Raw genomic sequence first — 922,746 nt, forward strand, 5'->3', positions numbered from 1 at the left:
CAGATGTCGCGGTCCTCCCAGTCGACCTTCTTCATCGTGGGTGGTGGACCCCGGGAAGGAGCAGCAGGCCGGTCACGGCGATCACCAACAGACCGCAATAAAGGGCGTAGATCCCCCAAGAGCTTGCCGGGGGCTCGGAGAGCTGGACGGCCACGGGCCCCATCCCGCCGTCAGCATCGCACTGTTCAGAAGGCGTCGAGCCAGCTCATCCGTGGCTCGAAGCGGCGGTAGCCCACCACGCCGATCACCAGCGGGAGGCGAGCACCGGCGAACGACACGACGGGAGTGCAGCAGCTGTTCGCCAGCCAGCGACGACGATTGGGCTGGGCCACGCCCGGCGCCGTCATTATGACAATTACCGCTTCGCGACGAAGCAGGAACCCGACGCCGCGCATCGTCTGCGGTAGAGCGGCACGCCGGCCGCTTCGTTCAGCTTCGCGCCGGAGGTCAGCCTACGTGACATCGAACCACATTGCTCGGGGTCGCCGAAGGTCCCAGACTTTTCGAGCACGTCAACCTGCGATCACCTCCGGCGTGCAGCAAGGCGTTACAATTCCAGCAACCGGAACTCCTTCGGCGTGAGGTCGAGTGGTCCCGTGGACGCAGGCGCGGTGCTGCAGTCGATCCATTCCCACGCAGTCGTACTGGTAGCTATGTCGAGTCGCTGTGCTCCGCCCCCGCGCGTCATGCCCGCAGTCGTGCCAGCAACTCGTCGCGAAGCCGAACGGCTTTCGAGAGATAGTCATCCGCCCGGCGTCCAACCCGCGGACCACGTCCTCCGGGGCGTCGCGGGGAGGTGAGCATCAGGATCGGCGTGGTGCGGCCCTCGCAATTGGATCGCCACCTGCACGCCGCCCTTCTTCGGCAGCATCACGTCGGAGCGGTGATTGCGTCATAAAGTCGCCCACAGGGGGCCAGCGTGAGCGCCGCCTCCTCCCCATCGACCGCGACATTCACCGTGTACCTCCCCTCGAGCCTCCATGCTTGATGGAAGGAGGCGACCTTCGCTCGTCTTCCAGCAACAGCAAAGCTTCACCGGTGGCGCTCCGGGGTCAGCGGGGACTTCCGAACAGTCGGGAGTGTCGAGGTAGCAGCCGCAGCCGCACGGGGCACGGTGTCGAGGTCTCGCCTGCAGGCGGGCCAATCGTCGCGCAGAGCGGCAGGCCGAGCCTCATTCCCTGTTTCTCCCTTCGGCAGTGGTCACATACACAATGAAGATCCGCTCGGCTTCCTCCCCGCGGGGATGCCGGGCCCTCATCCTCGACCAGATAGTGACCAGATCGCGCCTCGGGACGCACCGAGAGCCGCAAACGCGGTCTGTGCGGCGGCTGTACTTGATGGCGTTGGTCAGCAGGGGCGTTCATCAGGATCTCGTTCCACGCGGCTGGCGTCGGTTTCTGACCGTAAGGCAGGCCATCCGCAAGCTCCATCACCAGCCGGGATCGACTTGGCACTGGCCGCGGGTGTCGCCTGTCCCGTCGCCCGGTGGGCCAGCGCGACCGCGTCGGACAACACGTCGCACCACCGGTCGAGGCGATCCTCATCGAAGTCGACTCAGGTCGAGCAGGTCGCTGATCAGGTCGATGGCCCGCTGGGCGGCGTCAGTGCCACCCCGAATGCCTCTCGCGGAGCCGTCGCATTGATCCTGCTTGCGGACCCGCCCAGCCCGGACCATACACGCGGCGAGTGCGTTGCGCACCGTGAGATTGACCATCGCGAAGAACCGCTCGCGAGTCCGCTGGAGCCAGCACCCCGTCCAGCAGCCGGGCGCTTCTCTTCATGCAACCGCAAGGCGTTACTTCCACCGCGGCCGCCGGACATCGCGGCGAGCAGGATGGCGACGCGTTCGTCGTCGGCACTCGAACCGCTCACCCTGCTTCTCGGTCAGGCAGATTCCTGATGATCCCGCGCCGACCGGAGATCGGCACGCCCGGAGGAAGAAATGCATCGCGTGGATGGTGCGGGGAAAGTCGCTCGGTGAATCGGGGCGCGGCGGACTAAGGCCCGGGAGGCGGATCGGGCGCCCTTCCCGGAGCAGCAGGCCGAGGACGCCATGGCCTCGGGGCGGCGCGCCCATCACTTCCCGTTCCTCGTCACCGATGCCATGCGACGAAGCGCTCGAGCCACCGCACGTCCGGGGCGAGTACCACCGATCGCCGCGTACCGGGCGCCGATCACTCCGGGCGATCGCGACCACGCGGCGGGAGCACGCCCTCCGCGGGATTTCTCCGGAAGCAGGGCGAGTCCCGCGAGCACCAGCCCTCCATCCGTTCGCCTTCCTGGGCGTTTGCCGGAAATCGCCTCGTGGGCGCCGTCCTTCGGTCGCGGGTCACGCGTCGTGCCGTGATGGTTTGAAGCAACTCATCCCCGCCCATCCTCCCTTCCGGTGCGATGGCGCACCTCCGTTCTCACCGGTCCGCGGAATGAACTTTCGCTTCGCGCGTGGTTTTGCACGTCCTTCTCGAGACGGAACCGCCCGGCGACCCCGCCGGCGATAGTTCCACCAGAGAGTCAAACGAAACGGCCCAATGGGCCTGGCGGCAGAGCTCTTAACCAACTTCCACGACGTTGGCATCAGGCGCTTCGCCACGCAGCCGAGCGGTGGTGCAGCTACGATGCGATCCGAGCCTGGCCTTTGCCAGACTTGCAATCTTACTAACCAGAAGCCTCTCAAGCAGGACCGCATGTCAAATATATTACCGAGCGATGTGTTGAGGCTTTCCAAAGTACTGTCTGGCGGCTCCTACTCCCGCTGTCCCCAACGGTTGTCAGCGAACTCTGCACCGGTGGCAATGCGACCGCCAATGGCCATGCCCGACCATCCGCACGGTGGACGCACTTGCACGCCCTCGCCCAGCCTCCTGATGCGGTCCTCCCGGCGCGCTGGCGACGCGAAAACGCCTTCTGGAGCGCCAGCCGAGCGGTGAACAATCCAGTGGGCGGAAAACGTCCTCGGAATTGCCGGCGATCAGGCGACCCTGACCCTGGCCGCCCGGCACGACCGTGCACGCGCTCGACTTAGCAAGGACCGAATTTAACTTGGTGCCGACGGCGCTACGACACCGTTCGGATGGCCCGCGGACCGCAACCGCCCGGGGCACCGTCGCGACCAAGTGATTCCGCAAGTCAGGCATGCCAGCGGAGTGCTTCGGCGACCGAAACGTCCCCATTACACGCCCGCAAGTTGCCATGCCGATCGGGCGTCACTGGTGTGATTGCACAACAGCTTAGTGAGTTTCGCCGCCGTGGTAATGCTCGGAATCGCGCTGACATTCTGGAGTCGCTCATGCGCAGGTTTGCCTTCCCTCTTGCGATCTGTCGACCTCGACGGTGTCGCTCGCGGCGCAACAGGGCCCCACTTCAGTCGACGCTGCCTCCCAGTGAGTGCGGCGCGTGCGTGGCCTCGCTTGCCGTCGGCATTCATCAGGCGCCTGCGGACACCGGTCGCCTCGGGCGATCGAATACAGCACGCATACGCCGTCCGGCTGAAGATCCATCGACTCGCCAGCTACGCCGAGTTGCCACTCTTCGCGGCGGAATACTTTCTCGGCGAGAAGCTGCTGCGTGATCAGCGCAACGGGCTGAACCGGGGTGGCGAGGATGGTGGAAGCCGATCCGAGTGCGCGTGGTGCGCACTCGGCGGTGGCGGCCGGCCTCGGGGTGCTCTTCACCGTGAACACCGTCACGGGTGGGTGGAATCTCTACGAGTCGCGGAAGGATCCCTCGGGCCGGACACGCAAGTGGCTCCACACCATCACGATGCTCGCGGCCGATGCCGGATTCCTGTGGACCGCCGCGGCGGCGGAGGGGGCGCGTGAATCCGATGCCGGGGCGCGGACGCACCGCACGCGCGCCATCGCCTCGATGAGTCTCGCGACCGCCTCCACCGTGATGATGTGGCTCTGGAAGGATTGATGCTCGACCCGATCGAAACGCTCATCCGCTGGTGCGCGCCCTGGCAGACGTTCTACGGCGATTCCCGACTGACCGAGATCGCGGTCACCTCGGTGCACGTCGTGGCGATGCTGCTTGGCGGCGGCTTCGCCGTCGCGGCGGACCGACTCACGCTGCGCACGACGCGGCGCGACACCGCCGACCGGATGGCGATGCTCGACGAGTTGCAGTCGGTGCACCGGCCGGTGATGGTTGGATTGGCGGCGCTGTTCGCGAGCGGCGTGGCGCTTGCCGCCTCCGACGTCGAGACCTTCGCGGCGTCGCCCGCCTTTCTGGTGAAGCTGGCGCTGGTCGTGCTCCTCTCGGTCAACGGCCCGTCATGCTTCGCGCCGAAAGGCGGCTCCGCCTCGATCCGACCGAGGGGGCGCGCTGGGGCACGTTGCGCCTCGTGAGTTGGCTCTCACTCGTGCTCTGGGTCAGCACCGCCGTCGTCGGAGTCGTGCTCGTCAACGCGGCGTGAGTGCGCTGTACTGCGGTTGGCCGTCCACCATTGTCCTGCCGCGAGGTTCTTGTGAGCGATAGTACTGGCCTTAACGAAGACGCCGCCTGCGAAGGCTGGCGAATTGACCCGGCCCCGCCGGAATTCCTGAAGGAGATCGGCCTGGCCGCGATGGGCGCCTTGCTCCCTGGCCGGCATCCCGGCCGAGCTGGCCGCGACGATGCGGCCGCGGGACGGGCGGCCAGCGGCCGCGTCGGCGCCGATCCGACCTACCCCGTGCCGGCGGCCGATGGCGTGCAGATCGACAAGGTGAACGAGGTGATCCTGGTGCGCTGGCAGAGCAGCGTCTGGGCGTTCAACCTCTCCTGCCCGCACCAGCGGACGGCGTTGCGATGGACCGATGCCAAGCACGAATTCCAGTGCCCGAAGCACAAGTCGCGCTACCAGCCCGACGGCACCTTCATCGCCGGGCGCGCCACCCGCAACATGGATCGCTTCTCGATCACGCATACCGGGACCGAGATCATCGTCCACGTCGGGGCCATGCACAAGAGCGACGCGGACCAGGCAAGCTGGTCCGCGTCGGTGGTAAAACTCTGAGCGGTATGGAGCGGCGCCCTTAGCGTGCCCGACCCAGCCGGCGATCTTCCTCGTCCGTGGTGAAGCGGCCGCGCACGATGATGGCGACGCTCTTCCGGAAAATCGAGGCGCTCGGGAAGGGCAGTGCGGATTGCGTGGCGGAGCATCCCGGCGGAGGTGAGCAGTTCCTGCCCGGCGCGCAGGGACCACCGTTGAAGTCGATGCGCCGACCATAGCCACCATTCGGCAACTGGAAGCGCAGCACCAGCTCGGGCTGACGATTTCCGCGTCACCAGTTGCGCATTCGGCAGCGGGCCGATGGCAAACTGGAAGGTGACCAGTCGATCGATGCCGCTGACGGCACTCGGTGTCGCCTCCCAGGAACGCGACGGCCGAGGCGCTGAATGACTGCGTCTGCGGTGCGCCGGTCGTGGCATTCTTCACCACGCGCTCGGCCACCAGCGTCATCGGGTAGGCGATCGGCCCGGTCTGCCCAGGGCTCTCCTCGGCCGAGAGGTAGAGGCCGATCGAATGGACCAGTCCGCTGCCACCCACCGGACCGGGGATGGTGACGTAATACGCGGCGATGTCGTCTCGCGAGGCGGCGGGTTGCAGGCGTTGATGGTCGTGAAGTCGGCGGCGTGCGTCGCGGTGTAGAACACCTCCGCGCCCCCGGGTGCCGCCTGCAGCGAGGCGCGAAGCTGGTTGTCCCCTTCGCCGGGTACCCAGGCCACCGAGGCACTCCCGTCGGCCCCGGTGAGGGTCGTGGTGGTCGACGGTGCGCCGTTCACCGTGGCGCCCATGGCGCCGCCTGGCGTCCAGAAGACCGGGACACCAATCTGCGGGTTGTTGAACTGATCGGTGACCCGGACGGTCGGTGTCGGGCTGACCGGGCCGTCGTTGACCTTGTCATACGCCGTGGGACCGACCGCCACGAACCGCAACGCGGTCCCAGGGCAGAACGTCGAAGAGGTTGCTCCCCGTGGTGCTCGTCACCACGCCCGCATCGCCGAACGCGGCAGTGGCGGCGAATCGGTAGCCCGTGGCCGACTGCAGGATCGTGGTGCTGAACGTGGCCACACCATTGACGGTGTTGGCGACCTTGGTCGTCCGCCGCCATCAAAGCTGTTCTTGTTCAGCGACAGCGTCACCGGCGTCGATGCCGTCGGAACGATCGTGCCCAGATCGGAGCGCACTTCGACGCGCGCCGGAATCAGTGCACCGGCGCTGTAACGCTGCCCGCGGCCGGTTGAGTGAAGACCAGGTTGCTCGCCCCATACGTGGCGATCAGCCAGCCCGGCGCATCCGGGACAAACTCGATCACATCCGGGTCGAGGTCGGCCGGTGGCGTGAGTGCCACGGTCAGCTTCGTGTAGGCCGTACGAAGTGCGGACGTCGTGCCGAAGTTGAGGCAACTCACGGCCGCAGTCCCGGCAGCGTTGGTCGCGGCATCGGCGCCGCAGACCGTGGCGTTGCCCGGCTTGGCGCTGTACGGCGCCACCGTGGACGGCGCGGCGTTCCACGCGGCGATCACCCCGGGAATCGGAGTGCCGAGACGCGTCTTGACCGTGACGCTGGGGAGGCCCGCCCCGCCGCGCGTCGTGCCGACCGTGCCGTCGATGGTGGTGACGAGCAGGGCGTCGCGGACGAACTCGCTGGTCGACCCGCCCACGCCACCCGAGGCGAACAGCTGCGGATCGACCGGCTCGAACGGCGAGAACTCGCTGGTCGCACCACCGATGCCGCCGCCGGCGAGGCGCCGGGCCGCGGAGAGGGGGGCCGGGAGAATCATGCTCGCCAGCGTGGTGAGGGCACGACCGCCCCAGGTCGAGGGCATCGCCGCCGACGTGACCGCGCCGCAGGCGAGCGCCATTTCGGGAGGAAGGTCCACGCGGGGGAGCACTTCAAAGGTGCTCGCATCCTTCTGGTGGCCGAGGACGAGCCTCGCCAGCAGCGCGTCGAGTTCACTCGCCGGGACGTTCGTCAACTCGGCGGGATTCGGACAGACGCCGATGATCGCCTTGGGGCCGGGCTTGAGGGTCTGCGCCGGCGAGACCGTCCACTCATAGATGAAGGGGTACTTGTCGAGCGGCGTCGTGAGCGCGTTGAGATCGGTGACGCGCTTGACCGTGACGACGGTATTCTCGACCACTGCATCGGGCGGAAACTGCGCACCGCTCTGCACATTCTGCGTCATCAGCGTCGTGATCGGGTCGCCGACGTGCACCACCCAGGTCTCCCGGGGGTTCGCGATGCCCGCGTCGATGCCGACATAGCAGAAGACCTGGTTCATCAACGTTGCCAGCGCCGCCGGCGAATGGGCGACGAGGTGCAGCGAGTCCTGCAGCAGGAGAAAGTCCACCAGCTCGAAGGCCTTCGCCTTCGCGAGCGTCGGGTTGTTGGCGTTCGTCGCCTGGACGATCGCGTTCCAGGTGCTCGTGGCGGTGAAGGTGCTCGCCAGCGAGGTGAAGCCGCTCGAGAGCGCCGCCTGGATCTGTACCGGATCGGAGATGCACGGCGAGAGGCCCGCGGCAATGCCGCCTGTGCGGCACCGCACGGACGGGCGTGTCGGGAAGTGAAGCGGTATCACCGCATGCACTCGCCAGTAATGTCACCGCGAGGAGCGGCAACCAGGTCACACGAGACACATCGCCTCCGGAAGAAATACAGGAGGGAGGATCATCGGGGATCTTGGCGATGTGTGGTCCTGCCGAGTCACCCTACTACTCCCTATGGCGATTGATATACGCCACAGCGGGAGGTCCCGCAATGCTGTTGCGCCAGTGTCACACCCCTGTGACCTAGTTCGCGATCAGCTTCTGGAATCCCGGCGCCTTCTCGATTGGCCGGTACCACCAGCCGACATACGCCTGGATCGCCTTCCGCCGGTCGTCTTCCTTCGAAAGGAAGACCTTCAGGTTGGCCAGCGCCGCGGTGGTGTCGCTGCGAAGGACGCTCACGAAGGCGGCGTACTGGGGCAGTTCGAGGTTCGGGTCGACTTCCGGGTTGCCGCGCGACCGGTCGACCACCCGCTTGGCGCTGTCGCCCAGGTTGGCACGGGTGAGCACGGCCGCCACGAGGAGGTCGCTCTTGAACCGTTCGAACCGCTGCTGCGGCTTCGGGACGAGGGCGGTGATTGAATCGGCAAGCTTCCACGCCAGCGCCACGTCGGGCTCCTTCGCGCGCGAGGTCATCAGGTAGAGCTGGCAGCGCGGCGCCTGCGCCGACGCGGGATAGCGGCGCTGCATCTCGTCGCACCAGCGGTTTGCCTTGGTCCAGTCTTCGAGGTCGTACGACGCGAGGATCAGCCGGTTCAAGACGGTCTGCGCGTTGCTCAGGAAGGCGTCGGCGTTCCATGCCTTCTCGGCGGCCTGATAGATGTCGAGCGGCGGGACTTCCGGGATGTAGTAGTAGAGGTGCGACAGCGATGCCCAGGCGCCAGCCTGATTCGGATTGAGCTCGGTCGCCTTCTCGAGGTCGGCCCGCGCCGCCAGCTTCAGCGCGTCGATCTTCTCCTTCTCGGCGTCGACCTTCAGCAGGTAGCGCCAGTATTGCAGGTTCCCGCGCAACTCGAGCGCATTGGGGTCCTGCGGCTGCAGCGCCAGTGCCCGGTTGATGTGCGCCAGCCCGGCGTCGATCGGCGCCTTGGCGTCGAGCGGATCCTGGTTGCGGCGCGATGTCTCGTAGGCAAGGCGAGCCCGGCCGATGATCGGGTCGGGCCACTTCGGGTCGAGCGCTTCGGCCTGCGCGAGCAGCGTGTCGGCCTGGGCGCGGATGAGGAGCACACTATCCCCCTTCGCGGCGGCTGCCTGCTTCCGCAGCCGCTCCGCGCGCTGCACCAACAACCAGGCATCGTTGTTCGAGGTTGCCTGACGCTGCTGTTTCATCAGCACTTCGCTGCCGATTCCCTGCTGGATGAGGGTGGCGACCTCGCGCGCGGTGGAGTCGCGCGCTGCCGCGAAGTTGCGGCCATCCACCGTAAAGCTCTTCCGGTCGCCGAAGTCGGCGCCCGAGTTGCCGTCGATCAGCCGGATCGAGACCTTGATCTTGTCGCCCTGCTGTTCGAGCGTCCCCTTGACCAATGTGCCGGCGTTGAGCGCCTTGCCGATATCCTCGACCGCGATCGAGTCGTTGCCGCGATACTGCCCGACACCGCCCGCCGAGATGACGGCGATGCTCGGGACGGTGTTGAGGTTCTCGATCAGCGCTTCGGTCAGCCCATCGGCGAGTGCCGAGAGGAGTCACCGGGGCTGATGCTCTGGAAGTACAGCACGGCGATCCGCTTCGCCGGCAATCCGGTGCCATCAGCCATCGCCGCGGCGGTTGCCGCCCGCACTCATCTTGTAGGCCCCGAAGCCGGCGGCGGCGACCACAAAGAGCGCGGCGGCGAGCACTGCCGGCCGCTTCCAGAGCGGCACCGGCATCGGCGCGGCGACGCCAAACGCGCTGGTCATCCCGCTGTTGGTACGGCGCGCCGTCGTGTGCCGCATCGTCATCATGCGAGTGGACGTCGCCCCGGCCGCCATCGGCGCGGCGACCAGCATCTCGGCGAACGCCGCCGCGCTCTGCGGCCGGTCGGCCGGCGACTTCCCCAGCGCGCAGAAGATCGCGTACTCGACTTCCTCCGGCACCGACTGACGGATGATCCGGAGCGACGGGACCTGCTCCATCACATGCTTGGCGAGGATCGCCGAGGCATTCTTCCCGCTGAAGGGCGGCTCACCCGCGAGCATCTCGAATAGCATGCAACCCAGGGAGTAGATGTCGGCGGTGACGCCGACCTTCTCGCCCATCCCCTGTTCGGGTGCCATGTAGGTCGGCGTGCCGAGCGCCATCCCGGTCTGCGTCAGCTGCTGCGCGCCATCCTCGACCGCGCGGGCGATGCCGAAGTCGGCCACCAGCGCGTGGCCACCGCTGAGAAGGACGTTCTCCGGCTTGATGTCGCGGTGGATGACCTGTTGCTTGTGGGCGTACTCAAGGGCATCGGCCACTTCGAGCGTGATCTGCAGCGCATCCTCGACGGAAAGCTGGCCTTCGCGGTCGAGGCGGTCGCGGAGCGACTCCCCTTCGACGAACGGCATCACGTAGTAGAGCAGGCCGTCGGAGTTGCCCGAGTCGTACATCCCGAGGATGTGCGGGTGCTGCAGCCGCCCGGCGACCCGGATCTCGCGCTCGAAGCGCTCGCCGCCGATCGAGGCGGAAAGGTCCGGGTGGAGCACCTTCACGGCCACCTTGCGGTCGTGCTTGATGTCGCGGGCCAGGAAGACCGTGGCCATGCCCCCACGGCCAAGCTCCCGCTCGAACGCATAGCGATCGGCGAGGTGGGTCTGCAGTCGTTCGAGGGTGGTATCGGCCAAGCTGGAGGCCTCGGGCCGGAGAGGGTTGAGAGCTAAAGGATAAGTCCGGCTCCGAAGAACGCGCCAGCGGTGGCGGGGCGAATCCGCCGTCGGAGGCTCGATTCCTGGTACCCCCGCTTAGATTTCCCCTGCGGCCACTTTGCCGTCCTTCGTCCCCGGCACGAGTGAGTTCGCATGAGCGCCTACAAGACCCTGCAGCGTCGCCTGACCCTTGGCGGACGCGAATACCATTTCGTCACCTGCGAGGGTCAGCGGGCCAATCCGTCGCGTGGGCACCCCGAGGTCCCGCCGACCTGGGCGCTGATGGCGGCAGGCAAGCGGTGGACGGTGATGCCGGAACTGGCCGATCAGGACGAGGCCGAGATCGATCGCCAGCTGCTGGCGTGGCTGGGTGAGCACATGGGAGCGAGCCGGGGATCATCGCCGATCGGGGCGATCCCGCCAGCGGTCGGAAGGGCTAGTCCTCAGTCGAGCTTGAGCTTCAGGACCCGTCGCCCGACCACGGCGACGCCCAGCACAAAGACCGATTCCAGAAGAAAGCGGGGGCCACCGTCCGGAAGATTCGGGCGATCGGTCCCCGGTCGCATTTTCATGATGTCCGGCGGCGGTCCGCGCCGTTCCGTCTGCCCGTCGGCCGTGCGGAGCTCCATTTCGCCGCCCTCTTCCGGCATCACCGCCCGCCGCCCCAGACCACCACCGCCAGCACCGCCGACACCACGGTGATCCAGAAGATCCGCGGGACGGGGCGCACCAGGAGCGGCTCGCCCTGGCTGGGCGGTTCGCCCGCCTGCCGCGCTCGCAGCGCGCGCCGCACCCCGTTGCTGATCAGGTCCCAATTGAGCGCCACGTGCAGCCCAAGGATGATCAGCGTGACTGTCGACGACGACTCATGCAGCTCGTGCCACATCCCGTAGCGCGCATTGGTCAGATGATTCGGGAAGATCGATTTCGACATGTAGAAGCCGGACGCCAGGGCCACGCCCATCGCCACGAAGAGCGCCACGTTGAGCAGCAGCGAGAGCGATGGCCGGCGCCTCCCCGCGGGAGGAGTTGGCCAATCGGGTCAGCGCCCACTCCCAGTGGATCACCAGGTGAAGCACGATGGTTGCCAGCAACGCCACCGCCAGCCACTCGTGGATCGGCACGCCGGTCAAGCGCCACGCCATCAGGGCAATGAACGCGACGAGCATGAGTGCGTCGAGGATCAGTGAGGTGATCCGCCGGGTCATGCCGGCACCCCATCGAAAAAGGTGACCACCCCGGTCTCCAGCGAATACTCGGCGCCCACCACCAACAGGCCATCCTCTCGAATCAACTGTTCCAGGATCTCCGAGCCGTGTCGCAGATGGTTGGCGGAGGCGCGGATGTTGGCCCTGACCGCCTCGGCCACCAGGGCGTCGTGGTCGTGGGCGAGCGGCGTGTCGAGGAGCGACTCGACCGACGGCCGCACCAGGTCGACAATCGACCGGATGTTGCGCGAGTGGGTCGAGCTCGGCGAGGGTGCAGCAGCTCCTCGATGGTGGCCACGATCGCGCCGCACTGCGAATGGCCCAGGACGACCACCAGCCGGGTGTGGAACCGTTCGGCCGCGAATTCGACGCTCCCGACCAGCGAGGGGCGACGATGTTGCCGGCAACCCGGATCACAAAGAGATCGCCGAGTCCCTGGTCGAAGACGATCTCGGCCGGAACGCGGGAGTCGGCGCAGCCGAGAATGATGGCGAAAGGCTCCTGACCTTCCGTCAACTCCGCGCGACGGGCTTGGTGGAGCACCGGCGCGCCACCGCTGACGCTGGTGTTGAAACGGCGATTGCCGGCCTGGAGTCGGGCGAGGGCTTCGTGGGCAGGGATCATGGAGGAAGGGTACTACCGGGCAGGGGGGCGCGGTGAGGGGGTCATCCGAAGTTATCCGGAGGGAACGACAACCGGCCTGATGAGAGCTAGTTCTCGCCAGGCCGGTAAAAGTGTCAATTATTTATACAGCATGCAGCTCACTTATCGATCAGGGCTTCGCATCATCGCTCGTCACTTCGTCGGGGTCGTCTTCAGGAAGTCGTCGAGTAGCGTGCGGTGCGCCAAATACTCGGGACGCTTCATTGCGACCTCGGCGTCGAAGTGCTGGCGGAAGGCGAGTCGTGCTGCACGCCCGGCCGCGACGTTCCCTTGATAGTCCGCAATGAGTGCGCGGAGGTAGTCGACGAGGAGGTGATTCTTGGCACTCGCCACGATGGTGTCGACCTGCGCCACCGCACCGGGAAGGTGACCGACCTGCGCACGCAGCAAGGCGAGGTGAAAGCGCAGATCGTTGTTGCGATCGGCCGTCGGAAGATTCGTGAACGCCTGCTCCATCATCGGGAAGAATCGCACGACCGTGGCCGTGTCGCCCGACTGCACCGACGCCTGAATCCGATCGGCCAATCGCAGGAATTGCTCTTCGGGACTGAGTTTCGAGAGATCCGGTGGGGTGCCATCCGATGCCACGGCACCGCTCGGCGTCGGATCCACGCCAGCGGTGACGGTCGGACTGGGACGCGAGGCGGCCCACCCCAACGCTGCAATCGCCGCGACTCCGATCATCGCCGGAATGGTCCACCCAGGCGTCCGACGCGAGGTGACCACGCTCGGTGTGTCGGCAGCGAACGGTTGCGCGTCACCACCGAAACTCGTCCCACAATTCGCGCAAAACTTCGTACCCGGCGGCGCCACGATGCCGCATTGCCGACAGGCTGACTCGGCGGTCGCCATGCCGCAGCTCTCGCAGAATTTTCCGTGGACCGATGCGCCGCAGTGGGGACAGGATGTTGGGGATGAGTGCTGCAATGGGCCTCCGCCGCATCAAGTGATTGGCTTGAATCATTCAAGGGGCAGGCTGAGATTCGGCCCGCAATCTGCAATACGTACAAGTGTACAAAGAATGCACACCGATTCCGATACTGCCGGGTTGTGAGATCCGTATCCGACCGGATAGGATGTCCCCGCGGAACCACTTGCCGATTCGCTGCACGACTTGAGGGAAGGGATGACCGAGCCTGCGCGCCAACTGCACACCGCCTACGAGATGCCCCGCCAGCCTGAACTGGTCCGGGCGCCTCAAGTATCGACGGCGGTCGATGCTGCACCCAGCACCGCGGTTCGGCCGACGCCAAAGCAGTCAGCCGCCGACGCCGCCCGCCGGGGTCGTTGGAAGATCTGGGGGTGGACCTTCGGGGTGGCGTTGCCGTTGGCTGCCGTCAACCTGATCGGCGCCCCGTACTATCTGGAGCCGATGGCCCTCCGGGTTCGCCACCCTTGGCATGCCATGCTCCGTCCGTCGGGGACCGTCGGCCTGACCGCCGGGATCATCGCCGTCGCGATCTTCATCTTCCTCTGGCTCTACCCGCTCCGGAAGAAGTACAAGCGCCTCGCCTTCCTCGGCTCGCTCGGCAAATGGATGGACGTGCACGTCGCCACGGCGCTGGCGATGCCCCTCCTGCTGGCGATTCACGCGACCTGGCGCGCCGATGGCGTGATCGGTCTCGGCCTGCTCTCGATGATGGTCGTGATCGCCAGCGGCGTGATCGGCCGGTACCTCTACGTCCGGATTCCACGCGCTCGCAACGGCGTCGAGTTGACGCGTGAGGAAGTTGCCGGTCGGCGCCGCGAGTTGATCGGTGAGCTGGCCGAGACAACCGGACTCGGCGTCGACGTGGTCGAACGCACCCTCGCGGTCGGGGCGCCGGTGGAGGCTGAGCAGAGCCTCGGCAAGATCTTCCTGCGGTTGCTGGCCGACGATCTCACGCGGTGGCGTCGCACCTCGGAGCTGCAGCGCCGCTGGGCGGGAGTCGCACCGGCGGGGCGGCCGCTGAGCAAGGCTGCCCTCGGCGAGGCGGTGCGCCTGGCGTCGCAGGAGATGTCACTTGAGCAGCAGTCGCGCATGCTCGAGGCAACCCATCGGGTCTTCAGGTTCTGGCACGTGGCCCACCGTCCCTTCGCGGTGACGGCGATGGTTGCGGTCATCATCCACATCGTGGTCGTCCTCGCCGTCGGCGTGGTGCGGTACTAGGCCGCGACCATGGAATCCCTCGCCACCCTCCTCGCCTTCGTGCTGATCACCGGGCTCGCCATCCGCATGCACCTGCGGTCCACGGCGAAGGCGGGCGGCGGGTCCGCGATGATGCCGAATTGTCCGCGGTGCGGCACGGCGCTCCACGTCGGGGCGATGCGGTGTCGTCAGTGCGGTGCGCCGCAGCAGGCCTACGAACTCGTCTCGGCGCCGGTCGTCGAGGGGGAGCTCGCAGCCGGGAGCGGCGAGCCGAAGGCGATGGTCCGTGCCGATGTCTGCGTCGGCTGCGGCACCTGCGTGGACGCCTGCCCGGAGCCGGGCGCGATCACCATGCACAAGAAGCTCGCGGTGGTGGATGACGCCCTCTGCAAGGGCCACGGCGAATGCGTGGCGGCCTGTCCGGTCGGCGGCATTCTGGTGACGACGGGCGCGGCGGTGAACCGGGTCTCTGTCCCACTGGTCAATGCCAATTTCGAGAGCAACCTCCCCGGGCTCTACATCGTCGGCGAGCTCGGCGGGCGCGGGCTGATCAAGAACGCGGTGAATGAGGGGCGCCTGGCGGTCGAGCACATCGCCGCGACGCTGACCCCGGCCACCGCCGACGAGCGCGACGCGGTCGACGTGCTGATCGTCGGCAGCGGTCCGGCCGGCCTGAGCGCGGGCGTCGAGGCGATCCGCAACGGTCTCAAGTACGTGATGGTCGAGCAGGGGGAGCTCTCGGAAAGCGTGCGCAAGTATCCGCGCCACAAGCTGCTGCTGGCGGAACCGATTCAAATGCCGCTCTACGGCAACCTCTGGGTGGCGGACACCTCCAAGGAGGCGTTGCTGCGCGCGTGGGAGAGCATCGTCGACAGTAGCGGGCTCCAGGTCCGGACTGGCGAGCGCGTCCTCAAGGTCACGCCCGAGGGGACCCTCTTTCAGGTCGAGACCTCGGCCGGCCGCTATCGGACGCGCCGCGTGGTGCTCGCGATGGGACGCCGTGGCTCACCGCGGAAGCTCGGCGTGATCGGCGAGGAGCTGAACAAGGTCGTCTACGAGATCGTCGAGATGGAGCAGTTTGCCGGGCGACGGGTTCTGGTGGTCGGTGGCGGCGACAGCGCGATCGAATCGGCGGTCGGCCTCGGAAACCAGGATGGCACCACGGTGCATCTCTCCTACCGTGGCGAATCGTTCCCGCGGATCAAGCCGCGGAATCAGGAGAAGCTCGATCGGGCGGTGGCGGCAGGGCGGATCACCCTGTTGCTCCAGACGCAATTGCGCGAAGTGCGGGCCGACGTGGCGATCCTCGAGGGGCCGTCCGGGGGCGATGATCCTCCCGAACGACGATGTGGTGATCCGGATCGGTGGCGATGCGCCGTTCGCATTCCTCGAGCAGATCGGCGTGCGCATCGTGCAGAAGGACGTGCCGATTCCTCGGGATGTCGAGAGGGTGAGCTGATTGCGCTGGCTTCGGTGGCTCGGGCTGGTGGTCCTGGTGCTGCCGGGCCGAGTGGAGGCGCAGATCTCTCCGGGTCCGCTCGCGAAGGCGCACCAGGCGCTCGAAGGGGCGACCAAGTGCTCGCAGTGTCATGGCCCCTCAAAGGACGCGATGCCACGACTCTGTCTGAGTTGCCACAAGGAAGTGACGCTGCTGGTGTCGCAGGGACGCGGCTACCACGCGCGCGAGGCGAAGACGTCGGGGAAGAGCTGCGCGTCGTGTCATCCGGATCATGCCGGTCGCGAATTCGCCATGATCGCCTGGCCGGCCGGCGGCCGCGACCGCTTTGATCATCGCGGCGCGGGATGGGTGCTGGAGGGGAAGCATGCACCGCTCGCCTGCGCCAAGTGCCACGTGGCGACCTACCGGACCGATCCGGCGGCGCTGATCTCGCCCCGCAAGGGATCACCGGGGTGGATGGGACTGGAGACGGCCTGCGCGTCGTGCCACGCCACGGACGACCCGCACCAGAAGTCGCTGGGCCCGAAATGCGAGAAGTGCCACACCGCCGATGCGTGGGATCCGGCCCCGAAATTCGATCACATGAATTCCCGATATCGTCTGACCGGGGCCCATGAACAGGTGACCTGCAATGCCTGCCACCTCCCGCCGACACTCCGTATTACACCGGATGCCACTGGGAAGCGGAACCCCCTGTACCGCCCCCTGCCGTATGCCGAATGCTCGAGTTGCCACGCCGACCCGCACAAGGGGCGGCTGTCGTCAAAGTGCAGTGATTGTCACGTTACCCAGGGGTTTGATGTGCTGGATCGGCGCGGCTTCAACCACTCGCTGACTCGCTACCCGCTCCTTGGCAAGCATCGCCAGGTGAGCTGCGACGCATGTCACGGGCGGGACATGGTGAAGCCACGGCCGGTCTCCACCACCTGTACCGCGTGTCATGCCGATCGGCATGCCGGCGAGGCGACGCTGGCGGGCGAGGTGGTCGACTGCGCCGCCTGCCATCGGGTCGAGGGCTTCGCCCCATCGACCTTCACCGTGGCCCAGCACGGCACCGCGCGTTACCCGCTGGGCGGCAAGCATCGCGTGGTCCCCTGCGCCTCGTGCCACAAGGCGACCAAGGCGGCGGGGGCGGCCAGCGTGACGCACCTGCGAGTCGCCTTCGCCACCTGTACCTCCTGCCACGTCGATGCGCACGGCGCACAGCTACCCGGGACGGCGTGCGAGAGCTGCCACAGCGATCTCGGGTGGAAGGAGCTCCGGTACGATCGGGCCACGCACAGCACGACGACGCTGCCCCTCGAGGGTCGGCACGCGGCGATTGCCTGCACCGATTGTCACTCGGCGTCCCGCAGCGGGTTGCCGGCCCTCGCGAAGACGACGGCGCTCGGGACCGCGGGACTCCAGTTCAAGCTGAAGGAGACGCGGTGTGCGGCGTGCCACGCCGATCCGCACGCCATCGCGGGCGAGGCGCGCCGTCGCGACACGACCCTCACGTGTGGCGACTGCCACTCGGCGACGGCGTTCCGCCCGTCGACGATCGGGATGGAATCGCACGCGCGGTTCTCGTTTGCCCTCGAAGGTGCCCATCGCGCGGTGCCCTGTCGCGAGTGCCATAGTGGGCTGCCGGCGTCGAGCGGGATTGCGACGGGCCGGGCATCGCTCGTCGGGGCGTCCAGCACGATGGCTCGGGTGGCCCTGGGCGTGCCGAAGGGCACCACCTGCGCCAGCTGCCATCAGACGCCGCACGGAACGCAATTCGACGCGCGCCCCGACAAGGGCCGGTGTGAGGCGTGCCACACCAGCGATCGCTTTGTCGGGGCGCTCCGCTTCGATCATGAACGGCAATCGGCGTTTTCGCTCACCGGGGCGCACGCCGCGGTTCCCTGCGCCAAGTGTCATCGCACCGAGCAGGTCGGTGGAACCGCACGGGTGATCTACCGCCCCGTCGCCACGAGCTGCGAAAGTTGTCACAAGGCCAAGCCGGCCGGAGGGGTGCAATGACACGCGTCTTGCTGCGCGGCCTGTCGGCCGCCGTGGTGCTGCTGTCGCTGCTCGTCGGCCGCGCCCCGGCGCAGTCCGGCGCCAACCCGCACGGTCCGTCGATCGGGGCCTGTGCCACCTGCCATCGTCCCGAGGGATGGAAGCCGGTGCGAATCGCCGCCACCTTCCGCCACGCCGAGCGGACCTTCCCGCTCGTTGGGGCGCATGCGACGGCGACCTGTACCGCCTGCCACACCACGCTGGAGTTTTCGAAGACCAAGGCGGCCTGCGCCTCATGCCACCAGGACGTCCACCGCAGCGAGCTCGGCACCGAGTGCGCGCGATGCCATACCACGCGCAGCTTCACCGACCAGGCGCGGCTCTCCCGTCTGCACGAGGAAAATCGGTTCCCGCTCCGCGGGGCGCACGTGGCGACCGCCTGTGAGGCGTGTCACACACCGACCAGCGCCGGGCAGCCCCAGTTCGCGAATCGTCCGTCGACCTGCATCAGCTGCCACAAGGCCGACTACGACAAGGCGGCTGCGCCGAAGCACTCGGCGGCCGGCTTCCCGACCAACTGCCTGACCTGCCACAGCGAGACGGCGTGGCGCGGTGCCCCGTTCGACCACCAGACGACCCAATTCCCGCTGACCGGGGCGCACCAGGCGACCCAGTGCGCGACCTGTCACGCCGACGGCGTCTATCGCGGCAAACCGACGACGTGCGTCTCGTGCCATCGGCCGCAGTTCGACCAGACCAGGATGCCGGCGCACAACGCCGCCGCCTTCTCCACCGATTGCACCACCTGCCACACCACCACGGTGTGGCGCGGGGCGACGTTCGACCACAACACCACCACGTTCCCGCTGACCGGTGGCCACCAGGCGACGCAGTGCGCCGCCTGCCATACCGATGGCGTCTTCAAGGGGAAGGCCACGAGCTGCGTGTCGTGTCATCGCCCCAATTTCGACCAGACCAAGACGCCGCCGCATGGCGCGGCGGGCTTCTCGACCGATTGCACCACCTGCCACACGACGACGCGGTGGCTCGGCACGCCGTTCAATCACACGACGACCCGCTTCCCGTTGACCGGCGGACACCAGCCGCTCACCTGCGCCTCGTGTCACGCCGATGGCGTGTACAAGGGGAAGTCGATGACCTGTGTCTCCTGTCACCGGCAGAACTTCGACCGCACGACCGTGCCGCCGCACGCGGCGGCCGGCTACTCCACCGATTGTGCCAGCTGCCACAACTCGACGGCATGGCTCGGCGCGGGCTTCAATCACAACACCACCCGCTTCCCGCTGACCGGCGGGCACCAGGCGGTCACCTGCGCGTCGTGCCATGCCGATGGCGTGTACCGTGGTCGCTCGATGACCTGCGTCTCATGCCATCGGCAGAGCTTCGATCAGGCGCGGACCCCGCCACACGCGTCCGCCGGCTTCTCGACCGAGTGCACCACCTGCCATACCACCACCCGGTGGCAGGGCGGGACGTTCAACCACTCGACCACGCAGTTCCCGCTCACGGGTGGCCACCTGACGGCGACGTGCGTCTCGTGCCACGCCGACGGCGTCTATCGCGGCAAGTCGCAGACCTGCGTGTCGTGCCATCGCAGCAACTACGACGCCACTCGGACGCCGGCGCACGCGGCGGCCGGCTACTCGACCGATTGCACCACCTGCCACACGACGACCCAGTGGCTCGGCGCGAACTTCAATCACAGCACGACGCAATTCCCGCTGACGGGCGGCCACCTCACGGCGACCTGCGCGTCGTGCCATGCCGACGGCGTGTACCGCGGCAAGCCGACCACCTGCATCTCGTGTCACCGGACGAATTACGATGCCACGCGGACGCCGGCCCACGCGGCTGCGGGGTATTCGACGGATTGCACCACCTGCCATACCACGACCCAGTGGCTCGGTGCGGCCTTCAATCACAACACGACCCGCTTTCCGCTGACGGGTGGCCACCTCACGGCGACCTGTGCCTCGTGTCACGCGGATGGGGTCTACCGCGGCAAACCCACGGCCTGCCTGTCGTGTCACCAGGCCGACTTCACGCGGACCACCACGCCGCCGCACGCCGCCGCGGGCTTCGCGACCGATTGCACGACCTGCCACACCACGACCCGATGGGAGGGCGCGACTTTCAACCACGGGACCACGCGCTTCCCGCTGACCGGCGGTCACCAGGCGGCCTCGTGCGCGTCCTGTCACGCCGACAACGTCTACCGCGGCAAGTCGATGACCTGCGTCTCGTGTCACCGCACCGACTATGACGGGACGCGGACGCCGGCACATGCCGCGGCAGGGTACTCCACCGACTGCACCACCTGTCACACCACCACCCGGTGGCAGGGTGCGACGTTCAACCACAGCACCACCCGCTTCCCGCTGACCGGTGGTCACCTGACGGCGACCTGTGCGTCGTGCCATGCCGATGGGGTCTACGCCGGGAAGCCGACGACCTGCGTGTCGTGTCACCGCACCAACTACGATGCGACCCGCACGCCCGCCCACGCGGCGGCAGGCTACTCGACCGACTGCACCACCTGCCACACCACCACCCAGTGGCTCGGTGCGACGTTCAATCACAGCACCACCCAGTTCCCGCTCACCGGAGCGCACCAGGCGGTGAGCTGCGCGAGCTGTCACGCCGACGGCGTCTATCGCGGCAAGCCGACGACCTGCATCTCCTGCCACCAGACGGATTTCAGTGGGACGACGACGCCGCCGCACGCGGCCGCCGGCTTCTCGACGACTTGCACGACCTGCCACACCACGACGCGGTGGGAGGGGGCGACCTTCAACCACGGCACGACGGCGTTCCCGCTGACCGGCGCGCACGTGACGACCACCTGCGCCTCGTGCCACCGGAACAACGTCTATCGCGGCTTGCCGGCGACCTGCATCTCCTGCCACCAGCAGGACTACACCTCGGCGACCAATCCGTCGCACTCGGGGTCGGCGTTCCCGACGACCTGTGCCACCTGCCACACCACGACGCGCTGGCAGGGTGCGACGTTTGATCACGACGGCCCGTACTTCCCGATCTACTCGGGCAATCACCGTGGCCGTTGGGCGAGCTGTGCCACCTGCCACACGGCCCCGGGCAACTACGCGGTGTACACCTGCATGAGCTCGGGCTGCCATTCGCGCACCAGCACCGATTCCGAGCATCGCGGGCGGACCGGGTATCAGTACGTCGCGACCGCCTGCTACTCCTGTCACCCGCGGGGTCGCTCATGAGCAACGCATGGTGTCACACCAGGGCGGTGGCGATGGTGATCCTCGGTCTCGGCTTGCCTTCGGCGTGCCTCAGCGCGCAGATCACGGCGCCGAAGCCGACCCCGAAGAGTGCACCGAAGCCCGCGGCCGTGGTCACGCCTCCGCCCGGTCCTCCGCGGAGCTGGGCGGCGGTGACCTATGTCAGCGGTGCGACGATCTATCTCGAGGTCGGCAGCAAGCAGGGCGTCAAGGAAGGGACGATCTTCACCGTGGTGCGCGCCGGACAGACCATCGGTGAACTCTCCGCGAGCTTCGTCTCGTCGAGTCGCACCGCCTGTGCCGTCACTCGGAGCAGCAGCGCGATCACGGTGGGCGACTCGGTCTCCTTCGTCCCCGTCGTGGTGCAGCAGGTGCCCACCACGCTGACGGCGGCGGGCAACCTGCCCGTGACGCGCGCCGGCGTGCGCCGCTCACCGGTACGTGGCCGAGTCGGGCTCCGGTACCTCACCATCAATCAGCCCGGCGGCACCACGTTGCGGCAGCCGTCGGTCGACTTGCGGCTCGACGGCGCACAGATCGGCGGTTCATCGATGGGACTTGCCGTCGATGTGCGGATGCAGCGCACGAGTGTCACCGGCGGCTCGTCGTCGGCCACGTCCACGCCAGCCGGGGCGACCCGGGTCTATCAGGCGGCGCTGATTCGGCAGAGTTCTCCGACCGGCACCCGTCTCGCCATGGGTCGCCAATTCGCGACCGTCCTCTCGCCCATCGGCATCTTCGATGGCGTTGCCCTCGATGTGAATGGCAGCAAGTGGAGCGGCGGCGGCCTGGTCGGCACCATGCCCGATGGCGGCAGCTTCGCCCCCTCAGCGGCGACCACCGAGGCCGGGCTCTGGTTGCAGCGGCACAGCGCCCGGGGGAGTGCATCGCCGTGGAGCGCGACGGTCGGCGCCATCGGCTCCTACAATCGCGGCGAGATTGACCGGGAGTTCGCCTACCTGCGCGGGACGCTCAACACGCGGGTGGTCTCGATCTACGCCGCCGAGGAGATCGACGTCAATCGCGGATGGAAGCGGCAGGCCGAGGGGTCATTCGCGACCTTCACCTCCACCGTCTTGACGGCCCAGGTGAGCATGAGCCGAGCGTTGTCGGTCTCGGGTGGCCTCGACTCGCGCCGCAGCGTCCGCCTCTACCGCGACTTCGTCAATCCCGAGATCGCCTTTGACGACGCGCTGCGGCAGGGTCAGTGGGGCGAAGTCTCGCTCCGCCCCTCGCGACACTTCCGGTTGAGCAGTGACATCCGCTCCAGTGGCGGGGGGTCGGAAGGGAAGTCCCAGGCCGTCACCGCCTCCGCTTCGGCCACCCAACTGACGCCCCTCGGCCTCGGCCTCCGCGCCCGCACCACGCAGTACACCGGCGCGATCACCGAGGGGCGACTCTCCTCGGTGGCGGTCGAAGTCGCCCCGGGGCAGGCCGTCCGCCTCTCCCTCAACGCCGGCGTCCGGACCAGTCTCATGCCCTCGGCCGGCCTCCCCGCCACCCGCCTCACCTGGGCCGGCGGTGACCTCGACGTTTCCATCGGCCGGTCGCTCTACGTGATGCTCTCCACCTACCGCGAGTCGGGGACGGGCTCGGCGTCGGTGCAGACGTATGCGGCGGTGACCTGGCGGTTTTAGAGGTGAGGGGTGAGACGTAAGACGACGTGAAACGTGAGCAGGAGGCTATCCGCGCCCCCGTTTCACCTTTCACGTCTCACGGTCCCTATTCCCCCTCACCCCTCACCCCTCACCGCCCTTATCTTCAGTACCAATCCCCCACCATCGCCCCACCGAGGTTCCCTCATGCTGACTCGCTCCCGGTCGCTCACGGTCGCACTGCTCGTGCTGCTCACCGCCGGGATGACTGGGGCGCAGGGCCCCGTCGATTGGCCCATGGTCGCGAAGATCCGCGCCGAGGGGTTGCAGCGCTCCCGGGTGATGGACCTCGAGGGGTACATGGCCGACGTGCTCGGCGCCCGGCTCACCCTCTCCAAGGACATGCAGCGCGCCCAGCTCTGGGTGCGCGGTGAAATGGAGCGGATCGGGCTCGTCAACGTGGCGGCAGAGCCGTTCATGAACTTTGGCGCGGCGTGGGACAACGAGTACGTCTCGATCCACATGCTCGAACCCGACTACCAGCCAATGGTCGGCTATCCCCTCGCGCACACGCCCGGTACCGACGGGAAGCAGGTCGCGCAGGCGATGATCGTCGATCTCCAGTCGAAACAGGACCTGGAGCGCTACCGTGGCAAGCTGGCCGGCATGGCCATTCTCGCCACGCCGCCGGCGGTGATCGACCTCGTGGCGATGACCAATGGCGTGCGCCGCCGGACCGAGGCGGAGCTCGATTCGCTGGAGCGCGTGGTCATCGTGCCGCGGCCGGCCCCGGCGCCGCGTGCCGTCCGGAATCCCGACGTGCTGACCGCCGTCGAGAAGATGGCCTTCTACAAGGCCGAGGGCGTGGTCGTCGTCTTCCAGTGCGAGAGCGGCTGGCTTGGGGCCGTGCGCGGCTTCTCGCGTCCCGGCTCGGCCACCGACAAGTGGTCGCGCGAGGGGGACCTCGCCTCGCCGGTGATCGTGGCCGTGACACCGGAGCACTACAACCGGATGTACCGGATCCTCCAGCGTTCGATCCCGGTGAAGGTCGAGGTCGAGGTGCGCAACCGGATCGGCGAGCAGGCCGAGCAGGCGATGAACATCGTCGGCGAGATCCCCGGCAGCGATCTGAAGGACGAGGTCGTGATGATCGGCGCGCACTTCGACACCTGGCACGCATCGCCGAACGCGAGCGACAACACCTCCGGGGTGGCGGTGGCGCTCGAGGCGGCCCGGATCCTGAAGGCGATTGGCGCCAAGCCGCGTCGGACCATTCGGGTGGCGCTGTGGGGCGGGGAGGAGCAGGGGTTGTGGGGATCGCGCGCCTATGTCCTCAAGCACTTCGGCAATCCGCGTGATCCGAGGGTCGGCACCACGCCGGACTTCGAGAAGCTGCAGGCCTATTTCAACCAGGACTACGGCTCGGGGCAGTACCGCGGCATCATGCTGCAGGGGAACGAGGGGGCGCGTGAGTTGCTCACCGCCTGGATGTCGCCCTTCAAGGACCTGGGCATGACCGCCGTCTCGAACCAGAGCCTTGGCAGCACCGACCACGTCGCCTTCGACGAAATCGGCCTCCCCGGCTTCCAGTTCCTGCAGGACCGGACCCCGGGGCAGGGTGGCCACACCAACCTCGACTTCTACGACACGATCCAGGCTGACGACCTGATGAAGAACGCCGTGATCATGGCGTCCTACGCCTGGCACGCCGCCAACAGCGCCGAGCGGATTCCCCGCAAGGGCGCGCGCTAACCCGCCTCGCCGGAGTCGCCATGTCCTCGCGCCGCCACTTCGTCCGGACCCTGATGGGCACCGGTGCCGCGCTCCCGATGTTTCGCCACGACGCCATGCGCCAGGTGGTGCGGGCCACCGACCGGCTCACCTCCGCCGATCCACTCGCGGCCGCCGAAGACGAAGCCTACTGGACCGAGATCCAGCGCGCCTTCGACGCCGACCGCACCATGGTGAATCTGAACAACGGCGGCGTCTGCCCCACACCGAGCCATGTGCTCGAGGCGATGATCCGCGACCTCCGCTTCAGCAACGAGCTGCCGGTCCACCACATGTGGGCGGTGCTCGAGCCGCGCATCGAGAGCGTACGGCGCGACCTGGCGCACGATTTCGGCTGCGACCCCGAGGAGATGGCGATCACCCGCAACGCCTCGGAAGCGCTCGAGACGCTGATCCTCGGCCGCGACCTCCAGCCGGGCGACGAAGTCCTGGTCACCAATCAGAACTACGGCCGGATGCTCACGACGTGGGAGCAGCGGGTCCATCGGCAGGGGATCGTGCTCAAGCAGGTGTCGTTCGACGTCAAGAACCCGACGCCTGACTATCTCGTCGATGTCTTCCGCAAGGCGATCACCCCGCGCACCAAGCTCATCGAGGTGACCCACATCACCAACCTCACGGGCCAGATATTCCCGGTGAAGCAGGTGATCGACATGGCCCACGAGAAGGGGATCGAGGTCTTCGTCGACGGGGCCCATGCCTACGCGCATTTCCCGTTCACGCGCGACGCACTGAACGTCGACTATTACGGCACCTCGCTCCACAAGTGGCTGCTGGCGCCGATCGGCACCGGCTTTCTCTATGTGCGCAAGGCAAAGATCGGCAGCATCTGGCCGATGATGGCCGCCCCCGCCACGATGAACGACAACATCCGGAAGTACGAGGAGATCGGCACGCACCCCGCCGCCAATCACAACGCCATCTCCGCGGCGCTCGCCTTCCACCGCGGCATCGGGAGCGAGCGGAAGATCGCCCGGCTCCGCTACCTTCGCGATCGCTGGGCCAAGCGGCTGCTGGCCGAGAGTCCACGGGTGCACATCCCCACGCCGCTCGCGGGAACCACGGCGGGCGCCATCGCGTTGCTCTCGATCGAGGGCGTCGACGCGAGCAAGCTCTCGGCGTGGCTGCTCGACAAACACCGCGTCGTGACCGTCGCGATCAACCACCCCGAGTTCTCCGGGATCCGCGTGACGCCGAACGTCTACACCACCCCCGACGAGATCGATGTCTTCGCCGACCTGATCGGCAAGGCGATCAAGCAGGGCATCGCGTAGTGGATACCAAGCGCCTCGAGGCCTTCAGCGACGGCGTGATCGCCATCATCATCACCATCATGGTGCTGGAACTGCGCCCGCCCCACGAGCCGACGCTCGCCGGGCTGGCGCCGCTCCTGCCCGTGATCCTCTCCTACGTCCTCTCGTTCATCTATCTCGGCATCTACTGGAACAATCACCATCACATGCTGCAGGCCACGAAGCACGTGAATGGCACCATCCTCTGGGCCAACCTCCATCTGCTCTTCTGGCTGTCACTGATCCCGTTCGCCACCGCCTGGCTCGGCGAGGCGCACCTCGCGCCGGCGACGACCGCGCTCTACGGCGGCATCCTGCTGATGGCGGCGATCGCCTACACCATCCTGCAGCAGGCGATCGTCCGGCTGCACGGCCGGGACTCGTTGCTGGCGAAGGCGATCGGTGATGACGGGAAGGGGAAGCTGTCGGTGGCCTGCTACGTCGCGGCGATCGCGCTGTCGTTCGCGAGCGTCTGGGCGGCGATCGCCCTCTACGTGGCGGTGGCGTTGATCTGGCTCGTGCCGGACCGGCGGATCGAGCGGGTGATCGGCACCACCGACTGAGCGCTGGCCCGGGTCAGTCGGCCGGGCGGTCCATGCCGAAGGTCCGCACGGCTGGAGCACCCTCCTGCAATACCCGCGGCGCCTCCTCCACGAAGCCGAGCTTGAGGAGAAGGCGCTGCGAAGGGTCGTTCTCTGCGTTGGTGATGGCCAGGACGCGTGGCACGGCAAAGTCTCGCCACGCCGATTCCAGGATCACGCTCGCGGCTTCCAGCGCATAGCCCACGCCCCACGCCTCCGGGACGAAGGCATAGCCGATGTCGGGCGATTCAAGCGTGACACGCTTGATGAGTCCGCACATCCCGATCGGCGCGCCACTTTCCCGCAGGATGACCAGGTTGAGCCCGTGGCCATGCGTCGCGTAGCTCGCGATCGGTCCCTTCGTCAGGTAGTCGTGCGCTCCCTCGAGGGTGCGCACGCCCTTGTCGCCGATGTACTCGTGGAACGACGGCTCGTTCAACAGCCGCAGCACGAACTCGCCGTCGTCCAGCGTGAAGTGCCGCAGCATGAGCCGCGGCGTCTCCCAGGGGCCGAGGCTCATCGCGCCGGGGCCGCCGCCTTCAGTGCCGCCCACCGCGCCATGATCGTCACATACGCCTGCTCCGCCTTGGCGGCTGCCGCCAGCTGGTTGGCCGTTGGCGCCACATCGGCGCCCTGCATCGCCAGCGCGGCCGCGTGCAGCGCGTTGCTCACGCCGTCGAGCGTCGACGGCGGTGTCGCACCGGCACCGGCCCCACCGCGTCCGCCGCCACCGCGACCGCCACCGACTCCGCCTGCCACCGGGGCCGGAGCGAGCGAGTCGAGCTTGCCCTTCAGTGTCGAGGCCGCCGGCGCGCTTGACTGCGCCAGCGACGTCGAGAGGGCACGCGCCTCGGTCCACGCAGCACGGGCGGCGACGGCCTTGCTGCGCAGCGTGCGCGTCATGGTGAAGAGCTGCGTCAGGGCCGGCGCCGGCGTGGTGACGCGCGGATCGAGGCGGAGCGTCAACGGCTGCGTGAACTGCTTCCCCTCCACCGTCAGCCGAACGACGTACTTGCCAGGCGGCGCCCACGGTGCGCTCACCACCGTCATCATCCGCCCCGGCACCGCACCGGTCGACCCACCACCACCCGGCACGATCGGATCGTAGTGCATGTCCCAGAGCCAGCGATGCATCCCGGCCTCGGCCGACAGCGCCGTCGAGGCGGCGGGCCAGTAGAGCGGGAAGGCGCAGTGCTGGGCGTTCGGCGTCCGCTGACAGAGCGCCACGTAGGCGGCGGGGTCGCGCACCGGATCGGGATTCAGGACCGGGTCGGTGCTCGCGTAGGTACGGACCACGCCGCCAGTGGCGTCGAGGATCTCGAGCGTCACCGCGCCGGTGGCGGACTTCGGCAGGAAATAGTCGAGCACCGCACCCACCGGACCACTCTCGCCGGCCGGCACTTCCGGTGGCCACGGCGTCGGGTCGTTGATGAAGTTGCGGAGCCGCACCGCCGTCATCGGCTTGACCAGGTGCGCCGACTGCATCGCGGCCGCCTGTCGCAGTGCGGCGGCCTCGCGCAGCGGCGTGAGGTTGTCGAGAATCCAGAAGCCGCGACCGTGCGTCCCCGCGACCAGGTCGGCGCAGTGGCAGGTCGAGTCGTCCTTTACCTTGATATCGCGCACCGAGATCGCGGGCATGTCGAGTCGCAGCGATTGCCAATGATCGCCGTCATCGAATGAGACCCACACCTGCGTGTCGGTGGCCCCGTACAGCAGCCCCTTCACCCGGGGATCTTCGCGGATCGAGTTGACCACCACGCCCGGGGCGATGCCGGTGTTGATCTCCTGCCACGTCGTGCCGCCGTCGTGCGTGCGCCAGAAGTGCGGGTTGAGGTCGTCGATCCGCATCGTGTTGGCCGCCGCGTAGGCGGTGAGGTTGTCGAAGTGCCCCGCCTCGATGTTGAAGATGCGGGTCCACGGCTTGATGCCGGCTGGGGTGACGTTGCGCCACGTCGTCCCGCCGTTCATCGTCACCTGGATCAGGCCGTCGTCGGTCCCGGCCCAGAGGATCGCCACCGAGCGCGGCGAGGCGGAGAGCGCCGTGATGGTGCCCAACGGTGCGGGCGTGACCGTCGTGGCGTACTTCCCGGCGGTCGCCGGCACCTCCCACGTCTGTCGCGAAAGGTCGGGCGAGATCCGCGTCCAGCGGTGCCCGCGGTCGAGCGTCTTCCAGACGGCATTCGAGGCGTAGAAGAGCGCGTCGGGGTTCACCGGCGAGAACAGCAGTGGCATCGTCCGCACGTTGCGGTTGAAGCCGGTCATGTCCGGGCCGACATTGGTGGTCTGTCCGGTCTTCCGGTCGTAGCGCGACACATTGCTGCGCGAGCTGCCGAAGACGATGTCGGGGTTCCGCGGGTCGGGCGCGGCGATGCCGTATTCCTGGATGTTGACCGGGTGCCAGTCGTGGAAGGTGATGATGCCGTCGCTCGACCAGCTGTCGACGCAGGCGGAGCCGGAGTCCTGCTGGCCGCCGCAGAGACGGTAGGGATAGGCGTTGTCGGCGGTGACGTGGTACATCGCCGCGGTCGACTGCGTGTACCAGTTGCTCCAGCTCTGCCCGCGATTGCCCGAGATCACGGCGCCCTGGTCGGCGATCACGCCGATGATGTTCGGATTGAGCGGGTTGATCCAGCTGCGCTGGTAGTCATCGCCACCGGGCGCACCGCGCACGGCCGCCCATGTCCGGCCGCCATCCTCGGTCCGCCAGAAGACCGTCGACGCGCTGTAGACGACGTTTTCGTTGGTGGGGTCCACGGTGATGGTCGGGAGATCGCCGCCACCGATCCGGCCGAGCGGGCGGGGGTCTGCGGCGGGAACGGCCGTACCGGCCGGCGCGTTCGGGTCGCGCTGCGCCGGGAACCAATGCTCCCCACCATCCACCGACTTGAACAGCGTGATCGCTCCCGCGCCCGCCCCGCGGCCGCCGCCACCACCCGCAGGGGCGGCACCGGCGGCCGGGGCGACCGTCGCGTAGAGGACCAGGTGGTTGCTTGGCGAGATCGCCAGGTTGGCCTGCCCGACCGTCGGCAGCCCGTCGGTCAGTTGCCGCCATGTCGTGCCGCCGTCGGTCGACTTGAAGATCCCGCCGCCCGGCCCGCTGAACTCGCGCCCTTCGATGAACTGCTGCTGCTGCTGCCAGAGCGCGGCGTACACCACGTTCGGGTCGGTCGGGTCGATCCGCACGTCGTTGCCGCTGGTGTACTCGTCCTTGTAGAGCACCTTCTGGAACGAGGCGCCGCCGTCGGTCGAGCGGAAGATCCCGCGCTCGGCGTTCGGGCCGTACGGGTGGCCGAGGGCGGCAACGAAGAGACGCTCGGGGTGCTTCGGGTCCACTTCGACCCAGGCAATCATCTGGCTCTCGCGCAGCCCGAGGTGCGTCCAACTCTTCCCGGCGTCGTTGGAGCGATACATCCCGTCGCCCACGGCGAGGTCGGGACGGATGATCCCGGCGCCGGTGCCCACATACAGGATGTTCGGATTCGACGGTGCCACCGCGATGGCCCCGATCGAGCCGGTCGACTCCTTGTCGAAGAGCGGCCTCCAGGTCGAGCCGAAGTCGGTGGTCCGCCAGACGCCGCCGTTGTCGAAGCCGGCGTAGAACACATTGGGCTGCGTCGGCACGCCGACCATCGACCGCCCTCGACCCGCACGCACCGGACCGATCGAGCGCCAGTGCATCGCGGCGGCCGGATCGGGGGACTGCGCCGGGAGCATCGAGGGGAGGGCGAAGAGCGAACAGGCCACGAGCGTGAGGCGGGACGCGGAAGCGCGCACGAGACGATCTCCGGGTGGGGCGGGGGAGATTGAAGATACGGCGAAAGACGGGGAAGGGTGAACGGTGAACGGGAAGGGTGAAAGGTCAAACGTGAAACGGGAGCCCACCCGGCATGCCACGTTTCACGTCTCACGTCTCACCCCGGCCCTGCCCCCGTTCACCGTTCACCGTTCACCAGCTATGCTTGATGCCTTCCCTGCTTCTCGGAGTCTCCATGCCCTCGCGCATTCGTTGGTCACTGGCCGCGGCCTTGCTGCTCGCCGGCTTGTCTCCGCTCGCCGCCCAGTCCGGCTTCACGGTGGCCGATTCGTCGCCCTTCCGGCCGCTGAATCTCCCGGCACCGAACGAATTCCGCGGGGGATCGGGGCGGCCCGGGCCCCGGTACTGGCAGCAGCGGGTCGATTACCGCATCCGCGCGACCCTCGACCCGGCGGCCAACGAGGTGCGTGGGCGCGAGACGATCCACTACGTCAACCACTCCCCTGATGCGCTGCCGTACCTCTGGCTCTTCGTCGAGCAGAACATCTGCGATGCGGCCTCGATCACCAACCTCCTCAATCAGCCGCCGCTGGTCTTCCTCGGCTCGACCTTCGACTTCTCCTGCCAGGGCTTCGCCGGCGGCGGGCGGCTCGAGACGATGACGCTGCGGGGCAAGGAAGTGAACCGGAGCCGCCATGGCACCACGCTGCGGGTCGAGCTGCCAAAGCCGCTTGCCTCGGGGGATTCGCTCGACCTCGAGGCGGTGTGGCGCTTCAGGGTGCCAGCGCAGGGCGCCGGCCGCATGGGCCACGATGGTCCGCTCTACGAAATGGCCCAGTGGTATCCGCGGATGGTGGTCTACGACGACGTGCGCGGCTGGAACCACGAACCTTACATCGGGGCCGGGGAGTTCTACCTCGAGTACGGCAACTTCGACGTGGCCCTCACGGTGCCGGCAACGCACCTCGTCGCCGCGACCGGCGACCTGCTGAATCCGGCGCAGGTGCTGACCGCGGCACAGCGCGCCAGGCTTGTGATGGCGCGCCGCTCCGACACGGCGATCGCGATCGTGACGCGGGCGGAAGCGGGGAACGCCGCGGCCACCCGCCCGACGACGACGGGTACGCTGACCTGGCGCTTCACCGCGAAGAACGTCCGCGACTTTGCCTTTGCCGCCGGCCCGGACTTCCGCTGGGACGCGAGTGGCTACGACGGCATCCTGATCGAAACCCTCTATCGGCCGCGCGCCGAGGCGTGGGCCGAGGCCAATCGGATGTCACGCGAGGCGATCAAGCACTTCAGCGAGCAGTGGTACCGCTATCCCTGGTCGCATGCGACGACCGTCGAGGGGCCGATCGAGGGCATGGAGTACCCGATGCTCACTTTCGTGCCGAACTCGCCGACCCGGGAGGAACTGCAGTGGGTCGTCGCGCACGAGTTCGGTCACCAGTGGTTTCCGATGATCGTCGGTTCCAACGAGCGGCTCTACCCGTGGATGGACGAGGGCTTCAACACCTTCATCGACCTCGCCAACAGTGCCAACTACTTCCGCGGCACCGCCTATGGCGACTCGATCCAGGTGCACCCGCTCCACCTCGCCGCCCTGCACACCACGCCGGGCGAGGAGCAGCCGCTGATCACCAAGCCGACCTCCGTGCGCGACCTCTTCTGGACCGGCTACCAGAAGCCCGCGCTGATGCTGTCGCTGCTGCGCGACGAGGTCCTCGGTCGCGAGCGCTTCGAGGCCGCCTTCCGAGAATACATCCGCGCCTGGGCGTTCAAGCACCCCACGCCGACGGACTTCTTCCGCATCATGCGCGATGCGTCGGGGATGGAGCTCGACTGGTTCTGGCGCGATTGGGTCTACACGACGGCGCGACTCGACCAAGCCGTGGACTCGATCACCGTCCGCCCCGATGGCGGCTCGAATGTCCACCTGAGCAATCGCGGCACCATGACGATGCCGGCCGAGCTGGCGCTCACCTTCAGCGACGGCACCACCACCACCGTCCGCCTCCCGGTCGAGATGTGGAACCTCGGTCAGCGCTTCACCTATCGCGTCCCCGGCACCAAGCGGGTGATACGCGCGACGGTCGATCCGCGCGCCGCGATGCCCGACACGGATCGGGGGAATAACACTCGGGGCACCCCCTGACGCGCAGACGCCCGCCGTGTGTAAGGGCGACGCATGCGTCGCCCTCCGAAGATCCGGATCGGCCTGCGCGATCCGGCATCAGGGCCGCGGGCAATCGGGATCGGCCCGCGCGATCCGGGATCAGCGCCGCAACTGCGCCAACAGCTGCCCGAGCGCCTTGATCTCCTCGCCGTACTTGGCCCAGTTCCCCTCGCGCTGCGCGGTCATCGCCGCGTCGTAGTGGCGCTGGGCCTCGGCGAGGAGCGCCTGCGTGGTCGGCGCGGTGGGGGTGGTGGTCACCGGCGCCCCGGCCAGCGGCGTCGGCGTGTCCGAGGTGATCCGCTGCGCCCCGCTGCCGCCGAAGAGCGTGTTCAGCGCGCCATCGAGCGACTCGTCCATCACCACCTGCGTCTGGTACGCCACGACGACGCGCTTCAGCTCAGGGATCTTGCCTCCCTCGGCCTGCAGGTAGAGCGGCTGCACGTAGAGCAGGGAATTCTCGATCGGGATGACCAGCAGGTCACCGCGCAGCACCTTGCTGCCGCGCTGATCCCAAAGCGAGACCTGCCGGGAGATCTCGGTGTCCTGGTTGATCCGGTTCTCGATCTGGGTCGGACCGTAGACGGTGCTCTGCCGCGAGAAGGTGTACGCCCGGAGCTTGCCGTAGGCGGCGCCGTCGTTCCGCGCCACCATCCATGCCGCGAGGTTGTCCTTGCCGCGCGGCGTGAACGGCACCATGTAGACGAACTCGGCGTTCTCCTCCCCCGGCAAGCGCATCACGATGTGGCGCATGAAGGGTACCGCCCCACTCGACCCCTCCTCCATCTCCGGCACGGCCCACTGATCCTCGCGATGGTAGAACGCATCGGGAGAATCCATGTGGTAGGTGGCGTAGAGCGCCGTCTGGATGCGGTAGAGATCATCGGGGTAGCGGAGATGGGCGCGGATGTCCGCCGGCATCTTCTCCATCGGCAGCAGGATGCCCGGGAAGACGCGCCCCCAGGTCTGGATCAGCGGATCGGTCGGCGCCGTGACATAGGCGTGCATCGAGCCGTCATATGCATCGAGGACCACCTTCACGCTGTTGCGCATGTAATTGGTGCCGTTCGACAGCCGCTGCGAATAGGGATAGCGGGTGGTGGTCGTGTACGCGTCGAGAATCCACTGCAGGTGACCATCGTCGGCCACCACCATGTACGGGTCGCGGTCGAGCGAGAGGAACGGCAGCGCCTTCTCGACGCGCTGCTTGATGTTGCGGACATAGAGAATTCGCGAGGCGTTGGTGATGTCGCCCGAGAGCAGGAGCTTCGAGGTCTGGAACCGCGAGGCCAGCACCAGACGACGCCAGAAGGAGCCGATCGGCACGCCGCCCGTCCCGGCGTAGGCAGCGTAGACGTTCTCCTCGCCGGCAGGGTGGTCAAATTCCCGTTGCGCCGTGCCGACCACGGCAAAGTCGTAATTCATTTCGCCGAAGTAGATCTGCGGCCGCGTGATCTTCAACGAGACGCTCGATGCCGGTGGCAGGTCCTTGATGAAGAGGACCGGCAACCCTTCGCTGGTGATCTGGTTCACCGGGCCGAGGGTGAGCCCCATGCCGTGCGTGAAAGTCAGATGCTCGTTGATGAAGGTGCGCGTCGGCAGCGACGCCGCGTTCAGTTCCCGGGGCGAGAGCAGCACCTGGCGCAACTTGCCGTCGATGTGGTAGCGGTCATCGTCGACCGAGAGGAAGTCGTAATAGGTCCGGATTTCCTGCAGCTGACCGAAGGTCTGCAGCAGCGGGTCCCGGTCCCAGAGCCGGACGTTGTCAATGGTCGGCGCGTTGCGCTGCAGGTCGGCAAGCGAGAGCGTGGCGCCCTCGGCGAGTTCGCTCGATTCGACCGAGTCGAGGCCCCACGCGGCGCGGGTCGCGGCGATGTGGGACTGCAGATACGGCGCTTCGCGGGTCAGCTCGGTCGGCGCAACGATCAGCTTCTGGATCGCCAGCGGGAAGAGCGCGCGCGTAACGAGGGCAAGAAGCATCCAGCCACCCAGCACCCGGATCAGGTACTTGCCGAGATGCCCCCGTCGTCCGCCGAGGAAGACCAGCCCCGCGGCGAGCAATGCGGCGAAGGCGGCCAGGCGAATTGCCGGGAGCGACGCGTGCAAGTCGGTGTAGCTGGCGCCGAGCAGCGGGCCGGTGGTGGAGTAGAGCAGCCCCGGCGCGTCGACGAACCAGAGCTGGAGCGCCCAGAGCACGAAGAGCGTGCCGAGGACCGTCCCGACATGGCGCGACGCCTCGATCCGCATGCCGATTGCGCGCGGTGGGGTGAAGGTGATGTCGCCGCGCAGCAGGTACGCCGGGAAGAGCAGGAGGAGCGTGACGATCGTCAGGCCGGCGAGAATCGACAGGATGCCGCTGATGGCAGGGAGCAGGAAGACGTAGTAGGAGATGTCGCGCTGGAAGACCGGATCAATGCTGCCGAACGGCGTCCGGTTGAGTGCCAGCAGGGCGGTCTCCCAGGAGGCCGCGCCACTGCTCCCGAAGAGGAAGCCGAGAAAGAGCGCCAGCGGAAGCGACACGCGCCGAAGGAGCGCCGACAGGTTGATCGGCGGCATGTTCGGCCCGAGTTGCACGGCAAAGGGGAGCGGATGCAGTCCCCGGCGCACGACACGCAGATTGCCGTAGACGACGGCCGTGGTGAGGCCACCCACCACGAAGAAGAGCGCCAGGCGCGCGAGGATCTCCTTGGTGAAGATCACCTCGTAGCCAACTTCCTTGAACCACCACCAGTCGGACAGCGTGGTGCTGAACGACGGCCATGCGATGGCCACCAGCGCGAAGAGCAGGACCAGCAGGACGAGCGAGCGGCGGGCGGTCATGGCATACTCCTGAACCGGCGGGAGCACGGAAGATAGCGTCCCGACCGGGAGGTGCTGGCGACGGCGCGGGGAAGGCGAGAGATTTCACGGCCACTCTCCCTCACATCCCTCGGAGTGACCGTCATGCCCGTGCCCGTCCTCGAACGCCCCACCACCGCCGACTACGCTGCCTACTACCAACGCTATATCGAGCTCGTCCCCGCCGGCGATCTCGTCGCCATCCTGACGGCCCAGCGCGACGAGCTGCTCGCCCTGATGGCGCCGATCAGCGAGACGGGTGCCGGGCATGCCTACGCCCCGGGGAAGTGGACCATCCGTGAAGTCATCGGGCACCTGACCGACACCGAGCGGGTCTTCGCCTACCGGGCCACCGCCTTCTCGCGTGGCGACGCGGCGCCATTGCCGGGCTTCGACCAGGACGCCTGGATGCCGCACGGCGAGTACCAGCGGCGCCCGTTGCCCGACGTGGTGGCCGAGTGGCGTGCGGTGCGCGACGCGACGATCGCGCTGCTCCGGGCAATGCCGTCACAGGGGCTGGCAGGGCGAGGCGTCGCCAGCGACAATCCCGTCACCGCGCTGGCAGCGCTCACCATGATTCCCGGGCATGTCGAATATCACTTGCGCCTCTTTCGCGAGCGCTATCTCCCCGGCCTCGGTTGAGCGCGCCGAGGCCGGAGGAGTGCGCCGCAGTTACTTCGGTTCCTTGAGCGTCTCCTTCGCGATGTAGGGGACGCCGTCGGTCAGCCACTTCGGCGCCGGCGTGCCGCGCAGGTAGTGGTCGAAGTACTGGAAGTAGCGGATGGTCAGGTCCTTCCGGTTGGCCAGCCCGCTGAGCCCGTGGCCCTCGCCCGGGTAGGCGAGCATCACGGCGTTCTTGCCGTTGAAGCGCAGCGCGTTGTAGAAGTTCATCCCCTCGGTGAACGAGACGGTCGGGTCGGCCGCGCCGTGCATGATCAGGAACGGCGCGGTCACCTCGCGCACGTGGGTGATCGCCGACTCGAAGTGGTAGCGCGCCGGATCGTCCCACGGCGAGAAGCCCCAGCGGCCCTGGCCGAGCATGTAGTAGTTGTTGCCGTTGGCGCCGCTGCCACCGGTGACCTGGTAGCTCCACCCCCAGCTCTGGCTGAAGTCGGTGTAGAGGTCGGTGACGCCCGCGCCCATCCCCACCGCCGCGAACAGCTTGGAACGCGTCCCGATGAAGGCCGCGCCTTCACCGCCGTAACTGTGACCATGCACGCCGATGCGCTTCGGGTCGACATACCCCAGCGCGATGACCTTCCGCGTGGCCGCCTCGACCGCGTCGAGCATGTCGCTGTGCGACGTGCCCGTGTGGAAGAAGACGTCGGGGAGCATCGTGGCGTAGCCACGACTCACGGCCTCGATCGGCATCGCCCCCATCCCCGTGATGAAGGACGGCGACGGATAGCGATGCATCGTCTGCGAGTTCTTCTCGTAGAAAGTGACCAGCATCGGCAGCTTCTGCCCCGGCTGATAGTCATCGGGGAGGGCCAGGATGCCCTGCAGCTTGTCGCCGCGCCGCGTGTTGAAGTCGAACAGGACGCGGCGGCCCCAGCGATAATCGCCCTGCTGTGGGTTGATGTCGGTCTGGCGCGCGGGTGACGCAAACGAGCCATCGGCGAGCAGCAGGTCGGGGAAGTCGCGGAAGGTCTGCCGGGTGTAGAGGAAGCGCTCGGCCCCCGCGGCACGCACCGGCGTGCTGTAGGAGGCGTCGTCGAAGACAAGCTGCTGCACCTTGCCATCGGCCAGACGGAAGAAGCCGGCCTGCTTGGTGAAACTCGCCGTAAGCGGAGAGGGTGAGCGGCTTGCTCAGGTCCCATTCGCGGGCGGCGCGCGAGGCCCGGACGACCGACGAGTCGATCGGCTCGGTGCGGATCGGTCGCAGCACGATCTGACGAGCCGCGCCGACACCGGTCGTCAGGTTCTTCGGCGCGACACCGGCCGCAAACGGGACCAGCCAGAGATCAAAGCGCTCGCTGATGATCGCGCCACTGCCGTCCTTGGCATAACCGACGACCCCGTACGGCGGGCGCGTGCCGGGGTAATCCCATTCCATGTTGGTGAAGCGGGCCGCGCCGACGGTGAGTGGGCGCATCGTTCCGGCGGCGAGATCGTAGCCCTGCCAGGCACCGTTCTGCCAGGAGAGGAAGGTCCGTCCGTCGGGCGCAATGCCCTCGACGTACGGCCCCGTGAGTTGGCCGGTGAGGAACTTGGTGCGTTCGCCCGTCTGCAGGTTCACGCGGTAGAAGTCTGCCGCGGGGCGCTTGTAGTCGGAGATGTAGGGTCGTGGATCGCTCCCGACGCCCCAGGTCCCGGCCTGCGGCAGTTCGAGCTCGCGCATGCTCGAGTCCGTCAGCGTGATGTAGCGGCCAGGATGCGCAAAGGCCTGGCGGAGGGTGCGATTGCGATCCGATTCCGCCTGGATCATCTGCTGCGACTGGATCCGCTCGTCCTGGGTGCGCCAGACATCGACGTCGGCAATCGAGTCGGTGCTCTTCTTCTTCGCGGTATCCGGGGCAGGAGTCTGCGGCATGATGCCGAGATAGACACGCTGGCCGTCGTCGCTCCAATCCAGCGCGGCGCGCTCCGACACCACGAAGCTCTTGGGGAAGCCTGCGGTCGTGGCCGGGTCGAGCACGGCGGGGGGTGCGGGTCGCCGCGAGGTTGCCGAAGACCAGGAGGCGGTTGTTCCGCTCCCGCATCTTCTCGACTTCGCGTCCCTTGAGCACCGCGAGGCCGGTACCGGCATCGTTCCAGGTCAGCCGGCTGTAACGGAGCGAATCGTTGTCCAGCGGCTCGGTGCGGCTGGTGGCGAGGTCGAGCAGGAAGACGCCATTGCCGTCGCGCACCGCGGCATCCACGGTGTACGCGAGCTGCCCCCCCTTTGTTGTAGGCCAGCTCGCCGACGCTCCCGGAGAAACTGCGATCGGCCGGTGGCCAGATCGCACGATCACGTCGACGCCGCGCGCCGCGTTGGCGCCACCGGCGGGGGCTGCCCCGGCGGCTGGCGTCGGCGGGCGACGACGCAGCACCAAGTGGCTCGACGTCGGCGAGAAGGTGACGCTCTGCACCTCTTGCCAGACGCGGACGGTGCCGGTGGCGAGTTCGCGCAACTCCCAGCGTCGGGGCAGCGTCGGCGCGGCTGCGCCGGCGCGCCCGCCGGCGCCTGGGGCTGGCGCCACCGGGGCGCACCCGGCACCGGGGGCTGGAATCGGCGCCGGTACTGGCGGCGTCGTGACGGTGTCGCCCGCACTCCCGCGCGCCGCCGGCTTCTTCGCCGGTGGCTCGACCTGATACGCGATCCACTTCGCGTCGGCCGAGAAGACCGGCTGCGTTGCGTCGGCGATCTCGATCTCCGTGTTGGTCGTCAGGTTCTTGAGGTGCAGCACCGGCTTCGCGTCGGGCGTCACCACGTTGGTGAAGCGCACGCCATAGACCAGCCACTTCCCGTCGGCTGACAGCTTGGCGTTCTCGATCGAGCGCCAGCGCGAGTAGTCGTCGACGCCAAGCACCTTCTTGCCATTGGTTGGCGTGGCTTGCGCCGTGAGGGTCGCGGGAAGGCACAGCAGGAGCAGCAGCAGTGATCGGACGAATCGCATCAGGTGGGGTCCGGAGGAGAGGTGAACGGCGAACAGCGAACGGCGAACAGTCTTCAGCCGCGGCCGCCTCCCCTGAGCGTTGCGAAGGGTCAGGCCGCGGGCATTGTCGTCGAATGTACCGCGCAATCCGTCGAATGCCGAGCGGGGTGGTCCCGTTATGGGCCCAACCTTTTCGGGCGTCAGTAGTATATCTCAGTGCGGGAATGAACCCGCTTCGGAGGTGCCATGTCCTTCCCGATTGCACGTCGCCTGTCGACGCTGGCGCTTGCTGTTGGTGCGCTGCCGCTGGTGATGTCGGCCCAGACGCCGCTCCCTCGCCCGATCCACCGCGAGATTCCGCTTACCAACATGATCCGGCGTGCCTTCACCGCCGGGACCCGTGATTCGACCGGCCGACCGGGCCGGAACTACTGGCAGCTCCGCACCGACTACCGGATCTCGGCGCGACTCGATCCCGCGACCGGCATCCTGACCGGCACCGAGACGCTCGCCTTCCAGAACACCAGTGACACGCCGATGCGCCAAGTTGTGCTTCGGCTTGATCAGAACCTGTTCGCGCCGAATGTGCCGCGCGCCGAGGCGCTGCCGTCGTTGACCGACGGGATGAAGGTGACGCGGCTGGTGGTGAACGGCACCGCCGTCGATCTGACGCCGGCGGCCGGCGGACGTGGTGCTGGCGGGCGTGGCGCAGGGGCTGCTCCGGCGCCGACGCGCATCTTCGTCAACGGACTCAATCAGACCGTTGCCACGATGACACTTCCGACGCCGATCGCCGCGGGTGCCTCGGCGACGATTGAAGCGGACTGGAATTTCCGGGTGCCGCTGGTGGCTGGGGCGCGTGGCCTCCGCATGGGATCGTGGGGCGACTCGCTCTTCCAGGTGGCGCAGTGGTACCCACGCCTCGCGATGTACGACGACCTGCGCGGCTGGGACACCGATCCCTATCTCCGGCCCGTCCGAGTTCTACAACAACTTCCGGCCACTTCGACGTGACGATCGATGTCCCGGCGGGATGGGTGGTCGGCGCGACCGGACTGCTGCAGAACCCGGAGCAGGTCCTCACGCCAGCCGTCCGCGAGCGGCTCTCCCACGTGCTCGAATCCGATTCGACCCGGATCATCGTCGGGCCCGCCGACTTCGGCGCTGGCAAGGCGACCGTCGCGGGCGATCGACTGTCGTGGCACTTCGTCGCGGACACCGTGGGTGACTTTGCCTGGGGCACGTCGAACCAGTTCGTCTGGGACGCGACCCGCGCGACGATTCCCGGCAAGGGTCCGATCCCGGTCTACGGGATGTACCTCCCTGGGCACGCCACCGCCTACGCGCGTGGCGGCGCGGTCAACCGGCACGCGCTCGAGTTCTACTCGAAGCTCTGGATGCCGTACGCCTTCCCGATCCTGACGATGCTCGATGGCCCCGACGGCGGCATGGAATATCCGATGACGATCTTCTCGGGTGTCGGTGCGGCTGACCCACGAGACGGGCCACCAGTGGTGGCCGATGATGGTGGGCGTCAACGAGACCTGGTACGGCTTCATGGACGAGGGCTTCAATCAGTACATGAATCAGCTCTCGAGCGCCGACAGCCGCGGCCAGCCCGCGCGGCTCGATGGCGCGGGCCAGAGCTACGGCCGGACCAGCGGCGACGAGCGCGAGGCGCCGCTGATGTGGGACGCCAACTACGGCGGCCCGCAGTACTCCTTCCAGGCATACGGCAAGGCGCCGCTCATGCTCTCGATGCTTGGGGGCGTGGTCGGCGACAGCGCGGTGCAGCGGGCGATGAGCGAGTACGCCAAGGCGTGGCGCTTCAAGCATCCCTCGCCGTGGGACTACGCCAACTTCATGAGCAACGCGCTCAAGAACCGCGCGCCGGAGCTCGGCTGGTTCTGGTACTCGTGGCTCTTCACCACGGACGCGGTCCAGGGCTCGATCCAGAAGGTCGTCACCACGGGACTCAAGACGACGGTGACGGTGCACCAGGACGGCGCAATGCCCTCACCAGTGGTGCTCAAGGTGCAGTTCGCCCCGAAGGGGAAGGCAATCCGGCCGATGCCGGGCGTCACGATGACTGACTCGGTCACGGCGATCGTCACCTATCCGGTGAGTGTCTGGTTCGACGGCCGTCGCAACTTCAACGCGGTGCTCTCCTTCGGTGGGCGCGCGATCGAGAAGATCACGCTTGATCCGTTTGGGCGCTTCCCGGATCGGGACGTGACGGACAATGTGTGGCCGAAGGCGGCGCAGCCGTGAAGTGAAGGTGAGGGGTGAGGGGTTCTGTCATCCCGAACAACGCGAGGGATCTGCGTGGTCGCGAATACGCAGGTCCCTCGCTTCGCTCGGGATGACAATGCCCCCTCACCCCTCACCCCTCACCCCTCACCATTCTTCTCAACGATCTTCTTCACCCGATGCCGCTCCACCTCCGTCGGCCTCCCTTCCGCATCAAACGGCTGCTTGAAGGTGAACGCTTCCGGCGTCGAGCCCATCGTGTGCAATTGCTCCAGCCTCTCCACCGCCTCGGCCCAGGTCGGCTGGTGCGCGTCGTCGACCCACCACGCCACGTAGGATGGCCATTCCGGCGGGCGGAACCACGCCTTCCGCTGGCGCAGCGACTCCGCATGCTGGCCGCCGTAGGTGTAGGCAAACACCGTCTCGAGGTCCTGCCAGAGCGAAAATGAGCGCGTCACCTGGGGCGCGTCCTCGGGGGCGACGAACGAGGGCAGCACCGGCTCGCCCCAACTGTGGCGGCCGGTATCGGGGTCGACGCGCGACTGGTCGAGGAACCCCTCGGCGCGTTCCGCGGCCGCGTTGGTCGGGTCGATCGCGGCGAGGAACGACGCCGAATCGGGATGCTGCCGCGGGGCGCGGAGGATGGCGAAGGTGAAGAAGGCGAGGCGCGGCATCACGCCCGCAATCTAGCGCCCCACCCGATAGCGGACGACGCCCTGCACGTCGTCGGCGTCGGTGATCGTGCCCCACGCGGTGCCGAGCTCGGCCGCGCGCAGCGTGATTTCGCTCGGCACGGTGACCACGCCGACGGTCACGCCCTTCGGATCGAGGACCAGCCACCGATGCCGGGTCCGAGGATGCGCTCCTCGAGCCAGACGGAGTAGTCACGGCCGAGGATGACCCTCCGGATCGGCGGGAAGTTCGGGTAGGGCTTCGGATTCGGCATCGCGGCAACCGCATCCGGTGGCGAGTCCTTGATGATCATCGCCCGGATCGCGGCCAGGCTGTCTGCTGCGCCTTTCGTGGCTGGAACAGGCACGTACCCGATCGAGCGCGAGAACCGGGTCACGCCCTGGTCGTCGACCACGGTGACCAAGTGGCGAAGGACAAAAGGGAATGCCGGTCGTGCCGCTGCCTTTCGCGTAGCGATATTCGACGATGCACCTGTCGAGGGGCCGCGCAAGCAATCGCTTCTTGAACTCGCCGCTCGGTGCGATGCGCACGATGATGGCAGCGCCCGAGTCCACGCCGGCCGCCCAGCTTGGACGCGGACTGGTAGGACGGAACGACGCGGCTGCACGCAGATCGCCGCCAGGCAACACGGCCTGGGTGGAATAGGCGATCGGCAGGTCATTGCGTTCCAGCCCCAGTGACAATGGCTGCGGGAATCCCCTCACGTACTTGAGGTCGGGACCGAAGATGCTCACGCGCGAAAGGCTCGGATCGAGGGCCCAGAGGGAGTCTCCGATGAATCCGATCCGGGTCGGATTCTGGAACTCTCCCGGTCCGCCCCCGCTGCGACCGATGATGGAAACACCACCGTTTGGCCCGAAGGCCTTGAGGAGCTTCTGCTTCCGCTGGGGCACCACGATCTGGCCGCGACGTGATACGGCCATGTATTGCACCGAAGCGAGGTCCGCCTCCTCGGGGGCAATCAGCAGGTCCCGCGTGATCGTGAGGGTCTTCGGCGCCTGCGCGCTGGCTCCGAGCGGAAGCAACAGGGCGCAGGCCGCCACCGCGAGCCGGGCGATCATCGCCCCACCCGATAGCGGACGACACCCTGCACGTCGTCGGCGTCCTTGGTCAGGCCCCAGATGGTGCCGAGTTCCGCGACCTGCAGCTCCACTTCGGGTGGCAGCATGACGACGCCGACGGTCGCGCCTTTCGGGTCAAGGACCAGCCACCGATGTTCGGGCCCTGCGATTCGCTCCTCGAGCCAGACGGAGTAGTCGCGGCCGAGCACGACCCGGCGGATCGGCGGATAGGTCGGGTAGGGAGTCACCTTGGGCATCGCCGCCACCATCGGAGCAGGCATTCCCTTTTGCGATTCCTTCCGCCGTGCAAGCATGCTGTCCATCGCGGGCTTGCTGATCGTCAAAGGGGTGTACGGAAACGACCGTGCGAAGCGGGTCGCTCCCTGATCGTCCACGACCGTGACTCGATAGCTCCCTGCCTTGCCCGCGCCCGCCTCGACATCGACGGATGCTACCCCGATGGAGCCGTTCCAGTCGGTGGACACACGCTCAGGGCAGAACGGGATCATCGTGGTGCCGCTGCCCTTCTCGAAAGTGTACGAGACCTGGCACTTCGAACGGGCAGCCACCATCAACCGACGCTTGTACTCGCCCGCCGGCGAGATACGGACAAGCAGCGTGGCGCCGGAGTCGACGTCAGCCGCCCAAGTCGGCTTCGGGGCCGTCGCTCGGAGGGAGGCGATCGCGCGCAAATCCCCGCCCGGCAACACGGCCTGGATGAAGTAGCTCACCGGGGCGACTGGCGGCGCCACTCGTGGCCGACATCGGCTGGGGGAAGGTCCGGACATACTTGAAGTCGGGGCCGTAGATGTTGACGCGCATCAGGACGGGGTCGAGGGCCCAGAGCGTGTCGCCCATGAAGCCGACCCGGGTCACCCGCTGAAACTCGCCGGGGCCACTCCCCTTCTGGCCGATCGTGGTGGTCGCGCCGCCGGGGCCGAACACCTTGATCAGGTTGTCGTCCATTTGGGCGACAAGAATCTGACCCTTTCGGGGAGACTGCGACGACTCCGCTGCCCGACAGATCGGCATCGCTCGGCGGCACCAGCAGGTCCCGAGTGATCGAGAGGCTCTTCGGCGCTTGCGCCGCAAGGGAGATCGGCGACACGACCGCGGCGGCAGCCACCAGAAGCGCGAGGCGCATGAGACGCTCCAGACAGAAGGGGGAGGGTGTCCTCGAATCTACGTCGACTCTAGCCGGGGCGACGGAATCCCCCCGCCAGCAGGTTCCGGATCGGCAGGAAGAGCGGCTCTGGCAGCGCCCTCCAGTCGAACCACCGCCACTCGGCGCACTTGGTCGGCTCCAGAACCTCGGGCTCCCCGTCCGCCGCCTCCGCCGTCACGTACAGCGTGACGTAGTGCTTCCCTTCGGCCTCGAAACGATCGTTGGTCCACGGCCCGAGTGCGGGATTGGTGATGACGAGCCCTGTCTCTTCCCAGGCTTCCCGTGCGGCGCATTCCTCGATCGATTCGCCGTCCTCCAGATGCCCACCCGGGAACTGCCAGCAGCCGTCGCCATGCGACGCGGAACGCCGGAGGCCGAGGAGGACTTGGCCATGGCGTTCGATGATGACGGCGACGCCAATTCTGGGGAGGTGCATTCGGGCGGGCGGGTTGGGGGTGAACGGTGAACGGTGAATGGTAAGGGGTGAGGGGGACTTACGACTTACGACCTACGACCTACGACCTTCGACCTTCGACCTACGACCCCTAACGACCAACGACTTACACCATCCTGACATTCCCCGACAACCATCCCCCGCCAACCCCCGTCCCAAGTGATTGGTGCCTTTCCTCCCTTCAGGAGTCCTCGTGCCCGGTATCCGTTGCGCTCGTGGAACGTGTGTCCTCGTGCTGTCCCTCGGCTGGTTACCTATGCTGGCCGCGCAGGGTGGCACCGAGGCACGGGCCGCTGCCCAGCGGGAGGACCTGCTCGCTTTTGGCCGAGACTTCCTCGCCGTGGACAAGGCGTACACGCCGGCGGCGCGCGCGACGGCCGAGCAGCGGCTGGCGGCGCTCACGGCGAAGGCGGGGACGATCTCCGATGTCCGGATGGTGCTGTCGCTCGCGCAGATCGTGGCGCTCGCCGACAACGGTCACACGCTGATGGTGAGCCGCGGCTCCGCGCCGGAGATGGCGCGCGTCGGCATTCGCATTCTCCCCTTCGGCGACGACTTCGTGGTGGTCCAGGCGACCACCGATCATGCCGATCTCCTCGGCGGTCGTGTCGTCGCGATCAATGACGTACCGATCGCGGCCGTACGCGACAGCGCGCGCACGCTCACCGGCGGCATCACGTCGTGGCGCGACCGGATGGCGCCAGCCTTCCTCGAGAGCCCCGGCCAGCTGCAGGCGATGGGGCTCGGCACCTCGACGACGCAGGCGAGCTACCGCCTCGCGATGCCGGATGGCAAGAGCCGGGACGTCACACTGACGAGTGGCCAGGCGTCGCCACGGGATCGACAGGGCTCGGTGGCGATGCTCTATCCCGCGAGTGGCGCGGGATGGCAGAGTCTGTTGCCCGCCGACCGGGCACCGTGGTCGCTGCAGGGGGCGGGGGAAACGATGCGTCGGCGCGATGCGCCCGAGCTCGATGCGATGGTGATCCAGTTGCGCGCAAACGTGAATGGTCAGCAGTCGATCGCCGGCTTCCTTGCCGAATCCGATTCGTTGCGGAAGGCGGCGGGGCGGAAGCACATCGTCCTCGACATGCGGATGAATGGTGGCGGCAACCTGCAGCTCACGCGCGACTGGATGCAGTCGATCGTCTCGAAGCTCCCGGCCGACGGGCGCGTCATCGTGCTCACCTCGCCGTGGACCTTCTCGGCGGCGATCTCGTCGGTCGGTTACCTCAAGCAGGCGGGCGGCGATCGCGTCACGCTGGTTGGCGAGGCACCGGGCGACCGGCTCAACTTCTTCGCCGAGGGGAGTCCGGCGGCACTGCCGAATTCCGGGGCGATGTTCCTCGTCGCGAAGGAGCGCCACGACTATCAAGGCGGGTGCAAGGCGTACACCGACTGCCATCGGCCAGTGATGGCCTACCCGATCGCGGTTCCCAATCTCGATCCGAGCGTGCCGGCACCCTGGACGGCGGCGGCCTATCAGGCGGGGCGCGACCCGGGGATGGAGGCCGTCGCGAGGGTGCTCGGGCACCCCTGACGCATTTCAAGTGCGCGAGTACTCTTGGGGGCGGCTCCCTGCATTCAGGAAGCCGCCTCCTTTGCCTCCGAGTCTCTCATGCGCCGCCTCCGAATGAACGTCGCCTTTGCTGCCCTCGCGCTCGGCCTGACCGCACTTCCGGCGCAGCAACGCACCCCGCCAGCGAAAGTGAAGGTGAGCGCCGTCCTCACCGCCTTCCTCGTCGACTCCGGGATCCGGACCACCGCCCTGCCGTGGACCACGGGTAGCGCCCTCCCGATTCGCTGGGCCACAGCGGCCCCCGTTGCGGTGGCCGATGCGCGCCTGATCAAGGCCGGCACGACGCAGGCTCGCGAAGGCCGATTCCTCGGCACGCTGGGCGACAGCGTCGCACTCTGGATGCAGATCACCCTGCGCGGCTCCGCAGTCGGCTTGACGGGGATGTCGATCGCGCTCGATTCCATGGAGATCACCGGACCACGGGGGAAGGGCGGCTTCTTCCTGACGCGGGAGATGATCGAGCAGGCGCTGAAGAATGACGGCCTCGCCTTCCAGCCGCTCAAGTGCAATCGCGAGACCGAAGGCGCCTCCTACGGCAATCTGGTCGACGCGGTCAAGGCGCCCGGCAAGACGGCGTCGGGCCTCTGGTGGGAGTGGCACCTGGAGTCGCAGAACCTGAAGGTGTCGCTGAGCATGCTGTATCGGAAGGCGGAGATGGCGCAGGTGGAGTGCTATTCGGGGTGATGGGTGATCGATGATCATCCCGTTTACCCTTCACCACCCCCACCGCACCTCCGAGTCGCTGATGCGCCGCCTCCTGCTGCCCTTGCTCCTGCTCGCGACGCCAGTGTCGGCGCAGCACCCGCAGACGTACGTGCCCGACCCGGATCCGGTCGCGCGGCAGAAGATCGCCGAATGGCAGGACCTGAAGCTCGGGCTGCTGATGCACTGGGGCCCGTATTCGCAGTGGGGGACCGTCGAGTCGTGGTCGATCTGTTCCGAAGACGTGGGATGGTGCCGGAGCCGCCAGCGTGACTCGATTGGCGTGTATGACGCCTACAAGCGCGCGTACGAGGGGCTACAGACGACGTTCAACCCGACGCAGTTCGATCCCGAACGTTGGGCCCAGGCAGCCAAGGACGCGGGGATGCGCTACGTGGTCTTCACCACCAAGCACCACGACGGTTTCTCGATGTACGACACCCGGGAAACCGACTACCGAATCACCGGGGCGAAGACGCCTTTCTCGCTCAATCCGAAGGCGGACATCACCAGGGGGGTGTTCGATGCCTTCCGCGCGCAGGGCTTCCTGATCGGGGCCTACTTCTCGAAGCCGGACTGGCACTCGCCCGACTACTGGTGGCCCTACTACGCCACCCCGGACCGCAACCCGAACTACGACATCAAGAAGTACCCCGAGCGGTGGGCGCGCTTCGTGGCCTTCACGCATGCGCAGATCCACGAGCTGATGAGCAACTACGGTCGGGTCGACATCCTCTGGCTCGATGGCGGCTGGGTCCGGCCGCTCGCCGACTCGACGATCCGCGCCGCGATGAACAAGCCCGACTACACCTTCGAACATCTGCAGAGCCAGGACATCGACATCCCGAGGCTGGTTCAGGAATCACGCGCGCTCCAGCCGGGGTTGATCGTGGTCGATCGCGACGTCCCTGGGCCGTACCAGAACTACCTCACCCCCGAGGCGCGCGTCCCTGCCACGGCGCTCCCCTATCCGTGGGAAGTGCCGATGCCGATGGCGAACAGCTGGTCGTACGTCCCGAACGACCGCTACAAGTCATCGCACGTGCTGATCCAGATGCTCGTCGACGTGGTGGCCAAGGGGGGCAACCTGATGCTCAATATTGGCCCCGGTCCCGACGGCACCTGGCACGATGCGGCCTACGATCGGCTCGCCGCGCTCGGTGCCTGGATGAAGATCCACCAGGCCTCGATCTACGGCACCAAGCCGCTCGGGCCGTCGCTGGAGGGGAAGTTCCGCTTCACGCAGTCGAAGGATGGGATCGGCTGGGTCAGCTATCTCCCCGCCGAGGGCGAGGCGATGCCGCGGGAACTCACCGTCACCACGCTCGCTCTCCCCAAGGGGGCAACGATCACTCTGCTCGCTGCCAACCGCACCATTCCGTGGGTTCCGGCCGGCGCGGGCTTCACCATGCGGATTCCGGCCGGCGTGAACGCGCCGAATGCGGATGCGTGGGTGTTTCGGATCTCCAGGGTGAACGGTGAACGGTGAACCGGACCGGGTGAGGGGTGAGGGGTAAGGGGTAAGGGGGGTGTGCCCCCTCACTCCTCACCCCGCGCGGCCTTCGGCCGCGCCCCGTTCACCGTTCACACCGCTTCACCATCCCCCGCACATCCACTCTCCGAAACGAAATCCACTCGTAGTCCCCACGCTCGTACAGCACGCCGACAGTGTTTCGGTCCAGCATGGTGATCGTGGAGTAGGCGGACCGACCGGCGTCGATCACCTGTGAGGCGGGCCACGTGGTGCCGTCGTCGCAGGAGAGGCGCAGCGTCAGGTTGGTGCGCTGCGTCGGGTGGGCAGTGTTGCTGAAGAGCAGCCAATGGGCGCGCGCAGTGTTGGCCTTGGCGGTCGGATCGAGGCGGAGGATCGCGCCGTTGTTGGCCGGGTCGACGAGCGTCGAGTCGTCGTGGAGGGGACCATACGTCACGCCGCCGTCGGTGGAGATGGCGACCTTCCGGAATCCCTTGGCGCGGCTGTTGAGCATCACGCGGCCGTCGGCGAGCTCGACCGTCTTGTTCTCGTCGACGCCCGGGCCCACCAGCGAGCCCATTCTCCACGTGGCGCCATGATCGTCGCTGTACGCCGACGCGCCATAGTTGCCGCCGCGAAAGCGGACGACGTATTGCTGGATCAGGCGGCCGGCGTGCGGCCCGTGCTGCAGCTGGATCCCCGCCCCTGACGACGCGAAGAGGCCGCCCCACGCCGGGTCCTTGATGGCGGCGGTGATCCGGCGATGCTGCCAGCTGCGGCCGTCGTCATCCGACCAGGAATACTCGGCGTGCAGCACATTCGGGTCGGCATCGTCAACGCCCGGCCCCGCACCGAAGAAGCCCTGCTGATGGGAGGCCACGTAGAAGAGGAAGATTCGCCCCGTCTGGCGATCGACCAGTAGCGACGGATCGCCAAAGCCCAACGGTGCGCTGTCGGCGCGTACCACCTGCCTCGGCGTCCAGTGCGTCCCGCCGTCGCTGCTCCGGCGTACCAGCACCGCGATGTTGCTCGGCACATCGGCCCCGCTGGGGCGGCCATCGTAGGCCGCGATCAGCGTTCCCTTCGTGGTGACCACGAGCGCAGGAATCCGATAGACCGGGTAGCCCTCGCCCTTGTGCTCGAGGTCGACCGCAGGGCCTTGGGAGGCAAGTGGCAGCACGACGGCGAGCAGGAGCGATACGAGCCCATGCAATCGAAACGCCGTGTGTGTATGGGCGACGCATGCGTCGCCCGTTGCCCGCCTTGCAGCGAACCTCAGCCCCATCGCGCCAGCCGCAGCTCCAGATGCCGCCGCACGTCGCGCCACTCGCTCCGGAGGATCGAGTAGAGGTGGCTGTCGCGTACCGTCCCGTCGCGCCGTGCCATCTGGTGGCGAAGGACGCCGTCCAGCTTGGCGCCGAGCGCGAGGATGGCGCGTTGCGAGCGGAAGTTGAAGTTGTCGGTGCGGAGCCCGACCACCGCGCAGCCGAGGGTGTCGAAGGCGTGGCCGAGCAGGAGCAGCTTGCAGGCCGTATTGACGTGGCTGCGCTGCGCAGAGGAGCCGTACCAGGTGTAGCCGATCTCGACGCGATCGATGTCACCCACGATGTCGTGATAGCGCGTCGACCCGACGATTGCGCCGGTCTGCAGATCGCGGACCGCCCACGGCAGCATGTGGCCGGCGGCAGCGCCATCGATGGCGTGGTGGATGTAGTCGGCCGTCTCGTCCGCGGTCGGCACCGAGGTGTACCACAACTCCCAGAGCTTGCCGTCGGCGGCTGCGGCGACCAGGCCGTCGTGGTGCGCCGTGGTGAGCGGCTCGAGCCGTACGCCGTGTCCCTCGAGGGTGATCGGCAGCGGGTGGATCATCCGTCGCTCCTTCGCAGGGCGGTGAGGAAGGCGGTGAGGGCCTCGTCGAGACGGGCCGCGAGCGGGGCGTCTGCGAGCAACGACGCCGGGGTGAAGCGCTTGTGAGGCATGGGCACCGTCAGCGCCGGATCGGCCACCAGCGTGGCCGACATCGTCCGGAGAATCTCCACGAGCGAGGCATGGGCAAACTCCGACCTCGGCGAGATGTTCAGCACGGCCACCGGCTTTCCCGGAAAGTCGGTGGAGCTTACCAGCCAGTCGAGGGCGTTCTTGAGCGAGCCCGGCAGGCCGTGGGCGTACTCCGGGGTCGAAATCAGCAGGCCGTCGGCGCCGGCCACAAGGTCGCGGAGCCTCGCGACCGCGGCTGGCGGGATGTCGCCCGAGCCGTCGAGGTCGGGATTGAAATGCGGCAGCGCGTCGAGCTCGTCGTACAGGGCGATGGTCACGCCGGGCGGGGCCAAGGCCTGCACCACGCGGAGCACGGTCGTGTTGGACGACGCGCCGCGCAGCGAGCCGGAGATGGCGAGGAGGTGCAGGGTCGGATGCGAGGTTGCGAAGGGCTCGTCGGCGAAGGAGCGATACGGCCGCTTCACCAGCGAAGAGTTGTAGTACCGCCGATCCCCGGTGACCTCCGCGCCGAGCCACGGCGGCCGCTCGAACGCCTCATCTTCCGCACCGAGCTCGATCTCGGCGACCACCAGCCCCGCGTTCTCGCCGAAGAACTCGTCGACCTCATAGGTGTGCGGTCCGGCGGCCACCAGGTGGCGGATCTTCTCGATCACCCCCGGTTCGGCGAGCGCCAGGAGCGCCTCGGCCTCGTCAATCGGGATCCCGCGCTCCCATTCGTAGCGCGAGACGCCGGAGGCACCGGCTGCCCCCTTGATGGTGAGGAAGCCCTCGTCGCCGGCGATCCGCACGCGCACGCTCCGCCCGGGCACCGAGGAGAGGTACCCCTGCACGATGCGTGTCTGTCGATGGCTTGCGGTTCGCCAGCCGTCGTGCACCAGAAACTTCCGTTCGATCTCCTGCGGCATCAGGCCGTACCGTGGTCTGACGTGATCTTCTCGCGGCCGCGCACGACGACCTCGTCGAACATCCGTTCGAGTGCGGCATTCGTGCCCCGACAACCATCGATCACGCGCTCGGCCCAGTCGAGGTACTCGAGGCGTCGCGCCACGCTCCAGGTCGGCGGCGGCTGGTTGGTCACGTCGACGACATTCACGATCTTGTCGCCGAGCTTCACCAACTTGGCTGCGGGCGACGCATCGCGGGCGTGCTCCACCTGGAGCAGCTTCCGCTCCTCCTTGGGGAGCGCCTTGTTGTCGGTGACCTCCGCCACGATCCGGGCGACCGCCGTTCCGAAGTGGTCGGCGAGTTCCTGCGGCGTGGTCTCGGTGTCCTCGACCGTGTCATGCAGGATGGCGGCGACGAGGACAGTCGAGTCGGTGATCTCGCCAACCCGCGCCAGCAGCTCGGCCACGGCGATCACGTGGTTCACGTATGGCGAGGCCTCCGCGTCCTTGCGCCGCTGGTCGCGGTGCTTGTCGGCGGCGAAGGCGATGGCGCGGAGCAGGTCGGCGGACGTACTGATGGCGGCCCCCGGAGAACGGTTGAGCATCGATCATCGATCATCGATGATCGATCATCGAGGGCCGTTCGGCAAGACTCCCCTGGGATCGGATCCAGGGGAGCCGCCGGCGGAGGTCAATCGTGGCTGCGTCGAATCACTCCCAGCATCTTCAGGTTGATGGCGACGAAGCGCCACGCCTGCCACGGGAAGAAGGTCCGCATGAAGACGGTCCAGCGCGTCGGCATGATGACATGGGCATGCTTGGCCGAGGGCATGGGTTACTCCGGGATGAGGGACCACCCCGGACGGAGGCGGGCCTTGTGAAGGAAGAGATGGTGCAGGATGATCTTGATCCAATGTCCGGCCAGTCCGATCTCGCCGAAGGTCTGCTCGAGGTCGCGGCCCGTCTCCGGAAAGCGCTCGAAGTCCGGGACGATCGGGTAGACGATCATGGACGCGGCCGTGCCGGTAAAGGGATTGGCGCCGGCCGAGGCGACGCACGCGGCCCCCATCCGGGCCATCGACGCGGTGTGCAATGGACCCGAGCGTCCCTGGATGATGTCGACGATGCTGCGCGCAACGGTCTTGCCGATGATCGCCGACGGCATCCCTGTGCGCGGTGGTGCCGGCGCGATCGCCGCGCCGCTTGGCGACGTGTACGGCCTGGAGATCGCATGCGGAGGCGCGAACGCGATCCCGGCGGCGAAGATGTTCGGGTAGGCCGGTGATTGGTAGGTATGGGGCCAGTCACTGGCCCGCCAATCGGCATACGGCTTGGCCGTGTAGTCGGCATCCACCTTCATGAAGCCGTTCGGCTGGAAGAGCCGATCGGTGATGTCAACACCCTGTCGGTCCATGGCCGTGAGGCCGACGCCGGAAAAGGGCGGCAGCAGCATCGCGAAGTCGAACTCCTGCTCGCCGATGGTGCCGTCGACCGTCTCATAATGGACGCGGCCGGGCTCGACCTGCAACGGGTGCGCGCGCGTGATCCAGTCGATGCCGCGCTCGGCGAAGAGCGAGGCGTTGAACATGCTGCTCGGCGTGATGTAGCCGCCGGCATTGAATTGCATCCCGCCCATGCCGAAGTCGCCCAGCTCGTACTCGTTGGTCAGCCAGACAATCTCGGCGCGATCCCGTACGCCGCGCGCGCGAAGCTCGAACTCGAGGTTGACGATGTACTCGAAAGCCGCCCCCTCGCAGGTACAGGTCCCGTGGCCCACACCCACGACGAAGCGCTGCTTCTCGCCGCGCTTCATCCGCTCCACCGACTCGCCGAAGGCCCGCGCGGCATCGGTGGCATGGTCCGCGGTGCAGACGGAGTGGCTGTTGGCGTCGGGGCCGAGCCCCGGGGTCCGATCGAAGCGCAGTTGCGGGCCGGTCGCGTTGATCAGGAAGTCGTAGGGGACACGGACCCGCGTCTCGGGGTCGCCACCGGTGGGGGCCACCAGGACATGCGGCGTCGGGTCGTCGAGCGTCCCGTCGGGGTGGATGGCGCGCGCGGCGCCGTGGACGAACTCGATCCCGGCCCGCTCGTACACCGGGCGCAGCGGGAAGGTCACCTGATCGGCGCGCATCAGGCCGACCCCGACCCAGATGTTCGACGGAATCCAGTTGTAGAAGTCCTTGGGAGACACCACCGTCACCGTGTCGCCCCGATCCAGCCACGTTCGCGCAAAGGCCGCCGCCGTGTGTCCCGCGACGCCCGCGCCCAGTATGACCACTCGACTCATGATGCCACCTCCATTCCGGCGAGTCCGACGCCCACGAGGGCTACGGTCTGGTGACCACCACCTGCTCGAAGACGTTCTGTACCACGAACAACAGGACGAAGCTCATCCCGCAGGCGATGATCGGCGTGAGCACCCAGCCCACTACCACGCGCCCGAGCGTGCCGTACTGCAACCCCTTTCCCCCCTTCACCAGCGCAATCCCCATGATGGCGCCGATGATGGCCTGCGTGCTCGAGACCGGCACCAGCGGCGGTGCGGGGAGGCCGATCGAGCGGATGGCGTGTTGCAGTCCCTCGGAGGAGAAGACAAAGAGCGCCAGGGTGTGCGCGAGCACCACGATGAGCGCCATGATCGGGGTCAGCTTGAAGATCTGGCTCCCGACGGTGCTCATCACCCGATACGAGTCGGTGAAGATGCCGACCGAGATCGCCACCGCCCCGAGCAGAAAGAGCTGCTGCGTGCCGGTGATCTTGATGGAATTGCCGAGCCACAGCTCCCCGAACGGCGACGCGGGGACGAAGACGCCCATCACGTTGGCGATGTTGTTCGCGCCCAGCGTGTAGGCACCGGCAGCTCCGACGAGCACCAGACCCGCGCGGGTATAGGCATCGAGGGAGACCAGGTGAATCCGACTGTGCCGCAACCACCGCCGCGCGCCGAGGTAGAGCACGACCGCAAAGGCGCCGGCGAGCACGGGGGAGACCACCCACGCGCTGACGATCTGGACCAGCGTGCCATGGTCGGTTGGCGAGCCGGTGAAGAAGTTCCAGCCGATGATCGCGCCAATGGTGGCCTGCGACGTGGAGACCGGCAGACCGGTTCGGCTCATCCACGAGACGGTCAGCCCCGCCGTGAGCGCCACCGTGAAGGATCCGGCGAGGGCGTTCACCGCGCCAAGGGCACCGACCGTGTCGGTGACCCCGGCCCCGCCATACACCGCACCGATGGTCACGAAGACGCTCGCAATGATCGCCGCCGTCCTGAAACGGATCATCCGGGTGCCGACCGCGGTCCCGAAGATGTTCGCGGCGTCGTTGGCACCGAGCGACCAGCCCAGGAAGAGACCGCTCAGCAGGAAGAACCAGATCATCGGGTCACACGTACCGCTTGATCGCGGCGATCGCGAGGCGGTCGCAGACGTCGTCGGCGTCCTCGGCGATCTGCTCGGTGTGCGCCACGAAGTACCGCAGCTGATTCTTGTGGCTCAGTCGCAGGTCGCGCTGGAATGCCGCCCTGACATAGGTCTCTGCCAGGCGATTCACTTCCTCCCGCAGCCCCTGGGTCCGGGCAATGTGGTCGCGCACGGCGGAGAGATTCCGGAAATAGGCACGGCAGCCACCCACCATCGCATCCACCGCCGCGATTGCATTGTCGGCCAGGTCGAGGAAGAGCGGGTTCAGGTCGTCGAGCAGGGCAGGGAGCTCGATCGAGAAGCGCAGGAGCGTGGAGGTGACCACGTTCAATACCTCATCGGCGCTCTCGAGCAGGCCGAGCACATCCCCCCGCGATTCGGGGATCAAGGTGTGGAGATACAGCTTGCTTTCGATGCCGCGTCGCAGCGTGTCACCGCGCCGCTCGATGCCGCGGAGCTCTTCCAGCCGCTGCTCGAACTCCTCGAGCCGGTGGTCGAGGAAGCACTTCACGCCCCGGCGAAAGAGCAGGCCGCCCTGGAGGATCAGGTCGAGGTACTCATCGATCTCGGCTTCGAGCTCACGGCTCTGGCGGAAGAGGATCGTCATCGCAGGGTACTCCTCGGGGGGCCGGGGGTGAGTCGCATGCTAGAACAGCCCGAACACGCCGTTCGGGGTGATCCCCAGCAGGCGGAACCAGCTTTCCCCGGCCAGAATGATGACCAGCCACGAGATCACCATCATGGTGAAGCCGAAGCGGAAGGTGTCGGACAGGGAGTAGCGATCGGTCTCGTACAGCAGGGCGGCCGGCTTGCTGTTGAACGGCAGGACGTAGACATGCTCGATCAGGAAGGCGACCGGGAGCGCCAGCGAGACGATCGAGTAGCTGAATCGGCCGGCCACGCCAATGGCGATGGGAACGAAGATCATCGCCCGCATCGTCTTCGACTCGAAGACCAGCGCGCTGAAGAGCATCACGGCGGTCAGCAGCAGGTAGAGCACCCAGAACGGCGTGTGGTTGCCGATGCCGAGGTGATCGAAGCCGGCGTTGACCGCGATCGACGGGAGGTCCGTGGCGTCGAAGCCGGCGCCAAGGGCATAGGCCCCGGCCGAGAAGAGCATCAGGTGCCAGGGGATGTCGACCTCGTTCCACTGCACGATGCCCCAGCGCGGCAGCAGCGCGACGATCGCGCCGACGAACGCCACCGCGGTCGGGCTCACGCCATGCACGCGGTCGGTGGCCCAGAGGGCCAGGATCACCACGAAGATCAGGGCGGCGCGAATCTCCTTCCCTGTCAACCGTCCGAGGGCCGTGTACTCGCTTTGCAGGCGTGCCATCCCACCCGGGATCTGCGGCAGCCGTTCTTCCGGGGCCAGCGGGAAGAAGACCTTCATCGCCAGGAGGTAGCCCACCAGCATCAGGCCGACCATCACCGGGAACATCGCCATCATCCAGTCGCCGAAATAGATCGTGCTGCCAAGCGCGCCACCGATGATCGCCGCCGCCAGCAGGTTGGCCCCCGATCCGGTCATGAAGGCGCCGGCGCCGAGGTTGATGCACAGGAGGTTCTGCAACACGATGCTGCGGCCGAAGTTCGTCCGCGGCCCGCCGGGGCGCGCACCATAGATCGCCGCGATCACCATGAAGAGCGGCAGCAGGATCGCCGCCTTCGCCGTGGTGGCCGAGACGAATGCCGAGAGCAGCAGGTTGAGCACGATGAAGACGCGGAAGACGGAACTCGCGCTATGGCCGAAGCGGAGGATGAGCCAGAGCGCCATCCGCTTGGCGAGCCCGGTGGCCACCAGCATGCTGGCCAGCACGAACGACATGATGTTGAGCCACATCACCGGGTGGCCGAGCTGCGCGTACGCCTCCTTCTCCGTGAGCACGCCGGTCAGCACCAGTGCACTGATCAGCATCAGCGACACGAGGTAATTGGGGAGGGCGACCGTCCCCCAGAGCACCATCGAGGCGAGGAAGATCGCGAAGAGGAGGCCCAGGTTGTGGCTGAACAGGGCGCCGCCGTCGGCGGCGAACTCCTTCCGGGCCAGCTCCGAGGTGAGCGTGGCGGGGTCGATGTGCTGGAGGAAGGGAAGCTGCACCAGAAAGCCGAAGACGACGAACAGCACCAGGGCGAGCGGGATCCCGAGCTGCGCCATCCGCCGCTCGACCGGGCCCTTGGCCCGCACCGGCAATGTCTCGATGCGGTACTGCCGCATGTCGAGCGGATCGGCGAGCTCGGGTGCTGCCGCGTCTCCCCGCATCACGCGCTCGGCCAGTGGCGGTAGGGGTGCTTCATCAATGCCGAGTTGTAGTAGCGCGGATCCCCCGTCACTTCGGCGCCGAGCCAGTCCGGCCGCTCGAACGGCTCATCCTCGGCCCCGAGTTCGATCTCGGCCACGATCAACCCGTCATTGTCGCCGTGAAAGACGTCCACCTCGTAGGTGTGCTGGCCCGCCGGCACCAGGTAGCGGATCTTGTCGATCACCCCGGGCTCGCAGAGTGCCAGGAGCTGGTCGGCCTCGACCGTCGGGATCTCGCGTTCCCACTCGAAGCGCGAGGCCCCGGAGCTGTTGCCGATCCCCTTGATGGTGAGGAAGCCCTGATCTCCCTTGATGCGCACGCGGACGGTCCGCTCCGGCACCGAGGAGAGATAGCCCTGGACGATCCGGGTGTGTCGCGATGCCTGTCCCTCGAAGCTGCCGCGGACGAGGAACTTCCGTTCGATCTCTTGTGCCATGGCGCGGCGCTCCGGCTATTCGTTGGCCAGCGGCATCGGGAGCATCCCGATCACCCGCTTGATGGCCTGGAGGTAGTTGATGTTCTCGAGTCCCGTCATGTGGGTATCGACGATCGTCCGCTTCAACGCCTCGATGTCGGTGGATTCCGTCGCGACCGAGACGACCCGCGCGCCGTTGATCCAGACCACCGCATACTCGCAAATGGTGTCATGCACCAGGTAGCCGAAGCGCTGCTTCCGGACGCGCACGGCGGCAAGATCGGGATGAGCCCGCACCAGCGAGAGGAACGTGGCATAGTCGCAGGGACCGTGTGGCAGCGTCGGCACCGCGACGTGGAAGGCGGGAAACACCTCGGTCCGCAGCACGGCGGCCGGCAGCGGGAATTCTCCCTTCATGAGGGGATTCCACTGCTCCAGGCCGCCCACCGATTGCACGAACGTCTTGATGTCCATCTTGCCGTCGCGGATCTTCGTGTTGTTGACGTCGTTGCCGCGTGACACGATGTATATCTCGTCGGAGCGCCGTTCCCAGACCTTCTCCGGCACCGGCACCGAAAGGCGGCCGAGGCGGTGATGGACCAGGTCGAAGTCCTGTCCGAAACTGCGGAACTCGAAGCGCGGGGCGGAGATCTCCCCGATCTGTGGTGCTTGCCCTGACATGGTGGCACTCCCGATCGCTGGGGAAGGGCGGTGGTTCCCCGCCCGGGTCGGGCGGGGAACCGGGACTGGCCGTCAGTTCGGCGGGGTCCCTTCGATCACGAGATTGTCCAGGCGATGATTGCCCGATGCGCCGTCCGCGCCGGTCCCGACAAACTTGATCCGGAAGCGGAGGTTGGCCTTGTTGTTCACGGCGGTGATCGCCGAGAGGTTGATCGTCTTCACCATCCACTCCTCGGTCACGTCGAACGCTGCGCCGACGATGACCCAGGTCGTCCCGCCATCCACCGAGTAGTAGAACTCCTCCTGCGCCGCGCCGGCACTCGATCGTTGCACCGCGTAGCTCACCACCAGCTTCTCGTAGCCGGTGGATGGGGCCACGATGATCAGCTCGCGCGTGTTGGCCGGATTGCGCGGCCGGAGGCCGAGGCCTGCCGGCTGCGCGAGCTGCGCGTTCAGGTCTGACCCCGGCGAGACCTGATCCATGTAGCCCGCACCGGTGCCGGGGTAGGAGATGTCGGTGCCGGTCAGCTTGCTCACGTCGGCCGGGATCGGCGCGGTGAGCGTCCCCGTGGGCAGGGCGTTGAAGTGCCAGTAGTGCACCATCTCCGATGCCTTCGGCGGGAGTGGCGGGAGTGCCAGGTCGTCCAGACAGCCGCTGGTCCCCAGGCCAAGCAGGGCGACCGTAAGCGTCATCCAAGTCCGTGTCCGTGTCATGACTGCCTCGTGGTTATGCCGCATCCTGGCGGACATCAGAAGGAGACCTGCACCCGAAACGCGAGCACCCGATAGTCCTCACCCGCCTTGCCATCCTTCTCGACGATCAACTGCGGATTCGGGGTCTTGGCGCCGGTCGCGGTGGTGCCGACATTGAGGCGACCACGGCCGTTGGCATACCGGTCGTTGTTCACCAGCGAGTAGTTGACCATGAACTTCACGTTGTTGTTCGGATAGAAGTTCATCCCCAACGTCCACGCCTCCGACCCGCCGCCCTGCACGAAGGCGCCGAGGTCGGTCAGGTTGATGTACTCGTAGCGTGCCGCCAGTTCGAGGTCGCCCCAGCCGCGTCCGAGACGGGGCTGCGTGAACTCGCCGTCATTGGCGTTGTACTGGTAGCCTCCGCCGAAGAGCAGGCGACTGGCCGCCACGTAATGCCCCTTCAGGTCGGCCACCGCGATCGAGTCCACCTTGCTGGTGATCGCGGCCGTGGTGTACTCCCCGGCCACCTTCCACCCCTTGTAGTAACCCGCCGCCTCGAAGTTGGCATGCACGGCATGGTCCACGTTCTGGATGCGGTCGGTGTCGACGTACTTCCGCCGGTTCACGTTGGCTGGCCCGCGGACGTCGAAGCGCATCGTGCCGATGTCATCATCGAGCTTGGCGGTGCGATACGACTGCGCCAGGCCGAAATGCAGCCCCTTCGTGTTGTCGCCAGCGAACGGCATCAGGATGATCTTGCCAGTCAGCGAGTAGCCCTCATCGGCGCCGAAGTCGGCGTTGTTGTCCTTCCGATTCTGGACTTCTTCCCACCCGCCGACATCCTGGAAGTGCACGCCACCCGCGGCGAGCAGCCAGCCGCGACTGTAGACCACGTGGGTGCCGAGCGTCCGGGCCGGGGTCAGGGCGCGGGTCACCATCGGCCGCTCCATGAACGTCAGGTAGCGACTGCTGGTGTTCTGCTCCATCGAGAAGACTTCCTTGAAGTTGCCCCACTTCACGTTGAAGTTCCGATTCGGCATGTACATCAGGTAGGCGTCCTTCAGATCGGCGCGCGAGTCGGCAAAGTCCATGTCGAGCTCGCCGTACCAGTTCTCGCGGAACTGACCCTTCATCGCCATCCGGGCGCGCCGCACCTCGGCGCCGCTGCCGTTCTCGTTGAGCTTGTCGCCGGTGATCAGCGCCCCGTCGATGTTGAGTCGGACGTCGAACCAGAAGCGGTAGACGCCGTCCTTGCTCTCGAAGACCATCAAGCCGTCACGGGTCTCCGGGACCACCGGCTTCCGGTCCACGACGACACCATACTGGTTGTAGCGGATGGAGGAGAGCAGCAGGACGTCGATCGTGGTCTGCCCGGCGACGGTGACCTCCGCCGCGTCGTAGTCCGGGTGGGACACCACCAGAATCTCCGACGAGAGGGCGGGCATCTCGATCCGGAAGGCGCCGTTGGCGTCGGTCCGGACGGAGATGGTCTCGTCCTTGAGGTGGACCACCGCGCCCGCAATGGGAGCCGACACCTGAACCGGGGCCCCGACCATCACGACCGGGCGGGAGCGCACCGTACCGGCGACGGTTCGGCTCTGCGCTGCGAGGGATGTCGCACTCACCAGCATCAGCGCTGCCGTGAGAAGTTTCTGCACTGTACGCATAGTCACCCTTCCTGTGCTGGAGCGTGAAACAGCCAATCCTCCACGGGGAAGGATTGGCTGGCACAGATGAAGGAATGATGAAGATTGCGGGAGGGGAGCCTCAACTGCGCCCGACGCGGCCTGCGGGGGGCAGCCGCAGCTCCTGATCGCTCCCCCACCCCGCGGCCCTATCAGTAGATTGGGGCATGCCACGCCAGCCGCCCGCATGACGATCGATGTCGCCACGCTCCAGGCCCGACTGACCGCCTCGCTCCAGGGGGAGCTCGAGGTGCTGGGGGTCCTCGGCATTGGGGGCTTTGGCGCCGTCTTCCGGGCACACGATCCGGTGCTCGGGCGCGACGTCGCCATCAAGGTGCTCGACCCGGTCGGCGGCCTTTCGACCGAGGCCCGCGATCGCTTCCTCCAGGAGGCGCGCGTGGTCGCGACCGTCGAACACCCCCACATCGTCCCGCTCTATGCCGCCGAGGTGCGCGACGGCCTGCTTTGCCTGACGATGCGGATGGTGCCGGGGCGCTCCCTCGCCGATCGCCTGGCCGCTGAACCGCGACTCGAGCCGGGCGAGGCGCTCCGCGTGGCGCACGAGGTTGCCCAAGCGCTCGCCGCGGCGCACGCACGCGGCGTGGTGCACCGCGACGTCAAGCCGGAGAACATCCTCCTCGACGCCGATGGGCACGCCATCGTGACCGACTTCGGGATCTCCCTGGTCACCGGCCGGGAGAGCGAGCGCACGCCGGGCATGGCGATTGGCACCCCGCAATACCTCTCGCCGGAGCAGGCGCTCGGTGAGGAGGTCGACGGTCGCGCCGATGTCTATTCGCTCGGCGTGGCGCTCTACGAGATGTTGGCAGGCCGGCTTCCCTTCACGGCCACCACGACCGCAGGGATCCTGGCCAAGCAGATCCTCGAGACGCCGCCCGCCCTCGGCACGCTGCGCCCTGAACTGCCGACCGCGCTCGTCGCCGCGGTTGAGCACGCGATGGCCAAGGCGCCGTCCGCACGCCCTGACGGGAAGGCGTTTGCCGCGGAGCTCGCCGCGGCGCGGACGCCGGAGGCGCTGCTTGCGCCTGCCGTGGTCAAGCGCAAGCGCCGCTGGCGGCGGATTCGCCTGATGGCGGTCATCGGTGTCACGGCCGCGATCGCGCTCGGCTTCGGTTTCTGGGTGATCGTCCAGCTCTTTCGCGGCTTCAGCGGCGGTGTCCTCCCCGACCTGAGCGCGGTCGGTTCGAGCGTGCCGCCGGCACTCCTCGAGGAGGCACGGGCCGACGGCTCGCTGCAGGCCGGCGAGCTGGTGCGCTACGCCTTCGTCCCCGGCAACTCCGCGTGGAACGAGGGGCTGCTGCTGACCAAGGACGCGGTGATCCGGCGCACGCCGCAGGGGCCACGCCGGCATCCGCTCGGGGACTTGAACATCAATCTCTACTTCAACGGCACGACCCGTGGCCTGATCATCATCGACCCGGCCACGGGTGTTCCCGACACGCTCTATCGCTCGCTCTCCGGCGCCGAGCTCGGCGCACTGACCTCCGCGCTCGCGATCGCCAAGGACTCCCTGAAGTAGCGGCTACTCCCTCACCCGTCGCCGCAGCGCCGTCAGCGAATCAGCCGGAAAGCCCGGCGGCCCGCTGAGCGAGACCCGCACGTCCCCGGCCACGAGCGATTGGACCAACCGCACCTCGGCCTCCCCCAGCCGATAGACCACGCGCACCGAGCCGCCGCCCTGCTCAAAGCGCAGCGGCACCAGCCCGTCGATCAGGCGAAGCTTGCCACCCATCGCCTCGCTCGCCGTGGTGAAGGAGATCGTGTCCACTCGCGCGATGTCGATCAACTGCTTCGTTGCCACGAGGTCCCGCGCGGCGAGATCGCTCCGATTCCCACGTTCGGGCGCCGCGGCCCGGCGTGCTTCCGCGGCGCCCAACGCCAGCCCGCCCCCGCTTGCAGCGCGTGGGGCTGTTGCGACGGGTGCAGCGGCCGGCACCGGTGCGGCAGCGCCGACCGCCACCTGCTGTTCCGCCGAGGTCGACTTCGCCGCCACGTCGTTCCGACGATCGGCGAGTTCCTGTATTGGTGCCGCCGGCGCTTCCCGCCGGCCACGTACGACTGGCACCGGTGCCACGACGCGCTCCGGGGCGGCCGGCGGTGCGGTGATGAGGGTAGGCGGCACCGCGCCGATGGCGTCGGCAATCGGTGAATCGACGCGTACTGTGGGCAGCACCTGCTGCACATCACCGCGTGCGTACCAGCCGGCGCCGACCGCCACCGCAATCGAGGCCGCCCACGCCAGCTGACGGATCCACGGACGCGATGGGGCACGCAGTGGCGTGACGACCTGGGCAACAGGCGCAGCCACCGGTGGATCGTCCAGCAGCTCGACCAGCTGGTCACTGAAGTCCACCATCTCGCGTGCAGCCGTGAGCCGCGCGCGGCATTCCGCACACGATGCGAGATGCGCTTGCAGCGGTGGCAACTGCGTCGACGGAATCTCACCGTCGAGCAGTTCGTGGATCGTGCCGTCGTCAAGATGCGATGTCATGGCGTCCCTCCCCGGCGCGGTAGGCCTCGACCAGCTTCTGGCGGGCGCGGGAGAGCGTCGTGCCGACCGCTCCCCGGGCCAGTCCCAGCGTGGCCGCAATGTCGTCGTAGCTGAATCCTTCGGCCTTGAGCAGCAGCGCGTCGCGGTCCCGCGCCGAGAGCTGGTCGAGGGCCGCACGCACCAGCGCCTGCCGATCACCGCGCTCCATGGCGTCGTCCGGCGCCTCGAAGGCCGCCGGCTGCTCCGCCTTGTAGAGCACGAGCCGTCGCTGTTGCCGGACGTCGCGCCGCCCTTCCTCGCGCACCAGGTTGAGTGCCACGGCGAAGAGCCACGGCCGCGGGTTGCGCGGTGGGGCGGCCACCGCGCGCGCAAAGACCTCCTGCGCGATCTCCTCCGCGCGATCCACGTCGCCCGTGCGCCGCGTGAGCATGCGCACGAGCGAAGCGTGGTATTCGCGGAAGAGCTCTCCCACCGGTCCGGTCATCGGCCGTCGAACTCCGTCAGGAAGCGGTCGAGCGCACCGGCGCTCCACGTGGTCAGGCCACCCTCGGCGACCTTCACCGAGGTGTGCCGACCGGCGACAATCACCGGGGCGTCGAGGCCGAGTGCCTCGGCGAGTGCCGGCCGCGCCTTGGCCAGCGCGAACCAGGCGGGCGAGAAAGGGGCGATCGTCGTGACCTTGAACGAATCCTGGTGGTTCACGTCGGTCCAGACGTTGCCCCGCTTGGCAAAGATACGTCCGGCGAGCCGACGGGTGGCGGCGGCCTCAGTCCGGCCGACCGCTGCCCCGATCAGCTGGCGTGTGGCGACCTGATCGCGTGCATCGGCGAGCGTGTTGCTCTTCGCCATCGCGGCATCGCTGCGGGCGCTCTCGAAGGCACGTTCGCCGGTCATCCGCCGCGCCTCGGCCGCACCAGCGGGTGCTGCCGGAAGCACGGGGCGACCACCACCCATCGCCACGACGCCGGGTTCCTGCACCAGATACGAGGTGTACTCGGTCAGGATGCCATAGCGGAGGCCGAGGTCGCGGATCTGCCCGATCAACTCGGGCGACGACCCTTCGAGGCGGAGCTGGCGGCTCAGTTCACCGATCCGTCGCCCGGCCCAGAGCGGGGCGATATAGTCGTTGTCCGAGGACTGGCGATCAAAGTGCCCAGCGAGGCTGAAGCGCTCCCGGCGACCATCGCGCGTCCCTTCGATCACGACCGGTCCATCCCCGGCGCCGCGATAGCGTGTCAGGACCACCAACTCCTCGCCGTAGAAGAGATCGGGGAGGGCGGCCGGTGCCTGGTCGAGGAAGCGCACCGGCGCACTCACAATGCGCAAGTCGGAGAGGGCGGGGCGCGACAGCTTGCTCATCACGCCACCGACGGCATCACCGACATCCGCACCCGGCGCGACATACGTGGCCGAGCCGCGGCCCTCGACGGCGAGCCGATCGAGCAAGTAGGTGTTCACGTCGTGCCCGACACCAAAGGTGAAGATGCGGTGCCGGCCGATCCGTCCTGCGGCGCTCGCCGCAATCTTGTCGGGGGCATTCTCGCCGACTGATGGCAGGCCATCGGTGAGGAAGAAGATCAGCGACATCCGCTCCGCGTCGGCACGCTCGGCGAGTGCCGCATCGAGGGCGCCCTGCAGGTTCGTCCCGCCGGTGGCGTTGAGGCCGTCGACGAACTCGCGCGCCTGGCGGAGATTGGCGGGCGTCGCCGTGGCGTAGCCGTCACGGAAGGGACGGACGCCGCTGCTGAAGGCAATCAGTCGGAAGCGGTCGCGCGCGGTGAGTGTGCCGAGGGCCTGGCGCAGCGCGGTGCGCGCCTGCTCCATCTTGTCGCCACTCATCGAGCCGGAGACGTCGACCACGAAGGTCAAGTCACGGGCGACGACGGCGTTGTCACTGGCTGGCGGCGGCGAGAGGAAGAGGAGGGCATAGCCATCTTCACCTGGGATCGCGTGAGACAGCACGGTGCCACCGACGAGGCCGCGGCGGAACGGCAGTACGAGGTCGACGTCGCCGCGCACCGGCGGCGTGATGGTGATGCGGAGCGTACCATCACGGCGACTCTGAGAGATCGGATGCGTCGGTGAGTACGGGGTGGCGTATTCGCCCTCGCGCGCCACGTCAAAGCGCACCGCCACCGGCGCGTCGCCGCGCAGCCCGGCGGCATAGCGGAGGTGCAGGGCATCGCCGTCGCGGGCCAGGAGCTGGTTGTAGCGGAGGATCACGGTGCGGGTCTCGCCGGGCTGGATCGGGAAGACCTGCGCGCGGATCAGGCCGTGACCAACGAGGGTGATCAGCGCGGGATCCTTGAGCTGGCGGACGATTCCCTCGTAGATGCCGCGGGCCTGATCGGCGGGCATCATCTCCCCCTTCAGCTCCTTCTCGCCCTGAAAGAGGGAGAAGTCGGTGAAGAGCGCCTCACCGGGCATCGGATAGTGGTAGGTCCCTTCGGCGATGCCGCGGCCGGTGTTGCGGAAGCGCTCTTCAACCTCGAAGCGGGCGATCCGGCCGTCGATGGTCACGCGGACCGTGGAACCGACGCGTTCGATGGCGGGAGAAGAGCGGACGGGGCCTGGGCCCACGGGGCGTTCATCGATCCACCCCTGGGCGGCCAGCGGCGCCAGCGGGAGGAGGGCAAACAGGAGCTGCGGAATGATGGGTCGCATCGGGTTGTCCCGGTTTGAGGTGCCGGGAGATGCGTATGGGGGGGAAACGTGCACACGGGGGGTCGGCGTCCGAAGGGGTGCAGCATGCTGCACCCGTACCTTCTTGGCCGGGCGCTATCCCCCCTGGCGCACATCGCTATAGCTGGGGGTCCGGTCGAAGATCGCCTTGGCGAAGGGGCAGAGCGGGAGGAAGCGCTGGTGGTTGGCGCGTGCCCATTCCACGGCCGCCGCAACCAGCGCCTTGCCGAGGCCAGTGCCGGCATGACTCGGCGCGACCTCGGTGTGCTCGATGATCAAGTGCGAGGCGTTCATCCGGGATGTGACGAGCTTGCCGGCGATGGTATCGCCATCGTGTGCCGTGAAGGTGCCGCGGTGGCCGGACTCAGTGAAGCGGATGTCCATGGGTCTGTCCTGCGCCAAGGTGGTCGGGTCGATGATCGCGCGGACGCGTGGCACCGAATGCGCGGAAAGGCGGCCCATCTGGCTTCCTGTTCCAACGATGGACGCGTTGCATCATGCGCCTGTGCGCGTGGTTCGCCCTCGTTCGTTTACCATGTACATCTCTGACATGGAGCACATGATGAACAAGGACATCATCGCTGGCAACTGGAAGCAGTTGCGTGGCAAGGTACAGCAGCGCTGGGGCAAGCTGACCAATGACGAGCTCGATGTGATCGCCGGCAAGAAGGACGTTCTGGTCGGCAAGGTTCAGGAGCACTACGGTCAGGCCAAGGAAGAGGCGCAGCGCGACGTGGACGAACTCTGGGAGTCGGCGGACGACGAACTCAAGGGCTGACGCCGCCGGTGATCGCGTGGCGGGGCCGTGCCACGGTCGTCAATAGGCCTGACTCAGCAGTACCGCGCCGATCGCCAGCAGCATCACGAACCCGAGCACCAGCCGTCGTGTCTTCGACACGGCGGCCTCGCGTGCTTCATCGAGGTAGTATCGTCCACCGCCCGCGTCCTGCAGCACGTGGCGATGTTCCTGGATGCGGAGCAGCATGCCGTGGTCGAGGCCGAGCTCCTCGAGGGTGCGGGCGGTCGCTGGCGAGGTGGCACCGTGCGTGCGAAAGGTCGCGATCAGCTTGCGCCGCTTCCCGGCGATGATGGCGGGGCCGATGGGCCCAAGGCCGGCCGGGATCATCGGGTGAGCGCGAAGTAGATCACGTAGAACCAGCCGAAGAAGCCGTGGAGGACGGCCCAGAGGATCGACTGGTGCAGGCTCCACGAAATGGTGATCGCGAGCGCGCTGCCCATGCCGATGCCGGCCTTGGCGACATCGCGGGTGGTGTTCATCCGGGTCCGTCCGTTGTGGGTGTTGATGTCGACCTGCATTCAGGACTCCTGGATGGTGCGGCGAAAACGGAGCGGCATGCCGAGCATCGGATCATCGCGGAGCAGCCAGACGGTGATGACGCCGACGAGCGCGATCGGAACGGCCATTACCGCGACGATGCCAATCGTGGCGGTAACCTCGAGCGAGGTGACGAGGAAGAGTCCGAGTGCCATGGCGCAGGCCATCGCGACGATCGAGCCCAGCATCACCGCAATGCTCCGGTAAGATGATTCCATGGCCCGGCCCTGCACCACCAGCCCGGTGACGGCAACTGCGAGGCCGATCATCGAAATCTCCATGCGCCATCCCGAGGCACCGAGCAGCATCGGCAACTTCGTGGTCGTGAGCAGGAAGCCGAGCCCGAAGAGCGCCCTGGCGAGGGCGAGCCGCGCCGCCGCGCCGCTCAGGCGACGCCAATCCCGGAGACCGGGGACGAACAGCATCGGGCCTGGAATCAGCAGCAACCAGTCGTACGTGGTCATGATGGCGCCCTGAGTCCGCGGCGAACGCGCAGGAAATATCCCACGCTCAGTCCGGTGCCGAACAGTGCCCCGGCAAGGACAATGAGGCGGACGGCCCCATCATCGATCAGGAAGGCGGAGAGCCCAGCGGCAGCAAAGGTGACCATCGCCGACGTCGCCGTGGTCGCTGGCGAATCGAGTTCCGGGTTCCGCCGGAGTTCGTGAGACATCATGTACCCGGCGATCGAGGCGACGACCGAGAGGGTGATGGCATAGCCCAGCATTGTGTCGACGCCCATCAGCATCGCGAGCGGCCAGCCGACCACGATGCAGGCGCCGGCGCTTGCCGCCAGGACGAGCAAGGCCCGTCGATCGGCCCTCGGTTTCTCCGAGGCGGTCACGACGATGCCGAACGGGACGGCGACGCAAACCCACTGGAGCAGGTCGAGCAGTGAGATCGAAGGCAGGAGGTCCATCGGCATCTCCAGGGCAGGCGGGGTGGCAACCCTCTGAAGCTACATCGGAAACGGCGGCGCGTGGGCGCCACCCAGGCGTCACCTCGGACCGCGAACTCGCGTCACCAGCACGCGTCCCGCCTCATCCTCCCTCACGATCACGATCCCATCGGCGGTAGGTCGCAGGAGGGTGGGTTCGGCGGCGAGCCGCATCGACCCCTTCTCGATCCCCTGCCGGTCATAGCGCTTGAGCAGGAACCCCGCCTTATCGAAGCGCACGCACCAGAGGTGGTCGTCACCGCCGACGGTGACCATGCCCGGAGTGACAAACTCGGGCTTCCGGGTACCTACCGTCCTGGCGAGATGCGCCGAGAGTCCGACGTCGATGCCGTAAAGAACCTTCGGAGCGCCTAGGCTGATCTTGTTGTATCGCGCTGTGGCCTCTGCCTTCGTCCAGATGAGGGGCGGGGAAATCGGGGGAACGTTTCATGTGACGGTCGGCTGTCCAGGCTGGATGATCGCCAAGGATGCCGAACGAGAACTCGCAACAACGACTGCTCCGGAAGCGAGCAGCGATGTCGAGTGAAACCAGCCGAGATCATCGCCCGATGGCCCCAGACTCGGGGCCGCTCGCCAGACGTAGCTGGTGTCCAACTGAGCGCCAGTGGTGAGGAGCATCCGCACGAGCGAAGGGCCGATATCACGTGCGGCCCAATCGGACGCGTACATGATGAGCGTGTCGGATCCTAGCCGGTTCATGATATCGCTCACACCGGCTGGTGCCGAGTACTGGCGAGGCCGACTGACGCTAGAGTCACTGGAGAAGATCGTGATCCGCCGCAATGCGATATCGGCAACCACCACATCGCCACTTCCGGTGACTGTGATGGAGACCGGAGCCCGGAATTCCCCCGGCCCCTCGCCACCACGCCCAAGGCGGCGGCGCGGTGTGCCGTCCGGATCGAACTGTGCCGCCACCCGATTCCGCATATCGAGGAGCCACCAGCTTCCATCCGGGGCAGCCGCAAGGTCTTCCAGTTCGAACTCGGTACCGAGCGAAATGGTCGAGTCGGCGATGAGCGTGGGCGCCGCGACCACATCGGGCCTGGCGCAGCCAACGATCAACGCGGCGAGCGCGACCGCAACAACGATCCTCACCCCCGCTTCCCCGGGGGGCGGTACTTCATGTTGTACCAGGTCAGTCCGCCGAAGAGCAGCAGCTGGCCCGCGAGATAGCCATAGCCGCCCCACCCGAGGACGAGCCAGGTGATGATGCCGAGCAGGATGGAGAGCCCGGCCGTGACGAACCCCGCCCCGTACTCATGGTCGCCGAGCCGGTAGTAGAGAATCCCTCCGACGACGAGCAGGATGATCTGGGCTGGCATCGACGGTCCGGTGGGGAGGGTTGCTGGAAGCTACATCGGGGGCGGAAGGGGGAGGGCGCCAGGCTCCGTCATCCCGAGCAAAGCGAGGGACCTGCGTAGTGGCGCATGCACTAGCGCCCGGCCCATTCGGGATTACGCAGATCCCTCGCTCTGCTCGGGATGACGTTCTTGGGTGCCGGATTCTAGTACCACCACCTCCCGCACCACCCACGGCCCGCCATCGACCTGCTCGATCAGCGAGATCGTGGCGAACGTGATGCGGAGCGGCGTGGCGAGGGCGATCTCGTGTGGCGTGGTATTCCCTGGCGCCCGCGGATTGCGCGGATGCGCCAGCGTGATGTGGGCCGCCTGGTGCCTGATCGCTGTCGAACCGAGGACGGCGGCGCGGAGCCGGTGGAACTCCGTCGTGCCATCGATGCACGGGAGCAAGATGCCGTGCGAGTCGAAGCCGACCGGCGCGCCGAAGGTCAGGGCGATCGCCGTCGGCCGCTGCGCCAGGCCACGCAGCACGGCCAGCGGAGACTTCGCCAGCTCATCCTCCCGGCACAGCGTGACGTGCGTGCCGATAAGCCCGTGTTGCACTGGGTCGAGCCGCTGGCGGATCGGCTCGAGGACGCTTGCCACCTCGTCGGGGACGAAGAGCGTCAACTGCAGGCGCGGCATCGATCCGCTACCGATCCAGCACCGGCAGGAACGCCCGCCACGGCCCGACCGCCTCGCGATACTGCTTGGCGATCACGCGCGACGTCTGCGCGACGTGGCCGAGATCGTGGACGACCCATGCCGAAAGGAGTTGCCGCAATGCGACTCGACCGAACGCCGGATGTTCTCCTTCGAGGGCAAGTTCGCGGGGGCCGAGGTTCCAGCCGCGCAACGTCTCAAGGTTTGCGTCGCGCAGCCGCGCAAACTCGTCGAGCAGCTCGGCGAGGCTATGGTCGCGTCGTTCCTGCACGTGGCCAAAGCGGTCAAACGGCGGAAAGCGGAGGTCGACGCCCTGCGCCATGATCACTTCGGCACGCGGAATCCAGTCGGTCCGTTCGGCGTGGATCATGTGGCCAAGATTGTCGAGGGCGCTGAAGGTCTCGGGGCCTTCGTTCGGTTGGATCCATGAGTCGCTGAGCCCGCCGAGGAGGGCACGGAAGGTCGCAGGAGTCCGTTCGAGAATTTCGAACGCGCGATCGAGGTCGAAGTCCATCAGCCCATCCAGGGGAGGGTAAGGTCCGTGCAAGCTATCTCGCCGAGCGGCGAGGGGGGAGGCTCCGCGCGCGCCGCTTCGGTGCCGTCGCGGCCTTGCGCACCGCGAGCCCCATCAATCGCCGGAACTTCGGGCATGCCAGATGATCGGGTGCCTGGCACGCCGCCGCGTGAAGCAGTCCTTCGCGAATGGTGGTCAGGTTCCGGATCTGGTCGTCGATCGCATCCGCACGAGCCGCCAGCAGCTGGCGATCCACCTTCGCACGGCCTCCCACCGTCAACATCTGCCCGATCTCGTCGAGCGTGAGCCCCGCTGACCGCCCGAGCGTGATCAGCGCCACCTGGTCGAGCACCTCCGGCTCGTACTGGCGGCGCAGGCCGTGCCGGCCGCTCGAGCGGATCAATCCCTTCTCCTCGTAGAACCGCAGTGCCGACGGCGCCGCGCCCGACTGCCGCGCCAGGTCCCCGATGTCCATCTGCCCCCCCCCCTTGACCTCAAGTCGACTTGAAGTTGTAACCTGTCTGCTCGAAGGGTTCAAGGTCACCTGGGAGGAACGATGGACCTGCTCATCCATGCATTGCCGATCGGCGTCGGCGCCACGCTGCTGATGGACCTCTGGGGCGCCGTGCGACAGCCCCTCTTCGGCTTCGCGCGCCTCGACTACGCGCTGCTCGGCCGCTGGGTCGGCGGGATGGCCGCCGGGCGGTTCAGGCACGATACAATCGCGACGTCGGCTCCCGTACGCGGGGAACGCCTCATTGGCTGGACCGCGCACTACCTGATCGGCGTCAGCTTCGCAGCGCTGCTGCTCACCATCTGGGGCGCGGCCTGGATGCACCGGCCCACCCTCGGTCCGGCGCTGCTCGTCGGCATCGGGACCACCGCGGCGCCGCTGCTGATCATGCAACCGGCGATGGGCGCCGGTATCGCCGCGTCACGGACGCCGCGCCCGAACGCGGCCCGACTGCAAAGCCTTCTCACCCACGCCATCTACGGCCTGGGACTCTACCTCGCGGGCTGGCTCGATCACGCGCTCCTCGCGTCGTGATCAACACAACCTCAACTCCACAGAAGGAGCACACAATGCGCATCCCCACTCGCTTCGCCCCCGTCCTCTTCAGCGCCCTCCTCTCGGCCGTGATGGTCGCGATCGTCTCGGGCTATGTGCTGTTCACCACGCAGGGCGTCCACCCTGGCCTGCTCGCCCAGTGGGGCCGCAGCTGCCTCCGGACTTGGCCCATCGCCTTCCCGACGGTCTTCATCGTGGCTCCGCTGGTGCGGCGCGTCGTCGCGCGGCTCACGATGCCAGCGACGGTCGCGGCCTTGGCGCTGTTGCTGCTGGCTCCCGCAGCCGCCACGGCGCAGGCGGCCTCGCCGTCGCGCTGGCAGTTCCTGGTGTCGTCGGGGACGCTGGTGCCGACCGGTGCCCAGCGCGCGGCGATCGCGCGCGGTGGCGTGACGGTCGCGCAGCTCGCCTACGTCCCTGGCCCGGTGGCGTTCACCGCCTCGCTCGGTTGGGCGCGTACGCGTGACGTCGCCACCGCCGATGGTGCCAAGCTCGACGCCTTCCTCTATGACATCGGCGCCGAACTGCGCGGGAAGATGCTGGACCTTGGGCCGGTGTCTGTGATGCCGTTCGGTGGGAGCGGTGTCGGGGCGCGGAGCTACAACTATCGATCCCTCGACGTCGATGCCACGCACAACGTCGCCGCGTTCGTGAATGCGGGGGGCGAGTTCGATCTGGGCCGCGTGCAGCTGCGGCTCGAGGTGCGCGACTATATCAGCGGCTTCAGGTCGCTCCAGGCGGAGGGCCCCCGCGCCACGCGCAACGACATGGTGATCATGGCCGGGCTGCGACTCGGGGCACGTCGGTGAAGGCGGCGTCGATCACTGCGCGCCGAGGCGACTGGCTGGTGCCGTCGCTGCTCCTCCTGCTGGCGCTGGTCCCGTCGGTGGCGGGCGGCGTGCGGGTGGTCGACCTGGCGCGCGGCGGACCGATCACGGAGGCGAATGCCCGATTCATGGCGATGCCGCTGCCAGTGCTGTTGCATGTGCTGGCGGCGGTGCCCTTCGGGATGGTCGGCGCGTTCCAGTTCTCGGCGGGGCTGCGCCGCCGCGCGCCGCGTTGGCATCGGGTCGCGGGGCGGCTGCTGCTCCCGCTCGCGCTGGTCGTCGCGGTGACCGGGCTCTGGATGACGCTCCGCTATCCCTGGCCCGCCGGAGACGGCGTGGCACTCTACGCGATGCGCCTCCTCGTTGGTACCGCCATGCTGGGATCGGTGGTACTAAGCCTCGACGCGATCCGGCGGCGGCGCTTCGCCGAACATGGCGAGTGGATGACGCGTGCCTACGCAATAGGGATGGGCGCCGGGACGCAGGTCCTTACGCACCTGCCATGGTTCCTGCTGGTCGGACAGCCGACCGAGGGCCCGCGAGCGGTGATGATGGGGCTCGGCTGGGTGATCAACATCGTGGTGGCGGAGTGGGCTATCCGGAAGGGGCTCTCAAGTTCGTCTCTCCCCCTTCCTACGGCTCCCCTTGGACACCGACCCGAGGCTACCCCTGCCTCCGCACCATCTCGTTGATCCATATCGGCGCGAACGGCGATGTGCACCCTTTCGAGACCGGGTAGTCGCGATAGATGCCGAGCCCCTCGCCGATCGCGAGGGCACGCTTCCGCAGCGCGGGGTGGTGGATGCCGATGTTCGCGAGACAGCTGTTCATCGTCCACTGCGTCGGCGCGGGGGCCGTCGGCATCTCGGCCTCGATCCGGTCCAGCAGCGCAGAAAGGTCGATCCCCTCGGGGGTCCGCGCGACGCGGCCTGACGTCAACCCCCAGCCGGCGCGCGCGGCCCACGGGTCCTGGTCGGCCATCCACCGCACGCGCAGTGTCTCCTTCTCGGGGTGCTCCTTGACGAGGTAGTTGTTGACCCAGTCGGCCACCTGCGAGAAAGTCGCGGTGCGGACGATCCGGTCGAGCTCGTCGAGCGACAGCTTCTTCGGCTTGATGAGGAGCACGGCGAGCAGCTGCGCATCGATGATGCCGCTGTCCCAGAGGTCCATCGCCGACTGGTGATCGGCCCTCATGGTCGCGGCGAGCTTGCGGATGTCGCCGAGCTTGACGCCGTACTGGTTGTCGCCGGCGCCGAACTTCCGGTTGTGGACGCGAACGCTCTCGTTGCCGAGCGACTTGAGCGTGTCGAGTGCTTCCTGCAGGGTCATCGGGGCCTCAGGGGAGAGTCATCCAATATTACCGCTTCAATCGATAGACCTCGACAAGCCAGTCATAGCTTGGAGTCAACCGCTGTACCAGCAGGTAGTCGGTGCCGACGGCGAGTATCCGCGGGTGGCCCGGGAGGCGGATGCTGCCGAGGAGGCGGCCGTCCGCGCCGAAGACATCCCAGACGGAGGCGGGGTCGGAGGCCAAGGTGCCGGGGCGCTGCACCAGCAACTCCCCGGTCGGCGTGACGGCGAGACCGACCACCGCGGGGAGCGAGTCGGGAGTTGGCACCTGCGCGGCGAGCCGGTCACGTGTCGTGGGGTCCGCGAAGTTCAGCTGACCCGCCACCGCGCTTCGCGCCTGCGCGGCCTCCGCCGCCGTCGGGGCGCGGCGCGCGCCGTGCCGCTCGATGATCCGCGCGAGTTTGCCGTCCATCGACCAGAGCTCGATGCGGTAGTCCGGGTTCGCCGCGATCGCGAGGCGCAACGGGTCACCGCCGCTGGCAACGAATGACCGCGCGTGGAACGGGTGCGTGACGAACATCGCCCGCCCCGATTCGAGCTTGACGCCGAACGACTCGGGTCCGGCGGTACGGCCGAGCGGATACGCGGTGTCGAGCACGGGGTTGAGGAGCCAGACGCGCCGCAATTGCCGGAGCAGACCAGGCCCTGCGGTGGTCGTGCCTCCCGCGTCGGGGACGTCGGCGCGATTCGTGGCCGAATGCGGAATCGTCGGATCGTCCGTGCAGCCGTACCACGACCCGTCGGGGAGCAGCCCCCGGTCACACTCGCTCCAGGGTCCGAAGCGTTTGTACAGCGCCGGGTCAAGATGCCGCTCGCCAACGAGGGCGCCCTCCGGAGTGATCTCGAACTGGTTGGCCATGCCATCACTGGCGAGGAGCGCGTTGTTCGGTAGTGCGCGGACCCGGGTGAAGCCGTAGATCCGCCCCTGCTTCGCAGGTGGCGGGAGGATGCGCCGGACAAAGCGCCCGTCCGGCCCGAAGAGCCTGATCTGATCATCCGCAGTGACCGCGACGCTGCCATCGGTCAGACGTGCGGCGTCGTCCACGTAACGCCACTGCTGCTGCAGGTCGTGCCCGTCGGCGCCGAGCACCATCATCGGTACGGTGTCGACCTGCCACCCCTCGCCGTCACGCCATGTGGGCGTCGTGCTGGTGACGATCTCGACGCCAGCCGAGTCGCGGATGCCACCGCCACGGGATGCCTCCCTTGCGGCTCCGCAGCCCACGAGGGCAATGGCAAGCAGCAGGGCGGTGGCACGCATGGGCGCTCCGGGGAAGGGAGGGTACGTCGAGGGGTTGCCGTGCAAGCTATAGCGGGGGAGTTGGTGACGGCGCGCCACCCACCCTGCTCACTGCAATCCATGCCATCCCACCGGCTCCGTCTCGTACCGCTCCCCGAAGCCGGCGATCATCGGCCGGCCGCGCGCGATCGTCTGCTGCACCGACGGGAGTTGCAGCGAGGCCGCGTGCGATGCCTTCGAGTCCCAAACTTCGGTGATCCAGATCGCAGTGGCATCGGTCGGGTCGCGCGCGATGATGTAGCTGTGGCACCCCGGCATCGTCGCGACGTCAGCCAGGAGGATGTCGATCAGCGCGTCCCGCTGACCATGGTGGGCGAGCATCTTGCCGATCAAACCGTACAGAGACATCTCCCGGCTGGGGGACGCCGCATTGCACCCCGTTGATTGCTCATTCCTCCTCCCCCCCCAACACCTGCCTGACCTTCTTCGCGAGCGCCGCCGGCGTGAACGGCTTCTGCAGGAACGCCACCTCAGCGCGCAGGATCCCGTGGCGCACCACCGCGTCGTCGGTATAGCCGGACAGGTACAGCACCTTGGTGTCCGGCCGTGCTGCGGTCACCGCCGCCGCGACCTCTCGGCCACCGACTTCGGGCATCACGACGTCGGAGAGGAGCAGGTCGATGCTGCCCGGGTGGCGGGCGGCGAGCGCGATCGCCTCGCGGCCCGTGCTCGCCTCCAGCACGGTGTAGCCGGAGCGCTGCAGCGCCATTCGCGTCACCGCGCGGACCGCGTCGTCGTCCTCGACCAGAAGCACGGTCTCGGTGCCGCGAGGCGCATGTGGCTTCGGCATCGGGGCCCGAGTCGCCGGTTCGCCCGCCGCCACGGGGAGGTAGATCTTGAAGGTCGAGCCCTGCTCGGGCTCGCTGTAGACGTAAATGTGGCCGCCGCTCTGCTTCACGATTCCGAATACCGTCGAGAGGCCGAGTCCGGTGCCGATTCCCGTCGGCTTGGTGGTGAAGAACGGCTCGAAGACCCGTCGGCGCGTCTCCGGGTCCATTCCGACGCCGGTGTCGCTGACGGCCAGCATGACGTACGGACCGGCCTCGACCTCGAGATGGTACTGCGTGTAGCCGGTGTCGAGCTCGACGTTCGCCGTCTCGATCGTCAGGCGGCCGCCCCGCGGCATCGCGTCGCGGGCGTTCACCACCAGGTTCATCAGCACCTGCTCGATTTGCCCGGGATCGACCTTCACCCGGCCGAGCCCCTCGGTGAGCGAAAGCGAGAGAAGGATGTCCTCGCCGATCAGCCGCGAGAGCATCTTGTCGGTGTGTCGCACGATGCCATTGAGATCGAGCACCTTCGGCTCGAGCACCTGCTGGCGGCTGAATGCCAGCAGTTGGCGCGTCAGCGTGGCGGCGCGCGCTGCGGCGGTGCCGATCTCGACGACGAATTCGTGGTCGGGATGCTCCCTCGGCACCACATCGAGCAGGATCTCGGCGTACCCGGTGATGATCGTAAGCAGGTTGTTGAAGTCGTGCGCCACGCCACCAGCGAGCCGACCGACCGCTTCGAGCTTCTGGGCCTGCCGCACCTGTTCCTCGAGCGAGGCGGTCTGTTCCATCTCCTGGCGGAGCGCGGCATTTGCCGAGGCGAGCTCCGTGGTGCGATCGGCCACCTGTCGCTCCAGCGCAGTCTTCGCCTGCCGCAACTGCTCGTTCGCCGATTGGATCTCCTGTGCACGGCGGTAGATCTCCGCTTCCATCTCCTGGCCGCGCCGACGCAGCACCACGAATTCGGTGACGTCCTCGACGCGATGGACGATCCACGCCAGCGTGCCGTCGGCCGTGACCACGGGGATGTTGATCGGACTCCAGTGGCGTTCTTCGAAGCCGCCGCCCTGCTCCTCCGGTCGGCGAATGTCGTACTTCTGGACCGCCATCGCGTCGGGAACCCGCGCCGCGACGACGCGGTCGAGCGAGGCACGCAACTGGCTCACGCCGTTCGCGTCGGGGTCGTCGGGATTGTCGGGGAAGGCGTCGAAGATATTTCGGCCGAGCAGCATCGACCGCGTCGTCATCGTCGCGCGGAGGTACTCGTCGCTCGCACCGACGATCTGGTAGTCGGGCGCGAGTACCAGGTAGGCGCCTGGCAGGGCCTCGAAGAGCAGTCGAAAATCGAGCGGGACTGTCGAGTCGGCAGCACCGGACATGCGCACCTCCGTGGGGGACGGAAGGCAGGGCCGCTTGCGCGATCCCCGCAGGACAGCCGATCCGGACCGGCAGCCCATTCGTAAGCTATACCTCCATGGGGGGCGACGAGTCGCCACCCCGCCACCAGAAAGGCAGGGGGCGTGCCACGGGGGTGGGCTGCAGTTGCACCGTGGGACACTGGCCGCGCCTTCCGGTCGACCGACGGGCCTGCGTGGCCACCTGCCGACTCCCTGACATCCCCCTGCGACGCCCTCGCCGCAGGCGGCATCATCCGGCAATGCACCGGACCCTGCTGCTGATCGCCGCGTTGCTGGCCATTCCGGTCGCGAGCCACGCGCAGGCCAGCCCCGCCGCGATCGCCCGGGGTCGGGTGCCGTCGCAGCCATACCTCGCCTATGAGGTCGAGGATGTCTTGGGGCGCAAGATCGCGTGGTATCTCTCGGAGCCTCGGGCAGCCTCCCCACGGCCACTGATCGTCTATATCCATGGATCCGGGCACCAGTCGCTCTTCCGACAGGCGGGAGGTCGGATCATTCCCGCCAACGGTCATGGCACCCTGGTTGATGTTGTCGGCGATCGGGCGCGGGTCGTGATCGTGGAAAAGCCGGGAGTCGAGCGACTGGACGCCGGTGACGGTCCTCCCTCCCCGGCCTTCCGGCGCGAGCACACGCTCGATCGGTGGGTCGAGGCGGTCTCGGCTGCGGTGCTCGCGGCTCGGCGACTTCCCTGGGTGGACACCACGCGCCTGCTCGTGATCGGCCACTCGGAGGGTGGACTCGTGGCCGCGCGCGTGGCGGCACGCCTGCCCCAGGTCTCCCACGTGGCGCTGCTTGCCGGTGGCGGACCGACCCAGCTCTTCGACCTGCTGCAAATGGCGCGGGCGGGGAGGTTCTTCGCCGAGGTCTCGCCGGATTCCGCAGACCGAGTGGCCTACGTGCTCGCGCAGTGGGATTCGATCCGTGGCGATCCCGAATCGGCAACGCGAGACTTCTTTGGGCATCCGTTCCGTCGCTGGGCCTCCTTCCTCCGCGATTCCCCGATCGCGGCACTCCGCGCGACGGACGCGGCGGTCTTCATGGCGCAGGGCGAGGTCGATCAGGCCGTCAGCAGGGCGTCCTTCGAGGCGCTGCTGGCGGAACTGGTCGTGGCCGGCCGGCGGCCCACGGCCAGGCTGATCGCCGGGGCCGATCACAGCTTCGCGATACCGGCGGCGCTGAGGGATGGCTGGTCGGAGGTCCTCACCGACGTGGTCCGCTGGTATCTCCGTTGACCCCCCCTGCAACCCTTTGCTCCCCTCGGCTGTCTACAAGAGATCACCTCACCGGGGGACCATCCGCCGTGCCCGAATCCGCTGCTGACCTGCTGCAGGGCACCCTCGCCCTCCTGATCCTCAAGACGTTGAGCCGAGGGCCCGATCACGGCTGGGGTGTCGCGCAGCAGATCGAGGGGCGTTCGCGCGAGGTGCTCACCGTGAACCAGGGATCGCTCTATCCGGCGCTTCACCGCCTCGAGGCGATGGGGTGGATCGACTCGAGCTGGGGCACCTCCACCAACAATCGCCGCGCCAAGTTCTACCGACTCACCCCAGACGGCCGGCGGCAGCTCGCGCGCGAGACCCGCACCTGGACCCAGTTCGCGAGGGCGGTGCAGCTGGTCCTTCAGCCCGGTTGATCGCGATGCCCTGGCCTCCCCGACTCGGCCCGCTCCGGCACCTGCTCGGCCGCACCCGCTTCGAGCAGGACCTCGACGACGAACTGCGCTTTCACCTCGAGATGCAGACGGCGAAGCACATCGCCCACGGCATGGACCCTGACATGGCTCGGCGCCTGGCCGAGCGGGAGTTTGGCGGCATGGCCTTCACGAAGGAGACGGTGCGCGACGCCGAGGGTCTGACCTGGTTCGATGACCTTCGCCGCGATCTCCGATTCGCCATTCGCACGCTGCGTCGCGCGCCCGGATTCGCCCTGGTCGTGCTCCTCTGCCTGGGTCTCGGGATCGGCGCCAACGCGGCGATCTTCTCGATCGTCAACACCGTCTTGCTGAAGCCGCTGCCGTATCGGGAACCCGATCGCCTGCTCAATGCCTACGAGACGTTCTTCCTCTCGGGTGGCAACGGGTGGGGGAGCGTGTCGTTCCCGAACTACGAGGACTGGCGCGACCGCAATCGCAGCTTCGTCTCGTTGGCGGCGTATCAAGCCGGCAGCACGACGCTGCGCGGGAGCGAAAAGACCGAACGACTCCTCACCCTCGACGTGACCCCGAACTACTTCACCACCATGGGCCTGACGCCGCTCCGTGGTCGCGGGTTTGCCGCCGAGGACGCGGCGACCACCGCCCCGGAGGTGGCGGTGGTGAACGAGCGCCTCTGGCGCACGCGCTTCGGGGCCGACCCTGCGATCGTTGGCAAGACGCTCAACATCGGCGGTCGCGAGCGCACCATCATCGGCATCATGCCCGCGGCGGCGAGCGCACGCACACAGGTATGGCTGCCGCTCACGCTCACCCCGGAACGCGCCGCCGCGCGCGGCAGTCACTATCTCGCCGTGACGGGCCGGCTGCGTCCCGGCGTCACCGCCGCCGCGGCTGGTGCCGATCTCGCTTCTATCGCGGAGGCCATCAAGCGCGAGCATCCCGAGCAGGACCCGAGTCGCTCGGCGATGGTGCGACCGGTGATCGAGGATGCCGTCGGCGGCAGCAAGTCCACGCTTCTGATCCTTCTCGGCGCTGTCGGCCTCGTCCTCCTGATCGCGTGCGCGAACGTCGCGAACCTCATGCTGGCTCGCGCCGCCTCGCGGCAACAGGAAGTTGCGGTCCGCCTCGCCCTCGGCGCTTCGCGGGGCCGCCTGATTCGTCAGTTCCTGATCGAGGCATTGCTGCTCTCGGTCGGCGGCGCTGTGCTCGGCGGCACGATGGCCTGGTTCGGCCTCCGCGCCTTGCAGCCGATGGTCGCGCGTGCGCTGCCGCGCTCCTCCGATCTCGCGATCGATGGGCGCGTCTTCCTCTACCTGCTGGGGATTGCGGCGTGCTCGGCCGTGATCTTCGGGCTGGTGCCGGCGCTGCAGGCCACGGGGGGCGACGTGCGCGGGTCGCTGACGCGGGGCGGGATGCGAGGCAGCACGGGCGGGCAGGCGCGCCTCCGGACCACGCTCGTCGTCGCGGAGATGGCGCTCTCGCTCGTCCTCCTGGCCGGGGCGGGACTCCTCTTCCGTGGACTTCTGCTTCTGCAGGCGACCCCGACCGGCTTCTCCGCGAGCAACGTCCTCACGGCGCATCTCACGCTGCCGGACACCGCCGGCCCGGGGAAGGGGCACTTTGCGATGCCGTTCCTCGAGCAGGTACGTACGCTCCCCGGAGTCCGCGCGGCGGGGATGATCTCGCGCCTCCCGATCCAGTCCTCGGGCACGAACGGCAACTACACGATCCCGGGGCATCCGCTCCCTGCGCGCGGACAGGAACCGTTGGCCGAGTTCCGCTACACGACACCCGGGCTGTTCGGCGCACTCGATATTCCGATCATCGCCGGGCGCGACTTCACTGCGCGGGAGATGGCGGACACGACGAGCATCGCCTTGATCAACCAGGCCTTGGCGCGGAAGGAATTTCCGAATGAAGATCCCATCGGCCGGCGGATCACGCTCGGAGAGACCGAGGTCTACACCATCGTCGGCGTGGTCGGGGACGTGCGACAGGGCGGCCTCGACCGCGCCCCCTTCCCCGAGATCCATTTGCCGGCGCGCGCCAGTGCGAATCCGATGGACGTGACGCTCGTGGTGCGGGCGGCGTCGGAGCCTGCGACACTGACACCGGCGATCCGCGACCTGTTGCGACAGGCCGATCCGGGGCAGGCGATGTTCAACGAGATGACGATGGACGAGGTGATCGCCACGTCACTCACGTCGCGGCGCCTCAACCTCTGGCTCTTCGGCATCTTCGCGGCCGTCGCGCTAATCCTCTCCGTGACCGGGCTCTACGGCGTGATCGCCTACCTCGTGAACCAGCGCACCCGCGAAATCGGCGTGCGGATGGCGCTCGGAGCGCGGCCACGGGACGTGGTGGTGATGGTAATGCGACAGGGAGGGGTGCTGGTCGCGGTCGGCCTCGGCATCGGTTTGCTCGGAGCCGCCGGCGTCACCCGATTGATCGCCTCGATGCTCTACGGGGTGAGCCCGCGTGACCCGGTGACGTTCGGTGTGGTGACCGCCGTGCTCGGCGTCGCGGCGCTGCTCGCGACCTTGGTGCCGGCACGCCGGGCCGCACGCGTTGATCCGATGCTGGCGATGCGGGCGGAGTGATCGGCGGGGGGCCGCCCGCCCTACGATGCGAGGTGGTGGTCTTCGGGCTGCGGTTCCTCGCCCTTCGGCAGTGCCCCGCGCTTTGCCGTGCCGGAGATGGCGTAGCCGGTGCCGGCGCCGAGGAGGCCAAAAACGGAGATCGGAATCACGACATTCCCGAGGAGGTTGGCATCCAGCCGCGCGCGCACCAGGAAAAGGAGGATGAGCGCCATCACCACGACGCCACCGAGCGCGCCGAGAAGCGCCGAGCGCCACGGGCTGACGTCGTGCGTGTCGTCGCGTGGTGGCAGGAGTGCGAGCGCCGATGCGTAGAGGATGCCGCCGACGAAACCGATCGCCATCGTCGGCAGGAAGAGGAAGAGGCTGAACCCGAATCGGCCGTGCATCAGCAGCTCGTAGCCGGCGAACCCGAGCAGCGAGGCCGCGCCCCAGAAGACGCCGGAGACCACGCCCATGGTGAGGATCGCGCGCAGCTTGCGGAGGGCGGTCATGGGATCACCATTGGCGACTGGGTTGGTTGGGGACGCTGCTGCGAGAATCTACGTCGCGGTACGGTCGCCGACCTTAGGATCGAACGGCCTCGCTGCGCGACACCCGCCACACCGCCCAGATCAGCACCAGTTGCAGGGGCAGGCGTAGCCAGAGCAGCACGATCTCTCCGGATGGGGCACCGCGCGCCTGATAGTTCATCAGCATCTGGACGTTCGCGGGCACGATGGCGATCAGCAGCACGATCACCCCGATGCCCGCGGCGCGGCGCCACCTCGGCAGCAGGAGCCCGATGCCGCCCGCCAGTTCGGCGACGCCGCTGACCTGCACCAGCAGCGCGTGCGCCGGCAGCCACGGCGGCATGATGGCCAGGTAGGGCTCGGGCTTCAGGAAGTGCAGCACACCTGCCGCGATGAAGCCGAGTGCCAGCAGGGTGCGTACGACACGCTGCAGGAGCAGAAGGCGCCGAGTAGGCACGCTCACGCACCGCTCGATTGGTGCTGCGCCTGCGCGCTTCGGTCATCCAACGCCTCCGCCCGTGCCCGCGCCGCCTCCACCACCGCCGCCGGCGCGCCGGTCGCCTCCAACAGCGCGATCGCCGTGCGCGTGCTCGCGGGCCCCTCGTGGCGGTGGTAGTCGAAGGAGAGTCCCTCCGGCCCGATCGTCTCGCGGAAGTGGAATGGCGCATAGCAGTCTGCCAGCATCGAGACCAGCTCACCGTCGTGGGTGGCCACGATCACCGCGTGTGGCGAGGCAACGCCGTGCGCCGTGAGCAGGGCGCGCAGCACTGCCTCGCCGGCGGCGAGACGCTCGATCGTGTTGGTGCCCCGAAGTAGCTCGTCGAGCAGGAAGAGCGTCGGCTGCGAGGCTGTGGCGTCGTGCAGCATCGCCACCACGCCATCGGCCTCAACCTGATAGTAGCTCTTCCCCGCGGCGAGGTCGTCGTTCCGGCCAATCAACGACCGCACCCGGAATGCGCCGCCATGCCATGACCGGGCCGGGCAGCTGTTGAGCGCGTGCGCCAGCACGGCGGTGATTCCAATGGTCCGCAGGTAGGTGCTCTTCCCCGACATGTTGGCACCAGTGATGACCGCGCCGCGGCCAGGCACCAGCGTGACGTCATTGGTTACCGGCTCGGCGACGAGCGGATGCCACATCCCGACGACGGTCGTGGGGCCGTCGCCCTCGCTCGGGATGCACCACGGGCGTGGCTCGGCGCGGAGCGACCCAACCATCATCGCCACGTCGACGTCGCCGACCCACGAGGCGACCCGGGCGAGCACCGGACCGAGGCGCCGGAGTCGACGTGCCCCGAAGAGCAAGGCGTTGGCATCGAGGATGAAGAGGAGGTTCAGGTATTCCCAGAGCGCCGCGATCAGTTCGCCGGTGGCCACCGGATCGCGACTCACCCAGGCCGAAATCCGCCGCAACGGCTGGAGCGCGCGCACCTCGTCACTCCGGCCGAGCGCCCGGAGTTCGGGGATTGCCATCAGGCGTTCGGCGGTGCCGATCACCGGCTCGATCTGGCGCATGGGTGTCAGCAGGCCAGGGATCTGCCACGCGGTGCCCATCCGCACGAGCATGTTGACCAGGAGCAGCGCCATCGTCAGCAGCACCAGCTTCGGGACGAACACGATCCCCACGATGCTGCCGGCCATCGTCAGCGCGAGGATCGGGAAGGCCCAGTACCACCACCGGACGACGATGAGCTCGGGCCGCGTGATGGGCCAGAGGCCGTAGCCGAGGTGGCTGCTCGCGCCGCGCAACTGGAGCCCGATGGCTTCGCGCAGCGCGGTGTCCTCACGGAGCCGCTGCACTAGCGATTCGAGGTCGGGCGTCGCCATCCACGAGGCACCGCTCCGGAACCGCCAGTACAACCGTTGCCGACCGAGCCCGGTGTTGGTGCGATCGAGCGTCGCAACGACGCGATCGAGGTCGAGGTCGACCCATGTGCGTTCGTCCAGTTCCGTCTCGGGCGGCACGGTCCGTCGCGACTCGAGCCACGCCTCCATCACCCGATCGTCATCGAGCGCGTCGATCGGGCCCACCCGGCCCCATGCCGCGCGCAACCCGACGAGCAATCTCTCGCGGTGGCGCCGCTGAAAGAACCATGCGACAATCGGCATCAGCACGGCGATCGCCAGCAGCCACGGCAGCGGAGGGAAGGTCACGACAACTCGCAGAAGGAGACGACTGCTGGGGCGGGGCTAGTGCGGCAACGCGATCCTGAACCGCAGGCTCTCGCCGCCACCCACGACGTTGGGTGGGGAGAATTGTTCCACGAGGACGCCGCCGTTCACCTCAATCACCCGCCGCGACGCGGCGTTGTCGGTGTTGCAGGTCAGTTCCACGTAGCGCATCCCGAGCGGCGGCAGGTCGGCCAGAAAGTGGCGCAGCGCCTTGGTCGCGTAGCCGCGCCCCTGGCGCCACGGGACCACCGAATAGCCGACGTGGCCGAGGCAGTAGGGCGGCAGCGACTCGCCACCGGGCTGCCAACGGAAGGAGATCACACCGGCGAATGCGCCGTCCCACAGCCAGCGGCGATACCCCGGCAGCCGGGGCACTGCGGTGCCATCGGGGAGATGGATCGGCGGACCGCTGGCGGTCATGTCGTCCTGCTCGGCCAGGAAGCGGGCGGCGTCCTCGTTGACGCGCGCCAGCTCCTCCGCGGCCGCTTCCGGGCGCCTGGTATCGGGCGACCAGCCGCGGGCCAGGGCATCGCGGTAACTCTCGAGGTGTTCGGCGGCGGGGATGACGAGGTGCATGACATCAATATCAACGGGACGCCGGGATGCGCGTAGGGCGCGCGGGACCGTACGGGCGCAGCATGCTGCGCCCATACGTACCCACCCGTGCGCGCTACGCTAATATTCAGGATGCCCAACACCCGCATTGTCGCCACCGGCCGCGCCGTCCCCGAGCGCGTCGTCACCAACGACGACCTCAGCAAGCTGATGGACACCACCGACGAGTGGATCCGCCAACGCACCGGCATCCAGCAACGTCACTGGGCGGTCGAGGGCGACTCCGCCACCGGCTTCTCGCTCCTCGCGACCCAGCGGGCGCTGGCCAAGGCGGGGATGGAGGCGTCCGAACTCGATGCGATCGTCTACGCCACCTCCACCTCGGACCACTTCGCCCCCGGCAACGGCGTCTATCTCCAGCAGGCCCTCGGCATCGGCACCATCCCGGCCATCGACATCCGCACCCAGTGCAGCGGCTTCGTCTACGGCCTCTCGATCGCCGACGCCTATATCAAGAGCGGGATGTACCGCACGGTGCTGGTGGTCGGGTCGGAGTTGCAGAGCACCGGGATGGACGTGACCGACCGGGGCCGCAACACGGCGGTGATCTTCGCCGATGGAGCGGGCGTCGCGATCGTGCAGGCGTGCGACGAAGCCGCGGGCTCGGGGATCCTCGCCTGGGACCTGCACTCCGAAGGCGAACATGCCGGGCTGCTCTGGGTCGACACGCCAGGGAGCATCTATCACCCGCGGAACCAGGCCGAGCATATCGCCGAGGGGAAGGGCTTCCTCGACATGGACGGCAAGGAGGTCTTTCGGCACGCCACCACGCGGATGCCGGAGTCCGTCGGTGCCGTGCTCGAGAAGGGCGACAAGCGCGCGGAGGATCTCGCGCTGCTGATTCCGCATCAGGCCAACCTGCGCATCTCCGAGATGGTCCAGAAGCGCCTCGGCCTCCGCGATGACCAGGTCTACAACAACATCCAGCGCTACGGCAACACCACCAGCGCGACGATTCCGATCGCGCTCGACGAGGCGCTGGAGCAAGGGCTCCTGAAGCGCGGCGACCTGCTGGCGATCACGGCGTTCGGGTCGGGTTTTCTGTGGGGGAGTGCGCTGATTCGGTACTGATCCACGGACACTGCCCTGAGGCCGCCAAACCGCCACCCCTGCCGCGTGGCACGGGTGGCGGGTATGCTGAGAGAACCCCTCTGGAGCCTTCCTGGCACGTCGTCACGCCATTGTGCGGTGCGCAGTCCTTTGCGTCTGTCTGCCGTTCGTGGCGCGAGCGCAGGCCACGACCTTCACGCCCCCGGCGGTGGAGCGGATCGCACCCCAGTTGGAGTTTTCGCGGATCATCGCGGGAGCCATCGGGAGCGACGGGCGAACCTGTACGCTTGATGACATCGAACTGAAGCTGCACTGCGTGGGCGCGGATGGCTCGCCGCTCTGGTCGTTCGGGCGCAAAGGCGAGGGGCCCGGCGAGTGGACCTCGATCTACCGGTTGGGGATCGCGGCGAACAACGTGGTGACCGTGATTGGACACGGGATCCAGCTGCACCAGATCGGCGCCGACGGCAAGTTCCTTCGCCAGGCGCGCCTGCCGGGCTCCTTCGGACAACCCGGCGCCGTGATTGCGATCTCGCCTGACACGTTCGCGATCTCGGGGACCTTCCACCAACGCGGTGTCCTGAGTCTTGCGGCGATTCACCTGTTCGCATTCGTCGGCGACAGCATTGCGTACCTCCGGTCGTTCGGTACGCTCCCGGACATCACCGACCCGGAGCAAGGATCGATGCTCCCGGCCGGTCCTGTTTCCATGACCGCGCGGCGCACCTTCCTGCACGCGCGCGGTTTGCCGAACACCGTGTCTGAGTATTCACTGACCGGAAAGTTGCTGCGGCAGGTCACCAGTCCGATCATCCGTTCGATCCGAGCAAGGGCCAAGTCCGCCCGCGGTACGCCAGTCGGAGCACGATCGGAGGCCCGCGAATACCGGGGAGGTGGTGGGGTTCGGCCGTTCTACGGGCCGGCCGGGTTGCCCCAACCCCTGCCGGCTGGCCTCAACCGAAAGGGCGGCATTTCCTGCACACCTGCGACGACGAGCCCTGCCTGGTGCGGTTCAAGAGCGCGCCGTATTTCGGATCCTCTCGCCCCTGAATCTTCCCGGGGCCTGTTGCGTACTGAAACAGGTCACCCCCTTGGAGGGCTTCATGTTCGGATTCATCGGCGGCATCATCGGTCTGGCCATCACCGGCTTCGTGGCCCTGACCGCGTTCGGCTTCACCCGCGAGTACGTCCGCAGCCGGCTCCGCTTCGTCGACGCCGTCCGCCATCCGCTCGCCCCCTGGCTCGCCGGCGGTGCCGTCGCGCTCATCGCCGCCCCCGTCGTGGCGCTCCTCCCGATCGTGGGCGGCGGGACAGCGCTGATTGCCGGGGCTGCCACCGCGATGGGCACTGCCAGTGGCGTCAAGGCGATCCGTTCCGGCGACTGACCCACCCCTGACCCTGGAGGCCCGATGCACGACCTGGTCCCGCTCATGATCTTCGCGATCCCCATCATGGGGATCATCCATTCGATGGTCACCAAGCTCGCGAAGACGCGACTGGAAGAGGCGAGACTGCGCGCCGGCGAGATGGTCGACGGGGGCCTGGCCGCCATCGAGGACCTCCGGGCCGAAGTCGATGGCCTCCGCGCCGAGCTCAGCGAAGTGCATGAACGGCTCGATTTCACCGAACGCCTCCTCGCCAAGGGGACCACCCCGGCCGAATAGCCGGGCGTCTCATGTCCGACCACGCCACTCGGCTTTATATTCCGGGATGGCAACCATCTCCTGCGTCCGCTGCGGCACCTCCGGGGAATCCCAGGCCTTCAAGCCCTTCCCCAACGAACTCGGCGAGCGCGTCTACACCACGATCTGCCGGAATTGCTGGGCCGAATGGCTCAAGACCCAGCAGCAGCTGATCAACCACTACGCCCTCATTCCGCACCAGCCAAAGGCGAAGGAGTTCCTGCTCCGCAACATGGAGCAGTTCCTCTTCGGCGAAGGCGCGCCGGACTCGCTGCCGTGAGGTAGTCCCCTCGCTGGCCGCCACGTGCGACGCGTCCCCCCACCATGGAGCCCCCCCATGACCCACCTCGGACCGCGTGAAGGAATCACCACTGGCGTCATCGGCGCCGTCATCGTCGCCGCGTTCTACCTGCTCCTCGACACCGTCAACGGTACGCCGCTCCTGACGCCGAGCATCCTCGGCGAGGTGCTCGTGCTGCGGAACGGGACGCCCAATCTGACCGTGCCGGTCGGCATGGCCATCGCGGCCTACACGGTGGTCCACCTGATCGCCTTCGGCCTCTTCGGGCTCTTCCTCGCGCGGATGGTGCACCTGTCGGAGCGGTCATCGGTGGCGCGCTACGGCGTGCTGCAACTGCTCGTCGCCTTTCTCTTTGCGTTCTATGGCGTGCTGGCCGTGGCTTCGGAGGTGACCCGTGGCCTCTTTCCGCTCTGGGGTGTGCTCGCCGCCAACGTCGCTGCCGCCCTGGCGATGGGTGCCTATCTCTGGAATCGGCATCCGGCATTCCGTGCCGCCATCCGCCGCACGCCACTCGGGGCAGGCGATAGCGCCGACGCGTGATGCACATATAGCGTCGGACCGCCGGACGGATTAGCATCCGGGCATTCCCCAAGCCGGAAGTTCATGCCCGATCGCGTCCTGCGGGTCCATCCCGACGACAACGTCCTCGTGGCGCTCGTGCCCCTCGCCGCCGGGGACCACGTGCGTCACGCCGACGGCGAACTGGTCCTCACCACGCAGGTCTCCCCCAAGCACAAGTTCACCACCACCGCGCGCGCCGTCGGCGACCCGATCGTCATGTACGGCATCCTCGTGGGCAAGGCGGTGGCTCCGATCGCCGCCGGCGAGGCGATCACCACCGGCAACGTGCGCCACGCGGCCGCCGAGATGCACGCAGCAACGGGCGCGCGTCCCTACACGCCGCCCGACGTGACCGCGTGGCGGCAGCGGACCTTCCTTGGCTATCACCGCGCGGACGGCCAGGTGGGGACCCGCAATCACTGGCTGGTGATCCCACTGGTGTTCTGCGAGAATCGCAACGTCAACATGATCCGCCAGGCATTCGAGGAGGAGCTCGGCTTCTCCCCGCCCGACATCTACCGCCAGCAGGTCCGCGCGCTCCTCGAACGCCACGGCGAGGGCGGCCGCGGCAACACCCAGGGCCGGGTGCGCCAGTCGGGGCGCGTCTTCGGCAACATCGACGGCATCAAGTTCCTCACCCACTCGGGTGGCTGCGGCGGCACGCGCGAGGACTCGCGCAATCTCTGCGGACTGCTCGCCGGGTACCTGCACCATCCGAATGTCGCCGGCGCGACGGTGCTCTCGCTGGGCTGCCAGCACGCGCAGGGTGACCTCCTCCGCGAAGAGATCGCCAAGCGGACCCCCCATTTCGACAAGCCGCTTTTCTTCTTCGAGCAGCAGGGGCAGGCATCCGAGCTGGCGATGCTCACCGCCGCGATCGAGCAGACCTTCTACGGCCTGGTGGAAGCGGATCAGGTCATCCGATCGCAGGCGCCGCTCTCGAAGCTCACCGTCGGCCTCAAGTGCGGTGGCTCCGACGGCTTCTCCGGCATCACCGCGAATCCGGCGGTGGGCCATGCGGCCGACCTGCTCGCCGCACTCGGCGGCACGACACTGCTCGCCGAGTTCCCGGAACTCTGCGGCGTGGAGCAGGAGTTGATCGACCGCTGCACCGAACCGCGCCACGCCGAGCGGTTCATGCACTTGATGAGCGCCTACAACGCGCGCGCACAGGCCGTGGGCTCCGGGTTCGACATGAATCCGTCTCCCGGCAACATCAAGGACGGATTGATCACCGATGCGATGAAGTCCGCCGGTGCGGCACGGAAGGGCGGTAGTTCCCCCGTGACCGACGTTCTCGATTACCCGGAGTATGCCACGACCCCCGGGCTCAATCTTCTCTGCACCCCGGGCAACGACGTGGAAGCGACCACGGCGCAAGTCGGCGCGGGGGCCACCGTGGTGCTCTTCACCACCGGCCTCGGCACGCCGACCGGCAACCCAATCGCCCCGGTGGTCAAGCTCGCCACCAACACGGCACTGGCTACGCGAATGGCCGACCTGATCGACATCGACTGTGGTCGCATTCTCTCCGGCGACACCACCATCGCGGGGATGGGCGAGGAAATTCTCGAGTTGATCATCGCCGTGGCGAGCGGGCAGCTGACGCGTGCCGAGGAGCTGGGGCAGGACGATTTCATTCCCTGGAAGCGCGGAGTGTCTCTGTGAGTGCGGCGAAGTTTCGGCTCGACGGCAAGACGGCGGTGGTCACCGGCGCGGGCAGCGGGATCGGTCTCGCGATTGCGCGCACCTTCGCCGCGGCCGGGGCGAATGTCCACCTGGTCGACATCTCGGCGGAGGCGGTGCAATCCGCGGCCCACGAGCTGGTCAGCGGTGGGGCGACGGCCTGGGCGCACCCCTGCGACGTCAGCAGTCATGACGACGTCGCGCGGGTCTTCGCTGATATCCACAAGCGCGGCCCGGTGCAGCGACTGGTGAATTCGGCCGGTGTCGCGCATATCGGCAACCTGGCCAACACCCCCGAGGAGGACTTCGACCGCCTCTTCCGGGTCAACGTGAAGGGGAGTTTCCTCTGCATGCAGGCCGTGATCGACGAGATGCAGGCCGCCGGCGAGGGAGCGATCGTCAACATCGCCTCGGTGGCGGCGACGGTGGGCATTGCCGATCGCTTTGCCTACTCGATGACCAAGGGCGCGGTCGTGTCGATGACGCTCTCAGTGGCGAAGGACTACGCCAAGCACGGCATCCGGTGCAACGCGATTTCGCCTGCGCGAGTGCACACCCCGTTTGTCGACGGCTTCCTCGCGAGGACCTATCCCGGCCGCGAGGCGGAGATGTTCGCCAAGCTCGCGGCCACGCAACCGATCGGCCGGATGGGCCGCCCCGAGGAAGTCGCCGACCTGGCGCTCTTCCTCTGTTCGGACGAGGCGTCGTTCATCACCGGCAGCGACTATCCGCTCGACGGCGGCTTCATCCGCCTCAACAGTTGAGCTTCGGAGTGCCAGCATGAAGTTGATTCGCGTGGGCCTGCCAGGTGAGGAGCGGCCCGGTGTCCTCGCCGCCGATGGCAGCCGCATCGATTGCAGCGCCCTTGGGGAGGATTGGGACGAGCGCTTCTTCGGACACGGCGGTCTCCCTCGGCTTGCCGCCTGGCTCGAGACGCATGGCGCCAGCGCGCCACGCTTCGACCCCGGCGAGCGCCTCGGTTCCTGCGTGGCCCGGCCGTCGAAGATCATCTGCATCGGAATGAACTACCGGCTGCATGCCAAGGAGATTGGTGCGCCGGAGCCGACCGAGCCGATCATCTTCCTCAAGGCCACCACGGCACTCTGTGGTCCGAATGATGAGGTGATGATTCCGCGCGGCTCGCAAAAGACCGACTGGGAGGTGGAGCTCGCCGTCGTGATCGGGAGCACCGCCCGCTACGTGAGCGAGGTCGACGCCATGTGCCACGTGGCCGGCTTCGTCCTCCACAACGATTACAGCGAGCGCGAGTATCAGATGGAGCGCGGCGGGCAGTGGGTCAAGGGGAAAAGCTGCGACACCTTCGCGCCGCTCGGGCCCTTCCTGGCCACGCGCGACGAGATCGCCGATCCTCACGCGCTGCGCCTCTGGCTGAAGGTCAATGGCGAGACGCTGCAGGACAGCAACACCAACGACCTGATCTTCAACATCCCGACGATCGTCTCCTACCTCTCGCAGTTCATGACGCTGCTGCCGGGCGACGTGATCTCAACCGGCACACCCGCCGGGGTCGGCCTCGGCTTCAAGCCGCCGCGCTACCTCAAGCCTGGCGACGTGGTCGAACTCGGCATCGACGGCCTCGGGAGCTCGAGTCAGCGCGCCGTGGCCTACCCCGGGACGCCGAGCGCCTGATGCTCAGAATCGATGCCCACCAGCACTTCTGGCAGTACGATCCGGTGCGTGACGCCTGGATCAACGACGGCATGGCGGTGTTGCGCCAGGACTTCCTCCCCGCCGACCTCGGCCCGCTGCTCGCCGCCAATGGCATCGACGGCTGCGTGGCCGTCCAGGCCGACCAGTCGGAACGCGAGACGCAGTTTCTCCTCGATCTGGCCCGCGACTTTCCCTTCATCCGCGGCGTCGTGGGATGGGTGGATCTCCGCTCGCCGCAGGTCGGTGATCGCCTGGCGCACTTTGCCGCCGACCGGCGCTTTCGTGGCGTGCGCCACCTGGTCCAGGGCGAACCGGATGACGCCTTCCTGCTCCAGCCCGACGTGGTGCGCGGCATCGGAGCCCTGACGCCGCTCGGCCTGACCTACGATCTCTTGCTGGTGCCTCGGCAGCTCCGCGCCGCCACCCTGCTTGCCGCCATGCTGCCCGACCAGCGCTTCGTCCTCGATCACCTGGCCAAGCCGCCGATCAAGGAGGGGCTGCTCGAGCCGTGGGCCTGTGACCTTGGCGCACTCGCGCTCCACGAGAATGTGTACTGCAAGCTCTCCGGGCTGATCACCGAGGCCGACTGGGGGTCCTGGAAGCCTGCGCAGTTGCGGCAATACCTCGACGTCGTGGTGGAGTCGTTCGGCGTCGATCGGCTGATGTGGGGCTCGGATTGGCCGGTCTGCCTGCTGGCCGGGAGCTACCACGAGGTGCGCGAGGTGATCGCGGAGTACCTGGTGCGGTTCAGCGTGGATGAGCGGAGTGCGATCTTCGGCGGCAACGCCGCGACCTTCTACGGTCTCGAGGGGTAGCCAGTGGATTTGGGACTCGGCGGCAAGGTCGTGGTGGTAACGGGCGGCGCCAAGGGGATCGGCGCGGCGATCGTTCGCGCGGCGGCGGCCGAGGGGATGATCACGGTGATCGTGGATCGTGACGCGGCCGCGGGCGCGGAGCTCGCCGCCGCACTGCGGAGCACCGGCCACACCGTCGAGGTCGTCACGGCTGCGCTCGACGAGGCCGAGGCGTGCGCCGAGGTGGTGGCGACGGTGATGGTGCGTTGCGGCCGGATCGACGCGCTGGTCAACAATGCCGGGGTGAACGATGGGGTGGGACTGGCAAATGGATCGCCCGCAGCGTTTGCTGCCTCGCTGGAGCGCAATCTCTCGCACTACTATGCCATGGCCCACCATGCGTTGCCGGCACTCACGGCATCGCGGGGGTGCATCGTCAACATCGCCTCGAAGGTGGCGCTTACGGGCCAGGGTGGGACGTCGGGCTATGCGGCCGCGAAGGGGGCGATCCTCGCGCTCACGCGGGAATGGGCCGTCGAGCTGCTGCCGGCCGGGATCCGTGTCAATGCCGTGGTGCCCGCCGAGGTGATGACGCCGCTGTACGAACAGTGGCTCGCGACGCACCCCGATCCGGCGGCGAAGCTCGCCGGAATCGTGACGAAGATTCCACTTGAACAGCGGATGACCACGGCCGAGGAGATCGCGGCAACGGTCATCTTCCTGCTGTCCTCGAAATCGGCCCACACCACCGGCCAGCAACTGCACGTGGACGGCGGCTACGTCCATCTCGATCGCGCCATCCACTGAGCGGTTCCCGCTCGACCCCCCTGCGCACAGGACTGCCATGACCGGCCACACGGCACCGCTCACGGAACGGCGCTTCCTCGTTCCCCTGATGTTGATCACCTCGCTCTTCTTTCTCTGGGCGCTGGGCGTCAACCTCAATGACATCCTGATTCCGCACCTCAAGAAGGCGCTCGATCTCACCGACTTCCAGTCGTCGCTGATCCAGACCGCGTTCTTCGGCGGCTACTTCCTCGCAGCGCTGCCGGCGGGATGGCTGATGCGGCGGGTCGGCTACAAGCGCGGCATCCTGACCGGGTTGATGATCTGCGCCACGGGGACACTGCTCTTCCTCCCGGCGGCGGCGACGCGGGAGTATGCCTTCTTCCTGCTGGCGCTCTTCGTGATGGCATGTGGCCAGTGCTTCCTCGAGGTCGCCGCCAACCCGTACGTGACGGTGCTGGGGCCGCCGGAATCGGCCGCGCGCCGGCTCAACACCGCGCAAGCGTTCAACTCCGTCGGTGCGCTGGTCACACCGATCCTCGGCGCGACCTTCATCCTCTCCGGCGTCGAGTACTCTCAGGTGCAGCTCGCCGCGATGGGGCCCGAGGCGGTCGAGCTCTACCGGATCACCGAGTCGCAGGCGGTGCGCGGGCCGTACCTGGTGATCACCGCCATCTTCCTCATCGTGGCCTTCCTGATCTGGCGCACCAAGCTTCCCGACGTGGTCGAGGCGGCGCATGATGGTCACGCCGCAGCGCCGGCCACGGGAAGCATCATGGCGCACGGCAATCTGGTGCGCGGCGTGATCGCGCAGTTCTGCTACGTCGGCGCGCAGGTCGGCGTCGCCTCGTTCGTCATCCGCTTCGCGCAGCAGGTGGTCCCCGGCACCGCCGAGCGGGCCGCCGCCGGCTTCCTCAAGTACCACCTCCTCGGCTTCATGCTCGGCCGCTTCCTCGGCTCGGCCATCATGCAGACGATTCCGGCACCGCGCATGCTTGCCTTCTTCGCGGCCGGCTCGCTGGCCTGTGCCGTCACCGCGATTTCCACGACCGGGGCGATGGCGATCTGGGCGGTGGTCCTGATCGGCTTCTTCCACTCGATCATGTTCCCCACCATCTTCGCCCTGGCGCTCGATGGCCTCGGCGCGCACACCAAGTTCGGGTCGTCGCTGCTGGTCATGTCGATCGTCGGCGGCGCGATCCTCCCCGCCGTGATGGGCTATCTCTCCGACGTCCGCGGCATCCAGACGGCATTCATCGTTCCGGCGCTCTGCTATCTCGTGGTCTTCCACTTCGGCTTCCGCGGCTATCGCCACCCCGGCATCAACGACACGGCCACCCTCGAATCGGCCGCCTGAGGACTTCCCATGCTGCGACGCTTCTGTCTGACGCTCGACCTGCAGGACGAGCCCGCGCTGATCAAGGAATACGAGGCGTGGCATCGCGACGTCTGGCCCGAGGTGCTCGAGTCGCTGCGTGACTCGGGGATCAAGGAGATGACGATCTATCGCCTCCAGAACCGGCTCTGCATGATCATGGAGGTGACCGAGCGCTTCTCCTTCGAGGCGAAGGCCGCCGCCGACCTCCTCAACACCCGGGTGCAGGAATGGGAGGAGATGATGTGGCACTTCCAGCGCCCGCTCCCGTGGGCCAAGCCAGGCGAGAAGTGGTTGCCGATGGAGCCGATCTTCATCTTCCACGCATGAGTGTCGCCCTCTTCATCCCGTGCTACGTCGACCAGCTCTACCCCCAGGTGGCGCGCGCCACGTTGGCGGTGCTGGCGGCGCGCGGGGTGACGGTGGAGTATCCGCTGGCACAGACCTGTTGCGGGCAGCCGATGGCGAACGCCGGCTGCGAGGGTGATGCCCACGCGGCCGCGCGGCGCTTTGTGCGCACCTTCGCCGGCTACGACACGATCGTCGCGCCCTCGGGGAGCTGCGTCCACTACGTCCGACACCACTTCGACGCGCTGCCGCAGACCTCGCAGGTGCAGCACGTCCGGAACGCCACCGTCGAACTCAGCGAATTTCTGCTGACCCTCCCCGAAGGGCCACCGATCGATTTCCCGTATCGCGTCGGTGTGCACGTCGGTTGCCATGCGCTGCGCGGACTGCGTCAGGCGGTCTCCTCCGAGCTTGGTCCGACTCCCGGCGGAGCGCTGCGCACCCTGCTCGCCACGCTCCGCGGTGCGGAGGTCGTGGCGCTTGACCGCCCCGATGAGTGCTGCGGCTTCGGCGGCACCTTTGCCGTCGACGAACCTGCAATCTCGGCGCGGATGGGGAGCGATCGGATCGCCGACCACCGACGTCACGGTGCCCAGGTGCTGGTGAGTGGCGACATGTCGTGCCTGATGCACCTCGACGGGATCGTGCGTCGCCAGGGCGCGCCACTCCCGGTGATGCACATTGCACAGATCCTGAACGGCGAACGGCCGTGACGATCACCACGCACCCCGAGGCCGCCGAGGCGTTTGCGCAGGATGCCGAGCGGACGGCGTGGCACGATCAGGCGCTCTGGTTCGTGCGCGCCAAGCGCGACCAGGTGACCCGCGCGATTCCGGAGTGGGAAGCGCTGCGCACCCTCGCCTCGGGCATCAAGGCCCACACGCTGTCACGGCTCGACGAGTACCTCGAGCAGTTCGAGCGGAACGCGCTGGCCAATGGTGTGGTGGTGCATTGGGCCGCCGATGCCGACGAGCACAACCGGATTGTCCTCGGCATCCTCCGTGATCGCGGCGCGACCCGGTTGGTCAAGAGCAAGTCGATGCTCACCGAAGAGTGCCACCTCAATCCGTACCTCGAGGCGCACGGCATCACCGTCGTCGACAGCGACTTGGGCGAGCGGATCGTGCAGCTCGGCCGCGAAGCGCCAAGCCACATCGTGATGCCGGCGATCCACAAGCGGAAGGCAGAGGTCGGGGCGCTCTTCGCCGAGCACTTCGGCACCTCGCCGGACGAGGACGACCCGGGGCGCCTTGCGGATGCCGCGCGTGGGCCGCTCCGCTCGGCACTCTTCGGCGCCGATGCGGCGCTGACGGGCGTCAACTTCGGGGTCGCCGAGACGGGCGGGATCGTGGTCTGCACCAACGAGGGGAACGCCGACCTCGGCGTCCACCTGGCACCTATCCACATCGCCTGCATGGGCATCGAGAAGCTGGTTCCGCGGGTGGCCGACCTCGGCGTCTTCCTGCGACTGCTGGCACGGAGTGCCACCGGCCAGCCGATCACCGCGTACAGTTCGCACGTGGTGACACCGCGTGCCCCCGGGCAGCTCCATTTCGTGATCGTCGACAATGGTCGCAGTGAGCACCTCGGCCGGCCGGAGTTTCGCGAGGCGCTCGCCTGCATCCGCTGTGGCGCCTGCCTCAACACCTGCCCGGTCTATCGTCGGAGCGGGGGACACAGCTACGGCAGCACCATTCCCGGGCCGATCGGCGCGATCCTCTCGCCCGGGGTCGACCTCGCCAAGCACGCCTCGCTGCCGTTTGCCTCGACGCTCTGCGGGTCGTGCGGCGACGTCTGCCCGGTCAAGATCGACATCCCGCAGCAGCTCTATCGCTGGCGGCAGATGGTCGGACGCGCCGGGCTCCTCCCCGCGAAGAAGCGACTGACCATGACGCTGCTCGGCGGCGTCTTCGGATCGCGCGCGTGGTATGAATGGTGTGGCCGTATGGCGCGGGTGGCCCTGCGCGTGGTGCCAGGGTGGTTGGCGCGCCGGACCGCATGGGGACGGGAGCGGGAACTCCCCGTGGCGCCGAAGGAGTCGTTCCGCGAGTGGTACCAGCGGAGCGGACGCGGATGAGCAGCCGTCAGGAGATCCTCGACGCGGTGCGGCGCAATCGTCCTGACGCGCGGCCACTGCCGGACCTTCCGACCGGCGCGGCATTGCCGCATGATGCCGTGGAACGCTTTGCGGCGATGGTCCGTGAGGTCGGCGGCGAGGCGGTGATCACCGGCGACGTGTCGACGGCGATCCACAACCGCTACCCGGAGGCGCGCCGAGTCATCTCGATGATGGACGGGGCGCCGTTCACCGCAGGCTCACTCGACGGGATCGACCTGGTAATAATCCGTGGCGAACTCGGCGTCGTCGAGAACGGGGCGATCTGGGTGGCGGAATCGGCGATGGGGCATCGGGCGTTGCCGTTCGTCACGATGCATCTGGTACTCGTGCTGCGCGCCACGGATCTCGTGGCCGACATGCATGGCGCCTACGCGGCGCTGGGACTGGAACGCAGAACGCCGGGCTTTGGCGTCTTCATCTCGGGGCCGTCAAAGACGGCCGACATCGAGCGCGCGCTGGTCATCGGGGCGCAGGGGCCGCGGTCGCTGATGGTCGTCATCACACCGCCGTAGGGGCGACGCTTGCGTCGCCCCTACGAAAATCGACACCAGCCCGCCGCAAGGATATCCCATTTCGTACGGGCGACGCATGCGTCGCCCCTACCATCTCAATCCCACCTTGAACCCCACATCGACCGCCGGCCCGCGCGGCGCCAGATCTTCGGTGATACCGATCTGCAGCTCTGGCCACCCTTTCTTGAAATTGACGAGCCCCCCCGCATCGAGCGTCACGTCGCGCCCATCGACCGACGCCCAACCCGTCTCCTTCCAGTTCGCCGTTTGGAAGGCAATCGTGGCGAAGAGCGACTGACTCCCGGAGAATCGCCAGCGACTGCCGATGAGCCCGCCGAGGAAGGCGCTCTGTTGGTAGGCCGCCAGGGCGCCCTGCGTCGGGGTCCAGCCGGCGGAGAGGCCGGCATCGACAATGATCCGATTGCTCGCTGCCACTCGCGACGTGAAGGAGCCGGCGAGGCCGACCGACTTGCGCCCCCAGCCATCGCCCGATGCCGTCGCCGTGGGCAGCGTGATGGTGCCGACCAATTGTGACCGCCCGAAACGCGCGCCGGCGCCGAGGCGGAGGTCGCCGAGGAAGGTCCCGGGGCGGGAGCGGTCGATGACCCGGCCGTCGGGAAGGGTCTGCGTCCAGCCGAAGGTGTCTTCCGGGCGGCGGTTTCGCGCCGGCACCGGCAGTCCGATCAGGTCGTGATACCAGTTCAGGAAGGCGTCGAGTTTCCCATCGTAGCCGCCCCGCACCGAAAGGTCGCCGATGAGAAAGGCCGTCGGCGACAGATCCCTCGTCACCCACAGGTCCATCTGCAAGAGTTCGGCGTCGAACAGGTATTCCCTGCGGTCGACCGATGTCCCCGTCTCGATCACATTGCTGTAGTCGGTGACCAGCCGCACCCGCCAGCCCGGCGCTGCCCCGACGATCGGCTGCGCATAGAGGGGGGACCGGGCGGCGATGATCGGATTCACCGGAACGAATGGCGGCAGATCCTGGGCGGCAACCGGCACCGCGGCGAGGAGGAGCGCAAAGGCAGGGAGGAGGCGCATCCCGGAAAGGTAGCGCCGCTCGACTATACTCTAGGAATGCGCCCCGCCACCCGTAGCGCCCTCCTCGCGACCCTCGCCATCGTCCTCGCCCACCTCGGCGACCAGTATGCCTGGCTCCATCTCGGCAAGCCGGGTGTCTACGACGCCGACTTCGGCCGGATGCTGCGGATCGCCGGCTATCTCCCGCTGTGGATCCTGATGGCGGTCGCCGTCTTTCTGCACACGAGCGATCGCCGCACCGCGCTGCTCATTGGCGGGATGCCCACGCTTGGCGGACTCGCCGCAGAGGTCGTCAAGATCCTGCTGCGTCGCGAGCGGCCGAGGCTGCACGATGGCGCCTACTACTTCCGGCCCTTCAGCGATCACTTCTGGTCCACGCGCGACATCGGGCTGCCGTCATCCCACGCCTTCGTGGCGTTCAGCGGCGCCTGGATCCTCTGCCGAGTCTATCCGAGGGCGTGGCCGGTCTGGGTTGGGCTCGCGGCGGGGTGTGCGCTGACGCGCGTGCAAGCCGAAGCGCACTTCCTCTCGGATGTGACGGTGGCGGCGGTGTTGGCGTACGGGATGGTGGCGTGGTGCTGGGGAAAGTGGGGCTACCGCCCCACCCCGTGAACCTTGGCGTCGGGCATCGCCTCGGGGTGCATCGCCAGATCGAAGGCAATGAAGAGCATCTTCGAGAACGGATAGAGCACCAGCGGCGCGATCACCATGAGCGCCGGCGCACCGAACTGCAGGAAGCTCCACGGCGGATTGGGCCAGGTCCGGACGATGATCACCGCCATCGCGATGAAGAGCGTCACTTCCGAGGCCACCAGATTCAGCAGATTGGCGCCGACCCGATTCCCTGACGCCAGGGAATAGCCGCAGTGCGGGCAATCCTGGATCATCTGGACCCAGTAACGAAAGAGCCCGCCGCCGCCACAATGGGGGCAGCGGAGGCGCAGGGCCCGGGTGATGATGGTGCTGCGTCGATCCATGCTCACAACTTAATGGGGGCCGGGCGGCCGGAGGGTCGTGATCCGCAGCGTCCCAGGCGCGACCGGTTCGCTTGGCAGTGCCGGTCCCCCAGGCGGGGTGGTCGGAGCCGCCGCCAGGCTCAGTTGCTCGAGTCGGGGAAGGCCCCGAACCAGCAGGGCGCTCTGGGTGCCGGCGTCGGCCAGCGGGCCGAAGGTCGCCTCCCAGAGGAGCTGTTCCAGCGGCGCCCCGATCAGGGCTCGGGCCGTGGCCTCGATCGGGTGGAGCGGGAATTCGCCGCGCTCGATGCCGTGACGAAGGGCGCGCTCGAGGGAGAGTCGGCCTCTTGTTAGTAGTTCTGTTTCATACAACGTCACGACGTCCGGGAACAGTGGCGCCTCACGCATGACCAGGATCGCCACCCGTCGCGGCCCCGGCTCCTGCAACACCGCCTCCCACCGACTCAGCAGTAACGCCACCACCTCGCGCGCCGTCATCGCGCCGTACGCCTCGGCGATCTCCCGGCCCCGGCTCCAGCTCGAGTCGAGATGCCGCTCCACCACGGCCCGAAACAACGCCTCCTTCGAGGGGAAGTAGCGGTAGACCGTCCCCACCGTCACCCCGGCCGCTCGGGCAATCTCCTCGATCTTCGCCGCCGCGAAGCCAGCCCGGAAGAACTGCTCCAGGGCGGCATCGAGCAGCTCGTTGGGTCGCTCGGCGGCGCGGCGATTGAACTTGGCCATGTAGGTAAACGACCATTTACTTGCTTCGGAGTCAAGCGGGGACAGCGAAACGGCGAGAGGCAAACGGAAAACGTGGACGGCGAAGGAAAGCGCGATCAGGGTGTCGCCGACCACGACCCGCGCCGTTCGCCCTTCGCCGTTCGCTGTTCGCTGTTACGGCATCTTCCCCGTCACCGTCTCCGTCTTCTTCTGCCGCATGATCTGCAGCTTGTACTCCTCGCCCGTCTCGTAGGTGCGGAGAATGCGGGCCAGCTGTGCCGGCGAGGTCACCTTGCGGCCGTCGACGGAGGTGACGACGTCACCGGCCTGGAGGCCGAGTTCCTGCTTCTCGCCGACGTTGATGACCAGGACGCCCTCGGTGGCACCGAAGTAGGAGCCGAGGCCGGCGTTGAGCGAGGTCATCTCGAGGGCAGCGAGCGGACCGCCCATTGCCGCCGTGTTGATGGTGAAGCTGTAGCTGCCGCGCGTCATCGGGTCGCCGTTGATCTCGGCGAGGCGCAGCGTCTCCATGTTGCCGCCGGAGCGTGAGCGGACCCCAGCGAAGCCGGGGACATCCATCACGGTCGACGGCGTCACCTTCACGGTCTTGGTGCCGTTGCCGCGGCGCAGCTGGACTTCGATGGTCTTGTTCGGCTCGAGCGCGCCGATCATCGCGATCAGCTTGATGCCCGGCGTTTCGTCGCCCGACCCGGTCACAGCCTTGCCGGCGAGCTTGGCGATGACGTCGCCGGAGCGGACGCCGCCCTTGTCGGCGGGGCCGCCGGGGGTGACGGCGGTGACGTAGGCGCCCCACCGGTCGGTGTCGCGGGCGCGGGTGTCGATGGTGATGCCGAGGCGCGGGCGCGCTGCGATGGCAAGCATGGCGCGACCCGTCAGGTTGCGTGCTTCGGCGAGGCGGCCGCTCGCGATCGCGTTTTCCCGCAGCATCGCGCCGGCACGCACCTCGGCCAGGCGGTTCGTCGCGTCGAGCTCGGCCATCCGGCCAGCCGTGGCCCGCTCAGCGAGATCGCTGCGCATCCGGATCTGGGCGCCGGCCGCGCCACGGGTCGCCTCTTCCACGGCGCGCATCTGGCCGGTGATGGCACGCTCTTGCACGCCGGTACGAGCAACCTCGCTCGCCATCCGCTCGGCCTGGCGCTGCATCTGCACCGATTGCGCCTGCATCCGCACCGCCTGTTCCTGCATCCGTGCTGACGCGGCGCGCATTCGCTCGCAGGCCTTCGTCTCCTCCGCCTGGGGAAGACGCTTCCCGTCGACCTTCACGGTACAGTCCTTGTTCTGGATCATCACCGAGGTGTCCTGCGCGGCGGCGGGAGCCGCAGCGAGCAGAACGAACAGCAGTGAGTGGGTCAGGTTCCGCATGGTTGCTGCTCCGTCAGGGGGACCGCTTAGAGGTCCACGTTGCTGGCCTTGGTGACATGAACTTCCACCAGGGCATTCATCAGGCCGACGCGCTGTTGCCAGAGCGCCACTTCCTTTTCCAGTCGTTCCGCCTCGCTGGCCGAGCCCGCCCGGGCGAGCTCCGCATCCAGCGCGGCGATCTTGTCTTCCAGTTGCATCACGACTTCCGCGGTCGCACCATCTAGGACGCGCGAGTCGGGCTTCCAGTCGCGCAGTCGCTGTTCGAGCAGCTGCGAGTTGCTCATCGCCGTCTCGAGTTGCTGCTCGGCGTCGAGGGTCGGCGGTGCCAACAGGTGGCGGCCGACCACGGCGATCAGAAAACAGGCGGCGATCGAGAGACCCAACGTCGCGAGACGGCGCTGCCGAGTGTGCGACTGCTCCCAGTGGAGCCGAGCCTTCACGGCCGGGAACTGATCGCGACCCGGCGTCATGGTGGCCAGGGCACGGAGCCGCGCGGTCCGCTGGTGGAGGCGGTTCAATTCCGCCTGGCAGGCAGCGCAATCGGCGAGGTGCCGATGGGCCTCGGCCAGGACGGGCTCACTCCGGTCGCCGTCACGGACGGCAAGGAGCTGTTCCATCGAGAGGTGGGTGATCATGCCAGGGACTCCTCTCCCAGCCAGACGCGGAGGCGCTGGTGCGCCCGGGCCAGCTGGGACTTCGAGAAGGACGCCGTCTTCCCCATCTGGGTGGCGATCTCCTCGTGGGTGAATCCCTCCACGTCGTGCAGCCAGACCACGGCGCGAGCGGTGTCGCTCAGCCGTTCCAGGGCAGCCTCGAGGTCCATCTTGAGGGCGACCGAGGCGCCCCGCGAGGGGGCCAGATCGTCGTGGAGGTCGTCGGTGACGCGGTACTTGTTCCGCCGGAGGCGCATCAGCGCCTTGGAGGAGGTCACGGTGCGGATCCAGCCCCAAATGGAGCCATCTCCACGGTAGTTGCGAATACTACGACATACCTCGAAGAAGGTCTCCTGCAGCACATCCTCGGCGTCCTCGGTTGTGCGGCAGATCCGCCGGGCGAGGTTGTACGCCGGGGTGCTGTAGGCCCGGTAGAGGGTCTCCAGCGCGATCGGGTCGCCTTGCTTCGCGAGGGCGATCACCGAGTCGGCGTTCGGAAGGGTCATCGCATCCATCGTCAGGGCTCGTGTCATGGCAGCAGTATAGATGCAGGGACGGCCGGGAGCGTCGCAGGGGGCCGGACGAAGGGGGGCGGGGGGAGGGTTTCAGGACGGGATGATGGATGATGGATGATGGACAGTGATGAGTCCTGTGGGGGAGAGGCGGTCGGTCGCACCACCATCCACCATCCATCATCCATCATCCATCATCCTATCTTTCAGCCAACCCTCCACCGGAGCTCCGCCCGCATGGTGTCCCCGAAGCTGCAAGATGCCCTGAACGCCCAGATCAACCTCGAGCTCGCCTCCTCCTACGCCTACCTGGCGATGGCGGCCTACTTCGATGCCAATTCGCTGCCCGGCATGTCGAGCTGGATGCGGGTGCAGTCGGAGGAGGAGCGGGTCCACGCCATGAAGATCTATGACCACATGGGCGACCGGGGTGGCCAGGTGGTGTTGCAGGCGATTGCGGCCCCCGACCACGAGTTCGCCTCCCCACTGGCGGTCTTCCAGTCCGCGCTTCATCATGAGCAGGTGGTGACCCGCTCGATCAACGCCCTGTACGCCCTGGCCGTGGTGGAGAATGACTACCCGGCTCAGGTGATGCTGCAGTGGTTCATCAATGAACAGGTCGAGGAAGAGAAGAACGCCATGACGGCGATCGATCAGCTCAAGATGGCGGCCGGCAACCCGTCGGCGATTCTGATGCTGGACCAACTCTTTGGCGCGCGGACGGCGGAGCCGGCCGGCGGGGAGACCACCTGATGATCAAGTGGATTCTGGGCATTCTGGCGTTGATCATTCTCGCCGTGGCCGGCACCTGCTTCTACGGCTACAAGCAGCTCACTGGCGGGGGGAACAGCGCCTCGGTCACCATGGCGGGGACGCCGGAGCGGATCTTCGCGGCGCTGGCAACCGCCGACTCGATGGCCCTCTGGATGACCGACTCGAAGATCGAAGGCCCCTTCGGCAAGGGGCTGCTCGCCGTCGGTGACACGCTCCGGAGTCGCAGCGCCGCCAAGCCGGACAGCGTCACCGCGGTCAACAGTTCGTTCGATGGCGACTGGATTGTGCGCGAGGTGAATGCCCCGACCCTCCTGGTCATGGAGATGGTCTCCGACTCGGCCGGCGTCCGCAAGGCCATCCTCGTCCGGCGCGACTCGCTCGCCGCCATGGGCGACTCGACCATGGTCGTCACCACCTTCTCGTCGCCGCTGTTCGACTCACTCGCCACCACCGTCCGCGACAGCAGCAAGGCCGGCTCGTCCATGCTCGCCGGCGCCAACAAGATCATGCTCGGCGCGATGCGGATGGGGACACAGGGGGAGCTGGAAGTGTTGAAGAAGCGGGTGGAGGGGAAGTAGGCGTTAGTCGCTGGTCGTTAGTCGTTAGATGATTGTCGTAGGTCATAAGTCGTAAGACGTGAAAGGTGAAACGTGGCCCGCGTGGGCGCCCGTTTCACCTTTCACGTCTTACCTCCACACGACTAACGACTACGACTAACGACTAACGACCCACGACCTACTGGACGGCCACGATCGAAAACGGGATGTCTGCCGCCACCCCGGCGACGGTCGAGCAGCCCACGCGCACCGTGCTGGTGCCGCCCGCGGTCGACGAGTAGTCCCAATACTGAATCGAGCAGCGGCCGGCGGTCGTGCCGACCGGTGAGACGATGAAGCTCTCCTTCAGTGTCCCGCTCCGGGCGAAGCCGGTAAAGGCGACGTCCCAGACGCCGGCGGAGGCGCGGGTGATCAGCACGGAGCCGGTACCGCGCACGGCGGAGTTGGCCGGTGTGTAGCTGGCGACGGCCGGCTGGTCGGCCAGCGCGAAACCGAGCGAGGCACCAGCCCGCGCGCCATCGGCCAGGAGTATGGTGTACCGACTGTCGACCGGGGCGCCGGCGGCGTCAAAGCAGCGGACGGCGACTTCCAGCGCGGTGGTGGTGCTGGTCGGTGCGCCCGGCTGACAAACCGCGGCGGTCGGTCCGTAGGCGGTGACGACCACGCCTTCACGATCGCTTGCGCCGGCGCGCTGCAACCCGGCGAAGCGGACGACGTAGCTGCCGGTGGCCACATGCTCGGAGAAGATCGAGCGGCCCAGCGGGTGATGACGCCACGTGCCGGAAGCCTCGGCGCTGGCCGTCGGCGAATCGACCCAGGCGAAGGCCGAGCGTCCGGAGAGGGTCCCCGAGCCGATGACCACGCTCGTGGAGGACTGGTCGGCGAGCACGCCGGCGTTGTCATAGCAACGGAAGATCAACTGCGAATCCCCCCAGTTGTCATCCATGCAGAAGCCGCCGTTGGTCGGGCTGTAGGCCGTCACAAACTGCGCGTTGATTGCCCCGCTCGGCACCGTCAATCCCGTCCAGCCAACCGTGTACAGTCCGAGCCCGGCGCGATTCATCGTGTTCGCCGCGGCGGTCGGGTTGTAGCTGTACTCGGCGTCGGGCGTCGTGGCGCCGGCTGTCGCCTCGTTGTTGTTCCAGGCAAAGGCGATCCGGCCATCGACGACGGTGACCTCGGTGCTGTCCTTGATCGTTTCCGACTCTGCGACGATCCAGCTGCTCCCCGGTGCGCTCGCGGTGACGACGCCGCTCGCCGAGACGGTCGCGGTCGCCGACGTGCGCGATGTCCAGGTGATCGTGCGCCCGGTCAGCACGTCGCCACCGGCGTTCTTGGGCGTCGCCGCGAGGGTGGTGGTGAGGCCGGTGCCGATGACGACAGAGGGCGTCGACATCGCGAGGGTGGCGACTGGACCGGACGGAATGGGGTCGGGGCCGGTCGTGTCGGCACCGCAGGCGGTGAGCGTGGCCAAGACGATGAAGGGGAGCGCAGCGCGGGACTGTTGCATGGTGATTTCCTCGGGGGATGAAGATCCCGGCAGGTATCGACCGATGCAGGTGCCGAATGGGGGGGGGGGGGGGGGGGGGGGGGGGGGGGGGGCCGCGGCCGGGGGGGGGCCGCCGGCGGGGGCCGGCGGGGGCGGGGCGGCGCGGCGGCCCGGGGGCGGGGGCGGGGGGCAGGCCCGAGGGGGGGGGCCTCGGGGGGGGGGAGGGGGCCGGCCGGGGGAAGGGGACCGCGGGAAGGGGGGCCCGGTCGGCCCCGGGCGGGGGGCGCGGGCCGGGCGGGCCGGGGGGGGCGGCGGAGGGGCACGCCGCCGGGGTGAGGGGGGGGGGGCCGCCGGGCGCCGGGGGGGGCGGGGGCGGGGGGCCCGCGGCGGCGGGGGGGGGGGGGGGGGGCGGGGGGGGCGGCGGGGGGAGGGGGGGCGGGGCGCCCCCGCGCCCCCCCCCCCCCCTGGGGGGGGGTCTTAGAAGAGTCGCCCCCCGAGCGGCACCGCCAGCGTCGGCTCGAGCAGCACGACCGCGCCCTCGGGGTCCGGCACCCCGAGCACCAGGACCTCGCTCTTGATGCCGGCGATCCGCTTCGGCGCGAAGTTCACCACGGCGACCACGAGGCGACCAACGAGCTGTTCCGGGGTGTAGTGCACCGTGAGTTGCGCGCTCGAGGTCTTGATGCCGAGTTCGGCGCCGAAGTCGATGGTGAGGACGTAGGCCGGCTTCAGCGCCCTGGGGTTCGGTGCGGCGGTGAGGACGCGGCCGACCCGGATGTCGACCGCGAGGAAGTCGTCGAAGGAGATGTCTGCAGTCATGCGTTGGGCTCCGCTATCGATCATCGATCATCGATGATCGATGATCGATGATCGATGATCGATTCAGCTCGCCACCACAAACGACAGCATCCGCCCCGGCACCCAGATCACCTTCTTGATCTCGCCGACGAGGTACTTCGCCACCGCCGGATCCGCCTCGGCCGCAGCGCGCACCACCGCTTCGGTCGAATCGCGCGGCACCACCACGCTGCCGCGCGTCTTGCCGTTGACCTGTACCGCCACCGTGATCGTGTCCTCGATCGTCAGGACCGGATCGTAGCTCGGCCAGGCCGAGTCGAAGATCGTGGTCCGGTGCCCAAGGCGCTCCCAGCACTCCTCGGCGAAGTGCGGGGCGAACGGTGCCGTCATCTGCACCAGCTCGCTCACCAGGGTGCGCTCGGCGCAGTTCTGGTCGCGGAGGACGTTGACCAACTCCATCAGCGCCGCGATCGCGGTGTTGTAGCGGAGTTGCTCGATCTCCTCGGCCACGCGCTGCTTGACCTGGTGCCACTTGATCAGCACTTCGCGGCGGATCTCGGCGTCCTTGCAGTCCGGGTCGCTCGCCAGCGTGACCAGCTCCCAGACCTTGTCGAGGAAGCGGCGTGGCCCCGAGATGCCGGCATCGCGGAAGTCGCCGCCCTCCTGGAACGGCCCGAGGAACATCAGGTAGGTGCGGAAGGTGTCCGCGCCCCACTTGTCGATGTACTGATCGGGCACCACCACGTTGCCGCGCGACTTCGACATCTTCGCGCCGTCCTTCACGATCAGGCCGTGCGCGCGGAACTTCCGGAACGGCTCCTCGAAGTCGAGCATCCCGGCGTCGTGCAGCACCATGGTGATGAAGCGCGAGTAGAGCAGGTGGAGCACGGCATGCTCGTTCCCGCCGATGTAGCTCGCGACCGGCAGCCACTTCTTCGTGCGCTCGAGGTCGAACGGCCGATCGGTCAGCTCGCTGCTCGGGTAGCGCAGGAAGTACCACGCCGAGTCGAGGAAGGTGTCGGAGACATCCGTCTCGCGCCGCCCCTGCTTGCCGCAGGTGGGGCAGGGGACGAAGTACCACTCCGCATGGCGCGCCAGCGGCGAGACGCCGGAGTCGTCCGGGCGGAAGTCCTCGATCGCCGGCAACACCACCGGCAGGTCGGCTTCGGGCACCGGCACCGGGCCGCAGGCGTCGCAGTAGATGATCGGGATCGGCGGGCCCCAGTACCGTTGGCGCGAGATGCACCAATCATAGAGGCGATACTGCACCGTCTCCTTCCCGCTGCCGCGCGACACCAGCCACGACGTGATCGCCGCCTTGGTGTCCATCGGCGTGCGCCCGTCGAACTCGCGCGAGTTCACCATCCGGCTGTCGGCATCGACTCCGGTGTAGGCAGCCTCGAGCGGCGTGCCGGCATCGTCGCCGGGGCCGGCGATCACGCGGACAATCGGCAACGCGAACTTGGTGGCGAACGCGAAGTCGCGTTCGTCATGCCCGGGAACCGCCATGATGGCGCCCGTGCCGTAGTCCATCAGCACGTAGTCGGCGATCCACACCTGGATCTGCTCGCCGGTCGCCGGATTGAAGGCGGTGCTGCCGGTGAAGACCCCGGTCTTCTCCTTGTCGCCGACCTTCCGCGTCACCACGTCCTGCGCGGCCGCCTGCGCCCGATAGGCCTCGACTGCGTCACGCCGCGCGTCCGTGGTCAGCGCGTCCACCAGCGGGTGCTCGGGGGCGAGCACGAGGAAGGTCGCGCCGAAGAGCGTGTCCGGGCGGGTGGTGTAGACGGTGATCGCGGAGCTCGACGCATCGCTCGCGCGGAAGGTCACCTCGGCGCCGTGCGAGCGGCCCAGCCAGTTCTTCTGCGCCATGACCGTGGTATCCGACCAATCCATCTTGGTCGGATCATCGAGGTTGTTCAGCAACCGCTCGGCGTAGTCGGTGATCCGGAAGTACCACTGCTCCAGGACGCGCTGCTCCACAATCGTGCCGCACCGCTCGCAGGCCCCGGCAATCACCTGCTCGTTCGACAGCACCGTCTTGCAACTCGGACACCAGTTGACCGCGCCGTTCTTCTTGTAGGCGAGCCCCTGCTTGTAGAGCTGCAGGAAGACCCACTGCGTCCACTTGTAGTACGACGGCTCCGTGGTCGACAGGACATTCCGCCACGGGAACATCCCACCCATCCGCGTGAGCTGGCGGGTGAAGTTGGCGATGTTGCGCGGAATCAGCTCGGCCGGATGCACCCCGACCTTGATGGCGAAGTTCTCCGAATGGATGCCGAAGGCATCGAAACCGATCGGCTCGAACACCTGATAGCCCTGCATCCGCTTGAAGCGGCCGAAGACGTCGGCGCCCGTGAACGCGAAGAGGTTCCCGACGTGCAGCCCTTCGGCCGACGGGTACGGGAACATCATCAGGTTGTAGAAGGGGCGCTCCGCCCGGTCGAGGTCCGGCTCATTGGTGCGCTCGGCCGCCCACCGCTCACGCCACTTGGTCTCGACCATCTCGGGCAGGTACTTGTCGGGCTCGGACATCCTGGGACTTTCCGGGGTTCAGGTGGAACCCGGAAAGCTAATGGTGGGGGGGAGAGGGGGGGCGGTAACCAGTGACCAGTGACCACCAGTGACCGAGCGGTGACCAGTGACCAGAGGCTGGGGTGAAACGTGAAACGTGAGACGGTGGCTGCCCGAGGGCTCCCGTCTCACGTCTCACCTTTCACTGCCTGACCGGGTCACGGGTCACGGGTCACTGGTTACCTGTCACCAGGCTCCCCGTACCGCGGCGCTCGTTCAGCCGTTCGGCCGCCGCTGCGCCGTCCGGTTGCCCAGGTTGAGCGTGAACGCCTCGCCATTGACCGTGGCCGTCGGTGTCGCGGTGCCGTTGAAGGTGATGATCACCGTGCGGGTGACCGGGGTGCCCCCTTCGGGGGTCACCGTCACGACCCGGGTGACGGTGCCGGAGGTCGGCCACGGGGCGACGCCCTCGGCGCGGACCGGCACGACGACGTCAACGAAGGTCGCCGTCTCCGCCATGTCGTACGAGCGGTTGTTGCCGCTCTCATTGATCCGCGACCGCGAGGCCGCGCCCGTCGCGGTGCCGTTCGTGGTGCGGCTCGTCTCGGTGCCGAGGAGCCCGGTGTGGACGAAGTTGCGCGTGCGGGTGATCGTGGCGGTCCAGGGGCCGCGGGTGACGTCACCCTGCAGCGTTGCGGCGACTTCGATCTTGGCGGTCAGCATCGCGTCGTAGGCCTGCTGCACCGCATTCAGGCCGTCGTAGAAGGCCACGGTGCGCGTGATGGTCAGGCCATTGGCGCTATTCGGCGGGCAGGAGAAGCGGCCGCCGCCGAAGCCGCAGCCGTTCACGTTGCCCGGACCGATCGGCGGAGTCAGCTCGTCCATCAGGTTCACGGTGAAATTGCCATTCATGCCGTTGAGCCCTGCCATCACGTCGACGTCCTCGGCGGTGGCGTCGGCGGAGACCGTGGCGACGTCACTGGAGATGCGCGAGGCGAGGATCCCGGTGTCGTCCGTGCCGGTCGTGGAATCACTGCAGGCGGCCAGGGCCAGGAGGGCGGTGCAGGCAAAGAGGGTGGAGCGCATGGCGGTCATCCTTGGTGAGACTGTGAAAGCGGTGACGCTTCAAGTATCGGGGGTCACACCGGATGACGGAGGTTCGTGCGGACTGTTAAGGGATGATTGGTGATCGATCGTCGATTATCGAGTGCCCCGGCTCCACGACTCCCTTGCCGCCAGTCACCCCACCGGACACGATGAAGCTCATCACATCGGAGGAGTCGCCCTCGACGGTCACCACCCGATCGGCGGGGACGAGGACCAGGTTGCCGGCGATGTTGTAGGACTGCGGCAGGTAGACGGCCACGTGGCCGGGCAGGCCCAGCCGGGTCACGTCATCGGCGGTGACGAAGCCGAGGAACCAGAGATCGAGCGAAGGGTCTGGCTGGACCCGGACGGCGCGGTTGAAGCGCTTCTTGTTCCCGACGAACGCCCCCATCAGGTCCTTCGCCGCGGTGTAGAGAATGCGGATAAACGGGAGCCGTTCGAAGAGCTGGTCGAGCGTGGCGAGCGCGGCGCGCGTCACCACGTTGGTGGCGAGTGCGCCGATCGCGGTGATGCCGGCCATGACCACCAGCAGTCCGATTCCCGGAATCGTCAGCCCGAGCCAGCTGTCCACCCAGGTCACTGCCCGCCAGGCAATCCACACCGTCAGTGCCACGGGGAGGGAGATGACCAGGCCGCGCACGAAGTTGCGCGTCACGAAGCGGATCACCGGTTGGGGCCGATTGTCGGATTCGATCACAGCAATGGCTCCAATGCACTGAGCAGTGCGTTCAGTTCACCCACGGTGCGGTCGCCCATGTGTCCGATGCGGATGACGGTGTCGCGCTCCTCGCCCTTGCCGGTGGCGATCTGCCAGCCCAGCCCATCCAGGGTGCGGACCAGTGCGTCGGCGCTCCGTCCCTGGCGGAGGCGGAGCGCGGAGACGGTGTCGGCGCGCCGCCCGGGCGGGGCCATGAAGCGGCATCGGCCGTGGCCCGCCACCCATCCTTCGACTTGCACGCGCATCGCCTGATGGCGCGCGTACCGGGCCGCCAACCCCTCGAGCGCAATACGATCGAGCTGTGCATCGAGTGCGTGGACCACCGGCAGCGACGGCGTCTGGGGAAAGCGCCCCGCCACCGCGTCCGCGTGCAACGACACCGGATCAAGATAGAGGCCGCGTCCCTCGACCGCGTCGGCGCGTCGCAGGAAGCGCTCCGAGGCCACGGCGAAGGCGACCCCGGTCGGGACGCCGAGGGCCTTCTGGGTGGTGCCCAGGAAGAAGTCGGCGCCCCAGCGATCGGGATCGACGACGATGCCGCCGACCGACGAGACGCCGTCGACGATGGTGACGACATCACCGAGGCTCCGCAACAATCGGAGCAACTCGCTGACCGGCTGTACCACACCGGTGGACGTCTCCACGTGGACGAGCGAGACGGCATCGACCGGCGGTCCGTCCAGCGCGAGGGCCAGCAGCCCCGGCTCGAGTGCCTCGCCGTGCGGCACATGCAGCCGGACGACCTCCTTGTCGCAGCGCTCGGCGATCTTGGCGAAGCGCTCCGAGAAGTGGCCGGTGATCACGCAGAGGATGCGCTCCTCGACCCCGGCCCGGATGGCGGCTTCCATCATCGCGGAGGCCGAGCCGGTCACCGTCATGACCGGTCGTCGGCTCTGCAGGATGTCGCCGAGACCGCGCTGCACGCGTGCCAGCAACGCCTCGGCGGCCGCGGAGCGGTGCCCGATCGCGGGATGCAACATCGCCTGCGCGACGTCCGAATGGACCTCGACCGGTCCCGGGAGAAAGAAGCGGCCGGTGCTGATCACGCCAGCAGTTGCTCGCACGTCACGACCCGAATCCCGCGGGTCGCCCACTCCGACAGCAGCGCGCGGCCGTGGCCGGCATCAAGCGCCGCGACGGCGTCCTTCACCACGACCAGTTCGGCCTCGGGGGCGAGTCGGCGGAGTCCATCGACGGCCGCCACGACGCAGACGTCCGTCGCCACGCCGTACACCACGATGCGCGTCGGGGCCAGTGCCGCGAGCACGGTCGCCGCGTTCGGATTCCATCGGAAGACATCGGTGCCCGGCTTCAAGATCAGCAGGTCACCGTCGTGCCGACGTACCGTTGCCGCGAGCGCGTCGGCATCATGCGGCACGGCGTGGATGATGAGCGGCGCGCGCAACGTGCTCTCCGCCACTTTCAGTTGCCCGGCGGTGCCGCGCATGCAATGCGGCGGGTAGGTCGTCTTCCAGTCCGGGGTGCGGCTGATCTCGGCATGGCCAAGATCGTGGTCGTCGGCGGTGGCGACGATTCGGATGCCGTGGGTGTGCGCGTGCTGCGTCAGCCGCGCGAGCACCGGCAGCACCGCCTCGGCCCCGGGAACCGCGAGCAGGCCGTCAGCGGCAATGAAATCGTGTTGGGTGTCGACGTCCCAGTGGATCGTGGTCATGTTGGGTTCTCTGTAGGGGTCGTTAGTCGTTGGTCGTTGGTCGTTAGAGAGGTCCTTCGACTTCGTCCGCTGCGCGGACTGCGCTCAGGATGACACCCCTAACGACTAACGACTAACGACTAACGACCAACGACCAACGACTAGTCAACCACCGCCAGCCGCGCATTGCCCCGATACTCCCGGCCAACCTTTGCACATGGCTTCCCATCCACCCGCACGACGTCGGCGGTGAAGTCGAATCGCCCCTGAAAGAGCGACGAACCGACGCCGTAGCTGTCGACGGGGACACCGAGTTGCTCGAACTCGCGGATCTTGTCGACGGTGAAGCCGCCGGAGACGATGATGCGGACGTGCCGGTGCCCGGCGGCATCGAGGGCGTCGCGGACGTTCTGGACCAGCTGCGGTGTGACTCCGGTGGGCTTCACCCGTCCCATCTGCGGAATCACGGAACGGTCGACCAGCATTTCGCTGGTGTCGAGCCGCACGCCAAAGAGCCGGGACCCGAGGGCGTTGGCGAGCGCAAGCGAGGTGCCGACGCAGTCGTTCTCGAAGTCGACCAGCGAGACGAGGCGGACGTCGTCACTCATGTGCTCGAGGAACTTGCGTGCGGCGAGGACCGTGTCGCCGCCGTAGGCCGCGATCAATCCGTGCGGGACGGTCCCGACGCCCTCGCTGCCCCACCACGAGGCCTGGGCATCGGTCGAGACCCCGATGGCGCCGGCGATGTGTGCCGCGTAGCCGTCGCCAGTCTGCACCAGCCAGTGATCGTGGCGGGCCGGGAAGAACATCACGTCCTTGGGGTGGGCGGCCTCGACCACACGGCGCGTGTTGGTGCCGACCCGGGTGCGTCGTGCGAGGACGCCGAGGTAGAGCGTCTCAAGGTGAGCGAAGTCGGCGTACGCGCCCTCGATCTCCAGCACCACTTCCCAGGGGACGATGGCATCGCCGTCATGCAGGGCACGGACCGACATCCCCTGCCAGTTGTCGCTGCAGAGCTTGAGGATGGCGATTGCCTCGTCAATCCCGCCGAGAAACGCTTCGCTCTTGCCGAAGACCTGCACCGTCACGCGGGGCGAGTAGTCGTCGTTCAGCAGGATGTCGCGCGCGCGAACGAAGTATTTGTCGGAGTAGTAGCCGGCCCGCATCTTCTCGACCGGGAGATTGAAGATCGCCGGGTCGAGGCGGGGGCGAGGGGGAGGGGTCATGAATGAAATCTGGCGGCAGGGAGGGGAACGTGAAAGGTGAACGGTGAACGCTGAACGGGGGTGTTGGTGAGGGGTGAGGGGTGAGGGGTGCATTGGCGTCCCCCTCACTCCCCTCCCGCAGACCGCCCCCTTCACCCCTCACCCTTCACCCCTCTTATCATTGAAGCCTCACCTCCACCGGAGCTCCCCGCATGTCCGATACCCCGCTCTCCCGCCGCACCTTCCTCGGCACCGCTGGCGCCGTGGTCGCCGGGACGGCCCTGACGCCGAAGCAGGTCGTGGCCGCGCCGGCGATTCTGCGGGGTCGCTTTGCTGCCCCGGTCGCGATTGCGTCGTCCAACGGATTGCGCGGGGTGGCGCGCGCGGTCGAGTTGGTGCTCAAGGGGACCGACACCCTCGACGCCGGCATCGAAGGGGTGAAGATCCAGGAGCTCGATCCTTCGGATCAGTCGGTGGGTTACGGCGGTTTGCCGAACGAGGAGGGCGTGGTGCAGCTGGATGCCTCGTGCATGCATGGCCCGACCAAGCGCGCGGGTGCGGTGGGCGCGCTCGAGGGGATCAAGACGCCCAGTGAAATTGCGCGGCTGGTGATGAAGTACACGCCACACATCCTGCTGGTGGGGAAGGACGCGCAGCGCTTTGCCCAGTCCTTCGGCTACCAGGTCGAGGACTTGCTGACGCCGCAGTCGCGCGAAGCGTGGTTGCGCTGGCGCGCCTCGCGCGGAGCGAACGACAACTGGCTCGAGGGAAAGCCGGGCGAGAAGATGGCCTATACCACGGGCACCATCAACATGAACGTGGTGAATGCCGCGGGTGACATCTCGTCGGTCACCACCACGAGCGGCCTGTCGTGGAAGGTGCCGGGCCGCTGCGGCGATTCGCCGATCGTGGGCGCCGGGCAGTACACCGACAACGCCATCGGCGCCGCCGGCAGCACCGGCCTCGGCGAGATGAACATCATGACCTGCGGCGGCTTCCTGACGGTCGAGTTCATGCGCCAGGGGATGAGCCCGACCGATGCGGCGCTCGCCACCCTCAAGCGCGTCGTCGCGATGACGCCGCCGAGCCTTCTCGACGAGCGCGGCCGCCCGAAGTACCAGATCCAGTTCTACGCCGTCAACAAGAAGGGGCAGTACGGCGCCGCCGCGATGACGGCGTCGCCGTTTGCGGTCTGTGACGAGAAGGGGGCGCGGATCGAGCAGTGCGCCACGCTCTTCTCATGAGTCGCCGCGCGCTCCTCGCCCTCGCCCTGCTCGTCGCGCCCGCTCGCCGCGCAGGAACCGGAGCCGGAGCCGGAGGCCATGCCGCCTCGCGTCTCGTACTTCCCGTACCTGACCTCGACACCGAACGACGGCGTCTTCGGCGTGGCGCGGATCATCCGCTTTCGCCAGGCGCCGTGGGATGCACGCGTCACCAACCTGCGCGAGCACAGCCTCGACGTCGGCTTCTCGACGCGCTCCTCGTACCTCGTCCGCGGCGACTACAAGCGGCTCTGGCTCGACGAGGGGTGGCGGGCCCGGCTCCGCGTCGAGGCGACGCGCGAGACCCACTTCGGGAACAGCGACGACGCCGGGCTCCCCGATATCGACGCCAATTCACTGCGGCGCACCCGGCAGGACGGTTGGCTCGACGTCTCCCGCCGGCTGCAGGGGCCGCTGCAACTGGCGTTGCGCGGCGCGGTTGACCACCAGGAGTTCGCCGGGTCGCAGTCGTCGCTGATGATTCGGTATCCCTATGCGTCGCTGGATGACGGAACGATCGTCTGCGTCACCGCACCATGCCCCGGGTTCCCGGTGTCGCTCACGCAGACCGACGCGCAGCTGCGCGCCGCGCTGGTGCTTGACACCCGCGACAACGAGTACAACCCGAATCGCGGGCTGCTGCTCGAGGCCGGGGCGTTCACCGGCAGCGGTGGCGACGGCTACACCGGCGGTTACGGGATCGCGCGTGGCTGGATCTCGCCTCACAAGGGCACCCGCCTCACTGCGCGCTACGCCTTCCGAGCGGTCTCGCGCACCACCGCCGTCGGCATCCAGCACGAAATTCCCGGATGGGAATCGCCGGTCACGACCTTCGGCGGTGCCACGTCGCACCGCGCACTGCCGGTCGGCGCGCTGGTCGGCCGCGGCCTGCTGCTCGGCGGTGTCGAACTGCGCCACGAGCTGCTCGACTTCGGCGGCCTCGGCGCCATCACCATCCTCGGTTTCGTCGATGGCGGCCGCGCCTTCCAGGATCCGTCCCCGCTCGCCGATCCGGCTCCAGGGTCGCCGGTGCCGAGCGGCAAGCTCCGCTTCACGTTCAGGGAGTGGACCTGGGGCGCCGGCGGTGGCATCGGTGTCCGCGTTCTCCGCGCCGCGCAACTCAACGTCACCGCCGCCAAGGCGAACGGCGAGACGCGGTGGTATGTCGGGAGTGGGTGGAGCTGGTAACGGCGATGATCGATGGTCGATGATCGATGATCGATTGGCTCTCGGCGTCACAACGGCAGGCGGCGCTGCAGGGAGTCATCGACCATCGATCATCGAACATCGATCATCCTGCAGTTTCACGACTCCCGAATCACCACACCCCGCGCCGCCAGCCCCTTCACGTATCGGTCGTACGGCATCCCCTCGTCCGGCGTGGTCACGCCTGCACGGATCACCTGGTGGCGCACCTGGGTGAGCCCGGTGAGGGAGAGCGAGTAGCCGGTGCAGCGCATCATCGCCGAGATGTGGTGGACTTCGTCGAAGTAGTCGATGAGGTCGAAGGTGGTGCTGTGCGGTGCGCCATTCTTCTCGCCCGAGACCACGACGCGGAGTGCCACGAGGTCGCGGCCGTTCGGCTTGGTCAGCTTCGGCGTGACGGCGGCGATGAAGGCATCGCGGGGGACGACGTCCTTCCCCTTGACCTTGATCGGCGTCAGGTCGAGGAGGCCGAGCTCGCGGATCGCCTTCATCAGGGTCGCGTGGCCGGGGTACCGGAGGGTCTTGTACTCCATCTCCCGGACCTTCCCCTCGAAGGAGAAGGCCATCGTGGAGAGGCCACCCGCGGTGTGGAACGCCTCAAGCGTCCCGATCGGCTCGGCGAAGGGGACCGGCTCGATCTCGCTCAGCGCCTCGATCGTGGTGCTCTTGCCGTCGCGGAGGATCCAGGAGGGGGTGGTGTAGTAGTCGAGCGCCCCCTCCAGCGAGTAGACGATCTGGTAGTTGAGCGGCGGTTCCGGGTGCTGGGGGAGTCCGCCGACGTAGATTCGTACCCGGTCGGTGCGATCGAGGCGCCGGATCCCCTCGGCGGCGAGGATGTTGACCATCCCCGGAGCGAGCCCGCAATCGGGCATGATCGACAGCCCCTTGGCATGGGCCTCGGCCTCGAGCTTCTTCTGCTCCATGACGATCTCGGTGTTTCCGCCGAGGTCGGCAAAATGGCAGCCGCACTCGACGGCGAGCGCTGCCATCGGACCGTTGAAGTAGTACGGGATCGCGCTGAGGACGGCGTCCTGGCCCTGCATCACCGCCCGGACGGCGGCGTGGTCGGTGACGTCGAGGGTGACGAGATGGAGCCGGGGATCGTCAAGCTTCGTGAGGAAGCGGGCAGCCCGTTCCGGCTGGAGGTCCGCCAGCGAGACCGCGGTGACTTCCGGGTCCTGAAGCAGATCGAAGGCACAGGCGCAGCCCTGCAGGCCGGCGCCGAGTACGAGCATCTTCATTGGGTAGTCCTCTGATTCGGGTCGAGCGTTTGCCGAGACCGAAGATAATCCGCCCCGACGCGGGGTGTTCGTCCAGCCGAGGAGCATGATGGCCGACAATGCGCCGACCACCCGCGATCGCCTGCTCGAGGCGGCTCGGGAGCTCTTCACGACCCTGGGCTACCACGCCACGACCACCCCGATCCTCGCCAAGCGGGCCGGGGTGGCCGAGGGGACCATTTACCGGCATTTCCCGTCAAAGCAGGCCCTCCTCAACGCAGCGTACCAGGAGAGCCAGCGTTGGGGTGTCGCGGCCATCCGTGACGCCGTGCAGGCCGGGGGGAAAACGGCTGGCGAGCGGCTCGGCACACTGGGCCGGACCTGGCTGGCCAATGCGGAAAGCGACCCGGCACGGGTGCGCCTGCTGCTGAACTGGCGCCTGAGCGGTGAACTCGACGATGCCTCGCGCCTGGCCGCCAACGACTTGCGGCTCGGCCTCGAGCAGCTGGTGGCCGCCGGCAAGCAGGAAGGGAGCGTCCGGGCGGGGGTGGTCGAGTTGTGGACCTCGGTCTGGCTGGCGCTGGTCGGCTTCGCGGCGGAGAAGATCGCGACCAAGGAGTGGTCGGCGACCCATCCGCACGCCCTCGCCACGCTCGATGCCGCGTGGGAAGCAATTGCGTGGCGTCCCATCACCACCGCGCCGCCCTCGGTCGAGAACTGAGTCGTGGGTGAAGCCCACGCCTTCCTGCCGACCTTCGCGCTGGTGCTCTGCACCGCCGCGATCACCACCGTCGTCTTCCAGCGGCTGAAGCAGCCAGTCATTCTCGGGTACCTGCTCGCCGGCGTGATGGTCGGACCCTACGTCACGCTGGTGCCGGTCACCGCCGATCGGGTAACGACCGAGACCCTCGCCGAGCTCGGCGTCATCCTGCTGCTCTTCTCGATCGGCCTCGAGTTCTCGATTCGCCGCCTGCTGCGGGTCGGCGCCAGCGTCGCCGTCACGGCGCTCTTCGACGTGACGATGATGGCCTTCCTCGGCCTCACGGCGGCGTATCTCCTCGGCTGGACGCCGCGCGAGGCGCTCTACACCGGTGCGCTGGTGGCGATCTCCAGCACCACGATCATCGCAAAGACCTTCGAGGATCACGGCGTCGGGCGGAAGTTGCGCGACCTCGTCTTCGGCGTGCTCATCGTCGAGGACCTTGCCGCCGTCCTCTTCATGGCGGGTCTCGCCACCCTCGGGGCGAGCGGCGGCACCAGCGGCGCCGGGCTCCTCGGCACCGCCATGCGGCTCTTCATCCTGCTCATGGTCTGGGTGATCGGCGGCCTGCTCGTGGTGCCGCGACTGATGCGCTTCATCGTGCGCCTCAAGCGGCCGGAGACGACCCTGGTTGCCTCCCTCGGCATCTGTTTCGCCTTCGCGCTGCTGGCCCAGTATCTGGGCTACTCCGTGGCCCTCGGTGCCTTCATCGCCGGGTCACTGATCAGTGAATCGGGGAAGGGCCACGCCGTGATGGAATTGGTGCGCCCGGTTCGCGACGTCTTCGCGGCGGTGTTCTTCGTCTCGGTCGGCATGCTCATTCAGCCCGCCCTGCTGATGGAGTATCGCGTCGCGATTCTCCTGCTGGTGGTGGTGGTCGTCGTCGGCAAGCTGGTCTCGGTGTCGCTGGGAGCGTTTCTCGCGGGGCAGGGAACGCAGGGCGCGATTCAGGCCGGGATGAGCATGGCGCAGATCGGCGAATTCTCCTTCATCATCGCCTCGCTCGGCCTCGCGACCGGCGCCGTCGGCGGCTTCCTCTATCCGGTGGCCGTCGCGGTCTCGGCGATCACCACGCTGCTCACCCCGTTCATGGTGCGGCATGCGCCGGCGGCGGCGAGCTATGTCGATCGCAAGCTGCCGAGGGCGCTGCAGACCTACGCCGCGCTCTACGCCACGTGGGTCGAAGAGATGCGGCGCGCGCCGGCACGTCGCACGGCCGGTGACCGGGTGAAGGCGATGATCCGGTGGCTGCTGGTGGACACCGCCTGCGTGATCGGGGTGATCGTCGGCATGGCGATCTTCGGCGTGCGACTCGAAGAGGAGTTCATCGCCCGGCTCGGCATCTCGGCCTCACTGGCCCGGATCGGACTCTACCTGACCGCCGCCGCAGGATGCGCACCGTTTCTGCTCGGCATCTTCCGGATGGCTCGCGGACTCGCGCAGCTGCTGGCCAATCTCGCCCTGCCTCGGACCACCGGCTTTGACCGAGCCGCTGCGCCGAGGCGGTCGATGGTCGCGACGCTCGAAATCACCATCGTCTTCCTCCTCGGCCTGCCGGTCTTGCTGGCCACGCAGCCGTTCATCTCCTCGTTTCGGGGCGTGGTGGTCTTCGGGGTGATTCTGCTGCTGATGGGCTTCGGCGCCTGGCGGAGTGCCACCAACCTGCAGGGGCATGTCGCGGCCGGCGCAGAAGTGCTGATCGAGGCGCTCCGTTCCTCGTTGCCGCCGGAGCAGGCCACGATGGAGATGCCGACAACCGGACTCACCGGGCTCTATCCGGTGGATCCGGGCGCCGTGGATCGCCTCACGACGGCAACCCACATGCTCCCCGGGATCGGGGCGCCGACGCCGTTCCGGATGGAAGCGCACTACGCCGCGGCCGGGAAGACGCTGGCCGAAGTCGGACTGCGCGGGCGAACCGGGGCGACGGTGTTGGCAATCTCCCGCGGCGGAGTCGGGATTCCGGCACCGAGCAAGATCGAACGGCTCGAGCCGGGGGACACGCTGGTGCTGGTGGGCACCAAGGAAGCGCTGCGAGACGCGCGGCGGCTATTGATTGGATCGGCGGGGCAACCCGCGGCGGGGTGACAAGCCCCCACCCACCCCCCTAACATTCTTTACATGCGAAGCTTAGTGCTCGGCTCCGGTGTTCCCCTGATGATGGCCTCGGTCTGTTTCTTCACGCTCAGTTACCTGGCGTGGCTGAGGCGTGAGCGTTTTCTCATCTGGTGGCTGATTGCGTGGGGTTTTCTCCTCACCAGGCTGTCGTGGCACTTCCTCCTGCCCGCCTCGGCACCGACCGATGGCAGCGTCTTCATGGCCGGGATGCTGCGAGTCGCCTTCGCGAGCTCGTTGCTTGCGGGTGCCCTGGAGCTTCGGGGACGGCACGCCACCTGGTGGGTTGTTCCAACCGCCGCGTTGTCGGTGCCGTCGCTGATTCTCCTGATTACCCGCCTCGGCGTGTCGCCCGGCCTCCCGTTCAGCCTCGTGGTCATGACCGGTATTGTGCTCGCGGCCGCCTGGCAGGTGGCGAACGCCGCCCGGTTGCCGAGCCAGGAGCGCTATGTCACTGCGGCAGCGATCGCGATTCACGGGCTCGCGGCTGGAGTGTCCCCGCGCCTCGATGACGCCGACATCCTCTTTTCGGCGGTCACGTTGGTGGGCTGGACGGCGCAGCTGATGGTCGGATTCGGCATGCTCGCCGCCTTCTTCCGCATCGGCAACGAGCGGGATATCGCCGAGGCGCGGGCGATCGGCGCCTCGCTCACCGCAGCACTCGGCAGCTTCGTCGCGGTCTGCATGCACTGCAAATCCGTGCGCGATGATTCCCATGCGTGGCAGCAACTGGAATATTTCGCCGCGAAGAAGTCGGGGACGGCGATCTCGCACGGACTCTGTCCAAGCTGTGAGGAGCAGCACTACCCGGAATATCGATGATCGATGGTCGATCATCGATCATCGATCAGCGTCTCCCTCCTCGCATTGCCTCCGCCGCTGCCGTTCGCATCACCGTCATCTCGTCATCCTTGATCGTCCCCTTGAAGAGATTCGGCATGGTTGCCGGGTCGATCTCGAAGATCACGCCGGCGATGACCATCGCGGCGAGCATCGCGCCATGTTCTGACGGGTGGAAGCCATCCGGTCCGTACAGCGGCAGGGCGGGTCTGGTGACCCACGCCGCTTGCCATGCCGCGGACACGGGATAGAACGCCGTGCCTGCCGCATCGGCCGCGGTCTTGTAGTTGGCCAGGGAGGCCCCCATGCCGCCGCTGGCCGGCGCCCACACGGCGTAGAGGCCCGGCCGCGTGCCGTGCTTCACGGCTTCGGCCGCCAGCACGGCGCTCCAGCGGCCGAGGTCGATGCCACTGGCCGCCATCGTCGATGGCCCCTGCTGCATGATCAGCACGTCGTAGTGCCCCTGTTTCAGCGCCTTCGCGACCCACCCGTCCTTCCAGTGATCCTCCAGTCCGACGTTGGGGAAGGCACGCATCTCCACGCGCGGCGATGGCTGTCCGGCGGCCTTGGCCAGTCGCTTCACAAGGTCGGGGATGTTGTGGGTGTACGTCAGCGAATTGCCGACGAAGAGGAGCCGCAACGCGGTAGTCGGCCGTCGGCGTCGGCGCGACCAGAGGGCTTGCGTGGGTCGGCCCCATGAACGCGAGGAAGGTGATGAGCCACGGCGTCATCATCAACGCCGCCCGTAGATCTGGACGGCCAGCTCCGCGGCCCGACGCAACTGAGCCGCCTCGGCGTCACTGATCACGCTGGGGAAGAGATTCGGCATCGTCGTGGGATCAATCTCGAAGATGAGCGCGGCGATCACCATCGCACTGAGGGTGGCTCCGTGTCGGGAAGGATGGAATTTGTCTCCGGCGTAGAGCGGCATCGCCTCGTTGAGCTCCCACGCCAATTGCCACGCTTGTGACGAAGGATAGAAACCCGTCCCCGAGACATCGGCGGCCGTCCGGTAGTGTTCCACGCCGGCCTCGTAGTCCGCGCCGACCGGCGCCGAGATCGCGTACACGCCGACCCGGGTGCCGACGGCGGCGGCGGCGGTGGCAAAGGTCCGTACCCACTGCGTGAGGTTGTCGCCGCTCGACGTGAGCGTGGACGGCCCCTGCTGCAGGATCATGACGTCGTAGTCGCCGTCCCGCAGGTCGCGCTGCACCTGGCCTTCGGCCCAGTGGTCTTCGAGGGCGTAGTCCGCGGCGGTGCGCGCAACAAGGGTCGGGGTCGGCTTGCCCGCAGCCACGGCGAGCTGACCGACCAACTGCGGCACGTTGTAGGTGTAGGTGAGCGAGTTGCCGACGAACAGGAGCCGCATCCCTTCGCCGACGACTGGCGGCGGCGGAATCGTGGGGTCCGGGTCGTCGACGTCGGCGGGAAGGGTGCACGCCAGGTTGAGCAGCGCGAGGATGAACCAGGGGGATCGCATCTTCAGCTCCACAAGAAGTTCGTGGAGCGAAATCTCGGCGGCGGCACCACTGGGGACGAGGCGACCTCGTCAGCGTCCCGTAAGTGGGCGCGGAATGCCCGCGGTCATGGTTCGGGGCTGCGCGCCTCCACGACCCGCAGTCCACCACGTTTCCCGCGCAGCAACAGGTACTCGCCGTCGCGATCGAGGAGGACATCGCCCTCCGGCAGGGCGAGCGTGAATCGCAGTTGGCCGTCGCGATCGAAGGCACGCCAGGTCGTGGCATCCCCAACCCAGGAGAATCCACGGGCGTCGTGCGCCGCCGTGATCGGGGCAACGAGCACGGCCCCTTCCCAACGGGCGGTCAGCACCGGTCCGCTCCCTGCCCGTCGTTCCAATTGCCGGTCACCGGCCCGCGCACGCAGCAGCGAACCATCGCGGCCGATGGCGATCGCACCGTCCCACCCGGGTGCGGCGCGCACCGTGTCGGTCACGCTGCCATCGCGAGCGTGGTGCCACCAGTCAGTGGCTCCCGCGCCCTGCACGAACCAGCCGCCACTGCGGTCGGCGGTGATGCTCGTCGCGCCCGCGAGCCACGGCATCATCAGCGTGTCGACGACGGCGCCGAGCGAGTCGTAGCGCATGCCGCGCCCGGTGGTCTGTTCGATCGCGACCAGCCCGCCATCGGCGAGTGCCGCCAGCAGCAGCGGCCCACTGAATTCGTTGATCGCCGCTCCCTGCAAGGCGATGGCTCGATGCTCGCCGTTCTTGTGATCGCGGTAGAGGACGGCATGGTCCGACCCGCCCGAGGCGGCATACCACACCGCACCATCAGCGCCCAAGGCCGCTGCCCCGATGGTGCCGATCCGCGCGGTGTCCGGCGTCAATAGCCAGCGCTCCGTCAGCGCCACGGCGCCGTCGAGTCCCGGCCCGGCCGTCGTTACGAAGGTGGTGTCCGCGACGCGCGTGATGATGGGCGTCGCCGACGGCGCCGCGGAACGATCGCCGCAGGCCGTGAGGAGGAGCAGGGATGTCGCGAGGTGGTGGCGAGAGGGCATGGGGGAAGACTAACAGAAGGTGAGGGGTGAGGGGGGAGGGGTGAACGGTGAACGGTGAACGGTGAACGGTGAACGGGTGCAGATGGGTGGTCATCCCGAGCGAAACGAGGGACCTGCGTGACCGTGAGCCCGCAGATCCCGTACGAGATGCGGGATCAGCTCCCCATCACCCCTCACCCCTCACCCCTCACCGTTTGACGTTCACCGTTCACCGTTCACCGTTCACCGTTCACCCTCACAAACCCCACCCCCAACGCCCGATCAATCGACACCCGCGCCGCGACCGGCTTCGCGGTGCCGCGCCGGACAAAGGCGATGCTGATGGTGCCGTTGGTGAAGGAATCCGCCGCGACCTGCCGGAAGACGAGTCGTTCGCCGGCGGTCCGCCGAACCACGAGGGAGTCGTGCTCGGCCGTGATGCTCCAGCGCGCATCGGCATCGGCCGAGGTCCATGTGCCGCGGTAGGCGGCGAGCGAGACGGGCCCGAGAGGTGCTTTGGCCACCGCTGGTGCAGCGCGGGTCGTCGCCGGTGGCAGCGGGGCGAGTGGCAGCAGGGTCGTGACGCTTTGGCGGAGCAGCGCGGTGGCGTCGGCGTCTCCGGCGTTGCAGAGCAGCACCGCCGAGAGTTGTTGCTCCGGCCAGCGCGCCAGATAGGCACGGTAGCCGGCCGTCGCGCCGGAGTGTGCGATCTGGGTCACACCGCGCCAACGATCCATCACCAGGCCACCGCCGTAGGTGATCGCTTTCCCGTCCCGAAGGACACCGGGCACCTCCATCGCCGCGCTCACGTCGGGCGTCCCGACGCGCCGCGCCGTCAGGGCCGCGTTCCAGCGGAGCAGGTCGTCGACGGTCGTCAGCAGCCCGCCGTGGCCGTGCGGATTCTCGAATGGCATGTCGAGCCGCCATGCGGTACCGCTCCTGGCATAGGCCTGCGCCCGCTCCATCACAACGCGGGCATAGTCATCGCGCCAACTGGTGTGGGTCATCCCCAACGGCTGGAAGAACTCGCGCGCCGAGAACTCGGCGAGTGGCGTCCCGCTGATCCGCTCCACCAGCATCGCCAGCAGGGAATAACCACTGTTGGTGTAGGAGTACTTGGCGTCCACTGGATGATTGAGCCCGTGCTGCCGCGCCAGAATGGCGAGCACGTGGCCATGATTGATGGTGCGGGTCCCGCGTGGCCACCCCTCGAGCTCGGCGATCGCGCCCCAGTCGCGCAGCCCGCTGGTGTGCTGCAACAGGTCGGTGATGGTGATCGGGGTGCCGTAGTCGGGGAGCTCGGGGAAGTACCGGCGGATGTCGTCGGTCAGGGCGAGCTGCCCGCGCGCCGCGAGCAGGTGAATCGAGGCCGCGGTGACCTGCTTCGAGACCGAGCCAGCCTCGAAGATGGTCTCGACGTGGTTCGGCGCGCGCTGCTCGATCGAGGCCTGACCCCACGCGCGCCTGACGAGCGGCGTGCCGTCGCGATCAATGCCGAGGACGCAGCCTGGGGCGTCGCCGCGGAACCTGGTGAAGATCGAATCGAGGCGGGGCTCGAGGGATTGGGCGGGGAGGAGGGTCGGAACGAGCAGGGCCCAGAGGGTGACGTGACCCGTGACTCGTGACCAGCGCATCGTGTGGTGACTCGGCGCTCGCTGCATCGTTGGCCTCCTCTGGAGCTCGCGGCTCAAGCCGCGGCTCGGCTGATGTCGCTGAAGCGACCGCGAATTCCGTGCGGCGCGACGATCACGTCGCTTTAGCGACACCCAATCCCCCGCGGGCGCGACGATCACGTCGCTTTAGCGACATCCGCCGAGCCGTCGCTTTAGCGACGAGCTGCTACGCGTCGCGCGGCTACATCATCGCGTGTCGTGCTACCGCAGCTCCCCGACCGCCCCTTCCACCGCCGCCCGGAGCTTCCCGCTCGTGATCAGCAGTCGCACCGCCGCGAGGTCGCCGGTCATGATCCGGTCGGCGTCGAGTGGTGGGACGACCGAACGGATCAGGCGACGGCGGCGCCGACACCGGGGCCCGGGACGAGTGGCGCGTGAAAGTCGAGCGCCTGGGTGGCGTTGAGCAGTTCGACGGCGATCACCCAGCGACTGTTCTCGAGGATCATGGCGCACTGCCTGGCCGCCGTGGTTCCCATCGAGACGTGGTCTTCCTGATTGGCCGACGTCGGGATGGAATCGACCGACGCCGGGTGCGCGAGCACCTTGTTCTCGCTCACGAGCGAGGCGGCAGTGTACTGCGAGATCATCAGCCCTGAATGCAGCCCGCCCTGCCGCGCCAGGAACGCCGGCAGTCCGCTCACCGCCGGATCGAGCATGTGCTCCACCCGCCGCTCGGCAATGTTGGCCAGTTCGGCGATGGCAATCTTGGCGTAGTCCATCACCAGGGCCACCGGTTGGCCGTGGAAGTTGCCCGCCGAGATCACCAGATCATCGTTCGCAAAGACCAGCGGATTGTCGGTGACGGCGTTGACCTCGCGGGTGACCACCTCGGCGGCATGACGGAGGCCGTCGCGCGAGGCACCGTGCACCTGCGGGATGCAGCGCAGCGAATAGGCGTCCTGGATCTTGTCGCAGTCGGCATGCGAGGCATGCACCGGCGAGTTCGCCGAGATGGCGAGCACGTTGGCGGCGGTCTCCGCGGCGCCCGGGTGTGGGCGAACCGTCGTCACGCGCAGGTCGAACGGCGCCCGCGATCCCTTCAGCGCCTCGAGCGACATCGCCGCGGCGATGTCGCAGGCCGTTGCGAGTTGCTGGCCGTCGTACACGGTCAGCGCGCCGATCGCGGTCATGGCCTGCGTGCCATTGATGAGCGCGAGCCCTTCCTTCGCCTGCAACGTCACCGGCGCGAGGCCGGCGGCCGCGAGCGCCTCGGCGGCCGGTCGGCGCACACCCTGATACTCTGCCTCCCCCTCGCCGATCAGCGTCAGTGCCATGTGTGCCAACGGCGCCAGGTCGCCGCTGGCGCCGACCGACCCCTGCGACGGGATCATCGGATGCACGCCGCGGTTGAGCAACGCCAGCAGCAACTCGACGACCTCGATCCGGATCCCGCTGAATCCCTGCGCCAGCGATTGGGCGCGGAGCAGGAGCATCGCGCGGACGACTTCGGTCGACAGCGGGTCGCCCACGCCCATGGCGTGCGAGACGATCAGGTTCCGCTGCAACTGCTGCACATCCTCGGGGGCGATGCGCACGTTGGCGAGCTTGCCGAAGCCGGTCGTGACGCCGTAGACGACTCGCCCCTCGGCCACGATCCGCTCGATGAAGGCACGGCTGGTCGCCATGCGGGCGCGGGCATCGTCACAGAGCGCCACCGACGTACCGTGGCGCGCCACCGCGACGACATCGGCGATGGTGAGGGGCCGGCCGACGAGGAGGGAGGCAGTCGTCACGAGTGGAACTCCCGGCCGCCGAGAATCATCCGTTCGATGGGCGAACCGCCGAGGGTATAGGGAAGGTCGCGCCAATCGGCGGAGCCGACGACGAGGAAATCGGCACACATCCCGACGCGGAGCCGGCCGACGCCCTCGCGCTGCAGCGCGGCCGCGCCGTTGGCGGTGCAGGCCGTCAGGGCCTCGGCGGGGGTGAGGCCGTTGAGCCGCACCGCCAGTGCCATCGCCAGCTGCGGCGAGAAGAGCGGCGACGACCCCGGATTGCAGTCCGTCCCGACGGCGACCGCGGCACCGGCATCGATCAGTGCGCGGCCCGGGGCAGCGGGGATGCCCAGATGCACCGTCACACCCGGGAGGAGGACGCCGATCGTCGGGGCCAGGCCGAGCGCAATGACCTGCGGCTTGCCCGAGGCCTCGAGGTGGTCGACCGAGATGGCGCCGTGCTCGATCGCCAGTTCGACGCCACCGATGGCATGGAACTGGTCGACATGCGCCTTCACCGCGAGTCCATGATCGCGGGCGCAGGTGAAGACCCGACGGGCATCGTCGAGGGTGAACGCCTCGCGCTCGATGAAGATGTCCACTGCTCGGGCAAGGCGCCGCTTGATCACTTCCGGGATCAGCGTCTGGGTCACCATGTCGAGGTAGCCGGGGCGCTCCGCCTCGTCGCGCGGCGGGATGTGGATCAGCAGGGTGGGGACGATATGCGCTGGGCAGTGGTCGTGGAGCAGGCGGATGGCCTCGAGCGAGGTGAGTTCTGCCTCGAGCGTGAAGCCGTAGCCGCTCTTCACCTCGATCGTCCCCGCGCCGCCGCGGATGAGCGCCGCCGCGCGTGGTGTGGCGAGGGCTTCGAGGTGCGCGACCGACGCCTCGGCGGTCCGCTGCACCGTGTGCCGGATGCCGCCACCTGCGGCGAGAATCTGCTCGTAGGGGATCTTCGCCGCGCGCGCCTCGAAGTCGGCGAGGCGGTCACCGGCCCAGACGATGTGGGTGTGCGGGTCGACCAGTGCGGGCACGACGGCGCGGCCGCCGAGATCGGTCGTCGGCGTCGAGGCGTCGTCCCAGGCCGTGGCCGGGCCGATCCAGGAGATCTTCCCATCAGTCGCCGCGATCGCCACGTCGCGCTGAATCTCGAGGTCGGACATCGCGGCACCACGCAGCGCACCACGCCCGCCGGGCGAGACGAGTTGCGTGATTCCCGTGAAGAGATGGTCGGCGGTCATCGCTGGAATCTACCCGGCCGTTCGCTCACCGGTCGAGCGACGGCATGTCGACCCCGCGCGTGCGCGCCACGTCCTTCGCCAGCGGATAGCCGGCATCGGCGTGGCGGATGACCCCCATCGCCGGGTCGTTGGTGAGGCAGAGCCGCAACCGCTGCTCGGCCTCGTCGCTGCCATCGGCCACCGCCACCAGCCCGCTGTGCTGCGAGTAGCCCATCCCGACGCCACCGCCGTGATGGAACGACATCCAGCCGGCTCCACTGGCGATCCCGGTGGCGAAGTTGAGCAGCGGCCAGTCGCTGACGGCATCCGAGCCGTCCATCATCGCCTCGGTTTCACGATACGGCGACGCGACGGAGCCGGCGTCGAGGTGGTCACGCCCGATGACGATCGGCGCACTCACGCGGCCGTCGCGCACCATCTGGTTGAAGAGCAGTCCCGCCTTGTCGCGCTCGCGATAGCCGAGCCAGCAGATCCGCGCCGGCAGCCCCTGGAAGGCGATCTTGTCGCCGGCCCAGCCGAGCCACTTCTGTAGCCGCTCGTCGTCAGGAAAGAGCTCGAGCAGGGCCCGGTCGGTGGCCGCGATGTCGGCGGGGTCACCCGAGAGCGCGACCCAGCGGAAGGGCCCGCGCCCCTCGCAGAAGGAATCGCGGATGAACGCCGGCACGAAGCCCGGATAGGCCGTCGTCGCACCCACGAGCCCACCGAGCTCGGCCTGCGTGCGCAGGTTGTTGCCGTAGTCGAAGGCGATCGCCCCCCGCTCCTGCATCGTGATGATCGCCTGGACATGCGTCACCATCGCGGCGCGCGCCCGTGCGAGGTACTCCGCCGGCTGCTTGCTGCGGAGATCCGCGAGGTCTTCATCAGGGCGGACCGGCGGGAGATAGCCCCACATCGGGTCATGCGCGGAGGTCTGGTCGGTGACCAACTCGGGCGTGAAGCCCAGCCGCACCATCTCGGGGATCACCTCCGCCGCGTTGCCGAGGAGCCCGATCGAAAGCGCTCGCCGTTCGCTGCTCGCCGTTCGCGCCATGGTGATCGCCTCGTGGAGCGAGGCCGCGGTGACGTCCAGATATCTCGTCTCCAGTCGGCGCTGAATGCGGCTCGCATCGACTTCAACACAAATGGCCACGCCGCCGGCCAGCGTCACCGCGAGGGGCTGGGCGCCACCCATCCCGCCGAGGCCAGCGGTGACGGTGATGGTGCCGGCGAGCGAACCGCCGAAATGCTTCGAGCCGGCCGAGGCGAAGGTCTCGTACGTTCCCTGCAGGATCCCCTGCGTTCCGATGTAGATCCATGACCCGGCCGTCATCTGGCCGTACATCATCAGCCCGAGCTGATCGAGTCGGTCGAACTCCTCCCATGTCGCCCACTTCGGCACCAGGTTGGAATTCGCCAGCAGGACGCGCGGCGCCATCGCATGCGTCTTGAGGACGGCGACCGGCTTGCCGCTCTGGATCAGCAGCGTCTCGTCGTTCTCGAGCCGATCGAGCGTCGCGATGATGTCGTGGTACGCCTGCCAGTTGCGCGCCGCCTTGCCGCGGCCGCCGTACACGACCAGCGACTCGGGATGCTCCGCCACCTCGGGGTCGAGGTTGTTCATGAGCATCCGCTTGGCGGCTTCCTGGATCCAGCCCTTGGCGGTGCGGTGGGGGCCGTGGGGGGCGCGAAGTGGCGTGTAGGTCATCACATCTTCGCCCGCACGAAGGCCAGCGTCTCATCCTCGAGCTGTTGCGCCCTCGCCGCCATCCCCGCGCCCTTCGCGACGAGCTCGGCGGCCTCGGCGTTGCCCTTGAGCGAGGCCGCATTGATCTGGACGTTGAGGTAGGCTCCCATGATGGCGGCGCGGGCGCAGAGCGCGCCGACGCCGGCATCGGAGACCGAGCTCGGCTGCCCCTGCTCGGCCATCAGCTTGATGAGCGGCATCACGCCGAGGACGGTCTCCATGACGCGGAAGGGGACGCGCGTCGCTTCGAGCGTGGCGGTGTCGATCGCGCGGCGCCGCGCGGCCTTCTCCTCGTCGGTGCCGCGCGGCATCCCGAAGCCGGCCATGACCCGGTCGAACGCTCGCGTGTCCTCGTCGACCAGGAAGAGCAGCTCCTGGACGGCGCGCTGCCCCTGCTCGGCGTGGTCGGAGAATTCCTGCCAGCGATGATCCCAGCCGCGCTTGTGCGACGAGAGGTTCGCCACCATGGTGCCGAGCGCGGCACCGAAGGCGCCGACCGCCGCCGACACCGAACCGCCGCCCGGGGCCGCGCTCTCCGCCGCCGTCTCCGAGGCGAACTGCGCGACCGTCATCGCCACAAGGCGCGTGGCGGAAGGATCGCGGAGCAGGTACTCGATCACCCGCTCTTCGGGGTGGAACGGCGTGAGCTCGTCGAGGCCGAGGGAGCGGACGGCAATCTTCACCAGTTCCGCCTCGGAGACCCCGACGGATCGCTGCTGCTTTTCGAGGAAGTAGCGGCCGGCGTCGAGCAGGCATTGCAGCGGCACCAGGCCCACCAGTTCGGAGCCGGTGACGCGCACTCCGCGCTCGGCGGCGGCACGGCACACCTCATCAAAGGCGACGTGCACCGGGGTCACGGCGATGTCGGTGAGGTTCATCGACACCTGCGCAACGCCGTACTCGGGGATGTACCAGCCGATCGCCTTCACTGCCTTGAGCGTTCCCGGTTGCTGCAGTTCGACGCCGTCAGGCTGCTTGACGGTGCGCCCTGCCTCTCGCACGTCGAACGCGATCGCGTAGGCACGGCGCGTCGAGGTGGTGTTGAGGTTCACGTTGTAGGCGACCAGGAAGTCGCGCGCGCCGATGACCGTGGCGCCGCGCTGGGCGTCGAACGCCGCCGGGCCGAAGTCCGGCTTCCATTCCGGTTGGAGGATCTTCCGCGGGAGACCCTCGTATTCGCCAGCGCGGATCACGGCGAGATTCTGCCGCTCCGGATTCGGCTGGGCCGCCTCATAGAGATAGACCGGGAGATCGAGTTCGCGGCCGACGCGTTTGCCGAGCTTCGTGGCATATTCGGCCGCTTCCGCCATCGTGATGCCACTGATCGGGACCAACGGGCAGACATCGGTCGCCCCCATCCGCGGATGCTCGCCATGATGCTGCCGCATGTCGATCAGCTCACCGGCGAGCTTGATCGCCTGGAACGCCGCCTCGACGACCGCCTCCGGCTCCCCGACGAAGGTCACCACCGTCCGGTTGGTCGCCTTGCCGGGATCGACATTGAGGAGGCGGACCCCCTCGACGGCGGCGATGCGGTCGGTGATCTGCTGAATGACGCGGGGGTCGCGCCCTTCGGAGAAGTTCGGAACGCACTCGAGGAGGCGGATCATGGCCTGGGCGGGTCTGGGGAGCGGTGCAGCGGCCGACCGGGCCGCACGAACGGGGTCAAATCTAGTCGCTGGGGCGGGGCCAAAGTGGGGGGCCTCTGGCACCTTCGCCCGGATCGGGGTACTATGGAATTCTCCCTTCCAACCGGACCCAGACCATGATCACCGTACGCGAGATGCTCGCCGCCAAGCGGAACAACCTCACTCAGCGAGTGCCACCGACCACCACGGTCCGTGACGCCGCGCAGATCATGAACGAGGCCGGGACCGGCAGCGTGTTGGTGGAAGCCGGCGGGAAGGTGGTGGGGATCTTCACCGAGCGCGACCTGATGCGTCGCGTGGTCGCCGCCGACAAGCTCCCCGGTGCCACGACGGTGGGCGACGTGATGACGACGGCGCTCGTGACCGCGCTGCCCGATGCGACGCTTGCCGACTGTGGCCAGTTGATGAGCGAGCGCCGAATCCGCCACTTGCCGGTCTTCGATGGTGAAGAAGTGATCGGGATCGTGACCACCGGCGACCTCCTCGCCCACGAACTCGCCGAGAAGAGCGCCAAGATCCAGCACCTCGAGGACTTCGTCTTCTACACCCGCAGCTAGGGCGTCGTCACCGGCCTCACGCCCTTGGCGTACGCGCCGTCGCGCGGGTGCTTCGGCGGTTGGGACCAAGCCATCCGCCTCGGGCTGCCCGGCCCGAGCGACCGGATCATCAGCGCATCACCATCAAACCACGCCACCGAATCGGTGCCCCAGCGGAGCGGATCGTGCCCCGTCGGGGTCAGCCGCGCCGTATCGCCACGCGCCGAGATCGCACAGATGGCGGAGTCGCAGGCGACGGCGCGGGCGAAGCGCGGCGTGCCGAGCCACAGGGTCAGGGCGGTGTCGGCCGCGGCATCGGCCGCTGCGACGGCGCGGGCGGCTGCTGCGGCCGGAGGCGCGGGCACGGCCCAGACGCCGCGATCAGTGCGCACATAGAGCGTGGCCTCGTCGTCGCTCCACCCCACCTGCGTGGCCTGACCGGCCTCGGCGGGGAGCGGCAGCGAGCGCTCGCCGCCGCTGACGAGGTTCATCACCACCACCTCGTGCGGAGTGGCGGCGAGGGTGTCGCGCATGCGAATGAAGGCGAGGACGCCGCCATCCCTGGTGAGCCTGGGTCCGATCTCGATCGGCACCGTGAAGGTCAATTGCGTCACCAGTCCACCACCGGCGGACACCGCAAAGAGGTCGGTACGACCATCCGGTCCCTCACCGACGACCACCGCGAACGGCTCCTCCCCCACGGTGATGCGATTCATCAGCGGCGAGAACTTGCACCCGCCAACCAGGATCAGTGCCAGCAGGGCGGCGTGCTTCACTTCCCCTCGAGCTGCTTCATGAAGAAGGCGTCGATGTCGGCCTGCGCCTTGGCGGCGGCCGGCGTTCCGCTCCCGGTGCGGCCCGGCTTCATGAAGCCATGGCCCGTGCCGGGGTAGGAGTCGGCGACGAACGACTTGCCGAGCGCCTGCATCGTCGCCGCGATCTGGGGCAGCGAGTTGGTGACCCGGCCGTCCTTCTCGCCGTAGACGCCGAGCACCGGCGCCTTGACCGTGCGCAGCAGCATGGTGTCGGCGAGCGGGCCGTAGCAAACCACCGCGGCCTTGAGCTTCGGATTGCTCGCGGCGTAGCTCCACACCGTGCCACCGCCCCAGCAGAACCCGATCACGCCGACGCGATCCTTGTTGGTCGCGGCCTGCGCCGTGATCCACTTGAAGGTGGCGTCGAGGTCGGCGACGACATCCGCTGTCTTCAGGGTGCCGACCAGGCGGCGCGCGGAATCGCCCAAGGCCTTGGTCGATCCGAACCGCGACGACAGCAGGTCGGGGACGATCGCCACGTAGCCCTTCCTGGCGTAGTCATCGGCCACGGTCGGCTCCCAGTCGGTCAGGCCGAAGATCTCGTGCACCACGAGGATCGCGGGCGCCTTTCCTTTCCGCTCGGGATAGGCGACGTAGGCGCGCACCGTGTCGCCCTTGGCATTCGGGAAGGCGACCCATTCGCCATGGGTCGTCACGCCCTGCGCCACGGGCGTCGGTGCCGGGACGTCGCGCCGGGCCACGAGGATGCCGGCGCCGAGGCCGGTGAGGAGCATGAGGGCAGGGAGGGCGCGCATGGGGGAGTCCTGGTGAAGGGTCCGGAAGGGGCGCAGCATGCTGCGCCCGTACACAGGTGGTAGGGGCGCAGCATGCTGCGTCCCTACGTTAGTCGCGATATCGGTTCCGCCCCGCCTGCTTCGCCTTGTAGAGATTTTCGTCGGCGAGTTTGAGCAGACCGCCGGCATCGGCGGCGCGTTCGTCCGGGAAGGTCGCGAGGCCCGCGCTGACGGTGACGGCGATCGGCGCGGCCGTGGTGCCGAACTGGTGGTTCGCCACGCGGCGGAGAATCCGGTCGACAAAGATCCGCGCACCCGTGGTGCCGGTCTCCGGCAGGAGGATGACGAACTCCTCGCCGCCGTAGCGCGCCAGGAAGTCCATGGTGCGCAGCTCGCGGCGCAGCAGCGACACGAGGTCGACCAGCACCCGGTCGCCCACCGGGTGACCGCGCGAGTCGTTGATGCGCTTGAAGTCGTCCACGTCGAGGACCACGGCCGTCACCACCTGATCGTAGCGTCGGGCACGTTCGAGTTCGTCGCCGAGGCGCTCTTCGAGGACGCGGCGGTTGCCGCAGCCGGTGAGCGGGTCGGTGTCGGCGAGCTCGCGCAACTGGGCCGCACCGTCGTGCGCCTGCTCGAGGTCGTACGCCTTCTCGAGCGCCGTCACCGCCGCCTCGATCACCTGCTCGGCGAAGCCGAGGTCGAGGCGATTGAGCGGCGGGTCATCGGCGGTGGTGCGGAGGAAGAAGACGCCGGCGGTGCGGCCCTTGAGCGAGAAGGGCAGTGCGATCACCGAGCGCGTCCGTGCATCGGGCGCGGCCACGCCCCAGGTCGAACGGACTTCCTGGTAGAGTGGATCGGCCTCGACGTCGGCCACCAGCACCGTCTCGCCGGTCTGCAGCGCGCGGCGGATCTCCGGGTACTTGTCGAGCCGGACGCGGAGGTCGCGCAGCGTGGGATTCTCGAAGGCAGCGACGACCGTGCCCTCGACCAGGTCCGGGTCGGAGAGCACCACCGAGCACCGCGCAATCCGGAGACCGGTGGCCACCCGTCGCACCAGGATCTGGTAGATCTCTTCGGGATTGAGCGAGGCGGTGACTTCGCGCAGGATCGCCACCAACTCGTTCCGCGACCGCGCCTCGGCGCGCGCCTTGTTCAGCTCGCGACCGACGCGCAGGTGCGCCTTGATCCGCGCCAGCAGCTCGCGCACCCGATAGGGGCGCTGCACGACGTCGGCGGCGCCGAGCGTCTGCGACACCAGCCGGGCAGGGTCGAAGGTCGGATCGGTGAGGACGAGCATCGGGACGTCGCGGTGCCGCAGGTCCTCGCGGACGCGGCTCAAGCGGTCGAGGGTGCCGCCGTCGGCGCCCGCAATGTCGAGGATCATCAGGTCGTACTCTTCCTGCTCGAGCCGTTCGAGCAACTGCGGACCGCCGAGGGCGGTCACCACGTCGTAGCCGTTCTCCTTCAGCACCCACGAGAGCGTCCGCGCGAGGGCATTGTCCTCGGTCGCCAGCAGCACGCGGGGGTTGAGCGAGAGCATCAGCTCACCAAGGCCTGATAGCGAGCGGGATCGACGTTGCCGCCGGTGGCGACGAGGGCGACGGGATCGGTCCCCGAGATACGCCCGGCGAGCCAGGCCGCCGTGGTGACGGCGCCCGACGGTTCCACCTTGAATCCCTGGCCCGCCAAATAGCGCATGGCGGTCTGGATTTCGTCGTCAGTCACGGCGACTACCTCACGGACGGTCTCGGCGATGATCGGCCAGGTGAGCGTGCCCACCGAGCGAGTCAACAATCCGTCGGCCAGACTCGTGCCACCGGCGAGGTCCACGGGGTGTCCGGCCGCCCGCGCGGTGGAGAGCTTCGGAATCCCGCTCGGTTCCACGGCGATGACGCGGACGTCCGGGCGGAATACCTGCACCGCGGCGCAGATTCCGGCGAGCAAGCCGCCGCCGCCGACCGGGACCACGAGGGTGCCCACCTCGGGCCAATCCTCGAGGATCTCCAGGCCACACGTGCCTTGTCCGGTGATGACGTCGAGGTGGTCGTAAGGCGGGATGAAGGTCAGGCCGCGCTCGGCGACCAATTGCTCCGCACGTGAAGTTTGTTCCGGGCCGCGCGTCGCCCCGACCAGCATCACCTCGCCGCCGAGCTCGCGCACCCCCGCGACCTTCACCGCGGGCGCCGACTCCGGCATCACCACGACGCAGGGGATGCCGTGGCGTTGTGCGGCATAGGCCACGCCGAGCCCGTGGTTGCCACTCGACGAGGTGACGACGCCACGGGCCCGATCGGCGTCGGGGAGCCGGCGCACTGCGGTCCAGGCGCCACGGATCTTGAAGGCGCCGATCGGCTGGCGCCACTCTGCCTTGAGCCGCACCGCGCGCTCCCCCGGGAGGGGGAGGAGCGGTGTGCGATCGGCCACGCCGAGCAATCCGGCGTGGGCCTCCCGCAGCGACGTCAGCGTCGGCGCGCTCACGCCCCGGTGATGTCCTCAGTGCCCTCGTCGGTCAACGGTTCTGCCCCCTCGGCGTCGTCCTCGTCCTCCTTCTGGACGCGGGCCACGTCGACGATGCGGTCGTCGGTGTCGAGGTTCATGAGCTTGACGCCCTGGGTGTTGCGGCCGCTGACGCGGATCCCCTGGACCGGGCAGCGGATGATGATGCCGCCCTTGGTGATCATCATCAGTTCGTCCTCGGGGAGGACATCCTTCAGCGCAATCAAGCGGCCGGTCTTCGGCGTCTGCTGCATCGTGATGATGCCCTTGCCGCCGCGCTTCTGCACGCGGTAATCGCCGATCAGCGACCGCTTGCCGATCCCCTTCTCGGAGACGACCAGCAGTTCGGCGCGCTCGCGCACCACGACCATGCCGATCACGCGATCCTCGGCGCCGAGCTCGATGCCCTTCACGCCGCCCGTGGCGCGTCCCATCTCGCGGACGTCGCTCTCGTGGAAGCGGATCGACATGCCGGACGAGGTGGCGAGGACGATGTCGTCGTTGCCGCGGGTCTTCTGCACGTCGATGAGTTCATCGCCGGGCTCGATGTTGATCGCGTTGATGCCGACCGTGCGGACGTTCCCGTACGCCGACATCACCGTCTTCTTCACGGTGCCGTTGCGGGTGGCAAACATCAGCCACTCGTCATCGCCGAAGGTGCGGACCGGCACCAGCGCCGCGATCCGCTCGCCCTCGCGGATGTTGATGCAGTTGACCACCGGCTTGCCGCGCGCGGCGCGACCGCCCTGCGGGATCTCGTGCACCTTGAGCCAGTACACCGTGCCGGCATCGGAGAAGAACATCAGGTAGTCGTGGGTCGACGCGATGAAGAGATGCTCGACCCAGTCGAGCTCCTTGGTTTCCATCCCGGTCAGCCCGCGGCCGCCGCGGCGCTGCTTCCGGTAGGTGCTCACCGGAATCCGCTTGATGTAGCCGGTGTGGGAAATGGTGATGACCATGTCCTCTTCGGCGATCAGGTCCTCGACCGAGAACTCGCCCTGGTCGCGGAGGATCTCGGTGCGGCGGGCATCGCCATAGGTGGTCGCGACCTCCTCGACCTCCGACAGCAGGATCCCCATCCGCTTCTCGCGGCTGGCCAGGATGCTCTCCAGTTCGGCGATCGTCGCGCGCACTTCGGCCAGCTCGGCCTCGAGCTTGTCGATCTCCAGGCCGGTGAGCTTGGCAAGGCGCATGTTGAGGATCGCGTCGGCCTGCGGCTCGGAGAGCCCGAAGCGCTCGCGCAGCCGGCGATCCGCCGTCGGCGTGTCCGACGACCCGCGGATGATCGCGATGACCTCGTCGATGTTGTCGACGGCGATCTTGAGCCCTTCGAGGATATGGGCCCGCTTCTTCGCCTCGCCGAGGTCGAACTCGGTCCGCCGGACGATCACCTGGTGACGGTGCTCGACGAAGTGGCCGAGAATCTCCTTCAGCGACATCACCTTCGGCGCGCCGTTGACCAGCGCGAGGTTGATGACGCCGAAGGTCGACTGCATCGCGGTGTGCTTGTAGAGCTGGTTGAGCACCACCTGGGCGATCGCGTCGCGCTTGAGCTCGACGACGAGGCGCATCCCCTCGCGGTCGGATTCGTCGCGGACGCCGCTGATCCCCTCGATCTTCTTCTCCGAGGCGAGCTCGGCGATGGCCATCGTGAGGTTGGCCTTGTTCACCTGGTACGGCAGCTCGGTGATGATCAACGCGTTGCGGCCGGTGCGCTCGTTCTCCTCGATCTGCACCCGGGCGCGCATGATCACGCGGCCGCGGCCCGTCTCGTAGGCCTCGCGGATGCCCGCTTCGCCGTAGATGTAGCCGCCGGTCGGGAAGTCCGGCCCCTTCACGTGCCTGAGGAGGTCGTCGACCGTGCACTCGGGATTCTTGAGCAGCTCGCCGATCGCCTTGGCGACCTCGCGCAGGTTGTGCGGCGGCATGTTTGTCGCCATGCCGACGGCGATGCCGCTCGAGCCGTTGATGAGCAGGCTGGGGATCTTCGACGGCAGGACCGTCGGCTCCTCACGCTGGTCGTCGAAGTTCGGCTGGAAATCGACGGTGTTCTTGTCGATGTCCTCGAGCATCTCGAGGGCGATCCGGGTCATCCGCGCTTCGGTGTACCGATAGGCGGCCGCCGGGTCGCCGTCGACCGAGCCGAAGTTGCCCTGGCCATCGACCATCGGATAGCGGAGCGAGAACTCCTGCACCATGCGCACCATCGCCTCGTACACCGACGAGTCGCCGTGCGGGTGGTACTTGCCGAGCACGTCGCCGACGACCGTCGCCGACTTCTTGTAGGCGCGGGTGGGGATCAGGCCGAGCTCGTTCATCGCGTAGAGGATGCGGCGATGGACCGGCTTGAGGCCGTCACGGACATCGGGCAGCGCTCGGGAAACGATGACGCTCATCGAGTAGTTGATGAACGACTGCTGGAGCTCATCCTCGATCAGGCGCGGCAGGATGCGTTCGCGCGAATTCGGTGCGGTCATGGGTCCAGGAGACGGAGGGGAGGCCAACGCCCGACGCGGTCGGACGGAAACAGCGAAATATAGCCTCTTCGGGGCTGGGAACCAAGCGTGGCGGTGATTCCTAAGTGGTTGTGGGAGATAGGCTTAGTGAATGGTGAACGATGAGTGGGGGCGACGTGAGAGGTGAAACGTGAGACGTGGCCCGACGGATGGCCCCGTTTCACCTTTTACGTTTCACCTTGCAGCGACCTCCCGTTCACCATTCACCGTTCACCGTTCACCGTTCACTCCCACCAGCCGCTTCAACCAGAGATAGTGCACCGCCATGTCCACCGACGCCGTCGGCGCCACCGCCCCAGGCGGGAAGGGGAGCGGCGCGCCGGCATCGGGCATCCGCCAGCTCAGCGGCAACTGGAACGCCACGCCGGGCACCGTTTCCGCCGCGGGCCGATCGGTGACCACGACGACCCGAAGGCCGGCGGCGGTGAAGGTGCCGGCCACATCGATGTTGGGGCAGTCGTACCCCCCGTAGCCGAACCAGAGCATCGCGTCGCCTGCGCCGCCGCCGCGAGCGCGGAGCTTTCCCGCCACATCCCAGCGCCAGTCGAGGGGCCGGAAGGGCGACCCGAGCGTGTCCCCCTGCACGGCCTCCTGGAGGTAATGCCCGCAACTCGCCACGAAGAGGGTGCCGCCCTCGCGGCGGCGGGCGCGCAACGAGTCGGCCGCCTGCGCCACCTGCTTCTGGTGGGCCGCCGCGCCGGCCCTGGCCAGCAGCGCGTCGACCGCGTCGAGGTAGGCCGCCCCGAGGGTGCCGGCCGCCACCACGGTCGGTGGCGGCGTGGGCATCCGGAACTTCACCATGGCGTTGTGTTGGGTCGCCCCCGGCTGCAGCACCGTGAGATACGTCCCGGTCCACCAGCCGTCGCGCGTCGCCGCCGACACCATCTCCGCGTACCAGGTCCACGCGACGATCATGTTGGCGATCCCGTTGATCCCCTCGAGCGCGCGATCGCCGCTTGGTGCGCCGTTGTCGAGCAGGCGGCGGCCCACCGGGAGTGAGGGACGGTCCATGACGGAGCCAATGGCGATCGCCGGGCGCCCCTGCTCCTGATACTGCTGCGCCAGCATCGCGATGCCCAACCCCGTCCCTTCCCAGTGCCGGATCGGGAGGAGCACGACCCCCCGAAGCGCGGGATCATCGGCGTTGCCGCTCTCCGGTGGCCCCCCGGCACGGAAGAAGAACTCGAGCCCGAGGCCGGGGTCGAGCTTCCTGGAGACGAGAATCCGCTTGGTCGAGTCGCCCTTGAAGTGGCCGGCCGCGTATTCCGCGGCCTCGGTGATCGCCGGCAACTGGGCGCGGATGACACCAATGCGCCGCCGCAGCTCGGCGACTTCACGCGCGTCGTCCTGGGCGGAAAGTGCCATGGGGAGCGCGACGAGGCCGGCCAAGGTGAGCGCCAGACCGTGGAGACGGCAGGGCATGCGGCGGTCCTGGATGGTGGGGATGCGGGGAAGCTAACGGCGGGGAGGGTGAGGGGTGAGGGTGAGGGGTGAGGGGTGAGGGGTGAACGGTGAACGGTGAACGGTGAACGGGGCTTGGTGACACGTGAGACGTGAAACGTGGCCAGCCGGGCGGCTGCCGTTTCACGTTTGACCTTTCACCCTTGGCCCCGTTCACCGTTCACCCCGCCACGACCTCCGCGACATCGACGGTCTTCGGCTTCCGCTTCCGCTTCCGCGCCTTCCATCCCACCAGGAACGCCGGCATCAGGAACATCGCGCCGATGGTGCCGGCCACGGTGCCACCGGCGGTGGCGAGGGCGATCGCGCCGAAGAGGGTCGTGGCCGCCGCGCCCCACGCCATCGGGATCAGCGAGGCGAGGGTCGTCAGCGTCACCAGCACGATCATCCCGGCGCGGTCGAGCGCAGCGCGCATCACGTCAGCGCCGGTCGCGGGCGTCTCGCCGTGGCGACGCTTGGCGGCGAGCACCGCGTCAATCAGCAGGATCGACTGGTTCACGGCCAGCCCAACCACCAGGATGACGCCGACCGCCGCCTCGCGGGTGAAGGCCGAGTTGGTGGCCCAGAACGCGGCCACCACGCCACCCAGCGCGATCGGCAACGACAGGAAGACCATCCACGCCGCCCAGACCGAGTCGAAGACCAGCGCCACCGAGAGCAGCACCAGCACCACGCCGATGCCGAAGACGTACCAGAGGCCCTTGGCGCTCTCATCCTCGCCCCAGTTGCCGGTCTCGTCCTCGACCACATAGCCCGGCGGGACCGAGATGGTGCTCATGAAGGTCTTGTGGGTACGGTCGGCGAGCTTCTGCGGGCCGCGGAAGTCGTAGGACAGAATCCGGATGTACTGCTGGTCCTCGCGGCGGATTTCGGCCAGTCCCTCCATCTCAGACACCGTGCTGACGTCGTTGATGCGAACAGGGGAGCCGTTCTTGTTGGAGACGAGCCCCTCGCCGAGCTGTGTCATGGTCCGGTCCTGCGTCCCGACCGAGCGCACCGCCACGTCCACCTTCTCGCCGCCGATCTCGAGCGGCGTATCGCCGCTGGCATTTCGCACCTGCCGCGCCACCGAGCCGGCGTAGTCCTGCGCTGTCGCGCCGATCCGGTCAAGCGCGCCACGATCCGGCGCCATCGCGATTGCGATCGACTTGTCGCCGCCCCAACCGAGGGCCGCGTTGACGTTGATCTCGTCCTTTCGCACGCGGGGGAAGTTCATCAGGTTGCGCTTCAGGTTGAGCGCCAGTTGCAGCACGCCGTCGAACGAATACCCCAGGATGCGCACACGACGTGACGGGCTCATACTCCCCGAGGAGTTGTAGTACCCCTGCATCCCCTTCGGGGCCTGCACGTTGACGGACTTTGTTCCACCGATCATCACCGCCCGCTGTGTGAGCTCCTCGTAGACGACGTACGGCGCGTCGGTGAGCGACCCCTTCGGCGAGAACTCGACCACCACCTGCCCGCCGCTCGGATTCACCATCGCCGTCACCAGTGCGACACCCTCATGGCCCAGCGCCACCCGCTCCAGTTCACCTGACGAGCCGCGCCACTTCCGCCGGGTCGGAGCCGCCCGGAAAGGAGACGCCCGCCTGAATCGAGGTGCGCTCGCTGCCGCCCCAGCCGCCCCAGTTGTTGCGCGGCACCTTGGTGATGAAGCCCCAGGTCAACACGCCGACCATCGCCACGGTGACGCCGATCGTCGCCCAGCGCCAGCGCAGGAACCGGTTCACCACGCGCTCGTAGATGCGCATCACGCGGGGCCAACCGTGCGCCCGCCGGTCGCCACCCTGCCCGACGGCCGGGATCAGCACCAGCGCCGTGCCCACCGACCAGAAGAGCGCCAGCAGGAAGGCCGCCGCAAACGGCACGAACGCCGCCCGCGTGTTCCCCTGGAGGTAGAGGAAAGGGAAGAGCACCACCGCCGTGGTGAGCGTCGACCCAAGCACCGCCGGCGCGATTGCCTTCCCCGCCTCGGCGCGCGCATCGGCCGTGTTCGGCACGTGGCGCAGTCGCTCCACCACGACGAGGCCGTTCTGCACCAGAATGCCGATCCCCATCGCCAGCCCGGCGAGGGTGAGCATGTTCGCCGGGATCTTGAAGAGATAGAGCCCCAGCGCCGTGCCGGCGATTGCCACCGCGGCGCTGCCGATGACAAGCGTTGCCCCCGGCATCGAGCGCATCGTCACGATCAGCACGAGGAAGACCGCCCCGAAGGCGATCGCGCCGCGCAACAACAGGTCATTGAGCTGCTTGGCGAGATCCTCGCTTTCGTCACGTGCAATCGTGAGGCGCACACCCGGGGGCAGCGTCGGCGCCAGCGAGGAGATGACGGCACGGGCCGCAGCCGCGGTCTTGATGGCATCGGCGCCGGCTTCGCGTTGCAGCGAGATGCCGACGGCCGTCTTGCCATTCAACCGGAAGGCGCGCCCCTGGTTGTCCTCTTCCGGCGTGATGAACGCCAGCTGGCCGAGCGGATAGACGATGCCGCCGCGGCCGCGAATCGGCAGCCGGCCGAGATCCTCGATCGCCTTCGGCTGGTCGCGCACCGAGACGCTCAGCACCGATGGCCCGCTGGTGATCTCGCCCACCGGTTGCGAGATGCGGGCGTTGCCCACCGCCGCGGTGAGCAGCGCGGGGTCGATGCCGAGCTGCTGAAGCCGGTCGGCATCGTACGCGATGACGACGCCGTTGCGCGCGCCGCCGTTGATCGAGACCGAGGAGATGCCGGCGAGCGAACCGAGATACGGCACCACCCGATCCTCCGCGATCTTCTGCAGCGCGCCCGGCGTGTAGTTGCCGACCACATTGAGGAGGATCAGTGGCTGCTCGCTCAGGTCCTCGGGGACCCAGTTGCCGACGCGGACCGAATTGCGGGCGTTCGACGGCAAGTCGTCGCGCAACGTTTCCATCCGTTCCAGGATGCCGAGGCGAGCGATCGCGACGTCGGCGTCCGGGTCCAGCTCGACGGTGATGCTGGCGCTGCCCTCCCGCGACGATGACTCGGTGCGCCGCACGCCGCGGACGCCCTGGATCGCCGCCTCGATCGGCGAGGTCAGGTACATCTCGACCAACTCTGGCGAGGCGCCGCCCCAAGTCGCACCGACCGAGAGCCGCGGCAGCTCCACCGTGGTCTTGGTGGCGAGCGGCAGCTTGGTGAACGCCACACCGCCGGAAATCAGCAATCCGGCGGCGATGGCCCACATCACCGAGGGGCGGGTGGCTGCCCAGCGAATCATGCGATCGCCTCGCGCGCGGCCCGCGCCGCCGCCTTCCGCTCGGCGCGCCGTTCCACGGCCGCATAGCAGGAGGGGAGCAGGAAGAAGGTCACCAGCAGCGCCGACACGGAGCCGCCGATGATGCCCGAGGCGAGCGGCTGATAGAGCGCGCCGCCGCTGCCCCAGTTGAAGACCAGTGGCAGCACGCCAGTGATCGTGGTGAGCAGCGTCATCGCGATGGCCCGGAGCCGCTGCAAGCCGCCCTTGATCACCGCATCGTTGATCGAGTATCCCTGCTCGCGGAAGCGCCGGATGGCGTCGAGCTTGACCACCGCTTCGTTGTCGGCCATGCCGATCATCACCACGATGCCGATCAGCGACACCGCGTTGATCGACTGCCCCATGATCCAGAGGGCGATGATGCCACCCGCACCCGCGAGCGGCACGGTGGTGAGCACCAGCAACGGCGTGGTGAACGAGGCGAACTCGCCGGCCAGCACCAGGAACATCAGCGCCACCGCGAGGACCGCGACCAGCCCGAGTTCCCGCGAGGTCCGCTGCTGCTCCTCGTCGGCACCGGTGATCTGCCAGCTGGCACCCGGCGTGAGCGTCAGCGCCGAGACCGCCTTGCGGACATCGTCGGTCGCCCGTGCGGTGCCGCCCTTCTCGACCACCGCCTCGACCACCGAGACCGGGCGCTGGTTGGCGCGCACCACTTCGACCGGCGCGCGCACCTCGTTCACCGTGACGAACTGCGACACCGGATAGCCACCAACCGTCGAGGCGAGGGCCGTCTCGAGGTTCTCGTTGGCGATGCCGGCATAACGGACCTGGATCGGCGTGCGGCGGTCGGTCTCCCGCAGTTCACTGGCCTCGACGCCACCGAGCGCGCCACGAAGGGCATTGATGACCGGCTGGATCTGCAGGCCCCGCTGGGCGATCTGTTCACGCTGCAGCGTGATCTCGACCACCGGCTGCGTCCCGGAGAAGCCGTCACGCACGTCGGCAAGTGTGCTGAGGCCGGTGAGTGCCGCGCGCACCTGTTCTGCCGAACGGGCCGCATCGCTCGGACGTGGTGCCGAGACCTCGACACGCACGGTGCGGCCCTCGCGGCCGATCAGCGAGCCGAATTCCGATTGTCCGGCGAGATCGATCGCCAGGCTCCCGGCGGCGAGGTCCGGCACCGCCTTGCGCAGCGAGTCGGCAAAGACGGCAGCGGCCATCTTTGGCGGCACCGGAATCACGAACACCGCCGTGCCGGGGGTGCCCGGCTCCGAGCCCGAAAGAATTTCCTCGTCGGTCGCCACGCCGATGCGCTCATAGACGCCGACGCTGCCGAGGCGCTTGGCGGCGGCCTCGATGCGGGCCGCCTGGCGAACCGTCTCCTCGATCGCGGTCCCCGGGGCGAGACGAAGTTCGGCAACGGCGGTGCCTTCGTCGACCTGCGGCAGCACCTCGCGCGGAAGCGTCGTCGCCAGCCAGATCGTGAAGACGGTGACCACGACCGAAATCCCGATGACCGGCCCCGGATTCTTGAGCGACCAGAGCATCCCGTGCTCGTACCACGCGGTGAACTTCTCGCCCCACTGGGCCAGTCGGTCATGTGCCGCGCGCGGGACCACGGCGACCACGCCCTTCTTCTTCCCCCAGGTGAGCATCACCGGCATCAGCGTCAGCGCCATCACCAGCGAGGCGAGCAGCGAGGTCACGACCGAGAGGGAGAGGTCACGGAAGAGGGCCGCCGAGAGGCCCTGCACGAAGACGATCGGCCCGAAGACCAGCACCGTCGTGAGCGTCCCGGCCACCAGCGGCGCCGAGACTTCCTCGGCGGCCTGCTTCGCCGATTCCCAGCCGTCGAGTCCTTCCTCGCGCAGCCGTCCCGTTGCCTCGGCGACGACGATCGCGTTGTCGACGAGGAGGCCGACCGCCAGCGCCAGGCCGCCGAGCGAGAGGATGTTGATGGTGACGTCGAGCAGCTGCAGCAACGTCAGCGAGACCAGCACCGAAAGCGGCACCATCACGCCGATTGCCACCGACATCCGCCAGTCGCGGAGGAAGACCAGGATCAGCAGGATCGAGAGCAGGCCGCCGGCGATGATCTCCTGCGTGAGGTTCGAGAGCGCGTCCTCGACGAACTGCGCCTGCGCCGCCACCAGCTGAATGCGCACCGTCGGGAAGTCGGCACGCAGCCGGTCGAGCGTCTTCATGAGTTCGCGGGTCACCGAGACGGTGTTCGATCCGCCGTCCTTGTAGACCACGAGCCCGACCGCCGCCCCGCCGTCGAGCCGCACCAGCGTGCGCGGGTCGGCCGACGCGGGAGTGACGGTGGCGATCTGACCGAGCGTGATGCCGGCGCCGGCCGGGCCGACCGGGATCGAGCGAATCTGGTCGGGGTCTTTCAGTTCCGTCAGCGTGCGCACCGAGAAGCGGAACTGACCGCGCTTGATGGTGCCGCCGGTGGCGGCCGGATTCGCCGTCTTGATGGCGGAGGCAACATCATCCGGCGTGATGCCGAGCGCGCGGACGCGCTCGGGGTCGATATCGACGCGGATCTCGTCGTCCGGGTCGCCGACGACGGCGACCGACGCGACGCCGGCGATCTGTTCCAGTTGCCGTGCATGCACATCGTTGGCGGTGCGGGCAATCGCACGAAGGTCGCCTGGGCCAGTCAGGCCGAGAATGGCGATCGGCCGCTCACCCGGATCCGAGGTGAGCAGCGTCGGCCGCGACGCGGTGCTCGGCAGCCGGCCACGCAGGTTGTCGAGCTTTTCGCGAACGGTCAGCACCGTCTTCTGCATGTCGGTGCCCCACGCGAAGCTCAGCGTGGTGCTTCCTTCCCCGTTGCGGCTGACCGATCGCATGTCGACGAGGCCCGGCGTGTTGCCGACGCCTTGCTCGATCTCTTCGGCGACAAACCGGGACACTTCTTCGGCGGCGGCGCCCGGGAAGGCGGTGCGCACCGTGAGCACCGGCAGCGTCACGTCGGGCAGCAGCGAGACCGGCATCTGCTTCAGCGACACGGCGCCGAGGAGCACCAGCGCGAGGATCGCCGAGAAGGTGGAGACTGGGCGGCGCAGGGCCGCAGCGCTCAACGACACGATGGCCGCCCGATCAGTTCTGGTCGCCCTCACGCTTTGCCACGAGGCGCACGCGCGCCTGGTGGGTCAGCGTGAGGTGGCCGTCGACGAGGACGATGTCCCCCTTCTTGACCGGAATGAGTCCGCTGGTGGTATCGGGCAGCACTTCCATCTCGCGGCCGTTGCTCTCGCCCCGCTGGATGTATTCCCACATCGCCACGCCGTCGCGCACCACGAAGACCAGCGGGCGGCCATCGCGCTCGATCACCGCGCGCTGCGGCACGATGGTGCGGTTGGTGAGGCGATTGGCTTCGAGCCGCAGCGAGGCGTACATCCCCGGGCGCAGCATCCCGTCGCCACGCACGCGCACCACCGCCTTGCCGGCGCGGGTCACGCTGTCGACCATCGGGAGAATGGCGGCGATCGTGCCGCGGATCGGCTTGTCGCTCGTGGCGGCCACGGTGATGAAGGCATCGCCACCGACGCGAAGCTTGGCGAGGTCCTGTTCCTGCACCTGCGCCTCCACGCGGAGGTTCATCAGGTCGACCACGACGGCGACTTCGGCGCCGGCACCGATCCGCTCACCGAGCGAGATCGAGACCCGCTCGACCATGCCGTCGAACGGTGCGAGGACCACCGCGCGCTCACGCTCGAGCTTCGCCTTCTCGAGGCCGACCAGCGCGCCGTCGATCCCGGCCTTGGAGCGCATGTAGGCGCGACGCTCGGGGCGCACACTCCCCTCGACGGTCGAGTCGGCCACCACTTCGGAGTTGTAGGTGATCTCCGCCTGCCGCAACCGTGCCTCGGCCTCCTGCACCGCAAGGTCGAGTGGCTTCGGATCGAGGCGCGCCAGCACCTGCCCCTTCTTCACCCGATCACCGGCGCGCACCGTCACCGCCTCGACGGTGCCACCCGTCTCCGCCTTGATCGTCGCCGAGGCATCGGTGCGCACCAGGCCGGTGGCACTCACCGTGAGGATCAGGTCGCCGACGCGCACCTCTTCGCCCACCACTGGCAGCGTCAGATTCGAGGACGACTGCGACGAATCCTGTGGAATCGAATCGGTCGACTTCACGTCACCGTCTTTCTTCCCGCACGCACCGAGGACGAGGGCGGCGAGGAGGAAGCGGGCGGGACGGGCATGGCGCATGACGAGCCTCAGGGTGCTGGTTCGGTGGCGTGAAGGTGCCGGCGCTGGGATGATGCATGAGGGAACGGAAGGGACGCAGTCCTAACGCTAACGATGGAGGGGAAGATTCGGTGGGTGGTGGATATACGATGATCGATCATCGATCATCGATCATCGATCGGGCCGCGGGGGGCGAGGGATCAGCGGCCGGCCAGTCGTGTCAATCCGAAAGACGCGAATCCTCGGCAGCCCCTCGGCGTTCTCATCCTTCAGGTAGACATGGCTCGACGTCCAGAATCCCTCGAGGATCTTCGGGTCCGGCGCGGGCACACTGCCGAGGAGGATGCCGTCGGGGGTGAAGACGTCGAGCACCGACGCGGCGCCCTTGGCGCCCGGCCGGGCGACCCAGATCCGCGACGCACGATCGACGGCGACGCCGCTCCACTTGGGCCAGGTGGTCGGCAACTGGCTCGGCTTCGCGATCTCGCGCACCGACTTCTCCCAATCCTTGCCCACCCCTGCCACCTCAGCCTCGAAGATCGAATCACGCTGGGCTTCCGTGATGGTGATCACCGGCGCCGGCGCGGAGAAGCGGCGGACGGTGTCGTCCTTGGTCGTGGTGACGGCGAGCGTGTAGTCCCCGGTGTTCCCCGAGACCTTGTGGCGGTCGGGGAGCCAGGCGCTCTCGCCCGAGGGGCGGAGCGGAATCCCCATGCTCATCATCGAGGTGCTGGTGCCCTGCTTCCGGGTGATCACCCAGTTGTCGTTCGGGTCGGGCGGCGTATTGCTGAACTTGATCGTGTCGACGACGCTGCCGTCCATGCGCGTGACGTAATACGCTCCGCCGCCGCCATTGCCCGCCTTGCTGGTGTCGTTGAGTTGACCAATGATGCCGACGGTGCCATCGCCGAAGACCGGGAAGCGTGACGTCCACCAGCAGCACTGCGAGGGCTTCGAGGTGATGAAGGCGCCCGCCGTGGTGAAGGTCGTGGAGCGCGAGTTGTTCGGATCCTGGAGGAAGAGCGTATCGCGCGAGATGCCGAACATCCCGTCGCGGAACTCGCCGGGGCCGTCCCCCTCGCGGCCGATGTTGCGCAGCCACTGCCCGTCGGCACCGTAGACCTTGATCATCGTGGGCGCCTTCTGGAGCAGATAGATGGTGCCATCCTCACCGGCCACGACAGTGCGCGGATTGCCGATCTCGCCCGGCGATCCTTCCTCGGGGACGATCTCGCGCTCGAGCACCAGCCGCCATCCTGAGGTGTCGGCCCACTTGGTCGGGCCGCTGTTGGTCACCTGGATGATGCCACCCGGCAGCGTGTCGATCTTCGCGGTGGCGAGGGCGGCGTCCTTGGCCGACAGGGAGCAGCCGGCGAGGAAGGCGGCGAGGGCGAGGGTAGGGGCGCGTGTGGTCATAAGGGGGTAGATGCCCGAAGCTGGAGGAACGTTGCCCGTCGGAACGGTGACTACTGCGTGATGATCCGGTAGACGCGAATGATCGGTCGCCCTTCCGCGTCTTCATCGGGGACCACCACGCGATCCTTCCCGAAATAGCCATCGAAGAGCCGTGGATGCGCCCGGTTGGCCCGGGCCCCGTCTGGGCTGTGACCAACGCGGCCCAGACGCGCCACGCCACCACGCCCTTGCTGGTCGCTCGCGAGGAAGAGCCAGAGCGGCCAGTTGGCCGGCAGCTCGGTGGCGACGGCGACCTTCGACCAATCGGCCACGAATCGTCCGGAGGAATTGGCGCGCGTCACCGCGGCATGCACCACCGAATCACGCTGCCCATGGACGCGGCGGGAGGCAACCGCGAGTATCGCGACTGTCCCGACTCAGCAGCAGCGTCGGGCGATCGGTTCGGCCCCACGCAATCACGCCGGCCCGCGTCGGCACCTGCAGGACCCGTGGCAGGAGCGGCACCTGGATATTCGCGGCCCCGTTCCGGCCATTAGGTCGGAGGCCAGATCGGGGCCTGCGGTGCGGTCGCGCACCAGCCGATACATCGATTCGCTTAGCGTGGCTCGAGTCGCACCCACCGGGAAGCCGTCAACCACACGACCCCGGCCGCCCAGTAGCGGCCACCAACGGGGTGATTGCGGAACGGAGTACACCCGCGCCGAGGCGAGATACCGCCCGCCGAAAAGCGACAGCCGCGAATTCGACGTCTGCTGGATGGCCACGGTGTCGCCGGAGATGGCGAAGTAGCCCAGGCGGACGTCACCCGGCCCGTCGCCCTGACGCCCGATGGTGCGGAGATAGGCGCCATCAGACCAAAGAATGCGCCCGGGGGCACAGCCCGCTCGCACTCGCGCCGGGGTCACGCGCGATGCCGCCAGCCGTCGGCGGTCGCCGGGGGTCGCCTGCGCCCCGCAGGCGCTACAGCAAGGGACATCACAGCAGACGGTAGCAGCATGGCTAGCGCCATGCCCAATCGTGCGACACCAACCTCCGACCATCGGGATCGGTGATCAGCACCGCCACGCGCTCCTTGGCCCAGAAGACCGGGTGCCACCACTGCCGGTTCCACCCCGATTGCGGCACGCTGACGATGTCGAGCCAACGGCCGTTCCGGTCGAAGAGGTCCAAACGCACGGTGGTGGTGTCGCTGCTCGAGAGCCGTACCCAGCGGCGCCCGTCGCGGTCAACCGAAATCTGTTCGAATGCCGGTCGTTCATCGGGAATCGCCGAGGTGAGCAGCGAGGCGCGCAGGACCGGTTCGGGAGTGTACTGCTTGTTGCTATTGATCCGGTCGTCGACGATCGCCTGCTTCTCGGCGGCCGAGATGGCGCCGCTGGGTCTCGGGCGCGAGAAGAGCAGGGTGGTGTCCTGGCCGTTCCGTGTGGCCCGCAGCTGGTACTCGCCACTCCATCCGACCACGAAGCCGCCGACCGGATCGGCGACGCTCATGTCCTGCGGCTGCAGGGGAACCTGCATCTCCATCCGCACCACGCTTCCCTCGCGCACCAGCCAGCGCTTGTCGCTCTTGGGGTGTTCGGGGAGGAAGGCGGTGTCGAGCGTGCTGCCGTCGAGCGAGAAACGAATGAAGCCGCGCCGCGGTGGCTTGGTGGAGTCGGGTGGCAGCATCACTGGGACTATCGCACGGCCGTCGCCGTCCAACCCGATCCGCGAGAAGTAGCGCGGCGTCGTGGGGCGCTGGAGGAGTGGTGCGCCGGTGGAGATCAGGAAGGTGCCGGCGCGCGCGGCCGAGGGGTCGTGCACGACGAGCGTGTCACCGCGGTAGGCGAGCCAGGCGGAGCGATACTCTCCCGGCCCCGCACCTTCGCGGCCGACGGTGCCGAGATAGCGGCCGGTCGGGTCGAACCGCATCACTTCCGTCGGCTTCTCGTCGGCGACGAAGAGGGTGCCATCCTCGAGCAGGATCAGGTCGGCGGGGTCGCGGAGGGCGCCGGCGCTGTCGTCGGCGGGCTGGATGGTTCGTTCGAGTACCAGCGACCACTTCCCGCTGTCGGCGGGGGAGTGGTTGGTGACCCGGACGATTCCGCCGGCGAGAGTATCGATGGTGGCACCGGCCTGCCCGGCGTCCCGGGTCGAGGTGCCACAGGCGGCAGCGAAGAGGCACAGGGCGGCGACGGGGCGCAGAGGAGTCGGCATAGGGGGGTAGATGCGCACGGGGCGGGAATGGTTGGGGTGGCCGATCACTCCGGCCCTGGCATTGGTTGCGTCCGGGCGCGTGGAATTGCATCATCAGAGATGGTGACCCCCTCGCCGCTGAGCCAGGACCCTGACCTGGTGCGCCGCCTGTTGCGTGCCAAGGATCGGATGGACGCCGCCTCGCACGAGCAGTGGCCCGTTGAGCGGCTCGCGCGCGTGAGTGGTGTCTCCGAGGCACACTTCGCGCGGTCGTTCAAACAGGCGTTCGGCCTGCCGCCGCATCGCTATCTCCTGACGCGCAGGATTGAACGGGCGATGGCCCAGCTGCGCGACACCGAACTTTCCATCACCGAGATCGCCTTCCGCACCGGTTGGGAGAGCCTGGGGACCTTCGGCCGCACATATCGCGACATCACCGGCGAGTCGCCGAGTGTGACCCGGAAGCGGCTCCGGGAGATTCCGGCCGAGCTGGGCCGGGTGCCGGCCTGTGTCCTCAAGGCGGCGCACCGTCCCGACCTCAACTCCGCAGTTTCGGAGAAGCGGCGCCAGGCCGCGGGCGATATCCTCTCCGCACCACCTACCGGGAGAGTTCATGAGTGAAGGGATTCAAGTCGTCGGACTCTACGTCCGCGACCAGGACGAGGCGCTCGCCTTCTACGTCGATCAGCTCGGCTTCCGCGTCCATACCGACGTCCGGAACGGCGACTACCGCTGGCTCACCGTCCAGCACCCCGACCAGCCGTCGTTCCAGCTCGGCCTCTTCGCCCCGGGGCCGCCGGTGCTCGACGCGGCCACGGCCAAGGCGCTGCGCGAGCTCATCGCCAAGGGCGCCATGCCGCCGCTGGTACTGACGGTGGCCAACTGCCGCACCGCCTACGATCGGATGCGCGCCGGTGGGGTTGAGTTCACCCAGGAGCCGATCGACCGCTACGGCACGGTCGACGCCGGCTTCCGCGACCCCTCGGGCAACGGCTGGAAGATGATCCAGGCGCGAGGTGGCCAGTGAGCCGCCCCGCGTGGCCGCGGCAGCTGCACCGCTGGGTGTCGATGCTGTTCACCCTCACGGTGGTGGCCAACTTCGTCGCCATGTCCCGGGGGACGCCGGCGGCGTGGATCACCTACGCGCCGCTGCTGCCGCTGGCGGTGCTGGCGTTCACCGGACTCTACCTCTTTGCGGTGCCGTATCTGAAGAAGGGGTAGGAGGTGAGGGGTGAGGGGTGAGGGGTGAGGGTGAGGGGGCGGTCATCACCGCTGCCACGCCGCGGTGGCGCCCCGGCTTGGCACCCTCGTAGTAGCTTGAGAGGGACTCCTCCAACCGTCGGTTGACCATGACGCTGCAGCATCCGTCGGCGCCTCGCCTCCCTTGCCTGGTTCTCGCTGCTCTGCTCATGACGCCTCCCGTGGCGCACGCGCACGCGCAGGGCGGCCCGGCCGGAAACGACTTCGCTGCGTGGGCCGATTCGGTTGCGTCGGCACCATCCGGCGCGGCACTCGACGCACTGCGCGCCAACACTCAGGTTTGGAATGGCGGGCAGCGCTCGCTGGCCCGCGGCTGGTGGCAGCTCCGGCGCGGCGTCGTGACGGGCAACGCGAACACCGTCGAGGCCGGCATCCGCGTGCTCGTGATCGAGCGCACCGCGCAGCGGGAGTCGCCGTGGCCGGCGTACTTCCTCGCGCGCGGCTTCCATGACCTGAGCGTGCTTCGTGCGCCGATCCGGAGCAACCTCGCGCAGCCCGAGGGCGAATCGAACGTCGCGACCTTCTGGCATCTGCTCGTACCATTGATCGACGCGCATCCGGCATTTGCCCCCGCCGCGCGCCTCGCGACCGACGCGCTCCTCGCGCTTGGCGATCGCACCCTTCGCCCCGATGAGTTGACGGTCCTGCGCACCTTGATGCTGCGCGAGCCGTCGAACGCCGACCTGATGATCGTGGAAGCACGACGACTTCGCGCCACGGGAGCGATGCCGGCCGCACTGGCCCGTTTCGACGCCGCCCGCGCGAATGGCGGCGACCGCGGCGTCCTGGGCCTGGAGCGGGCGCGGACCCTTGCGGCCCTTGGTCGGGTGGCGGATGGCGAGGCGGCGTACTGGGAGGGAATGACGGCACTCACGCCGGCCGGGCGCGAAGCGTATCGCACCGATCTCGCCTGGTTCGTCCACCCCGATACCCTGGCCCCGTTCGATCAGGTGCCGACCGACTCGGTACGGGCCTGGCTGGGGCGCTTCTGGCTCGAGCGCGATGCGCTCGCGGCCAACCTCCCCGGCGAACGACTGCAAGAGCAGCTCCTGCGTTGGAACGACGCCTTCCGTGACTATCACGTCCCGCTCCCGTGGCGCAGGGCACAGTTCGGCCGGGTCGAGCACCTCTTTGAGGAGCTCGACCTCTGCCTCAACAACGCAGGCCGCCGACTGCAGGAGGACCTCGCGCGATTGCAGCCAAGCCTGACCGGCGACACGCGCAGTGACGAGCCGATCCTCGACCACCGCGGATTGATCGTGCTGCGGCACGGGCTGCCGGTGCGTCGCGTCCACGGCAGGCCAGCAGCCGATACCGACACGACGATCCAGATGATGATCAACCGGCGCGGGACGAACCTGGCGCCAGCGTTGCGTGCGGAGGTGATGGCGGAGTCGATGCGCTTCAACGAAAGTTGGGTGTATTGGCTGGAAGGACGGTGGCGCACCTTCTCCTTCCGCGGCAGCCAGGCACTCGGCTACCACGCCGCCACCACGCTGATGAGTTACCTCCCGCTCACCGATGCGATCGGTCGGAGTTTCGCGGCCGATTGGCAGCTGCGCGTCGGGCTTTCGGAGGAGTGGGCGCGCGCAGACGCCCGGTTGCGGGAGCGGCCGACGGCGGGAAATCCACGCGCCATCACCTGCGACGACGTCTTCGGCGCCGCGGTACGCCAGCAGCGGGTCGACGCGGAGCTCGGCATCGCCACCGACAGCGATTCGCCGCCGATGTACGACCCCTGGCCGTCGGCGATTGCGGTCTACGGCCTCGGGCAGGACGCGGCGACGGGAAAGGCGTTGGTCGCGCTCGCGATCCCGCGCGACCACCTCGAGAGCACGCCGGTCGGCGACGGTCGACGCGACCAGCCGGTGCAGATCCGCGTGACCGCGTACGAGCGGAGCAGCGGCCGATTCGTGGCACTCGACTCGCTCCTCCACTTCCTGAGCCGCGACACCGATTTCTCCGGAAGTTTCGTGAACCAGTTGCTCGAGCTCCCGCTCACGCCCGGGTCCTGGCGCGTCGCCGTGAAGCTGACGCAGGGGGTCGACACGACCGGATCGTATGCGCTCCTGCCGGAGCTCACCATTGGCCCGGCAGACCGGCTGACGATGAGCGACATTGTGATTGGCCGTGTCGGGGGCGTGCCGTGGCGGACCCCCACCGGCGGGAGCTTCCTGGTCAATACGCTCGGCACCTGGCCGCGGACCGAAGAGGCGGTGATCTACTACGAACTGTACGGTGCGCGCGCCGGTGACACCTTGCGGACCAAGATCGAGATCCGCTCGCTCGCACCGGGGCGCGGGAGTGATCGCATCTCGGCATCATTCCGCGAGGTGGTCGGCGACGGACCGATCTCGGCAGTGCGGCGCTTGGGCCTGGCAGAGCTCCGGGGCGGGCAATACGAGCTGAAGGTGACGGTCGAGGCGTCGAGCGGTTCGGTCAGCCGCCAGCAGCGGCTGATCGTCACCGTGCCGTAGTGACGGTCGGCTGCCAGCGCCCCACTCTGGACCTCCTCGATGTAGCTTGAGAGGGACCCCTCCAACCGTGGTTGACCATGACGCTGCAGCATCCGGCCGTCCAGCGGCTCCTCCAAATGGGATTGTTCTACCTCGCCATCCTCGCCTTCTTCGGCGAGCTCCGCTGGGGCTCGAACGCGATGTTTCTCTTCGGGTCGACCTGGATCGGCCAAGCGATCGTGACGGTGTTCCTGAAGCCGCGCGATACGAGTGACGTTTCTCCTCGGTCGCCGGAAACCCGATGAGCCGTTCAAGTGTCACCACCTGCTGGATGGTGCTGAGCGCCATCCCGCTCCTCGGCGTCGCCGCCCAGCAGATCGACGTGCGGCCGGCGCCTTCGCAGGGGTGCACGGGCGCACCGACTGCCGACTCCACCATCTACGACGCCGACGAGGCATCACCTGGTCCCCAGCTTCGGAGCTTTCGGAGGCTGGAAATGCCGACGGCCCTCCGCGAAGCCGGCGGGAAGGGTGGCGTGACGCTGGCCTACGTCGTCAACGCCGATGGCAGGATCGACAGCAGCAACGTGGTGGTGATGACGGTCAGCGACTCGGCGTTCATCGCACCGGCGCGCGCGACGGTGCTCGGCTCACGCTTTTGGCCCGGCTGCCGCTCGGGCGTCCCGGTCCGGGTGCAGGTCACCCAGTCGTTCGGCTTCGAGGCGAAGAACTACGACTCGAGGGGATTTCTTATCCGGCCCAAGCGCGGGGGCTGAGCTTCCATGTCCCCGGGTCCGGAAGGTCACGAATCCGGCGCCGCACTGGACCCGACTGCGCGCTTCTCCGATCGCGTCGACCACTACGTCCGCTATCGCCCCGACTATCCAGCCGGCGTCCTCCGGATCCTGGAGGACGAGGCCGGGCTCACCGTGCACTCCATCGTCGCCGATCTCGGCTCCGGCACGGGGATTTCGGCCGAGATGTTCCTCCGGCACGGCAATGTCGTGCACGCCGTCGAGCCGAACGATGCGATGCGTCATGCGGCCGAGCGACTCCTGCACCACTATCCGAACTTCCACAGCGTGCATGGACGCGCCGAGGCGACGACGCTCGCCGACGCGTCGATCGACCACGTCGTCGCCGCCCAAGCCTTCCACTGGTTCGATGTGCCGGCGGCGCGGGCTGAGGTGCAGCGGATTCTCAAGCCCGGTGGGTGGGCCGTGTTGCTCTGGAACACGCGCCGTACCGAGTCAACTCCGTTCCTGCACGCGTTCGAGGCGCTGCTGCTCCGCTTCGGCACGGACTATCGGGAGGTGGCGCACACGAAGATCACCGCGTCTGCGCTCGAGGCCTTCTACGGCGGGCGCCATTTCGTGAAACGGACGCTCGACCATCGGCAGGAGCTGGACCTCGACGGCATCCGCGGGCGACTGCTTTCGTCGTCGTACGTTCCTGCGGCCGGGCATCCCGAGCACCTTCCGATGTTGACGAGCTTGATGCGATCTTCACGAGCGCGGCGGTCTGGTGGCCGTGGATGATGACGGAGGTGTACGTCGGACGGATGGGGCGCACCGCAGCGTGACCGTGCCGAGCGACGCCAGCGACCACGCGCACTCACGACGTGCCCTCGCCCGGCACCTCTTCTTCGCGTTCGTGCTCACCTTCATCGCAAGCCGCATCCTCGTCTTCCTGATCATGGCGCGGCGGATCCCCGACCTTTACCTGCATGTCGGCGGAAACCACGTCCATCACCTGAACTACGGAATTTTCCTGCTCGCGGGCGTGGGCGGCTATCTCCTCTTCGATCGCCGGAGCCCTGCCCAACGCAACATCGCCGGGATCCTGTACGGGGTGGGTCTGGCGCTGACCTTTGACGAGTTCGGGATGTGGCTTCACCTCGGCGGGGCGTATTGGCAGCGCGCCTCCTTCGACGTGATGGTGGTGCTCGGCGCCGGACTGGGAGTACTCGCGTTTGCACCACCGCTTTCGAAGTGGCGGCCCCGCGATCGGGTCGCGGCCCTGATCCTGGTTGCATCGCTGGCCCTTTTCGGGATCCTGCTCTCGGCCTCCTTTCGCTTTGCGGCGCGCGAGCAGCCAAGACTTGAGCAGTTGGAAGAGCGGGGGCCGAGGTAGACGGCGAATCCCGGCCTGAGGTCTGGGGAGCCAGGCACGAGCTCAGGGTTCGGTGTCACCGAACTGTCATCTCCCTGCCACGCCAGCGCCATTTCCTTGCCCGACATTCGAATCGCACTCCTCTCTCGCCTCCGAGACGACTCATGCGATTCGTGTCCGTGGTTGCCCTGCTCGCCATGACGGCCTGTGGCGGCAGCCCGTCGACTGAGCAGCCCACTGCCGCCGTCCTCCTCCCGCCGATTCCGCTCAAGGTCACCGAGCAGGGCGAGTTCGGCGCCTATCCGCCGATGACCGCGCGGACGTCGAGCGGCGAGCTCTTCCGGATTGATTACAAGGCCGGGATCGCGCAGTACGCTCTGGATGGAAGCCAGCGGCGCCTCTTCGGCGTGGCCGGCGAGGGACCGGGAGAGTTCCGTGCCCTGGCGAGCGGCGCCGTCCTCCCCGGCGACTCCCTCTTCGCGGTCGTCGATGCCGCGCGCGCGAGGCTGTTGCTCTTCGGCGTCGTGGACGGCGCCTTCCGGCGCGAGATCGCGATTCCTCCGATGCAGGTGACCGGCCAGCAGTGGCGATTCGATGGTAGCATGGCGCTGATTCCGATCTCGCTCGGTGTTCCTGTCTTCATGCGCTGGAACATGACGACGGACTCTGTGGGCCTCTGGGGTGAGCCGACCACTTTCCGCAAGAACGCCATGGTCGCGTCGATGAGCTCCGGCGAACCCTCAGCCATCCGCGATGGCGAGGGGTGGCTCGCGCTGATCCCCGGAGAGGTAACACTGGTACGCTACGACAGCGCTGGAGCGATCGTCGGCACCGTGCCGCTGCCGCGACGAGCACGGCGCGGTGAACCCGCAGATGCCAAGGAACAGCTGGCGCGGGCGAGCGAGGAGAAGCGGTTTGTCGTCCCCGCGTCGATGGCGATGGGAATCCATCGGTTGCCCGACGGCAAGGTGCTGCTGATGCACCTCGACGTGGAGGGAACTCAAACCCCGCGAGAAATCGAGGGGGTACGACCGGGGCGGGGGTGGAAGGTCGAGCTGACGTCGATGCGGTGGTGGGCGACGATCTACGCCGCCGATCTCCAGACCGCCTGCGTCGACCAGCCGGTGCCGTTCACCACGCGGGAGATGTCGCGGCTGCTCTTCAGTGGCGACACCGTGATGACGCTGAGCCGACTCGTCGACGACGCGGGGGGCGTTCGCTCGGAGCTGCAGCGGGTGCGGTTCGACCTGGGCAAGTGCGTCTGGACGCCAGTGATGGCGGAGGGGAAGTAGCATGATGACCGTGGCCACACATCGCAATTGCCAACTCGGCGCGCTGATGCTGCTCGTCGCAGCGTGTAGCAAGCCCGCCGACCCAGGCACCAACGGCATGAGCCCCACGACCGTCACCGTCGACACGGTGCCGTCGCTGGTATTGCCGTCGATCGGCGCGAACGACTCGGTGAACTTCGGGTCGACCAAGTTCGTCGCGAGACTGGCCAACGGAGAACTGGCGATCCTCGACGAATCGAGCCAGACCATCCGCGTCTTCGGGGCTGACGGGAAATCGCTCCGGGAGATCGGGCGCCGAGGGGAGGGCCCTGGCGAGTTCCAGTTCCCGATGTGGTTGGGTGAGTGTCGGCCCGACACCCTGTTCGTCATTGATCCCGCCACGGCCCGCATATCGCTCTTCGACAGCCAGGGCCAGTTCGTACGGCAGCACCCCTTCAAGAGCCGCGGGAGCATGATGGCGTGCGATGTGACCGGGCAAGTCCTGCGTCTCGACATCATCGGCAGCACCGAGATGCCAAGCGAGCAATCGCCGCTCTATCAGGGCACCGTTACGCTGGTCGGCTTCGACGCCCCAGACCGTGTGCTCGACACCATTCCGCTCTATCGCAACCGCCCGATGGGGCAGCAGGGGTGGATCGCGTCGGCCAACGGCACCGTGTATGTCGGGCGGGGCGACTCCGGCTTCGTCGAGAGCTGGCGACCCGGTGACTCCGCGCGCACTCGCCATCCGCTGGGTACCGCCGGACGTGCCCCGACAGCCGCGCAGTACCAGGCCGAAATCGAGCGGTGGCTTCGGATGCTCAGCCGCCCGGAAGATCGGGTGCGTCCGCGGGAGATCCTGGAAAAGATCCCGGCACCCGCCGCCATGCCTGCCTTCCGCGCCCTCGTCGCCGATCCGACCGGTGCGGTGTGGGCGGTGACGTCACCGACGGGTGACGCTGTCACGGTCCTCGAGGGCATCGATTCGCTCGGTCGTCCGTTCCAGCCGCTCCGCCTCCCCGGCGATCTCGATGTTCACGCGGTCGGGCGTAACCACATCGTCGCGATCGCCGAGGATGCAGACGGCTCGCAACGGATCCTGGTCTTCAAGCTGACGCGGAAGAACTGAAGAGGGTCTTCACCCATGCGCGAGCACGCAGGTCCCTCGCTGCGCTCGGGATGACAACGCCTGGATGGTGATCGATCATCGATCATCGATCATCGATCATCGATCATCGCCCCCCCTTGCGCCCACCCGCTCCGCGCCTTAACCTACAACCATATGGTTGCACGTCTCCCCAGCCGCTCCCGGCTCGCCGATGACCACCTCGATCGCCTCTTCCGGGCGCTCGGCGACCGTACCCGGCGCGATATCGTCGCCCGCGTCCTCGGTGGCGAGGAGGCCTCGGTCTCCACGCTTGCGGCGCGATATGCGATGTCGTTCGCTGCGGTGCAGAAGCACGTCGCCGTCCTGGCCGGTGCGGGACTGGTAACCAAGCGCAGCCAGGGCCGCGAGAAGCTGGTGCGCGGCAACCCGAAGGAACTCGCCCGCGCTCGGGCGTTGCTCAGCCAGCTCGAACAGCTCTGGACGTCTCGTTTCAGCCAGCTCGACGCGATCCTCGCCGAGCCCTTTCCCCCGACGGAGTAGCCATGCCGATCACCTCTGTTACCTCCGATGCCGCCGCCCGCACGCTCACCGTCGTGGCCGACTACCCCGTGCCGGTCGCGCGCCTCTGGGCGGCCTATGCCGACCCGCGCCAACTCGAGCGCTTCTGGGGGCCGGTGGAATGGCCCGCCACCTTCACGCGGCATGACATGGCGGTGGGTGGCCGTTCGCACTACTACATGACCGGTCCCGACGGCACCAAGGCGCACGGCTGGTTCCGCTACCTCGCGATCGAGCCGATGAAGCGGATCGAGCTCGAGGACGGCTTTGCCGACGAGCAGGACGTCCCGAACCCGGACATGCCGACGATGCAGATGGTCTTCTCCTTCCAGGAGACGCCGACGGGATCCCGGTTCCAGTGCCTGACAACCTTCACCAGCACGGAGGCGATGGAATCGCTCGTGGCGATGGGGATGGTCGAGGGGATGAGCTCGGCGATGGGCCAGATCGACGCCGTCCTCGCGGACCTCTCCTCCTTCGCGGCGACGCGCGGCACCGAGGCGCAGCTGCTCTCCGACACCACGGTACGGATCTCGCGCGTCATCCGCGGCTCGGTCGACCAGGTGTGGCGCGCGCATCACGAGCCGGCGCTCATGCAGCGCTGGCTTCTCGGTCCCGACGGCTGGACGATGCCGGTCTGCGAGGTCGCCACCCGCGTCGGCGAGCGCTACCGCTACGAGTGGGAAGCCGTCGACGGATCGGCACGCTTCGGCTTCGAGGGTGAACTGCTCGAGTCGTCGCCCCCGTACCGCGCCGTCACCACCGAGCAGATGATCGGGATGGATGGCCCCGGGACCCGCAACGAGCTGACCCTGGTTGCGACGCCGTCGGGAACGCTGCTCTCCATTGTGATCACCTACCCGAACAAGGAGATGCGCGACATGATCCTCGGCAGCGGGATGACGACGGGGATGGAGACGAGCTACACCCGCCTCGAGCGCGAGGTGCTCGCCGGGTAGGGCCAAATCCACCACCCCTCCCGATCCGCACCCAGCATGGTTTGCTTCCGGGGCCCCTCCTCATCCGACGGAGTCCCGGAATCATGCCTGCTGAGCGCCACAGCATCGAGTGCCCGCCCCGGTGACGTTCTCCCACGCCGTGCTGAGCGCCGGGGTCGGCGTCACTCTCGCCACCGCGGGCGTCGGCGTCGGTTACCGCCGCGTCATGGATCGCCCCGCTCTCTGGCTCGTCGCCTGGTTGGTCGTCGACGCGATCGCGAGCGTGGCCAGCACGATCGGCACGATCGAGTTTCGGAACGCCCAATACAGCGCCCAGGTGTGGTATCCGATCAGCTCGGCGCTGGCACTCTGCCTGCTCGCGAGCACCCTTGCTGATGCCAAGGCGCGGCGAGCGGCCTTTGTTGCCGCTGCCGTGGTTGGCCTCACCATCACCGGGCTGACGATCTGGTACGAGAAGTTCGGCAGCTTCGCGAAGATCACCGGGGTGCTCCATGGGGTGACGTTGCTGCTGGTCGGGTCGGCCCTGGTGCTCCAGCGCGCCAGGAAGGCGCGTGGCGACATGTTTGTCGACCGGACCTTCCTCGTCGGGGCCGCCTTCGTCATCATGGGGGCGCCGAGTCCCTTTCTGGCCGTGGCCGTGCGCTACTTCGGACCCAGCAAGAGTGAGCTGTATTCCTTGGTCTACACGCTCAAGGGTCTCCTCGCGATCTGTTCCTACGTCCTGATGGTGGTGGCCATTCACCTGGGCGCGGAGCAGGCCCGTTTGCGCCTGACGAGGGCCGCGGCGTGAGTGTCATCGTCACGCTCAGTCTCGTCCTCAGCATCCTGATCGGGACCATCATCAGTGCCGTCGTCATCCAGCAACGGCGGTTGCTGCGCGCCCATTCCTCCTTCGCCGGGCGCCTGATCGCGGCACAGGATCGTGACCGCGCACGGATTGCCCGCGAGCTGCACGACGAACTCGTCATGCGGCTCAACACCGCGACGCACGCGTTGCGGCTGCAAAACGGCCGGATCACCGAGACGCAGGCGCTCGAAATGGATCAGATTGCCGACGATATTCGCCTGGTCGCGCGCGACCTGCACCCGACGGCGGTGGACTATCAAGGACTGGAGCCGGCGATGCGGACGATGATCGAGACGAAGGCGCGTACCCACGCCGTCACGATCGACGCCACCTTCAGCGGGTCGTTCGCCGGCCTCGATGCTCGGCATCGGCTGACCATCTATCGTGTCGCCCAGGAGGCGCTCGCCAACGCGATCCACCATTCCGGTGGAAGGCACCATTCCCTGACGCTGACGGCAGCTCCTGGGGTCGTGCGCCTGGTCGTGCGCGACACCGGAAAGGGTTTCGACCTCGGCACGGTCACCACGCGCCACGGACTGGGGCTCACGTCAATGGAAGAGAGGGTGAAGTTGCTCGACGGCCAGATCGAAATCGTCTCGCGCCGCGGTCACGGCACCGAGGTGCGAGTGGAGTTTCCGGTACCATCAACGGCCTCGTCGTGACGCTTCCTCGGGTCCTCATTGCCGAAGACTTCGAGCCGATGGCCGACGCACTCGCCAGCTGGCTCTCGCCGTGGTTCGAGATCGTCGGCAAGGTATTGCGGCTGGAGATGCTGGCCGGCGCCATCAGGCAGACCGCACCCGATGCGGTGCTGCTCGACCTTGCCTTCAAGGAGCGTAGCGCGCTCCACGAATTGCCGACGCTGCGGCTGCTTCCGGAGGCGCCGCGCTTCGTGATCCTCACGGCGTATCGCGACTATGGCCTGATGATGGGCGCGATTGACGCGGGCGCCTCAGGGTACGTCGTGAAGACGTCGGACTTCACCGAGGTGAAGACCGCACTCGACGAGGTACTTGCCGGGCGCCTCTACCTCTCGCCCAGCGTCCGCCCCGAGGAGCCGCCACGACGCAAGATTGTGCCGCGCGTCGACGATGGTACCTGGCACCCGACGGCCTTCGACATCAAGTTGACGGAGCGCCAACTCGGCGTCCTCACGGAGTTGGCCGCCGGACGCTCCGCGCGGCAGGTCGCGAACCTCCTCGAGATCCATCACACCACGGTGGGGAAGGAACTGCAGCGGCTGGGCGAACGCATCGGCTGGGAAGGTGACGTCACCTACCTGCTCCGATGGTTCGCCGAGTATCAGACGCGCTAGAACCGAATCGCCAATCCGAGCGAAATCACCGGGTACACCTTCAGGTACTTGTTGACGTCCGCCTGGATCTTGAGCCGTTCCTCCTCGACGTCCTGCGCCAGCGCCGAGCCCGGGGTCGCGGCCGATGCACTGAGGCCGATGGTCGGCTTGCCGATGCCGACGCCGAGGTCGAGCAGCATCGTGATGCCGCCCTTCCGGGAGGCCGGCGTGCCCCAGCCGAGGCCGGCGTACGGCATCGTCTTCGGCCAGCGACCGGTCCCCGTCACCGTCCCGACCTGCGCCGCGGTGTACTCGGTCCCGTCGAAGGTGTAGGTGCCGCCGGTCGGCTTCCCGGTGGCGTTGACCTCAGCCGGCGCGCTCATGATCCCACCGGTGAAGTGGAACGACCCTCGCGGCGAGAGGTAGAGGTCCACCAGGCCGGTCATTCCCTTGAACTTCAGGTCGGCGTCGAAGTCGACGTCCGACTCGCTGCGGCTGATCGTGTGCGAGAAGCGATACGCCCCGCCACGAATCCCGATGTGGGGGGTCAGCAGCTTGGCCACCTCGATCCCGAGGCCGAGAGAGCCGGCACGACCGGCGATGAGGATATCAGCCTGGGCACTCAGCGGCAGGGCCAGCAGGGTCATTCCGACCAACGGTATCAGGATTCGAGAGCGCATCAGGCAAGACTCCAGTGGGGAGGGGGGTGCTCCCGGTAATATCGACGGGAGGACCTATATATGCAGAGATTGGCGTGATTCGGGTGAAAATCGACGATCGACGGTCGATGGTCGATCATCGATGATCGATCATCGATTATCTTTGGGTTCTGACCCATTCCTGGACCGTTTCCGTGCTCAAGACTGCACTGCTCGACCGTCACATCGCCCTCGGTGCCCGCATGGTTCCCTTTGCCGGCTGGGAGATGCCTGTCCAGTACCAGGGCCTTGTCGAGGAGCACAAGGCGGTACGCAGCGCGGCCGGCCTCTTCGACCTCTCCCACATGGGCGAGCTCTGGATCAAGGGACCCGAGGCCGATCGGGCCCTCGACTACGCCCTGGTGACCCAGCCCTCGAAGCTGGCGGTCGGCAAGGCCCACTACTCGATGATCTGCGCCGCCGACGGCTCGGTGATGGACGACCTGATCGTCTACCGCCTCGGCGAGACGCGCTACCTGGTGGTCGCCAACGGCGCCAATGCGGATGTCGTCTCGGCGGCGCTCCGGGAGCGGCTCGACGGCTTCGATGCCTCGCTCGACGACGCCTCGATGCGCACCTCGCTGGTGGCGATCCAGGGGCCGAAGGCCGCTGAAATTCTCCAGCCGTTCATCGATGTCGACCTGAGCACGGTCAAGTATTACAGCGGCCGCGAGGCGACAGCGTTCGGCCTCCCGGTGCTGTTGGCCCGGACCGGCTACACCGGCGAGGATGGCTTCGAGCTCTTCACGCTGTGGGACGACGCCATTCCCGTCTGGGACGGCCTCCTCGCCGCAGGAAAGGATGCCGGACTGGTGCCGGTTGGCCTCGGTGCCCGCGACACCCTCCGCCTCGAGGCGGGGATGCCGCTCTACGGCCAGGAGCTGGACCGCGCCACCACCCCGTTCGAGGCCAACCTCGGCCGGGTGGTCAAGTTCGAGAAGGAGGGGGACTTCGTCGGCCGCGCTGCGTTGGCCGCCGCCAAGGATCACCCCACCAAGACGCTGGTCGCCCTCAAGTTGACCGGACGCGGCATCGCCCGGACGGGGTACCCCGTCTATCTTCCCGCCGCGGCAGAACCGGTGGGGATCGTCACCAGCGGGACCGCCTCACCCACCCTCGGCTACGCGATCGCCATGGCCTACCTCCCCGTCGCCAACGCGGCCCTCGGGACGTCGGTCGAGATCGGGGTTCGCAGCCAGCGGGTGACTGCCGAAGTGATCGCCCTGCCGTTCTATCGTCGTTCGACCTGAGCCCTGGAGTCAGCCGTGGAGTATCCGGACAACCTCAAGTATTCTGTCGAGCACGAGTGGCTCGCCGCTGATGGCACCGTCGGTATCACCGCCTTTGCCGTCGAGCAGATCGGCGACATCGTCTTCGTCGAGCTCCCGGCCGTCGGGACCGCCGTCAGCGCCGGCAAGCCGTTTGGCGTGATCGAGTCGGTCAAGGCCGTCAGCGAGCTCTTCGCTCCGGTCTCCGGCAAGGTCGTCGCGGTCAACGACGCCCTGGGCGATGCGCCCGAGACGGTGGCCAGCGACTGCTACGGTGCCGGCTGGTTGGTGAAGATCGAGCCGAGCAATCCCGATGAGGTGCTCGGACTGCGCAACTCGGCAGATTATCAGACGATGATCGCCGCGAGCTGACACCTGAATGCATTCGACAGGGCCCGACCGGGCCCTGTCGCTTTTTCAACACGAGAGCAAGCCTCTGATGACGACCGCATCCGCACCCCGTGAAGTCCGCAGCGCCCATGGTGGCGAGTCTGCGCCGCACGCGTCGTGTCTCGCCCCGAATGAGTTTTCGACTCGACACGTCGGGCCACGCCCCGACGAGATCCAGGCGATGCTCGGCGTGCTCGGCTACGACTCCCTCGACGCCTTTATCGATGATGTGGTCCCGGAGGCGATTCGCCTCCGCCGCCCGCTCGCGCTGGCCCCGGGCCTCGATGAACGGGCCGTGCTCACCACTGCGCAGCAGCTGGCCGAGCGGAACCAGGTCTTCCGCTCGTACCTCGGCATGGGGTACCACGGCACCTTCACGCCGCCGGTCATTCAGCGCAACATCCTCGAGAATCCGGGATGGTACACCGCCTACACGCCGTACCAGGCCGAGATTGCCCAGGGCCGGCTCGAAGCGCTGTTGAACTTCCAGACGGTCGTGAGCGATTTGACCGGCCTGGAGATCGCCAACGCGTCACTCCTCGACGAAGGCACCGCCGCCGCCGAGGCGATGGCGATGACGATTGCGGTGGTGAAGCACGAAGGGACGCCGATCTTCCTGATCGATGCCGCCTGCCATCCGCAGACGATTGCCGTGGTCGAGACGCGCGCGGAAGCGCGGGGTGTGAAGGTGATCGTCGGGAACCCGGAGTCCTTCACCTTCGGGGCGAGGGGTGAGGGCGAAGTCGTGGGCTGTCTGCTGCAGTATCCCGCGACGGACGGCCTGGTGCGCGACTTCCGCGCCGTTGCCGAGGCGGCCCATGCCGCCGGCGCCCTGGTGACCGTGGCGACGGACCTGTTGGCGCTGGCGCTGCTGGCGCCGCCGGGGGAGTGGGGCGCCGACGTGGCGGTGGGCAACACGCAGCGCTTCGGTGTGCCGATGGGCTACGGCGGCCCGCACGCGGCGTTCTACGCCACGCGCGACGCCTACAAGCGCCACATTCCGGGGCGGATCATCGGCCTCTCGAAGGACAGCCGCGGCGAACCGGCGCTCCGCATGGCGCTGCAGACGCGCGAGCAGCACATCCGTCGCGACAAGGCGACCAGCAACATCTGCACGGCGCAGGTGCTGCTGGCGGTGATGGCGTCGATGTACGCCGTCTACCACGGCCCCGAGGGGATCCGCCGGATCGCCACGCAGGTGCACAGCCGCGCGCTGCTGCTGGCGCACGCGCTCCATCGCCTGGGCTATGCCGTCGAGCACCAGCACTTCTTCGACACCGTCTCGGTCAAGGTCGAGAGCTGGAAGCAGGATCGGATCATCGAGGCCGCCGCGGCTCGCCGCATCAACCTGCGCCGGATCGGGACGCATCGCGTGGTGGTCTCGCTCGACGAGACGGTGACGCTCGCCGACCTCGGCGACCTGATCTCCTGCTTCGCGCTCGACGGCGCGCTGCCGTTCATGCTCGACGCGGCGATGGTTTCCGATGAAGCCATCCCGGCGACGCTCAAGCGCAGCAGCGGCTACCTGACGCACCCGGTCTTCCACCGGCACCGCTCGGAGACGGAGATGCTGCGCTACATGCGCGGCCTCGAGGCGAAGGACTTGTCGCTTACCGCGGCGATGATCCCGCTCGGCTCGTGCACGATGAAGCTCAACGCCACCAGCGAGATGATGCCGGTGTCGTTCCCGGGCTTCGGCGCACTGCACCCGTTCGCACCGCGCGAGCAGGCGCAGGGGTACACGGAGATGTTCCGGCAGCTCGAGGCGCAGCTCGCCGAGATCACCGGCTTCGCGCGTGTCTCGCTGCAGCCGAATGCCGGATCGCAGGGCGAGTTCGCCGGGTTGATGGTCATCCGCGCCTACCACCACGCGCGCGGCGATCACCACCGCGACGTCTGCCTCATTCCGACCTCGGCGCACGGCACCAATCCGGCGAGCGCGGTGATGGCGGGGATGAAGGTCGTGGTCGTGGCGGCCGACAGTCACGGCAACATTGATGTGGCCGACCTCAAGGCGAAGGCCGCCGAGCATGCCGCGAACCTCGCGGCACTGATGGTGACCTACCCGTCGACCCACGGCGTCTTCGAGTCATCGATCAAGGAAATCTGCGAGGTCATTCACTCGCATGGTGGCCAGGTGTACATGGACGGCGCCAACATGAACGCACAGGTCGGCCTCTGCCGCCCGGGCGACATCGGTGCCGACGTCTGCCACCTGAACCTGCACAAGACCTTCTGCATCCCGCACGGCGGGGGCGGCCCCGGCATGGGCCCGATCGGCGTGGCGCCGCAGTTGGCGCCGTTCCTGCCGGGGCATCCGGTGATTGATCTCGGGCATGCGCATCCGGCCGGCACGATCTCGGCCGGGCCGTGGGGCAGCCCCAGCATCCTGCCGATCTCGTGGACCTACATCCAGCTGATGGGGTCGGAAGGGCTCACCTACGCGACGAAGGTGGCGATCCTCTCGGCGAACTACATCGCCAAGCGGCTCGAGGGGGCGTTCGACCTGCTCTACGCCGCCAAGAACGGTCTCGTGGCACACGAATGCATCATCGACATGCGCCCGTTCAAGGCGACGGCGGCGATCGAGGTCGAGGACATCGCCAAGCGAATCATCGACTTCGGCTTCCACCCGCCGACGGTCTCCTTCCCGGTGGCCGGCACGCTGATGATCGAGCCGACCGAGTCGGAGCCGAAGAGCGAACTCGATCGGTTCGTCGACGCGTTGCTCGCCATCCGCGAGGAGATCCGCGAGATCGAGCAGGGCACGGCGAGCCGCGAGGTGAACGTGCTCAAGGGGTCACCGCACACCCTGAGCGAAGTCACCGCGAACGAGTGGAACCGGCCCTACAGCCGCGAGCAGGCCGCCTTCCCGGTGGCGTCGCTTCGTGAGCGGAAGTTGTGGCCGACGGTCGGGCGGATCGACTCGGCGTATGGCGACCGGAACCTGGTGTGCACCTGCCCGCCTGTTGAGGACTACGTGTAGCGGGCATACGCAGGGGCGACGCATGCGTCGCCCTTACGCACGGGGGGGGGGGGGGGGGGGGGGGGGGGGGGGGGGGGGCGACGGCAGCGTCGCCCCTTTCGCGTTTCGGGACCGGCCGTAGGTTATCGGGACGGGGTTCCCCCGAGTTCCCTTCGCCCTGTATCTGGAGGTTCCCATGGACCATGGGTCAACGCCCGGGACGCCACGTCGTGGCTTCCTCGGGCAAGTCGCCGCGGCCGCCGTCGGCGTCGGCGCCGCCTCACTGTTGCCGATGACCGCGCACGCTGCCGCCATGACCTCGACCGCCGTCGATCCGCAGTTGGAAGCGTGGTTCGGCAAGCTCACCGGCAAGCACAAGACCGTCTTCGACGCGACCGAGCCGAACGACGGCATGCCCGCGATCTGGCCGCGGATCTACCTCAACACGACCGACGCCACGTACCCGGGCGAGAAGGCGGTGGCCATGGTGATCCTGCGCCACGGCGGACTCGGCATGGGATTCACCGATGCCATCTGGGCCAAGTATCCCATCAGTGAGATGTTCAAGATCGCCGATGGTGTGCCGCTCAAGAAGAATCCCTACGCCACCATCACCGGCCTCCCGATCCCCGGACTGGGCATCGCCGAGCTGCTCAAGGGAGGCGTCCTGGTCGGCGCTTGCGACGTGGCGCTCACAGTGTACAGCACCAAGGCGGCAACCACGATGAAGCTCGACCCCGCCACCGTGAAGAAGGAGTGGGTCGCGGGGCTCTTCCCGGGCATCCAGGTGGTGCCGTCGGGTGTCTTCGCCGTGGCGCGGGCCCAGGAGTTCGGGGCGAATTACATCTTCGCGGGGTAGGGCGTGAGACGGGCGCAGCATGCCGCGCCCGTACCGGCGGCTCCGGCGCTATCCTTGAGGATGCCCCGCATCCGCCTCGCTCCCGCTCCTGCTGCTCCCCGCTGTGCTCCCGGCGCAGCGCCCCGTCCCCTTCACGCCGGGGATGACGATCACCGCCTCGACGCGCATCGCGCCGGGGCGGTATCGCATTCCGGCCACCGACTCGGTCGGCATCGTCGTCCGGGGCCGGGGCGTCACGCTCGACCTCCGCGGCGTGGAGCTGGTGGGCGACACCATGCCCGGCCAGCCCGATCGCTTCACCGGAGATGGGATCCTCATCGATGGCGGAAGCGACGTCACGGTGCGCGGGGTGACGGTGCGCGGCGTCAAGCACGGCCTCGTCGCCCGCGGGACGCGCGGCCTCCGTCTCTACGACAGCGACTTCTCCTACAACCAGAAACCGCGGCTCTATTCCGGCATCGAGAAGGAGTCGCTGGTCGACTGGCTCTCGTTCCACCAGAACGAGAAGCGTGAATGGCTGCGCCACGGCGCCGGCGTCTATCTCGAGGGCGTGGTCGGTGGCGAGATCCGCAACGTCACGATGCGGCAGGGGATGAACGGGCTGATGCTGACCCGCACCGACTCGCTGCTGATCTGGAACAACGACTTCTCGTACAACTCCGGCCTCGGCATCGGGATGTATCGCTCGTCGTACAATCGGATCCTCCACAACCGGATCGACTACGACGTGCGCGGCTATTCCCACCGCTTCTACAATCGCGGCCAGGACTCGGCCGGCCTCCTGATGTACGAGCAGAGCTGCTTCAACGTCGTCGCCCACAATTCCGTGACCCATGGCGGCGACGGCCTCTTCCTCTGGGCGGGCCAGTCCACCATGGACACGGGGAAGGGCGGGGCGAATGACAATCTCTTCTACGCCAACGACTTCTCGCACGCCCCCACGAACGGCATCGAGGCGACTTTCTCGCGCAATGCCTTCGTGGGCAATCGCGTCGAGGAGAACTGGCATGGCGTTTGGGGCGGCTACTCGTACCAGTCGGTGATCCTCGGCAACACCTTCCGCCGGAACGTCGAGGCGATCGCCATTGAGCACGGTCAGGACATCCGGATTGTGGGCAACCGCTTCGAGGGCGACACTGCCGCGATCCGCCTCTGGTGGAACAAGATCGAGCCGAGCGACTGGGGTTACCCGAAGTACCGCGACACCAGGTCGCAGGACTATACCGTCCTCGGCAACAGCTTCAGCGGCACCCGCCTGGCGATGCGCGTCGAGAACACCCAGCGCTTCCGGGCCGACGGCAATGCCTTCCTCAAGGTTGACTCGCTCCTGCGTGTGAATGGCGACACCACCGGTTGGTCGATGGTGCAGCGCCCGGGCGAGGCAACGACGGTGCCGATCCCGTCGCGGTATGTCGTGCCGAAGTTGCCGGGCGGGCGCGACGCGCTGATTCCCGCCGGTGGTCGACGCGGTCGCGCGACGATCATCGTCGATGAGTGGGGGCCGTACGATTACCTGAGCCCGAAGCTCTGGCCGGTCGGTCGCAGCGATGCCACGCCGCAGAAGCTCCGCGTGCTCGGCCCGGCGGGAAGCTGGCGCGTGGTAGCAAAGGAAGGCGTCGCGACCCTCTCCACCGAAACGGGCCGCGTGGGTGACACCCTGGTCGTGACGCCGATGGCCGGTCGGGAGGGGGACTACCGCGTCGAGTTGGAGTATCGCGGAGCCGCCGTGACCTCACCCTTCGGCGTGCGGAGCGCGACCGGTGTCCCGGTCCGCTTTGCGTGGGTGCGCTACCTCCTACCCGTGAAGTGGGCCGTCACCTTTGCCCGCACGGATTCGACCGGCAACGCGCCGGCGACCACCTCCGCCGCCCCGCTGCAGGGGATCGTGGCGCAGCGCGACACCACACGCCTCGACTTCACCTGGTACGGCCCGCCGAAGGGAATTCCCGCGAGTTGGCTGCTGACGCGTGCCGAGGCGTCGACCACCCTCGCGCCAGGGCGATATCGGATCCGCACGATCGCCGACGATGCCGTTCGCATCTACCTCGACGGCAAGCTCCTCCTCGACGACTGGGTGCCCGGCGAATCGCACGTGAAGGAGGCGGAGTTCACGGCGACCGGCACGCATCAGCTGGTGGTGCTGCACTGGCAGAAGGATGGCTGGTACGAGCTGCGGGTGGATGTGGAGCGGGTTCTTCGGTAGACCTCACGGCCACGTCGGCATCGCGTAGCGCCGGATTCGCACGATGTCATCGCGATCCACTTCGCTGACGTACAGGCCGCCCGCGCCGAAGCCCACCACCGCGCTTCCCTTCGGCAGCGTGACCCGCCCTCGCACCCGCGTCAGGTCGACAATGTCGTAGTGCTGGGCCGAGTTGCTCGGGTCGAGGCGGGGAATCCAGAAGGTGCCGTCGGGGGCCGCCCGGACCGGGGTATCGCTGAACGCTTCGAAGGCCGGCAGCCTGGCGGGAAACACCCGTTCCGGTCGCTTTGGCGCGGCCCCGCCGCCGGTGCCCATGCCGCGGATCGGCTGCGCCTCCAGCTCGGCCCGCTTCGCGGCAATCTCGGCGTTGGTCGGTGCCCGATTCGGCCACGGGAGGGCCACCGGCGCACTCCACCGTGCGGACGTCCAGGACCGGACCTGGTAGGGCGCGCTGCCGACGACCACGATGCGCCCGTCTGCCTGCACCAGCCAGCTTGCGGTCGGCGGCCAGACTCGCATCGGTCCACCGCTGGAGACCATCGCCGACCGGCCGGCATCGAAGGTTACCAAGGTGTCGAGTCGATCCGAGTTCGGATCCCATCGCACCACGGAGATGGAGTCGCTGAGTTCCCGGGCGGCGCTGTACCGCATGATCTCGCCATAGAGTCGGCCATTCGCGTCGCCGTGGTGCAGCAGCAATCGTGCGGGATAGCCGATCACCTCGCCGACGCTCCCATCCTGGAGCACCGGCAGCAGCCGGCGTTGTGCAAAGTCCACGACGAAAGCCCCGCCTTCACGCCGCGGCAACACATACTCGCCGACGGTTCGATACTCCCGGGGTCCGGCGCCGGTCCGGGCGACAGGCCGCGAGGTGCCGGTGGCAAGATCGAGCGTGGCGATCTGCTGATTCTCCGCATCGCCGACCAGCAGCTGTCCCGGCCGCAGTTCGACCACCCAGGAAACGACTGAGAACTCTGCGCCTGGCGTGTGGGTCGGGCGGCCGAGGGCCCGTGGAGCCCCGTCCTGCCCTGGGAGACCGGACGTCGAGAGCACCAAGGCGGCAACCGCGGAACAGGTCGCGAATCGGGATCTCATGGGAACCACCTGGAAGGGTTGTGGGATCTAGCGTAGACGCGCGAGCCCCCCTCGGCGTCGCGCCAGGCGACGCGCCTTACCCGAGGCTGACATCCATCGGAGGAGATATCTTTGACTGGTCACTGGTCACTGGTCACTGGTCACTGGTCACTGGTCACCGTTCACCGTTCACCCCACCTCCGGAGCACCCGTGCCTGACGCCCCTCGCCCTCGCCCCCTGATCATCGGCGTCGTCGGCGGCTCCGGCTCCGGCAAGACCACCGTGGCGCGCGCGATCCACGAGGCGACCGGGATCGATGCCGCGTTCGTCGACCAGGACGCCTACTACAAGGACCTCGGCCACCTCTCGATGGACGATCGGCGACGGGTCAACTTCGACCACCCCGACGCGCTCGACAACGACCTGATGGTCGAGCAACTCGAGGCGCTCGCGGCCTGGCAGCCGATCCAGAAGCCGACCTACGACTACGCCGCCCACACGCGCGCGGCGGCCGTCGTCACGGTGCAGCCGAGCCCGATCGTGATCGTCGATGGCATCCTCCTCTTCACTGATGCGCGGCTCCGGAAGCACTTCGACATCAAGCTCTACGTCGACGTGGCCGACGATATCCGCTTCATCCGCCGGTTGCAGCGTGACGTCGAGGAACGCGGCCGCACCATGGGCGACGTGATCCGCCAGTACCTCACCACCGTGCGGCCGATGCATATGGAGTTCGTCGAGCCATCCAAGCGGTATGCCGACGTCATCCTCCCGGAGGGCGGCCACAACAAGATCGGCGTCGAAATGGTGATCGCCCGCGTGATCCTCGAGCTGCAGCGCCGCGTCACGTGAGGGTCGCCCTCGCCGCGCTCCTGCTCGGCGCCGCGGTTCCGGCTGCGGCGCAGGGGACCTTCACCCTCGATCGCTTTCTCGAGCTCGAGCGGGTCGCCTCGCCTGCCATCAGTCCCGACGGCAAGTCGATCGTCTACACCCGCATCCAGGCCAACCGGATCGCCGACTGCTACGAGTCGATGCTCTGGCAGGTCGATGACAACGGCGCGAATCCTCGCCAGGTCGCCCCCGGGCATCACGCCGCGTGGTCACCTGACGGAAAGCGCTTGGCATGGCTCGCCGAAATCGAGGGCGTCACACAGCTCATCGTCCGGACCATCGGCGGCGGTGATGTCACACTCACGACTGGCCCGACTCCGCCGATCGCGTTCCGCTGGTCGCCCGATGGCCAGCAGATCGCCTTCACCAGGCTGGTGCCATTCGCTCCGCCAATCCGTGTCACCTCGCCGATCCCTGCCGAGGGGGGCAACTGGGCCGCCGATCCGAGCATCACGACCCGCCTCCGCTCGGCCGAGGGGTGGGTGCAGCTCTTCGTCGTGAGCGCCACGGGTGGCGAGGCGCGTCAGGTGACCGCCGGCGGCTTCGACGTCGGTGCCCGCGACACCGGCGTGCATGGCACCATTCCCTTCGACTGGTTCCTCGACGGGACGGCGATCGTCTTCGACGGCCTGCTCGAGCCCGACGCCGAGCGGCGCTATCAGCAGTCGCAGCTGTACGTGGTGCAGGTGGCGAGTGGCGAGCTCCGCCGCCTCACCGCGACCGATGGCTTCTGGCACACGCCGGTCGTCTCGCCCGACGGCAAGTGGATCGCATTCAGCGGTTTTGCTGACGGGACGGCGAGCTACCGCACGCAGCCCCTCCACGTGATCCGCCCCGATGGCGGCGGGTTCCGCACGATGACGGCGAGCCTCGACCGTGATGCCGTCGGCGCCACCTGGGATCCGGACAACCAGACGGTCTGGTTCAGCGCCGAGGATCGCGGGGCGATCAACAGTTACTCGGTGTCGCTCAAGGACGGCAAGGTGAAGCCGGGGTCGAACGGCCTGCACCGGATGGAGCTCGCCGCGATTGCCCGAAAGGGCGGCTACGGCCTGGCCATCCGGAGCACGGCGTCGCTCCCGTGGGAGCTGGTGCGCTTCCCGCTCAAGAAGCCGTGGGAGATCCAGCCGGTCACGCACCTCAACGACGCGCTCGCCAAGGCGGTGCACTTCGGCGAGGTCGAAGAGGTTGAATACCACTCCGGCGACGCGTTGGTGCAGGGATGGCTGGTGAAGCCGCCTGACTTCGTCGTCGGCAGCAAGCGACCGCTCCATGTCGAACTGCATGGGGGCCCGCACGCGATGCAGCACCTCGGTTTTTCGCCAACGGCGCAGCAGATGGCCGCGGCTGGCTACCTGGTGCTCTTGCTCAACCCGCGCGGCTCGACCGGCTACGGCAGCGACTTCGGTGCCGCGCTCGGCACCCGCTACCCTGGCGTCGACCTCGACGACGTGATCGCCGGCGTCGACGAGGTGATCAGCCGCGGCTGGGTCGACACGGCGAAGGTTTTCGTCGGCGGCTGCGGCGGCGGCGGGATGCTCGCGTCGTGGGTCGTCGGTCGGAGCACCCGCTTTGCTGCGGCGTCGGTGCGCTGCCCCGCCAACGACTGGCTCGCCGGTCTCCCTGGCCCGCTCGGCGCCGAGGAGGAGCCGTTCTTCTCGCGGCCATGGCGGCAGGATCGGCTCGACTGGAGCGAGCGGTCACCCTTGCACGTGGTCGGGGCGGTGCGGGCCCCGGTGCTGGTCGTCGCCGGCGATTGTCGCCGCGCGCTGCCGATCGACGAGGGGGGCGAGTGGTTCTCGGCGCTGCAGCTCCGCGGCGTGCCATCGGCGCTGGTCCGACTGAGCGACGAATGCGGTGCCGCGACGCAGCACCCCTCCAACTGGCTCCGCACCCGCCAACTCATCCTCGACTGGTACGCCCACGCCACCACGGGACCTCGATGACGCTCAGGACCGCCATTCTCGGTGCCGCCACCCCGCTCGGTGCGACCCTCGTCCGCGTCGCCGCGGAGCGCGGCGATCGCCTCGCCGTGGTCGCGGCGCAGCCGGGCCGCATCCCGCTGTTCGCCGATCTGGCCCGCGAGCGGCCCGATCAGGTGGTGCTGGTGGGCGATTCGCGCCGCACGCCTGACGAGGTGGCGCTGGCGGTGACGGAGGCACTGGGTGGCGCCGTCGATCGGCTGATCCTCGCCGGTTGGCAGGAGCACGCCGGACCGACCCTTCCCGATCAGCACGCCAACATCACGTTGCCGAAGCTGGACCCGGCATTGGTGCTTGCCCAAGTGGACCAGAACGCGGTGCTGCCACTCGCGCTCGCTCGCGCCTTCCGGCTTCCGCTGCGCAGCGGGGCGGCACCGGCGATCCTCGCGATCACCTCATGGCTTGGCTCGTTCACTGATCGGACGGATGGCGGGCACTACGGCCAGGCCATCAGCGCCGCCGCGCTTCAGATGGCGATGCGCACCCTCGCGCTCGACCTCGAACCCGACTCGATTCGCGTCATCATCGGCAACCCCGGTCTCTATCGCACCGCGCTTCACGGACCGGCCGTGCAGCCCTCGGCGGATGAGGTCGCGGCGGGACTGCTCGCAACGCTCGAGGCGGCCGATGACAGTGTGAATGGTAGGATGGTGGATTGGCGGGGGAGGGTGTTGGCGTGGTGAGGTAAGACGATGATGGATGATGGTTGATGGATGACACGATCGATCATCCATCATCCATCATCCATCATCCATCATCCATCATCCATCATCCATCATCCATCATCCTACCTGAACCTCACCCCCACCCGATGCGTCGCCCCCGCCCCCTTCAGCTGCTGGAACGCATAGTCCACGCTCAGTCGATCGGCGTTCACGCTCGCGCCGAGCGTCAGCGCGGACGCACCGTCGTGTTCGGGCTGGATCGCGGCCTGTGCCCCGACGCGGCCGGTGAAGCTCCAGCCGCTGACCGGGACGTAGCTGAGCTCGACGCCACCATTCGGCACAAGCCGACCGCGCTTGTCCGTCATCACCGACGCCGCGATCCCGCCATCGAACCAGGTGCTGACGGGGAGGCCCGTCGCCATCGCGCCCAGCGTCACCTTGGTGGGAAGCCGGAGTGCCGGGGTCGAGTTGTTCTCGAAGACGCCGTCGGGGTCGGCCAGGACGAGGCCGACGGTGACGAACGAGACGTCCTTCGCGAAGCCGATGTCGAACGACGGCGTGCTCTGCCGGCCCAGCGCGACCTGCTGTGCGAGGTACTTCGCGGTGACGCCCACCCGGAAGCCGTTCTGCTGCTTCGAGAGGCTCATCAGGCCGAGGACGCTCGAGGCAGCGAAGTCGCCGCCTGCTGCCAGCTTCCCGATGGTGGTGGCGCCGTCCTCACGCTCGGCGCCGTACTCGATGTACTGCACGCCGAAGCCGACGGTCCAGCCGAGCGCGGTGGTGTTGGTGGCGAGCGACGCCAGCGAGGCATGCGAGCCGAAGCGCTGGTGCGAGACCACCGTCCCGCGGGAATCGCCGACCTGCGCCGGGTTGTAGAAGATCACGTCGGGGGTGTCGCCCGCGACGTAGGCGTTGCCGAGCGCCATGCCGCGGGTCGAGCCCGGGAGCAGGAGGAGCGGCGGCGGCTGCGTCGGCGACTGGGCCGAGGCGGTGCCGGCAAGCAGCGTGATCAGCGCGAGGGGGAGCAGCCGCTTCATGGAGTCCGTCCAACGAAGAAGGTCGGGGAGATGTTGGAGAGTCCGATGTCCGTGAGGATCACCGTCCCGGCCGTGGTCTTGTCGAACACCCAGCGGAGCGACGTCAGCTGCGACGGATCGAAGCGCGGATCCTTGTCGCGGAAATCGGTCAGCCGGATCACGTAGGTCTGCGGCACCAGCTCGGCGAGCGAGCCGAAGCTGGACTTGTCGGAGCCGGCCCGTCGATAGACCGTCACCTCGAGCGGTCGACGCGCCACACCATACGTCGAGAGCGGCAGCGAGACCCGATTGCCGGCGGCATCCATCGCCTCGATCGAGAGCTCGATCGGCGTGGAGTCCTTCACCTCCTTCTTCGGCTTCTCCTTCTTCTCCTTGTCGGCCTTGGCCTTCTCCTCCTTCGCCTTGGCGGCCTTCTCGGCCTTCTCCTTGGCGATCTGTTCCTTGCTCTTCGGTGCCGCCTTGGCGGTCGAATCGCCCTTGGCCTTGGTGGAGTCGGCCTTCGCCTTGGTGCTGTCCTTCGGCAAGGCACGCGGACCGGGCTTCTCGTCGGTCACCGCCAGCGAGAATTCCAGCGCGCTCGCGCTGCCCACCGACCACGCCTTCCGGATCGAGTCGGTGACCGTCACCGTGTAGGCGGCCGCCGGGCCCATCTTGGTGGTGTCCTTCCCGGCAAGGCGGTTGTTCCAGCCGAGCCAGACGGCGAATCGACCGACCTGCCCGCCGCGCGAGCGGAGCGGCATCACCGATTCCTTCCAGGTTGCGAGCGAGTCGCCGGTGATCGCCACGCCAGGCGCGCTGCCGGTGGTCACGTCGACGTCCTCGTCGAAGTTCGCGAGCGCGCGGTAGCCGGCGTCCTGGAAGCGGGTCGCATACATCGTCTTCGGCAGCCACGTCCCCATCACGCGATGGTCGCGGAAGATCGGGAGGTACTCGCTCTTGCCGCGCAGCGACGCGTCGAGGAAGGCCGAGAGATAGAGCTGCGCCATCGCGCGCTGTTCCTCGGGCGGCAGCAGGCCGCGGAGATCGAGGAAGCGCTCGCCACGCGGGCCGGCGTCGCTGCTGCCCCACTCGGTGTTCCACTGCCCGTGGTTGGCGCGGTACATCCAGACTGCGGCCTTGAAGTGCGGCTGGCCGTCGGTGAAGCGGATGCGCGAGTATTGACGCAGCCCCATGAACGACGACACGTCGCCGTCATGCGAGCCGTGGATGACCAGATAGTTGATGTTGTCGAGGGGAGTGGGCTTGCTGGAGGGTTGGTACTGGCCATCGACCGGCGCGATCGCGGCGATGGCCTTGATATTGAAGTTGAAGTCGAAGGTCAGCGCCGCGTTGTCGGGGTAGCGCTTCAGCGTGTTGAAGGCGGCGGCGACCGCGACCGCCTCGCCGCCGCGGGAGTGCCCCATCAGCGCGATGTTGTTCATGTCGACGCGATGATAGAACGGGCTCCCCACCGAGTCGTTGAAGGTCTTCCACGCCTTGAGGTGCTGCAGCAGCATCCAGCCGCGGGCATCGTTCTCCCCGCCGATCCCGCCATTCAGGAAGTTTTCGTCGACCGAGACCAGGATGTAGCCGCGACTCGCGAACAATTCGCCGAGGTAGGCGTAGCCCGGGTCGGAATAGTCTTCCATGCTGTGGTTGCCGTGGACGATCAGCACCAGTGGGAACGGCCCCGCCCCTTCGGGATACCAGATGCGGCCGTTGACCGGCATCGAGTCGAAGCCGAAGCCCCAGTATTTCTTCCGCTCCGGCGTGGCGGTGGCCAGCTTGGTCCCGTCGACCGGCTTCGTCTTGAAGGTCACCGAGTCGCGGTACTCGGCGCGGTGCTTGTCGGTGCCGCTACCGTAGTACATCGTGTGGACCGGATAACTGCCCGGGAGTGCGGGGCTCGGGACCAGCAGGTCCTGATGGGCCAGCACCGTCGGCGCATCATTGCGCGCCAGACGGAGGGGCTGGACGCAGGCGGTGCCGAGCAGGGGCACGAGCAGCAACAATCGACGCATGGTCGCTCTTCAAGATGGGGGAAGGACGGCGTGATCCGGGATGGTGCAGCGGACAAATAAAACACGATGCCCCACCTCCGGGGGGGAAGGCGGGGCATCGTCGCACGCGTGAAACGTCAGCCGTTGCTAGCGCGCGTACTTCTCAAGGTACCGGAGGTCATCTTCCGGATCCTGCCGCGCCACGTAGACCGCACCGGCGCCGAAGCCGACCACCGCGGAATTCGGCTTCAGCGTCGCCTTGCCCGTGAGCTGGCCGGCGCTGTTGAAGATGTCGTACGTCGGCACCTTGTCACTCGCCGGGCGGGTGCGGAGCACCCAGATCTCGCCGTCGGGCGAGATCTGCACCGAATTCTGGCCGCTGAACGGCGGCATCACCGCCGGGAAGTCCTCGTCGGGGATCTCCCGCTGCGGCGGCGCCTGGGAGGTGGTCGAGACGTTGGTGCCGCCTCCTCCGCCGGGCCACCGTTCGTCCGCGTGATGCCGATCGGGGAGGACGTCTTCAGCGCCGCGCGATACGCATTCCGCTCGGCGGCCGTCATCTTGATCGGCGTGTAGCCCTGCACCGGGCCGTGCGTGACCGACTTGTTCGCGCTCAGGACATCAACCCGATACGGCGATGGCTGGACGATCACCACGCGGCCATCGGGCAGCGCCGACCAGACCGGCGTCGCGCTGAGTGGCTTGCTGGAGATCATCACGCGCTGGTTGTTGGCCGACGAACCGCTGGTGTTGACGCTCATTCCCGACGGCACCTTGCCGAGGGTGTCGATCCGCTTGGCCGCACGGTCCCACCGCAGGATCGCGACCGAGTCGGCATCGGGGGCCTTGCCTGGCTCGGGACGCGGGAAGGACTGGTAGTAGAGGCGTCCCGTGGCATCGACGGCCCGGGGGAGCATCATCGACATCCCGCCTTCGCCCTCAGGGGGAAGAATCCCGTCGACCACCTTGCCGTCCGCCTTCACGACGTGGACCTTCCCCGCCAGCGGGTCGCCGACCCAGGTGTCGGTCCCCGGGCCGGGAAAGAGACTCACCGGGTACTCGTATTCGCCCGGCCCACTGCCGTTGCGACCGATCGGGGTGACGCCGCCGGTGGCGAAGTTCGCCATCATCACCTTCTTCTCCTGACGATCGACGACGACGGCCTTGTTCCCAGGGAGTTCGCGGACGCCGCCGATCACCGTGAACGGCTCCGCGATCGCCTTGATCGGTGCGCCGGTCAGGTTGATGTTCCGCACCTGCGCCGGCGCCGGCAGGGCGAGGGTGATCGACAATCCAGCGACAATCCAGGACGCATGAGCCACGGACCTACCCCCGGTGAGTTGAGTTCACTCCTGCAACGCCTCAAAGATGCGCGGCTGGGGGGAAGCGTCGCGCTCGGGTTGCCGGCGGGAGAGCTCGTGACGCGCTTCGCACCGTCTCCGACCGGTGAGCTCCACCACGGGCACGTCCTCCACGCCGCATGGGTGTGGGGCGTGGCCGAGGCAGTCAGGGCGCGGCTTGTGGTGAGAATGGAGGATCACGACCGCAGTCGCTGCACACCAGGCTTCGAACGCAGCATCCTCGAGGACCTCGCCTGGCTCGGCTACACCACCACCGACCCGTCGCTCGAGTCGCTGAGCCGCCGACCATCTCCGTACCGCCAGAGCGACGTCCCCCACCGCTACCAGGCTGCGTTTGACCAGCTCGCCGCCCGCGGCCTCCTTTACGGCTGCACCTGCACTCGCGCCGACCTCGGCACGCCGGGGCCCGACGGTGAACGCCACTATCCCGGCACCTGCCGCGGCCAGCCGATCGACCGGCCGGGGCGCACCGCGATCCGCGTGATGCTCCCCGACAACGAGACCACGGTCACCGATCTCCGCCTCGGCGAGCTGCATCAGCAGCCCGCGCGCGAGCATGGCGATCCGGTCATCCGCGATGCGCAGGGCCAGTGGACCTATCAGTTCTGTGTGGTGGTGGACGACCTGCGCCATGGTGTGAACCTGATCGTGCGCGGTGAGGACCTGATCACGTCGACCGGCAGGCAGTACGTGCTGGGCCAACTCCTGGGACGCACCGCATCGTTCGTCACCGTCCATCACCCGCTGCTGTATGCCGCCGACGGCAAGAAGCTCAGCAAGCGCGACCGGAGCGAAACGGTGCGCTCGATGCGGGAACGGGGGATGACGGCGGGAGAGGTGAGGGGCGAGGGGTGAGGGGTGAGGGGTGAGGGGGGACGTCATCCCGAACAACGTGAGGGATCTGCGTAGTGCTGTTACGCAGGTCCCTCGCTGCGCTCGGGATGACAGAATGTTCCCCCCTCACCCCTCACCCTGCGCGGCCACCGGCCGCGCCCCGTTCACCGTTCACCTCCCATAGATCATCCGATACATCGCCAGATTCCTGATCACCGCTCGCACATACCCGCGCGTCTCGTCATACGGAATGCGCTCCACGAAGATCTCGGCGTCTGCAATCGGTGCGCGGAGCTGATCTTTGGCGATGATGCCGCGGAGCGTTGCCTGGCTCCAGCGATCGACGCGGGTGCCGCCGGCGTTGTAGGCGGCGAGGGCGCGCTCCGGTTCGGGATAGCGACCGAGTGCGGTCGCGAAATGGCGCATCCCGAAGGCGAGGTTCACGTCGGGGACCCAGAGCAATGCGGCCTCGAATTCGGGAAAGCCGAGTGCCCGCCCGAGCGACGGCCCATTCGCGGGCATCATCTGCATCAGGCCGCGGGCGCCGGCGCCGGAGGTGGCGCGGGGCTCGAATCCGCTCTCCTGCCTGATCACTGACGCCGCGAGGAGCGGATCGACGCGTTCGCTCATTGCCGTTTCGCGGAGTCGCGTCTCGTAGGGGAGCGGGTAGATGAGTTGCCAGAGCGTGCCATCGCGCGGGGCACCGGCGGCGAGTGCACGCGAGGCCAACTGCGCGGCCCGCTGCGCATAGCCATACTCGGCAAAGGCCTCGGCCGCGCGCAGCAGCCCGTCGGCGCCGCTCGCGTTCGCGGCGAGCCGATCGAGCTCGTAGCCCGCCTCGGCGCCCATGGCGAGCGTGTCCAGCAGCGCTGCGCGTTCGAAGGCAGCGCGCATCGCCGAGTCCACGGGTGCCGGGTCGTGCGTCGGCGCCTCCCATGGGAGCGTGTCGAGCCGGGCCGCCGCACGGACCGCGTAATAGCTCTCGGGGCCGCGATCGAGCAGCTCGCGCAGCGCCGCCTTGCCGCCACTCGCATCACCCGTGAGCAGCAGCGCGCGGCCGCGCCAGTAGCGCAACGCGTCGCCGTTGACGCCGCTCGGGTTCCGCTCGGCGAGGCCGAGCTCGAGGTCGTGGACCGCCGTCGCCGGGTCTCCCGCCTCGATCGCCATCAGCGACGAGAGAATCAGCGACCGAGTGTACTGTGCACTCGACGGGTAGCGCGTGACCAACCGCCGGAACAGGGTCCGAGCCGAGTCGATCGCACCGCGATCGAGTGCGAGATCGCCGAGCAGGTAGAGGGCGTTGCTTGCCGCAAGGGTGTCGCGCGGAAAGCTGCGAATGGTACGCTCGAGCGCCGGTGTGGCATTGCGGTCGTTGCTGCGAAGCAACGCACGGGCGCCGTAGTAGGCGGCGTGGCCCGCCAGCGCCGGATCGGTGACGCCTCGAAACTGCGCCGCGGCATCGGGCCAGCGGCCGATATCACCCAGCGCCGTGCCGAAGCGCAGTCGGTCGGACGAGGTGAGCCTCCCAGTCTTGGCCGCCGCCGAATAGTGAGTGACTGCTTGCGCCGCGCGGCCGAGCGACGCCGCGCGCCGGGCGGCAAGCAGTCGCTGACCGCGATCGAGCGGTGGCTTCAGGAGATCGAGGAGATCGAGCGCCTCTCGGCTGGTCGCCGTGGTGGCATCGCCGGCCAACATCGCGAGCAGTTCGTCGCGCACGGCGAGCTTCGCGGACATATCGCGGGCGCTCTGCCAGCGGAGTCGGAGCGCGGTACCGCGCGCACCGAGCCTGGTGTAGGCGGTGATCGCCGCCGCGGTGTCGCCGCTGCGTTCCCGCGCTGTCGCCTCAATCCGCGGCACCCGCCCGGTGGCCCCCGGCAGCGTGAGCGAAGCATACAGCCGCATGCGGTCGGTCGAGTCCGTCGAAACCGCCGCCGCGCGGAGCGCCAGCCAGTCGCGGAGGGCAGGGAAGCGCTGCGCGGCATCGAGATAACGCGCCGCCGCCGAGTCGAGCACGTCGAGGCGGTCGTAGCCGCGCGCGAGCAGCAGGAGTCGCCGCCCCTGCTCGTCGGCGGTCCGATCGTTGGAATTCCCAGCAGCCGCGACGGTGGCATGGTTCACGGCATCGCGCGCCCGCCCCTCGCCGACTGCGGCCTCGGCCAGCAATCGTCGGCCGAGTCGATCATACCGGGCGTCGAGCCACGGCTCGCGTGCCAGCAGCTTCGTCACCGTCCCCCACCCCTGCCACGCCGCCGCCGCCTGCGCGGCGAGGATCACTGCATCTGGCGTGCGCGTCGACGGGTTGGCGAGGACTGGCCCAAGCAGCTGCGTCGTCCGCCATGGTCGCCCCGCGCGCAACGCCGCCTCCGCCTCAGTCAGTGGCGACTGCGCGGAGGCGGAGGTTGCGAGCAGAAACGTCAGCAGGAAGCGATGCATCCCCTAAGATACGATGATCGATGATCGTCCATCGATGATCGATCATCGACCATCGATCATCGCTCCTTTTCGGCCATCCCCTTCAACGCTTCACGAATCCGCGGCTCATCGAGTCGCCCGAGGATCGAGATCACGCGCCGACGCCGGGCGACGGGTTCCGTCTGGGACTCGGCGACGCTGAGCAGCCAGGTGACGTTGTCGCGGCCGCCCGCATTGCCGAGGGCACTGATGAGGGCATCCCGTTCACGATCGGTGCTGAGCGACGGATAGAGCTCGCGGAGCAGCCGGTAATCGGCGCCCGTGGCGTAGTCGCCGCCGAGACCCTGGATCGCGAGGACACGCAGTTCGTCGGTCAGGTCGCTGCGCCGAACTGCCTCGCGGGTGAACTGCCGTGCGCGCGGGTCCCCTGATCGCGTCAGCGACGCGAAGGCCTGCCGGGCGAGCCATGGATCGCTCTCGCGCGAGAAGGCGATCAGCGTCGTGACGCCTTCGCCCCGGTCCATCGAGGAGAGCGAGGAAAGCGCCGAGCTGCGGAGCGACTCATTCTCGCTCCGGTTGCGCACGATCTCCTCGAGGAGCCGTGTCGCCGCGGCCGCGCCGATGCCACCCGCCTCGTCTCGCCGCCGACTCAACCAGGAGAGGGCGCTGCGACGGAGATCACGCGAACGCTCGCCGTCGCGGACGATCGCGGCAAGCGCTGGCGTCACGACGCTGCTGTCGGCGATCATCGCCGGGAGGAGCGCATCGCGGGCCGGTCGGCCCTCGAGTGACGTCGCCAGCCCCAGCAACCACTTGCTTGCGTCACCGCTGCCGACCGCGCCAAGATTGGTGCCGTCCCCGGCCTCGGGCGTCAGCGGACCAGCGTGGGTCTCGATTCGGACGACCTCCTTGCCGATCCGTGCCACGACCACGCGCACCGGACCGGCGGCGCACTGCTCGCGGTTCATGTCGTTCCCGGACGAGTAGTAGTACCCCCCGCCGTCGTCGACGCGGAGCAGGGTGGTACCGTTGCCGCAGACACCAGCCCGTGCGGCGAAGTGAAATTGCACGTTGCCGTCCGGCGCGCCGGCCACCCGCCGGTCCAGTGCCTGCCCCGTGAGCGGCATCGCCGCGGCACTCAGCAGCAGGATGAACCCTTCGACGCGGCGGCTCACTTGTCCACCAACTCGAGCAGGAGCTTGGTCGCCCGCGGGTCCTTGCTGTTCGACAGTTCGGAAATCGCCTGACGGCGGGCGCTCGGGTCGGTGCCGTTCCGGGCGATCTCGATCAGCTTCTCGAGGGCGGCGGGGTCCTTCCGGTCGCCGAGGGCGCTGATGAGCGTACCGCGGATGCGCTGGTGCGTCGCGACGTCATAGAGACGGATGAGGGTCGGAACATCCGCGGTGCTGCTGATGCTGCGCATCGCCGCGAGCCGCGAATCGAGCGGCTCGTCTTCGTTGCGGGCCAGGGCCGTGAGCCACTGGACGTTGCTCTCGCCGCCGACTCGGGCGATCGCCGAGGCGATGCGCGATTGCACGCGCGGCGAGGTCGTCTTGGCGTAGACGCCGCGCAGCCAGGCCGCATCTTCCGTGCTGGCGCGGTCGCTGGTGAGGGCGTCGACCAGCGAGGCCCGGAGCGACTCATCCGCGTCGTTGCGCTCGATGACGGCGCGGACAGCGGCCTTGGCACGCGGCGAGGGGTTTGCGGCAAGGGCGCGGGCGGCGGCACGCTGCACCGAGGCATCATTGCTGCGGGTCAGTTCCTCGAGGGCAGTCACCACCTCGTCTCCCGGCATCGAGCCGAGCCAGTCGATTGCCTGCAAGCGCATCGAGGTCGACGGGTCGTTGCGCGCCACGCCGAGCAGGGTGTTGGTCGCGGCCGCGTCCTTCTTGCCGGCAATCGCGAAGAGGGCGGTCCGGCGCAGCGGCACCGAGCATTCGTCCCGCTTTGCCAAGGTGCGCGCCGCAACGCCGCGGGCCGCCTCCGGATCGCTCTGCAGCAATGCATTGAGCGCCTCGCTGCGCACGGCCTGCTCTTCCTGGTCGCAGGCGTCGGCGCCGCGCGCGGTGAGGGCACGCTTCACGAGCGGGTCGTTCGACATGCCGCGCGAGGAGAGGACGCCGGCGATCCGCGCCGCGAGGGCGTCGCCGTCGGGACGCGTGCCACTGCTCGCCCAGGTGATGCCGTTGCCGCTGGTGGTGAAGACCCTGGTCGCTTCGGCGTCACGGGGCATCAGGACCGTGGTGCCGTTGCGGAAGGTCGCGCCCGGCGAGCTCGCGGCGGCGCCGCTCTTCGTCGCCTCGGGAGTCGGCTGGGCGGCGCGCCACCGCTCGAGGATGCCGAGCGCCTCCTGCAGTTCCGGCGTGCCACCAATGCGGTAGAGCGCGAACGACTGCCAGTAGGGGACATCGCGCGCATAGACCGACGTCGGGAACCGCTTGGTGATGTCACCGAAGAGCGTTGCCGCCCGGCGATAGTCGCCGCGATTGAGCGTCTCGCGTGCCAGGCGGTACAGCGAGTCGGCCGGGTCGTCCTTGGCCCACGCCGACGGCGGCTGGTGGCCGAAAGTGGAGCCGCTGATCGACGTGAAGCCGTCGAAGGCCGAGCTGAACCGGTCGACGCTGAGGGCATACCGATCCAGCGCGTCGGTGAAGTGGAGTTGCGCGTCGCTGAAGTGGTCGAGACTGTAGACCGAGCCGATCGGGTCGAGGTTGATGCTCGGCGAAAGCCGGGAGTACGATCCGAAGGGCGCGGACGGCACAGTCGTCATGATCGGCGCGGGGGTCCGCGGAGCGACAGGCGATGTCGCCACCTGCGCCGCGGCAGCGGCCGGAACCAGCAACAGGGTGAGCAGGGTGCAAAGGCGCATGGGGTCTCTCAGTTCAGCTGGAGGGAATGGGCCACAACGGCCGAGCGGAGGCGCGGCAACAGGTCGCGCTGGTGGACGGCATCGCGGATCAAGGTCAGTTCATCGGCTCGGCGCGGCTCAAGCCCAGCCACCTGCACCAGCACGAGTTCAAGGTCTTCGAGGAGCGCGCGCATCCGCGGGTCGGTGGCGACCGGGGAGTCGAGCAGCAACCGCGTGCTGCGGAGCAACTCGACGCCCTGCGTCACCAGCTGCGCATTCGCTGCCGCCGGCGCATCCTGCTCCGGCAGCGCCACCAGCAACATCGCGGTCTGTCCGAGCAATTCCTCGGTGGCGCGTTGATAGGGATCGGGCGTTGCCGCGGCGACGGTGGCGACGGGGGCGGCCACGGGATTCACCCCGCGACGCCCGATGGCGACGCCGAGCACCAGTGCCGCGGCGATCGCGGCGGAGAACATCCCCCAGCCCGGCGTCCCGCGGCGGCGCAGCGGAGCGGCCGGCGCATCGAGCTCGGCCCGCACCGCCGTCCAGATCGCGTCGCGCGGGGTCTCACCCGGTGCCCGCCACTGACTCGCGGCATCGCGCAACAGGGTGTCCAGCGGATCGTGCTGGTTCATCGTCGGTCCTCCAAGTGCGGGGCCAACATCGCCCGCAGTCGTGCCCGGGCTTCAGAGACCCTGGCCTTGCTGGTGCCTTCCGCAATCCCCAGCGCCGAGCCGATCTCGGCGTGGGTGTAGCCTTCCATCGTGTACATGATCAGTGCGATCCGCAGGTTCGGCGGGAGCCCGTCGATGGCGCTCGTCAGCGCATCGTGCAGGTCCGGACTGATGCCCCCATCGGACGCCGGGAGCTGGTGGTAATCCTCGAGGTCGTACTCCCGCTGCCGGAACCGCTTCACTCGGCGCATCGCATTCAGGCAGGTCGTGGTGGCGACCTTGTGCAGCCAGGTCGCGAACGATGACTCCCCACGGAACTGCCCGATCACCCGGAAGAGCTGGACGAAGACGTCCTGGGTGAGTTCGCTGGCCAGATGCCGGTCACCGGCAATCCGGTACGCGAGACGATAGACCCGGTCCACGTGCGCCTCGTACAGGCGACGCGCCGCCTCCCGGTCGCCCGAAACCGCCTGGGCCACCAGCCACCGCTCCTCCTCGCCGGTCCCCGGCGCCGGGGCGGCATGCAGTGCGTCAGTCATCGTCAGGGGGTTGGACACCGGGTGGCGGGAAAGCGTTGGGGGCAACCGGTGGTGGCCCGGGGCGTCGGCGCGCGATGCTCATATGACGTGCGCCCCGCAGCCGAGTGTCATCGTCTGCGGGGCGCGCGGCAGGTGGGGGGGAACTCAGCTCTCGGCGGGCTTGAACTCCCCTTCCCAGCGCGCCATCACCACCGACGCGAGGCAGTTGCCGAGCAGGTTCACCGACGTCCGCATCATGTCCATGATGGCATCGACGCCGAGGATCACGGCGACGCCCTCCAGCGGCAGGCCGAACGACGTCAGCGTGCCCGAGAGGATCACCAGCGAGGCGCGCGGCACCGCGGCCACGCCCTTCGACGTGAGCATCAGCGTCAGCATCATCAGCAGCTGGGTGCCGAGCGTGAGCTCGATGCCGGCGGCCTGCGAGACGAACACCGACGCGACGGCGAGGTAGAGCGTCGAGCCATCGAGGTTGAACGAGTAGCCGGTCGGCAGCACGAAGGCGACGATCCGCTTCGGCACGCCCATCTTCTCGAGGTTCTCCATCGCCAGCGGCAGCGCCGCTTCCGACGAGGCGGTCGAGAAGGCGATCAGGTACGGCTGCTTGACGTACTTCCAGAAGAGCCGGAGCGGCACCTTCGCGATCAGCGCGATCGGCAGCAGCACCACCAGCACGAAGACGACCAGCGCGCCGGCCAGCGTGAGCACCAGCGCGGCGAGGTTGCCGAGGACGCCGAGGCCGCTGTTGCCGATGGTGACGGCAATCGCGGCGGCGATGCCGATCGGGGCGAAGAGCATCACGATGCCGGTGAACTTGAACATCACCTCGGTCAGCGACTCGCAGAACGCCAGCATCGTCTCCTTCGCCTTCCCCTGCACCTGCGCCAGTCCGATCCCGAAGAGCAGCGAGAAGAAGACGATCTGCAGCACCTCGTTGTCGGCCGCTGCCTTGAAGAACGAGGCCGGGACGGTGTGATCGAGCACGCCGGCGAAGGTCGTCTTCGTCTCGGCGAGCTTCGCCCCCGTCTCGGCACTCGCGGTCAGCTGCACGCCGTCGCCGGGGCGGACCAGGTTGACCGCGCCCAGGCCGATGAAGAGCGCCGCCGTCGTGGCGATCTCGAAGTAGATGATGCTGCGGAGTGCCAGGCGACCGACCTGTTTGAGGTCATCGCCGTGCCCCGCAATCCCCACGACCAGCGAGCCGAAGATCAGCGGCACCACGATCGACTTGATCATCTTGATGAAGATCGACGAGAACGGCTGCAGGTACGGCGTCAGCGAGACGTTCGTCCAGACCGCGTTGTCGAGGTAGCCGATCAGGATCCCGACGACCATCGAGATGCCGATCCACCACGTGAGGGGGATCTTGCGCAGGGCAGCGAACATCGGGACTCCGGGGGAGGAGAAGGGTCAGCCGGCCACAGGTCGGTCGGAGAGCGTACCGGCCTTCTGTTCGACGCGGTCCAGCAACTGCTGCCAGCTTTCGGCAAACTTCGCCACACCATCGGCCTCGAGGAACGCGGTGCGCTCCGCGAGGGAGCCGACACCAAGCGCATCATAGGCCGCCAAGGTCCGCGCGGCATCCGCCTCCGTGGCCGGCGTGATCCGCACGTGCGGATCGCCGTGGTCGGCATAGGCGCGGAAGGTCTCCGGTGGCAGCGTGTTCACGGTGTCCGGGGCGATCAGCGCCTCGACATAGAGCACGTCGGAGAGCGACGGATCCTTGGTGCTGGTCGAGGCCCAGAGCGTCCGCTGCGCCTTGGCGCCCTGGGCGGCCAGCGCCTGCCAGCGCGGGGTGAGCAGCGTCTCGCCGAAGGCCGCGTAGGCGGCGACGGCGTTGGCGATCGCGACCTGATCCTTCAATCCGGCAGCCGCGGCACCAGCCTTGGCGATCGCCGCATTGGCCTGGCCGTCGACGCGGCTCACGAAGAACGACGCCACCGAATGGATGCCGTCGATCGGGAGACCGGCCGCGGCGCGCTGTTCGAGGCCACGGCAGAACGCATCGACGACCTCGCGATAGCGCGTCACCGAGAAGAGCAGCGTCACGTTGACGTTGATGCCCTTGGCGAGGCAGTGCGTGATCGCCGGGAGACCCTCGCGGGTGCCGGGGATCTTGATCATCGCGTTCGGCCGATCGACCCGCGCCCAGAGGCGCTCCGCCTGCACGATCGTCCCCTCGGTGTCGTGCGCGAGCGTCGGCGCCACTTCGAGCGAGACGGTGCCGTCGCCGTGGCCGCTGGCGTCATAGACCGGACGGAAGACATCGCACGCCGCCTGCACGTCGGCGACCATCAGCGACTCGACGATCTCGGCCGCGGTCGCGCCGCGTGCCGCAAGGACGCGGATGTCGGCGTCGTAGTCGTTGCTGCCGGTGATCGCCTTCTCGAAGATCGTCGGATTGGACGTCATGCCGAGGAGTCCGTCCTCGCGAATGAGTCGCGCGAGTTCGCCGGAGCGGACGAGGTCGCGCGTGATGAAATCGTACCACGGACTCTGCCCGAGGGCGCCGAGACGAACGAGGGGATGGGTCACGACGTGCTCGCGGTGAGAATGGAACGGACGGCGGCGACGACATGCGCCGGCGTGAAGCCGAATTCCTGGAAGAGGCGTTCGCCCGGGGCGGAGGCGCCGAAGTGATCGAGGCCGAGGGAACGACCGCGATCGCCAACCCAGCGCGACCAGCCGAAGGTGAGTGCTGCCTCGATCGACACCCGTGCCGTGATTGCCCTCGGCAGCACCCGCTCCTTCCACGCCGGGTCCTGTGCCGCGAAGAGTTCCCACGACGGCATCGACACGACCCGTGTCGGCGTCCCCTCCGCCTCGAGGGTCGCGGCGGCGGCGACTGCGACATTCACCTCGGAGCCGGTCGACAGAATGATCGCCACGGGGGCGGTCGCCGGTTCATGCAGGATGTAGCCGCCGCGCGCCGTGTCGGCCGACATGTCGGCGCGCCGCACGAGGGCCGGGAGCTTCTGTCGGGTGAGGATCAGCGCCGTCGGGCCAGTGCTGCGGCCGATCGCCGTCCGCCACGCCGCCACCGTCTCGGCGGCATCGGCCGGGCGCAGCGTCACCAGGTTGGGAATGCCACGCAGCATCGCGAGGTGCTCGATCGGCTGGTGCGTCGGGCCGTCTTCGCCGACGCCGATCGAATCGTGCGTGAAGATGTAGATCACCGGCAGCCCCATCAGGCCGGCGAGTCGGATCGATGGCTTGCAGTAATCGGCGAAGACCAGGAAAGTCGCGCCGTAGGGCCGCACGCCACCGTGGCACGCCATGCCGTTCAGCGTGGCCGCCATGCCGTGCTCGCGAATGCCCCAGTGGAAGCGCGGGCCGGTGCTCGTGGCGGAGAAGACATCGCCGAAGGTGATGTTGGTGCCGTTGCTGCCACCGAGGTCGGCCGAGCCGCCGGCCAGGCCGGGAATCACCGGGGCCAGCGCGGCGAGCGCCTTCTGCGACGCCTGCCGCGAGGCGACCGACTCGTCGCTCAGGTCGGGGAGATGGCTGGCCCAATCATCGGGGAGGGTGCCGGTGAGCTGGGCGCGGTACGCGCTGGCCTTGGGGTTCGCCGTCATGCGAGCTTCCCACGCCTGCACGAGCTCGCGGCCCCGCTCGGCGAGCGGCGCCATCTCCGCATACGCCTCCGGCGCCACATGGAAGGGCTCGGTCGGCCAGTCGAGGAGCGCCTTGGTGCGGGTGATCTCGTCGGCGCCGAGCGGCTCGCCGTGGGCCTTGGACGAATCGCGCTTGGTCGGGGCGGGGTCGCCGATGATCGTGCGCAACACGATCAGCGTCGGCGCGTCCTGGTGGGCGGCGGCTTGCGTGAGGGCGGTGTCGATGTCGTCGAGGTCGTTGCCGTCGCGGACGTGGAGCACATGCCAGCCATAGGCGGCAAAACGGGCGCCGACATCTTCCGAGAAGCAGAGGTCCGTGCGCCCGTCGATGGTGATCTTGTTGTCGTCCCAGATGACGGTGAGGCGGTCGAGCTTGAGGTGGCCAGCCAACGACGCCGCCTCGCTCGCCACGCCTTCCATCAGGTCGCCGTCGGAGCAGAGCACCCAGGTGCGGTGATCGCAGAGCTCCGCGCCGTACTGCTCGCGCAGCATCCGCTCCGCAATCGCCATCCCGACGCCGTTGCCGATCCCCTGCCCGAGCGGGCCGGTGGTGGTCTCGACCCCGACGGTGTGGCCGCGCTCCGGGTGGCCCGGCGTCTTCGAGCCCCATTGCCGGAAGCGCTTGATCTCCTCGAGCGGCAGGTCGTATCCGCTCAGGTGCAGCGCGCCATACAACAACATCGACGCGTGGCCGCAGGAGAGGACGAAGCGATCGCGATCAGCCCACGTCGGAGCGTGCGGGGCGTGCTTCAGGTGACGGCGGTAGAGGACGTACGCCACCGGGGCGAGCGCCATCGGCGTCCCCGGATGTCCCGAGTTGGCCTGCTGGACGGCATCCATGGCCAGGACGCGCAGTGAATTGATGGTCTTCCAGGCGGCGTCGGTGGCCAGGGTGGGGTTGGTCACGGCGTGTCGGGCTCACGAGTCTGAGGAACGGGGGGGGAACCACCGAAAGATAACGTCCCCCGCCCGCACCTGAGGCTCCCCGACCGTGACTACTTCTTCCGGCGCGCCCGCGCCACGCCGACCCCGGCGGCCACCACTGCGGCCGCGCCCAGAACCGCGGCCGCCACCTTCTTCCGCTTGGCCACCTTCGCCTCCTTGCCAGAGACCTTGTCGGCCAGCTTCTGGACCGCGGCCTTCGCCGCCGCTCCCGACTTCGCGACGTCTTTCTTCGCCTCCGCCACCGCGTGCTTCACTGCCTTGGATGCGGCCTTCTTGGTCGCCTTCGAGATCGCCATGGTCCACTCCGATGGATGAGATGTTCAGGGAGCATGCAGCACTAGGGGGGACGATCCAGTGGTATCCAGCCACACCGCCGCCACTCGATCATCGATCATCGATCATCGATCATCGATCATCGATGACGGCTCCTCGGCAGTGCGACATGGTGGCAACACCCGCCCCAACACCGCTCCGAGCTGGTTGACCGCTTCCTCTGCCATCGCCCGATGGGTCGTCAACTTGCCGCCGGCGATGGTGAGCACGTTGCCCTCGCGCAGGATCAGGTGTTCCCGACTGCGGGCGCTGGCGGTACCCTGTTGCCGGAGCAATGGGCGGACACCGGCCCAGCGGTCCTGAACGTCACCCACGGCCAGGGCCAAGGCGGGGAAAAGATGCTGGACGGCCCGAAGCAGGTAGGCCACGTCCTCGTCGCCCACGCGCAGCGCGTCGGGCGATTCGGTCGTCTCGGTGTCGGTCGTCCCGACCACCACGCGCTGATGCTCCGGCTCCGGAATGCAGAACATCACCCGCTGGTCGTCGGGATGCCGGAGGGCGAGCGCCTGCGTCAGTGGCAGGCGTCCCGTGGGGAAGGTGACGTGAATGCCCTTCGTCCCGCCGACCAGCCCGCGTTCGGGCAGGCCGACGGTCGTCCGGACCGCATCGGTCCACGGCCCCGCCGCGATGACCAGGGTGCGCGCGTCGACCCGCTCGCCATTCGGGAGCGTGGCGACGACGCCCTGCGCTGTAACGGCGATGCCGGCGTCGCATTCCTCGACGATCCGCGCCCCCCGACGCTGGGCATCGCCGATCGTGGCCCAGACCAATCCGATGTCGTCGCACCGAGCGTCCTGGTAGACCGCGCCGCCGAGGAGCGGGGCGTCGGCGAGCAGCGGCTCATGCCGGAGCAGGGCCGCCCGGGAGAGCGGATGATGCGGCCCGAGCGCGTGCTTCGCGGCCAGCAGTCGGTAGAGCACGACGCCGACGCCGATTCGGAGCCACTGCCACCAGGCCCCCCGCTCGAGCACGAAATAGAAGGGAATCGGGTGCACCAGCGTCGGGGCGATGGCCAGGAGCGTGGCCCGCTCCGCCAGCGCCTCGTGGACCAGGTGGATGTCGCCCATCTCGAGGTAGCGGATCCCGCCGTGGATCAGCCGGCTCGACCGGGACGAGGTGCCCCAGCCGACAGTCCGTCGTTCCAGCAGGGTGACGGAAAGCCCGCGCATCACGGCGTCGCGGGCGACTGCCGCGCCCACGATGCCACCGCCGAGAATGAGCAAATCTTGCATGCGGGAAGCTCCCGGGATCGATGATCGATGGTCGATCATCGATCATCGATGGACGATCATCGGCCAGCCGGGACCTCTCCCCCGGATCCGGGGTAACTTATCCCAACGTCGTCCATCCCGGGGTCCCGTGAATCCAGAGTTCCGCACCTATGAAATCCAGGAAGTGTCCGGGCTGACCGGACTCTCTCGGGATCGATTGCGGGCCTGGGAACGCCGCTACGAGGCGGTTCGGCCGGTCCGGCAGGCCAACGGCTACCGCGCCTACACCGCCGATCAGGTCGCCCTGCTCCGTGCCTATGGCCGGTTGGTGACCCAGGGGGCCAGGATCGGATCGCTGGTCGGACGCCCCGCGGCCGAGGTGATCGAGACTGCCTGGCGGGAGTCGCCCGACGGTACGCCGCTCGGGGAGCCATTGGCCGCCATCCGTCGCCTCGATCGCGAAGCGCTGGAGCGCCTGGTGGCCGAGCAGCTGGCCATTCGTGGCCTGACCGGTTTCGCCGACGAAATCGCGATGCCGTTGGCGACGCTGATTGGCGATCTCTGGTCGATCGGCGACCTCCCGATTGCGGCGGAGCATCTCGCCAGCGAGGTGGTGATCCACGCCCTGAAGGAGGGCCTCCGCGCCCAGCAGCTTCCCGGGCCGTTGGCGTTGGCCGCCTGCCTGCCGGGGGAACGGCATGAGTGGGGGTTCCTCACCACGCTCTGCCACCTGCAGGAGTGGGGCTGGCAGATCCGCTATCTCGGCGCCGACCTCCCGCTGGACGAGGTGGTCGAGTCCGCGTGGCAGGTGACCCCGGCCGCGGTCGCCCTCTCGGTGAGCGACCCCGAAACCTGTGCCTTCGTGCTCGATGAGTTGCTCGCGCTGCCGGCGCGCCTCCCGAATCGATGCTTCGTCTCGATCGGCGGGGCGGGGATCGAGGGTCGGCAGGCCACCTTGGCTGCGGCAGGATTCCAGGTCGGTGCGGAGCCCTTCGCGCTCGCGCCGCGTTAATTTTCGGCGCCCCCTTTTTGCCCCAGACACGACACTCATGACTCTCGATCCGGCCACCCTCTCCGCGCCGCCGTCCAGCACCGACGACCTCGCCGATTGCCGCCTCCCCGGCGGTCCTGCCGTCACGGGCCAGTGTGCCGTGATTGTCGGTGCGGGCATCGGCGGCCTGGCCAGCGCCATCCACCTCGCGCACGCGGGCTACCGCGTCACCGTCCTCGAGCGCCACGCCGGTCCCGGCGGGCGCAACGGTCGTTGGGAGTCCGAGGGCTTCACCTTCGACACCGGGCCGTCGTTGCTGCTCATGCTCGAGTACTGGCACAAGCTCTTCGCCATGGTCGGTCGCAAGGTCGAGGACTATCTGGACGTGGTGCAGGTGCTCCCGAACTACAACGTGCACTTCGCCGACGGCACCGTGCTCGAGATGACGCCCCAGCTCAACGTCCTCCTCGAGGGGATGGAGAAGATCGAGCCGGGGTGCGGACCGCGCGTGCTCGAGTATCTCGCCCGTACCAAGCGGATGTATGACTCGGGGCTCGAGTTCATCTCGAAGAACATGACGTCGCCGCTCGACATGATTTCGCCCAGCCGCCTCGGCTCGCTCGCCAATCTCGGCGCGCTCGGCGACCTGCAGAAGCTGATCGCCAAGTACGTCAAGGACGAGCGGCTGCAGCAGGCGCTCTCCTTCCAGGCACTCTACCTCGGCCTCTCGCCGTATGATGCGCTGGCGATCTATGCCCTCCTGCCCTACACCGAAATCGGCGGCGGCGTGCATTACCCCATGGGGGGGATGTACGAGTTGCCGCTCGCGCTCGAAAAGGTCGGTCGCGAGATGGGGGTGCAGTATCGGTACGGCGCCAAGGTCACCGAACTCGAGAAGCACGGCGACACGGTGACGGCGGTCCAGCTCGAGGACGGCTCGCGGGTTGCCGGCGACGTCGTGCTCGTGAACGCCGACCTGCCCTACGCCTATCAGTCGCTGCTCAAGGAGCCGTATCCGAAGATCGAGCAGAAGCGCTTCTCCTGCTCCGTGGTGCTGATGTACCTCGGCGTGAAGAAGGAGTACGCCAATCTCGAGCATCACAACTTCATCGTCGCCAAGGACATGCGCGAGGCATGCCGCCAGCTCTTCGAGGAGCACGCGATGCCGGAGGACCCGCCGTACTACGTCGTGGCCAGCACGCGCACCGACAAGAGCGGAGCGCCCGAGGGATGCGAGAACATCTTCGTGCTCGTGCTCGCGCCGTCGCAGCACCCCGACCCCGCGCGCCGCATCGACTGGGCGGTCGAAGGCCGAGGGGCGGGCCGCAGAAGCGTCGAGGGTCGGCGCATGCGCGAGCAGGCGGCGGCGGCCTGCCGATGGCGCATTCGGCGGATGCGTCCCCGGCTTCGGTGACGCCTCGTCGAGCAGGGCGCGCCGAGGGCAACGGCGGATTGGGCGAAGCGTTCTCGCCTCCAAATTGCTGCCGCCGACAGCCGGAGGAGCCCCCCCCCCCCCCCTGGCGGACGTCCCGGCGGGGGGCGCGGGTCGACGTCGATCGCCGATCGCCATCCGATGCCGCCGAGCCGATCTGCGGCGCATCCATGCGGGCGAGGATCCACGCGACCCACGCTGGCTGGCGCTGCGCGACACGATGCGGCGCTTCCCGATTCCGCTCGAGCCGCTCACCGACCTGCTGGTCGGTGTCGCCATCGACCTGGAGCCGGTGGAGTTCGAGGATTTCGCCACCTTGCACCGCTACTGCTACCTGGTGGCCGGCGGCGTCGGGTTGATGCTCGGTCCGGTGCTGGGTGCGCCACCGCAGGCGTTCCGCGAGCCCGGGGTCGGGCTCGGCATCGCCATGCAGCTCGCCAACGTCCTGCGCGACATCGGCGAGGACCTCGATCGCGGCCGAGTCTATCTCCCCCGCGAAGAGCTCGAGCGATTCGGATTGACCCGCGCCGATCTCGAGGTCCGCAAGGTCACGCCCGACTTCGTGCGGATGATGCAGTGGCAGGTGGCACGCGCGCGCCGCTACTTCGAGGATGCCGACGTCGTGATCGGCCTCTTCCCGCGTGACGGCTCGCGCCTCACGGTGCGGCTGCTGCAGCAGACGTACGCCGGCATTCTCGACGTGATCGAGGCGAACCAGTACAACGTCTTCACCCAGCGCGCCTTCACCACGATGCCGAAGAAGCTGTCGATCCTTGCGCGCGCGCTGTGGGATGAGCGCTTCCTCTCCGGCGCCATGCCTGGCGAACAGTCCGCATGACCGATCGCGGGGCCCTGCCCGCACCGCTTCCCCCGCCCGGGCCGTTCGCGGTCCGGGCGTTTGAGCGCTACGTGGCGGGCCTCGCGCGCAAGACCTTTGCGTCGGTGCGCTGGCATGCGCTCGACGATTGGCGCGCGTGGCCGTCGTTGCCCACCCTCGTGGTGGCGAATCACACGAACTGGTGGGATGGCTTCCTCTCGAGTCCGCTCTCCACCGCGATGGGGCACCGTTTCCGGATCCTGATGGAGGCGCGGAACCTCGCCCGCTACAAGATCTTTCGCCGGGTCGGTGCGCTGCCCGTCGAACGACGGTCGCCCATGCAGGCAATGCGCGATCTCGCGCTGGCGACCGCCTGTCTGGCACCGGGGACCATGGTGTGGATCTACCCGCAGGGGCAGCGCAGCCCGGCCGCAGCGCCGATCGCCGACCTCGAGCGTGGCGCTGCCTGGATGATCGCACGTCACGGCGGGCCGATCCGTATCCTCCCGGTGGCCTTCCGGTACCCCTTCCTTGGGGAGCAACAGCCGGAAGCCTTCATTCTGGCCGGCCACTCCTGGGTGGAACATCCCGGCGCCAGCATGCAGCGGGCAGGGGTGCACGGACGCCTGACCGAGGGCCTCCGGACAACCATCGCCACGCTCGATGCGCGGCTCGTGTCGGAATCGCTCGACGACTTCGCCACCCTCATCGCCGGCCGCCCGTCGATCAACACGCGATTGGACGCGGTGCGACATCGGCTCGGCCTGCTCGACGACTACGATCGACGGAACGGCTGACCGGAAACGCAGTGCGCGGGTGCGGCCAGAGGCCGCACCCGCGCATCGAGTCAGGCCGGTGAACGCGCCTAGAGGCTGGACGCCTGCTGCTTCCGCCGACGGCGGCTGGCGGCCGCCATGCCGGCCAGGCCGGTGGCGAGCAGCGTCATCGTGGCCGGCTCGGGCACGACTTCCTGCGGCGGCGACGGCTGGCGATACAGGAATTCCTGGGCGCCGCAATTCGGGTTCGTGGCCAGGTCGCAGGTGATCAATGCCCAATCGGAGTACGTGGTCAGCGCCGGCGACGAGTTGTAGAAGCCGGTGGTCAGGCCGAGAAACGCACCGTAGTTGGTCACCAGGTTGTTGAGTCGGGTCGTGGTGTTGCTGCCGTAACCCAGCAGGGCCCACATCGCATCCTGGATCGCACCATCGCGCGCCTTGGTCGCATTGCTCGGCGACGCCTGGTCCTGCCACAGCATCTGGTCGGCGAGGTAGGCCGCCCAGCGATAGGCGTCCGGGGACGACCCGCCGGTTGCCCCGTTCCGGGCGTGCGAGAAGTCGGTCCCATCCAGCGGGGTGATCCAGGCGTCGTAGGTCTGGCCACCGCTGATCCAGTGGTTGTAGTCGACGCACCAGACGTAGAAGGCCGATCCGTAGACGTTCGGCGCCGTGTCGAACTGGCCCAGGTACGGCCCGCCGACGACATTCCCGATCACCGGGGCGCCAGCGATGGAGCCCGCGAATCGGAAGCCGTCCTGATACGGCGTGGTCTGCGCCTGCAACGGCGCGGCGATCAGGGCAGTGGCCGACAGGATCTGGAGCAGACGAGCGTTCATGGTGATTCTCGGCAACGGGGAATCGGAGCAACCAGGGTACGGACTCCTTCTATGGCAACGGTGGGGCCACAAGCCGGCGCCCAGGTCGTGCCATTCCGGTGATGTCTCGCTAAGTTATTGGTGGTATTGATGTTGCAGTGATTTGATCCGGTACGGGATGGGTGGCGCCGGCGCGGCAGGTGCCGCGGGCGTACCACGGCCGAGCCTCGGTTTGTGGCGACGGTCCATCAAGATCGACGAAAGGTGTGGTATCAGGCCCACGGGGCTGGGGGGCGTTCTGCAGTACTTGACGTGGAAGGCGCTGCACGTGATTGGCGCCGTGCTCATGGTGGGGAATGTGACTGTCACCGGCGTCTGGACGATCCTGCTTTGGCGTGATCGGGCCGACCGGACGCCCAGGCACATCGCCCGGGGCATCCTCTGGACCGACCTGCTCTTTACCTTCCTTGGCGGGGCGCTGATGACCATCGCCGGCATCATGATGGTCCGGCAAGCCTATCCGGCCGGCGCGTGGCGGCAGGTCCCCTGGCTTGTGCAGGGGATCGAGATGCTCGGGATCTCCTCCGCCATCTGGCTGGCGCTGCTGATACCTGATCAATTCCGCATGGAGCGCTGCCCCGAGGGTCAGGTCGCCCGCTTCCGCACGCTCTATCTGCGTTGGAGCATCATCGGGTGGGTCGCCACCGCGTTCCTCTTTCGGGGTATCTGGGTGATGACCACCAAGCCGACATGACCGACTCGTTGACGCTCCGTCTCCGCCTCGCGGTCGCCGCCTCCGCGGAGCTGGGCGAGGAAGAGGCCGCCACAGGCGGTCGCCGAGTCTTCCTGGCGCGGTCGCGCACGGATGCCCCGGAGGCTGCCCCCTCCCGTCGCGTGGTGCTGCACCCCGCGCCGCCGGATGGCCCGACGCACGAGGCGCTGGTCCGCCGCACCGACCAGCTGCTGGTGCTCACCCACCCCGCCATCGCCGCCCCCATCGCGACCGGGGAGCTCGAGGGGCGGGCCTGGATCATCGATCCGATCCCACCGGGCGTTCCTCTCCTGCAGCGCCTCGCCGATCGCGGTACGCTGCCGCTGCGCGAGGCAATTGCCATCCTCCGCGATGTTGCCCGAGCCCTTGCCGCGCTCCACCGTCGGGAGTTGACCCACGGCAGGCTCTGGGCCGGCACCGTGATGCTCGATCGGCGCGGGACGGTGCTCACGTCGTTCGGGCTGGTTGCCGACGCGACGCCGAAGGACGATCTCCATGCCCTCGGGGCGCTCGCCTGGGAAATGCTGGTCGGGTTGCCTCCCCAGGCGGTCGGAAGCTGGCCGCTCCGCACCTACCGCCCCTCCGCCCCGGCCGACCTCGAGCGGCTGGTCGGCGGGCTGCTCTCGCCTGACGGGGAGCCGCGCCCAGGTCGGGCGGAGGATGTGCTCGATGTCCTCGACCATTTCCCGCCGCTCACCCCGGAACCGATCGCCGATTTCCTCGATGGCGTCGCCGCCGGCGGGGGACGTCGGAGCCGCCGCCGCCGCGGGCTGATGGTCACCCTCGGGTCACTCTTGGGGCGGCTTCGAGGCGTTTGAGGGCCGGCTCACTTTCCCGTCAATGCACATTCGGCTATTTTACGGGGATGTTCATAAACGATTCTCAGAAGGAAGCAGATTAGTGGCACGCACCAGACGTCGCGGTGGCACCAACGTCGCACCACCGTCCGAAGCAGCGGTTCTCCCAGGTCCCGCCGGCACCACCGTTTCTCGCCCCGCTGGACGCACCTACGGCTCCCATCGTGAATGGCTCCTGGCCAGGCACGGGTCGGTGTGCGCGTACTGTGGCGCCAAGGTTCCACCCGAAACCATCACGCTCGACCACGTCCGGCCGCGTCGCGGCCAGTCGGCCTACGACCGGCCCGACAACCTGGTCCTCGCCTGCCGCCCCTGCAACGCCGCCAAGGCCGACATGCCGCTGCTGGCGTTCCTGATGGCGCGCCGCGCGCGTGGTGTCTTCCTGCTGCACTACGGCGATCACCTCTCCGACCCGCTGAAGGAATTGGTGCGGAAGTCGAGTGAGCGGCCGTTGTTGCCGCCGGAGAGTCGTTAGTCGTTAGTCGTTAGTCGTTAGGACGTAATGGAAAGAGGGTCGCGCATCACGGCAAATTGCTCGTGACTCGCGACCCTCTCAGCCTTTCACCCTAACGACTAACGACTAACGACTAACGACTAACGACTCCAGCACCCTTTCCCCCCAACGCCTCTCCCACAATCCGCGCCTGCTCCGCCTTGTGCGCCGAGAGATAGCCCTCGGCTGGCGAGGCGCGCTCGGGACGGCCGATGTAGCGCATCGTCACGCCGGCCGGGAGAATGGTGCGCATCCGCGGCTCGATGAACGACCAGGCGCCCATGTTGCGCGGCTCTTCCTGCACCCACGCCACGTCGGTCAGCGACGGATAGCGCGACAGCAGTTCCTTCACCTCGCGCTCGGGGAAGGGATAGAGCTGCTCGATCCGGGCGATCGGCGGGCGATCATCGCCGAGCTTGGCCGCCTCTTCGACGAGGTCGTAGTAGACCTTGCCGGTGCAGAGCAGCAGCGTGCGCGCGGCGGCGCGGCGACCGTTGGTGGCCGGATCGTCGAGGACCGTCTCGAAGCGGCCCGAGGAGAGATCGGCCAGCGAGCAGCTTGCGGCCGTGGCGCGGAGCAACGACTTCGGCGTCATCACGACCAACGGCCGGCGGATCGCCCACTTCGCCTGACGGCGCAGGACGTGGAAGTACTGCCCCGAGGTGGAGCAGTTGACCACGCGGATGTTGCCCTCGGCGGCCGACTGCAGGAAGCGCTCGACGCGCCCGCTGGAATGCTCCGGCCCCTGGCCCTCATAGCCGTGCGGCAGCAGCAGCGTGAGCCGCGAGGTGACGCCCCACTTCGACAGACTCGACGCGAGGAACTGGTCGAGCATCACCTGCGCGCCGTTCACGAAGTCGCCGAACTGCGCCTCCCACACCACCAGCGCCTCGGGCGCCGCCGTGGCATAGCCGTACTCGAAACCGATCGTCGCCAGTTCGGAGAGCGGCGAGTTGTGCACCTCGAGCGGCGCCGAGGCGCCTGGCAGCGCCTGCACCGGCGCGAAGACGTCGCCATTCAGTGCGTCGTGCAGGACCAGGTGGCGATGGGAGAAGGTGCCGCGCCCCACGTCCTGGCCGGTGAGCCGGATCGGAGTCCCCTCGACCAGCAGCGAGGCAAACGCCAGCGCTTCGGCGTGTCCCCAGTCGATGCCATGCGGTTCGATCAGCGCGCTGCGACGCTTCTCGAGCTGCTTCACCAGCTTCGGGTGCACCGTGAAGCCGGCCGGCCACGAGAGGAGCTGCTCGTTGAGCGAGGCGATCATCTCCGCCGGCAACGCCGTCTCGAGTTCGCCGGCCACGCCCGCATCGCGCGCCGGCTCGACCACGGCAGCCGGCCGCCCGATCGACGACTTGAAGGAGGTCTGGATCTCGACAAAGCGGTCGTACGTCTTGGTCACCAGCGCATCGGCATCTCCAGCCGAGAGCACGCCGGCGCTCGCCAACTGCTCGGCGTAGCGGGCGCGCACCGTCGGCATCTCCTTGATCCGCGCGTACATCACCGGCTGCGTGTAGCCCGGCTCGTCCGTCTCGTTGTGCCCGTGGCGGCGATACCCCACCAGATCGATGAGCACGTCGTCTTCGAACTTGACGCGGTACGCCATCGCCAGGCGGACGGCCGCGAGGCAGGCCTCCGGGTCGTCGGCGTTGACGTGGATGATCGGGATGTCGAAGCCCTTGGCGAGGTCCGACGCCCAGCGCGTCGAGCGGCCGTCGCGCGGGTCGGTGGTGAAGCCGACCTGATTGTTGGCAATCAGGTGGACCGAGCCGCCGGTGTGATAGCCCGCGAGGTCGCCGAGATTCAGCGTCTCGGCCACGACGCCCTGCCCCGGGAAGGCGGCGTCACCATGGATGATCACGGGCAGCGCGGCCGTCGTGTCGACCACGGCTTCGCGGCCGCGACGATTGGTCTGCGCCGCGCGCGCCCGGCCATCGACCACCGGCCCGATGAACTCGAGGTGACTCGGGTTCGGCAGCAGCGCGACCGTGATGGCCTTGCCACCCTGCGTGACGAACGCTCCCTCGGCGCCGTGATGGTACTTCACGTCGCCGGTGCCACCATCTGGGGTCATCCCGCCGGTCGGTTGCTTGGCGCCTTCGAATTCGGCAAAGAGTGCCTCGTACGGGCGGCCGACGGTGTGCACCAGCACGTTCAGGCGGCCGCGGTGCGCCATGCCGAGCACCACGTCGCGTGCGCCCGCGTCTGCGGCGAGCTCGATCGTGAGGTCGAGCATCGGGACCATGATGTCGAGCCCTTCGATCGAGAAGCGCTTGGCACCGAGATACGCCTTGCCGAGGAAACGTTCGAGCCCCTCGACCTGCGTGAGCCGCTCGAGCAGGGCATGCTGCGCCTCCGCCGTGATCGGCTGGCGATGGGCGCCCGATTCGATCTGCTGCCGCAGCCAGACGCGCTGCTCGTGCGAGGCGATGTGCTCGACTTCGTAGGCGATCGTACCGCAATAGGTGGCCTGCAGGTGGGGCAGCGCCTCGGCGAGCGTCTTCCCGGGGACGGCGATGCGCAGCACGTCGGTCGGGATGGTCGCCATCGTGGCCTCGTCGAGGCCGACCGTGGCCGGGACGAGCGCCGGATCGCCGACCGGCGGCGTCCCGAGCGGATCGAGCTGCGCGGCCAAGTGGCCGTGGGTCCGGAACGCCTTGATCAGCGCCATCCCGGCCGCCACGTGCTGCAGCTGGGCCGGCGACGTGGTCGTGGCGGCGCTCGCGATCGGCATCATGCCGGTCCAGCCCGCGGAGGCCGGGGGCGCGGCGACGGAGGCCGTTCCGGGGGTGGCGGTGAGGGGCGACGGGGTCGCAAGGCCGAAGGCCGCGAAGATCCCCTCGTAGAAACCGTGCTCGCCCTGAAGGAACTGGTCCACCAGCTTGAGGAAGTTCCCCGACTCCGCGCCCTGGATCACGCGGTGATCATACGTCGAGGTGATCATCATCACCTTGGCGATGCCGAGCGTGGCGATCTGTTCCTTCGACATCCCGGTGAACTCGGGCGGATAGGCGATCGCCCCGGTGGCGAAGATCGTCCCCTGGCCGGGCATCAGGCGCGGCACCGACGCCACCGTCCCGATGCCGCCCGGATTGGTGAGCGTCATGGTGGCGCCAGCGAAGTCGTCGGGCATCAGCTTGTTGGTGCGCGCCTTCTCGACCAGCCCTTCGTAGGTCGCCAGGAACTCGGCGAAGCTCATCGTGTCGGCGCGCTTGAGCACCGGCACCATCAGGCCGCGACTGCCGTCCTTCCGCTCCACGTCGACGGCGAGGCCGAGCTGGACGTGCTCCGGCACCAGCTTGTAGGCGTCGGCGCCGCTCTTGAGGACGCCGGTCCCCATCACCGGGAACTGCTTGGCCCCCTGCACCAACGCCCAGGCGATCAGGTGGGTGAACGAGAGCTTCTCGCTGCGGCCGGCTGCCTTGAGCTGGCTGTTGAGCTCGGCACGGCGCGCCTCGAGCACCCGAACCGGCAGCTCGCGGAAAGTCGTCGCCGTCGGAATGGCGAGGGAGGCGTCCATGTTGCGGGCCAACGCCGCGGCCGGCCCCTTCAACTGGACGGCATGGGCGGGCACGGGGACGTCAGGGGCCGCCGCGGCAGCCGCGGTGGGGGCCGTCGCACTCGGGGCGGCCGCGGGCCGCTCGAACGGGACGGGGGTCTGTTCCTCGAGCAGGGCCTCGAAAATGGCCTCGGCCGGAAGGCCGACCTCGGGCTGCTCGGAATCGTTCGGATGCACGGCATCTCCGGCTTGGAGTCAACCTGACAAGATAATCGAGGAATCCCGGCCAGCGACCTCGCAGACACGACCCGTGACCTGTAACCCGGGTCGCGGGTCACGGGTCACTGGTCACGGCTCCTGGTCAGCGTTCACCCCTCACCCCTCACCCCTCACAACTAGATTTGCTGCATGCTCCCCCCCTCCCCAGGCCGCCGCGCCGTCGTCATCGCCGGACTCCGGACCCCGTTCGCCAAGGCGGGCACGGTGCTCCAGGACGTGACCGCCGCCGACCTCGCTCGCCATTGCACCCGTGAACTCCTCTACCGCACCGAGCTCCCCGGCGACGAGGTCGACGAGGTGATCTACGGGCAGGTGGTGCCGTCGCCGTTGCTGCCCAATGTGGGCCGCGAGGTGTCGTTGCTGCCGCAGCTGCCGAGGACGGTGCCGGCGTACACCTTGAATCGTGCCTGTGCCTCCGGCGCGCAGGCGATCTGCAACGCCACCGACCAGATCATGGCCGGGCATGCGGACGTGATCCTCGCGGGGGGCGTCGAGACGCTCTCGGATGTCCCGATCCTGCACACCCGCAAGTTCTCGCAGATTCTCGTCTCCGCCTCCAAGGCGCGCTCGCTGGGCGATCGGCTCGGGCTCTTCGCGCAGGTGCGCGGTCGCGACCTGGTGCCGGTCTCGCCGGCCATCGCCGAGCCGAGCACCGGGCAGAGCATGGGGCAGTCGGCCGAGAAGATGGCGAAGGAGAACCGGATCTCCCGCGAGGCGCAGGACGAGCTCGCGGTGATGAGTCATCAGCGTGCCGCTGCGGCGACTGCTGATGGTCGCCTGGCGATGGAGATCGCACCGTGGTTCGGCGGGCGTGGCATGGACCAGGTGATCGACAGCGACAACCTGATTCGTCCCGAGACGTCGCTCGACGCGCTCGCCAAGCTCAAGCCGGTCTTCGACCGGACCTACGGCTCGGTCACCGCGGGGAATGCCTCGGCGCTCACCGATGGTGCCGCCACCACGCTGCTCATGAGCGAGGAGAAGGCGCACGCGCTCGGCTATCGGCCGCTCACCGCGATCCGTGCCTACGCCGTCGCGGCGGTCGATCCGGGATGGCAGTTGCTGATGGGCCCTGCCTACGCGGTGCCGATCGCCCTCAAGCGCGCCGGGATTTCGTGGAACGATCTCGGATTGGTCGAGATCCACGAGGCATTCGCCTCGCAGGTGCTCTCCAACGTGCAGGCGTGGGGCTCCGCCGATTGGGCGCGTCGCCTCGGCCTCCCGGGCGTCGTCGGCGAGGTCGACTGGAGTCGCACCAACGTGATGGGTGGGTCGCTCGCGATCGGGCATCCCTTCGCCGCGACCGGTGCGCGCCTGGTGACCTCCCTCTCGAACGAGATGGCCCGGCGCGACGTGCAGTTCGGTCTCATCTCCATCTGCGCGCAGGGCGGGATGGGCTTTGCCATGGTCCTGGAGCGGGTCGGATGAGCGCCTTTTCGGTGGAACGGCGCGGCGGGGTGGCGATCGTCACCTTCGACACGCCCAACGAGAGCGTCAACAAGATCAGCAAGGCGGTGGGCTGGGAATTCGAGGATCTCCTCGGCCGGCTCGCGACCGATGAGCCGGTGAAGGCGATCGTGCTCCGTTCAGGCAAGCCCGACACCTTCATTGCCGGGGCCGACATCGAGGAGTTCGTCGCGCTGCGCAGTGTCGAAGAGGCGCAGAGGCTGTCGCGCGATGGACAGCTGCTGATGCAGAAGGTCGCCGAGTCGCCGAAGCCGATCGTCGCGGCAATCCACGGGGCCTGCGTCGGTGGCGGGATGGAGCTGGTGCTGGCCTGCCGGTATCGCGTGGCGTCCGACCATCCGAAGACGATGCTGGGGCTGCCGGAAGTCCAGCTCGGCCTCCTGCCGGGCGCCGGCGGCTCGAATCGGTTGCCGCGCCTGATCGGTGTGCGCGCCGCGCTCGACATCATCCTGGCCGGCAAGAATGAGCGCGCCAAGAAGGCATTCGCGCTCGGCATGGTCGACGAACTGGTACCCGAGTCGATCCTGCTCGACACCGCGATCGCCGCGGCCGAGCGCCTCGCGCGCGGGTGGAAGCCTTCGCGGAAGGGACGTGGCGTCAGCGGGGCGCTGCTCGATGGCACGCCGATCGGTCGGCTCGTGGTGTATGGCAAGGCGAAGGAAGCGGTCACCAAGAAGACCGGGGGCAACTATCCGGCGCCGCTGCGCGCGTTGGAAGTGGTGCGGACCTCGCTCGAGCAGGGCATGACGCGCGGCCTCGAAGCCGAGGCGCAGGCGTTCGGCGAACTGGCGATGTCCGATGTGTCGCGGCGTCTCGTCGAGATCTTCTTCGCCACCACCGCCATCAAGAAGGATGATGGTGTCCCGGCCGGGGCGGGACGCGCCACCAAGGTGCGCCGCATCGGCGTCGTCGGCAGCGGCTTCATGGGCGCGGGGATCGCCGGCACGGCGGCGCTCGCGGCCAACGTCGAGGTCCGGATGACGGACGCCGAGCTCTCGCGCGTGGGGAAGGGCCTCAAGGCCGCGACGGACTTGATGACGGCGCGACTCAAGAAGCGGCGGATGACGCCGCACGAGTATCAGCGGACGCGCGCGCTCCTCAGCGGCACCGGTGACTTCTCCGGTTTCGGTGGCGCGCAGATCGTGATCGAGGCGGTCTACGAAGACCTCGGCGTCAAGCGGCAGGTGATCGCCGACGTGGAGGCGGCGGTGCCGCCGCACGTGATCATCGCGACCAACACGTCGACCATTCCGATTCAGGACATCGCCGCCGGCGCGCAGTATCCGGAGCGGATCCTTGGCATGCACTTCTTCTCGCCGGTCGAGAAGATGCCGCTGCTCGAGGTCATCCCCACGGCAGTGACCTCGGCGGATGCCATCGTCACGGCGGTGCAGTTCGGCCGGGCAATGGGCAAGACCGTGATCGTCGTCGCCGATTCGCCCGGCTTCTGGGTCAACCGCATTCTCTCGCCGTATCTCAACGAGGCCGGCTTCCTGCTCGAGGAAGGGGTCCCGATCGAGACCATCGACACGGCGATGACGTCGTGGGGTTTCCCGGTCGGACCGGTCGCGTTGCTCGACGAAGTCGGTCTCGATGTCGGCGAAAAGGCGGGGAAGGTGATGTACCAGGCGTTCGGCGAGCGACTCACGCCGTCGAAGGTGATCGCGGCGATGCGCGGCGACGATCGACTCGGCCGCAAGAACGGCCGCGGATTCTATTTCTACAAGGACGGCCACAAGACCGGCGCCGACGGCTCGGTCTTCCAGTTGCTCGGTGTGCGCCCCGCAGGCGAAGTCGATGTCCAGCGCGTGCAGGATCGGCTTGTATACGCCATGCTCAACGAAGCGGCGATGGCGATGAGCGAGGGCGTGGTGCGGGTCCCGCGCGACGCGGACATCGGCGCCATCTTCGGCATCGGCTTCCCGCCGTTCCGTGGTGGGCCGCTGCGCACGCTCGACGCGATCGGGGCAGCCGAGGTGGTGGCCAAGCTCGAACGGTTGGAGGCCACGCATGGTCCGCGCTTCCGCGCGGCACCCGTGCTCGAGGAGATGGCCCGCATCGGCGGCCGCTGGTATCCGGCCGAGGGCCGCTGACTCCGCTCCGCCGCCGCGCCGTCCTCGCCCTCGTCGCGGCGGGCACCATCGTCTGGCTGCTCGCGCGTCAGGAGAGTCAGTTCTCGATCGTCGGCATGGAGGGGCCCGCCTCCTCGGCGCTGGGGTCGTTGCTCCCGGCGGTGTCGGCCGGCCTGACGATCGCGGTCTCCCTCGTCATCGTCGATGTCGTCGGCGGTCCCGTCGTCGCCGTCCTCGCCGCGATCTGCATTCTCCTCCTCCCCGATTTCCTCCCGTTGCACCGCAGCTCACTCCTCGGCCCACCGCTCCTCACCATCACCATTGGCATGCTGGCCGTGATGCTGGCGGCGCCGCGCTTCTCGCTGGCCTACGGCGCCGTGGCCGCTGTCGGGGCGGTCTGGGTGTCTCCGCAGGCGATTGGATTGGTGCCGGCCGCGGTGGCGTGGGCGCTCCTGCAACCGAACGGACGGCGTGGACGCGTGCCACGCGCTGCGTTGTCGCTGCTGCCGCTCGGCGTTGCGGTGCTGCTCACCGCCCTGGTCGGCAGTGCCTGGCCGGCGCCGGTGCAGCTCGGTTGGCGCGGCGGCCTCGATGCGGCGCTCGGGGCCATCGGCCACGTCCTGGCCGCCCAACAGGTGCCAGCGATCACCTCACCGTCGCTTCGCTGGGTGATGGTGGCCGACACCACGCTGATTCTCCTCGCCCTCACCGTGATGGCCTGGCGTGGGGCGAGCGCGGCATCGACCCCGGAGCGTCCACGTCGGTTCTATCCGGCGATCTGTGTCCTCGCGACCAGCGTCTCGATCGGACTCCTCGCCCACGCCATGCTGCTCACGGGGGCGCCGCTTCCCAGTGGGGAGACGGCGATGTCGCTCGCAGTGCTGGCCACGATCACGATCGCGGTCTCCATCTCGGTCCTCTGGCCCCGCTGGCGCTGGTGGGGGAAGGGAATTGCGGTGGTGCTGCTTGCCGGATGGCTCGGCGCGGCCGTCATCGGCTAGAATCCAGCATGACACCAGCCACCCTGCGCCCAGCGACCGCCGCCGATGTGCCACTGATCCTCGACCTGATCCGCGGCTTGGCCGAGTATGAGCGGCTGCCCCACGCGGTCGTCGCCACCGAGGAGGGGCTGCGGGCGTCGCTCTTCGGCCCGATCGCGGCCGCCGAGGTGGTGATTGCCGAGGTCGACGGCGCCTCGGCCGGCTTCGCGCTCTTCTGCCACAACTACTCGACCTTCCTCGGTCGGCGCGGCCTCTGGCTCGAGGATCTCTTCGTGCGCCCGGCGTTCCGCGGCCAGGGGATCGGCCGCGCGCTGCTGGTCCACCTCGCCGAAGTGGCGGTGGCACGTGGCTGCGGACGGCTCGAGTGGTCGGTGCTCGACTGGAATGAATCGGCGATCGGCTTCTACCGCTCGCTGGGTGCGGTGCCGATGGATGAATGGACCACCTTCCGCGTGACGGGTGAAGCGCTGACCAAGTTGGCCGGCGCGTGACCAACCTGCCGCGGTGGGACGATGGCACCTGGCCCGGACTGCCACGACTCGACGGTCCGGTCGCCGCCGACGTCTGCGTGATCGGCCTCGGGGGCAGCGGCCTCACGGCGGTGCATGAGCTGCTCGACCTCGGCCAGCGCGTCGTCGCGGTGGACGCTGGCATCGTGGCCGGCGGCGCAGCCGGACGCAACGGTGGTTTCCTCCTCGCCGGTCCGGCCGACTTCCACCACGATGCGGTCGCGACGCACGGGCGCGAGCGGGCCACCGCGCTCTATCGGCGCACCCTCGCGGAGATGGACCGCATGACAGCCGAGACGCCCGGGGCGATTCGGCGCGAGGGGTCGCTGCGGATCGCGGAGAGCCCCGAGGAGCTGGATGACTGCCGCGCCCAGCTCGCCGCGATGCGCGCGGACGGTCTCCCGGCGGCGTGGCATCGTGGTCCGGACGGCGAGGGACTGCTGATCCCGACGGACGGCGTCTTCCATCCGCTGCAGCGCTGCCGTGCCCTCGCGGAAGGGGCCGTGGCGCGGGGCGCGCGGCTCTATGAACAGTCGGCGGCCATCGAGATCACCGGGCAGGGTGTGCTCACGGTCGACGGCAGCGTGCTCTGCAACGCGGTGATCGTTGCCGTCGACGGCCGCCTCGAGTCGGTGCTTCCCGAATTGGCCGGACGAGTGCGCACCGCCCGGCTCCAGATGATCGCCACGGCACCCACTGACGAGATTCGTACCAGGTTCGCCGTCTATTCGCGTTACGGTTACGAGTATTGGCAGCAGCTGGATGACGGATCCGTGCTCCTCGGCGGCATGCGTGATCGCGGTGGCGAAGGCGAATGGACCGACATCGCCGAACCGGCCGAACCGGTGCAATCGCTGCTGGAAACGCACCTTCGTGAACGGCTGCGGGTCCAGGCCCCGATCACCCATCGCTGGGCCGGGGCCGTCGGCTACACGCCGGACGGCCTGCCGATCTTCGAGGAAGTGCGGCCGCGCGTCTGGGCCATCGGTGGCTACTCGGGCACGGGCAACGTGGTCGGTGCCATCTGCGGGCGGGCCGTGGCACAGATGGTCGTGGAGGGGAGTGCGCCTGATGCGGCGCTCTTCCGCGCATGAGGAAGCGCACCGGCGGACTCGTCTACTCCACGGATACCGGCCGCACCTGCCCGACCTGTCGGCGCGGGGTGGGCGATTGCCGCTGCCGCGAGAATGGCCCGCCGCCAAAGCGCGATGGCGTGGTGCGCGTCGGCCGCGAAACCAAGGGACGCAAGGGCGCCGGCGTGACGCTGGTGACCGGCGTCCCCTTGGAGGGCGATGCCCTCGATGCGCTGGCCAAGGCCCTGAAACAACGGGTCGGCTCCGGCGGTACGGTCAAGGATGGCGTGATCGAGCTGCAGGGTGACCATCGGGACGTGGTCGTCGCGGAACTCGCCAAGAAGGGTTGGACCGTCAAACGCGTCGGTGGCTGAAGGCTTGTCCCCCGCGGAGTCCGGCAGCATCCTCCAGCATCCCACATTCAGGAGTACCCCCCATGTTGAAGCGTCTGATCGCGCCCCTCGCCCTGGTCGCGCTGTTGGCGACGCCCGTCGTCGCGCAGGACAAGATGAACCACACCGAGCCGCCAAGTGACCTGATGCCGTTGCTCCATCAGTATCTCGATTGGTTCGTGAAGGGCGCCGAGCAGATGCCGGAAGCGAACTACAGCTTCAAGCCGACGCCGGAGATTCGTTCCTTCGGTGAATTGGTCGGGCACATGGCCAACAGCAACTTCATGATCTGCGCCGGTATTCGCGGCGAAAAGAGCCCGAGCGCCCCCGACTTCGAGAAGGTGACCAGCAAGGCCGCCCTGGTGAAGGGCGTGAAGGACGCGCTGACCTACTGCCACACGGTGCAGGTGTGGGCCAATGCGCACCCGCACGATCAGGTCGATCTCTTCGGGATGAAGGGGAGCGTGACGTGGGCGCTCGCGTTCAACATTGCGCACAACGCCGAGCACTACGGCAACATGGTGACCTACATGCGGATGAAGGGCATGACCCCGCCGTCGAGCCAGGGCAACTGAGCTGGCCACTCGGCGGCTGCCCCATCCGCTGGTGCTGATGCTGGGGGGCGTGGCCGTCGCGGCTGCGCTCACCTGGCTGGTGCCGGCCGGCGAGTATGAACGGGTGGTGGACGCCGCCACCGGACGCACCATCGCCGTCGCCGGCACCTACCACGCGGTGCCTGACGCGCCAGTCGGGCCCTTCGCCGCCGTGATGGCGGTGCCTCGCGGCATCGCCGAGGGGATCGAGGTGATCCTCACCATCTTCCTCGTCGGTGGTGCCTGGTACCTGGTCGACAAGATCGGGACCCTCGGGCGCGCGGTGAACGCCCTCGCCTCGCGCTTTCGCGAAGGCAGCCTCCTCGCCCTCCCCCTCCTGATTCTCTTCTTCTCGATGATGGGTGCCGCCGAGAACATGCAGGAGGAGATCATCGCGCTGATCCCCGTGCTGCTGGTGCTCGGGAGCAGGCTCGGCGTCGACGCCGTCACCATGGTCGCGGCGAGTGCCGGTGCGGCAATGATCGGCAGCGCCTTCGGCCCGACCAATCCGTTCCAGGCGGGCATCGCGATGAAGCTCGCCGAGCTGCCGACCCTCTCCGGCGGCGCCCTCCGCACGGCGATGTGGATCGCGGGGACGGCACTCTGGACCGCCCTGACGTTGCGATGGGCAAGCCGGCATCGGGTGCCGGTGGCGAGTGCGCAGGTCACTCACGCGCCGTTGACCACGCGCGACGGGCTGATCCTCGCCTGCGTCACGGTGCCGCTCGCGGTCTACATCTACGGCGCCCTCCAGCTCGACTGGGGCTTCAACGAGCTCTCCTCGGCGTACTTCATCGGCGCCATCCTCGCCGGGGTCATCGCGCGTCTCAAGCTCGATGACACCATCATCGGCTACCTCGAGGGGATGCAGTTGCTGCTCCCCGCCGCCCTGCTCGTCGGCGTGGCGCGCAGCATCACCGTCGTGCTCCAGGATGGGCACATCATCGACACCATCCTCTACAGCATGGCCACGCCGCTCGCCAACGTCTCCACGACGGCCGCCGCGCTGCTGATGGTGCCGCTGCACGCGCTGCTGCACATCCCCGTCTCGAGTGTCAGTGGGCAGGCGGCGCTGACGATGCCGATCATGGTTCCGCTTTCGGACCTCCTCGGCGTCTCGCGCCAGGCCACGGTCCTGGCCTACCAGGTCGGCGCCGGCCTCTGCGAATTGCTCACACCCACCAACGGCGCGCTGATGGCCGTCCTCCTCGCCGCCAAGGTTCCCTTCGGCGACTGGCTCCGCTTTGCGACCCGGGGCTATGCGCTGATGCTGGTCATCGGCATTGTGGGAATCCTCGTCGCGGTTCGCTGATCGCCGTTCGCTTCTCGCTTCTCGAGTCTCGCCGTATGCACTTCAGTTTCAATCGCGACATCCGCTTCGCCCAGACCCTCCCCTCCCGCCTCTACGTCGATCCGACGTATCTGGCGCTCGAGGAGGAGAAGATCTTCGGGCGCACCTGGCAGCTGGTCGGGCGGGTGGCCGACCTGGCCGAATCGGGGAGCTTCATCACCGCCCAGATCGGTGACGAGGCGATCGTCATCGTGCAGGACCGGGGCACGCTGCGCGGCTTCCACAACATCTGCCTGCATCGGGCGGGGCCGGTGGCGTCGGGATGCGGCACCCGGCAGACGCTGCAGTGTCGCTATCACGGCTGGACCTATCGGCTTGATGGCACGCTGCTGCGCGCGCCCGAGATGGAGGGGACCGAGGGCTTCGATCCCGAGTCGATGCGGCTGCTGCCGGTGCAGGTGGCCACGTGGGGACCGCTGGTCTTCGCGAACCTCGATCTCAAGGCGCCGCCGCTCGACCATTTCCTCGAGGGGATCGGCGAGCGGACGGCGCGCTTCCAGCCCGAGGCGATGCGCTTCGTGATGCAGAAGCGCTGGACCGTCGAGTGCAACTGGAAGGTGTACGTCGACAACTACCTCGAGGGATACCACCTCCCGGCGGTGCATCCCGGGCTCTACAAGGAGCTCGACTACGATGCCTACCGGGTGGAGCCGCATCGCTACTGGTCGTTGCAGCACGCGCCGCTCCGGGCCGGACATGGTCCGGAGCGCATCTACGTGCCCAATGGTGAGGGGGATGACGCCCAATACTACTGGTGCTTTCCCAACGTGATGCTCAACATCTACCAGGGGCAGATGCAGACCAACGTGGTGCTCCCCTGTGGTCCCGACCGCTGCGAGGTCGTCTTCGAGTGGTATGCCGTCGATCCGCCGGCCGATGCGGCCACCGACCCGAAATGGACCTCGCTGATCGCCTTCAGCGACGAGATCCAGGACGAAGACATTGAAATTTGCGAACGGGTCCAGCAAAATCTCCGCTCGCGCGTGTACGACCGCGGCCGCTATTCCGCCCTGCGCGAGAACGGCGTCCACCACTTCCATGCCTTGCTGCACGAGTTCCTGACATGAGCCGACTGACCCGCTCGACCGTTGCCCTCGCCGCCCTCGTTGTCGCCTCGACCGGCTGCGCCCGGCAGGGCGCCATCAGTCCCGATCCGGCCGCCCCCGATTCCTTCGACGTGGCGATGGAGACGAGTGTCGGCACGATCACGCTGCGTAGCCGCCGTGCCTGGGCGCCGCACGGCGTCGACCGCTTCCATCGGCTGGTGAGCGAGGGGTTCTACGACGACGTCCGATTCTTCCGCGTCGTCCCCGGTTTCGTGATCCAGTTCGGCCTCTCCGGCGACCCCAAGGCCTCGGCCAAGTGGGAAGCCGCCCCGATCGCCGACGACACCGTCAAGGTGTCCAACAAGCGCGGCACGGTGGTCTTTGCCCGCGCCGGCCAGAACAGCCGCACCTCGCAGCTCTTCTTCAACACCGTCGACAACGGCCTGATGCTCGATGCGGCCGACGGCTTCGGCTTCCCGCCGTTCGCCGAGATCACCAGTGGCGTCGAGGTGCTGGACAAGATCTTCCAGGGCTATGGCGAGGCGCCCGACCAGGGGCAGATCATGCGGGCGGGGAATGCCTACCTGCAGGAGAACTTCCCGAAGCTCGACTACATCAAGTCGGCCAAGGTCACCAGCCACTGGCCGTAGCGTGCCACGGTTGCGCCCTCACGGCCCCACCCCGCTAGACCTTCAGTGCCGCCCAGTGGCTGGGCGGCACCACCACCGCGAGGGAACGATGAAGGACAAGCAGCTCGACAAGCTCGTCAAGAAGGTCACCGGCGTGGCGCGGACCGAGAAGGACAAGAACAAGCGCTTCGTGGACCCCACGCTGGAAGCCACGAAGCGCCCGGAAGAAGCGGCCGATTCCGACCGCCAGTTCCTCTTCAAGGAAATGAAGAAGCGGGAGTTCTAGATCCCGCGCTGCAGCAGCTCGCGGACCACCTCGATCTGCTTGTTGGTGGGGAGATCCGCCGTCGCCTGACGCAGGGCGTGCGCCCGCTCCAGTGACTTCGGGTCGAGGAGCAGCTCTTCGCGGCGCGTCCCGCTCGCCGCCACGTCGATCGCCGGAAAGATCCGTCGCTCCGCCAGCTCCCGGCTCAGCACGATCTCGGCGTTGCCCGTTCCCTTGAACTCCTCGAAGATCACTTCGTCGGCCTTCGAGCCGGTGTCGATCAGCGCCGTGGCGATGATCGTCAGCGAGCCCTTGCCCACGCGCGGGTCCACCGCGCGCGCGCTGCCGAAGAAGCGCTTCGGGCGCTCCATCGCCTCGGCCCCGATGCCGCCCGACAACGTCCGACCCGACCCACGGTCGATGTTGTTGTACGCGCGCGCGAGCCGCGTGAGCGAATCGAGGATGATCACCACGTCCTCGCCCAGCTCCACCCGCCGCCGCGCCCGCTCCAGCGTCATCTCGGCGACCGCCACATGGCGCGCCGCGCCGTGGTCGAACGACGAGGCGATCACTTCGCCCGCGTTCGCCATCTCCATCTCGGTGACCTCCTCGGGCCGCTCATCGGCCAGGAGGATGTACACCGTGGCATCGGGCTGGTTGGTGATGATGCCGCGCGCGATCGCCGTCAGGAGGGTCGTCTTGCCGGCCTTTGCCGGGGCCACCACCAGGGCGCGCTGCCCCTTGCCGAGCGGGCAGAGGAGGTCGACCATCGCGGCGGTGATGTCGGCACCGCGGCCGACCGGGCCGAGCGCGGAGAGGCGGAGCCGCTCCTTCGGATGCGAGGCGGTCAGCCGGTTGAAATCGGGCCGGGTCAGGCACTCCGCCGGGTCGCGGCCGAAGAGCGAGGCGACCTTCTCGAGGGCCGGTCCCTTCCCGTTCCGCTGGGCGATTGCATCGCCGGCGATTTCATCGCCCGGCCGCAACTTGTGCTTGGCGATCAGCGATTGCGGGACAAAGACATCCTGCCCGGTCGGGAGGTAGCTCGATGCGCGCGAGCGGAGGAAGCCGCCGCCACGTTCGGTCAGCTCGAGGACGCCTTCCACCTGTCGCGTCCCGCTCCCGCCGACGGGCGCTTCCTCGAGCGCCGTGCCGCCCTCGCCCTCACCGGGTCCCTCCAGCCGCGGGGCGCCGCCCCCACTGCCGCCGGGCCGGCGCCCCCGTCCACGCCCACCCCGTCGCCGCGGCTTGCCACCCTGCCCACCCCCATTGCCCCCGCGCGGATCGCTCACGAGGCACTCCGGCCGAGGGCTGCGCGCACCAGCGCGGCTCCGTCATCAAAGCCGTTCCCCTCGGCGATTGCCAGCGGGGTGTAGCCGGCGCACTCAAGCGTCGGGTCGGCGCCGGCGTCGAGGAGGAGCGCGACGAGGGGAAGTCGCTTGGCAGCGAGCGCAGCATGGAGCGGGGTGTTGGTCATCGCATTCTGGGAAAGGGGGTGAAGACTGGCGCCGTGCGCCAGCAGGATCGTCGCGGCGCGCGGGGCGCCGAAGAAGGCAGCAAGGTGGAGCGGGGTCCAGCCATCGACCGAGTAGGTATCGGCCAGCGTTGCGTCGTCGTCCAGCAGCGCCTCGAGCCGTGCCACATCGTCAACGGCCGCCGCCTCGTGGATACTGCGTGGCCAGGACTGACCCGTCAGCCAGCACGCAACCTCGCCTGCGCGATGGTACAGCGCAGCCAGGAGGGGCGTTTCACCAGTGGGGGCCCGCTGCGAGAGCAGGGCGGGGTCGGCCTGAACGAGCGAGCGAACCTGCTCGAGGTCGTTCCGCCGACAGGCATCGAACAACGTGTCGGTCACGTACCCTGGGGGTGTGGGCGGCGGGAGGCGCGCCCTCGGGCGCAGCCAGCCGCACAAATCACGCACCAGTGCCGCGATTTCGCCAGTCCCCGCCAGCTACTCCGGGAAGATGCTCCCGTGGGCCGGGGCGAGGTGCGCCGAGAAGTGCCGGAGCGCCGGGGGCTGGGCCGTGATCCGCATCCCGCGGATCCGGTCCCGGCGCTCCCCGACGTAGCTCAACACCTCGGCCAGGTAGTCCACGTGGCTCTGGGTGTAGACGCGCCGTGGGAAGGCCAGCCGCACCAGCTCCATCGCCGACGGCTGCTCGGTCCCGTCCGGTTGCTGCCCGAACATCACCGAGCCGATCTCGACCGACCGGATGCCGCCGACCAGATAGAGCACGCAGGAGAGCGCCCACGCCGGATACTCGCTCTGGGGAATGTGCGGCAGCATCGCCTTGGCATCGATGTAGAGCGCGTGTCCGCCCGGCGGCGTCACCATCGGGATCCCAGCCGCCGTCATCCGGTCGGCGAGGTACGCCACCGAACGCACCCGGTACCGGAGGTAGTCCTCGTTGAGTGCTTCGTCGAGGCCGATCGCGATCGCCTCGAGGTCGTAGCCAGCCAGCCCGCCGTACGTCGGAAACCCTTCCGTCAGGATCAGGTTGTCGCGGCATCGGCGCGCCAGGTCGTCGTCGTTCACGGCGAGGAAGCCTCCGATGTTCGCCATCCCGTCCTTCTTCGCGCTCATCGTCGCGCCATCGACCTCGGCGAACATCGCCTGGGCAATCTGTGTCGGCGTCTCGTGCTCGTGGCCCGGTTCGCGCTCCTTGATGAACCAGGCGTTCTCCGCGAATCGGCAGGCGTCGAGAAAGAGCGGGACTCCGTGGCGATTGCAGACGGCCCGCACAGCGCGCAGGTTCTCGAGTGACGCCGGCTGACCGCCGCCGGAATTGTTCGTCACGGTGTACATCACCAGCGGCACCTTCCCGGCCTGCTCGGTGAGCACCCGGTCGAGTGCCTCGACATCCATGTTCCCCTTGAACGGATGCCACACCGACGGCTGTCGTCCCTCGGCGATCGGCAAGTCGAGGGCGGTCGCGCCGCGTGCCTCGATGTTGGCCCGCGTGGTGTCGAAGTGGGTGTTGTTCGGCACGATCTGCCCCGCGTGCACCACCGTCCCGAAGAGGATCCGCTCGGCCGCCCGACCCTGGTGCGTCGGGATCACGTGGCGCAATCCGGTGATCCGCTGCACCGCCGCCTCGAAACGATAGAACGATTCGGCGCCGGCGTACGACTCGTCGCCGATCATCATCCCCGCCCATTGCCGCGACGACATCGCGCCGGTGCCGGAATCGGTCAGCAGGTCGATCAGGACGTCGCGCGCCCGCAGCAGGAAGAGATTGTGATGCGCCGCGTCGAGGGCGACCCGCCGTTCCTCCGCCGTGGTCTGGCGAATCGGTTCGACGCTCTTGATGCGGAACGGTTCGATGATGGTGCGGGGTGCGAAGGTCATGTGGTGGCGGCGCGCTGGCGCCAGTAGAGGAAGACGGGGATGCCGAGCAGCAGCAAACCGCCGCCGCGCAGGGCATTGCCCGGATTGGAGGCGAGTGAACCGAGCACGACGTAGGCCGCCGCCGCAACGAAGGCGAGCGTGGTCCACGGATGCAATGGCACGAGGAACGGCACGACGCGGTCACCGTCGGCCCGGCGCAGCGCAAAGAGCGTCGCCGCGGTCAGGCCGAAGAAGATCCAGTCGGCAAACACTACGTAGTCCAGCAGGGCGCCGTAGGTCCCCGAGAAGAGCAGGAGAATGGCCCAGGCGCCTTGCACCACGATTGCCGCGACCGGCGTGCGCCAGGTCGGATGCAGCGTCGCGAACGACTTGAAGAAGAGCCCATCGCGCGCCATCGCCTGATAGACGCGGGGCGAGACGAGGATCACCAGGTTCAGGAAGCCGAAGGTCGAGGCCACGATCCCCGCGGCGATCAGCCGCCGTCCGCTCTCGCCCGCGATCCCCGCCATCGTTTCGGCCGCGGGCGCGTGGCTTGCCGCCAGTCCGGCCGGGCCGAGCACCCGCAGGTACGCCACGTTCACCAGCAGATACGCCACCACCACGCCGATCACGCCGAGGATCAACGCGCGCGGAAGATCGCGCTCCGGATCGCGCAGCTCCTCGGCGATGAAGTTGGTCTGCTGCCATCCGCCAAAGGCGAAGAGCACCGGCACCAGTGCCGCACCGACCTTGAGCAGCGTCGACCCCGCCTCGATCGGCGCCTCCGCCTGGTTCACCGCGGCTGGCGCCGAGAACGCCGCGATCACCAGCACCGCAATGGCCAGCAGCTTGAGCAGCGTGAAGACGTTCTGGGTCCACGCCGCCGGCTTGACGCCGATCACGTTGATCGCGGTCAGCAGCACAATCGCTCCGGCTGCCAGCATCGGCTGCTGCCCGGCGGGGAGCCCGAAGAGGTCGGTGGCGTACCCCGCAAAGGTCATCGCCACCGCCGCGATGGCCCCGGTCGCCATGATGAGCAGCAGCGCCCAGCCGTAGAGGAAGCCGGCCAGTGGCCCGAAGGCTTCCCGTAGATAGGCGTAACCGCCACCGGCAAGCGGCCGGCGTCGGCCCAGTTCGGCGAAGACGAAGGCACCCAGCAGGGCAATCACCGCGCCCAGCACCCAGACCAGCAGGGTGCCGTTGCGGCTCCCCATTCGGGCGGCCACCACCGAAGGATTGAGGAAGATCCCCGACCCGATAATCCCGCCGATGACCATCATGGTGGCGGAGAAGAGTCCCAAGGTCCGGGCATAACCGACGGGGGGCGGTGTCGTCACGGTGGTGGGGGGCTCCCGGCGCGCGGGTCAGGGTGAGGAGTGGGGGGTGGCGCGGAGCAAGTCCGGAGGATGGCGCAGTGGGGCCCCCGGCACAAGGCGACCCCCCTGCGGCTACTTTTCCGCCGCTCGCGGTCGCTACCGACCCCCCTGTTCCCGATTCGAGGCACGCCCCTGCGATGATGCGTTCCGGCCTGCTCTGGCTTTCCGAGCGGAAGTCCATCTTCAACTTCGTCCGCAGCAATGGGCTGGCGAAGAAGTTTGCCTCGCGATTCGTCGCGGGCGAGACCCTCGCCACCGGTGAGGCCGCGGCCAAGGAGCTCCAGGCCAAGGGGATCACCTCCTCCCTCGACCTCCTCGGCGAAAGCGTCCATGCCGAGGCCGAGGCCAACGCCGCGCGCGACGCCTACATCGCCATTCTCCGCGGAATGAAGGCGGCCGGCCTCGAGGTCAACGCCTCGCTCAAGCCGACGCAAATGGGGCTCGACATCGACGAGGGCCTCGCGGTGCGCAACATCACCGCCATCCTCGAGGTCGCCAAGGAGACCGGCGCCTTCGTCCGGATGGACATGGAAGGCTCGGCCTACACCCAGCGCACCATCGACTTCTACGAGAAGCAGGTCCCCGAGGCGCTTCGCAGCCACACTGGCCTGGTGATCCAGGCGGCGCTGCGTCGTTCCACCGAGGACATCGAGCACCTGATTCGCATCGGCGCGCGCGTCCGCCTCTGCAAGGGCGCCTACATGGAGCCGGCCGAGGTCGCCTATCCCGTCAAGGCCGACGTCGACGCGCACTATGTGCGGCTGATGCACCGTCTGCTGACGGACGGCAACTACCCCGGGATTGCCACGCATGACGAGGCGATGCTGACCGAGGCGAAGCGCTTCGTGGCGGAGAAGGGCATTGCCCGCGACCGCTTCGAATTTCAGATGCTCTACGGCGTGCGGCGCGACCTCCAGGAACAGCTGGTGGCCGATGGCTACCGCATCCGCGTCTACATCCCGTTCGGCACGCAGTGGTACCCGTACCTGATGCGACGCCTTGCCGAGCGCCCCGCCAACATCGCGTTCATTCTGGGCAACGTCGTCAAGGAGGGGTTGAGGCGCTCGTGACCGAGTTCACCCTCGGGGGCTACATGGCCGCGCACGATCGCGCGGCGGCGTTCGCCGGCAGCGACGAACGCGCCTATTCGGTGGCCCTCTGGGTGGACGACGACCCCGATGCACGCGGCCGCTTTGGTGGCGCCCTGCTCTTCGTCCGCTGGGCACCCGGTGGCGACGCCCCCGACGGCCACCTCGAGTCCGACTACCTCGTCTGGGGCGAAACCCCCGACGATGCCCGCACCAGGCTCGGTGCCCTCTCCCTGTATGATGTGAAGGCCACCCTCGACGAACTCATCGCCGCCGGCCGACCGGAGGAATTTTGAGCGCGCCAGTCGGCACCGTCCTCGCCCGGGAAGGTGGCAGCTATCGGCTCCTCCTCGATGGTCGCGAATATGTCGCCATCCTCCGCGGCAAGGCGAAGCGTGCGGAGGACCGCGCGATCGCCGGTGACACCGTCACCATCGATCCGACCACCCTCAATGAAGAGACCCTCGCGATCACCGGGGTCGAGCCGCGGCGCTCGTTGCTCGCGCGCCGAGTGCCGGACGGACGCGGGACGCGACCGGTGGCGGCGAACGTCGATCAGGTGGTCGTGGTCATCGCTGCAGCCGACCCCGATCCGATTCCGCAGTTGATGGATCGACTGCTGGTCGTGGCCGAGGCCAATGAGATCCCCTGCTGGGTCGTCGTCAACAAGACCGACCTCGGATCGGCCGCCCCGATCGAGGCCCACCTTCGGGCGTCGGGGTATCGCGTGTTGCCCACGGCGGCGCGAGCGGGGGAAGGGGTCGAGGAACTGCGCGCGGCGCTCTTCGGACGGACGTCGGTCCTCACCGGGCCGAGCGGCGCGGGGAAGTCGTCGTTGCTGAATGCGCTGGAGCCCGGGCTCGGCCTGCGCGTCGGTGCCGTCTCGGCCAAGGTCGGTCGCGGCACCCACACCACCGTCACGGCCACGATGATCCCGATGGCCGGGGGCGGCTTCGTGGTCGACACGCCGGGCTTCAGTGAAGTGGGGGTCTGGGACCTGGCGCGCGGCGAACTCGACTCCTGCTTTCCGGAGTTCCGCGAGTACGTCGGCAGCTGCAAATACGGCGACTGCCTCCACCGCATCGAACCCGGCTGCGCCATCCGTGCCGCCGTGGCGCGCGGCGACATTCCTGCCGCCCGCCACGATTCCTACCTCGCCATTCTCGCCGAACTCGAGGCACTCCCCGAGTCCTGGGAGTAGCAGCTACTTCGGCGCGAGGGCCGCGCCGCGGCGGCAGTCCGCCACCCCATCGAGTCCCGCCTCCGAACAGAGCGCCTCGCGCTTCGGGACGTCGGTCGGGAAGAGCACCACGATCTGCTCCCCCACCGCCACGAAGCACTGCGTCCGGTTCTTCCCGGGCGGCACGTCCTTGCAGAAGGCGATGCCATCTGCCGGCCTCGCCGTCACATCGATGTAGTTCTTCACCACACCGACGAAGCAGTACGGCTGGTAGGCCGGGTCACCATTGGTGCAGTAGGCGATCGCCTTGGAGTTCTTCTGCACCGCCATCCCGCTCGCGTTGGTGCCCAGACTTTGATAACAGTAGGAACGCCACTGACTGCCGACCTTGTCGCACGCGGCGGTGGCGAGCCCGAATCGCCCGCCGGTGTTCGCCAGGATGATGCCGCCCTGCAGCTGATAGCAGGCGCTCCGGTACTTCGGCTCGGTCGCCGAGCAGGGATAGAGCGCGTCGGTGGAATCGCGCATCTTGAAGGTGATCGCGGCCACCGAAGGCGCATGCTTCATCCCCGGCATGTCCCCATGGGCGGAGTGGTCGACCTTGGCGTTCGCCTCGCTCGCCTTCTCAAGTGCGCGCACCGAAACGTGATGGTGGCCGCCACTCATCGACGCGATCGCGTTCTCCATGAAGGCCCCACCATAGCAGGCCTGCCGATCCCAACCGTTGGCCAGCCAATCACACCGCGTGAGCGCGGCGGGCAGCTCCCAGTTGAGCGCCATCTCGAAGCCGTGCCCGAGGCCGTGGACGCACTGGAAGCGGAGCCAGAGATCCTTCACGTCCGACGCGATCGCGTCGCAGATCGTCACCGCCTTGACCGAGTCGAGTGAGCCCTCGGCGGTCAGGTAGGACTGGATCACACCGTGGTAGCAGCCGGACTGGTAGAGGCCATTGCAGCCGCGGAAGACCTTCGCCACGTCATCACCGGGCTGCCATGCGCGGATCCCGATCACGTGCGTGTAGCCGTGGCCTTCGCGTTCGACATCCTCATGGCCCTTGCCGAGTTGCGCCAGCGCGCCCAGCGCCATGCCGGTGCGGCCATTGGCCGCCAGCCCGACGAAGAAGTCCTCCAGGCAGGTGCGGCGCACTTCGGTCGAGTCCGACTGGCACTGACGATGGGCGAGTGTCGCCAGGCCGGTGCTATCCCCGCGAGTCGCGAGGGTATCGATGGTGGCACTGAGCGCCGTCGGGCTGAGTGGCGGCTTCTGGGCCGCGCAGGCCGCACCGATCAGGCACGCGACCAGCGCCAGCATTGGGGTCCACACTGCTCGGCTCTCGCTTCTCGCTTCTCGCGTCACGTTGCCTGCTCCTCGTTGGTCTTCTTTGTCCATCGATCGGCATCCCGCGTCTCCACCTTCGCCATCATCGCGTCGAACGCCGCCTGCAGATCGATCCCCTCGCGGTTCGCCATGCAGATCAGCACGAAGAGGATGTCGGCCATCTCCATGCCAAGGTTGCCCTCCGCCTCCTCGGGCTTCTTGGTCTTCTGGCCGAAGCGGTGGTTCACCTCGCGCGCCAGCTCGCCCACCTCTTCGCTGAGGCGCGCCATGTTGGTCAGCGGATGGAAGTAGCCCTCCTCGAACTGGGCGATCCAGGCGTCGACGCGCCGTTGGGAGTCGGTCAGGGACATGGATGGTGGGGGTGAGGGGAAGACGGCGAACAGCGAACGGCGAACGGGGGGAAACGTACCCGCGGAAGGGGTGAGGCGAAACGCGTTGCGTCCCAACTCCCGTTCACCGGTCACTGGTCACTGGTCACTGGTCACCCCTCACCCCTCACCCCTCACCCCTCACCTATACTTCCCCCGCCAAACCAACCCGCCGTCCCCAACGGAGACCCTTGATGCGTTCTCGGGATCGAATTCTCAACAACCTCGAGCAGATCTACCGCGAGTCGTACGACTTCGCCAAGGGTGCCGAGGCGACCACCCGGATGGCCGACCTCGACAACGCCTACATGCGCGACCAGCTGATGCTCGAGATCCTCCTCGACATCCGCGACCTCTTTGCCGTGACCCCGGCCGCCCCGACGACCTCCGGCCAGACCGCCCTGGAGAAACTGGCCGCGCTGAAACGGCTGGCGGGACGGTAGCGACCAGGCGGCGACCGCGAACGGGTCGCGGTTGCCGGCCGCCTTTCAGCAGCGACGATCTTTCCCCCCCATGGCTACTCGAACCCCTGCCCGCTCGCGGTCCGCCACCAAGCTCGACAAGGCCGACCTGCTTGAGTTCTACCGGTTGATGCTCCTCTCCCGGCGGCTCGACGACAAGGAAATCCAGCTCAAGCGCCAGAATCGGATCTTCTTCCAGATCTCCGGCGCCGGGCACGAAGCGGTCCTGGTGGCGGCGGCGAAGGTGTTCCGCGCCGCCCACGACTGGTTCTACCTCTACTACCGCGACCGCGCCTTCTGCCTCGGCCTCGGCATGACCGCCACCGAGCAGCTCCTCTCGGCCGTCGCGGCCGCCGAGGACCCGAACTCCGGTGGCCGGCAGATGCCGTCGCACTGGGGGCACAAGGAGCTCAACATCGTCTCGACCTCCTCGCCGACCGGGACCCAGTTCCTGCAGGCGGTGGGCGCGGCCGAGACCTGGCTCCGCGCCTCCGCCGACGAGCGGCTGAGCGAGCTGACCCGCGGCGATGAGGTGGTCCTCTGCACCACCGGCGACGGCACCACCAGCGAGGGTGAGTTCTGGGAAGCGATGAATTCCGCGTGCAACCTCAAGTTGCCGGTGGTCTTCCTGGTCGAGGACAACGGCTACGCGATCTCCGTCCCGGTCTCGGTGCAGACCGCCGGCGGGTCGATCTCGAAGCTCTTTGCCTCCTTCCCGAACCTCTTGATCGTCGAGGTCGACGGCTGCGATCCGGTGGCCTCCCATGAGGCGATGCAGAAGGCGCACGACTACTGCCGTCAGCGGAAGGGGCCGGCGCTCGTCCATGCCCACGTCATCCGCCCCTACTCGCATTCGCTCTCGGACGATGAGGTCCACTACCGGACCACCGCCGAGCGTGAGGCTGATGCGCTCCGCGATCCAGTGGTCGTCTTCCCGCGGCAGCTGGTCGAACAGGGCGTGGCGACCGAAGCGGAATTGGCGCTGATTCAGCAGCAGATCGAGGAAGAGGTCACCATCGCGACCGACATCGCGCTGGCCGCGCCGCAGCCGGCGCTGAACACCATCTACGACTACGTCTACTCGCCCGACGTCGATCCGACGGCCGAACAGTTCGACACCGAAGACGATCCGCAGACCAGCGGCGACCCCACCACGATGGTCGACCTCCTCAACAGCTGCCTCAAGGACGAGATGACCCGCGATCCGCGGATCCTCGTCTTCGGCGAGGACGTTGCCGATGCCTCGAAGCCCGAGGCCCTCGGGGACGTGAAGGGGAAGGGCGGTGTCTTCAAGGTGACCTGGGGGCTGCAGAAGCTCTTCGGCTCGGACCGCGTCTACAACTCACCGCTCGCCGAGGCCAACATCGTCGGCCGCGCGATCGGCCTGGCCACGCGCGGGATGAAGCCGGTGGTCGAGATCCAGTTCTTCGACTACATCTGGCCCGCCTACATGCAGATCCGCGACGAACTCGCGCTGATGCGCTGGCGCTCCAACAACGCCTTCGCCTCGCCGGTCGTGATCCGCGTGACGTACGGCGGCTACCTCAAGGGTGGCGCGGTGTACCACTCGCAGACCGGCGCGGCGATCTTCACCGGCGTCCCCGGCCTCCGTGTGATCTGCCCGAGCACCGCGCTCGATGCCAACGGACTCCTCCGGACGGCGATCCGTTGCGAAGACCCGGTGCTCTTCCTCGAGCACAAGCACCTCTACCGGCAGGCCTACAACAAGGGCGCCTACCCGGGCCCGAACTTCATGATTCCGTTCGGCAAGGCGAACGTGGTCAAGGAAGGCAGCGACGCCACGCTGATCACCTACGGCGCCGTGGTCCAGCGCGCCGTGCAGGCCGCCAAGGACCTCGAGGAGGCCACCGGGCAGCGCGTCGAGGTGATCGACCTCCGCTCGCTCAATCCGGTCGACTGGGACACCATCGCCGCCTCGGTCAAGAAGACCTCGCGCGTGATCGTCGCCTACGAGGATTCGCTCTCGTGGGGCTATGGCTCGGAGATCGCCGCGAAGATCGCCGACGAGATGTTCGAATGGCTCGATGCCCCGGTCCGCCGCGTCGCCGCGACCGACACCTTCGTCGCCTACGCGCCGGAGCTGGAAGACGTGATCCTGCCGCAGGTGGAGAGCTTGGGGAAGGCGATGCGGGAGATTCTGGCTTATTGAGGTCGTTAGTCGTTAGTCGTTAGTCGTTAGAAGTGGCATCATAAAGAGGCCGGCCTCCCAGTTGGGAAGCCGGCCTCTGTCTCTAACGACCAACGCCTAACGACTAACGACTAACGACTAACGACTAACGACTAACGACTACAACCCCTTCACCTCCGCCGCCGCGCTGATCGCATCGTCGATATCCCGCGTGATCGCGCGCGCCTGCTGGGTCGCCTGCGCCAGGTGGTCGCTCATCGCGCCGACGCCGCGCTCCTTGATGCGCAGCAACTCGAGCCGAAGCCCCTGCATCATCAGCACGCTGCTCTCCAGCTTGTCGGTGATCTCGGTGCGCCGGTTCTGCAGGTCGAGGCATGCCTTCAACTGGCGGTCGAGCATCGCCTGCTGCCGGTCGCGCTCCTCGCTTTCCGGTCGCGACTTGATCTCGGCGAGCCGTGCCTCGATGGTCACGACATCCTGCACGCCGACCCGATCCATGTCGTTGAGGGTGCGCGCCAACTGCCCGGCGCGGTCATGGAGCCCATCGATGGTCTGGATCATCTCGGGGAACATCGAGCGGTCGGTGTCGGTCAGCGAGCCCCACAGCGAGATGATCGCGCTGCGGTCGCCATAGACCTGCTGCATCTTCGGCAGCCACGGCCCATACTCCTCGGCCTTCGGCGCCGCGACCTGCCGGATCCCCTTGAGCGCCTTCGCCTGGCTCGCCGGAATGGCATCGGGGGCGTCGGGACGATTGAGCACGTCGCGCCAGGAATACCCCGCCTGCCACAGCTCGGAGTAACGCTTGAAGAGGCCGATCGACATCCCGCCGGCGACGAAGAGGAACCACGGCCCATCGAGGCCGGTCGCCACGTTGATCATGAAGCAGCCACCGACCACCGCGGCGAACTTGGCGAACTCCGCCCGCGCCTGGCGCACCAGCTTCGGCTCGCCCGTTTCGGGAAGCGCCGGCTCGTTGTTCTTGAGTCCGCGGCGCACCGCGCGCCCCTGCTCACGCGCCACCCGCCCGGCGTCGCGGAGACCGCCGACATCGCGCGCGGTCGGGCGGCCGGGGAGGTTGTTCCGATTGCCGGCCGCGTCGCCCAGCGGTGCCCGGGTCGGCCGCGCCGTCCCCCGGTCGCCAAGCGGGGGACGCGCCAGCGGGCGCGGCGACGGGCGGGTCGGATTCCCGGCGCGGTTGGGCGAGGCGGTCCGGTTCGGCGCCGCGGCACGCTCGGCCGCGCGCATGCCGAGGCCGGTCGGCCGATAGCCCGCCACCGAGCGGCTCTCCAGCGCCCGACGCAGCGCCTCGGCCGAGGCCCAGCGGTTCTCCGGGTCCTTCTCGAGGCAACGGGCCACGGCCAACGAGAGGTCCTCCGGGATGTCCGGATACTTCTCGTGCAGCAGCGGCGCGACCTCGGTGATGTGCTTCATCAGGATGCCAGCCACCGTCGGGGCGTTGAACGGCAACTCCCCCGACAACATCTGATAGGCGACGACGCCGACCGAATAGAGGTCGCTCCGGCCGTCGATCTCTCGCTCGCCGGCGGCCTGCTCGGGGCTCATGTACGACGGTGTGCCGATGGCCATCCCCGCGGAGGTCAGCGTGGCGCTGCTGGTCGACGACATCGCCTTGGCAATGCCGAAGTCCGTCACCATCACGCGGCCGCGGGTCCCTTCGAGCAGGATGTTGTCCGGCTTGATGTCGCGATGGATGATCGACAGCGCGTGTGCGGCCGAGAGTGCGTCGGCCGTCTCACGCATGATCCGGCGCGTCTCCTCGGCAGGGACGCGTCCACGCCGACGGATGCGGGCCGCGAGCGACTCGCCCTCGATCAGTCCCATCACGAAATAGACGATGCCCTTCCCCTGGCCGACGTCGTGGATGGGGACGATGTGCGGATGGGCCAGCTTGGCGGCCGTCTGCGCCTCGCGCGTGAACCGCTCGCGGATCTCGCTCGAGAACGCCAGCTCCGGCGGGAGCGCCTTGATCGCCACCCGTCGTTGCAGTCGTTCGTCCCGCGCACGGTACACCACCCCCATGCCGCCGCGACCGATCTCTCCCTCGATCGTATAGGCATCGCCGAGCGCCTCCTTCAGGAGGGCCGGCAGAGGATGCGGTGTGGGATCGGTCATTCAGGATCCGGGCGGCGGGACAATGACAGTCGCGATACGGGACGCTAACCCCGGAATTTGTACCGAGATGCACCTGCGAGCAACGTGCCGAGCCGCACCTGCCGTCGCGACAGGAAGTGAAGTTTCCTCCCTGAAACGTTTGTGCCCCTCTGGCGGACCCCTCCGGGACCCATCGGCCAGCTCGGCAGGTATCTTGGGAGCAGGGCTGGCACGGCGGATGCCCCTTGCCTCCCCATCGCGCCGTGGACCGGTGCACCGCCCCCCTGCGGTCCCGTCCAGGCGCTGTGTCTCAAGGAGAACCTCGTGACTGAACGTCTGACCCTTCCCGTCCTCCCCCTGCGCGACGTGGTGCTCTTCCCGGGCGTCACGGCTCCGATCGGGGCAGGACGTCCCATGACCCTCAAGGCGATCGAAGCCGCCCTCGCCTCTCCCGACAAGCTCGTCTTCGCGGTGGCCCAGAAGGAAAACATCGAAGCCGTCTCGGCGGACGGGCTCCACCTGATCGGCACCATCGCCAAGATCGGCCAGCTGCAGCGCGGCATGTCGGGGATGCAGTTGCTCCTGCACGGCGAGCGCCGCGCCATGGCGTTGCAGGTGACCGAGGAGAACGGCCATCTCGTCGCCGTGGTGCGCGACATGGACGACCTCCCGCCGGTGGATGAATCGGATCCGGGCTTCGTCGCCCTGCATCGCGAGCTGCGCGCCCGCGCCGCCGAATTGGGCCAGAAGTCCGGCCTCCCCGACGAAGTGGTGCAGCAGGTGCTCAACGGCGTCGACGAGCCGGGGCGGTTCGCCGACCTCGTGGCCGGCTACCTCGATCTCGACGCCGCGGGGCGGCAGTCGCTGCTCGAGACGCTCGCCGTCGACGAGCGGCTCCGCCGCGTCCTCGTGCACGTGCAGCGGCAGATTGCCGTGCTCGATGCCCAGGAGGACATCAAGTCGCAGGTGCAGGAAGAGCTCGGCGACCGGCAGCGCGAGATCTACCTCCGCGAACAGTTGAAGACCATTCGGCGCGAGCTCGGCGACGAGGACGATGGCACCGAGGTCGATGAACTCGAGTTGCGCCTCGAAGGGCTCGATCTGCCCGAGGAGGCGCGCAAGGAAGTCGATCGCGAGCTCGGCCGGTTGCGCCGGATCGGTCGCGAGACGATGGAATCGCAGGTCATTCGCACCTTCCTCGAGCATGTCGCCGAACTGCCGTGGAACGAGACCAGCGAGGAGCATCTGGAGATCGCCGAGGCCTCGAAGATCCTCGACGCCGACCACTACGCCCTGGGCGACGTGAAGGACCGCGTGCTGGAGTTCCTCGCCGTGCGCGCCATGCGTGCCAAGCGCGACGCTGCGCCGAAGGGGGACGATGCTGACACCCCTCAGGCGTCGACGTCAGTCGACGCGTCGCGTCCGTCGCCCTCGGGCGACGGCGCCAAGGACAAGGACGACGAGACCACCAAGCGCTCGCCGATCCTCCTCTTCGTCGGCCCTCCGGGCGTCGGCAAGACCTCGGTCGCCAAGAGCATCGCCCGCGCGATGGGACGGAAGTACGTCCGCATCTCGCTGGGTGGCGCGCGCGACGAGGCCGACATTCGCGGCCACCGCCGCACCTACGTCGGTGCGATGCCGGGCCGCATCATCCAGGGGATGAAGCAGGCCGGCACCCGCAACCCGGTCTTCCTGCTCGACGAGATCGACAAGCTCGGCGTCTCCTTCCAGGGCGACCCGGCCTCGGCGCTGCTCGAGGTGCTCGACCCGGCGCAGAACGACTCCTTCACCGATCACTACCTCGGCATGCCGTTCGACCTGAGCGAAGTGATGTTCATCGCGACCGCCAACGTCCTCCAGAACATTCCTGGGCCGTTGCTCGACCGCATGGAAATCGTGGAGTTCTCGGGGTACATCGAGGCGGAGAAGGTCGCCATCGCCGAGCAGTACCTGGTGCCGCGGCAGATCGAGGCCAACGGCCTCACCGCCGAGCAGATCACCTTCGCCGGCCCGGCGTTGCTGGAACTGGTGCAGCGCTACACCCGCGAGTCGGGCGTCCGGCAGCTGGAGCGCGAGGTCGGGCGCGTGGCCCGGAAGGCCGCGCGGAAGATCGCCGCGAGCGAAGTCGACCGGATGGACGTCACCGCCGCGGTCGTGCGCGATCTCCTCGGTCGGCCCAAGTTGCACCCCGAGGAGAAGGCCGCCGTCGACCAGGTCGGCACGGCCACCGGGATGTACTACACGCCGCAGGGTGGCGACATCATGTTCGTCGAGGCCTCGACCATGCGCGGCAAGGGCGAACTCGTCCTCACCGGCCAGCTGGGCGACGTGATGAAGGAGTCGGCGCGGGCGGCGTGGACGTATGCTCGCTCGCATGCCGCGGGGCTGCACATCAAGGAAGAGATGTTCGACCGCGACGTGCACATCCACGTCCCTGCCGGTGCTGTCCCGAAGGACGGTCCCTCGGCAGGCATCACCATGGCCACGGCGCTCGTCTCGGCATTGTCCGGGCGTGAAGTGCGCCACGACATCGCCATGACCGGCGAGGTCACGCTGCGCGGCCGAGTCCTCCCGATCGGTGGCGTCAAGGAGAAGCTGCTCGGCGCGCTGCGCGCGGGGATCACCACGATCATCATCCCGAAGGCGAACGAGCCTGACCTCGATGACCTCCCCGAGGAGGCCCGCAAGCGGATGGACATCCACCCGGTCGAGGAACTCGGCGAAGTCCTCGCCATCGCCCTCCGCGATGTCCGCTACACCGAAGGGAAGCTGCTCTTCGGCGACGAGAATCCGCGGGATGTGGTGGCGTTGCAGAGTCCTTTTAGGCATTAGTCGTTAGTCGTTAGTCGTTGGTCGTTAGGCACCTACTCGAAAGGCCGGTCTCCTTGCATGGAGGCCGGCCTTTCTCTAACGCCTAACGCCTAACGCCTAACGACCAACGACCCTTCACCCCATCTCCACCCTGTTCCGCCCCGAACTCTTCGCCCGATACAGCGCTTGATCCGCCGCTTCGGCCACCTGCGTGGCCGTCGTGCCCGAGCCGGGAAAGGCGCCGACGCCGGCGGAGACGTGCAGCGGGATCGGGTCGCAGCCGGGGAGGATGATCGGCGATTCGGCCAGCGCCTGTCGCAGCTTCTCGGCGGCGGCACGGCCATTCGCCGGTGGACACTTGCGCAGGATGATGCCGAATTCCTCGCCGCCATAGCGGCCGAGGAGATCGGAGCCGCGGATTGCCTTCCGGAACACCCGCGCCACGTGCACCAGCACCTGGTCGCCGACCAGGTGGCCGTAGGTGTCGTTGATCCGCTTGAAGTGGTCGAGGTCGAGCATCAGGAAGCAGAGCGGCTCGCCATGACGCTGCGCGAAGGCGACCGCATACTCGAGCTCGGCCATCAACGTCGCGTGGTTCAGGATGCCGGTGAGGCCGTCGCGGTGCACCAGTTCGCGGATCCGCCGGCCACGCTCCGTGCGCGTGAGGACCAGCTGCAACAAGTGGCTCCGCTCGACCGGCTTCGCGAGGAAGTCGTCGCCCCCGGCACGCAGCCCTTCCATCTGATCGGCGAGCGAGTCGCGCGCGGTCAGAAAGACGATCGGCACCAGCGCGAGTCGCGGGTCCTGCCGCATCAGTCGCGAGAGCGCGTAGCCGTCGACATCGGGCAGATCGACATCGAGCAGCACGAGGTCCGGGGTCTCATGGGCCAACGCGTCCCGCGCAACCTGGGCCGACGCTGCCGTGGTGACGCGCGCATTCATCTGGCCGAGCCAGGTGGCGACGAGCTGCGATTGCGCTGGATCGTCTTCGACCACGAGAATGTTGGCCGGCGGCGCGCCGATTTGGGCCAGGGCCCGCGCGTACTGCGCCAACCCCCTCGGCAGGGCGTTGGAGCCGAAGACCGCGTCGAGCCCGGCCGCCGCCGTGCGCAGGCGGTCGAACTGGTCGGTCGGGTCGGCCAGGACCACGGCACGCGGACGATCGTTGGTCGCCGCGGACCAGTAGCGCGCCAGCGAGAGCGGGTCGGTGTCGGCGTCGGTGCCGATCACCACCAGGTCAGGGCGCTCCGCCGGCGGCACGTCGAACGGATCGACTTCACCGGTCCGGACCGTCACCATGAAGCCGACCTCTTCGAGCGATCGCACCAGGGCATCGCGAGCCGTCGAGGGAGTCATCATCAGCAGCGCACGCCACCCGAACCCCGGAATCTTGCCGAGGACGGCCGGCAGCCCGACGTCGGTTGCCGCGTTGTTGAAGGCGTCCTCGAGATCGCGGATCGCCTGCGAAAAAATGTCGGCCTCGCGAATCGTCGGCGCCGGCGGGGTGAGGATCCGATGCTCCATGGCGCGTGACACATCGGTCACCCGCTGGAAGCCATACGATCCGCCCGAGCCGGCGAGACGATGGAAGCGCTGCCGCAACGACTCCAGTGCGTCCGGCTCGCCCGCCCGAAAGGCCGCCAGGTCCTTGCGGAGCTCCGCCAGGCGCGCGGGGGCCTCGCGGATGTACTCGTGCTGCAACTCCAGCATCGGATCGTCGGCGTCCAGTGGCAGCGTATCAGTCATCGGCCTTCCCGCAGAGCGGCGAGGGTAGTGCGCGCGGCCGCGACGAATGCCGCGCCGCTGCCCCAGTGCCCTGAGAAGCGCTCGCCATCGCGAGCTCCCACCAAGGCCGCACGATCGTCGACGACCAGCAGGACTGGTTCGCCGGGCCACGCCGCGGGCGGAATCACCGTCATCGGAATGGCGCCAAGCGGCACCTCAGCCGTCGAGGCCACGTCGAGCGTGACCCCGGACGCGGCCGCCCGCCGGAGATGCGGCGCCAAGGTGAGGCAGCCATCGGGGGGCGCCAACAGCTCCACCGAACGCTCGGCCCGGGCGATCTCGTGCCCCATCAACTGCACCGCGCCGCGGGACGAAGCGAGTTCAACCAATGTCGGCGTGGCCGGAACGGCGAGCGCCGCGAGTGCCTCGCCCAGCTTGTCCATCGCCTCGCCCTGCCGATCACTCAACCGCGCCAGGAGGGTACTGGGGGGCTCCGGACGGAACTGCCGAGGCCGCCCCTCTTCGACGCGCGCCGCTCCCTTCGCCACCAACCCCTCGAGGGCGGCGTAGACGTTGGCGCGCGCCAAGCCTGCCGCGCGGGCAATGGTGTAGCCCGTGCCGGGGCCGCCGGTCAGCAGGACCTCGTAGATGAGGCCCTCGGTCGGGGTGAATCCAAACGGCGTCAGGTCGAGCCGACCCGCCATCTCAGGAGTACTCGAGGTGCCAGCCCAACCGCTTCGCGATCTTCGCCAGGCGGAAGGTGATGTCGGCCTGACGCGAGGTCATCCCGCCATCGTCCGGCGAGAGCGGCCAGCAATGGTAGGTCACCGGCGTGCCCGCCTTCGGCTGCGACCGCAAATTCTTCGGATGCCAGACGCCATCGGCGTCGACATCCTCGAGCAGGCGGACAAAGACGGTGGTGGCGCTGGCCGACGACGCCAACTGCCCCATCCCCGCCAGCAGTTCGATGTAGTGGAGGGCCAACGGAACGTCCTTCACCAGTCCCTTCGGATCCATCTCGATCGGATCGCCGAGCAACACATGCAACGGCTTCATCGTCCGACTGCCGATCGGGATCATGTAGGACTTGTCCGGCGTCGGCTGGGCAAGGTACTGGCCGAGACGATCGAGGAAGCCACCGCGCTCACGCTGCAGCGAGGGCATCGAGGAGATCATCGCCAGTGACCACCAGCTCGGCGGCGTCGCCTCGGGATGCAATTGCCAGCCGCCGCCGCGCTTGATGAACGGATCCTCGGACATCGGCGAGCGGAGGAAGGCCGACACCGCCGACACCACCTTGTGGGCCGCGCCGCGAAGCCGCGGGTCATCCTCGCGACCCGCCTCGGCCAGCGCCGCGCAGACGCCATCGCGGATCAGGTTGCGATAGGTCTCGGCCGTCGCCGGCTCGTCCTCGGACGGATCGGCAAACTCCCCGTACAGGAGCAGATCGTCGTCGCGCGACAAGGTCCGGTAGAGCAACCGATCGGCCAGCCGGAACGGGCGCGTCGTCGTCGGAACCCCCAACTGGAGGAGCCGACGATACTGCGCCACCGTCCCGACCTCGAGAGTCCCTTCCTTCTCGGACGGGGTATAGGCGAGGTAGTTGGCGCCCCAGAGGCCGGTCTCCTGCTGACGGGTCGTGACCGCCGAGACCTGCTCGGAAAGCACCACCTCGCGCAACGAGTCCTGCAAGGTGGCCGGGGCAATGCTCCCGGTCGGGGCCAGTTCGGACTGAGTCCGGAACCGGATGGAAGGCCCGCCGTGCTCAGCCAGCCACGTCAGCGGGATTCGATGGGTCGTAGGCAGATCCAGGGGACGACTCCTCGCGGGGGACCTGATCGGAGGGCGGAAAGACGGGGCGGAATATAGTAGTAGCGAGGGGAGAATGCCAGTCTGATGATAGGATGTAGCTATTGGGACTACTATGGCTCAATCGGAGGGATGATGGATGATAGATGATGGATGATTGATCAGAAATCAGTCTTGATCGCCACGCGGATGTCCGTCCGTTCGAATCCATCGTCCATCATCCATCATCCATCATCCCAAGTGTAGTTCTATACGCTACAACTCACCACAAACACCGTCCCGCTCTTCATCAATCCCCGTTCACTGGTCAGCACCATGGTGGTCGGGTTCAGCCAACTGATCCCCTCGCCTTGGGGTTCCTTGCCGAGGATGTCGCAGGCGGTGGGCTTGCCGAGCGGGGCCAATTTGCCGGTCGGAAGCACCCGGAATGGGAAGAGGTCGCGGTAGCTGCGCACCATCAGCGTGGTACCGTCGGGGGATAGGGCGGCACCGGTAATCAACCGTCCCGTCCCCGCGTTCGCCACGATCGGCAGGGAGTCGATCCGCTCGGCCATCGCGATCCCTTTCCCCCAGGCGGAGGCGCCAACCCGGAAGAGGAGGACGCCGTGGCTGCGACCCTTGGTCACCAGAAGGACCTCGCCGCCGGCGTTCACGACCATCGCCTCGACATCATGGGCGCCGTCAGGGTACCGAAAGGTCAGCGTCTCTGCCGGGCGGGCGGGACGATCCCCGGCGAAGCTCGCGTCGAGGACCGGCTCGGTCAGCCGGAGCAGGGAGACCGCGTCTCGGCGCTCGAGGTTGTCGCCGGTGTCGGCGATGTAGAGACAGCGACCGGTCGGGCAGGGGCCGAGGGCGACCTCTTCCCAATCGGTGTTGGTCACGCCGCTGAGCGGCAGCGTCGCGATCAAGGTCCCGCTGGTGTCGATCAGCAGGAGGTCGGGAGCATTGCCGGAATCGTTGATGGTCCAGAGGAGTCCGGCGCGCTGGGTTGTGACGGCGGCACCGCTCGCTTCGGCCAATCGCGGGTGGGCGAGGGTGCCGCTCTGGCGGAGGGTGGTCGGGGGGACCATGACCCAACCGGCGTCGACGTGGGGGGCTTCGGCGGCAGGGATTGGCTCGGGCTGGCAGCCAGTCGTGGGGCCAACGAGTGCGCCGAGGGCCAGCAGCACGCGCCACCTCGGCATCACTTGACTGGCTTCTTCCGCGCCAGTTCCACGACGTAGGCGGCGACGGCTTCGACCTCGCGGTCGGTGATGCGCGAGCCGCCGCGGGCCGGCATCACGACGCCGCTCTTCGAGGTCTTGGCGTCGAAGCCGGTCTTGATGATGGCCACGAGCTCCGGCCGGGTCCCGGTGCTGTGCAACCACTTTCCGTCGGCGAGGTTGGTGTTCTTGCTCACCGCGGGCATTCCCTCGCCCCCCTTGCCGTGGCAACTGAAGCAGAGGCCTCGGCCCTCGAAGGTCCGCTTGCCGAGGGCGAGCATCGCCGCGGTCGAATCGGTTGCCTGCGCCGCGAGAGTGGTCGGGGCGAGGAGGCCAAGCATGAGCAGGAGCGGGGGCAGGCGCATCGCGAGCGGATTCCTATTGGTACTGGATGTAGAGAGGGATGGGTCGCATTGCCAGCACCTGGGTGAGCGTCAGCATCGGCTTGTCATTCTTGTAGAACAGCTTCAGTCCGGCGAACTGGACCGGTCGACGGGTCACGACGAGTCCAAAAATATTCTGTTTCAGGGCCGGTGCGCCAAATCCGTCGGCATCGATGACGACCTGAACCCTCGGGTCGAGGGTGATGTCGCGCTCCCGGGTCAGCATCCCCTCGGTGAAGCGGTGAACGACCAGGATCTTGGGCGGGATCCCCGCCTCCTCGACCAACTTCGCGAGCAGCGCCTGCACCTGGTTGACGTCACTGGCGTCGAGCGTCCCGATCCGCTTGCCGGGGACCTTGCCTGGCGGCATGGCAAACTCCGGATCGATGCCGAGGTGGACATTTGGACGCCGAAGCCAGGGGAGGAGCCTGGGGATCTCGGCGGCGATGGGGCTGCGGCCGGCCTGGACGTCCAGGAAGAGCAGCCATCCTCGGGCGTCTGCCCAGGCGGCCACCTTGCCGATCAGGGCATCGCCGTGCTGGAGCCGGTAGAGCCCACCTTCGCCCGGGTGTCCCTGCGCCACGGTGACGATCAGGTGCAGGGCGCGGAGCACGGGACGTGTGGTGTCGGCCGCTTCCCAGCGCTTGGCCGTCTCCTCCAGGCGCGCCATCATCTGCTAAGGGGGGATCTCGCCCAGGATCCCCATGCGGGTGGAGAGCGGGTTCCCGTAGTAGGCGATGATCCGGTGCTTCGGGAGCAGCGCGTCCCGCCGGGCGACGATCTGGCGGGAGGCCAGCGGGGGATGCACCGTGTCGATCGCTACCGCCGGCCGTCGGGGCGGGGTCGCGGGGAGCTGGGCGGAGAGGGACGCGGGGGCGGTCAGGAGCAGCGCGGCGAGCAGGGGGAATCGCATCATGGCGAAGCATACACCTGCCGGGTGCACCCTTGGACCACCCGAGGCGGACCGCTACGATTCAATGCGCACCAATGACCTGAAGGATCGCACATTCCGGAGCAGTGACCCCCTGTGAAGATTGCCATCTCGACCGGCGGCGGCGACGCCCCCGGCCTCAATGCAGTCATTCGTGCCGCCGTCCTCACCGCGCATGATCGCGGTTGGGAAACAGTGGGCATTCGTCGTGGCTTCCACGGGCTCCTGGACGGCAGCGGTGTCGTGCCCCTCGGCGCTGCCGAAGTCAGCGGCATCACGCATCTGGGCGGTACCATCCTCGGGAGCACGAACCGCGGCAACCCGCTCCGCTGGCCGAAGCTGCAGCCGGATGGCCGGGTGGTCGAGATCGACCGGGGCGACGAGTTGATCGCGGCCTTTCGTCGCGAGGGCATTGACGCCCTCATCTCGATTGGTGGCGACGGTTCGCTCGCGATTGCCGGCACGCTCTGGGAGCGTGGCCTTCAGGTGGTCGGCGTGCCGAAGACGATCGACAACGACGTCGTCGGCACCGACACGACCTTCGGCTTCGACACCGCGGTCTCCACCGCGACCGAGGCACTCGACAAGCTGCACACCACGGCCGAGTCGCATGACCGCGTGATGGTGGTCGAGCTGATGGGGCGCGAGGCGGGGTGGATCGCGCTGCACAGCGGCATCTCCGGAACGGCCGACGTCATCCTGATTCCGGAAATTCCCTTCTCGCTCGAGAAGGTCTGCGAGAAGATTCGCGAGCGCGAGCGGCACGGGCGACACTTCTCGATCGTCGTCGTCGCTGAAGGGGCGCAGACCGTCGATGGCGGCCCGGTCTTCCGCGAGCGGCGGAGCGCCGGCACGGTCGACCGGCTCGGCGGCATCGGCGAACAGGTGGCGCACGGCATTGCGCAGGTCACCGGCAAGGAGACGCGCTCGCTGGTCCTCGGCCACCTCCAGCGTGGCGGCTCGCCGACGACGTTCGATCGGTTGCTCGCGCTGCGCTTCGGCTCGGCGGCGGTCCGCGCCATCGCCGACGGCGACTTCGGCACCATGGTGGCCTACACGCCGCCGGTCATCTCGCGCGTCCCGATCGCCGACGTCGTGGGCCGGATGAAGACGGTGCCGCTCGATTCAGGGATTATCCTGACGGCGCGGCACCTGGGGATTTCGTTCGGCGACTAGACGGCGAACGGCGAACGGCGAACGGCGAACGGCGAACAGCGGTAAGGGGTGAGGAGTGAGGGGGAACAAACCCCTGACCCCTCACCCCTCACCGTTTCCAACCGTTCGCTGTTCGCTGTTCGCTGTTCGCTTACGCCGGCATCTCATACTTGATGACATAAAACATCACCCCCTGCGGTGACGCGATCCCCGCCATCCGCCCCACCGTCGGGATATCGACGGGCGGCATGAAGACGCTGCCGCCGCTCGCGGTGGCCTTTGCGGCCGCGGCGTCGACATTGTCGACCGTCATGTACACCGCCCAGTGCGACGGGAAATTTCCCATCTCCGGCGTGATCGCCATCATCCCGCCCACCATCCGGTCGCCGGCATGGAAGACCGAGTAGTCCATCCCCGGCATGCTCATCTTCTCGATTCGCCAGCCGAAGAGCGCGCTCCAGAAGGCGCCGGCCTTCTCGGTCTCGTACGTCGCGAGCTCGATCCAGCTCGGCGCGCCGTGATGCATCGAATCGGCCGTCATGCCTGGTGACACCCCGGCCTGCCAGACATCCATCTCGGCCCTGAACGGATCGAAGGTCTCGGCCATCCGCCCCGTCGGTCCGACGTCGAACGCCGGCTTCCCCAGCCCGCCGAGCTCGTTGGCCTTGGCCGACGCCGCGTCGGCGCTCTCGACGCGGATCATCAACCCGATGCCGGGTGGCGTGCTCGGGGGCATGTTGGGGCCGCTCGTGTCCCACATCCCCCCGACTTCCTGACCACCCACCTTGATCAGGTGGCCGCCCATCTCCGGGATCTCGGAATACTCCCAGCCGAGCACGCCGGCGAAGAAGGCCCGCGCATCCGACGACGCAGGCGTGAGCACGTTGATCCAGCAGAATTCGCCAATCCGACGCGGACCTGAGAGCATGAGGGGACTCGGAGAAGAGGTGGGCGGAGGTGAACGGTGAACGGTTAAAAGTGACCTGTGACCGGTGACCAGTGATCAGGAACTGGTAAGGGGTGAGGGGGCGCCCATTCGGACGGATGTTCACGTCCTCCCGTTTCACCTGCCAGCCGTAACACCTCGGTCACAGGTCACAGGTCACAGGTCACAGGTCACAGGTCACAGGTCACAGGTCACTGGTCACCGTTCACCCAAGAAGCTCCGCACCATCTTGAGTCCCGTCGTCGTCAGCACCGACTCCGGATGGAATTGCACCCCCTCGACCGGGTGCCGACGATGCCGAATTCCCATGATCTCGCCGTCATCGGCGCGGGCGGTGAGGAGCAGTTCCGGCGGCAACGTCACCTCGACAACGGCGAGCGAGTGATACCGTGTCGCCTCGAGGGGCGACGGCAATCCGGCGAAGACACCGAGGCCGTCGTGCGTGATTGGCGAGGTGCGGCCGTGACGCGGGTGTGCCGCGCGTTCGACCGTCGCGCCGTAGGCGGTGGCGATGACCTGGTGGCCGAGGCAGACGCCGAGGATCGGGGTGGTTGGTCCGAGGCTTCGTACGACATCGAGCGCGAGACTGCATTCCTCGGGTCGTCCCGGGCCAGGGGAGAGGATGATGTGCGTCGGCGCCATCGCGCACACTGCCTCAAGCGACAGGGCATCGTCGCGACAGACCAGCGGTGCCTCGCCGAGCTCCTCGACATAGCGCGCCAGCGTGAAGACGAACGAATCCTCGTGGTCGAGGAGGAGGATCACGGCCCCTCCGCCAGCGCGGCCATGAGCGCCGCCGCCTTGTCGAGCGTCTCCCGGTACTCCGCCTCCGGTTCCGACAGCGCGGTGATCCCACCGCCCGCGTGGAACGATGCGATCCCCCGCGCGATGGTCACCGTGCGGATCGCGATCGAGAACGAGCAACTGCCGTCGCGCCCCAACCAGCCGATCGCACCGCAATAGGCTGCGCGCGTGACCGGTTCGTGGGCGGCGATCACCGCCATGGCCCGGAGCTTCGGGGCACCAGTCACCGAGCCGCCGGGGAAGGTCGCTTCGAGGAGGTCGATTGCATCGCGCCCGGTGCGCAGCCGCCCGGTCACCGTCGACACGAGATGGTGCACCGTCGGATGCGTCTCCAGGGCGCACAGCGTCGGCACGTCGACGCTCGCCGGTGCGCAGACCCGCGCGAGGTCATTCCGCAGCAAGTCGACGATCATCACATTCTCGGCCCGGTCCTTCTCGCTCGCCACCAGCTCGGCGGCGAGGACCTCATCCGCTGCAGCATCGGTCCCACGCGGCCGCGTTCCCTTGATCGGGCGCGTCTCCACCATGCCGGTCGCGGCATCAAGTTGCAGGAACCGTTCAGGTGAAGCGCTGAGCAACTCCACGTCGCCGTGGTCGAGGTAGGCGGCGAGCGGTGCCGCAGTGTGCGCGCGAATCCGCCGGTAGAGCGCCAGCGGGCTCCCGGCGAACGGCGCCGTGAAGCGCTGGGCGAGGTTGGCCTGAAAGATGTCGCCGGACAGCACATGCTCGACGACGGCGGCCACGGCACGCTGGTACGCGTCGGGCGCGAAGTCTGGCGTGGCGAACGCGGTGGCGAAGGTCCCCTGCGCCGTCGTGCCCGCCCCCTGCACGACCGCCATCATCTCGGCGGCACGTGCTCTCGCGCGCACGGTGTCGCAGCGGCCATCCTGCTGCATCCCGGTGCTCACCAGCCACGCCTGATGCGTGGCGTGATCCCACGCGATCACCCAGTCGTACAGCGCCAGCGAGAGGTCGGGCAGCTCGAGCGGGTCCTGCGGAGCGCGCGGCATCCGGTCGAACGCCGCGCCAAGTTCGTAGCCGAGCCAGCCGATCCAGCCTCCCTGAAATGGGGGGAGCATCGGGGCGATCGGGGCGGTGTGATCGAGGGTGGCGCGGAGCTGGTCGCGGAGGGCGTGCCAATCGTGGGCTGCCCCGCGCAGGATCCGCACCGGGTCGGCGGCGAGGTAGCTGTAGCGGCCGAGGTCGTGGTGGTCGGCGGCGCCGTCGAGGAGGGCAGGGAAGGGACGATGCGCAAACCGCTCGAGGAGCTCGAGCGGTTCGGGAGGTGGATCGAGCGGAATGATGACCGGCGAAACCACCGGAGCGTCGGTCACCCCGTGATCCAGCCGCCGGTTTGTCCCTCGAGACCCGGGAAGCCGCCCTTCGGCTGCCACTGGATGGTGGCCTCGATCCGCTCGGCCATCTGGAGGTCCTTTTCCGTGATGCCGCCAGCGGAGTGCGTCTGCAACATCACCACGATCCGCCCCCAATGGACTTCCAGATCGGGATGGTGATTGCCGGCCTCGGCCAGGAAGGCGATCGCATTCACGGCCAGCATGGTGCTGCGCCAGCCGTCGGTGGTGTACTCGCGCCGGAGCCAACCGTTGGACGCCCTCCATCCGGGCAGCACGGCGAGGCGCGCGGCGAGCTCGGGGCCATCGAATAGCGGTTCGTTGCTTTTCATGCCGTCAGTCCAGGCGTTGCGAGTACGTGGCCGACTGTCCGACCGATTCCTCGACCTCGATCTCGAGGAAGGTGAGGTTGGCGCCATCGGCGGCGAGGTCTTCGCGCACCTTCACCGCGACCCACTCCGCGATCATCTCGGCAGTGGTATTGGCGATCGGCAGCATGGCGCAGTCCTTCGTGGGGAACTGGTAGGTCTGCTCTCCGAAATACTCGACGAAGGTCATCGCCCCTTCAGTGCGAAAGGCGAGCTTCGGATTGTTGGTCGGAAGCAGGACCCGGTGGTCCATGATGTCGACGTACCGCCGGACGATCCGCTTGAGGATCGCGAAGTCCACCACGAAGAGACACTCGCTGTCGATCGGCCCTTCGACGGCCACGCTGATCCGGTAGTTGTGACCGTGCAGCGACTCGCAGGTGTGCCCGCGGAAGGTGATGAAGTGCGCCGACGAGAAGACCAGGTAGTCCTTGCTGACCGTAACGCGAAATGTGCCCACAGCATGCTCCAGAATCGTTGCCGCGCGGACGAGAGGTGCCGCCGCGGCACCAAGTTACCACGACATGCGCCGACTCACCATCGGACAGGTGTCCACGAATCAGGACACTCCTCCGCGCGGGGCAGTGACGTAACTCCTTGTGGGACATGGGATTTCGGTGTGGCACGGCGCTGGCACTTCAGTGAACGGTCAACGGTGAACGGTGAACGGGCCTCCGAGCCGCAGCGCCGCAACCGATGGCATCGATCACCGTTCACCGTTCACCGTTCACTTCCTGCTGGAGGCTCTCATGCGCACCGCATCGTTCGTCCTCACCCCGATGGCCGCCCTGGCCCTTGCCATCACTCCGCTCTCGGCCCAGGTCCGGGCCAGCGTCCATATCGACATCCCGATTCTTGGCACCCATCGCCCCGTCATCGTGGACCGCGATGACCGCTACGACGACCGCCGCTACATCGTCGAGGTGCGCGACTACTCGTCGCGCAACTACGGCCAGTGGAAGAAGGAGTACCGGAACTGGCGCCCCGTGACCATCTACGTGGTCAATGGCCGCTACTACGAGCGTCAGGTCCGCGGTGCCCGCCCGGTCTCGGTCTACTACTACCGGAACCAGTACTTCTTCGAGCCGCGCGATCGCGACTTCTACCGGTACCGCGACGACCACCGCAACGATCGCTGGGATGACCGTCGCGACGATCGGCGCGATGACCGATACGGCAATCGCGACGATCGTGACGACCGTCGCGATCCCCCGCGCCCGAACACCCGGTACGAAGACCGGTCCCGGCCCCGCCAGTAACCGGCGGGGCAGTTCCCCAGGCTAGTGGGCGATATGCTCGCCGGTGATTTCCACGGCGGGCAGTTGCCCGGTCAGCCGCAGCGAAACGTTCCAGAGCCGCGCCCCGACCACCGCGTCATGCGAGAGCAGCGACGACGTGGCGGGGCGCGAACGCTTGAAGTACTTCCCCGAGACGCCCTCGACATCGCGTGACGCGGCCAGGTACAGCAGGGACGTTGCGGCGTCTTCCGGCGAAATCGTGAAGCGCTTGACGAACGGCCAGAGCCAGTGCGACCACCAGCGGCGATACCCCGACTCGAGCAGCTCCGTCCCGACCACGCCCGGGTGGCAGGCATTGATCGTCACGCCACTGCCCTCGAGACGGTGCGCCAGGTCGTAACAGAACATCACGTTCGCCAGCTTCGAGCGCCCGTAGGCGGTGATGCCGTTGTAACGCTTGGTGCTTTCCCAGTCCTCGGGGTCGGTCGCCCGCTGGTGCGCCTCCGAGGCGACCATGATCACGCGCGCCGGGGCGCTTGCCTCGAGCAGGTCGAGCAGACCGGTGGTCAGGAGGAACGGCGCGAGGTGGTTCGTGGCGAAGGTGGCTTCGACCCGGTCCACCGTCTCCTCGCGGTGCATCTGGAAGGTCCCGGCGTTGTTGATCAGGACATCCAGGCGAGGCGTCGCGGCCTTGACCTCCTGTACCAGGCGGCGGACTTCGGCCTGGCTGGAGAGATCGGCCACCAGCAGCGTGATCCGCGCATTGCCGGTGGCGGCGATGATTTCGCGCCGTGCCGCCTCACCGGCCTCGCGGTGGCGGCACGACATCAGGATCGTCGCGCCGAGGCGCGCGAGCCCCTCGACCGTGGCGCGGCCAATGCCGCGACTCGCTCCCGTGACCAGGCAGACCTTCCCGTCCATCATTCCTCCCGCCGGTGCTCCCGGCACAATCCCGAACCTGCACAGCCCCAATTATAGCCGCGGGGGATGTACTTTTCCCCTGTGGACCTCAAGCGCGACCATTTCCTCCCGCCCGACCCAGATGCCTACCACCGGGCCGACCACCCCCGCGGTCGGGTCATTGTCATTGCCCCCACCCGCGCGTCGTGCGAGACCATCGAGCTCGCCCTCCATGCCCGGGTCGAGACGCTCCTGCAGCGGAAGCATGGCGCCGAGCTCATGGAGTGGGCGGGCGCCGGCAAGGGCTTCGGCATCGTCGCCGGGACCGGGACCGGGAAGACGCTCGGCACCCGGCTGATCGCCGAAGCGATCCTGCGCGAGCCGCTGCTGATCGGGGTCGTCAACCGCGAGCGGGAGGCGACCCCCGACACCCCGTCGTGGAATGTCATTGTGGTCACCACGGGGATCGCACGCCGCTGGCTGACCGACGGCTTCGTGACCCCCCGCGACACGCTGATCGTCGACGAGATCCACCAGACCTCCGCCGAGCTCGAACTCTGCCTCGCCCTCGGGAAGCGAACCGGGTGCCGGTTCATCTGGCTCTCCGCCACGGTCAACCCGACGTTCTATCGCGCGTACCTGAACAGCGACGAGATGCTCGAGACGTCGGCGTTCGACCCGGCGCTCCGTGCGCACGTCACGGTCGAACCGAAGCAGCCGGAAGCGTATCTCGACGATGCCACCATTCGGCGATTCGTGCGCGAGAATCGCGGCGTGGCGGTCTTCCTCCCGACGCGCGCCGAGGTGGAGCGCCTGGGCGAAGGACTGGCAGCGCGCTTCCCCAAGCTCAACGCCGCGTTCTATCACGGCGGCGAGCCGATCCGGATCATCCGCCCCTTCCTCGAGGGCGAGGTCAAGAAGCCGTACCTGCTGGCGATGACGGCGGCCGGACAGTCGGCGCTCAACCTGCCGGGCCTCGACACCGTGATCATCTACGACGCCCGCTACGGCAACGTCGTCGACCGCGGCAAGAACGTCCTGCATCGCCTCTACCTCGGCGCCAACGAGATCCTCCAGATGGCCGGCCGCGTGCACGGGCGCGTTGCCAATGGTCAGGTGGTGATCCTCTCCGATCGGGCACTCGATTTCGCCACCCTGAAGCCGGCGCCGCCGGAGTTCCAGTTGGCCGGCGATGCGGAGCGTGTCGCGCTGACCTGCGCGGCCATCGGCGTCGATGCCAGTGGCCTCGACTTGCCGGTGCCGCTCGATCGCACCGCGTACCGCGAGGCGATGGCGCGGCTCACGTCGCGCGGATTGATCGAGAACGGCCGACTCACCCGGTATGGCCGCGACGTTGAGGCGCTGCCGGTCGAGCGGCCGTGGGCGGAACTGCTCGTGCACGCCGACGAGACGCTGTTGCCGCTGGTGGCCGGGGCGAGCGGCATCGACTCGCTGCACCGGATGACCCGCGAGGAGCGCGACCTGCACGGCGCCTTGGTGCCCGGCAGCGACCACCTCACGGCCTACAACCTGCTGGTCGAAGCGGTGAACCAGTGCAGCACGTTGGGCGAGGTGCACGGACTGCGTCGCCACGTCTTCGACGAGAAGGCCCTCGGCCTCTGGGCCGAGAAGCGGGGCGTGCTGCAGAAGGCAATCGAAGACGGAGCGCTGGCGATGGCCTCCGTCTATCGCGCGCTCGACCTCGAGTTGCCGGCGACGATTCCCTACGCCGATCGCGATCGGCGCGCCGCGTTCATCGACCTGCTGGCGCGGATCGCGCCGTTCGAGCTGGTGCTCGACGAGCGGACGGTGGACGGACAGGACGCCCGCATCTCGAAGACCTCGGTGGCCGGGAGCTGGGGCGCCGTCGCCGGCAACCTGCGGTACTTTGCCGACCGCTTCGGCACGGCGCGCGCGAGCATCGAGGGGACGACGATTCCCTTCGACCTGGTCCGCCGCTATGCCAGCTACGGGGCGCCGCAGGTGGTGCTCGCGGGGCACAAGCATCGGCAGGGGCTCGGCATCTCGCGCCGGCTCGCCTACTTCGGCTTCGAGCTCGAGCACGACCTGCAGCACATCGAGGGCGAGATCCCCGACGCGCTGCAGGCCGAGGCTCGGGAGCTGCTCACGGAAGGGTTGCTCGATGGGTCGGTCGAGCATCCTGACCGTGGTCGCATCGTCCGCATCGTGCGCGACCTCGACGAATACTGGCGGCGCAGTGGCGGTGCCCTGCAGGGGGTCGATCCGGCCACCATCCGGGCGCTGATCCGGGCGCAGCTGGAGGATGTCACCAGTTGGGCGGGCTTCCAGAAGACCGCCATCACGCTCGATGCCGAGGCGATGATTCCGCTCGACGCGCGGCGCCACCTCGACGCCTTGCCCACCTCGGTGCGCATCCATGGCGACGCGTCGCCGATCGGCTACGAGGTGCGCAACAACCTGCCGATCGCGCGGCTCTACTTGCGCGAAGGGCAGGCGCGCCGCTTCGTCGCGGAGGACATTCCGGTGCTCGACCGGCCGGTGGTCTTTGCCGTGAAGCGCGCGGATGAGCTGTTGCAGGCTGAGGATCTGGCCGGGTTGCAGGCGATTCTCTCGCGTCCGCTGCCGCGGCGCATGGACCCGCCGGGCCGGCGTGGTGCCGGTCACGGACCGCAGGATCGCGACCGCAACGCCCGGGGCCGTGGTGGGCAGGGTGGTGGTCGCGGGCGAGGCCGGGATGACCGTCGCGGTGGCGGTGGTGGCGGCGGCGGTGGTGGAGGGCGTGGCGGCAAGGGCGGTGGCAAAGGCGGACGCGGCGGAGGAAAGCGGCGGTGAGCCTCGGCGTCATCCTGGCGCTGGTGATGGTGCAGGTGCTCTTCGCGTCGCTCGCCATCACCGGCAAATTCGTGCTGCCGTTCGTTCCCGCGTTTGCGTTGGTCGCCTTCCGGCTCGCCGGTGGTGCCATCGTCTTCGATCTGGTGCGGCGTCGCCAGGCGGTGGTGGTCATCCCGCGCGGCGATCGCTGGCGGCTCATCGGGCTCGGGCTGCTCGGCCTCGCGATCAACCAGACCCTCTTCCTCTTCGGCCTGCGCCACAGCACCGCGATCAACGCGACGATTCTCGTCGCCACCATTCCGGTCCTCACGGCCATCATCGGCGTCGTCACCGGCCGCGAACGTCCCGCGCCCCTCAAGCTCGCCGGAATGGCGATCGCGATCGTGGGCACCGTCTGGCTGATCGGGCCCGATCGCATCGCCTTCGATCATGACACCGCGCTCGGCAACCTGTCGATCGAAGTCGGCATGGTGGCCTACGCGCTGTATCTGGTCTACTCACGAGCGCTGGTGCGTCGCCACGGCTCCATTCCCTCGGTCGCACTGATCTTCACTTCCGCCGCGATCGGCTACTTCCCGATCGGCGCGTGGGCGCTCTGGCATCTGGATTGGACCACGGTGCCACTGTCGGCGTGGTGGTGGACGCTCTGGATCGTGTTGGGGCCGACGGTGGGGACCTACTTTCTCAATCTCTGGGCGCTCAAGCGCACCTCGTCGAACGTCGTGGCCGGCTTTGTCTACCTGCAACCGATGTTGACCGCGGTGGTCGCGCCGCTGGTGCTCGCGGGCGAGCAGTTGACGCCGCGAGCGATCGGCGCCGGGCTCGCGATCTTTGTGGGGTTGGGGTGCATCCTCCGCGCCGAGCAGATGGCGCTCGAGGCCTCGGCGGCGGGCGCGGAGAGCTAGCGGGCCGCGGGTCGGGCCCGGCCACGTCCCGCACGCACCAACCGCTCGAGCCGCTCGCCGAGGCGGTCCACGGCATCGCGGTGGGCCGCGAGCGCCGTGGCCAACTGCGCGCGTTCGGCCATGAACGATTCCAGCACGGCGGTCAGGTGTTCATCACGCGCGCTGCGTCGCGCCGCCACCATGTTCGCTTCCTCGATCGCGGGCCAGAGCGCCCGGGCCGAACTCTCGAGGCCGCCCGCGAGTTCCGTGATTCGGCGCGCGGTCACTTCGCTCGCCTCGGCCTCCCGAATCGCTTCGGTCAACGCGTGGCGGAGCGTCTCCAGTTCCGATTGCAGTGCGGTGCCGTCGCTGGCGAGGGCCGCCGTCTGCGCGGCAATCGCGCTCGACGCATCGGTGGTGGCATCGGCGAGGCGCCGGATCTCCTCGGCGAGGACCGTGAAGGTCCGCCCTGCCGCGCCGGCGCGGCTTGCCTCGAGCGCCGCCGTGTTGGCCAGCAAGTTGGTGCGGAACGCGACCCCGCTCACGGTGTCGTTGCTCGCCGCGATGGCCTCACTGTGTCGGTCGATCGCGGACAAGTCCACGCGCAGTGCCGCCAGGCCGTCGACGGCGCGCGCGATGGCGTCGGTGGCCGCGCGGGTGTGCGCGCGCGCTTCCGCGACCGCGGTCTCGAGCCCGTCACTCCGCGCGCCGATGGCCTTGCTGCCGTCACTCAACTGGGTGAGCACCTCGCTGGCGTCGACGGGCAACGGCAGCCCGCGGCCGTCGTCGGTCACCAACTCCGGCAACAACCCGGTGGCGTGCGCCAACCCGCGACTCACTTCGCCGGCATCGTGCGCAAAGCCGCCGAGTTGCATCTCCCGCTCGGCTTCCCGTCGCCGCACTCGAATCGTCGAGGAAATCGGCCCGAGAAAGGCGAGCAGCCACTCCCGCTCGCGGCGGCCAAAGGCTCCCCGGAAAGCGCCCTTCGAGATACACCTCGCCGAGCGGATCGCCGCTCCGGCCGATCGGCGCCACGACCGAACGCCGCTCGTCGAAGGTCTCGGCGTCCGGCACGAACGCCCCCTCGGGCCGCGCGCGCCGTGGGGTCCCGACCGTGACTTCCAGATCTGGCGTCCCGATCCGGATCACCACGGCCTCCGCCTCGAAGATCGTCCGCAACTGTTCGGCGCTCTCGCGAATGCCGGCTTGCAGGTCGGCGTCGTCCAGCAGACGCTGGGCGAGCCGATAGGCCGCCAGGTCCCGCTTCCGTGGATTGACCATCGGCAGGGCAAGGATCCCCCCCAAGCCGAAGATGGCCAACAGCGGAAGGGTCGTGAAGACCGGGAGAATGGGGAGCCCAATCGACCCCAGCAGCTCGGGCACCAGCGAACTCACCACCGCCGGGACCAGGCCGAAGAGGACCGCCGCCAGCGTCCAGCTCACGGCCTGGCGCTGGGAGGCCCGGCGATTGGACGAGGCCAGCGAGAGCAGGAGCGCGCCGACGGCCAGGGTGGCCCCGACCGGTTCAAAGGTCTGCCGCAGGAAGAAGCCGTCGACCACCCGGAGGAGCGGCGCCTCGCCAAAGGCGATCCCCCCGGCGGTGGCCACAAAGAGGGCGCCGTGGAGGGCATACCAGCCGGTCACGATCCCGAACCAGAAGCGCTGCTGGTGGTTCCAGGCGACCGCGAGTGCGAAGTGGACGACGACGGGCGTCAACAGGTAACGCCACGGGCCGACGATCAGAAACAGCCCGAGCGGGGTGGACTTGCTGACTGGCGCGTCAAGGGACAGGAGCGCAGTCAGGACGGCCGCGGCCGAGACGAGCCCGAGGAATGGGGCGGTCGGTGGGGCCTCCGGCGTCTGGATGAGCGCCAGGACACCCAGTCCGAGCAGGAGCAGGGCCACCAGCCCGGAGACGGCGACCACGGTCGAGTCCGGTGCCGGCGAAATGAGGAGGGGGCCGACGACCAGCCCCGCACTGATACAGGCGACCGCCGCAATGAGCGGCCAGCTCCCGAGCGGGCGGCGGAGTGACACGGAGGCGGTCGTTTGGGCATCAGTCATGGATGAGGGAAGAATATGGCCCGTCGGAGCGGGGAGAGGAAACCGCCCCACGTCACCAACTGAAACCAAGAGGCCCCCTTGGGCGTATCACCTGACATGACCCAGCCGATGATGACCCCGACCCTTCCGTCGGTCTTCTCGCCGCTCGCGAAGGCGCTCCTCGATTCATTCAACGAGGGCGTCATCGTGTTCGACAAGGACGGGCGGATTCTCTACCTCAACGCCTCCGGGCGTGATTCCCTCGCCGAGGCTGGACTGGATCCCGCCGGTGAGAAGGACGACCTCCTCCCTGAGCTCGCCGGGATGGGTGGTCGGCTCGCCCCGATCCGGGTTGGTTCGTTGGAACTCGGTGAGGCGATCTTCCTCCCCCGCCGGGAGGGTCCGACCACCCTCGCGGAGCGAGAAAAGGACGCGATTGTCCGCTCGCTCGAGGCGCACAATTGGCGCCTCGCGGAAACGGCAAAGACCCTCGGCATCTCGCGCACCACGCTGTGGCGTCGCCTCCGTGCCTATGGCCTCCACCGTGACGGGCGCACCAAGTGGGATCAGGCGTCGTAGCGCTGTTGGCCTTCGCCCTGATCGGGCAACAGGCCGCCGACACCACCACGTACGCCGACCGAGCCACCAGAGACCTGGTGGCTCGTGCGGTTGCGCGTCACGCCTCCGCCGATACCACCGTCCGCGACTATCAGGCCCACCTCCGCTATCGCGTCTCGTTCGGGATTGGCCAACGGCGCTGGGCGGATGTGCCGACCGCCGCCGTCGAAGAACAGGACGGCACGGTCCACTGGTCGCTGCCCAACGATCTTCGCGTCGATATTCTCGGCCGTCGCGAGGCATCACGCCTCGATGGCGTGAACCTGATGTCGTCGTTCAGTCGGCCCTGGTTCGTGCCGCGCACGCTGGGCGACTCGATCCGCGTGCTCGGTGGCGACGCCTCGTCGCGCGCCGCGCCGCATCCGCTCTCGAAGGGTGGCGAGGCGATCTACCGCTACGCCGCCGGCGACTCGCTGGTGATCGGCATGCAGGGCCGCCGCTTCACCATCCGCTCGATCACGATCATGCCGCGCGAGAATGCGGCGGTCGCGGTGGCCGGCCGACTCTGGGTCGACACCGAGAGCGGCGATGTGGTGCGATTCACCTTCCGCTTTGTCGGACGGGAACTCTGGACCGATCTCGACGACGAGATGTCGGGCGATTCGGTCGGTGCCCGGCGTGCCGGTCGCATCGTGCAGCAGCTCGTCCAGCTCGATGCCGACCTCGAGTACTCGCTGCAGGAGAACAAGTACTGGTTGCCGGCACGCCAAGTCCTCTCGGGCCGTGTGACGGTGCCGCTCGGCGGCGGCCTGACCGTGCCCTTCGAGGCGACGACCACCTTCGATGATTACGACGTCAACACCGGCAAGGGCGTCGTCTTCACGGCGGCGTTCCGGGATTCGACGTCGCGGCCCACCCGGGAAGAGCGCGTCGCGGCGCGCGATTCGCTCCGTGCGGCCCGGCGTGACAACGTCATTCCCGATTCCCTGCGTGCCCGCGACAACACCGGCTACCTCGCGCGGGGCGGCCGGTATCAGGTGCATCGGCCGCCCGTCGACTCGCTGCGGCAGTACGCCGCCTGGAGCGATTCGCTCGTGCTCGAACAGGATCCGGTCGAGCGGGCACGGCTGCGCGAGGCGTTGGCCGACGTGGCCGGCATCGTCGAGGACTTGCCGCCGGGGTTGAGCGGCAAACCGGGATTCGGCTTCGCGTGGGAGAAGCTTCCGGACATGATTCGCTTCAACCGGGTGCAGGGGACGACTTTCTCGTATGGCCAGCGATTCGGGACGCCGTGGGGATTCACGACCGCGTTTGCCACGGCGCGCTATGGCCTTGCCGACCATCGGGTGATGGCGACGGGCATGATCGTGCGTGACGCGCCGAGTGGGCGCTTCACGATCAGCGGTGGGCGCGATCTGGCCGACATCGATCCCTGGGCGCGCGGGCTGAGCTTCGGCAATTCACTGCGTGGCATGCTGGTCGGGCGCGACGAAGGAGCCTATCTCCTCGCGCAGGGCGTGCGGCTCCAGCTCGAGCGGAGCGCAGGGTTGGGTCGGGAGCTGCTCCTCGCCGGCTATATCGCCGACCAGCAGAGCGTGGCGACCGAGTCGAACGGCGGCCTGCCGCACACCTTCGACAAGTCGTGGTCCTTCCCCGGCAATCCCACGGTCCGCGAGGGTCTCGCGACCGGCGGGCAGCTCCGCTATACCGCGCAGCAGTATGGGCGGGCGTTCGGTCTGTCCGGTGGAAGGTGTCGCGGTGGATGGCGAGGTCGCGGGTCGACTGACCGCCGATTGGCGGCAGACGTGGTGGCGCGGCGCGGTGACGTTGCGGCTGAAGGGCGGCCTCGCAGAAGGCAGCGACCTGGTGCCGCAGATGGCGCTGCGGGCCGGCGGCCTCAACACGGTGCGCGGCTACGACTTCGGTGTGGCGAGCGGTGATGCCCTCTGGTCGGCGCAGCTCGACGTGATGCGCGCCGGTCGCGGCGCCGTGAAGACGGTGCTCTTCGCCGATGCCGGACAGGCGGGTCGACGGGACGCCTTCGGCGACGCTCCGTTCCTCTCCGGGGCCGGCGTCGGTGTCACGGTGCTTGGCGGGATCATCCGCGCCGAACTGAGCCATCCACTCACCGAGCGTGCCGGCCGCGGTCTCCGCTTCGACCTGATCTTTGGCGGGGCTCGGTGACCCGAGGCCGGCTGATCGTCGTCGTGGCGCTGCTCCTGGCTGCCGCCGGGGCAGGGCTCTGGTGGTGGCGCGGGCGTGACGGCGCCCTGCCGCTGGGCGGCGTGCCGGCGGACGCCATCGCCCTCAGTTGGAAGGGGAAGTTCAAGGGGAGCGCCACGCTCCCGGCGACGGTGAACTGGTGCCCGGGGAGTCGCGTCGCCATCGTCGAGGGACTCTCCAACGACACCGGCTTCGTGATGGTCGTCCATGCGGCCGACACGCTCGCGAAGGGGACGATGTCGGTGCTGCCGGCCGAGTTCATCGCGGCGGCTGGCGGCCCGCGCCCCGCGGCGTCCAGTGCCCTGCGCTGGCCAGCCGATACCGCGATCCTCGCGGGGTATCGCGGTCAGAATGGGCTGGTCGAGTTGGTGCCCCAGGGCGGGCGTCTTTCCGCCACCTTCACGATCCGGATGCAACCGCCGATGTCCTCGGACACGATCAGCGTCACCGGGGCGTTCCGGAACCTGAAGGTGGAGTCGCGGGCGGTGGGCTGCCCCTGACGGACGATGATCGATGATCGATCATCGATGATCGATCACCCAGCTCTCGAATCCCCGCCTTGTCGAGTATCTTCCCCCTCATGGAATCCACCTACTTCCGCCGCGGTTTCGGCCTCAAGGGCGAGATCGAGGCGCAGCGCTCGGCGGACTATGCCAGCGGGATCGTCGAGACCGTCCGGGCCAACGGGAACCGGCTGCAGGTCGGTCCGCTGACCTTCCGGCTCGCCAAGGAATTCGGCTTCTGTTACGGCGTCGATCGCGCCGTCGACTATGCCTACGAGACTCGTCGCAAGTTCCCCGATCGTCGGTTGCTGTTGGTGGGCGAGATCATTCACAATCCGCACGTGAATGAGAAGCTCGCGGCGATGGGGATCATCTTCCTCGAGCACAACCCCGGCGCGGACTTCGATTTCACCGACATCACGCCCGAAGACGTCGTCATCATCCCCGCCTTCGGCGTGACGATGAAGGACTTCCAGCGGCTGCGCGCCATTGGCTGTGTGCTGGTGGACACCACCTGCGGGTCGGTCCTCAACGTCTGGAAGCGGGTCGACAGTTATGCCCGTGATGGCTACACCGCGGTCATCCACGGCAAGCACTACCACGAGGAGACGCAGGCCACGGCGTCGCAAGCGACCAAGCACGATGGCGGGAAGTACCTGGTCGTCTTCGACATGGCCGAGGCGCGTATGGTCTGCGATGTGATCGAGGGGAAGGGCGACGCGTCTGCGCTGGCGGAGCGGTTCGCGAAGGCCTGTTCGCCCGGCTTTGATTTTACGGCTGATCTGCGGCGAATCGGGGTCGCCAACCAGACCACGATGCTCTCCGGGGAATCGCTGGCCATCGCGGCCGAGCTCCGGAAGTCGCTGATCGTGGCCTATGGCGAGGCCGCCGTGGACGATCATTTTCGCTCCTTCGACACCATCTGTTCCGCCACGCAGGAGCGTCAGGATGCCGTGGTCGAGCTGCTCCAGGAGCCGCTCGACCTGATGCTGGTGGTGGGAGGCTACAACTCCTCCAACACTTGCGCCCTGGCCGCCCTGGCCCAGAGCAAGGGCGTCCGGACCTACCACCTCGAGGATGCGGAGGGGGTGGACCCGGAGGCCGGTACCCTTCGGCACCAGCCGGTCCGCACCAAGCGGGAAGAGGTCCTGGCCGATTGGCTGGGTGACGCGAAGATCATCGGCATCACCGCCGGCGCCTCGACCCCCAACAACAAGATCGGCGAGACGATCGCTCGGGTGGGGGCGATGATCGGCGTGGAAGTGAGGTAGGGAACGGCGAACGGCGAACGGCGAACGGGACGAAGGGTGAAACGTGAGACGTGAAACGGGAGCCAACGAGCGGCCCACGTTTCACGTTTAACCTTTCACCATCTCCGTACCCGTTTGCCGTCTTGACAATAAACCAGTCATACGACTGCTTTATGTATGCCAAAGTCGCCAGTAACGGCCGCCATCCACGACCCGATCTCCGCCATTCTGGGGACTCGAGGCAAGGTCGCGGTGATGCGAGTGCTCGCTTCGGCCGCAAACCCGCTCCAGCAAAGGGAAGTGGCTCGGCGGACCGGAATGGCCCTCCGGACCGTGGAGCTGGCGCTCGACGACCTGCTCGCCTCCGGCATCGTCGAACGACTGGCCGGGGGACGCGAGCGGCTCGTGCAGGTACGCTCCTCTCATCGCCTCACCCCCTCGATCCTCGCCGTCCTCCGCGCCGGCGCCGACCACTGGCCGGCCCTCCGCTCCGAACTGCGAGCTGCCGCAACCACCCCGCACGACCCCGCCCTCCTCTCGGTCGCCGTCGTCGGACGGGTCGCCACCCGCACGGAGAGAATCGGCGATCCCCTCGACCTGCTCCTGCTCGCTGCCGACGGCCCCACCGCAGCCCGATGGGTCGCACGCTTCGCCTCCCTGGCTGACACCGTGGCCACCCGATTCGGTGTGACGCTGCGCCCGATCGGCTACGGGTTGAATGCCGCTCGAGAAATGTGGGCAGTGCGTACATCTGCTGCTGAGCAGACCGTCCGCGAGGCTGAGCGGGTTCACGGGGCAGAGCTCCTGGTGCTGCTCAGCGGCGGCTAATGGTCGATACTCGCCGGGCCGAACAGCGAGTCCGTGACTTCACAGCCAAGGACCGTTCGGCAGACCGCGCTTCTGCTCACGCTGCGTCTCTGCGCGATAGAGAGCGCTACCGAAAATCTTGAGCAAATGTACGCAATGCACACATTTGCGATTCCAAGGCCAAAGTGTACATTGATCACATATGCCTAACCCGTTGCACGACAACGCCAAGCCGAAGTCGGGCTATCATCACGGCGATCTCCGCGCCGAGTTGATTCGCGAGGGAATCCGTCAGCTGGAGCGGGGTGGTGTCGCCGAACTCTCGTTGCGGCAACTGGCTAAAAGCGTCGGCGTGACGGGGTCAGCCCCGTACCGGCATTTCCCGGATCGGTCGGCGTTGCTGGAGGCGATCGCCGCCGAAGGGTACCGGCGGGTGGCGGCCACGCTGGCGCCGAGTGGGGTCAGGGTCGCCGAGGGGGCGCGGCGGGTGGTCCACTTCGCCGCGGAGCACCCGGCGTGGTGGGAGTTGATGGCGGGGGGCGGTGGGGCGATCGGGCCCGATCTCGAGGAGGCGCGGGGGTCCTTTCTCGCGGAACTTGTCGGGGTGGTCGAGCGATCAATCGGTGGTGAGTCAGCCGAGGAGGCGATCCGCTTGGCTGTGGCGGTCTGGGCCGCGCTCCTCGGTCTGGTACGGCTCCGTGCCAGCGGTGGGGTGGCCGTGCTCGACGAGGCCATGGTGCCCGAACCGGCCGCGTTGGCCGAATCGATCGTTACTGGCCGGCCGATGCCACCAGCTGGCGCGCGACCGCGGTGATCGTGAGCGGGGCACACCCTTCGGCGCGGTTGTTGACGATCAGGTAGGCGGGGACGCGGAGTTCGAGGGCTGCCTTGGCGAGTGCCGCGAGGTCGCCGCGGAGCTCAGGGTTCTCGTCCTGCACATGGTCATACGGCGCGAACGCATCGACCGCTGTCGAGTAGCTCCGACCCGGGCGGAGAAGGGCCCGCGCCACCAGGAAGTCGGCCGTGATGGCATCGTGCAGCTGGAACTGCTCGCCGATCGACGGCATCCGAGTCCAGCTGTTGAAGAGATGCGCGACGCCGTGGGTCCGCAGCACCGCAAAGTACTCCGGGCCCAGGTACTCCTGGTTGCGGAGCTCGACGGCGTAGGGGACCCCTCGAGGGAGCTGCCCGAAGAAGGCATCGAGTCGCATCGCGAAGTCGGCGGCACCGAGCTTGGCGGTTCGCGCAATCGTCTGGAATTCGAAGACGAACGGACCAATGTGCTCGGCAAAATGCGCCTGCATCGGCCCCAGCACTTCGTTGGTGAACAGGTCGGCGTTGAGCCAGTCCGGGTTGAGCTGGCCGAAGTGGGCTCGTTCCTTCGGATTCGCGAAGGTGTGGGCGGTGATCCGATCCCAGACCTTGCTGACACAGCGGAAGTCGGCGGGGAGCGCCGCGGCATAGCTCGCCAGCGTCCGCTCGGAGGGCGGCGTGTAGAAGAAGGAGTCGATCCCCACCGTCCGGAAGAGCGGCCAGCGCGCATACTCCGCCAGCATCTTCGCGCCAGCCCCGGTCGCCGGATACGGCTTCTCGTAGATCAGCCCCGTCCACCCCGGATACGTCCAGGAGGAACAGCCAAAGCGGATCAGCGGGGAGAGCTGATCCGCGAGGGCGGCGACTTCGGCGGGGAGGGGCCAGGAGGGTGCACCCCGAAACTATACTACCAAATCGATGATCGATGATCGATCATCGATTACTTCCCGTCCTTCACGAAGTTGAAATCCAGCTCCAGCTGAATCGGATCATCCACGCGCGCCACCACCGGCACGCGAGGCACCGCAATGCCGAAATCGGAGAAGACGAACTTCGTCTTGGCCGTCCCGGTCAGCCCGGTCGGGCTCGCGGTGGCGGTGACGGTCCAGGTGGTTGGCTTGGTGACCCCCTTGAGGGTCAGGTCGCCCACCAACGTGAAGTTCAGCGCACCGCTGGTTGGCATCTTCGCCGGGAGGCCAGTGATCTCCTTGACGACGAGGACGGCGTTCGGGTAGGTCGCCGTCTCGAGGGTGTTGCGCTGCACGTACCCGTCGCGGCGATCGCGGTCGGTCTTCAGCAGGGTGAGGTCGATCGTGATCTTGGAGCCGGAGGAGACCACCTTGCCCGCCTTGTCGAGCGCGATCCCCCCGGTCACGCCGGCCGTCTTGCCGACGACGTCATTTTCGATGGTGTTGGCGGCGAGCAGCTCCCGGACCTGATAGCGCGCCTCGGTGCCGGTGGGGTTCAGCGTGTAGTGGCTCTGGGCGGCCAACGGGGTGGCAGTCAGGCTCAGGAGGGCAAGGGTCGTGGCAAGGCGGGTCATCGGGTCCGGGACTCCAGATTGGGGTGCATCGCAGGTGACGAATCAATACGGGGCGAGGGCACGGGGGGTTGCACCGCCATCGATGATCGATCATCGATGATCGATCATCGATGACTCCGAGCTGCCCTGCGGGCGGGGTCCCAATCGCGCCAGCATCCGCTCCAGCCGCTCCAGGTGGCTGATCGTCACGGTCAACGCCCCGAACGATTCCTCCACCACGCCACGGAAAATAAAGGGCCCCTGGTCGAAGAGGACGTGGGCGCGCTCCCTGTAGACCGCCGGGAAGAGGACGCACTCGATCAACCCGTCGCCGTCGTCAAAGGTGACGAACTGCATCGGTTCGTGGGTCGCGGTGTGGACCGGTTTGCCGGTGGTGTACATCCCGGCCATCAGTACGCGCTTGCCGACGTGCCGTTGCAAGTCGCTGCTCTTCACCAGGCGGAAGCGGGTGAGCTCTTCGGCGTGCAGCGCCATCGGGTGGGCGTCGAGGCAGAAGCCGAGCAGGGCCCAGGCATCGCGCCGTTTGCGTTCGGTGTCGTAGTCGCGAAGCGTGGGGACGGGGGGTGGCGTCGTCAGCATCTCCTCAGCAGCGGCCGTCACTCCGCGGTCGGTCGTATCGACCATCCACAACAGTTGCGGCCGAGTCATCCCACCCGCGATCCCATCGAGCGCGCCGACCTTCACCAGCAGGCGGATATCGTCGGGTGCCATGGCGCTGCGGGTGCGGAGGTCGGCGAGCGAGGTGAAGGGACCGCTCGTGTCGCGCGTGGCGAGCAGCTGGTCGGCGCCCTCCCGCGACAATCCCTTCACGAACATCAGCCCGACGCGCATCCCCTCGCGGTGGCCGGTGCAGCGCCACGCACTGGCATTCACGCAGGGGGGCAGGATGGCGACCCCCATGCGCCGCGCCTCGGCGACATAGGCAAAGCTGCGGTAGAAGCCGCCCTCATTCGAGAGCACGGCCGCGATGAACTCGGCGGGATGATTGGCGCGCAGGTAGGCGCTCTGCTGCGCCACCTGGATGTAGGAGCAGGAGTGGCCCTTGCAGAAGGAGTAGCCGGAGAAGGAGAGCACCATCTCCCAGACGGTGATGATGCTGGCCTCGTCGCGCCCGTGCGCCCGCGCGCCGCGCACGAACTCCTCGAAGTAGGCGGCGAGCTGCTTCCCCGGGCGCTTCTTCGCGAGCGCCTTGCGGAGCCCGTCGGCGGCCGACCAGTCGAGTCCGGCGAAGGCATGGGCGACATTCACCACGTCTTCCTGGTACACCATCACGCCGAACGTCTCGGCGAGGGTGTCGCGCAGGGAGGGATGCAGCGGCTCGTACTCCATGCCGTACAGCCGTTCGAGGTATTGCTGGATGAAGCGATTGGCTGCGGGGCGGATGATGCTGGTGTTGAGCACCAGCAACTCGAACGACTCGGCCTGGCTCTTCAGGTTCAGCATGCGGCTCGCGGGCGACTCGGTGTAGAAGACGCCGAGCGTGTCGCCGGTGCGGAAGAGGGCGCGCGTTGCGGGATCGTTGCCGGCCTGCTGCGAGGTGTAGTCGAGTTGCACGCCGGTGTTGACGTGGACCATCGCGATCGCATCGCGGATCACCGCGAGCGAGCGGTTGCCGAGGAGGTCGATCTTCACGAGCCCGGCGTCTTCGGCGCCGTCCTTCTCGAACTGGATCACCGGGACGGTCAGGTCGGGGGCGTCGGCGAGCCGCTTCGCGGCGGGCTCGAGCGGCACCACGTCGGTGAGCGCGCCGGGGACGATCACCACGCCGCCCGGATGCAGCGAGAGATGCCGCGGCGTGCCGACCAGGCTGTCGGCCAGCGTGGTGATCCGGTCCCATCCCTGCGGCAGCCGCATCCCGCGGAAGTTGGGATGCGAGGCGAGCAGTTCGTTGACGGGCTCGCCGCTGCCGAAGTGCGGAATGCGCCGGGTGATGTCGCGGATCTCGGCGGCCGGCCGGCCGAACACCTTGGCGACCTCGCGCAGCGCGCCGGCGAGGCGGAGGCAGTTGTGGTTGGCGACCATCGCGGCGCGCGGGCGTGGATGCTTGCGGAAGACCCACGCGAGGATCCGGTCGCGTTCGTCCCAGGGGAAGTCGAGGTCGATGTCGGGCGGGTCGCGCCGCGCCGGATTGAGAAAGCGCTCGAAGAGGAGCCCCGCGCCGAGCGGCTCGACGTGGGTGATGCCGAGGCAGTAGGAGACGATCGAGTTGGCGACCGAGCCGCGGCCGCAATGGGTCGGGCCGTGGAGAACGATGTCGCGGACCACCAGGAAATAGTCGGCGAAGCCCTTCATGCCGATGATGGCGAGCTCGTGCTCGAGTCGATCGCGCGTGACCGGCGCGATGGTGCCGTAGCGACGCAGCGCCCCTTCGTAGGCGAGCGAGCGCAGTTGCTGCAAGGCGTCACTGGCCTCGGCATGCCGGGGCGCGATGGTGCGGCCGATCGGGATGCGATACTGACAGCGCTCGGCGATCACGGCCGCGGCGGCGAAGGCCTCGGGGACATCGGGGAAGTGGCGTTCGAGATCGGCGGCGGGGCGGAGCCAGGCGTCGCGGGGGGATCCTGGTAGGGGCGCAGCATGCTGCGCCCTACGCCGCCCGCTGCGCCCGTACACCGGTGCCCCCGCCCGCGCCGTCCTCTGCCAGCGTGCTGCTGCCATGGATCGCCTGGATCAGCCGGTGGCGGTTCCAGTCCTCGGCATGCGCCATCACCACGCCGCCGGTGACGACGGCGGGGATGCCGAGGCGGCGGGCGGCGGCGAGGACGGCGTGGCGATCTGGGCCCGGACGCAACTCGGCGCAGAGGCCGGCGGGGCCGGAGAGCTTCACCAACCGCTCGAGCAGCGCGACGTCCTGCGTGATGACGGTGAGGCCCTCGCGATCGACGGCGAGTTGTGCGGAGAGGGCGAGGTCGGGGTCCCAGTGCACTGCGCTCACGGCGCGGCCCAGCGTGCCCCAGCCGCGGGCATCTTCGGCGAGGATCACCGCGTCCTGGCCGTTGGCCACGAGGTGGGCACCGAGGATCGGGCGGATGCCGGCAGCCTCGCACGCCTTCTGGAACTCCACGGCGCCGTAGACGCCGTTGGTGTCGGTCAGCGCGAGGGTGCGGTACCCTCGGCGTGCGGCGGCCTCGACCAGGACCTCCGGCGAAGAGACGCCGAGGCCGAAGGAGAACCAGGAGTGGACGTGCAGGTGGGTGAACATGCAGGTCGTAGGTCGTAAGTCGTAAGTCGTAAGTCATATGCGTTTAGCCTACGACCTATGACTGATGACCTATGACCCTTCGCTCATCGCTCGCCGCAACACTGCACCAATCGGACAGTCCCCAACGTGCGCCCCCGGCAGCCGCCCGATGCTCATCAGGAACTCGCCGACGATCTCGCCGCCCATGAACTTGAATTCGCGCTTCATGAGCTTGACCCACTGCGGCTTGTCGAGAGGACCCTGCGCGTCGAGCCACGCCGCGAAGGAACCATGCTCGGCGATCAGGGCCACCACGCGCTGCGCGTTGTGGATGGCGGCGTCGACCTTCAGGCGGTTGCGGATGATGCCGGCGTCGGCGAGGAGGCGCGCGCGTTCGGTCTCGCCATAGGCGGCGACGACGTGCGGATCGAAACCGTCGTAGGCACGCCGGAACCCCTCGCGCTTCTTCAGGATGGTCTCCCACGACAGCCCGGCCTGATTGATTTCGAGAATGAGGCGCTCGAAGAGGCCGGCATCGTCGCGGAGCGGGAAGCCGTACTCGGTGTCGTGGTAGGAGCCGTGGACGGGATGGCCGGGGGCGATGGTGCAGTAGGACATGGGAAACCGCAGGATGATGGATGATGGATCATCGATGGTCGATCATCGATCATCGATGGTCGATGGGGTTGACCCGAATATACACCGAAGCTACATTCCTGCCAGTTGGTTCGGTGCAGACGCCGGATCGCAGGAGACGGGATCTCGAGTGCGGGTTGGAGCCTCCGCTTGGGGTCGGGTCGCCTGCGATTCCGGCGTTTTCGTTGCATCACTTAACGTTGCGCCGCTGCCGCCGTCCTTGGGGCATGCCCACCCAATCCATCGTTCGAGCGGCGCGCCGCGCCTCCTGCTGGTCGTTGCTCCTCGTCATCCTGGCGGGATGCGGCAGCGACGGCACTCCCACCACCTCCGAATCGCCGGTCGCGGTCGTCACTCCACCGCCAGCTCCGACGCCGGTCACGTTCGCCGGGGTGACCGCCGCATTGACGATCAATCCGGCACAGCTCCCCAACTACGCGGCGCCGGCACTTCCGCCACACTATGCCGGGCTGATCGGGAGCAACACCGACAATGGCCGCAACGCGCCGATCACCGACGCGGGGGCAACGCTTGGGCGGGTCCTCTTCTACGATCGGCAACTGAGCATCAACAACACCAAGTCGTGTGCGTCGTGCCATGCCCAAGCCAGCGGCTTCGGCGACGAGGCCCAACTGTCGGTGGGCTTCGAGGGTGGCCTCACCAGTGCCCACTCGATGCGGCTGGTCAACGCCCGCTTCTACGGCCCCGGCAACTTCTTCTGGGATCGTCGCGCGCCCACGCTTGAGGCGCAGACGATCGAGCCGATCCAGAACGCGGTCGAGATGGGCTTCGATGCCACGCACGGCGGCCTCGTCGCGGTGAACGCACGGCTGCAGGGACTCGCCTACTATCGCGAGTTGTTCGCCCTGGTCTATGGCGACTCGACCGTCACCACCGACCGGATGCAACGCGCCATCGCACAGTACGTGCGCAGCATCATCTCGACGTCGAGTCGGTGGGACACGGGGTACGCGCAGGTCTTCAATCCGGGACTGCCGGATCGCGGCGTCAACACGCCGATCCCGACCTTCACGGCGCAGGAGAACCGCGGCCGCGAACTTTTCTTCACCGCGCCGCCCCAGGGCGGGGCCGGGTGCGTCGCCTGTCATGTGGCGCCGACCTTCGCGCTCGCCGGGAATTCGCTCAGCAACGGCCTCGATGCCGGCGAGACGCGGATCTTCAAGTCGCCCTCGCTCAAGAACAGCGGCGTGCCCGGGCGCTTCATGCACGACGGACGCTTCAGCACGCTCGATCAGGTGGTGGCGCACTACAACAACGGAGTGCAGGACGGACCGGCGCTCGACCAGCGCCTCCGCGGCCCCGGCGGCACGCCACTGCGCCTCAACCTGAACGCTGGCGATCGCGCGGCGCTGGTGGCCTTCCTGCAGACGCTGACGGATACGCAGCTGGCGGGAGATGCGAAGTTCGGGGATCCGTTCAAGAGATGAACGGTGAACAGTGAACGGGGCTGGTGAAAGGTCAACCGTGAAACGGTGGCCACTCGCTGGCTCCCGTTTCACGTCTCACCTTTCACGCTGGATCCCGTTCACCGTTCACCGCTCACCCCCCAGCTTTCGCTGCCTCATTCAACTTCTGCAGCCCCGCGTCAATCGCCTGATTCGGCGTGCGCAGCCCACGATGGCACGTCATGCAGGTCACCTGCGCCGCGCCCGACATCTGCATCTTCGGGATGTGCTCGCCGTTGATGGAGTTGACCATCGTCTGCATGATCCGCGCGCGCGACTTGTTCTGGCGCGATTCGTCGGCCCAGCTACCAGCGACATGGCAGGTGGTGCATTGCGCGGTCAGCGCGTTGGAGTAGTTCTCCATCGTGGTGAGCACCTCGGCCGCGGTCTTCCCCTTCAGCACCTGAATGTTCTTGAAGACCACCTCGGCGGGCTCGTTCTCGCGGCCGGCGATCGTCGCGGCAACCGTCTTCAGCACGCCGGCGCGGAGCTTGATCAGCGAGTCGGGTGATGGGCGCGGACCGCCGCGACCTCCACCAGGACCGGGCTGTCCGGGCGCGGGCGTGGGCGCGGGCGCGGCCGTCGCGCCACTCCCTGGCGTCGGTGTCGTGGCCGGTGTTTGATGGCAGGCGACGAGAAGTGCCGTTGCGGCAAGGGCAGTCAAGGCGGTGCGCGAAGACACCATGGCATGGCTCCGAACGAGGGAAGTGGGTGATCCGAGGAACGATGGCGACCCACCAATGTACCGCGCCAAGGCGGCCCGGCACCTACCGCGGTCGCGGGTGGGCGCAGTAGCCTTGGGGATGCCCACTGCGTCAGCCGCCCGTCACGCCACCGTGGCCGATTTGTCGGAGATCCTCCGCGTCGTGAATCTCGCCTACCAGGTTGAGCAATTCTTCATCGATGGCGACCGGATCGAACCCGCGGAACTGCTGGAGCGCTTCTCGCGCGCCGAGGCCGAATTCCTGGTCGTAGAGCGGGCCGACGGCGAGGGCCTCGCCGCCGCGGTGCACTTCGAGAACCGCGGCGATCATGGCTGGTTCGGGCTCCTCGCCGTCGACCCCGCTGGCCAGGGCGCGGGCCATGCGCGCACCCTGCTGGCCGCCATGGAGGCGCGCTGCCTCCAGCTCGGCCTCCCCAGGCTCCAGCTCGAGATGGTCGACCTGCGGCGGGAACTGCCGGCGTTCTATGCGAAGTTTGGCTTTGCCGAGATGGCGCGGAAGCCGTTCCCGGATGCCGGGAAGCTGAGACGGCCGGCGGAGATGATTGTGATGGGGAAGCAGGTGAACGGTGAACGGTGGACGGGAACCAGGTGAAACGTGAGAGGTGAAACGGGGGCCCGTAATGCGGGCACGTTTCACTTCTTACGTCTCACGTCTCGTTGTCACCGTTCACCGTTCACTTATCTGTTACACCCTGAAACCCACTCCCCGTCCTCTCCGTAGTCCCCGCATGACCCGGTTGCCCCTGAACGTCCGCTACCTGCTGCAGTTTGCCGCCCTCTCTTTTCTCTGTCTCGGGGCGCACGAACTCGTCCACCACCTCGCCGTGCGTCTGACCTGCGGCACGTGGGGGACGATGAGCTTCTGGCAGTTCCAGCGGCCGGCGGGTTGCTCCGCGACCGGGGTTTCCCTCCTTGCCACGCTCGCCGGGCCGCTGCTGACCTGGCTGCTGATCTGGGGCGGCCGCGCGATGATCCATCATGGCGAGGCGCGCGCGGGTGTCACGCTCATCCTGGCCAACCTGCCGCTGGCGCGCGTCGTGACGGTGCTGATTCGCGGCGGCGATGAAATGGTGGTTGCCCGCGCCTTTGCCCCGGGCAACGTCCTCTGGCTGCCGATGCTGGCGTTGACCCTGCTGCTCTTCTGGCCGCCCGTCCTCACGGCCTATCGTGCGCTGCAACACAGCAACCGACTGCAGCTGCTCGCGGCGTTTCTGGTGCTGCCCCTGTTCTGGGACATGCTGCTCAAGCGCGTCTGGTTGAGCGCGGTCTTCGCGAGTCACCCGGCGACCGTTGCCGGCATCCCCGAGGTCTTCCTCGCGGCCGTGGGCGTGGCGATCCTGCTCCTGGTGTTGCTTCGGCGACCGGCGCCCGCACCGCAGCTCGCCCGCGCGATGATCTCGCAGGAGACCTTCGCCATCTCGGGGGCGTGGAAGGTGAAGTAGCTTCCCTCCATGCGAGCCGTCCTCCTTCCCGATCTTGCCCTCGTCGAGCGCCCCGCACCGCGCCCCGACGAGGGCGAGTTGCTGGTATCCGTGCGCGCGGCCGGGCTCAATCGGGCCGACCTGTTGCAACGTCTCGGCCGCTACCCCGCGCCGCCAGGGTGGCCCACGGACGTCCCCGGGCTCGAATACGCCGGCGTCGTCACGGCGCTCGGCGAGGGTGTCACCCGCTTCGCCATCGGCGATCGGGTGATGGGCCTCGTCGGCGGCGGTGCGATGGTGGAGCAACTCACCATCCACGAGGCGGAGGCGATCCGAGTCCCCGATCGACTCCGCGACGTCGAGGCGGCCGCCGTCCCCGAGGCCTTCCTCACGGCGTGGGATGCGCTGGTGGTGCGCGGTCGAGCGGAGCGAGGTGACCGCGTGCTCATGCACGCGATCGGCAGCGGGGTCGGCACCGCCGCGCTGCAGTTCGCGCCACTCCTCGGCATCACGATGGTCGGCACGTCGCGCACGCCTGAGAAGCTCGAGCGGTGCATCGCGCTCGGACTGCACCACGGCGTGCTCACCACCGACGAGGACTGGCCCACGGCCGTCGGCGCGCCGGTCCAGTTGATCATCGACACCCTTGGTGCGAAGGCCCTCGCCGCCAACCTCGGCCTGCTCGCGCCGCTCGGCCGGTTGGTGGTGCTGGGGACGATGACGGGAAGCGAGACGACCATCGACCTCGGCGTCGTGTTGCGCAAACGCCTCTCCATCATCGGGACGGCGATGCGCAACCGCGGTGCCGCGGAGCGGCGGGTCCTCATGGCGCGCTTCGCGGCGGAGGTGTTGCCGCATCTCGCCGGCGGCGCACTGACGCCCCTGGTCGAGGCCGTGGTGCCGATGACCGAGGCCGCGCGCGGCTACGATCTGCTGGCCGGCAACGGCACCTTCGGGAAGGTGGTGCTGGCCTGGTGACCAGTGACCAGTGACCAGTGACCCGTGACCCGTGAAACGTGAAACGTGCGCCGACGTGGGACCCGTCTCACGTCTCACGTCTCACGACTTACCCCCGTTGACACCTCCCGTCCTGTACCACAGATTTCCCGAACAAACACCGAATCAACCTCCCCGTTTCCGCCCCGGAGTCGTCATGCTCGCCCCAGGTCTCGTTGCGCAGCTGGAGTCCACCCGCAAGTTCTTCGGCACCACCACCTCGATCTTCGAGGAGGCCGATGCCGGCTATTCGCCGACCGCCGAGATGTACACGGTGGCCGGGCAGGTGGCGCACGCCGCCGACACGCTCGACTGGTTCGTCGACGGGGCGTTGGGCAAGGGATGGGACATGGACTTCGAGGCGTCGATCGCGCGCGCCAAGACGCCGCGCACGCTGGCCGAGGCGCGGGAGATGCTCGACCGCGCCTTCTCGCGTGCCATTTCCGTCGTGGGCTCCGCTTCCGATGCGACGTTGCTCGAGGCGATCCCCAATGATCCGATCCTCGACGGCGCCCCGCGGATGGCGGTGATCAGCGCGATCGTCGATCACACGGCGCATCATCGGGGTTCGTTGGCGGTGTATGCGCGGCTGCTCGGGAAGGTGCCGCCGATGCCGTACGCCTGAGGGGAGTCGTTAGCGGTCGTAGGTCGTAGGTCGTAGGTCGGGCGTGGTCGTGGTCGTAAGACGTGAAGGTGAACGGAGACCCGATTGCGACCACGCACCCACTCACTTCCTGGTCACTCGTCACTCGTCACTCGTTTCACTCGGTCCAGCGCCCGCTGCAGTGCCGCCGCCTTCGGCGCGGCACAGAGCTCCTCGCTCGGCCACAGTTCGAGTTGTCCGCCGCCGTCGTGCAGGTTGGTTGCCGTGAGGACCAGGCTGCGCACGGCGATGCGTCGGGTGAGGGCGGCATCGAGGGCGCGGCAGGCGGCGCGCCAGAGGTCGCTGTCGAGCGGTGAGGCATCGACGCCGATGGCACGTTCGGCGATGGTGTCGTCGGCGTGACGGACCGTGACCAGCAGGCGTCCGGCCATCAACCGGCGGGCACGCAACCGCCGGCCAATCTCTTCGGCGAGTGGCCGGAGGATGGCGGCCAGCGCCTGACGGTCGTTGGTGTCGGTGGCGAGTTCGTGTGTGAGCCGGAGTGCCGCCTGCACTTCGGGGGAGAGGACCGGGCGCGGATCGATGCCGTGCGCGTGCCGATGCAGCGTCCCGCCCGCCGCCCCGAAGGCCACGCGCAGCGGTGTCTCGCCGATCGCTGCCACCTCGCCGATCCGCTCGAGGTGATAGTCGTCGAGCCGACGCCGCACCAGCTCCGGCACCTCCGGCAGCAACCCCACCGGCTCCGGGGCGAGGAAGGCGGCCTCGTAGCCCGCGGCCACCGCCCAGATGTCGGCACCGGCCTCGCGCTTCACCACCGTCGCCGCACTCTCGCTCACCAACTTGTTGATCGCCACGCCGACGGCCAGCGGCAACGAGAGGCGCTCGCGCACCGTCCGCTCGATCCGACGCGCCACCTCGACGGCCGGGCCGAAGAGTCGCTCGGTGCCGGTGAGGTCGAGATAGGCATGCCCCCATCCGCGCGGCTCGATCACCGGCGCCACTTCGGCCAGGATCGTGTGCAGCGCCGCGTGCGCCTTGGCATAACGGCCCGGGGTGGGCGGCCGGACGATCAGGTCGGGGCAGATCCGCCTGGCCAGCGCCACTGCCATCCCCGGCGCGATCCCGGCCAGCCGCGCCTCGGCGCTGACTGCTTGCACCACCGCCCGGTCGGCTGCCAGTGGAGCGATGGCCATGGGCCGCCGCCGCAACTGCGGGTCGCGGAGCACCTCGAGGGTGGTACAGAAGGCGGGCGGATCGACGAAGAGGATGGTGCGCATATTGGGATACCGAATATACACCGAAAGCGATGGTCGTTAGGCGTTGGTCGTTAGTCATTAGGTCATAGGTCATAGGTCGAAGGTGCGTCACGGCGCGGCCGGGACCGCTATTCTCTGGACTTTCGACTTACGACCCTAACGACCAACGACTAACGACTAAGGACTCAGCATCCTCGCCCCCCTCCTCGTCACCACCTACTACCGCCTCCGGATCGCCGGTGGCACGGTCCCTCGTCAGGGGCCGGTGTTGCTGGTGGCCAATCATCCCAATTCGCTGCTCGATCCGATGGTGGTGCTGACGGCGGCAGGGCGCCCGGTGCGCTTCCTGGCGAAGGCACCGCTGTGGGATGACCCGAAGACGGCGTGGCTCGTGAAGCTCGGGCGGGCGATTCCGGTCTACCGCGCGAGCGATGATCCGACCAAGCTGGCGCGCAACGCGACGATGTTCGACGCGGTGCATGCGGCACTCGCGGCGGGTGATGCGGTCGGGCTCTTTCCCGAGGGGATCTCGCACAGCGAGCCGTCGATCACCCCGCTCAAGACCGGGGCGGCGCGCATCGCGCTCGGCGCGGCCCCGATGATCGGCGGGGCCTTCCCGATCATCGCGGTGGGCCTGGTCTTCCGCGAGAAGGAGATCTTCCGCTCCGAGGGGCTCGCGCTGGTGGGCGAGCCGATCGCGTGGGAGGACCTCGCCGCACGCGGAGTGCGCGATGCCGACGCGGTGCGCGAACTGACCGAGCGCATCGACGCGGCGATCCGGCAGCAGACGCTCAACCTGGCCCAGTGGGAGGACGCGCCGCTGGTCGATGGCGCGATGGAGATCTGGGAGGCGGAGCAGCGGGCGGTGCCGGAACCGGCGGAGCGCATCGCCCGGCTGGCCGCGACGACGCGGATCCTCGCGGAGGTGCGCGCCGAGCCGGAGGCGACGACGGAGGCACTGGCGCGTGAGGTGACTGCGCACGTGCGACGACTCACGCGGCTCGGTCTGCGGCCGGCCGATCTCGGGCTCGACACGGCGGGGCGGACGGCGGTGGGATGGGCCACGCTGCGCATCCCGCTGCTGTTGCCACCGTGGATCGCGGTGGCCGTCGTCGGCTGGCTGCTCTTCGTGGTGCCGTACCAGCTCACCGGCGTGGTGGTCGATCGCTTCACGCTGGAGCGCGACACCCGATCCAGCTGGAAGTTGTTGATCGGCGCGGCGCTCTATGCCATGTGGGTGGTGGCGCTGGCGATCGCCGCAGGAGTGTGGCTCGGCTGGTGGTTCGCTGCCGTGACGGTCCTGCTGGTGCCGGTGATTGGCCTGGCCGGCCTGCTGGTGCGCGAGCGGTGGCACGGCGCCTGGACCGATGTCCGCCGGTGGGCGTTGCTGCGCTCTCGCCGTAGATTGGTGGAGACGCTCCGCCAGACGCAGCACCATCTCGGTCGCCGCCTCGACCAACTCTTCACGCAACATCCCCCGCGAGGTTCCCGATGACCGCAGCCACGGTGGCCACGCCGGACGGTCAGGATTCGCCCAAGGTCATCTGGTCGTGGGCGCTCTATGACTGGGCCAACTCGGCATTCACCACACTGGTGGTGACCTTCATCTACGCCACCTACTTCACCAAGGCGATGGCGCCGGACGAAGTCACCGGCACGGCATGGTGGTCGCGCGGTGTGGCAATCAGTGCGCTGCTGACGGCGTTGATCTCGCCGCTGCTCGGGGCCGCGGCCGACCGGAGCGGGGCACGCAAGCGCTTCCTCGCGCTCGCCACGGCGATCTGCATCGCCGCGACGGTGGCACTCGCCTTCGTTGCACCGGGGATGCCGAACGCGGGGATGATCGCGCTGACGCTGTTCATCATCGCCGAAGTGGCCTTCGAGTCGGGCAACGTCTTCTACAACGCCTTCCTGCCGACGATCGCCTCGTCGGAGCGGATCGGTCGTGTCTCCGGCTACGGCTGGGGCCTCGGCTACGTCGGCGGCCTGGTCTGTCTCGCCATCGCGCTGGTCGGCTTCGTGCAGCCCGAGGTGCCGTGGTTCGGGATGAGCAAGGAGGCGGGATGGAACATCCGCGCCACCAGCCTCCTCGCCGCCGGCTGGTTCCTCGTCTTCTCGATTCCAATCTTCCTCAATGTGCCCGAGAAGCAGATTCCCAACGCGACGATCTCGCTGCGCGCCGCGATCGCCGAGCTCGGGCAGACGGCGCGCGACATTGCGCGGTACCGGGAGATCGTCCGCTTCCTGGTGGCGCGGCTGATCTTCAACGACGGCCTGGTGACGGTATTCGCCTTCGGTGGCATCTACGCCGCGGGGACGTTCGGAATGACCTTCGCCGACGTGATCCTCTTCGGTGTGGCGCTCAACGTGGCCTCCGGCCTGGGCGCCTTTCTCTTCGGCTTCGTCGACGACAAGATCGGTGGCAAGCGGACGGTGCTCTGGTCGCTGGTGGCGCTCACGCTGGCGACGGCGCTGGCGGTGTGGGCACCGACGCGGAATTGGTTCTGGGTCGCCGGCATCCTGATCGGCATCTTCGTCGGGCCGAACCAGTCGGCGTCGCGGTCGCTGATGGCGCGCTTCGTCCCGAGCAAGCATCAATCGGAGTTCTTCGGCTTCTTCGCCTTCTCGGGGAAGGCGACGGCGTTCATGGGCCCGCTCCTGCTCGGCCTGGCGACCACGCAGTTCGGCTCACAGCGGGCGGGCGTGGCGACCGTGATCCTCTTCTTCGTGATCGGCGGCGTGATCCTCGCCTCGGTCAGCGAGGCGAAGGGGATCGCGGCGGCGCGCGAGAGCGATGCGGTCAACGCCGGTTGATGATCCGCCGTATCACTAGGTAGTACCCCCGCAGATGATTCCTCGTTCTCACTGGAGCACTCGCGTGTCCATTACACGTTGGTCGGCGCCTTCGTTGGCGCTCCTGCTCGTTCCCGCTGCGCTTTCCGCGCAGGCCAAAGTCAACCAGTATGGCTACCCGGAGAAGCACGCTCCGCAGCCGACGGCTGCGGCAATCTCGGTCGCCGACCTGATGACCCGCCTCTACATCTTCGCCGACGACTCGATGATGGGTCGCCAGGTCGGACGCCCGGGCAACATGCAGGGCACCAACTACATCGCGGGCGAACTGAAGCGCCTCGGCATCAAGGCCGCTGGTGAGAACGGCGGCTACTTCCAGGTGCTGCCGTACCTGCAGCGGAAGTTCACCGAGCAGTCGGCAATGACGGTCGGCGGCGCCATGCTGCGCTTCGGCGTCGACTTCGCCCCGGTTCCGGGAGCGCGCGCGCCGAAGTCGATCGACAACGCGACGGTGATCTACGGCGGGATCGCCGGCGACACCGCGCAGCAGATCAGCGCGGCGCAGGCGGCCGGCAAGGTCGTCGTCCTCGCGGCGGCCCGTCCGCTCGCGGCGTCGCCGATTGCCGGTGGCCCTGGCGGGCGCGGTGGCTTCGGTGGCGGTGCCGCCGGTGGCAACACGCGCTTTGCGGGGGCCGTGGCGGTGATCACGGCGGACCTCGATCCGCTGAGCCCGGCTGCGCGCGCCATGATCAACGAGCCGCCTGCAGCGTACTCGGCGGCCGATGCCAAGACCACCGTCGTGGCGGGCGACGTGATCGTCAACACCAAGGGCCAGCTCGGCGTGGTGCGTGGCGACAAGGTGATCGGCGGGACGTTGCCGGCCGGGATGACGCCGGCGACGATCCGCGCCTGGAATGACTCGGTTGCGCGCGCGGACTCGATCGCACGTGCCGGTCGCGCGCGGGCGCCGGTGGGGCGGCGGGTGGCCGTGGCGCGGCGGGTGGCCGTGGTGGTGCGGGCGGCTTGCGCGGGGCTGCGCCGAGCACGGAAGCTCCGGCCGCGAACATTCGCGTGACGATTGCTGCGGCCGAGAAGCTGCTCGGTGGCAAGGTGCTGGCGGGCTTGCCGCTCGGCACCACGGGCGCGACCGTGTCGGCCAAGCTCGACTTCTCCGAGAAGTGGACCGACTACGGCCGCAACGTGGTCGCGATCGTCCCGGGCTCCGACCCGAAGCTCAAGAACCAGTATGTCGTGATTGGCGCCCACAACGACCATGTCGGTTATCGCCAGGGTGGGCTGGACCATGACTCGTTGCGTGTCGCGGCCCAGATCCGTCTGCGTGCCTCGATGGCGAGCGGCGACCTCCTGCCGTTGACGCCTGATCAGGCGACGTCGCTGCCGAAGGTCAACGTCGATTCGCTCCGGAAGGTTCGCCCGGCGCGCCCCGACTCGATCAACAACGGCGCCGATGACGACGGCTCGGGTTCGATGGCGCTGCTCGAGATCGCCGAGAACATCCAGGCGATGAAGGTGAAGCCGAAGCGCTCGATCGTCTTCGTCTGGCACGCCGCGGAAGAAGCGGGGATGTTCGGGTCGCGCGCCTTCTCGTCGAACCCGACGGTGCCGGTCGACTCGATCGCGGCACACATCAACATCGACATGATCGGTCGCGGTCGGGCCGAAGACGTGATCGGTGGCGGCGACACCTACACCGGCATCCTTGGCGCCTACCGGCTTTCAAAGGAGTTCGGTGACCTGGTCTACAGCACCAACAAGACCAGCGCCAGCAAGCTGGTCCTCGACGATCGCTTCGACGACCCGACCCTCGGCACGCTCGTCAACGGCGTCACCAAGTGGCCGGGCTACAACAATCTCTACGGCCGCAGCGACCATGCGCGCTACGCCGAGAAGTGCATCCCGATCGTCTTCTTCTTCACCGGGCTGCACGGCGACTACCACCAGGTCACCGACGAACCGCAGTACATCGACTATCCGCACTACTCGCGGATCGCCAACCTGATTCGCGATGTCGCGGTGGCGGCGGGCAATGTCAGCAAGCGGCCGGCGTTGGATGGGATGTGCGTACGGAGATAGTCGATGATCGATGATCGATGGTCGATGATGGATGATGGATGATGGATGATGGATGATGGATGATGGATGGTCGATGGTCGTAAGACGTGAGAGGTGAAACGTGTCCCGCGAGGGGAACCGTTTCACCTTTCACGTTTTACCGTTCACCGTTCACCGTTCACCGTTCACCCCTCACCCCTCACCCCTCACCCCTCACCCCTCACCCCTCACCCCTCAAACAGCGCAAGCTGCCCTGCTCCCGGGCTCGGCGTCCGCAACTCCTCTTCGCGTCGCATCCCTTCGCGCGGGTCGTAGCCGAGGCGATCCATCAGGGTGCGGAGGCGGGCGTTGAGCGCATCGGCATAGGGCTTGGTGACACCGCGGCGATCGCCGTAGTGCTCGCGATAGCGGTGGGCCAGCAGCGGACGATGGCGGAGCAGCCAGGGGAGGAGGGTGTGCCGGGTGGCGGGCCCGAGGCGGAGCGGTCCGCCGCCGGCCCAGTTGGCGCCGGCCTCTCGGGCGGCGGCGAGCAGGGTGCCGAGGGTGACGGTGTCGTCGGTGAGGCCGGGGAGGATCGGAGCGATCAGCAGCCCGACGGGCACGCCAGCGTCTGCGAGTCGTCGCGTGGCACCGAGGCGCGCCTTCGGGGTTGGCGTACGTGGCTCGAGCTGTCGCAGGAGGGCGGCATCGAGGGCGGCGAGCGAGATGTGGATCGAGACGCGATGGCGCAACGCGAGCTCGGCGAGCAGCGTCGCGTCGCGTGCCACCAGCGCCGACTTGGTGATGATCGTGAGGTGGAGGCCACGGTACTCGGCGAAGACCTCGAGCAGCGCGCGCGTCAGCTTGAAGCGCCGCTCAGCGGGCTGGTACGGATCGGTCGCGGAACCGATCACGATCGGGAGCCCATCGAGGCGCGCCGGGTGGAGGTCGCGACGGAGCAGGGCGGCGGCGTCTTCCTTCACGAGGATCCGCCGCTCGAACGCTTGGGCCGAAGGGAGCGTGGCCGCCTCGCGCGCGGCTGGTAGCGGTGGGCGCTGGTTGGCGGCGCGGTCGATCGTCCAACGGTGCGTCTCGCGGGCGTAGCAGTACGCGCAGCCGAATTCACAGCCGACGTACGGATTCAGCGACCAGAACCGCATCCCGGTGGCGGCGGGTGGATTGAGGATGCCTCGCGCATCGAGGGAGAGGTAGCGGGTGGTGGTGCCGCGGGTGCCGAGGGCGGTGAAATGTTGCACCATGCCTCAGACGCACCGACTCCAGCCGCATGCCACGCAGGTCTGACACCGGGCACTTCGCGCGATCGGCCCCTGACACTCGGGACAGCTGGCGGGGAGGGTCGAGTCGGCCCGCGTCGTCTCGGCGGCGGGGAGCGGCTGGAAGGTGGTGGGGGCCAGGGCGCCCCGGACGACGGTGGCGAGTGGGAGATTCATGACGGCCTCAGCTTCGGTGTTTATTCGGCTTGGTGTACCGAATATACGCCGAAGTTGAAATTCGTCAAATGGGGAGTTAAGATATCGTATTTAAGGCTCGAATGGGGAGCTTTTAATTCCCAGTTCTCATCTTGAATCCTCAACCATACATTGGAAAACGACCCGTCAGCAGATGACTCACCCTCGCTCGATGCTGAGGGCGAGGTCCGGTCTTTCCATTTTCTCGTCGAGGTGTCCGGATGGATCAATCCAGTCGATATGCCGATCTCAGCCTCCGCGAGGCAGACCTCGTCGCCGGCGGCCAGCACATTCTCGTGGCGTACAAGATGAAGCCGAAGGCAGGGCACCCCTACCTCACTGCGGCTGCCCATTTCGCGGCAGAATCCTCGACGGGGACGAACGTCGAGGTGGCCACCACCGATGACTTCACGCGCGGCGTCGACGCACTGGTGTATCACATCGACGAGGCCACCGAGGAGATGCGGATCGCCTATCCGCTGGCCCTCTTCGACCGCAACATCACCGATGGCCGGATGATGCTGGTCTCGTTCCTCACCCTGGCGATCGGCAACAACCAGGGGATGGGCGACATCGAGTACGGCAAGATCTACGACTTCTACGTGCCCGAACGCGCGATCCAGCTCTTCGACGGACCGTCGAAGGACATCTCCGACTTGTGGCGCATTCTCGGACGCCCGGTCAAGGACGGCGGCTTCATCGTCGGCACGATCATCAAGCCGAAGCTCGGCCTGCGGCCGCAGCCGTTCGCGACGGCGGCCTACGAATTCTGGCTGGGCGGCGACTTCATCAAGAACGACGAACCGCAGGGGAACCAGGTCTTCTCGCCGATGCGCCAGACGATCCCGCTGGTGGCGGACGCGATGCGTCGGGCGATGGACGAGACCGGTCAGCCGAAGCTCTTCTCGGCCAACATCACCGCGGACGATCACTACGAGATGTGCGCCCGGGCCGACTTCATTCTCGAGACCTTCGGGCCCGATGCCGACAAGGTGGCCTTCCTGGTGGACGGCTTCGTCGGCGGACCCGGCATGATCACCACGGCGCGTCGGCAGTATCCCAACCAGTATTTGCATTACCACCGCGCCGGCCACGGCATGGTGACATCGCCGCAGTCGAAGCGCGGCTACGACTCCTATGTCCTGGCCAAGATGAGCCGGCTGCAAGGGGCTTCGGGTGTGCACGTCGGGACGATGTCGTTCGGCAAGATGGAAGGCACCGCGGACGACCGGGACATCGCCTACATCATCGAACGCGATGAATTTCAGGGACCGGCCTACCACCAGCGCTGGTACGGCATGAAGCCCACGACGCCGATCATCTCCGGCGGCATGAACGCGGTGCGGATGGCCGGCTTCTTCGAGAACCTCGGCCACGGCAACGTGATCACGACCGCGGGCGGCGGCTCGTATGGGCACCTCGATTCGCCAGCGGCCGGCGCACGCTCGATGCGTCAGGCGTATGACGCCTGGAAGGCCGGGGTGTCGCTGCTCGAATATGCGCGGACGCACCACGAATTGGCGCGAGCCTTTGAGTCGTTCCCCGGCGACGCCGACCGGCTCTTTCCGACCTGGCGACAGACGCTCGGCGTGGGGCGCTGAGCCATGCCGACCGGCGGCAAGTCGACGCTCACCAAGTTCCTCATCGAGGCACGCCGTCGTGTGCCCGGTGCCACCGGTGAGCTGAATGCGCTGATCACCGACATCTCGCTGGCCTGCAAGGGCATCGCCAAGAAGGTGGCGTACGGCTCGCTGGGTGAGTTGCTCGCCACCACGGCGCCAAGCGGCGCCCCACTGCAGGCCGCCTGCCACGAACTCTTCGTCCGGGCCACGAACTGGGGCGGCCATTCCGCGGGGCTCGTGAGCGGGGCGGAGGACGGCGTGTACCACCTCCCGGCCGGTACTCCGCGCGGGAAATACCTGCTGGTGTTCAATCCGCTCGAAGGGGCGGCCAACGCACGGGTCAACGTGCCGGTCGGGTCGATCTTCTCGATCCTGCGCGCGCCGACACCCAACGCCGATCCCGCGGCTGAGGAGTTCCTCCAGGCCGGGCAGCGTCAGGTCTGCGCCGGATATGCGATCTACGGCCCGGCGACGATGCTGGTCTTGACGCTCGGCCACGGCACGCATGGCTTCACGCTCGACCCGCAGCTTGGGGAATGGGTGCTGTCGCATCCGGGCATCACGATTCCTGATGCGACCGGCGACTTCGCCATCGATCCGGGGCAGAGTCGCCACTGGGGTGTCCCGGTCAAGCGCTATGTCGACGAGTGCCTCGCCGGCCACGCGGGTCCGCGCGGGGCAGACTTTCGGGTGCGGTGGATTGCCTCGCTGGTCACCGAGGTACACCGGATCCTGATGCGCGGCGGCGTCTTCCTCGCGCCAGGGGGAAACGGCGATTCCACGACGGCAACCTCGCCCAGGCTGCTCGACGAGGCCAATCCGATTGCGTTTCTGATGGAGCAGGCGGGCGGGTGCGCCGACACTGGTCATGGCCGAGTGGTCGAGGTGGTACCTGGCGCGCTCCGCCAAACGACGCCGCTCTACTGTGGGTCGCGCCTCGAGGTCGAGCGCATTGCGCGCTACCACGCGGCGCCTCCTGGGGAGTCGTACGACTCCTCCCTCTTCGGCCATCGCGGCCTCTTCTCCTCCCCAGGGTGAGTTCCCATGTCCGCCAGACATCCGATCATCTCGATTACCGGCAGCAGCGGCGCCGGCACCACCTCGGTCACTCGCACCTTCGAGAACATCTTCCGTCGCGAGGCGGTCCGCGCCGCCGTGGTCGAGGGCGATGCCTTCCATCGGTATGACCGCCTCGAGATGAAGGCGAAGATGGCCGACGCGGAGGCGAAGGGCGTGCGGCACTTCTCCCACTTCGGTGAGGAAGCCAACCTCTTCGCTGAACTCGAGCGGCTCTTTGCCGATTACGCCGAGACGGGGACGGGGACGGCGCGGAAGTACCTGCACTCGCCCGAGGAGGCGGCGCCGTACCAGCAATCTCCCGGCACGTTCACGGCCTGGGAGCCGCTGCCGGAGAGCGAGTTGCTGTTCTACGAGGGGCTGCATGGGGCGGTGGTCACGCCGACCGTGAACATCGCCCACCACGCCGACCTGCTGATCGGGGTCGTGCCGGTCGTCAATCTCGAGTGGATTCAGAAAATCCACCGCGACAAGAGCACCCGCGGCTACTCGACCGAGGCCGTGACCGACGTGATCCTGCGGCGCATGCACGACTACGTGCACTACATCGTGCCACAGTTCACTCACACGCACATCAACTTCCAGCGCGTGCCGGTGGTGGACACGTCGAATCCGTTCATTGCCCGGACGATCCCGACCGCGGATGAATCGCTGGTGGTGATCCGGTTTGCGAATCCGCGAGGCATCGACTTCCCCTACCTCCTGAGCATGCTGCACGATTCGTTCATGTCGCGCGCCAACACGCTGGTGGTGCCGGGCGGCAAGATGGAGCTGGCGATGCAATTGATCTTCACGCCGATGGTGATGCGGTTCGTGGAGCGGCGGCGGACGTTGCAGGGAGGGTGAACGGCGAACGGTGAACGGTGACCAGTGACCAGTGACCCGTGACCCGTAAGACGTGAGAGGTGAAACGTGTCCGCGAGTGGGGTACGTTTCACCTCTCACGTTTCACGTTTCACGCCTGACGTCTCACGTCTGACGTCTCACGCCCTCCACCGGAGTCCTCCGCCATGCCCCAGATCTCCTACCTCGGCACCGGTCTCCTCGGCAGCGGCTTCGTCGAGGCCGCCTTGTCGCGCGGCGATCAGGTGACCGTCTGGAATCGAACCGAGTCGAAGGCGCAGGCACTGGCCGCCTTCGGCGCGACGGTGGCCGCGACCCCGGCCGACGCGGTGCGTGGCGCCGAGCGGGTGCATCTCGTGTTGCCCGATGATGCCGTGGTCGAGTCGGTCATCGCCGCGTTGCGGCCCGGGCTGGCGCCGTCGGCGATCATCATCGATCACTCGACGACGCTCCCGGCCAAGACGGCCGAGCGTTCGGTGCGGCTGAACGCGGAAGGCGTGCACTACCTCCATTGTCCGGTCTTTATCGGGCCGGCGGCAGCGCGTCAGGGCACCGGGACCATCATGGTGTCGGGGCCGCAGGCGCTCTACGATGCCGTGGCCACGGCCCTCGCGGCACAGGCGACCAAGGTGGACTACTTCGGCGAGCGTCCCGACCTGGCCGCCGTCTACAAACTCTGCGGCAACGCACTGATCCTTGGCATCACGGCGTTGATGGCGGATACCTACAGCGTGGCGCGCGGCGGTGACGTGGCGCCGACCGACGTGCTCGCCAAGCTCCAGGAGTACTTCAACGCCGCCAACATCGTGGCGGGCAGGGGCAAGTCGATGGCCGAGGCGAAGTATGCTCCGGGCTTCGAGCTGACCATGGCCCGGAAGGATGTGCAGCTGATGCTGGAGACGGCAGGCGACGCGCCGCTCACCTCGTTGCCGGGGATCGCGGCGCGCATGGATGTCCTGATTGCCCAGGGATACGGGCACGAGGATCTCGCGGCGCTTGGCCGCGATGCGATCATCCCCCGGACATCGCCCCCACGATGAGGAAGGGTTCGCCTCCCGACGCGACCGCGTCGGGGAGCGGCGTGTCGGGGAGTTCATTCGACAGGTCCCGCTCGCAGGCATGGAAGCGGATGAACGGCCGGCGACGTTGCGTCGCGTGGTCGCGCATCGTGCCGCGCAGCATCGGATAGCGCGCCTCCACCGCGTCGAGCACTCGGCGTTGCGTGACCGGGGCGTCAATCGGCAAGGCGAGCTCCCCGTCGATGCGCGCCAGCGCCAGCAGCGGAGCGGGAAGAATCACGCGGATCACGGCAGCGTCTGCACTTCGACCGAGAGCACGGCCGGGAGATCGCGCACGATCGCTTCCCAGCTGTCGCCCCCATTGGTCGAGGCGTAGACCTGGCCACCGGTGGTGCCGAAGTACACTCCGCAATCGTCCAGCGTGTCCACCGCCATCGCATCGCGAAGCACGTTGACGTAGCAATCCTGCTGCGGCAGTCCCTTGGTGAGCGCCTCCCACTCGTGGCCGCCGGTGCGGCTGCGATAGACACGCAGCTTCCCTTCGAGCGGGTAATGCTCGCCGTCGCTCTTGATCGGGACCACGTAGATCGTCTCCGGCTCATGGGCGTGCACGTCGATCGGGAAGCCGAAGTCGGTGGGGAGATTGCCGCTGATCTCGTGCCAGTTCTCCCCGGCGTCATCGCTGCGCATCACGTCCCAGTGCTTCTGCATGAAGAGCGTGTCGGGCCGCGACGGGTGCAGCGCGATCCGGTGCACGCAGTGGCCGACCTCGGCGGTCGGATCGGGGATGTACTTGGAGCTCAAACCACGATTGATCGGCTTCCAGGTCGTACCGCCGTCGTCGGTCCGAAAGGCGCCCGCCGCCGAGATGGCCACGAAGATGCGCTGGGGATCGGTGGGATGGAGGAGGATCGTGTGCAGTCCCATTCCGCCGGCGCCAGGCGCCCACTGTTCGCCCGAACCACAGCCGCGGAGCCCCGCCAGCTCGTGCCAGCTCGTGCCGCCATCGGTCGAGCGGAACATCGCGGCGTCCTCGGCCCCCGCATAGACGGTGTCGGCCTCGGTGAGCGACGGCTCGAGGTGCCAGATCCGCTTGAACTCCCACGGATGCGGCGTGCCGTCATACCACTGGTGCGTCCCCGTCACTCCGGCGTAGGCGAATTCATTGCCCACCGGATTCCACGTCACGCCGCCGTCGTCCGACCGCTGAATCAGCTGACCGAACCAGCCGCTGCTCTGCGAGGCATAGATGCGGTCGGGATTCAGCGGCGATCCCTTGAGGTGGTAGAGCTCCCAGCCCGGAAAGTGGGGCTGCGAGACCTCCCAGCGCTTGCGCGCACCATCGGAGGTGAGGATGAAGGCGCCCTTCTTGGTGCCGACCAGCACGCGCACGCGACTCATGGGGGATGTCCGGAAGGTGGGTGAACAGTGACCAGTGACGTGAAAGGTGAAACGTGAGACGCGATTCGGGAATCGGTAAGGGGTGAGGGGTGACCTATGACCAACGACCCCTAACGCCTAACGACCAACGACTAACGACTAACGACTCCCTGCCGGCAACGTTTCAAGTGTTTCAACCAGAAACTAACCCGAGCCCCCCAACGTCAGTTCCCATGTCGCTTTCCCCCGAGTCCTCAAGATGACCACGCAGGAGTTCGTCCAGCGGCTCCGTGATCGTGCCCTCGCCCTTCGTCCGTACCTCACGGTCCGACGAATCGGCGCGACGGTGGCGGTCGGCATGGCGTTGGGCACCCTCGTCTTCGGCACCGAGGCGGTGGTCCGAGCGCATCTCGGCCCTCCGGAGAGCCGATTGCCGACCGCGCTCTACTCCCGTCCCGTCGCCTGGGGCGTCGAGGAAGGCTCGGCGTCATCGCCCTCGCTGATCGCACCGCTGGAAGGCACCGCCCTCGAGGCACGGATTCCGGTGCGCCTCGCTTCGGTCCCCCCGGCGCTGGTTCAGGCGGTGCTCGCGGTCGAAGATCAGCGCTTCTACGAGCACGACGGGGTCGACCTGCGGCGCATCGGCGGTGCCTTTCTCGCCAACGTGAAGGCGGGCGGGATCGCGCAGGGCGGCAGCACCATCACGCAACAGCTGGCGAAGAATCTCTTCCTCTCGGCCAATCGCACCCCCGGGCGCAAGCTGCGCGAGCTGGCGTTCGCCATGGTGCTGGAGTTCCGCTACGACAAGGCGACCATCCTCGAGGCGTACCTCAACGAGATCTATCTCGGTCAGGATGGCAGCCGGGCCATCCATGGCGTGGGCGCCGCGGCGCGCGCCTACTTCGGCAAGGACGTTCGCAAGCTCTCGCTGGCGGAATCGGCCCTGCTTGCCGGGATGATCCACGCGCCCAATCGTCATACGCCGACGCGGCACGCAGATGCGGCGCGCGATCGTCGAAACCTTGTGCTCGGGCTGATGGCGGAGCAGGGACGCATCTCGGAGGCAGCCAAGGAGCGAGCGCAGGGGAGCCGCATCGTCACCCGGCCCTCCTCGGTCAGCCAGGTGGTCGATGGTCGCTACTTCCGCGATGCGGCGCTTGCGGCGTTGCCGAGATCGTTGCCGCCGCGTGGTGGGGCGGTCTACACGACGCTCGACGCCCGATTGCAACAGGCTGCGCAGCGGGCCGTCCGGCGCGGCGTGTCGCGGCTTCCGCTGCCCGGGGTCGAGGCGGCGCTGGTGGCGATCGATCCGCGGACCGGGGAAGTGCTCGCCCTCGTGGGCGGCCGCGACTATGCGCTGTCGCAGTACAATCGGGCCACCGACGCGCGCCGCCAACCGGGAAGCGCCTTCAAGCCGATCGTGGCGCTGGCCGCCCTGGGGCGGCGCGGCGACGAGGCGCCGGCCTTCACCCTCGCCTCGCTCGTCGACGACACTCCGCTCTCGCTGAAGACGCCGCGCGGCATGTGGCAGCCCAGCAACTACGACGGCGACTTCCGCGGCCCGGTGACGGTGCGCACGGCGATGGAGCAGTCGCTGAATGTGCCGTTCGTGCGGATCGGGCTGGAAGTGGGGCCAGCGAAGATCGCCGCCACCGCGAAGGAACTCGGCATCGCCTCACCGATGCCCCTGGTGCCGAGTCTCGCGCTCGGCAGCGCGGAGGTGTCGCTGCTGGAATTGGTGCGCGCCTACGGCGTCCTTGCCACTGGCGGTTCGCTCGCCGCGACGCGGATGGTGCTCAGCACGACCAAGCGCGGTGATGTGCCGGCGTCGGCGAACGCCGCGTCAGTGACCCACGTGGCCGATCCGGCCACCGCATGGCTGGTCACGTCCGCGTTGCAGGGCGTGGTCGATCATGGGACCGGGGCGAGCCTGCAGGAGCGGATCAACGCCAGCGGGCTCGCCGGCAAGACCGGCACGTCGAGCGACTGGAAGGATGCCTGGTTCGTGGCCTACGCCCCGAATCTCGTGGTTGGCGTCTGGGTCGGCTACGATGATGGTCGGTCACTCCACACCACCGGCGCCGGCGCCGCGCTCCCGATCGCGGGCGATTTTCTCGAGGCGGCCTTCTCGGAGCGTGACCCCGACGAATTCGAGCGGCCGGAGGGCATCACCGAAGGGCATGTGGGCGCCACACCCGGTGAATGGAGCGACGGCTGCGGCACCACCGAGTATTTCCTCGAAGGGACGGAGCCGAGCGAACACGACTGCCTCTACATCGACGTCCCGGAGATGCCGGGGCTGGATGAGGTGCGCGACGCCTTGCAGCACCGCGCCGCACGGCTGCTCGAAGCGTTGATCGCGCGGGGCTTCGAGCAACGGCGCGGGCGGCACTGACCGCGGCTGGAGGACCTACCGGCTCGCCCTGAGGGCGCGGTCGAGGGCCTTCTTGCCGCCGACCACCGGGATCGTCACGCTGGTGTGATCGAGGTCGACGGTCAGTTCGGTGCCCGCTGCCGGCCAGAGCGTGAAGTCGCGATCGCTCGACATGATCATCACCGCGATCCGCTTGCCGGCCGGGATGACCTGATCGTCCGGTTCGAGGTCGAAGGTCAGGTCGACGAATTGACCGGGCACCAGCGGCGTCCCGTGCTCCAGACTGTGATAGTCGCCACCCGTCGTCAACTGCTTCCAGTTCTGCGGATCGGCCCAGCCCCGCGTGATGAGTGACGTGAGCGCCGTCGGCGCCTCCGTCCACGGCAACGACACCATCCACACCGAGAGATTGCCCGCCGGCTTGTTCAGCGCCATGCGGATGCGCACCTGCGTCGTCCCCGAGAGGTGGACCGCTTCGCTCAGGATCGGCGTGGCATAGATCAACCGATTGGGCGAATCTGCCGCCTTGGCCAACACCCCACCGCTGAATTCGACGTTGTCGACGAGCGTCTCGCGGCCCTGCCCGCCGCCGGGCTGCATGGCGAGCGTGCCCGCCGTCTTGCCGCCCCGACCGAGCCCCAGCGTCACCGCCTTGGCGTCGGGATTCGGGAAGTCGCGGTACGGTGTCGGCGCCTGCATCGACGCGCCTTCGCGCACGATGAACGCCTTCGGGTCGCGCTCGACGCCGTTGTCGATGCCGAAGAGATAGCGCGTGAACCAGCGGTTCATCAGCACCATCGGCGGTTCGCCGCCGTGGCCGCCCTGATGGTAGTACTGCTGGAGCGGCACCTTGTTGGCCTTGAGCACCTCGACGATGCGCTGGCTGTGTTCCGGCACGACGTTCCAGTCGTTGAAGGCGTGCGCCATCAGCGTCGCCGCGCGGATCGTGCCGGCCTTGGTGCGCAGGTCGCGATTGGCCCAGAATTCGTTGTTGTCGCCGGTGGTGCGATCACGGCCGGTGGCCATCATCCCGTCGCGATAGGTGGCATTGCAGTAGGGGCGCGTCGCCGGGTTGCCGCTGTTGACGAAGTCATAGAGGAAGTCGATGTCCTCGCCGAGCCAGCCGCCGGGGTGGCGCACCAGGCCGTGCGAGCGGTAGTAATGCCAGTAGGAGGTATTGGGTGCGACCGGAATGATCGCTTCGAGTCCCTCGACCCCGGTCGTCGCGGCCGCCACGGGGATGGTGCCGTTGTACGAGGTGCCGGTCATCCCGACCTTGCCGGTGGTCCAGGTGGCGCGGACCTCGTCGGTGCCCGTCGGCGTGGTGAAGCCCTTGGCGCGGCCGTTGAGCCAATCGATCACCGCCTTCGGTGCCAGTGCCTCAGGCGGCCCACCGACGGTGACACACCCTTGCGAGAGGCCGGTCCCCGGCGCCTCGGAGTGGACCACCGCGAAGCCGCGGGGGACCCACGTACGCACGAACGACGGCGAGATCATCGGCTTGCTCGGCACGTACTCGATCTGGGGCTGCGAGGTCCGCTTGGGCGGCGTCGCGCCGACCTCCTGCTTCACGTCCCAGAGAAACTGCCGCGCTCCCGACGTGCGCGAGTAGTAGGGCGACGACTCGTAGATCACCGGGACCTTGAGCCCTTCCGTCTCGGTCTGGCGCTGCCGCGTCACGTCGACGAACATCCGGTCGCGCTTCCCGTCGCCGTCCGAATCGAACTCGGTCTCGACCCAGAGGGTCTGGCGAATCCACTGGGTGGTGTCCGCGAAACCGGGGACGATCTGTGCCTGCCCCCCGATGAAGACCGGAACGGTCTTCGCCTGCTGGGCGGCGAGATTGGGGGCGAGGGCGAGCGTCGCGGCGAGGAGCGCGGCAGCGCGGCAGCGGGCGGGGCGAGGGGACATGGGCGTCACCGGGCGAAACGTGGGCCGAACAGGATTCTTACGGCGAGAGGTCCGACGGAGATAAGATAGGGGAGATTTTGCTGATGTCATCCGGAGCCACGGGGGGTCGCTGATGCTGCAGCTGTTGCTCTGGGCCGGTCTCAGCGGGCTCATCACCGTGGGCGTCGGCGTGGCGATCGTCGTGGTGAACCGCCGTCGCGAGCGCGAGGCGCTCGAACTTGCGATCCTCGAGGATGTGGCCGATCGGGTGGACGCGCTCGATGGCGTGGAGGATCGGCTGGCGCGCCTGAGCGATCGACTCGATGCCGCCGAACAGACCCTGTTGCCCCCACCGGAGCGCTGATGCATCGCCCTCGCCCTGCCTTCCTCGCGGCGTTGTTCCTCCTGGTCGCCTGCAGCGACACCGGCACCAGCGCCACGTACCAGGTCGCCGACAGCTACGAATCGGTGCAGGTCGGGCCGGTGCGCCGTTGGTATCGACTGCACATTCCCGACCATCCGGCGAAGGGGCCGAAGGCGCCGCTGATCCTCGCCTTCCACGGCTACGGCCAGACCTCCGAGACGCTGGAGCGGGTCACCGGTCTCAGCACCGCCGCGGATGCGGCCGGCGCGATCGTGGTGTACCCCGAGTCGTATTACAGCAGCTGGGATGTCACCGGAGAAGCGGAGGAACTCTTCCAGGTCCGCGACCTCGACTACGTTCGCGCCGTCATTGCGCAGGTGACGGCCGACCACGTGGTCGACCGAACCAAGATCGTTGCGGTCGGAATGTCGAACGGGGCGATGTTCGTGCAGCGGCTCGCCTGCGAGGCTTCCGATGCGATCGTCGGCTTCGTCGCCGTGGCGGGGATGTTGCTCCGCCCCATGGCGGCGACCTGCGATCCGCCGAGCCGCGTGTCGGCGATGTACATCCTCGGCGGCGACGACGCCGACTTCCCGTCGGCCGGGAACGCGGCACTGCTGTCGCTCGACAGCGGACTGGAGTTCTGGGCCGCGCGGAATGGTTGCGGAGGGGTGCAGACGACCGTGCTCCCGGACACGGCCCAGGACGGCACGCGTGCCACCAGGCGCAGCTATTCGGGCTGCGACGACGGCACGTCGGTGTCGCGGGTGCTGATCAGCGGGGCGGGCCACTCATGGCCGGGGCAGAGCAGCCCGCCGAATCCGGATGGGTGGGGGCGCACGTCGCGCAACTTCAATGCGACGCGCGCCGTGCTGGAGTTCGCGAAGAGCGTGCGGCGCTAGCGTCCGCCGGCCAGGTCGCGCCGCACCGTCAGCTTCTTCCCCTTGATGGTGCTGGCGCGGAGCGCGGCGATCACGTCGATGATCCGCTCCTCCGGCACTTCCACCAGCGAGAAGCGATCGGTGATTTCGATCGCGCCGATCTCGGCGGCCGGCATCTTCGCCTCGTTCACGATCGCGCCAACCAGGTCGGCGGGACGCAGGTTCTGCTTCCGTCCGGCACCGATGTAGATCCGCGACATCCCGGCCGCCTTCGCGCGCTTCTCGCGCGGCATCCCCTTCGGGGGCGTGGGCGGCGTCAGGTCCATCGCCTGGTCTTCCTTCGACCCGGCGCCAGGTCCGCGCTCGTGCGCCAGCTGGATCGCCGCCATCGCGATCTCCATCAGGTCGTGGTTTTCGCTCAGGCTCTCCACCACCACGCGGTACGCCTCGCTCTCGCCGGCGACGATCGCCTCGCTGATCGAGGTGGCCGTCAGCCCGATCCGCTTGGCCTGCACATCGAGGAAGGTCGGCAACTGCGCCATCGTGACACGCTGCCGCGTCGATGCCTCGATGTTGCGGAGGAGACGATGCTCGCGCGGTTCGACCAGCGTGATCGCCACCCCCTCGCGTCCGGCGCGCCCGGTGCGGCCGATGCGGTGGACGTACGCCGCCGGCGACTCGGGGACGTTGAAGTTGACGACGTGCGAGAGCTGGTCGATGTCGAGGCCACGCGCGGCGACGTCGGTCGCGACGAGCAGGTCGACGGCACCGCTGCGCGTCCGCTTCATCACCCGGTCGCGCGCCTCCTGCGTCATGCCGCCATGGAGCGCCTCGGCGCGGTAGCCGTGGCCGCCGAGTGTTTCGTGCAGCGAATCGACTTCGGTGCGCGTGCGGCAGAAGACCAGCGCCAGCGTCGGCGCCTCGAGGTCGAGGATGCGCCCCAGCGCGGCAATCTTCTGCGGCCGGGCCACGAGGTACGCGGTCTGCCGGACTTTCGGGGCTTCACCGGCCAACGGCTCGGTGCGGGCCACATTCACCCGCAGCGGATTGCTGAGGTGGCGCTCCGCGATCTTCGCGATGCGCGGCGGCAGCGTGGCCGAGAAGAGCGCGGTCTGACGCACCGCTGGTGCGGCGTCGAGAATCGACTCAAGCTCGTCGGCGAAGCCCATGTCCAGCATCTCGTCCGCTTCGTCGAGCACCACGGCCGTCAACCCGCCCAGGTCGAGCGTGCCGCGACGGATATGGTCGAGTGCGCGGCCAGGCGTGGCCGCGACGACGTGCACGCCGCGGCGGAGGATGCGGATCTGCTGGTCGAAGGCCTGGCCGCCATAGATCGGCACCACCGAGGTGCCGAGCGCCTTGCCGTAGCGGTGGAACGCCTCGGCCACCTGCATGGCGAGTTCGCGGGTCGGCACCAGCACCAGCAGTGCCGGACGGTTGGCGACCGGCGGGGTGCTGGCGAGCCGCTGCAACAGGGGCAAGGCAAAGGCGGCGGTCTTGCCGGTGCCGGTGGCCGCCTGGCCGAGGAGATCGCGCCCGGCCAGCAGGGCGGGAATCGATTCCGCCTGAATCGGGGTCGGCTCTTCGTAGCCGAGGGTGGTCAGTGCCTCGACCAGCGAAGCGGAGAGGCCGAGGTCCTTGAAAGTCGTCATTGCCAAAGATAGTCCCCGGGACCGCGGGCGCCGTGGGTGGACCTGCGCCCGTCGATCCGGCATTCTTCGGCGTCCGTCATCCCGCCACGAGGGGTCCCGTATGACTCGTCCCATCAGACTGGCTGTGCTTATTGCGCTGCTGGCGCCGCCACTGACCGCCCAGGCGCTGCCGAAGCCCGCTGCGGTGCGCCGGATTGCCGATTCGCTGGCAGCGGCGTTCGTGACCTCGGGCGGGGCGCCGAGCGTGGCCGTCGCGATGGTTCGCGGCACCGACACGCTCGCCTTCGGGGCCTGGGGGAAGGCCGATCTCGAGAACAGCGTCGCGGCGACGACACGATCGGTCTATCGGATCGGTTCGGTCACCAAGCAATTCACCGCCGCGGCCGTGATGCAGCTGGTGGAACAAGGGCGGATCGGAGTCGATGACTCGATCGGGGCGCAGCTGCCGACGCTCCCTGCGGCATGGCGCGGCGTCACCATCCGCCAGCTGCTGAACCACACCTCGGGCATCCCGTCCTACACCGATCTCGGGCAGCCGTGGTTCCGGCGCTTCGCGGAGGAGATGACCCCTGACACCCTGGTGGCGCTGACGGCGGCCAAGCCGCTCGATTTTGCGCCGGGCACCAAGTGGCAGTACAACAACACCGGCTACGTGATTCTTGGCATGCTGATCGAAAAGCTCACCGGGCATTCGTGGGCCACGGACATGCACGAGCGATTCGCGGTGCCGTACGGCCTCGACGACACGCAGGCCTGTCTCGCCACGCCGATCATCTATCGTCGGGCGCATGGCTATGAGCGCGAGAAGGCGGCATGGGTCAACACCATCTTCCTGCACATGTCACAGCCATACGCGGCCGGCTCGCTGTGCTCGACGATCGGCGACATGACCAAGTGGAATGTCGCGCTCCATGGCGGCAAGGTCGTCTCCGCGGCGTCATACGAGATGATGACCACACCGAGTGGAGCCGCCGCGAGCGGTGCGCTCCCCTACGGCTTCGGGCTGGGCCGCGCCATGATGGGGGAACGGGTGGTGATCACCCATGGGGGTGGCATACCGGGCTTCATCACCTCCAATGCCTGGATCCCGTCGCTGCAGCTCTCGATCACCGTGCTCACCAACTCCGGCTCCGCCAAGCCCGATGACTTGATGCGCATGCTGGCGCGCGCCGCCGTCGGGGCCCCCCTGGTCATGACGCCGCCCCCGGCGACCCCGAAGAAGCCGTGAACCAGCGGAGTCGGTGATGTTCAGTGGGATTCCTCCGAGACGTGTCCGTGCCTGCTGCCTCGTGCTGGCGCTGGCCTGTCCCTTCGCCGCCGGCCGGGCGCAGGGAGCGGCGCCACTGTTGGCCCCCGAGATGCGGGTACCGATCCGCCTCGACGAACGACTGCCGCTCCGGATGGCGGGCGCCGGCCTGCCGGAGGAATTGGCGCCGATCCTCGGGGTGCGCGAGGACTCGCTGCGGCGCACACCGCGCGGCGTGTTCTATGATGACGTCGTGGTCGGGAGTGGTGAGGAAGTACGGCGGGGCGACAGCGTGGCAGTGCATTTCGTCAGCTACCTCGCCGACGGGTTGCCAGTCACCAAGTCGGCGAAGGAGCCGTTTCGGTTCCGGCTGGGCACCGGGCGGGTGGTCGACGGCTGGGAGGACGGGCTGGTGGGAATGCGGACCGGCGGCCACCGGATGCTGGTGATCCCCGCCGCCCTCGGCTATGGGGCCAAGGGGAGTGGCCCGATCCCGCCCAATGCGACACTGGTCTTTGACGTGATGGTGGTGGAACGGAAGTGACGCACGGGCACTGGCGGCCGGCTACTCCGGCGTGACCATCGCGTGAATCGTCACCAGTTCGAGGACGCGGAGCGAGCGGCGCATCGTCGGCAGCTGCAGGGTCACTTCCTCACCGACCTCACGGTCCTTGAGGGCACGACCGAGGGGTGACGCCAGGGAGATGTGCCCGGCGTCGATGTCCATCATCTCGGCGAGGACCAGGGTGTACTCCTCGATCTCACCGCTGCCGACATCCTCGACCTTCACCTTGGAGCCGAGGCCGACCTTGTTCAGCGGGGCTTCGGTGTCGGCCAGCTGGGAGAGCTGGTTGAGGCGCTGGTGGAGCTGGCCCAGGCGGGCCTGGACGAACTGCTGCCGCTCGAGAGCCGACTTGTACTCGGAGTTCTCGCGGAGATCGCCCATTTCGACGGCGGTCGCGATGGCCTGCGGCAGGGTCACGGCGAGCTCATGGCTCAATTCCGAGATCTCCTTGCCGAGCTTCTCCCGCATTTCACGAATCATTCGGACGTCCGGGCAACAGTAGAACAGGCGGCCCACCCAGCGCGGAGCGCCAGGTGGACCGAAAAGACAAGCCGAAATGTAGCCCCCTCCTCCCCAAAGGGTAAGAACGGGGGAGCGCTCCCACCAATCGAGGTTTCCCATGCGTGTCGTGGCACTCTTGCTGGCGCTCGCGGCCTGTGCCCATGCGGCACCACAGGCCACCCAGCCCAACACTGCGGTCCAGGTGGTCGCCGCTGACTCGCTGGCCCGGCGCCAGCTGGTGGCCGTCGCCCAGGTGGCCCCCTCGATCCGCCAGGAGGTGCGTTACGCCTCCCGGAACAACTTCACTGGTGAAGTATTACCAGGCTATGGAGCTGCGGTGGTCCTGCTTCGGCGCGAGGCCGCCGAGGCACTCGGCCGGGTGCAGGCCCGGCTCGCCGCGAAGGGGCTGGGGCTCAAGATCTGGGACGGCTACCGACCGGTCCGGGCGACCCTGGCGATGGTGGCCTGGTGTGAACGGACCGGGCAGACCAAGCTGCTCGACGACGGCTATATCGCGAGGCGTTCCCGCCACAATCAAGGGGTCGCGGTTGATCTGACCCTCGTGGAACTAGCCTCCGGACGCGAATTCGATATGGGAACACCATTTGATGAGTTCTCCGCCCGATCGCACACCGCCAACGCGACCGATACGGTCGCGGCCAATCGGCAGCTGCTGGTGCAGGCGATGGCGGCCGAGGGATTCACCAATTACGTCGACGAATGGTGGCATTTCTCGTTCGGCGTGACTGATGCCGTCCCGTACGACCTGCCCCTTGAGCGGTGGTAGCGGTCGGAATTCCTTGATTCCGACCTACCCCGTAGGTATTCTGTCCCCGCTCAGAATGCCATCGTGCCCGTGTTCATTTGCTGGTTGGACCCGTAGCCAGGATGCACCCTTGATCCGACACCTGCGCATTTCGTCGCGGCGTCACCTCCCTCTGCTCCTCCTCGGCCTGGTCGCCGTCACCCTGACTGGGTGCCTCGACGCCAGCCAATATCCCCAGTCGACGCTGACGCCGAAGGGCGACTACGCGGAGATGGTGGACAAACTCTTCCGAACGACGCTCTGGCTTGCGACGCTGGTCTTCATCATCGTCGAGGCGGGATTGCTGTGGGCGATCTTCAAGTTCCGCGGCAAGCCGGACGACCCCGAGCCGAAGCAGGTGCACGGCAGCACGACGGTGGAGATCATCTGGACCGTGATCCCGGCGCTGGTGCTGGCGGTCGTCGCGGTGCCGACGGTGCAGACGATTTTCGAAACGGCGAAGGTGCCGGCAGCCTCGCCGGATGGCCAGGCGCCGCTCCGGGTGGATGTGGTGGGCCACCAGTGGTGGTGGGAGTTCCGCTACCCGGAGCTCGGCATCACCACGGCCAACCAGTTGCATGTGCCGGTGGGGCGGACGGTTGACCTCCGGATGAAGACGGTCGACGTGCTCCACTCGTTCTGGATTCCGCAGTTCGCCGGGAAGCGCGACGTCTTCCCGAACCGCGAGACGCGGCTCTGGTTCACGGCGAAGGAGACGGGCGCGTTCCCCGGGGCGTGCGCCGAGTTCTGCGGCATCCAGCACGGCCGGATGGACTTCTACGTGATGGTGAACACGCCCGAGGAGTTCGCCGGGTGGGTTGCCACGCGCCAGACCGACTCGCTGCTCGGGCCGACGGGGCTGCCGAAGCCGGCGCCGACGCCGGTGGTCGACAGCACGGCGAAGGCCGGCAAGGGTGACGTGGTGGTGGCCGCCGCGCCGGCGGTGCCAGTGGCGCCGGCCGCAATGACGGACCCGAAGGTCGCCGAGGGCGAGAAGTACTTCGCCACGAAGGGTTGCATCGGTTGCCACTCTCTCAACTCCGTCGGTGCGCCGAAGGGGATGATCGGACCGAACCTGGCGGGCATCGGCGTGCGGAAGAACATCGCCGGTGGTTGGCTGCCGAACACCGACGAGAACCTGCACCGCTGGATCAAGACCCCGCAGCTGGTGAAGTCCGGGGTGCTGATGCAGGTGCCCGAGATGACCGACGCCGAGGTGGACGCGCTCGTCGCGTACCTCCGCACCAAGCAGTAGGAGGAGACCATCATGGCCACATCCGTCCTCGAGCAGACCCACGTCGCCAAGCGGGGCACGCTCGCCTCCTGGCTCACGACCGTCGACCACAAGAAGATCGGCATCCTCTATGGTGCGTCGGCGTTCCTCTTCTTCCTGATCGGCGGCATCGAAGCGCTGATCATCCGGACCCAGCTGGCGCGCCCGGACGCGACGCTCGTCTCGCCGGAGTTCTACAACCAGCTGTTCACGATGCACGGCACCACGATGATCTTCCTCGGGGTGATGCCGCTCAGCGCGATGTTCTTCAACTTCTTCATCCCGCTGCTGATCGGCGCGCGGGACGTCGCCTTCCCGCGCCTCAACGCGATGTCGCTCTGGGTCTTCATCCTGGGCGGCCTCTTCATGAACTTCTCGTTCCTGATGAACGCGGCGCCGAACGGCGGCTGGTTCGGCTACGCGCCGCTCTCCTCCCGGCAGTACTCGCCGGGGCTGAACATGGACTTCTGGGTCATCGGCCTGCAGATCCTGGGCATCGCCTCGCTGGCGGCCGGCGTGAACTTCTTCACGACCATCCTGAACATGCGCGCGCGCGGCATGACGCTGATGCGGATGCCGATGTTCGTGTGGACGACGCTGATCACGCAGATCCTGGTGCTGCTGTCGTTCCCGGTGATCACCGTCGCGCTGATCCTCCTGATGGTGGACCGCACCTTCGGCGCCTCGTTCTTCTCGGTGGGTGGCGGCGGCGACCCGATGCTGTGGCAGCACCTCTTCTGGGTGTTCGGCCATCCCGAGGTCTACATCCTGATCCTGCCGGCGTTCGGCATCATCTCCGAGATCCTGCCGGTCTTCTCGCGGAAGCCGCTCTTCGGCTACAGCGCGATGGTCTTCTCGAGCGCGTTCATCGCCTTCCTCGGCTTCGGGGTGTGGTCGCACCACATGTTCTCCACCGGGATGGGGCCGCTCGCGGACACCTTCTTCTCGCTGGCGACGATGCTGATCGCGATCCCGACCGGCGTGAAGATCTTCAACTGGATCGGCACGCTCTGGGGCGGCTCGCTCCAGTTCAAGACGCCGATGCTGTTCGCCCTCGGCTTCATCGCGATGTTCATCACCGGCGGGCTGTCCGGCGTGATGCACTCGGTGGCGCCGGCCGACCTGCAGCAGACCGACACCTACTTCGTCGTGGCCCACTTCCACTACGTCCTCTTCGGCGGCTCGATCTTCGCGCTGACGGCCGGGGCGTACTACTGGTGGCCGAAGATGTTCGGCACGATGCTGAACGAGACGATCGGCAAGTGGCACTTCTGGCTGATGCTGGCCGGCTTCAACCTGACCTTCTTCCCGATGCACTTCGCGGGGCTGCTCGGGATGCCGCGCCGGATCTACACCTACCCGGCCGGGCTCGGCTTCGAGCTCTTCAACATGATGGCGACCGTCGGCGCGTTCCTGCTGGCGTTCTCGATCCTGGTCTTCATGTACAACATGTGGGTCACCGTTCGCCGCAACGTGCCGGCGCCGGCCGATCCGTGGGGCGGCGCCACCCTGGAGTGGACCATCCCGTCGCCGCCGCAGGAATGGAACTTCACGGTGGAGCCGGTCGTCGCCGAGCGTGACCCGGTCTGGGCGATGAAGCGCGCGGCCGGGGTGCGGACCTTGCCGGAGCCGACCCTCGACAGCGGCAAGGGGATTCACCTGCCGGGGCCGTCGTGGTGGCCGCTCGTGGTCGCCGTCGGCATCCTGGTCTTCTTCATCGGCTTCATGGTGAAGCACAGCTACGCGTTCCCGTTCGGGCCGATCACCATCGTCGGTTTCCTGCTCACCGCCGTCGGCATCTTCAAGTGGGCGTATGAAGCCCCTGATGCCAACGCCCCCAAGCACTGAGGACGTGTCCACGATGAGCAGCGCGACGCTTGCCCACGACGAGACCCACGACGCCCATGAGGGGCACCACACGTCGTTTCCGATCGACAATCGGAAGCTGGCGATCTGGAGCTTCATCGGGTCGGAATGCCTCTTCTTCGCGACCCTGATTTCGACGTTCCTGATCTACAAGGACAGCCACCCGAAGGGGCCGGGGCCGAAGGACATCTTCGAAGTCCCGCTCGTGACCGGTGGTACCGCGGTCCTCCTCTTCTCGTCGTTCTTCGTCGTGATGGCGCTGAACGGGGCGCAGGAAGGGAACCGGAAGAAGATGCTCGGCTGGCTGGCCGCCACGATCGGCTGCGGCCTCTTCTTCATGGGGATGCAGGTCTACGAGTTCTCGCACTTCTACCACGAGGGGCTGGGATACACCACCAACCTCTTCGGGACCTCGTTCTACACGCTGACCGGCTTCCACGGCACCCACGTCGCCATCGGGACGCTGTGGCTGATCACGGTCTTCAAGGATGCGGTCAAGGGGAACCTCCCGCCGGCGAAGGCGCTCAACCTCGAGCTCGCCGCGCTGTACTGGCACTTCGTCGACGTCGTGTGGATCATCATCTTCCCGGTGGTCTATCTCATGAGCCTGAGGTCCTGAGCGATGGCTTCTCACGCTGCTGCCGCCCATGGCGGGCACACGCCGACCAGCTCGGCGAAGTACGTCCAGATCGCCGTCATTCTCTTCACGCTGACGGCGCTGGAAGTGCTCCTCTACGAGGCCTGCTTCGGCGGGCTCAAGGACGCCGGGAATGGCCGGCGCCCTCTCGCCCTGGTTCGTCGAACTGCTGCTCGGCCTCTCGGCGCTGAAGTTCTGGTTCGTGGCGATGTTCTACATGCACCTGAAGCAGGACACCAAGGTGCTCCAGGTGGTCTTCGGCTTCTCGCTGGTGATCGCCGTCGTGGTGATCTCGGCGCTCTTCGTGCTCTTCGCGTACAACCGCGGCCTCTGGTGGTTCACGGCGCCCTGGTAGCAAGACGGCGAACAGCGAACGACGATCGGTCGGCTCCGTGATGGAGTCGACCGTTTTTTGTGCGCCACAGTGTCGTAGAAATCCCACAACACATTGCGCCGTTTTTCAACTGTTGCGTCCGCGATGCAAACCGTTGGAACGAGTCCCCATCTTTGGGAGGATGTCGGCGATGGGCTGATCTCTATCTTCTTGATTGGTAATAAGTTATGGCGTGATCATTTCTTGGCATCACTCCTGCTTGGGTGGGGAACACGAAGCCCCATCCTTCCCCTCTGCTGCGGCAGGAGATTCCGAAATGCGCTTGAACTATCTGTATTCCCTCGTGGCCATCACGGCGCTGGTTTCGCCGGCGTCGGCCCAGACGATCATCAAGGACAATACGTCGCCGGTGTCCGTGACGTCCATCTCGGATTACACCACCGAGTTCGACAAGATCGGCGGGATGAAGGTGTCGTGGACGCTCAGCCCGAGCGGCGGGTCGTCGGCGATCTGGGGCGACATCTCCGCCGCGTCCGGCATCAGCGGCGCCTGGGGCATCTGGACCAACAACCTCAAGATCTGGGGCGCCTCCTCCACCGATACCTTCGGCGATGATGTCTGGAATTTCTGGGGCGACGGCGTCGCTTCGGTCACGATGGAAGCGCTTCTCGGCAACGGCGTCTTCGACGTGTTGACCTGCAGCAACTCGCCGTGCAGCACCGAGAACAGCGCCTCGGGGAAGGAGTTCAACTGGAAGGGCACCGGGCCGGACAGCCGCGTGACCTATTCCAACCCGATCGCCGTCTCCCCGAACGCCTTCATCGCTGACCTCTACGGCACGCTGAAGATCGAGTTCGGCAGCTACGAGGAGAGTTGCCCCGCGGGCTATTCGTCCTACAACAACACCTGCAAGCAGAAGGTCTACGATACCTCCTGCTCCAACGGTTACGCGTACAACAGCAACAGCAACAAGTGCGTCAACACCCGCTACTACTGGCTCCAGTACACTCCTGACTACAGCTGGGTCTACACCGACCCGATCACGTCCTGGGTTCCGGCCAGCTTCGGCAGCAACAAGTGCGACGGGAACAAGGACCCGCGCTACAATCAGTCGGGCAACAACGACAACACCAAGTGCCTCGAGCAGTTCTCGCAGGACATGGACAACCTCGGCCTTGATCAGCCGGGCGGCCCGCAGGATGTCGTGCCGGAGCCGGCCACGATGACGCTCCTTGCCACCGGCCTGATCGGAATGGCCGCGGCGCGCCGCCGGAAGCAGGCCGCGAAGTAACCCTTCGCCGCCGATGGACCACAGAAGAGGCCGACTCCCGCAGGAGTCGGCCTCTTCTGTGCTTGGCCCAGGCGCGGCGGTTGGACTACATCCGCCCAGCGACCCCCGCCACCGTCGTCGCGACCCACCCCGCCTCGCCCGCCGTGAGGTCGAACTCCTCAACCATCTCCTCGAAGCGGCGCAGGTCGAAGGGGACCGGCGGCAGCGCGGCATAGCTCGGGAATTCGCCCTGGATTGGACAGACGTTCTCCAGCACCTCGTCGTCACGCGTCAGCATCGCGAGACCGGTCATCCGGCAGGTCGCCGGACGGTGCGCGTAGATGAGACAGCCCCCCTCGGGGCCGAGCGCTGGGCAGGGGAGGGTGCGCAACGCCTCACAAAGCGCATCGAACGACGCCTCGTCCACCCCGTCGACGTCCCAGGGCGGCCCCCACCCCTCGATCAGTTCCCGGTACCGCGCCACCTGCGCCTCGGCGCGTTCCCTGACGCCCGTGCGGACCGCATCCGGCAGCGCGGCGAGTCCCTCCGCCACCAGCGCCGCATCGGCGGGCGAGATGTCGAACGGGCCATGGCAGCACGCCGTACAGCCGCTGCGGCAGGGGACCACATCGGGCCCAGCCGCGGCGACGCCACGCGCGAACCACTGATCGAGAACCGGGAGGAGCGCGCGGTAGTGGGAGGGAATCATCGCCGCGCTCCGTGGAGAAAGGGTCGGACGACTAGCTGCGGGAGGCCGCCCGCGCGAGCAGCAACCAGCCGGCCAGGAACGCCACACCGCCGAGGGGGGTGACCGCGCCCAGCCAGCGATGGCCCGTGGCGACCATCAGGTACAACGATCCGGAAAAGAGGGCGACGCCGATGAGAAAGCTCCATGCCGCCGCACCGGCGCCGGGCGCCGATCGGGAGATGAGCCAGCCGACCGCCAGCAGTGCCAGGCCATGATACATCTGGTAGCGCACTGCCGTCTCGAATATTTCCAGATCGCGGGGCTCGAGCCGCGATCTGAGCGCATGCGCCCCGAAGGCACCGAGGGCCACCGCCACCCCGGCCAGGATGGCGCCGAGCGTGGCCGCGAGTCGGGAGGTCAACCCGGGTCGTCCGCGTCGGGGGTGAGCTGCGGCATTCCCATCGCGTGGTAGCCGTTGTCGACGTACACCACGGTGCCGGTGATCCCCGTCCCCAGTGGCGACGCAAGGAAGGCGGCGACGTGCCCCACGTCTTCGGCATCGAGGTCGCGCACGATTGCCGAGTTCTCGCGGTAGTAGCGGAGCATGGTGCGGATATAACCGATCGCCGTGGCCGCGCGTGAGGCGTACGGGCCGGCCGAGATGGTGTTGACGCGGACACCGTGGCGCCGCCCGGCTTCGAAGGCGAGCGTCCGGGTGTCGGACTCGAGCGCCGCCTTGGCGGTGGACATCCCGCCGCCGTACCCAGGCACCACCCGCTGACCCGCGAGATAGCTGAGCGAGACAAACGAGCCGCCGGGCCGCATCAGCGGGCCGAGCTCGCGGACGAAGGCGACGTTGCTGTAGGCCGAGATCGAAATGGCATCGAGGTAACCGCGCCGTGATGTCTCCATTAGCGGCTTCCGGACCTCGGGACCATTGGCGAGCGAGTGCACGACGATGTCGAGCGGCTGCTCACCGAAGTCCTTCTGGAGCGAGGCCACCAACCCGGCGATGGTGAAATCGCCGCGGTCGCGGTAGCGCTTGCTGTCGCGTACCTCGGCCGGGACGTCGTCCATCGTGTCGTAGGCGGCATCGAGCGGGTAGATCTTCTCGAATACCATCGGGCTGCCATCACGAAGCGTCAGCGACTCGGCGATCTTGCCGCGCTCGATCAGCGCCTCGAAGATCCCCAGTGCGGGGGGCCAGGTGCCGATGCAGACGGTCGCACCCGCCTCGGCGAGGGCCTTGGCAATGGCGAAGCCGAAGCCGCCATCATCGGCAACACCAGCGACGAAGGCGCGCTTGCCACGGAGGTCGATCGGGAGCATCGGAAGCAGGACTCCAGTTGAGTTGGGGAAAAGATAATGGCCAAGGGTGAAGGGTGGAACGCGGAATCAGGGTGCTCCGGGGGTATAAAGTGAAACGTGAAACGGTGGCGTCGGGCCGGCCGTTTCACGTCTCACGTCTTACCTGCTGGCGGACAGGAGGGCCTGCCGCCGCTTTAGCCTACTTCCGCGGTTCGAGGATCTCCTTGATCCGGGCTGCCGCGTCGGCATAGTGCGCCCGCGTGATGGCGTCGCCCTTGCCTCCGGCCGCCGCCAACTGGCTGCGCACGGTGGCCAGCTCAACCCGGGCCAGGGCCTGGAGGTCGGACTGGGAGACATTCGGGCCGGCGGCGGCCGCCGGGAGCCCGGCCGGTGGAGCCGGCGGGTTCATGATGGAGCCGAGGCGGTCGATCCAGGCCCGCTGCAGGGTGCGGCGGTAGGCATCCGGCGCCTTGCCGCTGCTGAGCTCGGTCCAGACGCCGGTCCGCACGTCGGCCATGAGCTCGGCCGGCGTATAGGTCCCGGTGCCCAGCGCCTGCAATTCGGCCAGGCGGGTCAGGCGGGCGTTCTGGAGCAGCTGGCTCATGACACCGGTCATGTACCCCTTGATCCGGTCGGTGGCGCCGAGGACGCCGACGCGATCGAAGATCGCCTCGTCAATCATCCAGGTCGGGGTCTGCAGCGCTTCGGCCGTCAGGAACCGGACCGCCTCCCGCTGGCGCGCCTCGGTGATCGGCGTGTACTGCCCGCCCACCTGGTCCATGTTCTTGCGGGTGTAGTCGACGCCGCCGACGATGGTGAGGACATGGCCCATGTAGCGCTGCCACTGCGCCCCCACCTGCCCGTACATCTCGTTCAGCTGCGCGTAGTCGGCGCCCTTCTCGTAGCTCCACTCCATCAGCTTCGGCATGATGCGCTTCAGGTTCATGATGCCGTAGCGCCCGGCCTTCACGCCGTCGTCGCCGAGGTCTTCGGTCTGCGAGCCCGGATCGGTGCCCGACGGATCGCCGAAGCGGTACATCGGGTCGTTCTCGTGGAGCTTGATCCACTGGTCGAGCGTCGCCTTCTCGTCATCCGGCGTCTTGGCGCCGATGATCGGGCGGTAGCCCCACGAGATCGAGTACTTGTCGTAGACGCCGATCCGCGGATTCATCGCGACCGCGCCGTCGCCCGGCTGCGCAACGTAGTTGAAGCGGGCGTAGTCCATGATCGACGGGGCCGTCGCGTACTTCGCCGTGAAGGTCGGCGAACGGAGCGAGTCCACCGGGTACGACGACGACGCCTTCATGTTGTGCGGCAGGCCGAGCGTGTGGCCGACCTCGTGCGAGGAGACGAAGCGGATCAGCTCGCCCATCACCTTGTCGTCGAAGTCCACCATCCGTGCATTCGGGTTGATCGCCGCGGTCTGGATCAGGTACCAGTTCCGCAGGAGGTTCATGACGTTGTGATACCACTGGATGTGCGTCTCGAGAATCTCGCCGCTGCGCGGATCGGGCACGTGCGGGCCGGAGGCGTTCTCGACGTCCGAGGCGAGATAGCGGATGACGCTGTAGCGTGCGTCATCGAGGGAGAACTCGGGGTCCTCCGCCGGCGTCGGCGCGCGCTTGGCGATGATGGCGTTCTTGAAGCCGGCGGCCTCGAAGGCGGCCTGCCAGTCGTTCACACCCTGGATCAGGTACGGGACCCACTTCTCGGGCGTCGCCGGGTCGATGTAGTAGACGATCTGCTTGATCGGCTCGACCAATTCGCCACGCAGGAAGGCGGCGGTGTCCTTCGGCTCGAGGCGCCAGCGCGAGATGAAGCGCCGCCGGACGACGCGGTCCTCGTCGCGGCCGTAGTCGGTCTGCTGCACGCCGAAGTAGCCGACGCGGCTGTCCATCAGGCGCGGCTGCATCGGCTGCACGGGCAGCAGCAGCATCGAATGGTTCATCACGATCGTGATCGAACCGGTCGAGGCGTTCGACGGTGCGGCACCGGCGTCGTAGGTCATCACGACGCGGGTCTCGAGGTTCTTGGGATAGGAATGGATCGACTCGAGGAAGGTTCGCGCCGGATCGAGGCGGCGGATCTGGTACTGCGTCTTCATGAAGGACGGCAGCCCGAGCATCGCGACGTCGGTGGTGTAGAGCGGGGTCACGTCGACGACGACGGTCGAGTCGGCGCCGTACGCGGCCACGTCGAAGCCGGCGATGATCGGCTCCGCGTTGGAGTTGCGCACCGCCTGTGCGATCGGCTTGGTGCTGTCGGCCACCGTGCTGAAGGAGACCTGGCGGAGGTAGACCTTGTCGCCGGTGCGGACCCAGCGGACGACGTTGGCGCCGTTCATGGTGCCGCCGTAGCCGAGGCCGGCCGCCGTCTGCGCGATGCGCGAGACGACGATGAACTCGCGGCCGAGCATTGCGCGCGGGATCTCGTAGTACCACTTGTCGCCGACCTGATGGACCGTGAAGGCCCCCGGGTCGCTCTTCGCCTTGGCGGTGATCACGTCCTTGTACGGCTTCGGGCCCGTGCGCGGGGCGGCGGGGCCACCCGGACGCGCGGCGGAGTCAGTCGGCGCGCCGGCCGGTCGGGCCGCCGGCGCGGGCGCGGTCTTCGGCGCCGACTTGGCGCAGCCCGCCACGAGGGCGATCAGGGCACCGAGAGTGGCAACGGATGTACGATGATGCATCAGTGGAGATCCTCTGCTGCAGGGGTGACACGCGCCCTATTCGGCACGCAGGACCTCGAGCGGCGGGCGCTCGAGTACATCGAGGGAATTCCAGAGCCCGACGAGTGTCGTCAGGCCGACCAACCCGGCTGCCAGGCCCAGCATCGGCCAGAGCGGCAGCGTGAAGCGCGATTCGAAGACGAAATGTGACAGGGCCCATCCGGCGCCCCCTGCCAGCACCGCGGCGACCGTCGCGGCGCCGAGGCCGAGCGCCGCATACTCCACGCTCAGGATCCTGAGCACCTGCCCGCGCGTGGCACCCAGCGTCCGGAGCAAGGTGCCCTCGCGCACGCGCTGCCAGCGCGAGGTGGCGATGGCGCCGACGAGCACCACGGTGCCGGTGGCCAGCGAGAAGAGCGCCATGAAGCGAATTGCCAGAATGATCCGGTCCACCACCGACTCCAGGGCGCGTTGCACTTCGCCCAAATCCACCGTCGTGACGTTCGGCGCCCGCTCGGCCAGTCGCCGCTGAATGCGGCCGCGGGCGGCGGCATCGGGGACGCGTGCCAGCGTCGCCAGCGAATGTGGGGCGCGCTCCAGTGCGCCGGGGGCGAAGACGACGAAGAAATTGGGTTCGAAGCGGGCCCAGTTCACGGCGCGGAGCGAAGTCACCACGCTGTAGACCGGCACGCCCTGAACATCCCAGGTGATCCGGTCACCGAGCGTCACCCCCATTTCCTCGGCGAGGTCGCTTTCCATCGAGATGGCGACGGCGTTGCTGTCGGCCGTGCCGCGCTTGGTGGAATCGGTGCCAAACCAGCGCCCGGAGGTAACCCGCTCGGCGGGGCCCAGCACGGAACGATACGTCGAGCGGTACTCTCGGCGAAATGCCCACGCTCCCCCGCCGGGCCCGCCCCGCCGCCCCCCCGGCCCGCGCCGCCCCTGTTCCCGGCTCTGGGCGGCAGTGTCGGCCGCGGCGCTGTCGGCTGGGACCCCCTCGGCACCCGCCAGGAGCGCGGTCACCGGCCTCCCCTTGACCGAGGTGATCCGCATCGGGACGATCGGCTCGAAGCGGTCCCCCGGGAGCCCCTCCGATGCCAACGCCTGGTTCACCACGTCGCGCTGATCGGGTTGGATGTCGAAGAGGACCAGGTTGGGGCGTCCCGACTTGCCGCCGCCATCGAGCTTCAGGTCCTGCAGCAGGTTGTGCTGCGCGGTGAAGAGCGTCGTCAGGAGAAAGGCACCAAAGCCGAGGGCGAGCACCACCGTGACCGTCTGGTTGGCCGGGCGGTGCAGGTTGGCCAACCCCTGTCGCCAGAGGTAGGGCCATGAGGCCGGCGTGAATCGGCGCGCGGCCCACATCAGCCCAAGCGACGCCAGCCAGAGCACCAGAAGGGCGCCGCCGACGGCGGCGGCGAACCAGGCTCCCTGCGGCAAGGAGCCGACCTGCACGGCGGCGAGGCCGACGACGCTGGCCACGAGTGCCGCCCCGGCCAGTACCCGATAGAGGTCCCAGCGGATGCGGAGCGGCGTCACGTTGCGCCGAAGCGTCGCGAGTGGCGAGATCTCGCGGATCCCGAGCAGCGGCAGCAGGGCGAACACCGCCGAAGTCCAGACGCCGAGGCCCATGCCGATGGCGATGGCACGCGGCGACGGGAGGACGCGGACGTCGACCGGGATGAAGTCGGCGAGCACGAGTGGCATCAGCTGTTGGAGCGCCACCCCGAAGAGCGCCCCGAGCGCGGAGCCGAGCAACCCCATCCCGACCGCCTGCATCAGGTAGACGGCGAAGATCTGGCCCGAGGTGGCCCCGAGGCAGCGCAGCACCGCGATGCTGTCGAGGCGTTGCCGGATGAAGACGTGCACCGCGCTGGCGACGCCGAGTCCGCCGAGCAACAACGCGGCAAGCGCGACGAGCCCGAGGTAGTTGCCGAGTCGGGTGAGGGCGTTGGTGAGGTTGTCGCGATCATCCGCGACGGTGCGCACCCCGACGCGGTCCCCGCGCAACTGCGGGCGAGCCGCCTTGGCGATCGCCTGGGCGTCGCGGCCCGGTGCAAGCTGCACGAAGTCTTCGTGCTGGACGCGCGCGCCGAAGCCGAGCAGCTTGGTCGACGCCAGCTGCGACGTGGCAATGAAGACGCGCGCACCGAACGCCATCTGCAGTCCCACGTCACCGGGGACGTTCACGACCGTGCCGACGATGGGGAAGCGTCCTTCACCAACCGAGAGCGTATCGCCCACCTTGGCGCCGATGGCGGGCAAGAGCGAAGGATCGACCAGCGCGTCGCCGGCCTGCAGCCGCGGCCAACTGCCGGCGGGTGCGGTTTCGACGGCGCCGTAGAAGGGCCAGCCGGGATCGACGGTGCGCAGCTGCACGAGGCGCGCGTTGCCGTTGCCGGGCAAGTACGCCATCGCGGCGAGCGAGACCGACCGCGCGACCTTGGTGCCCGGCAGGGTCGCGAGGGAATCGATCCACTTCGTTGCCGCAGGAATCTCGGCGAGCGGCTTGCGGCCCGTGAAGGCGAGGTCGGCCCCGAGCAGTGCCTGCGCCTGCTCGGCCACCGACACGGTGAGGTTGTCGGTGAAGGAGTTGACCGCGACGAGGGCGCCCACCCCGGCCGTGACCGAGGCGGTGAGCAGGAGCAGGCGCTTGCGCGCCGCCCGCGCTTCGCGCGAGGCGAGGCGCAGCACGAAGCCGAGCGAGGTCATCGCGTGGTGTCCGAGACAATCGCGCCGTCGGCGAGGCGGATGGTCCGTCGGGCGAGGCCGGCCAGTTCGAGGTCGTGCGTCACCAGCACCAGCGTCGTGCCGAATTCGGCGTTGAGCGCCGTCATCAACTCGACCACGGTCGCTCCGTTCGCGGCGTCGAGATTGCCGGTCGGCTCATCGGCGAAGAGAATCTTCGGGCGGGTCGAGAAGGCCCGCGCCACGGCGACGCGCTGTTGCTCGCCGCCGGAGAGTTGTCCGGGGTAGTGATGCGCGCGCGCACCCAGCCCGACGCGCGCCAGCAGGGCATCGGCGCGGGCGACGGCGTCGTCGGCACCGGCGAGCTCGAGCGGCACCTGCACATTCTCGCGGGCGGTGAGCGTTGGAATCAACTGGAAGGACTGGAAAATGAAGCCGACCTTCTCGCGGCGCAGCCGTGCGCGGGCATCTTCGTCGAGCGTCCCCAGATCCACGCCGTCGAGCAGCACGCGGCCACGCGACGGACGATCGAGCCCGGCGAGCAGGCCGAGCAGCGTGGTCTTGCCGCTGCCCGAGGGGCCGACGATGGCGAAAGTCGCCGGCATCGAGGTGGAAGTTGATATCCTTCAGGACATCGAGCGACTCGCCACCCGAGGGGTACTCGTGGCCGAGGGCTTCACAGGTCAGCATGAACGAACTCCGAAGGGGGCAAGGCCGGGTGCGGATAACGTCGACGTCTCTGGGCTGGTACCGGCTCTGGTGGCTGGCAGGTTCCCTCGCCGCATGCAGCGGAAGCGCCGCTGAACGCCCGGACTCCACAACCCCGAAGGATAGCGGCGTCGCCGTGGCCCCGTCGGCCCCCTCGCGGGCCACGGTGCTGCTGGTGGGCACCTCGCTCACGGCTGGCTACGGTCTGGACCCGTCGCAGGCGTGGGGCACGCTGCTGCAGGCCAGGGTGGATTCGGCCGGGCTCCCCTTTCACGTGGTCAACGCCGGCGTGAGCGGCGAAACGTCCGCAGGGGCGCTCCGCCGCACCGATTGGCTCTTCGGGCAGGGGCCGATCCGCGTCCTGGTGGTTGAGACTGGCGCCAATGACGGCCTCCGCGGGCAGCCGATCGATTCGCTCCGCTCCAACCTGGACCTCATCCTGACGCGGGCCGAGGCGCTGGTGCCAAGGCCGGTGCTGGTGGTCGCCGGGATGGAGGCACCGCCGAATCTGGGTCGCCGCTATGCCGACGACTTCCGCGCCGTCTTCCCGGCGGCAGCGAAGGCGCACGGCGCGGTCTACCTCCCGTTCCTGCTCGATGGCGTCGCCGGGGTGGAGGCGCTCAACCAGCCCGATGGCATCCATCCCAATCCGCGGGGCTCCCGACGCGTCTTGGACAACGTCTGGAAGACGTTGGGCCCGATTCTCGACAGCCTGAGTCGCCAGCGCTGACAGCGGCCTCGCGCCGCAGGCCGCTACTCGTGCCGGATGGCGTCGATCGGTGAGAGGCGCGCGGCACGGAGGGCCGGGTAGAGCCCGAATGTGAGTCCGACAAGGACGGCCGACCCGGCCGCGATCGTGAGGGTGCCGGCCGTGACGGCGGCGTGGATCTCCGCCTGAGTGCGGAGCCGCATGAACGCCGCGACCCCGAAGGCGACTGCCAGGCCGAGCGCGACGCCGGCGGTTGCTCCGGCCCCCGTGATCGCCACCGACTCCGCCAGGAACTGCACGACGATATCGCGACGCCTCGCCCCGGTGGCGCGCCGCACGCCGATTTCCCGCGTCCGCTCGAAGACCGAGGCGAGCATCACGTTCATGATGCCGATGCCGCCGACCAGCAGCGAGATGCCGGTGATCGACCCCATCAGAAGCTTGAACAGCAACATGCTTTGCTCCGCCTGCTTGAGTCGGTCGGCTCGATTGGCGAGCGTCAGGCGCTCCGCATCACCGGCGGGGAGCGCGCGCATCCAGGCGGTTGCCCGCGAGACGACCTCGGCGGTGGATTCCAGGGTGGATCCCCCGAGCAGGAGCGAGGGAAGGACGCCGCGAAAGGGCTGTGCCACCAGTCCAGCGAAGCGTGTCCGCGGAACCCACGCGATCATCTGGGGGCTGGCTGGCTTGGCCGTCACGCCGACAATCTCCACCGACGTCCCTTCCAGCGTGATCCGACGGCCCAGCGCACGCGCATAGTCCGTACTGCGGGTCAGCCGGCTCGCCAGGGCCATGCTGATCACCGCGACGGCGCTGCTGTCTCGGACCTCCTCGATTGACAGCCACCGTCCCGCCATGAGCGCGTTCTCCTCCACGACAGGCGGTCCGTCCTCGAGCGAAATCACTTCAGCGCCTCGCGCGGAGTCATCGGGAAAGCCTCCCAAGGTGGCACCGCCGGAGAACCGGAGCGTGGCCGAGCCGACGTCACCCAGTGCGGAGCGGAGCGTCGTCAAGTGGGTTTCGGTGAGCCGAAGGGTATCCGGACGGGGTAGCGTGAGACCGTCGAGGTTGCGGTTGGTGAGTGAGGATATATGAACCAGCTGCAGGTCGGTCGTCTCCGCAATCTGCCGCCTGGCAAAGGCTTCCACGCCATCAGCGATGGCAAGGACCGCGACCAAAGCCCCGGTGCCGACGATGACCCCTAAGGCAGCGAGGGCTGTCCGAAGGGGGTTGGCTGACAACGCGCGGGCGCCGATGAGAAGAGAGTGCCAAGGCATAGCCCCTTGAACGGGAAGTAGGTCGGATTGGTTTCACTTTGCACCGACCACCAGCGGTGTGACGGGAAACGCCGTCCGGCGAATCCACCGCGTCGCTGGAGGAATCGAGTCGCACCCGGTAGCCTTCCTCCCATGAGCTTCTTCGATACGAATCATCAACGTGCCGCCTGGCTGGTCGCCCTCCTCGGCATCGGCATCTTCATTGCCTCTCGTCCCGTACGCCTCGGGACTGCTGGGCGCCCCCATTCTCTATGTTGTCTTCAGCGGCGTGCACCAGTGGTTGGTGCCACGCGTGCGGAGTCGCGCCCTCGCGAGTTCGCTGGTGCTCGTGCTCGCGCTGATCGTCATTGTGGTGCCGTTGGTCTGGATGGTCTCGCTGCTGGTCGGGCAGGCACAGAGCGCGGTGCAGGGCGTCATCAACTCTCCCGTCCTCGATCGATTGTCGACCTTCGAGATCGCGGGGTATCCGGTCGGTCCCGACCTCAAGGCCGCCGGCGCGAAGGCGGCGACGTTCGTCGGCGGGGGCGCCATATCGTTCCTCGGCACGGCCACGCGCCTGACGCTGAATCTGCTCTTCACCTTCTTCGGGCTCTACTATCTGCTGCAGGATCCGAAGGGGGCGTGGCGCGGGTTGCGGCCGTACATCCCCTTCTCCGACGAGAACGTCGCGATCCTGCAGGACCGCTTCGTGGCGGTGACGAAGAGCACCATCATCGGCACCGGCGTCTCCTCGGTGGCCCAAGGGGTGTTGATCGCGCTTGCCTTCACCGTCAGCGGACTGGGCAACGGCGTCTTCTGGGGCGTGGTGACCGTGGTCTTCTCGATCCTCCCTGTTGTCGGTGGCGGGCTGATCTGGGGTCCGGGCGCGCTGTACCTGTATACCACCGGGCGGCCCGGCGCGGCGATCGGCCTGGTGCTCTTCGGCGCCGTCGTCGTCGGAAATATCGACAACCTGATCCGCCCGATGATCTCGAATCGCTACGCGCAGATCCACCCGCTGATCACGCTGGTCGGTGCGATCGCCGGGGTGAGTTATATCGGGCTGCTCGGCTTGCTGGTCGGTCCGCTGGCGCTGTCGTATTTCTTCGAGCTGCTGACGATGTATCGGCGGGAGTATTTGAGGCCGGTGGCAGTGGCAGTGGCGGAGTCGGGAGTCGTTATTCGTTAGGTCGTAAGTCGTAGGTCGTAGGTCGTAGGTCGCAGGTCCAGTAGTTCCGTCATCCCGAACGAAGTGAGGGACCTGCGTAGCCGCCATCACGCAGGTCCCTCGTATTGCTCTGGATGACCTCCGACCTATGACCGATGACCTATGACCTACGACCACAAAAGAGCGGCCCGGGTTTCCCCGGGCCGCTCTTTTGTTGGTCGTGCCTGGTGCCTAGTTGCCGCCCTTGATCTCGACTCGGCGGTTCAGGGCCCGGCCGGCCGCGGTCTTGTTGTCCGCGATCGGCTCTTCCTCGCCACGCCACTTGACCGCGATCCGGTCGGCAGCGACGCCCTGCGAGATGAGGTACTTCTTGACGGTCTCGGCACGCGCCTGCGACAGCTTCATGTTGTAGGCGTTGGTGCTGATCCAGTCGGTGTGGCCGACCACGTCGACGTTGACCTCAGCATGCTCCTTGAGGGTGGTCGCGACGGTGTTCAGCGTGTCCATGCCGCCCTTCGTCAGGTCCGAGCGATCGAACTTGAAGTGCACCGACTGCAGCGCGAACGCGTACGCCGGCTTGACCGGCGGGGCCGGCGGCGGCGGCGTCGGCGCGACGACCGGGGCCGGCGGCGGCGGAGCCGGCGCGCGGACGGTGACGTTCGCGGTCGACATCAGCTTGCCCTTCTTGCTGTACGCCATGACCTGCGCGGTGCCCTCGCCAGCGGCGGTGTACATGCCGGTGAGCGAATCCACCTTGCCCGGGCCGCTGAGGCGATAGACCACGGCGTCCGGCTTGCCGCAGTAGGTCGCGTCGGCGGTGAACTGCTGCGAGCCGTTCGGCTGCAGCGTCGCGCTCATCGGCGTGATGCCGATCATGTCCTTGGCGTGATCGCAGCCACCGTTGCCGAACAACAGCGAGACGCCGGCCTGGTGACCCAGGTAGGTGTTCGAGTTGTCACCGAAGCCGCTCGGGATGTAATCCGCGAGGGTCTCGAGGCGCAGGTTCAGCCAGCTGGTCGGCTTGACGCGGAGGCCGACGAGGCCGCCGACGCCGAAGTAGCTCGTCGATGCCCTTGGTGAGCTTGGTGTAGCTCGGGCCCGCGCCGACCATCAGCGAGAACAGGCCGCTGAGGGGGGCGTTGTAGACGAGGTGGGCATTGATCGGCGTGTGACGCAACGGACGCGAGATCGCGCCGATGGTCGACGGCACGTTCGCCTGATTGCCACGGAGGTCGGTCGGGTTCAACGACGCGGCCAGTTCAAGCGCGAGGTTGTTGCCGACGAAATAGCCGATCCGCCCGCCGCCGCCGATCCGATTGTCGTCGGGACCACGGACCAAGTAGGCGTTGGTGTAATCGGTGTATCGACCGAAGCCGCCGATTTCAAAGGTTCCCTTCGACTGGGCGGCCAGCGGAGCCACCGCAAGCAGCGCGATGGCCGCAACGTACCCTGTGAGACGCATTTCCTTCCTCCTGGTTGACAACCTGCCACGGGGTGGACCCCACCCGGAAAACTTCGTAACTACTGACTCACCAACGGTGTAGCACCTGCAGTATCCTGTACACTAACGAAACATCTGGTTCAGACTGGCGCAAGAGTGACGCCACCACTCGACACCCCCGCCAAGGGTGTAGAAATCTTGCTGGGACACCCTTTCCCGAGCCATGTGACCCCAGCCGATCAATAGAGATCCGGGACGATTCGCCACGAGTCCTGCAAGCTCCCGGGCCCCGGACTACCTTTCGGACTCCCCTCACTCCGACTCTCCGGTTTCTCGCCGATGCCTGCCAGCTCCCTTGTTCGCCGAAGCCTGCTCCCGCTCCTTGCCATCCTTGCCATGCATCCCGCCCCGGTGGCCGCGCAATGGCGGGTCGAAGCCTGGTTTGGTGACGCTTGGAACGCGCGCGCGCCGATCACATTTACTCAAGACGGCCAACCCGACATCAAGCTCACACCGAACTGGAGTACCCGGCCGTGGCGGCCGACCTGGTACTACTCCGGCCGGGTTGCCAAATGGTCAGACGATCGAGGGTGGGCCTTCCACTACATGCACCACAAGATCTACCTCGACAACCCCACGGCCGAGGTGGCCCAGTTCCGCATCACCAACGGCATTAACATGTTGCTGGTAGAGCGGTTATGGCGCACCAAGGGGTGGGAATTCGCCGTCGGCGCGGGCCCGACCCTGATCGTCCCGTTCAGCACGATCCGTGGCCGCACGTACGGTCGGTCCCAGGGGATCTGGGGCTCGCGGTATGATCTCGGGGCCGCCTCCCTCGAGGCCGGGGTGGCTCGGCGGCTCAAGCTGCTGCCCTATACCTACGGCTCGTTGACGGCCGCGGTCACCGCCACCACCATCAGCGCCAAGATCGCCGACGGTCGGGCCAAGACGATGAATTACGCCCTGCATTTGCAGTACGGCCTCTCGCTGCAGAGCAAGCCGTGAGGATTCCGGACGCGGTGTCCTGATCCGAGGACACCCTCGCCGCGCCACTGGCTTGCAAGGGATCTCGCAAGTGGTTGCAGGAAAATGAGTTGGCCGCTCCCTGTGGGGCGGCCTTTCCCTTGCTCCGGAGCAGGTGTCCCCTTCCGGAGCCGATTCGATGCTGTTGCTGCCCGCCCTGCTGGGACTCGCCCTCGCGATCCCGACGCTGTCCCCTGTCCCGCCGAGCCCGGTCGCCTCCCGAGCGGCGCTCACGCAGGACAGCAGTGCCATCCTCTTTTCGAAGGCGCGTGAGTTGGCCCGCGCCGGACACCCCGCCGAGGGGCTTGCGACGTACCACTCGGCGGCGCTGCGTGCGACCTCTGCGGACGACTGGGCTCGCTTCCGGCGCGACATCGCCTGGATCGCCACACCGAAGGAACTCACCGTTTGGGATGCGACCGCCACGACAGATCGGCCGGCTCAGCTCCTGGCGTTCTGGAACGAGCGGGATGCGCGTGATGGTCTCGCGACGGGGGGCCGCTTCGCCGAGCACGTCCGCCGACTCGACGTCGCGCTGGCGGAGTACCGCATCCAGCCGAAGCGTGGTCGCTCCCCGATCATCCGGACGGCATCGGCCGCGCCCGCCGACCGGTACGACCGCGAGGTCGGCATCGGCTCCCCGTTGCGTGACTACCTCCCGGGGCAGGGCGAACTTGATGACCGTGGCGTCATCTTCGTGCGGCAGGGCGAGCCTGTGGCGCGCCGGTACGCAGCCGACTCGCGCATCGAGGGGTGGGTCTACGCCCGCGAGGGGAAGACCGTCGCGGTCTTCTTTACGGAGGCCCTCTTTGACGGGTCGTCGGGGAACACGATGCTCGTGGCGGCGCCACCGTCGGGCGCGTACTTCGTGGTGTGCGACTTTGACCGCGCCTTCTGCGGAAACTCGGGGGCGATCGAGCAGCGGGAAAAGCTTCGCCAGCGAACGATCGGCGCCATTCGGGCGCTGACCACGACCGATTCGGCGAAACCAGCAGAGCCGTGAGCCGATCGCAACCTCGATCGCGACGGTGACGTACCTTTCGGTGCGTTGCCGTCGTGTCGTGTCGTGTTGCGCCTGATCGCCATTCGCTCCGTCGAGGTTCCCATCCGCCGCTTCCCGTTCGCGCGTGTCGCCTGCGCCCTCCTGCTTGGTGCCTCGCCCCTGCGCGCGCAGGAGGCGAAGGACCGTCCACTGATCGATTCGTTGTTCGCCGCGATGGCGCAAGCCAACGCCGCCACCGACCTCCCCGATGTCGCCCGCTGCAGCGTGACGCCGGGTTCCTTCGCGCGCATGTGCGAAGGATTGCTGCTCACGCGGCGTGCCGAGTTGTCAGGCCAGGCGGATGACGCGAATCGGGCGGAGTCGCTGCTGCGCCGCACGGTCGAGGAGAAGCCCGACTGGGCCGTGGCGTGGTACGGCCTCGGTGTGGCGCGATTCGAACTGGCCCGTCTCAAGGTTCTGGCGCGTGAAGGCCCGCGCCAGGTAGCCGGCTTGAGCTGGGTCGCTGGCGGAACCGCTGCGCTTGTGCGCGCACTCGAACTCGACCCCACGATGATCGGTGCAGGGGAGGCGCTGGCACGCGCGCCGATGCCGCGCGAGGGCATCTCCCGCGTGAATGACCGGCTGGCGATCCTCAGGCGGGTGCGTGGCTCACTCACGATGACGCCTGCCTCACGTCTGGCGCTCGGCCAACTCGAACGCGAGGCCGGCAACGCTGACACCGCGGCCGTCCTGCTGGGCGAGGCGATGGCCGCTGGTGCCGACAGCGGCGTCGCGATGCTGGAGATGTCCCGCGCGCTGCACAAGGCAGGGCGTCCGGTCGAGGGACGCGGGCTGCTCTTTGCCGGTGCCGAGCGCACCACCACAGCGGAGTCAAAGCGTCGGTACCGCGAGGAACTGAGCTGGGTCGCCACGCCGCAGGAGATGGCCTCGTGGGACTCGACGGCCGCGCCGCAGCGCAAGGCGTGGCTGGAGAACTTCTGGGGCGGCCGTGACGTGCGCGAAGGGCGCGCCGAAGGTGAGCGGCTGATCGAGCACTACGTGCGGATGGACTACGCGTCCAAGAACTTCAAGATCACCATCCCGCAAGTCGGTCGACAGAAGACGCGAAGCGTCGCCCTGGCGACGGATGTGGATTGGATTCCGAGCAAACTGGTGGAGAGCAGCGACGCTCCCCCGCCCACCGCAGCGCAGCTCGATGCCGAAGCGGATCTCGCGTCGGACAACACCTATTCGGGGCTGGTCGGCGTCAAGGTGCCGTTCCGTGTGTTCAGCGTGACGCAGGACCTGATCGATGACCGCGGCATGGTCTGGATCCGACACGGCAAGCCGGACCTCAAGACGGTGACGGTCGGGGGGACGGCGGGCGAGGCGTGGCTCTACCGACGCTTGGGTGAGCCGGCGCTGGTGCTCTTCTTTGCGGAGGCGGACTTCGATGGCAGCACCGGCGCGAGCGTGCTGGTGCCGACGCCGGCGGGCGGGCTCCCCGAGGCGATCAACCAGCTCTGCGGCGGCGGGATGGGAATGTGTGATGGACTGCAGGGCAACGCGGTGAGCGCCGGTCGTGGCAGCATGGTCAACGGTGCGCCGCGGCAGGTCAGCGCGTCCGAAGTGCGCGCCTCGCCGGATCAGGTTCGCAACCAGCGAAATGCCGGCATCGCGCAGATCAAGCGCGCGGTGACCAGCGACGCCTTCCCGCGCACCTTCGAGGCCCCGCTCGATCCGATCGCCCAGATCTACGGGCTGGACCGCGCGGCGGGCGGCGCGCCGCGATTGGTGGTGGCGTTCGCGTTGCCGGGCGAGAAGCTCTCCTTCACGACACCGCCCGAGGCGGGTGGCCGCGCGATCTACCCGGTGCGGGTGCGTCTCCTCTCGATCGATCAGGCGACCGGGGCACGGTACGAGCTCGACTCGCTGCGCCAATTTGCCGCGGCGACGCCGCTCAAGGAGGGGCAGTACCTCACACCGGCGTCGCCGAGATGAAGGTGCCGGCCGGTCGCTACACCACCACGCTGGTGCTGACCCAGGATGGCGGGAAGGGGGCGCTGGCGCGGCTCGCCGCCGTCGAGGCGCCGACCAACCAGGGGCTCCGGCTGAGCGATGTGGTGCTGGGTCGCGAGGGGAGCGGGGTGACGTGGAACTCCGGCAGCACCCGCGTGGCGATGAACCCGCTCAACGCGTACGCCAAGGGGGCGACCGCCGAGCTCTACTATCAGCTGAGCGGCTTGAAGGTGGGGCAGACGTACGCGACCAAGCTCGAGTTCCTCTCCGCCGCCGAGAAGGAGACCAAGCCGAAGCTCTCCCTGAGCTTCTCGGCGGCCGCTGACGCCGACCGTGCCGAGGTGGTGCGGTCGGTCGGCCTCGAAAATCTCGATCCGGGGAGCTATCGGCTCCGGGTGACGGTGTCCGGCGCGGGTGCGACCTCGACCGCGACGGCCTGGCTGGTGATCGCGAAGAAGTGACCGCGCCCCTTGCGGGCGCCGGGTCTGGGTTGCATACTTATGCACTATGCAGAAACCCATTCTGGCGCTCGCCTTCTCCGGCGGCCTCGATACTTCCTACTGCGTCCCCCGGCTGACAGAGCGGGGGTTCTCAGTCCATACGGTCTTCGTCAACACCGGCGGCACGACCCCTGAGCAGTGCGCGGCGATCCGCGCGCAGGCGATGGCGGTGGGTGCGGTGGCCCACCACGAGGTGGACGCCCGCGACCTGGTGTTCAACCGCTTCGTCCGCTTCCTGATCCAGGCCAACGTGTTGCGGGGCGAGGTCTACCCGCTTTCGGTGGCCGCCGAGCGCACCCAGCAGGCCATCTCGGTGGTCGGCGTGGCGCGTGAGATCGGGGCCGTGGCGGTGGCGCACGGTTCGACCGGCGCCGGCAATGACCAGATCCGCTTCGACATCGCGCTCCGCGTCTTGGCGCCCGAGCTCGAGATCGTCACACCGATCCGCGAGGAGAATCTCTCGCGTGAGGCGTCGATCGCCTACCTCGAGGCGCGCGGCTTGCCGGTGCCCCCCAAGTCGGGCGCGTTCTCGATCAATCGCGGCCTCTGGGGCACGACCTGGGGCGGTGGCTGGACGCACGACACCTGGGCCTCGCCGCCAGAGGAGTTGCTGGCCCCACCGGCCGATGCCCCGGCGCCGCGCGATATCGTGATCACCTGGGTGGCCGGTGTCCCGGTGCTGGTCGACGGACAGTCGGGGCCCGGGCACGTCCTGGTCGACATGCTCAGTGCGCTGGCGGCGACGTACGGCATTGGCCACGGCATCCACGTGGGCGAGACCGCCCTCGGCATCAAGGGGCGGATCGGCTTCGAGGCGGGCAGCGCGTTGATCTTGATCAATGCGCACCGCGAGCTCGAGAAGCTGGTGCTCACCAAGTGGCAGTCGTTCTGGAAGGACCAGCTCGGCAAGTTCTACGGTGACCGCCTGCACGAGGGCCACTACTTCGATCCCGCCTTGCGCGACATCGAGGCGATGGTCGAGTCGTCGCAGCAGAAGGTGACCGGCGAAACCCGGGTCCGCCTCTCGCCGGGACGCTTCCTCGTCACCGGCGCGCGCTCGCCGTGGTCGATGATGGACCGCGCCGTGGCGACCTACGGCGAAGAAAATGTCCTGTGGACCGGCGACGAGGCCAAGGCCTTTGCCCGTGTCGGTGCCATTCCCGAGTTGCTGGCGATGCGGGCCGATGCACGTGCCCGCGGAGAGGAGTGAGATGGTGGTGACGACACGGGTCCGGCTCGACCGGATTGCCTCGTCGACGCGCAACGCGGCGTTGACAACTGAAGTGATCCTGGGCGACGAGATTGTCGCGGCCGAGGGCTACGTGCTCGCGGTGCGCATCCTCACCGACAAGAGCAGCTACAACACGGTCGAGGATCTCGGCGGCCGGATGGTCTCGCTCCGCTCCGGTGACGTGCTCGCCGGCACGCTCGGCGTGCGGCGCGCGCTGCGCGGCTACGCGGGCGAAGTGCCCAAGACGATCGCGGTGGGCGACACGATCGAGGTGCTGAACCTCGGCGGCATTCTGGGGCGCTGCACCTCGGCGAATCCCGATATCGGCCCGCCGTTCCAGGCCGAGGTGCTCGGCGCGGTGTTGTCGTTCCCCGAACTGGGCGACCGGATCGGCCGGCCGGCGCACATCCGCGACCGCGCCGTGCCACCCGCCGAGACGCTCTCCTGCGACATCCCGGTGGTGTTCATTGCCGGCACCTGCATGAACGCCGGCAAGACGGTGGCCGCGACCGAGCTGGTGCGCGGCCTGGCACGTGGCGGGCTGCGGGTCGCCGCGACCAAGCTCACCGGCGTGTCGCTGATGCGCGATGCCCTCTCGATGCAGGATGCCGGCGCCGTCGCGGCGCTGACGTTCAACGATGCCGGCGCGGCGAGCACGCATGCCGGGATGACGGTGCCGATTGCGCGAGGGCTCTTCAACCGGCTGGCCGATCCGCGCGGGCCGCGCCCCGACGTGATCGTCGCCGAGCTGGGCGACGGCATCCTCGGCGAGTACGGTGTGCAGGACATCCTGCGGGCCAAGGACCTGATGGCACTCGGCGCCGCCTACGTCATGGCCGCGCCCGATCCGGTCGGCTGCTGGGGCGCGCGCGAAATCATGCGCGACGAGTTCAACCTGCCGATCACGGCGATCACCGGGCCGGCGACCGACAACGCGGTCGGCCGCGACTATATCACCGCGTCGCTCGGCTTGCCGGCGTTCAACTCGCGTCGCGATCCGGAAGGGCTGGTGGCCGCGGTCCGGGTGGCGCTCGAGCAATGGCACGCCGCGAACGGAGCCCGCGCGTGAAGGTGGCCGTGCTCGGCGCGGCCGGATATGTCGGCGGAGAATTGCTGCGCCTGATTCTGCAGCATCCCGATGTGACCGAGGTCGTGGCCACGTCACGGTCGCAGGCCGGCAAGCCGATCGCCGACCTGCATCCGGCGCTGGCGCTGCTGACCGATGCGCGCTTCGCGGCGCACGCGCCGGGCGAGGTCGCGCGTGGCAAGGACGTGGTCTTTCTGGCGCTGGAGCATGGCGACTCGACCAAGTTCATGGGCGAGATCATCGATGCCGGGCCGGGGCTGATCGTCGACCTCGCCGCCGACTTCCGCATCCAGGACGGAACGCTGCACGCGCGACACTACGGGGCGCACGCGGCGCCGGCGCTGGTGCACCACTTCCGCTACGGCCTCGCCGATGTGCTGGGCACCTCGCTGCGCGGTGCCCGCGCCATCGCGGCGCCCGGCTGCTTCGCGACGGCAGCGCAGCTGGCGTTGTACGCGATCGCGGACCTGCCACTGGCTGCGCCGCCGGTGATCTTCGCCGTGACCGGATCGAGTGGCGGCGGACAGAGCCTCAAGGCGACGGCGCACCATCCGACGCGCGCGCACAATCTCTTTGCGTATGGCGCGATGTCGCACCGGCACGAGGGGGAGATTCTCGAACAGTGGCGCGGCTGGCGCGGCGACGCGGCGGCGCATGCACGGCTGGTGCCGCACTCGGGGCCGTTCGTGCGGGGCATCTACGCGACGCTGCATGCGACGATCGACGTGGGCGCGGCGGGGACCGCGGCGGGTCCGGCACGGGCGCGGCAGGCCGCGCCCCTACACGTCCCGACGGATATCGCCGCACACGTCCGCGCACGATACGCGGGCCGCCCGTTCGTGCGCGTCGGCGATGCCCCACCCGAGCTCACGCACGCGGTGGGCACCAACCTCGCGCTGCTGCATGCCGTGGCGTCTCCCGACGGACGGGAGGTTCAGGTGGAATGCGCGATCGACAACCTCATCAAGGGCGCCGGGGGGCAGGCGATCCAGGCGATGAACCTGGCCCTTGGACTCGATGAACGGGCCGGCCTGCTGGCCCCGGGACCCTTTCCATGCTGAATCGCGAAGATGGGCCGGCGCTGCTGCCGGTGTATGCCACTTTCCCGCTGCGTGCGGTGTCCGGCCATGGTTCATGGCTGGTCGACGAACAGGGCGAGGAGTGGCTCGACGCCTACGGCGGGCACGCCGTGGCCACCTGTGGTCACTCGCACCCCGACGTTGTCGCCGCGATCGCCGACCAGGCGTCGCGGTTGATCTTCTATTCGACCGCCGTGCCGCATGCCGGCCGCGAGCACCTCGCCGAGACGCTGGCGCGGCTCGCGCCGGGCGGCCTCGGCAAGGTGTTCTTCTGCAACTCGGGCGCCGAGGCGAACGAGAACCTGCTCGGGATGGCACGCCGCAAGACGGGCCGCACAACCGTCGTCACGATGCTCGGCGGTTGGCATGGTCGTACGGCGGCGACACTCGCCTGCACCGATGGCGCGCGGTACGAGGCAGGGGCGCGGCGTGCCGGTGTGCCGCTCTCGCGCAAGGTGCCGTTCAACGATCTGGCGGCACTGACGGCCGCGATGGATGAGACCGTGGCGGCGGTGTTGCTCGAGCCGGTGCAGGGCTTCAGTGGCGCGCGCACGGCCACCGTGGAGTTCCTCGAGGGGGCACGGGCGCTCTGCGATCGGTTTGGCGCCAAGCTGCTCTTCGACGAGGTGCAGTGCGGCACCGGGCGACTGGGGACGTTCATGGCGGCCGAGAGCTTCGGCGTGATGCCGGATGCGCTCTCGATGGCGAAGGGGCTGGCGGCGGGGCTGCCGATCGGCGCGGTCGTCGCGCATCCGTCGCTGGTCGACGACATCGCCATCGGCGACCTCGGTTCGACGTTCGGCGGGGGCCCGGTGCCGTGCGCAGCCGCGCTGGCCAACATCGGCGTGATCGAGCGCGAGGGGCTGCTCGAGAACGTGCGTCGCGTGAGCGCGCAGATCCGCAGCGTCGCCGAGACGTTGCCGCACGTGCTGACCGTTCACGGACGCGGCTTCCTGCTTGGGCTCGAACTCGACAGCCCGGCGGCCGATGTCCAGCGGGCGCTGTGGGCCAAGCGGATCCTCACCGGGACCTCCACCGACCCGAGGACGCTGCGGCTCCTGCCGCCGCTCTCCTTCAGCAGCGACGAAGCCGCCCTGCTGCTGGCCGGGCTTCGCGAGGTGCTGGCGTGAGCGGTCGTGACTTCCTCGCGATGGAGGAGTGGGAACCGGAGGCGATCGACGCCCTGCTCGAGTTGGCGGGGCGCTGCAAACGCGGCGAGATCACCGACGGCCTGACCCGCAAGGTGCTGGCGATGGTCTTCATGGATCCGTCGCTCCGGACGCGCTCGTCGATGGAGACGGCAATGTTCCTGCACGGCGGCCACGCGCTCGCGCTGGAGCCGGGGAAGGGAAGCTGGGCGTTGGAGACCGAACTCGACGTGGTGATGGACGGCACGACCGTCGAGCACATCATCGAGGCGGCGCGGGTGCTGTCGCGCTATGCCGACGCGCTGGCCGTGCGCTCCTTTCCGAAGGGGAATGACTGGGCCACGGAGCGGCTCGACCCGACGATCCGCAACTTCGCGCGCTTTGCGGAGAAGCCGGTGATCAATCTCGAGTCCGCACGCCGCCACCCCTGCCAGGGGCTGGCCGACGCCATGACGATGCGCGAACATCTCGGCGAGACGGTCGGGAAGCGGTTCGTGCTGATGTGGGCGTGGCACCCGAAGGCGCTGCCCACGGCCGTGCCGGCGAGCGCGGCGATCGCCGCGGCGCACCTCGGGATGGAGGTCACGATCGTCCGGCCCGCCGGGTACGACCTCGACCCCGACGACTACGTCGCCATCGAAACGCTCGCGGCGAAGCGCGGCGGCTCGCTGCAGGTCACCGACGAGCTCGACGGCGCGATCGAGGGGGCCCATGTGGTCTACCCCAAGTCATGGGGCTCGCTGGTGCACTTCGGGAATCCCGAGGCGGAGCGCGCTGGCCGCGAGGGGAAGCGCGACTGGCGGCTCACGCAGGCGCGGATGCGCACCACGGCAGCGGCCAAGGGAATCGCAATGCACTGCCTCCCCGTCCGCCGCAACGTCGAGATGGACGGCGAGGTGCTGGACGGACCGAACAGCGCCGTGATCGATCAGGCGGAGAATCGGCTGCATGCGCAGCGGGCGTTGTTGTTGGAGATCATGAGTCATTAGGTGTTAGTCGTTGGTCATTAGGGTGCATTCATGGGGTCCGCTGTGCGCCGGGCCACCCAACGACTAACGACCAATGACTAACGACTTCAACAAACATCTCAACGGAAAGCGGAGCTCCACACCATGACCATCGATCCATCCCAGGGCATTGTCGGCCTCAAGGGCGCCCTGCGCTACGTCCGCGCCTATCGCGACCACGTCTTCGTCGTGAAACTTGGCGGCGACGTGCTCTCGGACAAGCACAACCTCGACACCGTGGCAGGCCAGCTAGCGCTGTTGTCCTCGCTCTCGATTCGTCTGGTCGTGGTGCATGGTGGCGGCACGCAGGCGAGCGCGCTGGCACGCCGGCTCGGCCAGGAGCCCGAGATGGTTGCGGGGCGGCGAGTGACCGACGACGGCGCACTCGAGGTGACCAAGATGGTCTACCGCGGCCTGCTCAATACCGACCTGGTCGCGGCGCTGCGGCGGCACGGGGTGCAGGCCACTGGCCTCTCCGGCGTCGATGCCGACCTGATCACGGCGCACCGCCGCCTGCCGCTGCGGGTGGTCGACGACGCCGGCGTGGAGCGGACGGTCGACTACGGCCATGTGGGCGACATCGACAAGGTGGACCCGCGGGTGCTGGAGACGCTGATGAACGCGCGTTTCGTCCCGGTGGTCTCCTCGCTGGCGGGTGACGCGGAAGGCAACGTCTACAACGTCAATGCCGACACCGTGGCGGAATCACTGGCGATTGCGCTCAAGGCGCAGAAGCTGATCTTCATGACGGGGGCACCGGGCGTGCTGCGTGACCGGAACGATCCGTCGACGCTGGTCACCTTCGCCGACCCGGACGATCTCGCCGAACTGATGGCGAGCGGTGCGCTGGCGGGCGGAATGCGCCCGAAGGTGGAGGCCTGCATCCGCGCGGCGACCGGCGGCGTCGAGCGGACGCACATCATCGATGGTCGGGCTCCGGATGCCCTCCTGCTCGAGGCGTTTACCGGCTCGGGTTGCGGCACCATGATCGTGGGTCGAAAGGAGAAGGCTACCTATCTTGGCGTCGACCTGGCCGACTGAAGTCACCACGCTCCGCGAGCTGGTGGCCATTCCCTCGATCAGCGGGAATGAGCTGCCGGCCGCGGAGTACGTGGAGCGTGTGGCCCGCGGGCTCGGCCTCGACGTGGTGCGCGACGAGACCTCCGTCCGCGTCAGTGTCGGCGATGAGTCCGCCGGGCCGACGCTGGCGCTGGCGTCGCACCTCGATGTGGTTCCGCCCGGTGAGGGGTGGAGCCGCGATCCGTTCACCCCGATCATCGAGGGCGACCTCCTGTACGGCCGCGGCTCGGGCGATGCGAAGGCGTCGGTCGTGTCGATGCTGCACGCCCTCGGCGACGTGGCGGCCTCCGGGCGCGCCCTGCGTGGCCGCGCACTGGGGATCTTCTCCTACGGCGAGGAAACCCGGAACGCGACGATGCCGATGGCGGTGGAGCGCGCGGGGCGTCTCGATGCCGCGCTTGTTGGTGAACCGACCAACCTCGAATTCTCGGTGGCGCAGCGCGGGCTGATGATGGTGGATCTGGTGGCCCACGGCGACCAGCGACACGCGGGCTACGCGGCCACCGAAGGGTTCACCAATGCCATCACGGTGCTGGCCCGCAATCTGGCACGCCTCGACAACATCGCCAGCGCCCGAGTCCATCCGGTGCTCGGTGTCACCACCGTGACGCCGACGATGCTCGAGGCGGGGGTCTCCCGCAACGTGACGCCACCCACGGCCCGTGCCGTGCTCGACATCCGCTCGACTCCAGACTGGACACACGACGAGCTCGCGGTTTTGCTTCGTGAGCAGCTCGATTGCGAGGTCGTGGTCACCTCGACGCGGCTGGTCCCGTGCGAGACGCCGGCCGGGTCGGCGCTGCTCACCGCCGCGCAACGCGCGCGCCCCGAGTCGACGTCGTATGGATCGCCCACCTGCTCCGACTGGTGTTTCCTGCGGCATCTCGACGCCATCAAGGTCGGCCCCGGGACCTCGCGCCGTTCGCACACGCCGGACGAATCGGTCAACCTCTCCGAAGTGATCGCTGCACGGGCATTCTACGCCCGGGTGATCGAGGAGTACCTGGCATGAGTCGCAGTGAAACGCTCTGGTCGCCCGGCGCTGCCCCGGACGCGCAGATGCTGGCGTACACTGTCGCCGATGACCGCACGGTCGACACCCGCCTGCTGCGCTGGGACGTCCTTGGCTCGCTCGGTCATGCCGCGTCGCTCAAGGCCGGGAAGATCATCACCCCGCGCGAGTTCGCCACGATGCGCCGGGCGTTGCTCGCCGCGCTCCGGGCCATCGATGCCGGTGAACTGCAGATCGGACCCGAGCATGAGGACGGCCACAGCGCCGTGGAGCTCTGGCTCACCAAGCGCTTCGGCGACATCGGGGAACGGCTGCACACCGGGCGCTCGCGCAACGACCAGGTCGCCACCGACCTGCGCCTCTTCCTGAAGGAGAAGGTCCTGGCGCTCCACGGGCAGATGACCGATCTCGCGGAATCGCTGCTCGCCTTCGCGGCGACGCACCGGCGTGTGCTGTGGCCGGGGTACACGCACCAGCGCATCGCGATGCCCTCCTCAGCCGGACTCTGGGCCGCCGCCTATGCCGAAGGGCTGCTCGACGCGGCCGACGCAGTGCACGGCTTCTGGTCACGTCTCGATCGTTCGCCGCTTGGTAGCGCTGCGGGATACGGCGTGCCCTTGCCATTGGTCCGCGAGGCTTCCGCCAAGGCGCTCGGCTTCGGCGGCGTCGATCAGGTGGTCACGTCGGTCCAGGGCAGCCGCGGGATGCTCGAGGCGGCGGCGCTCTTCTGGTGTGGCGAGGCGGCGCACCACCTGGCGAAGCTGTCGGCCGACGTGATCCTCTTCTCGGCCGACGAGTTCGGCTGGCTGACGCTGCCGACGGAGCTGTCGACGGGGTCGTCGATCATGCCGCAGAAGCGCAACCCCGATCTCTTCGAGTTGACCCGTGCACGTGCCGCGTCCCTTGAGGGCGACCTGGCCACGGTGCTGGCACTCAAGGGGCGGCTGGCAGGCGGCTATCATCGCGACTTCCAGTTCCTCAAGGCGCCACTGTTCCGCGGACTCGACCGGACAAGTGAGATGCTGGCGATGCTGATCACCGCAATCCCTCGGCTCGGCGTGAATGCCGATCGTGGACGGGCGGCGCTCTCGGGTGAGGTGCTCGCCACGGACGAGGTGATGCGGCGAGTTCGCGAGGGGCAGACGTTCCGGAAGGCGTACCGCGACGTCGCCGCCGAAGTAAAGCGTGGGATCGCGATGCCTCCAATCAGCAGCGCGGCGTTGATCGCGGCGCGGCAGAGCACCGGCGGCATCGGCAACCTGCCGATCGCCGCATTGCGAAAGCGCCTCCGGGCGTCGCGGCGGTGGCAGGTGACGGAGCATCGCCGCTATGCCCGCGCACTCGCCGCACTGACCGCGCGGAGGGGACGATGAGCCTCGAGCGCCGGAAGCGGCACCTGAAGATTCTGGAGCTGGTGGCCACGCGTCCGATGCGGACGCAGGACGAGCTCGCCGAAGCGCTGTCGCAGGAGGGATGGGAAGTCACCCAGAGCTCCGTCTCGCGGGACATCTCGACACTCGGCCTGATCAAGGTGGAGGGGATCTATCAGCGAGCGGCCGCGTCGCGGCTCCGCGAGATCGCCGATCCGAATGAGCGGCGTCTGGCCGAGTCGTTGTTGGCGGTCGATCCGGCTGGCGATGCCCTGCTGGTGCTGCACACGCCGCCCGGCGAGGCGCAGCGCGTCGGCAGTGCCCTCGACTTGCTCGGCTGGCCCGAGGTGGTCGGGACGCTGGCCGGCGACGACACGATCTTCGTGGCGACGCGCAATGCCTCGTCGCAGGGGACGATCCAGCGTCGCCTGAACGCCTTGATGGATGGACGCAGCTGAGTCCGCGGAGGAGTGTCCGCGCCTTCCTGCCGCTGCTCGTGCTGCTCGGGGCGGGATGCCGGAGCAAGGCAACCCAGGAACGCGAGCGGATCGCCGATTCCGTCATCGCCGCGGAGCAAGCCTCCGAGCCCCGCGCCGAGCCCCGCGCCGAGCCCGCAGTGCAGTGGGAACGCGCCGAAGAGGTCCCTCACCTCAGACTCGATGGCGCGACGGCAATCGTCGGTGACACGGTCTACCTGATCGGTGGCGTCGGTCCCGGCGACACCCTCTCCGCCATCACGACCGTCGACACCTTCGACCCGGTGGCAAGGCGCTGGACCGCCGGGCCGGCATTGCCGGGTGCGCTGTCGCACATCCAGGCCGCAGTGGTCGGCGACAGCACGATCTGGATTGCCGGCGGCTTCCTTGGCCGCCACGGTGGCCCCCCGACCGCCGGGGTGTGGCGGCTGGACCGTCGGCTCGGGCAGTGGGTGGCCGGTCCTCCGCTTCCCGAGGCACGGGGTGGTGGCGCGCTGGTCGCGCTGGGCGACACCCTCTACTACGCCGGTGGCTGGGGCGCCGACCGCGCCACCGATCGGGGCGAGGTGTGGCAGCTCTTGCCACGGGCTACGGCGTGGCGGCTTCGTGCTCCCATGCCGGTGGCCCGCGGCGATGCGGCCGCGGTCGGACGCGATGGCCGACTCCTGCTCTTTGGTGGCCAGCAGAGCCACGACGTCACGCCGGTCGACCTTGCCGATGCCTGGGCGTACGACTCGCGTTCCGACCGCTGGACTGCGCTCGCCACGATGCCCGCGACGCGGTCGCATGCGAGTGCCGCAGTCGTGCAGTGGGGCGACTGGGTGCTGATTTCCGGCGGCGGGGACATCGCGGCGGGTCGACGGTTCTCGCAGGACATGTTCGGCTACCACGTGCAACGCAATGTCTGGCGCCGGCTCCCCGAGCTCCCGCTCCGTCTCCGTGGCGCGAATGCGTGGCTGCGGGGCGACACGCTGCAGTTGGCCGGCGGCGCCGAGGTCAACAACGCGCCGTCGAACCGCCACCGGTGGATGCGCTCGCTCCGCGGCGTGTGGATGGCACTTCCGGGCGAAGGGCCGACCGTGCGGGAAGCGCGCGCCGCCGTCGTAAGGAATGACCTGGTCATGCTCGGCAGCGCGCTGCGCCCGACGTGGCACTACGACCTGGCGCGCGGCCGCTGGGGCGCCGAGGATGACCTTCCCTACCGACCGCGCCAGGGTCCGATCTACGGGGCAACCTCGGACGGGCGATCCCTGGCGATCCTTGGCGGGACGGCTCTCGGCGACGAAACCACGATCCTGCAAACATTCGACATCGGCGCGCGGACGTGGTCACCAGGGATGCAGGTACCGAAGGGCATTCGGCGACCGATCCTGATCGCCGGCGCGGGTGCACTCTGGTTGATCGGCGAACCGGAATGGCGGAGGAAAGGCACCGATCAAGAGCTTGTTTCAGGAGTCGTCTACCGGTTGAACCGCGCTGGCAGCTGGGACTCTGTCACCGTGATTCCTGAGCCCCGCGTCGGTGCGATGGCCACGGCCGATTCGACCATGATCTGTGTGGTCGGCGGTAACAGCCAGCGAGGGACCTCGGCACGCGGCATTCAGTGCATGGATATCGCGACCATGACATGGCGTTCGAGCGGTGCCCACGAGTTGGACTCGATTCCGGTCTACATCGGCACCCCAAGCAACGCGGCGGCGGTGAATGGTCGCATCCACGTCTTCGGCCGAGCAGGCTTCCGCTTCGATCCAACGAGCAACCGGTGGAACCCCATCCCGCGACCGCCGTTTGAGGCGGGGGCTGGCGTCATCGTGGCGGATGGTGATCGCCTCCTGCAGTACTCGGGGCGGACTCGACGGGTGTGGATGATGTGGCCGTGAGCGCGATTCGGTGATCGGAAGCGGTCGGTTTCTGGTGAGCGCCACGCTGGCTGGTGCCCTCGCCTGTCAACCAGCCGCTGATCTCCGCGCCCCGGGCGCTGCCGTCGACTGGCCCGTGAGCATCGGCGATGCTGGTGGCTCGCGCTATTCAGCGCTAACCGACGTCGACACGCTCAGCATTGACCGACTGCGGCCGGCCTGGTCGTGGGCGGCAAACGAACGCTTGCGGTACGATCCCGGGACCGGGATGCCGCTCCCCGCCGGATCATTCCAGGCATCACCCGTCGCGCTCGGCGACACCCTCTATCTCTCCACGGCGTACGCGCGCGCCGTCGCGCTTGACGGTGCGACGGGCCGCATGGTGTGGAGCTTCGACCCGGATGTGACTCGTTGGGGCCCGAATTCCAGCTCCCACTCGGTTTACTCGCATCGTGGCGTCGCAGTGTGGAGTGACACCGTGGGGCGTCGCGTATTCCTCGCCGCACGGTGGCGGCTTTGGGCGCTCGATGCAGCCACCGGACGTCCGATCCCTGCGTTCGGCAAGGATGGTGCTGCGGATCTCGCTTCCGACCTGCGCTGGCCGGTCAATCCGATCGAGGTGAACTCGACGTCGCCACCCGCGATCTGGCGAGACGTTGTCATCATCGGCAGCGCGATCGGCGACGACATCATCTATCGTGGTGATCCACCCGGGCATGTGCAGGCGTTCGACGCCCGCACCGGGAAGCGCCTTTGGCGCTGGGACCCGATCCCGCCTCCGGGCGATCCGGCGCGTGCGAGTTGGGGCGCCGGCGCGGCCGAGCGAACCGGTCACGCCAACGTCTGGTCCTTCATCACCGTCGACACCGCGCGCGGGTTGGTGTACCTGCCGGTGTCCGCCGCCTCAAACGACTGGTATGGTGGCGATCGTCCGGGCGACAATCGCTGGAGCGAATCCCTCGTCTGTCTGGATGCGCGGACCGGGCGCCAACTCTGGGCGCAGCAGTTGGTCCATCACGGGCTCTGGGACTACGATCCCGCCGCGCCGCCAACGCTCGCCACCGTCGTGATCAATGGGGTCCGTCGCGACATCGTCGCTCAGGCCGGAAAGACGGGCTTCCTGTATGTCTACGACCGGGTGACCGGGGCGCCGATCTGGCCGATCGAGGAGCGGCCGGTGCCGGCGTCAGATGTGCCGGGAGAGCAGGCCTCCGCGACGCAACCGGTGCCGACCTGGCCCGCGCCGTTTGCACGGCAGTCGCTCTCGCTCGATGACGCGAACGACGTCCTGCCGGAGGTGCATGACTCCGCCGTGGCCTTCCTGAAGCGCTATCGACTTGGCGGATTGTTCACGCCCCCTTCGCTGCAGGGCACGGTCCTGATGCCGAGCTGGATTGGCGGGGCGGGATGGGGTGCCACCTCGCTCGATCCGGTGCACAATGTGCTCTACGTGAAATCGACCAACATTCCGGTCCTGGTGAGACTGACTGGCGACACATCCGGACGCGTGGGTGCGCCCCGGTATCGTATCGCCGATCCCATTCCGGACCGCGCCGCCAGCGTGGTCCTCTCCGCTCGTGACTGGACATTCCGGCGGCGGCTCGTTCGCTTTCGTGTCACCAAGCCACCGTACGGCACCCTCACGGCGATTGACCTTGGCACCGGCGCGCAGCAGTGGCAGGTGACGGTGGGCGATCCCCCGGAGCGGGCGCGTCACCCGACGTTGGCGCGCTCCGATGCCGCACCGATGGGGGTGTCGGGGCCGAGCGGTGGCCTGACGACGGCCGGCGGGCTCATCTTTCTCACGGGTGGTGGGTCAAAGTTGCTGGCGATTCGAGCGGCCGATGGTTCGCTCCGCTGGTCGTCCGACTTGCACCGCGAGGCCATGGCGAATCCAATGACGTATCGGACCCGCGATGGGCGCCAGTTCGTGGTCGTCGCGACCGGCGGCGGTTCCGACGCCGTGCTGCAGGCCTTCACCCTCGCCCCGGAGCGAGACTGATGCACACCCGACGGTTGCTTGGTGGTGTTGTCCTCCTCGGCGCGCTGCTGCTCGCGGCCGGCGCGGCGTTCCAGCTCGGCCGCCGCTGGCCGCTGGCGCGACTCGATGCGTTGGTGGCCCGACTGCGACCCGCGGCGACGGCCGCCGCGCTGCTACCCTGGCAGGTGACCGACACCCTGCCGCTGACGCGCTACGAGAACGGCACCGCCCTGATCGGACGCGAGATGTACTTCATCGGCGGCTTCTACAATCAGGCGACGCAGGCCACCGACCGGGTGGATGTGCTTCAGCTGGACCGACACGAGTGGCGTCGTGGCGCGTCGCTCCCCGAGCCGCTCACGCACGGCAACGTCGTCGTGCTCGGTGACACGGCGATCTGGATCGTTGGCGGTTTCAAGGGCGATTCCCCGGGCCCCACCGTGGCGTCCACCTGGCGCTATCGGGTGCTCGAGGATCGCTGGGTGGCGGGCCCCGCGCTGCCGGCCGCTCGAGGCGGTGGCGCTCTCGCGGCAGTTGGCGACACGCTGCACTACTTCGGTGGCTGGCTCCCGGACCGCAACACCGATTCCCCCGATCATTGGCGACTGCTGCCCGGTGCGTCGGCGTGGGAAGTTCAAGCGCCGCTACCGGAGGCGCGGGGACACCTCGCGGCCGCCGTCCTGGGTGGAGCCCTCTACGCACTCGGCGGCAATCATGGTCACGACCCGACGCCGATCGATGTACCGACGGTCCATCGTTACGATCCAGCCTCTGCCCAGTGGAGCGCGGTCCAGCCGCTGGCGGAAGCCCGATCACACACGGAACCGGGCACGATCCGGTGGCGTGATCGCGTCCTCCTCGCTGGTGGCCGGAACATCGCGGGGGCGGAACCGAACACCGGCGCGTTGATCAGCTGGGAGCCCATTGCCGGGCGGACCCGATTCGAGCTGTCGCTGCCGATGGCGTTGTTGGCTCCGTCCGCGGTCGTGTTGGGCGATACGCTCGTGGTCGGCGGCGGCGCGCCGCTGGGCAACAATCCCACCAACGTCCTGGTATGGCGAACGCCATTGGTCGGCGCCTGGCTGCGCTACCCTGCGCTGCCCCGGCCACTCGGAGAGGTCAGTGCCGTCGCGTTGGGGGATCAGCTCTTCGTGGTCGGCGACGACGAAATGCAGACGTTCGGGTTTGATCTGCGTACCGGTCGATGGGACGACCTGCATCGATGGGCTGCTCGTCCTGTCCCCGGCCACCACCACGGCGCGGAATCGCTTCGGGGCGAGCTCGTGCTGATCGGTGGACTTGGCAGCGACCGCATCGGTGGCCTGGTGCAGATCTTCACTCCCGAACGAAATCAGTGGCGACTCGGGCCATCCCTCCCCGTGGCGGCAGGCTCGATCGCCAGCGCGGTCATCGGCGGGAGGCTCTTCGTGGCAGGCGGGATTGTCGGCAATCACACCGTGGCCGATGCCTTCGTCCTGGACTCCGGCGCGACGGCCTGGCGCCGAATCGCGCCGATGCCGTTGCCGCGCAACCACGCCGCGTCGGCGACCGATGGACGTCGGCTCTGGGTGTTCGGCGGGCGCGGTCCCGGGAGCGGCGACAGCAACGTGGTCGCGAACGGCTTCGCCGATGTGCAGGTCTATGATCCCGACACCGATCACTGGACCGTCAGCGATGGATCGGAGGGCGCGCCGCTGCCGTTGCCTGTCGGGCGCGGGGGCATGGGGAAGGCGGTCTTTCTCGACGGCGAGTTCTGGGTGATCGGTGGCGAGACGCGCGATGGTGTTGGCGCCAATCCGGGCGGGACCTATGCGCGCGCCGACGTCTATGACCCGACCGCCCGCCGCTGGCGGGCCGGGCCCGCGCTGCGCAGTGGCCGGCATGGGATCTTCCCGGTGCTCGAGGACGGTCGGATTCTGGTGGTCGGTGGAGGCGAGCGCGCCGGTCATGGCATGACGACCGGCTTCGAGTCGTTGCGACCGAAGTAGCTCCCACCGCCCGCCCACGCTTCACGCCGGGGTCGTGTCGTGCAACTCCCCTCGCCGCTGGGTCTGCTCTTCCTCGCCTACGTTCTGCTGGGCTTGCCCTGGCTCGCCCACAAGAGTGCGGCGCGACTTGTCGGTCACCATCCGTCGGAGCGAGTTCCGACGCGGCAGCAGGTATGGCAGTCGGTCGTCTTGATGCAATGCATCATGCTCGCTTTCGCCTGGCTGACGGGCCGCGAGTTCGGGTTTCCGTTCCTGGCGTGGGGCGGCTTCTCGGTCCGGAACGTGCTCGCGACGATCGCGGCATTCGCCGGCCTGCTCGTGCTGCGCGTGCTGGTGCGGCGCTCTCGCACCGACGCGGAACGGCGCGAGCTCGCGGTCTTCAGGTTCGCGCCGAGGACGGCTGCGGAGTGGCGGGCCACGGTGCTGATGATCGGGGTGACGGCGGTCAGCGAGGAAGTGGCCTATCGGGGCGTCGCCCACGCAGTGCTCTGGTGGACGTTCGGCAATGGGTACCTGGCCGCAGGCTTGGCGGCAGCGGGGTTCGCCGGCGCGCATGCGGTGCAGGGGCGGAAGAGCATGACGATGATCTTTGTCACCGCGCTGGTGATGCATGCGCTGGTGGCGGGGACGGGGACGCTCTTCCTCGCGATGGCCGTGCACGCCGCCTTCGACCTCTATGCCGGGTGGCGCATCGCGGTCGAGGCGCGGACGCTGCTGCCGCAGGAAACCTGAACGGCGTCAGAGCCCGAGAAGTGCGAGCAGGTCCGCAGGGGCGTCGCAATAGAAATCCGGTGCCGACTCCTCGAGGTGCGCACGGTCGAACGGTCCCCACGTCACGCCGACGGTTCCGACCCCTGCGGCCCGCCCGCTGAAGACATCATGGTGCGAGTCTCCCACAAAGAGGCAGCCGGCCGTCGGCATGCCCAGCCGCGCCAGCGCCTGCTCCACCGGCTCGGCATGCGGCTTGGGGTGGGTCACGTCATCGGCCCCCACGACCAATTCGATCGCGTCCATCAGCCCGACCAGCGACAGCCCCCGCTCGGCACCGTAGCGATTCTTGCTCGTCACCAGCGCCGTGCGATACCCGGCCGCGCGGATCTGCCGCACCATGTCGACCGCGCCGGGATACGCCGTCACCCGGCTGTCGTGGTTGGCGAGATTGTACTCGCGATACGTGGCAATCCACCACTCCATCGTCTCGGGGTCGCTGGTCCACGCCCCGAAAATGCTGCGCAGTGGCCGCCCCATGCCCGCGAGAATCTCGTGGCGTGTCAGCGCCGGCAAGTCGTGGACGGCGACGGTATGCAGGTAGCTGTCGACGATCAGGTCGACGGAGTCAATCAACGTCCCGTCGAGGTCGAAGAGGATGGTCTGGTAGGTCGGCATCCGGGCAACGTAGTGGCCGACCGCCGGAACGGAAGAGGACGACACCGACCGCGCGTGCCGCATAGGGACCGACCGGCGTCGCAGCGGTCGCCTGATGGTCGATGAGCACGGTATCATCGGCGGTGGCGAGCGCTTCGATCCGCAGGCGATCGCCCAGCGTCGGGGCGGACGTGCACCACCGCAGGGACGCCTCGAGACGGGCGATCGCAGCCGCATCTCGATGCCAGGCCGCAATGCGCGCAAGACGATGGATGCGCGCCACGAGTCGCGGGGGGCCCCAACTTGCCCGACGATGTGCCTCCCGCACCGCCCAGCGCATCGCCGAGTCGACGATCTCGTGCACCAACATGCCGGGCATCGGGTCTCCGTCCTGCCCGGTGCGCTGCGCTGTGGCCGACATTCCCTCCGGCCGGGCTGACCAGTCGCGGTGTTCCGAGCGCGTCAAGGTCATCACGCCGCGCCGCCCGGTGCCGAGGTCGGTGATCTCGACGACCAAAAGATCCGACGGTGGCGCAGTGGCGTGACCCTGCACCACGGCGCAGGGGATGCCGGGCGGTGCAGAGACTTGGGGTGGCGGTGTCGCCGTGAGCGAGTCCAGCCAGCGTGCGGCCAGCGCGCCCTTGCGAGCGACCCGAACGAGATTGGCCAACTCCGACTCGATGGGTGGCGTCGGCAGTCTGAGCACCAGCGCCACCTCCGTGTGCTGCTGACCGAGCCGCAACAACCGCCCCTCACGCTGGGCCATCCGGGTCGCCGTCCAGGGGAGGTCGACGTGCACCAGCCGACCGGCTGCCTGCAGGTCGAGTCCCTCGGCGGCGACATCAGTGGTGACCAATTGGGTCGGCGTGGTTCGCAGCAGGTGCCAGCCGTTCCGTTCCGGTCCGAACGCCGCCAACACCGCGTCTCGCCGCAGTCGATGCGGCCCGATCCCGGCGGCATCACCCGTCACCCAGGCGGTGCCCTCTCCCCATGCCGTCCTCAGCAGGGCGGCCGTGGCGCGGTGGCGCGTGAACCAGACCGTCGGCACGCCGGTGGCGTGGCGACGAAGCGGCTCCAGCCACGCGGCATCTGCCGGAACGAAGGCCGCGAGAATTGCGTCGAGTCGCGGCAGGTCGTCCACCGGAAGCGGGACCGGGTCATTCGGCGCACCCACGAGGTCCCACCAGACGAGTTGGTCGAGGGCCTCGCCCGCAAAGCGGCGCAGCGTCACGCGATCGCCACCCCCTGCGTCACGCGCCTGGGCCAAGAGCGCACGATATCGACGCAACGCCTCACGGAACGCGAGATCACTCGACGCGGCCGCATCGAGCAACACAAGGGCCAGGAGTCGGCTCCACGCCGCCCGATGGCGCTGGGTCAGGCGACGGACGATCGCCACCGCCCGCTCGCCCCGCGCCACCTCGTCAACGCTGGCCTCGGCCTGCTCGGCACGTGCAGGATGTGACGCATCGGCGCTCGTCTCGCCGCGAATCACGACGCGCTGCAGCGCCACGGGCGCGACGGTCAACGCGCCGAGTGCTCCGAGTGCGGGGATGCCGTCGAGCCGCAGCGCATCCTCGGTGAGGAAGAGTCGCAGCAAGGTCACCAGATCGTCGAGGCGATTGACGATCGGCGTGGCGGTGAGCAGCAGCGTTCGACGACCGCGAAGCCAGGGCGCCAGCGTGGTGACGCGACGGGTGGCAGGTTCGCGCAGGCGATGCGCCTCGTCGACAATCACCAGCCTGGCATCGACCGATGGCAGTCGGCCGCGAGAGAGTCGTTCATGCGACCACCAGTTGATCGCGACGCCGCTGCGGGCCGCGGCCGCGCGCCATTGCCCTTCGAGAATGGCCGGGCCGATCACGACAGTCGGCCGCGCCTCCGACCGCGCGACCGCGAGCGCGATCCACGTCTTGCCGGCACCGACTGGTTCTGCCAGGATGGCGCCGTGCCACTCTGCCAGCGCGGTGCAGACGCGCTGAAAGACGGCATGCTGCTGCGGCAGCAGGAATGCCGGCACGGCCGTGTCCGTTGCGGCCGGGCGCGAGGCATCCCGCCACGCGCGCTCGACCTCGATGCGGGTCGCCGGGCGCGTCGTGGTCGGCGCCATGGCCAGCGGCCGAGCGAGCTCCGCAAGCGCCTCAGCGACGACGCGCGGCCAGCGGGGCGAGGGCGGTGCGGTCATGATGGTCGAGTCCCAACAGGTCGGCGACGACGTCGTCAATCGCGTCGGCTTCCCCCGTGTCGGTGAGTGGGCGCCGGAGCAGCGGATGGTGCAGGGCTGCCGCGACCCAGGGTACCTGGCCGACGGTGCGGGCGCCGAAGCGTGCGGCGCCACCGGCGGCTGGCTCGGCGGACAACCTGGCCATCGCACGAATGGGTGCGCTGTTGAGCCAGGCCGCGATGGCGTGCGAGGTGGGCGCATCGGGCAGGGCGAGGACGTAGCAGCTGTTGAGGGGAATGGCGGCAGGGTCGAGGAGCGTGGCCGCCTCCAGGCATGGCGCGAGATCTCCCCAAACGACTCGGTACGCCGCCGTGGCGGCGCGTACCCGGAAGAGACGCCACCAGGGGCCGTCGCGAAAATCACTCCGCCGCCGGAGGCGGTCGCTGAATGGGCGCAGGTGCTCGGCGACCGGCGGCGGCAGTCGCGCCCACGGCTCGCCGTGGGCATCGGCCGGCCAGAGCAGCCGTTGCGTCGGGCGCGCCGCGAAGGCGCGCACATCGCGCCCCCGCACCGCGGCACGACACCACTCGGCGAGCGCGATCGGCGGATCAACGAAGGCGGCGTTGACACCCGTCTTGACGCCGAGTTGCGGGGGAAACACCGAGGCCAGGACGTCGTGACGCAGCGCCAGTCGGCGCGCCAGTGCGTGCGCATCGGGTGTGGTCAGCAGCCAGGGGCCCTCGGTGGCCCACGCCGATTGCGCGTGGTGGTCGGCCTCACCGTCAAGACCGAGCCGGACCTGTTGGGTCGGAGGAGCGACAGGCTTCGATGCAATCAACGCCAGCGGATAGGTGGTGGCATCGAAGCCGGCGCGCGGGTCGTCGCCGAGGTCGGCCACCACGTGCAGCGTGTGTCGCTGGCCAAGCGCCGCGCGGGCGGCGGTCGCGTAGGTCGCGGTCGAGAGCTTTGCCGGTACGAGCAGCGCCAGCGTCCCCTCCGGTGCCAGCAGCGACATGGCCCGTTCGACGAAGGCCACCGAAAGATCCGGTGCGTGTGCATACCCCGCGGTGCGCGTGGTGCGCCACCAGCGATAGCGCGCGGCGAGCGCTCGCCGCGTATCGACCGGGATTCGTTCGGCTCGCACCCACGGTGGATTGCCGACAACCAGGTCGAAGCCGCCACGCACCGAGAGCACCGGCGCGAAGGCGGTGGTCAGGGCAAAGGGGAGCGCGGCCGTGCCCGAGGCGACCCGCCGAAGTTCGCGCCGGACGGCACGATGCGCGTCATGCAATGCCGTGAGTTGCAGGCGGTCGGCGGCCCGCAGTGGCGTGACATCGCCGAAGAGACTCGGTGCACGTTGCGCAAAGACGAGATCACGAATCGCGTGATCCAGCGACGCTTCCCGCTCTCCCAACGCCTCCACCAGGGCGGCGGCCTCGGCGCGCTGCAGCGCACGCACCCGCGCGCGCTTCTCGTTGCCATGGGCACCGGCCACGCGGAGCTGCGCCGACCGGAGACGCTGCACCAGTCTGGTGCCGAGCGGCGGCAGTTCGGGGTCGAGCAGGGCGTCGCCCGCACGAATGGCGGCGTCGAGATTCGGGAGGGGCCGGACCCGATCGGCCGTGGAACCTCGCGTGGCGCGCAGCACCTCGAGCCAGAGGCGCATCTCGGTCAACCGCACCGCGGCAGGATTCCGGTCGATGCCGAAGAGTCGCCGGGTGACCAGGCGATGCACGAGGCGACGGTCTCGCGGCCCCGGGCCATGCAGGAGATCGAGGGCACCGACGAGAAAGGCACCGGAGCCGACCGCCGGGTCGAGCACCGTGGTGCTCCGCATCGCAGCGCGGAGCGCCGCATCGGGGGCGTCGATGGCGTCCCGGACGTCCGATTCGCGGCGGGAGAGTCGGTGGGCGAGGTGCGGGATCAACGCCTCGCGCAGCAGGGCACGCACCAGTGCCGGCGGCGTGAAGAAGGTCCCGTCGCGCTTGCGCTCCTCCGGTGCCATGACGCCTTCGAAGACGCGGCCGAGCATCTCCGGCGTGACGCGTCCATCGAGCTCGTCGTGATCGAGGGTGACTTCTGTCCGGAGCACGAGCTGCTCCACGGCACGCCGCCAGAAGTCGACGGGGAGGTGCATCGCCAGGCGCTTCTCGAGCGGATGCGGCTCGAAGAGCCCGCCATTCAGGAACGGAATGTGGCCGAAGCTCCGGGCGAGGCGGGAACGCGCGGCGATCGGCCGGTTCAGCGTCCCGAAGAAGAGCGGCGCCAGCAATGCTCGCTGAGGATCGCGTCCGCGAGCCAGGCAATCCTCGAAGCGATGCGCGAGGAAATCGAGATCGCCGTCGAGCCATCCCTCGCTCTCGACGAAGCGCAGGAAGAGGAGTCGGGTGAGCTGGAGCAACGCCCACGCGTGGCGCGACTCGGCTGCCACTCGCGCCGGAAGGCGTGCGATGGCGTCGTCGAGCAGGTCGCGCATCGCGGCGAAGGTCCGTCGGCCGGCCGCATCGACGTCGAGCGCCTCGGCACAGCGGAGCGCCGTGTCGAGCGCGCCGCCCGTGCCATGCGCCGCCAACCTCGCGAGGCGCCGCAATGGCAGCGGATCGTCGTCGCGTGGCGCGAGGGCGATGACGCGCACCGGCTCGATGGTGACGGTAATGAAGCAAGCGCTCCCGGCAGGATGGTCGGTGAAGAGGAGGCCAAGCGCGCCGCGTCGGGCGAGCAGTCGCGCCAGTCGTCGACTCTCGGTGCCATCTGCCGTGCCGCTCCAACAGGGGAGGCCGGCGAACTCTCCGACTTCGAGCAATGCCTCATGGGAGGCAGGAACCGGGAGGACGCAGGCCGCGCCACCAAGCCGGTGAACGAGCGCGGTGTGTCGGGCAGTGGGGGAGGGGGCTGACATGCGGTGATGATGGCGGTTGCCCGCCTCGTCACGCGGCATGCCTGAGCGCAGCGCCGACCCCGGAAACGCAAACCGCCGCCGAGCAGGGCTCGGCGGCGGTCGGTGCGGCGTATGGCTCGGTCAGGGGATCGGATCGATCGTGATCTTCGCGGTCCCTTTGACCGTGAGCTGCGTGGTGCCCATCATCATGACCATATCCGTGATGGTGTCGGAGTTCATTCGAACGAGCGGGCCCCGCGCCCGAGTGACCAGATGCTGCTTGCCACTCGTGGTGCCGGACATCTTCCCCACCGGGGTCTCGATCTCCATCACGCCGGTCTGGTCGGCGTCGAGCACGCGGCCGCCAGCCTCCATGCTGCTCACCTTCCACTTGGAAATCGTGGTCACCTTGCTGTTGCCCTGCGCCACGGCGGTGTCGACCACCGTCGTGTCGGTCCAGATGTCGCCCACCTTCGCGCTCGGCTTCGGCACGGTGAAGAGCGTCGCGATCGCAGCGGCGAGGCTGAGGACCGGGACCGAGGTCGCCGACGGGGTCATGTCGCTCGCCGGCTTGCCGTCCTTCACGAAGAAGTGAAAGAAGACGCCGGGCGGGACGTCGGTCATCTCGGGGCCGAGCATCGCCATCGCCTCGCCGCCATCCATGCCCGCCGAGTCGACGGTAATGTGCGCCACCTGCCCGCCAGCACTGTCGGTGAGCCGCAGGGTGATCAGCGCCGTGGTGGTGATCGTCACGGTCTGACTCGGCTGGCCCAGCGCGGAGGCGTCCACCTCTTGAACGGCGGTGCTCACGATCCGGTAGCGGAACGAGTCGGCCGGGGCGAGCGTCGCCGGGGGAGCAGTGAACAGCGTGAACAGCATCGGGAGCAGCATCGGCATCCTCGGAGCAGGGCGGACGGGGGGACAGCGTCACCGGAAGGGTACCCCGGAGCGGGGCCCGGGGCCACTTGGTGGCAGCTACAGTGGCTCGCCCACCTGGTACGTCCGCCCACGCCATTCCACCCGCTTCGCACCACGTCCAATCGACCGCAGGGTGATCCCGATCGCCATGAGCGCGCCCAGCGGGTAGCCGAGCGCGTAGCGGATGGGAATCTGCATGCCGAAGGTGATCATCGCCCAGAAGAGCAGCGAGATGCCAATGGCCACCTTCGCCGCGGCCGTCGCCATCCCGAGCGCCAGCGCCGCGAGCGGCACCAGCCAGAAGAGCAGCGCCACGACCAGTGACCACGGCGCGAAGGCGCGCAGCAGCGGGCGATTGCCCGCCGACTGCCGGGTGCCGAGGTAGAGGTTCTTCGACCACCCCTCGATGAGCTCGCCGAGGGTGCGATACATCCGCGTCGCGATGAGGGTGTCGCCAAACATCAATCGGAGCCGCTTGCCGGCGCGGAGAAACGTCTGCGCCAACGCGAGATCCTCGACCACCTCGCCCTGCACCGAGGCGTGGCCGCCGATCTCGTCGTACGCCGTGCGGCGCACCAAAATGAACTGGCCGTTCGCGACCAGCTGATGCGGCTTGGTGGCGCGATTGACGCGCGACGGCGGATAGCGGAAACCGAGCGGCACCCAGATCTGGGGCATGATGATCCGCTCCCAGAAGGTGACGCAGCGCTGGTGCGTGATCAGCGTGAGCAGGTCGGGCGCGTCCCGCTCCATTGCCCCGATGGCGTGGCCGAGCAGTGCGGGCGCGTGCTCGGTGTCGGCGTCGGTGAAGAGGAGATAGCGTCCGGTCGCGGCCGCTGCTCCCTGGTGACACGCCCACGGTTTGCCGAGCCATCCCATCGGCAACTCGGCGCCATCGATCAGGCGGAGTCGCGGCTCGGTCGCCGCGATCGCCGCGACCTTCGCCCCGGTGTCATCGGTGGAGCGATCGTCGACGACCAGCAATTCGAATGGAGTGTAGCGGCTCGCGAGGATCGAGCGCACCACCTTCTCGATGATCGCGGATTCATTGCGGGCGGGGATGATGATCGACACCAGGATGCCGTCGACCGACGGGACGAGTGCCAGGTCAGGCGATCGCTTCGCGAGTGGCACGACCCCGGCAAAGGGAAGCGCCCAGGCCAGGCCGGGCCACCACTCGGCGATCATCGCCAGCGGCTAGCGGCGGGTGGTGATGCCGGCCAGCTCGAGCTCGAGGGCCTCGAGCTGCCGTGCGCTGTCGTCACCATTGGTCTCGGTGAGCGGCTGGGTGTTCCGATCGGTCATGAGGAGCGAGGCAACGAGGGCGTCGGTATAGCCGACGACGGCCTGCGCGATCCCGCGATCGATGATGGCACTGAGGCGCAGGAAGACGGCGACGGCCCGCCGCGGGCGCAACGCCGCGACCAGGGCACCGATGTGTTTGATCAGGAGCAGCCGCAGCTGCTGCAGCTCCTCCACGACTTCGCCGGCTGCCAACCCGCGCGCTGCCGCGATCCGGCCGTAGTGCTCGGTCACATGCTGCCACACCGGCTTGGCTTCCCGGCGCAGGGGGCCTAGCATTGCAATCAGGGTGTCGAGGATCAGGCGCGCCTGCCGTTCGACGACGGGGCGCGGAATGTTCGTGGAACCGGGGCGCTCGGTGAGCCAGTCGGCCCACTCGGGAATCATTGCGTCCCGGGCGTCAAGAATTGCTTTTGCAGCGGCCAGCTGGGTCGGGTGGGACGAACGCAGGCGTCGTCTCCTCTAAAGGGTGCCACAATCGTAATCGGAGCAGCAATGCAACAACAGCCGATCCTCCCGCCGCGGCTCGGCCCCGGGGCACGCATCGCCCTGGTGGCGCCGTCGGGTCCGTTGCTGGAGCGTGACGACCGCACCCGTGCCGAGGCGCTCTGCCGTGCACTCGGCTTCGACCCCGTGGTGCTGCCCCACGCCGAACGCGCCTACGGCTACCTCGCCGGAACGGACGAAGAGCGATTGACCGACCTGAATGCCGCGCTGACGAGTCCCGAGTACGATGCCGTCTGGTGCCTCCGCGGCGGCGACGGGATGAATCGCATCGTGGCGGGCGTCGACTTCGCGGGCTTCGCGCGCGCACCAAAGGCGGTGATCGGATTTTCGGACATCACGGTGCTGCTGCTGGCGCTCTGGCGCGAGACCGGCGTCGTCTCCTTTCATGGGCCCGTGGCGCGGGAACCGATGCCGGCATTTGCCCGGCGCAGCTTTGAGGCCGTGCTCACGCGGGCGGCGCCCGCTGGTGCCTTCGAATTGCCGGCGCTGCCAGCCGACGTCTTACTCCCGCAGGACGGACGCGTGGTCACGCTCGCGTCCGGCCGCGCGGAGGGCCGCCTCGTGGGTGGCAATCTGACGCTCCTGCAGTCGCTCATCGGCACGCGCTACGCCGCCGATCTTCGCGGCGCCATTCTCTTCCTCGAGGACGTCAACGAGGATCTCTATCGCATCGACCGGATGCTCGCGCATCTCCGACTCGCGGGCGTGCTCGCCGGCGTCGCCGGCGTGGCCATCGGTCAGTTCACCGATTGTCGCCGGGCAACGCCCGATGGCGGGCTCGGACTCGACGCCGTCCTCAGCACCTACTTCGTGCCGCTCGGCGTCCCGGTCGTGATGGGGCTGCCGATCGGACACATCCCCGCGCAGTGGACCATGCCCGTCGGCGTGCGCGCGTCGCTCGATGCAGACACGGGCGCGCTCGCGCTGCTCGAGGCCGCGGTCCGCTGATGGCCACTCCGACCTTGACCCAACATCAACTGGAAGGCGCACTCGGCGAGATTCTCGTCGATGTGCGCGCCGCCTCACGCGCCACCGCCCAACCGGCGGTGATGCTGTTGCATGGCTTCAAGGGATTCAAGGACTACGCCTTTCTCCCGGTCTTCGCCGAACGGCTGGCGCGCGCCGGCTTCGTGGCCATCACCGCCTCGGTGAGCGGAGCGGGTGTCGATGCGGCGGGTGACTTCACGCGGACCGAGCGATTCGCCTCCAACACGTACTCGATGGAACTCGACGATCTCGAACGCGTCGTCGGGGCGCTCCATCGGGGCGAGTTGCAGGTCGCGCCACCGACATCGATCGGTGTCGTGGGCCATTCGCGTGGTGGCGGCATGGCATTGCTGCTGGCCCGCGAGACACCGGCAGTGGCCGCGGTCGTCACCTGGGCCGGGATCGGCAAGGTGCGTCGGCACACCGACGCCGAACTGGAGGCGTGGCAGCGCCTCGGCACCATCACCATCCTGCATCAGCGACTCCGCATCCGCTTGCCGCTGCATTACGACGTGGTGGCCGATTGCCTGGCCCACGAGGATGGCAGGCTGAATATCCCCGAGGCGGCGCGGACGCTCGGTCGGCCGTGGCTGCAGGTGCACGGCACCGCAGACACGACGGTGACATTGGCCGAAGCCAACGCGCTGGCGGAGCATGCCGGCGATGCGTTGACGGTGCGACTCATCCTGGAGGACGCCGATCACACCTTCGGTACCAGGCATCCGTGGGGCGGTGCGTCGCCGGCGATGGACGAGGTGTTCGACGCGACCACCCGCTTCCTTGCGCGGCACCTCCGCTAGTGTCGGCGCTGCTCGATCGCCTCTTCGCCGAGCTGGCGCAGCAGCCACCGGTTCGTGTCGATCTCCCCGAGCATCCACACGCGGCGGTGGCACTCCTCCTTGCGCCGGATCCTGATCGCCTCCTGCTGATCCGGCGCGCGGAGCGGGTCGGCGATCCGTGGTCGGGGCAGCTGGCGTTGCCGGGTGGGCGTCGGGAAGCGCACGACGTCGACCTGCTGCACACGGCGATTCGCGAGACCGCGGAAGAGACGGGCTTGCAGCTCGATCGGCAGTGGCATCGCGCCGACCTCGACGATCTCGCCCCGATGACACCCGTCCTGCCGCCAATCGTGGTGCGTCCCTTCGCGTTTCAGCTCGCGGAGGCCCTCGCCCCGGGACTCAGTGCCGAGGTGGCGGGCGTGGCGTGGGTCCCGCTCGCGACGCTCGCCGCTCCGGAAGCCTATCGCGATGCCGAGATCGACGTCCGGGGTGTGCCGCGCATCGTCCGGGGCTATCACCTCGAGGACGGGCTGCTCTGGGGGATGACGGAACGAATCGTCACGCCAGTCGTTGCGCGGTGGCGAAAGCTCAGCGGAAGGTAAGGAAGGTGTTGGAGGCGCAACCCTTCTCCGGTCAGGCGCATCCAATGTCAGATCCCCCTCTTTCGTGGAGTGCGCCGTGTCGCTGCGTCCTGCCCTGATGGCTGCCGTCATGCTCCTCGCTGCCTGCGGGGGAGATGCGGCGAAGCCAGCCATTGATTCCGCCGGCCTCGTCACCACCATCGATTCGACCGCCGATACCGTCTCCGCCAACACGGCGGGGGATGTACCGGCCGCCGCTGTGCGCACCATGGCGAAGGAGATGGCGATCGCGCCGGGGCTCGACGACACCACCCTCTTCACCGATGTCCGCGAACTGAAGGTCGATGGCCAGGGGCGGATGTGGGTGTACGACCCAGGCCCCAAGCAGATCCTCCTCTTCAGTCCGACCGGGTCGCTCCTGAAGCGGATCGGCCGAAGCGGCGCGGGGCCCGGCGAATTCGCGAGTGATGGCGGGATGGCCGTCCTCGGCGACAGCGGGTTGGCAATCTGGGATTCCCAGAATGCGCGGATCACCTTCATGGACAGCAGCGGCACCTACACGCACTCGTGGCCGACTCCCGGCGGCTTCAACACTTTCGCGGGGCTGATCACCGATCGCGCGGGGGCGTTCTTCGTGAAGCGTCCCGTGACGCCTCCACGCGAGGGCGAGATTCTCGGACGGATGGGGCTGGTGCGCCTGAAGGACGGTGGCGGCTTCGCCGACTCGAGCGCCGCCCCCGATCTGATCGTGCCGCGCGAGAGCTATGTCGCGAGCAACAAGGGCAGCACCTCGTCGACATCGTCCAACTACGCGCCTGCCTACTACTGGGCGTGGCACCCGGACGGCTACTTCCTCGCGGCCAACGGTGGGAAGTACGAGATCATCCTGGCGCGCAAGAACGCGAGGCCGCTGGTGATCCGACGCGATCCATCGCCAGTGCCGGTGGGTGACGAGGAGCGCGACATCGAGAAGGCCGGGATCACCCACAACATGCGCAACGTCGAGCCGGGGTGGAGCTGGCGTGGGCCGGCCCTCCCCAGCACCAAGGCGCCGATGATGGGGCTCGCCGTCGCCCGGGATGGCCGGATCTGGGTTCGCGTCGCGGCGCCATCCGCGGAGATTCCCGTCGCTGACCGCGCCATCCCCGAGGACTCGCTCGCCCCGGTGATCAAACACCAGACGCCGTCGGTCTACGAGGTCTTCGAGCCGAGCGGCCGCTTCCTGGGACGCGTCGCCTTCCCGCCGAAGGCCCGGTTCGCCGAGGCGCAGGGCGACTTGGTGTGGGCGATTGTCCGCGATGCGGACGATGTGCCCTCGGTGGTGAGGTTCAAGGTGGTGCCGGGGTTCAAGTGAGTCGTGAGGCGTGAGTCCAGGGCTCTGAGACGTGAAAGGTGAGACGTGAAAGGTGAAACGGGGCCTGCTCGGCGCTCCCGTTTCACCTCTCACGTTTCACCCTTCCAGCGTTCGCTTCCCCTCCAGCCGCCCCTCCCTTGACATTCGTCTGCCCAATACCGAAAGTTAGGCATGACGAAATTCAATCCTCGTGACCTCACAATTTCCGGTGAGGACTACCTCAAGGCCATCTACCAGCTCTCCGAGGCAGGTTCTCCGGCCACCACCACCGGGATTGCCGAGGCCCTGGCGCTGACCGCGCCCTCGGTGAGCGGGATGGTGAAGCGGTTGGCCGACGCCGGGTTGTTGGAGCACCTCCCGTACAAGGGGGTGACCCTGACAGCGGCCGGGCGTCAGGCCGCCCTCCGGATGTTGCGCCGGCACCGCCTGATCGAGGCTTACCTGGTCTCCTTCCTGGGCTACGGCTGGGACACCGTCCACGACGAAGCGGAACGGCTGGAGCACGCCGTCTCCGATGACCTCGTGAACCGTATGGCCGAGGCGCTTGGGCACCCCACCGTCGACCCACATGGCGATCCGATCCCCTCGGCCGACGGCCTGGTGGTCGAGGTGTCATCGACGCCCCTGCCTGACGTGCCCGTGGGCGCCACGGTGGTGATTGCCCGGGTCGATTCGGGATCGGCCGAGCGACTGCGCTGGTTGGCGGAGGCGGGACTGGTTCCTGGGGCGACGATCACCGTGGTGGCACAGCAGCCCTTCAGCGGCCCGATCACCCTGCAACTCGGCGACGCCGACCGGATCGTCGGGCGCGACCTCGCGGGGCACCTGCTCTGCACCATGGCGGAGGACGCCCGATGAGCAGCATTCCTGCAACGTCGGGCCCGACCATGCCCGGCCCCGATGACGGCTGGCGCCTCACCCGCACCACGCGCTCGCTCCCCGAGTCCCACCACAGTGTCCACGTCCCCGAGGGCGCCCCGTGGTGGCGCAAGGCACTGGCCTTCGCCGGGCCGGGGTACATGGTGGCGGTCGGCTACATGGATCCGGGCAACTGGGCCACCGACCTCGCCGGTGGCGCGCGCTTCGGCTACACGCTGCTCAGCGTCATCCTGATGTCGAACCTGATGGCGATGCTGCTGCAGACCTTCGCGGTCAAGCTCGGGATCGTGACCGGGCGCGACCTGGCGCAGGCGTGTCGCGATCACTTCTCGCGCCCCGTCTCCTTCGTGCTCTGGATCCTCTGCGAGATCGCGATCGCCGCGTGCGACCTCGCCGAGGTGATCGGGTCGGCGATCGCACTGAATCTCCTCTTCGGGATACCGCTGGTCTACGGCGTGGTCCTCACCGCGCTCGACGTGCTCCTGATCCTGATGCTGCAGCAGAAAGGATTCCGCTGGCTGGAGGCCTTCGTGATCGCGATGGTCGCCACGATCGGCGTCTGCTTCGCGGCGGAGATGTGGTTCTCGCGGCCAGAGATGGCGGGCATCCTGAAGGGGCTGGTCCCGACCGCGCAGATCGTCACCAATCCGGCGATGCTCTACATCGCGATGGGGATCCTCGGCGCGACCGTGATGCCGCACAACCTCTACCTGCACTCCGCCATCGTCCAGACGCGGAAGGTGTCCAACACCCCGGAGGCAAAGCGCGAGGCGATCAAGTGGGGCACCATCGACTCGACTGTCGCGCTCTTCCTGGCCTTCCTGATCAACGCGGCGATCCTGATCCTCTCGGCAGCCACCTTCCATGGCACCGCCCACGAAGGCGTCGCCGACATCGGTGATGCCCACGCGCTGCTCTCGCCACTGCTCGGCACTACGCTCGCCTCGACGCTCTTTGCCGTGGCGCTGCTGGCATCCGGCCAGAACTCCACCGTGACCGGGACGCTCGCCGGGCAGATCGTCATGGAGGGCTTCCTCGACATCCGCCTTCCGGCGTGGTTGCGGCGACTGATCACCCGCCTGATCGCCATCGTGCCGGCCGTGATCGTGACGGCGATGTATGGCGAGCACGGCGCGGGGAGCCTGTTGATCCTGTCGCAGGTGATCCTCTCGCTGCAGCTCTCCTTCGCGGTGATCCCGCTGGTCTGGTTCACGTCGTCGAAGGCGAAGATGGGCAGCTTCGTGAATCGCCCGCTGACGATCGCGGTGGGGTGGAGCGTGGCGATCGTGATCGCCGTGCTCAACATCTGGCTGCTGATCGGCACGGTGCGCGAATGGGCGGCGTAACCCGGCGGGTGGTCGTGGCCCTGCTGCTTGGTGCGGCACCGCTCGCGGCGCAGGCACGCGCACCAATCGAGACCGACCGGCCCGACTTCACCGAGTCGAGTGCCACGATTCCGAAGGGGCGCTGGCAGCTCGAGACGGGGTATACCGTCCAGCGTGCGCAGGGAACGACGCATTCGCTGCCGGAGTCCTTGCTGCGGGCCGGCATCAGCTCGCGTGCGGAGCTCCGACTCTCCCAGAATCTTTCGGCGACCGGGGGATCACTCTCCTTCGAGGACCTCACCGTTGGCGCGAAGCTCGCTCTCGGGAGCCAGCGGGGCATGCTCCCCGAGCTCGCCCTGCTGGTCCAGACCACCCTGCCGACGGGGGGCTCGCAGGTGACCGCCACCACGATGCTGCCCAGCGCCGTGCTGCTCGCGGGGTGGGAACTGGGTGGCCGGTGGTCGGTCGGCGGGAGCGCCATCGCCGGCCGCGAAGTCGACAATCACCTCGAACTGGCGGGCTCGGCGGTCGTGGGCTACACCCTGACCGATCGGTGGCGCAGCTACGCCGAGGTCTTCACGATCCAGCCCGTGTCGGGCAATGGTGGCGAGCGGGGCGAGTCGTACCTGAACGGGGGCCTGGCGCACCTCGTCACGCCGATGGTGCAGGTCGACGTGCGCTTCGGGGCTGGGATCGGTGGAAGTTCCGCACGCTACTTTGGCGGGGTGGGGCTCTCGCTCGGCTGGTAACGGTCTGAACTCTGCCGCGCCGAGCGGGTACCTTGCCATCATGCTCCGCCGCGTCGCCTCCTGCCTCATCCTCCTCACGGTCCTCTGGACCGGCCATGCTGCGGCGCAACGAATCGGGATCGCCATCGAACAGCGCCTGGCCGACGCGAGCGGCCTGTCGGTGGGAGACACCCTCTCGGTCTCGAGTCCGAACGGCGGTGCCCGCCGCGCTGCGGTGGTCGCCGCGATCGTCGAGCCGCGCGCCGACCCGGCCACGATCCTCCGGAAGGAATATCGCGTCCGCTTCCATCTGGCCGACCTCGCCGAGCTGCTCGGCCAGCCGGACCGGATCGATCGCGCCGCCATCCTGCTGCAGCCGGGCGTCAATCCGGATACCGCGCGCGTGCTGCTGGGTCGGACCGCCTTCGGCTACGAGCTGCACGGAACGGCGGATCTCGCGTCGAGCTCTTCAACCACCTTCCTCGTCGTTTCGCGCTTTCATCGCGCCATCGCCATCATCTCGGTGCTCGCGTCGGCGATCTTCCTGCTCTGCCTGATGCTGCTCAAGGTTGACGCACGCCGGCAGGACGTGGCAATGCTCCGCTTCATCGGCATCTCGCGCCGTACGGTCTTCATCGCGCTGCTGTTGGAGGCGGGCGTCATCGCCGCCGTCGGCGGGGTGCTCGGGATCGGCATCGCTGCCATCGCGAGTGCCGCGGTGAACGCCTTCTACCAGCAGACCTTTGCCACCACGCTGATCTTCTCGCTCCTCACCTGGCGGACCATCCTCGAGGCCGCGTTGCTCGGGCTGGTGCTCGGCCTCGGTGCCGGCGCGCTCGCCGCGTGGCGCCTGGTGCGCCTGCCGCCGCTGGTGCTGTGGGGGCGGGCCGGATGATGACCTGGCGGTGGGCCATCCGCGATCTGCTGCGACATCCGACCCGCAGTGCCCTTTCGCTCCTCGGCGTGGCTGTCGCGGCCGCGCTGCTGCTCGACATGGTGATGTTGAGTGGCGGGATCGAACGGTCCTTCGGCGAATTGCTGCGGAGCCGCGGCTACCAGCTGCGGATCTCGCCGCTCGGCACGCTGCCATTCGACACCGAAGCGACCCTCGGCGGCGTCACCACTCTCACGGCGGCGTTGCGCCGCGACGCGGCGGTCAGGGAAGTCGCGCCCGTCCTGGGGACCACGATGCAGGGGACGCATGGCCCTGCCGCGGCATCGCTGGTCACCTACGGCATCACCCCGGCGTCGCAGGGGATCTATGCGCTGGAGTCAGGCCTCGACCTCACCGCGACGGACACCATCGGCATTCTCCTCGGCGCTCCGGCCGCGACGCGCCTTGGCGCGGCCGTCGGCGACACCGTCGTCATGCGTGGTCGACTCGACCCGCAGATGGCGAATGCCGGCGCCGAGCGTCGGTTCGTGGTCCGAGGCATGGTGCGCTTTCTCTATGACGCTCGCGACCAGCCATCGGTGGCCGTCGCGCTGACGGCGGCGCAACGGCTGGGAGGTCCGGACCTCACCGACCGTGCATCGGTGCTGATGGTGCGCGTCGATGATGCGAGCGACCTCACCGCCGTGACCGCCCGACTTCGCGCGGCGCATGCCGACATCGCAGTCAACAGCATCGACGACCTCGTGGCGCAGTTCCGCTTGCGGTTGACCTACTTCCGACAGCTCTCGCTCATTCTCGGTTCGATCTCGCTGGTGGTGACCGTGCTGCTGGTGGGGACGCTGCTGGCGATCACGGTGAACGAACGGAGCGGCGAGATCGCCACGCTCCGCGCCATCGGTGTCGCGCGCGCGCATGTCGCGCTGCAGGTGGTGGTGCAGGGGCTGTTGCTGACGGTGCTGGGCGGTGCGGCGGGGATGGTCCTCGGCCTCGGCACCGCGCGCTGGCTTGATGCCATCCTGACCTCCTTCCCCGGCCTCCCTGCGGCGATCTCCTTCTTCGTGGCAGAGCCCGCCCCGCTGGCGATTGCGGCGGCGACCTTGTTGATCACCGGCGTGCTGGCCGGATTGCCCTCGGCATGGCGCGCGGCCTCGACCCCGATCGCCGCCGCCCTTCGGAGTGACGCGCCATGACCATCGTGCTGGATGCCCGCGACCTCGAACGCCGCCACGCCCTCGAAGGTGGCGAGGTCACGGCGCTGCGGGGCGTCTCGCTGCAGGTGCAGGCGGGTGAGTACGTCGCCATCGTCGGTCCCTCTGGGAGCGGAAAGTCGACCCTCCTCACGCTCCTGGGCGGGCTGGATCTCCCCACCAGCGGCACGGTGGCAATCCTCGGGACCTCGCTTGGCACCTTGCCGGACCGGGCGCTCACCCGGTTGCGGCTGGAACGGATCGGTTTCGTCTTCCAGCGATTCCACCTGCTGCCGGTGCTCACCGCGCGCGAGAATGTCGAACTCCCGATGGCCGAAATGGGAGTGACCCCGGCCGCGCGACGGGCGCGTGCCGAAGAGCTCCTGGCCTATGTCGGGCTCGCGGAACGGTCGGGGCATCGGCCGACCCAACTCTCCGGCGGCGAGATGCAGCGCGTCGCGATTGCACGGGCACTCGCCAATCGACCGGCGATCCTGCTCGCGGATGAGCCCACCGGAGAACTCGACGCTGCCACGGGCCGCGAGATCCTGGCGCTCTTTCGCCGGCTGCACGCCGACGGCACCACGCTGGTCGTGGTGACTCACGACGAGCGGGTAACCAGCGAAGCGAGCCGGGTGGTGCGGATGCTCGACGGGCGGATCGTCGACTGATGCGCTGGACACTGGCCCTTCGCCATCTGCTGGTGCGTCCTGGGCGTGCCGTGGTCCTGTTGGGCGGCTACGCGATCGGTGTGGCGGTGATGATCGTGCTGCTGTCGGTCGGGACGGCCATGCTGGAGCAGTCGCGCGACGTCGCACTGGTCGGCGGTGGCGATCTGACGGTCCTGCCGGAGGGAATCGACCTCGAGGCGATGCGCACCGGGGGGATGACCGGGCTCTTCTTCGGCATTGATCGCGCCCGCTTTGTGACCCGCGAGTTGCTCGGAGGCGCACGGCACCGGGCGACCGTCGCCGCCGTGGCTCCGGTGCTCGAGCGAAAGTGGATACTGCTCCACATCGGCGATTCCACCTGGACGGTTCGCGCCGGCGGCGAACTGCCTGATGCGATGCGTCGGGTCGGTAGTGCGGATGCGGTGGTGTCGGGGGAGTGGCGTGACGCGCCGCAGGATGTGGCGTGGCAGCAACCGAACGCCCAGATGTACTTCGATGCGCTGGACCATTTCCATCGGCCAGCGGGGAACGATTCGACGTGGGCCGAGTGGCATTACGTCAATCTGGTGGTGAGCGCCGACGAGTGGTGGTACATCACCTATCTCGTGGGCGGCGACGTGAACGGGACACGCTGGGGCGGGCAGCTGCTGGTGACGCGGCGTCGCCCCGATGGCGTGCACGAGCGTTTCGTGACCGAGGTGCCAGGGAGCGCGGTCCGGTTCGACACGACGCGCGCGGATGTGGCGCTCGGTGCGAGCACGATGGTGCAGCGCGACGGGGTCTACGAACTGCGCGGCAGTGCCGGGGCCACGCGCTTCCGGATCACGCTGCGGCCCGATCGGCACCGGCAGTTTCCGGCGGTCGAGCTGAGCGGTGGCGAGTTCCGCTCAGGCTACGTGGTGCCCGCGGTGACCGCGCGCGCCGACGGCGAACTGTGCACCGCGGCGGGATGCCGAGTGGTGCGGGACATCGCGGCCTATCATGACCACAATTGGGGGAGCTGGCGCGAGGTCACCTGGGAATGGGGGACCGCGCGGGGCGCGACCCACGCGCTCCTCTACGGCGGCGTCCGGCAGGGCGGTGCCCCGACCACCCGCGGGACGGCGCCGTACTTTCTGGCCCTGCTCGACACACTCGGGGTGCAGCAGGTCTATCGCTTTCGCGAAGTGAGCGGCTTCGGGGCCAAGCCAGTCGCGACGTATCCCGGGGTGACGTCGCCGGAATCGCTGCTGATCGTCGCCACCCGGCGCGACGACTCCTTGCGGGTGCGGGTGCGCATTCTCGATGTGCACGCGACGCGGCCCCGGAACGGCGGGGGCCGGATCTTCCTGCAGATGCGCGGGGCGTGGTCGGTGGTGGGGCGTGCAGCCGGCGTCGTCGTGGCTGACAGCGGCTTCGGCTTCTTCGAACGGTGGGTGACGGCGCCCTAGACCTCGATCTGCGGCAGGTGACGATCGACGTGCGTCGCCGCGAGCAGGAACCACTGGCCGATGTCGAGCGGCCCAAGGATCGGGTGGGTCATGTGATGGGCATCCCACGGGACGTCGAGGGTGCGCGCCAGGTTGATCGTCGTGATGCGACGCTCACGGAAGAGGACCAGCGCCTCGTGGACTGAATGGAAGCGACCGGTGGGCGCGACAACTTCCGGCGCGACAAGGGCGCGGGTCACCGTCCCGGCGCCGGCAATGACGCTGTCCATCGGTCGGGTGCGCAGGTCGGTCGCCGCCATGCCGCTGGCGGCTGTCACCGACTTGTGGATCCCGCGTTCGACCACGACGAGATGCTCCAGCGCGTCCATCGGCGACCAACGCTCCGGCGACGGGCGAACCGTCGCCTTGGCCTCGTCGAGCCGGGACACCACCCGCTCCAGATGGCGCAGGCTCGCCTCCAGGGCGGCCACCACGGCGGTGCGATCCAACGGGTCCACGGCACTTCTCCTTGATTCGGGGCTGACGAAATCTAGTTGCTGGCGACGAGTGTAGCTTTCCGGCATGTCCGACACGACACCGAACGAACCGACCGACATCCGCGCTGTTGGGCGGAGCCTCACCGACACGCTCGCGAAGGGATGGGAGAAGGGTCGGATCGACCTGATCATGACCGTCTTCAACGACGAGGCGGTCTTCGTCGAAACCCCCTTTTCCCAACCGCTTCGGGGCGTGGTCGCCATTCGGCAGTGGATGAGCGACATCCCCTACGCCCAATCCGAAACCACCTTCCAGACCGGCGAGATCTACACCGCCGGGCCGTGGTTTTCGACCGAGTTCACCCTTCGCTTCCGCCGCCGCAAGACCGGGCAGTGGGTCGAGGCGCGCGGCGCCTTTTTCGCCGAGACGGATGGGGAGTTGATCACCGAGCTCCGCATGTTCTGGCACCGCTGGAACGGCGGGCAGGAGACGTCGCTGCCATAGCGAGCGTCCCACGGTTCGGCGGGCTGTCCCAGGAACTGGACACTCCGCCGTGCTGAATTCTCCTAAGTTGTTGTCTCACAACGAGCTGGCTGTGGCACGGATCTGGTAATGCATGGGCAGGGTCCAGTTGGTTACTGCTCGCCGTTCGTCAGGAGGTCCCAATGCTCGCCCTCTTCGCTGTCGCCGCCTTCATGGCCCCGCTCGGGGGTACCCCGGCCGTGGCCGCGCCGACCGTTTCCATTGCACCCCTTACCCAGGCACCGCTTCGCATCACGCTGAACAACGGCGGGGATTTCACTCCCGGCGATCGCGTGCGGGTGCAGGTCGAGTCCGCCGAAGACGGCTACCTGATTGTCTTCCGAGTGGACGGCGACGGCCGGGTGCGGGTCCTCTTCCCGATCGATCCCGACCTTGACCCGTTCATCCGCGGCGGCCGGCGCTACGAGCTCCGCGGCCGCGCCGAACGGGAGTCCTTCCTCGCCGATGATCGCACCGGCAACGGCCTGGTCTATGCGGCGCTGGCGCAGGAGCCGTTCGACTTCCGCCGCTACGCCAGCGACGATCACTGGGACTACAACACCATTCGCCTGAGCGCCTGGGATGCCGATGCCGAGCCTGAGCTGACCGATCTGGTAAAGCGGATGGCGGGCAGCGGTCGCTTCACCTATGACGTGCTCGGCTATCGCGTCCATGGTGGGGCGTACATCTCCGGCGGCGGCGGCATCGTCTCGCCGGCCGGCTACGGCAGTCCGTTCTACGATCCCTACTGGTCGTGCCTTGCCTGCGGCTACGGTATCCGGCAGAGTGGCGTGAACATCCGCGTCGGGATCGGCGGTGGCTGGGACCTCTACGATCCATGGGGCCGCTACGACCCTTGGTACTACGATCCCTATCGGTACAGCCGCTACGGGTACGGCTATGGCTACGGCTATGGCGGTTACTACGATCCGTGGGATTGGCGCTACCCTGGCCAGTATCGGCCGATCACGGTGATCAACTTGCCGCGGCCGCAGGTTCCGAACACCGCCTACGGCTACCGTGCCCGTCCGCGGACGCCGGTCGCCGGCGGGCTGGCGCCGGACCTGACGCGGGTCGTCCGTGGCAACACCCGTCCCGACGCGCCGCCGCCTTCGAGCGGGGGCCGGGCTCGTGGTCGCGACGATCAGCCGACCCGTGCGACGCCGCGGCCGAACGAGCCGCAGCGCCAGGATCGGACTCAGGGGAGTAAGGGGTCCCAGCCGGATCGCGGTGGGTCACGGCCGAGCTCGAATCCGCCGGCGAGCAGTCCCCCGCCGAGCAGCCCTCCGCCGGCCTCGTCTGGCGGGACTCGGGCTCGCCCGCGCCCCGGTGGTGGCGACGAGCTGGTGACGGCGCCGACGCAGTCGATCGCGCCGCAGATGGATCGCCGTGGCGACGTGCGGCCGGTCGTGGCGCCGGTGGTTGAGCAGAGCCGCCGCGCCTCGGAGGAGCCGACGCCGGTCTTCCGCGAGCCGTTCCGTGCCCGCCCGGATGTGAATGCGAGCCGCGCAGAGCCGCAGCGGACTGAGCCGAGCCGGAGTCAGCCGGTGTACCGTGAGCCGCCCCGCGCCGAGCCGTCTCGCGGAGAGCCGCAGCGGGTGGAGCGTCAGGCTCCGCCCCAGCGGGTCGAACCGCGGCGCAGTGAGCCGCAGCGGGTCGAGCGGCAAGCACCGCCGCGCAGTGAGCCGGTGAGCCGTGCGGCTCCACCGTCGTCACCGCCGCCAGCCGCCCCGCCGGCCTCGACTTCGGGCCGGTCTCGCCCCAGGCCGTAGTGGCTTGCCGCTCGTGAAAACAATCAACCTCGGGTCGCCGTGATGGCTGCCCGAGGTTGATGCGTTGTACGCTGTTGGCGCTTCGGGTCAGCCGTGCGCCCGCGCGTAGGCGAGGCCCCACTCCATCAACTCGGCGCTCCGGAGACCGACCGCCATCGCCGCGTCGATCGCGGCCTGCTCGTCCATCCCCTTGTCGATGATGAAGTAGGGGATCAGCGCCCCGCCGACGCGATTGGCCGACGCGCAGTGGAGGATCGTCGGCGTGTCGGCATGGGCCCGGACGGCCGCGAGGATCCGCTCGAGCAGCTCCGTGCTGAGTGCACCGGAGTTCACCGGGATGTTGACGTACTCGATGCCGAGCTCGGCGAGGGTCGCGGCTTCATCGAACGGACGGGGCTCCATCGGGTCGCGGAGGTCGATGACGGCGGTGACCCCCGAGGCCTTGGCGGCGGTGAACATCTCGGCGGAGGGTTGGCCGGCGGTGGCCAGCCAGGGGAGGGGCAGGGCGGCGTTCGTGGCGCCCTGGATCGATTCGAGCAGGGACATCGGTGGTGCTCCATCTTCGGGGGGAGGTGCAACTCCCAGGAATATACCAAGCCGTCGGGGCGCCCCCGGGCTCGGTGGCGCTAGATTTCGGCATGTCCGCGATCACCGTCGCCCTGGCCCAGTTCCGCCCCGCGAAGGGCGCCCCCGGTCCGAATCTCGACCGGATCGAGGCGCTCTTCCGGACGCTGGCGAGCTCCCCCGAGCCCCCCGCCGTCGTGATCCTTCCCGAGGGCACCCTGACCGGGTACTTCCTCGAGGGTGGCGTCCACGAGCACGCCCTGACCGCCGATGCGCTCTTCGGCATGCTGCAGGCGCGGCACGCGCGCTCCGGTGCCCCGCCGATGGAGGTCTGCCTCGGCTTCTACGAGCGCGGCATCGACCGACTCTACAACTCGGCGATCTGGGCCGCCCTCGGCGGCGACGACGCCGGGATCCGCCACGTCCACCGCAAGATCTTCCTCCCCACGTACGGCGTCTTCGACGAGGAGCGTTTTCTCGACGCGGGCCGCGACGTGCAGGCGTTCGACGCGCGCATCGGTCGCGTGGCGATGCTGGTCTGCGAGGACGCGTGGCATTCGATCACGCCGACGATCGCCGCCGTCGATGGCGCGCAGTTCCTCGCGATCGTCGCGGCGAGTCCGGCGCGCGGGCTTGAACCCGATCCGGTCCATCCCGGGACGCCCGGCTCGATGGGGCGCTGGGAGCGGCTGGCGCGCGACATCGCCGGTGAACACGGGGTTTATGTCGCGCTGGCGCAGCTGGTCGGCTTCGAAGGCGGCAAGGCGTTTCCGGGCGGTTCGCTGCTCACCGGCCCGAGTGGCGACGTGCTGGTGCGCGCGCCGCTCTTCGAGGACGCGACGATCCAGGTCACGCTGCCGCTTGACGAGATCGCGCGGGTCCGTTCCGGCGCGCCGCTGCTCGCCGACCTCGAGGCGCGGCTGCCCCACCTGATCGAGTCGCTGCAGCGGGCCCGTGGTCGCGGTGGCGATGCGTCCGTCACGGAACGCGGTGCGATGCCTCGCGCGTCGGCGGTCGCATCGCGCGGTGGCGGTGTCCGGCCGCATGGCACGCTGGCCATTGATGCCGCGCTCACCACCCGCTGGCTGGTGGAGTTCCTTCGCGACGAGGTGCAGCGCCGGCGCGGCTTTGGTCACGTCGTGCTGGGGCTCTCGGGTGGCGTCGATTCGGCCGTCGTCGCCTATCTGGCCGCCGAGGCCTTTGGTCCGAGGCAGGTCACGGCCGTCCGGATGCCGTACCGAAGCTCGAGTCGTGAGTCGCTCGATCATGCGCAGTTGGTGATCGACGCGCTCGGCCTCAACGCGCGGACCGTCGACATCTCTGCCGCCGTGGATGGTTACGCCGCCGCGTGCGGCGACACGCCCAGCGCGGCGCGCCTCGGCAACGTGATGGCGCGCACCCGGATGCTGGCGCTGTTCGACCTCTCGGCGGCACTCAACGCGCTCCCGCTCGGCACCGGCAACAAGAGCGAACGCCTCCTCGGCTACTTCACCTGGCACGCCGACGATGCGCCGCCGGTGAACCCGATCGGCGACCTCTTCAAGACCCAGGTCTGGGCGCTCGCCTGTCACCTTGGCGTACCCGACGCGATCGTGAACAAGCCGGCCTCCGCCGACTTGATCGTCGGCCAGACCGACGAGGCCGACTTCGGCATCCGGTATGACCGTGCCGACGGCATCCTCGACCTGCTGCTCCACGGCCACCTCGACGAGACGGTGATCGCCGCCGGCTACAGCGCCGAAGAGATCCGGCTGGTGCGCAAGCGGCTCGACGCCACACATTGGAAGCGGAAGCTGCCGAGCGTGGCGATGCTGAGCCAGACGGCGATTGGGGAGTATTATTTGCGGCCGGTGGATTATTGAGCCGTTAGTCGTTGGTCGTTAGTCGTTAGAGGCTCCGCCACCAGCCCGGCGAGAGCGACTTCGCGACGCGTCCGGAACGACTAACGACTAACGACTAACGACTCAGGACTCGCCACGTGACGATCCCCGACTTCCGACCCATGTCCCACTCTCGCGGCGAAATCTCGACGCTGGTGATGCCGCACATGGCCAACATCCTCGGCGACCTCTTCGGCGGGAACCTGATGGCGATGGTCGACCAGGCGGCGGCGATCGCGGCGATCCGCCACGCGGGGGGGGCAGCGGTGACGGCATCAATCCACCGCGTCGACTTCCGCGAGCGGATCCCGATGGGGTCGCTGGTGACCTGTCACGCCACGGTGGATTTCGTCGGCAACTCGTCGATGGACATCACGGTGGAAGTGATGTCGGAGAAGCCGAGCACCGGCGAGCGGCGGAACACGCACACGGCGCACGTGGTCTTTGTGGCGATCGATGACTACGGCCGGCCTCGTCGGGTCCCGCGGCTCGTAGCGGAGACCGAGGAAGAGAAGACGCGCTACGCGGCGGCCGACGCGTACCGCCGGGAGCACGGCACCAAGTGAGTCGGCGCCGTGCGGTGGTGGTGCTGAGTGGCGGCGGCGCGAAAGGCGCGGCGCACATCGGCGCAGCCCGGGCCCTGGCCGAGCACGACATCGAGGTGGTGCACTGGATCGGGACGTCGATGGGGGCGGTGATTGCGGCAGCGCTCGCGTCGGGGACGCCACACCAGGTGATCCTCGAGCGCTTCCTGGCCGTCAAGCGCGAGGACGTCCTCGCGCCGGACCGTGTGGCACTCTTCCGGGGCATCTGGGCCAAGGCGCTGCTCAAGCCGGAACCGTTTCGCCGGGCGATTGCCGAGTTCATGCCGGTGCAGACGTTCGCGGAGCTGGTGACGCCGTGCACCATCACGGCGGTGGATGTGCAGACAGGGAAGGAAGTGGCGTTCGGAACCGGGGGGATCGATGCCCCGCTGGTCGACGCCGTGGTGGCCTCGTGCGCGCTGCCGCCGTGGTTTCCTCCGGCGTTGGTGCACGGCCGCGGCTACTATGATGGCGGGCTTCGGGCGGTGATGCCCTTGCCGTTTGCCGCGGGGATCGAGTGCGATCTCGTGGTCGCGATTCACACCGGCCCGGGCTTTGACGAACAGGGCGAGGTGGTCTCGGTGCCGCCACCGTTCGTCGCGGCGACCGATACTGCCATTGGCTGGCTGATGGCGAGCAACACCGAGTTGATGCGCGACCAGTGGCTTGCCCGACCGGGGGCGCCGCCGTTGCTCTGGGTTCGGCCGACCTCGGACCGTGGCGCCACCTTCGCGATGGAGCGGATCCCCAAGTACGCCGACCTCGGCTACGTCGAGACCCGCAAGGCGCTCGACGCGCTCTGATGGTGCAGCATCCCCCTACCTGCTGATGGAGTGGTCATGACTGGATTCTGGCGCCTGGCGCATTTCGTCTCGTTCGTGATGTGGATCGGTGGTGGGATGGGCGTGATGGTCGCGGGCGCAGTGATGAAGAAGCTCGAGCGCACGCTCTGGGGCGGCGTCGCCGACGTGCAGGCAGGGATCTACCGCTACCTGATTGGGCCCGGCTCGATCATCGCCGTGGTCTCCGGGCTGATCCTCACGCTCCGGATGTACAACGGCATGTCGGTGCAGGTCGGGCCCTGGCTCGGGATGATGCAGGGCTTCGGCCTCCTCGGCGCGCTGGTGACCCTGCTCGGCGCGATGCCGGCGGCCGGCAAGCTCACTCGGCTCGAGGCGGTCGGTGAGACGGCGGCGGCGTTCGACGCGGCGCGGAAGCGGATGGTCCTCGCCGGCATGGTCGGCGGCACGCTCTCGGCCCTGGCGCTGGTTGCCGGCGCACTCTACAAGCTCGGATGACCATCACCCGGCGCGACCTGCTGGCGCTCGCGGCGGCGATGCCCGCCTTCCGCGGGCTGGCGAACGCGCCGTTGCCGACGCGTGCCCGGGGTGCGCTGCCGCACGACGCGGCGCCCGACGACGAGGCGGCGTGGGAGCGGATCGGCCAGCAGTTCGTGATCGAGGGGACGCACCTCAACACCGGCACGGTCGGCTCATCGCCGCTGCCGGTGATCGAGGCGACGATCCACCACCTCCGCGCCTTCGAGCGGATGATCGGCCAGGAGGCGGTCGACGGCGTCGCGCTGCACGCGGAGCTCGAGGCCTTCCTTGGCGCGTGGCCGGGATCGGTGGCGGTGGTGCGCAACACCACCGAGGCGATGAGCATCGTCGCGGCGGGGATCGACCTGCAGGCGGGCGATGAAGTCGTGTCGACGACGCACGAGCACATCGGCGGGCGCTGTTGCTGGGAACTGCTCGCGAAGCGCCGTGGCGTGGTCTACAAGACCTTCACTCCGCCACTCAATCCTATGAGCGAGGCGGAACTCGCGGCGGCGTGGATGGCGCAGGTGACGCCGCGCACCAGAGTATTTTCCATCTCGCACGTGCTGTTCTCGACGGGGATGATGCAGCCGGTGCGGGCACTGGTGCGGATGGCGCGCGAGCGCGGCATCATCACGGTGATCGACGGGGCGCACCCGCCCGGCCTGCTCGAGCTGAACCTGCGCGACCTCGACGCCGACTTCTACGCGTCGTCGCCGCACAAGTGGCTGCTGGCCCCGAAGGGAACCGGGCTGCTCATTGTGAGGCCCGATCGGATGGCGACGACCTGGCCGTTGATCGGCTCCGGCGACTGGGCGGCGACCGACATCAAGCGATTCGAGCATGTCGGGACCAGCAATGAATCGCTGCTGGCCGGACTGCGCGCCGCGGTCCAGTTCCAGCAGACGATCGGTCGGCGGGCCATCGAGCTCCGCGCCCGTGGCCTCGCGACGCAGTTGCACACGATGCTCGCCAAGCTGCCGCGCGTCGAGATCGTGTCACCGACACGACCGGAGTTCCGGGCAGGGATGGTGGCGTTTCGGATGGCAGGGACGACGGCGCAGGCGCTGCAGGGCTATCTGGGGGCGCAGCGGATCAGGACACGGCGGATTGCGGAGTCGAACCTGGAGTATCTCCGCCTGAGCACGCACATCTACACCTTCCCGCGCGACCTCGAGCGGACGGTGGCCTTGCTCAAGGATGCGCCGCGCGGCTGAGCGGCGCCGGTGAGGCAGGCGCTGCGAACGGGGCAGATCGCGCATCGGGCAACGCGGGCCGTGCAAATGAGCGCGCCGAGTTCCATCAGGGCCTGATTGGTGGCCCAGGCGGAGGGGCCGCGGCGCGGGACGAGTGCCTTGGCGGTGTCCCAGAGGATGTGTTCGCCGGCGGCACCCTTGGGCAGGTCGGGATGGAAGACGCGGCGCAGCACGCGCGCCACGTTGGTGTCGACGGCGGGCTCGGCCGACTCCCAGGCGAAGGATGCCACCGCGCCGGCGGTGTAGCGCCCGACGCCGGGGAGGGCGCGCAACGCATCGGCATCCTGTGGCAGATTGCCGTCGTGGTCCGTCACCACGGTGCGAGCGAGGGCATGCAGGTTGGCAGCACGCCGATAGTAGCCGAGGCCGGCCCATGCTTCGCGAACGCGATTGGGGCGTGCGGCGGCCAGATGCTGGATGGTCGGGAAGCGGTCGAGGAAGCGGTGCCAGTAGCCTTCGACGCGGGAGACCTGGGTCTGCTGCAGCATCACTTCGGAGACGAGCACCTGGTACGGATCGCGGGTCCGACGCCACGGCAGGTCCCGGCCGTGCTGGCGGAACCACGCCACGAGTCGGCGCTTGAAGCGGAGGCGGTGCGTCCGCGCATCGGGGATGGACTTGGGGCTCACCGACGGACAAGATAAGGGGGACGATGTCGAGTCAGCATGAGGGGAGGAGCCGTTGAGCGGAGTCGTCGCGCAGGTCCAGCACCGTGCCGGGCGGATCGTGCTTGACACGCTCTCCGCGGTCGGTCGCTTTGCGCAACTGGTCGCCGAGATGGGGCGCGGGCTGGCGGAGTGGCGGATCTGGCTGCCCCGCACTCGGGACGAGTGCTGGAGCATCGGCGTCGGCTCGCTCTTCATCGTGCTGCTGATCTCCTCCTTCGCCGGCGCGGTGACCGCCCTGCAGGCCGGCTACCAGTTCACCGGCAACATCCCGATCTACGTGGTCGGCTCGTTGGTGACGGAGTCGATCGTGCTGGAGCTCGGGCCGGTGCTCGTGGGACTGGTCCTGGCCGGACGCATCGGCGCCCGGTATGCCGCCGAACTCGGGACGATGCGGGTCACCGAGCAGATCGACGCGCTCGAATCGCTGGGACGCGCGCCATCGTCGCACCTGCTCGTGCCGCGCGTGATGGCGTGCCTGATCATGATCCCGATGCTGGTCATCATCGCCGACGTGACGGGCGTCCTCGCGGGCTGGGTGGCGGCCAAGCAGGCGCTGCCGATCTCCGACCAGGACTTCATCTATGGCGCGCGCGTCTACTGGCGGCCGTTCGATGCCTACTACTCGGTCATCAAGGCCTTCTTCTTCGCGGGGGCCATCGGGCTCATCTCCTGCTACCGGGGCTTCACGACCCAGCAAGGGGCGGAGGGCGTCGGTCGCGCCACCACGGGCGCGGTGGTCACCATCTCGGTGGTGATCCTGCTGCTCGACACACTCCTCGCCAAGCTGTTGCTGAACTAGATGATCGAGATCAAGAACCTCGCGAAGCGCTTCGGCGCCCAGGTGATCCTCGACGGCGTGGATCTCGTGGTGCAGGAAGGGGAGACGATGGCGCTGCTCGGCCCCTCGGGGACCGGCAAGAGCGTCCTGCTCAAGCACATCATCGGGCTGATCCGGCCAGACGCCGGCGAAGTGATCGTCGACGGGCAAAACGTCGCCCTGCTCGGGCGCAAGGACCTCTCGGCCCTGCGCGGCACCATCGGGTATGTCTTCCAGAACGGGGCGCTGTTCGACTCGATGAATGTGTACGAGAACATCCGCCTCGGCCTCACCAAGCCGGAAGAGTTCGGCAACAAGGAAATTGCCGAGGCACGGGTGGCCGAGTGCCTGCGGCTGGTGAACCTGGTGCCCGAGACGCTCAAGAAGATGCCGGCCGAATTGTCGGGCGGGATGAAGAAGCGGGTCGGCATTGCCCGGGCGATCGCCGGACGGCCGAAGTACCTGTTGTACGACGAGCCGACGTCGGGGCTCGACCCGGTGAACTCCGACATCATCGACGCGCTGATCAAGCGCCTCGACACCGAGCTGGGCGTCACCTCGATCATGGTGACCCACGACGTGCGCGGCGCGTTCCGCACCGCCGACCGGATTGCCCTGCTCACGGCGGGGAAGGTCGTGGCGGTGGGAACGCCGGCCGAGTTCCGCGAATCGACCGTACCCGAGGTCCGCGCGTTCCTGGAGCGCGACTTCGACAACGAGCCTCTCTGACCATGAGCAACTGATGCACTCCTATCACAAGGAAGCCACCGTCGGCGCCGTCGTCATCGTGGCCATCGCTGCGTTCATTGGCGGAACGCTCTGGCTGCGCGGGAAGTCGATCGGCAAGCCCGAATTGAACGTGGTCTTCGCCGACATCGGCAACCTCAAGGAGGGGGCGCCGGTGCGCATCTCCGGGGCGCCGGTGGGCCGCGTCGAGGAGATCGTGTTCGAAGGCGTCGGCAAGGTGCGCGTCGGCGTGGTCTTCTCGGTGGACAACATCACGCCCGCCGCGACGGCGCGCGCCTCGATCGGCTCGATCGGGATGCTTGGCGACGCGGTGATCAACCTCGACCCGGGCCAGGGCGCCCCGCTCGCCCGCGGCGCCACCATCCAGGGGACGACCGAGGTGGGCCTGTTCGACAAGGGCGCCGTCCTCGCCGATCAGGCCACGGTCGCGATGACGTCGCTGAACAAGATGCTCGACACCGCCCTGGTGGTGGAGCTCAAGCAGACGTTGGCCGCGAGCCAGCGGTTGCTGAGCTACTATGGCGACGCGAAGAACGGTCCGACCGCGGAAGTGAATGCGACGATGCGGGCACTGCGGACGACCTCGGCGCGGCTCGACTCGACGCTGGCTGGTGTCGACGCTCCGGCGCTGACGGCACGGCTCGACACCACCATGCGGTCGGCGGGGAACCTCTCCGACCGCCTGGCCGCCACCAGCACGCGGGTCGATGCCATGCTGGCCCGGATCGAGCGCGGCGAGGGCACCCTCGGGAAGCTCGCCAGCGATACCCTGCTCTACAGCGACTTGCGGCGCACGATGAAGGCGACGGCCGACTTGATCGACGAGATCAAGAAGAACCCCGGCAAGCTGGGGATCACGATCCGGGTCTTCTAGGGAACTTGTCCCCGGTGGGTGGCGTATCCGAGGTTAGACTTTGGGGCGGCTCATCCGGTCGCCCCGTTCGTTGCGCGCCAATTCCCGGGAGTTCCCGTGTCCGACATGCAGCAGCACATCCGCGGCATCCTCCTCGCCCTGGGCGAGGACCCCGACCGCGATGGTCTCCAGAAGACGCCCGAGCGGGTCGAGAAGGCACTGCAGTTCCTCACCCAGGGGTACCAGCAGAGCGCCGAGCGGGTGATCGGCGACGCCCTCTTCGAGGAGACGCACCACAACATGGTGCTGGTCCGCGACATCGAGTTCTACTCGATGTGCGAGCACCACATGCTGCCGTTCTTCGGAAAGGCGCACGTCGCCTACATCCCGGGCGGGAGGATCGTCGGGCTGTCGAAGATGGCGCGGGTGGTCGATGTCTTCGCGCGGCGGCTGCAGGTGCAGGAGCGGATGACGGACCAGATCGCGGATGCGCTCGGGAAGGAGCTGCAGCCGCGAGGCGTCGGCGTGGTGCTCGAGGCGCAGCACTTCTGCATGATGATGCGCGGGGTGCAGAAGCAGGACAGCAGCACGATCACCTCCGCGATGCGCGGCGCCTTCCTCGACGACCCCGCGACGCGCGAGGAATTCCTCCGCCTGGTCCACAGCCGCTCACGATGATTCAGGTCACCTTCTCGGCACCAGTGCGGCGGTCCCGACCGTGGATCGCAACGTCTCCGGCCTGATGATCCAGCGGGCGGGCGAATCGTTGCTGTTCGATTGCGGCGAGGGACGCAGCGGCAGATGATGCGCTACGGCACCGGCTTCCTGGTGAACGACATCTTCCTGACGCACTATCACACCGATCACACCCTCGGCATCCCGGGACTGCTGCGCGGGATGTCGATGCAGGCGCGCACCGCGCCGCTCCGCTTTCACGGGCCGCGTGGCGCCGAGCGTCAGATCGGCCAGTTGGTGGCGCTGGGGATGGACCGGACGAAGTTCGAGGTCGAGATCGTCGAATTGAAGCCGGGTGATGTGTTGCCGCGCGGGGACTACGACCTGATGGTCGGCGAGGCGTCGCACCGCGGCGAGTGCCTCTCGTACGCCCTGGTCGAACACGAGCGGCTCGGGCGCTTCGACCCCGAGCTGGCGCGATCGCTGGGCATCCCCGAGGGGCCGCTCTGGGGGAAGTTGCACCGTGGCGAGGCGGTGCCGGATGGCAGCGGCCGGATGGTGACGTCGGAGGCGCTGGTCGGCCCGGCGCGTCGCGGTCGCAAGGTGGTGTACACCGGCGACACGGTGCCGTGCGAGAGCGTGCGCGTTCTGGCACAGGGTGCCGACCTGCTGATTCACGAGGCGACGTTCGGCGAGGACGAGAAGGAGCGCGCCCTCGAGACGCGGCACAGCCTCGCGCGCGAGGCGGCGATGGTGGCGCGCGACGCGGGCGTGCGCCAGCTCTACCTCACCCACATCTCGGCGCGCTACAGCCGCGAGGCCCCCGAGCTTGCGGCGCAGGCGCGCGCGGTGTTTCCCGATACCACGATTGCACGGGACGGGATGATCGTCGAGGTCGGGTTCGGGGACGACACGAAGGTGTCATCCTGAGCGAAGCGACGGCGTAGCCGGCGCGGAGTCGAAGGACCTCTTGTGTGGCGCGCGGCTCGGGGCTCGCTGACGCTGCGGTCCGACGTCGCACGCCGGCGGTGACGGGCCAATGCGCCTGGGAAAGAGGGGCGAGGCATGCCTCGCCCCTACGCGGTCCTCGCGTCAACGACCCCGACTCCGCGCGCCCCTCAACATCCCCTTAAGCGTGAAGCGGGCCCGGCGCTGGGGGGCCGGGCGAGCGGGTTCCGTGTCGTCGAGCCCTCTCCTCCGCCGGACGTGCCGATTGCGGCGCCCCCGACATGCTTCATAGGGGGCGCCGCGGCGAAGACGCTTGGAACACGCGAGACCGGAGCCCCCAGGCTGGGCCCGCGGGGCACCGCGGTCTGACGGCCGCGGCCGAAAGCCGTTACGCCATGCTCTGGATGTACCGCTCCACGTCGAACTTGCCGGATGCCGCCTTGAGGGACATGTAGCGCACGGTGCCGAAGACCGGGCGACGGTAGAAGGGGCGGTCGAACTTCCCGAAGCACCAGAGGATGCCGCCGTAGCTGTTCGGGTCGCGGCCGTCGAGCGAGTACTTGTTGTTGAGGTGTTCCAGGAGCCGGAGGGCGCGCTCCGGGTTTTCGGTCCAGCCGATGATGCTCTTCCCCCACAACATCCGCATGTAGTTGTGCATCCAGCCATCGCGCAGGTAGGAACGCTGCGCGGCGTTCCAGAGCTCGTTGTCGGTCCGCGCAAACTCGAGCTCGTCGTCGCGGTAGAGGGTGCGCGGGTCATCGCTATGGTCGGCGAGTTCCTTTTGCGCCCACTCCGGCACGGCGGCCATGGTGCGGTGCCTCGGCTCGAAGCGGCAGAGGTTGAACGCGAGCTCGCGCCAAGTGAGGGTCTCGTCGAGAAATTTGTCGTACTGCTCCGACGGCCCCTCTGACTTGGCGGTGAGGAGCATCTCGTGCACCGAGACGTGCCCGAAGTGGAGCCACGGCGACAGCTTCGAAGTGGCGTCGACATTCGGGTCGTTGCGCTCCAGGTAGCGCGGCAGGCCGTGTTCCGCGAACCAGTCGAGTCGGGTGCGGGCGGCCACGCTGCCACCGCGCCAGCCACGTGCCGGGGCGACCGAATGATCAATCGGGCAGCCCGCAACGAGCTCGGCGATCCGCTCCTCGGTCACGATCGTCGGCTCGAACGGCAGTGACACTGGGGTGGTGTGGCGCGGCGTGCTGTTCGGCACCGGCTGCAGCCAGCTATCGAGGTCCTTCATCAGCACCGGGCGAATGTGCCGCGCGCCGCTGAACGCCTTCTCCAGCGACTGGGCCGGGACCACGGTCGCTGAATCGACCGCCACCACCGGCGCATCGATCGCCTCGCGCAACTGCTTGAGCTGCCGCGGCATGATGAAGGTCGGGAACCAGTCGGTCACCACCAGCGAGGCACGAGCGGACAACGCCTTCAGGTTGGCATGATGGTCGACGCCATCGCCCTGCACCCGCTGGTCGAGGAAGTGGGCGAACTGGATTCCCTTCTTGGCGAACCCCGCCGCCATGTCGATCACCCCTTCGAGCATGAAGGTGTGGAAGCGGTCGCTCGCCCATGGATAATCCGGCCGCAACGAGAAGTAGGCGAGCACCGGCACGCCGAGTTCATCCGCCTGCTCGATGGCATACTCGAGGGCGAAGTTGTCGTGCGCCCGTTGGGTGACCTGGATCCAGTAGAGGACGAATTCGCCCCCCGCGCGGGGGCGGAGGTGGGAGGCGCCGGCGGGGAGCCAGAGGCGGGCATCGGAGAGCGGGGCGGAGCCGAGGGAGGGGGCCGCGGGGGGGGGGGCTGCCCTGGAGCGGCGTGCGGGGGGGGCGGCGGGGGGTGAAAGGTCCGGGAGGGGACGAAAGCGGCCGAGCCTCCTGGCCACCCGTCACGAACTCTACCCCGAGGGGCGGTGGAGGGGTGGCGCGTTGTTTTGGGGCCCCGGGGGGGCGCCCCGGCCCGCGGCCCCACATCTCACGCCCTTCGACCGGCCGTTACCCTTGCTCCCACCCCCCCGCCCGCCATATCTTGTCGGCCCCAACAGGGGGCTGTAGCTCAGCTGGGAGAGCGCTGCATTCGCATTGCAGAGGTCAGGGGTTCGAACCCCCTCAGCTCCATCTGCCCGATCCGGCCCGCCGGTTCGGGCATTGTTTTTGCCCCCTCGCTGGGCATGTCGCCCAAGCTCCTCGCCCTGACCACAACTGCCTCCGCCCTGAATCGACCCGTCGAGCCTCGACCGGTCGAGCCGTCGGCGCCCGCTGTCTCCCGGATTGCCTCGTCTCTGGACGGGGTGGCCGGGGGGCAGGCGGGTGCCACCCCCCTTCAGGTCCTGCCCAATTCCCGGGCGACCAAGGGGACGTCCATTCGGGCGCTTCGCGAGGATCCGACCCCTGAGGGGGTCCGGCTGTCGGAAGTTGTGGGGGCGCTCTCCTTTGCCCTGGACCTCACCGAGGGCCAGCCGTTGGGGCACGCGGTCCGTACCACCCTTATTGGGATGCGGATCGCGGACCACCTCGGCCTCGCCGATGAACAGCGTTCGGCCCTCTTCTATACCCTCCTCCTCAAGGACCTCGGCTGCTCGTCGAATGCTGCCCGGCTCTCCTCCCTCTTCGGGGCGGACGATCGCCTGGTCAAGCATGCCTACAAGCTGACCGACTGGACCTCGACCTCCGACACCGCCAAGTACGTCTTCAAGTACTCGATGCCCGGGAAGTCGAAGGTCGCCAAGGCGTGGCGCACGCTGATGATCGGGCTCCGGAAGGAGGAGACCGAGGCCGAGGTGGTGCAGACGCGCTGCGAGCGCGGCGCCGAGATCGCGCGGATGCTGCACCTGCCGCGTGGCGTCGCCGAGGGGATCCACTCGCTGGATGAGCATTGGGACGGCAACGGCAAGCCGTTCGGCACGCGCGGCTCGGGGATCCCGATGCTGTCACGGATCGCCTGTCTGGCGCAGACGATGGAAGTATTCGTCTCCTCGTTCGATGTCCGCACCGCGTACGAGATGGCGCATGCACGGCGTGGTCGTTGGTTCGACCCGGTGCTCGTCGATTGCCTCGACGCCTTCCAGATGGACAGCGAGTTCTGGGGCGGTCTGCAGCATGCTGATTCGCTCGCGGCGTTGCACGCCAAGGAGCCCGAGGATCAGGTGATCCGGCTCGACGACGCACAGCTTGACACCGTGGCTGAGGCGTTCGCGCGGGTGATCGACGCGAAGTCGCCGTTCACCGCCACGCACTCGCAGAACGTCGCCATCCTCTCGGTGCGAACCGGTGAGGCGATGGGTCTCGACGCGCGGGAGCTGCGCACGCTCAAGCGCGCCGCACTGCTGCACGACATCGGCAAGCTCGGCGTGAGCAACACGATCCTCGACAAGCCGGCGGCACTCGACGATATCGAGTTCGAGTCGATGCGGCAGCACACCCGTTTCTCGCTCGAGATCCTCAAGCGGGTCTCGCGCTTCCGCCAGTTCGCCGCGACGGCGGCGGCGCACCACGAGCGGCTCGACGGCACCGGCTACCACCTCGGCCTCAAGGGCGACGAGATCGGCAAGCTGGCGCGGATCATCGCGGTTGCCGATGTGACCGAAGCGATCTCGGCCGACCGGCCGTATCGCTCGGGGATGCCGCTGCCGCAGGCGATCGGCGTGCTCGACGCGCTGGTGGCGAAGCAGCACCTCGACCCGGCCGCAACCGAAGCGCTCAAGGGGTGGTTCACCTGCCTCCCGGGGGCGCTCCCCCGGCAGGAGACCATGGCCGCCTAGGCCATTCCGCCCCGACGCGCTGGCCTCCGGGCCGGCGCGGTAGCACCTTCCTGCATGACCCCCCTGATCGTCGTTCACCGTTGCGAGGGCTCGGCCCCATGCTGACGAACCAAATCATGTTGGTTGGGCTTTCCGTGTTGATCACCGCCTGCAGCAAGCCCGCCGACGATGCAGGCAAGGACGCCGCCGCCGTGCCGCCAGAAGCAGCGGCGCCCGCCGGTCGCGTGGCGCCGGTCGACGTTGGGCACGAGGAGCTGGAGGCGTACGAGAGGGGGATCATCGCCGAGACGGAACTGGCGGTCGCGGCCGAGGGGAAGGCGGCGAGTGCGACGACGCCTGAGGCGCGGGCGGCGGCAGCCCAGGCGAAGTGGGAAACGGCCACCATCCCAGCCGCGGCGAAGGCGGTCGGGTTGAGCGAAGGGCGGTACCGCGAGGTCCGCGGTGCGATCAATCGGGCGTTCGAGAACCTCGACTACCAGGGAAAAATCGACGGGCCGATGGAGATGGATACGATGCTGGCGTCGCCCCCGCTCAAGGCGCGGCTGACGGCCGATCCGTTCGGGCACCTCACGCCAACGGCGGCGGCGGGGCTCAAGGGGCGGCTGGACCGGCTGACGCCGCTCTGGATCAAGTACGTGCGGCTGACCGCGGCGTCGTACTAGGGGGGAGGGCACGCCCTGACCCCCGGCCGGGAATTGCGCCTCCGGGCCGGTTCCGCTAATTTCGCCGGTCCGGACCACTGCCCCTTGGTGTAACTGGCAACACGTCTGACTCTGGATCAGAAGAGTCCTGGTTCGATCCCAGGAGGGGCAATACAGGAAGCCGGTCTCCGCAGTGCGGGGGCCGGCTTTTTGGTCGTCTCCTCCCCGAGTCTGCGCCCTGTTCCCCAAAGGAACGTCGGCGCCGCCACCCGCCGTTGCATCGAATTCGCTGGTAAACTCCGATCAGTTGCCTTCCTCCTGCCCCCGATCCGAGTCCAGAATGGTCCTGAGGATTGTCCTGATTGCGGGAATGCTATTGCCCATCGGTCAAGCTCATGGGGAGTGGGGCACGTTGGCGACGACGTTACCCACTCCGCCGTCGTGCGTTGGGACGTCCGCGCACGACCGTGCGAAGCTGCTCCGCGAAGAGGAACGGGCCAGTTGGGCCGTCCGCGACCATCCCGACTCGGCCGCTGCGTGGCACGCGTTGGCGTGCGTCCGCGCCAATCTGGAGCTGGCAGGTGGCATCGGGCGCGAGGGCCCGGTCATGACCGCCGGTGACGCCTGGAACTTCGGCGCGATCAAGGCCGCAGTCCGCGCCATCCGGATCGACGCGCGGTCCCCAGCCTCTGAACTGCTCGGTTGGCTCGCACTCGAGGAACGTCCGGATGATGTCGAGGAGGAGGTCCTCGTGGCGCTGCGTCATGCCGTCGAGGCGGGCAGTTCCTCACCGAACCTTCTGACGGGCTGTGCGCAGGTCGCGCTCGAGCGCGGCGACGGTGCGTTGAGTCGTCGGTGCCTCCGCCTCGGCTTGGCCAGCGGACACGATTCCACCTTTCACCTCCTTCGTTTGGCGAGGCTCGCCTATCGGGAAGGCGACACCCACTCCGGTTACGATGCCTTCCTCCTCGCAGCGGAGACACTCGACTCGCCGCGCGATCGGGAGGAGATTGGCTGGCATCTCCAATGGTTCATGTCGCCGACCGAGCTCGCGGCGTGGATCAAGCTGCCGGTGAAGGACGCGAGGGCGTGGGTGCGGGATCACCTCGCATCGCGCGACATCCGGGATGGTCGGGCCCCTGGCACGCGACTGCAGGAGCACTTCGGTCGACTCGAATACGTACTGACGCACTTCCGACTTCGGTTGCCGCGCGTGGCCTGGAAGGCAGGGGGAATCGTCGGGGCGACACCGGAAACTGGAGGCGGTGAGGAGCCCGATGCAGTCCGACAGACGTGCGAGCCTGGGACCATTCCGGCACGTCCCTACCGGTTTTATTCCCGCTGGCAGGGCGCTATCGATGATCGTGGGGTGATCTGGATGCGCTTTGGCGCCCCGGATGAGCGAGTGGCCGTCGCGCCGCAATGTCCACAGGGTGGCCCACCCAGCCCCAATCTCCGGGAAGCGTGGGTCTACCGACTCGACGGTAACCAGATGCTGCTGCAGTTCGAGAACGAGCGATTCGACGGTTCCGCCGAGGCGACGCGCCTGGTCACCGGCGTGTTGGGGTCATACCTCTGCGGAATCGATGCGTGGCGCTGCGGCTTGACCATGCGATCGGCGAGTGGCGCGGCTCCGCTGCCACAGGAGCAGTTGCAGCGCGTCATCGTCAGCGACGCAGAGCTCGTGAAAATCGGGACGACGAAGGATGACAATTCCGTTCGTGGCGCGAAGCCGATACGCGTCGTTGCCGATTTGCGACGACTCTGGGAGCCACGCAGCGGGCTACCGATCTCGCTCGTCACCTGGGCTGCGCGGCTCGATGATCTCGCCTCCGAGTCCGAGGGGACGTCACGGACTGCCGCGATCACCGTGACGGTCCGCCGCTGGGCGCGTGCGACCGGCGAGTGGCACGACACCACACTCGACCGGCGGCTCACCCTCCCCGACACCGCTTCCGGCAAGCGCTTCCTGACGGGTGCCTTCGTGCTTCCGGGCGTCGAAGACGCCACGGCGTGGAGCGTGGTGCTCGAGCAATCGGACCGCCGCAGCGGGCGCGCCTGGGACGACGAGGTGACCCCGCAAGGAGGCGGGGCGTTGGCGGTGTCGGACCTGGTGCTCGGTAGTCCGAGGCAGGGACTGCGCTGGGACGCTGGTCCCGAGACGATTCCGCTCGCTCCGCTCGGCACCGTCAACCGGTCGGCCCCCGCGACGCTCTTCTACCAGGTGCGGTCCGACAGGGCGATGAGCGGCACCACGACACGGATCTCGATCTATCGCGACCAGAAGCAGGGCGCGGGCAGGAAACCGGTGCTTCAGGTATCCTCCGGCTCTTCGTTCAGTGCCGGGTTGAATCCCGTGCTCCGTGAAATCGACTTCGGCCGACTCGACCAGGGTCGGCATCGGATCGAGATCGAGATTCTGGCGCCGAACGGCCGAGTGCTGCTGACCCGCTCCGCGCCGTTGGTGCTGGAGTGAACGCCACGCTCGAAGTACCCACGACATTCATGGAGTCGCATTGAGGCTTGCTGCGCTTGCGCTGGGTCTGACGCTCGCTGTCGCTCCGCTCGGGACCTACGCGGTCGCCCAGCGCCCCGACACCACCATCCTCCGGCCACGCGCCGGCGGCACGTGGCGCACGCCGCGCACGGCGCCGGAGCTGCTGGTGGTCGAAGGCACCGCCCCTGGGCGCGAGTTCGGCGAGCTGATGGACGCGCTGGCGCTCTCGGACGGGCGGGTCGCCGTCTTCGATGGTCGAGGCGTGAACGGACCTGAACTGCTGCTCCTCAACGCCGAGGGTGAGCGGATGCGCCAGCTGGGCCGTGTGGGGACGGGCCCCGGAGAATACGGCCCGTCCGTCACGCCGGGCTCGATTGCCGAGGGGCCGGAAGGGGAGATCTGGGTGTTGGACCGTCGGAGCCAGCGCATCGTACGCTGGGCGCGTGACGGTGGGGTCCTGCCAGCCGTGGCGTTGACGGTCTCGATCGAACCGAGCAACGACGCACCACTGCTTGCCGGTCAATCGCAGTCGATCTTCGCCCCTGCCACGGGTGGCGATGGCACGTCGTCGTGGCAAGGCTATCTGCGGTTCGCGCTGACCGGACAATTGCTCGATTCGCTCGCGACGCCGATGATCGCCGGGAATCCGCCACTGCCATCGCCGTTCTGGCCGCAGTGGCTGATGCACCCGATGCGCGATGGACGCATGAGCTCGCGCGCGAGCGATGGCGCGGCACTGTTCCTCACCGACGCGAAGGCGGGCCGCGTGGTCCGGATCGAGGTGCCGGTCCGCGGCACGCCGTTCCTGCCGCGCGAGCGCGCCGAGTGGCAGGCGCTGCTCGAGTTCGAGGCGACGAAGATGAGCCTCTCTGTGCCGCGCCTTCCGGCCACCGAAGCCGGTCTTCGCGCGCATCCAGGTCGACGCCAACGGCACACTGCTCTGGCTGCAGCGGCCGGTGCAGGGCAGGCCCGCACCGCCGGAGCAGCGACTCTCGCTCGGCGACGGTGCACCGGTGCTCTCCTACGCCGAGCCGCTGGCGTTCAGCGCGGTCGGTGTCGACGGCACGTACTTGGGCGAGCTCGCGTTCGAGCGACTCGGCATCGGCCGCATCTCGTTCGCCGGCGACGCCGCGTGGGGAATTGCGCGGGGGAAGAGTGGTGCGAGCGTGCTGGTGAAGTGGGGAGTGCCGCCCGGAGCGCCGGGGGGGCGCCCGCCCCGCGGGCACCCCGCGCGACTAGACCTTCGATCGGCGGGGCGTCGGAAAGTCGCGCGATGAATATCTTTCCAGTCGGTTTCTTGGTCTGTGTTTCTGCTCCCGCCGGGGGGTCTTGGCCCACGGCGTCGTGTTCGTGTGTTTGAGCCGCAGGCCGACTGCTTCCATTTGGGAGGTTTGGGGAGGGGCTGGGTTTTTGTTTTCTGTTGTCTTCGCCGGGGGGGTTCTTGGGTTTGCGAGCCGGGTTGTTCTGTTGTCGTTTTTGCCTCGGGCCGGGCCGGGCACAATGAAGTGCGTCGTCGCATCCGGGCATACCGGTGGCGCGCCGCGGGCCAGGCCGGGCAGGGCGCGGGGGGGAAAAGAGGCAAAGCTCCCCGGGTCCTACACCCAGCACCGAGAGAAGCCCAAAAAAGGGCGGCGGCCGGGGACATCAACCAAACTGGTGGAGCCGCTACCAAAGTGCCACAACAAGGAGGGTCAGGGAGGCGAGTTCGTCGTGGCATACCCAATGAGTGAACAACAAAAAGCACAAAACAAAAAAACAAAAACAAACAAAACAAAACAACAAAACAACCAAAGGCCACAATGACGCGGCGTGCAATACAACCGGATCGCTGTTAAGGCACGGAGGCTTGGTGTCCGCCGATCGTCGATCGACCTCCGGGTACCGCAGGCGAAGCCTCCCATCATGGACATCGGCTTTGACTTGGAGGGCCGCCTCTGGGTCCAACTCGCGTCTACGCAGGCACAGGACAACGTCGCAGACTTGTATGATCGGACAGGCCGCCAGATAGCCGTGGTTCGCTGGCCGACCAATGTCCAGTTCTACCAATGGTCAATCCGCGGCAACAGCGGCCTCGGGGTCGCCTTTGACGTAGAACGGCACATTGTGCTATTGTGCGCGTTGTTTAAGCTCGAAATAAGGGCCCGCACCGAGGGTAGAGACGCGGAGTACCACCAGCCGGGCCGCGGGCCCGAGCGCACCTCCTCCTCACCGCGCGCCACTCCTCCCCGCCTGCCACCCCCGCGCTCGCCCCGGCGCCGGCGCGCGCGCCTGCGCAGCTGATCGGCGCGTTCGTCGATGACTACGGCACCCGCCACGTCATCGGCGACTCGCTCTGGCAGCACGGCAGCCGCAATCGCTATCACATCGTCCGGTGGGATGCTGTGGGGCAGTACTTGATTGCCCAGAACGATTCGTCCAACTCCGCCGAGAAGGGGCGGTGGAGCCGGATCGACTGGATGCCGCTCACGGGGATGCCGCCCTACGCCTGGGCGTGGTGCCTGACCGCCTACGACGCGCCGACCCGCGCCGCCGCCGAGGCGACGCCGGCCGCGAACCGCGCCACGCCGAAGACGGGTGCGGGGGGTATCCGTTTACGAGGATGAAGCCAACGGATGATGGATGATGGATGATGGATGATGGATGATCGACAGGATTGCTCGGGAAGCGCCGCGATGAAACGATCTCGCCGTGGCGCTCGTTTCAGGAGAAAGCAGGCGATCCATCATCCATCATCCATCATCCATTTCATCGGATCCCCCCATGCGCCTCCCCCTCGCCCTCGCGCTCCTGATCGTCCCCGCCGTCGGGGCATCGGCCCAGTCTCTCGTCATCACCAACAAGAACGAGAGCACCGCCTCGATCATCACGCTGGCCGACGGGAAGACGGTGGCGACGCTGCCGACCGGCAACGCCCCGCATGAGGTGGCGGTGTCGCGCGACGGGAAGTGGGCCGTGGCGACGGACTATGGCGCCGCGGGGCCTGGCGGCACGACGCTGACGGTGATCGACGTGGCCGCGCGGAAGGTGGCGCGGACGATCACCTTCGGCACCCATGTGCGGCCGCACGGCGCGGCGTTCCTGCCGGACCACCGCACCCTGGTGGTGACCGCCGAACGGGGCGGCGCGCTGGTGCTGGTCGATGTCGTGGCCGGCACCGTGGTACGGGAGGAACCGACCGGGCAGACGATGGGGCATATGGTGGCGCTCTCGCCCGACAGCAAGACCGCCTATGTGGCCAACATCACCCCGGGGACGCTGTCGATCGTCGACCTCGCCGGGGACACGCCGCCCGCCGTGGTGAAGGTCGGCACGCAGACCGAGGCGATCGCCGCGTCGCCCGACGGCAAGATGGTCTGGATGGGGAGCAACAACACCGGCAAGGTGTTCGTGGTGGACCTCGCCAAGCGCGCCGTGGTCGATTCGGTGCAGACCTCGGGCTTTCCGTACCGGATCGGCTTCACTCCCGATTCGCGGACCGCGATCGTCAACAACCCGATGAGCAACGAGATCTGGATCTTCGATGCCCAGACGCGGGCGGTGAAGGCGAAGGTGGCGGTGACCGACCCCGACGGCGGCGACGCCGCACCATTCGGGCTGATCGTCTCGCCCAAGGGCGGCAAGGCCTGGATCACCATGAACGGCGTCGCCAAGGTGGCCGAGCTCGACATTGCGACGGCCACCCTGACCCGCTGGATGGCGACCGGGGCGGGCCCCGACGGGATCGGCCTGGTCCCCTGACCCCCGGGCGGTTGCCCCGGTACGGCGTTCGGCGCGACCTTTGGCGCGTCCCGCTCGCCCTTCCGATGGAGCACCCGCATGGATTCCAAGGTTCTCGACGCCGCCCGGGCCGCCTTCCCGACGACCGGCCCGACCATCACCCTCGGCGCCGTCCTCCACGAAGGGGAATGCCACGCGGAACCGCTGGTGACCGTCCCGCTGCCGATGATGAATCGGCACGGGCTGATCGCCGGCGCGACCGGCACCGGCAAGACCAAGACCCTCCAGCTGATGGCCGAGCAGCTCTCGGCGGCCGGCGTCCCGGTCTTCCTCGCCGACATCAAGGGCGACGTCTCAGGCGTCGCGATGCCGGGCGAGGCCAACGCTCGCGTCACCCAGCGCGCCACCGACACCGGCTTTGGCTGGAAGGCGAGCGGCTTCCCGGTCGAGTTCCTCTCGCTCACCGGCGCCCACGGCGCCCAGCTCCGCGCCACCGTCTCGTCGTTCGGCCCGCTGCTCCTCGCCAAGGTGCTCGGCCTCAACGAGACCCAGAGCTCGGTGCTCTCGCTGGTGTTCAAGTACTGCGACGACAAGCAGCTGCTGCTGCTCGACTTCACCGACCTCCGCGCGGTGCTCCAGTACCTGACCGGCGACGGCGCCAAGGAACTCGCCGATTACGGCGGGATGTCGAAGCAGACGGTCGGCGTGCTGCTCCGCGAGATGGTCGAACTCGAGCAGCAGGGGGCCGAGGCGTTCTTCGGCGAGCCGGAATTCGACCTGCAGGACCTGCTCTCGGTGGAAGCGGATGGCCGCGGCCTCGTGAGCATCCTCGAGCTGCAGGACGTGCAGCAGAAGCCGGCGCTCTTCTCGACCTTCATGATGTGGATGCTGGCACGCCTCTATGCCACGCTCCCCGAAGTGGGCGACCTCGACAAGCCGAAGCTGGTCTTCTTCTTCGACGAAGCGCACCTGCTCTTCGATGGCGCGAGCAAGGCGTTCACCGACCAGGTGGAGCAGGTGGTGCGGCTGGTGCGCTCCAAGGGCGTCGGCGTCTTCTTTGTGACGCAGAGCCCGAAGGACGTCCCCGCCGACATCCTCGCGCAGCTCGGCAACCGGGTGCAGCACGCGCTGCGTGCCTTCACTCCCGACGACGAGAAGGCGCTCCGCGCGGCGGCCCGCACCTTCCCGAAGACCGACTTCTACGACGTGCAGGCGACGCTCACCACCCTCGGCACCGGCGAGGCGCTGATCACCACGCTGACGACGCGCGGCGCCCCGACGCCGCCGTTCGCGACGCGGCTGATCCCGCCCGCCGCCCGGATGGCGCCGCTCACCCCCGACGAGATGGCCGCGCGCCTGGCCGGGTCGAAGCAGGTGCGGCACTACGCCAAGGCGATTGACCGTGAGAGCGCTCGCGAGTTGCTCGCCGAGCGGGCGGCCGATGTGGCGCGCGAGGCGGCCGAAGCGGCAGCGAATGCGCCGATCCCGGTGCCGACACGAAGTGGCCGCGCCCCGAAGGAGCCGCCAACCATGACGGAGCAGGTGCTCAAGTCGCCGCTGACCCGGACGGTGGTCGGGACGATCACGCGGACGTTGATGGGGGCGTTGTTTGGGGCGCCGCGCAGGCGGAGATAGCAAATCGATGATCGATCATCGATGATCGATGATCGATAACGCCGTTTGACAATGATGTCACCACTTTGATCGAGGTGTGCAGTGCGTCTGTCCAGGTTCATTCCCGCCCTGTTGCTGATCTTCCTTGCCGGACCGCTGGCAGCCCAGCGTCCTACCGCACCGAAGGCCAAGGCCGATAGCATCAAGTCGGCCAAGCCCGCCACCACCAAGGGGGCGAAGGCCGATACCGCCGCCACCAAGCCGCATCCGTTTGCGGCGGCGCTGGGGTCGATCCTCAAGCCGCGGCTGATCGGCCCGGCGTTCGTCGGCGGCCGCGTGAGCAGCATCGTGGTGCATCCGAAGAACCCGGCGATCTGGTACATCGGCGCCTCCTCGGGCGGCGTCTGGAAGACCGAGAACGGCGGCGCGACCTTCTCGCCGATCTTCGACCGCTACGGCTCCTACTCGATCGGCACCGTGGTGCTCGACCCGCGCAACCCGGAAGTCGTCTGGGTCGGCACCGGCGAGAGCCAGTCGCAGCGCAGCGTGAGCTACGGCGACGGCGTCTACCGCTCGGAAGACGGCGGGAAGTCGTTCAAACGGATGGGGCTCGAGAAGTCGGAGCACATCGGCAAGATCGTCGTGGACCCGCGCAACTCGGATGTGGTCTACGTCGCGGCGCAGGGGCCGCTCTGGGCCGATGGCGGCGACCGTGGTCTCTACAAGACCACCGACGGCGGGAAGACGTGGACGTCGATCATCACGGTGAGCCCGCAGACCGGCGTCACCGACGTGGTGCTCGACCCGCGCAACCCGGATGTCTTGATTGCCGCGACGTGGCAGCGGCGGCGGCACTACTGGACGCTGATCAACGGCGGCCCCGAGAGCTCGCTTCAGCGCTCGACCGACGGCGGCAAGACGTGGCGCAAGATCTCGGGCGGCATCCCGAGCGGTAACCTCGGCAAGATCGGCCTCGCCGTCTCGCCGGTGAACCCGGACGTGGTCTACGCCACGGTCGAGGCGGCCGAGGGTGCCAACGGCATCTTCCGCTCGCAGGACGGCGGCATCACCTGGGAGCGCCGGAGCACGTACACCGCGCAGCCGATGTACTACGCCGTGCTGGTGGCCGATCCGCACAAGGTCGATCGCGTCTATTCGATGGATGTCGGCACGCAGGTGTCAGATGATGGCGGCGCCACCTGGCGCGGCGTCGGCGAGAAGTCGAAGCACGTCGACAACCACGCGCTCTGGATCGACCCGGCCAACGGCGAGCACCTGCTGAACGGCAACGACGGCGGGCTCTACGAGAGCCGCGACGGCGGCGAGAACTGGACCTTCTTCGGCAACCTGCCGATTGCCCAGATGTACGACATCGACGTCGACAACTCGACGCCGTTCCGCGTCTGCGGCGGGACGCAGGACAACGCCTCCTTCTGCGCGCCGACGTCGACGAAGAGCAACCACGGCATCATGCATTCGGACTGGTTCATCACCACCGGCGGCGACGGCTTCGTCTCGCGCATCGACCCGACCGATCCGAACACGATCTATTCCGAGTCGCAGAACGGCGGGATGGTGCGCTACGACCACCGGACCGGCGAGGCCGTCGGCATCCGTCCGCGCGAGCTGCGGGGCGAGGCACCGTCGCGCTGGAACTGGGACACGCCGATCATCATCTCGCCGTTCAAGGGCAGCCGGCTCTACACCGCGTCGCAGCGGCTCTACAAGAGCGACGACCGCGGCGACAGCTGGACACCGGTCTCGGGCGACCTCACTCGCCAGGTCAACCGCGACGCGCTCCCGGTGATGGGGAAGGTGTGGGGGCCGGAGGCGGTCGCGAAGCACCAGAGCACCGCCTTCTACAGCAACATCTCCCAGGTGGCCGAGTCGCCGAAGCAGGAAGGACTGCTGTACGTGGGTAGCGACGATGGCTTGATCCAGGTGTCGGAGAATGGCGGCGGCGCGTGGCGGAAGGTCGATTCGATTCCGGGCGTGCCGAGCAACGCCTATGTGCAGCGGCTCATCGCCTCGGTGCACGACGCCGGGACCGCCTTCGCCGCGATCGACAATCACCAGAACGGCGACTTTGCGCCGTACCTGGTGCGCACGACTGACGCGGGGAAGACGTGGACGTCTATCGCCGGGGACCTGCCGAAGCGTGGCGGGGTCTATGCGATTGCCGAGGATCACGTCAACCCGAAGATCCTCTTCGCGGGGACGGAGTTCGGCGCCTACGTCACCTTCGACGGCGGGCAGAAGTGGCTCAAGGTCCCCGGGCTGCCGACGATCATGGTGCGCGACATCGCGATCCAGCGGCGCGACAACGCCGTGGTCTTCGGGACGTTCGGCCGCTCGATCTATGTGGTCGATGACTACTCGCTGCTCCGCACGCTCGACCCGGCGCTGCTCGACAAGCCGGTGCACGTCTTCCCGGTGGCCGATGCCGTGGCCATCCAGCGGCGCGGCCAGTTCGGCGGTGGCGGGAAGGCCTCCCTCGGCGAGTCGTTCTACGGGGCGGCCAATCCGGAGATCGGCGCGACCGTGGTGTACACGTTGAAGGAGCAGGTCTGGAAGTCGCTCAAGGAGAAGCGCATCGAGGCGCAGAAGGCGGCCGAGAAGGCGAACAAGCCGTTCGTTTACCCGACGCCTGCCGACTTCCTCGCCGAGGCGGCGGAAGAGCCGATCACCATGGCGGCGCAGGTGACCGATGCGAAGGGCCGGGTCTGGCGCCTCGCGAACATCGGCGGCGCGAAGGGGATGCAACGCTGGACCTGGGACCTGCGAGGCTCGCTCGAGACGCCGGCCGATCCGGCGCCCGCGCCGGCGGGTGCTGGTGGCGGCGCAGCGGGCGGCGGCGGTGGCCGGGGTGGTGGTGGCGCGGCGGGGCTCACGACGGTGCCGCCCGGGCAGTACACCGTGGTGATCGGGAAGCGGGAGCGCGGCGTCTTTGCGCCGAGCTCGACACCGGTCACCTTCAACGTCCTTGCCGATCCGACGTCGACGCTGACGTTGGCCGATCGCGACGCGAACCTCGCCTTCCGGAGCAAGGCGTCGAAGCTTTCGAGCGACATCGGGCAGGCCTCGGATGCCGCGACCACGGCGCGCACCAAGCTCGCGGCGATCATCCGGGTGCTCGACCAGATGCCGGCGGCCCCGGCCGCGCTCCGCACCCGGGTCAAGTCGCTCGACGATCAGCTGCAGAAGATCCTGCGCGAGATCAACGGCGACGACGTCAACTCGGCGCGCGGCGAGCAGGTGCCGGTCTCGATTCGCACCCACGCGGGTGGTGCCTTCCCCAGCGGGTCGCAGCCGCCGACGGGAAGCAACATCCAGCAGTACGACATCGCCTCGGCGGCGTTTGCGATCGAGTATGCCAAGCTGAAGCCGATACTGGTCACGGAACTGCCGGCAGTGGATGCGGAGCTGGACAGGATTGGCGCGCCGGCGACGCCGGGGAGACTACCTCGGTAGGTCGGAATGTATTTCTCAGCCGTTGGTCGTTAGTCGTTGGTCGTTAGAGGTGTGTCATCCTGAGCGAAGCGCCGAAGGGCGCGAGTCGAAGGACCTTCACGCTCGACCAACGACTAACGACTAAAGCATCAACAACTCAACGCCACACGGAGCTCCCCATGGCCTTCTCCCGTCGCGACTTCCTCTCCACCCTCGGCGTCGGCGCGGTCGCGGCGGCGAACGGCGTCCCGCTGCACGCCACGGCGACCCCGCCGGAGCATCTCGTGCCCATCGCGGGGGACTGGGATGTCTCCTGGGTGGACCGCGTGAAGGGAAAGGCAAAGGCCGTCTTCGACTCCCCGGACATCCATGACGGGGCAGGGATGTTCCGCGCGATCATCTGGCGCGAGAACTACAAGACGATCTACGGCACGCCGATCGAGGAGTTGTCGTCGGTGCTGGTGATCCGCCACGCCGCCATCGCGATGGTGATGAACGACGCCTTCTGGGCGGAGTACAAGCTCGGCAAGGTCGAGAAGATCAAGGATCAGAAGACCAAGAAGTGGACCGAGGTCAATCCGTTCCGCGTGGCGCCGGCGGACACGCCGCCGCAGTGGGCGGGCTACACGCTCGAGGCCTTCCTCAAGAGCGGCGGGATCATCCTCGGCTGCAACATGGCGTTCGGGCAGATGGTCGGGATGGTCGCGGAGAAGCACAAGCTGAAGCAGGACGAAGCGCGCGCCAAGGCGCTCGAGGGGCTCATCCCGGGCGTGATCCTCCAGCCGTCGGGCGTCTTTGCGGTGATGCGGGCGCAGCAGGCGGGGTGCAGTTACATGGTCGCGAGCTGAGCAACCGCGGGTGATGGATACAAGAAGGCCCCCAGCATCAGATGCTGGGGGCCTTCCGGTGTCGTGGCTCGAAAGCCCCGACGCTTGGCCTTAGCGGCCGAGCTTCACGACGTTCTCAGCCGCCGGGCCCTTCTGGCCCTGCACGATGTCGAACTCGACGCGCTCGCCTTCGGCGAGCGACTTGAAGCCCTGGGCCTGGATGGCCGAGTGATGGACGAAGCAATCCTTTTCGCCATTCTCGGGGGTGATGAACCCGAAGCCCTTCGCGTCGTTGAACCACTTCACGGTGCCGGTGACACGCATTGCCCTACTCCTGGATGGTGTAATCGGAGTCCGGGCTATGCCGTGCTGACCGACTACAGGTTCGCGATCATCCCCTCGCGGCGGGGTCGGTCTCCGGAAAGAGCGGCACTCGCCGTCCGATCCGTGTGGCCCGGGGTCATTTGACCCCGCGAGACCTGCCCATTCCCAGCGGGAACGGAGGCCAACGGAGGAAATGAACTGCTCGGGAGCCATTTGCGCAATAGGGGGAGCGGTTCGGGGTGGGGAAGGGGAGATGCTTGATGGGTGAAGTATGTACCTTAAACCGGTGAGGGGTGAGGAGTAGGGGCCGGTGCCAGCCCTACCTCCAGCGAGCGGCCGCGCCCCGGTTGCAGGTCACTGGTCACGGGTTACCCGCGCGGAGGCCCTCATGGCAGTAGATCCCGGCTTCGGAGCGTTCATTCTGGAACAACTGGGCCGAGTCGCCCCGTCGGTCCGGTCATTGGCGATGTTCGGGGGGCTCTCCTTCCGGACCGCCGAGGGGACCTTCGCCCTGCTCGACGACGAGCAGCTCTACCTCAAAGGGGACAAGCTCTCGGTGGCCCGGTACGCGGCGGCCGGCTGGCCGCCGTTCCGCCCCTTTGGCGAGGACGGCGCGGCGATGAACTACTTTGCCGTCCCCGGCGAGCTGCTTGAGGATCTCGATGGGCTCCGTCCGTGGGTCGACCTCGCGCGCGAGGCGGCGGCACGGGCTCCGAAGAAGAAGAAATAGTCATCCGGGGAACCTTCCCCCCGAGCGGCGGCGTACAGGATCGCAAGGAGGTAGCACATGCGACTCGATGGCATCCATCACATCTCGTGCATCACCGGTGATGCACCGACCAATCTCGATTTCTACACGCGCGTGCTGGGGATGCGCCTGGTTGCCAAGTCGGTGAACCAGGACGACCCGTACGTCTATCACCTCTTCTACGCCGATCATTTCGGGTCGCCGGGTTCGGACCTGACGTTCTTCGAGTATCCGGGCGCGCTTCCGGGTCGTGCCGGCGCGGGGATGGTGTACCAGATCGTCTTCCGGGTCGGCTCCACCGCGGCGATCGACTTCTGGGTGGCACGACTCGGGGCCGAGGGGATCGCCACCACGCGCAACGGTGATGTGCTCGACTTCGCCGATCCGGAGGGGCTGCGCCTGCAGCTCGTGGTCACCAGCGTCCCCGACGCGCCGCTCGTTGCGAATCACCCCGAGATTCCTGCGGCGATGGCACTGCAGGGCTTCGACGGCGTGCGTGCCTACGGCGGTCGTGTGGCCGGCAGCCGGCGCGTCCTCGAGGCGGTGATGGGGGCGGAGCCGGTCGGCGAGCAGGAGTGGCGCATCACGGGGCCGTCGCGCACCGGCTGGATCACCTTCGAGAATCCGCCGATGGAGGCGAGCCGGCCGGGCGCGGGCACCGTGCACCACGTCGCGTGGTCGACCGAACCGGCGGAGCACGAGCTCTGGGTCGAGCGTCTCGCGATGGGCGGAGTGTCCTCGACGCCGGTGATCGATCGTCATTACTTCCGGTCGATCTACTTCCGCGAGCCGAGCGGCGTCTTGTATGAACTCGCTACGAAGGGGCCGGGCTTCACCGTGGATGGCCCGCTCGAGGAGCTGGGGCATCACCTGATTCTCCCGCCGTTCTTCGAGACGCGCCGCGCCGAGATCGAGTCGCGCCTCACGCCGTTGCCCGACATGGCCCGCTGACCGCGGGCCACTCCTCACTTCGCCGAGTTCTTCCATGGCTGATGCGCTGCGCCTGGTCGCCCTCTGTGGCTCCCTTCGCAAGGGGTCCTTCAATCGTTCGCTGCTCGCGACGCTGCCGCCGCTCGCGCCGGAGGGGATGACGATCGAGGTGCTGGAGTGGGCGCATCTCCCCGTCCTCAACACCGATCTCGAAGTCGACGGTGCGCCGCCGGCCGAGGTGGGCGCGCTGCATCAGCGGATCCGCGCGGCCGACGGCCTGCTGATCTGCACGCCGGAATACAACCACTCGATTCCGGGCGGGCTCAAGAACGCGATCGACTGGCTCTCGCGCGGGCCGATGCCGCATGCGCTCTTCGAGGTGCCTACGGCGATTCTCGGTGCCTCCGACGGCACCATCGGCACCACACGCGCCCAGGCGATCCTGCGCCAGACGCTCGCCACGCTCAACGCTCCGACGATGCCTTCGCCGCAAGTGCTCGTGGCGCTGGCGCACAAGAAATTCGACGCCGCGGGGAAGTTGACCGACGACGGGACGCGGGAGTTCCTGCGCACCTACCTGGTGGCGGTGGCGCGCTGGATGCGACGCTTCCCGAAGGCTGAACGTGGCTGAGTCGCCCGACACGCAGGCGCCGCGGCCCACCCACACGCCGTCGGAGCCGTTCACGCGCGCCTCGCTCTACCTCGGCCCGCTCTTCGAGGCGCACGGCTTCCGCTGCATGGCGCGCGAATACTCCGAGGGGAGCGAGGCGAGCGCCTCGGCCGAGTACGGCCTGGGCGATGTGCGCCTGCGCCTGGTGTGGGAGGGCGAGGAGCGGGTGCTCTTCATCGAGTGCGCGCGGGCCTCGGGCGCCTCGTTGATCTCGCGCTGGATCGATATCGAGTGGGCCGTGGCCGGTGAACGGCTCGAGGTCGATCGCGACCTCACCGATGCGCGGCTCGAGCGGCTCGCCGCGGCACTGGTCGCCTTTCTCGCGCGGGGACGCGCCGAGGCGAGCTGAGCGCAACGTTTCCGGCGTTCGGGGCATCCACTGGCACGTCCCCCCTCTCGGAGCCCTCGTGATCCTGTGTCGCCCCGCGGCGCTTGCCGCGCTGCTGCTTCTCGCCGCCTGCGATGGCCGGGAGGCCACCCACTCGCTCTCCACGACCACCGACTCCGCGGGCGTCGCGATCGTGACCGGTCCCGCGGCCGACAGCGCCCTCCCGTGGACCTTCACCGAAGTCCATCGCATCGGCGGTGCCGACAGCGGCGTCGCGTCATTCACGCGCGCGTCGAGTGGCGTCGTCGCGACCGACGGCCGCGCGACGATTGCGGTGCTCGACTGGGAGAACACCAACCGGATCCAGCTCTTCGACTCAAGCGGCACCTGGCTGCGCTCGGTCGGGGCCAAGGGCGGTGGGCCAGGCGAGATCCAGTCGCCCTCGGGGATCACGATGGACCGCAACGGCAAGTTGCTCGCCTTCGACTATCAGAAGATGGCACTGGTGCATTGGACGGCGGATGGATCGCCGGCGGGCGAGACGAAGTGGAGCGCCGACCAAGGTTTTCCGTGGGGCGTGCCGAGCATGCTCGGGGACACGATGATGGTGCTGGTTCAGGCCACCGACTCGCTGCATCGGGTGACGCGACTCGAGATCCGGGCGCCGGGCGGCGTCGTTGCGATCGATTCGACCATCGAGCCTGCGCCGAAAATGGTGATGCTCTCGTGCGTGGGCCTCTCGCTGCCGCCGCTGCTCACCGGCCAGCTGGCGTGGGGGATGGGATCCCGCCAGATCGCGACGACGCCGCAGTCCGCCTACGTGGTCAACGTGCGCGACGGCCGCCGATTGCTGCGCAGCGTGCGTCGCGCGATCACGCCTGTGCCGGCCACCAAGGCGGATGCGGCACGCCTCTTCCCCGACGGCATGAAGATCCGTTTCGGCGGTGGCCGCGAGTGCGTGACGCCGAGCAGTGAAGTGGCCGAGAAGATCGGCGTGGCGCCAACGCTGCCGCTGGTCAAGGGAGTGGCGGTCGCGCCGGACGGCACGCTCTGGGTCCAACGCTTCACCTTCGAGGGGGAGACGCCGTCCACCGATATCTTCGATGCGGCAGGGAACTACCTCGGCACCATCATCGGCAAGCCGCTCCCGCTGGGCTTTCTCGGACCGGACCTGGTCCTCTTTCCAATTGACAATGCCGACGATGGCACCAGCATCGTCGGCATCTATCGCATCACACGGCGCTGAACCCGCCGGCGCCTAGTGCGTGTGGGCGCCACCCTCACCCTTGGCAATCTGCAGGTGATGCTCGACGTGGTGATTGCCGAGGGTGAGCAGGCCGGCGAAGCCGAGGCCGCGGATGCGCGCCACCATGCGGGCGTCGTCGCTCCGCTCGGCGGTCACGACGAAGCGGACGCCACCGGGGATCACCGTCGTGCTGGCGACGAGGTCGGGCATCGCGTCGACCATCTTGGCGTGGTTCACCACCATCCGCTGGATCGACTGCGCCGTGGCGGCGTCACCGGTCACCTCCATGCTCAACCCACCGGCAACCTGCGTGCGCTGCACCGACGACTTGAGCGTCACCACATTCATGTCGATCAGGTGCCGGCGAAGCGCCTCGAGGTCGACCTTCGACCAATCGGTCATCGGGTCGGCGTCGAGCAGCTTGACGATTTCGGCGATCGCGGCAAAGGCATCCTGCCCCGCCTCGGTCGGAAGGACGGTCGCGGCATGGGTCATCCCCGCCGTATGCTGATGACCGGCCGGCATGGCAGGGGTCTGCGCGCCGAGCGGTGCAGCAAGCAGCGACGCGAGGAGGGCGGCAGGGATGATGAGGGCGGACATGGGAGCTCGACCTGTTGGAGGTGAGACGTGAGACGTGAAAGGTGAAACGTGCTTTGAGGGACCTCTCACCTTTCACCTTTCACGACCAACGACTAACGACTAACGACTAACGACTAACGACTTGCCTGCCCCCAATATACCATTCCATCATGACTCCCATCGACCCCCGTGTCTCAATTGGCCACGTCCACCTCAAGGTGGCGGATATCGAGCGTGCGCTTGGCTTCTGGCGCGACATCCTCGGCTTTGAAGTCCAGCAGCGGATGGGACAATCGGCTGTCTTCCTCTCGGCCGGCGGCTACCACCACCACCTCGGCCTCAACACCTGGGAGAGCCGAGGCGGCTCCCCGCCGAATCCGCGGAGCACCGGGCTCTATCACGTGGCGATCCTCTATCCCGATCGGGCCACCCTCGCCGATGCGCTCCGCCGCGTCATGGCCGCCGGCGTCCCGATTGAGGGGGCCTCCGACCATGGGGTGAGCGAGGCGATCTATCTCCGTGATCCGGATGGCAACGGCGTGGAACTGTATCGCGATCGACCGATGGCGGAATGGCCGCGGGACGATCAGGGCGAACTCGCGATGACACTCGATCCCTTTGACCTGCAGGCGCTGTTGGCCGAAGCCCCGTGAGCGGGAACCGTCGGGCGCGTGCCGGCGTATTGCTCTCGTTGCTGCTGGCGCCGATTACGGCGGCGGCACAGGGCACCCCGTCGCTGGTGCTCCATCACCTCCGGGTCGGCCTCGATTCGGCCACCTGGAAGGATGTGCACGACTCACCATTCCTGCGCGAGCAGTTCTCCGCGTTTGACTCGGTCCGTGTCGAAGGCGGTGGGACGACCACGCTGCGCCAGCTCTTCACCGGCCGTCGCAATTGGCTCGAAGTGGTGCGGGGAGTCGGTCCCGCCACGATCGAGTTGGGGTTGACGAACGACGACGCCAGCAGCGTCTCGCGGGTCGTCGCCGCGTGGCGGCGCGATGGGATCGCGTTCGACAGCAGTGCGGTGGGACGTCCCGATGGGCAGCATGCCGCACCGTGGTACCTCCGCTGGGCAGTGCGTGGCGGCGCGAACGCGATGTTCGGCGTGGAGCTCGATGCCTACCACCCGCTGCTCTTCCGTCGCCTGGCGGAGTGGGATTCGTTGCCGCCCGACCTGCAGGATCGTGTCCGCGCCTTGCGACCCCACTTCGCCCCGGAGCGCCTCTTCTCCGAGATCACCGGCGCGACGCTGGCGATTCCGGTCGAGGAAATCCGAGGACTGCGCAACGCGCTGCGCGGTGGCGGGGTGCAGGTCGTCGATGAGGGCGAGGGGTTGGTGGTGTTGTTCACCGACGGAGTGCGGTTGCGATTCGTGCCGGCGTGGAATCAGCCGGGGCTGCGCCGACTGGAGTTCTACCTGACGCGCGCGGTGCCGGCCAATCCGATCTATCGGTTGGGGCAGCACTCGCGGTTGCGGTTCGGACCGGGGCGGGTGGCGGCCTGGGATTTTGATTTGCCGTGATGCACGGCGAGGAGTGGCAGATGGCGTTGGCGACGTTGGGTGGCGGTTGTTTCTGGTGTCTCGAGGCGGTGTACGAGCGCGTCGCGGGCGTGCGGTCGGTCGTCTCCGGCTATGCGGGCGGCCACGTGCCGTCGCCGTCCTACGAAGCGGTATGCGCGGGGATCACCGGCCACGCCGAGGTGGTGCAGCTGGACTTCGACCCGACGATCATCGGCTACCGGGAACTGCTCGAGATCTTCTTCACGATCCATGACCCCACGACGCTGAACCGGCAGGGGCCGGACAGCGGGACCCAGTATCGCTCGGCGATCTACACGCACGATGCGGAGCAACAGGCGGTCGCCACGGCGCTGATTGCGGAGTTCGAGGCCGACGCGGTCTTTCCGCATCCGGTGGTGACCGAGGTGATCCCGCTCGACACCTTCTGGCCCGCGGAGGCGTACCACCAGCAGTACTTCCGGCGGCATCCGGCTCAGGCATACTGCGCCGCGGTCATTGCCCCGAAGGTGGCGAAACTTCGGGCCAAGTGGGCGTCTCGGCTGCGAAACGCCTCGGGCGAGATGACCTCCGCCCCTTGAGCCTGACGCACGACCGGGGCATCCTCCACCATACGAGGCGCGGATGCGCCCGTGGCAGATCAGGCACGGGGGAGGGGTCGTGGCGAAAGGTGGGGCGGGGAAGTCACTGCTGGATTGGCTCAAGGCGGCGGCCTGGGCGTTCGGCATCTGGTTGGTGCTCAGCACCTTCGTGGTGCAGGCCTATTTCATTCCGTCGCCGAGCATGGAGACGACGCTGATGGTCGGCGACGTGCTCTTCGTCAACAAGTTCCTCTTCGGCGCCAAAATCCCGCTGGTCGATGTCCGGACGCCGGCGGTCCGCGAACCGAAGGCCGGCAATATCGTGGTGTTCATGTCGCCGATCGAGGACTCGATCCTCGTGAAACGGTTGATCGGCGTGGGGGGCGACACGCTGCAGATGAAGCAGGGCGTCCTCTACCGCAACGGTCAGGCGCTGGAGGAGCCTTACATCCAGCAGACCAACCCGACCTGGACGCTCGATCCGCGCACACGGCAGGAAATGCGCGACTTGCAGCTCTCGCACTATATCGGCCCCGAACCGGACAAGTACCTCCCCGACATCCACGACTGGGGGCCGCTCCTGGTGCCGAAGGATTCGCTCTGGATGATGGGCGACAATCGGGACGGTTCGCGTGACTCGCGCTTCTGGGGCTTCGTTCCCCGCAAGAACGTCCGTGGCACGCCGGTCATCATCTACTACTCGTGGGATGGCACGAGCTACCGGCCGTTCCCGTTCTTCACGGCGACCAGGTGGGGGCGGATCTTTCGGGTGCCGAGATAGTTAATGAACGGTGAACGGTGAACGGTGAACGGTGAAGAGGGTGAGACGTGAGACGTGAAACGTGAAAGGTGAAACGGAGCCGAAATTGGCCCCCGTTTCACCTCTGACGTTTCACCCCGCGCGGCCATCGGCCGCGCCCCGTTCACCGTTCACCGTTCACCGTTCACCGTCTCTCCCCCCGATGTCGCCCCCCGCCCCGCCTCTGCGCATCTCCTCCAGACACCATTGGGGAGCGCACCGTGCAGTCCTTGGAATCCATCATTCGCGTGGCCCGGTCGTTTGACCACGCGGCGGATCATCATGACCATCCGGCCAACACGCTCTGGTCGCGAGTCGGACGCCAGCTGGTCGTGCGCGCCGGCGTCCGGCCGGGGATGGCCGTGCTGGACGCTGGGTGCGGCAGCGGCGCCTCCGCGATTCCGGCCGCCCAGCGCGTCGGGGCGGAAGGGGCGGTGGTGGCGATCGATCTTTCGTCGCGGCTGCTGGCGATCGGCAGGGCTCGGGCGCAGGCCCATCGGCTCCGCCACCTGCATTTCCTGCGCGACGACATGCGGACGCCACCGGTGCCCCACGCCTCGCAGGATGTGGTGCTCTGTGGGCTCGCCCTGCATCTGGTGCCGAATCTGGCCGAGGGACTCCTGGCGCTCTGGGAGACGCTCCGTCCCGGGGGCACGCTCACGATCGCCGTGCTGGGGCGCGACCCGTTTGCCCCCGCGCATCAGCTGCTGATGGACGCCTTGCACCGCGAAGGGGTCGTGTCAGACCCGCGCTGGCCGTGGGATCGGCTCGCCGATGCCGCGTCGTTGCATCGCGTCTTTGCGAGCGCCGGACTTCCGGAGCCGGAGGTCCAGGTCGAAGCGGGAACCCATCCGATCCCGACGCCAGAGGCGTGGTGGATGCTGGTCCTCGGTTCAGACTATCGCTGGGCGATCGATCGCCTTGATCCGGCAGCCCGGGAGCGCGTCCGGCGCGACATGCTCTCGCGGCTCGCCGAACAGGGGGTTCGCTGCGTTCGCAGCGACGTACTCTACGCCACCGCACGGGCGCTGTAGCCGATGGCCGCCGATTCGGGGTCATCGCTCGGAGCCGCCGTCGCGCCGCTCACGTTGGTGACGGAGGATGGCTATCCGCTCGCGGCCACGCGGTATCGGGCGCGCGCCGCGCTCCGCGGGGTGGTGGTGATCGCCCCGGCCACCGGGGTGCGGATGCGGTACTACTCGGCCTTCGCCGAGTTCCTTGCGACGCAGGGATTTGAGGTGCTGACCTGGGATTGGCGCGGCATCGGCGATTCGCGCCACGAGGCACGCTGGCGTGACCGTCGGCTCACCATGCGCGCCTGGGGCGAACGGGACCTCGCCGCCGCGATCTGCTGGGCCGCGCGCCGCGACCACGGTGCGCCGGTGGGCGTGGTCGGGCACTCGTTCGGTGGCCAGGCGCTCGGGCTTGCCGCGAACGCCGATCGGGTCGCCCGGGCGGTGCTGGTCTCGGCGCAACACGGCTGGGTGGGCCATTGGCCCACGCGCGACCAATTGCTCTTGCGACCGCTCTGGCAACTGGTCATGCCGTTCCTGGCCACGGTGCTCGGCCGCTTCCCATCGTCGTGGTTCGGGTTGGGCGAGGACCTGCCGCGCGGTGTGGCGCACGACTGGGCCGCGTGGGGGCGTCGGCGCGAACACCTCGGCACCTGGGCGGGACATGCCGCCCTCCGCGCGCCCCTGCTGGTCTACTCGGTCAGTGACGACCGGATCGCACCACCACGGGCGGTCGATGCCTTGATCCGGGCCTATGCCGGGGCGAGGGTCCGCCACCGGCAGGTCCGTCCCGAGGAGTTCGGGGTCGCCGCCTTGGGCCACTGGGCTTTCTTTCGGGCGGGCGTGATGCCGTCGATCTGGGCCGACGTGGCGGAGTTTCTGGGGGAGGGAAATGCGCGCTGACGCCGCGCCGGAGTTCGGGCGATATATTTCCGCGACTCGATCCTTTGGCGGAGTACCCGCGATGACCGGCCCCCCCACCGGCGATAGCGATCTCTTCTTGCGACTCTACGCGGAACTCCGCGTGGTGGCGGATCGCTTGCTGCGCCGCGAGGCACCGGGTCACACGCTCCAGCCCACCGCGCTGGTCCATGAGGCGTGGTTCAAGTTGGCTGGCTCCGCCGCCCCGGTGGTCGTTGATCGTGCCCACTACCTCGCGCTCGCGGCCCGGGCGATGCGCCAGGTCCTCGTCGATCATGCGCGTCGTCGGCGGGCCGCGAAGCGTGCGGTGGCACCGGTCGACATCACGATCGCCGACGACCGTCTCGGCTTCGCCCTCCCTCTCGACGACCTCATCGCGGTCGACGAGGCCCTCACGCGACTGGCCGGGAAGGACGAACGACTCGCGCGGGTCGTCGAGCTGCGGTTCTTCGCCGGCCTTGGTGAGGCCGAGGTCGCCAGCGCGCTGGGCGTCACGACGCGGACGGTGCAGCGTGATTGGCTGAAGGCGCGGGCATGGCTCCACCTGCAACTCGCCGATGGCGGTTCCTCCGAGTGACCACCCCGAACGACCGCTGGCTGCGACTCTCGGCATTGTTCGACGAGGCGCTGGAACTGCCCGACGCGGCACGCGCCGATTGGCTCGCCGCCGCCGCGCCGGACGACCCGGCGCTCCGCCACGAGCTCACGCGCATGCTGGGTGCCCATGCGCGGACCGGCCCGCTCGATCGCAACCTGGCCCCGCTGGCAGAGGCTGAGTTTCACGGCCGACTTGATGCGGCGCTCGGCGATCGGTATACGCTCGGGGAGACCCTCGGCGTCGGTGGCACCGCCGCGGTCTTTCTGGCGCACGAGAGCAAGCACGACCGCCGCGTGGTCCTCAAGGTGCTGCAGCCCGGGCTGGCAGCGGCGATCGGACCGACGCGCTTCCTCGAAGAAGTGCGCATCACGGCGCGGCTCTCGCATCCGCACATCCTGCCGCTGCTCGATTCGGGGGAGGTCGACGGACTCCTCTTCTACGCGATGCCCTATCTCGGCGGCGAGACGTTGCGGGAGCGGCTCGCGCGGGATGGGGCGCTGCCGCTGACCGAGGCGGTGGGGCTGTTGCGCGACATCGCGGCCGCGCTCGCCCATGCGCACTCGGCTGGCGTCATTCACCGTGATCTCAAGCCGGAGAATGTCCTCTCGGTGGGGGCGCATGCGTACCTGCTCGACTTCGGCATCGCCAAGCTCGAGGCCGATGTCGAGAGTGTCAGCGTGACGCATCCCGGCTTCGCGATCGGCACTCCGGGCTACATGGCCCCCGAGCAGGCGGCGGGGCAGGCGGTCGATCACCGCGCCGACCTCTACGCCTGGGGGTTGCTCGCCCGCGAGATTCTCACTGGGGGACGCTCGGCGGCACCCCTCGGCGAACAGCGTCCCGACCTGCCGCGCTCCCTGGTGGCATTGGTCGAGGCGTGCCTTGCGATCGACCCGGCGGAGCGTCCGGCGACGGCGAGCTCACTTGTGGCCGCGCTCGACGGGCTCGTGGCACCGGTTCGCGAGCGCTCGTGGACTCGGCGGCTGGTGCCATTCGCGGCGGTGGGTGCGGTGGTGTTCGCTGCGGTCATGGCGCGCCGCGAGCCGCCGTCCTCGGCCGCGCTCGTCGGCCCGATCGCGGTGACGCCGCTGGTCAATGAAACGGGCGACAGCACGCTGAGCGGCTGGGGGCGGCTTGCCGGCGACTGGGTGACGCAGGGGCTTCACGAGGCGAGTCTGCTGGCGGTGGTGCCGTGGCCCAGCATTCTGCTGGCCGCGGAACAACACGCCAAGAGTGGCGCACCCGATCTGGCGGCCACCGTTCGCGAGGAGACCGGTGCTGCGCTGGTCGTGAGCGGGAGCTACTACCGCACCGGCGACTCGTTGCGCTTTCAGGTCAGCATCACCGACATGCGTGATGGCCGCCTCGTGGCCGCGATTCCGCCGGTGGTCGTCGTGAAGGACTCCGCCGCCTCGGCGGTGCGTGAGCTGCGCGATCGGGTGATGGGCGCGCTGGCCGTGGCGCTCGATGAGCGGATGCCGCCGGAAGTCGAGCTGGGAGGCCTATCGCGCCTTCGACCAAGGGATGGCGGAGTTCAATCGCTACGATTACGCGAGGGCGGACACCTCGTTGCGCGAGGCGTGGGCGCTCGACACCACGTTCGTGCCGGCGCTGCTCTACGCCACGTTTGCCGCGGTCAACGATGGTGCCGGCGCGCGGGGCGATTCGTTGCTCAAGCAGGTGCTGCTCCGGCGGAGCAGCCTCAGCAGCTATCACGCGGCCCTCGCGGACTACCTGAGTGCCTACCTCACCGGCGACCGGAGCCAGGCGCTGCCGAAGATCGTGTTGGCGGCCCAACTGGCGCCCTCTTCCCGCGCCGGGTACAACGCCGCGTTCGTGCTGCTGCAGTTGAATCGCCCGCGGGAAGCCGATTCAGTGCTCGGCTCGCTCAATCCGGATCGTGGGCCGATGCGAGACTGGCCGACCTTCTGGAGCCAGCGCGCCTACGCGGCCCATCTCCTCGGCGACCACGCACGCGAACGCGAGTATGCGCAGACGATGCGTGCACGGCACCCGGACCAGCGCGTGAGCTGGGTGATCGAGGCGCGCGCCCTCGCCGCGATGGGGCGCGAGGCGGCGCTCGATTCCCTCCTCGTGGCGGCGGCGACGCTTGACCCCGACGTGTACTGGTCGCAAGGCGCGATGTACGTCGTGGCGGGCGAGGAACTCGCGGCGCATCAGCGCGGCGATTCGACCGCGCGCTTTCGACAGGCCGTGACGTGGCTCGAAGAGCGGCTGCGCAACGACTCGACCAATCGCGCGCACCAATTGTGGCTGGCGCAGGCGTATGTCGGGCTGGGCGACTGGAAGGCCGCCGAGCATTGGCTCTCGATCGTTGACGCCAAGGGGCCGCCCCGGCTCTACATCCGCGGCCAGCTCGCCGCGCTGGCCGCCCGACGGGGTGACTCGACCCTCGCAGTAAAGCTCCTCGGTCCAGGCCCGACGGCGGGTCACGTCGATGGCGAGTTCCTGGTCTACGAGGCCCGGCTGGCCGCGCTCCGCGGTGACACGGAGGAAGCCATCGCCAAGCTGAGCACCGCGCTGCGCGTCGGTGTCACCAATTTCCATTGGGTGCAGCATGCGGTGCGGCAGGACTTCGCATCGATGGCGGGGGATGCGCGGTATCGGAGATTGATGGGGCTGGAGGGGGAGCGGTAACCAGTGACCGGTAACCAAGGACCAGGTTACAGGTCACAGGTCACAGGTCACCAGTCACTGAATTACTTTCCCCAAACTCCCCTGCTCGAGGTTTCTCATGCGCTGGTCCGCCTCCGGTCGTTCGCAGAATCTCGAAGATCGCCGCGGCGGTGGTGGCGGCGGCATGATCCCTGGCGGCATTGGCGGCCTGGGTATTGGCGGCGTGGTGCTGGTGGTGATCTTTTCGCTCATCACCAAGCAGAATCCGCTCGCCGTCATCGGGGCCCTTGATGGCGGCACCGCCGCGCCCGGCGTCGAGGCGCCGATCACCGACCCGGCGGAGGAGGAGAAGGTGCTCTTCATCGGCGCGGCGCTCGACAGCACCCAGGCGCTCTGGGCGCGGTTGCTGCCGACGATGGGCGCCGAGTATCGCGACGCCAAGCTGGTGCTCTTTCGCGATCGGACCACCTCGCCCTGCGGCGCCGCGCAATCGGCGACCGGTCCCTTCTACTGCCCCGGCGATGAGAAGGTCTACATCGACCTCGGCTTCTATCAGGAACTGGCCACGCGCTTCGGTGCCCCGGGCGATTTCGCCGAGGTGTATGTGCTTGCGCACGAGATCGGCCACCATGTGCAAAAACTCCTCGGCACCGAGGAGGCGATGCGTCGCGCGCAGGAGCAGCGCCCGGCGCAGGCAAACGCGCTCTCCGTGAAGCTGGAGCTGCAGGCCGATTGTTACGCGGGCGTCTGGGCGCATACGGCGGCGCAACAGGGGCGCCTCGAGCGCGGCGACGTCGAGGAAGGACTCGGCGCCGCCGCCGCGGTCGGCGACGACCGGATCCAGCGGATGGGCGGCGGGAGCGTGAATCAGGAGAGCTGGACCCACGGCTCGTCAGAGCAGCGGATGACGTGGTTCAAGCGCGGATTTGAGAGTGGGGATCCGAAAATGTGCGAGACGTTTCGATGATCGATGGTCGATGATCGATCATCGATCATCGGTGTCCCCACGATCCCCAACGGCACCATCCGCCAGTTGCTCCACTGTCGGAGCGCACTGCTGCTCTCGCGAAGCGCGAGTTGACTTGAGAGGCCGCCATCGAGGCCGACGGCACGGGTGGCCCCGAGGCGACGCATGAGGGTGGCGAGCTCCGGGATGGTGGGGCCGAAGGGGAGGGTGGCGCCGGCCGAGCCCGCACCGCGGAATCGCGTCAGCACCAGGAGCACGCGCCCCTCGGCGTCGGTGCCGATGGCGAGCCGCGTGTCACGATGCTCCAGGTCAACGCCGCGCCCGGGGGCGCGCAGCGGCGCCGGCATGACGCCGTCGACCAGCAGCATCGGATACGATTGAATCGCGGCGCGCACGGTGCCTCGCGCCGCCGGGATCTCCTCCGGCGTGAGCAACCGCACCGCACCCGCATCGAAGACCACCGCCATCGCCACGCTGCCGCTGCCCGGCGCCTGCCGCTCCACGCCATCCTGCACCAGCCATCCCCACGGCGTCCCCTCGCGGAATTGTCCCGCGTTAAGGGCAAGGACCGCCTCGGCCGGCATCGAGTCGACCGTCCAGGCTCCACGCAATCCGGCGTAGCGCGTACGCGCCATCAGGTCGAGGTGAATGCGCGCGGGGTCGATGCGCAACGCGATGACCTGAACCGCCTGCAGCACGCCACGTTCCGCCATCACGAACTCGCTGCGCTCGATGCCGTCGCGCGCGGTGGCCCACGTGATGTTGGGCGACGCCGCGCGCGGGCCGAGCGGCAGCGCGAGCAGGGTGAGGGCGAGACGCAGCGTGCCGACCTGCATCAGGAAACGGCCTTCATCCCGGCGAGCAACTGGCCGCACCGTGGCGTGAGCAATGCCGCCTCGCTCGCCTCGTAGACATAGTAGATCCCGTTGCCGATCCCCGGCACGCGCACATCGCCGGTTCCGCGCGCGGCCGCGTCGAAGGCGCAGAATGGCGTGATCCGTTCCTTCAGCAGCGCGTACCGCTTCTGGTCCATGCCCACCAGCTTCGCCGCCTCATGCTCGGAGGGGTGGTAGAGCGCCGACGGCCCCGGCTCGGGCGGATACAGGCTCGGATCGTAGCCGCACTTCCCCTGAACGATGCGGTCCTGCTGGGCCTTCATCCCCGTGGCGATCTTCGTCATGTACTCGGCGCTGCCATCGTTGTCCTTCGAGGCCATCGCGTCGAGGTAGTCCTGCATCATCTTCTTGGCCTCTGGCGACGTCGGTGCCAGAGCCACTTCGGAACAACGGCGATACTCCTCAGGGGACTTGAGCGTGGTCCGAATCCGGGCCCGCTCCTCCAGCCACTGCTTCTCTGCCGTCAATGCCCTGGCGAACAGGTCGAGGGACGGCTCGTCGATCCGGTCGGCCGGCTTGACCTTGACCGGTCCGACCGGCGCCGACTCGACCTTGGCGACGGCGGCAGGCTTGTCGACTCCGGCAGCGGCCTTGGCCTTCTTTATCAGGCCCCCCAGCTGGGCGTGGCCAGGGACGGCGAGGGTGACGGCCATGGCCGCGGCGAGGGTCAGGGGGAGGGTACGCATCGAAGGCTCCAGTTGGGGTTGGTGGTGATCCCTTTTGGAACGTTGACGGGGGGACGTTGCAGATTGTTTCAAGGCAGGATGATGGATGATGGATGATGGATTGGCGGTCCCTGCGGGTGGGGTCGATATTCGAGCGCTGGGAATTCTCCTGCCGAATCCATCATCCATCATCCATCATCCCGTCGCAGGAGCCCCCATGTCCGACTCCCCCCCGCTGCTCGGGATGCTCTCGCCTGCCGAGGAGCGATTCGAGGCGTGGCGGGGGAGGGCAGGGTTCGTGCTGGCTCCGGCGGCGGCGCTGGCGATCGCCCTGCTGGACCTTCCCTCGCTCACCCCGGAGTCGCATCGCCTTGCCTCGGTGATGGTTGCGGTCGTCGTGCTCTGGATCACCGAGTCGCTACCGATGCCGGTGACTGCGCTGCTGGGCGCGTCCGCCTGCGTCATCCTCGGGGTGGCACCGGCAAAGGCGGTGTTCGCCCCCTTTGCCGACCCGCTGATGTTCCTCTTCATCGGGTCGTTCATCCTCTCGCAGGGGATCTTTCATCACGGGTTGGATCGCCGCGTGGCATTCACGGTGCTCTCGCGGCCCTGGGTCGGCGCGAGCCCGTCGCGGCTTCTCCTCGCGTTCGGCCTGATCACCGCGCTCATCTCGGGATGGATCTCGAACACTGCCACCACGGCGATGATGTTCGGCATCGGGATGTCGATCCTTCGGGTGCTCTACCTCCGGCAGCAGTCTGGTGAACTCGCGCTCGATCCCCGCTGGGCCAGTGGCCTGATGTTGATGACCTCCTTCGCCGCATCGATCGGCGGTCTGATGACGCCGGTCGGCACGCCGCCGAACGTGATCGGGCTCGGCTTCATCCGCAGCGAATTGGGCGTGCAGATCCCCTTCTTCTCCTGGATGCTCCTCGGCGTGCCGACGGTGGCGATCCTCTTTGTGGTGCTGTTCTTCACGCTCCGCGCACTGTCGCCGGCTGGTGTGGCGGTGCTTCCCGGTGGCGCGAGCGTGGCGCGCGATGGACTCGCGGGGCTTGGGCGCTGGCGCCGTGGCGAACGATCCGTGCTCTGGGCCTTTCTCGTCACGGTCGTGCTCTGGATCACCCCTGGCGTCTTGGCCATCGTGTTGGGAGAACGCGCCCCCCTCACGCTCGCGGTGCAGACCGCGCTCCCCGAGGGGGTGGCCGCGCTGCTCGGCGCCACGCTGCTCTTCCTCCTCCCGGGCGAGCCGGGGCAGCGTGCGCTCAGCTGGCCAGAGGCGGCCAAGATCGACTGGGGTGTTGTGCTGCTGTACGGCGGGGGCTTCGCGCTCGGCACACTCGCCTTCCAGTCGGGGCTCGCCGAGGCGCTCGGGCGCGGCGTGACTGGGTGGATCCCGAACGCGGGCGAGATGGGGCTGCTGGTGATGGGGACCATCGTCGCGGTGCTGCTTTCGGAGACGACGTCGAACACGGCCGCGGCGAACATGGTCGTGCCGGTGATCATCGCCATCGCAAAGGCCTCAGGCGTCGACCCCCTCCTCCCAGCGCTGGGGGCGACGTTGGGTTCCTCCCTCGGCTTCATGTTGCCGGTGTCCACCCCGTGCAACGCCATCGTCTACGGCAGCGGGATGATCCCCCTGTCGCGCATGATGCGGGCGGGGCTCATCCTCGATCTGGTCGGGATCGTGGTGGTCATCGGGGTGGTCTCGCTGTTGGGCCCGCTGCTCCGCTAGGCCTTGGGGCTTCAGGCAGAACGGACAACTGCCGATACCTCAGAGTCTCGCCTCTTTTGGAGTCCGCATGTCCCCCAAGTCCGGAAGCCCCGTGAGCGCGATCATCTGCTCGATCGTGGTCGCCGGCGCGATTGTGTATCTGGTTGGAACGCTCTCGCATCAGGTCATGCCCTACGCCTCGGGGCTCGACGCCACCGACCCAGCGCAACTGAAGTTGGGACTCGAGGCCGGGGAACTCCCGCTCCTGGGGATGCTGCTGGTGCTCGGGGGCTGGTTGCTCGGGGCGTATGCCGGCGGCCGGGTCGCCATCTCCATTGGCAAGCAGGAGTGGGTCGTGATGACCTTCGCCGTGCTCTTCACGGTCGGGATCGTGATGAACCTGCTGGTGGTGCCGAGCCCGACCTGGATGTGGATCGGTGGGGCCGGCGCAACGCCGCTCTTCGCACTCGGGGCTGGCAGCGGCCGCAGCTGAGCAGGCCGTCGGGAGGATCAGAGGGCGGCCCTTTGCGGGGCCGCCCTCGTTTTACGTGCCGACGGGGTGCATTTTTGTCGGCATCCCCTTCCTCCCGGTATCGACGGCTCGATGCGACATCTTCGTGTGATCTTCATCGCCTGGTTCATCACCTCCCTCGGCGCGGCGGCGGGGTGGTTTCTCGGTGGCCTCGCCGACCGCAAGGTCGCGTTCTTCGCGGCCACGGTGGTGGGCACGCTGTCGTTGCTCTACGCGATGTCCTTTCTCATTGATCGCCACTGGTTCATGGAGGAGCGACGTCGCGGCGGCACGATCGGCGGCCTGGTCGGCCTCTGCATCGCCGCCCCGCTGGTGCTGATGTCGACCGCCACCCCAATTCTGGGCGTCACCGCGCTCGTCAGCGTGGGCATCGGGGTGCTGGTTGGCGCCGGTGGTGGGGCGCTGGAATGAGGACACTGCTCCTGCTGGCGCTGCTCCCCGCGGTGCTCGCTGCGCAGGAGCCCGCCCGACCGAGGGCCAGAGATCTTGGCATCGCGCCGGGGATTTTTCGACCCGGTCCGCTGAACGCCATCACCGATGTGGCAGGCGTGCTCGTCGGACAGACCACGGTGCGCGAGGGTGATTCGATCCGCACCGGCGTGACCGCGATTCTTCCGCATGGCGGCGATCTCTTCCGCGACCGTGTCCCCGCCGGGCTGCATGTCGGCAACGGCTTCGGCAAACTGCTTGGCGTGACCCAGCTCCGCGAGCTCGGCGAACTGGAAACGCCCATCCTGCTCACCTGCACGCTCTGCGTCTGGCAGGCCGCCGATGCGATGGTGGCGTGGCAGCTCGCGCGGCCCGGGATGGCGTCGGTGCGCTCGATCAATCCGGTGGTGGCCGAGACCAATGATGGCGGCCTCAACGCGATCCGCAGTCGACCGATCCGCCCGGCCCACGTGGTGTCGGCGCTTGAGGGGGCGTCCGCCGGGGCGGTCGCCGAGGGGAGCGTCGGTGCGGGGACGGGAACGGTCGCGTTCGGCTGGAAGGGTGGCATCGGGACTTCGTCGCGCAAGTTGCCGGCGTCGCTCGGTGGCTTCACGGTTGGCGTGCTGGTGCAGACCAACTTCGGTGGCGTGTTGCAGATCCTTGGCGCGCCAGTCGGCAAGGCGCTCGGGCGCTACTCCTATCGGACGCAGACGATGGCGGAGCGCGGCGATGGCTCGATCATCATCGTGGTCGCGACCGACGCGCCGCTGTCGGAGCGGCAGCTCGAGCGGCTGGCGGCGCGCGCGATGTTCGGGCTGGCGCGGACGGGCTCCGATGCCTCGAACGGCTCCGGTGACTACGCCATCGCCTTCTCGACTTCGGCCGACGTGCGACGCCACCCCACCGAGTCGGCGCCGCGGAGCCTGCGCGCCCTGCAGGACGACGCCGTCTCGCCGCTCTTCGAGGCGGTCATCGAGGCGACCGAAGAGGCGATCTACAATTCGCTCCTCCGCGCCACGTCGGTCACGTCGAAGGGGCGCACGGTCGAGGCGATCCCGGTCGACTCCGTGCGCGCCATTCTCGCACGCTTCCGGGCGACGGAACGATGATGCGTCCGGTTGAGACGAGCGGCGCACCGACGCCGGCGGGGCACTACGTGCAGGGGATGGTGCATGGCGGCGTGGTCTACGTCTCAGGACAGCTGCCGATCGATCCAGCGACGGGCGTCGTGATCGACGGCGACATGACAGTGCAGGCGGAACGGACGCTGCAGAATGTCGCCGCCGTGCTCGAGGCGGCTGGCAGCGGGCTGGACCGCGTGCTCATGCTCACGGTCTTCGTCACCTCGCGCGAGGACTGGCCCGCGGTGAACGCGGTCTGCGCGAGGATGTTCGGTGCGCATCGTCCCGCGCGCGCGATCGTCGGTGGGGCGGATTTGAAGCCGGGGTGCCGGATCGAGATCACCGCCGTCGGGATGATCAGTGCACGATGATCGATGATCGATGGTCGATGGTCGAATCGATTGGTGTGGGGTGAGGGGTGAGGGGTGAGGGGTTTAACGAGGCCTCATCGATCATCGATGATCGATCATCGAATTCTGGGAGAAGTGTTATGCGACGTATGATGTTGGCGGTGCTACTGCTTCTTTCGGCGACCTCGCTCTCCGCGCAAGCGAAGGCAAGTCGCGCGGATCGAGTCAACGTCGAGCGCATCCTGCGCACGCTGGCGCACGACTCGATGGAAGGGCGCGGGACGGCAACGCCGGGTGAGGAGCGCGCGGCCCGCTTCATCGCCGCGGAGATGAAGAAGATCGGCCTCAAGCCGATGGGCGATGACGGCTTCTTCCAGCGGGTGCCGATGGCGATGCTGGCGGCGAATCGTCCTGGTGGGGTGCGTCCGCCGACCGGCTGCCAGGCCGGGACCTTCAAGCTCAACGGCGATTCGGTCGCGACCCCGCTCTGGAAGTGCGTCGGTGCCGCGGCCCCTGCGCCCGGTGCGCCGGCCCCGGCGGCGGGCACTCAGGTCACTACCTATCGCGTGCCCACCAATCCCGGTGCCGCGGTGCCGCGGCTCACCATGCTCCCCTCGATGGCGGTGTGGGACACGATGCCGGCCGCGACGCGGCGCACTGGGCACAACGTCGTCGGCGTGATCCCGGGCAGGGATCCGAAGCTCAAGAACGAAGTGATCCTGGTGATGGCGCACTTCGACCATCTGGGCGTCCGCGGGCCGGGCGTCAATGGCGACTCGATCTACAACGGCGCGGATGATGACGCGTCGGGTACCACCGCCGTGCTCGAGATCGCCCGGGCCCTGAAGAAGGGAAAGGCGCCCAAGCGGACCGTCGTCTTTGCCACCATGACCGGCGAGGAGATGGGGTTGCTTGGCACCAACTACTTCATCGCCAATCCTCCGTTCCCGCTCAAGACGATGGTCGCCGGTTTCGAGATCGAAATGATCGGTCGGCCCGACTCGCTGGCCGGCGGACCGGGGAAGGCGTGGCTCACGGGCTATGAGCGGTCGACGATGGGTGACATGCTCAAGGCCAATGGGATCGCGATCGTCCCCGACCCGCGGCCGAGCCAGAACTTCTTCCGGCGCAGCGACAACTACGCCTTCGCGCGGATGGGAATCGTGGCGCACACGCTCTCGACCTTCAACCTGCACACCGACTATCACCGCCCCTCGGACGAGGCCGACAAGTTCGACTTCGACCACATGACGGCGGTCATCCAGGCCGGTGCGCAGGCGGTGCGGCATCTCGCGGATGGCGCCACGCCGGCCTGGCATGAAGGCGGCAAGCCGGCGCCACCGGCGCCGCGCCCGCCAGCGCCGTGATCGCGGCGCTCCTCCTTGCCCTGGCCGCGCGGGCCTACAGCGCGGTCGGCATGCGGGGGCCTCGGGATACCTCGCCGTCATGGCACTGCTGGGGACGCCGGCCGCGACGATGCGGCCGACGGCCCTCCTGCTCAATCTCGTGGTCGCCACGATCGGCACCGTCCAGTTCACCCGGGCCGGCTACTTCCGCTGGTCGCTGTTCTGGCCGTTCGCCATCACCTCGATTCCCGCCGCCTGGCTGGGCGGCCGCCTGACGCTGCCGGAATCGGTGTACGGACTCATTGTCGGCGGCGTCCTGCTCCTCTCGGCGCTCCGGCTCGTGCTGACGCGCGCCGCGTCCACGCAGGCCATCACGCCGCCGCGAACGTGGGTCGCGATGCTGGCTGGCGCAGGGCTCGGTCTCCTCTCCGGCCTGACCGGGGTCGGTGGCGGCATTTTTCTTTCGCCACTGCTGCTGCTCTGCGGCTGGGCGGATCTCCGCACCACCGCCGCGACGTCGGTTGCCTTCATCTTCGTGAACTCGGCCGCAGGGTTGCTCGGGCGGATGCCGCTCGGCGATGTCTTTCCCCCGGCCTTACCACTCTGGATTCTCGCGGTCGTGGTCGGCGGCGGGGTCGGCGCGACCCTCGGCAGTCGGAAATTGCCGGTGCCGATCCTGCGGATGGTGCTCGCACTCGTGCTGGTAGTCGCAGGGGGCAAGATGCTGGTTGGAGCCCTCGGCCGATGACCGGCGGCGCGGCCGAGGTGTCGACCAGGAAGCGTCACATGGTCGGCGGGGTGCTCGCCATCGCCACTCTCTACATGGTCGCCACCGCGGAGCAATGGCATTTCCTTGACAACGTGAACCTGCCGGTCCACGAGACGGGGCACCTGGTTTTTGCCTGGGGCGGCGAGGTGTTGACGGCGCTCGGTGGAACGTTGTTCCAGCTGATCGTGCCGGCCCTCTTCGCATTCTCGTTCCACCGGCGTGGCGATCCGGCGGGGACTGGCGCCGGGATCTGGTGGGTCGGCCAGAATTGCCTGTACATCGCGCGGTACCTCGCCGATGCACCGGTCCAGGAACTGCCTTTGGTCGGTGGTGGCGAGCACGATTGGGCGTTCCTGCTCGCCGAGTGGAATCTGCTGCACCGGGCCGACGCGATCGCGAGGGCGGTGCGGCTCGTCGGCGTGGTCGGGATGGCGGTTGGGGCGGTGGTCGCCTGGCAGGGACGCCGCCCGGCTGGCGCCACCCCGCAACTGACGGGCGGGCACGCGGAGGATTAGACTTCATCGGCTTGCCAGCCCAACAGGAGCCAGCGATGGACGACCGCAGTGGAAGCCCGCGGGATGCCGGACGCGACCTCGAGACCGTGCGTGACCTGCTCATTCAGGTGACGCCAGCGCCCGGTGCCCTGCTCCCGCTTCTGCATGAGGTGCAAGGGTGCCTCGGCTACATCCCCAAGGATGCCATTCGCCTGATCGCGCACGCGCTCAATCTGTCGCGCGCCGAGGTGCAGGGTGTGGTGTCGTTCTATCATGACTTCCATGAGGAGCCAACGGCGGACCATGTGGTCCAGCTCTGCATGGCCGAGGCCTGTCAGGCGGTGGGATGCCGAGCGCTGGCGGATCATGCGAAGTCGCAGTGCGGTGTCGGTTTTCATGAAGCGACCCCTGATGGCCGGCTCCAGTTGGAGCCGGCCTATTGTTTTGGCAATTGTGCCGCGGGCCCGACGATCCGCGTTGACGACCGGGTCTATGGTCGGGTCACGGCCGCGCGTTTCGATGCGCTGACCGCGGTACTTCGGGCGGAGGCGTCCTCGTGACGACACGCATCTTCGTCCCGGGCGACACGACCGCGTGGTCCCTGGGTGCCGACGAGGTGGCCGATGCCATCGCCGCCGAGGTCGCGACGCGCGGACTCTATGCCACGGTGGTGCGGACGGGCTCACGCGGGCTGTACTGGCTCGAGCCGCTGATCGAGATCGAGACGCCGGCGGGTCGCCACGGATTCGGACCGATCGACATCGACGACGTTGCGTCGCTCTTTGCCGCGGGCGGGCTGCCGAGCACGGCGCATCCCCGATCGGTCGGTCTGGTCGAGTCGATTCCGTTCCTGGCCGAGCAACAACGACTGACCTTCGCCCGCGCCGGCGTGATCGATCCACGGTCATTGGCCGAGTACCGGGCGCACGGCGGTGGGGTCGGGCTCAATGCGGCGCTGACGATGACTCCGCGACAGATCATCGAGGCGATCACCGCCTCCGGGCTGCGGGGCCGCGGCGGTGCCGCGTTTCCGGCGGGGATCAAGTGGCAGACGGTGCACGATGCGCCGGGGGCGCAGAAGCACATTGTCTGCAATGCGGATGAAGGCGACAGCGGGACTTTCGCCGACCGCCTGCTGATGGAGGCCGATCCGTTCCAGCTGATCGAGGGGATGGCGATCGCCGCCCTGGCCGTCGGCGCCACCGATGGCGTGATCTACCTGCGGTCGGAATATCCGCGCACCCAGGGCTTGCTTGACGAAGTGCTGCAGCTGGCGCGCGAGGATGGCATGCTCGGGCCCAATGCCTTCGGGCCGGGGCGGTCATTCGACATCCAGCTGTTTCTGGGGGCGGGCGCCTACATCTGCGGCGAAGAGACCGCGCTGCTGGAGAGCCTCGAGGGGAAGCGCGGGACGGTGCGGCCCAAGCCACCACTGCCGGCAATCCGCGGGTTGCATGCGGATCCGACGTTGGTGCACAACGTGCTCTCGCTGGCCGCCGCGACGACGATTCTGGCCAAGGGTGCGGACCACTACGCCGGCTTCGGCGTCGATCGGTCACGCGGGACCATGCCATTCCAGCTCGGCGGCAACATCGCCCGCGGTGGGATCGTGGAACTGCCCTTCGGCGCGACTCTCACGACGATACTCGATCACTTTGGTGGCGGCTCGCGGAGCGGGCGTCCGCTGAAGGCGGTGCAGGTCGGTGGACCGCTCGGTGCCTACCTCCCTGCGGCCCAGTGGGATGCACCGCTCGCCTACGAATCGTACGCCGCGATCGGGGCCATGCTCGGCCACGGTGGCATCGTCGCCTTCGACGACTCGGTGGACATGGCCGAGCAGGCCGAATTCGCGATGCAGTTCTGCGCCGACGAGTCGTGCGGCAAGTGCACGCCCTGCCGGATCGGGTCGACCCGCGGCGTCGAGGTGATCCAGCGCCTGCGCCGAGGGGAGCAGCCCGAGCGCCAGTTGGCCGTGTTGCAGGACCTCTGCGAGGCACTTGAACTCGGCTCACTTTGTGCCCTTGGTGGTCTCACCCCCATGCCGGTTCGCAGTGCGCTCACGCACTTCGCCAGTGACTTCCCGCTCGCGGCCGAGGCGCTTCCCCGATGATCGCATCAACTCCTGCCCGGGTGGATCTCGGGACGCCGCCCGTGGATGGCACGGCGCGCGTCCAACTCACCATCGATGGCATCGCGGTCGAGGCAGCCGTCGGCACGTCGATCATGCGCGCCGCCCGTGAGGCCGGCGTGGCGGTGCCCAAACTCTGCGCCACCGACTCGCTGGAGGCCTTCGGCTCCTGCCGGCTCTGTCTGGTGCACGTGGAGGGCCGGCGCGGTCTCCCCGCCTCGTGTACCACGCCGGTGGCCGAGGGGATGGTGGTGCACACGCAGACGGAGCAGGTGGCCCGGGTGCGACGCAGCGTGATGGAGCTCTACATCTCCGATCACCCGCTGGACTGCCTGACCTGTGCGGCGAACGGCGACTGCGAGCTGCAGGACATGGCGGGGGCGGTGGGCCTGCGCGAGGTGCGCTACGGGACCCAGGGTGCGAACCACCTCGGCGCGACCCCCGACAACTCCAATCCCTACTTCTCGTTCGATCCGGCGAAGTGCATCGTCTGCTCGCGCTGCGTGCGCGCGTGCGAGGAGATCCAGGGGACGTTCGCGCTGACCATCGACGGCCGCGGCTTCGGCTCGACGGTGAGCGCCGGCATGAACGAGTCGTTCCTCGCCTCGGAGTGCGTGTCGTGCGGCGCCTGCGTGCAGGCGTGCCCGACGGCGACCCTGATCGAGAAGACGGTGATCGAGCATGGCCAGCCGGAGCGCACGGTGAAGACCACCTGCGCCTACTGCGGCGTCGGCTGCTCGTTCAATGCGGAAATGAAGGGGAACGACGTGGTGCGGATGGTCCCCGACATGGACGGCGGGGCCAACGAGGGGCACTCCTGCGTCAAGGGACGCTTTGCCTGGGGCTATGCCACCCACAGCGACCGGGTCACCACGCCGCTGATCCGCGAGCGGACCAGCGACCCGTGGCGGGTCGCGTCGTTCGACGAGGCGATCGCCTTCGCGGCGTCGCGCTTCAGGGCGATCCAGGCCGAGCATGGGCGCGGGGCCATCGGCGGCATTTCGTCGTCGCGTTGCACGAATGAGGAAGTCTACGTGGTGCAGAAGATGGTGCGCGCCGCGTTCGCCAACAACAACATTGACACCTGCGCGCGCGTCTGCCATTCGCCGACTGGCTACGGCCTGAAGCAGACCTTCGGCACCTCGGCAGGGACCCAGGACTTCCGATCGGTCGAATCGGCCGACGTGATCCTGGTGATCGGCGCCAACCCGACCGACGCCCACCCGGTCTTCGGCTCGCGAATGAAGAAGCGCCTGCGCGAGGGGGCAAAGCTGATCGTCGCCGATCCGCGGCGCATCGACCTGGTTCGCAGTCCGCACGTCGCGGCCACCCACCACCTCCAGCTGCGCCCCGGGACGAACGTCGCGCTCATCAATGCGCTGGCGCACGTGGTGGTGACGGAAGGACTCGTCAACGAGGCGTTCGTCGCCGAGCGATGCGATGCGGCGTCGTTCGGGCAGTGGCGCGACTTCATCGCCCGGGATGCGCAGTCGCCGGAGGCAACCGAATCGATCACCGGCGTGCCCGCCGCCGAGGTGCGTGCCGCCGCCCGCCTCTACGCGACGGCGCCGAACGGCGCGATCTACTATGGGCTCGGCGTCACCGAGCACAGCCAGGGCAGCACGATGGTCATGGGGATCGCCAACCTCGCGATGGCGTGCGGACAGATCGGTCGCGAGGGCGTCGGCGTGAATCCGCTGCGGGGCCAGAACAATGTCCAGGGCGCCTGTGACATGGGGTCGTTCCCGCACGAGTTGCCCGGGTATCGCCACATCTCCGATTCCACCGTCCGGGGCAGCTTCGAGGCGGCGTGGGACGTGTCCCTCGACCCCGAACCGGGTTTCCGCATTCCGAACATGCTGGCGGCCGCGACCAGCGGCCAGTTCCGCGGGCTCTTCGTGCAAGGGGAGGACATCGCCCAGTCCGATCCCGACATGACCCACGTCACCGCCGCACTCGGCGCGCTCGACTGCCTGGTCGTGCAGGACCTCTTCCTCAACGAAACGGCCAAGTTCGCGCACGTCTTCCTGCCGGGCACGGCGTTCCTCGAGAAGGACGGCACCTTCACGAATGCCGAGCGGCGCATCAACCGTGTCCGACCGGCGATGCCGCCGAAGCCGGGATTGTTCGAGTGGGAGGTCGTCTGCCGGCTCGCGACGGCAATGGGGTACCCGATGCACTACGAGTCGGCGGCCCAGATCATGGATGAAATTGCCGCCCTGACCCCCGCCTTCGCCGGGGTGTCCTTTGCCTATCTCGATGAGGTCGGCAGCGTGCAGTGGCCCTGCACGGCGGCGACGCCGATGGGCACGCCGGTGATGCACGCCGACCGCTTCGTGCGCGGGAGTGGCCGTTTCCTCATCACCCAGTTCGTACCGACGGAGGAGCGCACCACTCGGCGCTTCCCCCTGCTGCTCACCACCGGCCGCATCCTCTCGCAATACAATGTGGGGACCGCGACCCGGCGAACCAGCAACGTCGTCTGGCACCCGCGCGATGTCCTGGAGATCCATCCGGCTGATGCGGAGATGCGCGGCATCCTCGATCACGACACCGTTGAGCTGTCCAGCCGGATGGGCGAGATCATGCTGCAGGCGCATGTGACCGACCGGGTGCCACCGGGCGTGGTGTACACCACCTTTCACTACCCCGAGCTCGCCGCAAACGTCATCACGACCGAGTACTCCGATTGGGCCACGAACTGCCCCGAGTACAAGGTCACGGCGGTCGAGGTGCATCCGATCGGCGTCCAATCGCTGGCCCGGCAGGCGACCGAGGCGCTGACGTGAGCGAAACGCTGGTGCCCGCCTTCGAACTCCGGCCGATCCATGTGGCCGGTGTGCCGGCGGCGGAGCCCTGGGGCATCGCCGTCGAGGTGCCGGTCGAACTGCAGCTCAACGGAACTCCGTGGACCGTGATGCTCGCGTCGCCGACCGACCTGGACGATTTCGCCGTCGGCCTCGCGCTGACGGAACGGCTGGTTGCCGACGCCGCGGGAGTCACCGGGTTGCGCATCGCGCAGCAGGAAGGCGACTGGACGGTCGACCTCGACGTACCGGTGCCGCTGCGCCCGACGCGCGCCCGCAGCGTCGCGGGCGCGACCGGCTGCGGCATCTGCGGCCTGGAGTCGCTGGGTGACTTCCGCAGCGGACTCGCCGGCGTCGTGCCGGTGGTGGCAACGCAGGTGGTCACCGATGCTGCCGTCCTCGCGGCGTGGGCGGCACTGCCCGACTTGCAACCGGTGAACGCGGTCACCAGGTCGGTCCACGCGGCGGCATGGTGCGCGCCGGATGGCGCCGTCCTTCTGGTGCGCGAGGATGTCGGTCGCCACAATGCGCTCGACAAGCTGGTGGGCGCGCTGGCACGCCAAGGCCGGCTCGGTGAACCCGGATTCGTCGCGATGACGTCGCGCTGCAGCGTGGAGCTGGTCGCCAAGGCGACGGTTGCCCGGGCGTTGCTCCTGGCCACGATCTCCGCGCCGACCACGCTGGCGTTGGCGGCCTCGGCGGCGCTCGGCGTCCCGCTGGCCTGCGCCGGTCCCGGCCAGCAGGTCGTCCGCTTTCCGAGGGAGTCTCCCGATGAAGTCGACTGACCTGGTCCGCATGTCCACGCAGATCGCCCAGTTCTTCGAGCCGTATACGACCGAGGAGGCGATCACCGGCGTGGCCGAGCACCTGACGGGATTCTGGACACCGTCGATGCGGCTCGAGTTGCTTGCGATCCTCGCGACCGGAACGCCGCCGCTGCATCCGCTCGTGGTGGAAGCGGCCAGGCGATTGACGGCTGGTCGCCCGGCGTGATTCCGGCGGAAGAAATCACGGGAATCATCGTGGCAGGCGGCGATGGGCAGCGCATGGGAGGCGTCACCAAGTCGCTGCTGGTCGCGGCTGGCGCGCCGCTGATTGCGCACGTCCGGGCCCGCCTGGCCCCGCAGGTCGGCACCGTGATGATCAGCGCCAACGTCGACCCAACCGCCCACGGCGCCTGGGGTGATGTCGTCATGGCCGATCACGTGCCCGGGATGGGGCCGCTCGGCGGGCTGCTCTCCATCCTCGAACACGTCGCGACCCCCTATGCGTTCTGTTGCCCGGGTGACGCGCCGCTGTTGGACCCGACCCTCGTCTCGCGGCTGGGGCTCGCGTTGCGGCGCGCCTCGGCGGACATCGCGTTCCCCCACGACGGGCACCAGCTGCAACACCTCTTTCTCCTGTTCCCCACGAGCCTGCGCGGCTCGTTGCGCCGCTATCTGTCCGAAGGGGGTCGGTCGGTGCACGGCTGGACCGACGGCCTGAACAGCGTGATCGTGGACTGCGCGCAGCATCCCGATGCCTTTCTCAACATCAACACGCAGGACAACCTGCAGCGGGCCGATCGGTTGCTGACCCCGATCGCGGTGGCGCCATGAAGCTGCGACTGCGGGATTCGTCGATCCGGCTTCGGCTCACGCGCACGGAGGTGCAGGCCATCGGGCAGGGCCAGCGGCTCGAGGCGCGCACCGAACTCCCGGATGGCAGTGCCCTTCGCTATGCCCTGGTGGTGGCCATCGGTGGTCCCGTGACGGCGACGTTCCTGAATGGCTGCCTGGAAGTCGTGGTGCCGTTGACGGAGGCGACGCCGTGGGCCATGGGTGATGCGGTGTCGATCGAGTCGATCCAACCGACCCCCAGCGGGTCGTGTCACCTGTTGATCGAGAAGGACTTTGCCTGTCTCCATCCCCGTGCCGAGGATCATGGCGCGGAGACCTTTCCCAATCCCACATCGCCGAGAGATCGCCCGTGACCGCCCAGGTCGTGCCGTCCGACATCGAGATTGCCCAGAGCGCCACGCTCCGCCCCATCACCGCCATCGCGGCCGACCTCGGCCTCTCCCCCGACGACATCGATCAGTACGGCAAGTACAAGGCGAAGCTCCCGCTCGAGCTGGCCAGTCGGCCCCCGCGCGGGAAGTTGGTGCTGGTGACCGCCATCTCGCCGACCCCCAGTGGCGAAGGGAAGAGCACGGTGAGCGTCGGGCTGGCGCAGGCGTTCCGGCGCCTCGGGACCAACGCGGTGCTGGCCATCCGGGAACCGAGCCTCGGTCCGGTGTTCGGCGTGAAGGGTGGTGCGGCCGGCGGCGGGTACTCGCAGGTGCTGCCGATGGAGGACATCAACCTCCACTTCACCGGCGACTTCCACGCGATCTCGAGCGCGCACGCGCTGCTCTCGGCGATGATGGACAACTCGCTGCAGCAGGGGAATCCGACCGGGCTCGATCCGCGCCGCATCACCTGGCCGCGCACCATCGACATGAACGACCGCGCCCTGCGACGGACCATCATCGGCCTCGGCGGTCCGGCCGAAGGCGTCGTACGCGAAGAGCGCTGGGTCATCATTCCGGCCAGCGAGATCATGGCGATCGTTGCCCTCGCGAGCGGACTCGAGGATCTGCAGGAGCGGCTCGGGCGCATCATCGTGGGCTCGACCGCCGGCACTGCCCGCACGCCGGTGCGCGCCCGCGATCTCAAGGCCATTGGTGCGATGACGCTGCTGCTCAAGGATGCCATGCGCCCGAATCTGGTGCAGACGCTGGAAGGTGGGCCCGCGCTGGTGCATGCCGGGCCGTTCGGCAACATCGCGCACGGTTGCAACAGCCTCGTGGCGACGCGCTCGGCGCTGGCGCTCGGCGACATCGTGGTCACCGAGGCGGGCTTCGGCTCGGACCTCGGTGCGGAGAAGTTCTTCGACATCAAGTGTCGCGCCGGTGGACTGAAGCCGGAGGCGGCGGTGATGGTGGCGACCATCCGGTCGTTGAAGATGCAGGGCGGTGTGCCGAAGACGTCACTGGGGGTCGAGAACCTCGAGGCCCTGGAGCGCGGGCTGCCACACCTGGCCCATCACGTCCGCAACGTCCGGCAGTTCGGGGTGCCGGTGGTGGTCGCCATCAACCGCCACCTCAGCGACACGGCGGCCGAGATGGCCATGGTCACGAAGTACGCCGAGGGACTGGGCGTGCCGGTGGCGCTCTGCGATGTCTGGGCAAGTGGCGGCGCAGGCGGCGAGGCGCTCGCGCGCGAGGTGCAGAAGCTCCTCGATGGCGGCACCGCGAACTTCCAGCCGATCTACGACACGGCCTTGCCGATCCGCGCCAAGGCGGAGACGATTGCGCAGAAGGTCTACGGCGCGGATGGCGTCGACTTCACGCCTGCGGCGGCGCGGCAGATCGACTATCTCGAATCGATCGGCATGGCTGACACACCGGTGTGCATGGCGAAGACGCAGTACTCGCTCACCGACGATGCCACCCGCCTCGGCACGCCGAAGGGATTCCGGATCACGGTCAACGAGGTGTGGGGATCGGCCGGAGCAGGCTTCGTGGTCTGCAAGACGGGCGACATCATGACGATGCCGGGATTGTCGAAGGTGCCGGCCGCGGAGGGGATGCGGGTGGCGGCGGATGGGCGGATTGAAGGACTTTCGTGACGTTCAAGACAGGATGATCGATCATCGATGATCGATCATCGATGATCGATCATCCTGCTTCCAGTTCCAGCAACCGCTTCTTCCGCCACAGCCCGCCGCCGTAGCCGCCGAGTTTCCCGTCGGCATTGACGACGCGGTGGCAGGGGATCACGATGGCGAGGCGGTTGCGGCCGTTGGCGCTACCGACGGCGCGGCTGGCGTTGGGTGAACCGATCCGCTCGGCGACATCGGCATAGGAGCAGGTGACGCCGTAGGGGATCTGCCGGAGCGCGGCCCAGACGCGCTCTTCGAAGGGCGTGCCGCGCACCACCAGCGGCACGGTGAAGTCGCGCCGCGTGCCGGCGAAGTATTCGGTGAGTTCCGCGCCGAGTTGGCTGAGGTGCGGGTGTTCGCCAACGACCAGGGGCCCCACGAAGCGGCGCCGGAGTCGGGTAGCCTGCTCTTCGAGGCGGGCGAGGTCGCCGAATTCGAGCAACATCACTCCCTCCTCCGTCGCGGCGGCGACCAGCGGACCGACCGGCGAATCGAAGGTCGTCGCGACCATCGCCTCGCCACCTCGTGCCCGGCCAGGTGGCATGCCGACGATCCGCGCGAAGGCATCGCGAAAGCCGCTGTGCGAGGCGTAGCCTGAGGTCAGGATCACGTGATCGAGCATGTCGCCCTCGCGGAGTCGGTGCTGTGCCTTGGCAACGCGCTGAGCGCGGGCCCATGCCTGGAAGGTCATGCCGTGGGTGCGCCGAAAATGACGTCGGATCACCACGGGGTCGAGATCGAGTTGCTGCAGCGCCTGGTCGGAGAGCCGCTCCGCTCCCGCCGTGGCGAGTGCCGATTCGAGCCGTCCCCACCAGGTCGGCAGGGGCGCCGGGCGGCCGGGGTGGCAGCGACGGCAGGCGCGATAGCCCGCGGCTTCCGCCGCGGCGAGCGTCGCGAAGAACTCGCGATTTTCCGGCAGTGCCGGGCGCGACGGGCAGACCGGCCGGCAGGCGATTCGGGTGGTGCGGACCGCGACGATGAAGAGGCCGTCCCACGCCGGGTCGCGGCTGGTCACGGCACGCATCATGGTGCGACGGGCGGGCAATGGGGAGAGGCGCGTCATGGCTGCCAGTTTACCGCCATCCCCCGGCGGGCGCCACCGGAAATTGGACGGTCAATTTCGGGACACCTTGCCTCCGGCGCGGCGTCGCGCGCTACATTCCATGGCATCCCCGATCCACCGGAGGCGGTATGAGTCGTGACCGACTGCAGGTGTACGAGAGCGGTGACGTCCGCGTGACCTTCAACCCCCAGGTCTGTCAGCACTCGGGCGTCTGTCTGCGCACGCTGCCGGCGGTGTTCGACGTGTCGCGCCCGCGGTGGGTGCATCCGGACGCCGCCGGCGCCCACGAAGTCATCGCCGCGGTGGCCAAGTGTCCCTCGGGGGCCCTGCAGGCGCACCTGATCACCTCCGTGCATCCTGCCGTGCCGCCGATCGCGCCGGACTGAGCGGCCGGCTGGGCTCGAATGCACAGCGGGCCGCCCCATGGGGCGGCCCGCTGCGTTGCCGGATGCTGCACGTGCAAGACTATTCGATCTCGAGGGGCTTGAGGCCCTGCGAGATGCCATCGAGCAGGACCTCGATCTGGTACTTCCCCTTCGGCCAGGGCTTGCCGCTCTGGAAGCGGATCGGCAGCGTGGCGATACCGCTGGTCGTGTCGGGGTCACCGACGATTCCGTTGTCGCTGGCCACCTTGGTCGTCCCCTGCATCAGGATGGCCTCAAGCTTGGCCCCTGGGGCGACATACTGCGTGCGCACCGAGACGAAGATGGTGTCGCCGCTATTGAAGCGCGACGTGACGCCGCCGACGATCGCGCCGGTCGAGTCGAGCGCGTGCCCCGCGTCGAACGCCATCACGTGCGGCATCTTGATTTCGGGCGCCGCGGCGGTGGTCGAGTCGTTGGTCTCGGATGACGGTTCCGGCGACTTGTCACCACAGGCCACCAGGGCCACGGCAAGGAGCGGAAGGGCGAGGATCGATCGCATGGTTCAGGCTCGGTCGAGAAGGTGATGGTCCCGCACGCCCCAGATGGGCGGCGCCTCCTGCAAACTAGTGCCCGACGGCGACCGGGCCAATCGCCCGGCCCACCCGCGGGTCAGCCGGCGTCGCCGAAGATGCTCCGGATCCGGTCCACCCCGTCGATCCGGGTGGCCAGCTCCTTGAGCAGCCCGGTGCGGATGTCGTAGACCACGCCGTGGAGGATCGGGCGGCGCCCCCGAGCCCAGGCGTCCCGGATCACCGGCGTCGCGGCCAGGTTGTGCACCTGCTCGAGCACGTTGAGCTCGGCCAGCCGGTCGAGGCGCGCCTCGCCCTCGCCGCACGCGTCGAGCTCATCCTTGTGGAGACGCTTGATGGTCCGGAGTTGCGACAGCCAGTGGTCCGTCAGCCCGTGGGTCGGCGACTCCGCCGCCGCGGCCGCGCGCACGCCGCCGCAGCCATAGTGGCCGCAGACGATGATGTGCTTCACATCCAGGACGTCGACGGCGTAGTCCACCGCCGACAACACATTCAGGTCCGACCCGTAGACCTGATTGGCGATGTTGCGGTGGACGAACATCTCGCCCTGCTCGGTGCCCGTCAGCGTGTTGGTCTGCACGCGCGAATCCGAACAGCCGATGAACAGGGTGTGCGGCGTCTGCCCCGAGGCATGGCGGGTGAAATAGCCGCTGTCCTTCGCCACCATCTCCGCCGCCCAGTGACGGTTGAACTCCAGCATCTTGTCGAACGCTTCCATGGCTGCTGCTCCTGAGGTCAGTGCGAGTGGGCGGGTGTGCTGCGGACTTCCGGCAGGCCGACCAGGCGATAGTCGATGCCCTGGGCTGCTGCGGTCGCGTGGAAGTCCTGCAACAACTCGGCGATGTCGTAGTCAACGCGCTGGGCCCGTCGACCGTCGATCTCCAGACGACTCCCCGGCGGCACGCGCTGGAGGAATTCCGAGAGGCTGGCCTTCGCGAGGAAGGTCACCTGATCCGGGAGCACATACCGCGTCAGCACCGCGCCGTCGATCGAGATCTGGCGAAGCGCCGGCGCCTTGGCGTGCGCCCGCAGGATGAAGAAGGCACCCACCGCCAGTCCGATGGCGATCCCCACCAGCAAGTCGGTGAAGAGGATCGCGATCACCGTGACCGCCAGCGGAATGAAGTGCTCGAGGCCGGTCGCCCATGCCGCGCGGAAGAGCCGCGGATGCGCCAGCTTGTAGCCGGTGTACACGAGGATGGTCGCGAGCGCCGCCAACGGAATGCGGCTCAGCAGCCCCGGGATCGCCATCACGGCGATCAGCAGGAGGATCGAGTGGGCGATCGCCGACCGCTTGGTCTTGCCGCCCGCATCGATGTTCGCCGAGGAACGCACGATGACTCCGGTGACCGGCAGACCACCGAGCAACCCGCTGAGCGTATTGCCGACGCCTTGGGCGATCAGCTCCTTGTTCGGTGGGGACTGTCGCTTCAGCGGGTCGATCTTGTCGGTGGCTTCCATCGAGAGCAGTGTCTCGAGCGACGCCACGATGGCGATGGTCACTGCCACGCGCCAGATCGCCGGATTGCTGATCGCGGCCCACTGCGGAAAGCTGAATTGTCCCGCGAGCTCACCGAAGGACGGCAACTGCACCAGGTGCGACGCCCCCAACACGAGGGGCGAGCCGAGCATGCCGAGCAGGCTGTTGATGCCGAGGCCCGCGAGGACGACCGCCAACGGACCGGGGAAGAAGGTCAGTGCCTTCAGCGCGGGCCGCTCCCAGAGCAGCAGCAGCGCGAGCGAGACGACGGCGATCAGCACCGCGCCCCATTCCAGCAGCTGGGGGATTTCCAGCAGCGCGCTCAGCGTGGTCTGCTCATTGGCCTGGCGGAAGCTTTCGTCACCCATCGCATCGGCATCGTAGCCGACGGCGTGGGGCACCTGCTTCAGGATCAGGATGATGCCGATCGCTGCCAGCATCCCCTTGATGACCGAGGAGGGGAAGTAGTACGAAATCACGCCGGCGCCGATGAGGCCGAGGCCGACCTGAATGGCACCGGCGATCACGACCGCGAGCAGGAAAGGCTCGAATCCCCCGAGGGTGCCGATCGCGGAGAGGACGATCGCCGTCAGGCCGGCGGCTGGTCCACTCACCATCAGCTGGGACCCGGAGAGTGGGGCCACGATCAGGCCGCCGAGGACGCCGGCGATGATGCCGGCGAAGAGCGGGGCGCCTGAGGCCAGGGCGACGCCGAGGCAGAGCGGGAGGGCCACCAGGAAGACGACGACGGCGGCGCCGAGGTCGTCCTTGAGCCAATTCGGATGGGGTGGGGGAGAGGCGACTGCGTCGGGGGCAGGCGCGGCGGCGGTCGTGGCGTGAGGGGGCGTCATGATCGTCGTCCTGAATGTGCGGGTCGGTCAGCGTCTGAGAGAACGCCCCATGCTAACCACGATTGTTTTCCTCGGAAATCGGGGAAACTACGGGGATGGGGCGCCCCGATGCCGCGAGCGCCCGACGGAGAAGAAATTCGATCTGCCCATTGAGCGAGCGCAGGTCGTCCGCGGCCCACCGCTGGAGGGCGGCATGCAGGCTCGGGTCGAGCCGGACCAGGAACGTCTTGCGCTCACTCATGTCGCCAGACCTAGTAGATCGAGCCGGTGTTGACCACGGGCTGCATCGGCTGCTCGGCACAGAGCGTCACGAGCAGGTTCGACACCATCGCCGCCTTGCGCTCCTGGTCGAGCGTCACGACCGACCGCTCCTCGAGGAGGCGCAGCGCCATGTCCACCATCGAGACGGCGCCCTCGACGATCTTCTCGCGCGCCGCGATGATGGCGCTTGCCTGCTGCCGGCGGAGCATCGCGCCGGCAATCTCCGGCGCGTAGGCGAGGTGAGTGATCCGCGCCTCCAGCACCTTCATCCCCGCCTTGGCGAGCCGATTCTGGACCTCCGCCGCCAGCTGTTCGGCGATGTCGGCCGCGTTGTGGCTCAGCGAGATCGTGTCCGGCTTGTGAGCGTCATAGGGGTACTGCGTCGCCAGCGTCCGCACGGCCGACTCGCTCTGCACGCGCACGTAGTCCTCGTAGTTCTCGACTTCGAAGAGCGCCTCCGCGGAGTCGACGACCTGCCAGACCACGACGGCGCCGATCTCGATCGGATTCGAGTCCAGGTCGTTCACCTTGAGCTTCGCGGTCTCGAAATTGTGGATCCGCAACGAGATCGCCTTCTTCCCCATGAAGGGGTTCACCCACCAGAGGCCGGGGGTCTTCAGGGTCCCCTTGTAGTCGCCGAAGAGGGTGAGCACCCGCGCCTGGTTCGGCTGCACCGAGAGGAGCCCTGCCCAGAGGGTCACCATGACGATCACCGCTCCCGCCCCGAGGAGGGCGCGCGCGGGGTCCTCCTGCTGGGCGCCGGTGATCACGATGCCGATGGCGCCGATGGTGCCGACAGCCAGAAGGAGGAGAGCGAGAATGCCGTTCAGGGCCTTGCGCGGAATTTCACGAATCATCATGGAGCCATCCAGTTAGGGTGACACCGATATGATATCACATTGATTCCTCGTTCCGCAAGGGGACGCGTTGCTCCCCCCTCCCCACCCGCCGATATTCCCGGCTTGTCGCACCCCTCCGTCGCCACCGGCCGCCGCCTCGGCGGACTCTTTCTCGGTTACCTCGCCGTCGTCGTGGCCGTCATCACGCTGGCTCCGTTCCAGTTCGCGGTCCCGGCCCGCTTCACCGCCGCCCTGATCGTGACCGATGGCGGCTGGGCCACCGACGTCCTCCTCAACATCGTCCTCTTCGTCCCACTCGGCGTTCTCTGGCATCGGTCCCGCGGTGGATCGGTCCGCGCCTCCCTCGCCTTTGGCCTCCTGCTCGGGGCCGCCATCGAGACGGCCCAGCTCTTCCTCGCGCCCCGTTACACCACCCTCAGCGACCTGCTTGCCAATGGCGTGGGTGCCGGGATCGGTGCCGCGATCTCGACTGCGCTCTCGCGCCGAGTCGCCACCACGACGCTGGTGACCAGGCTCTGGCTCGATCAGCCGATGATCGGGTTGGTCTATCTGCTCTGGCCGCTGGCCTGGCTGATCGGCCTGAGCAGCGGCAGCGCACCCGAGCGACTCTGGATGTTGGCGCCGATCGGGGTGGCCGGCGCGCTTGCCATCACCGCCGTGTCCACCGTGGGCCGAGACGAGCACACCAGCGCCGCGCTGCCGGTCTTCATGACGACCGTCTGGATGATGATTGCCACCATCCCCGCCGTGCGCGTCGCCCCGCGCCTCGCCGGGATCGGCATCGGGGTCGCGCTCGCCGCCGCCGTGCTCGGTGGGCCGCTCTGGCATGCGGCACTCCGACGGGAGCGGCGCCTCGAGCCGCAAGTCGTGCGCGCCCTCCTGCCGCTGCTCGCCGTGCTGCTCGTCGGCGTCTCGTTGCATGCCGGATCGTTGGCCGTCACCGGCGGTGGTGAAGCTGCCCGCGAGTCGCTTCTGCGTGTGATCGCCCAAGCAGCAGCGTTCACGCTGCTCGGCTATCTCGTGGCGGAATCCCGCGGTCGTCGCCAGGAGCCGCTGCGGCGCTTGATCACGTGGCCGCTCGTCGCCGCCGTCATCATGGCGGTGGTGCTGGAGTTTGCCGTAACGCCCTGGCATTCGGTGCTCCGCGTCGGCGCGGCGCTGGCCGCCACGGCCGTCGGGGCAACGCTCTATGACGCCCAACGTGCCCACATCCTCACCTTGCTCGGACTCCGCTGAATGCGCGTTCCACGGGGCGTGGCGCTCGTCACAGTACTGGTTGCCCTTGGCGGTTGCCTCGCGGAGCCGACCCTGCCGACGGGCGGTGCCGGACCGACCGTTGCCATGGATGTCGTCGCGCGTGGCGAGACCAACACGAGCTTCCTCTCCGCGTGGGCCGCGTCCTCAAGTCGTGCCTGGTTCGGCGGGCAGGGCGGGGTCGTTCTCGGGTGGGACGGCCAACGTTATCAGGCAGAGACTGCAGGGGTTACCGAGACAATCTCCGGTCTCTGGGGGGCCGACGCCGATCACCTCCTCGCCGTCGGTGATGGTGGCTCGGTGCTTCGCCGGGAGGACGGCGCGTGGTCCGTCGATACCACCATCGCGGGCGTCCAGTTGTTGGGCCTGTGGGGCCTCGATCGATCGCGCTATTGGGTGGTGGGGACGGGGGGATACATCGCGCAGCACTCGGCGACCGGGTGGCGGCAGATGTCGGTGCCGACCAGCACCGAGCTCTGGAGCCTGTGGGGACGGTCGGACGAGTCGCTGGTTGCGGTGGGCAACAACGGCACCGTCGTCGAGTGCTGCACCAATGGCGCGTGGCAGCGGGTGTCGACACCGACGGCGCAGCCGCTGTTCGGTGTCGCCGGTGATGGGGCGGGGCGAGTGGTCGCGGTGGGCGCATCGGGGACGATTCTCTTGCGCGATGGATCGGGCGTCTGGCGGCAGGTGGCCTCGCCGACGCCGGTGACCCTCTTCAGGGTGGTGGCGGTCGGAAACGGCGACTTCACCATCGTCGGAGACGGCGGCCGCATCCTCCGCGGCAACGGGGAGCAGTGGTCGCTCGCGTCGGTCAGCGGACCGGGCGAGAATCTGCGCGCCGTCGCGACCGCGGGCGGACGGCAATTCGCGGCGGGATGGTTTGGGGAAGTACTCGACGATCGCGATGGCTGGCAGGTGCAACACACCGGCGCCGTCCTCTTCGGCGCCCATGTCGCGGCGGACGGACGCGGCCTGGCGGTTGGCCTCGGTGGGCTGGCCTATGCCCGCGAGGCGGGCGCCTGGCGGCGCATCACGCTCCCCACGAAGACGTCGCTCTATGGCCTCGATGGACCGAACGCGTCGCAGCTGCTGGTGGTCGGTGACAGTGGCACGATTCTCCGTCGCGAGGGCGACAGTTGGCAGCACGAGTCGTCGCCGTTCGGCGGCTTGCTGCGAAGTGTCTGGTGGGGACCTGGTGGGCGCGCGATGATCGTCGGCGCGGAGGGCACCGCGTTGGTGTCCGATGGCGCGGGATGGCGGTCCACCTCGACGGGGACGACCGGATTCCTGCGCCATGTCTGGGGTCACGAGTGGGTCGACCTCTGGGCCGTCGGCGACAGTGGCACGGTGCTGCGCTGGAATGGCGCGCAATGGCGTCGTCTCGAAACGCCGGTGCGCGCCTTGTTGCGCGGCGTGTGGGGGCGTTCGTCACGCGACGTCTGGGTGGCGGGCGAAGAGGGAGTGGTCCTCCATTGGAATGGCGCGCGCTGGGCGCAGTTGCCGTCACCGACGTCAGGGGCGTTGCGCGCCATCATCGGTGACGGGACCGACATCTGGGTCGTCGGTGAAGCGGGCGGGGCGTGGCGTTGGGACGGCCAGCAGTGGAGCACCTTCTCGGTTGGCATCCCCGGGCTGCTCATCGATATCGCCGGCGGCAGTGGCCGGCCGTTGGTTGCCGTCGGGGAACTCGCGTTGATCGCCGAGGGTCGGCGCTAGCGGCGCGTCACCACGATGCCGCCGAGGCGACGGGCCAGTGCGAGGCCGCGGGTGGGGCCGAGCACCGTGATCGTCGTCGACAGTGCATCGGCGGTCGCGGGATCGCGATGCAACACCGTCGTCTCGAAAGCGGTGGTGAGTGGTCGTCCGCTGCGCGGATCGATGACGTGCGAGTAGGCGACGCCACTGATCACGACATGCTGGGCGGAGGGGCCCGACGTCGAGACCGCGACATCGTGGAGTACGAGCGTCGAATCGCCATGCGGCGTGGGGACCGACACCTCCCACCCTGGCCGGCCCGGCGGGGCGTCGCCGAGCAGGAGGTCGCCGCCGGCTTCGAGGAGCATGGCCGTGACGCCGTGCGCACGGAGGGTGGTGCGCGCCTCGCCGAGGATCCATCCCTTGGCGATGCCGCCGAGGTCGATGCGCATGCCGGGGCGATCGATGCGGACACGACGGTGGAGCGAGTCGAGCCCGATCAGGCGCCAGCCGGTGACACGTCGTGCGCGGCGGATGGCGGAGTCTGGTGGAGCCACGCCGGTCCGGCGGGCTTCGCGCCAGAGTGCGACCAGCGGCCCGACGGTCGGGTCGAAGGCGCCGCCGCTGGTTCGGCTCATGGCGACGGCGCGGGCGAGCACCTCGAACAGTTCGGCCGAGACTGGCTGCCACGCTCCCGGGTGGTCGGTCAGCTGGCGGACTTCGCTGGTCGGGCGCCAGTCGCTGAGGAGCTGCTCCAGGGCCGCGATCCGGCCGAAGGCAGCGCGGGCCGCGGCATCGGCCGTGGCCTGGTCGGCATGGAGGACCAGGCGGACCTCCATCCCGAGGTGCAATTGGCGATACTCGTGGCCTCCCCCCTGTGCAACGACGGGCGCCCCGTGCAATTTCAAGATCGCGGTCAGGATGATCGCCATCCCGACTCTCCCTCGCATCCTCGCGTGCATATCTGATGAAGCTACCATCGTTCGTGGCACGCGGCGCGTGCGCCCTGCTGGTTGCATGGCCTGCGGCCGCCCAAGCGCCACTCCGTCCGTACACCGATTCGATTCCCGGTTCGCTGGTCACCTTCGAGATGGTGCCGGTGAGTGGCGGTGAGGTGCTGGTGCCGGGCCCGAAGGGTCCGCAGAAGGTGACGGTCCCCGCGTTCTGGATTGGCCGCACGGAAGTGACGTGGGACGCGTTCGACATCTTCGCCTTTCGGCTCGACATCGCGCGCGCCGAACGAAACAACATCGATGCCACCACGCGGCCGTCGCGGCCCTACGGCGCGCCGGATCATGGCTTCGGCCATGCCGGCTACGCCGCCCTCTCGATGACCTACTACACCGCGGTTCGCTACACCGAGTGGTTGAGCCAGAAGACCGGCCACCGCTACGCACTGGCGACCGATGCGCAGTGGCTGCGTGCCGCGGAGCTCGCACTCGGCAAGGGGCCATTGACCCCGGCCAAGGTACAGCAACTCGCGTGGGTCGCCGAGAACGCCGAGGCCGGTGCGCATCCGGTGGCCACGCGCGCCGCCGACGCGCTCGGCCTCTTCGACCTGCTCGGCAACGCCGGTGAATGGGTCACGGGTGCGGATGGCACCCCGGTGTTGCGCGGCGGCACCTGGCGTCAACCGGCGAGCGTGGTGCTCGGCCGGCCGCGCGACCTGCAGGCCCCCAGCTGGAACTCGACCGACCCGCAGATTCCCAAGAGTCGTTGGTGGTTGTCCGATGGCACCTTCGTAGGCTTCCGCATCGTGAGGATCCCGTGAGCATTGACCGTCGTCACTTCGTTGCTTCTGCCGCCGCGGCCGCCGCGGGGGCGCTTGCCCTGCCGCGCCGCAGCTTCGCCATTGGCGTCCCCGACGCCGACCCCATCCGCATTGGCGTGATCGGCTGCGGCGGCCGGGGCACCGGCGCCGTCCGCGACGCCCTGACCGCGAGCGAGAACGTCACCCTCGTGGCGATGGGCGACATCTTTCCGGATCGCCTCGCCTCCGCGCGCGAGCAGTTCGCGAAGGTGGCCGCCGAGAACCCCGGCTTCGCCGCGAAGTACAAGGTCACGCCGGAGAAGACCTTCACCGGGATCGATGCCTACCAGAAGGTGCTGGCGGCCGATGTCGACCTGGTGATTCTCGCGACGCCGCCGGCGTTCCGCCCGATGCACCTCGAGGCGGCAATCAACGCCGGCAAGCACGTCTTCATGGAGAAGCCGGTCTGCGTCGACGTGACCGGCGCGATGTCGGTGATCAAGTCCTCGGAGGCGGCGGCGTCGAAGCATCTGGCGATCGTCTGCGGCACGCAGCGTCGCCACGACCCCCGCTACATCGAGACGATCAAGCGGATTCACGATGGCGCGATCGGCGAGATCGTCGCGGCGCAGGTGTACTGGAACCAGGGCTCGCTCTGGAACTTCGCCCGCAAGCCGGAGTGGAGTGACACCGAGTGGCAGCTGCGCAACTGGCTCTACTTCACCTGGCTCTCGGGGGACCACATCGTCGAGCAGCACGTGCACAATCTCGACGTCGCCAACTGGGTCATCGGCGCGTTGCCGATCAAGGCCACCGCGATGGGCGGCCGTCAGGCGCGCACCGGGGCGGAGTATGGCCACATCTACGACCACTTCGCCGTGGAATACGAGTATCCGAACGGCGTCCGCCTGATGTCGATGTGTCGGCAGCAGGACGGGACCTCGTCGCAGGTTGGCGAGCGCGTCCTCGGCACCAAGGGCAATTCCAACGCCTACAACAAGATCACCGCGGGCGGGAGCACCTGGTCGCATCCCGCGGTCGCGGAAGGGCTGAACCCGTACGTCGAGGAACACCGCGACCTGGTGGCCTCGATCCGCGCCGGCACGCCGCTCAACGAGGGGCGCCGCATCGCCGAGAGCACGCTGACGGCCATCATGGGGCGCGAGGCGGCCTACACCGGCAAGGATGTCACCTGGGCCCAGTTGATGGCCGCGAAGCTCGACCTGATGCCGAAGCCGTTCGCGCTCGGCTCGTTGGTGGTGCCGCCGGTGCCGATGCCGGGGCAGACCACGCTCTCGCGGACCTTCAACGAGGGATGGTGAGATGGAACGGCGACACTTCGTCGCCGCCGGCGTCGCGGCAGGGGCCGCGGCGCTGACCGCGGGACAGCCGCTGGCGGCGAGCATTCGGGGCGCCGATCCGGTGTTCTCGGTGAAGTTCGCGCCGCACTTCGGCATGTTCGCCGGCAATGCCGGCGACGACGTGGTCGACCAGTTGCGGTGGATGCATGAGCGTGGCTTCCGCGCGCTGGAAGACAACGGGATGCGCGGTCGCCCGGTCGAGGAGCAGGAGCGGATCGGTCGCGAGATGGCCAGACTCGGGATGACGATGGGCGTCTTTGTCCTCAACCCGGGCACTGCGTTCGGCAAGATCACCTTCGCGGGCGGCGATGAGGGATTCACCGAATCCTTCCTCGCCGATGTGCGGGCCTCGATCGAGGTCGCGAAGCGCGTCAACGCCAAGTGGATCACGGTGGTGATGGGCGAGGTCGCCCCGCGACTGGAGTTTGAGTACCAGACGGCCAATGGCGTCGAGGTGCTTCGGAAGGCGGCGGCGTTGCTCGAGCCGCATGGCCTCGTCATGGTGCTCGAGCCGCTCAATCGGCGCGACCATCCCTCGCTCTTCCTGACGCGGGTTCCGCAGGCGTACCAGATCTGCCGGGCGGTGAACTCGCCGTCGTGCAAGATCCTCTTCGACATCTACCATCAGCAGATCACCGAGGGAAACCTGATTCCCAACTTCGATCGCGCCTGGTCGGAGGTGGCCTACGTGCAGATCGGCGACAACCCCGGCCGGCGCGAACCCGGCACGGGGGAGATCAACTATGCACGGATCTTCTCGCACCTGAAGGCGAAGGGGTACACCGGGGTGCTCGGCATGGAGCACGGGAATGCCAAGGCGGGGAAGGAGGGGGAACTGGCGGTGGTGGCGGCGTACAGGGCGGTGGAGCCGAAGTAGTCGTGAGTCGTTAGTCGTTAGTCGTTGGGCTCGACCGGGGTCATCCCGAACAACGTGAGGGATCTGCGTGATCGCCGTCACGCAGATCCCTCGCTGCGCTCGGGATGACAACGCACACCCTAACGACTAACGACTAACGACTAACGACTACTGACCCCTACCCCAACAACTTCCGCTTCGGACTCACGATCTGCGCGATCAAGATGCCGGAGACGAGCGACACGGCGATCAGGATCATCCGGAAGGCGCCTTCGACGCCGACGATGACATCCTTGTCGAGCAGGGAGGTCAGCGACCGGAGGCCGATGCTGCCGGGAACCAGCATGAGCAGGCCCGGGACGAGGACGATCTGCGAGGAACGGTTCGTGATGCGGGCGTACCAGTTGGCGCCGATGCCGACCGCGAGCGCGCCGACGAAGGCCCCGAGCTCCGGGCCGAGGGTATCGCCGCCGAAGCGTGACCCGATGATGGCGAGGGCGCCGGCGGGGATGATCCACGGGGCGTCGCGTCCCTCGGCCTTGAGCAGGACGATGAAGGCGAGCGCGGAGACGAACACCGCAACGAAGAGGGTCCACTCCGGCAACGGCACAATACGGGTCGACACGATCTTCCCGAGCACCAGTACGCCGACCTTGCTGCCGAGCGCGATGCCGAAGGTGATGCCGAGGAGCAGCACGATCGCCCCCATCAGGCGGGCGGTGCCCGCCGCCAGATGACGAGTCGAGATTTCGGTCATGGCGGTGGTGAGGGTGAGTCCCGGAATCAGGACGATCACGCCGGCGAGCGTGGCGATGAACACCGAGATCGGGAATCCGGCCCACGCCACGCCCGCCGCCAGGAGCGAGGCGGTGAGTGCAGCGACCGGCTCGAAGACTCGATTGAGGCCGGCGATGCGCGTGGTGACGAGGGAGAGCAGGCCGATCGCGAGTCCGATGCCGAAGCCGGCGACCATCTCATGCCAGCCACCGCCGAGGAAGCGCGCCGAACTGCCTGATGCAATCGCGAAGGCGGCGGTCGTCAACCAGACGGGATAGGGCGGCGGGGCGAGTTCGATCGCCTCGAGGCGACGCGATCCCTCGAGCGGCGTCAACTGCCCACTGAGGACCTCGCGGGTGACCTCGTCCGTTTGGGCGAGCTTGCCGAGGTTGGACTCTCCCGGCTCGACGCGGATCAGGAAGGTCCGTTGGTCGTCCTGCGGCCCGAACGAGACCATGATCGAGGTCGGCATCGAAAAGATCTGCGCCTGCAGCCCGAGTCGATCGCAGGTCAGTTCGAGGGCCTCTTCGAGCCGATTGGCGGCGTAGCCTGAGGTGTGCAGCGACCGGCCCAATCGCAGCACGAACGACACGCGATCATCCGGGCCGGGGCCGCTCGGCAGGGGGAAGCCCTGCGCCGGGGTCCAGCCGGTCCATGCGGTGCGTGTGATATCCTTGTTGGTCGTCGTCATCTGCGCTGAATGATACGTCCCCGACTCCCCGAGGAGCGAATGCCGCGATTCCCCCAGATCCTCGCCGTCCTGCTGGTCGCCGGATGTGCCACGAATCCCGTCACCGGGAAGCGCCAACTCTCCCTCGTCTCGGAGTCCCAGGAGATCGAAATGGGGAAGGGCGAGTTGGCGCGCGCCCGGGCCGAGACGGGTTTCTATCCGGACACGGCGCTCGAGGCCTACGTCGCCCGGGTGGGAAAGGCGATGGCGGCCGCGAGCGAACGACCCGCCCTGCCGTGGGAGTTCCACCTGATCGATGACCCGATGGTGAACGCCTTCGCCGCCCCGGGAGGCTTCATCTTCATCACCCGCGGCATCCTCGCCTATCTGAACAGCGAGGCCGAACTTGCCGGGGTGGTGGGCCACGAGATCGGCCACGTGACCGCCAAGCACACCGTCGCCGCCATCTCGCGGCAACAGGTTGGCACCATCGGCATTCTCGGCGCCGCGATCCTCGCCAAGGACGAGCGGATCGCGCAGGCCGGCAGCACCGGACTGGGGATCCTCTTCCTCAAGTTTGGTCGCGACCAGGAAAGCCAGTCCGACGGACTCGGCCATCGCTACGCGCTGACACAGGGGTACGATGTGCGCGAGATGCCGAAGACCTTCATGACGCTGCAGCGGGTCGGTGAGGCGAGCGGCAACGCGGGCCGGATTCCCGGCTTCCTCTCCACGCACCCCGATCCGGGCAATCGCGTCGCGGCGACGCAGGGGTGGGCCGACACCGTCAGCAACTACTCCAAGCTGGTGACAGGGCGCGACCGCTTCCTCGACCACCTCGATCATCTGGTCTACGGGCAGGACCCACGTCAGGGCTATTTCCAGGGCGTCCGCTTTCTCCATCCCGGCCTGCTCTTCCAGTTCGACCTGCCGACGGGGTGGCAAGGAATCAACCAGGCCACCCAGGTGATCGGTGCCGAACCGAATGGTGCGGGACAGCTGCAACTGAGTCAGGCGTCGCAGGCAACGATCGCTGCCGCGATGCAGGCGTGGCAGGCGCAGCAGGGCGTCACCACGACCGCGGTGCAGCAGGGGCAGATCGGCGGCTCGCCGGCCCAGTGGGCCGACTTCTCGGCGGTGACCCAGGACGGTCAGCAGTTGCTCGGGCGAGTCGCCTACATCAACTACCGCAACGCCGTCTGGCAGTTCGTCGGCATGTCGGTCGCGGCGTCGTGGCCGCAGCTGGGCGGCGCGATCAAGAATTCGATCGGCTCGTTTGCGGCGACGCCCGCCAACCAGGTCTTCACGCGGGTGCGCGAACTGCGCGTCATCACCCTGCCGCGGGCCATGACGATGTCGGCGCTGGCGGCAGAGAGTGGTGGGGCGACGACGGCGGCGGAGTTGGCGTTGCTCAACAGCGTCGAGGAAGGCGCGATGCAGCCGCAGGGGAAGAAGCTGAAGACGGTGCGCTTCCGCTGAGGCTCAGCCGACGCGGCGGGTCTTTCCCTTGAGGAAGTCCATCAGCAGGAACTGGCCCAGCGTCATCGGCGAGGCGAAGTAGGCCTTGCCGCGGCAGATCCGCGACACCTGCTTGACGAACTCGACCAGATAGTGGTCGCGGGCAAGCATGAACGTGTTGATCATGATGTTGCTGCGGCGACACGCGGAGACCTCCGCGTAGGTCGCCTTCAGGATGGACGGATCGAGGCCGCCGGAGTTGACGTAGACCCGCCCGTCGGGAAGCGTCATCGCTGACGGCTTCCCGTCGGTGATCATCACGATCTGCTTCATCTCCTGCCGCTGCCCGGCGAGGATGCGGCGCGCGAGCTGCAGGCCGGCTGCGGTGTTGGTGTGATACGGCCCGACCTTCACGCTGGCGAGTGCGCCCGGCGGAATTTCCTCGGCCGTGTCATGAAAGAGCACGACCTTGATCACGTCACCCGGAAACTGGTGTCGGATCAGGTGCGTCAGCGCGAGCGCCACCTTTTTTGCTGGCGTGAAGCGGTCCTCGCCGTAGAGCACCATCGAGTGCGAACAGTCGAGCATCAGCACCGTGGCGGCCGACGAGCGATACTCGGCCTGCGTCACGTGCAGGTCGGCGTAGTCGAGCTCGAGCGGCATCGTCAGGCCGTGGCGTGCGATGGCCGATGTGAGCGTGGCTGCGGCGTCGAGATTCATCACGTCGCCGAACTCGTAGACCTTGCTCGCCGATTCGCTCTCCACCGAGGTGGCGAGGTGGGGGGTCTCGTGGGCACCGATGGCTGAGCGACCGAGCGCGCCGAGCAGGGCGCGCAGGGTGCGGTAGCCGAGGAAATCCGCGCCCTTCTCCTTGAGGTCGAACTTGACGGTGCGCGCGGCGGCGCGCGCTTCGCCGCCGGGGAGCTGGTCGGGCGGGATCGCTTGCCCGGCCTGATTGGTCAGGTTGAGGTATCCCTCCTCGGCGAGGCGCTGCACGATCCGATCGAGGAGCGTCGCCAGCTCGGCCTGCACCTCCTGGTCCTTGGCCGCGTCGCCGGTGGTGCCGTCCTTGAGCAGCTTCAGCATGTCGGGGGTGAGCTGGCCCGATTCGATCAGCGCCTTGAGGATCGCATTGCGGAGGTCGTCGAGGGTGCGCTCCCCCTCGTCGTCGCCCGGCTCCCCCCACCACGGGGTGCCGGCGAAGCCGGATTCGAGGAGGAAATCCCCGAGTTGGTCCAGGAGCGCCTGCAGATTCACCTGCTCGGCGAGACCGGCGACGTACTTGGTGTAGGTGGTGTAGCGCATCTCGGAGTATACCCGGGGATCGGCCGTGGGTGCCGACGGGGAGCCGTCCCGCGGCGGGGGTGGCGACCGCTACCTTTCAGCTGTCCCCCCCACGGTCCGACACTTCCATCAGGGCGTCCTCAGACGTCTGGCTTCCCTGCCGTCCCTCGCGCCGAGAATCATGCTCCGTTCGCGCCGTCTCCTGCTGGTTGCCGGGTTGCTGTCACTCGCGTGGCAGGGGCCGCTTGCGGCCCAGAGCGCCACCGCGAGCGGGACGCTGATGGTCCAGTGGGGTGATGCGGACCGCGGGGCGCGGCCACCCCGGATGGCCTGGACGTTGACTGGCGATCGCGGGGAGGTCTGGGACGTCGAGCTGACCGAGGCACAGGTCCGCCTCGCGGGCGGAGTGCGCGCCCTGAATCGCAGCCGAGTGACGGTGGTCGGAACCGCCACCCCGGCCACCCCCAGGGCACGCGGCGCGCCGCTCGCCCCCCGGCTGCGTGCCGGCTCGATTGCCTCCACCGAGGGTGGCCGGACGGCCTCCCTGATGGCCCAGCCTCCGCAGAGCGGTGCCAAGCCGTACGCCCTCCTGCTCTGCAAGTTCGCCGACGTGGCGACCGAACCTCGGCCGCGCGCCGACTTCACCGCGCTCCTGTCCAACGGTTCCCCGAATCTCGATCACTACTACCGTGAGCTCTCCTCGGGGCAGATGAACCTGGGCGGCAGCCAGGCCGTCGGCTGGTTCACGCTGCCGCAGCCGAGAGCCGCGTATCTGCCCGGTGGTCAATTGGCGTTCTCGGCGCTGGCCGCCGACTGCACGGCGGCGGCGGATGCGAGCGTGAATTTCGCCAACTTTTCCGGGATCCTGATCCAGGTCAACGCAGACCTCGACGGCTACGCGTGGGGTGGTTCCAGTTTTCTGTCGCTCGACGGCGTGACACGGTCGTGGCCGATGACCTGGATGCCGCTGTGGGCGACGCAGTCGTCGATGCATGGCGCGTATGCGCACGAAGTGGGACACTCGCTCGGGTTGCCGCACTCCTCGGGGCCGTACTCGGCCACCTATGACTCGCGCTGGGACGTGATGAGCAATTCGTATCTCACGTTCAACGGTGCCACCGGCAGCTATGTCGCCGGTCACACCATCATCTACCACAAGGATCTGCTCGGCTGGATCCCGGCAGCGCGCAAGGTGACGCCAACCGCAGGGACGCAGACCGTCCTGCTGGAACAGGCCGAGTTTCCGACGGGTGGCACCACGCCACTGGAGATCGTCATCCCGATCGAGGGGACGTCGCAATTCTACACCGTGGAGGCGCGCCGCTTCCTCGGGTACGATGCGCCGTTGCCTGGCGAGGCGGTGGTGATCCACCTGATCACGCCGGGCACGGGTGTTCCGGCCAAGGTTGTCGACGCCGACAACAACGGCGATCCCAATGATGCCGGGGCGATGTGGCTCCCCGGCGAGACCTTCCAGGGCGCCAACGGAATTCGCGTCCGGATCGATGCGCGCACGGCCGAAGGATGGAGTGTCACGGTGACGATGCCGTTGCCCGATGTGATGCTGAGCGTGGCTGGGGCGGGGAGTGGCAATGGCGTGGTGACGTCGACGCCCGGCGGGATCGCTTGCACCAGTACCGCCGGCGGCAGCAGCGGCAGTTGCAGCGCTCCCTTCGCCGGCGGAACCGTCGTCACCCTCACCCCGACGGTGACCTCCGGAAGTTTCCTCGGTTGGAGTGGGGCATGCGGCGGCGTCGGGAGTTGCCAGGTCACCATGGATCAGGCGCGCAGTGTGACGGCCAACTTTCAGCTGGGCAATCAGACCCTCACCGTCACCGCTGATGGCAGCGGCAGTGGCGTGGTGCGTTCGAGTCTCGAGGGGGTCCATTGCGTGAGCACCGCCGGCACCTTGAGTGGTTCGTGCGTGGCGGCGTACCCGCAGGGCACGATGGTCACCTTGACGGCGGATGCGACGATCGGAGCGTTCACGGGATGGAGTGGGGCCTGCAGCGGGACGGCGAGCTGCACGCTGGCCCTGACCCAGGTCCGCAACGTCGGCGCCACCTTCGTCGTGGCCAATCGACTGCTGACCACCGAGGTCACTGGAGCCGGGAGCGGCAGTGTGACGAGCACGCCAGCGGGGATCGCCTGCGCCAGCACGCACGGTGCGGTTGCCGGGAGTTGTGCCGCCGAATATGCCGAGGGGACGGTGGTCACCCTTGAGGCGGTGGCGAGCGGTGGGAGCTTCGCCGGCTGGAGCGGCGCGTGCAGCGGGGTGGGCACCTGTCTGGTAGCGCTCTCGGAGGCCCGCACCGTGACCGCCCGATTCGATCCGCCCAGCTTCGCGGTGACGGTCTCGGCCTCGGGTGGCGGGAGTGGCGCGATCACCAGTCAGGCCGGGCTCTCGCCGGCGCTCGCCTGCCTCAGCACCGCGGGGAGCGTCAACGGCGCGTGCAGCGCAACGTATATCGAGGGAACGATCGTGACGCTCACGCCGACGGCGACGGCCGGAGCATTCGGCGGCTGGAGCGGAGCGTGCTCCGGCTTTGGCCCGTGCCAGATCGTGGTTAGCCAGGCGCGCGCGATCACGGCGGACTTCCTTGCGCCGCAGTTGCTGATCGACACCTTTGCGCGGGCGTTGCTCGGCGAGGGATCGATCGCCCCGGAGATCGCGGCGCAACTCGATGCGGCCGGCAATCGGAACGGCCTCCGCGATTTGGGAGATCTGGTGGCGTTGATGGATCACTCGCCGGAGGCGCGATTCTCCGCGGTGGTGATGCGGGTCCTGCAACGACGAGGAGGTGCCAGTGCGATTCGTCCGTAGCGCTGCCCATGCCTGGGTCGTCGTCGCCACAACGCTGCTGCTCTCGTCGTGCGGTGGCGAGCCGACGGCGCCGAAGCTGCCCCCCGAGCAGTACCGGATGCGGGTGCAGTCAACGGGAGGGGCCGTCGGTGCGTTGCTCCTCTCGGTCGATGGCGGCAGCGGCACGCCGGTCCTCCTCGCGGCCGCGCCGGTGACCGCAAGCATGTCCGATGGCGCCTCGCCGTCCCGTGTGCTGCTGGTGGGGCCGCTTGGGGGCGCCGACCTGCTCGAGGTGCGGGCGGCGACCCCCGGCGTGCCACCGACCGTGACGGTCCTGGAGGCATCGGCAGGGGCGAGCGGGGGTTACGCGGCGATTTCCCCCGGCAGCGTCACGGTGACCTGGACGGGCGTGGAGCGATAAGCACGGGCGTTACTTTCCGTCGCATGCCCCTCGCTCTTCGCACCCGTCTCCGGGACCTCGGCGCCGTCCTCTTCACGGGGCCGTTCCGTGCGGTGCGGCATCCCGATTTCCGCCGCTTCCTGACGGGCCAGGGGATCTCGCTGGTCGGCACCTGGATGCAGTCGATCGCCCAGGGCTGGCTCGTCCTCGAATTGACCCGCTCGGCGTTTGCCGTCGGACTGACCGCCACCCTCGCCACGTTGCCGATTCTCTTCTTCACGCTCTATGGCGGTGTGGTCGCCGACCGGGTCGACAAGCGCCGTTTCATCATGGCATTGCAGGCAGTGATGCTGGTCGAGGCGGCGGCCCTGGCGGTGCTCACCCTGACCCACCACGTCACGGTCGAATGGATCTGGGCGCTCGCGGTGCTCTTCGGTCTGGCCACGGCGTTCGAAGTCCCGGCGCGCCAGGCGTTTCTGGTGGAGCTTGTCCCCGCCGAGGATCTGGTCTCGGCGGCGGCCGTCAATTCCACGACGTACAACCTGGCCCGCGTGATCGGTCCGGCGATCGCCGGCATCGTGGTGGCGATCGCGGGGCCCGGCGCGGCGTTCTCGCTCAACGCCTTGAGCTATATCGCCGTGCTGATCGGGCTCTCGCGCATCCGCACCCCGCATATCCCCAAGGAGACGCTCAGCCGCCCCTCGGTCTTCACCGGGGTTCGCTTCATCCAGTCGCGTCCGGTGCTGGCAGCGCTCTCCTGGCAGATGGTGTTGCTGACGGTCCTGAGTGGGTCGTTCATTCCGATCCTCGCCGTGTATGCCCGGGAGGTGCTGCACGTCGGCGCCCGCGGGTATGGGGCGCTGACCGCGGCCGTCGGCGTCGGGGCGGTGGCGGGCGCGGTGCTGATCGGTGGCATCGGTACCCGGCTTCCCCGGCCGCGTGCCGCGGTGATCGGTGCGGCGACGCTGAGCGTCGCGGTGATCCTGCTGGCCTTGAGCCGCGAAGCCTTCCTCTCGCTCACCCTGCTCGCGTTCGCCGGGGCGGCGATGGCCACACAGGGGATCGCCACGGCGACCTCGCTGCAGCTGGCGGCCCCGAACGAACTGCGGGGGCGGGTGATGGCGGTGTATTCCTTTGTGGTGCTCGGGCTGGCTCCGCTCGGCGCCTTTCAGGCAGGATGGGTCGCGGAGCACCTGGGCGCCGCTTGGAGCATCGGATTGAGTGGAGGTGCGGCGCTGCTCGGCACCGCATGGCTGTCACGCCGTCTCTGGGACGGCACGGAGGAAGCATGCTGATCACCATCTCGCGGGAATACGGTGCCGGGGGGTCGTTCGTGGCGCAACGCGTCGCGGTCGAGCTCGACTGGCGGTTGGTGGACAACCAACTCGTCGAGGAAGTGGCTGCGCGCGCCGGCATGAGTCCGGATGAAGTCAGCGAGAAGGAGGAGCGCGGCCCGACCTTCGTGGAGCGACTGGCCCGTGTGCTCACCGTCGCCACGCCGGAGGTGCTCGGGCCGTCGACTGCCGAGCTGCCGGAGCAAGAGGAGGCGCGGCTGGTGCGACTGACCGAACAGGTGGTGGCAGAAGCGGCCCAGGATCATGCGGTCCTGGTGGGACGTGCGGCGGGTGCGGTGATCGGCCAGAAGGAGAAGGCGCTCCACGTCCGCCTGGTCGCCTCGGCCGGCTATCGCGCCACGGTGATCGCCCAGCGGCTCGACATTCCCCTCGACGAGGCCCAGAAACGGGTGCGCGACGTCGACGCCCATCGGGCCCGGTACCACAAGCAGTACTACAACCGCGACTGGGCCGACCCGCACCACTACCACCTCACCCTCAATACCGAGCTGCTGGGGATTGAGGGGAGTGCGGCGTTAATCGTTGCGGCAGTGAAGCGAGAGATGGATGATGGATGATGGATGATGGATGATGGATGAGTCCGGCGCCGAAGTCAGATCGCGGCCTCGGTCGGATCCCCATCCATCATCCATCATCCATCATCCATCATCCTTGATCGTGCCCCTTCCGCCGACTCGGCCGCACCCGCTGCCAGCCATGTTCCTCGCTGCGGGCGATGCGCTGGTGCGCGGCGAGCGCTTCCAGCACCAACTCGCAGGCGGCGACGGCGGTTTCCTGGTCGGCCGGGGAGGCGAATCCGGTCTCGTAGACCAACGGGAGGAGCCCCTCGACCAGCCCGAAGGCGGCAAAGCAGGTCGCCGTGGGCTCGTCGACGCCGATCTTGAGCGCGCCCCCCTGCTCGAACCAGGCGACAATCGGCTCGACATCGGCCTCGAAGGCATGTTCGGTGAAGACCAGACCGGCGGCGCGCCGAATCAGCTCTCGTGCCACCGACTCCGCTCCCTGCATTTCCCCCTCGTACTCCAGCTCGACCTTCCCCGAAATCGCCGGAATGCCGGCGTAGATGTCGCTCATCCGGGTCACGGCCCGTGCCGCGCCGGTGGCAATCGCGCGGCGCTCCGCGTTGCTGACCACCACTTCCAGCAACGAGATCGGGAGCCGCTGCGACACGCCGGAGCGGCGGTCGACGCGCGGATCTTCGCGGGCGGCGAAGGCGACCTGTTCGACCGCTTCGGCGATGAACGAGGGCACGGTCACGCGTCCGTCGGCGCGCGCGAGCCAGGCTTCCTGTGCGGTGATGGCCATCCCCTGCTCGACGGCGCGGGGATAGTGCGTGCGGATTTCCGACCCGATCCGGTCCTTGAGCGGTGTGATGATCTTGCCGCGCGCGGTGTAGTCCTCCGGGTTGGCGGTGAACGCCATCACCACGTCGAGCGAGAGGCGCACCGGATACCCTTTGATCTGGACGTCGCCTTCCTGCATGATGTTGAAGAGGCCGACCTGGATCTTCCCCGAGAGGTCCGGCAGTTCGTTGATCGCGAAGAGTCCGCGATTGGCGCGCGGCAGCAAGCCGAAGTGCATCGTGATTTCATCGCCCAGCAAATGCCCGCCCCGCGCGGCTTTGATCGGATCGAGGTCGCCGATGATGTCGGCGATCGTCACGTCGGGGGTGGCCAGCTTTTCGACGTAGCGCTGGTCGCGCGGCAGCCACGCGATCGGCGTCGCGTCACCGCGTTCGGCGATCAGCTCGCGCGCGTACTTGGAGATCGGCGCGAACGGATCGTCATTCACCTCGCTGCCCGCGACGACCGGCACCACCTCGTCGAGGAACTGGACCAGTGCGCGCAACAGCCGCGTCTTCGCCTGGCCGCGGGTCCCCAGCAGGATGAAGTCGTGGCGTGCGAGGAGGGCGTTCACCAGCTGCGGCACGATGGTGTCATCGTAGCCGACGATGCCCGGAAAGAGGGGACCACCCCGCGCGAGGGCCGCGAGCAGGTTGGTGCGCAATTCGTCGCGCACCGAGCGGCCGCGGAGCGGCGCCTCGGCCCACTGGCTCGAGTACAACTCGCCCAGGGTGGTCGGCAGCGGGGTCATCAAAGCTCCGGAAGCGGGGAGGGAACCAATCTGTCTGTAGTACGGCGGCCGGGGTGGAAGGATCCCTTGGCCCGGGGGGGAGGAGCCCCCTCGGGGGGGCGGAATATGGGGAAGTTTCTACCCTGCCGGAAGTTAGGCTGTCTTGACACTTGCCGGACGGCCCCTAACTTGTTGCACGGTGCATCGGGGGAAGCGGCCGATACGCGGTACCGGCCTCGGTGACCACTTTCAACTCACAAGGAGAAGCAATGCGGAAGTTCGTGATGGCGGCTGCGGTGATCGCTTTGGTGGCGTGCGGCGACAAGGCGGCGGAGCAGGCGGCGGCGGATTCGGCGCGCGTGGCCGACAGCGTCCGCGTGGCGGACAGCACGGCGGCTGCGGCTGCGGCTGAGGCGGCTCGGGTTGCGGACAGCGTTCGTGTGGCCGACAGCGTCCGCGTTGCGGACAGCACGGCTGCTGCCATGAAGAAGGGCGGCAAGTAAGCTGGTCTCCGACCGATGCACCCACGACGCCCCGGGCTGCTGCCCGGGGCGTTGTGCTTGCTAGCCTGCCCGGAGTGCCGACCCCCATTCAGGGAGCTCGATCACCGACGCCGGTGCCCCCCCTCCACTCACCACGCTGCCCGGCTCCACTTCCCGCCGAATGACCGCCAGGGCGAGCGCCCGTTGCCCAAAGCGCACCACGGTCCGGATCGTCCCGACCGCACGCTCCTCGGTGGCGACGTCGGCCGTGGTGGGTTCCGCATCGTTCTGCCAGAGGAGCCCACGGAGGACGCGGTTCGCGTGGCCACGAAAGTGGAGGCGGGCGACCGTCTCCTGACCGGTGTAGCACCCCTTGTCGTAGCGCACGCCGGCGAGTTCGTCGAAGCGGACCTCCTGCGGCAGCGTCTTGTCGTCGATCTCGCGGCCCACGGCCGGCCAGCCGACGAGGAGCCTTGCCGCCGCGCTCCAGGCCGGGGGGGCCGCGTGCCATCCGGATCCCTCGAGGCGGGCATCGATCGTCGCCGCCGGCTCGGGGCTCATGACGAGGGCCCGAAATGGAGCGACGCCCGTGGGCCGCACGAGGCCGAGTCCCTCGGGAATGGCCGACTCCGCGCCGACCAGCCACCGCAGCGTGATGGCGTCGGTGACCTCGGTCACCTTCGCGAGCCGAGGCGGAATGGTGCGCGCCAAGAGGCCGCGCATCTCCTCCGCCATCCGCGCGGGCACGAGCACCCAGGCCGCCGCACCGTCCCGCCGAATCCACGCGTCGGTGATGATCATCCCCTTCGGGGTGAGAAACGCGCACCAGAGCAATCCATCGGGTGCCATCTTGGCGACGTCATTGGTCACCAACCCCTGCAGGCAGCTGATGGCGCCGGCGCCCTCCAGACGGAACACGGCGTGGGGGACATCGATGGCGTGATGCCCCTCGACCAGGGCGCGGGCTTCCTCGGTGCTCAGTTCGACGTCGCAGACCATGGCAGCTCCATCGGGTGGTGTGCCACAAAATCCGTCCAGATACACGCGGGATGTTCTGGCTCGAGCGCCTCGCGCGGATGCGACGTGGTCAGCATGGCCACGGGCATCCCCGCAGCGCGTCCGGCGCGGAGGCCGGGAATCGAGTCTTCGATGACCACGCACGCACTCGCGGGAAGCCCCAGCAGCGCCACGCCCTTGCGATATCCCTCGGGGTTCGGCTTGGTCGTGGCCACGTCTTCGGCTGCGACGATCCCGACAAAGCAGGCGTCGAGGTCGGCCACCCGCAGCACGTGGGTGATTTCATCGCGGCGCGCGGCCGACACCACCACCAGGCGGACGCCGGCGGCGTGCAGCGCCCGCACGAAGGGGGAGACGCCGGGCACGAGCGTGAGATCCGCGCTGATGAGGCGCTGGTAGATCACGCCCTTGGCGGCCACAAGGTGGTCCAGCATCCTGGTGTCGAGCGTCCGATTGGCGGCTCGCCACGCGTGCACAAAACAGCCGCGGTCATCGTAGCCAAGGTACTCGCGATAGTAAGTGGCCTCGTCGACGTCGAGACCCCATTCGGCGAGCACTTCCAGGAGTGCGGCGCAGTGGTGCCGCTCATCATCGACAATGACGCCATTGAAGTCGAAGCAGACGCCCTTCACGACGTCGCCTCGCCGGTGATGCCGGTCACGAAAATGTGCCTCGGATCGTGGCGCTCCCGCAGGCGATCGATCGGGCCGCCGATGCCCTCGCGGTAAGCGCCGAAGTGCCCGACGGTGCGGCGCAGCGCCCACGACGCGCGCTCGAGCGTCAGCGGCACTTCGCGGGCCGCGAATTGGTTGCGCACCGCTCGCAGCTGCTCTGCGGTGGTGTGTCCGCTCCAGCGGATGCTGCCGGCGAGGGCACCGGCACTCAGCATTCCTTCGCCGAGCAGCGAGACCACCGCGTCGATCGCCTCATCGATCCCTTCCGGGAGGACGCCGAGGCGGAAGGTGACCGGGACACTCGAGATCCCGCGTGAGGAGCCATTCCAGAGCAGCACGCGCCGCTCCGGTGGCAACTCGTGCCAGTGCAGGTGCGCCACTCGGCTCAACCGTTGGCCTTCCTGCAGGACCTCGTCACGACTCCCCATGAGCCGAACGGCGAGCAGCCATTCCGGTTCGGAGGCCAGGGCGGGGGAGATGAGCTCCGCGGCCGCGGCGGCGATGTGATGCTCGCCGAGTCCGCGGGCGGCGGCGCTGAGCCGATCCCGACTCCCGAGGGCGACCCAGGTCAGATCCGCGTCGGGGAGCGGGCGGACCCGGAGGGTGGCCTCGGTGATCACGCCGAATCCGCCGAAGCCGCCGAGGTGGAGTCGCATCGCCGGCGTCACGGTCGGGCTGCCCTCGTCGCGCGCGAGGCGGACCACGCGACCGTCCCCGGTGGCAATGGTCATTGCCAGCACCTGATCGCGCACCGGACCGAAGCCGGCACGGAGCGGTCCGGCGGTCGCGGTCGCCAGCACGGAGCCGACGGTCCGGTCGGTACGTCCTGGTGGGTCGAGTGCCACCCAGCCGTGTTCGTCGCGCAGGGTGTGACGAAGCAGATCGAGGGAAACGCCTGCGGGGGCGGTGACGCTCTCGTCGGTGTGTTCGATGCCGAGTCGGTCGTCGAGGCCGCGGGTGGAGAGGGTCAAGTCGGCGGGAGGGGCGTCAACGCGCCATGACCCCCCGCCCTCGATGGCGACCTGCCACTGCTCGTCATGGGCCAAGCCGAGCACGCCGGCCATGGCCTCGGTCGAGGTGGGCGTGACGATGAGCCGCCCGTCGCCGGTGGCGCGCACGGCTTCGGCGCCGATGGTGGCGGCGATCCGGTCCTGGCGGGTGCTACTCATGCGGGCGCCCGGCGTGGTTCGGCGGGAGGGTGGTCGGGGCTGAACGTCATCCCCGGAAGATAGACGGGGCGGGGCGCTGCTCAGGCGGCGCGAAATTCTCCCAGATGCCGCACCTCCGGGCACTCCCGCAACTTCGCGAACGCGCGCTCGCGCAACTGGCGGATCCGTTCCCGGGTGACGCCAAGGGCGGCGCCGATTTCTTCGAGTGTGCGGGCTTCTTCGCTGGGGTCGAGGCCGTAGTAGAGCGAGAGGATGCGGCGTTCGCGGGGGGTGAGGTAACGGCGGAAGATCCGGTCGATGAAGTCGCGCCGGAGGATCTCGTCGGTCCGCGTCTCGATTTCGCCGTTTTCTCCCAGCGGAAGTCGCTCACCCAGCGTGGCGGCGCGGGAGTCCCCGCTCTCGACCGGCGCATCGAGCGAGACTTCGGTCACAAAGAGCCGACGGGCGTCGCGCACGTCATCGAGCGGCATGATGAGGGCGGTTGCCAACTCCTCGTCGGTCGGAGTCCGCCCGAGTTCCTGGGCGAGCAACCCCTGTGCCTTGGCGAAGCGCACGACGGCGGTATTCTGGTTGAGCGGGAAGCGCACCGAGCGCGTCTGTTCGGCCAGCGCCTTCAGTACCGCCTGCCGCACCCACCACACCGCGTACGAGATGAACTTCACGCCACGATCCGGATCGAACTTGCGGACGGCGCGGAGCAACCCCTCGTTGCCGATTGCCACCAGGTCGCCGAGCTCGAGACCATGCCCCTGATAGCGCTTCACGAAGGCGATCACGAAGCGAAGGTTCGCCGTGACCAACCGCTCAATGGCGATGTCGTCGCCCTCGCGTGCCTTCCGCGCCAATGCCCGCTCCTCCTGGATGTCGGTGATCATCGGGAGGTCCTTGATGTCCCGCAGATACTGCTCGAAGGACTCGGCCGCGCTGAGCGGAACGCGGGCACGGGATGGCGCAGGGGCGGCACGACGCGGCATGGGAGACCCAATCGGCGAGGGACGAACTATCAAGTTTTCTAGGGAGGTGTTCGAAAGCTACGCAGGCAAGATGGGGAGTTCCGGGGCCGTGTCAAGAGCCTGTAAATATATACATTGCAACAACTTATGCAGGTTGCAGTTAGCCGTTTCGTGCACAATGTCCACAGCGGAGTCTTCCACACGCGTGTGCAGGAACGGGGGAAGTCATTGCGATGCAAGTGAATGCGTCGGACGGTGGGGTGGGGGAATTGTGGGTAAACGGTGAACGGGGAACGGGGAACGGGGAACGGGGGCGCGGCCGCTGGCCGCTGGCCGCTGGCCGCGCTTGGTGAGGAGTGAGGGGGATGGGCGGATTGACCCCCTCACCCCTCACCAAGTTCGTCCCGTTCACCGTTCACCGCTCACCCTTTAATGCAGCAACTCCGCCAACAACCGCAGATCCAGCGCCTGCGTCCATTCGCCGCCCACCACCGCCATCCGGCCGGGCTCTGCCAGCAGCGCGGCGTGCACGCTGCCGCGACGGTTCTTCTTGTCGCCTTGCATCGCCGTCATGATCGCCTCGCGGGAGAGCCCCGGCGGCGGGGCGACCGGCAGTCCCACGGCGCGCAACCAGGCAGCGGCCCGGTCCGACGTGCCGGGGGCCGTGACGCCCATCGCCTCGCCGAGGCGGCTCTCGAGCACCAGGCCGATCGCGACGGCTTCGCCGTGGGGCAGGGCGTAGTGGCTCACCTGCTCCAGCGCGTGCGCAATGGTGTGCCCGGCATTGAGCGAGGCGCGGCGGCCGCGCTCGTGCTCGTCCTCCATCACGACGGCGGCCTTGATCGCGACACTGCGGTCGATCAGCGTCGTCAGGGCCTCGAGGTCGCGGCGCGCGATCGCGTCGCGGTGCGCCTCGATCCACTGGCCGTAGGTCGCATCGGTGATCAACGCATGTTTGACTGCCTCGGCGAGTCCCTCGCGGAACGGCCGGTCCGGCAGCGTGCGCAACAGGGTCGGATCGCAGCAGACGGCGAGCGGCGGATGGAAGGCACCGACGAGGTTCTTCCCTGCAGGCGTATCGACGCCGGTTTTGCCACCGACCGAAGCATCGATCATCGCCAGCGTGCTGGTTGCCACGGCCAGCCACGGGACGCCCCGGAGGTAGGTGGCCGCGACGAAGCCGACGAGATCGGAGGTGACGCCGCCACCGAAGGAGACCAGGACGGTGTCTCGGCCGAGGTGGCGCGACAGCAAGTCATCCGTGAGCCGCGACCACTCCGCGCGGCTCTTCGATCCTTCACCGCTCGGGAAGGTGAGTTGCAGCGCCCCGGGGAGTGGCGACGGGAGCAGGCCAGCCACGGTGGCATCGGCGATGACGACGGCGTGGTGCCCGGGATGGGTCGCGTCGAGCAGCGCGCGGACCTGTCCGAAGGCGCCCGCGCCCACCAGCACCGGGTAACTCCCCGCGGCGTGCTCGACCGTGGTGACCTTTACCAGGTTACATCTCCGATGCCTGCCTGATGGTTCGCCAGCCTCGCCATGGTGAAGAGGAGATCGGAGAGGCGATTGAGGTAGATCACGAAGAGTTCAGGAACGTCCGCGGTGGTGCCGAGGTGGACGACGCTGCGCTCGGCACGACGACAGATGGTGCGCGCCAAGTGAAGTGCGGCAGCCTTCGGTGTACCCGCCGGGAGCACGAACGCCGTGAGCGGGGGCAGTTCCTTGTCGGCCGCGTCCATCGCCTGCTCGAAGAGATCGACGCGCGAGGGTGCCAGCTCGGCCTTCTCGAGCGCCTTCCGCACGCGTTCCGGGTCGGGCGTGGCCAGGTGGCCGCCGATCGCGAAGAGGTCGCGTTGCACCGTCTCGAGGAGCGCGTCGTGGAATTCCACCGGTGCGGTGCAGCGCACGATGCCGATCGCCGAATTGAGTTCATCGACGTCGCCGTAGGCACAGACGCGAGGGTGGTCCTTGAGGACACGCCCGCCACCGAAGAGTCCTGTTTCGCCAGAGTCACCCGTGCGGGTGTAGATCTTGAGAGTCATGGCGGATTATACCCCGATGACGTCCAACATTTCCTCGACCGAGACGATCTTCTCTCGCGGGCGCCCGGCCGGCGCCCCACGAGCCTGCTCTTCGGCGTCGAGTCGTTGCCAGTCCGCCCAGTCGGTGACGCGCACACCACGGCTGGCGAGGAGGGCATCGACCGCCTCACTGCCGCCGCCCCGGCAGGGAACCACGCCGCTCTCGAGGTCGGCGACCAGCAACGCGACGGTTTCCGCTGCACAGGACTTGTTGGTGCCGATCACGCCCTGCGGGCCGCGCTTGATCCACCCCGCGACGTAGAGCCCGGGCACGACCTGGCTCAGACCGGCGCCCGCCGTGACGCGGCCACCCTGGTTCGGGATGATCCCGCGCCGGTCGTCGAACGGGAAGCCCTCGAGGGCCACCCCGCGATATCCCACCGAACGGAAGACCAACCCGACGTCGAGGGTCCGCCGTTCGCCGGTCGGCACCGCGCGAACGCCGCCCTGCCCATCGGCCTCGAGTCGATTCCGTTCGACCACCATTCCCTCGAGACGGTGCTCGCCGAGGAGGGCCACCGGCGATGTGAGGAAATGGAAGTGGATCTGGATCGGCGCACCGGTGGGCTCGCGCTCGGCCCACTCGCGCATCACGACCAGGTTCTTCTCGGCCGTGCGGTCCTCGGCGGCGGCGAGGACTGCCGCGCTGGCCGCGTCGAGCTGCAGCGACTCGCGGGGGACGATGACGTCGACTCCTTCGAGCTCGCCCAACTCACGCAACTCCGGGGTGGTGCACGCGGCCTGGGCGGCGCCACGCCGCGCGATCACGTGGATGGTGCGAATGCTGGAGCTCCGGAGCGCCTTGAGGGCGTGCGCGGCGAGGTCGGTCGTGGCCAGGACATCGGGCGACTTGGCGAGGATGCGGGTCACGTCCATCGCCACGTTGCCGATGCCGATCACCGCGGCCGCCGACTGGCTGAGGTCGAACGGCAACTCCGCATAGTCTGGGTGCCCGTTGTACCAGCCCACCAGTTCGGTGGCGGCGTGCGACCCCGCGAGATGCTCGCCCGGAATGCCGAGCGGCCGGTCGGTGCGCGCGCCGAAGGTGGCGATCACCGCGTCGTAGTGCTCGCGGAGTTCGGCCACCGTGAGGTCACTGCCGATCTCGACATGCCCGAGGAATCGGAAGCCGGGCTGGCTGGCGATCCGCTCGAACACCTTGGTGACCGACTTGATCTTGGGATGGTCCGGTGCGACGCCGCCGCGCACCAGGCCGAACGGCGTGGGGAGGCGGTCGAAGAGGTCGATGGCGATGCCCGGATGGGCCTTCTGGAGGGCCTCGGCGGCGTAGAAGCCCGACGGGCCAGCGCCGATGATGGCAACGCGCGGCTGCAAGGATGTAGGCATGCGCGAACGATAATCGGGTCGCTCGCGCCATCCCTCCGACGCCCTCCCGGCCTACTTGCCGATCGACTTGCCGAGCTCCACGACGATGCTGTCGATGGCGGCGATCATCCGGGTGCTTCCCAGCGTGTGATGATTGGCCTGGATCGAAAAGACGAGGACACGGCCATCGCTCCGCTCGACGTACCCACTCAGCGAATTGACCCGTGAGATGGTGCCGCTCTTGGCTCGAACCCGCCCCTCGATCGGTGTCCCGAGAAAGCGGCGGCGCAGCGAACCGGTTGCCCCGCTCTGCGGCAGTGCGGCCGCGATCACATCGTAACGCGGATGCTTGCGGATGTAACTCAGCATGGTGGTGAAGGCTCGCGGGGCGATCAGGTTGTTGGCCGCGAGTCCGGAACCATCTTCGACGGCGATCTCCGTCGAGTCGACCTTCATCGAGTCGATCAGGAAGCGTCGGGTGACTCGGCGCCCCTCCTGCCACGACCCGGCGGTGCCGAACTGCTTGCCCACCTGCTTGAGCAGCGTTTCGGCGAACCAGTTCTGCGACGAATTCAGGATCGGGAAGATCCAGTCGGACACCGGACGCGAGCGCACTTCGCCGAGTGCGGGCGCGCCGCGGGCATGCCGGTAGGCGAGGGAGTCCGTAGTGGAGCGAGTGGCCCCGCGGACCACGATGCCCTCTGCGGCCAATTCGCGACGGAGGGCCAGCGCCGCGTAGCGATTGGGGTCTGCCACGGCGGCGTTCTCGGTGCGCGCGGCGGTGCCGGCCGGCAGGAATCCTGACGCCACCCAGCCGCTGCCGTCGTCGCTCCGGAGAATATCGAAGGTGCTCCGGCTCCCCTTGGCACCGGTCTCGGCACGGAGCTCGAGCCGCCCGGCGCCGACTTCAGGGCTCATGGTGATCCGGGGCGGAACACCCGCGCTGTCGCCCGCCGTGATCCGGAAGTCGACGCTGTTGTCGTTGAAGCCGAGGCCCGAGACCGGCGCGGCATACCACCAGTTCAGGTCGTAGGCTTCCCACGACGGGTGAATGAGCATCGGTTCGAAGTAGGAGCCGTCACCGATCAGGTCTCCCGCGACGGTCCGCACGCCGCGGGCGCGCAACTGTCGCGCGAGCTCCATCAGCTTGGCGGCGGGGTCGGTATCGCAGGCGCCCACCACGGTTTCGTCGACGTCGTAACAGCGCCTCGAGAAGGTCGGATCGCCACGGCCATAGAAGACCAGGTCGCCCTGCAGCACGCCATCCACGATGGGACCAGTCCCATACAGCGAGGTCGTGACCGTAAATCCCGGGTCGAAGAGCGCGGCCGCGACGGTCGCCACCACCAGCTTGGTGTTGCTTGCGGGGATGAAGAGGCGATCGGCGTTGCGGCCATAGAGCAGGTGGCCGTCGAGGTCGGTCACGGCGACGCCCCAGAGGAGTCGGTCGAGTCCCGGGCCATCGAGGCGGGCGTCGAGTCGCTTGGTCAGCGATTGCGCGGTGAGCGGGGTTGCGGCGGCGAGCAGCGCAGCCAGCAGGAGGCGACTACGAGCGATCATGGGCGACTCGGGGATCGGCGGCGGCGTAGCAGAGGTCAGTGATCAGGTTGACCAGGACGAAGACCAGCGAAAGAAAGAGAATACCACCCTGAATGGCAGGGAGGTCACGCTTGTCGATGGCAGTGAGGATGTACCGCCCCACGCCGGGCCAGGAGAAGATCGTCTCGGTGAGGATCGACCCGGTGAGGTACGATCCGAAGTCGAGGCCCACCACCGTGATGATCGGCAGCAGCGCGTTGCCGAGCGCGTGGCGGAGAATCACCGTGTGTGCCGGCAGTCCCTTGGCGCGGGCGGTGCGGACCAGTTCGGAGGTCAGCACTTCCCGCATCGCCGAGCGCGTCATCCGGGCCAGGAAGGCGATCGAACGCATGCCGAGCGTGACGGCGGGGAGGACGAGGAAGAGCAGCCCGCCGTAGCCCGACGGGGGGAACCAGCGCAACGTCACCGCGAAGCCGAGAATCAGGAGCAGACCGACCCAGTAGACCGGGAAGGAGATGCCGAGATAGGCGCCCAGGGTGGCCACGCGGTCGCCCCAGGAGCCGGGGCGCACCGCGCCGTAGATCCCCACCGCGAGGCCGAGGGTCACGGCGATCAGCATCGCGGCGCAGGCGAGCTTGAGCGTGGCCGGGAAGCGCTGACGGAGTTCACGCACAATGGGACGCCGGGTGATGTAGCTGCGGCCGAGGTCGCCGCGGGCCACGCCGGCCACGTAGCGGCCGAAGCGGACCGCGATCGGGTCGTCGAGTCGGAGTTCCGCGCGTGCGCGGGCCACGGCCGCCGCATCGGCGCGCTCGCCGACGATCGCCGCGACCGGATCGCCCGGTGCGAGATAGAGCAGGGCGAACGTCACCGCCAGCACGCCGAGGAGCGTCGGCACCAGGAGCGCCAGCCGCAGCAGGATGTAGCGGATCACCGAACTTCCCGGACGGTGGCCCAGCGCTGGCCGGTGAAGACCACCGGGTAGCTCCAGCCGGTGATCGACGGCTGACGGGCCCAGAGGTCGGTCGGGAACCAGCAGAAGATCCAGGGGGCCTCATCGAAGACGGACTGGTCGATCCGGCGGAGCAGTGCCGCCTTGGCGGTGGAGTCGGGGGTGCCCCGGGCGGTCATGAGCATCGAATCCAGTGCTGGACGCTTCAGGAAGGCGTAGTTCCCGCCGGTGCCGGCGTTGCTGGAGTGGAAGAGCGGAAAGGTGAAGTTCTCGCCGTCGGGGTAGTCCGCCCACCAATCCGAGAGAAAGAGATCGGCGTCTCCCTTGCGGGCGGCCGCGCGAGCCGTCGAGGCATCACGTTCGACGATTTCCACGGTGACGCCGACGCGGCCGAGATCCGCTTGCACGGCCTGGGCAATGCGCGCGAACTCAGCGCGCGGTGAGCGCCAGAGCTGCAGCGTCAATCCGGTGGCGAAGCCCGCCTCGGCCAGCAGCGACCTTGCCTTGGCCTGGTCGAACGCGTATCGGGTTCGGGTGCTGTCGTAGCCGTCGAGCCCGGGCGGTATGCTGCCCGCCGCGAGGACGCCACGATGGTGCATGACGCGGTCGAGGATCGCGGGGATGTTGACCGCATGGTTGAGGGCGCGGCGCACGCGGACATCGGCAAGCGGGCCGCGGGTGGTGTTGATGGCGATGTAGACGGCGCGCATGGCGGCGCGGCGTTGCAGCACCCGATCGGTGGCGGCCTCCCAGACGGCCGTTTCGCTGACGGGGATCTCGACCACCGAGAGCCGCTTCGACTCGAACTCGGCGCCCTGGGTGAACGTTTCCGGAATGATCCGAACGCGCAGCGTGTCGCTCGCGGCGGGGCCGCCCCACCATTCGTCGTTGCGGGCAAAGACCAGGAGATCGTCGTGCGACCAGCTCACGAAGCGCCAGGGACCGCTGCCGATCGGCGCTTCGCCGAACTCCTCGGGCGTCGGCGTCGGCACGATGGCGGCGACCGGCATCGCCAGCAATTTGGGGAAGATGTTCAGCGGTTCGGCGAGCGTGAAGGCGATGGTGGAATCGTCGACGGTGGTCAGGCCGACCAGCGTGGCGGCGCCCGAATCGGCCACCGCGGCCGCGCCGAGAATCGGAAGCAGCGGCCAGATGCGACCGCCCTCCTTGCGCATCCGCAGAGCACGATGGAAGGAGGCGATGATGGCCGCCCGGTCCACCACTCGGCCGTCGTGGAAGCGCACTCCCGACCGGAGCCGGAAGGTCCAAGTGGTTCCATCGGCCGTCGGCCACCACGCCGTGGCCAGCCCGGGCACCAGCCTGCCGTCGGGATCGAATTGGGTCAGGTTGTCGAACAGGAGCGCGACGGCTTCGCCGGTGGGCACATCGGTCGAGAGCGCCGGGTCGAGCGAGCGCGGGTCAGCGGTCCAGTAGTAGGTCAGCCCGGGGGGGATGCCGCTGCCACAGGACGCCAGCAACAGGGCAAGGAGCGGGGCGATGGCGCGGGGCATCAGGCTCCGATCTGGGGCGGGGACGTTGGCGTAACCCCTTCAACTAACCAGATTTAGGAAATGCGGTCAATGACGCTTCCTGCTGCTCCCCGCACCCTCCCCTTCGGACGGTGGGCGCTGGCGCTTGCGCTGGCCCTCACCCCGGTCGCCGGGAGTGTCGCGGCACAGGAGGACGCGCTGGTGGTGCGGAAGCTGGACTTCGCCGGCAACAAGGCCCTCGACGACGTGACCTTGGCCGCGGCCATCAGCACGACCAACTCGTCCTTCTTCGCCACCAAGTCGCTGGTGCGCTGGACCGGCCTTGGCACCAAGCGCACCTTCAACGAGCAGGAATTTCGTCGCGATGTCGAGCGGATCCAGGCGCTGTATCGGCGGGCCGGCTATCGCGAGGTGGCGGTGGACACCGTCGTGCGGCGCACGGCGGTCGACGTCTACATCAAGATCACGATCAAGGAGGGCGAGCCGCTTCGGTTGACCTCGCTCGCCCTGCTCGGGCTCGACAGCGTCCCCGATCGCGAACGGTTGGTACGCGACCTGCCGATCGCCGTGGGCGACGTCTTCTCGCGCTTCACCCTGGCGGCGGCACGCGACACGATCCTCGCGCGGCTCCAGGATCTCGGCTTCCCGAGTTCGTCGGCACTTCCGGGACGATTCGGCGAGGACGTGGACGGCCACGTGGCGCAGGCCACGCTTGAATTCCACACCGGACCGCCGGCGGTCTTCGGCCCGGTCACGGTGACGGGTCAGACCCGCGTCGACTCCGGCTTCATCGCGTCGCTCGTGTCGGCGCGCCCCGGCGCGCGCTACCGCTACAACGACCTCTTCCGTTCGCAGCGCGCGCTCTACGCTTCGGAGCTGTTCCGGGTGGCGGATGTCGTCATCGACACGGCGCAGTTCAGCAGTGGCGACACGATCGTCCCGCTGAAGGTGACGGTCGCGGAGGGCCGCGCCCATCGGGCCCGCGCCGCCGTCGGCTTCGCCACCAACGACTGCTTCCGCACCGGGCTCGGCTGGACCGCGCGGAACTTTCTTGGCGGCGGCAAGCTGCTCGACATCAGTGGGCGGCTCTCGAAGATCGGCGTCGGCGATCCGCTCGACTTCGGGGCGCGCAACTCGATCTGTTCGCCCCTGCGCGACGACTCGGTCGGATCGCGGCTGGCGAATTACGGCCTCGACGTCTCGCTCCGTCGGAACGGTTTCCTGTCGCCCGACAACACCCTGACGACGTCGCTCTTTGCCGAGCGGCGCAGCGAGTACAAGGTCTTCCTGCGCGAGGAAGTCGGCGCGGGGGTGTCGATGACCCGGGAGACGGCGGCGCGCATTCCGATCACGCTCTCGTACCGCCTCTCCTACGGCTTCACCAAGGCGAACCCTGCCTCCTTCTGCGCCTTCTTCAACGCGTGCGCGGCTGCCGACATCGCGCAGTTGCAGCAACGTCGCGTCCTCGCCACGGTCGGCCTCTCCGCCGAGCGGGTGCGAGTGAACAACCTCCTTGATCCGACGCGCGGCAGCATCCTGACGGCGGAGGCGACCGTCTCCTCCAAGCTGCTCGGCTCCTCCGCCCAGCAGCAATTCACCCGGGTCGTCGGCGACGCCTCGGGCTTCGTGCCGCTGACGCGGAGCGTCACGCTGGCCGGACACCTGCGCGTCGGGGCGGTCTTCTCGCCCAAATCTGATTTCAGCACCGGGAGCGGCAACTTCGTCCCTCCGGAGCAGCGGTTTTATGCCGGCGGGCCGAACGATGTGCGCGGCTATGATCGCAACGAGCTCGGACCGGTGGTGTACGTCGTGCCTGCTGATTCGGTGCGAGCAGACGACACCTTTCCGGCCTCGGAGGCCAGGATCTCGGCGACCGGCGGCAGCCGCGTGGTCGTGGCGAACCTGGAGCTGCGGCTCCCCTCGCCGATCTTTTCCCCGCGGATGCGATTCGCCGTCTTCACGGACGTGGGCGCGCTCTGGGATCAGGGCGGCACCGCCCGCTGGCGGATGACGCCCGGCGTGGGACTTCGCTTCGCCTCGCCGCTCGGCCCGATCCGGCTCGACATGGGGTTCAACCGGTACGAGCTGGAATCGGGCACGGTGTACACCACGACCGCCGCGGGCGACCTTCGGGTGATCGACACGGGGTTCGTGCGGAAGCGCACGCGCGACTACACCATCCACTTCTCGGTGGGACAGGCGTTCTGATGCGTCGGGTGCGCCTCTTCCTGACCGCCGGTTTCGTCTGGCCCCTGCTGGTGCTGTTCGGCGGCCTGCTCGGAACGGCCGCGGCCGTGCTCTGGTCGCCGCCGGGGCAGCGGTTGCTGGCTCGCGTGGTGACCACGATGATCTCGGGACGGGTGGCGGGGCGTGTCGAAATTGGCGGCATCCGCGGGTCGTTGCTCGGGCATGCCGTGCTGGAGCGGGTGGCCGTGCACGATTCGCTCGGTGGCCTGGTGCTCACCGCCGAGCGGCTGGAGCTGCGCTATACCTTGCCAGAGTTGCTGGCGGGACGGTTGGTGTTTCACGAGGTCCGTGTCGAGCGCCCGGTGATCCATCTGATCCGGCTGCGTCGCTCGCGCTGGAACTACGAGGAAGTCTTCCGCAGCAAGCCGGGTACGCCGGGTGGCTCGTCGGCGCTGGTGGAGCTTCGCGACCTGGTGATTCATGGCGGCACCATTCGGGTCGACGTAGCGACCACGCCGCACGCCCCGAAGTTGCCGACCTCGCGGAACGGCGCGGCCCCGGCCCAACCGCGGATCGAGTCGAGCGCGGACGGTCCGGTGCGCGTCTACGGCCTCACCGAACTGGATGCGCGCGTGCCGCTGGTGCGCATCTCGACGCCGGCGCGCGATCCGATCCTGGTGCGCATCGCCGAACTGCGAGGCAAGCTCGCCGATCCGGCGTTGACGATCACCGCACTGCAGGCCGAGATCATCACGGCGGGTGATTCGTTGCGGTTCACGCTGGACCGCGCCGCGATGCCGGGCACGGTGGTGCAGGGTGGCGGCGCCGTGCGCTGGCCGCAGGACACGATCCTCTTCGACTGGGCGCTCCGTGCCGACACGGTCGACCTCGACGACCTTCGGTGGATCTCACCCGACTTTCCGTCGTGGCAGGGGCGCGGCGAGGTGGTGGCCCGTTCCAACAGCAACACCCAGACCGAGTACCGACTGGAGAAGCTCACGCTCGGGCACGGCGTGGCCCGCGCGGTGGGCCGCATGGTGGCGATCGTCGACACCAAGCGCGGGCTCGGCTTTCGCGACCTCGACCTGGCGTTGACGCAGACGCCGCTTGAGGTGATGCGCCCCTACTTGGACACGTTGCCGTTCGCAGGGATGCTCGAGGGGCGCCTCCGCCTCGATGGCTTCCTCGACGCCATGCGCGTCGCCGGCGACCTGCGGCTCGCCGATGCGCTGGTGCCCGGGCAGCCGATCTCGACCTTCCGCACCGACGGGGTGATTCATTTCGGCGGGGCCGAGGGGGCCGTCTTTGATGGCTTCCAGCTGCTCGACGCGTCGGTCGCGCTCGGCACGGTGCACCGGGTCGTGCCGGCGATGCTGCTCCCGGGGCAGTTGCATCTTGTCGGCCGGCTCAACGGCTCGTGGCAGAACGCGCGGTTCGACGGGTTGGCGGAGCATCAGGCGCCGAACCAGGCCGTCTCGCGCCTGCTCGGCGCGGTGCGTCTCGACACCCGGCGCGAGGTGCTCGGGGTGGAGATGGATGCCACCTTCGACCGACTGTCGTTCGATGCCTTGCGGTCCGGCTATCCCTCGTTGACTCCGCACGGCGGGCTCACGGGACGGATCGTCACCCGCGGCTCGCTCGAGTCCCTTTGGCTCGACGCCGATGTGACCGGGGACCTCGGGACGATCCGCGCGTTGGGGACCATCACCGCGATGGATCCGCGCTGGGCGGCCGATTCGCTCGACCTGACTTTCAGCCGCGTCGACCTCGACGCATTGCTTGGCAAGGGTGGTTCCACGGCGCTCAACGGCCGGATGCGGCTGCACGGTGCGATCGACTCGCTGGTGCCGCCCGACGGCTCGGTCGCGATGGACCTGGATCGATCCCGCGTCGGCGGTCTGACCTTCGACCAGGCGACGCTGCGCCTGGCTGCCTCGGCGGGGATGCTCAACGTCGACAGCGCCGAGGTCCGCTGGCCCGAGGGGCAGATCAGTGGTCGCGGCGCAATCGGCTGGGCGGTTCCCGATTCCGGCTCGCTGCATCTCGAGGCGTGGGCCGCGTCGTTGCAGCCTTTCGATTCGCTGTTGCGCGCGGCCACCGGCATCGTGCGCGACACGCTGGCACCACGGACGCTCGACGGGCTGGCGCGGCTGGCGGTCGATCTGCACGGGTCCCTCGACCGCGCGGCGGTCGTGGCGCGGCTCGATGCCGAAGATGTGGTGCTCGATCAGTGGCGGGTCGGCGTGCTCGGCGCGGATGTCACGGCCGATTCACTCGGGGCCAAGGGGCTGACGCTGGCGTTGACGGCCGATTCGCTCGGCAACGCGACGCTCCTTGGTCGGGCCGTGGCCGTGCAGCTTCGCGGCCGCGCCGACTCGCTGGCGTTCACCGGCGAAGGGCAGCTCAACGGACTGCAACTCGCGACCGCCGGCACGTGGCAGGGAGACTCGACCAAGCAGCGGATCGCGCTCGACTCGCTGGCGCTGGCCTTCCCGCGGCAGCAATGGCGGCTCGAGCGGCCGACGCAGTTCCGGCTCGCCGATGGCCTCGCCACGCTCGACGACACCCTTGCCCTCCGCACCCGTGACGGCAGCGGAGCGATCACCCTGTTCGGCAGTTTCCCTGGTGATGTCCCCGGCACGATGACCGCCAGTGCGGTGGGCCTCGACCTCGCAGACCTCGTGGGCCTGATGCAAGGCGACACCAGTGCCGTGGCGGGCCTCGCGGCACTCGACCTGCGCCTGGGTGGTACGCGCGAGGCGCCGACGATGCGCGGCAGCGCGGCCGTGACCGGCCCGGTGCTCGGCTCGGTGCGGGCCCCCATGGTGCGCGCGGCGTTCGACTACGAGTCGCGGATGCTGCGGTCGCACCTCACGTTCTGGCGAACGGGCGATGCGATGCTTGACGTCGATCTCGCGCTGCCGTTCGACCTCGCCCTGGCCGCCCGCAGCGACCGCAAGCTGCCGGGCCCGATCTCGATCACCGCGCGCGCGGATTCGGTCGACCTCGCCGTCTTCGAGGCCTTCACGCCCAGCATCCGGAACGCCAGCGGGATCGTCCAGCTGGACCTGCAGGGCAGCGGCACGTGGGCGACGCCGCGCCTCGGCGGATCGCTCGCCGTGCGCAACGGCCGCATGCGGCTCCCGTCGCTCGGCGTGACCTACGACCAGGTGGACGGCTGGGCGCGGTTCAGCGGCGACTCGCTGCTGCTCGACTCGCTCTCGATGAATGGTGATGGCGGAACGCTGCGCACCACCGGCAGTGTCCGCTTCGACCAGCTGACGTCGCCGGTGCTCGACCTGACGTTCGACGCGCGCGGCTTCCTGGCGATGAACGTGCCGAACTATCTGAAGCTGCGGGCCGAACAGCTGAACGTCACCTTGCGCGGTCCAGTGGCGCATCCGGTGCTGCGTGGCAGCGGGCACCCTCTCCGGCAGCGTGCTCTACTTCGCCGATCTGGTCACCAAGGACATTGTCGACCTCGAAGACCCGGCCTTCCTGGACCTCGTCGACACGCTCGCGCTCCGTCGGCAGAAACTCGGCGCGGCGTTCCAGAACCGCTTCCTCGACTCGCTCCGGATCGAGGGGCTGCGGTTCCGCCTCGGCACCGAGGTGTGGCTCCGATCGAGCGAAGCCAACGTGCAGCTTGAGGGGTCCGTCACCGTCGACAAGGCCCGGCAGCAGTACCGGCTCGCGGGCACCTTCACCGCGCCGCGCGGGACGTACACGCTCAAGGTGCCGTATCTGCCGGCACGCGACTTCACCGTGGAGAGCGGGACGGTCAGTTACTTCGGATCGCCCGACCTCAACGCCGAGCTCAACCTGCAGGCGCGGCACATCGTGCACACCGGCGGGCGGCGAGGACGTGCCGATCGTGGCGCACATCGAGGGGAGCATCCAGGTGCCGCGGCTGACGCTGTCGAGCCCTGGGCGCAACCTGCCCGATCGCGACCTGATTTCCTTCCTGATGTTCGGAATCCCGCAGGGGCAGCTCGGCGGGAGTCAGCGAGCCCAGGTCACCTCGACGGCGCAGTCACTCCTCGCCGGCGCCTTCACGGCGAGCTCTCCCGCCTGGCGACGGATGCCGGCTTCGACCTCTTCGAGATCCGCTCCGGACTGCTCCAGCGGGGGCAGCAGGGGCCGAGCCTGACGCAACTGCTGGCGGGCTTCCAGCTCTCGCGCCGCTTCTTCGCGACCTTCAACGCCGGCTTCTGCACCGGCGGTGGCTCGAACAGTCCGGTCTTCTCGCGCAACAACCTCGGCGCCTCGCTCGAGTACCGGCTCTCGCGTGAGTTCCGCCTGAAGGCGTCGGCGGAACCGGTGGGTTCCTGTCAGGCGAGCGCCACCAGTACCTTGCTGCCGCGCCGCTACCAGTTCGGTACGGACCTGCTCTGGGAGAGGGAATACTGAGTTGACCAAGGCCATCCTGATCGCCAATCCGAACGCCGCCCGCACGGCGGCCGCGACGGTGCGGCGCATCGAACAGGTCATGACCGGTGCGGGATGGGCGGTGGAGGTCCTCGCCACAGGCGGGCCGGGCGATGCGCGTCGGCTCGCCGAGTACGGCGTGGCGCAGGGTGTCGATGTCGTCGCCGTCTTCGGCGGCGACGGCACCACGATGCAGGCCGCGGCCGCCCTGGTGGGCACCGACGTGGCGCTCGGCCTGCTGCCGGGCGGCACCGGCAACCTGCTGGCGGGTAACCTGCGGCTGCCGAGCAACCCGGTGAAAGCCGCCGAGTTGATGGTGCGTGGTGTACCGACGCGACTCGACCTCGGGCGGATGGAGCGGCCAGATGGCGTGCACTATTTCGCGGTGGCGTGCGGGGCCGGGGTCGATGCGCGCGTGATGGTCGAGACTGAATCGGCGATGAAGCACAAGTGGGGGATGATGGCGTACGTCGCCACCACCTTGCGCATCATTCCGGAGATCCGCAGCGTGCCGTTCCTCGTCACCGTCGATGGGGTGGAGCAGCAGCTCGACGCGGCGATGCTGATGGTGGCCAACTGCGGCGAGGTGATTCCGCCGCTCGTGAAGCTGGGTGCGGGGATCTCGCCGCACGACGGCTACCTCGACCTGGTGGTGTTCCAGGCCAACAAGTTCGGCGGCTCGGTTCGGGCGGTATGGGACCTCCTGCGCGACGCCGAGGGGACCTTCGGGAAGGATGTCTTCGTGGGGTACGCCCGCGGCAAGGAAATCTCGGTGCGGGCGCTGGATGGCGAGCAGCCGGTCCAGATGGATGGCGAAGGCGGCGGCGAGACCCCCTTCACGGCCACGGTGGTGCCGGGCGCGATCGCGGTGATGCTGCCAGCGGAATCGCGGGCGGGGTGATATTGTCAGTGGCGGGGTCCCATCGATGATCGATGATCGATCATCGATGATCGATTCCGCCGAAGCTCACCATTTCCGGATGCCCGTGGATGCCCAACTCGATTCTGCTCATCGATGACGACCTCGCCATCCTCCGCTCGATCGGGGCCCTCTTCGAGCAGCGGGGATGGGACGTCTATCGTGAGCTGACCGGAGAGGCGGGGCTGGCGACCTTTGCGCGCTCGCTCCCGGATGTCGTGCTCCTGGACCTGAATCTGCCGGGGATGGATGGGCTCGAGGTGCTGGAACAGCTGCGCGGTCGCGACACGGCGGTGGTCCTGCTGACCGGCGACAACGATGTGTCCGCCGCGGTGTCGGCGATGCGCAGCGGGGCCGAGAACTTCCTCGTCAAGCCGGTCGAGGCCGAGCACCTGCTCGCGACGTGCGAGCGGGCGGCCGAGAAGGGGCGACTGCGCCGGGTCAATCGGAGCCTGATCGGGCGCGGCGCGCCGGTCGAGGGCTTCGACGGACTCGGTGTGTCGCCGATGATGAAGGAGGTCGCACGGCAGCTCACGCTGCTCGCCCGGAGCGACGGCACGCCGGTGCTGATCCAGGGCGAGCCCGGGACGGAGAAGATGGAGATCGCCCGCCTCCTGCACGACGCGTCGCCCCGCGCCACGGCGCCGTTCATCGAGCTCGCCGACGGGGCCGGGGATCCGGAGTGGCTCGAGACGCTGTTGGTGGGGCGGGAAGGCGGCGACCCCGCGTCGGGCGCCGGCGAGCGGCGGCAGGGCCTGCTCGAGATCGCCGATGGCGGCACGCTCTTTCTGACGGAAGTCGGTGATCTGCCGGGGCCACTCCAGGCGACGCTGGTCGGGGTGCTTGAGCAGCATGCCTTCCGCCGGGTCGGTGGTTCCCGCGAAATTCCGGTCGACGTTCGGGTGGTGGCGGCCACCGCCCATTCCGCGTCGGCGCTGCTCAGCTCCGGTCGCCTGCGTGAAGATCTCTATTACCGGCTGAACGTGATGCCGTTGGTGGTGCCACCGCTTCGCGAGCGGACCCGCGAGGATCTGCTCGGGCTGATTCGCCGGGATCTCCGCGACCTCAGTCGCGCCGCGCCCGGGTCGCCGACGCGGCTGACCGATGATGCACTGGATCGGTTGCTGGGGTACGGTTGGCCGGGCAACGCGCAGGAGCTCCGCAACGTCATCGAGCGGGCGATGCTGCTCGCGCGGGGCGTCGAGGCCATCGGCGCCGAACACCTGCCCGGAGAGTTCCGGGCCAGGGGGGACCGTTCGATCGGCGGCACAATCCGCTGACGATGGAGGAGGTGGAACGGATGCATATCGATCGCACGCTCAAGCACCACGGCGGAAACCGCACGCGCGCGGCCGCCGAACTCGGCATCTCTCGCGCCACGCTGATCGCCAAGATCAAGCGGTACGCGATCCCGCATTGATGGCCACCACGCAGCCTCGTCCCACCCTGCGCGAGCGGGATGCGATGCTCTGCCGCGCCTGCGGCCGCGAGGAACGCGCCTCCGAGGGTTACCCCTGCGAGTCGTGCGGCACCTTCGTCTGCCTGGTCTGCACCATTCGCGGAGTGACGATGTGTCGCGAGTGCGTGGCAAAGGCCAACGCGAAGGCGAAGGACTCGTGAACGCACTGCTGGCGACAGCCGCCGTGGTGCCGGTGCTCGCGACGCACTCGCTCGCCGCGGAACAGGTGACCCAGCTCGTCCTCGGTGAGGGTGCGGAAGTGCTCGACCATCACGGCGCGATGCTGCGCATCCGCACCATCCTCGACGATTACGCGGGATGGGTGCACGAGGGCTACGTCCGTCGCCTGCATCTCGGCGACGTCGAGGCATGGCTCTCCACGGCGGCATGGTCAGAGGGGGCACTGCTCCGCGACAGCACCGGGATGGCGATCCGGGCGCCGCACCGCGCTCGGCTGCTGCTGGAGGGGAGCTCGCGGGCCCGGCTCCCGGACGGTGACGTGGCCGAGATTCTCGGTGGCTCGGTGCGCCCCTACGGTGACGTGATTCTGGCGAGCCTCGCGCAGGCTCCGTCGACATGGGCGTGGCGCGAGTTTGCTGGCGCACCATACCTCTGGGGCGGCGTCACGGCTTCGGGGATCGATTGTTCCGGCCTGGTGCAGACCACTTTTCTCGCGCGCGGCGTGCCACTCCCGCGTGACGCCCGGCTCCAGGTCGACATGGGACAGCGGATCGAGCTCGCCGATCGCCGCGCCGACGACCTGCTCTTCTTTCGAGGCGCCGACAGCGACGGCATCACGCACGTGGCCATTCAGGCGGGCGAGGACGCCATTGTGCACAGCACGGTGGCGACGGGTCGAGTCACTCGCGAACCGTGCACCGAGGGGAGTCGCGCGGCGCCGCTCCTGGAACGGCTCGTCGCCGTGCGTCGACTGACCTGATGCGCCGCCTGGTTCTCTTCGACATCGATGGCACCTTGCTGCTGAGTGCCTCGGCCGGTCGGCACGCGATCCAGGCCGCCTTCGCCGAGGAATTCGCCGACCTCTCCTTTTTCGAGTCGGTCCGCTTCGACGGCAAGACCGATCCGCAGATTGTCGGTGAGCTCTATGCGGCCGCCGGCGCGCCGGAGCGGGCCACGCCCGAGCGCACGATCGAAATCCTCGATCGCTACCTGGGCCATCTGGAACGAGAGGTGTCACAGCGTGCCGATCGGGTGCAGGCCCTTCCAGGGATCGTTCCGCTGCTCGATGCCCTGGCCGAGCGTCCCGCGGTTGTTGTCGGACTGCTGACGGGCAACATCGTGCGGGGCGCCGCGCTCAAGCTCGGCGCGGCGGGGCTGGCGCTCGAACGCTTCACGCTCGGCGCCTACGGCTCCGACAGCGGGCACCGCCCTGACCTGCCGCCGATCGCCGCCCAACGGGCCGTCGCACACTTCGGCCGGGTCCCGTCCGGCGCCGAGGTGGTGATCCTCGGGGACACGCCGGCGGACGTCACCTGTGGCAATTCGATCGGCGCCCGAGCCATCGGCGTCGCGACCGGCGCGTATTCGCGCGAGGAGTTGCTCGCGGCCGGGGCCTACGCGGCGTTCGACACCCTGGCCGACACCGAGGCCGTGTTGCAGGCGATCTTCTGACCCCGCCCCTCTCGGCTGACCTCGGTCGACTGGCGCCGCCCGCCGCGGCGGCCCCCTTCGATGCGGTGCGATTGGCGCTGCTCGATCGGCTGGTGACCGTCGCTGCGGCCGGGCGCCTCGACCATGCTGCGTGGGAAGCGGCGTTCGCCGAGGCGGCCGCGGCCCTCCGCGATCAGGTGATGGCGCAGGCGGTGGAACTGGTCGAAGGAGCCGCGCGAGAGGCACGACTCCCAGGCGGGCAGCTGCGGGCGCAGTTGCCCGACGCGGAGCGTGGGGAAGCGCTCCTGAATCGGCTGCTGGCGTGCGCCATGCCGCTTGAGCGGCTCGCGAGCGAGGGCGGCGACCTGCTGAGCCGTCGTGCCCGCGGCGCGGCTCTGGAGGCCGCCTGGGAGGCTGCCGTGACGGTTGCGGGGAGTGCGCTCCGCAGCTGGCAGCAGCGAGCGGCCGCGATTGCCGCATGGCGCCGGCCACTCGCCCCCGTGGTGGCGTCGGTCGGCGGGCTCGCGATAGTGTTGACCGTCGCGTCCGCGTGGTTGGGCGGCCAACTCACCCCACCGGAGTGGTTCAGGCCAGTTCATGCCGCCTTCTGGAGTCTGCCGTGGCCGTGATCGGGCTCGGCCTCGACGTGGTGGAGTTGCCCCGGGCCCGGGCGCTGCTCGCGAGGCATGGCGAACGCATTCTGGCGCGCACCTTGACCACTGAGGAGCGTCGGTACCTCGACAGCCTCGGTGACCCCGCGCCCGCCTTCGCCGCGCGCCTGGCAGCCAAGGAGGCGGTCTACAAGGCCCTGCAGGTCCTCCCGGGCGCGCGCGCGGTGGGCTGGCGGGAAATCGGCGTCCGCCGCCTCCCCGATGGACGGCCCGAGGCCGTCCTGACCGGGCGCGCCGCCGACCTGATCGCCCCGCACCAGGTCACGGTGCATCTCTCCCTGAGTCATAGCCGCGACGTCGCGGCGGCGGTCGCGATCCTCGAAGGATGATCGATCGTCGATGATCGATCATCGATCATCGATGGTTGTCCCTTCCCATTCCGACTGCCGCACTCTACTTTCTTGCGTCTCCTTCAAAGCGTTTGAGAATGAATCTCATCTATGCGGTCCTTCTGCTGGCTTCTCCGACGGCTCCGTCCACCGACTCTGCGGTCGTGGCGCGGCGCGTGGCGGCGTCGGCGCAGCTCGCGGCCCAGGAGTACCGGATCGGGGTCGTGGCCGGCAAGATCGTGGCGGCGGCAGAGGTCGAGGAGGCTCGGCTCTTCCTGAACGAAGCAATTCGTTCCGCGAAGCTCCTCCCCATCATCGCGGCCGGGCCGACGGTCGCGGGGCTCGAGCGGGCGCTGGGCCTCGTCGAGCGGACCGGCGCGCCGGACTCGGTCGACCTCGCGGTGCGGAATCTGACCGACGCCCTCGCCAGCTCGCTCCGGGTGGTGCTCGTCGAGATGCCCGAGCGGACCCCCTCGTTGGCCCGCGGCCGGGAGCTGTTCCAGCGCGAGTGTTCGGCGTGCCATGGTGAGTTGGGCAAGGGCGACGGCGCCGCGGGCCGGGCGCTCAAGCCGCCACCACCGAGTCTCGCTGACCCGGTGGGGCTGATGGCGGCCACGCCGCTCGGCTACTACCAGCGCATCACCATGGGCGTCAACGGTACCGCGATGCCCGCCTTCGAGAGCCGGCTTCCGCTTGAGGATCGCTGGGCACTCGCCGTCTACGCGTCGACCCTCCGTCAGGCCGTGCCGACCGGTGTTGTGCCCGAAGGGATGCAGACCTTTTCCGCCGTGGCGAAGCTGAGCGACGCCGAGATTCTCGCGGCGCTCGGTGCCGGCGCCACGCGTGGGGAGCTGGCCGCCGTTCGCGCGTTCCAGGCGACCGACGACGAGACTGCGGTAATCGCCGGGGTCTTCACGACGGTGCGCGGCAAGGTCTCGGAGTCCACCACCCTCGCGGGCCAGGGTCGTCACACCGACGCGGTGGCCGCGGCGTTCGACGCCTACCTCGCCTTCGAGAAGGTCGAGCGCGCGGTGCGCAGTCGCGAGCCCGCGCTCGCCACCAAGCTCGAGACGTCGTTCGCGACGCTCCGCGCCCGCGCCGGCGGCGGCGCCACCGCGGCGGAGCTGGCCGGACTCGCCGGCACGCTGGCGGCCGAACTCGAGCAGGCCGAACGCATCGTGAGCGACCAGGTCTCGTCGACCAACCTCTTCGTGCAGTCGCTGATGATCATGCTGCGCGAAGGCCTCGAGGCGATCCTGATCATCGGTGCGCTGATGGCCTTCCTCTCGCGCGTCGGGGCGGGGCACCGTCGCCGCGACATCCACATCGGCGTCGGCGCCGCGGTGGCCCTCTCGTTGCTCACGGCCGTGCTGCTGGAGACGGTGTTCGCGCTCTCGCCGAGCAACCAGGAGACGATGGAAGGGTTCACGATGGTCGCCGCGGTCGGCGTGCTCTTCTACGTGAGCTACTGGTTGTTGTCGAAGATGGAAGTGCAGAAGTGGAATGCGTTCGTCAAGGACAAGATGCAGGAGGCGGTCTCGGGTGGTTCCGTCTTCGCCCTTGCCTCGGCGGCGTTCCTGGCGGTCTATCGCGAGGGCTTCGAGACGGTGCTCTTCTACAAGGCACTCTTCCTCTCCGGCGGGAGCGGCTCGTTTGCGCCGGTGGTGCTGGGCATCGGTGTCGGCAGCGTCGTGCTGGCGATCGTGTACGTCGCGATCAATCGGTACGGCGTGCGGCTCCCGCTGAAGCCCTTCTTCGCCGTGACGTCGGCATTCCTCTACTACACCGCGTTCGTCTTTGCCGGCAAGGCGGTCGCCGAGTTGCAGGCCGGCAACACGCTCCCGACGACGATGCTGATCGGTTGGCCACGGGTGCCTGCGCTCGGCATCTACCCGACCGTCGAATCGATGCTGGCGCAGGGCGTGCTGGCGCTGCTCGCGGTGATCGCGCTCGGCTGGGTCTTCCTGGTGCAGCGCCCGCGCGATGCCGTACGTGACGCCGCGCTCGCCGACGCACCGGCCGCACCGCAGCCCGATCCGATGCGGGGCTCGGTGGCGGATGGGCCTGGCGTCGAGAAGGCCGTGTTGCGATCGCTGGAGCGGATGGAAGGGGATCTGGCGGCGATTCGCGGGGAAGTGGAGCGGTTGAAGCAGACGGTGGTGGAATCGGCGGTGGAGAAGTCGTAGCTGCAGGTCGTGAGTGAGTCGTTAGTCGTTAAGTGATCTGCGTAGGGCGCTACGTGCTTGGCCCCGGCTCTCTAACGACTCATGACTAACGACTAACGACCCCAAACAGAATCGCCCGGCCAACTCGGCCGGGCAATTCTGTTTGGGAGGTCCTAGAGCGCCCCCTGAGTTTACGAAGACGAACAGATGTGTTCGCTTCACCCTTCTTCGCCCTAGGACTTTCTCGGTGCGGCGTCAGTTCCAACGCCATCGTGGAGACACGTTACGCATTCTCGGGAAAGCTGTCAATAGCGCGGAAATCACGTCTTTTGCGCTCCCTTTTCGAGCCAAATTCCGGGTGAAATTGTCCCCTTTCCGCTCAACGTCGCGATGAGCGCGCTGCCACTGAGGATCAACACGATCGAGGTCAATTGCGCGATGGTGAAGACGCCGAGGAAGCGATCGTCCTTGGCGCGAACAATCTCGACGATGAAGCGCTCGAAGCCCGCGAAGACGAGATACGCCCCGAAGAGCCATCCGGTCCCGCGCGGCGACAACCGCCACCGCCAGAGCAGCGCGAAGGCGATCAGCATCAGCGTCACCTCGTAGAGCTGCGTCGGGTGGACGGCGAGGATCGCGTCCGGCGCGGTGCCTGCGGGGAGCGTGACGCCGAATTGCGCCGCGAGGGTCGAGGCACGGGTGGCCGGCTCGCCATCGGGGAACGCCACGGCCCAGGGGAGGGAGGTCGGCCGGCCGTAGTCGTCGCCCACGACGTAGCAGCCGACGCGGCCGACGGCGTAGCCCGCCGCCAACGCCGGGGCGACCAGGTGCATCGTCCAGCGGATGGGCACCTTGCGCCACCATCCCATGAAGATCACGCCCAGCGTGCCGCCGACGAAGCCGCCGTACCAGACCAGGCCGCCGCGCGAGAAGAGCGCGTCCGCGCCGAACAGTGCCACGTACCAGAGCTTGGCTCCGATGATCCCGCCGATCACGGCGCCCATGACGATGTCGCCGGCATAGTCGGCCTTGAAGCCCTGTCGCCGTCCCTCCTGGTCCGCGACCCACGCGGCGGTCAGGAAGGCGAGCATCATCATCAGCCCGAAGCCGGTGATTTCGAACGGACCCCTGCCGAAGAGTGGACCGACAGAAAACTTGAGCGGGTAGGCGTTGGTCATGGTGTGGCTCCGACCGGGGGGATGAGTCCCGGGAGGGGGAAGGTGTCGCGTGCCTCGAGGTCGTAGAGGTGCCGTTCGCCGGCGACCAGGCGCCAGGCACCGGCCGCCCCGATCATCGCGGCGTTGTCGGTGTTGAGTCGCGGCGAGGCGACCGAGACGTGCGCGATGCCCTCGGTCGCCCGGCGCAGGGCGTCGGCCAGGGTGCGGTTGCAGGCCACACCGCCGCCGAGCACGATCAACTCGCGGCCGAATTCCTTGGCGGCCGCGACGGTCTTGCTCACCATCACCTCGATTGCGGCGTCCTGGAAGCCGCGCGCGATGTGCGCGCGATCGGCCTCGAGGTCGGGGCTCTGTTGCACGGCGCGCAGGACGGCCGTCTTGAGGCCGCTGAAGGAGAACGCAAAGCGATCGGCGTGGGCGACGCCCTTGAGGAGCGGGCGGGGGAAGCGGAAGCGGGTCGGGTCGCCCGTGGCCGCCAGTTTTTCGATCGCGGCACCCGCCGGATAGTCCAGTCCGAGGAGGGCGCCCACCTTGTCGAACGCCTCGCCGGCCGCGTCGTCGCGCGTCTCGCCGATCTGGTGATACTCGCCCCAGGCGGGCACATCGAGCAGCAGGGTGTGCCCGCCACTGACGAGGAGCGCCGTGAAGGGCGGTGCGGCCATCGGGTCCTCGAGCGTCGGCGCAAAGAGATGGCCCTCGAGGTGATGCACGCCGACGAGCGGGAGCCGCTCGTGCCAGGCGACCGTCTTGGCCCAGGTGACGCCGACCAGCAAGGCACCGAGGAGTCCTGGCCCCGACGTGACGGCGATGCCGTCGATCTCCTGCAGGGTGATCCCGGCCTCGGCGAGCGCCTGCTCCACGACCGGTGCCAGCATGGCGAGATGGGCCCGTGAGGCAAGCTCGGGCACGACGCCGCCGAAGATGCGGTGCACGTCCTGGGAGAGGATCGCCAGCCCCGCCAACGTGGTCACGCCGCCCTCGCGCTGCACCACGGCGGCGGAGGTTTCGTCACAGGAGGTCTCCAGCGCCAGGACGCGCATGCTACTCGCCGTCGTCGAGGAGGGCCTCGATCCGTGCGCGATTCTCCGCGGACATCCACTCCTCCGCCCCGAGCGCGACCCACTTCACGCGGCCATCCCGACCGATGAGGACGCTGTGCGGCAACCCGATCGCTTGAAAGATCTCCTGACTCCGGTTGCTGCGGTCCTGCAGCAGGTCGAAGGTGAGACCGAGTTCGGTCGCAAACGCGCGGACCGGTGCGGCATCCCCCTCGTCGAGCGAGACCGCCGCCACCCGGAAGCCTCGGGCCTCATAGGTGTGATACGCCGCCTGCATCGACGGCATCTCCTTGCGGCAGGGGCCGCACCAGGTGGCCCAAAGATTCACCAGCACGACCTGGCCCGCATAGGCGGTGCGCAACCCGATCGAGTCGCCGTCGAGGAGTCGTTCGACGCGGAAGTCGGGCGCGCGGTCCCCGACATGGGCGCCCTCGGGCGGCGTGGCATAGCGGGTCAGGGCCCACGCGCCGAGCCCGAGACCGCCGGCGACCAGCAGGACGGCGGCCCACGTCGAGGTCGGTGATCGACTCACTCCGAGCCGCTCGACGGTTCGCTGAGCAGCTGCTCGATGATCTTCCGATTGCCCGGCGAGGCCCACGGATGGGAGCCGTAGACGATCCGGACGAATCGCCCATCGCGGCCGATCAGATAACTCTGCGGCACCTTGGGCGACTGGTACAATTCCTGGATCGCGCCCTTCGGATCGTGCAGCACGTCGAAGGTCACGTGAAATTCGTTCATGAACTTGACGACATCCGCGGCCGCGCCCTGGTCGACCGAGACCGCCGCAATCCGGAGTCCCTTCGGGGCGAGCGCACGGTAGAGCGAGTCGAGCGCCGGGATTTCCTCGCGACACGGACCACACCACGTCGCCCAGATGTTCACCAGCGTCACCTTGCCGCGATACTCGTGCTGCAACGACACGGGCTTGCTGGTCGCCAGGTTCGTCACCGTGAAGTCGGGCGCGACGGCACCGACTTCAATGCGGGGCGGGGCGTTGCGCACCATGAGGGTCGCGCCGATGCCGATGGCGGCCACCACGCCGATGACCACGAACCATTGCCGGTTCATCACCCCTCCGTGCCGGCGGCGGCCCGGTGCAGTGCCCGCACGGCCTCCGCAATGTCGGGTTGCCCGAAGACGGCGGTGCCGGCGACGAAGGTGTCGGCGCCCGCGACGACGGCGGCGCGGATCGTCTTGACGGTGATCCCGCCGTCGACCTCGAGCACCACGTCCTGCCGCCCATGACGATCGAGAAGCTCGCGCACGCGCCGGATCTTGGCCGTGGACGCGGGGAGATAGCCCTGGCCGCCGAAGCCGGGATTCACCGACATGATCAGCACGAGGTCGAGGTCGTCGATGACTTCCTCGAGCCATGACACCGGGGTCGACGGATTCAGCACCAGCCCCGCCTTCATCCCGCGCTCCCGCGCCGCGGCCAGGTGACGCTGCACATGCACCGTCGACTCCGGGTGGAAGGCAAAGACCGCCGCGCCGAGCTCGGCGTACTCGGCGAGGTACTGCTCCGGCCGCTCGACCATCAGGTGCACGTCGATCGGCAACGCGCTGATCTTCCGCAGCGCGCGAATCATCGGAGCGCCAAACGTCAGGTTGGGCACGAAGTGCCCGTCCATCACGTCGACGTGCAACCAGGCGGCGCCGCCAGCCTCGGCCTGTTCGACCTGCTCGCGCAGGCGGCCCAGGTCGCAGCTCAGGACGCTCGGGGCAATCTGAATGTTCACTCCATCGCTCCACTCACGGACAGCGCAATCGGCTGTCCCTTGGTGACCAGTGTCCCGGCCGCCGGTGATTGGTCAACCACCGTGCCGGGTGCTCCCTCGAACCGCTGCGTCAGGGTGCCGACCGTCAAACCGACGGCGGCGAGCCGATCGCGTGCCCCGTCCAGTGTCAGCCCCACGAGACTTGGCACCGGGATGATCGGGACACCCCGGCTCACGCTCAGCGTCACCGGCTGGCCGAGTCGTGCAGCAGCGCCACTTCCCGGGATGGTGCGTACGACAGTGCCCCCATCGGCGCTGCTCGGGACCGTGTCCAGCGCGCCAACCGTCAAGCCGGCCGCGCGGAGTACGGTGCTCGCGAGGGGGACGTCGAACCCCTCGAGATCCGGGACGGCGATCGGCGGCGGACCACTGCTCAGCGCCACTCGAACCAGTGCCCCCTGCGGCAGGATGGTCCCCGGGGCGGGCGATTGCCACGCCACGCTGCCACTCGGCGCCTCGCCGTCCGACACTGTGTCGACCACCCGGCCGCGCAGCGACTGCGCCGTCAATCGGGCCATGGCCTCGGTCTGGTCGAGTCCCCGCAACGCTGGCACTTCCTCACGCTCCGGCACCAGCCGCGCAGGATACAACACGCAGGTCGACCAGTATCCCGCCACCGCGGCCACGAAGAGGATCAGGCCGAGACCGATCGTGGGGCGCCGTCGCCAGCCGTCGTTCATGCCGTGCGCACCATCCTCGCGGCGAAGGCGCCGTCCATGCCGTGGCGCTGCGGCAGGAGCAGCAGGTCGCCAGCCGGGGTGAGCAGGTCGGCCGCAAATCCCGGTGGCGGCTGGCGCTGGAACTGGGGGTGCCGTTCCAGGAAGGCCTCGATCTGCAGTTCGTCCTCTTCAGGCTCGAGCGAACAGGTAGCGTAAGTTAGCACCCCGCCCGGAGCCACTCGATCGGCCGCGGCGTCCAGCAACTGCCGCTGTTCGGCGGCCAGCCGCTCCAGCGCCCCTTCCCGCACGCGGAGCCGCGCATCCGGGTGTCTGGCGAAGGTGCCGGTCCCCAGACACGGGGCGTCCAGCAGATACGCCATGACGGGACGGATCGGCGGGTGCAGCGCGTCCGCCATGATCACGTGTTCGTGCCCCAGCCCGGCGCGGAGGAGGTTTTCGCGGAGTCGCGGGACCCGGCGCCGGCCGAGATCGGCGGCGATCACCCGCGCCGCGTGCCGCGTGAGCCCGAGGGTCTTCCCGCCGGGGGCGGCACAGGCGTCGAAGATCACCGCTCCTTCGCCGAAGGCGCAGAAGCGGACCACCAGCGCCTGGGCCGGGTCCTGCACGAAGAAATCTCCTTCCACATACCCGGGAAGCTGGGTCGGCCGCGTCTCGTCCACGACGAGACCCGCTTCGAAGGGCGCCGGAAAGGAGGCGATTCCCGCGGCGGCAAAGAGCCGGGCCAGGTCGCCCTGCGTCACCCGCGCCGCCTGCACGACCAGCGGCGGGTGACTGTTGTTCCACTCCAGCAGCCCTTCGGTGTCGTCCACGCCGAACCGCGCAATCCATCGCGCCACCAGCCAGGCTGGATGCGACCACGCTTCGGAGAGTCGTGTGACGTCGTCGCGAATCGGGTCGGCGGTGACCTCGCGGCCGACCGCCGCGACCTTGCGCAGAATCGCGTTGACGAAGCCGCGGAGTCGTTCGCCCGCGACTTCCCCCGCGAGATCCACCGAGGTGGCGACCGCCGCGTGCGGGGGGACCCGATCGAGGTGGCGCAGCTGGTAGGCGCCGAGCCGCAGCACTTCGAGGCTGGGGCCGTCAACCGAGTTGAGGCCACGCTTGATGAAGGTCGCAAGCAGGGCGTCGAGTGAGGCGGCCTGGCGGAGCACGCCGGCGGCGAGCTCGTGGGCGAGACGGCGATCGACTTCGGGCAGCGTGCCGAGGCCGCGCGTGAGGGCGGTGTCGAATGGCACGCCGCGCCGCACCGCGGCGAGGATGCCGAGTGCAGCGCGACGAGGAGCGAGGCCGCGGTCGGTCAGTCGAGCATCCCGGTCGTCGGCGACGATGGAATGGCGACTTCACGGCGGGGCATCCGGCCCGAGAGATACGCCGCGCGGCCGGCGTCGACCGCGAGCCGCATCGCGTGCGACATGCCGACCGGATCGGTGGCCTCGGCGAGGGCGGTGTTCATCAGGATGCCATCGACGCCCTGTTCCATGACGAGGCACGCATCGGAGGCCGTGCCGACGCCGGCATCGACGATGATCGGCACCGAGAGCCGCGACTTGATCGTCCGGATGAAATAGGGGTTGAGCAGGCCGAGTCCCGAGCCGATCGGCGAGGCGAGCGGCATCACGGCGACGGCGCCCGCCTCTTCGAGGCGCAACGCGGTGATCAGGTCGTCGTTGGTGTAGGCGAGGACCTTGAAGCCTTCCTTCGCGAGCACCTTGGTGGCCTCGAGCAGTCCGGTGGTGTCGGGCAACAGCGTGGCCTGATCGCCGATCACCTCGAGCTTCACGAAGTCATTGAAGCCGGCCTCGCGTCCGAGGCGCGCGTACCGGATGGCCTCGTCGGCGCTGTAGCAGCCGGCCGTGTTCGACAGGAGGAAGAAGCGCTCGGGGGAGAGGTGATGCAGGATCCCCTCTTCGGCATTGCGATCGAGATTCACGCGACGCACGGCCACGGTGACCACCTCGGCCCCCGACGCGGTGATGGCGTCAATCATCTCCTGATTGGTGCGGTACTTCCCGGTGCCCACCATGAGGCGGGACCGAAAGGTGACGCCGGCAATCTCCAGCATTCAACCACCTCCGACGAAATGAACGATCTCCACCACGTCCCCGTCCGTGAGCGGCGTGCTCGCGAGCGCGGGGCGGCGGATGATGACGCGATTGTGTTCGACCACCACCGCACGCTGGTCCAGCCCGAGTTCCGCGAGGAGTTCCTCGACGGTCCTGGACTTCACGATGTCGCGGCGGTCGCCGTTGATCACCAGCTGCATGCGTACTCCGAGATCAGTATTCGGATGATGGATGATGGATGATGGATGATGCTCAAGTGCATCGACTCATCCCGGTCTGTACGCACCGCCATCCATCATCCATCATCCATCATCCCTGCCACCAGCTCCAACGCCGCCTCATAGCTATCGCCCGCATCCCACACCGCCGCGATTGCTGCCACGCCCCACGCGCCGGCGTCGCGGGCCTCACGGCTCCGTGCGCTGGTGACGCCGCCGATGGCATAGACCGGACAGCCGAGCTGCGCGGTGGCCTCGATCAGTCCGAGGCCGGCGCCGGGTCGGCCGGGGTGCGTCGCACTTTCCCAGATGGTGCCGACGACCAGGGCGTCAAAACCTTCCGCGGCGGCCGCTTCCGCCTCGGCCAGCGAATGGACCGATCGCAGATGAAGGTAGTCCGGTCCGCCGGTGATCCGTCGCAGGTCCGCCAGGGGGATATCGCCGTGCCGGGCGATCACGCCGTGGGCGCCGCTCGCGCGGGCGATGTCGGCCCGGCCCGTGACGAAGACGCTGGCCATTGGTGGCGCGGCGAGGGCGACAAATCGGGCAGCCAGCGCGGTGAGGGCATCGCCCGAGCCGCCGGGCAGTCTCGCGACAAGGGCAACCGTCGGCCCGACGGCCGCGATCGCGGCTGCCCGGATGCCCAGATCATCCCGGGCCGCGATGCGCTCGTCGGCCATGGCCAGGAGGCGCGGGAGCGGCCTCACTGAAATTGCGCGCCCTCTCTCGTCTGGAGGCCAGTGGCCCACGCGGTGGCGGTCATGCGTCGGCGGCCGGCGGCCTGCACGTCGCCGAGGAGGAGCCACCCCTCCCCACAGACGACGGCTGGGCCTTCAGGCAGGAAGTGCAGGGTGCCGGGCAGTGCGTCGGTCGCCGACGTCGGTGGTGTCATCGGGGCGCCGCCGAACAGCTTCACGTCGGCCCCGTGGAAGGTGGTCCAGGCACCGGGCGCCGGATCCATGGCGCGGATCTGATGCGAAACCGCGACGGCGTTCGCCTCCCAATGGAGCCGCGCGGTGGCGCGGTCAATCTTCGGCGCGTGAGTCACGCCGTCTGCAGCTTGCGGCGTCGGCGCGTCGCCGGCCGCGATCTGCGGCAACGCCTCCACCAACGCCTTCGCACCGAGGTCGGCCAGCCGCTCGAAGAGGATGCCGGTCGTGTCGGTGGGGAGGATCGGGGTGCGTCGCTGCAGCCAGACCGCGCCGGTGTCGAGCCCCTGCTCCAGGCGCATGATCGCGACGCCGGTCTCGGTGTCGCCGCTCATGACTGCCCAGTGGATCGGCGCGGCACCGCGCCAGCGCGGCAGCAGCGAGGCATGGACATTGACGAAGCCGAGGGGGAGCAATGCCAGCAGGTCAGGGCGGAGCAGGTGTCCGTAGGCGACCACGACCCCGATGTCGGCGTTGAGGGCGGCAAGCTGCGCGAGGAATTCCTCGCCGCGCGGGCGCTCTGGCTGCAGGACCGGGATGCCCGCCGTGAGGGCGCGGGTCTTGATGGGGGGGCGGATTGGCGGGCCAGGTTGGCGATCGGGGCCGACGTCGCGATAACGATCAGGCTGGGTGACGACCGCCACCACATCATGGCCGGCGGCCATCAGCGCATCGAGGCTCGGGACGGCGAACTGCGGCGTCCCGAAGAAGAGGATCCGCATCAACCCGCCTTTTCCGACTCCTCTTCCGGGCGCGGGGTGCGGGTGAGCTCGCCCCCATTCTCCTTCTTCCAGCGCTTCACGAGCATCTGCCGCTTGAGCGGTGAGAGATGGTCGATGAACAGGATCCCGTCGAGGTGGTCGATCTCATGTTGGATGGCGCGGGCCACCAGACCCGTTGCCTCGAGCCGGAACGGCTCGCCCTTCTCGTTCAACGCTTCGAGGACCACGCTGTCCGGCCGAACGACCTCGGCGTACACCTCGGGGATCGAGAGGCAGCCTTCTTCCTTGCTCTCCTTGCCGGTGGCACTCACGATCCGCGGATTGATCATCGCAAAGGTCTGTCCTTCGGCGTCGATGATCGCCACGCGCTGGGTGCTGCCGACCTGGTTGGCCGCGAGGCCCACGCCACAGGCGATGTTCATCGTCTCGAACATGTCATCGATGAAGGCGCGCAGGGCATCATCCACGACGGCAATCTCGGCCGCGCGCTCGCGCAGGACCGGAGAGCCGAGCAGGTGGATGTCGAGAACGGCCATTACGCCACCGTGCCCGGGGCGGTCTGGTTGCCGACGCGAATCACGCGGGCGCGCTCGATGACCAGCGTCGCGGTGCCGCTCTCAATGGTCAGCAGGGTGTCCTTGACGTCCTTGACCTTGCCCACGATGCCGCCGAACGTGGTGATTTCGTCGCCCTTCTTGATCTGGGCGAGCATTTCGGCCGCCTGCTTCCGGGCCTGGCTCTGCGGACGGAGAATCAGGAAGTAGAAGACCAGTCCGATCAGCGCGAACTGGAGCAGGAGCATGTTGATGCCACCGGTCATGACGTCTCGCCCTTCGCGAAGTACCGCGACCGCCATGCGGCGGCCCAGGAATCAAAGGTGCCGTCCAGGATCCGGGCGCGGGCCGTCTCGGCCAGCCGGATCAGGAAACGGATGTTGTGTATCGACACCAGGCGCTGGCCGAGCTGTTCCTCGGCGACGAAGAGGTGCCGCAGGTACGCCCGCGAGAAGCGGGTACACGCCGCGCAGTCGCACTCTGCATCGAGCGGTCCGGCGTCGAGCCGCAGCGTCGCGCCCCGGACGCTGACCTTGCCGTCGGCAGTCCATGCCGACCCGTGGCGTCCGTTCCGCGTGGCGGCCACGCAGTCGAAGAGGTCCACCCCGCGGGCGATCCCCTCGATCAGGTCGTCGGGAAACCCGACCCCCATAAGATAACGGGGGCGATCCACCGGCAGGTGGGGGTTCAACCCCTCGAGGACCCGGTGCATCGCGGGCTTCGGCTCGCCCACGGAGAGGCCACCGATGGCCACTCCGGTCCACGGACCGCGCTCGAGGATTCCCATGAGCGACGCGTGCCGGAGCTCGGCGTGCGTCCCGCCCTGGACGATCGGCCAGAGGGTCTGTCGGGTCGGATCGTCGGCGGTGAGCTCGCCATGCCGGTGGCGACAGCGGTCGAGCCACCGCAGCGTGCGCTGCATGGCGTCGTGGGCATCGTCGGCACTCGATTGCCCGGGGAGCAGATGATCGAAGGCCATGATCACGTCGGCACCGAGCGCCCACTGGATCTCCATCGACTTCTCCGGCGAGATGAAGCGCTTGGAGCCATCGATGTGCGAGACGAACTCCACGCCCTGCTCGTCGAGCTTGCGCATGGCGCTGAGCGAGAAGACCTGGAAGCCCCCCGAGTCGGTGAGCATCGGCTTCGCCCAGGTCGAGAAGCGATGCAGGCCTCCCAATTCGGCGACGACATCCTCACCCGGTCGAAGGTGCAGGTGATAGGTGTTGCCCAGAATGATCTGCGCGCCTGCGGCCGCCACCTCCTCGGGGTGGAGCCCACGCACGGTCCCGTGGGTTCCGACCGGCATGAAGCAGGGTGTCTGCACGACGCCGTGCGGCAGCGCCAGGGTGCCGGCGCGCGCGGCGCCGTCGGTGCCGTCGAGACGGAATTCGAACACTCAGCCCAGCCCGGCGAGGATGCGCTCGACCTGGCGGCGGTGCCGCAGGTCATGCCCGGCCGCCAGCCGTCGCAGCGTGTCGAACGTTTGCAACCCGCGTTCTGTGTGATGACCGACGCGCGCCAGGTCGTCGGGGCCCGCCTGCTGGTACACCGGAAGATTCCACGACCGCAGCGTGCCGAAGGCGAGCATCGCCTCGGTCGGGTCGGTGTTGGCACCATCGAAGCGCACCATCCAGGCCTCCTGATCGAAGCCGTGCAGCGGCGGCGCATCCTGGGTCAGGACAAGCCGGACGCGCCACCCCTGGGCAATCTCGGTGTCCGCGAGGTGGGCAATCACCTGGGTCAGCGACCAGAGCCCGGGCCCCTCCGGCGTGCGCATGACCTCGATGTCGAGCGAACCGAGCCGCTCGAGCAGCCAGGCCGGGGTCTCGGCGAGGATCTCGATCGGATCCCGGTCGCCGAGGAGCGCCAACGTCTCGGCGACATAGGCCTGCGAGGCGGGCGAGGGAATGATCGGGGCGGTCATCGGGAATCTCCCACGACGCACATGGCGTCGCCGTAGCTGTAGAAGCGATAGCCGGCGGCCACCGCGTGCCGATAGGCGGTCATGGTAGTGGGGTAGCCCGCGAAGGCCGCCACGAGCATCAGCAGCGTCGAGCGCGGAAGGTGGAAATTGGTGATCAATCGATCAACCACCCGGAAGGTGAAGCCCGGCGTGATCATGATCGCCGTGTCGGCCGCACCGGCGATCACGGTGCCATCATCCTTCGCCGCACTCTCGAGGGCACGCACCACGGTGGTCCCGACGGCCCACACCTTGTTCCCGCGTGCGCGACACGACGCGATTGCCTCGGCGGTCGCGACCGGAATCTCGAAATGCTCGCTGTGCATGGTGTGCGCGCTGATGACCTCGGCCTCGACCGGCTTGAACGTCCCGGGGCCGACCTCGAGATCCAGGTCGGTGGTCAGCACGCCCTTGGCGTGGAGCGCCGCCAGGAGCGCCGGGGTGAAGTGCAGCCCGGCGGTCGGCGCGGCGACGCTCCCTTCCTTGGCCGCGTACACCGTCTGGTACCGATCCTCATCGTCGGCGGTGGGGTCGCGACTGATGTAGGGCGGCAGCGGGAGGCGACCGTACTTCGCGATCGCCTCCTCGGCACGCAAGCCGACGAAGCGCACGCGCCGAAAGGCGTCCGGCGTTTCTTCCAGGGTTTCAATCGCGGCGTCGTCGCCGAGGCGAATCTGCTTTCCCGGTCGCATCGCGCTACCGGGCTTCCCCATCGCGATCCAGCTGTCGTCCGGCGCGGGATGGATCAGCAGCACCTCCGCGACCCCGTGCCCCGAGGGGCGCGTGCCGAGGAAGCGCGCGTGGCGGACCTTGGTCGAGTTGAGGACGAGAAGGTCGCCGGGGGGGATCAGGGCGAGCAGATCGGAGAATTGCGCGTCCGCGAGCATCGGGGGCGCAGCATGCTGCGCCCGTACACCGGAGGTTCGAGCCGTGTCCCCGGGCATGGCCGTGATGCTGCCAAGCGCCGCGATGCCCGGAAGTAGGGGCGCAGCATGCTGCGCCCGGAAGTCCGGCGCATGCCCCGATCCGTCCGTCGCGCGCGGCGCCCCGCGATCCACCACCAACATGCGCGACGCCCCCCGCTCGGCGCTCGGGTGCTGGGCGATCTGCGCGTCGGGAAGGTCGAAGGCGAAGTCGGCGGTGCTCCAGCCCTGCTCAGCCATCGAGCAGGGAGGGCTGCGCGTCGCCGGGCCGGGTCGGTGGCGTGAGGCCGAGGCGACGGTAAGCGTGCGCGGTGGCGACGCGACCCCGTGGCGTGCGTTCGAGGAAGCCCTGTTGCAGCAGGTACGGTTCGTACACCTCTTCCACGGTGGCGGTGTCTTCGCCGACGGACGCCGCGATCGTCGCGAGCCCGACCGGGCCACCGCCGAACTTCTCGATGATGGCGGCCAGGATGCGGGCGTCCATGTCGTCGAGGCCGAACTGGTCCACGTTCAAACGCGCGAGGGCGTCGGCCGCGATCTCCGCCGTGATGCGCCCGTCGGCGCGGACTTCGGCGTAGTCGCGCACGCGCCGGAGCAGGCGGTTCGCCACGCGCGGGGTGCCGCGGGACCGGCGCGCAATTTCTGCCGCGCCGGTCGCGTCCATCGTCACGCCCAGCACGGTCGCCGAGCGCGCGACGATGGTGGCCAGGTCTTCGACGGCGTAGAAGTGCAGCCGCTCGACCAGACCGAAGCGTGCGCGCATCGGTGGGGTGAGCAAGCCGAAGCGGGTCGTCGCGCCGACCAGCGTGAACTTCTCGATGCTCATCGGCAGCGTCTGACCGTGCGGGCCATCACTCAGTCGCACGTCGACGTGAAAGTCCTCCATCGCCGGATAGAGAAACTCTTCGAGTTGCGGACGGAGGCGGTGGATCTCGTCGATGAAGAGGATGTCGCCCGGGCCCAGGCCGGTGAGCAGGCCGACGAGATCGCCGGGCTTTTCGAGGACCGGACCCGAGGTCGTGCGACACTGCACGCCCATCTCGCGCGCCATCAGCATCGCGAGCGTCGTCTTGCCGAGGCCCGGCGGGCCGAAAAAGAGGACGTGGTCGAGGGCCTCGCCGCGCTTCCGCGCCGCATCGATGGCGATCTGCAGCGAGGTGCGCACCTGCGGCTGCCCGACGAACTCGTCGAGTCGCGACGGTCGCAGGGCCTGCTCGGCGCTCCCTTCCTCGGGGAGCGCGGCGGGCGTGGTGACCTCGAGGCGATCGCTCATCGACTCAGGCGGCCCGCGCCTGCCAGCGTGTCGGCGTCTCGCCGGGCACGACGGTGTGCTTGAGGCCGCAGTGCATGCAGCGGTCCGTCGTTTCGCGCGTGGCGGGCGGCAGCAACTTGCGATTGGTGACGCCGCAACTGGTGCAGAGCCATTCGGCGGTGATAGCGGGGCGCGAGGTGGACCACATCAGGTCACTTCCGGGTCAGGTCGGTGAGGGCACGGCGCACCAGCGCCGCCGTCTCGAGGGTGCCACTGCTGTCGGCCGCGGCGCGCACGGCGGCGTCCGCTTGCGCCGCCGGGTAGCCCAGCGCCATCAACGCCCGCACCGCATCGGCGGCGGGGGAGGCCACCGGTGCCGCGGCCGGCAGATCGTCCATCCGGTCGCCAAGCTCCAGCACGATGCGCTCGGCTTTCTTGCGGCCGATGCCCGAGACCGAGGCAAGCACGGCGAGGTCCTTGTCGCGGACCGCGCGGACGGTGCGTTCGGCGCCGAGCGTCGAGAGAATCGCCAACGCGAGACGTGCGCCCACGCCGGCGGCGCCCATCAGGCGGCGGAAGACCGCCCGTTCGACGGCGCCATCAAAGCCGAAGAGCATCCAGGCGTCTTCGCGCACGACCAGCTCGGTGAGCAGGCGCACCTCGCTGCCGACGGCCGCGAGACGTTCGAAGGTGCCGAGCGGCACCTCCACGAGATAGCCGACGCCCCCAGCGGTTTCGACCACGATGCCTGCGGGGTCTCGCACGGCCAGCGTCCCGCGCAACGAGGCGATCATCGGGCTCCTCCGGCAAAGCGCGCCCGCGGCGCCAGTCGCATCAAGTGGGTGAGGGCAATCGCGACCCCGTCGGCGGCGTCGGCCGGCTTCGGCGCCTCGACCAGGCGGAGGAGTCTCGTCACCATGGCGGCCACCTGCGGCTTGGTCGCCGCGCCCGTGCCGGTGGTGGCCCGCTTGACTTCGGCAGGAGAAATCTCGGCGACGGCGAGGCCCGCCTGCGCCGCGGCGAGCAAGACGACCCCGCGCGCGTGGCCAAGAATCAGTGCGCTGCGGGCGTTCTTCCCGTGGAAGATCCCTTCCACCGCGAGCGCGTCGGGCTGGTGTCGCGCGATCAATCCGGTCACCGCGTCAAAGATGGTGGTCAGCCGGTCGGGAAGTGCATCGGCGGCCTTGGTCCGCACGACACCACACTCGAGCAGGCGCGTGGTACCCAGACCGCCGGAGACCACACCATAGCCGAGGGTCGCAGTGCCCGGGTCGATGCCGAGCACGGTCAGCGACCGGTCCGAGGTCAGGCCCCGGCCTCCTCGAGGTCCAGTGCGTCGAGATCGAGCGTCGTGAAGACCTTCGACACGTCATCGAGTTCCTCAAGCAACTCGACCAGCTTCAGCACCTTCTGGGCTTCGAGCATCTCGAGCTTGACGAGATTCTTCGGCACCATCGCGAGTTCAGAGGACTCCGCGACGTACTTCTTCGCGGCAAGTGCCTCGGTCACCGCGTGGAAGTCATGCGGGTCGGTGCTGATGACGTAGTACTCGCCGTCGACCTCGAAATCGCTGGCCCCCGCATCGAGGGCATCCTCCATCACCTTCTCTTCGGCACCCGCGGTGATCGGCAGGAAGATCTGGCCCTTCTTCTCGAACATCCACGACACCGAATTGCTGGTGCCGAGGTTGCCGCTGTTGCGGGAGAAGGCGTGGCGGATGTCGGCGACGGTGCGATTGGCGTTGTCGGTCGACCCTTCGATCAGGATCGCGACGCCGCCGGCGCCGTAGCCCTCGTAGGTGACTTCCTCGTACGAGACGCCTTCGAGTTCGCCGGTGCCTTTCTTGACGGCGCGCTCGATGTTGTCGCCGGGCATGTTGGCCGCCTTGGCGTCATCGATCGCCTTGCGCAGGCGGGCGTTGCTGTCCGGGTCGCCACCGCCGGCCTTGGCGGCCACGGTGATTTCGCGGATCAGCTTGGTCCAGGACGAGGCGCGCCGGGAATCGGTGATCGCCTTCTTCCGCTTGATCGTTTTCCATTTGCTGTGTCCAGCCATCGGGCATTCCTCCTGAGCGAACGGGAGAATAGCCGACGGCGCTGCGGGCGGCAACGCGGTGCCCTGCTTGCCCTCGCCCGATGCCGCCGCTAGCGTTACCGGATGCGCACACTTCCCGCCATCGCCCTGCTCTTGACCGTTGCCCAACTGGGCGCCTGTCAGTCCGCCAAGCCCGCCGAGGAGGCCCCCAAGCAGGCCGGCCTTGAGGTGCTCCCGAACCTCCCGTTGCCGCCGGACGGGACCCCGCTGACGACGCAGTCGAGCCCCGAGGCGATGTCGGTGGTGTCGGTGACGGAAATCGGGGTGGATTCGGTGCTGAACTATTACCGGATGATCCTGGGGAAGGAGCCGTTTCGTCTGATCAATGAGACGACGGCCGACAGCATCACGTCGTTCTACGTGGAGCAGGATGGGCCCTCGCTCTGGATCACCGTCCAGCGAAACGGTGCCAAGGGGTCGATGGTCGTGATCGCGGGGGCGGCCGACACGTCCGCGGCGAGCAAGACCAAGGCGGCGGCGGGCAAGGAGCCTCTCCCCGAGGCCCTCCCGACCGGCGGCACGAAGCCCCGTCCCTAGTCCTCGCCGAGGTCCTCGAAGCGGAGCCACCGGGGGGTAAAGAAGAGGTCAATCGTCCCCCCGGCCCCGTGACGGTCCTTGAGCACCCGGACCTCCGCCGCCCCGGCGATCCCCAGGTCCGCGTCGTACAACTCCTCCCGATACAACCCCAGGATCACGTCGGCGTGCTGCCGCAACGCGCCGGCGGCGGTGAAGTCGCTGGTCACGGGCCGGCGGTCGGCTCGAGATGCCGGGGAGTCACTGCTGTGCACCACCAGCAGGATGGCGGCATCGCGACCGATGGCGAGCCGCTTCAACGCGGCGACGCGGAGTGCGGCGGCATCGCTCGGCGCCCGTCCGTCGACGTCCAGTCCCTCCAGGCAGTCCACCACCAGCAGGTCCCATTCGTCGGCGGCCGTCCGGAGGTCGACCGGCCAGCCCTCGACCGGCTGTGATTGGAACGCGATCGGCAGCTCGCGCAGCCGCAAGGCCACGGTGGCGATCTCCGCCCGACGGTCGTCGTGGAGGGCGTCGCCGGCAAGCTCGTCGAGCGTCGCCTTGGCCGAGAGCGCCAGCGCCCGTTCCGCAAGGCGGGTGGCGCTCATCTCCGTGCTGAGCACGGCAACCGTGTGACCGGTGGTCGCGGCCCGCACGGCGATCCCCAGGGCCAGCGCGCTGCAGCCACTCCCGGAGTCGCCGCCGAGGACGATGAGGTCTTCGCGCCGCACGCCGCCGCCAAGGAGTTGGTCGAGGGCGGGGAAGCCGGTCGGAATGCGGCGGCTCATCGGCCTGCCACTTCGTGAAGGATGGCGCGCAACCGCGCAAAGTGCTGCTCCGCGTCGTGATTCCTCACGATGATCTCGCGGGCACTGCTCCCCATCGCGGCACGGTCCGCAGGGGACAGCGCAAGGAATCGCTCGAGGCCTTCGACCAGCGCCGGAACGGAGTCGGTGGCGGCGATGCGGATGCCGTTGACGCCATCCGCGATCACGTCGGGGACGAGCCCGACCGGCGTGGCGAGGACCGGGGTGCCGCACGCCATCGCCTCGAGCATCGTGTAGGGCCCGCCCTCGAACCGCGAGGCCACGAGCAGGGCGTCGAGCCGGCGATACAGCGCCGGCAGATCGGCATCGGCCGGCGGCTCGATGAGCTCGACCAGGGAGGCGGCCCCTGATTCGGCCAGCAGTCGCTCGATCGCAGGCCGGTGCTTCGCCCCGATCGGGAACAGCCAGACCACCCTCGGCCCGCCGCGGCGTGCGAGTTCGGCGATGGCGTCGAAGGCGAGGTCCAGCCCCTTCATGAAAATGTCCGGCCGCCCCACCAAGCCGATCGTGATGGGTCCGCCCGGCGCACGCTCCTCGCGGCCAGACGCGGTGAAGCGCTTCAGGTCGATGCCGAGGGGCACGACCTCGTCCACCGAGCCACCGTAGAACTGCTGCTGCTTGGCCTGCGTGGACGAACTGTTGGTCACGACCCGGCTCGCGAGGTGGTGGCGCCAGCCATTCAGCCAGCGCGGAACCCGCTGATAGAGGCCGGCGGACGGGCGCCAACCGTTCCATCCGAGCCGGTGTGCTGCCGTGGGTGGGGCGTCGTGCTCGAAGACGACCAAGGGTGCCGCGAGACGCAGGGCGACGTCTGCGCGGAACCCGCCTTCCGTCGGGGCGCCCTTGCCATGGAAGACCACCTGGGGGCGTCCGGCGCGAACCGCGGCAACCATCTGCTGCCGCTGCACGCCCGAATCCCCCCGGATCGGGCCGACCACCTCGACTCGCGGGTCCTTCGGCAGGACGAGCACGCCGGTGGGGTTGTCCAGCTCATCCGGGGCCATCACGACCCGAACCTGATCGCCACCGGCGGCCAGGAAGTCGGCCAGCGCCGCGGTGTGCACACCGGTGCCCCCGAACATGTTCTCGGTCGCGATGGTAATCCGGATTGGACGCTCGGTCACTCGGCGGCTCTCGTTACTCGGGACGCTGGGAGCAGGAGCAACGCCTGTGCCACCGCCTCGGCGGCCTCGGCCCCGAGGGCGTCGCGGGCCGGGGCGACCAATTGGGCCAATGCCACTCGGGCGGCCGCGGGGGTGGCGTCCTCGAGGTGGCCGAGCGCCGCCGTGAGCCCTCGAGCCAACGGACGCGGCACGGTCAGGGGGGCCAACCGCTGCGCCAGCAGGACCACCCGGCGTCTGGCGCCCTTGTCTGGGGCGGCGCCGCTGAGGCCGAGGTCGACTGCCACGCGGGCCGTCAACCAGAGCGCGAAGGCTCCCTCTCGCTTTGGTCCACGCTCGAGGCGCTGCTGCAGATCGAGAAGCGCCAGGAGCGGGGGCGTCCATTCGCTCATTTCGGGAGCGCGACCACGGCTTGGGCCACCGCCTCGGGGAGGATATCCACGAGGCAGCGATGGTGCCCAAGTGGGCAGACCGGTCCGCCGTGCGGGGTGCACGGTCGGCAGGGGAGGTTACGCTGGAGGACCGTTGCCCTGGCCCGGTACGGGAAAAAGCCGAATGCCTCGACGCCAGGGCCGTAGAGCGCCACGGCCGGAGTTCCCACCGCGGTCGCGAGGTGGGTGACCCCGGTGTCTCCGCCGACCATCGCGCGCGACTGCTTCAGCAGGGCGGCGGTGCCCGAGAGCGAGAAGCGACCGGCGGCACTCACCGCGCCCGGGCCGCCCGCCTCGGCGATCGCGGCGGCCGCCTCGCGGTCACCCGGACCGCCCAGCACCACCAGATCACAGGTCGCCCGGAGGCGCCGCGCCAGCGCCTCCCAGTGTTCGAGGGGCCACCGCTTGGTCGCGTGCGCCGCGCCCGGCGCCAACGCGATCATGGTCCGCTCCCGGCCCACGCCGTTCGCGGTCAGGAATTCCGCGGCCTCCCGCTGCGCCTCCGCCGTGACGAAGAACTCGGCTGGCCCCCCGTCGGGAACCACGTCCAGCCCGGCCGCCGCCTCGAAGTAGCGCTCGGCGACCGGGCCAAGGAGACCGCCTCGGGCACCGCCGGTGCGTATCAGCAGGGTCCGGCGCACCCGATGTTTCGAATAGCCGCTCCAGCGGCCGCCGACCAGCTGTCGCAAGGCCAGCGTCCGCAGCGAGCCATGCAGGTCGAGCCGGTGGGTCCACTCCGTCTGGCGCAGGGTCGCGGCCAGGGCGCCAAGGGGCGAACCGCGCTTCCAGGTGATCAACTCGTTCAGTCGCGGGTTGTGGCGCAGCGTCTCCGCCATGTCCTCGCGGACCACCATGCTGATCTGCGCGGTCGGATGCCGGGTCCGCAACGCCCGGATCAGCGGGGTCGTCAGCAGCAGATCGCCGATCGACGAGAAGCGCACCAGGAGGATCCGGGGGGCAGGCATGGGGGAATGGTAATAGTTTTCAGCATGCCTCGACCCCGCACCATCCTTTGGATTGACGATGAGATCGAGACGCTCGACTCGCAGGTGTTGTTCCTCGAGCAACAGGGCTTCACCGTCGAGCGGGCCGCCAACGGCGACGATGCGCTCGCCCTGCTTCGTCGGCAGCCCTATGGCGTGATTCTGCTTGACGAGCAGATGCCGGGCCTTCGCGGACTTGAGTTGGTGCCGCTTCTCCGGGCCATCGACGGTTCCATTCCGGTGGTGATGGTGACCAAGTCGGAGGAACCGGAGACCCTGCGCGACGCGATTGGTGCCGAAATCGCCGACTATCTCATCAAGCCGGTCTCGCCGCGTCAGGTGTTGTCGGTGATCACGCGTCTGCTCGAGGGCGATCGCATTCGGCAGCAGCGATTGTCCCGCGACTTCGTGACGCGCTTTCGCGAGCTGGAGGGTCGTCGCGGCGAGCACCTGGCCTGGCGTGAGTGGGTCGAGTTCGTCGCCGAACTCGCGGAATGGGAAGTCAAGCTCGGGCAGGCGGACGAGCCTGGCCTGCAGGAGGCGTTGCGCAATCTGCAGGAGAGCGTGCGGATGGACTTCGCGCGGTTCATCGAGACCAACTACCCGGGGTGGCTCGCCAAGCGCGGGACCGACCGGCCGCCACTCTCGGTCGATGTCGTCTCCGAGTTCCTCCGCCCGACGCTCGAGGTGCATGGGCGGGTGATGCTGGTGGTGGTCGACTGTCTTCGCCTGGACCAGTGGGCGATGATCCGTCCGATCGTCGAACGGTATTTCGACGTCGAAGTCGATCACTATTTCTCGATTGTCCCGACCGCCACGCCCTACAGCCGCAACGCCATCTTCTCGGGGCTCTATCCCTCGGAGTTCTTCGCGCGGCATCCGGCCTGGTGGGACGAGCGCGAGGAAACGTCGCTCAATGCCCACGAGTCGGAACTGCTGGTGGAGCAATTGCGGGAGCTCATGGGCCGCGACGTGCCGGTGCACTACGAGAAGATCTTCTCGACGCCCGACGGCGAGGCGATGCTGCGCCGCCTTTCGGGGCACCTCGCTCGCGACGGGGTGACGGCGCTGGTCTTCAACTTCATCGACCAGCTGACGCACGGCCGCACCGAAAACGAGGCGCTCTTCGAGGTGGCGCGCGACACCACCGCGCTCCGTGCCCTGACCCGCACCTGGTTCGAGCGCTCCCCGCTGGTCGAGGCACTGAAGGAGGCGGAACGCCGCGGCGTGCCGGTGATCCTGACGACCGACCACGGCTCGATCCACTGCCACACCCCGGCCACCGTCTTCGCCCGGCGCGATGCCTCGGCGAACCTCCGCTTCAAGTTCGGCGAGGACATTCGCGTGGAAGATCCGTCGGCGGCCATTCTGGTTGAGGACCTGGCGGCGTGGGGCATTCCCGAACGGCAGATCGGAGCGCGCCTGCTCCTCGCCACGGGTGATCGCTTCTTCGTCTATCCCACCAAGCTCCGTGAGTATCAGGCGCGGTATCGCGGCGCCTTCCTGCATGGTGGCGTCTCCCCCGAGGAAGTGATTCTCCCGGTGGCGTTGCTGTTGCCGAGGCGCACCTGAGTCGACGGGGCGTGCGGTCCCGCCTCTTCGGGCTGCTCCGGCCGTATCGGGGCACGCTCGCCGTCGCCTTCGGCGCGGCCCTGCTCGGCGCACTGCTCGACGCCACCGCGTTGGTGGTGTTGCAGCCGCTCTTCGGCGCCCTCTTCCCGAGCAGCACCGAAGCGCTCCCGGGCCGCAACGTGGACCTCCAGGTCTGGCTCACGCGCCTGCTCGCCCCAGTGGTCGACGGGCAGCCCGCCTCGGTGGTCACGGCGCGGCTGGTCGCCATCTTCATCGGCGCCCTCGCCCTCAAGAACTTCTTCAACTACGTCTCGGCCTATCTCTCGGTGCAGGTGCAGGAAGGAATGGTGCGCAACCTGCGCACGCGTCTCTTCGGTCACCTGCTGCGCCTCGACCTCGGGGTCTTCCAGCGGACCCGCGGTGGCCAGCTCACCACCGGGCTGATCAATGACGCCGATCAGGTGAAGCTTCTGGTCGTCGCGGTCCTCGCCGCGTTCTTCCAGAACCTGGTCAACATCCTCGCCATGCTCGGCCTCATGCTGGGCACCTCGGTGCGGCTGACGCTTATGGTGCTGGTTCTGGCGCCGATCCTCGTCATCGGTGTGCAGTTGCTCCTCGGTTCACTCAAGCGGCACGCTCGCACGTTCGCGCATGAGCGCGGCGAACTCACCGCCACGATCAGCGAGCGACTCGGCGCGATGAAGCTGATCCGCGCATTCGCCGCGGAGTCGAGCGAGGCGGAGAACTTCGCGCGGCAGGCCGACCGGTATCGCAAGGGCGCCGTGCGCACGCAGCGGTTTGCGCTGCTCACCTCGCCGGTCGGGGAGGTGTTCGGCGGCGCGGTGGTGCTGCTGATCCTCTGGGCCGCGTCGAATCCTGAAATTTCAGGCGTGCAGCTGGCCTCGGAGCACGTGGTCCTCTTCCTGGTCGCGGCGCTCCGCGTGCTCTCGCCGATCAAGGCGATCACCAATGTTCCCGCGCAGCTGGCCACCGCGGAGGCCAGCGCCGAGCGGGTCTTCGCGATCCTCGATCTCCCCGCCAGCGAGCAGGACCCGCCCGACAGCGTCCCGGCGGCCTTCACGACCGACCTGATCTTCGACGGTGTCACCTTCGGCTACGATCCCGCGCAGCCGGTGCTGCAGGATGTCTCGCTCCGTGTCGCCAAGGGCGAGGTCGTCGCGCTGGTGGGGCCGAGCGGCGCGGGAAAGACCACCTTGCTCGAACTGGTGCCACGCTTCCATGATCCCCAGCAGGGCGAATTGCGGCTCGACGGCGTGCCGCTGCCGCGCCTCCAGCGCGCCTCGCTCCGGGCCCTGATCGCGGTGGTGAGCCAGGACACGGTGTTGCTGCACGACACGGTTCGCGCCAACATTGCGTACGGCCAGCCGGGGGCAACGGACCAGGAAGTCGAGGCCGCTGCCCGCGCGGCCAATGCCCACGAGTTCATTGCGGGGCTGCCCGACCGATACCAGACGGTGCTGGGTGAGCGCGGGACGCGCCTCTCCGGTGGGCAGCGGCAGCGGATCGCGATCGCGCGGGCGCTGCTCCGCGACGCCCCGATCCTGATTCTCGACGAAGCCACCTCGGCGCTCGATACCGAGTCGGAGCGGCTGGTGCAGGAGGCGATCGAGCGGTTGATGGGAGGGCGCACCGTGCTGGTGATTGCGCACCGCCTGGCCACTGTGCGCGGTGCCGACCGGATCGTCGTCCTCGATGGCGGCCGGGTGGTCGAATCGGGAACCCATGCCGAGCTCTTCGCGCAGTCCGGGCTCTATCGCCGGTTGCATGACCTTCAGTTCTCCGTGGCCGAGGTGACATCGTGAGCAACGAGCGCAGCATCCTGCTGCTCGCCGATTTCGATGACGGTCCCAATGCCCACGCGGCCCAGCGCCGTCGCGCACTTGAGCGCCTCGGGTTGCGCGTCACCACCTTCGATCTCTCGGCCAAGCCGTCGATCTTCGAACGGATGCGCGTGGGTGACCTGCCGCGCCGGCTCGAACGCGCGCTGGACGACTCGGCCCCCGACCTGGTGCTCGCCTTCGGCTCGCCGCTCCTCGACGAGCCGTTGGTTGATCGCCTCCGTGGTCGGAGTCGTGCGCGCTGGGTCACCTGGATGCCGGACGACCTGCGCACCGCCTGGGAAGCCTCGGTGCTCGCCCGGCCGTACGACCAGATCTATGCCGTCGGGACCGACGTCGCGGCCGAAGTGGCCGATCGGCTCGGGCGGACCGTCGACGTGCTCTCGGTTGCCGCGGACCCGTCGGTGTACCGCCCGATCCGCACCAAGGACCAGTACCGTGCCAACGTGGTCTTTGCGGGAGCCGCGACGCCGCGGCGCGAGCGGCTCCTCGGCGAGCTGGTGGAGTTCGGCCTGGCGGTATGGGGGCCGGGGTGGCGGCAGACCTCGCTACGCGACTATTGCCGCGGCGAGGCCACCAGCACCGACGAATACGTGCGTGCCTACGCGGGCGCCACCGTCGCCATCAACATCCACCACGTGGCAGTCGAGGGCGACCCGCGCGAGGCGGCCTGCAACCAGCGGCTCTTCGAGTTGGCGGCGATGGGCGCGGCGCAGGTGGTCGACGAACGCGGCGACCTCGCACGCTCCTTCGAGGCAGGCGAGGAAGTGCTGGCGTTCCGCGACGCCGCCGAATTGCGCAGTTACGTGCGTGAGCTGATCGAGAATCCGTCCGAAGCGGAGCGGCTCGGCCAGGCCGCTCGCGCCCGGCTGCTGCGGGACCACACCTACATGCATCGGATGCGCCGACTGCTGCTCGATCAACCCCGCCCGATGCTGGCCGAATAGATCGCTTCGTAGCGCGCGGCCATGGTGCGGTAGGTGAAGTGATCGAGGACATGTTGGCGAATCGCCGCCGGATCGAGCGCGTCGAGCGTTGGTCGGAGCGCGGCCAGTTCATCCACGCTGCTGCCCATCGCACCGCTCTCCGGAGAGATGACCTCGGGCAACGCGCCGCGACGAGTGCCGAGCACCGGGGTCCCGCTCACCATCGCCTCGATCGTCGTGAGCCCGAACGGCTCATCCCACTGTGCCGGCACCCAGAGGCACGCCGATTCCGCCAGCAGCTGCATCTTCTCCTCGCCACCAACCTGGCCGACGAAGCGTAGGCCGGGCCGGATTGAAGGGCGCCACCCGCCCGCCACGACCAGCGGCCTCCCGGCCAGGCGTGCGCCGCGCACGGCCCAGTCCCATCCCTTCACGGTGTGGAGCCGACCGAGAAAGAGGTCACGCGGCAGCTTCGTCGCGCTGAAGCGGTACTCATCGGGGTCGAGGCCGTTGTGCACCCACAGCTGCAGGCCGTGGCGGGCGGCGTGATCCGCCGAGAGTCCGATGGTGTTCGGCGTGAACACCCGCCCCGGCGCGCCGTTGCCATGGAAGGTCCAGACAAAGGGCACCCCTTCGGGTGGGCGCCGCAGCGGCGAGTGGGCGTGGACGATGTCGGTCCCCGGGGGCAGGAGCGGCGTGAGATCCGGCCCGCCGTCCTGCAGGGCGAGCTTGTTGGGGATCGGGATCACCGTCGCCATGGGCAGCTTGGTGCCCGGCAGGGCGATGACGGTGACGCGGTGGCCCCGCTCCGCCAACCCGCGCGCGAGCCAGACGACCACCCGCTCCGTGCCGCCGTATTCTCGGACGGGGAGTCGGGCGGGGCAGTAGAGCACGATGTTCATGGTGCTTGCCATACGACTCCGAAGTGGGGAACTTGGGGCTTGTGGCTATCAGAATCGCGGGCTTCACGATCGTCCGGAATGCGACCCTTCTCGATTTCCCGCTCGAGGCGAGCATCCGTTCGCTGCTCCCGGTCGTAGACGAATTTGTCGTCAACGTCGGCACGTCGGATGACGACACCCTCGATCGCGTCCGGGCCATCGACAGTCCGAAGATCCGCATCCTCGAGACGACGTGGGATCGCTCCCGCGGTCACGCCATGCTGGCCGACGAGACCGAGCGTGCCAAACAGGCGTGCGATGCCGCCTGGGGACTGTACGTCCAGGCCGACGAGGTCTTCACCGAAGCCGGCGCCGAGCGCCTGGTCCAGTCGGTGCGCCGGCGCCACGCCGACCCGCGCATCGAAGGGCTCCTCGTGGACTACCGCCATTTCTATGGCGGCTTCGACCTGATTGCCACCAACCGGTCGTGGTACCGCCGCGAATGCCGCGCCGTCCGCCTCGATCCCTCGCTCGCCATCCACTCGTTTCGTGACGCGCAGGGCTTTCGTGTCGGCCCGGATAATCGCCGCATCCGCTGCGCCCGCAGCGGCGCCGTGGTCCACCACTACGGCTGGGCCAGGCCGGCGTGGGCACTCGCCGCCAAGCGGCAGCAGGACCGCGCCATCTACGAATGGCGGCAGGGGCAGGATCCCGATCGGCCGCTGCTGCCGTGGATACCCGGCATCACACCGTTTCGTGGTACCCATCCCGCCGTCGTGGCCGAGTGGATCGCCCAGCGCCGCACCGACGATCAGCTGATTGCCCCGCGGCGGTGGGAGGGCCACCATCTCGGATTGACGGCGTCGCTGCTGATCGAGCGTGCCACGGGCTGGCGACCATTCGAGTACCGCAACTATGTGACGATCGGCGGGGCGAACGGCATTTCCTGATCGGTCAGCAGCAGGCGCAACCGGGCATCGTAGGTATGATGCGCCAAGGCATGCAGTCGTCCACGCACCGCCATCGCCGCCCGCTCCTCCGGCTGCGCCACCAACTCCCGCACTTCGGCGACGCACTCCTCCGTGCTCCGATACCAGCGACAATGCACGCCGTGCTCGGCCATCGTCTCGATGCCGTTGACCCAGGGCCCGACGTACGCGCCGCCACACCCGAAGATCTTCCACATCCGATCCGACGCCGAGGCGTACTCGGTGTCCTGCGCCGGCACGGCGTTCGCGCCGAGGGACACCGCCGACGCGCCAACCACCTCGGCGAATCGGCTTCCCACCACCGGCCCGCCTTCAATCCGGAGCGCGGCGGGTGCGCCGTCCCAATGTGCCCCCCAGATGCGCAGGTCACACGCCGCCGCGACCGCCACCAGCATCGGCCACCGATGCGGGTACTGTCCCGATCCGATGAAGCTGGCATCACAGCGGTCTTCGGGACGGAGCACCGCTGGGGGCTGCTCCAGGTCGGGGTCGAGGGCCTGCGGCAACCACCGCATCGTGGGCACGCCCCGCGCATGCCAGAGGCCGCGCTGATTGGCGTAGGTGGTGTACATCACGTCGCACAGTTGCCCCAGTTCGAGGACGCCTTCGTGCGAGATGGCGTCGAAGAACCAGAAGGCGGAACGGCGGCCGCGCAGCAGACGCGCCAGTCGAGGGAGACCGATGCGCCACGCGTGGCGGGTGCACAGGATGAAGTCGGGGGCGAAGCGCTCGATGGCGCGCTCGAGCAGCGGGCCGGCCAGCGGGCCGAGGCGGCGATGGGTGCGCAGCGCGTCGAAGCACTTTGCGTCGAGGCCGAGCCGCCGCGCGGCTCGCGCGATCGCATCCTCGGAACGGTGCGGCGCATGCGCGCCGACAATCGCGAGGCGCCTGAAGCGCAGGTCGGGGAGGAGCGGGTCGAGCATCGGCAGCAAAGATAGCCGCCGGGCGGGAGTGCCCACCCCCGCCACGAGGGCGAAGGTGGGCGGGGAGGGCCTAGAAGCGCAGGGCGACCACCGCGGAGATCGTCTTCGTCTTGATGTCGGCAGGGAGCGCGAGCGAGCCGGCGCTGGCCTCGTAGATGTTGCTCAGGCCGAGGTCGGCCCGCACGCCGATCGAGAGCTTGCCGAATTCGAGCCCGGCCTCGCCGATGCCGCTGAACTCGGTCTTCTTGAGTTCAATCCAGCCCTCGTCGGTCGAGAGGTCATCGCAGTTGGTGGAGAAGGAGATTCCGTCCGACGACCCCGACAGGCGGCAACCGACCTTCACCCCGATCGAGGGGCCAGCGCCGATGTAGAAGCGGCCCTTCGAGCCGACGGGCATGCCGATGCGCACGACCAGCGGCACCTGCAGGTAGTCGAAGGTGTTCTTCGGCGTCACGCCATCGATCGGATCGCCCTTGAAGCCCTTCCGGGCAAAGACGAGACCCGGCTGCAGGGCGAAGCCGCCCGCGTTGACGTTGAGGAAGCCACCGACGAGGAAGGTGCCGGTGTTCTTGGCATCGGTGACCAGGTCACCGGAGACGTTCGAAAAGGAGCCGCCGGCCATCACGCCGAGACCGATCTGGGCATGGGCGGAGGCAGGGACGGCCAGCAGGGCCGTGGCGGCGAGCAAGGAGGTCAGATGACGACGCATCAGGGGGAGCTCCGGTTGAATTGATCGGCCAGACAGCCATTCTGCCCGGCGAACTCCGTCTGACGATGGAGTCCGGGGTTTGGTTTCAGGGTGCAACGAGCGCTTCGGCGCTATCTTTCCTGATCCCCAACCCGCCGGCCTGTGCGACGTCCCTCCGCGACTCACGATCTCTTGCTGGCCTATGACTTCCCGCCACTCGGCGGGGGGATCGCCCGCTGGATGGACGAATTGGCCCGGGGCTATCCGGCCGGCGCGCTGACCGTGTCGACTGGCGTTGTCGACGGCTCCGACCCGATCGACGCGGCGCTGCCCAATCCGGTCGACCGCGTCGGGGTGCCGGTGCACCGGTTGCGCACGGCACCGGGGTTGATGCGCTGGGCGCACCGCGTTGCCCGGCTCGGCCGTGCACCCGGGGCGCGTTTCGCCTGGGTCGGCAACATTCGTCCGGCCGCGTTTCCGGCCCGGTGGGCCTGGGAGCGCACCGGGCTTCCGTACGGCATCCTCGTCTACGGCGGCGACCTGCTGTCGCTTGGGCCGAAGCTGGCGCGCTCTCGTCTCAAGCGGCAGCTCTACCGCCCGATCCTCGCGCAGGCCTCCGTCTTCGTGGCGATTTCGCATTGGACCGCCGCGTTGTGCCGCACGCTGCTGGAGAGCCTCGACCTGCCGACCGAGGGGCGGATTCGCGTCCTCCCGCTCGGCACCGATCCGACACGCTGGCGCCCGGATCCGGAGGCGGGGCGCGCCTTCCGCGCACGCCGCGGCCTTCCCGAGGGGCGCTGGCTCGTCACCGTCGCGCGGCTGGTGCCGCACAAGGGGATCGACACCGCGATCGAGTTGCTCGCTCGCCTCGCGCCGACCCATCCTGACCTGCACTATCTGGTGGTCGGCCGTGGCGGGTATGAGGCGACACTCCGCAGATTCGCCGAGACCCTCGGCGTGGCCGACCGCTTCCACCTCTGCACCGACGTTGACGATGCCGAGCTGCCGGCGGCCTATGCGGCGGGCGAGATCTATCTCGGCCTCTCGCGTCAGGAGGGCCTCGACGTCGAGGGCTTCGGACTCTCGCTGCTTGAGGCATCGGCCACCGAACTCCCCGTCATCGCCGGGCGGAGTGGCGGGATTGCCGATGCGGTGGCCGAGGGGGAGAGTGGCGTGCTGGTCGATCCGCTCGACCCGGACCAGGCGACCGACATGGTCGCGCATCTGCTCGGTGACCGAGCCCTCGCGGCGAAGCTTGGGCAGGCGGGGCGGGCTCGGGTGATTCGGGGCTTCACCTGGCCGCGAGTGATCGGCGACATGCGCGCCATGTCTGCGGAGTACGGGCGCCGATGAGCGCACAGCCGACCAGGGACCTCCTGCTCGATCGCTGGCGACGCGATCCCTTGTTCAAGCTCGGCGTCCTCCTCGTGGCCGCGGTGCTGGTGGCTGCGGCGGCGGCGCCGTGGCTCGCCCCGCATGATCCACTCCTCGGCGATCTCGCCAACGACTCGCTCGCACCGCCGGGGGGGAAGTTCCTCTTCGGTGCCGATGCGCAGGGGCGGGACGTGCTCTCGCGGGTGCTCTACGGCGCGCGCATCTCGCTGATGGTCGGCTTGATTTCGCAGGCCGTGGCGGTGGCGCTCGGCCTGACGCTCGGGTTGCTCGCGGGATACTATCGTCGCTGGGTCGACCTGCTCATCATGCGACTCGCCGACATCACGCTGGCGTTTCCGTCGCTGCTGCTGTTGATCGCGGTGGCCGCCGCGGTGAAGCCGTCGCTGCCGGTGATCTTCCTGGTGGTTGGCGCGGTGGGGTGGGCCGGGATGGCGCGGCTGGTCCGCGGGCAGGTGCTGCTGCTGGCTCGGAGCGACTACGTGCTCGCCGCAAAGGCCCTCGGCGCCGGCGATCGTTGGATCCTCTGGAAGCATCTGGCGCCCAATGTGCGCGCCCCGGTCATCATCTCGGCGACGCTCGGCATCGCCGGCGCGATCATGGCAGAGGCCGCGCTGTCGTTCGTCGGGCTCGGGGCGCAGCCGCCAACACCCAGCTGGGGTGCGATGGTCTCCGAGGGGCGTGACCTGATCCGCGTGGCCCCGTGGGTGTCGGTGGTGCCGGGGTTGGCGGTTGGGGTGGCGGTGCTGGGATTCAATCTGGTGGGCGATGGCTTGCGCGAGGCGCTGGATCCGACGATGCGGAGGGGGCGGTGAATCGATTCGATGAGTTGCGGCACGCGGAATTCGCAGCGCTGGATGGCCAGGGGATCTATCTCAACAGCGCCTCGGTCGGGCCCATGCCCTCCCGCAGCGTGGCGGTGCTGGCCGCGTGCAACCGCGATCGCGCCCGACCCGGACTTTGGCCCGTGGATCGACTGAACACCATCCTCTCGGAATCGCGGTGGCTCTCGGCGCGACTCATCAACGCGGCAGAGGACGAGATCGCGCTGATGCCAAACACCACCACCGGCCTGAACGTGGCGGCGCGCGCCCTGCCACTCGGCCCCGGCGACGTGGTGCTCACGTTCGATGGAGAATTTCCGTCGAACATCTATCCCTGGCTGGCCCGTGGTGGCGAGGGGATCGTGCTGGAGCGGATCCCGCGGACGGTCGAGGGATGGCCGGACGAGGCGCGGCTGCACGAGCGGCTCGCCGACCCGGCGGTGAAGGCGGTGGCGGTGTCGCTCACCCAATTCAGCAATGGCTATACGCTCGACCTCGATGCGCTCTCGCGGGCCACGCGCGCGCTGGGCAAGTGGCTCGTCGTGGATGCGATCCAGGCGGTCGGGCACGTGCCGATCGATGTGCAGGCGACCCCGGTGGATTTCCTGGCGTGCGGGGCGCAGAAGTGGCTGCTCTCACCATGGGGCACTGGATTTCTCTACGTGCGCCGTGAACTGATCGGCACCATCGCCCCGACCTTCGCCGGGTGGGCGGCGTTCAAGGGGACGGACGATTACACGCAGCTGACCGCCTACAACCCCGAGCCGTGGCCCGATGCACGTCGATTCGAGCTTATCACGCTGCCGGTGCAGGACTTCGCGGCGATGAATGCCTCCGTCGGGTTGCTGCTGGAGGTCGGGGTCGACGCCATCGCGGCGCATCTCCGCGCGCTGCACGCTCCGATCATCGCGTGGGCGGAGGCGAATGGCGCAACGATCACCTCCGCACCCGGAGTCCGTGGGTGCGGAATTCTCTGCCTGCGACCCCGTGGCGACGTCCCTGCCGCCTATCAGCGGCTGCAGGGTCACGGGGTGATGTGCTCGTTACGCGAGGGATCGATCCGGTTGAGCCCGCACCTGTTCACGCTGGCGCAGGAAACCGCGGCCGTGGGCGAGTACCTGAAATAGGGACGCGCCCGGCTCGTCGGGTACGGCGCGCGGTCTAGTGTGCCAGCTTGTTGTAGATCGTGCCGACCACTCGACCAATGGCGTAGCCCACGACGAACGCGTAGATGAAACCGAGGAAGGCCCCGCCCCAGGAAACACGGTAGCCGGGGAAATAGACGGAGAGCAGGGAGAGGTGTTCCCCGACATTCACGCCGCCCTTCAGTACCAGCACCACGGTGGCGAGGAAGAGTCCGACGCCGAGCATCATGCCGAAGGAGGTGCCCCAAGCCTGGGCGTTCAGCTTGAGGATCGCACGACGGACATCGCGTGCTTCATCCGGGGTCAACGTAGGCATCGCGGGAGTCTCCAAAGTGGCCGGGCGGTCAGATGTGATCCATGAAGTCGCGGGTCTGAGCAAGTTCGGCTCGGGCAGTCAGCACCACGAGCTTGAAGGCCATCAACGCGTTGCGCAGGAAGGCGAAAAACCACCCCATCACGAAGCCGGTGAAACCGGCCCAGGCGGCACCGAGGACGGCGCCGCTCCAGGAAAAGTCATAGCCGTAAAAATAATTCGCGAGCAACTCCAGCTGCAGCTCGGGGGGACGCCCACGCAGCAGCGGGATGGCCGTCAGCAGGAAGCAGCAGCTGGCGGCGGTGAGCCCGACCGCCGCACCCATGGCGGATTTGTGCGCCGGCGCAAACGCCAGCGCGATCGGGTCGTCGGGATAGGCCGAGTGCGAGCTCATCGCAAGACTCCGGAGTGTCGAGATTCGGCGGCTGGCGCACCGTCCCATCGGAGGATGGCGGGGGTGGCGACAGCCTGAACGGCATGGACGCGTGGGAAGCTACACCCGTGGCCGAGGCCGTTGTACGTCTTCCGCTGCAAGTCAGCACCGATCATCGCGCGATGCGCCCCTCGGCGCCGGCTGCGGCACCGCGGGTCTCTGGTGCGACGCGTCCGCCGGCGGTCGCCCGCGGCGTCACGGCGTAGGTCACGATGCCGACGGCCGCCGCCAAGGCGTTGCTTGCGTAGTACGCGACGTGGAGCGGAATGACCCGGAGCGCGAATCCGACCCCACGCTCCGCGGCAAACCACCGGTACGTCTCGATGTTGGCAACTGCCAGCAGCAGCCACAGTGCCAGGCTGGCCACCGCGATGGTGGGCGACCGGAGGAGCAGACCTGCGGTGAGGGTCGCGATGGCCAACCCCGCCAGCCCGACGCGGAGTTGCTCGGCGCGCCCGGTGTTGAGCGTGGGGGCGGTGCGGCCGCGCCGCTCCAGCAACAGCCGCATCCACGGCAGTCCCCGGTCCCGGAAGTCGGTGCGCACCATAGGCCAGAGCCGCCACCGTTTCAGGTGGGTCCCCTGAATCGAGGGGTCCAGGCGGATTCGCCAGCCACGATCACGCAACCGGTAGCCGAGTTCGATGTCCTCGATCTGCGGGCGCGGGAAGCGCGCGGTGTCAAAGCCATCGACGGCCTCGAAGGCATCGCGGCGAATGGCACCACAGCCAGCCCAGAAGGTCTCCGCGTCGCCCGCGCCACGCAGGTGCACGTAGCGATGCAACAGGTTGCGATACTCGCTCAAGAGACCTTGCTCGGCCGGCGCGTCATCGTAGCTTCCGAAGACGCCGACCAATGCCGGGTCCTCGGTCACGACGGTGGCGATGCGTTCCAGCGTGTCCGGATGCACGCGCACGTCGGCGTCGATGAAGACCAGCCAGGTGCCGCTGGCCCGGGCCGCTGCGGCATTGCGTGCACCGCCGGGGCCGCGGGGCGGCCCATCGAGCGTGATGACGGCATCGGCCCATCGGGCGGCGACGCGCGCGGTGTCGTCGGTGCTGGCATCGTCGACGACCAGGAGTTCCCACCGCACACGCGGCAGGCTGCTCCGGCTGAGTGCGTCGAGGGTGTCAGGTAGCAGCAGGGCCGCCTGATGTGCCGGGACGATCACGGAGAAGTCCCGCGACGGGCGGGCGTCGCCGGTGCTCATGCCACCAACCGGCGCGCCCGGCGCAGCGCGTGACGCCAAGCGATCGCACGCCGGAAGCGAGCGGTGCCCCAATCACGAAATGGCGCCGGTCCGCGAAAGTACCAGGCGTCGAGACGCGGGACCGCATGGGGGTCGGCCGCCGCCGTGACTGGGAGATGGCGCGTGGTGGATGCCACCCGATAGTGGGTCGCCGCCGCACGTTGGACGCGGAGATCGACATCGCCGTAGGGATAGGCGAGCGTCGCCGGTGCGCCGCCCAGTCGTTCGGCGATCGTGGCAGCGGCGCCGGCCAGCTCGTCCTCAAGTTGGTCGTCGCTGCAGCGGGTCAGCCGAGGGTGCCGCCTGGTGTGAGCCCCAACGCACCAGCCGGTGTCGACCAGCTTGCCGAGGGCATCCCAGCCGAGGATGGGGAGCGGCGGCACCCGCGAGTCGGCGTCGCCGTTCCAACGATTGTCGCCGCCGACGTGATCGCTGACGACGAACACCGTCGCCGCGAGGCCGTGGTCCGCCAGTCGGGGTGCCGCTTCGGTGGCGACCGAGGCCAGGGCATCGTCGAAGGTGAGCGCGACCGCGTTCACCGAGTCGGGGAGCGCCAGGAGTTCCTCCACCGAGACCACGCGCACGGCCCCGGAGGCAGCCCACGACACATGGGCCGCGAAATCCTCGGGTGTCACCGAGATGACGGAGCCGGTGCCATCGATGGCGTGGTAGGTGAGGATGGCCCGCATCAGGCCGCGGCCGCCGCCGACGCCGCTGCCGGTGGTTCCAGTCGCTGCTCCTCGTGGTACTCGAAGTCGGTGTTGACGGCCCAGATGTCGTGGGCGGCACCCTGCATGTTCCAGACGGCCATCATCGCCGTCAGCATCGAGTGATCCTGATTGTTGTACTTGTGCATGCCGTTGCGACCGACGGTGTGCAGGTTCGGGATCGGGTCGATCCAGCCCCGCACGTTGTCGAGGTGCTCACGGTACTCGGCGTCGTAGATCGGGTACGCCTTCGGCATCCGGATCACCGTGCCATCGCGCACCAGCCCGGCGGGGGCGAGGCCCAACTGCTCGAATTCGCGGGTCGCCAGCGCGATCAGCTCGGCATCGCTCGACTCCCAGAGCCCGTCACCCTGGAAGCAGAAGTACTCCATGCCAAGGCAGGTGCGCCCAGGCTCGGGGACCATCGCCGCGCTCCAGTTGTTGAAGTTCTGGATGCGCCCGACCTGGACGCCCGGGGTGTGGATGTAGATCCAGTTGTCGGGGAAGAGCCGCTCGGTATCGAGAATCAGCGCCACCACCAGGAAGTCGCGGTAGCGGAGCCCTTCTGCGGCGGCGCGCACCGGGGCCGGAACCGCGGGCTCGATGGCGCGCACCAGCGAGCGGACGTCCGTCGTCGAGATGACATGGTCGGCCGGAAAATGATGCACGCCGTTGGGTGTGTTCGCCTTCACTCCGGTGACCCGACCACCCTCCGTCTCGATCGTCGTGACGAAATGCTCCATGAGGACCTTGCTCCCCATCGTGTGGAGCCGGTCCCGGCACGCTTCCCACATCTGGCCGGGGCCGAGTCGCGGATAGCGGAATTCGTCGATCAGGCTCTTGATGGTGGTGCTGCGCCGTTGCAGCGAGGTGGCGTTGAGGATCGCCCGCGCCAGCGAGAGCCCCTGGATGCGCTGGGCCGCCCACTCGGCGCGGATTTCCGTGCAGGGAATGCCCCAGACCTTCTCGGTGTACGTCTTGAAGAAGATCTCGTACAACCGCTTCCCGAAGCGATTGCTGACCCACTGTTCGAAGTTGTCCTCGACCGGTGACGGCCGGAAGCGGGCATGCAGGTAGCTCAGCATGATCCGGACGGCATTGATCAGCCCGAGGCCACTCAGCGCGTTGAATGCCTTCAGGGGATAATCGAAGTACTTCCCATCGTAATGGATGCGCGACATCCGCGGCACGCTGATGAAGTCGTCGCCAAGGATCTCTTCCCACAACGCCTGCACGGGTTCGATCTTGGTGAAGAAGCGATGCCCGCCGATGTCGAACCGGAAGCCACGGTACTGGGCCGTCCGGGAGATGCCGCCGACGATGTCGTCGCCCTCGAGGACCGTCACCGCATGGCCGGCCTTGGCCAGCAGATACGCCGCGGTCAGCCCCGCGGGCCCCGCGCCAATGACGACGACGCGATCGCCTTGGCGAATGGGCGTGACGGTGCGAATGGGTGGGGCGCCTTCGGCCATCGGCAGACCTTCCTGGGGGAGTTCGCTGCAGCGGGCGCACAATCGGCCGTTTCGGAAACGGCCTGGTGGCTCAACGGCACCGTGCGATGGATGCCTTGTTCATCCCCCCGATCAGGGCAAGGCACGTGCCCAAACGCGTGGGCGCGGAAACGCGCCACGGCGGATGGCAAAATGTATAGCGTTGCGTGGACACCACAAATATGATGCGACCTGGTATGAGTGCCGCGTCAGTGCAACACTTTTGTCAGACGCCGCGGCAGTTACCGGGGTGACCGCTCGTAGTTTGGCTGGGTGTCCGCGAGATATCGGTCCAGGCCGGTGCAGGCGTCGGGGGCGCCGTCCCCGGGGCGCCGGGGACCGATCACCAGCGCCGGGGGTGAGGCGTGGAGAAGGGTCAAACTCGTGCACGCCGCCCGCAGCCGCGGCGCGATCCGCCCTGACTCGTACGGCATCAGGCGAGTCAGCAGAAGGTGGGTGGCTGGGAAGTCGCTGGTAAACGACAACGGGGCAGCGGTCCCCGCGAGCGGATCGAGCGGCACCGTGCGCCGTCCACTCATGACAAACACCGTGGACGGCTTCGAGGTGGCGACGATGGCATCCGCCGGGAGCATCTCTGCGATGTAACGGATCGCGGTGATGACCCCGCGCGTCTCGGGATCGTAGCAGCGAGGGTCTGCATACGGCCCGGTCGCGCGACACGACTGCGCCAGGCGCGCCGCTTCGGCTTGGGTCACCACGGCACAACACGCCACCCCCACCCCGAAGACCAGGGCGGCGCGTTCGCCGCGTCCGCGGGTGGCGCGGTCGAGCAGTTGCCATATGCCGAGCAGCGCGCAGATGGCCAGCCACGGGTAGAGCGCCGTCACGAAGCGAGTGAATGCCCAAGGGAAGAGCAGCAGCACCCCGAGGGACATCGCCAGGTAGAGCGGCAACGCCGGCCAGCGCCGGCGCAGTGACCACCCTCCGACGGCCATCAGGACGAGCAGCAGGCCGCCGAGGATCCCGTTGTCGAGTGGTTGGTTGGGCAGGTCCGGCAGTCCGAACGGGACGGCGGCAAGGCGGACGAAATAGTACTCGAGGTTGACGAGGGCCCGCTGTGCCACGTCCGCTGCCGCGTTCGGGGCGGCGAGGCGGGCCAGGTCGTTGGCGTAGGAGTGGCCGATTGATTGGCTGGCGGCCCAGGCGGTGTACCGGAACCAGCCGACCGTCACGACGCCGGCGGCCACCGCACCCAAGGCGGCGCGCCGCCATTGGCGACCAGCCAGCAGAGCCGCGATCACGGCCGGGATTACCGTGATGCCCACCGATCGTGTCAGAAACGCCGCCACCGCGGCAGTGCACGCGAGCAGGGCCGCACCGCGCGTGGCGTTCGCCCCGGCGCGCAGCGAAGCCCAGAGTGCCACCGCGCTCAAGGCGACGAAGAGGACTTCGGAGCGCAGTTCGGATGCGAGCATCATCAGGTGCGGGTTGAACACCACCATCGCCGCGCTCACGACGCCGAGGCGCGGAGATCCCAGCCGACGCATCGCATCAGCGGCGAGCAGGGCCGTGAGCGCCACCAAGAGGATGTTGGCGCCGAAGGCGGCGTCGAGGCTGGACCCTGCGACGAGCCGGATCAGCAGGAGCCAGAGTGGGTAGCCGGGAGGGTACTGTGCATGCGGCGGCGTCCCGACGAGGAATTCGTCGCGATAGTGCCCAGTGCTCAGCGACTGCGCCAGGGTCAGATAGGTGGCGTCATCGCCGCCGATGGTAAGGACCGCTGCCCGCGCTCTCCACGCTACGAAGCACCCCAGCGCGAGGACGAGCGCGAGGACGCCGAGGGCCGAGCGTGACCACGACAGCGTGGAAGACGCAGTCGGGGCAGGCTCGGCGATCGGGGGGATGGCGGGGGTCATCGATCCTCAGGTGGCGGATGGCCGACTCCGCCGGTTGGGCGGCGCGACGCCCGCATGGCACGGCGACGTGCGGTGCTGGCTAACGACTGATTGCGCGAATCTCTTGCCAGATTGCCCGGCGCCCCTCGGAGGAGCGGAGGGCGAGCCACGTCAGTTGCCCGAGGGCGCTGAATTCGCGTGATGCATCGGCGAGATGGCCATGGCGCGCCGAACGCAGCGAGTACCAGCCGAGATCGCGCGCATAGTGGCCGATCAGATAGGCGGACAGGGCGGGGCCAACCCGGTGGCGCACGTCGGGGGCGAGCCTGGGCCAATAGTGTGTTGCCAGCGTGATGGCCATCCGCGGCACCTTGCTTGACCGCGTGGCATTGCCGCCGTGGACGTAGTACTCGATGGCCACGGTTTCCGATGGCATGATCGGGCCGAGCTGCGACAGCTTGAGCCAGAGATCCCAATCTTCGGCGAGCGGCACGGCGGCCTCGAAGCCTCCGACGCGGACGAAGGCCTCCCGCCGGACCATGGTCGCCGAATTGAAGAGGGCATTGCCCCGCAGGAGGGTCTCAAAATCCAGCGGCTCGGTGCATGGCCACTCCGGCGGGCGGGGCGGAGTGTCACCGAACCGACGGCAGCCGCCGCCGGTGGATGCGGTGGCCTCCGGGTGTGCATCGAGGATGGCGGCGAGCCCACCCAGAGCCTCGGGATAGAGCGTGTCGTCGTCGTCCAGGAAGAGGAGGTAGTCGGTATCGACGACCGCCGCCCCGGCGTTGCGCGCGCGCGCCGTGCCGCCGTTCTCGACGCGGAGCAGGGTGACACGACCCGCGGACTCCAAGGCGCGCAGTGCCTCGGGCATCGGCGTGGTCCCCCCGTCGTCCACCACCACGATCCGCTCGGCTGGGCGCTGTTGCGCCTGCACCGAGGCCACGGCCAGGACGACCAGGTCCGGGCGATTGAAGGTCGGGATCACCACGCCGACAGTGCCTGGCCGACCGATCATTCGACGTCGAGGTGGAGGAGGATCGCGTCGCCTTCGGCCAGCCGATCGGTACCCGGCTCCCAGACGACACCGAAGAGTCCACTCAACGCGAAGCCGGCGCGTTCGAGGGACTGGAGCCGATGATGGTAGGACACTTCGCCCTGATAGATCGCGAGGAAGGCAACCTCGGTTTGCACTCCACGCAGGTACTGAAGCACTGCGCTCGCGCCGGCCAGGACCGTTTCGTCGTAGCCCTGGGCATCCACCTTCAGGAAGACGCGGCGGCCATCACGCGGCAGGGAGAGTTCGTCCCAGAGCGTATCCAGTCGCCGGACCGGGACACGCTCGGTTCCGACGGCGTCCCAGGCGCTCGGCGCGATCAGGTCGCTCGTCAGGTCCGGGGTCAGCAATGAGGTCAGGGTCGACGCGGACCGAAGCGTCAATTCGACGGTGGTGTCGGCGTCGCCGAGGGCGCAGCCTTGCACCTCCCACAGCGGATCGGCGGCCGCGCGCGCGGCCAACCGGGCCCGCGTCGGGCTGGCCGGCTCGAATGAGATCAGCCGGCCGGCGTAGCCTCCGTCCCGGAGGGCGGCACCGAACTGTCCCTCGTTCGCGCCGACATCGAGAACCGTGTCGATCTGGTAGCGCCGGAGCAGTCCGACCAGGTGTTCGGTCGCCATCCAGTCCGTCCGGTCGACACGCCGCTGCTCGGCATCGACGCCGCGAACTTCGAGGAGACGATCCCGACCGACCGGGCGATACCTGACGCCGACCCGACGCAGCAACGATTTCATCAGGTGACGAACGCCGAGCGGCATCGGGAGTCTCGCATGAGTAGTGCGAGCCTGTTAGCCGAGGCGCGCTGTGGCATTGAGCTGGTGCGTGCCGCTGAACGGTGCCCCAGGGACCACCTGGAACATGCGACTCGGCCCTTGGCCCAGCACCAATTGCCGCTGGTCGTGCCAGAGGACGGTCTCCAGTCGATACAGGCCGGCCGGAACGTTCACCTGCAAATCAAAAGTCACCTCGAAGGCACCGGACCGATCGGGGTGCGCCTTGAGGTTGTGCAGGTTCTCGAACCAGACGCGCTGATTCGCGGCGGCATCCACCAGCACCAGTTCCACCTCGAGGTGCGGTGGCGGTGCGGGATGGGTGACCGCGCCGCGCAGCACGATCGGCAATCGCGCTCCCGAAACCACCGGGCCCTCGCTGGAGACGCGCAGCTCGTGCAGGACCACACCGATGGACTCCGCCTCGACGTCGGTCGCCGTCGCCACGTTGCTGCCGCCATGGAGGTGCTCCTGGACGGCACGCGCCGGATCGCCCCGGAAGGCCACCTGCCCCTGCTTGAGGAGGATGCACTCGCTGCAGAGCTCCACGATGCGGTCGAGCTGGTGCGAGACGATCACGACCGGGATATTGCCGCGCACCAGTGCCGTGATCCGTTCGAAGGCGAGCTGCTGGAACTGCGCGTCACCGACCGACAGCACCTCGTCGATGATCAGCACGTCGGGCTCGAGGTGGACGGCAATCGAGAAGCCGAGGCGGGCATTCATTCCGCTGGAATAGCGCTTGACCGGCGTGTCGATGAAGGCGCTGATCCCCGAGAAGTCGACGATGTCGTCGAAGCGCTCGCGGATCAGCTTCTGCGGCATGCCCATGATCGCGCCCTGCAGGAAGACGTTCTCCCGCCCGGAGAGATCGGGGTGAAAGCCTGCCGAGACCTCGATCAGCGAGCCGACCCGACCCTCGACCCGCGCCGTGCCGCGCGTCGGCCCGAGGATCTTGGTCAGCAGCTTCAGCGTGGTGCTCTTGCCGGCGCCGTTGCCCCCGATGATGCCGAGTGCCTGCCCCGGCAACACTTCGAAGTCGACGTCGCGTACCGCCCAGAAATCACCCTCTTCCAACTCCTCGCGTTGACGACCGCGGCCGACGGCGCGCCTGGCCAATGCCGGGATCAGGTCACGCAACGAGTCATGGGCGGGGCCGCGATGGAAGCGCTTCCAGACATGGTCGAACACGATCCGGCCGGCCATGCTAGTACGCCTCCGCGAAACGGGCGGCACTGCCGCGGAAAAAGCGCAGGCCGGCCCAGAGCAACGTGAACGACCAGATCGCCGAATAGCCGAGCCACCAGGGGCGCCAGGCCGCGACGCCCGCAATGTCGAGCGGCGTCAACAGATTGTGTCCGGCCGTCACCGCGAGTCGCAGCCCTTCAAGGATGGGCGACAGCGGATTCATCATCACCAGTTCCGCGTAGCGCCCCATCTGTGACGGCTCCATCAGCACGGGCGTGAAGAAGATCCCGAACGTCAGCAGCACCTGCAGGATGTACTTGACGTCGCGGAAGAAGATGTTGGCGCAGGCAAAGAGGAAGGCGAGTCCAGTGGTGAAGGAGAGCAGCAGCAGGAGCAGCACCGGCAGCCAGAGAATCGACCAGCCGAGGGTCATTCCGAGCAGCGGCGCAATCAGGGCGAGAATGACCAAGCCCACGAACGAGTCGACACACTGCGCCAGCACGGCGCTGACCGGCAGCACCTCGCGCGGGAACCAGATCTTGGTGACGAGCGAGATGTTCGACAGCAGGGACATTGTCGCGAAGTTCATCGCGCCGGCGAAGAAGGCCCACGCCCAGGACTTGAGTGCGATGCCGGCCAGCGAGGGGGTCTCGCCTCCGCCGCGCGCGAGGGCACCCTTGATCACCAGACCTGCGGCGATCGTCAGCGCCGGCATCAGCAACGCCCACGCGAAGCCCATGATGGCCTGGCGATAGCGCAACCGAACGTCGCGTCGCACCAGTTGGTCGATCAGCTCGCGCGAGGTCCAGAGGTCGCGGACGATCGTGGCGACGCCGTCAGCTCGGCGCGTGGTCACGCGATCTCCGAGAGCAGGCGATCGTACTGCGCCATTGTCGTGGTCACCATGGAATCCTGGGTGTAGAGGCGGTGCACGCGGTCCAGCAGTGCGGTGGCGTGGCGGCGGCGCAGCTCTGGCGACTGCAACGCCTCGATCAATCGCTGGGCGAGCGCGGCGGGGTCACGGGGCGAGGCCAGCCAGCCCGCCTCGCCATTGTCCAACGTCTCGGGCAAGCCCCCGACCGCGGTCGCCACCACCGGGACACTCAAGGCCGCCGCTTCGAGGACGCCGAGGCCCTGCGCCTCGCACCACGACGGCTGAACATACACGTCTGCGGCCTCCAGGAGGTCGCGGACGTCGGGCCGGAAGCCGAGCCAGGTGATCCGTTCCGCGATGCCAAGCCGTGTCGCCTCCCGCCGCAACGTCTCGGCGAGCGGCCCTTGCCCGGCATGCACGAACCGCACCTCGGGGACAGCGGCGACCACGGCCGGCAACGCCTCGATCAGGTCGATGTAGCCCTTGGCGTAGTCGAGGCGGCCGATGCTGCCGATTACCAGGTCGGTAGCCGGGAGCCCGAGCGCGGCCTTTGCCGCAGCCACGTCGCGGCGTCGGGCGAGCCGGTCCAGCCGGATGCCATTGGGGATCACCACAGTGTGCGGCGGATCGGTGGGCGTCAACCCGAGATGGTGCCGCCACATGCTGGCCGTGCTGCGTGACACGGCGATCGCGAGGTCGAGCGCGGTCAGGGAACGGCGCTGGAGAGCCCGATAGCGGGGGGCATCGTGCTCGCCGAGCAAGTCATAGCTTGGGTCGACATGGAGGGTGCCCACGACGCGTGGAACCGCGGCGACACGTGCCGCGATCGGCGCCGCCTCTTCGCCGACATTGTTCGAGTGCAGCAGGTCCACTGGACAGCGGCGGAAGAGCCCGGCAATCGAGGCAATTTCCCGGCGGAGTCCGCGATGCCAAGCTGCCGCCTGCCGAAGGGAGGTGAGGATGCCTGCGGGAGGACGGGCGGTTGGCCGGAGGGGAGGCCCTGGCGAGGGAGGCGCTGCGGCCGGCACCGCGACTCCGCGGGGCGGGCCAACAACGACCTCGGCGCCGAGCGCGATGACCTGCTCGTGCCAGCCCGAGGGGGACGGCGAGAACACGACCGGCCGGAAGCGGCGGCGGTCAAGAGCCGAGAGCAGCTCCACCAGGTACTGCGTGGTGCCGCCGTGCCCCGCGCTGTCGTCGTAGTAGCCAATGGTAAACACGGCCAGGAATCTGGCAGGTTGTGTGCCACCATGGACTACTGGCTGACCACCCCGACCATGCGCACGACTTCGAAATCCCCGACCTTGACCTGCTTGAGGGTGTTGTTGACCTCGTCGTTCCAGCGGGCGTCCGCCGTCCCGGAGAGGAAGAAGTCGCTGCCGTTGTCGGCCACGATCATTCCGTAGCGTTTCAGGGCACGCAGGACGACCTGGGCATGCGGCGGAAAGCCCGAGATGTCGTAGCTCGCCTTGAGCCGGACCCGCATCCCCATCGGTGCCCGGAGGGGACTGGTGCTGCTGGACGCCCAATGTCGGGCTGGGGGGAGGTAGGCCCGTCGGGTTTGCGACACCGTGAACCGGAGCGCGTGTTCGATGACGCCAAGCTCGGCCACCTCGTCGTAGCGGACGAGCCCGGGCAGGATCGGAAGCCCGGCGGCGTCGGCGGAGGTCCACCCGGCAGGGCGGGTGGTGCCGTTGGTGAGGTCCCAGATCGCTCCCGAGCCGGCCGTCCAGCTCCCCGGGCCGCCGTTCACAAAGAAGAGCTCGTAGAGCCGGAACTCGTCCTGTGTCACCATCAGAAGATGGCGGTCGCCCGGTTCGATCACCGGGTTGGCAGGGATAGGGTACGGCCCCGCATCGCTCTCGTCGGCGTAGTCGAACAGGAGTGTGCTGCGAGGTGTCGCGTCGGCGACCACCACGTAGGGGATTCCGAACGGCCCACCGCCGTAGTTGGCGCCGAAGTCCGGGTGGAGCCCCCTGGTGAGCCCGATCGCGCCGAGGATCGCGGCCGAGTTCGGGTCGACCTGGGCGGTGTCGACCGGTCGGTTCCAGAGATCATCGGCCGGAAGCAGTCGCCGTCCGTGGAATGACCCATTGAGCCCGAGATCTGGTCGGACGCCCGCCGGTGGCGGCGGCGGTGGTGGCGGCGGCGGTGGTGGTGGCGGTGGCGGCGGTGGTGGCGGCGGGACCGCCACCACGACGAGGCTGTCGAGCAGGCGCAGCGGCGTGCCGGCGGTCGACGTCACGGTGATGGTGTCGACCCAGGTGCCGACGGCGGGCAACGGCGCACTTCGCGTCCAGCGAAGCACGGCACTGCCGACCCCGCTGGTGGCCACAGCATGGGTCCACGCACGGCGCGAGGTGAGCTGCCATGCGACTGCGTCGGCACCGGTTCCCGAGATCGCCAGCAGGGCGGAGTCACCGGGGGCGGCGTCGCCCTCGGTGATGGTGACCAGGCGCGACGTCGGGGTCAACGTGATCGAGAGCGGCACCGGCGCGGCGGTCACCAGCACGGTGTCATAGACGAGCACGGTCCGACTGCCGTCGGCCGTTTGCACCTGAATCGTGTCGACCCAGAGCCCGGCGGCGAGCGCTGCGGTCTGGCGCTGCCATCGCAGCAACCCCGAGCCGGCACCGCCGCTGCCCTCCAGCACGGTGCGCGCGGCGCGGGCCACGGCGTTCCACTGCGCGGTGGCCGCACCATCGCCGGCGAGGGTGATGTTGACCGCGCCGGGGGCGGCTACGCCGCCGGCCTGCACCGAGGTGCGTTGCCCGGTCGGTGAGACGCTCATCGTCAACGGCACGGCGGGTGGCGGCGGCGTGACGATCGGCGTGCCGCCATCGTCAGCGCCACCCCCGGCACAAGACGCGGCGATGAGACACCATCCCATCGCCGCGCCAGCCCACCGTCGTCCAGCCGCCATGATCACCCCTCCAGTCGCATCGCCGCCCAGCTGCGCTTCCCCTTGCGGAGGAGAATGACGCCGCCTGCCAGTGCATCTGCGCCGGTGACGATTCGAGTGTGATCCGTGACCACACCGTTGATCGAAAAGCCGCCGGCTTCGAGTCCTCGCCTCGCCTCTCCCTTCGATGCGGCCAGTCCGCATCCCACCAGGGCATCCGCCACGGGTACGCCAGCTGCGATCGCGTCCTGCGTCACGGTCGTCCCGGGTACGGCGCCGGCCACCATCGCCAGCGTCTCGGCATCGGCCGTCGCGAGGTCGCCGCCCCCGAAGAGGATCGCGGCCGCGGCCGTGACGCGCGCCACACTCGCCGCTCCATGAATCCGTCCCGTGACGTCATCCGCCAGTCGCCGCTGGGCCACGCGCTTCCCGGGATCGGACGCATGGCCCGCCATCACCGCCGCGATCTCCTCCAACGGGAGGAAGGTGAAGAAGCGGAGCAATCGCTCCACGTCGGCATCCTCGACCTGCAGCCAGAACTGATGGAAGGCGTAGGGCGAGGTCTTCGCCGGGTCGAGCCAGACATTGCCCGCCTCGCTCTTTCCGAACTTGGCGCCGCTGGCGGTGGTCAGCAGCGGCAACGTCAAGCCGTGCAGCTTCTGGCCGTCTCGCCGTCCCCCCAGTTCGATGCCTGCCGTGATGTTGCCCCACTGATCGCTGCCACCGAGTTGCAGCTCACAGCCTTCGGTGCGCGCCAGATGCGCAAAGTCGTAGGCCTGCACCAGCATGTAGGTGAACTCGGTGAACGAGATCCCGCTCTCCATCCGGCTCTTCACGCTGTCCTTCTGCAGCATGTAGCTGATGGTGAAGTGCTTGCCGGCGTCGCGCAGGAACTCGAGCAGCCCGAGCGGTCGGAGCCAGTCGGCGTTGTTGCGCATCCGGGCGTCGCTGGGGCCGTCACCGAAGGTGAGGAACTGCGCCAACTGCGCCCGGATCGCCGCCGCGTTGCTCGCCGTCTGTTCTTCACTGAGCATCGGCCGTTCGGCCCGCTTGCCGGAGGGGTCACCCACCAGTCCGGTGCCGCCGCCGACGAGGACGACCGGCCGGCCGCCGAGCCGCTGCAGCCAGGCGAGCGCCATGACCGGGACCAGGTTGCCGACGTGCAGGGAGTCCGCCGTCGGATCGAAGCCGACGTAGCCGGTGATCGGGCCCTGCGCCAGGCGCGGGGCGAGGTCGGGCGTGGCGTCGTGCACCATCCCGCGGTCGGTGAGTGTGGCGAGCAGATCAGGCATGCGGGGAATATGACGTGCTCCACTCGGAGGGCAACCAGTCTATCATCCGGCGGCCGTTCTGGCTCGGGGAGGGGCGGGGGGGTCATCTACACCTACGCCCACCGCCAGCAGCGGCCGGTATCTGGCGCTCGATGGACTCCGGGCGATCGCCATCCTCCTGGTCCTCGTGTCTCACCTCCAGGGGACCCCCGGCTTCCCTTCGATGCCGCAAGGCTTTTGGCACCTGGATCTGGGCCTGGCGCCGGATCCTCGCCCCCCGGCCCCCCGGCCCCGCGAGGAGGGGGCGGCGGCCCCCGGGGCCCCCGGCCGGGGGCGGCCGGCGCCGCCCCCCGCCCCCGCCCCCGGCGCGGGGGGGGCCGCCCCGGGCGGCGGGGGGGGGGGGGGGCCCCCCGGCGGGGGGGGGCCGGGGGGGCTCGGCCGGGCAGTCCCTGCTGCCCTCTCTGTGGGGGGGGGGGGGCCCGCGGGGCGCCGGCAGCGCCTGACCCTCGCCCGAGCCCTGCCGTCGGGGGTGCGTCCCGGATCGCCCCGGATACCTTCCACACCATGGCCAAATCTCCCGGACCCGTCCGCCGCTGGTGGCGACAGGCCTCGCTCAAGCGCCGCCTGCTGGCCATCGTCCTGGTCGGCGCCGTCTTCGGGATGGCCGCGCTGGTCGGTGCCTGGACCCGCGCCTGCGCCAACGACGCCTGCCCCGACATCAACACCCTCGAGGCCTACGACGCCGACCAGACCTCCAAGGTCTTCGCCGCCGACGGCCGCCTGATCACCGAGCTCGGCACCCAACGCCGCACGGTCGTCTCGCTCAAGGAGATGGCGCCGATCATTCCCGAGGCGTTCCTGGCCGTCGAGGACAAGCGCTTCTACCAGCACCACGGCATCGACTGGCTGCGCTTCTTCGGGGCGGTGAAGACCAACATCCTGCACGCCAAGGTGGCGGCCGGCTTCTCGACCATCACGATGCAGCTGGTCGGCAACCTCTGGCCGGAAGATGTCGACCGCCGTCAGCGGCGCGGGGTGGCCGGTGTGGTGCGCAAGATCCGCGAGGCGAAGCTCGCCCTCGCGATCGAGTCGCGCTACCCGAAGGAGAAGATCCTCGAGCTCTATCTGAACCAGATCAATCTCGGGTCGCGCTCGGCCGGTGTGCAGGCGGCGTCGCAGCGCTATTTCGGGAAGTCGGCGTCGGAGCTGAACGTGGCCGAGGCCGCCATGCTGGCCGCCTTGCCGAAGGCCCCCGATGGCTACAATCCGCGCAAGTATCCGCGGGCGGCGGTCGGCCGGCGCAACACCATCATCCAGCTGCTGCAGGAAGAGGGGAAGCTCTCGGTCGAGGAGGCCGAGAGCTGGAAGTCGTATCCGCTCGCACTGTCCGCGCGCCCCGACAATTCGATCTTCGCCGAGTATTTCGTCGATTATGTCCGGCAGCAGTTGCTCGCGAAGTTCGGCGAGGAGCTCTACACCGGCGGGTATCGGATCTACACCACGCTGGACCTCAACGCGCAGATGGCCGCCGAGCAGGCGCTCGAGACCCAGATGCAGCGGATCGAGGCCGACCAGTTCGGGAAGTTCCCGCACAAGAGCTATCGCGAGTTCCACGACGCCCGCGCCGCCGACGCGCCGGAACTCCGCAGCACGCCGTATCTGCAGGGCGGCGCGCTGGTGCTCGAGGCGCAGACCGGCAACATCCTCGCGATGGTCGGCGGCCGCGATTTCAACGACTCGAAGTTCAACCGGATGGTGCAGGCGGAACGCCAGCCGGGCTCGACGTTCAAGCCGATCGTCTATGCCGCCGCGCTGGAGGCCGGCCTGACGCTCGAGGATAGCGAGCTCGACGCCCCGATCTCCGTGCCCATTCCGGACCAGCCGAACTGGGAGCCGAAGAACTACGACGGCAAGTTCAGCAACACCAACATGACGCTGCGCCAGGCGATCTGGCAGTCGACCAACAGCATCGCGGTCAAGGTCGGGCTGAAGGTCGGCGTCAACGCCATCTACGACGAGGCCCGCCGCTTCGGGATCACCGGCCGCGTCGCGCGGGTGCCGGCGATGGTCCTCGGCTCGGCCGACGTTCGCCCGATCGAGATGATCTCCGCGTACACGACCTTCGCGAACCTTGGTGACCGCGTCACGCCGATCGCGATCCTCCGCGTGGAGGACAAGCGCGGCAAGATTCTCTACCAGGAAAAGACCAAGCGGACCACCGTGCTCGACGAGGGCACGGCCTTCACCCTCGCCACCGCCCTGCGCGGTGTCGTGACCAACGGCACCGCGAACGCCTCGGTGTATCGCGCCGGATTCACGATCCCCTCGGGTGGCAAGACGGGCACCACGAACGATTATCGTGACGTCTGGTACATCGGCTTCACCAAGGATCTGGTGGCTGGCGTCTGGATGGGGTTCGACTCGCCGCAGTGGATCATGCCGGGTGCACAGGGCGGCAAGCTCGCCGCGCCGGCGTGGACGCAGATGATGCTGGAGATCTATCAGCGCCGGAAGGCGCCGGGCGATTGGACCGCTCCCGAGGTGCGCACGGTCACGATGGAGATCGACAAGACCAACGGACTCCGGGCCACGCCGTTCTGCCCCGATGACGTCCGCGAGGTGCGCACCTATCCCCAGGGCCAGGAACCGAAGGAGTTCTGTCCACTCCATTCGCCATTCCGGCCGGGCGGCGGCGAGCACTGATGCTGCGAATCACCGCGCCGTGGCTGCTGCCGATCGACGCGCCACCGGTGCCCGATGCCGCGTTGCTGATCGATGACGCTGGCCGGATCGTCGCCGTCGGTCCAGACGCCGCGGTGCCGGTTCCGGAAGTCGCCCGGCAGATCACCGTGGCCGACGCCGCGCTCCTGCCGGGCCTCGTCAACACCCACACCCACCTCGAGCTCACCGGCTTCGCCGGGATGGTCGAGGAGGCGGACTTCTGGGAGTGGATCCTCCACGTCATCAGGATCAAGGCGGCCCGCCTGGAGGAGGAGTTCTTCCTGCAGGCGCAGGCCGGGATCCGCGCGTCATGGGCCTCGGGCGTCACCACGGTGTGTGATACCGGCTCGACCGGGCAGGTGATCGCCGCGCTGAACGATCTCGGGGCGAGCGGCATCGCGCACCACGAGGTCTTCGGCGCCCATCCCGACGAATGCGATGGCGCGATGAAGGCCTTCTCCCGCGACCTTGACCGTCTGGCGCATCAGGCCACCGGTCGCGTCCACCTCGGCGTCTCGCCACACGCCCCCTACACCGTGAGCGGTCCGCTCTATCGGGCCTCGTGCGACCTGGCCCGCGCTCACGGGGTGCCGATCGCGGTGCACACCGCCGAGCCGCCGGGCGAGAGCAGTCTGCTCGGCGACTTCACCGGCATCTTTGCCGATGCGTTCGTGGCGCGTGGTGTGCCGCGCCCCTCGCTCGAGGCGATCTCGCCGGTCGCGTGGATGGCGACGCACGGCGTCTGGTCCGACCGGACGCTGTGCATCCATGCCATCAACGTTGACGATGCCGATGCCGACATTCTCCAGCGTCACGGCAGCGCGGTGGCGACCTGCCCCCGATCCAATCGCCGGCATCACCTCGTCGACCCGCCGCTCCGCCGCTACGTCGATCGGAAGCTGCGGATCGGGATCGGGACGGATTCCGAGGTGAGTGTGGCGCCGCTCGACCTGCTGGCCGAGGCTCGCGAGGCGGGCAGGCTGGCGGGATGGACCGTGCGCGAGACGCTGCGCGCGGTCACGCTGGGCGGGGCGGAAGCGCTCGGTCTGGCAGCCGAGACCGGCTCGCTCACGGTCGGCAAGTGGGCGGACGTGGTGGCCGTGCGCGTGCCGCCGGAAGGCGACGTCGAGCGTGCCGTCCTCGGCAGCGGCCCGCCTGAGGTCCTGGGGACCTGGCTCAGCGGCCGTGCGGTGCACGGGGTCGGCCGCGCCGCCCCTTGAACTCCTCGCGGGAACCGGGTATCCGTACCTGTCGCCTTCAGCGGAGCCGAATCGGTGCGCTGTCTTGCTCTCAATGCCTCATTTGAACCGCTCACGATGGTGCCCACCCGTCGGGCGCTTCGGCTTGTCATCGAGGGCAAGGCCGAGATCGTGGAGGCCGATGGCGACGAGCTGATACGAAGTGCGCGGCTCCAAATGCCGCGCCCGGCCATCATCCGCCTCGTCCGCTTCGTGCACGTCCCCCGCCGTTTCCGCCGCCAAGTCACCAACACCTTCCTCTTCGCCCGCGACCACTACACGTGCCAGTACTGCGCGCGCACGCAGCATCAGCTGCGCACCCGCGAATGCCTGACGCGCGACCACGTGGTGCCGCAGTCGCGCGGGGGCACGAACGCCTGGGACAACGTCGTGACGGCGTGCAGCAGCTGCAACACCAAGAAGGGAAGCCATCTCCCGGCCGAGATCGGGATGGTCCCGCTCCATCCGCCGACTGAGCCGCACTTCGTCCATCTCTCCTGGGCGATCCGTCGGCTCACCAGCAAGCAGATGAAGTACATCCGCCTCTTCTACGGCGACCAGGCGCTCGCCGCGATCCTGCCACGCCCCTGATGCCCGGCTAGCGGTTCCCGATCACGAAGCGCGGCGTCTCGGCCACCACCGTCGCCTTCGGCAACGCCCAGCGCAGCAGCGTGGAGGCGATCCCGCCGCCGCCGCCGCCGCCCGAACTCCCCTGCAGGTAGTGCTGAAAGTCGTCGAACTCGTTCGCACTCAGCGTCGAGATGCCGAGCTTGAGCGAGTACCAGAACGTCCCCGTGCGGGTCGGCCCGACGCCCGAGATCGGGACGGGCAACTCCACGCGCATCCGCAGGTCGTCAAGCGAGGCGAAGCGCTCGGTGCGCGGCTCCTGGCCCGGCACGATCGTGGTCAGCGTGTAGACGTCGAGGACCGCCTGCCGCGAGATCACGAAGGCCCACTTCCGCGTGGTCAGGTTCTCCGCGAACCAGCCGGCGCGGGGGCGCCAGAGGTCGAGCTGGTAGTTGAGGCGGACCGGGTAGGAGGCGGCGATCGCCTCCTTCCACTGGTCGTCGTCGAAGAGGTTGATGACCCGGACGCGCGGCTTGTTGGTCGCGGGCTCGAGGGTGGCCTCCACGCGCACGCTCTGCGCCGGCACCGCCGAAGCGGCACCGAGCAGGAGCACGGCGAGCGCGAGGAGCCGACGCACGGACACGGTCAGAAGCGGGGCGTGAAGCGGATGCTCAAGCGGATCGGGTCGTTGTCGGGCAGTGCCTTCGCCAGATAGAGGCCGAAGCTCCCCGCGTCGATGCCGATGCCGATGTCCGAGCGCCACTCCGCGATCGACTGGATCCGTCCGCTCGGCACCCTCCCCGCCTGCGGGCCGGCGAGCCAGGCCGAGCCGGCGTCGCCGAAGAGCACGAGATCGGGGCGTTGCAGGCCGATCGTGGTATTGCCGATCCGCGTACTGAGGTTGATGTCGATGGTCCGCCGGTACTCGACCTGCACCGCCAGCTGCCGATCACAGAGCGCGGGCAAGGCCGGGTCCGGGCGTCGCCGCCGATCGCAGTTCACCGCGCGGAAGCCGTAGCCCGCGAGCGGGTCGCCACCGTTCATCGCGCGTCGGCGCTGAATCGTGAGCCGGTTGCCGGCCAGCCAGCCGCCGCCGGTGACACGCAGATGGAGGTTCTGCTCCGGCCCGAGTCGCACATAGCGGCGCACGTCGAGGTCCATCTCGAGCGCGTCGTAGTTGCTCGTCGGCATCGCCGTGCGGATCTCGGTCGGGAGCGAGACCGGCGTCAACTCGCCGCTGGTGACGTAGCGCAGGTCGCTGCGGACATACCACCCTGAGGTCGGGCGGCGGCGATCGTCGCGGGTGTCGTAGGTGAGTCCGCCGGCCCAGGTCACGTACTTGCCATCATCGATCAGCGGGTTGGGCCGCCACGCTTCGCCGCTGCGAAGCACCGAGAACGCATCCACCGCACTTACGCTGCGTTCGCGGCTCTGGTCGATCGACGCGCTCGCGAGCAGCGTCGGACTGAGCGTCAGGTCGGCGAAGACCCCGATCGACTTCTGCGCATACCAGTCGCGGAAGTCGCGCCGCAGGAAGAAGGCGCCGAGGCCCGATTCCAGTGTCTGATAGGGACGGTCGGCGACCGGGGCGATCACCGCCCCGGCGCGCAGCCCGATCGTGAGTGGATTCGTTCCGGCGCGCTTCGCCACGAGCGACCCGCGCCAGCCAAGCGTGCTGCGGCTCTCGGTCGGGTCCGAGGCCGTGCGGAGGATTCCGGTGAGATCAAGTATCAGCTGGGTGCGTTCGTCGCGGTCCCAGGTGATGGACGGCCCGAACTCGAGGGGGAAACCCTCGCTGCGATTGTAGCTGCCCGGATCGGCGCGGAGCGTGGTGCGGAAGTCGCGCCAGACGAAGGTCCGTGACGCCGAGGTGTAGTCGCTGAGGGCGCGACGCCCGGCCTGCCGCATGAGGCGGCCGTCGACGGTGAGCGTCAGTCGCGCCGTGGTCGGGTACTCCACCTGCGCACCGCCAACCGTGCCGCCGGCGTCGACCAGGAGCCGGCCGCCAAGGACGGTCACCCCGCCGGTGACGACTCCGCTCGCCGTGATGCGGACGTCGCCGTTGACGACGAGGACGTCCCCCTCGACGCGGCCGTCGATGCGCAGCTGCCCGCGGAAGAGTGCCTGGGGGCCTCGCCAGACATTGCCCGCCGGCAGCTCCACCGTCCCGCTGATGCGCGTGGTGCCCGGCGCGTTGTACTGCGCCATGGCCCGGCTGAGCACCGAGTCAGGGATCTCGATCACCTTCGGGTCGACGCTCGCCGGTCGGGAGAAGTCGATCCCGACCGGGTCCTGCGCCGCGAGGGGCGGGGCGAGCAGCAGCACGCCCAGGGTCATCAGACGAGTGGGGGTCATCCGTCATTCCCTCCGCGAATGCCCAGACGGCGCATCCGGCGATACAGGTTGCCTCGATCAGTCTTCAGCAGCCGCGCCGCTTCGGCGATGTTGCCGGTCCCGCTCGTCAGGGCGGCGTTGATCAGGTCGCGCTCGAAATCGTCGAGTCGGTCGGTCAGGCCGCGTCCATCGTCCACGAGTCGCATCGGCGGTTCCTCCGGCGCGAGGCTCGCCGCGGGCACGGTCACGCGGAGCGCGCGCGGCACCATCTCCGCCGTCACCTCGTCGCCCCCGATGATGCTCAGCCGCTCCACGATGTTGGCGAGCTCGCGAATGTTGCCGGGCCAGGCGTGCGCCTCGAGTGCCGCGATCACGCCGGGCGAGAAGCGCGGCGGACGGCGCGGCCGGAGTCGCGCGGCGAGGTGCTCGACCAGCGCGCCGAGGTCGCCGAGACGCTCGCGCAGCGGCGGCAGCTCGATCGGGAAGACGTTGAGCCGGAAGTAGAGGTCTTCGCGGAAGTTGCCGGCGGCGACCGCCTCCTCGAGGCGGCGATTCGTCGCCGCCACCACGCGGATGTCGACGCGCAGCGTCTTCTCGCCGCCGATCCGCTGGATCTCGCCGCTCTCGAGGACGCGGAGCAGCTTCGCCTGCGCGTCGAGCTGGAGATCGCCGACCTCGTCGAGGAAGAGCGTGCCGCCATCGGCGAGTTCGAAGCGGCCGATACGCCGATCGGTCGCGCCGGTGAAGGCGCCGCGCTCATGGCCGAACATCTCGCTCTCGACCAGGTCGCGCGGGATCGCGGCGCAGTTCACCGAGATGAACGGGCCGCGCGCCCGCGGCGAATGCCGATGGATCGCGTTGGCGACCAGCTCCTTGCCGGTGCCCGACTCGCCGAGCACGAGGACGCGCGCCTCGGTCGGCGCGACCTGCATGATCAGCTCGCGCACGTGGGCGATTTCGGGAGAGTCGCCCACCAGCGTCGGTTGCGGACCGAGCGCGGCGCGCAGGGCGCGGTTCTCCGCCTGCGTCCGCATCAGCGCCTCGGCGGAACGCACCGCGACCAGCAGCGACTCCGGGGCCAGCGGCTTCTCGAGGAACTGGAAGGCGCCCATCTGCACGGCGCGCACCGCGTCGGCGAGCTGCGCCTTGCCGCTCATCATGATCACCGGAATGTCGGCGTCGGTGGTGCGGATCTGCTCGAGCGTCGCCAGCCCATCGGGCCCCGGCGGCATCATGAGGTCGAGGAGAATCAGGTCCGGCTTCACCTCGGGCAACGCCAGCAGGCCGGCGTTCCCGTTGGGGGCGTCGGAGACCTCGAAGCCCTCGGACTTGAGCAGGGCACCCACCATGCGGCGGATGTTGGTCTCGTCGTCGATGATCAGGACGCGTGTCGTCATGAGGCAAACCGGATGAGGAAGGTGGCACCGCCGCCCGGCGAGTTGGCCACCGAGATGGTGCCGTGATGCTGTTCGATCGTCTGCCGCACGATGGCGAGGCCGAGGCCGGTGCCGTCGCCCTTGTCGGTGTAGTACGGCTGGAAGATCAGCTCGCGCTTCTCCTCGGGGACGCCCGGCCCGGTGTCGCGGAGCAGGATCTCCTGCCCGCCATCGGCGGTGCGCCGGAGGGAGACCGTCACCTTGCCGTGGCCGCCGCACGCCTCGACCGCGTTGCGCAGCAGGTTGGAGAAGGCGCGGCGCAGCGGATCGTAGTAGCCCTCGATCGGTCGCAGTTCGCCGGTCACGTCGAGCTGGCGATCCATCGCGACGGGGAGCGTGCTGCGCATCAGGTCGTCGAGGAGTTCGAACAAGTCCACCGGCGCCGAGACCCCCTCCGGCAGGCGCCCGAGTTCGGCGAACTCGCGCGCCATCGCCTCGAGGCGCGCCGATTCGGCGGCGATCACCTCCAGCGATTCATGCATCTCGGGCGGGGCGGTGCGGCGCAGTTGCGAGACGGCGAGGCGGATCGGCGTGAGCGGATTCTTCATCTCGTGCGCGACCCGCCGTGCGACCTCGCCGAAGGCGCGGAGCCGCTCGGCCTCGAGTTCGGCGACGCGCGCCTGTTCGAGTCCCTGGGCGAGGTCGCGGAGCGCGCCGCGGAGCACGGCGAACTCGGGGATGCCGCCATCGCTGCGGTCGGCCGGGAGGGGCTGCCGTCGGCGGATGCGTCCCGTCCAGTCGACGATCTCGTCGAGCGGGCCGGCCAGCTGGCGGGAGAGGGTCCGCACGAAGCCGGCGGCCAGGGCGAGCAGGCCCAGTGCACCCAGGATGAGTGCCCCGCGCAGCCAGACCGGGAAGAGGCGACCGAGGCCGCCCATCTGGCGTGTCTTGGTGACGAGCGAGTCGACTACCACCAGGTGGTGGTCCACGGCCGCCTGCGTCTCAGCCGGGATGCCGACGCCGCGAATGCTCTTGAAGGAGGTGTACATCGCCTTGGCGGAGCGGCCGACCGACTCTACGGCGTCACCGCCAACGGTGTTGGAGACCGCCTCGAGCGCCACGACAACCCCCCCGGTCATGACCGCGACAGGGAGGGCGCTCACCACCAGCAGGGCGATGAAGAGGCGGGCACGGAAGGAGAGGCGGGACACGGTGTGTCATAATGTACACGGACGGCGAATGGCGAACAGCGAACGGCCGCCGCTGAAGGGATTCGGGGGCACCGACCACCTTGGCACCGCTCCTGCACTCGCTGGGCGGGTTGGCTGGGCGCTCCTCGCCCCGCCGTTCCTCCTTCCCGAACCGGGATGACCATGACCCTGTCCCTCCGATGGATGCGCCGCGCCGGCCTTGGATCGGCCCTGACGGCCGTCTTTGCCCTGTCTGCGCCGCTTTCCGCTGCCGCCCAATCGCTGACGGCGGGGTCGCTGCGCGCCACCGTGCTCGACCCCCAAGGCGCCCCCATCCGTGAGACCTTGGTCACGCTGGAGCGGCTGGGTGTCGCGTTCCGCACCGGGGAGACGAATCGTGCGGGGGGGGTCGGCTTCGAGGCGCTTCCCCCCTGCCAGTACTCCCTCCTCGTCGAACAGCTGGGCTACCAGCCGGTGCGCCTCCGTGGCATCTCCATCCTCGCCGGCAACACCTCCGAAGTGACGGTCCGACTGGTTCGCCGTCCGCCGCCGATTGCCTCGGTGGATGAGCAGGCGGCTCAGGTGACGTTCCGCGGCGCGGCCCCCGGCCGAGTCTTCGCCGGGGACCAGCTCACCCGTCTCGATCGGGAACGCTCGATCACTGATCTCCGACGCGACCTCACTCAGCTGCCGACCCGGCTCTTCGTCGATGGCCTTGAGGAGACGTTGCTCCGCCACCCGGGCCGCCCGAGTGAGTTGGCCTCGGCGCCGATGTTCGCGCGCGATGGCATCAGCAGCGTGACGATGGCAATGCTCGGCCGCGACGGCGAATGGCGCGGTGCCTCTGGTCCGTTCTTCTCGGCGCAGAGCATGCGCGGCGGCCGCCGCGTGCAGGTGACGCCATGGGCCACCTTCTCGGGGGCATCGCTCGGTGGCCGCGCGGTGGATAACCCGGCCGACTCGGCAGGTTCGTCGCTTCAGGCCGGCGTGGCCCTTGGTGGGCCGATCAAGGGCGACACATCCTCCTGGTTCCTTCGCGTCGACTATCAGCAGCTCCGCACACCGACTGCCGCGCCATTCGAGAACGCCGATGCCGCTCCGGCCTTCACCAGCGCGGCGGGAAATCGCGCGGCGGAGATCGCCCGCTGGCTCTCGCCGACGGTGCGGAGCTGGCAGGGTCTCACCGGGCAGGGCCGGGTGGATTGGCAAATCGGCTCAAAGACCGCCCTGATGGTGCGCGCCGGGATGGCCTCGTGGAGCGAGGACAACCCGACCGCCGGGATCGAGATGACCAACGGTGCCGGTGATCGTCTCGATGCCAACGATCTCTCCCTCGCCACGTCGCTGACCACCCAGGGCGACGGGTGGCTGAGTGAGACACGCCTCGGCATGCGGACCAGCAGTCGCGAGTGGACCGGGACCGGCGCTGCCCTGAGCACGCTGCTCGCGAGCGGGAGCAGCGTCGGCACCCCGTTCACCGGCGGAGGCGTCTTCGATGAAAGCGCGTTCGAGCTGGTGCAATCGGCGAGCTATCGCACCGGCCGCCACACCCTCAAGGCGGGCCTGTCGGCGCAACGTCGGACCGTGACCTACAGCTGGATCCCTGGCGCCTACGGCCGCTACGCCTTCGGAACGACCGACGCGGGCGGTGGCGGGACCGGGACGTATCAGCAGATGGTCGGCGGCTCGCCAGCACCGGATATCGCCGCCACCGAGGCCGGCCTCTTCCTGCAGGATGCCTGGCAGCTGTCACCGGCCCTTGAACTGTTCGGCGGGCTCAGGCTCGAGACGCAGCGCCTCCCGACCGCGCTTTATCAAGCCAATACGGCGTGGGGCCTGACGAGCGGGTTGAGCAGCGCCACGCACCTCAAAGAGTCGAGTGGCGATCGCTTCGCACCGCGCGCCGGCTTCACCTACAACGTGGCCGGGCAGGGGCGGACGGTGCTTCGCGGCACCATCGGACGGCTGGCTGGACGGTACGATCTTGCCGCCGTGTCGGAGGTGGCACAGTTCAACGGTGATATCGTGGTGCACCGCGCCGAGGGAACGCTCGCGTTTCCAACGCCCGGGACGCTGGGTGGCGCCACGGTGGTCGGTCCATCGCTCACCTTCTTCGGCCCCGAGGTTCGGAAGCCACGGTCGTTCGAGGGCGAGCTCTCGTGGCAGCAGCAACTGGCGTCGGGGACTACCCTGACGATCACCGGTGGCTACCGGCACGCCGACTTCCTGCTCCGGCGCGACGATTTGAATCGTCCCGTGGCACCACTCGCCACCGCGGTTGATGGCCGCGAGATCTGGGGCACCCTGGCCCAGTACGGCGAGTTGATCGTCCCCGCCATCGGGAGCAATCGTCGCTTCAGCGGATTCGATGCCGCGTATGGGCTCACCTCCACCGGCTACAGCGACAGCTATGACGCCACCGTGCGCCTGGAACGCCCGATCGGTGCCGGGGCGACCTTCGCCGCGAGCTACACCTTCTCGCGCACGGACGACAATCTCGTGGGGCAGTTGAGTGGTGATCCGGCGGATCGGCTTTCGCCGCTCTCGGCGGCCTCGACGTGGGATGTGGGACGCTCCGATCTCGACATTCCGCATCGCCTCGCTGCGACCGTGACGCTGCGCCCCGGCGTCGATGGTCCGCTCTCGGTGGCGGCGCGCGCCCGCTACCGTTCGGGTCTCCCGTTCACCCCAGGGTACCGTCAGGGCGTGGACATCAATGGGGATGGCTCGGGAGGGAATGACCCGGTCGCGTTGACCGGCGCCCCGGCGGGACTCGCCGCCGTCCTCGCCAATGCCCACTGCAGCATCGGAGGGAGTGGGGTCGCCGAGCGCAACAGCTGCCGCGAGGATGCCGTGGCGTCGCTGGACCTCTCGCTGGCGCTTCGACTTGGCGCCGGCGCCCGGCGGATCGCACTGACCCTCGATGCGTTCAACGTCGTCGGCTCGGCCACCGGGGTGGTGGATCGCGCGGCGCTGCTCGTCGATCCAACCGGCACGATCACCACCTCCGCTGCCGGACGCACGGTCGTGCCCATGGTCGTCAATGACAACTTCGGCACGCTGTTGAGTCGGCGGGGTGAGCCCCGCACGCTTCGCATCGGCCTGCGCGTGGAGAACTGAACATGCAGACGATGACGATGCTTCGACGCGCGACCTTCGCGCTCCTCCTCGCCGGCTGCAGCAATGCTGGCGAGTCCCTGACCTTCCCGGCGCTGCCCGAGGGCGGCATTGCGGTGTCCTTCTTCCTGGACCGCGATGCCACCGGGAGCTACACCACCAACGACACCACGATGGCCGGGGTGCGTGTCGCGCTCCTCGCCGCCAACGGTGTCGACACGATCCAGACCATGCTGAGCAACGCCACCGGCGTCGCGATCTTCGGCCCGGTGCCAATCGGCCGCTATCGCGTCGTGGTCGACCGGGCCGCCTTGGGCGACACGATCGGCGTGGTCGTCGGTGACACCGGCACCATCAGCATTCTCGCCCGTCAGGACTCCAACACGGCGACGCGACTGGTTCGGCTTGGCTTCGAGGAAGTGACCGTGGCGCAGGCCCTGGCGCTGCCTGCCGGCCGTCGCGTGATCGTCCGCGGCAGCGTCGTCTCCCCGATGCAGGCGTTCCGGGACTCGACGATGTTTCTGCTGGACGCGACCGGTGCGCTGCGGATCACCTCGGCACGGCACTGGCCAGGTCGAATCGGCAACAATCTGGGCGACTCGGTCGCCGTGCTCGGCACCACGGGCGTCTCGCTGGGTCGCGCGGTCCTGCTGGCGGGCAAAGTGAGTTCGCTGGGTGTTGGCTCGGCGCCGGCGCCGCAACTCGTGACCGTGGCGGAGGTCCGCACCGCGCGGGGTGGCACGCTCGACGCGGCCCTCGTGCAGGTCACCAATGCGAAGGTGGTCGACACCGCCACGGTCGCCCTCGATCTGCGCGTGACCTTCAGCGAGGCGGCGGACGACGCCGACCGCGCCGTCGCCCTCTTCGACCAGTTGTTGCAGGCCCCTGCGGCGATCTTCACCGCCGGCCGCACCATCACCGTGCGCGGCGTCCTGGTGCCGCGTGGCGACGGCACCTGGTGGGTGAAGCCGCGCAATGGATCGGACCTGACGCTGGGGAGCTAGTCCCCGGTCCATCGGCTCGTCGACGATTACCCTACGCCAGGAACGGCATACTCCATGTGCGGTATCAACGGTTGCACTCGTGGCGATCAGGCCACCATCGAGCGGATGAACGATGCCATCGGGCATCGCGGACCAGATGATCGTGGCACGGCGGTCGACGCCGACATCGCGCTCGGCCACCTGCGGCTCTCCATTCTCGATCTCTCACCGCGCGGACATCAGCCGATGGCCTCGCCGAGTGGGCGATACCTGATGGTGTACAACGGCGAGATCTACAACTTCCGGTCGGTGCGTGCCCGTCTCGAACAGGTCGGCGAGACGTTCCTGAGCGATTCCGACACCGAGGTAGTGCTCCACGCCTTCGAGCGGGACGGCGTCGAGTGCTTGACGGAGTTCAATGGGATCTTCGCCTTCGGCCTGCACGACCGCATCGAGCACAAGCTCTACCTCGTGCGGGATCGACTGGGCATCAAGCCGCTCTATTACCTGCGTCAGGGCGAGCGTCTCTTCTTCTCCTCCGAAATCAAGCCATTCGAGCAGATCCCCGGCATCACCCTGACCGTCGACCAGGCGGCCGTCGCGGACTATCGCAACGGGCAGGATATCGTCCGGGAAGGGTTCTACCACGAAGTGGTGGCAGTTCCGCCGGGCTCCTGGGTGGAGGTGGACCTCGCTTCGGGGCAGTTCACCACGACGTCCTACGTGCGGCTCACCGATGCCATCCATCCCGATCGCTATCGCCGCATGGCGGTTGCGAGCGAGGCGAGCCTGGTGCAGGAACTGGACGTGCTCCTCAATGACGTGGTGCGCGATCAGCTGGTGTCGGATGCCCCGATCGGCACGATCTGCTCCGGCGGCGTTGACTCGTCGCTGATCACGGCGATTGCCCGCCAGTACCATCCCGACCTGCAGGTCTACAATGTGCGCGTGGGTGATGCCCGCTGCGACGAGTCTCCCATGCGGTCGCCGTCGCCAAGCACCTCGGCCTCACGCTCCACCAGGTCACCCTGGATCGCGAGAGCTACCTGCAACACTACCGCGATTGCGTCATCGCCGAAGACCTTCCGCTGATGCATCCGAATTCCGTCGGCATCTTCCTGCTCTCGCAGCAGGCGCGCTCGCAGGGCCTGTCGGTCTTGCTGAGCGGCGAGGGTGCCGACGAGCTCTTCGGCGGCTATCACCGGTACAAGGCGTACAAGAAGAAGATGCTGGTCGAGGCGATTCCGCTGGCGAAGCAGCTGTTGGGGGCGTCACACGATCTCTTCACCCAGGACGACGTGCGCCGCTTCGATTTCACGGCGGGCATCGCGACCGATGCCCCGACGTGGCTGCGCCATCGCTACGAGAGCACCAAGACCTTCCTCGATGCCTTCGCGTTCATTCCCTCGGCACGCGAGCGCGAATTGAAGGCGTTCATCGCCAAGGACCTGGTCGACTACCTGCCGTCGATCCTGCGACGCACCGACCGGATGTCGATGGCGGTCGGGCTGGAAATGCGAGTGCCCTACCTCGACGATCGCCTGGTCGAGTTCGGTCTCAATCTGCCGACGCGTCACCAGGTGTCGTTCCGCGACGTGAAGCGGTTGCTGAAGGCGGTCGCCCGCCGGTACTTGCCGTCGAGCATCGTGGATCGGCCGAAAATGGGCTTTCCCCTCCCCATTCAGGCGTGGCTCGGCACCGACGACATCCGCGGTACCTACCTCCAGGCCTGGGAGCAGTCACGAGCAGCCCGCGGATGAAGATTGCGCACGTCGTGTTCGACCTCTCGGTCGGCGGGATGGAGCGGCTGATCGTGGATCTCGCCAAGCGTCAGCAGGCCCGCGGCGAAGCGGTTGCGGTGTATTGCATCGCCAGCGAGGCGGGGGCGCTCGCCGTCGAGCTGATGGCGGCCGGCATTCCGGTGACTGCCCTCGGCAAGCGGCCCGGTGCCGATCTCGCGCTGGTCTGGCGGCTGCGAGGGTTGTTCCGTGCCGGGCAATTCGACGTGATCCACACCCACAACAACGTTGCCAGTCTCTATGGCGGCATGGCGGGCCGGCTGGCTGGCATCGGCATGGTGCTCAACACGCGCCACGGCATGGCCGACATGCCATACGACCATCGCCGGGAACAGATCTACCGGGCGTCGGTGGTCTTTCTCCATCGGGTCGCATTCGTCTGCCATCGAGCGCTGGACTTCTCCGTCCGCAAGGGGCTGGTGCCGCGGCGCAAGGCCATCGTGGTGTACAACGGCGTGGACATGGCGCCGTACCGGGTGCTCGATGCCGAAGGCTACGCCGACGTGCGGCGCGAACTGGCGCTCCCCCCGACCGTCAGGTTGGTCGGCACGGTCTGCCGCCTCACCGCCGCAAAGGATCTTCCCAGCATGGTGCGCCTGGCGCAGCAGGCGCGAGCGCACCGCAATGACGTGGTCTTCGTCATCGTCGGCGCAGGGGAGGAGGAGACGGCAATTCGGGCCCTGGTGCGCGAGCTGGCGCTGGAGGACGTCGTGCGCCTGCCCGGACGCCGGACCGACGTGGCGCGGTGGCTCTCGGCGTTCGACGTGTTCGTCATGACGTCGCTGAGCGAGGGGATGTCGTTGGCGCTGATCGAGGCTGCGGCCGAGGCACGACCGATCGTCACGACCGATGTCGGTGGGAGTGCCGACGTGGTGCTTGATGGCGTCAGCGGATTTGTCGTGCCGGTGGGAGCGCCAGAGTGCTTTCTCGAGCGCGTCGAATACCTTTTGGACCATCCGGTCGAGGCGGCCGCGATGGGCGCTGCTGGGCGGGAGCGCGCCCTCACGGCCTTCGACATCGAAGCGACGTGTGCGGCGTACGAGGCGTTGTACCAGCGGCGATAACCGATGATCGATGATCGATGATCGATGATCGATGGTCGATGATCGATGCTGGATGATCGATCAGCGACGCTGCTGGATGTACCACCCGCCGACGATGCCCACCGCAAGCCAACCCACCAGCAGAGCGACTTCCACGGACTCCACCGGCAGTCCAGTGGCGAGCGATGCGCCGGCAAAGAGCAGCGCCGTGAGCGCTGCCCCACTGGTCGCTTCACGCCGCGGCAGCCAGCCGAGACACCAGCCAATCGATACACCGAAGAGCGCGAGCCAGAGCACCGTCCAGCGGTAGGGCTCGGGGGCGCCAATCGCGGCGGCGAAGGGGTGGACAAACACCCAGCCGAGGCCGATGGACAGCGCGATCGTGCGGATCTGCGTCGAGCCACCAGGCAGTGGGCCGCTCCGCAACTCCACTCGGCCGCCACGCCATCGCCACGAGAATTGCCACGGCACGTCCGGTGGAATCGTCATGGCGCCCTCGAACCGCCAGACCGGCGTCCGTACCCGCCATCGCGAGGCGCGTGCACGCGCACTCAGCAGCAGTGCGTCGCCGCGTTGCGTCGCCGAGAGTTGCCGTCGGCCGTCGGCATCGACCACACGCAGGAGCGAAATGGGGCGGTCCGTGGTGGCCGCCTCGTGTCGCATCAGGTCGAGCGTGAGCGTGACCGAATCAGAGAGGTTGGGCGTCGACGCGAGCCTGTCGTTCGGCACCTCGATGCCGTTCAGCATCACGCGCTGCAGCGTCCCGGGAAACGGGTCGTGCCCGGGCCAGCGATGCAACGGCTGCCCGACCCATGGGCTGGGCGCTGCGCCATCCGGGCGGAGCCCCCACCCAGTGGCGATCCAGACCATGGCGCTCAGCGCGATCAGCAGCGTTGCCCCGCGTCGATGCTGGGGCAGTGACCGCGTGCGCCAGTTCGCCGCGTGCGGCCACGCCCACCAGCCGGCCGCGCCACCGAGGCTGTTCGTGAGGAGATCGCTGAGTGAGGCATCGCGCCCGGCCAGCAGCACCGCCTGTGTGCCTTCGATGCCGAGGCTGAGCAGTGCCATGGCGATCACGGCGCGGCGGCCGTTCCATCCGAGCAGCCGGAGGCCGATGCCGAGCGGCAGGAAGAGCAGCAGGTTGAGCAGGACATCCGTGGTGCCGGCGTCGCCGCAGACCAAACAGCTCCAGCCGGTTTCCGCCACGCGATCGGCCTGCGCCGGGTTGGCGCCGAGCGTGGTGAGGGAGATCACGGCGAGGGAGGCGAGCACCAGGGGCACCGCGCCGACTCGCCGCTCGCTCATGGGCGGTCGGCCATGACGGCAGCGTAATAGGCGAGGTATCGCTGCACGATGGATTCCTCGCTGAATTCGGCGACCGCGTGGGCGCGCGCCGCTGCCGCGACGGTGGCTCGGGCGACCGGGTCGGCGAGCAGGCCGTGCAGGGCAGGCAGCATCGCGTCGACGTCATCCATCCGCGTGGGGACACCACCCGCTCCCGTCATCCACCGCAGCGTCGCCTCGTCGTGGATGAGGCAGGGCAGCCCGGTGGCCGCAGCCTCGAGCAAGGCGATCGGCATCATCTCGAAGAGCGAGGCCAGCACGAAGACGTCGGCCGCACGACAGAGGTCGGCGATCTCGGCACGAGGGTGGCGCACCAGGAAGCGGACCTGGTCGCCCAGCAACGCCGTCCCTTCGCGAATGATCTCGTCCGTGTCCGCCTCGCGGCCACCCGCCACGACCAGGACGAAGGGCACCTCGGGGTGGCGTGCCCGATAGGCCGCCATCGCCGACAGCAGCCAGTCGATGCGCTTGTGCGGTCGTTTGATCGCGGCCAGCGTGAGCACCACCTGCGCATTGGCCGGGATCTCGAGGGCGGCACGCACCCCGGCCGCCGCCCCGGGATGGAAACGATCGCAGTCCACGAAGTTGCCGATGGCCGTCCAGGTCGGCCGCCACACCCCTTCCGCGCGACAGCGTTCCAGCTGCGTCGGCGAGAGGTGTTGGAGATAACGGAAGCGCGACAGAAACGAAGGCGGTTCTTCCGTGCCGTGGGCGAGAATGGTCCGGGTCTGCAGCAGACCGGCGCGGCGCAGTTGGTCTAGGCGCAAGGCGAGAAGCGGATCCTGCACGTGGAGGATGTCCGCGGGCCGGCGTCGAAGCGCCTTCGCCAGCGACCAGGCGAAACTGCTCTGTTCGAGCGCATACCCCGCCGTCGCCCCGATCCGCCAGGCGAGCGCCGCAGGCAGTCGATTCCCCCAGCGGGCGTTCTCCGCCGACTCCCGGGGAAGGTTGCGGAGCACTTCCCCGTACGATGGTGGTGTCCCGCCCCCCTGATAGAGCCGCACGTCGTGGCCGCGCTGGTGCAGCGCGTGACCCAGATCGCTGGCCCAGGTCTCGATGCCGCGCGCAATGTGCCCCAGGCCGCTCGAGGCGACCGCGATGCGCAGCGGTGCGCTCATGTCGATGCCCGAGGGCTCAACGGCAGCAGGGTGGCGAGGCGCCGCAGCTGACCGCCCAGGCCGATCGGGCCGCGTCGCGCCGCCTCCGTGAGGTATGCCCGCGCGGTGGGCAGGTCACGCACGTGGAAGAGCTCCAGCCCGTACTCGAGGTAAATCGCGTGCTCCTTGGCGCGCAGACGCTCGCCCTCGATGGTCAGGCGTTCGGCGGTCCGTCGGATGTTGGTCAACTCGGCGGCGGCGAAGCGCCGGGTCTGCGCGGTGAGCGAGGCGGGAGTCGGGCGATAGTCCACCAACACCTCGTTCACGCGCACAAAGCCCCACCCCGCATGCGCCAGTCGCAGCCAGAAGTTGTAGTCCTCCACGCCGATGAGGTCGCGCGATTCATCGAACCCCCCGACGGCCTCCCACGCGGCTCGGCGCAGCATCACGGTGGACGTGGGGATCCAGTTCCTGCGCCACAGGACGTCGAAATCGATCTGCGCCGGCGGCGTCGGTTGGACCTTCCCTTCCATGTGGTGCCCCGCGAAGACCACGGCCACTGCCGGGTCGTCGAGGTGGCGCTGTTGGGTCGCCAGTCGAGTCGGACGGGCCAGGTCGTCGGCGTCGAGCAGCGCAATCCACTCGGTCGTGGCAGCGCGGATGCCGGTGTTCCGGGCGGCAGCGGGCCCCCCGTTCGCCTGACGGATTACCCGGGCCCCCGCGGCTTCCGCCACGGCAGCGGTGTCATCGGTGGAGCCGTCGTCGACGACAATGACTTCCTGTGGCGGCACGGTCTGGCGAAGCAGCGATGCCACTGCCTCGCCCACGAATGCGGCGGCGTGATAGGCCGGCATCACCGCCGTCACTGGGGGTCCCTCCACGTCGCCTCCTGGGCTGGTCAGCGTGGTCATCGCGCGGTGTTCCGAGTGCGCGGTGGTGTCATGTCGTCAAAAAATTGAACAGTAATCGTCGAAAAGTTAGTCGTTCCAGTATGGCAAAAAAGTGCTAAGTCATTGTTAATCATCTGATTACCATACAACAACCGCGCCACATTTTGTGGTCCGCCTATTGCTAGGTATTTCAACAGCATGAAGGTGGTGCCGATACTGATTGCCGACGCTGTTCAGGGTACACTCACCAGGGTTCTCGCCATGACGTACACGTTCAAGCTCGCTCGCCGGATGGCCAGCAACCACGCCCGCCGTCACGCCTTCGCCGCCGCTGCGGCGCTGCTGCTCATGGCCTGCGGTGGCGAGAGCCCCACGGGACCCACCCCGCCGACGAACCCGCCGGTCACCGCCACCGCCGGCGTGTTGACGCTGGAACTGACGACCCCCAACACCAATGATGGTGCCGTGCAGTTCGCCGTCAGCGGCCCCGCGATCGACAGCGTGCGGGCGCTTGGCTACGACGGGCTCACGAGCGTCCTCCCCGGGCAGGCCCAGGTCATCGTCACCGGCGCCGTCGCTGCTGGCACGGTGGCGCGGGTCTACGTGCATGACATCGCCAAGGCGACGGAGTATCGGGCTTGGGTGGTCGCCGCCGCAGCCCGCAGCAGTTACCAACTCCAGGATGTCGCCAGCTACCGCGCCGCGCTGGTGCGCTGAGCGGTCGGCAGGGAGACCTCGGCCGAGACGGGACGGTGGTCCGACCCGACATCTCGGCCGATCGCGGCACGGTGGATGACGAACTCCGGCGTCGTCAGAATATGATCGATCCGGATGCCCCATCGCCTCGTGTGCTTGGTGTTCCCGATGCCGAGCCCGCTGCGCGAAAAGGCATTCCGCAGCCCGGCCCAGTGACGCCGATAGATGGCACTCTCGATGGGCAGGTTGAAATCTCCCGCGACAATCGTTGGCCACGGCTCCCCTCGAAAGATCCACTCCCGCGCCACGCGTGATTCGAGCTCGCGCTGGGCGGTATTTGCCCGGGTCACCGGACCCAACGTGGGGATGGTGGAGAGATCGCCGAAATTGTCGAGCGCGTCACGTGGCGTCTCGAGATGGACGACGCCCACACGCACCACACCGGCTGGCGTGTCGAGCGTCGCCCGCGCAATCGCCCCCGAACCACTCTGCTTCCAGAAGTCCATCGGGTCGCGCTCTTCCCAGCTGAGGATCGCGAAGTGGCTGGCGATACACACCGATGCCACGGCGTGGCGAATCTCCCACCGTCCGGTCGCCCGGATGCCGTCGGCGAGTGCCGCACTGCATTCCGCCACGACGAGGATCTCGGCCTGCACCCGCTCCGCCTCGGCGAGGATCGTGGCCGCCGTCGGATGGAGGGTCGGGCTGCCGGATCCCGCGTTGATCTCCATGATGCGGAGTGTCGTGTCGGCCTTCGGCTCGAAGCGCCCAAGCCCGAGCCGGATGTCGAGCAACCCGAACCCGAAGACGAGCGCCATCACCGCGCCTGCGACAATCGCGGTGCGTCGCGCTCGCACGAGTGCCGGGACGAGACCGAGGAAGCATGCGCCGGCCGCCCACCGCGGTCCATAGAGGAAGGGAAGCGCCCACCAGATCCGATCGCCGAGCACACTGACCACCACCCACGCGGCGACCATGGCGGCGGCACTCCCCCAGGCGAGGCGCCGAGCCCATCGATTGGCCGCGGGCTCAGTCATGGCGTCGAAACGGCCAGACGACACAGCCGGCGAGGAAACCGCTGCCCCAGCTGCAGTGCACGGCGAAAAAGATGAACGGCAGTGCCGGGAGATACTGCCAGCCGGCCCGCGACGCCGTGGCAACGCTGGCGGCCAGATTCGCGACGAGATACAACGCCAGATGCGCGGCACCGAGCGATCCCATCAGGCGCACGAACAGCGGCGTGAGCAGGAGCGAGAGGACAAACGCCGGTGCCACGAGTTGCCGCCACCGCAGCGAGGCGGGATGCGCGAGGAGGGTGCGGACCTTCCAGAAGCCGTAGCGCACGTACTGCCTGGCCAGCTTGGCGAGGGAAGAGCGGACGAAATACGTCGAGCGAATCGTGGGCGAGAGATAGATCCTCGCGCCGGTGGCCCGCAGCCGGACATTCATCTCGTAGTCTTCGTTCACGGCCCAGTCTTCGCGCATGCCCCCCAGCGCGCGGACCGTCTCGGTGCGCCAGGCGCCGAGGTAGACGGTGTCCGTCCATCGTGGGGTGGTCGCGTTGCGGTAGGCCGCATCGCCAGCGGCGAACTTCGACGAGACCGCGGCGGCGACGGCGCGCGACAGCCAACTGGTGCCGGTCGCTCGCTGGACACCCCCGACGCTGCCGGCGCCCGTCTCCTCGAGGAGCCGGACACATTCGGCCAGGTAGTCGTCGGCATAGAGCGAGTGGGCGTCCATGCGCACGAGATAGCGACCGCGGGCGGCGGCGAGGCCGAGATTAAAGGCCGGGGCTTGCAGTCGCTTCGGGTTGGCGAGTCGGCGGACCCGTGGATCGCGGCTGGCGATGGCGTCCACGATCGCGGGCGAACGGTCGTCGCTCTCGCCGTCGAGCACGAGGAGCTCCCAGCTCCCCCCGTTGGGGAGGTGGTTTGCCAGCACCGAGTCGAGACAGGCCTCGATGCCGGCCTCCTCGTTCCGCATCGGAATGACGACGGTCACCAGCGGGGTGTCAGCGTGGGGAGCGGCCACAGTCTCGGGGGATCGGGGGGCAGGGAAGGCAGCCGGGGGACGACGCGTACCGGGCAATCTACCCGACGCACGCGCCGGGGCGTATGGGGGGCGGTGCCGCCCGTCGCCGCAGAGCGTCCTCCGTGGTGGGCGCTCCGCCGCATCCGCGAACGATACAGTGTCAAACAATTTTACACTGCCATGCCCGTAACTGCCACGCAAGCCACTGTCATTCATTGATTTCAGTTGGCAGCAATCTTGCCCGATACTTGGCCAGTAACGCCGCGGCCCTTGGTCGTTCCGAGGATCCGCCTCTGGGGGCTACCCCGCTGGTTTCAGGCTGGAGTCACATTGATCATGAATCGCCCATCACAGATCCTGCGGCTTGCGTCGCTCCTCATTGCCCTGGCAGCCACGGCCTTGCCGGGGCAGGGTGGGGCCCGGCGGGTCATCATCACGCTGCGCTCCTCCTCGGGTGAGGCCGCGCTTCGCGCGCCAGGTTCGCCCCCGGTCACCTCTACCGAACTCTCCCAGATCTCGGCGCGGCTGGACCGCGACCTGCCGACTCTGGTGGAGACCGGTCGGGCACCCTTTGCGGGGATGCTGTTCGCGCAGGTCAGCGCCGCGGAAGCGACTCGACTGGCGAGTGATCCGAACGTGGCGATGGTCGAGGAGGACCGCCTGTGGAGTCCGGCGGATGCCGTCACCGCACTCTCGTCGGGTGATCGGTGGGCGGCCCTCCGATCGCAGCCGACCGACGGCGCCGACACGACGCCGTGGGGCGTGGCCCGGGTGATGGCACCGGAAGTCTGGGCGAACGGGAATCGTGGCGCTGGCGTCAAGGTCGCCGTGATGGACTCCGGCATCGACACCGGGCATTCCGACCTCTCGGTTGCCGGCGGCTACAACGCCGTGACCCGTGTCGCCTCGGGGTATGGCGACGACATTGGCGCCTGCAACGGCCACGGCACCCACATCGCGGGCACCATCGCGGCGCTCAGCAACGGGTCCGGCGTCGTGGGCGTCGCCCCCGATGTGCAGCTCTACGCGATCAAGGTGTTCCAGGATGTCAGTGGGTCCTGCCTCGCATACACCTCCAATCAGATCGCGGGACTCAACTGGGCCGTCTCCCAGGGGATCCGCCTCGTCAACGTCTCGATCGGCGGCTCCTCGTCCTTCTCGTACAACGCCGCGATCGCCACCGCCGCCGACCAGGGCACGTTTCTGATCGCGGCCGCGGGCAATGGTGGCGGTGCCGTGCTCTATCCGGCGGCCGCGCCGAGCGCGATTGCGGTCGCGGCGCTCGATGACTCGAACCTGCGCGCTTCGTGGTCGTCCTTCGGCCCCGAGGTCGGCTTTGCCGCGCCGGGCGTCAACATCAATTCCACCATGCCGGGCGGTGGCTACGGCGGGAAGAGCGGGACCTCGATGGCCGCGCCACATGTGGTGGGCGTCGCCGCGCTGATCCTCGCCGCGCATCCGGGGCTGACGCTCGACGGCTTGCGGCAGAAGCTGCGGGATGGTGTCCTCGACGTCGATGCCGGCGGCTTCGACAACAACACCGGCTTCGGTCTGGTGCGTGCCCAGCCGTCGCTCGGCGGCGGCTCGCCGCCACCACCGGTCCCGCTCGCGATGAGTGTCTCGCCCCTGTTCCGCAGCACCACGGCCACCGCCGGTATGGCCGCCACGGGCAGCAGTGCCTCGGTCAGCCTCAGCGGCGACAACGCAGGCACCACCGCGTGGAACGCGACGAAGCGGAAGAACTGGACGACGCTGACCACGGCAAGCGGCTCAGGCAGCGGCACCGTGGCATGGAATCGCAGTACGGCCGGCCTGACGGCGGGGACCTACGTGGACACGATCACCGTGTCGGCGGCGGGCGTCGCGTCGCAGAGCATCATTGACACGTTGCGGATCACCGCGGCCCCGGTGCCGCTCACGATGGCCGTGGCTCCGCTCTTCCGGAGCACGGTGGCGACGGCCGGAACGGCCGCCGCGGGAAGCAGTGCGACGATCACCCTCAGTGGCGACAACGCCGGCACGACCGCCTGGACTGCGGCGAAGCGGAAGAGCTGGACGACGCTCACCACCGCGAGCGGCACGGGGAGTGGCACGGTCGCGTGGAGCCGCAGTACCGCCGGGCTCGTCGCCGGGACCTATGTCGATACCATCACCGTGTCGGCGAGTGGTGTCGCGGCACAGAACATCATCGACACGTTGCGGATCACCGCGGCGCCGGTGCCACTCGCCCTCGCGGTGAGCCCGCTCTCGCGCAATGCCACTGCACAGGTTGGCACGGCCGCGCCGGGCGACAACGCCACGGTCACGCTGACCGGTGACAACGCCGGGACGACGCCGTGGACCACCTCGAAGCGGAAGAGCTGGACCACGCTCACGACCGGCAGCGGCACCGGCAGTGGCACCGCCTCCTGGACGCGCAGCACGGCCGGCCTCTCGGCGGGCACCTACGTGGATACCATCACGGTGACGGTGGCCGGCCTCGCGCCGCAGAGCGTCATCGACACCTTGCGCATCACCGCGGCCCCCGTGGCGCTCGCGCTGGCGGTCTCCCCGCGCTCGCGGAATACCATGGCGCAGGTCGGTACGGCCGCGTCGGGCGACAACGCAGCGGTCACGCTCACCGGTGACAACGCCGGGGGAACCGCGTGGACTGCGGCGAAGCGGAAGAGCTGGACGACGCTGACCACGAGCAGCGGCACCGGCACCGGCACCGCGGCCTGGACGCGCAGCACTGCGGGCCTGACCGCTGGCACGTACGTCGATACCATCACGGTGACGGTTGCCGGCCTCGCGCCGCAGAGCGTCATCGACACCTTGCACATCACCGCGGCCCCGGTGCCACTCGCGCTCGCGGTCAGCCCGAGCTCGCGAAACGCCAGTGCGCAGGTCGGCACGGCCGCACCCGGCGACAATGCCGGCGTGACGCTCACCGGTGACAACGCCGGGACGACCGCATGGACCGTGGCCAAGCGGAAGAGCTGGACCACGCTCACGACCAACAGCGGCACCGGCAACGGCACCGCGGCGTGGACGCGCAGCACGGCCGGGCTGACGGCAGGCACCTACGTTGACACCATCACGGTGACCGTCGTCGGCCTCGCGCCGCAGAGCGTCATCGACACCTTGCGCATCACCGCGGCTCCGGTGGCACTCGCGTTGGCGGTCACCCCGAGCTCGCGCAATGTCGCGACGCAGGTGGGCACGGAGGCGCCGAGCGACAACGCGGCGGTCAGCCTGACCGGTGACAACGCCGGGACGACCGCGTGGACCGCGGCGAAGCGGAAGAGCTGGACCACGATCACGACCGGCAGCGGCACCGGCACCGGCACCGCGGCCTGGACGCGCAGCACCGCAGGCCTCACGGCGGGCACCTACGTCGACACCATCACCGTGACGGTCGCCGGCCTCGCGCCGCAGCGCGTCATCGACACGTTGCGGATCACCGCCGCACCGGTTGCGCTCACCCTGGCGGTGGCGCCTGGTTCGCGGAGCACGACTGCGGCCGCCGGTGCCCCGGCCAGCGGCGACAACGCTGCCGTGACGTTGAGCGGCGACAACGCCGGCGCCACCCCGTGGACCGCGACCAAGCGGAAGAGCTGGACGACCCTGACCACTGCGGGCGGCACCGGCAGCGGTTCGGTCGTGTGGACCCGGAACACGGCCGGCCTCAGCGCCGGTACCTATGTCGACACCATCACCGTGGCGGCGTCGGGCCTGTCGCCGCAGCGCGTGATCGACACCTTGCGCATCACGTCGGCGCCGGTGCCCGTGACGGTCGCCGTCTCCCCCGGGGGACGTCGGGTCACGGTGACGCGCGGCAACAACGCGGCGAGTGCCACCGCGAGCGTCACGCTGGTCGGTACCGACGCCGGCAGCACGGCGTGGCTGGCCACTCGGCGTCGGAGCCAGACGTCGTTCACGACCAGCAGCGGCGTCGGCAGCGGGACGGTGGCCTGGAACCGGAACACCAGCGCGCTCACCGCCGGCACCTACGTCGACACGATCACCGTGACCGCCGGAGCAGCCACGGCGCGGTTGATCGACACGGTGGTGGTGACCACCCCGACCACCGCGACAATCCTCCTGCTGCCGAAGGGCAAGAAGTCGCGCTACCTCACGCAGGCTGGCCGGGCGAACGCCTTCGCCTCGACGCGTGACTCCGCCCTGGTCGAGGGCGAGGTGATCGAAGGGCAGAGCGACCAGTGGACCGCCGTCATTGGCGGGACAGGCCTCACCGTGCTCTCCCCGGTCGGTCGGTTGGGGGAATATGTGTACTGGGAGCGGCGGAGCGCGGCGTCCAACGCCGGGTTGTATGTCGACACCGTTCGGGTGCAGTTGGTTGGGTCTGCCGGTCTCGAGGCGACCTTCGTCGACTCCCTCGAGGTCGTGACGGTGGAAGTGCCCGCCGTCGGGTTGGCCGTGGACGAGCTGGTCCGCGGTGGGCAGTTGAACAACGACCAGCGCCTGCTCTTCGACAGCGAAGGCAATCGCAACGGTTACTTCGATCTCGGCGACTTCCTCGCCTGGGTCGATCGCGACCGGATCCGGCTCTCGCCGTCTCAGGTGGCGAAGCTGCAGTCCATTCCGATCACGCCCGTTCGACCGCGGTCGTAGCGCCACGAACCGTCATGGCAGATGGGGCCGCCGATCTTCCAAGATCGGCGGCCCCATTCGCATGCTGGTTGCCCGAGGGTGCTGGTCGGTCAGCCGCTGACCGGTCCGAGCCGGGCCGCCTCGATCGCGTGGTACATCTCCCACGCCGTCGCATGTGCGAGCCGCCAGCCGCGCCGAGTGCAGGCCGCACGCACCTGGCGGAGCGTCGTGTCGAGGTCGCCCCCCAGCATCGGGCCGGCGTTCTTCTCGATGGCCCCGTGGGTGAACAACTTCACGAAGACGTCGTTCCCGATGCGCGGCGCGGCGTTGAGCCAGCAGTCCGCCCGATCTGCCCCCGGCCGGGCATAGCCGGCCAGCTCGCCAACTTCCAGCGAGGGAAGCAGGCGCCACCGCGGGTGCGGCCGCATCGTGAGCGGCCCCTGCACGCAGAGCAACGCGTCCGCCGGCGGCACGGCGCCGCATGTGACCAATGGGCCGCTGTCGTGCGACTTGGGGCGCTGCGGGTCATCGACGGCCCAGTAGATCGCATTGACGAGTGACGTCTGACACGGGTCCGGTGCCGAGGGCATGGTGAAGTCGGCGTAGCAGCCCAACTGGCGGAGCAAGGTCAATTCGTTGTTGAGTCCGCACCAGCGCCCATCGGGGCGCGAATTGTCCAGCGCCCAGTTGCCATGGATGAAGGCAAAGCCGGGACGCCCCTGCCAGTCATGCAACAGGCCGTGGGCGCCACGCAGGGTGTCGATGAAGCCGGTCATCCGGTCGAGGAACGCCTGCTCGCTTTCCCCGTCGTGATGCAGGTGCACCTCGACGTCGCCGAAGCCGCGGCGGGTGAGCCCCGCGAGACCCTCCAGCAGATCGGCGCGGTATTCCTCCTCCGGATAGAAGAAGGTCCACTGCGCGGGGCGTCCGCTGTCGTCCGGATGCGCCTCGGCGATGCGGGGCCACGCGGCCAGCCAGGCATCGACGCGCGTCGTCGCGACGGCGTCGCTCGCCTTCCCCCAATACGGCTCGTAGTGGTCGGCGAACATCAGGTGCACCGTGATCGGGCGCGTCGGGTCGAATCGATGTGCGGCGTTCCGCCGGCGAGCCGACCACCACCCTGGCAGCCACCGCTGCGCTTCGCGGGGCAATTTCATGATGCTGCTCCTGTGGCGCGGGCGGCCAGGGTTCGCTGCAGGATGGCGCGCACGGCGGCGACGGCCTCCTGCCGATCGGGGATGTGGCTGGAGTCGGCGCGGCGCGCGAGTGGTGGACCCTGCAGCGCATCCTCCAACGCAGCGGCAAGTGCCGGGACATCACCCGGGGGCACCACGCGCGAATTCGGCTCCAGCAGATCCGGAACGGCGCCCACCGCCGACGCGACGAACGGTGTGCCGCAGGCGAGACCCTCGATCAACACGTTGGGCACGCCCTCAGAGCGCGACGGGAGCACCACCACGTCGGCTGCGGCGTACCAGTCCCGCAGGGCGGCGTGACTCACGCTCCCGACCAGTTGGACCGAGTCGCCATAGCGGGCGGCCATCTGGGCCAGCTCGCCACGCTGCTCGCCATCGCCGGCGAGCACCAGGAGTGGCGCCGCCTTGCCGCGATGAATCAACGACCACGCCGCCAGCAGGACGTCCAGGCCCTTGACCGGCACCATGCGTCCGACCCAGAGCGCAATCGGCCGATCAAGCGGGAGCCCGAGGCGACGGCGGGCCGCCAGGCCGTCGGTCGGGGCGAAGCGCTGCCGGTCGACGCCGCGGGCGAAGGCATCGACCCGCTCGGGAGGCACACCAAGCGCCACCACGCTGTCGCGCAACGGCGCCCCGACGGCCAACACCCGATCGGCCGCCAGCAGGGTCTCGACAATGATGGCACGGCGCGCCGGCTTGGCGGTCAGGATCAGGATGTCGGAGCCGCCGACCAGCAGCACACCTGGCACGCCGAATTCGCGGGCGACCTCGAGGGCAACGGTGCCATCGGGATGCGTCCAGTAGCCGAGCACGAGGTCGGGTTGCCACTCCTCGGTGATCGTGCGGGCAGCGGGAAGCACCGTCCGACGCATCCAGCGGTGATGCCGATGATGGCCGACCTTCGGTGGATACCACCAGAGCGGATGCGTCACGCCCTCGGCGGTGGTGCCGACGGCACGGCGTCGCAACCGGTCGGTCCAGGGAATCGGCGCCACGACGCGCACGTCGTCCCCGGCCAGATGCAGGCCGGTGACGAGTGCTGCGTTGAAGGTGCCCTTGTGCGGACCGTACGGCGTCGGATAGACACTGGTGACCAGAAGGATGCGCATGCGTCAGCGGTCGGGGGGCACGGACGCGTCCGGAGTCGCCAGTATCCGACGACGACGTCCGCCGGTCGACGTGACGGGCTCTGGCGTCGACGACACCGGCGGTGGGGCCAGCGTGAACGGTGAGCCGAGGAGCGTCGCGGCGGCCAGGCCGAGGGCCATGTACATCATCGGGTAGTAGGCATTCGACAGGAACGAGCCGGTGACGAGGACGCCGGTGAGCATCGCCAGCATGTGTCCGGCCTGGACCTCGTGTTCGCTTGCATCCGCGCGCAACGAGCGGGCGGCGTTCGCGGCCTTGGCCATCTTCCGCAGGCCCGTGATCAGCGTGACGCAGAGCGCCACGAAGGTGATCAGGCCCGCCACCCCGAGCTCCATGCCGACCTGGACCCACGAGGAGTGGGCCGCTCGATCCTGCTGGTTGAGCATGCCGAAGTAGGTCGGAAAGTTGGCGATGCCGTAGCCCCAGGGGCGCTTGATCATCCACACCATCCCCTGCTTCCAGAAGAAGATGCGACCGTCGTTGCCGAGGTTGTAGTCATCGCCACCGAAATCGGAGAAGCGATCACCGGCACCACTCTTCACGGCCATGTAGACGAAGCCACCCACGGCAACCGCCACCAGCCCCATGCTGAGTAATCGTCGCCACCCTCGAGCGCCGGCGCCTATCACGACCGCAGCGGCCGCGAGGAGGCCGAGCATTGAGCCGCGCGATTGCGTCGGGACGACCGCCATCACCATGACACCGGCGGCGCCGGTCCAGAACAGGCGTCGCCAGAAGGAGCCGACGGACAACCAGAGTGCGAGGGGAAAGGCGGCGACAACGATGGCGCCGAAGTCGTTGCTGTCCAGACCGATGCCGACGGTCGCCAACCGGCGAAGCTCGGGGCGCGCCGCGAGCACGTCGGGGTCGATCGGTTCGCCGTCCTCGTTGAGGATGAGCGCGTTCGGGTCGTAGGTGTGCAGCACGTTCGCGGACACCGCCGTCACCGACAGCACGAAGACCGCCGCCGCGATCCGCAGCGCCCGTCGGTCGCGCAGGAGCACCAGGCACGTCAGGAAGATCACGAACGAGATCAGGTAGCGTTGCCGCAGGAAGTCGAAGGAGCCCGACGGCCAGATGCCCAACGGCATGGTCACGACCACGATGCCGAGCAGGACACACACCAGCCGCATCGGCTTCGAGCGTTCCCAGATCTGCTTCCACGCATCGGGGGGAATCGCCAGCGCGAGCATCCCCACGAAGATCAGCATCATGATCATCGGCCCCTTCGGGATCTCGAAGGCGGCGAAGACTTCCGGCAAACGCACCACGGCGTAGCCGAGGTAGAGTCCGACAAAGGGCGCCAGCGCCATTTCGCCACGGCCGGCGGTCGCCAGCGAGAAGCCGTCGAATCCGCGACGCGGGGCCTGGGCGGGGGCGGAGGTGGCGGCGCGGATCGAGCCGAGCAGATCCGCGGTCGACGTGTCGGGTGGAAAGGGCTTGCTCACGGTGCCTCGGGGCGGGATGCGAGGCGGTTGATCACCACCTGGAGCTTGCCGGCCGCGGTCAGGGGAATGTCGGCGACCAGCTCGATTTCGAGGATCAGCGATGGCGCGACGGCGGTCAACTCGCGGCGAATCCAGGCGTCATCCGCCGCGCTCCAAGTGGGCGCCACGAGTCGCAGCTGCACATGGGTCAGCCGTTCCTGCACCACCTGGAAGCGCTGGACCGCCGGCAACTCCTTCAGCAGGTGCGGGAAAAACTCCCCTGGCAGTCGGCCTCCGTCGGGCGTCTGCAGCACATCCAGTTGCCGACCGACGATCGCCGCGAGCAGCGGCAGGCCACGGCCGCAGCCGCAACTGCCGGCCTGCAAGACAGCACGATCGCCGTTCGCGTAGCGAATGAAGGGCATCCCGCGGTTCGTCAGGTCGGTGACGACGACGTTCCCTTCGACCCCTGCCGCGACCGGGCGTCCGGCATCGTCGAGCACTTCGAGCAGCAGGTGCTCGGTGGTCATGTGCAAGCCCTGATGTGCCGAGCACTCCGCGCCCATCAGCATGAATTCGCGCGAGCCGTACGTCTCGAAGACCGGCGCACGGAAGACCCGCTCGATCACGGTGCGCTGGAAACTGTGCAACTTCTCCGCGCCGACCACGATCGCGCCCGGCGCGTACGGCACCAGCCCGCGTGCCTCGAGCAGGCGGGCGAAGCTGTACAGCGCACCGGTGTAGCCGACGATGGCATCGGGCCGGTTGCGCGCCAGCGACTGGTGGAGTCGCGGCACCTCGGCTTCGGTGAGGTCGAAACTGCTCTCGGTGGTCCGGCGATAGAGCGCATCGTACAGCTGGAGCTTCCGCCGCCGCTGGGCCCCGGCCGCGCGCGGCGGGGCGCCCCAGAGATACCACTGGCGGGTGCCCGGCGCCGCGCCGGCCCACCCATAGCCGCGGTGCCACGCCGCCATCCGGCGTTCGTTGCTGTCGGGGTCGAGGTCGAACTGGAGTGGCACCCCGCTCGATCCGCCCGTCGCCTTGGTGATCAGCGTCGTGGCCGGGGTGCTCCGCATGGCGATCCGATGCTGACGAATCGTCTCGCGGTCGAGGACCGGCCACCGATGGAAGTCGGTCGGGGTCTGCACGCTGGCGGGGTCGAGGCCCTGACTGGCCCATGCCTCCCGGTACCACGGCGAGTGTGCACCGGCATGCCGGAGCAACGCCTGGAGGCGCTCGAACTGGAGCGATTCCAATCGTTCGCGCGACCACCACTGTGACGCCTCAAGCTCCCGCCAGTAGCGGAAGACCGGCCGGCGCTTGAACCCCTGCTCGTAGGCACGAATCCCGGCACGCCACAGCGACACGTCCAGTCGGGAGGCGGTCACGGCCGCGCTCGGGGCATGACGTGGCGGCCGAGCGGGGGTACCGCGGCCTCGGGGTGTGGGGTTCGTCGGGTTGCCATCATCGAGGTGGAGGAGCAAGTTGTGAGCCAATGAAAGGGACGCGCGCCACGAGTTGACGGGCACTTGGCGGCCCCGGCCCATGACTTGCTGACACCCGTTCGGTAGCCCCAAAGATAGGCACGACCCGGCTCCGAAACTGCGGCCGGCCGTACCGCTCCTTCAACCGCCCGAGGCCGTAGCATGATGTCTGCCCCCGCACCGCTTTCCGCCCGCGCCCAGACGGTGATTGCCGCCGTGATCGCGGTCCTGGCCGTCGCCGCGCTTTCTCCCGTCGCCGATGCCATGGTCCCGGCCTTCCCGTTGGCGACCGGAGAAGTGCGTTGGCGTTTCCAAGTCTTCGGGACCGTCCTCGCCGCGCTGCCGCAGCTTGCCCTGCTTCTGGCATCGATCGCCGGCCTCGGCACCCTTGCCGGCCACCGGGTGGCGGTCCGTGGCGCCTCGCTGGCCGCGCTACTGATCGCGGTCGTGGCGCTGGCATTGCTGCCCTTCTTCGGGCTCGACTTCATCGAGATGCGCCGGCTCGTCCCGATCGACCGCAAGGGCACCTTCGACATGGCGACCATGAAGACCGGGCTCTTCGGCGGCCTCTTCGTCCTGGCGCTGGCGTACCTGGGCTGGATCGGGATTCCGGCGAGCACGAAGGAAAAGACCACCGAACGGAAGGAAGGGCAGGGACTGATCGTCGGCCAAGGCTGACCGAGAGCGTCCGGCAGTGACTACGGGGAGGCGTCGGTCGACGCCTCCCCGTCGTGCGTCCGGAGAATCCGCGCGGGCACCCCGCCCACGCTGACGCCCGAGGGGACGTCGCGCACCACCACCGCATTGGCACCGACCCGCACATCACTGCCGATCGTCACCGGGCCGACGATCTTCGCGCCTGCGCCGAGGAAGACGCGGTCGCCGAGCACGGGAGACTGATCCTTCTCGGCGCCGATCGTCACCTGATGCTCGACGTAAATCCGGCTGCCGCCGCGCACGGCGCCATTGATCACCACGCCCTGGGAGTGAATCAGCACGAAGCCCGGGCCAAAGGTGGCGCCACGACCAATGATGCACTGGCCGAACACGGCATTCACCTTGTTGCAGATCATCGTCAGCGGTGCCAGATGGTGTCGATGCGACCAGGCCATCAGACGATAGCACGCCATGGCGAAGGTCCCGTCGGTGAGCAGCGCCTTCAGCAGGGTCGCCGGTCGCGTGTCGCCGTAGCACCATTCCGCCTTGCAGCGCAGATCCTCGAGAAAGATCACGGCGTCCCTCCGGCGGTCGCGTCGGTCAGCAGGTCGGCGAGTTGCGAGGCGAGCTGCCGGCGTTCGAACCGCGCACCGGCGTCGGCCGTCGGGGCGGCCGGCGGCCCCTCCTCCACCAGCCGTCGGAGCCAGCCGGTGATGCCCGCGACATCGGACGGAAGGTAGTGCCCCCCTGACTGGGCGCCACGCACCAGGGCGGCGATCTCTCCCTCCGGCATCACGGCGAGGATCGGCCGTTGCACGGCGAGGTACTCGAAGACCTTGGCCGGCGCGACCCGCTCGGCCCCCGGGAGGTCGCTCAAGAGGAGCAGCAGGGCATCAGCCGACTGCATGGTGGCGAGGGCGATGGCGTGGTCGCAGTAGGGAATGTCGGCCAGGGTGACGCCGAGCGACGCGAGTGGCGCCAGCAGCGCCTGTTGTTCCGGCGTCTTTCGTCCGACCACCACGAGCTCGAGTCGGTCGCGGAACTCCGGGGCCCCGGTCACCAACTGTTCAATCGCGCTGATGAGCGGGGCGATCGAGGTGAGGTTCCAGAGCGTGCCGGTGTAGACCAAGCGGATGCGTCCGGGGATGCGCGGCGTCGCCGGTGCGACCGTGGCCGCGACCGCCAGGTCATGCGCGTCCCAGCCATTGTAGATGCAGTGCGCAGTGGCCGCCGAGCCGGCCTCGCGGGCGCGCTCGGCGAGACGCGCGGTACTGGCGGCCGTGGTGGCGATGATCGTCCGGCTCCGTCGCAGCACGGCGCGCTGCATCCGCTGTTGCACCGCCATCACGAGGCCACCCTGCGCCGCGTTCTCCCAATAGGTGCTGCTGATGTCCCATTCGTCGCGAAAATCACTTAGCAGCGGCAGCCCGCTCCACCGCGCGAGACGGGCACCGACGAGCAGATTGGAGTAGCTCGGAGCGGTGGCGAGAATCGCATCGTGGGGCAGGCGACGCAGCAGCGCGCGCCCTTGGCGTATCGCGTCGGGATACCAGAGAATCTGGGGGTCAGGTTGCAGCACCGTGCTGGCGACGCGCCGGAGCAGCGACGGGCGCGTGGCGGCGGTCGACGACGGCGCGCTGATGCCGGTGGCCTGCTTGGCGGCGTACGATGGCTCGAGTGTGCGCGCGGTGGTGATGACGAGGTCGGGCGGAAGGTCGGCCAGGAGCGTCGGGTCGAGGAGTGGCACCGACGGGTTGGCCGCCTGGAGCACCGAGACATCCCAGCCAAAGTCGGGGAGGTAGCGTGCGAACTTCGCCGGCCGCTGGACGCCGGCACCGCCGACCGGCGGGAAGTGGTACGAGACGAGGAGGACGCGCCGTCGACCCACCCCCCCCTCAGAGCGGAGGCAGGATGCGATTCACGTCCGCGACCAGCGGCATGGCCGCGGCCCGTGCCACCGCGTCGGCCGCCGCGACATCGCGCGAGTCGACCTGGACGAAGATCCGCACCAGCGCTTCCTCGGTGCGACCGTGCACCGCGGCGTCGCGCAGCAGGTCAAACTTCACGCGGAATTCGTCATGGGCCACACGGCCCCGCCCTTGATACCAGTAGTAGACGATCGCCGACTTTCCTTCGCGGACCAGCAGCCACCGGTTCACCGTCACCGGGCCCGCCGTGGTCTGGAGCACCACGGCCTGCGACTCCACCGGCTCCCATCCCGCCCCCGGAAGGCAGTTCTTGGGGGAGTGGATGCTCTTCCCCTGTCGCTGCTCGTCGTAGTAGGAGACGAAGATCGAGTAGGCCGGTTGATTGGCGGGCTCGTATCCCCGGAGAATGAACGCGGTCATCCCGGCGACCCGTTGTTCTTCGGGGGTGATCGGAATGTCGGTCCCCGTGGACCCCAGCGACGTGACGGCGACCGAGGCGATCGGCGCGGCCAGCGGCGTGGAGGTCGCGCGGCGTGCGAGCAGGGTGGCGTTGAGCAGGCACCCCACCGTCAGAAGCGTCCCCGGCACCCATCGTTGCCATTCACGCATGCGCGGTCCTCCAGCGGTGGATCGTCCGCTCCCCGTAGCCGACGATGGCGCCAAGCGCGCCGATTGCGGCAAACGAGACGACGAAGAGCGCCCATCCCTGGCTTTCGTGCATGAAGCCGCGACCAAGGTCGGGGTCGACGAAGTACATCAGGAAGGCGGTGAGGAAGATGCGCACGGCGTTGACCGCGACTGCCACCGGAATCGCCAGCAGCAACAGCAGGACGCGGGCACTGACGGTGCGGAGATACATCCCGCCAATCATCACGCCGAGCGCGAGCAGGGCCGTGAGGGAGCGGAGCCCGCTGCACGCCTCGGCGACGAAGAGACGGAAGGTCTCGCCCGGCATCTGGCCCGCGATCTCGATCACGTTGCCCTTCATCCGCACCGGGATGTGGCGCATCTCGATCAACATCGTGCCGTACTTCGACGCGCGGAACTGCAGCGGCATGGCCAGCTTGTTCGTGATCAACGCCGGCAGGGGAATCGAGAGCAGCAGGAGCGAGAACGGCAGCCACCAGTGGCGCACTTGCCGCCAGCCGAAGGCGAACACCGTCACCCCGACCAGGGCAAGGAGGATGGAGAAGCGCTGCGTGAAGAACTCGGCGGCGAGCGAGCCGAGGGCGCGCAGGAGGACGGCGCCGAGCAGCAGGATCGTGCCCCAGGTTGGTGAGGGCCTCGCATCCGTTCGCAGGCCTGCCTTCCACGCCAACCAGAGTGCGACCGGGGTCAGCAACAGGCCGTGACCGGCATCCGGATCGACCCACCAGTCGCGCGCGAGACCACGGGCCGGGCTGGCGAAGAGGACCACAAACGCCGCCGCGGCGAGCAGCCAGGGCAGCGCGCGACGGACCGTCCATTCCCCGCGCGCCACGTCGGCGAGCGGCCGAATCGCGACGTCGACGGTGGGAGCTACCATCCGCCCTTCCGGAAGAGCATGACGGGGATCGTCTTGAGCATGATCGTGAGATCCTGCCAGACACTCCGCGTCGCGATGTACTCGAGGTCGTGCTCGACCTTCCGCTTGACGTCCTCGACCGAGGTGTCGTACTGCAGGTGGACCTGCGCGTGCCCGGTGATGCCGGGCCGCACGCGCTGGCGGTGGTGATAGTTCGGGATCTGCTCGCGCAACTCGCTGAACAGCTGGGGCCGCTCGGGACGCGGGCCCACCAGGTTCATGTCGCCCTTGATGACATTGAGCAGCTGCGGCAGCTCATCGAGACGGCAACTGCGCAGGAAGCCGCCGATCGCGGTGACCCGCTGATCGTTCGCCTTGGCCCAGACCGCCTGACCATGTCGCTCGGCGTCGACGGTCATCGTGCGGAACTTCCAGATGGTGAACGGCCGCCCACCGATGTCCTCGCGACGCCGCGAATCGTGACGGTGGGGGCGCAGCGCCCGCGCATCGAGTCCGACGCGGGTCTGGCTGTAGAACACCGGACCCCGCGAGGTGAGCCGGATGGCGAGGGCGATCAGCAGCCAGAGCGGCAGCGTGACGATCAACCCGATCGTCGCCGCGGTGACGTTCAACGCGCGGATCAGCCGCTCATCCTGCCAGACCGACTCCTCCGCCGCCTCGGAAAGGGCGTCGGAATCGGTTCCTGATTGGTCGAGTCGCGGATCGTCCACGTGTGCCATGAGGCGAGAGGTTGGGCTGGCCATTGCCAATTAGAAGATCTGGATGCCGAGCCAAATGACCGAGGTCACGGCGCTCAGGGCGCCCATGATTCGGAAGAAGGTGCCTCCCGCCGGCTTCGTGGCCACATCGATCACGTCGCCGGCCTGCAGGTTCAGCTGGTCGATCGTGGTGGCGGTGTTGACGGCGTCCCGGAATTCCGGCCCGTCCACCACGATCTTGTCGCCGCGCTTGATCTTCGACTTCTCCCAGCGGACGTTGTTGGACGGTCCGCCCGCGAACTGCTGGATGACATCGCTCAGCAGCGTCGTCGCCGGAGGGGTGACGAAGCCGGGCTTGCCCACCGCACCGAAGACCGAGATGCGAATGGTGGGCACGACGCGCACCGTCGGGTCGCGGACCAGCTTCTTCAGCTGGGTGGTCAGATAATCCTGGAGCTCGGAACGCAGGATGCCGGCGACGGAGATCTCGATCGCGCCCGGCAGTGCGATGGTGCGCGTCGACGAGACCTGATAGAGGTTCGAGATCGAGGAGACCTCGGCCACGTCGAGGCGGATCAGGTCGCCGACCCGAAGGTCACCCTGGGACAGCCGTTCACGGATGGCGTCGGCCTGCGCCTGCTTCGCGGTCCGGAGGGCGGCGCTGTACCCGCTCCCCGCCAAGTTCTGCTCGATTTCCTTCAGCGCGCTCTCCAACTCACTGCGCGTGACCATGGCTCGCTCGGCGTTGACCATCACCGGCACGGTGGGCTGTTGGGCCCGAGCCGGCACAGTGATCATGGCTGCCACCAGCGCGGCACCGAGGAGTTCACGAATTGCGGTCCACTTGCGCACGTTGCGCTCCGTTGGGTTGGTCCGGCGAGTCGACCACAGGCGGCCGCCTACCAGACTGGTCACTAGCGGTCGGGGTGACGTCCCAACCGGTCGCAGCAGGACAGAGCAAGTTCCCGGCCAAGGCGTCGATTCTGCACCCCGACGCCTCAGGCCGCTGTGGGAAGCCCACCACGCCCCCAACTGCCCTCCAAAGCTACCCAATGGCTTCGGCAAAGACATTGCAGAAGGAAGCAGGGGATTCTGCCCTCGGGCGGGGCCTTGACGCTGTGCAATTAGTCTAAGTTGTTGAAATACAATGATTTATCACTGCGGCGGCGGCCCAGGCATTTCGGCCGGTCGATCACAGAATCGTGACGGATTGCCACGCATTGTTGCACGTTCGCAACAGTCGGCCTCTCGAATGGTCCTTACCACGGAAGCGCCCCCTTGAGCCTTGATCGTGCGCCGATTGCGAAGCACTCGCCTGTTGTGCTGATCGCGAACGACCAGGAATGGACCGCCCGGGCCGTCGAGAGCATCCTGGTGGCCAACGGCTATCGGACCCATCGGGCCCACACCGCCGCCGAGACGCTGGCGATGGCCGACCGGCTCGATCCCGACCTCGTCATCCTCGACCAGCAACTCCCGGACTTCCCCGGCACCGAAGTGTGCCGTCGGCTCCGCGCCGACCAGTCGTTCGGGCCGTCGCTTCCGATCATGATCACCACCGCCGGCCCCTCCGGCCGGCAGCAGCGGATGGCGGCGTACGAGGCCGGGGCGTGGGAGTTCTACGGCCAGCCCCTCGACGCCGAGGCGCTGCTCCAGAAGCTCGCCGTCTATTGCTCGGCCTACGGCGAGGTGCGCCAGTTGCGGAGTGACGCCCTCATCGACGCCGAATCGGGGCTCTACACCCGCCCCGGGTTGACCCGGCGCGCCACCGAGTTGCTCGGGGAAGCGCGGCGGCACCAGCGCGAGCTCAGCTGTGTCGTCTGGGATATTCCTCGCCGCCTCGATCCCATCCAGGCCTCGAACCTCGGCTCTGGGTTGCGTCGCCAGGGACGCGCCGCCGATGCCTTCGGCCGGATTGCCCACGACCGTTTCGCCGTGGTGGCGCCCGGGGCGTCCCAGCAGGGTGTGGAGCGACTAGTCGAACGCTTCGCGAACGTCTTCCGCGAGTCGCTCGCCGACGGCACCCTCGACATTCCCGCGACCGTCATCACGACCAGTCACGAATCGCTGCCGAGCGATGGCGTCGAACTGCTGGAGCTGCTCAGCCCGGCGATGGCGGCGTGATTAGGTGCTAGTCGTTGGTCGTTAGTTGTTAGGTGGCAATGAGCGAAGGGTGAAATGGGGCCGAAATCGGCGACCATTTCACCCTTTTTCTCGTAGCCTGTAGTGACCAACAACTAAGGACTAACGACTCACGAGGTCGTCGCCGGCAACTTGCCCACATCCTCGCCTTCATCCGTCGCGCCGTAGCCGTAGCTGTACGAGTAGTACTTGTACTCCGAGGCGCTGGAGCGCACATCGTTGAGCACCGCGCCAATGAGGCGGATCGGCAGCTGGTCGACGATCTGCAGCTTCGCCTCGGCGAGGTCGCGTTCCGTCGCGCCCGAGCGCATCACCAGGATCATGTTGCCGGTGAGGGTGCCGAGGACGAAGGGATCGATGCCGGCGCCGAGCGGCGGGGAGTCGACGATGACGACATCGTACGCCTCACGCATCGAGCTGATCAGCTCGCGCATCAGGACACCACCGAGCAGTTCGGGGCCGTTGCGCTTCCGGCTGCCTGCCGTGATCAGCGTGAGCATCGGATGTGAGGTCTTCCGGGTCAGCTGCGCCAGGTCCAGCTCGCCGGTCAGGTGGTCGAGCAACCCCGGGCGGCGCTCCTGGCCGAAGGTCCGGTGCAACTCGCCGCGGCGGGTGTCGCCATCGATCAGCAGTGTGCGGTAGCCCGACTCGGCGAACGAGAGTGCCAGATTCGAGGCCACCAATGACTTGCCGTCACCAGGCGACGGCGAGGAAATGGTGAGCACGCCGCGGCCCTCGCCCATGGTATGGGAGAGATTGAGGCGAATGGTGCGGAACGCTTCGATGACCTGCGCTGCTTCTTCTGCCGACGGCGTCTCGCCCTTGGCCCGGCGAATCTCCGGCACGACGCCGAGGATGGTAAGGCCGAGGCCGGAGGTGATCTGGTCGGCGTAGCGGACACGCTTGTCGGTGAGGTCGAGCAGGAACGCCAAGCCCAACCCGCCGGCGAGGCCAGCGAAGAGGCCGACCGCAATGATGACCGACTTCCGGTTCTTGGATGGGAGCAACGGGGCGACCGCCGGGTCATAGATCGAGAGATCGCTGAGGGCGCTCGCCTCGCGGAGCCGGGCGTTCTCGGAGCGGCCGGTCAGCGACTTGTAGGTCTCATCGGCAATGTCGACTTCCCGCTTGAGACGGTTCTCTTCGATCGTCCGGCTCGGAATTCCCTGCAACTCGCGACCGGCGTTGGCCACTTCGGAATCGAGGCGCGCGATGTCGCCGTCGAGGCGCCGGAGCACGGCCTGCGCGTAGGTCGGCAGCGTCTGCGAGCGGATCTCCCGGATGCGGCGGATCAACTCCGGCAGGTCGTAGACGGGGCCACCGGTGACGCCGCAGGCGCGGCAATCGTCCGAATATCCCTGCGCGCGCGCAGTCCGGAGCTGGGTTTCGTTGGAGACGAGGTCGCCCAGGACCTGCTTCAATTCGGTGCTGTTGTTGACCGAGGGGATGGTCAGGAAGAGGTCGACCGCGATCTCGCCACCCTGGGCCTTGGCAAGCGCCTCCTGCAGGTCGCGACGATCGCGGCGCAGCCCTTCGGCGGCCTCGCGCCGGGCAATGAAGGCCGTGTAGCCCTGCGGCGAGGTGCTGGAGAGACCCGGCGTGACCGGCAGTTCCATGCGCGGCTTGGTGATCGAGCCGGTCTGGAACGCCAGCAGCGCCTGCTCCGCGTTGCGCAGCCGGTCGTACGCACCGCGCAGCTGGGTGTCGACCACGCCGGCCTCGGCCGTCAGGTTGACCCGCTTCATCACCGCGGCGCGCGTCTCATACTCCTTCAGCAGGGCGTTCAGCGTCGCCGCCGTCTTCTCGGACTCCTGGCCCGACAGCGTCAGCAACACGAATCGCGCACCGCGGAAGTCGATGTTGACGCCCAGCCGGCTATTGATGTCTTCCGCCGCCTCGCGCTCCGTGATGGCGTCGAACTCGAACGTCTTCCCGTGCCAGCGCGGCAGGATCGTCGGGAGCCAGGCGAAGCCGAACTCCTTCCCGACCGAGTCGCCGACCACACCACGACTCTTCCGCGACGTCTTGAGCTGCGTCAATTCCCAGCCCTTGCCGTCGGCACTGATCTTCATCTCGTACGCCCCGGGCGTGTAGGACGGCCCGATCTCAAGCCCGCTCAGGAGCGCCGCATCCGGGCCGCTCGGCCCGTTGGGGAGCGGCGGCCCGCCGAGCCGCTTCGGCCCGATCAGGTAGAGGTGCTGGGCCCGGGCGACGGGCTCGAGCGAGCGGTAGGATCGCATGAACTTCTGCCACTGATCGCCACCCAGGACGGCGCCTGCCGAGATCGGCCCGTTGTCGCCGACCGGCATCGCCAGGAGCATCGAGGCCCGCACGACAAAGCTCTCCGGCCGCATCCGCGAGACCAGGAAGCCCCCGCCCAGGCCCAGCAGCGCCATCAGCAGCACCAGCCACTTGAAGCGCCGCAGGGTCGACAGGTACCGGGTGATCGGGGAGGTCCGGGGTCCGCCGCTGTTTCCGGTCAATGGCGAACCTGCGCCCAAGGCGCCGCCACCAGCGGGGAAGCTCGGCAAGTTGCCGGAGAGTGGGGTCAGCTGAGTGTTCATAACGCCCGCAGAAAAGAGGGTCGAGCCACGTCGTGAGCCTAGTCGGGACCGCTGCGTTGCAACTGCCATACCGCGCCGCGGGGGTGGGGTGTGGAGTTGGTGACGCGACAATGTGTTGCGTCAGCACAACACTGTGGTGGTGCGCTCGCGAAACAGGTGATACGTTCAAACCACGGAATTGGCCAATGAGCGCCTGCGACGATGGACCCGTCCAACAGTCGCGGCACGCTTTCTGCCTCGGTGGTTGGGGAGTTCATCCTACGATTGCTTGAATCAGGAGTTACCATGACTGCCGTCACCGGGGCCGGTTTCGGTCCCCCGGAAGGCACGGGAAGCCGCGATCTGCTGGCGCTTCCTGCCGACGTGAAGGCCTCGATCCGGATCCTGATCGTCGATGACGAACGGACCCTCCGGGAGAGCTGCGCGTCGGTCCTGCGCGGCGAAGGCTACACCGTCACCCTCGCGGGACGCGGCGAGGAGGCGATGGAGTTTGTGCGCCGGCGGCAGTTCGACCTCGTGCTGGTCGACCTCTTCATGTCGCAGGTCTCCGGGCTGGAGATTCTGAATGCGGCGCTCGAGGCGCACCGGGACACCCTGGTGGTCGTGATGACGGGCAATCCGACGGTGTCGAGCAGCATCGAGGCGCTCCGGATGGGCGCCTGGGACTACCTCCCCAAGCCATTCTCCGCCACCCACTTGCAGGTGCTGATCGGTCGCGCGTCGCACGCCATCCTGAAGGGGCGCGAGGCCAACGACCTCCGCCAGCAGGTGATGCGGCAGCACTCGCATTCCGACACGCAGGCGCTGATCGGCATCGCGCCCTCCTTCCGCAAGGCCGTCGAGTTGGCCCGCAAGGTGGCGCCGACCGATGCCTCGGTCTTCATCAGCGGCGAGAGCGGCACCGGCAAGGAAGTGATTGCCCAGTTCATTCACCAGCACTCCCGGCGCGCCAAGAAGACGTTGGTGCCAATCAACTGCGCGGCATTGCCCGAGCCGTTGCTGGAGTCCGAGATGTTCGGCCACCGCAAGGGTGCCTTCACCGGCGCGGATCGCGACAAGCCGGGACTGCTGGAGACGGCCGACGGCGGGACGCTCTTCCTCGACGAGCTCACGGAGATGTCGCTGCCGCTGCAGGCCAAGCTGCTGCGCGTCATTCAGGACGGCATCGTGCGGCGTGTCGGCGCCGAGACGGCGGGCGATCCGGTGGACGTCCGCTTCATCTCGGCGACGAATCGCGATCCGCAGGACGCGGTCGAGCGCGGGGTGTTGCGCGGCGACCTCTTCTACCGTCTCCGCGTGGTGCCGATCGTCTTGCCGCCGCTGCGGTCGCGCCCGGAAGACATCCAGCTGCTCGCCAATCACTTCCTCGGCATCTTCTGGCATCGTCACCGCCAGATGACCGACCGGGCGCCGCGCCTCAGCGACTCGGCGATCGAGTTCCTCCGCACCCGCGCCTGGCGCGGCAACGTGCGTGAATTGCAGAACGTGATCGAGCACGTCGCGGTGCTGGTCGAGCCCGATCAGCTGATCGAGCCGACCGACATTCCGATGTACGAGGATTCCGAGGCGGCACCGGAACGGATGCCCGCGGCACAACTCGACGGGCCGTTCCACGACGTGAAGGATCGGGTGATCGCCCAGTTCGAACGCGACTATCTCGCGCGGCTGGTTGGTCGCGCCGGTGGCAACATGTCGAAGGCGGCGCGGCAGGCGAATGTCGACCGCACCACGCTCTACCGCCTGATGGAAAAGCACGGATTGCAGCGTGACGATCGTAGCGAGTAGCCTGATGCCGTTGGCCCCCGATGCCCGCCGCTGGTTGGACGAAGCGGCCGAGGCGCTGGTCGAGGAGTGGCGCGGCTTTGCCGTCGACGCGATTTCGCAGGGTGAGGTGGCCGCGGCCGTGGCCGGCGTCGTCGCGCAGATTGTCGAGGCCGCTGCCGGCCGACCGCGTGCCCCGGAACCCTCCTCGCCGCTGGATCGCCGCGTGGTGGCGTTGCTTCGACGCCACCTGCTCGAACACGACGAGGCGGTGCCGCCCGGCGGACTCCGTCCCGTGCTGCGGGCGCTCGAACAGGTGGCGGCGTCGATGGAGCCGCGGTGGACCGAGCGATTCCAGGAACGGATGACCGGCCCGAGCGGCCTCGACCTGGTCGTCGAGGTGGCGCACGACCTGCGCTCGCCGCTCACGTCGATTCTCTTTCTCGCCGAGATCATGCTCCGCGGCCGGAGCGGGCCGTTGACGCCGCTGCAAGAGCGTCAACTCGGACTGGTCTACTCGGCGGCATTCGGGTTGAACGCGGTCGCGAGCGACGTGATCGAACTGGTGCGCGGTGGCGATCGCCTGGTCGGGCGGGAGCCGCAGCCGTTCTCGGTCGCGGAAGTGCTCGAGTCGGTGCGCGACATCGTCCGTCCCATCGCCGAAGAGAAGGGGTTGGAGCTGCACTTCGAAGGGCCGGGGCGCGACCGTCGGGTCGGGCACCCCGGAGCCCTGAACCGCGTCCTGCTCAATCTGACCACCAACGCGCTGAAGTTTTCCTCGGCCGGCCACGTCGAGGTGACGTTGACCGACGGGGCAGGACTGGCGCTGGACTGCACCGTCCGCGACACCGGCCGGGGGATTCCCGAGGCCGCGATGGCGACGCTCTTCGAACCCTTCCGCCGTCGGCAGCAGCCGGGCGATTACGCCTTCTCCGGTTCGGGCCTCGGCCTCTCGATCTGTCGCAAGCTGGTCGAGGCGATGGGCTCGACGCTTGAAGTCTCCGCCGTCGCGGGCGAGGGGACCTGTTTTCAGTTCACGCTGCAGTTGCCCGAGGCCGATCCCGCCATGCTGATCGGCTGAGGACCTGCCGCTCCCCCCCGTCCGCTCGTACCTTTGGGGTCTTGTCCCGACACACCGAGACGATCCCGTGATCACCACGCACCTCGCCCATCAGTTCGGCGCTCGCGCCGCCAGGCATCCGACTCGACCCTTCCTCATCGAGGGGGAGCATCGCCACAGCTGGGGCGAGATCGCCCTTCGCAGTGACGCGCTGGCGCGTGCATTTCGCGGGCAGGGACTCGCCGCCGGCGATCGGATCGGGATCGACCTGCCCAACGGGACGGAGTGGGTGGTGGCGATGTTGGCCGCAGCCCAGGCAGGACTCACCATCGTCCCGCTCGATCCCGAGCTCGGCTACCACGAGCTGAAATACCAGTTGCGCCACGCGGAAGTCTCGGCCGTCGTGATCCCCGAGGCACCGACACCCGTCGACTACCTCGAGTTGTTCGACGAGGTCCTCCCCGAGCTGCCGTCGCTGCACCTGATCGTCTACGCCGGACCGGGGACCCGCTGGTTCGACGATCGTGCCGTCCCGTTCGGCGAGATGCTCGCGCGCGGCGAACGGCTGCCCGCACTGGCGCCGGGTGACGACGCGGATGCCGCGTTGGCGCTGGTCTACACCTCCGGCACGATGGGGAAGCCGAAAGGCGTGCTGCTCTCGCATCGCGCGATGGTCGCCTCCGCCGTGGGCACGGCGAGTGCACTCGGCCTCGCCGACGATGACTGCATCCTGCAGGCGCTCCCGCTCTTCCACGTCTTCGGCCTCTCGGTGCTGCTCACCGCGATCAGCGCCGGCGCGTCGGTGGTGCTGATGCCGCGCTTCGATGCGGCGGGCGCCCTCGCACTGATCGCCAACGCCGGGGTCACCCATCTGCCCGGCGTGCCGACGATGTTCGAATTGCTGATGCGCGACCCGGCGTTCGTCACCACGCCGCTCGGTCGCCTGCGCGGCGGCGTTGTCGCGGGGAGCATGGTGCTCCCGCCACTGGTGGATCGGATTCGCCAGTGGTGCGATGTGGAGATCGCGTATGGCCTCACCGAGGCAGGGCCGACGGTCACCGCCACTCGGCGGAGCGATCCGCTCGAAAAGCGCCGCACGACGGTCGGGCGTCCGATCGACGGCGTCGAGGTCCGCGTGGTCGACGTCCGGAGCGGCGTGCTTCACGGTGCCGAGGCGGTGGGTGAATTGGTCGTGAAGGGCACCACGCTGATGGACGGCTATCACCGGATGCCGAACGAGACCGCGCGGACGCTCACCCCGGAAGGCTACCTGCTGACGGGGGACCTGGCCCTGCTCGATGAGGACGGCTTCGTGACCATCGTCGCGCGCCGGAAGGAAGTGATCGTGCGGGCGGGGCAGACGGTGACGCCGCGGGAGTTGGAGGACGTGATCCGCACCCATCCTGGCGTCGAGGAGGTCTGCGTCGTCGGCGTCCCGCACGACGTGCTGGGCGAGCTGATCTGCGCCTGCGTGGTGCTGTTGGAGGGGGCCGTGGTCACCGGCCCCGATCTGCGCCGCTTCTGCCAGGACCTCCTCTCGGCCACCAAGGTGCCCGATCTGGTCCGCTTCTTCGACGGTCTCCCGATGACGGCCAGTGGCAAGGTCAAGCGCCAAGAGTTGGCACGGGTGGTCGCGCTCGGCTAGCTTTGAGGGTCCGACGCGCGGGCGCCATTGGGGCGCCGCACGGACCGCACGCCGTCTCGATCGTTGCCTGCCCCGACCCCATGATGCCCGCCACTCGGCGCGGCGAGGTCGGGAGGACAAGACCGGGGACGGCCACACACACAGGACCGTCGTGACTTCGCTCCCCGCTTTTCGGGCCGGACGGCATATGGCCGTACCCGCCCTGCACGCGCCCAATGCGGCGCTGCTGATCGACTTCGACAATGTGACCCTTGGCGTCCGTTCCGACCTCACCAAGGAACTCCGCACCCTCCTCAACTCCGACATCATCAAGGGCAAGGTCGCCGTGCAGCGCGCCTATGCCGATTGGCGCCGCTACCCGCAGTACATCGTGCCGCTGTCGGAATCCTCAATCGACCTGATCTTCGCCCCCGCCTTCGGGACCAACAAGAAGAACGCCACCGACATCCGGCTCGCCGTCGACGCGGTGGAGCTCGTCTTCACGCGTCCGGAGATCGGCACCTTCATTCTGCTCTCGGGCGACAGCGACTTCTCGTCGCTGGTGCTGAAGCTGAAGGAGTACGGCAAGTACGTCATCGGCGTCGGCATCCGCGAGTCGGCCTCCGACATCCTGATCCAGAACTGCGACGAGTACTTCTCGTACTCGGACCTCGCAGGCCTGACCAAGGAGAGTGACGCGCCGTCGGCGCAGCGCGATCCCTGGGAGCTGGTCGTCGAGGCGGTGCAGAAGATGGCGGCGCAGGGCGACGTCATGCGCTCCGATCGCCTGAAGCAGGTCATGCAGCAGATCGACCCGAACTTCGACGAGAGCAACGCCGGCTTCAATCGCTTCTCCAAGTTCGTCACCGAGGCCGGGGCGCGCGGCTTGATCCAGGTGATCAAGCAGGAGAACGGGCAGTACGACGTCGCGCCCGGCAAGGGTGTGCCGGCGGCCGCGCCCGTGAAGGAGAGTCGCCCGCCGCGCGGTCGTGGCGGGCGTGGTCCGTCCGCGACGGCAGTCGCCGCGCCGGCGCCTGCCGTGCGCGCCGCCGAGGCCGCACCGGCCGATGGCAAGTCCGCCGAAGAGCGGGCAGGGCGTCGTCGGGGTCGTGGTCGCGGACGCGGGCGCGGGAAGGGCGAGGAGGGCGCAACTCCGTCGACCGCCGCGCCGAGTGCCGCGGCACCGTCGGCGCCGTACGTCGCCGAGCCGAGTGGGCTGACGCTCGCCGAAGCATTCCACCTTCTGGGTCGTGCGCTCGGTGAATTGCCGACGCCGGCCGGTCACGAGGTGGTCCGCGCCCGCATGGCGGCGTTGCACGGCACCGAGGATGTGCTGCTCGAAGTGCCGCGCTTCTTCAAGCTGCTGCGGCAGGCCAACGACGCCGAAGTCGCCGATGTCCGCTTGCTCGGCGACGATCAGTACGAGGTGTCGCCGCACCGGATGGAGCTGGCGATGCAACGTCGGTCCGCGCCAGAAGCCAACGCGGCCCCGGTGCTCGACGCCGAAGGCAACGCGGCGCCGCGTCCGGGGATCCGATTCCGCGGCGGTGCGCGGACCCCGGCGTCCTCCGGGATGCCGATGGTCGGCGTGATCAACCTCACGCCGGTCGGTGCCGTGACGCTCGAGGCGCCGGTGACGAAGCCGGTGGCAGAGGCCCCGACCAAGGCGACGAAGCCCGCCAAGGGGACCAAGGCGGAGGCCAAGCCCGCCGCCAAGGTCGCCAAGGCAGCGGCACCCGCCAAGACGCCCAAGGCTGCAGCCCCCGCCAAGGCGCCGAAGGCTGCGGCCAAGCCCGCTCCCAAGGCGAAGGCGGCGGTGAAGAAGGCGGCACCGAAGAAGAAGTAGCGCGACGGGCAACAGAACGTGAAAGGTGAAACGTGAAAGGTGAAACGGGGGCCAATGTGGGCCTCCGTTTCACCTCTTACGTTTTACGCTTCTCGCCCTACCTGCAGCCCAACGCCGTCCTTGCCCCAGGCAGGATCTCGCTCGCCATCTTGGCGGCGCCGGCATCGGTGAAGTGGGAGAAGTCCGCGAAGTAGGTCGGGGCAGGGAGCCCGTGAAAGGCCTGCCACGGGTCGACGATCGTCACCGCCGAGTCGGCGGCGACCTGCCGGACCCGTGCCGAGGCGGCGGAGTCGAAGGCGACCAGCGTCGCGCCGGTGGCGCGCGGGTAGAAGCGCTCCCACGCACGGAGCACCGACGCGGGCATCGGCGTGGTGCTGAGGAAGCCGTTCGCGTGGGTGGCGAGCAGTGGAGTGGCGCCGATCTGACGAATCGTGCCGACCAGGCGACGGAGGTCGTGCTCGAACGCGTCGAGTCGCGCGGCCGGGAGTGTCGTGAACAACGAATCCGCTGGCAGCTCCCGCCGCAGCGCGGCGATTTCCCGTCGGCGCAGGAAGTCGGCGAGCGGCGGCAACATCGTCTTGAGCTGGTTGGCGGCGCGCGCGGCGAAGCGGGACGACGGCCGCAGCGGGCGCAACGGTCCGCTGCCGGTCGAGTCCGGCCGTGCGGGCTGCGGCAGCCCGTCCCCGTCGAGATATTGTGGCGGGGTCGGATAGTAGAGCACGGCCGTGGGATGCAGTGCCGCCAGGCGGAGGCGAAGGTCCTGCTCGACGGTCGGCAGCGACATGCCGGGGAAGGCGGCGTTCAACACGTCGGCCGGACAGCCCGACGCATGGAGCGAGTCGGCGAGTTGCTTCGGATACTCGCGTTCGGGGGACTCGTAGAGGCCGAATGATTCCGAGGCGCCGGTGACGATCAGTCGCGGCACCCCGTCGACCGGCTCGGCCCCGCGGGTCCCGACGCTGTTGAAGCGCCACTTCCGGAAGGCGGTGTTCGGTGCCGGGTGAATGCCCGTCGCGTCACGGATTGCCAGATCGGTGGCGACCTGCAGGGGCGAGCCGATCGGGGTGCGCCAACGGAACCACTCCTCGACCCGCACCGCGACTTCGGCGGTCACGAGAATGAGGATGAGGAGGACGACCCCGGCCGCCAGGCGGCGCCCTGGCCCCACGCTGGCCTGATTCTCGCTCGGATCGTCCGTCATTCGACCGACCCCGGATTCGCCGTCACGAACGCCTCGGAGCCGCGATGCTGTTCAACAGTTTCATCTTCCTCTTCGCCTTCCTGCCAGTCACCTACGTGGTGTTCTGGCTGCTGGGGACGGCCCGCAGTCGCTATGTCTGGCTCACCATCACCGGATATGTCTTCTACGGCTACTGGGACTGGCGCTTCTGCTTCCTGATGGCCTTCTCGACGCTGGTCAGTTATACGGCCGGACTCGGGATGCTCCGCTTCGATGCCGACCCGCGCAAGCGGAAGCTCTGCCTGATTGTCCCGATCACGGTCGACCTGGCGCTGCTCGGCTTCTTCAAATATGCAAACTTCGGGCTCGGCGCGTTCCGGGACGCGATGCACGCCACCGGCCTCGACGTCTCGGTCCCCCATCTCGACGTGATCCTCCCGATCGGCATCTCCTTCTACACCTTCCACACCATCAGCTACATCGTCGATGCCTATCGGCGCCAGATCACCCCGACGAGGAACCTCTGGGAGTTCGCGTCGTACGTCTCCCTCTTCTCGCAGCTGGTCGCCGGACCGATTGTCCGCTTCCGGCAGATCGAGGCAGACCTCGAGGCGCTCGGCACCGCGAGCCGGACCCACTGGCTCCGGACCGGCGTGTCGATCTTCGTGGTCGGGCTGGTCGAGAAGGTGATCCTCGCCGACACCCTGGCCGCGTTCGTCGACCCGGTGCTGGCGCAGTGGGGCACGGCCTCGACCGGCGCCATCTGGCTCGCGATGCTCGGCTACACCTTTCAGCTCTACTTCGACTTCTGCGGCTACAGCAGCATGGCCGTCGGCCTCGGCTACATGTTCGGCCTGCGCATCCCGCGCAACTTCAACTCGCCCTACAAGAGCCTCGACCCGTCGGAATTCTGGAATCGTTGGCACATCTCGCTCTCGACCTGCATGCGAGACTACCTCTACATCCCCTTCGGCGGCAATCGCGGTGGCACGCTCAAGACCTACCGCAACCTGCTGCTGACGATGCTCATCGGCGGGCTGTGGCACGGCGCGAACTGGACGTTCATTGTCTGGGGACTCTACCACGGGGTATTGCTCGGCGCCCATCGTGCCGCCGGCCGGGGCTGGGATGCCCTGCCGGCGCGCCTTCGCCAGGTCGGCATGGTGTTCGCCGCGCTGATCGGCTGGGTCTTCTTCCGGGCGCTCGACATGCCGATGGCCATCGGGATGCTGCGGAAGATGTTTTCCCCGGTGGCCGGTGTCTCCGTGCCGCAGGCCTCGTGGGCCGCCGCCGCGGTCGTCATCGCCGCGATCTGGGGGATGTACGGCCCCAACATCTACGACCTCGATTACCGGCCGCGCTGGTGGAAGAACGCCGTGCTGGCCACCGCGTTCGGCGTGGCGCTGGCGTTGATTGCGGGGGATCGGAGCAGTCCGTTCCTCTACTTCCAGTTCTAGGATGATGGATGATGGATGATGGATGATGGACCAACAGCGAAGGGGAGCGTCGACTGGGGATCGGCGCTCCCCTTCGCCGTTCGCCCATCCATCATCCATCATCCATCATCCGCCGTCTAGTAGCCGCCCGCCTTCACCCCTTCCTTCGCGCTGCCGAGACCGATGCGAATGCCGCCGTGGAACGAGTAGCTCGCGCCGCGAAGGAGCTTGTCATCGCCCGGAGCGGTATGGATCTGCGCCTGGGCGAAGGCGGTGAAGCGGTTCCAGCGGCCCTGCACGCCGGCGAGGCCGGTGAGGAAGGCGTAGGCCGACGCGTCCTGCGCGGCACTGAGGAGATCGGCGCGGGTGAAGGGATCCTGCACGACGGGGTCGACCCGCGGCGAGATCACCTGCATGATGCCGCCGCCGACGCCGAAGTACGGCTCGAGCGGGGCCTTCACCGGGAACGCCATCAGGACGGCCTGGTAGCGACGGACGTCGTTGAAGATGATCAGGCCGGACTGTTCATCCGAGCCGAGCCCCTCGTCGACGCCGACCATCAGCCCACCGCGGCGGCCCATGACCAGGATGTGGGCGCCGGCCGACGGCAGGATCTTGGTGTCCTGGGTCCGGGTCTGGATCATCATGGAGCCGGCCTGCAACCCGAGCTTCCAGGTGTAGGAGTCGTCCCGCTGGGCGGTAGCGCGGCCCGGGGTGACCACGGTCAGGGCCAGGGCGACGAGACAGGCGCCGAACGCCCGCTGGATCTGCGACATCAGAATGCCTCCGGTAGGGAATCGACGGTGCAATCAGCAAGGAACAGGCCGATGTGGCTCATACCAGCCCCAACTGCCGTCCCACCCGCTCGAACGCGGCCAGGGCAGCGTCCAGATCTGCCCGGGTGTGATCCGCCGACAACTGGCAGCGCACTCGGGCGGCCCCCTGTGGCACCACCGGGAAACCGAAGCCGGTGACGAAGATGCCTTCATCCAGCAGGAGCTCGCTCATCCGGATGGCGGCGGCGGTTTCGCCGAGAATCACGGGGACAATGGGAGTATCGCCCGGAAGCGGCTGGAAGTGGAGGTCCAGGAGCCGCTGCCGGAAATAGCGGGCATTCTCCCGCAGCCGGGTGACCCGCTCGGGCTCCGCCTCGAGGACCTGGATGGCGGCCAACGCCGATGCCGCCACGGTCGCCGGGAGGGCGTTGGTAAAGAGCTGCGGCCGAGCGCGTTGCGTGAGGTAATCGCAGAGCGCGGCAGAGCCGGCCACGAAGCCGCCCGCGGCCCCGCCGAGCGCCTTGCCGAGGGTCGACGTGATGATGTCCACCTCACCGACCAGTCCGAAATGTTCGGCGGTCCCGCGGCCGGTGGCGCCGAGGACCCCGGTCGCGTGCGAGTCGTCGATCCAGAGCACTGCGCCATGCTTGCGGCAGACCGCGAGCAATGCCGGGAGGTCGACGATCGTCCCCTCCATGGAGAAGACGCCGTCGGAGACAACCATCTTGACCTGCTTGTCGGCGGCGGCGGTCAACTTGGCGTCGAGGTCGGCGAAGTCCCCGTGCTTGTAGACGCCGGTCTCGCATTTGGTGATCGACTTCGCCAGCCGCAAGCCGTCGATGATCGAGGCGTGGTTGAGCTGGTCGGAGAGGATGATGTCGTCGGCGGTCAGCACCGTCGCGGGCAGCGCCTCGTTGGCATTCCAGCAGCTGACGAAGGAGAGCGACGCCTCGGTCCCGACCAGCCGGGCACAGGCTTCCTCGAGGTCGCGGTGGATGGTGAAGGTGCCGCAGATGAAGCGCACCGAGCCGGTTCCCGCGCCGAAGCGGTCGATCCCCGCCTTGCCGGCGGCCATCACGGTGGGGTGCGCCGCGAGGCCGAGATAGTTGTTGGAGGAGAGGATCAGCACCTCGCCGCGCCCCTCCATCTGGACCCGGGCGGCCTGCGGCGAGTCGATGTGATTGAGCGTCTTGTACACGCCGTCGCGGCGGAACTGTGCCAGCGCGTCGGTGAGGCGAGCGTCGAGTGCGGTCGGGGTGCTCATGCGCCGATCTCCAGGATGACCTTCCCCGCTTGCCCCGCCTTGATCACCGCGATGGCGTCGGCAATCTGTTCGAGCGGGAAGCGGTGGGTGATGACGGGGCGGGGGTCGAGTTGGCCGGCGCGGAGGAATCGAAACATCTCGATCCAGGTCCGGTACATCCGCCGACCGGTGACGCCGTAGAGGGTCAGTCCCTTGAAGATGATGTCGCGGGCGAAGTCCACCTCGGTCGTCTTGCTCGGGGTGCCGAGGAGATTCACGCGGCCCCTGGGCGGGCGGCGGCGAACGCCTGTGCGTGTCCCGCCGGGTGACCACTCATCTCGCAGACCAGGTCGACACCGATCCCGCCGGTGAGCTCGCGGCACCTTGCCACCACGTCATCGCTGGCTGGGTCGAAGGTGTGGTGGGCCCCCATCTGCTCGGCGAGTTGCCGGCGGAAGGGGTTGAAGTCGGAGGCCAGCACCAGGGAGGCGCCGGCGGCCCGGAGGACCCCCACCGCGAAGCAGCCGATCGGGCCACAGCCCAGCACCAGCACGGTGGAGCCAGGGACTGACCCGCCCTCGAGGGCGGTGTGAACTCCGTTCCCGATCGGGTCCATGATGGCGCCGATGTCGGTCGGGATCCCGTCCAGCTTCATCACGTTGTCGGCGGGCATCGCGATGAAATCGGCGAACGCCCCGTCGCGATCGACCCCGATGATCCGGGTCCGAGCGCAGAGGTGGGCGTTGCCGGTGCGGCAGGGGATGCAGTGGCCGCAGACGATGTGTCCCTCCGCGGTCACCAGGTCGCCGATGTGAAAAAGTCCCTCGCGTTCGGTCTCCGCACCGAGCGCGACGATCTCCCCGGCGAACTCGTGGCCGATCACCACCGGCGGCTTCAGTCGTGCCGACGCCCACGCGTCCCACTCCCAGATGTGCAGGTCGGTGCCGCAGACGCCGGCGTGGTGCACCTTGATGAGGACGTCGCGTGAGCCGACGTCGGGGACCGGTCGTTCGACGACATCCATCCCGACGCCGGGAGCTGCTTTCACGACTGCACGCATGATCAATCCGGTGGTGAGGAAGCGCCAAATATGGGTGGCCGACCGGAGCAACCCAAGGTCCCCCCGTCGCAGCCGTCGGAAAGATTTTGACCGTTCGTGGCCATTTTCGGGGGAGCGGCGGACCGGGCGCGCGGAGGGGAAAAATCCCCCGCTCGCGGCCGGTTGGAGGATGTCGTCGCGTGCGCGGCGCGCACCGCGCGGCATCGGCGCGTTCGGGAGGTGATGCACGTGGTGGTGCGTGACGTGCACTCGCGCGTGTCGCGGGAAGCCGCATTTCACAAGGCTTTGCGGTCGACGCGCACACAGTGCGACATCGCGACGTGCCGGTGCGCGCGATGCAACACACGCCGCGCGCGCATCGTGATGCCGCCCCGTGGCGCCGCGTTCTCGGCGCCAAATCCATGTGGACGATCGGTGGAAGCCGATGCCCCGGTGAGGGTTCCGGGTTGCGGGGGGTATTGCGCCCGGAAGGAAAATTTTGATCTTGTATATGCCGACGCTACTCCGCCGACAGGAGCGGGTCGTCGCCGTGAGTACCGCACGTACGTCGAGTGCTCACGAATTTTTTAATCCTCAGGGAGGCTCCATGGCTACCAAGAAGGCTGCGAAGAAGGCCGCGAAGCGGCCGGCGAAGAAGGCCGCGAAGAAGGCTGCCAAGCGTCCGGCGAAGAAGGCCGCGAAGAAGGGCGCGAAGAAGGCTGCCAAGCGTCCGGCGAAGAAGGCTGCCAAGAAGGCCGCCAAGCGTCCGGCGAAGAAGGCCGCCAAGAAGGCCGCGAAGAAGGCTGCGTAAGCAGTCGCTCTCGCGGCCTTCGCCGTGAGAGGCAGCTAAGTAAAAAGGGCCGGCACGTTGCCGGCCCTATGCTTTTCCCCCCAACGACATCTCAGGCTCGGGCGTTGTGTCGCCCGCTCACCGTCTGTTCCGCCGCCGGCTTGCAGAAGAGCGCGCCGCGCGACGCCATCCCGCGCGTCCGACGGCCGGTCGGCGGCAGGGTTTCCCGCAGCCAACTGGTATAGTGCCCGGCGAACCCTTCCGGCCCGGCCCCCTGCCCATCCGGCACCAGCGCGTGCAATCCGCCGGGAGCGGTCAGCCCCTGGAGCTCGGTCAGCAGGACCTGCCGCTCCCCCGGCGAGAGGGAGGCGAGGGTGCCGGCGTCGAGTACCACCAGCGCGAAGCCCCCCGGGATGCAGGGGAGCCACTGGCCGAATTGGACGCAGATCGCATCGAAGGTCGAGGAGAGCGCTTCATCGGCGACCCGACCCTCGGCCCGCTCCACGACGGTGAAGTCCCGGTCGAGAAAGGTGACGTCGGCGTCGTGGGCCGCAAGCAGGTAGGCGCACTGCTCGGCGCCGACACCGACCACGAGCGCCTGGTCGCCCGGTTCGATCCGCGGGGCCAGTCCAGCCACCAGATGCGTGTCGTCGAGGTTCCAGTGGATCGGTTCGCGCTGCGCCGCGCGACGCTTCGGGTAGGACTTCCGCCACGCCTCGAAGCCGCGGATCCCGAGCATCTGGATGATCAGCGCGTCGACCGCTTCCTGCGCAAGGACTTCGGTGAGCAGGAACTGGTCGGCGTCCGATCGGCGCACCTCGCAGACCGCCTTGTCCGCGAGGCGCATCAGCTCCTCGCGGGAGATCCGGTTCTTGAACTGCTCGACCCGGTCCATGATGTAGAGATCGTATTGCTGGCGCAGCGAGCGGAGAGGACGCCGCCGGGGGGCGGTCGCGAGAAGCTGCTGCTGGGAAAGCATCCCACAACTTTGCGAAATTGCGCCCCCGCGTCAATCCGCTCGGAGGATGGCCCCCTTCAAATAGCCGGTTTCCGGGATGGTGATCACCTCCGGATGGTCCACGCCCTGGCCCAGAACCGAGTGCAGCGTCAGCCGGCGGCCACTGTCGGCGGCCGCCCCGGCGAGCATCGCGAGGAATTCCGGCCGACGCACATGGAAGGAACAGGACGCACTGACGAGCCAGCCGCCGGGTGCCAGGAGGCGCATCGCCCGGCGATTCACCTCGTGGTACCCGCGCAGGGCGGCCGGGACGCTGGCCTTGCTCTTCGCGAACGCCGGCGGGTCGACCACGACCACATCGAAGCGGCGGCCCTCGCGCCCCCACGCCGGGAGGACGTCGAAGGCATCGCCGGTGACGAAGTCGATCTGGCCGAAACCATTGAGGGCGGCGTGTTCCGCCCCGCGGGCGAGCGCCTCGGCCGAGACGTCGAGCGCGGTCACGGCGGAGGCGCGCTGCGCCAGGTGGAGCGCAAAGGAGCCATGGTAGGAGAAGCAGTCGAGCGCGGTCCCACCCGCGGGGACGAGTGATCCGGCGAGCTGCCGGTTTTCGCGCTGGTCGAGGAAGGCGCCGGTCTTCTGCCCCGTCCACGGTGCGGCGTACCAGCGCACCGACCCCTCGCGCACTTCGACCCGCTCCGGCACGGACCCCATCGCCAACTCGACCCGATCGTCGAGTCCCTCGAGACGGCGCGTGGGGACGTCGTGCCGGAAGAGAATCCCCTCGGGCTGGAACACCTCGCGGAGCGCCTCGACGATCATCGCCCGCTGCGTCTCGAGACCGGCCGAGAGGAGCTGCACCACCAACCAGCGGTCGTAGCGGTCGACGATCAGCGCCGGGAGGCCGTCGCCCTCGGCGTGGACGGCACGCCACGCCGACGCATCGAGGCCGAGCCGTCGGTCGCGGCATTCGGTGAGCCGATCGCGCCACCATCCGCCGTCGATCGGGACGTCGCGTCGCTCGAGCAGGCGCAGGCGAATCTCCGAGCTCGGGGAGCAGAGTGCCCGCCCCAGGAAGCGGCCGCGCCCGTCGCGCACGGCGACCACGCCTGCTTCCGGCGGGTGCTCGCGCACGTCGCTTCGGTAAATCCACGGGTGCCCCGTGGTCCAGCGCTTGGCACCGCGATCGCTCACGACGGCATCGGTCATCGGTCCCTCCGGCTGGCGTTGCCGGGGCGACCCCCGCTGATTTCGTTCCGCATGCGCGAGAATCTAGCCGCCACCCTCCGTCTCCTGCTCGTGACCGACGACGCCCTCCTCGGCGCGCGCGACCCGATCGCCGTGGCGCGGGCGGCCGTCGCGGGAGGCGTGACCGCCATCCAGCTCCGGCTCAAGCACGCCTCCGATCGTGATCTGCTCGCGCTGGCCCGTCACCTGGTGGCGTTGCTCCCCGTCCCGATCTTCGTCAACGACCGACTCGACATCGCCCTCGCCGCCGGCGCGGCGGGCGCCCATCTTGGCGCGGACGACCTTCCCCCAGCCCGAGCTCGGCGCATTGTTCCGGCTGGCTTCCTCCTCGGAGCGTCGGTGGGCAGTCCCGCCGAGATCGAGCGCGGTCTCGCCGCCGACTATTGGGGAATCGGGCCCCTGCACGGCACCAGCACGAAGGGCGACGCGGGGGACGCGCTTGGACTTGATGGCGCCGCGACGCTGCTGGCGCAGGCAGGCACGCGGCCATGCGTGGTTATCGGTGGCGTGCTGCCGGACGATGTCGCGCCGGCGCTCGCGGCAGGCTTTGCGGGCGTCGCGGTCGTGCGCGGAATTCTGGGGGGGGAGGATGTCGAGGAGAGGGCGAGGAAGTACCGGATGATGGATGATGGATGATGGATAATTGCAGAATGCTGTCATCCATCATCGATCATCGATCATCCCTTCGGACCCCGCACGCGCTTGATGTTCCGCAAATGCTCCGCATACTCCACCGCAAAGAGATGCGTCCCGTCGCCGACGGCGACGAAATAGAGCTCGCGCCCCGGGGCGGGGGAGAGCACCGCGTCGATCGCGGCATCGCTCGGGTTGCCGATCGGGGTCGGCGGGAGCCCCGGATGGAGATAACTGTTGTACGGTGAGGGGTAGGCGTAGTCCTTGTTGTAGAGCCGCGGCTTCCGCGCGCCCGAGTCGACGAGGTAGGCGTACTGAATCGTCGGGTCGGCCTGGAGGGGCATGCCGAGGCGGAGGCGGTTGCGGTAGACGGCCGCGATCCGCGGCAGTTCGGCAGCGCGCATCGCCTCGGCCTCGATGATTGAGGCAAGCGAGATCACGTCCGCTTGATCGAGGTCGGCCGCGTCCGCGCGTGTCTTCCAGTCGGCCGGCCAGTGCGCGCGGCGCGCGTCGAGGAACGACTCGAGCACCTCCCGCGCGCCGCCGAGGCCGGTGAAGGTGAAGGTCACCGGCCGGAGCCATCCTTCGACGGTGGCCCCGGGGATGCCGAACTCGCGTCGGAGGGCGGAGTCGCGCGCAACGCGGAGGAGGGTGTCGGCGGGAATCGCGAGCACGCTTTCCGCGCGGCGTGCCAGGTCGAAGAGGGTGGCGCCTTCGGGGAGGGTGATCTTGAATCGCACCGCGTCGCCCCGCGCGAGCCGGTCAAGCAACGCGGCGGTCGAGCTGCCGGGGGCGAACTCGTAGACACCGGGCTTGAGCCGCCGGTCGACCCCCTGCATCCGCCCCCGCAGCCGGAACCAGCGGGCATTGGCGATGATGCCACGCGCCACGAGCGAGTCGCCGATGCTGGCGAGCGTGCTCCCTTTCGGCACACCGACCCGCACCGGCGGACCATCGCCGCCGCCACAGGCCGTCAGGGCCGCCAGCGTGAGCACCATCAGCCGACGCCGCATCACCGCCTCCGCCCGTCGAGCCAACGTTCCAGCACGATCGCGGCGGCCATCGCGTCGATGTCGGCCTTTCGCTGGCGCGGGGCGACGCCGCGCTCGGTCAGCCGCTCGAGCGTTTCGGCGGTGGTGAAGCTCTCGTCGATCCAGTCGATGGGCAGCGCGGCCCGCGCGGCGAACTGCTCGCCCATGGCGCGAGCCGCCTGGGCGGACTCCCCCTCGGCACCCTCATCGTCCAACGGGAGCCCAACCACCAACCCGACCGGATGTTCCCGCTCGATCAGGTCGAGAAACTGCCCCAACGGCAAGCGCTTCCCCGCCCGGCGCGTGAGCGTGCCGAGCGGGGAAGCGAGGAGCTGCGTCTCGTCGGTGATGGCGACGCCGATGCGGGCGTGGCCCCAGTCGAGGGCCATCACCCGGCCGGTGGTTGGGATGGGGGCGGACATACGTGCGCACGTGCGGTGGCGTGTAGGGGCGAAGTCGGGCGAAGTAGGGGCGCAGCATGCCGCGCCCATACAAGCGCCCGTGCGTCGCCCCTACTGCGCCATCGACGCGAAGAACTCCTTGTTCGTCTTCGTCCGCTTCATCCGCTCGAGGAGGAACTCCATCGCCTCGACCACCGGCATGTCCGCCAGGAAGTTGCGGAGCAGGTAGACGCGGTTGAGCTCGTCCTTGTCGAGCAGGAGCTCCTCCTTCCGGGTACCCGACTTGTTGATGTCGATGGCGGGGTAGATCCGGCGATCGGCGAGGCGGCGGTCGAGGACGAGTTCAGCGTTGCCGGTGCCCTTGAACTCCTCGAAGATCACCTCGTCCATCCGCGACCCGGTGTCGATCAGCGCGGTGGCGATGATCGTGAGCGAGCCGCCGCCCTCGATGTTTCGGGCGGCGCCGAAGAAGCGCTTCGGCTTCTGCAGCGCGTTCGCGTCGACACCACCAGAGAGGATCTTGCCGGAGTGCGGCACGACCACGTTGTGCGCGCGCGCCAGGCGGGTGATCGAGTCGAGGAGGATGATCACGTCGCGGCCATGCTCGACCAGACGCTTCGCCTTCTCGATGACCATGTCCGCGACCTGCACGTGGCGGTCCGCCGGCTCGTCGAACGTCGAGGCAATCACCTCGGCCTGGACGTTCTCCTGCATGTCCGTCACTTCCTCGGGGCGCTCGTCGATCAGCAGCACGATGAGGTAGCTCTCGGGGTGGTTCTCGGTGATCGCGTTGGCGAGCTTCTGCAGCAGGATCGTCTTGCCGGCCTTCGGCGGCGCCACGATGAGCCCGCGCTGGCCCTTGCCGATCGGCGACATCAGGTCGACGACGCGCATCGAGAGATCGTTCTTGCTCCCCTCGAGACGGATCCGCTCATCCGGATAGCGCGGCTTCAGGTTGTCGAAGGCGATCCGGGTCTTGGTCTTGTCCGGCTCCTCGAAGTTGACGCTCTCGACCTTGAGCAGCGCGAGGTACCGTTCCCCCTCCTTCGGTGGCCGCACCTGACCCTGCACCGTGTCGCCGGTGCGGAGGTCGAACCGCTTGATCTGGCTCGGCGAGACGTAAATGTCGTCAGGGCCGTAGAGGTAGTTCCAATCCTGCGACCGGAGGAAGCCGTAGCCTTCCGGCAGGATTTCGAGCACCCCTTCGCCGCGGATGACCGTGTCCTTGTCGAGCAGCGACTGCTCGATGCGGAAGATCAGGTCCTGCTTGCGGAGGCCTGAATAGTTGGTGATGTTGAGTTCGGCGGCGAGCACATGGAGCTCGGCGACGGATTTCTGCTTCAGTTCAGCAATATCCACGGATATCTCCGGGTGGCATCGCCAACCCCGCCGGCCAACGCGGCACGACAGGATGGAGTGGGCTTTGGGCGTTCGGTCTGGTGTCTGGGCGTATGGGGCTCGCGCGAAGGCGCGAAGATGACCATCGGAAGGGACGCGGGGGATCCTGCAATTGCCCAATCATATGGGGCGTTTGGCGCCCCGTCAACACCGGCGATGACCGACCCGCGGGCGTTCTTCTCCGTCTGGCGATCGCAACCGCTGGCCGGGACCCGGGAGGTGCTGGACGGCGTGGTTGCCCCGGAACACCGGGGACCCTCGCCCGCGCTCACGGCCCTGCTGGCCTCCTGGCCGGGCGCCTGGTATTGGGCGGACGACGCCAGGACCCGGCTGGTACTCATTCAGGGGACGGTCCCGGCCCGCCCCGAACGGTGGCTCTGGCACGGCGGGCTGTTGCTGCTGACCATCCTCTGCACGCTCGGGGCGGGGGCCGTCTTGCAGAGCCGCTGGGTACCCACCGTCCACCCAGGCTTCTGGGGTGCGGTCCGCTCCGTGGTCGAATTTGCGGAATTCGCGCTCCAGGGAGGGTGGCGGACCTTGCTGCCGGGTTGGGAGTTCGCCGCCCCGCTCCTCTCGATCCTCCTCGTCCACGAGCTGGGCCACTATTGGACGGCACGCCGCTACGCCATCGATGTCTCGCCACCCTACTTCCTGCCGGTGCCGCCGAATCTTTCACCGATCGGCGGACTCGGGGCGTACATCCGGCTCCGCTCCCCGATCTATGATCGGCGGCAGCTGCTCGATGTCGGCGCCGCGGGCCCCCTCGCGGGATTCGTGGTGGCCATCGGCGTGATGATCTGGGGCTACTCGCTGTCGCATCGGATGGAGTTCCCGCTGGCTGGATCGCCGTCCTTCGTGCTCTTTGCAGGGAAGCCGGCCTTTCTGGGCGATTCGTTCCTGACCCATCAGCTGCGGGAGTGGCTGCTGCCGGGCACGGGGGCGGTGCTCCTCTCGCCGCAGGCGTTTGCGGGGTGGGTCGGCCTCTTCATCACCGGACTCAACTTGCTGCCCCTGTCACAGCTGGACGGCGGGCACGTCCTCTACGGTCTGTTGGGGCGGCGACAGAAGACGATCGGCCTGCTCTGCGTCGGTGCGCTGCTCATTCTCGCGCAGCAGGCACCGATGTGGTATCTCTGGGTGGTCCTCACCTTCGCGATCGGTGGCGGACGCTGGACCCACCCGGAAGTGGTACTGCCTGACCGTCCGGTGCTCGCGGCCGGACGCTGGACCGGCTTCTGCTGTATCGTTGTCTTCCTGCTGACCTTCGTGCCAGTCCCTTTCCTTCGCTGACGAGGTCCCGCATGGCCGAGCCCGATCCGATGTCCAAGTTGCGCCACGACCTCGCCAACCCGCTGGCCGCCATTCTCGCCGAGACGCAATTGCTGCTGATTGGTGATGAGGAGATGTCGCCCGATGTGAAGCAGGCGCTCAAGGAGATCGAGAAGCTGGCGATCCGGATGCGCGCCATCCTGCGCGGCACCCAGGAGCCGCCCCAGGGGTAGCCGACGCTAGTGCTCGCGCCGGGCCCGATCGCCGGCGACGAGGTCGTCGAGGCCGGGCTGGAAATCAGGCGCCGCATTGCCCGGTCCGCCCCCGCGACGAGAGAGCGCGGCAAGCCATGGCGGTGTGACGACGGTGGTGCCGATCACCATCAGCATCACCGCACCGAAATGCTCGGACGTGAGCGCACCAGTCGCCAGCCCCATCTGCGCAAAGATCAATCCGACCTCGCCGCGCGGCACCATCGCGGCGCCGATCAGCGCGTGCCGAACCGGCAGCCAGAACGGGGCATAGCCCGCGACGAACTTCCCCACGATCCCGATCAGCAGGAGCAGGCCGCCGAGCTGCAACGCCGCCGGCTGCAGCATCGCCGCGACGTCCACGGAGGCGCCGACGGAGGCGAAGAAGATCGGCACGAAGAAGTGCCCGAGTCCGGTGGTGGACTCTTCGATGGTATGACGCTGCTTCGTCTCGTGCAGGATCAGCCCCGCAGCGAAGGCGCCGATGATCATCGCCGACCCCGCCAGGCCGGCGGCGGCGGCAAGGGCGAGTGCGAAGGCGAGGGCGAGCGCGCCCGTGGCACCGCTGACCTGCAGGCGCGAGATGGTGGCGAAGAGGCGCGGTGCGACGAGTCGGCCGGCCAGCAACGCGACGACCAGGAAGCCGACGGCCACACCGCCGGTCTTCAGGGCGCTCGCGGTGGTGACCACGCCCCCCTCGGCGAGCGTGGCGACGATCGCAAGAATGACCAGCCCGACAACGTCGTCGAGGACGGCGGCACCCAGGACGGTCCTTCCCTCGGTGCTGTCGAGCTCGCCGAGGTCGCCAAGGATGCGGGCCGAGATGCCGATCGAGGTGGCGGTGAGCGCCGCGGCACAGACGACCGAGGGCAGCATCGGCAGGCCGAGCGCCGTGGTCACGGCGAGGCCTGCCGCGAACGGCAGCGCCACGCCGACGCTGCCTACGGTCACGGCGGCCGGGCCGACCTTCAGCAACGAGGCGAGGTCGGTGTGCAGGCCGATCTGGAAGAGGAGGATGACCACGCCGAATTCCGCGATCATCGCCAGCATCGGATCGCCAGGGGTCACGATGCCGAGCAGCGACGGCCCGACCAGGATGCCGGCGAGCAATTCGCCGAGGACGGCGGGCTGGCCGACGCGCATCGCGACCCAGCCCCCGAGGCGCGCCACCGTGACCAGGGCGGCGAGCACCAGGAAGAGCCCGGTCACGGCATGTCCATCGGCGGATGGAGCCGTCGAAAAGAGTCCGAGTACGATCATACCCCCAAGGTACACTCCCGAATGGAACCCTTGCACCATGGCATTACACTTCGAAACGCGCCACGCGGTGCGTCGAGGAGATCGCGATGAGCAGGGATCAGAGTTGGTTGGAACGGACGTTGTACGGGACCGGGACGCCGTCGCCCCTGGCGCAGCTACTCGCGAAGCACGAGGGGTTGGCGTGGGCGAGCGTTGCGGGGTTGCTCCTCTTCACCAGCTGGATCGTCGAGCGGACCGCGATCTTCGCACCGTGGGTCGCACTCGCAGGCTACGGCCTCGTCGGCGTGATTGGCGGCCGCCAGCCGGTGCTGCACTTGGTGCGCGCGCTGCGGCGTGGCGCATTCCATCTCGACATCGACTTCCTGATGGTCGTCGCCGCGATTGGTGCAGCGAGTGTCGGCGCGTGGGCCGAGGGCGCCTTCCTCCTCTTTCTCTTTGCCCTGGCGAACGCACTCGAGGAGTACGCCCTCGACCGCGCGCGGTCGGCGATCCGCAACCTCGCCGACTTGGCGCCGGCGCAGGCGCGCCTGCTGCGCGATGGCGTCGAGGTGGAGATCCCGGTCGAGCAGGTGCGCATCGGTGATGTGCTGGTGGTTCGTCCCGCCGAGCGGTTGCCGGCCGATGGCACGGTACGGACGGGACGATCGGCCATCAATCAGGCCCCGATCACCGGGGAATCGGTGCCGGTGGAGAAGGAGCCGGGCGATGAGGTCTTCGCCGGCACGGTGAACGGCGATGGCGCCCTCGAGATCACGGCGACGCGCGCGGTCGGTGACCGTACACTCGACCGCGTCATCCGGCTGGTCGAGGAGGCGCAGGCGGCGAAGGCACCGGTCCAGCGCATCACCGAGCGGTTCGAGCGGATCTTCGTCCCGGCCGTCGTGATTGGCGACATCCTGCTGATCGTGGTGCCGGGGCTGATGGGGTGGATGCCGTGGGGCGAGAGCCTCTATCGCGGCATGACGGTACTGGTCGCGGCCTCGCCCTGCGCGATTGCGCTCGGCGCACCGGCCGCGATGCTGGCCGGCATCGCGCAAGCGGCAAAGCACGGCGTGCTGCTGAAGGGCGGCGCCTCCCTCGAGGCGCTCGCCACGGTGCGCGCCGTCGCCTTCGACAAGACCGGGACGCTGACGGCGGGGCGCCCCGAGGTGACCGACGTGACCCCGATGCCCGGCGTCACCATCCCTGAGCTGCTTGGGATGGCAGCGGCGGTCGAAGCGCGGTCACAGCATCCGCTGGCCCAGGCGGTGGTGCGTCGTGCGGCAACGGACGGGGTCACGTTGCCCGCCGCCGGTGAGCTGCAGAGCATGACGGCGCGGGGCGTGCGGGCCGACGTGGCCGGCCTGCCGGTGCTGATTGGGAGTGCGCGGCTCTGGACCGATGACGGGATCGCCTTCCCGGCCGAGATCACGGCGGCGCTGGAGGAAATGAGTGCCCGCGGCCGCAGCATGATGATCGTTCGCCATGGCGAGCGTTGGCTCGGCGTGCTGGGCCTGCTCGATCCGCCGCGGCCCTCGGTGCATGCCACGCTGGAGCGATTGCGGGCGTTGCACCTCAAACCGCTGGTGATGCTCACCGGCGATCACCGCGGCGTCGGCGAGGCGATCGGTCGCGAGGTCGGTGTCGATGAGGTGCGCGCTGATCTGCTCCCCGAGGACAAGGTCACCGCCATCCACGAACTGATGGCGGCGCACGGGACCATGGTGATGGTGGGCGACGGCGTGAATGACGCGCCGGCGCTCGCCGCGTCGACGGTGGGGATCGCGATGGGAGGCGCCGGCACCGCCGCCGCGCTCGAGACCGCCGACGCCGCCCTCATGGGCGACGACCTGGCCCGCCTCCCCTGGGCGATCGGCCTGGCCCGGGCCACGCGGCGGATCGTTTTCCAGAACCTGGCGATCGCCGGCGGCGTCATGCTGACGCTGCTGATCCTGGCGGCGAGCGGGATCCTCACGATCGGCCCCGCAGTGGTCGGGCACGAGGGGAGCACGCTGGTGGTGATTGCGAATGCGTTGCGGCTGCTGGCGTACAAGGATGATGGATGATGGATGATGGACGATGGATGATGGATGATGGATGACGGCTCCGATCGATCCATCATCCATCATCCATCATCCTACTTCCCCTCGCCCTATTCTCCGGCCATCCTTCCCGCTCCCCGTTCCGCCCGGAGTCCCACATGCCACAGCTCGGCGAAACCGTTCGTGCCGCGGTCATCGATACGCCCAATGCGCCGCTCCGCGTGGTGAGCTTCGGGACTCCCACCCTCGCGCCCGGCTCCGCCCTGCTGCGCACCTCCTACTCCGAAGTGTGCGGCACCGATGTGCACATCTGGCGGGGCCGCATGCCGGGGGTGCCGTTCCCGATCATTCCCGGGCACGTCAGCGTCGGTGTCCTCGCGGCGGTCAGCGGGAAACTTCTTGATATTCACGGTACCCGATTCAAGGAAGGCGACCTGGTCACCTTTCTGGACGTGCACGGCACCTGCGGCAACTGCTGGTACTGCCTCGTGGCGAAGCAGACCACGCGCTGTCCGCATCGGCGCGTGTACGGCATCACCTACGGCGTCGACGACGGCCTGTTGGGTGGATGGTCAGAGGCCATCTACATGAAGCCCGGCCTCAAGATGATTCGCATCCCGACCGGCCTCCGGCCGGAGACCTTCATCGGCGGCGGTTGCGGCCTGGTGACCGCCGTCCACGTGATGGACCGCGCCGACGTGCAACTCGGGCAGACGGTGGTCGTGCTCGGTGTCGGTCCGGTGGGGCAGTCGATCATCGCCCTCTCGGCACAGGCCGGAGCAGGGCAGGTCATCGGCATCGGTGAGCCGGTCGATCGTCTGGCCTACGCCAAGCGGATGGGAGCGACGCATGTCATCGGACTCGACTTGCCGCCCGCCGATCGGGTGGCTGAAGTGCGCCGGATGACGCAGGGACGCGGGGCTGACATCGTGATCGAGGCGACGGGCGCCCCGGCCGCCGTGACGCAGGCACTCGACCTGGTCCGCGACGGTGGCCGCGTGGTGGTCTGTGGGCAGTACTCCGACCACGGCGACACCCCGCTCAATCCGCACCGGCAGATCAACCGGACCCATGTGGAGATCCGCGGCGTCTGGGGTTCCGACTACTCGCACTTCCACCGTGCCGTCGAATTCGCCACGCACTGGGGCGATCGGATTCCGTGGGCCGAGCAGGTGTCCGGTCGCTACCCGCTGGAGCGGGTGCAGGAGGCGCTCGAAGCGGTCGAACAGCGCCGCGTGCTCAAGGCGCTGGTGGTGCCGGGCGCGTCGGTGTGACCTCGGCGGACCATTCCCGTCCTGCCACCGAAGCGCTCGCAGCGTGGTTCCTCGGCCCCGGCGGCGAGAACGCGGCGGAGCTCGAAGCGCTCGCCGCCGAGGCCATCCGCGACCATGTCGACTGGCGGCGTGCCTTCCATCCGGAGGACGGTGCCGTCCTCTCGCCCGAGCGGATCGCCGCGCCAGGTGCGGAGGCTGCGCGCGCCCTGCTCGCGCGCGAGTTCCGATCGCTGCTGGTCGAGCTCAAGCGCGATGTCCCCTTCTACAGCGGGCGCTACCTCGGCCACATGCTCGGCGAGCAGACGCTCGCGGCGCAGCTGGGGTACCTCGCGGCGATGCTCTACAATCCGAACAACGTCGCGGCCGAAGTGTCACCGGTCACGTCGCGGCTCGAGGTGGAGGTCGCAGAGCAGCTCGCGGCGATGATCGGCTACGCGGCCGATACGTCATGGGGCCATCTGACCTCCGGTGGCACGATCGCGAATTTCGAGGCGCTGTGGATCGCCCGGAGCATTCGCTATCACGGCGTGGCACTGGCGCTGGCCGCCGCCGGCGCCGGGGTTTCGCTCATGATCCGGCTTCCCGACGGGGCGCGCCGCGACCTGCGCGACCTCTCGCTCTGGCAACTCCTCAATCTCGAGCCGGCCGACACGCTCGATGCCGACCGGGAACTGCGTCGGCTGCTTCCACCCGCCGAGGCGCGTGCGGCCCTCGACGCGCATTCGCTCGCCACGATCGGCTATCAGGACTACGCGCGCCAACTCTCGAGCGCGTATGGCGACGCCTTGGCGCCAGGGGTGGTGCTGGTGGCCTCGACGGCGCATTACTCCTGGGAGAAGATCACCCGCGCGCTCGGCATCGGCGGACACTGCATGGTGGCGGTGCCCGTCGATGCGCACGCGCGGATGGACCCCGCCGCGCTCTGGAGCATCCTGCAGGAGTGCGCCGCGACGCGGACTCCGGTGCTCGCGCTGGTGAGTGTCTGCGGCAGCACGGAGGAGGGGGCGGTCGACCAGCTCGACCAGATCGGGGCGGTGCGCGAGCGCGCCGCGCGCGAGCTGGGGCTGACCTTCCACTGGCACGCCGACGCTTGCTTCGGGGGCTACGCCGCCTCGGTGACGCGCGCGGCCGATGGCTCGCGCCGGCACGGCGAATCCATCCGCACCGCGACCGGGATCGCGTGGCCCAGTGACGCGTGGGTCGCCGCGATGACGGCGCTCGAGCAGACCGACTCGGTCACCATCGATCCGCACAAGCTCGGCTACATCCCCTATCCGGCCGGCGCGTTCCTGCTGCGTGACCGACGCGCGCGCGCACTCGTGGCGATCGACCCGCCATACCTCACGCAGTCGACCCACGATGCGCATGCTGACGAGCGCTTCCTGGGGCGGTGGATTCTCGAGGGGTCGAAGCCCGGGGCCGCGGCGGCTGCGGTGTGGCTGTCCCATCGCGTGGTGCCGCTCGACGAGCGCGGGTATGGCACCATCATCGCACGCGCCGTGGCCGGCGCACACCGCCTTCACCAGGCGCTCGACGTGCCAGGCAGCGTGCGCTTGCCACTGCCGGATCTCTCGGTGGTCAACTGGGTGATGACGAGCCCAGGGGTGCACGGTCTCGTGGCACTCAATGCGATGAACGAGTCGATCTATCGCCAGTTGTCGCCGGGTGACGAGCCGCCGCGCTACTTCATCACGCGGACGCGACTCGCCTCACCATCGGCCGACGGCATCGTCCTGCCGCTGCTGGGGGCGCTGGGGGTGTCGGAGATGGAGTGGCGACGCCACGGCCTGGTGGTGCTGCGCGCGGTCGTGATGACGCCGTACCTCGTCGATCCGCCGGGGACGGCCGATCACTGCGCCGGGCTGGTGGCCGCGCTGCACGAAGCCACCCTGCGCGCGGCGGCCGAGTTCAGCTGAAGAGCGGGCGCGGCTCGCTGGGCCCGACGCCGAGCCAGGCGCAGATGACCGGGTAGAGGTCGACGGTGCGCAGCGGGCCGGCCGGGAGGGGTCGGTTTGACCATGCCGGCGTGAGCATGTGACCCGCGATCAACGAGCCGTGACCGGACTTGTGCTCCGGATACTCCCACGCCTCGCGGAAGTCCCACCCCTCGGCTGCGGCGATCACGAGGTCGCCGGTGCGCGGCGCCTGGAATTGATCGAGCAGCGAGACCGGCCCATCGGGGAACGGGCCGTCAATCGTGCGCGCCAACCACTCGCGATGATCATGCGTCGCATCGGCGCCGATCACCAGGGGATCACCGCTGACCCGCGTGTAGTGAATCGCCTCGCCATCGCGGCGAAGCGTCGCCTCGCCCGCGTCGGATGCCACCCGCACGCCACCGCCAGCTTCCGCTCCCGCCACCAGTGCGATCCCCGCTTCCGCGGTGAGGGCGGCGACGGCGTCGCCTTGCACGCCGAGCGCACCAGACGCGCGGAGCTGTGCGAGCGGATGCCGTGCGGCGCGTGGGATGTTGGGCTCGGCATAGACGGCGGCCTGCGCGTTGCCCGCCACCATCACCGCGACCTGCGGGTCCCGAGTCCAGAGGACCGGATGCGCCAGCGTCCGCGCGCCGCGCCGCCGGAACCAGGTCGCGAGGTCGAGGTGGTGGTGCACCGGCGCCGCGCCGTGGTCGCTCACGATCATGATCAGCGTGTCGTCGAGCCGACCCAGCGCGCGCAGCCGCTCGGTGAGCGCACCGATCGTGGCGTCGACCTTCCGGAGCGAGTCGAGCACGCGCGGCGCGTCGGGAGTGGCCGCGTGGGTGTGGCCGTCGACGGCGGGGAACTGCGCAAAGCAGAACCGCCAGTCGCCGCCGACCTGCGCCAGGAGCTCGGCGGCAACGGCGTCGTCGCCCGGCTGGTGGTTCTCGGTGTAGTGCGAGACGGTGCCCCAGAACTTGCGGGCGCCCTGGATCCGGTCGGCGTCGACCGAGAGGCCGCGGGTGATCATCGAGAAGATCGCGATGCTCTCGGGCACCAGCTCGAAGATGGTCGCCACGTCGGGCGCGATGTCGCGGTTCAGGTGCCCCGCCTGCCAGCCGCAGTAGCTGCGCACGGCGTCGCGATCGGCCCACCAGCGGCCGGTGTAGGCCTCGCGATCGAGCCAGCGGATCGAGGGGACGTTGCAACGCCCGGGCAATGCGCCGGTCAGGAAGGGGAGGTACGCCACCGACGTGGTCGAGGGAAACGCCGTCGCGGCCCGCGACCGGGTACCACCCGCCGTCAGGGCGGCAAGGTGCGGAAGGTGGCCGGCGGCGAGTTCGCGTTCGGCAACATCGGCCCGGAGGCCATCAACCAGCAGGAGGAGGACGCGCTTCACGGCGGGCAGTTTAATGCGGGGAGCGGGGAGCGAGAAGCGAGGGGTGAGGGGTGAGGGGTGAGGGGTGAGGGGCACGTTGGCCGGGTATACTCCAGCACTCCCCTGAAACAGGATGTTGTATGGCGACTGAGCCCCCGATCGTGGAACGTCCGAGTGACGCGGCGCGATGGGCCCGTGGTGGCCCCCGTGCCGTGCGTCGGTTCTGGCACTCCCTCGGGCCGGGGCTGATTACCGGGGCCGCCGATGACGATCCATCCGGCATCGCCACCTACTCGATTGCCGGCGCCCGCTTCGGCACCTCGCTGCTCTGGATGTCGGTGCTCACCTGGCCGTTGATGGCAGCGGTGCAGACGATGTGCGCCCGAATCGGCATGGTGACCGGCCATGGCCTGGCGGCGGCGCTGCAACAGAAGTTTCCCCGCCCCGTGCTGCTGGTGATGTGTGTCGGGTTGATGATTGCCAACACCATCAACATCGGCGCCGATCTCGCCGGGATGGCCGACGCCGCCGAGCTGATCACCGGGATCAACTCCCATTTGCTCGTCGTGGTCTTCGGTGGCCTGATCGCGTGGGCGACGGTCCAGCTGCGCTACGCCGCCTTTGCGCGCATCCTCAAGTGGCTCGCCCTGGTGCTTGGCGTCTACATCATCGCGGCGATCGATCTCAAGCCGGTCTGGAGCTCGGTGCTGCACGACACCTTCCTCCCCTCCGGCCTCGATTCGCGCGAGGCGTGGTCCACCGTGGTCGCGATCCTCGGCACGACGATCTCGCCCTACCTCTTCTTCTGGCAGGCGTCGCAGGAAGTCGAGGAAGAGAAGGCCGCCGGCAAGGTGACGGAGGAAGCCCGGCGCGGCGCGACGGCGGCGCAGCTCCGCGCCCGGAAGCTCGACGTCGGCTTCGGCACCTTCTTCTCCAACCTCGCGATGTTCTTCATCATCCTGACGACGGCGCTGACCCTGCACAAGGCGGGCATTACCGAACTCGCGACCGGCGCCGAGGTGGCGAAGGCGCTCGAGCCGCTCGCCGGGCGCTTCTCGTCGTGGCTGTACGCCATCGGCGTGATCGGCACCGGCGCGCTGGCGATTCCCACGCTGGCCGGCTCCGCGGCGTACGCCTTCGCCGAGACGCTTGGCTGGCAGCAAGGGATGGACGAGGACTTCCGTCGCGCCGAGCCGTTCTACGCCGTGATCGTCGTGGCGCTGCTGATCGGCGTCCTGCTCGATTTCGCCAACGTCTCGCCCGTCAAGGCGCTGTACTGGACCGCCGTCCTCAACGGCGTGCTGGCGCCCTTCCTGCTCACGGCGATTCTGATGGTCGCCGGCAACAAGGCCATCATGCAGGGGCAGCCGTCGTCGCGGCTCGGGATGGTGACGGTCGGCATCACGACGGTGGTGATGTTTGGGGCGGCGATTGCGATGTTTGTGGCGAGATGATGGATGATGGATGATGGATGATGGATGATGGATGGCGGGAAAGTGAGCCGGCATCGGCCATGGCGAGCGGTCCAGCATCCCCGATCCATCATCTATCATCCATCATCCATCATCCATCATCCATCATCCATCATCCATCATCCATCATCCATCATCCGCTGTCAGGAGAGTAGATTTCCGCATGCGCTCTCTCTGGTCCGACACCGACGCCGCCCGCTGCACGCACGCCGCTGGATTTCCGGGTCTACTCGTCCCGATTGCTGGGGCAGGATCCCGCCCTGGTGCTGCACGGCGGCGGCAACACCTCCGTGAAGGACACCGTCCCCGATCTCTTCGGCGACGAGGTCCCGGTCCTCCACATCAAGGGAAGCGGCTGGGACCTCGCGACCATCGAGGCCGCGGGTTTTGCCCCCGTGCGCCTCGACGTCCTCCGGCGGATGGCGGACCTTCCCGTCCTCTCCGATACGGACATGGTGCGTGCGCAGCGCGCGGCAATGCTCGACCCGGGTGCGCCGACGCCCTCGGTCGAGGCCATTCTCCATGCCATCATCCCCTTCACGTACGTCGACCACACCCACGCCGACGCCGTGGTGGCGGTGAGCAACTCGCCAGGCGGCGAGGCGGCCATCCGCGCCATCTATGGACCTCGCGTGCTGGTGGTGCCCTACGTGATGCCGGGCTTCGTGCTCGCGCGTGCGGTGCGCGAGATGACCACGGTGACGGACTGGAGCGCGGTCGACGGGATCGTCCTCCTCAATCACGGCGTCTTCTCGTTCGGTGACGACGCGAAGAGCAGCTACGAGCGGATGATCGCGCTGGTCTCGCGCGCGGAGGAGTACCTCGCGTCGAAGGGCGCCTCGCTGGTGCCGCCGAGCACGGCCCAGGGGGCAACGCTCGCGCATGAGGAACTCCTCCGGCTGGCCGCGCTGCGTCGCGCGGTTGGCCTCGCCAAGGGCACGCCGGTGATCGCGGCGCTTGACCGCGCCGATGATTCCGTCGCCTTCGCCTCGCGCGCCGACGTGGCCCAGGTCGCCACGCGCGGTCCGCTCACGCCGGACCACGTGATTCGCACCAAGCCGCTGGCGCTGGTGGCGAGTGGTGACTGGGAGACGGCACTTCAGGGGTATGCCGAGCGGTACCGCGCCTACTTCGGCCGCCATGCCACGCCGGCGCTCACCTGTCTCGATCCGGCCCCGCGCTGGGTCATCTGGCCGGGCGTCGGCTTCGTGGCGATCGGCGCCTCGGTGAAGGATGCCGCGATCGTGACCGACCTGGCCCGGCACACCGCGCGCGCCATCGGCTGGGGTGAGCAGTTGGGTGGCTGGACACCACTCCCCGAGGCCGACCTCTTCGCCGTGGAGTATTGGGAGCTCGAACAGACCAAGTTACGGCAGGGTGGCGCACCGCCGTCGATGCAGGGGAAGGTGGCGCTGGTGACCGGAGCGGCGAGCGGGATCGGGCGCGCCGTGGCGCTGGCGCTGCACGCAGAGGGGGCGGCGGTCCTCGCGACCGACATCAATCCCGAGGTCACCGCCCTCTCGCGGGGTGGGTCACTCGTGGGTTGGGTGGCCGATGCGACCGACGCGGCCGCGATGGCAGGCGCGATCGCGGAATGCGTCCGCCGATTCGGCGGCCTCGACCACCTGGTGAGCAACGCGGGGATTTTTTCGGCGGGCGCGCGGATCGAACAGCTCGACGACGCACGCTGGGCCGAGAGCCTGCAGCTCAACCTCACCAGCCACATGACCTTGCTCCGGAGCGCCGTTCCGTTCCTGCGCCACGGCTTCGAGCCGAGCGTGGTGATCGTCGGGTCGAAGAACGTCCCGGCGCCGGGTCCTGGCGCGGCGGCGTATTCGGTGGCCAAGGCTGGGCTCGCCCAGCTGGCGCGGGTCGCCGCCCTCGAACTGGGCACGGACGGCATCCGCATCAACACCGTCCACCCGCATCTGGTGGTCGACACCGCGCTCTGGACTCCGGAAGTGCTGGCCTCGCGGGCCCAGTCGTACGGCCTCACCACCGAGGACTACATCCGCAACAACCTCCTCGGCGTCGAGATCACCACGCGCGACGTCTCGAACGCGGTGCTCGCGTTGCTGGGGCCGACCTTTGCGAAGACGACCGGCGCGCAGATTCCGATCGACGGCGGCAGCGACCGCGTGGTGTAGTCAGGCGCGCTCGGGAAAGAGCCCCAGCAATCCGGCTTCCGACGCGGCACAGACGCCGCGCTCGGTGATCAGTGCGGTGACCAGGCGGGCCGGCGTGACGTCGAAGCCTGGGTTGTGCGCCGCCACACCGGGGAGGGAATGCACCTCGCGCGGGTCGCGCTCCTCGATCACGATGCTCATCCCGTCCCGCGACGCCCAATCGATGCTCGAGGACGGTGCCGCCACGTAGAACGGGATGCCGGTGTCGTGTGCCGCGAGCGCCTTCAGGTAGGTCCCGATCTTGTTGGCCACGTCACCGGTGCGCGTCGTGCGGTCGGTCCCCACGATGCACGCGTCGACCTTCCCTTGCCGCATCAGCAACCCGCCGGCGTTGTCGACGATCACCGTGTGCGGCACGCCGTGCTGCCCCAGCTCCCACGCCGTCAGGTAGCCCTGATTGCGCGGGCGGGTCTCGTCGACCCAGACGTGGAGGGGGATGCCGGCGTCGTGGGCGCGGTAGATCGGGCCGAGGGCGGTCCCCCAATCGATGGTGGCGAGCCAGCCGGCGTTGCAGTGGGTGAGGAGTTGCAGCGGCCGTTCGGGATGCTGCGCCCAGAGGGCACGGAGGAGCGGCTCGCCGTGCGCCGCCATCGCCGCACACGCCGCCACGTCGTCGTCCGCCATCTGGGCTGCCGCCTGATAGGCCGCCTCGACGCGCTGTGCCGGGGCAAGCGGGCGCAGGAGGGTGGTCATCCGGTCGAGCGCCCAGCGGAGGTTCACTGCCGTGGGGCGGGTGGCGAGCAGCGTGGTGGCGGCGGCGTCGAGGGCGGCATCGGACGGATCGGCGTGCATCGCCAGCGCGATGCCATACGCGCCGGCCACGCCAATCAGCGGCGCGCCACGGAGCTGCATGCTGCTGATGGCGTGAGCCATCGCCTCCAGCGTATCGAGGCGGACCACGACGAAGTCGTGCGGGAGGCGGGTCTGGTCGATGATCTCGACCCCGCGTCCATCGGGGGCAATCCAGAGGGTGCGGGTCGGTTGGCCTGCGACGTTCACGGACGGCTCCGGGGCGGGGCGGGGTGCCGGAGAATAACCCCGACATTCCGCGGCCGCCGTCGCGCGCTATACTCCACCCCATCCCCACCCCGTGGAGCCTGCCATGTCACCACTCTCCCTCGCCGGTCGTTCAGCGGCCATGCTGCTGATCGTCGGCTGTGCCTCGCCCAAGGCCGAAGCCGGCGTCGACAGCGCCGCCGTGGCCGCGGCGCGTGCCGACTCGCTCGCGAAGGCCACACTGATCGAGGCGACGACGCTCCGCGACTCGGCCGAGGCCACCCTCGCCACGCTGCTCAAGAATCCGGCGACCGCCGTCTTCGACAGCGTGGTGGTCATCCAGCCGCCGGCCGTTGGCGACCGCCTCCCGCCGATGGTGGTCTGCGGGCAGATCAGCGGGAAGCCGGGGATCGGCGGCCGTTCCACGCCGACCCGCTTCGTCTACCAGACCAAATTCGCGCTCTTCGTGGAAGAGGCGGCGAACCGTCAGGCATTCGCGGATCTCGTCGGGCGGACCTGCGGCGCAACCGGCGCGCGCGTGGTGGGGCCGTAGGCTGGGCCTCCGACGCGCTTCGTCGGTCACACAGCATGGCGGCCGGAATGTCGATATCGGTGACGGTCCTGGTGCGCGCTCTCGGATCAGAGGTCGGAATCAACCGGGATTCTGAACCAGACATGCCATTCGGTCCGCGTGCGTCTGACAATGAAGTCGTAGACCGAAATGGTCCCACCAGTGCTGTCCAGCGAAGCTTCTGCGACACGCACCGTCCGGTAGTCTCCTAGCGGCCCGGTCGGTATGGAATCACGGTATCGCCCGACAAGGGCTGGCACACCGGGGCGTGAGATGCCAACGCCCACACGAGTGATCGATTCTGCGGGGCACGACGAGGTATCAGCGTTTGGCATCATGCGATGTGGGCATGGTCCGCGTGAGGCTTCGAGAGTGATCGGGATCTTTTCTCGAGCCAGGAAGCGGTTCCGTGCGCGATTGACGTCGTCAGGCAGGGCATTGGCAGTGTTCCCCGGATCGTCCGCTGGTGGCCGCGAAGCGACTTCAAGGATGCCCTTCGCCCATCGCTGTCGCTCACCTCGAATCACCGCTTCGAAGACGCGTTCCTCCAGATCGACACGGGAGGGAGCGCTGCCGATGGCGTGCCAACAACCCGCAACAAGGAGCGGCGAGAGTAGGCGCACGCCGAGCATCGAGACCCGAAATCCCGGTCTCATTGCGGTACTGGCGGTGGCGTCTGGGTATTCACGTCACTGCACATGATCGCGTGTCGCGTCAACAGCCCACGATCGCCGTCTTCATGCTCTTCCATGAACGCGTGGTCGATTTCATGGGCGAGCATGAACTGCAAGGTCATTTCAACCCCCGCACGCATCCCCTTATGCGCCTTGTCGTAGTGGACGCCGGTGAAGATGTCTGCGAGGACGATCCGCGTACCTCCAGCATAGTTCATCTCCCCCCACCCCGCGATGTCATTCTTGCTAGCCGTGTAGAGCTTAAGGTTTCCTCGAGCGAGAACCGTGTCGAGTGCGAAGGCGAGTGGGACGCACTCCCCGCCTCTCGCTCGCATCCGTTCAATCGCTGCTCGGATCCGATCTATGGCCAGCGGCTCAGGGTCTCTTCCAATACACCAGGCCAGATGGCCGGGGTGGGATGGGAGGGGAGAGCAGCCCCACAGCGTGTCGGAGTCGATAGGATCCGGCTCGAATTGGGAGATGGAATCTGCAATGTCGGGTACCGCCGGGACAGTAGGCGTCCCGGTCGTCGGTGCGGTTTCTTCGCCTGGGCCAGATCCAGGTCCAGAACCCGGTCCGGCAGGTGTGCTTCCGGGTGGAGGAACCCATCGGTAAGTGGAGACCCAGTCGCAGGAAGCCGTTCTGTAAACCGTGACATGAAGCACGGGGAGCTCACCTTCCGCGCCTGGTTCAACCCAACGCTCGATGCGATCTGTGACGGACATCTGGCACGTCATGCCGTCATACTCCCAGTAACCCTCGCCTTCCCATTCGTTCGATGCTTGGGATGCCCACCTGACTCCCTGTCGAATGGCCTGGTGAATGGCCTGGATGGTGCTCTCCAACGTATCACGGTTAACGCCAACGCAGCTAAAGAATTTATCCACACCAGGTAGCAACGTAATTCCAACGGTTGTTGAGTCGGGTATCCCGACAAGGGGTCGGCACCCAGCGTCAACCATCATCCCCGAGGCCGTGATACCAAGGTCACTATCGAGGGAAACGTTGCGGTAACCTGGGTCCTTCTGCACGATTGTACTGTCGCTCGAACACCCGAGTGACATGGCAGCGAGCAGCCAGGAGACGGCCAAGAATGAGCGGCGTAGCTGATTCACTGTGGACTCCCAAATGCGGGGTAAAGCGTCGCGTGCGGGGCCATCTCGCCACGAAAGCAAAGGGCGTGTGAGTAATCGCATATTGAAGGCCGGTCCGTTCGGTTGTACATCCATGAGGCGGAAGAAAGATGTTGGTCGCTTCCCCTCCGCCGGACGAAACGGAGAACGTGCTTATCACACCGGAGAGTGGCCCATTTGGAGTGTCGTGAATCGACCATTCCCTAGATACCGCCGACCCCGGCTGAATGGAAGGGGTGGCGTTTTAGCCGAGACTGTTCTCGGAGTTGCACCTTTTCGGCGCACCGCGGATTTTGTTGGTGCACGAACCAACTGACCAAAGCGACCCAGCCGGTCCACCGGACCCGTGGTGCCGCCGGGCGATCGTGGCCAAGCGCGGGGCTTCGTTGGCCGGGGCCCTCTCCCCGTTCCCCCTGGTGCCTCCATGGCTCGAATGAAGTCTGCGTCGATCGCGGTCCTGCTCTCCCTCGCCATCGCCACGCCGCTCGCGGCCCAGACCACCATGTCAGCGGGAGCGTTGCAGCTCTCCGTGAACCGCCAGGGAACGCTCACCGCGCTGCGCAGCACCGCGACGGGCCTCAACTACCTGCATCCGACGCACCCCGCACCGCTGCTCACGCTCGTGAGCGGTGGCCGCCGCTACCCGGCGACCGCGATGTCGCTTGCGCAGGCCAAGGACGGCAAGCGGCTCACGCTGCAGTTCGCGCCGACGGCCGTCCGCATCGTGGTCCGGGTTCGCGAGCGGCCGACGCACCTGGGGCTCGACATCGTCTCCGCGACGCCGGCGCCGATGGTCGAGGCCGTAGTCTGGGGCCCGTATCCCACCACGATCACCAAGACGATCGGCGAGGTGATCGGCGTGGTGCGCGACGGCACCACGTCGCTCGGCATGCAGGTGCTCAACCTCAAGACGCTCGGCGGCGACCTGCCGAACAACGAGGGGAGCACCTGGGCGCGCGGCATTGCGGCGTTGGCGATCCCCGGAGGGAGCGCGCTGCAAGCGTACGCCATCAACCGGGACCGGGCGCGTCGGGTCGATGCCTGGGGCGGGACGCGCAAGAACATGCCGGTCCCCCCGATCCCTGGCGAGACGGTGGTCGGGAGCAGCATCGCGCTCTTCACCGCAGCGGAGTCGGAGACGCTCGATCGACTCGAGCGAATTGGTGTGGCGGAGGGGCTGCCGCATCCGACGATCGACGGCGTGTGGTTCCCGAAGTCGGCGCTGTTCGGGCGGTCGTACCTGATCTCATCCTTCGGCGAGGGTGAGGTCGACGAGATGCTCGGCTACACCAAGCGCGCGGGGCTCTATTCGCTGTACCACGAGGGCCCCTTCAAGAGCTGGGGGCATTTCGTGTTGTCGGAGAGCCAGTTTCCGAATGGCCGCACGGGAATGCGGCTCGCGGTCGAGAAGGCGCACGCGGCCGGACTGCACCTCGGGGTGCACACGCTGACCAACTTCATCAACACCAACGACCCGTACGTGACGCCGGTGCCCGACGACCGACTCTCACTGACGGGCTCGTCAAGGCTCGTGCAGGCGGTGGATGCCGTGCAGCGGGAGATCGAGGTCGCCTCGCCGGAGTACTTCAACGAAGAGAAGGAGAATCATCTCCACACCATCAAGATCGGGCGCGAGCTGATCCGGTACCGCACCGTCACGGCGGCGGCACCGTACCGGCTGCTCGACGCCCAGCGTGGCGCCTTCGGCACCACCGCCTCGGCGCATGCGGCGGGCGAGTCAGTCGGCAAGCTCTTCGATCACAGCTATAACGTCTTCTTCCCGAACTTTGCCATGCAGCGCGAGGTGGCCCGCAACCTCGCCGACTTCCTCAACGAGACCGGTGTCGATCACATCGACTTCGACGGCCACGAGGGCGGCCTCGCCTCGGGCCAGGGGGACTACGCGGTCGGGCTCTTCGCCGAGGACGTGCTGAAGCAGGTGAAGCACGACCTGATCAACGGCACCAGTATCAGCAAGACCTTCTACTGGCGGATCGGGTCGTACTACAACTGGGGCGAGCCGTGGTACGGCGGTTTCAAGGAGAGCATGCAGCAGTACCGGATCGACAATCAGGGGCTGTTCGACCGGAACTACATGCCGCACATGCTCGGCTGGTACCTCCTGACCGACAAGACCACGCTGCCGGAATTGGAGTGGATGCTGGCGCGGGCGGCTGGGTACAGCGCGGGCTTCGCGATGGTGGCACGCCCGCCGGCGTTGCGCGCCAATCCCCTCACGCCAGTCCTCCTCGATGCGATTCGTGAATGGGAAGCAGCTCGAACCAGCGGAGCCTTTGATAGTGCGCAGCGCGAGCGGCTCAAGGACCCCAAGAACGAATTCCACCTGGAGAAGACCGCGCCGGGGGCATGGACGCTGGCGCAGTACCTCCTCTCGCCGCTCTACCTGCGCACCAAGGTGGAGCGGCAACCCGGCGAGCCGACCGGCACGACATGGGAGCTGTCGCAGCCATGGGGTGAGCAGCGGCTGCAGTTTCGCCTCTCGCTGGCCGGCAAGGCGGTCACGGCGAAGAACTTCCGGCTGCAGATCGACCGCACCGTCGAGGTGGTGATTCCGGTGGAGCTGCAGGGTGGCGAGAGCCTGGTGTGTGACGGCTCGACGACCATTCGGGTCTATGACGCCGGTGGGCGGCTGAAGACGACGTTCACGTTGGCGGCACTCCCACCGATGGTGGCGCAGGGGGCGCACACGGTCACGCTCGATTCGGACTTTGGCGGCGACGAGCCGCCGAGGATCGAGGTGCAGTTCAAGGGGTTGGGGAAGGGGGAACCGATCCGCGCCCGGCCGTAGCGCTGGGTGCGCGGGTCGGGTCGAGTGCGTTATACCTTGCTTGAATGTCTGTGGTGACGATTCTACGAACCGAGGAGCAGCTGACGTGACGACGAGCACCCCACCAGCCCCACGCAGTGGCACGCCGAGCATTCGATGGTGGCACAAGTGGATCGGCATCACCATCGGTCTGGTGCTGTTCCTCTGGGTCGCGAGCGGCCTCGCCATGCTGGTGCCGCTTTCGCCCACGGTATGGGGCGCCGATCTGGTGGAGCCGACCCTGGACCTTGCCGGTGTTACCCTCACGCCGAGTCAGGCGGCGGCGATTGCGGTGCAGCAGCGCAGCGACTCCGGCCCACCGGCGGCCATTCGCTCCGTCGTGCTGCGCCCGCTGCTCGGCACCGGCGTCTATCTCGTGTCGCCGGCCGATGCGCCTCCCGTGATGGTGCATGCCGGCACCGGCGAGGTGATCACGATCGCCCCCGAGCACGCGCGGCGTATCGCGTCGGCGGCGATGTCAGGGCGCGCGCCCCTTGCCGTCGAGCGCATTGTCGTGGCGCCGATCGGCTATGAGGGGCGGCTCCCCGCCTATCGCATGCCGTTCGATGACCCGGCTGGCACGGTGGCGATCGTCGCCGAGGCGACGGGCGAACTGGCGCGGACGGAACTGCGGGACCGGCGCAAGATGCTGGTTGGGCATTACGTGCATGTCTTCGTCCCGCTCAAGCGGCTCCCGGGCGGGGACAGCACTCGCATTGCAGCGCTCGCCGGGACCGGAATTGTCGCCCTCCTCTCGATCTTCTCCGGCTACTGGCTGTCGTTACCGGGGCGGTTCCGGCGAGCGCGGCGGGGGTAGGGGCGGCACCCGGCGACCCAGAGCGGGGTCGCCGGGGCGCTTGGCCCGTGGACTACGCCTCGCGAGGGGGAACCACGCCGCTACCACACGCCAGCGGTCGACCCGGTAATCGTGCCGGTCCCGTTGGTGATCGTGAACGAGAACAGACCTTCCCACTTGCCATCGGGGCGATGATTGACGGAGGTCAACGTCAACACGCCGGTGCCCTCGGGTGTCCGCTGGTCGCTGTTCTCGACGTCGTTCTGGTCCACGGACAGGAAGATGTTCCACGACCTTGCCGTCGGGCGATTTGGCGTCTGGATTCGCGTGAAGGTTTGCCCGGCGACAAAGACGTGCGACGTCGGGACAAAGACCCCCACGAAGGCGCCGATGGTATCGTCGGCGGCCACATTGGAGATGAACGTGACCCAGTCGAGGCCAGGCTCGGAGGAGAGGCTGCGCTGGGACCCCGTATCTCCGTAGAAATAGTGGCCGTTGGCGGGGGTCTTGGTCCGGTCCCACGACCCGGTGATGGTGAAGTCCATGAAGGACGATGGATCGACGTTGATCACGGCCGTCGCGCGTGACAACACCACGCCCGCTGCGTCGGTGACTTGCAGGTGCAGCACGTCATTGCCCTTGTTGACTGCGGTGTAGTTGATCGACGGCACCATGGTGGTCACTTGACCGGCGGAGCCGATCGTGCCGGCCGACCCCGTGACATTCCAGACATACTTCACCCCGGCGGGCAGCGTCCCCACGACCGTCGCCGTGAAGCGCTGTTGATTGCCGCGGAAGAGCGCCACCGGGCTCGGCGAAATCGTCGAGCGCTGCAGGATCAACACCTGCACGGTGGCTTCGGCAACCTTCGGACGACGTCCCGGCACACTGATATCGACGACTGAAACGGACACGGTGATCGGCGCGGTCTGCTGCGTGCCCGGTGTGAGCACGACACTCGTGTCCTTGGTGGAGAGTGCGGCCGTCCCTTGCGCGTCGCTTGCCGACATCGTTCCGCTGGCACTGTTCTGGGTCCATTCGTACTCGTACGTCCCCGTCAGGTCGGCCGAGAGCGACGTGCTGAGCGTCAGGGGTTGTCCCGCGTCGCCCGTGGGGTCGGCTGGCAGGATGGTCACGCTCGACTTGCTGACCCGCACCGTCCACATCACTCCGCGGTCGGCTTCCTGGAGCGTGCTGAAGATCTTGCTCAGGGCACCATTTGGCCGGTACCCGGAGAACGGTGACGCGAGCTTTGCGACGAAAGCGTTCCCGGTCTGCAGCGATGCTTTCCAGTCAATCTTGTTCACTTGCCGAAGCGCGGCCGCGCTCGCCGTATCCAGCAACGAGGGTCCGGTATCCTTGTACGCGTCCTTGATGGTCCCTTGGTCGACCAGCATGTGCACGAGCTTCACGATCTGGGTCAGGGCCGCGACGTCGTCTGGAATCGCGGCCTTGGTGGCGGTGCCACTCCATGGCCAACCCACGAGCTTCTTCGTGTTCGGGCCGGCGGTCACCAGCCCGGGCGCCGTCGGCAACATCGACGAGAAGCCGCTTGCTTCGAGGAGCAGCGCGTACACCAGGTCGACATAATAGGTGTGCGCAAACAGCGCCTCGATCGTGGAATTCCAGCCTGCCAGGTGGGTCGCATACCGTGCCGCGCCGAAGAACGACGGAATGACGCCGTTGGCGCTGGGCCCAATGGCCACGACCTCGTAGACCGTGATCTCCGAGGCCCCATCGAGCGGCAGCGGCACGGGGCCCAGCGGAAACGGAGCGAACGGTATCGTGCTGGACAGGAGTGCGGCCAATCCCCACCGCGGTGAGGGCCGTCGGCTCGTCCAGGTCCAGCGGGCCCGCGAAGAGGCGCGCCGGGACGATATCGGTGGTGACGCCCCGCTCGGTCTTCTGCACTTCGTAGATATAGACCTTGACCGGGCGTCGGAATCGATTCGACAAGTCGATGCCGACAATCGTGCCGTCCTCGTGCACACCGACACCGCTCTGGTCCGCCTGCGGCGACACCGTCACCAACGGCGCGCTGTTCGGGCGCATTGCCAGGAGCGCCGGCTCGGCCTGCTCGTTCGGGAGGGGCACGAGCGCATCGAGGACAGTCGCGAGTGCGGCAGCAATCTGCGGATCGCCCTCGACGATGGCGAGCGGATTCGCCGCGATCTGCTGTGCGATGACGGCACCGAGCGCGTCCATCCGCGAGTCAGCCGACAGCCACGCCAGCACCTGCGATTTTACGTTGGCGGGAAGGAACGGACCGCCGAGGGCGAACCAGACCAGCGCCACCCCCGTCGAACGCGGCGTGATCTCGCTCGCGCCGGTCGCGGGATCGAGCATCCCGGCCAGGATGCCGTTGCCGGAGTCGTCGGTGGCAATCGCCAAGGTCGGCGCGATCGCGGAGACGCTGAGGGAGAAGCTCCCGGTCGCGGTGGGAGTCGCGAGCTGACCCATCACGCGCAGGCTGAGCGAGGTCGGGTTGATCGTCGATCCGGTCGGCAGCGACAGCGTCCCCGTCAGCTTCGGAAGCCCGGCTGGCGGCGAAGGGGGATTCGGGCCGGTGACGGAGTTGCCGCCGCTGCAGCCGATCAACGTCAGCGCGCTCGACGAAAGCACCGCAATGGCTTCTCGGCGTTTCATGCTGCACCGCCGGACATCAATTGGACGTGGAGCCGGATGATGGGGGTCATGGACGGCCCCCCGACACGGACTCGACTGCGTACCGGGACGACGATGATCATGCTTCCTCCGCTAAGGTGCTCCTGTAGCCATAGCGGAGGAATTCGCCGCCGAGTGCCACGCGGTATACTTCCCCCCATCCCCCATCACGGTGCCGCCCATGACGGCTACACGCGATTCGCCGCTCACCTCCGCCGAGGTGACCTCGCTGCTTGAGGCGCTGCGCCGCGGCGACCAGGTCGCCGGCGACCGGTTGTTGCCGCTGCTCTATCAGGTGCTGCACGACATGGCCTCGCGGATGATGCAGGGGGAACGCCCCGACCACACCCTCCAGCCGACCATCCTGCTCCACGACGCGTGGCTCAAGCTGACCGCCGACCGCTCCTCCCCATGGACCGACCGCGGACACTTCCTGGCCCTCGCTTCGCGGGCCATGCGTCGCCTGCTGGTCGATCACGCGCGGGCGCGGAACGCGGCGAAGCGTCGCGGCGACCTGGCCGTGCCGCTCGACGAGGAGATCGCGGGCCGGGCCGGCCCGGACCTCGTCGACGTCATCGCCCTCGATGCCGCGCTGGACGGCCTCGCCGTTGTACATGACCGGGCGCGCCGGGTGGTCGAGTTGCGCTACTTTGGCGGCCTCGAATGGCATGAGATCGCGCCGGTGCTGGGCGCCTCGGAGCGGACGGTGAAGCGCGACTGGGATTTTGCGCGGGCGTGGCTTCGGCAGCGACTCGACGGCCCCGTCGATGGACCTGACACGTCGGCCTCCCGAATTCCGCCTTCCACGGCATGACCGACGATTTCTGGCTGCGTGTGCGCGAGGCCTTCGATGCCGTGGCCGACGCACCGACCGCGCAGCGGGCCGAACTCCTTCGTGCGGCATCCGGTGGCGACGCGGCGGTGGAGCGCGAGACGCTGGCGCTGCTCTCGATCGATCCTGGGGCCTTCCTCGAGGGGCACGCGGTTTTTCCGGTCGACGCCGACCTGTTGCGCGCCCAGCTGACGGACGGGGCTGTCGTCGGCGGCTATCAGGTGACGCGGCTGCTCGGCCGCGGCGGGATGGGTGAGGTCTACGAGGGCGTGCGCGACAGCGCCGACTTCCACAAGCGCGTCGCCATCAAGGTGTTGCGCCCCGGCTCGATCTCCGCGGACGCGGTGCGACGCTTCGAACAGGAGCGTCGCATCCTGGCCGGCCTCGATCATCGCAACATCGCCACCCTGATCGATGGCGGGATGCTGCCGGACGGGCGGCCCTTCCTCGTGATGGAGTTGGTCGAAGGCGTCCGCATCACCGATTGGTGCACCCAGCAGGGCCTCTCCGTCGATGCCCGGCTGGTGCTCTTTCGGCAGATCTGTGGCGCGGTGAGCCACGCGCACCGCAATCTGGTCGTGCACCGCGACATCAAGCCGGGCAACATCCTGGTGACCCCCGATGGCACCGTCAAGCTGCTCGATTTCGGCATCGCCAAGGTGCTCGATGCCGATACGTCGGGCGGAAGCGATTCAACAGCGACTCGGGCCGGGGCCGCAGGGCTGACGCCGGAGTACGCCTCGCCCGAGCAGCTGACGGGCGGAGTGGTGACCACGGCCACCGACGTCTACGCGCTCGGGTTGCTGCTGTTCGAGATGCTCACCGGGGCGCGGCCATTCGCGACCGGTACCCAGCCGTTGCCGGAGCTCACGCGCCTGGTGCTCACCACCGATCCGCCGATGGCGAGCCGGGCGGTGCGCGGCACGACCCCCGGGCGGGATGTCGAGGCGATCCGCCGCGCACTCCGCGGGGACCTCGACGCGATCATGCTCAAGGCGCTGCGCACCGATCCGGGGGAGCGCTATCCCTCGGTGGACGCATTGGTCGCCGAGCTGCAGCGCCACGAGCGCGGTCTGCCGGTCGAGGCGATGCGCGGCCATCGGGGCTATCGACTCGGAAAATTCCTTCGCCGGCACCACCGCGCGCTGCTCGCGGCCACGGCGGTGGCGATCGCGGCGGTGAGCGGCGTCGTCAGCACCATTCGCCAATCGCGGCATACCCAGGTCGAGCGCGCGCGCGCCGAGGCGACCAATGCCTTCCTGGTCGAGATGCTGTCGTCGGTCGACCCGGCGGCTGCCGGGAAGGAAGTCGCGATGGTCGAGGTGCTCGACTCGGCGGCGGCCCACATCGGTCGCGACAGCGCGCTCGATCCCGGCGTGGAAGCCTCGCTCCGCTCGGCGATCGGGTTCAGCTATCGTGCGCTGGGGAAGTTCGCTGCCGCGACGCCGCACCTGCAGCGGGTGGTGGCGCTTCGGCAGCGATCGCCGGGCAATCCACTCCCGATCGCGATTGCTTATCGGGAATTGGGCCAGCTGCATGATGGCGCTGGGGAGTACCAGACGGCGGACTCGCTCTACCAACTCGCGATCGGCGTGTTGCCGGTCCGTGGCGATACCGGCGTCGCGACGGCAGCGACCGACCTGATGATGCAGCGCGCGCGCTTGCAGTCACTCCAGGGCGAGATGGCGGCAGCCGACAGCATCCTCACGCTGGTGGCCGCGCGGCAGGAGGCGCGATACGGCGCCGGGTCACTTGAATCGGCGAAGGCGCTGACGCAGTTGGGGGTGACGGTCGCGCAGGAGCAACACTTCCCTCGGGCGGAGGCGGTGACCCGCCGCGCACTCGCCATCTTCACGAAGCAGCTGCCACCGACCCACCCCGACATCGGCAAGACGCTCGGTCGTCTCGCCACCATTCTCGAGCAGTCCGGCAACCGCCCGGCCGCCGACCGTGCGTACCGCGAGTCGTTGGCATCGCTCGACGCCAGCCTCGGCGCCGACCATCCCGACGTCGCCTGGATCCGCGTCAACTACGCGGGCTTCCTGCTCGACGGCAGCGACTGGGACGGGGCCATCCGCGAGGCGGACGCACTGCTTCGCCAGCGCGGCGGCACGCTGCCGGACACCCACTTCGGGATCGGTGCGGCGCTGCAGCTCCGCGCGCTCGCCTACGCGGGCCGAGGCGACGACCGTGAGGCTATCGCCGGCCTGCGGGAATCCCTCGCGGTGCGGCGCACGGTGATGTCACCCGATCACTGGACCATCGGCAGCAGCGAGAGCCTTCTTGGCGAGGAGTTGGTCCACGTCGGTGCGCGCGCGGAGGGGATGCAGCTGTTGCGCGCCGGCTGCCAGCGGATCGCGCGGGCGCTGGGCCGAGAGAATCCGTCGACGCGGAAGGCGATGACCAGGCTGTCGGCAGCGGGTGGCAGTGGCTGTTGAGGGGCGAGGGCGGGGGAGTGCGTCCGCAGTGGCCGTACCATGGATCGTTGCTCGCCTCCTGGCGGCGGCATAAGCTTGTTCTGCCCGGCGCAACGCGCTCCGGGTCACTCGAACCCATGAAACCGCAATGATTCAGGACCTGCAGGGGAAGACCGCGGTGGTGACCGGTGGGAGCAAGGGGATCGGCTACGCGATTGCTGACGCGCTTGCCGCGGCGGGGTGCAATGTGATGATCTCCGCACGGCACGAGGACGAGGTCCAACACGCGGCGCGCACCATTTCCGACCGCCATCCGGGCACCGTGGTCGGGATGGTGTGCGATGTCCGCGAGCACGAGCAGGTGCGGCAGATGATGGCCGCCGCCGTGGCGCGATTCGGTGGACTGGACGTTCTGGTCAACAATGCGGGGGTCGGCAAGTTCGCCCCCATGGGCGAGTTGACCCCGACCGATTGGCACCAAGTGATCGAGACCAACCTGGACGGGGTCTTCTACTGTTGCCACGAGGCCATCCCGCACCTGCGCAAGCAAGACGACAGTTGGATCATCAACATCGCCTCCCTCGCCGGCAAGAACCCGTTCGCCGGCGGCGCCGCGTACAACGCCTCCAAGTTCGCCCTGGTGGGGTTCAGCGAGGCGCTGATGCTGGACGTGCGGCAGCTCGGCATTCGGGTCAACTACATCATGCCGGGGAGCGTGGCCACCCACTTCAACGACCACACCCCGAATGCGGACGACGCATGGAAGATCCAACCCGAGGACGTCGCCGAGCTCGTGATGACCTTGGTGCGGTTTCCGTCGCGCGCGCTGCCTTCACGCATCGAGATCAGGCCGACGAAGCCGCCGCGGAAGTGAAGCCGACGGTGGGCAAGCTCGCGGAGCGGGCGCAGTTCCACGCGCGACCGCTTGCTCCGGACGGCGATTGAGGCATTGAACCAAGGCTGGCTGAATCCAGCCCTCCTCAGCCCGGGCGACAGTGCAGCAATGCAATTTGATCGAAGGGCGGGACGCGAACCCAGGCGCTCTTGCGGAACTCGAAATACAGGTAGCGCATGAGACGCGAGCCGTTCGCAGCGATGGTCACCACGGACGCGGCCGCGGCTTGACCATCCTTAATCCTGATACTGTGGAGGAGCCACAACGGCTCCCCCGTTCTGGGGCGACATTCTGTGCCGCAGACCTCCGGGCATGTCAGAACTTGCCGCGACAAGATGGAATCCGTGGATCTCGGCCGGTAGACTCGAAGGATTGAGTCAGTCCTGAACACGCGCTCAATTTCGGTGATCAACGCCGTGGGCGCCTTTCCTGGTTCGTCCTGGGCAAGCGCTGCACCCGGTAAGGCGAGTGCCATCCCGAGCGTCACGGCGACAACAATGACGTTTGTCATGGTGTACTCCCAAGGAAATGCCGGATGGGCTCGGGGTCGAGGTAGGCTTACCCCCAGTGGATATACAGGAAGTTGGACTTTCTCGCCCGAAGGATGGGATATGAGGAAGTCGAAATTCTCCGACGCCCGGCTCGTCGCCCTGCTGCGGGCAGCCGAGGTCGGGATGCTACCGAGATCCGTATTCCTCGGCACCAGGCACCCCAACAACCCCACGGCGCACGAAAACGCCCCACCCGGCCTAAGGCCAAGTGGGGCAAGCATTTCGTTCATGGGCCCGGCGCGATTCGGGTCGCGGGCTCGTTGCCCCTGTCTGACTTGGATGGACTGTAGTCTATTGCGCTACACAGTACGCCACTGTATCATGGTCTCAGGAGGTATTCTATGAATGAGATCGACTTTGAAGTTCTGGCGACTGGAGGGAATCTCCATCCCGGGAATTACATCCGTGAGAGCATTCGCCCCGGGGCTTTCTTCTGCCGCGGCCAAGCTCGTCGGGATTGGGAGGCCTGCGCTCTCGAACTATGTCAACGGCCACGTTGGGACTACGCCAAGTATGGCAAGTCGCATCGAAGCCGCCTTTGGCGTCCCCGCGCGCAAACTGCTCGAAATGCAAGCGGCCTTTGACGCTGCAGCCCCCCCTGCCGAGGTTGCCACAAGTCTCGTTGCGCCCTACGTGCCTCCTCTGATTCAAGTTAAGGCTCGAGAGATCGAGGCTTGGGCCGACCGAAATATTGGATTTCGATCAAGACTCGCTGTGCTCTTGAGAACTCTGGTGCACTCCACGGGGAGGGAGCTTTCAAGGGTCGACTTTCCCGGGAATGATGACGCCGAGCGTCCTGGCTGGGACGGGGTGATCGAGGCCGGCGCGGCGACTCCATGGATTCCCATTGGATCATCCGGTTGGGAGTTTGGAACCGATAAGGCTGTTGACACGAAGGCGACCGCAGATATCGCGAAAGCGGAGCGAGCCACATCGAAAGGTGATCGAGCGAAGACGACCTTCGTGTTCGTTACGCCAAGAGAGTGGAAGGCCAAAGACAGGTGGCTTGCCGCGAATAGGGCTCGCGGGCAATGGAAAGATGTCATCGCCTACGACTCGTCCGATATTGAGCAGTGGCTGGAGCAGTCGATATCAGGGCAGATATGGATCGGGACTGAAATCGGACGGCCAGTAGAGGGCGTTCGGGCGCTTGATCGTTGCTGGAAGGATTGGTCGAGTGCTACGACCCCCCCCCTTCCGGGATCACTCTTCGACCCCGCAATTGCTTCTAGCCGTACCCTCGCGTCTTCGTTGACCCGAGCGCCGTTGGAGCCGGTGGTGCTCGCTGCCGATTCACCTGAAGAAGCACTGGCGTTCTTGGCTCAGTTTTTCAGCAGATCGGGCGAAGCCAATTGCGGTCCCCTGGGCGATCAGGTGCTAGTCTTCGATCGACCGGGCGTGCTGACGAAACTGAGCCTCGGTCGCAGGGATTTCATTGCCGTGACGGCTAGCAGGGAAGTCGAGCTTGAAATTGCGCCTCTCGCGGGAGAAATCCGTTCGATCGTAATCCGTCCACGCAATGCGGGTGGGCCGAAGCCTACGCTCGTTCTTGAGCCCCTCACCTCCGCAGCGTTCAGCGCAGCGCTCAGGGGGCCTGACTGGTCGCGTGACACGGTTACAGAGCTAGCGAGGAAGTCGGGCAGGTCCCTGACTATCTTACGCCGAACCCTGGCCATCCTGCCCACATTAAGGCAGCCGGAGTGGGCGCGGGATACGGAAATTCCTCGCCACCTGATTCCCTTTTGGATGGCAGGTACTTGGAGCTTCGATAACCAGGCCGATCGGGAACTGCTTCAAGCGTTGACGGGTGGCGTCTCCGCACAGGAGGTCGAGGTCCGCTGCCAGCGGCTGACGGCGATGGTGGATGCACCGATATGGTCGGTCAGGTGGAACTGCCGGCGGTGTTGTATCCAAGTTTGATTGTCTCTACGGCACCTCCCACGCCGTCGTAGCATCTGACCTGCGTCTCTTCTTCGATCTCGCCGCCGTGGTCTTGAGTGAGGACGACCCGGCACTCGACTTCCCTCCGGAGCAGCGGTGGCTTGCCGGTTTGTACGAGAAGCGGCGCAAGTACTCACCTGCTCTGCGGAAGGGCATTGCTGAATCGATCGTGCTGCTAGCGGTGCATGGAAAGGATCTCTTCTTCGACAGAACCGGCATAGCCTGTGAGCTCGAGGCCGGCCGCCTCGTTCGTCGTCTGCTCACCCCGATGGAGACAAGGGTCCTGCAGGCGAATGACCGCGACCTAATGGCATACGCTGAGGCCTCGCCAGAGGAATTTCTTTCGATCTTGGAGGCGGACCTTCTTCAGGATGAACCACAAATTTTCGGATTGCTAAAGGATGTCAGCGGCGCCCCATTCGGCGGTGGATGCACAAGGGCAGGGCTCCTTTGGGCACTTGAGGGTCTCAGTTGGAGTACACTGACGCTCGATCGAGCGGCAACCGTGCTGGCGAGGCTCTCATCAGTGGAGCTCAACGACAACTGGTCGAACAAGCCGTTCAATTCACTGGCGGCGATCTTCCGATCGTGGATGCCACAAACGGGAGCCGGACTTGACCATCGGCTAAGCCTGGCGAAGCAGCTTACCATCCGCTTTCCGTCCGTTATGTGGAAGGTATTTCTTGAGGAATTTGACGGTGGGCCCCGCAGCGGGAGTTATAGCCATAAGCCTCAATGGAGGAATGATGGCTACGGCTATGGCGAGCCGTTGAGGGAATGGGGCCCAGCCCTCGAATTCTGCCGTGAAGTCCTCGACCTAATGTTGGCATGGCGGAGGACTACTCTGCGAACATGCTCGGCGACCTTGTCAGTCGACTCCCCGCGATCGGCGACAAGGGTTACCAAGAAAGGATTTGGGGGCTGATTCTCAAATGGGCAGAGAATGCTCTTGAGGCGGACAAGGCTCATGTTCGAGAGAAGATCCGCTACGCGCACCTCACTCGGGGTGCAAGAAAGCGTCAGGCTACTCGAGGTCGTTCGAACGAGGAGCTGGCGGAGCAGGTCTACGATCTTCTTGCTCCCAGCAACCCGGTAGAGCGACACGAATGGCTCTTCCGGAGCTTTTGGGGTGCAAGAAACCTACGATCCGGACGGTGCCGATGTCGCCTATACCGAATGGCCGGCCCGAACGGAAGCGCTGCGGGTTGAGGCTCTTGCAGAGATCCATGCTGAGCAGGGGATCTTGGGAATCCTCCAGCTTGCTACCCGGGGGGAGACATCTGAGGTCATCGGTGAGCTGCTGATCAAGGCCGTTGTTCCGCCAGCCGGACATCTGGAACTAGTCGGCGAATTGATTGCCGAAATGATCAAGGGTGAGCTACCGGAGAGTGGGAGGGTGCTTGCGGGTGTGTTGGGGGAACTGGAAGTGAAGGGAGAGGTGAATTCATACCTCGAGACGGCAAGCCAAGGGCTTTTGGCCGAGGAGCAAGTGCGAGTTTTTCAAGCGGCCCCCTTTCAACAGTCAACTTGGCAAATGGTCGATGCGGCCGGATTGACCGAGCGCTATTGGGGGAACGTTGAGCCAAGGTGGATTCGAGGAGATGTGGAGCGTTCACGGATTGCGGCTGAGGGCCTTCTGGCCGCCCACCGTCCGCGCGCGGCATTCGCCGCAGTGTCCCTACTGATCGATCAGCTTGAGCCTCAATTGCTCGCCAGACTCCTTCGGGGAATCGTGGAGTCGAATGGGGAGCAAGGTCGCTATCGGGTCGAATCACACGACATTGAGAGAGCGTTCGAGGTGATTGAACCGGCCCCCGAAATGTCGGTCGAGGAGAAGGCAGCGCTTGAGCTGCTTCATCTCGAGACCCTGAGTGGGGCTGGGAGGGGTCGTGGAATAAGCCATCTCGAGAAATACCTAAGTTTGCATCCGGAGTTCTTCGCTGAGGTTGTTAGCTGGGTTTACCGCCGGGATGACCGTGCTTCAGAGGCAAGTGTCGACCAGCTGTCGGAGAAGCAGAGGGAGTCGCGTGGCAACATTGGCTATAGTCTGCTAAGTGCGATCAACCGTGTACCAGGGGTTGAGAAGGCAGATGATGAGGGAGATGAACATTTGGCCAAGTGGGTTCGCGCGGCAAGAGAGAGCAACAGTCAGCTCGGGCGGAGGGACGTGGGCGACCATTGCATTGGGGTCCTGCTTTGCCAAGTCTGCAACCGGTCCTGACGGCGTCTGGCCTCCAGAGCCCGTACGAAACGTCATGGAGGAGATCCAGTCCCTCGAAATGATGAACGGGGCTCGTATCGGCGCCTTCAATTCACGGGGAGTTGTGTGGCGTGGTAATGGAGGGGACCAGGAAAGAGCCTTGTCGAACAGGTACAGGCAGTGGGCAGATACAATCCGCTATTCTCACCCTTTTGTCGCATCAATGCTCTTGGAGAGGCTTGCGGAGGGCTATCAGCGGGATGCGAAACGGGAAGACATGCGTTCGGACATTGAACAGCGGCTGGAGTAGACTCAGGCCACATGTCCGCTTCTTGGTTCTCAGGTGGCTTGGCATGGCAGGCTGTTGTGGTGAGTCTAGGCAGAGCGACCCCCCACACGAAATTGCCCCACCTGGCGTAACGCCAAGTGGGGCAAGCATTTCGACTCATGGACCCGGCGCGATTCGAGCCGCAGTCAGGCAAGCCCGCGGAGCGCGGCGCAGCGCCACGCGGGACCACGCTTACCAGCCCGAACCCTTCTGGGAGGCCAGCAAATATCGGTCTGCCGGAAGCCACGCGACAATTCGTGGTACCACATGCCACCCCAGCACGGTCAGCGACCCAGCCGATGGCCGCTCATTCGGGCGGCATGTTGGCCCCCCCCCCATGATTTCATGGGTAGCCTATCTCCTTCCGCGACCCCGTTTGTTGCGTTTTTGGGGGGCGCGACTGGCGTTAGTTACGCGCGCCGCTCCAATTTCTCCAAAGGAAAGCACGACGCCTTGGCGTGGGGCGATCCAACCATCGTATTTCCACAATCGATATCCGTCTGGTTTTTCCTTCGGATCCAGCGGGTCGGCCTTTTCGCTCCCCCCGAGACCGAAGATGTGCAAGCTAGGATTGAGCTTGCCCTTGAAGCGAAAGGAGAGTTCGAATCCCTGCGTCGGCGTGTTCATCGAGAGCACCCATGGCATTCCCGTAGGATAGCACGTCGTCTCCTCAACGCGCATTCGAATGCGATCTGCTGGTGTGGATTCCGGCGGTATGTCGAATGTGACGTTCCGAACTAGCATTTCCTCGGTGTCAGCCCGCTCGGCCGTGGCCAGGCAGTCCACGCCACCTATTTCTAGTTTCGTTACCTCGCTCTTGTGCTTCCCATCGGATTTCGGATGCGCCCCGAGTTTGCCCAGCTTGATCGTTTGGGTGTGAGTTGTAGTCCTGCCGGAATTGTTCACAAAAGTTAACTCGAAGGACTTCTTGAGCTGGTACATGCCGCACTCCACAGGGAGTTCCACCAGTTCGATGTCGTAGCGGTACCCCGTTCGCCAGACAGTTGAACCCTCGCGCAGCTTCTGAAGACTGTGGAGCAGGTCGCCGATCTCCCTCGGCAGCCCGGCCGAAGGCAGCAGCGCTGTCTGTGCGGCTAGCTCGATTCGCTGGATCGTCCTCTGCGAATAGTTTGCGAGCACGCTTGGGTCGGTCGCACTTTCGACGATGCCGAACCTTCTTAGGCGAGCCTCAACATGGTTCTTAAACATCGAAGTCTCGGTCAGAAATAGCCCGATCCCGGAAATGCTCAGGCCGTCGAGTACGTATCGGAGGAAGGGCAGCACGAAATATCCGCGTTCTCCCACTGGGAATAGGTGGGATGCTTGGTCCAACCCTAGTTGCGCCATGATACACGCCAGCACGAGCACTAAGGCGCCGACTCGGATGCGGGAAGTTTCCGTTGCTTCGCTCTCAGGAATCTGGACCTTGTCGTGATTTGATGATCCCAAGGCAAACACTCCGTTCGGCGCTCGTTTGAGGGGTGACTGACTGAGGGCGTGGCAGTGACAGGATGCAGTGGAACCCGCGCGTTACCCTTTCCCAGCTGCTTCGGGCCGCCTATATCGCGCTCGCCGAATGCCAGTGTAAGATGTTTGTTGGCAATGGTTTGCATTGTTTCTTGTCGACGGGGGTTGCCTTGGGATGGAACTTTCGAGACATTTAATGCGTTGATCTCGCTACGCCGATGGCCCTCGGCATTGCCGGCCGTGACCTTTGGCAACTGACTCACTCGGTAATCTGGAGCGCCAGAATGACTGGAGACTGGAACTAGAGCCTGAATTCCTCCTACAGGCGACCGTTGGTCAAGGCCGCAGGGCGCACATCCGTGTGATGGGGTGGCCGTCACCCCGGCCGGGGGCGCTCTTCTGCGCTCACGCTTCCACATCGTACCAGCGCAACGGCGCTCACGGTTTGATGCCTCTCAAGTCCGGCAATATTCCCGCACCGGCCGATCAACTTCGTTCCCGCAAGCATGTCCCCATCAGGCGGTTGCTTCACTCGTCTGCCCGGTGAGTGGTGCCGATTCCGCTCTATGGCCCATTTGTCTGATCAATCCGCCACAAGATCCTATTTAGCAATCCGTACTCCGGTACGGAAGGTGTGCCCGGTATTCCTTCACTGGCTTCACCCCACCGCCCATCCCTCCGACAGCACCTCCGCCTGCTCCAGCACCGTCCTCGTCGCCTGCTCCTGCTTGTCCGGTGGGTAGCCGTACTTCCGAAGGATTCGCTTCACCAGCACTCGCAGCTGCGCTATGCACGTTCTCCCGCATGGTCCAGTCAATCGAAACGTTGGCCTTGACGGTCTTCACCAGCTCCCGAGCGATCACCCGCAATTGATCGTCGCCCAGCACCTTCACCGCGGAGTCGTTGGTCTCCAGCGCGTCGTAGAAGGCCAGCTCGTCATCGTTCAGCCCGAGCTCTTCCCCCGCTTGCCCGCGTCCCGCATCTCCTTGGCCAACCGGATCAATTCCTCGATCACCTAGGCCGTCTCGATTGCCCTGTTCTGGTACCGGCGGATCGACTGCTCCAGCAGGTCCGCGAAGGACTTCGCCTGCACGACGTTGTGCTTGCGCCGGGTGCGGATCTCCCCCTTCAGGAGCTTCTGCAGGAGTTCTACCGCGAGGTTCCGCTGCGGCATTCCCTGAACCTCGGCGAGGAACTCGTCGGAGAGAATCGAGATGTCCGGCTTCTTGAGCCCGGCTGCCGCGAAGATGTCGATGACTTCGTCCGAGGCGACCGCCCGGGAGATAATCTGCCGGATGGCGTGGTTCATCTCCTCGTCAGTCTTCTTCTCGTCGGGGACGTTCTTGGCCAGTGCCGCTCGGACCGCCTGAAAGAACCCGACGTCGTCACGAATGCGGAGTGCTTCGGCGTGGGGTACCGCCAAGGCAAAGGCTTGGGAGAGCTCCGTCACGGCCCCTAGCACGCGCGCTTTGCCGTCCTCCTGCGCCAGGATGTGCTGCTGGGCCACAGGGAGGAGGCTGACCCGCTCCTGAGCCGTCCCAGTGGTCCACTTGGCCCAATCGAGCCCGTGGAAGAGCCCCAGGCAGACCTCGTACTTCTCCAGCATCACCGCGACCGCCTCGGCCTGGTCAATCGCCGTGGCGCCCTTGCCCCCGGCCTCGGTATACGTGGTCAGCGCGCGCTTCAGCTGGTCTGCCAAGCCCAGATAGTCGACCACCAAGCCACCCGGCTTGTCCTTGAAGACACGGTTCACCCGGGCAATCGCCTGCATGAGCCCGTGGCCCTGCATCGGCTTGTCGACGTACATCGTGTGCAGGCACGGCGCGTCGAAGCCGGTGAGCCACATGTCGCGGACGATGACGATTCGGAACGGGTCACTTGCCTTCGAGAAGCGCTTGGCGAGCACCTCGCGCCGCGCCTTGCTCCGGATATGGGGCTGCCAGTCGAGTGGGTCCGTAGCAGAGCCGGTCATGACGACCTTCAACACGCCCTGCTCGTCACCCTCGCCGTGCCACTCCGGCCGTAGCGCGACCAGCTCCTTGTAGAGCTCCACCGCGATCCGGCGGCTCATCGCCACGATCATCGCCTTGCCGTCAATGACGGCGAGCCGAGCCTCGAAGTGCTCGACGATGTCCTTTGCAATCAGCTTGATCCGGTGCTCTGAACCGACCACCGCCTCCAGCTGGGCCCAGCGCGTCTTGAGCTGCTCCTTCCGGTCGCCCTCCTCTCCTTCGGTCACTTCCTCGAAGGCGGGGTCGATCGCGGGGCGCTCTTCCGCTCGCAATTCCAGCTTGGCCAGCCGCCCCTCGTAGTAGATCGGGACGGTGGCACCGTCGTGGACGGCCCGCTGGATGTCGTACACGGCGATGTAGTCGCCAAAGACTGCCCGGGTATTGGCGTCAGCCTTCTCGATCGGGGTCCCGGTGAAGCCGATGAAAGAGGCTTGGGGCAGGGCGTCGCGCATGTGCCGAGCGAAGCCGTCCACGAAGTCGTACTGGCTCCGGTGGGCCTCGTCGGCGATCACGACGATGTTCCGGCGGTCCGAGAGGATGGGGTGCCGATCCCCCTTCTCCTCGGGGAAGAATTTCTGGATCGTGGTGAAGACCACGCCCCCCGACGCCACCGTGAGCTTGGCGCGCAGGTCTGCCCGGTCAGCCGCCTGCACAGGTGCTTGACGCAGCAGCTCGCGACAATGCGAGAACGTTGTGAAGAGCTGGTCGTCGAGGTCGTTCCGGTCGGTCAGGACCACGATCGTTGGGTTCGCCATGGCCGGATTGAGGATCACGCGTCCGGCGTAGAACGCCATCGAGAGCGACTTCCCCGATCCTTGGGTGTGCCAGACTACCCCGACGCGCTGGTCGCCCGGGTCGCCGCCGTGGCGACGTCCTGCCTCGTAGTGCGCTCGCGGCTCGGCCACCCTGTGCAGGGCGACGGCCTGCGCGGCCCGGAGGGTCTCCTCTACGGCCACGTTGACGGCGTGGAACTGGTGGTAGCCCGCGATTTTCTTGACCACCGACCCGCCACCCGTGTCGCCGGTCGAATCCTCGAAGACGATGAAGTACCGGAGCAAGTCGAGGAATCGGCGTGGCTCGAACACTCCCTCCAGCAATACCTTCAGCTCCAGAATCTCGGCGCCTGCTTCTTCGCGTCCAGCGATGGTCCGCCAGGGCTTGAACCACTCGCGTCCGGCGCCAAGGGAGCCGATCCGCGCCGACATGCCGTCGGAGACCACGAGGACGGCGTTTGAATTGAAGAGGGCAGGGATCTGGGCCTGATAGGTCTGCAGCTGCTGGTGGGCCGTCCAGATCGTTGCATTCTCGTCAGCGGCGTTCTTTAGCTCGATGACGGAAATGGGGAGGCCGTTGAGGAAGAGCACCACGTCGGGGCGGCGGTTGTACGGCCCTTCGACGATGGTGAACTGGTTGACGGCGACCCAGTCGTTCTGCTTCGGATCGTCGAAGTCAATGACCCGGGCCAGTTCCCCAGCTTACCACGTCATGGAAGCCGGGGTCGGTCCGTTCGGCCGCGGGTTCGCCGACGGCGATCTCGGGGCCGTGGAGCACGGTGTAGCCGAGCCCTCGGAGCCAGGCGAGGGCGGCTTCTTCGACGTGGGATTCCGTAAACTGCGCGGTCAGTGGAAGTGCTCCTTCAGGTACTGACTCATCTCGCTCACGAGGAGCTCAATGGAAGAGTTGCCGCTTCGGACATAGAACTTCTCCGAGGGCGTACCGTTCTTGTCGCGTACTTCGATGACGAGCGGCTGGGTGGCAGGTTGTATGTCGACCTGGCAGACGTGCTGGTCCTCCACCTCGTGAAAACGGACCTTCACCTTGCTGGACGCAAAGGCGGCATTCAGGCGGCTGTTGAGGAGGTTCCTCAGGTGGAGCTCAAAATGGTCACTGTCCGGTTCCGCGAGCGTGCGAAGATCGGGCCCAAGCCCGGCTACGGTACCGTCGTCCGACACTCCGATCAACAGCGTACCACCCTGCGCGTTGGCGAAGGCGGCCACCGTCTTCACGATGACTTCTTCAAGCGTCTTGTTGACATTGCCGGTTGACGTATCCGTTCTCAGCGTCGCCTTGAATTCCAGCTGGTCACTCTCCCCTTCCTCGATTAGGTCCTCGATCGTCGCGGGCGAGGTGGAGGACGTGGTCTCAGTCAAGTCTGAGAGATACGTGTTGATTCCCGAGGCGAGTCGGCCGCGCCGCACCTGAAGAAAGTCCTCATATCGCTCGATCGTCCAAAGGTCAGGATCCTCGGGAATGCACTGGAGGTCCAACGCCGCCGGGTAGTGTGCTTTCACTTCCGCAAGGTAGGTCTCAGGGAACGCAGCGGACTTCTGACGATTGGCCACCTGGGTCAACAGGGCGCGGTTCGTGAATTCCTGCGCAAGCACGTACTTAATGCGGTTGTCCCTGTCGTACCCTGCCTCCTTGAGCTTCGAGAATGGGAAGATGTGGTCGAGCTCAAGTTGATATTTCTTCCCCATATTCTTCCGCAAGGAGACGCCAGTCGTCAGACGGACAGCGTTCCTGCTCTTTAGATACCATCGCATCATGGAAAGAGGGGATGCTGCGTTCCGTGTCCGATGAACTCGACTGTGGTGACTTCCGAGTGGCGTTCCTCCGCAATACTTGCAGGAGATCGTCAAAAGGTTGGGCGGACTCTGTGAGCATCCGGAGGTCGCGGTCAGGAGTTTCTGCGGGGAGCTGGCTGATGTATCTGGTCCGAATCTGGGAGTAGTAGAACCACTTGATCATTTTGCGGGCTTCGAAGTCGCTCGGGTGCTTGCCCTGCTTGTCGAAACAAAACACGATGAGGGGGACGAGCGCGTAGACCGACGCAATCTCGTCCACATGGTCGACGTAGGCCCGAGAACGAAGGAGGTTGATGACGTAGTCCAGCACCTGCGTGTCGAGCCTTTGCCACGCGCTCTGGAGTGCAGCCTTGTTCTCCTCCCCATGCAACTTCCGCATGTCCGAGCCCATGTGGTGCACGCACCCCAAGAGCACGTAGACCATGAAGTCGAGCCTAAAGCCGAAGCCTTCCTGCTCCAGGTGGGCGAGCTTCGCCTTGAGTAGGTCCCTAGCTTGAGGCCAGTACCCAGAGATCTGTGCGAGCGCCAACTCGGCATCTGTCAGCGACACCCCGCTCGCGTTGACTTTGTAGAAAATGTCAATCGCCTCGCGGATATTCGCCTTGATCGGGATGTTCTGCTCTGGAAAGTCCCGATCTCTTATGCGAGTGATGGCACCGATGTTGTCATTCAGCGCGCTCAAATCATCCATCTGGAGCGGGTTCCCTGCCTCAACGAATTGTGTCTGGAGATTGAATGCGTTCACGCGATTTTGAAAAACATCCGTGATGTTCTGCCAGTAGGGATCGCTTTCCATCTTCAATTTCTGGAAGTACCCGAGCTCTAACGTTCCAAGGTGGACGTAGAGATTCCTCGTGTCTTCGATTATTTCGGCAGCCGAGTAGTAAGGAGGAAGCTCTCCTCGCATGAGCATATAGAGCGTCGTGATACGCTGCTGGCCGTCAAGGAGCAGGCGGACCGCCCCTTGTTGGCTGCTGTACTTGTGCGGGCCCTTGAGCTCGGGCGGCTTGTCGGTCTCCCAGGTGAGCATAGTGCCGGTCGGATACTCCTTGATCAAAGAGTCGATCAGGGACTTGGCGTGATCACGTTTCCAGACATACTCGCGCTGGAATGCGGGAACGAAAGCTGCTTTTCGTCGATCTTGTCAAGGGTTGTGGAGATCTTCACGGGAAAGCCTCAGCTAGGTGATCGGGCATCTCGCAATGACAGAGTCCCTGACAGGAGCCTTGGAAGAAGGGCGTCCAGGAGTGAGGCGATACTACTCGCCTCGGTCAGTGCGTTGGCAATGCGGTCAAAGAGTGGTGATGCCGCGTTGTGGAAGGCATCCAGCAATGGCCTAGGTGGAAGTAGGAGCGGGAGGTCGCAAACATCATTCTTGTTGATGTGCTGCTGGGCGCCGCCTGTTTGCCTGGCGATCAATCGGCCGATATTCTGCTTTACCCAACAATAGAGGTACTCGCTCGGCATGGTCGCGGAGCCGAGCACTCCCACTACTGATTGGTTTGCACATGTCGCAATCTCTGTCATGCTCACCTGACCCAGTGTTGCTCCCGTAATCGCTATGATCGTCGTCCGCCGTGGTAATAGCTTGGTCGCGGAGGATGCCATGCCGAGTTCAGTGATGTACTCAGTCGGCTCCATTACGCGAAAGTCATTCGCCTTTCCCGAATTGATCCAGGGGATAGTCCCCCCCCAGAAGGCGGGTTCTGCCCTCGCAGGCGTCCCGCCGAGAATAGCTGTGGCTTGCTCCCCGATTGCGGACACTCGCCACCCCTGAGGAATCTCCCCCAACTCCGAGTCCCAGAACGAAGTCGGAAACAGATCGGCCACCTCCCGCGGTAGTCCTGCTTCTAAGCCCTTCGCCTTCGGACCGGGCCGAACGCGACGAACCACGCTGTGAATAGCGCGTGAGCGATCGACTCCAGGGTCAAACTCAGTCGGCGGTTGACCTCGATCTTGTCGTCGAGGGCGCTCAGTAGGTCTGTGATGCGCTGTTGGTCCGCGAGTGGTGGAAGCCTCATGAATAACTTGCGGGCGGCACCAACGTTGAAATGTTGCTGGACGGCCCCAACAAGGTGCGAGTTGACGTGGTGTGTCGCGACTGTATTGATGTAGTACGCAAGGAACTTGGGGTCTAGTCTTGCTCCGCATCGGACAATGACAAGATCCGAACAGTTACTTACCGGCATCGACGCTGGAATGACGGCACAAGAACCCGGTTTGCCAGTGCGTACGATTACCACGTCACCCGGTGCCAGCGCCGACTTCTTCAGCCTGGCATGGAACTCTGGAGAGATGAACTTGATGTCCGAGTCATCAATCCGGAGAGGCGTTACATTTTGAGAGCGAAGAAATGGGATGCCCCCTGGCACGTACTCGTTCGCCATCGGTCCCACGTGCCCAACCGTGATTTGCTCCGCAAGGTCGTCGAGATAGGCTTCGTGCCATTCCTCACCATAGCGAAGTGCTCCTAGACCCTCGGCGATTATGGCGTCGAGCCTTGCTCCGGTGGCTTGTTGTTCAGAGAGTTCGAGAGTTAGGCGCCTCATTCGCAGGTCGAATGGCTCTTCTTCGTCCGCGGAGAGGAGCTCGCCTGCGTACCTTCCAAGGAGACAGAAAGTAGCCTTGGTCCCGCAGGGCTTCCCTCTTGGCTGACTTGCAGAACCCCGCCATATCACCATAAGCCTCCGCGCCGATATCCCCGCGCCATGCGTGGTAGGTTCCGGCGATCTTGGAGATATCGGCATCTGTCAGCTCGATCTGGGTGCGCGAGATCTTAGCGCCCATCTTCCGGGCGTCGATGAAAAGCGTTTCCCCGCGCCGATCCCTGAACCGCGCGTCCTTCTTGTTCCGCGCCAAGAACCAGAGGCAGACGGGGATCTGGGTCGAGAAGAACAGCTGCCCAGGCAGGGCGACCATGCAGTCGACAAGGTCGGCCTCGATCAGTGCCTTCCGGATCTCTCCTTCACCCGATTGGTTCGAACTCATGCTCCCGTTCGCGAGCACAAAGCCGGCGATGCCATTCGGCGCGAGGTGATGCAGGAAGTGTTGCACCCAGGCGTAGTTGGCGTTCCCGGCCGGTGGGATGCCGTATGCCCAGCGCTTGTCATCCTTCAGGAGGTCGCCGCGCCAGTCGCTGTCGTTGAAAGGCGGGTTGGCGATGACGTAGTCAGCCTTCAGGTCGGGATGCACGTCGTTGTGGAAGGTGTCGCCATGGCCGATCTGCGCGTCGATGCCCCGGATCGCGAGATTCATCTTGGCGAGACGCCAGGTGGTGTAGTTCGACTCCTGCCCGTAGATCGAGATGTCGCCAATCTTCCCGGCGTGCGCCTCGATGAACTTCTCGCTCTGCACGAACATCCCGCCTGAGCCGCAGCACGGGTCGTAGACTCGACCCTTGTAGGGGGCGAGCATCTCGACCAACACCCGCACCACGTTCGACGGCGTGTAGAACTGGCCGCCGCTCTTACCCTCGGCGCTCGCGAAGCGTGCCAAGAAGTATTCGTAGACCCGGCCCAGTGTGTCCTTGGCATGATCAGCCGCGGACCCGAGCGCGATGTCGCTGACGAGATTGATGAGCTGCCCGAGCCGCTGCTTGTCGAGGCCAGGGCGCGCGAAGTCCTTCGGCAGGACGGCCTTGAGGGATGGGTTGTCCCGCTCGATCGCCTCCATCGCCTTGTCCACCAAGGTGCCAATGGTCGGCTGGGGGGCGTTGGCCTTGAGGAAGGCCCAGCGAGCCTCCTTCGGCACCCAGAAGATCCCGGCCGCCTTGTACTCGTCCTGATCCTCGGGGTCGGCGCCGTCCTTCTTGGCCGCTTCCAGTTCGGCGTGCTTCCCCTCGAAGGCGTCGGAGATGTACTTGAGGAAGATCAGCCCAGGACGACGTGCTTGTATTCCGCCGCGTCCATGTTGTTGCGGAGGGCGTCGGCCGCGGCCCAGAGCTTGGCCTCAAAGGGGAGATCGGAAGTGGAGTCGGACTTCTTGGTCTTGGCTCGGGCCACGGGCGCCTCTATAAGGTCGATCGATCGTCGAGATGGGTCCGGCGGGAGGGTACGGCGTTGTCGCGGGCACCCGAGTCTGCCTAGAAAGGTACCGCCGCCCTCTGACATGCACAGGTCTGGCGGGTGCCGTAGGGGCTCGGCGTCCTGCGCGGAGAATTGTGGCGGCGGGCTGCGCGGCTCCTCCTGTCGCCGGCGCCCCTGCGCTTGCGGGCCGGGTGCGCGGGCCCGGCGCGTGTGGGGTTTGCGGGCGGGGGCCATCTTGCCGCCTTGACTCCGGGGGCCTCCGGAGGGTGATCTGCCAGCGAGGGCGCCGATGAGTGTTTGGTCGCTCGCTTGCTCGTTGTTCAGGCGGTGTTGCTGAGCCTGGCGACCTCCGCCAGCGCGCAGGCCACGCCACTGCATGGTCCGTGCCTTGGCGGCCGCGTGCCCGGTCGGTCGCCCCGCGATTGGTCGGGGCGCTTGCGCGCGGCTCCCGATGGCGCGACGGCTCCGCTCGTGACCCCCAGCCGGAGCAGGATTTTCTCGCCGCCCTGGTCGGCACCTTCTCATCCCGCTGCCGAACGGAACCCTGCGCCGTCAGCATGTGATCCTCGGCGGCTACCGGGATCGCCTCGGCGCCGGGCTATTCGGGCCGTCGGACGGATGGAGCGGGGTCACCGGCGAGCCGTGGCTTTCACCATTGGAGTCCCGGTGGCCGCAGACAATGCGGGCGTCGAGGATTGGCTCCGATGTTTGCCGATTTCCGGCTGGGGCCCGGGGCGTCCTCGATGGAATGACGGGACGACGGTGCCGATCGATTTCCGGCTCGGGGAGTCAATCCGTCTCGGTGTCCCGGGGCCCCGTGTCGCTGCTGGCCACGGGGCTGGTTGGACTTGTCGGTGCGCGTCGTCGTAGGCGAGCGCGGTAAGGGAGCAGCAAAACGAGCTTTGGCACCATTTCTTGGCACCACGCCCCAAAACGGGCTCACGCGAAATTGCCCCACCTGGCATAACGCCACGTGGGGCAAGCATTTCGATTCATGGGCCCGGCGCGATTCGAACGCGCGACCTCTTGCTCCGGAGGCAAGCGCTCTATCCAGCTGAGCTACGGACCCCTAGTCAGCGAATGGCGATCGGCGAACCGCGAACGGAAGTCCACTCGCACATCTGTTCGCTGCTCGCTGTTCGCGGTCTTCCGTCCAGTCGGGGCGAGAGGATTTGAACCTCCGGCCTCCTGCTCCCGAAGCAGGCGCGCTAACCGGGCTGCGCTACGCCCCGAATACTCTGTTGGTGCCGACGGACGGCACCGCACTGCATGGGCCCAAAGGGAGTCGAACCCCTAACCTTCTGATCCGTAGTCAGATGCTCTATCCAGTTGAGCTATGGACCCCTACCCCTGCAACTGCAACTCGAATCCATGGGCGGTACAAGACTCGAACTTGTGACCTCCACGATGTCAACGTGGCGCTCTAACCAACTGAGCTAACCGCCCGATCACAACAACGGGCAGACGACCCTGGGGCCGACTGCCCGTCGCCGTCCTGCATGGCGGGGGTGGGATTTGAACCCACGACCTCCGGGTTATGAGCCCGGCGAGCTACCAGACTGCTCTACCCCGCGACGTTTTCTCTGCTCAGAGCGGGAAACGGGACTCGAACCCGCGACCCCAACCTTGGCAAGGTTGTGCTCTACCAACTGAGCTATTCCCGCAACTTCCCGATCAAGGGAGGCCCAACCTACCCGGCCCCTCGACTCTGCGCAACCGGTCGACCTTCCAACCGGTCGTGGGAGTGGAGGCGAGGGGAATCGAACCCCTGACCTCTACAATGCCATTGTAGCGCTCTCCCAACTGAGCTACGCCCCCCATTACCTTTGCGCCCCGGTTCACCATCCCGACGGGCCCTCGGTAGCACGAGAAGCTATCCGGCGCCGACGGGAGTGTCAAGGAAACCCGGGGCGTTCATACAGTCCCGCCACAGCGAGTTATCGTTCCTGCGCCATGCTGAGCAGCCCCCTTCCCCCCGATCCCGACGACGCCCTCCCCGACGCCCCACTCGTCCCGCGCCCCGCGCTGGCCGAGCTGCCGTCGCTGTCGGAGATCCTGGCCACGGGTGCCCCCACCCTCCGCACCCGTCGCAAGCGCGAGACTGCCCGCTCCCTCGGCGTCTTCGACGGCGATCGGGACATCCTCGACCAGTACCTCCACGAGGTCTCGCGCACGCCGCTCCTGACCCAGGTGCAGGAGATCGCGATCGCGCGCCGCGTGCAGGCCGGCGACGAGGAGTCGATGCAGGAACTGGTGAAGCGCAATCTCCGCTTCGTCATCTCCGTCGCCAAGAAATATCAGAACCGCGGCCTCGCCCTCACCGACCTCATTGGCGAGGGCAACATCGGGCTGATGACCGCCGCGCGAAAGTTCGATCCCGACCAGGGAGTGAAGTTCATCTCGTACGCGGTGTGGTGGATCCGGCAGTCGATCCTCGCCGCACTCGCGCGCCACGGCCGCACCGTGCGCGTCCCGCTCAATCGCACCGCCGACCTCTCGCGGATCATCAAGAGCACCGAGAACCTGCGCCAGGAACTCCGCCGCGAACCGACGCCCGAGGAAGTCGCCAAGGCGACCAACCTCACCGTCGAGGTGGTGCAGGCCCTCGCCGCGCTCAACACCGCCGACGTCCGCCTCGATGCACCGCTCGACATGGACGGCGACCGCACGCTGATCGATCGCTTCCTCGCCGACGGCCCCGGCGACACCGAGCAGGAAGTGATGGACCGCTTCCTCACCGAGGAGGTCGAGCGCGCGCTCCGCTCGCTGCCGCCGCGCGACTCCAAGGTGCTCCGCCTCTACTTCGGCCTCGATGGTGGGCGCGAACACACCCTCGAAGAGATCGGCGGCATGCTCGGCGTCACGCGCGAACGCGTCCGCCAGCTGCGTGACCGCGCCCTCAAGCGGCTCAAGGAAGGCGACGTCGGCCGCGCCCTCGCGTCGTTCGCCGCATGATCGCGGCGCTCGGCGCCGCAGCGCGCCGCACCGCTCGCGCCCTCGGCGAGCGCGACGTCTGGGGTCCCCTCCTCCTCCCGCAGATGCGCCGCCTCGGTGTCGACTCGATCCCGATCGCGCTCTTCATCGCGACCTTCACCGGCATCGTCCTCGCCCTCCTCGCCTCGTACATCTTCACCGGCACGGTGCCGGTGTATTTCGTCGGCGCGCTGGTCGGCAAGACGATCATGATGGAGCTCGGCCCGGTGCTCACGGGGATGGCGCTCGCCGGGCGCGTCGGCGCGTCGATCGCCGCCGAGCTCGGCACGATGAAGGTGACCGAACAGGTCGATGCCCTCGAGACCCTCGCCTACAGCCCCGACAGCTACCTCGTCGTGCCGCGCGTCCTCGCCGCGACGCTGATGTTTCCGGTCGTCACCGCGTTCGCGATTGCGCTCGGCGTCGTCGCGGGATGGATCACCGCGATCAACCTCCTCGATCTCACCACGCTCGAGTTCACCAAGGGACTGCGCGCGTTCTACGAATTCAAGGATGTCTGGTTCGGCCTGCTCAAGTCGGCGTCGTTCGGCGGCGCGGTCGCGCTGATGGGGTGCCTCCGCGGGCTGCGCGCCGGCGGCGGGGCGGAAGGCGTCGGCCGCGAGACGACGCGCGCCGTCGTGCTCGGCTGCGAGGCGATCCTGGTGCTCGACGCCTTCTGGGCGGTGGTGCTGCTGTGATCCGCTTCGTCGACGTCCACAAGCGCTTCGGCGACCGCGTGGTGCTCGACGGCTTTTCGCTCGACGTCCCCGATGGCCAGACCACCGTCCTCCTCGGCGCCTCGGGCGCCGGGAAGAGCGTGACACTCAAGCACGTGGTGGGACTGATCACCCCGGATTCGGGGCATGTGGAGGTCGATGGCCAGCGGGTCGACACCCTCGACCCGGCCGGGTTGGCCGCCCTGCGTCGGACGATCGGCTACGTCTTCCAGTTCGCCGCCCTCTTCGATTCGCTCACGATCGCCGACAACCTTCGCTTGGGGCTGGTCCGTCAGGCACTGGGTAATGACGAGATCGCCCATCGGGTGCAGGAGGCGCTGGCGCATGTCGGGCTCGCCGATGCGGCCGAGCGCTTTCCGGCGGAACTCTCGGGGGGGATGCGGAAGCGGGCGGGGATCGCCCGCGCCATCGCGCTGCGCCCGCGTTACATTCTCTGGGATGAGCCGACCACCGGCCTCGACCCCGTGACCGCCGCGACGATGGATCGCCTGATGCGGCGCACGGCCGAGGAACTCGGGGTCACCAGCGTGGTCGTGACCCACGACATGCGCTCTGCCTTCACCGTCGGCGACCGGATCGCAATGCTTCATCACGGCACGCTGCGCACTGTCGGGACCGTCGCCGAAATCAAGGCGACGACGGATCCGGTGGTCCGCCAGTTCATCGAGGGGCTGCCCGAATGAGTCGCAAGAGCGACTTCTCGGTCGGCCTCGCCGTCGTCGGTGCCATCGCGGTCGTGATCGTGGCGGCCCTCTGGCTCGGCGACCTCGGCCCGCGCGGTCCCAAGTCGCTGCACACGGCACGCTTCCGCACCGTCGGCGGCGTGAAGGTCGGCGACCCGGTCGTGTTGCGCGGCGTGAAGGTCGGTCGGGTCGAGGCGATTCGCCTGGCCGCCGATGACTGGGTCGAGACCGATCTCCGGATGAGCGCACCGGAGGAAGTCCCCGAGCGCGCCGTCGCGATCGCCGTGTCGGCGTCGCTCTTCGGCGAGTGGCAGATCGCCGTGATGGACTCGGCGCGCGCCCCGGCCGACCCCGACGTGCAGAAGGCGCTCACCGAGGCACGCAACGGGGCAGGGACGTCGTGGCCCGGTGCCACGCTCCCCGATATCGGTCAGCTCACCGCGCAGGCGTCGCGGATTGCCGGCGACATCGCCGCGGTGACGGCGCGCGTGCAGGATGCCGTCGACTCGCAGGCGATCGGCGACATTCGCGGCTCGGTGCGCGACCTCCGCCGGATGGCCGACCAGCTGCTGTCGTTCACGCAGCGGCAGACGGCCTCGATGGACAAGGTCGTCGGCAACGCCGCCAGCTCGTCGGATGACATCGCCAAGGCGTCGAAGCATCTGGACGCGACCCTCTCGCGCATCGACTCGTCGACCGCCTCGGGCGAGCTCTCCGCCCTGGTGTCCGACGCGCGCAGCGCCACCGGGGAGCTGAAGGCCGCCAGTGGCGACCTCCGACTGCTCACCACTGCCGCCGCCCAGCAGCGCGACAAGATGGTGCACATCCTCACCGCGACCGACGACGTCCTCACCCGGTTGCAGCAGGGCCAGGGCACCCTCGGCTTGCTGACCTCGGACTCGACGCTCTATCGCGAGACCACCAAGACGGTCGTGCAGTTGCGCACGCTGCTGGCGGATATTCAGGCGAACCCGAGAAGGTACTTCAGGTTTTCCGTCTTCTAGGCAGTCGTTAGTCGTTGGTCGTTAGTCATTAGGGGGCTCCGCCCTCGGTGGGTATCTGCCAACGAATGCGTCGGATCCTCTAACGCCTAACGACTAACGACTAACGACTTCGAGCCCCATGGCCTCCAAAAAGCGCGCCGAACGAGAAGTCTCTGCCGGTGGCATCGTCTTTCGACGAGATGCCGACGGGACGCCGCGCTTTCTCCTCATTCGCGACAGCTATCAGCACTGGGGCTTCCCGAAGGGTCACCTCGAGGACGAGGAGAGCCCGGCCTCGGCGGCGATGCGCGAGACGCGGGAAGAGACCGGCCTCGAGCAACTGGTGATGGTCGGGCCGATCCGGTTGATCGATTGGCACTTCCGATTCCGTGGTCGCTACATCCACAAGTTCTGCCACTTCTTCCTCTTCGAGTCGGCGGCGGGTGAGGCGGTGCCGCAGGTCGAAGAGGGGATCACCGCGGTGCGCTGGGAGTTGCTCGACAAGGCGCTCGAGGTGCTCAGCTACGACAATGCGCGCGGCGTCCTCCGCCGAGGCGCCGAGATGGCGCGGGCGCTGGTTGCGGTCGGCGCCGGGCGTCCGCCGCGCCCTCGTCCCGCCCCGCTCCCGATCCCGCCGGCGGGGGAGTAGCGGAGATGGCACTCGCCGTCGCCGCGCTCCTCGAGCGACGGCCGGCGGCGCTGGCGGCGCGCCGAGCGCTCTCCGCCGCCGGGATCCACCTCACCGTCGCCCGATCACCTGCCCACCTCGCCACCCTGCTCGGCCGCGAACTCCTCGATGCCGTCCTGATCGGACTGGACGCCGCCCGCGGTCCGGCGCTCGACGCGCTGCGCGCCGACTACCCCGCCATCCCCTTGCTGCTCTTCGCGCCGGTGCGCGCCGAGGACGCTGGTGTCCTGCTGCGGGCGGCACGAGAGCGCGTGGCCGGGCTGGCGGTCGAAGGGCTCGACGAGCCGGTCCTGGCCCGGCTGGTTCTCCGGCATGGGGTCGCTGCCCGCCGTCGGGACGCCCTCCTTCCCCTTGCCCCGGCGCTGGGGCTCACCGACGCGCTGCAACAGCAGGCGTGGGAGCTCGTGGTCAGCGAGGCCCCGCACGGGCTCACCACCGCGACCCTGGCCAAGCGGCTCCGGGTGGCACGGGAGACGCTCTCCCGGCGCTTTGCGGCGGGCGGGGCGCCATCGCTCAAGCAGGCGATCGACGGCGTCCGCCTGGTGGCGGCCTCGCAGCTGTTGGGCAACCCCGCCTACCGGGTCGACGACGTCGCCCGTCTCCTCGGATTTACCTCCTCCTCGCTGCTCCACCGGACCGCGCGCCGGGCCTTCGGGGTTCCCCTCCGGGAGGTCGCCCAGCTGGACGGAATGCCGCTGGCAGAGCGGCTCCGCGGAGCGCCGACCGGGTGGCGCTGAGCCCCGATTGGGGGAGTCGGCTTCCCTTGTCCCGTTGGGCTTTGTGACTATTTTCACAAGCTGTCTTCGGGACCCTGTTTTTTCACCCCTTTGCGACTGAGTGCCATGGCCACGGATTCGATGCTGCGCCCCGGCGAGCTGAAGGACATTCTCCTCAAGGAAATCGAGGCAGCTGACCTCGGCTCCATGGACGTGAACGACGTCGGTACCGTCCTCGAAGTGAAGGACGGGGTCGCGCTGATCTACGGGCTCCGCCGGGCAATCGCCGGCGAGATGCTCGAGTTCACGGCGCGCGAGACGGGCGAGACGATCACGGGCCTCGTGCTCAACCTCGAGCAGGACTCGGTGGGCGCCGCGATCATGGGCGACTACCTCAAGCTCAAGGAAGGCGACGAGGTGCGTTGCACCGGTCGCCTCCTTGACGTTCAGGTCGGTCCGGCGATCCTCGGGCGCGTCGTGGACGGCCTCGGCCGCCCGGTCGACGGCCTCGGGGAGATCGCCACGGTCAATTCGCGGCCCGTCGAGATGATCGCCCCGGGCATCATCGTCCGGCAGCCGGTCACCGAGCCGATGCAGACCGGCATCAAGGCGATCGACGCCATGATCCCGATCGGCCGCGGCCAGCGCGAGCTGATCATCGGCGACCGCGGCACCGGCAAGACCGCGATCGCGATCGACACGATCATCAACCAGAAGGGCACCGGCGTCGTCTGCGTCTACGTCGCCATCGGGCAGAAGCGCTCGACCGTCGCGACGGTCGTGGAGAAGCTCAAGGAAGCCGGCGCGATGGAGTACACCGTCGTCGTCGTCGCCTCGGCCTCGGACCCGGCGCCGCTGCAGTTCATCGCGCCGTACGTCGGCTGCGCCATCGCCGAGTATTTCATGTACGAGGAGGGGAAGGCGACCCTCTGCGTGTACGACGACCTCTCCAAGCAGGCCGCCGCGTACCGGCAGATGTCGCTGATTCTCCGCCGTCCGCCGGGCCGCGAAGCGTATCCGGGCGACATCTTCTACCTCCACTCGCGCCTTCTCGAGCGCGCCGCGAAGATCAGCACCGATCCGGAGCTGACCAAGAACGACCCGCGCATCAAGGTGCCGGGCGGTTCGCTCACGGCGCTGCCGATCATCGAGACGCAGGCCGGCGACGTCTCCGCCTACATCCCGACCAACGTGATCTCGATCACGGACGGCCAGATCTTCCTGCAGACCGACCTCTTCTACGCCAACGTCCGTCCGGCCGTCGACGTCGGCATCTCGGTCTCCCGCGTCGGGGGCAACGCGCAGATCAAGGCGATGAAGCAGGTCGCCGGTCCGCTCCGCCTCTCGCTGGCACAGTACCGTGAGCTCGAGGCCTTCGCGCAGTTCGGCTCCGACCTCGACGCCGCCACGCAGCGTCAGCTGGCGCGCGGCGCCCGCATGGTCGAGATCCTCAAGCAGCCGCAGTACGCCCCGGTCCCGGTCGAGGAGCAGATCGTCGCGCTCTACGCCGTGACCAACGGCTTCCTCGACGGCGTCGATGTCAAGTCGATCCGGAAGTGGGAAGCGGACTTCCTCGCCTGGGCCCGCGTGTCGCGGCCGCAGGTGCTGCAGCTGGTGCGCGAGAAGAAGGCGCTCACCGACGAAGTCACCGGCGAGTTGCGCGCAGCGATCGACGCGTTCACCCCGATGTTCGCGCCGGCCTGAGATGGCGACCAATCGCGCGCTCAAGGGACGGATTCGCTCCGTCACCAACACGCGGAAGATCACGCGGACGATGGAGCTCGTCTCCACGTCGAAGCTGAAGCGCGCCCAGGACCGCGTGGTCGCGGCCCGACCGTACGCCGAGGCGTTGCGCCAGGTCATCGCCGACCTGGTCACGCCGGAACTAGCGGAGCGCTTCCCGCTGCTGCGGAGCCCGCAGTCCCCGACCAAGGGTGGGCCGTCGCGCGCGGTGATCATTCTCGTCACGTCGAATCGCGGGCTGGCGGGTGGCTTCAACGCCAACCTGATCAAGGAAGCCCGCCGCCGGATTGAGGCGCTCGAGGCCGAGGGCTATCAGGTCGAGCTCGTCGGCGTCGGCAAGAAGGGGATCGGCTTCTTCAAGTATCTCGGGCGAGCTTTCCGGAGCGAGCGCCCCGACATCGGCGACCGTCCGACGGCGGAGCATGCCGTGTCGCTGGTCCAGGACCTGATGGACGGCTTCGCCGATGGCAGCATCGGCGTGGTCGAACTGGTGCAGTCGCGCTTCATCTCGGTGCTGAATTCGCCGCCGGCCGCCATCCGCATCCTGCCGATCACTCCGCCAGAGAAGCAGGCCGGTGGCGTGCGTCCCGACTACATCCTGTCGCCCGATCCCGAGACGCTGCTGGAGCAGGTGCTCCCGCTCTACGTCCGGAACATGATGTACCGTGGCCTGGTGGAGACGGTGGCGGCGGAGCATGCCGCGCGCCGCACCGCGATGAAGAACGCCACCGACAACGCCGGCGACCTCATCGACGCGCTGAAGCGGACGTACAACCGCCAGCGCCAGGCGCAGATCACGCAGGAAATTGCCGAGCTGGTCGGCGGCGCAGCAGCACTCTAACTCGATGATCGATCATCGATGATCGATCATCGATGACTGAACGCACAACGGAAGAGACGGAAATGACCGCTACCGCCACCACGCCGACCACCGGCACCATCGTCCAGATCATCGGGCCGGTGCTCGACATCGAGTTTCCGCCGGAGCAGTTGCCGGAGATCTACAACGCGCTGACCGTCGAGGATTCGAGCGGGCCGGTGCCGGTGCGGCTGACCGCCGAGGTGCAGCAGCACATCGGCCGCAACCAGGTGCGCGCGGTCGCGATGAGCTCCACCGACGGCGTGACGCGCGGCATGATCGCCGTCGACACCGGCTCGGCCGTGACGGTGCCGATCGGTGACGCCGCGCTCGGGCGCATCCTGAACGTCCTCGGCGAGCCGGTGGACGGTGGCCCGGCGATCCCGGCCTCGGTCGAGCGGTGGGCGATCCACCGCCCGTCGCCGGCGTTCACGGCGCTGGAGCCGAAGACGGAAATCCTCGAGACCGGCATCAAGGTCATCGACCTGATCGCCCCGTTCGTGAAGGGCGGCAAGATCGGCCTCTTCGGCGGCGCCGGCGTCGGCAAGACGGTCGTCATTCAGGAGCTGATCAACAACGTCCAGAAGGGACACGGCGGCAAGTCGGTCTTCTGCGGCGTCGGCGAGCGCACCCGCGAAGGGAACGACCTCTACCTCGAGTTCAAGGAAGCCGGCATTCTCGGCTCCGTGGCGCTGATGTACGGCCAGATGAACGAGCCGCCGGGCGCGCGTCTCCGCGTCGGCCTGTCGGGCCTCACCATCGCCGAGTACTTCCGCGACGAAGAAGGCCAGGACGTGCTGCTCTTCGTCGACAACATCTTCCGCTTCACGCAGGCCGGCGCCGAAGTGTCGGCGCTCCTCGGCCGCATGCCGTCGGCCGCCGGCTATCAGCCGACGCTGGCCACGGAGATGGGCGACCTCCAGGAGCGGATCACCTCGACCCGCAACGGCTCGATCACCTCGGTGCAGGCCATCTACGTGCCCGCCGACGACCTCACCGACCCGGCGCCGGCGACGGCCTTCGCCCACCTCGACGCGACCGTCGTGCTCTCGCGCGCGATCACCGAGCTCGGCATCTACCCGGCCGTCGACCCGCTTGACTCGACGTCCCGCATCCTGGCGCCGCAGTTCATCGGCGAGCGCCACTACAACGTCGCGATCGGCCTGCAGCGCACGTTGCAGCGCTACAAGGCGCTCCAGGACATCATCGCGATTCTCGGCATGGACGAGCTCTCGGAAGAGGACAAGCTGATCGTCGGCCGTGCACGCCGGCTCCAGCGCTTCCTCTCGCAGCCGTTCGCTGTCGCCGAGCAGTTCACCGGCCTTCCGGGCAAGTACGTCAAGCTGGAGGAGACGGTCGCCTCGTTCGAGCGCGTCCTCTCCGGCGAGTTCGACCATCTTCCCGAGCAGGCGTTCTACATGCAGGGCGGCATTGACGACGTGATCGCCAAGGCCAAGGAGCTGCAGGGCTGATGCGCGTCACCGTCATCTCCCCCGAGCGCGCGGTCTTCGATGGACAGGCCGAGGCGGTCAGCGCCACGGCGTTCGACGGCGAGATCGGCATCCTGCCGAATCACGCGCCGTTGATGACCGTGCTCGGGACCGGCCCCCTTCGCATCCGCACTGCGGGCGGGGCCAGGACCTTCCATGTGCAAGGCGGATTCCTGCAGGTCGTCTCCAACACGGTCCGCATTCTCGCGGAACAGATCTCAGGAGATGCCGATGCGTAACACCGCCTTGCTGGTCCTTGCCACGCTCGCCTCGGCGCCGCTCGCGGCGCCGTCAGTGCTTTCGGCCCAGTCCACCGGGACGCCCGTCTATGCCGCGCCGTACCGGGCGTTCGGCCAGAACGAAATCGGTCTGTCGCTCTCCGATCCGGGCAACGGCTTCGCGCTCGAGGGCTCGTACCGCACCGCCTTCAATCGCACCGTCGACATCGGCTTCCGCGGCGGCCTCGCCGACGGCGGGCGCGGCAGCAACAGCGCCCTCCTCCTCGGTTCGGATCTCCGGGCGCGCGTCCTCGACCACAACGAGTCCTTCCCGCTCGACGGGTCGTTCACCCTCGGCGTCGGCGTGGCCTCGGGCGACGGCTACACCGTGGGCTACCTGCCGGTCGGCTTCACGATGGGTCGGCGCGTCCTGATCGAGGGGTCGTCGGCGTCGTTGGTGCCGTACGTGCATCCGGTACTGATGCCGAAGTTCGGCGACGGCAGCGGGACGGATTTCTCGATCGGTTTCGGACTCGACGCCAAGCTGAACAACCGCCTCGACGTCCGCTTCTCGGCGGCGCTGGGTGATCGTGACGGCATCGCCTTCACGGTGGCCTGGGTCCGCTGATCTTTCCCCTCGTGTCCCCGCGGAGCTGTCCGATGCGGTCCATTGCCACGTATGCCCTCCTTGCCACTTTGACCGCGGCGCCTCTCGCGGCGCAGGTGCGCGGGCTTCCGGTCGTCAACAACGGTGTCCCGACCGGGATCGGACTGGCGGCGGATGTCGGTTTTGCCAACCAGGACTTCGGCAAGGCGACGACGTTCGGCGTCTCGGCGGCGGTCGGGCTCGGTTTCGTCGGGATCGGTGGCGCGGTGTCGCGCACCGAGCCGGACAATGGGCCGTCCGGCTATTCGCAGGCGGTCTCGGCGTCGCTCAACATTCTGGGCGGTCCGCTGGTGCCGATTCGCGTCACGGTGCTGGGTGGCGTGGGGCAGTGGAAGGCCGGCTCGGAAACGGTGCGTCACATTCCGGTCTCGATCGGCCTCTCTGCCACGATCCCGATTCCGGCGCTGTCGATCAAGCCGTGGATTGCGCCGCGCTTCGACCGGGTCAGCATCTCGAACGGTGGCAGTGACAACCGCTTCGGCATTGCGGGGGGGATCGAGCTGGCGATGCTCAACGGGCTCTCGCTGCGGGCGTCCTACGATCGCCTCTTCGTCAGCAATCTCAAGCCGGGGATCTTCTCCGTCGGCGTCGGCTTCGCACCGTGACCTGAGGCGCCGTTCAGCCGAGCAGTCGCTCCAACATCATCGCACTTCGTTCCGCCGCGCCGCGCTCTCCCTCGAGCGCGGCGCGATTGCGTTCCCCATCGGCCCTGGTCGAGTCGGGATGATCAAGCATCTCCTCCCAGCGCTGGAGGAGCGAGTCGATGGCGGAGTCGCGCGGCAACACGTCGATCCGCCCTGTCGCGCGGAGCATCGCGACATCGTGTGAGCCACGATCGGCTGGGCCGATCACGATGGTTCGTCCCCACGCAGCCGGTTCGAGCACGGAATGGATCCCCGACGTGCCGAAGCCGCCGCCGACGTAGGCCACGCAGCCATTGGCATAGAGCCGCGCGAGGATGCCGACACGATCTCCCACCACGATGGCCGGAGCGCTCCCCGGTGCGAGCTGGCCGAGGCGGACCGGGGTGGGCAGGCCGAGCCGTGCGGCGTCGCCATCAATGCGGTCGAGGTGTTCCGTGGTCGGCTCGTGCGGCACCAACACGAGGCGCGCGTCCGGATGCCGAGTACGCAACTGCGCGAAGGCGGGCAACAGCACCGCCTCGTCGGCGGGCCAAGTGCTGCCGGCGACCATGGTCGCTGCCGGGTCGGCGAGGGCGAGCAGCGGATCGGCGGGGTCGACTGCCGCGACCACGGCGAGCACCGAATCGATGCGCGGGTCGCCGGTCACCTGGACGCACTCCTGGCGACTGCCGAGCGCGACCATGCGGTTGCCGTCAGCGGGCGTGATCGCCCCGACGGCATCAAGCACCTGGTACCCGCTCCGCGTCGCCTCGACGGAGGGCCATCGCAACCGACTGCTCACCGGCGACACCGTTGCCGCCACCATCGCGACCGGGATGCGCCGCGCCGCGGCGTGGGTCGCCAGCTCGGGCCAGAGGTCGAGCTTGGTAAAGACCAGCAGCGAGGGGCGGACGGCGTCGAGGGCGGCCCGCACGTCGTCGGCACGGTCATAGGGGAGGTAGCTGGTGCCGTCGACCGCGAGCGAGGCCGCGAAGCGCTCCGCGGACGGTGAGAAGTGAGTGTAGAGCAATTGCAGATCGGGGCGCCGGGCCCTCAGGGCCTCGAACACCGCCCTGGCCTGCAGCCCCTCCCCGACCGAGGGGGCGTGGAACCAGGCGAGTGGGCGGGTCGCATCGCGGTGGTGGCGTCCCCAGGCGGCCAGGGTCGCGGGGGCCCCGCGGCGACCGGCGTGGGCGCGCTGCTGGCGGTCATCCCGCAACAGCATCGGGACGAGCGGGACGGCGGCGCGCACCAGGGCGCGGTAGAGCGGGGAGGTGGCCACGTCGGAACGATGCGGGGGAAGGGAAAGCGGGGCAAGCCGCCGCGGTCGTTTCGGCCGTGAAACACCCTGGGCGCCCCCCCCGTTTAGCTTCAATCATGGCTGCCTCGCGCTACGTCACGGATAGTCGCGCCCCGCGCTACTCGCTCCTCTTTGCGCTCCCGCTCCTGCTCGCGTATGAGGGGCTGGCGTGGTTTCTGAGCGATCCGACGGCCGGTGGCGTGCGCAACGGTGCCGACGTGATCCTCAAGGGGCTCTTTGCGGCCGCGGGTGGCGCGCGCGGGGTGCTCGCCTTCGAGGTGGGACTGGGGCTCCTCGGTGTCTGGCTGATCGCGCGTGACTGGCGTCGGCATCCGGGCCCCCTCCGCGCGTCCGTCTTCGGCGGGATGCTGCTGGAGTCCTCGGTGCTGGCCGTGCTGGTCGGACTGATTGTGGGCCGGGCGACCAACTCGCTGCTGCACATCCTCGCGATCGGCCAGGGCGGGACCTCGATCGACCTGCCGACGCAGTTGATGATCTCGCTTGGCGCGGGGATCTACGAGGAACTCCTCTTCCGCGTGGTGTTGGTGGGGACGCTGGCATGGGCGGGGGCGCGCCTGTTCGGCTGGGCACCGCGCACCGCGGGGGTAGTCGCCGCGGTGGCTGGAGCCCTGCTCTTTTCGGCCTTTCACTACATCGGCGCCTACGGCGATCCGCTCGAACTGCCGTCGTTCCTCTTCCGCTTTCTCGCCGGGCTGGTCTTCAGCGGCGTCTACCTGCTCCGCGGCTTCGGGATCGCCGCATGGACGCACGCGCTCTACGACGTCTTCGTCACCCTCGCCTGACGCGCCATGCGCCGACTATTTGCCGGCCTTCGCCGGCTTGGCCGTCTTCACGGTCACGACGCTGTCGAGCACATGCCGGAAGGCCTCGATCGGATAGGCCCCTTCCATGATGCCACCTTCGATGAAAAAGGTCGGCGTGCTCTTCGCCCCCGCGCGGATCGCACCGGCGGCGTCGCTGCGCACGATGCGGGCGGCATCGGGGCTCGCGAGGCAGGCGTTCAGCGCGGGCCGCTGCAGACCGAGGCCGCCGGCGAGCGAGAGGAAGAAGGCCGCGGGATCGGCGAGCTTCTCCCACTTTTCCTGCTGGGCGTAGAGCGCGTCGTGCGTCGGCCAGAACTTCCCCTGCTTCATGGCGCAGGTCGCGAAGATGGCCGCCGCCGCCGCGTTCTGGTGGATCTGCGTGAGCGGGAAGTGCACGTAGACCCAGCGCACCTTGCCGGTCTTGATGTACTCCTTCTCGATCGTCGGAAAGGTCTCGGTCGCGAAGCGCCGGCAGTACGGGCACTGCAGATCGGACATCTCGTAGACGGTCACCGGCGCCGTGACGGATCCCTTGGCGCGGGGGGCGATCAGCGTGTCCTGCTGCGCGGCGGCGGCTGCCGGGGCGAGCAGGAGGAGCAAGGGGAGCAGGCGACGCACCATGGGAGTTCCGGTCGGGGGGGTGAAGGCCGAGTATCTTTCGGCATGTGGCAGAAAGGTATCGGCGCGTTGGTGGTGCTCCAACTGGGTCTCCTGAGCGGGGTCGCGGCGCAGGGCGGGGTGGCTTCGCTCTTTCCGGCCCAGCCGACCGGGATGGTGACCGATGTCGCCAAGGTGCTGGATGCCGCCAGCCTGGCCCGCATTGAGTCGCGCCTCACGCTGCTCCGGCAGCAGACCGGTGCCGAGGTGGCGGTGGTCACCTTGCCGACGCTGGGCGGTCGGGAGCCGGCCGAGGTGGCACTCGCCATCGGCCGAGCCTGGGGCGTCGGGGCGAAGGCCGCCGTCGGCGATCAGACGCGGAACGCGGGGGCCGTCTTCCTGCTGGTGCCGCGGTCGGGCGACCAGCGGGGCGAGATTCGCCTCGAGGTCGGCAACGGCCTCGAGGGGATCCTCACCGACGCACGCACGGGGCAGATCCTCGACGCGTTGATGCCGCAGCTCCGGGAACAGCAATACGGTTCGGCGCTCGAGGCCGGGACCGTCGCGATCGCCGATCTGGTGGCGCGGACGATGGGCATCAGCGATACGTCGCTGGTGCAGCCCCGGGCGCCGCCGCGACGCGGCTTTCCCCGCGGCCTCCTGACGCTGATCATCATCGTGCTGTGGTTGATCATCAACACGCGGGGCGGCGGGCGCGGTGGCCGGTATCGTCGTGGCGGCAGAGGGCCGTTCATCATCGGCGGCGGCGGCTTCGGCGGCGGCGGCTTCGGGGGCGGCGGATTCGGCGGCGGTGGCTTTGGCGGCTTCGGCGGTGGCGGGGGTTTCAGCGGCGGCGGCGGCGGGAGGAGCTTCTGATGGATCGTGGCCAATTGGATGCGGATATTGCACGACTCGTGACGCGCCTGCAGTCGGCCGACGCGCCGACCGGCAGCGCGCTGCTCTACGGCTCGGTGGTGCGAGGCGACTGGATCGCCACACGCTCCGACGTCAACCTGCTGCTCGTGATGGACGACGCGTCACCGGCGGGATTGCGGCGCCTCGCCGGGGCGGTGTCGGAGTGGCACCGCGCCGGTCACACGGCGCCGTTGATCATCGGCCGCGAGGAGTGGCAGCGCTCGGTCGATGTCTTCCCGATCGAGATGACCGACATGCAGCTCGCCTACCGGTTGCTGCACGGCACCGATCCGCTCGCCGACGTCCGCGTGGCGCCGTCGGATCTGCGTCGGGCGCTGGAGTCGGAACTGCGCGGCAAGCTGGTGCGACTGCGCCAGGCCTACGTCCGATTCGGCGAGTCGATGGTGACGCTCGGCGGTTTCGCCACCGCCTCCGTCGGCCAACTGCTGGTGCTCTTCCGGTGCACCGGCGCGCTGCTCGGACGTCCCATGGGCGCGACGGCCGCCGAAACCATCGCTGGCCTCGCCGACGTACTGGGCGACGACGCGGCGGTGATCACCGAGATCGCGGGGCACCGGGCCGAGCCCGAGTGGCACTGCCCCCCCGCCACGTTCGCCCGGTATCTTGAAGTGGTCCACCGGGCGGTTGAGTTCATTGACCACTACCCACAGGGAGATGCTTGATGCGCCGCATGCTTCGTACTGCCTCGCTCCTCGCCGCCGTGACCGTCCTGGCCAGCGGCTGCGGGTACAACTCGCTGCAGGGGCTCGATGAGCAGGTGAACAAGGCCAAGGGACAGATCGAGGTCCAGCTGCAGCGCCGTGCCGACCTGATCCCGAACCTCGTGGCCACGGTGAAGGGTGTCGCCGCGCAGGAGACCACGGTCTTCATCGCCGTCGCCGAGGCGCGCGCCAAGCTCTCCGGCGCGGTGCAGGGCGGCAACATCCAGGAGATGGCCAACGCCAACGCCGCCATGCAGGCGCCGCTGGGCCGCTTGATTGCGATCGCCGAGGCGTACCCCGTCCTCAAGAGCAGCGAGAACTTCAAGCAGCTGCAGGACCAGCTCGAGGGAACGGAAAACCGGATCGCGGTCGCGCGGACGGATTACAACAGCGCCGTGGAGCAGTTCAACACCACGACGCGGAAGTTTCCGACCAACCTGACGGCGAAGATGTTCGGCTTGGGGAAGGCGCGCGAATACTTCGAGGTCACGACGCCGGGGGCGAAGGATGCGCCGGCGGTGAAGTTCTAGTCGTTAGGCGTTAGTCGTTGGTCGTTAGGGGGTTCCAATGACTAACGACCAACGACTAACGACTCGATCTACGCCAATCTCGGAAACAGATTCTCCGGCTTACGCACCGACGCCCCGCCCAGCGCGGGGCGTTTGGCGTTCTCCCAAGCGGCCTCGGGCGCGCCGTCCTGCCCGAGGGCGCTCCAAAGGGCGGTGGCCTTCTCGGGCATGAAGGGGAACGTCATCACCGCGAGGCGAAGCAAGGTCGTGGCGAGGGTCGCGAGCACCACGTCCAACTCGGCCTCCTGACCACCCTTGGCGAGCGCCCACGGCGCCGCGACGGTGATGTACCCGTTCGCCTCGGTCACCACATCGACCACCAGCTTGGCCGCGCCCTTGAGGTCGTTGGCGGTCATCGCCGACGCGTAGTCGGCCACGGCCGCGTCGGCGACGGGGAGTGGCGACGGCGCGGCGATGGGGACGACGCCATCCCGGTACTTCTCCACCATCGCGAGGACTCGCGACGCCAGGTTGCCGAGGCCGTTGGCGAGCTCGCTCTCGTAGACGGCGTCGAACCGCTCGAAGGTGAAGTCGCCATCGTGTTCGAAGCCGACCTCGCGCAACAGGAACCAGCGGAGCGCGTCGGCGCCATGCCGATCGGCCGCTTCCGCGATCGTCACTGAACTCCCCTCCGACTTGCTCACCTTGGCGCCGCCCCACTGCACGTAGCCGTGGGCCCAGATCGCCTTCGGCAGCGGCAGTTCGGCAGCGAGCAGCATCGCCGGCCAGATGATGCAATGAAAGCGGGTGATCCCCTTGCCGACGACATGGAGATCGGCCGGCCAGATGGCGTCCCAGCCGTCGTGCGGATAGCCGGTCGCACTCAGGTAATTGATGAGCGCGTCAAACCACACGTAGACGGTTTCGTCGTCGGTGCCTGGGAAGGGGATGCCCCACGGCAACCGCGCGCGCGAGATCGAGATGTCCTGCAGTCCCTCGCGGAGCGTGCTGAGAATCTCGTTGCGCCGGATCTGCGGCTCGACCCGGAACACATCGTTCGCCTCGACCAGCGCGAGGACACGGTCACGATACGCGGAGAGACGGAAGAAGGTGTTCTTCTCCTTGGTGCGCACGAGGTCGCGAGACGGATGCTCGGGACACCGTCCGTCGACCAGTTGCCCTTCCTGCTTGAACTCCTCGCAGCCGACGCAATACAGTCCCTCGTATTCGCCGACGAAGAGGTCCTCGGGGTGTCGCTCGCGGATCCGTTCGAGCAGGGCCTGCACCCCGGCGGCGTGACGCGGCTCGGTCGTGCGCATCCAGTCGTCGTGGGCGCAGTGGAGGCTCCGCCAGGTCTGCTCGAAGTGCGCCGAAATGCCGTCGACCCAGGCCTGCGGGGAGAGCCCAGCGGCCTGCGCCGACTGAAAGACCTTCTGGCCGTGTTCGTCCATCCCCATCAGGAAGCGCACCGGCTGCCCCTGCAGGCGATGCCAGCGGGCCAGGGCATCGGCGCCGATCTTCTCGAGCGCGTGGCCGAGGTGCGGATCGCCGTTGGCGTAGTCGATGGCGGTGGTGATGTACCAGGGCTTCACGCCGAACTCCCGTCGGGGGGGCCGCCGCGTTGCGGGCGGCGGGGTGCGCCAGGCGGGCGACGGGTCGGCGGCGCGGCCTCAGGGGCTGGCGTCGGCGCCGCGCTCGTCGCCGGGGCCTGCTCGACTTCATCGCGCAGATCGAGCAGGCCGATCACGCGCGGGCCGTGCTCGTCACTGCGCAGGAAGACACGCTCGCGGAGGATGTCGACCGCCACGACCTTTTCGGCTCCGCGCAGCGTCTGAATCAGCTTCCCTTCCTTCGGGAAGCGCTTCCGCGCGGTCAGATAGAACTCATGCTCGTACTTGAGGCAGCAGAGGAGGCGACCGCAGCCGCCCGAGATCTGGGCGGGGTTGAGCGAGAGTCGCTGATCCTTCGCCAGGGCGAGATTCACCGGGCCGGGTTCGGTCAGCCAGGTGCTGCAGCAGAGCTCGCGCCCGCAGCGACCGACGCCGCCAAGGCGCGCCGCCTCCTCGCGCACGCCGATCTGCCGCAGGTCGATCCGGGTTCGGAAGCTGGTGGCGAGCTCGCGGACCAGCGTGCGGAAGTCCACCCGCTTGTCGGCCGTGAAGTAGATCGTGAGTCGATTGCGGTCCCACTGCCACTCGGTGTCGGAGATCCGCATCGGCAGGTCGTGGGCGGCGGCGCGCGCGATCACGGCACGCCGTGCCTCTTCCTCGCCGCGTCGCAACTCTTCGTGCTGCTGAACGTCGGCTGGGGACGCACGCCGCACCACGGCCGCCCGGACACCCGGCGCGGCGGCCACTGTGTCCGCGGCGGCGTCGCTCGGGGAGGCGCTCGCATCGGGGGCGGGCGCATCGGTGCCGCAGCTGGTGCAGCCACCGCACTTGGCCAGCGCAGCCTCTCCGACGGTGTTGACGCGGCCCAGATCGAAGCCGCGCTCGACCGCCACCACAACCGGTTCGTTGAGCCGCAGCGGGGCGGCATCATCGGACCAGTCAAAGAACTCGCGGCGGTTGCCCTTGAAACGGACTTCGACGGTTTGTGGCATCAGGCGTCTGCGTACGCCCCCATCGCCGCGAACTTGTCGTGGCGACGCTTGATGAGCTTGTCGGCCTTCAGCTTGCGCAGCTCGGTCATCTGGCGGATCAGCGAGGCCCGCAACGATTCACCGGCGGCATCGGGGTCGAAGTGCGCCCCACCGACCGGCTCGGGGATGATCTCATCGACCAGGCCAAGGCGGAGCAGGTCGTCCGAGGTGAGCTTGAGCGCCTCGGCGGCGCGCTCACGCTGCGAGGCATCCTTCCAGAGGATTGCCGCGCACCCCTCGGGGGAGATCACCGAGTAGACGGAGTTCTCGAACATCAGGATCCGATCGGCCACGCCGAGCGCCAGCGCCCCGCCCGATCCGCCCTCACCAATCACCACCGTGATGATCGGCGTCGGCAGGATCGACATCTCGAGGATGTTGCGCGCGAGCGCCTCGGACTGGCCACGCTCTTCCGCGCCCAGACCGGGGTACGCCCCCGGCGTGTCAATCAAGGTGATGACCGGCGCATGGAAGCGCGCGGCGATCTGCATCAGACGGAGCGCCTTCCGGTAGCCCTCGGGATGCGGCATGCCGAAGTTGCGCTTGATGTTCTCCTTGGTGTCGCGCCCCTTCTGGTGGCCGATCACCATGACCGACTGGCCCGCGAGCCGCGCCCAACCGCCGACGATCGCCGGGTCGTCGCGGAAGAGCCGGTCGCCGTGCAGTTCGATGAAGTCGGTGAAGATCGACGAGAGGTAGTCGAGCGTGTACGGCCGCCGGGCATGCCGTGCCACCAGCACGCGCTGCATCGGCGTGAGGCCGGCATAGATCTCGGCGCGCTTCGCGTCGAGCTTCTCCTCGAGCGTGGTGAGCTCCCCGAGGACGTCGATTTCGCGCTCGCTGCCCACGCGCTTCAGCTCGTCGATCTGCTTCTCGAGCTCGGCGAGGGGCTTCTCGAACTCGAGGGTGTAGCTGGTCGCCATCCTGCCTTACCCCGCGCGGATGAAGGAAACGGCGTCGCCGCCAAAGAGGTCCCGCAGGTCGCGCAGAGTCTCCTCGCGCGGTTCCACCCGCAGGCGTCGGGAGCGGAGGCGCGCGGCCGTGCCATTCCCGTCGGACCATTGAATATAGAGCGGCGCCGGCCCAGGGTGGGCCATACAGAGGCGGGCCAGGGTCCGGATCGTCTCGGGGGCCGGGGCATCGGGGGCGGCCCATTGGATCGCGATCCCGAGCAGGCCGGCGCTCTCGAGTTCCGCCAGCGGCCGGGCACCCTCCACGATGAAGGGGACCTGATCCTCGCCCCGGTCCCGGGCCGAGTAGCCGCCGCTGAGCAGCATCGCCTCGTCGACCCGGATCACCTGGTTGAGCTTGGCCCAGGCCTCGGGGAAAACGATCGCCTCCGCGGTGCCGTGGAAGTCCTCGACCGTCACCCGGGCGTACTCCTTTCCGGTCTTCTTGGAGATCTGTCGCTTGACCGCCGTGAGCACGCCCGCGACCGCGACCTGGTGCTCGCTCCAGGTGCCCATCGTGGCCGTGGTTCGCGTCCCGAACAGCTCCACCAACGGACGGTAGCGCTCGAGCGGATGTCCGGAGATGAAGAAGCCGAGAATCTCCTTCTCCTTCGCGAGGCGGTCCGCCTCCGTCCACGGCGCCACGTCGGGGAGGGTCGGCTCGACCGGGGTGGTCTTGACGACTTCGCCGAAGAGCGATTCCTGTCCTGCCTCGAATTCCTGGGCGAGCAGCTGCGCTTCGCCGATCGCCTGGTCCACCGCAGCGACGAGTTGGGCGCGATGTCCCCCGAGCGAGTCGCAGGCCCCGGCGGCGATCAACGATTCGAAGACCCGCTTGTTGCAGAGGCGTGCGTCGATCCGGCGGGCAAAATCCGCGAGCGACTTGAAGGGGCCATTCTCGCGCGCGGCGATGATCGACTCGATGGCGCCGGCACCGACGTTGCGCACGGCGCCGAGGCCGAAGCGAATGCGACGGTCGCCGATGACGGTGAACTTGAAGCCGGACTCATGCACGTCCGGCGGCAACACCTCGATGCCGAGCTCGCGAGCCTCGTTGATGTACTGGACGACCTTGTCGGTGCTGCCGATTTCACTCGAGAGCAGCGCGGCCATGAATTCAGCCGGATGGTGCGTCTTGAGCCACGCGGTCTGGTAGGAGAGGACCGAGTACGCCACCGAGTGCGACTTGTTGAAGCCGTACCGACCGAAGGTCTCGATCTGCGCCGCGAGTTCGTCGAGCAGGCCGCGCTCGTGGCCGAGCGCCGTGCCGCGCGTGATGAACTTCCCCAGCTCCTTCTTGATCAGCTCCGCGTCCTTCTTGCCGACCGCCTTCCGGAGGACGTCGGCTTCAGCCAGCGTGAATCCCGCGATCACGTTGGCGATCCGCATCACCTGTTCCTGATAGGTGATGACGCCGTAGGTCGGCTCCAGCACCTCGACCAGCGAGGGATGCGGATAGGTGACCGGTTCGTGGCCCAGCTTCCGCTTGATGAAGACGGTGTGCATGCCGGCGTCGAGCGGACCCGGGCGCAGCAAGGCGTTCGAGGCGACCAGGTCGTCGAAGCGGTCGCACTTCATGCTGCGGAGCGTGTCCGTCGCCAATGCCGATTCGAACTGGAAGACGCCCGCCGTGCGACCGCGGCGCAACAGCGCGTAGACCTCGGGGTCGTCGTACGGCAGCGCGTCGATGTCGAGCGGCGTGCCGGTCTTCGCCACGATCATCTGCACGGCGTCGTGGATCACCGTCAGCGTCTTGAGGCCGAGGATGTCCATCTTGAGCATCCCGACCTTCTCGAGCGCGCCCATCTCGTACTGGCAGATGATCGAGTCTTCGCCGTTGGCGGCGGCCCCGGCGCCCTTGGTCGGCGCCGTGCAGACCGGCACATAGTCGGCGAGCGGCCCCGGGGCGATCACCACGCCGGCGGCGTGCACCGAGGCGTGGCGCGAGAGCCCCTCGATCCGCGAGGCGTAGGTGAAGACGCGGCGGTACGCCTCGTTCTCCTTCAGCATCGCCTTCAGTTCGTCGATCTTCTCGCCCGCTTCCGCCACCGTCATCGAGAAGGCCGGCCCCGAGGGGATCAGCTTGGTGAGCTTGTCGGCCTCACCCGGCGGCACCTTGAGCGTGCGCGCCACGTCCTTGACCGCGGCCCGCGCCTTCATCGTCCCGAAGGTGATGATCTGGCCCACCGAATCACGACCGTAGCGCTCGCGCACGTACTCGATCACCTCGCCGCGCCGCTCGAAGCAGAAGTCGACGTCGATGTCGGGCATCGAGACGCGTTCCGGATTGAGGAAGCGCTCGAACAGCAGGTCGAAGCGGAGCGGGTCGACGTTGGTGATGCCAAGGCCATACGCGACGATCGAGCCCGCCGCCGAGCCGCGGCCGGGACCGACGGGAATGCCCCGCGCCCGCGCGGCGTTGATGAAGTCCTGCGTGATCAGGAAATAGCCGGCGTAGCCCGCCGTGTTGATCACCCCGAGCTCGAAGTCGAGCCGCTGCTGCACCGCGTCCGGCAGCGGCTTGGCATAGCGCGCTTCGAGGCCGGTGGTGGCGAGCGTGGCGAGCAGCGTCTCGTCGGAGGTGACGCCCTCGGGGAGCGGATACTTCGGCACGAAGTAGCGCTTCTCGAAGTCGAACTCGCAGAGGTTCGCGACGTCCTGCGTCCGCTCGATCGCATCGATCTGGTCGGGGAAGAGCGTCCGCATCTCGGCTTCGCTCTTGACGTACGACTCGCTGCCGGTGAAGCGGAAACGCTTGGGGTCGTCGAGGTCGGCGCCGGTGCCGATGGCCAGGAGGACGTCGTGCGCCTCGGCATCGTCCCGCGTGAGATAGTGGGCGTCGTTGGTTGCCACGACCGGGAGGCCGAGTTCCTTGCCGAGGGCGATCATCCCCTTGGCGACCTCGAGCTCTTCCGGGATGCCGTGATCCTGGATCTCGAGATAGAAGCCGTCCTTGCCGAAGGTCTCCGCCATCCAGACCGCCGACTCGCGGGCCTTGTCGAAGCGTCCCTGCCGCAAGTACAGCGCGACTTCTCCCGAGAGGCATGCCGCAAGGCAGACGATCCCCTCGCTGTGCGAAGCAAGGATTTCCTTGTCGATGCGCGGACGCCGATAGAAGCCCTCGGTGTAGCCGATCGAGGAGAGCTTGATCAGGTTCTTGTAGCCGACGGCATTGCGAGCGAGGAGGACGAGGTGCGAGTACTGCGCCGGGGCCCACGAGGGCTTCTCCCGCGCCTGCCGCGGGCCGAAGGCGAGATAGGCCTCGAAGCCGAGAATCGGCCGGATCCCCTGCTTCTTCGCCTGGTCGTAGAAGCTCCACGCCGCGTGCAGGTTGCCGTGGTCGGTGACGGCGAGCGAATCCATCCCCAACTTCTTGACGTGGCTCACCAGCTCGGGGATGCGATTGGCACCGTCGAGCAGCGAATATTCGCTGTGGGTATGGAGGTGGACGAAGGCCATCAGCGCACCCGCTGGCTGAGTTCGGCCAACACGGCCCCGAAGGGCACGCCACGCGCCTGGAGCAGGACCAGGAGGTGGAAGAGCAGGTCGGCCGATTCGCTGGCGAGCCGCTCATCGCTTTCGGCCAATGCCGCAATGACCGTCTCGACCCCTTCCTCGCCGACCTTCTGGGCGATCTTGGGGAGCCCGCGTTCGAAGAGCGTGGCGGTGTACGATTCCGGTGGCCGGGTGGCATGGCGATCGGCGATCATTCGGGCAAGGCGGGTCAGCAGATGCCCCCCCTGATCGTCTTCGTCGGCAAGCTGCCCGTCCGACGTGATCCGCCGGAAGAAGCAGGTTGGGCGATTGGTGTGGCAGGCCGGACCCTGCTGCGTGACGCGGTAGAGGATGGCGTCGGCATCGCAGTCGAGCCGCACCTCGAGGACTTGCTGGGTGTGGCCGGATTGTTCGCCCTTCTTCCAGAGCGCCTGGCGCGAGCGGCTCCAGTAGTGGGCATGACCTGTCGACAGCGTCGCCTCGAGGGCGGCGCGATCGGCCCAGGCGAGCATCAGGAGGTTGCCGGAAAGGGCATCCTGCGCCACCACGGGCACCAAGCCGGCGGTATCAAACCGGACGGCATCGAGGGCCGGAGCGTCTGTCACCCGGGAATCGTATCCAGACACCGCCCGATTGTCAAAAGTCATTGTCCTGCTTACGCTTAGGTCAGTTTTCCTGCGCCCATGGAGCCAGCCGCGCATGCCCGCTTCCCGCACGATGTGGCCGTCTACGCTCGCCCTGCTCGCGCTGGCGGCGTGCGGCGGGTCCGGTACCGGCCCCGGCCCGGTGACGGTCACTTGCACCACCCCCACGCCCGTGGTCCTCGAGCCTGGTGCCCAGCTGCTGATCGATGCGGCGCGTACCAGCAACTGCCTCTCCCTCCCCGGCGGCGACCAAGCGCGCGAGTACCTCGTAGTGGCCTACTCGGGAGCGGGCACCGAAACCACCACTGGCATCTCGACCGGCTACGCCCTGGCCTCAGGCGCCACCGGCGGCGGGAGCTCGCTGCTGGATGGTCTGCCCACCCCGGTAGCCGCCTTCGGTGACCCGGCCAAGAGCCCCGAGGCCTTCCACCGGAACCTGCGCCTGGCCGAGGCCCGGATCGCGGCCGACCCAGCCACCCGGTTCGGGGAGGCCTGGGGAGGGAAGCCGCCGATGGCCGCGGTCCCGATCGTCGGGCAGCGCGATTCGTTCTATGTCTGCCGGACCAGCAGCTGTGCCGCGTTCAACCGGATCGGCGCAACCGTGCGGTTCGTTGGTCGGCAGGGCGCCATCTACACCGACGATGCGAACCCGGTCACGGCGGAGTCGCTGACCGAGTCGGACATCACCCAGCTTGGCACGCTGTTCGACGATTATCTCTTTCCGATTGATACCACCGCCTTCGGTCGCGAGTCCGACATCGATGGCGACCAGCGCGTGGCGATCCTGATCTCGGCGGCCGTCAACGATCTCACGGCCGATTGCACGAGCGGCCGGATCATCGGCTACTTCTACGGCGCCGACCTGATCGCCTCCCTCGCCGGGAGCAATCGCCGCGAGGTGTTCTACGCCTTCGCGCCGAAGGCGGCGACGGCAAGCTGTTCTGCCATCACCCGCAGCATTGCGCTGCGCGCCTTGCCGCCGGTGCTGATTCACGAACTGCAGCACATGATCTCGTTCAACCAGCGGGTGCTCGTGCGCGGCGGCGGACAGGAGGATCTCTGGCTGAACGAGGGGCTCTCCCATTTCGCCGAAGAGCTCGGCTATCGTGGTGTGCCCGACGCACGCTGCCCGAATTCGGCGAGCTGCTTTTCCCAGTTCTCCTCGGGCGACATCGACAATGCCTACAGCTACCTCTCCAATCCGGAGGCCACCGCCCTCGTGACCCCCGGCAACAATAGCGGCCCGTTGGCGTTTCGCGGCGCGGCCTGGCTCTTCGTTCGCTGGGTGGCCGACCACTTCAGCAGCGACACGCTGCTCGGCACGCAGGTGACGCGCGGGCTCGTCCAGACCACGCGTGTCGGCGCGACCAATGTCAGCGCCGTGGCCGGCGTCGACTTTCCGACGCTGGTTGGTGAGTGGCAACTGACCAACTATCTCGAGAATCTTCCGGGCTTCGCGCAGGTCGGGCGGTTGCGCTATCGCACCTGGAATTTCCGGTCACTCTATCAGGCCAATTTTCCGACGCTCTACGCCAAGCCGTATCCGCTGACGCCCGACTCGACGGCCGGGAGCTACAGCCGCACCGGGACGCTGCGCGGCGGCAGCGGGCGCCATGTGCGGTACCGCCTGGCTGCCGGGGCCGCCGGTGTGACCGTGCAGCTCACCGGCAGCAACGGCAACGGCGTCCCGTCGAGCACGGCCGAACCGCGCTTCGCGGTGGTGCGCATCCGGTGAGGCGCGCGGTGGGGCAGCTCGTGCTCGCGCTCGCGCCGACGCTGCTGGTGGCCCAGCTGCCACCGCGCCCGGCGCTCCCCGATCTGGCGGCCTCCGTGCGCGTGGCGGGACTCGCCGGTGCCGGGGTGGCCATGCCAGGCTACGCGGCCGGCGTGTTCGACAATCCGGCGAACATCGGACCGATCAAGGTGCTCTCGCTCGAGGCCGCCTACGCCAAGCTCCCGGACCGGTCGACCTACACCAGCGGGGCGGCGGCGGTGCGAGCCGGCGACTTCAATCTTGGTGGTGGGCTGCGGTACCTGCGCTACCAGGGTGACCGCCCCGTGGTCGACAATCTCTCCTGGGTGGCGGCGGCGGTCTACCGCGTCAAAGGAATCGCCCTCGGCACCTCCGCGAAATACGTGTCCGTCGAGGATTCCGCTGGAACCATCTTCCGCACGCTGACGTCGGATGCCGGAGTGACGCTTGCCTTCTTCGATATCGCGGCGTTGGCCGTCTCCTTCCAGAACCTTGGCCGCTATGCGCTCAGCGGCGAGCGGCTGCAACTGCCTGCGAGCACGCACCTCGGTTTCTCGATGAATCTGATCGACACCTATTCGAACGGCCGACTGCTGGCGACGATCGAGAGCGACTGGACGGCCGGGACCCCGCGCCGCACCGTGATCGGCCTTGAAGCGGGAGTCGTCGTCCGCGGCATCGGCCTGATCGGGCGGATTGGCAACGGAGGCCAGCCGGCGGGCAGCGGCGTGGGCAAGACGTCCTACGGCGGATCGCTCGTCCTCTCTCGCGCCAGACTCGACTATGCCTACCAGCGGCGCAGCGCCATCGGCCGCAGCGTGCATCTCGTCGGCGCGCAGTGGACCCCATGACGGGAAGGAGACGCTTCAGAATGGGATTGCTCATCACGGCGGCCGTGCTGCTCTTCGGCTTCGGCACGGCCTACGTCGCGTCCGACGAGGTGCGCTACCTCAGTCGCGCCGGGATCGAGGAGACGCGCATCCTGGTGTCGCGGGTACCGATCAGCGAGCTGGCGAAGAACACGCAGGTCCCCGATTCGCTGCGCGAGATGGCCGGGCTGGTCATGGAAGTGCGCAATTACGCTCGCGCGCTGGGGTTGGACGCCAAGGAGACCTACACGACCTACGCCGATGTCGGTCGCGACACGCTGTTGCTGGTGCTGACCGCGTCGCCGAAGGACTGCCTCTGTCCGGTGACGTGGCGCTATCCCGTCGCGGGGCGGGTGCCGTACAAGGGCTTCTTCGATTTTGCCGCCGCGCGCAAGGCAGCGAAGGAGTTTGCGGATCAGGGGTACGATGTCTACCTGCGTCCATCGGCCGCCTTCTCGACGCTCGGCTGGTTCAACGATCCCCTCCTCTCCACGGCGTTGAGCCGCGATTCCGTCGAGCTGGCCTCGCTGGTCTTCCATGAGATCGCGCACAACTCGTTGTGGGTGAAGGGAAACACCGCCTTCAATGAGAGTTTTGCCCAATGGGTCGGCTACGCGGCGGCGCAACGCTTCTTCCTGTCGCGGGCCGACACTCTTTCGGCGATCCGTGCTGCCGATCGCTGGCACGACGAGCAGGCCCTCGGAGAGTACTACACGGTCCTGCTGGCCAAGCTCGATTCGCTGTACGCCAGGAAGCTGCCGCGCGAGGCCAACGACAGTGGGCGCGCCGCCGTGGCACAGTGGGCCCGCGATACCATGGCCGGCCCGTTCGGCGGATCTTTCCGGACCTTCGCGGTGAATCGTCTTGCCGAGCGGCCGATCAACAATGCGGCCCTCCTCGGCACGCGGCTCTATCGCTCCGACCTGCATCTCTTCGATGATTGGCTGGAGTCCCAGGGCGGCGACCTGACGCGGGCCGTCCTGGGCCTCGAGCGGTTGCTCGGCGATGCCGAAGGGGATCAGGCCTTCCAGCGACTCAAGCGGCTGATTCAGGCGCAGCGCGGGGCGAGGGCACCCGTACCGCCCCTCCTCCCCGATTCGACGACCGTGCTGCCGCCACCGTCGGCAGCGCCTCGCTAACTTCACGAACCACCCTGCTGGAGTCGTCCCGATGGATCACGATTTTGTCCGCCGCGAAGAGCCACGTCTGCTCGCCGAACTCACCGAATTTCTCGCCATTCCGAGCATCAGTACCGGGACGGCGCATGTCGCCGATTGTCGCCGCGCCGCGCAGTGGCTGGTCGACCAGCTCTTCCGCCTCGGCTGTCCGACCGTCCAACTCATCGAGGGCGAAGGCCACCCGGTGGTCTGGGGTGAGAGCCCCCGGGTCGAGGGCGCACCGACGCTGCTGATCTACGGCCACTATGACGTCCAGCCTCCCGATCCGCTCGACGAGTGGCACACGCCGCCGTTCGTGCCGTCTATTCGCGACGGTCGGCTGTATGCGCGCGGCGCCATCGACGACAAGGGCCAGGTCTTCTGCCTGCTGAAGGCGTACGAGGCGGTCCGCGATGCCGATGGCAACCCGCCGCTCAATATCCACTTTCTCTTCGAGGGCGAGGAGGAGTGCGGCGGTCGCGTGGTGTTCGATCTGCTCAAGGCCGAGCCGGAGCGAACCAAGGTCGATGCGGTGCTGGTGTGCGACATGTCGTACTACGCCAAGGGATGGCCGGCCGTCTACACCGCGCTGCGTGGCCTCTGCTACGCCGAGCTGGAGGTGCGCACACTGCAGCGCGACTTGCACTCCGGCTCCTACGGCGGCGTGGCGCCCAATGCGATCGAGACGTTGTGCCGGATCCTCACCGACCTGAAGTCGGCCTCAGGGAAGATCCACATTCCCAAGCTGTACAAGCAGGTGATTCCGCCAACCAAGGCGGAGCGTCGCGGCTGGAACTCGCTGCCGTTCGATGAGGCCGAGTACCTCGCGCACGAAGTGACCGCGAAGGCGCTGACCGGCCTCGAGGATGCCACGGTGTTCGAGCGGACGTGGGCACTGCCAACGTTCGAGATCCACGGCATTCGTGGCGGGTTCGTCGGTGAGGGGGCGAAGACGGTGATCCCCGCCGTGGCGACGGCCAAGATCTCCTTGCGCCTGGTGCCCGGGCTGTCGGTGGAGTGGGTGCAGCAGCAGTTGCAGAAGGCGATCACGAAGGTCGCGCCGGACTACGCCGAATGGAGCCTGCGGCTTCACCACGGCGGTGACCCGGTGCAGGTGGACGTCTCGCACGGGGCGTTCCGGACGCTCGACCGCGCTTTCGAAGAAGTCGTCGGGCGGCCGACCGTCGCGGTGCGCGCCGGCGGCTCCATTCCGATCGTGCCGGAACTTGCCGCCGGGGGCGCGCCGGTGCTGCTCACCGGGATCGGGCTTCCGGATGACGGCCTCCATTCGCCCAACGAGAAGGTCGATCTGCAGCAGTTGTGGGAGGGGATCGCGGTCTTCGGAAGATTCTTCGAGTTGATGGGAGCGGAGGGGAACTAGCAAAGCGCCACCGATCCATCACCAATGAAGTATCGGGCGTCAGCGGGCTGAGATGTTTCAGTTGCTGACGCCCATGGCGCATCCGTGACCACGCGGTGTTGATATTCGCTTTGCCCTCTTCGGCAATCTGGGCTATGCTCCGCTTCCCCCTGGAATCGGATGGCTGGCATGTCGCAGCCCCACGCGACGCGTTCACTCTCCTTGCAATGGAAGCTGCCGCTGATCGTGGTCGCGCTCATGGCGCTGATCATCGTGACAAAATTCGCGTCCTCCGCCTACGAAGTCCGGAGGGCGATCCAGCACGCAGCGAGCGAACGCCTCACCGTCGTAACCGAACAGTTCGCCAGTCGGCTCGAGTCCCAGGTGCAGCGGTATGCCGCGCAAGTGGCGGCGCTCGCGCGTGATTCGCTGGTCCGTCGCGTCCTGCAGCCAGGTGGCGAGATCGAGGAGACGGCCCTCCACACGCTGCTGCTGCCGGACCGGGGCGTGCTGGGCGCCGAGATCCTTGACGCGCGCGGCGCGGTCCGCTGGTCGAGCGGCGTCGATCTCGGCGCGATCCGGATCCTCGCCCCCGCCGACGTTCGGCAGTTTGTGCTGCCAGGGGATTCGGCCGGGGTCGGTGGCCTCGTGGCCCTCGGGGACACGCTGACCTTCGCAAGCGTCGCCCTCGTGACCGAGGGCGCGGCGCGGATCGGTTACCTCGTGCAGTGGCTCGCCATCCGCCCTGACCTGAATGCTCGGCAGATCGTCTCGACGGTCGTGGGCTCCGCCGCGAGGATCTACATCGGCTCACCCGGCGGTGGCTGGACCGATCAGGCCGGCACGGTGAACGGTCCGCCAGTGCCGGTCGAATCGCTCCGCCAGTCTCGAATCTATGATCGGCCGGGGCTGGGTTCGCAGTTGGCGGTCGGAGCCCGCGTGCCGGGTGTTCCGTGGGCCGTGGTCACCGAATTTCCCGTCGCAACAGTGATGGCGCCGGCACGCGAATTTCTGGCTCGAGGGATCCTCCGCAGCTGCATCCTGCTGATCATCGGCGCCGCAGTGATGGTGCTCGCCTGTCGGCGGATGATCGCCCCCCTTCTGGAGCTGACGGCGGCGACGGACGCGATGGCTGCAGGCGACCGCCGGGCGCGGGTGACAGTTCGGAGCGGCGACGAGGTCGGTCGCCTGAGTGTCGCATTCAATGGGATGGCGGAGCGCGTCGAGGCCGAGGTGACCGCGCGCCACGCGTCCGAAGACCAATGGCGCCTCCTCTTCCAGTCGAATCCGCACCCGATGTGGGTCTTCGATACCGAGACGCTGGCCTTCCTCGCAGTGAACGATGCGGCCATCGCTCGCTATGGCTGGAGTCGCGAGGAATTCCTCAGCATGACCATCCTCGACATTCGCGCGCCGGAGGACGCGGCGAGGGTCCGCGCCGCAGTGACCCACGACCCCGGCCAGATCACGACGACAACCGGCTGGCGGCATCGCGACCGCAGCGGCAAGGATTTCGAGGTCGAGGTCAGCTCCCGCGGCGTCCCATTCAACGGGCGCTCGGCGCGGCTCGTCCTGGCAACCGACATCAGCGAGCGCGCCGGACTCGAGCGGCAGTTGCGGCAGGCGCAGAAGATGGAGGCGGTGGGCCGGCTCGCCGGCGGAGTCGCCCACGACTTCAACAACAGTCTTGCGGTGATCGTCGCCTGCTCCGAGATGTTGCTGGGTGACCTCCAGGCGGCCGGGCATCCGACCGCAGATCTGGAGGAGATCGTGCGGGCCGCCGATCGGGCGCGGTCGCTCACGCGGCAGCTGCTGACCTTCTCGCGCCAGCAGGTCGTGCACCCGGTGGTGCTCGATCCCAGCGTTGCCATACGCGAGGTTGAGCGGCTCGTGCGCCGGATCATCGGCGAGGATGTCACCGTGCAGGTGCGGCCGCAAACGGACGTCGGCCACGTCCGGATCGATCCCGGCCAGCTGGAGCAGGTACTCCTGAACCTTGCCGTGAACGCCCGCGACGCGATGCCGGATGGCGGGACGATCACGCTCTCGACGGCAAGCGGCGAGATTGACGAGGGGAGCCTTGCCCTGCACGGCCTGACGAAGGAGGGCGCCTACGTCATCATCAGCGTCAGCGACACGGGCGTCGGGATTGTTCCCGAGGTGCGCGCGCGCCTCTTCGAGCCGTTCTTCACGACCAAGGAGATCGGGAAGGGCACGGGACTCGGCCTCGCGACCGCCTATGGCATCGTCACGGGGGCGGGCGGCGCGATCACGGTGTACAGCGAATCCGGCGTGGGATCGACCTTCCGCGTATATCTCCCGCAGCTGGCGGAGGACGACGCGGCGACACCGCACACACCGCCCGACACGCCGGCCATTCCGCGGGGTACCGAGCGGATCTTGCTGGTCGAGGACGATGCCGCGGTGCTGCTGGCGACAGCGAGCCTCCTGCGCCGCCTGGGCTACGAGGTGGTCGAGGCGGCTGGCTCGGCGGAGGCGCTCGCGCTGGCAGACGATCCTGCTCAGGCCTTCGATCTGGTGCTCACCGACGTGGTGATGCCGGGCATGGGCGGACGCCAGCTGCTGGACCGACTCCGGGTGGGCCGGCCAGCGCTGCGTGCCCTGCTGATGTCGGGGTATGCTGGCGATGTGGTGGCGGAGCGCGGGGTACTGGACGGCTCGATCCCGTTCATCGAGAAGCCCTTCACCATGCGGGGACTCGCCGGGGTAGTCAGGCGGGTCCTGGATGGGTGACGCGAAACGGGGAGGGTGGGCTGCAGCTACGTGATGGACGCCAGTGGAAAAAGGGGTTGGGGGACACCAACGCCCACCACGCATCTGCTTGAATCGATACGCAGTGTCGCGAACTGGTGTTTCAGGGCGACGCTCCGGGGCAGCAACGAAGCGGCCGACTGCGCGAGGTAGTCGGCCGTAACTATTTGCCCGTCATGTACTTCGGGTCAGTCGTCGCGCTTCACCGGCGGGCGCCCCTGGCCGGCGTACTGCGCCTCGATCCGCGCGTGCAGATCGTCGGCGCCAATGATCCCCTTCACGGAGGCAATGATCCCGGCGACGACATCGTCGGCCCAATACTGGTCTGGGCGTTCCTCGGCCGGAATCGCCCGACAGGCGCGATCGAGATACTCGATGGCCCGCTCGACCCACTCGGTCTGAGCGCTCGCGACCAGCGACCACGAGCCGGTGGCGCGCAGCTCCAGTTCAGCGAGCGCGTCGAGGTGAGTCCGCAACTCCTGGGCGACCGGTCCGCGACGGAGCTGCTCGGCCACCAGGGTCAGCACGGTGCGGCGCTCGGACTCCTGGGGCTCCGGCAATGGGGCGAGATAGTGGCGTTGATCGGCCACCATCTCCGCCAGCCGGATGCAGACGGCCTTGATCGCCGGGGTCAAGGCCGGGGGGGCCTCGGTCGCCCACGAGCTCGCCGCACGAAGAATTGCGGCGATTCGTTCGTCGGCCGTGGCGGCAATGCGGGTCGAATCCATCGGGTCAGGCATGGCTGAAGGGAAGCCCTTCGCGGCCCCGATTTCAACCCCGCGCCTCAGGCGCGGGCTACTCCGACGGGAGCAAATCGGCAAGGGGTCGGGGCCTCGCGCGCAGCCCGAACGCCGTCGCCATCGAGGCCATCACCACGGCGCGGACCTCGGCCGCAAGCGTCGGCGTGGCCCCACCGATTTCCTTCGCCACAGAGGTCATGGTGACTCCCGGCAGGCCACACGGGACGATCGCGCCGAACCACGCCAACTCGGGGTCGACATTCAGCGCAAAGCCATGCAGCGTCACCCATTGCTTCACGTGAATGCCGAGGCTCGCGATCTTCCGCCCCTGGGTCCAGACACCTGTCTTCCCGGCGACTCGCTCGGCGGGAATCCCGAACTGCGCCAGCGCGTCGATGAGGGCGCCCTCGAGGGTCCGCAGGTACCAATGGAGGTCTTCGCGGTGGGCCGAGAGGTGGATGATCGGGTAACCGACGAGTTGGCCGGGGCCGTGCCAGGTGACGTCGCCGCCACGTTCGACCTCGACCACGGTGGCGCCCCGCGCCTCGAGGGCCGGGATGGGGAGGGGGAGCGAGGTGGCCTCGGTGCCGCGGCCCAGGGTGTAGACCGGGTCGTGTTCAACCAGGAGCAGGATGTCGTGGGGAAGCGAACCGTCCACGCGACGCAACCGGAGGGCGCGTTGGAGTTCCAGTGTGTCGAGGTAGGGCCGGCGGCCGAGGTCGACGACCTCGAGGGGTGGCACGCTCATGCCGCCCGGCGTGCGCGGCCTCCGAGCCGGAGCGCCACGACCAGGGCCAGTATAGCCAGCGCCGCCAATGCCCCGCTGCCGAGCGCGGCGTGGGCGGTGAAGGTCAGCATCATCGCGAGGCAGGTCCCCGCCAGGGCACCCACGATGGCGAGCCCCCCGCGACGAAAGTTGGAATGGATCGGCGCCATCAGCATCCACCCCACCAGGCCCGCCACCAGCAGGCCGATCGGAATCCCGACGAGAAAGAGATTCACGTAGGGCGCATTCGGGTTCACCGTGGCGGCGCTCGTCACACTCGGATCGCGCATCCGGGCGACGAGGAAGGTCAGCACGGCAAACCACGCCACCGCCGCGGCCGCGGCCGCGCCGACCGCCGCCACGGCGAGGCCGACACGATCCTCGGTCGGCGCATCGGCGCCGAACGGATTAGGAGAGAGCGGGGGCGGACTTCCCATGGGTCTCGAGGAGCCGGGACCGATGATCGATCATCGATGATCGATCATCGGTCATCGGTCCTAGATGTGCACCGCCCGACCCAGCGAGTCGAGCGCCGCTTCGGCGATCGCCTCGGAGAGCGTCGGGTGCGCGTGGATCGCGAGGTCGACTTCTTCCACAGTGTACTCGTTCGTCCGGGCAAGGATCAACTCGTGGATCATCTCCGAGGCGTGCCCGCTCACGATGTGCGCGCCGATGATCTCGCCGTACTTCTTGCCGCGGATGATCTTCACGAAGCCGTCGGTCTCGTTCGACGCGCGGGCGCGGCCGTTGGCCGAGAACGGGAAGCGACCGACCTGGTAGTCGAGCTTCTGCTCCTTGGCCTGCTCCTCGGTGAGCCCGATCGAGGCCACCTCCGGGTGGCAGTACGTCACGCTCGGCACGTTGCTGTAGTCGATCGCCTTCGGGTGGTGTCCGGCGATCACCTCGGCGACGTGAATCCCCTCGCGCGTGCCCTTGTGCGCCAGCATCGGCGGGCCGGCCACGTCCCCAATCGAGTAGACACCCTTCACGGTGGTCTCGAGGGTGGCCGGGTTCACCTGGATGAAGCCGCGGTCGGTCAACTTCACGCCGACGGCCTCCAGCCCGATCGCCTCGGTGTTCACCGCGCGACCGGCGGCCATCAGCACCTTGTCGGCGGTGATCGTCTCCTGCTTGCCACCGACCTCGACGGTGATGCTCACCTCGGCGGCCTTCACGTCGGCCTTCACGACCTTCACGCCGGCCAGCACGTTGATGCCGCGCTTCTTGTACGACTTGGCGATCACGTCCGAGCACTCGGCGTCCTCGATCGGGAGGATGCGCGGCAACGCCTCGATCAGCGTCACCTCGGACCCGAAGGCGTTGAAGATGTCGGCGAACTCGCAGCCGACGGCACCTGCGCCGACGATCGCCAGCCGCTTCGGGGCGGTCTCGAGAAAGAGCGCCTCGTCCGAGGTGATCACCGTGGTGCCGTTGACGGCGAGGCCGACCGGCGGAATTCCCTTGGTGCGCGAGCCGGTCGCCAGCACGATCCCCTTCTTGGCGGTGAGCACGTCGTCGCCGACCTTCACCGTCGTCGCTGAGGCGAGCACGCCGGTCCCCTTGATGACCGTCACCTTGTTCTTCTTCATCAGGAACTCGGCGCCCTTCGAGTTCTGCTCGGCGACCTTCCGCGAGCGCTTCATCGCGACGCCGTAGTCGGTCTTCACCTCGCCGACCTCGATGCCCAGCTCCTTCGCTTCCTTGCGGATGCTGTTGGCCATCGCCGCGGAGTGCAGCAGCGCCTTGGTCGGGATGCAGCCGATGTTCACGCAGACGCCGCCCAGCTTGTCGCGCTCGACCACGCACGCCGTGAGCCCGAGCTGCGAGGCGCGAATGGCGGCGGGATAGCCGGCAGGGCCGCCGCCGATGATGATGACGTCAAAGGACTGATTGGCCATGTATGGAGCTCCCAGTAGGGGACAAATCTCTGTTGGAGTCGTTAGTTGTTGGTCGTTAGTCGTTAGGTGGTCCGTTACTCAGGCCAGCATGGAACGATTCGACGACTCCACCCCTAACGACTAACGACGAACGACTAACGACTCTTACCAGACCATCGCCAGCGGATTCTCCAGCATCCCCACCAGCGTCTTCAGGAACGCGGCGCCGGTGGCCCCGTCGATCACGCGGTGATCGCAGGAGAGGGTGATCCGCATCCGGCGGCGCACCACGAGCTCGCCGTCGACGACTGCGGGCTTCTGCTCCAGTCGGCCGACCGCGAGAATCCCCGCCTCGGGCGGATTGATCACCGCGGTGAATTCGTCGATGCCGAACATGCCGAGGTTCGAGATCGAGAAGGTCGCGCCGGTGTACTCCTCGGGCTTGAGGCGCTTCTCGCGTGCGCGTCCGGCCATCTCGCGGACCTCGCCGCCGATCTCGCGCAACGTCTTCCGGTCGGCGTGGCGGACGATCGGCGTGATGAGCCCGTCCTCGACCGCGACGGCGACGCCGATATGGACGTCATGCCACTGCCGGATGTGATCGTCCGACCACCAGCTGTTCACCCACGGATGCTGCCGCAGGGCGGCGGCGGTCGTGCGAATGATCAGGTCGTTGAACGAGAACTTGCCGTTCTTCGGATCCGCGGCCAGGAGCGCCTCGCGCATTTCGTGCGCCCGCTCCATGTCCACCTCGGCCGTGAGGTAGAAGGTCGGGATCGGGCCGATCGACTGCACCAAGCGCTTGGCGATCGCCTTGCGCATCTGCGTCAACGGCACGTCCGTGTAGACCGACGCCGCCAGGCCCGGCGCCGCGGCCGCCGGCGCCAGCACCACGCCGTCGAGGTCGCGCACCACGATCCGCCCTTCGGGGCCGCTCCCCGCGATCGCGCCGAGGTCGAGCCCGCGCTCGGCGGCGACGCGCTTCGCCAAGGGGGTCGCCTTGATGCGGGCGTCCGCCGCCGGCGTGGGGGTGCTCGCGGCCGGCACCGGCGCGGCGGCGGTGGTGGGGCGCGCGCGTCCGGGCCCAGGGCCGGGGTCGTCGTGGCCACGGCGGGCGCCGCAGGCGGCGCCCCTACGGCGGGGCTTCCGCCCGCGCCGCCGGGGATCTCTTCGCCCGCCGCGCCGATCCAGGCCACGACCGACGCCACCGGCGCCGTGGTGCCGACCGGGATCACCTGCTTGAGGAGGACGCCGGCGCCGCGGGCGACCAACTCCATCACCGCCTTGTCGGTCTCCACCTCGGCGAGCACATCGCCCACGGCGACCGCATCGCCCTCGTTCTTCTTCCACTCGACGAGGCGGCCCTCTTCCATCGTCGGCGACAGCGCTTCCATCACGACCTTGGTGGCCATTCGATCAATCCTTGTAGCAGACGCGGCGAACCGCCGCCGCGATCTTGGTCGCGTCGGCCTTGGCCGCCTTCTCGAGATACTTGTTGTACGGCATCGGCACGTCGGCCTGGTGCACCCGCAACACCGGGGCATCGAGGTCGTCGAACGCCTCGCGCTGCACCAGGTCGACGATCTGCGCCCCGACCCCGGCGAAGTACCACCCTTCTTCGGCCACGACCACGCGATGCGTCTTGGCCACCGAGCGGAGGATCGCTTCTTCGTCGAGCGGCCGGATGGTGCGCAGGTCGAGCACCTCGGCGTCGATCCCTTCCTCGGAGAGGGCCTTCGCGGCGTTCAACGCCGGTGCGACCGTCTTCGAATGGCAGACAATCGTGACATCCTGCCCGGCACGCTTCACGTCGGCCACACCGATCGGCACCAGATGCTCACCCTCGGGGACGTCGCCCTTGAGGTTGTAGAGCATCTCGCCCTCGATGAACACCACCGGATCGTTGTCGCGAATGGCGCTCTTGAGCAGCCCCTTCGCGTCGGCCGGTGTCGCGGGCATCACGACCTTGAGCCCCGGAATGTGGGCGTACCAACTCTCGAAGGCCTGCGAGTGCTGCGCGCCAAGCTGGAGCGCCGCGCCACCCGGGCCGCGGAAGACGATCGGGCAGCCGATCTGGCCGCCACTCATGTAGCGGATCTTCGCGGCGACGTTGACGATCTGGTCGATCGCCAGCAGCGCGAAGTTCCAGGTCATCATCTCGATCACCGGGCGGAGGCCCGTCATCGCCGACCCGACGCCGATCCCGGCGAAGCCAAGCTCGGCGATCGGCGTGTCGACGACGCGCATCGGCCCGAACTCCTCGAGCAGGCCGCGGCTGACCTTGTAGGCGCCGTTGTACTCGGCCACTTCCTCGCCCATGAGGTAGACGTCGCCGTCGCGTTGCATCTCTTCGCGCAGCGCCTCGTTCAGGGCATCGCGATAGGTGAGGACGGCCATCAGGTGTCCTCCCCGTGCGGCGCCAGGACATCGGTGAAGAGAGCGCTCGCGTCCGGCTCCGGCGATTCCTCGGCGAAGGTCGCCGCATCGGCGACTTCGGCCGCGACCGACGCCTCGAGCTCGGCGAGTCCGGCGTCGTCCAGCAAGCCGGCGTCCCGCATCCGCGCCTCGAGCAGGGCGATCGGGTCGCGCTGGCGTGAGGCGTCGAGCTCTTCCTTGCTGCGGTACGTCCCGCTCGCCGCATCCGACATCGAGTGGCCGACATAGCGGAAGGTCCGGATGTCGAGGAGCGTCGGCCCCTCGCCGGCACGAGCCCGAGCGTACGCCGTCTCGGCCGCCTCGCGCACGGCGACGATGTCCTGCCCATCCACCTCGACGCCGGGCATTCCGTAGCTCGCCGCGCGCAGGTGCAAGTCGGTGATCGCCGCCGACCGCTTCACCGCCGTCCCCATGCCGTAGCCGTTGTTCTCGATCACGAAGATCGCCGGCAGCTTCCAGAGGCCGGCGATGTTCAACGCCTCGTGGAACGCGCCGATGTTGGCCGCGGCCTCGCCGAAGAAGGTGAGCGAGACCTGCTCCGTCTTCCGGTACTTGGCCGCCCAGGCGAAGCCGGCGCCGAGCGGAATCTGGCCGCCGACGATGCCGTGCCCACCCATGAAGCCCTTCTCGAGATCGAACAGGTGCATCGAGCCGCCCTTGCCCCCCGAGCAGCCGGTGGCCTTGCCGTAGAGCTCCGCCATGATCGAGCGCGACGTCATGCCGCGCGCCAACGCCTGGCCGTGTTCACGGTAGGCGGAGATCACGTAGTCATCGGAGCGCAGCGCCGAGATCAGTCCGACGGCGACCGCTTCCTGCCCGATGTAGAGGTGGCAGAAGCCGCCGATCTGGCCGATCGAGTACGCCTCACCGGCGCGCTCCTCGAATCGACGGATCAGCAACATCATGCGCAACCAGTCCTGATACTGGTCGGCGTAGGGGGCGTCGGTCCCGCGGCGGCGTGCCTTGGGGGCGTTGCTGGTGCTAACGGCCATTTAGAAGCTCTCCGGGGCGGTGGCGAGAATCGACTCGCTCGGCTCGGTCTGGGCGCGCGCGGATCGGACTTGATCCCAGGCATGATAGGACGAACGCGTCAGCGGCGAGCTCTCGACATGCGAGAAGCCCATCCGCAGCCCGATCTCGCGGAGCTCCGCGAATTCGTCCGGCGTGTAATACCGCACCACCGGGAGGTGACCATCCGATGGCCGGAGGTACTGCCCGAGGGTGACAATGTTGACGTCGCTGCGGCGCAAGTCGCGCAGGCAGGTGACTACCTCATCCCACTCCTCGCCCATGCCGAGGATGATCCCCGACTTGGTGAGGGCGGTGGCATCCATCGCGCGCGCGTTCGCGAGCACGCGGAGGGCACGGTCGTATCGACCACCCGGGCGCGCCAGGCGGTAGAGCCGCTCGGCGGTCTCGAGATTGTGATTGAGGATGTCCGGCTTCGCCTCCATCACGATCCGGAGCGCCTGCTCCGATCCCTTGAAGTCCGGGATCAGCACTTCGACCGAGGTGTTGGGCAGGCGCGCCTTGATCTCGGTGATACAACCCGCGAATGCCTCCGCTCCACCGTTCGGCAGGTCGTCGCGATCCACCGAGGTGATCACCACGTGCTCCAGCCCCATCCGCGCCACCGCTTCGGCCAGCTTCACTGGCTCGGTCGGGTCGAACGCCTTCGGGGTGCCGTGGGACACCGCACAGTAGGTGCAGTTCCGCGTGCAGACGTCACCCAGGATCATGAAGGTGGCGGCCTTGTGCTCCCAGCACTCGCCGATGTTCGGGCAACGGGCCTCCTCACACACGGTGTGGAGGCCGAGCTCGCGCATCATCGCCTGGATCTTGATATAGGATTGCCCGCCGGGCGCCTTCACCTTCAGCCAACTCGGCTTTCGGGCGGGGGCGACGGGAACCATCCCCCCCGAGGCTTCAGGGGTGGGCTGGCGGGTCAGTTGGACAAGCGGCACGGCCACGCGGACTCCTTCCGTCTCGCCGAGGTCGCGCGCCAGCCGGAACTGGCGCAGGAGCAACAAAATAGCCCCGAGAGGGGGGTGGGCCAACCGCCTTCCCTCTGGGGGCCGACGGGGTGACTTTCCGCCTTCCTCATTACCCCGGGCCCCGTGCGTGCCTCCGATCCTGACCACCCGTGAGCTCACTGTCCAGTACCCGACCTTCACCCTCGGCCCGTTGGGGTTCGTGATCGAGGGGGGGGAGACGGTCGCGCTGCTTGGGGCGAACGCGGCCGGGAAGACCACCCTCCTCCGGGCGGTCACCGGGCGTCTCCTGGACCGCCGTGGACTCGTCGAGGTGGCCGGGAGAGACCCGCAGGACGCCCCGGACGCGTGGCGCGCCAAGATCGGCTTTGCGGGCGAGAAGCCTCCGGCCGACGCCGCCCTCCGGGTGCGGGAGTGGTATGCCTTTCTCCGGGATTGTTACCCCACCTGGGATGATGCCTACCAGCGCGACCTCTCCGCCCGGCTCGGCCTGGATACCGGGGAGCGCATCGCGGCACTGTCCCGCGGCACCGCCGTGAAGGCGGCCTACATCGGCGCCGAGGCCTATCGGCCGGAGTTGCTCGTCCTCGACGAACCGACCAACGGACTCGATCCGGTGGTGCGCCTCGAACTGCTGGCGCTGCTCCGCGAGTGCTTTGCCGAATCGCCGGGGCGGGCGCTGCTCTTTTCGTCGCACCTGCTCGAAGACGTCGAGTCGCTGTGTGACCGCGCGCTGTTGCTCCGTCGCGGACAACTGGTGGGTGAACTTGCCGGCGACGCGCTCACCGAGGCGCGGGCCTCGGGTCAACTCACGGCGCTCGTGGCCGACGTCCTTCGCGACCGGCAATGAATCGTCGCGGCTTCGTCGCCGTGGTGCGACTCGAACTCTGGCGTGGTCGATCGGCCATGGTATGGATCGGCGGGCTCGCGACGGCCGCGATCGTGGCGACGCTGCTCCTTCCGCCCACCGGCGCGCTGGTGGTCGGCATGCTCGCGCTGCCGGTGGTGATGGTCGCCGGTCTGGGGCCGCTCGGCAGCCTCGCCGCCGACAAGATGCACGGCCACCTCGAGTTCGATCGCACCCTTCCGATTCCCCTGCGCACGATTGCGGCCGGCCGATTGCTTGGCGCGGCCATCCGTACCGCACCGATGTTGATCGCCTTGATCGCCGTCGGGATCGGCATCGCGCGGGAGGCGGAGGCACCAGCGCTGGTTGCGGGACCCGTGATCGCCATCGCCGCTGGGGCGCTGCAGCTGCTCTGGTGGTGCTTCCTCTGGTTGATGCTCGGCCTGAACGCCCGCTTCGCGCTGCGTCGGCTCTGGTGGCTGCCGATGACGATCTGGCTGCTGCCGACGCTGCTGCCCCAGTCGGCGAAGTCGCTGATCGGGACCACGGTGGAAGCAGCGGCCGCAGAGATGATGACCTGGATGGATGCCCCGTGGCGGGTCGGGCTCTTGGCGATCGCCGGATTGGCCCTGCCCGTCATTGCGGCCTTCGTCGGAGGCGTCGCGCTCTTCGCACAGGGGCTGGCACGCTTCCGCCCCGACCCGGCGGCGTTCGGCGTGCGACTCGGCGCCGCCCCCAAGCGGGAACTCGCAGCACTCGGCCGCGGGCCGCTGCTCGCCGTGGCGCGGCTCCGGCTCCGACTTGCATTCGAGCAGTTCCGCCGAGAGCTCATCATCGCGGCGGTGCTCGTGGCGGTGGTGGTGGCCGACGTCGGTGAACTTGCGAATTTTGCGCGTGGCTATCTCCCGATTCTCGCCGCCCTCGTGCCCGGCGGCATCGCGCTGCAACTGCTCACGGCGCGTGGCACCGGGGCCCTCGAAGGGCTGCAACATCTCCCGCATCCGCGCCGCCTCGTGGCGCTCGGGCACCTGCTGGCGGTGATGGTCCTGGCCGTCCCCGGTGCGGCGTTGATGGCGCTTTCGCGCGCGGCCAATGGCATCGCCGTGACACCGACGATGGTCGGCATGAGTTGGCTCTGGTTTCTCGCCATGGGGGCCATCGGTGCCGCGCTGGCCGTGTGGGGCACCAAGCGCCGACTCTTCCGCGTCGCGCTGGTCATCGGCGCAATCATCGTGGCAGTCTGGTTCCTGACGCCGGAGGGGGCCGGTGCCAGCGATATCGGGGAGTTCTTCCGGCGCTGGCGGGCAGTTCGCGCCTCGGCGGGTCCGGCACTGCCGCTCGGTGCGGCGTTGCTGGCCCTGATCGTCGGCACCGAGCTGTTTGCGCGTGGGTTGGCGAGCTACGATGGGCGGAAGGCGTAGCCCGCCGCGACGGCTGGGGAGTTGCGGCGGCTACCAGTTCCAGAAGCGATTGGCCCGCACCGCATGCATCTCGTCGCTCCACGGTTCGCCACGAATCGAGGCTGCAATCAACTCGCCGGTGACGCCCGCGAGCAGAATGCCATTGCGGCCATGCCCCGCGGCATACCAGAGCCCGGGCAGCCGTGGCTCGGGACCGATGATCGGCCGTCCGTCCGGCGTGCCGGGCCGGAGGCCGGCCCAGCTGCGCAGCGGTGTCATGCTCGCGAGGGGCGGGTAGAGCGCGGACGCCCGCGCGAAGAGATCGGCGAGCCCGTCGGCGGTGGTGGTGACTTCGAATCCGGCGTGCTCCATCGTCGCGCCGACGAGCATCTCGTCTCCGCGACGGAGCAGATAGCACCGCGTCCCGTAGACCACCGCCTGCCCAATCCCCTCCGGCCACGGAAACGCCGCCATCTGGCCGCGCACCGGCTCCACGGAGACTGGCCGGGGCAGATGCTCGATCCGACCCGCCCACGCCCCCCCCGCCAACACGACATGCCCTGCGGCGTAGCGGCCGGCCTCGCCGATCACGCCGAGCAGGGTGTCACCGTTCCGGTCGAGCCCGGTGGCGGTGTCCTCGATGATGGTGGTGCCGAGTCGCACGGCGTCAGCGCGGAATGCGCGCACCGTCCGGGCCGGGTCGAGCGAGCCGTCCTCTGGCGACCAGAACGCGCCGAGCCCGGGCGCGAGCCACGGCCACCCTTCCTCGACCTCTTCGGGGTCGAGCCAATCCGCGCGGTGGGCCTGCTGCCGCTGCCAGGCGACCTTGGTCCGGTACGAGGCGGCATCCGCCTCGCTGCGGGCGACCTGCAGGATCCCGGTGAGTTGGAGCCCGATGTCGATTCCGGTCGTCTCGCGCAGGCCGTCGGCGTGCCGTCGATAGAAGGCCCGGCCCGCGAGGGCCAGATTCAGCAGCGGGTCGTCGGTCGTCCCCTCAATCTGGGCCGCGAGCATCCCGGCCGCGGCGCGCCACCCCTCGCCCGGGGTTTCGGGCCGCTGCAACAGAATCACCTTGGCGCCGGCCACGGCGAGGGCACGGGCCGTGGCCGAGCCGACCGCGCCGCCTCCGATCACCACCACGTCTGCCGTCTTGGTCGTCACGATGCGAGTTGAAACCTCAGCTGGAGACTCCGCGTAGATTCCACCGACGGGTTCGCATGGTGCGCCCGTACCCTCGCTGGGGAGTCTAACATGGTCCGGAACATCTCGGGGTTTGCCGTCTTCGCCTTCCTGGCCCTGATGGCGTTCAAGCTCCTTACCGCAGTCTTTGGGGCGCTGATCGGTCTCGTGCTGACGATTCTCTGGTGGGGCTTCGTCGGATTCGTGATCTACACGATTCTCAAGATGGTGTCGCCGAGCACGGCGCAGAAGGTCCGCGAGACCATTCGCGGCAACTCCGCCCCGGCCGCCTGACCCCAAGGTATCGAAACGCCGGCGCCGTCCCCAATGGGATGGCGCCGGCGTTGTGGTGTCTTCCCCTACCGGTGCCGGGCGTCAGTCGCCGCGGCTCGCCGGGGCGAGGGTCATCCGGTCGAGGATCAGGGTGACGTCGCCGAAGTTGTAGGTCGAGCGGATCTGCACCGGAATCCGTCGCGCGTCATCCGTCAGCCAGAGCCGAGCGTTCGACGTCTTCGAGAACATGCCGTTCTTCTCATCGACGATCGGGTAGAGCACCAGGCAGTTCACCTTCGATCCGTCGGGGAGCTGCATCATCTCGCGCTTGAGCACCTGCACCCGCACCGGGTTCTGGCTCTTCCGCCAGTAATTGTGGTACTCGTACGTCCGCCCCACCTCGAGCGGTACCCGCCGGATGTAATAGAAGAACGCGACGTCGTCGAGGGGCACCGTCGAGGTGGCCTTCGTTGCCGTGTCGAGGTTGCGGCGATAGAAGCCGGAGTCGGGATAGATCTTGAAGTCCTGCCGCGGCGGCTTGGTGTCCGACATCACCTTGAGGAAGCGGCGCGAGATGAAGTCGTCGACACCGGTCCACGAGACGAGCTGACTCTCGCTCGTGAAGATGCCGAGAATCGAGATCTTCGAGTTGAACGAGAAGCGGTAGCTCGGCACGCCGCGCACGGTGTCGATCGCTTCGACCGAGAGCGTGGCACAACAGGGGCGGAAGAGATTGAACTTCCCCTTGAAGACCAGCGACTCCCCGACGCCGAACGGCGCCGGCGCGAGTGCGGGAGCGGCAGGGAGCGGAGCGGTCGTCTGCAGCAGCAGCGAGAGGCCGGCGAACAACAAGGTCACGCAGTATCCCGGGTCGTGGTCGCACGGGGCGACCGGTCCTTGCGCCCCGCCTCCGGGTTGGAGGGCGGAGCAACCAGCTGGCGACGAGCCGCCCACAACGCCTTGGCCCGATCCCACGCCGCATGACGTGATTCACGCTGCTGACGTTCCACGCGCTCGGTGATCGCCACCGATTCCACCTGTCGCGCGCCCGCGGCGGCCCAACTCAACAACTCCGCGTTGGCCGCCCATCCTTCCGTCTCGAGCCAGCGCTCGGGCCGATCCTTGAACGCCGCACGCAAGGTGACCAGGCGAAACGCTGCCACCCCGGAGACGATGTCGCGGACCCCGGCCACACGTACGCGTCGGCCGAGGAGGCGCGGCGCCCAGCGCCGGACCCGTCGCCGCCACTTGTCCGCTTCGTCAACCTGGGTGGCCTCGCCGATCACCAGGTCGGCGCCGCTGTCGATCCGCTTGAGGAATTCGGAGAGTTCGGCAGGATCGAAGGTGAAGTCCGCCGGCAGCAGGATCGCCGCGTCGCGCTTGTGTCGATCAGAGCGGCGCAGCGCTTCCTTCAGCAGCCGCTCGACGGTGGCGGCGTAGCCGAGATGCTTTTCGGACCGTAGCACCGAGAGGGGCAGCACCTTGGCATATGGCGCGAGGATCTCGGTGGTCGCATCGGTGGAGGCGTCATCGCCGACGAGCAACTGATATTCCCGCGCCGATTCCTCGAGCACGCGTCGGATCTTCCACAGCAGCAGCCCGACGGTCGGGGCCTCGTCGTGGGTCGGAATACAGAAGTAGAGCATCAGTCGCCAGGGTGAAGGTCGAGCGAACGATACACGGCGAGCGTCCGCGCGACCAATTGGTCCACGCCGAAGCCCGCCGCGGCCGCACGTCCGGCGGCACCGAGCGCGGCGCGCCGTGGGGCATCATCCAGCAGGCTGACGATCCCCTCGGCGAGCGCAATGGGATCCCCCGGGGGGACCAGGAGCCCACCGCCGGCGACCAACGCATCGGGCAGTCCCCCCACGGCCGTCGCGACCACGGGGATGCCCAGAGCGAGGGCGTCGAGCACGCTGGAGCCGAACCCTTCGCTGCGCGACGGTTGCACCGCGAGGGTGGCACCCACCAGCGCTCCCCCGGGGCCGAGCAGATGGCCGGGCATCTGGACCACCTCGTCCAGGCCGAGGGCATGCCGTCGGGCCTCCAGGGCCGCACGCTCCTCGCCCTCGCCGAGGATCAGCCAACGGAGCGCCGGCCGCTGCGGCGCGATGATCGCCGCCGCCTCGAGGAGCAAGTCGACCCCCTTCTCGGCAGTGAGTGCGGCAATCACCGTGATCCACGGCGTGGCAGCGCCGGGGTGCGGCACGCCGGCCGGCCAGGGCGGTGCCAGCGCCAGCGGCGCGAGGTCGACCGCCGGCGGGACGCGATGAATACGGTTGGAGCGCACCCCGGCCAACGCCACCTGCGCCGCGATTGCGTCCGAGAGTGCGATGACGGCGGCCGCGCGCCGATAGCGACGCGGCGCGGTGATGGCCGTGCTGATTCGCCGCGTGACCACGACCCGTGCACCGGTGATCTGGGCGGCCGCGTCGGCGAGCGCATGTGCGTGCCCGTCGTGCGCGTGGAGCAGGGTGTCACGAGTGGTCAGGCGCACGACGCGTGCGAGGGCGCGTGGGTCGAGTCCCATGCGCCACGGCGTCTCGTGCCGCGGGACCCCGGCATGGGCGAGTTCCTCGGCGAGGCGCGTGCCGCGGCCCGTCACCACTTGCGACCAGACGGTGGGGACGGCCGCGAGTCCGCGTGCCAGCAGAAGCACCTGCCGCTGCCCACCGCGCCACTCGCGGCCGCTGGCGACGTGCAGCACGCGAGCACGGGTCATCGTGATGCCGAGCTCAGTGGGTCGAGTCCGGGAAGAGCGGACACTTCGGATCCTCGATCTGGCGCCGATCGACGCGGACGCCGAGGAGCGGGACAATGGTGTCGCGCAGGGTCAGGTCGCCCAGGACCGGCGCGCCCGGGATCGACACGCCTTCGAAGACCAGCGCACCGAGCGTCACCCCTTGGCGATCGACCAGCAGCACGCCGAAGCCAACCGGCGTTCCGTCGGCAATCGTGTCGGGTGAGGAGAGGTGCCAGCCCAGCGAATCGGCGCTGGTCACGTGTCCGCGGAGCGCCTGACCTGCCACGATCCGGAGCGGCACCGAGGCCGGGATGGAATCGGGCGGCGCCACCAGCGAATTCCCCTTCGCGAAGGCTTCCTTGGCCACGAGCGGTCCGGTCAGGGAGGCGATGCCACAGGAGACGGAGCCCCCTCCACCCCCGCCGGTGCAGGCGGCCAGTGCGAGAAGGAACGTGGTCGTGGCGACGGAACGGAGCGACATCGAAACCTCGTGTGGCCGGAGACGTCGGAATCTACATCCCCAGCGGTTGCTTGACCGCTGCGCATCGCGGCGGGTACCATTCGCCCCGTTTCCCACACCCAGCAGGCCATGGACTTCGACGACCTCAAGGCTCATCTCGACCGCCTCTTTGCCCCGCGCGCGGGCGCCAGTGCCCGTGACCAGGCCGCAGGCCTCCGCGAGGCGCTGGTCGAATTCAAGGTCGGTATCGGGCACCTCCGCGAGGCGCTCGGGCGCACCGAGGCGGAACTGACGCAGGCCCGGCGCGAGGCCGAGGACTACGCCCGACGTGGTCGGATGGCGGCCGAGATCGGCGACACCGAAACCGCCACGCTGGCCGATGAATTCACCGCGAAGGCCGCCGCGCGCGTCGACCTGCTCGAGCGCAAGGTGCTGGTGCAGCGAGACGAACTCCGCTTGGCCGAAGAGGATTACGAGAGCACCAAGCGTCGCTATCAGGCCGCGTCGCGCGGCATTCCCGGCGACGGCGCCGCACCGCTCGGCGCGACCGCCGAACCCGGCAGCACGCTCGACGACTCGCCCTTCGAGAGCTACGCGCTGGAACAGCGCGCCCGCGAGGCGGCGGTCGAGGCACAGTTGGCGCACCTGAAGAAGCAGCTCGGCGAACGGCCCCAGCCCGACGCTTGATCCATCCTGCAGGCCCTCCTCATCATGCGGGGATACACGTGAGCCAGGCACCCACCACCGGCTTCTTCGGTCATCCGGTCGGACTCCGGACCCTCTTCCTCACCGAGATGTGGGAGCGCTTCAGCTACTACGGCCTGCGGCCGTTGCTGGTGCTCTTCATGTCGGCCGCCCTGCTCGACGGCGGCTTCGGCCTTGAGCGGAGCCAGGCCTCTGCCATCGTCGGCATCTACGCGGCGTGCGTCTACCTCGCCTCACTACCGGGCGGATGGATTGCCGACCGCTGGCTCGGGCTGCGCCGGTCGATCTACTACGGGGCGATCCTGATCACCCTCGGCCACCTCTCGATCGGCCTCTCCGGCCTCGCAGGGCAGGGGACCTCCGGGAAGCTCGCCTTCTTCGCCGGGTTGGTCCTGATCGTGATGGGCACGGGGCTTCTCAAGCCGAACATCTCCGCCATCGTGGGCGATCTCTACCCCGAGGGCGGCGCACGGCGGGATGCCGGCTTCTCGATCTTCTACATGGGCATCAACACCGGCGCCTTCGTTGGCCAGCTGGTCACCGGCTTTCTCGGTGAGAGCATCGGGTGGCACTGGGGCTTCGGCGCCGCCGGCGTCGGCATGTTCTTCGGCCTGGTCTCGTTCAAGCTCTTCGCGCCGAGCACGCTCGGCGACCTCGGGACCGAGATTGTCCGGCATCCGGACGCGGCGGTGCAGGCCAGGCAGGAACGCTCGGTGAAGACGGTCGTTGGCCTGCTCCTGGCGTCGATCGTGGCGCTCTTCGCGTTGGTCGCGAGCGGCGTGGTGACCCTCGATCCGCAAGCGATCGGCCTCAACATGGTCTACGTGCTCGTCGGATTTGGCGCCCTCTTCTTCGGCTTCGTCTTCTTCGACAGCTCGCTCACGCGGCAGGAGAAGAAGCAGGCCGTCGTGATCCTCGTGCTCTTCATCTTCGCCGCCCTCTTCTGGGCAGCCTTCGAGCAGGCGCCGACCTCGCTCAACCTCTTCGCGCGCGACTTCACCAATCGGATGGTCGGCGGCTTCGAGATTCCCGCCACCTGGTTCCAGTCGGTCAACTCCGCCTGGATCATCATCTTCGCGCCGGTGGCGGCGGCGGTGTGGGTCGGCCTCGCCAAGCGCGGCGGTGACCTCTCGGCACCGGCGAAGTTCGCGCTCGGCCTGGCGTTCGCCGGGGTCGGCTTCGGCCTGATGGTGATCGTTGCGAAGGATGTCGTCGCCAGTGGCGGCACGCTGAAGGTGTCGCCGATGTGGCTGGTCTGGAGCTACCTCTTCCAGACGCTCGGCGAGCTCTGCCTGTCGCCGGTGGGGTTGTCGTCGATGACGAAGCTGGCGCCGCGGAAGTATGTCGGTCAGATGATGGGGATCTGGTTCCTCGCCGCGTCAGTGGGCAACCTGATCGCAGGGCTCGTCGGCGGTCGCGTCGATCCGGAAAAGCTGGACCAGATGCCCGAGCTCTTCCTCTGGACCGCCGTGGCGCTCTTCATCACGGCTGCGATCCTCGGGCTGATGATCAAGCCGATCAAGCGGATGATCGAAGCGAACTAGTGCACATGAGGATCGATGATCGATCATCGATGATCGATCATCGATTGCGGGGTGGCTTTCCGAATATCGCGAAGAGGTAGGCCAGTGCCGGAAAGAGGATCACCGCCCCGGCTGCGAGCGCACCCACCAACAGGGTGAGCGTCGCGGTCGGGGCGGCGGCGTCGTAGACGCTCATCGTCGGCGGGAGGATGTAGGGCCACTGGGCCATCGCCCAACCGACCACGATCAGCGCCGTTTGCACCGCGGCGGCGGTCCGCGCGATCCGGTAGTGCCTGCGCCACAGTGCGGCGAGCGCCGTGAGGGCCGCGCCACCCGTGAGGAAATGCAGCACCGGGGCCCATGTCGCACCGGTCAATTCCTCGAAGACCCACGGGGCATCGCTCTGCGCCAGATAGAGCGCGATCACCGCGCCGGGGAGGAGCAGGACGCCGGCCCCGAGGGCTCGGACTCGGAAGTCTCCCGCGAGTGCCGCATCCTTGGCCTCGACGGTGAGATAGACGGCGGCGAGGAAGGCGAAGAGCAGCAGCGTGAGGACACCGATGGCGACCGGAAAGGGCGCCAGCCACGGCGAGACATACGCGGCCGCAAAACTGCGCACGCCCGGTGGCGCAACCGCGCCAGCCGCGACCGCGCCAGCCGTGACGCCGAGCAGCAGCGGAGTCACCAGCGAGGCAACGGCGAAGACGAGTCCCCAGCGACGCTGCACGTCGTCATCACGACGATCGTAGCTCCGGAAGGTGAAGGCCGAGCCGCGCAGCACCACCCCGATCAGCATCAAGGTGAGGGGGATGTGGAGCGAGACCGACAGGCGGGCGTAGGCGATCGGAAAGCCGGTGAAGAGGATCACCACCACCAGGATGAGCCAGACGTGGTTCGCTTCCCAGATCGGGGCGATGGTGTCCGCGATCAGGGCGCGCTGGGGGCGGGCCCGTGGGCCGGTCGCGAAGAGATCCCAGACGCCGCCGCCGAAGTCGGCTCCCGCGAAAAGCACATAGGCGGTCATCGCGGTGAGGCACGCGACGGCCGTCAGTTCCACCAGGGGCCACTCATTCATGGGTGGCGCCCCGGGTCGTGGGCTCGTGCCGTCGACGCCATTCCGTGGCATGGGGAGCACTGAGGATCTGCCGCCGCAACAGCCAGACGACGGCCACGGCCAACAGCACGTAGAGCGCGGTGAAGCCGAGGAACGGCACGATCAACCCCGGCATCGGCGTGACGGCATCGGCCGTGCGGAGCACGCCCTGGATCACCCACGGTTGGCGCCCCACCTCGGTGACCACCCACCCCGCTTCCGTGGCGACGAAGCCCAGCGGCGTGGCGACCACCAGCAGCTGGAGGAGCCGCCGATGCTCGGCGAGATCATCGCGCTGGGCGAGCGCGCGCCAGCCGACGAGGCCGGCGAGGATCATCACCACGCCGCACGCCACCATCACCTGAAACGCGACGTGAGTGACTCGCACGTTCGGCCAATCCTCGCGCGGCACCCGGTCGAGGCCGGGGACCGTGGCCCCGAAGTCGTTGGTCGCAAGGAAGGAGAGGGCCCCCGGAATCTCCACGCCATAACGCACCTCGCGGCGTGCCGGATCGGGCCAGCCACCGAGCAGCAGCGGCGCGGCGGCTTGCGTCTCGAACAGCGACTCCATCGCGGCAAACTTGGCGGGTTGGGTCGCGGCGACGAAGCCGGCGGAGTGGTGGCCGGAGAGCGGCTGCAGCAGCGCCGCGGGGATCGCCATCAGCAAAGCGACCCGCAGGCCACGCTGATGGAAGGCGTTCGCGGGCTGCCGGAGCAGCATGGCCGCGTGGATGCCTGCCGCGCCGAAGCCGGTGGCGGCATACGCGGCGAGGGTCATGTGAAGCGCCTGCGGGAAGGCGGCTGGGGTCTGGAGCGCCTGCAGCGGATCGATGCCCGTGGCGACGCCATTCACCAACGTGAAGCCGGTCGGCGCATTCATCCAGGCGTTGGCGATCACCACGAAGACGCCCGAGAGCGCACCACTCACCGCCACCAGCACGCCGGCCCGGAGGTGGGCGCGTTCGCTGATGCGATCCCACCCATAGAGGTAGATCCCGAGGAAGATCGCCTCCATGAAAAAGGCGAATCCTTCAAGGGAGAACGGCATCCCGATGATCGGGCCGGCGAATTCCATGAACCCCGGCCAGAGCAACCCCAACTCGAACGACAGCACCGTCCCCGACACCGCACCGACGGCAAAGAGGATCGCCGTCCCTTTGGCCCAGCGTCGCGCCAGCTCCAGGTAGTGCGGGTCGCGCGTCACCAGCCAGCGGCGCTCGGCGATGACCATCAGCACCGGCATCCCGATACCGATCACCGCAAAGACGATGTGGAAGGCGAGGGAGACCGCCATCTGGGAGCGGGCGGCGAGCAGGTCGGACATGGCCATCCGGCGGTCGAGGGTCTTGTGAAAAATTTCACAAGGGTACCCAGATAGGCAAGGTCGGTTCCGAATCGCGCCGGAAGCGATGCAACCTGAAACCCGGGGAATTGACGTCCCGTATCGGAACGTGAACCTGAACGGAGACCCCTTCGATGCGATTCCTCAAGCGCGCCCTCAGCGTCATCCTCCTCGTCCTGTTGGTTGCCTTCGGCGCCGCGTACGGCTTCGCCCAGCGTGAACTGGGGCGCACCTACGCGGTCGCCCGTAAGGCACCGACGCCGACGACCGACTCGATCGCCCTCGCGCGGGGTGAGCATCTCGCCACCGCCATCGGGAAGTGCGCCGATTGTCACGGGGACGATTTCGGTGGTTCGCTCGTGATCGATGATCCCGCGCTCGGGCGCGTCGGCGCGCCAAACCTGACGGGCGGCCGTGGGGGTGTGGGCTCGATTCGCACCGACGCCGACTTCGCTGCGGCGATTCGTCATGGCGTCGGCCCGGCCGGGAAACCCCTCCTGATCATGCCGGCTCACGATTACACCTACTTGTCGGAGGCGGACCTCCAGGCACTCATCGGCTTCCTGCGCAGCCGGCCGAACGTCGACCGCGAGACCCCGGCGCGTCGGCTCGGTCCGGTCGGGTTGGCGCTGATCGCCAGCAAGAAACTGCCGCTCTCGGCCGCGCTGATCGATCACGCCGTCGTCCAACCCGACAGCGTTCCCCAAGGGCCCACGGCGGAGTACGGCCGCTACCTGGCGAACGTCGGCGGCTGCACCGGCTGCCACAATCCATCGCTGTCGGGTGGCGAAATCATCGGCGCCCCCCCGGGGACACCGCAGGCCGCCAACCTCACGCCCGGCGGGCGGTCGTGGACGCTGGAACTCTTTCGCACGACGCTGCGCACCGGGCAGCGTCCCGGCGGCGGTGGCGAACTCAACGCCTTCATGCCGATCCGCTTCACGAAGCTGATGACCGACGAGGAGATTGAAGCGGTGTGGCGCTATGTGGTGAGTGTGCCGGCCAAGACCCTCGGCGAACCGTGATGATTCGCCGAGGTCGCGAGGGTCAAGGGGACTTGGCCTTCGCCGCCTTGGTGGGATAGGCCACGTCCGGTGGGGCGTCGCCGCGCGGCCAGTCATCGACGCTGGCCGCGAAGGGCGGACGGGGCTTGGTGGTGATGTAGGTCGCGACGTCCTGCGCATCCTGTTCGCTGAGCGTGCCGGCGCTGTCGAAAGGCATGTTGTGTTTCGCGAACGCGGCGAGGGTGCGCAGTCGGGCCATCCCGGCGCCGATGGTGAAGCTGCGTGGCCCCCAGAGCGGGGGAAACGCCGCCATCCCGTCGCCGTTGAGGCCGTGGCATCGCGCGCACTGTGCCGAGAAGACCGCTGCACCGTGCACCGTGTCGCCACGCTCCGGCGAGCCGAGCGGCAACCCCTGACCCGGGACGGTGCTCCCCTGGGCCACCCCGGTCGAGAGCCACGCCATATAGGCGACCATGTCGCGCATCGCCGGGTCGTCCCACGCGAGTGCGGTGCCCGCCAGCGACCGCTCGAAGCAATCATTGATCCGATCCTCAAGCCGCTGCACCGAGGCCGAGCGTGATCGATATTGCGGGAAGCGCGCCGTCACGCCGATCCAGGGCATGGCGTTCGGGCGTCGCCCCTCGTCGAGGTGGCACGACGTGCACCGCAGCGCATTGCCGACATGGCTCGGCAGCGAGTCACGCGTGGCACTGAGGATCGCGCGCCCTCGCAGCACCGCGACACCGAGGTCGCCCTTCGGCAGCGGTGGCAACGGTGCGAGGCCACTCACGGAGGCGGCCGTCGAGTCGACGGGCGGGGCCACCGGCGGCCGCGGCGAGCATGCCGCCAGCGCGAGCGTGGCGAATCCAATGGCGAGGCGATGGCTCACGCGATCAGCTCGTAAGCGCAGCCATGTTCCTGCGCCATCGCGATGCCGGCCACGACGGCCGGGACCAGCACGACGCCCGGCAGGAAGGAGGCGATCAGGTCGGCACGGACCGCCTCTGGCGTCTCATTGCGACGGCGTGCCAGCGAGGCAGTCAAGTTGCGCAGGACATTGTTGCAGAACAGGAAGGTCGCGCCACGGCGTTGGAGCGACGGCACCGCAACGGCGGCGAAGGGATCGGTCGGGGCCTCGGAGGCATAGAGGTTCCGGAGGCTTGGCTTCCCGGTCTTGGGATCATTCAGTCGGGCGCGCTCGCCGAAGGCGTATTTCTCCCAGGCGGCATCGTTGAAGGCAACCACCATCGGCGACGCGTGCAGGGCGATCACGATCTGCGCCTCGCCCGGCTTGTCGCCGTAGGCGTCACGGCACGCATTCAGGAAGTTGTTGGCGCGCACCAGTGGGACCGCCTCACCAAGCACGTGAGCGTCGAACACCACCCGGTGCTTGGCGGTCAGCGTCGTGAGCCACCGGTGGTCGAAGTCCTCGGGGCCGGATGCCATCAGCTGCCCACGATGTAGGAGGCACCCTTTGCCTGCGCGAGCGCCAGGGCAGCCACCATCGCCGGCACCAACGTCACACCGGGCAGGATCGCCCGCCGCAGTTCGGCGTACGTCGCGTCCGCCGTGGCACCCTCGCGCTTGGCGGCGAGTTCGCGCGAGACCCGCATCAGCGTGTTGTTGCAGAGCAGGATACTCGCGCCACGCTTCTGCCAACTGGCGAGCGACGTCTGCGCGTAGGGCGCGCCGGCCTCGTCGCTCCGGGTCAGGTTCCGCGTCGCCCGGCTCTGGCTGCCCGGCTCGTTCATCGCCACCACCTCGCCCAGCGGCCAGGCCGCCCAGGCTTCATCGGCCAACCCGAGCGGCCACGCCGTGCCGTGCAGGCCGATGACGACCTGGACGTCGGCGGGCTTGGCCCCATAGCCGTCAAGCATCGCGTCGTAGTAGCGCTTCGGGTAGCCGAAGGCCTCGCCGCCGCCCCACGTCTTGGTGTCGAAGATGACGCGGTGCTTCTTGGTCAGGCCGTCGAGCCAGCGATTGTCCCAGTCGCCCGGCGCGGGCTCGGCATGCAGCAGGGGCGGGGCGGCGAGCACGGCACCGGCCAGCGCGACACGACCAAGGAAATCGCGACGGGGGATACCAGCGGGGAGGTGAGGCACAGACGGCTCCGGGTGATCGGAAAGGGTGGTACCTTTGGAACAGCGAGACGCCGCGTGTCGCGGCGACCCCGCACTCCCACGTCAGAATATGGACGGCCCAGCATGAAGGTTCCAGCGTCGCTCGCCCTGCTCCTCCCGATCGTGGCGTGTACCCCGGCGAAGCCGCCGGCGGTCACCCAGGCCCGGGTCTTCTTCGTCGCTCCGGCGGAAGGCATGCTGGCCAGCGACACGGTGCACATCCAGCTCGGCGCCGAAGGGTTGAAGATCGTCGCGGCCACCGGCAAGCGTGTCGAGGGCGAGGCGCACCATCACCTCTTCATCGACACCGATCCGACGGCAGATACGGTCATGATCCCGAAGAACGATGCCATTCGCCATCTGGGCACCGGGGCAGACACCGTCTCGTTGGTCCTGGCACCGGGCAGGCACCGGATCATTGCGGTGGCGGCCTGGGGCGATCACGTGCCCGTCGCCGGCGCGGTGCGCGACACCGTGACCTTCGACGTGCCCGCGGCCGTCATCAAGCCTTGAGCCAGATCCGGACCGCCATCACCATGAGGAAGGCGGCGAACCCCCGCTGCAACATGGCGGGGGCGATGCCCTGCGCGTAGCGGGCACCCGCCCACACGCCGAGGGAGAGTCCGGCCGCGATCAGCAGCGCGGCCCGGACATCCACGTGTCCCACCTTGTAATACTCACGCGCGCCGAGCAGGCCCACGGGCAGCAGTAGCGCGGCCAGCGAGGTGCCGGTGGCCAGGTGGATCGGCATCTTGAAGTAGCTGACCAGCACGACCACGATCACGATCCCTCCGCCGATGCCGAAGAGTCCGGAGAGCACGCCGGCAGCTCCGCCAACCAGCAGATAGAGGACGGTGTTCAAAAGAGCACCTCCACCCCGAAGCGAATGAGCCGCGGGGCACCATAGACGAAGAGCGGCTGCGTGAAGTCGCGCGCGGCGGCCTCGTAGAGTGGATACAACTCACTGCGTCCGCTCACGACCCCGTCGCCGTTGGTGTCCGCGGCGCGTCGATAGCGTGGCGACTCGTACGGGATTGCCTGGGGATTGGCGGTGTAGGCCGCTTCCGCCAGCGCCGCAATGGTGCTGGGGGACGCGTTGGGTGTGCCCGTCTCGCGGCGCACGGCCAGCTGGTTGCGGCGATTGGTGGCGTTCCGGAGATCGAGGTAGAGGCCACCCGCCATCCCGCCGAAGCGCACCGGTCGGCGGAAGAGCAGGTCGAGGGTGAACTGGCTCGGCAACCGCGACCCGTTGATGTCGCCGACGATCGAGTCGCCGGTCACATTGGTGCGCGTGTACGGGAGGCCCGTGCCGAAGCGGATGACGGCCGCGCCGGTGAGGGAGGCGAAGGGACGCACCCCGAGGATGCGCGGCCCCGCTTGGGCGTTGAGCTCGCCGTCCACGGTCCCGATGAAGGAGAGCAACCGGTCGTAGTCGAGCGGCCACTGATTCTGCGAGGCCCAGAGCGTGTCGTGGGTCACGGGATCGATGGTCGTCAGTCGGCGCAACTGGAAGGCGTCGGTGACACTCGCCTGCGCGCGCTGCACGACGGCCGCGAGTCGCATCCCCCACCCGTGGCGGCGCTCGCGCTCGAGAATGAATTCGCCACCGCTGACATCGCCGACGTCGGCGTTGACGAAGACGCTCGAGTCGGGATTGATCTGCAGCGGCGTCGACGAGACCAACCCGTCCAGCCGCTTGTTGAAGACATTGACGCGCAGCGAGACGGCGTCGCGCAGGCGCATCCTGGCGCTCATCTCGAACTGCGTCGACTGCTCGAAGCCGAGGTCCGGATTGCCCTGGCGGAAGCGGCCGGTGCGGGTGGTGTCATCAAAGGCCGCGTCGACGAGATACTGGAGGTCCGGCGGCTGCGAAAAGCGGCCCACGCTGGCGACGAAGGTCGCGCCCTTGAGCGTGGTGGCCACGGCGATCCGCGGATTGATCGAGGACCGCGCGGCGAGCGTGCGGTTCGACAGGTCGCCACCCGGACTGAAGGCGTCATAGCGGACGCCCGCCGTGATCGCGATGTCGCTGGCCCGCACCTGTGTCTCGAGGTAGGCGGCACTGATCGACGGCGAGAACGCCGACGCGGTGGCCGGCGGGACGACGCCGCCGACGGGCTGATTGGCCAGCACCCGTTGGAAGGTCTTCACATCCTGGGCCGCGTGCAGTCCGCCGAAGGTGACGTCGGTGTTGTCGCCCAGTGTCGCCGTGAAGTCGAGCTGACCGCGCAATTCCGTGAAGCGATTCCATGCCACGTCACCCTGCGTCGCGCCGCCAAGGAAGAAGGCAGGGACGCCGTATGGCGTGGTGACCGAATAGATCGGGGTGCCGAAGCCGGGCAGTGGCGCGCGGGTGCCGATGGTGTCCTGGCGCCGGGCGACCTCCTCGCCGAGGATCTCGAGCTTCGACCCGGTGAAGGCGCCGAACTTGAAGTCGGGGACGTCGACGGTGCCGCGCACGAAGTCCTTCGAGAAGTAGCCCAGACGGACATCGCCCGAGAACGGCCGCTTGCTCCCTTCCGTCGGCGCCAGTTGCAGGTGGGCGCTCAACAGCTTGCCGTCGACGCGCCGGCCAGGGCCCAACGTCGGTTCGTACTTGTAGCGCTGGTCGAAGAGGTAACGCTGCTCGCGCGTCCCGAGACCGAAGAGGCGCGTGGTGAGTCGAGTGCCCATCGGGATGGTCAGCTTGCCACCGGCGGTGAGCACTTCGCCACTGTTGTGCGGCAGCGGACCCGGCGTGTCATGGCGCGGATCGCGCGGGTCGGTTGCGGCCGGTGCGTTCACCGGTTCGGCGTCGAGTCGTCCGGAGAGATCGAGGATGGCGAGCGCCTTCACCTTTCCGGCGAGCGGGCCATCGCCCTGCAAGACCAGGCGATCGAGGCCGAGATCGCCGCCGCCGCTCATCGGGCGGTCGGTCTCGTACGCCATGCGGCCACGCCAGCGGTCACCGCCGTCCCGCGTCGAGACGCTGATCAAGCCCGACAGCGCCTGGCCATACCGGGCCGAAAAGCCGTTGGTGACCAGCGAGGCTTCGGCAATCAGATCCGGCGGGATCCGCAGCCCGGAGCCGCCGGTCGAGGCGTCGAGCTGATTCTTCACGCCGAGGCCATCCAGGACGAACGACTGCTGGCCGATCCGGCCGCCGCGGTAGCTCTCGCCCACGACGCCAGCTTGCAACGAGAGGGCGTCCTCGAGCGAGGAGACGGGAAGGCGGCGCAGATCCTCGGCACTGATGCGTTGCGCCGTCGAGGTCGCGAGCGGATCGAGCACCGGGTCCTGCACGCCGACGGCCTGCAGCGTGGCCAACTCGACCGCGACCGGCGCCATGCGCACATCGGCGCGCGTGATGACGTCGGCCCGGATGACGACGCCTTCGCGCCGGGACTGCCGATAGCCGATGTAGGTGACCGTGACGGTGTGGAGTCCGGGTGAAATCGCCCGGATGCGATACTCCCCCGCGGTGTCGGTCGTGGCGACACGTGCCCCGGCGTCGATGCGCACCTGCGCGCCGCGAAGGGCGGTACCGGTGGCGGCATCGACGACCTTGCCGACCAGGCCGCCGGTGGATTGGGCCGAGAGCGGGGCGGCGGCGAGCACCGTCAGCAGCAACAGGGAGCGAGTGCGCATCATGGCAGGAGCCCCTTGAAGAGGAAGAGATCCTTGGCGCCAGCCGAGGAGAACTGCACCACGACGTCGCCGCCGGTCGGCAGCAGCACCGGCCCGGTCCAGACACCCGTCTCGAGCCGGAGCGAGGTCACGGTGTTCGTGGTCAGGCTCACGCGATAGAACCAGGTGTCGAGGCCGACGCCGGGGAGCTGCTGGGGCACCTGCTGGGTCACCACACAATCGGAACCGCGGCAGCTCACCCCGGAGATGGTGCCGGCGCGAGGCAGGGTCGCCACCGCCGTCGACGTGCCGCCGGCGATCGGGAGCCGCTCCAGCGTGTTCGAGGTCCGCGTCATGATGAGCGTCGCCCCGTTCTCGGCCAGCGCATATCGGCTGATCCCGGGGGTGCCCGGGATCGTGGCGAGGGTGACCCCGGTCGGCGTGATCGTGCCGCGCATCAAGCCGATATCCGTGAGCATGGTGTCGGTCGTGCACCCGGTGCATGTCACTTCATACGTGAGCCATCCCGTCCGTGCGATGAATTGGTCAGGGCCGGTCCACGCGGCCTCGGTGAACCAGGAGATGCCGCGCCCGTTGATGTTTGTCGGCAGCGTCACCAAGGCGCGACGCGTGAAGGGGGTCGCGCTGTCGGCGAGCCAGAGGACCGTCGCCTCCGGTGCGGTTCGACCGCGGCGCGAGAGCGCTTCCTGGTAGAGCAGCCGTCCATCGGTACCGAGTGCCGGCGCCGAGAAGCTCTTGATCGAGTCGGCGCGGTCGGTCCGGGTGTCACAGAGGTTCCAGCGCTGGGTGCCGCCACCCGGCGGCAGCAGGCCGACGCAGCGGTCGCCGTTGGCGCCGCCGGTATACAGGTAGAGGAGGCCGTTGCCGTCCTCGGTAAGCGAGGTCGCGGAATCGGTCAGGCTGTTGTAGGTCAGCCGCACCGGGGCCGCAGCGCTGAACGGTCCATCCGACACCGTCGGCACACTGCCGAACGGCTCGGAGTGTCCGCAGGCGGCGGCAAGGAGCAGCAGGGCGGGGGCGAACCGCATCATCACCTCAGCGTCCGAAGGAGGGAAACTGCACCACGGATTCGTGGCCACCAGGTCCGACGGCGGCCACGCCAAAGAGAAAGTCGTCGATGATCACGTTCTCGAGCGTCACTTGGGTGCTGCCGGCCGGCACCCAGCGCCAGTTGGTCCACTGCGGTGCGGTCGTGTCGCGCCAGTACACTTTGTAGCCCAGCGGTGCCGCGCCCGGCGCCGCGGTCCACGAGACCGTGGTCGAGGCCGAGACCGCGCCGCGGAGCCGCACGGCGCTTGGTGGGGCGGGCGCCCAGGCGAGCGCCGCGAGCACGATGGCGTTGACGCCCGTCATCTTCGCGACATAGGGGAAGTTGACCCCCGCGACGACGTCCCCATACACGCGGCCGTTCTCCGTCCGCAGGTCCTGGTGCTGCCGGTCGTAGTGCTCGTGGCTTTCCATGATCCGAACGCCCGGCATCCCGAGGTCGTTGAACGGCCGATGATGCCCGCCACGCGAGAAGCGGTCGAGTCGGTAGATGAGCCGTGGCTGCATCTCCGGCATCGTGGCGCGGACGACGCGTTCGACGTATCGCGCCAGCTGACGCGAGATCCCGTCGACCTCGCCGCCACTGGTGCGCCGCGCCTTCCGCTCGGCCTCGGTCTCCGTCGGCGGCGTCGGTTCCGAGAAGATCCGGAAGGAGCGGTTGTCGATCTCGCCGTTGATCCCCTCGATGTTGCCGATCATGTCGTTGTTCAGCACCGCCTCGACGGTCCAGGCGGAGTCGACGAATTCCTTCGCGAGCTGCTGCCCGCCCCACAGCCCCTGCTCCTCGCCGCTGAGCCCGGCGTAGATGATCGTCTTGCCGAAGCGATAGCGCGTGAGCAGGCGCGCGGCCTCGACCGTGCCGGCGAGGCCGCTGGCGTTGTCGTTCGCGCCCGGCGCGTCCTTCACGCCGTCGCTGCCGTTGCTGTTCCGCGAGTCGATGTCGCCCGACATCATCACGACGCGCGCCGGCGTCGCCGTGCCGCGCTGGATCGCCACGACATTCACCACGTCGACATCCGGCGTGGCGCGTGTGCCGGTGCCGCTCCCCTTCACGGTGCTCCGCGTGTAACGGACCTCGAGGCACCCCCCGCACGCCTTGCTGATCTGCTGGAATTCGGCATACAGCCAGCGTCGCGCTGCGCCGATCCCGCGGGTCGTGGAGATGGTGTCGCTGAAGGTGCTGCGTGTCCCGAAGCCGGCGAGCCGTCGGACATCAGCTTCGATCCGTGTCGCGGAGGGGGCGTGGGCGATCGAGTCGAGGCGGGGATCAAAGGCCGGCGGAACGCCTTGGGCGGCAAGCGGTGCGGCAACCAGTCGTGCCGCAACCACGGCACCGAGCAGGGAAACACGAAGCATGTCGGGGGTCCGTCGGGTGGAGGAGAGAGTGCGGAAAGTAACTCCCCCGGACGCCGCGCGTGAGATGCCGGGGCGGCGCGACGTTTCACTCTGTGTGTCGACTGGGGCGCTGCGCGTCCCCCCCTCCAATATCGCGAATGACTCCCGCCCTGCGCCCTGGTGCCCTGACAAGGATGGAATCATGAAACGCCCTGCGGCTCGGCTGATCGTGCCGGCCCCGGCGGCCGACGAGCCGGAACCGAAGCAGACGGGGTCAGCGGATCGGGCGCCCGATCTGGTGCTCTACGCCTCCAGTGACGCCTCACGTCCCGGCCCGCGATTCGTCGCACCGACGGCGCGCACCACCTGGCTGGAGCGGTGGTGGAAACGACTCATGGCCCCGACCCGCCGGCGGCGTTAGCCGAAGAGCCCGAGCCGAGCACCAGGGGTGAAGTCGGGAAAGACGGAGGCGAGGTCGGTGGTGCCGAGGTGCCCGGTGAGTACCTCGCTGAAGAGCGCGCGGAAATCGGTGGTGACGGCCAGGTCGCGCCCCTCATGACGCGCCTCGGGCGCGAGTCCCGGCCACCGCCCGAGCACCTGTTTCCCGCGGACCCCGCCGCCGATCACCATCATCGCCGTCCCGTGCCCGTGGTCAGTGCCGCCGGTCCCGTTTTCCTTCACCGTGCGGCCGAACTCGCTCATCGTGAGCACCACCACGTCGCGCATCCGGTCGCCGAGATCGGTGGTGAACGCGGCGAGTGCCCCGCCGAATTCGTCGAGCCGCGTCGCCAGCTGGCCCTGCCCACTCCCCTGATTCACGTGCGTGTCCCACCCACCGACATCCACGAACGCAATCTGCATCCCGAGGTCGGCACGGATCAGCTGCGCCACCTGCTGGAGCGCGGTCGCCAGCTTCCCGCGGCCATACACCGCACCGTTGGCCGGCGGCAGCGCGGTCGGGTTGGCGCTCTTGAGCATCTTGATCGCCTCGAACCCTTCGGCCGAGGACGACGCGACCAGCCCGGTCGCGGCACCGTCGTAGAGCGATTCAAACGCCCGGGTCAATCGCTCGTTGCCTTCGCTCCGCGCGGTGCGCACGCCGAAGGCGCGCAGGTCGTCGATGGCCAGGGCCGGGGCACTGCCTGCCAGCATCCGGGGAAGCTGCGGGCCGAAGGCGACGGCACGGAACGGTGTCTCGGCGTGCTCCCGGGCATGCTCGCAATAGCGATTGGCCCATCCGGAGGTCGTCGACTTCCGGTCGGGCGTGCCACTCTCCATGTAGTCCTGTGCGTCGAAATGCGATCGGGTGGTGGAGGGTGAGCCGACGGCGTGGACGATTGCCATCGATCCCTGATCCCACAAAGGCTTGAGCGGCGCCAGCCGTGGATGCAGCGCAAACATCCCGTCGAGGGTCACGAGTTCCGACTTCGGGAGCGCAATCCGCTCGCGCTCGCGCCAGTACCAGGGGTCGCCGGCCGGGACGATCATCGAGAGTCCATCAACGGCCCCGCGCTGGAAGAGGCAGACCAGCGTCTTCCCGCTCGGCACGCCGCCGAGCTGCTGGCGCAGCGCGTAGGCGGCCCGATCGACGAAGAGCGGGTCGGCACCAAGCGAGACCAGGGCGAGTCCACCCGCCTTCATGAACGCGCGTCGAGAGATCGTCATCATTGCCTCTGGAATTCAGGGCCGCCCAGCGCGAGGCCAACGGCCATCGCACGCGCGGCACGCGGATCGGTGATGTCGGCAAGCTCGCGACGGATCGCGATCCGGGTGCGTTCGGACATGGCGCCCCCGAGGATGGCCCGGTTGACGGCGTTCAGGAGTGCCTCGTGATCGGCGGTGACTGGCACCAGCTGATCGAGCTGGACGGTCACGCCGGGGAGTCGGTTCGAGGCCAGCGCGACCGCGGCATTCATCCGCGCCAACAGGGCACCGCTGTTCACCCAGTCGGCCGAGGCCTCGGGATAGCCATTCGGGGTGACCATGTTGAAGAGCGGCTGGCCGAGCCGTTGCAGCTGCGACGCCAGCCGCGGGGTCGCATCGGGGGCACCGCCGACGGCACGCACGGCGCTCGCCACGAACTCCAGCGGAGTCTTCGTCTTCGATTGCACGTTGGTCAACGCCCAGAAGTCCGGCGAGTGGACGATCGCGCGCATCACCGTCCGGATGTCGCCGTCGCTCTGCCGCCAGGCGCGCACCGCGTCATCGATGCATCCATCGGGCGGCACATCCGCGACGAAGCGCGCGCAGAGCTTGGCACTCAGGTGATGCATCGTGGCCGGGTGGGTGGCCAGCATGGCCAGCAGGGCGCGCCCTTCGTCTTCGCCGTGGCCTGCGGGGAAGGTGCGCCCGAGGACGACCTTCTCCCCGCGATCGTGCGCCTGCGCAAGAAACTGGAAGCGGTGATCGCCCCGGCGATCGATCGTCCAACCGGTCAGGATGCGCGCGACGTTGATCACATCCTGCTGGGTGTAGCCCCCGTCGACGCCGAGGGTGTGCAGCTCGAGCAGTTCGCGGGCGTAGTTCTCGTTGAGCCCCCGCGGCATCCGGGCCTTGAGCTGCTCGGCCCTCGCCGGGTCCATCGCCTGCGGGCGTGTGCCGGGGCGTCCGGTGGCCCGCCTCGGCATCTGCCCAGGACGTTGCGGCTGACGAGCGGCGCGCGTGGCCATCGTCGCGACCGCAGAATTGTCCGCGACACTCTGGACGTTGTCGAGGTAGAACAGCATCGCCGGTGAGGTGGCCGTCGCGACCAGCAACTCCTCGAATCGTCCCAGGGCGTGTCCGCGAATGGTTCGTTCGAGGTAGTCGGCGAAGTACGCGCGGTCGAAGCCCTTGGCGATGTAGACATTGAAGTGGTTGAGCCAGAAGTCGGCGAGGACTTCGGCGAGCTGCCGATCTGAGACCACGGCGCGCGCCAACGTCACGCTCTGCAACTCTCCCAGCAACTCGCGGAGGTCGCGCTTCCCGCCGCCATCGGCCTGCCGCTTCTGCACCTGCAGGGTGCGGAGCGTCCCGGAATCCGCGCCCTGCGCTTGCGCCTTGAGCGCCTTGGCCAGCTGGTCGGTGTGCATCGCGACCATCGCCGACATCGGGGTCCGCAGGACCTCGTAGGGGCGCTCCCAGGCCTCGAGGGCCGGGTCACGGAGGTCGCGGACCGCCAGCTGGCGATCGACCCAGCGCATGACCCCCTCCTGAACCACGGCTTCAACTTGGCCGGGGGTCGGGCCGTATCCGAGACGATTCAAGGCGTGTCGCGCCGAGTCGGCGGGGGTCAGCTGACTTTGGGCACCGAGGGGCGCCGCGGCAAGCAGGGCGACGATGCAGAGAGAGGATGGGGTTCGCATACGTGGTGGACGCTCCTTCGCGGTGGCTGTTAACCTCCGGGTGGCCTCCGCTGCTTGACCAGCCCAGATTACTCGCCCGCACGGGCTCCGGCCCCCACCTGATTCTGGAGATACCCCGCATTGGCCCGTGCCTTCCCCCGTGGTCCCCGTCGTGTCGTGATGCCGATCCTGTTCGCCGTGGTCGGTGGATGCAGTCGAATCGGGTTGAACCTCCCCTCCGACGCCCCTGACCCGATTGCCGCTGGTCGCTCCGTCAAGCCGGCGTTCGGCTGGATCACCACCCGCGTCGGGCCCGGTGCCGAGCGCGCACCCGACGGGTCGATCGCGCTTGAGGCGGTCCGGTACGATGGCCGGGCGGTGTGGCAGCAGGTGCGCCGCTGGAAGGAGCCGGCGGGCGAGCATGCGGACTCGATCATTCTCGAGCGGTCCACGCTCCGGCCCATCGTCACCACCCGGATGACGCCCAAGGGGACCTGGACGGTACGGTACAATCTGCGTTCCGTCGATCGTCGCTTCACACCGGCCAAGGGTCGCGGGGGGTGGCACCACGCCGAGATCGTGGAGAACGCGCCCTACTCGGCGCTGGGCATCGAACTGGTCATTGCCGCCTTGCCGCTGACCGAGGGGTGGAAGGGCATTCTGCCGGTCGTGGTGGACACCGCCGACCATGGCTGGAGCTGGCTGCGCTTCGAGGTGATGCGCGAGATGAGCCTGACCGAGAAGCCGAACTGGGTGACCAAGAGCTCGTGGGTGGTTGACTACACCCTCAACGGCGAACAGACCCGCCTGTGGATTGCCCAGGAGGGTCGGTCGGTTCGTCGGATCGAGAAGATCGGTCCGGACAATGAGGTCCTGCACTCGATGCGCCGCGTGCTGCTCGGGCAGTAGCCCCACCACGCAGCACGCGGCGCATCGCGCTCACGGCACCTGACCGGCCTTGGTTGGCTTGCGGGACTTCAGGTGCTCCTCCATCCCCAGCCGCGGGACGCCGTTCACGTACCAATCCGGCGGCGTCTTCCCCATCAGCTTCGCATCGAAGAACTCGTCCATCCGGCGAGCGTAGTCCTTCATGTTCGCCGGCTTGGCGAGGCCATGGTTCTCGCCCGGGTAGGAGAGCATCAGCACTTCCTTCCCGAGCTCCCGCAGCGTGTTGTAGTAGGTCACGCCCTGGTTGAAGTCGACGGCGCCATCCTTGTCGTTGTGCAGGATGATCAGCGGCGTCTTCACCTTGTCGGCGAAGCGATTCGGCGAGTTGCGGACGTAGGCGTCCATGTTCTCGAGGAAGTTTCCCTTGAAGCGGCCCTGGCTGCTCTCGAAGATCGGCTGATTGGCGCTGCCGGAATTCCAGTACACCGAGCTGTACATCGAGATCATGTCGGTGAGGGGGGCGCCGGCGATGGCCGCCTTGAAGAGGTCGGTCTGGGTGACGAGGAAGGCGGTCTGGTAGCCGCCCCACGAGTGCCCCTGCAGGCCGACCTTGTCGATGTCCACGATGCCGGTGGCCGCCGCGGCCTTCACGGCCGGGATCACCGACCAGACGGCGCTCATGCCGGGGTTGTTGATCTCGTAGGTGATGTCGGGCATCAGCACCGCGTAGCCGCGCGCGGTGTAGTTCGACGGATTCAGGGCCCGCGTCTCGTTGGGGGCGGAGTACTGGTGCAGCCCCTGCGACAGCTTCTCGTAGATGTACACCAGCGTCGGGTACTTCTTGCCCGGCTCGTAGCCGGCGGGCAGGAAGAGCGCGGCCTGCAGCTTGACGCCGTGATCCGAGACGTAATCCACCAGCCGCGCGCCCGCGCTCCAGGCGTACTCCTTCTGCTGCGGATTGATGTCGGTCATCCGCTTCGGTGCGACGAACGTCGGGCCGGCGAGATACCAGTCGGGGAAGTCGCGGAAGGTGCCCTTCGAGAAGGCAAACATGTCGGCGTCACGCGCGCGGGTGACGCGGACCGCCGCGTCTTCCCACAGGAGCGGGGTGGCACCCGGCTTGGCCGGGTCGACCTTCGTCAGGCCTTCCTTCTTGGTCCACTCGCCATAGGTGCCGATCAGCATCGGCTTCGTGAGGTCGAGGCCGCGCTGCCGCGGGTTGCTCACCAACACCTGGCGGTAGCGGATGCCATCCTTCTTGCCGTTGCCGGTGAGGTTGACGGCGGAACCGCCGCGAACCGGGAAACGCCAGATGTCCCAGCCGTCGGTGAGCAGCAGCGTCAGGCCGTCAACCGACCATCCCACCGGGAAGCGCGGCGGCTTGACGACATTGTGATCGTCCTCGTCGTTCCAGAACGTCGTGGCGACGCCGGCCGTCAGGTTGCGGCTTGCCCCGCCGGCGAATTCCTGCACGAAATAGTGTCCGTCGTCCATGTACGCGAAACGCTGCCCGTCGGGCGACGTCATCAGGGATGCCGTGCTCGCCGTGGTCACCTTGCGGCGTGCCCCGGTGGCGAGGTCGATGACATAGGCGTCGCGCTTCCGCACGCCCGACAGATTGGCGTCGAGTTCGTACGCGCGGTCATCGTATCCGACCGCCCACCGATCCATCGGCGCGGCGGTCACCGTCTTCATGTCGTCGGTTGCGAGTTGCAGGAAGCGCTGGTCGGCCATCCGATAGAGCGAGAGGTAGCTGTACGCCTTGTCGGCACTCTCCTGCACCTTCTGTTGCGGCTGCAGGCGGGCGTCCTTGCCGTGCCAGATCTCCACGTTCGGCTTCTCGTCGTCTTCCCACTCGGCGCCCTTCGCCTTGGGCGGGTTCACGGCCCGAATGCCGAGATAGAGGCCATCGAACGTCTGCGTCCAGCGCGGCGCGCGGTCCCCGGCAATCTTCATCCTGGCCGGAAAGCCGGTGGCCGCACTCGGCTCGTACACCGTGCGCGTCGGACCGGCCGCCGTGAAATTCTTCCACGCGACGACTGCGAACAACGTGTCCGTCGCCGCGCTGTCTGGCATGCCACGAAGCACCGCCAGCGCGAGGCCGCTGTCGGCCCACGTCAACCGGCGATACAGCCCCTTGCTGTTGTCGGCAGCGCGCACCACGTCGGTCTTCATGTTGCGGAGCTGCACGCCGTTCCCGACGCGGCTCGGCGTCTCGACCGTATACGCCAGCCACTCGCCGCTCCAGTCGAAACCGAATTCACCGACATCGGCCACGGTGAGCGACGTGTTGTGGACAAGGTCGTGGAGGATGATGGCCGACGAGGCGCTCGCGGCGGGGGCCGCCGGTGGCGCGCCGGGCGCGGCGGCGGCAGGCGTCGGCGCATCACTGGCGGCCTGCAGCGCGACCCACGACGGCTTCTCGCCGGCGAAGACGATCCGACGGACCTTCTCCACCTCGCGCTTTTCGCCGGTGGTCAGGTTGAGCAACATCGCCGTCGCCTGCACCGGCTTGCGGTCCTTCTTCAGTTTCTTGCTGTCCTTGAAGGTCGGCCACGACAGCCAGGCGGCCCACTTCGCGTCACCCGACAGCGTCAACTGACTCGCCTGCGACCCGTCGCCGACGGGAAAGCGGTATTCCTGCGTCGTCCCGGTCGAGCGGATGACCACCTCGGCATCGCCCTCGGCGGGCGCGACGGTGTACGCGAACCAGGTACCGTCGTTGGAGAGCGCGCTGCCGCGCATCGACTTCCACCCGTTCATCGCCTCGGTGGTCAGAGGCTTCAGGGCGGTCGGCGCGGCGACCTGTTGTGCGCTGATCACCGCGCTCGGGAGCAAGACCAGGGCGGCAGCAAACCGGACGAAACGAGGCAACATCAAGGACCTCCAGGTGAGAGCGAACGGCGAACGGCGAACGGCGAACGGCGAGAAGCGAGAAGCGAGAAGCGAGAAGCGAGAAGCGAGAAGCGCGCAGTGTTGATTACTGGTGACTGGAAACCAGGCATCGGCCACCGTTCACCGTTCACCGTTCACCGTTCACCCCTGACCCCTCACTCGCATAGTGACACGCCACCTCCCGATCCCCGATCACCCGGAGCATCGGTCGGTCGGTGGTGCAGCGCGCATCCCGCAGCGGATGAAAGCAGCGGGGCGCGAAGGGACAGCCCGGTGGCGGCGCGGAGGGCGATGGCGGCTCGCCCTCGAGGACGATGCGCTGACGTCCGGTGGTGGGGTCCGGGTCCGGGACGGCCGAGACCAGCGCCTGCGTGTAGGGATGGCGCGGTGCGCCGATGACGGCGCGCGACGGACCGATCTCGACGATCGTCCCGAGGTACATCACCGCGACCCGATGCGCGACCTGACGAACCACGGCCAGGTCGTGCGCGATGAAGAGGTAGGCCAGGCCGCGCCGCTCGCGCAGTTCAAGCAACAGGTTGATCACCTGCGCCTGGACCGAGACGTCGAGCGCGGAGACCGGTTCGTCGCAGACGATGAAGCGTGGCTCGACGGCGAGGGCCCGCGCGATTCCGATGCGCTGGCGCTGGCCGCCGGAAAATTCGTGCGGATAGCGGTCGGCGTAGGAGCGGTCAAGGCCGACTTCGGCCAGGAGGTCGGCCACGCGGCCCGCCATCGCCACCGGCGGGACCAGCCGATGGATGATCATCCCCTCGGCGATCGAGTCGCCGATGGTGCGCCGCGGATTCAGCGAGCCGAACGGATCTTGAAAGACGATCTGCATCCGTTGACGCAAGGCGCGGAGGGCCGAGGCATCGAGACTCGCGAGGTCGGCGCCTTCGAAGCGGACGGTGCCGGCGGTCGGTGGCTCGAGCCGAAGCACCGCCCGGCCCACCGTGCTCTTGCCGCTGCCGGATTCGCCAACGAGTCCGAGGGTCTCGCCGGCGGCAATGGTGAACGAGACGCCGTCGACGGCTTGCACCGGGGGGCGTGCCGCCGAGAAGAATCCACCGCCGCCCGGGTAGTGCTTGACGAGCTGCTGCACCTCGACGAGCGGGGCCGTCATGGCGTCGCACCCTGCGCGACCCAGCAGGCCGCGAGATGGCGGTCGGCGATGGGCGCGAGTGGCGGCCGCTCCGCAGCACATTGAGGAATCGCGACCGGACAGCGCGGGTGGAAGCGGCAGCCCTCGGGCCACTGGTCTGGTGGTGGAACGGTCCCGGCAATCGGCACCAGGCGGTCGCCGTCGCCGGTGAGTCGCGGGATCGAGGCGAAGAGGCCGCGCGTGTAGGGGTGCGCCGGCGCAGCGAAGAGGGGTGTGGTCTCCGCGGCCTCGACGATCCTCCCGCCGTACATCACCAGGACCCGGTCGGCGCGCCCCGCCACGATGCCGAGGTCGTGCGTGATCAGCAGCACCGCGAGACCGCGTTCCTGGCGCAGGCGGTCGAGCAATTCGAGGATCTGGGCCTGCACCGTTACGTCAAGCGCGGTGGTCGGTTCATCGGCGATGAGCAGCGATGGCTCGCCTGCGAGCGCCATGGCGATCATCACCCGTTGCCGCATGCCGCCGCTCAGCTGATGGGGATAGGCATCGACGCGCTCCTCCGGATCGGCGATGCCGACCTCGGCGAGCAGCGCGATCGCCCGACGGCGAACCTCGGCGGCCGCTACCGCGTGATGGGCGGTGATCGCCTCGCCGATTTGTGCACCGACCCGCATCACCGGATTGAGCGACGCCATCGGGTCCTGAAAGACCATCGCAATGCGCCGGCCACGCCAGGGACGCATCGCCGATTCGCCGAGGGTCGCGAGTTCCTCGCCCTCCATCCGGATCGATGTTCCCGCACCGAGCCTGGCGTTCTCGGGGAGCAGTCGGGGAATCGCGAGACCGGTGAGACTCTTGCCGCAGCCCGACTCCCCCACGAGCGCCACCAACTCGCCGCGGCGGATCTCGAACGAGACGTCATCGACGGGCACGAGCGGCGTGGTGCCGTCGCGCGGGAAGGAGATCCGGAGGTCGCGTACCTCAAGGAGGGGCGTCATCGGTGGTCGGGATTGAGGGAGCGGCGCAGGGCGTCACCGAGCAATGTGGCGGTGGCGGTGGCGAGGACCAAGGCGATGCCCGGGGCGAGCAGGAGCCAGGGTGCCGCGCCGAGGTGGTCGCGCGCTTCGAGCAACATCCCGCCCCAGGACGCCTCTGGCGGGCGGATCCCCAGGCCGAGGAAGGAGAGCCCCGCCTCGAGCAGGATGGCGTCCGCGGTGCCGAGCGTCGCGGCAACAAGCAGCGGCGGGAGCGCGCCAGGGAGAATCTCGTGGAGGGCGATGCGCGCGGGCGGCGCGCCCAGGGCCCGGGCCGCATCGACGAACGGCGTCTGTCGAAGACGCAGCGTCTCGCCGCGAACCAGCCGGGCCAGGCTCGGCCAGCCGGTGAGACCGAGCACCAGGGCGAAGAGCGGCAGCGGGAGCGTGCCGACGGCGGCGAGCAGCACCAGCAGCACCACGACGCGTGGCAAGGCGAGACCGATATCGATCAATCGTCGCAGCATGCCACCCACGAGCGGCCCCGAGACGCCGGCCGCCACGCCGATCAACATGCCGAGGAGCGCCGAAACGCTCACCGCGATCGATGCGACCGTCAACGAGGCGCGGGCACCATGCGCCAACCGCGCGAAGACGTCGCGCGAGAATTGATCGGTGCCGAGCCAGTGCGCCGCCGACGGCGCCGCGAGTGATCCGGTGGCGAGTGCCGGCTGCGCATTCGGGTCGGGGGCCAGCAACGGTCCGACCACCGCCAGCGAGAGCAAGGCGGCGAGCAAGGCGAGGCTGAGGCGGGGGCGCGGCGTCATGGCGTGCGTTGCGCCGGGTTGACGAGGCGATAGAGCAGGTCCGCCAGCAGCGAGCCGACCTGCACCATCACCACGATCAGGAGGCCGGTGCCGATCACGACCGGCAGGTCCCGCTGCGAGGTGCTGGTCGCAATCAGCGAGCCGAGGCCCGGCCAGCCGAACAGCGCCTCGACGAAGACCGCGCCGGCGACGAGCATCGGGAGCCAGAGCCCCATGAGGGTGACGATCGGCGTGAGGGCCGGACGCCAGACATGGTGCAGCGCCAGCCGCCAGCCCGCCATTCCGCGTGCGCGGGCGGCGCGGACCCAGGGTTGCTCGACGCTCGCCAGCGCCGCCGCGCGCTGCTGTCGAAGCGGCACCGCCACGGTCGCGATCACCATCGTCAGCAACGGCAGCGCCAGGTGCCTGCACCGGTCGAGCCACACCGCCGCCAGGCCGGCGTCGGGGGCGAGCAGCGGATCGCCGTACCCCGCCGGCGGGAGCCAGGTGCGCTGCACGGCGAACAGCCACACCAGCAGCATCCCGATCACGAACGATGGTAGCGCATAGCCGACCAGCGTGATGGCACCGAGCAGTTGGGCACGGCGCGTGGCCGGATGCAGTGCGCTCCAGAGGCCGAGCGAGAGGCCGATGGTAAAGGTGGCGAGCAGCGTGAGGGTCCCGAGCAGTAGCGTCGGAATGAGCCGCTCCGCGATCATCGCGGCGACCGGGCGCTGGGTCGCGAGCGAGATGCCGAGGTCGCCGCGGAGCAGCCGGGCGAGGGTCACGCCGATCGCCTCGAGCGGGGAGCGATTCGTGCCCCATGCCGCCTCGAGTGCGGCGCGCTGGGCGGCGTCGATCGGATGGTCACCGATCAGTGCGGTCAGTGGATCGCCGGGGAGGAGCTGCACGAGCGCGACCAGCGCCGCGGCCGCGAGGAGCGTCGTCACCAGCGCGTCGATGCTGCGGCGGAGCAGCCAGCCGGTCACGTCAGCGATCGCGCGGGAGCGCGGCGTCGGGGCGGACGCGCCATTGCCACAGGGAGAGCCAGCTCTTGGCGGGCCAGAGCTGCACGTTGGCGTAGCGCGTATGCACGGCGACCTGGTTGAGCGGGGCCGCGAGGATGATGGCGGGGACCTCGATCGCCATCCGGGCAAAGGCCGCGCGATACGAGGCAACCGGATCCGGGGACGTCTCGGCGTTGGCCAGCAAGCGGTCGAAGGTGGGATCGCACCAGCGGATGGTGTTGAGGGACGTCGGTTCGCGCGCGGCGGCGCAGGACCAGCGTTGGGTCAGGGAGGACGGCGTGACGTCCTGATTGGCGGCGTCGATGGTCAGGTCGAATCTGCCGGCGAGCATTCGCTCGGTGAAGGCCGTCCGTTCGATCCGGTCGAGCACCACCTCGATGCCTACAGCGCGCCACATCGCCTGCGCCTGGAGCGCGAGACTGTGCCGCGCACCGCTCGTGTTCGGGTAGATCAGCTGCAACCGGAGCGGCATGCCATTCCGTTCCACGATGCCGTCGCCGTTGGTGTCGCGCCAGCCGGCCTCGGTGAGCAGCGCCCTCGCCCGCGCGACATTCTGCGGCGTGCCGACGAGGCCGCCTGCGGTCACCCATGCCCACAGCTGCGATTGTGCGGCGTCCGGGACGCCGGTTCCCGGCCCGAAGACGCCGGTCGCCATCGTCCGCCGGTCGAGCGCGAGCCGCAGGGCCTCGCGGACGCGGCGATCCGCGAGCATGGGGTGGGGGGCGTCGGTCCCCGGCCTGCGCTGGTTGATGCCGACCCAGAGGAGCAGGTTGTGGGAGATGTTCAGGAGCGCGAGGGAGGGCACCGCGCGGATCTTCGGCACGTCGGGCGCCTGGACGTCGCCCATGACGTCCGTTTCGCCGGCGAGCAGAAGATTGGTCCGCGCCGTCGCATCCGGCGCGATCCGCAGGACCACGCGCGCGATCGTCGGGGCGCCGAGAAAGAACGTCGGATCGGCGCGAAGTTCCACGAACTGCCCGGGCACCCGCCGCAGGTAGCGGTACGGCCCGTTGCCGATCGGCCCGGCCGCAAAGTCGCTGCGCGCGATGGCCGTCGGCGCGATCCCCTCGAGGAGGTGCGCGGGGAGCGGCTGCATGTTGAATGCGAAGAGGTAGAGCTGCTCGGCGAACGGACGCTTGAAGCGCACGCGGACCTTGCCGGTTCCCATTGCGTCAACGGAGGCGACCGGCTCCATCATGATCCGCCCTTTGCCAACCACCGGATCCATCATCAGTTGCCAGGTGAAGACGACATCCCGCGCCGTGACCGGGGTGCCATCCTGCCAACGCGCCCGTGGGTCGAGCTCGAAGACCAGCGTGCGCGGATCGATCCGCTGCCACTGGCGGGCGAGCATCGGTGTCATCGCACGATCGCCGGCGGTGCGAAAGGTCGGTCCGAGGATCGCGAGTCGGAGGAAGAGCTGATCGGCGAGATCGGTGTCCGCGGTGCGGTCGGTGATCGCGGGGAGCGGGAGCGTGGGATCTTCCCCGATGGCGAAGACGACGGTGCCCGGCACCTGGGCCGGGAGTGGCGCGCGCCCGAGCGCGCCGAGCAGCAGCAACAGGTGGAGCACGGTGCGACGACGCATCGGCAGAACCTCGTGTCAGGCGGGCAGGGCAGGGGTCAGCGGCGCCAGGTCCAGGCTGGACTGCGGTACCGCAGATGCTTCACGGTGGCCTCTTCGGCCCACGCCGTCAACTCGTCGGGTGCATGCTCGGCGCCGTCATCACGCCAGTCGCGCAGCAGGGCCATCGCGAGAATCGGCACCGGCGGGAGGTCGGCGATCGGCGAAGGGACCGGCTCGCCTCGCGCGTCGATCCGGAAACGGTCCAACGGCGGCAGGCGGTCGGCCCGGGCGACGGCGCCGTGCTGGAGCAGCGCCGAACCCTGCACGACTTGGGCCGAGCCGATGACCTTCCGCGCACCATGCATGATTTCCCCGCCGACGGCGACGTCGAAGCAGGCTCCCGCCTCGAGGCCGGGGATGGTGGTCGGTGCCGGGGCCAGGGTGGCCGCCAGGCCGATTGCGCTGAGACGTGCGGCAAATCGCTCGTGGATGGTCTTGTAGGCCTCCTTGAGGCCGCCAAAGCCCGCCAGTGGCCCGGTGACCGCGTAGGTGAGATCGTCGGGGGCATGCCAAACCGCTCGGCCCCCGGTCGGCCGCCGGACGCAGGGAATCCCTTCTCGCTCCAGCCGATCGCGGTCCCAACTGCGCGATGCGGCTTCGTTGGCTCCGAAGGAGATGGATGGCAGGTCCCATCGGTAGAGCCGGAGTATCGTGGTCCCGTCGCGCTCGGCCCGGTCGAGCAACGCGTGGTCCAGGGCCATCTGTTGCCAGGCGGGGCGGGGGGTCAGGTCGGACCAGACAAAACGGGTCATGACATTACGGCATCCCAGACGGCTCGGGTCCGTGCCATGAGCGTGGCACGGTCGGCGTCGTTATCGATGATCCAGGTGGCAAGTGCCCGTTTGGCGGCGGCGGGCATCTGCGCGGCAATGAGGCGGTCGGCGTCGAGCGGCGAGAGGCGCCGGGCGTTGATGAGCCGCCGGCGACGCTCGCCAGCCGGGGCATCGACGAGGATTACCCCGTCGTAGGCCGCCGGATCCGCCGATTCGAAGAGCAGGGGGATGTCAGCGACGAAGACTGCCGCTCCGGCGGCGGCCGCGGCCTCCTGCGCCGCGAGGCGCCGTGCCTCGACGGCGGGATGCACGATCGCCTCGAGTGCCGCCCGTTCGGCGGGATCGGCGAGGATGCGGTCGCGCAACGCGACGCGATCGAGGCCGCCGTCGGCGCGGACCACGCCGCGGCCGAAGTGCGCGACGATCGCGGCGAAGACGCCGCTGCCGGGACGCTGCAGAACACGGACCGCCTCGTCGGCATCAAAGAGCACCGCGCCCCAACTGCGCAGCAGCTGGGCGACGGTGGACTTGCCGGCGGCGATGTTGCCCGTGAGCGCGATGCGACGCATCACAGCAGCGGCACCTGGTCCTCGTCGCGGCGGGGGACCTGGAAACAGCGACGGCAGCGGGCCTCGTAACTGTCGGCCCCACCGACCATCACGATCGGGGAGTTCCAGCTGGCCGGACGGCCGTTCACGAGCCGTTGGTTCCGACAGGCCAGGTCGCCGCAGACGACGCAAATGGCCTGCAATTTGGTGACATCCTCGGCGATGGCCATCAGGTGGCCCATCATCCCGAAGGGCTCGCCGCGGAAGTCGGTGTCGGTCCCGGCGAGGATCACCTGGACCCCGCGCTCGGCCAGATGGGTGGCGACTTCGACAATCCCGGCGTCGAGGAATTGGGCCTCGTCCACGGCCACGACGTCGACCTCGGCGGGATCGCCGGTCAGCCGGAGAATCTCGTCGGAACGGTCTACTGGCGCGGCTTCGCAGGTGATGCCGGTGTGGGACGACACCTTGAACAGCCCCTCGTAGCGCTGGTCGAGATGGGACTTGAAGACGCGGACACGACGGCGCGCGATGAGGGCCCGGCGGACCCGCCGGATGAGCTCCTCGCTCTTGCCGCTGAACATGACGCCGGCAACGACTTCGAGGCGTCCGGACCGATGGTGGAGAGTCATGGGCGGTTCGTCAAGGGGGTTGATCCGGCAAATCCTTTGCCGGTGCGGGATCTGGCGGGAAGGAGCCGGGAAGGCCGCGCATCTTGCGGAGTTTCGCGCACGGCTCCCATATTCTCGCCCGTCGGGCCACTCCGGCCCGCGGCAGGATCCCATCCGTTTCCACTCTGCAAGGAGTCTTCTATGAACAAGATGGAGCTCATCGAGGCGGTCGCGAAGGCCCTCGACACCTCGAAGGCGCACGCTGGCGAAATCGTCGACCTCTTCTTCTCGACCGAAGGGCTGATCGCGAAGGAACTGAAGAAGGGCGGCGCCGTGGCGCTGACCGGCTTCGGCAGCTTCGAAGTTCGCAAGCGGGCCGCGCGTGAAGGCCGCAATCCGCAGACTGGCGCCACGATCAAGATCAAGGCCTCGAAGGTTCCGGCGTTCCGTCCGGGCAAGGGCCTCAAGGATCTCGTCAACAAGGCCAAGTAAGCACGCAGCACGGTTCGTCGCTGTGACGTCGGACTACGGGCCGCCCCGCTGGGCGGCCCGTCGCCGTTTCAGCTCCTCGGCTTGAACGGCGGGCGCCCGCCGCCGCTGCCGCCGCGCGGCCCGCCGAAGCCCCCCCCACCACCGCCGCGCGCGCCACCGGTCGGCGCCGACGGTCCCCGATCGACGCGCGCCGACAACTTCCGCTTCCGCACCGTCAGCCCCACCAGCTTGAGCGCGACGCGCTCCGCCTCCGACTGCGGCACTTCCACCAAGGTGAACGCATCGCGCAGATCGACGCGGCCGATCAACGACCGATCGAGGCCGACCTCGCGCGCCAGCACCGCGACGATGTCACCCACGGTGGCCTCGTCCTTCTTGCCGACGCCGATCCAGACCCTCGTGGTGTGGACCCCGCCGACGGCGGTCTGGGTCGATACCGGTGCGGCGTCGGCCGGCCGCTTGGCCCGCACGTCGTCCTGCCAAAGGCGGAAGAGGGCGGCCGCGACATGCTGCGGCTCGTAGCGCTCGAAGAGCGGGCCGAGGGCGTAGAGTGCGGCGGCATCGACCCCGTCCGCCATCCGCGCCACGATGTCGGAACGGTGCGCGGCGTCACGCTGCAGGAGGGAGGTGGTCGCCGACTCGGTGATGACCGGGCGGCGGGTTGCCGCGAGGCGCGCCGTGTGGACCTCGGTGCCCGGCGGCACCAGGAGTGTCACTTCGCCCGCAGTGGCCAGGAGGCGCAGCTCAGCGAGCGTCGGGGGGTCGTAGCAGATCACGCTGCCGCTGTCCGGCAGGGTGCGGGCGCAGAGGGTGACATCGTCGGCCAGGCCACCGAGCGCCGCCGTCAGCAGGGCGTGGTCGCGGCGATCGACGGTCCAGATGCTCACCCGATGCGGGTCGGTCGCCTCAAGCAAGGCGGCGACGGCCGCGGCACGACCGGCCCACGGCGTGGGCAGCGTTCGGATGGCGGCCACCGGGGCCTGGTCGGCGTCTTCGGCCGGCACGCCGAAGACGGCGGCACGGCGCGCATAGCGCTCGACCAGGTCGGCGCTGCGCCCCGCATCCGCCGTCAAGACGATTCGCTGGGCATCCTTGGGGAGGTCCTGCAGCAACACCAACAGCGCCTCGTCGGAGTCCCATCCCTCGGGCCAGGCGAGCACGACGGCGGAGATCCGGTCGGTGACCAGCGCCGAGCGGGTATGCAAGGCGAGCGCGGTCTCGGGCGAGGCGATCAGCACGTCGAGGGCGTCTGCCTTGAGCCGCCTGGCGGCGCGGGCGGGTCCGCGTGCCGCCTCGATGCGGACGCCGGCCCCACCAGCGACTGCAGAGAAGGTGGCACCCCATTCCGCCACCAGGGCCGGCGCGCTCAGCACGAGCACGCGCCCGCCCTGGTCCTGCGCCGCACTTGCGAGGGCGGCGGCCACGGGGGCCGCCCAGGCCGGCGAAGGTGGCATCACCGCCACCACGCTCGTTCCCCGGAGGATCGGGGGCATCAGCTCCCGAACCGACGCGTCGTCGGCCTGCCAGCCCAATTGCTCCATGCCAGCCGCCACGGCCGACGCCACCTGCCACTCCGCCAAATCCGTCACCGGTGCCTCGATTGTCAATCGTCCCATGCTGCGCCATTTGAACGTGTCGAAGGTAGTCCGGCCCCCGCGAGTGGCCAAGCCGCGGCCCCCGCTGGTGGGGGGGCGCGGCGGGCGGGTAACTTACCGATTCCCCGCACCCGAACTCCTCGACCCGGACCCGTTGATGCGCTTCGTGCCTTCCGCCAATCTCGCCCACCTGAAGGCTTCCGAGACCGTTGCCATCAGCAACGAAGCGAAGCGCCGGAAGGCCGCGGGCGAGGACGTCCTCGACCTCGGGGTGGGCGAGCCGGACTTCAACACGCCGGCACTGGTCGCGCAGGCGGGGATCGACGCGATTCAGGCGGGGAAGACGCGGTATCCACCGAACGTCGGCACGATCGAGCTGCGTCGTGCGATCGCGGGGGCGTTGTCGCGGATGAGCGCCGGTCGCACCGTCGACCCCGAGCGGTTGGTGGTCAGCAACGGCTCCAAGCAGTCGCTCTTCAACACCTGCTTCACCCTCTTCGGCCCGGGCGACGAGGTGCTGATCCCCTCGCCGGCGTGGGTCTCGTATCCGCAGATCGTGCACTTGTGTCGGGCAACACCGGTGATGGTGCCAGGCGACCCCGAGTGGGGCCTCAAGGTCGCGGTGTCGGACCTCGAGAAGTTCCGCACGCCGAAGACCCGTGGCCTGATTCTCTGCTCACCGTGCAACCCGACCGGCGCGGTTTACACTGGCGCCGAGTTGCGGGCGATTGCCGCGTGGGCCGGCGACCACGGCATCTGGCTCATCAGCGACGAGATCTACCGGCGGATCAACTACGGGGCCGGGCCGGCGGCGTCGCTCTTCGATCTCGACGATGCCACCCTCGATCGGTGCGTGGTGATCTACGGTGCCTCGAAGGCCTACGCGATGACGGGCTGGCGCATCGGCGCGGCGTACGCGCCGGTCGAGGTCGCCAAGGCGATGGCCGCGTTGCAGACGCACATGACGACCGGCGCCAATCATCCCGCGATGTGGGCGGCGACCACCGCCTTCGCCTCGGCCGAAGTGGACCAGGAGGTCGATCGCATGGTCGCGGCCTTCCGCCGTCGGCGGGACTACCTCGTGGCGCGCTTCACCGACCGACTCCCCGGTGTCGAATTCGTCGAGCCGCATGGGGCGTTCTACCTCTTCTTCCGCGTCGACGGTCTCGCCCCCGGGCTGACCGGGACGCGATTCTGCGAGCGGGTCATGCAGGAGGAGGGCGTCGCGCTGGTCCCTGGCGCCGCATTCGGCGACGATCGCTGGGCGCGCCTCTCGTATTCCGTCTCCGATGCCGAGCTCGAGAGTGCGTGTGATCGCATCGAGCGACTGGTCGCGCGCCTGGCGGCCGAGCAACCGGCGATCGCCTGATGGCACTCGAGGTGCACGTCCTCACGCTCCCAGGGGAGCTGCCCTCCCTCGACTGGCATTGGGAGAGCGAGACCGACATCCTCGGTGGCGCCTTCGTCGTGCCGGGGTCGGGTGGCGGCTACACCGGCACGGTCGAGTTGAACGACGAGGATGGCTCGATCGTCGTGATCGACGTGGCCGGCGGCGTGGTCTGCGGCATGGATGTCGTCGTGTGGCCGGAGATCACCAACCTCCCGGGACTCGCGGCCCCGGTCGAGGCCCGGCTCGGACAAGTGGTGATCCCGTCGCGCGCCGCACGCCGAGGCGCCGCCGCGCTCGAGTTCGACACCACGATTTCGGTCTCGGCCGATCCGGCGGAGCGCACCTTCCACGTCCGCATCGGCACGCGGCGACCGGTTGAACCGATTCGCATCGCCGATGCGTTCGTGGTCGAGGTGGACGCGGCACAGCGGCTCGCCGGTTTCTGGCTCGAGGCGGTTCCCCCGCTGCCCGACTCCGCCTGAGCGCGCGTCGTCGCGCCGACCGATGCCCGGAAGTCCTTTCACGCCGCTGCGCCGCCGGCTCGCCCTGGCCGGAGGCCGCCCCGCCGACCTCCCCGCCGAGGCGGCGCAAGGGCGTCGCGACCAGGCCGGCTACCGACCGAGTCGACTCCTCGACGGGACCCTGGCGCATCACCCGATTGGCGAACCCGTCCCGTGGCAGGAGCCAGTCGCCTTTCTCGATGGCACCCAGCATGTCGAACTGGTCGGCTACGTCGGGACCATGCCCGTGGTCGCGGCGGTGGTCCGTGCCGCGGTGCGCCACCGCGAGGCGCGCCGAACCCACCTCGCGGTGCAATCTGTTCGCCGGATGGTCATCAGTCGGGCCGAAGCATTCGTGGCGTTGGGCGATGCGCTCGCCGGGCACGACGTGTTCACCCTCGAGGGAGAGGAGACGCCGCATCCGATCCGCGATCTGGAGCGTGCCCATGCCGTGGTGGACCGGACCCGCGGGGCGCTGGAGCTCTCCGTGGCGCGCGCCTTCCGCGCGATCGCCGCGGAGACCTGGCTGCTCGTCGACGGCACCCTCACCGTCAGCCCGGAGTGGAGCAGTGATCCCCGGATGCTCGGCATCGTGAAGAGCCACGCCGTGCTCCCCTTCGAGGGGGAGGCGCTCGAGCAGTATCTCACGCTGCCGGTGGGGCATCGGACATCGCTCTTCCAGCCCGGCTCTCGCGAGGTGGCACCCGTGTACGCCTGGGGGCTGCGGCTGCACGCCTTCGCCGGGCGCGATCTCTTTCACGGGCTGGTGCGCATCGAGGCCGCGGCGACCGAGACGACGCGGCAGACCGTCGACACCCTCTCCCGGCACCTGCTCGCCGAGCGGGCGCCGCTGGCGGCCGATCCGCGTGCCGATCGCCTGCTCTATGGCATCCACGACGTCGAGCGCTTCTTGCGCGCCCAGGGTGGCTGAGATGAGCCTGCTCGGCCGGGTGGTCGCGACCGAACTGCGGCCCAGCACGCCGCATCAATTCCATTTCTGGACCGCGGCCGACGCCGTGCTCGGCATCGGCGCGATCGTCCGGGTCGAGGGCGACGGGCGCGTGGTCTTCGGTGTGGTGACCGAGGGCTTCGCGTATGCGGACCTTGCCCGGCCGCTCGACGCCGTGATTGGTGCCGATGGCGATCCGGCGCAGGCGGGGCGGGAGCCGACGCTTCGCGCCGAGATCCGGCTCTGGAGTGCCGCGGTGCTGCGTCAACTTCCCGAGGAACCGATGCAGCCGGTTCCCTTCGGCGCCGTCACCGCTGCGAGCGACGCCGATGTGCAGGTGGCGCTCCGCATGGACGCGTACGTGCGCGAGGGCGCATCGACCGGCATCCCCGTCGGGGTCTACACCGGTGGTGGACTCTCCGCGCCGGTCTTCCTCGACGCCGACTTCCTGCTCGGCCCGGAAGCGGCGCACCTCAACATCACCGGCGTGTCCGGCCTGGCGACCAAGACGAGCGCGGTCAACTTCCTGTTGACCTCGCTCTTCGAGACCTTCCCGGCCAGCAAGGGCAGCGTCGCTGCCATCTGCTTCAACGTGAAGGGGCCGGACCTCTGCTTCCTCGATCAGCCCGCGCCGCTCGGCGAGGCCGACCTCGCGCTCTATCATCGCCTCGGGCTGCACCCCGCGCCATTCACCGACGTGACCGTCTTCGCCCCGTACAAGGCTGACGGCGTCAACCTCAACACCCTGCGCAGCAACCCCTCGATCACCGATCGCGTGGAGCCGCTGGTGTGGGGGCTCCGCGAGGTGCTCGACTACGCCGAGGTGCTGCTGAATCGCGATGATGTCGACGCGAAGGCGGGTGCCTTCATCGATTTCCTCGCCGAGCGGGTCGTCGGGCGAAAGTTCGAGGCCGAAGAGTTGCGCGGTGCGCCGTTCGAGGTGATGACCTTCGCGGACCTCGACGAATTCTTCCGCTCGATCTTTGATTTTCTCGAGGTGAAGTCGCGCGGCAGCGAGGTCTGGCGCACGCACCACGCGGCCACCATCCGCAAGGTGCGCAATCGCCTCGGCAACATTGCCACGCGTTCGAAAGGCCTCGTCACCGACGACGGCCCCGCGAATGACCTGCCGTGGGGCGCCTTCCGCGATCGCTCGGTGACGGTCGTCGACGTCGCGGGCGTCGACCCGCTCGCGCAGGATCTCGTCTTCGCGCGGGTCATCTCGAAGCTGCGCGAACACCTCGAGCGCCGCGATCTCGGTGTCGATCATGTCGTCGTCTTCGTCGACGAGCTCAACAAGTACGCACCGATCGACGGCCCCGAGACGTACGTCAAGAAGATGTTGCTGGACCTCTCCGAACGCGGGCCGCTACCTCGGCCTGGTGCTCTTCTCTGCACAACAGTTCCGCTCGCAGGTGTTGCGCCGCGTCACCGGCAACGCCGGGACCACCGTCTATGGGCGCATGGACAGCGATGAACTGGCGCTGCCCGGCTATGCCACCTTCTCGCCGGCCGTGAAGGCGAAGCTCGCGGCCCTCTCGAAGGGAGAACTGCTGGTGCGCCATCCGCACTTCACGCAGCCGGTCTTCGTGCGCTTTCCGCGCCCGGCGTCGCTGTCGGGGCGTGAGGGGATCGAACGATTCCCGCCGGCGGCCGACCTCCCGTTCGCCGATGCCGTGATCCAGCGATTGCGGGCGCTCGACCCCGTGATCGGCGGCGACGCCGTCCGGTCGGCGATCGAGGGCCGCCCGGAACACGAGGTGCGCCGCGCCCTCGGCGCGACCACGCAGCGCCGACCGGACGACGTCCTCTCGTTCTTCCGTGGTTGCCTGCGCCGCAGCATCGCGTCCGAGTCGACCGCGCCTCCGCGTGGCGTCACCCCGCTGGCGCGTGACGACGCCGACCCCTTCTCTCCCTACTGATCGATGCGGATCGCCCACGTCGCGGATCTGCACCTCGGTGCCCGGCAGTACCACCGGCTGACGGCGCGTGGGCGCAATCAGCGCGAGGTCGACGTCGGCACGGCGTTCGTGCGCGCGGTGGACGCGATCCTCGCCGAGCGGCCGGACGTGGTCCTGGTCGCGGGCGATCTCTTCCATGCCGTCCGACCGAGCAATTCCGCGATTCTGCTGGCCTACCAGCAGTTCGCCCGGCTGCGGCGCGGTCTCCCCGACGCGCCGGTGATCGTGATCGCCGGCAACCACGACACCCCGCGGTCCTCTGACACCGTCTCGATCTTCGGGCTGTTGCACGAATTGGGCGTCCACGTGGCACACGACGCCGCCCGTCGATTCGATTTCCCGGCACTGGACCTGTCGGTGCTCGCGGTGCCCCACGCCGCACTCTTCGAAGTGCCGCGCCCGGCGCTGGAGCCGGCCGGTGACGCGCGCCACCAGGTGCTGATGACGCACGGCGAGGTTCCCGGACTCTTCGGGACGCTCGACCGCTCGATGGCCGAGGCGGGGGGCGCGCATCTCGACGACGCGGATCTGACCCGCAGCGGCTGGTCGTACGTGGCGCTGGGACACTACCACGTCCAGCACGAGGTGCATCCGCGTGTCTGGTACAGCGGCTCGCTCGACTACGTCTCGCCCAATCCGTGGGGGGAACTGCGCGTCGAAGCGGAGGAGAAGATCAGCGGCAAGGGATGGCTGCTCGTCGATCTGGTGCAGGGCACCGTGGCGCGGCGGCCCATCGAGGCGCCCCGGCGCATTCTCGATCTGCGCGCCATCGAGGCGAAGGATCGCACCGCCGCGGAGGTCGACGCGATGATCGCGGCGGCGGTCGCGGCGATTCCAGGCGGCCTCGCCGATGCCGTGGTGCGTCTGGTCGTGCGCGATGTGGAACGGGTCGTGGCACGCGAACTCGACCACGCCCCGATCCGGGGGTGGAAGGCGGCGGCGCTGCACTTTCAACTCGACCTGCGCCGTCCGCTTCCGGCCGATCGGCGCGAGGAGTCGGGGGCGCCGGGTCGGCGGCAGACCCTCCCCGAACTGCTGGAGTCGTACCTCGCGCACCGTCCACTCCCGGCCAGTGTCGATCGGTCGAAGTTCGTCGCGGAAGGACTCGCCCTCCTTGAGGCCGCCGAACAGGCGGCGGCGGAGGGCTGAGATGCAACTGCATCGACTGCGGCTGGTCAATTTTCGCCAGCATGAGCTGACCGAGATCGCCTTTGCCCGTGGCCTCACGGGGATCATCGGTGCCAACGGCGCCGGCAAGACGACGCTGCTCGAAGGGATCGCGTACGCGCTCTACGGTGTCGGAGCTGCCCGTGGCACCCGCGACACGCTCAAGCGCCGGGGTGCGCCGCCGCGCTCCCGCTTCGAGGTGGAACTCGAGTTCACGCTCGGCTTGCACCGTTTTCGCATCACCCGCGGGCTCACCGCCGCCGAGTTGCATCAGGACGGCGCGGTGATCGCCAACAGTACCGTGGCCGTCACGGAGCGGGTGCAGGTACTGCTCGGGATGTCGCGCGAGGAGTTCTTCAACACCTACTTCACCGGCCAGAAGGAACTGGCGGTGATGGCGGCGATGGGACCGACCGAGCGCGCGCAGTTTCTCTCGCGCGTGCTCGGTTACGAGCGTCTGCGCGACGCGCAGGATCGCCTGCGGGAACGACGCGCCGCGTTGCGCGCGGAACTCACCGGCATCGAGCAAGGACTCGTGGATCCCCAGGCACTCGCCGCCGAGGTCGCCGCCGCCATCGCGGCGGTGGCAACAGCCCATGCCGCACGAGAGCAGGCGCTGGCGGCCGAACAGGCGGCCACGCAGCGGCTGGCGGCCGTCGCGCCGGATTGGACGGTGACCGAGACGAAGCGGCAGGCCTGGCAGCGCATCGATGGCGAGCGTCGCGTCGCCGAGGGGAAGGTGGCCGCCGGACGCGCCCGCTTCGAAGCACTCGACCGCGAGCTGGTGACCGCCCTGCGTGCCCAGAGTCGCCTCGCAGAGCTGGCACCGGTGCTCGCCGAGTGGCAGCGGCTCACCGAGGAGCGGACCGGGCTGGAGCAGGCCGCGCTGGCCTACACCGCGCGATCGCGCGCCGTGGCACAACGAGACCAGGGCCGTCAGCGACTGGCGCAGATCGCTGCGCAACTCCTGCAACTCCCGACCGACGAGGCTATCACGGCGCTGGCGGCCGCGCGGGCGGAGATCCTCAACTCGCTGGAGCAGGGCGACAAGCAGCTCGAGGAGCGACGGACGCGCTGGACACAGGATGTGCAGGAAGCCCGGACCAAGCTCGAGGGCTATCGCGATCGCTATCGCGACCTGAAGGACCAACGGACGGCCGTGGAGGAGCGCGGGCCGGACGGGCCATGCCCCACATGCGGGCGCGCGCTCGGCAAGGACTTTGCCGGACTGCTGGAACTGCTCGGCCGACAGATGGAAGAGGTCGAGACCGACGGCCAGTACTTTCGGAAAAAGGCCGATCAGCTCGCAGAGGAGCCGGCCGAGGTCAAGGAACTCGAGGAACAACGTACGCGGCTCGAGAGCGAGTTCCGCGCGCGCACCGAAGCGCTCGGGCAGCTTCGTGAGGGGCTGAAGCAGCGTTCTGCGCTGGAGCGTGAAGAGACGACCCTGACCGCCGACCTCGCCCGATGGGAGGCCGAGCTCGCCGGGCCGGCCGCCGAATATGATCTCGCGCGCCATGACGCCGTGCGATCGCGCCTCGCTGAGCTCGAGCCATTGCGAAAGGAGGCCGATCTCCTTGCCGGCTCGGCCGCGCGCGCCGAGACGCTGGTGCATGACGCCGCGGTGGCGGAACAGCAGGCGACCGGCGCAGAAAGCCAACTCGCCACCCTGGACCAGTTGCTGGTGGAACTTGCATGGGATCCCGAGAGCCATGCCCAATTGGCGGAGCGCGTCCGCGACAGCGAAGCGGCACTCCAGGGGGCCCGGGTCTCGGTGGCGCGTGCCACGGCGGATCTGGCGGGCGCCGAGCGGATGCGCGACAGCGGACTGCAACGCCAGGCCGATCGTGCCGTCAAGGCCGAGACCGCGCAACGCCTCGGGATCGAGGTCACGATGCTGCAGGAACTCGATCGGGCGTTTGGCGATCTCCGCACCGAACTGAACCTGCAGATGCGCCCCGAACTTTCCGATCGCTCCTCGATGCTGCTGCGGGATCTGACGGCGGGCCGGTACGCCGATCTGGAACTTGATGAGAACTACGTGGCGACGATCGTCGAGGATGGCGAGGCCAAGCCGGTGATCTCCGGTGGCGAGGAGGATGTCGTCAACCTCGCCCTGCGACTCGCCCTCTCGCAGATGATTGCGGAACGTGCCGGGCAACCGCTCTCGCTGCTGGTTCTCGACGAGGTCTTCTCCTCGCTCGATGAGGAACGCCGCGCCAGCGTCCTCGACTTGTTGCGGGCGTTGGCGGATCGCTTCCCGCAGGTCATTCTCATCACCCACCTCGAGGGAATGCGTGATGCCTTCGATCAGGTCATCCGGATGAGCTACGATGTCGAGCGACGCGTGAGCACGGCGCGCGAGGAAGTTCTGGAGGCGGGCGATGTGGCGGCCTGACCGGACGGTGCGCGGGCCGGCACGAGCCACCATCGCCGACATCGAGGGGCTCAATCGGCTCTTCTCGGACGCCTTCACCGAGCGGTATCGCCGTGACGGCCTCTCGGGGGTGCGGGTCCCCTTCCTCAATCCGGGGATCTGGGAATACGCCATCGAGGATGCCGCCGAGGGCGCCCTGGTCTGGCGCGATGGCCGCGATGAACTCATCGCCTTCGCCATGGTGCATCGTTCGGGGAGCGAGGGGTGGATGGGGCCGCTGGCCGTGCGCCCTGATCGACAGGGACAGGGGCTCGGGCGGCAGGTGGTGCGGGCTGGCGTGGAGTGGCTGCAGGCGCAGGGGGTGCGGACGATCGGCCTCGAGACGATGCCCCGGACGATCGAGAACATCGGCTTCTATGCCGGGCTCGGCTTCCTCCCCGGGCACCTGACAATCACGCTGCAGCGTCGCGATCCGCGTCGGCGTGGTCCCTTGACGACGCGGCTCGGTGAGGTGGAATCGGCCCGGCGCACAGCCGTCCTCGCCGAGTGCCGTGCCCTTTCGTCACAGGTCGCTGCCGGCGTGGACTTCACGCGCGAGATGGTGCTGACCCTCGATCTGCGCCTCGGCGACGCCACCCTCCTGCGGAGTGCCGATGGCAGTCTGCGCGCCTTCGCGCTCTGGCACACCGCACCGCTCGCGCAGGGTCGGCCACCGGAAGAAGTGCGAGTGCTCAAATTGGTGGCGCCGGACACCGAGACGGCGGGCGAATTGCTCGCCGCGGTGGAACGGGAGGCCGCGGCAATCGGCCTGCCGGTGGTCTCGGTCCGCTGCCAGGGTGCGCAACAGGCACTCTTCGCCCTGCTGGTGGCCGAGGAATATCGCGTGCACTGGACCGACCTGCGATTGACCTACACCGGGCACGCGGAGCCGTCGGTGCAGGGTGTGTTGCTCTCGAACTGGGAGATCTGAGCGCCCGCTCAGGTGATGACGCTCGGCGCCTCGCGACCGGTGTGCTTGGCGATGTTGGTCACCGTCAACGCGGCGGCAATCACCGCTGCCAACTGGGTTTGCACGTCGTCCGTGGCCAGCGGCGTCCCGGTGCCGACCTGCTCCAAGTAGAGCCGAATGGTCGCACCGCGTGTGCCCGTGCCGGACAATCGGACCACGATGCGGGCATCACCGTCGAGCAGAAGGCGAATGCCCTGGGCCGTCGCGGTCGAGCCATCGACCGGGTCGGTGAAGGCGAAGTCGTCCGCCGCGAGAACGGTGCGTCCGGCGACCATCGTCCCCGCGAGCGTCGGCAACCGCTCGCGGAGTGATCCCATCACCGCCTCACCCGAGGCGGTACTGACGTCCTCGTAGTCGTGCCGTGAGTAGTAGTCGCGACCGAAGCGCTGCCAATGCCCCTCGAGGAGTTCGCGTACCGACTGCCCGGTCACGGCAAGGATGTTGAGCCAGCAGAGCACCGCCCACAGGCCGTCCTTCTCGCGCACGTGGGATGAACCGGTGCCGAAGCTCTCTTCGCCGCACAACGTGATGCGCCCCGCATCGAGCAACGAGCAGAAGAACTTCCAGCCGGTGGGCGTCTCATAGCAGGGAATCCCGAGCGCGGCGGCCACCCGATCGACCGCCCGCGACGTCGGCATCGAGCGCGCCACGCCGGACAGCCCGGTGGTGTAGCCGGGCAGCACCGGAAGATGTGCCGCGAGCACGGCCAGCGAATCCGACGGGGCGACGTAGGTGCCGCGGCCGAGGATCATGTTGCGGTCACCATCACCATCCGAGGCGGCGCCAAAATCGTATGCCCCCTGATGCATCACCACCTCGACCAGCTCGGCCGCGTGGACCAGGTTGGGATCGGGGTGCTCGCCGCCGAAGTCGGGCAGCGGGGTCCCGCGAATCACGCTGCCCGCTGGCGCACCGCAGCGTCGCTCGAGCAGTTCGACGGCGTAGGGCCCGGTCACGGCGTGCATGGCGTCGAAGCGCATGGTGAAGCCGCGGGCGAAGAGCGCGCGAATCGCCGCGACATCAACCAGCGATTCCATCAGCGTGGCATAGTCCGCCACCGGATCGACGACCTCGACGACCATCATGCCGAGGTGCTGCTCGCCGAGGCGGTCAATGACGATGTCGTCGTGCTCCACCATCGTGTATTCCCGCAGCGTCGTGGCGCGAGCGGCAATGGCGTCCGTGATGGCCGGCGGTGCGGGGCCACCATTCTCCCCGTTGTACTTGATGCCGAAGTCGCCGTCTGGTCCGCCGGGGTTGTGGGAGGCGGAAAGGATGATCCCGCCGACGGCGCCGCGCAGCCGGATGAGGTGCGATGCGGCCGGTGTGGAGAGCAAGCCACCCTGGCCGACGATGGCGCGCTCGACCCCCCAGGCCGCCGCGAGCTTGAGAATCTGCTGGACGGCCTCGCCGACGAAGGTGCGACCGTCGCCGCCGAGGACGATTGTTGCCCCGCGCCGGGGCACCGCCTCGGCCAGGATCGCCGCGGCGAACGAGGCGAGGTAATGGGGCTCGCGAAATTCGGTGGTCGGCCGTCGCAGCCCCGAGGTGCCGGGGGAGCGCCGGCCGAAGTCCGGGGCGACGTGGGTCACGAAGCGGGGAGCGAGCATCGGCGGTCCGGGTTGGGGAAAGGAACCCCCAATGAATAACCACCCCCTTGACGATGCGGCGGCGGGGTGGGTAACGTGCGGCATGACTCGCGCCGCGATGTTTTACGCCTTTGCCTTTACCGCCTACCTCACCGAGGGGGCCGGGCACCGGCGTTTGCGCTAGGACGACGCGCAGCACGAGTGATCCGGCGGCCCCCTCGGAATCCGAGGGGGCCGCTTCGTTTGTATCCCTGTCCCAGTCTCAGGAGTCCCGCATGACCCGCATTGCCTATCAGGGCGCCCCCGGCGCCTACAGCGAACTCGCCGCTCGCACCCTGTATCCCAAGGCTCGCCTGGTGCCGACCGCCGACTTTGCCGGGGTGGTGCGTGCGGTGGCGAGCGGCGTCGTCGACTTGGCGATTCTCCCGGTCCGGAACAGCGTGATCGGGCGCGTCGTCGAGGCGCAAGACGCCCTCGGCGCCGTGTCGGGTCTCACCGTGGTCAATCAGCTGACCTTGCCGGTGCGGCACTGCCTGATGGCGCTTCCCGGCGCCGACCTCGCGTCGCTCCGTTGGGTGGAAAGCCATCCCGCGGCGTTGGCGCAGTGTGCCCGATGGCTGTCGTCGCAACGGCTCACGCCGCGTGCCGTGGCCGACACGGCGGGGGCGGCCCAGGCGATCGCAACCGACCGGGACTACAGCCGCGCGGCGATCGCCGGTGTCGAGGCCGCGTCGCACTACGGCCTCGAGATCATCGCGGAAGGGATCGCCGACGCACCCGACAATCGCACCGATTTCGTGGTCGTCGCGGTCGCGGCGCGGGCGGCGGCATGACACTCCGACGGCTGATGGCACGGGCCCTTGGATTCCCCTCGGTGCGGGCCATTCGCGGCGCGATCACCGTGCCGACGGACGACGCCGAGGCGATCCGCGAGGCGGTGATCGAGCTGCTCGACGCAGTGCGGCGCGAGAATGCGCTCGCCGACCACGAGGTGATCAGCGCAATCTTCACCGCCACCGCCGACCTCTCGGCGGCGTTTCCCGCGGAGACTGCCCGAGCCGCCGGATGGCATCGGGTGCCGCTGTTGTGCACGTCGGAAATCGCCGTGCCGGGATCGATGCCACGTTGCCTGCGGCTGCTGGTGCATGTAGAGCGCGTGTGGGGGCGGCGCGAGGTGCGCCATGTCTATCTGCGGGATGCGACGCGGCTGCGGCCCGATCTGGTCGAGCCGGCCCTCGCGGTGCTCAGCGCCTGACCGGGGTCCCCGGCGAGAGGCGCACGATCCCGCGGATGATGCTGATGACGCCCGCGGCGAGCGCCAGGTGAATCAGCCCCGTGGTGGGCTGGAGGACGAACTGCAGGAAGCCCCAGAACGCGATGAGCAGCAGGCCGGCAGCGAGTTCGAACACGGAGGTGTCTCGGGGGTATGGGATTGTTGACGCCCTTCCGGCGCCATCGTATTATAACCGGTGGCCGGACGGTGGCGGGGAGCCAACGTTTCGAGCCAACAGGTCCGAGGATGGGCCCACATTCCAGGTCCGACGCCACGCCCCTTGGGGGAAGACGGACGACAGGGAGAGGGCGCCAAAAGTGTCTCCACGGGCTTCGAAATTATCCATCCCCGCCATCGTTCGACCATCCGGCGCCGCCTCCCCGAGGTAGCGCCGTTCGCATTTCCTCCCATGGACGCCCCATGCCGCACGCCACCGTGGTTCGCCGCGCGCACTTCAACGCCGCCCACCGGCTGCACAACCCGACCCGCTCCGACGAGTGGAACCGGGCCACCTTCGGGCCGTGCAACAACCCGAATTATCACGGTCACAATTACGAAGTGGAGCTCTGCGTCGCCGGTCCGATCGATGCCGACACCGGGTACGTGGTCGACGTCGGCCATCTGACCACGCTCTTCGACGCGCACGTGCACGCGCATCTGGACCACCGCAATCTCAATCTCGACGTCCCGTGGTTTGCCGATCGCCTGGCGTCGGCCGAGAACATTGCGGTCTACATCTGGGAGCAACTCGCGCCGCGCATTCCGGCCGGCCGCCTCGTGCGCGTCCGCCTCTGGGAGACGCCGCGCAACTACGTCGAGTACGAGGGGCCTGACGCATGAGTGAAGCCACGTCCCGACCACTTGCGCTGGTCACCGGCGCCTCGCGCGGCATCGGGGCGGCCACCGCGACGGCACTCGTCGGAGCGGGCTACCGGGTCATTCGCATGGCCCGGTCGCCGATGCCTCCGCTGGCGCACTGCCACGATGTCGCCGTCGACCTCGCCGACCACGCGGCACGCTCGGCTGCGCTGACGGCGCTCGTGCACGACCTCGGCATCCCCGACGTGGTGGTGAACAACGCCGGCTCCTTTCTCCTCGCGCCACTCGAGGAAAGCAGTGACGCGCTGCTCCGCGAGCAGCTCGCGATCAACCTCGAGGCGCCGTTCGCCGTGGCGCGCACCTTCCTCCCGGCGATGCGACTGCGCGGCCACGGGACCCATGTCCTCGTCGGCAGCATCGCCGATTGGCGCGCGTTCCCCGAGAACGCCGCCTACTCGGCCTCGAAGTTCGGCGCCCGCGGTCTGCACGAAGTGCTCCTCGAAGAGATGCGTGGCAGTGGCGTCCGCTGCACCCTCGTCTCGCCCGGACCGACCGACACCTCGATCTGGGACCCGATGGACCCCGACGCGCGCACCGACCTGCCCAGCCGCGCCGAGATGCTGCGTCCGAGCGACGTCGCCGATGCGATCCTCTACGCCGTGGCCGCACCGAGGCATGTGCAGGTGGAAGTGATTCGGCTCGGAGCGAATTAGCTGAATGGTGAACGGTGAACGGGACGCGGCCGATGGCCGCGCTTGGTGAGGAGTGAGGGGGGAACCGCGTCGCGAGATTGTCCCCGTTCACCGTTCACCGTTCACCCTTACCCCTCACCCCTCACCCCTCACCGTCATGCACATCGAACTCACCGACCATCTCCGCTGCCCCGAAGCCCACGACGAGGCGTTCCTCGTGCTGCTGCCCGGCCGCATGGACGGTCGTCGGGTGATGCGCGGCGAGCTCGGCTGCCCGATCTGCCAGTGGAGCACCACCTGGGACGACGGCGTGCCCGACTTCGGTGGTGGCGTGGCGTCGGTCGGTGATCCACCCTGCGACGCCACGGCCCTGGTTGCCATGCTGGGGATCGAGGGTGCCGGGGGATGGCTCGCGCTGGCCGGGACGATGGCCAGCCTGGCGGCCGAGGTGAGTGTCTTGCTGCCCGGTGTCGGTGTGGTGGCGATCAATCCACCCGACGACCTGCGCCCGGAGGGCGGTGTTCAGCTGTTGCGCAGCGGCCGATGGCCCCTCAAGCAGCACGCGCTGCGCGGCGTGGCCCTCGGCGAGGGCGCCGAGTCCTGGACCACGCAGGCACTGGGCAGCGTGCTGCCAGGGCTTCGCGGGGTTGGTGTGGGAAATGCTGCCGTGGGCGGGGTGGGGCGAGAGGTGCTGGCGGAAGCGGGCGGGCTGTGGGTCGTGCGCTGCGGCTGATTCCGGCTAGTCGTCGTCGGTGTACAGCGCCTCGATCTGGTCCTTGTTGTGCTCTTCGACCACGCGGCGCCGGATCGATTGCTTCGGCGTGAGTTCGCCCGCCTCGATCGTGAAGTCGTGGGCCAGGATGAGGAACTTCTTCGGGGTCTCGAACTGCGCCAGATCGCGGAAGCTCTTGCGCGCCTCGCGCGCCAACTTGTCCTGCACCTCCGGCATGGTGACGAGCTTCTCGGGAGGGAGCTTTGGCAAGCCCTTCACCGCGAGCCACGCGCCAAGCACGGAAAAGTTGGGCACCAGCAGCATGATCGGGAACTTCCGCTTGTCGCCCAGCATCACGGCGTTGGTGAAGAACTTGTTGGTCTTCAGCAGTCCTTCGATCGGTTGCGGAGCGATGTTCTTGCCGCCCGCGGTGACGATCAGGTCCTTCTTGCGATCGGTGATGCGCAGGCAGCCTTCGCTGTCGATCTCGCCGATGTCGCCGGTGTGGAACCATCGATCGTGGTCAATCGCCTCTTCGGTCGCGCCGGGGAGGTTGTAGTACCCCTGCATGACATGCGGACCGCGGGTGAGGATCTCGCCGTCGGAGGCGATCTTGATCTCGACGCCCGGGATCGGCCGTCCGACGGTTCCCGGCTTGTGCAGGGCGGGCGTGTTCACGGTGATCACGGGTGAGGTTTCGGTCAGGCCGTACCCCTCGTAGATCACCAGCTTCGCGGCGATGAAGAAGCGGCAGATTTCCGGATTGAGCGGCGCGCCCCCGGAGACCATCATCCGGATCCGGCCCCCGGTGCGGGCGCGCAGCTTCGAGAAGACCAGCGCGTCGGCGAGCTTCATGCCGAGCACCAGGCCCATGGGGACGCGGCGCCGGGCGAGGGCGTAGTCGAGGTACTTTTCACCCGTCGCTCGTGCCCACTCGAAGATCGCCCGCTTCGGGCCGCCGGCCGACATCGCGCCTTCGACGGCCCGGGCATAGATCTTCTCGTACAAGCGCGGCACCGACGCCAGGACGGTGGGTCGCACCTCGACCAATTCCGCAGCCACGGTTTCGTGCGACGTGGCATAACTGATCTGCACGCCGGCATACACCATCACGTAGTGGCCGACCATCCGCTCGAAGATGTGCGACAGCGGCAGGAAGGAGAGACACTCGTCATCTGCACGAATGTCGAGCACCGACAGGGACGACACCACATTGCTCGTGATGTTGCCGTGCGAGAGCATCACCCCTTTCGGGTTGCCCGTCGTACCGGAAGTGTAGATCAACGTGGCGAGGTCGCCCGGCAGGGCCAGGCGCGCCTCGGCTTCCCAGTCGTCGTAGCGGCTTTCAGCGGCGGCGCCACGGGCGAGGAATTCGGTGAACGACTCGACGCCCTCGGGGCGCGGGGCGTCGTCGAAGAGCACGATCTGCGTGAGCGCCGGCAACTCCGCCCGGATCTCCAGGATCTTGGCGAGTTGGACCAGCGACGACACGAACAGGACCCGCACCCCGGCGTCGTGCAGGATGTACTGCATCTGGCGGGCGGGGAGGGTCGGATAAATCGGCACATCGACGAGGCGGGCGGCGAGGCAGCCGAAATCGGTGATCGCCCATTCCGGGCGATTCTCCGACAGGATGCCGATCCGGTCGCCGGGCGCGAGCCCCAGCTCGCGAAGTGCGGCGTGGGCCGCCCGCACCTTGCCGTGCAGCGTCGGCCAACTCGTCGACTGCCAATGCCCGTCACGCTTGATCCGCATGACCACCGGCCGCTGTCCGAACCGCCGGGCGGCCTCGAAGAAGAGGTCGTTCAGCGTCGCCGGCGTCACGGGGTCGGCCTGCCGGTGCCCGTCACGGCCGGCAGCAAGGTGATACTGATCGGATCGGAGCGCAGCGTGCCGACGGCGGCCTGCACGCGCGCAGTGCCGGTGGCCGCCCGTCCCGAGAGGACGCCCGTCGTCGAGTCGAGCACGAGCAACGCGGTGTCGGCCGTGTACCAGCGAATGACCGAAGGCACCGAGTCGCCCTGCTGATTCAACGCGCGGGCACGGAGGGTGACCTGTTGGCCGAGGGGCAGCGGCACCGGACTCTGGGTGCGCACCTCGATGGCCACCACGCCGTCGCTGTCGGCGGGCAGGGCCGAACAGGCGGCGAGTGCTCCTCCGAGGAGCAGCGGGACGAGCACCCTCATGCCGTCACCTCGTCGCTCTCGCCGCCGTCGATCTCGGCGAGCGCCACGCGGGCATGGTCGACCCATCGGGCCATCTCCGGGTCGCGCGGTGGGCGCGAGAGGAATGCGCGCAGGTGTTCCGCCGCCCGCTCGAGGTCACCCCGACGTCGCAACAGAAACGCCAGCCCGTAGTGGGCACCGGCGAGGTCAGGCTGCAGTTCGAGGGCACGGCGGTAATGGCGGATGGCCTCTTCCTGACGCCCGGTGCGGGAGAGGGCGATGGCGATGTACTGGAGGACCTTCACATTGGCCGGCTCGTCCCGCAACGCCAGTTGGTACGAGGTGATGGCACCCTCGAAGTCGCCGTGGCGTTCGAGTGCGAGTCCCTCGTTCAGATAATCGAGGCGTTGGGGCTTGATCGACCCGCCGTCGCCGGCCAGGATCTTCTTCCACCAACTCACCGCGGGGGCCGCTTCGCAAGGGAAGGCATCCCGGTAACTTAGGCCGCGCCGACGGCCGGGGCAACGCACGTCCCCGGCGTCCCGCGACCGGTGTTAGCTTGGCCAGAGCGGTGTGCCTGCCGCGACACCTCCGGAGGATCCCGTGCCTCGTCCCCGTCCCACCCCTGCCCGCGACATCCTGGAAGTCGATTGGCCGTTCTTCGGGGAGCTCTGTCGCGCCCTCGCCCTGAAGGTTGCCCGCGCCTATCAGCCGGAGGTCGTCCTCGGCATCGCCAAGGCCGGGGTCATCCCGGCCGCGATTGTCGCGACCATCCTGCAGTGCGACTACGCCAGCATCACCATCGCGCGTGCCACACAGGACGCCGAGCCGGAATTGCTGATCGGCCCGCCCCCCTCGATCCGCGGCAAGCGGGTGCTGCTCGTGGACGAGACCTGCGACAGCGGCGACACGATGAAGCTCGCGCTCCATGCGGTGCGGGCCTCGCGACCCGCCGAGGTGCGCACCGCCGTCTCGTTCAGCACGGGGCGATGGGCCACCGACTTTCACGCCTTCGCGACGACGAAGGCGATCGTCCTGCCATGGGATCGGGAAGTGGTCGATGGGGGCGAGCTGGTGATGCGTCCCGACTTGCGGAGTTATCTGGAGGGCTGAACGTCAGGTCGCCAGCAGCGCCGCAGGAAGTTCCTCGGCGCTGAAGGCCTCATGCCATGGCCGGCCGGCGGCGAGGAGATCGTAGACGGACGCCAGGGTGGCGGCCGACCCGGCGAGAAAGCGGCAGGCCTCGGCGCCATGCGACCGACATTCCACCTCGAGGACCGCGATCGGCGCACCGCCCTGCGCGGTCAGGAAGGCGGCGAAACAGCCGCACGAGAAGTGGCAGGAGGGTCGATCTGCCGTGCCGGGCTCCGCTTCTGCCCAGTCTCCCGCCTCGAGCAGCAGCGCGCGATCACCGAGCGCCGTCGTCGAGAGCGACCCCCAGCCCAACCCCACACAGAGCTCGTCGAGCAGCGGCCCGAACCAGCGCAGGTCGAGTCGGCGCGCGTCGTCGAGCCCGGTGCGTTCGGCTACCCGATTGCGCCACCGCTCGGCGAGGGCCTCGCCAGAGGCAAAGCCCGCATCCTGCAGCATGTCCGCGGCCGCGGCCGGCACGGCATCGTGCAGGCGGCGGCGCAGACGGTGCAGCGAGGCGGGGGAGATGGTGAAGAGCGACATGGCGAGGCGAAGCTACGCGTCGGGGGTGAGCCGCCGCAAGAGCTCGGCCTCATCGATGATCGCGATTCCCAGCTGTTCGGCCTTTGTCTGCTTCTCGCCCGCGTCGGATCCGGCCACCACGAGGTCCGTCTTCTTGGAGACGCTGGACGTCACGGTGCCGCCCGCCGCCTCGATCCGCGCCGTCGCCTCGCCGCGTGACAGGGTCGGCAGCGCGCCGGTGAGGACCACGCGCAGGCCAGCCAGCGGACGGGGGCCAGCCGGTCCGTCCGGCGCCTCGTGGAGGGCCACGGAGGCCGCCTCGAGGTGGTCGAGCAGCGTGGCGCTGGTTGGGTCGGCGAGAAACGCGGCCACCGAGGTGGCGATCGTTGGACCGATCCCCTCGATCGCCTCGAGTTGCGCGGCGTCACTCTGCCGCAACGCCGCAAGCGAGCCGAAGGCGCGGGCGATGCTCTTCGCCGCCGCTGCCCCGACGTGTCGAATCCCCAACGCGACCAGCAGGGCGCGGAGCGGACGGCCCCTCGAGGCCGCGATGGCCTCGACGAGGGAATGCGCCGACTGCTCGGCGAAGCCGTCGAGCTGAAGCAGCGCATCCGGCGTCAGCCTGTACAGGTCGGCGGCGTCCGCCACCAACCCTGCCTCCAGCAACTGGCGCAGACGTTCGGGGCCGAGGCCGGTGATGTCCATCGCGCCGCGCGAGACGAAATGCACCAATCCCTCGTACGCCCGGCCAGGGCAACGGCTGTTGGGGCAGTAGCGATTGACCTCGCCCTCCGGCTTCACCAGCGCGGTATGGCAGATCGGGCAGTGCGTCGGGGCGGTCCAGGCGACCTCCTCGCCGGTTCGCTTGCTGCGGTCCGGCCCGAGGACCTTCGGAATCACCTCACCCGACCGGATCACCTCGACGATGTCGCCGATGCGCACGTCGCGCTGCGCGATGATCTCCTCGTTGTGGAGGGTCGCGCGCGACACGGTCGCGCCGCCAACCCGCACCGGCTCGAGGATCGCCGTCGGTGCGAGGGCGCCGGTGCGACCGATGTTCACCTCGATCGCGAGCAGCCGGGTGAAAGCGGATTCGGCCGGAAATTTTCGCGCGATCGCCCAGCGGGGCACCCGACCGCCAATCACGCCGAGCTCCTCCTGCAGGCGCAGCGCGTCGATCTTGATCACCAGGCCGTCGGCGTCGAAGGGCAGCGCGCGGATCCGCTCGCTCCAGTCGGCCACCGCGGCCTGGACGGCCGCGAGGTCGGAGAGGACGCTCCACCCAGGCGCAACCGGAAAGCCCCAGACGGCGAGCTGCTCCAGCGCCTCGTGGTGGTGCGTCGCCTGCCACCCCGGCGACAGGGGCACCACCTGATACGCAAAGAAGCGAAGGCGGCGGCGACGCGCTTCGGCGGGATCGAGTTGCCGGAGCGCGCCCGCGGCCGCGTTGCGCGGATTCTGCAGCAACTCCTGGCCGGCGGCCTCGCGCTGGCGGTTCACCGCCGCGAAGCCGCGACGGTCGATGTACACCTCGCCGCGCACTTCCATTCGTGCGGGCCAACCGTGCCCCTGCAGCGCCAGCGGGATGTCGCTGATTGCGCGGACGTTGCCGGTGATCTCCTCGCCTTCACTGCCGTCGCCTCGCGTGACGCCCCGCACCAGCACGCCATCCTCGTAGGTGAGCGAGAGTGCGGCACCATCGATCTTGACCTCGACGAGTATCGCCGCGGTCTGCACGCGCGAGTCCACCTTGGCGATCTTCTCGAACCAGGCGGCCAGTTCGTCGTCGGAGAAGGCGTTGTCGAGCGAGAGCATCGGCACCGCGTGTCGCGCCTTCGGGAGGAACGCCGCGACTTGCCCGCCGACGCGTCGCGTCGGCGAGTCCGCGCTCAGGAGCTCCGGATGCTCGGTCTCGAGGGCCTGCAGCCGACGAAAGAGGATGTCGTATTCCGCGTCGCTGATCTCGGGCGCATCAAGGTCGTAGTAGGCCCGATTGGCCCGCTGCAGTTGCGCACGCAGGCGGGCCACCTCCTCGGCGGGACGGAGTGCGGTCACGGCTTCAGGTGGGTGGCGACCCGCGCGGCGAGGGCGAGTGCCTGCCGCTTGTAGGTCGCGTCCATCGGCTCGACGGGCGGGAGCTGCGCGATCACGTCGAGTTGTGTCTTCGCCTCGCTCCACTTCTGGCGGTCGGCAAGGATCAGCGCGAGGTCGAGCCGGTGGTACACCCACTGCGGCCGCAGGTCGACGGCCACGCGCAGCAGACGCTCCGCTTCGTCCCAGGACGCCTCGTTGAAGATGGCCGCGCCCATGAAGTTCTTGGCGAAGAAACGCTCCAGCGAGGAGAGCCGCTGAATCTCGGCATGCCAACGCCCCAGCACGTGGTAGGCGCCGTCGTGCTTCGGGTCGATCTCGATGGCCCGGAGCGCCTCGGCGCGGATCTCGGCGGCTCGCTGGATCCGCTCCTTCTTGCTCTTGGTGAGCGAGGTGCGCCCGATGGCGTTGGCGAGGATGAAATGCCCGTCGGCCCCCTCGGGCTTCGCAGCCGTGGCCCGACGTGCGTAGCTTTCCGCCACGACGTAGAGGGAATCCCGGGCCGGGTCCCGCCGTTCCTCCGGAACCTGCTTCCCGATGTCGAGCAGAACGGCCGCCAGCCGCCAATTGGCCTCATAGGAGGCCGGTTCGAGCCGAACGGCTTCCTCGAGGTGACGGCGCGCCGTCTGGAAGTCGTGACCCTCCATCGCGCGCGTGCCGAGCATCAAGGCATCCTGCGCGACCGCGGTGGCGGGCACGCCGAGGCAGAGAAGGCTGACAAGACGGGCGATGTGCTGGTATCCCTGCATGACTCGGTTCCTCACATGACGACATGGGGCCAGACGGCCCGAGGCAGAATGGTCGTTCCACGCCTGATCGAACGCAAGCGAGACGGTGGCGCGCTGACCGGAGACGAGTGGCGCGAGCTGATCGCCCACTATGCCACCGGCGACGTGCCGGACTACCAGATGTCCGCCCTCGCCATGGCGGTGCTGTTCCGTGGCCTCACGCCAGAGGAACTGGATGCCCTGACGCAGGCGATGCTCAACTCCGGGGAACGCCTCGCCCGTTCGGGCGACGGTCGCCCCCGCATCGACAAGCACTCCACTGGCGGCGTCGGGGACAAGACGTCGCTGATCCTCGCCCCCCTCCTCGCCGCCTGCGGTGTCGCGGTGCCGATGATGTCCGGCCGCGGACTGGGGCACACCGGTGGTACCCTCGACAAGCTCGAAGCGATCCCGGGCTTCACCACCCGGATGCCGCTGCGCGAGGCGGTCCGCCAGCTCGACGCCATCGGCGTGGTGATGTTCGGACAGACGGAGGAGATCGTCCCGGCGGACCGCCGACTCTACGCGCTCCGCGATGTGAGCGGGACGGTCGAGTCGATTCCGCTGATCACCGCGAGCATCATGTCGAAGAAGCTGGCCGAGCAGCTGGATGGCCTGGTGCTCGACGTGAAGGTCGGCAGCGGCGCCTTCATGCCGAAGCTCGAGGATGCCCGCACGCTGGCACGCACCATGGTCGGCGTGGGTGAACAAGCGGGCTGCCGCACCGTGGCGCTGCTCACCGCCATGGATCGGCCTCTCGGCCGGACAGCCGGGAATGCCATCGAGGTCGTGGAGTCGATCGCCGCGCTGCGCGGCGAGGCGCGCGGCGAACTGATGGAGGTGACCCTGGCGCTGGGGGCGGAGATGTTGCTCGTCGCGGGGAAGGCGACGACCCGGGCAGGCGCGATCCAGATGCTGCAGGCGGCGATCGATTCCGGGGCGGCACTCGATCGCTTCCGCGAGGTAATCCGCTGGCAGGGCGGGGACCCCGCGGTGGTCGATACGCCGGCCCTGCTCCCCCGCGCACCGATCATCCGCCACCTCGCCGTCGGCCGCAGTGGCCGGATGCCCCCGCTCTCGCCCCGCATCCTGGGCGAGGCGATCGTTGCGATGGGCGGCGGGCGCCGCACGGCGGCCGACCCGGTCGACCCAGCGGTCGGCCTGGAATTGCTCTGTCACGCCGGCCAAGCGGTGCAGGCGAACGATCCGTTCGCCATCGTCCATGCTCGGACGGACGCCGATGCCGACCTCGCCGAAGTCTCGCTGCACCAGGCGCTGGACGCCGCCTGGGCCACGGGGGCTGAACCGCTACCGTTGATCATCGAGCGTATCACGCTGGATCACACCGAACCGTATGGAGACGCCTGATGGGCGCACTGATCGGCCTCGCGGCACTCGCCGCCCTCTTCGCCTGGTTGATGGGCTTCGGCTCCCACCGTCCGCCGGCAGCGCCCGAGGATGATGTCGAGACGCCGGTCGACATCGACGAATTGGAGCAGGCGGAGCTCGAGATGCGCGACGATCGCTCGGCGCGTGCCATCGGCGATGCCCTCGCCGGCGAAGTCACCGAAGACGGCGAGGAAGAGGAGGACTGGGGACCGGGCTCGCCTGGGCACGGGGGATTGCCGGGGATCAGCTAGCGGCGAACAGCGAACGGCGAACGGCGAACGGCGAACGGCGAAAAATGGTGAGGGGTGAGGGGTAAGCGGGCTGTTCCCCCTCACTCCTCACCCCTCACCGCAGATCGCCGTTCGCTGTTCGCTGTCTACACGTCCAGCACACTCACATACTTCGCATTCGCCTCGATGAACTGCCGGCGCGGTTCGACGTTGTCGCCCATCAGTTCATCGAACAGCTTCGAGGCCTCGACGGCATCCTGCAGCGTGACGCGAAGGACCGTGCGGGTGACCGGATCCATCGTGGTCTTCCAGAGCTGCTCGGGATTCATCTCGCCGAGGCCCTTGTAGCGCTGGACGCCGACGTTGCCCTTGCCGCCCTCGGCGAGGCGGCGCTGGAACTCGCCGCGCTCCTCCTCGGTGTAGGCATAGTACTCCTCACGTCCGCGGGCGACGCGATAGAGGGGCGGCTGCGCGATGTAGATGTAGCCGGCCTCGATCAGCTCCGGCATCTGCCGGAAGAAGAAGGTCAGCAGCAGCGTCCGGATGTGTGCGCCGTCGACGTCGGCGTCGGTCATCAGGATGATCTTCTGATAGCGCACCTTGGCGATGTCGAAGTCCTCGCGGACACCGGCGCCGATGGCCGTGATCATCGAGCGGATTTCCTCGTTGCCGAGGATCCGGTCGATACGCGCGCGCTCGACGTTGAGGATCTTGCCGCGCAGCGGAAGGATCGCCTGGAAGGAGCGGTTGCGCCCCTGCTTGGCCGAGCCGCCGGCGGAGTCACCCTCGACCAGGTAGATCTCGCAGAGCGCCGGGTCGTCGCTGGAGCAGTCGGCGAGCTTGCCCGGGAGCACCGCGTTCTCGAGGCCGGTCTTCTTGCGCACCAGCTCGCGTGCCTTCCGGGCCGCTTCGCGGGCGCGCGCGGCCGACACGGCCTTGTCGATGATGGCACGGCCGACCGAGGGGTTCTCGTCGAGGAACTGCGCCAGGTGCTCGTTGACGATGGCGCGGACGATCCCCTCGACTTCGCCGTTGCCGAGCTTGGTCTTGGTCTGCCCCTCGAACTGCGGCTCGCGCACCTTCACGTGCAGCACGCAGGTGAGCCCCTCGCGGGCGTCCTCACCGCTCAGCGTGAACCCTTCCTTCTTGAGCGCGTTCGACTTCTTCACGACCTCGTTCACGGTCCGCGTCAACGCCGAGCGGAAGCCGGTGAGGTGGGTGCCGCCCTCGTGGGTGTTGATGTTGTTCACGAAGGTGAAGGTGTTCTCGTTGTAGCCGTCCTCGTACTGCAGCGCGCAGTCGACGTCGACGTCGTCGCGCGTCGCGGAGAAGTGCACCGGCTTCGGGTGGAGCACCTTCTTGGAGCGATTGAGCCAGGTGACGAACTCGACCAGGCCGCCCTTGTACAGGAAGGTCTCGCTCCGCGGGGTCTCGTCGCGCTCGTCGGTCAGCGTGATGCCGATCCCGCCGTTGAGGAAGGCGAGCTGCCGCAGCCGATCCTCGAGCGTGCGCCACGAATACTCGAGCACCGAGAAGATCTCGGGGTCCGGCTTGAAGTGGACGGTGGTGCCGGTGCCCGGGGCCATGCCGATGACGCTCAGCTTCTGCTTCGTCTGGCCGCGCACGAACGACATCTGGTGCCGTGCGCCGCCGCGATCGACCGTGACGACGAGCGATTCCGAGAGGGCGTTGACGACCGACACGCCGACACCGTGCAGGCCGCCCGACACCTTGTAGGAATTCTTGTCGAACTTGCCGCCGGCGTGCAGCACCGTCAGCGCGAGCTCGACGCCCGGGATCCCCTCGGTGGGGTGAATGTCCACCGGGATGCCGCGACCATTGTCGGCGACGGTGATCGAGTTGTCCCGATGAATGGTGACATCGATCTTGTCGCAGTAGCCCGCCAGCGCCTCGTCGATCGAGTTGTCCACGACCTCGTAGACGAGGTGGTGCAACCCGTTCTCGCCGGTGGAGCCGATGTACATGCCCGGCCGCTTGCGTACCGCCTCCAGCCCCTTGAGGACCGTGATGCTGTCTGCGGCGTAGCCCTTCTTCTCCGGGTCGTTCGTGTCGTTGTTGGCCATGCGTCCTCGCGCTCGAGAGCGATCAGGGCCGGTCCAGGGGACCGACCATCCAGCGAATGTGTTGCACGCGGCCGCTGCGCGAGCCGTTCAGGCGCGCCAGGATCCGCGGGGTCATCAGGCCCAACTCGGTCGCCCATGCCGGCGTGGCGACCCGTACCATCAACGTCCCGTCGGGGGTGACCGAGACCGCTTGCGTGACCGCGGCGATCTGCGGGCCGACCCGCTCCGGCCAGTCGTCGACGGCCGTGGCGAGGTCGAGTCGTTTCCCCAGGCCCGACCCGGCGAGCCACTGCTCGAGCGCCTTGGCGAACGGCGTCGGTGCCTTCGGCCGATTCACGCCGGGCGCTCCAGCGGAGTCACCTTGCCCCCAGTCACCTGCCAGCGGGGCAACTCCAGTTGCCGCGGCAATTCCTCGAGGCGCGGGGCCGTCACGATGCGCTGCCCGGGGCGATGCACCAGCCGTTCTGCCAATCGCCGTTGCCGATCATCGTCGAGCTCCGCGAAGACGTCGTCCACCAGCAGGGCGGGGCGCACCCCCCGACGAGCGGCCAGCGTTTCCTGCTCGAGAAAGCGCAGGGCGATGGCGGCCGAGCGCTGCTGGCCGGTGGAGCCGTAGTCACGCAGGGCGTGCCCGCCGATCGAGAAGACGAGATCATCGCGATGCGGTCCGACATGGCTCTGTCCCCGTGCGAGGTCCCGGGTGCGCGAGGCCGCCAGTCGCGTGCCCCACGCGTCCGCGTCGGCCAGTGCATGATCGGTCCGATACCGCACCGCCACCGGGGCCGCCTCGCCGAGCGCGGCGAGTTCTTCGGCCCAGGGGTCCGACGCCTCGTCGCTCCACGCCAGCCGGGCCGCGATCACGGCAGCGCCTTCGCGGGCCAGTGCACCATCAAACGCCCCGGCCGAGGTGGCGTCGCCCTGGCGCAACGCCGCGTTCCGTTGGGCCAGCGCGGCGCGATAGCGCAACAGGGATTCAAGATACGATCGCGACGCGAGTGAGAGCATCCGATCGAGCCAGCGTCGCCGCTCACCCGCACCACCCTGCACCAGCGCCAGATCGGTCGGGAGAAACGCCACGGCCAGCCAGCGCCCGAGCGCGGCGGCACGCCCCGCCATCTCTTCGCCATCAATCGTGATCCGCTTGCGACGGGTCGCCGTGGCCCACGTCGTCGCGATCACCGGCCCGTCCGCCAGCGCCACCGTCACATGGAAGCCGGGGCCACCGAACTGCGCCAACTCCCGATCGGCCGCGCCGCGAATCGAGCGGAAGAGGACCGGGTAGGCCAACGCCTCAAGCAGGTTGGTCTTCCCATGACCGTTTGGCCCGACCAGCGCGACGCCCTCGGCCGGAAGCGTCAATTCGGCATCCGCCAGGTTGCGGAAACTCCGCACCAGCAGCGTCGCCGCGCGCATGCCTACTGGCCGCGAAACTGCGCCGGCCGCTTCTCCAGAAACGCCGTCGTCCCCTCGCGCTTCTCGTCGCTGCCGCAGGCCACACCGAACTGGACCGCCTCGTGGGCGAGAGCCGCGTCGAGGGGCAGGTCAAGGGCCGCGTCCACCGATTCGAGCACGAGGCGCACCGCCATCGGGCCCATCTGCAGGATGGTGCGCGCGAGGGCCTTGGCGTCCTCGACCAGCGACTCCAACGGCACCACCTTGTTCACCAGGCCGATGCGATGCGCCTCGGCGGCGTCGATCATCGCACTGCTCAGCAGGAGCTCGAGCGCGCGCCCCCGCCCCACAAGCCGCGGCAGCCGCACCGTGCCGCCATAGCCCGGGATCAACCCCAGCTTCACTTCCGGCTGGCCGAACTTCGCATTCGGCGACGCGTAGCGAATGTGGCACGCCATCGCGAGCTCGCAACCACCGCCAAGTGCAAAGCCGTTGATTGCGGCGATCACCGGCTTGCCGAGGGTTTCGAGCGCACGGAACGCCGCATGACCCTTCGCCGAGAGCGCTGCACCCGAGGCCGCGTCGGTCTGGGCGATCTCGGCGATATCCGCCCCCGCCACAAACGCCTTCTCGCCAGCACCCGTCAGCACCAGGGCGCGGACGGAGGCGTCGGCGCGCGCCCACGTCGCCAGTGCCGCCAGATCGGTGATCACGGCGTCATTCAGGGCGTTCAGCTTGTCGGGGCGATTGATGGTGGCAACGACGATTCCGTCGGCATCCTGAGCGGTCAGGAGGGTGGTGTAGGGCATCGCGGAAAGATAAGGGGGGGGGTTGGGGAGAGGGTCGGGGTAGGGGTGAGGGTATCCAGTGACCGTGAACGTGACCTGTAACCCAGGGGGTTTCCAGTACACCCCATTCTCCGCTCTGGTTTACCGCCTAACCCGTCCCCATAACCTGCTCACCGGTCACAGGTCACTGGTCACCAGACTCGTGATCCTCCGACTCGAGGAGCCCACATCCTGCCATCCTGGCCCTCGACCAAGGCACCACCAGCTCCACCGCGCTCGTGGTGGGGCCGGATGGCCGCATCCTGGGCCGGGCCACGCGAGAGATTCCCCAGCATTTTCCTGCCCCCGGGGAAGTCGAGCACGACCCCGCGCTGCTCTTCCACGCGACCGTGGCGGCTGGCCGCGAGGCGCTGACGATCGCCGGGGTCACGGTCGATGCGATCGGCATCACCAACCAGCGCGAGACCCTCGTGCTCTGGGACCGCGCGACGCTCGAGCCGATCGGCCGGGCGATCGTCTGGCAGGATCGACGCACCGCCGCACGCTGCGCCGAGCTACGGGCCGCGGGTCACGAGGCGGAGATCCGCGCGCGGACCGGCCTGTTGCTCGATCCCTACTTCTCGGCGACCAAACTCGAGTGGCTCCTGAATGACCCCGCGTTGCGCGCGCGGGCCGACGGTGGGAGCCTCCGGGTCGGGACGGTGGAAAGTTGGCTGGTGGTGCGCCTGACGGGCGGGGTGCACGTCTCCGATCCGACCAACAGTTCACGAACGATGCTGGCGTCGCTTGCGACGGGCGATTGGGATACCACCCTCCTCGACCGCTTCGGCGTCCCTGTCAGGATTCTTGCCGACCATCGTGCCATCGTCTGGCGTCGTGGGGATGGCCCAGGCGGAGTGGTTCGGGTGTGAACTGCCGATTGCCGGGCTGGCGGGCGATCAACAGGCGGCCCTTTTCGGACAGGGTTGCGTCACCGCCGGCAGTGCCAAGATCACCTACGGCACCGGTGCGTTCCTGCTTCGCTTTGTCGGGACCGATGACGTCCCGCGCCCCGGCCCGGGGGTCCTCGCCACAATTGCGGTCGGTGCCGCTGGCGAGCGCGCTTGGGCGCTCGAGGGGAGCGTCTTCGTGGCGGGGGCGGCCGTGCAATGGTTGCGCGATGGCCTCGGGCTGATCACCCGGGCGAGCGAGACGGCTGCGTTGGCGGCCAGCGTGGCCGATACTGGAGGGGTGGTGGTCGTCCCTGCCTTCACCGGCCTCGGCGCTCCCTACTGGAACGCCGACGCGCGGGGGATGGTGACCGGGCTGACCCGTGGGACGACCAAGGCCCACCTGGTCCGGGCCACCCTGGAGTCGGTGGCGCACCAGACCGTCGATCTGGTCGAGGCGATGGGCGGGGTCAGCGCGTTGCGCGTCGATGGCGGTGCGGCGGCCAATGACTGGCTGATGCAGTTGCAGGCGGACCTGCTCGGCGTCCCGATCGAACGGCCGGCGGCCGTCGAACTCACCGCGTATGGCGCGGCCCGCCTCGCGGCGCAGGGGATCGGAGCATCCCTCCCCTCGGCGGCCGAATTGGGCGGGGCGACGAGCTTCGAACCCCGGGCGACAGACGCCTGGCGGGCGGAACGGCGAGGTGAGTGGCATCGCGCGGTCGGGGCGGCGCTGCACTGGGCGCAGGACAGATGAATCGATGATCGATCCTCGATGATCGATCATCCCTCGCCGGGCCCGGTTGGATGGCACCTTTTGCAGGCGTCCGGGGTATATTTGCCCATCTCCTTGGGGAGCGTCACACCATGAAGCCCAGCACCAAGTTCGCACTCGGTAGCGTCGCCATTGTCGCGGTCGTCACGCTCCTGATGGTCGAGGGGGTCAAGCAGACGGGAACCTACTTCCTCACGCCATCGCAGCTGGTCGCGAAGGCCGAGCAGGACCCGTCACTGCACGATGTCGGCGTCAAGGTGAGTGCCAAGGTGGTGAAGGGGTCGATCAAGCGTGACCCGGCTGCCCAGCGCGTCGACTTCACCATCAGTGACGGCACGAAGTCGTTCCCGGTGACCTACATCGGCCTGGTGCCGGACACCTTCACCGACAAGAACGAGATCGAGGTCGTCGCCGAGGGAAAGTTCGGACGCGACGGCACCTTCCACGCGACCGTCCTGGTCGCCAAGTGCGGGTCCCGCTACGAAGCGCAGTGGGACGAGATGGCGAAGAACAAAACCACCTGAGCGGGGCCAGATGACTTACCTGGGACAGTTCGCACTCTGGGCCGCCGTTCTGGTGGGTGCCTGGGGTACGGCTTTGGCGTTTTTCGGCAAGTGGGAAGAGCGGCCGGCGCTGGCCACGGCCATCACGCGCAGCAGCTACGCCCTCTGTGCCGCCTTGCTCGTCGCGGCCGTCGCGCTGTGGAAGGGCATCTTCACGCACGACTTCAACATCGAGTACGTCGCCGCCTACACCTCGCGGAACCTCCCCGAGTACTACCTGATCTCGGCGTTCTGGGCAGGACAGAAGGGGTCACTCCTCTTCTGGGCGGTGGTGCTGTCGATCTTCGGCGCGCTGGCACAGGCGCTCACGTCGCAGCGCTTCAAGGCGATGCTGCCGTACGTCGCGGGCATCGCCAACATCACCACCGTCTTCTTCGTGCTGGTGATGCTCTTTGGCGGCGCCAACCCGTTCGAGCGGCTCGCCTTCACGCCGCCTGACGGCCGTGGTCTCAACCCGCAGCTGCAGAACCCGGGGATGATCATCCATCCCCCGATGCTCTACCTCGGTTACATCTCGCTCACCATCCCGTTCGCGTTCGCGATGGCCGCACTGCTCGCCAAGCAGCTCGACGCCGGCTGGATCGTGGCGATGCGGAAGTGGGCCCTCACCTCGTGGCTCTTCCTATCGGTCGGCATCACCATCGGGATGTGGTGGGCGTATGTCGAACTCGGCTGGGGCGGCGTCTGGGCCTGGGATCCGGTCGAGAACGCCTCGCTGCTGCCGTGGCTGACGCTGACGGCGTTCCTGCATTCGGTGATGATCCAGGAAAAGCGCGGCATGCTCAAGCGCTGGAACATGGGGCTGATCGTCGGCACCTTCCTGCTGACGATCTTCGGCACCTTCATCACCCGCTCGGGCGTGATCGCGTCGGTGCACTCCTTCACCCAGTCCGCCGTGGGCTACTTCTTCCTCGGCTTCCTGATGGTGGCGGCGATCCTCTCGTTCACGCTGCTCTACACGCGCTGGCCGCTGCTGCAGCCCGAGGCGCAACTCGAGTCGATGGTGAGCCGCGAAGGCGCCTTCCTCTACAACAACCTCGCGCTGGTCGGCATCGCCTTCTCGGTGCTCTGGGGCACGCTCTTCCCGATCCTTTCCGAGGCGGTGCGGGGGACCAAGATCACGGTCGGTCCGCCCTTCTTCAATCGGGTGAACATCCCGCTCGGCATCTTCCTGCTCTTCCTCACGGGCGTCGGGCCGCTCATTGCGTGGCGCAAGGCCTCGGCGGCCAATCTCCGCCGGCAGTTCATCGCGCCGACGCTTGGCGGGATCGTCGCCATGGGCGCCCTGCTGGCCGGCGGCTTGCGCTCGCCCTGGGCGCTGATGTCGCTTTCGGTCTCCGCCTTCGCGCTGGTGACGGTCATCCAGGAATTCGGCCGCGGTATCCGTGCCCGGATGACGATGCACGCGGAAGGCGCTCCGGTCGCGCTGATGCGGCTGGTGGCCCGCAACCGTCGTCGCTACGGCGGCTACGTGGTCCACGTGGCGATCATGGTCTACTTCGTCGCCTTCACGGGGCTCGCGTTTGCGACCAAGACCACGGTCGACCTGCAGCCGGGCCAGAAGGCCACGCTCAAGTCGGCCTACGGCCACACCTGGACCTTCACCCACCTCGGCGTCTCCCAGTACGAGGCCCTGAACCGGCGGGTCTCGGCGGCGACGCTTGAAGTGGCCAAGGATGGTGTGCGGATGGGGACGATCAAGTCCGAAAAGCGTCAGCACGTGGACTCGTTCGGCAACCCGACCTTCGAACCGTCGACCGAGGTCGGCATCCGCTCCGACCTGCTTGAGGACGTGTATGTGGTGTACGCGGGGTCACCCGACGGGACCGAGCGCGCCTCCTTCTCGCTGCTGATCAATCCGCTGGTGAGCTGGTTCTGGATCGGCGGCGGGATCCTGGTGTTCGGTGGCCTGCTCACGATGTGGCCCGGCGGCCCGCAGGTGAAGACCGCGCGTCAGCGCGCATCGATCCAGGCCGGCTACACCGTGCCGCTCGCCGGAGTCGCGGAATGAACAGTTCGCGACGCCACTTCCTCGGCCTCGCCGTGGTGTCGGTGGGGGGCGCGGTGCTTCGGCCGCTTGCCGCGCAGGACACGAGCCGGGTGGCCCCCCAGGATACCGGCGCAGTGCAGGGCGACCTGCTCCGCGACCCCGATGGTGTCGGCCAACGCCGCGACACGGTGACGGCGATCGACAACGATCCGGGGATCATCGCGATCGAGCGGCAACTCAAGTGCACCTGCGGTTGCACGCTCGACATTTACACGTGCCGCACGACCGACTTCACCTGCACCTACTCGCCGGCCCTGCACAAGGAAGTGGTGGCGTTGGTGCAGGAGGGCAAGACGCCGGAACAAGTCGTCCGCTTCTTCATCGATCGCGAAGGCGAGAAGATGCTGATGGCGCCGGCGGCCCAAGGCTTCAACCTCGCCGGATACCTGGTGCCCGGTCTGGGAATGCTGGCCGCCGGTCTCGCGCTGGCCGCGTATCTCTCGCGGCGGCGCGAAGTCGTCGCCGTGGCCGCGGCGGGGGGCGCCTCCCCGACGGCTCCCGATCCCGAAGCCCTGGCCCGACTGAAGCGCGCGCTCGACGAGGTGGATTCGTGAATCAGGATACGCTGGCGCAATTGGTGGCGATGGTGCTCGTCGGCTTCGCCCTGTTCTGGCTGGTGGCGCAGCCGCTGATCGCGCCTGGTGTGGAGACGGCGCCGATCATCGAGCCGCCCGATCCGGAAGAAACGCCTCGCGGCCAGGCGCTGCTGGCGTTGAAGGAAATCGAGTTCGACCGCGCCACCGGGAAGCTCTCGGATGAGGATTACGCCGAGTTGCACGCGCGCTACTCCAGCCGGGCGCTCGAGCTCCTCGATGGCCCGTCCACGGCGGTCGCCCCCCCGATCCATGCCGACCCGGTCGAGGCACTGCTCACGCAGCGCATCGTGACGCAGGGGGGATTCTGTGGCAGCTGCGGCGCCCGCCGGGTGCCCGGCGGACGCTTCTGCGGCAGTTGCGGGGCCCCGCAGGCGGTCTAGCGCTCAGGGGCGGTAGGCGGTCCCGAACCAGCCATAAGTTCGGGTGCCGTCCGACTTGAGGACCCAGTTGGCCCCACCCGGCACCCACCCCGCCACCGATGTCTCGACGGCGTTGCCGATCAAATCATCGCCCGTCGTGATGATGTTGCGGACGGCGCTGTAGAGGTTGAAGAGCGAGGGTGCCGCGCGCACCCCCTTCACGTACCACGGTTCCACCTTCCCGCTCGTGACGCTCTTGTAGGCGGCATCGACCGCCGAGAGCAGTTGCGTGACGCGGTTGCCATCAATTCGTGGTACGCACGCCTCGTCGTCGTCCTCGTAGGCGACGATGCGAATCGGCGCGCCTGGGTGCGCCGCCGCATATCGCTGCCGATCCTGCTCGGAGAGCAGCATCGCATTGCCGCTCCAGTCGGCGCCATTCTGGTCGAAATACGAGTAGCCCCCGGCATGCTCCCCGGTGCACGACAACTGTTCCGCCTCGCTCCCCGCCACCAGTCCGTAGACGTGATATTCGTACTCGGGCTTCCCCTTCAGCCAGCTCTCGAATGAATCCTCGAAATGCGACGTCGTGAGGTAGAGGCCGGCGGTCGAGGAGAGGTTGCTCGTCGCGCCGGTGCTGGTCGCGCCACAGAGGTCGTAGCATGACGCGGCCATGAGCGGGCGGCCCCCGGTGAAGTCGGTCTCTTGCGGGACCAGCGCGAGCACCGGGATCGAGGGCGGCGTGTCGGCGCTCAGCACTCGCCGATGGCCCGCGAGGTCGTAGGCGACCGGTGCCTCGCCATCCTGGCCGATCGTGGCGACCAGCAAGGTGGCCTCGCCCTGCCAGGCGCGGCGGTGGGACGCGACCGGCAGGTACACCTCGAGCGGCCGTGCGGCCTCGAGGTCACCGAGCAGGTCGGTGACGGAGGTGGCGGTGCCCCGCGCCAGCGAGGCGAGCAGGAGCCCCTGATCGGCGCGGGCGAGCGCCTGGAACTGGAGCTTCCCCTCGGGTGCGTGGGAGGCATCGAGCTTCCGCTTCAGGGCGGCGCGGGTGGCGGGGTCGTTGAGCGCGACGGCGAGACGCAGCGCAAGGCGTTCGCGCGGCGAGGCCTCGACCGCCGCCGTGGTCGGCGTGGGCGCGGCGGCCGTCGGGGAGGAGGCCTCCTCCCCTTGGCAGGCGGCCAGGCCAACGAGGAAGGCGGTGCAGCAGAGCAGGCGACGTGACATCGGGTCCTCCTGGGACCAAAGGACAGACCGCGATCCGGCGGAGTGCCGAATCGCGGTCGTCACGATCGCGGTGGGGGGTCGATCGCCGAGTGGCCGAACGGCGCGAGACGGCGCAGCTTCGTGCGATCAGACCTCGAGCTGTTCGAGTCGCCGCAGGGCGAGCCGCATCGGAAGCCAGCCGGCGACGACGCAGCACGCGGCGGCGGCGGCGAACGCCAGCCATCCACCTGGGCTGACGCCGGTCTCCTCCCCGTCAGCGGTCGCGCGGAGCTGCTCCACGACCGGAATCGCCTCGAGGGTGATCACGACGCCCAACAGTGCCACGGCGAGAAGCATGAACACCAGTCCGCCGAAGGAGGTCGGGATCTGGGCGGCATTCTCCGTGTCGTATTGCGGGAAGAGCGTGCCGACTCCGAGGGCGAGTCCGCCGATGGCCAGCGTGTAGCCGACCACCGTTGCCACCGAGACCAGCATCATGAAGGGAGAAGCGCGGAGCAGCGTGTTGGTGGAAAGCGTGAGCCCGACCGCCAGCACCAGCAGCGGCACGACGCCGACGAAGTACTTGCTGCGCAGCATGGCGAGCGGGTCCAGCGGCGAGGAACGGAGCAGCCACATCTGCCGTCCCTCGAGCGACACGGCCGGGAAGATGAAGCGCGCCGCGATGGCGGCGATGACGAAGCCGGCCAGCCCCTGATTGAGGAAGGCGATGAGCGTCACCAGCAACACCGGCACCTTCTCGCCGGTGAAGAGCGGCAGCGCCTGGATGTTGAAGAGGTACACCAGGACCAGGACCCCCAGCAGGATCAACTGGCTCCACTGCGTCGAGTCGCGAAAGAAGGTGCGCAGGTCCTTGAGGATGAACTCCCGGCGCATCGGCGGCAGTCCGACGAAGAGGCGGCGGAGCGCGCCGTCCCAACGGGTGCCCCGGACGAACTGGTCGGCACCCTCCTGGGCCCGCGCGAAGCCCTGCACATAGAGGCGACGATGCAGGGCCGCCCCCATCACCACGAACGCCCCGGCGGTGGTCCACAGGAGGAGGATCGGCAGCGGGTCACTGACCCGTGTCAGCCAGTTCATCACCATCCCGCTTGCCCAGCCGCTCGGCAGCAACGGATGCGAGGGCGAGCGCAGCACCGCGAGGAAGTCGACCAGATTCTGGAAGCCCTCGGGTCGGGCCAGTTGCTCGGGACGCATGACGCGGAGCATCACCACCAGCGCGCCGGCCGTCAGCAGCGAGACCAGGCCGAGGATGTCGCGCGCGCGACGCGCGGGGAAGATGTTGACCAACAACAGGGTCGTGGCGGCCCCGATGACGCCGGGGATCACGAGCAGCGGCACCAGCGCCGCGATCGCCACCAGCGGAAAGAGCAGCCCGCCATCCCAGACGACGGCGTACGCGGCGAGCAGCGGCACGGCGAGCAGCACCACCATCCACGACGAATGCACCACCGTCTCGCCCAGCTTGGCGAGGTAGAAGCGCCCCCAGTCGAGCGGTGCCGCGACGAGCATGTCGAGGTCGCGCGCCAGGAAGAAGGTCGACAAGGCGGAGACGAGATTCGAGAGCAGCAGGATCGAGAGGAAGGCGAGGAACGCCATCCCGAGCAGCTTGCCGGCGAGCAGCGGCCCGATCTCCGGCACATCCTTGAAATACTTCACGGCGCGATACGAGATGCCGTATGCCACCGCAAGGAAGAGCACTCCCGCGATCGCCAGGAGCACACCACGCCACCGGCTGACGCCCTCCGCCCGGGTGCGCGTGCGCGCGAGGGCACTCCGCCACTTGGGCGAGGTGAGCGTGACGAGACCGGGCTGGCGCCCGGTCGGCTCAGGTGAGGAGCGCGTCAAGATCGTGGTCCACATGCTCGCCGGTCAGCCGAAGGAAGAGCTCTTCCATTCCGGCGCCGTCGGAGGCGGCCTCGCGCCGCAGCTCCTCGACCGTCCCGCAGGCCACCAGCTTGCCCGCGGAGATGATCCCGACCCGATCACAGAGCCCTTCGATGATTTCCATCGTGTGCGTGCTCATGAGCACGGTGCCGCCAAGGTCGGTGTAGCGCCGAAACAGCGTCTTCAGCAGCTTGGCGCTCTTCGGGTCGAGGCCGATCATCGGCTCGTCGACCACGATGACCTCGGGACGATGAACCAGTGCGCTGGCGATGATGAGCTTCTGTCGCATGCCGTGACTGTACGACTCGGTCAGCTCGTGCTTCCACGGCGTGAGATCGAAGATGCCAAGGAGCTCGTCGATCCGTCCCTCGAGCTCGGCCCCGTCCTGGCCGAAGAGCGCGGCGGTGAAGCGAAGGAACTCCGCCCCGGTCAGCTTGTCGTACACGAACGGCCGATCGGGGATGAAGCCGAGCTTGGCCTTGGCGCGCATCGGGTGGCGAAGGATGTCCTCGCCGCCCACCTCGATCGTGCCGCCGGTCGGCGCGAGGATGCCCGCGATCATCCGCATCGTCGTCGTCTTGCCCGCGCCATTCGGGCCGAGGAGGCCGAAGAGCTCGCCGCGCTCGATGTGGAGATCGATGCCACGCACGGCCTCGAAGCTGCCGTAGCGCTTGGTCACGCCGCGCAGGCGAATCACGGAACCTCCTGGGAGTCGGGGACCACGGTGAGGCGAAGTTGGAGCACACGAATCATCAGCTGCCACGGCTCGGTCGACCCGCTGCTGCCGAGGCGGATGAGCGAGGCCGCGGCGCGGCGACGCCCGAACGCCGGATCGACCGCGGTCCAGCTGCCCTGATCGCGGACCTCGGCCCAGGCATGCGAGGCGAAGCCGTCGCCGTCGGGTCGGATCCCGATCGCCAGACGCGCCTCGAGGCCGGCGGCGTTGGCTGCGGCCACGAAGAGCCGCGCCATGCCCTCCGCCTGCGCACGGCGGGTCGCGAGGGCGGCACCAGCGTCGACGGCCGCGGTCGTCGAGGTGTCGAGCGTGACGCGTGTCGCGATCGCCGCCACGAGGCGCCCGATGCGCAGTTCACGATCCACCGGCGGCGTGGGGCCAAGGGCGCGTGCCACGAAGTCGCGGACCGCCGGCAGCGAATCGGGGGCGAGCGGGTCCCGCGGCAGCACATCACCCCGGGTACCGGTTGGCGCAGTCCAGTCGGTCGTCACGGAGAGCGTATCACCGCGCAGCCGTTGGCGGCCGCTCGAGAGCGGCTGGAGCAAGGCGGGATCGAGCGGCCTGCCATCGCGCCGCGACAGGACGTACCGTCTCGGCATCGTGGTCGTATCGGGGGCCGCGACCCGCGTCACCGGCGGGAGGAGGGCTCGCAGGCGAACGGCCCGAGACGCCGTGCGATTGCGCAACGCACTCGCCGCCAGATCGAAGTCGGTGCGGCGCCACGAGAGTCCGAAGGCGGTTTCGATCCCGGCCACGTGGCCGCGCGTGTCGATCCACCAACGCTCGGCCGGGCCATCGGCCCGGATCAGGACGGCGCGAGCACGGGCGGAATCCTGGTGCGCCACCACCAGCTGGCCGGACGCCGGGTCCAGCACCGCACTGTCCGCAAACACCGCCATCGAGTCGCGACCGGTCGTCATCTCGATCGGCATCAGGGTGCCGGGCCAGCCGACATATCCCGGCAAGGTCCGATGCCGGTCCGGGGCCAGGCCGCCTGTGAGGGCCAGCCGGTAGGGCAGAATCGCGGTCGTCGTGGGCGCCACCGCGATGGGGAGCCCGTCGTCCGCGGCGAGGGTGCCTTCGCGCGCCACACTGAGCCGGCCGTCGCCGAACGCCGCCGTCCACGCCGTCCGCACCCCTTCGCGGGCGGTCCGCGAGACGACCGAGAGCACCCCCAGTGCCGGCGAGACTTTGGTCATTCGGTACAGCGTGGCTCGCAAGACGCCAGAATCGGCCGGCGTTTCGATCGCGAACGTTTCGAGGATCTGATAGCCCGGAGAGAGGGTATCCACCGTGATCCCCGCCTGCCCGACCTGGGTCTCACCGCTATACAGGGCGAACCAGGTCGCCCCTGGGGCCAGACGCAGCGCCGCCTCGCTGCTGAGGACGGACGCTTCGGTCTGGGTGAGCCGCCGCGCCCCCATCCACGCCAAGGCGCCGCCCCAGGCGACGAGGATGGCGATGGCGGCCCAGGCGCGGGGGGAGGGGCGATACAGTTGCATTCGGGGAATATGGGGCAAGCCGTGGGCCACCGCCCCGGAGGTGCGCGTTGCTCCTCCTTCCCGTTCCACCTTATGGTTCCGGGCTATGGCTGAAGAGTTCCTGATCGTTCGCGGGGCACGAGAGCACAATCTGAAGAACGTCACCGTCCGCATTCCGCGGAACGCGCTGACGGTCATCACCGGCCTGTCGGGGTCGGGGAAGTCGTCGCTGGCATTCGACACGATCTACGCCGAGGGGCAGCGGCGCTACGTCGAGTCGCTGTCGGCGTACGCGCGCCAGTTCCTCGGGCTGATGGAAAAGCCGGATGTCGACGCGATCGAGGGGCTCTCGCCGGCGATCTCGATCGAGCAGAAGACCACCGGGCAGAATCCGCGCTCGACCGTCGGCACGGTCACCGAAGTGTACGACTACATGCGGCTGCTCTGGGCGCGCGCCGGCGTGCCGCATTGTCCGAACGACGGCACGCCGATCACGCGTTCCTCCGCGGGCCAGATCGGCGACACGATTCTCGGCTGGCCCGAAGGGACGCGGATCGAAGTGCTCGGCCCGATGGTGCGCGGCCGCAAGGGTGAATTCCGCGACCTGATCGAGGACCTGCAGAAGCAGGGGTATGCGCGCGTGCGCGTGGATGGCGAGACCCACGACCTCACCGCGGTGCCCACGCTGAACCGGCGACAGAACCATGACATCGCCGTCGTCGTTGATCGGCTGGTGGTCCGCGAGAGCGATCGCTCGCGGCTGGTCGACTCGATCGAGACGGCGCTCCGCGTGGCCGACGGCGTGGTCGAGATCGTGCGGCACAGCACCAAGCCGACGGCGCAGGAGTCGCGGCTCTTCAGCGAACGGTTCGCCTGTCCGACCTGCGGCCTCTCGCTGCCGGAGCTCGAGCCGCGGCAGTTCTCGTTCAACTCGCCGTTCGGTGCGTGCGCCGAGTGTCACGGCGTCGGCACCTCGCGCGTGCCGAACGCCGAACTGGTGCTTGGCGACGCCAGCATCTCGATCCTCGAGGGCGTCGTGCTCCCGTGGGGCGAACCGACCGGCTATCTCCGCAAGGTGGTGCTGCCGACACTCGCCCGGGTCTACAAGTTCGATCTCAACAGCGCGTGGGGCGATCTCCCGGCCACCGTGCGCAAGGTCCTGCTCGAGGGCGCGCCGGGGAAGAAGATCACCTGGGTGGCGGACGGCGGGCGCAGCAAGGAGACCGAGGGCGAGTGGGAAGGCATCCTGGCGAATGTCGGGCGCCGCTGGCGCGAGTCGTCCAGCGACTCGGTGCGGACCGACCTCGAGGGCTACATGGTGGAGCGGCCCTGCATCGTCTGCGGGGGCAAACGGCTCAAGGCGGAGTCGCTCGCCGTGCTCGTGGGTGGCCAGGGCATCGGCGACGTCGTGGCGCTGTCGGTCGACGGGGCGATCGCCTTCTTCGAGGGCATCCCCGTGGGCCGCGGCAAGGCGGGGGCCGTCGATCCCGACATCGCCGGCCCGATCCTCAAGGAAGTCATCGAGCGGCTGCGCTTCCTCGCCGACGTCGGCCTCGAATACCTCACGCTCGGCCGTTCCGCCGGCTCCCTCTCGGGCGGTGAAGCCCAGCGCATTCGCCTCGCCACGCAGATCGGCTCGCGGCTCGTCGGCGTCCTCTACATTCTCGATGAGCCGAGCATCGGGCTGCATCAGCGCGACAACGAGCGGCTCCTGGACACGCTGCGCGGGCTGCGCGATCTCGGCAACACCGTGCTGGTCGTCGAGCACGACGAGGACACCATCCGTGCGGCCGACCATGTCATCGACCTCGGCCCGCGGGCCGGACGCTTCGGTGGCGAGGTCGTGGCCGAGGGCACCATCGACGAAATTCTCGCGCATCCCGATTCGCTGACGGCCCGCTACCTCCGCAACGAACTCCGCATCCCGATCCCGGCGGTGCGCCGCCCGCGTGATCCCGCGCGACGCCTGAAGATCACCAACGCGCGCGAGAACAACCTGCGCGGACTCACCGTCGAGATCCCGCTCGGCTGCTTCGTCTCGATCACCGGCGTCTCCGGCTCCGGCAAGTCGACGCTGGTGACCGACATCCTCTACCAGACGCTGGCGCGGCACTTCTATCGCGCCAAGGTGCTGCCCGGCGCGCATGATCGCATCGAGGGGCTCGACCAGCTCGACAAGGTCATCGACATCGACCAGTCGCCGATCGGGCGCACACCGCGGTCGAACCCGGCGACGTACTCGGGGCTTTTCACGCCGATCCGCGAGCTGTTCACGCAGCTGCCCGAGGCGAAGATGCGCGGCTACGGCCCGGGGCGCTTCTCCTTCAACGTGAAGGGCGGCCGCTGCGAGGCGTGCCAGGGCGACGGCCTGGTCAAGATCGAAATGCACTTCCTCCCCGACGTCTATGTACCGTGCGAAGTCTGCAAGGGTCGGCGCTACAATCGCGAGACGCTCGAGGTGCGCTACAAGGGGAAGAGCATCGCCGACGTGCTGGAGCTGACCGTCGCCGACGCGATGGACTTCTTCTCTGCCCAGACGCGGATCGCCGAGAAGCTGTCGCTGCTGAATGATGTCGGGTTGGGCTACCTGCATCTGGGGCAGGCGGCCACCACACTGTCGGGTGGTGAGGCACAGCGCGTCAAGCTGGCGACGGAACTGGCGAAGCGGGACACGGGTCGTACCCTGTACATCCTCGACGAGCCGACCACCGGCCTGCACTTCGAGGACGTCCGCCTGTTGCTCGAAGTCCTGCACCGGCTGGTCGACAAGGGGAACAGCGTCGTCGTGATCGAGCACAATCTCGACGTGATCAAGACGTCGGATTGGGTCGTCGATCTCGGCCCGGAGGGCGGGGTGCGCGGCGGCAGCATCGTCGCGACCGGGACGCCCGAGGAGGTCGCGCGCGTGCCGGGTTCGCACACCGGCCGCTTCCTGGCGAGGACGCTGGGCATCACCTGAGCTGGACCGAATCCCGTACGAAACCCCCGCGACGCTCTGTCCGTTCGGGGAGCCCGCAGGCGATCCGACCCATCTCCCCCTGGAGCGGCCGTGACCGAGTTGACGCTGGATGCCCTTCGCCCGCGCTTCGCGGCCCAGTATCTCCTCGATCGGGAGCTCGGTCGCGGCGGCATGGGCATCGTCTTCCTCGCCCGCGAATTGTCGCTCGATCGCCTCGTCGCCATCAAGCTGTTGCCGCCCGCACTCGCCCAGGACCCGGCGATCCGTGAGCGCTTCCTGCGCGAGGCGCGGACGGCAGCCCAGCTCTCCCATCCGAATATCGTCCCGATCTATCGGGCCGACACGGCCGACGAACTGGTGTACTTCGCGATGGGCTACGTCGACGGCGAAACCCTCGCCGAGCGGCTCGCCTCGCGCGGACCCCTGCCGCCGGCCGAGGCGGTGCGCATTCTTCGCGAAACGGCATGGGCGCTCGCCTATGCGCATGCGCGCGGCGTGGTGCATCGCGATGTGAAGCCGGAGAACATCATGCTGGAGCGGGGCACCGGGCGAGTGACGGTCACCGACTTCGGCATCGCGCGGGACGTGCGGGCCTCCGCGCTGACGGCGGACGGGATGGTGATGGGCTCGGTGCACTACATGAGCCCGGAACAGGTGGCGGGCACCGAGATCGATGGTCGCAGCGATCTGTACGCGCTGGGTGTCGTCGCCTTCCAGCTCCTGAGTGGCCGGCTGCCGTTCGACGCGCCGCAGGCCTCGGCCGTGCTCCTGATGCAAGCCACCAAGGCGGCACCGTTGCTCGCCGAGGTGGCGCCCACGGTCCCAGCCGGGCTCGCGCTCGTCGTGGACCGCTGCCTCCGCAAGGACCCGGCGGAGCGCTACGTCACGGGCGAGGCACTCGCGGAGGCGCTGACCCAGGCGCTGCAGCAGGCCCAGAGCGGACCGAGCGCCGCGCCCGACCCGATCCTGAGCGAGAACGCGGCCAAGGCCGTCTGGCTGCGCGCCGCACAATTGCAGGCCGATGCCGCGCAGCGCGTGCAGGATCGGACGGCACAGGCGGAGGCATTCGCCACCGGCGTGCAACCCTCAGCACCCACCACGGGCTATCGGCGCCTGGATGTCGAGGCGGCCGCGATCGAAGCGGGGATCGGCGCCGAGTTCGTGCAACTGGCGTTGGCGGAACTGCCCGGTGAGCGCGGCGCGGCGGGCGGCGCCTTGCTGGCCGCGGACGACCAGGGCCGTGAGCGGCTGGCCACCTTCATCGTCGGCACCAGCGAGCGGTCGATGCAGGTCACCCGGACCATCTCCGGCACGCCGCTGCGCACCCTCGAAGCGATCGGGCGCATCTTCCCGACCCATCCGTGGGACCTGACATTCCGCGACACCGTCGGTGGACATCCGCTGGATGGTGGTGTGCTGACCTTCACGGTCCGCGAGATCACCACTGGCGACTATATGGGGGGCGGGAGCGGCCTCAGCACCCTGCGCTACTACCTCTCGGTGATCGATGCCTACCAGCTTCGGGTCACGCTCCACCCGCTCGCAACCGATCCGCGCCGCTGCGAGGTCACCATGACCGCCGATTTGCGGAGCGGGGTGAAGAAGAATGCCAAGATCGGCTTTGGATTGGGGGTCGGACTCGGCGGCGGCGGCGCAACGATCGGCATGGTCGTCGCCGCGGCGAAGGGTGCCTTGCTGCTCGCGGCGCCGCTCGGACTGGGCATCTTCGCGGTGATGGGCGGCCTCATGGTCGGGACCTATCGGTGGAGCTTCCGATGGGGGCTGACCCGCGCCCGCCGGGAACTCGAACACCTGCTCGACGCGCTGCAGGCCTCGTTGCGCTCCCAGGATGTCTTTGGCGCCCCCGCCACGCTCCCGTCGCCGCCGCAACGGGGGCCGGATGACGACACGATCGTCCTGCTCTCCTCCTGATCACGCGTCCGGAAACCGCTATATTTGGGGCGCCCCACTTCTCGGAGACGGTCATGAACATCGACGCGATCATCGAGGTGCTGCGCTGGGCCAATGGTCAGGGGATCCCCGTCCGCCTGGTCCTGCGTGACCAGCGTGAGGTGCACGGCGTGCCGACGAGTGTCGACCTGCATCCCACCGCCCATGAGGTCTTCCTGCGCCCCGAGCACAACGACGACACCGAGATCGGCATTTCGCTCGGTGACATTCTCTCTGCCGAGTTGATCTGAAACGCATGGTCTCACTTCTCGACATCATCGGTCCCGTCATGGTCGGCCCCTCGTCGTCGCACACGGCAGGGGCCTGCCGCATTGGCCTGATCGCGCGCGCGCTCGTCGGCGGCACGCCGGACCACGCACTGGTCGAGCTGCATGGCTCCTTTGCCCGGACGGGTGTCGGTCACGGGACCGATCGCGCCATCGCGGGCGGATTGCTGGGCTATCAACCCGACGACGAACGGCTGCGCGAATCGCTCGACGCCGCGACGGCTGCTGGGCTGATCGTCGAGTTCAAGAACACCACGCTGCGCGGCGACCATCATCCCAACACCACCCGCATTCATGTCACCCGCGGCGAGCGCTCGGCCGTCCTGACCGGTTCGTCGCTCGGCGCCGGCCGCATCATGATCACGGCGATCGACGGCTTTCCCGTGGAGGTGTCCGGCGCCTACACGACGCTCGTGGCGGTGGCGAAGGATGTGCCGGGCAGCGTCGCCAGCGTCGCCAACGCGCTCGCCGAGGACGCCGTCAACGTGGCGACGATGCGCGTCTTCCGCCGCCAGCGCGGTGGTGATGCCATTCACATCTATGAACTCGACCACGCCCCCTCCGCCGAGGCGTTGGCCAGGATTCAGTCGCTCATGGCGCTCAAGACGGTGCGCATCATCGAACGGGTGGCGTGATGTACGACGTGTTGCAGGAGGCGGTCGAGGCCGCTGAGGCCCAGGGGATTTCGCTCGGCGAACTCGCCCTCCGCACCGAAGCGGACACCGGAATGCGGACCCGCGAGGAAGTCGAGGCCGGGCTGCGTCGGGCCCTGCATGTCATGCAGCATGCCGTGGAACGCGGCCTGGTCGGCGACCTCCATTCGGTCAGTGGACTCGTCGGCGGCGATGCCCACCGCCTCGCCAACGCGCGTGGTCCGCTCGCCAACACGATCTTCACCGATGCCCTCGCCGCGGCGCTCGCGGTCCAGGAAGTCAACGCCGCGATGGGCGTCATCGTGGCCGCGCCGACCGCCGGCGGGGCGGGGGTGCTGCCGGGGACGCTGCTGGGGATTGCGCGCCGCCATCCGGTCTCGGAGGAGGCGATGGTGCGTGCCCTCGCCACGGCCGGGCTGATCGGCGCGGTGGTTGCCGTGCGGGCGTCGCTCAGCGGTGCCGAAGGCGGCTGCCAGGCCGAGACGGGTGCCGCCGCCGGGATGGCCGCAGGCGCCGGCGTCGAGCTGCTTGGCGGCACCCCCAGGCAGGCGATGCACGCCGTCGCCCTCACGATGCAGGGGACCCTCGGCCTGGTCTGCGATCCGCTCGGGGGGCTGGTCGAGGTCCCGTGCGTCTACCGGAACGCCACCGGGGCAGCGATGGCACTGGCCGGGATCGAAATGGCCCTCGCCGGCGTCGAGTTCCCGATCCCGGTGGATGAGGTCATCGACACCATGGGACAGATCGGCCGTGAAATGGACGTGCGGTACCGTGAAACGGCTGGCGGGGGGCTGGCGGCGACCCCGACGGGGCGACGCCTGGCCAAGGCGCGGCTGGTTCAGCTCAAGCCGAAGAAAGGCTCGACCAGCTGACCGGGGTGGCTGTTTCCGGCTGAAACATTCCCGCGCGCCCCCCCGTACAAGGGGGCGTTCCCTTTCTCGATGAGGCCGTCCGTGGAAGACATCATTGCGATCCTCTGCATCTTCGGCGGCGGTACCATGATCGTGCTCTCCTTTTCACCGGTCGGGAAAGCCTTCGCGGACCGGCTCCGCCATGGCGCCCAGCCGCTCCCCGCCCTCGAGCCGGACCCCGCCGTCTACGATGAGCTGGACCGGCTCCGGCTCGAAGTGAACGAGCTGCACGAGCGGGTGGAATTCACCGAGCGGCTGCTTGCCAAGGGCGACCGCCCCGACGCAGCGAGCGGAGGTCAGTGATGTTCATGCCCCAAATTCCGACTCCGCCCACGCCGCCGCCCTTTCCTGATGGCCAGGTCATCATCGCCGGGGGCGGTCCGCCCGACTGGATCGCTCCGGTGGCCGTCCTGACGTTGCTGATCATTGTTGGCGGCATCGTCTTCTATCCGCTGGTCCGTGCCTGGGCTCGGCGCATTGAACAGCGCGGGCAGGATCCGATGCTGCTCGACGAAGTGCAGACGTTGCGCGATCGCATCGTGGACCTGGAGCAGTCGGTGGCGCGGATGCACGAGATCGAGGACCGGATGGACTTTGCGGAACGGATGCTGACACAGCGCGGTGAGCAGGCGCGGCTCCCCGAGCAGGGGGGCCGTTAGATGGGCGATGGCATCGGCGCCTTCTCCTTCTGGCTGGCCATGGGTGGGATCGGCTGCACCGCCATGTGGGCGATCTCGCCGGTGCTGAAGGCCTGGGCCGATCGGATCGGCGGTGGCAATACTGAGCGGATCGCCGAACTCGAGGCGCGGATCGTCCATCTCGAGGAACGCGGACTCTCCAGCGGCGAAGTCGAGGCCGCCTACGGCCGGCTCGCCGAGATGGAGGAGCGGGTGGAATTCACCGAGCGGATGCTCGCGCAGCAGGCGGAGCAGCCGCGGATCGCAAGGGGCTCGGAATGAATCGGTTCTCGCGGCTGATGGCGATGGGGCTGGTGCTCTTTCTTGCCCTGGGCAGCATGCTGTACATGGCCTACCTGATTGATGAGGCCGCCCGGAAGGGATTCGAGTTCCTCATTGTGGGGCTGTTCGGCCTCGTCGGGATGGGCTTCCTCCTCTTCACGGGGCCGGTCGGGAAGGCCATCGCCGCCATGCTCGAGGGAAGCGGCGTCGATGGACTGTCCGCATCGCGGATGGCGGAGCTGGAATCCCGGTTGGCTGAACTCGAGCATCGCGGTCTGACCAGTGGTGAGGTCGAGCAGGCGTACGCGCGGATCGCCGAGGTCGAGGAGCGGCTGGAGTTCACCGAGCGCTTGCTGGCGCAGCCCCGGATCGGAGAGGCGCGGCATGGCGCGTGACCCGCGGCCGCGGGGCGGGGGCAGTGGCGGGTGGATTGCGCTCGCCGTGTTGGCGGTCTTCGGCGGCTTGATGAAGGCCACCATGGTGCTCGGCCCGGTGTCGGTGCCGATCTGGTTCGCCGTGGTCGGGGGAGGAGCCTTCGTGCTCCGTGGCCCGCTCGGCAAGGCGCTGGCGGCGCGAATCTCCGGCGAACTGCCGGAGGCCACCGGCCCGGCGGAATTGCCCGACGAGCTGTATGCCGAACTGGATGAACTCCGGACTCGCGTGGCCGAGCTGGAGGAGCGGCAGGACTTCTCGGAGCGACTGTTGGCCCGCCGCGAGGAACCGCCGGCGGCGAGGTGAGGTGGCGGCGGGGTGCTTGGCGGGTCTTTTGGGCCCGCACTACGTTTCAGACGTCGCCTGGCGTGTCCGGGCTGGAGGAGTCGCCGATGACCAATCGTGATGATGTGCAGGCCTATCTCGATCGACTCGACTTGCCGGTCGAGTCGGTCGCCGAGGATATGTGGCTGGTCCGCACGGCCGAGGATGCCGAGCTGATCGTCCACTACGCGCCGCCGGTGCTCGTGTTGCGCGTCCGCGTGATGCAGTTGCCGAGCGACTCGGTCCGGGCCGGCGAGCTCTGCCGTCGCCTGCTCGAGTTCAACGCGCGGGAGCTGGTGCATGGCTCGTATGGCGTCGAGGGCGATCACGTCGTCCTGACCGACGCCTTGTTGCTGTCCGATCTCGACTTCAGCGAGTTCGAGGCGAGCGTCGATTCGCTCGCGCTTGCCCTCGCGTCGCATGTGGGCGCCCTCGCGGCGTTCGGGGAGAGGTAATCGCCATGGGGATCTTCGACCGTTTCGCCACGATGCTCCGCTCCAACCTCAACGACCTCATCTCCCGGGCCGAAAATCCCGAGAAGATGCTGAATCAGTTGATCGTGGACATGCGCAGCCAGCTCGACAAGGCGCGTCAGCAGGTGGCCCAGGCGATCGCCGACGAGAAGAAGCTTGAAGCCGATTCGATCGCGATGAAGAAGCAGGCCGAGGACTGGGAGCGTCGCGCGATGCTCGCCGTGCAGGAAGGCCGCGACGACCTCGCCAAGCAGGCCCTGATGCGCTACAACGAGGCGCTGCAGGGCGCCCAGCAGCTGCACGAGACCTGGGCCAAGAGCAAGCAGGAGACCGATTCGCTCAAGGGCTCGCTCCGGCAGCTGAACGAGAAGATCGAGGAAGCCAAGCGAAAGAAGAACATCCTGGTCGCCCGCGCCCGGCGCGCCGAGGCACAGCAGCGCATCCAGGACACCCTCTCCGGCATGGGCGACAAGAGTGCCTTCGAGTCGTTCGAGCGGATGCAGGAGAAGATCGAGAACAACGAGCGCAAGGCGCTCGCCGCCGCGGAGCTCCAGGAGGAGTTCACCGGCGACAAGCTGGCCAAGGAATTCGAGCAGCTCGAGTATCACGGCTCGTCCGACCAGCAGCTGCTTGAACTGAAGGCCAAGATGGGGATGCTCTCGGCCCCGAAGGCCGAGGCACCGAAGCAGCTCGGTCAGGGTGGCGAGACCATCATCACGGAGTCCAGCGGATCGTGACCCCACTGCGCCACCTGATCCTGGCTGATGGTGATTTCGGGCCGCTGACGTCGAAGACGGCGAACTCCATCATCCGCTTCCAGCCCGACCGGGTAGTCGCGGTGCTCGACCGGAAGCACGCGGGGAAGACGTCGCAGGACATCCTCGGTGCGGGTGGCGACATCCCGGTGATCGCCACCATGCACGAAGGACTCGCCCTCGGCGCGAACTCGGTCCTGATCGGGATCGCGCCGGTGGGTGGCCGCCTCCCGGAAGAGTGGCGCGCGTGGCTGCGCGAGGCGCTCGAAGGCGGCTGCAATATTGTCAGCGGGCTCCACACCTTCCTCGGCGACGACCCGCTCCTCGCCGAGGCGGCTCGTACCCACGGTCGCCGGATCGAGGATCTCCGTCGCCCACCCGCCGACCTCCCCGTGGCGTCAGGTCGCGCCAAGGCGACCCAGGCGGTCCGGATCCTCACCGTCGGGACCGACTGCAACGTCGGCAAGATGACGGCACAACTGCGCCTGGTGGACGGCCTCAAGGCCCAGGGGCTCCGGACCAACTTCGTGGCCACCGGGCAGACCGGGATCATGATCGAGGGGTGGGGGATCGCCGTCGACGCGGTGGTCGCCGACTTCATCGCCGGCGCGGCGGAACGGATCACGCTGCAGGGGGCGGAGGGAGCCGACATCGTCCTCGTGGAGGGGCAGGGGAGCATCAACCACCCCGGTTACTCCGGAGTGACCCTCGGACTGCTCCACGGCAGTTGCCCAGACGCGATGATCCTCTGCCACCAGGCCAGCCGGAAGTTCATCGGCGACTACCGGCCCCAGGCGTGGCTGGCCATCCCCCCGCTGAGCGAGTACGTCCGGCTCTACGAGACGATGGCGAGCACGGTGCACCCCTCGCGGGTCATCGGGATCGCCCTGAACACCTACGACCTCGACGACGACGCGGCACGTCGCGCCTGCGTGGAGGCGGCGCGCGAGACGGGGCTTCCCTGCACCGATCCGGTGCGGTTTGACGCCACCCCGTTGGTCGCTGCCATTGCCGGAGTGCGACGATAGCCGATCGGCTGTGTCAGGTAACTGCCGATCAGCTGCGACAGTTTGTGTTGCGCGTTCGCCACATCGCTCCGCCGGGCTAGTTCCAATGGTTTGCTAAGTTGTTGTCTGTAAATGACTTAAATGTGTGCCACCGGGTCATTTCTACTGGCATGGAAGGTGCTCCTAGGCTGGGCAACCCACACCGGAGTTCTGTTTGAAGATGAAGAACCTTGTTTTCGCTCTCTCGGCTGCTGCGCTCGTCAGCGCGGCGCCATTGCAGGCCCAGGCGTTCTCGGGCTTCACGGCCAACAACGACGGCGTCGAATTCTGGGACAACCTCTCGGACGACGGCCTCGCCCTGAACCCGAACAACTGCAACTCGGGCTTTGTCGTCACCGGCGTTGCCCCGACCAGCTGCATCAACCAGCGCCCGAACACCTGGCTCCCGTACACCGGGACCCCGGCCAACGAGTACTGGAACCTCAGCGGCAACTGGGCGCCGATCGTCTTCTCGGGGGGCCGGCACGTACACCCTCGAGTACCTCGGCGGCACCACGAGCGCGGGCTGCACGGCGCCGTGCGTCGGCGGCGACATCGCCGGTGCCAATCTCGATTGGGGCATCTTCGCGACCAACGATCGCTCCACGCTGTATAACTTCAACACCACGTACCCGCTGCCCGCGACGCTGACCGCCGGCGTGTCCTGGGGCCTCTGGGTGAACCTGCTCGGCGGTGGCACGGCGTTCTCCGACACCGATCAGCAGTTCGCGCTCTTCGGCTTCGGTCGCCTCGACCCGACGACCTACATCGCGGGCATCGAAGACAACGGCGCCGGCGACTGGGACTACCAGGACATGATGTTCCGCATCACGGCTGAGGACGGCGGGACGCCGCAGGAAGTCGTGCCGGAGCCGGCCACGATGACGCTGCTTGCGACGGGCCTGGCCGGTATGGCCGCCGCCAAGCGCCGCCGCAACCGCAAGTAACTCCGCACCGTTCTCTGGTAGTGGGTGTCGCAGCGGGTCCGGAATCTTGATTCCGGACCCGCTGCTTCGTTCGGCCCCCCCAACCGACTGGCGCCCGGCCCCCGGACGCCGTACTCTCCCTGAGCGCCTCGCGCGCCAACCACCATCCCTACAATCGCTGCTCCGCCCGCCGTCACCCCACCCGTCTGGAGTGTTGCCATGCGCCGCTTCGTCTGGTCCAGTCCGCTGCTCGCAGTCGCCCTTGCCGTCACACCGCTTGCAGCCCAGGGAGGCGCTGGCGCGCCACCCACCGGACCGATCACCGCCATCCGCGCCGGTCGCCTGATCGACCCGGAGAACGGCAGCATCACCCGGAACGCGGTGATCCTGGTGCAGGGCGGACGCTTCACGGCCGTCGGCACCGACGTCGCCGTGCCGAGTGGCGCCAAGGTGATCGACCTGTCGAAGCTCACCGTGATGCCAGGGTTGGTGGATGCCCACAACCACCTCGCGCTGACCTACAAGGAAGACCCCGAGCGGAACGACTACTACATCACCTACATCAAGGAGTCCTCCGAGTTGCGGGCGATCCAGGCGGCGTCCAACGGGCTCCAGATGCTGAGCGGAGGCTTCACCATCGTGCGCGACCTCGGCAACAACGCCAACTACGCCGACGTCGCGCTCCGCCAGGCGATCGAGGCGGGGTGGCTGCCGGGGCCGACGATGGTGACCTCGGGGTTGATCATCGGGGGCATGGGCGGACAATTCTCGCCAACGCCGACGATGGCGCTCGACCACAACATTGTCTATCCCGAGTACCTCGAGGCCGACACCCACGACGAGATCATCAAGGCGGTGCGCCAGAACGCCCTCTTCGGCGCGCGGGTCATCAAGATCTGCGTCGACTGCAAGCGCTGGGGCTACAGCACCGAGGAGATTCAGCTCTTCATCAGCGAGGCCGCCAAGGCCGGGTTGAAGGTGGCGGGGCACGTGCAGACGGCAGCCGGTGCGCAGCGCGCCATCGACGCCGGCATCTGGTCGATCGAACACGCCTCCGCGCTCAATGACACGCTGCACAAGAAGATGGCTGCCAAGGGGATCTGGCGCGTCGGAACCGAAACCCCCATCACGCTCGTCGGGCACACCAGCGCCGCGGCCTATCAGCGCACGGTGGCCGGGCTGAAGAACGCCTATGAGAACAAGGTGCTGCTCACCTATTCGACCGACGCTGACTATTACGTGCCTGGGAAGACCCGCGGCGAGGTGGCCATCGAGTTCATCAAGACCTGGCAGGATGCCGGCGTGCCGAACGCCGAGGTCCTCAAGGCGCTGACCATCAACGGGTACAAGGTCAGTGAATTGGAGACGCGCCGGGGGCCGATCAAGCCGGGGATGGCCGCTGACCTGATCGCGTTGTCGGAGAATCCGCTCGAGTCACTCGACGCGCTGCGCGACGTGCAGTTCGTCCTGAAGGATGGGCTCGTGTACAAGCAGGGCGGAGTGATTCTGGTGGGTGAGTTCCTGCATGGCGGGCCCCAGAACGGCCGTCGCGCCGCAACGCCTCCGCCGGCCGCACCCGCCGCGCCAGCGCCGCGCCGGACGGGCGGTCTCTAGCGCGCCGTCGACACGCCGCTCGCCGACCGGCGCTTACCCCATCGCCTGGAGCCGAGCAACGCGCTCGGCCATCGGCGGATGGCTCGCCATGAGGTTGCCGAGCGCGCCCCGCAGGCGCTGCACCCGCTGGTCACCTGGGTCGACGATGCAGAGGTGGGTGGCCGCACGCCCGATGCGATGCGTCGGCGCGCTGGCGTCGTCGAGCTTGGCCAGCGCAGAGGCAAGGGCGCCAGGGTTCCTGGTGTACTGTGCCGCCGTGGCGTCGGCGAGGAATTCCCGCTTGCGCGAGATGGCCATCGCCACCAGGCGTGAGACCAGTGGGGCGATCAGCAGCGTCAGCACCCACACCAGCACCAGCACCACGGCAACGCCGGCATTGCGGCCCCCGCTCCGTCGCGCGGCGACGCCGCCCATCGTCCGCGCAGCGGTGCTCCCGCTCCGCCCTGAATGCCAGAGGAAGCGCCCGAGGCCGTCGCTCAGGAGGGCGATCGCCCCGACCATCGCCGCGACCAGTGTCATGAGGCGGGTGTCGTACCGCGCGACGTGCGCCATCTCGTGCGCCACGACGGCCTGCAGTTCGTCGCGGTCGAGCCGAGTGAGGAGCCCCTCGGTCACGGCGATCGAGGCGTGCTCCGGATCGCGGCCGGTGGCAAAGGCGTTCGGGTCGTCGTCCGGGACGATCCACAGTTTCGGGCGCGGGAGGCCGCTCGCGATCGACATTTCGTCGACGACATTCACGAGGCGTTGCTGCTCGGGGGTGACGGCGTTCACCAGCTCCATCGCCCGGGTGGACCAGAGGATCTGCTTGTCGCCGTTGCGCCAGGCAGACCAGGCCACACCCGCCGCCACCAGGGTGATCCCGATCCCGATCACGGGGATGCGGTGCTGATAGCCGTTGCTGGCATCGGCGGTGGAGAGCATCAGCGCGACATCGCCGCCGAAGCCGAGCCACGCAAAGAATCCGATGAAACCGATCAGCAACCACGACGACTTCCGCCGGTTCTCCTCCTGCTGGCTGAAGAGATCCCGGCGAACGCGTCCACTGCTGACTGCTGGAATCACCGGAGGGAGATGTCGACCTTGGGCACGGCGCGTTCCCCGGGATCGGTGATCTCCCACAGCTCGACGATGGAGGCCTTGGCGAGACTCGCCACCAGCGACGTCGGAAACTGCTGCTGCGCGACATTGTAGGTCGTGGCCACGTCGTTGTAGTGCTGGCGGGAGAAGGCGATCCGATTCTCGGTCGAGGTCAATTCCTCCTGCAACTGACTGACGTTGGCCAGCGACTTGAGGTCGGGGTACGCCTCGGCCACCGCGAAGAGCCGACCGAGGGCCTGCGTCAGCTCACCTTCGGCCTGCGCCACCTCCTTCACCCCCGTCGCACCGACCGCGCGGGTCCGTGCCGTGATGACGGCGTCGAGCGTCTCACGCTCGAATTGCAGCGCCCCCTTCACGGTGTCCACCAGATTCGGGATGAGGTCGTGACGGCGCTTGAGCTGCACGTCGATCTGTTTCCAGCCATTCTGTACCTGGCCCTTGAGCGCAACCAGGCGATTGAATGCCGTGATGAGCCAGAGAAAGAAGGCGGCGATCAGACCGAAGAAGATCACGGTTCCCATCGGTGCTCCGGAGCCAGAGTGGTTGTTGCGTGACCGCCCCAAGAGTATCGGCGCAGCGAGGCATCGCGCCAGCCGGGGTGATGCCCCGGGCAGACGTCATCGCCCCCCGTAGGGCCGGGGCGGCAGCGACTTGAAATAGGCAAAGAGGGCGGCGGTCTCGTCGTCGGTGAATTCGCGGCTGATCTTGATCGGCATCGCCACCGAATCCATCACGACGCCTTCGGGGAGTTGCCCGATGCGCATGGCGGCACGGAAGTCACTCAGTGACCACCGGCCAATCCCGCTCGCGCTGTCCGGCGTCAGGTTGCGGGATGGTGCCATCGCGACGCCCCCGGGGATCTCGCCACCGGAGAAGGTCTCGCCGTGGCAGCCGCGGCAACCGCCGGCGAGGTATTCGCCGTAGGCCACCGTCGGCCCGATCGGCACCGAGGCCGGCCGCGGCGCCGTGTGGTCGATCCGCTCCGCCGTCACCAGCGGCAGGCTCCCCATCACCAGCATCACCCGCCCCAGCAGTCCGACGGTCGTCGCGGGGAACTCCGCATCAATGCGCGGCCGGGACTTGAGCCAGGCGATCAGTGCGCCGAGGTCGCGATCGTTGAGGCGCTGGTAGTTCTGCGACGGCATGAAGAGGAGGCCACGACCGTCCGGGGCCACCGCGTGACGAATCGCCCGGACCCAGTCGGCGTCGCGATAGCGCGCCCCTGCGCCACCTGCACCCGGGGTGAGGTTGCGGGCATAGAGCCGAACCACTCCTGGCGCGTCCATGAAGAGACGGCCAGCGAGGTCCGAGCCATGGCACCCGTCGCAGCCCTGGAGCGCGGCGATGTGTCCGCCATACGCGATCGAGAGGGAATCGGTGGGAACGGCGACAACGTCAGCGGGAAAGGTCCAGCGGCGGTCGAGGCGTGCGCTGCTGGTGAAATAGGTGTAGCCGAGCGCGATCGCCGCGACGGCCACCAGCAGGAGGAAGAGGCCGATGATCCAACGGGCAATGCGCTCGAGCGTCACTTGCCCGGGATCAGGGTCGCCGGGATGGAGGCCAGGAAGCCGAGGAATTGCCCGCCGAGCTTCATCGCGATGCCGATCACGGGGGTACCGACGGCCGCGAAGATCAGGGCCGCATCGGTCATCACCAACGGCTTGGTCCAACGATCGACGAAGCGGCGATCACGGGTGCGCCACAGCGCGATCACGAACGTCGCATTCACGACGAAGAAGAGCGCCAGAGCGACCGAGGCGATGGTGCCGAGGGCGGCATCGATCCATGGCATGGCGAGAGTCTCCGCGGGGAGAGGGAGCGCAGCATTGACTGGCGAGGGGAAGGCGTTTCACGGGTGAAACACCTTCCCCAAGGTAGCCTCCCTCCCTCCCGGCGCAAGGTAGCGCGCCGTGGCGGTTCTCAGGGTCGCTGGGTGCCGGTTGGAATGAATTCGAGATCGCGGGTTGTCGTCCGATCCGAGTAGACCGGCAGTCCCTCGAAACGACTGATCCCGTAGCCGTCCTTGGACAGGACCAGCGTCACCAACCCCACGGAGACGTTACGCAAAGCGTAATGGCCGACGCTGTCGCTCAACGCGTAGTAGGGAGTCCCCTCGATCGCGATCCGCGCGCCCGCCACTGGTCGACGCTGACCATCGCGGATTGTCCCCTGGACGAGGCCCACCGTCGTATCCCGAACCATTGAGCGGCGCTGCGTCGGGACGCCGTCGACGTAGGTGTTCTCGCTGCCCGGGTGCAGCCACTGGCCCGGGGTGGGCCGGACTCCCTCGTTGAGCACGACGGTGCGGGAAATATCGCCGACCGCGAGCTTGTCGACATAGCTCCCGTCACCGTGCTCGGGCACCGCAATCGGGCATTTTGTGGCAGCCACCGGCAGGTTCGCTGGCTGCGGTCGCGCGGCATTGCCGACCATCCTCGCCGGTGGTAGCCCCCCGGTCTCCGAGATGGTCACCTTCGCTGCTTCGAGGGTGACGTCCTGCGTGATCGTCCCGTTGGGCGGCAGTCGAAGCCCCGACACGAGCCCCGCCTTGTAGCCGATATACGTCACGCGGACGCTGATGGTATCTGGTGGCAGCCGGAGGAACGCGAAGCGCCCCTCGGCATCCGAAATCGTGGAGAGACCCAACCCGACGACGACGACGCGCGCCCCCGGCAACGGGGAACCGGGCGCGTCAAACACCTGCCCCTGCAGGCAGGCGGTGCCGGTTTGTGCGCCGGCCGGCGCAACCGCAGTCAGCGTGGCAAGCATCAACACCAAACGAGTCTGGGACATGGCAGCCCTCCTGAGGGTGGGGACGCGCGGTATGGGGGATCCCAAGGTGACGCCTCCCCCGGCATCTGCAGCACGCCCGCTTCATGTCTGCATTGCCCCAAAGCTTCCGCTGGTCGCCAAGGGGCTGCTCCCAAGCTACCCACGACCCGGCCATGCGGTGGCACCACCGCTCTGAAGGAATCCACAGTGCGCGCCTCCCCCGGCGGCCAGCCAGGAGCGCTCCATCTCCTGCGCCATGCGCGGCACTGCACCCGCCGGCTTCTACGAACTCATGCGCTCGCGGTAGCGAGCGAGGAACGCCGCCAGCCGCCCGATCGCGTCGCGCAGGACCGCCTCCTCGGGGAGGAAGACCAGTCGGAAGTGGTCGTTGGCGATCCAGTGGAAGCCCGTGCCCTGCACGATCAGCAAACGCTCCTCGGCCAGCAGGTCGTAGGCGAACTGCTGGTCATCGGCGATCGGGTAGATCGCCGGATCGAGACGCGGAAAGAGGTAGAGCGCGGCCTTCGGCTTGACCGCAGTGACGCCGGGAATCTCCGAGAGCAGCGCGTGCGCGAGGTCACGCTGGCGTTGCAGGCGGCCTCCTGGCGCGACCAGCGGCGCAATCGAACAGTCGCCCTCCAGTGCGGCCTGAATGGCGATCTGCCCCGGGGTGTTCGAGCAGAGCCGCAGCGACGCGAGCATCGTCAGCCCTTCGACGTAGTCCCGCGCGGCCGCGCGATCGCCCGAGACGATCATCCAGCCAGCACGGAAGCCGCACGCGCGATAGTTCTTCGACAACCCGTTGAAGGTGAGGACCAGCACGTCGTCGGCGAGCGACGCGACACTGGTGTGCGCGTGGCCGTCATACAGCGTCTGATCGTAGATCTCGTCGGCGAGCACGACCAGGTTGTGCTCTCGCGCGATCTGCAGGAGCTCGCGGAGCATTGACTCAGGGTAGAGGGCACCTGTCGGATTGTTCGGATTGCACACGAAGATCGCCCGGGTGCGCGGCGTCACCTGACGGCGGATATCATCGAGGTCCGGCAACCAGTCGGCCGCCTCATCGCAGCGGTAGTGGACCGGCACTCCGCCGGCGAGGCCGACCAGCGCGGTGTAGAGGGGATAGTCGGGCGTCGGGATCAGGACCTCGTCACCATCGTTCAGCAGGGCGTTGATGGCCACCTGGATGAGCTCCGAAACGCCATTGCCGAGGTAGACATCGTCGGCCGTCACGCCGGCGATGCCCTTGGTCGCGGCGTAGTGCGCGACCGCCTCCCGCGGCGCCAGCAGTCCCTTGCTGTCGGTGTAGCCGGCCTCCTGCGGGAAGCGCGCGATCATCGCCGCGACCATCGCGTCGGGAGGCTGCAGGCCGAAGGCCGCCACGTTGCCGATGTTGAGCTGGATGATCGACTCCCCTGCGGCCTGCATCCGGCGCGCCTTGTCGAGCACGGGGCCTCGGATGTCGTAGGCGACGGTGGCGAGCTTGGCGGATTTGCGGTGGGACATCACGGGGCGGGGCTCCGGGGAGTGGAGGACGGCGTGGAAGATGGGCCCGGACCGGCGACGTTGCGAGTGGAGACAGGTGGCGGGGCAATTGCCGCCCGGGGCGGTACCTTTGGGAGGTCCAGTACCCCCACCGTGAGCCCCTCCCAATGCGCCTCTTCCGATTGCTCGCCCTGCTAACCCTCGGTCTGCCGTCGCTCGGCCACGCGCAGGCAATCCGCGGTCGCGTCGTCGACGCGGCGCAGGGGCTCCCGATCGCCGGCGCCCTCGTCGAATTGCAGGACAGCGCCGGACGGGTGCTGCGGCGCACGATTGCCTCCCCGACCGGTGCCTACCAGCTGGTCGTGCCGCGACCGGCCGCTTATCGCGTGCGGGTCGCCGCAATCGGCTTCACGATCCATCCGGTCATGGTGGCGCGGATCGGCGCGGCGAGCATCGCGCTCCCCGATTTCCGCCTCGAACCGGCGGTGACGATTCTCCCCGACGTGGTGGCCGCCGGGAAACGTCGTGCCTGCGGGCCGGACATCATGGCGGATCCCCTCCTCGGACGCCTCCTCGAGGCGGGGCAGGCGGCGCTCACCCAGATCGAGGCGACGCTCGAGGTCGGGACCGAGTTTCCCTTTCAGGAGGTGGCGACCCGGACGGTCGTGACCGCGACGGTTGACTCGGTGCGTGCCGATACGACAACGGGCATCCTCGCCGGCTGGCCGCTCCAGAGCATCGACCCCGAGACGCTCCGCCGCGACGGCTTCTCGCGCGTGCTCGCTCCCGCGGAGGGGGTCGGCCGGGTGTACTACGGTCCGGACCTGCGCGTGCTCTTTGCCGACTGGTTCCTGGACGGCCACTGCTTCTCCTTCTCGCGGGATGTGCGGGACGCAGCCGCGGGGGTGATCCGCGTCCGCTACGAGCCGCGCGCCCGGACCGGGCTGGTCGACATCTCGGGCGAGCTCGTGCTCGATGTCTCGACCCTGGCGCTGCGCGAACTGACCTTCGCGCATGAGAACCTCCCCGCGTTCATGCCGAAGGGGAGCGCCGGCGGCAGGATCGCGTTCGCCCTGCAGGAGGGTGATGGCTGGCTGCCGGTGCGCTGGGAGATCTACGCCCCCATGGAAATGGCGACGGTCGGGATGAGCAGCCAGCGTGATCTGGTCGTTGCGAGTCGCGCCCCCGCCATGACGATTCATGGCGAGGTCCGAGGGCGCGTCGTGCTGGTTGGGACCATCGTCCCGCCTCCCCCACCATGACCTCACGCGCGATGCGCCTGCTTCGACTGTTGCTGCTGCTCGCCCTCGGGCAGCCGTCGCTCGGCCACGCGCAGGCGATCCGCGGTCGCGTCGTCGACGCCGTCCAGGGGTTGCCGGTGGCAGGAGCGCTCGTCGAGTTGCAGGACAGCACCGGGCGTGCCCTCCAGCGTGGCGTGAGTTCGCCGAGCGGGAGCTTTCGCTTCGTCACCGCCGGGCCGGCGATGTACCGCGTGCGCATCGCCGCGATCGGCTACACCATGCGCCCCGTGGACGCTGTGCGGGTGACCGATGCCGATGCGGTCATGCCCGACGTCCGCCTCGAACCGGCCGCCACGATTCTCCCGGATGTCATCGCCGCCGGGAAGCGACGTGCCTGCGGTCCCGACATCCTCGCTGATCCGCTCCTGAGCCGGTTGCTGGAAGGTGGCCGCGCCTCCCTGACGTTGATCGAGGCGACCCTCGGCGTCGGGGCACGATTCACGGTGCAGGAAGTGGTGACGCGAACGGTGGACCTCTCGCGCGGCACGACAGTGCGCGCCGATACCTCCCGCCGGCAATTGACGGCCTGGCCCCTGCAGAGCGTCGATCCCGAGACTCTCCGCCGCGAGGGCTTCTCCCGGCAGCTCACGCCGGAGGAGGGGCGAGGTCGAGTGTACAACGGCCCCGACCTGCGCGTCCTCTTTGCCGACTGGTTCATCGATTCCCACTGCTTCTCCTTCAACCTGAACGACAAGGACGAGGCAGCCGGGGTCATCCGGGTCAAGTACGAACCGCAGGGCAAGTCGAAGCTGGTCGACGTCTCCGGCGAGCTGGTGATTGATGCCGCCAATCTGGCGCTTCGCGAGTTCTCCTTCGTGCATCGCAACCTTCCGAAGCACATCAAGGAAGGGAAGGCGGGCGGGATGATCGCGTTTGCCCGGCTGGAGAGTGGTGCCTGGCTGCCGGTGCGGTGGGAGATCTTCGCGCCGATCGAATCGAACGCCGTGACCTATCCCACGGGTCGCTCGATCGTGATCAGCGGCGGTCGCCCGGTCTCCCCCCGTCCGATCATCAGGCCGATCGTCAACGGCAGCGTGCAGCTGACCGGCGCCCTGCTCGACGTCCGAGGCAACTGAGTGATCCTCTCCCTCGCGCTCGGTGTCCTGCTGCAGGCCACTCCCTTCACGCCGATGGAATACCCGGGCGCCGACCCCGCGCTGGGGGAGCAGGTCCGCGCGCGCTGCCCACTCCCCACGACGCTCAACCGCGTGGCCCTCGTCGCCAACGAAGAACGTCTCGCAGGCCGAGTCCGCGACGCACGGCGCGCCGTCACCGGTGCGCAGTGGCGCGACCTTGCCTGTGGCCGGGCGCTGTTGCAGCTCATCGACGCCCCGTCGGCGCGTGGCAGCCACCAGATGAGTCCGGGGACCTCGTGGGGCGCGGGGGCGATCGACGCCGCACTCCGCGCCTTGGCGCTCTCGCCATCCGATGAATCGGCGATCACGTTGCTCGCCCTGCTGACCACGGCGAACGCCGAGCCGGAGGAGTTGCCCCGGCTGACGGCGTTGATGCGGACGGCTGTCGACTCGGGCGTCCGCATCCCCGTCGTGCTTCGTGCCTGCAGCGACTTCGCGGTGCGGAGCGGCGATGGGGCCAGTGCCCACGCCTGTGCCGACGCCGGACTGCGCGCCGGCATCGATTCGACCTGGCACCTGTTGCGACTCGCTCGGCAGGCCTTCCTCGAGGGCGATTCGCTGGGTGGCGTGGCACACTTCATCGACGGCGCGGGGGCGGCACGTGACTCGCTGGCCCAGCTCGATGTCGACTGGCACCTGCAGTGGTTCCTCTCGCCGGCGGAGCGTGCGGCGTGGAGCGAAGTGGACGATTCCAGCCGTGCCACCTGGGTGCGCGATCGACTGATCGAGCGCGACGTGCGCGATGGGAGGCCGCCAGGGAGTCGACTGGCGGAACACTTTGCACGACTCGAACATGTCGAGAAGAATTTTCGACTATCGATTCCAGCTGGTTTGCGTGAGGGTGCGCGGTCCAGCTCGAACAGTTTCCAGGCCTACGATCTCAGCGGCAATCGGGCCGACACGACACGATGGAACGAGTATCGCCGCTGGCAGGTCGACTTCGACGATCGTGGCGTGATCTACATGCGTTTTGGTGCCCCCGACAAGGTGGCGGTCAACGCTCCCAAGCCGGGATCCCAGGCCTACATGAGCTGGCGGTACGACGTGGACGGGACGCCGATGTTCGTGACGTTCGGTGAAGTCGATCACGACGGGAGCGCGGGTGCCACCACGTTGATGACCGGCATCTACGGGACGTGGCAGTGCGGCCTCGACCAATGGCGCTGCAGCCTGGCGAGCGGGCCGAGGCCGAATGCCGGTCCCGCCAGAACAACGGCAGCGGCTGCGCGAGGCCGATCGCGAGTACATCGGGATCGCCACGACCAAGGACGACAACTCGCCACCGAGCCAGAAGACAATCCACACCGTGGCGCAGTTCGCGCAGCTCTGGGATCCGGTGAGTGAGGAGCCGCTGGCAGTGATTGCGTACGGTCTGCGGTTGCGCGACCTCCAGGTGCTGAAGGACAGCGCCGGAAGGGAAACCGCCCGCGTGGTGCTCGCCCTGGCGCGGTGGCATCCGCTCACTGCGGAGTGGAAGGAGGATTCCCTGACGCGGGACTTCGCCGTGCCGAAGGAGCGGAGCGACGAGACCCACCTGACCGGCTTCGCGACGCTGGCCGGTGTCGGTGGCGTCGGCAGCTGGGGGCTCACGGCGGCGCAACCGGATCGTCGGTGGGGGCGTGCCTACGGCACGGCCGTGCCGAATCGGGTGGATGCAGTCGCCCTCTCCTCCCTCATCGTCGCACCGGAGTCGCGTGGGCTCTCCTGGGTGCTTCGTTCGGAGCGGATCTATCTCTCGCCCGGTGGCACGATCACGCGGGGCGAGCCGCTGCATCTCTTCTACCAAGTCCGTGCGCAGGGGGCGATCGCCCTGGCTGTCACGACGATCGAGGTGCGCAGCGTTGCCGAGGGGGCCGAACAGCCGGCCGCGATTCAGGTCTCCTTTACCGGCGAGTTGCCTGACGGTGTGACCGGCGTGAACCGCGTCCTCGACCTCTCGCAACTGAAGCCGGGCCGGTATGCAATGGAAGTCCGCGTTGGCGACAAGACCGGCGCGTTGCTGGCGCGCCGGACGGTGATCCTCGACCTGGAGTAGCGCCCATGCCCCGCGCCATGTCGCTCCGCCTTGTCACTGCCCTCACCGCGGCCCTGGCCACCGGCGCGCCCGGGCAGGGCTTGGACGCGCCGCGCCTGCTCGGCTGGGATTCGACGTTGATCGCGTCCTCGGCGGTCGCCGCGCTGCCTGCGGCACCGGCCGGGAGTGGCGCGACCGCGGACCTGGCCGAGACGCTGTGGCGGTTGCGGCGCGGCGAGTTGTCCGCCGATCGACGCGAACTGGCGCTGGCGTTGCGACGCGCCACGCTCACGGAGAAACAGCAGCGCGACGCGCCCTGGGGCTACTACCTCTCGGCGCGCGCGCTGCTCGCCCTCTGGCGAGCGGGCGCACCCGCCACGGCCAACGAGGGGCAGTTCGACGGTGAGGCCTACGCCGATGCCATCTGGCGGCATCTGCACGCAGCCCTCGAGCGGCAGCCTGATTTCCCTCCCGCACGGCGCATGGCGCTCGACCTCCTGCTCGCGGGCGGCGACCGGAGCCTCGGGCGCGACCAACGTCGGGCGCTCGACGTGCTCACCCGTGCCGTCCCACGCGATCCCGATCTCCTCCTCATCCGGGGCCGTGAGCTGCGCCGCAAGGGGGAGCTCGACAGCGCCCTGGTGCGTTTTGGCGAGGCCGCCCACGACGGTGGCGACGCCGGACGCGCCCAGCTCGAGCGCGCGCGCACGCTCATGGCCCTCGGCCGGCCCGCCGAGGCTGCAGCCGCCTACTGGGCTGGCGTTCAGCGCGTCACGCCGGCGACCCGCGAAGCCTATCGTTTCGACCTTGCGTGGATCCTCGTCGGCGACACCCTCGCGACCTTCGATGCGGTCCCGGATGTCGCGGTGGCCCCGTGGCTCCGGCGGTTCTGGGCCGAACGCGACGCCGCCGCCGCGAATCTCCCCGGCGAGCGCCTCGAGGAACATCTCCGCCGCTGGGTCAAGGCGTTCCGCGATTATCGCGTCTTCATCCCCGAGCGTCGCACCCAGTTCCGCCGAGTCGAGTACCTCTTCGAGGGCCTCGATCAGTGCATCGGCAGTGACGCCGCGCTGTACGAGACCCTGGCGCGGATGCAACCGACGCTCCCCGGCGACGTGCGCGCGCTCGAGCCGCTGCTCGATCATCGCGGCCTGATCTACCTGCGTCATGGCGAACCGATGCGGCGCATCGTCGGCGGCCTCGGGGGCACCGGGGACTCGATCATGCCGCTCGACAGCACCAACTCGTTCTCCTCCTCAAGCCTCTTCCGCGAACGACGGCTCAGCACGCGCGCCGAACTGGAGGACGAGACGCGGCTCAAGATGCGACAGAACGAATCGTGGCTCTACTGGTTCGAAGGGGGCTGGCGGCTGCTGCACTTCCGCGGCAGTGACGCGCTCGGTTCGATGGCGCCAACGACGCTGTCGGGCTACCTGCCGGTCAACGGCTACTTCGGTGAATGGCAGCGGCGCGGCACGTTGATGCCCGAGTACGCGGCGGCGGCGGCGCGCATGGCGATCGAGCGCACGATCGTCGAGAAGAGCTGCATCCAGGCCGTCACCTTGGCCATTCGGAAGAGTCGGGACGATGCCCATACCGGGACCAGCAGCGATTCCGACACGCCGCTGATCCGTGAGCCGTGGAACGCCGTGCTGCAGAGCTTTGCCGTCGGCACCACGCGAGACGGCACGGCGCGCGCGCTGGTCACCTTCGCGATTCCACGCGCGCCGCTCGCGGTCGAGACCGACGCAGCCGGCCGACGGGTCACGCCGGTGCAGTTCCGGGTCGTGGCGTACGAAGCAAAGAGCGGTGCGACGGTCGTGCTGGACACGCTGCGCCGGTTCGTCTCGCCGAGCGGCGCGGCAGCGCGCGAGAACCTCAGCGGCTGGCTGGAACTCCCGCTCACCGCCGGGACGTGGCAGGTGGCGGTGCGGCTCTCGCAGCACGGCGACACCGTCGGGGCCTTCGGCCTGCAGCGCGGCCTGGTCGTGCCGGAGGCGACGCTCGCGATCAGCGACATCCTCACCGGCGTCGCCAACTCGCCGACGCGCTGGCCCGGCGACGGCGTCGGCTTCCCGCTGAACACCCTCGGCACCTGGCCGAAGGGTGGCACCGTCGAGCTGTACTATCAGGTGCACGGCTTGACGGAGGGCACACCCTATCGGACGACGCTGGAGGTTCGCCCGATGTCCGGTCGGACGGAGCGGCTGGTCCGCCTGGTGAGCACCGATCGCGCCACCGGACCGCTGACGCCGATCCGTCGCAGCCTCGCACTGGGCAAGCTGCCCGCCGGCCGCCACTGGCTCACCGTGACGGTTGAGGAGGGGGGGCGGACGGTCAGCGTGCGCCGGGCGATCGTGGTGATCGACCCGTGAGGGGGGGGCGCCGTTGACCCGCCCCCCTCGGGTGGACAAGTTGCCGGGATGAATCGGCTCGTCCCCACTGTCCTCTTCGACCTGATGGCCTCGGTCGAACGCGTGCTGTCGCTCTTCGGCGTCAAGCTGGAGGAGTTCCGCGCCGCTGGCGTGAAGGTGCTGCTCCTCTGGGTGGCGGCCTTCATCGCGTGGCGCGTCGTGCTCGTCGTCGCCGACCGGATCGTCATCGCGGCCGACGACGGCGACGACACCCGCCTCTCGTCGCACGAGAAGCGCGCGCAGACGATCGCCGAACTGTTGCGCGGCGTGGGGAAGATCGTGATCGTCCTGTTCACGATCGTGCTGACGCTGAATCAGTTCATCGACATCACCCCGTTGCTCGGCGGGGCCGGCATCCTCGCCCTTGCCGTCTCCTTCGGGTCGCAATCGCTGGTCAAGGACGTCATCAGCGGTTTCTTCATCCTGGTCGAGAACCAGTTCGCCGTCGGCGACGTGATCGAGGTGGCGGCGAAGACCGGCACGGTCGAGAAGATGACGCTGCGGGTGGTGATGCTGCGCGACATGGAGGGGACGCTGCACATCGTCCCCAACGGGCAGATCACGACGGTGAGCAACCGGACCCGCGGCTGGTCGCGCGCCGTGGTCGACATCGGCGTCGCCTACGACGCCGATGTCGACGCGGTGCTCGCGATCCTCCGCGACGAGGCGAAGCGATTCGGCGAGTCCGACACCTGGGTGCCGAAGCTCGACGGGATGCCCGAGGTGGTGGGCGTGCAATCGCTGGGTGACAACGCGGTGACGATCCGCGTCCTGCTTCGCACCCAGCCCGGCAACCAATGGGAGGCGGGGCGGGAATTCCGGCGCCTCGCCAAGATCCGTCTCGATCGCGAAGGGGTGGAGATTCCCTTCCCGCAGCGGACCGTCCATGTCCGCCACCATGGCGCGGCGCCGGATGATCCGGCCACCCGCGCTGCGATCACCGATGCCGCCGCGGGGGGCGCGTGACACTCCGGCTCTACAACACGATGACGCGGTCCGTCGAGGACTTCGTCCCGCTTCAGGCGCCCCACGTCTCGCTCTACACCTGCGGGCCGACGGTCTACAACTACGCGCACATCGGCAACTTCCGGACGTTCCTCTTCGAGGACGTGCTGCGCCGCTGGTTGGCAGCATGCGGCTTCGACGTCTTCCACGTGATGAACCTCACCGACGTCGACGACAAGACGATCCGCGGCGCGGCGGCGGCCGGGGCGTCGCTGGCCGACCATGTGGTGCGCTTCATCGACGCCTTCCGCGAGGACTGCGGGTACCTCCGCCTCCTGCCGGCGCATGTCTATCCGCGCGCCACCGAATACGTCGCGCCGATGATCGCGTTGGTGGAGTCGCTGCTGGCCAAGGGCGTCGCCTACAAGGGTGACGACGGCTCGGTGTACTTCGCGATCGCCCGCTATCCGGCCTACGGCAAGCTCTCGCGGCTCGACACGCGCGAGCTGCAGGCGGGCGCCGGTGGTCGCACCCTCGCCGACGAATACGCGAAGGAGGATGCGCGTGACTTCGTCCTCTGGAAGGCCGCACGCGACGAAGACGAAGCGGTCGGCGCCGCCTGGGATGCGCCATTCGGCCGCGGTCGGCCAGGGTGGCACCTCGAATGCTCCGCGATGGCGCTCGACCTGATCGGGAAACAGCTTGGCACCGATGTGCTCGACATCCACGCGGGCGGCATCGACCTCGTCTTCCCGCACCACGAGGATGAGATCGCGCAGAGTTGCGCCCACACCGGCAAGCCGGACTTCGCGCGCGTCTGGATGCATGGCGAGTTCCTGACGATGGCCGGCACCAAGATGTCGAAGCGCTTCGGCAACATCCTCACGGCCCGCGACCTGCGCGAGGAGAAAGTCGACGCCGGCACGGTGCGCCTGCTGCTGGCAACGACCCATTACCGCGCCCCGCTCGACTTCACCGATCAGGCGCTGGATTCGGCGCGCGAGGGGTCGCGCCGCCTCGGCGCCGTGGCCGCGCGCCTCGCCCAGCTGCCGGCGTCGGCTGGCAGTCCGGCATACGAGGCGGTCGGCGCCACCCTCGCGGCCGACTTTGCGACCGCCATGAACGACGACCTCAACACCCCGCGCGCGTTGGCGGCGCTGTTCGAGGCCGCGCGGGAAGGGAATCGACTCCTCGACGCCGGTGAGCAGCCCGGACCGGCCTTCCGGGCAGCGTGGGCCAAGGCGACGGATGTGCTGCAGGTCCTCCCGACACCGGCGGCGGGGTTCAGCCTGCCGGCGACCGGAGCCACCAGCGCCGGCGACCTCGAGGAGGCAGTGCCAGCGGATCAGGCGGCCCAGCAGGCGTGGGCGTTGGGTTGGGCGGGGCGTCGGTTGACCGCCAAGCAAACCCGAAACTTTGCCGAAGCCGACCGGATTCGCGGGCTCCTGGCGGAGGCGGGCTGGGACGTTCGGGACAACCGGGACGGGACGGCCGAGGTGCAGCGCCGATAAGGCCCCGTTGACGTTGCTTTCCGAGGCAGGTAAGTTGAGGGTCTGTCGGTCGAACGGCCTTTTTTTGTAGGCTGACGTAGCTCAGTTGGTAGAGCACCCGATTTGTAATCGGGCGGTCGTGGGTTCGATCCCCTCCGTCAGCTCCAGCGGCGAGGGTAGGGCAGAAGACGGTGGGGTGGCCGAGTGGCTAATGGCAGCAGACTGTAAATCTGCCGGGCTACGCCCTACGTAGGTTCGAATCCTACCCCCACCATGTGGTACCGAAGTCGGCGTACGGATGACCCGATGCGGGTGTAGCTCAGTTGGTAGAGCATCAGCCTTCCAAGCTGAGGGTCGCGGGTTCGAGTCCCGTCGCCCGCTTGCTCACGTAGCTCAGTTGGCAGAGCACATCCTTGGTAAGGATGAGGTCACCGGTTCGATCCCGGTCGTGAGCTCTGAGTGACCGTCGAGCCACGAGGGTTCGGGCGGACAATACGGCAGGACGGGGCGTGCCAAGTGGACGCCCAAGGCACGCCGGGCAGGCGGGGCGAGGTTCCCGCGCCCGGCGCGTCGTGTCAGGGCGAAGCAGGCAGGTCGCCGCGATTCGCGCGAAGGCAGTTGTTGTAGGGGCGCAGCATGTCGTGCCCCCCACGTGCGGTTTGCAGGACGGATTGGAGGGGCGCAGCATGCTGCGCCCATACTGGCGAAGACCACCACGCTGTAGCGGAGATCGGGACATGGCCAAGGCAAAGTTTGACCGCAGCAAGCCGCACGTGAACGTCGGGACGATCGGTCACGTCGACCACGGCAAGACGACGACGACGGCGGCGCTGACGAAGGTCTCGGCCGACAAGGGCTTCGGGACGAAGTACGTGGCGTACGACGAAGTGGCGAAGGCGTCGGAATCGCAGGGGCGTCGTGACTCGACGAAGATCCTGACGATCGCGACCTCGCACGTCGAGTACGAGACGGCGAACCGCCACTACGCGCACGTCGACTGCCCGGGGCACGCCGACTATGTGAAGAACATGATCACGGGGCCGCGCAGATGGACGGCGCGATCCTCGTGGTGTCGGCCGTGGACGGCCCGATGCCGCAGACCCGCGAGCACATCCTCCTGGCGCGCCAGGTGAACGTGCCGAAGGTCGTGGTGTTCCTGAACAAGTGCGACCTGGTCGACGACGCGGAGCTGCTCGACCTGGTCGAGCTCGAGGTCCGTGAGCTGTTGACGCAGTACCAGTTCGACGGCGACAACGCGCCGGTGATCCGGGGCTCGGCGATCAAGGCGATCGAGGGCGATCCGGTGTGGGTCGAGAAGATCCAGGAGCTGTACGACGCGCTGGACACGTACATCCCGGAGCCGATCCGCGAGACCGACAAGCCGTTCCTGATGCCGGTCGAGGACGTGTTCTCGATCACCGGCCGCGGCACGGTGGCGACGGGCCGGATCGAGCGCGGGCAGGTCAAGGTGCAGGAAGAGGTCCAGCTGGTGGGCTTCGGGGCGGAGAAGAAGGCGATCGTGACGGGCGTCGAGATGTTCCGGAAGCTGCTGGACTCCGGGATGGCGGGCGACAACGTCGGGTTGCTGCTCCGGGGCGTGGACAAGAACGAAATCGAGCGCGGGATGGTGCTGGCGAAGCCGGGATCGGTGAAGCCGCACACGGAGTTCGAGGCCGAGGTCTACGTGCTGGGCAAGGATGAAGGGGGCCGTCACACGCCGTTCTTCAAGGGCTACCGGCCGCAGTTCTACTTCCGCACGACGGACGTGACGGGGTCGGTGGAGTTGCCGGCGGGGGTGGAGATGGTGATGCCGGGCGACAACATCCAGATGACGATCACGTTGATCACGCCCGTGGCGATGGACGAGGGCTGCGCTTCGCGATCCGCGAGGGTGGCCGCACGGTCGGCGCCGGGGTCGTGACGAAGATCTTGAAGTAGGCTGCAGGGGCCCGCAGGGCGCCGCATGGGCAGCCATACGGGCGCCGGATGCGGCGCCCGCGAGCAGGCCCAGGCACGGAGTAGCAATGACGGATCAGGACACGCAGGTCGCGACGGTCTCGACAGGAAAGCTGGCTTCGGCTCAGGGATTCCTGCTCGACACCCGCGCCGAGATGGACAAGGTCAGCTGGCCGCCGAAGGACGAGCTCGTCAAGGCGACGCGCGCCGTCCTCATCGGCGCCGCCATCTTCGGCGTCGTGCTCGGTCTGGTGGACTGGCTGCTCCAGAAGCTCCTCGTTGACGGCGTTGCCGCGCTGGCCCGATGAGCGACACCGAAGTGACGTATCGCTGGTACGCGATCCAGACGACCGCGGGCCACGAGAACAAGGTCCGCATGCTGCTCGAACAGCGCATCAAGGACGACCCGCGGCCCGAAGGGCAGAAGCTGGTCGCCCGGGCGCTGGTGCCGACGCAGGAAGTGGTCGAGATCAAGAACGGCAAGAAGGTCACGGTCGAGCGGAAGCTCTATCCGGGCTATGTGATCGTGCAGATGGGGCTGAGCCAGGAAGCGCAGCACGTCGTGAACTCGATCCAGGGCGTGATCAAGTTCGTCGGGACCGGCAAGGCGCCATTGGCGCTCCGCGATGACGAAGTGAAGCGACTCCTCGGCATGGCCGAGCCGGAAGCCGAGTCCGCCCCGAAGGAGGAGATTCCCTTCCTCGTCGGGCAGGCCGTCGAAATCACGGAAGGACCGTTCTCGGACTTCTCCGGCGTCGTCGAGGATGTGCTCGCCGACAAGGGGAAGGTCAAGGTGTCGGTGTCGCTCTTCGGGCGGCCGACGACGGTGGAGCTGGATTATTTGCAGCTTCGGGGTCACTAGCAGGAATCGATCATCGACGGATGAGGTAGGACCGGAGAGCTCCGCTCTCCCCCGGCGACCGCCCCGGGTCAAACGGCGGCAGGTCCAGCGATGACCGCTGGTCCGTCATTCGGTGTCCCGCGCAGCCAGCGGGCACCGTTACAGGAGTAACATGGCCAAGAAGATCACAGCCATGGTGAAGCTGCAGTGTCCGGCTGGCGCGGCGAATCCCGCACCTCCGGTCGGCACGGCGCTTGGCCCGCACGGGGTCAACATCATGGAATTCTGCAAGCAGTTCAACGCGCGCACCCAGGCGCAGTCGGGAATGGTGATTCCCGTGGTCGTGACGATCTTCGGTGATCGCACGTTCACGTTCATCACCAAGACCCCGCCTGCGCCGAACCTCCTGCTGAAGGAAGCCGGAGTGGAGAAGGGCAGCGCCGCGCCGAACCGCACCAAGATCGGGAAGGTGACCTCCGCGCAGGTGCGGAAGATCGCCGAGATCAAGATGGTCGACCTGAACGCCTCCGACATCGATTCCGCGATGCGCATGATCGCCGGGACCGCACGGTCGATGGGGCTGGAGGTCATCGACTGATGGCGACCCAGGGCAAGAAGTATCGCGCTGCCGTGGCCAAGGTCGACACCACCCGGATGCATTCGACGTCCGAGGCGGTGGACCTCGTCAAGCAGACCACGTACGCCAAGTTCGACGCGACGGTGGACGTCGCCGTCCGGCTCGGAGTGGATCCGCGTCACGCTGACCAGGTGGTCCGCGGCACGGTGATCCTCCCGCACGGCACCGGCAAGACGGTTCGCGTGCTCGTCGTCGCCCAGGGCGACCGGGCCAAGGACGCCGAGGCGGCGGGTGCCGACTTCGTCGGGCTCGAGTATCTGGCCAAGCTGAAGGAAGGCTGGCTGGAGTGCGACGTCATCGTCGCCACGCCGGACGTCATGGGGCAGCTGGGCGCGCTCGGCCGGATCCTCGGTCCGCGCGGCCTGATGCCGAATCCGAAGGCGGGCACCGTCACGATGGACGTGGCGAAGGCCGTCAAGGAGATCAAGGCGGGCAAGATCGAGTTCCGCGTCGACAAGACGGGGAACGTCCATGCTCCGATCGGCAAGGTCTCGTTCTCCGGCGAACAGCTGGCGGCGAACCTCGACGCATTCATGGAGACCATCGTGAAGGCCAAGCCGTCGGCCGCCAAGGGGACCTATGTCCGCTCGGCGACCGTCAGCGCGACGATGGGCCCCGGCATCAAGCTCGACACCGCGGGGTACCGATGAGCAAGATTGAACGGCATGCGGAAGTCGCCATGCTGACCGAGGCCATCAAGGCCTCCCCGACGCTCTTCGTCACCGACTTCAGCGGCCTCAACGTGCTGAAGATGACGGAGTTCCGCCGGCGCCTCCGGGCAGCGGGTGGACAGTACGTCGTGGTGAAGAACACGCTGGCCCAGCGGGCGCTGGCCGCGAACAGCATCGCGGATCTCGACAGTCACCTGACCGGCAACACCGGCCTCGTCTTCGCAGGCGGGGATCCGATGGCGGCGGCCAAGGTGATCGGCGAGTTCGCCAAGGAACACGAGAAGCCGACCGTGAAGGCCGGGTGGGTCGACGGCAAGGCCGTTGCCCCGGCGTACGTGAAGCGTCTCGGCGAGATCCCCCCGCGGGAGGTGCTGCTCGGCCAGTTTGCCGGCGCGCTCAACGGAGTCCTCTATCAGGTGGTCGGTGCGCTCGAGGCGCTCCGCGAACAGCGTTCGGCCAGCTCGGCCGCGTAACATACGGGAGATACAATCATGGCGACTATGCTCAGCAACGACGAAATCATCGACGCGATCGGCAACAAGACCGTGCTCGAACTGGCCGACTTGATCGAGGCCTTCACCACGAAGTTCAACGTCTCCATCGCGGCCGCTCCGGCGGCGGGTGGCGGCGGCGCGGCCGCGGCCGTGGTCGAGGAGCAGACGGAGTTCGCCGTCATCCTCAAGGCGGGTGGCGAGAAGAAGATCAACGTGATCAAGGTCGTCCGCGAGATCACCTCGCTCGGCCTGAAGGAAGCCAAGGACCTGGTCGATGGCGCGCCGAGCACCGTGAAGGACGGCGTCTCCAAGGCCGAGGCCGAGGAAATGAAGAAGCGGCTTGAGGAGCAGGGCGCGAGCGTCGAGCTGAAGTGACCCGTGAAGCGGGACGTCCCGGGCCGGTGGCATCCGCTGCCGGCCCCGGGGCCTTCCGACTTCTCCACGGTCACTCTCAGTGAGACGCGATGCCGACTGAACGCGAACTCGAGTTCTGCATGACGACAGTGCCAGCCCCCGCCCAGCGCGGGGGCTTCGGCACTGCCGTGGCCATTTGCACGGGATGGGGCGATGCCTGATACGCTGCCGGTGATTCAATTCTCTTCGATGCAGGGCGGCATGCAGATGCCCCACCTGCTCGACATTCAGACCAGGGCCTTCGAGTCCCTGCTGGTGCCCGATGACGTCGATGGCGATCGCCAGGACGTCTCCCTGGAGCGCGTCTTCCGCGACCTCTTCCCGATCGCCGATGTGAACGGGAAGTACTCGCTCGAGTTCGTCAGCTACGCGCTGGGCGAGCCGAAGTACACGGTCGAGGAGTGCATCGAGCGGGACATGACCTATGCGGCCCCGCTCCGCACCAAGCTCCGCCTCGACGTGTTCGAGGAGGTGGACGGCCAGCGGCGCCTGAAGAATGCCATCGAGAAGGAGGTCTATCTCGGCGAACTGCCGTGCATGACCCCCCTGGGCACCTTCGTGATCAACGGCGCCGAGCGCGTCGTCGTCTCGCAGCTGCACCGGTCGCCGGGCGTGGTCTTCGAGGAGGACACCCACCCGAACGGGCAGCGCCTCTTCTCGGCGCGGATCATCCCGTTCCGCGGCTCGTGGGTCGAGTTCACGATCGACATCCACGACGTGATCTACGTCCACATCGACAAGAAGAAGAAGTTCCCGGCGACGGCGCTGTTGCGCGCCTTCGGCCACGGCCACAATGCCGACATCCTCCGGTTGTTCTTCGCCGAGAAGATGCTCGACATCACCGGCCGCGCCGACTCGCGCCAGGAACGCCGGGAAATCGTCGGGGCGATGCTCGCCGCCGATGTCCCGAACCCCGAAGAGAAGGGCGGCGCCCCGCTCGGCAAGACCGGCGAGGAGCTGACCCCGGAACGCCTCCAGGCGATGCGCCACGTGGGCGTCAAGCAGGTGCGCGTCTTCGCCGGCTACACCATCCTCGACCTGCGCGAGGATGAAGTGCCGACGTCGAACCGCGACCGCAGCGCGCACGTGCTCGCCTTCGCGGTGGCCGAGCCCGACACCGGCGAAGTCCTCGCCGAGGCCGGCACCGACCTGACCGACAAGCTCCGCGCCAAGCTGCTCAAGGCCGGCGTGCAGAAGGTCGAGATCCTCCTCCCGGCCGGGAAGGGGGAGTCGCCGCTCATCCGCAACACCCTCTCGAAGGACCCGACGCACTCGGAGCAGGAGGCGCTGGAGCAGATCTACGCCCTCCTCCGGCCGGGCGATGCGCCGAACCTCGAGACGGCGCGGCAGCAGATCCAGAAGCTCTTCTTCAACCCGAAGCGCTACGACCTCGGGCGCGTGGGCCGGTACAAGATCAACCAGCGGCTCCGGCTGAAGGTCGATCCGAACCACACGGTCCTCACCGAAGAGGACTTCATCGCGATCGTCCGCTACCTGATCGACCTGCATGACGGTCGCGGCAACACCGACGACATCGACCACCTCGGCAACCGCCGGATCCGGTCGGTCGGCGAGCTGATTGCCAACCAGTTCTCGGTCGGCCTCTCGCGCATGGCCCGGCTCGTCAAGGAGCGGATGAGCATCAACTCCGATCCGGAGAAGATCTCGCTCGACGACCTGGTCAACGCCCGCACCGTCTCGGCGGTCATCCAGGCGTTCTTCGGCAGCTCGCAGCTGTCGCAGTTCATGGACCAGACCAACCCGCTGGCGGAGCTGACCAACAAGCGCCGGCTCTCGGCCCTCGGGCCGGGCGGCCTGACCCGCGAGCGCGCCGGCTTCGAAGTCCGCGACGTGCACTATTCGCAGTACGGCCGGATGTGCCCGATCGAGACGCCGGAAGGCCCGAACATCGGCCTGATCACGTCGCTCGCGACGTTCGCGCGGATCAACGAGCTCGGCTTCATCGAGACGCCGTATCGCGTCGTGAAGCAGGGCAAGGTCACCGACGAGCTGCACTGGCTCTCGGCGAGCGATGAAGAAGAGTTCGCGGTCGCGCAGGCGAACGCCCCGCTGACCGAGCAGGGTACCTTCGTCGATTCGATGGTGCTGACGCGGCGCGGCGATGACTACCCGCTGATGCCGCCGGCCCGGATCGACTACATGGACGTGGCGCCGGAGCAGCTGGTCTCCATCGCCGCCGCGCTGATTCCGTTCCTCGAGCACGACGACGCGAACCGCGCGCTGATGGGCTCGAACATGCAGCGTCAGTCGGTGCCGCTCCTCTTCCCGCAGTCGCCCGTCGTGGGCACCGGGCTCGAGGGGAAGGTCGCCTCGGACTCGGGCGCGGTGATCATCGCCAAGCGCGCCGGCACCGTCACCCGCGTCACCGCCGACGAGATCATCGTCGATGCGGGCGTCGAGGCGACGGACCGGGCCGTGCCGCTCGGCCGCCTCGCGCGGATCGACCGGTACCGGGTCAAGAAGTTCTGGCGCACCAACCAGGACACCGCGATCAACCAGCGCCCGCTCGTCCATCAGGGCGAGCAGGTTGCGGCCGGGCAGATCATCGCCGACGGTGCCGCGACCGAGGCCGGTGAGCTTGCGCTCGGCAGCAACGTGCTGGTCGCGTTCATGCCGTGGTACGGCCACAACTTCGAGGACGCGATCGTCCTCTCCGAGCGGCTGGTGAAGGACGACGTCTATTCGTCGATCCACATCCAGGAGCTCGAGCTGCACGTCCGCGACACCAAGCGCGGCCAGGAAGAGATCACCCGGGAAATCCCGAACGTCTCGGACGAGGCCCTCGTGGACCTCGACGAGCGCGGGATCATCCGGATTGGCGCACACGTCAAGCCGGGCGACATCCTCGTCGGCAAGATCACGCCGAAGGGCGAGACCGAACTGTCGCCGGAAGAGAAGCTCCTCACGGCGATCTTCGGCGAGAAGGCCAAGGACGTGAAGGACTCGTCGCTGAAGGTGCCGCCGGGGATGAAGGGCACCGTCATCGACGTGAAGATCTTCTCGCGCGTCGAAGGGCCGGTGGTCGACAAGGACCGCGGCGAGCGGATCGGCGACGTGCGCCGCCGCGAAACCGAGGAGAAGGCCCGCATCACCCAGGCGATGTTCGAGGAAGCGCTCGAACTGCTCGACGGCCAGACCGTCGGCCTGATGCTGCGCGCCGGGAGTGTCGAGGAGTTGCAGGCGCAGGGCACCAAGCTGACCAAGGCGCTGCTCAAGACGATCGACCTCACCGAGGTGGATCTCAAGACGCTGCGCGTGGTCGACAAGGCCGCCAACGAGCGCCTCCGTGCCACCCTCGATGCCGCCACGTCGGAACGGGCCAAGGTCGAAGAGAAGGCCGAGGACCAGATCGACAAGATCCTCCAGCCGGACGAACTGCCCCCGGGCGTCATCCAGCTGGTCAAGGTGTACTGCGCCGAGAAGCGGAAGATCTCCGTCGGCGACAAGATGGCCGGCCGTCACGGCAACAAGGGCATCGTCGCCCGCATCGTGCCGGAAGAGGACATGCCGTTCCTGCCGGATGGCACCCCGGTCGACATCGTGCTCAATCCGCTCGGCGTGCCGAGCCGGATGAACGTCGGGCAGATTCTCGAGACGCACCTCGGCTGGTGCGGCCGGATCCTCGGCTTCAAGGCGAAGACCCCGGTCTTCCGTGGCGCCGAAGAGTCCGAGATCGGCGTGCTGCTCCGCCTGGCCGGACTCGGCTGGGCCGGTCAGTCGCTCGCGCTGGCGCATGCCGCCCCGTCGCCCGATGCGGCGACGGTCGAGGCGCTCGTTCGCGACCTGAAGGCCGCGAAGTCCCTGGTCGGTGCGACGCTCGATGCCACCGGCGTCGAGGCGCTCTCGATCAAGGGCGCGTCGAAGGTCACGGTCGGGTTGGCGAAGGGCGTCGAAGCGTTCCTCACGGCGTCGGCGGCGGAACTCGCCGGACGGCTCCGGGCGCAGCGCCAGACCGAGCTCACCGTGCACGGCGCCCTCCTCGCGGAGTCGACCGGTGCGGCGAAGGCCGAGTTCGAGGCCGCGAAGAAGATCATCACCACGGCGGCGAAGGCCGACGATGCCAAGCTGCTCGAGGCCGTCGGCCTCGGCTCGCTGGCGCTGGTGGCGGCGGGCAAGGCGACGCCCGAGCAGATCGGTGAAGCCGCCGATGCGCTCATCCGGCACGCCGGCCTCACGCCGGCCGGCAAGGCGCGGCTGCGGGACGGCCGCTCGGGCGTCGAGTTCACCGGTGACGTGACGGTGGGCACGATCTACATGCTCAAGCTGAGCCACCTGGTCGACGACAAGATCCACGCCCGTTCGATCGGGCCGTACTCGCTCGTGACGCAGCAGCCGCTCGCCGGCAAGGCGCAGTTCGGCGGCCAGCGCTTCGGCGAAATGGAAGTCTGGGCGCTGGAGGCCTACGGCGCCGCGCACGTGCTGCAGGAGATGCTGACCGTCAAGTCCGACGACGTCAACGGCCGCAGCCGCGTGTACGAGGCCATCGTGAAGGGGCAGAACCTGCCGGAACCCGGCATCCCGGAGTCGTTCAACGTGCTCGTCAAGGAACTGCAGGCCCTCGGGCTCAAGGTCACCCTGGGCACCACGGCCGAAGGGGAGGAGTAACCAATGATCGACTTCCGCAGCGGACGCGAGCCCAAGAGCTCGAGCTTCGACTACATCAGCATCCGGATCGCGAGCCCCGAGGAAATCCGGGGCCCGCGCGATCCCAAGGAGCGCGAGCGCCTGGAACTCCAGGGGTCGCGCTACTGGTGGTCATGGGGCGAGGTCACCAAGCCCGAGACCATCAACTACCGCTCGTTCAAGCCGGAAAAGGACGGCCTGTTCTGCGAGCGCATCTTCGGCCCGGTCAAGGACTGGGAGTGCCATTGCGGCAAGTACAAGCGGATCCGCTATCGCGGCGTGATCTGCGACCGCTGCGGCGTCGAGGTGACGCTGTCGAAGGTGCGTCGGGAGCGGATGGGCCACATCGAGCTCTCCGTGCCGGTCGCGCACATCTGGTTCTTCAAGACGCTCCCGTCGCCGATGGGGAACCTGATCGACATCACGCTCAAGGAGCTCGAGCGCGTCCTCTACTATTCCAGCTACATCGTCCTCGATCCGGGCAAGCAGGAAGTCGAGGAGAAGCAGCTGCTGGACGAGGACGAGTATCTCGCGCTGCGCATGAAGGCGCGTGACGAGAACGACGCGGCCTTCCGCGCCGAGATCGGCGCGCCGGCCGTGCGCGAGCTCCTTCGTCGCCTCGACATCAAGCTGGTCGCGGAGCAGCTCCGCGCCTCGGTCTCCACCGAGACGTCGCAGCACCGCAAGAAGCAGATGCTCAAGCGGCTGAAGATCGTCGACGCCTTCCTGGGGTCGGGCGACAACGGCGAGGATCCGAACGATCCGACGTGGATGATCATGGACGTCATCCCGGTGATTCCGCCCGACCTGCGGCCGCTGGTGCCGCTCGACGGTGGGCGCTTCGCCACGTCCGACCTGAACGACCTGTACCGGCGCGTGATCAACCGGAACAACCGCCTGCAGAAGCTGATCCAGCACAAGGCGCCGGAAGTCATTCTCCGGAACGAGAAGCGGATGCTGCAGGAGGCCGTCGACGCGCTGTTCGACAACGGTCGCCGCAGCAAGGCGATCCGCGGTCGCGGCAAGCGCCCGCTGAAGTCGCTCTCCGACATGCTCAAGGGCAAGCAGGGCCGCTTCCGGCAGAACCTGCTCGGCAAGCGCGTGGACTACTCCGGCCGGTCGGTCATCGTCGTCGGCCCGGAGCTCCGCCTGCACCAGTGCGGCCTGCCGAAGACCATGGCCGTCGAACTCTTCAAGCCCTTCATCATCCACAAGCTGGTGGAGAAGGGGATTGCGGAGACGGTGAAGCGCGCCAAGAAGATCGTCGAGCGTGAGAGCCCCGAGGTGTACGAGATCCTCGAGGAGATCATTCAGGACCATCCGGTGCTGCTCAACCGCGCCCCGACGCTGCACCGCCTCGGCATCCAGGCGTTCGAGCCGAAGCTGGTCGAGGGCAAGGCGATCCGGATTCACCCGCTCGTCTGCGCGGCGTTCAACGCCGACTTCGACGGCGACCAGATGGCCGTGCACGTGCCGCTCTCGTTCGAGGCGCAGCTCGAGGCCCGCCTCCTGATGGTGTCGTCGAACAACATCCTGAAGCCGTCCGACGGCCGCCCGGTGGCGGAGCCGTCGCAGGACATGGTGCTGGGGTCGTACTTCCTCACCAAGCTCCCGCCGCACTTCGAGGAGAAGATGCGCGTGCCCGCTGGCAAGCTCGAGGCCGTCAAGGCCGAGCTGTGGAAGGACGCGCCGTACTACGCCGCGATCGCGGAACTCGAGATGGCGCTGCTGCACGGCACCATCCGGCACCAGACGGCGATCTACTACTGGTTCATCCCGCCGGCCGAGTCCGAAGACGCGCGGCCGCGCTGGGTCAAGACCACCGCGGGCCGGGTGCTGTTCAACAACATCCTGCCGCGTCGCGTGGTGGCCGAGCTCGGCTTCCGTGACGAGCTGATGAAGAAGAAGCAGCTCTCCGAAATGGTGCTGCAGAGCTACCGGCGTGCCGGGCTCCGCGAGACGGTGGACTTCCTCGACCGCCTCAAGCGCTTCGGGTTCGAGTTCGCCACCGGCGGCGGCATCTCCATCGGCATCGAGGACCTCGAGATCCCGGGGGAGAAGCACGAGCTGCTCGCCGAGGCGCAGAAGCGCGTCGAGCGGTTCCAGAAGGCGTACAACACCGGCCAGATCACCTTCGGCGAGCGCTACAACAAGGTCATCGACGCCTGGACGCACGCCAACAACGACGTCGCCGAGGCGATGCTCACCGCGATGCGGAAGTCGCGCGGCGGGTACAACCCGGTGTACATGATGTACGACTCCGGCTCCCGTGGATCGCGCGACCAGATCCGGCAGCTGGCCGGCATGCGCGGCCTGATGGCGAAGCCGCAGAAGAAGCTGACCGGCGGCATCGGCGAAATCATCGAGTCGCCGATCAAGTCGAACTTCCGCGAAGGCCTCACGGTGCTCGAGTACTTCATCTCGACCCACGGCGCGCGGAAGGGTCTGGCCGACACCGCCCTGAAGACGGCCGACGCCGGCTACCTGACGCGCCGCCTCTGCGACGTGGCGCAGGACGTCACGATCACCGAGGAGGATTGCGGGACGGTGATGGGGCTGGAGATGTCGCCGCTCAAGGAAGGGGAGGACATCATCGAGCCGTTGCGTGACCGGATTCTCGGCACGGTTGCGGCCGACGACGTCACCGATCCGCACGTGCTCGACGAGTTCGGCGATGCCCGCCTCCTGGTGCAGGCCGGCGAGCTCATCGACGAGGAGATCGCGCAGCAGATCGACGACTCCGGGATCGAGAAGGTCAAGATCCGCTCCGTGCTCACCTGCGAGTCGAAGCGCGGCGTCTGCCGGATGTGCTACGGCCGGAACCTGGCCACCATGGAAATGGTGGATCTGGGCGAGGCGGTCGGCATTCTGGCGGCGCAGTCGATCGGCGAGCCGGGCACGCAGCTGACCCTGCGGACGTTCCACATCGGCGGCACCTCGTCGCGCATCGCCGAAGAGGCGGAGCGTCGTGCGCGGACCGACGGCCTGGTCACCTACACGGACGACCTCGAGTGGGCGGACGTGCCGGTCGAGTACGAGGACGGCATCCGGACCACCGTCCGCATCGCCCTCACGCGCGAGACCGAGTCGGCCACCGAGGAGACCAAGGCGGGCATCGTCCTGGTCGATCCGAAGGACCCGAAGCGCGCGCTCAATCGCTACCCGGTGCCGGAAGGCGCCTTCCTGCAGATCAAGGAAGGGGACCTGGCATCGAAGGGCGACAACGACAAGCGGGCGTCGATCCTCTACACCTGGGACCCGTACAACGACCCGAGCATCATCAAGGTCGACGGCGAGCTCCGGTGGAAGGACCTGGTGCCGGGCGTCACGCTCCGCGAGGAGCTGGACGAAGGCACCGGCCTGCGCTCGATCGTCGTCGTGACCGATCCGGATCGCGAGCTCCATCCGTCCGTCCTGGTCTACCAGGTCAACCGGAAGGACCCGCAGGAATACACCCTGGCCGAAGGGTCGCGCATCATCCTCGGCTCGCCGACGGACCCGGTCACCCGGGCCCTCGACCTGCCGCCGGAAGCGAATCCGTGGTCGGAGCACTTCAAGGTCACCGAGCACCCGATCAACGTCGCGTGGCCGAGCAAGTCGAAGAAGGAGAGCAAGGACAAGACGGTCTTCCTCTCCGAGCCGGTGAAGATCAGCAAGGGCGTCACGATCACCAAGATTCCGCGTCAGGCCTACAAGACGCGCGACATCACCGGTGGTCTGCCGCGGATCGCCGAGCTCTTCGAGGCGCGTCGTCCGAAGGATCCGGCGACGATGGCCGAGATCGACGGCATGGTGAAGTTCGGCGAGATCAAGCGCGGCAAGCGCGAGATCTACGTCTATCCGCTGGCGCCGGACGGGACGATCCCGGAAGCGGCCGAGGCGCGTCTCTACGAAGTGCCGGCCGGCAAGCACCTCCGGGTGCACGAGGGCGACCGCGTCCGCGCGGGTGACCGCCTGACCGAGGGCCCGGTGTCGCCGCACGAGATCCTGCAGATCAAGGGTCCGCGCGCGGTACAGGAATACCTGTTGAACGAGGTCCAGGAGGTCTACCGACTCCAGGGCGTGCGGATCAACGACAAGCACATCGGCGTCATCGTGCGACAGATGCTGCAGAAGGTGCGCGTCACCGATCCGGGCGAGACGTCGTTCCTCGACGGCGAGACGGTGGATCGTCTCACCTACCGCGACGAGAACGAGCGGGTGATGAAGAAGAAGGGCGACCCGGCGAACGCCGAGCCGGTCCTGCTCGGCATCACCAAGGCCTCGCTGACCACGCAGTCGTTCATCTCGGCGGCCTCCTTCCAGGAGACCACCCGGATCCTGACCGACGCGGCGATCCGCGGCGCCAAGGACGACCTCAAGGGGCTGAAGGAGAACATCATCATCGGCCACCTGATCCCGGCCGGCACCGGTCACTACCGGTACGTCGACCTGGAAATCCAGCCGCCGGCTGGCTTCGAGCCGCCGCCGCCGGTCGAGATCGTGGAGGAGGCGCCGGTTCCCGACGTCGCCTTGCTGATCGGGGATGAGATCGAGGTCTGAACAGCTGGTGACCAGTGACCAGTGACCAGTGACGAGTAACCAGTGAGCGGCGATCGGGAACACCCCGGTCGCCGTTTCACTGTGTAACCGCCACGGTGCGGTCTCCCCTGGTCACGGGTCACGGGTCACTGGTCACTGGTCACACCGTATCCCGCTCCCTTGACCGGGTTGCAGTTCCCCCGTATCTTGTGGATCTGTCGCCCAAAAGGGGTCTTTTCTCCTTTTCGGCCAAACGATGAACGCACGACCGGAATCCGATGCCGACGATCAACCAGCTGCTCCGCCACGGCCGCCAGGAGCCCATCTACAAGGGCAAGGCGCCGCACCTTCAGGGAAACCCGCAGAAGCGCGGCGTTTGCACGCGCGTCTACACCACCACCCCGAAGAAGCCGAACTCGGCGCTTCGGAAGGTGGCCAAGGTGCGCCTGGTGAACGGCATCGAAGTGATCGCGTACATCCCGGGTGAAGGCCACAACCTGCAGGAACACTCGATCGTCCTGATCCGGGGCGGCCGCGTGAAGGACCTGCCGGGCGTGCGCTACCACATTCTCCGCGGCACCCTTGACGCCGCCGGCGTCAACGACCGCCGTCAGAGCCGTTCGAAGTACGGCGCCAAGCGGCCGAAGGCCGGCGCGGTGGCGGCCAAGGGCAAGGGAGGTAAGAAGTGAGTCGTCGCACCAAGGCCGTGAAGCGCGTCGTCCCGCCGGATCCGCGGTACGATTCCCAGACGGTATCGAAGTTCGTCAGCAACCTGATGTTTGACGGGAAGAAGTCGCTGGCCGAGAGCATCTTCTACGGCGCGATGGACATGATCGAAGAGCGCACCGGGCAGCCGGGCGTGGCCGTGTTCAAGCAGGCCGTGAACAACGCCAAGCCGGCCGTCGAAGTGAAGAGCCGCCGCGTCGGCGGTGCGTCGCTCCAGGTCCCCGTCGAAGTGCGTCCGGAGCGTCGGACCGCGTTGGCGATGCGCTGGTTGATCTCGTATGCCCGCGCCCGTGGCGAAAAGACGATGGCGGAGCGGCTTGCCGCCGAGCTGATCCTCGCCTCGAAGGGCGAAGGCAACACGATCAAGAAGAAGGACGATACGCACCGCATGGCGGAAGCGAACCGGGCCTTCGCGCACTATCGCTGGTAGTAGCGGCGAGGCATGCCTCGCCCGTACAGGGTGAGGCGGCAGGGCTGATTTTGGGATCATCAGGTCAACGTGAGCGGGGAGTCACCCCACCCACCTCTGGACCTTCGAAATGACGCCGGGACTCCCTTTGGGGGTTCCTGTCTCGGGTGAAAGCCCGGACGTGGCGCGGAGCGATACCGCGGACCTACGGGTCCGGTCCGGTCGCCCCGCTTTTTCGCTGGGAGTTGGAGAGCATGGCGCGACATACACCGATCCAGTTCTATCGCAACATCGGCATCATGGCCCATATCGACGCCGGGAAGACGACGACGACTGAGCGCATCCTCTATTACACGGGGAAGAGCCACAAGATCGGCGAAGTCCACGATGGCGCCGCGACGATGGACTGGATGGAGCAGGAGCAGGAGCGCGGGATCACGATCACGTCGGCCGCGACCACGTGTTTCTGGACGCGCCACGGCGAGAGCGACTCGACCGGGACGGGCGAGGAGCACCGCATCAACATCATCGACACGCCGGGCCACGTCGACTTCACCGTCGAAGTGGAGCGCTCGCTGCGCGTCCTCGATGGGTGCGTCGCGCTGCTCGACTCGGTCGCCGGTGTCGAGCCGCAGACCGAGACGGTGTGGAAGCAGGCTGACCGCTATCGCGTGCCGCGGATGATCTTCGCGAACAAGATGGACCGCGTCGGCGCGAACTTCGACCGCTGCCTGGCGATGATCAAGGATCGCCTGAGCCGCCGTGCGTTCGCCCTGCAGATCCCGGTCGGGTCGGGTGAGACGTTCACCGGCCACATCGACGTGATCACGCGGCGCCAGTACATCTTCGACGACTCGACGATGGGCAAGAAGTTCCAGGTCGTCGACTGTCCGGCCGAGTACCTCGAGGTCGTCAACGCGGCGCGGCATGCCGCGATCGAGGCGGCCGTCGAGTACGATGACGCGGTGATGGAGAAGTACCTCGGTGGCGAGGAGCTGACGGTCGACGAGATCCACAGCGCGATCCGCAAGGCGACGATCGCGATGGAATTCGTGCCGGTGCTCTGCGGCGCCTCGTTCAAGAACAAGGGCGTCCAGGCGCTGCTCGACTGTGTCATCGACTACCTGCCGAGCCCGGTGGACGTGCCGCCGATCGAAGGCCACGCCCCCGGCGACGAAGAGAAGAAGCTCGCCCGCCCGGCGACCGACGACGCGCCGTTCGCGGCGCTGGCGTTCAAGATCGCGACCGACCCGTTCGTCGGCCGCTTGACGTTCTTCCGCGTCTACTCGGGCAAGCTCGAGGCCGGCAGCTACGTCTACAACGCCACCAAGGACAAGCGGGAGCGGACGTCGCGCCTGCTGCAGATGCACGCCAACAAGCGGGAAGAAATTTCCGAAGTGCTGGCCGGCGACATCGGCGCGGCGATCGGCCTCAAGGACACCCGGACCGGCGACACGCTGTGCGACGCCGACAACCCGGTCATCCTCGAGTCGATGAAGTTCCCGGAGCCGGTCATCGACGTGGCCATCGAGCCGAAGTCGAAGGCCGACCAGGACAAGCTCGCGATCGCGATGCAGAAGCTGGCCGAGGAAGATCCGACGTTCCGCGTGCGGACCGACCCGGAGACCTCGCAGACGATCATCGCCGGCATGGGCGAGCTCCACCTGGAAATCCTGGTGGACCGCATGCGCCGCGAGTTCAAGGTCGAGGCCAACGTCGGCCGTCCGCAGGTGGCCTTCCGCGAGACGATCACCAAGGCCGTGCAGAACGTCGAAGGGAAGTTCGTCCGGCAGTCGGGCGGCAAGGGCCAGTTCGGCCACGTCGTCATCAACTGCGAGCCGGGCGAGCAGGGCACCGGCTTCACCTTCGTCGACAAGATCGTCGGCGGCGTCGTGCCGCGCGAGTTCATCAAGCCGGCCGAAGCGGGGATGCGCGAGGCGCTCGAGAACGGCGTGCTCGCCGGCTACCCGATGGTCGACGTGAAGGCGACGCTGGTCTTCGGTTCGTACCACGACGTCGACTCGAGCGAAATGGCGTTCAAGATCGCCGGCTCGATGGCGATCAAGGAAGCGGTCCGCATGGCCGGCCCGATCATCCTCGAGCCGATCATGGAAGTCGAAGTGGTCTGCCCCGAGGACTTCCTCGGCGCGGTCATTGGCGACCTGTCGTCGCGGCGCGGCAAGATTGGCGGCATGACGCAGCGCGGCGAATCGCAGGTGGTCGCCGGCCACGTCCCGCTCGCCGAGATGTTCGGCTACTCGACCACGTTGCGCAGCGCGACGCAGGGCCGGGCGGTCTACACGATGCAGTTCGCGCACTACGAGGAAGTCCCCAAGGCGGTGGCCGAGCAGATCATCGCGAAGAACGCCGGTCGGGACGTGGTGCGGTCGTAGCACGACGGTAAGGCAGTAGGGGCGCAGCATGTCGTGCCCCCACGTGCGGTTTGCAGGACGGATTGGAGGGGCGCAGCATGCTGCGCCCATACTGGCGAAGACCACCACGCTGTAGCGGAGATCGGGACATGGCCAAGGCAAAGTTTGACCGCAGCAAGCCGCACGTGAACGTCGGGACGATCGGTCACGTCGACCACGGCAAGACGACGACGACGGCGGCGCTGACGAAGGTCTCGGCCGACAAGGGCTTCGGGACGAAGTACGTGGCGTACGACGAAGTGGCGAAGGCGTCGGAATCGCAGGGGCGTCGTGACTCGACGAAGATCCTGACGATCGCGACCTCGCACGTCGAGTACGAGACGGCGAACCGCCACTACGCGCACGTCGACTGCCCGGGGCACGCCGACTATGTGAAGAACATGATCACGGGCGCCGCGCAGATGGACGGCGCGATCCTCGTGGTGTCGGCCGTGGACGGCCCGATGCCGCAGACCCGCGAGCACATCCTCCTGGCGCGCCAGGTGAACGTGCCGAAGGTCGTGGTGTTCCTGAACAAGTGCGACCTGGTCGACGACGCGGAGCTGCTCGACCTGGTCGAGCTCGAGGTCCGTGAGCTGTTGACGCAGTACCAGTTCGACGGCGACAACGCGCCGGTGATCCGGGGCTCGGCGATCAAGGCGATCGAGGGCGATCCGGTGTGGGTCGAGAAGATCCAGGAGCTGTACGACGCGCTGGACACGTACATCCCGGAGCCGATCCGCGAGACCGACAAGCCGTTCCTGATGCCGGTCGAGGACGTGTTCTCGATCACCGGCCGCGGCACGGTGGCGACGGGCCGGATCGAGCGCGGCCAGGTCAAGGTGCAGGAAGAGGTCCAGCTGGTGGGCTTCGGGGCGGAGAAGAAGGCGATCGTGACGGGCGTCGAGATGTTCCGGAAGCTGCTGGACTCCGGGATGGCGGGCGACAACGTCGGGTTGCTGCTCCGGGGCGTGGACAAGAACGAAATCGAGCGCGGGATGGTGCTGGCGAAGCCGGGATCGGTGAAGCCGCACACGGAGTTCGAGGCCGAGGTCTACGTGCTGGGCAAGGATGAAGGGGGCCGTCACACGCCGTTCTTCAAGGGCTACCGGCCGCAGTTCTACTTCCGCACGACGGACGTGACGGGGAGCTGCGAGTTGCCGGCGGGCGTGGAGATGGTGATGCCGGGCGACAACATCCAGATGACGATCACGTTGATCACGCCCGTGGCGATGGACGAGGGGCTGCGCTTCGCGATCCGCGAGGGTGGCCGCACGGTCGGCGCCGGGGTCGTGACGAAGATCTTGAAGTAGCTCCGCCCACGCGGGCGGATGATCGGTAGGGGCGACGCATGCGTCGCCCGTACAGAGTGGGTGAACCGGGGTGGCTCGTCCACCCCACAGCGGCAGTGACGCGGGACAATCCCGCGCCATGATGAGCATCAGAGAGGACTCACGATGGCTGGAAAGATCCGGATCCGCCTCAAGGCGTTCGACCACGTGGTGCTGGACCAGGCCGCGGCGGATATCGTACGCACTGCGGAAAAGACCGGTGCGCAAGTGTCGGGACCGATTCCCCTGCCGGTGAAGACCGAGCGGTGGACGGTGCTGCGCTCGCCGCACGTCGACAAGAAGAGCCGTGAACAGTTCGAGCTGCGGACGCACAAGCGCCTGCTCGACATCCACGACTCCAGGCCCCAGACGATGGACGCGCTGACGAAGCTGGATCTTCCGGCCGGCGTGGACGTCGAGATCAAGGTCGAGTAGTCCATGGCCATCATTGGACGCAAGCTCGGCATGACGCGTGTGTTTGCCGCGGACGGCACGGCAGTGCCGGTGACGGTGATCGAGGCTGGGCCCTGTCCGGTGCTCCAGGTCAACGAGGCGCAGGCGCAGCTCGGCTACGGCCGGCGCAAGGCGCAGCGCACGACCGGCGCCGCCCTCGGCCACGCCAAGAAGGCTGGGTTCGACTACGCCCCGCAGGTGATCCGCTCGTTCCAGGTTCCTGGGATGGAGCTGACCGCCGGCTCGATGGTGACGGTTGAGATCTTCGCCGACGGCGACCTGGTCAAGGTCACCGGGACGACGAAGGGTCGCGGTTTCCAGGGTGTCGTCCACCGGCACGGCTTCCACGGCGGCCCCGCCTCGCACGGCAACACCCGTCACCGGAAGCCCGGCTCGATCGGCCCCGGCACGGACCCGTCGCGCGTGATCAAGGGGAAGAAGATGCCCGGCCACCACGGTGCCGAGCGTCACACCGAAATGGGCCTGACGATTGTCCGGGTCGACGCGGAGCGGAACCTGCTGTTCGTGCGCGGGGCAGTCCCCGGCTCGAAGAACGGCATCGTGACGGTCGCGAAGCAGGGAGGAAAGAGCCGCCATGATTAACGCGCCGCACTATTCCGCCAAGGGCGTGAAGCGCGCCGAGGCGTATGCGCTCCCGGCCGAGCTGTTCGACGGCACGGTGAACGAGGACGTACTCCACCAGGCGGTGAAGTCGTTCCTCGGCAACCAGCGCCAGGGCACGCACAAGGTGAAGACCCGCGCCGAAGTGTCCGGCGGTGGTCGCAAGCCGTACAAGCAGAAGGGGACCGGCCGGGCCCGTCAGGGTTCGAACCGCGCGCCGCATTGGCGTGGCGGCGGTGTCGCCTTCGGTCCGAGCCCGCGCTCGTACCGGACCGAGTTGCCGAAGAAGGTCCGCCAGCTCGCCCGCCGCTCGGCGCTCAACGCCCGGGCCCGCGAGGGGATGCTGCACGTGATCGAGACGGTGGCCTTCCAGGCGCCGAAGACCCAGGAGCTGCTCGGCTTGCTGGCCAAGCTGTCGCTCGAGGGCGTGAAGACGCTGATCCTGACCGACGGCAGCAAGCCGGCGGTGTACCTGAGCGCCCGCAACGTGCCGCACCTCACGGTGTTGCCGTTTGCCGACGCCTCGGCGTACGACATCCTGCGCGCGGATGCGCTGGTGATCGAGGGGACGGCGTTCGGCGGCGAGGCCGAGGTCGAGGAGACCGAGGCGGCCCCGAAGGCGAAGAAGTCGGCTGCCAAGAAGAAGGCCGCCCCCACGACGGAGAGTGAGTGATGGCGGACCTGCACGGCATCCTGGTGCGTCCGATGATCACCGAGAAGAGCTCGGCCGCGTGGCAGGATCGCGGCGAGTACGTCTTCGAGGTGCATCCGGAGGCGACCAAGGACCAGATCAAGGCGGCGCTGAAGCAGTTCTTCGGCGTCAATGCCACGAAAGTTCGCACCATGCAGATGCGCCGCAACGCGATCGCCCGGGGCAAGACCCGTGGCGTGACGCCGCGTTGGAAGAAGGCCATCGTGACCCTGAAGGACGGCGAATCTTTGGCCGTGTTCGAGGGCTAAATGAGTATTCGTCAGTTCCGCCCGATCACTGCGGGCACGCGCTTCCGTTCGGTCTCGGGTTTCGACGAGATCACCCGGGGCACCCCTGAGAAGTCGTTGCTCGAGCCCCTGACGTCGTCGGGCGGCCGCAACAACCAGGGCCATGTCACCTCGCGGCATCGCGGCGGTGGCCACAAGCAGATGTACCGTCGCGTCGACTTCAAGCGCGACAAGTTCGGGATCCCGGCGCGCGTGGCCGAGATCGAGTACGATCCGAACCGCACGGCGCGGATTGCGCTGCTCTTCTACGCCGACGGCGAGAAGCGCTACATCCTGCATCCAGCCGGCCTGAAGCAGGGCGACATGGTGATGAGCGGCCCGGGGAGCGACATCCGCGTGGGCAACGCGGTGCCGCTGGCCGAGGTGCCGCTGGGTACCATGGTGCACAACATCGAGTTGAAGATCGGCAAGGGCGGCCAGATGGCGCGCTCGGCCGGTCAGGGCGCCCAGGTGCTGGCCCGCGAGGGCGAGTACGTGACGCTGCGGATGAAGTCGTCGGAAATGCGGCTGGTGCATGGCCGCTGCCTGGCGACGATTGGCGAGGTCGGCAACTCGGAACACGAGCTGCTCTCGGTCGGCAAGGCCGGCAAGAGCCGGTGGCAGGGCAAGCGGCCGCATGTGCGCGGCGTTGCCATGAACCCGGTGGACCACCCGCTCGGCGGCGGCGAAGGCAAGACCTCGGGCGGACGTCCGCCGGTCTCGCCTTGGGGCAAGCCTGAGGGGACGAAGACGCGGAAGCGGAAGAAGGCATCGAACCGACTCATCGTGCGCGGGCGCAAGCGCGGGAAGGCGACCAAGTAATGGCACGCAGCATCCGGAAGGGCCCCTTCGTTCAGCAGGCGCTGGCCGACAAGGTCGTCGCCCTGAACAGCAAGAACGAGAAGAAGGTCGTCAAGACCTGGAGCCGGGCGAGCACCATTCTCCCCGAGTTCGTCGGTCACACCTTCGCCGTGCACAACGGGAACAAGTTCGTCCCGGTGTACGTCTCCGAGAACATGGTCGGCCACAAGCTGGGCGAGTTCGCGCCGACCCGACTGTTCCGCGGTCACAGCGGCAAGCTGGTCGCGGACAAGAAGGCGAAGGCCTGATATGCATGGCTATGCGATTCAGCGCTCGGTTCGGCAGTCCCCGCGCAAGATGCGCCTGGTGATGGACCTGATCCGTGGCAAGAATGTCAATGAGGCCTACGCGCTCCTCATGTTCAACAAGAAGCTGGCGGCGAAGCAGATCGCGAAGACGCTGAAGTCGGCGGTCGCGAATGCGGAGCAGAAGGCCCTCCTGGCCAACGAGGCGTTCGACGTCGACCTGCTGGTCGTGTCGGATGCGCAGGTGGACATGGGCTCGCCGCTCAAGCGGTTCGCCGCCGCGGCACAGGGCCGGGCGACGCCGATCCGGAAGCCGACCAGTCACGTCAAGATTGCCGTGACGACGAAGGGGGCGAAGTAATGGGTCAGAAGACGCATCCAGTCGGATTCCGGCTCGGGATCACCAAGCAGCCGCTGTCGCGGTGGTATGCGGCGGCGAAGGACATGCCGGCGCTGCTGGCCGAGGACCGCCTGATCCGTGACTACATCCAGCGCCGTCTCGGGCACGCGGCGATCGCCGAAGTGCACATCGAGCGGAAGCCGGGCAAGGTGACGGTCACGATTCACACCGGGCGACCGGGCGTGGTGATCGGCAAGCGCGGCGCCGAAGTGGACAAGCTCCGCGAGGAGCTGGCCATGGTGCTCGAGCGCCAGTTGAAGGTCACCAAGGATGTCGCGGTGAACGTCGAGGAGATCAAGCGGCCGGAGCTCTCGGCCAAGCTGGTCGCCGACAACATCGCCGCGCAGCTGGAGCAGCGCATCTCGTTCCGCCGGGCGCTCAAGCGCGCGGTGCAGAGCGCGATGCGGATGGGTGCCCAGGGCATCCGCGTGCGGGCGGCGGGTCGCCTCGGCGGCGCCGAAATCGCGCGGACGGAAGGCTACCGCGAGGGGCGGGTGCCACTCCACACGCTGCGCGCCGACATCGACTACGCCACGGGCACGGCGAAGACGACCTACGGCGCGATCGGCATCAAGGTCTGGATCTTCAAGGGCGAGGTCGTGGACGACATGAGCGGCCGCACCTACAGCACGGGGGCCTGACACCATGTTGGCACCGAAGCGGATCAAGTTCCGCAAGACGTTCAAGGGGCGCACGAAGGGCGTGGCCACCCGCGGGAATTCCGTGGCGTTCGGCGAGTGGGCGATCACCTCGCTCGAGCCGGGGTGGATCACCAACCGCCAGATCGAGGCGGCCCGCGTGGCGATGACCCGTGAGATGAAGCGTGGCGGCAAGGTGTGGATCCGGATCTTCCCGGACAAGCCGATCACGAAGAAGCCGGCCGAAACCCGCATGGGCAAGGGCAAGGGCAATCCGGAAGGGTGGGTGGCCGTGATCAAGCCGGGCCGCGTGCTCTTCGAAGTGGATGGCGTGACGGAAGAGTTGGCTCGTGCCGCGTTGGCGCTGGCCCAGGCGAAGCTGCCGGTCCGGACCCGCGTCCTCAAGCGCGAGGAGATCTGAGGCATGACGAATAGCGTGGACCTGCGGGCGCTCTCGGTCGAGGAGCTCGAGGCAAAATTGGCCGAGCTGCGGGAGGAGCGCTTCCGCCTGCGCTTCCGCGCCGCGACGGAGACGATTGAAAATCCGATGCGGTTCCGGACCATCCGACGCGATGTGGCGCGGGTGTTGACGATCCTGGGCGAGAAGCGCCGCGAGGCGTGAGGAGATGGCGATGACTGAGAAGACGACTGCCGCCGAACGCCTCGCCCGGAAGATCCGTACGGGCGTCGTGACGAGCGACAAGATGCAGAAGACGGTGACCGTCGTGCTGGAGCGCCGCCTGGCGCATCCGAAGTACGGGAAGCAGGTCACCCGCAGCAAGAAGGTGAAGGTTCGCAACGACCATGACGCCAAGGCGGGCGACACGGTGAAGATCATGGAGACGCGCAAGCTGGCGAAGACGGTCCATTGGCGGACTGTTGAGCTGGTTCTGCGGGCTCGCTAGGCCGGGGAGACGAGACGATGGTACAGCAGGAGAGCATCCTGAAGATCGCGGACAACTCGGGGGCCCGTAAGGCGCTCGTGATCCGGGTCCTCGGCGGGTCGCGGCGGCGCTACGCCTCCCTGGGCGACCGGGTGGTGGTGGCGATCAAGGACGCCATTCCGACCGGCCAGGTGAAGAAGGGCGACGTGGCGAAGGCCGTGATCGTGCGGACCGCGAAGGAAGTGCGCCGGAAGGACGGGTCGTACATCCGCTTCGACGAGAACGCAGCGGTCATCATCAATGACCAGGGCGAGCCGAAGGCGACCCGCATCTTCGGGCCGGTGGCCCGCGAGCTGCGCGAGAAGCGCTACATGAAGATCGTCTCGCTGGCGCCGGAGGTGCTCTGACATGAAGCAGCTCGTCTACAAGAAGGCGAAGCGCGTCCGCCACAAGGCGCCCGTGTCGGTCCGGATGCACATCACCAAGGGTGACACCATCCAGGTGATCTCGGGCGACGACAAGGGGAAGCGCGGCACCGTCCTTCGGGTCTACCCGAAGACCGGCCGCGTGACCGTGGACGGCGTGAACCTGGCGAAGCGGCACCGCCGCCCGACCCAGACGACGGAGGGGGGCATCTTCACGTTCGCCGCTCCGCTCCACCACTCGAAGGTGATGCTGATCGACCCGACGACGGGCGCACCGACCCGGATCCGGCGGCAGAAGGATGCTGACGGGACCGTGGAGCGGATCGCCATCAAGTCCGGGGCAGCAATTCCGAGGACCCGGTAATGGCGAAGACTCCGACGAAGGGCGGCAAGGACGGCGCGAAGGCGCCGGTCAAGGGTGGCGGCGGCGCGAAGGGTGGCGGCGCGGCGAGCGGCAAGAAGGCGAGTTCGGGCGGCGCCAAGGGCGCAGTCTCGACCCTGCCGGTCGACGCCGCCCCCAAGGCGCGCGTGGGCAAGCCCCGCATGCAGCTCCACTACGAAGAGGTCGTCCGCGCGCGGCTGGTGAAGCAGTTCGGCCTCACCAACCCGAACGCCGTGCCGCGGCTCACGAAGATCGTGCTCAACGTCGGCCTGGGTGAGGGCGCCAAGACGCCGCGCCTGGTCGACGTCGCGGTCGAGGAGCTGGCGATGGTCACCGGGCAGAAGGCCGTGGTGACCAAGGCGAAGAAGGCGATCGCGAATTTCGGCCTCCGGGCCGGGATGCCGGTCGGCTGCGCGGTGACCCTGCGCGGCGCCCGGATGTACGAATTCCTCGACCGCTTCATCACGCTCTCGGTGCCGCGCATGCGCGACTTCCGCGGGCTGCCGACGAAGAGCTTCGACGGTCGCGGCAACTACACCTTCGGGATCAAGGAACAGATGGTCTTCCCGGAGATCGACTACGACAAGGTCGAGAATGTCCACGGGATGGACATCACGCTGGTGACCACGGCGGGTCGCGATGATCTCGCGATGGCGCTGCTGCGCGAGTTTGGCTGGCCCTTCCGCGGGGAGACGCCGACGTCTCTCCGAGTGGCCTGAGGGAGCGCGATGATGATGACGAACGGGACCAAGAGGGACGGCAACGCATGAGCATGACAGATCCAGTCGCGGACATGCTGACTCGCATCCGCAACGCCTGCTCGGCGGGGCACAAGCGCGTGGACATGCCCGCGTCGAAGCTCAAGAGCGAGCTCGCGCGCCTGTTGCGCGACAATCACTACATCGCGGACTTCAAGGTGCTGGAGGACGGCCCCGCGGGGACGCTCCGCCTGTACCTGAAGTACCACAACGAAATGCCGGTGATTCGCGAGCTGCAGCGCGTCTCCTCGCCGGGGCTGCGTCGGTACGTCAAGTGCCGCGACCTCCCGCGCGTGAAGAACGGGCTCGGCATCGCGATCGTCTCGACCCCGAAGGGGCTGATGACGGACCGCGACGCGCGCACAGCCAACCTGGGCGGCGAACTTCTCGCCGTCGTCTGGTAGGAGGCGGCCATGTCACGCATTGGCAAGAAGGCGATTCCGCTGCCGGCCGGCGTCACGGCGAGCATCGAGGGGACCACGGTGACGGTGAAGGGCCCGAAGGGCTCGCTCACCCGCACCCTGCCCCAGGACATCACGCTGCGGATGGAAGGCGGCGAGATCCTGGTCGAGCGCCCGAGTGAGGCGACCCGGCACAAGGCGCTCCACGGCCTCTCGCGCACCCTCGTGGCCAACATGGTCGAGGGCGTCTCGAAGGGCTACGTGAAGGCGCTCGAGCTGCAGGGCGTCGGCTACAAGGCCGAATCGAAGCCCTATGGCGTCAACCTCGTCGTCGGCCTCTCCCACCAGGTGCCCATCAAGGCGCCGGACGGGATCAAGCTGATCTGCGAGACCCCGACGCTGCTCAAGGTCGAGGGGATCAACAAGGAACTGGTCGGCCAGGTGGCCGCCGAGATTCGCAGCGTGCGCCCCCCCGAGCCGTACAAGGGGAAGGGCATTCGTTACCAGGGTGAGCAGGTCCGCCGCAAGGCGGGCAAGACGGGAGCCAAGTAATGCGGGCCATTCATTCACCGAAGCGCCGGGAAGACCGCCGCTATCGTCGTCACCTCCGCGTCCGCCTTCGGGTGGCCGGCACCGCCGAGCGTCCGCGCCTCGTGGTGTACCGTTCGCTGAAGCACATCTACGCGCAGCTCGTCAACGACGACCTTGGCGTGGCCCTGCTCGGCGTCTCGGATACCTCCGAGGGCATCGCCCTCAAGGGTGAAGGGAAGACTGCGAAGGCTGCCGCCGTCGGCCAGTTGCTGGCCGAGAAGGCGAAGGCCGCCGGGATCACCAAGGTGGTGTTCGACCGGGCTGGCTACCAGTATCACGGCCGTGTGAAGGCCGTGGCCGAGGGCGCCCGCGAGGGCGGATTGGAGTTCTAATGAGCGACGAGACGAAGGCGCCGGAAACGGCGAGCGCCCCCGAAGCCCCGCGGCCGAGCAACAACAGCGGCGGGCAGCAGGGTGGCATGGGCGGCGGTGGCGGCACCGGCACGCACGGCAACCGTGGGCGCGGCCCCGGTCGCGGGGGCGGGCAGGGTGGCGGCGGCCGTGGTCCGGGCGGCGGCGGGCGCGGTGGGCCGCGTCGTGACGACCGCAACGAGGCGGAGAAGGAATTCGTCGAGAACGTCGTGTCGATCAATCGCGTCGCCAAGGTCGTGAAGGGCGGTCGCCGCTTCTCGTTCAATGCCCTCGTGGCAATTGGCGACGGGAAGGGGAAGATCGGCATCGCGACGGGCAAGGCGAATGAAGTGTCCGAGGCCGTGCGCAAGGCCGTCGAGGCGGCCAAGCGGGCGATGGTCGTCATCCCCCGCACCGGCACCACGATCCCGCACGAGATCATCGGCGAGCACGGCGCGGGTCGCGTCCTGCTGCGGCCGGCGGCGAGCGGTACCGGCGTCATCGCCGGTGGTCCGGTCCGCATGGTGCTCGAGTGTGCCGGCATCACCGACATCCTCACCAAGAGCCTCGGGTCGAACAATCCGCACAACATGGTGCGGGCCACGCTGCAGGGCCTGCAGTCACTCGTGTCGGTCGCGCAGATCGCGCGCGAGCGCGGCGTCGAAGTGGACCAGATCGGCTATCGCGCCCGTCAGGAGGCCTGAGTCATGGGACGGAATCCAGTAGTTGGTCGCCAGGGACCGGCGCATCACGCCGCCGTCATCCCCAGCGAGGCTGAGGCGACGCGCCTCCGGGTCAAGCAGATCCGGTCGGGCATCGGCCACGCCGAGACGATGAATCGGACGCTCAAGTCGATCGGGCTGCGCCACCACCAGGCCGTGATCGAAGTCGACAATACCGCGACGATGCGCGGGATGCTGTTCAAGGTGCGCCACCTCGTCGAGGTGTCGCCGGCCGGGAGCAAGTAAGCATGGCAGACAAGACCAAGGGCGTCGAGCAGATCACGCTGTCGAACCTGCGTCCGGCCCCGGGCTCGCACCGGAACCGGAAGCGGATCGGGCGGGGTCCGGGCTCGGGCACCGGCAAGACCTCCGGCAAGGGCCACAAGGGTTCCAAGGCTCGCTCCGGCGGCGCCACGAACCCGGGCTTCGAAGGCGGCCAGATGCCGATGTACCGCCGCCTCCCGAAGCGCGGCTTCACGAACCCGTTCAAGGTGACCTTCCTCGCCGTCAACCTCCGCCATCTGGCGAAGGTCACCGACGGCGAGATCTCGCCCGCGACGCTGTTCGCCGCCGGCATTCTCAAGAACGTCGATGAGCCGGTGAAGCTGCTCGGCCACGGCGAGATCACTCGCGCCGTCACCGTTCGCGGCATGCCCGTGTCCGCGGCGGCGAAGGTGAAGGTCGAGGCGGCAGGCGGCCGGGTCGAGGACTGATGACTGCGCCCACCACGCCGGGCCTCAACATCGACGACGAACTGAGCAAGAAGCTCCAGTTCGTCCTGATGGCCGTGTTGATCTACCGTGTCGGCGCCCACATCGCGGCGCCGATGGTCGATGTCGTGGCCCTCTCGACCGCGATCCAGAGTTCGGCCTCGGCCGGACTCTTCCAGTTGTATGACGCCCTGGGCGGCAACCTGCAGAAGGCGGCCATCTTCGCCCTCGGCATCATGCCGTACATCTCCGCGTCCATCGTCTTCCAGTTGGGTGCCGGCGTCGTGCCGACCCTCAGCAAGATGCAGAAGGACGAAGAAGGCCGGAAGCAGATCACCCAGTGGACCCGCTACCTCACGGTCGCGATCGCCCTGGCGCAGGCCTACACCTTCACGCTCTTCGTCGAGTCGATCCCGGGCGCCGTGCCCGAGATCGGGATGCTGTCGCGCTTCGTGATGGTGGCGACGCTGACCACCGGCGCGATCTTCGTGATGTGGCTCGGCGAGCAGATCACCGAGCGCGGCATCGGGAACGGGATGAGCCTGCTCATCGCGGTCTCGATCCTCGAGCGCCTCTGGCCCTCGCTGCTGCAGCTCGTCGGCTTCGTGAAGGACGGCGTGGTCTCGTTCCTCGGCGCGTCGACCTTCCTCGTCGTGCTGATCGCCATGGTGGCGGGCGTGGTCGCGATGACGCTGGCGTCGCGGAAGATCCCGATCCAGATCCCGCGCAAGGTGATGGGCCGCGGCCGCATCCGCGAAGGCCAGAAGACCTTCATCCCGATCCGGCTGATCACCGCCGGCGTGATGCCGATCATCTTCGCCCAGACGGTCATCCTGGTGCCGACCACGGCCGCGCGCTTCTCGAGCTCGGAGATGATGACCGAGTTCGCGAACTTCCTGGCCCCCGGCACCGCGGCGTACTCGCTCATCTTCGCGTTGCTGATCGTGGTGTTCTCGTACTTCTACACCTCGATCATCTTCAACTCGGTCGAGCTGGCCGAGAACCTGAAGAAGCAGGGCGCCTTCATTCCGGGCGTCAAGCCGGGCTCCGCGACCGCCGACTACATCGACGGCGTCCTTGGCCGGATCACGCTCCCGGGGTCGCTCTTCCTCGCCTTCATCGCCATCGTGCCGATCATCGTGGCCGGGGCACTGGGCGTGTCGCAGTTCTCGCTCGGTGGCACCTCGATCCTGATCGTGGTCGGCGTCATGCTCGACACGATCGCCCAGATCGAGCAGCACCGCACGCTGCGCAAGTACGACGGGTTCATGAAGTCGGGTCGCATCAAGTACCGCGGCCGGTCGAGCCGCTTCGGGATGTAGGCTGGACCGATCGGACAGCTAGATCGTGAACGGTGAACGGTGAACGGGATGGCCTTCCGACCCGTTCACCGTTTACCGTTCACCCCCTGACTCACTTGTACGCACGGAGCTCCCACGTGGACATCCTGCTTCTTGGCCCGCCGGGCGCCGGCAAGGGCACCCAGGGCGCCATCCTCGCCGAGTCCCTCGGCCTGCCGAAGTTCGCCACCGGTGACCTCCTGCGCGACGCGGTGAAGCGCGGCACGCCGCTCGGGTTGCAGGCGCGCGCCCTCATGGAGGCCGGTCACCTGGTGGGAGATGACCTGATCCTCGGGGTGATCCGTGCCGAGCTGGCCAAGCCGGAGGCCGCGCAGGGCGTCATCTTCGACGGCGTCGTGCGCACCATCCCGCAGGCCGAAGGAATGGCCGCCCTGCTCTCCGACGCGAAACGGAAGATGACCCACGTGCTCTTCTTCGAGATTGCCGATGAGGTGATCCTCGGGCGGCTGGTGAAGCGTCGCGAAATCGAGGGTCGCGCCGACGACGATCCGGCGGCCGTCGCCACGCGCCTCGAGGCCTATCGCCGGCAGACGGCACCGGTGCTCGCGTGGTACGAGGCGCATTGCGGCGTGACGACCATCGACGCGGTGGGGAGCGTCGATGAGGTCGCGGCGCGCGTGCGCGCGGCGGTGTCGACGGCGTGATCACCATCAAGTCGGCGCGGGAGCTCGAGACCATGGCCCGCGCCGGGCGCATCCTGCACGCGACCCTGCAGCGCATGCGGGAGATCGTCCGGCCCGGGATGTCGACCGAGGACCTCGACGCGGAAGCCGAGCGATTCATCCGCTCGCATCCCGGCGCGCTTCCCTCGTTCAAGGGACTCTACGGCTTCCCGAAGACGCTCTGCATCTCGATCGACGAGGAGATCGTCCACGGCATCCCGTCGCCACGGCGCATCCTCGCCGAGGGGTCGATCGTCTCCGTGGACTGCGGGGTCTGCATCGAGGGTCTGCACGCGGATTCGGCCACGACCATTCCCGTGGGCGCGATCACCGCGGAGGCGCAGCGGTTGCTCGACGTGACGCAGCAGTCGCTCGTCGCAGGGATCGCCGCGTGCACGGTCGGGCACCAGGTCGGTGACATCGGCCACGCGGTGCAGACCGTGGCGGAGGCGGCGGGCTATGGCGTGGTGCGCGAGCTCGTGGGCCACGGCATCGGCACCCGCTTCCACGAAGAGCCGCAAGTCCCCAACTTCGGCAAGCCGGGGCGCGGCGCCGCACTGCGGGCCGGGATGACGCTCGCGATCGAGCCGATGATCACGATGGGCAAGCCCGCGACCAAGACGCTGAAGGACAAGTGGACCGTGGTCACCGCCGACGGTTCGCTCGCCGCGCATTTCGAGCACACGGTGGCGATTCTGGAGAGTGGGCCGAGGATCTTGACCGATGGGAGTTAGTCGTTGGTCGTTAGTCGTTAGTCATTCGAGGTGTCATCCCGAGCGAAGTCCGCGCAGCGGATGAAGTCGAAGGACCTGCAGCCCGTAACGACTAACGCCCAACGACTAACGACCTACGACTTCCCGCAGCCACCCCGCCATCGCCGCACTCCCCGCCACCACCCCGCTGTGCTCCACGCCGATGTCCCGGCCGTTGAAGTCGGTCACCACCCCCCCCGCCTCGCGCACCAGCACGATCCCCGCCGCCATGTCCCATGGGGCCAGCATCAGTTCCCAGAACCCCTCGAAGCGTCCCAGCGCCACGTCGACCAGGTCGAGCGCCGCGGACCCGCCGCGACGGACGCCGGCCGTGGCGGCGAGGACGGCGGCCATCTGGGGAAGGTAGGTCGGAATCAGGTCGGGGTGCTTGAAGGGGAAACCGGTCCCGATGAGCGCCTGGGCGGGCAACTCGATCGGGGAGACCTGCATCCGGTCACCGCCAGCCCATGCCCCGCCGCCCCGCCACGCCGTGTAGCGTCGATGGGCCGTTGCGTGGAAGACCGTCCCGGCCACCAGTTCGCCGTCGATCGCCGCCCCGATCGAGACGCACCACATCGGGTGGCCATGGAGAAAGTTGGTGGTGCCGTCGAGCGGATCGACCACCCAGACGAGGCCGTCCATCGCCACCGCGTCGGGCGACATCTCCTCCCCCAGCACCCGACTGGAGGGCTCGGCCCCGAGCAGAGTCTCGCGGATCCGCTCCTCCGCCCCCTGATCGATCGCGGTCACGTAGTCGTGATGGCCCTTGGCGGTCCACGCGGCAGGGTCCGGGCGGCGGGCGGTCAGGAGGAAGGCGGCGGCCCGGGCGGCGGCCCGCTCCGCCAGCCGCGCCAAGGCGGCGGCCTCGCGGCTCATGTTGCCGCCCCTTCGCGCTGGCGGTAGCTTGCCGCCATGGCACGCATCTTCTCGGGCATCCAGCCCTCCGGTGAAATGCACATTGGCAACTGGCTCGGGGCGATCCAGAACTACGTCGCCCTCCAGGATGGCAACGACTGTCTCTACTGCGTGGTCGATCAGCATGCGATCACCGGCAGCTACGAGGTCGCGACGCTGGCGGATCGCACGCGGGAGATGGCGATCTCGCTGCTGGCCGCGGGCGTCGACCCGTCGCGCGCCGTGCTCTTCGTGCAAAGTCACGTGCCGCAACACGCCACGCTTGCCTGGTTGCTGGCCACGATCGCGCCGCTCGGCGAACTCGAGCGCATGACCCAGTACAAGGATAAGTCGCAGCGGTTCGAATCGGTGCCGACTGGCTTGCTCACCTATCCGGTCCTCATGGCGGCCGACATCCTCCTCTACCGGGCGGAGTCGGTCCCGGTCGGGGACGACCAGGTGCAGCACCTCGAACTCGCGCGGGAGCTGGCGCGTCGCTGGAATGCCACCTTCGCGAAGGAGGCGCCGTTCTTCCCGGAGCCGAAGCCGATCCTCTCGCCGGCGAAGCGGATCATCGGTCTCGACGGCCAAGCCAAGATGTCGAAGTCGCTGGGCAACACCATCGGGGTGACCGAGTCGCCCGAGTCGATCTGGCAGAAGCTGCGGCCCGCGATGACCGATCCGGCGCGCAAGCTGCGCACCGACCCGGGCACGCCGGAGATCTGCAACATCTACGCGCTGCATCGGCACTTCTCGCCCGAGGCGACGGTGGCCGAGGTGGCGGTCAATTGCCGGACGGCGGGGTGGGGCTGCATCGACTGCAAGAAGGTGCTGGCCGCGAATCTGTCGGAACGGCTGGCGCCGCTGCGCGACCGCTCGCTCGAGCTGCGTGCGCGGCCCGAGGTGGTGCGCCAGGTGCTCGGTGATGGCGCCACCACGGCGCGTCGCCTGGCGACCGAGACGATGACGGACGTAAACGATCGGATGGGCTTTCTCGTGGAGGGAGCATGACCACCACTTCGCCGATGCTGGCGCGTGTCCTCAAGGCCGCGGTGCTGCGCGATGCCTCCGACGTCCATGCCAAGGCCGGGGACGTCTTCCGGGCACGGGTCGGCGGCGTGCTGGTGCCGTTGACGAAGCAGCGCCTGACACCGGCGCAGACGCGCGCGCTGGCCGCGACCTTCGCCGGCATCGAGCTCGACGACCCTCGCCTCGACACGCTTCGGGACTTCGACTGTTCGTGGGGCGTCCCGGGGATCGGCCGCTTCCGCGTCAACGTCTCCCGCCAGCGGTCGTCGTTCATGGTGGTGCTGCGCGTGATCCAGTTCTCGGTGCCCACGCCCGAGGGGCTGGGGCTGCCCGAGTTCGTCGCGCGCTTTGCCGAGGCGGAGGACGGACTGGTCATCGTGGCGGGCCCGAGTGGCTCGGGGAAGACCTCGACCATTGCCGCGATGGTGCATCACATCAACCGTTCACGGGAGCGGCACGTCGTGACGCTCGAGGATCCGATCGAGTTCCTCCACCGTGATCTTGCCAGCTCGATCACCCAGCGCGAGATCGGCACCGACACGGCGGATGTGGCGGGCGGCATTCACGCCGCGCTGCGGCAGGACGCCGATGTGATCGTCATCGGTGATCTCCGCGACTCGCTCGCCGTGGATCGGGCCATTCGTGCGGCGGAGTCCGGCTGCCTGGTGCTGGCGGCGGTCAGCGCAAGCGACGCCACCTCGGCGCTCATGCAGCTGGTGGCGACGTTGCCCGCCGGGGAACGCGACGTCGGGCGGATGCGGCTGGCGGGCGTGCTGCGTGCCGTCGTGGCCCAGCGCCTGGTCGCCAATCCGGAGGGCGAGGGGCGGCTGCCGATCCTCGAGTGGATGGAGCCGATTCCGGCCCTCCGGGACGCACTGGCCGGCGGGGGCGAGGCGGCTGCCCTCCAGAAGGCGCTCGACCGGGCCACGAAGGAGGGGAAGGGGGAGACCTTCGCGAGGGCAATGGCCGAGGCGGGCCTTCCCGCTGAATTGACCCCCCGGCCCCGAACGCACTAGCTTTCGGGGAAGTCGTTCAACGGCCTCGCGAGGGGCCGTTTTCTTGTGCCGGAAGGGTGAGCCATGTTCGACCGGAAGCACAGCTGCATCGTGGTGGTCGGCGCCCAGTGGGGCGACGAAGGGAAGGGGAAGCTCGTCGACGTCCTCGCGGAGCAGGCGAACGTCGTCGTCCGCTACCAGGGCGGGGCCAATGCCGGCCACACGGTGGTGGTCGGCGATCGACAGTTCGTCCTGCACCAGATTCCCTCGGGGATCCTCCACGCCGGGGCGAAGTGCGTCGTGGGCAACGGCGTGGTCCTCGACCCCGAGACCTTCTTTGCCGAACTCGATGAGTTGGCGACGCAGGGGATCGACGTCGGCGGGCGACTCTTCATCTCCGACCGCGCCCACGTCGTCCTGCCGTACCACAAGCTGCTGGACGCGGCAAGCGAGAAGCAGCAGCAGATCGGGACCACGGGGCGGGGCATCGGCCCGACCTACGAGGACAAGATCGGCCGCCGCGGGGTCCGTGTGGCCGACCTGATCCGCGCCACCGTGTCGCGGGAAATGGTGGCGGAGCGGATCGAGCGCGCCAATGCGCTGCTCGCCATGATGGGATCGACGATGCGCGCCGATCTGGACGAACATCTCGCCCTGATGGCGCGCCTGGGCGCCCGCCTGCGGCCCCTGGCCACGGACACGGGACTGCTGGTCCACCAGGCGCTCCGCGACGGCCAGCGGGTCCTTCTTGAGGGCGCACAGGGGGCCCTGCTCGACGTGGACCACGGCACCTACCCGTTCGTCACCTCCTCGAACACCACGGCCGGTGGCGCCGCGATCGGCGCCGGCATCGGTCCGACCGAAATCGACGGTGTCCTCGGCGTGGTGAAGGCCTACACGACGCGCGTCGGCAATGGCCCGCTTCCGACCGAAGCGGGCGGGGACCTCGAGGAGCGGCTGCGCACCCTTGGGGGGGAGTTCGGCGCCACCACCGGCCGGCCACGTCGCTGCGGATGGTTCGACGCGACGGTCGTCCGCTACTCGGTCCGGGTCAATGGCCTGACCGGGCTCGCGGTCACCAAGCTCGACGTCCTCGACTCCTTCGCCGAGATTCCGGTCTGCACGGCCTATCGCCTCGACGGCGACGTCTGCAGTGAGGTGCCGAGCGATGTTGAACGACTCGGGCGCGTCGAGCCGGTCTACGAGACTCTCCCGGGGTGGCAGCAGCCCACCGACGGCGCGCGCAAGCTGGCCGACCTGCCTCCGGCCGCACGGGCCTACCTCGACCGGCTGCAGGATCTCTCCGGCGCACCGATCCGGTATGTGAGTGTGGGGACGCGGCGGGATCAGATCATCGAGTGCTAGGCGGGAGTCGTAGGTCGTAAGTCATAGGTCGTAGGTCGCACAACGTGAAGGCCGGCGTCCTCCTGGGACGCCGGCCTTCGGTCAGCTACGACTTACGACCTATGACCTTTCATTGCGCCCGCAAATCCGCGAAGTAGGCCGCCAATCCCTTCTGCGCGAGCCAGACCGGGTCGAGTTCGTAGTACCGCGACTCGATGAAGCGACCGGTGGTCGGGAAGTAGGGCGGCGGGTTGATCGCGCCGCAGGGATCGTATGCATGCGCCTCGGCGTAGCCGTAGGCGGTCGAGCTGTTGTAGGCACTGTAGGTGTAATAGTCGACGCGACCCATCGCGATGCCGCCGCTGACCCGCACGCACCCGGCCGGTGCGCCGCCACACCGCTCGGCGGTGGCCGTCGCGTCGAACGTGCCGGTGAGGTAGTACGGCGCGGAGGGTCCCGGCACACCATTCAAGCCGGTCGAATAGAAGTTGCCGGTCGTCCCGCTCCCGCTGCCCGCCGCGAGAATGAACATGTTGAACTGTTCGTCGGCCGGCGTGTCGTCGAAGCCTCCGAACATGCGGGCCGCGACGCGGAACGGCGTCTGCACGTTGTTGTCGGCGATGATCGCATCGAGGGTCGCGATGCTTCCCATGATGTCGCCTTCCGCGTCACACTTGGTGCCCGGCGCGTTGTGATACAGGACGTCGTCGGCGAGGATGATGTTGCCGGTGGCGAAGACCGAGACGCGGCCGCGGAGCTTGCCACTGACGGCGACGTCGCCCTGCACGAAGACCACGCCCTTGAAGTTGACGTTCGCGCCGAGGGGAATGAGGTACGCCGCATCGGAGCGAACCGCGCCGAGGCCGGCCATTGCACCGGCCCGGCGCTTCTTCCAGAAGCCCATCGGATACGAGGCCGCGTCGGTGATGGTCGAGTCCGGCGTGATCACGCCGGAGCCTGTCGTGGAGAAAAGCTCGGGCGCGCCACCCAGCAGGCACTTGCGAGTGCCGGCGGGCGATGGCGAGGCGGCGATGGAGGACGGGCGGGTCCCCTGCGTGCCGCCGGAGAGGACGTATTGCACCGCGGCGCGCTTCACCGAGGCCGAGCCGGTGACATTCTCGTAGACGCTCTTGGCCGAATAGAACTCCTGGTTGCCGTTCAGGTTCACGACGGCACCACAGTTCAACGAATACATGTTCGGATCGTTGTTGTACGTCGTACCCGATGGCACGCGCGGCCACCGGCGGGCGGTGGTGTAGGCCAACACCGAGTCCGAGGTGTTTTTCGCAACCCAGACCCGCATGAAGCCCTCGTTCCACTCGATCGTGCCGTTGCCGTTCACGTCGACGGTGAGGAACTCGATCCGCATCCCCGGCGTGTGGGAGCCGGTGGTCGGCGCGGTCAGGTCGTAGTCGCCATTGGCCGCGTCGGCATCCTGCGCATACTGTCGCATCAGGTTGATGCGCGCCGGGGTCGGCCATGGCACGGCCGTCGCGCCGACCTTGATGCCCTTGCGATAGTCGCCCGAGCTCTGGTTCGTCACCGAACCGACGACTGTCACCGGACCGGCGAACACCGTCTTCGGCGAGGTGCACCCCGACTGCAACTTGAGGGCGTTGTTGGAATGGAACGGGCCGGTGATCGACTCGCTGCAGCCGTAGGCCGCCGAGCCGGCCCAGTTGTTCACGGCCACGGCGAACTTGGCCCAGGACTCCTGGGTCAGCAGCAGCCGCCGGGCCGCGACGGCGCCGCGCGGGTCACGAATCACCGAGAGCGCGCTGGCGAAGTTGCTGCCATACTGTCCGGCCGTGGCCGAGCCGCCGGTACGTCCACCCGTACGCCCGACATAGAGCGAGCGCGAAATCCGTGGGACCGTGCCGCCGAGCGCGTCGAGCACGGGCGCATTGGAAGCCATGGTGGTGTAGCCGTTGAACGGCAGCAGCGAGTCGAAGATGCCGCGGTTGAGCGAGTCGCGGATGATTTCGAGTCCGCCGTTCGCCGCCGATTGCAGTGCGGCTTCCCGCGCCGTGAACTTGGTGGTTTCCTGGGCGGCCCCGCTCATCAGGATCGCGCCGAGGGCCATCGCCGAAATGGCGATCGAGATCAGCAGCGTGAGAATCAGGGCGGCGCCGCGCCGATTGTGGCGCGACGCGCGGTGGCGAGGCAACAGGCTGGTCATGGCGCGGCGCTCGTGGTGATGGCGGTGGTCCGGATCGTGGACTGCGACGGCGTGCAGTCCTGGGCGGCGATGCCGAAGGTGTAGCCGGTCGAGAAGGCGTGACCGGTGATGTCGGTCGTGTAACTCGTCTGGCCGGCCTCGGACCGGACGACGAGCAACGGCTCGGCCCAGACGCTGGCCGACGAGAGTCGTCGCCAGATGATGTACTGGGTGACGTCCTGCTCGCCGGACTCCTGGTCCGGTGACGCCGTCCACGCGATTCGGATCACCCCGTCGCCGGGATTCGGCTCCGTGGCCGTGAGCGTCCCAGGCTCGAGGGGGACACGCCCGCACACCGTCGGGAGCGGGATGCCGTTGTTCGGCACTTCGATCGTCGTCGAGATGTCGCGGAACCGTTCGGCCGTTCCGCTCTCGCCATTCGTCAGTCGGAAGTGCAGCCGCACGGCGCGGATCGAGTCGGGCCGGACATAGTTCGCCGAGTCGGTGGCCGAGATCCCGGCGACGAGCGGGCGACGGATCAAGGGAAGCACGCCGGCCGGCGCGATCTGAAGCGTGTCCCCGGTCGTAAGTTGCCGCTGCATCAGGTACTCGAAGAACGGCCTGCCGTTCGGGTGCGCCAGAATGTTGCGCGCGACCATCTCCGGCGTCCCGGCATTGACGCGTTGCCACAGCACATAGTCGTCGCTGCGCGTGGTGCCTGCATCCAGGGAGAAGTAGAGGATGTACGTCTCCGCGGCCGACGGGGAGCCGTTGCCAAGCTGGTAGGTCTCCGGCGGATAGGTGTACGACGGGGAAGAGTTCGGAATGGCGGCCTGTGCGGCCTGGGTCCACGCCGTGGTCTCTTCGACCGGGGTGTCGATGTTGAAATAGGTGGCCCAGCGCATGTCGACGGTGTCGTGCTCGACATAGTCGGTGTTGAAGGCCAGCACGCCGTTGGCGCCATAGACCAGCACGGGCTGGTTGTTGGGAGTGCCGGCGCCCATCGTCCGAATGATCCGTTCGGCCGCCTCGATGGCGCCGCGAGCGTTTTCGATCAGGTCGTAGCGGGCCGTGTTGTTCTTGAAGTTCTGGCTCTGCGACCGGAACAGCGCATAGGTGGCCCCCGTGACGAAGGTCAGCACGGTGACCGCGAGCAGCAGCTCCATCAGCGAGAAGCCGGCTCGGCGCAGCATGGGGGGCGTCGGGTGGGTCATGTCAGGGACTCGCGATGACGGCGGTGACGGCCACGGTGTCTTTGAGGCCCGGGTCGATCACCCGGACGGTCACCGTGGTGCGGTCCCGTGCGGGGGACCCGGACTGGTCGCGGACGATGGTGGTGATCCGGCGCATCCGCGGGAAGCCGGAGAACCCGGTGGTGTCAGCGCCGGCCCCGCTGGCGTAGAGGGTCGCCAGCCGCGGGTAGCGGGGGTCGGCCCGGACCAGCTCCAACCGGTCCTGAGCGACCCCGGCCGACACGACCCGGATCGACGATCCGGTCATCCCCTTGGTGAACTCGGTCGAGAATCGCGCGAAGGTGGTGGTGATCAGGACCAGGATCACCACCGCGAGCAGGACTTCGACCAGGGTGAAACCGCGACGTGTCTGCGTCAATTGGCCCTCCGCCAGCTACCGGTGCTCATGGAATAGAGGGTCGGGCGTCCGGTCGCCCGGACCACCGAGATCGCTCGGCAGCGCTTGCAGGATGCGTCAGTCAGCGCCGAGGTGAGGTAAATGGTACCGCCCCGGGAGGCGGAGCCGTCGCGGCGGAAAACGATGGTGGAGATCTCGGTCGGGTCCGAGGGACCAGGCACGTCGGTCGAGGTCCCCCTGGTCATCCGGGCCGGCTCGTCCAGGACGACGGTGCGGACCCGTTCCCCGCTTCCGACGGCACCATTGTTATCCACGTCTTCGTGAATCTGGATCCGCTGGGGATCGACCACCACGAAGCGGACATTGGCCTGCAGGGTGACGGCAAGTCGCTGTGCCTTGCTCACTTCCGTGATCACTTCCCGGGCGATGGCATCGGTCCGGTAGCGCTGCCAGTCGAGCCGTGAGGCGGCGATCCCGGAGAGGATGCCGATCATCACGATGACAATCAGGAGCTCGATGAGGGTGACGCCGAGGCGCCCCCACCGGGCCGCGGGGCCATGGTGCGGGGGGCGACGTTTCATGATGCATCGAGCAATGATGGCCAATTGTCCTGCCTCTGGATGGAGCCGACTGCCGGGAGCCGTTACCTTCCCGCTCGCGAACACGGGCTACCCTCCTCCACTTCTGCTAGTTTCGGACCATGGCTGATCTGACTTTAATGGACAAGCTGGTCTCCCTGGCCAAGCGCCGGGGCTTCGTCTTCCAATCCTCGGAAGTCTACGGCGGGCTGGGCTCGGTCTGGGACTACGGCCCGCTCGGCGTTGAGCTGAAGCGTAACGTCAAGGACCGCTGGTGGCGCTCCCTGGTGCACGCCCGGGACGACATCGAGGGGCTCGATGCCGCCATCCTGATGCACCCCAAGGTCTGGGAGGCCTCCGGCCACGTGGCCGGCTTCACCGACCCGATGGTCGACTGCCGGACCTGCAAGGGCCGCTTTCGGGCCGACAAGCTGGCCGACGCCCGCTGTCCCCAGAAGCCGAGCAAGGTCCCGGGGGAGCACACCGCGTGCGACCTGACCGAACCCCGGCTCTTCAACCTCATGTTCAAGACGTTCATGGGGCCGGTGGAGGACACGGCGGCGGTGGTCTACCTCCGGCCGGAGACGGCCCAGGGAATCTACGTCAATTACCTGAACGTCCTGAACAGTTCGCGGCAGAAGATCCCCTTCGGCATCGCCCAGGTCGGCAAGGCGTTCCGCAACGAGATCACGCCCGGCAATTTCATCTTCCGGACCCGCGAGTTCGAGCAGATGGAGATGCAGTTCTTTGTCCGCCCCGGCAGCGACATGGAGTGGTTCGAGCAGTGGCGTGCCATCCGCATGCAGTGGCACCACGACCTCGGCCTGACGCCGAGCAAGTTGCGCTGGCACGAGCATGGCCCGGGGGAGCTCGCCCACTACGCCAAGGCGGCCTACGACATCGAGTACGAGTTTCCCTTCGGCTGGCAGGAGATCGAGGGCATCCACAATCGTGGCAATTTCGATCTCGGGCGGCACCAGGAGCACTCCGGCAAGAAGCTCGAGTACTTCGATCCGCAGGCGAATGAGCGCTTCCTCCCGTACGTCGTCGAAACCTCGGCAGGCGCCGATCGCGTGACGCTGACGGTGATGGCCGACGCCTATCGCGAGGAAGAGGTCGAGGGTGAAGTGCGCGTGGTGCTCGGATTCCACCCGCGCATTGCGCCGATCAAGGCCGCCGTGCTGCCGTTGACCAAGAAGGACGGGCTGCCCGAGGTCGCCGACGCGCTGTATCACGATGTCAAGCGTCGCTTCCCGTCGTTCTACGATGACGGTGGTGCGATCGGCCGGCGCTATCGCCGTCAGGACGAGGTCGGCACGCCGTGGTGCTTCACGATCGACCACGACACCCTGACGGATCGCACCGTGACGGTGCGTCACCGTGACTCGATGCAGCAGGAGCGTATCGGCCTCGACCAGGTGGTTGCCTGGGTGGCCGCCAAGCTGGAGGAGTGACCATGGCGAAGCACGCAGCACATCGGGCCATCGGGTCGCACCGGTTGCGCCCCGAGAGTTTGATGATGGGGTACGGCTACGACCCGACGCTGTCCGAGGGTGCCATCAAGTGCCCGATCTTTCAGACGTCGACCTTCGTCTTCGAGAGCGCCGAGGCCGGCAAGGCCTTCTTCGAGGTGGCCTACGGGCTGCGTGAGGCGAGCCCCGGCGAGGTGCCGGGGCTCATCTATTCCCGGCTCAACAATCCCGACCTCGAGGTGCTCGAGGATCGACTCTGCCTCTGGGACGAGGCCGAGAGTTGTGCGGTCTTCAGCAGCGGGATGGCGGCGACGACGACGGCACTGATGGCCTACCTCCGTCCCGGTGACGTCGTGATTTACAGCGCGCCGATCTACGGCGGGTCGGATCACTTCCTGCACCACGTGTTGCCGACCTGGGGCGTGACGGCGATTGCATTGCCCGCCGGCGAACCGGCGGCCGCGCACGAATCGCGGCTGCGCGAGGAACTGGCCGGCCGGCCGCTCGGCGCCGTCCTGCTCGAGACGCCCGCCAATCCGACCAACGGGCTGATCGACATCGCGGCGGTCGTCGCCATGACGAGGCGACTCGAAACGCCGGGCCGCCATGCCCCGGTGCTCGTCGACAACACCTTCCTCGGCCCGCTCTGGCAGCAGCCGCTGCGGCACGGCGCCGACATCGTCCTCTACTCGGCGACGAAATTCATCGGCGGCCACAGCGACGTGATTGCGGGGGCCGCCCTCGGCAGCAAGGCGATGATGGCGCCGGTGCGCGGTCTGCGCACGTTCCTCGGCTCGATGCTGTCGCCGATGGATGGCTGGCTCCTGATGCGCTCGCTCGAGACGCTCAAGATGCGGATGACGGCCGCCATGAAGAACGCGCGGCATGTCGCCCGCTTTCTCAAAGCCCATCCCAAGGTTGCCGCCTTGCACTACCTCGGCGAGATGAGCGCCGACCATCCGATGCGCGACGTCTACGAACGGCAGTGCACCGGGCCCGGGTCGCTGATCGCCTTCGAGGTGTTCGGTGGTGAGGCGGCGGCGTTCCGGGTCCTCAATGCGATGCAGCTGGCCAAGCTGGCGGTCTCGCTGGGGGGCACCGAGTCGCTGGTGGAGCACCCCGCGTCGATGACGCATGCCGACGTCTCCAAGGCGGATCAGGCGCGCTATGGCATCACCCCCGGGCTGATCCGGCTTTCGGTGGGCGTCGAGCACTACGAGGACCTGATCGCCGACCTGGCGCAGGCCCTCGACCATGCCTGAGCGTTCGTGACGCTCGCGGCGTTCGAGCGGATGATCCGCCGGATGAGTACCGAGGTGCCCACCGAGTACTTCGACGGCGTCACCGAGGTGGTGGTGTCGCCGCGGGCGGTGCCGCATCCGACGCGCGCCGAGATCTATACGCTGGGCGAGTGCATTCCACTGCCGCTTGAGCAGGAGGCCCCCGAGGCCGTCCAGAGTCGGGTGGTGCTTTACCACGGCTCCTTCCTCGCGCTGGCGCACCTCGACCCATCGTTCGACTGGGAGCGGGAAGGCTGGGAAACGCTGACCCACGAGCTGCGGCACCACGTGGAATGGCGTGCACGCGGCGACGACCTCGAGGCGCTCGATCGCGCGGCGGAAGCCAACTACGCCCGCCAGGATGGCGACCCGTTCGATCCCCTCTTCTTCCTCGATGGCGACGCGCCAGTCGCCGATGTCTACCAGGTCGAGGACGACTGGTTTCTCGACCTGGTGGTGCGGCAGGTTCCCTCGGCGGTACGCTTCAATTGGCACGGCAAGCGCTATGTCGCCGAGGTGCCGCCGCAGACGTCGCTGCCCGCCTATCTTCTGGTGGATGGCGTGGATGAGCCGCCCCCCGGCGACTTGATCCTCGTGCTGCGGGTGAAGCCACGGTTGTTCGACCTCTTTCGTTCCCGCCCCCTGCATCAGGGTGCGGTGCAGGCGGTCTCCGACACGCGCGATGAGGTGCCCTGATGGTATTCAACGTGACGACCTCCCTCGACCCCGGCGCCGTGATCAGCAGCGCCAAGCGCTTCTTTGCCGAACGGGTGCCGCACCACGCCGCATTCCCGGAGAAGGAAGGCGACAGCTGGCTGGTCCTCCGCGGGCAGGGAGGGGAGGAGATTGCGCTCGCCACCACCACGGTGGATGGCGCGACGCGCGTGCGCGCCAGCACCCTGCTCTTCGATCACGCGGTGGATCGATTCCTCAGTACGCTGCCTCCCGCCGCGGAGCCCACGTGACCGCCGCCGAAGTGCCGATTCGGGTGATGGTGCACGAGGTCTGGGACGAGATCCCGCTCGTGGTGACGGCGGCCACGACAGTGCGCGAGATCAAGCAGCGCGCACTGAGCGCTGCCCGTGTCGTCGAATCCGCCGACGCCTTCCTCGTGAAGTTTCGCGGGGCGGAGTTGGCCGATGAAGCGCAAACGGTTGCCCAGAGCGGGATGCCGGCCGGTGCGCCACTGATCGTGTTGCGCAGGGCGCGCCGCCCCGTCCACTGAAGGGAGCAGCGCCGATGCTTGTCGTGACGGCGGCGGAGTGCCTGGCGCACGACCCCGGCCGCGGCATGCCGGAACAACCGGCGCGCCTTCGCACGGTGTTGCAACGGCTCGCCACGGCGGGAGTCGCCGTCGCCGATGCCACGCCGGCCGCACCCGAGTGGCTGGCCACACTCCACGATCCCGACTATCTCCAGGACCTCGAGGCGATGAGCCTTCGTGGCGTGGGGGACTATGGCCCGGATTGCCCGGTCGGGCCGGCGACGTGGCGTGCCACGCTGGCGGCGGGCGGGGCAGCCCGCGCCGCGCTCGCCCACGCGCTCGACGGGAAGGGGAACGCCTTCGCGGCGATCCGCCCGCCCGGGCACCACGCCCTGCGGCACGGCGCGATGGGGTTCTGTTACGCCAACCACGTCGCCTTGCTGGCCGCGGAGGCTCGACGCGCGGGTCGCGATCGGGTGCTGATCGTCGACTGGGATGTGCACCACGGCAACGGCACGCAGGCGCTCGTCGAGCACGATCCGACGATCCGCTTCATCTCGATGCACCAATCGCCCTGGTGGCCTGGCTCGGGCGCTGCCGACGAGCGTGGTGTGGGCAACATCTTCAACGTGCCGATGCCGCCGCAGCTTCCCGCCGCACGCTACGTGGAAGCGCTCTGGGATGCCGTGACGGTGGCCACCGCCGAATGGCGACCCGATCTCGTCCTGATATCCGCCGGCTATGACGGAATGGAGGGCGATCCACTGGGCGGCTTCACGCTGGAGCCACCCCATTTCGCTGACTGGGTGGGGCGGCTCCGTACCGCCTTCCCCTCGGCCCCGATCGTGGCCTTGATGGAAGGCGGCTACCTCCCGGCGCGACTCGCCAACGGGGTGCTGGCGACCGTCGCGGCGCTCGCCTAAGCTTCCCCCATGACCCTCCGCCTCAGCACCGAGATCCTTGCCCTCCGGACGCGCCATCCGTTCATCATCGCGCGCGGTGGCCAGAGCGACTATCGCACCGTGATGGTCAAGATCACCGACGACGACGGCGTCGAGGGGTGGGGCGAGGCCGCGGCGACGCGCTTCTACGGCGAGACGCTGGAGACCGTGCAGGCGGCGCTCGCCACGTATGGCACCCTGCTCGGCGACGACCCACACCAGCTCGAGGCGATCGAACGTCGACTCGAGGTCACGCTCCGGCGGAATGCGGCGGCACGTGTGGCAATCTCCGCTGCGCTGCACGACCTCGTCGGCAAGCGCCTCGGCGTCCCGCTCTGGCGCTACTGGGGGCTCGACCGCGCCGCCGCCCCGCGGTCGACGTTCACCATCGGGATGGACACGCCGGAGATGATTCGCCTGAAGGTGGGCGAGGCGGCGGAGTATCCGATCCTCAAGATCAAGCTCGGTGGCCCCGACGACCTCACGCTGCTGCGCACGATTCGCGACGCGACGGACAAGGAACTGCGCGTCGACGCCAACTGCGGCTGGACCGCGGTGCACACGGTGCGGATGCTGCCGGTCCTCGAAGAGTTCGGCGTCACGGTGCTGGAGCAACCGGTCGCCCCCGACGACCTCGATGGCCTCGCCCACATTCATCGGCATGCGCGGATTCCGCTGATTGCCGATGAGAGCTGCGTCACCTCCGGTGACATCGCGCGGCTGGTCGGCCGGGTCGACGGCATCAACATCAAGCTCGCCAAGTGCGGCTCGCTGCGTGAGGCGCTCCGAATGATCGCGATTGCCCGCACGCACCAGATGACGGTCATGGTCGGCTGCATGATCGAGTCGTCACTTGGGATCACCGCCGCGGCACACTTCACGCCACTGGTCGACATCGTCGACCTCGATGGCGCGGCGCTGCTGTCGCAAGATCCCTTCGTCGGGGCCGGCATCGCGGGCGGGCAGGTGACGCTCCCCGATGCCCCCGGGCTGGGTGTGACGCGACGATGACCGACCGGTACGCGCAGGTCGCCCTGCCGCTGCCACTCGCCGAACCGTATCGCTACCGGATCCCGGCCACCCTCGCCGATCGCGCGCTCCCCGGGGCGCGCGTCGTCGTTCCGGTCCGGCGCGAGGAGCTGATCGGCATCGTGACAGCGGTCGATGTCGCGCCGCCGCCCGCCGCGGCACGCGACATCCTCGCCGCGCCAGACGCCGAGGTCGCACTGCCGGCATCGTTGCTGGCGCTCGCCGCACGGGCGGCGCGCTACTACGGCGCGCCACCGGGGTTGATGCTGCGGGCGATGCTGCCGGCAGCGCTGTGGGGCCAGTCGACGGTGATGCTGCATCTCGAGGACGGCTGGCGCGCGATCGCCGGTGGCACCGCGGGTGACCTGGTGGAATGGTTGCAGCGGCGCGGCGGGAGCGGCACCATCCAGGCCGCCAGCCGGGCGCTCAAGAAGCCGCTCTGGGAGGCGGCCGACCGACTGCAGCGCGTCGGCGCACTCTCGCTCGAGGTGGTGCCGCCGGACACCGATGGTGCCGCGGCGACGACCCGCACCGCGGCGATCGTCGGCGAGGTCCTCCCGCTCCTTGCGCGCGATCAGCACTTTGCCAGGAAACCTGCGCAGCGAAAGCTCTACGAGGCGCTCGAGGGTCGCGGTGGGCGCATGGCGGTGCGCGCGCTGCTCGACGCGACCGGGGCCACCATCGGCCCGCTGCAGCAGCTGGCGGTGTCGGGCGTGATTGCCCTGCTCGACGACGAGACCTCGCGCGATCCCTTCGCCGACCTCCCCTCCAGTCCGCCGCCACCGCACCTGACGGCCGACCAGACGCGCGCCCTGGCGACGCTGCGGCAAATCGCTCCCGGCGAGACGTCGCTGCTCTTCGGGGTGACCGGCTCCGGCAAGACGCTCGTCTACCTCGAGCGCATCCGCGAACTCCTGGCCGAGGATCGCGGCGCGATCGTGCTGGTACCGGAGATCGCACTCACGCCGCAGACGGTGGCACGACTCCGCGGCGCCTTCGGTGACGACGTGGCGGTGTTGCACAGTGGCCTCAGCGATGGCGAGCGCGCCGACGCGTGGCGATCGCTCCGTCGCGGCGAGCGGCGTGTCGCGGTGGGCGCGCGCTCGGCGATCTTCGCCCCGGTGCGCAATCTCGGCTTGATCGTGATCGACGAAGAGCACGAATCGAGCTACAAGAACGGTGAGACGCCTCGCTACCACGCGCGCGAGATCGCGGCCTGGCGTGCTCGTCTCGAGGGTGCAGCGATCATCCTCGGTTCCGCGACGCCTGCCCCGGAGAGCTGGGCGCGTCTCGCGCCGGATCATGTCGTGCGGCTCCCGGCTCGCATCGGCGAGCGGCCGATGCCGCCGGTCCAGCTGGTCGACCTGCGTGCGACCCCGATGGTGGCGCATCCCACCGGCGTCCCGTGGAGCAGCGTGCTCGATGATGCGGTGACGGCGGCGCTGGCCAGGCAGGAGCAGGTGCTCCTGCTGCTCAACCGCCGCGGCTGGGCGGCCTTCGTGCAGTGCACTGCCTGCGGCGAGGTGGTGCAGTGCCCGAATTGCAGCATCTCGCTCACCGTGCACCGAAACCCCGACGAACTCCGTTGCCACTACTGCGACTACCGCGCGCAGATCCCGAGCGCCTGTCCGGCCTGCCATGGCACCACGACCAGGCACCTCGGCGCCGGCACGCAGCAGGTGGAGCGCCTGGTGGCCGAGCGCTTCCCGACGGCGCGCATCGCCCGGATGGACCTCGACACCACCGCGAGCAAGTGGGGCCACCATCGGATCCTCGAGCGCGTGGGGAGGGGCGAGGTCGACGTGCTGATCGGCACGCAGATGATCGCCAAGGGCATCGACTTCCCGAACGTGACGCTCGTGGGGGTGGTCGATGCCGACACCGCGTTGCACCTCCCCGACTTCCGCTCGGCGGAGCGCACCTTCCAGCTGATCGCGCAGGTGGCCGGGCGTGCAGGCCGCGGCCCGAAGGGTGGTCGGGTCCTGGTCCAGACGCGGCAACCGGAGCACCCGGCGCTTGGCTTCGCCGCGCAGCATGATGCCGAGGGGTTCCTTGTCGCCGAGCTCGAGGGGCGCCGCGCGCCGCCGTATCCGCCGACGACGTCGCTGGTGCGGATCGTGGCGAGTGGCGAGGATGGCGGCGCCGTGGCCGAGCGGATCACCGCGCTGGCCCGGTGGTGCGACGCGTTGATCACGCGACTCGACCTGCCGCTGACCTTGCTCGGGCCGGCGCCCTGTCCGATCGAACGAATCACCAACCGCTGGCGGCATCACCTGCTGCTCAAGGGCGACGCCGCGGTGCTCGGCGGCGTGGTCCGGGCGCTTGCGCCGAAACTGGGCGCGATGCGCGGCGATGTCCGGCTGGCGCTGGATCGTGATCCGGTGTCGTTGTTGTAGAGGCGTTGGTCGTTGGTCGTTAGTCGTTAGTCGTGAGATGTCATAGGTCGTAAGTCGTAGGTCGTAAGTCACTGGTCACTGGTCACTGGCCACCCCTCACCCCTCACCCCCTCACCCTTCACCACCCCCAACATGCTCCTTGCGCTCCTGATCTTCCTCGTGACGATCACCCTCGTGATCTGGCAACCGCGCAGGCTCGGCATCGGCTGGAGCGCGTGCGGCGGGGCGCTGGTGGCGCTGCTGCTCGGCGTCGTCTCGGTATCAGACATCGGCACCGTCTGGGGCATCGTCTGGAATGCGACGATCACCTTCGTGGCGATCATCCTCACCTCGATGATCCTCGACGAGGCCGGCTTCTTAATGGGCGGGGGGGGGGGGGGAATGGGCGTCGGCTCTACGCGGCGATCATCCTGCTCGGGGCTGCCGTGTCGGGGCTGTTCGCCAACGATGGCGCGGTGTTGATCCTCACGCCGATCGTGATGGCCATTCTGGCCGCGCTGCGGATGCCGCCGGCGGCGACGCTCGCCTTTGTCATGGGCGCAGGCTTCATCTCCGACACTGCCTCGTTGCCGCTGGTGATCTCCAACCTCGTCAACATCGTGACTGCCGACTTCTTCCACGTCGGCTTTGCCCGGTACGCCGCGGTGATGCTGCCGGTGAACATCGCCTCCGTGGCAGCGACGCTCGGCGTGTTGCTGCTCTACTTCCGCCGCGACATCCCGGTGCACTACGATGCCAGCGCGCTGAAGCACCCCGCCGAGGCCATCCGGGATCGCCCAACCTTCCTGCTCGGCTGGGTCGTGCTGGTGCTGTTGCTCGCCGGCTTCTTCCTCGGCGAGCGGCTGGGCCTGCCGATCAGCGCGGTCGCCGTGGCCGGCTCCGCGGTGCTCTTCGCCATGGCGGCGCGCGGCCACGTGATCGACACGCGCAAGGTGCTGCGCGAGGCACCCTGGCAGGTGGTGCTCTTTTCGCTGGGGATGTACCTGGTGGTCTACGGGCTGCGGAACGCGGGGCTCACCGATGCGCTCGCCGGCGTGCTCAACCGGATTCCGGCCGAAGGCACGTTGGCACCGGCGCTGGGGACCGGTCTGCTCACGGCCTTCCTTTCATCGATCATGAACAACATGCCGACGGTGCTGATCGGGGCGTTGTCGATCGATGCGTCCACGGCCAGTGGGGCTGCACGCGAGGCGATGATCTACGCCAACGTGATCGGCAGCGACCTCGGCCCGAAGCTCACGCCGATCGGGTCGCTGGCAACGCTGCTCTGGCTCCACGTGCTGGCGCGCAAGGGCATCACCATCACCTGGGGCTACTATTTTCGAGTTGGTGTGGTGCTCACGATCCCGGTGCTGGTTGTCACCCTCGCCGCGCTGGCCTGGCGCCTGAGCTGAGGCGCCCTAGAAGCGGAAGGTGGCGCCCCCGGTGATGGTGCGTCCGGCCGCCGGTTCGTACACGCGCCCGAAGCTCCCGTTCACCGTCACGGATCCGATCACTCGCCGATTGAAGAGATTCTGCGCCGTGACGAACGGGGCGAACGCGTGCCGACCACGCGCAATCCAGCGCAGTCGAACTCCGGTGATCCCCGCACCCCATCCGGCCGCCTCGAGCGTGTTGGCGTCGTCGCCGTACTGGCTGCTCGCCAGGGCGTGATCGATGTCGAAGCCGATCCGGGCCACCGTGCCGCGCACGCCCAGCCGCGCTACCGCCCGCGGGATGCCGGCGATGCGCCGGCCGTCGAGCCGCACGCCATTCAGCAAGTAGTCCCGGAAGGTTGCATCGGTCACCGTCACGGTGGCGAGGCCCATGATGCCCGGACGCAGGGATGCCTGCGCCGCGGCCTCGACGCCACGGGTGCGCGTCTTCCCGGCGTTGGTGTAGAACGACCGGCCACCGACATCCTGGAACGGCGTGATCGCATCCTGGGTCGCGGTGGCCCAGGCCGACGCCTCGATCTGACCAAACGGGAGCGAACTCCGCACCCCAACTTCCATTGACACGCTGCGCTGCGGATCGAGCACGCGGTTGAGCCCGGTGCTGCCGTCGGGCCGATTCGCGAGTTCGGTGGTGGTTGGCGTCTCGAACGCCGTCGACAGCGATGCCCACGTGGTGGCGCGTCCCACAGCCCGAGTGAGCGAAGCGCTTCCGCTCACCGCGGCCATGCTGCGCGCGCCGCTGCCGCTGCCCAGTGCGTCTGCCACGTCGAATGAGGTGTGGTCCCACCGGACGCCGCTCCGCAGTTGCCACGCCCCGCGGACGATCGTGGCCTGCGCGAAGAGCCCGGCCTCTCCCACCGTCTCGCGCTGGTCGAGCAGCAGCGGGCCGAACGGGGTGCCTTGGCGGTGGCGTCGATTGACGCGATCGTCGCGACTCGACTGCAAGTCCACGCCCGCAGTCACCTGGTGCTGTCCCCACCGCCGCGTGGTGCTGGCGCGGAGACCGCCGCCGAGCCGATCGAGTCCGACCCAAAGCCCCTCGTCGGCGGGGTTCGGCGCGGGGGCTGGGGCGGCCAGCGGGTTCTCGAGCGACCGCGTGAGCAGCCAGAGCCGCACCTCGCTGGTCCAGTCCCCACGCGCATCGTCGAGGCCCAGGGAGAACTGCTTCTGACGAACCGCCTTGCCCGCGTTCCGCAACAAGTTGTTCGGCGCGGCGAGGTCAGGATCCGAGGCGACTTCGGCCGCCGTTAGCGCGCCGGGGTTGTCCGCGTCCGGATCGTTTGCCAGGGCTGCGCGCGCGGTGATGGACGTGGTGGCGCGGATCCGGTAGGCCAGCGCGTACTGCAGCCGCTGTTGCTCCGAGAGCGAGTGCGCGCGGTATCCCTCCAGGCGTGTTCCCGACCCACTCAACAATGCCGTGAACCGGCCCCGGCGCATGCCAAAGGCCGCCTCCGATCGGAAGTGCGCGCCGCCGAGGTTCTCCACGGCCAATTGCAGACGCGGGAGTGAATCGCGGTGGCTCCGCGACGTAAACGCGATGACCCCGCCGGCGGCGTTTCCATAGAGCGATGACGCGGCGCCACGCAGCACCTCGATCCGTTCGATGCCGCCGAGGTCGAGGTTGGTGAGCTGACTCTGCCCGTCGGGGAGCGTCTGCGGGATGCCATCGACGAGGATCTTGAGGCCGCGCACCCCGAAGGCCGCCCGAGCACCGAAGCCGCGGATGATGAGCCGCTGGTCAACGGACGGATTCCCCCGGTTGGCCGCGATCACTCCCGGCACGAAGGCGAGCGCCTCGTCCAGCCCACCGGCCAGCCTCCCACGGCGCAGCGCGAGGGAATCGACCACCGTGACCGATGCCCCGAGCCGGGCGAGCGAGTCGGGGGAGCGTGTGACGCTGACCCGGATCGGCGGGAGGGCCGCTGCGCTGTCGGGGCGCTGGGCCCCAAGCAGGGTGGCCTGGGTGAGGAGCATGAGCAGGGCGGCAGCGGGGGCGGTGCGAAGGGCCATGGCCGAAACGTCGCCCGCTCCGGCCGGGGCGGCAACGGCGCGGGGGCGGGGAGGGGCCCTTATCTTTCGGGCAATGACCTGGTTCCCCGATCTCGACGTCCCGCCCTTCGCGGACGCGCCGGTGGCGACGTTCCGCCCGGCGCCCGCCGACGGCGTGGTGCCGGACGGCTTCTTCTCGACGTCGAATCTGCCGACCTACGTTCGCCTCCCTGACGGGTGGGCGGTGCCGACCCGGCCGCGAATGGACTGCGTGATCGTTCAGCGCGGCGGGGAGCTGGAGACGGTTGAGCCACGGCGGGTGCGCGCCGGTGAACCGGTCGTGGTTGGCCTCGACGAGCAGGGCGCCGACGGGGTGGTGGTGTACGCGGAGGGGTTCCTCCGCGGGGCGCGTCGCGGCAACGAGTTCTCCTTCATGAGCACCGAAGTCTCCCGCGAACGGCCCGTCAACTACGAGGACCTCGCGGCGCAGTTGATCGCGCAGCGGGCCCGCGGCGGCTATCTCCTCTGGGTCGCCGGGCCGGCGCTGGTGCACTCGCGCGCGCGCGCCGACTTCGCCTGGTTCGTCGAGCAGGGCTTCGTGCAGGCGATGCTGGCGGGGAATGCCGTGGCCGTCCATGACATGGAAGCCGCGGTCTATGGCACCACCCTCGGCATGGACCACGAGGGGCGCCCCACCGCCGGTGGCCATGGCCTGCATATGCGCGCGATCAACGCGGTGCGCGCCGCCGGGTCGATCGAGGCCGCGGTCGCCTCCGGGTTGGTCTCCGACGGGATCATGCACACCCTGGTGACGCGTGGCGTCCCCTACGTGCTGGCCGGATCGATCCGCGACGATGGGCCGCTCCCCGGGGTGTACACCGACGCGACCGCAGCGCAGGATGCCATGCGTGAACATGCCGTGCGCGCCACGGGCGCGGTCTTCATCGCCACCGCGCTGCACGCGATCGCCGTCGGCAACATGCTGCCGTCGTTCCATACGCAGAATCCGGAAGGACGGCCGGAACCACTGATGACGATCTGCGTCGACCAGACCGAGTTCGTCGTGAACAAGTTGAAGGACCGCGGGACGCATCAGGCGTTCGGCGTCGTCACCAATGCCCAGGACTTCCTCACCGTGCTTCGCACCTACGTTGAACGATGCTTGCCAGTCTGACGCCGCGTGGTCCGGGCGAAGGCCCGCACTGGGAGCGCCTCGCGCTCTGGCTCCAGGACCAGATCCCGACGGCCGACGTCGATGGCGTCTGGGTCTTCCGCGTCCTCCGGCGTGACCTCGCCGAGTACGGGACGGCGGTGATCTCGCGCATCGACGGTGATCGTCGACGCATCTACACCGCCCGCTACACAGCCCTCATCAAGGGGAAGAAGCGCGGCGGCTTTGACGCGGTGATGGACGAGGTCGGCAGTGGTCCGCTCGAGGCGTTGCACGAGTTGCTCGCCCTCGTCCCGGTACGTGCCGACGACGAGGAGCCGCCGGTCCCGATCGAGGTCTCGCTCTGGTTCCCGCCGGTCGTGGTGCAGGAGGAGTTGCCGCTCGAGACCATGACCGCGGAGGCCGTCGAAGTCGACGAAGCCGTCGACGCTGCCGAGGCCGAGCTCGCCGCCGCCGACACCGGTGATGGCGACGACTGACGCGGAGGCGGGTCGCGACCTCGGCGAGCGCTTCCGGCGCTGGCTCCGGGAGCGCCATCTCCCGGTGACCCGCCAGCGCGACCTCGTCGCGCTGGCGGTCTTCTCGGGCGGTCGGCACCTCTCCGTCGACGCGATCCAGCGTCAGCTGCGGGATCAGGGCCACAAGATCGGCCTGGCCACGATCTATCGCTCGCTCGAGGTGCTGGTGGAGAGCGGACTCGTGCGGCAACTCGACTTCGGCGAGGGCTTCAAGCGCTGGGAGGCGAAGCGGCAGGGATCGCCGCACGGCCACCTGGTATGCGCCCGATGCAGCGTGGTCACCGAATTCTCGACCGATCGGTTCGAGCGGATCCTGCCGCTGGTGGCGGATGAACACGGCTTCCTGCTCCAGCGCCACCGCGTCGAGATCCACGGCCTCTGTCGTGCCTGTCGTGACGCGGAAGTCGGCGTGCTGGCGCGCGCCGGTCGGCAGGGCGGGTGACCGAGGGCGCCTTCGGACCGTTGGTCGCCTTCACCGGCGGCCTGCTCTCGTTTCTGTCGCCGTGCGTGCTGCCACTGGTGCCGAGCTACCTCGGCTTTCTCACCGGGATGACGCTCGACGAGATGACCGATCGGCGGCACCACGCCGTGCTGCACGCGATCCTCTTCGTCTCCGGCTTCACCCTCGTGTTCGTCCTGCTCGGGGCCGGTGCCACCGCGCTTGGTGCCGCGCTCGCGTACAACAAGCTGCGCCTCGCCCGGATCGGCGGGGTGCTGATCATCGCCTTCGGCTTGTACATGATGGGGGCGGTGAAGATCAACGCCTTTGACCGAGACCAACGCGTGCACCTCGACCGGAAGCCGATCGGCTACCTCGGCTCGGTGCTGGTGGGGATGGCGTTTGCGGCCGGATGGACGCCCTGCATCGGGCCGATCCTCGGCGGCATTCTCGGCATGGCGGGCACCAGCGGTGACGTCACGCATGGCGTGTTGCTGTTGCTGGCGTACTCGGCGGGGCTCGCGGTGCCTTTTCTGGTGGCCGCGTTCGCCGTCGATTCGTTTCGCGCCTGGTTCACGCGCTTCCGCCGGTGGATGCCGTGGTTGCAGCGCGCCAGCGGCCTGGTGATGGTGGTGGTGGGGATCCTGCTGGTCACCGGAGAGTTCACGCGACTCGCCGGGATGTTGAGTGCGATGACGCCGGGGTGGCTGTCGCGGCGGTTGTAGCCCTACGCCAGGCTCTCCTCGAGCTCCTGCCGACTCAACAACGCCACATAGCGTCCCCCCTTCGCCATCAACGCCTCGTGGCTACCGCGCTCCACGATCGTGGCATCGTCGAGCACGATGATCTCGTCGGCGTCGCGCACAGCCGAGAAGCGATGCGAGATGATCAGGCAGGTGCGTCCCACCATCGCACCGCGCAGCGCCGCGAGGATGTCTTCCTCCGTTTGCGCGTCCACCGCGCTCAACGCATCGTCGAGCACCAGTACGGGCGGCTGCCGGACCAGCGCGCGCGCGATCGCCGCGCGCTGCCGCTGCCCGCCCGAGAGGTTGATGCCGCGCTCGCCGAGCATCGTGGCCCACCCCTGAGGCAAGTCGGGCAGCGCCTGATCGAGGCGGGAGACACGCGCCGCCTCGTCGAGTCGGCCATCATCGGGCGAGCCAAGGAGGACGTTCTCGCGCAGCGTGTCGGAGAAGAGGAAGGTCTCCTGCGGCACCATGCCAACCGCTGCGCGCAGCTCCGCCAGCGCCAGCGTCCGGATGTCGATCCCGTCGAGCAGGATGCGGCCCCGATCCGGGTCGTACGTCCGCACGACCAGTTCGGCGATCGTGGTCTTGCCGCTGCCCGTGGCGCCGACGATGCCGAGCACTTTGCCGGCTTCCACGGTAAAGGAGACCTCCCGCAGGACCCAATCGCGCTCGGCCCCCGGGTAGCGGAACCACACCGCCTCAAAGGCCAGGCGGCGTGGGCCTTCGGCCGGTGGGAGGGCCACCGGGTGTGCGGGCTCGGTGATGTCGGGCGTCTCCTCCAACAGCGCCTGAACGCGATCCGAGGCGGCGTCGCCGCGTTGGAGCAGCGAGATGGCCCATCCGAGTGCGATCATCGGCCAGACGAGTGTGGCGAGGTAGACTCCAAATGCCACGAAGCCGCCGATGGTCATGGCGCCGGTGAGGACGAGGCGGCCGCCGAAGATCATCGCGATCACGGCGCCGAGACCGCCGAGGAAGGTCAGCAGGGGATGAAAGATTCCCTGGCCGCGGGCGAGGGCGAGGTTGCTGGCGACATAGCCGCGATCGAGCCCGTGAAAGAGGGTCGTCTCGGCCGATTCCTGTGCGTAGGCGCGGACAATCCGGACGCCGGCCAGGTGCTCCTGCACGAACGAGGAGATGTTGCCGAACTGGTCCTGCACGGCGAGCGCTCGACGATGGACTTCGCCACCGATGATGACCATCACCAGCGGCAGTCCAAGCGTCGGGAGCAGTGCCCAGAGGGTGAGTGTCGGAGAGAGGGCGAGCATCATCGGCACGATCATGATGGCGCGCACGGTGGTGTCGACGAGGTACATGATGGCGGGGCCGGCGACCATGCGGAGGGCGAGCAGGTCGTTCGTCGCACGGGCCATCAGATCGCCGACGGGGAATCGCTGGTGGAAGGGGGCAGAGAGCCCCATCAGTCGTCGGAAGAGGTCGTTGCGCAGGTCGGTCTCGACCTCGCGGGACGCCCCATTGAGTCGGTGGCGCATGCCGAAGCGGAGCACCCCACTGGCCAAGGCCAGGCCCGCGACCCACAGGGCCGCGGTGGCGACCCCCCGGGCGGCGCCAGGTCCAGCGGTCGCCAGGATGTCGATGCCGCGTTGGACGTAGCGCGGACCGAGGGTAGCGAAGAAATTGGATGCCAGCAGGGAGAGGAAGCCGACCCAGTAGGCTGCCGCATGACGGCGGAGATAGGGCAGGAGTCGGCGTAGCGCGCGCATCGGGGAAAGGTATCCCCGATCCGATCACGGATCACCCAGGAGTCCCGAATGAACGACCGCCGGATTGTCCTTGCCACTGTCCTTGCCCTGGCCCTCGCGGCCTGCGGCGAGAAGACCGCCGACGGTGGAAATGCCCTCGGTACCGATTCCCTGGTGCCGATCGCCGATGTCCCCGCACTTGATACCAGCAAGCCGGCCCCTCCGCCGGAGACGGTCTTCGTGAAGACGCCGCCGCCGCCGCGGGCAACCGCCACGCGGCCAGTCACGACTCGGCCGAGCCCGGCGCCGGTATCTCCCGCCCCTGCTCCGACGCCCAGCAACACCGCCGCCGCGACCTTGGTGAGCGGGACGACGCTGTCGACGGTGACACTGGACTCGGTCCACTCGCAATACACCCGCGTGGGCGACCCGATCCGCGTCCGCGTCTCGAATGACGTGAGCAGCTCGACCGGCCGGGTGATCATCCCCGCCGGTTCGGTGATCACGCTGGCTGTCACGGCGATCGGTCAGGCCAACAACCGCGGCGAGAAGGGGACGTTGTCGCTCGCCGGTCGCTCGGTGGAGATCAACGGGCAGAGCTACCCGATCACCGCCGCCGCGACCGATTACGAGTATGAGATGAAGGCGCGTGGCGTCGGCGCGACCGACGTGGCCCGTACCGGTGCTGGTGCCGCGGCCGGCGCGATCATCGGACGCGTCATCGGCGGCAAGACGGGCACGATCGTCGGGGCCGTCGGTGGTGGGGCGGCCGGAGCCGCGGTGGCCGCCAAGTCGGCCAACCGCGACATCATCGTGCACGCCGGCAAGGCGATGACCATCACCCTGCGCGACGACTTCGCGAAGTAACGACGGCTAGTATCCCGAGGGGCCCCCGCCAAGGCGGGGGTCACTCACCCCCTGCCAGCCGCCCTTGATGCGGGCGATCGCCTGCACATCTCCCATCCCGCCGCTGTTCTGCACCGAGTGCCCCATCGCCTTCAGCCAGGCGATCGCCGCTGGCGCGAAGCCGCCCGGCCCTTCCATCCGCATCTGGTCAGGTAACCCCTGCTCGTGCATCCGCGGGGCCTCCACCGCATCCCGCAGTGACATCCCGTGGTCGATCACGTTGCTGATGACGTGGTAGACCTGGGTGATGATCGTCGGACCGCCGGGGGTCCCCACGACCAGTCGCAGCGCCCCGCTCGGGTCGACCACGATGCTCGGCGTCATCGCCGAGAGCATGCGCTTCCCCGGCTTGATCGCATTCACCTCGCCTTGCACGAGGCCATACATGTTGGCGGTGCCCGGTGCGGCGGCGAAGTCATCCATCTCGTCGTTGAGGAGGAAGCCGGCGCCGGCAACCGTCACGTGCGAGCCGTACGAGTTGTTCAGCGTCGTCGTGGTCGAGACGACGTTGCCGTCGGCATCCGCCACGGAATAGTGCGTGGTGCTGTTGCCGTCGCGGATGCCGGCGTCGAAGGCGGGCGTCGGGGTGTGCCGCGCGAGGCTGATCCGGCTCCGCAGCAGCGCGGCATGCTCCTTTGAGAGGAGGCGCGCCACCGGGACCGGCTCGAAGTCGGGATCGGCCAGCAGCGAATTGCGTTCGGTGAAGGCCGAGCGCATTGCCTCCGACTCGCGATGCAGCAGCGACACCGACCCGAACGGCGGCATCGGGCCCCACCCTTCGAGGATGTTCAGCATCATCGCGAGCGTGATGCCGCCCGAAGAGGCCGGCGGCATCGAGTAGATGGTCCAGCCGCGATAGTTGATGTTGATCGGCGTGCGCCACTTCGGCTGGTAGGCCGCGAGGTCGGCGTGGGAGATGATGCCGCCGCCACGCGCCATCTCGGCCACGATGGCGTCGGCCACCCATCCCTTGTAGAAACCGTCGCGTCCGCGGGCGCTGATCGCCGCCAACGTCTTGGCGAGTTCGGGCTGCTTGAACACCGTCCCCGGCGTCGGCTCCTTGCCGTTGATGACGAACTGTGCCGCCGAGGCGGGATACTCCTTGAGTCGTGCGATGTGACCGCGCAACGAACGGGACCGCGAGGAGTCGATGAGGAAGCCGTCCCGCGCCAAGGCGATGGCCGGCGCGAGCAACCGCTTGAGTGGCAGCTTGCCGTACTTCCGGTGTGCCTCCAGCATGCCGGCCACGGAACCCGGCACGCCCGAGGCCAGATGGCCGTAGACGCTCTTGTCGGTCAACTTCCCGTTGGCATCGAGGTACATGTCGCGTGAGGCCTTGCCGGGCGCCGTCTCCCGGTAATCCAGCGACGCGACGGTGCCATCCTTGAGGCGGATCATCATGAAGCCGCCGCCGCCGATGTTGCCCGCCTCGGGGTGGGTCACCGCGAGGGCGAAGCCGACGGCCACGGCGGCATCGACGGCGTTGCCGCCGGCGCGCATGATGTCGCGGCCGACGTCGCTGGCGATCGGATTGCCCGAGGCGACCATCGCGGAGGGCGCCTCGAGAACGCGGGCCTTGCCGGTATAGCGGAAGGCGGTCGGCAGGGTCGTGGCCTGCTGGGCCGCGAGCGCGGCAAACGGCAACAGGAGGGCCAGCGCGGCGGAACGCCAGGCACGGCGCGTCGATCGGATCACGGCTTCCTCGGGGATCGGGCGATTGGCGGAGTTGTAGCCCCTTCGGGCCAGCCGTAACTTAAAGCGCCGCACCTGCCCTCGCACCCATGCCGGTTGCCCCATGACCTCCCGTCTGCGCAGCACCGAGCGTCGCAATCCCCGCTCGACCGACCTCGACCTGCTCGAGCCCTCGGCGCTGGTCGAGCTCTTCGTCGCCGAGGAGGCCCGGGTCCCCGCCGCGATCGAATCCGCGCGTGCGTCGATCGCCGCCGCCATGGCGCTGATCGAGGCGGCTTTCCGTCGCGGTGGCCGCCTGACGTATGTGGGCGCCGGGACGTCCGGACGGCTCGGCGTCCTCGATGCCTCGGAATGCCCACCGACCTTCGGCACGCCGCCGACGATGGTGCAGGGCATCATCGCCGGCGGCCCGGAGGCGCTGGTGCGTTCCGTCGAGGGGGCCGAGGACGATCTCGCGGCCGGCGGAGCCGCCGTCGAGGCGCGCGCCGTCGGCGTCGACGATGTCGTCGTCGGCATCGCGGCGAGTGGCACCACCCCGTTCGTCCATGGGGCGCTGCAATGCGCCGCCGCGCGGGGCGCGCGCACCGTCTTCTTCAGCTGCGCCGAGCCGCCCGCGGCGATGGTCAGCCTGGTCGATGTCGTCATCCACGTGGATGTCGGCCCGGAACTGGTCACTGGGTCGACCCGGCTCAAGGCCGGCACTGCCACCAAGCTGGTCCTGAACATGCTCACGACCGGCGCCATGGTGCGGATCGGCAAGACGTGGGGCAACCTGATGGTCGATGTGCAGGTGACCAATGCGAAGCTCGAGGATCGCGGCGAACGCATCGTGATGGAGGCGACCGGCGCCCCGCGTGCGGCGGCGCGCACCGCGATTCATGCCGCGGGCGGTCGCGTCCGCACCGCGATCGTGATGTTGCACGAGGGCGTCGATGCCGTGGCCGCCGAGGCACGACTCGTCGCGGTCGATCGCCGGTTGCGCGCCATCGTTGGCGATCCGCCACCGATTGCGGAGCCGGCATGACGCAGGCACCGATGCTGCTGGTCGGGCTGATGTCGGGAACGTCGCTCGACGGCGTCGATGCCGCGTTGGTGAAGATCGCCGGTCCCACGCGTGTCGACCTCCTCGGTTTCGTGCATCGGGCCTACTCTGCCGCAGAGCGTGCGCAGATCGAGGGGGTGCTCGCCGGTGCGTCGATCGCCGAGACGGCGCACCTGCACGTCGCGCTGGCCGAGTGGGCCGCCGAGGCGATCGACACCCTCCTCGAGTCGACGCACACCCGCGCCGACGCCCTCGCGGCCATCGCCTTTCCCGGGCAGACGATGTGGCATGAGCCACCACGCGTGACGCTCCAACTTGGCGAACCGGCCGTGCTGGCCGAGCGGTTCGGCGTGCGCATCGTTTCGAACCTGCGGGCCCGCGATGTCGCCGCCGGTGGCCAAGGTGCGCCGCTCGTCCCGATCGTCGATGCGATGCTCTTCGGCGCGGCGGGCCACGCTCGGGTGCTGCTCAACATCGGTGGCATGGCGAACGTGACCTGGGTGCCGCCCCATGGTGGGCTCGATGGTGTGGTGGGGGCCGATACCGGGCCGGGGATGGCGATCATCGATGAGTTGGCGCGCCGTGCGGTGCCGGGGCTGCCGTTCGACACCGACGGCGCGGTGGCGCGCGCGGGCCGCGTGCAGGAGGAGTTCCTGGCGGAGTTGCTGGCCGATCCCTTCTTTGCCGCTCCGCCGCCGCGCAGCACGGGCCGGGAACGCTTCGGGCGCGACTACGCCGAGGCGATCGCCACCCGCTGTCCGGGACCCGATGGCGTGCGGACGGCGGTCGCCTTGACGGTGGAGGGGATTGCGCGGTTCGCCGCCGACTTCCTGCCACCGTTCACGGAATTGGTGGTGGCCGGTGGTGGCAGTCGGCATCCGGTGGTGATGGCGGAGTTGTCACGGCGGTTCGCGGCGCAGGACGTGACGGTCGGCGCCTTCGACGAGTTGTTCTTCGCGGCGGAGGCGAAGGAGGCGGTGGCGTTCGCGATGTTGGGATGGCTGACGCTGCACGGACAACCGGGGAACCTGCCGGCCGTCACCGGCGCCGCCGGGCCGCGGGTGCTCGGCTGCATCACCCCGCCGTGAGGCGGGGCGTCAGCTGAGGAGCAGGGCGATCGCCAGGACGGCCATCGCGACAGCGATCACCACCAGCGTCAGCCCGGTGGGCGAGCCGCTCCGCGGCGCGGGCGACGGCATGACCTCTGGGCGTGGCGGGGCAGGAAAGGCAGCCGTCGGCTGCAGCCCGGGGCGCTCGTCCGTGGTGAGGAACTCGTGGTAGCCTGGTTCGATATCACTGGCGGACGGCAGCCCGTCGCCGTCGAAGCGGACCGCCACCACCGTGATGTTGTCCGGGCCGCCGCGCTCGTTGGCCAGCGCGACCAGGCGCGAGCAGAGCCGCTCGATGTTCGGCTCCTGGCGCACCGCTTCGGCAATTTCGTCCCGGCGGACCACCGTGGAGAGCCCATCGCTGCAGATGATGAGCACGTCGCCCTGTTGCAGCGACTGCCACGACAGGTCGACGCGCACATCGGAGTCAGGGCCGAGGGCCTGCAGGATGATGTTGCGCCGCTCGCTCGCCTCGGCTTCTTCCTCGGTGAGTTCGCCGACCTCGACGAGGCGCTGGGTCAGCGATTGATCGCGGGTCAGCTGGCGGGCGATGTCGCCGCGGACGAGATACCCCCGCGAGTCACCGATCTGCGCGATGTACAGCCGGTCGCCGTGTACGCCGGCCACCGTGGCCGTCGTCCCCATGCCGCGGACCTCGTGATGCTCGCCGGCGTAGGCATGGAGGATTTCGTTCGCGCGCTCGACCGCCTGCACGAGGTGATGCGCGAAGCGGTCCTCGGAGTGGTCGGCGTCTTCGCGCCACGCACTGGCCATGTGCTCATGGATGGCGACGGCGGCCATCTCACTGGCGATCTCGCCTGCGGCAGCGCCACCCATGCCATCGGCGACCAGATAGAGCGCACCACGCTCGCCGACGGTGTGCGCTTCCGGACGCGATTCACGGATCGGCTCGCCGGTCGCCAGGTCCGCCACGAGGAAGGTGTCCTCGTTGTGGTCCCGCGTACGGCCCCGATCCGTGACAGCGTACAAGGAAGCGCGAACGTTCGACGTAGGCATGGCTCCTGTTCTGATGAGCGCGAGTTCCGGCTGGTGGAAGATAGGGCGCTCCCCCAAAGCACGTCAACGCGAAACTCTGCTAAGTGACGGTCCGAATGTGTTTTACGATGATGCTCCGAGCCCTTCCCCTGCTGGGACTCGTCCTGGCGCCCCGCCTCGAGGCCCAGCGTCCGTTGCCACCGATCCCCGCTGTCCACGGGGAATTGCGGCTCGATGTCCGCTATCCCAAAGCAGGAAGCGTGCTCGATATCGCCGACTCGACGTTTCTCATGGGAAACGTCGGTGATGGAGCCGCCACCCTGACCGTGAACGGCCTGGCGGTCCCGGTGGCCCCCAATGGCGCGTGGCTCGCCTGGATTGCGGTGCCCCAGGATTCTGCCGTGGTGATCCGCCTCGAGGCGCGACTCGGGAGCCGTGTCGTGAAGAGCGAACTGCCGCTCCGCCGCGCCGGGTGGGTCCGCCGCACCGGCGCGTGGGTGGTGCCGGGCTCACTGCAACCCCGATCCCAATTCTGGCTGCCCGCCGATGAGGCGCTCACCCTCCGGGTGCGCGCGGTGCCGGGGGCGTCGGTGCGCCTCGTGCTCCCCGACGGCCGCGCGCTGCCATTCGCCGCCGCCGCCGTGGCCGATCCCCCGGCGGCGAGTCTCCTTGCCTTCGAGCGGGACGAGCGTCGACTCGACCGCAGTGCCGTCGCGACGACCTACCTCGCCCGGCTCGATGGCGAGACGGCATCGGGCGGCGACGACTGGTTGCGGGTCGGCATGCCGACGGCCGGTACCATGCCGCAGCTCGAAGTCGTGCTGGGGTCCGACACGACGCGACTCCCGTGGCCCCTGACCGTGCGTCGTCAGGGCGTGCGTCCGACCGTCGTGCGATTGGACGAACCCGCCAGGCTCGGTGCCGAGCGCGATGGCATCGTCATTGGCCGGAATCTCCCTGGCGGGACGTACCACTGGTTCTTTCCGGTGGGAACCGTGGCCACTGCGGAAGCGCGGCAGGATGATCTGGTGCGCCTGCGGCTTGCCTCCGGTGCGACCGCATGGGTGCCGATCGCCGAGGTGGTCCCGCAGCGCGGGATGGCATTGCCCGGCCTCGCCGTCATGGGGTCGCTAACGCTGGCGTCCACGCCGAGCGGCGCGCGCCTTCGCATTCCCCTGACCGCGCCGGTCGCGCATCAGGTGCGCGCCACGCCGGCGGGGCTCGCCATCACCCTCTTCGGCGTGGCCGGCGACGCCGACTGGACGCGCTACCCGGTGACCGGCCGCTTCGTGCGCTGGCTTGGCTGGCATCAGGTGTCGACGGATCGGGTCGAACTGGAGGTGTCGTTCGCCCAACCGCTCTGGGGATGGCGGGTGCGCATCGATCGCGGCGATCTGCTCTTCGAGTTTCGGCAGCCGCCGACCGTCGATCGCGTCAATCCACTGAAGGGTCGGCGCATCGTGCTCGATCCCGGGCATCCGCCACTCGGTGCCTGTGGCCCGACCGGCCTTTGCGAGCCGGAGGCGACGTTGGCGGTGGCGCGCCTCGCCGCCGCCCGACTGCGCGCGTCGGGGGCCGTCGTCTCCCTGACGCGGGAGGATGCCCGGCCAGTGGAACTCTGGCAGCGCGTGGCCATCGCCGATTCCCTCGAGCCCGACGTGCTGGTCTCGATCCATCTGAATGCCCTGCCCGACGGAATCAACCCCTTCACGAACAACGGCAGCAGCACTTTCTTCCAGCATCCGCAGTCCATTGCGCTTGCCCAGGACATCCAGGAGGAGCTGGCGCGTCGGCTCGGACTGCGCAACCTCGGCATCGCGCGCGGCGATCTCGCGATGGTCCGCCCGACATGGTATCCGGCGGTGCTCGCCGAGGGGTTGTTCCTGATGATCCCGCTGCAAGAGGCCGCCATGCGGACACCCGACGGTCAGGAGCGGTACGCCGAGGCGATTGTCGCCGGGCTGCGGACGTTTCTTGGCCGCGCCACGCTGTCCACGAACGATGCACCCAAGCGTCCCCAACCAGCAGCCTCCCCTGACCGACCCGAGTGACCATGGCCCGCCCCAGCCGTTGCGCAATCCTGCTCCCCTTGTTGCTCCTGCTGCTGGCGGGGCGATCGGGGGCACAGGGGCCGGCGGGGCGTCGTGAGCTCGCGGCCCTGCGCGATTCACTCGCGCGGGTGGCCGATTCCGTTTCACTGCTCGCCCTGGAAGGACAGTGGATGGGCGAGGCGCGCCGGGATCGGGACAGCGCGATGGTGCATCTCCGGCTCGGCTTCGTGGCGGTGCGACTCGGGGAACTCGGGGGGAAGAAGCACTACGATGATGCCGCGTCGGAATTCCAGTGGGCCACGACGCTGCAACCGACCTGGCCGTACGGTTGGTTCGGACTCGGCCTGGCCGAGCTCGGCGTCGGCGACTCCGACTTCTCCCCCGTGGCCGGACTGAAGACGATGTTGGGGAAGGACGCGCTGACGCGGTCGGCCAATGCCTTCGCACGCAGCGCCGAGGTCGACCCCTCGTTCGTCATCGGGCTCGTCGAACTGAGCAATACCGCGCTGCGGCAAATCGTGAACGCGCGCATGGACGTGGCGCTCGCCGCGCTGCGTCGCGCGTCGCGCACACCGGCCGCGCGCCACCCCGATGTGTTGCTGGCGCGGGCACGTGTCGAACGCGAAGTGGGAAGTGCCGACTCCGCGCTCGCGGCGGCCGATGCACTGCTCGCCCTGGACCGCATCAATGTCGAGGGACTGCTGGAGCAAGCGCGGGCGCGCTTCGCGCTTGGCCGGCTCGACGGTGGCGAGCCATGGTATCGTGGGCTCGGGCTGGCCGAGGGGCCCGTGCTCGCGATGTACCGTCGGGACCTCGCCCTGGTGATGCCGGCGACCACGCTCGCCGCGTTTGATGCTGCCGCGCCGACGGCGCGTGTCACCCTGGTGCGGGCGTTCTTCGAGCGCCGCGATCACGACGAACTGCAGCGCGTCGGTGGCCGCCTGCGCGAGCACTACGCCCGGCTCGATCATGCCCAGCGCAACTTCCGCCTCGTGTCCCGGCGGCGGCAATACGACATCCAGGAACGCTACCGCTCCACGCAGGACGACTTCGATGATCGCGGCGTGATCTACGTGCGGCATGGGGCACCCGACCAGCGCGTCCAGTACAACGTGCCGGGGATCGAGCCGAACGAGTCGTGGCGCTACCAGCGGGTGACCGGCGATCTCGTCTTTCACTTCGTGGCACGTCAGGACGTGCAGGACTTCCGCCTGGTCGAGAGCGTGCTCGACATTCTCGGCTTCGCGGGGGCGATGGCGGCGCGCGATTCGGGACAATTGTCATCGTCCGGTCAGGCGGAAGCCCTGGTGCGTTCCCGCGAGCCGCTCGGTGCACTTTATTCCCGGATGTTGGGGGCCGCGCGAGGAGGGGGGACGATGTTGCAGACCGAGGAGCGGGCAATTGGCCGGAAGAGCATCGCCATCGGGACGCGCACCGACAGTTGGCCGTTGCGTTTTCGGCGCACCCTCGACGCCACGATTTTCGTCGCGGCCGCGGGGGCGGACAGCGCCGGTCCGCAACTGCAGATCGCGTTCGCCGTGCCGACCAAGGGGCTCACCATCGAGGTCGGACAGGGTGGCGACATGGCCGAGCTCCGGCTTCGGGCCACCGTCCTCGATCTCGATGGCGCGCTCGTCGCCTCGCTCGACACCGTCCGACGCTTCCTGATGAAGGAGCCCGCGGGCGCCGACGGGCAGCTCCTCGGACGCCAGGCCCTCCGAGTGCCGGCCGGACGACTTACCGTGCGCGCGTCGCTCGAACAGGGCCCAGCCGGCATTGGCAGTCGGAGGGACACCGTGGTGGTCACCTCACCGACCGCCCGGGCGTTGGGTCTCTCGGACCTGGTGGTCGGGACGCGCTCCGTACGACTCTTCTGGGTACCCTCGACCGGCGATACCACGTGGCTCAATCCGCTTGCCAGATTCCGTCGCAGTGAGCCGATGCAGCTGAGCTTCGAGGTGAGCGGCCTGCTGGCGGGCAGCGCCTATCGGACCGAGGTGCGCATTGTGCGCCCGGGTGGGTCGGCGCTCTCACGGCTCTTCCGGGGCGGGTCGGCGTTGCGAGTGGCCGCCAATGGAGTCCATCCGGGAGGCTTGCTCGTGGTGCATCGGGAACTCGCCCTCGACCAAGTCGGTCCGGGGACGTATCTCGTGGAAGTGACGGTCTCGACCCCCGCGGGGGAGAAGGTGACTCGCCAGCAGGAAATCACGGTCGTCAAATGAGCGGACTGCGCGCCCTCCGAAGGATTCCCGTCTTCGCGCTGCTCCTCGCCGCGCCGCTTGCGGCGCAGGGGAGCGGGGCTCCGGCATTGCGCGACGTGCGACGTACCGTCGGCGTCGTGCGGAGCGCCGATTCGCTCCGACAGTTGGAGCAACTCGCGATCGCGGAGGTGCGCACGCGGCGCGACGACCCCTCGCTCCACCTCCAACTCGGCTTCATCGCGTTGCGCCTCGGTGAGGTGACCGGTGAGATGCGGCACTACGAGGATGCCTACGACGAATTCGGCGCCACCGTCACCCTCAAGCCGGGATGGTGGATTGGCTGGTACGGGCAGGCGCTCGCCCAACTGGGGGCGCAGGCTGCGGACATCGGCGTCTTCGCCGCCTTCCGGAAGCTGACCGGCGTCGACCCGGAGCTTGAGGCCGCCACGAAACTGGCCACCTCGGCGGGGCTCGACTCGCTCCGCGCGGAAGGATTGGTGCAGTTCGGTCGCGAGGCGCTGGCAAAGGGTGATGCCCGACTCGTCGCGGTGGCGCGTGAAGCGTTGCGGCAATCTGCCGGCGGACCGGCTGGTGCGCTTCGCGATGTCCAGCTGCTGCGCGCGGTGATCGAGCGGCACTCGGGCCGGGGCGATGTCGCGTTGGCGCTCCTGGAGCCGTTGGCGCGTCGCGAAGCCAACGACGCCGAGATCCAGCTTGAGCTGGCCCAGACGCGCTTCACCTCCGGCCAACTCGGCGGGCTGGCTCCCTGGTATGCGGCTCTCGGCGGCGCCGAGGGTCCCGTCCTCGCGCGGCTCCATGACGACCTGGTTCTCGTGATGCCGGATTCGACCTTGCGAGCGCTGATGGACGCGACCGGGTCGGCGCGGGTCGCGATCGCGCGCCGCTTCTGGGACGTCCAGGAAGTCAGCGGACTGCCCGTCACCGCCGAGCGGCTGCGCGACCACTACCTGCGCCTCGAAATCGCGCGGTCCAACTACCGGCGCGTCGATTCCACCACGCCACCGATCACGCTGCGCGGCATGCGCGATGGCAGTCGCGAATTCGACGCGCGCGGTGTGGTGGTCGTGCTGCACGGCGCGCCGATTGGTCGCACGACGCTCAACTTGCCGGGGATGCTGGAGAACGAGTCGTGGTCGTACCCGGGCCGCGTCGACGGCGACACCTTGCTCTTCCACTTCGTGGTCCCGAAGGGGCGCAAGGATGCCGTGTTGGTGGAGAGTGTCGTCGATCTCTTCGCGCTGAGTGGCCAGGCGCACCTGATGGCGACGCCCAAGGACACGGCCAGCAACGGTCGGCCACTGATCGAGACCTATGGTGCCTCCCTGACTGCCCAGACGATGCAGGAACTCTTCCTGTCGCGGGAGACCATTGCGCCGATCTACGCGCGCATGTTCAACGAAGGACGCGATGGCGCCGCCACGCTGCAGCCAGTGGAGCGAGCGGTTGGGGCGCGCAGCATTGCCACCGGCACCACCTGGGTCTTGAATTTCGAGCTGCCGCTCGAGGCTTCGGTGGATGTGGTTGCAGTCGGCGAGGCGCCCACGGGCCGCCTGTTGCAATTGGCGTTTGCGATTCCCGGGCGGGCGCTCACGCCGACGGTGACCGTCCAGGGCGCGCTCTACCGCGTGCGCCTGCGTGGTGCGGTGCGCGACGCGCGCGGCGAGGTGGTCGCGACGGTCGACACGGTGCGGACGTTCCGGACGCGCGGCGTCCTGGCCCCTGGGGAGTACCTCCTCGGCCGTACGCCCGTCGCCGTGCCGCCAGGTGACTACACCGTGCAGCTGGCGGTCGAGACCGACCATCGCGGGGTGGTGACAGCAGCGCAGTCGGTGCGCGTCGTTCCCGCGACCGGCACCACGCTCGTCATCTCGGACCTCGTGCTGGGCTCACGCCGCGTCCCGCTCGCGGTGCCGACGATCACCCGCGATACCGCGTGGGTGAACCCGATGCGCCGGTTCACGCGCTCGACACCGATGCAACTCTATTTCGAGCTGGCCGGCGTGCCTGCGGGCACACCCTATCAAGTCACGCTCGCCGTGGTGCGGCAGGGCACCTCCGGCTTCCTCGGCCGCCGTGAGAAGGCGGCCCTCAGTCTCGGCTTCGGCGGTGAGCACCCGGGGGGCGTCGCGGCGATCGATCGTGAGTTCAACCTGAGTCGACTCGAGCCGGGTGACTACCGACTCGAAGTCACCGTGACCGCCCCGGGCCAGGCACCGGTGGTCCGGCATCGGGAGTTCGCCGTCGTGAAATGAGGGTCCGCCTGTTCGGACTCGCGGTCTCGTTTCTCGTCGCGGTGGTCGCGACGCCGACGGCGCATGGGCAAAGCCCGCTCCAACGCGACGCGCTCACCCGACTGCGCGATTCCCTGACCTATGCCCATGACACGATCGCCCTTCGGGCACTCGAGTCGCGGGAGATTGATCACGCCCGTACCCGGCGCGATGATCCGATGGTGCACCTGCGGCTCGGGCTGATCGCGTTGCGGCTCGCCGAGCAGCTTGGCGGAAGGCACTGGGACGACGCGTACAGCGAGTTCGAGTGGGCGGCAGAGTTGGCGCCAACCTGGCCGTGGCCATGGTTCGGCATTGGCCTCACCGCCTCCGCCGCGCCGGACCGGGCAGAGGGATTCGCCGGTGGCCTCTATGCCATGATCGGCGCCGATCGCCATCGCATTGCCGGCACCGCCTTCGCCAGGGCCGTGAGCCTCGATCCGAGCTTTACCGACGGCCTGGTCGAGTTTGCGATCACCGCGCGCGACACCCGCATTGATGCGCCCCTCGATGGCGCGTTGGCGGCGCTTCGGCTCGGCATGGCCTCCCCGGTGAGCTGGACAGGAGCGCTGCTGCTGGAACGCGGTCGACTCGAGCGGCTTGCCGGCTCGCCCGACTCCGCCGTGCTGGCCTTTCGCCGCGCGCTGCAGGTTGGTTTCCGTTCGAGCATGGCCTGGCTTGAGCTTGCACGCACGCTGCCACTGCTCTCGGACGAGGCGGCGTCGCGCACCCGCGTTGGGGAACGCGAGTTCTCGGCCGCCTACTTCGCGGGGGCCGGTGGGGACGATCCCGAGGTCCTCACCATGTATCGCCGCGACCTTGAACCGATCGTCGACGATACGCTGCTGGTTGCCTTCGACTCGCTGAGCGGCCCCGCGCGCGTCACCTGGTTGCGTGAGTTCTGGCACAATCGCGATGCCCTCGACCTGCGCCCGGCCGGCGCCCGACTCGGTGAGCACTATCGACGGTGGCAGGTTGCGCTGAAAGAGTTCCGGTTGCCCCCCTTCCGGCGGCGCTACCGATTCGGCATCGAGATCTTCCGCAGCAACGACCAGGAACTCGACGATCGCGGCATTGTCTACCTGCGCCAGGGCGAGCCCGCGCGCCGGATCGTCTGGGCACCCGACCGCCGGCGCAACATCACCGACGCCCTCGAACGGACCTACGGCAGCGAGACCTGGTTGTATCGGCGTCCCGATGGCGACCTGGTGCTCCACTTTCTGGCCCGCGAGGATCAGGCCGACTTCCGCGCCGTGCCGAGCATCTTCGACCTCGACATTGCGCAGACGGAGCTCGAGGTGCGCTCGCGCGAGGTGCCCGGGTTGACGCGGCTCCTCTTCGCCGGCGAGTACACGCGCGACATGTTGCGGCAAGAGGAGCAAGTGCGGTCGCGCCGGAGTCTCGCAATCGCGACGCAATCAGATTCCTGGGAGCGGCAGTACGACGTGGCATTGCCGGGGCGCGTGCAGTGGTACGCGGTCGGCTCGCGAGACGGGCTCCCGCTGGTCCACATGGTCTACGCCGTCGACGCCGAGGCGCTGCGCGCCCAGCCGGGGACGGGACCGGTGTCCGTGGCGTTGCGCGGGGGCTTCTTCACTCGGGCGGGACAGGCCGTGGCATCGCTCGACACGGTGCAGCTGGTGCGTCGCCCCGCGGCAGGAGTGCGCCAAGTGGCATTGCGGGCGGAGGTCGTGGTGCCACCGGGCGATCACAAGGTTCGCGTCGGGGTGCAACTCTCGCCCCGGACCGGCTCGATCTTTCCCGGCGACTCGCTCCGCGTCCCCGCGGTCATCGGCGACACCCTCGAACTCTCCGCACTGCTGATCGGTCAGCCTGCCCACGGCCTCTCCTGGGCGGTCACCGAGGCCGACACCGCCTGGCTCGACCCGGTGCCGGTCTACTCGGCGAACGACACGGTGACCGTCTATGCCGAGACGTATGGCGCGCAACGGGGGAGGAGTATCAGGTCAGGATCACCGTGACTCGGCAGCGGAGTGGCCTCGCAAAGCTCCTGGGGGGCGGTCGGGATGCCATCGCCCTGAGCGAGCGGACGCGGCTCGATGGGGATCGCTCGCGGCTTCGTCGGGCGTTGGCATTGGGGGGACTCGAGCCGGGCAACTACATTCTCGAATTGGTGGTCGAAGGGGCGGGCAGTCGAACCAGTCGTCGTCGAGGGCTGAACATCCGTGGCTGAATCGTGGAGCGAGTTCGGGCAGCCCTCGATCGACTCGTCAGCGTGGGTCGCGCCGGGGGCCATCGTCGTCGGTGAGGTCGAGATCGGGGCCGACAGCTCCATCTGGTACGGCTGCGTCCTTCGGGGCGACAACGACCGGATTGTCATCGGCCGGGAGAGCAATCTCCAGGACCTGACCATGGTCCATGTCGATGCCGGCGTCCCCTGTCGGATTGGCGACCGGGTCAGCGTCGGGCATCGGGCCATCCTGCATGGCTGCACGGTGATGGACGGGGCGTTGATCGGGATGGGTGCCATCCTGCTGAACGGGGCGGTGGTCGAGGCCGGGGCGATCGTCGCGGCCGGCGCGCTGGTCCCCGAAGGGCGGGTCATCCCGGCCGGGATGCTGGCGGTCGGAAGCCCCGCCCGCGCCACGCGGCCCGTGGACGAGCTGCTCGCCGGCCGTCGCGAGGGGACCTGGTCGCACTATGTGGAACAGGCGCGCCGCCACGCGCGAATGTGGAAAAACATTCATAGTGGTTGATTTGTGATGTGAATTCTCCTGAGCCAGATTCTACCTCGCCTTTTTGGTGCATTGCCCCCCCGTCGCCTGACCCGTAGTTTGCTCTCCCTTGGCACGCGTGCCGAGCCGGATCTCTGCGGATGTCCGGCCTCGGTCGTGCCCCCGGGATTGGGGTGCCCGTTCGCGGGTGACTGGCACGCCCTGCACGACTTCGTCGATCACCATCTGCCACATTTTGAGAGGTCCCATGGATTCGTCTCCAGACCGGAGCGCAGTTGAACTGTCGCCCAACGCGATCACGGTGCTCGAGAAGCGCTACCTGCTGAAGGACGAGACCGGCGCTCCGGTGGAGCAGTCCGAGGATCTCTTCTGGCGGGTGGCCACCACGATCGCGGCTCCGGATGCGACGTATGGGGCCTCGGCGGGCGCGGTGGACGCGCTCGCCGAAGCGTTCTACGAGGTGATGGCGAAGCGGCTGTTCATGCCGAACTCGCCGACCCTCATGAACGCCGGCCGCCCCCTGGGGCAGCTCTCGGCGTGCTTCGTCCTCCCGGTCGACGACACCCTCTCGAACGGCGAGAGCGGCATCTATGACACGCTGCGGGCCATGGCGCTGGTGCACCAGTCCGGCGGCGGCACCGGCTTCTCGTTCTCGCGCATCCGGCCGCGGAACGACATCGTCCGCTCGACGATGGGCGTCGCCTCGGGTCCGATCTCGTTCATGTCGCTGTACGACGCCTCCACCGACGTCGTGAAGCAGGGCGGGACGCGTCGTGGCGCGAACATGGGGATCCTCCGGGTGGACCATCCGGACGTTCTCGACTTCATCGCCTGCAAGTCCGACATCACCAAGATCACCAACTTCAACATCTCGGTCGGCATCACCGATGCCTTCATGACCGCGCTGGAGAAGGGGGAGTCGTACAACCTGATCGACCCCCGCACCAAGCACGTCGTCGGCGAGTTGCCGGCGTCCGAGGTCTGGTCGCGGATCATCCACGGCGCCTGGAAGACCGGCGAGCCGGGAGTGTTCTTCATCGATCGCGCCAACCATTACAACCCGGTGCCGCACCTCGGCGCGTACGAGGCCACCAATCCGTGTGGCGAGCAGCCGCTGCTGCCGTACGACGTCTGCAACCTCGGCTCGATCAACCTCGCCGAGTTCGTGGTCGACGGTCAGATCGACTGGGAGGGGCTGCGCCGGGTCGTGCACCTGACGACGCACTTCCTCGAGAATGTGATCGACGCGAACGCCTATCCGCTCCCCGAGATCACCGATCTCGCCAACCGGATCCGGCGCATCGGGCTCGGCGTCATGGGGCTGGCCGACCTCTTCATCCGCATGGGGATTCCCTACGACTCGACCGAAGCGGTCGAGCTGGGCCGGAAGCTCCAGGCGTTCGTCGACGACGAAGCGAAGGTGGAGTCGGAGCGGCTCGCGAGCATCCGCGGCGTCTTCCCCGAGTGGGAGAAGAGCATCTGGGGTCCGGACAAGAGCTGCGCCCGTGGCGCCGACGGCAAGCGCATTCGCCCGATGAAGAAGCTGCGCAACTGCAACGTCACCACCGTCGCGCCGACCGGCACGATCTCGATCATCGCCGGCTGCTCGTCCGGGATCGAGCCGCTCTTCGCCGTGGCGTTCATGCGCAACCAGGCCGGCGTGCTGATGCCGGACGTGAACGAGGATTTCCTCGCCGTCGCCAAGCGGGAGGGGTGGCACAGCGAGGAACTGATGCGCCGCATCGCCGCCGAGGGGCACATCAACTTCCCGGAGGTGCCGGTGAAGTGGCAGCGCGTCTTCGTGACCGCGAATCACATCGCCCCCGAGTGGCACATCCAGATGCAGGCGGCGTTCCAGGAGCACAACGACTCCGCCATCTCCAAGACCTGCAACTTCGCGCATGATGCGACGGAGGAGTACGTCGAGGAGATCTACCGGATGGCCTACAAGCTCGGTTGCAAGGGCGTCACGGTGTATCGTGACGGCTCGCGGGACATGCAGGTGCTCTCGACCGGCACCACGGCCAAGAAGGTGGCCGAGCAGGCCACCGCCGAAGGGAAGGCCTCGGCGCGCGCCGACCTCGACATGTCGAGCAGCGACGAGGGGATGACCACCCGCGAAGTCGCCGCGGAGCGCGCCGGTGCACTCGCCGAGGCCGACGCCGAAATCGCCCGGCTGCGGCAGGTGGTGCACGAGCTCGAGAGCGAGAACCTCCAGCGCCGCCAGAAGCGGTCGCGCCCGGAGCTGCTGAAGGGCGCCGTGCGCCGGCTGCAGACCCCGCTCGGCGATCTCTATGTCACCATCACCGAGGACGAGAAGGGCCAGCCCTTCGAGGTCTTCATGTCGCTCGGCAAGGCCGGCGGCGCGCTGATGGCCGACGTCGAGGCGATCGGCCGGCTCGTCTCGCTCGCACTGCGCTCAGGCATTCCGATCAAGGAGGTCTACCGCCAGCTCCGCGGCATCTCCTCCGACCGTGCCATCGGGGTCGGCCCGAACAAGGTCCTCTCGGTGCCGGATGCCGTCGGCATCGCGCTGGAGCGGTACATGTCCGACAAGCAGGGCGTTCAACAGGATCTCCTGACCACGACGGCCGAGACCGCCGTGCCGTCGCAGCCGATCGCGGTGATCCAGGATGGCCAGCAGATGATGCTCGGCGGCGGGATGCCGGAGACGCTCACCGGTGCGTGCCCCGACTGCGGCTCGCAGCTCGAGTTCGCCGAGGGGTGCATGAAGTGCCATGTCTGCGGATTCTCGGAGTGCGGCTGAGAAAGAGGTAGGGGCGCAGCAGGCTGCGCCCCTACACTTGACCCCCACATAACGCCCCGATGCATTCGGGGCTCCGGAGGGGGACCACGTCTCGCGGCGCGGCCCCCCTTCGTCTTTGCCGTCAGCCGCGTAGATTTTCCCCGTGCCCGCCCCCGATGCCTCCTCCGCGCCCCTGAAACAGCGCACCTTCGACCGCTCCATCGTGGAAGGTCCGCTGCAGGCTGCTGTCTGGAAGCTGGCGTGGCCCGCCATGCTCACGAACATCATCGGGGGGCTGCAGGGGCTCGTCGACCATGTGATGGTGGGCAACTACGTCGGCTTCACCGGCAACGCCGCCATCGGCGTGGCGAACCAGATCTTCATCGTCGTGATCGTCTTCATCATGTCGCTCTTCACCGGGATGAGCATCCTGGTGGCGCGCCACGCTGGTGCGCGCGATGTCCTCGGTGCGGACCGGGTCGTCTACCAGGCCTTCATCACGGCGATCGCGCTGTCGTTGGGTGTGCTGGCCCCGATCGGGTACTTCTCCGCGCCGGCCTTGCTGCGCTTCGTGAATGCGACGGCTGCGGTGCAGGCCGAGGCGCTGCCGTACCTGCGGATTTCCTGCCTCTTCTCGGTGGGGATGTTGATCTTCTTCATGTTGAGCGGCGCGCTGCGCTCGGCGGGCGATGCGCGAACGCCGATGCGCCTGGGCGTCGCGATGACCCTCCTCAACGTGACCTTCAACTCCATCCTGATCCGAGGCCTGGGTCCCATTCCCGCCTACGGCACCGCGGGTGCCGCGATGGGGACGGTACTCGCCTCGGCGATCGTTGGTGGATACGGCCTCTGGCGACTCTGGCATGGCGGGTGGGTCGTCGCGTTCCCGAAGGGGATGGGTTACCGCCTCGACTTCACCATCATCCGCTCGCTCTTCCGCTTCGGCTTGCCGACCGGAATCCAGGGGATCGCGATGAACGTCGGCGGCGTCCTGCTGTTGTCGGTGATCGGCTCGCTGGCAGCGAGCGCGCCGGCGCAGGCGGCGTATGCCGTCTCGTACGGGCAACTCTTCTCGTTCATCACCTGGACGTCCGTCGGCCTGATGGGCGCAGCCGCCACCGTGGTCGGACAGAACATCGGGGCGGGACAACCGGAACGCGGAGAAGCCGGCGTCAAGGTTGCCGCACGGTTTGCCGCGCTCGGCGCCTCGGCCGTGGGGCTGCTCTTCCTCTTCTTCCCGGCCCAGCTGCTCGCGGTCTTCGGGATGCGCGACGCGGAGGCCGTGGCGCTTGGCGTGCAGCTGCTGCGCGTCCTGTCGGTGTCCGGCGTCTTCATCGCGACGGCGCTCGCCTTCACCGGTGGGTTGCAGGGCGCGGGTGACACCAAGAGCCCGCTCTTCATCTCGATTGTCTCCCAGGTGGTCGTGCCGCTCGGGATCTGCTGGTCGATTCGCAGCGTGACCACGCTCGAGCCGCTCCACGTCTGGGGCGCGATCCTCGCGGGGCATGCCACCCGCTGCACCCTGAGCATCCTCCGCTTCCGCCAGGGGAAGTGGCGCGGCATTCTCGGGGGAACCACTGCGACCTCGCCTTGATCTTTTCTTGACCCTCCGCTCCCCACTTCATACGACGCATTGATCGATCACTCGGTAACATCCCATCGTCCTCTTCCGGATGGTGTGATGCCCGATCTCGTGATCTGCTCCATTGCCCTGACACTCACCGCCTTGGGCCTGGGTGCCATCAGGCTCGCCCGGCGGCTCGGATGAGCGCCGCCCTCGTCGTCGGCGCCGTCGCCGCCGCCGCGCTGGCGGCGTATCTGGTCGTCGCCCTCCTCAAGCCGGAGTGGTTCCAATGACCCCCAATGGGTGGTTACAGGTCGGCCTCTTTGCCGTGCTGGTCATCGGCGGTGGTGCCCTCCTCGGTGGGCACCTGGCGAAGGTGCTCGACGGGTCGCGCACCATGCTCTCCCGGCTGCTCGACCCGGTGGAGCGCGCCCTCCTCCGCCTCGCCGGCACCGATCGGGATGACGAGATGACCTGGCAGCGCTATGCGACCGCGCTGGTCGTCTTTTCGGCGCTCGGTTTCGCCGTGGTCTACCTGCTGCAGCGGTTCCAAGGTGGGTTGCCGCTGAATCCCGGCGGACAGGGGGCGGTCGATCCCGACCTCGCCTTCAATACGGCGTGGTCGTTCGTCAGCAATACCAACTGGCAGGCGTATGGTGGTGAGGTCACCCTCTCGCACCTCACGCAGATGCTCGGCCTCACGGTGCAGAATTTCGTGTCGGCGGCCTCGGGCATCGCGGTGCTCGCCGCGTTGACCCGCGGCTTCGTACGGCGTGAGGCCGCGACGATCGGCAATTTCTGGGTCGACCTGACTCGCGTGACGCTCCATCTCCTGCTGCCACTCGCCACGTTGGTGGCGCTGCTGCTCGCGTCACAGGGCGTGGTCCAGACGCTCGCTGGCCGGGTGACGGTCACGCCGATCGAGAACGCCGCTGCGGCGACGCAGGTGATCCCGGTCGGCCCGGCCGCCTCACAAGTCGCGATCAAGCAACTCGGCACCAACGGCGGCGGCTTCTTCAACGTGAACTCCGCCCATCCGCTCGAGAATCCGACGCCGTTCAGCAACCTGATTCAACTGGTGTCGATCCTGCTGATCCCGGCGGCCTGCGTCTTCGCCTTTGGCAAGCTCCTGGGCGACAGGCGGCAGGGATGGGCGCTGCTCGCCGCCATGTCGATCCTCTTGGCGGGTGCGTTGGCCATCACCTGGCCCGCCGAGCAGGCGGGGACGCCGGCGTTGGCATCGGCCGGCGCCCAGCTCGCCCCGTCGGAGGTGACACCGGGCGGCAACATGGAGGGGAAGGAGGTCCGTTTCGGGATCACCAACTCGGCGCTGTGGGCGGTCACGACCACCGCGGCCTCGAATGGCTCCGTGAACGCCATGCACGACTCCTTCACGCCGCTGGGCGGGATGGCGCCGATGATCCTGATGCAGCTCGGCGAAGTGGTCTTCGGCGGGGTGGGATCGGGCCTGTACGGCATGCTGCTCTTTGCCCTGGTGGCGGTCTTCGTCTCGGGGCTGATGGTCGGTCGGACGCCGGAGTACCTCGGCAAGAAGATCGAGGCCTTCGAGATGAAGATGGCAATGGTCGGCATCCTGGTCCCGTGCCTGATGGTTCTCGTGGGGACGGCGCTGGCGGTGGCGACGGCACCCGGTCGAGCAGGGATCTTCAACCCCGGAGCCCACGGCTTCAGCGAAGTGCTCTACGCGCTCTCCTCGGCGGCGAACAACAACGGGTCTGCCTTCGGTGGCCTTGGCGCTGATGCGCCCTTCTACAACGTGATGCTGGGCATCGCGATGTTCGCGGGCCGGTTCTTCATCGCGATTCCGGTGTTGGCACTCGCCGGCGCGCTGGCTGCCAAGAAATTGGTACCGCCGTCGTCTGGCACCTTGCCGACCCACACGCCGCTCTTTGTCGGATTGCTGGTGGGCACGGTACTGCTGGTTGGGGCACTGACGTTCGTCCCCGCCCTGGCACTTGGGCCGATCGTCGAACAGCTGCAGCTGGTTGCAGCAGGAGCGGCACGATGAGCGCCCAGGATACGAAGGCCTCGCTCTTTGATCCCGCGCTGGTCCGGACTGCGCTGCTCGATGCCGTGCGCAAGCTGCATCCGCGGCACCAAGCCAGAAACCCGGTGATGTTCACGGTCTGGGTCGGATCGCTCTTTGTCAGCGGGTTGGGGGTGCTGGCGCTGGTCGGCCACGCCGATGCCCCCGCCGGCTTCATCGTGACCATCGCGGCGTGGCTCTGGTTCACGCTGCTCTTTGCCAACTTCGCCGAGGCGATGGCGGAGGGGCGGGGACGTGCCCAGGCGGCCTCGCTGCGGCGGACCCGCTCGGAAACCTTGGCGCGGGTGCTGCCCGACCCGACCGATCGCTTCACGCTCGTCGCCAAGTCGGCGGGCGAGTTGCGCCGGGGTGACGTCGTCATCGTCGCGGCAGGCGAACTGATCCCGGGCGATGGCGAGGTGATTGAGGGTGTCGCCTCCGTGGACGAGAGCGCCGTGACCGGCGAAAGCGCGCCTGTCATCCGCGAATCGGGCGGCGATCGCAGTGCCGTCACCAGCGGAACGACGGTGCTCTCCGATTGGCTCATCATCCGCATCAGCGTCGACCCGGGCGAGTCGTTCCTCGACCGGATGATCGGCCTGATCGAGGCTGCGAAGCGGCAGAAGACGCCGAACGAGATTGCGCTCGACATCCTCCTCGCGGCGCTGACGCTTGTCTTCCTGGTCGTCACGGTCACGCTGCGGCCGTACTCCGCCTTCGCCGTGGCGGGTGCCGGGGCCGGCTCCGTGGTGTCGCTGACCGTACTGGTCGCCCTGCTCGTCTGCCTCATTCCGACGACGATCGGCGGCCTCCTCTCGGCCATCGGGATCGCCGGGATGGATCGGATGCTCCGCAAGAATGTCGTGGCGCGCTCGGGCCGCGCCGTCGAGGCGGCCGGTGATGTCGACGTGCTCCTGCTCGACAAGACCGGGACGATCACCCTCGGCAATCGTCAGGCGACGGCGTTCATGCCGGCACCGGGCGTCACGGAACAGGAACTCGCGCTGGCCGCGGCACTCGCGTCGGGCAGTGACGAAACGCCCGAGGGGCGGAGCATCGTGGCGCTGGCGGGCGGAGCCTGGCCCCTGCCCGCGGTGGGCGCCGGCGCAGTGGCGGTGCCGTTCTCCGCGATGACGCGGATGAGCGGCGTCGATGTCGACGGCCGCATACTGCGGAAGGGCGCGAGCGACGCGATCACCCGCCACGTGCAGCAGGGCGGTGGCGCGATGCCGCCGGCTGTGCTTGCCACGATCGAGGAGATTGCGCGGGCGGGAGGCACGCCGCTCGTCGTCTCCGAGGGCTCCCGCGTGCTCGGCGTGGTGCGCCTGAAGGACATCGTGAAGGGTGGCATGCGGGAACGCTTCGACGAGCTGCGCCGCATGGGGATCCGGACGGTGATGATCACCGGCGACAATCCGCTGACGGCGGCCGCCATCGCCGCCGAGGCCGGCGTCGATGATTTCCTGGCCGAAGCGACGCCGGAAGCGAAGCTGGCGCTGATCCGCGAGTACCAGCAGGGCGGGCGACTGGTCGCGATGACTGGCGACGGCACCAACGACGCGCCGGCGCTGGCCCAGGCCGACGTGGCGCTCGCGATGCAGTCGGGGACGCAGGCCGCTCGCGAGGCCGGCAACCTGATTGACCTCGACAGCAATCCCACCAAGCTGATCGAAGTCGTCGAGACCGGAAAGCAGATGCTGATGACGCGCGGCGCCTTGACGACATTCTCACTGGCCAACGACGTGGCGAAGTACTTCGCCATCATTCCGGCGGCCTTTGCCACCACGTATCCGGTGCTCAACACGCTGAACGTGATGCATCTCGGATCACCGACCAGCGCGGTGCTCTCCGCCGTGATCTTCAATGCACTCATCATCGTCGCGCTCATTCCGCTCGCGCTGCGCGGCGTGGCCTACCGCGCGCTCGGCGCGGCGGCGCTCCTCCGGCGCAATCTGCTGGTGTACGGTCTCGGCGGCATCGTGGCACCGTTCGTCGGGATCAAGCTGATCGACATGGCGCTGACCGCGCTGGGGGTCTCATGACCGACCATACTCTGCGGCACGAGCTGCGTCCCGCGCTCGTGTTGCTCGCCGCCTTCACCCTGCTGACTGGGGTCGTGTATCCCCTGGCGGTGACCGGAGCCGCCGCGGCACTCTTTCCGCGGGAGGCGGGCGGATCCGTGGTCATGCGCGGCGGCACGGCCGTCGGGTCGGCGCTGATCGGGCAGGACTTCCAGGGACCAATGTGGTTCCATGGGCGCCCGTCGGCCGCGGCCGATGGCCCCTATCAACCCCGCCTCTCGGCCGGCTCCAATCTCGGCCCCATCAACCCGGCACTCCTCGATTCGGTGCGAGCACGTGCGGCGGCGTTGCGAGCCGAAGGCGGCGCCACGGCGGAATTGCCGGTCGACCTCCTGACCGCGAGTGGCAGCGGCCTCGACCCGCACATCACCCCCGCGGCGGCCAGGTGGCAGGAGGCGCGCGTGGCCGCTGCCCGCGGGCTCCTTCCCGCGACGGTGCACGCGCTCGTCACGGCGCACATCGAAGCGCGCCAGTTCGGCCTCCTCGGCGAGCCGCGCGTCAACGTGCTGCAGCTCAATCTCGCGCTCGATTCACTCCGAGGCACCCCATGATCCGGCCGTTCCGCTTCCTCGCCACGATCGCTGTGGCCCTCCCCGCGGCAGCGCAGACCCCGCAGCCCATCGTGCGCGTCGGCGGATTCGCCGATGCGTACTACGTCTGGGACCTTGGGCGCCCGGCGCTGCGCGACCGTGCCTTCACCACGCAGGCGGTGCGGCACGATGAGTTCAACATCAACCTCGCGCACATCGAGGCGACGCTGTCGGCCGAGCGCGTGCGTGGCCGTCTGGCCCTGCAGGCCGGCACCGCCGTGCAGGCCAACTACGCTGGCGAACCGGCCATCGGCGCCAACAGTGGCCCCTCGCTCTCCCGGTCCATCCAGGAGGCGGTCGTCGGGGTGCGCGTGCGCCCCGGTCTCTGGGTCGACGGCGGCGTCTTCTTCTCGCACATCGGGCAGGAGAGCTGGATCTCGCGCGACAACCCGACCTACACCCGCTCCTTCACGGCCGAGTACACGCCGTACTACAGCAGTGGGGTGAAGGTGACCTGGGCTGCGAGCCCGAAGATCACCGCGCAACTGCATCTGCTCAACGGCTGGCAGAACATCTCCGAGAACAACGAGCGCAAGGCCGTCGGCGCGCGCATTGACTGGACACCGCGCACGGGGGTCTCCGTGGGGTGGGCCGGTTTCCGGGGTGATGAACAGCCTGAAGGGAGCGCCCGGCGCATCCGGGACTTTCATCAACTCGTGGCACGCCTCGAACCGCGAAGCGACCTCACGCTCTGGCTGACCGCCGACCGGGGCTGGGAACGACCGGAGACGGGGCCCACCGCCACGTGGGGCAGCCTCACCGCGATCGCCGAACGGCGACTGTCGCCGACGCTTTCCCTCGCAGCGCGCGTCGAGCGCTATGTGGACCGCGATGGTGTGCTCATTCCGGTCCCCGATCCGGAGGGTTTTGCGGTCACCTCGGCGTCGCTCGGGCTCAATCTCCGACTGCCGGAGGGGGTCCAGTGGCGGACCGAGGCGCGCGGTTACTGGAGCGATGCCTCGGTGTGGCCGGATCGGCTGGGTAGCCGGCGAAGCACCGCCGCGCTGGTGACGTCGCTTTCGCTGACCTTGTCGGCATCGCCATGATCTCGCGTTAGCTTGTGGGGATGAGCGACCCGGCCCGTCCCGATCCGGATGCGTTGCTCGCCCGCGTGCAGCAGGACGTGGCGCGCGCGGGGCGCGGGCGCCTGAAGATCTTCCTGGGCGCCTCCCCCGGCGTCGGGAAGACCTTCGCGATGCTCGAGGCCGCGCAGGCCGCCCACGCGGCCGGCATCGACGTGGTGGTCGGCGTGGTCGAGACGCATGGTCGGCGCGAGACGGCGGAACGGCTCGAAGGGCTGGAGCAGTTGCCTCGACATCCGGTAGCCCACCGCGGCGTCGTGCTGGAGGAGTTCGACCTCGACGGCGCGATCGCCCGCCGCCCGGCCATCCTGTTGCTCGACGAACTCGCCCACACCAATGCCCCCGGCTCGCGCCACGCCAAGCGATGGCAGGATGTGCGAGAGGTGCTGGCCGCGGGCATCGACGTGCACACCACGCTGAACATCCAGCACATCGAGAGTCTCAACGACATCGTGGCGCAGATCACCGGCGTCACCGTGCGCGAGACGGTCCCCGACTCGCTCCTCGACGATGCCGCGGAGCTGGAGCTCGTCGATGTCTCCCCCGACGTGTTGCAGGCGCGGCTTCGTGAAGGGAAGGTATATCTCCCCACGCAGGCAGAGCGGGCGCTCGACCGCTTCTTCACCCGCGGCAACCTGATCGCCCTGCGTGAGCTGGCGTTGCGTCAGACTGCCGATCGGATGGACGCCGAGATGCGCGACTGGCGAAGCGTCGCCGGCATCCAGGGACCGTGGGCGGCCGGGGAGCGAGTGTTGGTGGCGGTCGCGCCGACGGCGAGGCACCGCGGCTGGTCCGCGCGGGGTGGAGACTGGCAGCGGCACTGCGGGCCGAATGCGTGGTGCTCCACGTGGAGACCGCGGAGGTGCGGCACAGCGCGCCGGCGCTCCGCGAATCCGTGCAGGAAGCGATGCGGCTCGCCCAGGAGCTGGGTGCGCGCGTCGTGACGGTGGCCGCCGACGATGTCGGCACCGAATTGCTGGCGTGGGCGCGCCGCGAGAACGTGACGCGGATCGTGGTGGGACGCTCGCGGCGCAGCAGCTGGCGGCAGCGGCTCCGACGCTCGCCGGTCGACCGCCTGCTGAGCGGGCACGACGGCCTCGATGTGCACGTGCTTGCGCCGCGTGGGCCGAGCGCGAGGTCTCGCCGTCGGCTGTCGAGCCGAGTGGGCAACCTTCCACCTGGCGCGACCACGCGCTGGCGGTGAGCTGGGTGGGCGGCGCGGCGTTGCTTGGTCTCGCCCTGCGAGGCCTGCTCTCGACGACGGACATCGCCATGCTCTTCCTGCTCGCCATCGCGATGGCGGGGGTGAAGGCACCGCGCGCGGCCGGCATCGTCGCCGCGGTGGTCGGCATCGGCCTCTTCGACCTCCTCTTCGTCCCGCCGTACGGCACCTTTGCCGTGTCCGATGCCGCCTACCTGCTCACCTTCCTCGTGATGCTCGGCATCGCACTCGCGATGACCCAGGTGATGGGGCGGCATTCAGGAACGGGCCGACGCGGCACGCGCGCGGGAGCGACGCACCGCCGCCCTGCTCGAACTGGCCCAGGAACTTGCGCTGGCAGGGACGGAACAGGTCGTGGGCGCGGCGGTGCAGCGCCGGCTGGCGGACTCGATCGGGGCGGAGGCCACCGTGCTGATCGGCGACCGCGACGGTGCATTGCAGGCCTTGGTGGCGAGCGGCATTCCGCTCGATGACCGGGAACTGGCCGTCGCGCGCTGGGCCGTGAATCGTCGCGAGCCCGCCGGCCTCGGCACCGCGACGCTGCCGACCGCTGCGGCCCGGTGGGTGCCGCTGGTGGTCGGCGACCAGACCATCGGGGCGATGGGAATCCGCATGCTGGATGGCGACCCGCTCCGGGCGCCGGAGCGCCGGATCTTTCTCGAAGCGGTCGCGGGACAGGTCGCGGTGGCGCTGGAGCGATTACGCCTGGCGGATCGTACCCAGCGTGACCGCGTGGAGATCGAGGCCGAGCGACTGCGCACGGCGCTGCTCTCGTCGCTCTCGCATGACCTGCGCACGCCGCTGGCCGCCGTCGAAGGGGCCGCCACCACCCTGTTGCGGGAGTCGATGGTCACCGATCAGGTGATGCGGCACGACCTCCTCGAGACCGTGCGCGACGAGGCACGCCGGATGGGGCGCCTCGTCACCAACCTGCTCGAGATGGTGCGAGTCGAGTCGGGGTCGTTGCAGGTGCAACACGAATGGCAATCGGTGGAGGAAATCGTCGGCGTCGCCCTGATGCGTTGCGAGCCACTGCTCGGCGCGCTCGTCGTCACGACGAATGTGCCGGACGACCTCCCGCTGCTGCGCGTCGACGGGCTGCTGCTCGAACAGGTGTTCGTGAACCTGCTGGAGAACGCGGCCCGGTACGCGGCGACGGGCGGCGAGGTGCGCATCACCGCGCGGACGGTCGGTCGCGACATCGAGATCGTCGTGGAGGATCGAGGGCCGGGGGTGCCGGCCGGCGAAGAAGAGGCGATCTTCGAGAAGTTCGCCCGGGGCGGCAATGCGGCCGGCGGGGGCGTCGGCCTCGGGCTCGCCATCTGCCGAGGGATCGTGATGGCGCACGGCGGGCGAATTCACGCCGAGCGTCGCGAGGGCGGAGGATTGCGCATGGTGATCACCCTGCCATTGCCGGATGAGCAACCCGCCATGCCGCCGGAAGCGCTCGAATGACCGCGCCGATCACCATCGTGCTGATCGAGGACGAATCGCCGATGCGCCGCTTCCTGCGCGCCGCCTTCGGCACGCAATCGATGACGCTCATCGAGGCGCCCACGGCGCGCGAGGGGCTGGCCCAGGTCGCCGGCCGTCGCCCCGACCTGGTGCTGCTCGACCTCGGATTGCCGGACATGGATGGGCTCGACGTGGTGCGCCGGATTCGCGAATGGAGCAGCGTGCCCATCATCGTCCTCTCGGCCCGCGGTCGAGAAGACGACAAGGTCGCGGCGCTCGATGCCGGCGCGGATGACTACCTCACCAAGCCGTTCGGGGTGGACGAGTTGCTCGCGCGCATCCGCGTGGCGCTGCGGCACGCGGTGCAGCAGGCCTCACCGGAGCCGGTGGTCACTGTCGGCCCGTTGCGGATCGACTTCGGTGCGCACACGGTGCACCGCGACGGGGCCGAACTGCGCTTGACGCCGACCGAGTACCGATTGTTGGCCGTCCTGGCCCAGCACGCCGGAAAGGTGATCACCCATCGCCAACTGCTCCGCGAGGTGTGGGGTCTCCACACCGAGGACCAGATCCATTATCTCCGGGTCTACGCCGCGCAGCTGCGGCGCAAGCTCGAGCTCGACCCCTCCCGCCCCCGCTGGCTCGTGACGGAACCCGGCGTCGGCTATCGCCTCCGCGCCGAGTAGGGCGAGGAAACATCCACCCCGGCGGTGCCGTATCACCGGCATCACTCACCTTGGAGCCCCGCATGACCAGTCGCCTCGCCCTTGCTGCTCTCCTGATCCTCGCCGTGCCCGGTTCCGCCAGCGCCCAGCAACCAGCGGCGGCCGGCGGTGCGCACGACTCCGTCATGGCCGTGGTCAAGGGCCTCTTTGACGGGATGCGGACGCGCGACACCGCCCTGATGCGCCGCAGCTTCGCCCCCGGGACGGTGCTGGGTGGCGTGCCTGCGGCAGGCAAGCCGGCGGAGTTCATGGCCGTCGACGCGTTCATCGGGTCGATCGCCAAGGCGCCTCCCGCGATGCTGCTCGACGAGCGGCTCTACGACCCGGAGGTGCGGATCGACGGGGGACTGGCGACGGTCTGGACCTTTTACGCCTTCTTCGTGGGCGACCGGCTGTCGCATTGCGGCGTCGACGCCTTCCAGCTCGCCCGGACCAGCGACGGCTGGAAGATCATCGCCCTGGCGGACACCCGGCAGCAGACCGGCTGCGACGTGACGGGGAAGCGTCGGGCGTAGCGCGCCGGGCGATGTTACCTTTTCGGCGTTCCCACTTTCCATTGAGGAGTCCCGATGTCCGACGCCCCCCTCGCCTCGATCGCTCCAGCGCGCGCGGCCCAGGAGCTGGCCAAGCTCTCCGCCGCCCACAAGAGCGGTGAGCTGAAGGCCGACGAATACGAACACCGCTTCTCGCGCATGATCCAGGAATTGCGGGATCGCCAGATTTCCGGGACGCGTGCCGAGATCATGGCCGCCCTCGAGCCGCTCCGTCTCGACGGGACCGTGACGCCGAGTGAGTGGCACCGCTTCGTGTCGCAGCTCGGACTCGCCTGAGCAGGAGCTCCGCATGGCTGTCGTGACGCGCCGCCAGACTCGCACCGTGCGGGTTGGCGGCGTTCCCGTGGGATCGGCGCACCCGATCGTGGTGCAGTCGATGACCAACACCGATACCGCCGACATCCCGGCCACCATCCATCAGGTGGCCGCACTCGCGCGTGCCGGCAGTGAACTCGTGCGCGTGACGGTGAACAACGAGGAGGCCGCCGCCGCGGTGCCGCACATCGTCGCCGGCCTCGCCAAGGTTGGCATCACGGTGCCGATCGTCGGCGACTTCCACTACAACGGCCACCTCCTGCTCACCAAGTATCCCGAGTGCGCCCGCGCCCTCGCGAAGTACCGGATCAATCCGGGCAACGTCGGCGGCAAGCGTCACGACGAGCACTTCCGCGCGATCGTCGAGGTGGCGATCGCGAACGAGAAGCCGGTGCGCATCGGCGTCAACTGGGGCTCGCTCGACCAGGCGCTGCTCACCACCATGATGGACGCCAACGCGCTGCTGCCCGCGCCGCGCGACGCGCGCGACGTGATGATGGATGCGATGGTCGAGTCGGCCATCCGCTCGGCGACGTTCGCCGAGGAGATCGGGCTCCCCAGCGATCGCATCATCCTCTCCGCCAAGGTCTCCGGCGTGCAGGATCTGGTCGATGTCTACCGGATGCTCGCCGAGCGCGGGCCGTACCCGCTCCACCTCGGGCTGACCGAGGCGGGGATGGGCGTCAAAGGAGTCGTCGCGTCGGCGGCCGGGCTGTCCATCCTGCTGCAAGAGGGGATCGGCGACACCATCCGCGTCTCGCTTACGCCGCAGCCGGGTGGCGACCGCGCCGAGGAGGTGCGGGTCGCCCAGCAGATTCTCCAGTCGCTGGAAATCCGCCACTTCACGCCCCAGGTCACCTCCTGCCCGGGCTGTGGCCGGACCACCTCGACCTTTTTCCAGGAGATGGCCCAGGAGATCCAGGGCTACCTGCGGGAGCAGATGCCGATCTGGCGTTCGCAGTACCCCGGGGTGGAAGAGATGAAGGTCGCCGTCATGGGGTGCGTCGTGAATGGTCCGGGCGAATCGAAGCATGCCGATCTGGGCATCTCGCTGCCGGGGACCTTCGAAGAGCCCGTGGCGCCGGTCTTTCAGGACGGCCGTCTGGTCACCACCCTCCGGGGTGACGGAATCGTGAAGGAATTCCTCGGAATGCTGGATGCCTACGTGGCCCGCCGCTGGGGCGGCTGAATTGGCCCCCCTCTTGCGGGCGGGGCCTCTCTCCCTGATACTACAGCCTAGCACATTTCCGATCACCCACCCGCGAGGTCGATTTCTGATGCGTTCCTATGTTCGGTATGCTGCGGTTGCCTGTGCCGCGTCGATGCTCGTCCTGGCCGGTTGCGCCAGCGAGCCGGCCACGCCGGCGTCGCCCAACCTCGCCGAAGGGTCGCTCACCTACGCCATCACGCCGGCGCAGCTCCAGTGGACGCGCGTTCCGAACGGCCCGATGCCGACGGATTCGCTCATCACGCTGATCAGCGGCCTCATCGCGGTGGGTGGCTACCCGCAGTTCGGCGCCATCCAGTACAGCGGCGGGCCGTCGGCCGGTCAGCCGAACTCCGGTGCCGGCGCCTACGGCGACTGGCTCGACATGAGCAAGACGCCGAACCTCTCGCGCTCGCCGCTCGGCTGGCGCTTCGTCTTCAAGCTGAAGCCGAATGCCGCGAACTTCCCGATCGGCCGCTACGTCGCGACCATCCCGGTGACGGTCGGTGGCGCCAGCAACAACCCGCAGAGCATTGTGGTGGTCTTCAACCACTGCGACAACTGCCTCTACGTCGGCGACATGGCAATCGGAGCTGACGGCGCCGGTGACGGCACCTGGAATCGCGGCCCTAGCGCCCTGAACGAGGGCGGCAGCTACTACTACGAAGACTGGCGTGTCTTCGTCCCGCCCTACCGCGCCCCGATGTCCATCACGGACATCGGGGCGCGGTGCGTTCCGGGGTCGTGTAGATTCCAGCCGTGTTTGATCCCGCGCTCGCCGACTCGCTCCAACAACGCCCGCTGGTCGCGATTCCGCTGCTCTTTGCGGCGGGACTCGCGACCTCGCTCACGCCGTGCATCTATCCGATGATCCCGATCACCGCCGGGATCCTCGGCGGCGCCGGTGCCGCCGGCCGCTCACGGCGTCGCACCCTGCAGCTCACGCTCGTCTACGTGCTCGGACTGGCGTTGGTCTATGCCTCGCTCGGGCTCGTCGCGGGGATGACCGGGACGCTCTTCGGCACGATCTCCGCGAATCGATGGGCCTATTTTGCGTTCGGGAACCTGCTCCTGCTCGCCGCGCTGGCGATGCTCGATGTCATCTCCCTGGCGGCCCCGCAACGCCTCGTCGCGTGGGCGGCACGCCTCGGCGGCGACTCGGTGCTCGGCGCCTTCCTCCTCGGCGCCACCTCCGGCCTGGTCGCCGCGCCGTGCGGCGCCCCGGCGTTCGCCGCCGTGCTGACCTGGGTCGCCGCCAGCCAGAGTGCCGTGTGGGGATTCGTCTACCTGTTCGTCTTCTCGCTCGGGATGACGGCGGTGTTGATCATCGTCGGACTCTCGGCAGGGTCCTTGGCCGCGTTGCCGCGCGCCGGACAATGGATGGTGGTGGTGAAGCGCGTCGCCGCCGTGGTGATGCTGGCCATGGCCGAGTACTACTTCGTTCGGATGGGGATGGTCTGGTGATGCCACGATTCACGCAGTGCAGTTGGTTGGGACTCCTGCTCCTCGGTGCAGCGCCGGGCATGCTCCCGGCGCAGGCCCCGGTGGGGACGCGTGCGCCCGTCGTCGAAGTCACCGATCTCGACGGAACCCTGGTGAAGCTGCCCGCCGGTCGACCGGCGTTGATCGAGTTCTGGGCCACCTGGTGCGAGGTCTGCGAGCAGCTCTTCCCGCGAGTGGTGGCCGCGAAGAAGGCCTACGGCGATCGCGTCGATTTCTACGGCGTGAATGTCACCGTCAACGAATCGAAGTCGCGCGTCAAGCGCTGGGTCACCGAGCACGCCCCGCCGTTTCGCGTGCTCTACGACGAGCGCGGCCTGGCCGTGCGCGCCTATGGTGCCCCCGCGACGTCGTACGTGGTGATTGTCGATGCCAAGGGCGTCGTCCGCTACACCGGCAGCGGTGGCACGCAGGCGCTGTCGGCGGAGCTCGCCAAGGTGGTCGCACCATGAGCCGGTTGCTCGGGATCGGCGCCCTGCTGCTGACCCTCGCACTGCCGGCCGCGGCGCAGGACGGCGACCAGCCGGTCCGGTTGCGGCTGTTGCTCGACGACGCGCCGAGCGTTGGGCGGAAGGCGCCGGCCATCGTCCTCCCCTATGCCACGCGGAGCGGTGTCGGGCCAGCCGACCAACCGTTCACGCTGGCCCGCGAGATCGGACGCGTGGTGGTGCTGGTGTTCTATCCGGGCAACTTCACCGCGGCCTCGACCGCCGAGTGGCAGGCGCTGCGGGAGCGGTCGGCCACGCTTGCCCCGGAGGGTGTCGTGCTGGTCGGGATCTCAACCGATTCCCTGGTCTCGCACGTACGATTCGCATCCGACCTCGATTTGCCCTTCAAGTTGCTCAGCGACGCGGATCGCGCCATCATCCAGCGGTACGGTGTTGCGGATGGCCCGCGCGCCCGGCGCGCCGTGGTGGTGGTGGGGGCGGACGGTACCGTGCGCTACCTTGATCCAGCTTTTGCGGTGCTCGATCCCGAGAGCTACGTCCACCTCGCCGCCGCAATCCGGGCGGCCAAGGAGAACCGATGATCCGACGGACCCTGCTGGCGGTCGTGCTGCTGCTCCTGCCGGCCGTGGTGCACGCCCAGGTGGCGGGCGAGGCCAGCGCATCGAAGTGGTTGCTGGAGGATGCGCGCGGGAGCTTCTGCGTCTGGTACCTCGCCGATCCCGCCATCGCGCCGAAGCTGGCGCCCAAGGGAACGACCTTGACGCCGGCGGGAACGGGCGCCGGCCTCCCGCCGGCGGTCGTTCGGGTCATCCGCGACGAGCCCCAGTTCGCCAGCTGGATCCCGGCGGTCATCTGCGTCGGCCGCTATGGGGCGGTCACGGTGGACGGGGAGACGGCGGGGCGGGCGCGGGACGACCGCAGCATCCTGCTGATGACCCATGCCATCGCCGCCGCCGCGCCGCGAGGGCAGAGCGGCGCCGTCTACCATCTGCTGGAGCTCTCGACCGACAACGGGAACGTCGCCCGGATGGCTGAAGCGGCCGGGATCCGGATCGAACGGCGGGAACTGGACATCGTGCCGGCTCGTGAGGGGCGGGACGACGTGCTGACGATCCAGGTGGAGAAGGCGAAGTTGATCTGGAGCGGGCATGCGACGGGCGAATCCCGTGTCGAAGCGACACAGCCGATGTCATTCGGACTCGCTGGAATGCGGACCAGCAACTGGCGGCTGGACGCCTCCTTCGCGCCGGACACCAGCCGGTTGGTGGTCGGGCAGCTCCGGGTGGAAGGGAAGGATGACCTCGCAAAGGCGCTCAAAGCCTCACCAATCCGCTGGGTAGGGCCGATACTGGCGGGCGGCCGAGGCGAATGGCTGTTCACCCGGGGCGGTGGTCGCTAGGCCTGGTCATTTTGAGCACGGAGCTTGCAATAGCGGCCCTCGGCATCGTGCGTCCGGCTCCGGCAATACCATGGAGATCGGGACTCGACGCCGGGGGTCGAGTGGTTACAAGTGAATACGGGGCAAGCAGTTGACCCCGGTTCCAGGGCTCGATACCTTTGCAGTGCTGGCCCGGATCCTTCCGTTCGCGCATGGCGTGTCGGATGGATGGCGGTGTCGGAGTGACGCAGGTCTCGGGGTCTGCGTCGTGAGCAACGCTCGTCACCCCGACGACGCCCGTGCGATGGATGCTCGGGCCACGCAGTCGAGTCATGCAGGACCATTGTTCCGAATTGCAGCACAGCAGGACCCATAACAATCCTCAGGGGGAGTAATGCACAAGTTTATGCGCAACTGTCTGACGGCTTCCGTCCTTGCCATCGGCCTCGCGGCCTGCGGCGATGACGTGACCGTCACGCAGCCGCCGGCGCCGCCGGCTGTGCCGAACATCACGTCGTTCTCGGTGGCTCCGGCCGCCGTGACGCTGGTGCCCGGCCAGACCGTCCAGACGTCGTACAATCTGCAGCTTGCGCCGAGCCTTACGGGCACGGTCGCGTACGTCTCGTCGGCGACCACGGTCGCGACGATCAGCGGCAGCGGCTTGATCACCGCCGTCGCCCCGGGTTCGACGGTCATCACCGCGACGGCGACGTCGGGTGGCCAGACCTCGGTCGCGACGATCGGTGTCACGGTCAACCCGGTGAGCCCGGCCTCGATCTCGATCGCGTCGGTCACGCAGGGCCTGTTGACCCTCCCGGTCAACCTGTCGAACGTGAACGGCCAGATTGAAATCAACCTCAACTTCAACCCGGGTGGCCAGCTGATCGACTCTGTCGTCAGCTACATCGGGACGAAGCGCGCGGCGGTTCAGTCGTTCTCGCCGAACGCCATTCCGGCGGCCGGCGTCATTTCGATGTCGGTGAACACGGCGAACTTCCGGAAGAACTTCAACCAGGCTGGCGTTGCCACCACGGGCGCGACCCAGGTTGACTTCCTGAACGGGCCGACGACGATCAACGCGATCGTGTACCCGAAGGCGACCACCGGCCAGTCGGCTGGTAACTGCACGAACGCCCCTCCGGGCGTTCCGGCGGTCTGCTCGTCCAACACGTTCAGCATCATCATGAACAACATGGACAGCTGGGCTGCTGACATGACCAAGCCGACGGCGACGGCGACGTCTGCCGCGTTGTTGACGTACTGGGGCGGCCCGACCGCTGCCGGCAACGTCTCGGCGACGCTGTACCCGGTTGTCTACACCCCGGGCCGTTCGGTCACCAACGTGACCTGGACGATCGGCGGCTGCTCGACGATCAACCAGACCGCCTTGCCGTTCACCCGGACCTTCGGCTACACCGCGGCTCCGGCCTCGGCCGGCACGGCCTGCGGCTATGAGTGGACCGGTGGCATCCGCGACAACGTCCTCGTTGCCGCCGCCATCGACAACGGTGCCAACCCGTACGCGTTCGCGGGCCTGATTCCGAACACGGTCGTCTTCAACTCGACCCCGGACTCGATCCGCCTCGACTACGTGGCGCCGTCGGTGAACACCCCGAGCATCACCCGCACTGCTCCGGCCGTCACCGGCTGGGTCAACGCGGCGTTCAACTTCGTCAACTTCTCGTCGTCTGACGCAGGCGTTGGCATTCGTGCGACCCGCGATCGCGCGGTCACCTACAGTGTCGTCAACTGCCCCGCCGCTGGCGCGCAGAACGTCGCGATGGGCACCGGCACGGGCGCGGACATTCCGGAATGCGCCACCAACTTCATCGGTGGCACCCCGGGTCTTGCTGGCACTGCCCCGTACACGGCGGCCGGCACTGAGTCGGACCGCTTGGGCAACATCGGCACCTCCACGCCGACCTCCACCTTCGGCGTTGACAAGACCGTCCCGTCGATCCGTTGGGGCCTTGGCCGATCTGACCGTCCCGGCTTACACCTCGGTTGGCTACGCGGACACGATCTTCCGCGCGTCGAAGCCGGTGACCAGGGCACCCACCCGATGACGTCCGCGTGGAGTACCTCGACGACCGCGCCGGCTTCTTCAATGCCGGCCCGTCGGGCGGCACGATGGCCGCGCAGCGTCATGCGCTGCCGTACGCCGGCCACGCCAACCCCGCTGGCGCCTGCGTCGTTGGCAGTTGGCGCCGCTCGGCGCGACGTTCGTCACGGCGCCGACCTGCACCGGTGACCCCGATCACCGCTGGCGGCTTCCTGCGCGTCGACGGTTGGCAGGGTGGCCAGTCGGTCAACATGCCCGCGGGTGAAGGCTACTACGGCTACGCTTCCAGCGTCATCGACGCCGCCGGTAACACCACGGCCCCGCTCTTCCGCAAGCTGCTCGTCAACACGGTCTCGCCGTTCTCGACCGGCCTGGGCATCCCGGGCACTGTCACGGCCGCCGGCTTCAACATCGCCCCGACGTTCGCCGACTCTGCCGAAATCATCGCGGCGTCGTTGCAGCTCGAGTACCCGAACCTCCTCGGGGTTGGCGCTGGTGGGACGCTTGACTCGGTCCGCTACACCCGCGTCTCGGTTGGCACGAAGTTCGACGACGTCATCACGTCGCCGTTCGTCGGCCTGCTGAACCCGACCACCGGCGCGCCGTACGTCCGCTCACATGAAGCCGTGAACGCCAACGTCTTCCCGGCCGAACAACGTCCAGGTTGCCCGGACGACGAAGCCGATCGACGGTTGCCGCGTGGTCGTGGAACTTGGGCTCCACCCTCTCCGGTGGTCCGCTCCCGGGCCGTTCGTTGACGATCCCGCTCCCGGCGCTCAACGTCCAGGACGGCATCACGTTCAACACGTTCAACACTGGCAACGTCACGAACTCGCTGCAGCACTTCCGCGTGATTCCGACCGTTGCCACGTCGAACCAGTTCGGCTCGATCGTCCCGCTTCGTGCGCAGGCGGTTTCGCCGACCAACACGCCGAACTCTCCGTTCGTCCGTGTGGACTTCTGGCTGTTGCTTCGACCAACGTTGTCGCCGCGGTTGGCGTCACGGCTGCCGGCGACGGCATCGTGGCTGGCGTGACGATCACCCCGTAATCAGCCTCGGCTGATTGCAGGAACGCTGGAAACGGACGGCCCCGCGAAAGCGGGGTCGTTCGATTTCAGCGAACAGCGATGATGGATGATGGATGATGGATGATGGATGATGGATGATGGTGCGTTTTGGGGGACTCCGCCTCGTTCGGGCGGCGTCCCCCATTTCGCGTCCAGCGGTCATTGTGTGGGATGTCATCGTATCGAGATCTGTTGGCCTGGCAGCTGGCTCGTGAGAACGCGCTGGAGATCTATCGGTATGCTGATCGGTGTTGGTCGCCGCAACGAGCAGCGCCGCTCGACCAGTTACGTCGGGCGGCGCTGTCGGTGCAATTGAACATTGCGGAAGGTCAGGCCTCGGGCCCCGGGCCTCGTTGCCGATTCCACCTCCGAGTGGCTCATGCGTCTGCGGTGGAGACGCACGACCTGTCTGTGCTTCCTGCCGGATCTCGGGGCGGATCTTGGCCCTCAGATGCTCATCGCTCGGTGAGGGTCCAACAGCTCACGTATCGACTGTGGAAGTCAAGCTGAGTATGGCCGAGCCATCATCCATCATCCATCATCCATCATCCCTTCGTCTTCCCCATCGCCGCGTTCGTCAAGACCTTGCCAAGCTCCACGCCCGGTTGATCGAACGGATCGACCCGGTACCAAATGCCGGCGTAGCCCGTCGCCAACTGGAAGAACATCACCAAGCGGCCGAACGCCCGCGTATCCACAGCGTCCACCTCGAGGGTGGCACTCATCCGACCCTGCGTTCGGAGTGCCTCCCGGGTCGCGAGGAACTCCTCGTCGAGCAGCTTCCCAATGTCTGCCCGCGCAGATACCCGACCGCCTCCTCGAAGCGCCGGCGCCATCGATCATCGATGATCGATCATCGATCATCACCCCGCCGGGATCCTCAGCAGTCTCGCGGATCTCCAACAACAAATGTGATCGTCTTGTCGAACGGCCCCTCCATGAACAGCTGCACCTGCGAGTGCTGGTCCGTGGCGCCGACGGCGCCGATCGGGGTCGGCCCGCGGAAGACCTCGGCGCCGCTCCGGTCGAGACGCTTGCCGAGGCTCTCCGCCCAGAGCTGCCGGTACCACTCGGCAAACTCCCTGAGGCGGTCGGAATACGGCATCAGGACGTGGACATTGGCGGCCCGGCTCGTCTGCGCCTGCCACTGGAGCGCGGCCCAGCGAGCGGCCGGGTTGGTGGCCAGGTCGTCCGACTCCGCCTCGTCCACCGCGTCCTGGGCGCCCGCGAGGAGCTCGGTGAGGTCGATGCCGAGGAGCGCGGCGGGGACGAGCCCCACGGCGGTGAGCACCGAGAAGCGGCCACCGACCGCCGGTGGGACCTCGAACGACGTCAGCCCCTCCTCCCGCACCAGCGCACGGAGCGGTCCCTTCTCGGGGTCGGTGGTGACGACGATGTGGTCCTTGGCGGCCGTGCCGAGCGCCCGGTCCAACCACTCGCGGACGATCAGGTACTGCGCCAGCGTCTCCGCGGTGCCGCCCGACTTGGAGATCACGTTGACCAGGGTCTTCCGCGGGTCGAGTCGGTCCAGCGCGCCGAGCACGGTGTACGGGTCGACGTTGTCGAGCACGGTGAGCGTCGGCCAGCCGTCACGCCCATCCGGCCCCCACTCATTCCAGGCCGCCGGCTTGAGCGCGCTCAGCATCGCCTTGGCACCGAGCGCCGAGCCGCCGATGCCGAGGATCAGCAGGTGCGCGTAGCGGCCACGCCGCTCGGCCGCCCAACTCTCGATGGCCGCCGCCACCTCCGCCTGCCGCCCGAGCCCCAGGAAGCCGTACTCGCCGGCGGCGCGCCGCTGGCGCACCTCGGCCTGGACCGCCGGGAAACGGGCCGCCAGCGTCGCGGCCACGGCCGGGTCGAGGCCATGCACACCGTCGAGGGCGTCGCGGAACATCAATGACGTATCTAGGCGCATTCGGGGGACTCGGTTGGATGATGGACAATGGATGATTGATGATGGATGATGGGAAATGAACCATGGATCGTCCGAGATGGACTGGGCCTACGCATCCATCATCTATCATCCATCATCCATCATCCTCTTCAGATCTCAATCACCTGACCATCATACCCCGGCGCGATCCCCTTCGGGAGCCGCTCGAGCAGCTCCTGATGGCCCGTCTCGTGGGTCAGGTGCGTCAGCAGCGTCTGCTCGGCGCCGATATCCTGGGCGACCTCGATCGCATCGTCGATCGAGAGGTGCGTCGGGTGCTCGCGCCACCAGAGCGCGTTCAGCACCAGGACCCGGACCCCGCGCAGCAGCGCCCTGGCCTCGGGCGGGACGCGCTTCACATCGGTCAGATAGGCCACCGGACCGACCCGGTAGCCGTAGACCTCGGCGTGCCCGTGCTCGAAGGCGATCGGGCGCACCTCCACGCCCGCGATGGTGATCGGCGCGTCGGCACCGATCGGTTCAACCGTCAGCCGAGGCTTCGAGGTGCCGTCCAGCGGCACCACCGCATCGTCGAAGATGTAGCGGAAGGTCCGTCGCAGGTAACCTGCCGTCGCGGGCGGAGCATAGAGGGGGATGGGGTGTCGTTGGAGCAGGGAAAAGGAGCGCAGGTCGTCGATGCCGTTGACATGGTCGGCATGCTCATGGGTGTACAGGACCGCGTCGAGATGGCCCGTCCCGGCCTGCAGGAGCTGCAAGCGGAGTTCGGGCGGGGTGTCGATCAGGATGTTCGTGCCGGCGACCTCCAGCAGGGCGCTGGTGCGGCTGCGGCGATCGCGGGGATCGCCGGAGCGGCAGACTGCGCAGTGGCAGCCGATCTGGGGGACCCCCATCGAGGTCCCCGTCCCGAGCAGGGTCAGGCGCATCGCGCTAGACAGTCTCGACCTTGAGCAGGTTGGTGGTGCCCGGGACGTCGAACGGGACGCCACAGGTCACCACGACGCGGGACCCTGCCTGCGCCAGCCCGCGGGCGAGCAGTTCGGCACGGGCGGCCTGCCACATCGGATCGTAGTTCTTCAGGTGGCTCATCATCGACGGGACCACGCCCCAGACCAGGCCGAGCTGGTGGTAGGTCTCCGCCTCGGCGGTCAGGGCGAGGATTGGGACCTTCGGGCGGTACGACGAGACCGTTCGCGCCGTGAAGCCGCTGGAGGTAAAGCAGACGATCGCCGCGGCCTGCAGCAGGTCCGAGGCGGCGGCCACGGCGACGGCAATCGCATCCTCGGTCGGCATCAGTCCGTCATCGGTCCGGCCCACGTGCGGGGCAGGGAGGGCCCAGCGACGACGCTCGCCCTCGGGCGGCCGATGCCGTTGCGCCTCGACCTCGCGCGCAATCCGGTCCATCGCCAGTACCGCCTCGAGTCCATAGCTGCCGACCGCTGTTTCGGCGGAGAGCATCACGGCGTCGGTGCCGTCGATGATGGCGTTGGCCACGTCCGACGCCTCGGCGCGGGTCGGCCGGGGGTTGTTGACCATCGACTCCAGCATCTGGGTCGCGGTGATCACCGGCTTGCCGTGACGATTGGCGCGCTGGATGATCCGCTTCTGGACCAGCGGGACCTGCTCGAACGGCAGCTCGACGCCGAGGTCGCCGCGGGCGACCATGACGCCGTCCGAGGCCTCGAGGATGCTGTTCAGATTGTTGACCGCGGTGTCCTTCTCGATCTTGGCGATCAGCCGGGTCGACTTCGGGATGATGGCGCGGAGTTCCTGGACGTCCTCGGGGCGGCGCACGAATGAGACGCCGATGTACTCGATGCCGAGGGCGACGGCGTGGAGGGCATCCTGACGGTCGTGCTCGGTGACAGCCGGGGCGGAGACATCGACCCCAGGGAGGTTCATCCCCTTGTTGGCTTTCAGGAGGCCACCGTACTGCACCCGCCCGACCACCCGGTCTCCGTGCACCCGCGTCACGTCGACGGCGAGGAGGCCGTCGTCGAGGAGGATCCGCGAACCGATGGTCACATCGCCGGCCAGCTCGGGGTAGGTCGTCGGAATCTCGTCTTCCTGCGCCACGGCCTCGGGGGCGAACGTGACCATCTGCCCCGGGGTCAGCGTGAGCGGTTCCGCCAGCTTCCCGACCCGAATCCGGGGGCCGTGCAGGTCCATCAGGATGCCGATCGGGGTATTGCGTTCGGCACGAACCGCCTGGACCCGGCGAATCCACTCCTCGCGGATGGCCGGGGTGCCGTGCGAGGCATTGATCCGGACAATGTTCACCCCGGCATCGAAGAGGGCGTGCATCCGTTCCACCGAGTCCCAGGCCGGACCGAGGGTGGCAACGATCTTGGTGCGACGAATGGCGGAATCGGTGAACATCGGGGCGGGGAACTCCAGTAGGGGCCGAGACAGCGAAGCGTGGCAAGATAGCCGTTTCCGCCGGTACCCGACACCCATTGATGGAGTTTCTCCTGCAACAACCGCACATCGTGCGTGGATTGTGGAAAAGCCGTTTTCCACAGGGATGGGGACCGCAAATGGCGTGGCAATCACAGTCCCCTGTGAGCGGCTGCCCACTTCGACACAGCCGATCCCCAACGTCATCGTCGTGACCAAATCGTCAAAAATCGATTCCACACATCTGTGGATTGGAAAACTTTCCCACAGTGGATTCTGGGGAGAACCATCGGGCCACCCACGTAAGTGCTGTGCTGGCAATCGCCTCCGCGCCATGGTTCTTTTCCACTTGGCGCGGAAATCGTAACTCCATGTTCAACAATGGATTCACAGACGAAATTGATGTGGAAACTCAGGAGTGAAACGTCGTTCTCATCCGCCGAATCCATCCCCCGAGCGATGAGGTAAGCCGATGATTATGCGTGAGTTTGCCCCGCCAACGGTCGCACCATAGATTGCCTGCTCCCGATCTTTCATCTCTGGAGCGAACGTCATGGGGCTGGACCTGGCAGCGGCAGCGGCAGTGTTTGGTGGTGCGGTGACGGTGACCGGCGGGCGTGTGGATATCTCGAATCCGGCATCGCTCCAGTCCGAAGCGATGGACCAGTTGGTTTGGGCGGCCGTCTTCGGAGATGGCGCGGCGAAGGAGTCGGCGCGCGCCCTCCTCTGGGAACTTGGCCAGGCGACCGGTGCCCGCCCCGCCTCCATCCACGACCTCTACATCGCCCGTGGTCGTGGGGAGTGCAGCGGCTTCACGGTGCCCGCGATCAACATCCGCATGCTCTGCTACGACACCGCCCGGGCCGTCTTCCGTGCCGCGAAGGCGTGTGACGGCGCCGCCATCCTGATCGAGATCGCCCGCTCCGAAATTGCCTACACCGACCAGCGTCCGGCGGAGTACGTCGCGGTCGTCATCGCGGCCGCGCTCCGCGAGGGGTACCACCATCCCCTCTTCATCCAGGGCGACCACTGTCAGGTCAACGCCACGAAGTACAACGCCAACGCCGAGGTCGAGGTCGAGGAGGTCAAGAAGCTGATCGGCGAGGAGATCGCCGCCGGCTTTTTCAACATCGACGTCGATACCTCGACGCTGGTGGACCTCTCCTTCCCGACCCTCGAGGAGCAGCAGCGGACCAACTTCGAGCGCGCCGCGGAGATCACCAAGTTCATCCGCGACCACGAGCCGAAGGGGATCACCATCTCGGTCGGCGCGGAGATCGGCGAGGTCGGCCACAAGAACTCGACGGTCGAGGAGCTGCACGCCTTCATGAAGGGGTACAACCGCACCCTCAAGGCGCTCGGTGACTACGAGGGGATCGCCAAGATCTCGGTCCAGACCGGCACCTCGCACGGCGGCGTCGTCCTGCCGGATGGCAGCATTGCCGAGGTCAAGCTCGACATCGACGCCCTGCAGGCGCTGTCGAAGGCGGCCCGTGAGGATTACGGCATGGGCGGGGCGGTCCAGCACGGCGCCTCCACCCTCCCGGGTAACGCGTTTGGCAACTTCCCCCGGGTCGAGACCGCCGAGATTCACCTGGCCACGAACTTCCAGACGATCGTCTGGGATCACCCGGCCCTGCCGACCGAGCTGCGTGAGCGGGCCTATCGGTGGCTCGACGAGAACGCCCTGTCAGAGAAGAAGAGCGGCGATTCGGCCGAGCAGTTCTATTACAAGGCGCGGAAGCGGGCGATCGGGCCGTTCAAGCAGGAGATGTGGTCGTTGCCGGCGGCGATTCGTCAGCAGATCAGTGCGGACCTCGAGAAGACCTTTGCCTTCCTTTTCGAGCAGCTGCACGTGACCGGGACGGCCGATCTGGTCCGTCGCTTCGTCGCCGCCCCCGCGCTCGCGCATGGGGCGCTTACCCACTCCGGGGCCCTCGCTGAGGATGACCCCGACGCTGGCGAATGAGCCGGCGGGAGGCCTGTGATGCGGAACGATGATCGCGACGTGACCTACGTCGAACAGGACGGCGGCTCGACCGCCAAGTGGTTCCTCCTCGGTGCCCTCGTCGGCGCCGGCCTTGGCCTCCTCTTCGCTCCGCAGTCGGGTGAGCGGACGCGGCGGGACATCACCCGGCGGGCCAACAAGCTCCGCCGCGACGCCGAGGACCGTTTCGAAGAGGTCGTCGACGAAGTGGAGACGCGTGGCCGCAAGGCGAAGGAGCGCGTCGAGGAATGGGCGGAGGATGTGGCCGACGAAGTGCGCGAGGGTCGGCGCACCATCGAGCGGACCGCCAACTCGGCACGCGATGAGTTGGAGCGCCGTCTGGCCGATGCCCGGGCCCGTCGCCGGGCCGCGGTGGATGCCGTGGTCGGCGATGACGGCGGCACCGCCTGACGGTGCGTGACACCGAGCCGGCGCCACTGCTCGAAAGCCCGCCCACCAGCGGGCTTTCTGCCGTTGCACCCCGGGGGACCTTCCTCGGCGAATTGCTGACGACGCTCGACCGCTCCAACATCCCGCTGCTCGCGTCGGCGCTGACCTTCGACGCCATCCTCGCGTTGATCCCGTTTTCCATACTGCTCGTTGCCGGACTCGGCCTGTTGCTGACGCGCACCGAGTATTTCGGGATGCTCGACCCGGGCGCCTTGATCGGCAACTTCCTGCCGGCGCACGAGCACCAGGCCGTGGGCGATCCGATGGCGCTGGTCGAGGGGATGCTGGTCAAGATCCGCGGCTTCCGCAGCACCTTCACCTGGGTGGCCGTGCCGGCGTTTCTCTGGTTCTCCACCCGGATGTTCGGCGCGGTGCGCGTCTGCCTCTCGAATGTGTTCCATGCGCAGGCCAAGACGATGCCGGGGAGCTACGTCATCTCCTACCTGATCGGGTACGCCGTCGGGAAGGGGCGGGACCTGGTGATGGTCCTCGTGGTGCTGGCCCTCGCGCTGGTGAATACGCTCCTGTCGGGAGCGATCTCGGTGCTCACCGGCGAAGGGATCTACCTCGAGCCGCCGTGGACCTTCTTCGTCAGTGGCCTCGGCGTCATCCTCGGCGAATTCGTCGCCATCGCCTCCGGTGTGGCGCTCTTCGTGGCGCTCTATCGCTACGCCTCGCCCAGGCGGCTCTCGTGGCGCGGCTCCCTCATCGCTGCCGCCGTCAGCACGGTCGGCTTCGAGCTCGCCAAGCGCCTCTTCGGGCTCTATCTGGGGCACGCGGCGCGGGGCGGACAGTTCGCCGTCGACGTCAACATCGGCGCGGCCACGCTGCTGATCCTGTGGATCTGGTACATGGCGCTGGTGTTCTTGCTGGGCGCGTCGGTGGCGCATGTGTGGGAAGGAAGACGATGATCGATGATCGATGATCGATCATCGCTTCCCCCCGTCCCACTCCACTCCGAGCCCGGCCTTCACCTACTGCGTAAACAAGTCAAACGCCGGCCACGTGGTGATCGAGCCGAAGACCGTGCGTATCGCCGCTTCCGCCGTGCCACCCCCGTTGCCCTGCCCACGGGTCAGGTTGAACTGCACCGCGATCCCGGCACCGTTCGGGAAGAGCGAGATCCACGAGTCGCCGCCGTCCTGCCCACCGACATGCTCCCGTGCGAAGCCACCCGTGACCGCGGTGTTCTCCCAGCCTAGCGAGTAGTAGTTCCCCGATCCCGGGAAGAGCACGTTGGAACGGCCCCACATTGTCGCCAGGGTCGCGGGCGAGAGGAGGTCCGCACGGGTGGGGCTGCCGTCGAGCGCGGCCAGCACTCGGGCCAGGTCCTTCGACGATCCGATCCACTGACCGGCGGCCTCGGCATATTCCTGCGCGGCGCCAACGTTCGGCCAGGTCCCGACCCCGTAGAATCCGGTGATCGGGGCGCGGCGATCATACGGCACCACCTCGAGCGGGTCACGCTGCGCCACCGGGGTCACGCCGAACTTCATCCCGCCAGCGTCCACCGGAGCGAGGATGTTGGCCTGCATCCACGACTGGTAGCTCTGCCCGGTTACCTGCTCGATGATCCGGCCGAGGAGGAGGAAGGCGTAGTTGGTGTAGCCATAGACCGTGCCCGGGTCGTTCAGGAGCGGGACACCGCGACCGACGCGCGACAACTGGGTCGCGTTGACCGTGGCGGCGGAGTAGACGTACGCAAAGACCGAATCGTCGACGTTGCGACTGGGATTCCAGCCGGCCGCGTGGTTCAGCAGGTGGCGGATGGTGATGTTGGCGAAGCGCGGATCCTGCGTCTTCCCGGGGAGGACCGGGACGGCGCCGAGGCGAGGGGCCGCCAACTCATCGAGGGTCAGTTGCCCGTTCTGCACCAACTTCATGATGCCGAGGGCGGTAAGCGGCTTGGTCACCGAGCCGATGCGCCACTTGTCGAGCTCCGTCGGAATCCGCTTCGCGGCGCTATCGGCGTAACCGTACGTTCGCGAGAAGACGAGGCGACCGTCCTTGACGACTGCGACGGCGCCACCCGGTTCGCCCAGACGGATCATCTCGCTGATGACCACGCTGTCGAGTCGCGAGAGCATCGGGACCCGGACGCCTGCCCCGGCAAAGACCGTGATGGTGGCCGTGGTGGTGAGTGCGCCGGCGGTGGCTCGAACGGTCGCCTGCCCGGGGGTGAGGGCGGTCAGCGTCGCGCCGACGAGTCCGGCGATCGCCGGCTGCTCGACCGTGAAGCCGACAACGGCGCCGGGGATCTCCTGACCGGTCGTCGCGATCACGCGGCCCGTCAGCTGCAGCGTGTCACCGGTGAGGATGAACGAGGAGCTCCGGGAGATCTGCACCGACGCCGGGACATAGGCCACGGTGATGTCGACCGAGGCACTCTGTCCCTCGCTGGTCGCGCTGATCGTCGTGGTGCCGACGCCGACGGCAGTGATGCTGCCGCCGCTGACCGTGGCGGCGGCCGGCGTGGTGGAATTCCAGGTGACGGTGCGTCCGGACAGGGTGTTGTTCGCCGCGTCGCGGAGGACGGCGGTGAGGGTGGCCGTCGCCCCGGGCGCGATCGGGCCGGTCGGCGCCCCGCTCAGGGTGACCGAGGCCACGGCGGCCGGCGGTGGGGGAGGGGGATTCGGGGTGGTCGGGGTGCTGCTGCCGCACGCTGCGAGCAAGAGGCTGAGGCCAACGGTGGAACGGAGGATGGTTGGGTGCATCAGCTGCCTCGAGAAGGTGGGGGTCACTCTTTAACGCGCCAGGTCGGGGCGGCAGGGCTCATCGATGATCGCTGAGCGATCATCGACTCTCTGGTATATTCCCCCCTCCACCCCACACCGAGCCCCTCCGCATGCGCTTCCGCCTCGCTCTGCTCTCGCTCGTGCTCGCCACCCCCGTGGCCGCGCAGGGCCGCTACCCAGCCTACGACTTCGGCGCCTTCCCGCCGTACCGCGCGGCGGTGCCGAATCCGGAGCGGCTGCTCGGCCATCCGATCGGGTCGCGGCATACGATGTATCACGAGCAGCGGGCGGTGCTCGATGCGATGATCGCGGCGGCGGGTGATCGGGTGCGGACCGAGGTCACGGGGCGGACGGCCGAGGGGAAGGAGATGCGGGTGCTGATCATATCCTCGCCCGCCAACATTGCGCGGCTCGACGCCATCCGCGCCGATCTCGCGCGGCTCGCCGATCCGCGGGCGCTGACCAAGGCGCAAGCCGCCGAGCTCGCGAAGACCACGCCGGCGCTGTCGATCCTCTCGCACTCGATCCACGGCAACGAGCCCGCGGGCTTTGAGTCGTCGATGATGACCGCCTACACGCTGCTCGCCTCCGAGTCGCCGCAGGTGAAGGCGATCCTCGACAACACCGTCACGATCATCAACCCGTCACAGAACCCCGATGGCCACGAGCGCTTCGCGGCGTGGAGCAATTCGGTTGCGGTCGGCAGCGAGGAGCCGGCCGCGCTCGAGGGAGGCGAGCCGTGGAGCATCCAGGGACGCTTCAACCACTATCGCTTCGACATGAATCGCGACCTGATCGCGCTGTCGCAAGCCGAGACGAAGGCGACCGCCGGCGCCGTGCGCCGTTGGCATCCGCAAGTGTTCGTCGACCTGCACAGCACGACGGCGCAGTACTTCTTCCCGCCGGCCGCCGCGCCGATCAACCAGCTGGTGCCGCTCGCCTCCGTGAAGTGGCTCGAAGCCTTCGGCAAGGGCAATGCCGATGCCTTCGACCGCCAGAATTGGCCTTACTTCGTGCGCGACGTCTTCGACCTCCACTACGCCGGCTACTGGGACTCGTGGCCCTCGCTCCTCGGCGCCACCGGAATGACCTTCGAGACCGACGGCGGGCCGAAGCTCGCGCTCCGGAAGGACGACGGCACGATCACCACCTTCCGTGACGGCATCGCCCACCACTTCGTCGCCTCGATGGCGACGCTCAACACCCTCGCGGCAAACCGCGAGCCCCGGCTCAACGACTTCTACGACTTCCACGCCTCGGCGCTCGCGATCACCACCGGGGTCCGCCGCGTCGTGATCGAGCCGGGCCGCGATCCGGAACGCACCCGCGAGGTGATCGACCTGCTCGCCTTCCAGGGCGTCGAGGTGCAGCGCCTGACCGCGCCGTGGACCGCGCTCCGCGCCAATGACTACCTGGGCGGAGCCGCCGCCAAGCGCACCTTCGCCGCCGGCAGCTGGGTGATCGACCTGGCGCAACCGGAAGGCCGCCTCGCGCGCGCGCTGCTCGAGCCGAAGGCCACGGTCGACTCCGCCTTTGCGCGCCGGCAGATCGAGCGCTTCGAGCGAAATCGTCGCCGTGGTGAGAACGCGCCCCGCGAGGGCTACGAGTTCTACGACGTCACCGCGTGGTCGATCCCGCTGGTGCACGGACTTACCGCGGCGTGGAGCGACGAGGCGACGCCGATGAGCGCGGTGGCGCTCTCGGAGATCGGCGAGGCGCAGGTGCTCCCGGCGGCGGCGGCACGTGCGCAGGCGGCATACCTGATCCTCCCGGGCACGCGAGGTGCCCAGCAGCTCGCGCTCGCCCTCCTGCGTGAAAGCTTCATCGTCAACGTCGCGAGCGTGCCGATGCGCGCCGACGGCAAGGAATACCCGGCCGGGACGATGGTCGTCCGCGTCGGGCGCAACCCCGCGACGGTGCACGAGCGGATCGCGCGGCTCGGCCCCGAGTACAAGGTCGCCGTCATCGCGGTTCAGTCGGGCTTCCCCGACAGCGGCGCGGTCGGCATCGGGAGCGAGTCGGTCGATGTGGTGCGCAATCCGAAGGTGCTTGTGGCCTCGGGTGACGGCGTGTCGCAGACGTCCTTCGGCGATGTCTGGTGGTACCTCGAGAAGGAACTCACGCTGCCGTTCGTTCCGGTCGAAGTGCGTCGCCTCGGTTCGATGGCGCTCGAGCAGTACAACGTGATCATTCTCCCTGAAGGGAGCTACGCCGGCACGCTCGGCACCGCCGGGATGAACCGGCTGCGCGACTGGGTGCGCGGCGGCGGCGCGCTGATCACGATGGGGTCGTCGGTCTCGCTGCTCGAGAACAAGGAGATGGGTCTCCGGGCGACGCCGGAGCCGGAGAAGAAGGACGCGCCGAAGCTCACGCCGGAGGACACCACGCTCACCGGTGGCGGCGCCTTCCCGTTCGTCTCGCCGAGCGCCAAGGGGAACCAGGCGGCCGAAGGGGTGCCGGGCGCGATTGCGCGGGCGACGATCGACCGCAGCGTCTGGCTCGCCTGGGGGTACGACCGCGACCAGCTCGCCGTCCCGGTCCCGGGGGACTTCCTGAAGCCCTCCAAGAGTGGCGTGAACGTGGTGGTCTTCAACGAGAAGGCGCCGGTCCTCTCCGGCTTCACCTGGCCCGGCAACACCGAGAAGTTCCTGACCGGCTCGGTCTGGGCCTCGGTGGAGCGGGCGGGGCGGGGGAACGTGGTGGCGTTCGCCGAAAATCCGCTGTTCCGGGGCTTCTGGCGGGGGACGGCGATGCTGTTTGCGAATGCGGTGCTGTTTGGGGCGGGGCGGCCGTAGGATCCTGGCGTAGGGGCGCCGTAGGGGCGCAGCATGCTGCGCCCTTACTACGCATCCGCCCGCGACACGGCTATATTACCGGCGCCCCAGGTCCGTAGGGTATCAGCGTGCGAACCGCGTCAGGGCCTAGCGGCAGCAGCGCTAAGCAATGTCTGATATCGCTTCGGGTCGCCTGGGGCACTTTGCATTTCCCTCCCTGCGGGACCGCCTGATGTCCATCGCCCTCGCCCGCCGTTACCGCCCCCGTCGATTTGCCGACCTCCTGGTTCAGGACCACGTCGCTGCCGCGTTGCGCGGGGCCGTGGCCAAGAACCGTGTCGGCCATGGCTACCTGCTGACCGGGCCGCGTGGCGTCGGCAAGACCACCGCGGCCCGCATCCTCGCGATGGCGCTCAACTGCGAGCGCCGCGACCTCGAGAACCCGACCGGCGAGCCGTGCGGCGAGTGCGCCTCGTGCGAGCGGATCTGGAACGGGCAGGCGAACCTCGACGTGGTCGAGATCGACGCGGCGTCGAACCGCGGCGTCGATGACGCGCGCGACCTGCGCGAGCGGGCGATGTACGCCGCCTCCCAGGATGGCCACCACAAGGTGTACATCGTGGACGAGGCGCACATGCTCACGCGCGAGGCGTGGAATGCGCTGCTGAAGATTCTCGAAGAGCCGCCCCCGGGGGTCGTCTTCGTCTTCGCGACCACCGAGCCGCAGAAGATCTTCAACACCGCCGCGCCGGTGATGTCGCGGCTGCAACGCTTCGACTTCCGCCGCATCGGCCCAGCCGCCATCCAGTCGCGGCTCCGCGAGGTGCTGCGCACCGAGGGGCTCGACGCCGAGGACGACGCGCTGCTGCTGATCGGCCGTCACGCCGACGGCGGGATGCGCGACGCGCTCTCGGTGCTCGACCAGTGCCTCTCCTTCGGCGAGGGCCCGCTCACCGCCGCGCGCGTGCGCGACGTCCTCGGCCTCGTCAACGACGAGTCGTACGGCGCGGTGCTCTCGCTCGTGGCCGATCGGAATCCGGGCGCCGTCTTCGGGGTGCTCGACCAGCTGATGGACAGCGGCGCCGACCTGGCGGAGTTCGCGGGCGGCCTCTCCGAGGTGCTCCGCGCGCTGGTGATGCATCACTACGGCGTCACGCCCGAGGAGCTGCCGGAATCGACGCTCGCGTTGATCGCGGGCGTCGCGCCGAGGCTCGCCCCCGAGGATGCGGTGCGGATGCTCAAGCTGCTCGCCGACGCCGAGCCGTCGATTCGCCGGAGCGCGCATCCACGACTGGTGCTCGAGACGCTCCTGCTCCGTTGGGCAATGCTCGACCGCGTCGTCGACCTGAAGGCGCTCCTGGCCGGGCAGGCACCGCCGGCCTGGCAAGGCTCCCCGACACCGGCCGCCCAGCCGATACCTCAGAGTCGATCGGCTGCGGCCCCGGCGCCGGCAGCGGCCGCACCGAAACCCCAGGCGCCGAAGTCCTCGCTCGCCGAGGAGGCACCACCCCCGCCCGCCCCGCGGAACCGCGAGACGGGAGGGCCGCCCGAGGGGGCCGCCTCACCAGCGCCGGTCTTCTCGGTCCCGGCCAATACCGATGGGATCCGGGCGATCTGGGCCGAGGTGGTGGCGACGGCCTCGCGGCAGAGCATGCTCCTGAGCCAGGCGCTCGACCACGCCACGCCGCGGATGGACGTCCCGGGGAAGGCGGTTCTGGCGTTCGGCCCGGAGGAGGGGGTCTTTCGGGAGGGGGCGGAGCGGCTCCTGAGCAGCATCGAGACGATTCTCTCGGCCCGGATGGGAAGCCCGGTGACGGTGGTGCTGGAGTCCGGAATCGCCACCCCGGCCCCCGCGGCACGGAAGGGCGGCCGGATGACCGACGAGACGATTCGGGCGGACCGGCTGGGCGAACTCCGGCGGAAGGATCCGACCCTCGATGCGGCCGCCGACGCGTTAGATTTGGAGCTCGTGGACGAGGGATGATCCTTCGTCCCGGTGACACCCTGGACGACGGACGGACGTTGGCGGATTCCTCGAAGAACGCACCCACACGCGGCCGGTCCGACCGGGCTCGCACCACGCGCGACGCCGAACTGGCCAAGCGTGCGGTCGAGGCGCGTGCGGGCGGCGGATTGGTGCAGGTGGAAGTCGATGGCCATCTGGCGCTGCGGCGCCTGGTGATCGCCCCCGAGCTGCTCGAGGGGCGAGACGCCGACTTGTTGGCCGACCTGATCATGTCGGCGATTGCCGAGGCGCAGCGTCGCGCGGACGCGCTGGCGGCGACGGATCCGGACCCGACCCCCGCGTGATGCCGTGAGCGCCCTCGAGACGCTCATCGGCGAGTTGGCGCGACTTCCCGGCATTGGCCGGAAGACCGCCCAGCGCCTCGCCTACCACCTCCTCGGCCAGCCGCGCGAGCGGATGGATGCGCTGGCAGCCGCACTGCAGGTGGTGTCCGAGCGGGTACACCCCTGTACCGAGTGCGGCCAGCCGACCGAAGACGGGGTCTGCCCCATCTGTCGCGATCCGCGGCGTGATCCGACGCTCCTCTGCATCGTCGAGGAGGCATCGGCACTCGCGATCCTCGAGAAGGCCGTGGCGTTCCGCGGACGGTATGTGGTCCTCGGCGGCCGGCTCTCGCCGCTCGACGGGATCGGGCCGGAGGCACTGCGGATCGGCCTGCTGGAGCGTCGGCTCGATGCCGGTGATGTCCGTGAGGTCATTCTCGCCACCAACTCTTCGCTGGAGGGGGAGGCGACCGCCACCTACCTCCACCAGCTGCTGGCCGCCCGCCCTGGGGTGAAGGTCTCCCGGTTGGCACGTGGCCTGCCAGTTGGAGGGGAACTGGAATACGTTGACGGGGTCACGCTGACCCATGCCCTGACCGCCCGGGAGGAGTTGCGATGAGTCGAGGTCCGTCCGGTAGCACCCTCTTTGTCGGCGCCGCCCTGTTGGGGCTCGCCGGAGGCTGGCTGCTGGCCCAGCGACACGACCGCATCCACTCCGAGGATCTCTTCGCCGACGCGGCCTGGAAGCGCTTCGCCGCGTTGGGCTGGATGGAACGCGAAGCCGACCCGGCATCGTTGCCCCTGCTGCAGGACTACCTCGCCTGGGAGCGCACGCCGACGCTGCAGCTGCGCGCCCGCCGACTGGTCAGCGTGCTCGAGGCGGCCATCGCGTGACGTCGCCGCGTGCGGCCTCGTGGTCGTTCCACGAGGAAGACTCGGCCCGCATCCGCGGGGTGCTGCTCGACTTCCTCCGCGACACGCAGTCGCGCACGGCACTGCTCGTTGATCGCGCCGGACAGATGCTGGTGACGGTCGGTGAACCGCCGACCTTCGACCCGACCGCCTTTGCGTCGCTCACGGCCGCGGACTTCTCGGCCAACGATCAACTGGCCCGCCTCCTCGGCGAGCCGGAGTTCGGGACGCTGTTCCATCAGGGCGAGAAGGAATCGCTCTACCTCGCCGACATTGCGCGGCGCGTGATCCTCGTCGTCCTGTTCGACAATCGCACCACGCTTGGCCTCGTCAAGCTGCGGATGCGCGGTGCCGTGCACGAACTGACCGCCCTCTTCACCGCGCTCTTTGCCCGCGACATGGGCAACAGCAGCAGCGGCGTCGATGCGGGCTTCGTGGGCGAGGCCGAGGACGAACTCGACAAACTCTTCGGCGGGTGACCGGATGTCCCTGATCAACTACGCGTCGCGCGAGATCAACTGCAAGATCGTCTACTACGGCCCCGGACTCGGCGGCAAGACGACCAACCTCGAGTACGTCTACGAGAAGGTCGCGCCATCGTCGAAGGGAAAGTTGATCTCGCTCGCGACCGAGACGGAACGGACGCTCTTCTTCGACTTCCTCCCGGTCGACCTCGGCACCATCCGCGGCTTCAAGACGCGCTTCCATCTGTACACGGTGCCGGGGCAGGTCTACTACAACGCCTCGCGCAAGCTGATCCTCAAGGGCGTCGACGGCGTGGTCTTCGTCGCCGACTCGCAGCTCGAGCGGATGGAAGCCAACCTCGAGGCGATGCAGAACCTGTACGACAACATGACGCAGCACGGCTACGACCTGACCAAGCTGCCGTTCGTGATCCAGTACAACAAGCGCGACCTCCCGAACGCCGCGCCGATCGCCGACCTCGACGCCGCGCTCAATCCGGGCTGGACCGTCGACGACCCGACGCGCCAGCGCGTGACGCCCGATCCGTACCGCCAGGGCGAATACCTCGTGCGCGAGGTCGACGGCATGTGGGTCGAGCGGGTGCCGACCTTCGAGGCGGTGGCGGTGCGCGGCGATGGCGTCTTCGACACCCTCAAGGCCGTGAGCAAGCTGGTACTCAAGACACTCGGATGACCGCGCGCCCTGCCGTCTGGAACGTCCCCAACATCCTCACCGCCGCGCGGATTGCGATCACGCCGGTGGTGGCGGCGCTGCCGTTCATTGACGGCTACTGGCCCAAGATCGCCTGCTTCGTCGTCTTCGTTTCTGCCGCTGTCACCGACGTCATCGACGGCCGCATTGCCCGCCGCGACAACCTGATCACCGACCTCGGCAAGACGCTCGATCCACTTGCCGACAAGCTCCTCCTGCTCGCGACGCTTGGGCCCATCTGGTACATCTCGCAGCAGCGCCACGCGATGTACGACATCCCGGTGTGGGGGAGCATCCCGCTCTGGGTCTGTCTGCTGCTCATCGGCCGCGAACTCGCCATGACGATCTTCCGCGCCTGGGCCGAGCGGCGCGGCGTGGTGATCGCGGCGGAAAACGCCGGCAAGACCAAGGCCGCGCTGCAAAATGTGTTCATCGGTGGCACGCTGGCGTGGTTCGCCTTCCGCGATGCCTTCCGCCTCCTGGGCTGGACCAGCACCCCGTTCGCGCACTGGTGGAACGAGTTCCACGGCGGCTTCGTCGCTGCCGCGCTCGGCATCGCGCTGACGCTGACGCTCTATTCGTTCGTCATGTACATGGTCCAGTACCGTCGCCTCTTCCGCTGAGTCGCCCGTGGGCGCCACGCTGCCCGTCGAAATCGTCACCATCGGCACCGAGCTGCTGCTCGGCTTCACGGTGGACACCAACTCCGCCTTCATCGGCCGCACGCTCGCGACCGTCGGCGTCCGCGTCGCCCGGCGCAACGCCGTCAGCGACGCCCCCGAGGAGATCCGCGCCGCGGTCGACGCCGCGCTGAGCCGCACCGGCGTGGTGATCACCACCGGCGGCCTCGGTCCCACGCGCGACGACATCTCGAAGCATGTGATCGCCGAGCTGCTCGGGATGCCGCTCGAGTTCGACCAGGGCGTCTGGGATGAACTCGTGGCGCGCTGGACGCGCCTCGGCCGGAAGATCTCCGAGTCCAACAAGAGCCAGGCGATGGTCCCGACTGGCGGCACCGTGCTGCCGAACAAATGGGGTAGCGCGCCGGGGCTCTGGCTCGAGGGGCCGCGCGGCGTGGTGATCCTGCTGCCGGGCGTGCCGTTCGAGATGCGGAAGCTGATCGAGCACGAGGTCGCGCCGCGCCTCGCCGCGCGCGGCGGCAACGTGGTGATCCGCTCGCGCGTGCTGCGCACCGCGGGCATCCCCGAGTCGGTGCTCGGCGAGAAGGTCGGCGAGCTCGAGGCGGAGGTCGCGCCGCTCTCGCTCGCCTACCTCCCGGACGTGGCAGGGGTGGACCTGCGCCTCACGGCGTGGGAGCTCGATGCTGCCGAGGCCGATGCCCGCCTCGACGAGGCCGCGTCGAAGCTGCATGAGCGGGTCGGTGGCTGGATCTACGGTGAGGGCGAGGCCGACCTCGCGGCGGTGCTGATCGAGGAGCTCAAGGAGCGCGAGGAGCGGCTCGCGATTGCGGAGTCGTGCACGGGCGGACTGCTCGGCGCGCGACTCACCGCCGTGAGCGGATCGTCGGCCGTCTTCCTCGGCGGCATGGTCACCTACTCGAACGCGACCAAGGCGATGCTGCTCGGCGTCGACCCGGTGACGATCCTCAAGGAAGGCGCTGTCTCCGCGAAGGTGGCGGAGATGATGGCGATCGGCGCGGCCGACCTGGTGGGTGCTGATGTCGCAGTGGGGATCACCGGGATCGCCGGCCCCGATGGCGGCAGCGAGGAGAAGCCGGTCGGGACGGTCTGGTTCGGCTTCTCGGTCCGCGGCGTGGTCGACAGCGCCAGGGTCATCTTCCCGGGGACACGCGACGAGGTGCGGGCCCGGGCGGTCCAGGCTGCCCTCGTGGGGCTGCTGCGACGGGTCCGCGGCGAAGCAATTCCGGCGGGTGGGACCACGATATGAGTCACAACAGGGGAACCGGCACCGAGACGTCTGCCATTCCGGCATTGCGCCGGGGCACGTCGGTTGCGTTCCTTTGAGAGATTGGTTTTCCCGTATTTCTGGAGTGCATGCCGCGATGTCCAAGAAGACCCCGCCGTCCGACGATACGCCCTCGATGCCCGAGGCCGATGTTCCAGAGCTGGAACAGCAGACGCTTCCCGACGAGTGGACCGCCGAGGAGGCGGTCCCTGCGATCGAGGCGGCGAAGGCGCTGGCCGAGGCGGAGGATCGCTTCCTTCGGTTGGCCGCTGAATACGAGAACTACCGTCGGCGCACCGCCAAGGAGAAGGCGGAGGCGTTCGATCGTGGCGCGTCCGCGATGGTGCAACGGCTCATGGACGAGCTCGACGACATCGACCGCCTGGTGTCGAGCGATCCGGAGACGACCACCTACGAGGCGTATCGCGCGGCGTTCGTCCTGATCCAGAAGAAGTTCGAGAAGGAGCTCGGTGCGGCGGGGCTCGAGAAGATCGATCCGACCGGCCTGCCGTTCGACCCGAACGAGCACGACGCCGTCGCGATGACCACGCTGGTCGATGGCGCCGAGCCGCAGACGGTCGCCGCGACCTTCCAGACCGGCTATCGCTTCAAGGGTTCTGTCATCCGTCCGGCGCGCGTGCAGGTCTACGGCGACCAGGGCAGCTGAGTGGCGCAACAGGACTTCTACGCGCTGCTCGGCGTGCCCGACTCCGCTTCGCCTGAGGAGATCAAGAAGGCGTATCGGAAGCTCGCCAAGCAGTACCACCCGGATGCGAATCCGAACAACGCGGCGGCGGTCGAGAAGTTCAAGGCGATCTCCGAGGCCAACGGTGTCCTCTCCGATCCCGAGAAGAAGGCGAAGTACGACCAGATGCGCCGGCTCGGCGCGTTCGGCGGCTTCGGCTCGCGTCAGCCATCCTCGGCCGGACAGCAGCGGACGCGTCGCACGGCGGGGCAGCCGCAGCCGGACGAGCAGGACCTCGGCGACTTCGGATCATTCGGCCTGGGCGACATCTTCTCGTCGATCTTCGGGAAGGGACGGCGCACGGAAGAGAACGAGGGGACCGAACCGGTCGAAGTCTCGGTCACGGTGCCGTTCCGGACGGCGGCGGTGGGCGGCAAGGTGCCCGTGACGCTGACGATGAACGACGCCTGCGCCACGTGCGGCGGGACTGGTGCCGAGCCGGGCGCGACGATGACCACCTGCGACGAGTGCAAGGGGCGGGGGACCATTTCGTTTGGTCAGGGCGGCTTCGCGGTGCAGCGGCCCTGTCCGGCGTGTCGTGGCCGAGGCAAGGTGCCGTCGGCCAAGTGTCACGCCTGCAGTGGCATCGGCGAGTTGCGCACCGAGAAGCAGATCCTGATCACGGTGCCGCCGGCCTCGGAGACGGGGACGCGAGTGCGCCTGAAGGGGCAGGGGCCGCGCGCTCGCGCCGGTGCGCCGGCGGCCGACATTCTGGTGACCTTCACGGTCGAGGCCGACACCTTCTTCACGCGCGACGGCCTCGACATCATGTGTCAGATCCCGGTTTCGCTCTCGCAGGCCGTCCTCGGCACGGTGGTCCACGCCAAGACGGTCGCGGGTACCAAGGTGAAGCTCAAGATCCCCGCCGGCACCCAGTCCGGGAAGAAGTTCCGCATCAAGGGGCAGGGGCTCGAGAAGGGCGGCCAGAAGGGCGACCAGATCGTCACCGTGCAGGTGAAGATCCCCGAGCATCTCACGGATGATCAGGAGTTGGCGTTTCGGGCATTCGTGGATTCGATGAAGACGTGAATCGATGATCGATGATCGATGATCGATGATCGATGATCGATGGTCGATGATCGATGATCGATGATCGATAGATGATGGTTCCCCGCCCGCGCCGTAGGGGCGACGCATGCGTCGCCCTTCCATCCCACCAGAGGTGCCCATGCGACTCCCGATCGTCATGCTGGTCGCCCTCAGCACCGCCCCCACCCTCGCCGCCCAATCCCCGCGTGACACGGTGACCGCCACCCTGGTCGGCCCTCGGGAGACCGCGGAGATCGTGATCGACTACGTCGCGAAGGTGCCGCGTCACACGATGCCGTGGAGCCCGAACGATGTCCCGATCAACCCGGGCCTCGGCGAGCCGATCTATCTGCGCACCACGTTGCCGCTGCGCTTCGACGGCACCGAGATCCCCGCGGGGCGGTACCGGCTGATGACGGTCCGAGGCGGCATGGGCCCGACCTTGGTGATCCAGGCCGTGCGGGAGGACAGCGCCGTCGGGTACACCGCGGCACGGGTGCCGATGGAGGTCACCGAGCTCGACCATTCCAACGGCGCGCTCGCCGTGCAGGTCCGCACCACGCGCCTCCGCGAGGACGTGGTGCAGGTCGTCGATCGGTCGACGCCGACGATGACGCGGATCAGCAAGGAGATCACTCCAGGGACGGCGAGGACACTGGTGCTCCAGGTGGGGAAGTACCTGATGCGCGTCCCGATCGCGGCGAGGTAGGGGGGCGGTCCTCCTCAGCCCAGGGACGAGTGGTTCGGGTTTTGGCGCTTTTTTCCGCCGTTCCGTACAGGGGTGTTATACCTTGGATGAGCCCCTCGAACGGAGCTCGTCCGTGCACCTCCAGATGCTGCCCCCGCTCGCCAATCGACTCACCCCGCTGGTCGGCGTCCCACCACTTGGTGCGCTCCTTGTCGTGGTTCCCAGCGCCGCGGCCACGTTGCGCGACGCGCTGAACGTCCTGCACTTCGCGCGCAGCTACCCGTACTGCCCCGTCATCATCCCGCCGGTGCTCCACCCGGCCGAACTCGAGCGCCATGGCGTCCCGGCGAGCCGAGTGGTCTTGGTGGACCTTGGAGCCGAGCCGGCGGGGTGGCGAGTGGCAGTGCGGGATCGCCCACTGCCCACGTACCAGGACTGGATCACGGCCCTCGCACTCCGGACCGACGCGAGTACGGCGCGCAAAGTACGATGCATCTTTGAATATTCGAGCGAGGGTTCCGCCATTCGGAAGCAATTGCGCCAGGCAGGGCTGCCGAGTCCAGGCGATTGGCGCGACATCCTCCTCGGCTGCATCTGCCTGGCAGACGCCCTTCGCACCGGCGATCCGATTGGTGTGATCGCAACGCGTCACGACCTCACGGGGACGCGACTGGCCTCGATCGCGAAGCGCTGCTTCGGCATGGGGTGGCACGAACTGCGTGCCCTTGGTGCATGGGAACCGGCGCTCGAGCAGGCGTTGCGCTTTCTGAAGGTGGTGGTGGAACCTCCCCTCCCTCCCTCCCTCCCTCCCTCCCTCCCTCCCTCCCTCCCGGCATTCCATGGGGAGACGGCAGGTGACGAGCTCATCGGTTAGGCGAGTACCGAGGTTTTGGGAAAATGTGACCCAAAACCTTGGGCTCGACGGCTTTGACCGCGCACCCTACCTTGTTATAGGCGCTGCTCGCGACCGCAGCGCCCACCTTTCATACCCCACTGAGAGAGGAGCACTGCAATGCTCAACCACGCACTTCGGGTCATTCGATTTGTCGCCGCAATCGCAATCGTGACATCGCTCGCCGGCAGGCCAATGACCAATCAGCTTGCCGCGGAGGCGGAGGGCAGCAAGTGTACGGCGGGCGGAAGCAACTGGTGCATGGAAGGGTCGGGTACTTCGTTGAAGCATACGCAGAACTACTACTGCACGACGGCCAACGCGTGTCAGACCTGTGCCGTGGATTCTGGAACATGTTGGAACTATTCGGGGTACGCGCACCCTTGACGTGCTCTCGCCCGAAATCCCGCGAGTGTCGCCCCCCGCAGCGGTCGTGGGGAGGCGATGTCGCGGGGTTGGGGGCCCTGCTCACCGTCGTCCGCGTTGTCGCAGCAGGACTAACCGTACTCACGCTCCACGCTTGCTCCCCCGAGCGGTCGGGGGAGTCAGTGGTGGTCGAGGCTGACCTTGAAGCGGTCGATGTCCGGTCGGCAGCATCGACTGTGGACAGCCTTTCGAGCAGGATTATTTCATCTCCAACCGTGATCGATCGACCGTGGATGATTGGGGTCCACCGTGATGTGGTCGTGGTCTCCGATCTCGATCCGCCATATGTCCATATCCTCGATCGTCTCACTGGACGCCACATTCGATCCTTCGGTGCCCATGGCGAGGGACCTGGGGAGTTCTCGAACGGTCCGTCGATCCTGCGCACGAGTCTCCGGACAGACACGCTGTGGGTCCTTGATGGACCGCAGCAGCGCCTAACCGGAATACCGATTCAATCACTTGCTGGAAGCAGCATGCAGATCACCGGCCGCACCGTCATGATAAGCCCAATCGGGGCGCACAGCGCAGACGGTCCGACCACACAGGGCCGATTCATCATTACTGAGGACGATCGCGAATCCGGCGTGCGACTTTACGAAGTCGATGCTGATTCGGGCAAAATACGTGCGAGCGCGATGGTGCCACTCGGTGACACACGCCCTTCTCCTGCATTCCGAGGGAGTGCCTATTCAGGCCGCGTGTGCCTCGCGGGCAACCGCAACGATCTGTACTTGGCCTATCGATACGCCGGGCGAATAGACCACCTATCCTCCACCGCCCAGCCGCTGGTACCCGTAAAGGTTCCGTTTGGATGGTTGCCTTATGTATCCGTGGACACTCTCGATCGGAAACTCACCACATTTGGCGCTTCGCGACCCCTGGCGAGGCGGTCATACAACGACTGTGGTGTCACAGATCTGCATCTGTACGCTACCTACAGCGGGCGCCGCTATGGACGACCCCGCAACCCGCACCCCCTGTCAGAGTTGCATGTATTCGATGGCACCGGACGGCTTACTCACGTGTATGTCTTGGATCACATTGCGATGACCTTCGCCGTGAGCGCGGACGATCGCGAACTGTATTCTGTTTCCGAGGACTCTGCGGGCTTCGTAGTTCGTATCACGCAGCTCCGTCGCTAGGTCCCACGGGCATCCTTCAATTCGCGCCGATGGAGTCCGGATGAAGAAAACCACGGAAATTGGACTGACGCTCGGGATGGTGGCCGTCGCTGCGATGCTCGTCGTGGGTAGGCAAGGGAAGGTCGCTCCCCGGCTTGCTCCCGGCCTGACGGCGTCCTTCGCTTCTGGACAGCCTCTCATGGCCTCGGACTTGCCACGTGCCGACACGCTGGCAGAGTGGTTACGTCTGGGCCATCACCTTGGGCCGGACCAGCCGATGGTTCGAATAATCGAGTTTGGAAACTTCACCTGTGGGTTCTGTCTGGAGTTTGCCGCAGCGATTGATACCGTCCAACGCAAGTACCCCGGGCTGGTTGGGGTCACGTGGCTTCACTTCGTCTTTGACAGCCAGCTGGTCCGCCCAAATGCAACGACGTTTCTAGCGAACGCGTCTGAGTGTATCGCGCACGAGGGAGAATTCGAAGCGTTTTATAGAGCCCTGATGGTTGAGGGGAAATCTTTCGCTTCGCGCAGAGGAGTCGTCCAGTGGGCGGGGAACCATGGCGGCGTAGACACGCACACCCTTGATGCGTGCCTGGAAGTCCAAGGTGGGATGCCACGCGTGATGGCCCACGCCAGGTACGGAATAGCATCCGGCACCTACGCCACTCCGACATGGTACCTGAATAAGAAGCGGTTCGTCGGCGCGGTGCGAACTCATGTGTTGGACAGTTTGGTGCGCGCTGAAATGCGCCGAGCTAATGAGGCTGGATGACTGAGGTGGGGGGGCTCGGCCCGCCGCTCACGACATAGGCGCCTCAGGCCTTGCCACTGCGTGCTCTTGAACGGCACGCCGTGTTGCTAGCACTCCGAAGTGACATGCGCGCTGCCTAGCGTGGTCCTGCCGCAATACTCACAGCCCGGGACATTCGCGCGTTGTCCCCGTGCCCCAGCGGGGCTGTACGGCATGGAGAACCCCCTACCTCCCCCTTTCCACCAACACCCGATGCGTCCCCCGGTCCGGCTCGCCCGGCGCCGGAGTGCGCTGCGTGTAGCGCCCATCCGCACCAAGCTCCCACGCCTGCCGGTTGTCCTCCAGCATCGCCTCCAGCAGTCGCCGGATCTCCGCACGATGCTTCGGCTCCTCGATCGGCACCGCCGCCTCGATGCGCCGGTCGAGGTTGCGCGGCATCCAGTCGGCCGACGAGATGTAGCACTCCTCCTTTCCGGCATTCCGGAAGAGGAAGGCGCGTGAGTGCTCCAGGAAGCGCCCCAGGATCGAGATCACCCGGATCCGCTCGCTCACACCCGGCACACCAGGACGCAGGCAGCAGATACCGCGGATGATCAGGTCGATCTCCACCCCCGCCTGCGACGCACGGTAGAGCGCCTCGATCACCTCGGGGTCCACCAGCGCGTTCATCTTCGCGAGGATTCGCCCCTGCCGCCCGCGGCGCGCATGCTCCGCCTCGCGCTCGATCTTCTCGAGGAAGGACGCCTTCATCCAGCGCGGCGCCACCAGCAGCTTGCGATAGCCCGTCGGCGCACCGAAGCCGGTCAGGACGTTGAAGAGCTCGCTCAGGTCGGCACCCAGGTCGGGGTCGGCACTCAGCAACCCGAAGTCGGTGTAGTAGCGCGCCGTCCGCGGGTTGTAGTTGCCGGTGCCGATGTGCACGTAGCGACGGATCGCATCGCCCTCGCGACGCACCACCAGCAGCACCTTGGCGTGCGTCTTGAGCCCCGAGACACCGTACGAGACGTGCACCCCGATGTCCTCGAAGCGCTTGGCCCACGAAATGTTCTGCTCCTCGTCGAAGCGCGCCTGTAGCTCGATCAGCACGGCCACCTGCTTCCCGCGCTCGGCCGCCTGCGCCAGCAATCGCGCGATCTCGCCACCGGTGCGGTAGAGCGTGATCTTGATCGCCAGGACGTCCGGATCCTCGGTGGCCCGCGCGATGAACTGCTCCACCGACCCCTGGAAGGAGTCGTACGGATGGTGCAGCAACACATCCCCCTCGCGCAGCACCGCGAAGAGGTCGCGACTCTCCGACAGTCGCCGCGGCGTCACCGGCGTGAACGGCAGATCCTTGAGCGCCGGCGCGTCGATCGCCGAGATCACCATCAGGTCGCTCAAGTCGAGCGGACCGGTGACCTCGAAGAGGTCGGCCTCGGTGAGCGGCAAGCCTTCGCCGGCGTCGGCCTCGTTGAGCTCCTCGAGCAGCAGCGTCCGGATCGGCTGCGGCATCGACTTGTGTACTTCGAGCCGGACCACCTCGCCGAACTTCCGGTTGCGCACTTCCTCCTGAATCAACGACAGCAAGTCTTCGGCCTCGTCGCTGTCGTCGCCCAGCTCGAGCTTGAGGTCGGTGTTGCGGGTCACGCGGAAGAGGTGCCAGCCGACGATCGCCACGCCCGGGAAGAGCGTCTCGAGGTGCGCGCCGATCAGGTATTCCAGCGGGAGGAACTCGTTGGCGCGCTTGAGCGGCACCCAGCGTGGCAACAGCCGCGGCACCTTCACGCGCGCAAAGCGCTCCTCACCCGCCGAGTCCATCAGCGAGACCGCCAGCGAAAGCGAGAGGTTCGAGATGTGCGGAAAGGGGTGCGCCGGATCGACCGCGAGCGGCGTCAGCACCGGGAAGACGTGCGACTCGAAGTACGCCGAGAGGTGGGCGCGCTCCTCCTCGGGGAGGTCGTCGAAGCGCTCGTGCAGCCGGATGCCGTGCGCGGCCAGCGCGGGGACGAGCTCGTGCACCAGGCAGCGTGACTGCTGCTCCAGCATCCCCTGGACTGTCTGGCGGATGGCGTCGAGCTGCGCCATCGGCGCCATCCGGTCGGCGGCGTTCTCGGCGATCTTGGCGAGCACCTGCTCGCGCAGGCCGGCGACACGGACCTGGAAGAACTCGTCGAGGTTGCTGGCGAAGATCGAGAGGAACTTGACCCGCTCGAGGAGCGGCGTCCGCGGGTCGAGCGCCTCATGCAGCACGCGCCGGTTGAACTCGAGCCACGAGAGCTCGCGATTCAGGTAGAGCGCCGGGTCCTTGAGGTTCGGGGTCTGCCGGAGCATTGCATCGTTCGGGGCAGGGGCCTGCGGTGTGGCAGTCATCGGGAAGAGGTCATCCAGCGGAGGCGATCACGCCGCCGCCCAGGACGCGCTGCGTGGCGTCGTAGAGAACGCCCGACTGCCCCGGGGCAATTGCCCGGACCGGGATGTCGAGATCAAGCGTGAGCACCCCACCCTCCGAGGCGCGTACCTCCGCTGGGACGGCCTCGGCGCGGTAGCGCAGCTGCGCCCAGCACCTGTCGCCTACCGCCAACGGCTCGGCGAGCCAGTTGAGCTCCTCCAGCGTGACGGCGTGGCCCATCAGCTCATCGGCCTCGCCGACGACCACTTCGCGGCTGTCGGGACGGATCCCCACCACATACAGCGGCAGCGAGCGCCCACCCGGAAGGCCGCGCCGCTGACCAATGGTGTAGCGTGCGAAGCCGTCGTGCTCGCCCACCACTTCACCGCTCGTGGTGACGAGCGGCCCCGCCTGCAATGCCGGCGCGTCCGCGGGGAGTCGCTGCTCGAGGACGCCGACGTAGTTGTCGTCGGGGACGAAACAGATCTCGACGCTCTCGGGATTGTCGGCGGTCTCGAGCTCGAGGGCCCGGGCACGCGCGCGCGTCTCCGCCTTGGTGAGCTCGCCCACCGGCGTGAGCATCCGCGCCACCACCGCCTTGTCGATCCCCCAGAGGAAGTAGCTCTGGTCCTTGTTCCGATCGGTGCCGCGATACAGCGCACCATCACGGGCGTTGGCGTAGTGGCCCGTGGCGATCGCGTCACAGCCGAGCGAATCGGCGTGGGCCAGCAGGTCGCGGAACTTGGTGAACGAGTTGCAGCGGACGCAGGGAATCGGCGTGCGGCCGCGCGCGTACTCGTCGACGAAGTTGTCGATCACCCGCTCCGAGAAGCGGTCCTCGAGATTGAGGACGTAATGCGGAATGCCGAGGCGGTGGGCCACGGCGCGCGCATCGTTGATCGAATCGAGGGAACAGCAGGGGCGGTCGGGGACATCGTCGCCGTAGCAGAAGAGCTTCATCGTCGCGCCAATGACTTCGTAGCCCTGCTCGACGAGCAGTGCCGCGGCCAGCGACGAATCCACCCCGCCGCTCATGGCGACGAGGACCTTCCGCACGCTAGCCACGGCCGAGGGCAGCTCCCAATCGTCGGACCCGTTCCACGACGCCCGGGAGGACCTCGACGGCGCGATCGATGTCGGCCGCGGTGGATTCGTGACCCAGCGAGAAGCGGATGGTGCCCAGGGCGAGGCCGCGCTCGACGCCCATCGCGGTCAGCACGTGCGACGGCTCGACCGCCCCGGTCGAACAGGCCGAGCCGCCCGAACAGGCGACACCCGCCAGGTCGAGGTGCATCAGCATCGCCTCGGCCTCGGCGCCCGGAATGGCGATCGAGAGGACGTGCGGGGCGCGCTCGACACCGGCGGCATGCACCACCAGGTCGGGGATCGCGACCTGCAGCCGCTCGGCGAGGTTGTCGCGCAGGGCGCGGACGTGGGCCACGTGCGCGTCGAGCTCCTGCCGCGCCAGCAACGCCGCCCGGCCGAGCGCCACCGCGCCGGCGACGTTCTCGGTCCCGGGGCGGATCCCGTACTGCTGGCCGCCGCCATGGATGAGCGCGTCGACGATGTGACGATCGCGCACGATGAGAGCGCCGATGCCCTTCGGCGCGCCGAGCTTGTGGCCGGAGATGGAGAGGAGGGAACAGCCGACGTCGTCGAGGACGATCGGCAGCTTGCCGAACGACTGTACGGCGTCGCTGTGCAGCGGGACGCCGGCCGCACGACATCGCGCGCCGATTTCGGCCATCGGCTGCACCGTGCCGACTTCGTTGTTGACCCACATCACGGAGACCAGCGAGGGGCCCTCGGCGAGCGCGGCATCGAGTGCGTCAAGCCGGACCCGTCCGTTGTGATCGACCGGGAGGATCGTCTCACGGCCACCCATCGACACCACGACATGCGCGGCGGCGAGGATGGCCTTGTGTTCGATCGCGGAGGTCACGACGTGCATCGCCTTGCCGGCGCGGCTGGCGGCATGCGCGGCACCGATCACGGCGAGGTTGTCGGCCTCGGTCCCGCCCGAGGTGAAGATCACCTGGTTCGGTTCGACGCCGAGCGCTTCACCGACTTCGCGCTTCGCCATTTCGAGACCGGCCTTGGCGGCCCGACCGAAGCGGTGTGACGACGAGGGATTGCCCCACGACGCGTTGAAGAAGGGGAGCATCGCCTCAAGCACCTCAGGGCGCACGGGCGTGGTCGCGGCGTGGTCAAAGTAGACAGGTTCCATGGGCCCAAATCTAGTCAGGGCACGGAGTTGCGGAACCGTCAGCAGGGCGGGCATCCCGCAATGATGCGGGCTGCCCGAATCGGCGTAAAGGGTTGTGGAGTTAGGAGTTACCGGATTGGTACGCGGCGGTGACGTTACAGCGAGGCGACGCCCAGCCGGGTGATGTCGTCCACCGCCATGGTCTCGGCGGTCCAGAACGGCTCCCCGTAGGCTGCCCGGATCAGCGAGCCGGCGTGGGCATCCTGGGTGCGGATCAGGTCGAGGATCGGCTGCCCGGTCGGGTAGAGCTCGCCGGCCTGGATCGTGTCGGCGGTGAACTGCGAGGCGTAGCACGCCACCGCCTTCAGCTTCCGTTCGAAGTGCGCCGAGGTGTCGACGACGAAGCTCGGCTTCACGGCGTCTTCGCGGTAGGCAAATGCGTAGACCACCTTCAGCGGCTTCCACGGCTCGCCGTCAGCGGGGTAGTTCTTGAGCCCCGAGAGGAAACAGGCGTCGCGAATCAGTTCGGAGGCGACGCGATGGTCCGGGTGCCGACCGACGGGGTAGGGGAGGATGAGCGTGCGCGGCTTGAGGCGGCGGAGCTGCTCGACCACCACGCGGCGCATCGCGTCGGAGTTCTCGAGGTGGCCATCGGGCAATCCGGCGTTGGTGCGTGCGGTCACGCCGAGCACCAGCGACGCGGCGGCAGCCTCGCGGGCGCGGATCTCCGCGTTGCCACGCGAGCCCATCTCGCCGTGGGTCAGATCGAGAATCCCGACGCGGCGGCCGGCATCCACGGCCTTGGCCAGGGTTCCCCCGGCGAGGAGTTCGGCATCATCCGGGTGGGCGACGGCGGCAAGGAGATCAAGGGGCATAACACATCCGTGATGTGGGTGTCGCGTCGTGATCGCGGTGTCACCGCGATGTACGGTGTAGGGGCGCAGCATGCTGCGCCCGTCCCTACGTATGTGATGATGCTGGCGTCGCGCGCCGGGGGCGCAGCATGCTGCGACCTTCCTCACGCATGCTACGATGCCCGACGTCGAGCATCAATTACTCGTGCCGCAACGCCTCCACCGGATCCATCCGCGCCGCGCGGGTCGCGGGGATCATCCCGAAGACGAGGCCGATGGCCACGGAGGCACAGACCGCCACCACGGCGCTCCAGAGCGGTGCCCCGCTGTCCAGCTTGAGCACCAGCTTCAGCAGCTCGCCGACGGTGAGGCCGACGATGATGCCGAGGATGCCGCCGACGCCGGTGAGGGTGGCGGCCTCGACGAGGAACTGCCAGAGCACCTCGTTTCTGGTGGCGCCGAGGGCCTTGCGGAGGCCGATCTCGTGGGTGCGGTCGGTGACGGAGACCATCATGATCGCCATCACGCCGATGCCGCCGACCAGCAGCGCTACCGAGGAGAGTGCGATCATCACCAGGAAGAACGCCGACGTCAGCGAGGTGATCGTGTCGAGGATCTGGTCCTGGGTGATCACGTCGAAGGAGTTCGGCGTTGCCGGACGGTGACCGCGCGACCGACGCAGGGTGGCGATTGCGGCGTCCTTCGCGACGGGGACCGAGACACCACGCTGGGCGAGGATCGCGATGAAGAGCGAGTTGGTCTCGTCGTACTGGAAGCTCTGCTTCGCCGCGCGGAACGGGACGATGCCGCCGTCGGCCGCGCCGGGTGGCTGGAAGATGTTGTCGGGCTTCGCGTAGACGCCAATCACGGTGAAGGCGGTCCCGCCGATGCGGATCACGTGGCCCAGCGGGTTCATCCGCCCGAAGAGCCGGTCGGTGACCTCCTCCTCGAGCACCACGACCGGCTGGCCGCCCTTGAGTTCGGACTGCGAGAAGAAGCGCCCCGACAGCAGCGAGCCGCCCTGGATCTCGAGGTAGCTGTTGTCGGCGCCGTAGATCATCAACCCCTGGGAACGGATGCCGTCGAACTCCACCTTCTGCTGCACCTGGACCATCAGCCCGGCGTAGCGGATCTGCTCGCTGCGGCGCAGGGCGACGGCATCGTCCTCATCGAGCACCTTGCGCGCCTTGACCTCCGGCGGCAACCGATCGGGGTTGAGCGGCACCGACGAGAAGAAGCGCACCACATAGAAGGTCTGCGGCGAGGCGTTCTCGACCGAGGCGAAGATCTGCGTCTGGATGCCGTTCACGAGCGAGGCCATCACCATCACGGTCGTCACGCCGATCACGACGCCAAGGATGGTCAGCCCGCTGCGCAGCTTGGCGCCACGCATCGCGTCGAGCGCTTGCAGGACCCCTTCGAAGATATTGCCGACACGGAAGGCCATGCGCTATTCCGTCCGCAGGGCGGTGATGGGATCGAGCTTGGCCGCGCGCGTGGCGGGATAGACGCCGAAGATCATTCCGGTGCCGGCGCCGAGCAGCAGCGCGAGCCCGACCGACCAGCCGGTCACCTTGGCCGGCAGGGGGGAGTAGGTCGACACCAGGACCGCAAAGGTCCAGCCGGCCAGCACGCCAATGGCGCCGCCAAGCAGCGAGAGAATCACGGTTTCGACGAGAAACTGCCGGCGGATGTCCTGACGGTTGGCCCCGAGCGCCTTGCGCAGCCCGATTTCGCGGGTCCGCTCGCTCACGGTCATCAGCATGATGTTCATGATCACGATGCCGCCGACCACGATGCCGATGCAGACCACGGCAGGCACCACCGTGAAGAGCAGCGCCGTGAGCGCGGTCCAGAATGCCAGCAGCGCGTCGGCCTTGTCGACGGTGAAGTCGTTCGCCACGCCCGGCCGCAGTCGGTGCGCCAGGCGCATCGCCTCCTCGGCCCGGTTCATCGCGCCGGGGATCTGGTCGGCCTCGCGCATCTTGACCGAAATGACCGTCGTGCGGCGGCGGCCCCAGACCGACTCGAACACCGGCAGCGGCAACAACGCGAAGCCATCGAAGGAGGCGCCGAGGGTCTGCCCCTTCGCCGCGAAGACGCCCTTCACCGTGTACTGCCGCCCCGCGATCCGCACGGTCTTGCCGATGGCTGCCTCGGCCGACTGGAAGAGCTTCGTGGCGACGTCCCAGCCGATGGCGGTGACGAGCCGGCGCCCGCGGATGTCGATGTCGTTGAGCGGCTCGCCGGCGGCAATCACGTAGTCCTGCACCAGCTGATAGTCGGGGGTGATCCCGAAGATCAGGACGCCGCCAACCGATTGGTTGCCTGAGATGACCGCCGCGTTCGGAGTCGGCCAGCCGGACTGGATCGCCACCCCCTGCGCATCGGGCAGGGCGCGCCGCACCACCTCGGCGTCCTCCTTCGAGATCAGCGGCCGCTTGGCGAGCAGCTTGATCTCGTCGTTGTCGAGGAGCCCGACCGATATGGGCGTGCGGCGCACCTGGAAGGCGTTGTTGCCGATGATCGCGCCGGTGAGGTTCTCCTTGACGTACGAATTCATCCCCTGGATCACCGCGACAACGGTGACGAGAAAGGCCACAGAGACGATGATACCGAGGAGGGTGAAGATCGCCCGGAGCTTGGAGGTCCAGATGGTCTGGAGCGCCAGGCGGAGGGCTTCGGAGTAGGGCATGAATGGAAGGTAAGGGGGGCGGGGCGGGGAGGTGAGGGGTGAGGGGTGAGAGGTAAAACGTAAGAGGTGAAACGTGGCCCATCACTGGACCCGTTTCACCTTTCACGTTTCACGTCATCCCCCTCACCCCTCACCCCTCACCAGCTACTCGTACCTGAGCGCCTCCACCGGATCCAGCTTCGCTGCCCGGTTGGCCGGGTAGAGCCCGAAGAAGATCCCGGTGACGGCCGAGGCGATGATCGCCGCGAAAATCGACCAGAGCGGAATCGAGGCGGGGATCGGCGAGAAGGAACGGATGCCCCAGGAGATCGCGGCCCCCATGGCCATGCCGCAGAGCCCGCCGAGGACCGTGAGCGTCGCCGCCTCGACCAGGAACTGGAAGAGGATCTCGCCGCGGGTGGCGCCGAGCGCCTTCCGGACGCCGATCTCGCGGGTGCGCTCGGTGACGGAGATCATCATGATCGCCACGACGCCGACGCCGCCCACCATCAGGCCGACCGACGAGAGCACCAGCATGACCAGGAAGAAGCCGGCGGTCATGTCGTTGAAGCTCTCCATGAACTTGTCCCCGGAAATCAGGTCGAAGTTGTTCTCTGCCCCTGGCTTGAGCCCCCGCTTGATGCGCAGCGCCGCCGTGACTTCATCCATCGCCTCGGCCTGCGTCACGGTCTCCTTCGGGAAGACGGCGATGTTGAGCCAGCCCCACGCAAAATCGGCGGTCTTCACGAAGGTCGTATGCGGGATCACGATCTTCGGTCCCTCGTCGGCAAAGAGGCCGGATGGGTCCTGATAGAGACCGACGACCGTGAAGGGGAGGCCGAAGATCTTGATCTGCCGTCCCAGTGGATCGACGCCCGGGAAGAGCTCGTCTGCCACGGGCTGATTGATGACCACGACGAAGGAGCCACCGGCATCCTCGGTCGGAGTGAAGTTGCGGCCCTGCAGCAATTCACCGCCCTCGACCTGGAGCCAGTTGGTGCTCTGCCCGTCGATCTGCGCCGAGGAGAGCGCCTTGCGGCCGTAGGAGACGCGCGACCCCGCCGACTCGCGGATGTTGACCGCGCCAATCCCTGGCAGCCGGCTGATCAGCTCGGCCTCTTCGCGGCTCATCATCGGCCGCTTCCGCCACGGCGACATCTCGTCCGAACCGTCCGAGATCTGGATGCCGGAGCGGAAATAGCGCATCACGTAGAACGACTTCGGGCCCGCGCGCTGGACGATCTCGCTCACCGAGTTCTGGATGCCGGTGATGGTCGCCGCCATGGCGATCACCACCATGACGCCGATCGCCACGCCGAGAATCGTGAGGGCCGCGCGCACCTTGGAGGCGCGGACCGAGTCGAGCGCGAGGGTGACCCCCTCAAGCGCGCGGGCCAGCAAGTTGCCGCGTCCGTAGTCGCTCATTCCTGCCTCAGTGCTGCAATGGGGTCGAGTCGGGACGCCTGGCGCGCGGGATACACCCCCGCCACCATGCCCACCACGATGCCGAGTACGACGCCGACGATGATCGACCAGGGCGCCACCGCGGCCGGCAGCGGGGTGAAGGCACGCACCGCGAACGCCAGCAGCAGTCCGGTGCCGATCCCCATCACCGCGCCGGTGACCGAGAGGGTCGCCGACTCCACGAGGAACTGCGCCATGATGTCGCGGCGCTTGGCGCCGAGCGCCTTGCGGACGCCGATCTCGCGGGTCCGCTCCGTGACCGCCATCAGCATGATGTTCATGATCACGATGCCGCCGACGATCAGCGAGATGGCCACCAGCCCCGGCAGGGCCAGGAAGAGCACCTTGGAGATCTTCTCCCACCCCGAGAGCGCCCCTTCGGCCGACTCCAGGTGGAAGTTGTCCGGCTGGCCGGGGCGGAGGCCTCGGCGCCCGCGCATCAGGACCGTCACTTCTTCCATGGCGGCGCGCATCTGGTCGGGGCTCGCCGTCTGGATCTGGATGTCATCGATGATGTGCGGCCGGTTCACCAGCCGGCGTGCCGGCGAGGTGATCGGCGTGATGACGAACTTGTCCAGCGAGATGCCGAAGAGCGTCCCCTGCTTGGCCACCACGCCGATGACGCGGTGCGGCAGGCCGCCGATGGCGATGGTCTGCCCGATCGGATCGCGGCCCCCGAAGAGGCGCTCGCCGAGTTCGGAGCCGAGCACCACGACCGCCGCGCCGATGTTCACTTCCTGCGGCGAGAAGGCGCGCCCCTCGGCGATGTCGTAGTGCTTGATCTTGAAGAAATCCGCCTCGACCGTGTTCACCTGGATCTGCTTGGCGACCTTCCCCTGCCACGACAGGGTCACCTGGTCGTAGCCCGCCGAGGCGATCGTCGCCGGGATGGAAAGCCGCTCCTTGATGAAGGCGGCATCCTCGATGGTGACCCGCGGATTGCGCTGCCACTGGCGCCACTGCTCGTCGCTGTTGTCGCCGGTCTGGATGTTCGGCTGCGAGCGCACCTGGAAGGTGTTCACCCCGATGAGCGCGCCGGCGAACTTGTCGGTCATGTAGACGTTCATGCCCTGGACGATCGAGACCACCGCGATCAGGAAGGTCACGCCGATCAGCACCCCGACCAGCGAGAAGAAGCTCTTCAGCTTCTGCGCGATGATCGAGTCCCAGGCCAGCCGGACCGCCTCGAAGAAGGGCATCTCAGGCCGCGGCCTCGTTGACGGGCGACTCGTTGCGGCGGTCGCTGTCGACCTTGCCGTCGCGCAGCACCACGACGCGATGCGCGTGCGCGGCGATGTCCGGCTCGTGGGTCACCAGGATGACCGTCTGGCCCTGCGCGTGCAGGTTGCCGAAGACCCGCATGATCTCGACGCTGGTCGCCGAGTCGAGGTTGCCGGTCGGTTCGTCGGCCAGGAGGATCGAGGGTTCGTTGACCAGCGCCCGGGCGATCGCCACGCGCTGCCGCTGACCGCCGGACAGCTCATTCGGACGGTGGTCCATGCGGTTGCCGAGCCCGACGCGCTCCAGGGCCGCCTCTGCGCGGCGCTTCCGCTCGCGCGTCGAGACGCCGGCATACACCAGCGGCAACTCCACGTTGGCCAGCGCCGTGGCGCGGGGCAACAGGTTGAACGTCTGGAAGACGAAGCCGATCTCGCGATTGCGCACCCGGGCGAGGTCGTCATCGGCCATCGTCGAGACTTCCTGGCCGTTCAGCCAGTACTGGCCGCCGGACGGCGTGTCGAGACAGCCGAGCATGTTCATCATCGTCGACTTGCCGGAGCCCGACGGCCCCATGATCGCGACGTACTCGTTGCGGCCGATCTCGAGATCGACGCCGCGGAGAGCGAGCACCTTCTCGCTCCCCATCACGTACTCGCGGGTGATGCCCGCGAGGCGAATGATTGCGTCGCTCACGGCTTCACCACCGCCGGGCCACCGGCCGGCGCAGCCTTCACCTTCGACGAGTCCTTCAGGTCGCGGATCGCCTGGTAGCTGCCGGCCACGATCGTCTCGCCCTTCTTGAGGCCGGTCAGCACCTCGAAGTGTTCGTCGCCCGCGATGCCGACCTTCACCGTGCGGAAGCGCGCGATGCCGTTCTCGACCACGAACACCCCTTCCTTGTCCTTCGGCTTCTTCCCGCCCGCGGTGTCGCTCGTGGTCGTGAGCGGCGCACCGGCGGCGGCGGCCTGATCGCCGCCCATGGCGCTGTCCGGCCGCGTGGTGAGCGCGATGATCGGGATCGAGAGCGCACCCTTCCGGACGTCGGTCACGATCCGCGCCGTCATGCTCAGGTCGGGGCGCACGTCGGCCGGCGGGTTGGTCAGCGTCACTTCGACCTCGAAGTCCACCGCCCGGTCGGCCGAGGCCGTCCCGGCGGCCGTCGTCGCCGCGCTGTTCGCGATCTTGGTCACCTTGCCGACGAACGCCGTGTCGGGGAACGCGTCGATGGCGACGGAGACCGAGTCGCCCAGTTCGAGGCGGATCACGTCGGTCTCGTCGACCTTCACCACGGCCTGGATGACCGAGAGATCGGCGATACGCATCAGCAGGCCGACGTCACGCGAGAAGGCGCCGGTCTGGGCGACTTCGCCCTCTTCCACCGCGAGCCGGACGACGCGACCTGAGATCGGGGCGTAGAGCCGCGTGCGGGCGAGGTTGTCCTGCGCCTCCTTGAGCGAGGCCTGCGTCTGCTGCACCTGCGCCTGGCTCGACTTGAGCAACGCCTCGGAGACGTCGTAGGCCTGCTGCGACTGTTCCAGGACCTCGTCAGCGATCAGCGTCGGGTTGGTCCGCTTCAACTCGCGGTTCCGGTCCAGCGCCCGCTTGGCCTGGTCGCGATTGGTCTTGGCCTGCAGCAGCTGCGCCTGCACCGACGTCAGCGAGGCGGTGGCGCGGTCGACGGCGCCCTTGAACTGCACCTGGTCCAGCTCGACGAGCAGCTGGCCCTTCGTGACGACGTCACCCTCCTTCACGGTGATGTGCAGGATGCGCGCCGTCACCTCGGAAGAGACATCCACCTGGCTCTTCGCCTCGATCTTGCCGCTGGCCGTCACGGCCGACACGAGGTCGCGGGTCGCAACCTCCTCGAGGCGCACTTCGACCGGCTTGTCGCTGCCACCCTTCATCTTCATGGCAACGACGCCGATGATGGCGACCGCGACGAGGCCGAGACTGATCTTGACTCCACGAGACATGGGCTGTGTCCTCTGCGTCAGCGAAGGGGGCGACCGACCGCGGCTTCGAGCGCCACGACGGCCTGATGGTAGTCATACACGGCCGAGACATAGTCCGCCTCGGCCTGGGTCACTGCGTTCTGGGCATCGGCCACTTCCAGGGCGGTGCCCTGTCCGATGCGGTAGCGATCCTGCGCCAACTGCAGCTGCTCGCGCGCGAGCGTCCGGTTGGATTCCAGCGTGATGGCAGCCTGATAGGCGGTGCGCACGGCGCCGAGGCGCGACTGCACCGTCCCGGCCACCTCGAGGCGGCGAGCACGGGCGCTCTCACGCGCATCGTCTTCCTGCGCCTTCGCCTGCGACGTCGCCTGCGCCCGCGAGAAGCCGTCCCACAACGGGAGCGAGAGCCCGGCCGAGATCGACCACGGCTGACGGGTGAAGGAGAACGGCCAGCCGCTGTTCCGGTCGCGAATGCTCTGGGCGATGTCCGCCTGCAGCGCGCCGCCGGTGGCGTCGAGCCCCGCGTAGCTGTTGCAGTCGGCGATGATGCCGCCGTTCGGCGCCGGATGGGCCGACGTGAGCCGCGAGAGAATCCCGTTCTGGAATTCGCAGTTCGACTTGGTGCCCTGCGCACTCGCGAGGGCCCCGGCCAACTGCGGATTGATGTCGGTGTACTGCTGCGTGAAGCCGCTCAGCCCCGTGCTGATCGAGAAGGAGGGCAGGTACGCCGCCTTGGCCGAGCGCACGCCGATCCGCGCCGACTCGTGCTGCGCCTCGGCGGCGCGGATGCTCGGATTGTCGGCACCGGCCGCCGCCAGCAGCGTGCCGAGCTGATAGGTCGGCTCGACCAGCTGGAACGTCTCGGTCAGGCGGATCGAGTCGACATCGAGCTGCGTCGGCATGCCGAGCCGGCGGATCAATTCGATCTTCGCGTCGGTCTCGGCCTGCTGCGCACGGAGCAGCGTCACCTGCGAGCGACCGCGATTCACCTCGGCCGTGCGCACGTCGATGATGTTGGTCTGGCCAACCTGCTGGCGCGCCCGCGCCAGGGTCAGGAAGTCCTCGTTGCGGGCCAATTGCTGGCGCGCCACCTCGACCGACGCCGTGGCCCGAAGCACCGCGAGGTACTGGGTCGTGACGTCGGCGGTGAGGGTATTGCCCGCGCCGGTGATATTCTCCTCCACCACCCGCTGCTGCGCCTTCTGCTGGCCCGGTGCCATCAGTTCGCGGGCCGAGAGGCTCCACGAGGCGGAGAGATTGTAGTTCGAGGCGACCGTGTTGGAGCCCTGCGAGAAGACCTGGTTGGCGAAGGTCTGGCGCCCCGCCCGGCTGTAGCTGATGCCGGTGCTGCTGCTCAGGGTGGGGAAGAGCGCGCCATAGGCGGCCCGTACCGCTGCGGCCGCCGGACCCTCATCATTCAGTGTCTGGCGATAGGTTGGGCTGTTCGACTTGGCGAGCCGCAACGCCTCACCAAGGGAAAGCTGACGGGGGAGCGAAGGTCCTGCCTGGGCAGCTGCGCCATGGGCGCCTGCGACCACCAGTAGGGCAAGAATGCCGCCGACCACACGACTCGACATGGGCCATCCTGAGGTAAAGAGATAAAGACCGACATGGCCATATACGCCCCGCCACCACCAAAGTTTCAAGGTGCTACATCGACCCTGCCGGCCATTCGATTCTGGCTGGTCGGGGCGGGGGTGGTCGCCCTGGCGGGTGAGGCGGCGCGGGATGGGGGGTGGCTCCTGGCCGGGTCGGCCGCCTTGGCTGCGTTGGCGGCATCCGTGGGGACGTTCCGGCTCGGTGGACGGGCACTCCGGGCGGCCGGTCTGGCGTTGGCCCTGTTGGGCGCCGTCGCCGGCACCGTGGCGTTCCGACTCTTTCGGGTCGAGCGACTCGCCCCGCAGGTGGTGGCCGAGTCGGTGACCGAGGCGACCGCCGCCCGCGACCGCCTCCTCGGCGCCGCCCTCGCCTCGGCGACGCGTGCCGCCGACAACGCCCTGCAGCGTCTCGCCAGCAGTGCCGACCGGGCTCCGCTCAACGACCTCGCCGCCGACGGGACGCTGGAACGTTCGATCGTTGTCCTCGCGGCCGATTCGATCATCGCGCTGGTCGGGCCGCACCGGGTCGCGCCGATCGCCGGCCGCGGTGAGGTCACGCTGATCACGACCCCCTTTGTGCAGCTCGCGGTGGTATCGCGCACGCGCGGAACGCGCGAGGCGCAGGTGACGCTCCTCCTCGATGCCGCGCCTGGCGTCCCCACGGCGGGTGCTTCGCTCGCGCGCGGTGCCGGTGGGTGGCAGCGCGTCGGCTGGCACTGGAACGCGCCGGCCCGCGAGGTCCGCTACCGCACGGTCGCGGAGGCCCTGGCGGGCGTGCGCGTCGCGATGACGGCGGTGCCCCCCGATGAGCGTGCGTTGCAGGATCGCGAGCGCGACCTGGCGAAGTTGCTCCTCGCGACCGCGATGTCCGTGGTCGCCCTGTTGACGTTGATCGGCGGCGCACCGACCGGCGTCCGTGCCGGTGCGATCCTCGTCCCACTGTGGGCCGTCATGCGCGCCGATGTCGCGCCTGCGGTGCTCGGCTCGACCGCAGTCGCCGCCATGCTCGCCGCGGTGGCGATGTTGCTGCTCGCCGTGCTGCTCTGGCGCCGTCCACTTCGCCGGTCACCGATCGGGATGGTGGCGTCCATCCTGCTGCTCGCGACGGCGCCGCCGCTGGTCGCGCTGGTCGGTCGTCGCGTGGTGCCGGTGACGGACTCGACCTCGATCGTCGCCTGGTTCTGGTGGCAGGCGGTGCTGGCATTGGCGACGGCCGCCTTCCTCGCGGTGGCCTCCGCTCCACTGCGCACGCCGGACGATCATGCCGCCCCGTCGCGCTGGGGCTTCGCGGCCGCGATTGCCGCCGTCGTCATCGGCGTGATCGGAATCGTGGCGTGGCAACCCGCCGCGTGGGCGCTCTGGTATGCGCCACTCTGGTTGATCCCCTTCGCGGCCTTCCTCCCGGTCACGGCACCACGGGCGCGGTTGGTGGCCATCGCCACGACCGCGGGGATTCTCGCCGCGCTGTCGACGTGGGGTGCGTCGCTCGAGCAGCGGATGGCGTTGGCCAACGCGGACGTCGCGCGACTCGGTGACACCCCCGATCTGGAGGCGCGCGCCGCACTCGATTCCTTTGCCGTCACGCTCGGTCGCGATCGCCCCACCACCCTGGATCGGCTGCTGGTCGACTGGTTCGACTCGCCACTCCGCCGGCTGGGCGTGCCGACGCACCTTGCCCTGTGGGATAGTGATGGTCTCCCGCCGCGCGATCAGGTCGCGCTCGATGCGCTCGACGTGGTGTGGGCCGACCTCGACTCCCTGGTCCGTGTCGGCGGCACGACGCCTCGACACGTGACGATGCTGCGCGGTGCAGGGCGTCACGAGGTGCTCGTCCTGCCGCTGGCCGCCGATACCATTGCCACGGTCACCATCGGGCCGCGCTCGCGGCTCGTGGTGCCCACGCGATTCGGGCGGTTGATCGGCTGGCGTGCGCCCCTCGATCCGCCCTACCGGATGAGCCTGGGGAGTGGTGTGGGGCCGCAGCGTCGCGACTCGGCCTTCACCCGGATCGGTCGCAAGGTCGCCGCGGTTCGCGCGGTGGTCATCGGGGATCGGACGCAGACGGTGCGCGTGGAGCTCGAGATGTCGCGGCAGCGCCCCTTCGCGGTGCGCGCCGCCCTCGTCGTGTTGCTCGACCTCTTCCTCGTGCTCGGCATCTGGCAGCTGGTGCAGTGGTTGCTGACGGCGTCGGTGTGGCGCCCACAACCGGTCTTCCAGCGGTCGTATCGTCGCACGGTGGCAACGGCACTCGCCGCCTTCTTCATCGTGCCGGCGTTGCTCTTCACGCTCTGGTCGGTGCTCCGCCTTCGCGGTGACGCGACGCGGCAACGCGCCGATGAAGTGACGCGCACGCTTCGCGACGTCGCCGTGGCCGGGGGCCTTGCCATCGCGGATGCTCCGACGCCCGACCTCGAGGCGTTGCGACGACTGGCCGATCGCGAAGACACCGAACTCGGCATCTATCGCCGCGGGCGGCTCGTCGCCGCCTCGCTGCCGCTGCTCACCGATCTTGGGCTGATGGCTCCCGCGCTCGACCCCGCGGTGCGGCCCGCGCCGGGAACCGACGTGCGCGCCGTGCCGGTCGCGCTCCCCGGTGTGGGGCTGCGGCTCGGCGTCGAGCGGGCCTCGAGCCCCGAGACGTTGATTGCCGGTGCGCTCCCCGGCAGTGAAGCCGACCTCGCCCAGGAGCAGGTCGACCTGCTGCTGCTGCTGCTGCTCGTGTCACTCGGCGGAGGACTCGCGGCGGTACTCGTTGCCGGGCTCGTGGCACGCGCGCTCGGACAACCGATCGAGCTGCTGCGACGCACCGCCCTGGCCATCGGTCGTCGCGAAACGCTGCCGCCGGCACGAGACATCCCCGCCGAATTCGGGCCGGTGTTCGGCGCGATCGCGCAGATGCGCAACGACCTGCAGGAGAGCGAGAGCGAGCTCGAGGCCGGACGGGCGCGCACCGCGGCGATCCTCAGCACCGTCGCGACCGGCGTGATCGGCGTCGATGCGGATGGCCTGGTGATTCACGCCAACCCGCGCGCCACGGAATTGCTGGGACGCGCCGTGGTCACGGGCGCGCCGCTGCTCGAGCAGCTGCCCCCGAACTGGGCCCCGGTGGTGGCTGGGGTGCGGCGGCTGCTCGGCCCCACGACACGCGACGCCGAGAGTCGTGAACTGGAGATCGGCGAGCAGCAGTTCGCCGTGACGTTGGCGCCGCTCGCCGATGGTGGCCTCGTGCTCGCCCTGACCGACATCACGGCCGCGTCGCGCGCAGCCCGGATTGTTGCATGGGGCGAGATGGCGCGGCAGGTGGCGCATGAGATCAAGAATCCGCTGACACCGATGCGGTTGGGACTGCAGCATCTGCGGCGGGTACGGGCCGATGGCGGTGCGGGGCTGCCCGAGCTGGTCGACCAGACCGCCGAACGGCTCCTCGGCGAGATCGACCGCCTCGATCGGATCGCACGCTCCTTTGCCCGCTACGGTGCCCTCCCCGAAGTGGCTACGCCCCTCGAGGCGATCGACCTGGTCGAGGCAGCGCGCGAAATGGCCTCGCTCTTTTCGCTGGGCGGCGATGGCACGGCGGTCGAGGTGGAGGTCGAGCCTGGGGCGGGAGGGCTGGTCGCCGCACGGCGGGAGGAACTGTCGCAGGTGCTCCTCAATCTGGTCGACAACGCCCGCGGGGCGGGGGCGACCCAGATCCGGCTGCTGGTGGGCGCCGGGGTACTGACCGCCGCCGATAACGGCCCGGGGATCCCCACCGACCAGGTCGGGCGGATTTTCGACCCGACCTTCTCCACCACCACCAGCGGGACCGGACTGGGGCTGGCGATCGTCCGCCGGCTGGTCGAGGGTTGGGGCGGGACCGTGGCGGTCGATGGAGGGAGTGGAAGCGGCGCCCGGTTCACCATCCGCTTCCAGCCGGCCGGGGGAGACCCCGGCGGCTCAACCCCCGAGGGGGAGGGGGGCGTATAACCCCCTTGAACCCATGGACCCCGATTCCCGGGCCGTCCCAGGGGCGTACCGATCATCCGGAGTGACACACTATGAAGTCCCGTCTCGCGCTGGTGGCAATGTTGGTCATGGCGGCGGCCCCGTTGGCGGCGCAGGGTGGTGGCGGCGCTGGTGGCCGTGGGATGGGTGGCGGCCGTGGGATGAACATCGAGGCGATGACCGCCCTCTACACGCTGACCCCGGAGCAGGTGACCAAGGCCGACGCGCTGCTCAAGGCGTACCAGGCGCAGGTCATGCCGCTGCAGCAGTACATGATGGCGCAGCGTCAGGCGCAGGCCGAGGTCAATGCGGACTCGATGAAGAAGTCGGCCGAGCTTCGCACCAAGTTCAACGCTGATTTCAAGGCGCTGCTTGCCGGCGACCAGGTCAAGAAGTTCGACTCGGTGCAGGCTGCCCAGGCGGCGCGGATGGGTGGCGGCGGGCGCGGACCGGGCGGCTTCTAATTCGTCCCCTCCTGCTCGCAGGATTGCTCCTCGTCGGGTGTGGTGGCGTCAAGGACGCCACCCCGCCAGACGGGGAGTCTGCATTTCAGGGGCCGCCGCCGGCCTCCTCGGCGATGATCGCCGAAGGCGACACGGCGGCGGTGCTCTCGCTGCTCAAGCTCACGATGGTGGAAATCGACGCGGCGCTCGACTCGATGGAGCGGCGCGATTCGGTGCTACCTGCCGAACCGGGGCAGGAGGCGCGCACGGTCAGCGTCTGGCTGCGCGACGGCACGCCCCGCAAGCTGCTGGTGACGGAGCCGAACGAGGCCGGCGCGATGACCCTCGAGTCGGAGTACTGGTTCGTCAACGGCGAGGTGCGCGCGGTGCAGCAACCGACCGCGGCGTTCTTCTTCGAGGCCGACCGCATCCTCCTCTGGACCGACGAGGGGCTGGAGCCGATCACGACGATCACGCCCGAGGAACGGATGGCGCGTGAACTCGAGATCCTCGCCGAGATCGAGAAGCGACTGGCGGTGTTCGGCATCACCCTGCAATAGCGCAGGTCAGCGGGGGAAGTATTCCGCCGCCACTTGCACCGCTAGCGCGCTCGGCGCCACCCCGCTCACGCCGCCCCAATCCACGCCGAACAACCGCACGAAACCGCTCCCGGGGCGTCCACTGAATCGACGCACCCACGACGCGGCCAATCCCTCGTCATCCATCGCGAGCACGTCGGTGACGGTCTTCGGGTCGGCGCCCCAGTTGCTGACGTGCCAGCGCGTGAGCCCCCAGCGCAGGCCAGCGGCCGTGCTGGTGGCACCGTGGGGATCGAAGTTCCCCTGCTCGAAACCGACGCCGAGCAAGCGCGTGGCCGACTCGCGATCCACGTCCTTGAGCTCGAGTCCGCCATCGGCGCCACGTGGCCACAGTGTCGGCGGCACGCCAAGCCAGACCACCTTGCCGCCCTGGTCGAGGTAGCGACGCAGCGCGGGGGCGGCACCCGAGGGCAGCGCATCCATCGCGAAGACGATCACGCTTGGCGCGCCCGTCGCTTGGCCGTCAAGCCACCGTGTCAGGCCGTTGGCGTCGAGCATCGCGTAGCCGTGGTCGCGCAGCCAGTGGCGCACCGGCTCGTGTCCACGGAAAAAGGTCGACGCCACCAGTGACGAATCCCAGAAGACGGCGCGCTGCAGCGGCGGCCCCGCCGTGAGCGCCACGGCGTAGACACCGCCGTCGTCGCTGCCGAGGTAGAGCGTGCTGTCGGCAACGACGGGCGACGAGAAGAGCCCGCCCCCGGCACGCCAGCGCCAGCGTTCGGCGCCGCTCTTCAGGTCGAGCGCGTGGAGCAGCCCCGAGCCCTCGCCGACGAAGACCATCCCGCCCGCCACCGCTGCCGATCCCCAGACGATGTTCTCGCTCGGTGCGCGCCACCGCTCCTTGCCCGTCGAGAGCTCAACAGCCTGCATGAAGTGGCCATCGGAGGAGCCCCAGATCGCCATCCCGTCGGCGAGCGCTGCGGAGGCGTTGATCCAGGAAACCTTGTGGTCGACGCGCCATCGTTCGACGCCATCGCGCAACGAGACGGCGTAGCCGAAGCCGTCGCGCGCACCGACGATCACGAGCCCGTCCTGGATGGCGGGCGACGATTGGATGGTGCGCCGATCGAAGCCGAAGTTCTCGGAGTGGAGCGTGTCGCCGACGGTGCGGAAGCGCCAGAGTGTCGCACCCGTTGTGAGCGCGAGCGCGTAGAGCGAACCGTCGACACCGCCGACCACGACGCGGCCATCGGCGATCGCCGGCGTGGAGCGGAGGCGCGTGTTGAGCGGCGTGCTCCAGCGCACGGCACCGGTGGTGAGCGTCAGGGCGCGGACAACGCCGTCGCCGCCGCCGACCACCACCACGTCATTGCTGATGACCGGCGAGCCGACGTAGCGGTCGCCGCTCTCGTGGCCCCAGGGGAACGGCAGGGCGGGCCCGTGCGCAACGCGCCAGCGCTGTGCGCCATTGCGCGCATTGAAGGCGCGCGTGTCGGTCGGTGTGGTGATGACGACGACGCCTCCGGCCACGGCCGGCGAGGACGAGAGCTGGCCGAGCGCCGGGGACTTCCAGCGCAGGGTGCCGCTTTGCCGGTCGAGGGCATAGAGGTGGCCGTCGTTGCTGCCGATGTAGACGGTGGTTGTGGTGACGGCTGGCGAGGAGCGGACGGGGCCGTCGGTCTGGAAGCGCCAGCGGAGGCCACCGTAGGCCGCGGCGCCCGGGTCGGCGTAGCGGCCACCGTGCGCGGCGTCGCCGCGGAACATCGCGGTGGCTTGCGCGGAGGCAGGGCGGGCAGAGGCGGAGAGCAGGACGGCGGCGAGGAGGGCCCGCTGGAGTGGCATGCGAGACGTATCCGAGGGCGAGAGGAAGGTCAGGGGGATCCGTGGCCCTCGGTACGGGACCGGTCAGCGTCTGGTGTCATGAGGGCGGCGGTGCCTGACCGTTCGCTGACGATGGCCGCGGAATGGCGCACCATGGTGCGGCGATGCGGTGAGGAGATGCCCCCAGTGCAGGCGACACTACCGCAACTCCTGCCTCGAGGCGCACCTGCTCGCTCGCATCCGCTCCGCCACCGTCCTCGGCGTCGACGCCCTCGCCATCGATGTCGAGGTCGACATCACCAACGGCCTGCCCATCGTTCACGACCGTCGGCCTCCCGCTCGGTGCCGTCAAGGAAGGACGCGAACGGGTCGCTGCCGCGTTGGGCAACGCCGGTTACCAGCTCCCGCTACGCCGCATCACCGTGAACCTCGCGCCTGCCGACGTGCAGAAGCGCGGCAGCGCGCTCGACCTGCCGATTGCCGTGGGGATCCTCGCGGCGAGCGGGCAGATCGTGGAGGACCGCCTGGCCGGGACACTCTTCCTCGGTGAGCTCGGGCTCGAGGGCGACCTGCGTCCGATCCGTGGCGCGTTGCCAATCGCGCTCGCCGCCAATGCGATGGGGTGCACCGAACTGATCCTCCCCGCGGCCAACGTCGCGGAAGCGGCGGTGGTGGAGGGGGTGACGGTGCGCGGCGCAGCAACGCTCACCGAAGTGTGCCGACATCTGGGTGGCGAAATCACTCTCGAGCCGGTGCGCACCGACGCGACCGCGTTGATGGCGGGCGCAGCGTTTCCGGACGTGGACTTCGCCGACGTGAAGGCCCAAGGCGCGGCGAAGCGGGCGCTGGAGGTGGCGGCGGCGGGAGCGCACAACATCCTGATGATCGGGCCGCCCGGGGCGGGGAAGACGATGCTCGCGCGGAGGCTGCCGAGCATCCTGCCGTCGCTCACGTTGGCGGAGGCGCTCGACGTCACGCGTATCCACTCGGTGGCGGGACTGCTGCCGCTGGGCGAGGCGCTGCTGACGCAGCGGCCGTTTCGGGCGCCGCATCACACGGTGTCGTATGCGGGGTTGATTGGTGGCGGGTCGATCCCGCGGCCGGGCGAGGTGTCGCTGGCGCATCACGGCGTGCTGTTTCTCGATGAGGTCGCCGAGCTGCCGAGCAACGTGCTCGAGGTGCTGCGGCAGCCGCTGGAGGATGGGCACGTCACCATCTCGCGCGCCGCGATGACGCTCGGCTACCCGGCGCGCTTCCTCTTCGTGGCCGCGATGAACCCATGCCCCTGCGGCTATGCCGGCGATCCGGTGCGCCAGTGTCTCTGCCTGCCGCTCACGGTGCAGAAGTATCTCTCGCGGATCTCGGGGCCGCTGCTTGATCGGATGGACATTCACCTGAGCGTGCCGCCGGTGGCCTACGGTGACCTCACGTCGCGCGGCGGTGCCGAGTCGAGCGCCACCATCCGCGCGCGGGTGGAAGAGGCACGGGCCAGGCAGCGGGAGCGCTTCAAGCGGAGCCGGGGCGTCTTCGCCAACGCGCACATGGGGCCGCGCGAGCTGGCGCGGCACGTCCCGCTCGACACTGCCACCGAGGCCGTCATGAAGAGCGCCATCGAGCGCCTCGGCCTCTCGGCGCGCGCCTACCACCGGGTGCTCAAACTTGCGCGGACCTTGGCCGACCTGGCCGGGAGCGACCAGGTCACGGCAGCGCAGGTGGCCGAGGCGATCCAGTACCGGGTGCTCGATCGGGGGCGGGAGTAGGCAATGGGAAGCGACGACACGCTGCCGCCGCCGCACCCTGTCATCTCCCTCGAGGACCGGATCCACCTGATTCGAGGCCAGCGGGTGATGATGGATTCTGACCTTGCGGAACTCTATGGTGTCGCGGTGAAAGCGCTCAACCAGGCGGTACAACGCAATGCTGGGCGGTTCCCCCCTGATTTCATGTTCCGCCTCTCTCTCGAGGAGGGTGCCGCTCTAAGGTCACAAAATGTGACCTTAGCCGCAGCGGGGCGTGGCGGTCATCGAAAGTACCTGCCGATGCGTTCACCGAACAAGGAGGGGCCCTGCCCCCTCGGGCCCGGGGGGGGGCCCCCGGGGGGGGGGGCCCACGAGGGGGGGGGGGGGGGGGGGGGGGGGGGGGGGGGGGGGGGGGGGGGGCGGGGGGGGGGGGGGGGGGGGGGGGGGGGGGGGGGGGGGAGGGAGGGGGGGGGGCTGGGGCGCCGCCGTGTTCGATGCCATCCGGCAGTTGATGTCGCCGGGGGACGGAGGGCGCCAGAACCGGATTGGGTTTTGAGGGGCAGGATCAGTCCTCTGCCCACGGCGGGGTGGCGACCTGCCCAATTGAGCAGGTATATTGCCCATATGAACAGCCTCCCATGGACCCCATGACCGCTGCCGTTGCCCCGACCGTCGAGCAGGTCGGCGCCCTGCTCGGCCTCAGGCCCCGACCCCACAGCGTGGCGGAGCTCGACCGCGTGGTGCGCGCCGGGCTGCCGTATGCCAGCATGCGGCGGGTGGAGAAGCACTTCGGCCTGCTGCTCCAGCCGCAGGTGCGCCGCTTCATCGGCTCGCGCAGCACGCTGGAGCGGCGTGAGGTCGCTGGGCGGCTCTCGCGCGCCGAGAGCGAGCGGCTGGCGCGGTTGGCGGGGTTGTCGGGGTTGGCGGAGTTCGTCTGGGGGTCGGCCGCGCTCGCCAAGCAGTTCCTTGCGACGCCGCACCCCCAGTTGGAAGCGCGGACGCCGTTGGAGGCCGCGGAGTCGGAGATCGGGGCGCGTCAGGTGGAGCGACTGCTCTGGTCGATCGAGCACGGCCTTCCGGCCTGAGCCGCGCATGCCCCTGGCGTACCGCATCTGCTCCGCGCGCTACCCCGTCCTCGACGGTACCGGCGCGGCGATGGGTGGCGCCCGCTGGAACTCCCCCGGGCGGCCGGTCATCTACACCTCCGAGCACTACGCCACCACCATCCTCGAGCAGCTGGTGCACGTCGGGCGATTGCTCGTCCCCCCTGGGCACCACGGCGCCGTGATCGAGATCCCCGACGACCTCTCCATTGCGACGTTCGTTCCCGCCGAGCATCCGGGCTGGGATGCGCCGGACTCGACCGTTGCGGTTGCGGTGGGGGATGCCTGGCTGCGGGGCGGGGCCACGCCGCTGCTGCGGGTGCCGTCGATCCCTGGGCAACCGGTCGAGTGGAACCTCCTGATCAATCCGATGCATGCCGCGTTCGCGCGCATCCGGGCCGGGGCGGCGTTCTCGGTGCGGTGGGATGGGAGACTGTTTGGGATGGCGGTGGGCTAGGCGGGTCGGCGCGGCTCGCGGTGGCGGGGTGGCGACCCGACACTCGCCTCGGCGATGTAGCTTGCGGAGCCATGCCTCCCCGACCCTCCAACAGGCAGGCCGAGATTGAGCAGCGCACCCGAGTCACTGAAGTACGTCATGGCGGTGGCGGGTGCACTCACCCTGTTGAGTTGCGCTCCTGCTCCTGCGGAACGAGCTGGCGGGATCGATGTCTCAGCCACAGTGCTCGATGCCCGCACGAGTGTCCCCGCCTCTGACAGTCTCGTCAGCCGCGCCCTCGGTTCCGCCGAAGTCATCGACCGGCCGTGGATGATGGGCGTGGTCGGAGATCTTGTCGTCGTGACGGATCTTGATCCGCCGCACGTCCACCTGTTCGATCGCGGTACGGGTCAACATCTGAAGTCGTTCGGTGCGGCGGGAGAGGGCCCAGGTGAATTCTCCAATGGGCCGTCCCTGCTCCGTGCGGGCCTCCTGAGGGACACAATGTGGCTCCTCGACGGGCCTCGCCGTCGGCTCACCGGTTATCCGGTGGGATCGCTCGTTGGCGCCAATCCCTCCGCCGGGGCGCGGATCGTGAATCTGCCAGCACTCATGCTGCAGAGTATCGACGGCCCAGACGCTGAGGGCCGGTTCTTCGCGACCTCCGATGACCCGCGTGACGGGATGCGGTTGATGCATCTCTCGGGGCAGAGTGGAGCGGTCGTCAAGTCCGTCCCGATCGATGTTGGCGACCTGCGGCCGTCGCCGGAGTATGTGCCACGCGCCTACTCGCATCGCGCCTGCTTGCAGGGAGACGCCAAGGGACTCTATCTGGTGTATCGGTATGCCGGGCGGATTGATTGGATCTCCACGGAGACGGACCAGATTCAGAGTGTGGCCGTGCCATTCCGCTGGCTTCCGTTTGTTTCTCCCGACACGATCAATCCCAAGCTGGTCACCTTCGGAGGGAGTCGCCCTCTCGTTCGCAGGGCATACAGCGACTGCTATGTCACAGCGGACCGTTTCTATGCGATGTACAGCGGTCGGCGTCGGGGCGAGCAACAGAACCCCTCACCGAGGGCTGAAGTGCACGTGTTCGACCTCGCCGGGCATCTGCAGAGGGTAGTCGTTCTCGATCATGCGGCCAACGTGTTTGTGGTGACGCCGGACAACGGCGCGCTCTACAGCATTGCAGAAGAGTCCGGCGGATCGGTGATTCGAGTCTCGTCGCTGCGTACTGCCGTGGGGACAGCTCGACGATGATGCCTGGCACCAGGCGATCTGAGCGACGCATCGATCTGGGGGCATGCCAACGCTGCGCCAGGTGCGACCCAGCCAGGAGCCGTGGGTCCACCAGTGCACCCTACCGCACCTCAAACCTGACCCGCTGCTGCACCAGCTGCCGCACCGCTTTCCCGCGGATCGTCGCGGGCTCGAAGCGCGCGCGCAGGATCGCCTCGCGTGCGGCGGCCTCGAAGCCGTAGAGCGTGCTGCCGATCACCCGCACCGACTCCGGCTCGACCTTCCCATCGGCGTTCACCACGAACTGCAGCGTCACCTCGCCGGCGACGCCCGACTTCCGCAGCGCGGGCGGATAGACCGGCTCGCCCCCGCCGAGGTAGTGCACCGGGACGTCGACCTCGAGCGGCGAGAACTGGCCCGAGCCGATCGCCCCCGGGTCGCCAGTGGCCCCACTGCCGATCAAAGGCTTCGCCGGACCCTCGGTGCCAGTGCCAGTGAACCGCGAAGGGTCGAACGACTCGCCCAGGTCGACCGGCGGGATCCCGATCGGGATGTCGATGGGTGCCGTGACCGTCTCGAAGGTCGGGCCCGCCGGCACCGCGCTCGACGATGGCGCCGCGGGTGCCGCATGCACCACCTCGGCGGGATCGATCGGGCGGATGTACACCGCCGTGCTGTCGACCAGACGCGCCCGTACCTCGGCGGCCGCACCCTGCGTGGCATGGACCGCGCCGACGAGCAGCGCGCCGTGGACGGTGAGCGAGAAGAGGGTCTGACCGAGCGAACGCTCGGTGGCGGGCTGCGATTCGATCAGCGTGCCGAACATCGGAAACCTCCGTGCAGGGGTGGGACCCGGTGCCTCGGAGATCAACATCGCGCCTGGAGTTGTCGCTGGTGTGGGGCGCCGATGACAAAGCGCCGCCCCCCAGATGACGGGGTGGCGGCGGGAGGATTGCATGGGGATGACAGGAGGGGCTGAGTGCATTCGCCGCCACGCAGGTCCCTCGCTGCGCTCGGGATGACAAGCCTTGGGGTGGGGCATCGATCATCGATCATCGATGATCGATCATCGTCGTTATCGGCAGCCCGGCATCCGAAACGCCCCGATCCTGCTCGAGTAGCTCGTGGCACCGGGCCGGTAGTAGTCACCGACATACCAGATGGTGCAGTCGTCGACCGGGTCGACGGCGGTCTGGGAGTAGTCCTCCCAGCGGAGCGTGTTGGTCTGCGATCCCTCGCCGCGGACCATCGTGGCTTCGCGGAGGGTGAGGACGCCGAGCGGGTCGGAGCGGCGGCGGCCGGCGAAGCGCTGCTCGGGGAACTGCGTGGCGCTGCCCGCCGAGTAGCCGATGCCGATGTTGCCGAACTTGTCGATCGCGGGTGACGGCAGCCAGCGGTAGGTCGCGTCGGGCGCGAAGGTCCCCTGCTGATAGAGCGCGGGCGCGCGGTCCTTACCCAGCCGGAATTCATACCAGCGGACGCCACCCGCCCCGGCCGCGGTGTTGATCGAGTGCGTGGCGACGACGGACTCCACGTTGCCGATCCGCCGATAGACCACGCGCGCCATCAGCTTGTCGCCCTGCGCGTCGAGCCGCCGATCGACGCCCGGCTGCGGCACGCAGTTGGTGAGCTGCCCCCCGCACAGATAGGCGTAGGGCGCGACTGCGATCTTCGTCGGGCCGTCGAGCCGCGTCTTGCTCGGGTCGTCCCAATCGACATGGAACTGCCAGGCGTAGATGCCGTCGTCCTGCAGGACCCCCTTGAGCTGCGTCCCGCCCGCGGCGAGCACCAGGTTCGGTGCTCCCGCTGGCGGCAGTTGCTTGCCGTCGAGGTCGACGTTGTTGAGGAAGTTCACTCCAGGCACGACGACGCACTGCTCCGTCGCTGGCTCGCCGCGCAGCATCCGCGCCCGATCAGCAACACACGTGTGCTTCTCGATCACGTCATCGCCCGTGGAGCTCGGCAGGTAGTAGCCGTCAGGCCAGACCGCCGGGCGCGGATAGTCGGGGAAGAGCGGCCGCACGAACTCGTAGCGATAGTAGGAGCCCATCGGATCGTTGCTGGTGCTCACCGCGTAGCACATCGCATAGGCGCCGCTGTCACGCGGTGCCACCGGGCGCGCCGCACCGGGAGTCGCCACCGGAGCCGGAGTCGGCGGGGGCGGTGAGAAGAGCGCCTCCGCCTTCCCGGGCTGCCCCGGGCGGCCGATCACGCTCCGCTTCGCGACGCCCGGCGCCGGTGGTGCCTCATCATCGGGCCGCCGCGGCCCGCGCGAGAAGATCGGGGAGATCACCAGCCACCGGTCCGCCAGCTGGTCGTAGCGGACCACCGCGTCGCCGCTGTTGCGCTGCTCGCAGAGCCCGCCGAAGCCGCGCCACACGGTGCGCGTCTCGACCGGGCCATAGAGGACGCGCCCCGTCTCCGGATACTTCGCGCCCGCCTTCGTGAAGACGGCCATCCGCGAATTCACGATCTGCACGATGTGGTCAGGACCCACACCGAGCGAATTGTCGGACGGGTTGCGCAGCGTGGCGGTGCCCGTGGGTCCGCTGAAGCCGATGCCGAGGCCGTCGAAGGAAGCGATCATCCGCGCCGCAGGGCCGCTGCCGTGCGCCGTCTGCTCGACGCCGGCCGCGCGTTGCGGCATCGCCATCGTCGCGTCCTGCACGCGGTCGTCCTCATCGTCATCCTCATCAGGCGGCGAGAGGCCGCGCATCGGGGCACCGAGTTCGTCGACCTCCACCCGTGCGATCACATCCCCCGCGAGGATCCCCTCGGCGACGTCGAGTCCCGCGATGACGTCGCCCGCCGTGGTGTATTCGTGGTCGAGGATCGGGTTGTCGGCGAGGTTCAGGTAGAGTTGTGCGTCGCCGGTGTCGCGGCCGCGTGCCGAGATGCCGATGGTGCCGCGGAACTGGGAACGCAGCGCGAGCTCGTCGCGCATGAAGGGGCCGTCGCCGACGTATTCCGAGGCGTCGCCACCGCCACCCTGGGTGACGAAGTTGGCCTCGACGCGCTGGAAGACGTGGCCGTTGTAGAAGCCCTCGCGCGCCAGCCGGAGGAGCCGTGCCGTGGTGGCCGGGGCCTCGCCCGCAAAGAGGCGGATCGTGAACGAGCCGCCGCCGCTCGACGGCGCCATCGTCACGATCAGCCGCGCCTCGCCCTGCAGCAGCAGTTTCGCGAGCGGCTCGGTACGGATCGGGAGCGGCTTCGTGGCCGGGGCGATGGTCCGCCCCTGCCAGCGCGAGAGGATCGTCGCGGCCGAGACCGCGACGGTGCTGTCGAAGTCGGCGGCGTAGCGGAGGATCGCGCGAGAATTGTCGATCGTGCCCAGTTCACCGATACGGGCGAGCAGTGCGATGCGGGGGTCACGGGAGGTCTCGCGCTTCTCGAACGAGATGCGGTCGAGCGCGGCGATCGCGGCGGGGACGACGCGCGCGTCCTTCGAGCCGTTCAATGCCGTCGCCGCGGCGAGCACGACTTGATAGCCCGGCGAGGCGAGCGCGGCGATGAAGAGCGAGTCGGCGGCGTGGCCGCTGCTCCGCGCCAACGCGGTGATCGCAGCTTCCTGCACGTTGTGGTCGCGGTCGCCGGCGAGCCGGCGCAGGAGCGCCACGTCCCGCATCGTGGCGGCGGCGGCCGTCGCCGCGAGTCGCTCACCCCAGATGGTGCTGCCGACGAAGCGGTCGAGGTGGGGCCGTGCGGTGGCGCTGTCGACGCGCGCGAGCGTCATCAGCGCGTGGGCCGCCTTGTGCCAGCGGTGGTCGGGGGTGGTGGTGGCGATCGGCGTGGTGAGCGCGTGGAGCAGCACCGGGACGACGGCGGCGCGGTCGGCGCACGGCGATGTGAGCGAGTCGATCGCGGTGAGCGCCACCAGGAGGTTGCGATCATCCACGAGGCCGAGGATCGGGGTGCAGTTGGCAGGCCGGGTCGCAAGCCGCGCGGCGACGATCGCGCCGACCCGGACAATCGGCGACTTGTCCTTGGTGCCGGCGTCAATCGCCTCGGCGCGGCGCCCCTCGGGAAGCGCGGTGACGCCCGAGAGGGCGATGCGGCGCACCTGTTCGTCGGCGTCCACGAGGCCGGTGGCCACGATCACCGAGTCGAGGCCCTGCGCCAGGATCAGCGTCGTGTAACTCAGGCGCCGCGCGGTCGGATCGGGTGAGCCCACGGCGGCGCGACGGATCGCGAAGATCGTCGGCATCGCCATCGGCCCCACCACGCGCCGCCCCTGCGCCAGCTTGAAGAGCCCCTGCATCATCTGCCGCGTCGCCGTGCGGTTGATGCGTGCCACGATCGCCGCCTCGGCGGCGCGCGCCTCACTCGAGTCGCCGTACGGGAGGCGACCGATGGCGGCGGCCAGTGCATCGATGACGGTCGGGTCCTGCTCCTTTGCCAGTGCCGCGCCCAACGCCAGCCGGGCGCCTCGCACCGAGATGTCGGTGGTGTCGGCGGCGAGCGGCCGGCGAGGGACGCGCTTGAGGCTCTGGGCCAGCCCGGTGGCCGCCTCGCGACGGACGGCCGGGACCGGGTCGGCGAGCAGCGCGGCGAGGCGCTTGCCGAACTCGGGGCGCTGGAAGCGACCGAGTCCGCGGGCGGCGACCCGACGGAGCAGCGTGTCGCGCCCCTCGAGCGCGGTGAGCAGCGGTGCGATGCCGTCGGCACCGGTGCCGCGGTGGTCCTCGGCGACGAGCAGCCGCTGCAGCGCGGCGGTGTCGGGGCGGGCCGCCTGGGCCGCGAGGAGGACGGGGGCGGTCAGCAGCGCGGCGACGAGGGGGAGCTGGGGACGCATCGGGGGTCCGGAGGTAGGGGAGAAGTGCCTTGAATCTGGGGCCGAGTCGCCCGGTCCGGTACACCCACCTGTCATCCCGAGCGAAGCGAGGGACCTGCGTGATGGCGTTTTGGCCCATCCTCGACCACGCGGTTCCCTCGCTTCGCTCGGGATGACGGGGCTCCCCATCTGGTGCCCCGGCGGGTCGGAACGTATTCATTCGGGCTGTCGGACACCCCCGGCGATCCCCGAAACAGATGACGGAGGCAGGATGTCGCGCTTCTCCTTTGCGGCTGGCCGCGTGGCCACGCTCCCCTTCGCGGCGGCCCTGCTGCTGGCCGCCCCGCTCTCGGCGCAGGGTCCGACCCAGCCGATCGACGTGGAGTACACCGCCAAGATCAAGGAGTACCTGACCGACGCGCGGATCTCGACCGAACTGGTCGACCACCTCCCCGCCTCGAGCACGGTGCCGACACCGCTCAAGTTTCTCGGCCGGATCGTCGGGACCCCCGGTGAGCTGACCTATGCCAAGGACATCCACCGCTACCTCGCCGCGGTCGCCGCGTCGACGCCGCGCGCCAAGTACTGGACGATTGGCAAGACCGAGGAAGGGCGCGACATGGTGGTACTGGCGATCGCCGACAGCGCGACGCTGGCGCAGCTCGACCGCTACAAGGGGATGCTCAAGGAACTGACCGACCCGCGCCGCACCACCGAGGCGCGCGCGCAGGAGATCCTCGGCACCGCGAAGCCGATCTACTGGCTCACCTCGGGGATGCACTCGCCCGAGCGCGGCGGCCCCGAGATGCTGATGGAGCTGGCCTACCGGCTGGCGGTGGAGGAGACGCCCTTCATCCGCGAGATCCGCGACAACGTCATCACCTTCATCACGCCCGTGATCGAGGTCGACGGGCGCGAGAAGATGGTCGACACCTACTACTACAACAAGAAGTACGGCGCCGACGGCAACCTGCCGCTGATGTACTGGGGCAAGTATGTCCAGCACGACAACAACCGCGACGGGATGGGGCAGTATCTCGAGCTGACGAAGCACACCACGCGGACCTTCCTCGAGTGGACGCCGACGGTGCTCCACGACCTGCACGAGGCGCAGACCTACCTCTATTCCTCGACCGGCAGCGGGCCGTACAACGAGGCGGTCGACCCGATCACCGTCGATGAGTGGTGGGTGCTGGCGAAGAACGACGTGATGGAGATGACGAAGCGCGGCGTCCCGGGTGTCTGGACCTACGGCTTCTACGACGGCTGGACCCCGAACTACATGTTCTTCATCGCGCACACGCACAACGCGATCGGCCGCTTCTACGAAGTGCAGAGCTACGGCCCGGACAACTATGTCCAGCGCACCGGCAACACCACGACGTCGCGCGAGTGGTTCCGGCCCAATCCGCCGCTCCCGATCATCAACTGGGGGCCGCGCGCCAACGTGAACATCCAGCAGTCGGGCGTGCTCTTCTCGCTGTCGCGGATGGCGAAGGACCGCCGGCTCTTCCTGGAGAACTACTGGCTCAAGAACAAGCGCGCGGTGGAGCGTGGCAAGACGGGGCCGATCAGTGGCTGGGTGATTCCGGCGGGGCAGCACGCCGCGGCGAATGCCGCCGAGGCGGTCAACGACCTCCGCACGCAGGGGCTGGAGTTCAACGTGGCGACCGCGCCGTTCAAGGCCGGGCACGTGCAGGTGCAGGCGGGCGACTGGATCGTCCGCGGCGACCAGCCATACCGCACGATCGCCGACATGTACTTCTCGCTCCAGAACTTCGCGATCTCGAATCCGTCGCCGTATGACGACACCGGCTGGACCTTCCCGCTGATGCGCAACATGACGATCCTCCCGGTCGGCGACGTGGCGTTGCTCGCGGGGCCGATGGCGCCGGTGACGGCCGACGTGCGTGCGGCGGGTGGCATCACCGGCAAGGGAAGCGTGGTGGCAATCCCTGCCAGCCGCGACAACGCGCTGGTCTCCTTCCGCTTCAAGCTCGCCAAGGTTCCGATGCGCGCGGCCGATGCCGCCTTCGATGCGGGTGGCAAGCACTTCGAGGCCGGCACCTTCCTGATCCCGAATGCCCACCGTGCCCAGCTTGACGCCGTGCTCAAGCCGCTCGGACTCGCCGCCGTGGCGCTGCCGGCGATGCCGAAGGTCGCGATGCACGACCTGGACCTCCCGCGCATCGGCTACATCCACTCGTGGACGCGCACGCAGGACGAAGGGTGGGTTCGCGCGGCGTTCGATCACTACGGCGTGCCGTACGACTACTTCGGCGAGCCGATGGCGCGCGCCGGCAACCTGCGCGCCAAGTACGACGTGATCGTCTATCCGCACGGCGGCAGCGGCGTCGGGCAGGCGGTCGCAGCCGATGGCAAGCCGCTGCCCTACCGCGCGACGAAGGAGTTTCCGTCGCTCGGCTATCCCGATTCGAGCAGCGACATCCGCGGCGGCCTCGGCGCCGATGGGATGAAGGCGCTCTACGAATTTGTCCGCGAGGGCGGCACGCTCATTACCGAAGGGAGCACGGCCCCGCTCTTCGCCACCAGCGGGCTGCTGCCGGCCGTGAAGGTGGAGCAGGGGATCGCCCTCTTCGCGCGCGGCACCATCCTGCGTGGCGTGCTCGCGGACCGGAAGTCGCCGCTGACCTATGGCTATGAGCACGGCGAGGTGCCGGTGTATTTCAACTCGAGCCCGATCCTCAACGTCGGCAACCTGCCGCCCGTCGCGCTGGTCGATGGCCCGGCCGGTTCACCGGGCCGCGGTGGGTCGATCACGCCGATGGCGTTCCCGCTGGTGCTCTCCGGCTGGGATCCGGACAAGACGGGCCTCTCCTATGGCGCGCTGCCGCCGAAGGCGGAGGCACCTGCTGGCGCGCCGGCTGCTGGCCGTGGTGCAGGCGGTCGTGGTGCGGGCGGCGGGCCGGGTGGCCCCGGCGGTCGCGGTGGTGTCGGTGGTGCCGCGGCGTTGAGTGGCATCGCGGTCGACTCATCGGCCACGGCGCGCGTCGTCCTGGCGTTCCCGGCGAAGGCCGACCAGATGCTGCTCTCCGGCACGCTGCAGAACGGCGAGCTGCTCGCCAATCGCGCGCAACTGGTCGATGCCTCGATCGGGAAGGGCCACCTGGTGATGTTCGCCATCCGCCCCTTCTGGCGCTGGCAGACGCAGGGCACCTACTCGCTCGGCTTCAACGCCCTGTTGCACTGGAACGATCTGGGGGTGGGGCGGTAGCGCGTAGGAAATATCTCGACACGGCACACGGGGGCGCAGCATGCTGCGCCCTTACACAAGGCGCTCCTCGTGGGCGCGTGCCTCCGCTCGCTCTGCTACTCGTGGTCGCGAGCGCGGCGTTCCTTCTTGAGGGCGCCGCGCTTCTTCTTGTCGTCGACGCGCCGCGCCTTCGAGGCCTTGGTGGGCTTGGTCGCCTTGCGCTTCTTCGGCTCGATGAGGGCGGCCGCGACCAGCTCGGCGAGTCGCTCGAGGGCGGTCTCGCGGTTCTGGAGTTGGGAGCGACCCGCCTGGGAGACGACGCGGATCTGTCCGGTGGAATCGAGGCGGGTGGCGAGACGCCGGAGCAGCGCCTCCCGCTGATGGTCGGTCAGGGTGGGCGATTCCAACACGTTCCACACCACCTCGATCCGCGTCGAGGAGGTATTGACGTGTTGCCCGCCGGGGCCGCCGCTCCGCGAGGCGCGGAAGAGCAGCTCCTCGCGGGGAATCGCGAGGGCGGGGGAGACCAGGAGGGGTTCGCCGTCGGCCATCCCGGAGGCTAATCGCCCCGGCCAGAGGGCGGCAGAGGGGGGCCGGAATTACGTTTCCGCCATGCGCTGCCTCGGTCGGATCATTCTCCTCGTGCTGGTCCTGCTCCTCGTGGGGGCAGGATGGCTGTATCGCGACGAGATCTGGCGCTGGGGCAACGACGTCGTCCACCCGCTCGACAAGGCGCGGCGCACCGGGCACCCGTCGCCGGCGGCCGAGGCGCGGGCGCTGGGCAAGGTGGACTCGCTGCTCAAGAGCCAGAGCGATTCGATCATCCTCTCGGCCGACGAGATGGCGTCGCTGATCGCCGTCGGCGCCTCCTTCCTGCCGCGCGAACTGCTCGACTCGATCTCCGTGGAACTCGGCGACCGCACCATCCGTGTGCGCACGCTGGTCAATTCGGCCAAGCTGCCGCCACGAGTCCTCTCGATGCTGCCGGTGGCGCCGGAGCCGTTCGAGGAAGTGATTGCCACCGGGACAATGACCCCTGCGCGCGCGGGCGTGGCGGAGTGGAAGATGGAGCAGGTGCTGGTCCGCGGACTGCCGGTGCCGAGTGACCTGACGGCGAGGTTGATTGCCAAGGCGACCGGGCGGCCGAGCGACGGCCGGCTCGAGATCTTGATGCCGCGCGGCGTGACCGGCTTCCGGGTGCGGCCGGCCGGTGTGGCGATCTATCGTGATGGGGCGGGGCGATGAACGGTCGGATCCTGGTGGTGGATGACGAGCGGTCGATTCGCGACATCCTCGCGCAGGTGCTCGGCTATGAGGGCTACGAGGTGGCGACTGCCTCGTCGGGTGGCGAGGCGCTCAGCAGCTATCGCACCCGTGCCGCCGACCTGGTGATTCTCGATGTGAAGATGCAGGGGATCGACGGGCTCGACACCCTCGCGCAGCTGCGCCAGCAGGATCCCGAGGCACGGGTGGTGATGATCTCCGGCCACGCCACGATCGCGACGGCGGTGCAGGCGGTGAAGCAGGGGGCGTTCGACTTCCTTGAGAAGCCGCTCGATGCGGACCGACTCTTGGTGACGGTGCAACGCGCGATGGAACATCGGCAGCTCGTCGGCGAGAATGCCCGGCTGCGCGAGGGACTCGCGCGGGCGACCGATGCCCGGTTCGCGATGGTCGGCGCCAGCGAAGGGCTGGGGCGGATCCGCGAGCTGGCCGCGCGCGTGGCGCCCACCAACGCCCGCGTGCTGATCACCGGCGAGAACGGCAGCGGCAAGGAGCTGGTGGCTCGCGCCATCCACGACGGCTCGGCGCGCGCCAAGGGGCCCTTCGTCGAGGTGAACTGCGCGGCGATTCCCAGCGAGTTGGTCGAGAGTGAATTGTTCGGCCACACCAAGGGGGCGTTCACCGGCGCGGTCGGCGAACAGCGCGGCAAGTTCGAGGCAGCCAACGGTGGCACGCTCTTCCTCGACGAAATCGGCGACCTCGCCCTCTCGGCGCAGGCGAAGATTCTCCGCGCGTTGCAGGAAGGGGTGATCGTCCGCGTCGGCGATTCGAAGGCGATTCCGGTGGATGTCCGCGTGATCGCGGCGACCAATCGCGACCTCGACGGCGAGATCCGCGAGGGCCGCTTTCGCGAGGACCTCTATCACCGCCTCAACGTGATGCCGATCCAGGTTCCGCCGCTGCGGCAACGGACCGAGGACATCCCCGCGCTGGTGTCCCACTTCGTGGCGGTGCTCGGCGGCGGACCAGGGATGGCGCCGAAGCCGTTCACCGGTGGGGCGCTGCGTCGGCTGCAGCGTCGGCGGTGGCCGGGGAATGTCCGGGAACTGCGCAATGCGGTCGAGCGACTGTTGATTCTCGCCACGGGGGCGGAGGTGACCGAGGACGACATCGACCTGGTCCTGCCGGTGGAGTCGGCGATTGACCCGACGCGACTGGCGGCGGAGGCGGCCGACAAGAGCTTCGGCGAATTCCGCGACGCCGCCGAGCGGGCCTTCCTCGAGGCCCGGCTGCAGGAGCACTATTGGAATGTCGCCGAGACGGCGCGCGCGCTGGGGATGCCGCGCTCCAATCTCTACACCAAGATCGAGAAATACGGCCTGCAGCGGGAGCGCCAATGACCGGACCGCGTGACTGGGACAAGGAGATGGCGGAGATCGACAAGTTGATGTCGTCCGATCGCCCGGCACCGCCCGCCGCACCGGGTGCCTCACCGCCGGCGCGCCAGGCGAGCGCCGCACCGGCAGCCGCTGCGCCGCGCGCCGCGGCACCGACTGCCTCACGCGGGCGCGACACCGTCTTCGTCTGGTTGATCGCGATCCTCGGCGTGCTCGGGGCAGTGGCGCTTTATTACTGGCCCTACAACAAGACCTGCGGCACCTGGCTCTACGGCTACCTGATCGGCGTGGCTGCCGTGGCGGGGTGTGGCCTGATGACGATGCGCAGCTCGTGGGCGCATCGGCGGGGGCTGGCGCATGCCGTCGGCCTCCTGACGTTCCTCGCCGGCCTCGCCTTCGCGGCCGCCGAGATTCTTCCGCGCACCGGCTACGCAGCCGAGTCGCGCACCTGGACCTGTCCCTCCTGACCAGACGAGTTATGGCCAAGACTTTCAAGAACTTCATCGCCGGCAAGTGGGTCGCACCGACCACCGGGCGCTACATCACCAATCGCAATCCGGCAGACACGACCGACGTCATCGGACGCTTTCCCGATTCCGGTCCGGCCGACATCGCCGCCGCCGTCGCTTCGGCGAAGCTCGGCTTCGAGCAGTGGTCGCGCACGCCGGCGCCGCTCCGGGGCGATGTCCTCCGCCGCCTCGGCGACATCCTCACGGACCGGAAGGATGAGCTGGCCGACGCGATGACGCGCGAGATGGGGAAGGTCCTCGCCGAGACCGGCGGGGACGTGCAGGAAGGCATCGACACCGCGTACTACGCCGCCACCGAAGGGCGTCGCCTCTTCGGGCACACGGTGCCGTCGGAGCTGCGCCACAAGTGGGCGATGAGCGTGCGTCGGCCGATCGGCGTTGCAGGGCTGATCACGCCGTTCAACTTCCCGATGGCGATCCCGACGTGGAAGATGTTCCCCGCGCTCCTCTGCGGAAACAGCGTGATCCTCAAGGCCTCCGAAGACGTGCCGCACTCGTCGCACCTGCTGGTCGAGGCGCTGCTCGAGGCGGGACTCCCACCGCAGGTGATCCAGCTGGTGCACGGTGGTGGGGCGGCCGGTGCGGCGCTGGTCGAGCACCCGGACGTGCCGGTGATCTCGTTCACCGGGTCGACCGACACCGGCTCGAAGATCGGCGAGATCTGCGGCCGGATGCACAAGCGGCTCTCGCTCGAGATGGGGGGCAAGAACGCCCAGATCGTGATGGACGACGCCGACCTCGATCTGGCGCTTGAAGGCGTGCTCTGGGGCGCCTTCGGGACCACCGGGCAGCGTTGCACGGCCACGTCGCGGCTGATCATTCACCGCAAGGTCCACGATCGCTTCGTGGCGCGCCTGGTGGAGGCCGCCGAGAAGCTGGTCCTGGGCGACGGCCGCCACGCCAAGAGCCAGGTCGGGCCGCTCATCCACGAGGCGGCGCGCGAGAAGGTCGAGCGCTATGTCGAGATCGGCAAGGCGCAGGGGGCCGAACTGGCCTGCGGTGGGGCCCGTCCGCGGTCGCCGCGCCTCGCCAACGGCTACTTCTACAAGCCGACGGTCTTCACCAACGTCAAGGCGGGTTCGCGCCTGGCGATGGAAGAGATCTTCGGGCCGGTGCTGAGCGTGATCAAGGTCGGTTCGTACGAGGAAGCAGTGAAGGTGAACAACGAGGTGAAGTACGGCCTCTCGTCGTCGATCTACACCCGCGACGTCAACCGCGCCTTCCGCGCCCTCGAGGACCTGCAGAACGGGATCACCTACGTCAACGCGCCGACGATCGGCGCCGAGGCGCACCTCCCGTTCGGCGGCGTGAAGCAGACCGGCAACGGCCACCGCGAGGGGGGCTGGGAAGTGTTCGAGTTCTACTCCGAAACGAAGGTCTGCTACGTCGACTTTTCGGGGACGTTGCAGCGGGCGCAGATGGATACCTACGAGTAAGCGAACGGCGAATGGCGAGCGGCGAACAGCGTGATCCGGGCTACGATCCCTTCCCGCTGTTCGCCGTTCGCGGCTCGCTGGTCGCCGGCTACTTGCATCCCCGTCCGGCCCACTATACGCTTCCCCCAACTCCCATTTCCACTCCGAAGTTCCCTGCATTTCTGCGGTGCCCGAGGTGCGTGTCATGCGGCCATTGCGAATTGGCAACGGGCCCAGGGGCGGCGGGTCCGATGAGGGCTCGTTGGACCTGTACCTGCGCGACATCAGCCGGTATCCCCTGATCACTCAGGCGGACGAGGTCGCGCTTGCCCAGCGCATCCGCCGCGGCGATCAGGAAGCGCTCGACACCCTCGTCCGCAGCAATCTCCGCTTCGTCGTCTCCGTCGCCAAGAAGTATCAGAACCAGGGCGTCTCCCTCGCGGACTTGATCAACGAGGGGAACCTCGGCCTCATCCGCGCGGCCCACAAATTCGACGAGAGCAAGGGGATCAAGTTCATCTCCTACGCCGTCTGGTGGATCCGGCAGGCGATCCTCCAGGCATTGGCCGAGCAGTCCCGGATCGTGCGGGTACCACTCAACCGGGCCGGCGAGCTGCATCGGATCGGCCGCCGCACCTCGGCGTTGCAGCAGGAGCTTGGCCGCGACCCCACGGCGGGCGAGATCGCCGAGGGGATGGACATCGACATCGCCGAGGTGGAGCGGACGCTGCAGATCTCCCAGGCCCACATCTCGCTCGACGCGCCAATGACGCCGGGTGAGGACAACAAGCTGATCGACTACCTCCCCGACGCCGCCGAGCGGAGTGCCGACGCCGCCACGATGGAGCACGCGCTCACCGAGGGGATCGAGACGGTCTTCAAGAGCCTCCGCGATCGCGAGGCGAAGATCCTTCGGCTCTATTTCGGCCTCGATGGCCCCGATCCGATGACCCTCGAGGAAATCGGGGCGATGATGGGGATCACCCGGGAACGGGTCCGCCAGATCAAGGAAAAGGCGCTGTTGCGGCTGCGGCATGCGGGGGAGCAACAGGCGCTGGATTCGTTCTTGGGATGATGGATGATGGATCATGGATGATAGATGATGGGAATCGCTCCATCATCCATGATCCATCATCCATCATCCTTGCGAAGTCCCTGGCAATCCTCTAGCCTCCCTCCATGGCCGCCAACCCCTCATTCGACATCTCGACCGGCGTCGAGATGCAGGAAGTCGACAACGCCGTGAATCAGGCCGTGAAGGAGATCGCCCAGCGATACGACTTCAAGGGCACCCACTGCACCATTGAGCTCGACCGCGAGAAGGCGACGATCGCCCTCGCGGCCGACGACGAATTCAAGATGGAGGCGCTGGTGGACACGGTCCGCTCGCGCCTCATCAAGCGTGGGGTGCCGGTCAAGAACCTCGATCTCGGCGAGCTGATTCCGGCCACGGGGAGCTCGGTGCGGCGAGTGCTGACGCTCGCGCAGGGGATCCCGACCGAGGAAGCGAAGAAGATCCAGCGTGCGATCAAGGACGCCGGCTTCAAGAAGGTGCAGGCGAGCATCCAGGGCGACGAGCTTCGGGTCACTTCGCCGTCGAAGGACGAGCTCCAGTCGGTGATTGCCTTCCTGCGCGGCGCCGACTTCGCGGTCGAACTCCAGTTCGGCAACTTCCGCGGGTGACGCGGGTGCGGCGGACACGCCTCGCCACCCGCGTCGCCGCCTTGATCCTCCTCGGCTCCTGCATGCCGCCGGATCAACCGGCGGCGGCACCGGAGCCACTGCAACTCGACCCTGACATCCGGATCGGCCTCGTCGTCGATGCCGCCACCGCCACGATCGGCGGCGGCGCGGCACTGCGCGTGATCGACCCCGACGAGGGACTGGTCAGTGATGTGCCCGCGAACCAGCAGGCGACTCTGGCCCGGCGCGGTGCGGGCATCGTGTTGCGAGGCACCACGCCCGAGGTGGTGCGCCGCCGGCTGGTGATCGAGCCGGCCGAGGGCGCCACGACCGTACGCGTCGGTGGCAAGGAGTACCGCGGCGTGCTCGAGCTGGAAGCCGGCGTCACGGGCGTCCGGGTGCTGAACCGGGTCGGGCTCGAGCAGTATCTGATCGGGGTCGTTGGCGCCGAAATGGGGAGCAGGACGCTGGAGGAGATGGAGGCGCTGAAGGCGCAGGCGGTGGCGTCGCGGACCTATGCGCTCCGGCAGCAACGCAACAACGCCGCGCGGGGTTTCGATGTCGTCGCCGACGTCAACAATCAGGTGTACGCGGGCCTCGCGCTGGAGCAGCCGCTCGCGGCACAGGCCGTCGAGGCGACGCGCGGCGAGATCCTCACCTACGACGGCGCCCCGATCGACGCCTTCTTCTCCTCGACCTGCGGCGGGGAGACCGAGGATGGTCCGGCGGCCTTTGCCGGGGCGACGCGCCCCTACCTGCGCGCGGTCCCCGACCTCGACCCCAATGGCGTCGCCTGGTGCGCGATTTCGCCGCGCTTTCGCTGGACCGAGTCCTGGAGCGCCGCCCAACTGACCGAGGTGCTTCGGCGGACGCTTGGGGCCAACGGCCTGTCGATGGCGCGCGCCAATGACCTGACCGAGATGCGGGTGCTGGACCGGACCGGGACCGGCCGCATTGCCACGCTGGAGCTCACGGGCCGCCATGGCCGCACGGCAGTCAGCGGGCAGGCGATCCGCCGGGTCCTGGCACCGACGGCGGGCGGCATGCTTCGGAGCACCGATTTCACCGTGAAGCTCGGGCGGCGCGGTGGAAAGATCGAACGGGTGACCATCGAGGGGCGGGGGTACGGGCACGGGGTGGGGATGTGCCAATACGGAGCCATTGGCCGGGCCAGGGCGGGGCAGGACTACCAGACCATCCTGACGAGCTACTTTCCGGGGACACTGTTGAGCCGGATTTACTGACCGAGACGGGGACGGACGGATGAGCGACAAGCTGCGGCTGGGTATCGTGGGGGCGGGGGCGATCACGCAGGTGGGCCACCTCCCGGTGCTCAAGCGGATGAAGGGCGTCGAGGTCGTCGGCATCTGCGACAACGACCGGACCAAGGCGCGCGCGCTCGCCGACCGCTTCGAGATCCCCGACGCGTACGGCGACATCGAGGAGCTGGTCGACTACGACACGCTCGATGCGCTGTTGATCTGCACGCCGAATCACCTCCACGAATCGCATATCGGTGCGGCACTTGCCGCCGGGCTGCATGTCTTCGCCGAACGGCCGTTGGCGCTGACCGCGGCGGGCGCGCAGAAGCTGGTGAAGGCACAGCAGAAGCAGTCCCGCGTGGTGATGGTTGGTGCCAACCATCGCTACCGCCCCGACGTGCAGCAGATCCGCTCGTTCGTGCAGAATGGCGAACTCGGCGAGCTCGAGTCGATCCGCGCCTGGTGGTTCATGGCGCGGGCCGGCCGCGCGTCGCTCGGCTGGCGGCAGAAGCGCGACCTCGCAGGCGGCGGCGCCATGCTCGACCTGGGGCTCTCGCTGCTGGACCTCTCGCTCTGGCTTGCCGGCTTCCCGACGGTCACCCGCGTTTCGGCCGTCCTGCCGGAACGGAAGGAAAAGGGGGTGGAGCCGAGCGGCACCGCGATGCTGGCACTCGAACACGGCGCGGCGATCCACATCGACACCTCGTGGCGCTTCGTCGGCCCGGGTGAGCGCTTCGGTATGGCGGTGCGCGCCGCGAATGGCTCGGCCCGCATCAATCCGCTGACGATCTGGAAGGACTTCCACGGGGTGCCGAAGGACGTGGCGTCGTCGGGCGCGCATTCGCGGGAGACGCCGTTCGCGCTTTCGGTGCGCGCGCAGTGGGCGCACTTCCTCTCCGCCGTGCGTGGCGAGGTCCCGGCGCCCGCGCTCACCGAGCAGGTGACGCTCGCCAAGGTCATGGAGGCGATCTACGACTCCGCCGAATCGGGACGGGACGTGAAGCCGTGAGCTGGCGCGCAGCGATGCTCCTGCTGTCGGCATCGCTGACGGCTCGCGTCGTGGCGGCGCAGGTGCCGCACGCCCCCGAGGTCTACCTCGTCACGATGGGGCCGGGCGAGACGGTGTACGAGCGCTACGGCCACAACGCGATCTGGGTGCGGGACACCGTCGACGGCACCGACATCGTCTACAACTACGGCACCTTCGACTTCGGCCACTCCACGGCCGAGGTCGCGCGCTTTGTGGGGCGGTTTGCGATGGGGCGGCCGCAGTATTGGCTGGGCACGATGACGATGGCACGCACCATCGAGATCTACACCTTCTTCAAGCGGGACGTGGAGCTGCAGCAGTTGGCACTCCCCGCCGCGAAGCGGATCGAGCTGGCTCAATTGCTCGCGACGAATGCGCTGCCCCAGAATCGCGTCTACACCTACGACTACTTCCTCGACAACTGCTCCACGCGCGTGCGCGACATGCTCAATCGGGTGCTGGATGGCGCGCTGCAGGAGGCGACCACTGGAGTTCCGGCCGAAGGCAGCTTCCGCTTCCACACCCATCGATCGCTCACCAATGACAAACCGATGTATCTCGGCATCCTGCTCGCGCTCGGGCCGGCCGCCGATGCGCCGCTCGATCAGTGGGGCGAAATGTTCCTGCCGGCGAAGCTGCAGGAGCGGATGCGCGAGCTGCGCGTGCCGGGCGAGGATGGCCGTGAGCTGCCCGTGGTCGCGCGCGAGGTGCGGTTGCTGGAGATGGGTGTCTACCGCGTCGAGGCGGCGCCTCCCACGTGGGGCGGCTGGCTGCTCCTGATCGGCTCGGCGGCGGCGCTATTGATCCTGACCGGGCGTGCGGAAGGGCCAGCCGGTGTGGCGGGTCGGGTCGCGGCCACCGTGTGGCTGTCGTTGGCGGGGATCGGCGGGGTGGTGCTGCTCTTCCTCTGGTTCGCCACCAACCACGTCGCGTCCGCCTGGAACCACAATCTCTTCTTCCTGACGCCGCTCGCGTTCCTGATGATCGGCACCGTCTGGTCGGAGCGGAAGCGAGAGGCTGGAGGATGGGGTCCGAAGGCGGCGGTGCTGACCCTTGTGCTGGTGGGGATCGGAACGATCCTGGCCTTCTTCCCGAACTACGGTGGCCAGTGGAACCTGCAGGTGGCGGCGCTGGTCGCGCCGCCCGCCGTTGCCTCGGCGCTGCTCAGCCTCCGACGCGCGTAAGGGCCGCCTTCGCCTCGGTGAGGGTCGGTGCGGCCGCAACAGCCGCCTTGTAGGCCGTCGCCGCCTGGCTCTTCTCGCCGGCCTCCTCGAAGCGCAGGCCGCGGCCGAACTGCACCAGCGCGGCCGAGGTAAACGTCCGGCGCCAACGTGCCTCGGGAACTCCGCCGACCGCCTTCTCCTTCGACAAGCGCAGCGCCAATTCTGCGACCGCCTCACCGAGCTGTTCGCGGGTCGCGAGGGCAGGGTCCCCGCGCACGACCACCACGACGCCGCCGTTGGCGGCATCGATCACCCGCGCTTCGACGTTGATGTCGCCGTACTGGTCGAGCAACGTGCCGATCACCAGCAGCGTCGCGCCGGCCTTGGTGGTGCGGTCTCGGGCGGCAGTCAGGTCGATCCGACCGCCCCGGCCGGCCGGCGGAGCGGAAATCGCGCTCGCCGCTCCGCCTCGCCGGTCGGCCATTTCGGTGGTCAGGATTGCCCCGAGCGCCCGGCTGAGGGCGTCGAAGTCCTCCCGCGGCATCCCGACCGAACCCTCGGTCTCGAAGGGCGCGACCGCGACCCGGGGCTGTTGGGCGCTCACCGGGCTGACCGCAACTGCAAGAATGGCAACGAGTTGACGAACCTTCATGCGATGGCTCCAGAACGAGAAGGGACTGCCGTACCCGAGGAGACGAGTGGGACCCCCTGGGTTGTACGCGGTCCGGCGATGTGGGTATATTTCCCGGCTATCGTGGTTCCGCAAGGGGACTACGGCTCTTGACAGGAAGGACGAGACCCATGAAGCCGAATCTGCATCCGCTCTACCAGACGATCACGGTGAAGTGCCAGTGTGGCAACACCTTCGAGACCCGCAGCACGGTCGCCGCGATCAGCGTCGAAGTCTGTGGCCAGTGCCACCCGTACTTCACCGGCAAGCAGCGCTTGGTGGACACGGCCGGTCGGATCGACCGGTTCCGGCGCAAGTACGCCGCGGAACCCGCGCCGCAGTCCTGAGCGATGGAGGCCCGACTCCGCCAGGCGCTCGCGCGGGCGGAGCAGGTCTCGCGGGAGCTGTCCGATCCCGCTATCGCCGCTGATCCAGCTCGCCTGAAATCGCTCGGTCGCGAACACGCTCGGCTCACGCCGATCGTGCGCGTGGCCGAGCGTTTGGCGCGTGCCGAACAGTCGTATGCCGAGGCGATCGAACTCCGCGACAGTGGCGATCCCGAACTGGTCGCGCTGGCGAGCGACGATCTCGCCAATCTCCCGGCCGAGATTGCGACGATGCAGGCGGAGGTCACCGAGCTCCTGTTGCCGCGCGATCCGCATGACGACCGCGATGTCATCCTCGAAATTCGTGCCGGCACCGGTGGCGACGAGGCGGCGCTCTTCGCGGCCGAATTGCTGCGCATGTACACCCGCTTCGCCGAGCGCAACAAGATGCGGATCGAGCCGATGGAGCTCGACCACGGCAACGTCGGCGGGTTGCGGAGTGCGGTGGTCGCCGTGCGCGGGCTCGGCGCCTACGGCCTGCTGCGCCACGAATCCGGCGTGCACCGGGTGCAGCGCGTGCCCGCCACCGAAACGCAGGGCCGCATCCACACCTCGGCGGCGACGGTGGCGATCTTGCCTGAGGCGGAAGAGGTCGACGTGCGCATCGATCCGCAGGATCTGCGGATCGATGTCTTCCGCTCGTCCGGGGCCCGGCGGGCAGAGCGTCAACACCACCGACTCGGCCGTGCGCATCACCCACTTGCCGACCGGGCTCGTGGTGAGCCAGCAGGACCAGAAGTCGCAGCTCCAGAACAAGATGAAGGGAATGGAAGTGCTGCGCGCGCGGCTCCTCGACCGGATGATCGCGGAAGCGGAAGCCGCGCGCTCGGCGGAGCGTCGCGCGATGGTGGGCACCGGCGACCGTTCGGGAAAGATCCGCACCTACAACTTCCCGCAGAGCCGGATCACCGATCACCGGATCAACCTGTCGGTGCACAACCTGACCGACGTCATGGATGGCAAGCTCGACGAAATCGTCGCGGCCCTTCGCATGGCGGCGCGGTCCGAGCAGCAGGATGGTTGAGGTGGCGCTCTCCGGTCGGGCGCTGCTCGAGCAGGCCGCGACGCGGTTGGCCGACGCGGGGGTGGAATCACCCCGACTTGCCGCCCGCCGACTCTGGGCCGACCTGCAGGATGATGCCACCTTGCTGGCGCTCCTCACCGACGACGTCGACGTGGCCCCGGCCGTCGCGGCCCGCTTTGCCGGTTGGGTCGAACGGCTGGCCGCAGGGGAGCCCCTCGCCTACGTGACCGGCTGGACGGGATTCCGACACCTGCGGCTCCAGTGCGACCCGCGCGCCCTCATCCCGCGCCCGGAGACCGAGACACTGGTGGAGCTGGCGCTGGCCCGCACCAGCACCGGGACCGCCGTCGACATCGGCACCGGGACGGGTGCCATCGCCCTGGCGTTGAAGAGTGAGGGGGCGTTCGAGACGGTCTGGGGCGTTGACCTCTCCGCACCGGCGCTGGCCCTGGCGCGAGCGAATGGTGAGCAGCTCGGCATCGAGGTCCGGTGGGCATCGGGCGACCTGCTCGCGCCGATCGCGGGGGAAGTCGACCTGCTGGTCTCGAACCCGCCCTACCTGACCGAGGCGGAGTATGCCGCGCTGGACCATTCGGTGCGAGATTACGAGCCGCAGTTGGCTCTGCCGTCGGGGGCAGACGGCCTGACGGCGACCCGACGCCTGCTCGATGAAGGCAGGGCCGTGGTGCGCGATGGGGGCTGGATCGCCCTCGAGGTGGACTGTCGCCGCGCCGCGGCGACGGCGGCGCTTGCCGAGGGGTTCGGCTGGCGTGAGGTCCTGGTGCAGGACGACCTGTTTGGCCGCGCGCGCTATCTGCTGGCGCGGCGAGGGAGTGCGTGATGATCGACGAAAAGGCCAACGAGCTCGGCCGTCTGATCGGCCAGACCCCGGAGTATCAGGCGCTGCGGCGGGCCGAAGGTTCGCTGCGCGAGGATGCCGAGGCGCAGGCGAGGCTGGAGACCATCTCGCGGTTGACGCGCGACTTCGACCAGTTGATGGCCGAGGGGCAGTCGCCGAGCGAGGCGCAGGCGCAGGAATACGAGGGGACACTCCGCGAGTTCGAGCTGTCGCCGGTGGGGCAGGCCTACCTCGTGGCGCGGGCGAATGTCGACAAGCTGATGCAGCGCGTGAACCAGGCGATCGGCCAGGGGATCGAGCGCGGCGCCACGAGCAACATCATCACGCTCTGATGGCCACCGGCTGCTTCATCGTCCTCGAGGGGCCGGAGGGGGCCGGGAAGACCACCCTCGCCGCCGCCCTCGTCGCGCGGATGCGCCGCGACGGTCTCGAGGTGGTGAGCATCCGGGAGCCCGGAGGGACGCCGGTCGCCGAGGCGCTCCGCGGGGAGCTGCTCGATCGGGACCGGGAGTGGACCCCCGAGGCCGAATTGCTGTACATGGTGACAGCACGGGCCGACCTCGTCACGCACGTGATTCGGCCCGCGCTCGCCGCGGGGAAGGTCGTCCTCTCCGATCGGTATGACCTCTCGACGATGGCGTATCAGGGTGCTGGCCGTGGCTTGCCGATGGCGCAGGTGCGTTGGGTGAATGGTGCCGCCACGGGCGGACTCCAGCCCGACGTGACGCTGGTGCTCGACCTCGACCCCGCGGTGGGCCGCGCGCGGCAGGCGGCGGCCGGGAAGGGTGCCGATCGGCTCGAGCGGGAATCGGCTGAGTTCCACGACCGCGTGGCGGCGGCGTACGTGGCGGCCACCGGCGAAGGGGTGCATCATTTGAATGCGGGGGCGTCCCCCGAGGCAGTGTTGGCATCGGCATGGCGGCTGCTCTCGGCAGCGCGCCCCGACACCTTCTCGGGCGACACGGCGTAGGCTGGAGAGGCAGTTCAACGGAGGCAGGATGATGCGGAAGCGCTTGGGTCTGACGGCGGTCGTGGCAGCGGTGTCCTTCTTCAGCGGTGGCTGGCTGATGCAGGGGGCAACCGCGCGGCCAGCGCCCGATGGGCCCCGACTCCTTGGCGAGGTCCTCGATCACGTCACGAAGTACTATGTCGATTCCCTCTCCGCAGATTCGATCTACGCCAAGGCGAGCCACGGGCTCGTCGAGCAGCTCGGCGACCCGTACTCCACGCTGATGGAGCGCGAAGACTTCAAGCAGATCACCGAGATGACCACCGGCAACTACGGTGGCCTCGGCATGCAGATCGACGTCCGCGAAGGATGGATCACCGTCGTGGCGCCGCTGCCCGAGACGCCGGCGGAGCGCGCCGGGATCGAGGCGGGCGACCAGATCATCGAAGTGAACGGCAAGGTGACGCGCGACCTGAACCAGGACGACGCCGTCAAGACGTTGCGCGGTGCCCCCGGCACGCGGGTCGACATCAAGATCCGCCGCCCCGGCATTCCGCAGCCGATGCCGTTCGCGCTCACCCGCGAGACGATCCACTACCGCTCCGTCCAGCCGGGCATCCTCTTCGACGGCGGCATCGGGTTGATCGCGCTCACGCCGGTGATCGAGACGTCGTCCGATGAGCTGCGTGCGGAAGTGAATGCGTTGCGCGCCAAGGGAATGAAGTCGCTGATCTTCGACCTCCGCGGCAATCCGGGCGGCTTGCTCACCGAGGGGATCACCGTCTCCGAGCTCTTCCTCGATCGTGGGCAGGGCGTCGTGTCGACGCGCGGCCGCGTGCCCGAGATGAACAAGAGCTATGCGGCGCAGGGGACCCAGCCCTGGCCGGAGATGCCGGTGGTGGTGCTGGTGAATGAATGGTCCGCCTCGGCGGCCGAAATCATCGCCGGCGCGCTGCAGGACAATGACCGCGCCCTCGTGGTCGGCACGGCGACCTTCGGGAAGGGGCTGGTGCAAACGCTCTTCCCGATCGGCAACGACCGAGCCCTGAAGCTGACGACGGCACGCTGGTTCACGCCGAGCGGCCGCACCATCCAGCGTGACGCCAAGAGCCAGGAAGCGCAGGTCGAGCAGGCCACGGCCGAAGCGCTCGGCCGTGACAGCGTGAAGCGGGTGCTGCCGACCTTCAAGACGGTCGGTGGGCGCACGGTGAAGGGCGGCGGCGGGATCGTGCCGGACCGGATCGTCCGCGGCGACACCCTCACCGATGCGGAGAAGACCTTCGCGAAGGCGCTCGGCGGCAACGTCGCCGCGTATCGCGATGCGCTCGTCTCCACCGCCCTCGAGGCGAAGGAGAAGAAGCTGGTCACCAGCGAAGGGTTCCCGGTCACCGATCAGATGCGACAGCTGGTGGTGAGCAAGCTCGCGGCAAAGGGCGTCGTGATGTCGCCGGAAGAGGTTGCCGGGGGCCGGGCGCTGCTCGATGACCAACTCGCCTACGAAATCTCGCGCTACGTCTTCGGACGCCAGGCCGAGATTCGTCGGCGGTCGAGTGACGACCCGCAGGTGCGGGCCGCCATCGAGTTGCTGAAGCGTGCGCCGACGCGCGCCGCGCTGATGGCGAAGCCCGCGGGAGAATGATCCAACCGCCGGTCGTGATTGTCGGGGCAGGGCGCGTCGGGCTTTCGCTCGCACGCGCCCTGACTCGTTTGGAGGAGCCGGTGCGGCTGCTCGGCCGCGCGGCACGTCCCGCGGGCCCCGGGGTGCCAGCGGTCGAGGCCGAGTGGGGCGACGCGCTTGCCACTGCTCGGCTGGTGATCATTGCCGCCCCGGACGACGCCATCGCGGCGGTGGTCAGCCGCCTCGTGGCGGTATCGACGATTCGCGAGGGGACGGTGGTCCTCCACACCTCGGGGATGCATGACGCCTCGATCCTCGCGCCGCTCGAGGCGCAGGGCGCGGCCACGGGCTCGTGGCACCCGCTCCAGAGCATCCCCGATGGTGACCGTGCCGACCGCTTCCTCGGTGTACCGGCGGTGCTCGAGGGCGACGAGGTCGCCGTGCTCGTGGCCCGTGCCCTCGCGGTCCGATTGGAGATGGCGCCGATCCTGGAGTTGCCGGCGGTCGGCAAGGCGCGTTATCACGCCGCCGCGGTCTTCGCCGCCAACTACCTCGTGGTGCTCAACGGCATCGCGGAGCGCCTGGCACGGGACGCCGGCGCCGGGGAGGACGCACGCGGCCTCTTCCTCCCGATCATGCGGCAGGTGCTCGCCAACCTCGACGATCGCACCGCGACGGAGGCGCTCACGGGCCCGGTCCGACGCGGCGACGTTGGCACCGTCATGGCCCATCTCGGCGCACTCGTCGGACTCGATCGTGAGGCGTACCTCGTGCTCGCGCGCGAGGCACTCGAACTCGCGGAAGCGGCGGGGCTGGAGGCGGCGCAGGTCGCCGCGATGCGGCGCACCCTGCGATGAGCACGAAGCCGTTGCGAGATGTCGACACTGGCGATCAGGCCGAACTGCTCCGATTCACGCTGCTGCTGGTGATTCCCGGCACCCTCATGCTCCTCATGCTGGAGACGGCACTGTGGGGCCCAGGGTACTTTCTGCTCAAGCTTGTCCTCAACGTCTCCCTGTTGACGTTGCTCGCGCGCCTCGTCTGGCCGCTCATCCACCACGGCAGCGCCAAACTCATCAACGGGCTGCTCTCGGCCGGTGGCGAAGCGCGGACGATCGAATACTCCGAGGTCGAGGCCCTGGTCATCCAAGGACATTTCGAAGAGGCACTGGTGATGTATCGCGCCATCGCCGAGGAGACGCCGGATGCCGATGTGCGGCTCCGGTTGGGCGACCTGATGCTGCACCAGCTCAAGGATCCGATCGGTGCGGAGGAGGCCTATCTGGCCGCGCGCCGCGCGAGCCCGACCCCGAAGCAGGAGTCGCGGATCACCAACTCGCTGATCGATCTCTATCGTGGAACGGGCGATCGGGCGGGGATGAAGAACGAGCTGTCGCGCTTTGCGCGGCTGCACGCCGGCACCGCGCCAGGGGATGCGGCGCGGGAGACGGTCCGACGGATGGCGCAGGAGGAGCTGGGCGAGGCCTGACGACTACTGATCGACGACCTTCACCCCGCTCGGCACCTTGAACGCGAAGATGCCGGCGGGGAAGGTGCCGTTGGTGCGGACATTCGAGAGGTCGACGGTGCGCGTCTGCGGGCCCTCGTCGGTCTGGATGCGGCGCGGCAGGCCGTCGCCGCGATCGAACCACAGCGTCGCCCGACGGAACTGGAATTCCCCCGGCACCAGCGGCTGCAGCAGCACCGCGTCCGTCACCCGGCCATCCACCGTCTCCGTCTTCACGAAGGTGACGCGGTAGCGATCGAGCGGGCTCTTCAGGAACCAATCCAGGATGTTGTAGCCGAAGACCGGTGAGGTCGGCGGCGGATAGCGCAGCACGACGCCGGGGTTGTCGCTCGGCGTGTAGACCCAGAGCTTGCTGCCATCGAGCACCACGGCTTCGGTGGCCGGGTCGGAGAAGCGCATCGCGAACTTGTTGCCCGCCTGATAGAGCGTCCCCTTGCTGGTCTCGTCGCCGAGCCGGCGGTCTTCCAGCTTCTGCCGGAAATCCGCCTGCAGCCCGCTCAACCCCCGATACACCCGTGCCGCCTTGGTGACGATCTCCGGGGCGGGGTCACTGCTCGTCGGCGCCTGCGCGCTCCCCAGGGCGGGGAGGAGCAGGGCCCCGAGCAGCGCGAGCGCGTGCTTCACGCCGCGCTCCCCACTGGCGACACCACCGAGCGGCCGATCACCTCGGCGATCGCGCCGACTTCGCGCATCATCCGCTCGAACTGTTCGGGGAAGAGCGACTGCGCCCCATCCGACAGCGCGCGCTCCGGGTTCGGATGCACCTCGACGATCAGCCCGTCGGCGCCGGCCGCAATCGCCGCACGCGCCATCGCCGGCACCATGTCGCGGTGGCCGGTGCCGTGGCTCGGGTCGGCGATGATCGGCAGGTGCGAGAGGCCGTGCACCACTGCAATCGCCGAGAGGTCGAAGAGGTTGCGGGTCGCGGTGTCGAACGAGCGGATGCCGCGCTCGCAGAGGATGACGTTCGGATTCCCCTCGGAGAGGATGTACTCGGCCGAGAGGAGCAGCTCGGAGATCGTGGCCGAGAGGCCGCGCTTGAGCAGCACCGGCTTGCGCTGACGTCCCGCTTCCTTGAGGAGCGAGTAGTTCTGCATGTTGCGCGCGCCGATCTGCACGATGTCGGCGGTCTCGACCACCATCTCCAGTCCCTTGGCATCCATGGCTTCGGTGACGATCATCAGCCCCGTTTCCGCACGCGCGATCGCCAGCAGCTCGAGGCCGAGCTGGCCGAGGCCCTGGAAGGCATAGGGCGAGGAACGGGGCTTGAAGGCGCCGGCACGGAGCACCGTGGCGCCGGCGGCCTTCACCTGGCGGGCCGAGAGGAGGATCTGCTCCTCGCCTTCGACGGAGCAAGGGCCCGCCATGATGATGACCTCACGGCCGCCGATCGTCGAACCATCCGGAAGCGGGACCCGCGTCGGCTCCGGCTTCCACTCGCGCGAGACCTGCTTGTACGGCTTCGAGACGTGGATCACCTCGGCCACGCCGGCGAGCGCCTCGACGCGCGAGGCGTCGACGCGGCCGTCGTTGCCCACCAGACCGACGGTGGTCCGCTGGCGGCCCGGCATCGGACGCGCCTCGTACCCCATCGTCTGGATCACTTCGACCACGCCGGCGATCTCGTCCGGGGTGGCGTCCTGCTTCATCACGATCAGCATCGGTCAGGTCCGAGTATGGTAGTGGTCAGGCCGCAGTGGTGGTCTGCTCGCCGAGACGCACCCCGACGATGGTGGATACCCCGGGCTCCTGCATCGTCACGCCATAGACGGCATCGGCGGACTGCATGGTGCGCGGGTTGTGGGTGATGACCAGGAACTGCGTCTGGCCCTTGAACTGGTCGAGCAACCGGATGAAGCGCCCGACGTTGGCGTCGTCGAGCGGCGCGTCCACTTCGTCCATGAGGCAGAAGGGGTTCGGCTTCGTCAGGTAGATCGCGAAGAGCAGCGACGTCGCCACCAGCGTCCGCTCACCGGACGAGAGGAGGTGGATGCGCTGGGTCTTCTTGCCGCGCGGCGAGGCGTGGATCTCGATCTCCGCCTCGAGCGGATCATCCGGATCGGAGAGCCGCAGGTCGCACTCGCCGCCGCCGAAGAGCGTCTGGAAGACCGAGAGGAAGTTCTCGCGGATGGCGACGAACGTCTCGGCGAAGAGCGCCTTGGCGGTACCATCGATCTCCTTGATCGCCTGCAACAGCGCCTGCCGAGCGGCGACCAGGTCGTCCCGCTGCGCCTGCAGGAAGGTGGCGCGCTTGCTCTCTTCGGCGTGCTCCTCGACCGCGAGGGCGTTGACCGGGCCGATCTGCTCGAGTGCCGAGGCAATCCGTTCGGCCTCCGTCTCCAGCGTCTCGAGATCGAGGTCGAGCACCGGGGCCGCTTCGGCGAGTTCGTCGAACGGCCGCTTCCACTCGGTCTCGACGCGCTCGACGATCCGGGCACGCTGGGCCGTGGCGTCGGCGACCCCGAGCTCGAGGCGATGGTGTTCCTCGCTCATCGATTCGACCGAGCGGCGCACGTCGGCCAGGTCGGCCTCGACATCGGTGAGCTTCGTCTCGGCCGCCTGCAGGGCGCCTTCCGCCTCGCCGGCCGCGGTCTCGAGCGCCATGAGCTGCTGGGCCCGCTCGTCGCGGCCCCCCTGCCACTCGCTGCGCTGGGCCTCGAGTTCGAGCGTGTCGGCGTCGAGTCGGGCAATCTCCTCGGTGCGGATGCGGCCGGAGGTCTCGGCCTCGGCGATGACGCGCTCGGTGCGCTGGATCGCCTCGTTCGCCGCGCGGAGCCGGGCGGCGATGTGCGCCTCCTGCACCTGCCACTGCGACCGCGCCTCGCGGGCCACTTCCTGCTCGCCTTCGAGCTCGGTGAGCTGCGCCCGGGTGGTGACCAGTGCCTCGTCGAGGCGGGCGCGTGCCGCACTCCCGTCAGCCAGTGCAGTCTCGACTTCGGTGGCACGCTGCTCGGCGCGGGTGAGCCGCTCGCGGAGGCGACCGAGTTGGGTCTCGGCCTCGGTGATCTCGCGATCGAAGTTGGTCACGCGGCGCGCCAGGTCCTCGCGCGCGGCGATTGCCTGACGCTCCGCTTCACGCAGCCGTTCGGCGGCCTGCTGAGCCTCGGTGGCGGCCGCGTCGAGCGCCAGCAGTTCGGCGGCGGTCCGATCGCGACGGGCATCGGCATCGGCCAGCGCCGCGCTGCGCTTGTCGAGATCGCGGCCAAGTGTCTGCAACTCGGCACGGCGACGAATCGGGCCCGACGCGGCGGCGGGGCCGGTCAGGAAGACGACGCCGTTGGCGCGGCGCAGGCCGCGGCCGCCCCCCTGCAGCACTTCCGACCCCCCGACAAGCGCCTTCACCCAGTCGGCAGCGAGCGGATCGACCCGGAGTGCCGTCTCGGCGAGTGCACCCGCGCGCACCGGACCCGGCGCCACCGGCAGCAGGATCAGCGTTCCCGGCTGCTCCTGGGCATGCCAGGCCTGAATCGCGGGGATCGCCGAGGCATCGCGGATCAGGACGGCATGGACATAGTCACCGAGCAGCTGCTCGGCGAGCTCGGCCTGGTCGCCCTCGGTCGAGATGTAGTCGGCGAGGGGCCCAAGGACCTGGTCGCCGAAGCGACCGCGGCCGGCGAGCAGCGCGGCAGCGGCCGGCGCGAGGCCGACACGATCGCGCTCCAGCGCTTCGAGGGCGGAGCGACGCGCGGTGATGCGCGCCACGTCCTCTTCGATGGTGCGGCGTTCGGCGAGTTCACGGGCCTCGCGGTCACGCGTCTCGCGCAGCAGGAGGCGCGACTGTTCGGCGGCGGCGGCACCCTGACGGAATTCGGCGCTGTGCCGATCGGCGACGTTGCTCGCATCGGTCAACTTCTCGCCGGTGGACTGGCGCTCCTGCGTCAGCTGCGCAACGTGTGCTTCTTCCTGCGCCAGACGGTCGCGCAACGAGGCGAGCTCGCCATCGAGCGCGGTCCGCTCGCCCTCCAGCGACCGCAACTGCTGTGCGGCCTGCTGGAGTTCCTGCTCCATGCGTCGCACGACGTCCCGCTGCCCAGCCAGACGCTGCCGCACGGCCTGTTCGGCCTCGGCGCGGCCCGACAGCTCGCCCTGCACGCGCTGGTGCTCCGCATCGGCGCTCTGCCGCTCCTCGGTGGCGGTGCCGAGTTCGAGGCGTGCCTGCTGCAGGCGAACCTCGGAATCGCCGCGCTCCAGCGTGGCGCGCTCACGGCGCTGCGCCGCGTTGGCCAACCGCTCGGAGGCGACGGCGAGGTCGCCATCGAGCTTGCCGAGCGCGACGCGCGCGTGCCCGAGGTCATCGACGACGGCGGTGCGGTGTCGTTCGGCGGTGGCGCGCGACGTGACGGCCTCTTCGCGCGCCGCCTCGACCAGCGCGAGGCGTTCACGCGCCTGCGGCAGCAGGCGGGTCAGTTCGGCATGGCGCCGTTCGAACGACTCGGCGTCCTCCGCCAGCTGGTCCAGCCGACGGCGGGCCAGGGTGAGGGTGACGGCGAAGCGCTCCTCGGTCAGTGACACGTGCCGTTCGGCCTTTCCCTTCTGCCGAGCGAGCGAGCGCACCTGCGACTGCACTTCCGCGATCAAGTCCTCGAGGCGCTGCAGGTCGTTGGCGGTTTCCTCGAGGCGACGCGAGGTGCTGTGGCGGCGATCGCGATACAGCCCGACGCCGGCCGCTTCCTCGAAGAGCGAGCGGCGTTCGTCGGCGCGATCGGAGAGGAGGAGGTCGATCATCTTCGCTTCGATCACCACGCCGGCATCGCTGCCGAGGCCGGTGCCGCGCAACAGATCCTGCACGTCGCGCAGTCGGGCAGGCGCATTGTTCAGGAGGTAGTCACTCTGCCCCGATCGCGAGAGGCGCCGGGTGATCACCACCTCGGTGTACGGCGTGGGCAACTCGCCCTCGCTGTTGTCGAGGTAGAGCGACACTTCGGCCACGTTGACGGGGCGACGGGTGGCCGCGCCCTGGAAGATCACGTCCTCCATCTTCCCGCCGCGCAGGAGGCGCGCGGACTGTTCGCCGAGCACCCAGCGCACGGCGTCGGAGACGTTGGACTTGCCGCAGCCGTTCGGCCCGACGATCGAGGTGACCCCCTGGTCGAAGGTCATGGTCACGGTGTCGGCAAAGGACTTGAAGCCGGACAGTTCCAGCTTGGTGAGCTTCATTGCGGAGTCGGCATTGGGGTCGGCGTCGACGGCGCCCCCCGCCCGGCAGGCAGGGGGGTCACCGGAATCCCCAAAGATAGCGGGTGCGGGAAGCCCCGGGGGTCAGGTCCCGGGATCGGCCGCGAAGATGAAGTAGGTCCGCCCGAGGCGCTTGCCATCGGCGTCGGCCTCCTCGCGGGTGCGGTACGGCCCGATGACGACCCGATAGGGGTCCTCGGGGCCCTTCGGCTGGAGGAGCTGGGCCGCCCATCCGGCGCCCTTGAGCTGGTCCACCAGGGCCTTGGCGAAGTCCTGGTTCTGGGACGCCGAAACCTGGAGGTAGAGCCGCTGACCGGTCACCCCCGACGACGCGGCGGGTGGGGTGACCGGTGGGGTGGGATCGGTCGTGACCGGGGGGGCCGTCGTCGGCGCCACCGTCCCGGTGTCGCGGGGCGTGCTGTCGGCGGTCGCCGGCTCCACGGCGGCCACGGTGACCTCCTGAGCGGCCCCCTTCGGCAGCCAGGGTACCGTGAGGTAGATGTCGGCCGCCGCGCCACGGAGCCGGGCCACCGGGCCCGGCACGGCCCGCAGGAGGTCCCAGGCCACCAGGTCGTCGTGGTCGCGCACGATCAATGACTTGCTCCCGGCCACCAGGGGCAGGTCGGCCGCCCAGGTCGACTGGACCGTGGCAGCAACTTCCCAATGGACCAGGTCGACGACCCAGATCGAATCGCCCTCGAGCGGACGGGCCAGCAGCCAGCGCCCGGTTCGGTCGACACGGAGCGCGCGCGCCGTCCCGGGGAGCTTGAGGGCCTTCATCTCGTCGCCGCTGAAGCGGTCGAGCATGACCAGGTCGTCACGGCTTCGGGCGACGTAGAGCCGGTGGCCCGACGGAGAGAAGGCGGCGACGGTCGGGCTTCCCTTCATCTCGACGAACTTCGGGCCCGGCTTGCCGGAGGGCTCGACGTAGATGAGCCCGGAGTCGGTGGCGACCACGAAGTAGTCGCCGTACCAGGTGCTCGACATCTCGCCGCCGGGAACTTCGAAGCGGCGCAGCTCGCCCTCTTCGCCAATCACCTGGGCGAGGTGGCTGCGACGCGAGTACGCGACCAGCGACGAGCCGGGGGCACGCAGCAACTGCACCGGACCGCCCTCGACCGCGGCCCGGAAGGTGGTCAGGGAACGATTGGCAAAGCGGAGCGGACGCCGCGTCGAGTCGAGCCCGAGGATCACGCCGTCCGGGGTGGCGACCAGCTCGCGCGCATTGACGAGGAAGGGGCGGAAGCGTTCGGTGATCAGGTCGATGCCGATGAGGCGACCCTTGTCGTCGACCGCGTAGACCATCTTCTCTTCGAGGTCGGTCGCCAGCGCCCGCTCGATGGGTGGCAGGCCGGAACTGCGCCAGCCGACGGGCGTGAGTGAATCGGGCCAGAGGAGCGTGGCCGTGCCGCCCTCGGCCGGCAGGCGCAGCAGCACACCGCCCGACGGGAGGCCGGCGGGCAGCGTGCGCTCGGAGGGCTGGGCCTCCTCCCCGCCGCAGGCGGCGAGGAAGAGGAGGCAGCTGAGGGCGATCAGGGACGCGCGTTGAGAGTGGCTCAGAAGACCGGTCCGAACGAAATGGTCCAGAAGGGATTCGTGCCAGGACGCTGCAGCGGCTTGGAGTAGTCGAAGCGCAGGATGACCAGGCCGAAGAGGTTGGTGCGCAACGAGACGCCGACCGAGCGGAGCGGCACGCGGACAGCCGCAGGCGACTCCCCAGCCTCCCGCGTCCACGCCACTCGGCTGCTGCCGCTCCACGCCACGCCGATGTCGTAAAAGAGGGCGCCCTCGATCGGCGGGATGGCCCGCGGCACCCAGCTCCAGTTGGGCGACATCACCGGGAAGCGCAGTTCGGCGTTGCCGATGGCGAACTGGGTGCCGACGAGCTGGTCGAGCGCCACGCAGCCGGTGCTCGAGTTCGGATCCTGGATGGTGTTGTTGCACTCGTTCCGGAGGAACGAACCCGAGGTGTAGCCGCGGAGCAGATCCGGATAGCCGAGGTAGAGGGAAAACCGATCGGCGTCGCGACCGCTGCGGCCGTAGTACATCAGCCGGGTCGCGAGGGTGAACGGCCCGACGAACTTGTCGTACCGGCGATAGTCGGCCGTGGTCTGGATGTACTTCCACCCGCCGAGGGTCGGGGCAATCTCGAAGCGCGAGGAACGGCCGAGCATCGGCCCGACGTACCCGCCGAGGGAGTTGTCGTGCACGAGGGCGAGCGAGGGCTGCAGGAACGAGGTCGAGCCGAGTCCGGTCCGTTCCTGGTAGATGTCGCGGGTCAGCGCGCCGGTGAACGGGTCGTAGACCTCGTTGATGTCGAGGATCGCGTCGTCGACGTTCGTCGCGCGCAGGCCGCTCTCGATCCGCGAGAAGCGGGAGAACGGATACGACCCCTGCGCGAACGCGGAGCGGAGCACCAGGCGGCGATAGCGGGTGACGTACGTCTGCTCGAAATCGGTGGGGCCGTCGGTGATGAACGAACCCTGGTAGAAGAAGTAGGGGTCCTGCTGCAGGCCGACCGCCCAGCTCGCGCGTCGCGAGAGGTTGGCGTAGGCCGCGAGGACCTGGGCCTCATCGATGCGGCCGTTGACGTAGCCGCTGAAGACGAGCTGCCGATCGCCGAGCATGTCGGAGAGCGAGACCGTGGTGCCGCCGAAGAAGCCGCGACCGAAATTGTCGCGGGCATAGCCGATGCTTGGCCGCGCGACGTAGTCGGGCGAGA

The 922,746-nt window shown here is 68.3% G+C and carries 834 protein-coding genes, 13 tRNA genes, 1 other RNA gene and 18 pseudogenes (1 of these 866 only partly in view); 494 read left to right on the forward strand and 372 right to left on the reverse strand.

Features of this window, described 5'->3' with window-relative positions; all coding sequences use genetic code 11:
* Positions 1-185: 185 nt before the first annotated feature.
* Entirely contained in the window at positions 186-347 is a 162-nt protein-coding gene (locus tag IPP98_10185; protein MBL0179476.1) for a hypothetical protein, read from the reverse strand.
* A 3,253-nt stretch (positions 348-3,600) separates the two neighbouring features.
* On the opposite strand from IPP98_10185, the gene IPP98_10190 reads away from it, so the two are divergent.
* The 4 genes from IPP98_10190 (at position 3,601) to IPP98_10205 (ending at position 5,208) form a co-directional block, all read left to right on the forward strand.
* A complete protein-coding gene (locus tag IPP98_10190) occupies positions 3,601-3,915 on the forward strand; it encodes a hypothetical protein (GenBank protein ID MBL0179477.1) in 315 nt (104 codons plus the stop codon).
* Positions 3,915-4,346: a hypothetical protein gene (locus IPP98_10195; protein MBL0179478.1), complete on the forward strand. Its 432-nt coding sequence runs from the start codon at positions 3,915-3,917 to the stop codon at positions 4,344-4,346. The genes IPP98_10190 and IPP98_10195 overlap by 1 nt, the downstream gene beginning before the upstream one ends.
* 119 nt (positions 4,347-4,465) lie before the next feature.
* Positions 4,466-4,993 (forward strand): Rieske 2Fe-2S domain-containing protein, encoded by a 528-nt coding sequence (locus IPP98_10200; GenBank protein MBL0179479.1) that lies wholly within the window; start codon positions 4,466-4,468, stop codon positions 4,991-4,993.
* Between the two features lie 59 nt (positions 4,994-5,052).
* Positions 5,053-5,208: a hypothetical protein gene (locus tag IPP98_10205; protein ID MBL0179480.1), complete on the forward strand. Its 156-nt coding sequence runs from the start codon at positions 5,053-5,055 to the stop codon at positions 5,206-5,208.
* 228 nt (positions 5,209-5,436) lie between these two features.
* Here IPP98_10205 and IPP98_10210 read toward each other — a convergent pair whose 3' ends face one another.
* The 9 genes and pseudogenes from IPP98_10210 to IPP98_10250 all read right to left on the reverse strand — a co-directional run bounded on the left by IPP98_10210 (position 5,437) and on the right by IPP98_10250 (position 12,947).
* Positions 5,437-5,907 carry a hypothetical protein gene (locus tag IPP98_10210; protein MBL0179481.1) on the reverse strand — a complete coding sequence of 157 codons (471 nt, stop codon included), beginning with the start codon at positions 5,905-5,907 and terminating at the stop codon, positions 5,437-5,439.
* Positions 5,882-6,052, reverse strand: a complete 171-nt coding sequence (locus tag IPP98_10215) for a hypothetical protein (GenBank protein ID MBL0179482.1) — start codon at positions 6,050-6,052, stop codon at positions 5,882-5,884. The genes IPP98_10210 and IPP98_10215 overlap by 26 nt, the downstream gene beginning before the upstream one ends.
* A 133-nt stretch (positions 6,053-6,185) precedes the next feature.
* Complete coding sequence (locus IPP98_10220) at positions 6,186-7,529, reverse strand: hypothetical protein (protein MBL0179483.1); 1,344 nt, start codon at positions 7,527-7,529, stop codon at positions 6,186-6,188.
* Between the two features lie 244 nt (positions 7,530-7,773).
* Positions 7,774-9,054: a hypothetical protein gene (locus tag IPP98_10225; protein ID MBL0179484.1), complete on the reverse strand. Its 1,281-nt coding sequence runs from the start codon at positions 9,052-9,054 to the stop codon at positions 7,774-7,776.
* A gap of 222 nt (positions 9,055-9,276) precedes the next feature.
* Positions 9,277-10,329 (reverse strand): serine/threonine protein kinase, encoded by a 1,053-nt coding sequence (locus IPP98_10230; GenBank protein ID MBL0179485.1) that lies wholly within the window; start codon positions 10,327-10,329, stop codon positions 9,277-9,279.
* Positions 10,330-10,793: 464 nt separating this feature from the next.
* Positions 10,794-11,000: a hypothetical protein gene (locus tag IPP98_10235; GenBank protein ID MBL0179486.1), complete on the reverse strand. Its 207-nt coding sequence runs from the start codon at positions 10,998-11,000 to the stop codon at positions 10,794-10,796.
* On the reverse strand, positions 11,000-11,332 hold the full coding sequence (locus tag IPP98_10240; protein MBL0179487.1) for a DUF4405 domain-containing protein: 333 nt from the start codon (positions 11,330-11,332) through the stop codon (positions 11,000-11,002). Before IPP98_10240 ends, IPP98_10235 begins: the two co-directional genes overlap by 1 nt.
* Before the next feature lie 222 nt (positions 11,333-11,554).
* Positions 11,555-12,182, reverse strand: a pseudogene (locus IPP98_10245) (carbonic anhydrase).
* Positions 12,183-12,353: 171 nt separating this feature from the next.
* The gene (locus tag IPP98_10250; GenBank protein MBL0179488.1) at positions 12,354-12,947 is read right to left on the reverse strand and encodes a hypothetical protein; all 594 of its coding nucleotides are present in this window, start codon (positions 12,945-12,947) and stop codon (positions 12,354-12,356) included.
* A 400-nt stretch (positions 12,948-13,347) separates the two neighbouring features.
* Here IPP98_10250 and IPP98_10255 point away from each other — a divergent pair, with 400 nt between their 5' ends.
* The 7 genes from IPP98_10255 (at position 13,348) to IPP98_10285 (ending at position 26,304) form a co-directional block, all read left to right on the forward strand.
* Positions 13,348-14,370, forward strand: a complete 1,023-nt coding sequence (locus IPP98_10255) for a hypothetical protein (protein MBL0179489.1) — start codon at positions 13,348-13,350, stop codon at positions 14,368-14,370.
* Between the two features lie 9 nt (positions 14,371-14,379).
* Positions 14,380-16,137, forward strand: coding sequence for an NAD(P)-binding domain-containing protein (locus IPP98_10260; protein MBL0179490.1), 1,758 nt, complete (start codon positions 14,380-14,382; stop codon positions 16,135-16,137).
* A gap of 1,671 nt (positions 16,138-17,808) precedes the next feature.
* Positions 17,809-21,045: a hypothetical protein gene (locus IPP98_10265; protein ID MBL0179491.1), complete on the forward strand. Its 3,237-nt coding sequence runs from the start codon at positions 17,809-17,811 to the stop codon at positions 21,043-21,045.
* Positions 21,042-22,700, forward strand: coding sequence for a hypothetical protein (locus IPP98_10270; GenBank protein MBL0179492.1), 1,659 nt, complete (start codon positions 21,042-21,044; stop codon positions 22,698-22,700). Before IPP98_10265 ends, IPP98_10270 begins: the two co-directional genes overlap by 4 nt.
* Before the next feature lie 165 nt (positions 22,701-22,865).
* Positions 22,866-24,410 carry a M20/M25/M40 family metallo-hydrolase gene (locus IPP98_10275; GenBank protein MBL0179493.1) on the forward strand — a complete coding sequence of 515 codons (1,545 nt, stop codon included), beginning with the start codon at positions 22,866-22,868 and terminating at the stop codon, positions 24,408-24,410.
* A gap of 20 nt (positions 24,411-24,430) precedes the next feature.
* Positions 24,431-25,723, forward strand: coding sequence for an aminotransferase class V-fold PLP-dependent enzyme (locus IPP98_10280; GenBank protein MBL0179494.1), 1,293 nt, complete (start codon positions 24,431-24,433; stop codon positions 25,721-25,723).
* The gene (locus IPP98_10285; protein MBL0179495.1) at positions 25,723-26,304 is read left to right on the forward strand and encodes a DUF1211 domain-containing protein; all 582 of its coding nucleotides are present in this window, start codon (positions 25,723-25,725) and stop codon (positions 26,302-26,304) included. Before IPP98_10280 ends, IPP98_10285 begins: the two co-directional genes overlap by 1 nt.
* 13 nt (positions 26,305-26,317) lie before the next feature.
* On the opposite strand, the gene IPP98_10290 is transcribed toward IPP98_10285, so the two are convergent.
* Both IPP98_10290 and IPP98_10295 read right to left on the reverse strand, forming a co-directional pair.
* Positions 26,318-26,842, reverse strand: a complete 525-nt coding sequence (locus IPP98_10290) for a GNAT family N-acetyltransferase (GenBank protein MBL0179496.1) — start codon at positions 26,840-26,842, stop codon at positions 26,318-26,320.
* Entirely contained in the window at positions 26,839-30,000 is a 3,162-nt protein-coding gene (locus tag IPP98_10295) for a glycoside hydrolase (GenBank protein ID MBL0179497.1), read from the reverse strand. Before IPP98_10295 ends, IPP98_10290 begins: the two co-directional genes overlap by 4 nt.
* Positions 30,001-30,311: 311 nt before the next feature.
* Between IPP98_10295 and IPP98_10300 the strand changes: the two genes are divergently transcribed.
* A complete protein-coding gene (locus IPP98_10300; protein ID MBL0179498.1) occupies positions 30,312-32,231 on the forward strand; it encodes a M1 family metallopeptidase in 1,920 nt (639 codons plus the stop codon).
* Positions 32,232-32,351: 120 nt separating this feature from the next.
* Here IPP98_10300 and IPP98_10305 read toward each other — a convergent pair whose 3' ends face one another.
* The gene (locus IPP98_10305) at positions 32,352-35,069 is read right to left on the reverse strand and encodes a UPF0182 family protein (GenBank protein MBL0179499.1); all 2,718 of its coding nucleotides are present in this window, start codon (positions 35,067-35,069) and stop codon (positions 32,352-32,354) included.
* Between the two features lie 123 nt (positions 35,070-35,192).
* Between IPP98_10305 and IPP98_10310 the strand changes: the two genes are divergently transcribed.
* Positions 35,193-35,729, forward strand: coding sequence for a DinB family protein (locus IPP98_10310; GenBank protein MBL0179500.1), 537 nt, complete (start codon positions 35,193-35,195; stop codon positions 35,727-35,729).
* Between the two features lie 30 nt (positions 35,730-35,759).
* On the opposite strand, the gene IPP98_10315 is transcribed toward IPP98_10310, so the two are convergent.
* Complete coding sequence (locus tag IPP98_10315; protein MBL0179501.1) at positions 35,760-36,821, reverse strand: prolyl oligopeptidase family serine peptidase; 1,062 nt, start codon at positions 36,819-36,821, stop codon at positions 35,760-35,762.
* 1,050 nt (positions 36,822-37,871) lie between these two features.
* On the opposite strand from IPP98_10315, the gene IPP98_10320 reads away from it, so the two are divergent.
* The 3 genes from IPP98_10320 (at position 37,872) to IPP98_10330 (ending at position 40,936) form a co-directional block, all read left to right on the forward strand.
* Positions 37,872-38,381, forward strand: a complete 510-nt coding sequence (locus IPP98_10320) for a hypothetical protein (protein ID MBL0179502.1) — start codon at positions 37,872-37,874, stop codon at positions 38,379-38,381.
* A 530-nt stretch (positions 38,382-38,911) separates the two neighbouring features.
* Positions 38,912-39,679, forward strand: a complete 768-nt coding sequence (locus IPP98_10325) for a hypothetical protein (GenBank protein MBL0179503.1) — start codon at positions 38,912-38,914, stop codon at positions 39,677-39,679.
* Between the two features lie 462 nt (positions 39,680-40,141).
* Positions 40,142-40,936, forward strand: a complete 795-nt coding sequence (locus IPP98_10330) for a hypothetical protein (GenBank protein MBL0179504.1) — start codon at positions 40,142-40,144, stop codon at positions 40,934-40,936.
* Between the two features lie 119 nt (positions 40,937-41,055).
* Here IPP98_10330 and IPP98_10335 read toward each other — a convergent pair whose 3' ends face one another.
* From IPP98_10335 to IPP98_10355, 5 genes are all read right to left on the reverse strand, one after another.
* Positions 41,056-41,592 (reverse strand): DUF3291 domain-containing protein, encoded by a 537-nt coding sequence (locus IPP98_10335; GenBank protein ID MBL0179505.1) that lies wholly within the window; start codon positions 41,590-41,592, stop codon positions 41,056-41,058.
* A gap of 207 nt (positions 41,593-41,799) precedes the next feature.
* Positions 41,800-42,669: a hypothetical protein gene (locus IPP98_10340; GenBank protein ID MBL0179506.1), complete on the reverse strand. Its 870-nt coding sequence runs from the start codon at positions 42,667-42,669 to the stop codon at positions 41,800-41,802.
* Positions 42,666-43,400: a hypothetical protein gene (locus IPP98_10345; protein MBL0179507.1), complete on the reverse strand. Its 735-nt coding sequence runs from the start codon at positions 43,398-43,400 to the stop codon at positions 42,666-42,668. The genes IPP98_10340 and IPP98_10345 overlap by 4 nt, the downstream gene beginning before the upstream one ends.
* A complete protein-coding gene (locus IPP98_10350) occupies positions 43,306-43,635 on the reverse strand; it encodes a hypothetical protein (GenBank protein ID MBL0179508.1) in 330 nt (109 codons plus the stop codon). The genes IPP98_10345 and IPP98_10350 overlap by 95 nt, the downstream gene beginning before the upstream one ends.
* Before the next feature lie 227 nt (positions 43,636-43,862).
* Complete coding sequence (locus IPP98_10355) at positions 43,863-44,270, reverse strand: NUDIX domain-containing protein (GenBank protein MBL0179509.1); 408 nt, start codon at positions 44,268-44,270, stop codon at positions 43,863-43,865.
* A 274-nt stretch (positions 44,271-44,544) separates the two neighbouring features.
* On the opposite strand from IPP98_10355, the gene IPP98_10360 reads away from it, so the two are divergent.
* From IPP98_10360 to IPP98_10370, 3 genes are all read left to right on the forward strand, one after another.
* Entirely contained in the window at positions 44,545-45,828 is a 1,284-nt protein-coding gene (locus tag IPP98_10360; protein MBL0179510.1) for a hypothetical protein, read from the forward strand.
* 78 nt (positions 45,829-45,906) lie between these two features.
* Entirely contained in the window at positions 45,907-46,551 is a 645-nt protein-coding gene (locus tag IPP98_10365; GenBank protein MBL0179511.1) for a hypothetical protein, read from the forward strand.
* Between the two features lie 61 nt (positions 46,552-46,612).
* On the forward strand, positions 46,613-48,058 hold the full coding sequence (locus tag IPP98_10370) for an alpha-L-fucosidase (protein MBL0179512.1): 1,446 nt from the start codon (positions 46,613-46,615) through the stop codon (positions 48,056-48,058).
* 88 nt (positions 48,059-48,146) lie between these two features.
* Here the strand turns inward: IPP98_10370 and IPP98_10375 are convergent, their stop codons facing one another.
* The 13 genes from IPP98_10375 to IPP98_10435 form a co-directional block, all read right to left on the reverse strand.
* Positions 48,147-49,325, reverse strand: a complete 1,179-nt coding sequence (locus IPP98_10375) for an exo-alpha-sialidase (protein ID MBL0179513.1) — start codon at positions 49,323-49,325, stop codon at positions 48,147-48,149.
* Positions 49,316-49,909 carry a GNAT family N-acetyltransferase gene (locus tag IPP98_10380; protein ID MBL0179514.1) on the reverse strand — a complete coding sequence of 198 codons (594 nt, stop codon included), beginning with the start codon at positions 49,907-49,909 and terminating at the stop codon, positions 49,316-49,318. The genes IPP98_10375 and IPP98_10380 overlap by 10 nt, the downstream gene beginning before the upstream one ends.
* Positions 49,906-50,943, reverse strand: coding sequence for an NAD(P)H-dependent oxidoreductase (locus tag IPP98_10385; GenBank protein ID MBL0179515.1), 1,038 nt, complete (start codon positions 50,941-50,943; stop codon positions 49,906-49,908). The genes IPP98_10380 and IPP98_10385 overlap by 4 nt, the downstream gene beginning before the upstream one ends.
* Positions 50,943-51,527 carry a bifunctional (p)ppGpp synthetase/guanosine-3',5'-bis(diphosphate) 3'-pyrophosphohydrolase gene (locus tag IPP98_10390; protein ID MBL0179516.1) on the reverse strand — a complete coding sequence of 195 codons (585 nt, stop codon included), beginning with the start codon at positions 51,525-51,527 and terminating at the stop codon, positions 50,943-50,945. The genes IPP98_10385 and IPP98_10390 overlap by 1 nt, the downstream gene beginning before the upstream one ends.
* Before the next feature lie 86 nt (positions 51,528-51,613).
* On the reverse strand, positions 51,614-51,754 hold the full coding sequence (locus tag IPP98_10395) for a hypothetical protein (protein MBL0179517.1): 141 nt from the start codon (positions 51,752-51,754) through the stop codon (positions 51,614-51,616).
* 3 nt (positions 51,755-51,757) lie between these two features.
* Positions 51,758-53,209 carry an NAD(P)/FAD-dependent oxidoreductase gene (locus tag IPP98_10400; protein MBL0179518.1) on the reverse strand — a complete coding sequence of 484 codons (1,452 nt, stop codon included), beginning with the start codon at positions 53,207-53,209 and terminating at the stop codon, positions 51,758-51,760.
* Positions 53,210-53,249: 40 nt separating this feature from the next.
* Positions 53,250-54,299 carry an inorganic phosphate transporter gene (locus tag IPP98_10405; GenBank protein ID MBL0179519.1) on the reverse strand — a complete coding sequence of 350 codons (1,050 nt, stop codon included), beginning with the start codon at positions 54,297-54,299 and terminating at the stop codon, positions 53,250-53,252.
* Positions 54,300-54,303: 4 nt separating this feature from the next.
* A complete protein-coding gene (locus tag IPP98_10410) occupies positions 54,304-54,948 on the reverse strand; it encodes a DUF47 family protein (GenBank protein MBL0179520.1) in 645 nt (214 codons plus the stop codon).
* Between the two features lie 39 nt (positions 54,949-54,987).
* Entirely contained in the window at positions 54,988-56,604 is a 1,617-nt protein-coding gene (locus tag IPP98_10415) for an anion permease (protein ID MBL0179521.1), read from the reverse strand.
* Positions 56,604-57,080 (reverse strand): CYTH domain-containing protein, encoded by a 477-nt coding sequence (locus IPP98_10420; GenBank protein ID MBL0179522.1) that lies wholly within the window; start codon positions 57,078-57,080, stop codon positions 56,604-56,606. The genes IPP98_10415 and IPP98_10420 overlap by 1 nt, the downstream gene beginning before the upstream one ends.
* 15 nt (positions 57,081-57,095) lie before the next feature.
* Positions 57,096-57,740, reverse strand: a complete 645-nt coding sequence (locus tag IPP98_10425; protein MBL0179523.1) for a hypothetical protein — start codon at positions 57,738-57,740, stop codon at positions 57,096-57,098.
* A gap of 72 nt (positions 57,741-57,812) precedes the next feature.
* Positions 57,813-58,433 carry a hypothetical protein gene (locus IPP98_10430; protein ID MBL0179524.1) on the reverse strand — a complete coding sequence of 207 codons (621 nt, stop codon included), beginning with the start codon at positions 58,431-58,433 and terminating at the stop codon, positions 57,813-57,815.
* A gap of 56 nt (positions 58,434-58,489) precedes the next feature.
* On the reverse strand, positions 58,490-60,094 hold the full coding sequence (locus tag IPP98_10435; GenBank protein ID MBL0179525.1) for a porin: 1,605 nt from the start codon (positions 60,092-60,094) through the stop codon (positions 58,490-58,492).
* 214 nt (positions 60,095-60,308) lie between these two features.
* On the opposite strand from IPP98_10435, the gene IPP98_10440 reads away from it, so the two are divergent.
* Positions 60,309-61,661, forward strand: a complete 1,353-nt coding sequence (locus IPP98_10440; protein ID MBL0179526.1) for a serine/threonine protein kinase — start codon at positions 60,309-60,311, stop codon at positions 61,659-61,661.
* A 3-nt stretch (positions 61,662-61,664) separates the two neighbouring features.
* Here the strand turns inward: IPP98_10440 and IPP98_10445 are convergent, their stop codons facing one another.
* The 4 genes from IPP98_10445 to IPP98_10460 form a co-directional block, all read right to left on the reverse strand.
* Positions 61,665-62,633, reverse strand: coding sequence for a hypothetical protein (locus IPP98_10445; GenBank protein MBL0179527.1), 969 nt, complete (start codon positions 62,631-62,633; stop codon positions 61,665-61,667).
* On the reverse strand, positions 62,617-63,117 hold the full coding sequence (locus IPP98_10450) for a sigma-70 family RNA polymerase sigma factor (GenBank protein ID MBL0179528.1): 501 nt from the start codon (positions 63,115-63,117) through the stop codon (positions 62,617-62,619). Before IPP98_10450 ends, IPP98_10445 begins: the two co-directional genes overlap by 17 nt.
* Positions 63,114-65,297: a VWA domain-containing protein gene (locus IPP98_10455; protein MBL0179529.1), complete on the reverse strand. Its 2,184-nt coding sequence runs from the start codon at positions 65,295-65,297 to the stop codon at positions 63,114-63,116. The genes IPP98_10450 and IPP98_10455 overlap by 4 nt, the downstream gene beginning before the upstream one ends.
* Before the next feature lie 114 nt (positions 65,298-65,411).
* On the reverse strand, positions 65,412-65,777 hold the full coding sequence (locus IPP98_10460) for an N-acetyltransferase (protein ID MBL0179530.1): 366 nt from the start codon (positions 65,775-65,777) through the stop codon (positions 65,412-65,414).
* A 100-nt stretch (positions 65,778-65,877) separates the two neighbouring features.
* On the opposite strand from IPP98_10460, the gene IPP98_10465 reads away from it, so the two are divergent.
* Positions 65,878-66,093, forward strand: a complete 216-nt coding sequence (locus IPP98_10465) for a CsbD family protein (GenBank protein ID MBL0179531.1) — start codon at positions 65,878-65,880, stop codon at positions 66,091-66,093.
* Between the two features lie 39 nt (positions 66,094-66,132).
* Here IPP98_10465 and IPP98_10470 read toward each other — a convergent pair whose 3' ends face one another.
* From IPP98_10470 to IPP98_10515, 10 genes are all read right to left on the reverse strand, one after another.
* The gene (locus tag IPP98_10470; protein MBL0179532.1) at positions 66,133-66,441 is read right to left on the reverse strand and encodes a hypothetical protein; all 309 of its coding nucleotides are present in this window, start codon (positions 66,439-66,441) and stop codon (positions 66,133-66,135) included.
* Positions 66,438-66,632 (reverse strand): hypothetical protein, encoded by a 195-nt coding sequence (locus tag IPP98_10475; protein MBL0179533.1) that lies wholly within the window; start codon positions 66,630-66,632, stop codon positions 66,438-66,440. The genes IPP98_10470 and IPP98_10475 overlap by 4 nt, the downstream gene beginning before the upstream one ends.
* A complete protein-coding gene (locus IPP98_10480; GenBank protein MBL0179534.1) occupies positions 66,633-67,115 on the reverse strand; it encodes a hypothetical protein in 483 nt (160 codons plus the stop codon). It abuts the gene before it with no gap.
* Entirely contained in the window at positions 67,112-67,570 is a 459-nt protein-coding gene (locus IPP98_10485) for a hypothetical protein (protein MBL0179535.1), read from the reverse strand. Before IPP98_10485 ends, IPP98_10480 begins: the two co-directional genes overlap by 4 nt.
* A gap of 78 nt (positions 67,571-67,648) precedes the next feature.
* The gene (locus IPP98_10490; protein ID MBL0179536.1) at positions 67,649-67,864 is read right to left on the reverse strand and encodes a hypothetical protein; all 216 of its coding nucleotides are present in this window, start codon (positions 67,862-67,864) and stop codon (positions 67,649-67,651) included.
* Between the two features lie 171 nt (positions 67,865-68,035).
* On the reverse strand, positions 68,036-68,707 hold the full coding sequence (locus IPP98_10495) for a hypothetical protein (GenBank protein ID MBL0179537.1): 672 nt from the start codon (positions 68,705-68,707) through the stop codon (positions 68,036-68,038).
* Positions 68,704-68,934, reverse strand: a complete 231-nt coding sequence (locus IPP98_10500) for a hypothetical protein (GenBank protein ID MBL0179538.1) — start codon at positions 68,932-68,934, stop codon at positions 68,704-68,706. The genes IPP98_10495 and IPP98_10500 overlap by 4 nt, the downstream gene beginning before the upstream one ends.
* A gap of 132 nt (positions 68,935-69,066) precedes the next feature.
* A complete protein-coding gene (locus tag IPP98_10505; protein MBL0179539.1) occupies positions 69,067-69,597 on the reverse strand; it encodes a 2'-5' RNA ligase family protein in 531 nt (176 codons plus the stop codon).
* A 7-nt stretch (positions 69,598-69,604) separates the two neighbouring features.
* On the reverse strand, positions 69,605-70,129 hold the full coding sequence (locus IPP98_10510) for a DinB family protein (protein ID MBL0179540.1): 525 nt from the start codon (positions 70,127-70,129) through the stop codon (positions 69,605-69,607).
* 34 nt (positions 70,130-70,163) lie between these two features.
* Positions 70,164-70,604 (reverse strand): helix-turn-helix domain-containing protein, encoded by a 441-nt coding sequence (locus tag IPP98_10515; GenBank protein ID MBL0179541.1) that lies wholly within the window; start codon positions 70,602-70,604, stop codon positions 70,164-70,166.
* An 81-nt stretch (positions 70,605-70,685) separates the two neighbouring features.
* Between IPP98_10515 and IPP98_10520 the strand changes: the two genes are divergently transcribed.
* From IPP98_10520 to IPP98_10530, 3 genes are read left to right on the forward strand one after another with little or no spacing between them, the layout of a single operon-like run.
* Positions 70,686-71,177 carry a DUF2938 domain-containing protein gene (locus IPP98_10520; protein ID MBL0179542.1) on the forward strand — a complete coding sequence of 164 codons (492 nt, stop codon included), beginning with the start codon at positions 70,686-70,688 and terminating at the stop codon, positions 71,175-71,177.
* A 35-nt stretch (positions 71,178-71,212) separates the two neighbouring features.
* A complete protein-coding gene (locus IPP98_10525) occupies positions 71,213-72,004 on the forward strand; it encodes a DUF2798 domain-containing protein (protein MBL0179543.1) in 792 nt (263 codons plus the stop codon).
* Between the two features lie 11 nt (positions 72,005-72,015).
* Positions 72,016-72,714, forward strand: coding sequence for a DUF2306 domain-containing protein (locus tag IPP98_10530; protein ID MBL0179544.1), 699 nt, complete (start codon positions 72,016-72,018; stop codon positions 72,712-72,714).
* On the opposite strand, the gene IPP98_10535 is transcribed toward IPP98_10530, so the two are convergent.
* The 4 genes from IPP98_10535 to IPP98_10550 all read right to left on the reverse strand — a co-directional run bounded on the left by IPP98_10535 (position 72,686) and on the right by IPP98_10550 (position 76,551).
* On the reverse strand, positions 72,686-73,351 hold the full coding sequence (locus IPP98_10535; protein MBL0179545.1) for a DNA alkylation repair protein: 666 nt from the start codon (positions 73,349-73,351) through the stop codon (positions 72,686-72,688). The genes IPP98_10530 and IPP98_10535 overlap by 29 nt on opposite strands.
* Before the next feature lie 28 nt (positions 73,352-73,379).
* The gene (locus IPP98_10540; GenBank protein ID MBL0179546.1) at positions 73,380-74,633 is read right to left on the reverse strand and encodes a hypothetical protein; all 1,254 of its coding nucleotides are present in this window, start codon (positions 74,631-74,633) and stop codon (positions 73,380-73,382) included.
* An 87-nt stretch (positions 74,634-74,720) separates the two neighbouring features.
* The gene (locus tag IPP98_10545; GenBank protein ID MBL0179547.1) at positions 74,721-75,014 is read right to left on the reverse strand and encodes an antibiotic biosynthesis monooxygenase; all 294 of its coding nucleotides are present in this window, start codon (positions 75,012-75,014) and stop codon (positions 74,721-74,723) included.
* 46 nt (positions 75,015-75,060) lie between these two features.
* Positions 75,061-76,551, reverse strand: coding sequence for a response regulator (locus IPP98_10550; GenBank protein ID MBL0179548.1), 1,491 nt, complete (start codon positions 76,549-76,551; stop codon positions 75,061-75,063).
* A 548-nt stretch (positions 76,552-77,099) separates the two neighbouring features.
* Between IPP98_10550 and IPP98_10555 the strand changes: the two genes are divergently transcribed.
* From IPP98_10555 to IPP98_10565, 3 genes are all read left to right on the forward strand, one after another.
* The gene (locus IPP98_10555) at positions 77,100-78,092 is read left to right on the forward strand and encodes an alpha/beta fold hydrolase (protein MBL0179549.1); all 993 of its coding nucleotides are present in this window, start codon (positions 77,100-77,102) and stop codon (positions 78,090-78,092) included.
* Positions 78,093-78,160: 68 nt separating this feature from the next.
* Positions 78,161-78,493 carry a PadR family transcriptional regulator gene (locus tag IPP98_10560; GenBank protein ID MBL0179550.1) on the forward strand — a complete coding sequence of 111 codons (333 nt, stop codon included), beginning with the start codon at positions 78,161-78,163 and terminating at the stop codon, positions 78,491-78,493.
* A 179-nt stretch (positions 78,494-78,672) separates the two neighbouring features.
* Positions 78,673-81,114, forward strand: coding sequence for an ABC transporter permease (locus tag IPP98_10565; protein ID MBL0179551.1), 2,442 nt, complete (start codon positions 78,673-78,675; stop codon positions 81,112-81,114).
* A gap of 20 nt (positions 81,115-81,134) precedes the next feature.
* Here IPP98_10565 and IPP98_10570 read toward each other — a convergent pair whose 3' ends face one another.
* The 4 genes from IPP98_10570 to IPP98_10585 form a co-directional block, all read right to left on the reverse strand.
* Positions 81,135-81,605, reverse strand: a complete 471-nt coding sequence (locus IPP98_10570; GenBank protein ID MBL0179552.1) for a hypothetical protein — start codon at positions 81,603-81,605, stop codon at positions 81,135-81,137.
* A 73-nt stretch (positions 81,606-81,678) separates the two neighbouring features.
* Entirely contained in the window at positions 81,679-82,056 is a 378-nt protein-coding gene (locus tag IPP98_10575; protein MBL0179553.1) for a DoxX family protein, read from the reverse strand.
* 26 nt (positions 82,057-82,082) lie between these two features.
* A complete protein-coding gene (locus IPP98_10580) occupies positions 82,083-83,774 on the reverse strand; it encodes a hypothetical protein (protein MBL0179554.1) in 1,692 nt (563 codons plus the stop codon).
* Between the two features lie 36 nt (positions 83,775-83,810).
* A complete protein-coding gene (locus tag IPP98_10585; protein ID MBL0179555.1) occupies positions 83,811-84,368 on the reverse strand; it encodes a GNAT family N-acetyltransferase in 558 nt (185 codons plus the stop codon).
* A gap of 111 nt (positions 84,369-84,479) precedes the next feature.
* Between IPP98_10585 and IPP98_10590 the strand changes: the two genes are divergently transcribed.
* The 15 genes from IPP98_10590 to IPP98_10660 all read left to right on the forward strand — a co-directional run bounded on the left by IPP98_10590 (position 84,480) and on the right by IPP98_10660 (position 97,292).
* Positions 84,480-85,478, forward strand: a complete 999-nt coding sequence (locus tag IPP98_10590) for a ketoacyl-ACP synthase III (GenBank protein MBL0179556.1) — start codon at positions 84,480-84,482, stop codon at positions 85,476-85,478.
* A gap of 1,082 nt (positions 85,479-86,560) precedes the next feature.
* Entirely contained in the window at positions 86,561-86,842 is a 282-nt protein-coding gene (locus IPP98_10595; protein MBL0179557.1) for a hypothetical protein, read from the forward strand.
* 24 nt (positions 86,843-86,866) lie between these two features.
* Positions 86,867-87,121, forward strand: coding sequence for a hypothetical protein (locus tag IPP98_10600; GenBank protein MBL0179558.1), 255 nt, complete (start codon positions 86,867-86,869; stop codon positions 87,119-87,121).
* A 46-nt stretch (positions 87,122-87,167) separates the two neighbouring features.
* Positions 87,168-87,419: an oxidative damage protection protein gene (locus IPP98_10605; protein MBL0179559.1), complete on the forward strand. Its 252-nt coding sequence runs from the start codon at positions 87,168-87,170 to the stop codon at positions 87,417-87,419.
* 57 nt (positions 87,420-87,476) lie between these two features.
* Positions 87,477-87,980: a hypothetical protein gene (locus IPP98_10610; GenBank protein ID MBL0179560.1), complete on the forward strand. Its 504-nt coding sequence runs from the start codon at positions 87,477-87,479 to the stop codon at positions 87,978-87,980.
* 63 nt (positions 87,981-88,043) lie between these two features.
* Positions 88,044-89,669 (forward strand): altronate dehydratase, encoded by a 1,626-nt coding sequence (locus IPP98_10615; protein ID MBL0179561.1) that lies wholly within the window; start codon positions 88,044-88,046, stop codon positions 89,667-89,669.
* Complete coding sequence (locus IPP98_10620) at positions 89,666-90,451, forward strand: SDR family oxidoreductase (GenBank protein ID MBL0179562.1); 786 nt, start codon at positions 89,666-89,668, stop codon at positions 90,449-90,451. The genes IPP98_10615 and IPP98_10620 overlap by 4 nt, the downstream gene beginning before the upstream one ends.
* 16 nt (positions 90,452-90,467) lie before the next feature.
* Entirely contained in the window at positions 90,468-91,337 is an 870-nt protein-coding gene (locus tag IPP98_10625; protein MBL0179563.1) for a fumarylacetoacetate hydrolase family protein, read from the forward strand.
* Positions 91,337-92,173, forward strand: a complete 837-nt coding sequence (locus tag IPP98_10630) for an amidohydrolase family protein (GenBank protein ID MBL0179564.1) — start codon at positions 91,337-91,339, stop codon at positions 92,171-92,173. The genes IPP98_10625 and IPP98_10630 overlap by 1 nt, the downstream gene beginning before the upstream one ends.
* 3 nt (positions 92,174-92,176) lie before the next feature.
* On the forward strand, positions 92,177-92,959 hold the full coding sequence (locus IPP98_10635) for an SDR family oxidoreductase (GenBank protein ID MBL0179565.1): 783 nt from the start codon (positions 92,177-92,179) through the stop codon (positions 92,957-92,959).
* A 37-nt stretch (positions 92,960-92,996) separates the two neighbouring features.
* Positions 92,997-94,295 carry an L-fucose:H+ symporter permease gene (gene fucP / locus IPP98_10640; GenBank protein ID MBL0179566.1) on the forward strand — a complete coding sequence of 433 codons (1,299 nt, stop codon included), beginning with the start codon at positions 92,997-92,999 and terminating at the stop codon, positions 94,293-94,295.
* Between the two features lie 12 nt (positions 94,296-94,307).
* A complete protein-coding gene (locus IPP98_10645) occupies positions 94,308-94,643 on the forward strand; it encodes an L-rhamnose mutarotase (GenBank protein ID MBL0179567.1) in 336 nt (111 codons plus the stop codon).
* Positions 94,640-95,374 carry a (Fe-S)-binding protein gene (locus tag IPP98_10650; protein MBL0179568.1) on the forward strand — a complete coding sequence of 245 codons (735 nt, stop codon included), beginning with the start codon at positions 94,640-94,642 and terminating at the stop codon, positions 95,372-95,374. Before IPP98_10645 ends, IPP98_10650 begins: the two co-directional genes overlap by 4 nt.
* A 2-nt stretch (positions 95,375-95,376) precedes the next feature.
* On the forward strand, positions 95,377-96,738 hold the full coding sequence (locus IPP98_10655; GenBank protein MBL0179569.1) for a lactate utilization protein: 1,362 nt from the start codon (positions 95,377-95,379) through the stop codon (positions 96,736-96,738).
* Positions 96,735-97,292, forward strand: a complete 558-nt coding sequence (locus IPP98_10660) for an LUD domain-containing protein (protein MBL0179570.1) — start codon at positions 96,735-96,737, stop codon at positions 97,290-97,292. Before IPP98_10655 ends, IPP98_10660 begins: the two co-directional genes overlap by 4 nt.
* A gap of 87 nt (positions 97,293-97,379) precedes the next feature.
* Here the strand turns inward: IPP98_10660 and IPP98_10665 are convergent, their stop codons facing one another.
* Positions 97,380-98,333 (reverse strand): DUF3187 family protein, encoded by a 954-nt coding sequence (locus IPP98_10665; GenBank protein ID MBL0179571.1) that lies wholly within the window; start codon positions 98,331-98,333, stop codon positions 97,380-97,382.
* 36 nt (positions 98,334-98,369) lie between these two features.
* On the opposite strand from IPP98_10665, the gene IPP98_10670 reads away from it, so the two are divergent.
* On the forward strand, positions 98,370-98,945 hold the full coding sequence (locus tag IPP98_10670; GenBank protein ID MBL0179572.1) for a phosphatase PAP2 family protein: 576 nt from the start codon (positions 98,370-98,372) through the stop codon (positions 98,943-98,945).
* Here the strand turns inward: IPP98_10670 and IPP98_10675 are convergent.
* The 5 genes from IPP98_10675 to IPP98_10695 all read right to left on the reverse strand — a co-directional run bounded on the left by IPP98_10675 (position 98,927) and on the right by IPP98_10695 (position 102,578).
* On the reverse strand, positions 98,927-99,310 hold the full coding sequence (locus IPP98_10675) for a DUF983 domain-containing protein (protein MBL0179573.1): 384 nt from the start codon (positions 99,308-99,310) through the stop codon (positions 98,927-98,929). The genes IPP98_10670 and IPP98_10675 overlap by 19 nt on opposite strands.
* Positions 99,311-99,319: 9 nt before the next feature.
* Positions 99,320-100,030 carry a TetR/AcrR family transcriptional regulator gene (locus tag IPP98_10680; protein ID MBL0179574.1) on the reverse strand — a complete coding sequence of 237 codons (711 nt, stop codon included), beginning with the start codon at positions 100,028-100,030 and terminating at the stop codon, positions 99,320-99,322.
* Positions 100,031-100,183: 153 nt separating this feature from the next.
* Complete coding sequence (locus IPP98_10685) at positions 100,184-101,392, reverse strand: PDZ domain-containing protein (GenBank protein MBL0179575.1); 1,209 nt, start codon at positions 101,390-101,392, stop codon at positions 100,184-100,186.
* Between the two features lie 26 nt (positions 101,393-101,418).
* Positions 101,419-102,027 carry a hypothetical protein gene (locus IPP98_10690; GenBank protein ID MBL0179576.1) on the reverse strand — a complete coding sequence of 203 codons (609 nt, stop codon included), beginning with the start codon at positions 102,025-102,027 and terminating at the stop codon, positions 101,419-101,421.
* Positions 102,024-102,578: a sigma-70 family RNA polymerase sigma factor gene (locus IPP98_10695; protein ID MBL0179577.1), complete on the reverse strand. Its 555-nt coding sequence runs from the start codon at positions 102,576-102,578 to the stop codon at positions 102,024-102,026. Before IPP98_10695 ends, IPP98_10690 begins: the two co-directional genes overlap by 4 nt.
* 216 nt (positions 102,579-102,794) lie before the next feature.
* Between IPP98_10695 and IPP98_10700 the strand changes: the two genes are divergently transcribed.
* Positions 102,795-103,310 carry a ferritin gene (locus tag IPP98_10700; GenBank protein MBL0179578.1) on the forward strand — a complete coding sequence of 172 codons (516 nt, stop codon included), beginning with the start codon at positions 102,795-102,797 and terminating at the stop codon, positions 103,308-103,310.
* Positions 103,310-103,909 carry a hypothetical protein gene (locus IPP98_10705; protein MBL0179579.1) on the forward strand — a complete coding sequence of 200 codons (600 nt, stop codon included), beginning with the start codon at positions 103,310-103,312 and terminating at the stop codon, positions 103,907-103,909. The genes IPP98_10700 and IPP98_10705 overlap by 1 nt, the downstream gene beginning before the upstream one ends.
* A gap of 157 nt (positions 103,910-104,066) precedes the next feature.
* Here the strand turns inward: IPP98_10705 and IPP98_10710 are convergent, their stop codons facing one another.
* From IPP98_10710 to IPP98_10745, 8 genes are all read right to left on the reverse strand, one after another.
* A complete protein-coding gene (locus IPP98_10710) occupies positions 104,067-105,398 on the reverse strand; it encodes a hypothetical protein (GenBank protein ID MBL0179580.1) in 1,332 nt (443 codons plus the stop codon).
* A 456-nt stretch (positions 105,399-105,854) separates the two neighbouring features.
* Positions 105,855-106,196 (reverse strand): tRNA-binding protein, encoded by a 342-nt coding sequence (locus IPP98_10715; GenBank protein MBL0179581.1) that lies wholly within the window; start codon positions 106,194-106,196, stop codon positions 105,855-105,857.
* A 63-nt stretch (positions 106,197-106,259) separates the two neighbouring features.
* A complete protein-coding gene (locus IPP98_10720; GenBank protein ID MBL0179582.1) occupies positions 106,260-108,713 on the reverse strand; it encodes a leucine--tRNA ligase in 2,454 nt (817 codons plus the stop codon).
* A 255-nt stretch (positions 108,714-108,968) separates the two neighbouring features.
* A complete protein-coding gene (locus IPP98_10725) occupies positions 108,969-109,778 on the reverse strand; it encodes a hypothetical protein (protein ID MBL0179583.1) in 810 nt (269 codons plus the stop codon).
* A gap of 85 nt (positions 109,779-109,863) precedes the next feature.
* Positions 109,864-110,496 (reverse strand): DUF502 domain-containing protein, encoded by a 633-nt coding sequence (locus tag IPP98_10730; protein ID MBL0179584.1) that lies wholly within the window; start codon positions 110,494-110,496, stop codon positions 109,864-109,866.
* On the reverse strand, positions 110,493-111,581 hold the full coding sequence (locus IPP98_10735) for an alanine--glyoxylate aminotransferase family protein (protein MBL0179585.1): 1,089 nt from the start codon (positions 111,579-111,581) through the stop codon (positions 110,493-110,495). Before IPP98_10735 ends, IPP98_10730 begins: the two co-directional genes overlap by 4 nt.
* Entirely contained in the window at positions 111,560-112,189 is a 630-nt protein-coding gene (locus tag IPP98_10740; GenBank protein ID MBL0179586.1) for an isochorismatase family protein, read from the reverse strand. Before IPP98_10740 ends, IPP98_10735 begins: the two co-directional genes overlap by 22 nt.
* Before the next feature lie 140 nt (positions 112,190-112,329).
* Complete coding sequence (locus tag IPP98_10745; protein ID MBL0179587.1) at positions 112,330-113,394, reverse strand: quinolinate phosphoribosyl transferase; 1,065 nt, start codon at positions 113,392-113,394, stop codon at positions 112,330-112,332.
* A 191-nt stretch (positions 113,395-113,585) separates the two neighbouring features.
* On the opposite strand from IPP98_10745, the gene IPP98_10750 reads away from it, so the two are divergent.
* Together IPP98_10750 and IPP98_10755 are read left to right on the forward strand one after the other, a co-directional pair.
* Positions 113,586-114,617 carry a N(4)-(beta-N-acetylglucosaminyl)-L-asparaginase gene (locus IPP98_10750; protein ID MBL0179588.1) on the forward strand — a complete coding sequence of 344 codons (1,032 nt, stop codon included), beginning with the start codon at positions 113,586-113,588 and terminating at the stop codon, positions 114,615-114,617.
* A gap of 78 nt (positions 114,618-114,695) precedes the next feature.
* Positions 114,696-115,823: a BamA/TamA family outer membrane protein gene (locus IPP98_10755; protein ID MBL0179589.1), complete on the forward strand. Its 1,128-nt coding sequence runs from the start codon at positions 114,696-114,698 to the stop codon at positions 115,821-115,823.
* Between the two features lie 116 nt (positions 115,824-115,939).
* Here the strand turns inward: IPP98_10755 and IPP98_10760 are convergent, their stop codons facing one another.
* The gene (locus IPP98_10760; protein MBL0179590.1) at positions 115,940-117,082 is read right to left on the reverse strand and encodes a saccharopine dehydrogenase NADP-binding domain-containing protein; all 1,143 of its coding nucleotides are present in this window, start codon (positions 117,080-117,082) and stop codon (positions 115,940-115,942) included.
* Positions 117,083-117,167: 85 nt separating this feature from the next.
* Here IPP98_10760 and IPP98_10765 point away from each other — a divergent pair, with 85 nt between their 5' ends.
* The 3 genes from IPP98_10765 (at position 117,168) to IPP98_10775 (ending at position 120,758) form a co-directional block, all read left to right on the forward strand.
* Entirely contained in the window at positions 117,168-117,782 is a 615-nt protein-coding gene (locus IPP98_10765) for a TetR/AcrR family transcriptional regulator (GenBank protein ID MBL0179591.1), read from the forward strand.
* A 3-nt stretch (positions 117,783-117,785) separates the two neighbouring features.
* Entirely contained in the window at positions 117,786-119,909 is a 2,124-nt protein-coding gene (locus tag IPP98_10770) for a cation:proton antiporter (protein MBL0179592.1), read from the forward strand.
* A gap of 69 nt (positions 119,910-119,978) precedes the next feature.
* The gene (locus tag IPP98_10775) at positions 119,979-120,758 is read left to right on the forward strand and encodes a hypothetical protein (protein ID MBL0179593.1); all 780 of its coding nucleotides are present in this window, start codon (positions 119,979-119,981) and stop codon (positions 120,756-120,758) included.
* A 25-nt stretch (positions 120,759-120,783) separates the two neighbouring features.
* Here the strand turns inward: IPP98_10775 and IPP98_10780 are convergent, their stop codons facing one another.
* The 8 genes and pseudogenes from IPP98_10780 to ftcD all read right to left on the reverse strand — a co-directional run bounded on the left by IPP98_10780 (position 120,784) and on the right by ftcD (position 131,234).
* A complete protein-coding gene (locus tag IPP98_10780; GenBank protein ID MBL0179594.1) occupies positions 120,784-121,416 on the reverse strand; it encodes a hypothetical protein in 633 nt (210 codons plus the stop codon).
* A gap of 93 nt (positions 121,417-121,509) precedes the next feature.
* Positions 121,510-122,256, reverse strand: coding sequence for a hypothetical protein (locus IPP98_10785; GenBank protein ID MBL0179595.1), 747 nt, complete (start codon positions 122,254-122,256; stop codon positions 121,510-121,512).
* Positions 122,257-122,360: 104 nt separating this feature from the next.
* Positions 122,361-123,293, reverse strand: a complete 933-nt coding sequence (locus IPP98_10790; protein ID MBL0179596.1) for a hypothetical protein — start codon at positions 123,291-123,293, stop codon at positions 122,361-122,363.
* A gap of 215 nt (positions 123,294-123,508) precedes the next feature.
* On the reverse strand, positions 123,509-124,933 hold the full coding sequence (locus IPP98_10795; protein ID MBL0179597.1) for a beta-lactamase family protein: 1,425 nt from the start codon (positions 124,931-124,933) through the stop codon (positions 123,509-123,511).
* Positions 124,934-125,146: 213 nt separating this feature from the next.
* Positions 125,147-126,678, reverse strand: a pseudogene (gene hutH / locus IPP98_10800) (histidine ammonia-lyase).
* On the reverse strand, positions 126,675-127,901 hold the full coding sequence (locus IPP98_10805; protein MBL0179598.1) for an imidazolonepropionase: 1,227 nt from the start codon (positions 127,899-127,901) through the stop codon (positions 126,675-126,677). Before IPP98_10805 ends, hutH begins: the two are co-directional and overlap by 4 nt.
* A gap of 25 nt (positions 127,902-127,926) precedes the next feature.
* A complete protein-coding gene (gene hutU, locus IPP98_10810) occupies positions 127,927-129,585 on the reverse strand; it encodes a urocanate hydratase (protein MBL0179599.1) in 1,659 nt (552 codons plus the stop codon).
* Positions 129,585-131,234, reverse strand: a complete 1,650-nt coding sequence (gene ftcD / locus IPP98_10815; protein MBL0179600.1) for a glutamate formimidoyltransferase — start codon at positions 131,232-131,234, stop codon at positions 129,585-129,587. The genes hutU and ftcD overlap by 1 nt, the downstream gene beginning before the upstream one ends.
* A gap of 155 nt (positions 131,235-131,389) precedes the next feature.
* On the opposite strand from ftcD, the gene IPP98_10820 reads away from it, so the two are divergent.
* Complete coding sequence (locus IPP98_10820; GenBank protein ID MBL0179601.1) at positions 131,390-131,830, forward strand: CBS domain-containing protein; 441 nt, start codon at positions 131,390-131,392, stop codon at positions 131,828-131,830.
* On the opposite strand, the gene IPP98_10825 is transcribed toward IPP98_10820, so the two are convergent.
* The 13 genes from IPP98_10825 to IPP98_10885 form a co-directional block, all read right to left on the reverse strand.
* The gene (locus IPP98_10825; protein MBL0179602.1) at positions 131,827-132,585 is read right to left on the reverse strand and encodes a hypothetical protein; all 759 of its coding nucleotides are present in this window, start codon (positions 132,583-132,585) and stop codon (positions 131,827-131,829) included. The two genes, IPP98_10820 and IPP98_10825, sit on opposite strands and share 4 nt — an antisense overlap.
* The gene (locus tag IPP98_10830; GenBank protein MBL0179603.1) at positions 132,582-133,379 is read right to left on the reverse strand and encodes a dienelactone hydrolase family protein; all 798 of its coding nucleotides are present in this window, start codon (positions 133,377-133,379) and stop codon (positions 132,582-132,584) included. The genes IPP98_10825 and IPP98_10830 overlap by 4 nt, the downstream gene beginning before the upstream one ends.
* Before the next feature lie 88 nt (positions 133,380-133,467).
* Positions 133,468-134,901 (reverse strand): diguanylate cyclase, encoded by a 1,434-nt coding sequence (locus IPP98_10835; GenBank protein ID MBL0179604.1) that lies wholly within the window; start codon positions 134,899-134,901, stop codon positions 133,468-133,470.
* On the reverse strand, positions 134,901-135,839 hold the full coding sequence (locus tag IPP98_10840) for a threonine/serine dehydratase (GenBank protein ID MBL0179605.1): 939 nt from the start codon (positions 135,837-135,839) through the stop codon (positions 134,901-134,903). Before IPP98_10840 ends, IPP98_10835 begins: the two co-directional genes overlap by 1 nt.
* Positions 135,836-138,334 (reverse strand): DNA gyrase subunit A, encoded by a 2,499-nt coding sequence (gene gyrA, locus IPP98_10845; protein ID MBL0179606.1) that lies wholly within the window; start codon positions 138,332-138,334, stop codon positions 135,836-135,838. Before gyrA ends, IPP98_10840 begins: the two co-directional genes overlap by 4 nt.
* Before the next feature lie 249 nt (positions 138,335-138,583).
* Entirely contained in the window at positions 138,584-139,795 is a 1,212-nt protein-coding gene (locus IPP98_10850; protein MBL0179607.1) for a hypothetical protein, read from the reverse strand.
* Between the two features lie 199 nt (positions 139,796-139,994).
* Complete coding sequence (locus tag IPP98_10855) at positions 139,995-141,353, reverse strand: efflux RND transporter permease subunit (GenBank protein ID MBL0179608.1); 1,359 nt, start codon at positions 141,351-141,353, stop codon at positions 139,995-139,997.
* Between the two features lie 10 nt (positions 141,354-141,363).
* Complete coding sequence (locus IPP98_10860) at positions 141,364-143,070, reverse strand: efflux RND transporter permease subunit (protein MBL0179609.1); 1,707 nt, start codon at positions 143,068-143,070, stop codon at positions 141,364-141,366.
* Complete coding sequence (locus tag IPP98_10865) at positions 143,067-146,141, reverse strand: efflux RND transporter permease subunit (protein ID MBL0179610.1); 3,075 nt, start codon at positions 146,139-146,141, stop codon at positions 143,067-143,069. The genes IPP98_10860 and IPP98_10865 overlap by 4 nt, the downstream gene beginning before the upstream one ends.
* A gap of 19 nt (positions 146,142-146,160) precedes the next feature.
* Positions 146,161-147,276, reverse strand: coding sequence for an efflux RND transporter periplasmic adaptor subunit (locus tag IPP98_10870; GenBank protein ID MBL0179611.1), 1,116 nt, complete (start codon positions 147,274-147,276; stop codon positions 146,161-146,163).
* Positions 147,277-147,426: 150 nt separating this feature from the next.
* Complete coding sequence (locus IPP98_10875) at positions 147,427-148,671, reverse strand: hypothetical protein (protein ID MBL0179612.1); 1,245 nt, start codon at positions 148,669-148,671, stop codon at positions 147,427-147,429.
* 50 nt (positions 148,672-148,721) lie between these two features.
* Positions 148,722-149,027 carry a hypothetical protein gene (locus IPP98_10880; GenBank protein ID MBL0179613.1) on the reverse strand — a complete coding sequence of 102 codons (306 nt, stop codon included), beginning with the start codon at positions 149,025-149,027 and terminating at the stop codon, positions 148,722-148,724.
* A 643-nt stretch (positions 149,028-149,670) separates the two neighbouring features.
* Positions 149,671-150,867, reverse strand: a complete 1,197-nt coding sequence (locus IPP98_10885; GenBank protein MBL0179614.1) for a hypothetical protein — start codon at positions 150,865-150,867, stop codon at positions 149,671-149,673.
* A gap of 99 nt (positions 150,868-150,966) precedes the next feature.
* On the opposite strand from IPP98_10885, the gene IPP98_10890 reads away from it, so the two are divergent.
* The 15 genes and pseudogenes from IPP98_10890 to IPP98_10960 all read left to right on the forward strand — a co-directional run bounded on the left by IPP98_10890 (position 150,967) and on the right by IPP98_10960 (position 162,731).
* Positions 150,967-151,467: a helix-turn-helix transcriptional regulator gene (locus IPP98_10890; GenBank protein ID MBL0179615.1), complete on the forward strand. Its 501-nt coding sequence runs from the start codon at positions 150,967-150,969 to the stop codon at positions 151,465-151,467.
* Positions 151,460-151,873 carry a VOC family protein gene (locus IPP98_10895; GenBank protein MBL0179616.1) on the forward strand — a complete coding sequence of 138 codons (414 nt, stop codon included), beginning with the start codon at positions 151,460-151,462 and terminating at the stop codon, positions 151,871-151,873. The genes IPP98_10890 and IPP98_10895 overlap by 8 nt, the downstream gene beginning before the upstream one ends.
* A complete protein-coding gene (locus tag IPP98_10900; protein ID MBL0179617.1) occupies positions 151,870-152,067 on the forward strand; it encodes a hypothetical protein in 198 nt (65 codons plus the stop codon). The genes IPP98_10895 and IPP98_10900 overlap by 4 nt, the downstream gene beginning before the upstream one ends.
* Positions 152,068-152,255: 188 nt before the next feature.
* Positions 152,256-154,583, forward strand: a complete 2,328-nt coding sequence (locus IPP98_10905; GenBank protein MBL0179618.1) for a hypothetical protein — start codon at positions 152,256-152,258, stop codon at positions 154,581-154,583.
* A gap of 77 nt (positions 154,584-154,660) precedes the next feature.
* Complete coding sequence (locus tag IPP98_10910; GenBank protein MBL0179619.1) at positions 154,661-154,867, forward strand: hypothetical protein; 207 nt, start codon at positions 154,661-154,663, stop codon at positions 154,865-154,867.
* A complete protein-coding gene (locus tag IPP98_10915) occupies positions 154,864-155,337 on the forward strand; it encodes an energy transducer TonB (protein MBL0179620.1) in 474 nt (157 codons plus the stop codon). The genes IPP98_10910 and IPP98_10915 overlap by 4 nt, the downstream gene beginning before the upstream one ends.
* A gap of 6 nt (positions 155,338-155,343) precedes the next feature.
* Positions 155,344-156,058: pseudogene (locus IPP98_10920) on the forward strand (class I SAM-dependent methyltransferase).
* Between the two features lie 87 nt (positions 156,059-156,145).
* The gene (locus IPP98_10925; protein ID MBL0179621.1) at positions 156,146-156,694 is read left to right on the forward strand and encodes a hypothetical protein; all 549 of its coding nucleotides are present in this window, start codon (positions 156,146-156,148) and stop codon (positions 156,692-156,694) included.
* A 143-nt stretch (positions 156,695-156,837) separates the two neighbouring features.
* Positions 156,838-157,965 (forward strand): hypothetical protein, encoded by a 1,128-nt coding sequence (locus IPP98_10930; GenBank protein MBL0179622.1) that lies wholly within the window; start codon positions 156,838-156,840, stop codon positions 157,963-157,965.
* A gap of 10 nt (positions 157,966-157,975) precedes the next feature.
* Positions 157,976-159,073, forward strand: a complete 1,098-nt coding sequence (locus tag IPP98_10935) for a hypothetical protein (protein ID MBL0179623.1) — start codon at positions 157,976-157,978, stop codon at positions 159,071-159,073.
* A 153-nt stretch (positions 159,074-159,226) separates the two neighbouring features.
* Positions 159,227-159,592, forward strand: a complete 366-nt coding sequence (locus IPP98_10940) for a helix-turn-helix transcriptional regulator (GenBank protein MBL0179624.1) — start codon at positions 159,227-159,229, stop codon at positions 159,590-159,592.
* 2 nt (positions 159,593-159,594) lie between these two features.
* Complete coding sequence (locus IPP98_10945; GenBank protein ID MBL0179625.1) at positions 159,595-160,569, forward strand: SRPBCC domain-containing protein; 975 nt, start codon at positions 159,595-159,597, stop codon at positions 160,567-160,569.
* A gap of 121 nt (positions 160,570-160,690) precedes the next feature.
* On the forward strand, positions 160,691-161,359 hold the full coding sequence (locus IPP98_10950) for a hypothetical protein (GenBank protein ID MBL0179626.1): 669 nt from the start codon (positions 160,691-160,693) through the stop codon (positions 161,357-161,359).
* Positions 161,356-162,078, forward strand: a complete 723-nt coding sequence (locus IPP98_10955) for a hypothetical protein (protein MBL0179627.1) — start codon at positions 161,356-161,358, stop codon at positions 162,076-162,078. The genes IPP98_10950 and IPP98_10955 overlap by 4 nt, the downstream gene beginning before the upstream one ends.
* Complete coding sequence (locus tag IPP98_10960; GenBank protein ID MBL0179628.1) at positions 162,075-162,731, forward strand: response regulator transcription factor; 657 nt, start codon at positions 162,075-162,077, stop codon at positions 162,729-162,731. Before IPP98_10955 ends, IPP98_10960 begins: the two co-directional genes overlap by 4 nt.
* Here IPP98_10960 and IPP98_10965 read toward each other — a convergent pair.
* A complete protein-coding gene (locus IPP98_10965) occupies positions 162,728-163,390 on the reverse strand; it encodes a hypothetical protein (GenBank protein ID MBL0179629.1) in 663 nt (220 codons plus the stop codon). The genes IPP98_10960 and IPP98_10965 overlap by 4 nt on opposite strands.
* A gap of 173 nt (positions 163,391-163,563) precedes the next feature.
* Here IPP98_10965 and gcvT point away from each other — a divergent pair, with 173 nt between their 5' ends.
* The 5 genes from gcvT (at position 163,564) to IPP98_10990 (ending at position 171,093) form a co-directional block, all read left to right on the forward strand.
* Positions 163,564-164,658: a glycine cleavage system aminomethyltransferase GcvT gene (gene gcvT / locus IPP98_10970; GenBank protein ID MBL0179630.1), complete on the forward strand. Its 1,095-nt coding sequence runs from the start codon at positions 163,564-163,566 to the stop codon at positions 164,656-164,658.
* 15 nt (positions 164,659-164,673) lie between these two features.
* A complete protein-coding gene (gcvH, locus tag IPP98_10975) occupies positions 164,674-165,048 on the forward strand; it encodes a glycine cleavage system protein GcvH (GenBank protein MBL0179631.1) in 375 nt (124 codons plus the stop codon).
* Between the two features lie 67 nt (positions 165,049-165,115).
* Positions 165,116-168,052: an aminomethyl-transferring glycine dehydrogenase gene (gene gcvP / locus IPP98_10980; protein MBL0179632.1), complete on the forward strand. Its 2,937-nt coding sequence runs from the start codon at positions 165,116-165,118 to the stop codon at positions 168,050-168,052.
* Between the two features lie 175 nt (positions 168,053-168,227).
* The gene (locus tag IPP98_10985) at positions 168,228-168,890 is read left to right on the forward strand and encodes a hypothetical protein (GenBank protein ID MBL0179633.1); all 663 of its coding nucleotides are present in this window, start codon (positions 168,228-168,230) and stop codon (positions 168,888-168,890) included.
* Between the two features lie 103 nt (positions 168,891-168,993).
* Positions 168,994-171,093 (forward strand): right-handed parallel beta-helix repeat-containing protein, encoded by a 2,100-nt coding sequence (locus tag IPP98_10990; GenBank protein ID MBL0179634.1) that lies wholly within the window; start codon positions 168,994-168,996, stop codon positions 171,091-171,093.
* 3 nt (positions 171,094-171,096) lie between these two features.
* On the opposite strand, the gene IPP98_10995 is transcribed toward IPP98_10990, so the two are convergent.
* Positions 171,097-172,188, reverse strand: coding sequence for a hypothetical protein (locus IPP98_10995; protein ID MBL0179635.1), 1,092 nt, complete (start codon positions 172,186-172,188; stop codon positions 171,097-171,099).
* Positions 172,189-172,378: 190 nt separating this feature from the next.
* Here IPP98_10995 and udk point away from each other — a divergent pair, with 190 nt between their 5' ends.
* Genes udk through IPP98_11010 form a run of 3 tightly spaced genes read left to right on the forward strand, consistent with a single transcriptional unit; the run spans position 172,379 to position 175,724 of the window.
* A complete protein-coding gene (gene udk / locus IPP98_11000) occupies positions 172,379-173,020 on the forward strand; it encodes a uridine kinase (GenBank protein MBL0179636.1) in 642 nt (213 codons plus the stop codon).
* Positions 173,017-175,005, forward strand: coding sequence for a S9 family peptidase (locus tag IPP98_11005; protein ID MBL0179637.1), 1,989 nt, complete (start codon positions 173,017-173,019; stop codon positions 175,003-175,005). Before udk ends, IPP98_11005 begins: the two co-directional genes overlap by 4 nt.
* Positions 175,002-175,724: an SDR family NAD(P)-dependent oxidoreductase gene (locus IPP98_11010; protein ID MBL0179638.1), complete on the forward strand. Its 723-nt coding sequence runs from the start codon at positions 175,002-175,004 to the stop codon at positions 175,722-175,724. Before IPP98_11005 ends, IPP98_11010 begins: the two co-directional genes overlap by 4 nt.
* A 104-nt stretch (positions 175,725-175,828) precedes the next feature.
* Here the strand turns inward: IPP98_11010 and IPP98_11015 are convergent, their stop codons facing one another.
* The 4 genes from IPP98_11015 to IPP98_11030 form a co-directional block, all read right to left on the reverse strand.
* Positions 175,829-176,743: a hypothetical protein gene (locus IPP98_11015; protein ID MBL0179639.1), complete on the reverse strand. Its 915-nt coding sequence runs from the start codon at positions 176,741-176,743 to the stop codon at positions 175,829-175,831.
* Positions 176,740-178,743 (reverse strand): hypothetical protein, encoded by a 2,004-nt coding sequence (locus IPP98_11020; protein ID MBL0179640.1) that lies wholly within the window; start codon positions 178,741-178,743, stop codon positions 176,740-176,742. Before IPP98_11020 ends, IPP98_11015 begins: the two co-directional genes overlap by 4 nt.
* A gap of 126 nt (positions 178,744-178,869) precedes the next feature.
* Complete coding sequence (locus IPP98_11025; protein ID MBL0179641.1) at positions 178,870-179,115, reverse strand: hypothetical protein; 246 nt, start codon at positions 179,113-179,115, stop codon at positions 178,870-178,872.
* On the reverse strand, positions 179,115-180,014 hold the full coding sequence (locus IPP98_11030; protein MBL0179642.1) for a hypothetical protein: 900 nt from the start codon (positions 180,012-180,014) through the stop codon (positions 179,115-179,117). The genes IPP98_11025 and IPP98_11030 overlap by 1 nt, the downstream gene beginning before the upstream one ends.
* A 21-nt stretch (positions 180,015-180,035) precedes the next feature.
* Here IPP98_11030 and IPP98_11035 point away from each other — a divergent pair, with 21 nt between their 5' ends.
* On the forward strand, positions 180,036-180,938 hold the full coding sequence (locus IPP98_11035) for a tRNA glutamyl-Q(34) synthetase GluQRS (GenBank protein MBL0179643.1): 903 nt from the start codon (positions 180,036-180,038) through the stop codon (positions 180,936-180,938).
* Positions 180,939-181,088: 150 nt separating this feature from the next.
* On the opposite strand, the gene IPP98_11040 is transcribed toward IPP98_11035, so the two are convergent.
* The 10 genes from IPP98_11040 to IPP98_11085 form a co-directional block, all read right to left on the reverse strand.
* A complete protein-coding gene (locus IPP98_11040; protein MBL0179644.1) occupies positions 181,089-183,350 on the reverse strand; it encodes a transglycosylase SLT domain-containing protein in 2,262 nt (753 codons plus the stop codon).
* Positions 183,351-183,406: 56 nt separating this feature from the next.
* Complete coding sequence (locus IPP98_11045) at positions 183,407-184,504, reverse strand: hypothetical protein (protein MBL0179645.1); 1,098 nt, start codon at positions 184,502-184,504, stop codon at positions 183,407-183,409.
* On the reverse strand, positions 184,501-186,198 hold the full coding sequence (locus IPP98_11050; protein MBL0179646.1) for a HEAT repeat domain-containing protein: 1,698 nt from the start codon (positions 186,196-186,198) through the stop codon (positions 184,501-184,503). Before IPP98_11050 ends, IPP98_11045 begins: the two co-directional genes overlap by 4 nt.
* 8 nt (positions 186,199-186,206) lie before the next feature.
* The gene (locus tag IPP98_11055) at positions 186,207-186,812 is read right to left on the reverse strand and encodes a hypothetical protein (protein MBL0179647.1); all 606 of its coding nucleotides are present in this window, start codon (positions 186,810-186,812) and stop codon (positions 186,207-186,209) included.
* Positions 186,809-187,390, reverse strand: coding sequence for an RNA polymerase sigma factor (locus IPP98_11060; GenBank protein MBL0179648.1), 582 nt, complete (start codon positions 187,388-187,390; stop codon positions 186,809-186,811). The genes IPP98_11055 and IPP98_11060 overlap by 4 nt, the downstream gene beginning before the upstream one ends.
* Positions 187,391-187,534: 144 nt before the next feature.
* Positions 187,535-188,776, reverse strand: coding sequence for a dicarboxylate/amino acid:cation symporter (locus tag IPP98_11065; GenBank protein MBL0179649.1), 1,242 nt, complete (start codon positions 188,774-188,776; stop codon positions 187,535-187,537).
* Between the two features lie 24 nt (positions 188,777-188,800).
* On the reverse strand, positions 188,801-189,925 hold the full coding sequence (gene tal, locus IPP98_11070) for a transaldolase (GenBank protein ID MBL0179650.1): 1,125 nt from the start codon (positions 189,923-189,925) through the stop codon (positions 188,801-188,803).
* Entirely contained in the window at positions 189,922-191,844 is a 1,923-nt protein-coding gene (gene tkt / locus IPP98_11075) for a transketolase (GenBank protein MBL0179651.1), read from the reverse strand. The genes tal and tkt overlap by 4 nt, the downstream gene beginning before the upstream one ends.
* Before the next feature lie 155 nt (positions 191,845-191,999).
* On the reverse strand, positions 192,000-192,245 hold the full coding sequence (locus IPP98_11080; GenBank protein MBL0179652.1) for a hypothetical protein: 246 nt from the start codon (positions 192,243-192,245) through the stop codon (positions 192,000-192,002).
* A 102-nt stretch (positions 192,246-192,347) separates the two neighbouring features.
* Positions 192,348-193,514, reverse strand: coding sequence for a glycerol-3-phosphate dehydrogenase/oxidase (locus tag IPP98_11085; GenBank protein MBL0179653.1), 1,167 nt, complete (start codon positions 193,512-193,514; stop codon positions 192,348-192,350).
* Positions 193,515-193,641: 127 nt separating this feature from the next.
* On the opposite strand from IPP98_11085, the gene IPP98_11090 reads away from it, so the two are divergent.
* The 4 genes from IPP98_11090 to IPP98_11105 all read left to right on the forward strand — a co-directional run bounded on the left by IPP98_11090 (position 193,642) and on the right by IPP98_11105 (position 197,530).
* Positions 193,642-194,505 carry a MerR family transcriptional regulator gene (locus IPP98_11090; protein ID MBL0179654.1) on the forward strand — a complete coding sequence of 288 codons (864 nt, stop codon included), beginning with the start codon at positions 193,642-193,644 and terminating at the stop codon, positions 194,503-194,505.
* 37 nt (positions 194,506-194,542) lie between these two features.
* A complete protein-coding gene (gene crtI / locus IPP98_11095; protein ID MBL0179655.1) occupies positions 194,543-195,898 on the forward strand; it encodes a phytoene desaturase in 1,356 nt (451 codons plus the stop codon).
* 64 nt (positions 195,899-195,962) lie between these two features.
* Positions 195,963-196,754, forward strand: coding sequence for a squalene/phytoene synthase family protein (locus IPP98_11100; protein ID MBL0179656.1), 792 nt, complete (start codon positions 195,963-195,965; stop codon positions 196,752-196,754).
* Positions 196,751-197,530: a lysophospholipid acyltransferase family protein gene (locus IPP98_11105; protein ID MBL0179657.1), complete on the forward strand. Its 780-nt coding sequence runs from the start codon at positions 196,751-196,753 to the stop codon at positions 197,528-197,530. Before IPP98_11100 ends, IPP98_11105 begins: the two co-directional genes overlap by 4 nt.
* Positions 197,531-197,598: 68 nt before the next feature.
* Here IPP98_11105 and IPP98_11110 read toward each other — a convergent pair whose 3' ends face one another.
* Positions 197,599-198,345 carry a PEP-CTERM sorting domain-containing protein gene (locus tag IPP98_11110; GenBank protein MBL0179658.1) on the reverse strand — a complete coding sequence of 249 codons (747 nt, stop codon included), beginning with the start codon at positions 198,343-198,345 and terminating at the stop codon, positions 197,599-197,601.
* 286 nt (positions 198,346-198,631) lie between these two features.
* Between IPP98_11110 and IPP98_11115 the strand changes: the two genes are divergently transcribed.
* From IPP98_11115 to IPP98_11125, 3 genes are read left to right on the forward strand one after another with little or no spacing between them, the layout of a single operon-like run.
* Positions 198,632-199,078: a DUF2269 family protein gene (locus IPP98_11115; protein ID MBL0179659.1), complete on the forward strand. Its 447-nt coding sequence runs from the start codon at positions 198,632-198,634 to the stop codon at positions 199,076-199,078.
* The gene (locus IPP98_11120) at positions 199,075-199,914 is read left to right on the forward strand and encodes a protein kinase (protein MBL0179660.1); all 840 of its coding nucleotides are present in this window, start codon (positions 199,075-199,077) and stop codon (positions 199,912-199,914) included. The genes IPP98_11115 and IPP98_11120 overlap by 4 nt, the downstream gene beginning before the upstream one ends.
* A gap of 22 nt (positions 199,915-199,936) precedes the next feature.
* Positions 199,937-200,428, forward strand: a complete 492-nt coding sequence (locus IPP98_11125; protein MBL0179661.1) for an HNH endonuclease — start codon at positions 199,937-199,939, stop codon at positions 200,426-200,428.
* A gap of 112 nt (positions 200,429-200,540) precedes the next feature.
* Here IPP98_11125 and IPP98_11130 read toward each other — a convergent pair whose 3' ends face one another.
* The gene (locus IPP98_11130; GenBank protein ID MBL0179662.1) at positions 200,541-204,179 is read right to left on the reverse strand and encodes a multifunctional oxoglutarate decarboxylase/oxoglutarate dehydrogenase thiamine pyrophosphate-binding subunit/dihydrolipoyllysine-residue succinyltransferase subunit; all 3,639 of its coding nucleotides are present in this window, start codon (positions 204,177-204,179) and stop codon (positions 200,541-200,543) included.
* A 171-nt stretch (positions 204,180-204,350) separates the two neighbouring features.
* On the opposite strand from IPP98_11130, the gene IPP98_11135 reads away from it, so the two are divergent.
* The 11 genes from IPP98_11135 to IPP98_11185 all read left to right on the forward strand — a co-directional run bounded on the left by IPP98_11135 (position 204,351) and on the right by IPP98_11185 (position 214,640).
* A complete protein-coding gene (locus IPP98_11135; GenBank protein ID MBL0179663.1) occupies positions 204,351-205,649 on the forward strand; it encodes an acetyl-CoA C-acyltransferase in 1,299 nt (432 codons plus the stop codon).
* Positions 205,646-207,781 (forward strand): fatty acid oxidation complex subunit alpha FadJ, encoded by a 2,136-nt coding sequence (fadJ, locus tag IPP98_11140; GenBank protein MBL0179664.1) that lies wholly within the window; start codon positions 205,646-205,648, stop codon positions 207,779-207,781. Before IPP98_11135 ends, fadJ begins: the two co-directional genes overlap by 4 nt.
* Before the next feature lie 95 nt (positions 207,782-207,876).
* The gene (locus IPP98_11145; GenBank protein ID MBL0179665.1) at positions 207,877-208,761 is read left to right on the forward strand and encodes a hypothetical protein; all 885 of its coding nucleotides are present in this window, start codon (positions 207,877-207,879) and stop codon (positions 208,759-208,761) included.
* An 8-nt stretch (positions 208,762-208,769) separates the two neighbouring features.
* Positions 208,770-209,252 (forward strand): GNAT family N-acetyltransferase, encoded by a 483-nt coding sequence (locus IPP98_11150; GenBank protein ID MBL0179666.1) that lies wholly within the window; start codon positions 208,770-208,772, stop codon positions 209,250-209,252.
* Positions 209,249-210,364, forward strand: coding sequence for an FAD-binding oxidoreductase (locus IPP98_11155; protein MBL0179667.1), 1,116 nt, complete (start codon positions 209,249-209,251; stop codon positions 210,362-210,364). The genes IPP98_11150 and IPP98_11155 overlap by 4 nt, the downstream gene beginning before the upstream one ends.
* On the forward strand, positions 210,361-210,717 hold the full coding sequence (locus IPP98_11160; GenBank protein MBL0179668.1) for a translation initiation factor Sui1: 357 nt from the start codon (positions 210,361-210,363) through the stop codon (positions 210,715-210,717). The genes IPP98_11155 and IPP98_11160 overlap by 4 nt, the downstream gene beginning before the upstream one ends.
* Before the next feature lie 62 nt (positions 210,718-210,779).
* On the forward strand, positions 210,780-211,310 hold the full coding sequence (locus IPP98_11165) for a DinB family protein (protein MBL0179669.1): 531 nt from the start codon (positions 210,780-210,782) through the stop codon (positions 211,308-211,310).
* Positions 211,311-211,341: 31 nt separating this feature from the next.
* Positions 211,342-212,640 carry a YfcC family protein gene (locus IPP98_11170; GenBank protein MBL0179670.1) on the forward strand — a complete coding sequence of 433 codons (1,299 nt, stop codon included), beginning with the start codon at positions 211,342-211,344 and terminating at the stop codon, positions 212,638-212,640.
* A gap of 35 nt (positions 212,641-212,675) precedes the next feature.
* A complete protein-coding gene (locus IPP98_11175) occupies positions 212,676-213,746 on the forward strand; it encodes a Rieske 2Fe-2S domain-containing protein (protein MBL0179671.1) in 1,071 nt (356 codons plus the stop codon).
* The gene (locus IPP98_11180) at positions 213,743-214,375 is read left to right on the forward strand and encodes a peptidylprolyl isomerase (protein ID MBL0179672.1); all 633 of its coding nucleotides are present in this window, start codon (positions 213,743-213,745) and stop codon (positions 214,373-214,375) included. Before IPP98_11175 ends, IPP98_11180 begins: the two co-directional genes overlap by 4 nt.
* Before the next feature lie 88 nt (positions 214,376-214,463).
* Complete coding sequence (locus IPP98_11185) at positions 214,464-214,640, forward strand: hypothetical protein (GenBank protein ID MBL0179673.1); 177 nt, start codon at positions 214,464-214,466, stop codon at positions 214,638-214,640.
* Here IPP98_11185 and rho (IPP98_11190) read toward each other — a convergent pair.
* The 4 genes from rho (IPP98_11190) to IPP98_11205 all read right to left on the reverse strand — a co-directional run bounded on the left by rho (IPP98_11190) (position 214,637) and on the right by IPP98_11205 (position 219,281).
* Positions 214,637-215,908: a transcription termination factor Rho gene (rho, locus tag IPP98_11190; protein MBL0179674.1), complete on the reverse strand. Its 1,272-nt coding sequence runs from the start codon at positions 215,906-215,908 to the stop codon at positions 214,637-214,639. The genes IPP98_11185 and rho (IPP98_11190) overlap by 4 nt on opposite strands.
* Positions 215,905-216,471 carry an ankyrin repeat domain-containing protein gene (locus IPP98_11195; GenBank protein ID MBL0179675.1) on the reverse strand — a complete coding sequence of 189 codons (567 nt, stop codon included), beginning with the start codon at positions 216,469-216,471 and terminating at the stop codon, positions 215,905-215,907. The genes rho (IPP98_11190) and IPP98_11195 overlap by 4 nt, the downstream gene beginning before the upstream one ends.
* Positions 216,472-216,567: 96 nt before the next feature.
* On the reverse strand, positions 216,568-217,965 hold the full coding sequence (locus IPP98_11200) for a tryptophanase (GenBank protein MBL0179676.1): 1,398 nt from the start codon (positions 217,963-217,965) through the stop codon (positions 216,568-216,570).
* Positions 217,962-219,281, reverse strand: a complete 1,320-nt coding sequence (locus IPP98_11205; protein MBL0179677.1) for an amino acid permease — start codon at positions 219,279-219,281, stop codon at positions 217,962-217,964. The genes IPP98_11200 and IPP98_11205 overlap by 4 nt, the downstream gene beginning before the upstream one ends.
* Positions 219,282-219,457: 176 nt before the next feature.
* Between IPP98_11205 and IPP98_11210 the strand changes: the two genes are divergently transcribed.
* From IPP98_11210 to rsgA, 3 genes are read left to right on the forward strand one after another with little or no spacing between them, the layout of a single operon-like run.
* Complete coding sequence (locus tag IPP98_11210; GenBank protein MBL0179678.1) at positions 219,458-220,390, forward strand: proline dehydrogenase family protein; 933 nt, start codon at positions 219,458-219,460, stop codon at positions 220,388-220,390.
* The gene (locus IPP98_11215; protein ID MBL0179679.1) at positions 220,387-220,704 is read left to right on the forward strand and encodes a hypothetical protein; all 318 of its coding nucleotides are present in this window, start codon (positions 220,387-220,389) and stop codon (positions 220,702-220,704) included. Before IPP98_11210 ends, IPP98_11215 begins: the two co-directional genes overlap by 4 nt.
* Positions 220,701-221,609: a ribosome small subunit-dependent GTPase A gene (gene rsgA, locus IPP98_11220; protein ID MBL0179680.1), complete on the forward strand. Its 909-nt coding sequence runs from the start codon at positions 220,701-220,703 to the stop codon at positions 221,607-221,609. Before IPP98_11215 ends, rsgA begins: the two co-directional genes overlap by 4 nt.
* Before the next feature lie 3 nt (positions 221,610-221,612).
* Here the strand turns inward: rsgA and IPP98_11225 are convergent, their stop codons facing one another.
* Positions 221,613-222,899, reverse strand: coding sequence for a hypothetical protein (locus tag IPP98_11225; GenBank protein MBL0179681.1), 1,287 nt, complete (start codon positions 222,897-222,899; stop codon positions 221,613-221,615).
* Positions 222,900-222,940: 41 nt separating this feature from the next.
* Positions 222,941-223,276, reverse strand: coding sequence for a nucleotide pyrophosphohydrolase (locus IPP98_11230; protein ID MBL0179682.1), 336 nt, complete (start codon positions 223,274-223,276; stop codon positions 222,941-222,943).
* A gap of 212 nt (positions 223,277-223,488) precedes the next feature.
* Here IPP98_11230 and IPP98_11235 point away from each other — a divergent pair, with 212 nt between their 5' ends.
* Together IPP98_11235 and IPP98_11240 are read left to right on the forward strand one after the other, a co-directional pair.
* Positions 223,489-223,737 (forward strand): hypothetical protein, encoded by a 249-nt coding sequence (locus IPP98_11235; GenBank protein ID MBL0179683.1) that lies wholly within the window; start codon positions 223,489-223,491, stop codon positions 223,735-223,737.
* A gap of 70 nt (positions 223,738-223,807) precedes the next feature.
* Positions 223,808-225,925: a dehydrogenase E1 component subunit alpha/beta gene (locus IPP98_11240; GenBank protein MBL0179684.1), complete on the forward strand. Its 2,118-nt coding sequence runs from the start codon at positions 223,808-223,810 to the stop codon at positions 225,923-225,925.
* A 138-nt stretch (positions 225,926-226,063) separates the two neighbouring features.
* On the opposite strand, the gene IPP98_11245 is transcribed toward IPP98_11240, so the two are convergent.
* Positions 226,064-228,040 carry a protein kinase gene (locus IPP98_11245; protein MBL0179685.1) on the reverse strand — a complete coding sequence of 659 codons (1,977 nt, stop codon included), beginning with the start codon at positions 228,038-228,040 and terminating at the stop codon, positions 226,064-226,066.
* A gap of 303 nt (positions 228,041-228,343) precedes the next feature.
* Here IPP98_11245 and lon point away from each other — a divergent pair, with 303 nt between their 5' ends.
* Positions 228,344-230,851, forward strand: a complete 2,508-nt coding sequence (gene lon / locus IPP98_11250; protein MBL0179686.1) for an endopeptidase La — start codon at positions 228,344-228,346, stop codon at positions 230,849-230,851.
* Positions 230,852-230,965: 114 nt separating this feature from the next.
* Here the strand turns inward: lon and IPP98_11255 are convergent, their stop codons facing one another.
* From IPP98_11255 to IPP98_11285, 7 genes are all read right to left on the reverse strand, one after another.
* Entirely contained in the window at positions 230,966-232,576 is a 1,611-nt protein-coding gene (locus IPP98_11255) for a diguanylate cyclase (GenBank protein MBL0179687.1), read from the reverse strand.
* Positions 232,573-233,259, reverse strand: coding sequence for a TrmB family transcriptional regulator (locus IPP98_11260; protein MBL0179688.1), 687 nt, complete (start codon positions 233,257-233,259; stop codon positions 232,573-232,575). The genes IPP98_11255 and IPP98_11260 overlap by 4 nt, the downstream gene beginning before the upstream one ends.
* Before the next feature lies 1 nt (position 233,260).
* The gene (locus IPP98_11265) at positions 233,261-234,247 is read right to left on the reverse strand and encodes a hypothetical protein (GenBank protein MBL0179689.1); all 987 of its coding nucleotides are present in this window, start codon (positions 234,245-234,247) and stop codon (positions 233,261-233,263) included.
* Positions 234,248-234,612: 365 nt separating this feature from the next.
* Positions 234,613-235,548 (reverse strand): hypothetical protein, encoded by a 936-nt coding sequence (locus tag IPP98_11270; GenBank protein ID MBL0179690.1) that lies wholly within the window; start codon positions 235,546-235,548, stop codon positions 234,613-234,615.
* Positions 235,548-235,931: a c-type cytochrome gene (locus IPP98_11275; GenBank protein MBL0179691.1), complete on the reverse strand. Its 384-nt coding sequence runs from the start codon at positions 235,929-235,931 to the stop codon at positions 235,548-235,550. The genes IPP98_11270 and IPP98_11275 overlap by 1 nt, the downstream gene beginning before the upstream one ends.
* A 13-nt stretch (positions 235,932-235,944) precedes the next feature.
* On the reverse strand, positions 235,945-236,622 hold the full coding sequence (locus IPP98_11280) for a hypothetical protein (GenBank protein ID MBL0179692.1): 678 nt from the start codon (positions 236,620-236,622) through the stop codon (positions 235,945-235,947).
* A gap of 3 nt (positions 236,623-236,625) precedes the next feature.
* Entirely contained in the window at positions 236,626-236,865 is a 240-nt protein-coding gene (locus IPP98_11285) for a hypothetical protein (GenBank protein ID MBL0179693.1), read from the reverse strand.
* 111 nt (positions 236,866-236,976) lie between these two features.
* Here IPP98_11285 and IPP98_11290 point away from each other — a divergent pair, with 111 nt between their 5' ends.
* On the forward strand, positions 236,977-238,056 hold the full coding sequence (locus IPP98_11290; protein MBL0179694.1) for an ATP-dependent 6-phosphofructokinase: 1,080 nt from the start codon (positions 236,977-236,979) through the stop codon (positions 238,054-238,056).
* A 130-nt stretch (positions 238,057-238,186) separates the two neighbouring features.
* Here IPP98_11290 and IPP98_11295 read toward each other — a convergent pair whose 3' ends face one another.
* The 5 genes from IPP98_11295 to IPP98_11315 all read right to left on the reverse strand — a co-directional run bounded on the left by IPP98_11295 (position 238,187) and on the right by IPP98_11315 (position 241,965).
* Entirely contained in the window at positions 238,187-238,963 is a 777-nt protein-coding gene (locus IPP98_11295) for a VOC family protein (GenBank protein ID MBL0179695.1), read from the reverse strand.
* Between the two features lie 216 nt (positions 238,964-239,179).
* Positions 239,180-239,746 carry an aminodeoxychorismate/anthranilate synthase component II gene (locus IPP98_11300; GenBank protein ID MBL0179696.1) on the reverse strand — a complete coding sequence of 189 codons (567 nt, stop codon included), beginning with the start codon at positions 239,744-239,746 and terminating at the stop codon, positions 239,180-239,182.
* Positions 239,743-241,089, reverse strand: coding sequence for an aminodeoxychorismate synthase component I (gene pabB / locus IPP98_11305; GenBank protein ID MBL0179697.1), 1,347 nt, complete (start codon positions 241,087-241,089; stop codon positions 239,743-239,745). Before pabB ends, IPP98_11300 begins: the two co-directional genes overlap by 4 nt.
* Positions 241,090-241,115: 26 nt before the next feature.
* Positions 241,116-241,469, reverse strand: coding sequence for a 4a-hydroxytetrahydrobiopterin dehydratase (locus tag IPP98_11310; protein MBL0179698.1), 354 nt, complete (start codon positions 241,467-241,469; stop codon positions 241,116-241,118).
* 4 nt (positions 241,470-241,473) lie between these two features.
* Positions 241,474-241,965, reverse strand: a complete 492-nt coding sequence (locus IPP98_11315; protein MBL0179699.1) for a 6-pyruvoyl tetrahydropterin synthase family protein — start codon at positions 241,963-241,965, stop codon at positions 241,474-241,476.
* A 289-nt stretch (positions 241,966-242,254) separates the two neighbouring features.
* On the opposite strand from IPP98_11315, the gene IPP98_11320 reads away from it, so the two are divergent.
* Complete coding sequence (locus IPP98_11320; protein MBL0179700.1) at positions 242,255-242,764, forward strand: hypothetical protein; 510 nt, start codon at positions 242,255-242,257, stop codon at positions 242,762-242,764.
* A gap of 21 nt (positions 242,765-242,785) precedes the next feature.
* On the opposite strand, the gene IPP98_11325 is transcribed toward IPP98_11320, so the two are convergent.
* Positions 242,786-243,667, reverse strand: a complete 882-nt coding sequence (locus IPP98_11325) for an SDR family oxidoreductase (protein MBL0179701.1) — start codon at positions 243,665-243,667, stop codon at positions 242,786-242,788.
* A gap of 156 nt (positions 243,668-243,823) precedes the next feature.
* Between IPP98_11325 and IPP98_11330 the strand changes: the two genes are divergently transcribed.
* On the forward strand, positions 243,824-246,457 hold the full coding sequence (locus tag IPP98_11330) for a DEAD/DEAH box helicase (GenBank protein ID MBL0179702.1): 2,634 nt from the start codon (positions 243,824-243,826) through the stop codon (positions 246,455-246,457).
* Entirely contained in the window at positions 246,454-247,362 is a 909-nt protein-coding gene (locus tag IPP98_11335; GenBank protein MBL0179703.1) for a DMT family transporter, read from the forward strand. The genes IPP98_11330 and IPP98_11335 overlap by 4 nt, the downstream gene beginning before the upstream one ends.
* On the opposite strand, the gene IPP98_11340 is transcribed toward IPP98_11335, so the two are convergent.
* Together IPP98_11340 and IPP98_11345 are read right to left on the reverse strand one after the other, a co-directional pair.
* Complete coding sequence (locus IPP98_11340) at positions 247,359-248,135, reverse strand: hypothetical protein (protein ID MBL0179704.1); 777 nt, start codon at positions 248,133-248,135, stop codon at positions 247,359-247,361. The genes IPP98_11335 and IPP98_11340 overlap by 4 nt on opposite strands.
* Positions 248,068-249,405, reverse strand: a complete 1,338-nt coding sequence (locus tag IPP98_11345; GenBank protein MBL0179705.1) for a hypothetical protein — start codon at positions 249,403-249,405, stop codon at positions 248,068-248,070. The genes IPP98_11340 and IPP98_11345 overlap by 68 nt, the downstream gene beginning before the upstream one ends.
* A gap of 96 nt (positions 249,406-249,501) precedes the next feature.
* Between IPP98_11345 and IPP98_11350 the strand changes: the two genes are divergently transcribed.
* From IPP98_11350 to IPP98_11380, 7 genes are all read left to right on the forward strand, one after another.
* Complete coding sequence (locus IPP98_11350; protein MBL0179706.1) at positions 249,502-249,963, forward strand: hypothetical protein; 462 nt, start codon at positions 249,502-249,504, stop codon at positions 249,961-249,963.
* Positions 249,964-249,968: 5 nt separating this feature from the next.
* Positions 249,969-251,882 (forward strand): hypothetical protein, encoded by a 1,914-nt coding sequence (locus IPP98_11355; protein MBL0179707.1) that lies wholly within the window; start codon positions 249,969-249,971, stop codon positions 251,880-251,882.
* Complete coding sequence (locus IPP98_11360; protein MBL0179708.1) at positions 251,818-252,126, forward strand: hypothetical protein; 309 nt, start codon at positions 251,818-251,820, stop codon at positions 252,124-252,126. The genes IPP98_11355 and IPP98_11360 overlap by 65 nt, the downstream gene beginning before the upstream one ends.
* Positions 252,123-252,665 carry a hypothetical protein gene (locus IPP98_11365; protein ID MBL0179709.1) on the forward strand — a complete coding sequence of 181 codons (543 nt, stop codon included), beginning with the start codon at positions 252,123-252,125 and terminating at the stop codon, positions 252,663-252,665. Before IPP98_11360 ends, IPP98_11365 begins: the two co-directional genes overlap by 4 nt.
* An 80-nt stretch (positions 252,666-252,745) precedes the next feature.
* Positions 252,746-253,939: a 4-hydroxy-3-methylbut-2-enyl diphosphate reductase gene (locus IPP98_11370; protein ID MBL0179710.1), complete on the forward strand. Its 1,194-nt coding sequence runs from the start codon at positions 252,746-252,748 to the stop codon at positions 253,937-253,939.
* Positions 253,940-254,236: 297 nt separating this feature from the next.
* Entirely contained in the window at positions 254,237-254,746 is a 510-nt protein-coding gene (locus IPP98_11375) for a hypothetical protein (GenBank protein ID MBL0179711.1), read from the forward strand.
* A 181-nt stretch (positions 254,747-254,927) separates the two neighbouring features.
* On the forward strand, positions 254,928-255,539 hold the full coding sequence (locus IPP98_11380) for a TetR/AcrR family transcriptional regulator (GenBank protein MBL0179712.1): 612 nt from the start codon (positions 254,928-254,930) through the stop codon (positions 255,537-255,539).
* Here the strand turns inward: IPP98_11380 and IPP98_11385 are convergent.
* The 5 genes and pseudogenes from IPP98_11385 to IPP98_11405 form a co-directional block, all read right to left on the reverse strand.
* Positions 255,496-256,281 carry a DUF72 domain-containing protein gene (locus IPP98_11385; protein MBL0179713.1) on the reverse strand — a complete coding sequence of 262 codons (786 nt, stop codon included), beginning with the start codon at positions 256,279-256,281 and terminating at the stop codon, positions 255,496-255,498. The two genes, IPP98_11380 and IPP98_11385, sit on opposite strands and share 44 nt — an antisense overlap.
* 197 nt (positions 256,282-256,478) lie before the next feature.
* Positions 256,479-257,081, reverse strand: coding sequence for a YceI family protein (locus IPP98_11390; GenBank protein ID MBL0179714.1), 603 nt, complete (start codon positions 257,079-257,081; stop codon positions 256,479-256,481).
* A gap of 90 nt (positions 257,082-257,171) precedes the next feature.
* The gene (locus tag IPP98_11395) at positions 257,172-259,694 is read right to left on the reverse strand and encodes a DNA polymerase III subunit alpha (protein ID MBL0179715.1); all 2,523 of its coding nucleotides are present in this window, start codon (positions 259,692-259,694) and stop codon (positions 257,172-257,174) included.
* Positions 259,695-260,127: 433 nt separating this feature from the next.
* A pseudogene (locus tag IPP98_11400) lies at positions 260,128-260,283 on the reverse strand (PHP domain-containing protein).
* Positions 260,284-260,352: 69 nt separating this feature from the next.
* The gene (locus IPP98_11405; protein MBL0179716.1) at positions 260,353-260,880 is read right to left on the reverse strand and encodes a DNA-3-methyladenine glycosylase I; all 528 of its coding nucleotides are present in this window, start codon (positions 260,878-260,880) and stop codon (positions 260,353-260,355) included.
* Positions 260,881-261,125: 245 nt separating this feature from the next.
* Here IPP98_11405 and IPP98_11410 point away from each other — a divergent pair, with 245 nt between their 5' ends.
* On the forward strand, positions 261,126-262,346 hold the full coding sequence (locus tag IPP98_11410) for a cytochrome-c peroxidase (GenBank protein ID MBL0179717.1): 1,221 nt from the start codon (positions 261,126-261,128) through the stop codon (positions 262,344-262,346).
* A 112-nt stretch (positions 262,347-262,458) separates the two neighbouring features.
* Here IPP98_11410 and IPP98_11415 read toward each other — a convergent pair whose 3' ends face one another.
* Entirely contained in the window at positions 262,459-263,049 is a 591-nt protein-coding gene (locus IPP98_11415) for a photosynthetic reaction center cytochrome c subunit (GenBank protein MBL0179718.1), read from the reverse strand.
* Between the two features lie 118 nt (positions 263,050-263,167).
* Between IPP98_11415 and IPP98_11420 the strand changes: the two genes are divergently transcribed.
* The 4 genes from IPP98_11420 to IPP98_11435 all read left to right on the forward strand — a co-directional run bounded on the left by IPP98_11420 (position 263,168) and on the right by IPP98_11435 (position 266,130).
* Positions 263,168-263,680, forward strand: a complete 513-nt coding sequence (locus IPP98_11420) for a GNAT family N-acetyltransferase (GenBank protein ID MBL0179719.1) — start codon at positions 263,168-263,170, stop codon at positions 263,678-263,680.
* Positions 263,681-263,816: 136 nt separating this feature from the next.
* Positions 263,817-264,530: a hypothetical protein gene (locus IPP98_11425; protein MBL0179720.1), complete on the forward strand. Its 714-nt coding sequence runs from the start codon at positions 263,817-263,819 to the stop codon at positions 264,528-264,530.
* Positions 264,531-264,539: 9 nt separating this feature from the next.
* Positions 264,540-265,487, forward strand: coding sequence for an NAD(P)H-quinone oxidoreductase (locus IPP98_11430; GenBank protein MBL0179721.1), 948 nt, complete (start codon positions 264,540-264,542; stop codon positions 265,485-265,487).
* Between the two features lie 175 nt (positions 265,488-265,662).
* Entirely contained in the window at positions 265,663-266,130 is a 468-nt protein-coding gene (locus IPP98_11435) for a DinB family protein (protein ID MBL0179722.1), read from the forward strand.
* Between the two features lie 113 nt (positions 266,131-266,243).
* On the opposite strand, the gene IPP98_11440 is transcribed toward IPP98_11435, so the two are convergent.
* Positions 266,244-267,386, reverse strand: coding sequence for a hypothetical protein (locus IPP98_11440; GenBank protein MBL0179723.1), 1,143 nt, complete (start codon positions 267,384-267,386; stop codon positions 266,244-266,246).
* A gap of 247 nt (positions 267,387-267,633) precedes the next feature.
* On the opposite strand from IPP98_11440, the gene IPP98_11445 reads away from it, so the two are divergent.
* From IPP98_11445 to IPP98_11460, 4 genes are all read left to right on the forward strand, one after another.
* Positions 267,634-268,860, forward strand: a complete 1,227-nt coding sequence (locus tag IPP98_11445; protein MBL0179724.1) for a 1-acyl-sn-glycerol-3-phosphate acyltransferase — start codon at positions 267,634-267,636, stop codon at positions 268,858-268,860.
* On the forward strand, positions 268,857-270,179 hold the full coding sequence (locus IPP98_11450; protein ID MBL0179725.1) for an MFS transporter: 1,323 nt from the start codon (positions 268,857-268,859) through the stop codon (positions 270,177-270,179). Before IPP98_11445 ends, IPP98_11450 begins: the two co-directional genes overlap by 4 nt.
* A 64-nt stretch (positions 270,180-270,243) precedes the next feature.
* Entirely contained in the window at positions 270,244-271,233 is a 990-nt protein-coding gene (locus IPP98_11455; protein MBL0179726.1) for a hypothetical protein, read from the forward strand.
* Positions 271,230-272,252 carry a M20/M25/M40 family metallo-hydrolase gene (locus IPP98_11460; protein MBL0179727.1) on the forward strand — a complete coding sequence of 341 codons (1,023 nt, stop codon included), beginning with the start codon at positions 271,230-271,232 and terminating at the stop codon, positions 272,250-272,252. Before IPP98_11455 ends, IPP98_11460 begins: the two co-directional genes overlap by 4 nt.
* 206 nt (positions 272,253-272,458) lie before the next feature.
* Here IPP98_11460 and IPP98_11465 read toward each other — a convergent pair whose 3' ends face one another.
* Both IPP98_11465 and IPP98_11470 read right to left on the reverse strand, forming a co-directional pair.
* Positions 272,459-273,469: a radical SAM protein gene (locus IPP98_11465; GenBank protein ID MBL0179728.1), complete on the reverse strand. Its 1,011-nt coding sequence runs from the start codon at positions 273,467-273,469 to the stop codon at positions 272,459-272,461.
* Positions 273,470-273,472: 3 nt separating this feature from the next.
* A complete protein-coding gene (locus IPP98_11470) occupies positions 273,473-273,661 on the reverse strand; it encodes a hypothetical protein (GenBank protein MBL0179729.1) in 189 nt (62 codons plus the stop codon).
* 239 nt (positions 273,662-273,900) lie between these two features.
* Here IPP98_11470 and IPP98_11475 point away from each other — a divergent pair, with 239 nt between their 5' ends.
* From IPP98_11475 to IPP98_11490, 4 genes are all read left to right on the forward strand, one after another.
* Entirely contained in the window at positions 273,901-275,280 is a 1,380-nt protein-coding gene (locus IPP98_11475) for a ribulose-bisphosphate carboxylase (protein ID MBL0179730.1), read from the forward strand.
* A 3-nt stretch (positions 275,281-275,283) separates the two neighbouring features.
* Positions 275,284-276,339, forward strand: a complete 1,056-nt coding sequence (locus IPP98_11480; GenBank protein MBL0179731.1) for a fructose-1,6-bisphosphatase — start codon at positions 275,284-275,286, stop codon at positions 276,337-276,339.
* A 6-nt stretch (positions 276,340-276,345) separates the two neighbouring features.
* Complete coding sequence (locus IPP98_11485) at positions 276,346-277,224, forward strand: phosphoribulokinase (protein MBL0179732.1); 879 nt, start codon at positions 276,346-276,348, stop codon at positions 277,222-277,224.
* A 164-nt stretch (positions 277,225-277,388) separates the two neighbouring features.
* A complete protein-coding gene (locus tag IPP98_11490) occupies positions 277,389-278,261 on the forward strand; it encodes an NAD(P)-dependent oxidoreductase (GenBank protein ID MBL0179733.1) in 873 nt (290 codons plus the stop codon).
* Here the strand turns inward: IPP98_11490 and IPP98_11495 are convergent.
* Both IPP98_11495 and IPP98_11500 read right to left on the reverse strand, forming a co-directional pair.
* Positions 278,233-278,529, reverse strand: coding sequence for a MoaD/ThiS family protein (locus IPP98_11495; GenBank protein ID MBL0179734.1), 297 nt, complete (start codon positions 278,527-278,529; stop codon positions 278,233-278,235). The genes IPP98_11490 and IPP98_11495 overlap by 29 nt on opposite strands.
* On the reverse strand, positions 278,526-279,641 hold the full coding sequence (locus IPP98_11500; GenBank protein MBL0179735.1) for an exo-alpha-sialidase: 1,116 nt from the start codon (positions 279,639-279,641) through the stop codon (positions 278,526-278,528). Before IPP98_11500 ends, IPP98_11495 begins: the two co-directional genes overlap by 4 nt.
* A 238-nt stretch (positions 279,642-279,879) precedes the next feature.
* Between IPP98_11500 and IPP98_11505 the strand changes: the two genes are divergently transcribed.
* Positions 279,880-282,015 (forward strand): PBP1A family penicillin-binding protein, encoded by a 2,136-nt coding sequence (locus IPP98_11505; GenBank protein MBL0179736.1) that lies wholly within the window; start codon positions 279,880-279,882, stop codon positions 282,013-282,015.
* A 15-nt stretch (positions 282,016-282,030) separates the two neighbouring features.
* Here the strand turns inward: IPP98_11505 and IPP98_11510 are convergent, their stop codons facing one another.
* Positions 282,031-283,905 carry a Xaa-Pro dipeptidyl-peptidase gene (locus IPP98_11510; GenBank protein MBL0179737.1) on the reverse strand — a complete coding sequence of 625 codons (1,875 nt, stop codon included), beginning with the start codon at positions 283,903-283,905 and terminating at the stop codon, positions 282,031-282,033.
* 112 nt (positions 283,906-284,017) lie between these two features.
* On the opposite strand from IPP98_11510, the gene IPP98_11515 reads away from it, so the two are divergent.
* Together IPP98_11515 and IPP98_11520 are read left to right on the forward strand one after the other, a co-directional pair.
* Positions 284,018-284,248 (forward strand): hypothetical protein, encoded by a 231-nt coding sequence (locus IPP98_11515; GenBank protein ID MBL0179738.1) that lies wholly within the window; start codon positions 284,018-284,020, stop codon positions 284,246-284,248.
* Positions 284,248-285,150, forward strand: a complete 903-nt coding sequence (locus IPP98_11520) for a hypothetical protein (protein MBL0179739.1) — start codon at positions 284,248-284,250, stop codon at positions 285,148-285,150. The genes IPP98_11515 and IPP98_11520 overlap by 1 nt, the downstream gene beginning before the upstream one ends.
* Here the strand turns inward: IPP98_11520 and IPP98_11525 are convergent.
* A complete protein-coding gene (locus IPP98_11525) occupies positions 285,147-286,781 on the reverse strand; it encodes a DEAD/DEAH box helicase (GenBank protein ID MBL0179740.1) in 1,635 nt (544 codons plus the stop codon). The genes IPP98_11520 and IPP98_11525 overlap by 4 nt on opposite strands.
* A 100-nt stretch (positions 286,782-286,881) precedes the next feature.
* Here IPP98_11525 and IPP98_11530 point away from each other — a divergent pair, with 100 nt between their 5' ends.
* The gene (locus IPP98_11530) at positions 286,882-288,009 is read left to right on the forward strand and encodes a beta-lactamase family protein (protein ID MBL0179741.1); all 1,128 of its coding nucleotides are present in this window, start codon (positions 286,882-286,884) and stop codon (positions 288,007-288,009) included.
* 172 nt (positions 288,010-288,181) lie between these two features.
* Entirely contained in the window at positions 288,182-288,571 is a 390-nt protein-coding gene (locus IPP98_11535) for an FKBP-type peptidyl-prolyl cis-trans isomerase (GenBank protein MBL0179742.1), read from the forward strand.
* A 21-nt stretch (positions 288,572-288,592) separates the two neighbouring features.
* Here IPP98_11535 and IPP98_11540 read toward each other — a convergent pair whose 3' ends face one another.
* Complete coding sequence (locus IPP98_11540; GenBank protein ID MBL0179743.1) at positions 288,593-289,072, reverse strand: GreA/GreB family elongation factor; 480 nt, start codon at positions 289,070-289,072, stop codon at positions 288,593-288,595.
* Positions 289,073-289,211: 139 nt separating this feature from the next.
* Between IPP98_11540 and IPP98_11545 the strand changes: the two genes are divergently transcribed.
* The 6 genes from IPP98_11545 to IPP98_11570 all read left to right on the forward strand — a co-directional run bounded on the left by IPP98_11545 (position 289,212) and on the right by IPP98_11570 (position 295,299).
* Entirely contained in the window at positions 289,212-289,880 is a 669-nt protein-coding gene (locus IPP98_11545; GenBank protein MBL0179744.1) for a D-alanyl-D-alanine carboxypeptidase family protein, read from the forward strand.
* Between the two features lie 109 nt (positions 289,881-289,989).
* Complete coding sequence (coxB, locus tag IPP98_11550; protein ID MBL0179745.1) at positions 289,990-291,153, forward strand: cytochrome c oxidase subunit II; 1,164 nt, start codon at positions 289,990-289,992, stop codon at positions 291,151-291,153.
* Between the two features lie 12 nt (positions 291,154-291,165).
* Positions 291,166-293,019 (forward strand): cytochrome c oxidase subunit I, encoded by a 1,854-nt coding sequence (gene ctaD / locus IPP98_11555; protein ID MBL0179746.1) that lies wholly within the window; start codon positions 291,166-291,168, stop codon positions 293,017-293,019.
* Positions 292,997-293,656: a cytochrome c oxidase subunit 3 gene (locus IPP98_11560; GenBank protein ID MBL0179747.1), complete on the forward strand. Its 660-nt coding sequence runs from the start codon at positions 292,997-292,999 to the stop codon at positions 293,654-293,656. Before ctaD ends, IPP98_11560 begins: the two co-directional genes overlap by 23 nt.
* A 151-nt stretch (positions 293,657-293,807) precedes the next feature.
* Entirely contained in the window at positions 293,808-294,029 is a 222-nt protein-coding gene (locus IPP98_11565) for a hypothetical protein (GenBank protein ID MBL0179748.1), read from the forward strand.
* A 295-nt stretch (positions 294,030-294,324) separates the two neighbouring features.
* Entirely contained in the window at positions 294,325-295,299 is a 975-nt protein-coding gene (locus IPP98_11570) for a PEP-CTERM sorting domain-containing protein (GenBank protein ID MBL0179749.1), read from the forward strand.
* An 85-nt stretch (positions 295,300-295,384) separates the two neighbouring features.
* Here the strand turns inward: IPP98_11570 and IPP98_11575 are convergent, their stop codons facing one another.
* The 6 genes and pseudogenes from IPP98_11575 to IPP98_11600 all read right to left on the reverse strand — a co-directional run bounded on the left by IPP98_11575 (position 295,385) and on the right by IPP98_11600 (position 303,314).
* A complete protein-coding gene (locus IPP98_11575) occupies positions 295,385-295,987 on the reverse strand; it encodes a YkgJ family cysteine cluster protein (GenBank protein ID MBL0179750.1) in 603 nt (200 codons plus the stop codon).
* A gap of 31 nt (positions 295,988-296,018) precedes the next feature.
* Entirely contained in the window at positions 296,019-296,387 is a 369-nt protein-coding gene (locus IPP98_11580) for a DUF423 domain-containing protein (GenBank protein ID MBL0179751.1), read from the reverse strand.
* Positions 296,384-297,295, reverse strand: a complete 912-nt coding sequence (locus IPP98_11585; protein ID MBL0179752.1) for an enoyl-[acyl-carrier-protein] reductase — start codon at positions 297,293-297,295, stop codon at positions 296,384-296,386. Before IPP98_11585 ends, IPP98_11580 begins: the two co-directional genes overlap by 4 nt.
* Positions 297,296-297,473: 178 nt before the next feature.
* On the reverse strand, positions 297,474-299,960 hold the full coding sequence (locus IPP98_11590; GenBank protein MBL0179753.1) for a zinc-dependent metalloprotease: 2,487 nt from the start codon (positions 299,958-299,960) through the stop codon (positions 297,474-297,476).
* Positions 299,961-299,996: 36 nt separating this feature from the next.
* Positions 299,997-302,648: an FtsX-like permease family protein gene (locus IPP98_11595; protein MBL0179754.1), complete on the reverse strand. Its 2,652-nt coding sequence runs from the start codon at positions 302,646-302,648 to the stop codon at positions 299,997-299,999.
* Positions 302,645-303,314 (reverse strand): annotated as a pseudogene (locus IPP98_11600) (ABC transporter ATP-binding protein). The gene IPP98_11595 and the pseudogene IPP98_11600 overlap by 4 nt, the downstream one beginning before the upstream one ends.
* Before the next feature lie 154 nt (positions 303,315-303,468).
* Here IPP98_11600 and IPP98_11605 point away from each other — a divergent pair.
* Positions 303,469-304,062 (forward strand): arylesterase, encoded by a 594-nt coding sequence (locus tag IPP98_11605; GenBank protein ID MBL0179755.1) that lies wholly within the window; start codon positions 303,469-303,471, stop codon positions 304,060-304,062.
* Positions 304,063-304,085: 23 nt separating this feature from the next.
* Here IPP98_11605 and IPP98_11610 read toward each other — a convergent pair whose 3' ends face one another.
* Entirely contained in the window at positions 304,086-305,282 is a 1,197-nt protein-coding gene (locus tag IPP98_11610; GenBank protein MBL0179756.1) for an ABC transporter permease, read from the reverse strand.
* A gap of 238 nt (positions 305,283-305,520) precedes the next feature.
* Between IPP98_11610 and IPP98_11615 the strand changes: the two genes are divergently transcribed.
* Complete coding sequence (locus tag IPP98_11615; GenBank protein MBL0179757.1) at positions 305,521-306,486, forward strand: AI-2E family transporter; 966 nt, start codon at positions 305,521-305,523, stop codon at positions 306,484-306,486.
* 210 nt (positions 306,487-306,696) lie between these two features.
* Here the strand turns inward: IPP98_11615 and IPP98_11620 are convergent, their stop codons facing one another.
* Positions 306,697-307,200: an OmpA family protein gene (locus tag IPP98_11620; GenBank protein ID MBL0179758.1), complete on the reverse strand. Its 504-nt coding sequence runs from the start codon at positions 307,198-307,200 to the stop codon at positions 306,697-306,699.
* A 220-nt stretch (positions 307,201-307,420) separates the two neighbouring features.
* Positions 307,421-307,927: an outer membrane beta-barrel protein gene (locus IPP98_11625; protein ID MBL0179759.1), complete on the reverse strand. Its 507-nt coding sequence runs from the start codon at positions 307,925-307,927 to the stop codon at positions 307,421-307,423.
* A gap of 318 nt (positions 307,928-308,245) precedes the next feature.
* Between IPP98_11625 and IPP98_11630 the strand changes: the two genes are divergently transcribed.
* The 17 genes from IPP98_11630 to IPP98_11710 all read left to right on the forward strand — a co-directional run bounded on the left by IPP98_11630 (position 308,246) and on the right by IPP98_11710 (position 328,480).
* Positions 308,246-308,911, forward strand: coding sequence for a hypothetical protein (locus tag IPP98_11630; GenBank protein ID MBL0179760.1), 666 nt, complete (start codon positions 308,246-308,248; stop codon positions 308,909-308,911).
* Positions 308,912-309,068: 157 nt separating this feature from the next.
* Positions 309,069-309,932, forward strand: a complete 864-nt coding sequence (locus IPP98_11635) for a hypothetical protein (GenBank protein MBL0179761.1) — start codon at positions 309,069-309,071, stop codon at positions 309,930-309,932.
* A 63-nt stretch (positions 309,933-309,995) separates the two neighbouring features.
* A complete protein-coding gene (locus IPP98_11640; protein MBL0179762.1) occupies positions 309,996-311,912 on the forward strand; it encodes a GWxTD domain-containing protein in 1,917 nt (638 codons plus the stop codon).
* Complete coding sequence (locus tag IPP98_11645; protein ID MBL0179763.1) at positions 311,909-312,391, forward strand: hypothetical protein; 483 nt, start codon at positions 311,909-311,911, stop codon at positions 312,389-312,391. The genes IPP98_11640 and IPP98_11645 overlap by 4 nt, the downstream gene beginning before the upstream one ends.
* 46 nt (positions 312,392-312,437) lie before the next feature.
* Positions 312,438-313,640, forward strand: a complete 1,203-nt coding sequence (locus IPP98_11650; protein MBL0179764.1) for an argininosuccinate synthase — start codon at positions 312,438-312,440, stop codon at positions 313,638-313,640.
* A gap of 1 nt (position 313,641) precedes the next feature.
* Complete coding sequence (locus IPP98_11655) at positions 313,642-314,730, forward strand: hypothetical protein (protein ID MBL0179765.1); 1,089 nt, start codon at positions 313,642-313,644, stop codon at positions 314,728-314,730.
* Positions 314,727-315,809, forward strand: a complete 1,083-nt coding sequence (gene argC / locus IPP98_11660) for an N-acetyl-gamma-glutamyl-phosphate reductase (protein ID MBL0179766.1) — start codon at positions 314,727-314,729, stop codon at positions 315,807-315,809. The genes IPP98_11655 and argC overlap by 4 nt, the downstream gene beginning before the upstream one ends.
* On the forward strand, positions 315,803-316,957 hold the full coding sequence (locus tag IPP98_11665) for an aminotransferase class III-fold pyridoxal phosphate-dependent enzyme (protein ID MBL0179767.1): 1,155 nt from the start codon (positions 315,803-315,805) through the stop codon (positions 316,955-316,957). Before argC ends, IPP98_11665 begins: the two co-directional genes overlap by 7 nt.
* On the forward strand, positions 316,954-317,964 hold the full coding sequence (locus IPP98_11670) for an N-acetylornithine carbamoyltransferase (protein ID MBL0179768.1): 1,011 nt from the start codon (positions 316,954-316,956) through the stop codon (positions 317,962-317,964). The genes IPP98_11665 and IPP98_11670 overlap by 4 nt, the downstream gene beginning before the upstream one ends.
* Positions 317,965-318,087: 123 nt before the next feature.
* Entirely contained in the window at positions 318,088-319,023 is a 936-nt protein-coding gene (gene argB, locus IPP98_11675; GenBank protein ID MBL0179769.1) for an acetylglutamate kinase, read from the forward strand.
* On the forward strand, positions 319,001-320,074 hold the full coding sequence (locus IPP98_11680; protein MBL0179770.1) for a M20/M25/M40 family metallo-hydrolase: 1,074 nt from the start codon (positions 319,001-319,003) through the stop codon (positions 320,072-320,074). Before argB ends, IPP98_11680 begins: the two co-directional genes overlap by 23 nt.
* Entirely contained in the window at positions 320,071-321,447 is a 1,377-nt protein-coding gene (gene argH, locus IPP98_11685) for an argininosuccinate lyase (protein ID MBL0179771.1), read from the forward strand. The genes IPP98_11680 and argH overlap by 4 nt, the downstream gene beginning before the upstream one ends.
* Positions 321,444-321,902 carry an arginine repressor gene (locus tag IPP98_11690; GenBank protein MBL0179772.1) on the forward strand — a complete coding sequence of 153 codons (459 nt, stop codon included), beginning with the start codon at positions 321,444-321,446 and terminating at the stop codon, positions 321,900-321,902. Before argH ends, IPP98_11690 begins: the two co-directional genes overlap by 4 nt.
* Positions 321,903-321,940: 38 nt before the next feature.
* Positions 321,941-323,800, forward strand: coding sequence for a hypothetical protein (locus tag IPP98_11695; GenBank protein MBL0179773.1), 1,860 nt, complete (start codon positions 321,941-321,943; stop codon positions 323,798-323,800).
* Between the two features lie 34 nt (positions 323,801-323,834).
* Positions 323,835-325,781 carry a PQQ-binding-like beta-propeller repeat protein gene (locus IPP98_11700; protein ID MBL0179774.1) on the forward strand — a complete coding sequence of 649 codons (1,947 nt, stop codon included), beginning with the start codon at positions 323,835-323,837 and terminating at the stop codon, positions 325,779-325,781.
* A complete protein-coding gene (locus IPP98_11705) occupies positions 325,781-327,748 on the forward strand; it encodes a hypothetical protein (protein MBL0179775.1) in 1,968 nt (655 codons plus the stop codon). Before IPP98_11700 ends, IPP98_11705 begins: the two co-directional genes overlap by 1 nt.
* A gap of 39 nt (positions 327,749-327,787) precedes the next feature.
* A complete protein-coding gene (locus tag IPP98_11710) occupies positions 327,788-328,480 on the forward strand; it encodes a CPBP family intramembrane metalloprotease (GenBank protein MBL0179776.1) in 693 nt (230 codons plus the stop codon).
* A 6-nt stretch (positions 328,481-328,486) separates the two neighbouring features.
* Here IPP98_11710 and IPP98_11715 read toward each other — a convergent pair whose 3' ends face one another.
* The 6 genes from IPP98_11715 to IPP98_11740 all read right to left on the reverse strand — a co-directional run bounded on the left by IPP98_11715 (position 328,487) and on the right by IPP98_11740 (position 336,762).
* Entirely contained in the window at positions 328,487-329,134 is a 648-nt protein-coding gene (locus IPP98_11715; protein ID MBL0179777.1) for an HAD-IA family hydrolase, read from the reverse strand.
* Positions 329,085-331,298, reverse strand: a complete 2,214-nt coding sequence (locus IPP98_11720) for a DEAD/DEAH box helicase (GenBank protein MBL0179778.1) — start codon at positions 331,296-331,298, stop codon at positions 329,085-329,087. The genes IPP98_11715 and IPP98_11720 overlap by 50 nt, the downstream gene beginning before the upstream one ends.
* On the reverse strand, positions 331,255-334,176 hold the full coding sequence (locus IPP98_11725) for an N-6 DNA methylase (GenBank protein MBL0179779.1): 2,922 nt from the start codon (positions 334,174-334,176) through the stop codon (positions 331,255-331,257). The genes IPP98_11720 and IPP98_11725 overlap by 44 nt, the downstream gene beginning before the upstream one ends.
* Positions 334,177-334,296: 120 nt before the next feature.
* Positions 334,297-335,046, reverse strand: a complete 750-nt coding sequence (locus IPP98_11730) for a hypothetical protein (GenBank protein ID MBL0179780.1) — start codon at positions 335,044-335,046, stop codon at positions 334,297-334,299.
* A gap of 84 nt (positions 335,047-335,130) precedes the next feature.
* Positions 335,131-336,261: a glycosyltransferase gene (locus IPP98_11735; protein ID MBL0179781.1), complete on the reverse strand. Its 1,131-nt coding sequence runs from the start codon at positions 336,259-336,261 to the stop codon at positions 335,131-335,133.
* Between the two features lie 9 nt (positions 336,262-336,270).
* Positions 336,271-336,762, reverse strand: coding sequence for a hypothetical protein (locus tag IPP98_11740; protein ID MBL0179782.1), 492 nt, complete (start codon positions 336,760-336,762; stop codon positions 336,271-336,273).
* Between the two features lie 108 nt (positions 336,763-336,870).
* On the opposite strand from IPP98_11740, the gene IPP98_11745 reads away from it, so the two are divergent.
* From IPP98_11745 to IPP98_11795, 11 genes are all read left to right on the forward strand, one after another.
* Positions 336,871-337,830, forward strand: coding sequence for an LD-carboxypeptidase (locus IPP98_11745; GenBank protein MBL0179783.1), 960 nt, complete (start codon positions 336,871-336,873; stop codon positions 337,828-337,830).
* Positions 337,830-338,669: a dienelactone hydrolase family protein gene (locus IPP98_11750; protein MBL0179784.1), complete on the forward strand. Its 840-nt coding sequence runs from the start codon at positions 337,830-337,832 to the stop codon at positions 338,667-338,669. Before IPP98_11745 ends, IPP98_11750 begins: the two co-directional genes overlap by 1 nt.
* Positions 338,669-339,250 (forward strand): CoA pyrophosphatase, encoded by a 582-nt coding sequence (locus tag IPP98_11755; protein MBL0179785.1) that lies wholly within the window; start codon positions 338,669-338,671, stop codon positions 339,248-339,250. The genes IPP98_11750 and IPP98_11755 overlap by 1 nt, the downstream gene beginning before the upstream one ends.
* Positions 339,251-339,326: 76 nt before the next feature.
* Positions 339,327-340,583 (forward strand): hypothetical protein, encoded by a 1,257-nt coding sequence (locus tag IPP98_11760; protein ID MBL0179786.1) that lies wholly within the window; start codon positions 339,327-339,329, stop codon positions 340,581-340,583.
* Between the two features lie 171 nt (positions 340,584-340,754).
* A complete protein-coding gene (locus IPP98_11765; protein MBL0179787.1) occupies positions 340,755-341,441 on the forward strand; it encodes a metal-dependent transcriptional regulator in 687 nt (228 codons plus the stop codon).
* A 29-nt stretch (positions 341,442-341,470) separates the two neighbouring features.
* Positions 341,471-342,808 carry an Nramp family divalent metal transporter gene (locus IPP98_11770; protein MBL0179788.1) on the forward strand — a complete coding sequence of 446 codons (1,338 nt, stop codon included), beginning with the start codon at positions 341,471-341,473 and terminating at the stop codon, positions 342,806-342,808.
* On the forward strand, positions 342,796-343,536 hold the full coding sequence (locus IPP98_11775; protein MBL0179789.1) for a transporter: 741 nt from the start codon (positions 342,796-342,798) through the stop codon (positions 343,534-343,536). Before IPP98_11770 ends, IPP98_11775 begins: the two co-directional genes overlap by 13 nt.
* A 40-nt stretch (positions 343,537-343,576) precedes the next feature.
* Positions 343,577-344,410, forward strand: a complete 834-nt coding sequence (locus IPP98_11780; protein MBL0179790.1) for an FtsX-like permease family protein — start codon at positions 343,577-343,579, stop codon at positions 344,408-344,410.
* Entirely contained in the window at positions 344,407-345,600 is a 1,194-nt protein-coding gene (locus tag IPP98_11785) for an ABC transporter permease (protein ID MBL0179791.1), read from the forward strand. Before IPP98_11780 ends, IPP98_11785 begins: the two co-directional genes overlap by 4 nt.
* On the forward strand, positions 345,597-346,268 hold the full coding sequence (locus tag IPP98_11790; GenBank protein ID MBL0179792.1) for an ABC transporter ATP-binding protein: 672 nt from the start codon (positions 345,597-345,599) through the stop codon (positions 346,266-346,268). The genes IPP98_11785 and IPP98_11790 overlap by 4 nt, the downstream gene beginning before the upstream one ends.
* Positions 346,268-347,698: a hypothetical protein gene (locus IPP98_11795; GenBank protein ID MBL0179793.1), complete on the forward strand. Its 1,431-nt coding sequence runs from the start codon at positions 346,268-346,270 to the stop codon at positions 347,696-347,698. The genes IPP98_11790 and IPP98_11795 overlap by 1 nt, the downstream gene beginning before the upstream one ends.
* Here the strand turns inward: IPP98_11795 and IPP98_11800 are convergent.
* Positions 347,695-348,195 (reverse strand): DinB family protein, encoded by a 501-nt coding sequence (locus IPP98_11800; protein ID MBL0179794.1) that lies wholly within the window; start codon positions 348,193-348,195, stop codon positions 347,695-347,697. The two genes, IPP98_11795 and IPP98_11800, sit on opposite strands and share 4 nt — an antisense overlap.
* 64 nt (positions 348,196-348,259) lie before the next feature.
* Between IPP98_11800 and IPP98_11805 the strand changes: the two genes are divergently transcribed.
* Both IPP98_11805 and IPP98_11810 read left to right on the forward strand, forming a co-directional pair.
* Positions 348,260-348,679, forward strand: a complete 420-nt coding sequence (locus tag IPP98_11805) for a nuclear transport factor 2 family protein (protein ID MBL0179795.1) — start codon at positions 348,260-348,262, stop codon at positions 348,677-348,679.
* A gap of 161 nt (positions 348,680-348,840) precedes the next feature.
* Complete coding sequence (locus IPP98_11810) at positions 348,841-350,469, forward strand: DUF4384 domain-containing protein (GenBank protein ID MBL0179796.1); 1,629 nt, start codon at positions 348,841-348,843, stop codon at positions 350,467-350,469.
* An 87-nt stretch (positions 350,470-350,556) separates the two neighbouring features.
* On the opposite strand, the gene IPP98_11815 is transcribed toward IPP98_11810, so the two are convergent.
* The gene (locus tag IPP98_11815) at positions 350,557-351,015 is read right to left on the reverse strand and encodes a hypothetical protein (protein ID MBL0179797.1); all 459 of its coding nucleotides are present in this window, start codon (positions 351,013-351,015) and stop codon (positions 350,557-350,559) included.
* 92 nt (positions 351,016-351,107) lie between these two features.
* Between IPP98_11815 and IPP98_11820 the strand changes: the two genes are divergently transcribed.
* The 5 genes from IPP98_11820 (at position 351,108) to IPP98_11840 (ending at position 356,033) form a co-directional block, all read left to right on the forward strand.
* Complete coding sequence (locus IPP98_11820) at positions 351,108-352,895, forward strand: NAD+ synthase (GenBank protein ID MBL0179798.1); 1,788 nt, start codon at positions 351,108-351,110, stop codon at positions 352,893-352,895.
* Positions 352,896-353,035: 140 nt separating this feature from the next.
* Positions 353,036-353,479 (forward strand): acyl-CoA thioesterase, encoded by a 444-nt coding sequence (locus IPP98_11825; GenBank protein MBL0179799.1) that lies wholly within the window; start codon positions 353,036-353,038, stop codon positions 353,477-353,479.
* Positions 353,476-354,300 (forward strand): patatin-like phospholipase family protein, encoded by an 825-nt coding sequence (locus tag IPP98_11830; protein MBL0179800.1) that lies wholly within the window; start codon positions 353,476-353,478, stop codon positions 354,298-354,300. The genes IPP98_11825 and IPP98_11830 overlap by 4 nt, the downstream gene beginning before the upstream one ends.
* A gap of 36 nt (positions 354,301-354,336) precedes the next feature.
* A complete protein-coding gene (locus IPP98_11835; GenBank protein ID MBL0179801.1) occupies positions 354,337-354,795 on the forward strand; it encodes a hypothetical protein in 459 nt (152 codons plus the stop codon).
* Positions 354,792-356,033 (forward strand): aminotransferase class V-fold PLP-dependent enzyme, encoded by a 1,242-nt coding sequence (locus tag IPP98_11840; GenBank protein MBL0179802.1) that lies wholly within the window; start codon positions 354,792-354,794, stop codon positions 356,031-356,033. Before IPP98_11835 ends, IPP98_11840 begins: the two co-directional genes overlap by 4 nt.
* Here IPP98_11840 and IPP98_11845 read toward each other — a convergent pair.
* The gene (locus tag IPP98_11845; protein MBL0179803.1) at positions 355,970-356,914 is read right to left on the reverse strand and encodes an A/G-specific adenine glycosylase; all 945 of its coding nucleotides are present in this window, start codon (positions 356,912-356,914) and stop codon (positions 355,970-355,972) included. The two genes, IPP98_11840 and IPP98_11845, sit on opposite strands and share 64 nt — an antisense overlap.
* A 22-nt stretch (positions 356,915-356,936) precedes the next feature.
* Between IPP98_11845 and IPP98_11850 the strand changes: the two genes are divergently transcribed.
* The 5 genes and pseudogenes from IPP98_11850 to IPP98_11870 all read left to right on the forward strand — a co-directional run bounded on the left by IPP98_11850 (position 356,937) and on the right by IPP98_11870 (position 360,762).
* Entirely contained in the window at positions 356,937-357,539 is a 603-nt protein-coding gene (locus IPP98_11850) for an ABC transporter permease (protein ID MBL0179804.1), read from the forward strand.
* The gene (locus IPP98_11855; protein ID MBL0179805.1) at positions 357,540-358,286 is read left to right on the forward strand and encodes an ATP-binding cassette domain-containing protein; all 747 of its coding nucleotides are present in this window, start codon (positions 357,540-357,542) and stop codon (positions 358,284-358,286) included. It begins immediately after the preceding gene.
* Positions 358,287-358,299: 13 nt separating this feature from the next.
* The gene (locus IPP98_11860) at positions 358,300-359,178 is read left to right on the forward strand and encodes an MCE family protein (GenBank protein ID MBL0179806.1); all 879 of its coding nucleotides are present in this window, start codon (positions 358,300-358,302) and stop codon (positions 359,176-359,178) included.
* Positions 359,179-359,283: 105 nt separating this feature from the next.
* Complete coding sequence (gene folE, locus IPP98_11865; GenBank protein ID MBL0179807.1) at positions 359,284-359,835, forward strand: GTP cyclohydrolase I FolE; 552 nt, start codon at positions 359,284-359,286, stop codon at positions 359,833-359,835.
* Between the two features lie 64 nt (positions 359,836-359,899).
* Positions 359,900-360,762 (forward strand): annotated as a pseudogene (locus tag IPP98_11870) (ribonuclease Z).
* A 406-nt stretch (positions 360,763-361,168) separates the two neighbouring features.
* Here IPP98_11870 and IPP98_11875 read toward each other — a convergent pair.
* Positions 361,169-362,665 carry a deoxyribodipyrimidine photo-lyase gene (locus IPP98_11875; GenBank protein ID MBL0179808.1) on the reverse strand — a complete coding sequence of 499 codons (1,497 nt, stop codon included), beginning with the start codon at positions 362,663-362,665 and terminating at the stop codon, positions 361,169-361,171.
* A gap of 159 nt (positions 362,666-362,824) precedes the next feature.
* On the opposite strand from IPP98_11875, the gene IPP98_11880 reads away from it, so the two are divergent.
* The 11 genes from IPP98_11880 to IPP98_11930 all read left to right on the forward strand — a co-directional run bounded on the left by IPP98_11880 (position 362,825) and on the right by IPP98_11930 (position 377,307).
* A tRNA-Ala gene (locus IPP98_11880) sits at positions 362,825-362,897 on the forward strand.
* 53 nt (positions 362,898-362,950) lie between these two features.
* Entirely contained in the window at positions 362,951-364,540 is a 1,590-nt protein-coding gene (locus tag IPP98_11885; protein ID MBL0179809.1) for an HD domain-containing protein, read from the forward strand.
* A 98-nt stretch (positions 364,541-364,638) separates the two neighbouring features.
* A complete protein-coding gene (locus tag IPP98_11890; protein MBL0179810.1) occupies positions 364,639-365,202 on the forward strand; it encodes a hypothetical protein in 564 nt (187 codons plus the stop codon).
* Between the two features lie 78 nt (positions 365,203-365,280).
* Positions 365,281-365,353, forward strand: a tRNA-Gln gene (locus tag IPP98_11895).
* Between the two features lie 240 nt (positions 365,354-365,593).
* Positions 365,594-367,657: a hypothetical protein gene (locus IPP98_11900; GenBank protein ID MBL0179811.1), complete on the forward strand. Its 2,064-nt coding sequence runs from the start codon at positions 365,594-365,596 to the stop codon at positions 367,655-367,657.
* 40 nt (positions 367,658-367,697) lie between these two features.
* A complete protein-coding gene (locus IPP98_11905) occupies positions 367,698-369,038 on the forward strand; it encodes a hypothetical protein (GenBank protein ID MBL0179812.1) in 1,341 nt (446 codons plus the stop codon).
* A 1,021-nt stretch (positions 369,039-370,059) separates the two neighbouring features.
* Positions 370,060-370,281, forward strand: a complete 222-nt coding sequence (locus tag IPP98_11910; protein ID MBL0179813.1) for a hypothetical protein — start codon at positions 370,060-370,062, stop codon at positions 370,279-370,281.
* Between the two features lie 157 nt (positions 370,282-370,438).
* Positions 370,439-371,416: an SMP-30/gluconolactonase/LRE family protein gene (locus tag IPP98_11915; protein ID MBL0179814.1), complete on the forward strand. Its 978-nt coding sequence runs from the start codon at positions 370,439-370,441 to the stop codon at positions 371,414-371,416.
* Between the two features lie 78 nt (positions 371,417-371,494).
* Entirely contained in the window at positions 371,495-373,030 is a 1,536-nt protein-coding gene (locus tag IPP98_11920; protein ID MBL0179815.1) for a DUF853 family protein, read from the forward strand.
* 81 nt (positions 373,031-373,111) lie between these two features.
* Entirely contained in the window at positions 373,112-376,480 is a 3,369-nt protein-coding gene (locus IPP98_11925) for a glycosyl hydrolase (protein ID MBL0179816.1), read from the forward strand.
* Between the two features lie 158 nt (positions 376,481-376,638).
* Positions 376,639-377,307, forward strand: coding sequence for a twin-arginine translocation signal domain-containing protein (locus IPP98_11930; protein MBL0179817.1), 669 nt, complete (start codon positions 376,639-376,641; stop codon positions 377,305-377,307).
* A 90-nt stretch (positions 377,308-377,397) separates the two neighbouring features.
* Here the strand turns inward: IPP98_11930 and IPP98_11935 are convergent, their stop codons facing one another.
* Positions 377,398-377,610, reverse strand: coding sequence for a cold-shock protein (locus tag IPP98_11935; protein ID MBL0179818.1), 213 nt, complete (start codon positions 377,608-377,610; stop codon positions 377,398-377,400).
* Positions 377,611-377,998: 388 nt separating this feature from the next.
* On the opposite strand from IPP98_11935, the gene IPP98_11940 reads away from it, so the two are divergent.
* From IPP98_11940 to IPP98_11960, 5 genes are read left to right on the forward strand one after another with little or no spacing between them, the layout of a single operon-like run.
* Positions 377,999-378,340 carry a TfoX/Sxy family protein gene (locus IPP98_11940; protein MBL0179819.1) on the forward strand — a complete coding sequence of 114 codons (342 nt, stop codon included), beginning with the start codon at positions 377,999-378,001 and terminating at the stop codon, positions 378,338-378,340.
* Between the two features lie 57 nt (positions 378,341-378,397).
* Positions 378,398-379,309 (forward strand): VOC family protein, encoded by a 912-nt coding sequence (locus tag IPP98_11945; protein ID MBL0179820.1) that lies wholly within the window; start codon positions 378,398-378,400, stop codon positions 379,307-379,309.
* 34 nt (positions 379,310-379,343) lie between these two features.
* A complete protein-coding gene (locus IPP98_11950; GenBank protein MBL0179821.1) occupies positions 379,344-379,919 on the forward strand; it encodes an NAD(P)H-dependent oxidoreductase in 576 nt (191 codons plus the stop codon).
* Positions 379,912-380,307 carry a hypothetical protein gene (locus IPP98_11955; GenBank protein MBL0179822.1) on the forward strand — a complete coding sequence of 132 codons (396 nt, stop codon included), beginning with the start codon at positions 379,912-379,914 and terminating at the stop codon, positions 380,305-380,307. Before IPP98_11950 ends, IPP98_11955 begins: the two co-directional genes overlap by 8 nt.
* Positions 380,308-380,365: 58 nt before the next feature.
* A complete protein-coding gene (locus IPP98_11960) occupies positions 380,366-381,532 on the forward strand; it encodes a 6-bladed beta-propeller (protein MBL0179823.1) in 1,167 nt (388 codons plus the stop codon).
* Between the two features lie 12 nt (positions 381,533-381,544).
* On the opposite strand, the gene IPP98_11965 is transcribed toward IPP98_11960, so the two are convergent.
* Entirely contained in the window at positions 381,545-382,132 is a 588-nt protein-coding gene (locus IPP98_11965; GenBank protein ID MBL0179824.1) for a hypothetical protein, read from the reverse strand.
* A 149-nt stretch (positions 382,133-382,281) separates the two neighbouring features.
* Between IPP98_11965 and IPP98_11970 the strand changes: the two genes are divergently transcribed.
* From IPP98_11970 to IPP98_12015, 10 genes are all read left to right on the forward strand, one after another.
* Positions 382,282-382,764 carry a VOC family protein gene (locus IPP98_11970; protein ID MBL0179825.1) on the forward strand — a complete coding sequence of 161 codons (483 nt, stop codon included), beginning with the start codon at positions 382,282-382,284 and terminating at the stop codon, positions 382,762-382,764.
* A complete protein-coding gene (locus IPP98_11975; GenBank protein MBL0179826.1) occupies positions 382,761-383,633 on the forward strand; it encodes a hypothetical protein in 873 nt (290 codons plus the stop codon). Before IPP98_11970 ends, IPP98_11975 begins: the two co-directional genes overlap by 4 nt.
* A gap of 20 nt (positions 383,634-383,653) precedes the next feature.
* Positions 383,654-384,211, forward strand: a complete 558-nt coding sequence (msrA, locus tag IPP98_11980; protein ID MBL0179827.1) for a peptide-methionine (S)-S-oxide reductase MsrA — start codon at positions 383,654-383,656, stop codon at positions 384,209-384,211.
* 43 nt (positions 384,212-384,254) lie between these two features.
* Positions 384,255-384,992, forward strand: coding sequence for a signal peptidase I (gene lepB, locus IPP98_11985; protein ID MBL0179828.1), 738 nt, complete (start codon positions 384,255-384,257; stop codon positions 384,990-384,992).
* A 239-nt stretch (positions 384,993-385,231) separates the two neighbouring features.
* Positions 385,232-386,044, forward strand: coding sequence for a methyltransferase domain-containing protein (locus IPP98_11990; GenBank protein MBL0179829.1), 813 nt, complete (start codon positions 385,232-385,234; stop codon positions 386,042-386,044).
* Between the two features lie 3 nt (positions 386,045-386,047).
* A complete protein-coding gene (locus IPP98_11995) occupies positions 386,048-386,926 on the forward strand; it encodes an alpha/beta fold hydrolase (GenBank protein MBL0179830.1) in 879 nt (292 codons plus the stop codon).
* 61 nt (positions 386,927-386,987) lie between these two features.
* Complete coding sequence (locus IPP98_12000) at positions 386,988-387,521, forward strand: sigma-70 family RNA polymerase sigma factor (GenBank protein ID MBL0179831.1); 534 nt, start codon at positions 386,988-386,990, stop codon at positions 387,519-387,521.
* Positions 387,518-389,656, forward strand: a complete 2,139-nt coding sequence (locus IPP98_12005) for a protein kinase (protein ID MBL0179832.1) — start codon at positions 387,518-387,520, stop codon at positions 389,654-389,656. The genes IPP98_12000 and IPP98_12005 overlap by 4 nt, the downstream gene beginning before the upstream one ends.
* A complete protein-coding gene (locus IPP98_12010) occupies positions 389,568-390,200 on the forward strand; it encodes a hypothetical protein (GenBank protein ID MBL0179833.1) in 633 nt (210 codons plus the stop codon). Before IPP98_12005 ends, IPP98_12010 begins: the two co-directional genes overlap by 89 nt.
* A 97-nt stretch (positions 390,201-390,297) precedes the next feature.
* Positions 390,298-391,146 carry a neutral zinc metallopeptidase gene (locus IPP98_12015; protein ID MBL0179834.1) on the forward strand — a complete coding sequence of 283 codons (849 nt, stop codon included), beginning with the start codon at positions 390,298-390,300 and terminating at the stop codon, positions 391,144-391,146.
* Here the strand turns inward: IPP98_12015 and IPP98_12020 are convergent.
* Both IPP98_12020 and IPP98_12025 read right to left on the reverse strand, forming a co-directional pair.
* The gene (locus IPP98_12020) at positions 391,047-391,982 is read right to left on the reverse strand and encodes a phosphodiester glycosidase family protein (protein ID MBL0179835.1); all 936 of its coding nucleotides are present in this window, start codon (positions 391,980-391,982) and stop codon (positions 391,047-391,049) included. The genes IPP98_12015 and IPP98_12020 overlap by 100 nt on opposite strands.
* Positions 391,982-392,728 (reverse strand): hypothetical protein, encoded by a 747-nt coding sequence (locus IPP98_12025; GenBank protein ID MBL0179836.1) that lies wholly within the window; start codon positions 392,726-392,728, stop codon positions 391,982-391,984. Before IPP98_12025 ends, IPP98_12020 begins: the two co-directional genes overlap by 1 nt.
* A gap of 196 nt (positions 392,729-392,924) precedes the next feature.
* Between IPP98_12025 and IPP98_12030 the strand changes: the two genes are divergently transcribed.
* The 16 genes and pseudogenes from IPP98_12030 (at position 392,925) to IPP98_12105 (ending at position 408,048) form a co-directional block, all read left to right on the forward strand.
* A complete protein-coding gene (locus IPP98_12030) occupies positions 392,925-394,442 on the forward strand; it encodes a DASS family sodium-coupled anion symporter (protein MBL0179837.1) in 1,518 nt (505 codons plus the stop codon).
* A gap of 67 nt (positions 394,443-394,509) precedes the next feature.
* Positions 394,510-394,914, forward strand: coding sequence for a hypothetical protein (locus tag IPP98_12035; GenBank protein ID MBL0179838.1), 405 nt, complete (start codon positions 394,510-394,512; stop codon positions 394,912-394,914).
* A gap of 111 nt (positions 394,915-395,025) precedes the next feature.
* On the forward strand, positions 395,026-395,364 hold the full coding sequence (locus IPP98_12040; GenBank protein MBL0179839.1) for a hypothetical protein: 339 nt from the start codon (positions 395,026-395,028) through the stop codon (positions 395,362-395,364).
* Complete coding sequence (locus tag IPP98_12045) at positions 395,361-396,491, forward strand: P1 family peptidase (protein ID MBL0179840.1); 1,131 nt, start codon at positions 395,361-395,363, stop codon at positions 396,489-396,491. The genes IPP98_12040 and IPP98_12045 overlap by 4 nt, the downstream gene beginning before the upstream one ends.
* A complete protein-coding gene (locus IPP98_12050) occupies positions 396,488-396,874 on the forward strand; it encodes a RidA family protein (GenBank protein MBL0179841.1) in 387 nt (128 codons plus the stop codon). The genes IPP98_12045 and IPP98_12050 overlap by 4 nt, the downstream gene beginning before the upstream one ends.
* Positions 396,875-397,014: 140 nt before the next feature.
* Positions 397,015-398,220: a M20/M25/M40 family metallo-hydrolase gene (locus IPP98_12055; protein MBL0179842.1), complete on the forward strand. Its 1,206-nt coding sequence runs from the start codon at positions 397,015-397,017 to the stop codon at positions 398,218-398,220.
* Positions 398,217-398,947: pseudogene (locus IPP98_12060) on the forward strand (sulfite exporter TauE/SafE family protein). The gene IPP98_12055 and the pseudogene IPP98_12060 overlap by 4 nt, the downstream one beginning before the upstream one ends.
* A complete protein-coding gene (locus IPP98_12065; protein MBL0179843.1) occupies positions 398,944-399,483 on the forward strand; it encodes a hypothetical protein in 540 nt (179 codons plus the stop codon). Before IPP98_12060 ends, IPP98_12065 begins: the two are co-directional and overlap by 4 nt.
* Positions 399,484-399,518: 35 nt before the next feature.
* Positions 399,519-400,022, forward strand: coding sequence for a formate dehydrogenase subunit gamma (locus tag IPP98_12070; protein MBL0179844.1), 504 nt, complete (start codon positions 399,519-399,521; stop codon positions 400,020-400,022).
* On the forward strand, positions 400,019-401,572 hold the full coding sequence (locus tag IPP98_12075; GenBank protein ID MBL0179845.1) for a formate dehydrogenase: 1,554 nt from the start codon (positions 400,019-400,021) through the stop codon (positions 401,570-401,572). Before IPP98_12070 ends, IPP98_12075 begins: the two co-directional genes overlap by 4 nt.
* Complete coding sequence (gene fdhF, locus IPP98_12080) at positions 401,569-404,379, forward strand: formate dehydrogenase subunit alpha (protein MBL0179846.1); 2,811 nt, start codon at positions 401,569-401,571, stop codon at positions 404,377-404,379. Before IPP98_12075 ends, fdhF begins: the two co-directional genes overlap by 4 nt.
* A gap of 35 nt (positions 404,380-404,414) precedes the next feature.
* A complete protein-coding gene (locus IPP98_12085; protein MBL0179847.1) occupies positions 404,415-405,182 on the forward strand; it encodes a formate dehydrogenase accessory sulfurtransferase FdhD in 768 nt (255 codons plus the stop codon).
* Positions 405,169-405,390 (forward strand): formate dehydrogenase subunit delta, encoded by a 222-nt coding sequence (locus IPP98_12090; protein ID MBL0179848.1) that lies wholly within the window; start codon positions 405,169-405,171, stop codon positions 405,388-405,390. The genes IPP98_12085 and IPP98_12090 overlap by 14 nt, the downstream gene beginning before the upstream one ends.
* Positions 405,387-405,995: a molybdenum cofactor guanylyltransferase gene (mobA, locus tag IPP98_12095; protein ID MBL0179849.1), complete on the forward strand. Its 609-nt coding sequence runs from the start codon at positions 405,387-405,389 to the stop codon at positions 405,993-405,995. The genes IPP98_12090 and mobA overlap by 4 nt, the downstream gene beginning before the upstream one ends.
* The gene (locus IPP98_12100; GenBank protein MBL0179850.1) at positions 405,992-406,369 is read left to right on the forward strand and encodes a hypothetical protein; all 378 of its coding nucleotides are present in this window, start codon (positions 405,992-405,994) and stop codon (positions 406,367-406,369) included. The genes mobA and IPP98_12100 overlap by 4 nt, the downstream gene beginning before the upstream one ends.
* Before the next feature lie 11 nt (positions 406,370-406,380).
* Positions 406,381-408,048 carry a formate--tetrahydrofolate ligase gene (locus IPP98_12105; GenBank protein ID MBL0179851.1) on the forward strand — a complete coding sequence of 556 codons (1,668 nt, stop codon included), beginning with the start codon at positions 406,381-406,383 and terminating at the stop codon, positions 408,046-408,048.
* A 49-nt stretch (positions 408,049-408,097) separates the two neighbouring features.
* Here IPP98_12105 and IPP98_12110 read toward each other — a convergent pair whose 3' ends face one another.
* A complete protein-coding gene (locus IPP98_12110) occupies positions 408,098-409,108 on the reverse strand; it encodes a methylated-DNA--[protein]-cysteine S-methyltransferase (protein ID MBL0179852.1) in 1,011 nt (336 codons plus the stop codon).
* 164 nt (positions 409,109-409,272) lie between these two features.
* Between IPP98_12110 and IPP98_12115 the strand changes: the two genes are divergently transcribed.
* Positions 409,273-409,530 carry a (4Fe-4S)-binding protein gene (locus tag IPP98_12115; protein MBL0179853.1) on the forward strand — a complete coding sequence of 86 codons (258 nt, stop codon included), beginning with the start codon at positions 409,273-409,275 and terminating at the stop codon, positions 409,528-409,530.
* A gap of 79 nt (positions 409,531-409,609) precedes the next feature.
* Here the strand turns inward: IPP98_12115 and IPP98_12120 are convergent, their stop codons facing one another.
* The 5 genes from IPP98_12120 to IPP98_12140 form a co-directional block, all read right to left on the reverse strand.
* Positions 409,610-410,068, reverse strand: coding sequence for a hypothetical protein (locus IPP98_12120; protein MBL0179854.1), 459 nt, complete (start codon positions 410,066-410,068; stop codon positions 409,610-409,612).
* A gap of 110 nt (positions 410,069-410,178) precedes the next feature.
* A complete protein-coding gene (locus IPP98_12125) occupies positions 410,179-410,817 on the reverse strand; it encodes a carbonic anhydrase (protein MBL0179855.1) in 639 nt (212 codons plus the stop codon).
* A gap of 17 nt (positions 410,818-410,834) precedes the next feature.
* On the reverse strand, positions 410,835-412,430 hold the full coding sequence (locus IPP98_12130; protein MBL0179856.1) for a SulP family inorganic anion transporter: 1,596 nt from the start codon (positions 412,428-412,430) through the stop codon (positions 410,835-410,837).
* A 52-nt stretch (positions 412,431-412,482) separates the two neighbouring features.
* On the reverse strand, positions 412,483-412,671 hold the full coding sequence (locus tag IPP98_12135; GenBank protein ID MBL0179857.1) for a toxin-antitoxin system HicB family antitoxin: 189 nt from the start codon (positions 412,669-412,671) through the stop codon (positions 412,483-412,485).
* Between the two features lie 10 nt (positions 412,672-412,681).
* A complete protein-coding gene (locus IPP98_12140; protein ID MBL0179858.1) occupies positions 412,682-413,545 on the reverse strand; it encodes an SPFH domain-containing protein in 864 nt (287 codons plus the stop codon).
* Between the two features lie 108 nt (positions 413,546-413,653).
* On the opposite strand from IPP98_12140, the gene IPP98_12145 reads away from it, so the two are divergent.
* On the forward strand, positions 413,654-414,787 hold the full coding sequence (locus IPP98_12145; GenBank protein MBL0179859.1) for a VanZ family protein: 1,134 nt from the start codon (positions 413,654-413,656) through the stop codon (positions 414,785-414,787).
* Complete coding sequence (locus IPP98_12150; protein ID MBL0179860.1) at positions 414,788-416,524, forward strand: hypothetical protein; 1,737 nt, start codon at positions 414,788-414,790, stop codon at positions 416,522-416,524.
* Here IPP98_12150 and IPP98_12155 read toward each other — a convergent pair.
* Positions 416,521-417,435, reverse strand: a complete 915-nt coding sequence (locus IPP98_12155; GenBank protein MBL0179861.1) for an FAD:protein FMN transferase — start codon at positions 417,433-417,435, stop codon at positions 416,521-416,523. The genes IPP98_12150 and IPP98_12155 overlap by 4 nt on opposite strands.
* A gap of 646 nt (positions 417,436-418,081) precedes the next feature.
* Here IPP98_12155 and IPP98_12160 point away from each other — a divergent pair.
* Complete coding sequence (locus tag IPP98_12160) at positions 418,082-419,575, forward strand: Gfo/Idh/MocA family oxidoreductase (protein ID MBL0179862.1); 1,494 nt, start codon at positions 418,082-418,084, stop codon at positions 419,573-419,575.
* Position 419,576: 1 nt separating this feature from the next.
* Complete coding sequence (locus IPP98_12165; GenBank protein ID MBL0179863.1) at positions 419,577-420,491, forward strand: TIM barrel protein; 915 nt, start codon at positions 419,577-419,579, stop codon at positions 420,489-420,491.
* 157 nt (positions 420,492-420,648) lie between these two features.
* Here IPP98_12165 and IPP98_12170 read toward each other — a convergent pair whose 3' ends face one another.
* Positions 420,649-421,938 carry a threonine/serine exporter family protein gene (locus tag IPP98_12170; GenBank protein MBL0179864.1) on the reverse strand — a complete coding sequence of 430 codons (1,290 nt, stop codon included), beginning with the start codon at positions 421,936-421,938 and terminating at the stop codon, positions 420,649-420,651.
* A 39-nt stretch (positions 421,939-421,977) separates the two neighbouring features.
* On the opposite strand from IPP98_12170, the gene IPP98_12175 reads away from it, so the two are divergent.
* On the forward strand, positions 421,978-423,396 hold the full coding sequence (locus IPP98_12175) for a M48 family metalloprotease (GenBank protein MBL0179865.1): 1,419 nt from the start codon (positions 421,978-421,980) through the stop codon (positions 423,394-423,396).
* Between the two features lie 3 nt (positions 423,397-423,399).
* On the opposite strand, the gene IPP98_12180 is transcribed toward IPP98_12175, so the two are convergent.
* A complete protein-coding gene (locus tag IPP98_12180) occupies positions 423,400-424,680 on the reverse strand; it encodes a VWA domain-containing protein (GenBank protein MBL0179866.1) in 1,281 nt (426 codons plus the stop codon).
* Between the two features lie 160 nt (positions 424,681-424,840).
* Here IPP98_12180 and IPP98_12185 point away from each other — a divergent pair, with 160 nt between their 5' ends.
* Genes IPP98_12185 through IPP98_12200 form a run of 4 tightly spaced genes read left to right on the forward strand, consistent with a single transcriptional unit; the run spans position 424,841 to position 429,774 of the window.
* Entirely contained in the window at positions 424,841-427,483 is a 2,643-nt protein-coding gene (locus IPP98_12185) for a hypothetical protein (GenBank protein ID MBL0179867.1), read from the forward strand.
* On the forward strand, positions 427,467-427,883 hold the full coding sequence (locus IPP98_12190) for a hypothetical protein (GenBank protein MBL0179868.1): 417 nt from the start codon (positions 427,467-427,469) through the stop codon (positions 427,881-427,883). Before IPP98_12185 ends, IPP98_12190 begins: the two co-directional genes overlap by 17 nt.
* A 23-nt stretch (positions 427,884-427,906) precedes the next feature.
* On the forward strand, positions 427,907-429,157 hold the full coding sequence (locus IPP98_12195) for an MFS transporter (GenBank protein ID MBL0179869.1): 1,251 nt from the start codon (positions 427,907-427,909) through the stop codon (positions 429,155-429,157).
* Entirely contained in the window at positions 429,151-429,774 is a 624-nt protein-coding gene (locus tag IPP98_12200; protein ID MBL0179870.1) for a cytidylate kinase-like family protein, read from the forward strand. Before IPP98_12195 ends, IPP98_12200 begins: the two co-directional genes overlap by 7 nt.
* Positions 429,775-429,862: 88 nt before the next feature.
* On the opposite strand, the gene IPP98_12205 is transcribed toward IPP98_12200, so the two are convergent.
* The gene (locus tag IPP98_12205) at positions 429,863-431,311 is read right to left on the reverse strand and encodes a magnesium chelatase (protein ID MBL0179871.1); all 1,449 of its coding nucleotides are present in this window, start codon (positions 431,309-431,311) and stop codon (positions 429,863-429,865) included.
* Between the two features lie 248 nt (positions 431,312-431,559).
* On the opposite strand from IPP98_12205, the gene IPP98_12210 reads away from it, so the two are divergent.
* Positions 431,560-431,793 carry a hypothetical protein gene (locus IPP98_12210; GenBank protein ID MBL0179872.1) on the forward strand — a complete coding sequence of 78 codons (234 nt, stop codon included), beginning with the start codon at positions 431,560-431,562 and terminating at the stop codon, positions 431,791-431,793.
* Positions 431,794-431,853: 60 nt separating this feature from the next.
* Here the strand turns inward: IPP98_12210 and IPP98_12215 are convergent, their stop codons facing one another.
* From IPP98_12215 to IPP98_12260, 10 genes are all read right to left on the reverse strand, one after another.
* On the reverse strand, positions 431,854-432,771 hold the full coding sequence (locus IPP98_12215; protein ID MBL0179873.1) for a hypothetical protein: 918 nt from the start codon (positions 432,769-432,771) through the stop codon (positions 431,854-431,856).
* Positions 432,750-433,421, reverse strand: a complete 672-nt coding sequence (locus IPP98_12220; protein MBL0179874.1) for an HAD family phosphatase — start codon at positions 433,419-433,421, stop codon at positions 432,750-432,752. Before IPP98_12220 ends, IPP98_12215 begins: the two co-directional genes overlap by 22 nt.
* On the reverse strand, positions 433,418-434,632 hold the full coding sequence (locus tag IPP98_12225; GenBank protein ID MBL0179875.1) for an FAD-binding oxidoreductase: 1,215 nt from the start codon (positions 434,630-434,632) through the stop codon (positions 433,418-433,420). Before IPP98_12225 ends, IPP98_12220 begins: the two co-directional genes overlap by 4 nt.
* A gap of 80 nt (positions 434,633-434,712) precedes the next feature.
* Positions 434,713-435,606 (reverse strand): RNA polymerase sigma factor RpoD/SigA, encoded by an 894-nt coding sequence (locus IPP98_12230; protein ID MBL0179876.1) that lies wholly within the window; start codon positions 435,604-435,606, stop codon positions 434,713-434,715.
* Between the two features lie 408 nt (positions 435,607-436,014).
* Positions 436,015-437,037: a 3-dehydroquinate synthase gene (aroB, locus tag IPP98_12235; GenBank protein ID MBL0179877.1), complete on the reverse strand. Its 1,023-nt coding sequence runs from the start codon at positions 437,035-437,037 to the stop codon at positions 436,015-436,017.
* A 38-nt stretch (positions 437,038-437,075) separates the two neighbouring features.
* Positions 437,076-437,627, reverse strand: a complete 552-nt coding sequence (locus IPP98_12240) for a cob(I)yrinic acid a,c-diamide adenosyltransferase (protein MBL0179878.1) — start codon at positions 437,625-437,627, stop codon at positions 437,076-437,078.
* Positions 437,628-437,633: 6 nt separating this feature from the next.
* Positions 437,634-439,001, reverse strand: coding sequence for an FAD-dependent oxidoreductase (locus IPP98_12245; protein MBL0179879.1), 1,368 nt, complete (start codon positions 438,999-439,001; stop codon positions 437,634-437,636).
* Between the two features lie 63 nt (positions 439,002-439,064).
* Positions 439,065-440,552 (reverse strand): D-alanyl-D-alanine carboxypeptidase/D-alanyl-D-alanine-endopeptidase, encoded by a 1,488-nt coding sequence (gene dacB / locus IPP98_12250; GenBank protein MBL0179880.1) that lies wholly within the window; start codon positions 440,550-440,552, stop codon positions 439,065-439,067.
* Positions 440,539-441,465, reverse strand: a complete 927-nt coding sequence (locus tag IPP98_12255) for an ABC transporter permease (protein MBL0179881.1) — start codon at positions 441,463-441,465, stop codon at positions 440,539-440,541. Before IPP98_12255 ends, dacB begins: the two co-directional genes overlap by 14 nt.
* Complete coding sequence (locus IPP98_12260) at positions 441,462-442,994, reverse strand: ABC transporter substrate-binding protein (GenBank protein MBL0179882.1); 1,533 nt, start codon at positions 442,992-442,994, stop codon at positions 441,462-441,464. The genes IPP98_12255 and IPP98_12260 overlap by 4 nt, the downstream gene beginning before the upstream one ends.
* Before the next feature lie 69 nt (positions 442,995-443,063).
* Between IPP98_12260 and IPP98_12265 the strand changes: the two genes are divergently transcribed.
* From IPP98_12265 to IPP98_12315, 11 genes are all read left to right on the forward strand, one after another.
* On the forward strand, positions 443,064-445,181 hold the full coding sequence (locus tag IPP98_12265) for a BamA/TamA family outer membrane protein (GenBank protein MBL0179883.1): 2,118 nt from the start codon (positions 443,064-443,066) through the stop codon (positions 445,179-445,181).
* The gene (locus IPP98_12270; GenBank protein MBL0179884.1) at positions 445,181-448,810 is read left to right on the forward strand and encodes a translocation/assembly module TamB domain-containing protein; all 3,630 of its coding nucleotides are present in this window, start codon (positions 445,181-445,183) and stop codon (positions 448,808-448,810) included. Before IPP98_12265 ends, IPP98_12270 begins: the two co-directional genes overlap by 1 nt.
* A 761-nt stretch (positions 448,811-449,571) precedes the next feature.
* A complete protein-coding gene (locus tag IPP98_12275) occupies positions 449,572-450,489 on the forward strand; it encodes a diacylglycerol kinase family lipid kinase (GenBank protein ID MBL0179885.1) in 918 nt (305 codons plus the stop codon).
* Positions 450,490-450,578: 89 nt separating this feature from the next.
* Positions 450,579-451,787, forward strand: coding sequence for a sigma-54-dependent Fis family transcriptional regulator (locus IPP98_12280; protein MBL0179886.1), 1,209 nt, complete (start codon positions 450,579-450,581; stop codon positions 451,785-451,787).
* Positions 451,788-451,807: 20 nt separating this feature from the next.
* Positions 451,808-451,927, forward strand: a complete 120-nt coding sequence (locus IPP98_12285) for a hypothetical protein (protein ID MBL0179887.1) — start codon at positions 451,808-451,810, stop codon at positions 451,925-451,927.
* The gene (locus tag IPP98_12290; GenBank protein ID MBL0179888.1) at positions 451,927-452,127 is read left to right on the forward strand and encodes a hypothetical protein; all 201 of its coding nucleotides are present in this window, start codon (positions 451,927-451,929) and stop codon (positions 452,125-452,127) included. Before IPP98_12285 ends, IPP98_12290 begins: the two co-directional genes overlap by 1 nt.
* On the forward strand, positions 452,124-452,906 hold the full coding sequence (locus IPP98_12295; GenBank protein MBL0179889.1) for a C40 family peptidase: 783 nt from the start codon (positions 452,124-452,126) through the stop codon (positions 452,904-452,906). The genes IPP98_12290 and IPP98_12295 overlap by 4 nt, the downstream gene beginning before the upstream one ends.
* A complete protein-coding gene (locus IPP98_12300) occupies positions 452,906-453,598 on the forward strand; it encodes a haloacid dehalogenase-like hydrolase (GenBank protein ID MBL0179890.1) in 693 nt (230 codons plus the stop codon). The genes IPP98_12295 and IPP98_12300 overlap by 1 nt, the downstream gene beginning before the upstream one ends.
* Positions 453,599-453,663: 65 nt before the next feature.
* Positions 453,664-454,206, forward strand: coding sequence for a hypothetical protein (locus IPP98_12305; protein ID MBL0179891.1), 543 nt, complete (start codon positions 453,664-453,666; stop codon positions 454,204-454,206).
* Positions 454,197-454,577, forward strand: a complete 381-nt coding sequence (gene acpS, locus IPP98_12310; protein MBL0179892.1) for a holo-ACP synthase — start codon at positions 454,197-454,199, stop codon at positions 454,575-454,577. The genes IPP98_12305 and acpS overlap by 10 nt, the downstream gene beginning before the upstream one ends.
* Before the next feature lie 98 nt (positions 454,578-454,675).
* Positions 454,676-456,763: an FTR1 family protein gene (locus IPP98_12315; protein MBL0179893.1), complete on the forward strand. Its 2,088-nt coding sequence runs from the start codon at positions 454,676-454,678 to the stop codon at positions 456,761-456,763.
* Positions 456,764-457,062: 299 nt separating this feature from the next.
* On the opposite strand, the gene IPP98_12320 is transcribed toward IPP98_12315, so the two are convergent.
* From IPP98_12320 to IPP98_12415, 20 genes and pseudogenes are all read right to left on the reverse strand, one after another.
* On the reverse strand, positions 457,063-457,920 hold the full coding sequence (locus IPP98_12320) for a prolipoprotein diacylglyceryl transferase (GenBank protein MBL0179894.1): 858 nt from the start codon (positions 457,918-457,920) through the stop codon (positions 457,063-457,065).
* The gene (gene tsaD, locus IPP98_12325; GenBank protein ID MBL0179895.1) at positions 457,917-458,960 is read right to left on the reverse strand and encodes a tRNA (adenosine(37)-N6)-threonylcarbamoyltransferase complex transferase subunit TsaD; all 1,044 of its coding nucleotides are present in this window, start codon (positions 458,958-458,960) and stop codon (positions 457,917-457,919) included. Before tsaD ends, IPP98_12320 begins: the two co-directional genes overlap by 4 nt.
* 1 nt (position 458,961) lies before the next feature.
* On the reverse strand, positions 458,962-459,510 hold the full coding sequence (locus IPP98_12330) for a TlpA family protein disulfide reductase (GenBank protein MBL0179896.1): 549 nt from the start codon (positions 459,508-459,510) through the stop codon (positions 458,962-458,964).
* Positions 459,507-460,049, reverse strand: coding sequence for a TlpA family protein disulfide reductase (locus IPP98_12335; GenBank protein MBL0179897.1), 543 nt, complete (start codon positions 460,047-460,049; stop codon positions 459,507-459,509). Before IPP98_12335 ends, IPP98_12330 begins: the two co-directional genes overlap by 4 nt.
* Positions 460,049-460,720 (reverse strand): ribulose-phosphate 3-epimerase, encoded by a 672-nt coding sequence (gene rpe / locus IPP98_12340; GenBank protein MBL0179898.1) that lies wholly within the window; start codon positions 460,718-460,720, stop codon positions 460,049-460,051. Before rpe ends, IPP98_12335 begins: the two co-directional genes overlap by 1 nt.
* The gene (locus IPP98_12345; protein MBL0179899.1) at positions 460,717-461,439 is read right to left on the reverse strand and encodes a PASTA domain-containing protein; all 723 of its coding nucleotides are present in this window, start codon (positions 461,437-461,439) and stop codon (positions 460,717-460,719) included. Before IPP98_12345 ends, rpe begins: the two co-directional genes overlap by 4 nt.
* A complete protein-coding gene (locus IPP98_12350; protein MBL0179900.1) occupies positions 461,436-462,674 on the reverse strand; it encodes a hypothetical protein in 1,239 nt (412 codons plus the stop codon). Before IPP98_12350 ends, IPP98_12345 begins: the two co-directional genes overlap by 4 nt.
* A 62-nt stretch (positions 462,675-462,736) precedes the next feature.
* Positions 462,737-463,702, reverse strand: a pseudogene (thiS, locus tag IPP98_12355) (sulfur carrier protein ThiS).
* 95 nt (positions 463,703-463,797) lie between these two features.
* Positions 463,798-464,400, reverse strand: coding sequence for a thiamine phosphate synthase (locus IPP98_12360; GenBank protein MBL0179901.1), 603 nt, complete (start codon positions 464,398-464,400; stop codon positions 463,798-463,800).
* A gap of 23 nt (positions 464,401-464,423) precedes the next feature.
* Positions 464,424-465,371: a methionyl-tRNA formyltransferase gene (locus IPP98_12365; protein ID MBL0179902.1), complete on the reverse strand. Its 948-nt coding sequence runs from the start codon at positions 465,369-465,371 to the stop codon at positions 464,424-464,426.
* A complete protein-coding gene (def, locus tag IPP98_12370; protein ID MBL0179903.1) occupies positions 465,371-465,907 on the reverse strand; it encodes a peptide deformylase in 537 nt (178 codons plus the stop codon). Before def ends, IPP98_12365 begins: the two co-directional genes overlap by 1 nt.
* Positions 465,907-466,191: a preprotein translocase subunit YajC gene (gene yajC / locus IPP98_12375; protein MBL0179904.1), complete on the reverse strand. Its 285-nt coding sequence runs from the start codon at positions 466,189-466,191 to the stop codon at positions 465,907-465,909. The genes def and yajC overlap by 1 nt, the downstream gene beginning before the upstream one ends.
* Positions 466,188-467,324, reverse strand: a complete 1,137-nt coding sequence (gene tgt, locus IPP98_12380) for a tRNA guanosine(34) transglycosylase Tgt (GenBank protein MBL0179905.1) — start codon at positions 467,322-467,324, stop codon at positions 466,188-466,190. The genes yajC and tgt overlap by 4 nt, the downstream gene beginning before the upstream one ends.
* Positions 467,325-467,852: a DinB family protein gene (locus IPP98_12385; GenBank protein ID MBL0179906.1), complete on the reverse strand. Its 528-nt coding sequence runs from the start codon at positions 467,850-467,852 to the stop codon at positions 467,325-467,327.
* A complete protein-coding gene (queA, locus tag IPP98_12390; GenBank protein MBL0179907.1) occupies positions 467,849-469,054 on the reverse strand; it encodes a tRNA preQ1(34) S-adenosylmethionine ribosyltransferase-isomerase QueA in 1,206 nt (401 codons plus the stop codon). Before queA ends, IPP98_12385 begins: the two co-directional genes overlap by 4 nt.
* Positions 469,047-470,087, reverse strand: a complete 1,041-nt coding sequence (gene ruvB / locus IPP98_12395) for a Holliday junction branch migration DNA helicase RuvB (protein MBL0179908.1) — start codon at positions 470,085-470,087, stop codon at positions 469,047-469,049. Before ruvB ends, queA begins: the two co-directional genes overlap by 8 nt.
* 4 nt (positions 470,088-470,091) lie before the next feature.
* Positions 470,092-470,274, reverse strand: coding sequence for a hypothetical protein (locus IPP98_12400; protein MBL0179909.1), 183 nt, complete (start codon positions 470,272-470,274; stop codon positions 470,092-470,094).
* A 4-nt stretch (positions 470,275-470,278) separates the two neighbouring features.
* Positions 470,279-470,860, reverse strand: coding sequence for a Holliday junction branch migration protein RuvA (ruvA, locus tag IPP98_12405; GenBank protein ID MBL0179910.1), 582 nt, complete (start codon positions 470,858-470,860; stop codon positions 470,279-470,281).
* A complete protein-coding gene (gene ruvC, locus IPP98_12410) occupies positions 470,857-471,357 on the reverse strand; it encodes a crossover junction endodeoxyribonuclease RuvC (protein MBL0179911.1) in 501 nt (166 codons plus the stop codon). The genes ruvA and ruvC overlap by 4 nt, the downstream gene beginning before the upstream one ends.
* A 14-nt stretch (positions 471,358-471,371) precedes the next feature.
* Positions 471,372-472,121 (reverse strand): YebC/PmpR family DNA-binding transcriptional regulator, encoded by a 750-nt coding sequence (locus IPP98_12415; GenBank protein ID MBL0179912.1) that lies wholly within the window; start codon positions 472,119-472,121, stop codon positions 471,372-471,374.
* 102 nt (positions 472,122-472,223) lie between these two features.
* Between IPP98_12415 and IPP98_12420 the strand changes: the two genes are divergently transcribed.
* On the forward strand, positions 472,224-472,697 hold the full coding sequence (locus IPP98_12420; protein ID MBL0179913.1) for a hypothetical protein: 474 nt from the start codon (positions 472,224-472,226) through the stop codon (positions 472,695-472,697).
* Here IPP98_12420 and IPP98_12425 read toward each other — a convergent pair.
* From IPP98_12425 to IPP98_12440, 4 genes are read right to left on the reverse strand one after another with little or no spacing between them, the layout of a single operon-like run.
* Positions 472,694-473,461: a DnaB-like helicase C-terminal domain-containing protein gene (locus tag IPP98_12425; GenBank protein MBL0179914.1), complete on the reverse strand. Its 768-nt coding sequence runs from the start codon at positions 473,459-473,461 to the stop codon at positions 472,694-472,696. The genes IPP98_12420 and IPP98_12425 overlap by 4 nt on opposite strands.
* The gene (locus IPP98_12430; protein ID MBL0179915.1) at positions 473,458-474,624 is read right to left on the reverse strand and encodes a glycosyltransferase family 4 protein; all 1,167 of its coding nucleotides are present in this window, start codon (positions 474,622-474,624) and stop codon (positions 473,458-473,460) included. Before IPP98_12430 ends, IPP98_12425 begins: the two co-directional genes overlap by 4 nt.
* Entirely contained in the window at positions 474,621-475,013 is a 393-nt protein-coding gene (locus IPP98_12435) for a hypothetical protein (protein ID MBL0179916.1), read from the reverse strand. The genes IPP98_12430 and IPP98_12435 overlap by 4 nt, the downstream gene beginning before the upstream one ends.
* Positions 475,010-476,017, reverse strand: coding sequence for a glycosyltransferase family 9 protein (locus IPP98_12440; protein MBL0179917.1), 1,008 nt, complete (start codon positions 476,015-476,017; stop codon positions 475,010-475,012). The genes IPP98_12435 and IPP98_12440 overlap by 4 nt, the downstream gene beginning before the upstream one ends.
* A 24-nt stretch (positions 476,018-476,041) precedes the next feature.
* Between IPP98_12440 and IPP98_12445 the strand changes: the two genes are divergently transcribed.
* Genes IPP98_12445 through IPP98_12455 form a run of 3 tightly spaced genes read left to right on the forward strand, consistent with a single transcriptional unit; the run spans position 476,042 to position 480,413 of the window.
* Complete coding sequence (locus tag IPP98_12445) at positions 476,042-477,607, forward strand: PglZ domain-containing protein (GenBank protein ID MBL0179918.1); 1,566 nt, start codon at positions 476,042-476,044, stop codon at positions 477,605-477,607.
* 11 nt (positions 477,608-477,618) lie between these two features.
* Positions 477,619-479,430, forward strand: a complete 1,812-nt coding sequence (locus IPP98_12450; protein MBL0179919.1) for an ABC transporter ATP-binding protein — start codon at positions 477,619-477,621, stop codon at positions 479,428-479,430.
* The gene (locus IPP98_12455) at positions 479,427-480,413 is read left to right on the forward strand and encodes a glycosyltransferase (GenBank protein MBL0179920.1); all 987 of its coding nucleotides are present in this window, start codon (positions 479,427-479,429) and stop codon (positions 480,411-480,413) included. Before IPP98_12450 ends, IPP98_12455 begins: the two co-directional genes overlap by 4 nt.
* On the opposite strand, the gene IPP98_12460 is transcribed toward IPP98_12455, so the two are convergent.
* Positions 480,386-481,306, reverse strand: a complete 921-nt coding sequence (locus tag IPP98_12460) for a glycosyltransferase (GenBank protein MBL0179921.1) — start codon at positions 481,304-481,306, stop codon at positions 480,386-480,388. The genes IPP98_12455 and IPP98_12460 overlap by 28 nt on opposite strands.
* Before the next feature lie 29 nt (positions 481,307-481,335).
* Here IPP98_12460 and IPP98_12465 point away from each other — a divergent pair, with 29 nt between their 5' ends.
* On the forward strand, positions 481,336-482,223 hold the full coding sequence (locus IPP98_12465; GenBank protein ID MBL0179922.1) for a hypothetical protein: 888 nt from the start codon (positions 481,336-481,338) through the stop codon (positions 482,221-482,223).
* Here the strand turns inward: IPP98_12465 and IPP98_12470 are convergent.
* A complete protein-coding gene (locus tag IPP98_12470; GenBank protein ID MBL0179923.1) occupies positions 482,187-483,185 on the reverse strand; it encodes a glycosyltransferase family 1 protein in 999 nt (332 codons plus the stop codon). The genes IPP98_12465 and IPP98_12470 overlap by 37 nt on opposite strands.
* A gap of 70 nt (positions 483,186-483,255) precedes the next feature.
* A complete protein-coding gene (locus tag IPP98_12475; protein MBL0179924.1) occupies positions 483,256-483,894 on the reverse strand; it encodes a PorT family protein in 639 nt (212 codons plus the stop codon).
* A 141-nt stretch (positions 483,895-484,035) separates the two neighbouring features.
* Between IPP98_12475 and IPP98_12480 the strand changes: the two genes are divergently transcribed.
* The 3 genes from IPP98_12480 to IPP98_12490 are packed head-to-tail and all read left to right on the forward strand — an operon-like array spanning position 484,036 to position 487,216.
* The gene (locus IPP98_12480) at positions 484,036-485,226 is read left to right on the forward strand and encodes a glycosyltransferase family 4 protein (GenBank protein ID MBL0179925.1); all 1,191 of its coding nucleotides are present in this window, start codon (positions 484,036-484,038) and stop codon (positions 485,224-485,226) included.
* The gene (locus tag IPP98_12485; GenBank protein MBL0179926.1) at positions 485,223-486,080 is read left to right on the forward strand and encodes an ABC transporter permease; all 858 of its coding nucleotides are present in this window, start codon (positions 485,223-485,225) and stop codon (positions 486,078-486,080) included. The genes IPP98_12480 and IPP98_12485 overlap by 4 nt, the downstream gene beginning before the upstream one ends.
* Positions 486,077-487,216, forward strand: coding sequence for an aminotransferase class V-fold PLP-dependent enzyme (locus tag IPP98_12490; protein MBL0179927.1), 1,140 nt, complete (start codon positions 486,077-486,079; stop codon positions 487,214-487,216). The genes IPP98_12485 and IPP98_12490 overlap by 4 nt, the downstream gene beginning before the upstream one ends.
* Before the next feature lie 34 nt (positions 487,217-487,250).
* Here IPP98_12490 and IPP98_12495 read toward each other — a convergent pair whose 3' ends face one another.
* The 13 genes from IPP98_12495 to IPP98_12555 form a co-directional block, all read right to left on the reverse strand.
* Positions 487,251-487,550: a hypothetical protein gene (locus IPP98_12495; protein ID MBL0179928.1), complete on the reverse strand. Its 300-nt coding sequence runs from the start codon at positions 487,548-487,550 to the stop codon at positions 487,251-487,253.
* 28 nt (positions 487,551-487,578) lie between these two features.
* Positions 487,579-487,941 (reverse strand): hypothetical protein, encoded by a 363-nt coding sequence (locus tag IPP98_12500; GenBank protein MBL0179929.1) that lies wholly within the window; start codon positions 487,939-487,941, stop codon positions 487,579-487,581.
* A gap of 151 nt (positions 487,942-488,092) precedes the next feature.
* On the reverse strand, positions 488,093-489,187 hold the full coding sequence (locus IPP98_12505) for a glycosyltransferase family 2 protein (protein MBL0179930.1): 1,095 nt from the start codon (positions 489,185-489,187) through the stop codon (positions 488,093-488,095).
* Positions 489,184-489,915 (reverse strand): polysaccharide deacetylase family protein, encoded by a 732-nt coding sequence (locus IPP98_12510; GenBank protein ID MBL0179931.1) that lies wholly within the window; start codon positions 489,913-489,915, stop codon positions 489,184-489,186. The genes IPP98_12505 and IPP98_12510 overlap by 4 nt, the downstream gene beginning before the upstream one ends.
* Positions 489,915-491,405 carry an NAD(P)/FAD-dependent oxidoreductase gene (locus tag IPP98_12515; protein MBL0179932.1) on the reverse strand — a complete coding sequence of 497 codons (1,491 nt, stop codon included), beginning with the start codon at positions 491,403-491,405 and terminating at the stop codon, positions 489,915-489,917. The genes IPP98_12510 and IPP98_12515 overlap by 1 nt, the downstream gene beginning before the upstream one ends.
* A gap of 260 nt (positions 491,406-491,665) precedes the next feature.
* Entirely contained in the window at positions 491,666-493,300 is a 1,635-nt protein-coding gene (locus tag IPP98_12520) for a glycosyltransferase family 39 protein (GenBank protein ID MBL0179933.1), read from the reverse strand.
* A gap of 79 nt (positions 493,301-493,379) precedes the next feature.
* Entirely contained in the window at positions 493,380-494,294 is a 915-nt protein-coding gene (locus IPP98_12525) for a glycosyltransferase (GenBank protein ID MBL0179934.1), read from the reverse strand.
* On the reverse strand, positions 494,291-495,091 hold the full coding sequence (locus IPP98_12530) for an FkbM family methyltransferase (protein MBL0179935.1): 801 nt from the start codon (positions 495,089-495,091) through the stop codon (positions 494,291-494,293). The genes IPP98_12525 and IPP98_12530 overlap by 4 nt, the downstream gene beginning before the upstream one ends.
* A 30-nt stretch (positions 495,092-495,121) precedes the next feature.
* Entirely contained in the window at positions 495,122-496,309 is a 1,188-nt protein-coding gene (locus tag IPP98_12535; protein MBL0179936.1) for an ABC transporter ATP-binding protein, read from the reverse strand.
* Position 496,310: 1 nt separating this feature from the next.
* Complete coding sequence (locus tag IPP98_12540; protein MBL0179937.1) at positions 496,311-497,147, reverse strand: ABC transporter permease; 837 nt, start codon at positions 497,145-497,147, stop codon at positions 496,311-496,313.
* The gene (locus IPP98_12545; GenBank protein MBL0179938.1) at positions 497,144-498,385 is read right to left on the reverse strand and encodes a glycosyltransferase family 4 protein; all 1,242 of its coding nucleotides are present in this window, start codon (positions 498,383-498,385) and stop codon (positions 497,144-497,146) included. Before IPP98_12545 ends, IPP98_12540 begins: the two co-directional genes overlap by 4 nt.
* Before the next feature lie 35 nt (positions 498,386-498,420).
* Positions 498,421-500,088: a hypothetical protein gene (locus IPP98_12550; protein ID MBL0179939.1), complete on the reverse strand. Its 1,668-nt coding sequence runs from the start codon at positions 500,086-500,088 to the stop codon at positions 498,421-498,423.
* 2 nt (positions 500,089-500,090) lie between these two features.
* Complete coding sequence (locus IPP98_12555; GenBank protein ID MBL0179940.1) at positions 500,091-501,359, reverse strand: tyrosine--tRNA ligase; 1,269 nt, start codon at positions 501,357-501,359, stop codon at positions 500,091-500,093.
* 543 nt (positions 501,360-501,902) lie between these two features.
* Between IPP98_12555 and IPP98_12560 the strand changes: the two genes are divergently transcribed.
* The 3 genes from IPP98_12560 (at position 501,903) to IPP98_12570 (ending at position 505,888) form a co-directional block, all read left to right on the forward strand.
* Entirely contained in the window at positions 501,903-504,041 is a 2,139-nt protein-coding gene (locus tag IPP98_12560; GenBank protein ID MBL0179941.1) for a PBP1A family penicillin-binding protein, read from the forward strand.
* On the forward strand, positions 504,041-505,279 hold the full coding sequence (locus tag IPP98_12565) for an amidohydrolase family protein (protein MBL0179942.1): 1,239 nt from the start codon (positions 504,041-504,043) through the stop codon (positions 505,277-505,279). Before IPP98_12560 ends, IPP98_12565 begins: the two co-directional genes overlap by 1 nt.
* A 96-nt stretch (positions 505,280-505,375) precedes the next feature.
* A complete protein-coding gene (locus IPP98_12570) occupies positions 505,376-505,888 on the forward strand; it encodes an HNH endonuclease (GenBank protein MBL0179943.1) in 513 nt (170 codons plus the stop codon).
* Between the two features lie 7 nt (positions 505,889-505,895).
* Here the strand turns inward: IPP98_12570 and IPP98_12575 are convergent, their stop codons facing one another.
* Genes IPP98_12575 through IPP98_12590 form a run of 4 tightly spaced genes read right to left on the reverse strand, consistent with a single transcriptional unit; the run spans position 505,896 to position 510,785 of the window.
* Positions 505,896-506,501 carry a hypothetical protein gene (locus tag IPP98_12575; protein MBL0179944.1) on the reverse strand — a complete coding sequence of 202 codons (606 nt, stop codon included), beginning with the start codon at positions 506,499-506,501 and terminating at the stop codon, positions 505,896-505,898.
* Between the two features lie 8 nt (positions 506,502-506,509).
* Positions 506,510-508,219: a BamA/TamA family outer membrane protein gene (locus IPP98_12580; protein ID MBL0179945.1), complete on the reverse strand. Its 1,710-nt coding sequence runs from the start codon at positions 508,217-508,219 to the stop codon at positions 506,510-506,512.
* Positions 508,216-509,595 (reverse strand): sigma-54-dependent Fis family transcriptional regulator, encoded by a 1,380-nt coding sequence (locus tag IPP98_12585; protein ID MBL0179946.1) that lies wholly within the window; start codon positions 509,593-509,595, stop codon positions 508,216-508,218. The genes IPP98_12580 and IPP98_12585 overlap by 4 nt, the downstream gene beginning before the upstream one ends.
* On the reverse strand, positions 509,592-510,785 hold the full coding sequence (locus IPP98_12590) for a HAMP domain-containing histidine kinase (GenBank protein ID MBL0179947.1): 1,194 nt from the start codon (positions 510,783-510,785) through the stop codon (positions 509,592-509,594). The genes IPP98_12585 and IPP98_12590 overlap by 4 nt, the downstream gene beginning before the upstream one ends.
* 156 nt (positions 510,786-510,941) lie before the next feature.
* On the opposite strand from IPP98_12590, the gene IPP98_12595 reads away from it, so the two are divergent.
* The 5 genes from IPP98_12595 (at position 510,942) to IPP98_12615 (ending at position 517,727) form a co-directional block, all read left to right on the forward strand.
* The gene (locus tag IPP98_12595) at positions 510,942-513,884 is read left to right on the forward strand and encodes a TonB-dependent receptor (protein MBL0179948.1); all 2,943 of its coding nucleotides are present in this window, start codon (positions 510,942-510,944) and stop codon (positions 513,882-513,884) included.
* A gap of 2 nt (positions 513,885-513,886) precedes the next feature.
* Positions 513,887-514,885 (forward strand): hypothetical protein, encoded by a 999-nt coding sequence (locus IPP98_12600; protein ID MBL0179949.1) that lies wholly within the window; start codon positions 513,887-513,889, stop codon positions 514,883-514,885.
* Between the two features lie 105 nt (positions 514,886-514,990).
* Positions 514,991-515,956 (forward strand): hypothetical protein, encoded by a 966-nt coding sequence (locus IPP98_12605; GenBank protein ID MBL0179950.1) that lies wholly within the window; start codon positions 514,991-514,993, stop codon positions 515,954-515,956.
* Positions 515,956-516,624: an asparagine synthase gene (locus tag IPP98_12610; GenBank protein MBL0179951.1), complete on the forward strand. Its 669-nt coding sequence runs from the start codon at positions 515,956-515,958 to the stop codon at positions 516,622-516,624. Before IPP98_12605 ends, IPP98_12610 begins: the two co-directional genes overlap by 1 nt.
* Positions 516,621-517,727 (forward strand): glycosyltransferase, encoded by a 1,107-nt coding sequence (locus IPP98_12615; GenBank protein ID MBL0179952.1) that lies wholly within the window; start codon positions 516,621-516,623, stop codon positions 517,725-517,727. Before IPP98_12610 ends, IPP98_12615 begins: the two co-directional genes overlap by 4 nt.
* 60 nt (positions 517,728-517,787) lie before the next feature.
* On the opposite strand, the gene IPP98_12620 is transcribed toward IPP98_12615, so the two are convergent.
* The 3 genes from IPP98_12620 to IPP98_12630 are packed head-to-tail and all read right to left on the reverse strand — an operon-like array spanning position 517,788 to position 521,028.
* Positions 517,788-519,011, reverse strand: coding sequence for a VanZ family protein (locus IPP98_12620; protein ID MBL0179953.1), 1,224 nt, complete (start codon positions 519,009-519,011; stop codon positions 517,788-517,790).
* Entirely contained in the window at positions 519,008-520,168 is a 1,161-nt protein-coding gene (locus IPP98_12625) for a glycosyltransferase family 4 protein (GenBank protein MBL0179954.1), read from the reverse strand. The genes IPP98_12620 and IPP98_12625 overlap by 4 nt, the downstream gene beginning before the upstream one ends.
* On the reverse strand, positions 520,165-521,028 hold the full coding sequence (locus tag IPP98_12630; protein ID MBL0179955.1) for a glycosyltransferase family 2 protein: 864 nt from the start codon (positions 521,026-521,028) through the stop codon (positions 520,165-520,167). The genes IPP98_12625 and IPP98_12630 overlap by 4 nt, the downstream gene beginning before the upstream one ends.
* A gap of 270 nt (positions 521,029-521,298) precedes the next feature.
* Here IPP98_12630 and IPP98_12635 point away from each other — a divergent pair, with 270 nt between their 5' ends.
* Positions 521,299-521,754 carry a hypothetical protein gene (locus IPP98_12635; GenBank protein ID MBL0179956.1) on the forward strand — a complete coding sequence of 152 codons (456 nt, stop codon included), beginning with the start codon at positions 521,299-521,301 and terminating at the stop codon, positions 521,752-521,754.
* On the opposite strand, the gene IPP98_12640 is transcribed toward IPP98_12635, so the two are convergent.
* Positions 521,730-522,770 carry an endonuclease/exonuclease/phosphatase family protein gene (locus tag IPP98_12640; protein MBL0179957.1) on the reverse strand — a complete coding sequence of 347 codons (1,041 nt, stop codon included), beginning with the start codon at positions 522,768-522,770 and terminating at the stop codon, positions 521,730-521,732. The genes IPP98_12635 and IPP98_12640 overlap by 25 nt on opposite strands.
* The gene (locus tag IPP98_12645) at positions 522,763-523,734 is read right to left on the reverse strand and encodes a glycosyltransferase family 2 protein (protein MBL0179958.1); all 972 of its coding nucleotides are present in this window, start codon (positions 523,732-523,734) and stop codon (positions 522,763-522,765) included. The genes IPP98_12640 and IPP98_12645 overlap by 8 nt, the downstream gene beginning before the upstream one ends.
* Before the next feature lie 366 nt (positions 523,735-524,100).
* On the opposite strand from IPP98_12645, the gene IPP98_12650 reads away from it, so the two are divergent.
* A complete protein-coding gene (locus IPP98_12650; GenBank protein MBL0179959.1) occupies positions 524,101-528,378 on the forward strand; it encodes a S8 family serine peptidase in 4,278 nt (1,425 codons plus the stop codon).
* 89 nt (positions 528,379-528,467) lie between these two features.
* Here IPP98_12650 and IPP98_12655 read toward each other — a convergent pair whose 3' ends face one another.
* The 4 genes from IPP98_12655 to IPP98_12670 are packed head-to-tail and all read right to left on the reverse strand — an operon-like array spanning position 528,468 to position 533,517.
* Entirely contained in the window at positions 528,468-529,514 is a 1,047-nt protein-coding gene (locus IPP98_12655; protein MBL0179960.1) for a hypothetical protein, read from the reverse strand.
* On the reverse strand, positions 529,511-530,662 hold the full coding sequence (locus IPP98_12660; GenBank protein MBL0179961.1) for a glycosyltransferase: 1,152 nt from the start codon (positions 530,660-530,662) through the stop codon (positions 529,511-529,513). The genes IPP98_12655 and IPP98_12660 overlap by 4 nt, the downstream gene beginning before the upstream one ends.
* A gap of 3 nt (positions 530,663-530,665) precedes the next feature.
* On the reverse strand, positions 530,666-532,150 hold the full coding sequence (locus IPP98_12665; protein ID MBL0179962.1) for an O-antigen ligase family protein: 1,485 nt from the start codon (positions 532,148-532,150) through the stop codon (positions 530,666-530,668).
* Positions 532,147-533,517: a phenylacetate--CoA ligase family protein gene (locus IPP98_12670; protein MBL0179963.1), complete on the reverse strand. Its 1,371-nt coding sequence runs from the start codon at positions 533,515-533,517 to the stop codon at positions 532,147-532,149. Before IPP98_12670 ends, IPP98_12665 begins: the two co-directional genes overlap by 4 nt.
* Before the next feature lie 258 nt (positions 533,518-533,775).
* On the opposite strand from IPP98_12670, the gene IPP98_12675 reads away from it, so the two are divergent.
* Positions 533,776-534,291: a hypothetical protein gene (locus tag IPP98_12675; protein ID MBL0179964.1), complete on the forward strand. Its 516-nt coding sequence runs from the start codon at positions 533,776-533,778 to the stop codon at positions 534,289-534,291.
* A gap of 20 nt (positions 534,292-534,311) precedes the next feature.
* Here the strand turns inward: IPP98_12675 and IPP98_12680 are convergent, their stop codons facing one another.
* The 6 genes from IPP98_12680 to IPP98_12705 all read right to left on the reverse strand — a co-directional run bounded on the left by IPP98_12680 (position 534,312) and on the right by IPP98_12705 (position 539,273).
* On the reverse strand, positions 534,312-534,743 hold the full coding sequence (locus tag IPP98_12680; GenBank protein ID MBL0179965.1) for a serine acetyltransferase: 432 nt from the start codon (positions 534,741-534,743) through the stop codon (positions 534,312-534,314).
* A 98-nt stretch (positions 534,744-534,841) separates the two neighbouring features.
* Positions 534,842-536,158 (reverse strand): glycosyltransferase, encoded by a 1,317-nt coding sequence (locus tag IPP98_12685; protein MBL0179966.1) that lies wholly within the window; start codon positions 536,156-536,158, stop codon positions 534,842-534,844.
* Positions 536,159-536,165: 7 nt separating this feature from the next.
* On the reverse strand, positions 536,166-536,807 hold the full coding sequence (epsI, locus tag IPP98_12690; protein MBL0179967.1) for an EpsI family protein: 642 nt from the start codon (positions 536,805-536,807) through the stop codon (positions 536,166-536,168).
* The gene (locus IPP98_12695; protein MBL0179968.1) at positions 536,800-537,723 is read right to left on the reverse strand and encodes an exosortase/archaeosortase family protein; all 924 of its coding nucleotides are present in this window, start codon (positions 537,721-537,723) and stop codon (positions 536,800-536,802) included. The genes epsI and IPP98_12695 overlap by 8 nt, the downstream gene beginning before the upstream one ends.
* Entirely contained in the window at positions 537,717-538,442 is a 726-nt protein-coding gene (locus IPP98_12700; GenBank protein MBL0179969.1) for a sugar transferase, read from the reverse strand. The genes IPP98_12695 and IPP98_12700 overlap by 7 nt, the downstream gene beginning before the upstream one ends.
* A 30-nt stretch (positions 538,443-538,472) precedes the next feature.
* Entirely contained in the window at positions 538,473-539,273 is an 801-nt protein-coding gene (locus tag IPP98_12705; GenBank protein ID MBL0179970.1) for a polysaccharide biosynthesis/export family protein, read from the reverse strand.
* A 426-nt stretch (positions 539,274-539,699) separates the two neighbouring features.
* On the opposite strand from IPP98_12705, the gene IPP98_12710 reads away from it, so the two are divergent.
* The gene (locus IPP98_12710) at positions 539,700-540,545 is read left to right on the forward strand and encodes a response regulator (GenBank protein ID MBL0179971.1); all 846 of its coding nucleotides are present in this window, start codon (positions 539,700-539,702) and stop codon (positions 540,543-540,545) included.
* A gap of 128 nt (positions 540,546-540,673) precedes the next feature.
* On the opposite strand, the gene IPP98_12715 is transcribed toward IPP98_12710, so the two are convergent.
* The gene (locus tag IPP98_12715) at positions 540,674-543,127 is read right to left on the reverse strand and encodes a polysaccharide biosynthesis tyrosine autokinase (protein ID MBL0179972.1); all 2,454 of its coding nucleotides are present in this window, start codon (positions 543,125-543,127) and stop codon (positions 540,674-540,676) included.
* Between the two features lie 285 nt (positions 543,128-543,412).
* On the opposite strand from IPP98_12715, the gene IPP98_12720 reads away from it, so the two are divergent.
* The 4 genes from IPP98_12720 (at position 543,413) to IPP98_12735 (ending at position 549,418) form a co-directional block, all read left to right on the forward strand.
* On the forward strand, positions 543,413-544,912 hold the full coding sequence (locus IPP98_12720) for a sigma-54-dependent Fis family transcriptional regulator (protein MBL0179973.1): 1,500 nt from the start codon (positions 543,413-543,415) through the stop codon (positions 544,910-544,912).
* A 4-nt stretch (positions 544,913-544,916) separates the two neighbouring features.
* Positions 544,917-545,969, forward strand: coding sequence for a HAMP domain-containing histidine kinase (locus IPP98_12725; GenBank protein MBL0179974.1), 1,053 nt, complete (start codon positions 544,917-544,919; stop codon positions 545,967-545,969).
* A gap of 67 nt (positions 545,970-546,036) precedes the next feature.
* Complete coding sequence (locus tag IPP98_12730; protein ID MBL0179975.1) at positions 546,037-547,593, forward strand: acyl--CoA ligase; 1,557 nt, start codon at positions 546,037-546,039, stop codon at positions 547,591-547,593.
* A gap of 187 nt (positions 547,594-547,780) precedes the next feature.
* Positions 547,781-549,418, forward strand: a complete 1,638-nt coding sequence (locus IPP98_12735; GenBank protein ID MBL0179976.1) for an NYN domain-containing protein — start codon at positions 547,781-547,783, stop codon at positions 549,416-549,418.
* Between the two features lie 97 nt (positions 549,419-549,515).
* Here IPP98_12735 and IPP98_12740 read toward each other — a convergent pair whose 3' ends face one another.
* Complete coding sequence (locus IPP98_12740) at positions 549,516-550,619, reverse strand: SGNH/GDSL hydrolase family protein (GenBank protein MBL0179977.1); 1,104 nt, start codon at positions 550,617-550,619, stop codon at positions 549,516-549,518.
* A gap of 44 nt (positions 550,620-550,663) precedes the next feature.
* Between IPP98_12740 and IPP98_12745 the strand changes: the two genes are divergently transcribed.
* On the forward strand, positions 550,664-552,055 hold the full coding sequence (locus IPP98_12745) for an MBOAT family protein (protein ID MBL0179978.1): 1,392 nt from the start codon (positions 550,664-550,666) through the stop codon (positions 552,053-552,055).
* Between the two features lie 116 nt (positions 552,056-552,171).
* Here the strand turns inward: IPP98_12745 and IPP98_12750 are convergent, their stop codons facing one another.
* Genes IPP98_12750 through IPP98_12765 form a run of 4 tightly spaced genes read right to left on the reverse strand, consistent with a single transcriptional unit; the run spans position 552,172 to position 555,113 of the window.
* On the reverse strand, positions 552,172-552,810 hold the full coding sequence (locus IPP98_12750) for a hypothetical protein (GenBank protein MBL0179979.1): 639 nt from the start codon (positions 552,808-552,810) through the stop codon (positions 552,172-552,174).
* A gap of 58 nt (positions 552,811-552,868) precedes the next feature.
* On the reverse strand, positions 552,869-554,074 hold the full coding sequence (locus tag IPP98_12755) for a glycine C-acetyltransferase (GenBank protein MBL0179980.1): 1,206 nt from the start codon (positions 554,072-554,074) through the stop codon (positions 552,869-552,871).
* Positions 554,071-554,331 carry a hypothetical protein gene (locus IPP98_12760; GenBank protein ID MBL0179981.1) on the reverse strand — a complete coding sequence of 87 codons (261 nt, stop codon included), beginning with the start codon at positions 554,329-554,331 and terminating at the stop codon, positions 554,071-554,073. The genes IPP98_12755 and IPP98_12760 overlap by 4 nt, the downstream gene beginning before the upstream one ends.
* A complete protein-coding gene (locus tag IPP98_12765; protein MBL0179982.1) occupies positions 554,328-555,113 on the reverse strand; it encodes an alcohol dehydrogenase catalytic domain-containing protein in 786 nt (261 codons plus the stop codon). Before IPP98_12765 ends, IPP98_12760 begins: the two co-directional genes overlap by 4 nt.
* 586 nt (positions 555,114-555,699) lie before the next feature.
* On the opposite strand from IPP98_12765, the gene IPP98_12770 reads away from it, so the two are divergent.
* A complete protein-coding gene (locus IPP98_12770) occupies positions 555,700-555,903 on the forward strand; it encodes a hypothetical protein (protein ID MBL0179983.1) in 204 nt (67 codons plus the stop codon).
* A 91-nt stretch (positions 555,904-555,994) separates the two neighbouring features.
* Here the strand turns inward: IPP98_12770 and IPP98_12775 are convergent, their stop codons facing one another.
* Together IPP98_12775 and IPP98_12780 are read right to left on the reverse strand one after the other, a co-directional pair.
* Positions 555,995-556,861: a hypothetical protein gene (locus IPP98_12775; GenBank protein MBL0179984.1), complete on the reverse strand. Its 867-nt coding sequence runs from the start codon at positions 556,859-556,861 to the stop codon at positions 555,995-555,997.
* A gap of 30 nt (positions 556,862-556,891) precedes the next feature.
* Positions 556,892-558,046 carry a class I SAM-dependent rRNA methyltransferase gene (locus IPP98_12780; protein MBL0179985.1) on the reverse strand — a complete coding sequence of 385 codons (1,155 nt, stop codon included), beginning with the start codon at positions 558,044-558,046 and terminating at the stop codon, positions 556,892-556,894.
* A gap of 51 nt (positions 558,047-558,097) precedes the next feature.
* Here IPP98_12780 and IPP98_12785 point away from each other — a divergent pair, with 51 nt between their 5' ends.
* On the forward strand, positions 558,098-558,721 hold the full coding sequence (locus IPP98_12785; GenBank protein ID MBL0179986.1) for a thiamine phosphate synthase: 624 nt from the start codon (positions 558,098-558,100) through the stop codon (positions 558,719-558,721).
* A gap of 41 nt (positions 558,722-558,762) precedes the next feature.
* On the opposite strand, the gene mltG is transcribed toward IPP98_12785, so the two are convergent.
* The 3 genes from mltG to rho (IPP98_12800) form a co-directional block, all read right to left on the reverse strand.
* Entirely contained in the window at positions 558,763-559,731 is a 969-nt protein-coding gene (mltG, locus tag IPP98_12790) for an endolytic transglycosylase MltG (protein MBL0179987.1), read from the reverse strand.
* On the reverse strand, positions 559,731-560,171 hold the full coding sequence (ruvX, locus tag IPP98_12795) for a Holliday junction resolvase RuvX (protein ID MBL0179988.1): 441 nt from the start codon (positions 560,169-560,171) through the stop codon (positions 559,731-559,733). Before ruvX ends, mltG begins: the two co-directional genes overlap by 1 nt.
* A 90-nt stretch (positions 560,172-560,261) precedes the next feature.
* Positions 560,262-561,509, reverse strand: coding sequence for a transcription termination factor Rho (gene rho, locus IPP98_12800; protein ID MBL0179989.1), 1,248 nt, complete (start codon positions 561,507-561,509; stop codon positions 560,262-560,264).
* A gap of 195 nt (positions 561,510-561,704) precedes the next feature.
* Here rho (IPP98_12800) and IPP98_12805 point away from each other — a divergent pair, with 195 nt between their 5' ends.
* A complete protein-coding gene (locus IPP98_12805; protein MBL0179990.1) occupies positions 561,705-562,838 on the forward strand; it encodes a site-2 protease family protein in 1,134 nt (377 codons plus the stop codon).
* 11 nt (positions 562,839-562,849) lie between these two features.
* Positions 562,850-563,050 (forward strand): hypothetical protein, encoded by a 201-nt coding sequence (locus IPP98_12810; GenBank protein MBL0179991.1) that lies wholly within the window; start codon positions 562,850-562,852, stop codon positions 563,048-563,050.
* A 6-nt stretch (positions 563,051-563,056) separates the two neighbouring features.
* Here the strand turns inward: IPP98_12810 and IPP98_12815 are convergent, their stop codons facing one another.
* The gene (locus IPP98_12815; GenBank protein ID MBL0179992.1) at positions 563,057-564,328 is read right to left on the reverse strand and encodes a cation:proton antiporter; all 1,272 of its coding nucleotides are present in this window, start codon (positions 564,326-564,328) and stop codon (positions 563,057-563,059) included.
* Here IPP98_12815 and cadA point away from each other — a divergent pair.
* From cadA to IPP98_12830, 3 genes are all read left to right on the forward strand, one after another.
* Complete coding sequence (gene cadA, locus IPP98_12820; GenBank protein ID MBL0179993.1) at positions 564,295-566,373, forward strand: cadmium-translocating P-type ATPase; 2,079 nt, start codon at positions 564,295-564,297, stop codon at positions 566,371-566,373. The genes IPP98_12815 and cadA overlap by 34 nt on opposite strands.
* A gap of 134 nt (positions 566,374-566,507) precedes the next feature.
* Positions 566,508-567,623, forward strand: a complete 1,116-nt coding sequence (locus tag IPP98_12825; protein ID MBL0179994.1) for a zinc-binding dehydrogenase — start codon at positions 566,508-566,510, stop codon at positions 567,621-567,623.
* Positions 567,620-569,539 (forward strand): hypothetical protein, encoded by a 1,920-nt coding sequence (locus IPP98_12830; protein ID MBL0179995.1) that lies wholly within the window; start codon positions 567,620-567,622, stop codon positions 569,537-569,539. The genes IPP98_12825 and IPP98_12830 overlap by 4 nt, the downstream gene beginning before the upstream one ends.
* Here the strand turns inward: IPP98_12830 and IPP98_12835 are convergent.
* Positions 569,532-570,941 (reverse strand): alkaline phosphatase family protein, encoded by a 1,410-nt coding sequence (locus IPP98_12835; GenBank protein ID MBL0179996.1) that lies wholly within the window; start codon positions 570,939-570,941, stop codon positions 569,532-569,534. The genes IPP98_12830 and IPP98_12835 overlap by 8 nt on opposite strands.
* Positions 570,942-571,060: 119 nt before the next feature.
* On the opposite strand from IPP98_12835, the gene IPP98_12840 reads away from it, so the two are divergent.
* Together IPP98_12840 and IPP98_12845 are read left to right on the forward strand one after the other, a co-directional pair.
* On the forward strand, positions 571,061-572,374 hold the full coding sequence (locus tag IPP98_12840) for a divalent metal cation transporter (protein MBL0179997.1): 1,314 nt from the start codon (positions 571,061-571,063) through the stop codon (positions 572,372-572,374).
* Positions 572,375-572,555: 181 nt separating this feature from the next.
* A pseudogene (locus tag IPP98_12845) lies at positions 572,556-574,539 on the forward strand (bifunctional aldolase/short-chain dehydrogenase).
* Here the strand turns inward: IPP98_12845 and mtnA are convergent.
* A complete protein-coding gene (gene mtnA, locus IPP98_12850) occupies positions 574,540-575,577 on the reverse strand; it encodes an S-methyl-5-thioribose-1-phosphate isomerase (GenBank protein MBL0179998.1) in 1,038 nt (345 codons plus the stop codon). It abuts the pseudogene before it with no gap.
* Between the two features lie 103 nt (positions 575,578-575,680).
* Between mtnA and IPP98_12855 the strand changes: the two genes are divergently transcribed.
* Positions 575,681-576,127, forward strand: coding sequence for a hypothetical protein (locus tag IPP98_12855; GenBank protein MBL0179999.1), 447 nt, complete (start codon positions 575,681-575,683; stop codon positions 576,125-576,127).
* Between the two features lie 670 nt (positions 576,128-576,797).
* Here IPP98_12855 and IPP98_12860 read toward each other — a convergent pair.
* Positions 576,798-577,037 (reverse strand): hypothetical protein, encoded by a 240-nt coding sequence (locus IPP98_12860; protein MBL0180000.1) that lies wholly within the window; start codon positions 577,035-577,037, stop codon positions 576,798-576,800.
* A 1,348-nt stretch (positions 577,038-578,385) separates the two neighbouring features.
* Here IPP98_12860 and IPP98_12865 point away from each other — a divergent pair.
* Positions 578,386-580,761, forward strand: a complete 2,376-nt coding sequence (locus IPP98_12865) for a hypothetical protein (protein MBL0180001.1) — start codon at positions 578,386-578,388, stop codon at positions 580,759-580,761.
* A gap of 85 nt (positions 580,762-580,846) precedes the next feature.
* Positions 580,847-581,596 (forward strand): hypothetical protein, encoded by a 750-nt coding sequence (locus IPP98_12870; protein ID MBL0180002.1) that lies wholly within the window; start codon positions 580,847-580,849, stop codon positions 581,594-581,596.
* 80 nt (positions 581,597-581,676) lie between these two features.
* Here IPP98_12870 and IPP98_12875 read toward each other — a convergent pair whose 3' ends face one another.
* Complete coding sequence (locus tag IPP98_12875; protein MBL0180003.1) at positions 581,677-583,329, reverse strand: hypothetical protein; 1,653 nt, start codon at positions 583,327-583,329, stop codon at positions 581,677-581,679.
* A gap of 173 nt (positions 583,330-583,502) precedes the next feature.
* Between IPP98_12875 and IPP98_12880 the strand changes: the two genes are divergently transcribed.
* The 8 genes from IPP98_12880 to IPP98_12915 all read left to right on the forward strand — a co-directional run bounded on the left by IPP98_12880 (position 583,503) and on the right by IPP98_12915 (position 593,096).
* Positions 583,503-584,030 (forward strand): hypothetical protein, encoded by a 528-nt coding sequence (locus IPP98_12880; protein MBL0180004.1) that lies wholly within the window; start codon positions 583,503-583,505, stop codon positions 584,028-584,030.
* A gap of 30 nt (positions 584,031-584,060) precedes the next feature.
* On the forward strand, positions 584,061-584,261 hold the full coding sequence (locus IPP98_12885; GenBank protein ID MBL0180005.1) for a hypothetical protein: 201 nt from the start codon (positions 584,061-584,063) through the stop codon (positions 584,259-584,261).
* Positions 584,262-584,420: 159 nt separating this feature from the next.
* Entirely contained in the window at positions 584,421-585,053 is a 633-nt protein-coding gene (locus IPP98_12890) for an RNA polymerase subunit sigma-70 (protein MBL0180006.1), read from the forward strand.
* Positions 585,050-587,509 carry a protein kinase gene (locus tag IPP98_12895; protein ID MBL0180007.1) on the forward strand — a complete coding sequence of 820 codons (2,460 nt, stop codon included), beginning with the start codon at positions 585,050-585,052 and terminating at the stop codon, positions 587,507-587,509. Before IPP98_12890 ends, IPP98_12895 begins: the two co-directional genes overlap by 4 nt.
* Positions 587,510-587,636: 127 nt before the next feature.
* Positions 587,637-588,362 carry an SDR family oxidoreductase gene (locus IPP98_12900; protein MBL0180008.1) on the forward strand — a complete coding sequence of 242 codons (726 nt, stop codon included), beginning with the start codon at positions 587,637-587,639 and terminating at the stop codon, positions 588,360-588,362.
* A 917-nt stretch (positions 588,363-589,279) separates the two neighbouring features.
* A complete protein-coding gene (locus tag IPP98_12905) occupies positions 589,280-590,854 on the forward strand; it encodes a helix-turn-helix domain-containing protein (GenBank protein ID MBL0180009.1) in 1,575 nt (524 codons plus the stop codon).
* Complete coding sequence (locus IPP98_12910) at positions 590,799-591,800, forward strand: hypothetical protein (protein MBL0180010.1); 1,002 nt, start codon at positions 590,799-590,801, stop codon at positions 591,798-591,800. The genes IPP98_12905 and IPP98_12910 overlap by 56 nt, the downstream gene beginning before the upstream one ends.
* Positions 591,801-592,004: 204 nt before the next feature.
* Positions 592,005-593,096, forward strand: a complete 1,092-nt coding sequence (locus IPP98_12915) for a hypothetical protein (GenBank protein ID MBL0180011.1) — start codon at positions 592,005-592,007, stop codon at positions 593,094-593,096.
* A 661-nt stretch (positions 593,097-593,757) separates the two neighbouring features.
* On the opposite strand, the gene IPP98_12920 is transcribed toward IPP98_12915, so the two are convergent.
* From IPP98_12920 to IPP98_12975, 12 genes and pseudogenes are all read right to left on the reverse strand, one after another.
* Positions 593,758-594,687: a hypothetical protein gene (locus IPP98_12920; GenBank protein ID MBL0180012.1), complete on the reverse strand. Its 930-nt coding sequence runs from the start codon at positions 594,685-594,687 to the stop codon at positions 593,758-593,760.
* A gap of 841 nt (positions 594,688-595,528) precedes the next feature.
* Positions 595,529-598,505 (reverse strand): annotated as a pseudogene (locus IPP98_12925) (type I restriction endonuclease subunit R).
* Positions 598,502-600,634 (reverse strand): annotated as a pseudogene (locus tag IPP98_12930) (DUF262 domain-containing protein). Before IPP98_12930 ends, IPP98_12925 begins: the two co-directional pseudogenes overlap by 4 nt.
* Before the next feature lie 9 nt (positions 600,635-600,643).
* Positions 600,644-601,297, reverse strand: coding sequence for a restriction endonuclease subunit S (locus IPP98_12935; protein MBL0180013.1), 654 nt, complete (start codon positions 601,295-601,297; stop codon positions 600,644-600,646).
* Between the two features lie 20 nt (positions 601,298-601,317).
* Positions 601,318-603,576, reverse strand: a pseudogene (locus IPP98_12940) (N-6 DNA methylase).
* 911 nt (positions 603,577-604,487) lie between these two features.
* A tRNA-Arg gene (locus IPP98_12945) sits at positions 604,488-604,561 on the reverse strand.
* A gap of 88 nt (positions 604,562-604,649) precedes the next feature.
* A tRNA-Pro gene (locus IPP98_12950) sits at positions 604,650-604,724 on the reverse strand.
* A gap of 38 nt (positions 604,725-604,762) precedes the next feature.
* Positions 604,763-604,836 (reverse strand) — tRNA-Arg (locus tag IPP98_12955).
* A gap of 28 nt (positions 604,837-604,864) precedes the next feature.
* A tRNA-Val gene (locus IPP98_12960) sits at positions 604,865-604,938 on the reverse strand.
* Between the two features lie 54 nt (positions 604,939-604,992).
* Positions 604,993-605,066: transfer RNA gene (locus tag IPP98_12965), tRNA-Met, on the reverse strand.
* Positions 605,067-605,083: 17 nt separating this feature from the next.
* Positions 605,084-605,156 (reverse strand) — tRNA-Gly (locus tag IPP98_12970).
* A gap of 81 nt (positions 605,157-605,237) precedes the next feature.
* Positions 605,238-605,310: transfer RNA gene (locus IPP98_12975), tRNA-Ala, on the reverse strand.
* Positions 605,311-605,445: 135 nt separating this feature from the next.
* Between IPP98_12975 and IPP98_12980 the strand changes: the two genes are divergently transcribed.
* The 12 genes from IPP98_12980 to IPP98_13035 all read left to right on the forward strand — a co-directional run bounded on the left by IPP98_12980 (position 605,446) and on the right by IPP98_13035 (position 615,854).
* Positions 605,446-606,447, forward strand: coding sequence for an RNA polymerase sigma factor RpoD/SigA (locus IPP98_12980; GenBank protein ID MBL0180014.1), 1,002 nt, complete (start codon positions 605,446-605,448; stop codon positions 606,445-606,447).
* Positions 606,444-607,163, forward strand: coding sequence for an ABC transporter permease (locus tag IPP98_12985; GenBank protein MBL0180015.1), 720 nt, complete (start codon positions 606,444-606,446; stop codon positions 607,161-607,163). The genes IPP98_12980 and IPP98_12985 overlap by 4 nt, the downstream gene beginning before the upstream one ends.
* Complete coding sequence (locus tag IPP98_12990) at positions 607,160-607,885, forward strand: ATP-binding cassette domain-containing protein (protein ID MBL0180016.1); 726 nt, start codon at positions 607,160-607,162, stop codon at positions 607,883-607,885. The genes IPP98_12985 and IPP98_12990 overlap by 4 nt, the downstream gene beginning before the upstream one ends.
* Positions 607,882-608,889, forward strand: a complete 1,008-nt coding sequence (locus tag IPP98_12995) for an MCE family protein (protein MBL0180017.1) — start codon at positions 607,882-607,884, stop codon at positions 608,887-608,889. Before IPP98_12990 ends, IPP98_12995 begins: the two co-directional genes overlap by 4 nt.
* 118 nt (positions 608,890-609,007) lie before the next feature.
* Positions 609,008-609,517 (forward strand): NUDIX domain-containing protein, encoded by a 510-nt coding sequence (locus IPP98_13000; GenBank protein ID MBL0180018.1) that lies wholly within the window; start codon positions 609,008-609,010, stop codon positions 609,515-609,517.
* A gap of 5 nt (positions 609,518-609,522) precedes the next feature.
* Positions 609,523-610,293, forward strand: a complete 771-nt coding sequence (locus tag IPP98_13005; GenBank protein ID MBL0180019.1) for a helix-turn-helix transcriptional regulator — start codon at positions 609,523-609,525, stop codon at positions 610,291-610,293.
* Between the two features lie 105 nt (positions 610,294-610,398).
* Positions 610,399-611,976 carry a F0F1 ATP synthase subunit alpha gene (locus tag IPP98_13010; GenBank protein MBL0180020.1) on the forward strand — a complete coding sequence of 526 codons (1,578 nt, stop codon included), beginning with the start codon at positions 610,399-610,401 and terminating at the stop codon, positions 611,974-611,976.
* A 1-nt stretch (position 611,977) separates the two neighbouring features.
* Complete coding sequence (gene atpG, locus IPP98_13015) at positions 611,978-612,856, forward strand: ATP synthase F1 subunit gamma (protein MBL0180021.1); 879 nt, start codon at positions 611,978-611,980, stop codon at positions 612,854-612,856.
* A 62-nt stretch (positions 612,857-612,918) separates the two neighbouring features.
* Entirely contained in the window at positions 612,919-614,346 is a 1,428-nt protein-coding gene (atpD, locus tag IPP98_13020; GenBank protein ID MBL0180022.1) for a F0F1 ATP synthase subunit beta, read from the forward strand.
* Complete coding sequence (gene atpC, locus IPP98_13025; GenBank protein ID MBL0180023.1) at positions 614,346-614,603, forward strand: ATP synthase F1 subunit epsilon; 258 nt, start codon at positions 614,346-614,348, stop codon at positions 614,601-614,603. Before atpD ends, atpC begins: the two co-directional genes overlap by 1 nt.
* Positions 614,596-615,210 (forward strand): hypothetical protein, encoded by a 615-nt coding sequence (locus tag IPP98_13030; protein ID MBL0180024.1) that lies wholly within the window; start codon positions 614,596-614,598, stop codon positions 615,208-615,210. The genes atpC and IPP98_13030 overlap by 8 nt, the downstream gene beginning before the upstream one ends.
* A gap of 32 nt (positions 615,211-615,242) precedes the next feature.
* On the forward strand, positions 615,243-615,854 hold the full coding sequence (locus IPP98_13035; protein ID MBL0180025.1) for a hypothetical protein: 612 nt from the start codon (positions 615,243-615,245) through the stop codon (positions 615,852-615,854).
* Positions 615,855-615,867: 13 nt separating this feature from the next.
* On the opposite strand, the gene IPP98_13040 is transcribed toward IPP98_13035, so the two are convergent.
* A complete protein-coding gene (locus IPP98_13040) occupies positions 615,868-617,154 on the reverse strand; it encodes a hypothetical protein (GenBank protein ID MBL0180026.1) in 1,287 nt (428 codons plus the stop codon).
* Between the two features lie 95 nt (positions 617,155-617,249).
* On the opposite strand from IPP98_13040, the gene IPP98_13045 reads away from it, so the two are divergent.
* Positions 617,250-617,975 (forward strand): CPBP family intramembrane metalloprotease, encoded by a 726-nt coding sequence (locus tag IPP98_13045; GenBank protein MBL0180027.1) that lies wholly within the window; start codon positions 617,250-617,252, stop codon positions 617,973-617,975.
* A gap of 15 nt (positions 617,976-617,990) precedes the next feature.
* Here the strand turns inward: IPP98_13045 and IPP98_13050 are convergent, their stop codons facing one another.
* Complete coding sequence (locus IPP98_13050) at positions 617,991-618,617, reverse strand: thioredoxin domain-containing protein (protein ID MBL0180028.1); 627 nt, start codon at positions 618,615-618,617, stop codon at positions 617,991-617,993.
* 42 nt (positions 618,618-618,659) lie between these two features.
* Between IPP98_13050 and IPP98_13055 the strand changes: the two genes are divergently transcribed.
* Genes IPP98_13055 through IPP98_13065 form a run of 3 tightly spaced genes read left to right on the forward strand, consistent with a single transcriptional unit; the run spans position 618,660 to position 620,760 of the window.
* On the forward strand, positions 618,660-619,469 hold the full coding sequence (locus IPP98_13055) for a TPM domain-containing protein (protein MBL0180029.1): 810 nt from the start codon (positions 618,660-618,662) through the stop codon (positions 619,467-619,469).
* On the forward strand, positions 619,469-620,191 hold the full coding sequence (locus tag IPP98_13060) for a nucleotidyltransferase domain-containing protein (GenBank protein MBL0180030.1): 723 nt from the start codon (positions 619,469-619,471) through the stop codon (positions 620,189-620,191). The genes IPP98_13055 and IPP98_13060 overlap by 1 nt, the downstream gene beginning before the upstream one ends.
* Before the next feature lie 8 nt (positions 620,192-620,199).
* A complete protein-coding gene (locus IPP98_13065; GenBank protein ID MBL0180031.1) occupies positions 620,200-620,760 on the forward strand; it encodes a LemA family protein in 561 nt (186 codons plus the stop codon).
* 68 nt (positions 620,761-620,828) lie between these two features.
* Here the strand turns inward: IPP98_13065 and IPP98_13070 are convergent, their stop codons facing one another.
* From IPP98_13070 to IPP98_13090, 5 genes are read right to left on the reverse strand one after another with little or no spacing between them, the layout of a single operon-like run.
* The gene (locus IPP98_13070; protein MBL0180032.1) at positions 620,829-622,331 is read right to left on the reverse strand and encodes a methionine--tRNA ligase; all 1,503 of its coding nucleotides are present in this window, start codon (positions 622,329-622,331) and stop codon (positions 620,829-620,831) included.
* The gene (locus tag IPP98_13075) at positions 622,328-623,341 is read right to left on the reverse strand and encodes a hypothetical protein (GenBank protein ID MBL0180033.1); all 1,014 of its coding nucleotides are present in this window, start codon (positions 623,339-623,341) and stop codon (positions 622,328-622,330) included. The genes IPP98_13070 and IPP98_13075 overlap by 4 nt, the downstream gene beginning before the upstream one ends.
* Entirely contained in the window at positions 623,341-624,303 is a 963-nt protein-coding gene (locus IPP98_13080) for an acetyl-CoA carboxylase carboxyltransferase subunit alpha (GenBank protein MBL0180034.1), read from the reverse strand. Before IPP98_13080 ends, IPP98_13075 begins: the two co-directional genes overlap by 1 nt.
* Before the next feature lie 6 nt (positions 624,304-624,309).
* On the reverse strand, positions 624,310-627,789 hold the full coding sequence (dnaE, locus tag IPP98_13085; protein MBL0180035.1) for a DNA polymerase III subunit alpha: 3,480 nt from the start codon (positions 627,787-627,789) through the stop codon (positions 624,310-624,312).
* A complete protein-coding gene (locus IPP98_13090; protein ID MBL0180036.1) occupies positions 627,789-628,472 on the reverse strand; it encodes a bifunctional phosphoribosyl-AMP cyclohydrolase/phosphoribosyl-ATP diphosphatase HisIE in 684 nt (227 codons plus the stop codon). Before IPP98_13090 ends, dnaE begins: the two co-directional genes overlap by 1 nt.
* A 52-nt stretch (positions 628,473-628,524) precedes the next feature.
* Between IPP98_13090 and IPP98_13095 the strand changes: the two genes are divergently transcribed.
* The 5 genes from IPP98_13095 (at position 628,525) to IPP98_13115 (ending at position 636,362) form a co-directional block, all read left to right on the forward strand.
* Positions 628,525-630,204 (forward strand): hypothetical protein, encoded by a 1,680-nt coding sequence (locus IPP98_13095; GenBank protein ID MBL0180037.1) that lies wholly within the window; start codon positions 628,525-628,527, stop codon positions 630,202-630,204.
* Complete coding sequence (locus tag IPP98_13100) at positions 630,201-631,073, forward strand: hypothetical protein (GenBank protein ID MBL0180038.1); 873 nt, start codon at positions 630,201-630,203, stop codon at positions 631,071-631,073. Before IPP98_13095 ends, IPP98_13100 begins: the two co-directional genes overlap by 4 nt.
* Before the next feature lie 20 nt (positions 631,074-631,093).
* On the forward strand, positions 631,094-632,230 hold the full coding sequence (locus tag IPP98_13105; protein ID MBL0180039.1) for an aminopeptidase: 1,137 nt from the start codon (positions 631,094-631,096) through the stop codon (positions 632,228-632,230).
* Positions 632,231-632,261: 31 nt separating this feature from the next.
* Positions 632,262-633,629 (forward strand): M20/M25/M40 family metallo-hydrolase, encoded by a 1,368-nt coding sequence (locus tag IPP98_13110; GenBank protein ID MBL0180040.1) that lies wholly within the window; start codon positions 632,262-632,264, stop codon positions 633,627-633,629.
* Positions 633,630-633,797: 168 nt separating this feature from the next.
* Complete coding sequence (locus tag IPP98_13115) at positions 633,798-636,362, forward strand: response regulator (protein ID MBL0180041.1); 2,565 nt, start codon at positions 633,798-633,800, stop codon at positions 636,360-636,362.
* A 206-nt stretch (positions 636,363-636,568) separates the two neighbouring features.
* On the opposite strand, the gene IPP98_13120 is transcribed toward IPP98_13115, so the two are convergent.
* The 8 genes from IPP98_13120 to lipA all read right to left on the reverse strand — a co-directional run bounded on the left by IPP98_13120 (position 636,569) and on the right by lipA (position 644,112).
* Complete coding sequence (locus tag IPP98_13120) at positions 636,569-637,120, reverse strand: hypothetical protein (GenBank protein MBL0180042.1); 552 nt, start codon at positions 637,118-637,120, stop codon at positions 636,569-636,571.
* 55 nt (positions 637,121-637,175) lie between these two features.
* Complete coding sequence (lipB, locus tag IPP98_13125) at positions 637,176-637,868, reverse strand: lipoyl(octanoyl) transferase LipB (GenBank protein ID MBL0180043.1); 693 nt, start codon at positions 637,866-637,868, stop codon at positions 637,176-637,178.
* Positions 637,865-638,323, reverse strand: a complete 459-nt coding sequence (locus tag IPP98_13130; protein MBL0180044.1) for a hypothetical protein — start codon at positions 638,321-638,323, stop codon at positions 637,865-637,867. The genes lipB and IPP98_13130 overlap by 4 nt, the downstream gene beginning before the upstream one ends.
* A 60-nt stretch (positions 638,324-638,383) precedes the next feature.
* Positions 638,384-639,784 carry a dihydrolipoyl dehydrogenase gene (gene lpdA, locus IPP98_13135; protein ID MBL0180045.1) on the reverse strand — a complete coding sequence of 467 codons (1,401 nt, stop codon included), beginning with the start codon at positions 639,782-639,784 and terminating at the stop codon, positions 638,384-638,386.
* Between the two features lie 144 nt (positions 639,785-639,928).
* Positions 639,929-640,753 (reverse strand): 2-oxo acid dehydrogenase subunit E2, encoded by an 825-nt coding sequence (locus IPP98_13140; protein MBL0180046.1) that lies wholly within the window; start codon positions 640,751-640,753, stop codon positions 639,929-639,931.
* Positions 640,754-641,179: 426 nt separating this feature from the next.
* Positions 641,180-642,160: a pyruvate dehydrogenase complex E1 component subunit beta gene (locus IPP98_13145; protein ID MBL0180047.1), complete on the reverse strand. Its 981-nt coding sequence runs from the start codon at positions 642,158-642,160 to the stop codon at positions 641,180-641,182.
* Positions 642,160-643,191, reverse strand: a complete 1,032-nt coding sequence (pdhA, locus tag IPP98_13150; protein MBL0180048.1) for a pyruvate dehydrogenase (acetyl-transferring) E1 component subunit alpha — start codon at positions 643,189-643,191, stop codon at positions 642,160-642,162. The genes IPP98_13145 and pdhA overlap by 1 nt, the downstream gene beginning before the upstream one ends.
* Positions 643,192-644,112, reverse strand: coding sequence for a lipoyl synthase (gene lipA, locus IPP98_13155; protein MBL0180049.1), 921 nt, complete (start codon positions 644,110-644,112; stop codon positions 643,192-643,194).
* Between the two features lie 208 nt (positions 644,113-644,320).
* Here lipA and IPP98_13160 point away from each other — a divergent pair, with 208 nt between their 5' ends.
* Together IPP98_13160 and IPP98_13165 are read left to right on the forward strand one after the other, a co-directional pair.
* Complete coding sequence (locus IPP98_13160) at positions 644,321-645,040, forward strand: ABC transporter ATP-binding protein (protein ID MBL0180050.1); 720 nt, start codon at positions 644,321-644,323, stop codon at positions 645,038-645,040.
* Positions 645,037-646,458, forward strand: coding sequence for a hypothetical protein (locus tag IPP98_13165; protein ID MBL0180051.1), 1,422 nt, complete (start codon positions 645,037-645,039; stop codon positions 646,456-646,458). The genes IPP98_13160 and IPP98_13165 overlap by 4 nt, the downstream gene beginning before the upstream one ends.
* A 30-nt stretch (positions 646,459-646,488) precedes the next feature.
* On the opposite strand, the gene thiO is transcribed toward IPP98_13165, so the two are convergent.
* Positions 646,489-647,598: a glycine oxidase ThiO gene (gene thiO / locus IPP98_13170; protein MBL0180052.1), complete on the reverse strand. Its 1,110-nt coding sequence runs from the start codon at positions 647,596-647,598 to the stop codon at positions 646,489-646,491.
* Positions 647,599-647,688: 90 nt separating this feature from the next.
* Between thiO and IPP98_13175 the strand changes: the two genes are divergently transcribed.
* Positions 647,689-647,910: a hypothetical protein gene (locus IPP98_13175; protein MBL0180053.1), complete on the forward strand. Its 222-nt coding sequence runs from the start codon at positions 647,689-647,691 to the stop codon at positions 647,908-647,910.
* A gap of 81 nt (positions 647,911-647,991) precedes the next feature.
* Here the strand turns inward: IPP98_13175 and IPP98_13180 are convergent, their stop codons facing one another.
* The 4 genes from IPP98_13180 to IPP98_13195 are packed head-to-tail and all read right to left on the reverse strand — an operon-like array spanning position 647,992 to position 651,113.
* Complete coding sequence (locus tag IPP98_13180) at positions 647,992-648,747, reverse strand: DUF3108 domain-containing protein (protein MBL0180054.1); 756 nt, start codon at positions 648,745-648,747, stop codon at positions 647,992-647,994.
* Complete coding sequence (locus IPP98_13185) at positions 648,744-649,535, reverse strand: glycosyltransferase (GenBank protein ID MBL0180055.1); 792 nt, start codon at positions 649,533-649,535, stop codon at positions 648,744-648,746. The genes IPP98_13180 and IPP98_13185 overlap by 4 nt, the downstream gene beginning before the upstream one ends.
* Positions 649,535-650,611 carry a glycosyltransferase gene (locus IPP98_13190; GenBank protein MBL0180056.1) on the reverse strand — a complete coding sequence of 359 codons (1,077 nt, stop codon included), beginning with the start codon at positions 650,609-650,611 and terminating at the stop codon, positions 649,535-649,537. The genes IPP98_13185 and IPP98_13190 overlap by 1 nt, the downstream gene beginning before the upstream one ends.
* Before the next feature lie 13 nt (positions 650,612-650,624).
* Positions 650,625-651,113, reverse strand: a complete 489-nt coding sequence (locus IPP98_13195; protein MBL0180057.1) for a hypothetical protein — start codon at positions 651,111-651,113, stop codon at positions 650,625-650,627.
* Between the two features lie 108 nt (positions 651,114-651,221).
* Between IPP98_13195 and IPP98_13200 the strand changes: the two genes are divergently transcribed.
* Together IPP98_13200 and IPP98_13205 are read left to right on the forward strand one after the other, a co-directional pair.
* Entirely contained in the window at positions 651,222-651,779 is a 558-nt protein-coding gene (locus IPP98_13200; GenBank protein ID MBL0180058.1) for a hypothetical protein, read from the forward strand.
* On the forward strand, positions 651,779-653,341 hold the full coding sequence (locus tag IPP98_13205) for a peptide MFS transporter (protein ID MBL0180059.1): 1,563 nt from the start codon (positions 651,779-651,781) through the stop codon (positions 653,339-653,341). Before IPP98_13200 ends, IPP98_13205 begins: the two co-directional genes overlap by 1 nt.
* 37 nt (positions 653,342-653,378) lie before the next feature.
* Here IPP98_13205 and IPP98_13210 read toward each other — a convergent pair whose 3' ends face one another.
* Together IPP98_13210 and IPP98_13215 are read right to left on the reverse strand one after the other, a co-directional pair.
* Positions 653,379-654,395 (reverse strand): cytochrome d ubiquinol oxidase subunit II, encoded by a 1,017-nt coding sequence (locus IPP98_13210; protein ID MBL0180060.1) that lies wholly within the window; start codon positions 654,393-654,395, stop codon positions 653,379-653,381.
* The gene (locus tag IPP98_13215; protein ID MBL0180061.1) at positions 654,388-655,737 is read right to left on the reverse strand and encodes a cytochrome ubiquinol oxidase subunit I; all 1,350 of its coding nucleotides are present in this window, start codon (positions 655,735-655,737) and stop codon (positions 654,388-654,390) included. Before IPP98_13215 ends, IPP98_13210 begins: the two co-directional genes overlap by 8 nt.
* A gap of 152 nt (positions 655,738-655,889) precedes the next feature.
* Here IPP98_13215 and IPP98_13220 point away from each other — a divergent pair, with 152 nt between their 5' ends.
* On the forward strand, positions 655,890-656,780 hold the full coding sequence (locus IPP98_13220) for a c-type cytochrome (GenBank protein MBL0180062.1): 891 nt from the start codon (positions 655,890-655,892) through the stop codon (positions 656,778-656,780).
* Between the two features lie 22 nt (positions 656,781-656,802).
* Here IPP98_13220 and IPP98_13225 read toward each other — a convergent pair whose 3' ends face one another.
* Genes IPP98_13225 through IPP98_13235 form a run of 3 tightly spaced genes read right to left on the reverse strand, consistent with a single transcriptional unit; the run spans position 656,803 to position 658,861 of the window.
* A complete protein-coding gene (locus IPP98_13225) occupies positions 656,803-657,648 on the reverse strand; it encodes a c-type cytochrome (GenBank protein ID MBL0180063.1) in 846 nt (281 codons plus the stop codon).
* Positions 657,645-658,205: a hypothetical protein gene (locus IPP98_13230; protein ID MBL0180064.1), complete on the reverse strand. Its 561-nt coding sequence runs from the start codon at positions 658,203-658,205 to the stop codon at positions 657,645-657,647. Before IPP98_13230 ends, IPP98_13225 begins: the two co-directional genes overlap by 4 nt.
* Positions 658,205-658,861 carry a twin-arginine translocation signal domain-containing protein gene (locus IPP98_13235; protein ID MBL0180065.1) on the reverse strand — a complete coding sequence of 219 codons (657 nt, stop codon included), beginning with the start codon at positions 658,859-658,861 and terminating at the stop codon, positions 658,205-658,207. Before IPP98_13235 ends, IPP98_13230 begins: the two co-directional genes overlap by 1 nt.
* Before the next feature lie 102 nt (positions 658,862-658,963).
* Between IPP98_13235 and IPP98_13240 the strand changes: the two genes are divergently transcribed.
* On the forward strand, positions 658,964-659,392 hold the full coding sequence (locus IPP98_13240) for a DUF4399 domain-containing protein (GenBank protein MBL0180066.1): 429 nt from the start codon (positions 658,964-658,966) through the stop codon (positions 659,390-659,392).
* Here IPP98_13240 and IPP98_13245 read toward each other — a convergent pair.
* The 4 genes from IPP98_13245 to IPP98_13260 are packed head-to-tail and all read right to left on the reverse strand — an operon-like array spanning position 659,382 to position 664,909.
* Positions 659,382-659,741 carry a sulfite exporter TauE/SafE family protein gene (locus tag IPP98_13245; GenBank protein ID MBL0180067.1) on the reverse strand — a complete coding sequence of 120 codons (360 nt, stop codon included), beginning with the start codon at positions 659,739-659,741 and terminating at the stop codon, positions 659,382-659,384. The two genes, IPP98_13240 and IPP98_13245, sit on opposite strands and share 11 nt — an antisense overlap.
* Entirely contained in the window at positions 659,738-662,509 is a 2,772-nt protein-coding gene (locus IPP98_13250) for a TonB-dependent receptor (protein MBL0180068.1), read from the reverse strand. The genes IPP98_13245 and IPP98_13250 overlap by 4 nt, the downstream gene beginning before the upstream one ends.
* Positions 662,506-663,537 (reverse strand): hypothetical protein, encoded by a 1,032-nt coding sequence (locus tag IPP98_13255; GenBank protein ID MBL0180069.1) that lies wholly within the window; start codon positions 663,535-663,537, stop codon positions 662,506-662,508. The genes IPP98_13250 and IPP98_13255 overlap by 4 nt, the downstream gene beginning before the upstream one ends.
* A 4-nt stretch (positions 663,538-663,541) precedes the next feature.
* Positions 663,542-664,909 (reverse strand): M28 family metallopeptidase, encoded by a 1,368-nt coding sequence (locus IPP98_13260; GenBank protein ID MBL0180070.1) that lies wholly within the window; start codon positions 664,907-664,909, stop codon positions 663,542-663,544.
* A gap of 181 nt (positions 664,910-665,090) precedes the next feature.
* Here IPP98_13260 and IPP98_13265 point away from each other — a divergent pair, with 181 nt between their 5' ends.
* Positions 665,091-665,309, forward strand: a complete 219-nt coding sequence (locus IPP98_13265) for a hypothetical protein (protein ID MBL0180071.1) — start codon at positions 665,091-665,093, stop codon at positions 665,307-665,309.
* Here the strand turns inward: IPP98_13265 and IPP98_13270 are convergent.
* Positions 665,306-666,553 carry a DUF1501 domain-containing protein gene (locus IPP98_13270; protein ID MBL0180072.1) on the reverse strand — a complete coding sequence of 416 codons (1,248 nt, stop codon included), beginning with the start codon at positions 666,551-666,553 and terminating at the stop codon, positions 665,306-665,308. The two genes, IPP98_13265 and IPP98_13270, sit on opposite strands and share 4 nt — an antisense overlap.
* The gene (locus tag IPP98_13275) at positions 666,553-668,133 is read right to left on the reverse strand and encodes a DUF1800 domain-containing protein (GenBank protein ID MBL0180073.1); all 1,581 of its coding nucleotides are present in this window, start codon (positions 668,131-668,133) and stop codon (positions 666,553-666,555) included. Before IPP98_13275 ends, IPP98_13270 begins: the two co-directional genes overlap by 1 nt.
* Before the next feature lie 258 nt (positions 668,134-668,391).
* Here IPP98_13275 and IPP98_13280 point away from each other — a divergent pair, with 258 nt between their 5' ends.
* A complete protein-coding gene (locus IPP98_13280) occupies positions 668,392-669,120 on the forward strand; it encodes a hypothetical protein (GenBank protein ID MBL0180074.1) in 729 nt (242 codons plus the stop codon).
* A 30-nt stretch (positions 669,121-669,150) separates the two neighbouring features.
* On the opposite strand, the gene IPP98_13285 is transcribed toward IPP98_13280, so the two are convergent.
* From IPP98_13285 to IPP98_13325, 9 genes are all read right to left on the reverse strand, one after another.
* Positions 669,151-671,976: a S9 family peptidase gene (locus IPP98_13285; protein MBL0180075.1), complete on the reverse strand. Its 2,826-nt coding sequence runs from the start codon at positions 671,974-671,976 to the stop codon at positions 669,151-669,153.
* A 145-nt stretch (positions 671,977-672,121) separates the two neighbouring features.
* Positions 672,122-673,120 carry an ATP-binding cassette domain-containing protein gene (locus tag IPP98_13290; protein MBL0180076.1) on the reverse strand — a complete coding sequence of 333 codons (999 nt, stop codon included), beginning with the start codon at positions 673,118-673,120 and terminating at the stop codon, positions 672,122-672,124.
* The gene (locus IPP98_13295; GenBank protein ID MBL0180077.1) at positions 673,117-674,097 is read right to left on the reverse strand and encodes an ABC transporter ATP-binding protein; all 981 of its coding nucleotides are present in this window, start codon (positions 674,095-674,097) and stop codon (positions 673,117-673,119) included. Before IPP98_13295 ends, IPP98_13290 begins: the two co-directional genes overlap by 4 nt.
* Positions 674,094-674,900 carry an ABC transporter permease gene (locus tag IPP98_13300; protein ID MBL0180078.1) on the reverse strand — a complete coding sequence of 269 codons (807 nt, stop codon included), beginning with the start codon at positions 674,898-674,900 and terminating at the stop codon, positions 674,094-674,096. The genes IPP98_13295 and IPP98_13300 overlap by 4 nt, the downstream gene beginning before the upstream one ends.
* Positions 674,897-675,868 carry an ABC transporter permease gene (locus tag IPP98_13305; GenBank protein ID MBL0180079.1) on the reverse strand — a complete coding sequence of 324 codons (972 nt, stop codon included), beginning with the start codon at positions 675,866-675,868 and terminating at the stop codon, positions 674,897-674,899. Before IPP98_13305 ends, IPP98_13300 begins: the two co-directional genes overlap by 4 nt.
* Position 675,869: 1 nt before the next feature.
* Positions 675,870-677,495 carry a peptide ABC transporter substrate-binding protein gene (locus tag IPP98_13310; protein MBL0180080.1) on the reverse strand — a complete coding sequence of 542 codons (1,626 nt, stop codon included), beginning with the start codon at positions 677,493-677,495 and terminating at the stop codon, positions 675,870-675,872.
* A 35-nt stretch (positions 677,496-677,530) separates the two neighbouring features.
* Complete coding sequence (locus IPP98_13315) at positions 677,531-678,286, reverse strand: lipoate--protein ligase family protein (GenBank protein MBL0180081.1); 756 nt, start codon at positions 678,284-678,286, stop codon at positions 677,531-677,533.
* Positions 678,283-678,867, reverse strand: a complete 585-nt coding sequence (locus IPP98_13320; GenBank protein MBL0180082.1) for a dephospho-CoA kinase — start codon at positions 678,865-678,867, stop codon at positions 678,283-678,285. Before IPP98_13320 ends, IPP98_13315 begins: the two co-directional genes overlap by 4 nt.
* Before the next feature lie 8 nt (positions 678,868-678,875).
* On the reverse strand, positions 678,876-679,487 hold the full coding sequence (locus IPP98_13325) for a thymidine kinase (GenBank protein MBL0180083.1): 612 nt from the start codon (positions 679,485-679,487) through the stop codon (positions 678,876-678,878).
* Positions 679,488-679,667: 180 nt separating this feature from the next.
* Here IPP98_13325 and IPP98_13330 point away from each other — a divergent pair, with 180 nt between their 5' ends.
* Positions 679,668-679,958 (forward strand): HU family DNA-binding protein, encoded by a 291-nt coding sequence (locus tag IPP98_13330; GenBank protein MBL0180084.1) that lies wholly within the window; start codon positions 679,668-679,670, stop codon positions 679,956-679,958.
* 68 nt (positions 679,959-680,026) lie between these two features.
* On the opposite strand, the gene IPP98_13335 is transcribed toward IPP98_13330, so the two are convergent.
* The gene (locus IPP98_13335; protein ID MBL0180085.1) at positions 680,027-681,574 is read right to left on the reverse strand and encodes a DbpA RNA binding domain-containing protein; all 1,548 of its coding nucleotides are present in this window, start codon (positions 681,572-681,574) and stop codon (positions 680,027-680,029) included.
* Positions 681,575-681,710: 136 nt separating this feature from the next.
* On the opposite strand from IPP98_13335, the gene IPP98_13340 reads away from it, so the two are divergent.
* From IPP98_13340 to IPP98_13375, 8 genes are read left to right on the forward strand one after another with little or no spacing between them, the layout of a single operon-like run.
* On the forward strand, positions 681,711-682,922 hold the full coding sequence (locus IPP98_13340) for a pyridoxal phosphate-dependent aminotransferase (protein ID MBL0180086.1): 1,212 nt from the start codon (positions 681,711-681,713) through the stop codon (positions 682,920-682,922).
* The gene (locus IPP98_13345) at positions 682,922-683,425 is read left to right on the forward strand and encodes a hypothetical protein (GenBank protein ID MBL0180087.1); all 504 of its coding nucleotides are present in this window, start codon (positions 682,922-682,924) and stop codon (positions 683,423-683,425) included. The genes IPP98_13340 and IPP98_13345 overlap by 1 nt, the downstream gene beginning before the upstream one ends.
* A 22-nt stretch (positions 683,426-683,447) precedes the next feature.
* Positions 683,448-684,374, forward strand: coding sequence for a hypothetical protein (locus tag IPP98_13350; GenBank protein ID MBL0180088.1), 927 nt, complete (start codon positions 683,448-683,450; stop codon positions 684,372-684,374).
* Position 684,375: 1 nt separating this feature from the next.
* On the forward strand, positions 684,376-685,869 hold the full coding sequence (locus IPP98_13355; protein ID MBL0180089.1) for a hypothetical protein: 1,494 nt from the start codon (positions 684,376-684,378) through the stop codon (positions 685,867-685,869).
* On the forward strand, positions 685,775-686,314 hold the full coding sequence (locus IPP98_13360) for a hypothetical protein (protein MBL0180090.1): 540 nt from the start codon (positions 685,775-685,777) through the stop codon (positions 686,312-686,314). Before IPP98_13355 ends, IPP98_13360 begins: the two co-directional genes overlap by 95 nt.
* Positions 686,315-686,317: 3 nt before the next feature.
* The gene (locus tag IPP98_13365; GenBank protein ID MBL0180091.1) at positions 686,318-687,502 is read left to right on the forward strand and encodes an exonuclease SbcCD subunit D; all 1,185 of its coding nucleotides are present in this window, start codon (positions 686,318-686,320) and stop codon (positions 687,500-687,502) included.
* Between the two features lies 1 nt (position 687,503).
* The gene (locus IPP98_13370) at positions 687,504-689,918 is read left to right on the forward strand and encodes an SMC family ATPase (protein ID MBL0180092.1); all 2,415 of its coding nucleotides are present in this window, start codon (positions 687,504-687,506) and stop codon (positions 689,916-689,918) included.
* A complete protein-coding gene (locus IPP98_13375) occupies positions 689,905-690,867 on the forward strand; it encodes a GNAT family N-acetyltransferase (protein ID MBL0180093.1) in 963 nt (320 codons plus the stop codon). Before IPP98_13370 ends, IPP98_13375 begins: the two co-directional genes overlap by 14 nt.
* An 8-nt stretch (positions 690,868-690,875) precedes the next feature.
* Here IPP98_13375 and IPP98_13380 read toward each other — a convergent pair whose 3' ends face one another.
* The gene (locus tag IPP98_13380) at positions 690,876-692,516 is read right to left on the reverse strand and encodes an alpha-D-glucose phosphate-specific phosphoglucomutase (GenBank protein ID MBL0180094.1); all 1,641 of its coding nucleotides are present in this window, start codon (positions 692,514-692,516) and stop codon (positions 690,876-690,878) included.
* Between the two features lie 254 nt (positions 692,517-692,770).
* On the opposite strand from IPP98_13380, the gene IPP98_13385 reads away from it, so the two are divergent.
* Complete coding sequence (locus IPP98_13385) at positions 692,771-693,328, forward strand: prephenate dehydratase (GenBank protein ID MBL0180095.1); 558 nt, start codon at positions 692,771-692,773, stop codon at positions 693,326-693,328.
* A 14-nt stretch (positions 693,329-693,342) separates the two neighbouring features.
* Positions 693,343-693,750: a chorismate mutase gene (aroH, locus tag IPP98_13390; GenBank protein ID MBL0180096.1), complete on the forward strand. Its 408-nt coding sequence runs from the start codon at positions 693,343-693,345 to the stop codon at positions 693,748-693,750.
* On the opposite strand, the gene IPP98_13395 is transcribed toward aroH, so the two are convergent.
* Positions 693,740-693,904 carry a hypothetical protein gene (locus tag IPP98_13395; protein MBL0180097.1) on the reverse strand — a complete coding sequence of 55 codons (165 nt, stop codon included), beginning with the start codon at positions 693,902-693,904 and terminating at the stop codon, positions 693,740-693,742. The genes aroH and IPP98_13395 overlap by 11 nt on opposite strands.
* A gap of 284 nt (positions 693,905-694,188) precedes the next feature.
* Here IPP98_13395 and IPP98_13400 point away from each other — a divergent pair, with 284 nt between their 5' ends.
* The 3 genes from IPP98_13400 to IPP98_13410 all read left to right on the forward strand — a co-directional run bounded on the left by IPP98_13400 (position 694,189) and on the right by IPP98_13410 (position 696,012).
* A complete protein-coding gene (locus tag IPP98_13400; protein ID MBL0180098.1) occupies positions 694,189-694,608 on the forward strand; it encodes a 6-carboxytetrahydropterin synthase in 420 nt (139 codons plus the stop codon).
* A complete protein-coding gene (locus IPP98_13405) occupies positions 694,605-695,300 on the forward strand; it encodes an SDR family NAD(P)-dependent oxidoreductase (GenBank protein MBL0180099.1) in 696 nt (231 codons plus the stop codon). The genes IPP98_13400 and IPP98_13405 overlap by 4 nt, the downstream gene beginning before the upstream one ends.
* A 136-nt stretch (positions 695,301-695,436) precedes the next feature.
* Positions 695,437-696,012, forward strand: coding sequence for a hypothetical protein (locus tag IPP98_13410; GenBank protein MBL0180100.1), 576 nt, complete (start codon positions 695,437-695,439; stop codon positions 696,010-696,012).
* Between the two features lie 6 nt (positions 696,013-696,018).
* On the opposite strand, the gene IPP98_13415 is transcribed toward IPP98_13410, so the two are convergent.
* The 3 genes from IPP98_13415 to IPP98_13425 are packed head-to-tail and all read right to left on the reverse strand — an operon-like array spanning position 696,019 to position 698,617.
* Positions 696,019-697,815, reverse strand: a complete 1,797-nt coding sequence (locus IPP98_13415) for a long-chain fatty acid--CoA ligase (GenBank protein ID MBL0180101.1) — start codon at positions 697,813-697,815, stop codon at positions 696,019-696,021.
* Positions 697,812-698,177 carry a hypothetical protein gene (locus tag IPP98_13420; protein ID MBL0180102.1) on the reverse strand — a complete coding sequence of 122 codons (366 nt, stop codon included), beginning with the start codon at positions 698,175-698,177 and terminating at the stop codon, positions 697,812-697,814. Before IPP98_13420 ends, IPP98_13415 begins: the two co-directional genes overlap by 4 nt.
* Positions 698,174-698,617 (reverse strand): tetratricopeptide repeat protein, encoded by a 444-nt coding sequence (locus IPP98_13425; protein ID MBL0180103.1) that lies wholly within the window; start codon positions 698,615-698,617, stop codon positions 698,174-698,176. The genes IPP98_13420 and IPP98_13425 overlap by 4 nt, the downstream gene beginning before the upstream one ends.
* A 142-nt stretch (positions 698,618-698,759) precedes the next feature.
* Here IPP98_13425 and IPP98_13430 point away from each other — a divergent pair, with 142 nt between their 5' ends.
* Positions 698,760-699,269: a hypothetical protein gene (locus tag IPP98_13430; protein MBL0180104.1), complete on the forward strand. Its 510-nt coding sequence runs from the start codon at positions 698,760-698,762 to the stop codon at positions 699,267-699,269.
* Positions 699,270-699,272: 3 nt separating this feature from the next.
* On the opposite strand, the gene IPP98_13435 is transcribed toward IPP98_13430, so the two are convergent.
* The 3 genes from IPP98_13435 to IPP98_13445 are packed head-to-tail and all read right to left on the reverse strand — an operon-like array spanning position 699,273 to position 702,649.
* On the reverse strand, positions 699,273-699,830 hold the full coding sequence (locus tag IPP98_13435; GenBank protein MBL0180105.1) for a hypothetical protein: 558 nt from the start codon (positions 699,828-699,830) through the stop codon (positions 699,273-699,275).
* Between the two features lie 12 nt (positions 699,831-699,842).
* Positions 699,843-701,864, reverse strand: a complete 2,022-nt coding sequence (gene ligA, locus IPP98_13440) for an NAD-dependent DNA ligase LigA (GenBank protein MBL0180106.1) — start codon at positions 701,862-701,864, stop codon at positions 699,843-699,845.
* Entirely contained in the window at positions 701,861-702,649 is a 789-nt protein-coding gene (locus IPP98_13445; protein MBL0180107.1) for a hypothetical protein, read from the reverse strand. The genes ligA and IPP98_13445 overlap by 4 nt, the downstream gene beginning before the upstream one ends.
* A gap of 48 nt (positions 702,650-702,697) precedes the next feature.
* Between IPP98_13445 and IPP98_13450 the strand changes: the two genes are divergently transcribed.
* Together IPP98_13450 and IPP98_13455 are read left to right on the forward strand one after the other, a co-directional pair.
* A complete protein-coding gene (locus IPP98_13450) occupies positions 702,698-704,035 on the forward strand; it encodes a thymidine phosphorylase (GenBank protein ID MBL0180108.1) in 1,338 nt (445 codons plus the stop codon).
* Positions 704,035-704,307: a hypothetical protein gene (locus IPP98_13455; GenBank protein MBL0180109.1), complete on the forward strand. Its 273-nt coding sequence runs from the start codon at positions 704,035-704,037 to the stop codon at positions 704,305-704,307. The genes IPP98_13450 and IPP98_13455 overlap by 1 nt, the downstream gene beginning before the upstream one ends.
* Positions 704,308-704,432: 125 nt before the next feature.
* Here the strand turns inward: IPP98_13455 and gyrB are convergent, their stop codons facing one another.
* From gyrB to IPP98_13475, 4 genes are read right to left on the reverse strand one after another with little or no spacing between them, the layout of a single operon-like run.
* On the reverse strand, positions 704,433-706,370 hold the full coding sequence (gene gyrB / locus IPP98_13460) for a DNA topoisomerase (ATP-hydrolyzing) subunit B (GenBank protein MBL0180110.1): 1,938 nt from the start codon (positions 706,368-706,370) through the stop codon (positions 704,433-704,435).
* A gap of 22 nt (positions 706,371-706,392) precedes the next feature.
* Positions 706,393-706,707, reverse strand: a complete 315-nt coding sequence (locus IPP98_13465) for a DUF721 domain-containing protein (protein MBL0180111.1) — start codon at positions 706,705-706,707, stop codon at positions 706,393-706,395.
* Positions 706,704-707,783, reverse strand: coding sequence for a DNA replication and repair protein RecF (gene recF / locus IPP98_13470; protein MBL0180112.1), 1,080 nt, complete (start codon positions 707,781-707,783; stop codon positions 706,704-706,706). The genes IPP98_13465 and recF overlap by 4 nt, the downstream gene beginning before the upstream one ends.
* A 2-nt stretch (positions 707,784-707,785) precedes the next feature.
* Complete coding sequence (locus IPP98_13475; GenBank protein MBL0180113.1) at positions 707,786-708,571, reverse strand: enoyl-CoA hydratase/isomerase family protein; 786 nt, start codon at positions 708,569-708,571, stop codon at positions 707,786-707,788.
* A 215-nt stretch (positions 708,572-708,786) separates the two neighbouring features.
* On the opposite strand from IPP98_13475, the pseudogene glpK reads away from it, so the two are divergent.
* From glpK to IPP98_13500, 5 genes and pseudogenes are all read left to right on the forward strand, one after another.
* A pseudogene (glpK, locus tag IPP98_13480) lies at positions 708,787-710,236 on the forward strand (glycerol kinase GlpK).
* A 110-nt stretch (positions 710,237-710,346) separates the two neighbouring features.
* Complete coding sequence (locus IPP98_13485) at positions 710,347-710,778, forward strand: cytochrome c maturation protein CcmE (GenBank protein ID MBL0180114.1); 432 nt, start codon at positions 710,347-710,349, stop codon at positions 710,776-710,778.
* Between the two features lie 10 nt (positions 710,779-710,788).
* Complete coding sequence (locus IPP98_13490) at positions 710,789-712,828, forward strand: heme lyase CcmF/NrfE family subunit (GenBank protein MBL0180115.1); 2,040 nt, start codon at positions 710,789-710,791, stop codon at positions 712,826-712,828.
* Complete coding sequence (locus IPP98_13495) at positions 712,825-713,421, forward strand: cytochrome c-type biogenesis protein CcmH (protein MBL0180116.1); 597 nt, start codon at positions 712,825-712,827, stop codon at positions 713,419-713,421. Before IPP98_13490 ends, IPP98_13495 begins: the two co-directional genes overlap by 4 nt.
* Complete coding sequence (locus tag IPP98_13500; protein ID MBL0180117.1) at positions 713,418-713,843, forward strand: zinc ribbon domain-containing protein; 426 nt, start codon at positions 713,418-713,420, stop codon at positions 713,841-713,843. The genes IPP98_13495 and IPP98_13500 overlap by 4 nt, the downstream gene beginning before the upstream one ends.
* Before the next feature lie 3 nt (positions 713,844-713,846).
* Here the strand turns inward: IPP98_13500 and IPP98_13505 are convergent, their stop codons facing one another.
* The 4 genes from IPP98_13505 to IPP98_13520 all read right to left on the reverse strand — a co-directional run bounded on the left by IPP98_13505 (position 713,847) and on the right by IPP98_13520 (position 718,601).
* A complete protein-coding gene (locus IPP98_13505; protein ID MBL0180118.1) occupies positions 713,847-715,049 on the reverse strand; it encodes a hypothetical protein in 1,203 nt (400 codons plus the stop codon).
* A 126-nt stretch (positions 715,050-715,175) separates the two neighbouring features.
* Positions 715,176-716,909: a hypothetical protein gene (locus IPP98_13510; GenBank protein ID MBL0180119.1), complete on the reverse strand. Its 1,734-nt coding sequence runs from the start codon at positions 716,907-716,909 to the stop codon at positions 715,176-715,178.
* The gene (locus IPP98_13515; GenBank protein ID MBL0180120.1) at positions 716,875-717,630 is read right to left on the reverse strand and encodes an ABC transporter ATP-binding protein; all 756 of its coding nucleotides are present in this window, start codon (positions 717,628-717,630) and stop codon (positions 716,875-716,877) included. Before IPP98_13515 ends, IPP98_13510 begins: the two co-directional genes overlap by 35 nt.
* On the reverse strand, positions 717,627-718,601 hold the full coding sequence (locus IPP98_13520) for a transglutaminase domain-containing protein (protein ID MBL0180121.1): 975 nt from the start codon (positions 718,599-718,601) through the stop codon (positions 717,627-717,629). The genes IPP98_13515 and IPP98_13520 overlap by 4 nt, the downstream gene beginning before the upstream one ends.
* A gap of 655 nt (positions 718,602-719,256) precedes the next feature.
* On the opposite strand from IPP98_13520, the gene uvrA reads away from it, so the two are divergent.
* From uvrA to IPP98_13600, 16 genes are all read left to right on the forward strand, one after another.
* Complete coding sequence (gene uvrA, locus IPP98_13525) at positions 719,257-722,109, forward strand: excinuclease ABC subunit UvrA (protein ID MBL0180122.1); 2,853 nt, start codon at positions 719,257-719,259, stop codon at positions 722,107-722,109.
* A gap of 90 nt (positions 722,110-722,199) precedes the next feature.
* Entirely contained in the window at positions 722,200-724,041 is a 1,842-nt protein-coding gene (locus IPP98_13530; protein MBL0180123.1) for a serine/threonine protein kinase, read from the forward strand.
* Positions 724,042-724,094: 53 nt separating this feature from the next.
* Positions 724,095-724,310, forward strand: a complete 216-nt coding sequence (locus IPP98_13535; protein ID MBL0180124.1) for a hypothetical protein — start codon at positions 724,095-724,097, stop codon at positions 724,308-724,310.
* Positions 724,311-724,315: 5 nt separating this feature from the next.
* The gene (gene sdaAB, locus IPP98_13540; protein ID MBL0180125.1) at positions 724,316-724,981 is read left to right on the forward strand and encodes an L-serine ammonia-lyase, iron-sulfur-dependent, subunit beta; all 666 of its coding nucleotides are present in this window, start codon (positions 724,316-724,318) and stop codon (positions 724,979-724,981) included.
* Positions 724,981-725,871 carry an L-serine ammonia-lyase, iron-sulfur-dependent, subunit alpha gene (gene sdaAA, locus IPP98_13545; GenBank protein MBL0180126.1) on the forward strand — a complete coding sequence of 297 codons (891 nt, stop codon included), beginning with the start codon at positions 724,981-724,983 and terminating at the stop codon, positions 725,869-725,871. Before sdaAB ends, sdaAA begins: the two co-directional genes overlap by 1 nt.
* Before the next feature lie 81 nt (positions 725,872-725,952).
* Positions 725,953-726,213 carry a hypothetical protein gene (locus IPP98_13550; protein ID MBL0180127.1) on the forward strand — a complete coding sequence of 87 codons (261 nt, stop codon included), beginning with the start codon at positions 725,953-725,955 and terminating at the stop codon, positions 726,211-726,213.
* The gene (locus IPP98_13555; GenBank protein ID MBL0180128.1) at positions 726,213-726,569 is read left to right on the forward strand and encodes a hypothetical protein; all 357 of its coding nucleotides are present in this window, start codon (positions 726,213-726,215) and stop codon (positions 726,567-726,569) included. Before IPP98_13550 ends, IPP98_13555 begins: the two co-directional genes overlap by 1 nt.
* Positions 726,570-726,869: a hypothetical protein gene (locus tag IPP98_13560; protein MBL0180129.1), complete on the forward strand. Its 300-nt coding sequence runs from the start codon at positions 726,570-726,572 to the stop codon at positions 726,867-726,869.
* On the forward strand, positions 726,866-727,264 hold the full coding sequence (locus tag IPP98_13565; protein MBL0180130.1) for a hypothetical protein: 399 nt from the start codon (positions 726,866-726,868) through the stop codon (positions 727,262-727,264). Before IPP98_13560 ends, IPP98_13565 begins: the two co-directional genes overlap by 4 nt.
* A complete protein-coding gene (locus IPP98_13570) occupies positions 727,254-727,607 on the forward strand; it encodes a hypothetical protein (protein MBL0180131.1) in 354 nt (117 codons plus the stop codon). The genes IPP98_13565 and IPP98_13570 overlap by 11 nt, the downstream gene beginning before the upstream one ends.
* Positions 727,608-727,693: 86 nt before the next feature.
* Positions 727,694-728,080, forward strand: coding sequence for a hypothetical protein (locus tag IPP98_13575; GenBank protein ID MBL0180132.1), 387 nt, complete (start codon positions 727,694-727,696; stop codon positions 728,078-728,080).
* A 5-nt stretch (positions 728,081-728,085) separates the two neighbouring features.
* Positions 728,086-728,835, forward strand: a complete 750-nt coding sequence (locus tag IPP98_13580; protein ID MBL0180133.1) for a PspA/IM30 family protein — start codon at positions 728,086-728,088, stop codon at positions 728,833-728,835.
* Positions 728,829-729,881 (forward strand): DUF1611 domain-containing protein, encoded by a 1,053-nt coding sequence (locus IPP98_13585; GenBank protein MBL0180134.1) that lies wholly within the window; start codon positions 728,829-728,831, stop codon positions 729,879-729,881. Before IPP98_13580 ends, IPP98_13585 begins: the two co-directional genes overlap by 7 nt.
* A 199-nt stretch (positions 729,882-730,080) precedes the next feature.
* On the forward strand, positions 730,081-730,515 hold the full coding sequence (locus IPP98_13590) for a hypothetical protein (GenBank protein ID MBL0180135.1): 435 nt from the start codon (positions 730,081-730,083) through the stop codon (positions 730,513-730,515).
* 199 nt (positions 730,516-730,714) lie between these two features.
* Positions 730,715-730,846: a PEP-CTERM sorting domain-containing protein gene (locus IPP98_13595; GenBank protein MBL0180136.1), complete on the forward strand. Its 132-nt coding sequence runs from the start codon at positions 730,715-730,717 to the stop codon at positions 730,844-730,846.
* A 198-nt stretch (positions 730,847-731,044) separates the two neighbouring features.
* Positions 731,045-732,439: an amidohydrolase family protein gene (locus tag IPP98_13600; GenBank protein ID MBL0180137.1), complete on the forward strand. Its 1,395-nt coding sequence runs from the start codon at positions 731,045-731,047 to the stop codon at positions 732,437-732,439.
* 33 nt (positions 732,440-732,472) lie between these two features.
* Here IPP98_13600 and IPP98_13605 read toward each other — a convergent pair whose 3' ends face one another.
* The 6 genes from IPP98_13605 to IPP98_13630 all read right to left on the reverse strand — a co-directional run bounded on the left by IPP98_13605 (position 732,473) and on the right by IPP98_13630 (position 737,815).
* On the reverse strand, positions 732,473-733,501 hold the full coding sequence (locus IPP98_13605) for a M48 family metallopeptidase (protein ID MBL0180138.1): 1,029 nt from the start codon (positions 733,499-733,501) through the stop codon (positions 732,473-732,475).
* The gene (locus IPP98_13610) at positions 733,498-734,058 is read right to left on the reverse strand and encodes a LemA family protein (protein ID MBL0180139.1); all 561 of its coding nucleotides are present in this window, start codon (positions 734,056-734,058) and stop codon (positions 733,498-733,500) included. The genes IPP98_13605 and IPP98_13610 overlap by 4 nt, the downstream gene beginning before the upstream one ends.
* A gap of 96 nt (positions 734,059-734,154) precedes the next feature.
* Positions 734,155-735,066, reverse strand: coding sequence for a cytochrome C (locus IPP98_13615; protein MBL0180140.1), 912 nt, complete (start codon positions 735,064-735,066; stop codon positions 734,155-734,157).
* Positions 735,063-735,329, reverse strand: coding sequence for a hypothetical protein (locus tag IPP98_13620; protein MBL0180141.1), 267 nt, complete (start codon positions 735,327-735,329; stop codon positions 735,063-735,065). The genes IPP98_13615 and IPP98_13620 overlap by 4 nt, the downstream gene beginning before the upstream one ends.
* A gap of 128 nt (positions 735,330-735,457) precedes the next feature.
* On the reverse strand, positions 735,458-736,330 hold the full coding sequence (locus IPP98_13625; GenBank protein MBL0180142.1) for a carboxypeptidase regulatory-like domain-containing protein: 873 nt from the start codon (positions 736,328-736,330) through the stop codon (positions 735,458-735,460).
* Positions 736,331-736,591: 261 nt separating this feature from the next.
* Positions 736,592-737,815 carry a pyridoxal phosphate-dependent aminotransferase gene (locus IPP98_13630; GenBank protein MBL0180143.1) on the reverse strand — a complete coding sequence of 408 codons (1,224 nt, stop codon included), beginning with the start codon at positions 737,813-737,815 and terminating at the stop codon, positions 736,592-736,594.
* A 146-nt stretch (positions 737,816-737,961) separates the two neighbouring features.
* Here IPP98_13630 and IPP98_13635 point away from each other — a divergent pair, with 146 nt between their 5' ends.
* From IPP98_13635 to map, 47 genes and pseudogenes are all read left to right on the forward strand, one after another.
* Complete coding sequence (locus tag IPP98_13635; GenBank protein MBL0180144.1) at positions 737,962-739,056, forward strand: carboxypeptidase regulatory-like domain-containing protein; 1,095 nt, start codon at positions 737,962-737,964, stop codon at positions 739,054-739,056.
* Positions 739,053-740,171 (forward strand): carboxypeptidase regulatory-like domain-containing protein, encoded by a 1,119-nt coding sequence (locus IPP98_13640; protein ID MBL0180145.1) that lies wholly within the window; start codon positions 739,053-739,055, stop codon positions 740,169-740,171. The genes IPP98_13635 and IPP98_13640 overlap by 4 nt, the downstream gene beginning before the upstream one ends.
* Entirely contained in the window at positions 740,172-741,575 is a 1,404-nt protein-coding gene (locus IPP98_13645) for a hypothetical protein (GenBank protein ID MBL0180146.1), read from the forward strand.
* The gene (locus IPP98_13650) at positions 741,538-742,266 is read left to right on the forward strand and encodes a hypothetical protein (GenBank protein ID MBL0180147.1); all 729 of its coding nucleotides are present in this window, start codon (positions 741,538-741,540) and stop codon (positions 742,264-742,266) included. The genes IPP98_13645 and IPP98_13650 overlap by 38 nt, the downstream gene beginning before the upstream one ends.
* A gap of 5 nt (positions 742,267-742,271) precedes the next feature.
* The gene (locus IPP98_13655) at positions 742,272-744,620 is read left to right on the forward strand and encodes a hypothetical protein (GenBank protein MBL0180148.1); all 2,349 of its coding nucleotides are present in this window, start codon (positions 742,272-742,274) and stop codon (positions 744,618-744,620) included.
* A 48-nt stretch (positions 744,621-744,668) separates the two neighbouring features.
* Positions 744,669-745,625: a mechanosensitive ion channel family protein gene (locus IPP98_13660; GenBank protein ID MBL0180149.1), complete on the forward strand. Its 957-nt coding sequence runs from the start codon at positions 744,669-744,671 to the stop codon at positions 745,623-745,625.
* Entirely contained in the window at positions 745,622-747,115 is a 1,494-nt protein-coding gene (locus tag IPP98_13665) for a cysteine--tRNA ligase (GenBank protein ID MBL0180150.1), read from the forward strand. Before IPP98_13660 ends, IPP98_13665 begins: the two co-directional genes overlap by 4 nt.
* 70 nt (positions 747,116-747,185) lie before the next feature.
* Positions 747,186-747,261 (forward strand) — tRNA-Thr (locus IPP98_13670).
* A 23-nt stretch (positions 747,262-747,284) separates the two neighbouring features.
* Positions 747,285-747,368: transfer RNA gene (locus IPP98_13675), tRNA-Tyr, on the forward strand.
* A gap of 34 nt (positions 747,369-747,402) precedes the next feature.
* Positions 747,403-747,475: transfer RNA gene (locus IPP98_13680), tRNA-Gly, on the forward strand.
* Position 747,476: 1 nt separating this feature from the next.
* Positions 747,477-747,549 (forward strand) — tRNA-Thr (locus IPP98_13685).
* 282 nt (positions 747,550-747,831) lie between these two features.
* Positions 747,832-749,032: pseudogene (gene tuf, locus IPP98_13690) on the forward strand (elongation factor Tu).
* Between the two features lie 86 nt (positions 749,033-749,118).
* Positions 749,119-749,358: a preprotein translocase subunit SecE gene (secE, locus tag IPP98_13695; GenBank protein MBL0180151.1), complete on the forward strand. Its 240-nt coding sequence runs from the start codon at positions 749,119-749,121 to the stop codon at positions 749,356-749,358.
* Positions 749,355-749,912, forward strand: coding sequence for a transcription termination/antitermination factor NusG (nusG, locus tag IPP98_13700; GenBank protein ID MBL0180152.1), 558 nt, complete (start codon positions 749,355-749,357; stop codon positions 749,910-749,912). Before secE ends, nusG begins: the two co-directional genes overlap by 4 nt.
* 151 nt (positions 749,913-750,063) lie before the next feature.
* On the forward strand, positions 750,064-750,489 hold the full coding sequence (gene rplK, locus IPP98_13705) for a 50S ribosomal protein L11 (GenBank protein ID MBL0180153.1): 426 nt from the start codon (positions 750,064-750,066) through the stop codon (positions 750,487-750,489).
* Positions 750,489-751,178 (forward strand): 50S ribosomal protein L1, encoded by a 690-nt coding sequence (locus IPP98_13710; GenBank protein MBL0180154.1) that lies wholly within the window; start codon positions 750,489-750,491, stop codon positions 751,176-751,178. Before rplK ends, IPP98_13710 begins: the two co-directional genes overlap by 1 nt.
* Entirely contained in the window at positions 751,175-751,672 is a 498-nt protein-coding gene (locus IPP98_13715) for a 50S ribosomal protein L10 (protein MBL0180155.1), read from the forward strand. The genes IPP98_13710 and IPP98_13715 overlap by 4 nt, the downstream gene beginning before the upstream one ends.
* A gap of 18 nt (positions 751,673-751,690) precedes the next feature.
* A complete protein-coding gene (rplL, locus tag IPP98_13720; protein MBL0180156.1) occupies positions 751,691-752,068 on the forward strand; it encodes a 50S ribosomal protein L7/L12 in 378 nt (125 codons plus the stop codon).
* Positions 752,069-752,296: 228 nt separating this feature from the next.
* Positions 752,297-756,733: a DNA-directed RNA polymerase subunit beta gene (gene rpoB, locus IPP98_13725; protein MBL0180157.1), complete on the forward strand. Its 4,437-nt coding sequence runs from the start codon at positions 752,297-752,299 to the stop codon at positions 756,731-756,733.
* 3 nt (positions 756,734-756,736) lie between these two features.
* The gene (gene rpoC, locus IPP98_13730; GenBank protein ID MBL0180158.1) at positions 756,737-761,293 is read left to right on the forward strand and encodes a DNA-directed RNA polymerase subunit beta'; all 4,557 of its coding nucleotides are present in this window, start codon (positions 756,737-756,739) and stop codon (positions 761,291-761,293) included.
* 257 nt (positions 761,294-761,550) lie between these two features.
* Complete coding sequence (locus tag IPP98_13735) at positions 761,551-761,961, forward strand: 30S ribosomal protein S12 (protein ID MBL0180159.1); 411 nt, start codon at positions 761,551-761,553, stop codon at positions 761,959-761,961.
* Positions 761,958-762,428: a 30S ribosomal protein S7 gene (gene rpsG / locus IPP98_13740; GenBank protein MBL0180160.1), complete on the forward strand. Its 471-nt coding sequence runs from the start codon at positions 761,958-761,960 to the stop codon at positions 762,426-762,428. The genes IPP98_13735 and rpsG overlap by 4 nt, the downstream gene beginning before the upstream one ends.
* A gap of 233 nt (positions 762,429-762,661) precedes the next feature.
* Positions 762,662-764,800, forward strand: a complete 2,139-nt coding sequence (gene fusA / locus IPP98_13745; protein ID MBL0180161.1) for an elongation factor G — start codon at positions 762,662-762,664, stop codon at positions 764,798-764,800.
* Positions 764,801-764,928: 128 nt separating this feature from the next.
* Positions 764,929-766,131, forward strand: coding sequence for an elongation factor Tu (gene tuf, locus IPP98_13750; GenBank protein MBL0180162.1), 1,203 nt, complete (start codon positions 764,929-764,931; stop codon positions 766,129-766,131).
* Positions 766,132-766,275: 144 nt separating this feature from the next.
* A complete protein-coding gene (rpsJ, locus tag IPP98_13755; GenBank protein MBL0180163.1) occupies positions 766,276-766,584 on the forward strand; it encodes a 30S ribosomal protein S10 in 309 nt (102 codons plus the stop codon).
* Positions 766,585-766,587: 3 nt separating this feature from the next.
* Positions 766,588-767,205, forward strand: a complete 618-nt coding sequence (rplC, locus tag IPP98_13760; GenBank protein MBL0180164.1) for a 50S ribosomal protein L3 — start codon at positions 766,588-766,590, stop codon at positions 767,203-767,205.
* Positions 767,198-767,896 carry a 50S ribosomal protein L4 gene (rplD, locus tag IPP98_13765; protein ID MBL0180165.1) on the forward strand — a complete coding sequence of 233 codons (699 nt, stop codon included), beginning with the start codon at positions 767,198-767,200 and terminating at the stop codon, positions 767,894-767,896. The genes rplC and rplD overlap by 8 nt, the downstream gene beginning before the upstream one ends.
* Complete coding sequence (gene rplW, locus IPP98_13770; GenBank protein MBL0180166.1) at positions 767,896-768,183, forward strand: 50S ribosomal protein L23; 288 nt, start codon at positions 767,896-767,898, stop codon at positions 768,181-768,183. The genes rplD and rplW overlap by 1 nt, the downstream gene beginning before the upstream one ends.
* Positions 768,184-769,023 carry a 50S ribosomal protein L2 gene (gene rplB, locus IPP98_13775; GenBank protein MBL0180167.1) on the forward strand — a complete coding sequence of 280 codons (840 nt, stop codon included), beginning with the start codon at positions 768,184-768,186 and terminating at the stop codon, positions 769,021-769,023.
* Entirely contained in the window at positions 769,023-769,310 is a 288-nt protein-coding gene (rpsS, locus tag IPP98_13780) for a 30S ribosomal protein S19 (protein ID MBL0180168.1), read from the forward strand. Before rplB ends, rpsS begins: the two co-directional genes overlap by 1 nt.
* A gap of 1 nt (position 769,311) precedes the next feature.
* Positions 769,312-769,668 carry a 50S ribosomal protein L22 gene (gene rplV / locus IPP98_13785; GenBank protein ID MBL0180169.1) on the forward strand — a complete coding sequence of 119 codons (357 nt, stop codon included), beginning with the start codon at positions 769,312-769,314 and terminating at the stop codon, positions 769,666-769,668.
* Entirely contained in the window at positions 769,668-770,348 is a 681-nt protein-coding gene (rpsC, locus tag IPP98_13790; protein MBL0180170.1) for a 30S ribosomal protein S3, read from the forward strand. The genes rplV and rpsC overlap by 1 nt, the downstream gene beginning before the upstream one ends.
* Before the next feature lie 4 nt (positions 770,349-770,352).
* Positions 770,353-770,766 carry a 50S ribosomal protein L16 gene (gene rplP, locus IPP98_13795; GenBank protein MBL0180171.1) on the forward strand — a complete coding sequence of 138 codons (414 nt, stop codon included), beginning with the start codon at positions 770,353-770,355 and terminating at the stop codon, positions 770,764-770,766.
* Between the two features lie 3 nt (positions 770,767-770,769).
* A complete protein-coding gene (rpmC, locus tag IPP98_13800) occupies positions 770,770-770,967 on the forward strand; it encodes a 50S ribosomal protein L29 (protein MBL0180172.1) in 198 nt (65 codons plus the stop codon).
* Between the two features lie 10 nt (positions 770,968-770,977).
* Positions 770,978-771,250, forward strand: a complete 273-nt coding sequence (gene rpsQ / locus IPP98_13805; GenBank protein MBL0180173.1) for a 30S ribosomal protein S17 — start codon at positions 770,978-770,980, stop codon at positions 771,248-771,250.
* A 17-nt stretch (positions 771,251-771,267) separates the two neighbouring features.
* Positions 771,268-771,636: a 50S ribosomal protein L14 gene (gene rplN, locus IPP98_13810; GenBank protein ID MBL0180174.1), complete on the forward strand. Its 369-nt coding sequence runs from the start codon at positions 771,268-771,270 to the stop codon at positions 771,634-771,636.
* Positions 771,637-771,700: 64 nt separating this feature from the next.
* Positions 771,701-772,018, forward strand: a complete 318-nt coding sequence (gene rplX / locus IPP98_13815; GenBank protein ID MBL0180175.1) for a 50S ribosomal protein L24 — start codon at positions 771,701-771,703, stop codon at positions 772,016-772,018.
* The gene (rplE, locus tag IPP98_13820; GenBank protein ID MBL0180176.1) at positions 772,018-772,755 is read left to right on the forward strand and encodes a 50S ribosomal protein L5; all 738 of its coding nucleotides are present in this window, start codon (positions 772,018-772,020) and stop codon (positions 772,753-772,755) included. Before rplX ends, rplE begins: the two co-directional genes overlap by 1 nt.
* 47 nt (positions 772,756-772,802) lie before the next feature.
* Entirely contained in the window at positions 772,803-773,198 is a 396-nt protein-coding gene (rpsH, locus tag IPP98_13825) for a 30S ribosomal protein S8 (protein MBL0180177.1), read from the forward strand.
* 9 nt (positions 773,199-773,207) lie between these two features.
* Positions 773,208-773,747: a 50S ribosomal protein L6 gene (rplF, locus tag IPP98_13830; protein ID MBL0180178.1), complete on the forward strand. Its 540-nt coding sequence runs from the start codon at positions 773,208-773,210 to the stop codon at positions 773,745-773,747.
* Positions 773,747-774,118 carry a 50S ribosomal protein L18 gene (gene rplR, locus IPP98_13835; protein MBL0180179.1) on the forward strand — a complete coding sequence of 124 codons (372 nt, stop codon included), beginning with the start codon at positions 773,747-773,749 and terminating at the stop codon, positions 774,116-774,118. Before rplF ends, rplR begins: the two co-directional genes overlap by 1 nt.
* 86 nt (positions 774,119-774,204) lie before the next feature.
* Entirely contained in the window at positions 774,205-774,840 is a 636-nt protein-coding gene (gene rpsE, locus IPP98_13840) for a 30S ribosomal protein S5 (GenBank protein MBL0180180.1), read from the forward strand.
* Between the two features lie 3 nt (positions 774,841-774,843).
* Positions 774,844-775,104 carry a 50S ribosomal protein L30 gene (rpmD, locus tag IPP98_13845; protein ID MBL0180181.1) on the forward strand — a complete coding sequence of 87 codons (261 nt, stop codon included), beginning with the start codon at positions 774,844-774,846 and terminating at the stop codon, positions 775,102-775,104.
* A gap of 32 nt (positions 775,105-775,136) precedes the next feature.
* Positions 775,137-775,571, forward strand: a complete 435-nt coding sequence (gene rplO, locus IPP98_13850) for a 50S ribosomal protein L15 (GenBank protein ID MBL0180182.1) — start codon at positions 775,137-775,139, stop codon at positions 775,569-775,571.
* Positions 775,571-776,890 (forward strand): preprotein translocase subunit SecY, encoded by a 1,320-nt coding sequence (gene secY / locus IPP98_13855; protein MBL0180183.1) that lies wholly within the window; start codon positions 775,571-775,573, stop codon positions 776,888-776,890. The genes rplO and secY overlap by 1 nt, the downstream gene beginning before the upstream one ends.
* A gap of 116 nt (positions 776,891-777,006) precedes the next feature.
* Positions 777,007-777,573, forward strand: coding sequence for an adenylate kinase (locus tag IPP98_13860; protein MBL0180184.1), 567 nt, complete (start codon positions 777,007-777,009; stop codon positions 777,571-777,573).
* On the forward strand, positions 777,570-778,325 hold the full coding sequence (gene map / locus IPP98_13865; GenBank protein ID MBL0180185.1) for a type I methionyl aminopeptidase: 756 nt from the start codon (positions 777,570-777,572) through the stop codon (positions 778,323-778,325). The genes IPP98_13860 and map overlap by 4 nt, the downstream gene beginning before the upstream one ends.
* A gap of 105 nt (positions 778,326-778,430) precedes the next feature.
* Here map and IPP98_13870 read toward each other — a convergent pair whose 3' ends face one another.
* A complete protein-coding gene (locus IPP98_13870; protein MBL0180186.1) occupies positions 778,431-779,219 on the reverse strand; it encodes an inositol monophosphatase in 789 nt (262 codons plus the stop codon).
* A gap of 36 nt (positions 779,220-779,255) precedes the next feature.
* On the opposite strand from IPP98_13870, the gene trpS reads away from it, so the two are divergent.
* From trpS to IPP98_13885, 3 genes are all read left to right on the forward strand, one after another.
* The gene (trpS, locus tag IPP98_13875) at positions 779,256-780,248 is read left to right on the forward strand and encodes a tryptophan--tRNA ligase (GenBank protein ID MBL0180187.1); all 993 of its coding nucleotides are present in this window, start codon (positions 779,256-779,258) and stop codon (positions 780,246-780,248) included.
* Positions 780,245-781,282 (forward strand): Flp pilus assembly complex ATPase component TadA, encoded by a 1,038-nt coding sequence (tadA, locus tag IPP98_13880; GenBank protein MBL0180188.1) that lies wholly within the window; start codon positions 780,245-780,247, stop codon positions 781,280-781,282. Before trpS ends, tadA begins: the two co-directional genes overlap by 4 nt.
* A 63-nt stretch (positions 781,283-781,345) precedes the next feature.
* Complete coding sequence (locus tag IPP98_13885) at positions 781,346-782,626, forward strand: adenylosuccinate synthase (GenBank protein MBL0180189.1); 1,281 nt, start codon at positions 781,346-781,348, stop codon at positions 782,624-782,626.
* Between the two features lie 109 nt (positions 782,627-782,735).
* On the opposite strand, the gene IPP98_13890 is transcribed toward IPP98_13885, so the two are convergent.
* The 4 genes from IPP98_13890 to IPP98_13905 are packed head-to-tail and all read right to left on the reverse strand — an operon-like array spanning position 782,736 to position 786,934.
* Positions 782,736-784,784 (reverse strand): hypothetical protein, encoded by a 2,049-nt coding sequence (locus tag IPP98_13890; protein ID MBL0180190.1) that lies wholly within the window; start codon positions 784,782-784,784, stop codon positions 782,736-782,738.
* Positions 784,781-785,977: a hypothetical protein gene (locus tag IPP98_13895; GenBank protein MBL0180191.1), complete on the reverse strand. Its 1,197-nt coding sequence runs from the start codon at positions 785,975-785,977 to the stop codon at positions 784,781-784,783. Before IPP98_13895 ends, IPP98_13890 begins: the two co-directional genes overlap by 4 nt.
* 1 nt (position 785,978) lies before the next feature.
* Positions 785,979-786,374 (reverse strand): prepilin-type N-terminal cleavage/methylation domain-containing protein, encoded by a 396-nt coding sequence (locus IPP98_13900; GenBank protein MBL0180192.1) that lies wholly within the window; start codon positions 786,372-786,374, stop codon positions 785,979-785,981.
* Entirely contained in the window at positions 786,371-786,934 is a 564-nt protein-coding gene (locus IPP98_13905) for a prepilin-type N-terminal cleavage/methylation domain-containing protein (GenBank protein ID MBL0180193.1), read from the reverse strand. Before IPP98_13905 ends, IPP98_13900 begins: the two co-directional genes overlap by 4 nt.
* 128 nt (positions 786,935-787,062) lie before the next feature.
* Between IPP98_13905 and IPP98_13910 the strand changes: the two genes are divergently transcribed.
* From IPP98_13910 to IPP98_13950, 9 genes and pseudogenes are all read left to right on the forward strand, one after another.
* A complete protein-coding gene (locus IPP98_13910; protein ID MBL0180194.1) occupies positions 787,063-788,385 on the forward strand; it encodes a glycine--tRNA ligase in 1,323 nt (440 codons plus the stop codon).
* A gap of 2 nt (positions 788,386-788,387) precedes the next feature.
* Complete coding sequence (locus tag IPP98_13915) at positions 788,388-789,665, forward strand: cystathionine gamma-synthase family protein (protein MBL0180195.1); 1,278 nt, start codon at positions 788,388-788,390, stop codon at positions 789,663-789,665.
* Between the two features lie 30 nt (positions 789,666-789,695).
* Positions 789,696-790,379, forward strand: a complete 684-nt coding sequence (locus IPP98_13920; GenBank protein ID MBL0180196.1) for a metallopeptidase family protein — start codon at positions 789,696-789,698, stop codon at positions 790,377-790,379.
* A gap of 11 nt (positions 790,380-790,390) precedes the next feature.
* Positions 790,391-790,648 (forward strand): hypothetical protein, encoded by a 258-nt coding sequence (locus tag IPP98_13925; GenBank protein ID MBL0180197.1) that lies wholly within the window; start codon positions 790,391-790,393, stop codon positions 790,646-790,648.
* Entirely contained in the window at positions 790,645-790,908 is a 264-nt protein-coding gene (locus IPP98_13930; protein ID MBL0180198.1) for a hypothetical protein, read from the forward strand. Before IPP98_13925 ends, IPP98_13930 begins: the two co-directional genes overlap by 4 nt.
* 14 nt (positions 790,909-790,922) lie before the next feature.
* The gene (locus tag IPP98_13935; protein ID MBL0180199.1) at positions 790,923-791,810 is read left to right on the forward strand and encodes a histone deacetylase; all 888 of its coding nucleotides are present in this window, start codon (positions 790,923-790,925) and stop codon (positions 791,808-791,810) included.
* A 9-nt stretch (positions 791,811-791,819) separates the two neighbouring features.
* Positions 791,820-792,839, forward strand: coding sequence for a dipeptide epimerase (locus IPP98_13940; protein ID MBL0180200.1), 1,020 nt, complete (start codon positions 791,820-791,822; stop codon positions 792,837-792,839).
* Positions 792,836-795,253: a primosomal protein N' gene (priA, locus tag IPP98_13945; protein MBL0180201.1), complete on the forward strand. Its 2,418-nt coding sequence runs from the start codon at positions 792,836-792,838 to the stop codon at positions 795,251-795,253. The genes IPP98_13940 and priA overlap by 4 nt, the downstream gene beginning before the upstream one ends.
* Positions 795,254-795,385: 132 nt before the next feature.
* Positions 795,386-796,647: pseudogene (locus IPP98_13950) on the forward strand (arsenic transporter).
* Between the two features lie 6 nt (positions 796,648-796,653).
* Here the strand turns inward: IPP98_13950 and IPP98_13955 are convergent.
* Positions 796,654-798,699, reverse strand: a complete 2,046-nt coding sequence (locus tag IPP98_13955; GenBank protein ID MBL0180202.1) for a TonB-dependent receptor — start codon at positions 798,697-798,699, stop codon at positions 796,654-796,656.
* 73 nt (positions 798,700-798,772) lie between these two features.
* Between IPP98_13955 and IPP98_13960 the strand changes: the two genes are divergently transcribed.
* Genes IPP98_13960 through IPP98_13975 form a run of 4 tightly spaced genes read left to right on the forward strand, consistent with a single transcriptional unit; the run spans position 798,773 to position 801,531 of the window.
* On the forward strand, positions 798,773-799,852 hold the full coding sequence (locus IPP98_13960; protein MBL0180203.1) for a hypothetical protein: 1,080 nt from the start codon (positions 798,773-798,775) through the stop codon (positions 799,850-799,852).
* Positions 799,837-800,328, forward strand: coding sequence for a hypothetical protein (locus tag IPP98_13965; protein MBL0180204.1), 492 nt, complete (start codon positions 799,837-799,839; stop codon positions 800,326-800,328). Before IPP98_13960 ends, IPP98_13965 begins: the two co-directional genes overlap by 16 nt.
* Positions 800,315-800,809, forward strand: a complete 495-nt coding sequence (locus IPP98_13970) for a transcriptional repressor (protein ID MBL0180205.1) — start codon at positions 800,315-800,317, stop codon at positions 800,807-800,809. The genes IPP98_13965 and IPP98_13970 overlap by 14 nt, the downstream gene beginning before the upstream one ends.
* Positions 800,806-801,531 (forward strand): cytochrome c biogenesis protein CcdA, encoded by a 726-nt coding sequence (locus tag IPP98_13975; GenBank protein MBL0180206.1) that lies wholly within the window; start codon positions 800,806-800,808, stop codon positions 801,529-801,531. Before IPP98_13970 ends, IPP98_13975 begins: the two co-directional genes overlap by 4 nt.
* 2 nt (positions 801,532-801,533) lie before the next feature.
* Here the strand turns inward: IPP98_13975 and IPP98_13980 are convergent, their stop codons facing one another.
* Entirely contained in the window at positions 801,534-803,279 is a 1,746-nt protein-coding gene (locus tag IPP98_13980) for an ABC transporter ATP-binding protein (GenBank protein ID MBL0180207.1), read from the reverse strand.
* A 48-nt stretch (positions 803,280-803,327) separates the two neighbouring features.
* Here IPP98_13980 and IPP98_13985 point away from each other — a divergent pair, with 48 nt between their 5' ends.
* Positions 803,328-804,125, forward strand: coding sequence for a hypothetical protein (locus tag IPP98_13985; GenBank protein MBL0180208.1), 798 nt, complete (start codon positions 803,328-803,330; stop codon positions 804,123-804,125).
* A 6-nt stretch (positions 804,126-804,131) separates the two neighbouring features.
* On the opposite strand, the gene ggt is transcribed toward IPP98_13985, so the two are convergent.
* Complete coding sequence (ggt, locus tag IPP98_13990; protein MBL0180209.1) at positions 804,132-805,859, reverse strand: gamma-glutamyltransferase; 1,728 nt, start codon at positions 805,857-805,859, stop codon at positions 804,132-804,134.
* 100 nt (positions 805,860-805,959) lie between these two features.
* Here ggt and murQ point away from each other — a divergent pair, with 100 nt between their 5' ends.
* Both murQ and IPP98_14000 read left to right on the forward strand, forming a co-directional pair.
* Entirely contained in the window at positions 805,960-806,880 is a 921-nt protein-coding gene (murQ, locus tag IPP98_13995; GenBank protein ID MBL0180210.1) for an N-acetylmuramic acid 6-phosphate etherase, read from the forward strand.
* Positions 806,877-807,986 carry an anhydro-N-acetylmuramic acid kinase gene (locus IPP98_14000; protein MBL0180211.1) on the forward strand — a complete coding sequence of 370 codons (1,110 nt, stop codon included), beginning with the start codon at positions 806,877-806,879 and terminating at the stop codon, positions 807,984-807,986. The genes murQ and IPP98_14000 overlap by 4 nt, the downstream gene beginning before the upstream one ends.
* Positions 807,987-807,995: 9 nt before the next feature.
* Here IPP98_14000 and IPP98_14005 read toward each other — a convergent pair whose 3' ends face one another.
* Positions 807,996-808,997, reverse strand: coding sequence for a serine/threonine-protein phosphatase (locus tag IPP98_14005; protein ID MBL0180212.1), 1,002 nt, complete (start codon positions 808,995-808,997; stop codon positions 807,996-807,998).
* Positions 808,998-809,131: 134 nt separating this feature from the next.
* Between IPP98_14005 and IPP98_14010 the strand changes: the two genes are divergently transcribed.
* The 30 genes from IPP98_14010 (at position 809,132) to IPP98_14155 (ending at position 840,797) form a co-directional block, all read left to right on the forward strand.
* Entirely contained in the window at positions 809,132-811,054 is a 1,923-nt protein-coding gene (locus tag IPP98_14010; GenBank protein ID MBL0180213.1) for an N-acetylmuramoyl-L-alanine amidase, read from the forward strand.
* A 2-nt stretch (positions 811,055-811,056) separates the two neighbouring features.
* Positions 811,057-813,276, forward strand: a complete 2,220-nt coding sequence (locus IPP98_14015; protein MBL0180214.1) for a GWxTD domain-containing protein — start codon at positions 811,057-811,059, stop codon at positions 813,274-813,276.
* Positions 813,273-815,528 (forward strand): hypothetical protein, encoded by a 2,256-nt coding sequence (locus tag IPP98_14020; GenBank protein ID MBL0180215.1) that lies wholly within the window; start codon positions 813,273-813,275, stop codon positions 815,526-815,528. Before IPP98_14015 ends, IPP98_14020 begins: the two co-directional genes overlap by 4 nt.
* A complete protein-coding gene (locus tag IPP98_14025; GenBank protein ID MBL0180216.1) occupies positions 815,525-817,528 on the forward strand; it encodes a hypothetical protein in 2,004 nt (667 codons plus the stop codon). The genes IPP98_14020 and IPP98_14025 overlap by 4 nt, the downstream gene beginning before the upstream one ends.
* Complete coding sequence (locus IPP98_14030; GenBank protein ID MBL0180217.1) at positions 817,525-817,740, forward strand: hypothetical protein; 216 nt, start codon at positions 817,525-817,527, stop codon at positions 817,738-817,740. The genes IPP98_14025 and IPP98_14030 overlap by 4 nt, the downstream gene beginning before the upstream one ends.
* Positions 817,733-818,263, forward strand: coding sequence for a gamma carbonic anhydrase family protein (locus IPP98_14035; protein MBL0180218.1), 531 nt, complete (start codon positions 817,733-817,735; stop codon positions 818,261-818,263). The genes IPP98_14030 and IPP98_14035 overlap by 8 nt, the downstream gene beginning before the upstream one ends.
* 226 nt (positions 818,264-818,489) lie before the next feature.
* Positions 818,490-821,009: a vitamin B12-dependent ribonucleotide reductase gene (locus IPP98_14040; GenBank protein ID MBL0180219.1), complete on the forward strand. Its 2,520-nt coding sequence runs from the start codon at positions 818,490-818,492 to the stop codon at positions 821,007-821,009.
* A gap of 142 nt (positions 821,010-821,151) precedes the next feature.
* Positions 821,152-822,582: an MATE family efflux transporter gene (locus IPP98_14045; GenBank protein ID MBL0180220.1), complete on the forward strand. Its 1,431-nt coding sequence runs from the start codon at positions 821,152-821,154 to the stop codon at positions 822,580-822,582.
* Between the two features lie 170 nt (positions 822,583-822,752).
* Positions 822,753-822,845, forward strand: coding sequence for a K(+)-transporting ATPase subunit F (gene kdpF / locus IPP98_14050; GenBank protein MBL0180221.1), 93 nt, complete (start codon positions 822,753-822,755; stop codon positions 822,843-822,845).
* The gene (gene kdpA / locus IPP98_14055) at positions 822,842-824,581 is read left to right on the forward strand and encodes a potassium-transporting ATPase subunit KdpA (protein ID MBL0180222.1); all 1,740 of its coding nucleotides are present in this window, start codon (positions 822,842-822,844) and stop codon (positions 824,579-824,581) included. The genes kdpF and kdpA overlap by 4 nt, the downstream gene beginning before the upstream one ends.
* Positions 824,578-826,641 (forward strand): potassium-transporting ATPase subunit KdpB, encoded by a 2,064-nt coding sequence (gene kdpB / locus IPP98_14060; protein MBL0180223.1) that lies wholly within the window; start codon positions 824,578-824,580, stop codon positions 826,639-826,641. Before kdpA ends, kdpB begins: the two co-directional genes overlap by 4 nt.
* The gene (gene kdpC, locus IPP98_14065; GenBank protein ID MBL0180224.1) at positions 826,638-827,231 is read left to right on the forward strand and encodes a potassium-transporting ATPase subunit KdpC; all 594 of its coding nucleotides are present in this window, start codon (positions 826,638-826,640) and stop codon (positions 827,229-827,231) included. Before kdpB ends, kdpC begins: the two co-directional genes overlap by 4 nt.
* The gene (locus IPP98_14070) at positions 827,228-828,316 is read left to right on the forward strand and encodes a porin (protein MBL0180225.1); all 1,089 of its coding nucleotides are present in this window, start codon (positions 827,228-827,230) and stop codon (positions 828,314-828,316) included. Before kdpC ends, IPP98_14070 begins: the two co-directional genes overlap by 4 nt.
* A 20-nt stretch (positions 828,317-828,336) precedes the next feature.
* Positions 828,337-829,296 (forward strand): hypothetical protein, encoded by a 960-nt coding sequence (locus IPP98_14075; protein MBL0180226.1) that lies wholly within the window; start codon positions 828,337-828,339, stop codon positions 829,294-829,296.
* Complete coding sequence (locus IPP98_14080; protein ID MBL0180227.1) at positions 829,260-829,556, forward strand: hypothetical protein; 297 nt, start codon at positions 829,260-829,262, stop codon at positions 829,554-829,556. The genes IPP98_14075 and IPP98_14080 overlap by 37 nt, the downstream gene beginning before the upstream one ends.
* Positions 829,553-830,047 carry a DUF4118 domain-containing protein gene (locus tag IPP98_14085; GenBank protein MBL0180228.1) on the forward strand — a complete coding sequence of 165 codons (495 nt, stop codon included), beginning with the start codon at positions 829,553-829,555 and terminating at the stop codon, positions 830,045-830,047. The genes IPP98_14080 and IPP98_14085 overlap by 4 nt, the downstream gene beginning before the upstream one ends.
* Positions 829,941-831,029, forward strand: a complete 1,089-nt coding sequence (locus tag IPP98_14090) for a GAF domain-containing protein (protein ID MBL0180229.1) — start codon at positions 829,941-829,943, stop codon at positions 831,027-831,029. The genes IPP98_14085 and IPP98_14090 overlap by 107 nt, the downstream gene beginning before the upstream one ends.
* 8 nt (positions 831,030-831,037) lie before the next feature.
* On the forward strand, positions 831,038-831,715 hold the full coding sequence (locus IPP98_14095; GenBank protein ID MBL0180230.1) for a response regulator: 678 nt from the start codon (positions 831,038-831,040) through the stop codon (positions 831,713-831,715).
* Positions 831,716-831,777: 62 nt separating this feature from the next.
* On the forward strand, positions 831,778-832,269 hold the full coding sequence (locus IPP98_14100; GenBank protein MBL0180231.1) for a nuclear transport factor 2 family protein: 492 nt from the start codon (positions 831,778-831,780) through the stop codon (positions 832,267-832,269).
* Positions 832,270-832,323: 54 nt separating this feature from the next.
* Positions 832,324-832,584, forward strand: a complete 261-nt coding sequence (locus IPP98_14105; protein MBL0180232.1) for a hypothetical protein — start codon at positions 832,324-832,326, stop codon at positions 832,582-832,584.
* Between the two features lie 13 nt (positions 832,585-832,597).
* Complete coding sequence (gene ispG, locus IPP98_14110; GenBank protein MBL0180233.1) at positions 832,598-833,812, forward strand: flavodoxin-dependent (E)-4-hydroxy-3-methylbut-2-enyl-diphosphate synthase; 1,215 nt, start codon at positions 832,598-832,600, stop codon at positions 833,810-833,812.
* Between the two features lie 88 nt (positions 833,813-833,900).
* Positions 833,901-834,701: a hypothetical protein gene (locus IPP98_14115; protein MBL0180234.1), complete on the forward strand. Its 801-nt coding sequence runs from the start codon at positions 833,901-833,903 to the stop codon at positions 834,699-834,701.
* Positions 834,590-835,294: a sulfite exporter TauE/SafE family protein gene (locus IPP98_14120; GenBank protein MBL0180235.1), complete on the forward strand. Its 705-nt coding sequence runs from the start codon at positions 834,590-834,592 to the stop codon at positions 835,292-835,294. Before IPP98_14115 ends, IPP98_14120 begins: the two co-directional genes overlap by 112 nt.
* On the forward strand, positions 835,294-835,782 hold the full coding sequence (locus tag IPP98_14125; GenBank protein MBL0180236.1) for a TlpA family protein disulfide reductase: 489 nt from the start codon (positions 835,294-835,296) through the stop codon (positions 835,780-835,782). Before IPP98_14120 ends, IPP98_14125 begins: the two co-directional genes overlap by 1 nt.
* Positions 835,779-836,360, forward strand: a complete 582-nt coding sequence (locus IPP98_14130) for a redoxin domain-containing protein (protein ID MBL0180237.1) — start codon at positions 835,779-835,781, stop codon at positions 836,358-836,360. The genes IPP98_14125 and IPP98_14130 overlap by 4 nt, the downstream gene beginning before the upstream one ends.
* Positions 836,357-837,178 carry a hypothetical protein gene (locus IPP98_14135; protein ID MBL0180238.1) on the forward strand — a complete coding sequence of 274 codons (822 nt, stop codon included), beginning with the start codon at positions 836,357-836,359 and terminating at the stop codon, positions 837,176-837,178. The genes IPP98_14130 and IPP98_14135 overlap by 4 nt, the downstream gene beginning before the upstream one ends.
* Before the next feature lie 385 nt (positions 837,179-837,563).
* Complete coding sequence (locus IPP98_14140; protein MBL0180239.1) at positions 837,564-839,408, forward strand: Ig-like domain-containing protein; 1,845 nt, start codon at positions 837,564-837,566, stop codon at positions 839,406-839,408.
* Positions 839,405-839,977, forward strand: coding sequence for a hypothetical protein (locus IPP98_14145; protein MBL0180240.1), 573 nt, complete (start codon positions 839,405-839,407; stop codon positions 839,975-839,977). Before IPP98_14140 ends, IPP98_14145 begins: the two co-directional genes overlap by 4 nt.
* Positions 839,974-840,255, forward strand: a complete 282-nt coding sequence (locus tag IPP98_14150; GenBank protein ID MBL0180241.1) for a hypothetical protein — start codon at positions 839,974-839,976, stop codon at positions 840,253-840,255. The genes IPP98_14145 and IPP98_14150 overlap by 4 nt, the downstream gene beginning before the upstream one ends.
* A gap of 224 nt (positions 840,256-840,479) precedes the next feature.
* A complete protein-coding gene (locus IPP98_14155) occupies positions 840,480-840,797 on the forward strand; it encodes a four helix bundle protein (GenBank protein ID MBL0180242.1) in 318 nt (105 codons plus the stop codon).
* A gap of 35 nt (positions 840,798-840,832) precedes the next feature.
* Here IPP98_14155 and IPP98_14160 read toward each other — a convergent pair whose 3' ends face one another.
* From IPP98_14160 to pyk, 4 genes are all read right to left on the reverse strand, one after another.
* Positions 840,833-841,123, reverse strand: coding sequence for a glucose-6-phosphate isomerase (locus tag IPP98_14160; protein MBL0180243.1), 291 nt, complete (start codon positions 841,121-841,123; stop codon positions 840,833-840,835).
* A gap of 44 nt (positions 841,124-841,167) precedes the next feature.
* The gene (locus tag IPP98_14165; GenBank protein ID MBL0180244.1) at positions 841,168-842,181 is read right to left on the reverse strand and encodes a hypothetical protein; all 1,014 of its coding nucleotides are present in this window, start codon (positions 842,179-842,181) and stop codon (positions 841,168-841,170) included.
* Between the two features lie 149 nt (positions 842,182-842,330).
* Entirely contained in the window at positions 842,331-843,104 is a 774-nt protein-coding gene (locus tag IPP98_14170) for an MBL fold metallo-hydrolase (GenBank protein MBL0180245.1), read from the reverse strand.
* 4 nt (positions 843,105-843,108) lie between these two features.
* Positions 843,109-844,557, reverse strand: a complete 1,449-nt coding sequence (pyk, locus tag IPP98_14175; protein MBL0180246.1) for a pyruvate kinase — start codon at positions 844,555-844,557, stop codon at positions 843,109-843,111.
* A gap of 571 nt (positions 844,558-845,128) precedes the next feature.
* On the opposite strand from pyk, the gene IPP98_14180 reads away from it, so the two are divergent.
* Genes IPP98_14180 through IPP98_14190 form a run of 3 tightly spaced genes read left to right on the forward strand, consistent with a single transcriptional unit; the run spans position 845,129 to position 847,923 of the window.
* The gene (locus IPP98_14180) at positions 845,129-846,544 is read left to right on the forward strand and encodes a class II fructose-bisphosphate aldolase (GenBank protein ID MBL0180247.1); all 1,416 of its coding nucleotides are present in this window, start codon (positions 845,129-845,131) and stop codon (positions 846,542-846,544) included.
* Positions 846,545-846,562: 18 nt separating this feature from the next.
* Complete coding sequence (locus IPP98_14185; protein MBL0180248.1) at positions 846,563-846,973, forward strand: YtxH domain-containing protein; 411 nt, start codon at positions 846,563-846,565, stop codon at positions 846,971-846,973.
* A 2-nt stretch (positions 846,974-846,975) separates the two neighbouring features.
* Complete coding sequence (locus IPP98_14190; GenBank protein MBL0180249.1) at positions 846,976-847,923, forward strand: YihY/virulence factor BrkB family protein; 948 nt, start codon at positions 846,976-846,978, stop codon at positions 847,921-847,923.
* Positions 847,924-847,986: 63 nt separating this feature from the next.
* On the opposite strand, the gene IPP98_14195 is transcribed toward IPP98_14190, so the two are convergent.
* On the reverse strand, positions 847,987-849,726 hold the full coding sequence (locus IPP98_14195) for a serine hydrolase (protein MBL0180250.1): 1,740 nt from the start codon (positions 849,724-849,726) through the stop codon (positions 847,987-847,989).
* 131 nt (positions 849,727-849,857) lie between these two features.
* Between IPP98_14195 and IPP98_14200 the strand changes: the two genes are divergently transcribed.
* The 16 genes from IPP98_14200 to IPP98_14275 all read left to right on the forward strand — a co-directional run bounded on the left by IPP98_14200 (position 849,858) and on the right by IPP98_14275 (position 864,503).
* Positions 849,858-852,542, forward strand: a complete 2,685-nt coding sequence (locus tag IPP98_14200) for a hypothetical protein (GenBank protein MBL0180251.1) — start codon at positions 849,858-849,860, stop codon at positions 852,540-852,542.
* Between the two features lie 83 nt (positions 852,543-852,625).
* Positions 852,626-852,724: signal recognition particle sRNA small type (ffs, locus tag IPP98_14205), an RNA gene on the forward strand.
* Positions 852,725-852,753: 29 nt separating this feature from the next.
* Positions 852,754-854,505 (forward strand): DNA polymerase III subunit gamma/tau, encoded by a 1,752-nt coding sequence (gene dnaX, locus IPP98_14210; GenBank protein ID MBL0180252.1) that lies wholly within the window; start codon positions 852,754-852,756, stop codon positions 854,503-854,505.
* Entirely contained in the window at positions 854,502-854,831 is a 330-nt protein-coding gene (locus IPP98_14215) for a YbaB/EbfC family nucleoid-associated protein (GenBank protein ID MBL0180253.1), read from the forward strand. The genes dnaX and IPP98_14215 overlap by 4 nt, the downstream gene beginning before the upstream one ends.
* A 4-nt stretch (positions 854,832-854,835) precedes the next feature.
* Positions 854,836-855,429 (forward strand): recombination protein RecR, encoded by a 594-nt coding sequence (recR, locus tag IPP98_14220; GenBank protein ID MBL0180254.1) that lies wholly within the window; start codon positions 854,836-854,838, stop codon positions 855,427-855,429.
* Positions 855,426-855,704: a hypothetical protein gene (locus IPP98_14225; GenBank protein ID MBL0180255.1), complete on the forward strand. Its 279-nt coding sequence runs from the start codon at positions 855,426-855,428 to the stop codon at positions 855,702-855,704. The genes recR and IPP98_14225 overlap by 4 nt, the downstream gene beginning before the upstream one ends.
* Positions 855,701-856,201 carry a roadblock/LC7 domain-containing protein gene (locus IPP98_14230; protein ID MBL0180256.1) on the forward strand — a complete coding sequence of 167 codons (501 nt, stop codon included), beginning with the start codon at positions 855,701-855,703 and terminating at the stop codon, positions 856,199-856,201. The genes IPP98_14225 and IPP98_14230 overlap by 4 nt, the downstream gene beginning before the upstream one ends.
* Before the next feature lie 4 nt (positions 856,202-856,205).
* A complete protein-coding gene (locus IPP98_14235; protein ID MBL0180257.1) occupies positions 856,206-856,880 on the forward strand; it encodes a gliding-motility protein MglA in 675 nt (224 codons plus the stop codon).
* Entirely contained in the window at positions 856,877-857,521 is a 645-nt protein-coding gene (locus IPP98_14240; GenBank protein MBL0180258.1) for a CDP-alcohol phosphatidyltransferase family protein, read from the forward strand. Before IPP98_14235 ends, IPP98_14240 begins: the two co-directional genes overlap by 4 nt.
* 7 nt (positions 857,522-857,528) lie before the next feature.
* Positions 857,529-858,806, forward strand: a complete 1,278-nt coding sequence (locus IPP98_14245) for a competence/damage-inducible protein A (GenBank protein ID MBL0180259.1) — start codon at positions 857,529-857,531, stop codon at positions 858,804-858,806.
* 115 nt (positions 858,807-858,921) lie between these two features.
* Entirely contained in the window at positions 858,922-859,491 is a 570-nt protein-coding gene (locus IPP98_14250; protein ID MBL0180260.1) for a nucleotide exchange factor GrpE, read from the forward strand.
* On the forward strand, positions 859,492-860,598 hold the full coding sequence (locus IPP98_14255; protein MBL0180261.1) for a J domain-containing protein: 1,107 nt from the start codon (positions 859,492-859,494) through the stop codon (positions 860,596-860,598).
* A gap of 139 nt (positions 860,599-860,737) precedes the next feature.
* Positions 860,738-861,307: a hypothetical protein gene (locus IPP98_14260; GenBank protein ID MBL0180262.1), complete on the forward strand. Its 570-nt coding sequence runs from the start codon at positions 860,738-860,740 to the stop codon at positions 861,305-861,307.
* A gap of 112 nt (positions 861,308-861,419) precedes the next feature.
* Positions 861,420-862,160 (forward strand): hypothetical protein, encoded by a 741-nt coding sequence (locus tag IPP98_14265; protein ID MBL0180263.1) that lies wholly within the window; start codon positions 861,420-861,422, stop codon positions 862,158-862,160.
* Between the two features lie 569 nt (positions 862,161-862,729).
* Positions 862,730-863,749, forward strand: coding sequence for a hypothetical protein (locus tag IPP98_14270; protein ID MBL0180264.1), 1,020 nt, complete (start codon positions 862,730-862,732; stop codon positions 863,747-863,749).
* A gap of 40 nt (positions 863,750-863,789) precedes the next feature.
* On the forward strand, positions 863,790-864,503 hold the full coding sequence (locus IPP98_14275; GenBank protein MBL0180265.1) for a thioredoxin domain-containing protein: 714 nt from the start codon (positions 863,790-863,792) through the stop codon (positions 864,501-864,503).
* A 204-nt stretch (positions 864,504-864,707) separates the two neighbouring features.
* Here the strand turns inward: IPP98_14275 and ppk1 are convergent, their stop codons facing one another.
* The 11 genes from ppk1 to IPP98_14330 form a co-directional block, all read right to left on the reverse strand.
* Positions 864,708-866,792, reverse strand: coding sequence for a polyphosphate kinase 1 (gene ppk1 / locus IPP98_14280; protein MBL0180266.1), 2,085 nt, complete (start codon positions 866,790-866,792; stop codon positions 864,708-864,710).
* 49 nt (positions 866,793-866,841) lie between these two features.
* Positions 866,842-867,885 (reverse strand): tRNA 2-thiouridine(34) synthase MnmA, encoded by a 1,044-nt coding sequence (gene mnmA / locus IPP98_14285; protein MBL0180267.1) that lies wholly within the window; start codon positions 867,883-867,885, stop codon positions 866,842-866,844.
* 22 nt (positions 867,886-867,907) lie between these two features.
* Complete coding sequence (locus tag IPP98_14290) at positions 867,908-869,077, reverse strand: cysteine desulfurase (protein MBL0180268.1); 1,170 nt, start codon at positions 869,075-869,077, stop codon at positions 867,908-867,910.
* Between the two features lie 134 nt (positions 869,078-869,211).
* Complete coding sequence (gene bshB1, locus IPP98_14295; protein ID MBL0180269.1) at positions 869,212-869,931, reverse strand: bacillithiol biosynthesis deacetylase BshB1; 720 nt, start codon at positions 869,929-869,931, stop codon at positions 869,212-869,214.
* A gap of 178 nt (positions 869,932-870,109) precedes the next feature.
* Complete coding sequence (locus IPP98_14300) at positions 870,110-871,357, reverse strand: ABC transporter permease (protein MBL0180270.1); 1,248 nt, start codon at positions 871,355-871,357, stop codon at positions 870,110-870,112.
* A gap of 3 nt (positions 871,358-871,360) precedes the next feature.
* Positions 871,361-872,605 (reverse strand): ABC transporter permease, encoded by a 1,245-nt coding sequence (locus tag IPP98_14305; protein ID MBL0180271.1) that lies wholly within the window; start codon positions 872,603-872,605, stop codon positions 871,361-871,363.
* Positions 872,606-872,749: 144 nt separating this feature from the next.
* Positions 872,750-874,009, reverse strand: a complete 1,260-nt coding sequence (locus tag IPP98_14310; protein MBL0180272.1) for an ABC transporter permease — start codon at positions 874,007-874,009, stop codon at positions 872,750-872,752.
* Positions 874,006-875,247: an ABC transporter permease gene (locus IPP98_14315; GenBank protein MBL0180273.1), complete on the reverse strand. Its 1,242-nt coding sequence runs from the start codon at positions 875,245-875,247 to the stop codon at positions 874,006-874,008. The genes IPP98_14310 and IPP98_14315 overlap by 4 nt, the downstream gene beginning before the upstream one ends.
* 1 nt (position 875,248) lies before the next feature.
* On the reverse strand, positions 875,249-875,950 hold the full coding sequence (locus IPP98_14320) for an ABC transporter ATP-binding protein (GenBank protein MBL0180274.1): 702 nt from the start codon (positions 875,948-875,950) through the stop codon (positions 875,249-875,251).
* Between the two features lie 8 nt (positions 875,951-875,958).
* Complete coding sequence (locus IPP98_14325; GenBank protein MBL0180275.1) at positions 875,959-877,242, reverse strand: efflux RND transporter periplasmic adaptor subunit; 1,284 nt, start codon at positions 877,240-877,242, stop codon at positions 875,959-875,961.
* Positions 877,243-877,259: 17 nt separating this feature from the next.
* A complete protein-coding gene (locus tag IPP98_14330) occupies positions 877,260-878,798 on the reverse strand; it encodes a TolC family protein (protein MBL0180276.1) in 1,539 nt (512 codons plus the stop codon).
* A gap of 33 nt (positions 878,799-878,831) precedes the next feature.
* On the opposite strand from IPP98_14330, the gene IPP98_14335 reads away from it, so the two are divergent.
* From IPP98_14335 to IPP98_14345, 3 genes are all read left to right on the forward strand, one after another.
* Positions 878,832-882,785, forward strand: a complete 3,954-nt coding sequence (locus IPP98_14335; protein MBL0180277.1) for a PAS domain-containing protein — start codon at positions 878,832-878,834, stop codon at positions 882,783-882,785.
* A gap of 71 nt (positions 882,786-882,856) precedes the next feature.
* Complete coding sequence (locus tag IPP98_14340; GenBank protein ID MBL0180278.1) at positions 882,857-883,267, forward strand: hypothetical protein; 411 nt, start codon at positions 882,857-882,859, stop codon at positions 883,265-883,267.
* Positions 883,268-883,290: 23 nt separating this feature from the next.
* Positions 883,291-883,806, forward strand: coding sequence for a hypothetical protein (locus IPP98_14345; GenBank protein MBL0180279.1), 516 nt, complete (start codon positions 883,291-883,293; stop codon positions 883,804-883,806).
* Positions 883,807-883,812: 6 nt separating this feature from the next.
* Here IPP98_14345 and IPP98_14350 read toward each other — a convergent pair whose 3' ends face one another.
* Positions 883,813-885,627, reverse strand: coding sequence for a PQQ-binding-like beta-propeller repeat protein (locus IPP98_14350; GenBank protein MBL0180280.1), 1,815 nt, complete (start codon positions 885,625-885,627; stop codon positions 883,813-883,815).
* Positions 885,628-885,832: 205 nt separating this feature from the next.
* Here IPP98_14350 and IPP98_14355 point away from each other — a divergent pair.
* From IPP98_14355 to IPP98_14375, 5 genes and pseudogenes are all read left to right on the forward strand, one after another.
* A pseudogene (locus IPP98_14355) lies at positions 885,833-887,366 on the forward strand (YifB family Mg chelatase-like AAA ATPase).
* Between the two features lie 3 nt (positions 887,367-887,369).
* A pseudogene (locus tag IPP98_14360) lies at positions 887,370-887,857 on the forward strand (ORF6N domain-containing protein).
* A gap of 135 nt (positions 887,858-887,992) precedes the next feature.
* Positions 887,993-888,430 carry a DUF2384 domain-containing protein gene (locus IPP98_14365; protein MBL0180281.1) on the forward strand — a complete coding sequence of 146 codons (438 nt, stop codon included), beginning with the start codon at positions 887,993-887,995 and terminating at the stop codon, positions 888,428-888,430.
* Between the two features lie 7 nt (positions 888,431-888,437).
* Complete coding sequence (locus IPP98_14370; GenBank protein MBL0180282.1) at positions 888,438-888,905, forward strand: RES domain-containing protein; 468 nt, start codon at positions 888,438-888,440, stop codon at positions 888,903-888,905.
* Between the two features lie 222 nt (positions 888,906-889,127).
* Positions 889,128-890,147 (forward strand): hypothetical protein, encoded by a 1,020-nt coding sequence (locus IPP98_14375; GenBank protein ID MBL0180283.1) that lies wholly within the window; start codon positions 889,128-889,130, stop codon positions 890,145-890,147.
* 100 nt (positions 890,148-890,247) lie between these two features.
* Here IPP98_14375 and IPP98_14380 read toward each other — a convergent pair whose 3' ends face one another.
* A complete protein-coding gene (locus tag IPP98_14380) occupies positions 890,248-890,952 on the reverse strand; it encodes an energy transducer TonB (GenBank protein MBL0180284.1) in 705 nt (234 codons plus the stop codon).
* A gap of 249 nt (positions 890,953-891,201) precedes the next feature.
* On the reverse strand, positions 891,202-894,918 hold the full coding sequence (locus tag IPP98_14385) for a peptidylprolyl isomerase (GenBank protein MBL0180285.1): 3,717 nt from the start codon (positions 894,916-894,918) through the stop codon (positions 891,202-891,204).
* Between the two features lie 250 nt (positions 894,919-895,168).
* Between IPP98_14385 and IPP98_14390 the strand changes: the two genes are divergently transcribed.
* Positions 895,169-898,132 carry a hypothetical protein gene (locus tag IPP98_14390; GenBank protein ID MBL0180286.1) on the forward strand — a complete coding sequence of 988 codons (2,964 nt, stop codon included), beginning with the start codon at positions 895,169-895,171 and terminating at the stop codon, positions 898,130-898,132.
* Positions 898,133-898,227: 95 nt separating this feature from the next.
* Here the strand turns inward: IPP98_14390 and arfB are convergent, their stop codons facing one another.
* The gene (gene arfB / locus IPP98_14395) at positions 898,228-898,662 is read right to left on the reverse strand and encodes an aminoacyl-tRNA hydrolase (GenBank protein ID MBL0180287.1); all 435 of its coding nucleotides are present in this window, start codon (positions 898,660-898,662) and stop codon (positions 898,228-898,230) included.
* 61 nt (positions 898,663-898,723) lie between these two features.
* On the opposite strand from arfB, the gene IPP98_14400 reads away from it, so the two are divergent.
* The 9 genes from IPP98_14400 to IPP98_14440 all read left to right on the forward strand — a co-directional run bounded on the left by IPP98_14400 (position 898,724) and on the right by IPP98_14440 (position 907,836).
* Positions 898,724-899,356, forward strand: coding sequence for a hypothetical protein (locus IPP98_14400; GenBank protein ID MBL0180288.1), 633 nt, complete (start codon positions 898,724-898,726; stop codon positions 899,354-899,356).
* Positions 899,353-900,735 carry a sigma-54-dependent Fis family transcriptional regulator gene (locus IPP98_14405; protein ID MBL0180289.1) on the forward strand — a complete coding sequence of 461 codons (1,383 nt, stop codon included), beginning with the start codon at positions 899,353-899,355 and terminating at the stop codon, positions 900,733-900,735. Before IPP98_14400 ends, IPP98_14405 begins: the two co-directional genes overlap by 4 nt.
* Positions 900,732-901,199: a hypothetical protein gene (locus tag IPP98_14410; GenBank protein ID MBL0180290.1), complete on the forward strand. Its 468-nt coding sequence runs from the start codon at positions 900,732-900,734 to the stop codon at positions 901,197-901,199. The genes IPP98_14405 and IPP98_14410 overlap by 4 nt, the downstream gene beginning before the upstream one ends.
* An 11-nt stretch (positions 901,200-901,210) precedes the next feature.
* Positions 901,211-902,698 carry an aldehyde dehydrogenase family protein gene (locus tag IPP98_14415; GenBank protein MBL0180291.1) on the forward strand — a complete coding sequence of 496 codons (1,488 nt, stop codon included), beginning with the start codon at positions 901,211-901,213 and terminating at the stop codon, positions 902,696-902,698.
* 184 nt (positions 902,699-902,882) lie between these two features.
* Entirely contained in the window at positions 902,883-903,752 is an 870-nt protein-coding gene (locus tag IPP98_14420; GenBank protein ID MBL0180292.1) for a sigma-70 family RNA polymerase sigma factor, read from the forward strand.
* 104 nt (positions 903,753-903,856) lie between these two features.
* Positions 903,857-904,360, forward strand: coding sequence for a YajQ family cyclic di-GMP-binding protein (locus IPP98_14425; protein MBL0180293.1), 504 nt, complete (start codon positions 903,857-903,859; stop codon positions 904,358-904,360).
* A gap of 5 nt (positions 904,361-904,365) precedes the next feature.
* The gene (locus IPP98_14430) at positions 904,366-905,604 is read left to right on the forward strand and encodes a SpoIID/LytB domain-containing protein (protein ID MBL0180294.1); all 1,239 of its coding nucleotides are present in this window, start codon (positions 904,366-904,368) and stop codon (positions 905,602-905,604) included.
* A 19-nt stretch (positions 905,605-905,623) separates the two neighbouring features.
* Complete coding sequence (locus IPP98_14435) at positions 905,624-906,631, forward strand: Gfo/Idh/MocA family oxidoreductase (protein ID MBL0180295.1); 1,008 nt, start codon at positions 905,624-905,626, stop codon at positions 906,629-906,631.
* Positions 906,628-907,836, forward strand: a complete 1,209-nt coding sequence (locus IPP98_14440) for a DUF4105 domain-containing protein (protein MBL0180296.1) — start codon at positions 906,628-906,630, stop codon at positions 907,834-907,836. Before IPP98_14435 ends, IPP98_14440 begins: the two co-directional genes overlap by 4 nt.
* Here the strand turns inward: IPP98_14440 and IPP98_14445 are convergent.
* Complete coding sequence (locus IPP98_14445) at positions 907,817-908,467, reverse strand: hypothetical protein (protein ID MBL0180297.1); 651 nt, start codon at positions 908,465-908,467, stop codon at positions 907,817-907,819. The genes IPP98_14440 and IPP98_14445 overlap by 20 nt on opposite strands.
* 149 nt (positions 908,468-908,616) lie before the next feature.
* Between IPP98_14445 and rpmE the strand changes: the two genes are divergently transcribed.
* The 8 genes and pseudogenes from rpmE to IPP98_14485 all read left to right on the forward strand — a co-directional run bounded on the left by rpmE (position 908,617) and on the right by IPP98_14485 (position 914,810).
* On the forward strand, positions 908,617-908,832 hold the full coding sequence (rpmE, locus tag IPP98_14450; protein MBL0180298.1) for a 50S ribosomal protein L31: 216 nt from the start codon (positions 908,617-908,619) through the stop codon (positions 908,830-908,832).
* A 3-nt stretch (positions 908,833-908,835) separates the two neighbouring features.
* Positions 908,836-909,895, forward strand: a pseudogene (gene prfA, locus IPP98_14455) (peptide chain release factor 1).
* Between the two features lies 1 nt (position 909,896).
* Positions 909,897-910,736: a peptide chain release factor N(5)-glutamine methyltransferase gene (prmC, locus tag IPP98_14460; GenBank protein ID MBL0180299.1), complete on the forward strand. Its 840-nt coding sequence runs from the start codon at positions 909,897-909,899 to the stop codon at positions 910,734-910,736.
* A complete protein-coding gene (locus IPP98_14465; protein ID MBL0180300.1) occupies positions 910,736-911,086 on the forward strand; it encodes a YlbF family regulator in 351 nt (116 codons plus the stop codon). Before prmC ends, IPP98_14465 begins: the two co-directional genes overlap by 1 nt.
* Entirely contained in the window at positions 911,083-911,724 is a 642-nt protein-coding gene (gene tmk / locus IPP98_14470; protein ID MBL0180301.1) for a dTMP kinase, read from the forward strand. The genes IPP98_14465 and tmk overlap by 4 nt, the downstream gene beginning before the upstream one ends.
* Before the next feature lie 28 nt (positions 911,725-911,752).
* Entirely contained in the window at positions 911,753-913,342 is a 1,590-nt protein-coding gene (locus IPP98_14475; GenBank protein ID MBL0180302.1) for a S41 family peptidase, read from the forward strand.
* Positions 913,339-914,178, forward strand: coding sequence for a DUF2520 domain-containing protein (locus tag IPP98_14480; protein MBL0180303.1), 840 nt, complete (start codon positions 913,339-913,341; stop codon positions 914,176-914,178). The genes IPP98_14475 and IPP98_14480 overlap by 4 nt, the downstream gene beginning before the upstream one ends.
* The gene (locus tag IPP98_14485; protein MBL0180304.1) at positions 914,175-914,810 is read left to right on the forward strand and encodes a hypothetical protein; all 636 of its coding nucleotides are present in this window, start codon (positions 914,175-914,177) and stop codon (positions 914,808-914,810) included. The genes IPP98_14480 and IPP98_14485 overlap by 4 nt, the downstream gene beginning before the upstream one ends.
* A gap of 3 nt (positions 914,811-914,813) precedes the next feature.
* Here the strand turns inward: IPP98_14485 and IPP98_14490 are convergent, their stop codons facing one another.
* From IPP98_14490 to IPP98_14510, 5 genes are all read right to left on the reverse strand, one after another.
* Positions 914,814-915,473 (reverse strand): outer membrane lipoprotein carrier protein LolA, encoded by a 660-nt coding sequence (locus tag IPP98_14490; GenBank protein MBL0180305.1) that lies wholly within the window; start codon positions 915,471-915,473, stop codon positions 914,814-914,816.
* The gene (aroF, locus tag IPP98_14495) at positions 915,470-916,510 is read right to left on the reverse strand and encodes a 3-deoxy-7-phosphoheptulonate synthase (protein ID MBL0180306.1); all 1,041 of its coding nucleotides are present in this window, start codon (positions 916,508-916,510) and stop codon (positions 915,470-915,472) included. The genes IPP98_14490 and aroF overlap by 4 nt, the downstream gene beginning before the upstream one ends.
* 25 nt (positions 916,511-916,535) lie before the next feature.
* Entirely contained in the window at positions 916,536-920,006 is a 3,471-nt protein-coding gene (smc, locus tag IPP98_14500; protein ID MBL0180307.1) for a chromosome segregation protein SMC, read from the reverse strand.
* Between the two features lie 102 nt (positions 920,007-920,108).
* On the reverse strand, positions 920,109-921,461 hold the full coding sequence (locus IPP98_14505) for an SPOR domain-containing protein (protein ID MBL0180308.1): 1,353 nt from the start codon (positions 921,459-921,461) through the stop codon (positions 920,109-920,111).
* Between the two features lie 119 nt (positions 921,462-921,580).
* Positions 921,581-922,746, reverse strand: partial view of a PD40 domain-containing protein gene (locus IPP98_14510; protein ID MBL0180309.1) — the 3' portion only. The gene runs 2,026 nt beyond the window's last position; 1,166 of the gene's 3,192 nt are visible here — the last part of the coding sequence; its start codon lies beyond the right edge, outside the window; its stop codon occupies positions 921,581-921,583.

It is taken from the genome of Gemmatimonadota bacterium, from assembly GCA_016720805.1.
In the GTDB taxonomy this organism is placed as follows: Bacteria; Gemmatimonadota; Gemmatimonadetes; order Gemmatimonadales; family GWC2-71-9; genus Palsa-1233.

What these genes read in the sequence shown, in the direction of transcription:
- IPP98_10185 (MBL0179476.1), bottom strand. Translation starts at nt 347, where the DNA reads ATGACGGCGCCGGGCGTGGCCCAGCCCAATCGTCGTCGCTGGCTGGCG.
- IPP98_10190 (MBL0179477.1), top strand. Translation starts at nt 3,601, where the DNA reads ATGGTGGAAGCCGATCCGAGTGCGCGTGGTGCGCACTCGGCGGTGGCG.
- IPP98_10195 (MBL0179478.1), top strand. Translation starts at nt 3,915, where the DNA reads ATGCTCGACCCGATCGAAACGCTCATCCGCTGGTGCGCGCCCTGGCAG.
- IPP98_10235 (MBL0179486.1), bottom strand. Translation starts at nt 11,000, where the DNA reads ATGCCGGAAGAGGGCGGCGAAATGGAGCTCCGCACGGCCGACGGGCAG.
- IPP98_10255 (MBL0179489.1), top strand. Translation starts at nt 13,348, where the DNA reads ATGACCGAGCCTGCGCGCCAACTGCACACCGCCTACGAGATGCCCCGC.
- IPP98_10260 (MBL0179490.1), top strand. Translation starts at nt 14,380, where the DNA reads ATGGAATCCCTCGCCACCCTCCTCGCCTTCGTGCTGATCACCGGGCTC.
- IPP98_10265 (MBL0179491.1), top strand. Translation starts at nt 17,809, where the DNA reads ATGACACGCGTCTTGCTGCGCGGCCTGTCGGCCGCCGTGGTGCTGCTG.
- IPP98_10270 (MBL0179492.1), top strand. Translation starts at nt 21,042, where the DNA reads ATGAGCAACGCATGGTGTCACACCAGGGCGGTGGCGATGGTGATCCTC.
- IPP98_10275 (MBL0179493.1), top strand. Translation starts at nt 22,866, where the DNA reads ATGCTGACTCGCTCCCGGTCGCTCACGGTCGCACTGCTCGTGCTGCTC.
- IPP98_10280 (MBL0179494.1), top strand. Translation starts at nt 24,431, where the DNA reads ATGTCCTCGCGCCGCCACTTCGTCCGGACCCTGATGGGCACCGGTGCC.
- IPP98_10290 (MBL0179496.1), bottom strand. Translation starts at nt 26,842, where the DNA reads ATGAGCCTCGGCCCCTGGGAGACGCCGCGGCTCATGCTGCGGCACTTC.
- IPP98_10295 (MBL0179497.1), bottom strand. Translation starts at nt 30,000, where the DNA reads ATGCACTGGCGCTCGATCGGTCCGGTGCGTGCGGGTCGAGGGCGGTCG.
- IPP98_10300 (MBL0179498.1), top strand. Translation starts at nt 30,312, where the DNA reads ATGCCCTCGCGCATTCGTTGGTCACTGGCCGCGGCCTTGCTGCTCGCC.
- IPP98_10305 (MBL0179499.1), bottom strand. Translation starts at nt 35,069, where the DNA reads ATGACCGCCCGCCGCTCGCTCGTCCTGCTGGTCCTGCTCTTCGCGCTG.
- IPP98_10310 (MBL0179500.1), top strand. Translation starts at nt 35,193, where the DNA reads ATGCCCGTGCCCGTCCTCGAACGCCCCACCACCGCCGACTACGCTGCC.
- IPP98_10325 (MBL0179503.1), top strand. Translation starts at nt 38,912, where the DNA reads ATGTCCTTCCCGATTGCACGTCGCCTGTCGACGCTGGCGCTTGCTGTT.
- IPP98_10340 (MBL0179506.1), bottom strand. Translation starts at nt 42,669, where the DNA reads ATGATCGCCCGGCTCGCGGTGGCGGCCTGCGCCCTGTTGCTTCCGCTC.
- IPP98_10350 (MBL0179508.1), bottom strand. Translation starts at nt 43,635, where the DNA reads ATGGACGACAACCTGATCAAGGTGTTCGGCCCCGGCGGCGCGACCACC.
- IPP98_10355 (MBL0179509.1), bottom strand. Translation starts at nt 44,270, where the DNA reads ATGCACCTCCCCAGAATTGGCGTCGCCGTCATCATCGAACGCCATGGC.
- IPP98_10360 (MBL0179510.1), top strand. Translation starts at nt 44,545, where the DNA reads ATGCTGGCCGCGCAGGGTGGCACCGAGGCACGGGCCGCTGCCCAGCGG.
- IPP98_10365 (MBL0179511.1), top strand. Translation starts at nt 45,907, where the DNA reads ATGCGCCGCCTCCGAATGAACGTCGCCTTTGCTGCCCTCGCGCTCGGC.
- IPP98_10370 (MBL0179512.1), top strand. Translation starts at nt 46,613, where the DNA reads ATGCGCCGCCTCCTGCTGCCCTTGCTCCTGCTCGCGACGCCAGTGTCG.
- IPP98_10375 (MBL0179513.1), bottom strand. Translation starts at nt 49,325, where the DNA reads ATGGGGCTGAGGTTCGCTGCAAGGCGGGCAACGGGCGACGCATGCGTC.
- IPP98_10380 (MBL0179514.1), bottom strand. Translation starts at nt 49,909, where the DNA reads ATGATCCACCCGCTGCCGATCACCCTCGAGGGACACGGCGTACGGCTC.
- IPP98_10385 (MBL0179515.1), bottom strand. Translation starts at nt 50,943, where the DNA reads ATGCCGCAGGAGATCGAACGGAAGTTTCTGGTGCACGACGGCTGGCGA.
- IPP98_10390 (MBL0179516.1), bottom strand. Translation starts at nt 51,527, where the DNA reads ATGCTCAACCGTTCTCCGGGGGCCGCCATCAGTACGTCCGCCGACCTG.
- IPP98_10395 (MBL0179517.1), bottom strand. Translation starts at nt 51,754, where the DNA reads ATGCCCTCGGCCAAGCATGCCCATGTCATCATGCCGACGCGCTGGACC.
- IPP98_10400 (MBL0179518.1), bottom strand. Translation starts at nt 53,209, where the DNA reads ATGAGTCGAGTGGTCATACTGGGCGCGGGCGTCGCGGGACACACGGCG.
- IPP98_10405 (MBL0179519.1), bottom strand. Translation starts at nt 54,299, where the DNA reads ATGATCTGGTTCTTCCTGCTGAGCGGTCTCTTCCTGGGCTGGTCGCTC.
- IPP98_10410 (MBL0179520.1), bottom strand. Translation starts at nt 54,948, where the DNA reads ATGACGATCCTCTTCCGCCAGAGCCGTGAGCTCGAAGCCGAGATCGAT.
- IPP98_10415 (MBL0179521.1), bottom strand. Translation starts at nt 56,604, where the DNA reads ATGCGGGGAGACGCGGCAGCACCCGAGCTCGCCGATCCGCTCGACATG.
- IPP98_10420 (MBL0179522.1), bottom strand. Translation starts at nt 57,080, where the DNA reads ATGGCACAAGAGATCGAACGGAAGTTCCTCGTCCGCGGCAGCTTCGAG.
- IPP98_10425 (MBL0179523.1), bottom strand. Translation starts at nt 57,740, where the DNA reads ATGTCAGGGCAAGCACCACAGATCGGGGAGATCTCCGCCCCGCGCTTC.
- IPP98_10430 (MBL0179524.1), bottom strand. Translation starts at nt 58,433, where the DNA reads ATGACGCTTACGGTCGCCCTGCTTGGCCTGGGGACCAGCGGCTGTCTG.
- IPP98_10440 (MBL0179526.1), top strand. Translation starts at nt 60,309, where the DNA reads ATGACGATCGATGTCGCCACGCTCCAGGCCCGACTGACCGCCTCGCTC.
- IPP98_10445 (MBL0179527.1), bottom strand. Translation starts at nt 62,633, where the DNA reads ATGACATCGCATCTTGACGACGGCACGATCCACGAACTGCTCGACGGT.
- IPP98_10450 (MBL0179528.1), bottom strand. Translation starts at nt 63,117, where the DNA reads ATGACCGGACCGGTGGGAGAGCTCTTCCGCGAATACCACGCTTCGCTC.
- IPP98_10455 (MBL0179529.1), bottom strand. Translation starts at nt 65,297, where the DNA reads ATGCGACCCATCATTCCGCAGCTCCTGTTTGCCCTCCTCCCGCTGGCG.
- IPP98_10460 (MBL0179530.1), bottom strand. Translation starts at nt 65,777, where the DNA reads ATGGGCCGCCTTTCCGCGCATTCGGTGCCACGCGTCCGCGCGATCATC.
- IPP98_10465 (MBL0179531.1), top strand. Translation starts at nt 65,878, where the DNA reads ATGAACAAGGACATCATCGCTGGCAACTGGAAGCAGTTGCGTGGCAAG.
- IPP98_10470 (MBL0179532.1), bottom strand. Translation starts at nt 66,441, where the DNA reads ATGATCCCGGCCGGCCTTGGGCCCATCGGCCCCGCCATCATCGCCGGG.
- IPP98_10475 (MBL0179533.1), bottom strand. Translation starts at nt 66,632, where the DNA reads ATGCAGGTCGACATCAACACCCACAACGGACGGACCCGGATGAACACC.
- IPP98_10480 (MBL0179534.1), bottom strand. Translation starts at nt 67,115, where the DNA reads ATGACCACGTACGACTGGTTGCTGCTGATTCCAGGCCCGATGCTGTTC.
- IPP98_10485 (MBL0179535.1), bottom strand. Translation starts at nt 67,570, where the DNA reads ATGGACCTCCTGCCTTCGATCTCACTGCTCGACCTGCTCCAGTGGGTT.
- IPP98_10490 (MBL0179536.1), bottom strand. Translation starts at nt 67,864, where the DNA reads ATGGTCACCGTCGGCGGTGACGACCACCTCTGGTGCGTGCGCTTCGAT.
- IPP98_10500 (MBL0179538.1), bottom strand. Translation starts at nt 68,934, where the DNA reads ATGCCAGCCCAGATCATCCTGCTCGTCGTCGGAGGGATTCTCTACTAC.
- IPP98_10505 (MBL0179539.1), bottom strand. Translation starts at nt 69,597, where the DNA reads ATGCCGCGCCTGCAGTTGACGCTCTTCGTCCCCGACGAGGTGGCAAGC.
- IPP98_10510 (MBL0179540.1), bottom strand. Translation starts at nt 70,129, where the DNA reads ATGGACTTCGACCTCGATCGCGCGTTCGAAATTCTCGAACGGACTCCT.
- IPP98_10515 (MBL0179541.1), bottom strand. Translation starts at nt 70,604, where the DNA reads ATGGACATCGGGGACCTGGCGCGGCAGTCGGGCGCGGCGCCGTCGGCA.
- IPP98_10520 (MBL0179542.1), top strand. Translation starts at nt 70,686, where the DNA reads ATGGACCTGCTCATCCATGCATTGCCGATCGGCGTCGGCGCCACGCTG.
- IPP98_10525 (MBL0179543.1), top strand. Translation starts at nt 71,213, where the DNA reads ATGCGCATCCCCACTCGCTTCGCCCCCGTCCTCTTCAGCGCCCTCCTC.
- IPP98_10535 (MBL0179545.1), bottom strand. Translation starts at nt 73,351, where the DNA reads ATGACCCTGCAGGAAGCACTCGACACGCTCAAGTCGCTCGGCAACGAG.
- IPP98_10540 (MBL0179546.1), bottom strand. Translation starts at nt 74,633, where the DNA reads ATGCGTGCCACCGCCCTGCTGCTTGCCATTGCCCTCGTGGGCTGCGGA.
- IPP98_10550 (MBL0179548.1), bottom strand. Translation starts at nt 76,551, where the DNA reads ATGGCGGTCCAGAAGTACGACATTCGCCGACCGGAGGAGCAGGGCGGC.
- IPP98_10555 (MBL0179549.1), top strand. Translation starts at nt 77,100, where the DNA reads ATGCACCGGACCCTGCTGCTGATCGCCGCGTTGCTGGCCATTCCGGTC.
- IPP98_10565 (MBL0179551.1), top strand. Translation starts at nt 78,673, where the DNA reads ATGGCCTTCACGAAGGAGACGGTGCGCGACGCCGAGGGTCTGACCTGG.
- IPP98_10570 (MBL0179552.1), bottom strand. Translation starts at nt 81,605, where the DNA reads ATGACCGCCCTCCGCAAGCTGCGCGCGATCCTCACCATGGGCGTGGTC.
- IPP98_10585 (MBL0179555.1), bottom strand. Translation starts at nt 84,368, where the DNA reads ATGCACCTCGTCATCCCCGCCGCCGAACACCTCGAGAGTTACCGCGAT.
- IPP98_10590 (MBL0179556.1), top strand. Translation starts at nt 84,480, where the DNA reads ATGCCCAACACCCGCATTGTCGCCACCGGCCGCGCCGTCCCCGAGCGC.
- IPP98_10595 (MBL0179557.1), top strand. Translation starts at nt 86,561, where the DNA reads ATGTTCGGATTCATCGGCGGCATCATCGGTCTGGCCATCACCGGCTTC.
- IPP98_10600 (MBL0179558.1), top strand. Translation starts at nt 86,867, where the DNA reads ATGCACGACCTGGTCCCGCTCATGATCTTCGCGATCCCCATCATGGGG.
- IPP98_10605 (MBL0179559.1), top strand. Translation starts at nt 87,168, where the DNA reads ATGGCAACCATCTCCTGCGTCCGCTGCGGCACCTCCGGGGAATCCCAG.
- IPP98_10610 (MBL0179560.1), top strand. Translation starts at nt 87,477, where the DNA reads ATGACCCACCTCGGACCGCGTGAAGGAATCACCACTGGCGTCATCGGC.
- IPP98_10615 (MBL0179561.1), top strand. Translation starts at nt 88,044, where the DNA reads ATGCCCGATCGCGTCCTGCGGGTCCATCCCGACGACAACGTCCTCGTG.
- IPP98_10625 (MBL0179563.1), top strand. Translation starts at nt 90,468, where the DNA reads ATGAAGTTGATTCGCGTGGGCCTGCCAGGTGAGGAGCGGCCCGGTGTC.
- IPP98_10630 (MBL0179564.1), top strand. Translation starts at nt 91,337, where the DNA reads ATGCTCAGAATCGATGCCCACCAGCACTTCTGGCAGTACGATCCGGTG.
- fucP (MBL0179566.1), top strand. Translation starts at nt 92,997, where the DNA reads ATGACCGGCCACACGGCACCGCTCACGGAACGGCGCTTCCTCGTTCCC.
- IPP98_10650 (MBL0179568.1), top strand. Translation starts at nt 94,640, where the DNA reads ATGAGTGTCGCCCTCTTCATCCCGTGCTACGTCGACCAGCTCTACCCC.
- IPP98_10660 (MBL0179570.1), top strand. Translation starts at nt 96,735, where the DNA reads ATGAGCAGCCGTCAGGAGATCCTCGACGCGGTGCGGCGCAATCGTCCT.
- IPP98_10665 (MBL0179571.1), bottom strand. Translation starts at nt 98,333, where the DNA reads ATGCGCCTCCTCCCTGCCTTTGCGCTCCTCCTCGCCGCGGTGCCGGTT.
- IPP98_10670 (MBL0179572.1), top strand. Translation starts at nt 98,370, where the DNA reads ATGCGCCCCGCCACCCGTAGCGCCCTCCTCGCGACCCTCGCCATCGTC.
- IPP98_10675 (MBL0179573.1), bottom strand. Translation starts at nt 99,310, where the DNA reads ATGGATCGACGCAGCACCATCATCACCCGGGCCCTGCGCCTCCGCTGC.
- IPP98_10680 (MBL0179574.1), bottom strand. Translation starts at nt 100,030, where the DNA reads ATGGCCAAGTTCAATCGCCGCGCCGCCGAGCGACCCAACGAGCTGCTC.
- IPP98_10685 (MBL0179575.1), bottom strand. Translation starts at nt 101,392, where the DNA reads ATGCGGAACCTGACCCACTCACTGCTGTTCGTTCTGCTCGCTGCGGCT.
- IPP98_10690 (MBL0179576.1), bottom strand. Translation starts at nt 102,027, where the DNA reads ATGATCACCCACCTCTCGATGGAACAGCTCCTTGCCGTCCGTGACGGC.
- IPP98_10695 (MBL0179577.1), bottom strand. Translation starts at nt 102,578, where the DNA reads ATGACACGAGCCCTGACGATGGATGCGATGACCCTTCCGAACGCCGAC.
- IPP98_10700 (MBL0179578.1), top strand. Translation starts at nt 102,795, where the DNA reads ATGGTGTCCCCGAAGCTGCAAGATGCCCTGAACGCCCAGATCAACCTC.
- IPP98_10705 (MBL0179579.1), top strand. Translation starts at nt 103,310, where the DNA reads ATGATCAAGTGGATTCTGGGCATTCTGGCGTTGATCATTCTCGCCGTG.
- IPP98_10710 (MBL0179580.1), bottom strand. Translation starts at nt 105,398, where the DNA reads ATGCAACAGTCCCGCGCTGCGCTCCCCTTCATCGTCTTGGCCACGCTC.
- IPP98_10715 (MBL0179581.1), bottom strand. Translation starts at nt 106,196, where the DNA reads ATGACTGCAGACATCTCCTTCGACGACTTCCTCGCGGTCGACATCCGG.
- IPP98_10720 (MBL0179582.1), bottom strand. Translation starts at nt 108,713, where the DNA reads ATGTCCGAGCCCGACAAGTACCTGCCCGAGATGGTCGAGACCAAGTGG.
- IPP98_10725 (MBL0179583.1), bottom strand. Translation starts at nt 109,778, where the DNA reads ATGCGCTCCACCCTCTTTGCCTGCACCGCCCTCCTGGCCCTGGCCGCC.
- IPP98_10740 (MBL0179586.1), bottom strand. Translation starts at nt 112,189, where the DNA reads ATGACCACGATCCACTGGGACGTCGACACCCAACACGATTTCATTGCC.
- IPP98_10745 (MBL0179587.1), bottom strand. Translation starts at nt 113,394, where the DNA reads ATGACCCCTCCCCCTCGCCCCCGCCTCGACCCGGCGATCTTCAATCTC.
- IPP98_10750 (MBL0179588.1), top strand. Translation starts at nt 113,586, where the DNA reads ATGTCCGATACCCCGCTCTCCCGCCGCACCTTCCTCGGCACCGCTGGC.
- IPP98_10755 (MBL0179589.1), top strand. Translation starts at nt 114,696, where the DNA reads ATGCCGCCTCGCGTCTCGTACTTCCCGTACCTGACCTCGACACCGAAC.
- IPP98_10760 (MBL0179590.1), bottom strand. Translation starts at nt 117,082, where the DNA reads ATGAAGATGCTCGTACTCGGCGCCGGCCTGCAGGGCTGCGCCTGTGCC.
- IPP98_10765 (MBL0179591.1), top strand. Translation starts at nt 117,168, where the DNA reads ATGATGGCCGACAATGCGCCGACCACCCGCGATCGCCTGCTCGAGGCG.
- IPP98_10775 (MBL0179593.1), top strand. Translation starts at nt 119,979, where the DNA reads ATGATGGCCTCGGTCTGTTTCTTCACGCTCAGTTACCTGGCGTGGCTG.
- IPP98_10785 (MBL0179595.1), bottom strand. Translation starts at nt 122,256, where the DNA reads ATGCGATCCCCCTGGTTCATCCTCGCGCTGCTCAACCTGGCGTGCACC.
- IPP98_10790 (MBL0179596.1), bottom strand. Translation starts at nt 123,293, where the DNA reads ATGCCCTCTCGCCACCACCTCGCGACATCCCTGCTCCTCCTCACGGCC.
- IPP98_10795 (MBL0179597.1), bottom strand. Translation starts at nt 124,933, where the DNA reads ATGCAGCGAGCGCCGAGTCACCACACGATGCGCTGGTCACGAGTCACG.
- IPP98_10805 (MBL0179598.1), bottom strand. Translation starts at nt 127,901, where the DNA reads ATGACCGCCGACCATCTCTTCACGGGAATCACGCAACTCGTCTCGCCC.
- hutU (MBL0179599.1), bottom strand. Translation starts at nt 129,585, where the DNA reads ATGACCTACACGCCACTTCGCGCCCCCCACGGCCCCCACCGCACCGCC.
- ftcD (MBL0179600.1), bottom strand. Translation starts at nt 131,234, where the DNA reads ATGATCCGCCTCCTCGAGTGCGTTCCGAACTTCTCCGAAGGGCGCGAC.
- IPP98_10820 (MBL0179601.1), top strand. Translation starts at nt 131,390, where the DNA reads ATGATCACCGTACGCGAGATGCTCGCCGCCAAGCGGAACAACCTCACT.
- IPP98_10830 (MBL0179603.1), bottom strand. Translation starts at nt 133,379, where the DNA reads ATGCGCGCCCTCCCTGCCCTCATGCTCCTCACCGGCCTCGGCGCCGGC.
- IPP98_10835 (MBL0179604.1), bottom strand. Translation starts at nt 134,901, where the DNA reads ATGCTCTCGCTCAACCCCCGCGTGCTGCTGGCGACCGAGGACAATGCC.
- gyrA (MBL0179606.1), bottom strand. Translation starts at nt 138,334, where the DNA reads ATGACCGCACCGAATTCGCGCGAACGCATCCTGCCGCGCCTGATCGAG.
- IPP98_10850 (MBL0179607.1), bottom strand. Translation starts at nt 139,795, where the DNA reads ATGCCCTGCCGTCTCCACGGTCTGGCGCTCACCTTGGCCGGCCTCGTC.
- IPP98_10860 (MBL0179609.1), bottom strand. Translation starts at nt 143,070, where the DNA reads ATGATTCGCTGGGCAGCCACCCGCCCCTCGGTGATGTGGGCCATCGCC.
- IPP98_10870 (MBL0179611.1), bottom strand. Translation starts at nt 147,276, where the DNA reads ATGCGCCATGCCCGTCCCGCCCGCTTCCTCCTCGCCGCCCTCGTCCTC.
- IPP98_10875 (MBL0179612.1), bottom strand. Translation starts at nt 148,671, where the DNA reads ATGACCACACGCGCCCCTACCCTCGCCCTCGCCGCCTTCCTCGCCGGC.
- IPP98_10885 (MBL0179614.1), bottom strand. Translation starts at nt 150,867, where the DNA reads ATGCCGACTCCTCTGCGCCCCGTCGCCGCCCTGTGCCTCTTCGCTGCC.
- IPP98_10890 (MBL0179615.1), top strand. Translation starts at nt 150,967, where the DNA reads ATGGTGACCCCCTCGCCGCTGAGCCAGGACCCTGACCTGGTGCGCCGC.
- IPP98_10895 (MBL0179616.1), top strand. Translation starts at nt 151,460, where the DNA reads ATGAGTGAAGGGATTCAAGTCGTCGGACTCTACGTCCGCGACCAGGAC.
- IPP98_10905 (MBL0179618.1), top strand. Translation starts at nt 152,256, where the DNA reads ATGACGCCTCCCGTGGCGCACGCGCACGCGCAGGGCGGCCCGGCCGGA.
- IPP98_10910 (MBL0179619.1), top strand. Translation starts at nt 154,661, where the DNA reads ATGACGCTGCAGCATCCGGCCGTCCAGCGGCTCCTCCAAATGGGATTG.
- IPP98_10915 (MBL0179620.1), top strand. Translation starts at nt 154,864, where the DNA reads ATGAGCCGTTCAAGTGTCACCACCTGCTGGATGGTGCTGAGCGCCATC.
- IPP98_10930 (MBL0179622.1), top strand. Translation starts at nt 156,838, where the DNA reads ATGCGATTCGTGTCCGTGGTTGCCCTGCTCGCCATGACGGCCTGTGGC.
- IPP98_10940 (MBL0179624.1), top strand. Translation starts at nt 159,227, where the DNA reads ATGGTTGCACGTCTCCCCAGCCGCTCCCGGCTCGCCGATGACCACCTC.
- IPP98_10945 (MBL0179625.1), top strand. Translation starts at nt 159,595, where the DNA reads ATGCCGATCACCTCTGTTACCTCCGATGCCGCCGCCCGCACGCTCACC.
- IPP98_10965 (MBL0179629.1), bottom strand. Translation starts at nt 163,390, where the DNA reads ATGCGCTCTCGAATCCTGATACCGTTGGTCGGAATGACCCTGCTGGCC.
- gcvP (MBL0179632.1), top strand. Translation starts at nt 165,116, where the DNA reads ATGACGACCGCATCCGCACCCCGTGAAGTCCGCAGCGCCCATGGTGGC.
- IPP98_10985 (MBL0179633.1), top strand. Translation starts at nt 168,228, where the DNA reads ATGGACCATGGGTCAACGCCCGGGACGCCACGTCGTGGCTTCCTCGGG.
- IPP98_10995 (MBL0179635.1), bottom strand. Translation starts at nt 172,188, where the DNA reads ATGAGATCCCGATTCGCGACCTGTTCCGCGGTTGCCGCCTTGGTGCTC.
- IPP98_11010 (MBL0179638.1), top strand. Translation starts at nt 175,002, where the DNA reads ATGACGCTCAGGACCGCCATTCTCGGTGCCGCCACCCCGCTCGGTGCG.
- IPP98_11015 (MBL0179639.1), bottom strand. Translation starts at nt 176,743, where the DNA reads ATGAAGCGGCTGCTCCCCCTCGCGCTGATCACGCTGCTTGCCGGCACC.
- IPP98_11020 (MBL0179640.1), bottom strand. Translation starts at nt 178,743, where the DNA reads ATGCGTCGATTGTTGCTGCTCGTGCCCCTGCTCGGCACCGCCTGCGTC.
- IPP98_11025 (MBL0179641.1), bottom strand. Translation starts at nt 179,115, where the DNA reads ATGCCGCCGTTCAGCGGCCAGAATTCGGTGCAGATCTCGCCCGACGGC.
- IPP98_11035 (MBL0179643.1), top strand. Translation starts at nt 180,036, where the DNA reads ATGAGCCACGGACCTACCCCCGGTGAGTTGAGTTCACTCCTGCAACGC.
- IPP98_11040 (MBL0179644.1), bottom strand. Translation starts at nt 183,350, where the DNA reads ATGCATCGCTTCCTGCTGACGTTTCTGCTCGCAACCTCCGCCTCCGCG.
- IPP98_11050 (MBL0179646.1), bottom strand. Translation starts at nt 186,198, where the DNA reads ATGCGCCTTTGCACCCTGCTCACCCTGTTGCTGGTTCCGGCCGCTGCC.
- IPP98_11055 (MBL0179647.1), bottom strand. Translation starts at nt 186,812, where the DNA reads ATGAACCAGCACGATCCGCTGGACACCCTGTTGCGCGATGCCGCGAGT.
- IPP98_11060 (MBL0179648.1), bottom strand. Translation starts at nt 187,390, where the DNA reads ATGACTGACGCACTGCATGCCGCCCCGGCGCCGGGGACCGGCGAGGAG.
- IPP98_11065 (MBL0179649.1), bottom strand. Translation starts at nt 188,776, where the DNA reads ATGTTCGCTGCCCTGCGCAAGATCCCCCTCACGTGGTGGATCGGCATC.
- tkt (MBL0179651.1), bottom strand. Translation starts at nt 191,844, where the DNA reads ATGGATGCCGTCCAGCAGGCCAACTCGGGACATCCGGGGACGCCGATG.
- IPP98_11080 (MBL0179652.1), bottom strand. Translation starts at nt 192,245, where the DNA reads ATGGCGATCTCGAAGGCGACCAAGAAGGCCGCATCCAAGGCAGTGAAG.
- IPP98_11085 (MBL0179653.1), bottom strand. Translation starts at nt 193,514, where the DNA reads ATGCAAGATTTGCTCATTCTCGGCGGTGGCATCGTGGGCGCGGCAGTC.
- crtI (MBL0179655.1), top strand. Translation starts at nt 194,543, where the DNA reads ATGACTCTCGATCCGGCCACCCTCTCCGCGCCGCCGTCCAGCACCGAC.
- IPP98_11105 (MBL0179657.1), top strand. Translation starts at nt 196,751, where the DNA reads ATGACCGATCGCGGGGCCCTGCCCGCACCGCTTCCCCCGCCCGGGCCG.
- IPP98_11110 (MBL0179658.1), bottom strand. Translation starts at nt 198,345, where the DNA reads ATGAACGCTCGTCTGCTCCAGATCCTGTCGGCCACTGCCCTGATCGCC.
- IPP98_11120 (MBL0179660.1), top strand. Translation starts at nt 199,075, where the DNA reads ATGACCGACTCGTTGACGCTCCGTCTCCGCCTCGCGGTCGCCGCCTCC.
- IPP98_11125 (MBL0179661.1), top strand. Translation starts at nt 199,937, where the DNA reads ATGCACATTCGGCTATTTTACGGGGATGTTCATAAACGATTCTCAGAA.
- IPP98_11135 (MBL0179663.1), top strand. Translation starts at nt 204,351, where the DNA reads ATGCTCCCCCCCTCCCCAGGCCGCCGCGCCGTCGTCATCGCCGGACTC.
- fadJ (MBL0179664.1), top strand. Translation starts at nt 205,646, where the DNA reads ATGAGCGCCTTTTCGGTGGAACGGCGCGGCGGGGTGGCGATCGTCACC.
- IPP98_11145 (MBL0179665.1), top strand. Translation starts at nt 207,877, where the DNA reads ATGGAGGGGCCCGCCTCCTCGGCGCTGGGGTCGTTGCTCCCGGCGGTG.
- IPP98_11150 (MBL0179666.1), top strand. Translation starts at nt 208,770, where the DNA reads ATGACACCAGCCACCCTGCGCCCAGCGACCGCCGCCGATGTGCCACTG.
- IPP98_11160 (MBL0179668.1), top strand. Translation starts at nt 210,361, where the DNA reads ATGAGGAAGCGCACCGGCGGACTCGTCTACTCCACGGATACCGGCCGC.
- IPP98_11165 (MBL0179669.1), top strand. Translation starts at nt 210,780, where the DNA reads ATGTTGAAGCGTCTGATCGCGCCCCTCGCCCTGGTCGCGCTGTTGGCG.
- IPP98_11175 (MBL0179671.1), top strand. Translation starts at nt 212,676, where the DNA reads ATGCACTTCAGTTTCAATCGCGACATCCGCTTCGCCCAGACCCTCCCC.
- IPP98_11180 (MBL0179672.1), top strand. Translation starts at nt 213,743, where the DNA reads ATGAGCCGACTGACCCGCTCGACCGTTGCCCTCGCCGCCCTCGTTGTC.
- IPP98_11185 (MBL0179673.1), top strand. Translation starts at nt 214,464, where the DNA reads ATGAAGGACAAGCAGCTCGACAAGCTCGTCAAGAAGGTCACCGGCGTG.
- IPP98_11200 (MBL0179676.1), bottom strand. Translation starts at nt 217,965, where the DNA reads ATGACCTTCGCACCCCGCACCATCATCGAACCGTTCCGCATCAAGAGC.
- IPP98_11210 (MBL0179678.1), top strand. Translation starts at nt 219,458, where the DNA reads ATGATGCGTTCCGGCCTGCTCTGGCTTTCCGAGCGGAAGTCCATCTTC.
- IPP98_11225 (MBL0179681.1), bottom strand. Translation starts at nt 222,899, where the DNA reads ATGCTGGCGCTGGTCGCGTGCCTGATCGGTGCGGCCTGCGCGGCCCAG.
- IPP98_11230 (MBL0179682.1), bottom strand. Translation starts at nt 223,276, where the DNA reads ATGTCCCTGACCGACTCCCAACGGCGCGTCGACGCCTGGATCGCCCAG.
- IPP98_11235 (MBL0179683.1), top strand. Translation starts at nt 223,489, where the DNA reads ATGCGTTCTCGGGATCGAATTCTCAACAACCTCGAGCAGATCTACCGC.
- IPP98_11240 (MBL0179684.1), top strand. Translation starts at nt 223,808, where the DNA reads ATGGCTACTCGAACCCCTGCCCGCTCGCGGTCCGCCACCAAGCTCGAC.
- IPP98_11245 (MBL0179685.1), bottom strand. Translation starts at nt 228,040, where the DNA reads ATGACCGATCCCACACCGCATCCTCTGCCGGCCCTCCTGAAGGAGGCG.
- IPP98_11255 (MBL0179687.1), bottom strand. Translation starts at nt 232,576, where the DNA reads ATGACTGATACGCTGCCACTGGACGCCGACGATCCGATGCTGGAGTTG.
- IPP98_11260 (MBL0179688.1), bottom strand. Translation starts at nt 233,259, where the DNA reads ATGGCGGGTCGGCTCGACCTGACGCCGTTTGGATTCACCCCGACCGAG.
- IPP98_11270 (MBL0179690.1), bottom strand. Translation starts at nt 235,548, where the DNA reads ATGCCGAGGTGGCGCGTGCTGCTGGCCCTCGGCGCACTCGTTGGCCCC.
- IPP98_11275 (MBL0179691.1), bottom strand. Translation starts at nt 235,931, where the DNA reads ATGCGCCTGCCCCCGCTCCTGCTCATGCTTGGCCTCCTCGCCCCGACC.
- IPP98_11280 (MBL0179692.1), bottom strand. Translation starts at nt 236,622, where the DNA reads ATGATGGCGCGCCTGGAGGAGACGGCCAAGCGCTGGGAAGCGGCCGAC.
- IPP98_11285 (MBL0179693.1), bottom strand. Translation starts at nt 236,865, where the DNA reads ATGATGCGATTCCCCCTGCTCGCCGCGCTGCTCCTGACCGCCCCCGCG.
- IPP98_11295 (MBL0179695.1), bottom strand. Translation starts at nt 238,963, where the DNA reads ATGCTCTCAGGTCCGCGTCGGATTGGCGAATTCTGCTGGATCAACGTG.
- IPP98_11310 (MBL0179698.1), bottom strand. Translation starts at nt 241,469, where the DNA reads ATGAAAAGCAACGAACCGCTATTCGATGGCCCCGAGCTCGCCGCGCGC.
- IPP98_11320 (MBL0179700.1), top strand. Translation starts at nt 242,255, where the DNA reads ATGCGCACCGCATCGTTCGTCCTCACCCCGATGGCCGCCCTGGCCCTT.
- IPP98_11325 (MBL0179701.1), bottom strand. Translation starts at nt 243,667, where the DNA reads ATGATGGACGGGAAGGTCTGCCTGGTCACGGGAGCGAGTCGCGGCATT.
- IPP98_11345 (MBL0179705.1), bottom strand. Translation starts at nt 249,405, where the DNA reads ATGACTGATGCCCAAACGACCGCCTCCGTGTCACTCCGCCGCCCGCTC.
- IPP98_11350 (MBL0179706.1), top strand. Translation starts at nt 249,502, where the DNA reads ATGACCCAGCCGATGATGACCCCGACCCTTCCGTCGGTCTTCTCGCCG.
- IPP98_11360 (MBL0179708.1), top strand. Translation starts at nt 251,818, where the DNA reads ATGGCGCTGCGGGCCGGCGGCCTCAACACGGTGCGCGGCTACGACTTC.
- IPP98_11370 (MBL0179710.1), top strand. Translation starts at nt 252,746, where the DNA reads ATGGAATCCACCTACTTCCGCCGCGGTTTCGGCCTCAAGGGCGAGATC.
- IPP98_11375 (MBL0179711.1), top strand. Translation starts at nt 254,237, where the DNA reads ATGGCCCTCCGGACCGTGGAGCTGGCGCTCGACGACCTGCTCGCCTCC.
- IPP98_11380 (MBL0179712.1), top strand. Translation starts at nt 254,928, where the DNA reads ATGCCTAACCCGTTGCACGACAACGCCAAGCCGAAGTCGGGCTATCAT.
- IPP98_11385 (MBL0179713.1), bottom strand. Translation starts at nt 256,281, where the DNA reads ATGCTGGCGGAGTATGCGCGCTGGCCGCTCTTCCGGACGGTGGGGATC.
- IPP98_11390 (MBL0179714.1), bottom strand. Translation starts at nt 257,081, where the DNA reads ATGACCCGCCTTGCCACGACCCTTGCCCTCCTGAGCCTGACTGCCACC.
- IPP98_11405 (MBL0179716.1), bottom strand. Translation starts at nt 260,880, where the DNA reads ATGTCCTACTGCACCATCGCCCCCGGCCATCCCGTCCACGGCTCCTAC.
- IPP98_11410 (MBL0179717.1), top strand. Translation starts at nt 261,126, where the DNA reads ATGCCCACCCAATCCATCGTTCGAGCGGCGCGCCGCGCCTCCTGCTGG.
- IPP98_11415 (MBL0179718.1), bottom strand. Translation starts at nt 263,049, where the DNA reads ATGGTGTCTTCGCGCACCGCCTTGACTGCCCTTGCCGCAACGGCACTT.
- IPP98_11420 (MBL0179719.1), top strand. Translation starts at nt 263,168, where the DNA reads ATGCCCACTGCGTCAGCCGCCCGTCACGCCACCGTGGCCGATTTGTCG.
- IPP98_11425 (MBL0179720.1), top strand. Translation starts at nt 263,817, where the DNA reads ATGACCCGGTTGCCCCTGAACGTCCGCTACCTGCTGCAGTTTGCCGCC.
- IPP98_11430 (MBL0179721.1), top strand. Translation starts at nt 264,540, where the DNA reads ATGCGAGCCGTCCTCCTTCCCGATCTTGCCCTCGTCGAGCGCCCCGCA.
- IPP98_11435 (MBL0179722.1), top strand. Translation starts at nt 265,663, where the DNA reads ATGCTCGCCCCAGGTCTCGTTGCGCAGCTGGAGTCCACCCGCAAGTTC.
- IPP98_11440 (MBL0179723.1), bottom strand. Translation starts at nt 267,386, where the DNA reads ATGCGCACCATCCTCTTCGTCGATCCGCCCGCCTTCTGTACCACCCTC.
- IPP98_11450 (MBL0179725.1), top strand. Translation starts at nt 268,857, where the DNA reads ATGACCGCAGCCACGGTGGCCACGCCGGACGGTCAGGATTCGCCCAAG.
- IPP98_11465 (MBL0179728.1), bottom strand. Translation starts at nt 273,469, where the DNA reads ATGGTGCAACATTTCACCGCCCTCGGCACCCGCGGCACCACCACCCGC.
- IPP98_11470 (MBL0179729.1), bottom strand. Translation starts at nt 273,661, where the DNA reads ATGAATCTCCCACTCGCCACCGTCGTCCGGGGCGCCCTGGCCCCCACC.
- IPP98_11475 (MBL0179730.1), top strand. Translation starts at nt 273,901, where the DNA reads ATGGATCAATCCAGTCGATATGCCGATCTCAGCCTCCGCGAGGCAGAC.
- IPP98_11480 (MBL0179731.1), top strand. Translation starts at nt 275,284, where the DNA reads ATGCCGACCGGCGGCAAGTCGACGCTCACCAAGTTCCTCATCGAGGCA.
- IPP98_11485 (MBL0179732.1), top strand. Translation starts at nt 276,346, where the DNA reads ATGTCCGCCAGACATCCGATCATCTCGATTACCGGCAGCAGCGGCGCC.
- IPP98_11490 (MBL0179733.1), top strand. Translation starts at nt 277,389, where the DNA reads ATGCCCCAGATCTCCTACCTCGGCACCGGTCTCCTCGGCAGCGGCTTC.
- IPP98_11500 (MBL0179735.1), bottom strand. Translation starts at nt 279,641, where the DNA reads ATGAGTCGCGTGCGCGTGCTGGTCGGCACCAAGAAGGGCGCCTTCATC.
- IPP98_11505 (MBL0179736.1), top strand. Translation starts at nt 279,880, where the DNA reads ATGACCACGCAGGAGTTCGTCCAGCGGCTCCGTGATCGTGCCCTCGCC.
- IPP98_11510 (MBL0179737.1), bottom strand. Translation starts at nt 283,905, where the DNA reads ATGTCCCCTCGCCCCGCCCGCTGCCGCGCTGCCGCGCTCCTCGCCGCG.
- IPP98_11515 (MBL0179738.1), top strand. Translation starts at nt 284,018, where the DNA reads ATGCTGCAGCTGTTGCTCTGGGCCGGTCTCAGCGGGCTCATCACCGTG.
- IPP98_11520 (MBL0179739.1), top strand. Translation starts at nt 284,248, where the DNA reads ATGCATCGCCCTCGCCCTGCCTTCCTCGCGGCGTTGTTCCTCCTGGTC.
- IPP98_11525 (MBL0179740.1), bottom strand. Translation starts at nt 286,781, where the DNA reads ATGACGACTTTCAAGGACCTCGGCCTCTCCGCTTCGCTGGTCGAGGCA.
- IPP98_11530 (MBL0179741.1), top strand. Translation starts at nt 286,882, where the DNA reads ATGACTCGTCCCATCAGACTGGCTGTGCTTATTGCGCTGCTGGCGCCG.
- IPP98_11535 (MBL0179742.1), top strand. Translation starts at nt 288,182, where the DNA reads ATGGCGGGCGCCGGCCTGCCGGAGGAATTGGCGCCGATCCTCGGGGTG.
- IPP98_11540 (MBL0179743.1), bottom strand. Translation starts at nt 289,072, where the DNA reads ATGATTCGTGAAATGCGGGAGAAGCTCGGCAAGGAGATCTCGGAATTG.
- IPP98_11545 (MBL0179744.1), top strand. Translation starts at nt 289,212, where the DNA reads ATGCGTGTCGTGGCACTCTTGCTGGCGCTCGCGGCCTGTGCCCATGCG.
- ctaD (MBL0179746.1), top strand. Translation starts at nt 291,166, where the DNA reads ATGGCCACATCCGTCCTCGAGCAGACCCACGTCGCCAAGCGGGGCACG.
- IPP98_11560 (MBL0179747.1), top strand. Translation starts at nt 292,997, where the DNA reads ATGCCAACGCCCCCAAGCACTGAGGACGTGTCCACGATGAGCAGCGCG.
- IPP98_11565 (MBL0179748.1), top strand. Translation starts at nt 293,808, where the DNA reads ATGGCCGGCGCCCTCTCGCCCTGGTTCGTCGAACTGCTGCTCGGCCTC.
- IPP98_11570 (MBL0179749.1), top strand. Translation starts at nt 294,325, where the DNA reads ATGCGCTTGAACTATCTGTATTCCCTCGTGGCCATCACGGCGCTGGTT.
- IPP98_11575 (MBL0179750.1), bottom strand. Translation starts at nt 295,987, where the DNA reads ATGATTCCCTCCCACTACCGCGCGCTCCTCCCGGTTCTCGATCAGTGG.
- IPP98_11585 (MBL0179752.1), bottom strand. Translation starts at nt 297,295, where the DNA reads ATGCTCCCGATCGACCTCCGTGGCAAGCGCGCCTTCGTCGCTGGTGTT.
- IPP98_11590 (MBL0179753.1), bottom strand. Translation starts at nt 299,960, where the DNA reads ATGCATCATCGTACATCCGTTGCCACTCTCGGTGCCCTGATCGCCCTC.
- IPP98_11595 (MBL0179754.1), bottom strand. Translation starts at nt 302,648, where the DNA reads ATGACCTCGCTCGGCTTCGTGCTGCGCCTCGCCTCGCGCGAAGCGCGG.
- IPP98_11620 (MBL0179758.1), bottom strand. Translation starts at nt 307,200, where the DNA reads ATGTACACCGCCGCTGGCGAGGGCACCGCGCAGGTCATGGCGTACAGC.
- IPP98_11625 (MBL0179759.1), bottom strand. Translation starts at nt 307,927, where the DNA reads ATGCGTCTCACAGGGTACGTTGCGGCCATCGCGCTGCTTGCGGTGGCT.
- IPP98_11630 (MBL0179760.1), top strand. Translation starts at nt 308,246, where the DNA reads ATGCCTGCCAGCTCCCTTGTTCGCCGAAGCCTGCTCCCGCTCCTTGCC.
- IPP98_11635 (MBL0179761.1), top strand. Translation starts at nt 309,069, where the DNA reads ATGCTGTTGCTGCCCGCCCTGCTGGGACTCGCCCTCGCGATCCCGACG.
- IPP98_11645 (MBL0179763.1), top strand. Translation starts at nt 311,909, where the DNA reads ATGAAGGTGCCGGCCGGTCGCTACACCACCACGCTGGTGCTGACCCAG.
- IPP98_11650 (MBL0179764.1), top strand. Translation starts at nt 312,438, where the DNA reads ATGCAGAAACCCATTCTGGCGCTCGCCTTCTCCGGCGGCCTCGATACT.
- IPP98_11655 (MBL0179765.1), top strand. Translation starts at nt 313,642, where the DNA reads ATGGTGGTGACGACACGGGTCCGGCTCGACCGGATTGCCTCGTCGACG.
- IPP98_11665 (MBL0179767.1), top strand. Translation starts at nt 315,803, where the DNA reads ATGCTGAATCGCGAAGATGGGCCGGCGCTGCTGCCGGTGTATGCCACT.
- argB (MBL0179769.1), top strand. Translation starts at nt 318,088, where the DNA reads ATGACCATCGATCCATCCCAGGGCATTGTCGGCCTCAAGGGCGCCCTG.
- argH (MBL0179771.1), top strand. Translation starts at nt 320,071, where the DNA reads ATGAGTCGCAGTGAAACGCTCTGGTCGCCCGGCGCTGCCCCGGACGCG.
- IPP98_11690 (MBL0179772.1), top strand. Translation starts at nt 321,444, where the DNA reads ATGAGCCTCGAGCGCCGGAAGCGGCACCTGAAGATTCTGGAGCTGGTG.
- IPP98_11705 (MBL0179775.1), top strand. Translation starts at nt 325,781, where the DNA reads ATGCACACCCGACGGTTGCTTGGTGGTGTTGTCCTCCTCGGCGCGCTG.
- IPP98_11715 (MBL0179777.1), bottom strand. Translation starts at nt 329,134, where the DNA reads ATGCCGACCTACCAGACCATCCTCTTCGACCTCGACGGGACGTTGATT.
- IPP98_11720 (MBL0179778.1), bottom strand. Translation starts at nt 331,298, where the DNA reads ATGACCGCACCGCCCTCGCCCCGCTGGCCGCGCGTCGTCGCTGAGGCG.
- IPP98_11725 (MBL0179779.1), bottom strand. Translation starts at nt 334,176, where the DNA reads ATGTCAGCCCCCTCCCCCACTGCCCGACACACCGCGCTCGTTCACCGG.
- IPP98_11730 (MBL0179780.1), bottom strand. Translation starts at nt 335,046, where the DNA reads ATGCTGCTCCCGATGCTGTTCACGCTGTTCACTGCTCCCCCGGCGACG.
- IPP98_11735 (MBL0179781.1), bottom strand. Translation starts at nt 336,261, where the DNA reads ATGATCGCCGAGTGGTGGCCCGGCCTGGCCTGGGCGCTTCCCTTTGCC.
- IPP98_11740 (MBL0179782.1), bottom strand. Translation starts at nt 336,762, where the DNA reads ATGATTCCCGAGTGGGCCGACTGGCTCACCGAGCGCCCCGGTTCCACG.
- IPP98_11745 (MBL0179783.1), top strand. Translation starts at nt 336,871, where the DNA reads ATGCAACAACAGCCGATCCTCCCGCCGCGGCTCGGCCCCGGGGCACGC.
- IPP98_11750 (MBL0179784.1), top strand. Translation starts at nt 337,830, where the DNA reads ATGGCCACTCCGACCTTGACCCAACATCAACTGGAAGGCGCACTCGGC.
- IPP98_11765 (MBL0179787.1), top strand. Translation starts at nt 340,755, where the DNA reads ATGACGAAATTCAATCCTCGTGACCTCACAATTTCCGGTGAGGACTAC.
- IPP98_11770 (MBL0179788.1), top strand. Translation starts at nt 341,471, where the DNA reads ATGCCCGGCCCCGATGACGGCTGGCGCCTCACCCGCACCACGCGCTCG.
- IPP98_11775 (MBL0179789.1), top strand. Translation starts at nt 342,796, where the DNA reads ATGGGCGGCGTAACCCGGCGGGTGGTCGTGGCCCTGCTGCTTGGTGCG.
- IPP98_11780 (MBL0179790.1), top strand. Translation starts at nt 343,577, where the DNA reads ATGCTCCGCCGCGTCGCCTCCTGCCTCATCCTCCTCACGGTCCTCTGG.
- IPP98_11785 (MBL0179791.1), top strand. Translation starts at nt 344,407, where the DNA reads ATGATGACCTGGCGGTGGGCCATCCGCGATCTGCTGCGACATCCGACC.
- IPP98_11790 (MBL0179792.1), top strand. Translation starts at nt 345,597, where the DNA reads ATGACCATCGTGCTGGATGCCCGCGACCTCGAACGCCGCCACGCCCTC.
- IPP98_11795 (MBL0179793.1), top strand. Translation starts at nt 346,268, where the DNA reads ATGCGCTGGACACTGGCCCTTCGCCATCTGCTGGTGCGTCCTGGGCGT.
- IPP98_11805 (MBL0179795.1), top strand. Translation starts at nt 348,260, where the DNA reads ATGTCCGACACGACACCGAACGAACCGACCGACATCCGCGCTGTTGGG.
- IPP98_11810 (MBL0179796.1), top strand. Translation starts at nt 348,841, where the DNA reads ATGCTCGCCCTCTTCGCTGTCGCCGCCTTCATGGCCCCGCTCGGGGGT.
- IPP98_11815 (MBL0179797.1), bottom strand. Translation starts at nt 351,015, where the DNA reads ATGTCCCTGCTCGAATCGATCCAGGGCGCCACGAACGCCGCCCTGCCC.
- IPP98_11820 (MBL0179798.1), top strand. Translation starts at nt 351,108, where the DNA reads ATGTCCGCGATCACCGTCGCCCTGGCCCAGTTCCGCCCCGCGAAGGGC.
- IPP98_11825 (MBL0179799.1), top strand. Translation starts at nt 353,036, where the DNA reads ATGTCCCACTCTCGCGGCGAAATCTCGACGCTGGTGATGCCGCACATG.
- IPP98_11835 (MBL0179801.1), top strand. Translation starts at nt 354,337, where the DNA reads ATGACTGGATTCTGGCGCCTGGCGCATTTCGTCTCGTTCGTGATGTGG.
- IPP98_11840 (MBL0179802.1), top strand. Translation starts at nt 354,792, where the DNA reads ATGACCATCACCCGGCGCGACCTGCTGGCGCTCGCGGCGGCGATGCCC.
- IPP98_11845 (MBL0179803.1), bottom strand. Translation starts at nt 356,914, where the DNA reads ATGCTCCAGCACTCGTCCCGAGTGCGGGGCAGCCAGATCCGCCACTCC.
- IPP98_11855 (MBL0179805.1), top strand. Translation starts at nt 357,540, where the DNA reads ATGATCGAGATCAAGAACCTCGCGAAGCGCTTCGGCGCCCAGGTGATC.
- IPP98_11860 (MBL0179806.1), top strand. Translation starts at nt 358,300, where the DNA reads ATGCACTCCTATCACAAGGAAGCCACCGTCGGCGCCGTCGTCATCGTG.
- folE (MBL0179807.1), top strand. Translation starts at nt 359,284, where the DNA reads ATGCAGCAGCACATCCGCGGCATCCTCCTCGCCCTGGGCGAGGACCCC.
- IPP98_11885 (MBL0179809.1), top strand. Translation starts at nt 362,951, where the DNA reads ATGTCGCCCAAGCTCCTCGCCCTGACCACAACTGCCTCCGCCCTGAAT.
- IPP98_11890 (MBL0179810.1), top strand. Translation starts at nt 364,639, where the DNA reads ATGCTGACGAACCAAATCATGTTGGTTGGGCTTTCCGTGTTGATCACC.
- IPP98_11915 (MBL0179814.1), top strand. Translation starts at nt 370,439, where the DNA reads ATGCGCCTCCCCCTCGCCCTCGCGCTCCTGATCGTCCCCGCCGTCGGG.
- IPP98_11920 (MBL0179815.1), top strand. Translation starts at nt 371,495, where the DNA reads ATGGATTCCAAGGTTCTCGACGCCGCCCGGGCCGCCTTCCCGACGACC.
- IPP98_11930 (MBL0179817.1), top strand. Translation starts at nt 376,639, where the DNA reads ATGGCCTTCTCCCGTCGCGACTTCCTCTCCACCCTCGGCGTCGGCGCG.
- IPP98_11935 (MBL0179818.1), bottom strand. Translation starts at nt 377,610, where the DNA reads ATGCGTGTCACCGGCACCGTGAAGTGGTTCAACGACGCGAAGGGCTTC.
- IPP98_11940 (MBL0179819.1), top strand. Translation starts at nt 377,999, where the DNA reads ATGGCAGTAGATCCCGGCTTCGGAGCGTTCATTCTGGAACAACTGGGC.
- IPP98_11945 (MBL0179820.1), top strand. Translation starts at nt 378,398, where the DNA reads ATGCGACTCGATGGCATCCATCACATCTCGTGCATCACCGGTGATGCA.
- IPP98_11950 (MBL0179821.1), top strand. Translation starts at nt 379,344, where the DNA reads ATGGCTGATGCGCTGCGCCTGGTCGCCCTCTGTGGCTCCCTTCGCAAG.
- IPP98_11965 (MBL0179824.1), bottom strand. Translation starts at nt 382,132, where the DNA reads ATGTCCGCCCTCATCATCCCTGCCGCCCTCCTCGCGTCGCTGCTTGCT.
- IPP98_11970 (MBL0179825.1), top strand. Translation starts at nt 382,282, where the DNA reads ATGACTCCCATCGACCCCCGTGTCTCAATTGGCCACGTCCACCTCAAG.
- msrA (MBL0179827.1), top strand. Translation starts at nt 383,654, where the DNA reads ATGGCGTTGGCGACGTTGGGTGGCGGTTGTTTCTGGTGTCTCGAGGCG.
- lepB (MBL0179828.1), top strand. Translation starts at nt 384,255, where the DNA reads ATGCGCCCGTGGCAGATCAGGCACGGGGGAGGGGTCGTGGCGAAAGGT.
- IPP98_11995 (MBL0179830.1), top strand. Translation starts at nt 386,048, where the DNA reads ATGGCCGCCGATTCGGGGTCATCGCTCGGAGCCGCCGTCGCGCCGCTC.
- IPP98_12000 (MBL0179831.1), top strand. Translation starts at nt 386,988, where the DNA reads ATGACCGGCCCCCCCACCGGCGATAGCGATCTCTTCTTGCGACTCTAC.
- IPP98_12015 (MBL0179834.1), top strand. Translation starts at nt 390,298, where the DNA reads ATGCGCTGGTCCGCCTCCGGTCGTTCGCAGAATCTCGAAGATCGCCGC.
- IPP98_12020 (MBL0179835.1), bottom strand. Translation starts at nt 391,982, where the DNA reads ATGCAGGTCGGCACGCTGCGTCTCGCCCTCACCCTGCTCGCGCTGCCG.
- IPP98_12025 (MBL0179836.1), bottom strand. Translation starts at nt 392,728, where the DNA reads ATGCGTACCCTCCCCCTGACCCTCGCCGCGGCCATGGCCGTCACCCTC.
- IPP98_12030 (MBL0179837.1), top strand. Translation starts at nt 392,925, where the DNA reads ATGTCCGACTCCCCCCCGCTGCTCGGGATGCTCTCGCCTGCCGAGGAG.
- IPP98_12035 (MBL0179838.1), top strand. Translation starts at nt 394,510, where the DNA reads ATGTCCCCCAAGTCCGGAAGCCCCGTGAGCGCGATCATCTGCTCGATC.
- IPP98_12040 (MBL0179839.1), top strand. Translation starts at nt 395,026, where the DNA reads ATGCGACATCTTCGTGTGATCTTCATCGCCTGGTTCATCACCTCCCTC.
- IPP98_12045 (MBL0179840.1), top strand. Translation starts at nt 395,361, where the DNA reads ATGAGGACACTGCTCCTGCTGGCGCTGCTCCCCGCGGTGCTCGCTGCG.
- IPP98_12050 (MBL0179841.1), top strand. Translation starts at nt 396,488, where the DNA reads ATGATGCGTCCGGTTGAGACGAGCGGCGCACCGACGCCGGCGGGGCAC.
- IPP98_12065 (MBL0179843.1), top strand. Translation starts at nt 398,944, where the DNA reads ATGACCGGCGGCGCGGCCGAGGTGTCGACCAGGAAGCGTCACATGGTC.
- IPP98_12070 (MBL0179844.1), top strand. Translation starts at nt 399,519, where the DNA reads ATGGACGACCGCAGTGGAAGCCCGCGGGATGCCGGACGCGACCTCGAG.
- fdhF (MBL0179846.1), top strand. Translation starts at nt 401,569, where the DNA reads ATGATCGCATCAACTCCTGCCCGGGTGGATCTCGGGACGCCGCCCGTG.
- IPP98_12090 (MBL0179848.1), top strand. Translation starts at nt 405,169, where the DNA reads ATGAAGTCGACTGACCTGGTCCGCATGTCCACGCAGATCGCCCAGTTC.
- IPP98_12100 (MBL0179850.1), top strand. Translation starts at nt 405,992, where the DNA reads ATGAAGCTGCGACTGCGGGATTCGTCGATCCGGCTTCGGCTCACGCGC.
- IPP98_12110 (MBL0179852.1), bottom strand. Translation starts at nt 409,108, where the DNA reads ATGATGCGTGCCGTGACCAGCCGCGACCCGGCGTGGGACGGCCTCTTC.
- IPP98_12115 (MBL0179853.1), top strand. Translation starts at nt 409,273, where the DNA reads ATGAGTCGTGACCGACTGCAGGTGTACGAGAGCGGTGACGTCCGCGTG.
- IPP98_12120 (MBL0179854.1), bottom strand. Translation starts at nt 410,068, where the DNA reads ATGCGATCGATCCTCGCCCTTCCGCTCCTTGCCGTGGCCCTGGTGGCC.
- IPP98_12125 (MBL0179855.1), bottom strand. Translation starts at nt 410,817, where the DNA reads ATGGAAGCGTTCGACAAGATGCTGGAGTTCAACCGTCACTGGGCGGCG.
- IPP98_12130 (MBL0179856.1), bottom strand. Translation starts at nt 412,430, where the DNA reads ATGACGCCCCCTCACGCCACGACCGCCGCCGCGCCTGCCCCCGACGCA.
- IPP98_12135 (MBL0179857.1), bottom strand. Translation starts at nt 412,671, where the DNA reads ATGAGTGAGCGCAAGACGTTCCTGGTCCGGCTCGACCCGAGCCTGCAT.
- IPP98_12150 (MBL0179860.1), top strand. Translation starts at nt 414,788, where the DNA reads ATGCGCGTTCCACGGGGCGTGGCGCTCGTCACAGTACTGGTTGCCCTT.
- IPP98_12155 (MBL0179861.1), bottom strand. Translation starts at nt 417,435, where the DNA reads ATGGCGATCATCCTGACCGCGATCTTGAAATTGCACGGGGCGCCCGTC.
- IPP98_12160 (MBL0179862.1), top strand. Translation starts at nt 418,082, where the DNA reads ATGGGTCACGGGTGCGGATGGCACCCCGGTGTTGCGCGGCGGCACCTG.
- IPP98_12165 (MBL0179863.1), top strand. Translation starts at nt 419,577, where the DNA reads ATGGAACGGCGACACTTCGTCGCCGCCGGCGTCGCGGCAGGGGCCGCG.
- IPP98_12170 (MBL0179864.1), bottom strand. Translation starts at nt 421,938, where the DNA reads ATGACGACGACCAACAAGGATATCACACGCACCGCATGGACCGGCTGG.
- IPP98_12175 (MBL0179865.1), top strand. Translation starts at nt 421,978, where the DNA reads ATGCCGCGATTCCCCCAGATCCTCGCCGTCCTGCTGGTCGCCGGATGT.
- IPP98_12180 (MBL0179866.1), bottom strand. Translation starts at nt 424,680, where the DNA reads ATGCGCTACACCACCTACACCAAGTACGTCGCCGGTCTCGCCGAGCAG.
- IPP98_12185 (MBL0179867.1), top strand. Translation starts at nt 424,841, where the DNA reads ATGCTCCGTTCGCGCCGTCTCCTGCTGGTTGCCGGGTTGCTGTCACTC.
- IPP98_12195 (MBL0179869.1), top strand. Translation starts at nt 427,907, where the DNA reads ATGCCCCTCGCTCTTCGCACCCGTCTCCGGGACCTCGGCGCCGTCCTC.
- IPP98_12200 (MBL0179870.1), top strand. Translation starts at nt 429,151, where the DNA reads ATGCTGATCACCATCTCGCGGGAATACGGTGCCGGGGGGTCGTTCGTG.
- IPP98_12205 (MBL0179871.1), bottom strand. Translation starts at nt 431,311, where the DNA reads ATGACCCCGCTGCCGACCACCCTGGGCGAGTTGTACTCGAGCCAGTGG.
- IPP98_12210 (MBL0179872.1), top strand. Translation starts at nt 431,560, where the DNA reads ATGCGGAAGTTCGTGATGGCGGCTGCGGTGATCGCTTTGGTGGCGTGC.
- IPP98_12215 (MBL0179873.1), bottom strand. Translation starts at nt 432,771, where the DNA reads ATGGTCTGCGACGTCGAACTGAGCACCGAGGAAGCCCGCGCCCTGGTC.
- IPP98_12225 (MBL0179875.1), bottom strand. Translation starts at nt 434,632, where the DNA reads ATGAGTAGCACCCGCCAGGACCGGATCGCCGCCACCATCGGCGCCGAA.
- IPP98_12230 (MBL0179876.1), bottom strand. Translation starts at nt 435,606, where the DNA reads ATGCCGCGTCGTGCCGCCCCTGCGCCATCCCGTGCCCGCGTTCCGCTC.
- IPP98_12240 (MBL0179878.1), bottom strand. Translation starts at nt 437,627, where the DNA reads ATGACTCTCAAGATCTACACCCGCACGGGTGACTCTGGCGAAACAGGA.
- dacB (MBL0179880.1), bottom strand. Translation starts at nt 440,552, where the DNA reads ATGATCGCTCGTAGTCGCCTCCTGCTGGCTGCGCTGCTCGCCGCCGCA.
- IPP98_12260 (MBL0179882.1), bottom strand. Translation starts at nt 442,994, where the DNA reads ATGCCCCGCGCCATCGCCCCGCTCCTTGCCCTGTTGCTGGCGTCCTGT.
- IPP98_12265 (MBL0179883.1), top strand. Translation starts at nt 443,064, where the DNA reads ATGACGCTTCCTGCTGCTCCCCGCACCCTCCCCTTCGGACGGTGGGCG.
- IPP98_12270 (MBL0179884.1), top strand. Translation starts at nt 445,181, where the DNA reads ATGCGTCGGGTGCGCCTCTTCCTGACCGCCGGTTTCGTCTGGCCCCTG.
- IPP98_12280 (MBL0179886.1), top strand. Translation starts at nt 450,579, where the DNA reads ATGCCCAACTCGATTCTGCTCATCGATGACGACCTCGCCATCCTCCGC.
- IPP98_12285 (MBL0179887.1), top strand. Translation starts at nt 451,808, where the DNA reads ATGCATATCGATCGCACGCTCAAGCACCACGGCGGAAACCGCACGCGC.
- IPP98_12290 (MBL0179888.1), top strand. Translation starts at nt 451,927, where the DNA reads ATGGCCACCACGCAGCCTCGTCCCACCCTGCGCGAGCGGGATGCGATG.
- IPP98_12300 (MBL0179890.1), top strand. Translation starts at nt 452,906, where the DNA reads ATGCGCCGCCTGGTTCTCTTCGACATCGATGGCACCTTGCTGCTGAGT.
- IPP98_12315 (MBL0179893.1), top strand. Translation starts at nt 454,676, where the DNA reads ATGAATCTCATCTATGCGGTCCTTCTGCTGGCTTCTCCGACGGCTCCG.
- IPP98_12320 (MBL0179894.1), bottom strand. Translation starts at nt 457,920, where the DNA reads ATGACCAACGCCTACCCGCTCAAGTTTTCTGTCGGTCCACTCTTCGGC.
- tsaD (MBL0179895.1), bottom strand. Translation starts at nt 458,960, where the DNA reads ATGCGCGTCCTGGCGCTGGAGACCTCCTGTGACGAAACCTCCGCCGCC.
- IPP98_12335 (MBL0179897.1), bottom strand. Translation starts at nt 460,049, where the DNA reads ATGAACCGGCAATGGTTCGTGGTCATCGGCGTGGTGGCCGCCATCGGC.
- IPP98_12345 (MBL0179899.1), bottom strand. Translation starts at nt 461,439, where the DNA reads ATGAACGACGGCTGGCGACGGCGCCCCACGATCGGTCTCGGCCTGATC.
- IPP98_12360 (MBL0179901.1), bottom strand. Translation starts at nt 464,400, where the DNA reads ATGGCCGACGAGCGCATCGCGGCCCGGGATGATCTGGGCATCCGGGCA.
- IPP98_12365 (MBL0179902.1), bottom strand. Translation starts at nt 465,371, where the DNA reads ATGCGGATCCTCTTCTTCGGGACGCCGCAGTTCGCCGTCCCGAGCCTC.
- def (MBL0179903.1), bottom strand. Translation starts at nt 465,907, where the DNA reads ATGGCCGTTCTCGACATCCACCTGCTCGGCTCTCCGGTCCTGCGCGAG.
- yajC (MBL0179904.1), bottom strand. Translation starts at nt 466,191, where the DNA reads ATGACCGGTGGCATCAACATGCTCCTGCTCCAGTTCGCGCTGATCGGA.
- IPP98_12385 (MBL0179906.1), bottom strand. Translation starts at nt 467,852, where the DNA reads ATGACCGCCCCGATCATTCCCTCGCCCGCCTCGCAGGCCTATGTCGCC.
- queA (MBL0179907.1), bottom strand. Translation starts at nt 469,054, where the DNA reads ATGGCTGAGCAGGGCTGGAGCACCGCCGACTTCGCCTTCGACCTTCCC.
- ruvB (MBL0179908.1), bottom strand. Translation starts at nt 470,087, where the DNA reads ATGAGCGATCGCCTCGAGGTCACCACGCCCGCCGCGCTCCCCGAGGAA.
- IPP98_12400 (MBL0179909.1), bottom strand. Translation starts at nt 470,274, where the DNA reads ATGTGGTCCACCTCGCGCCCCGCTATCACCGCCGAATGGCTCTGCACC.
- ruvA (MBL0179910.1), bottom strand. Translation starts at nt 470,860, where the DNA reads ATGATCGCCTCGTTGCGCGGGACGCTGGCCGTGCGAGACCCCGCAGGC.
- IPP98_12415 (MBL0179912.1), bottom strand. Translation starts at nt 472,121, where the DNA reads ATGGCTGGACACAGCAAATGGAAAACGATCAAGCGGAAGAAGGCGATC.
- IPP98_12420 (MBL0179913.1), top strand. Translation starts at nt 472,224, where the DNA reads ATGCGCACACTTCCCGCCATCGCCCTGCTCTTGACCGTTGCCCAACTG.
- IPP98_12425 (MBL0179914.1), bottom strand. Translation starts at nt 473,461, where the DNA reads ATGAGCCGCCGCATTCCGACCGGCTTCCCCGCCCTCGACCAACTCCTT.
- IPP98_12435 (MBL0179916.1), bottom strand. Translation starts at nt 475,013, where the DNA reads ATGAGCGAATGGACGCCCCCGCTCCTGGCGCTTCTCGATCTGCAGCAG.
- IPP98_12440 (MBL0179917.1), bottom strand. Translation starts at nt 476,017, where the DNA reads ATGCCTGCCCCCCGGATCCTCCTGGTGCGCTTCTCGTCGATCGGCGAT.
- IPP98_12445 (MBL0179918.1), top strand. Translation starts at nt 476,042, where the DNA reads ATGCCTCGACCCCGCACCATCCTTTGGATTGACGATGAGATCGAGACG.
- IPP98_12460 (MBL0179921.1), bottom strand. Translation starts at nt 481,306, where the DNA reads ATGGCAAGCACCATGAACATCGTGCTCTACTGCCCCGCCCGACTCCCC.
- IPP98_12470 (MBL0179923.1), bottom strand. Translation starts at nt 483,185, where the DNA reads ATGCTCGACCCGCTCCTCCCCGACCTGCGCTTCAGGCGCCTCGCGATT.
- IPP98_12475 (MBL0179924.1), bottom strand. Translation starts at nt 483,894, where the DNA reads ATGCGTCGTCATCTGACCTCCTTGCTCGCCGCCACGGCCCTGCTGGCC.
- IPP98_12485 (MBL0179926.1), top strand. Translation starts at nt 485,223, where the DNA reads ATGAGCGCACAGCCGACCAGGGACCTCCTGCTCGATCGCTGGCGACGC.
- IPP98_12495 (MBL0179928.1), bottom strand. Translation starts at nt 487,550, where the DNA reads ATGCCTACGTTGACCCCGGATGAAGCACGCGATGTCCGTCGTGCGATC.
- IPP98_12500 (MBL0179929.1), bottom strand. Translation starts at nt 487,941, where the DNA reads ATGAGCTCGCACTCGGCCTATCCCGACGACCCGATCGCGCTGGCGTTT.
- IPP98_12505 (MBL0179930.1), bottom strand. Translation starts at nt 489,187, where the DNA reads ATGAGCACCGGCGACGCCCGCCCGTCGCGGGACTTCTCCGTGATCGTC.
- IPP98_12510 (MBL0179931.1), bottom strand. Translation starts at nt 489,915, where the DNA reads ATGCGGGCCATCCTCACCTACCACGCCATCGATGGCACCGGCTCCGTC.
- IPP98_12515 (MBL0179932.1), bottom strand. Translation starts at nt 491,405, where the DNA reads ATGGCCGAAGGCGCCCCACCCATTCGCACCGTCACGCCCATTCGCCAA.
- IPP98_12520 (MBL0179933.1), bottom strand. Translation starts at nt 493,300, where the DNA reads ATGACCCCCGCCATCCCCCCGATCGCCGAGCCTGCCCCGACTGCGTCT.
- IPP98_12525 (MBL0179934.1), bottom strand. Translation starts at nt 494,294, where the DNA reads ATGATCGGTCGGCCAGGCACTGTCGGCGTGGTGATCCCGACCTTCAAT.
- IPP98_12530 (MBL0179935.1), bottom strand. Translation starts at nt 495,091, where the DNA reads ATGCCGCTCGGCGTTCGTCACCTGATGAAATCGTTGCTGCGTCGGGTC.
- IPP98_12535 (MBL0179936.1), bottom strand. Translation starts at nt 496,309, where the DNA reads ATGGCCGGCCGGATCGTGTTCGACCATGTCTGGAAGCGCTTCCATCGC.
- IPP98_12550 (MBL0179939.1), bottom strand. Translation starts at nt 500,088, where the DNA reads ATGGCGGCTGGACGACGGTGGGCTGGCGCGGCGATGGGATGGTGTCTC.
- IPP98_12555 (MBL0179940.1), bottom strand. Translation starts at nt 501,359, where the DNA reads ATGCCTGATCTGCTCGCCACACTCACCGACCGCGGGATGGTGCACGAC.
- IPP98_12560 (MBL0179941.1), top strand. Translation starts at nt 501,903, where the DNA reads ATGGCCAAATCTCCCGGACCCGTCCGCCGCTGGTGGCGACAGGCCTCG.
- IPP98_12565 (MBL0179942.1), top strand. Translation starts at nt 504,041, where the DNA reads ATGCTGCGAATCACCGCGCCGTGGCTGCTGCCGATCGACGCGCCACCG.
- IPP98_12570 (MBL0179943.1), top strand. Translation starts at nt 505,376, where the DNA reads ATGGTGCCCACCCGTCGGGCGCTTCGGCTTGTCATCGAGGGCAAGGCC.
- IPP98_12580 (MBL0179945.1), bottom strand. Translation starts at nt 508,219, where the DNA reads ATGACCCCCACTCGTCTGATGACCCTGGGCGTGCTGCTGCTCGCCCCG.
- IPP98_12585 (MBL0179946.1), bottom strand. Translation starts at nt 509,595, where the DNA reads ATGACGACACGCGTCCTGATCATCGACGACGAGACCAACATCCGCCGC.
- IPP98_12595 (MBL0179948.1), top strand. Translation starts at nt 510,942, where the DNA reads ATGACCATGACCCTGTCCCTCCGATGGATGCGCCGCGCCGGCCTTGGA.
- IPP98_12600 (MBL0179949.1), top strand. Translation starts at nt 513,887, where the DNA reads ATGCAGACGATGACGATGCTTCGACGCGCGACCTTCGCGCTCCTCCTC.
- IPP98_12605 (MBL0179950.1), top strand. Translation starts at nt 514,991, where the DNA reads ATGAACGATGCCATCGGGCATCGCGGACCAGATGATCGTGGCACGGCG.
- IPP98_12610 (MBL0179951.1), top strand. Translation starts at nt 515,956, where the DNA reads ATGCATCCGAATTCCGTCGGCATCTTCCTGCTCTCGCAGCAGGCGCGC.
- IPP98_12615 (MBL0179952.1), top strand. Translation starts at nt 516,621, where the DNA reads ATGAAGATTGCGCACGTCGTGTTCGACCTCTCGGTCGGCGGGATGGAG.
- IPP98_12620 (MBL0179953.1), bottom strand. Translation starts at nt 519,011, where the DNA reads ATGAGCGAGCGGCGAGTCGGCGCGGTGCCCCTGGTGCTCGCCTCCCTC.
- IPP98_12625 (MBL0179954.1), bottom strand. Translation starts at nt 520,168, where the DNA reads ATGAGCGCACCGCTGCGCATCGCGGTCGCCTCGAGCGGCCTGGGGCAC.
- IPP98_12635 (MBL0179956.1), top strand. Translation starts at nt 521,299, where the DNA reads ATGACGTACACGTTCAAGCTCGCTCGCCGGATGGCCAGCAACCACGCC.
- IPP98_12640 (MBL0179957.1), bottom strand. Translation starts at nt 522,770, where the DNA reads ATGACTGAGCCCGCGGCCAATCGATGGGCTCGGCGCCTCGCCTGGGGG.
- IPP98_12650 (MBL0179959.1), top strand. Translation starts at nt 524,101, where the DNA reads ATGAATCGCCCATCACAGATCCTGCGGCTTGCGTCGCTCCTCATTGCC.
- IPP98_12655 (MBL0179960.1), bottom strand. Translation starts at nt 529,514, where the DNA reads ATGAAATTGCCCCGCGAAGCGCAGCGGTGGCTGCCAGGGTGGTGGTCG.
- IPP98_12660 (MBL0179961.1), bottom strand. Translation starts at nt 530,662, where the DNA reads ATGCGCATCCTTCTGGTCACCAGTGTCTATCCGACGCCGTACGGTCCG.
- IPP98_12675 (MBL0179964.1), top strand. Translation starts at nt 533,776, where the DNA reads ATGATGTCTGCCCCCGCACCGCTTTCCGCCCGCGCCCAGACGGTGATT.
- IPP98_12680 (MBL0179965.1), bottom strand. Translation starts at nt 534,743, where the DNA reads ATGGCGTGCTATCGTCTGATGGCCTGGTCGCATCGACACCATCTGGCA.
- epsI (MBL0179967.1), bottom strand. Translation starts at nt 536,807, where the DNA reads ATGCGTGAATGGCAACGATGGGTGCCGGGGACGCTTCTGACGGTGGGG.
- IPP98_12695 (MBL0179968.1), bottom strand. Translation starts at nt 537,723, where the DNA reads ATGGTAGCTCCCACCGTCGACGTCGCGATTCGGCCGCTCGCCGACGTG.
- IPP98_12700 (MBL0179969.1), bottom strand. Translation starts at nt 538,442, where the DNA reads ATGGCACACGTGGACGATCCGCGACTCGACCAATCAGGAACCGATTCC.
- IPP98_12715 (MBL0179972.1), bottom strand. Translation starts at nt 543,127, where the DNA reads ATGAACACTCAGCTGACCCCACTCTCCGGCAACTTGCCGAGCTTCCCC.
- IPP98_12720 (MBL0179973.1), top strand. Translation starts at nt 543,413, where the DNA reads ATGACTGCCGTCACCGGGGCCGGTTTCGGTCCCCCGGAAGGCACGGGA.
- IPP98_12725 (MBL0179974.1), top strand. Translation starts at nt 544,917, where the DNA reads ATGCCGTTGGCCCCCGATGCCCGCCGCTGGTTGGACGAAGCGGCCGAG.
- IPP98_12735 (MBL0179976.1), top strand. Translation starts at nt 547,781, where the DNA reads ATGGCCGTACCCGCCCTGCACGCGCCCAATGCGGCGCTGCTGATCGAC.
- IPP98_12740 (MBL0179977.1), bottom strand. Translation starts at nt 550,619, where the DNA reads ATGACGGACGATCCGAGCGAGAATCAGGCCAGCGTGGGGCCAGGGCGC.
- IPP98_12745 (MBL0179978.1), top strand. Translation starts at nt 550,664, where the DNA reads ATGCTGTTCAACAGTTTCATCTTCCTCTTCGCCTTCCTGCCAGTCACC.
- IPP98_12750 (MBL0179979.1), bottom strand. Translation starts at nt 552,810, where the DNA reads ATGTCGCAGATCCAGCGGGCGTTCGGCGCCTGTCTCGTCGCCCTGGCC.
- IPP98_12755 (MBL0179980.1), bottom strand. Translation starts at nt 554,074, where the DNA reads ATGAGCACCCCGACCGCACTCGACGCTCGCCTCACCGACGCGCTGGCA.
- IPP98_12765 (MBL0179982.1), bottom strand. Translation starts at nt 555,113, where the DNA reads ATGCGTGCAGTCGTGAAAGCAGCTCCCGGCGTCGGGATGGATGTCGTC.
- IPP98_12770 (MBL0179983.1), top strand. Translation starts at nt 555,700, where the DNA reads ATGGCTACCAAGAAGGCTGCGAAGAAGGCCGCGAAGCGGCCGGCGAAG.
- IPP98_12775 (MBL0179984.1), bottom strand. Translation starts at nt 556,861, where the DNA reads ATGCTTTCCCAGCAGCAGCTTCTCGCGACCGCCCCCCGGCGGCGTCCT.
- IPP98_12780 (MBL0179985.1), bottom strand. Translation starts at nt 558,046, where the DNA reads ATGACCGATGCCGTCGTGAGCGATCGCGGTGCCAAGCGCTGGACCACG.
- IPP98_12785 (MBL0179986.1), top strand. Translation starts at nt 558,098, where the DNA reads ATGCGCGAGAATCTAGCCGCCACCCTCCGTCTCCTGCTCGTGACCGAC.
- mltG (MBL0179987.1), bottom strand. Translation starts at nt 559,731, where the DNA reads ATGCGGCGTCGGCTGATGGTGCTCACGCTGGCGGCCCTGACGGCCTGT.
- ruvX (MBL0179988.1), bottom strand. Translation starts at nt 560,171, where the DNA reads ATGTCCGCCCCCATCCCAACCACCGGCCGGGTGATGGCCCTCGACTGG.
- IPP98_12805 (MBL0179990.1), top strand. Translation starts at nt 561,705, where the DNA reads ATGACCGACCCGCGGGCGTTCTTCTCCGTCTGGCGATCGCAACCGCTG.
- IPP98_12810 (MBL0179991.1), top strand. Translation starts at nt 562,850, where the DNA reads ATGGCCGAGCCCGATCCGATGTCCAAGTTGCGCCACGACCTCGCCAAC.
- cadA (MBL0179993.1), top strand. Translation starts at nt 564,295, where the DNA reads ATGGAGCCGTCGAAAAGAGTCCGAGTACGATCATACCCCCAAGGTACA.
- IPP98_12815 (MBL0179992.1), bottom strand. Translation starts at nt 564,328, where the DNA reads ATGATCGTACTCGGACTCTTTTCGACGGCTCCATCCGCCGATGGACAT.
- IPP98_12825 (MBL0179994.1), top strand. Translation starts at nt 566,508, where the DNA reads ATGCCACAGCTCGGCGAAACCGTTCGTGCCGCGGTCATCGATACGCCC.
- IPP98_12840 (MBL0179997.1), top strand. Translation starts at nt 571,061, where the DNA reads ATGGCGACTGAGCCCCCGATCGTGGAACGTCCGAGTGACGCGGCGCGA.
- IPP98_12855 (MBL0179999.1), top strand. Translation starts at nt 575,681, where the DNA reads ATGTCACCACTCTCCCTCGCCGGTCGTTCAGCGGCCATGCTGCTGATC.
- IPP98_12860 (MBL0180000.1), bottom strand. Translation starts at nt 577,037, where the DNA reads ATGAACTATGCTGGAGGTACGCGGATCGTCCTCGCAGACATCTTCACC.
- IPP98_12865 (MBL0180001.1), top strand. Translation starts at nt 578,386, where the DNA reads ATGAAGTCTGCGTCGATCGCGGTCCTGCTCTCCCTCGCCATCGCCACG.
- IPP98_12890 (MBL0180006.1), top strand. Translation starts at nt 584,421, where the DNA reads ATGACGGCTACACGCGATTCGCCGCTCACCTCCGCCGAGGTGACCTCG.
- IPP98_12895 (MBL0180007.1), top strand. Translation starts at nt 585,050, where the DNA reads ATGACCGACGATTTCTGGCTGCGTGTGCGCGAGGCCTTCGATGCCGTG.
- IPP98_12900 (MBL0180008.1), top strand. Translation starts at nt 587,637, where the DNA reads ATGATTCAGGACCTGCAGGGGAAGACCGCGGTGGTGACCGGTGGGAGC.
- IPP98_12905 (MBL0180009.1), top strand. Translation starts at nt 589,280, where the DNA reads ATGAGATCGACTTTGAAGTTCTGGCGACTGGAGGGAATCTCCATCCCG.
- IPP98_12910 (MBL0180010.1), top strand. Translation starts at nt 590,799, where the DNA reads ATGCACCGATATGGTCGGTCAGGTGGAACTGCCGGCGGTGTTGTATCC.
- IPP98_12980 (MBL0180014.1), top strand. Translation starts at nt 605,446, where the DNA reads ATGCTGAGCAGCCCCCTTCCCCCCGATCCCGACGACGCCCTCCCCGAC.
- IPP98_12985 (MBL0180015.1), top strand. Translation starts at nt 606,444, where the DNA reads ATGATCGCGGCGCTCGGCGCCGCAGCGCGCCGCACCGCTCGCGCCCTC.
- IPP98_12995 (MBL0180017.1), top strand. Translation starts at nt 607,882, where the DNA reads ATGAGTCGCAAGAGCGACTTCTCGGTCGGCCTCGCCGTCGTCGGTGCC.
- IPP98_13000 (MBL0180018.1), top strand. Translation starts at nt 609,008, where the DNA reads ATGGCCTCCAAAAAGCGCGCCGAACGAGAAGTCTCTGCCGGTGGCATC.
- IPP98_13005 (MBL0180019.1), top strand. Translation starts at nt 609,523, where the DNA reads ATGGCACTCGCCGTCGCCGCGCTCCTCGAGCGACGGCCGGCGGCGCTG.
- IPP98_13010 (MBL0180020.1), top strand. Translation starts at nt 610,399, where the DNA reads ATGGCCACGGATTCGATGCTGCGCCCCGGCGAGCTGAAGGACATTCTC.
- atpG (MBL0180021.1), top strand. Translation starts at nt 611,978, where the DNA reads ATGGCGACCAATCGCGCGCTCAAGGGACGGATTCGCTCCGTCACCAAC.
- atpD (MBL0180022.1), top strand. Translation starts at nt 612,919, where the DNA reads ATGACCGCTACCGCCACCACGCCGACCACCGGCACCATCGTCCAGATC.
- atpC (MBL0180023.1), top strand. Translation starts at nt 614,346, where the DNA reads ATGCGCGTCACCGTCATCTCCCCCGAGCGCGCGGTCTTCGATGGACAG.
- IPP98_13030 (MBL0180024.1), top strand. Translation starts at nt 614,596, where the DNA reads ATGCGTAACACCGCCTTGCTGGTCCTTGCCACGCTCGCCTCGGCGCCG.
- IPP98_13035 (MBL0180025.1), top strand. Translation starts at nt 615,243, where the DNA reads ATGCGGTCCATTGCCACGTATGCCCTCCTTGCCACTTTGACCGCGGCG.
- IPP98_13045 (MBL0180027.1), top strand. Translation starts at nt 617,250, where the DNA reads ATGGCTGCCTCGCGCTACGTCACGGATAGTCGCGCCCCGCGCTACTCG.
- IPP98_13050 (MBL0180028.1), bottom strand. Translation starts at nt 618,617, where the DNA reads ATGGTGCGTCGCCTGCTCCCCTTGCTCCTCCTGCTCGCCCCGGCAGCC.
- IPP98_13055 (MBL0180029.1), top strand. Translation starts at nt 618,660, where the DNA reads ATGTGGCAGAAAGGTATCGGCGCGTTGGTGGTGCTCCAACTGGGTCTC.
- IPP98_13060 (MBL0180030.1), top strand. Translation starts at nt 619,469, where the DNA reads ATGGATCGTGGCCAATTGGATGCGGATATTGCACGACTCGTGACGCGC.
- IPP98_13065 (MBL0180031.1), top strand. Translation starts at nt 620,200, where the DNA reads ATGCTTCGTACTGCCTCGCTCCTCGCCGCCGTGACCGTCCTGGCCAGC.
- IPP98_13075 (MBL0180033.1), bottom strand. Translation starts at nt 623,341, where the DNA reads ATGCCACAAACCGTCGAAGTCCGTTTCAAGGGCAACCGCCGCGAGTTC.
- IPP98_13080 (MBL0180034.1), bottom strand. Translation starts at nt 624,303, where the DNA reads ATGGCGACCAGCTACACCCTCGAGTTCGAGAAGCCCCTCGCCGAGCTC.
- dnaE (MBL0180035.1), bottom strand. Translation starts at nt 627,789, where the DNA reads ATGGCCTTCGTCCACCTCCATACCCACAGCGAATATTCGCTGCTCGAC.
- IPP98_13090 (MBL0180036.1), bottom strand. Translation starts at nt 628,472, where the DNA reads ATGACTTTTGACAATCGGGCGGTGTCTGGATACGATTCCCGGGTGACA.
- IPP98_13095 (MBL0180037.1), top strand. Translation starts at nt 628,525, where the DNA reads ATGCCCGCTTCCCGCACGATGTGGCCGTCTACGCTCGCCCTGCTCGCG.
- IPP98_13105 (MBL0180039.1), top strand. Translation starts at nt 631,094, where the DNA reads ATGGGATTGCTCATCACGGCGGCCGTGCTGCTCTTCGGCTTCGGCACG.
- IPP98_13110 (MBL0180040.1), top strand. Translation starts at nt 632,262, where the DNA reads ATGGATCACGATTTTGTCCGCCGCGAAGAGCCACGTCTGCTCGCCGAA.
- IPP98_13115 (MBL0180041.1), top strand. Translation starts at nt 633,798, where the DNA reads ATGTCGCAGCCCCACGCGACGCGTTCACTCTCCTTGCAATGGAAGCTG.
- IPP98_13120 (MBL0180042.1), bottom strand. Translation starts at nt 637,120, where the DNA reads ATGCCTGACCCGATGGATTCGACCCGCATTGCCGCCACGGCCGACGAA.
- lipB (MBL0180043.1), bottom strand. Translation starts at nt 637,868, where the DNA reads ATGAGCGTGCCACCCCTCGAGGTCGTCGACCTCGGCCGCCGGCCCTAC.
- IPP98_13130 (MBL0180044.1), bottom strand. Translation starts at nt 638,323, where the DNA reads ATGGGAAGTCCGCCCCCGCTCTCTCCTAATCCGTTCGGCGCCGATGCG.
- lpdA (MBL0180045.1), bottom strand. Translation starts at nt 639,784, where the DNA reads ATGGCCAATCAGTCCTTTGACGTCATCATCATCGGCGGCGGCCCTGCC.
- IPP98_13145 (MBL0180047.1), bottom strand. Translation starts at nt 642,160, where the DNA reads ATGGCCGTCCTCACCTATCGCGATGCCCTGAACGAGGCGCTGCGCGAA.
- pdhA (MBL0180048.1), bottom strand. Translation starts at nt 643,191, where the DNA reads ATGGCCGTTAGCACCAGCAACGCCCCCAAGGCACGCCGCCGCGGGACC.
- lipA (MBL0180049.1), bottom strand. Translation starts at nt 644,112, where the DNA reads ATGGTTCCCGTCGCCCCCGCCCGAAAGCCGAGTTGGCTGAAGGTGAAG.
- IPP98_13165 (MBL0180051.1), top strand. Translation starts at nt 645,037, where the DNA reads ATGAATCGTCGCGGCTTCGTCGCCGTGGTGCGACTCGAACTCTGGCGT.
- IPP98_13175 (MBL0180053.1), top strand. Translation starts at nt 647,689, where the DNA reads ATGGTCCGGAACATCTCGGGGTTTGCCGTCTTCGCCTTCCTGGCCCTG.
- IPP98_13185 (MBL0180055.1), bottom strand. Translation starts at nt 649,535, where the DNA reads ATGCTCTACTTCTGTATTCCGACCCACGACGAGGCCCCGACCGTCGGG.
- IPP98_13190 (MBL0180056.1), bottom strand. Translation starts at nt 650,611, where the DNA reads ATGACCCGTGCTCGCGTGCTGCACGTCGCCAGCGGCCGCGAGTGGCGC.
- IPP98_13195 (MBL0180057.1), bottom strand. Translation starts at nt 651,113, where the DNA reads ATGTCGCTCCGTTCCGTCGCCACGACCACGTTCCTTCTCGCACTGGCC.
- IPP98_13200 (MBL0180058.1), top strand. Translation starts at nt 651,222, where the DNA reads ATGGACTTCGACGACCTCAAGGCTCATCTCGACCGCCTCTTTGCCCCG.
- IPP98_13210 (MBL0180060.1), bottom strand. Translation starts at nt 654,395, where the DNA reads ATGAATGAGTGGCCCCTGGTGGAACTGACGGCCGTCGCGTGCCTCACC.
- IPP98_13215 (MBL0180061.1), bottom strand. Translation starts at nt 655,737, where the DNA reads ATGTCCGACCTGCTCGCCGCCCGCTCCCAGATGGCGGTCTCCCTCGCC.
- IPP98_13220 (MBL0180062.1), top strand. Translation starts at nt 655,890, where the DNA reads ATGCGATTCCTCAAGCGCGCCCTCAGCGTCATCCTCCTCGTCCTGTTG.
- IPP98_13230 (MBL0180064.1), bottom strand. Translation starts at nt 658,205, where the DNA reads ATGGCATCCGGCCCCGAGGACTTCGACCACCGGTGGCTCACGACGCTG.
- IPP98_13240 (MBL0180066.1), top strand. Translation starts at nt 658,964, where the DNA reads ATGAAGGTTCCAGCGTCGCTCGCCCTGCTCCTCCCGATCGTGGCGTGT.
- IPP98_13250 (MBL0180068.1), bottom strand. Translation starts at nt 662,509, where the DNA reads ATGATGCGCACTCGCTCCCTGTTGCTGCTGACGGTGCTCGCCGCCGCC.
- IPP98_13255 (MBL0180069.1), bottom strand. Translation starts at nt 663,537, where the DNA reads ATGATGCGGTTCGCCCCCGCCCTGCTGCTCCTTGCCGCCGCCTGCGGA.
- IPP98_13260 (MBL0180070.1), bottom strand. Translation starts at nt 664,909, where the DNA reads ATGCTTCGTGTTTCCCTGCTCGGTGCCGTGGTTGCGGCACGACTGGTT.
- IPP98_13265 (MBL0180071.1), top strand. Translation starts at nt 665,091, where the DNA reads ATGAAACGCCCTGCGGCTCGGCTGATCGTGCCGGCCCCGGCGGCCGAC.
- IPP98_13270 (MBL0180072.1), bottom strand. Translation starts at nt 666,553, where the DNA reads ATGACGATCTCTCGACGCGCGTTCATGAAGGCGGGTGGACTCGCCCTG.
- IPP98_13280 (MBL0180074.1), top strand. Translation starts at nt 668,392, where the DNA reads ATGCCGATCCTGTTCGCCGTGGTCGGTGGATGCAGTCGAATCGGGTTG.
- IPP98_13285 (MBL0180075.1), bottom strand. Translation starts at nt 671,976, where the DNA reads ATGTTGCCTCGTTTCGTCCGGTTTGCTGCCGCCCTGGTCTTGCTCCCG.
- IPP98_13290 (MBL0180076.1), bottom strand. Translation starts at nt 673,120, where the DNA reads ATGACGGCCCCGCTCGTCGAGGTGCAGCAGCTCGTCAAGCACTACCCG.
- IPP98_13295 (MBL0180077.1), bottom strand. Translation starts at nt 674,097, where the DNA reads ATGACGCCCCTCCTTGAGGTACGCGACCTCCGGATCTCCTTCCCGCGC.
- IPP98_13300 (MBL0180078.1), bottom strand. Translation starts at nt 674,900, where the DNA reads ATGACGCCGCGCCCCCGCCTCAGCCTCGCCTTGCTCGCCGCCTTGCTC.
- IPP98_13310 (MBL0180080.1), bottom strand. Translation starts at nt 677,495, where the DNA reads ATGCGTCGTCGCACCGTGCTCCACCTGTTGCTGCTGCTCGGCGCGCTC.
- IPP98_13315 (MBL0180081.1), bottom strand. Translation starts at nt 678,286, where the DNA reads ATGACCCGTTTTGTCTGGTCCGACCTGACCCCCCGCCCCGCCTGGCAA.
- IPP98_13325 (MBL0180083.1), bottom strand. Translation starts at nt 679,487, where the DNA reads ATGACTCTCCACCATCGGTCCGGACGCCTCGAAGTCGTTGCCGGCGTC.
- IPP98_13330 (MBL0180084.1), top strand. Translation starts at nt 679,668, where the DNA reads ATGAACAAGATGGAGCTCATCGAGGCGGTCGCGAAGGCCCTCGACACC.
- IPP98_13335 (MBL0180085.1), bottom strand. Translation starts at nt 681,574, where the DNA reads ATGGGACGATTGACAATCGAGGCACCGGTGACGGATTTGGCGGAGTGG.
- IPP98_13340 (MBL0180086.1), top strand. Translation starts at nt 681,711, where the DNA reads ATGCGCTTCGTGCCTTCCGCCAATCTCGCCCACCTGAAGGCTTCCGAG.
- IPP98_13345 (MBL0180087.1), top strand. Translation starts at nt 682,922, where the DNA reads ATGGCACTCGAGGTGCACGTCCTCACGCTCCCAGGGGAGCTGCCCTCC.
- IPP98_13350 (MBL0180088.1), top strand. Translation starts at nt 683,448, where the DNA reads ATGCCCGGAAGTCCTTTCACGCCGCTGCGCCGCCGGCTCGCCCTGGCC.
- IPP98_13355 (MBL0180089.1), top strand. Translation starts at nt 684,376, where the DNA reads ATGAGCCTGCTCGGCCGGGTGGTCGCGACCGAACTGCGGCCCAGCACG.
- IPP98_13365 (MBL0180091.1), top strand. Translation starts at nt 686,318, where the DNA reads ATGCGGATCGCCCACGTCGCGGATCTGCACCTCGGTGCCCGGCAGTAC.
- IPP98_13370 (MBL0180092.1), top strand. Translation starts at nt 687,504, where the DNA reads ATGCAACTGCATCGACTGCGGCTGGTCAATTTTCGCCAGCATGAGCTG.
- IPP98_13375 (MBL0180093.1), top strand. Translation starts at nt 689,905, where the DNA reads ATGTGGCGGCCTGACCGGACGGTGCGCGGGCCGGCACGAGCCACCATC.
- IPP98_13380 (MBL0180094.1), bottom strand. Translation starts at nt 692,516, where the DNA reads ATGCTCGCTCCCCGCTTCGTGACCCACGTCGCCCCGGACTTCGGCCGG.
- IPP98_13385 (MBL0180095.1), top strand. Translation starts at nt 692,771, where the DNA reads ATGACCCGCATTGCCTATCAGGGCGCCCCCGGCGCCTACAGCGAACTC.
- aroH (MBL0180096.1), top strand. Translation starts at nt 693,343, where the DNA reads ATGGCACGGGCCCTTGGATTCCCCTCGGTGCGGGCCATTCGCGGCGCG.
- IPP98_13400 (MBL0180098.1), top strand. Translation starts at nt 694,189, where the DNA reads ATGCCGCACGCCACCGTGGTTCGCCGCGCGCACTTCAACGCCGCCCAC.
- IPP98_13405 (MBL0180099.1), top strand. Translation starts at nt 694,605, where the DNA reads ATGAGTGAAGCCACGTCCCGACCACTTGCGCTGGTCACCGGCGCCTCG.
- IPP98_13410 (MBL0180100.1), top strand. Translation starts at nt 695,437, where the DNA reads ATGCACATCGAACTCACCGACCATCTCCGCTGCCCCGAAGCCCACGAC.
- IPP98_13420 (MBL0180102.1), bottom strand. Translation starts at nt 698,177, where the DNA reads ATGAGGGTGCTCGTCCCGCTGCTCCTCGGAGGAGCACTCGCCGCCTGT.
- IPP98_13435 (MBL0180105.1), bottom strand. Translation starts at nt 699,830, where the DNA reads ATGTCGCTCTTCACCATCTCCCCCGCCTCGCTGCACCGTCTGCGCCGC.
- IPP98_13445 (MBL0180107.1), bottom strand. Translation starts at nt 702,649, where the DNA reads ATGCAGGGATACCAGCACATCGCCCGTCTTGTCAGCCTTCTCTGCCTC.
- IPP98_13450 (MBL0180108.1), top strand. Translation starts at nt 702,698, where the DNA reads ATGGTCGTTCCACGCCTGATCGAACGCAAGCGAGACGGTGGCGCGCTG.
- IPP98_13455 (MBL0180109.1), top strand. Translation starts at nt 704,035, where the DNA reads ATGGGCGCACTGATCGGCCTCGCGGCACTCGCCGCCCTCTTCGCCTGG.
- gyrB (MBL0180110.1), bottom strand. Translation starts at nt 706,370, where the DNA reads ATGGCCAACAACGACACGAACGACCCGGAGAAGAAGGGCTACGCCGCA.
- recF (MBL0180112.1), bottom strand. Translation starts at nt 707,783, where the DNA reads ATGCGCGCGGCGACGCTGCTGGTGCGGAGTTTCCGCAACCTGGCGGAT.
- IPP98_13475 (MBL0180113.1), bottom strand. Translation starts at nt 708,571, where the DNA reads ATGCCCTACACCACCCTCCTGACCGCTCAGGATGCCGACGGAATCGTC.
- IPP98_13485 (MBL0180114.1), top strand. Translation starts at nt 710,347, where the DNA reads ATGAAGCCCAGCACCAAGTTCGCACTCGGTAGCGTCGCCATTGTCGCG.
- IPP98_13490 (MBL0180115.1), top strand. Translation starts at nt 710,789, where the DNA reads ATGACTTACCTGGGACAGTTCGCACTCTGGGCCGCCGTTCTGGTGGGT.
- IPP98_13495 (MBL0180116.1), top strand. Translation starts at nt 712,825, where the DNA reads ATGAACAGTTCGCGACGCCACTTCCTCGGCCTCGCCGTGGTGTCGGTG.
- IPP98_13505 (MBL0180118.1), bottom strand. Translation starts at nt 715,049, where the DNA reads ATGTCACGTCGCCTGCTCTGCTGCACCGCCTTCCTCGTTGGCCTGGCC.
- IPP98_13510 (MBL0180119.1), bottom strand. Translation starts at nt 716,909, where the DNA reads ATGTGGACCACGATCTTGACGCGCTCCTCACCTGAGCCGACCGGGCGC.
- IPP98_13520 (MBL0180121.1), bottom strand. Translation starts at nt 718,601, where the DNA reads ATGCCGATCGAGATGACGACCGGTCGCGACTCGATGGCGGTGTTTGCG.
- uvrA (MBL0180122.1), top strand. Translation starts at nt 719,257, where the DNA reads ATGGCTGAAGAGTTCCTGATCGTTCGCGGGGCACGAGAGCACAATCTG.
- IPP98_13535 (MBL0180124.1), top strand. Translation starts at nt 724,095, where the DNA reads ATGAACATCGACGCGATCATCGAGGTGCTGCGCTGGGCCAATGGTCAG.
- sdaAB (MBL0180125.1), top strand. Translation starts at nt 724,316, where the DNA reads ATGGTCTCACTTCTCGACATCATCGGTCCCGTCATGGTCGGCCCCTCG.
- sdaAA (MBL0180126.1), top strand. Translation starts at nt 724,981, where the DNA reads ATGTACGACGTGTTGCAGGAGGCGGTCGAGGCCGCTGAGGCCCAGGGG.
- IPP98_13555 (MBL0180128.1), top strand. Translation starts at nt 726,213, where the DNA reads ATGTTCATGCCCCAAATTCCGACTCCGCCCACGCCGCCGCCCTTTCCT.
- IPP98_13560 (MBL0180129.1), top strand. Translation starts at nt 726,570, where the DNA reads ATGGGCGATGGCATCGGCGCCTTCTCCTTCTGGCTGGCCATGGGTGGG.
- IPP98_13565 (MBL0180130.1), top strand. Translation starts at nt 726,866, where the DNA reads ATGAATCGGTTCTCGCGGCTGATGGCGATGGGGCTGGTGCTCTTTCTT.
- IPP98_13570 (MBL0180131.1), top strand. Translation starts at nt 727,254, where the DNA reads ATGGCGCGTGACCCGCGGCCGCGGGGCGGGGGCAGTGGCGGGTGGATT.
- IPP98_13575 (MBL0180132.1), top strand. Translation starts at nt 727,694, where the DNA reads ATGACCAATCGTGATGATGTGCAGGCCTATCTCGATCGACTCGACTTG.
- IPP98_13580 (MBL0180133.1), top strand. Translation starts at nt 728,086, where the DNA reads ATGGGGATCTTCGACCGTTTCGCCACGATGCTCCGCTCCAACCTCAAC.
- IPP98_13590 (MBL0180135.1), top strand. Translation starts at nt 730,081, where the DNA reads ATGAAGAACCTTGTTTTCGCTCTCTCGGCTGCTGCGCTCGTCAGCGCG.
- IPP98_13595 (MBL0180136.1), top strand. Translation starts at nt 730,715, where the DNA reads ATGATGTTCCGCATCACGGCTGAGGACGGCGGGACGCCGCAGGAAGTC.
- IPP98_13600 (MBL0180137.1), top strand. Translation starts at nt 731,045, where the DNA reads ATGCGCCGCTTCGTCTGGTCCAGTCCGCTGCTCGCAGTCGCCCTTGCC.
- IPP98_13610 (MBL0180139.1), bottom strand. Translation starts at nt 734,058, where the DNA reads ATGGGAACCGTGATCTTCTTCGGTCTGATCGCCGCCTTCTTTCTCTGG.
- IPP98_13620 (MBL0180141.1), bottom strand. Translation starts at nt 735,329, where the DNA reads ATGCCATGGATCGATGCCGCCCTCGGCACCATCGCCTCGGTCGCTCTG.
- IPP98_13625 (MBL0180142.1), bottom strand. Translation starts at nt 736,330, where the DNA reads ATGTCCCAGACTCGTTTGGTGTTGATGCTTGCCACGCTGACTGCGGTT.
- IPP98_13630 (MBL0180143.1), bottom strand. Translation starts at nt 737,815, where the DNA reads ATGTCCCACCGCAAATCCGCCAAGCTCGCCACCGTCGCCTACGACATC.
- IPP98_13635 (MBL0180144.1), top strand. Translation starts at nt 737,962, where the DNA reads ATGCGCCTCTTCCGATTGCTCGCCCTGCTAACCCTCGGTCTGCCGTCG.
- IPP98_13640 (MBL0180145.1), top strand. Translation starts at nt 739,053, where the DNA reads ATGACCTCACGCGCGATGCGCCTGCTTCGACTGTTGCTGCTGCTCGCC.
- IPP98_13655 (MBL0180148.1), top strand. Translation starts at nt 742,272, where the DNA reads ATGCCCCGCGCCATGTCGCTCCGCCTTGTCACTGCCCTCACCGCGGCC.
- IPP98_13660 (MBL0180149.1), top strand. Translation starts at nt 744,669, where the DNA reads ATGAATCGGCTCGTCCCCACTGTCCTCTTCGACCTGATGGCCTCGGTC.
- secE (MBL0180151.1), top strand. Translation starts at nt 749,119, where the DNA reads ATGACGGATCAGGACACGCAGGTCGCGACGGTCTCGACAGGAAAGCTG.
- nusG (MBL0180152.1), top strand. Translation starts at nt 749,355, where the DNA reads ATGAGCGACACCGAAGTGACGTATCGCTGGTACGCGATCCAGACGACC.
- rplK (MBL0180153.1), top strand. Translation starts at nt 750,064, where the DNA reads ATGGCCAAGAAGATCACAGCCATGGTGAAGCTGCAGTGTCCGGCTGGC.
- IPP98_13710 (MBL0180154.1), top strand. Translation starts at nt 750,489, where the DNA reads ATGGCGACCCAGGGCAAGAAGTATCGCGCTGCCGTGGCCAAGGTCGAC.
- IPP98_13715 (MBL0180155.1), top strand. Translation starts at nt 751,175, where the DNA reads ATGAGCAAGATTGAACGGCATGCGGAAGTCGCCATGCTGACCGAGGCC.
- rplL (MBL0180156.1), top strand. Translation starts at nt 751,691, where the DNA reads ATGGCGACTATGCTCAGCAACGACGAAATCATCGACGCGATCGGCAAC.
- rpoB (MBL0180157.1), top strand. Translation starts at nt 752,297, where the DNA reads ATGCAGGGCGGCATGCAGATGCCCCACCTGCTCGACATTCAGACCAGG.
- rpoC (MBL0180158.1), top strand. Translation starts at nt 756,737, where the DNA reads ATGATCGACTTCCGCAGCGGACGCGAGCCCAAGAGCTCGAGCTTCGAC.
- IPP98_13735 (MBL0180159.1), top strand. Translation starts at nt 761,551, where the DNA reads ATGCCGACGATCAACCAGCTGCTCCGCCACGGCCGCCAGGAGCCCATC.
- fusA (MBL0180161.1), top strand. Translation starts at nt 762,662, where the DNA reads ATGGCGCGACATACACCGATCCAGTTCTATCGCAACATCGGCATCATG.
- tuf (MBL0180162.1), top strand. Translation starts at nt 764,929, where the DNA reads ATGGCCAAGGCAAAGTTTGACCGCAGCAAGCCGCACGTGAACGTCGGG.
- rpsJ (MBL0180163.1), top strand. Translation starts at nt 766,276, where the DNA reads ATGGCTGGAAAGATCCGGATCCGCCTCAAGGCGTTCGACCACGTGGTG.
- rplC (MBL0180164.1), top strand. Translation starts at nt 766,588, where the DNA reads ATGGCCATCATTGGACGCAAGCTCGGCATGACGCGTGTGTTTGCCGCG.
- rplD (MBL0180165.1), top strand. Translation starts at nt 767,198, where the DNA reads ATGATTAACGCGCCGCACTATTCCGCCAAGGGCGTGAAGCGCGCCGAG.
- rplW (MBL0180166.1), top strand. Translation starts at nt 767,896, where the DNA reads ATGGCGGACCTGCACGGCATCCTGGTGCGTCCGATGATCACCGAGAAG.
- rplB (MBL0180167.1), top strand. Translation starts at nt 768,184, where the DNA reads ATGAGTATTCGTCAGTTCCGCCCGATCACTGCGGGCACGCGCTTCCGT.
- rpsS (MBL0180168.1), top strand. Translation starts at nt 769,023, where the DNA reads ATGGCACGCAGCATCCGGAAGGGCCCCTTCGTTCAGCAGGCGCTGGCC.
- rplV (MBL0180169.1), top strand. Translation starts at nt 769,312, where the DNA reads ATGCATGGCTATGCGATTCAGCGCTCGGTTCGGCAGTCCCCGCGCAAG.
- rpsC (MBL0180170.1), top strand. Translation starts at nt 769,668, where the DNA reads ATGGGTCAGAAGACGCATCCAGTCGGATTCCGGCTCGGGATCACCAAG.
- rplP (MBL0180171.1), top strand. Translation starts at nt 770,353, where the DNA reads ATGTTGGCACCGAAGCGGATCAAGTTCCGCAAGACGTTCAAGGGGCGC.
- rpmC (MBL0180172.1), top strand. Translation starts at nt 770,770, where the DNA reads ATGACGAATAGCGTGGACCTGCGGGCGCTCTCGGTCGAGGAGCTCGAG.
- rpsQ (MBL0180173.1), top strand. Translation starts at nt 770,978, where the DNA reads ATGACTGAGAAGACGACTGCCGCCGAACGCCTCGCCCGGAAGATCCGT.
- rplN (MBL0180174.1), top strand. Translation starts at nt 771,268, where the DNA reads ATGGTACAGCAGGAGAGCATCCTGAAGATCGCGGACAACTCGGGGGCC.
- rplX (MBL0180175.1), top strand. Translation starts at nt 771,701, where the DNA reads ATGCACATCACCAAGGGTGACACCATCCAGGTGATCTCGGGCGACGAC.
- rplE (MBL0180176.1), top strand. Translation starts at nt 772,018, where the DNA reads ATGGCGAAGACTCCGACGAAGGGCGGCAAGGACGGCGCGAAGGCGCCG.
- rpsH (MBL0180177.1), top strand. Translation starts at nt 772,803, where the DNA reads ATGAGCATGACAGATCCAGTCGCGGACATGCTGACTCGCATCCGCAAC.
- rplF (MBL0180178.1), top strand. Translation starts at nt 773,208, where the DNA reads ATGTCACGCATTGGCAAGAAGGCGATTCCGCTGCCGGCCGGCGTCACG.
- rplR (MBL0180179.1), top strand. Translation starts at nt 773,747, where the DNA reads ATGCGGGCCATTCATTCACCGAAGCGCCGGGAAGACCGCCGCTATCGT.
- rpsE (MBL0180180.1), top strand. Translation starts at nt 774,205, where the DNA reads ATGGGCGGCGGTGGCGGCACCGGCACGCACGGCAACCGTGGGCGCGGC.
- rpmD (MBL0180181.1), top strand. Translation starts at nt 774,844, where the DNA reads ATGGGACGGAATCCAGTAGTTGGTCGCCAGGGACCGGCGCATCACGCC.
- secY (MBL0180183.1), top strand. Translation starts at nt 775,571, where the DNA reads ATGACTGCGCCCACCACGCCGGGCCTCAACATCGACGACGAACTGAGC.
- IPP98_13870 (MBL0180186.1), bottom strand. Translation starts at nt 779,219, where the DNA reads ATGAGCCGCGAGGCCGCCGCCTTGGCGCGGCTGGCGGAGCGGGCCGCC.
- trpS (MBL0180187.1), top strand. Translation starts at nt 779,256, where the DNA reads ATGGCACGCATCTTCTCGGGCATCCAGCCCTCCGGTGAAATGCACATT.
- tadA (MBL0180188.1), top strand. Translation starts at nt 780,245, where the DNA reads ATGACCACCACTTCGCCGATGCTGGCGCGTGTCCTCAAGGCCGCGGTG.
- IPP98_13885 (MBL0180189.1), top strand. Translation starts at nt 781,346, where the DNA reads ATGTTCGACCGGAAGCACAGCTGCATCGTGGTGGTCGGCGCCCAGTGG.
- IPP98_13890 (MBL0180190.1), bottom strand. Translation starts at nt 784,784, where the DNA reads ATGACCAGCCTGTTGCCTCGCCACCGCGCGTCGCGCCACAATCGGCGC.
- IPP98_13895 (MBL0180191.1), bottom strand. Translation starts at nt 785,977, where the DNA reads ATGACCCACCCGACGCCCCCCATGCTGCGCCGAGCCGGCTTCTCGCTG.
- IPP98_13905 (MBL0180193.1), bottom strand. Translation starts at nt 786,934, where the DNA reads ATGAAACGTCGCCCCCCGCACCATGGCCCCGCGGCCCGGTGGGGGCGC.
- IPP98_13915 (MBL0180195.1), top strand. Translation starts at nt 788,388, where the DNA reads ATGGCGAAGCACGCAGCACATCGGGCCATCGGGTCGCACCGGTTGCGC.
- IPP98_13920 (MBL0180196.1), top strand. Translation starts at nt 789,696, where the DNA reads ATGATCCGCCGGATGAGTACCGAGGTGCCCACCGAGTACTTCGACGGC.
- IPP98_13935 (MBL0180199.1), top strand. Translation starts at nt 790,923, where the DNA reads ATGCTTGTCGTGACGGCGGCGGAGTGCCTGGCGCACGACCCCGGCCGC.
- IPP98_13940 (MBL0180200.1), top strand. Translation starts at nt 791,820, where the DNA reads ATGACCCTCCGCCTCAGCACCGAGATCCTTGCCCTCCGGACGCGCCAT.
- priA (MBL0180201.1), top strand. Translation starts at nt 792,836, where the DNA reads ATGACCGACCGGTACGCGCAGGTCGCCCTGCCGCTGCCACTCGCCGAA.
- IPP98_13955 (MBL0180202.1), bottom strand. Translation starts at nt 798,699, where the DNA reads ATGGCCCTTCGCACCGCCCCCGCTGCCGCCCTGCTCATGCTCCTCACC.
- IPP98_13960 (MBL0180203.1), top strand. Translation starts at nt 798,773, where the DNA reads ATGACCTGGTTCCCCGATCTCGACGTCCCGCCCTTCGCGGACGCGCCG.
- IPP98_13965 (MBL0180204.1), top strand. Translation starts at nt 799,837, where the DNA reads ATGCTTGCCAGTCTGACGCCGCGTGGTCCGGGCGAAGGCCCGCACTGG.
- IPP98_13970 (MBL0180205.1), top strand. Translation starts at nt 800,315, where the DNA reads ATGGCGACGACTGACGCGGAGGCGGGTCGCGACCTCGGCGAGCGCTTC.
- IPP98_13980 (MBL0180207.1), bottom strand. Translation starts at nt 803,279, where the DNA reads ATGCGCGCGCTACGCCGACTCCTGCCCTATCTCCGCCGTCATGCGGCA.
- IPP98_13985 (MBL0180208.1), top strand. Translation starts at nt 803,328, where the DNA reads ATGAACGACCGCCGGATTGTCCTTGCCACTGTCCTTGCCCTGGCCCTC.
- murQ (MBL0180210.1), top strand. Translation starts at nt 805,960, where the DNA reads ATGACCTCCCGTCTGCGCAGCACCGAGCGTCGCAATCCCCGCTCGACC.
- IPP98_14000 (MBL0180211.1), top strand. Translation starts at nt 806,877, where the DNA reads ATGACGCAGGCACCGATGCTGCTGGTCGGGCTGATGTCGGGAACGTCG.
- IPP98_14010 (MBL0180213.1), top strand. Translation starts at nt 809,132, where the DNA reads ATGATGCTCCGAGCCCTTCCCCTGCTGGGACTCGTCCTGGCGCCCCGC.
- IPP98_14015 (MBL0180214.1), top strand. Translation starts at nt 811,057, where the DNA reads ATGGCCCGCCCCAGCCGTTGCGCAATCCTGCTCCCCTTGTTGCTCCTG.
- IPP98_14020 (MBL0180215.1), top strand. Translation starts at nt 813,273, where the DNA reads ATGAGCGGACTGCGCGCCCTCCGAAGGATTCCCGTCTTCGCGCTGCTC.
- IPP98_14025 (MBL0180216.1), top strand. Translation starts at nt 815,525, where the DNA reads ATGAGGGTCCGCCTGTTCGGACTCGCGGTCTCGTTTCTCGTCGCGGTG.
- IPP98_14040 (MBL0180219.1), top strand. Translation starts at nt 818,490, where the DNA reads ATGGATTCGTCTCCAGACCGGAGCGCAGTTGAACTGTCGCCCAACGCG.
- kdpF (MBL0180221.1), top strand. Translation starts at nt 822,753, where the DNA reads ATGAGCGCCGCCCTCGTCGTCGGCGCCGTCGCCGCCGCCGCGCTGGCG.
- kdpA (MBL0180222.1), top strand. Translation starts at nt 822,842, where the DNA reads ATGACCCCCAATGGGTGGTTACAGGTCGGCCTCTTTGCCGTGCTGGTC.
- kdpB (MBL0180223.1), top strand. Translation starts at nt 824,578, where the DNA reads ATGAGCGCCCAGGATACGAAGGCCTCGCTCTTTGATCCCGCGCTGGTC.
- kdpC (MBL0180224.1), top strand. Translation starts at nt 826,638, where the DNA reads ATGACCGACCATACTCTGCGGCACGAGCTGCGTCCCGCGCTCGTGTTG.
- IPP98_14070 (MBL0180225.1), top strand. Translation starts at nt 827,228, where the DNA reads ATGATCCGGCCGTTCCGCTTCCTCGCCACGATCGCTGTGGCCCTCCCC.
- IPP98_14075 (MBL0180226.1), top strand. Translation starts at nt 828,337, where the DNA reads ATGAGCGACCCGGCCCGTCCCGATCCGGATGCGTTGCTCGCCCGCGTG.
- IPP98_14080 (MBL0180227.1), top strand. Translation starts at nt 829,260, where the DNA reads ATGCGGCTCGCCCAGGAGCTGGGTGCGCGCGTCGTGACGGTGGCCGCC.
- IPP98_14100 (MBL0180231.1), top strand. Translation starts at nt 831,778, where the DNA reads ATGACCAGTCGCCTCGCCCTTGCTGCTCTCCTGATCCTCGCCGTGCCC.
- IPP98_14105 (MBL0180232.1), top strand. Translation starts at nt 832,324, where the DNA reads ATGTCCGACGCCCCCCTCGCCTCGATCGCTCCAGCGCGCGCGGCCCAG.
- ispG (MBL0180233.1), top strand. Translation starts at nt 832,598, where the DNA reads ATGGCTGTCGTGACGCGCCGCCAGACTCGCACCGTGCGGGTTGGCGGC.
- IPP98_14115 (MBL0180234.1), top strand. Translation starts at nt 833,901, where the DNA reads ATGCGTTCCTATGTTCGGTATGCTGCGGTTGCCTGTGCCGCGTCGATG.
- IPP98_14125 (MBL0180236.1), top strand. Translation starts at nt 835,294, where the DNA reads ATGCCACGATTCACGCAGTGCAGTTGGTTGGGACTCCTGCTCCTCGGT.
- IPP98_14130 (MBL0180237.1), top strand. Translation starts at nt 835,779, where the DNA reads ATGAGCCGGTTGCTCGGGATCGGCGCCCTGCTGCTGACCCTCGCACTG.
- IPP98_14135 (MBL0180238.1), top strand. Translation starts at nt 836,357, where the DNA reads ATGATCCGACGGACCCTGCTGGCGGTCGTGCTGCTGCTCCTGCCGGCC.
- IPP98_14140 (MBL0180239.1), top strand. Translation starts at nt 837,564, where the DNA reads ATGCGCAACTGTCTGACGGCTTCCGTCCTTGCCATCGGCCTCGCGGCC.
- IPP98_14160 (MBL0180243.1), bottom strand. Translation starts at nt 841,123, where the DNA reads ATGGCGCCGGCGCTTCGAGGAGGCGGTCGGGTATCTGCGCGGGCAGAC.
- IPP98_14165 (MBL0180244.1), bottom strand. Translation starts at nt 842,181, where the DNA reads ATGTTCCGCGACGCCCTCGACGGTGTGCATGGCCTCGACCCGGCCGTG.
- IPP98_14170 (MBL0180245.1), bottom strand. Translation starts at nt 843,104, where the DNA reads ATGCGCCTGACCCTGCTCGGGACGGGGACCTCGATGGGGGTCCCCCAG.
- pyk (MBL0180246.1), bottom strand. Translation starts at nt 844,557, where the DNA reads ATGTTCACCGATTCCGCCATTCGTCGCACCAAGATCGTTGCCACCCTC.
- IPP98_14180 (MBL0180247.1), top strand. Translation starts at nt 845,129, where the DNA reads ATGGGGCTGGACCTGGCAGCGGCAGCGGCAGTGTTTGGTGGTGCGGTG.
- IPP98_14185 (MBL0180248.1), top strand. Translation starts at nt 846,563, where the DNA reads ATGCGGAACGATGATCGCGACGTGACCTACGTCGAACAGGACGGCGGC.
- IPP98_14195 (MBL0180250.1), bottom strand. Translation starts at nt 849,726, where the DNA reads ATGCACCCAACCATCCTCCGTTCCACCGTTGGCCTCAGCCTCTTGCTC.
- IPP98_14200 (MBL0180251.1), top strand. Translation starts at nt 849,858, where the DNA reads ATGCGCTTCCGCCTCGCTCTGCTCTCGCTCGTGCTCGCCACCCCCGTG.
- dnaX (MBL0180252.1), top strand. Translation starts at nt 852,754, where the DNA reads ATGTCCATCGCCCTCGCCCGCCGTTACCGCCCCCGTCGATTTGCCGAC.
- IPP98_14215 (MBL0180253.1), top strand. Translation starts at nt 854,502, where the DNA reads ATGATCCTTCGTCCCGGTGACACCCTGGACGACGGACGGACGTTGGCG.
- IPP98_14225 (MBL0180255.1), top strand. Translation starts at nt 855,426, where the DNA reads ATGAGTCGAGGTCCGTCCGGTAGCACCCTCTTTGTCGGCGCCGCCCTG.
- IPP98_14235 (MBL0180257.1), top strand. Translation starts at nt 856,206, where the DNA reads ATGTCCCTGATCAACTACGCGTCGCGCGAGATCAACTGCAAGATCGTC.
- IPP98_14240 (MBL0180258.1), top strand. Translation starts at nt 856,877, where the DNA reads ATGACCGCGCGCCCTGCCGTCTGGAACGTCCCCAACATCCTCACCGCC.
- IPP98_14250 (MBL0180260.1), top strand. Translation starts at nt 858,922, where the DNA reads ATGTCCAAGAAGACCCCGCCGTCCGACGATACGCCCTCGATGCCCGAG.
- IPP98_14260 (MBL0180262.1), top strand. Translation starts at nt 860,738, where the DNA reads ATGCGACTCCCGATCGTCATGCTGGTCGCCCTCAGCACCGCCCCCACC.
- IPP98_14275 (MBL0180265.1), top strand. Translation starts at nt 863,790, where the DNA reads ATGAAGAAAACCACGGAAATTGGACTGACGCTCGGGATGGTGGCCGTC.
- ppk1 (MBL0180266.1), bottom strand. Translation starts at nt 866,792, where the DNA reads ATGCTCCGGCAGACCCCGAACCTCAAGGACCCGGCGCTCTACCTGAAT.
- mnmA (MBL0180267.1), bottom strand. Translation starts at nt 867,885, where the DNA reads ATGAGCGGCGGGGTGGATTCGTCGCTGGCCGCGGCACTGCTCGTCGAG.
- IPP98_14290 (MBL0180268.1), bottom strand. Translation starts at nt 869,077, where the DNA reads ATGGAACCTGTCTACTTTGACCACGCCGCGACCACGCCCGTGCGCCCT.
- bshB1 (MBL0180269.1), bottom strand. Translation starts at nt 869,931, where the DNA reads ATGCCCCTTGATCTCCTTGCCGCCGTCGCCCACCCGGATGATGCCGAA.
- IPP98_14300 (MBL0180270.1), bottom strand. Translation starts at nt 871,357, where the DNA reads ATGGCCTTCCGTGTCGGCAATATCTTCGAAGGGGTCCTGCAAGCGCTC.
- IPP98_14305 (MBL0180271.1), bottom strand. Translation starts at nt 872,605, where the DNA reads ATGCCCTACTCCGAAGCCCTCCGCCTGGCGCTCCAGACCATCTGGACC.
- IPP98_14310 (MBL0180272.1), bottom strand. Translation starts at nt 874,009, where the DNA reads ATGAGCGACTACGGACGCGGCAACTTGCTGGCCCGCGCGCTTGAGGGG.
- IPP98_14315 (MBL0180273.1), bottom strand. Translation starts at nt 875,247, where the DNA reads ATGCCCTTCTTCGAGGCGGTCCGGCTGGCCTGGGACTCGATCATCGCG.
- IPP98_14325 (MBL0180275.1), bottom strand. Translation starts at nt 877,242, where the DNA reads ATGTCTCGTGGAGTCAAGATCAGTCTCGGCCTCGTCGCGGTCGCCATC.
- IPP98_14330 (MBL0180276.1), bottom strand. Translation starts at nt 878,798, where the DNA reads ATGTCGAGTCGTGTGGTCGGCGGCATTCTTGCCCTACTGGTGGTCGCA.
- IPP98_14335 (MBL0180277.1), top strand. Translation starts at nt 878,832, where the DNA reads ATGGCCATATACGCCCCGCCACCACCAAAGTTTCAAGGTGCTACATCG.
- IPP98_14340 (MBL0180278.1), top strand. Translation starts at nt 882,857, where the DNA reads ATGAAGTCCCGTCTCGCGCTGGTGGCAATGTTGGTCATGGCGGCGGCC.
- IPP98_14350 (MBL0180280.1), bottom strand. Translation starts at nt 885,627, where the DNA reads ATGCCACTCCAGCGGGCCCTCCTCGCCGCCGTCCTGCTCTCCGCCTCT.
- IPP98_14365 (MBL0180281.1), top strand. Translation starts at nt 887,993, where the DNA reads ATGACCGCTGCCGTTGCCCCGACCGTCGAGCAGGTCGGCGCCCTGCTC.
- IPP98_14370 (MBL0180282.1), top strand. Translation starts at nt 888,438, where the DNA reads ATGCCCCTGGCGTACCGCATCTGCTCCGCGCGCTACCCCGTCCTCGAC.
- IPP98_14380 (MBL0180284.1), bottom strand. Translation starts at nt 890,952, where the DNA reads ATGTTCGGCACGCTGATCGAATCGCAGCCCGCCACCGAGCGTTCGCTC.
- IPP98_14385 (MBL0180285.1), bottom strand. Translation starts at nt 894,918, where the DNA reads ATGCGTCCCCAGCTCCCCCTCGTCGCCGCGCTGCTGACCGCCCCCGTC.
- IPP98_14390 (MBL0180286.1), top strand. Translation starts at nt 895,169, where the DNA reads ATGTCGCGCTTCTCCTTTGCGGCTGGCCGCGTGGCCACGCTCCCCTTC.
- arfB (MBL0180287.1), bottom strand. Translation starts at nt 898,662, where the DNA reads ATGGCCGACGGCGAACCCCTCCTGGTCTCCCCCGCCCTCGCGATTCCC.
- IPP98_14400 (MBL0180288.1), top strand. Translation starts at nt 898,724, where the DNA reads ATGCGCTGCCTCGGTCGGATCATTCTCCTCGTGCTGGTCCTGCTCCTC.
- IPP98_14405 (MBL0180289.1), top strand. Translation starts at nt 899,353, where the DNA reads ATGAACGGTCGGATCCTGGTGGTGGATGACGAGCGGTCGATTCGCGAC.
- IPP98_14410 (MBL0180290.1), top strand. Translation starts at nt 900,732, where the DNA reads ATGACCGGACCGCGTGACTGGGACAAGGAGATGGCGGAGATCGACAAG.
- IPP98_14415 (MBL0180291.1), top strand. Translation starts at nt 901,211, where the DNA reads ATGGCCAAGACTTTCAAGAACTTCATCGCCGGCAAGTGGGTCGCACCG.
- IPP98_14420 (MBL0180292.1), top strand. Translation starts at nt 902,883, where the DNA reads ATGCGGCCATTGCGAATTGGCAACGGGCCCAGGGGCGGCGGGTCCGAT.
- IPP98_14425 (MBL0180293.1), top strand. Translation starts at nt 903,857, where the DNA reads ATGGCCGCCAACCCCTCATTCGACATCTCGACCGGCGTCGAGATGCAG.
- IPP98_14435 (MBL0180295.1), top strand. Translation starts at nt 905,624, where the DNA reads ATGAGCGACAAGCTGCGGCTGGGTATCGTGGGGGCGGGGGCGATCACG.
- IPP98_14445 (MBL0180297.1), bottom strand. Translation starts at nt 908,467, where the DNA reads ATGAAGGTTCGTCAACTCGTTGCCATTCTTGCAGTTGCGGTCAGCCCG.
- rpmE (MBL0180298.1), top strand. Translation starts at nt 908,617, where the DNA reads ATGAAGCCGAATCTGCATCCGCTCTACCAGACGATCACGGTGAAGTGC.
- IPP98_14465 (MBL0180300.1), top strand. Translation starts at nt 910,736, where the DNA reads ATGATCGACGAAAAGGCCAACGAGCTCGGCCGTCTGATCGGCCAGACC.
- IPP98_14475 (MBL0180302.1), top strand. Translation starts at nt 911,753, where the DNA reads ATGATGCGGAAGCGCTTGGGTCTGACGGCGGTCGTGGCAGCGGTGTCC.
- IPP98_14480 (MBL0180303.1), top strand. Translation starts at nt 913,339, where the DNA reads ATGATCCAACCGCCGGTCGTGATTGTCGGGGCAGGGCGCGTCGGGCTT.
- IPP98_14485 (MBL0180304.1), top strand. Translation starts at nt 914,175, where the DNA reads ATGAGCACGAAGCCGTTGCGAGATGTCGACACTGGCGATCAGGCCGAA.
- aroF (MBL0180306.1), bottom strand. Translation starts at nt 916,510, where the DNA reads ATGCTGATCGTGATGAAGCAGGACGCCACCCCGGACGAGATCGCCGGC.
- smc (MBL0180307.1), bottom strand. Translation starts at nt 920,006, where the DNA reads ATGAAGCTCACCAAGCTGGAACTGTCCGGCTTCAAGTCCTTTGCCGAC.